This is a genomic window from Desulfosediminicola ganghwensis (assembly GCF_005116675.2).
Taxonomy (GTDB): domain Bacteria; phylum Desulfobacterota; class Desulfobulbia; order Desulfobulbales; family Desulfocapsaceae; genus Desulfopila; species Desulfopila ganghwensis.
Map to the genome: position 1 here is coordinate 115,344 of NZ_CP050699.1, position 889,657 is coordinate 1,005,000.

Sequence of the window (889,657 nt, forward strand, 5' to 3'; positions counted from 1 at the left end):
GGATTACAAGATCACCCTCCGGGGCAAATACCTGCTGCCCGGATCGGACCGGCTGATTGATAACTTTGGTGGGTGCTACAGATCTGGATTCATTATCGGTTTTTCTATCCCGCGATTCAGATTGAGTTTCTGATTCTTCAGTATCATCCTGAACGATTTTGCTACTTCTGCTCTTGACCGGTGGAAGTAAACCCAAGCCTGCCTCCACCACCCGTTCACATAAAAAGGCATCACTGCTCCGGACACCAACCAGAACCAGGCCGAACTCTCGCAGGGTATTGACCAACAGACCAAAATCCAGTTCGGCCTTCCCCTTTTTATCTATCTCTTCGAGGTCCAATATCACCGGGGCATTCTTGAAAAACGCTTGTGCCTTGCCGAATTTCTTCTCCAGCTGCGGATACAGGCGGTCAGGCTGCGTTTCCATAATATGCAGCGTGATTATGGTCAGGACGCTGCCTTTCACTTCCAGGGCCGGGCTTACAACTTCTCCGTTATTCTGTCTCATCGAGTGATCACGGTTTTCTTGAATTTAAATAGAACACACCAATTCCAGATAGTACTTATCAAGGAAAATTCAATCGGTCAATTAGCTTGTGATTATAACGCGTTCAGACAGGGGTTCTCGACAGGAATGAAGAGCGGATATTAAGCAGAAAAAGTATGGCAGCATTTTCCAACAACGAGAAAAAAACGGTGCGGCGGTGTCTTATTAAGAACACCAGAACCAGGTATCCGAGACTCAGGCAGTCATCCCGGCGCAGAAAATCCCCCTGCGCCAGGAGAGGACATCACCATGTGCCAACCGGCCTCAGACGAGTCTGGGATCGATTTTTCCCGGCCCACCGCAGTCGGGAGTATAACAGCTGACATCTTTGAATTCGCATTTTTTGGAACAACTTGGGCATTGCTCAGGCGCGGCAGGAGCCTGCAGCGTATTTCCGCAATTTCCACAGTTCCAGAAGGGATCCATATTCTTTGTAGAAGCGGTCTGTGTTTTCTCGATCATAAGGTCACCTGTAGGTAATCTGGTTTTATCACCGGCTCTCCTTCCCCTACCCGTGCGTGTGTAACTGGCGGGCCGGCCTGATGTTCAGGCAGCGCCACCCAGGCAACTGCCTGAATAGCTAAAGGATAAGACAGCCTGCCAAAAGAGAAAGCCCTTTGCGCAAAAGAGCATGAACTGTCTCTACCAGAACACCATACTGCAGGACAGATCACCGTTTAAAGGAATTGGGATTTGACTTCAACTCCACCCCTTAGAGCGAAGATTTTTCCTGATAATTCTGGATATACTGCTCCCGTGTATATACACCCCCATCCAGCACCCAACCTGTCACCAATTCAGCGGGAGTTACATCAAAGGCGGGGTTAAACGCAGGACTGGACTTCGGCGCCCACAGGCATGTCCCCTCCACTCCAGGCACCCCGCGTACTTCGTTCATGCCCCGTTCTTCAATCTCAATTTCAGCACCTGTCGGGCAGTTGCCATCAATAGTGGTGGACGGCGCAACAACGTAGAAAGGAATTTCATGAAAGGAAGCCAATACTGCCAGGCTATAGGTGCCTATTTTATTCGCGAAATCGCCGTTGGCAGCTATCCGGTCAGCACCCACCAGCACGGTATCAACTTCGCCGCCCTGCATAAGCATTGCTGCGGCGGAATCACAGATAATTGAATGGCGAATACCAAGCTTGCCGCATTCCCAGGCAGTGAGCCTTCCCCCCTGTAAAAGCGGTCGGGTCTCATCAACCCAGACCATGGGGTTCTTGCCCTGCTCATGGGCTCGGCGGATTACGCCCAGGGCTGTTCCGATTCCGGCAGTTGCAAGCCCGCCGGTATTGCAGTGGGTAAGTATGCGTTCATTTTTGCCTATCAAGGCTGCACCGTTATCTGCAATACGATCACAAAGCTCTCGGTCCTCGTTAAAGATTGCCTGTGCTTGCTCAATTACCGATTCCGGGTAATTCGGGCTGTCAATTTTCTCTACCAGGCGATCAATATTGTTTATCAGGTTAACTGCTGTGGGGCGGGCCTTGCGTAATCGGGCAGCATCCCTGGCGAGTTCAAAAGGTGATGCACCACGTATGGCTAAAGTTGCCAGGAGCAGAGCCGAAGATATGCCGATGGTCGGTGCACCACGAATCGCCAGGCGTTGAATAGCCTCAATCAAGTCATCTATAGTATCGCAAATCAGCCAGTGCTCTTCATGGGGCAGAATAGTCTGGTCAAGGATGGCGAAGGTGTCATGCTCCCAACGCATTCCCATGGCGATGAGAGGCGTGATTGCATCGACCACCTATTTCCCTCCTCCAAGTGCCACCGCTTGAGCGAGTACCGCTATCATTGTCTCACATGCTTCCTGGATTGATACACCGAAACTGACCACACCATCCTCGTGTCCGCCCATAACGAAACACTTTGCACTCTGACCTGAAGATTCTCTGAAGATTCTGGCCACCTCCAGGGCCATTTCCACAGTGCCATAGGCTGCCCCTTCCCTGGTGACCGGCAGACCAAGTTGCTCCCGATAGTTCCAGATCCGTGGCGAATGGACGTGCAGCACAGACTGAATCGCGCTATCTATCTGATAGAGCTGACCATGGGTCAGAGCTTCGGAAGATGGCTTGGTCATGCCTGTGGCGGTGATACTGTTATCAAACGGATCACAGGCAGTTACTTTGCTATATTCGGTATGAGGCAGAAACAATGAACTGCCTGTCTGGGTTCCGGTAATGATAAAGCTTTGCGGTTCATCATCACAACGTTTGCTGAGGTTGCCAAAACCGTACCCCATATAGCGAGCCTGATCCTGCCCGATCAGCTGCAGTTTATGCATGATATACCGCCAGCCACTCAGCTCCGCAGTCATCTCCGGTGTGACGCAGGGTTGCTGGGTATAGTGGAGATTGAATTTTATAACACCTTCCATATGGCATCCATTCTCTGAATTAGAGCGGTTTCTTTAAAGCTCGCGGCCCGCCAATTACCAGGAGCTCTACTCAACAGATATTGTACTCTCTCACATATCAGCACACTACGATAAAAAAAAGGGAGAGTTCCGAAAAACTCTCCCTTTTCCTGCATCACTAACGTGCCTATTTCGCGTGTTGAAACAGCCTGCTCAAATTTGAGGGTTGTATCGACCTGCATCCCAGGGGCGCTTCTCACGGACGCCCGGAGGGTGAAAATCACAACCTCTATGTAACCGGATGAGGTAGTTTGCGATTTTCGTGAAATTTGCCGGTCAGGTTGCAGCCAACCACGCCCGTATGTACTCTCCTCTCCTGCTTCTTAGTTCTCAGTAGTTTCAGGCGCGGTCATATCATGTACTTTCTTTTTGGCTTTATTGTACCATGAACTGGTACCTTTTTTGGTCTTATCCCAGATGCTTGCGGCCTTATCCCCTGCTGACTCCAGAGCGTCTCCGCTTTTATCTACAGCCTTGGAACTCCCGTCCTTTGTTTTATCCCATGCCTCGTGACTTGTTCCTTTGGTTTTATCCCAAGTCTCGCCGCTTACGTCTTTGGTCTTATCCCAGGCATCTGAACTGGTCTCTTTAGTCTTCTGCCAGGTCTCGGCAGAAGCATCACCCACAGCCCTGGCCGTCTCGCCAACCTGTTGCCCGACCTTGTCCCAGGCGCTCTGTTCAGCTAAAACAAACCCCGGCGCAATACAATAGATCGCCAAGGTCACCACAAGAGCCTGTAACAAATTAATTTTCTTGATATTTTCCATAATTATCTCCTTCAAACATCTGCGATCAGCGCCTATTTAAACTTCAAAAACACTGTCAGATCAGCCATTTTTAACAACTGCAAACTGTAGAAATATATCTCGCTCTACAGTTTTTGCAATATGGCCGTATTTTTAGATGTTCATCAGGAGATTGTCACAGCTTACTCCTTACCCCTCTCATCTCTCTCACTTCTACCTTGAAGCTTCCCGCCTCACACCTTAGAGAATCTGGCTCAGGAACAGCTGGGTACGTTCCGACTGGGGATTACTAAAAAACTCCTCCGGCTCATTCTCTTCTACAATCTCGCCAGCATCCATAAATATGACGCGATCCGCCACTGTCTTGGCAAAGCCCATTTCATGGGTAACACAGATCATGGTCATGCCCTCTTCGGCCAGATCGACCATTACATCGAGCACCTCCTTTATCATCTCAGGATCCAGCGCAGAGGTCGGTTCATCAAAGAGCATAATGGAGGGGTTCATGCAGAGACTCCTGGCAATGGCCACACGCTGCTGCTGCCCCCCGGAGAGCTGGCCGGGGAATTTGTCTGCCTGGTCACCTATCTGCACGCGATCGAGAAATCTGCGGGCTGTTGCTTCCGCCTCCTTTCTCGGTTTCTTCTGCACCCAGACCGGTGCAAGGCAGCAATTTTCCAACACTGTCAGATGGGGAAAGAGATTGAATTGCTGGAACACCATGCCGATATCCCGTCGCACCCTGTCAATCCCCTTGAGATCATTGGTCAACTCCACACCGTTGACGATAATATCGCCTTCCTGGTGCTCCTCTAGCCGATTCATGCAGCGGATCATGGTCGATTTTCCGCAGCCGGAAGGACCGCAGATGATGATGCGCTCCCCTTTGTACACTTTCATGTTGATATTTTTCAGCACATGAAAATCGCCATACCATTTGTTCATGTTCCTGAGCTCGATCATTATTTCGCTGTTCATGGCCGGATCTTCCTTTAATTGCGTATTATTCATTATCTTCCTTGGTCGTTGCCGGCTGCTGTTAATGTCCGGTATGCAGTTTTTTCTCAAGATACATGGAATAGCGTGACATGGAGAAACAGGACACCCAGTATATTGCCGCCACAAACACATAGCCTTCCACGGAAAAACCCAGCCAGTTCGGGTCGGAGAAAGCTGATTGCACCACCGCCAACAAGTCGAACAGGCCGATAATCAATACCAGCGTGGTGTCTTTGAAGAGCGCGATGAAAGTGTTGACGATTCCGGGAATTACCAGCTTCATCGCCTGGGGCATGATGATGAGAAACATCGATTTCCAATAGGAGAGGCCTAACGCCTCCGCTGCCTCATACTGCCCACGTGGAATAGCCTGCAGGCCACCCCGGATAACTTCCGCCATATACGCAGATTGGAAGAAGATGATGCCGATCATGGCTCGCAACAATTTATCAAAGCTTATTTCCTCGGGCATAAAGATCGGCAACATCACCGAAGACATGAACAGCACCGTAATAAGGGGTACGCCCCGCCAGAACTCGATAAAAAAGATACAAACCGACTTAGCCACCGGCATTGAGGACCTTCGTCCCAGGGCCAGCACCACCCCAAGCGGGAGTGAGCAGAACATACCCACCGCTGCCAGGATCAGGGTCAGCATCAGGCCGCCCCACTTATGGGTCTCGACCACCGGCAGACCAAACAGGCCACCATAAAAGAGACCGTAAGCAATCACCGGGTAGATGAAGATGGCAAAAAACACGACCTTCCCCTTATGCCGGGTACGTTCAACCAGTAACCAGCCGACCAGTGCCACAAACATCACAAAGGCCAGGATGACACGCCAGTACTGCTCAGAAGGATAAAAACCGAATATAAACTGTTCGAATCGCACCGAAATGAATACCCAGCAAGCGCCATCGGCGCTGCAGGCATCCCTGGTGGTTCCGACCCAGCTGGCCTTGAAAAAGAGCCACTCCATTGCCGGCGGTACGGTCTTGAACAGGAACCAGAGCGCCACGACAGTGAACAGGGAACTGATCCAGGAAGAAAACAGGTTTTGCCGCAACCAGCCAACCACGCCGGCCTTGGCTACTGGCGGCATACGATCAATTGCAGGGGTATAGGAAATTACTGCCATTCTATCTCTCCACCAACATAATTTTCTTGTTGTACCAGTTCATTAAGAAGGAGATCGTCAAACTGATGAACAGGTAGACCGCCATGGTCATGGCCACAACCTCAATAGCCTGGCCAGTCTGATTCAGGGTCGTTCCGGCGAACACCGAAACGAGATCCGGATAGCCGATTGCTGTTGCCAGTGAGGAGTTTTTCACAAGGTTCAGATACTGACTGGTGAGCTGAGGAATGATCACCCTGAGCGCCTGGGGAACGACCACCAGCTTCAACACCATGGACTGATGCAGACCGAGTGCCGAGGCAGCTTCAGTTTGCCCTTTGTTTACCGCCAGAATACCTGAGCGTACCGCCTCCGCGATAAAAGCACCGGTGTAGATTGAAAGTGCCACCAGAAGCGCTGTGAACTCAGGGATGATGGAAATGCCACCTTTGAAGTTAAAGCCTTTTAATGCCGGCAACTCCCAGGAAACTGGACTACCCGCAAGAAAATATGTAGCGAGTGGCAGGAGAATCACGAGCAGGCCGGCGGCCAGTGGAGTGTTGAATTGCTGACCAGTCTCCCGCTGGCGTTTACCAGCCCATATTGCCAGAGCGATCGTCACTGCAACAGCGATTGCCAGAACTACCAGCACCAGACCGAAGCCACTCTCAAAGATCGGTTTCGGTAAATACAGACCACGGATATTCAGAAAGATCGTCTCCCCCAGCGACATACTCTGCTTTGGCGAAGGAAGAGCCCTCAATACCGCGAAATAACAGAAAAAGATCTGCAGCAACAGAGGAATATTTCGAAAAATCTCGATGTAGATCCCGGCCATGGTCGACACCAGCCAGTTTTTCGATAATCTCGCCACACCTACAGTAAACCCGAGAATAGTGGCAAGAATGATGCCGCAAAACGATACCAGGAGCGTATTCAAAAGGCCGACGACAAAGGTCCGGCCAAAACTGTATGACTCGTCATATGGAACGAGGCTCTGGATAATACCAAACCCCGATTCCTGTGTTAAAAACTTAAATCCGGTAGATATGCCGCGTTTTTCCAGATTGGTCATGGTATTGCCGGCAATGGTCCAGACGACCAGTGCCAGGCCACCAATCAACAGCACCTGAAAAAGCAGTGCCCTGTGCTGGGCATTATTCCACCAATGCTTTGTACTCTTGGTCTGGTAAGACATAGTAATCCACAACTCATGGGAAGACGAAAGACAGAGCTGTCCCACATACCCCTCAATGGGTGAAAAGCATGATCACAGGGAGTGGCACTAAACCGCCCCCAGGATCTATTTTGACTTTGTGAAAAAGTAAGACGCCACCCTCATCTGTTCAGACGGCGCCATATTCGAAGTTTTCGTTAGTGCGCTATAGATTATGCTATGCGCACTAACGAAACACTGAAGAAGATGGCGCTGTATGGACTGATGAGAGATCTAGCGGATAGGCGGGGCATACTGCAGCCCACCCTGAGTCCAGAGGGCGTTCAGGCCACGGCCGATTTTCAGCGCAGAGGAGGTACCAACGGTGCGGTCGAACATTTCACCGTAATTGCCGACCTGCTTGATAACCTGGTAACACCAGTCATCTGCCAGGCCGAGACCTTCACCCTTGATGCCTTCGAGACCAAGCAGACGCTTCACGGCGGGGTTTGGGGTATCTTTCATGGTATCGATATTGGCTGAGGTAACACCAAGCTCTTCACCATTCACCATTGCATAGAGGCTCCACTTGACGATATTAAACCAGGCATCGTCACCCTGGCGTACAACCGGCCCCAGAGGCTCTTTGGAAATTACTTCAGGAAGCACAATGGCCTCTTCAGGCTTGGCAAGCTTGATGCGCAGACCGTAAAGCTGGGACTGATCGGAGGTGAGTACATCACAGCGACCAGCTTCGAAACCTTTAACGGTCTGATCGGAGGTATCGAAAACTATAGGCTTGTACTCCATCTTGTTCTGCTTGAAGTAATCGGCAAGGTTCAGCTCGGTTGTGGTACCGGACTGGATACAAACCGCCGCACCATCAAGCTCGAGTGCGCTTGCGACCCCGAGATTTTTGGAGACCATGAATCCCTGTCCATCGTAATAACTGGTACCGGTGAAGTTCAGACCGAGGGAAGAATCTCTGGTGAGGGTCCAGGTTGTGTTTCTAGAGAGAATATCAACTTCGCCTGACTGCAGGGCGGTGAATCGCTCTTTGGCTGTGAGCGGTACGAACTTAACCTTGGTGGCGTCACCCAGTGTTGCGGCAGCCACGGCTCGACACATTTCAACATCGAGACCGGTCCAGTTTCCTTTCTCATCCGGATTGGAAAATCCCGGCAGACCTGTTGAGACCCCGCACTGCAGGTAGCCGCGTTTCAGAACCTCATCCTTGGTAGCTGCCTGGGCGAGGCCGGCTGAAAGACAAAGCGTCAGTGCTGCAGTTGTAAGTGTCCGGGTAATTCTCTTCATTACGTTCTCCTGAATTTTGTAGTTGCTCTGTTCATTATCTCAAACTGTACATCTTCAAACCACCTGTCAGCACCTTGCTTACGTCCCGTCATCTCTTTCCCCCCGAAGCGTAAATCCAACTGCCGTGGTATCCGACAGAACCCGAATATCATTTATTACATTCTCTTTATTGCAAGACGCACATCTTGACTAGCAAGGGTTGTGCCAGCAACCACACTTCTATGTTCTGAAAAAGCGCACCAAAGTCAACATTATCGTGTTTACAACATTTTAGTAATGAACTCTTTTACCAAAATACTGTTTTTTCTGTATCGAGCTGCCATTTAGCAACCAATGGCGGTCAGACCACATTACAATTTTGCAGGAACCACACACGGCCAAAAGGGGTGCCAACAGACCTTACCACAATTTTGTGACGCAGCATTTTTCACTGAAGCTCCTGCCAATATTGCATTAACAGCTCTACCCCTGCCAACCGGATTACGTGACCCTTCTCCCGACTTTACAACATTTACATTTTTGTTATTCATCGCCAGGCAAAAAAAATCATAATGCAAGACCGGAAAACAGTGATTAAAAGGACACATCCTGAACGAATGAATAATCTCCGATCCAGGAAATAAAAAAAGCCGTCCCCGGAATGGACGGCTTTTATATTTCCTGGAGAAGGCTGTGATAAACCTGAATAGCGTTTACATTGCGTTCTTCCTGCCTTCTTCAAGGTACAGTTGTCCCAATCTTCTTGAGACCGCACCAGGTTTGCCGTCATGCAGCTTAACACCATCAATTTCCACAACCGGATAAACAAAGGCCGTGGCGGAAGTCATGAACGCCTCTTTGGCCTGTTGCGCTTCCTCGATGGTAAATGGTCGCTCAACCACTTGCATATTCTGCTCTTTGGCAAGTCTCAGGACTGCAGAACGGGTGATGCCATGGAGAATCGAGTTTGAGAGATTTCTGGTAACAATGGTATCATCGGCAGTGACGATGTACACATTGTTGGAAGTACCTTCGGTGACATAACCATCCTCCACCATCCAGGCATCGTCCTTGCCCTCCTTTTTCGCCAACATCTTCAGCATACATGGGGCAAGCAGTTGCACTGTTTTGATATCCCGGCGTCCCCAGCGGATATCCGGCGCGGAGATCACTTTGATGCCGGCTTTTACAGAACTCACCTTCTTGGCCTGGGTGAAGAGCACCAGGGTTGGGGTAAGGTCATCAGAGTATGCAAAATCCCTGTCGGCAGCCCCCCTGGTCACCTGCAGGTAGACCAACCCTTCCGCCACATCGTTTCTGCGCACCAGCTCACGATGAATTTCCAGCATCTGGTCCGGAGTGACCGGCATCTTCATGCCGAGTTCTTTCAAAGAGCGCTGTAACCGGTTGGCATGCCCTTCATAATCGATAAGCTTTCCGTCCAGAACTGCGGTAACCTCATATACACCGTCACCAAAAGTGAAACCACGGTCAAAAACGGAGACAGTGGCCTCCTCTTCCGGCACATAGTCGCCATTCACATATACTGTTCTGCTCATCTCGTAACCTTTTCCTTGTATAAGTTCAGAAAACTCACCTTAAAACAATGTGCTGCTTCGGATAATTTCATAAGATATTATAATTACAATCGCTGTCTCCAGCTATCAGTTACTCTCTATCAACCCCACAAGCTTTTCGTTGCAGGATGCACTCCTACCTGATCGTATTTCAAACCATCCGGCCGATCATGGGCCAGCAAGAGCGGGCCGTCCAGGTCTGTAACCGCACATCCCTGTGCCACCAGCACAGCAGGAGCCATGGCCAGTGAAGAACCAACCATGCAACCCACCATTATATGGTAGCCTGCCCGTTCAGCTTCTTCTTTCAGGGCCAGCGCCTCGGTAAGCCCACCGGTCTTGTCGAGCTTGATATTTATCATGTCATATTTGCCGACAAGCTTGGCTAAAGAGCTGCGATCATGGCAGGATTCATCAGCGCAGACCGGCAACACCCTTTCTATATCTGTCAGGGCCTCATCTTCACCGGCAGGCAACGGCTGTTCGACCATTTCCACGCCCAGCCTGACCAGCACCGGCGCAAGTTCACCATAGGTCTCAATTGACCAGCCCTCATTGGCGTCGACTATAATCCTGGCCCCGGGAGCGCCGCGCCGTACCGCCTCTATTCTTGCCACATCACCGGTGCCACCCAGCTTGGTCTTGAGTAACGGCCTGTGACTGTTTTTCCGGGCAGCGGCTTCCATATTCTCGGGAGTATCCAGAGAAAGGGTATAGGCCGTAACTTCTGAGCTAGGTTCGGAAAGCCCGGCCAATTGCCAGACCGGACGACCTTTCAGCTTGGCCTCAAGATCCCACATGGCACAGTCCACAGCGTTCCTGGCAGCACCGGGGGCAAGCAGATCCTGCAGTTCCTGCCGGGTAAAAGATGTCGGCAAACCGGTGATTTGATCCATAACCCCAGCCACGGTCTCGCCATAACGGGGATATGGAACGCACTCGCCCTGACCGATCACGCCGTCACTCTCGATCTCAACCCGCACCACCACCGCCTCGGTGCGGGAGCCCCTTGAGATGGTGAACGGTTGTGCAAGGGGAAAGACTTCCCGAAATACCCGTAGTATCATAACAGCGCCTCAACCAGTCTTTGTGCCCCTTGTCGGAACGGATCCACAACCGGAAGTCCCAATTGTTCTTCCAGGCCAGAGAGATAAACCTGAGCCTGTTCCTCATCCATATGCTGGGTATTCACGGAAACCGCAGCCACTACACATTCCGGATTCACCACCCGTGCCAGCTGCAGCGCCACATCGCGCAATTCTTCGAGCGAAGGCTGACTATAGCCCGGCAGACCACGCATATGCTCACGGGTAGGCTCATGGCAAAGTATGAGCGCATCCGGCTGGCCACCATGAACGAGAGCCATTGTAACACCTGAATAGGATGGATGAAAGAGGCTTCCCTGCCCCTCTATCAGATCCCAGTGATCCGGATCGTTATCAGGAGTCAGCCACTCGATGGCACCGGCCATAAAATCCGCCACAACCGCATCCAGCGGCACTCCGTCACCGGTGATAAGTATTCCGGTCTGCCCGGTTGCCCTGAAAGTCGATTTAACCCCACGCCTGCGCATCTCTTTATCCATCGCAAGGGCTGTGTACATCTTGCCCACAGAACAGTCCGTACCGACGGCGAGGCATCTCTTGCCGCTACGCTTTTTACCATTGGCAATCGGGTAATCTACCGTCGGTACCCGTACATCATAAAGGCTACGACCATATTTTTCGGCCGCTGCCACCAGTTCAGGTTCATCTTTCAACAGGTTATGCAGGCCCGAGGCGATATCCATCCCCTTCTCTAGGGCTTCCAGCAACACGGATTTCCAGGAAGATGAAATCACACCGCCCCTGTTTACCACCCCTATGACCAGAGTCTTTGCTCCCGCAAGCACCGCATCGTCGATTGAGATATCCCCAATCCCAAGATCCGCCTTACAACCCTCCATACGATACTGGCCCGCTACTGCCTCCGGGCGCCAGTCATATATCCCCTGGGCAACCTTTGCCGCCAGTCCATCAGGTGCATCTCCCAAAAACAATATATAGGGTGACTCAAACATAATATCGACTCCGTAATGTGAAATGATTTGCGCATCAACCAGCTTTCTTTTGGTAACCATATTTCAGGCAATGCCTGGCAGTGTTCTTATCAATTCACGTGCCAGTTCAGGCCCCCTCTCATGCCAGGGAAAAGATGATGTCCACCTCCAACCCGGAATCATTGGATTAACAAATGGTTACCAAAATCCGTCTGGGCTGAACAGTATCACACCTGCCATTTCGGCTCCAGCATTTTTGTTACATTTACGCAATATACAGGCTCGAGATTTACATTTTTGAAAACTTTGCTTGCGTATTTTTATTTTTAACGAACTTTAACCAGCGCCGCCCAGCCGTCATCTTCCAATTTTGCAGTATCTCTGTTGCTTCGAATTTAATGATTGCAATTCACCTCTATCTCTCTACTATTACCCGAAACCCGCAGACCGTTCATAAAGTACAAAAGAGCAAGCCCGCAAAGTGGTCAACCATTTCAACGAACAGCCAAGTGACAACAAAATCCCGAGCTACAGGTAACATAGCCAAAGGCACTCCCTTCAGTAGCCGCTATGCAGCCGCCGAAACCCTCGTCCGTCTGCAGCAGAGCAAGCTGCCCCTCAAGCCACTTTTCGACTCGGTTACCCTGGAATACCAGATTACGGGTGCTGAGAGAGGGCTGGCCATGAATCTGGTCTACGGCGTGTTACGCCGACGGGAATACCTTAATCACCTGCTCTCCCTGTTAGCCAGAAAGCCCTTCCAGCAACTCGAACCATTTATTCATGCGACCCTGCTGGTTGGTTTGTATCAGTTGTTCTGCCTCGATCGCATTCCTGAATCCGCCGCAGTCAATGAAGCGGTCAACGCTGTAAAGAAGGCCAGGCCAGGTAGCCATCTGCACGGTTTTGTAAATGGTGTGCTGCGAAGCGCAACGCGGCAAAAGGAACAGCTTCCCGGACCGCAGGACCGTTATCCCGATAGACGGCCATTTCTCAATCACCCGGGTTGGCTCACCAAGCGCTGGATCAAACAGTATGGCCGGCAGGAGATGGAGCGAATCTGTGCCGTCAACAGCCTTGAACCGCAGTTGGTTCTGCGGGTCAATACCGGAACGGTCTCAAAAGAGCACTACCTGAAACAACTCAATCAGCTCGGCATCAACGCCACGAGCGGGAGCTATGCTCCGGACAGCGTGGTCCTCTGGGATTTCCAAGGTGCTGTCACTGCGCTTCCCGGTTATCAGGAGGGGTACTTCCAGGTTCAGGATGAGGCTGCTCAACTGGCGACGCTGCTGCTCGCCCCATTTAAAGAATCAGGCAGTTACCTCGACTGTTGCGCCGGACTTGGCGGCAAGACGGGACACATCTGCCAGCTAACCCAAAATACAACGGAAGTTGTGGCGGTGGAGCCTGAAAAACACCGTCAGAACCTCTTCCATGAAAATATGGTGCGGCTCTTTCCCGATAGAAACGTTGCACTGTATCCCATGCCACTTGAGCAATTCGCCCGGGATTCTGAGTCAAAGTTTTCCGGAGTGTTGATTGATGCCCCCTGTTCAGGGACCGGTGTCATCGGCAGACACCCTGATATTCGCTGGAACAGGAAAAAAAGTGATTTCAAGCGCTATCAGCAAACCCAGAGTAAACTTATTGAGTTGGCCTCACAGTTGGTGGCCGAAGATGGTATACTGGTGTATGCGACCTGCTCTCTTGAACCGGAAGAAAACCGCCAGGTAGTCGACCACTTCCTGTTGGAGCATCCTGAATTTGTTCTTTGCGACTGCAGAGACACCTTGCCGGAACCGGCTGCAAAGTTCATAGAAGACAAATGTTTTTGCCCGCGACCTTCATCATCTATCGATGGTTTTTTCGCAGCGCGCATGCAACGCAAAAACTGATACAAAAACGAAAAATCATTCACTTAACCACACGACTGAAGCGTCGATGAAGGCCCTCCTTTTTCTTTGCGCTCCATGGGTGTGTATTGTAAACTCCGTGTTTATTTTATTTTAAATTTCATTACTCAACACAACAGGTGTTTTATGGCTGAGATAAAAAGTACCATGGATCTGGTTATGGAGCGTATGGCGAAAATGACCGCCAACTCCGAAACGGTAAACAATGACGAAGAATTTGAAAAAGCAGGAATGCGCCTTGCCGCAGACTTTTTAAGCGGAAAAGTCACCGATCTTGCCGGGGAATTGGCTCAACAACCGGCCGAATCTCAGAAGGCTGTCTACAAAGGCGCTGCTGATATCCTGATGCGCAACATCACCTTACCGCGCGACGAAGAAGTCAAAGATCGTGCAGAAGCCTCATTAAACGGTGTTATGGAGCTTGCCGGTGCTCTCGGTGTTTCTGCTGTATCTCAAACCTGTTCAGAGTTGCAGCAGATTCTGCAGCAGTACAATCAGCACAAGGAGCAGGTCGTGCAACAGCTTGAAGAGGCGTTGCGCGGTCAGCTTGAACAGCAGTATGCAGCCCAGGGTGTCGATCCTGGTCAGCTCAGGGCTTCCATGCACCCCAAATATGGTGAAGAGATGGGTAAGATGCAGCAGGATCTTAATGGCCAGTATCTCCAGGCAATGGATCAGCGTAAGGAATTGATCCTCGAGCAGCTCGGCTTAGTCTAACCTCAGACCATTTCAGTACAAAATCTGGAGTAGTATCCCATGGACTATAGCGGTAGAGTCAAGGCACTGCAGAAAAAACTGCGCCGCAAAAAAATAGACGCGATACTGGTAAGCCAGCCCAGCAACAGGCGTTACCTGAGCGGTTTTACCGCGTCAGATCACGACATAACAGAAAGCTCCGGTGTGCTGCTTATCCCCGCCAGAGGGAAAGGACTGTTGCTCACTGACTTTCGCTATATGCAGCAGGCTGAGAACGACGTAGATGGCTTCAAGGTTAAAATCTACACCCGGGGGCTGCTGGCGCTCCTGAAAAAACTGCTGCCGAAGATGGAGATCCAACGTCTCGCTTTCGAGACCGACTATCTGCTGCACTCGAGCTATGTGAGTTACGGGAAAGCGTTCAAAAAAATCGGTGTCTCATTAATCCCGCTTTCTGGAGTTATCGAGAAAATACGGGAGGTCAAGGATGGCGATGAAATTGACGCCATCCGCAAGTCGGTGCGCCTGAACGAGCAGGTTTTTCAGGAGGTTTTTCCAAAAATCTCCAGCTCGATGTCTGAGATTGAGGTGGCCCTTGCCATCGAGCAGACCATGCGCAAGCTGGGAGCGGAATCGGCCAGTTTTGATTCAATAGTCGCTTCCGGCGATAACAGCGCCCTGCCCCATGCGGTTCCTTCCCGCCAGATGGTGATGCGAGACCGGCCGTTGACGATCGACATGGGACTGGTGTTGAAGGGCTACTGCTCTGACATGACACGCACCTTTGTCCCCGGCAAGGCATCAAAGAAATACAAAAAGATCCACCGGATCGTTCGTGAAGCACAACGTGCCGGCATCGCGGCAATACGACCGGGCATTACCGGAAAAGAAGCGGACAAGGCTGCCCGGGATGTGATCGATGATGCCGGATATGGCAAGTATTTCGGCCACAGTCTTGGCCACGGTGTCGGCCTGCAGGTACATGAGGCACCCCGGCTTTCTAAAATTGGCAACCAGAAGCTGAAACCGGGCATGATCGTCACCGCCGAACCAGGCATTTATATACCCGGTTGGGGTGGAATCCGGTTGGAGAACATGTTACTGGTTACCGATGACGGCTGCGAAGATCTTAATAGCGATGCAACGTGGCTTGATATCTGATCTATATCTCAGATAAATATTAAACTCTCATCCCCTTTTCCCTGTTGAAGGAAGAGGGGATTTTTGTATGTTGAGAATTCTTTTAGGCTTTCGCATGCCGGTGCGAGAATTTTTCCTGTACGGTCTGAACCGGCCAAAACATGAGGCAGGGAGTTAATCACCTGCCAGGGCAGACCAGACATTTACTCAATACGATCTTATGCGCCAGTTTGTTATTGATGAACTTTCCCCTATGGAGCGAGATAATATCGACTCCTACCTTAAACGAACCCTTACCGCCGGACCGATGATCGGCCTCTACTGGATCGTTTTAACTCCCGACCTTCTCTCCGAGGCCCAGCAGGGCCACGAAGACCATGGACCATTTTACCTCGCTGTAGAGGTTGAGCAGTACCGGGTTCGCTTTGAGCTATTGGTTCGCAGCCATTCCAACCTGCATTGCAGCTGTATTGCCCATGCAACGCCCATCCAACGCCAGTTTGTACTGGATTATATTGACAGGATGGTGCAGGAGGAGATGATCAACTCGTAATTCTGGAGAATGCTCCTTTTATCCAGATCTTCGTTATCTTGAGGAAATCAATGTTCGCAGATGAGCGAACGAAGTGAGACTTCGATATTCAGTATATCGCTCCGACTGATTTCCTCAAGATACTTCGCCTTGGAACAAATCAGCTGTTCTCCAGGTACCCCGCACGTAGATTCAATCTCCAATTCTCCGACCTCTAAAACACGATCTCCCTTGGACAATGAATTGAAAAAATTCGTCGCAATACTATCAAGTAAAAGCAAGGACCGGTTCTCTGAGGGGTTGCTGCAGGAGCACATTGACCATCTGCAGAAACTCTATGATGAGAAGGTCCTTGAGCTATGTGGACCCTTTACCGACGATGATTCTGCGATCCAGATCATACGGGCGGCTGATTTAACTGCGGCTGAGCGGATTATTTATCAGGATCCTTTTGTCAAACACAACTATTACAGCACGGTCCGGATCAAGGAGCTCATCGAAGCGAATCCAGCCAATAACTGGTTGGTTTCACATCCACAAACTGAACAGAAACGATAGCCCTTCGATCCCACGAAACTGCGCCGGCAAATCCTTTTTAACCTTCTTCCCTCAACCCGCCTGAGTATTTCGCCTGAAAAAATGAGGCTTTTACCTCTTGCATTTACCCCTCTGGAAACGTTACACATATTTACATTGATTTAAAATTCCCAGATTCAGCCTAAATCACAGGATAATGCAATGAAACGCTGGTTTATTCCGATAATTCTGTTCTTCACCCTCACTGCTTGCGCCACCAGCCCCACCGGCCGCTCCCAGCTTATGCTGGTTTCCCCTGAACAGGCCATAAGCGCCTCCCAGGAAGCATATGTTCAGACATTGCAACCGCTGCAGAAAGAAGGGAAGCTTGACCCGGACCCGGCCACCACTGCCCGCGTGCGTGAAGTCACCGGCAGGGTTATCGCCCAGGCTATTCAACTTTTTCCCGCATCACGCAACTGGGACTGGAGTGTTCGAGTGATCGATGAGCCTGAAACAGTCAACGCCTGGTGCATGGCCGGCGGCAAAATGGCCGTTTACACTGGTTTACTCAACAAAGTCAACCCCACCGATGACGAGCTTGCCCAGGTCATGGCCCACGAGGTTTCACACGCCCTTGCCAACCATACCGCAGAGAAGATGTCCATGGCAATGGCCACCCAGATGGGACTTATGGGCGTCGCTGTTGCAACCCAGGACAGCGCCTATTCAGGGCTCGCCATGAGCGGCGGCGCCATGGCTGCTGCAATGGCCATCACTCTGCCTAATTCGCGAACTGCAGAGACCGAAGCTGACGTGATAGGCATCGAACTTGCCGCCCGGGCAGGTTACGACCCCAAAGCGGCCGTAACTCTCTGGGAGAAAATGGCCCGGGTTGGTGGCTCAAGCCAACCGGAGTTTCTCTCTACTCACCCTTCACCCGGCAACAGACAAGCCAACCTCAGTGCGTTAGCGGACAAAATGATGCCATATTATCTGCAGCCCGGACTGAGGCCGGTCTACCAACTCAGATAACCGGCAAGGCAGTTACACCGCTTCGACAGGAACCATTTCTCATCTGTCTGGATCGATGGAAATTACCACCAAGTGGATGCCAACCCTGTGCTGCACCACCCAAGCTTTCTACCACTTGTGCGCCCCATTGCCCCGGCACGTCTGCCTGCGTCTGCAATAACCAATAAAGGCAGGCAATTAGCTCTCAACCAGAACACCATCATTTCTTCTTCAGGCCCCAGACAATCTTTGCGCTATTTCCAAAGTATGGTAGTGTCATTCGTAAGGTCTGGCGTACAGAACTGCACGCCAGTAACGATTGAAAAAGCCCTGCTGACAGCGATGCCAGCATAAACATATAGCACGACTTCAACTGTATTCATGCAGATTATAGCCACTCACAAGCAGACCGATTTTGACGCGCTCGCGTCCATCATAGCAGCGACACTCATCTACCCCGGCAGCGTCGGCGTTGTGCCCAAGGAGGTCAGCCGTAACGTCCGCAGATTTCTTTCGACACATAAAACCGCATTCAATCTCATCCTGCCCAAAGAGATCCAACACGACCAGGTTCAACGGCTCATAGTAGTTGATACCCCGAACTGGTCACGACTGGAGCGCATGGAAAAACTCCGGGACAGGGATGATCTCGAAATTCACCTCTGGGACCACCATATGCACGGAGGAGACATCGAAGCGGACATGGTTTGCCAGGAGGACGTTGGTGCCACCGTCACGCTTTTTATCCGGGAACTGAAAAAGCGCCAAATGGAGCTGAACCCGCTGATGTCCACGGTGCTGCTGCTCGGGCTCTATGAAGACACCGGTCATCTCACCTACCCTTCGACCACTCCGGAGGATGCCTATGCCGCCGGTTGGCTGCTTGAAAATGGTGCCGACCTCAACGTCGCATCATATTTTCTCAATCCCCCATACGAAGAGAAGCAAAAAGATGTTCTCTTTGAGATGATGAAGGCCACTGAAAAGCTGACCATCAACAGTTTCAAAATCGGATTCAATATCATCACCCTCGAAGATAAGGTCACGACACTTTCCGGTATCGTCAATATGTACCGCTCCATCATCAACGTTGACGCAATCTTCGTGATTTTCGTCACCAATGGAAGGTCTACCGTGATCGGCAGAAGCGGTGTCGAGATGATCGACATTGGCTGGATAATGAGCAAACTCGGCGGTGGTGGCCATGCGGGTGCTGGCTCGGCCACCATCAAGACCAGTGAACAGAGTCCTGAGTCTGTACGTGAAAAAATAATCAGCCTTCTGGAGTCTGAGCAGAAAGAGAGTATCCGTATCGCAGACCTGATGTCCTTTCCTGTTCAATCGGTCTCACCCGACACTCCCATGCATGAGGTTCATTCACTCATGACCAACGAACATATTCGCAGTGTAATGGTGATTGAAAATGACAAATTACAAGGGATTGTGGTTCTCTGGGATTTCAAAAAACTCAAACATGAAAAACACTGGAATAAACCGGTAAAAGCGTACATGGCCAGGGACCTCACCTGCATTCCGCCCGACGCTATCCCTTCCCAGATCGGCCGCCTGATGCTGGAAAAAAATATCGGCCACTTCCCGGTTGTCCAGGATGAGAAGGTAATTGGAGTGGTTAGCCGCACTGACATTTTAAATTATTTCTACGACCTGCTTCCAGAGTAGAAAAAACCAGTCCAGGCAATGTGGCAACTGCCTCTCTGCTCTTGTAAATCTGGCTACCGGCCATATAATTCTCTCAAGCCTAACACATATTACCGCTTGTCAAATGAGGATTATACGATGCTTGAATTGAAAAAACTTGAGCGTGGAGCGATTTCCGCAGCATTGGAAAAAGCACACAAGTACCGTTTACTCAACGAACCTGAGGACGCAGAATCAATCTGCCTCGACATATTGGCCACAGAGCCGGAACATCAGGAGGCGCTTATAACCCTGCTGCTGGCATTGACCGACAAGTTCGCTCACTCCGGACTCAATCCTTCATTTCAACAGGCCAGGGAACTACTGAGCCGGATTGAAAGCACAACCTGCAAAGCTTACTACCTGGGCATTATCTATGAACGGAGGGCCAAATATCATCTCCGTCAGGGCGGCCCCGGTGGCGGAACTGCTGCTCACGGTTGCTTTGAACGAGCCATGCAGGCCTATGAGGAAGCCCTTACCGATTGCGACCCGAAGAATCAGGACGCGGTACTGCGCTGGAATTCCTGTGCACGTATTCTCAATTCCAACCCCGATGTTAAAGCGGATGACACTATAGGAGCAGATCTGCTGCTCGACCCGTTCGAGGTACCGCATTAAGCCGATCTAAGCATCAGGAGATGGCTGTGAGTGGGATAGGAGTATAAACAGATAAATATCGATTTATCTGTATACGCAAGTTCATCCCCTCCCACCTTTACTTCTCACCCGTTATCTTTCTTGATCATCTGCTTGGTCTGATTGATCCGCTTGGTAATCATGATAGATCGTGGACACGCCTTGGTGCATTTGAAATGGTTCTCGCATGGCCATACCCCGTTGGGAGTATCGAGTACATCAAACCGCTCCCTGGTGCCACTATCTCTTGAATCGGCCAGAAAGCGATAGGCCTGCACAATCGCCGCAGGACCGATGAACGCCGGTTCATCATCCAATACCGGACAGGCAGAATAGCATGAGGCGCAAAGAATGCAATTGGTGGTATCATCGAATACCATACGCTCATCCTGGGATTGTACACGCTCCTTTCCCTCACTCTCTGTATCACTGATCAGAAACGGCTTCACAGCCCGGTACTTTTCAAAAAAATCGGCCTGATCAACAATCAGGTCCCTCTGGACCGGTAAGTGAGCGAGCGGCTCCACCGTCACCACCTCGCCATCTTTTCCGGCCACATCTTTCACCAGTGTTTTACAGGCCAGGCCGTCACTCCCGTTTATCCGCATACCGTCTGAACCGCATACCCCGTGGGCGCAGCTTTTGCGAAAGCACAGGCTGCCGTCCTGGAACTGTTTCACCTTCATCAAACCGTCAAGCAGCCGGTCATTCGGATCAACCTCTACAGAAAATTCCTGGAAATAAGGCTCCTTATCCGCATCAGGGTTGAAGCGCTGTATTTTCAATATGATATTCATAGGCTGCACCTTTAGGGGACATCAATATGTTCGTGGTTTCGGTTCCCAGATCGAAGTATCCACCTTCTTGTAGTCCATACGCACTGACTCATTTTCCAGGTAGGCCAGGGAATGCTTCAACCAGTTTTCATCATCCCGCTCGGGGTAATCCTCCCGGCTATGGGCTCCGCGGCTCTCCTGTCTGTCCAGCGCGGCAGCCGCAGTAATGAGTGACAAATCAAGCAGGTTACCCAATTCGATCACCTCGAGCAGATCGGTGTTAAAACTCTTGCTGGAATCCTGGACCCGTACCTGTTGATAACGTTCACGTAATTTCTGGATATCCCTCACCGCTGCCCGCATATCCTTTGCATTGCGATAAATGCCGATATGCTCCATCATGATGGTCTGCATCTGTTCCATGATATGGCCGCCATGGGGTGCGTCCTCAGCTGTCGTTTCTGTCAGGTGACCGATTATCGCCCTGGCAGTATCGGCCGCACTCCCATCCACTTCAACAGGCTCACAATCCTGGACATAATCAGCGATATGCAATCCGGCTCTGCGGCCAAACACCACAAGGTCGAGCAGGCTGTTCGTGCCAAGCCTGTTCGCCCCATGCACGGAAACACAGGCGCATTCACCAGCTGCATAGAGTCCTTTCACCACTGTTCCTTTATTGTCACAGATCACCCTGCCATGGTCATCGGTTGGTATGCCGCCCATGGCGTAATGGGCGGTCGGCAATACCGGGATAGGCTCATCTGCCGGGTCAATACCCAGATATGTTTTGCAGAACTCAGTTATATCCGGCAATTTCTTCATCAAGGTCTCTTTGCCCAGATGGGTTGCGTCAAGGTGTACATAGTCATCTATTTTACCGTCACCCCGAATCCCTTTACCAGCCCGCACCTCAGTGAGGATGGAACGGGCTACGATATCCCTTGGTGCCAGGTCCAGGAGGGTTGGTGAATACCGTTCCATGAACCGTTCCCCATCACAATTACGCAAGATTCCTCCCTCGCCGCGAACAGCCTCCGAGATAAGAATACCCAGCCCTTTTATTCCCGTCGGGTGAAACTGGAAGAACTCCATATCTTCCAGCGGAATGCCTCGCCTCGCGCAGACCGCAGGCCCGTCTCCGGTATTGGCATAGGCATTGGAAGTTATCTTGAACATCCTGCCAAAGCCACCAGTCGCAAAGAGCACTGCTTTGGCGGCAAAGACATGCAGCTCGCCCGTGGCAAGTTCCACAACCACTACCCCCTGACAGTGGTCGTCTGCCAATATCAAATCAACCACCTGATATTCGTCAAAGAAGGCCACTTCATTTTTTATGCACTGCTGATAGAGGGTCTGCAAAATCATATGACCGGTCCGGTCCGCTGCGTAGCATGCCCTGCGCACCGGTCCCTGGCCAAAATTCCTGGTATGCCCGCCGAAGCGGCGCTGGTCTATCCTGCCCTCCGGGGTTCGATTGAATGGCAGGCCACGGTTCTCAAGATCGTAGACAGCCTGCACAGCCTCTTCAGCCAGTGTCTTCGCCGCCTGCTGGTCAACAAGATAATCCCCGCCTTTCACTGTATCGAAGGCGTGCCACTCCGGTTTATCCTCCTCCACATTTCCAAGCGCCGCGCTAATACCACCCTGCGCTGCCCCGGTATGACTGCGAACCGGATAGAGTTTTGAAAGCACTGCTGTTTTTGATCTTTTGCTCGCTTCAAGAGCTCCATACAGGCCAGCACCTCCTGAGCCAACGATAAGGGTATCGAATTGATGGATCACTGGCACCTCCGGGTTCGTGGTGTTGGTTCGTTGATTTATAGATGCTAAAGGCAAGAGTCCACAAGCAGAATTAAGCTACTATTGAAAGTCAGGCATATGCCCTATATTAAATCAACTCAATAACCCATAAACAAGTTGTTTCTCAGCAGCAGCGACTGCCAGGCCTGCGATGTGACTGGTTCACGTGCAAACCTGTCTGCTTGCCATCTTGCCATGGTTATGGCTATGGCAGATGGCTAGTGCCGCAACGCAGCATTTGCCTCCATTAACATATTGCACTATTTATTATAGAAAATTCAGACAGTTCCGTATCTACACTACTCCTGCACCTTTCTCCATACCACTAACTTGCAGGATATCGTCAACATTATGAGGTGTATGATGTCCGGGTTGTTTTATTTGTGCATGTAAACGAGTGGGCTCCCTCTGCGAGCACTGACCCCATCCCGATTTCAATGGGGTAGATCCTGGCTGAACTCAAAGCCAGAGGTTTTGATGGTACAATCCTGGGTGACTACAAAGATCGCCCCCTCGACGGTTATGAATTTCGGCCCACTATTCAAAAGCTGCAGCCGGCCTGCTCGGCTTCAGCACCTACGAGGAAAATATTGACCTGGTACGATTCTGGGCCCGATTCGCCTGGTCATTGGGACACCTCTATGTCGTTGTTTTCTTGACATTGGTGTCCATTTTATTCAACTTACCCCATACAACATTAGGTAAAAGGGCAGTCCTGTTCCGCATGGGGCTATCGGGAAACGAAAAATCGAAGAATCCGCTCGAGGAGGGTTGAGGGTATTTCAAATATTGCAGTCAAAGTCCCACGAGACTCGATCTTGTTTGTACTTCCAATCTTGAAGTCAGAAGCGAATTTTGTTTTGCACGATGGACATGCCATAAGCACTCCCCCTATGCGTTTAGGGAAGCGCAGCTGCTGGTCACATTTAGGGCAAGTTTTTACGATATATTCAGACATGAACAAAATATAACTGTTTTGTAAAAATATTGCCAATCTGAGAGACCATTGGCATCCTCCCTTCATAGAAGCGATATACTATCTGCATCCATCCTGGAATGGAGCAACTATTCGAAGTGATCTTTGTCGAAGAGCCTAACTTGTTGAGTTAGAAACTAACAGGAAGAACCTTAACATGAAAGGTATTACTGGCTGTTAAAATTGCCTATGCCGCCTTAATCATACCCCTGTTCTGTTCTATATACCTGGGCCAACTCTCTATTGCGATTGGAACGTCTCAAAATCGTCTACGGTCGCAGGGTGAAAAGGAACCTCACAAAACTGCTAGTGCAAACATAGCACATAGTGGTACAGTAACTATAGTTTTTAACTAATTGCTTACACGTCTAAGCATTTACTGCCATCTTATCGTACAAGGAGTCATCATGTGGGGAGCTAACGCAACTGAATGGGGAAACTATTTTTGCAGTTGGGGACCATCTTGGGGCCACGGCCCATGGTTTATGGGTTGGTTATTTCCTCTCCTCTTCTGGGGCTTAATTGCCTATCTGGCAGTTAGCATTATCAGGGGTTTATTTTCCAGCACTCGTTCAAAACAAAATGATAACGCACTTGAAATTTTGAGAAATCGTTTTGCTGCTGGCGAGATAGACGAAAAGGAATATAACGCTCAAAAGGCTGTTTTGAGCAGAAGTTAATTATTTTTGGCATGAACGGAGCATTTTACCCTCCTACTGTGAGGTTACAGGCCCGAGAGGTGAGTGGCAGATTAAGGCTGATCCTGTTGTTTCAGAGGGCAAGGAGGTACAATAGTATCGGCTCCCTGTGATATGCTCCTTTTGCCATCAGCCGTTTTTGGCATGCAGCAGCCGTAGCAGTTCCTTTTCCAAAGACAACCACTGGGCCTCTTCTGTTATTTTCCCACTCTCGACTGCCGCCAGGCACTTGGTCAGCAGGAGTTTGATTTCTTTGAAGTAGGCCAGTTTGGCCTTGTTGATATTCATGTTGTGACAACGTTCTGCAAGGGCGGCTATCAATTCTTTCTTAGGTTCAGATATGCCTGAGCCCGTGAGTCTTGAGTTCAAGTTGTCTATTTTTTCAATGGTGTTTTCCTTAGGTTTACCCATAGCTTTTTTCCTGCATCTGAATCGTCAGTTCCTTCGAAAGAAATAAATCCGGTGGAAATTACGGCGACATAAAACCAAACTGGCCAGAGTAAAATCAAATTCAAACAACTCGATTCGCACTCCTACCCTATTTATCTCTGACCCTTATTCAGCTGTCAGACAGAATAACTGCAGCAAAGCCATTTCATGGCATGGCTTTAGCAACGACTGACATGATCAAAAACCATGGAACTTGTCAATGCGGACTAAGGGTTATCATAGTTGGCTCTGCAGTGAAGACATATGGTTGTCATGCCTATGGCAGCATGAGGCAGGTGTTCTCAGGTAGGATTGTTGATTCTTGGACAGTACCAAGCGCCCAAATTCACACCAATATCCACACCGAACTCATCCCCCCATTGCACAATCAAACTCAGTACCAGGTCCAACTTTACCCAATTGACACATCATCAGTTCATCCCTAGCCTCTAACAAGAGCCAACTGCAGCCGAATATCTGCACTTACGTTTTACGCACCACTGTCGACTGCATCCTGTTTCACAAAGCCAATAAAGAGGAGGTACATATGAAAAAGCTAGCTCTTGGACTACTTGCAATTGCACTTTTTGTTGGATTTTCAACTGCTACCATCAAAGCAGCAGACATTGGCGATACGGCTGCCGATTTTACCGCACAGTCCACCATGGGGGAGATAACCCTTTCCGGGTTTGCCGGAAAAAATGTGGTACTCGCCTTTTACTACGTAGCGTTTACCCCCGTCTGAAGCAATGAACTTCTTGCTTTCCAGCGTGATCTGGAACAATTCACCTCACTGAACAGCGTTATAGTGGGAGTCAGTCCCGACAGCCTTGAAGATCTGGAACGTTTCAAAGATGAGAACAACATAGGTTTTGCCATGATCAGCGACCCTGACAAAACGGTTCAACGGATGTATGAATCAGGCCGCGTCACCTATGTAATCGATGCTCAAGGTATCATTCGCCATCGCCAGGAAGGAGTGCCTGACAACCAAAAAATATTGGAGGCGTTGCGATCCCTTCAATAATCCATAACAATTTATAGCCCATTTGATCTATACTGAAAATTAATACCGCACGTTATCGTAATCAGAACAAGATGGTGCCAACAGATGAGGTTCAGGTTACAGACCAGACGACACCACGAACACCCCGGAGTTATCAGCACAGGAGACCGTAATGGCAGAATTTATCCATAAGACCCTTATCGTGGGGTCAGGCCCCGCTGGGTACACAGCGGCCATCTACGCCTCCAGGGCAAACCTGAAACCGGTACTCTTTACCGGTCGTGAGCCGGGCGGGCAGCTGATCACCACCACCGAGGTTGAAAATTTCCCCGGTTACCCGCAGGGAACTGATGGGGCAACGATGATGGAAGATTTTCGCATGCAGGCAGAGCGTTTTGGCACCGAAGTCATCTACTCCTCCATCACCAGAGTTGATCTTGCCACCGGTCAAGGCTACCACTCAATCTGGACGGAAAGTGATGAAGAGTATCACACTCATACCGTGATCATTGCCACCGGGGCCGGGGCTAACTATCTGGGACTGGAGTCTGAACAGCGATTAATAAGCAAAGGAGTCAGTGCCTGTGCTGTATGTGACGGTTTTTTCTTCAAGAACCTGGTGGTGGGTGTGGTCGGTGGTGGAGATACTGCCTGTGAAGATGCCACCTATCTCGCTAAACTCTGCCCGACAGTGCACCTCTTTGTTCGCCGGGATGAACTGAGGGCTTCAAAAATCATGCAGCAACGGCTGTTTGCCACCGAAAACGTGCACATTCACTGGAACACGGAGGTCGAGGAAGTGCTCGGCCATAACGCCGTCACCGGGGTACGGCTAATCAACAACAGGACCAATCATACTTCGGTGATGGAACTCGCCGGCCTGTTCGTAGCCATTGGCCACACACCAAGAACCGAGCTGTTCAAGGCATACCTGCAAACAGATGACACCGGATATATCATCACCCAGCCAGGGACATCCCGAACCGATGTGGCAGGTGTCTTTGCCTGCGGTGATGCCATGGACAGAGTCTACCGTCAGGCGGTTACCGCCGCAGGAACCGGCTGCTGCGCCGCCCTTGATGCCGAACGCTATCTGGTAAGGAATAATCTCTGAAAGACAGAACGTGAGGTGAGAGGTGTGAGGAGCGCGTTAATCGCGACTCCTCACGCCTTGATCCTGACTGGTAGCTCAAGGAAAGCACACCTTCAGCACTTCATCAAAAGTCGCCACGAAATGCGGGGTAATGCCTTCCTTGATATGATCAGGAAGCAATTCAAAATCCCCCTCATTTTCCTTGGGCAGCAACACCTGTTTGACGTTGGAGCGCTTGGCTGCGATAATTTTTTCTTTTACTCCGCCAATTGGCATAACCAGACCGCTCAGGGTCAGCTCACCGGTCATTGCAGTGTCCTTTAAAATCGGTTTGTTCACCGCCAGAGAGTAGAGCGAGCAGGCCATGGTAATACCCGCCGATGGACCATCTTTCGGAGTGGCACCCGCAGGTACGTGGAGGTGGATGAAGCTCTTTTTAAAAAACTCCGTTGCTTTTTCATCCTTTTCCAGCATTGAACGCACATAGCTGTACGCGATCTCAGATGATTCCACCATCACCTTGCCAAGCTGGCCCGTCTGCTTGAAGCCAGGATTACCGGTAGGAATCGGGATTGATTCGATGTAAAGCGTTGCACCCCCCATCGAAGTATACGCCAGGCCGCGAATCACGCCGACCCGTGGCTTCTTGAATGCCTGGCCCTCGGTAAACATGCGCTTGCCCAGCAGATCTACCAGTTCACTTTTTTGAATTTTTACCACCTCGTCCGGATTCTTGACGATTCTGGTGACAGCCTTGCGAATAATTTTCTTGATACAATTCTCAAGACCGCGGACGCCAGCTTCCCTCGCCCAGCCGTCGGCAATACCCGTAAGTACAGCCCGGGAAATCTTTACCTGCTTGGAGGTAATCCCATGCTGCTTGAGCTGCTTGGGCAGCAGATGCCGGGCACCGATTTCCACTTTCTCCTTCAGGATGTATCCCGGCAGCTGAATCAACTCCATACGATCGAGAAGCGGCCCGGGAATAGTCTCCAACTGATTCGCAGTACAGATAAAGAGCACTTTCGAGAGGTCAAAACGCACATCAAGATAATGATCGAGGAAATCCTTGTTCTGTTCAGGGTCGAGCACTTCAAGAAGCGCAGAAGCAGGATCGCCTCGGAAACTTGCCCCGATTTTATCGATCTCATCGAGCATGATGAGCGGATTCGAGGTCTTGCAGGTCTTGATGGCCTGAATAAATTTACCCGGCATGGCACCTATATAGGTCCGCCTGTGGCCTTTGATCTCAGCCTCATCACGCATACCGCCTAAAGAGAAGCGATAGAACTCACGCCCCAGACTTTTAGCGATTGACTGACCGATGGAAGTTTTACCGACTCCCGGAGGGCCGGAGAGCAGAATAATCGAACCGCTGAGATCGCCTTTGACGATACCGACGTTGATCAGTTCCAGGATACGCTCCTTGACATCTTCGAGTCCGTAGTGATCCCGGTCGAGGATCTTCGCCGCCTTTATTGGGTCGTAATTATCCTCTGTGTAGACTCCCCACGGCAAAACGGTGAGCCAGTCGAGGTAGGCACGACTGACGTTGAACTCGGCGGATGAAGGGCCGAGCAACCTGAGCTTGTCGATCTCTTCCTTTATCTTGTCGAGCGCTTCCGTGCTTGGACGCAGTTTTTTCAGCCGCTGCTCATACTTCTCAATTTCAGCCTGGGTATCATCCTTGGCTATACCCAGTTCCTTTTTGATCTCCTGCAGTTGCTGTTTGAGGAAAAACTCGCGCTGCTGCTTGGAGAGTTGCTCTTCTATACGCTTGGAGATCTGCGCTTTCAGCTTGGAGATCTCCAGCTCTTTTTTCAACAGTACCAGGGAAGCTTCGATACGCTTGCGTACATCTTCAAGCTCGAGAATCTTCTGGATATCAGCACCGGAAGAAGTAGTCATGGAGGCGGAAAAGTCTGCCAATGCGCTGGGGTCGCTCAGGTTAATTCGCTCAATGAGCAACGACAAACCTTCCTTGAACAAGGGGTTGAGCGCGACCAGCTCTTTTATACAATCGATAATAGCGACAGAGTACGCCTTCAGTTCCTCTGTGTTGTCAATCTGCTCCTCAGGGAGATAATTGACATCGGCATAAAAAACGGTTTCTTTGCGGTAGAGGTTCAGCACCTCAAAACGCTCAAGCGCCTGCGCCATCAGCGTCAGAGGCTCACCAGGCTCCCTGGGCGGGGTTGCCTGAACCACGCGCACCACCACGCCAACATTGAAGAACTCCTCCGGATTTTCCGGGCGCCTCGGCATGGCATCTTCGGTCGGCCTGGTAAGCAGCAGACCGAGATACATCGGGGTGGACTTTTCGCCGACATCGAGCAACGCCCGCTGGACTTTTGGATCATCGACAATAATTGGCCCCATCATCTTCGGAAACATGGGCCGATCGTGAAGGGGAATAATCAGCAGTTTTTCCGGAAGCAGATCCTTCGAGACAACGAGGGACTTGTCATTATTTTCTTCAACATTCTCTTCTTCAAGTGAATCAAATTCTTCGGGTGTTAATACAGTTGGTTTTTCAGCCATGTAGTCACTCCTTTAGAGCAAATATATCCCATCACGAAATCAAGCTTGAATACTTGATTTTATATAGGTTTTGTGCGTTCTTCAGGGCGGGACTTCTATTAAAACCTACAGGTTTGAATTGCCGAAAGTCAAGGCAATTGTCCCGCCCGTTCTTCTCGTAATCTACCTGAACTGATAATCATTATCCTTTCACAAGTGAAGTAGTTCAATATTAAATTATCTTCATTTTCCTGTTCCATTGCAAATAGTTGCGGAAAAATCGTTAAATAAAATACACCATTCTTCAACAAGTCCCTGTCTGGCAGTAGCTTTCAGTTATTCCTCAACCACCAGCTTTCGCAGCTGCTCGTGAATCAAGCCGTTTGTCGCCACCAACCCTCCCGCCGGATAATCAATTCCTCCACGATAATCCGTCAACATCCCGCCAGCTTCCTGGACCAGCAGCACTCCTGCGGCAACATCATAGATATTCAGGCATTGCTCCCAATAGCCATCCAGCTTCCCCGCTGCTACCCAGGCCAGATCGAGGGCTGCAGAACCGTGTCTCCTGAAATCACGGACTTTTGGAATCACTCTGGAAAATGCCCCCAGATTATCAGGCTGGAACCCCTCTCTGATACAGGCAAAGCCTGATGACAATACAGAATCGATCAGCTTGGACGTGCCCGAGACGGTAATCCTATTATTGTTCAGGCAGGCGCCTTTGCCACGCTCCGCTGAAAACATCTGGCCGAGCACGGGCGCATAGACCACTCCCGCCACAATCTCCCCCTTTCGCTGCAAGGCAATGGAGACAGTGTAACCCGGCAGTCCCTGAATATAGGAGTTCGTACCGTCGATCGGGTCAATTATCCAGCAGCTGTCACTCTGTTTATCGAGCAGCCCTTGCTCCTCCCCCAGGATTGAGTGGTTGGGAAATTTGGCAGCTATCCGTGAACGCAGGTAGGCTTCTACTTTTTTATCTACTGAGGTCACCAGATCCCTGGCGCTTTTATACTCAATCGACACTTCTTTGAAGCTGGCGGACTCCGCGACACAGATGGCCCCCGCCGCTTCGGCCAGTTCATTTAAAAACGCATGATTCATCTATTATTCACCATAATTAACCAACTATGATATCGTATAAAAATCAGCTCATAGCTGCTACAGCCTCCATTAGAACAGCACTAAACGATTACCATCTTTGCTGACTTCCGGAGACACGTCGTGGCCTTATATCGTGCATTGGATTTCCCAATCAGGCACGTGAATTCTTCAGGTTACGTTTGCCCCTCGCTAAATCGAAACGTAATACGTATGATTAAATAATATACTACAAGCTGTTAGAGGATGACATGATGACCGTATGATATTGCAAACATTATTTTCTTAACTGACTGCGATCCAGCAAGACGAGGGAAACTATGACTGAAAACAGCAGGAGTGATTTCAGCGACTACCAGCGAACATTCAAGGCCGGCAAAAAAACATACCGCTATTTTTCCATAAAAGAACTCGAGGCCCGGGGGCTCGCCGATATAGGCCGCCTGCCCTACTCGATCCGCATCCTGGTTGAAAACCTGTTGCGCAACTACGACGGAGCCATTGTCAGGGCAGAAGAACTTGCCGCCATAGCAAACTGGCAGACCAACTATGATGCCCCTGTCGAGATCCCCTACCATCCTGCCAGGGTGCTTATGCAGGATTTTACCGGCGTACCGGCCGTGGTGGATCTTGCTGCCATGCGTGACGCTGTTAAAGAACTTGGCGGCGATCCCGATATCGTCAACCCCACAGTTCCAGTCGAGCTGGTGGTCGACCACTCGGTACAGGTGGACTACTCCGGCACCCGTTACAGTCTGACCCAGAACGTGGAGCGGGAATACGAACGGAATAGCGAAAGATACAAGTTACTGAAATGGGCTCAGAAAAGTTTCAGTAACTTCAAGGTAGTCCCGCCAAACTCAGGCATCTGCCACCAGGTGAACCTCGAGCATCTCGGCCAGGTTGTCATAGCCGCAGACCAGGCAGGCGACAAACAGCCCCTCGCCTATCCCGATACAGTGGTCGGGCTCGACTCACACACACCTATGATCAACGCCATAGGAGTCATGGGCTGGGGAGTTGGCGGTATCGAGGCCGAGGCGGTAATGCTTGGTCAACCTTACTACATGTCGATCCCCGAAGTTATCGGCGTGCGCCTCACAGGCTGTCTCAAGCCCGGCATCACCGCCACCGACATGGTGCTGACCATTACGGAGATGCTACGCAACTATAAAGTGGTAGAAAAGTTCGTAGAGTTTTTCGGCCCCGGTCTCAAGAACCTCTCCATCCCCGACAGGGCCACCGTTTCAAATATGACCCCTGAATATGGGGCAACCCTCGGATTTTTCCCGGTGGACGAGGCCACTCTCGACTATCTCGAGATTACCGGCAGATCCGAACAAGCTGTCAGAACCAAAGCATACGGCATCGCGAATGCACTTTTTTATGAAGAGGATGAATCCATCGAGTACACAGCCACTCTCGAACTCGATCTCTCCAGCATCGAACCATCTCTGGCCGGCCCTGCCCGGCCCCAGGACAGGGTGCCACTTTCCGAGATGAAAGACACCTTTGGCGACATTCTGGGCTGCACCTATAACCGTGATGCATCGCTTGAGAACATCTCTACCTTTCTCGATGAATCCGGTTCCTGCACTACCAGGAAACCGGACTGTAGCGCTGTGGCAAAACGCGATATCGAAATCACCCTGCACAACATCCCTGAGAAAATCGGAGACGGTTCCGTGGTGATCGCCGCCATAACCTCCTGCACCAACACCTCCAACCCCAATGTTCTGATTGGTGCCGGTCTCATGGCCCGCCAGGCAGTCCAGCGCGGCCTGAAAGTTCCGGCCTATGTTAAGACCTCCTTCGCTCCGGGTTCAAGGGTGGTGAGCAACTATCTTGAGACTGCCGGTCTGATGCCGTATTTCGAAGCGCTTGGGTTTCATATCACAGCCTTTGGCTGCACTACCTGTATAGGCAACAGCGGCCCCCTCAACCCGGAAGTGGAAAGCGCCATTGACGAGCATAACCTCAACGTTGCCGCCATGCTCTCCGGCAACCGAAATTTCGAGGCGCGTATCCACCAGAAGATCAAATCCAACTTTCTCGCCTCCCCGATGCTGGTTCTGGCATTCGCCCTTGCCGGACGCGTCGATATCGATCTCACCACAGAACCGGTGAGCCTCGACCCGAATGGAGACCCGGTTTATCTCCATGAGCTCTGGCCTGACAATGAAGAGATCGAAACACTGGTCAGGGAGAACGTCACTAAAGAGAATTTTACCCACCAGTATTCAAAGATTTTCTCCGGCGACCAGTTCTGGGACAACCTCCATGTCAAGGAGTCTACGACCTATCCCTGGGATGATACATCAACCTATATCAAGCGGCCGCCCTACTTTGACGATTTTTCAATTGAGCCCGGCATCACCCCGGATCTTGAAAATGCGCGGGTCTTTTTGCTGCTTGGCGACAGCGTCACCACCGACCATATTTCTCCGGCAGGGGCCATACCTGTTGAATATCCTGCCGGCACCTATCTCCTCCAACAGGGAGTCACACCAGAACATTTCAACTCCTACGGTTCACGACGTGGTAATCACGAGGTCATGATGCGCGGTACTTTCGGAAACATCAGGATAAAGAACCAGATGATCAAGCCCAAAGAAGGGAGTTTCACACTAAAATTTCCAGAAAAAACCGAGTTGTTCAATTATGAAGCGGCAATGCGTTACCAGAAGGAGCAGGTACCGCTGGTGGTACTGGCAGGTAAAGAGTACGGCACAGGTTCCTCAAGGGACTGGGCTGCAAAAGGCTCCAGGTTGCTTGGAGTCCGAGCTGTAATTGCAGGCAGCTATGAGCGGATACACCGCAACAATCTGGTGGGAATGGGTGTGCTTCCCCTGATGTTTGCCGAAAATGACTCAATCGAGAGTCTCGGCTTAAAAGGTGATGAGCTCTTCTTTATTGCCGGACTCGAAGGCATGACGCCGCGTAAAGAACTGCAGGTGCGTGCCCAGTCACCTGATGGCGCTGAGACCAAATTCACTGTAACCTCCCGCCTCGATACCCTGGTCGATATCAACTATTTCGAAAACGGCGGCATCCTCCCATTTGTGTTGCGGAAGATGATGAAATAACATGTCATGACAACAAATAAAAAATGCCCGCTCCAAAATTGGAGCGGGCATTTTTTAATGCGTCGTACTTTCCGTTCTCTACCAGACTCTAGCAAAGAGGATGACTTCGAGATTGAAATCTATTTCAGCAGTGCTGCCAGATCCGGCTTCCGATTGATGATTATCTCCTTCAGCCTTGGGGCGAGTTCATTTTCCGGGTTGTTTTTTACGAAATCATACGCTTTGACGTAGTTTTTCGCCACCAGGGTATCAAGCATTACACCTGCTTGCTCATGGTCGGAGGCAACTTCCAGGATAAAGATAATCGCATCCGGTGTCATCTGTGCTACCGCTTCTTCACTGATGGAGTAAATGCCTTTAAAAATCGCATCCACCTGTGGATGATCCATTACTTCATGTAGCAGCAGGGTAGCGATGTTGGCATCACTATCAAACATTTTCCGAATAACGAGAGGTACACATGGATGGTTGGGAAGACCAACAACGAACCCAAAAGCTTTGGTCAGGTTCTTATCGGCAAGGGCGGCTGCCAACTGATCTTTCAGCGGATGATCGGGGATTCGCTCCAGCATGTAGGTGATGACATCTGAGGAAAGCTCGCGAATATAATCTTCCTCAAGCTTGGTCATGCCATTGAGGATCGAGGGCACTCCAGGGTGATCCGGCAGCTGCTTCAGCACCCTCACCGCGCTGGCATAGCTCAGGCCTTTCAGGGTATCACTATTGGTGGAATACATCTCCTGCCTGACTTTACTGACATAGTCAGAGGTCGGGTACTTCTCCATAAAGTCGAACGCCCGATCAAAATCCCAGCCGGTTATCTTCTCAGGATTCTGTTTGATGAGATTATACTCCTCGATCATCTCGAGATTATCAGAAGCATCCGCGTCAACATTCTCAGCGTCATCCTTCTGCTCCTGCTCACCATTTGCGGAAAGCTTTGATGTAAGCTTGGCAAAAAGCCCGCCACCTTTCTTCACGTCATCGTTCGTATTGGTCATTCGGAATCACTTTGAACTTTCAGGTTTAGCAACATGGTCCTGACACGAGAAGGTGCCGGGAAACGCTTTTCCTGCCAGAGCATTTCACAGTTCAACAACTGCCGCCATAAAGGGAGAAAAAGTCATGCAGTACGCTGACCGATGAGCGTAAAGTGCGCATAGGCCGGTCAATTTTCTATATCAGCTGGAAAGTATAATGCGAATACAGCCGCTCCTGCAAGCCAAAAGGATAAACGAAGGGGCAATTCCTTGTGCATCGCTCCTATGATAAGGCGATACCACTGATATCGTCGTTCATCTTGAAGCGTGGATAGGCAAGACATCTAGGGTCATCCTGCTGGAGAGACCGAACCCGGTCGCGAACTGCTGAAAGTCCGCCTTGTTGAAAGATCGTCGCCAGAAGATCCTGATCATGAGGGAGGTTGAGATCGTAGTTAGGAAGGACAAGACCGTCCGTGTAGAGAATGATCGCGGCTACACCGTCTAAAGTTTCTGAACCGCTTGAGACAAAATGTAAGGCATCGTTTTCACCGTTGAGTACACCATAATCGACATTCATCCTACGTCGAACGTGCAGTATCTGCTCTGCCAGCGCCACGCCAATAGGTTCACTGCTTGCCGGGCCGATTTTCTGCCACAAGGAGAGTGTCTCAGCATCATGGTCTTCCGGCTCGACGAGTTGACGGCTGGTACCGTCATGGCCAATAAGCTGGATTCGGCAGTCTCCGGTCTGGCACCAGTGAAACTGGTCACCATCCATTTCGATCACAGCAAGACTGGTGGTCCAATGTTCTTCCTTTCTGGTAAGGTCAACGCCTGAGGATAGCATTTTGCTGTGTATGGCTTCATTAGCCGCCACCATACGCTCAGTCAGGGAAAGGTTGCGGTCTGCAAATACATCCGCAGCAATATTGGAAGCGAGAAAGCCACCGGTCACACCATCGTAGAGGGTGCCGCTCAAACTGGTTGCCCCGTCAAACACACCATAGAGCCCATCGGTAATCAGTTGTGCATCCTCATTAAAGTTACCGCTCCCCTGTTCAAATACAGCCTCAACCTGAGAAAGTTCGGCAGATGGAACAGGGATTACTCGCTTATCGGCACTGTTTTCTGAATATGGGCAAAGCATCAGGGCAATAATCTCCAGGTACGTTTTATACGGTTATGAAAACGTACTATAGAACACTGGGCTGACACATCAAATCGTTAGTTCCGATAGCAGGATTACCACTCATGCCAATTGATTATATCAATTCATCAACAGACCGAAGTTCTATTCAATTCCCTGTGGGTTATGATGATTTCATGCCTCTTCCGACAGCTCTGTTCATTCTGGAATCTGCTATTTCGCGGGACTTTTCGTTTACACTCGCTATAATCCCGATAGAATTGCAGTGACTCGACTCCTCATCTTACGGCAGTAACAATAGCTGGCCCCTCCCCTCTTTGCGCTACCTCTATTGAGACGTCTGAACCTGAAACACATCCGCACCGCTGCAATCATCTGCGGCAACATCCAAAAGACAATCTATAGAATTTCATGAAATATCATTTCATTAACATAACATCCTGTAAAATATGAAAACCAACATCATCAAAGAAGCCCATCGCTGTCTGCAATGTAAAAAGCCCCTGTGCAGGAAAGGCTGCCCTAACGGAACCAGAATTAACGAAATGATCTCCCTTTTTCTTAAAGGAGATCTCGAAAAGGCCGGCAGGATGCTTTTTGAAAACAATCCGCTGTCGGTTGTCTGCTCAAAAATTTGCCCCCATGAAAATTTCTGCGAGGGGCACTGCATACTTGGCAAAAAATCGACCCCTATCAACATCAGCGGCATTGAACACTTCATCTCTACCTACTATCTCGATCATCTCGAAGCGGAGAGCTGTAATGTGCTCACCAAAGAAAAAGTCGCTATCATCGGCTCTGGTCCTGCCGGCATAACCGTCGCCTTCATCCTGGCGACAAACTGCTACGATGTAACGATTTTTGAGTCTGAAGACAAAATCGGCGGCATTCTCCAGCATGGCATACCTGAATTCCGTCTTTCCAGGGATCTGCTGGCAAAATTAAAAGATGCCCTGATCAAGATGGGAGTCAAGATTCGCCCCAACACTCTTATCGGACCGGTTATCACCATCGACGATCTCCTCCGGGACGCCTACAGTGCCGTCTTCATAGGCACCGGAGTCTGGAACCCGAGGCCACTCAGGATAGCTGGTGAAACCCTGGGGCATGTTCATTATGGAATCAACTATCTGAAAAACCCCGAAGCATATTCACTTGGCCGAAAACTGGCCATCATTGGCGCAGGTAATGTGGCCATGGACGTGGCGCGAACCGCACTTCGCAACGGGGTGGACGAAGTTGTGGTGCTCTATCGTAAAGGTGAAAACAACATTTCCGCCACCCGCCATGAATATGAAAGTGCAGTAGAAGATGGGGTAAAATTCGCCTTCTTTCATTCACCGAATAAAATAACTGACGCCGGTGTTCTCTGCACCCTGACCAGCGCAGAAGGCAATACAGAGGGACAGGAAGTACTGGTAGAGGCAGATGCTGTTGCTATCGCCATCAGCCAGGACCCGAGAAGTAACCTCTCCGGCATCGGTAAAGAAAAGAATGGACTGGTTATAACAGATGGGGATGGTCGCACTACCCGCGAAGGGGTCTTTGCCTCAGGCGATGTGGTCACAGGAGCCAAAACAGTGGCAGAAGCTGTGAGTTGCTCAAAGAGAAGTGCGGCAGCTATTATGGAGTTTGTTGAATCAAAGCGCACCACTCTGAAAACAGTTGTTTCCAAACAATAAACTCCAGTACCCATGAACCCGGAAGCATTATCCAGAGCAAAAAAAAAACCGGTGAGATTTTCATCTCACCGGTTTTTACTCTTGGCAGAAGTATGAATTTTTCAGCAATTCACAAGCGAACTTAACCGTTCAGGGCATTACGGCCATCATCGGTGATGGAATATTTGCAACGAACCGGACTTTCAACCAGTCCCTTCTTTTTTAAAGCCGTAATACGACAGCTGATAGCCTTACTCTCAAGACCGGTTGCCGCGGCTATATCTTTGGAGCCACACGGCTCTGCACTGTTGGCCATTGCCTCGAGAATCTGTTTTTGCTCATCGGTAAGTGGTTTGCATCCGCAACTCATTGGACTTTCTCCTTAAATTTTAGTTCTTTCTGACACTTCGGGCAAATCCCTGCAACTTCAAGGCGATAGCCTTTTACGGAGTATCCATCCGTGTTTTCCCAGTCTATCGATCCCAGTTTGTCCCTGTCCAGCTCCAGGTTATCAACCCGGTGGCATTTAACACAACAGATGTGATCGTGTTCGCTTACATCATAATCAAATCGTTTTTGCCTACCACTGATCTCCAGCTTGGCAATGATGCCAGCACCTGATAACACCTCTAGATTTCGGTAAACAGTTGCAAGGCTTATGCGAGGCATGACCTTTTTCACCCTCTCGTACAGCTCATCCGCCGTGAGATGCTGTTTGCTCTCCCGCAGTTCGCGAAGGATGATCTCCCTCTGGTTGGTCATTCGTAGCTGCATAATCCCCTCTTAATGATAATTAATATCATTTGTAAACGATAACTGTTCTCCGGTCAATATTTTTTTTCACCAAACTGTTATCGTCTGGCCAAAGCTCGAACCAGGACATATATTCCTGTGTGGTGTAGTGTTCTGTTAATCTTGAATATTTTTTATCGGCACATTTGATCTTTCGCCAAGAATGCTGATATCATTATACATAAACCTCCATCCAGACTCAAAACCCGTCTATTGGCCATGACAACTCTGCTTCACGTTCGTAATCTGAGAAAAGTGTTCAAAGAAACTGTCGCGGTAAAAGATGTCTCTTTTACTGTCAGCCAGGGAAGGTGCTTTGGCCTCCTTGGGCCAAATGGTGCTGGAAAAACTACTTCCATAGAAATAATTGAGGATATAATCCCACCAACATCAGGTGAAATTCTCTACAGAGGTTCTCCGCGCACAGCTTCGTTCCGTGAAGAGATAGGCATTCAGTTTCAACACACCTCCCTTCTCAACTTTCTCTCTGTCAAAGAGACACTACGCACTTTTCAAAAACTTTTTGCTCAACCGGAAGATCTCGATACGCTCATCAGGCTTTGCGAACTCAAACCGATAATCAACCGTGCCAACAACAAACTCTCAGGTGGCCAGCAACAACGCCTGATGCTGGCACTGGCATTAATCAACAAACCAAACCTGATCTTTCTCGACGAGCCGTCAACCGGCCTTGACCCGCAATCAAGACGAAACCTCTGGGCAATCGTGGAGAAGATTAAAGCAGAAGGCAAAACTGTGATCATGACCACCCACTCCATGGAAGAAGCCCAGTATCTCTGCGATGATATCGCTATCATGGATCAGGGTGTGATTATTGCCCGGGGCACTCCGAGAGAGTTGATCAATACCCACTGCAGGACAACAACTCTTTCTCTGCCTACTGAAAATCTGAGTGGCCTTGAATCGCCCGACCTGAGCTGGCACGAACGAAACAACCGGGCAGTTATCCATACCGATAATATTGACTCGCTACTGCAGAAACTGAACACGAATGCCGTCAGCTTGAATGGTATGAACATCCACACCCCAACCCTGGAGGATGTCTTTCTCCATCTCACCGGCAGAACCTTAAGGGACTGAAACACGAGATACGGGAAAAATTGCCATGCACCTACCCAGCTTTCAGCGCATATGGGCCTTGTTCGTTGCCCGCAATCATGAATTTTTCAGGGACAAAGCCGCCTTCGGCTGGAACTTCGCTTTCCCGTTCCTGCTCATAGTTGGCATCGGCCTGGTCTTCAACCACAAAGATTTGCAACACTTCAAAGTTGGGGTCTTCCCGGTCAGTTCGGACGCTGTTGAATTAGCTGAAACCACAATCCCCAAACCCTTTTATGAGAGTGAACACCTCACCTTCATTCCCATGGCCAGTTATAAAGAGGGAGAGCGTAAGCTAAGCCACCACAAGATTGACCTGCTGCTTGATGCAACCTCACGCAACCACACCTACTGGATAAACGACTCATCCCCCAGTGGTGCCCTTGCCGAAAAGATCTTCATCGCCTCATTCCTTGCAGCTGACGAGGTGGCTGATAAACAGTTGATCGAGGGAGAACAGATACGATATATTGACTGGCTCTTCCCGGGGATTCTGGCCATGAACATGATGTTTTCCGCGCTTTGGGGGGTCGGCTATGTGGTCGTCCGGTATCGTAAAAACGGTACCTTAAAACGACTCAAGGCCACTCCTCTCACCGCCTTTGAATATCTCACGGCGCAGATGCTCTCCCGAATTTTCCTGCTGATGTTCACCCTGCTGATCGTCTGGCTCGGGGCTGACCTGATCTTTAACTTTCAGGTGCAGGGTTCCTATCTGCTGTTGGCATTCATCTTTTTACTTGGAGGTCTGAATCTCTCTTCTATCGGCTTGATTCTGGCCGCGCGTGGAACCAGCGAGGAATTCACCAGTGGCGTGCTCAACTTTATTTCCCTGCCAATGATGTTTCTCTCTGAAGTGTGGTTCTCCCTTGAGGGTTCACCACGCTGGGTACTGATGCTCTCTGACCTCTTCCCTCTCACCCACCTGCTGAGGGCAGCGAGAATGGTGATGAGTGAAGCTGCAACATTGAGACAGGTACAATGGGAATGTGCGATTTTACTTTTTTCTACACTGATCTTCCTGTCTATTGCTGCCAAAATTTTTTCATGGAATGAATAGATGCAGCAATTCGTCAGCAGCCAATTCTCAACGACAACAATTCACCTGGAACAGATATAGATATATGGAACGATTTTCAAGAACTCAGCGCTTATTGGGCAATGACAGTTTTGGTCGCCTGCAAAACAGGAGCGTGACCGTGGTCGGCCTCGGGGCCGTCGGAGGTTATGTGGTGGAAGGGTTGGCCCGCGCCGGCGTCAGCAATCTCAGAATTGTCGACTTCGACACCATCCAGCCCACCAATATCAACAGGCAGATCCTGGCCCTGGAAACCACGCTTGGCCGCCCTAAAGCAGAAGCCGCCCTGGAACGGATAAAGGCGATCAATCCTTCCTGCAACGTTGAAAGCCTGCAGATGTTTACCGCCGAAGAGACTCTGGAGGCAATTCTCTCCCCCCGGCCGGATCTGCTGATCGACGCCATAGACTCACTCAACCCCAAAGTCCAACTGCTCGTCGGGGCCTACCAGCGTGCCATTCCCACCCTCTCTTCCATGGGTGCGGCGTTACGGACAGATACCACTAAAATACGTATCGGTGATATATTCGAGACCACTGTCTGCCCCCTTGCCAAACATGTACGCAAACGCCTCCGCCGCCGTGGAGTAGGTAAAGGAATACGCTGTATCTATTCGAACCAGAAGGTTGATTTCGATTATACTCAGGAAAATGAGGAATCCAGGGTTGGCGAAACACCGCATTCAGATCGGGGGCGGGAGCGCAATGTGCTGGGCAGCCTGCCTACTATTACCGGTATTTTCGGATTGACCATCGCCAATGAGGCAATCACCATACTCGCCTCCGAAGAAGGCCCCTATTTTACTGGAGATCGCTTATGATACGACTTTTCGTCGCCTACGATATGCCTGACGATGTCCGTATGCTGATATGCGGCATGGGAGCGACTATTCCCGGTGCCAGGGCGGTGCCCGCTGAGCAGCTGCACCTCACCTTGAAATTCATCGGTGATGTGGAAGGGAGCATGCTGGCCGACATTCGTCGGGCACTCGCACAAATTTCCACACCACCGCTGATTATCAGTCTGCGGGGTGTAGGCCATTTCCCTCCCCGGGGCAATCCCAGGGTTCTGTGGTGCGGTATCTCTCCCGAGATGGAGACCATTCAGCTCCGCAACTCCATCGAGAAGTCACTGGCCGACATCGGCATACCCCGGGAGCGACGAAAATTCTCCCCCCATGTAACCCTAGCCCGCTTGAGAAACAGCCCGCTGAAACGGGTAACGCAGTTCCTGGCAGGTAACAGCATGTTCGAAACCCCGTCTTTTCGTGTCGATACCTTCCGCCTCTACTCAAGCTCCCTCTCACATGGAGGGGCCGTTCACACAGTGCAGGCAGAATTCCCCATGACAACCGCCCACCCAGACGAACTGTAGCAACTTCACCAAGCCGGGAATCGGAGCAGAGATACGCTTTTTCTATTTCGACAAAATGGCCCCGAACGATACTGGCTAGCGACGTTCCCGCCGCAAGGAAGAGTATTGCAACACCACCATCGCCAACAGTACCATGCCGACTCCAGGCAAAGTACCCACTGGTGGTAAACCCTTGCCCAGAAAAAGATCGATCAGCAGCACCAGCCCCGGATAGAGATAGGAATAGGCCATTGCCCGGGTCGCGCCGATATGGGGCGTACAGTATTGAGTGAGAAAGAACGTGATGATCGTGGTAAACACTGCCAGATAGAGAAGAGCCCACCAGACCATTGACCGGACTGATCCCAAATCAACAGCCAGCAACTTGTTTGCACCGAAAATCAACAGCCAGACAGTCCCGGTGACCAATACCCAGAAGGTCATCAGCAGCATTGACTCGCCACGATACAGAAATTTGACCAGGGGGGTGTAGAGAGCCATGGAAAAACAACCGAGCAAAAATATCACGTCACCCTTATTCCAGGCCATAGCAAAAAGCAGCTGGAGATCGCCTCTGAAGATTACCCACAAAGCCCCGGCAAGCCCCAGTACCAGTGCAATACGTTGAGGCCGCCCCAGCCGCTCCCGCACCAGGAGTATGGCAAAAACTCCAGAAATAGCTGGTACCAGGGTGAAGATAACGCTGGTGTTCAGGGCGCTGGTATATCTCAGCGCGAGAAACATGCACCAGAAGAACAGCACCAGACAGCTGCTGATAATTGCCGAGCGACCGATGAGCGACCAGTTTGGCCGCAAGCTATGTCGCAGGTAAATGACAGGGGTCAGCAGGATGGAAGCAATGAGGAAGCGCAGCAGGGTCAACACCACAGGGTCAAGATCACCCGCGATAGCCTCCCCCACTGTAAATGATGTGGAAACAAGCGTAGCGCTGATCACCATCAGCAGATGGAGAACCGGCCCGGGAGGTGCAGTATCAGACACAATCAACTACCTGGAGTACACTTCGCTCGTTTCACTATCTTGATAATACGCGTTCAATCAGGATTGCGGAGGGGTAAATTTTACATCCTGGCCCTTGGTATGCTCCAAGGTCTTCATGGCTGTAGCCACCATTCCTGAAACGTCTGTAAGGTTACCCGGAATGATCATGGTGTTATTCTCTTTGGCAAGTTTACCGAATTCATCGATATACTTTTTGGCTACTTCCAGATTTGCCGCCTCGGTTCCGCCCGGACAGTTGAGAGACTCAGCGACCCTGCGGATACCCTCTGCGGTTGCCTCGGCCACTCGCAGGATTTCCTGGGCACGGCCTTCAGCCTCATTAATCCGTTTCATCTTCTCACCTTCTGAGAGAGAAATAGCCTCGGCCTTATCACCTTCCGCCTGATTGATAGTGGCCTGTTTCTCACCTTCGGATCTGGCAATTTCAGCACGTTTTTCACGCTCGGCTTTCATCTGCTTTTCCATGGCTTCAAGCACGGTGCGCGGCGGCTGGATATCCTTGATTTCGTACCGCAGTACCTTGACACCCCAGTTTGATGCCGCCTCATCCAGTGCATCCACAACCTGGGCGTTCAGGGCTTCACGCGCCTCGAAAGTCGAATCGAGAGTGATCTTACCAATTGCGGAGCGCAGGCTTGTCTGGGCCAGCTGGGATGCGGCAAAGTGGTAATCTTCGATTCCATAGGCTGACATCTGAGCATTAACCACCTGCAGATAGAGGATACCATCCACCTCCAGGGTCACGTTGTCTGCGGTGATACAGGTCTGCGCCGCAATATCAATCGGCTCTTCTTTCAGGTTTCTCCTATAGGCAACCTTATCCAGAAAAGGGATAAGGATATGGAAGCCGGCTCCGAGGGTGGCCCGGTACTTACCAAGACGCTCAATCACGAATTCCGAACGCTGGGGAACAACCACCGCGGTCTTCACCAGTATAACCACAACCACTGCCAGTAAAGCGACTAAGAAGACAAGATTTTCCATTATATCGTTTCCTTGCTGACACCTTACGGATCAGCCATTAGTTTTTTCAGTTTGTTCTTTATTTTCAACAACGGGTTTGACAACCATCACCAAACCATCCTGTTCAACAATTTCCACGATCCTTCCGGCCTCGATCGGTTCATGTGCCCGGGCTCGCCAGGTTGTACCGGAATATCTGATCTTCCCCTCAGCGGGCGGCACTATCCCGGTTTCTACCGTCACCAGCTCTCCCTTTGCCGCATGGGGCTCATCGACGAAAGAGTTTTCACTGTCACCGGTAAAGGCTCGTTTGACAAAACGCCTCAACAGCACCAGTGAGAGCAGAGAAAAAATTATAAAAATGAGCAATTGCCCATTCAGGCTCACCTCAAAAACCAGGCAGGCCAAGCCAGTGGCGAGGGCCCCGAGGCCAAAAAAGAAGATAACAAAACCGGGGACAGCCAATTCAAAAAGCAACAGGCCGAGACCAACCAGGCACCAGACCAACCACGGAGAAAGAACCTGCATGTTCAACATTCCTCTAAAGCGAGCCGCCGATTCCGGCGGCATCTATGAACTTTCTTGTATTATGCACCTATTCAGCGGTTAGTCAGCAATTATCTCTTTGGGGATAATCGTTTGATAGACCACACCGAAAAGCACCACACTCATCGGAGCCACCCAGATCAGGCCAATGCCAAGAGGAATAGCTGCAAGAAAAGAGATCAGGCCAAGCAGCAACATCAGCGCGAAAAACTTCCACCAGACTTTATGGATTGCCTTGCGCGAAGTTTCAAGAGCCTGCCAGGGAGACAGCTTCTTATCCACGACCAGGGGCAAGGCCAGAGCATATCCCACGGTAAGGTAAATGCCTGGCAAAACCAGCAGCAGATAACCAATAAACAGCAAAATCAGTGACAGCAGCCAGGTAACAATAACTTTACCAGCCACCTCAAATCCACTGAACAGATCCTGCCAGCGGATATCGCCTTCTTTCAAGCGCTTAACGCCCATATATATGAGTCCGGCGGTAAGGATGGTTGAGACAACACCTGAGCCCAATTGGCCAATCACGGTAACGGCGATGTTGACATTACCCTCGGGAATCAGCCAGGCAAGACCGGTAACCATACCATCTATAGCTGCAAGCACCAGAATATTAATGAGAATCGCCAGCCAGATCTGACCTTTCACTCCGTTGGTCTGCTCCCAGGCCTCTTTGAGGCTACCGAGGATGGGAAGCTCTACTTTTCCCTGATCCCCGGCAGAAGTTGCGGAAACTCCTCTGGTCGCCTGCGCTACATCCTCAATCGGCTCATCAAGGTCGTTCTTTGCGGCGGCCCCTTGATGAATTACAGCAGGTGACGGCATGATTTCGTCCTGCCCGGGCTCTTCCAGGACTTCGGGGCCGGCCTCCAATAGTATATCGCCAGCCTCACCGGTTTGTTCCAAGGCCTCGTCTGCTGCCATTTCAGATGCTGCTTCCGCGGCGATATCGTTCTGCCCGCCGCCCACCTCCGCTTCCTTTGCAGGGGCAACAGGCTGATCGGACACCATTTCAGGGACAGCCTCGAACTTCGATTTACATTTAGGGCATGATAATGTCCTACCCATATATGCATCATCAACAGAACCGCTTACCCCGCAGTGGGGACATCGCATCTTCATTTGTTGCACTCCCAAAGTATTGCCAGATAATTTTGACAATTCCTGCCGTTACGACTTCATCACCAGGCTCAGCACCTTTGACTGCAAGGCTTGAAACCCATTTCTATCTAAGATGGCCGCACATTGACAAACGAACCGTGAACCATGTATAGTTTTGGTTAGAGACTACAAAAATATTCTGTAATTACAAGATATTTCAGAAGAGCGACTGAATTGCATCACCATGAAAATTATACTGATCGCCGTCATGGCAACCAACAGGGTTATCGGCAGAGACAACAAGCTTCCCTGGCATATCCCGGAAGAGCTGCACTTCTTTAAGAAAACCACCATGGGACACCCGGTGGTCATGGGACGGCTTACCTATGAATCCATTGGTGCCCCACTGCCCGGCAGACAGAATATCATCGTCAGCAGTAACCCTGATTATACCATTGAGGGAGCCGATACCGCCACCTCACTTGATAAGGCGATAACGTTGGCGGATAATAGTGAGAAGCTTTTTATTCTTGGGGGATACAGAGTTTTTAAAGATTCACTCAAGTTTGCAGACAACATTATCCTTTCGATACTCGACCGCGAAGTTGAGGGAGATATCTACTTTCCTGATTTTTCAGACGACGAGTGGCAGGAGATCGCCCAGGAACGACATGATGCCGGGAAAGAGCCCTTCACGGTTCACTATTACCAGAGGATTCCACCTGCCGCCTGAGCAACCGGGAGCGAATCTTTTACGCGTCAGAATTCGCCTTTTCCCCAACAACCAATAGCCTCCATATCTCTATTGGCCGCTCGCTTTTGCTGCTCCCGACCCGCTAGAATGCCCCAGCTGCCACGCATCCTCCTGATAGTGTCTCCTTCACTGCTGGCCGCCCCTCACCCAGCTGTTGTTTTTCTCGACATATTTCAACTAATTTCCTCCACCTGCCGTCCGACATCATAATCCTCTCAGCTTAGTCGACTTGTTATACCGAGCTCACCAATCTAGTACTTTTTTTACCCTTTTGGATAATTGTTTCTGAATGTGGCATTGCTACAATTAGTTCTATAGGCGGGATATTCTCTACATTCCAATTCACCCATATCCACCCGGAAATTTTTAAATAAATCTCTCAAAAGGTGTATCATGGAAAATTCTTCCCATCAGGCTGGTTCACGAAAACTCTTCATCTCTCTTACCGCCCTGTTCATTCTCACGGTGCCCATTGCCTCCCCGGCATCCGACAACTCGGTCACTACATATGTGGTTGGTGGCTCCAACTCTTTCGACCTGGCCCAGACAGGTGATCTCAACCAGGCCTCCTCCTGGCAAATCGGATTTGGTCAGGATATCAACATCAACCAGCTTGGCCGCGACAATACAGTCGGCTCCCAAGCTGCTCCGGTCGTGCAACTAGGCTTTGATAACAGCCTAGACATCGCCCAATACGGATTCAACAACTCGGTCAATGGCTCCCAGGTTGGTTACAGCAATACGGCGATCTTCGTCCAATACGGACTGGCCAACAGTCTCGACTTCTCTCAGCACGGTGTCGGCAACTACATGGATGCCACGACCCACGGTTACGGTATCAATCTGGATCTCAGCCAGGCCGGAAACGGCAATACCCTGAATGTACATTTAGGCGGCAGCAATATAGAACTGGGAATTTCCCAGCAAGGAGGAGCGACGGCCACGGTAACCGGCAACTGAGGTAGCATCGGGGGCTATTGCAAGGCTCGTAATGAGCAATTTATCTACATCAACAAGGGGGATTAATTCCATGATGAAAAGAAAAATATTTGCGACTGCGGCAGCACTCGCCTTAAGCACAGCGGGGTTTGTCGCAGCATCAGACAACAACACAGCTGATGTCTACAGTGAAGGTGGGTATAACACGGCAACCGTCAACCAGGTTGAGTACAGCTATAATAACTCTGCCACGATCGACCAGCTGGGTTTTTTAAATAACGCTCAGATAGATCAGGAGTACACCTATAGCGCCACTGCTGAAATTTCGCAGGAAGGAGTCGGCAACCTCGCAACAATCGGCCAGTACGGTGCAAGTCTTAGCGATGCATCAATTGGTCAGCTGGGAATATTCAACCAGGCTGAGATACTTCAGCAGGCTGCCTTCGACTCCAGCGCCTCCATCGAGCAAGCGGGCCTTGGCAACACCGCATTCATCCTGCAGACCTTCTCGCTGTTTGATGAGGCCGAAATATCCCAGGCTGGTGTTGCCAATGATGCGACTGTGGTGCAATACGGCTCGTACACCTCAAGCGGGGCAATTGACCAGGCTGGCAACTTCAACGTTGCCAACATCTATCAGCTCGCCTCTGCTGGTTCCATGGCCGAAGTCGTCCAGATGGGGAATGGCAACCAGGGCAATATCGTCCAGTTTGCCTCCCTAAATGATGAGGCAAGAATTCTCCAGTCTGGTGACTTCAACTACGCGGCCATTGCCCAGGCATTTTCCTACGACAATGAGGCGCTGATCGAGCAGTACGGTACCATGGATGTCTCGACCATAAACCAGTCTGGCGCCAATAACAGCTACGCCTATATCTACAATGACAGCACATCATTCGAGAACCGGGTAGAAATCACTCAGCAGGGCGACTCACACTATGCCACCGCCTCTACCTACTTTGGTCCGGGCAGCACCATCACCATCAACCAGTACGATTCCGGCAATACCGCCACCGCCACCTCGGTAGGCGCGTACAACACCATCACCATCAACCAGGGCTCGCCATAACAGCCTGATATACCGCCCCCCTCCTACCGCTTGTCTTCCAGCAGCATCGGGAGGGGGGACTTTGCGTAACGATCACACCTTCACAGCAATCACTTGCCTTCTGCCCCCCCCCAATCTCATCGCGGCATAACGTTTGCTTCTCGATGAGCAGTATTCTCCATTCAAAAACTGATATGCGGGGAAATGGTTTTCCCCAACAGAATTCTGCAGATACTGCTTGTCCTGGTTCACCGAGGCAAACAACGCGATCGTCACAGTCGATTGAAATATCATCATTTTTCAAGAATGCTATCACGATTAGAGAACATCTTGGACAATACAGCCACGGGCAGCCATTACCACGACTACAGCTCATCTCAATTCCTGGTTCCGAGATACTTTTGTGAACTGAAGAAAAATCTGGGCTAGCAGCTACTACTGGCTACTACCAGGCCACCTTCCAACTGCGGGCGGCAAGAGAGAGTTCGACCACTTCAAACCGCCTCATCGAAAAATAACAGTTCAGGATCAAGTTGCAGCGTAGTGCACAGCTGAACGCATGTATCAGATGATTACTCTAATTCATTTGATTAGGACCTACAGTCGAGGCAACGTCATGTCGGCTCCTCAAGTGCCAGCCGATGGACTTAATACTCGACAACATTTTATATTCCACCTAGTTGTCAACTCCATCTAGCGCCGACCCACCAGGATAGGCTGTAGGCACTAATAATATTGACAGTACCTTTTGCCTAACATAAACTAATACTACCTTTTGAGACGATATCACGCGCCGCTCAAACTGCGTGGGATACATTGTTGTAGTTGATGAAAAATACGTGCGATTGAAAATCATCCGAATTCATTACTTAACTTTTTGCTGAGCAATGTCCGGATTGAGGGGAGAGGGGCTAAATGGTGCAGGAGGAGCAGGGGACCCGTTAATAGTGAGCGAGAGTTGACAGCTATTTTCAGCACGACTCGGCCAGGAACTCGTCTTACGCGGGATATAACCTTATCAGTGACAGGCTATAGGACAAGACACCAATCGTTCTAACACCATATTCGACCATGAGATATGCCACAACAAGCCATCATATACTTTCCGCTCCCTTCTAACCTGATGGACGATCTGTTGAAATTCTATCTTAAGGATCATTTCAACGAGCAGTGTACCGTTACAGACAGTTTCGACACCGACTCACCCAAGGTGCACACATATTTAATGTACGACTTCTTGGAAATTCACCGGAACCCAAATGACAGCAGTACCAGTTTGCACGAATACCCATACCATGCTGAACCTCGGGTTCATTACATTGTCGTCAACATGCAACCCGGCACTGAAGACAGCCTCTCCCGCTTTCTGCACCTCAACAAAGTAAGGGGAATCTTTTATAAAAATGATCCGTTGGATGTCCTCCACAAAGGGTTGCATACCATTTTGCAAGGTGAGGTATGGGTCCCCAGGAAGGTCCTGTTGCAATGGATGAATTCGTCCGAAAAGATATCTCCGGCCAGCCAGCCCCAACAGGTTCTCAGCTCACGGGAAATGGTTGTGCTGAAACTTCTGGCAGCCGGTAAGTCGAACCAGGACATTTCTGAAGAACTGTGCATCAGTACCAATACGGTAAAAGTACATCTCTACAATATGTATAAAAAGCTCAAGGTCTCTAATCGTATCCAGGCAGTTCGGTGGTTTTCTGATTATTCCGGAGGGTAACTTGTGGGAAATTACTGCACACGCGATCGGGCTTTGCGGATTTGGTCTTTCCACAAAAGAAAACAGTGCTTACGGCCAGAAAGACGGGCAGGACCGATGATGGTCGTATTCTTGTTTATCGCATTGTCTCTTCTTGTTCGGCCGCCCTGCACTGTAGCTCAAGATGTCGAAATCGGTGCACTGGTGATCAACAAAACCATCACCCGCCTTGGCGATGATTTTTATGATGAATTTACTAATAGATGGGATCCTCCGAAACAACTCGGGCCAATGCATATTTCTATTCAGGAGGCACCAAGCGCTCGCTGGGGGACCATCATAGCTGTTTTCGTAGGAAGTGAACGGTATTTCGTCACCAGGGTTTCCTCACGCCAGGTGGATATCGAGGAAATTGCGGAGGCTGCAGTAAAGCAGGTCACCATCACCCTCATCAGGCAGCATCTGCTCAGGATACAAAACGGAGAAAATGGCGACCTGGTGGGAGATGGCCTGTAACCACTTTACAATCAACAAATAACCAATAGGGGAGTATTATGAAGAAGACACGAATGGCAGGTATTCTGATCGGTATCTTCCTGGGGTTCAGCTGTGCGGTGGTGCAGGCTGAGCAACTGAATTTTCGGTTTATTAACCCAAGATTCGGTGGGAGCCCGCTCAACTACGCCTGGCTCCTTGAGTCAGCCTCTATTCAAAACGATAATGAAGTTGATCTGCTTGATGAATTTGAAGATAACCTGAACAGATCTATTCTCAACACCCTCGCCAGCCAGATCGTCCGCTCCGCCTTTGGCGACTTTGGTGATGAGCTACAGCCCGGCAATTATTCGATCGGCAAGTACAACATTAACGTCTCTACTGGAAGCAACATTCAAGTGGACATTGTCGACCAGACGAACGGATCATCTACCTCCGTGAGTGTTCCATACTATTAAAAGGAGAATCATTAAAAGGAGAGAGCCGTGAAAAAGATACTGACAACTGTAACCTTCCTTGCCTTGACAGCACTTCTGTCATCCTGTGCCGGGCCGATGACTGAAACCATGACCCCAGCTCAGCTGGGTTTCAAGACCCGTGCCAGTGAGGACCTGCTCAATCTCCCCAAGCCGAAGGGTAAGGTTATCATTGCCGTATACAAATTCAGCGATCAGACCGGACAATACAAGCCTCATCCAACCAGTACATCTTTCAGCACCTCGGTCACCCAGGGAGCCACTTCCATGCTGCTTGAAGCACTCAAAAAGAGTGATTGGTTCATACCTGTTGAGCGCGAAGGCCTGAACAACCTCCTAACAGAAAGAAAGATCATCATGGCCAAGCTCAAAGCTGAAGGCATGGAAAACGCCTTACCGAAATTGCTTCATGCTCCTGTGCTGCTGGAGGGTGGCATCATCTCTTATGAACACAATGTCTCCACAGGAGGCTTAGGCGCAGCCCATCTCGGAATTAGTGGATCGACCCAATACCAGAAAGACCAGGTGGGGATTTACCTGCGGGCTGTCGATGTGCAACGGGGCGATGTACTGCTGGCCGTGTCAACCACCAAATCGATACTGAGCTTTGAGGTGAGGTTTGGCTATTTCAAGTTCATAGAAATTGATGAAATCGCCGAAGGGGAAGCGGGCTACACCAGAAATGAACCACCTCAGCTCTGTGTATTAGAGGCAATGGAGAAAGCGGTGATGAGCATGATCATCGAGGGCATTCTGGAGCGTAAGTGGGAACTGGAAAATCCGGAGGACATCAGGCACCCGGTCATCCAAAAGTACCTGGAAGAAAAAGGCATTGAAGCACCCGAGACAATTTACAACCAATACCTGGCAGGTGCTTGAGTTAGCCAGGGCCCAGAGGGGAAAGGGAGTAGTTATAACTCTTTTTCCTCGGGACCAGCCTTCTCTCTCGGTAAAAACCCTCCACCACTCTCGAGTGGTGAGGAGGTTGAACCAAACTATGCCGGCTACAAATCTCGCACAGTCAATGGCTGGCCCCCCACAACACAGAACCTTAACTATCCGGCCCACCACAGCCAGCTACCATGAGCCACCTCATCGCCATACTTCTCGTAGCAGCGCAACTCAGTTTCGCAGCAACAGCGACCTGCGGGGACACTCCCCACCGGGGCAGCCTGAAAATAGAATTAGTTGACAACAATATCCTGCTGGTGCGGGGAGTTTGTCTTTCCACCCTTGCCGGACAACAGCTGCAATACAGTTTCACGGCCAAAAAGTCCGGTTCAGCCGGCACCGCCACCAGCAGCCAGAGCGGATACTTCATATCACGGCAGGGTGAAGCGCTTGAGCTCTGCAAAACCCGGCTGAACAGCCAACAGGGAGACCTCTTCCGATTTTCCCTGAAAATCTATGATCAGAACGGGGAAATATTCGTCGTTGAGGAAAAGTTTGAGGTTCTCTGAGCACGACTGTCACCTGGCTGCTGTCTTTATGCCGGCTCATGAAGCCTCGACTCGGCTTTCAGCTGACGTTGCAACTGTCCTGGCCGTCGATTCGCCTTGCTCAGGTAGGTGTCCTGTAGCTGGCCGTCTCTTCTGGCTAACCGCCAGCCCGGATATGTCACCAGCCCAGCAAGCCCTTGTAGCTGCAAGGTGCCCCAGCCAACCGCTGGCCGGGGAAAAGCGGTTTTCTTGCGCGGGTGCTTAGATGGTGGGGAATGTTTCCTTATGTGGTGCAATAGCCGCGCCAAGCCACTGAATTGTCTCTCCAAGATTTTTCATATTAGTCAGTCCTTCCGCATCGTCACGAACTTCTCCTTTGTCACGGCCAATTCCCAGGTTCCAATAGGTAGAACCTGGAATAATCATCTGATTCATCAGGAACATATGATTAATGGTGTCGTATACGTGGGTCGCTCCGGCCCTACGCACAGCAACCACAGCAGCACCGATTTTGCTTCTGAAAATCCTGCCGTTGGCCAGGGCAACATAGCCGGAACGGTCAAGTAGAGCCTTCATCTCGGCACTTACATCTGTAAAGTAGGTGGGAGAACCCAGAATAAGCGCATCCGCCCTTACCATCTTCTCCATAATCTCGTTAAAAATGTCCTTGCTCTGGATACATTGCATATTCTGCGTCTCATGACACTTGCCACAGGCAAGACAACCGCGTATTGCCTTACCGCCCACCTGAACCAATTCTGTTTCCCAGCCAGCTTCCTGGAGCGGCTCAAGTGCTGTACTCAAAAGAATCTCGGTGTTACCGCCCTTTCTTGGACTTCCGTTAACAGCTAATGCATACATAATATTTTCCATAGGTTGTGTGTTATTACCGTTGATAAGCGTCGACATAGTTGAACTTCTGCACTGGTCGACTATAGTTCACGCCCACACCACAAACAAGTACTGTCTTTTTGCGCCGGTACTTACACCATGTATAGTGCAGAGAAAACAAATGACCGAATCAACGTGCAAAATCAAGCAGTTAGGGGACAAGACATATAGATGTTATTTTGAACTCACCCTGCAGGTGATTGGTGGCAAGTGGAAACCGATCATCCTCTACCAACTGGCAATACATGGTGTTTTACGTTTTGGGGAGTTACGCAGAGCGATCCCCGACATTACCGAACGAATGTTAACCAGGCAGCTGCGAGAGTTGGAAAAGGATGGCGTCATTCACCGAGAGGTATACAAGCAGATACCCCCCAAGGTTGAGTATTCATTACTTTTTGCAGGCGTTCAGCTTATCCCCGTTCTACTCAGCCTCCGCAAGTGGGGTGCGGACTACGAACACCATCATCCCGAAGCCCCAACCCTGCCAATATCAGCAGAGCATGAACCGGTATCTCCACCCCGGATAGCACTCATGTATCAGGATCAATTGAATAACTGAGTTCACTTTTTGGCAGATGCCGGCATTGAAGTTCACCCCAGCCATGCCGGCATCTATCAGTTACAACAGTAATCCGTACTGATTTGCTGCTGATTTTCACCATCGCTGCGCCAGGCCTGTCCGAATATAGTGGCAGCCTCGTCCTTCGTCCCTTCAACACATCGATATATCGTCCTTCCTGCCACAATCTATTTGATCTTCATTGAGTTCGCATTTCATCATTCCCTTAATTAATACAGATACCTAACACATATACCTATAGATATCACCCTGTAGTATACCACTCTGTATCACATATTATTACGATATTTCAATTATTTACACAGCGTAGGACTTCTCTATTTTAGACTTGCATTTACTCCTATAGCGTGGTATCTCGGAATTGTGCATAAGAAAAGAACAGGCCATATACAGTTTTTTATCTTGTGCAATTTGAGCCAGGTTGCACCCTTCTCGGCACAAGCAGGTGCAAGGGGTGAACCAATTAGTATCAGTGGTGTTTTTCTGAAAGTAGTTATGCTACAAGGAGTATCCAGTGAACGAGGAGGCCTCAATGAAAGATCTGATGTACAATGTGGAAGTAAATGGCAAGCAATACACTCTTACGGGTGAAGGTCAGCTGACAGACATGAACAGCTGGGACAATGACATCCTTAAGTGGCTCGCTGACAAAGCTGACATAGAGCTGAAAGAGGAGCATCGCGCCGCACTCCTCTATATACGCGATAACTATATGTCACGCGAGAGGTATCCTGTCGTTCGGCTTGTGGCTGACCACCTCGGACAGAAATATGGGGCAGATCAGGGGACGCCTAAATTCTTTTACGATCTCTTTCCCAAAGGCGTTGGCCAGGCAAGCACCCTCGCAGGCATTCCTGTGAAAGAACTCTGTTTCTGATTTTTGCCAGGCATAGATCGGCACCAGAACCGATACATTAAGCAATCGGAAGCCGGTCCATCAGCCGTATCTCCTCCTAAGTTTCCCCGCGCCTGATTTTCACTGGGGAAACTTTTTTCGTTTATCCATCCTGATTTCAGTTAAATACCTTCCGACACCCTGCCTCACCACTGAAATATCAACGACCCGGCTTCTCTTTTTTCTCCTCAGGCGCTAAAATTGTTTTGGGTGTTGCATTAATCACTTTTTATGCTCACTTACAACCTGTGCGCTCCCTCACCTGTTTGCAAATGACGTTTCTGCCAATGACTGTATCGAGGGTCGCCCGGACCGTTGAGGCATGCTGTCAGAGTCGATTGTGACCCAGTCGTCGCCGGCTGCACAGTTCGCCCAAGAAAATGCATTGTTTCAGCTTGTCTAACCTTCACCAACAAGGAGACGTGATGCCAGAAAGCGTATACAAAATTATAGAATTGGTTGGCTCCAGTCCTTCCTCATGGGAAAAAGCCGCAGAAAATGCAGTAGAATCTGCCGGACTCAGTATTCGTGACCTGCGTATCGCAGAAGTAACCAAGCTAGACATGAAACTTGATGAAAACGATGGCCTCTGCTACAGGGCCCGTCTCAAGCTTTCATTTAAAATCCTGTCGGAATAGTCCGGGCTTAGCGACCAGACTACGTTCAAGCCAAGGGCCGGCCATCAGCTGTAAGTGAACAATCTTCCATGTACGCACTCCACTTTGCGTCGATAGAAAGTTACGCCTCCTTCACCCCATTCTTCCCACATCTAATTTCCCTGGTATAATTGAGATGATAGCTCCAAAGCACCATGAGGCAGCCAGGATTTCTGCAGCGAAATCCTGGCTGCCTCATGGGTCGATACTCAATTACACCCTTCTCAGAAAATGCACCCAATGAATCCAGACATACGCCATACAAAACCGGACCAGGAGTTTTATACCAGTGAACGATGTCACATAATTGAAATATCAAACTGCAGCAACGATAACGAAGCGTCTATAGCCAGGGCACGCGTAGAGCCGGGGATAACGACTGAGTGGCACCAACTTACAGATATTACAGAAAGATATCTTATCATATCAGGTACAGGCATGGTTGAAATCAAGGGGTTGAAACCCACCCAGGTTACTGTGGGAGATGTTGTCGTCATACCTGCCTCCACGCCTCAGCGCATAACCAATACCGGTGATGACGAACTTCTTTTTTATGCGATCTGCACGCCCAGATTCATCCCGGATGCATACATCAGTCTTGACGGAAAACAGTGAATTCTCAGCATCGATCACTGGCAACAACCAGCCAAAAGTGGTAAAGCGAGTCTCGCGACTGCATCCTTACCACGATCTATCTAATTACCCGCCTTGTACTCCACGGGCAATTACGCTTTGAAATCAATAGTTTTATCTTGGAGATATCGTTTGAAACTTTCTCAACAGGCTCAAGGTCTGCTCATCACCACCGCCGGCGTTCTGGCAATTTCCCCGGATACCCTCCTGGTGCGACTTCTTGAGCTCGAAAAGTGGTCTCTGCTCTTTTACCGGGGAATTATCATTGCTACCTGCCTGACCCTGTTCACTGTCTGTGTTCACCGCCGAAAAGCTGTTCAGCAATTTCGCAGCATTGGCATACCCGGACTCTTCGTCGCCCTGCTCTTTACCGGCAGCACAACCTGCTTCGTTATCTCTCTCTATTACACCAGTGTCGCAAACACCCTTATCATTGTAAGTGCTTCCTCGATGTTTGCAGCGCTCTACAGCAGGGTATTCATGAAAGAAACCGTCGCCCTGCGTACCATAATCACCATGCTGGTCGTGATAGGGGCAATTGGTTATATAGTCCAGGATGGTATCGGCAGCGGCTCTCTGCATGGCGATCTGCTCGCTACCTGCAGTTCCATGTTCATGGCTGGCGCATTTACGCTTACCAGGGTCTCCCGGTCCCGCAACATGATCCCGGCATCTGCTCTTTCGGGGCTGATCACCGCAACCATCGCGTTCTTTCCGGCAACATTTGTTCTGCTCGACTTACAGACATGTGTTTTACTTGTTACCCTCGGCATCTGCCTTGCCACCGCCTTTGGCCTGTTAACCGTTGGACCTCGCTATATCTCTGCCCCGGAGGTCAGCCTCCTGATGCCACTTGAGACAGTGCTGGGACCATTGCTTATCTGGTGGGTTATCGGAGAACAGCCTGGGAATACAGCCATTACAGGTGGCATTGTGGTGGTTGGCGCGCTGACCATCCATTCCCTGCTCAGCCTTAAACGCACGGCGCGACCAATCCATTAAAGCGCAGAGAGCAACTCACTCAATCTGCCATAACCGTAAGAGTCATGGCAGTTTGAGAGATTCAGATTTTAAATGAGGAAGGCATTTCCGGCATAGCACCTTTCTGGGAACAGACCCATGCCGCCACTCGGTTGGCCTTTTCGTTGATGTCATCCAGAGAGTAATTATTCAACAGACTGATAACTGTTGCTGCGGTAAAAGCATCACCTGCACCGATGGTATCACCTATATTTTCCGTTCTGATTCCAGGGTGATCCGACACTTCCCCCCGACGTACCAGCAAACTGCCGCGATCTCCACGGGTCAATACTGCCAGGGTGAGGTCATGTTTTGCAACCAGCTGGTCGAGAATCTCTTGTTCACTGCCGGAGATTGCAGCCATCTCTGCCAGGATCTGCAACTCGTCATCATTGAGTTTAATAATATCAGCTAACGCAATCGACCCCAACACCACTTCAGCTGAATAGAAATTCTGCCGCAGGTTGATATCAAAAATCTTCAGCGCCTTTTCCGGCAACATCGACAGGTAATCAGTAAGCACCCGTCGCGAATGCTCCCCACGCTGCACAAGGCTGCCAAAACACACACCATCCAGCCGCGAGGCCAGTTCGGCAGCCGCGTCATTGATTGCCAGATGATCCCAGGCAATATCGTCCGGGAATTCATAACTGGCAACACCGGCCCCATCAACCCGGGCAAGCACATACCCCGTGGCATACCCCTTTATTGTGGTGATACAGGAGGTTGGCACCTTCCGTCGACTCAACTCAGCAAGGGCCCTGCGGCCTCGCGTATCATCACCAATTGTCGATACTGCGTACCCCTCCGCTCCCAGCATGCTCGCATGGTAGGCAAAGTTAATTGGCGCTCCTCCCAATTCTTCACTATCTCCTACAATATCAAATAGAATTTCGCCTACTCCTGCAATAACCGGTCGCTCCATGATCACTGACTCTCCCAATTGCTTGTGCCATGTCGGGTTACCTTTTAATCTTCTCTGGCAACAGACATTTTTCAAATCGTTTTTTAGCCTTATATCCGCCTGTTTCAGTTGTACCTGGCAACAATCACCAAGACAAGTTCTCAAGTAAGAAAATAACGGCCAAGGGCAACCAACACCATTCCTACAGCGACGGTACCAAAAAAAGATTTGAACTTCCAGGCCACCAGGAATGTGGGCAAGGCCACCAGTAAAAAGAGATTCTCATCTGATATATTCAGCGTGCCCTCCGGGCAGAGCAAGCCCGGAGCCAACAGCGCAGCCAGCACCGTTGCCGGCACAAAACTCAGCCACCTGCCGATCCAGGGAGCAAGGTTTCTTCCTGAAAGGAGCAACATCGGCAACACCCTGGGCAGGTACGTTACCAATCCCATACCGACAATTGTCATGAAGATGATCGACTGGTCCATTGCTCCACCCCTAGGCCGACGGTCGAGGCAATGACCGTTGCGGCAATAACATGAAATTGTTCAAAACCAAGCAGAAACAGAGATACCGACAGTAGCGCCGCGAGGGCTGCCATCATCAGGTAAACCGGCTTCACCAACTGTGGCACCAGCAGCGCGATAAACATCGCGGGCAAAGCGTAATCAAGCCCTATTGGTCTGACGTCCGCTATCTGGCCACCGGCAAAATACCCAAGCACCGAGCCGATTACCCACGATGACTGGGCGGTGATATTCACCGCAAAGGTCTCGGTCAACCGCGGCATCTCCCCCTTCATACGCATGGTGTGCAAGGCAAAGGTTTCGTCAGTCAGCTCATAGCCGAAAAAAGCGATCTGTCTCTTTTTCCACCCTTTCAGTTTGGGGGCCAAAGCCGCTGACATCAAAAGATGGCGCAGGTTAACCACAAAGGTGGTCATAATAATCGCCAAAGGAGCCACTCCCGCGCCGAACAGGCCTGCTCCGATCAACTGAGCACTGCCTGCAAAGACGATTAATGACATCCCCACGGCATTCACTACGCCAAGGCCGCTCTTCTGTGCCAGAACACCATATGCAAAACCGACCGGTATATAACCAAGCACTATGGGTAACGCCTGGCGGAATCCACTTAACAACGCTGACTTCACAACTCCTCCACCTGTTATTTATTGTTAACGACACACTTCTTTTCCTTATTAAAACAGCTCAGTCTCAAAGGAACAGATACAGCTTTCCTGAAAATTAGCCAGTACAGTCGTTTGCAGGCAAGCGAAACATCAAGAGTAAAAGCTCAAGTTGTGGTATGTTTGCCACCGATTTAACCGGAATTTGCAATGAACCTGCCCCGTATTGTGCTTTTAGCTGAGGACAATGCTTAACTATCTTTTTTCCATACATACCGCTATGAGAGCCCTCTCTTCACGACATACTTTTTCCTATAAATACGTATACTTGTCTCTTTGGATGTGCGGGTTTGCGCTGGGTGCCAAAGACGTTCTGCTAACCGGCTCATCCGACCCAAGGTTCATGCAATACATTGTTATCTGGGCACTATTTTCCATTTTTATCTATTTCTGTACCGGTTCAATCAAGAAAGTCATTATCAAAGATCAAACACTCCTGGTTTCCAACTACATTACCGACAGGCAGATACCATTGGCCGATATCCAGTCCATAGGCGGATCATCGTTTATGAGTCCTAAGCAGGTGTGGTTCACCCTCAAAGGTTCAGGCACGTCCAGTGTGAAAATCAGCTTTATTCCGGTGGGAAAACGAGTGCGCGGACCAGGGAAACATCCCATGGTCAAAGAGTTGGCTGAAGAATTGAATATTGAAGTAGCAGGTTGAGTTTCAGGAACTACCGGCGGGGGGGGAGAGAAAAGCCTGAACCTGAATTTTTCATGAGGGGCTCCACGTACCTATTCGCCCTTCCGGGCAGGGGAAGCAGTGCGCATTATCTGTCACGCTGAGTTTTTTTTACAGCAATCCTTTTGATAAGGGCACACCCGCTGTGGAATGCGCCCTTATCACTAGTCTTGCTTCTTTGACAATCCATTAAAAAACTGCAACAGCCGCTGATTGGTACCAAAAAGGTGATCCCGCATAAAAAGCCGTGCTTTTTCAGGATCTTGATCTTTTATCGCCTGATAGATCCCCTCGTGTTGCTCCCATACTGTTACAATACGCTCTTCACTGGAGATAAAGCCATTCAGTACCGGCTCAAGGAATTCACGGGCAAAATCAAAAATGGCTTTGAGGGCATGCGCGCGCAAAAAGTTATGAGAAGCTCTGGCAATGGCTAAATGAAAAGCGATTTCATTTTCCCAGGTAAAGGATTTGCCTGAGGTCTCCTTAAAAGCCTTCAAGGCGAGGTGGATCTCCTCTAGGTCCTCTTCCGTACGTTTTTCCGCTGCCTCCCTGGCCGACGACTGCTCAATACTGCGGCGAACCTCATACAAATCGACAATACGCTTCTGGTCCACCTCCATGATTTTTTTAAGAGGACTAAGGGGAACCGCTGCGTCCATGTTCTTTACATAATTTCCCTTACGCTTTTTAATCTCTATAAAACCGAGCGTTTCCAAGGTGTTCAATGCTTCGCGCAGTGAAGACCGGCCTACTCCGAACAACTCGGTAAGTCTTCTTTCACTTGGTAGCTTTTCCCCCGGAAGCAACCTGCCTTCAGTTATCAAATCAATCAACTGAGAAACAATCTTATCTGAAACTTTTTCGACCTTTACTTCCCTAAACACATCGTCCATGCATATTCCAATATTTTGAACTTTGGTCTGACCAGAAACCTGGTTTTATTCCTCCAATGCAAGATAAACTAATCATGTTCAAGTTACCAACAAAAATAGCAGACATACCGCAACTGCGAAATGTAAAATAAACTTGACAACAGGCCCATAGTAAAATAAGTTGTGGTCAGACCAGCCAACAATGTGACCACAAGCTTTCAATTAAAACAACAAATTGCTTGGGCCAGACGCTGGACATTACTTCATTCTGGCTTCCGTTCCGGAACCTCCCGTCATGGAGGAGAGTCTGCCCTCCCCCCATGACACCCCAATTCGCAGCAAGAGGTGTCTGAATGTTGATGACCGCGACATTTCAGACGTACAAGCCTCTGCTCCTGTTCCTTGGTCAAAGCAGCGTTTTAAAGCCTGAACTCCTCCTTAGACTGCTTTGACCTTGGAACAGTCTTCTTATTCTATCCGCCTCAACCTGAATTGCGGCCCAGTTTTCCAGCCTTTCCGCTATCGTGAACCTGCCCTTATATTTCTAAAAATTTGAGGATATGCATACATCAGCGGCAGGCTCTCCCTGAAATATCAGAAGAGCCTTCAAAGGTGAACGTGTAACGGGTTACATCTCAACCAATAACTGGTAGATCACTAAAAAGCTGGCAACGCCGAACCTGAGTAGTGCCAGATGTTAAATTATCAGTCACTTCACAATTGGAACCTCTCCCTGAAAATTTTCTTTTCGAGAAACCCCAGGGCCCTGCAATCTTCAGAAGCCCTCTGCATCATCGGCATCGGCCCACAGATATAAACCGCTGCTGAGCTGCGCACATTTTCAAGCCCGGTGATGCTCCCTGTTCTGCGGATTGACCATAACCTTGCCAGTTTCCTTGAGCCCACCATTGCAAGAACACAGCCTGCGATCACATAGACCGTCAAGCGCGGCAACCCATCGAGATAGGATTCAGAGACATTGAGAAGGTGGACGATAATTCCCGTGAAAGCCAAGTAGCCGAGTGGCTTATGGAACCTGAGCCAGAGCTTATCGCGAATGTCGTATCTTTGCCTGAATATTGAGGTGCCAACAAGAACGAGAAGTACAATCAGCATTATGCCCCCAACAAGTGCAGGCCAATGTTGCCACCTGAACGGCAGATTTCCCCAGCCGGTTGAGAAGATAATCAATGCGGCATGAGTCAGCCCGAAATTCAGGATCAGCATGCCATTCAACCGGTGCAATATCAAAAGATTCTGCAACCCAAAAACCCGATCAAGGCTAGATATTCTCGCCACCAGCACATCCAGCAGTCTCCTGAAAAGAGTAAGGCCCCGGAAATCAACTCATGGTGAATTGTTTAATTTCCAGGGCCTTTAGTCTAAGGTTGAACAGTTTTTTTTGCGCTGAGAGCGGATTATCGTCTGATTCTCTGAAGATAATCGGCAACCGTCAGCATACCTAGCCGGAGCTGGGTCAGGCTGAATTTTTCATTGGCCGCATGGGCACCGTCATCAGGCAAACCAAACCCCATCAGAATGATAGGTGCCTGCAACACAGAATCAAATAGAGCGGCAATTGGGATTGAGCCACCTTCACGCATCAGTACCGGCCTGTTCTGGTAGGTTTCTGCCAGGGAATCGGTGGCAGCCTTAAAAAATGGATTTTCCGCTTTTACAGAAACACCTCTGCCAGAATGCATGTTGACCGCAGTCGCCTCATGACCTGCCGGCAGATTTTTCTGCACAGCTTTTTCGAACCAGCCGAAAACTTCATAGGGATCAAGTTCTGCCGGCAGACGCATGCTCACCTTTGCCAAAGCCCGCGCCGGTATCACCGTTTTAGCTCCTTCGCCGGTAAAGCCGCCGCGAATACCATGCACCTCAAGAGTCGGCCGTACCCCAAGACGCTCCAGCGGTGGATAATCCTCTTCACCGACCAGTGCATCAACTCCCATCTCATCTTTGAGGGACTCTGCAATGTTTAAAGGATCAGCATCCCAAAAGGCTTTCTCCTCCGCTGCCGGTCGGCCCAGGGCCTCATGCAGTTCCGGGATATTGATCACACCATCCTCACCTTTCAACCTGCTTATCAGCACACAGAGTGCATGAATCGGGTTTGGCGCCACGCCGCCGTAACTGCCCGAGTGCAGATCAGTTCTGGCGCCTGACACCGCAATCTCGGTATAGAGGATACCACGCAACCCCTGAACGAGAGACGGCTGGGTCTCACTCACCATATGCGTATCGCAGATAAGTACTGCGTCCGCTTTTAACAGTTCCGGGTTTCTTTCGACAAAACGTTCAATTCCGGCACCACCAGACTCCTCCTCCCCTTCCAGCAGGATTTTAACATTGACGGGCAACTTTCCCTCTGTTTTCAACCAGGCCTCCAGGGCACCGATCACCACCATGATCTGCCCTTTATCATCGCTCGTCCCCCTGCCGTAAATATTACCGTCACGCACCTGGGGTTCGAAGGGAGGTGTGTCCCAATCCGAGACCGGGTCCACCGGCTGGACATCGTAGTGACCATAGATCAGTACGGTCGGTTGCTGCTCGTCCACCATCCATTCGGTATAAATCAAGGGATGACCGTTGGTGGGAATAGTCCGCACTTCGGAAAAACCCAAAAATACAAGTTTATTGCGTACCCATTCAGACGCTGCGTACACATCTTCGTCATGTTCACCCAGAGCGCTGATACTCGGAATAGCAAGCCATTCACTCAACTCCCTGATAAATTTTTCCTGATTCTTCTCAATATATGCAACTCTGGTTTCAGCCATGATTCATAGCTCCTTTCCTGAGAACGTGGATTAAAATGTTTGCTGTATGCCCAACATACCAGCACCTGTCCCCCAATAATATATGAGGTTTTTAGCAGCAGCAATATTTATCGGCCAAGCCGGATTCCCCCTCGAGCCAAAACCCACACCATGCCGAGCCGTGGGATGCATAACACGTATCTTTTTTGGGCCACTTCAATATAATTCGAGCAACTTTATAACTTTTGTGTAAAATTATTTATTGATCACCAGTGCACTACGCTCTGCTGTAGCCTTTCGCATGTGCCGCCCCTGGCACATCACCAATACCCTTCCCGGTACCTGCCCTCATGGCGAGCCACCCTATCGGTGCAGCTTTCAGGTACAACGTGATCGTGCATCACTATTTTCCCCCTTATTATACCCAGGCAACGAGCAGACCAGGCAACCGGTAATCATTTCAAACTAATACTTTCTTTTCAAAAGAGAATTCAACAACGGAGTCGAAGATGCTCAAGGTAGGTTTTATTGGATGGCGCGGAATGGTTGGATCCGTTCTTATGGATCGGATGCGTGCAGAGAACGATTTTCAGGGATATGAGCCGGTATTTTTTACCACCTCACAAGCCGGTCAAGCTGGTCCTGATGTCGGTTTTGGCGCAAAACCCCTCGAAGATGCCATGAATATTGACCGCCTGGCGGAAATGGACATCATCCTTTCCTGCCAGGGTGGTGGCTACACGACGGCTGTTTACGAAAAACTGCGCCAGCAATGGGATGGGTACTGGATCGATGCCGCCTCCACCCTGCGTATGGCTGATGATGCAATCATCGTGCTGGATCCGGTCAACCGTTCGGTTATTGACCAGGGGCTGAAGAGCGGTGTTAAAAATTATATTGGCGGTAACTGCACCGTATCCTTAATGATGATGGCTCTCGGAGGACTCTTTGAAGAAGATCTGGTGGAATGGATTTCTTCCATGACCTACCAGGCCGCAAGCGGTGCCGGGGCCAAGAACATGCGGGAGCTTATCACCCAGATGGGTCAGCTGGAAGACGAGGTTAGCGACCTGCTCGCCGACCCGGCTTCCGCCATTCTCGATATCGATTCAAAGCTTACCGCCAAACTGAACGACCCGAGCCTTTCCACTGACAACTGGGGTGTTCCCCTGGCGGCCAGCCTCATTCCCTGGATCGACAGAGCAATGGAAAACGGTCAAACCCGTGAAGAGTGGAAAGGTATTGCCGAGACTAACAAGATTCTCGGGTATACCGGTGATTCCGTAATTCCCGTTGACGGTCAGTGCGTACGTATCGGCGCCATGCGTTGTCACTCCCAGGCGTTCACCATTAAGCTCAGGAAAAACCTGCCCATTGAAGAGATTGAGAAAATCATCGGCAACCATAATGAATGGGTCAAGGTGATTCCGAACGAGCGTGAGATCACAACTCAGGAGCTGACTCCGCAAAAAACCTCCGGCACCCTGACAGTGCCTGTGGGCCGTATCCGCAAGATGAACCTCGGTGAAGAGTACCTTACCGCCTTCTCCGTGGGCGATCAGTTGCTCTGGGGAGCAGCGGAACCGCTCAGACGAGTGCTGAACATCATTCTGCCGAGTCTCACGAAATAGACATCTCTCAGACAGGCGTTGCATCGGTTTGGCAGCTATGGCCTTTCACCGTTGCAACGCCTCATTCAGCACTGCTTACTCTGCACATCCGTGAACTATTGGTTACACTAGACACATGACAGAAACAATTGAACAACCCTCAGGGGATATGCTGCTCAGGACACTCGCCATGCCTGCCGATACCAACCCCAGCGGAGATATCTTCGGCGGCTGGATCATGTCGCAGATGGATATGGCTGGAGGAATCCTTGCCAAACAGGTGGCCCAGGGAAGAGTGGTAACCGTGGCCGTGGAGTCTATCCATTTCATCAAGCCGGTTTACGTTGGTGATGTGGTCTGCTGCTACGGCAAGATCATCCAGGTCGGCAACACCTCTATCACCATTGACCTGGAAGTATGGGTTCGCAGGGTTTCCGGGGCTGAAGGCGGCAGAGATAACCACTACAAGGTGACCAGGGCAGCCTTTACGTATGTGTCTGTCGACGAAAAAGGCAACAAACGGCCGATCAAGGATTCAATATGCCCCATCTCCTGAGTTAACTCCTGAGACCGGCGCTCGCTCTTCAGCAACAGATCTTTCTGCCGACTCTCATTGCTGTTTTCCCATAAATTGGTCTGGCCTTTAGTTTTCAGTCGCAAGCAGTCGTGATTGGTACGGATGCTCTTTTCAGGCAGTACGGCATTTTGCAAAAATGCTCCATTGTACCGCCTTTGCCGGGACAGCCCGGATCATACCGATGAGCCACACCGATTACATTGTGCGCAGGATTACCCACCGGCATTTCAACTGATTCATTTCCCATGATTTCTATTGAACAGATGTGGTATCATGGGCCTCTAACGTGTACGGCAGTGGAATATCAGGCGCGGGACAATACGTCTCATACCGTGTACCCAGCATTTTCCTGCCCCAACTTTCTCCCCTTCCCTACAGCTTTTTACTCACATTTACAACCCAATGCGAATTTCACAACTTCACCACCCGCGACTAAAGGTAGAAAACTTCACCACCTCCCCCGGTGAGATCTGGTGCGGCTACGGCACCGGACGCTCAGGCATCAACGAATTTCTCGCACTTTTAGAAGGAGAACTCGTTGGAGATTTTTCTGACTCTATTACGTTTGACCAACCACCAGCCATCATCTCATTCGGTATCCAACAGGAGATTTTCGAAGAAGAGATACGAAATGATAACAGTGATTTCATGGACAAGCCCGATATCGGCACTCCGGCCAGCGACTTTCTGCCTGAAGATTCACTGTCCGACCCACTGATTGACCTTTTCGATCTTCGAGCATCACTTGCCAAGGGCTATCGCCAGCTCAGTTCCGGCCAAAGTAGAAAACTGCTTATCCTGCAGGCAATTCTGGAGGGTGCACAAAATATCATCCTCGACTCTCCCTATGACGGTCTTGATCCTGTCGCCTGTGAAGATCTTGATCGTGTCTTCAGGGAATTACCGAAAGAGCAACTGAGGCTACTGGTGCTGGTTCGAAATTTTGAAGACATTCCAGACTGGTGTGACCACCTTGCCCTCTTCGCCGACAGCATGCTGGTACGTCAGGGCAGTCGAGACTCGCTCCTTGGCGAAGCCCAAACCCTGCACAGCCAAAGCAAGGCTCTCTTTGAGAATGTCTTTTACAATGGTGCCGAAAGTACCGAACAGGGCCTGGATCTGGAACAACACCAACTGGTTACGCTCAAAGATGGTTTTGCCAAGTATGGCGACTACCCTGTCTTCTCCAGCCTCCAGCTGACTATCAACAGGGGAGACCACACCCTGATCACCGGGCCAAACGGCTGCGGCAAGTCCACACTTTTGCAGATCATCACCGGTGATAATTCCAAGTGCTATGCCAATGAACTGTATATGTTCGGCAAAAGAAGAGGTCGTGGTGAATCAATCTGGGAAGTAAAAAAGCACATGGGCATCGTCTCCCCAGATATCCACCGCAATTACCGGGTACCCGGCAGCGCTCTCCACGTTGTGCTTTCCGGTCTCTTTGACTCCATCGGCCTCTACTCCAAGGTAAGCGCGGCACAGGAAAAAGAGGCGCTATCATGGCTGGCCGCCATCAACATGGCCGACGAGGCCAATAGACCATTCCGCAAACTCTCCTATGGGGAACAGCGACTGGTGCTCATAGCCCGTGGGCTGATAAAACGACCGCCCCTGTTGATCCTCGATGAGCCGACCCAGGGACTGGACAGCCCTTCACGCAGGTCGTTACTCGATTTTCTCGAATCAATCAGTTCGGGTAAACTGACTACCATTCTCTATGTCAGCCATCGACAGGACGAGTACCGGGGATTCTTCAAACACCACCTGCGGCTTGGTTCATCGTGATTCATCCCCGCAGCAGCTCTGCCGGCCCGGCACCTCGTCAACCAGTGACGTACCTTGTCGGGCCATATTCCCGGCCACATTATTGCCTCACACTTTCAAAAAGTTATCTTACAAACGCTATAATAGCCACCGGTCATCAGGAATCTGGCAAACACTTCCCTTTCAGCACCACAGCCATCTGTACCGGTTGAAATTCATTGTGGCTGCATCTGTTACTTTCCCTCGCTGCCGGATATAGTTTTCGCATCATTTGGACTGATTCAACTGTTTCCAACTTTCTACACGACATGTACCATTCCCATGTCGTGCGTTATATATTTTCACGCTGTTCATTTTAGAGGAAGCCTATGAAGAATTTTTTGTTTTACACCGCGACGGTTCTTATCTGGGGCTCAACCTGGATCGGCATAAAGTTTCAGCTCGGTGTTGTTGAGCCGATGGTCTCAGTTGGCTACCGTTTTGCCCTGGCAGCGCTGCTGCTCATGCTCTGGTGCCACTTCAGGAGACTGCCCATGCGTTTCACGTCAACCCAGCATCTCTTTATCGCCATGCAGGGGACCTTCCTTTTCGCAGTGAACTACCTGCTGTTTTATATTGCTGAGCTCTACGTTGCCAGCGGCCTGGCGGCTGTCATTTTTTCCACCATTCTCTTAATGAACATGGTGAACGGAGCCATCTTCCTCCGCTCGCCCATAGACATGAAGGTTGTTTGCGGCGGTATTCTCGGCCTGGCCGGCATCGTTTTGGTATTCCGCCCTGAAATCGCTACATTCACTATAGACAATCACGGATTGCGGGGAGTCCTCTTTTGTATCGCAGCCACCTATCTCGCCTCTCTCGGCAATATTCTCTCTGCCCGCAACCAGAAGAACGCCTTACCCGTTGTCCAGACCAATGCTTACGGTATGGGATATGGCGCATTGCTCATGCTCGGATTTGCACTTATTGCAGGTAAAAATATGCAAATCGACACCAGTTTTGCTTATTTGGGATCACTTGCCTATCTTGCTGTATTCGGCTCAATCATTGCTTTTGGTTGTTATCTCACGTTAATTGGTAATATTGGTGCCGACCGGGCCGCCTATTCCACTCTGCTCTTCCCGATCGTGGCACTGGTAATCTCGACCATCTGGGAAAATTATCAGTGGAGCTCTTCCTCCATCTGTGGAGTAACCCTCATTCTCTCGGGAAACCTGTTGATGCTCCAACGTAAAAAAATGGCTAAAACGACTGATACCACGAACCTTACAACCAGAAATGAAACGGTTCACAAAGAGGGCATCAGCTGCAAAAGAGAGCCATTACGCAATCCTGCAAAATAAAACAATATCGTGAGTACCATGAAAACTGTTGGCTTACTGGGTGGCATGAGTTGGCAATCGACCTCTCTGTACTATAAGATGATCAATGAATTGGTACGCAACCAACTTGGCGGGCTGCATTCTGCCAAAATCTGTATGGTCAGCGTTGATTTCCATGAGATAGAACAGCTCCAGTTCGCTGGAGAATGGCAAAAAGCAGGTGAGTTGCTTGCCGAACAGGCCAGGAAGGTTGAATCAGGTGGAGCGGATTTCCTGCTGCTCTGCACCAACACCATGCACAAGGTTGCCGGTGCAATTGAAGGGGCTATAACCATCCCCATGCTGCACCTTGCAGACGCCACCGCTTCAGCAATCAAACAAGATGGTAAAAGAAAAGTCGGCCTGCTCGGTACCCGATTCACCATGGAACAGGAATTTTACAAAGGTCGGCTCAAGCAACAGGGACTCGAAGTCATTATCCCTGATGACCGGGGGATGCAGCGTGTCCATGACATCATATTTGATGAGCTGTGCAAAGGGGTGGTGCGCAACAGTTCGCGCCAGAGCTATCTGGAGATTATGGATTCAATGATTAAGCAGGGGGCCGAGGGTATTATTCTTGGTTGTACTGAAATCTGCATGCTCGTGAACCAGACGCATGCCCAGGTGCCACTGTTCAATACTACGGAAATTCATGCAGCCGAAGCCGTGAAACTTGCCTTGACGTAATCCCGGTCAGCCACAAACCAAACATGACTGAATATATTCATATATTACAAGATATTATGCTGACACTCCCCGTGTGACGATTTATTGTCTCTCATCTATGTTTGTGCTCCATGCACTGACAAACTCATCATAAGGAGAACGACGATGCATACTTTTCGTTTCAGAAATAACGACACCATCCCGGCTCTTGGCCTGGGAACCTGGAAATCAGCTACCGGAAAAGTATACGAGGCGGTTAAAACAGCTCTTGATATTGGCTACAAACATATTGATTGTGCGCCAATTTATGGCAATGAAACAGAAATAGGCCAAGCCTTCGGTGAGAGTTTTTCTTCTGGGATTCTCAAACGAGAGGAAATATTTATAACCTCAAAACTCTGGTGCAATGCCCATGCGCCGGAGATGGTGCAACCTGCCCTTGAAAAAACCCTCGCCGATCTCCAACTTGAATATCTTGACCTTTTCCTAATCCACTGGCCGGTACATTTTGTGCCGGAAGTTGTTTTCCCAAGCTCAACCGACCAGTTTATCCCCTATAAGGAATTACCTATCGCTCAGACCTGGGAGGCAATGGAGGATCTTGTCGCCCAGGGGCTGGTTCGCCATATCGGGGTGAGTAATTTCAGCATCAAAAAGCTCCAGGAACTTAGTGAAAATTCACAAATAGCTCCTGAAATGAATCAAATTGAGATGCACCCGTATTTACAGCAACCGAAGATGATCGAGTTCTGTAACACAAACGATATCCTGCTCACCGCCTACTCTCCCCTCGGGTCTCCCGATCGACCTGCCGACTTAAAAGCTGCCGATGAACCGCTGTTGCTTGAAGAGCCGGTTGTCCAAAAGATTGCTGAAGCTCATAATGTGAGCACTGCACAAGTACTGATCAACTGGGCCGTCAATCGCGGTACTGTGGTGATCCCCAAATCTGTGACACCCTCCCGTATCCAGCAGAATCTCGAAGCTGCAGATCTGAATCTGAGCGAAGAGGAGTACAGGGAAATCGACACAATCGATCGCCACCGACGCTATGTGACTGGAGAATTCTGGGCACCGGAAGGAAGCCCCTATACCATTGCCAATATCTGGGATGAGTAACTGCACGTGGGACGTGGGACGTGGGACGTGGGACGTGGGACGTGGGACGTGGGACGTGGGAAAGCGTAACCTTCCCGGAACTCAAAGCAATAAAAAAATCCCGATACCATTCCGGTACCGGGATTTTTCCATATCATTTCTTCAGCCCTTAGTCCCTCCGCCTACCTCAGTCAATTCAGGTGGCGTCAGGTTCGAAGTTTTCATCAATACGCTATAGTTGTTCTATGCGTATTGATGAAACACTGAAGAAGATAGCGTCAGATGGATTGACACCACCCTCGAAGATCCACAATACTTACACCTGCCAACCAGCGGAGTGCGTGGCCTTCCCACTTCTGTCGATCACAAAGCACTCGGTATCAGGCTGTGAGTTGATGAACTTCACGCCATCCACCGGCTCCATAACAAAGACAGAGGTACTGAGGGCATCGGCGTCCATAACGGTGGAAGCCATTACGGTAACGCTAGTGGACAATTGTGGCGAATGGCCGGTCTTGGAATCGACGATGTGGTGGAAAACCTTCTCCCTGTCGTAGAACACCTCATAATTACCGGAAGTGGCAATGGCTCCGTCTTTCATGGTGATTACATCAGGATATTGCTTCGACTTTTTCGGGTCCTGAATTGCCACAGTCCAGGCCCGGCCCTTGGCAGCAGTACCGCTGGTGCGGATATCACCACCTGCATTGATCAGGTGATTGGTGATGCCATGCTTGGCGAGAACCTCTGAAGCCCGGTCAACAATGAATCCTTTGGCAATACCATCGAGGGTAATACCCATATCGCTGTGGGAAAAGAGGATATCGCCGCCCTGTACCTTGATCTTGTCGGTACCTATGGTCGCCAGCAGCTCATTCACCTCACGCTCTACCGGCTCCTTGCCGGCAGCGAACGACTCGTTATACAGGTCGATCAGCGGCTTGACGGTGATATCAAAAGCACCGGCAGTCTCACGGTTGTAATACATTGAGCGCGCCACCAGTTCCTGCATCTCTTTCGGTGGAGCAACGATTCTGCCAACCCCGTTCAGTTCGCTGACCGGGGAGCTGGACTCGAAACGGGTCAGCATGGAGTTGAGACGGTCTATCTCTTCAAAAGCACGACCGATTGCATTCTCCGCCTCATCGCGGGATGGGTGGATGGCAGTCATTGCCACATAGGTCCCCATGGACAACCTGGTAGCGGTTACCTTGTACTCTTTTTTGTTGAAAAGAAATGCCTCAGCCTTTTCCGCCGGCAACAAGGCCACAGAGGCCGCGCCAAGCCCAAGCAAACCGGACAGCTTCAAGAACGATCTTCTCTTCTGATCAACAACATTTTCGGCAGTTTTCATATCAGTATCCAATCCTTTCATATTATCCGGCCATTTTCAGGCCATCTGCGACGTCTCTGGTTATAACCTGACGACCGTCATACATTCTGAAAATATCACGAGGGCACTTGGCAACACAAGCCTCTTCACAACTGGGCCCATAGTCGATACATGCTTTATGGTCGATCTTGATCTTATTGTCTTCATAGCTGACGGCATCCGCCGGGCACGCTTTGACACAGAGCTTACACCCGATGCAGCCCACTTCGCAAACGGATTTTACCAATTTGCCAAGATCTTTGGTTGAACAAGGTACCCAGACACGGGCCTTCAGGGTTTGCAGCTCGATGATACTTTTCGGGCATATCTTGACGCAAGCCCCACAGCTTACGCACTTATCCGGGTTGATAACCGGAAAGTTCTCTACCATTTCAATGGCATCGAACGGGCAAACCGCTTTGCACTCACCAAGACCGATACAGGCATACTGGCACTTGGAAGGCCCGCCGAAGCCGAGGTTGGCAGCCGTGCAGGAGGCAAAGCCGATATACTCATGTTTGTGGCTGACGCGACCTTCGACGCGGGAGCAACGCACCACCGCCATCTGGTCTTCCACGGCAGCCATTTTTTTACCGGTGAGTTCGGCAACCCTGTTGGCAACAGCCTCTTTACCAGGGAAACAAAGATTGGGAGGTACGTCGGGGTCGTTAACCACTGCGATGGCATATCCCTCGCAACCCGGATAACCGCAACCACCGCATTGAGCCATGGGCAGGGACTCCGTCACCTCTTCGATGAGCGGGTTGACCTCAACCGCAAATTTATGGGCCGCAATGGCCAGGCCTATCCCGAAAAACAGACCGATACAGCCAAGCAGAACCACTCCACCTAACGCTATTTTTATTAATGCCGGATCCATATCACTACTCTCATATTCATCCGTTAATAGTTAACATCCTCTGTCCTAGAACAGCTGCAGACCTGAGAATCCCAGAAAAGCCATGGCAAACTGACCGGCAACGATAAAGGCCATGGGCAGCCCCTTGAAAGTTGGCGGAATGTTTGCGAGCTCCAACCGTTCACTGACAGAACTCATGAGATACAGAGCCAGCAGGAAGCCGCCACCGGCACCCAGCGACAGCATCAGGGTCTCAAAGTAGTTGTAATTGTTGTCAGCCAGGATGAGTGGCACCGCAATTACAATACAGTTGGCAATAACCAGGACCAGATAGACACCGAATGAGTTAAACAGTACCGGGTTCACCTTTCTGAGAATGGTATCCACGGCCTGTACCGTCAGTGAAGTGAGGCCGATGAAGATAACGATCTGCAGAAAGCCGAGATTATACGGCACCAGCACAAACTGATAAAGGAACCATGCCATGGAAGCCGAGATCACCATAACGATGGTGAACACCACACCCATGCCTTTAGCGGTAGCCTTACGTTTTGCCGTTCCGAAAAACACACAGAGACCAAGGTACTTGGTAAAAACAAAGTTCTGGATCAACAACGCCGAAATCATGATCGAGAACAGATAGCCAAGATAAGACTTGGATACCGTGAAGTCGATTATGGCGTCACCCTTCAGGTTTCGTGCCTCGACCACGTGGGTTTCGGTGGTGTTCAGTGGATCTGCAAATTTCAGGGATACTGACTTGCCGTTTGCTGCCACATCCGCCGCAACAAGCTGCAACCTGATATCGGGGTCCGGCTCTTCGTATACCACATAGTTATTTATGTCACCAGCACCGGCATCTGCTGCACCGGCAAAGGTGACGATGATTTCGTTGTCATCACCAAACTTCTTGCCGCTCACAAAATCTGCAGCCTGCAACCAGGCAGGCAGAAGGAGCGCCACCAGGGTAAAGCAGAGTATTTTACTCAGGTGTTTCTTTATCATGAGGTTACTCCTTTCTTACGCTTGTAGACCACTTCCACCCAATTGAAGAAAGCCATCATGAGCCCGACCACAAAGAAACCGGCACTTGGCAGGATGAAAAACAAGAGCGGTTTGAAGCCGAGAACGTCATAGCCGAGAATCATGCCGGAACCAAACAGTTCACGGAAAGCACCGATGACGACCATACCAACCATAAAACCAAGCCCCATACCGACCGCATCCCAGAACGAGTCGCTCACCTTTTCTTTACAGGCAAACATCTCAAGACGCATGGTGATGATGGCAAAGGCCACGATCAGTTTTACAAAAATTCCCATCTTGGCGTAGGCGTCTGGCATATACGCCGCCAGCACCAGGTCAATTACGGTAACCCAGGTGGCGATGGTCAGTGTGTAGGTAGGAATACGAATACGGGGATGAATTACATCCTTAAAAAGCGATATCGTCACACTGGAGAACACCTGTACGAAAAATACGGCAATACCCAGCATGATACCGTTCATGACGTTGGTGGAGATACCCACAGCAGGACACATGGACAAGGCCAGCTTGAATATCGGGTTCTCACTCAGGATACCGCGACCGAGCAATTGTGAAATAGACTTATCGTTTGCCACGTTACTACCTCTGCTAAAGTTTAGAAGGAAACAGCAATCTGCTGTTCTTTCAGTACGGAGTCGAGGGTATCGATGCGGTATGCAAACTTCTTGGTTATACCTTTCAGACCATCGGTTACCGCTTTGGTAGAGATGGTCGCACCCGTGAGCGCATAAATATCCTGTTCCCTGTACTTCTCCATCATTGCCATCTGCGCAGACTCGTCTACCTTGCCTTCCAGGGCTTTCTGATACTCGCCCGGCAGTGGCTCTTTAACAACTTCCAACCCCTTCAATATCTCAAAGGTCTTACCATCGAACTGGTTCTTGAAGTAATCCTGTTCGATCTCTGCACCAAGACCGGGATCTTCCTCATGCTCCAGGACCTCGAAACCCAGCATGCTGTACTTTGGATCAAGGGCCATCATCACGTGGATAAAGGTCTTGAAGCCCGGGAATTTGCCACCAAGCAGATAGGCAGCCCGCTGACCGTCGTCGGTCACCACAATCGCCTGCTCGGCAAAGACAATCTCCTTGCCGCCGCCAATTGCCGCCAATATTGCTGTCTCCCGGTCTTTTGCAGAGATCGCTTTCTCTTCCGCAAGCTCTACCGGTTGCTGAAAGGCCAGTTTGCCATCAAGATCCAGCACCACGAAAACAAAGGGTGCGGCAGCGTCATGAGACGCCGGCAACAGGTAACCGATGTATTGCTGACCAGCCTCTTTCACCACATAACGATACAGTTCATGCATGACGAGCGATTCAGGCGGTGGAGTCTCGTGACTATAACCGAGTAAGGAGAATCGAACCGTTTCTTCACGAACGTGCTCATTATGGGTCTTGGCCTTGTTGGTAATGATAAAAGTCGAACCCATCACCACCGCTGCCAACAGACAGGAGACCGTCAGTCGGAATGTAATGTTCATTATCTGGTTCATTTGTCACCTCCCGCAGGGCCGGCAAAACGCTTGGGTTTGCAGAAGTTGTCGATAACACTGGCAAGCGGGTTCATCAGCAGGATGGCGTAACAGATACCTTCCGGATACCCGCCTTTCAGCCTGATCAACACAGTCAAGGCGCCGATACCGACGCCGTAGACAAGCTGGCCGGTCTTGGTGGTTGGTGAGGTGACGTAGTCGGTGGCCATATAGATTGAGCCGAGAATCGCGCCACCGGAGAGTATAGCCAGCAGTGGATCGCCACCGAAATAGCTCTCACCGCCAAAGATCCAGGTAAGGGTCGCGATTGTTCCCAGCACAGCCACCGGGGTATGCCAGGTGATGTAGTTTTTATAGATCAGGTAGGCCCCGCCCAACACCAGCAGAAAACCTGAAGTCTCGCCAATACAGCCAGGGCGCCAGCCCAAAAAGAACGAGGTGTACAGGGATGCGCCGGAACCAAACATCTCGGTAAAGGCGACCATACCCTGCTCTTTCATGACGGCAAGCGGGGTGGCGGTGGAGACCGCATCCACACCTGCACCGAAATAACTGAATATCGCCAATCCCTCGACCGGTGGCAGCCAGGCGGAGGTCATCGCCACCGGGAAGGTCGCCAGCAGAAAGGCACGCCCCATGAGCGCCGGGTTGAAAATGTTAAAACCGATCCCACCGAAAAGATGCTTGGCAATATAGATCGCCATTACCGCGCCGAGCACCGGCAGCAGGTAGGACACACCAGGCGGGATAAGGAAGGCGAGCAGCACACCGGTGAGCACCGCGCTTCCGTCTGTTATGGTTACTGGACGTCCCAGGGATTTCTGACTTACATATTCCACCGCTACACAGCTGACAACAGATACGGCGGTGATGATCAGGACCTGGAATCCGAAAATAAAGACCGACAGGAACAGGGGCGGCATAAGGCAGGCCACCACGGTCCACATAATTTTGGCAACCGTCTCATTACTTTTCACGTGGGGGGATACCGAAACTATCCACTCCCTGTGCGCTGGTAATGACTGGTTTTCTGGCACTTGCATGTCTTTAAAGATTCTCCTTGAACTGGTTATTATCTCTCGATGCAGACCACTCAATAACTTTTTTTGACTGCACTTTTATTATTTTTTGGTGTCAGTAAAGCTCGCTACGACACGTTCGGCCGGTTGCTTTTGCACCGGCTATCTTTTGGCCTTCATTTTCGCCAGTCGAACAAACTGCACGAGTGGTCTCTTGGCCGGGCAGACATAGGCACAGCTGCCACATTCAAAACAGTCGAACACTCCGAACCTGGCGGTATCCTCAGCGCGGTTGGCTTCTACATGGATCCCAACTTCTTTCGGCTCCAATCCCATGGGGCAGGCATCAATACACCAGCCGCAACGAATACACGCAGAATGGGGATTGGTATCCACTTCATCTTCTGTGAGAAACAGGACTGAAGAGGTAGTCTTGGTGATTGGGATACTGAGGTCTGACACCGCAAAACCCATCATTGGACCGCCCATGATAATCTTGGTCAGCTCAGGTTTTACGCCGCCGAGGTAGTCAACGATATCGCTCACCTTGGTGCCCACCTTGACCAAAAGGTTGGCCGGCTTATTGATACCCTTGCCGGCAATGGTGACCACCTTCTCATAGAGCGGTTTGCTGCAGGCTACCGCGTCGTAAATCGCCGCTGCGGTAGACACATTGTGTACCACCACACCCACAGCCGAAGGCAGTGACTGGGAAGGGACTTTTCTACCGGTTAAGGCCTGGATCAATTGTTTTTCCGAACCTTGCGGATATTTCACCTCAAGCCCCTGCACCTGAATCGTACAATCGGCGCTGGAGACAGCCTCCGCAGCCCTGGTCATGGTCTCGATTGCATCGGGTTTATTCGACTCGATACCGATCTGACACTTGGTAACACCAAGGATCTTCATGATTATGCGGGCACCTTCCACCACCTCCGAAGCGTGCTCCAGCATCTGGCGATGATCCGCGGTGATATACGGCTCACACTCGGCACCGTTTAACAGCAACTGGTCAATCTGGGCATCCCGGGGCGGACTTAACTTGACATGGGTCGGGAAACCCGCGCCGCCAATACCGATAATGCCTGCCTCATGCACCTTCTTTTTAAGCTCATCTGCAGCCAGCTGCTGCCAGTCACCTGCCTGATAGTCGGCACGCGCTGCCTCGTGATCAACTTTGATAGTCACGGAAGGCGCTGAGACACGCATGGGATGCGCCGAAGTGCCAATGGCCTTGATCGTTCCCGCCACCGGTGAGTGGAGTGGTACTCCCAAGCCCTTTTTCACCTCACCAATAAGGCCTCCCTCGACCACTTCCTCACGCCGCGTAACCGTCGGCTCGCACGGGGCACCAATGTGCTGACCGAGAATAATCTCCAGCTCATCGGGGACCGGCATTCGCTCAATAGGAAGAGCGGCAGTCTGCCCTTTTGCTTCCGGCGGATGGACTCCGCCTTGTAAAAACGTCAGTAATGATTTCATATTATCCACTTACTGAAAGCTAAAATCTGCAGTGCGGGCTTTCGTGTTCCGCACCAGGTTCATCACCCGTATCTGAAGTTCGATCAGACTACGCCACCAAACTGTTTCATAAACTGCACACGTTCAAAGGGTGCCGGGTTCTCCGCCTTGCCATAACTCAATCTGCCACGGAATTCTGCAATGGAGTTGAAATTTTTCTCCTCCATCCACTGTTCCAGACCAGCCAGAATCTCGCCGATTTGTCCAGTCCCGTTCTTGTACAGGGTCGATACTACCTGAACTGCCGCAGCACCAGCCAACAACTGTTTAATCACACCTTCTGCGTCGTGAACTCCAGTAGATGCTGCGAAATCCTTCTCTATATTTGCTGAAAGTAAGCCAATCCACCTGAGCGACTCACAAATATCGGCTGGTGTACTGAAGACGTCTGCCTTGCTTACTTTCAAAGATTGAATATCGATGTCCGGGCGATAGTATCGGTTGAACAGAACGAATCCAGCCACCCTGTTCTCCGTCGACCAGGCCAGACGACTGACAAGGTTGGCAAGCCCGGCAGAATAATTGCTCATCTTCAGGGCAATGGGAATATCGACAGTCTCACTCACCTTCTTTAAAATAGAGAAGTAGAGCTTCTCGTTCTGCTCACCACTTTTTTTCGGATCACTCGGCAGTTGGGCGATATTCAACTCAAGACCATCCGCGCCTGCCTTTTCCACACGCTTGGCAAAGTCTGTCCACTCGCTGTCGGAAACACAGTTAATACTTGCGATAACGGGGATGTCTACCGCTTCCTTGGCATCCGCGACAAGAGCCAGATACTCATCGACGCTGCCCGCCCTGGTATATTCACGGATATATTCAAACGCATCAGGATAATCTGTGTGATAATCGCCCAAATTAGCTGCCAGTTCAGCCTCAATCTGTTCTTCAAACAAGGACTTCAGAACAACGCCCCCGGCACCTGCTTCAGCCAGTTCCTTTACCTTATCGACCGACCCGGTGAGTCCGCAACTCCCGGCCAGAACCGGATTCTTCAGGTCCAATCCAAGGTATTTTGTGGAAAGATCTTTCATTTTCTTCTCTCATCTCAGAAGTTCAATGTATGATTACGGTCGAGGAGTAAACGGAAAACCCCGCCCTTCTCCACCGCATTACCTGCCCAGCCTGTCTTTTAATCTCGACCAGCCTGGAAACTACATGCTTTCTGTATCTTTACCGATAAAAACATCAATCTATCACTGGCCCGGAAACCCTTGCTCAAGCCCGACTTCATTCATGCCTGAAACAAAACAAGGGATTATCCTCAAAAAAGGACAATCCCTTGTCAAACCTAACAACACCTATTGTATGATCCGGATCCCAGCTCTGCCACGCCCGTGCTAACGCTCCCCGGGCATTGCCGGTCGTCCCCACTCCCTGGCAATTGCCAGCAAGCCGAACTACCTGTTTTTTTTGAGTTGATCAAGACTATCATTTTCTTTTTTCACTCACAATAAAGCTGTATAGTCCACTTAATATGTATTATTCTTGTCGTCTCATCTTTTTCAAGACCAGCTTTTTCACCCATTTCTCACTCGTATATCGCTGACTAACGGTTTTTTCTGCCAAGGTCAAGGCATGAAGATGACCGGTTGACCTGCCGAAACTGCACAAATCAAGACAACTACATGGCAATCATCTGGTAACACAGAAAAAAAATTAAATCGCAATTGCCGCAAAAATATTTGCTAATTCTTAAAATATTGCTTACGGGTTGCATAGTCCGCACACATTCAAGCCGAAAAGCAGTCTATCGCTTGCTGATGACTATACCCGCAATTCATATTTTTACCAATAATAACAAGGGATTTTTCACGAAATGCCGGGCCACTACTCGGTAGAGGCCCGATTGTGCCGCCTGTGCATCAAGTGCTTATTATGTCGAATTTTAAAAGAATAATGGACGCCAACCCCATCTTAATGGTGTTGGGCGGTGCCTTTCTCATCAGCTTTTCCGCTGTCTGGGTTCAGCTTGCCAATGTGCCTGCTGCCACTTCTGCATTTTACCGCGTTTTTTTTGGTTTTTTATTTCTGGTGCCAATTGCCTTTTTCGCCGGAGAACTGAAACGAATACCACCCCGTCTGCTGTCGCTGGCCGTCCCCTGCGCCATCGCTTTTGCCCTCGACCTCTACTTCTGGCATGCCAGCATCGGGTATATTGGCCCGGGACTTGCCACGGTCATCGGTAATTTTCAGGTCTTTTTTATGGCGGCCTGCGGTTTCCTGTTTTTCGGTGAGTTGCTTCGAATCAGGTATATGGTTGCGCTGCCCCTGGCATTTTTCGGCCTTTTCCTGGTAATCGGTTTCGACTGGTCTAACCTGCCCCAGAGTTACAAAACAGGGGTAATCTATGGTTTTCTTACAGCGTTCTGCTATACCATCTATTTGCTGATACTCAGAAAGATTCAAGCCGACAAGGAGGTACAAAGCCGCTACAGCCCGCTGATGCTGGTATCGTTTTTCACTTCCTGCTGCCTCGCCCTCTGGCTCCTTGGTTCAGGTACCAGCTTTGCCATCCCCACCGTAGCCGACGGCATATACCTGCTCACTCTCGGACTGTTCAGTCAGACCATTGGCTGGGTTATGATCGCTAACAGCCTGCCGAAAATACGGCCTTCATATACCGGTCTTATCCTACTGCTGCAGCCTGCGCTCTCCTTTGTCTGGGATGTACTGTTTTTTTCACGACCTACCGCTCCAATTCACTGGATAGGTATTATCATTACTCTGACAGCCATTTATATGGGATTAACCGGCCGCAAGACCGGGCAGTAACAGGATCATTGCAAATATCGGTGAAAAATGTAATCTTCTCTTATACGCCGTGAAATGTAACGCTGTCTTATAACAGCCTAATCACTACCAAGAAGCTGATATGAATATGAAGATTCTGAAGTATACGGATGCACCATCCCATGAGATTGACAACGAAGTTGCCAAGGGGGTAACCGGCCGGGTACTTATCGGTAAGGACGACGAGGCCCACAACTTCTGCATGCGGATATTTACCTTGAAACCAGGTGGTTTTACTCCGCGTCATAGCCACGAGTGGGAGCATGAAATTTTTGTTCACTCCGGAACCGGCAGGGTTTTCAAGGATGGAGAGTGGCAGACTGTCACCGGCGGTACTGCTGTATTCATTCCGGGCAACGAGGAACACCAGTTTATGAACGGCGGAGCTGAGAATTTCACTTTTATCTGCCTGATTCCCTCAGGAGTTGACGAGATCTGATTGAGATGAGCTGTATTGCTATGGTGGTATTGCATACTGCAGGTATATCGTAATACAGCTTTGAGACCTCAACCTCTCAGGGCAACTGCCGAAAAACCGGTTGATGCTGCACGAATCACCATGGCTAAAACGCCCTTACCAGATAGCTCAATAATCGAGCGGTACTCCGAGCTACCCGTATCCGCAGTCATCTCCAAACTCTCAGCTGCCCTGCAGGAGGCGCACTGTGTGCTCAGTGCGCCCACCGGTTCAGGCAAGACCACACTTGTGCCGATCGCACTTCTCACCCTTGCGCTCATTCCCGATCATAAAAAAATCATAATGCTCGAACCCCGGCGCATAGCCGCCCGTGCCGCTGCTGTGCGGATGTGTACTATGGTAGGGGCCCCGGTTGGTACCATTATCGGCTACCGCACCAGATTTGACTCAAACATTTCCGCCGAAACCAGAATCGAGGTTGTCACAGAAGGAATCCTGATCCGGAAAATCCAGGACGACCCTGAACTGGCCGACACCCAACTGGTCATTTTCGATGAGTTCCATGAACGGAACCTTCAGAGCGATCTTGGCCTGGCCCTTTGCCTTGATCTCTGTGAGCTACGGGAAGATCTGCGGCTGCTGGTGATGTCCGCCACACTTGAGGCACCACCAATCTGCACCTTGCTTGGCGGTGGTGTACATATCGAGGCATCCGGCAGGAGCTATCCTGTAGATATACACCACCCTCCCGTAACTCATCGGGCAACCAATCAATTCACTCATCAAAATCCCCGACCTGGCTCAAAATCAGCAATAGTCGATCTGGCACTCACCGGTATCGCGAGAGCCATTCAGGAACAAGCCGGGGACATCCTTGTTTTTCTGCCCGGTGCAGGCGAAATACACCTTTGCCGTGAACTCCTTGCCGAAAAGTACAGTTCACTGCTCGCAGATACTGAATTGCTGCCACTCTACGGAAACCTATCCCACCAGGAGCAAGACCGGATTTTTCAGCCCAAAGCTGCCAGACGACGTGTCATACTCTCAACCCCCATAGCCGAAACCAGTCTTACCATCGACGGTATTCGCTGTGTAGTCGATACCGGCTACTATCGTCGGCCCGTTCACGACCAGAGCAGCGGCCTGTCACGCCTCACCACCGCCCGAATATCAAAAGCATCTGCGGATCAACGTGCCGGCCGCGCAGGCAGAACCGCACCGGGTATCTGCTACCGACTCTGGGATAAGCACATCGACCACGGGTTGCTTACCAGCACCCCGCCCGAGATAATCAACAGCGAACTCAGCGCCCTGGTGCTGCAACTCGCACTTTGGGGTGTCCGCGATTATTCAGATCTGAAGTGGATTGACCCACCTCGCCGCTCATCCTGGGATAAGGCGTTAGTGTTGCTCAGACAACTCAATTGCCTGACCGATACCGGAGATATCACCGCCCTGGGCCGAAAGGTCACCCCGCTGCCAGTGCATCCCCGGCTAGGGGTATTGCTTATTAAGGGAAATAGAGAGGGGGCCTGCTGGACAAGCTGTCTACTTGCGGCGCTGCTCTCAGACAAGGACATTTTCCGAAGCCGGACTGTCACTGCAGATATTCTGCCACGCCTGGAAGCTCTCTGGTCATTGGCCGATGCAGGTTCGGGCAGAAAGGTTCATCCCGCAACAGATGTGCGATTCTGCAAGGCTGTCATCAAACAGGCACGCCAATTATTGAAAATAGTAGGCGGTACTATTGAGTCAAAACCTCAGTTGAACGATGCTGGGTCGTTACTCGCCTATGCCTATCCCGACAGAGTCGCCTCCCTGAGATCCGGCTCACGCTCATCATACCTTCTTGCCAATGGCAGAGGCGCAATGCTGGCGGCTGATGACAGTCTCGCTGGAACACCTCTTCTCGTTGCAGCCCAGGTCGGTGATACCGACCATAGTCCACACAGCGGACAGAGCAGGATCTACATGGCCGCGCCGATCACCCGATCGGGCCTTGAATATTTCCATGCTCATCTGCTCCAGGAGAATGAGGACGTCAGCTGGGATCAGCAAAATAGACGAGTAAAGAGCGCTATCGAACTCAGGCTTGGCCAGCTTGTACTTGCGAGCAAAAAATACACCAGCCACGACAGCGACAAAACAGCACAGGCTTTTATGGACGGGGTTGGCCAAAATGGCCTGGCAACTCTTCCCTGGACACGGGAATCCCGCGATCTTCAGGCACGACTCTGTTCACTTCATCACTGGTTGCCCGATACGTGGCCTGATCTTTCTGACGAGCATCTCGCCAACGATCTTGACTGGCTTGTACCCTACTGCTCAGGGATGCGAAATCTCGGCCAGCTGAAATCGCTGGATATGAAAGCAATCCTGCTCTCCATGTTCGACTGGAACCAGGCTCAGCAGATCGATGGCTTGGCCCCGAGCCATATCCAGGTTCCAAGCGGCTCGAAAATCCGGCTCAACTATACCCCCGGCGAAGCACCAGTTCTTGCCGTACGATTGCAGGAACTGTTCGGACTTTATGAAACACCCCAGGTGTGCCGCAACAGCGTATCGGTTCTCATCCACCTGCTCTCACCCGCCCAGCGCCCGATCCAGGTCACACAGGATTTGAAGTCTTTCTGGCTCAACACCTACCCCGAAGTGAGAAAGGAGATGGCAGGCAGGTATCCCAAGCATTACTGGCCGCAGGATCCGTTTGAGGCCCAGGCGACCAGAAAAACGAAGAAACAGATGGATAGGAAATGATTCAGACCACCACAGGGAAATACGGAATTCCTCGGTGCGCTTTCTAGTTTGATGACCTTACCTGTCCGATTAGCGGGTTAATGACGGGCGCACCGATTCCATAGATAACCACCATCCCTGTGCCGCCGCCCATGGTAGCGGTCCTCCTGTCAGGATTGTCGTCTACCAATGCGGGTATGACATCCCAATTGTTCGCCATCCAAACGTTACCTGCATCATCGAGCATCGTATCGGTTGATTCTTGCAGTACTCCGGAGCGGTAATAGTGGATTATTTCACCTGTTTTCTTACCATCAGGGCAGAGTTTTTCATTGGTACCACACATGTGGATAAAGCCAGTGCCCAAAAAATTACCGATGAAAACCGTATCATCGCCTGCAATACTAACCCCCCAGGGTGCATAAATTTCACCTTCCAACACTTGCTTTTGGAGGACTGCACCATCGGGGGATATCAGCGTCACGTTGCCTGTCTTGGTTATACCCTGCTGTTCATTTTTAAGAACTTTCTCGATATTGATTTTGAACTCTTCTATGATACTTGCTTTTTCAGGTACTTTTGCGAGCGGGTATCCCATCGAAAAATTATTTCCAACCCAAACATGACCGGACGAATCAATGGCAACTCCACGCGGCGCCATGCCACCTAGCTGGATTTGCTGCGCCTGATCTGGCTGACCAGCGAGGAAACGCGTTACCGTGATAGACCCATTGTTTGTTACCCAAACGACATTTCGATTGTCGACGGCAACAGCAAAAGGTCTTTTCAAACCTGGCACGTTGACAACCTCACCCTTGGTGTGATCACCCTTTGGAAACCGGATCAGTTGGTTCAGTTGGTTGTCGCAGACCCACACATCCCCATTAGGTGCCGTTGCCAGGCCCTGAAGCGCCCCATTCTCGCCATCGACATGCGCAGGGCCAAGTACCTTACCATCAAGGTCAAAAACACCGACCGTGCCATTAAAGCTACTAACCCACACTTTATCGGCCGAAACCGTTGTGCCCCAGCCAATACCATCGAGGCCCTGCCCATTATAGCCTACAAGAGGAGGCGATAGGGCCTCGCCACCTGGTGCCAGCCTGACAACGCCCCCACCAATCGCCTTTGAGAGCCCGGACTGGGAGCCCGGCATCCAGTTCTGCCCGCTCCATAGCTGCCCACGATTATCAAACATCAGCCGCCCTGGAGAATAGGTCCCACCTCCAGACAAACGCACCATGAGTGCGAAGTCATCCGGAACATAACTGAGATAGGGTAAGAAGTTGGTAGAGCGGCGCTCCTCACCATCGGGGTACGGGAATGCCGTAGTGAATAGGGCGAATAATTCTTTGGTGTTGAGGTAAGGCCTCACGGCAATGTTACGCAATGCCGTGAGCGTACTCTTGCCAGCAGTTATATCTATAAATTTTTCGCAGTTCGAGGGATCATTTCTGGCGCCGCACAATGACATAAGTGCTGCAAGGGTATTCATTCGAGCGACGGTTTCGGAAAACGTCAGGTTACTTCCATTCAGGACAGTAGCGCCGAAGGTGCCAGTAGATACGTCAACCAGGTTTTGCACATGCTGCGACCCGATTAAAAGGCCATTGGCAGAACCTGTTATGTTCTGATCCTCGGCAAACAGGCCAGCAAGAGGCCATACAGAGCCAATAGTTGAAAGTTCATTTATGGTAACGGCACCCTGCTGATCCGCACGAAGCACGGCTAATCCTGCATAATTGGGCACATCAACGCCATCAATTTCTCCGCCCTTTGAAATAAGATAGTAAAATCCTGAGACAGGAGCAGGCACAGTATCAAACTGTATTTGCCCCGCCTTCGTCGTGCTGCCCTGCCCAAGCATTTTAGGCTTCGTTTCAGGCTGTGCTTGCCAAAGCGTTACTTCAGCATTGGATACGGGTATGCCTGCTGAAAGTACCGTTATTGAAAACTTTTGGTCCGATGACCACGCCGCCGATGTTGTGAGTGATAATGCCAGCAAACAAATGAACCAGTAAATAAATGTATTTTTCATTTTTGCACCTACTACGAATGATTGAGATTGCTGTTCGTTGCACCTTAGACTCAAATTTGAAACCAAAACGCTAGTGCTCGACGAAAATGATAAACACGCAAAGCGTGACTGGCTCTCTTTCGAAAAAAAACTTCAACTATCCGTTAATGCGGGGTCTCCCCCTAGTGGTGATTTTTGTGTCCAGGCCACCCGAAAGAGAGACGGTCCCAACATTTCGGACCACCCCTTAAGTTTACCTGCCAACAGTTCCTCAATCATGCTAAATTGAGGAATTATGAAAAGGACAAGACGAAAACATACAGCGGAGTTTAAGGCCAGAGTAGCCTTCGAAGCCATTCAGGGACTCAAAACTCAGAGTGAGATTGCGAAGGAATTTGAGATCCACCCGGTAATGGTTGGCAAATGGAAGACTGAACTGCTTGAACGCATGCCTGAGCTTTTCGCCAGCAAATCCGATAAGGGAGTTAATGCCAGCGATAAAGACAAGGATGAACTTGAGCGGAAAGTTGGCCAATTGACAATGGAGGTGGATTTCCTTGAAAAAAAGTGCAAGCAGTTGGGGATACCGCTGAAAGGGCGAAGCAAATAGATTGGATTTCCCAACTGAGCATCCGTCGTCAATGTGAACTACTCAAAATCCACCGTTCAATACTCTATTACCAGCGAAAAGACGAGTCTGCCATAAACCAGAGACTCATAGGGTTAATTGACAAATATCACCTGGAAGACCCCTCAGCAGGCACTCGGCGGATGAGTAAATATCTGCGCAGAGCAACAGGGATGAGAATAGGCCGAAAGCGGGTTCGTCGCCTTATGCGTCGTATGGGCATAGAGGCAATTTACCCACGTAAACGTACTACCATTCCAGGGAGTTCGACCCAAATATATCCATACCTGTTACGGAAATTGCCAATCACCAGACCGAACCAGGTGTGGGCCGCGGATATCACCTATGTCCCGATGAGGAAAGGGTTTGTTTATCTTTTTGCCATAATAGACTGGTATTCAAGGAAAATAATCGATTGGGAAATCTCCACAACCTTGGACACTGAATTTTGCTTGCGCTGTCTCAACCGTGCCATACTCAAGCATGGTCCACCGGAGATATTCAACACGGATCAGGGGTGTCAGTTTACTTCCGGAAAATGGACCTCAGCACTCAAGGAGCACGGAATAGCCATCAGCATGGATGGCAAAGGAAGATGGATAGATAATGTAATGATCGAGCGTTTTTGGAGGACTATCAAATATGAAGATATTTATTTGAAATCGTATGAAAATCCAAGAGAGTTAGCTAAAGGCATTACTAGCTACATTCAAAGATATAACGGCGTGAGGCCACACGAAAGCTTATCAGATGCAACACCTGATGAGATTTACTACAAGCAACAAAGAAAAGCGGCTTGAAAAAATTTCCAACGCCCTCTCCCCGCGGGGAGAGGGCGTTGGAGCAACCGGAACTGTAGGAAGTAAACTTAAAAGCAGCAAATGGTGGTCCTAAAAACGGGACCACTTCACTACGCTTTACCAAGTATACTCAGGAAACTGGCATATCCTTCACGATCAAAGTTATTGGATCTTTCGTTCATGAAACCATGCAGGTATTTCGTTTTGTGGCATTGAACGTTCGCCTTGAACGACAATCTTTCACATACTTGCTGAACATCGTAGGTGGGCTCTGTTGCTGCAAAATACCATGTGATTGGAATCTTCGGGTTTATTTCTAAATACATTCTAAGCTGGGAACTATAGAAGCAAATTGCTTTTGTATCTTTGTACAGTTCCAACTTCTCGGATAATGCCCATATTGCAGATGCGCCTACACTGAATCCTAGTAATGTAATTTCTTCTGACTGGTTTCCCTGTAACTTTGCATGCAATGTCTCAGCATATGTATCCAGGCCAATTTGACTTTTGAAATATGCGTAGGCTTCTGTTTCATCCCTGAAGCTCAGATCTTCACCTCCATAAGGGTCGATCACCTCAACATGGGAGTATTTATTTGAAATATTAGATAATAATTCAAGTAACGCCTTGGTGTTACCAAAAATGTCAGATACAACCTTGAGTTTCATATCTCTCTCATGCAAGGTGCGTTAATCGTCGTTATGCTTTTCGGTGTCCGCTGACTCTAAATCACTGCGCAGATAGCTGATCACCTCTCTGTCCAGCAGAAACTGACCTGGCCAACTCTGCTCAGCCACTCGTTCTTTAGTCAGTTCCTCCCTGGGCACTATCACATCTACTCCGAAAGGGGTTGGTTTTCTGATAGCATTCTCATCAGCCACGACATGGGACCCATCCAAGGCCAAAGCCGCTGTACCGGAATCGATAATCAGTTTGCGGTTGGCCAAGCGTTCCTTGCGGGAGGGCGCACAGACACTTCGACAAAATCCACATACCGTGTAGTAAAACCAGTCAGGATCAAAGACCGCCTGCCGATAGTCGTTGAAGCTGTTATCAGCACTCTGCATCTGTGGGTCCGCCTTCTGCAGGCGTATGCACAATGAATCAAGTTCGTCTTTTTCCTGAGGCAGGGCACGGCTGAGACGATACGGGCTCCAGTTAGACCAGCTGCCGGAAGCGGCCAACCCCTCATAACCTGTGCATCCGATCCAGCAACATGTGTTTGGACGTTTGCCGGAAATAGTTTCCGTAATGCCGGCGACTGTAACCTTGGTCGAGTTTTGGGGGTGAATCATTGCAACGGGACAAACCAAACTACACATTTTGCATCTGTCACAGGGATGTTTTTCATCCGGGATTGGCTTGTCTGCGATCAGGGGAGCAGATGTAATAACACTCCCCAACTCAACCAGTGCGCCATATTCTCTGGTGAGCAGGTTACCACTCCAGCCCAGACGGCCGACCCCGGCGGCAAGAGCTGCGTAGCGGTGTGAAAAATCTGGGTGAAACTCTGTCAGCTCTGTTATGTCGGCGGCATCTTTCTCAGGTCTGTAATTGTTGTTCAGGTCAACGTTAACAGCCTCATATCCTTCCGATCTGAGAAATTCGACAAGCTCATCCCCTATGGTATAAAGCGATTGCACTATGGATTTTCGATTTTCACAATGAGGCTGCCAACTTTTTTTGCTGATAAAGTCCCGTACGATCTCCTTGTCCAGCGAGAGTGCAAAGGAAACAACTGAATTTGCAGAATGTAAGAGGTAACGTGGATCAGCCGATGGAGGCCCGTCTGCAAGAGCCTTTCTGGTGGTTATGCCGACCAGATGAGCACCGAGACTCAAGGCAATGGACTTCAATCGTGTTTCAATGGGTTCCATAACGATCTCTCATTCAATTTGATCTGATATTCAGTTCATGAACTCTTGAATCTGAAAAAATTCTGCCATTGCTGCGTCCGGAGAAGTGGTGGACTCAATATTCCGTTACTTCGATTTTTCTTCTTTACAATACCCCAAAAGGGAAGAGCTATGGCTGGTATGTCGAAAAATTTAATTTTACTCTGACCGTTTTAGATCCTCCAGTCTTGAATATTTCTTTTCAGCATTCCTTTGACCTGCATCACATACGAGCACTGAAAGTGGTTAGACATTCATTCTGGTAGGACATTCTACAAACAAAAAGCAGCCTTGCAGAATCGCAACCAGAAGATACCACACAGTAGCAGCAGGTCTATTTTCCTTTCCAGAATATTGCCAATTCGGCTTGATGAACTAGAAACAATCACTATACTCTAACTTGTAGTTTGATCTGTTCTGCTATCACAGAACAATAAAGACACACCAAAGGAGGAAATGTCATGAGCATGAGAGGCGATATTATCTCAAAAGAGTATCAGAAAATGGTCTGGATCAGGGACAAAGACGGTAAAGAATACGCATGTTATGCCGAAGACCTCAAAAGTCTTAAGAAAAAAGAGGATATGACTGAAGAAGAGAAAGAGAAATGTCTCGATATCAGTCAGGTTGTTGGGGCCAACTGGTAAGCCTCAACCTTCCCAGAATGTGGTCGAATCAAGTAGCGACCATTTTAAATTGCCTTTTTGAATATATGAAATCCCTGCAACTATGTTGCAGGGATTTTTTTGTTTTAACCACGAAAGAGCCTGCTGGGCCTCTCTGGCAAAATCGAGGTTAAACCTCTCAACTCTACACGCTCTCCTGATGCCTCCCTCTTCCCAACCTCCAAACAATCAAGTACAATCGACCCCATGCAGTTAAGCACTTAATATCCGGTCACCGTTTTTATCCAACCCACCGATGGAGAGAAGTATGGCCAGACCTCTGCGAGTGCAATACCCCGGTGCCATTTACCGGATCAGTCACCAGGGCACCGGCAGGCAACAGGTCTTCCGAGGCAAAGGGGATAGAATCAGTTTTCTCGATTCTCTTGAAAAGTCTGCCGCCACCCATGGGGTTAAACTTTTTGGTTTCGTGCTGATGGACAGAACGTTTCAACTGCTTGTGCAAACACCGAGAGGCAACCTCAGCAATTTTATGCGCCAGCTCAACATCCTCTATACCAGCTACTTCAACAAGACCCACAGGCGAAGTGGCAATCTTTTTCGTGGACGCTTTAAATCGCTCCTGATCCAGGACAGCTACCTCGATCTTGCCGGCTGCGCCATGCATTTGAGCCCCGCACAAACCCGGCTGAAACGAAGAATGGAGAATAATGACCGCTGGGATGATCTCCGCCGGTTTGGCTGGTCCAGCCTGCCTGGGCATCTTGGTCGATACCCACGCTATCCATATGTAGACCATAGCCGGCTGCTGGCCAACTTCGGCGGAGATACCCCTCAGGGACGAGAACGTTATGGCCGTCATCTTATGGGCAATCTTGATCAGGCCTGCGATCTCACACCACACACCAGGGGTCAGGCCATACTTGGGGATAAGGATTTTTTAAATAATGTAACTGAGCGCGCCATGACTTTTCAATCTTCGAACCAACACAAACCTTTACCCATAGATCCGGAACACGTACTCCTGGTACTCGAACAGTTCTGGCAAAGCCCCCGTAGCGCTTTTCTCACCACTCCTTCTTCAAGGCGAATGGTTGCCATTGACTTTCTTTACCGGCATTGCCGTATGACCAATCCTGCAATTGGCGACCTGTTCGAGCTTCACTACAGCACCGTCAGCTCATTGCGTAATCGCCTTATCTCGCTTCGCCAGTCAGACAAACTGCTTGATGGTGAAGTGCTCACCATCGAACGGAGTCTTAGCCGCTCTCTCTGCAATTGATCTTCCATGGACGTACTTACCACCGAAACCTATCTACTGATTTTCTTCGCTTTTCTGCTTGGCGGTATTGTTAAAGGCATTATCGGCACCGGACTGCCCACCATTGCCCTGGCCATAATTACCGCAACCATCGGCCTGAAAGAAGCCATGGCCATAATTTTATTGCCATCAATTCTGACCAACATCGGCCAGGGGTTGTTGGGTGGTCATCTCGTTTATGTGGTCAAGCGCAGCTGGAGTTTCCTGGCAATGACCTTCTGCACTGTATGGATTGGTGCATCTCTTATCACCAGAGTGAACATCAGCTGGCTCTCCGCCCTTCTCGGCACAATTCTACTTATCTATGCTGTTGTAGGTCTAACTGCCCGTATTCTACCAAAGCCTGGTTCAGCCGAGAGCTGGATGAATCCTCTTTTCGGCTCTGTCAATGGCTTGCTGACAGGCCTCACCGGCTCCTCCGTGATCCCCGGTGTACTTTACTTACAAAGCCTTGGACTTAAACGGGATCAGCTCATTCAGACCATGGGGCTGCTGTTTCTCATTTCCACCTCCACCCTGGCAATGGCACTGCAGAAGAACCAACTGCTCAACCAGGAATTACTCATCCTCTCCGGGCTTGCCTTCATTCCCGCATTTCTTGGAATGCTGGGTGGTATACATATCCGCAAGCGAATTTCCGAAGCGCTCTTTCGCCGACTCTTCTTTATTTTTATGCTCATTCTTGGGTGCTACATCTTTGGCCGAGCGATCCATCAAGGTATATACTGACAGTGGAAGTGGTGCAAATGTTCAGCTAAAGAGCACCTTCCACCCATATGCTTTCTGTCTATTGCCAAAGGTGAGCCATGCATAATCCCAATTACGCAGAGTACAGCCTCGCTCAACTGGGAGATTGTCTCAACCATATCAACAGGGATAAATACCCGGACCGGTATCAGCTGCTGCTCCATGAGATCTCACTTCGAACGGAACGCGGCGAGGCTGTCTGTGATCCCCTGATCAATGAACTCACAGGGGCGGATATACCATTTTCTCTGGCACTCAGACTCTGGTTATGTTTCTGCTGGCGATACACCATTTGCAGCACAGGGGTCGCGGCACTGTTTATGGCTTCATACACTGCCATGAACAGACTGTACATTCTCTCGCCCCTGATCGTTGGTCTGATGGTGGCGGCAACCATTGCCCTCCTGATTCTCAGCGGCGCTGTGATCATGAAGCAGGCCCTGGCCAGGCCCTACCGTCCGTTTCGTATACGTGTTACACCTGCTGCCGTCTCGACAACCGACTCATTACTCACTCAACCAGCAAGGAGCACAACATGAACATTCTGATTATAGGGTGCAGTCGAGGTATTGGCCTTGAACTTGTCAAGCAGACCCTTGCTGCAGGCCATCTGGTTACTGCGCTGGTACGAAATCCTGACAAGTTCCACCTGTTACATGAAAATCTCTGCACAGTTCTGGGAGACATCCGTGATCCCATTCAGGTAAATGAAGCGGTCAAAGGTCAGGATGCGGTCTGCCTGACCATCGGGGTTCCAATCACCTTCAAACCCGTCACACTGTTTTCCGATGGAACAAGAATAGTTTTAGAGGCCATGAAAAACCACGGTGTCCCCCGGCTTATCTGTGTCACCGGAATAGGCGCAGGTGACAGTAAGGGGCATGGCGGTTTTTTATATGACGTCATCTTCAAACCACTGCTATTGAGAACTATTTATGAGGACAAGGACAAACAGGAAGAACAGGTAAAAAAGAGCAATCTTGAATGGGTCATTGTCCGTCCGGCCGGATTAACCAATGGGCCAAAAACCGGTAGTTATATGACGTTCACCCATCTTGAGGGGATCACCTCAAAACGTATTTCCCGTCGTGATGTGGCGCACTTTATCGTGGCTGAACTGGCTGAAAAACGATTCTCCAGACAGGCGGTGCTGCTCACGTACTGACATGATAAAAAATTTCCTGTAAAACTTCAAAAGCCCGGTCAGAGATTAATCCGGCCGGGCTTTACGAATTTCTACAAATGATTGCTCAATTCTTTCAAGAACCGAGCAACTTTTTCTTCAGGTCCTTGGTAACAGGCTTATCTCCAAGCCAGATTGCGAACATTGCGTCCGCAAAGTCCTTGCCTTCAACCACCCCTTTTTCGACTCCTGCCACCGTCACAGCAACGCCTTGTCCCGGGATATAGTTCAGCACAATCTGATCACCTTTTTTGACTGTGACGAACATCGAGTTGAATTTTTCGATCCGATCAGCCATTGCTGCTCTCACATCTTCGCTCAGATTCCCTTCGAACCCTTCATTCCAGGCACCGACAAGTTTTTCAGCGCTCACCTCATCGTAGAGGAAGTGCATCACCATCATCTTCTGCCCCTCATCGGCTATGACTGCCGCCGCATCTTTTGCCGGATTTTCGAGGTAAAGCTCTGCGATATAGATCTTGAAAAACATCTTTGACCGTATACCGGCACCGTTCAGGTTCAGGGTTACCCCATCTTTTCCCGCCAGGCTCTCGGCCACAGATACCCCTGCAATGTCCTTTGCAAAACCGGATGCTGCCAACAGCAGCGTCATGCCAATAGCCAGAATTAAACGCATACAATCTCCTCCCTCTCAAAGGTTTCGATTTTCTCCTTACCGGAATTTCTCATGAACATTTTGTCGAAACTAAGAAATCTGTAACCCGCAGGCACTGAAATACCTTATCAAGCCGTTTTTCTAACAAAATACTCTTGAGAATCCCCCTACCCTCTCTTCCATCTTACGTTAACTGCAACCAGTTATATATACTCCAAATTATCTATCAGGAAAAGAATTTCTGTGGTTTGCCACATGATAGGTGCATGATTATAGGGTATACTGATTGACGTTCAACATAACCCCCATATCTATAACTACGTATAGTAATAAATTTATGAAAGATATTCTTCACCGCGTCATCGCCGATGACGGTAAGTTCTTCGGCCTTGCCTGCGACACCACCAGACTTGTTAATGAGGCCTGCAGAAAACACGATGTCGGCCCTACCGCTGCAGCTGCTCTCGGCAGGGCACTTACCGGTTCGGCACTGTTGGCAGCACTCATGAAAGATGGCCAGTATGTTCAGTTAAAATTTGAAGGGAGCGGTCCCCTGGGTAAGATCATAACCGAAGCCGGCTATGATGGCTGGGCCCGGGGCTATGTTGCCAATCCCCAGGCAGATGTTCCTTTAAAGAATGGCGCCGTGGATGTGGCTTCCGGTCTCGGCCGGGCTGGTTTTCTGACCGTCACCAAGGATATCGGCGGCAAGCGGAAATATCAGGGGATGACACAACTCTACACCAGTGAAATTGGTGAGGACATTGCTTTCTACCTGCTGGAATCAGAACAAACCCCATCGGTTGTTGGGCTCTCCATCCATCTTCAGCCTGACGGAACTGTCAGCGCTGCGGGCGGTTATCTTATTCAGGCCCTGCCCCCTGTGGATGAAGAGATCATAGGTTATCTTGAAAAACGGGTGAACAGCCTTGACTCTGTTGGTCAAATGTTGCTCTCTGGTAATACCCCGGCAGAGATACTAAGCCAGCTTTTTGCGGAAATACCTCACCATTCCACCGCTAGTACCGACCTGATCTATCAATGCAGTTGCAGTGTGGAAAAAATGGAGAGGGCCGTGTTTTCTCTTGGCAAACAGGAGTTACAACATCTGCTGGAGAACGAGGGTGGAGCGGATGTGCAATGTGAATTCTGCCGTGACAACTATCATTTCGACCGGTCGGACCTCGAAAGAATGATCTCTTCAGGCAGCTCCAAACAGTAACTTCAGCGTAAAATTGCTACATGCAACTATTTTCATGACGAAAGAATCCGCTGGCAAAGACATAAATCATGCCTCTGCCAGCGGATTTTTCTTTTTTTATCTGTTTTTGTCAGGACTTACCGTAAAGCTTGAGGTTGCGCTTTAATTGTCCGACCTGCACTCCCAGGGGAATACATCTGTCTTTCTCCAGGCAAGCCTTTGCCTCAAAATCCTCAACAAACGTTTTCAGATGCTTGTTGCCTCGCTTAAGATCAACCACCCAGGCGCCGCGTTTCCAGTCATACTCTACCGTATAATCCGAACCACACGTACCCGCTTCAGGCATGATGCTTTCTATTTTCCTGCAAATGGCCTCTCTGCCCATAAGCTTCTGAGCCATGATTTCACCTCCGATAGATATCTATCACTCTGATATTGACTGCATCAGCACGAACGTTTGCTTCTGCATACCTACAATGTAGGCACGCTCCACCGTCATTCAAGACATACCAAACCACTGAAAGGCCGCCTTTATATAAAAAAATCGAGGGAGGTCACTCTATGATACCCCTCCCCCTTTATACTCCTTGTCAGAACACTACTAAGGGAGAAGAAAAAATGGGGAACAAATCACAGTCTACCGTCAGCACAGCACCTGCATTCTCAATATGTTCAATAACTGCTGCCTTCCAGTTACGAGCTGAAATATCGACCTTGTTCAAAAGGTTGTTCGTTGGGGAGAGCAAAACATTCGTTCGCAGGGGGTGGGAGATGTTGCAATACGGCCTTACCACACTCTTGATTACTGCCATATTTCTGGCATGCGGCTGGCTGTTTCTGATCCAGCTCGCAGAACACGGCTGGGGTGGCTGAGAGAATGGGCCCCATCAGCGGAGCCATTCGACAATGTTCAGCCAATAAAAAACCCCGGAACAGCGTTGGCTGCCCGGGGCTATAAACAGGTACTTACTCTTTCCAATCAGGACGGAGATACAACTCAGTGAGCTGTTTTCTGTCCACCGAAGAAGGTGCCTCGGTGAGCGGACAGGTCGCCTTCTGTGTTTTCGGGAAAGCGATTACGTCACGGATGGAGCTACAACCGCAAATCAGCATAAGCAGACGGTCGAGACCAAAAGCAAGACCACCATGGGGCGGAGCACCAAGCTCAAGAGCCTTAAGCAGGAAGCCGAACTTATCGTTTGCCTCTTCTTCACCAATACCAAGCGCATCAAGCACTTTGGCCTGGACATCCCGCTGGTGGATACGGATGGACCCACCGCCGATCTCGGTACCGTTCAGCACCAGATCGTAGGCCCGGCTGTATACCGCGCCGGGATCACTCTCGAGCTTATCCAGATCTTCTTCTTTCGGGGCTGTGAAGGGGTGATGCAGCGCCTGGAAACGTTTGTCCTTCTCATCATATTCAACCAGCGGAAAGTCGGTGACCCAGATGAAGTTAAACTCATCTTTTTTCAGCAGGTCGAGGCGACGGGCCAGTTCAAGGCGAAGCTCGCCGAGATACTGGAAGACAACCTTCTTACTATCTGCACCGAAGAAGAGAACATCGCCTTCTTCTGCACCAAGAGCCTCTGCGATAGCAGTACGCTCTTCCTCGCTGAAGAATTTGGCAATCGGTGACTGCCACTCGCCATCCGCCTTCATCTTCACCCAGGCCAGACCTTTGGCGCCGTACTGGATAACATAATCAGTCAGATCATCGAGATCCTTTCTGGAGAAGCTCGCACAGCCCTTGGCGTTGATCGCGCGGACGGTACCGCCACCATCGGCAATTGAACGGAATACCTTGAAGCTGCACTCCTTGGCTATATCGGTCAGATCGATCAACTCCAGGCCGAAGCGGGTATCCGGACGGTCGGTACCGAAGCGGGACATTGACTCGTCGTAGCTCATACGGGCGTATGGCGGCTTGAAATCAATACCGAGAGTATCCTTGAACAGCTTGGCGATCATGCCTTCGGTCATGGCAATGACCTGCTCCTCGTCGACAAAGGAAAGCTCCATATCGATCTGGGTAAACTCAGGCTGGCGATCGGCACGGAGATCTTCATCACGGAAACATTTGACGATCTGGTAATAACGATCCATACCGGCAATCATCAGCAGCTGCTTAAAGAGCTGCGGAGACTGGGGAAGGGCATAAAATTTACCGGCGTTTACCCGGCTCGGCACCAGGTAGTCCCTCGCACCTTCCGGAGTTGAACGGGTCAACATCGGAGTTTCAATATCCAGGAAGCCATTATCGTTGAGATAATTGCGGATGGACTGCACTGCCTTGTGGCGCATGATCAGGTTTGAAGCCATCTCCGGCCGCCGCAGATCGAGATAGCGATATTGCAGGCGCAGGTTGTCGGAGACCTCGGTTTCCTCATCCAGCGGGAATGGCGGGGTCTGGCTGGAGTTGAGTATACGCAGATCATCGATCAACACCTCAATCTCGCCGGTTGCCAGCTTGGGATTAGCCATATCACCCGGACGGGCTTCAACTCGGCCCTTTACGGCAAGAACCCACTCACTTCTCAGCTGGTGCGCCTTAGCGTGGGTCTCCGGATTCACCTCCGGATTAAATACCACCTGGGTAATACCTTCACGGTCGCGAAGGTCGATAAAAATTACACCACCGTGGTCACGTCTGCGCAGGACCCAGCCCATCAGTGTGACTTCTTCTCCGATATTGTCCTTGCCGAGTGCATTGCAGGAATGCGACCGGACTAAGCTTCCCATTGATTCCATGATTCGTCAGTCAGGTTAAATTGTTCTCTGCCGTGAACAGGCAGAGAGGTAGATTATCTGGTGGCCGGACAGGTTGTCCGGCCATACAGTTCACAGTGTTATTATATTTTAAAAAATATCGTATAAAATCTTGCCAGGGCCCTGGTCGGTTATGCGCCGGCCAGCTGCTGCTGAATGGCTGCAGCATCAAGAGCGATATTGATCTGCTCCTGATTTCCCATGTTTCTAAGTACACCTGTGCCTTTTGCCAGTTCATCATCACCGACAATAAGCACGTAATTCGAACCGGCCTTGTCCGCCTGTTTCATCTGACTCTTCAGGCTTCGCCCCTCGTGATCCAGACCGACACGCAGTCCCGTCACGCGCAACTCATTGACCAGACCGTAGCAGAGACGAACTGCCTCCTCTCCGAGGCCGGCAATAAACAGATCGAGTTCATTTGGTCGTCCCTGATCCTGTTCTTTCTGCTGCAGCAGGAGAACCAGTCGCTCCAGGCCGAGGCCGAAACCGATACCGCCTATTTTTTTCGGCCCGCCCAGCTGTTCAACCAGGCCATCATAACGGCCACCGGCACACACTGCAGACTGGGCACCCAGATCGCCAGTGATAAACTCGAAAGTAGTTCTGCAATAGTAATCAAGTCCGCGAACCATGAACTTGTTTACCTGATAGTCGACACCAAGTTGTTCAAGGCTGCTGCGAACGGCACCGAAGTGCTCGTCGCAGCCGGCACAAAGATTCTCTACGATGGAAGGAGCATCTGCCACTTGCTCACGACATCCCGGCTTTTTGCAATCCAGCACTCTCAAGGGATTTGTTGAGCTGCGTCTCTTGCAGTCATCACAGAGGTGATCAATTCTTTCACTGAGAAACGCCAGTAATTTTTCCTTATACGCAGGACGGCACTCGCGGCAACCCAGGGAATTCATCTCCAGGCTGACCGAGATTCCCAATTCGCTGAAAATCATGGCGGACATTGCCATCACTTCCGCATCGACCCGGGGATGGTCGGCACCGATTACCTCTGCACTCACCTGGTGAAATTGCCTGAGGCGACCTTTCTGCGGACGCTCATGACGGAACATCGGTCCTATGGTGAAAATTCGCTGAATCGGCCGCTGCACATAAAGTCCGTGCTCGATATAGGCACGAATAATCTGAGCTGTCGCTTCAGGGCGCATGGTAACCCCTTTATCGACAAAGCTGTACATCTCTTTTTCTACGATATCCGTTGCTTCACCTATAGAGCGTGCAAAAAGCTCAGTTTTCTCGAGTATTGGCAAACGTATCTCTGAAAACTGAAACCGTGATACTATATCGCGAACCGTCGCTTCGACGCGCATCCAGAGCGCGACATCTGCGGGAAGTATATCTTTAAAGCCATTCAGGGCCTTGAGCTTCATCAAAGTCCCTCCAATTCTGGGAAAGAGTGGAATTGTTCTGCTGATAATCAAAAAAGCATAAAATAAAACGCAAATTTCCGACTTTGTCAAGGAAAGCCCAAAAACGTTGCAAAACCCTCACCATAAGTCGCGCGCTTACATACAAACATCCCCAAGGTATTCATATGCCTGTAGTGTCGCAATATCTGCCCGCTTGACAAAAACAGGCAAGAGGGGCATTATCCGTCCTGCTACTACACTAATATTTAACAGGAGTATTGACGTACATGAAGTTACCATCACTAACTATAGGCAAATTCACTGTACCGTTCCCTCTTTTGCAGGGTGGTATGTCAATCCGGGTTTCAACCTCATCTTTGGCAGCGCCGGTCGCTAACTGCGGCGGCATCGGAATTATTGGCGGCTCCGCCATCCCGGCCGAGGAATTGCAGGAAGACATCCGAAAAGCAAAGGCCATGACAGACGGCGTTGTAGGCGTAAATATCATGTACGCCATGAAGAATTTCTACAACAACGTCATGGGCTCCATCGAATCCGGAATCGACATGATCGTAACCGGTGCAGGTTTTTCCAGGGATATCTTCAAGATCGGCAAAGAGCACAATGTTCCGATCGTTATGATTGTATCCTCACCATCACTGGCAAAGCTGGCTGAAAAGCTTGGTGCGTCTGCCATTATCGCCGAAGCTGCAGAGGCCGGCGGTCACCTTGGCACCGACAAACCTCTGAGAGAGATTTTCCCATCCATCCGTGATGCAGTGAAAAACATTCCGCTCATCGCTGCCGGCGGCATCAGCAACGGCTATGAAATGGCCGAAATGATGGACAAATACGGCGCCGACGGCGTTCAAATCGCTTCCCGCTTCGTGCTCAGTGAGGAGTGCGACGTAAGTGACAAATTCAAACAGGCCTACCTGGACGCAGGCAAGGAGGACATTGTCCTTACTTCTTCGCCCGTAGGTCTTCCTGGCAGAGCCATCAACACGCCTTTTGTCTCCGGTAAAAACAGCGGTGAGGATCACAGCACCAAAAGATGCGTTCACAAGTGTCTCAAGAAGTGTGATCACCACTACTGTATTAGCGAGCGCCTTATCGCATCGCGCGATGGAAACATTGATGAAGGCCTGGTGTTTGCTGGTTCAAATACTTATAAGATGAAAAATATTCTGCCCGTTTCTGAGATTTTCAACCAATTCAAAGAACAGGCAGAAGCGGTATACAAGGAAGGAATCGGATTCGCTCCAGCGGCATCCTGACCTGATTGTTGCCACGGTACATACTAAGGAAGTTTCAGCTATGCCTGGCACGACCACAAATTCCATCCGTATAATTACATCTAAAGAGCATCCGATCACCCCCGAGCAAATCTCGGCGGATGCTCTTTTCGTGCTGAAAAAGCTCAACAAGGCCGGATTTTCAGCCTACCTGGTCGGTGGTGGAGTGCGCGATCTCTACCTTGGCAAAAAGCCCAAGGATTTCGACATCAGCACCAACGCCCGCCCCGGCCAGATCAGGAAGCTTTTCCCCAATTCAAAAACCATCGGAAGAAGATTCCGACTGGTACAGGTTATCTGCCGAAGTGGTTCCATAATCGAGGTTTCGACCCTGCGCTCCTTAAGCGAGCACGACCTTGACGGACCTGAAGCGGTACTGGCTCCCAATAACACCTTCGGCAGTCTCGATGAAGATGCCCAGCGGCGTGATCTGACGATCAACTCCCTTTTTTACGAGATCGAGAATCAGACTATTATCGATTATGTCAGAGGCGTTGATGATCTCGATGCCTGCATCATACGCATTGTCGGTGACCCCCAGAAGCGCATCAACCGGGATCCGGTCCGGGCCATGCGAGCCATTCGACATGCGGCCCGCAACAATTTCAGCATTGAGGAAACCTCTCTCAAGGCGATTTGCGACAACCATAAAAAACTCCTGCTCTGCCCTCCGTCCCGACTAAGGGATGAGACCCTTAAGGACATCTACAGCGGCGCTGCGGAACCATGGTTCAAGCTCTGCATAGAGACAGATATATTTTGCGACCTCTTCCCTATTTACCGCAAAACTATAGACGCAAAGGTACATGGCAGTACCGGTTGCCAGGAGCAGCTGCACAAGGTTTTCGCCACCATTGACAGGGTAAACAATATAGCCGTATCGAACAATGTCTCCAGGCAACCTGACTTTTTTATGATGGCGCTGATCCTGATCCCGTGGGCAGAAATCAAATACGGCATCTTTTCAAAACAATTCAAAGGTCCGGAACTCTTTCACACCAGCAAGAGAATACGTGCCGATATAGATAACCTGCTCGGAGTCCAACTGAACCTCCGGCGCTCCCTCCGGCAGGAGATGACCACTCTGCTGACCAACCTCAACTCTCTCATCCATCACCGCCAGAACAACTCCTGGCCCAAGTGGCTTCGCAAGAAAAGTTACTTCAAACGCTGCCTGCTTTTCTACCGCTGTTACATGGAAATCACTGCCGACAAAGAAGTGAGCGAAGAACATCTCGAGATAGTGCACAGCTTGCACAAGACGCCAACCGAGCACAATGCCAAGCACGTCTCCAGCCAGCGCAACCGACCCGCTTTTGCGCCCAGGTCAAAAAAAGGCATTTTTGGCTTTAAAAAGTAACCGTCCTCTTTGAACAACTTGCACAACGGAGATGCCCGGAGCCCTGCCCTCCTCTTTTTCTCCTATATCGCGCAAGTGCTTATTATTATGGTTATTTATCTTTTTGTTCATTAATTGTAGTGCTTTGCATAACCATTTTTGATATATTGCCCACTCATTTTATTTGCAATTATCAACAATTATATCTAAGTACAACTATGATTGCTTAATCTGCGTAATCTCCCTTTTTTCGGATCTTTAGTGAATTCAGGCGCACTTTCCGGGAAGAGGGCTAAATGCGTTTTGAGGTTGTTGTTCTTATTTTTAGCCCGGCATAGCGGTGCCGGCACATTCGCGCGCTTGCGCACAATTGTTGTCACAGCAATAGGAGGTTGATATGGCAGACACGGTAAACACAACTCTGGATCCGCAACTTAATCGGCGCGGTTTCCTCAAGGGTATCACCATGGCAGCCGCAGCTTTGGGGATGTCCGACGCAGTGATTCCCAAAATGGTTGAGGCTGCTGCTTCCGGCGAACGCCCAAGAGTTATTTGGCTGCACTTCCAGGAATGTACAGGATGCACCGAGAGCCTTCTGCGCTCTTCCCATCCGGATCTGGCCCGTCTCATCTTAGACATTATTTCTCTCGACTATCATGAAACCGTCATGGCCGCTGCAGGTCATCAGGCTGAGCACAATCTTCATGACACCGTGCAGAACCATCCGTTCATTCTCGTCGTCGAGGGTGCTATTCCTACCAAAGAGAACGGAATTCACTGTATGATCGCCGGCAAGACCGCTATGGAGATCCTCGCCGAAGTAGCACCGAAGGCCAGCGCGATCATAGCAATCGGCACCTGTGCCACCTATGGTGGTGTTCAGGCCGCTGCTCCAAACCCAACCGGCGCCGTCGGTGTACAGGAACTCGTTGACAAGCCAGTGGTTAACATCTCCGGCTGCCCACCGAACCCTGTCTCTTTCCTCGGCACCATTCTCCACTACCTCACCTTTAATCGTCTGCCTGAGCTGGACAAACTTGGACGTCCCAAGTTCGCATACGGTCGAAGAATTCACGACCACTGCGAGCGTCGCGCTCACTTCGACGAAGGCCGCTTCGTTGAGCAATTCGGTGACGAATTCCACAAGCTCGGCTACTGCCTCTACAAGGTCGGTTGTAAAGGTCCGGAGACTTTTTCCAACTGTCCTGCAGTACGCTTCAACGACGTCGACGTATGGCCGGTAAGTGTTGGACACGGTTGTATTGGCTGTACTGAGCCAAACTTCTGGGATACCATGACTCCGTTCTACGAGAGACTGCCTCAGGTCAAGATCCCCGGTACCGGTATCGTCGCAGATGCTGACAGCATCGGCAAGAAAGTCATCGGTGTTACCGCAGCAGCTGTCGGTGTTCATGCAGCCGTTGGTATCGGCAAAGGCCTGATCAAAGGAAAAGGCGGTAGCGACGAAGCATAATTCGTCTGCAGCGTAGTTCAGTGAATTTCATACCTGCACGACGATACTGCATGCAGTTCGTCAGCGGTATACCAATATTTTATGGAGGTTTAGCTCATGGCTCAGAGAATTACCATTGATCCGGTAACCAGGATCGAGGGTCACTTAAGAGTAGACGTAGAAGTAGATGGGGGCGAGGTCACAAAAGCCTGGTCTTCCGGCCAGATGTACCGTGGTCTTGAAAACATCTTGAAAGGTCGCGATCCGCGTGATGCATGGCTGTTCGTACAGCGTATCTGTGGTGTGTGTACCACCGTTCACGCCATGGCGTCAGTTCGTTCCGTAGAGAACGCCCTTGGCCTTGAGATCCCGCTGAACGCTCAGCTCGTCAGAAACATGGTTCAGTCCATCCATTGTCTGCACGATCACATCGTTCACTTTTATGCCCTCTCAGCACTTGACTGGGTAGACGTGGTTTCCGCCCTCGACGCAGACCCTGTCGCCACTGCAAAACTGGCCGACAGCCTTTCCGACTGGCACGGTAACAGCCCTAAACGTTTCGCCGCAGTAAAAGACAAAGTAAAAACCCTCGTAGCCAGCGGCCAGCTCGGACCGTTTGCCAATGCTTACTGGGGCCACGAGGCAATGAAGTTGCCACCCGAGGCAAACCTGATGGCGGTTTCCCATTACCTGGAAGCTCTCGACTATCAGCGCAAAGCCACCCAGGCTCTGGCCATCATCGGCGGCAAGAACCCACACGTACAGAACCTCTCCGTAGGTGGTGTTACCACCAACCTGTTCTCTGAGAACCAGACTGCGGTAACCATGGAGCGTCTCTACTACATCAAGCAGCTGGTAGAAGAGGTACGTGACTTCATCAAGATGGTTTACATGACCGACGTTGTAGCTGTTGGTGCACTGTACAAAGACTGGCTGCCATACGGCGCCGGTGTTACCAATTACATGGCGGCTCCTGACATGTTCCTCGATGCAGCAGGAACCAAGGCCGATCTGCCGGGTGGTACCATCTTCGATGGCGACCTCAGCACCATCAAGCCAATCAACACCATCGCTGACCAGTATTTCATCGACAACGTACAGGAATCAATTGCCAAGGCATGGTACGACGGCGACTGGTCCAAGCATCCGTGGGAATCTTCCACCGATCCGAAGTTCACCGAGTTCGAAGACGATGGCAAGTACACCTGGCTCAAAGCCCCTCGTTTCCAGGGCAAGCCAATGCAGGTCGGTCCTCTGGCGCAGATGGTTGTTGGTTACGCACAGGGTCACGAGAGAACTGTCAAAGCAGTTGACGCGTGTCTCAGCCGTATCAGCGCAGTTGCCGGCGTTCAGGTTGGTCCTGAAATCCTGCACGGCACCATCGGCCGTCACGCAGCCCGTGCAGTACGCGCCGGCATGATGGCGGATCTGGCTCTCGAGCACTGGGATCACCTCGTAAACAATCTCGCCAGCGGCGATTACGAGATCTTCAACCCACCTGTCTTCCCGAAAGGCGAGCAACGGGGTGTTGGTGTGCACGAGGCTCCTCGTGGTCTGCTTTCTCACTGGATCGTTATCCAGGACGGCAAGATCAAGAACTACCAGGCTGTTGTACCTTCAACCTGGAACGCCGGTCCTCGCGATGCAGAAGGTCAGCTCGGACCATACGAGGCATCTCTCATGGGTAACCCTATTGCTGATCCTGAGAGACCTCTCGAGGTTCTTCGTACCATCCACTCATTTGATCCATGTATCGCCTGTGCGGTTCATATGCTTGATCCGGAAGGCAAAGAAATGGTGAAGGTAAAGGCTCTGTAACAACAGGTCCCTGAACACGAAACCTTTCTTTCCCGGTACTTACCGTAGGAGGTATATACAATGGCAACATATGAAAAGAAGCAAGCATGGAGCATCCTGCTTCGGATGTTCCACTGGATGTATGCCCTTTCCATTGTGGCTCTGTGTATCACGGGTTTTTACATCAACACCCCGTGGACCAACACAATGATCGAAGGCAGCGCAAGCTGGCCAATGGCCTGGATGCGCTTTACCCACTTCGTTGCGGGCTACGTCTTCTCATCTGCGTTGATTATTCGCGCATTTTTGTACATTTTTGGTAACTCTCAGGAGAGAGTCTGGGATATTCTGCCGATCACACCACGCAACATCAAGAATCTCTTCGGCACTATCCTGCGCTACGCGTACATCACCGATAAACATGACGTTCGGTTAGGTCATAATGTAATTGCAGGACTGACCTACCTTTTCACCTTCGTCGTCGCTATCTTAATGGTAGTCAGTGGTTTCTACATGCTGTTCCCTGAAGCTCCTTTCTGGCAGGGGATGGGACTCGCTATATTTGGTAGCCAGCAGTGGGGCCGTTATATCCATCATATCGCTATGTGGTGGTTCATGATTTTCGCTCTTATCCATGTCTACCTCTGTATCTGGAATGACGTGAAAGAGCCTGAGGGTATCATTTCCTCTATCTTTACCGGTGACAAGTTCGTACACAAATAAGCAGGAACATAAAGGGCTCGAAATCCTCATCCGCGGCACAGTCCAGGGTGTCGGATTTCGACCCTTTGTCTACAACTTAGCCTCTCGTCTTGGCATCCACGGTACTGTAAGTAATACCAGTGATGGCGTCCATATACGGGCGTACGCCAACGACGACGGGCTATTTTCTTTTCTTGAAGGGTTGAAAACAGAGGCTCCGCCTCTTGCCCGCATCACTTCAATTGACGAGAAACCTCTGGTCGAACCTATCGATCCGGCCCATGAGGATTCTTTTACCATCCTCGCCTCGGTTGCAGGCGACTCTGCCAAGACAGCAATACCACCAGATATAGCTATCTGTGATGACTGTATCCGGGAACTGCTCACCCCCGGTGACCATCGCTTCCACTACCCTTTTATCAATTGCACCAACTGTGGGCCACGCTTAACCATCGTGGAATCGATTCCCTATGACCGGCCTAAAACCTCGATGAAGGTTTTTCCCATGTGCCCGGTGTGCCTGGAACAGTACCAGGACCCCACCGATCGTCGCTTTCATGCCCAGCCCAACGCCTGTGCCCATTGCGGACCAGAACTTTTCTGGCATGCCAAGGACGGTACCAGACGTATCTGCGACTCCCCCCTGGCCGAGGCCGCAACCGCACTTTCCCATGATATGGTGGTGGCTATGCGCGGTCTCGGTGGTTTTCACCTGGTTGTAAACGGTCACTCCCAACTGGCCGTGGCAAAGCTCAGGGAGAGGAAAAATCGCCCGCATAAGCCGCTGGCAGTCATGATGCCTGATCTTGAAACGGTCAGGAAATATTGTGTTGTTGATGATAAAGAGCAGGATCTGCTCACTTCCGGCGCACGACCTATTGTACTGCTTAAAAAGAGAGACAGCTTCTCTCTGCCGTCAGATCTTGCTCCGGAGATGAATGAATTAGGCGTGATGCTGCCCTATACACCCTTTCAATATCTTCTCTTTCAGCAAAAGGAATGTCCTGATGTCCTGGTTATGACTTCAGGCAATGCCAGCGGCGCTCCGATCTGTACCGCCAACGACGATGCGCTCAAGCGACTGGCCCCGATCTCAGACAGGTTCCTGCTGCACAACCGTGACATCGTTACCCGTGTTGACGACTCAGTTGCCCGTGTTACCAATCATCGACCGCAGATTTACCGCCGGGCGAGGGGCTACGTTCCTACCCCACTCGACATCCCCTGGAAATTACCGGCAGGTATCGGCTGCGGTGGCGGCCTGAAATCCACATTCGCGCTGAGCGAGGAGAAAACCGTCTATCTCAGCCAGCACATCGGTGACCTTTTTAATCTCGAATCATTTGATTTCTATAGCGAATCTGTTGAACATCTGAAAAAGGTCTTCCAGATCGAGCCCGAGATTGTGGTCTGTGATCTGCACCCCGACTATATGAGCAGCCACTATGGCGCTGAACTGAGTAAGAAGAAAGACCTTCCGCTTTATCAGGTTCAGCATCATCATGCCCACGCAGTTGCCGTTATGGCGGAGCATGGCCTTGAAGGGCAAACACTTGCCGTTGTTCTCGATGGCACAGGCTATGGTCCTGATAATACCATCTGGGGTGGCGAAATTCTGCTGGCTGACCTCACCGGCTACCAGCGCCTGGCCCACCTTCAGTATCTGCATCAGCCTGGTGGCGACGCTGCGGCCCACGAACCCTGGCGAATGGGGTTGTCCGCGCTGTTTCAAATGCGAGGGGGAGAACCCTGCGCGCCCAATGAGTTGCCAAAAGGGCTGCACCCGATCCCTAGCGGGCAGGTCAAAATCATCAACACCATGCTCGAGAAAGATTTCAACACCCCAACTACCTCAAGTTGTGGTCGCCTGTTTGACGCAATGGCCGCCATCCTCGGCGTTCGACACACCATAAGCTATGAAGGACAGGCAGCAATTGAGCTGGAAGCACTGGCCAGGACCGCTGCCACCAACACCTGGTATCACCAGATCCCCGATTTTCAGCGTCTTGCAGGCAATCCACCATTGTGCAAAAAGGGCGAAAAGTGGGAGATATGTTCATCGGAATTTGTTACACTGGCGCTCCAGGCACAGGCCCAGGGATTGAGCCGGGCCGGGATCGCCTTACAGTTTCACTTACAGCTTATCAGCTGCATCTGTGAACTGGTTGAGCGGTTGTCCGTTACCACCGCTGTCAGAAACGTTGTCCTTGCCGGAGGTTGCATGCAGAACAGCTTGCTCCTTGAGGGATTACAACGAAAGCTGACCGCTAAGAAATTTGCAGTTTTTACAGGGGAAAATGTACCGATCAATGATGGTGGCATCTCCCTTGGCCAGATAATTACAGGAGGTCTGCAGCATGTGTCTCGCAATACCCATGAAGGTTGTCAAGGTTGAAGGCAACCCCGATGACTTCACAACCAGCCAGCTTGCCACCGTCGACGCCGATGGCATCCAGAAAGAAGTTCGTCTCGATATCGTTGACCACTGGCCCAATGTAGGCGACTACGTAATAATACATGCCGGTTTTGCTATTCACTCCCTGGTTGAGGAAGAGGCGAAAAAAAACCTCGCCTTGCTCAAGCAACTGGCAGATACCATGCCGGAAGAACTTCTCACCTCCCCGGATGATTTGAAATAATGAAACACTATGATGAATATCGTGACGCAGAGCTGATCAAGCCACTCGTTGAGGAACTTCATCGCTCTGTTACCAAACCGTTGCGGGTAATGGAGGTCTGCGGCTCCCATACCATGGCTATTTTCAGAAACGGACTCCGTTCCATCCTGCCGGATGGTTTGGAACTCGTCTCTGGTCCCGGCTGTCCCGTCTGCGTTACCTCAGCTCCACATATGGACGCTTTTATCGCCATGGCTGACAGGCCAGGTGTGCGGGTCGCAATTTTTGGTGACTTGTTCCGAGTACCGGGATCCAACGGCTCCCTTGCCAATGCCAGTTCCAGAGGGGCCAGGGTTGATATCGTTTATTCACCGATGGACGCCCTTGAAATTGCCAAAAACAATCCTGATGAGCTGGTCGTTTTTCTTGGTGTTGGTTTCGAGACCACCACTCCGACTATCGCCGCCACCATCATGGCTGCCAAGGTTCAGAATGTGCAGAATTTCAACGTGTTTTCTACCCAGAAAACCATGCCCGTTCCCCTGAACGCCCTGCTCGGTGATCCTGAGTTGAAAATTGACGGCCTGCTTTGTCCCGGCCACGTCTCGTCAATCATCGGGGCCAAAGCATACCAGCCGCTTGCTGAGAAATTCGGCCTGGCCTGTGTGGTTGCCGGATTTGAAACCGCTGACCTCGTCAAGAGCCTTTCCATGCTGGCCCGGCAGGTCGCCACCGGCGATATCAAGGTTGAGAATGTCTACTCTCGTGTCGTTAACTGGGAAGGCAACCCACGCGCCCAGAAGATGGTGTATGAAATCTTCGAGCCCTGCGATACCGACTGGCGTGGCCTCGGCGTCATACCCGGCTCCGGCCTGAAGATTCGTGATCAATACCAGGAGTTTGACGCTCAGGTCCGCCTTGAAATCGAACTGCCGGAAGTCGAAGAAGCCAAAGGCTGTATGTGTGGTCAGATTCTCAAGGGTATCAACACCCCTCAAGATTGCCCGCTCTACGCGAAACGCTGCACCCCGGCCAACCCGATTGGCCCCTGTATGGTTTCCAGTGAAGGCACCTGTGCCGCCTATTTCAAATACGGCCAGGATTAAGTTCAACTGCTGGAAAGCAGTCGGTGCTCTTTACCAGACTTCTGGACGGTAATGTTTTTTATAGAGCGTTTTTTATAGCGTATTGGATATAAAAGGATCTCATGTCAGATAAAACTATTCTTCTCGACCATGGCAGCGGCGGTCTCGCCAGCCAGGAACTGATCGGCACTCTTTTTCTCAAGCATCTCGACAACCCGATCCTGCACAGTCTTGAAGACAGTGCAATCATAGAAAAACAATCCGGGCGACTCGCCTTTACCACTGATTCATATGTGGTCGACCCGCTGTTCTTTCCTGGTGGGGATATCGGCAAACTCGCTGTACACGGCACCATCAACGATCTCGCCATGCGGGGAGCCAAACCTATCTGCCTCAGCCTGGGTCTGATTCTGGAAGAAGGGCTGCTCCTGGATGATCTGGAAAAAATCATCATCTCCATCGCCGAAGCATGCAACGAAGCGGATGTTCCAGTGGTTTGCGGAGACACCAAGGTGGTACCGAAAGGTAAAGGTGACAAAATCTTTATCAATACCTCCGGCATAGGGGTCGTTGCCGATGAGATCAATATCTCATCCAAAAACGCCAAAGCCGGTGACGCGGTGATCCTTTCAGGCACCCTGGGCGATCATGGCATCACCATCATGACCCGCCGCGCCGGAATCAGTCTCGATGGCGATCTGAAAAGCGATACCATGGCGCTTCATGGCCTGGTGGCAAAGCTGCTCGCCGAGCTACCTGACGATGTCCGCACCATGCGTGACCCGACCAGGGGAGGTGTAGCCACCTCACTCAATGAAATTGCAGATGCAAGCCGGCTCTCCATCGAACTGAAGGAAGAGGATCTTCCCATACGACCGACAGTCCGTGCCGCCTGTGAAATGCTCGGCCTTGAACCTCTGTACCTTGCCAATGAAGGCAAGATGCTGCTTGTCGTAAGCGGTGACAAGGCTGAGCAGGCCCTGGCCGTGATGCAATCTACCAGAGAAGGCGCTGAAGCAAAAATTATAGGCAGGATCGTCGAAGGAAAAGCGGGTCGGGTTGTAATCAACACCCCGGTAGGTGGTTCGAGGGTAGTGACCCAACTTCATGGCGAACCACTGCCGAGAATCTGCTGATATCATAAATTACTTAGCCAAGAAAACTTACTATGACAGAGACAAAGAAAATAGGAATCGCCGGTATCGGCAACCTGTTGCTCAGGGATGAAGGCTTTGGCGTTCATGTTGTTCATTACCTCCAGAATAATTATGATTTCCCTGAGAATATTGATATTCAGGACGTGGGCACCGCCGGCATTTATATGGCGCCATTTCTTGAGACCTGCGATCCCGTATTGGTGATCGATGTGGTCGATATTGCAGGGGAACCCGGCTCATTCCACTTTTACTCACTCCAGGATGTGAAAGCCGGAACGTTCCAGACCCGCATGTCTCCCCACCAGCTTGGCCTGCTCGAGATTGTCGAGGTGTGTAAACTTCGAGGCGAGGCACCTGAGCAAGTTGAGTTCTACACCATAATCCCCAAAGAACTCACTGAAAGTATTGAACTCTCAGACGTTGCCGAAGCACGGATGGTTGAAGTTTCCGAGATGATACTGAAGAGGCTCGACGAACTTGGAGTGCAATATACCAAGAAAGACGTGCCATCTGGCACAGGACCAGTCTGAGGAGCCACCATGCATGAAATGTCACTGGTCCAGGGGTTGTTCGAGCAGCTCAAAGGACTCGCAGCAGAAAACAATTCAACCAAGGTGCTCAGTGTCACCATGGAGATTGGACCCATCTGCGGGGTGGTCGTCGACTCGTTTCAGTTTGGTTTTGAAATCCTTTCTTCCCAGGAAGAGATGTTCAAAAACACCGAGTTGATCATAGAGATACCTGAAGTAACCTACACCTGCACCAGCTGTGGCCATCAGGAAGTGTCGGCCGGTGAAAGACCCGATGCATGTGCCAAGTGTGACGAGTTTTTCCTCACCCCGTCGGGTGGCGACGACCTTATCCTGAAGAGGGTTGAGATGGAATAGCAGGCTGCAACTGTATTACTGCCTGATTATCAGGGATTTTATATAATTTTACTACGAGGGAACGACTATGTGCGATAGCTGCGGTTGTCCAAGCCCATCACATACCCATGATCACGATCATTCCCATGACCATGATCATAGCTCCAAGACTGTCGATGTTCACGCCAGTCTCTTTGCTGCCAACGATGCAATGGCCAAAGCCAACAGGGATCACTTCGATGAACTCGGTGCAGTGGCGCTGAATCTTATCAGCAGCCCCGGTTCAGGCAAAACCACCCTGCTTGAGCACACCATCGAAGCTCTCAAGGGCGAGATCAAGATCGGTGTTATTGAAGGTGATCCCGAAACGGACCGCGATGCAGAGCGCATCCGCGCCAAAGGTGTGCCAGTCGTGCAGCTCACCACCGGCGGAGCCTGCCATCTTGACGCGGCCATGACCCACAAAGGCTTCCATCTGCTGGAAAAAGAGCCTGGTTATGAACCGGTCGATCTGCTTTTTATCGAAAATGTGGGGAACCTGGTTTGCCCGGCAAGTTTCGATCTGGGCGAGCATGAGCGGGTAGTACTTGTCTCTGTACCGGAGGGACCGGACAAGCCGGCAAAATATCCACGCACCTTCGGCACCGCACACACCTTTCTTATCACCAAGACCGACCTGCTGCCCTACTTCGACTTCCCGGTTGAAGAGGCGCGCGGCGAGGCCCTGAAGACCAACCCGAACCTGAAGGTGATGGAGCTTTCCAGCACTACAGGCGATGGTTTTGACGCCTGGCTCGACTATTTAAGAGCCATGGTGAAGGCCAAGAAAGCAGCATAGGGCTGAAAGGCTGACCACAAGCATTGAAAACAAACACCAAAGCCTCCGGAAGCATGCTTCCGGAGGCTTTGGTGTTATGCTAACTGCTCCCCGAAAAATCTCAGCGCATTACCGCTGCAGATCTTCTCAACCACCTTTTGCGACAGTCCGGACTTTACCATCTCCGCAGCAATTCCAGGCAACACCCCGATCCCTGAAGCATCTGCGATCAACCCGGTAACCCCATCGAAATCACTGCCAAAACCAAGGCAGTCTTCGCCGCCCACATTGATGAAATGACGGATATGCTCAATGAGTTGTCCAATTTGAGCGGGCGGCAGGCTCCCCAGGGCCTCTTCGCTCAACCTTTCAGCCTTCTCATTGGTCATGGTTCCGTTTTTAAAACCCTCGATTATGCGAATTCTGTTCTGCTTATCATGCACATAGTACTCCGGGCAGATAAAACCGGAACCGAGGGCAAGCCCGATCATGCCACCCCGATCGGCAATCTCACGAATCATCTCATCGTTCAGGTTACGTTCATTCGCGCACACCGATCTTGCGTTCGAGTGGCTGGCAACAAAGGGTTTATCAGTGATTTCTGCAATATTCCAGAACGCCTCATCGGAGGCATGGGAGACATCCACAACCACGCCAAGCTCGTTGCAGCGCTGAATTAACTGCTCTCCTAATGCGGTGAGCCCGCCACCACTGCCAAAGACAGTACCGCAAAATTCATTATCGTCCCAGGCAATGGTCAGCAGCCGGACCCCATCCTGATAGAACTCATCTAGCAGATCAACACGCCCCTGCAGCGGCACAGCGCCTTCAATGGCTTTGACAATACCGGTCAGTCGCCTGCCTTTCGACCTTGCCTCAACCAATGTTTGCAAATCTGCCTTGGATCGTACCAGGGAAAGTTGCTCGCTGTGGGAGGCAACAAGATCGTCTATGGCTGCCAGGTACTCCTTACATGATTTGTAATCCTGTTCCGGTTTGCCGGTTGCCATCACAAAACAGGCAAAGACCTGCAAGGCCACATTTGCATCAGCCAACTGCGGTAAACCAATGTGTAATCCCTGCCCGCTCGGGAAGTCCCCATCACCATCGGCAACGGCTTTAATCGTATCACAATGCAAATCGACGAACTCCATTACACCTCCAGGTTATTACCAGTATGTACTGAATCAGACAACTGAGGCCGATCCCAGAGAAAACTGAGACCGGCCCTGATCTGTCAGGTGAAAGGGGTGAGGATAAAGGGGAACCTATATCTTTCTCCTGACACCTCACCCTTCACATTTCTAGCTCTTCGCTTGTTGACTGCGAATCTCAGCCAGCATCTCCCGGCCACCGTTTTCGAGAATGTACTCCCCTGCCTCCTCTCCGAGACTGGTTGCACTTTCCACCGCACCACTTACGGTTTTACGTAAAATACGTGTACCATCAAGGCTGACCAGACCGACAGTCAGGGTAATGCCTTGCTCACTGAGTTTGGCGAGGCCAAAAGCCGGAATAGAGCAGCCACCTTCCAGGGCTTTCAGATACGCCCGCTCCGCCAACAGGCATGCTTCACTTTTGCTGTTATTGAGACAAGCCCGAATTTTTTCCAACTTGTCACCGTCAAGACTGGTAGCAGCCTCTATCGCGATACAACCCTGCCCCACCGGCGGCACAAATTGTTCTTCATCAAATATTTTCACAATAAGGTCATCGTATTCCATGCGCTTTACCCCGGCATAAGCCAGCATCAGGGCATCACAATCCCCATCGCGCATCTTACGGATTCTGGTCTGCAGGTTTCCACGCATCTCAACCGCTTCCACGTGCGGGTAGAAATGCTTCAACAGGGCTACCCGTCTCACCGACGAGGTGCCAATACGAACTTTCCTACTGGTATCTTCGAGATCAATGCTCTTATCATCACTCACCAGAACATCGTTTACCTTCTCGCGATCGGTAAAGGCGATCAGCTCGAATCCTTCCGGCAGGCTCGATTGCATGTCCTTGGCGCTGTGCACTGCGATATCGGTAATGCCGCCTGCCAACTGCTCTTCAAGCTCCTCTGTGAAAACGCCTTTGCTGCCGATTTTAGCGATAGAGGTATCGAGAACTTTATCGCCAATGGTCTCCATGCTACTTATTTTGGTATGTATGCCGACAGCCTGCAACATTGCAGCAACCGTTTCAGTCTGCCACATCGCGAGTTTGCTCTTTCTGGTACCGATTGTAATAGTGGTCATTTGTTTTTCCTTACTTCAAGCAGAGCGGTAATTATAGTATTGTATAAAATCTGGTGTGAAGTGCTTCTCAAGTATCTTGACTGGCCCCTGAATCTACCATATACACTGGAGCAATGGAATCCATCTTTGGGTCCACCAAGTCAATCTGTCATGCGAATTCTTCTGTATAATATCCGATATGCCACCGGCCATCTGAAAGGATATCACAAGCCGTTTCCGTTTATTGGTTTCTTCAAGCGTACCGAGGTCAATCTCCAGCGCATAATCAATTTCATCCGCTCTGTTGACCCGGATATCATCGGCCTGATTGAAGTCGACTCCGGTTCTTATCGCTCCCGTAAAACCTGCCAGGCAGAAGAAATCTCCAACATCCTTGGCTATAACTGTATTGCGGAAACCAAATACAGTGAAAAATCACTGGCCCAGAAGGTGCCCATTCTCAACAGGCAATCCAATGCTCTGCTAACCCGGGAACGGATCCACGACAACACCTTCCACTATTTCCGAGAGGGCGTAAAGCGGCTCATCATCAAAACTGAACTGGAGGAGGCAGTAATCTTTCTGGTGCACCTCTCACTCAAATACCGACATCGCCAGCACCAGCTTGAGTATCTGCACACCCTGGTAAGGCGCACCAAAAAGGAAGTTATTGTGGCAGGTGACTTCAACACATTTTTCGGCAGTCGTGAATTAAAACTCTTTCTTGCCGCTTCAAATCTTGAGAGCGCCAATATTGAGAATATCCCCTCACATCCAAGTCATTCACCCCATAGACAGATAGACTTCATCCTCCACAGCCCTGGGATATCCATAGATAACTTTTATATTCCCGATGTCCGGCTGTCTGATCATTCGCCGCTGATTTGTGATTTCTCGTTCAAGTCATCGGTTGCAGCAGAACGGTTTTCGGCAGTGACACCGTAAAGCAACTTCCCTTATGCAGTTCACTGGTAACTGAAACTGTTCCGCCATGGGCTTCGACAATCGCCTTCACCAGGTTCAGCCCCAACCCCAATCCCTGCTGCGACCTGGATCGGTCTCCCCGGTAAAGCCTGTCCCAGATTCGTCCCTGTTCATTTGGTGAAATGCCCATGCCGTCATCCTGAAAGTGGATGTGGATGAAGTCATCAGCAACCTCTGTTGTTACCTCAACAGACCCGCCGCCTTTGCCATACTTAATTGCGTTGTCTAAAAGATTTGCCCACACCCGCGCAATCCGCGATGGGTCAGCCTGGATATACAGGTTGCCTGCCATATGGGCACGGAGGGCAATGCGCCGTTCTTCTGCCACATATTCGTACAGCGCCATCATTTCGGTAATCGACTCGGCCAGATCTACCTGGGTACGTTGCAGCTTTAAAGCACCCGCCTCTGCTTCGGCAACGTTCATCATAATGCCAAGCATAGACAACACCCGTTCCGACTCTTCAAGACAGTCTGCCAGAGAATCACGAAGTCTCTCTGTATCACTTGCCTCCTGCAACCCGAACTCTGCCACCGAGCGCAACCGGGTAAGAGGCGTCCTGAGATCGTGGGCAACATTATCCAGGTTTGCCTGCATCTCTTCCACCAACTTTCGATTTCGCCCAAGAAGCACATTCACCTCCTCATAAAGAACGTACTCTTCCGGAAAATTACCGACAGGCGAAATCCATAGTTTGCTTTTATCCCCCACCTTTTCCAAATTACTTCGTAGTCTGACGAGCGGTATCACCGTATGCTTTACAACCATCAAGGCAACGAAACCGCAGAGAATCCCGCCCGCTACCACAACAGCAAGAAAGAGATACGCAATGGCAAATACTGTCTGGCGTGAATCCTGACTGGGTTTACCAGCCTGCAGCATCAACCCTTTGTCAAGTTCAACAGTCACCATAGACCAATAAGTGATTGTGGAATTGTTTTTGGAATCTGTGATCGCCAGGGGATACCATGGGGTATTAATCACAGGCTGCAAATGCAGGATTTTCTTATATAGGGAGTGGTGCGTATCCCCACCTGCCACCAGCATCTGGTCTTCCCCGCGACGCAACCGGACAAAACCAAGCCCTTTCAGTTCAACCCTGTCCTGGGCTATTACCTGGCCAAACTGGACCCGGGCCGGATTGTTGCCTTCGACGTGACTCTCAATCAACTCATCCAGCAATGCCCTGGTTGTCTCAACCTCAGAGGTCCCAAGCTTATGACGCACAACTCCCAGCGAGATCAGAGCCAGGATGCATACGATACCAAATGTGACTATAAAGACCGGAAGCGCACTCCTGCACCGTGCAAGGGTCAGGTCATCTTTAGTCAGCCCGAAGGACATAGCCCATTCCCCGCACGGTCTGGATCATTTTTTTGTCAAAATCTTTATCGACCTTATTGCGCAGTCGGCAAACCAGGACATCAACCACATTGGTCTGAGGGTCAAAGTTGTAATCGTATACCCGCTCAAGGATTGTCGTTTTTGAAATAACGGCGCCACTGTTCCGCATCATCAGTTCAAGCAGGGCATATTCCTTGGCCGGCAGTTCAATTTTTTCGCCTGCTCTGGTCACTTCGTGCCTGAGCAGGTCCATTTCAAGCTCACCCGCAGTCAGCATGGTCGGCTGGGCATTCTTTTTGTCTCGTCTGATCAACACCTGGATGCGAACCAGCAACTCGGAAAATGAAAACGGTTTGATCATATAATCATCGCCACCCCGTTGCAGGCCCTGGATACGGTCATCTACCGATTGCCTCGCGCTTAAAATAAGAACTGGGGTATTTACACCGTGCTTTCGCAGCCCTTCGATTACCTGCAGCCCATCCATCTCCGGCAGCATGATATCGACCACCGCGGCGTCATGGATACCCTCCAGCCCCATGCTGAGGCCATCGGTACCGTTATAACAGGCATCAACAGCAAAACCGGCTTCCCGCAAGCCTTTTTCGATGAATCCGGAGATCGTTTTATCGTCTTCTATGAGTAGTATGCGCATGAACCAATTCCTTTCTGGCAGCCATTGAACATCACAGTGCGATCACTGAACAATTTCTGCCCGTGATACCATTACTTTCCCTGCAGGCACGCCGATAGGAAAAATAGTCTTCAGAACAACTGGTGCATCGGCCCGGCAGGATGATTGCCGAATCTGCCAACCCCTGCTCCAAGAGCTGGTCTCTCGATATCTGCCAGAAATCAAACCGGAGCCGGTCGTCCATATGCTGCTGAAAGTGAGCCGGAAGTTCTTTCTGGTAATGAACGAACTCTGCACAGCAGGGCCCCAGTGAAGGGCTGACCACCGCGCGCATGCCACCAGGATTACAACCAAACTCTTTTTGCATGGCCTGCACTGTGGTGCCGATAATGTTCATCACACTTCCGCGCCAGCCGCTGTGTACCGCGCCAATCACCTTGTTTTCCGGATCATAGAGCAATAGTGCCTGACAATCCGCATGCTGGACCATGAGCCCCACATCCGGTTGATTGGTGATAAATGCATCATATCCATCCACTTCCAGATCTTCGGTGAGTGGCTCAGCAAGAGAATAGACTTCCTCTCCATGTACCTGCTTTCCTGAAAGCAGGTGACTCACGCCCATCCTCGCTTTCACCAGCCTGCGGTTTTCTGCGACAAGCTCTGGCGCATCTCCCACGGCAAGACCGATATTTAAAGAATCAAATGCTCCCTTGCTTACTCCGCCATGCCTGTTGAACAACCCATACCTGCAGCTATTGCCCTGTAATCCTGCAAATTGTTCTATATCAGGCAATCCGCACTTATCCTGTTCCATTGTTTTCCTTTTGTTATTGTGCCATTGTGGCATCGTAGGTGACGCACCATATAGCCTCAAAAGGGTATAACAAAGGAGAAAAGCGAGCAACAAAAAAGGGGAGCATCCATTGCTGGACACTCCCCAAGATTAAACAGATACGCTATGAAAGTGTATTAGAATTTTGCCTCGAAGGTCAGGTAGATCTGATCGGCACTTTCGACAGGGTCCATTTTCATTGCCTGAAGCATTGCCTGGTCTCCGGCATCGCCCAAATCGTATGCATACATATTCCAATCACCAGAGCCGGTATAATCGTACTCGTAATGCTGGTATCCCAATCTAACAAAGGTCTTGGCGTATTTAGAAATCGCCTCTCCGGTCGGCAGGTCGTAAATCATATATAATTCATAAACTTGCCCACGCGTAGCCAGCTTAGACTGGTAGATCTCATCATGCCCTGGAGACATAGCGACCCAATACTGGGAGCCCCAGTTAACTTCAGCTCCGACTTTCAGTCCAATCTCGTCAATGTCATAGCGCAAACCAGCATAAATAGAATAACCGTGCTCATTATCTGTATTTGGCGCTCCAGCCATTGGATCATTAAACATGCCATTGGAATTTGGCATGGTCTGGGAGTAGCCACCGGAAAGGAAGTAGTTGAGGTCGCCAACTTTATTCTGATATACCGCTGAGGTATGCCAGATATCACCAATATTCGCCCTCGGCCCCATCATACTTGCAAACATAGCATTATCTGCATCATCGGAAAACTGCGGATAATTGACCACATCAAACGCCATAAAGGACTGAAGATAAAGGAACCGATCATCCTTTTTCATGATATCCCAGCTCAATCCAGCAAAATCCATATCATCAATGCTGTCAGTGGAATCTACTTGTAACCCATCCTCAAAGCCACGACCATAGCAGAAGCGAATCTTGCTGGTACCCAGGGCTTCCGGCCCCCAGCTCCAGCCATAACCAAGCGCCAGACCATCAAACGGCCAGTTCATAAATGCCATCGGGGTGGCCAGTCGCTCATCCTCACCCAGGCGAACCTCTGAAGGAGGTCCATCCGTTGTTGGCCTGCGGCCAATGGAGAACCACATCGGCAAGCCACCAATATTATTCCAGTTTACAAAGGCTCGATCCACATAGAGACTACTGTCTCCGGTTGGCGTGCGGGTTACATTGCCATCGAATATCGGCCAGATAGCTCTAGAGTCGTCCTGAAAAGCTGACTGCATGCCCCAGGTCTTGTACATGGCAAGGCGACCTTTAAACTCAACGTTCTCAGTAGCTTTCACCCGCATATTCAAGCGGAACCGGTTGGTCCAGAGAGAATCATTGCTGAGACTTTTACCACTAACCGTATCCGCATTGTAGTAATCAACCCGAGACCTGAAATCCCCGTAAAATTTTATGCGCGAGGCAAGGTCCCAGCCTTCTGTTTTTTCGTCAATCTCGTCTAAAATATCTTCCTGTTCCGCGTTTACCGCCTGCTGGTCCGCAACGGCTGATTTCAACTCGATAAGCTGCCTGCTCAGCTCTTCAATCTTGCGCTCAAGATCAGATACGTCTGGTGCGCTGTTTGCGGATGCTGCCATCGGCAATGCGAGCATACTCGCAAGGGCTAGTGTGGAAAACCTTTTGATCATAACTCCTCCTCCTGAATAAAAACCGGCTCAATCTCCCCATGAAAAAGAACCAAGCACTTCTATCTCCCCTGCTGCTTCAACCCTGGAGCTCTCCTACTCCGTGGTCACTGCAACAGTATTACGTTATTTTATAATTTAGGATTTTAATTTAATATTTGATTTCTTTAACGCTGTCAACAGGATATATGACTCATCACAATCCTGAGCAGATAGCTCGAGCCACTATTACGCTGTAACACGTGCAATCATTGCTCACAGCGCCATCAGCCACCACAAATTTAAATTGAGAGTTTTTCTGGAAATAGCATTTTGAAACGTTTAGACTGAAGGCCTCAATGACCATCACAAGGACATAAAATGAAGATACCGGTAATTCTCACCGCCTCCAGCGCGGCTAAACAAGCACGCGCAACCTATCTGGCTCTCGAAAACCATATTCGAGGCGCTCTACCAGTCATTCACACCAACCAGTATGAGTTTCACTGGAGCTACAGCAGTCGGGTTGCTAACAGGGAAAGGGCAAAAGGCAGCACATCATCATTACCTGAAATCGGCGATGTGGTCAGACAGTTGATTGATATGGGGCATAAGCATGCCATTATGCAATCTCTACAACTCATCGTTGGGCATGAGTTTCATCAACTGCACCGAGAGTCGAGTCATACTGAACAACTCGCATGTCACCTCGGGAAACCTCTTCTGACTGCTCCTGATGATTTTTATGAGTTCATGAAAATTCTTGCAACCATTGCAAGTCCATACCCTGATCACGCTCTTTTACTCGTCGGCCATGGCACACGTCATGCTTCATGGCCCCTATATCTTGGCCTGGAGCAGGTCATGCAGCGCCATTTCGGCAAGCGGGCGTATGTTGGAGTTGTGGAACACTATCCGGATAGTACCGACATTGAACAGCGCATTACACTCAGTGGCCACAGCAAGGTCCTGGTCATTCCTTTCTTTATGGTCGCTGGTGTTCACTTTCATCGTGACGTCGCCGGAGAGGGTATGTCTTCCTGGAGGAGCAGGATACTGAGGGCAGGGCTTGAAGTTGAAATCGCCTGCGGGGATGGCCTTGGCGCACTACCTGATATCGGCCGGATCTTCGCCCGCCATATCACGGACGCATCAGCCGAGATAGCATAAATGCCAAAGGGAGTAGCCAGTAATGACTACTCCCCTGATATAATAACTGTAGCTGAAAGGATATTTAGAAATACGCCTCAAAAGTCAGATAAATCTGATCAGCACTTTCCACAGGATCTTGCCCAAAGGCCTGCAGCATTGCCAGATCTCCCGCATCATCCAGGTCAAATGGGTAGAGATTCCAGTCCCCCGAGCCCGAATAATCGTATTCATAGTGCTGGTAGCCCAGCCGCATGAACGTCTTGGCATATTTTGAAAGTGCTTCTCCCGTGGGCAGATCATAAATCAGATATACTTCGTACACCTGGCCACGGGTCGCCAGTTTGGACTGATAGATCTCGTCATGACCAGGAGACATGGCAAGCCAGTACTGGGAGCCCCAGTTAAATTCCCCGCCCAGTTTCAAGCCGATGTCATCCCAATCATAGCGCACACCCGCATAGATGGAATAGCCATCCTCGTTATCGGTGCTTGGTGTCCCGTCGAAAAAGAACATACCCTCGGAATCTGGTATGGTCTGGGAATAGCCACCTGCGATGAAATAATTGAGGTCACTGACTTTATTCTGGTAAACAGCCGCAGAATGCCAGATATTTCCCAGATTTTTGCGAGCTCCAAACCCGCCCGGAAAATTTGGATCAGTTTGGTCCATAATGGGATCCTGCTGGGCTCCGAACTCTATGAATTCAGACTGGAAATTTGGATAATTAATGACGTCAAAACCCATATATGACTGAATATAGGCAAAGCGATCACCCTTTTTCATGATATCCCAGGCAAGACCTGCAAAATCCATGTCATGAACGCTGTCGGCGGAATCGGCCTGCAGGCCATCCTCAAAGCCACGGCCATAACAGAAACGCACCTTGCTGGTGCCCATCTGTTCAGCCCCCCAACTCCAGCCATAACCGAGCACCAGACCATCAAAAGGCCAGTCCATGAAGGCCATCGGCGTTCCCTGTCGCTCATCGAGACCGAGACGAATCTCTGCCGGCGGCCCATCTGTGGTTGGTCTGCGACCTATGGAAAACCACATGGGCAGTCCCGCAATGTTGTTCCAATTAAGGAAGGCACGATCCACATAGAGCGAGCTGTCTTCCGCCGGGGTGCGAGTCACATTCCCATCAAATACCGGCCACATTGCACCTGAATCATCAGTGAATGCAGACTGCATGCCCCAGGCCTTGTACATTGCCAGACGTCCTTTGAATTCGACATTTTCCGTGGCCTTTACCCGCATATTCAGACGAAATCGATTTGTCCAGAGAGTATCGTTCTCAAGATTTCTGCCAAATACCGTATCCGCGTTGTAATAATCAAGACGTGACCTGAAATCACCATAGAATTTGAATCGTGCGGCCAGATCCCAACCCTCTGTTTTTTCGTCGATTTCGTCCAGGAATTCTTCCTGATCCTCGTTTAATGCCCTCTGCTCGTCCACCGCTGCTCTAAGCTCAGCCAATTGCCTGCTCAATTCCTCAATTTTCAGCTCAAGCTCAGACACCCCTGGTCCACCGCTGTCACCATTTGCTGCTGCCGTAATCGGCAATGCCAGCATACTTGCAAGGACAAATGTAGAAAACCTTTTGATCATAGTCTTCCCCTCCTTCACAACAACTGGTTCCGGCCCCTAACATATACGACGCGTTGCCTTTTTCTCCTCTTTACCTCCCCCTAAAGCGCGAATTCATTTGATTGCCAGGCATTAATTGTAGCAATTATAGCATCGATCTGGATAAATTATAGAGATTAAATGCAAAAACCTCCCGAACTGTGCTTTTTAAAATCGAATCCCCCAAAAAAAATGGGGCCACTCCTTTCGGAGTGGCCCCAAACAGCAAGAAGGTTGGGTTTTGCTGGTGGAACTAGATTGCTTCTTTACCGCTTTCGCCGGTACGAATCCGCACAACATTCTCGACCGGTAGAACAAAGATTTTACCATCGCCAATTTTTCCGGAGTTGGCAGCCCCTCGAATAGCTTCAACAACTTTGCCTGCTATTTCGCTATCCACAACAAGTTCGATCTTAGTCTTCGGATTGAACTCCACGTTATACTCTGCACCGCGATAGACTTCCTTATGGCCTTTCTGACGTCCGTATCCTTTCACATCTGATACCGTCATTCCTGCAATGCCGAGGTCGGTGAGAGCCTCCTTTACGCTTTCGAGCTTGAACGGCTTGATGATTGCCTCGATTTTCTTCATTATCTCAATCTCCTAATATCAATCCTTGGTGAACTCCGGATATGCATCAAGACCACACTCGCTGATGTCACAACCTTCAAGTTCCTCTTCTTCAGTTACACGGATACCCATGAGAGCTTTCAGTGCCAGCCATACTACGAAACTTGTACCGAATACCCAGGCGAAGATCACTACGATACCGGTGAGCTGTGCTACGAGAGACCCTTCCGGATTGGTAAAAGCTACGGCGATCAGACCCCAGATACCGACAACACCATGCACTGAGATTGCACCAACCGGATCATCAACCTTTGCTTTATCTATGAAGACGATGGCTGCCACGACGATGAGACCACCAATTGCACCTACGATTGTTGCCAACAAAGGACTTGGGGTGAGAGGTTCAGCGGTAATCGCCACCAGGCCGGCAAGAGCACCGTTTAAGGCCATGGTCAGATCAGCTTTACCGAACCACGCTCTGGAGAAGAGCAGCGCTGCCACAAGACCACCAGCCGCGGCGGTGTTGGTGTTGACAAAAATCATGGATACGGCGTTCGCTTCTTCAATGTTACTGATCTTCAGCTCGGAACCGCCGTTAAAACCGAACCAGCCGAGCCAGAGGATAAAGGTACCGAGAGTAGCCAATGGCAGGTTAGCACCTGGGATAGCGTTGATTCTACCACTTACATATTTGCCTTTACGTGCGCCGAGCAGAAGTACACCGGCGAGAGCTGCAGAGGCACCACAGAGATGAACAACACCGGAACCTGCGAAATCGAGGAAACCGAGAGCGTCGAGGAAACCACCGCCCCACTTCCAATACCCCTGTACCGGGTAAATGAAACCGGTCATAACTACAGCAAAAGCCAGGAATGCCCACAGTTTCATGCGCTCAGCAACAGCTCCGGAAACGATAGACATAGCGGTCGCAACGAACACCACCTGGAAGAAGAAATCAGACATAGCGGAATAGTAGGTATCTCCACCACTTGCCAGCACATCAGCTACGGAGTTATCAGCACCGAGGAAAAAACCGAACCCTGGGATAATGCCGCTGCCGTCGCCGTACATGATGTTGTAACCGACGATCATATACATAATACAGGCGATAGAGTACAGTGCGACGTTCTTGGTAAGAATCTCAACGGTATTTTTGCTGCGTACCAGACCAGCCTCAAGCATGGCAAAACCGGCCGCCATCCACATTACCAGAGCACCCGACATCAGAAAGTAGAAAGTATCCAATGCATATGCAAGGTTGATCAGGGTGTCACCTACGCTGGCAACCTCTTCAGCACAAGCCGGCCCGGCTATGGCCAGGGAAGCGAGCAAAGCTGCTCCACCCCAGTACGTTCTGTTCTTCATCTTCAATCTCATTTTCACGACAATCCCTCCTTGTGGTTATAGCCTGCCCTTTCCCTCTTCTGAAACAGCAGATAAATTGGACAACAACAAATTTGTCTTTCTTATTACAAACACTGTGCCAGACCTGTTTTTTTCTTCACATCCCGCTAATCCAGGCACATACAGCCAATATTGCCCGAAATGCACGGCACCTCGGCACAAACAAGGATTACATTTAAGTAAGAATCAAACATCAATCATGCCACTTTTGTAATACTTTTCTTTTCCGTTTCTACAGGTAACTACCAGCCGACCTGTCGGACAACAGCCCAATCCCACGAAAAAAAAGCACCATTCACGATAGGCGTGAATGGTGCTTTTCAAGATACTGACCAGATCAGATGATACAGATTACATAGTTGTAAATAGCTCCAACAAGGGTACGGCGTATATCACCATCAGCGATACGCGTCCAAACGTGACAGTCCATATTTCTTGATCCGGTATCCTATCTGCCGCTGGGTGAGCCCAAGCTCCCTGGCTGCACGAACCTGTACCCAGCCATGTCGCCTCAATGCTGCCTCCACCTCTTCTTTCTCCAGCTGCTGTAATGATTTTCGCCCTCGGATAATAAGGGGGGCTTCCGCCACCGGTGGTGCTATAGCTGCCTCATCATGAACCAGCATTGCCCCACCCGCAGCACTGCTCCTCCTGACAAGCACATTTGGCGGAAGATCACCCAGGGTTAACCGGTCTCCTTCAGCCAGGATGATCATACGCTCAACCATATTCTGCATTTCACGGACGTTGCCAGGCCATGGATAATCAATGAGAAAGTCGAGCAATTCCGAGGTCAGCATCAGCTTCTTGCCATTACGCTGGTTGCTCATACTGAGGAAATGGTTGAGCAGTAAGGGAATATCCTCCATCCGCTCCCTGACAGGCGGTAACTGAATCGGCACCACATTCAATCTGTAGTAAAGATCAGCCCTGAAATTCCCTTCCTCTACAGCCTGCTCTAAGCCGACATTGGTGGCGGCAATAATTCGAACATCCACGTCATATGTTTTACTGCCACCAATCCGCTCGAACTGCTTTTCCTGCAGGACTCTCAACATCTTCGCCTGCAATGCCAACGGCATCTCGCCGATTTCATCAAGAAATATCGTGCCTTTATTCGCCAACTCGAAACGCCCGGGCCGAGTCGCGTGAGCACCTGTAAATGCACCTTTCTCATGGCCGAACAACTCACTTTCCAACAAAGTTTCCGGCAACGCAGCGCAATTCACTTTAATAAAGGCCTTGTCTTTTCGACCTCCCGATTCGTGCACTGCTTTCGCCACCAGCTCCTTGCCTGTTCCAGACTCACCGAGCAACAGCACAGTAGCTGAGCTTGGGGCTATTTTTTCTATAATGGAATACACTTCCTGCATGGGCTTGGAGTGCCCTATTATATAATGACCATCATGACGACTATGCAACTTTGCCTTCAGCGAGCGATTTTCCTCCTGCAGCTTGGCCTCTTTACGCTCTATTTCTTCATGCAGGGTTATGAACTGGGCCATCAGTGTAGCCAGCACAGTTAGAAACCTGACATCCTCGTCAAAGGAGACATCGCTGCCAAAAAGACGGTCAACACTCAACACTCCAACGGTCTTTTCCTGCATCAATACAGGAACCCCCAAAAAAGACAACCGCTCCTTACTAAATGCGGGACGCGAACCCGTTCTGTTGAGAAAGAGCGGCTCACTATGAATATCCGGAACGACAAAAGGCGCCTTGGTCTGGAAAATTTTCCCATAGACACCTTCATCAGGCCTGTACACGCCCCTCTGCTTTTCCTGTGTGGTCAAACCACAGCTCACCTTGATCATCAACCTGCCGGTCATCTTGTCGAGCAGCAGCAGGGTCGCCCGTTCCATTTGCATGGTATCGTTCAACACCTTCAATACACTGGCAAGAGTTGTCTCCAGGTCAACAGCCTTGCCGATAAGTTTTGTTATTCTATGTAATGCGAGCAGTTCTATGCCCTGAGTTGACTCCCCTCTTTTCGCGAAGCCGGATTTTGCGTAGTCCATCATCGCTCTCCTTAGCTGCATGAGGATTGCATTGATACCCATTACAATCCTTTCCATTTTTCATCTGTTAATCCTCAAAATTCCTGACTTTCAGATTACACAGCAAGTATTGCACCAAATTGGCACATTTTTGCTTTTTTGTCATTTTGTCACATACTTTCGGACACATAAGCGGAAACAGTTCTAACTATCATCTGCTAACATCAACCATTACTCTCACTTTCCTGTGACGAACCTGTACATTTTCGTAAAACTATTCTAAATTTTTTTCGCCAATTTCCTTACATGCCACATCGTCGTATGTACCGATCTGACATTCCTGTAGCATTCGGCACAAAACAGAAATCACCGCCATCCCACCCACCACACCACCCAAGGCCACACCAACAGCGCTCAACAGCACGATTTAATTACATTTAAACTTTTGAGCACGTGTCTGGCACACCATTTGCGATAACAGGTTGCAACAGATACACACTGCAACAGGCCGACAGCTTTCAATTGTGTCGGAACACGCAAACCCAAAAACCCAGGTACTTAAACAGGTACCTCAGCTCGAAAGGAGATCACCATGCGCAAAGTGGCAATCTACGGAAAAGGCGGAATCGGAAAATCAACCACAACCCAGAACACAGTTGCCGGCCTCGGAGAAATGGGCCGCAAAGTCATGGTCGTCGGCTGTGACCCTAAGGCAGACTCTACCCGTTTACTTCTCGGCGGCCTGGCCCAGAAATCCGTTCTCGACACCTTGCGCGAAGAAGGCGAGGACGTTGAACTGGATGATATCAGAAAAGCCAGTTTTGGTGGCTCATGGTCAGTCGAATCCGGCGGACCGGAGCCAGGCGTTGGTTGTGCAGGGCGAGGTATCATTACCTCCATCAACATGCTTGAGTCCCTGGGTGCCTACGATGAGAAGGAAGGACTTGACTACGCGTTCTACGATGTACTTGGCGACGTTGTCTGTGGTGGTTTTGCAATGCCTATCCGAGACGGTAAGGCTGAAGAGATCTACATCGTCTGCTCCGGTGAGATGATGGCCATGTATGCCGCCAACAATATCTGCAAAGGTATCGTCAAGTATGCTCAGTCTGGCGGTGTTCGCCTGGGTGGCCTGATCTGCAACTCAAGAAACGTCGACAATGAAAAAGAGATGATCGAAGAGCTCGCAAAAAAGCTCGGCACCCAGATGATTTATTTCGTGCCACGTGACAACGATGTACAGCGCGCTGAGATCAACAGAAAGACCGTCATCGAGTGGAACCCAGAAGCCAAACAGGCCGACGAATACCGCGGACTGGCCGAGGCTATCGATACAAACGATATGTTCGTTATCCCTACACCGCTTGAAATCGAAGAGCTTGAGCAGCTGCTCCTGGACTTTGGCTTACTGGAAGCGTAACCGAATTTTATTTTATGCAATTAGTGCTGAACGAATCTCCACATTCCCTGATTCATTCAGCGCACAGCACAGACTTGAAGGAGAAATATACCATGATGATCATGATTCGGGCCATCGTTCGACCGGAAAAAGCTGACGACGTACTTGCCGCATTAATGGATGCCGGTTTCCCCGCAGTTACCAAGTATTCCGTTGCCGGGCGCGGTAAGCAGCGAGGCATCAAGATCGGTGAAGTCACCTATGACGAGATCCCCAAAACCATGCTGGTGAGTGTTGTTAAAGCGCAGGACAAGGACTTCATCATCAGCACCATTATGAGCGCTGCCCGTTCCGGCACCAAGGGTGCTTTTGGAGACGGCAAGATCTTCGTGACCGATGTTGAAGATGTATACACCATCAGCTCCGGCATAAAAGAGCCTACAGAGGAGGTGACCGCATGAAAGAGGTAATCGCGGTTGTTCGTATGAATATGATGAACCGCACCAAGGCAGCTCTCTCTGATGCTGGTATAGCAGCATATTTTGCCCACGAAGCCCAGGGACGCGGCATGGGTTTCATCAACCCGAAACTGCTTGAAGGCGTAGAGCAAGGATATGAAGAGGCCGCAGCACTGCTTGGTGAGAAAGGCAAGCTTTACCCGAAACGCATGGTAACAGCGGTAATTGAGGATGATCAGGTGGACGAGGTGGTTGAAGCCATCATCAAAGTCAATCAGACCGGTAAACCCGGCGATGGCAAGATCTTCGTCCTGCCGGTTGCAGATGCAGTACGTGTTCGAACCGGAGAATCCGGCTTGAAATCTATCACGTAGCGTAAGCCCATCACCAGACTGCAGCAAATTTCAACCAACAACAACAGGGAACGATGGTTATCCGCCGTTCTCTGCCAGGAGATACAAATGGGTAAAGCACAGAAAGCCGTTCAGTGGGATCCCACTGACATAAAACAAAAACTCCTTGAAAAGTATCCGCCCAAGGTTGCCAGAAAACGTGCCAAGCAGATACTTATCAACGAAGCACAGGAAAACACCACGCCGGAGATTACCGCCAACGTGCGAACCATTCCGGGTATCATCACTATGCGTGGCTGCACCTACGCCGGCTGTAAGGGCGTTATCATGGGCCCCACCAGCGACATCGTCAATCTGGTCCATGGACCGATCGGCTGCAGCTTCTACGCCTGGCTGACCAGACGAAACCAGAGCGATGCCTCAGGCCATGAGAACGCCAACTTCATCAACTACTGCATGTCCACGGACATGCAGGACTCAGACATCATCTTTGGTGGTGAAAAGAAGCTTGAACTTGCCATTCAGGAGGCATATGACACTTTTCACCCCAAGGCTATCGCAATTTTCGCAACCTGCCCTGTGGGTCTGATCGGTGACGATATTCATGCGGTTGCAAGGAAGATGAAAGAAAAGTTTGGAGACTGTAACGTTTTTGCCTTCAGTTGCGAGGGGTACAAAGGTGTTTCACAGTCCGCCGGCCACCATATCGCCAACAACCAGGTATTTACTCATCTGGTCGGCAAGAGCGAACAGGAAAAGACCGATAAATACAAGATCAACCTCCTGGGCGAGTACAACATCGGCGGTGACGGCTTCGAAATCGACAGAATTTTGAAAAAATGCGGCATCACCAATATCGCCACGTTCTCTGGTAACTCCACCTACGACCAGTTCGCTTCAGCCAACCAGGCTGACCTGAGTTGCGTCATGTGTCACCGCTCCATCAACTATGTGGCGGACATGCTGGAGACCAAATACGGCATCCCCTGGATTAAGGTGAATTTTATCGGCGCCGAGGCGACCGCTAAATCTCTCAGGAAAATTGGCGCCTATTTCGCCGACCAGGAGCTGGTTGACAAAATCGAAGAGGTTATCGCTGAAGAGATGCCAAGCGTAAAAGCCATCTGTGAGGATGTTCTGCCACGCACCACCGGCAAGACCGCCATGCTGTTCGTCGGCGGATCGCGCGCCCATCATTACCAGGAACTGTTCAGTGAGATGGGCATGAAGACGCTCTCTGCCGGTTACGAGTTCGCCCATCGCGATGACTATGAAGGCCGGGAAGTCATTCCCAACCTGAAAGTTGATGCAGACAGCCGTAACATTGAAGAGATCGAAGTCTCGGCAGATCCCGAACTCTTTAAACCACGTAAGAGTGAAGAAGAGTTGAAAGCGCTTGAAAAATCCGGTTTTGAGTTCAAGGAATATGAAGGCCTTATCCCCGATATGGACAAGGACACCTTGATCATTGATGATCTCAACCAGTATGAGGCCGAAAAACTCGTAGAGCTGTTAAAGCCGGATATTTTCTGTGCAGGCATCAAGGAGAAGTTCTCCATCCAGAAGCTTGGAATTCCGATGAAGCAGCTGCACAGCTATGACTCCGGCGGGCCATACGCAGGTTTCAAAGGGGCGATAAATTTCTATCAGGAAATCGACCGCCTGGTTACCAGCAAGGTCTGGAGCTACATGAAGGCTCCCTGGGAAGAGAATCCCGAGCTGTCAGCTACTTACGTCTGGGAATAATAGAAAAATTGTCTTTTCGTCCAATCTCTTCGTTGTGCTGATGAATTTTATCCTCGACATATAAAGCATATGTCTGCGGGAAAATTCCTCAGCACGCCTCGACCTTGAACGAAAATCCTAATTTTTCGTGGAACTAAGAGAATCACGAATAGGTACTCACATGTTACTACGACATACACCAAAAGAAGTTACAGAGCGTAAGGCTCTGACAATCAATCCGGCAAAGACCTGCCAGCCGATTGGTGCCATGTATGCAGCACTCGGCATTAAGGGCTGCTTGCCGCATAGTCACGGTTCCCAGGGCTGTTGTGCCTACCATAGATCTACCCTGACCAGGCATTATAAAGAGCCGATCTCAGCCGCGACAAGTTCCTTTACCGAGGGTGCATCAGTTTTTGGCGGCCAGGCGAACCTGCTGCAGGCTATCAATAATATCTTTACCGTTTACGAGCCTGAAGTAATCGCTGTTCACACCACCTGCCTCTCCGAAACCATTGGTGACGACCTGCCGCAGATCTTCGACAAGGCGATCAAGGAGAAAAAGGTTCCGGAAGGCAAGACGGTTCTGGGTGCTCCCACCCCAAGTTATGTCGGCTCACATGTAACCGGCTTTTCCAACATGGTCAAAGCCATGGCGGCTCTTGCCCGGAAAAGCGAAAACAGAAACGGCAAGGTCAATATCATCCCGGGCTGGGTAGAGCCATGCGACATGGAAGAAATCAAGCGTCTCGCGGCCATGATGGATGTAAAGATCAACATGTTCCCGGACACTTCCGGAGTCCTGAACGGTCCACTCAATGGCGAGTACCACATGTTCCCTGATGGTGGTACCCCGATTGAGGACATCAAGAGCAGCGGTGATGCAAGCGGTACTCTCGCCCTCGGCGAATGGTGCTCTGCCGATGCGGCACGGACCCTCGACTCCAAATGCAAGGTTCCCTGTTCCGTACTTGATATGCCGTTCGGCCTGCAGGCAACAGATCGTTTCATCGATGCTTTGAGAAAAATCGCCGGCACCTCTGTGGCCGAAGAGGTCTCTGCTGAACGTGGTCAGCTGGTCGATATGATTTCTGATATGCACCAGTATTTCTATCACAAGAAAGTAGCGATTTTCGGTGACCCTGATCAGTTGATCTCCATGGTTGAGTTCCTGGTCGCCATCGATATGTGCCCTATTCACATCGTCACAGGTACCCCCGGCAAGAAATTCGAGCGCCGTATTAAAGAGATTACCAAGGACGTCCCGTATGAAGTGAATGTCAAGGCTGCCGGAGATATGTTCCTGCTCCACCAGTGGATTAAGAACGAGCCTGTCGATCTGCTGATCGGTAACACCTATGGCAAATATATGGCCCGGGACGAAGACATCCCGTTTATCCGCTGGGGCTTTCCTATCCTCGACCGCCAGGGGCATCAGTACTTCCCGACTGTCGGATACAAGGGCGGTATCAGGATGCTTGAAAAAATTCTTGGAGTACTTCTCGACCGGATGGATCGTGATAATCCGGAGGAGAAGTTCGAACTCGTCTACTAGGGGACGGGAACACCGTTGATCCAGACTTCGCTGCATACGAACACAGGCCTCTCGCTCAAAATCGCATGCAGCGATTCAACAACAGGCGAATTGATCACCATATCCAGCAGAAAAGGAAAAAGAACATGGGCAGAAACGAACAAGCTGGCGCCGGGAAACTTCCCGATTGCAAACATACGGCACCTAACCCCGGCATAGTTCAGCTCACCGTCGCACCACGGGTCAATCACCGAATCCGTTTTTCACCGCTCAACGGCAAAAATCAATCACTGATTATGCCACAGGCCGCAGTGGAAAAAATCCGGGAGCTGGAACAGGTAGGCTCCAGGATTGATGGAGTACTGATCTACGGTCCGGGTGATCCTCTGGCCGAAATCGAACTTCCCCTTGAGACGGTACGATTAATCAGGCAACAGTACCCTGATCTGCCGATTAGTATTCGTACGCTGGGTATCGGAGGCCTGCAACACGCTGACAAGCTTGGCAAGGCAGGAGTAACCGAGGTTGAAGTTCTGGTGGATGCCGTCGAGCCAGCGGTTATGGAAAAAATCTACGCCTGGGTCCGACCTGGCTTCAAAACCTTGAAGCTCTCTGAGGCAACAGCAACATTGGCCAGAGAACAATCCCATGCCATACAGGCCTTCCAGGACGCTGGCTTAAAAATTCGCATCGTCTCGACCCTCTATCCCATGGTCAATGACGATCAATTTGAATTGCTGGCCAAAAAAATGGCAGAGCTTGGTGCTGACGAGATGGTACTCCATCCGTATGCACCCGAAATCGAGGCCGATATAAGCCTTCCGGAACCCAGCCCGGAGCTCATGGCCACCGTTGTCGGCAAAATCGCCAACATCCTCCCGGCCATAGAGGGCAGACCCGCAGTGATAGAGACAGCAGGTTGTAATGAAGCAGCCAACAATCTGCCAAAACCCAAAGAGGACCGGCCCAACATAGCAGTGGTCAGCTCAAACGGCATGGAGGTAGATCTGCATCTTGGCCAGGCACCACAACTGCTTATCTACGGGCCCAGGGAAGATGGCTTGAAATGCTTACTTGAGTGCCGACCGGCACCACAGCCCGGAGAAGGAAAAGAGCGCTGGGACATCCTCGCCGGCACCATCCCTGACTGTTTTGCCCTGCTTGCGGCAAGCGCAGGAGATCGACCACGGAGGATTCTGGACCGGCACGGCATCAACGTGCTTATTACCCATGACAATATCGAAGGCAGTGTCGATTTGCTCTATGGCGGCGAACGCAAAAAAGGCTGCGGCAAGAAAGCGTAAAAGGTTGGACGTTGGACGTTGGACGTTGGACGTTGGACGTTGGACGTTGGACGTTGGAAGAGTAAATAATCATATTACTTTTAAAAAGGATTACATAATGGCAACACCGGAAAAACAAATACTTGTTTGTCAGAGTTTCAGATTAAAAGGTGACCCGAAAGGAATCTGCCACAAGCAGACTGATGGCTTTCTGCAATACATTGAGGAGGAAATCCTCGACCGTGGCCTCGATATGCAGGTCGTTGCGACCGGTTGCCTGAAACAATGCGAGTCTGGGCCTGTGATGGTGGTCCAGCCGGAGAACTGGTGGTTCAAAGGTGTGGACAGCGAGGAAGCTATCGATACCATACTCGACTCCATCGAAGATGGTGAGCCGGCAGCAGAATATCTGATTTCCTGAGCGCATGACCAGAAGCCAGGCAACAATACGGCCCGCCAAAACCAAAGATATCGAGACAATGGCAGCTCTTCTGGCTGAACTGTTTGATGTCGAAGAGGACTTTCAGGGTGATGCAAAACGACAACTCAAAGGTCTCAGGATGCTGCTTGAATCTGATCAGGCTATTGTTCTGGTCGCCGAGGTACAAGGGGAAGTCGTTGGAATGTGCACCGGCCAGACCCTGATTTCCACAGCCGAAGGCGGGCCGGCCCTGCTGGTGGAAGATGTAGTTATAGACCAAAAGTTCAGGCAAAGAGGTATTGGCAGACAACTGCTTGAATCCATAGCAGACAAGGCGGGCCGCCACTCCATATCACGCCTGCAGTTACTTGCCGATCGCAACAACAGTGCAGCGCTGGACTTTTATCGCAAGACAGGCTGGAACTCTACCGATCTCATCTGTCTGAGAAGTCGCGTTCCATAGCTTGATTCCTAAAAAACAGTCTCTCAGCTTGCCGTTTTTATTGGTTTTACCAGGAGGACTCCATGCAAACAACTCTCATCCAGCCCAAAGAGCTCATTGTCTCCATTGACGACTGGCAGGATTACCTCAGGGATGGACAACAGTTTCTGAGCACAGCCGTCGGCGCTTTCAGCAAAAAGCGAAAGGCATTTACCTCAGAGGCACTGTATAACATCACAGCCATGGCCATTGAAAAGCTGATAATGGGCTTTCTCATGAAAAATGGTGACCTGGCAGAAAACCACACCATGACAGATCTTGCCGCCGCACTTGAACGACATACCGGACCACTGCCGGATCTCCATAAAAAACTGCTCTTTCTCGACAGCTTCCAGGATATCTGCGACCCGGATGAATACCAGTACGTAGTCCCCGACGAACACCAGGTTTCGGTCATCCTGGATATTGGCCTTGAAGTTCAGCAGCTTATTTTGCCGCTGGTGCAACAAAACCGGACCAAACCGTCATAAAACAGTTTTGCCGACACCAGAGAACTCTTTTAAAATTATCACGCACCTCATTTGCGACCACATAAACACCATGATGAGCATGAATCCCGAAACCCATCCCGAAACCGCAACCGCAGTCCCATATCGTCCACTTGGCTTGATAAAACAACTGCTCGAACACATGAATCTTGAAGCCACCCACATGTACGAAGACCTCATCTTCGTTGAGCACAACGCTTTTCTGCTGCAGATGGGCGAAAAAGGGGAAGAACTCTACGTCTGGTTCAATAGCGATTCAGTCCCTGAAGATCGACCGGAGATTCTCACCAGACTCGCAGAACCAGCTGGGTGGCTCTCGCTCAAACCCATAGTCAAAGGCATGTTCAGCATGCAGCAAAACGATCAGGATGAATCCTTTCAGCTGGAATTCATCAGCCAGTCGTCGTAACCCGAATACCGTTGCTGTCAAATCAGCTTCATTTCGGATAAAATAGCAGAGTAGCGAAAAAACACTTGTTGCCTGATAATTTCTCGTTATAGTGTCTGTTTCTATCGACGGCATTCATTCGATAGCAAAATAATTGTGAAATTCATCCGGCGACAGAGAGGTTACGCCGGATCTGTTATAAAATCGGGTTCCCTCACCCCGACCAAAAAAAAAGGACTCTTCAATGCTTGTTCTTTCTGATGCGCAGACTAAGCGCGCCCTGGTTATTCTTGTAAGTTTTCATATTTTCATTATCGCCGCGAGCAACTATCTGGTACAGCTGCCATTCCAGCTATTCGGCTTCCATACCACCTGGGGCGCATTCAGCTTTCCGTTTGTCTACCTGGCAACCGACCTTACTGTGCGTATCTTCGGGGCCAGTGAAGCACGGAAGATTATTTTCGGGGCAATGATTCCGGCCCTGATTCTGTCGTATCTGGTATCCGTGCTCTTTTTTGAAGGGGCTTATCAAGGAGCGGCCGGGCTTGCCGAGTTCAATCTTTTTGTTTTTCGCATCGCTTTCGCCAGCTTCACCGCCTATGCCCTTGGCCAACTGGTGGACATTAGAGTTTTCTCCAGGTTGCGCCAGAATAAGCGCTGGTGGGTTGCGCCGGCTGCCTCGACAGTTCTTGGCAACCTTCTTGATACAGTGATTTTTTTCTCAGTCGCCTTTTATGCCAGCACCGATGCTTTCATGGCCACCCACTGGCCGGAGATCGCCGCGGTGGATTACGCCTTTAAGCTGTTCATCAGCCTTCTGCTTTTTCTGCCAGCCTATGGAATTCTGCTGAGAATCATCACTGACAGAATCCTTATTCAACCGTTTAAAAGTGGTGCTCTTGCAGGACAATAAGTCCCGCCCTGCCAAGTCATCCTGTTTTACCTGAAGAGCTAGGTCAGTGATTGTCCAACAAGCACTGACCTGGCCTGGATTTTTCCTTTTTCTCTTGCGGCAATATGTTCTTTTTTGCCTGTACCTGCCACCAGCATTTTTCGCGAACTCCAGACCTGCGCCCCCTTCCGCTTTCCATGCATTTTCATATTGTTAATATGTATTCTCGACAGTTTTAAAGCATCAAGTGTATACTGCATGAATAATCCTGGATTTCTCAGCGATCTTTTCCGAATGGAAACTACGCTGTAAAAGATTTTTCAGCCCTGAAACAGTATTATGCAATTGTGATATGATACGGTTAAAGCCAGTTATACCTAGCTTACTCTCTGCACTTCGCCTGGTTATTGCCCTGATTTTTCCGGCAGTTCCTGAAAAATATTGGCTGTGGCTGGTCGTCTTTGCAGCTATCAGCGACGTGCTCGATGGCTGGCTTGCGCGTAAGTGGCAGGTTATCAGCTGGCAAGGTGCTCTGGTCGACGCAATTGCCGACAAGTTTTTCGTGCTGACAGTTCTGTTTGTCTTTACACTTTCAGACAGATTTGCAGTGTATTGGATTCCCCTCGTCCTGGCTCGCGACTTGCTGGTCGCGGCTACTGCCGGTTTTCTGGCTACCAGGGGGTTATGGGCAGAATTCAAAAATACCAAGTCACGCCCGACAGGTAAAATCGCCACAGGTGGTCAATTCATCCTGTTCGTTATCATTCTGGCAGCGCCGACACAAATACTTTCCGGTTTGATACTAGCCTCCACTTGCAGCATTGTTGCAGCTTTTGATTATGGCCTGCTCTTTTGTAAATTTCTCTCAACCAGACATTCGGCAACACCGAAGAACAATACAGCATAAAGTTACTTTACCTGCTTAAGCATTCAACCTTGATTGCAACCCTCTGTCCTGTTGCTACTCCCCGACAACGGAACACATTCAGGAGCGGGCGATGTTTGAAACACTCAGGCTTGTTCTCTTTCTTCTCATCGTAAACGCCTTACCACCGCTGATCGCCCTCCTCTCAAAAGGTCGTTTTTCGCAACCTCTGGACTACGGCAAAACATGGTTGGACGGTAAAAGAATTTTCGGCAGAAATAAAACCATCCGCGGAATTCTGGCCGGCATTATTGGCGGCACCCTCCTCTTTCCTCTTCTTGACCAGCCAATTTCAATCGCCTTTACAGCCGCGCTTCTGGCCATGCTCGGCGATCTCTCCTCCTCGTTCATCAAGCGAAGGATGGCCTTGCCAAGCGGCAGTGAGGTGGCTTTTCTCGATCAGCTGTTTGAATCACTGTTTCCAACAATCTACCTGGCCTCAGTGATACCATTCGGGTTCTTCAAAGCTGCCGCCATCCTGCTCCTGTTTGTTACAGTCGCCTATCTCAGTTCCCGTATCTGGTCCATTTTGACCGTTGCCGACATACCGGAAGATTATCCCCGTACAGTATCCTCCGCCGTTCGCTATAAGGAATGGAAATCATGCCACACGCCCTATGCCCGCTACCATGTCTGGTTCAACCTTACCAATATTCTCTCTGACCAGATCCTGTTGACATTCTTTTTTAAAGCGACAGGCCTGTATGGGCTTGGCGAAAAAAATGCCAGATCCCTCAGGATTGAGGAGAAAATCTATTTTTTCGAATCACTCCCTGAAGAGTTCAACGGTTTCAGAATCGCTTTTCTGACAGATCTTCATCTGGACGGAATGGAGGGAATAGCAGATCTCATAAAACAACAGCTCGATACCGTTGATTTCGATCTCCTCCTGATCGGTGGCGACATACGAATGAAAACGTATGGTTCAATACAACCAGCAATTACAGAACTTCAATCACTGATGGAGGCTGTTGACGCGCCATACGGGACCTTTGGCGTACTCGGCAATCACGATTGCCTGGAGATGCTCCCGGAGATGGAGGATGCCCGGGTAATCATGCTGGTCAACGACTCAGCGCCAATCACCAAAGGCAACTCCACCATCTGGATTGCCGGAGTCGATGACCCGCACTACTACAATCTGGCCGCCCCAGACAAGGCGGTGGAAAATATCCCCGATAATGGCTTTATCATCTTTCTCTCCCATTCCCCGGAACCCTATATACAAGCCTCGTTTACCGGCGCCAGACTCTTCCTGTGCGGTCACACCCATGGCGGCCAGATCTGCCTGAAAGAAGGAAAACCGATAATCACCAACAGCCGCGCTCCGCGATTCACTGCCAGTGGGCCCTGGCACTACCAGGGTATGCATGGATATACCAGCAGAGGTGTCGGTACATCAAGTATCCCTGTTCGCTTTAACTGCCCTGCCGAAATTGTGGTGATAACTCTGGACAAATCGACTTAGTCGTTGGATAACATAAGTTTTTTTGCCTTTGTGCTTCACTGCACATTTTCCTTAGCGTGTAGGCAAAGAAAGCTATGCAAAAGTCTATAAACGGGCTATTAACTCGTCATGCCCTTGCTGCAAATCAATACCAGCTGTCCGAAGAGTTCTCAACGGCCTTCCAGGTCGCCAGTTCTTCTCTTGGGTCACATAACCATCAACCGGCATTTCTCATTATCATGAAAATTCCGGGCTCATCTCTTTTCTAATACCGCCCATGGAACTCTTAGGATACCCAGCAGAAATCGTAATTTTTCTTTTCTTCATAGCTGCAATTGCAGGCATGATTGACACTCTGGCCGGGGGCGGCGGGCTTATTGCCTTACCTGCACTCATCATGAGTGGTGTGCCGCCTCTTTACGCCCTTGGAACCAACAAACTTCAAGGTTCTGTCGGTACGGCGACAGCGAGCCTCATAATGTTTCGTAAGCGCAGAGTCAACTGGCATGATGTCAAATGGCTGATGCTCTCCGCCCTTATCGGCTCAACCATGGGCACCATCGCCCTCCAGTTTATTAACACTGAAGTGCTTACCTTCGTGGTACCGATAGTACTATTCTGCATTGCCGTTTACTTCCTGATTTCGCCAACTCCAAGACAAGACAAGGGCGAGGCCAAGATATCGAACCGTCTTTACCGAAACTGTATTGTGCCGGCAATCGGTTGGTACGACGGCATGTTCGGCCCCGGAACCGGCTCCTTTTTTGCTATGGCAGGTGTATCTTTACGGGGTCACGGCCTGATAGACGCCACCGCCATAGCCAAAACACTCAATTTTTCGACAAACATAGCCTCTCTGATCGTATTTCTTTTCGCGGGAAAAGTCGTCTGGCTGCTGGGGGCCATCATGATGACAGGGCAGATGCTCGGAGCCTGGGCCGGCTCGCATATCCTTTTTAAAATCAATCCTGCCTACCTGCGCGTGCTGGTAGTCATCATGTGTACCGGTATGTTGTTGAAATACTTTTTCTCAGTATAGGCAAACCAGTATTTCGATCCCGTTCCCTTCACATATACACGGCTGGCACAACAGATCCCCTGAGCTGCCGGGATATGCCGGTTTGGAATAGTGTCTGGGCGGAACCCGAAAAGGTACGCCCTGCCTGGACTCCGATCAATCCACAAAACGCTGTCATCTCTTTCGCCTTTATGCTAATAAACTAGAACAGCTGCCTATTCTGGTTTATTTCAGCTATCCCCCGGCTATTATTGCGGTATTTTCCAACCACTCCTTTTCTTTCTCTAATTTTTTCCCCTTGACACCCAAGAGCTAAGGTGGTTATGTAACACGTATTGAGAAATCGTGTTACCTGTTTTTGTTTACGGAGTTGCGTTAGCAAAGGACCACTCGATATGACAACACAGTATGGTAGCAGTAACAATCTGGTTATCGATTCTTTCAGGGCTTCCGGCTACTCATGCCATGACCTGAATATCGCCTGTACAACAGACCTTTGGTCATCATTGCCGGCGATAACCTCCTTCTTTTTATTTCTCCCTTCCAACACCCCATAGTTTGCTATGCATATTTCAGAAGGTGTATTATCCGCTCCCGTTCTCATCACCGGTGGTGCCTTAACAGCAGTCGGCACTGCAATCGGTCTGAAGTCTATAGACTACGACCGTGTCATGCCGGTGGCCATTCTTACGGCAACGTTCTTTGTCGCTTCATTGATTCATGTGCCTATCGGCCCCAGTAGCGTTCATCTGGTACTCAACGGCCTGCTTGGAATCCTGCTGGGCTGGGCCTGTTTTCCGGCAATCCTGATTGCTCTGTTATTACAGGCTGTCTTTTTTCAATTTGGGGGAATAACCGTAATTGGCGTCAACACCCTGAATATGGCAGCGTCTGCCCTGGCCTGCTACTACCTGGTCCGCCCCTGGCTTGCCCAACCTAAAACCCGAGCTGCGGCAGCCTTCATTGCCGGTTTTGGAGCCATTCTGCTTGCTGCCATTTTTATGGCGGCTTCCCTGGCCCTTGCGGATATAGGCTTTCTCCGTGCAGCTCAGCTCTCAATTGTCGCCAACCTGCCGGTAATGGTCATAGAAGGCTTCATCACCATGTTCACGGTAACCTTTATTGCCCGGGTCCACCCAGACATTCTCAAAGGATATAAATAATGAAAATGTTCAACTCTATAGCTACGCTGTCTCTGCTGCTCATTCTCACAGCCGGCACAGCGTTCGCCCATAAGGTACGGGTCTTTGCCTACGTTGAAGGAAATGACATTGTCGGAGAGACAGCCTTCAGCGGTGGTAAATCTGCCAAAAACGTAGCCGTCGAAGTGTATAACGATGCCGACAACGCCCTGATCAGCTCAACCACTACCGATGAAAAGGGAGAGTTCTCCCTGCCCATCCCTGATCTCGCCAGGGAACAAAGTCTTAACCTGAAGATTGTCGTCAATGGTGGAGATGGCCACAGAAACAGCTGGCTATTGAATGCAGATGAGTACCTGCCTGCACCTGAACCCAACGACACTAATCAGGTAGCCCCACCTGCAGCGCAGACACCGGCAGAGGTCAGCCCTGCCGCAAAAGGTGTTCCTGGCCTGCCAGGTGCAGAAATCCGGCAGGCAATAGATGAAGAGACACTACGTCGTATTGTCGACGAGTCTGTAGAAAAACAGTTGAGACCTGTGAAGCATATGCTCGCTCAAACCAAGGAGAAGCAGATATCACTGCAGGATATCATAGGCGGCCTCGGCTATATTTTTGGTCTTGCCGGCGTCGCGGCATACTTCTCATCACGAAAAAAATCCGAGAAAGGAGAACATTAATGATCCGCAACATGATTGTCGCCGGTTGTGCTACCGGTATACTTTTATGCGGTGCCGGGCAAACCATGGCGCATTTCGGCATGGTTATTCCCTCTGAAAATATCGTCACCCAGCAAAAGAAAAATATCGACATCAACCTGTCTTTTTCCCACCCATTTGAACTGATCGGCATGGACATGGTGAAACCGACCCGTTTCTACGTGGTTGCTGAAGGTGAACAGACCGACCTGCTCAATTCCCTGCATGAGGCAGAGGTTATGGGCCACCAGGGCTGGGCAACCAACTTTAAAGTGAAGCGTCCCGGCGTGTATCACTTTGTCATGGAACCGCAACCATACTGGGAACCAGCCGAAGACCTCTCGATCATTCACTACACGAAAACCATTGTCGCCGCCTACGGAGATGATGAAGGCTGGGACGAACCAGTCGGTTTACCGACCGAGATTGTGCCGATGCTGAGACCGTTCGGCAATTATGCCGGTAACAGCTTCACGGGGCAGGTACTTATCGACGGCAAGCCCGCCGCCAATGCTGAGGTGGAGGTTGAGTTATATAACCGCGACGGCAAATACCAGGCACCAGGCGACTACCATGTAACCCAGGTAATCACCGCGGATGAAAACGGTGTCTTTTCCTTCACCTGCCCCAAACCTGGCTGGTGGGGCTTTTCAGCGTTATCAGAGGCCGACTACACAATCAAAAATCCAGAGGGTGAGGATAAAGGTGTCGAACTGGGCGCCGTTCTCTGGACCTACCTCAACGAATACCAATTACAGTGATATTCGAACAATTCAGTCAGGGTAATTCCCTGCTTCATAGAACAGACACCAGGGTCAAGCTGGTCAGCGCCACGGCGCTGACCCTGGTACTGGCACTGACAAAGAGCTACCAGGTCGCATCGTACGGCCTGGTGCTCGCCACGCTGCTGGTTTTCATGGCCAGGCTGAACCTCAAAAGTGTTTTACTGCGTCTGGCGGTGGTCAACAGTTTTACCATCTTTCTCTGGCTGACCCTGCCCCTGACCTATCCCGGCCAGGCTATTGCCACACTTGGGCCACTTGGTATCAGCGATGCTGGAGTGCATATGGCTTTGCTCATCACCTTGAAGACCAATGGTATCGTCCTGCTCTGCATCGCCCTGCTTGCGACTTCAAACATCGCCGATATCGGCCACAGCCTGAACAGACTGCACTTTCCCGAAAAGCTCTGCCTGCTGCTGCTCTTTTCTTATCGTTATGTATTCCTCATTCATCAGGAATTTCAACGTCTGGTACGAGCCGCCCGCCTCCGTTGTTTCAGGCCCGCCACCAATATGCACACCTACCGTACCTATGGGTATCTTTTCGGCATGACCCTGGTGAACAGTTGGCATCGCGCCGAGCGGGTCAATCAGGCGATGACGCTGCGTGGATTCCATGGTAGATTTTACAGCTTGAATGAAAAGTCCTGTTCCAGATCAGATCTGGTCTTTGTAGTTGCTATGATCTTCGTCGCCGCCGGACTCGGCTCGTTTGAGCTGCTTGTGTTGTAGTTGCCAATCTTCCTCAAGGACACCCCTGATATGAAACAACCGGCAATCCTCACCCTTCGGGATATAACTTTTTGCCATTCCATACAATCGACCCCGGTTCTTGACGACTTCAACATGGAGTTTCGCCAAGGGCAGCGGCTGGGCCTGATCGGGCCTAACGGTTGCGGCAAAACAACCCTATTTCATATCATCATGGGTTTACACGAACCCACCTCGGGGTCAATTCTTTTTCGCGGTAAAGAACTCTCCGACAAAAAGGATTTCGATATTCTACGCAAAGAGATTGGCCTGCTCTTTCAGGATGCCGATGATCAGCTTTTTTCCCCGACTGTCCTCGAAGATATCGCCTTTGGCCCGCTCAACCTGGGTGCAACCCCGCAAGAGGCGAAGGATATCGCCGTCCGCACATTAAATAACCTCGGCCTCGATGATTTCGCCAATCGCATTACCCATCAGCTCTCCGGCGGTGAGAAAAAACTTGTCTCGCTGGCAACCATCCTCGCCATGGAGCCCAAGGCTGTTCTGCTTGATGAACCGACCAACAATCTCGACCCCGCGACCCGCCACAAGCTTATCCACATTCTGCGGGATCTCGATGTCGCCTATATCATCATTTCACATGATTGGGATTTTCTCTCGGACACCTGCGACGACATCTACTCCATGCAGAACGGCAAGGTTACCGACTGCGGCAAAGCCCATCTGCATAACCACAGCCACGCCCACGCTCATGGTGAGCAGCCGCACCGCCATGGACATGGTCGTGCGTAAGCTGCATTTCTTCTGTTTACCCGGATATGTTCTGAAAAAATTTATTCAACCAGTTCGATCTCAACTCTCCTGTTTAGGCTACGCCCATTTGTGGTATTATTTGAGGCCACAGGCACATTGCTGCCATAGCCTTTGACCATTATCTGTCCGGGATCAACTCCCCTGCCAAGGAAATAACTCCTCAGCATATTGGCTCTGGAAAGTGAAAGACGATAGTTGTAATTCAGAGAACCATGGGAATCTGTGTGGCCTGAGATCTTGATTGTCGCGCTGGGCCGCTGTTTTAAGTGGGCAACCAGAGCCTCTAGACCTGCCAAGTCACCAAAGTCAAAGTCGCTCGAATCATGATTGAACCGCAGTATCAGCACTCCCTGTGGTACTTCTGATGCAATATTTTTCATCCGGAACCGCACCATTGGTCGTTTTTTTGCTGTTGTCGAATCACCACTTCTTGAGTTGTTAACCACTGCGGACAGGACCGCAACAGAGGTTAATGTATCCTGAGGCGAGTCGGCCCGACTCATCTGGCCTTGCTCTATCTCATTCAGCTCGGTCTCAGTAGTACTTGGCACACCATTCTCATCAACAGCCCCCCCTTCTTCGCTCTCCCCGATCAGGATTTCATCCGCTCCAATTGTGCTCTTTTCGCCCACAGGCTGATCTTCAACTTCTGCCACGACCCCTGTAACTGGTTGTCTGGAATCTTCAGTCAGGTCTTCCGCCGCAACCTCGGTTGAGCCATCACCTTGGTCAGTTATAGTGCTCCCTATAACGTCTTGTGCTGATTGGTCACCTGCCGGTTCTGTCTCAAATCTTTTTAAATTATTGCCTGATTGGAGTTCGATCTCTATCGGTTCCTTGACCGGTTTGTCATGGAAATGCATTTCATTGTCTTGAGCTTCCACTACATTTGAACGTACTCTCGTTTCGGTTCCTTGCCTTTTGTCGCCCGGCTCACCTTCTGCCTTGTCGGCTCGCCTCTCGTCCGGTTTCAGCGTTGTCGTCTGTTCATCAACCATTTCTGTAATGTTTGGCCGCTCCAGCACCAGTTTCTCGGTCAACCACTTGTATCCTGTCAGGAAGGTTCCCGGTGCCAAAATATAGAAAATCATTAAACCAGCAAACAGTATGGCCGCAGTGGTCATTATTCCTGATAGTAGACGATTGGCCTTCTCCTGCTTGAGATCAGTCCGAAGATCATCATTACCACTGGCATATTCAGCTGCTGGAGCAGAGGGTCCGGGGTTTGCCTTCCCCCCCTCGTCTCTGGCAACAGCTACCGCGGCGACTGCCGGCTTAGTCCGTCTGGGCTGGATGGCAGGAGGAATCGGTCGAGGCGGCGGCACTGCTTTTCTGGTATATTGCGGGATTTTCAAATCATGGGCACAGATCCGCACCATGTCCGCGTCAATAACACGCCTCTCCTTCACATAACCGTTGAGCAGGCAGTGATCGCAGATGATATTTATCCGCCTCGGAAAGCCACCTGAGTAGGCGTGGATTTCGCGCACAGCCCTATCGTTAAACAATCGCTCAGTCGTGCCGGCAATTTTCAACCTGTGAACTATATACCTGCCGACCTCCACCTCCGAAAGCGGATTGAGGTGATAATTGAGGGTAAGACGCTGGGCCACGGCCCTGTTCTCAGTCTGCTCAAGCACCTGATTAAACTCATCCTGGCCAATAAAAAAAATATTGAGAAGATTGTTTCCGTCCTTCTGAATGTTTGACAGGAGTCGAATCTCTTCCAGCAGATCCTGGGTAAGGAGCTGCGCCTCATCAATAAGCAGCAGCACTTTTTTATTTTCTGCGTAAGCAATCTCCAGTAGATCACTGAAATACATCAAAAAGCGACCCTTACTCTTAAATTCCTTCTTTATGTTGAATGCCCGGGCTACATAATTAAAGAAATCGTTCAACTCCAACCTCGGATCAGGAACAAAGGCATGCAACACATCTGCACTCAGATTCCTGATCAAGGTGTTGATAAGAGTGGTTTTTCCTGTCCCGACATCTCCTGTCAGCAACATAAACCCCTTATTATCGAGCACTCCATAGGTCAGGGTTGCCAACGCCTCTCTATGCTTTTCGCCCAGCCAGATAAATTTAGGGTCCGATGATATCTGAAACGGCTTCGACTCCAACCCATAGTAGGAAAGATACATTTGTCGTTCACCTGAGTGTTATTTAAGTACAACATATTGAGAAATTTCTTTGCAACGTATGCTGAACAGACACGATCCATGCTTTATAACAAAGCAAATCTACATCGATTCCATTGAATATTTGACAAACTGATCCGAAAGCCTCTCTAACACATTATCTACCCTGGAATATCATTGCAACAGTTTGATAGAAAGAGAGATTTATCTTAACTTTTCATATCAGACCTGCACTCCGCTGCAACGCACCTCCATGCTTCAGACATTTTTGTTCCTCGCCTACATAAATGTCTATCATCATACATCATCCTACTCATCACAGAAATTCTTCACACCTCCCAGATCCCCTCGATATCCCTCTGTATTTACGATCTTTGAACATTCTCTCCGACAACTGGCACAGTGGTTGCTCTTCTCACTGCAAAGTCAGTGAACGTAACCATGCGAAGAGACCGAAAGGAAACACTATGGAACCATTACATATACTTAAAGAGCGAAAAGCCCAGATCCACCGCAAAGGCGATGCACCTTTTGCCCTTGAATGCAACAAGGATAGCCTCGCAGGTGCAGTAAGCCAGCGGGCCTGCGTCTTTTGTGGTTCGCGGGTCGTGCTCTACCCCATTGCCGATGCAGTTCACCTGGTACACGGGCCAATCGGATGTGCTGTCTATACCTGGGATATACGAGGCGCACTTTCTTCAGGCCCCGAGCTGCACCGGCTCTCTTTTTCCACTGATCTTCAGGAGATGGATGTGATTTTTGGTGGTGAGCCGAAATTGTACAAGGCACTCATTGAGCTTATCGACCGGCATCAGCCGAAAGCCGCTTTCGTCTACTCCACATGCATTGTCGGCCTCATCGGCGACGACCTCCAGGCGGTCTGCAAACGTGTTGAAAAAGAAAAAGGAATCCCCGTACTGCCTGTCATGTCCGAAGGATTTAAGGGCAACAAAAGAGCGGGCTACAAAGCCGCCTGCAACGCCATGGAAAAACTGGTCGGCACCGGTGACACAAGTGGTATTTCCAAACACAGTATCAATATTCTCGGCGACTTCAACCTGGCTGGCGAAATCTGGCTTATCCGCGACTATTACCAGCGTATCGGTATCGAAGTGGTGGCCAATATTACCGGCGACGGCCGAATCGACGATATCAAACGGAGCCACGGTGCCTCACTCAACGTCGTCCAGTGTTCCGGTGCCACCATGGATCTGGCCAACATGATGGAAGAACGGTTCAACATCCCCAATATCCGCGTTTCCTACTTCGGTGTCGAAGATATGGCCGAATCCCTTTACGAGGTCGCCCGCTACTTTAATGATGCGGAGATGATGGAAAAGGCCCGCATACTGGTTCGTGATGAACTGGAAACTTTGCTTCCCGAACTCCAGCAATATAAAGCCGCTCTCACCGGCAAGCGTGCTGCCATCTATGTGGGAGGTGCCTTCAAGGCCTTCTCCCTGGTCAAAGCTTTCCGCCTGCTGGGTATGGATGTGGTCATGGTCGGCTCCCAGACTGGTACTGCCGAAGACTATGAAGAGCTTCAGGAAATTACCGATGAGGGAACCATCATCATCGATGACGCCAACCCTCTGGAACTCTCAGCCTTCATCCGCGAAAAGGATGTGGACATCTTTGTTGGCGGCGTCAAGGAACGCCCCATCGCCTACAAGCTCGGTGTGGCCTTTTGCGATCACAACCACGAGCGCAAGGAGTTGCTGGCCGGTTTCAGCGGCATGCTCAACTTCGCCAAAGAAGTATACAGCTCGGTTATGAGCCCCGTGTGGCAGTTCGTTCCCAGAAGAGCAGAGGAGGAAATCTCATGAGCAAGATGCCTAATTACATATCGACCACCAACGCCTGCAAACTCTGCAAACCACTTGGTGCTTCACTCGCCTTCAGGGGTATTGAGGGGGCGGTCCCCTTCCTGCATGGTTCGCAGGGCTGCGCCACCTACATGCGACGATACATTATCAGCCATTTCAATGAACCGATAGATATCGCCTCTTCTTCTCTTGGTGAGAAACATGCGATTTACGGTGGCTCAGCCAACCTGAAGCTGGGCTTGAAAAATGTCACAGCGAAATACTCCCCGGAGCTGATTGGCGTGGCAACCACCTGTCTGACCGAAACTATCGGTGATGATGTACAGATGATTATTCAGGAGTACAGGGACGAATTTCAAAGCGGTGCCGGTGAACCACTCATCGTCTCGGTCTCTACCCCGAGTTACTCAGGTTCGCACATGGAAGGATTCCATGCCGCCACCAAAGCAGTGGTTGAGCAGTTAAGCAGTGGAGGTGAACGGAACACCACCATCAACATCCTGCCGGGATTCATTTCAGCCGCCGATCTCAGATATCTCAAAGAGCTGGTCAGCGACTTTGATCTCAGTGCCACCATTCTCCCTGATTACTCTGAGACTCTCGATGGTGAAGCGCTTAACGAATATCCCCTTATTCCCAAGGGCGGTACCCCCTTATCCGCTATTACCAGGATGGGGTGTTCGAAAAAAACTCTTGAGTGCGGGCGAACCCTGCCCGACTCAACCGCCGGGACAAGTTTAAAAGTGAACCATCAGGTGCCCTTGACCCGACTGGGCCTCCCTATCGGTATCCGCGAGACTGATACCTTTATGTCTGCTCTTGCCGAGGTAAGTGGCAATCCTGTTCCTGAAAAATATGCCACAGCCAGAGGACGTCTGGTCGACGCTCTGGTCGACGGCCATAAATACATCTTCGGTAAACGGGCCATCGTTTACGGAGAGGAAGATATGGTGGTCGGCATTACCGCTTTACTGGCCGAAATCGGTGTCCACCCGGTGCTATGTGCTTCCGGCGGCAAAAGCGGCAAGTTTAAAAACAGCATCGAAGCAGTGCTGGAAGGGCTCAACTGCGAGCTGCCTGAGGTTCATGAAAATGTCGACTTCTTCGACATAGAGGAGCGCGCGACAGAACTCAAGGCAGACATGCTGGTTGGTCACTCCAAAGGCTACACCTTTTCCAGAAAAGCCAATATCCCTCTTATCCGCGTTGGTTTTCCAATTCACGACCGCGTGGGAGGACAACGGCTACTGCACATTGGTTACCACGGAGCCCAGCAACTGTTTGACACCATCACCAACACCATGATCGCCAAAAAACAGGACGACTCCGACGTTGGCTACAGCTACATGTAGAGCACAGGAAATTATCGACTCAAGCAATATTCAATATCGCTTCAATACCGTTACATATTGCGACAACAGAGGCTCACAACTCCGGTCAGCCTCACTGATAAAAGGCCAATACCATGAAAGAACTCAACACCAGGGAGTATCATCGTCATCCATGTTTCAACCCTGAGGCAAAGGGCAAATACGGCCGTGTGCATCTGCCGGTGGCCCCAAAATGCAACATTAAATGCAACTTTTGTGATCGTAAATATGATTGCGTCAATGAGTCCCGGCCAGGCGTCACCTCTTCCATACTCAGCCCCGCTCAGGCCAAAAGATACATGCACAAAGTGCTGGAAAAAGAACCTCGAATCAGTGTAGCGGGTATTGCCGGGCCTGGAGATCCATTCGCGAACCCGGAAGCCACCATGACCACTTTACGTATGATTCGTGATGACTTCCCTGACACCCTGCTCTGTCTCTCCTCAAACGGAATGGGTATTGGCCCGTATATCGACGAAATTGCCAGGCTTAATGTCAGCCACGTAACGATAACAGTCTGTGCGGTTGACCCTGTGATTGGCAGTCAAATCTACAACTGGGTGAGCGACAACAATATCATTTACCGTGGCTTGCAGGCTGCGGAATTGCTCCTTAAACGACAGCTTTCCGCAATTCGCAGACTCAAGGAACATGGTTTGACCGTGAAAATCAACTGCATTGTCATACCCGGCGTAAACGACCATCACATAGAAGAGATCGCCGTGAAAATGAAAGAACTCGGGGCTGATCTTTTCAACTGCATGGCACTGTTTCCCAACGTCAATACGCCATTTGGTCATCTGGAACAACCCAGCAAAAAAGTGATGGAGGAGTTGCGCGCCACCGCCGAACAATACCTGCCACAGATGCGACACTGCACCCGTTGCCGGGCTGATGCCGTTGGCCTGCTTGGTGAGGATCGCACCGAAGAGTTCAGAAGTTGCCTAAGTGATTGCTCGAGCCATAAAACCACCAAGGCTGAAGAACGACCGTATATCGCAGTGGCAAGTCAGGAAGGAATACTGGTCAACCAGCATCTGGGAGAAGCCACCACTTTTCAGATTTGGGCCAGATCAGGCGGCACGCTCAAACAGATCGACGATCGGAAAGCCCCGACAACCGGCGGAGGCATCCGGCGGTGGCACCAGTTGGCAAAAGTACTGGGTGATTGCCAGGCTGTGTTGATCAGCGGCATAGGGGTGACCCCTGCTGATATTCTGACAAAAGCCGGCATTACGCCTGTTGAGGCTGCAGGCTTTATCGAAGAAGCGCTTCACACCGTCTTCGATGGCGGCAAGACTGAAGGTCTGAAAGGCCGCCGTAAATCATGTGCCTCAGGCGAATGCCTCGGCTCGGGTACAGGTTGCGGTTAAGCCGGGAGTTACCAGACACACCATGATCTCAAGCTGTGTTTATTTTTTGAAGTAGCAGATCTATTACCTTCTCCTGCGGCACAACTCCCAGGTCTCTCTTTCTGCCATGAGAACCTGGTTCGAATTTCTCATGAGCATTTTGTCGAAATCAGAAGATAGTATGAGTTTTTCAGGCATTGCTGAAATCCGCCCCTCTTTTCTTCAAAATGCTCACCGAAGGTCAGTCCATCCAGTGTCATCTTCTACAGTATTTCGGCAGTAAACATAGTCCACTATGGTTTACTGCCAAAAACTTCGAACCCGACACTGCCTGAACTGATGAGAAGTTCGAACTGGAGCTGCCGCATTTCCATAAAAAATCCCCCGGAGCCTGAAAACTCCGGGGGATTTTTTTTTCAATACCTTCTGCTACGATAGTGCTCTAAGCAGCTTACTGCATGTTGCTGGTGAACTGAGCTCGTCTGTTTCTGGCACGTCCTTCCGCGGTGTCATTCGGATAGGCAGGCTGTGTCTCACCATAACCAACAGAATCAAGGCTGGCCGGGTCAATTCCAACATTCTGTATCAGGTAGTTCATAACTGAATTAGCACGTCTTTCAGAAAGACCCTGATTGTAGGTCTCGGCACCGATGCTATCGGTATGACCTTCGACCGTGAGTTTCAGGCCCGGATTGAGATCGAAAATACGCTTGGTATCATCCAATACTGAGAAGTACTCAGGCTTGATGTCATACTTATCAAAATCAAACAGCAAGCCGGTATCATACTCCCAGCATCCTCTCTCGTTGACCTGCACACCTTTTGGCGTATTCGGGCAGTCGTCCCGAATATCAGGTACCCCATCACCATCGCTGTCGATCAGGGTGTATGCTGAAAGGATATTCTGCCAGGCCCAACCATCGTAAGCTATGCTCACGCTATCTCCAAAAATCACCTCGTCACCAACAACCCTCGCATAGGACGGCACTTCAAGTATTTCACGAGCATTCTCAGGAAGCAACTCAAGACCATAGGCTGTGAAAATATTGTGATAGTATGTTGGCGGATAGGCGATATTATCATCATTGAAGACAGCCTCTCCGTCACCTACTTTCGCATAGGTTTTGGGAACCATACCTGCGTACTCAGGCATCAACTCAATGCCATACGCTTCCATGATCTGATTGAACTTATACGATGGATAAGCGGTGGACTCGTTCTCGAAGGTTACTGTTGCATCCTCCGGCATCTCAATAGCCATGGCAGGTGTACTGAGAGCCAGAGCTGCCAGTGAAACAAATAGTGTTTTTTTCAGCATACTGTTCTCCTCAATTCGTTTATTACGTTTTCAACCAGCAGATATTCAGGCATCCCAGATGGTTATCGAACCCTGAACTTAGAGCCCATTGCATCGCAGGGACCCGGTTTCAGCGCCAAGCGCAGACTCGCAGGCTGATTTCAAAACAGACCAGCAAACGCCAGGTCAACTGCAACACGCTGCCCTCATAACAATCCAGCACAGAGATATAGAGGACAGAAGTTCAATCGAAATCAGACCAACATAACTTTTCACCCCAACAAACTTGCTTTTCGGAGTCGCAACACTCGACTCGCCGTAACCTGTTGATATTTACAGGAATGAACAAGATGAGCATTGCGTGTGTTAGGTAACGATAATCAATTACACTCCACAATCAAGGAGCTTTTTACAAACATTTCAGTTGCTTCTGAGCCTTTCCTAACACTATAAAATACTGATAATCTGATATTTATTTGTATTATTGAGAGCCCCGGAGCTATTGGGGTCAAAAAAATAAATTATGGGGTTCTTCATTAGCACATATTGAATCAGCAGATTGCCAGACATGGACAAAGAAGTACCGTTTATCTGCTTAGTCACACTTGAAACTCAATCAAAATCTTATAATCTTCTCACTTCAATCCTAACACACGAAGAGCCTATGAATCCAAATGTTTTTGCAGGAGGCTGATGGCAGCCAACTCTCTCTCCGGATGGTATTTCCCCACTATTTGCGGCAGAGGTAACCGGAAAATTTCAATTTTCCCTCCTGACTTGTGAATAGCGCCCCCCTCAAAATCTCCCTGCCACCACTGCGTGTCATAAGTATTTTTTTCCAGAACCATCCGACAACCGCATTCCCCCGCCAACTCAGGCACAGCACCTGCCGGCCCAGACCACTCCATGCCTATCTATTCTTTTTTCCGATGCTTTTTTCAATATTATTTGTTTTAATGGCTAGTAACATATTCATCCCCAAAAGGTCATTCTTTTTGCTTTCAGGCTTTGCCAGACTATTTCGTATCGCCACACAGCTTTACACGCACCAATCTTGTCCATGTCGAAATACAGATATACCCCTGCTTCAAATTAGCGCTTAAGGAATCCATACCACTGAATCTGCCCAGTCAGATTTAACCGGAGTTCGGCAGCTATCCGCGCATGCCCGGAACACTCCTTTTCTTCAACAGGCAACAGAAATTGTAATTCGCTCGGATAAAGCATTCCCATACTCCTCAAAACTTACACAAGAGGCTCTTCAGAATGATTTTTTCCAACAGGATTTCAAGGATATGGAGCCAGACCATCGTTCTGGCTGCGGTAATGCTGATTGCTCCCAATCTATGGGCTGGTCGTCTTGGTCCGCATCTTGAGAGAGTGATCGAAACCGAAGGTGCCCGCTTTGCCGGTGGTAAATTTGCCTCCACATTCACCCGTACAATAGACGGCAAAAAAGAAGGCTTTGCCCATGTCTTCATTGATGCCGATATTGCCTCGTTAAAAAACCTAGAAGCTCTGGGGGCCGAGATCAACACGGTGACTTCAAGCGGTGTTATGACCGCTGTAGTCCCTGTCAACAAGCTTCGGGCCATAGCCGCAGTGGCCGGTGTTCACAAAATCACTGCAGGACAACCCGTAAAGAAGATGATGGATGTGAGCGCCACCGCAACAGGCGTCAATCTACCTGACACGAGTTACCCCCGTTCCGGGGATTCAGGAACCGGCGCGATCGTTGGTGTCATTGACACCGGGATTGATATTGAGCACCCTGATTTCATAGATGCATATGGCGATACCAGAATAATCGCCATATGGGATCATACCCTGGACTCTACCGATGTAACCCAGACAGTTTCTCCTCCGGCAGGCTTCAGCTATGGAACAGAATGGACTTCACCATTGATCAACGGGGGTTACACCACCTGCGCGCACCGCGACAATGACGGACACGGTACCCATGTGGCGGGTACGGCCGCTGGTAACGGCAGTGCTCCCAGTTATGCCGGGCCTTATACAGGCCTTGCCCCTGACGCCGAACTGCTGATTGTAAAATTCGACTTTGATAACGAGAAAAACCGCAACTCAGACACCGCCGTGGTCGACGCCATCAACTGGATTTTTGAGAAAGCTGCCGCAGCCGGCAAGCCGTGCGTCATTAACATGAGTATGGGCAGCGACTATGGCCCTCACGATGGTACCACCGCTGAAGAGCGTGGTCTTGATGATCTCACCGGTCCCGGCAAGATTGTCTGTATAAGTGCTGGAAACGCAGGAAGTAGCTGGGAAGGCCCCTCTTTCGATACCCATGGCGGCCCAATTCATGGCTCGGGCAATGTCCAGACCAGCCATGACATCGTCATTTCCACCAACAGTAATTATACACCCACTTCGGCTGACGACTACGCCTTCTTTGACATCTGGTATCCAGGCGATGTCACAACCTACGTCCAGATTACCAGTCCGAGCGGTGTTACCTACCCGCAAAGCTACACCGGCAGTAACAAAACCCTGTGGTACACCGATGGCAAATCCGGTGGTTTCGCCACTCCGGAAGGAACGGTTTATGTGGAGAATATCTCCGGTGCAAACTCCTTCTGGGAAGCAGAAAACGGTGACAACAACATCTATATCGAAATTTCTGATTTCAGTGGCGTCAATCCCGCCTCCGGTACCTGGGTCGTCAACATCTACTCCACCGCAAGCGGCGATGTAACCTACCATGGCTGGCAGGGTTTCAGCGACAGCCTGAAACATTCCTTCGTCTGGTATGACAGCGGCAGCGCTTCCCATGTGATCGGAGACCTCACCGATCCCGACCTGGCCGACAATTCCATGACTATCGGTAAGCCCGCCACGGCAATTTCGGCTATCTCCATCGGCGCATACCAGACAAAAGCCACCTGGCCGGGACGATTCTATGATGACTGTGAAGATCCATCGTCTGCATATTCATATATAGATATGGATTACGCTACCCCGCCAATCACCTATTACAACGACTTCCACCTCCAGGACATCGCCTATTTTTCCAGTCGAGGTCCAAGTCGTGATGGCCGCAGTCAGCCATTTATCTCTGCCCCTGGTGTGGGCATTGTGGCCTCCCTGTCCCAGGTAAATCATGCCATACCGGGTTACAACTATTTTCGATGCATGAACCGTGTTGAGTACGGTGGCTACTATACCACCCTGCAAGGGACGAGTATGTCCTGCCCCCATGCGACAGGTTCAGTTGCTGTCCTGTTAGGTGCAGCCTCAGATCTGGGAATTACCCCGGCACCGGCAGACATGAAAGAAACTCTGCGCCAGGGCGCCCGCACCGACAGCTATACACACCCCGCTGCCACTGATCCAACTGAAGCCAACGACGATTGGGGTTACGGAAAAATAGATGTGACTACCTCTCTCGACTATCTGGGTACAACTCCTTCAGATCCGCCCCCCGCTCTTGACACAGTTGTGCCGGACAGTGCCGGCTGGCGTGACACCGTTACCGTGACCCTGTCCGGTTCCGGTTTTCAAACTGGAACCACTGTCGACTTTGGGGCGCTTATTACTGTTAATTCCGTAACAGTGGTCTCTGAAAGCGAAATAATCTGTTCAATCAGTGTAGTACACAAGGCCGTTATCGGCCCCCGTGATGTTACCGTCATCAATCCTGACGGCCAGAGCGCTACGCTGGTCGGAGGATTCACGGTAGTCAAGTAAGATAGTCCTCTCCGAGGCCCCTCCTGGCGTACCATCTCCTCCCAGATGGTGCGCCGCTTTTTCCCCACTTCAGCTCCTCCTCACCCGCAGACTCCATAAATCAAAGAAAAAACGTGATTTTTCTACGACCACTCACCAGATTCTGACATATTAACGTCGTTATATGGTAAAATATAACGACAGCGTAAGATACATATTCCGCCCCCTATTCTCTATCTCCCTGAATAGTTCCTGCATTTCATGGGGAGTTAAGCTTTCAAAACGATGACGTAACAATGCAGCTGTTCATTTCACGGGTGGTTTTATACCCCGAATAATTATGGAGAGTGAGTTATGGCAGAAAATATCTACTGGGCCGACACCTATGTTCAAAAGATCTGCAGTTCAGCCCAGGCAATTCGGAAAATACGGCATGGCCAGCGTATATTCATAGGCTCTGCCTGTGGCGAACCCCAGGAACTTGTCCGGGCCCTCGCCCATTGTTCAAAAGAGTTCAGCGGACTTGAGATTGTCAGAATGATGAGCATGGAAACCTCATCACTTATCGATATCGCCGACCAGACCCATGATGCCAGCCTGAACATCCGCTCCATATACCTGGGGTCTACCAGCAGCGAATCACTCTCCCGGAATAAACGCTTTATCACACCGATGAATATGTCCGAAGTGCCCTCACTCTTTACCAGCCGCAGGATGCCGGTGAACGTAGCCATGATCCAGGTTTCCCCCCCGGATGATTTCGGCTGGATGAGTCTCGGCATCTCTGTCGATGTCACCTACGCCGCGACACTGGCTGCCGATTTCGTCATAGCACAGGTCAACGACAGAATGCCCAGGGTTATGGGCCACAGTTTTATCCATGTCAACCAGGTCGATGTTGTTGTCGAACATAACGAAGAGTTGCTGACCATAGCACCAATTGAACAATCTGAAACAGCCGCCCGTATAGGCAAACAACTTTCCAGATTAATAGAAGACGGCTCCACCCTGCAGGTTGGACTCGACGCTGCCTCCCAGGCCACGGTGCAGGCACTGGAGGGGAAAAATGACCTCGGCTTTCACTCCCAGTACCTCACCGAAGACGTAATGCATCTCTATTCGCAGGGGGTGATCACTAACCGCTGCAAAGGATACAACGACGGCAAGCTGGTTGCTTCAGCCGCCCTTGGAAGCTCCAACCTCTACGAATTTCTCCACGACAACCCCGGTATAGAGTTCTACCCCTCCGATTACGTGAACGACCCATTCACCATCGCGCGCCACAACCGGATGGTCACCATGAACCGGGCCAGTGCTATTGATCTTACCGGGCAGGTTCTGGCCGAAGCCATGGCCCACACACTCTATGCCGGAGTGAGCGGTATACCTGATTTCGTGCGGGGAGCCCGCGGCTCCAAGGGTGGAAAATCGATTATCTTTTTACCTTCAACCATCAACAACGGTGCGATGTCGGCGATCACACCTTCCGTAGCGGGTGAAGCCGTGGTGGTACCGCGCGGAGATGTACATTTTGTGGCAACCGAATTCGGCGTCATCAACCTCTTCGGTAAAAGTCTGCAGGAGCGGGCCATGGCACTGATCAGCATTTCTCACCCTGATTTTCGTGATGAACTGCTCGACTCAGCCAAAGAAGTCGGTCTGGTTGCGCGTGACCGCAAACTGGGAACAGCCGGAAAAGCTGTTTATCCCGTCCAGTTAGAGGATTTTGTTTATCGGGATAATCTCAAGATAACCATCCGTCCTGCCAAGCCGGTGGACGAACGAAGGATTCAGGAGCACTACTATGGCCTTGACAAAGATGATGTCGTACGCAGATTTTTTCACGAAAAAACAAGTTTTATCCGTTCCGATGTGGAAACTAAATCGCAAATTGATTATATCAGAGAACTCACGCTTATTGCCCTTGTCGGTGAAGCGGGTTTTGAGAATGTCATTGCCATTGGTGAGTACCTCCTCGAAGCTGAAACCAACATGGCGGAAGTAGCTTTCTCCGTCAACACCCAATATCAGGGACTCGGCCTGGGTAAAGCACTGCTGAAGAAGATCTCAGTGGCAGCACGTGATAACGGAATTGCAGGACTTGTCGCCTATACGGTGCCGACCAACAAGGCAATGGTGAACCTGTTTAAATCACTTCCTTATAAGGTTGTGACATATTTTGAAGATGATGGTCTCAAATTGACCTGCAAGTTCGATGAGCTCAAGGAAGGACTCGAGTAGGACCCACCATAACATATTAATGATGCAGGATATGTCGCAACTATCCTCATCCTGGTAGATTAGCTGTAGAGGGTATCATGGCAAACAATCTGTATGTGGCTGCAACTGAGCCACGAAGTGGCAAATCAGCCATTACGTTGGGGCTGATGGAGCTGCTTACCCGCAACATCAAAAAAGTAGCATTTTTCAAACCGCTTGTCCTGGTTGAAGACAGAAACAGAGAACGGGACAACACCATTAACCTTATCAAGAGTCAGTTCAATCTCTGTTTTGATTACGAGGAGATGTGCGGCTACACTTTGAATGAAGCCAGTCAACTCATTTCCCTCGGTAAGCAGGCGGAACTGATGGATGGCATCATGGCCAAGTATAACGCCCTGGCCGCCAAAGCTGACTTCATTCTCTGCGAAGGTGCCGAGTTTGAGGGCGCCTCAGCTTCTTTTGACTTCGACATCAACGTCGATATCGCCAATAATCTGGGTTGTCCGGTCATTCTCGTCGCAAACGGTAAGATGAAGAGTCCGGAGGACGTTGTTCGCTCCATCAAGGTCTATCATGAGTCCCTTGAAGAGCGCAGCTGCGATATTCTTGCTACCATTGCCAACCGCGTCGATCCGAGTTATGTCGAGCAGGTGCAGGAGTTGATGAAGGTCAAGGTTGCACGTGGTCTCACTTACGCTATTCCCAACGACGAGAACCTCGGTAATCCCTCAGTCGGCGAAGTTGCCCGCCTGCTCAATGCCGAAATCCTCTATGGTGGTGAAAACCTTACCCGCCACGTCCGCAGCTTTACCATCGCCGCCATGCAGCTCAGGAATCTGCTGGAGCGTATCGACTACGGCACCCTGATTATCACCCCGGGTGACCGCTCTGACGTGGTTCTTGCCTGTCTGGCCGCAGTACACTCCATGTCCATGCCCAACATCTCGGGCATCATGTTGACTGGCGGACTGGTCCCGGAAGAGGCTGTTCAGAATGTGATCGAAGGGTTCCAGGACACAGTGCCAATCATCTCCGTCAATGAGAACACCTACGAAGCAGCCATCAGGGTTGAGCACATCCACGCTGCGATCACTCCGGACAACACCCGCAAGATCACCCAGGCCCTCGCCGTGTTTGAGCGCCATATCGGCATGGATGAGTTGAGCGACAAGATCATCAAGACCAAGACCACCATCGTCACTCCGAAGATGTTCGAGTCCCAGTTGCTGCAGCGTGCAAAATCTGATAAACAGCACATCGTTTTGCCTGAAGGTGAGTCCGACCGTATCCTCCAGGCCGCTGAGATTCTGCTGCGCCGCGAAGTGGTTGACCTGACCCTCCTCGGTAACGAAGACAAGATCAAGGAACGCATCAGCAGCCTTGGTCTTCACCTCGACAATGCCCAAATCATTGAGCCTGCCAAGTCACCGCACTTCGAGGACTATGTCCAGACCTACTATGAGTTACGCAAGAGCAAAGGTGTAACCCTCGACAATGCCCGTGATATCATGGATGACCTCAACTACTACGGTTCCATGATGATTTATAAAGGGCACTGCGACGGCATGGTTTCCGGCGCTGAACACACCACCGCCGACACCATTCGCCCCGCTTTCCAGTTTATTAAGACCAAGCCGGACTGTCCCATTGTCTCCAGTGTTTTCCTGATGTGCCTCAACGACAGGGTACTGGCGTATGGTGACTGTGCGGTCAACCCCAACCCAACCGCTGAAGAGCTTGCCGAGATCGCCATCTCTTCAGCCCAGACCGCTGCCATCTTTGGTATCGATCCGTTGGTGGCGATGCTCTCCTACTCTTCCGGAAAATCCGGGAAAGGTGAGCAGGTTGAAAAAGTGCGGCGTGCCACCGAGATTGCCCAGGAACGCGCCAAGACTGCTTTCCCCGGACTTGAGATCGAAGGGCCGATCCAGTATGACGCTGCTGTCGATCCGCAAGTCGGTAAAGCGAAAATGCCTGACAGCAAAGTTGCCGGTAAAGCGACTGTTTTCGTATTTCCGGATCTCAACACCGGTAACAACACCTACAAGGCTGTTCAGCGTTCCGCCAATGCGGTAGCCGTTGGTCCAATCCTGCAGGGGCTGAAAAAACCAGTCAACGACCTGAGTCGTGGCTGTCTGGTACCGGATATCGTCAATACTGTGGCGATTACCGCAGTGCAGGCCCAGGCCGAAAAAAAACAAATAAGCGGCAAGTAATAAAATCCGATTACCAATAAAACTCCGCTTCACGAAGTGAGGCGTGAGGAGTAAGGGGATAGGGCTAACAGCTTAAAACCAAAACCATCCTATCATCCCGATATGCCGAACCCAAAAAAAGGGGCTTTCCTGTTTCAGGAAAGCCCCTTTTTTTTGCCAAGTCAGCCCTCAACATCCAACATCCAACTCGCCGTCACACCCCTGTTTCTATATCAGAAATTGTCGACCGGGCAACCTCCTTAACCGCTTTCTCAGCAAATGCCTGGGCCAGATTATTATCAATCACATAAATACAGATCTCTTTCGCACCCTGGCGTGAGTATTTGTATTTTCTGGTAAGGTTCTCAATCATGTAGGTAACGTCTTCCTGGATCTTGGTGTCGTAGGTTCTGAAAGAATCTGAATCAAAATCCCGAATTGCCATCCGGAAGTTCTCGTTTTGCAGGAAGGGCACCAACACCTTCTCCTTGAGATTATGGACGTATCGTCCGTAGAGATGGATGAAGAGTGAAGTCTGGGTTATATCCAACTCATCGCGAAGAATCTCCTGGGTCAGGGCTGAAGTCGTGTACGCCTTCTGGACATTATTCCTGAAAGCGTTGGCCTCACTCTCGGTTACCAGCAATCGTGCCTCGACCCTCCTGAAAAAATCGGCCGTAATCTCTATAAAGTCTCCAGTATAGGTGCATCTTTCGCTGGCACCCTGCTCAAAATTAACAGCGAACATATAATTCTGAATATCGCGGGAGATCTGCTCTTCGTTGTAGTAGTAGAGCGCCTCTTTTACCTCCTGCAACACAGTGTAATTGTACATCCTGAGCAGGGAATCAAGAAAACCTTCGGGCAGTAGTTCTTTGTCCTGCTTACAATACTCACGGAAGAATGTGCCCAACATGGACATATCTATCATCTTGTCGTCACGGGCAAACCTGGTGTAAAACTCATTGAACATCCGTATCGAATCACGCCCGGAAAGCCCTATCCAGCCATCATTTTCAGATTCAGCGATAACCTTCTTTCTTCTCTTGGCCGTGAACTTTTCAACGTCATTGGCTTCAAGCCATTTCGGAATATTGCCGGTGAAGATTTCCATCTTCAGCAGCAGCAAATCCTTGTCACAGAACAGTTCATACTTCTCGGGATCACCGATCCACTCGAGCAGCGCTTCCGATTTGCAGCGCAACCTCGTTGCTATAATTACCCGGGCAAAATTATGCAGCACCCTGGGCAGAAAACTCTTTTCGATTGCTTTGCCAAAGATCTCCAGGTAAATCTGCACCTCGGTTTTGAGGTCGAGAATATACGGGATTTTTATGTATTCGATACGATCAGAAAACGCCTGCAGGTCGTCCAGAATCCTCCGGTCTTCCGGATTCATCAGGGCAAAAAGCAGTGAGTTTACCCGCTCTTCCAGATCCTCAACCTTATGGATACCGTCACTGATGATATTGTGCAGTTCCATCAACCGATCCGTGTTATGGGACTTCACATCCATCAGGGCGTATATGCCGTTGTTGGTCTTGGCATACCGTGAATAGAGATACGCTACCTGCTGGGAGCCTGCAAAAAGAGCGTTGAGGTTTTTCTGGATCACATCATTGTGGATCACATTATGCCTGAGCGGTTTATCACCAGGATTAAAAACCGAAATACCCTCTCCCAACCTCCTTCGAATGGCATAGGGGCGGGCATAGACATACCGCATGATATGTTCGGGATCCTGATATTTTTTCAACAGCCCCTGGTATATTGAGGTGCAGATAGTGCAGGGCTCATCCCGGAATATCCACTCATACTTCTTCTCGGTGAACAGCTTCCACTTGAACTCTCCATTTTCAAAGAGATCTTCCAGGAATTGGCGTCGAACATCTTTCGGTATAATCAGCAACGGGTTGTCATGGCTCGGACAGGGTACGTTGAAATAGTTTGTTGTCTGATCTTTTACATTTATGAAATTCTTTATCTCTGTCGCCGCCCGTTTCTTGCCATCATTTTCAAGGATTGATGCGATCCGGTCTGTGAACGAGCTGAGAGTCTGTCCTCCTTCCTCATAGTCATCCCTGTTTAAACGCCAGACGACTTCGTAGCGAGCCCCTTCAGGGGTGTTGGCATATTCCTCGAATTTTCTGAGCAGATTATTTAAAAATGTCGATTTGCCACTGCCGTGGGGCCCTTCAAAAATGTAAATTTTATTCTGCTGGGCGCCAACAGAGACTGAATCCACATGACGCATCAACCTGTTGGCAAAGAGACGATCTGCAAAAAACGGACGATCGGAACCTTCAACGAAAAGACGGTTACAGTTGTAATCGAGGTAGTCTATCGACTCTGCATCATCCTTATATTCATCTATTCCCTCACAAATAAAGGTACTGATCATATCGACATAGACCTGGTATACGTCACGAATATTGCGCTCAGGCTGAGATATAACCTCCTGAAGATAATCAGAAAATGTAATTAGCGCCCGCTTGGCCCAACTCCCCCTGTGCTTTCTGAGACTCTCCAGGGCTTTGTTCAGTTCTTGCATCGAAACACCTGTATATTGGCTTTGCCTTTATCCCGTCATGTTTATGTTGGCACCTTATACCCCGACTTTCATGAACATCAGCTCAAAACCCTTCTATCCCCTGCAACAATATGAGCTTGAAACTGTACTCTTCATTGTTCTCGCGAGACCACCTTGCCCGCTTGAGTTGCGAGAAGCGGACAAGTAAGATCCGGGCTCAATCGAAACGTGCAGTTCTCTATTCCGCCAACTCCCGTGAAAGTTTACGCCCCTTCATTGTGTATTTGAACCGCTTCCAGACATACTGTTTCCGCATTTTTTCTTCAGGTCCGGCAAGAGACGGTGTCTCATCAACTTTTATGGGAATTGGCTCTGACGAGTAGAGGGCCACCGGCCCGCCCCAGAGGAACTCCACCCCCATTAAAGACCCGTCCACGAACTCACGTAACAGTGGCTTATTTTCAAATTTATGGTCTAGCACCAAAGTACCAGCTTCGGTCACATCAACCGTAACCGACGGGGGGTGATAGAGCTGTTCAGCCACCATTTTTCGGTACTCATCCGCTTCCCTGCTTTTCACATAGTACTGCCAGGTCATCCGCTCCTTGTTCAGCTTTTTCCCCACCACAAAAAGCTTGTGCTTATCAACAAAATCCTGGTCGATGAAAGAATTTACAAACATTGAGTCTGCGAAATTTTCACGTACATAAAAAATATAATCACGACCTTTATTCTTTTGCAGGTCATACTTGCTGCGAGCATAACTGTCATAAAGCCTGCTGAACTCAAGGTCAAACTTCCCCTTGTTGGCCTTTTCCTCAAGATAGTAAAAGAGCCGCATGCCAAGGGCATAGGGGTTTAAGCCAACCCGCGGCATCGAGGTCACCTTGGCATTGATTATGGCGAACTCCACTTCATGACCTTTGATCCTGTCGTCACGGAGAAACAATTCTTCATGCCAGTAGCTGGCCCACCCTTCATTCAATATCTTGGTTCTGATCTGGGGCTGAAAATAGAGCGAGGTAGTACGGATAACCTCTATAACGGTGGCCATCCAGCGATTCTCTTCCTTTTTTAAAAACGGTGAGTGTTCTATCAGGAACTGCAGGATATCCATACGGGAGCGACCGGCATCTTGGGCGACATGCTTTTTATAGTAGGATTCCAGCTCAGTGTATTTTGACTTCACCGTCTCCAGAAACAGTTGTTCCCCTTTCTCCGGATTCTCCTTGATCTTCTTGTTGTAATCCTCTATCTCCTTCACGTAGCCAGAGATACTCTTCTTCTGATGTTTCTGTAAAAAGACATCAAAATAATAATCCAGCATAGTTATCCTGCGCCCATCCGGCCGGGCATAACCTGCCAATGTTTCGTAATAACCAACAAGGTTATCCACCGCCTTGGCAAATTCGATCACATAATCGACCCAGTGTCCTTTTTCTGAACGCAGCATGGCAATAAGCCGCTTGTCCGAAATGGCCTTGCTGGAGAAATCATAGTCCCAGGTATGGCGGAAGTAGATATTGTTCTGGAAAAAATCGATATGGCCAATAACGTGATAAAAAATCATCACGTTCAGCCAGTCCGGGTTATTATCGTTGTAAAACGAGATCGGCGGTCTGGTGTTGATTACCGTTTCATACGGATTTGATGGATAGAGCTCATACCTGCCGGTTTCTTTCAAAATTTCAACATCCTGCACCCAATAATCATAAAGGGTCGGAATCATGTTTTTCGGGCCGAGCTCGAGCATATCACGGTTGGTGACGATATACTCAAGGCTCTCATCCTGAAAGGTTAGCCCCGCATCACGGGCGCGTTCCTTACACCCTTCCATGATTTTCTTGGCATGTTGACTGATCAGTTCCATATTATTTAGATCCTGATGGGTCTTCGATATTCCGGAAATTACGCGATGAGTTTCTTTATACCGTCAATAAGTCTGGTTTCTGTGGCATCCTTACTCAGCACATCAAGACGCAAATTGTTTCGCCACTCTTCAAGCAATCCCGATTTACGCAGATAGGTCTCAACTTCTGTCTTACCCGAGATGCCATACCCGTTCTCGGCGATGGTCACCCCGATTCGAGCAGCATAGCCCAGCATCTTTTTCAGCTCAGGAATCGCCTCATCCCCCCTGGTATCCCAGTCATCCCCATCTGTACCGTGGAAAATATAGATATTGTAATCCTTCTCCAGGCTCTCATCTTCCACAATCTTGTTTACCAGCTTATAGGCTGCGGAAACCTGTGTCCCCCCCGCCACCTTGGAGTTGTAATAGGTGTTGAAGTCGTCCACTTCCTTAGCCTCGGTATCGTGGAGCACGAAACGGGTTTCAACCTGCTTTTCATATTGGAAAATCAGCCATGAATAAATGAGCACATGCTGATTCACCACCAGTTCCGTGGGCTTGCCGCTCATGGAGCCGGAATAGTCGCGGACAAAGAACACAACCGCTTGTGATTCATAATCTTTCTCTCTGGAGAGAATCCGATAGACCCTGTCACGGGGCGACATGAGCAGGTCCGTAGTGTCTATCCGACCTTGACCGGAAATCCGTTTCAGCCCAATGTTGGTCTGAATTATGCGCCTGAGAGTCGCTTTTTTATCGAGAACCTGACCAAAGCCACGGTTCTTGTCTGTGAGATCCCAGGTATACCTGGTGAGAGAACGTTTTTTGCCTTTATCGCGAAGATTGGGCAGCGCGAACTGCTCGGTCAATACCCTGCCGAGGTCATAGGCATTGGACTCTATCTCGTGGGATGCAGCATCGCCCTGGCCTGCACCTGTTCCAGCGCCATCTTCCTGGCGAACCGGCTGCTCACCGATTACCTCTCCCTCTTCCCCTTCACCAGAACCGCCGTCGCTGCCACCTTCTCCTTCACCCTCCTCTTCTTCGTCAAGTCGCACCTTGTCATGAATCAATTTCTCTTCGACGGTAGTTGGTACAACCACCACTTTTTCATCACCGTCACGGCCGGGCTTGACCAGCTTGCCAATCCGGATCTTTCTGGGAAACCCATCCTTTTCCCGCTGGGAATCCTTTTCCAGCAGATAGTCGAGGGAATGCACCGAACTGATTGGCGTAGGTTCCGGAGCTGCCCCACCATGCAACATCTGGTAATCGTTATAACCATACATGGACAGAGGCCGGATTGGTGGCTGCAGGTTATGGTACAGATCAACATCTCCTGCTTTCTCAGCCGCCACCAGTTCACGCCTGATCATCTCATCCTGCTCTTTCGTCAAGCCACGCGCTTTACAGCTGACATAGAGTTCACGTAATTTTTTCATGATCTCCGAGGTGTTACGCCAGTTCGTCTGTCTCGTGCTCAATGACACAGCGACGCTGGCAATCCACTAGTTTTCGTCCACCTGGGTACAGAAATACTCGATGGTCTTCTGGGCACAGGTTGGGCAATAACCGAGCTTATTGAGCATGGTATCGATCATCCTGTCATACAGCTTCTGGTTCTCCTCGTTTGTCCGGTTGGCCAATGCTCCGATGAGACTGCCGGCCCCGGCAATATCAGACTTCAACCGCACATCGGTTACAGCCTTGACCAGCTCCAGATTGTCCATAAAGTCATAATTCGGATCAACGGAGATCTTCTGGCCATATACCTTCCTGATCGAGGTTCTGAACGAATCTTTCTGCTCTCTTGTCTTCAGGCCGAGCCGGTCTTCCACCGAGTCGATATACCGCTCGTCAATCTTGATCGCCAGCAGTTCACCGGTCTGGGGATTTTTATACTTCCACATTTTATCCGCCCCCAGATTCTCTGCATCGATGCCTATGATCATGTTCACATAGTTCAAAACATCTTTTCGTATCGCCAGCGGTTCATCCATATACGCATTGAACATCTCTGTCAGAATACGTTCCCGGTACAGGCCCCGTGCTATTTTCAAATCGTCCAGGAATTTTGCCCGATCATTTGCCTCGCTCACGTAGTCGAGAACGATTCGCTCCAGAGACCTGAAGACATCATAGGCAAACATACATTTGCCCTCGTTGGTCTCACTTGATTCAAGCATCAGCTGCATTGTGCGGCCGAGATTTCGCTGCCCCAGCCCCTTCTGGCCAAAACGTTTGGTAATGTCATGATCCTGGTTCAGGATATCAATTACCTCAGAAAGAGTTTTAAGACTCTTCTCTCCAGCAACCTCCCCCGACGCCAGCTTCATGGTTTCGATAGGTGTCAGTTTCTCAGATCTTGGCAGCCTGGTGAGAACCACCGCTACTGAAGCTGCGTAATTCAGGTTCGGGTCCTGATGCATCACATCGCCGGTCAGGGTAGTCTTCGACTCATCACCTATAGCGTAAGCAGTCAGATCACTCTGCAATTTATAGTTGGTATTATGCGAGACATAGCAGATACGGCAGCGATCGATAATGGGCGCCTCTTCCTTTTCTGCCAGAAAGCGATTGAACTCAGAGTTGTTTGAAGTAGCGATGATAAGCGTATCAATCGGCCATCTATAACCGTCAATCTCAATGGTCCTGTTCTGGATTACGCCCAGATAGACCTGCACCAGATCTTTCTTGTTTTTGTAAATCTCATCACTGAAATGAATACCTCCGCCAGCCACCCTTGCCAGGGCGCCACGCCGCAAATCAAAGCGAAATGGATTATTGGTGTCAGTGATATGCAACAACCGCTGAATAGACTCCTCCCCCAGCAGATCTACCGCCGAAGAGGTGATTTTATCCTTGGCAGGATATTTACCGGTCACCGTGCCCAGGCTCTCAACCAGAGGCACTCTCACGATATCGATAAACTCGAGCATCTTGTCGACCTGGCCGTCCGTATAGTCCCGTATATCGTTCCAGATATAGGCGGAGCAGGCACCAAGCGGTCTGTAGTTTTCATACCACTCGTCAATCATGGCGCTGGTCGAGCGATATTTTTTCTGCAGGTACTCTTTTGACTCCCCTTTATTTTCCAAGAGGTTCATCGCCAAAATCATGGGATCTTCGTAAGTCTGGGACTCAATAATTTTGATATTGCCGTAGTCCCCGATCTTATCGAGATATTTGAACCGAAAGGTATACTTGTGGTTTCCCGGCTCTGCCAGGAAATCGCGATACATGGCACACAGGTATTCGACCAGAAAGGTCTTACCATTTCCAGGTTCACCCACCAGCACATATGCCATCTCTTTGGATGAACCGCCCTGGGCCGCATCTTTCACGAAGGAGACAAAGGAATTAATCTCATCGTACATGCCGATGATATGTTTCCTTCCTTCTCTGAAGATGTTGAAGTCAAAAGTGGTTTTACCGTTTACCACCACCTTGTCTATTTCCCGGTCGAGGATCATTCGACTGACACTTTGAAAGGCGTTTTCAAATACTCGCTCTCCCTTTTTGACCGCACCAATATGGTTATGGAGTGTATTCGTCCCTTGGGCTGGCATTATTCCCCTCCTTTGTACGATAGTTCGTAGAAGTTTGAGCGTTAGGTCATATAATTAATTATCTGCACAGATTCACTTGGAATACAAGTTGACACATATAAAAAGAGGCACAGTAAATTACTGTCTCCAACGCAAACCTGCCATCTGGCAGCAAAGCTGTTTGCCGTTTTAGTGTAGCACATTTTTGCCAGGCAGAGGTACTGCCTCAAGCAATTTTAGAATGACGTTCCTGAAGTACAATCGACAATCTTATTTGAGCATATGAACGTTTTATATTGACAGAGTTGATCAAAATTGAGAAATTAATGGATGAATTAATTACTACAATGTCAGAGTCTTGCTGAATTCTGTTCTTACAAAATTCGCAACGCATCATTTTTGATAGAGAAACAAAGGATAATGTAATGAAAAAAGTGTATACAACCGACAAAGCACCAGCAGCCCTTGGTCCATACTCGCAGGCAGCCTCTGCCGGAAATCTGGTGTTTATCTCTGGTCAACTGCCGATTGATCCTGCCACCGGGAAGTTTGTCGAAGGCGACATCGCGACCCGCACTCACATGGTTCTGAAAAACCTCCAGGCTGTCGCCGAAGAGGCCGGAGGATCCCTGGATAATATTGTGAAAACTACAATTTTTCTTACCGATCTCGATGATTTTCAAACTATGAACGCCGCCTACGCCGAGTACTTTACCGACTCACCACCGGCACGTTCCACCGTTCAGGTAGCAGCCTTGCCGCTGGGATCGAACATCGAGATTGAAGCCATTCTGGCGCTGTAATTACCAGTTAGTTATAACAACGCCCCGAGGTACTATTTTTATGAATTTTACGGTCAAAGACATTCTGCAGATGGAGGTAACTCTCGCCCTCGGCTGCACAGAACCGGTCGCCGTCGCCCTTGGCACAGCAGCTGCCGCGAGCATACTCCCTGAAAAGCAGTTCGACTCCATTGAGGTTCTGGTAGACCCCAACATCTACAAAAATGGCATGGCCGTAACTATCCCTAACAGCGGTGGCCTGGCTGGCATAAACACCGCAGCCGCCCTCGGAGCCTGCGGATGTGACCCGTTGCTGGGCCTCGAGTTATTTGAATCGCTCAACGAAGAATCCGTCCAGCAAGCCAGGGATTTACTCAAGGCTAAAGCTGTAACTGTGAAGGTACGGGAGGAGCGCGGGCTCTACATAGCAGCCAGGATTGTCTCCGGCAACTCAATGGCAGAATGTACCATAGTCGATCTGCACAACAACATTGTCAGCCTCAAGCTCGATGGCAACGAGGTGACCGATTCGCCTCTAATCGCCACCTTGCCTGAAAACGCCGGCAAAAATAAACTTGCCGAGCTTGAAGAATGGCTGAGGCAGCTCAGCCTTAACGATCTTTACGACCTGGTTGATGAGCTTGATGAAGAAGATCTCGCTTTCCTGCAGGAAGGTGTCGAACACAACCTGCGCCTGGCCGAATACGGCTTAAAACACGGCAGCGGTCTTGGTATCGGCAAAGGTATCGACCGATTGCTCAAGCAGAAGCTTCTGGTCAACGACATGGCGACCTCGGCCAGAAGGCTGACCTCGGCTGCAGCAGACGCCCGCATGAGCGGCGCCAAGCTGCCGGCTATGAGCTCTGCCGGCAGCGGCAATCACGGTCTCACCGCCATTCTGCCCATCTGGGCCATCAAGGATTTTATCGACACCGATGAAGAAACGGTGCTCAAGGCGATTGGCCTCAGCCATATCATCACCGGCTACGTCAAGGCACATACCGGCAGGCTCTCAGCGGTATGCGGTTGCTCAGTGGCGGCAGGTGCAGGCGCCACCGCCGGCATCGCCTACCTGGTTGGAGGTGACGCCAACCACATCGCCGGCGCGATCAAGAATATCCTGGAAGATCTGGCCGGGGTTATCTGCGACGGCGCCAAAGCCGGCTGCGCCATCAAACTCAATACCGCAGCCGGTGCTGCGGTGCAGGCTGCGCTCTTTTCCCTGCAGGGTATCAACGTCAAAGACACCGACGGCATTATCGGCACCTCCCCCGAAAGCACCATCAGAAACATGGGAACTCTCAGCCACGAAGGCATGAGCGCCGCTGACAAGACCATCCTGCAGATCATGATCGACAAGGAAAAGAACAGAGCTTGATGCAGCTGCCCATCCCCGGTCTGACTCACTCGACCGGGGGAGTTCTCCTGCTGGAAGAAAAGTAGAGGTTCTGTAACAGCAACAAACTATCCAGTCACCTCTTTGTTCTGCTCAACAGGCAAAAAGAAAGGCGCATACCCGAAGCCGGGATGCGCCTTTCTTTTTATTCCTCAGGGTGCCTTCTCTTATTTCATGCACCACTCATAGGCGTTCTGGAACATCTTCATCCATGGAGTAACTTCAAGATGCTTCAGTCCCTCGGGCAAATAATGTGCCTGCCATGAAAGGAAAACACGCTCAGGATGCGGCATCAGCGCCAGGTGGCGGCCGTCGGCAGAGCAGAGTCCTGCCAGACCTTCCGGTGAGCCGTTGGGGTTGAACGGATAGCTCTCGGTAGCGTTACCTTCGTCATCCACATAGACCATCGGGGTCATATTGTTTGCCTTGACCTTATCCATGATCTCAGCATCCGGGAAGTGGAGCTTTCCTTCGCCATGGTCGACATGGATTCCGAAAACGGTTCCTTCCATGCCTTGCAGCATCATGGCATTGGACTCCTGCACTTTCACGGTGGCCCAGCGGGACTCGAAACGACCTGACTCATTATGAATGAAGCGCGGCTGCTTCTCCGCCGGGATATCAAGCTCAGGCACCCAGCCAAGCAGGCCGAAGAGCTGACAGCCGTTACAGATACCGAGGGTAAAGGTATCTTCGCGGTTATAGAAATCCCTGAACATCTTCTGCAGACGCTCGTTAAAACGGATGGTGGCTGCCCAGCCCTTGGCGGAATCGGGCACATCGGCGTAGGAGAAACCGCCTACTGCAGCGAGGCCTCTGAACTCTGCGAGGTCGATGGTGCCGGCCAGCAGGTCATTCATGCAGATATCCCAGGGCTCGAACCCTGCGGCGTAAAAGGCACTGGTCATCTCGCGATCTGAATTGGAACCCTCATCACGCAAGATAGCTACCTTCGGCTTATCACCAGCCTCAAGTCGCTCAACCGGAGTCGCAGTGGGCTCAAATGTCAGTACATAGCCTGGACCTTTACGATCGTAGATATTGCACTTTTCCTGCTCTACACAGTCCACATTGGCCTGCAGACGCTCGAGCTGGTAGCTGGTCTCTTCCCAGAGGCCACGCAGCACAACCATCTCTTCAGCAAGAACTGAACTACCATTAACCGCAACCTTGATCTGCTTTTCAGTTGTGGTGTTACCGAGCACCGCATTGGCGACACCGGCAGTTTCAAGCAACTGCTGTACAGCCGCCAGATTTGCGTCGTTGCACTCAACCACCATACCGACCTCTTCTGAGAAGAGCGCTTCGATGGCACCAGACTCCGTTGCCAGATCGATATCAATACCGCAGTTACCGGCGAAAGCCATCTCGAGCATGGTGGTGATAAGACCGCCATCACTCCTATCGTGACCGGCACTGATGAGTTTTGCCGCAATCATCTGCTGCACCGCATTAAAAGCCGCCTTCAGCCCTGCAGGGTTTTCCACATCGGGGCTGTCCGCACCAAGCTGGCGATGGACATGGGCCAGAGCTGAACCGCCCAGGCGATTTTTGCCACCGGTCGGATCGATGAACAGCAGTACGGAATTGCCTGGGTTCTTGATATCCGGTGTCACCTTGGCGGTGATATCCGGCATGGTGGCGTAAACGGAAATGGTGAGTTCACGCGGAGATTTTACAGTCTCTTCACCGACCATGGTGGCCATTGAAAGACTGTCTTTGCCTCCATCGACCGCGATACCCACCTCGATCATGGCGTCGCACATGGCTTTGGCAGCATCATAGATGGCCGCACCCTCGCCCGGCAGTTTCGGTGCCCACATCCAGTTGGCTGAACATTTAACCTGGTCGATTGCATCAATTTTGGCCCAGACCAGGTTGGTCATAACCTCACCAACCGCCATTCTGGCACCTGCCGCAGGGTCGACAAGCATCTTGATCGATTGCTCACCGATCGCAGTGGCTATACCGGTTTTACCGAGATGACTCTGGGCCACAACTGCCACATCGGCCACGGTCAGCTGCAGCGGACCACAGCACTGCTGCTGGGCAATAAGGCCGGTTACCGCACGATCCACCTTGTTGGTGAGAAAACGCTTGGAACCAACCGATACCAGACGCAGCACCTTGTCCAGTGCATCACGGACGGTGAGGTCTGCCGGCAGCTCAACAGGATTGGAAGCGATCCTGGTACGGTTATCGGTAAAGGTCTTCTGGGGTATTTCACCCAGCAGGGCATCCAGATGGATATCCACCGGGGTAGAACCATCGTTGGAATCATGTACCACGAATCTCAGATCGCCGGTCACTTCGCCCAGCACTTCGCAACCAACCTTCTCACGAGCGCAAATCCTCTTAAATTCCTCAATATTCTCAGGACGAATCAAGAGCCCGCAGCGCTCCTGGTATTCGGCAACATAGATTTCCAGCACAGACATGGTGGGATCACCCACCCGAACGTTTCTAATCTCAACCCGACCGCCGGAATTCTCAACCAGCTCTTTCATTACGTTGGCGGGACCACCTGCGCCCTGGTCGTGCATGACGTCGATCAGGGTCTTGTCACCCATCTCGTTACAGGCACGAATGACACGGCTCATCTTCTGCTCCATCTCAGCGTCACCACGCTGGACGGCATCGAAATCGAGCTCGGACTCGTTTTCACCCTGCATCATCGAAGAAGCCGCGCCACCACCGAAACCGACCCGATAGGCCGGGCCACCCACCTGCACGATGAGCATGCCTTTTTCTTCTTTTTCCTTCTCGGAGTGGCGATCATCAATCTGGCCGATACCGGCGGTGAACATGATCGGCTTCAAAAAGCCCCAGCGCTCCCCGTTATCAAGACGCATATCAAACGAACGGGCGAAACCCTGGATCACCGGCTCACCGAACTTATTACCATAATCGGAGGCACCGTTACTCGCCTCGATCATAATCTCCAGCGGACCGGCGAGGTTATTAGGGACCGGTGCATCGTCTTCCCAGCTGAGAGTGTATCCTGGAATATTGAGATTACCGACGCAGTAGGCCGCAGTTCCTGCCACGACATAGGCCCCTTTACCCGTACCCAGTACGTCGCGAATACGGCCACCCGTTCCTGTCTCGGCACCCGGGAACGGTGCCACGCCGGTGGGGAAGTTATGGGTCTCGGCGGTGAGCAACGGATTATAGGTCGCATTTACTTTTTTAAATGGAGAGGGCTTACCAGGCTCAACCGGATGCAATGTGGTGATTTCGTAGCCCTTGATGGCGCTGGAGTTATCTTTAAAAGCAATGGAGGAACCTTTCGGGTTGGCCTTTAAGGTATCGACCACCAGATCAAAGAGAGTATCCGGATACTCTTCGCCATCAATTACCTGCTTACCCTTGAAGTAACCGTGGCGTGAGTGTTCAGAGTTGGCGTTATTGAGATCCATGATCTCAACGATGGTCGGGTTACGCTTCAGTCTGCCCACGAAATAATCGTAGTAGAGGTTGCGATCCCACTCATCCATGGAAATGCCCGGAATATTCAACAGGCCGTCAGGCCCCTCGCTGATCAGGTCCACATCGTATACCTGTTCCGGCTCCACGCCTGTCTCAAAGCTTGCCAGCGGCTCCGGGTAATGACACTCGGTCATCCGGTCATGATTGGCGTCGATAAACTGCTGGATATCCTGGCCCTCCGGCACAATGTAACGGCGGGATCTCTCAACCCTGGTAATCATGTCAAGGCCGGTCGCCCTGCAAATGGAGACCATATTCGACGACCAGGCGGTGGCGAAATTCATGCGCGGTCCAAGCTCGACAACACGGTCACCCGCCAGAACCGGAGAGGTGGAGACAGTCTCCGCCAGAAAGCCATCGGCCAGGATCAAGCGTACCCGTAGCACTTCTTCATCCGTTAACTCGCGGCTGGATTCTATGTTAAAACAGTAGGCCCGGCTATCGTCAATCTTCCGATACAAACGTGTGATTTTCACACTCATTTTCGCATCCTTTTATTTGGAGGTATTCCTGCAGTTACAACAATTTTCCCAGACTGGTTTGGACTGCGGGAGATGGTTTTTAAAGTGAAGATACTTCAGCTTTGCTGGTGAGTAACATCTTAGCTGCAGAAAAACATCCCAACATAGCATTTTTTACCAGAAATATCTTGCTCAAAGTGTATTTAGCGGTGGTTTTCAATCAGAGTATCAGCCCTCTGAGATTATTGCAGAGCGTCAGTGAAACAACTATCAGCCTTGAATATCTCATGAAATAATTGTACGTTCCCGAACGTATTTAGCTGACTCGACGAGCAGACAGTTTCATTTCTACCCGCTTTTTTTAATACATCAGGATAACAATAGTCATGACATTACAATCTTCATCCTCAAACTCCGCAGGTCTGCTTCTTTCCCCGGACCACCAGATCGTTTGTGCCAAACTCAGCAGATTGAACGCCCCTGACGTCAGTCAGCGCGCCGCCGCCCTTATCCTGCTCGATCAGGGCACGACCCAGGCTGAAACCGCCGAGCAGTCAGGACTGAGCATCGGTCAGATCCGCTACCTCGTTAAGCGTTTTAAAGAAAAAGGTATGGAGATGTTTCCCGCAGACGTTCTAAAAAAGGCTGCCGACAGCGAGCCGGTGTCATTGAATGCAGCGCCTGAAAAAGCAGCTGAAGCTCAGAAAGCGATTGCCCCGGATGGCGCCGAAGCGACACCAGAGTCTACCGATACCTCTGCACGCAAAAGCCAGGATCCCTCTGCCCCAAAGCCTTGCAAAATCAGCAAAAAGGGCTCTAAAAAACGCCCTAAACGACCAAAGCCGATTAAAAAGAAAAAGAGCAAGCGCAAGCGCAGAAAGAAAAAACAGGGCTGATTCCCCAATCTCTCTTTTTTCAGTCTGACGCACTTTTCATCCGCACATTCGACATTGAACTGCTGCGCTCGACAATTTTGTCGAGCGCAGCACCCATCCTGCCCATCCGCCGGCACTTCCCCACCGATACCTGCACACACTTCCTGCACCTTATTCTCCTGATTTATCGGTCTATTCTTCAAAAGCACTTCATTAATATCACGTTGTGGCAATCCGGTACGGGATTTGTATCGGCAACACAGATAATAACCTGAATTTCATACCGGCATTGAGCCAGAACCATCAGCTGCGACTTTGCCCGAACCAATGACAATTTTGCTCGATACCACCGATCTGTTTTGTCTGCAACTCAACCTATCAGGAGATAACACATGAAGAGAATCACCCTGCTTTTTCTGGCTGCCACCCTGCTTTTCACCGGTCAGGCCTTTGCCAAAACCTACGGAAATGGTATCAGCGAAGGCGAATCCACCGCCATCTCTAGAATTCTCGATGCACCTGACGAATATCTCGGCAAAACAGTAAGAGTTGAGGGCCTTATAATCGAAGTGTGCGCCAAACGAGGCTGCTGGATTTATGTGGCAGGAGATCGCCCCAATGAAAAGATCCAGGTAAAGGTCACCGATGGTGAAATCGTCTTTCCCATGAGTGCTACCGGCCGGGTTGGCATTATAGAAGGTATTGTAGACGAGGTGAAACTTTCCCGGGAAGAGCTCATCAAGTACCAGCAACATCTTGCAGAGGAAAAAGGTAAACCATTCGACCCCGCCTCGATTGATGAAGGAACACGCTTTATCCGCCTGATCGGCCTTGGCGCTGAAATTAACGAATAACCGGTGCCCCATATGAAATGGCGTCGCTGGAACAACATAATCCACCGGGATCTCGGCTACCTCTGCTTTGGACTCACCATTATCTATGCGATTTCGGGAATTGCGGTAAATCATATTGCAGACTGGAATCCCAATTACCGGATTGAACGAATTCAATCTACCATCAACCCTGCCCCCTTAGTCGGACTGACCGGCGATGGTTTAATCAGGAACATACTGACCCAACTCAAAGAGAGTGGCGAAATCAAGGGAAGCTATCAGACAGACGATACGACTCTGCAGATTTTCGTGGTAAACAACAACATTACTGTCAACCTTCGCAGCGGAGAAGTTTTCGAGGAGAAGAACCAACCGAGAAAAGGGCTGTACCAGATGAATTTTCTGCATATCAATCATGCCAAAAAGCTCTGGACCTGGGTAGCTGATCTCTATGCGCTGGCGCTGATGATCGTTGCCGTCACCGGGCTTTTTATACTGCGTGGTAAAAAAGGCCTACGCGGCAGAGGCGCCTGGCTGACCGGGGCCGGAATCGCCCTGCCTATATTTTTCCTCTGGCTCTATCTGTAAAAATCCCCTGTAAAACAGTAGTTCATTCTTCCCTCCCCGAGCCCTGTGCTAGTTCTCTTGCACAGGGCTTTTTCAGGTCCTGTAACACCCTTCCCTCTCTATTATTTTTTGGTTAGCGCCCACCCCTTTGCCTACATTTTAATTGACAGATGTGGCACCGCACCACTATCATTTAGCCGGTCAGCTAAATGAGGTTCTAATACAATGATTGAAAACATAATCACACTAACCAAGGCATTTGCAGATGGTAACAGGATGAGAATCCTGATGGCGCTGCAGCATGCAGGCGAACTCTGTCCCTGCCAGATCACCGAATTGCTTGAGGTGAGCGGTGCAACGATTTCCCGACATCTTGGGGTTTTGCAGCGATCTGCAATAGTCGAGAGCAGGAATGTCGGCAAATGGGCCTATTTTCGCCTCAAAGAAGATCAGGAGCACCAGACGATGATCACCTGGCTATCGTCCCAGCTCGAGTCAACGGAGCAGATACAAAGGGACAGAGAGGCACTGACTGCGATTCTCGCCCTTGACCCTGAAGATATATGCAGAAAGCAACGAGGGACGGAATGTTGCCCCGTACCGTCTGAAGAAGGAAAGGAGGATAAATAGCGTGTCCGTTAACAAACCGAATGTCCTGTTTCTCTGTACGGGAAATTCCTGCCGAAGCCAGATGGCTGAGGGCTTTGCCCGTCACCTGAAAAGTGACAGGATGAACGCCTTTTCGGCAGGAATAGAATGTCACGGCTTAAATGAGAATGCCGTGGCTGTTATGGCGGAAAAGGGGGTGGACATCTCAAGCCACACCTCAAAAGTAGTCGAGGAACTGGGCCAGATTGAATTCGATTACGTGGTGACGGTATGTGGTCATGCCAACGAGACCTGCCCCATGTTCAGAGGTGACTGCAAGGTTATCCACGTGGGTTTTAACGATCCACCCCAAATGGCCCTGGCCTTTGAAGATAAAGAGCAGAAGCTCGAATGTTATCGAAAGGTTCGAGACGAAATAGAAGTATTTATCAAGACTCTGCCTGACAACCTGCCGGGCTATACGGAGAAAGGAAATGACTGATCAGCACAACTCAAACGAGCGTCGGATGACTTCGATTTTCGAACGTTATCTTACGCTCTGGGTAGGAGCCTGTATTGTCGGCGGCATCCTGCTTGGCAAGATTGCACCCGACTTTGCCCACACTCTGGACGGGATGGCAATCCATGTCAACGGGGCCCCTGTGGTTTCTATCCCCATCGCCATCTGCCTGTTTTTCATGATGTACCCGATCATGGTCAAAATCGACTTTGCCTCAGTGGTCAAAGCCGGCAAGAGTGCCAAGCCGGTTCTGCTGACCCTCTTTATCAACTGGGCGGTAAAACCTTTCACCATGTACGCCATCTGCATTTTCTTCCTTGGCTTTTTGCTTAAGGGCTTTATCGGGGAGGCCGCGACGGATCTGGTAAAGATTCCCTTCGGGCTTGATCTTGATGTCGGCGCAATCCATGGCGCCGGTACAGTGGTAATGCACGAGGGCCTAAAGATGCTCGAAATTCCGCTGTGGCGCAGCTATCTTGCAGGCTGCATTCTACTTGGCATCGCACCATGTACCGCGATGGTTCTGGTCTGGGGATATCTCTCACGCGGAAACGACGGCCTCACCCTGGTGATGGTTGCGGTAAACTCACTGCTCATGCTGCTGCTCTACGGTGTCCTGGGTGGATTTCTTCTTGGCGTGGGCAGACTGCCGGTACCGTGGCAGGCATTGCTGCTCTCCATCTCCATCTATGTGGCACTGCCATTGGTTGCCGGATATTTCTCAAGAAAGTGGCTGATTCAGACCAAAGGCAAGGTGTGGTTTCATGAAAAGTTCCTGCACGTCCTGACTCCGATCACCATTATCGCCCTGCTCACCACTCTGGTGCTGCTCTTTTCTTTCAAAGGCGAAGTGATCCTGCAGAACCCGCTCACCATTCTCTGGATCGCCATTCCGCTTTTCATCCAGACTGTGCTGATTTTTGCTCTTGGTTACGGCCTGGCGAAGGTCTTGAAGCTTTCCTATGAAGATGCGGCACCCGCTGCGATGATTGGTGCTTCAAACCATTTTGAAGTAGCCATCGCTACTGCGGTTATGCTTTTCGGCCTCTCCTCGGGTGCAGCCCTTGCCACGGTTGTCGGTGTATTGATCGAGGTGCCGCTGATGTTGATGCTGGTACGTATCTGCCTTAAAACCCAGCACTGGTTTAACCATCAGTAACTCGTATTCAGAATGTCATTCTCCCCACTTGAGGGGGGAAAGACAACAACCATACCCCTGTTTTTTTTAATCAATTCAGGCAGGGCCGGATTCATTTTTATTGGCCGTAAACTATAGCAAGCTATGTTTACGGCCAAAACACCGAATAAGCTGGTGGTGTACCGTGGCTGATGAGAAAGCCGGATTCAACCTCTGCTCAAGATCATATGTTCAACCTGGGGGCCGACTTTTTTCCAGTCAACGCAGGGGCGGGCAAATTTTCTCGGAAAGATCAAGGGACAGCCAAAAGCCGCATCATCTATATAAAGTTCGCCATACGCCTTGGGACTGGCGGTCCAGCTATCCTGATCGGGATTCCGGTTAATGCCATACAGCTCAACCCCTTCACGCCGCAGATAATTCACAGCATCCGTAAGCAACATTCTCCCCGCCTGATCCGAGCGCATGGTGAAGAGGATTATTCGGCCGCCACATTTATGAAGCCTCTTCAGCCACTGGATAGCTCCCGGCACCGGCTCACCAATATCGGGATATCGATGGTCGACAATGGTTCCATCAAAATCTATGCACAAATACATTTCCCCTCCCGCACATATATCTCATGAAAATAACCAGCAAGCTATTTTCATGTTTTGTAATTGCAAAGTATTAAGCCTACTGCCTGAACATTTCATACGGGTACAATACCCAAAGAGCAGCTCTATAGTGTGTTGAAGATTCGCCCCTGTGGACCATGTCGACAAGGGCTGCTCTGCGGCAGACCACTTCAACTCGTTCTATAAATCGGCTGAACATCGCTTGATACCAAATTCTTTTGCTACAGTACGTAAATGTGCTGCATTTTGCAATCAATAGCACACACCATCACCCTGTTTATCGTTGTCATTTTGACGCTTTGAGTATGCATAGCCTGGCAAACATGCTGAACTGATCACCACTTTGTTGTATAGTGATGCTTTAAATCGCAATCTTCTTAATTTAACTTATGGCATCAGCTTCATTACGCTTTAGCATTCTACTACCATGACGCCCATACCAAGCAGAACAGAGCATTACCGGACCATGCGCTTCAACCGTATGGAAATTGCAGGCTCGCTCGGCGACCTCGGAACCCTGTTGCCGTTGACCATGGGAATGATCCTGGTCAATGATCTCTCCGCGGTTGGCACTTTTTTCGCAATAGGACTCTTTTATCTGCTGGCCGGATATTATTTTAAAATCCCGGTTGCCGTACAACCTATGAAAGTGATCGCCGCCTATGCCATAGCCACGGGCATGACCGCGCAACAGGTAAGCAGCTCAACCCTGCTGATCTGTATATTCATGGCCATAATAGGTCTCACAGGGGCTATCACCCACATCGGCAGACTGATTCCCAAATCTGTGGTACGCGGCGTGCAGCTTGCGACCGGCGTGCTACTGATGAACCAAGGGATTCACTTTATACTGGGAACTTCCGCCTCGCAACAGGCAACCGGCCTTGCCGAACCGTTTTTCCGACTGCAGCACATTGGCCCTGTACCTGTTGGCTTTCTACTCGGTATCGGGGGCTTTTTCATAACCCTGGCCCTGCTGAACTCCAAACGTTTCCCGGCCGCTATCATCCTGATCTCGCTCGGCCTGCTGGCAGGATTCTGCTTCGGTGACTACGAAAATCTCATAAAAATCCTGCCCGGCATTTATCTTCCCCAGATTCTGCCCTATGGCTTTCCCTCTTCTATCGACCTGAGCTTTGCGCTCTTTGCCCTGGTGCTGCCGCAGATCCCCATGACTCTCGGCAATGCCGTTGTCGCCACCACAGAACTCTCTAAAGAGTACTTTCCGGGGGCTGCAGAACGGGTGAGTTACAGATCAATGACTCTCAGCATGGCCTTTGCCTCCGGTCTCTGTTTTTTACTGGGAGGAATCCCACTTTGCCACGGTGCCGGAGGGCTTGCCGCCCACTACCGCTTTGGTGCCCGAACCCATGGCTCTAATATTGTCATCGGCACCCTGTTTATTATGATGGCAATTTTTCTCGGCCCCCATGCCATCGCCTTGCTGCATCTCTTGCCTATGGCGATTCTCGGCGTGTTACTCCTCTTTGCCGGTGTTCAGCTCGGCATGAGCATTATTGACATTGAGGAACGTGCAGATCTATTCGTTCTCTTGATAATGCTGGGCCTCACCCTTGTTCTGAACCTGGCCTGGGCATTTGTCGCAGGTGTTCTGCTCGCCCACGCCCTGCGCTCGGGCAAGCTGCATATTTAAAGTGTTAATGCCATGAAACCCTATTCCATCCCGGCGGCCCCGGTAGTCGTTGAACAGATTGTCAAACGCAGCCAGTTCATCTGTTATATAGAGCATTGCCCCACCAAGGCCGACGCCGATGCGTTTATACGCCGTATCAACGAGAAGCATCCAGACGCAAACCATAATTGCTGGGCCTGCGTGGCCGGTAACCCCGGCGACCCTGCCGGGTATGGTATGAGCGATGATGGTGAGCCCCGCGGCTGTGCCGGAAAGCCCATGTTCAACGTACTGCATCATTCCGGGATTGGTGAGATCTGTGCCGTGGTCAGCCGGTACTTCGGTGGCATCAAGCTGGGAACAGGAGGTATGGCCAGGGCCTACAGTTCAAGTGTTCAACTCGCCATGGATCAGTTGGACACAAGAGTAAAGATAAACTATGCCAAGATATCCCTGACTCTGCCCTATTCATTACTTAAAACAACTGAACACCTGATCTCGGAGGTGGAAGGTACAGTTGCAGACGCGGAGTACGCCGCTGACATACAGCTTATTGCTGAAATTCCGGAGAGTATGGAAGAGTTGTTTCAGGAAAGAATACGTGAAGCAAGCCAGGGAACAATACTTTACCAAAAAGACTGACGGCTGGGCGAAAGCAAGCGAGAATCTGCAAAATGGAGCACACTCAACCGGCTCATTTCTCCGATACTGCTTTCTCCTGCCGGCACTGGATCAGCTCAAATAGCTGAGCCGGCCCACCCCGGAATATACAATACAGCCCAAGGCCGATCACAAAGAGCGCGGTGAGCACGGAATCGTACCCTGTGTTGGAAAGTAAGCCAGTTCCGCGCAACAATTCCCAGCCTGAATACATCATCACCATGCCGATGCCTATGCGGCAAAGGTTCATAACCACGAAAGTGACTTTTTCTGCAAAACCCATGTTTCCTCCTGCAGAGGTCTGTTTTCCGGTCCGATACAATTCGACCGCAACAGCACTCTATAAGAGAAATTTAATCATGGACGTATAACTCGTCGACTTCATCCCAGGCGTCCGGGTTTCCTTTTCTCAGCTGAACCAGCTGCCTGAAGTAATATACCAGGGCCACGATATAGCGCAGCTTGCACTCGATCGAGCAACGCGGATCACCGGGCGACATCTCATAAACCTCTTCATCACTGAGCACGATGATCTTTTCGATCTCACTCAGCAGTTCGAGTTTTCTGATCCGCAGGAAGCGCTCAAGAGGCAGCACCACCGTCGGTGCATAGTTAAGCGCCTCCAGTCTTGCTGCGACCTCTGCAACTGTCCTGGCGTCGGCGATATCATTCAAGGCCCGCACCTCGTCCTGGAGTGCGCTCACCTCAAGCAAAAAATCAGATGCCGTTATCATCATCTCCTCCCTATAACACTCGCTAACATCTCAATCCATTACCACAGATGATTTTTGCACCTACAATGAACAACTCTCAATCAACATCCATAATACGCTGCTACAGTCTCTTCTCAGTATACAAATTCCATTGGGAATTACCCGGGTCATACTGATAATAAAGTCTGTATTCAGTAGCCTTTCTCTTCACCAACTCTATACACGACATTATAAAGACATAATTCCCGCCGGATCGCCCCATGTAGCGTACCTTAGGAGACCTAATCCCATCACGGTCAAGGCCAGGGTAGTGTTTCGTAAAGATATCTTTGTAATTTTCAACCAGGTAGTCACTGCCACTGTTTACCTGAGCCTGTTCCCGGAGACGGGCGTTTTCTCTTCTGGCCTCTGCCTGCATCGAAGAAAGTGCTTTATCGGAACTGAAGCCGCTGCGGCTGATAAGCACCACTATTGACCTGTTACGATCAGCCGCCTGCTGATATTTTTTCTGCTGCTCCGCTGCGGCAGCCTCTGACCTGAGACTATTCACCCGAGCCAAGAGCCTCAATTTCTTAATCTTACTCAAGGTGGAAATGGTATTTTCCGGCAGCACCCGACGGTCTGTCTCGAGGATGGTTACCACCTCGTCATAATATTTAGCTGCGCTCTGCCATTTGCCCTCATTATAGCGTTCATTCGCTGCACCAAGTGCCCTCTTAAGACGCGTTTCTGCAGCAAGACCCTTCAACTCCGAAAGCTCTGTCTCTAATTCATTTTCTTCGGCAAGCAATATTGCAGAATCAAGCTCTGCAAGTGCCCCTCTGAGGTCTCCTGTGGCGATCATGGAGGTTGCCGTCGTTCGCAGGCTGTCAATTTCGGTCAAAGCGTCGGCTTTGGCGAAAGAATAATAGATCCCGTTATGGGCAATGTTCCCCGCAAGCCCCTCCCGTATCTCTGTTGACTCGATGAATGACGCCAATCTGCTGGCCTGCTCCTCCCTGTCGAGCTGAAGCATGAAAATCCTGTCGAGTTTAATCAGAGCCCGCTCAGCACCTTCCAGCGCCTCACTGAATTGCCGCTGGTCCATGAGCTTTCGACCATCTTTAACCGAGTTTTCCGCACCCCGGATATACATCATATCGTGATAGTAAACACCGGCCCCAGCCAGAGTGGCCAGCAAGCCCATCGTGAGAACGAGACGCTTGAACACGATCCCAAAGGAGGATTCGCTCCGTTTCTTCTCGGCCTTGTCCGGGTCCATATGATATTTAAGCTCGGCGAGAGGAAGTTTACCTTCCTTTTCCCCATAGAACCTGGCGGCCTCCTGATTGAAGGTGCCATCACTGCTGTATATTTCACCGCGAATCATATCGGCGATGTATATTACCAGATCGGCCAGCGATTGATTTCTCTGCCACTGGTCAGCGATACGGACTGCCTGTTCATCAACGTCCGGATGGTACGTGGCGGTAAGGGGTTTTACCGTTGGCGGGAAATGTGGATAGCCAAATGGAAGTTCTATCTGGATGCGATGCCGCCTTCGCACCTCGATCTTGCCTTTATCATTATATCCGTAACCGAACAGCTTATATTCAATAATGTACTTCTCGGGCGGCTCCTTTTCTGTCGAGACTATGGTGATTTGCGGGTAATGCCGCAATCTCTTTTTAAGAGCGTCATAGTCGTCGGCATAGGCGCCATGAGTCTGTGAATTGTTCATCCCTTTCAGATACCTCTCCTCGTTTCAGCGTGCATATCCACCATCTCTTTCCCCTCGATGCACACTCACCCAAAATTCGATTTATTGTACCAGAGGCTACGAGACAAGGAAACCTCAGAAAATTTTAAACTTTTTCAGTTGCTCCCTCAGCAGCCCGATGATTTTCCAATCTCTGATTTCATAGCTAACACAAAGTAACGACTCAAATTACCCGCGCTCCTGATCAACAATTGAATATTGGCAGGATTTACCTGTATAATAGACCATATACCCACACCTATCTACGGATAGGCAATGCCGCGGCAGATGATTTTTTTTCTGCGATACGGTATTGCCCAATACCACGTAGCACTTCAGGAGGGATGACCATGACAATTCTACAGGAATTAAACGATTTTCAGAAAATGTGGACCTGGCTCAGCTCACACCCCGCACATGACCAGAACTATTACATACAGCACGTAATCAGGCTGGACACCCCCTGGAAAAACTCCTGCCCACTGTGTCATACAGATTCCGGCAAATGCCGTGAATGTGACCCGTTATGGCAATCAGATTCAGGAGGGCTGTGTGATGATCAGGACTCTCCGCTGAGCCGGTGGCAACAGACTTCGATACACGACCCGGACAACAGGACCTGGTTTGCCAACAGGGTCTCTCTGCTGGCCATGCGCGCCATCAGATCCCGCCGCCAGCTGGAGCAGGGGCAAACAGAACATGCTTAAAAAAGCACCTCACCTTTTCCCATGCGCTGAACGAACTGTAAGAATACGCTCTGGTTGCCGTAGCAGGGTTTCCAGAGCGGTCTGTCTTTTGCTGGTATCCTGTTGCCGGATTGCCATTGCCAGAGCTCGTCTGGTTCCGACGAAAACCGCCAACTCACGCGCCCGGGTGAGCCCTGTATAAATCAGGTTGCGGTAAAGCATCTTGAAGTGCTGGGTCAGAACCGGCAGAATTACCACCTTAAATTCACTCCCCTGCGATTTGTGAATGGTGATGGCGTAGGCCAGATCCAGCTCGACAACATCTTCCCTTTGATACCGTACCTCCCTGCCGTCCGGATAGAAAGCAACTACACAACTGAGGGTATAGGTATCTATCTCGATAATTTTGCCGATATCTCCGTTGAAAACCGCAAGATCATAGTTATTGCGGCGATGAATGACCCTGTCCCCCACCCTGAAAACACGCTCACCAACCTGCAACTCCGGTTTATCTTCGGCTGGAGGGTTGGCCGCCTGCTGGATAACCTTGTTGAGATTATTGGTCCCGAGGCTGCCGCGGGTCATGGGGGAGAGAATCTGAATTTCACTTTCCCGGCCATAATATTTTGGAATCCATTCCAGATAGAGCTTCACCACGGTGTCTACAGCCATCAGGCCGTAATGCAGGGTGGACCAGGGATGAACCTTTTTCAAGACCCTTTTGAGCTCTTCTATGCCACCTTCGGCTTTGGCAAGTTGTTGCAGATCAACATGGGCAAATTTCTTTGGCACCTGAAATTCTTTCTCATAGGCAGAATGAATCGCCTCCCCGGTGCGGAAGTCATATGGAGTTTCATTGGTTGAAAGCCCCTCAAGCTGGTTTATCCGCAACTTGAATTGATTCTTTACCCTGGTAACGAAACTCATCTGCTCCTGGGTCGGCTCATCTGAGTCGAGAAAAATGCAGTCGGTACCATCTTTCCAGACTTCAGGATGCTTAAACGGCGACTCAATCCTCGGAGTCTCGCCACTATTCATCTGGTGGGCAAAGCCGATAATCTTCGATTCCCTCGCTTGCCTGAACACCTGGGTCAGGCGAAAACAGGGCACAACACCGGAGGCAATGATATCATGTAACACATTACCCGCCCCAACGGAGGGAAGCTGGTCGGCATCACCGATAAAAAGAGTCTGACAACCTTCCGGCACCGCTTTTAACAGTGACGCGGTGAGCGATATATCGAGCATCGAGCATTCATCGACGATCAGGAAATCCGCCTGCAACGGTTGCTCCTCGTTACGTTTAAAGGCTCCACCCTGCCATTCCAGAAGCCTGTGCAGGGTTTTCGCTTCACGGCCGATCACCTCCCCCATACGCTGGGCGGCCCTGCCCGTTGGCGCAGCCAGCAACACCCTGTTGCCCATGGACTCAAGCAGATGAACGATAACCTGGGTGGTGGTGGTTTTTCCACAACCCGGACCACCTGTTAAAATAGCAAAGCGGTACTGCACCACCTGCCGCACCGCTGCCATCTGCTCATCACTGAGCTGAATCTTCTGCTTTCCACAGTAATCAGTAACCCAGCGTTCAACCCGCTTTTCATCAACACGTACCCGGGCCTTCATGGCGGAGATTCTCGCTGCCACGGTTTCTTCATCGTAAAAGAGCGATTTCGAATAGTAGCAGGAGATTTCTTTCCCCTCAGATTCAGCAAGTTTTCTCAGCCTCAGATGGTTTTCTTCCTCCATCTTGAGCAGAATCGAATCGATTCGACCCTCAAGATCAAGGCCAAGCAGTTCCTCAATTTCGGCCAGGATCTGCTGCCGGGTAAGATAGCAATGGCCCTGCTCCCTGCTGGCAGCAAGCACGTGTCTGATGGCCGCTATAATACGCTCTTCGCTATCTTCTGAAAAACCGATACTCAGCGCCACTTTATCCGCCGAGAAAAAACCGATCCCATAAAAATCGTTCGCAAGACGGTATGGGTCGCTGCTCACCGTCTCAATGGCTTTGTCTCCATATTTTTTGAAAATCCGCACGGCAAAGAGTGTTGAAATACCATGGCCCTGCAGAAATATCATTACATCCCTGATCATCCGGTGTTCTGACCAGGCGTGCTTGATCATGTCCAATTTTTTGGCGGCGATACCGCCAACCTCGGTGAGCCGATCAATCTCACCCTCAAATACCTGCAGCGTCTCATCGCCGAAATGGGCAACGATCTTCTTTGCTGTTTTCGGCCCCACCCCTTTAATCAGACCTGAGCCAAGGTACTTTTCCAGGGCTGCTGCCGAAGCAGGTTTTTTTTCAATGGCTTCAGTCGCCTTAAACTGCCTGCCATATTGGGGATGATGGGTCCAGCAACCATGGAACTCCATGGTTGCCCCGGCAAAGACCTTGGTCTGGTGCACTGTGACTGTCAGCTGCTCTCCCATATTCTGATAGGACTGCACCCGAAGCACAGACCACCCGTTGACCGGATTATGGTAAGTAACGCGCTGGACTATTCCCTGGATTTTTTCAGAAATGACTGTCATGGGTTGAGAAAAACATATCAATCCCCATTCGAAAAGTGGAAAGTATGAAAAATGAATCCGATGCCCCCTGAAGCTCAGCTTTAGGAAGTAAGGGGTGAGAGGTTAAGGGTAACAGTTTCGAGCTAAAAAAGAATTCACTGCAACTCGATAAGATGAATCGATAGCGAATTTACTATGAAGCGTCCGGTATCACCCTTCAACACCTTGCCGCCTGTCCTTTGAAAGAGCCGCCATCAGCCCGGATAATATCAACCTGACTCACAGCGTCATCTATGTCTGCGGCACTCATCTCATCCTCACCGACACAGTACAAATCACTATCATTAGCCAGGTGGCATAATTCAGCAACCGCCGTAATGGTCCTCGCCCTCTTGATGTAGTTTTTGTAAGCAAACATTGCAAATTCTGCCAACAGGCCAATCATGACCACTACCACCAGCAGTTCAATCGAAGTAAAACCTTCCCGGTAAAAGATATTACCCCTGGAATTCTTATATCGATTTTCCGAACTTTTCCCACATTAAAACGTTCCCGTTGGCTCGACTGGTGATAAGGCGCTTTGCCTTCCATGCCCTCAGAAAGGCCTCATATAAGAGAGGAATCGCTACTAGTACAGCCTCGACAAAAAGCAGGGAAAATCAACGCGAAATTGATATTTTAACCAATTGACTATACAATTCAGCAGGAATTGCCTCGTCAGGATACGAAACAGGCCACCATCCCCCCGGGAGAACAAGCCAATTATTTCATTACCCAGCAATCTCAAATCATTTTGACTTGATTTAGAGGTAAACCAATATGGCCCTCAGAGTGTTCAGAAAAACCTGGATTATCGACTCGAATCAATACAAAGTACTGGCAATCATAATTCTTTACATACTTCTGGCCTTGCTCCTCTCCGGCGCTATGATCTTCCTGCCTTCAATCACCAGCCTCGTGTCAGACCAGCCTCCCGAACAGCAACAGCAAGCAGCCTTTGAGATGCTCCTGTTACATGAACGCTTCTGGCCCACCATCCTCATCGTCACCATCATCCTCGGTCTGCACTCGGTCTTTATCTTTCACAAAATTTTCGGCCCCCTCTATAGATTCAGGACCATTTTCAACAACGTTGCCGAAGGAGATCTTTCCACTCTTATAAAAATTCGTAAAAAAGATTTCCTGAAAAGTGAAGAAATAGCTATTCGCCAGATGGTTACCTCGCTCAATACCCAAGTCGGCCTGTTGCAGAAAACCCACCATGAATTGCAACACAACTTATTGGCCTTAAAAGAAAAGATTGAAACAACTGAAGACCTGACCCAAGCAGAGCTGCTCACCCAACTGGCTACCCTTGAGTCAATGTGTTCGGAAATGGATACAAACCTGAGACATTTTCGAACCTGACAGCACGGCTTGCCTGACACGCAAAACCCGTCGTTACTTTTTTTTCTGCTCCTGCAACGGTATGACAATTCGCTGCAGCGACACCACCGTGCTTTCAGGCACCGTGACTTTAATTCCGCCTTGACTCAGGTAGCTTAACATGCCTTCACCAAACGATATCTTATCGGCAATGGTGCCGGTACCGTTCGTGAACTCAAGCTGATAGAGATACTTTTTCCCTGCAGGAGCAACTTCGGTGCTGAAAACCTTGCGCATGTCCGCCTTCCCGCGCCCGACCTGCTGCTGTTTCTGCTTCAACACTTCCTGAGTCGCTTTTTCAACATCTTCAGCCGAATATACATGGTGCTTTCCCTGCATTTCCATTTCATCAACATTTTCAAGACCAGGTAGATACTCCTTGATTGATAAAGACTTCACCTGGTCAACAACCCGCTTCGCAGTCTCGATTGATACAAGTTCAGGCCTGAGCCGATACACTGTTCCCCCTGCAGCAATTCCCCCCAGCAGCAAAAGCAATAATAACAGTTGTCTCATTGTCATGAGGTTTCAATCCCTTTATAAACTTCATCAGTAAACGGCAATGCTGGTGCAATCACTGGAATTCCAGTTGAATTCCCAGTTTATTCTTACCTCTTCAGGAACATTCACTATACCATTAAAGCCAGCCGATGAAGACGGTCATCTTAAACAGTTCACGCAGTAACCCCATAAAATCAATTGAGATTGCCAATACACAAATCATTCCCAGGCGAATTGTAGTTGTCTATTCACCCCTCCAAGAAATTTCTATTTCCCCATGATGCCTTGGCCGACCATCTTGACTCCCCCGCTCTATGGCGATATCATTTTTAATGAAACCTCCTTTAATTTAGCCTTCTTCGTCATGTTTTAGTTATCAGATCATTGCTTTGGGCAAGAGTTGGCATGTATTTCATGTTGTTCTGCTGCTACCAGGAATCACACTGAGGGATTGCTATGAAAAAAAAGCTTCTCGAGCTGCTTATCTGCCCGCAATGCCTGCCCGAAGAACATGGCCTGCAGGTTGAGATACGAGAAGAACTCAGCGAAGATATCATCGACGGCAATCTCAGCTGCCTCAAATGCCGGGGGAGATACCCCATCTCAGACGGTATCGCCAATCTCGACCCAGACAGTAAAGGCTCCGGCCAGAACAATACGTATGAAACCGACGAGCTTGTTGCCTCGTATCTCTGGAGTCATTATGGTGAGCTACTCAACGACAGGCATGCATCTAACGCCTATAGTGTCTGGGCAGAACAGCTCCAACCCCATGAAGGAATAGCTCTTGACGCCGGTGGTGCTGTGGGTAGATTCGCTTTTGAAATGACCGGCCGTGCCGAATTTTCAATAGGGCTTGATAACTCCGTTGCCTTCATCAGGACTGCCCGACAGTTAATGAACGAACGCCAGATGACCATCTCCTTAAAAGACGAGGGGTTTCTCCGTAAAGAAGTTACCTTTATCCTGCCCGGCCGATGGAAAAGTGACAAGGTTGAGTTCATCGTCGCCAACGCCATGGCGCTGCCTTTTCGCGCAAAATCTATCTCTTCCATATCTTCACTGAACTTGATCGACAAGGTGCCGTCTCCCACTCAGCATCTTGTTGAAATGAACCGGGTAGCCAGGAACAGGTGGGCACAGTTCATTCTCTCCGATCCATTTTCATGGTCAACTGAATGCACCCCAGTACAGGAATGGCTCGGCGGCCATGTCGAAGGAAGATATTCGGGCAAAGGGATAGAGAACATTGCCTCCATGCTCACAGAAGACGAAGGCCCCCTGTCTCCCCCCTGGCGTGTCACATCCCCGGCGAGTGTCTGGTGGAAGATCCGCACTCACTCCAACCATTATGAACTCATCCAGAGCTGTTACATCCTCGCACATCGCTGATAATAGATAATCCCTGGTAATTAATGATATACGATACAGTGTGTCGCCAGTGCTCTTCGTGCTGTGCCATCGAGGCAAAGGTGATCATAAAAAGAGTTGTGTCTGGCTGGCGCAAATCCTTTCTCGCACAAGACAAACGACTCACCTGCCCTAAACTGCAGGCGGCACCCGCAATAGTCTATTCAACTTAACGAATAACAGACCCGCTCATCAAAAAGCCCAATAGGCTGAAATTTGAGAAGGTGAGCTGAGATAGCGCACTGAATTGTGTCGCCGAAAAACTTCACCGCCCAAAGAAGAAGTCAGGCGCTCGCTCTATCGCCTGGCTTTGCGCTCTAACCGGCAACATCTATCTTGCCGGCGGCGACCTTCTGCCACAACCGGTACCGGTTCGATATATCCAGATAAAAGACCGCCTGCCGGCCGGAACACAGCCGTTTACCGAACAGTATGCACTGTTCAATACGTTCTTCGAGACCCGGGGAATCAGGTCCAGGGCTGTCCGGTGGATGCTGTTCTCGATCATCAACCACATCCTGTCGAGGCAATTATCGCGCAGTCCGCCAACCCGGTTATCCTGCAGAATGCGGTCATCGATCATGTGAGTGACTCGTGACCGGATTGGAAGATCGTTTTTGAGCTTGCCCCTAAACTCGGATACAGCGAAGAATTTCCATGGCAGACGGCGGAAGATGAAGTGCGTGGTCGAGTAACCGGTACTCCCAGCTACAGAAGTGTCATGTGCAGGGTTGAGAAAAAGTAGGAACCGCCCTATCCCGCATCTTTCACAAGTTCAGACAGCCTACCTGCCAAGTAACTTTTATGATCACGATGCTCTATAGAGTTTGACTGGCAATTTGCATGAGATATGCGACCGAAAAACTTCACGAGAAAACTTCCAACCGGTTCAAAATCGCCCGAAAATTGGTAGGGCCAATTTGAGCAATTCAGCAAGATACAATTTTGTTTTGATCTCTGCAATGAAAATTACTCACTTAGTTTCAGTAAGCTAGAAATCTAAACTTTCCCCCAAAGAGCTGTACGATTGGACTTGCCTCTCTGGTCTTACCAGCGTATTGTGGGACCAGAAATCAACCACGGCTTTATCCTTCGATACAGGCAAAACCAGATGCGCCTGAGAGAGGAACAAGCCCTGGTCGCAGAAACCTTGCTTCGAGCAAAGTGCAGCACCATGGCGGTCGCTAAGAAATTTGCTGATCGCCGTTCGAGCGGGTTACCCACCAACCAATTGCAGCAAATGAAAAGGAGTATATTATGAGTAGCGAATCTAAAAAAGAAATGAATGAGTATCTTGAGATGGCCCTTATCACAGCAGGAGTCATAGCAGTGATGAGCATTTATGCGGTAATGATCTGATATATATCTGCCTTACTCTTCATCCCGAAAACAAAACTTCACGGCTGGAGAAAAGCGGAAAAACTTCCTTCCACTACGTATTACGAAATATTAAAGGAGCCTGTCCCTCCCAAGATGGCTCCTCCCCCCCCACATTTGCAGGTCTCAATGCTTAGCCTGGGTCGCCCCAGGCTCCCACCGCATTCACATGGGGCAGAGTCAATAAACTCTGCCCCAGCCTGAACTGATAAGAAAGAGTGGCAGCGCACAGAACATGAAGGCTATGCTTCCGATATCACTTAGGAACAGACCTTCCTCTCAGCTGCGATGGCCAGGATGAGACCCAGAGTCACTCCCAGTATGGCTGCAAAAAACACCTGAAACTCTGCAGGCAGCAGAAAGGTAATAGTATGGGCGGGCACCCAGAAAAATGGGATGGTCTTTTTGAAGACAAAGTTCCACATTACCGACCAGTCTATTTCTCTCAAAATAGAGGCAATATCAATCGCCGACATGGAACCGCGCAAGCTCCCGCCCACCTGCCGAATGTGAGTGTCTGTGATTTTATGCAAGGTCATCAACACCGGCGCAAAAATCAGATTCATGGTCAGGCTTATGGAAAATGCCAACAACAACCTCTGGAAAGACAATCCTGAACGTATAGCATCAGGGTTCAACTGCACACCAAGCGAAGCCAGTACATTCGGTGCGCCTGTGGCAAAAATCACAAACGCGGCCTTTATTAACAGACCAAGCATCCCCCAGACCAGCATTTTCGGCAACAGACCAAACCCCGGCTGCAGGTAATTCCCCGTGGTTATCCGAAGAGCCATACATTCACCGAAAGTGGCAAGCAAGGCAAATTTCACAAAACTCAACAGATAGGGATACTCGATATTCAGTTGCCGATATGTCTCGAAAACTCCAGGTACAATTGCAAAAATTCCAGCTGTGGCGCAAAAAACAGTTATTACCCGTAAATCAATACTCTTTATTTTTAACATATATACGTACAAGTCATTAGCTGAAGTCCCCACCTTACAACCCAGCTCCATTGCGTATCCGCTCTGCATAAAGGCGGCTCTCAATATACAAAGAGACAGAAGCAACAGCTCGATCACAGACTGGAAAAACAGGTACACCACGTTCAAGCAGAGCATCCCGCATGGGATCATAAAGACGGCCACCGTCAACCACGCCGATAATCGGCACCTCGCTCTTCTTCACCACTTCAGCAACCAGCTGCACTATGCCATTGTCTGCACCCAACTCAAAAGCAGGGACATCACTATTCATGATGGAGTGAACTGCCGGTGAAAGCGGGTCAAGCCCCACCACAATCGCATCCACCGCACCATCCTGGCTCAGCACCTCAACAATAGAGGCATGCACCCCGTCATTAGCGGATGGGTTGATATCCATAGGATTCTTAACAGTGACCAAGCCATCGAGCCTGTTCTCTTTCAAAAGCGCTCCGAGTCGTGCCTGGGTCTGCAGCGAGAAAGAAGCAAGTTCCATTTGAAAATCATCAGACTGAATGGAGTCGGCCATGCCCACCGCCTCAAAGCCAGCACCGCTCACCGCAGCCAACCGGTTTCCCATGATCTTCTTTGGCCCGAGAGTCTCAGCCAATAGAAACAGGTCCTGAAACTCAGTAAACGAACGGGCAACAATCGCGCCCGCCTGACGCACACAGCTCTCGCAGACCATATAATCACCAGCAAGTGAGGCGGTATGGCCGCTGGTGGCTGTCTTGCCCTCCGGGGTACGACCGGCTTTATAAAACAGCACTTCCTTGCCTGCGAGTACAGCTCCGCGTACAGCCTTGCAGAACTCAAGCCCGTCGAGATCCGAGAAGCCTTCCGCGTAGACGGCGATCACGTCCACCTCATCCGAGTCCTTGAAGTACTTGAGCATATCGCCAAGGGTAAGATCCGTCTGGTTGCCCATGGAGACCATATAGGCCGGAGCCAACTCCGGGCACTGGCTGTAGCGGTGCAGCATAAATGCGCCGGACTGACTGACCAACGCCGCCCGTCTGTAGGGCTGATTGCGGCTTACAGGCAACTTCTCCTCAGGGATGAACCAGGTGTCGTAATTACCGGGATGTGAGACCACCCCCATACAGTTGGCCCCCAGAAAAACCGGGCCGCCATCCTCTGTACCATGTACCGCGTCGATCTTGGCGATAACTTTTGCGGCCCGCTCCTGACTTTCCTCATTCTCGCCCATACCGCCGGGGATGAGCATCACCGAATTGGCTGCATCGAGTGCAATCACTTCATCAACCAGCTCAGGCACCTGGTCCGCACCGATGGCTACCACAAAGAGGTCGAGCTTCTCCGGCAGCGATTTGAGATCAGGGAAACATTTCACACCCTCAATCTCATCCACACCATCTCGAATTATAACGACATTTTCTGCAGGATAGCCTTCAGCCAAAATGTTGTCGAGAATGATACGGCCAAAGTTTTTGCGGGTGGCAGAAACACCGACAAGACCGATCTGGCCGGGATGCAATAAGGTGTCGATCTTGACCACTGGCCTGGTATTGCCGAGTTTCTTCGGTAAGGAGAATCGGCACATGCCATCCAGCGGCACCATCAGGAAATCGGTAAAGGCGTATGGATTTATCTCCATCTCCTCAATGACGAACTCCGCCTGCGGGTTCACCGGTGAGTATCTGCGTCCCATCTCGATAAATGAGCTGAAGCATTCGATCAACTGTTCATCGGAGACGATACGCCTTTGACCGCGGGTGAGACCTGCCAGCTTTTTGTAGGAGATGGTTTTGCGAAACAGTTCAAAGAAATGCTCGCCATCTATCAACTCGCAGGAAGCAGCAATAATTGCCTGGCCTTTACGGAACCGCTCAGCGTACAACTCGGTATCTGTGCCACCAAGCCCGGCACTGATAACCATCCCGAATTCCCGGGTGTTCCTGAGGCCCACGATCAGCTCGTTGCCAAAGGCCGCCGAGTCAGGTGGCATGAACTGCACCATCAACACACCCACCACATCGCGACTGATAGCGGCCAGCAGCGCCTCGCCACTCAAACCTCGATATGAGTCCGGCACCGCGGCCGGGTTCGCCTGGCACCAGGCAGCATAATTCTCCGGCACTTCATACAGCATACGTCTCAGCGCCGAGCGGATCTTGTTCGGGTCCTTGGCAACGATACGAACACCACCCACCTCGGTTTTATGGATGATGGTGGGTGAGGCTATCTTCAGCACCACCTTCTCGCCGGGCAGAGCCAGCAACTCGTCTTCCGAGGGCCTTGCTCCGCGTGGAATCAGTATCGATTTCGGCGGCGTTTCGGCACCTGAATCCGCAAGGAGGTTATACACCTCGTACTCATATAAAAAATTACGCCCTTCGTTCCCTGCATTCTGAAACAGTTCGGTAATAGCATCGAAATGAATTTCCGGCCCATATTGAACAGTCATTACTTCTCCTTATCCGGCTTAACAAAAACTCTGGATGACATATCATCCAGAGTCACCGTGTTGTCAGTTGCTAATTTTTCGCGACAATCACCTGAGCCATCAACTCACGACCCGCTTCGAAGGCAGCGTAGTTTGCTGCCCAGATAGCCGGTTTCGGGCTGACGTTCTGCAACGCCTGATACCAGAGTTCCGCCGGGAAATCGGCAAAGGCCGAAGTCGCGGAAAGCGCACCCATCATCACTACATTGGCACTGCGACCGCTCTCATCACCCAGGGCCAGAGCCTCTCCCAGCACATCCACCTCAAGCACAGTATAACCTGAAAGTGACTCAAGAATAGATTCGTAAGCTGGATAGCTCGATTCATCCACGCCATATGGGAAGACCCTGGTTCCGGCAAGCAGAACGGTACCTCCAGGCTCAAGCATGGAGAGAAAGCCCGGTCGCAACACCTCGCTCATCTCCATGGAGACCAGACAGTCCGCAGTACCTGGCAGGAGGTTTGGCGAGCAAGCCTTACCGCAGCTGAAAGTCGAGATTACCGGCCCACCCATCTGGGCCATACCATGGGTCTCACCTTTCACGATATTGGTGTCTCCATAACCGGCCAGGAAAGCGAGTTGGGTCAATACACGGCCAAAGAAAAGGTTTCCCTGACCGCCCACACCGCGAATGGCAACTGCCAGCTTCTCCGGCAGGGTCAGATCTTTAGCATTCGGAAGCACTATGTTTTGGGGTGGTTCAGCAAGATCAACCTTACCCTGCCCAGCGCTTTGTACCGCTTCGGCCGGGGCAAGCGCCCCTACCGGGCACATCTGGGCACAGGCCGAGCCCTGGCTTACGCATCCGGAGCAGATGTTATTGTACGATGGCAGGCCATCTTCATCCGCCTGAATACCGGGACAGACCTGGCAGAGGCCGCACCGTTTACACTTTTCCTCATCCACCATCATTTTGGTGTTAAAAGAAGCTTTCGGCATCCGGCGAATACAGGTTCCGGTAACCACCAGGGTGGTAAAGCTGCCCTTTTCAGCCTGCTGCAGCACTTCGGTCAACGCCTTCTTGATCGCCTTGCGGTCATAGCCGTTCACCACAACTATCTCCGCGCCATGGGCAGCAAGTGATGATTGCAGGTTAAATATATTTTCCTCACCGGCAAAGTTGGTCGGCGATGTCGGACCAGGTTGGCCACCGGTCATGGCCGTCCAGTTATTATCTAGAATAACTTTTACCCCCGGGATCTTCCGAAAGAGGGTATTTCTGGTGGCATCCATACCGGAGTGCGTCTCGGTACCGTCACCGAGAAGAGAGATACATTTGCCGACTTTTTCCGGATTGGAGAGCACATAACCGGCACGATTCGCCTCCGATGCTCCCATACAGAGGTTGGTATCCACCGCATCCATAAAATAGAGCAGGGTATTGCAGCCGATATCACCAAAAACCGTCTCGAGCTTCTTGCGCTTTTTCATCAGCCGCACCTCTTCCCCGAAGAGACGGTACGGACAACCACCACAGATCATCGGCGGACGCATCAACGGCTGGGCCGCAGGAGGTGTAGCCGTGGCAATCCCGAAGCCAAGTTTTCTCGCGATCATTTCCGGGTTCCACTCGGTGAGAGTATCATATTCAGCCTTACCTGTTACCTCCAGGCCTTTGCGCTCCAGCTCATCCTGCAGATAGCGATAGCCATCCTCAATCACATATACCGGTCCGTCGATGGACTGGCAGAACTCATTGATCAGCTTCATCGGCAAAGGAAAGGTGAAACCGAGGGAAAGGATATCAAACTGCTCGCCCAGGGAGTTCTGTACCTCACGCACCATCATATCGCTGACGCCATAGGTGATGATGCCGATCTTGCCGTTGCCCTTGTCCCAGGTATTAAGGGGGCTGTTCTCCACCATCTCCACCAGCGCAGGCATGCGCTCGCCGAGCACCTTGTCGTAATCCTTTCTGGCTGTTACCGGTAAGGTGTTGAAAGTCTTGAGGGGCACCTCGATTTCAACTCTGTCGCGTTTTTTCAGCTCAGAGAGACGCACCAACCCCTCACTATGACAGAGAGTGCCGCTGGTCATGATCACCACCGGGGTATGAAAAGCACGTCCGACATCCGCCGCCAGTTCCGCCGCGCCATGCAGCTCCTGGTGATTTCTCGGCTCGTACACCGGCACAAAGCAGCTTTTGATAAATGGCCGCGGGTCAACCAGATGCTGGGTGGAACTCGGGGTGAAATCAGAGGCCAGATAATAAACCAGGGCCCCGCGCTTTTCGTTGAAAAATGCGGAGCTTGCAAATGGATCACCGCCCTGGAAAAGCCCTGGGATCTTCATGGTGACTACACAGTCATTACCCGCCAGCGAATGGCCATGGCCCATAGCCACTGCGGCCGCCTCGTTGACCGACCAGCCGACGGTGATCATATCCTGTACATGATTCAAGCCCTTGTCGATAACCTCGGTGCTCGGTGTTCCAGGATAACCGTCAACAGCATGAATACCGCTACGCACACAACCCACTGCAAAAGCAATATTACCCTGCAACACGGTTGCCTCACCCTCTCCCCTGGTACACAACTGCTTAATCTGATTCATTATTGACAACACCCCAAATTATGTGATTTATACGTATTTACACCTACCCTGAACTTCTCATCGGTTCAGGCAGGATTCGCTTCGAAGTTTTCTGCGACAAATCATAGCAGACTGTTTTCGCAACACAAGACCAAGGCAGATGAGGCGCATAAGCTGACCTTTCATGAGCAATTCCGGCCAATCACGACATTCTTCCCAAACCCTGGCTGCAGTCAACTACACCCTTTACCAACAGGCCGGACCACCAGCTAGTGCAGACCGTTCTTTAACGACAGGTCCCGAAAGGTACTGGAAAACCAACCATGGTTGCTATATTTTTATCGATTTTTCTTACCCCAAGGATGGTAATTTGAAAACAGGCTCAGCGTTTTGCGGAAAGTGGATAACAGATGGGGAGCGCTGAACAGGCAGCTGCCTGTCAAAGCGCGGTGACTGGACAACACGACTGCCCCCTTGTTTTTTCGTGGTCTCCCTTCTTAATCAGGCGAATCAACATCCCGGGATCTGAATGAGGTTAGCCCGGATCTCTCACGAGCATTTTGTCGTTATGAATTGAATAAAGCAGCAAGCCATAGAACTGTCTCCCCCCGGACAAACATTTGCCAATCTGCCACGCCTCAGACCTCACTCCTCACCTTTTCAAGTCTGGCGCTATCAATTCTTATCCATCTTGTACCACTCTTCTCTACCATACAGTTCTTCAATGCAGACCGGGCAGATTCCATGGCTGAACGACACATCTGAATGTCTTTGCAGATACGCCTCAAGCATTTCCCAGTAACCGCTGTCGTCCCTGATCTTTTTGCAGTTGGTGCAGATGGGCAGAATGCCTTTCAGAGTCTTGATCTCTTCCAGGGCAGTCTGCATTTTGGTGATATCGGAGTGGATACCCACAATATTGCCTGCCGCAGTTCGCCGCTCACGAATTTGCAACCACCTTCCGTCATAGAGTTTTAATTTAGCATCAATATCGATCGGATAACTGGAAGCAGCCCTGGCATATAACATCTCTATATCTCTTTGCGGTGTATCCGTAGAAACAGCATTCCTGGTGCGCCCTATTTGCAGTAACGCCGAGCGGGGTGTTCCCCGTTCCGCCTCCAAATCTGTAAAACGATAGTTTTTCTTAAAATTCTCATTGCATAAAAGAAGCCTCTGATCTTTATCGAACAGCACAAAACCTTCAGAGATATTGTCTACCGCATCCCGCAATTGCTGACTGGAGCGTTCCACTTCTTTGTGAACCATTTGTAATTGCTCAGATATTTTTTTATTCTGAGCAATCTCCCTGTTGAGCAACACCACTTTCCAGAAGTTCATGCGTGATAATCGCTGGGTCTTTCGTGTTGTAAAAAAGCCGACGCCATTGGCGAGTGAAATAAAAATTGCCACTCCGGTGATATCAAAAGGTTTCGATTGAATAGCGACCGCCATCACTCCCAGAAGGAAGAATGTCAGGAATAGACCGAGGAAAAGTTGATAGCTCAGGCGGAGCGGGAAAAAACAGTAGAAAATGACCACCATTATCACGGTGATCAGTTGATGAATTTGTGCCTCCTCTATTCTGTAATACGGCACCAGGCAAATTACTGCCGATACAGCAAGAGCAGCGATGAGCATTGTTATGTCAATCAACCTGTCTGATTGCAGGAAAGGGGTGAACAATGCGGCAGCCAAACTCACCCCACCCGCAATTAGGCGAAGGACCGCAAGCTGATAGAATTCAGCACAAACACCCAGATAAAGATAATCAGCAACAATAGTGGCCCAAAAGAGCAAACCGCCCAGAATTGCGAAAAAACGAAGAGCTCTCAAACGTTCGGTTCGGATGCTGGCCGCATAGTCCTTTTCGATTTGCGGGTCGGCAAAAGTCGCCCCGAACCAGACAAACAACGGTTCTGTATACGCTGGATCAGTTCTGGTTTCTGTATTCATTTCAAGCACCCCTGAAAAGGGTTTCCGGCCGGCACACAGCACAAGCAAAATTGATAACACGACATCTTCACAACAAACCAAAACCAAAAAACAATGGAATGATAGTTTTTAGAATCTACCACAAAATAGGAATGCAAACAGAAAAATCAGATATTATGCTTTGTTATGCGACAAACATATAATCATGAGACAGAATCATTCGGCATAGCCCGCCCAAAAATAACACTGCTGTGCCGATAGCTAAAAGAGCTTGAGCTGTTTTGATGCAACTGTACAGGCTTTATCTGTTTTCACCTTTTTCACAGATGGCTTGGCATCATACCTGCCAAGAAGCGAGGGGGACGTGGGATCATGTTCGGAGTAATTTCGTTGGGCAACGTTGAAGCTGCTGGTCGCATAGCAATAGCTGCAACCGAATAGGCAGGAGTCGTACATACCGATGTCACGACTTACCGCGCAACCGCATTCTGTGCGCTGAGATGGATCTTTTCTGGCAGAGACACTAACCTTGAAGACCTTTCGTATCAGGTCATCATCAATACATTTACCGGGAGATACCCCCAAAGATTCCAGGTTCATCTTTTCAGCACAACTCAGCAGCCTTATGTCGTGTGATCCGGCCATTCGCATCAACTCAGCAACGAGGGGTTCAACCTCCCTAAACCTGATATTGCCTGAGTGATTCACTGTTATGTTTTTTTGTTTGAGTTCATCAATACGCCGCGATGCCTTCCGGTAGAAATCGACGAAGCTGATAAAACAACGTTTGGTATACCCGGCAAGTTTCCCGGCAATTCTGCCGAAATTGTCGAGGTGGTAAGAAGCCGGGGTAATATTGCCCAGGACGATCGGATCATAACGCCAGATCACCCGCTCAGGGCCTATCTTGTCGGCAAGCTCTTGAAAAACAGCCAGCGCCTTGTCAACTTTTGGAGAATAGGGGTCTATCTCCCCTGGATTGTTCACCAGAGTAAACAGGAAATAGTAGTTCAAGCCCCTCCCATCCAGCTCTTGCAAATGGGCCAGAAGTGGTTTGGGGTTACGGGTCCAGAATACTATCGCGTCTACATCTTCGGGCGATAGCGAGATATACGAAATTTGCTTTCGGTTGAACGGGTTGGGCACCGCGCAATAGCCTGCTGCGATTCTGTTGATAAACCATTGGGAATAAAAGGCGGGGATATCCGTTCTACGGCTTGCGCTGATAATCATCTGGTACCAGATTTGAGATTGTGAAACGGGGCCAGGTCTTGGATTGAGACTTTTCGCTATTCGCAGATATTATTTTGCTTACTGTCGAATAACGCAAGCCTATGTGTTTTTCAATATAACAGTAACCTGTCAGGGCATTTCCTGCCTCTTCGAAACAGTTCGAGATTTCTTTTACGATTTTTTTGGCTTATTGCAAAACCACCTTTACAACTTACCGTAATTGTATATGTAGCCCGGCTCTTTAAGGCTCAGCCTAACTGGAATTCGACGAATACTGCGATAAATGATGCAATGAATACTCTGATAGATACTTTGACACTACGTGGAGGAAAAAATGGAAGATTTCCAGCTTTTAGCTGACCTGCATTTACGGCAAAAACGTCAGGGACCGGGGGGAAGCGCTGCAACGAAAATGGCAATTGATCTGGCCATGCTCGATCCCTCCGCACCACTCAAAATTGCTGATATCGGCTGCGGTACTGGTGCTTCTACTCTCGATCTTGCACGCCGGCTCAATGCGGAAATCACCGCGGTGGATTTTCTGCCTGAGTTTATCAAGAAGCTTATCGCAGATTCAGAAAAAGAAGGTCTAGGTGACAAAATAACCGCCGTGGTCGGTCCAATGGAAAATCTGCAATTTGAGGATGATGAGCTTGATGTAATCTGGTCGGAAGGGGCAATATACAACATTGGTTTCGAGAAAGGAGTTAATGAGTGGCGTCGTTTCCTCAAGCCGGAGGGGATACTGGTGGCATCTGAGCTTACCTGGATAACCGGTGATCGACCAAATGAAATCCAGGAACATTGGAACACTGAGTATGCTGAGGTGGATACAGCCTCGGCCAAGATTAAGGTTCTGGAGGATGCCGGCTATTCTCCGGTTGCCTATTTCTTCTTACCCGAGCATTGTTGGTTTCAAAATTATTACGGTCCCTTGCAGGACAGTTTTGCCGAATTCCTGAGGCGTAACGCAAACAGCGAAAGTGCCCAGGCAATAGTTGAGGCAGAGAGAAAGGAAATCGCTCTTTATGAGAAATATAAGGGGTATTACAGCTATGGGGTCTATATAGCCAAAAAGTTGGGGTGAGACCTGACAAATCAGGAATAACACGCTCAACGCACCTCAAATTTTATGTGAAATTTCAGGCACTTTGACACGATTGAAGTCCCAGGCGCCCTCGCCGAGCCAGTCCTTGAGCATTTTGAGATGATTCTGGCGCTCTTCATCATCGTCACCAAGATATTTATACATGTTCCCCGGCTTCTGATTGTCTAAACGGTGCAACATCCCGCCTGTTGCCGGCCATACCACGTAGCTTATGAAATGAAGGTGTCCATCCAGGAACCGACCTCCCTCCTCCTATCCCCTGCCAGTCTCCCATCTTTGTACTCCGGAGTGTCACTACCATGACAATCGAGGCAGCGTTGCTCCAGCATTTGCTGAACATCCTTACGCCAGGTGAGTTCCTCTGCGGCTACTGGAGAGACGAAAAATGCAGCAATCACCGCAAACAACGGGACAAATTTCAACATTTCGAAATCCTCTCTAACTATTTGATTTTTCCGGTTCAGCAAAACAGGCTCGGCTTTCAGGTCAATTATTGTTTGATCCTTTCATCGTAATACCTGCTGCTCCGCCAAGGTTGTCAGCTCTGTAAAGGCATCAACAACATGCAAATCGTAGTGGGTTCTTCCTGCCTCCCTGTATGGTCAGAGAGACTGTATAATCAGGACTTTATACTGTTAAACTTTTAACTAAGCGCCCGAAGACACAAGGGATAATTGAGACTGGAATGCTTTTAAAGAGTATTAGTGCAGAACACGTTCCATTTGTGAAATGCGCCGATGATTTATCCCGGAAAAAGAGATGGGCAACCCTTGAGTTGCGTATCTGCCGGGTATACAAATACAATTTAGCCTTCTTCGCTTATACTAGCCTGGGTGTACGTACCATTACTCAATGTCCTGGCAGGACCGACACCTCAATTGAAGGCCATACTCCATTGCTGCCATGTTGCCCAGCCCTCTATCTTTCTGTATAATTTTACATAAAGAGCGTCAGGGACCAGGAGCTATTCGGCAAACCCTAACATCATAAAAGAGTCCGTAGTCCTTAACCTTTGGGGGCCTTGGAGGGAGGAGTGTTGCACTTATTATCTGAATTCAGCCTTCACCTTTTTGAGTTATACTTTCTCAAGACCTGCGAGAAGTCGTTTTCGTTCTCAGCCCAAAAGTGGATGATTTTCCTGCAGGTGGTCAAATGTTTCATCCTTTCATCCGGAGTTCGTCCACTTTGAGGTAATCCTCCTATGAATCGCCCTCTCTCACTTTTCTTTTTTTGTACGATCACGTTTGCACTGTTTATAATAAATTCTGCGCTCGCAAAACCACCCGTACAGGTGATTATCAGTGAAGTTGTAGCAAAAGAGTTCGGGGATAAAATAGAGGCACTGGGCACATTACGAGCCAATGAATCTGTGCAAATCACCGCAGCGGTGACGGACACCATCACGGTCCTGCATTTTGAGGATGGGCAGAGGGTGAACAAGGGGGATGTGCTTGTTGAAATGACCAGTCAGGAAGAGCACGCCCTTCTTGCAGAGGAACAATCGAGGGTGGCAGAGGCTCAAAAGCAGTATGATCGGCTGAGTACACTAGTCGGCAAGGGGGTTACATCTACATCTGAACTCGATGAACAGCAACGGGAGCTTGGCACGGCCCAGGCGAGATTGCGGGCAATTGAGTCGAGACTTCAAGACAGGCTGGTTCTTGCGCCGTTTTCAGGCGTGGTAGGGTTGAGAAATATTAGCGTCGGCGCTTTAATTGAGCCGGGCGACATGATAACTACCCTGGATGACGACAGCGCAATGAAGCTGGACTTTACAGTACCATCCATTTACCTGGCGTCGTTATATCAGGGGCTTCCGATAGAGGCGAAAGCGGCAGCATTTTCCGACAAGATCTTCACCGGTAAGGTCAGCAGCATTGATAGCCGAATTGACAGCTCGACCAGATCAATAATCGTTCGCGCCCTTATCCCTAATCCGGAAGAGCTTTTGAAACCCGGGCTGCTGATGAATGTTATCCTGCTGAAAAATCCCCGATCTGCTCTGGTTGTGCCCGAAGAAGCCCTGGTTCCTGTGGGAGGGAAAAACTTCGTCTACGTGGTGGACCCTTCACAGGAGTCCCCGCGAGCGGAACACCGCCAGATTCAGACTGGCCTTCGCAGGCAGGGAGAGGTCGAGGTTGTGGAAGGTGTGCGGGAGGGTGAATTTGTCATCACTCATGGCACAATCAAGGTGCGACCCGATCAACCCGTCTCCGTTATGACCACAGAAAAAGGGAGTGAATCGCTGAAACAGTTACTCTCAAGCGGAGAGGATTGAGGCCAGCCATGATACTCTCAGACATTTCCGTCAAACGCCCGGTATTCGCAACCGTGCTCTCATTACTTCTCATGGTTTTCGGCCTTGTTGCATTCACCAGCCTCCCTCTTCGTGAATATCCTGATATCGACCCGGCTGTAGTAACTGTTGAAACACTTTACCCGGGAGCCTCAGCCAACGTTGTAGAAACACAGATAACTGAACTGATAGAGGAACGGATTGCCGGGGTAGAGGGAATTTTTTCGATTTCGTCGAGCAGTGAGGACGGCGCGTCGAGCGTAACCGTGGAGTTTACCACTGCAAGAGATGTTGATGATGCCGCTAACGACATAAGGGACAGGGTATCAGGTATAATCGACGACCTGCCCGATGAAGCCGACCCGCCGGAAATAGAAAAAGTTGATTCGAATGATGATGTCGTCATGTGGCTGAACCTCACCAGCGACCGGTTATCCGTCCCTGAGCTCACTGACTATGCGGACCGCTATCTGGTGGACAGGTTTTCGGTACTCGATGGCGTCTCAAGGGTGCGACTTGGTGGTGGCCAGAGTTTTGCCATGCGTATCTGGTTAAATCGAAACGCTATGGCGGCACGGGAAATTACCGTAAGTGACGTTGAGCAGGCTTTGCGCCAGGAAAACCTTGAACTGCCCGCAGGGGCAATCGAATCAGTCGAACGCAGCCTGACTGTCCGAGTCAATCGCACCTTTCAGAGCGCCGCGGATTTCGAGCGATTAGCGGTTACGCGGGGGGAAGATGGATATATTGTGCGTCTTACCGATATTGCCCGTGTAGAACGGGGTACCGTCGAGGATCGTACTTTTTTCAGGGGCAATGGCGAGGCGATGATTGGTCTTGGTATCATCAAGCAGTCAACGGCGAATACCATAGATCTGGCCCGTGCGGCTAAGGCTGAAACCGAACGGATCAATTCCGCCCTGCCGGAAGGGATGGTAATACTGCAGAGTTATGATACTTCGGTTTTTGTTGAAGATGCCATCGCTGAGGTTTACAAAACCCTACTGATTGCAATCGGCCTTGTTTTCCTTGTCATTTTTCTTTTTCTGGGCAGCTTGAGGGCAACCATTGTCCCTGCCGTGACAGTTCCTGTATCAATCATTTCCTCTTTTATCGCTCTCAGCGTTTTCGGCTTTTCGATAAACCTGCTGACATTGCTGGCACTGGTGCTGGCCATCGGCCTGCTGGTGGATGATGGGATTGTAGTATTGGAGAATATTCACAGGCGGATAGATGAATATGATGAGACACCGCTTGTTGCAGCATATAAGGGGACACGCCAGGTTGGTTTTGCGGTCGTAGCAACCACTCTGGTGCTGATCGCAGTCTTTGTGCCCATTGCATTTCTGGAGGGTGATGTGGGCAGGCTCTTTTCTGAATTTGCCCTGACCATGGCTGCGGCTGTTGCTTTTTCGAGCGTTGTTGCCTTGAGTTTTTCGCCCATGCTTGCCTCGATTTTGCTCAAAAAGAAGAGAACAGATGACGTCAGAAAACCGTATATCGATCGATTTTACAGATGGATACGAAGAACCTACCGCAGGGTACTGAAGCTGTCGTTGAAGCGACCCGGCATCATCCTCACGCTCTTTGCAGCCTTGATAGCTGGTACATATTGGCTGTTCATCAACATTCCGACTGAATATGCCCCGAAAGAAGATCGCGGAGCGTTCTTTATAATCGTCAACGGCCCGGAAGGTGCGACCTACGCCTACATGAAGGAATACATGGATGAGATCGAGCGACGACTTATGCCGCTCGTGGACAAGAACGAGGCAACCCGGCTACTTGTGCGTACTCCACGATCGTTTTCCAGTTTTGCAAATTTCAATACCGGCATTGTTATCATAGTGCTGAATCTTTGGAGCGAACGGCGGTCAGCGTGGGAGATAATGGATGAAGTGCGTGGTTTGCTGGCCGGTTTGCCGGGGGTGCGGGCCTTTCCTGTGATGCGCCAGGGGTTCGGCGCGTCAATTCAAAAACCGCTGCAGTTCGTAATAGGCGGAGGAACCTACCAGGAACTGGCAGAATGGCGCGACATCCTGCTCTCTGAAATATCGGCCAATAATCCTGGGCTGATAGGCCTTGACTATGATTACAAGGAAACAAAACCCCAGCTCCAGATCGACATTGACTACGACAGAGCGGCAGAGTTAGGTGTCACAGTGGCCTCTATCGGCAGAACCCTTGAAACCCTGTTCGGTTCGCGTAGGGTAACGACCTATATCGAGGAAGGGGAGGAGTACGATGTGATTGTCGAGGGGGAACGTGACAGGCAGCGAACACCCGCAGATCTTGAATCGGTATACGTTCGCTCACAGCGAACCGGACAGCTTATCCCTCTCTCAAACATGGTGTCACTCAAGGAGTTTGCCGATTCCAACACCCTCAACCGTTATAACAGGGTGCGGGCCATTACCCTGGAGGCCAATCTGGCTGACGGCCTGGTTCTGGGGGATGCCCTGGATTTTCTGGAAAACCTTGTGCGTGAAAAGCTGCCGGAAAAAGTGCTGATCGATTATAAAGGAATCTCAAAAGATTATAAAAGCTCATCCCAGTCGATTGTCTTTGTCTTTCTGCTTGGTCTGGTGGTTGTCTTTCTTGTGCTGGCCGCTCAGTTTGAAAGCTTCATTCATCCATTGGTCATTATGCTTACCGTGCCGTTGGCCATGGCGGGGGGCTTACTTGGACTGTACCTGAGTGGCTCGACTCTTAATCTCTACAGCCAGATCGGGCTGGTCATGCTTATCGGGCTGGCTGCCAAAAACGGTATCCTGATTCTGGAGTTCATTAATCAGCTCCGCGCCAGCGGCTATTCCTTTTATCGTGCCATTCTGCAAGCTGCCGAGGTGCGATTGCGCCCCATCGTCATGACGGGGATTACCACTGCCGCAGGCGCAGTACCCCTGATCCTCTCCAGCGGTGCCGGTGCGGAAACCCGCATGGTAATAGGTATTGTTGTTCTGGCAGGGGTGTTGACCGCAACCATTTTCACCCTTTTTGTAGTCCCTGTGGCTTACAGTCTTTTAGCCGGTAAGACCTCGCCTGCCGACGAGCGTGCCAAGCGTCTTGCTGAGGAAATGGCTGCAACCAGATAAAATAGACCACACCTCTTTCTTGTACCATTTTTTTTGTGCTACAGTCATATCAACAACCCTAACCTGGAGGATGTTCAAATGAGTGCGCCGCCGACCGTTTCCCAAGAACTCAAGGATATGTTGAATGATGCTATCGCCCGCGAAATTTCCGTCTCAATTTCGTACATATGGCAGCATGTGCTGATGACAGGCTTACAGGGCTTTGCGGTGAAAGGTGAGATCAAGAAAATCTCGATAGTCGAGATGAAACATGCCGAAGAAATCGCAGAGCGACTCGTTTATCTGGGGGGCATGCCAACAACAAAACCCACCCCGATTACAATTGGGGAAAACCTGGAGGAGATGCTCACCATCAATCGGGACCTTGAAGCGGATGCCATTGAATTTTACCGGGACATAGCCGACAAGGCTGAAGAAGAGGGAGATATGGTCACGGCCGATATGTTTCGGAGGATACTGGCCGATGAAGAAGAGCATCACGATACTTTTGCGGGGCTTCTGGAAGCGTCCTGAGTTAAGAGTGATCAGCTCTCGAATCTAAGTATCCATTCTTTTTTAGATACACTGTTTTCTTACTGCCGAATAAGTCAGGCTTTTGTACATCGATATCTGGCTATGCATGCATCCTGATTGGAAACGATTTCAGACAACACGAAAATTCAAGGCCCGACCCCGACCGCCGGCACAGTGAAGGCTTGAAGCGTCCTCCGCGTTTGGGCAGCAGTGACGGGACGCCTCTTTAAAAAAGGAAAAACGGGCAGGCAAACATTCTCCCTGTTCACCTGCCCGTTTTTCAATGGCTATGTCAACTGTAACCGCTATTACTGTTTGTAATTGGGGTATTCAAATGAATGGCAGCCGGCACACAGAGGCTTACTTTCCTGATGCTCACCATGACATTCCATACAGGGGACATCCTTGCCATAATGCAGGTTGTTATGCGGGTTCTGCCATTTCTCGTCTGCCGGTCTGGCGGTAGCCTCCACCAGCTCATCACCATCATGGCACTCAAAACAGGCAAAGTCTGCCGGAAAGGTCTCCGGCTTCGCGTTGTTATGACAGGAATCACAGGATTCTCCATCATAGAGATCAGCATGATAGCTTCTTCCCTTGGTATCGCCAAACTGCTTCAGGGTCTCCCCGGCAAAAACAGATCCGGCTACGAAAAGAGCGCATGCCGCTATAAGTACAATCTTCAGTCGTGTTTTCATAATACCTCCCAGTCTTCGTCTATCACGCTTTCATCATGCTTCTGGCCGCCGTCATGCCCATGACCATACAGTCAGGTATCGAGCATCTGCCAAGACGGCTGACACCGTGCATTCCACCGGTTACCTCGCCCGCCGCATACAAGCCCGGAATAGGCTTCCAGTTATCAGAACCGATTACCCGGGCAAGCACATCGACCTTGGCACCGCCCTGACAATAGTGCACTTTCGGCCAGTTCCGGATCACGACAAAAGGAGCTTCGATATATTTTCCTTTCGCTTTTTCCATCGGTTTGCCGAACTGCTCATCCACGCCGGACTTCACGTATCCGTTGTACTCCTCGATCTGGGCTTTAAGGGGCTCGATCGGCACCTTGAAGTGCGCTGCCAGCTCCTCAACAGTGTCAAATTTCCAGCCGACACCATATTTCAGCACCTTTTTCATGGTCGGGTGCTCTTTGGCATGCTTATAGCTCGTAATAGTAATTGGCGGCAGCGGGTTACCAGCATCATCACGACAGGCCAGTTGCGCATCTGAACGGGTCTTGCGGTCTGCAATTTCGTTCATGAAACGCTTGCCCGTCCTGGTGAAGACAGAGATGGAGTGGGCAAAATTATAAATGGAATAGTTGGAAACATAGCCGAAGCCGTCTTCATCGGGGGATGCCCAGGGGCCGGTCTGGATATAGGCCATGTGGACTGGTATCGCGCCCGCTTTGAAGAGTTCCAGCAAGGCCTCACCGGTTGCACTCGGCGGGTTGGTTGAAGGAACCTCAGCGGTCAGAGTCGGATCCTGAGCCTGCCTGAGACCAACGTTGCGCGCAAACCCGCCGGTTGCGATCAGTACGCCGCGCTTTGCCTTGATGTTTACCGGAGAGCCTTCCGTGTCCCGACCGAAATAATGGCCCTTCAGGATTTGTACACCAATCACCCTGCCTTCTTCGTCATGGATGAGGTGATCGAATTTTGCCCGGGTCACCATCTGCACCCCGAGTTTCTTACACTGCTGAACCAATGGCTGCACGATACCGGCACCGCTGGCACTGGTTGTCTGGTAGGTACGTGGGACCGAGTGACCGCCAAGCTGCTGCAGATAGGGGAAATATTCGCTCCCCGCATCCAGGGTCATCCGCAGAGCCTCTTCCGCATGTTTGGCCACATGCAGCAGGAGGTCTTTGTCAGCAACACCTCGCCCGGCCTTCAGCTGGTCTGCCGTCATGGTCTCGGGTGAATCCTGCACTCCTTCTTTTTTCTGCAGTGGTGAAGCCGGTACGGCAAAAAGGCCGCCATTGTAGGTTGAGTTGCCTCCGAAATATGGCATTTTGTCATACACCACAACATCTTTTGCACCGAGGTTTCTGGCCTCTATGGCAGCTGCCAATCCGGCAAAGCCACTACCAATGATTACAATTTCATGCTCTTCAGCCCACACAGTGGAACTCTCTGCGGCCACGGCTTTCAGTGCCGGGGCTGCAATAGTTGCCGCCCCGACCATCCCCATCCCGGCCAGAAACTTTCTGCGATCTGGTTGATATTCGTTTGTCTTGCCCATACTTATCCTCCCATGAAGTAATTATTTTCCCGGCCCGGCTTATAATGACCTTCATAACCCGGACCGAAAATCACCTGTAGAGAGTGAATGTATCGCGCCTGACGTAATGAATGTAGGGGAGGTATCGGGGTATTATCGGGTAAAAAAACATACCCGATAATAGTTTGTATTTGTTGTTTTTACCCAGCAGCAAAGGCTCTCAGTGCATTTCCCGGCAAACATTTTTGCCGGCTATTCGCCCGAAGACAAGACATTCAACCACAGAGTTGCTCCCAAGCCGGCTGGCACCGTGGATTCCACCGGTTACCTCGCCTGCAGCATAGAGCCCCTCTATAGGCCGACCGCTTTTGATATGCACAACTCTGGATTGGGTATCTATCTTGATCCCGCCCATGCAGTAATGCACTTTGGGGAGCAGGCGAATAGAATAATATGGCGGCTTTCCGATAGGCTTGAGCCCTGCCTGAAGAGGCTTACCGAACTCGGCATCCCTGCCATGCTGCAAATAAAGGTTATACCTCTCCAGGGTTTCCCGCAGGGCTTCCAAAGGGATCATGTTGTAGGTCGCGAGTTCCTCAATCGAGTTGAACGCCTTAACAACACCGCGCTTCAGGCACTTCTCCAGAGTCGTTGCATGGCTTACCCCTTCGGAGTCGACAATGGCAACAGGCGTGCGGTCATTCATCAGCATCGCATCCGTGCGGAGTCGTCTATCCGACGTCTCGTTGACAAACCGTTTTCCGGTATTGGCATCCACCATGATGCCGTAGGGAAAACCGGCCAGCAGGGTGAACATGGAGCCGACTCCCCATCCCTTCTCATCAAAAGAAGCCCACGGCCCGAGCTGTATCCAGCAGAGTTGCAGCGGAGAGCCGCCGATCCCCATGGCGGCGATCAATCCCTCGGCTGTGGCACCGCTGTGATTGGTTGTATCGACCAGGTGTGTCAGCCTGGGATCTTGAATGGACCTGAAGGAAACATCGCCACCAAAACCACCGGTAGCAAGCACCACCCCTTGACGGGCACGTATATACTGCAATGTACCGGATTCTTCATTGGGATGATAATACCCCGCCTGAATGGCTACTCCGGTGACTCGGCCGTCGGGAGCCTGCACAAATTCGGAAAACCGGGCCCTCATTCGCACTTCTATACCAAGGTGCCGACATTTTTCCAGCATCGGTTGAATGATGCCGGAGCCCGTACCCGTTTTGGTGATATACGTTCTCGGTACCGAATGCCCGCCGAGCTGGTTGAGGTTATCTTTATAGGCAACGCCAAGGTAGTCTATGGTCCACTTCAGTGTTTCCGAAGAGTTTGAAGCAACAACATGGGCCAGTTCCGGATGGTTGAGTTCCATTCCTGCTTTCAGCATATCCTCAAGCATCAGCTCCGGCCTGTCTTCTATGCCATCTCTGTGCTGAAGCGGTGATCCGGCCGCCGCAAACAGTCCACCGCTGATCGCAGAGTTCCCGCCGGGTATACGCATCTTTTCAAGAACGATCACCTCACTGCCGCCGAGCCTCGCTTCCAGCGCCGCCGCAAGACCGGCAAAACCGGAGCCAATGACGACCACATCATACTCTTCAGCCCAGGAAATACCTGCCTCGCCTTCTTGCACTTCATCCATTCCCATATACATACTACAAACCCCTGTCTGCCAAAAAAGTGTGTAGATTAATTTCTTTTCCCCGCAATCCCAGTTTTTTGCGAATGTTCTTCCGGTGCGTCTGAATCGTCTCGAATGACAGATTCAGGGTGTCGCAGATCTCCTTGCCGGTCAATCCCGCCTTGACGAAGCGACAGATGCGAAGCTCGGTTTTACTCAACCTGAGGAGATCTCCATCGAGAGCCTGGGAAAAATCCTCGGTGAGAGAAATCATCTGCTCCTCCAGCATCGACAAATAACCGGAACGCCATTCGTCATCACGCTCGTTCCTGATACGCGAGAGAGTTGGCAACAATGAGTTGCGAATTCGCAATGAAAGGTTCTCCTCAAATTCCTTTTTCTCTTTCTCTATGGACTTGAGCACATTACGAAGAGTCAGATTCATCTCTTCAGCATGCTGCTTTTGCTCGACAATCCGTGTTTCCAGTTTTTTCTGCTGGGTTATATCTGAGACCACTGCTGTCTCATAGTTAATTCCACAATGCAAGTTGTGGCGAAAATTGTGTTTTTCCTGGTTTGTCAGGCGGCTTTAACAAGTCAGCCAACGGTCTTCTTTCAAAAATGTTCAATTGCAATAGCCTGAGCAGTTGCGTGAGCGATCCTTTGAATTTGGCCATGAATTTAAAATACGACAGCATTAGATAGACACAGAGGGCAATCCATAGCTGTGTAAGTACTGCGTTTTCAGATGTTCCAAGAAACGTCTTCACTTTTAGTTGTTGCTTGATCCACTTAAAGAACAGTTCGATTTGCCAGCGTTCTTTATAAATTGCAGCAACCTCTGATGCTTTGAGTTTCCTCGAATTTGTCACAAACTGATACTCAATGCCCGTTTCTGGATCAACATAGATAATCCGTCGAAAAGTGAACTGATATCCTGGAATTTTTATCTTTTGGTCTTCAAGAACATCAGGAGAATCGGGTTTACGTCGGTTGCCGTAGCGATAGACTTTTGCATTACTTTTAAGCCGTGTTACGAACGTTATTTTGCGTTTGTCGAGGGTCTCGTACCAAGTGTAATCGGTGAACCCTCGGTCAAAAACTACACAAGAACCGGCAGGCAGGTTAAGAGATCGTGCCCATTCGATTTCATGTTTTTTGCCCTCCGTCATATCCATGAAGACTGGAAGATAGCCACTTGCATCAAGGCCAAAATGCAATTTCATGGCACCCTTGGTTTTGCGGTAGTTAGCCCACGGAAACACTGAGAGACAGAGATTGACCATCGTTGCATCGAGTAAATAAATTTTACCCTTGAACTTGAACCTATGCTTCGGAGCATTCGCCTGGCACTTATGCAAAAGCTGAAAGAACATGGCTTTGAAAGTCTCATAAGGCTGTTGCTCATTGACACGAGCCAAGGTGGCCCGACTAGTTGGCCTCATACCCAAATGATACAAACGAGACTTTTGAACGGCCAGGTTGCTGACTAAGTCACGAAGGCTCTTTCTGGAAGTGAGTTGGGCTATAGTCATGGCGAGAAACTGGCTCCATCTGTTGAAGGAGCGAAACTTTTGTCCATGATGATGCTTTCTTGCCAGTTTCTCAAAATCATGTCTTGGGAAAAATGAAGCAATCTGATTTAGGATTGTGCTAGAATGAGCCATGGCTCGGATCTCCTTGTTATTATATTGTTTTTCGCAAATTCACTATAACACAAGAAGCTCTCCGAGCCTTTATTTATCCGTAATCACGTTATTATTTGTGAGACAGCAGTGATCTGAGACGATAAGCGGCCAGAAAGTCCTGTTGTCGAGCGTCATCGAGGTAACCGTGATAAGTGCCGGGAACTTCCTGCCGTCAACATACAGGCTCTGGGATTCAACTCTGAGTACTTCCCCCTCTTCAAGCTCACGACATGTCTTTGACATAACCAGAAAGCCCTGCTCATCGGTAAAGGATTGGTAATAGCTGCCAATGAGCACTTCCAGCGGAACCCCATACATCTCACTCGCCATCCGGTTGGCCTGAACGACCTCCAGTTCGCTATCGAGCAAAAGAATACCTTTGCCCACAGACTGGAAAATTGAATCCAGCAGCTTTTCAGACTTTGCGAGGGCACGGGTCCGCTCTTTGACCCTTTGCTCCAGAAGCTGCCTGTGATCGACGGCACAGGTAATATCATTGAGGATAAAGAGGAACCCCCGTGCCAGCGGATACAATCTGGATAGCAGCCGTATCTGCAGATTATACGTTTTCCTGATTCCGGCCACTTCGATAGTCAGTTCATTATTCGTATCGGGTGGATACATACTGAGAATCGACTCAAGTTCGCCCTCTATCTGCAGCAGCTCGCCGCAAAAACGGCCTGCCAATCGTTCGCCGGAAAACGCGATGTGTACAATTGGGTTCACTTCCAGAATGAGCCCGGCCTCATCAGTTATGAGAACCAAATTGGAAGTAGACTCGAAAATGCACTTGTATGTCGACGGCCCAATAACGATTTGCGGTTCGATCGCTCCTTCGTCCCTGTTCTTTACTGCCTGCCACCTGGTAATCATGCTGATCTCGAGGCAATCGGTCACACAGTGCAGGAGGTTGAGCATGAGTGACTTATGGTTTTCTGATGCAGCAACGCCCCGGGTGTATTGCTCCAGAGCAACCCTCATCATCTTGATACAGTGAACCACCTGAACTACATCCGCGCCCTTTGCAGTAATATCGGTCAGGCTCTTCACGAGGGCACTTGTCTCAGCCTCACTGAAACGGGTAGCCCCCCCTCTTTCATCGAGAGTGCAAAGCTTGGTACCAACAACTTTGATCAGCTGTAGAAAGAGAGCGTTCGCCTCGTGCCGGGAGATGTCTTGAAGGGCAAGGTGGGAGGTATGCAGATATTGCCTCACCCAGATCTCAAGAACTTCCGGGAGGCCATCTTCAAGCTGTTTTACAAGATCTGCAAGCATAAAAGAAAGAGACGTACAAGAATCTGGTTTATGTTGATCGCAAGCGCCCACAAAATCGCAATTAAATCCTGGAACCATATCTCAACCTTCACCAATAGTAAAACGATTCCTTGTTTGCGATGAACAGTTCCAGGAAATTGCAGTGGCCAGATCAAGTGTGGTGTGCTGACATTACATATATTCCAATGCCACGAGGTCATCTTTATCTCGTGGCTATTATAGATTGGCATAGTCGGGCTGTCCTAGCCTGGTGGCTTTCAAACATCATGGATTGTGACTTTTGTGTTGCTGCCCTGGAGGATACCATCAACCTTTATGGAGTAGCCGAAATCTTCAACACTGACCAGGGCGTCCAATTTACCTGTTTTGATTTTACCAATGCTCTAAAAACAGCTGGCATCAGCATCTCTATGGATGGCAAAGGGCGTTGGATGGATAACGTTTTCATAGAACGACTCTGGCGCTCGGTGAACTGGGAGTGCGTATATTTGCAAAGATTTGAAACGGGTTCAGAGTTGAGAAAGGGGCTAAAAAACTAATTTCGTTTTTAGAATTACCAGATACCACATTCGTTTTTTGATGGGAAACTGCCAATGGCGGCATTGCCAACAACAGAGATTCCACCTTAATCATGCCCCGAGCCTGTCCAACGAACCGGGACCAATTCTATATATCAATGTTGAAAGCTATTCAGAATTACATGATAAACTTGTGAAATGTATTAACCACCTGTTCCTGAGCTCCTGCTCTGGTGAATATCCTGTTCTGCGGATCGCAGAATTATGATATATTAGGTTCTTATTCAGGTGCTACTAGTGATTACTACTGTTTTCCTTGCACAACTTAGCCACTAAGAGGAGCAACCCACCCACATTTCCGCTATCACTCCACCACACCTGTCATGCTGCTTTAACAGGAGGCCTTGCCGACGAAGTATCGAGAATCCAGTGACACCGATTCCCTTGAGTTCTATCTGCACTCTCTCTGTGAAGGAGGAAGCATATGTTTAATAGTAACTGCTCGAAAAGAAATGAAAACCTGCTTGAAGTGGTAGGGGAAGCTAAAATCAGACATTTACAGCAGCGATTCTACGAGGCGACAGGCTTTGCCAATGCATATCTTAGCACCGATGGCCAGCTCATCTCCTATGCGGGTAAACCCGAGTCCGTCTGCATGAACATGATACGGACAACCCCCCTGGGATTGCACAGATGCCTGAAATTGCTCCTTAAAGGTCGGCAAGATGCCAATGGCAAAAACACAAATGTCTTTCGATGCCATGCCGGCATGCTAGACGGCAAAATTCCTATTATCGTCGGAAACGATACCCTAGGCTTTCTGGTCATGGGGCAGGTTTTTGATGCACCCCCATCGAAGAACGAGGCTCTTTCTTATGCCAGGGAACTCGATCTTGAGCCTGAAGCCTACTGGTCCGCACTACAGAAAGTCAAAGTTGTCCCCAGGGAGAAGATTGAAGCTGCAGCACTGCTTCTTGAGTTCATGGCCAGTGAAATAGCAACAATGGCATACAACAACATTCAACTCCGAAAAGAGATTGTTGCCAGAAAGAAGACCGAAAAAAAGCTCCGCCAACTCAACAGGGAGCTGGTTAATGTCAATGAGGTATTAGAACAAGAGCGAAACCTCTTTGTCACCGGAAATGTCGTTGTAATGAAATGGCAGAATAAGAACGGTTGGCCGACAGAATATGTCTCGCCCAATATCAAGGAGTTGCTTGGATATGAGGTTGATGATTTTCTGTCCGATAAAACCACCTATGCGGACCTGATTTACCCGCCCCATCTCGACAGGGTAAAAGATGAGGTGCAGTCCTACACCCGCAAGGGGATCAACCGATTCAGCCATCTCCCATACTGTCTTGTGGCCAAAAATGGACAGTTAATTTGGGTTGAACATTTTACCACCATCCAACGCAACGAGCAGCAGGAGGTAACGCATTACCAGGGATACCTGGTTGATATTACATCCCTCAAAGATAGTGAGGAAAAATTTCGCCTGCTTGTGGAACATGCACAGGATTCGATTTTTCTCACAGATACTTCCGGTCGTATTCTGATGGTCAACCAGCAAGCATGTAGCTCCACCGGCTACAGCAGAAAAGAGCTGCTGACCATGACCACAGATCAGATTGAAGTAGGTTCCTCAAAAGCCGAGATAAAGGATATTATCCATGAACTCAACCAGGGGAGGCTGGACAGGACTCTCGGCCTGCACAGAAAGAAAGATGGAACAACATTTCCCGTAGAGGTTGCCCTGTGCAGTTACACAACCAGGGAAAAGACATTTGTGCTGGGGCTTGCCCGTGACATCACTACGCATAAGAAAGCAGAGCAGGCACTGGTTGACAGTGAAAAAAGATATAGGAGCATATTTGAATTCACCCCTATCTCCGTATGGGAACAGGACTTAACAGAGGTAAAAAAGTATATCGATAATCTGGCGGAAGCAGGGATTACCGACATTCAGTCGTATTTTAGGTCAAACATCGAGGTCGCCCGGGTATTGGCCCGAACAGTAAAAATAGTCGACATTAATTCCACAAGCCTGAAGCTTTTTGAAGCAGATACCAGGGAACAGCTGCTCAACGAGTATTCATATGTGTTTACCGAGAAACAATCGCTTCCTCTTTTTATCGAGGCTGTATCAGCACTTGCCAGTATCGGTTATTCAGAGTCGCAGTTATACAACATTCGCACACTTAAGGGGAACAGGCGCGTAGCCCGGATCAGGGGAGCGATTGTGCCCGGAAGCGAAGCCAGCTGGTCGAGGGTGCTGTTCTCCATGGGTGACGTGACAGGATTACTTGACGCACAACGACAGGCGGAGATAGCGAATCAGACCAAATCCATTTTCCTTGCCAATATGAGCCATGATCTGCGAACACCCATAAATGGAATCTGGGGGACTCTGCAACTGCTTCAGGCAGAGGCGCTGGAAGAGAGCGCGCGGGGATATGTTGAAATGGGCATCAACTCCTGCAGGCGTCTGACGGGTCTGGTTTCTGATATACTTGATATCTCAAAAATAGAGGCCGGCAAAATGGCCCTTCAACCGAAACCGTTCAGGCTCCGGGATGTTCTGGGCGGTATCGATACCATGTTTTCCTTGATGGCTTCGGAAAAGAACCTCACCCTGTCATTTACCCAGCATACAAACGTTCCGGACTCCCTGTATGGAGATGACAACAGGTTGTCTCAGATCTTGATGAATCTTGTCGGCAATGCAATCAAGTTCAGCCAGACAGATGATATTCACACCGAAATCGATACGATACATCGAACCACAAAAAAAGTCTGCTTACTGATCACAGTCTCTGACAACGGCATTGGGATCGCTGAAGATGATATCCCCAATCTTTTCAACCTCTTCACCCAAATGAAGAGCAAAACGGGCGAACAGGGAGCGGGGCTTGGCCTTGCTATTGTCAAGCAGCTTGTTCTCCTGATGGGGGGCGGTATCTGCGTTGCCAGCCAGGAAGGGGTGGGAACAAGCTTTTACCTGAACTTACCATTTTATCTTCAGGAGCAGAGTGCTGATAACGTTTCTTTGCTTAATTCCCTGGAACAGACAAAAAACATCGGTTCTTTTAATGCCCTGATCATCGAAGATGATTATGTCAGCAGAATCGTCATATCGTCTATGTTGGAGAAAATCGGAGGCAAAACTGACCAGGCTGGAACCGGAGAGGAAGGTTTAAAGCTGATAGGGGAAAAGGATTACGATATCGCGTTTGTCGACATCCAGTTGCCGGGTATGAATGGTTTAGATGTAACCAGGACACTTCGCGCCAACCCTATCGCGAGCAAGGCGAATATTCCAATTATTGCGATGACAGCAACTGCAATGGCCGGCGATAAAGAGAAGTGTATCCAAGCCGGCATGAACGACTATATCACCAAACCAGTCGAGACCAACTTCTTACATGCGTCTGTTCAAAAATATGTCGGTTTACAAACGAAGCTCTAGGCTCATGCCCGGAGCTGCTGAAAGGATCGTACCCGATATGTGAGGAAGGTTTCTAAATATCCTTACGGAATTGCCTTAAATTGCAGTCATGGTTTGCCCATCTCGTGCACAACAGTCAAAGAGCAGAAGATAACCGGGGCTGCTGGTCTTATTTATACCCCCTGCGGTTCACCTCCGGATTCACGCTCTTTCACATCATGCAAGCCATAAAAGTCGTAAACCGATTAAAAACATTAGCGCTAGAACAATTAGGCGAAAAAGTTCCTGCGATACTCTTTTATTTTGAGCATTACCCAACACACCTCCAACAATAATTATTGGAGAAAGTACCAGAACAAGGACTAAAACCTGGTCGATGATAATTTTAATCCCTTAGAATCGGCGTATTGCAAGTGCCGAACCCGAAGTTTATGCAAGCTATCATCAGTGATTTCTAGTTCTCCAGGCTTATGATTTCCATGATTAACTGCGTATAGACCGCACTGGGACGCAAACGAATTTAGATGAGAGCTACGCACAAACTCACTGTGGATCCCAGCTTCCCCCTGCAATGTGGTGCTTGCGACTCTCAGCTGACACGTAATAAACTCCTACTTATGAGCATAACAAATGCGAACAACTCAAAAAAGCCGGTGACAATCACAATTGTGATGGCACCGGTTTAACCTGATGGAGGCAAATCTAAAAGGGACTGACTAAAATTACACGAGTTGATACAAGTAATTCCACTCTGCCCCTTTTTGTTACAAACCATGAACTACATATATTGATTGCCGCAAAAGCCGAGCCCCTGGCCAACACTGGTAAACGCATCTGTATTGATAATCTTCTCTCTTCCGAAGGTGGCGGTGAGATAGCTGTTAATGAGAGGGACATTTGATGTTCCACCTGTCAACATCACTTTGTCTATCTGGTTGTTACCGAGACCGGCGCTGCTGACCGTGGTCTTTATCGAGTGTATGATACGCTCGATGTCGTTTGCTATGGTCTCATTGAATCGAGCGATGGCAACCGGCTGGTGGACTGAAATATTGTAGTCTTTATACTCAATCACCGTCTGCTCTCTGCCGGAAAGTTCAATTTTCGCTTTTTCAATCGCCTTAAACAGTGAATAACCATGATTGTGCTCAATCAATGAAATGAGGTTCCGAATGCATTGTGGCTCGTCGGCAAACCGTTCTATTTCATGCAGATATCTCATCGTTTTGGGGGTATTGAGCTGCGGAATTAAATGCCATTTTCGCAGTCTGTTCATTATCGAACCGGGCATACTGACCACGTTCTTGGTCATGGGGTAGGAAAGCTTGACATTTTTACCGAATGTTTTGGCGACCTCCGACCACATCAGGCTTGAATCAAGGGTGTTACCGCCAACAGTACAGCCGCCGAGAGAGAGGATATCTTTCCTTCTCTCAAGGTAACTTTTTTTATTTCTGCCGCAGGCTTTAAGAACGGAAAAATCTGAAGTACCACCACCAAAATCACAAATGAGAACGAGCTGCTCCTGATGAGCGTCTAATGTCTGTTCATAAAAGCTTGCAGCGGCAACCGGCTCATATTCCAGATATATATTTTTGAATCCTGCCAGTCGTGCAGCATCCAGGAGGCGCTTCTCGGCCAGTTCTTCCTTCTCTTTGTCTTCTGAAAAGACTACAGGGCGACCAATCACCGCATCGGTTATCTCACTTTTAAGATGGTTTTCGCCCTTCGATTTTATGTGTTTCAGTACAAGGCTGACGAGCTGCTCCAGTGAATGTGTGGTGCCTGCTATGTCGGTGCTTTTGAAGTTAAGATCTGGCAGATATGTTTTCACAGACTGAATGTATCTGCCTTCCGCATCAGTTTCTATATATCGCTCAATTGCCTGCTGGCCGAAAAGGAATTCTTTTTCGAAATAATCATAGAAGATAATTGATGGTAAAAGTTTTGTGTTGGTGTTGTGTTCATCAAGCTCAATTGCTTCTGTCTGCCCATCAATATTTACTGACAGTGCTGAATTCGATGTGCCGAAATCGATGCCGAATATTGCACCCATTACCATAACTCCTTTACGTACTGGCATTTCCGCTGATAAGCGGTTTCACAAATGCTCGAATCAATAATGATATGTTAAACACACCCATAAAATGGGCATAGTCCTCAATTTTTCTTGCAGACACAGTGAACCCGGAACACTGCCTTACATGGGCGATGTCGTGTGCAAATGTTAGTAGCTGCAAAACAGAAGGGGCTGTTTACACTATGACGCGGTAAACAAGTCAAGAAAAATAAGGATTATTTGAATAGTGCAGACCTATGCACGTCGCCTTCTGTTCAAGCCATCTACCGGAGACAAAACAGGTTTTTGGTAGCTTTATAAATTTATATCGTGGTCTGACCTTATTTGATTGTGTTTGATTGGTGTTTGATTGTGACTCCGTTTGATTATCACCCTCCATCCTCATCCCGTCCACAATGATTAATCTGTTTACAGTATTGGCAGCAATGCTGTAGAAACACCCTTTGAAATAAGGTCAGGGCGATGTGTCCTGCGTAATGTACATGGCCTGATGTTTGCGTCTTAAATCGAACACTTCTTCCCGGCGCTATTCAACGGTTCCAACTGAGTGAGGTTATTTTGTCGACATATATTGTGGGAGATGTGCAAGGCTGCCTTGCTGAACTCAAGCTGTTGCTTGAAAAAGCAGCCTTCAATCCACAGCAGGATAGTATCTGGTTCGCCGGCGACCTAGTCGCCAAGGGCCCTGAATCATTGAAAACATTACGATTCGTGCACAGTCTTGGGGACAGTGCAACCGTCGTTTTAGGCAATCATGATCTGCACCTGCTCGCGGTCTCCCTCGACCTTGTTCCACCTAGGCCCAAAGACAAAACCGCCCCGATCCTGACCGCGCCTGATAAAAATCAACTGCTTGACTGGCTGCGTCAACAACCGTTGCTGGCAGAGCATGATGAATTTGTCATGTGTCACGCCGGGATCTCCCCCCAATGGGATCTGCCGACAGCCCGAGACAATGCGCGGGAAATCGAGAACCTGTTACGCAGTGAAAACTGGCCATGGCTTATTGAACAGATGTACGGCAATCAACCCGATTCCTGGGATGAAGAGTTATCGGGTATAGAGAGATACCGGTATATCATTAATGCCTACACCCGGATGCGTCTTTGCTTCAGCGACCAACGTCTGGATATGAGATGCAAGCTGTCGCCAGGCAAGATCAACGGCAATGGCCTGCATCCGTGGTTCGCCTCACCTCAACGTATCGCCCTGGAAAAAACAGTGATTTTCGGCCACTGGGCCTCCCTGGAAGGATGCCACGACAATGATAACAACGTCATCGGGCTGGATACTGGCTGTGTCTGGGGCAGGTTCCTGACCATGCTGCGCTGGGAAGATCAACACTATTTCCGGCAACCGGCACTTTCTGCCAATCCGCAATAAACCAGCCACCGCTCATCTGCTAAGACTGCACCATTCAGACAGCGCCACCACCCAGCGCATCAGCTGTTTTGCATCCGGGCAAGAAACAAGGCCAGCTCAGAATCATCGGTCAGCTAGCCCGCTGGTTGCCGCCCATGATTCAAAATGATTTGCTTTTTAGTTGATAAATCATTAGTAATTCCACGTTCCGATTGGGGTGTTTTGCAATGTCTGCAGAGCTGAGATCATACCCATCGAACTTGATACAGTTCACACTGTCGCAAGAAATTCGAAGATCGCTTTTCCCGCTGGAATGTTCTTTCCGGCATCGTAGAAAGCTTCCCCTTCCTTAGACAGTCTCGCTATCATGAACCATTTTACCTGAAAGAAAAGAGCGTTCATGAAAACCGGAGCAGCCGTTGCTGACTCTCCAGAACTTAAGGAACAGAAGATCCCATGCCAGTCAAGTACGTTCGATATGCAAGAGAGATGGGTCCCGCGTGGATCATCAGCGCAGTTGCCTGTGGGCCAGCGACATTAGCCAGCGTGGCCATTGCCGGTGTCAGCTATGGGTACCAGCTGCTGTGGGTAGTGATCCTCAGTGCGGTATTCGGCACCACCGCACAGTATCTGGCAGCCAGGGTAGGCATCCTTGAAGGTCAGGGGATTATTGCCGCAACGGAAAAACATCTGGGGAAACGCTGGGCATGGGTGCTCACCGTAGACGCGCTGCTGGCAACCTGGCTGGCGGCCATGGTGCTCATGAGCGCGCTGTCGGGCATCACCTCTCTGGTTACCGGCGTGGACACCCCATTTTGGGGCATGTTGTACGGCATACTGATCTCGGTATTTCTGGTGCGCAAGGGATACCGGAAATTTGAAACGCTCTGTAAAATTCTGGTGATCTTTGTCGTTGCCTGTTTTGTGGCCACGCTCTTTATGGCGGAACTCTCTCTGCCTGGCATTGTTCAGGGGCTTCGTCCCAATCTCCCCGGGGGGCTCAACGCGGCCATGATGATGGCGGCTATCATGGGCGGAGCCGTTCATGTCACCATTATCGGCATGCATACGTACAATACCAATGCCAGGGGCTGGAAACAAAGCGAGCTTTCGCTGGCCCGGTTCGACACCTTTACCTCCATGGGCCTGGCCCTCGGTCTCTACAGTGTGGCCATTTTTCTGGTGGCGGCAGCGGTTCTCCATCCCAACGGCATAGCGGTAACCAGTGCCACGGACGCGGCCCTGGCCCTCAAGCCATTTCTGGGGGACAATGCGATGAAGATTTTCATGATCGGGTTGTGGTGCGCCACCTTGACCACCCTCTCTCCCACCTTTATGGCCGGGGCCTATTTTATCTCGGACAAGATGGGATGGGAGCTGGATGTCAGGGACAAGCGCTTTGCGGCCGCCATAATAGCAGGCTGCCTGGTCAGCATGCTCGGCCCTTTCGTAAAGGGCGGCTTTTTCCTGCTCCTGCCCCTGATGCTGGCTTTAGGCCTTACCGGCACCCCTCTGATCATTGCGATCATTCTCTACCTCTTGAACAGGTCTGACGTCAGCCTGCGAAATTCAGCACTGCTGAACCTGATGGGCGGCCTCACCCTGCTGGTCACCTCATTTCTGGCGGTACGGTTTCTGCTTACCAAAATCGGGATCGCATGATGACAACTGACCATATTGAACAGTATCTCAACCGGCAGACGCTGATTGCAGGAGATGTCAATTCAGGCAAGACCACCAAAACCGGCCTGATTCTGCAGCGGTTTTTAGAGGCAGGCTATGGCCGGCAGATGGCTGTTCTAGATTTGGCCCCGGCAACGGTTGCCGGAATCGGCGGCAAGCTTGCTCTTGATTCCGGCAACCCGGTTCTCTATCTGACCGCCGACATTGCCGCCCCGCGTTCCATGGGCCGGGACGCTGCCCACACCCTGCAGCTGGCCACGGAAAATGCGCGAAAAATAGAAGAGTTGTTAGAAGAGTTCAGGGGAGACAGACGTGACATCCTTTTTATCAATGATGCCACCCTCTATCTGCAGTCCGGTAGCCTTGAGCTGTTTCTCAAGACGCTGGAGATGAGTGCCACCAGGATCATCAACGCCTACTATGGCACAACTTTCGCCGAGTCAGACCTGACCCGGCGGGAAAGACGGCTATCCGATAAATTGATGGACGCCAGCGACCAGGTGATCCTGCTTTAGCCCAAATTTCTCATGAGCCCATACAGCACAGCCTGAACTGAAGAGGAAACTAGTACACAGGTGGTACAGTTGGCACCTCATTTCAAGGCCTGCCCCTCCCCTTCCGGACCCAGAACTAAAAGTTTGATAAAAAGAACGGAATCATCACCGCGTTCACAAGATCTATAAAGAATGCGCATACCAGCGGCACAATGACAAAAGCCAAATGAGACGGGCCATAACGCTTTGAAACCGAGGACATATTTGCCATTGCGGTTGGAGTCGAGCCGAGAGAAATACCGCCAAAACCCGCACAGACGACAGCGGCATCATATGTTTTGCCCATTGCCGGGAAAACGATGAAAAGAGTAACCAGCACTGCAACCAGTAATTGCGCAGCCAGAATGGCTAATATCGGTCCGGCTAAATCGACCAAAGTCCATAATTGCATACTCATCAGTGACATGGCTAAAAATGTGCCAAGAGAAATATCTGCAAGCAGGGCGATGGAGGGTTTTCTGCTTGGCCATCTGGTCCCCGACCACCTCGGGAATGATTCCGGTATACAATTCGTGATGATGATACCCGCGAAAAGACAGGTGACAAAGAGAGGCAATTGCAGGCCCGCTTTACCTATGGCTTCATTGAGGATCAAGCCGAAGATAATACACACATGAATTGCCAGCACCGAATCGAGAAATGCCAGATAGTCTATCTTCTCATCAGCTTTGTTTTCATCTGACACCCCGACATCCATTGCCTCCTGCACTGCCGGCTTGAGGTTATAGCGGGTAATAAGCAACTTACCGATCGGGCCTCCCATGAGACTTGCCAGTATTAAGCCGAAAGTGGCACAGGCAATGCCGATTTCCATGGCATTGGATATTGCATAACCCTCCGCCACCCGCGGCGCCCAGGCAATAGCGGTGCCATGCCCGCCAATAAGGGAGATAGATCCACCCAGCAAGCCAACCTGGGACTGCAAGCTAAAGAATTTCGCCACGCTGAGACCGGTGATATTTTGTACAAACATGTACCCGATGGTTATGACCAGGAGGATGATGAGCGGCTTACCACCGTTAAGCAGATCTTTCAGACTCGAATTTATACCTATGGTCGTAAAAAAATAGACCAGCAGGACGTCCCGTGCCGCCAGGTCAAACTCAATTTCCACCCCTGTCGCCAGATAGACGACTGCTATCAACACAGAACAGATCAGGCCTCCTGTGACCGGCTCGGGAATACTGTATTCCCGCAGGACTTCCACAGCATCGTTTAACCGTTTACCCAGAAACAATATGACAATACCGATTGTAACCGTCAGAAATGATTTTATTAACAAAACCCCGTCGACGAATTCCATAATCTGCCTGGCCCCCAGCCTTATTTTGTCATCTCCCGTTGCCTGTCGCTCGGAGTGTTCATGTATATTCCTCAGCGCTCCACATTACACCTCAAAGGATTTCTGACCTCTTTCAGCGATACACCAACCAGCTCGCACCCAAAGTATATGGTCGCACAGTGGAGTGTCTGTAATCAAGAAGAAAGCCCTCATTCACCGCACGCAGCCTAACGCACTTCTGGTCGAAGAGCCTGCCCCTCCCTTGGATAGTCAGGATCGTCACGTGAGTTTGTGGCCCTCCCTAGTAATATGGAGAATATGTTCAACCACCTTCCACACATTGAGTGGGATCACCTTTTATTATGGGGCATCCCATCATCGAGGCACCTGAAAAAGCCGACGGACCAAAAACAACGCGCCCCAGACAACCGCGGCATCAGCAGGAAGGTTCTTCAAAATAGAATTGAGAATTTAAGTATCTTATTAAAATTCTGTCGTATGGCAGGGGCGCTGTGTTTTGGGCTATCTGGTAATAGTTGCAATTCCAGACCTGCCCCTCGGTTGTTTGCAGATATCTGCAAAAGAAAGTGTTGACAAAACCCTTCTGAACTACGATATTCAGGGCCGCTATTGTTGCCGAAGTGGCGGAATTGGTAGACGCGCTAGGTTCAGGGTCTAGTGGGGGTTTCCCCGTGGAAGTTCGAGTCTTCTCTTCGGCACCAAATTGATAAAGGGCTGCAGTCATTATGATTGCAGCCCTTTTTTTATTGTAACCGTTCAGCTGCCCAACCCTACCCGATTCCGGCAAATTCGTTCAACATTCGTTTCCCCGAAGCACTCCCAAGCTGATCAGCCCACTCAGGAAAACATATACCAGACACAGGCGGATCCTTTAGGATTCCTTGAGATTCCAGGCAAACCTGTGGATCGATAGAGCTGGATATGTCATGCCTACTGTTTGATAGACAATCATTATCACCTTCCCATAGAAACTCCCGACGCAAACCTGTCCCTCGGCATGCGCCAGCTCAATAGCATATTCACTCATTACCACAGAACAAATAAAGGGATCGTCAAGGCTTAGCTTTAATTCGGCTATACCTTGAAAGAGATTACCGAACATCCGGGGCCACATTATTCAACGGTGAGCAAATTACTATCCTCTAATAGTGCGTAATTACAATTCAAGACCGTACTCATTATTTCTTAGTATTTCTTAGCCCCACCTTAGCCGTTTCGGGCAACAAACCGTTTGCGGATATAGTCCGCACCGAAGATTATGAGGATGCCCAGCCAGGCAAGGGCATAGACCCGCCCGCTGACTGGGCCGGTACTCAAAATTTTCTGCAGCGGCGGCCAATACAGGGTCGCCCATGAGAAGACCACCTGAATGAGGATACCTGACACGATCAGAATATTTGTAAAAATCCCCTTGTCGAGCCCGGAGCGCAGGGTATAACGGCGGCCGAGGAGGTTGCCGATCTGCATCAGCAGGATGGTCGAAAGGGCAATGCCGGTGGCCGAGCGATAGAGCGCTGAATCGGTGGGCAGCTCGACCCCATAGCGCCAGCCGCCTTCAACGAGCACATAGAAAAATAAAAAAAGCGACCACGCTCCCTCCAGCAGGCCGAGAAACAGATAACTGTGAATCAGCAGTCCCGGTGTCAGCAACCCCTGAGCGAGATCTTGCGGCGGCCGCTCCATCACTTCGGTCGATGGCGGCTCCTGGCCCAGTGCCATGGAAGGGATGATATCGGTGCCGAGATCGATGGAGAGAATCTGTATGACGTTTAGGGCCAACGGTACCGGCAGGACGATATAGAGCAGGTAAGGCAGGATTTCCGGGCCATTGCTCACCAGCACATAATTGGTGAATTTCCCGATGTTCTGGAAGATTGTTCGCCCCTCCTCGATACCGGCCACTATGGAGGAAAAGTTGTCGTCAAGCAGGATGATCTGCGCCGATTCCCTTGCCACCTCGGTCCCCTTCAACCCCATGGCGATACCTACATCGGCAGCCTTCAGAGCCGGAGCGTCATTGACCCCGTCACCGGTCATGGCCACCACCTTTTCCATCTTCTGCAAGGCGGTGACGATCTTCATTTTCTGCGCCGGTGTGGTCCTGGCGAAAATACGCACGCCCTGCCGTAGCTTCTCGGTAAGCCGGCTCGTGGAAAGCTTTTTGAGAATATCACCGGTAAGGCAGGTTTCCCCCGTGCCACCATCGCCCACCAGTCCGATCTTTCGCGCCAGGGCGGTGGCGGTTTCCGGATGATCGCCGGTGATCAGGATGACGTCGATTCCTGCCTTTCGGCAGGTGGCGACAGCCTCCTCCACCCCCGGCCGCACCGGGTCCTCAAGGCCGATAAAGCCGGCCAGGGCAAGGCCATGCTCCAACTGCTCCTGGTCAAAGTCCTCCCCACCCCGTATTCCGGCGAGAGCTTCCGGGCTTAGCCGCCGCCAGGCGACTGTAATAACCCGCAACCCCCGGGAAGCCATATCCTGCATGACGCCCTCTGCCCTGCTCACCATCTCCCGGCTACATTCCCGGTCCAGCATCGGCGCGATGGCCTCGAACGCTCCCTTAACCACGAATATCCAGCCGACTTTATGCTGCAGGATACCGCCGGATCGCCGTTTTTCCACATCAAAGGCAAATCTGTGCCGGACGGCCGACTCGACCTCGGCAACAGCAAGTCCCGCGTCCTCGCACAGCATGGCCACCGCCACATCCAAAGGGTCACCGAGAAGTTCCGACTCGCTCCGTCGCACCTCGGAAGCCGCCAGGGCCATTCGTAGCAATCCCTTGCGCTCTACTCCCTCGAGAACCTCTCCGGTAAAGGGATCAAGCAGGCTGGTAATAGTCAGCCTGTTCATGGTCAGAGTGCCGGTCTTGTCCGAACAGATGACATGGACCGCCCCAAGCGCCTCGACGGCGTTGAGGCTTTTCACCAACACGTTTTTTCTGGCCATGCGCAGGCTGCCGATGGCGAGCGACAGGGTAAAGGTCGGCAGCAACCCCTCCGGCACATTGGCCACGATAATACCCATCATGAACACCAGGTTGGTCCACAAGGGTTTACCGGTCAACAGCCCGTAAAAAAAGAAGGAGCCCCCCATGGTGCAGGCGATAATAGTCAACACCCTGACCATGTGCGCGGTCTTGCGCTCCAGCGGAGACCTCACCCGCCGAATGGTCTGGGAAAGATGTGCCACTTTGCCGAATTCCGTGCGGATGCCGGTGGCGAACACTACCCCCGTGCCGGAACCTCGCACCACCGAACAGCCGGCATAGGCGACGTTGGCATGGTCTCCATACTCCGTAGATGATATTTCCGCGCTGACATCGCATGGCAGCGACTCACCGGTAAGGGGAGAATTATCCACTTTCAGGCGGTTGGTGTCCACGAGTCGCATATCGGCCGGGATCTTGTCACCCTCGGCAAGCAGCACCACATCTCCGGGAACAATCTGCCAGGCATTTTCCCGCACCAAACGGTTTTCCCGACGCACCTCGACCAGCTGCGGCAGGAAGTGTTTGAGCGCCTCCATGGCCTTTTCCGCCCGGTACTCCTGGATAAAGCTGAACATGGCGTTTATAAGCGCCACTCCTAAGAGCGCCCAGCCCAGCACATCCATGCTCTCACCGGGATTGACATGATGAGCGACCAGACAGATCAATGCGGAAAGCAACAACAGCAGCGTGAAAAAATTGGTGAACTGGTGGACAAGACTCCTGACGTTTTTCCACCTGTCGGGACGATCAAAACGGTTCTGGCCGACATGGGCGAGCCGTTCTTCCACTTCTTCTTGACGAAGTCCTGTCGGCCTGCTGTTCAGATGCTGAAATACCTCGTCAGGCGACAGGTGGGAAATATGGTGAAGACGATTCATCATATTTTCCTGTAAATCCCAACATCACAGGGCGATTCACGCAGGATCTGCTCAAGCCGGTTACCATAGTAAAACCGGGATTGCAAAAACCTGTCACTGGCTCCGAGCAGGACGAGTCTGGCATGCAGCCTGGCGGCCTGGATGAGAATTTCCTTGGGCCAGTCGTCGGACAACACCACATGATCATCGAAGCGAAAGCTCGGTGAATCTGTGGCCGCCACGATCTCTTCCATGACCTGCCGGAGATACAGATTGCCCTTATGCAAAAAATCTCGCGCCCTGGCGATGGTCAGATACCTGAACAGCAGCGTGTTTACCGTCATGATCCGCAACAGGGTCAGCGTGTGGATAGAGGGAGCCAGCAGCTGGAGAAACGGCATCGCCGCCTGAAATCCCCTGGGGTGTCCGCCGAGGGGAAACATGACATTTCCCGGGCGACCCAGCAGCCCCGGATCAACGACCCGCAGTGCCAGGGTGTTGAACTTCCTCGCTCTCAACAGCCTCTGCGAGACCGTTCCCGCCAGAAACCCTTTCCCCCTGGAAGTGGCCCGGGCGCCGCAAATGCAATAGACGTCATCCCCGGCTGGGATCACTTCGAGCAGGCTCGTCAGCACATTCTGCGTTAAGCGCCGGATCTGGACAGACAGCTCCACATCCAGTGCCCGCCCTTCACTGGCAATATGCTGCAGCTTCGCCTCCAACCGCTCGGCGCGCATGGAACCATCCTGGATGTGGACAAGCAGCAACCGCCTGTCCGGCACCTCACCGGCCATCCTGAGTGCGTACCTGGCCACCCAGTCACCACTGATTGAACCATCGTATGCCAGATATAACGAACGGGCCATCGCACCCTCCATCAAACGTATCCCTCGAAAAGAACCGCATCCCGTCCCTTGTCATTATTGTCCTGTAAATGGCCCCGGATGGCAAACTGACAACGTGCAGCGCTAATGCCCCCCTGGGACAAAGCCCATCGGACATAGAGCAACCACACCACGCCGGCAGTTTGACTCTGCAGGGCAAAGGTATATAAGCTTGAATAGAACAAAACTTTTTTGCCTATAAAATCACGGTGACGAATGGCCACTAATACTGTGCGAAAGACAGGTATGTCTGGAACCACCGGCAAAAAAGACACCGGAAACAATGTGACAAAACCATTCCGCTCTCCCCCATTCCCCATTGATTACCAGACGCTACGGGCATCTTTTTCCTGGGAGAGCATGCGCGGGGAACTACCGGATCGCCCACAGCAAAGGGCCGGCCGCCGATCGCCTGGCGATTCGTCCCTATCCGCAGGAACTTGAGGAAATCGTTGTTCTTCTGGATGCAACCCAGCTGCTCCTGCGACCAATCCGGCCGGAGGATGAGCGTGGCCTCCAGGATATCGTTTCCTCACTGCCCCCTGAAGATGTGCGGATGCGTTTCCTGCATCCCATGCGAACCCTGCCCCATGAGCTGGCGGCCCGGTTCACCCAGATCGATTACGACCGGGAGGTGGCTCTGGTTATCGAAGGAGTCGACAATCAGGGGTGCAGACTCCTCTATAGCGGCGTGAGAATAAGTGCAGACCCGGACAACGAGAGGGCGGAATTTGCGATACTCCTGAGAAGGGAAATGACGGGCAGCGGTCTCGGTCCCTTACTGCTGGGGCGGATTATCGACTATGCCCGCAACCGTGGCACAGCCACCCTCTACGGTGAAGTGCTCAGCGACAATATCCTGATGTTGCGCCTTGCTGCGGCATTTGGTTTTACCACAAAGCCGGTCAGCGATGATCCAGGTCTCAGGCTACTGGAACTACGGCTGTGACGCCCTTCTCCACCTGCAGCAACTCTACCTAATAACGGCGGATGTAGTTGATACAACCGTTGAGGCTTCCCAATAAGGGATTACACGGTTAACCCGTATCTCTCGAAACAGGGGCAGGAGAAGCGGCAATGATACCAATTCACAATCGATTGTCATGACCTTACCCCGTATGTGCGTATGTCCCGAATGTGATGAAGTTTTCGCAATATCCTTCCGGAATTGCCTTGAACTGCAGTCATGGTTTACCCATCTCGTGCACAACAGTCAAAGGGCAGAAGGTAACCGGGGTTGTTGGTCTTATTTATACCCCCTGCGGTTCACCTTCAGATTCACGTTCTTTCACATCATGCAAGCCATAAAAGTCGTAAACCGATTAAAAATATTAGTGTAAGAACAATTAGGCGAAAAAGTTCCTGCGACACTCTTTTATTTAGAGCGTTTCCCAATACACCTCCGATAATAATTATTGGAGAAAATGCCAGAACAAGGATTAAAACCTGGTCAGTGATAATTCCAATCCCTGAGTAAGCAAAGATTTTGAACAGATTGATCAGGGCGAAAAAAAGGACCAGCGTGCCTACAAAAGTTCTCGGGTTTGACCTTTTCTGCAGCATATATACTGACATCATAAGGCCACCTGCGTGAGCCACGGTGCTGGCAATTCCGCCTAGAAAGCCAAACAAAACCGTATAGGTCCGACTCTGCATTCTCTCTATGGACGTTCCTGTTTTCGTTTCAGCAGGATTGAAATACCGGATTCTGATTGTTTTTACGATTTGATGGGATGCAAATAGCAGGGCAAAGACTCCAACCCCATGCTTGAAAACAGTGTCCGGAGTAATTACCACAAGGTAACTACCCAGCAGAACACCGAGAGCAGCAAACGGCATCAATATCAGCAGCTCCTTTTTATCCCACTCCCCCCAATAATTCCGGACACCTATAATATCAGAAATCAACATGGCCGGTGCACCAAGTCCTAGAGCAACTTTTGCCGGCAGCACAAGGGCAAGGAAAGGAAGAAGAAAGATTCCGGCACCTACACCGACACCATTCTTTATGACTGCAGAACCGAAAACTGCAAACGCAATAATAATAATGTCAGTGTAGCTCATGGTCTCACCTATTGTGCCAGCATTGCAGCGAATTACTTTTGCCGTTCCAGCGGATGTCGATTACGATACTGTTATATTGTGCTGGGCAACCAGGTGGCGATGGCGGGGAATACTACTACCGGCGCAAACAGCATGAGAATTGCTGGAATAAAAATAGACTATCAATCTGCAAATATTATTAATCGTGGTATCTATTGCAACTTCGCAAAGAACATGAAGGTTGCCAGCAAACTTCCAGTCCGGTTCGATCGCCAATTATATTTATTCCATCTTATTGTAATATTCCTGTGGCTCAAGCCTTCCGCCACACTCACATTGAGATTCAGATGAGTAATAGATACTTTTACATTCTTTGCAAACACAACAATATGATCCATCAAATAGATCTCTTTTTCTTGCTATTTGCAAAATGTGGAAAAAAAATGTTGAAAAAACGCCACAACATGATGCAAAAATTAACACTTTAATTGTTGGTCCATTAATTACACTGCTATGTTTATTAGGCAATATAAAGCCAGCGATAAATGCAAAAACAGTAACAAACAAACCGATCAGTAATGGCGTTTTTGAACGAATAGCACGACTCAACATCATCCTTTCAATGTCTTTTATCTCTTTATCAGTTTTACGTGCGTAGTTCATGTAAATATAACATGGACATTGAGTCCGACAGGTGGAGTGACCAGACATGCTTTGCCCAGTGTTCCTTAGTGGGTTGTCGGTAATGTTTGTGTTGTTTTATACAGTGCAGACCCTGGTTAGGTGAGTGAGCTGACGCCATATCGTCAACTCACTCAATTTTCCATATTCAGTCTGTTACATGTATTCTATTACCCCATTAATTATTCTAGGTGATTTGCAGTCTTTTATAGATTTCAGGAAGCTTTCTGCGGGTCTTCTCCTTGACTTCTTCAAAAAGATTTCGTCCATGACTATCCATTGCCACCGTCAGGGGGCCGAAATCTTTTACCCGAAATTTATAGAGTGCCTCCGGGTGGAGATGCTCCCAATAGACCTCTTCAACTTCCTCGACCTGCTGGGTCTCGAGTGCTGCAGAACCACCAACGATTGCCAGGTATACAGCTGCATGTTCCTGCATTGCCTTCAAGCTGCCTTCATAGAGGCCACCTTTACCAATTATCGCCTTCACACCATATTGACCGATCAGGTCCGGGGAAAAACGGTCCATTCGAGTGCTCGTTGTCGTTCCGACACATATCTTTTCCCATTTGTCCCCAACTTTTTTCAAACTTGGAGCTGTGTGAATACAGGGCATTCCCGCAAGACTGACCGGCGGTTCATGATTCTGGTCAAACATGTAGATCTGCGTCAAATCCCTAATGCCAAAAAGCGTCCCGTCAAAATAGACGATATCTCCTGCTTGAAGCTTTCTGATCGCTTCATCTGTGAATGGGGTTGTTAGGTGGTGAGTTGCCATTCTGATTCCCTCCTTGGTAGTTAATATCCGTACTCAACATTGCCGTTTGGATAAATCTTTGCACGAGCCCGCCGGGCTGGCCAACACTGGGTATTGATGGCAATCGGGTTTTGGGTAATATGGGTATAAGCAGTCTCGATATGAACGCCGAGTGTGGTGATCTTGCCTCCGAGTCCCATTGGGCCCCGATCCATTGAATTGATGGCCTCTTCAAGCTCTTCTTCCATCTCTGCAATTTGCGGATCCGGATGCCTCTGGCCGACGGGGCGAGCAATTGCCTCTTTGGCAAGTTTCATCACCAGGTCCGCCGTACCACCGATACCAATTCCAATGATCCCTGGGGGGCACGGGTTTGCTCCGGTCTCAAAAACGGTATCAATTACGAACTTCTTGAGCGCGGATATCCCATGCGCTGGGTAAAACATCTTCATCGTGCTCATGTTTTCCGACCCAGAACCTTTTGGGATCATGAGGATATCGAGATAATCGTTTTCCCCATCAAAGTCATAGTGCACAACGGGTAGCCCCTCGCCAACGGAGGTTTGTGGATTGATCCTTGTCAGTGGGTGGGTGGAGCTTCCCCTGAATGGAAACTCCCGGGTTGCACGCTCGGCTCCCTTCGCCAACCGTTCTTTTATCTGGTAGCCGTTCCAGGGAAATTGGGAACCTACCTTAACCATATAGATAGGGAGACCGGTATCCTGACAAATCAGTGTCTTGTTTTTGTCCGCGACCTCAATCGTCTTGAAGATGGCTTTGAAGATCTCTTTAGCCGTCGGGTTTGTTTCCCGGTCATGGGCCTTTTTCAGGGCCTCCCGCACATCGGGCGGCAAATCGCATAACGCCCGTATATAAAGCTCCTTAGCGACATCTTCGACAATTTGATAATCAAGATCAGCCATGGGTGTACCTCCAATAATGTTAATCCAGCTCAACTCTAGAATGTGATGTAACGCTTTCTCGTGGAACCATCGTTATGCCGAGCTTCGGTAATCAATGTCCCGTAACCAGTGAAACACTCTCTTTTGCTTTTCCCTGCTCGAGTACTTCGCGTTTTTCAATCAGGCGGCCAGCATTGTCCCGGAAGTCAAGAGCCAGCATGAATTCGGCCAAAGCATCTAATTCATCTTGTTTCATTGGGTATTTCGGCATGATGGAAAAGGAGCTCTGAGCCTGTGGATCCTTGACATACGCTGCGAGATACTCCTTGGTTCTTCCCTTGGGATTTAACCTTGCCATATCAGGACCAACCCTCCGACCGCCTTCACCGCTGGTCTGATGGCAATAGGCACAATCCTGTTTCACATATATCTGCAACCCTGCGTTTTCGGTTTCGGTAAGATTTCGCTCAGGTAAGAGGATCTCCCCGCCGTAATCCCGAGCAGCGGCGAATGCGGTTATCGTGAGATAGACAATGACAACAGCGCTGCTCACCCCGACCGCAGTCGCGAGGGGACGTTTTGCCATCCCAACATGTTTGGATTTTTCAATAAATGGCAGCCCCAGAAGGACAACTGCACAGAGTGTTGGAATACCCAGGCTTCCGATAACCTCCGTTGATCCGGAAAAAAACGTCAGAAGTTGGAATATCCACATGAAATACCATTCCGGACGGGGAAGGTAGCTCTCGTCGACGGTGCCGACTATGCCTTCTTTGGGAATATCAGCAAAGATCGATAAATAAATAATGGCTCCAAATACTGCGATAAATACCAGGGTGCTTCGTCCGCAATGTTCTGGGTAAAAACGATAGAGCTTGGTTGTGGTGGCATGGTTGGCTGCAGCGTCAAGCTCACCCTTGGCTTTTGGCTTGTGATCACTTACGCCGTGTAACCTCACCAGATATATATGCGCGGCAATCAGAACAATCATAACCGTCGGCAGCACGAGCATGTGAATTGCGTAAAACCTGGTGATGGTAAATCCGGAGACCTGGCCACCGAGAATCAGGCTGGTAATCCCCTCCCCGACAACCGGGATATCTCCGGGTATTGCCGTTGCGACAACAGTCGCCCAGTATGCCTTCTGATCCCACGGCAGCAGATAACCGGTAAAGCCGAGACCGAGTGTCGCAAACAGCAAAAACACACCGACAATCCAGGTCAACTCACGCGGCGCCTTGAATGAACCATTAAAAAACACGGCATAAAGATGAAGGCAAACTGCCAGAACCATTGCTCCGGCACCCCAGTGATGAATCCCCCGAAGAATATCCCCCATGGGCACATCATTCATGATATACTCTATCGACTGATAGGCCTTGTCAGGAGAAGGGCTGTAATACATAGCCAAAAACATCCCGGTGACCGCCAGCAAAACGAACAGCATCACGCAAAGACTGCCAAGAGTCACAGACCACCCAAGATTGGTGGGGAGTTTTTTGTAAAGAAAAGGTTTTAGGTGAACATCCCAACCAATGCGCTGCAAGAGTACTTTCTGAAAATCTGTCATGATTACACCATTGCTATTAGTATATTTCCGTTCTCAACCCGATGTTCGAGTGTAGCGAGCGGCCGAGGGGGCGGACCTGCTTTTACCGATCCATCGAGTTCAAAAGCTCCTCCATGACAGGCACACAGAAAGAGTTTCTGTCGAGCGTCCCAATGAACTGAGCAACCTAAATGAGTGCAGCGGCTGTCATACACTACGACCTTGTCTTCTTCCTGGTTGCGGTAGATCATTACCGGCTTTACCCGTTCCTGGTTGTAGAAACCGACATTCTCAACATATCGAAGGTTTACCGTTGTCACGTCGCCTTCCTTGAGATCACCAAGCTTCCCCGCCGGCACCCATACCGGCTCCTTCTTGTCCAAGGACTGGCCCACAAATGTTGAAGCAAGAACGCCACCTACCGTGAGGGCGGAAACTGCACCGAGACCAACCGTGACCTTGGCGAGAAAATTCCTCCGACCGGTATCAAGGTTTTCATCACAACCACATTGACCAGCCTCCCCTGAAGCATGCGCCGCACATGGTTCAGCAGCGACATTCTCCCCGTGCGCCGGCGCTGAGGCAGCTGCTTCAGCTTTACTTTTTGCTTTTGCTCGGAAGGGCTCCTTGATTGCCAGGCGTTGGATAAACTTGATTGATCTGGTACAGCTGATCTCCTTCGGGCACACTTCAGTACAGTTGAACTCAGTTCGGCAGTTGTAGCATGACTGTAGGACACGATCCAGCCGCTCTTCGTACAGCGCATCCCGACTGTCCAGCAACAGCGTGAACGCACGGTTCAGCGGGGCGGGGCCGGCATAGCCATCGTGATAATTGACCATTGTGCAGCTCGAAACACAGCAGCCGCAAGCGATACATTCAGTTGAAAAACCGATTGCCCTCCGCTCTATGGAGTCCGGTCTGATAATAGCCGGCTCCTCACTCATATCCCTGGGTTCGAAAAACGGTAAACACTCCTCGTATTTTTCAAAAAACGGCCCCATATCAACAACTAGGTCCTTAACCACCGGGAAATGATTCAACGGCCTGATGGTCAGATCTTTAGATTCAGCAAAATCCGACACATTGGTTTTACAGGCCAGCCCTTCCCGGCCATTTATGACTACAGCGCACGATCCGCACATATTGACCCTGCATGCATAGCGAAAGGCCAGGGTCGAATCCTGCTCCCTCTGGATTCGCAGCAATACATCAAGGATCGTGGTATTGGTCTCGTCCTCTATGTGGAGATCGTAGTGGTCATAATGACCGTCCCCTCCCACCGTTGGATCATACCTGTATATTGCAACTTTTCTTGTGTTCCCTTGTTCTTGAGCCATAAGATGCCTCCTCGTTTTAGAAGTTGACGATTACATAGCCCGCCAGATCAGTCCGGCAATAACAAGCCCAAGAGCGGTAAGCCCCCAGATCAAAGCACGTTGATACTTGACATTGACCAGGTTGAAGTCGAGGAGGATTACCCGCAACCCAAGTGTTGCATGGAAGGTTACCGCCAGCAGCAGCAGAAACTGCAGCCACGGTTTATAGGTAAGTGTGACATGCAGGCCGAGTAGAAAGATGATCGCAACAGCCGTGATACGCTGCCACATCCAGGCCCACATCCCGACAAACATGTTACGATGCCTGTTCGGATCAAGTTCACCCCATTGAAGCGGTTTACGATAATTGTTTACATTTTGCTGTTCCATCTTGGTTTCCTTTTCTTTTAGGTGGCTCTTAGGTATTTCGATTTCGATTTATTTTTTGTGATTTCTGCATTCCTCGGCGGATTTATATTTAAAATCAACCGGTTCAGAATGAAGCGTAGGTAAACCATTGTCACCAAGGGTCAGGTATGTGTTGAAGAGGCCGATCTCATCATTTTGATCCGGGAAGTCACTTCTGTAATGAGCAGCTCTTGATTCTTTGCGTGCAAGTGCACTGGCAACAACCATGTCTGAGACATCGATCATGTTCGTCAAATCGATGTAGGTGTTCCAAACCATGTTGTAGTTGTCCCCGCCAGTCACTTTGACTTTTTTAGACTCTTCTTTCAGGAAGTTGATTTCGCCTATTGCTGATTCCATGTCCTGACCGTTACGAACAACACCGACCTTTTTCCAGTTACATTCCTGCAGCTGCCTGCGGAGCTGGAATACATCTTCCGTGGAGCCGGATCGCCCGAATGGTTCGGTGAATTTTTTCTTGAGTTCATCCACCAGGCCAGGTGCGGTCTCAGGAGGGGTAGAGGAGTTGGTCCTAAAGAACCTGGCCAGGGATTTACCAGCCTGCCGGCCATAGACGGCAGATTCACAAATACCGTTTCCGCCGAGACGGTTGCCGCCATGAACGCCGCCGGAATCCTCGCCGGCAACGAATAAGCGTCGGAGTGAGGTATGACAATTTTTATCAATGTCGGCACCACCCATAACAAAGTGGGCGGTCGGGGAAATGGGTACTCTCTCCCGTGCGAGATCGTAACCAAACTGCCGGCAGCGAGCTGCCATGCCAGGAAAATTCTTAAGGACAAATTCCGCACCCATATGTGCGGCATCGATCTGGATGCCACCCTCCACGCAGGCCCTTCCCGCCAACATTTCAAGGAATGCTGAACGACTCACCACATCTCGTGTTGCACGTTCTTCTGCAGGGTCGTACTTATGCATGTAGCGCTTTCCCTCCCCGTTATAGAGGTGCGCCCCGGCTCCACGCAATCCTTCCTCGAGAAGTGAACCAGCCACTACGCTTCCGGGGATTATCAGTCCCGTAGGATGAAATTGAATCATTTCCATATCCCGCAATCGGACACCGGCACGGTAAAGCATCGCCAGGCCATCTACAGATTTTTCCGGGCCGGGAGCATGGAAACTATACTGGGTAGGACCGCCACCGGTTGCCACCAGTGTTGCGGCAGCCTCAATAACGACGAATCGTCCCTGTTTCATATCCAGCATCAAAGCCCCTGTGACCTCATCCCCTGAATCGTCAGTAAGAAGGTCCACAGCTCTGCATTCCTCGAGAACTTGGATATCCCGCTTCATGATCTGCTCAGTCGTGCGACTGATCATTTCAATACCTGTCAAGTCTCCCTTGTGCACCGTCCTATCGAACGACTGCCCCGCAAACGGTTTCTGATGGATGGTTCCGTCAGGGTTGCGATCGAAAAAGCACCCAAATCGTGTTTCCATCTCTTTTATGGTTGGAGTTGCTTCTTCAACGAGAGTCCTGGCAAGATCCTGATCATTGACATACTGACCACCCTTGAGGGTATCCATCAGGTGCTTTTCGTGGGAATCTGAATCGTTTAAAACGACATTGAGGCCGCCCTGAACCATTCGGCTGCAGCCCCCTTTCCCCTTGAGCGCCTTCGTTACGATTGTGATTTTAAGATCAGGATTAGCGTCATACGCATAGAGAGCTGCTAATTGCCCCGCAGCACCCATCCCGAGAATTAGAATATCTGTTTTTAAAGTTTCGTGAGACATAGCGTCACTCCTGAGGTTAAATTGGAAATTACAACAGATAAAGCAACCTCTATGCCAACGAACACTAAAACATCCAACACCTTGTTATTACGGATTATTGAAAGGCTAGACGAAACCAGAACCCAATCCGGGCCGAAACTTTCAGCCTCAAAACTGGGCCCGGGCCCACTTTTGGGCTTGCGTAATTATTCTAAAGTAGTAGAAGAAGATGGCGATCATAGCCTAAAGGTAATGGAGATTACCTTTTACGTAGACTCTTCGATCAGGCGAATGGGTCAACCTATTGAAATATAGGCAAAACATAAAAAATCAGAAAAAATGCGCTGGGACTTAGCAACACGTCATAAGATTCTCTTGGAAGTCAACAATGCGGTAATCACCAACTATTCCATTGATGATTTTTTCGGATCACTCTCAACCGAGCTGAGAAAACATTTTCACTACGATCGATTATCCATTTTCATTTATGATAACGAAGCTGATTCACTCACTTATTTAACGTTGGCTGATGGCGTTCAGCCTAAAGGTTTCGAAAGAAATGTTCGTCCGCTCGCCAGCGGTGCAGTTGCAAGAATGGTGATTCAGTCCAAACAGAGGATAACCATCAAAGAACTATCTCGTTACACCGACCAACAGTCAATTCTTGCGATGGTCAATGCCGGCCTCGTATCAACGATGGCATTTCCCCTGATTGTGCGTAATCGAATTCTTGGAACACTACATATGTCGTTTAAGAAAGTTCCGAGAGACTTTTCTGAGCTTGCTGATATCCTCACCGAGGTTGCTAATCAAGTGGCAATTGCCGTAGGCAATATGGTTACAATCTCTGAATTGGTTGAGGAGAAACAGAACCTTGAAAGAGAAAAGCATTTTCTGATAAACAATGCAGACGATTATCAACCTGCAAACTTCCTGTATACATCACCGGCCATGAGTGATCTCATGCAGCTGGCTCGAAGCGTTGCTGAAATCGATGCACCCTTGTTGATAACCGGCGAGACTGGAACAGGAAAAGACTACGTTGCCCGCTATATCCATTCAATAAGTCACCGAAGGGATCGTCTCTTTGTCAAGGTAAATTGTCCGGCCCTTACCTCGTCACTTTTTGAGAGTGAACTTTTCGGCCATGTGAAAGGTGCGTTCACTGGTGCGGACACTCCTCGAGTAGGGCGATTTGAGATGGCCGATAAGGGGATAATTTTCCTGGATGAAATTGCTGAGCTCCCGATAGACCTTCAAGCAAAACTCCTACAAGTACTGCAAGAACACCAGATTGAACGTGTGGGCGACAACAGGGTGATCAAGACTGATTTTAGACTGATTGCCGCTACCAATCGAGATCTGTCAGAAGCCATCGAACAGAGAAAATTTCGACAAGATCTTTATTATCGCCTGAATATTCTTCAAATCCATATTCCGCCCCTTCGCGAACGGCGGGAGGATATACCCTATTTGATAGAAAAATTGAATGAGGCTGAGTCATTGTCCCTTAACAGGCCAGCGCCAAAATACACACCTAGAGTTATCGATTTCCTGTCAGAATACCAATGGCCTGGAAACGTCAGGGAACTTAAAAACCTCGTAAAACGTTTTGTCATACTAAAACCGGGAGAGGTGTTACCCCTACACGATATCCAAAACCTCGTGGGCACTGTTGGTCAGCGTACCCCTCTATATAAAGGAAATAATGGATCGATGGTTAAGTCAGAGCAATTTGCTATTGAACAGGCTCTTATAGAAAGCAAAGGCATGGTTGGTGGTCCCAATGGAGCTGCAAAGATTCTGGGTGTTCCAAAATCTACCCTGCAATACCGTATTAAAAAATACGGACTCCGCCCGGGAAATTATGCTTAGCGTTCTCATTAGCCATACGTTCCAGAAAATAAATCCCGTCCTGCCTGAGCACGCCCCCATGTGACAGATAGAACATTTCTCTCATGGTTCGGTATCACATGCCAGGCTGTTCAGTACCCGGAAAATTATCGCCAGACGCTCTCACCACAGGCTGTCTTGCCGAAGTCGCATTGCCGATCCCAAGGAGGACGTCCAACGGCGAAGACTGGCTGTTCCCCGGCTGGCCACAGAGTCACTTCTTGAGTCAGGCACTCTCATGCAGCCTGGTCATTATCAACTCACGATGCCCAGGCAGTTCTGCCGCAGTCAGGCGACCGTTAGCGGCATGGAAACAACAAGAAAAAAGCAGGCTAGTATCCGAAAGCGAAAAATTCCGATAAAAATGACTTCACCGAGGTCATCATTGAACTTCCCCCCTTGTTGCACTGAAACAGGCTGATAATATTGCCGATTTCATCAAATTTAATATTTTCCCTGCTGTCTACCGGGGAAGGCACCGGGTAATTTTTCATATCTTTCAATAACGATGGAGAGACTACAATTTCATTATAATATTTCGCATCTTTTACATATACCAACTTGATATCGCGGACTGGTACCTCATCGATTGTTTTGAAACAAGCCTTCAGGACTTCAACGTCAGTTTCATAATAGATGGGCGTTGCCCCTATCCTCGGATCGGATACTGCAATGCTCGCGTTATAGGTCTTTAAACGATCTGTTTTTTGCACAACTCTAGCCGAAACAAAATCGGCATACCCGACACCTGAACTATTCCCCCCTGCACCTTTACTTAAATCCCTGATATAAATTCGCCTGATATTGGTATTTTCTGCATGAGCCTTCATAGATTCAACAACATCCCTGGTGTCAGTGGTGAGTGACCCTAACGTGTCGATTATCAGCAAATCTATCCTGCCCATGGGAAGACGTGAACTCATGATTTTTGTTGTTTTGAAGAGTCGTGCCTGACTACTGGTACACTCATTAAGGGAAATAATTTTTGTCTGATCCATTTATGATATCTCCGTATCTTCAAGCAATAACCTAACCAGGTTCAAAGCTCCAGTAACCTCAGAGCATAGGGTCCATCACCTGCCTGTGTACAAGCAATAATGGTGCCATTTCTTTCTGGATCAGAGTTAGACTGATTTCACTGTGCTATATCTAAGAAATTTCTATACTGCGATACTATCTGGTTTGGCAAAATATTAACGATACAGCCGATTATTGGTCTTGGCGGGCCCAAAATTGGGTCCCAAGAAGGGACACCTATTTCTGGAATTGTCATTATTTACCTTAAAGGTTGCCCAGTCTCTTCGTTCATGCCGACATGTATATATCAGTGAGATATTCAATGCCGGCAGGGATGAAAGCCTGGTATAGTCATCATTTCATTACAACATGATTTCAAATATGGTAAAAGTTGGTTGCCGGCACCAATAAATCTTTATGATTTCAGGTCAATTTTCGACATTTGTTTTTGTCGGATGGACTCAAAAATCATTTGACTTCACCTCAATACATTGTGGTTGCTATGCTTTCTTCTAATGATATTAAATCCATATCTCTAAGTTTAGATTCATCGCATAATGGAATCATAGTCATAAACCGTGATGGAATAATTCTGATTTACAACAAGTCAGCAAAAAGAATATTTAATGACGGTGAAGCTGATTTTGAAGGCCGAAAGATTAAGGATATTCGACCTGAAGCTTGGGATGATCTTGAAGCTATTTTTAAGACAGGACAACCCCAGATAGGTAAAAAAATAACCCTTGATAGAGCAACTATTATAACAAATCGTACTCCCATCGTTGTTGAAGACAACGTTGTCGGTGTCATAACTGTGTTCCAGGATGTATCAGAACACGAAGCTATTATTTCTCAACTTTCTAATTACCAGAAATTACACAAAGAATTAGAGGTTATTTTTGAGTCATCTTACGATGGCCTGTTTGTCTCTGATGGGAGTGCCAATTGCCTTAGTGTCAACAGATCTTATGAAGAGATTACCGGCACTAGACGTGAGAATTTGATAGGTAAGAATACGAAGTCGCTCGTTAAAGATAAGATCGTTGACATTTCCGTTAGCTTAGAAGTCCTAAAACAGAAAAAACAAATTACATTGTTGCAGGTAATCAATCAGAAGAGGGAGGTGATCGTTACCGGGACACCAGTATGGGATGACGACGAAAATATCTCTAAGGTGGTGGTCAACGTTCGTGATATTACCGAACTCAGTGAGCTCAAGAGACAGCTTGCGGAAACTCGTAAAAAGACGGACTATTACTACCATACACTTCAGGAATATCAGGATACCGAGCATGCGTTGCAGGTTATGGTTGCCAACAGCATGTCAATGCTCAAGATTTTAAGAAAGTCTATTAAAGCAGCGAAGTTTGAAGTGCTGGTTCTCTTGACTGGAGAGTCTGGAGTTGGAAAAAGCATGCTGGCCAAGTTGATACACAAAATGAGCCCGCGAAAGGACCAACCCTTTGTTAAAATTAACTGTGGAGCAATCCCTCCCAATCTTATGGAAAGTGAACTCTTTGGCTACGAAAAGGGTGCATTTACTGGTGCTTCGTCGACAGGAAAGATGGGGCTTATTGGAGCAGCCCACAAAGGAACCGTTTTCTTAGACGAAATTGCTGAGCTTCCCCTTGAGATGCAAGTTAAGCTGCTTGAAGTTATTGAAGATAAACAGTTTAAACCAGTCGGGGCAACCCGAACGACTACAGTCGACGTCAGGATTATAGCCGCCACTAATCGAAATCTTTTTGAGCAAGTTCAAAAAGGTCTTTTCCGGGAAGACCTTTATTACAGGCTCAATGTTGTACCAATAGTTATCCCGCCTTTACGGCAGCGACGAGATGATGTTCCGGCTTTGTGTGAAAATTTTCTTGAGAAAATCAATCGTAAAATGGAGGGAAAAAAGCGCTTTCACCCGATTTTAATTGAATTGTTAAGACAATATGACTTTCCAGGCAATGTCAGGGAATTGTTTAATATTATTGAACGGATGACCGTCTTCAGTGAGGGAGAACTCCTGACCCCCGATGACCTGCCCTCTGAAATTAGAAAAAATTCTACAATTGATTCCAATGAGATTGTAGAGATATCTCCCCTAAAGCAAGCTCTGACGAGTTATGAAAAAAAGCTCCTGAAGAAGGTCCTCAAAGAGAGCGCATCTCTTCAACAAGCTGCAGATATGTTACAAATTCACCCCACAACCCTATCAAGGAAACTGACAAAGCTTAACCTTGAGAAACCTTAAAGAATTCAAGCACCTGCAACATTGCAGTTATCTGCAACATTGCAGAATAATGATTATGACAGCAATATTCTGAGCTTTTTGTCAGAAATCTCTCCTTACCCCCTCTAACATTCTGCATCACTGCAGCTTATCTCGAAGCTACCACCTTCCATCAATCTCTATTTTGCCACCACTACAGGCACTTAGCATTGCCCATTCCAATGGCATAGATAGTGCACCTATGCAGCGGAGAGCAGGATTAGTCAAATGGTCATGACCATCTTCGATGGAACTTTTGACCGACCAGTATTTTCAATGCTGTTATTGATCCTCAAAAATACTGGTTGGCAACTTGAAGCCACTACGTCTTAGATGGGATTGATCTTTCCCCCCCATTGATCCTATTGGGAACATGTAAAGGAGAGCATCATGAAAAAACGAGATCAAAAGATGGTAAACAACCTGGCTCGACGCGATTTTTTACGCTTATGTGCGATATATGGCACAACTGCCGCACTGGGGGGGGTATTAGCAACAGCTGCTACTGCAGGAGAAAAAGAACTCAAGCAGCAAATCTCCATTCAGGCTGAGCAAGAAGCAAAGAAGGCTGCAGTTGCCAAACACACTATGATCTTAGCGGTCGATGGGGTTGGTAATCGCTGGCCTGATGGAGTGGTGTGTACTTCGACCATGTGGAACATCGGGGCATGGAAACTTAAGACTAATATAGAAAACCATTCCAAGGGCGCCATCTATGTCAAGATAGTCGAAGGCGGCGCACTGGGCGGGCAGGTCAAGGCAGCCAGGAAAGTCCAACAGGGCATCCTCCAGGCTTGTACTGCAAGCACCCAGAATATGGCCGCTTTTGCCCCGGTTTGGAATGTTACAGACATTCCATATGCTATCGGTCCCGTAGAAAATTATTGGAAGCTTCTCTATTCCAAAGAAGTTAACGATTCACTCCGTAAAAAGAGCATGGAGCAAGGAGTAATGAACCTTGCCACCTTCCCACAAACACGATGGCTTGAGTTGAAAATGGGGCTTTCCAATGAAATTCGTTTTCCCGAACAGCTCAAGGGTATGAAGATTCGTGTGACTGGCTCAAAGCTTGAGCAAGCAATTTTTGACATCTTACCATCCAGCCCAACCCCAATTGCCTGGGGAGAAGTATATACAGCCATGAAAGAAGGGGCTATTGATGGCATCCACGTCGGTCCCGCTTCCGTAGCCGATGCAGGCATTCACGAGGTTGTCGGCCAGCTAGTAAATACTGAATTTATGTATAATGCCGACACAGTTTGGGTGAATACCAGATGGTTTAAAAAGTTGTCAGCCGTCTTACAAGAAGCTGTGTTAGAAGCTTCATATCAGACCCAGCTCTTCATCGAAGGAATTTACGAGCCGCTCCATGCCATGCAAGCGGGGCTTCGACCGAATTCGCCCTCCGACGCCATCTGGAAAAAAGCCGGAACTAAGCAGGTCATTTTAACCGCTACGGAAAGAACTGCCTGGTATGATTATCTTTCTTACGAGAATAATAAAGATCGTTTTGATCCGATGGTGAAGAGATTCGGGAAAACAGAATTTGAAATCGTGCAACAGGTTGCACAAGCAGGTGACGTAGAAAGACAACGATGGTGGAAATCGTAACAAGAAGTCGCATGGATTGTGAGTGGGGTAGCTACTTATAATTATACGCCTCACTCATTTATAACTAGCTGCAACAGGTGCTTAATCGTGTGTTACACATGGGCTTGGAGGTCTAGTTTTGGGAATACTTTGGAAATCAATTAAATGGCTCGACGAGAATGTCGAGTACTGGCTTTGTTTTGTCTTCTATTCATACATGGCTGGAATAATTGTTGTGGAGGTCTGTCGCCGATACTTCTTCAATGCCAGTAGTTCCTGGGGAGAGGAAACAGCAATTTATGCCTTCATATGGATGACATACTTAGCTGCTGCCCGCGGTGTTCGAGGCCGCAAGCACCTTTCAGTAGAAGCTTTACGTCACCGGATGACCAGGACACAAAAATACTGGGCATTTGTACTTAGCGATGTCTCTTTTCTTATTTTAGCCGTTACGGTTGCCTATTATTCGCTCATCCCAGTCACCAATAGTATTCAGTATGGCCACACAATGTTTGGGATAGATCTCCCTCTGGCACTCGCCACCTCTTCAATTACTGCAGGTTGGATTCTAATCGCGATCCGGGTTGTCCAGCGCTTTTTGGATACCCTGCGACGGTTTCGCATGGGCCTGCCGCTTGCGGAAGAACAGGTGTTCTAATCGTTACGATTATCGGTGTCTTTACCCTTAAGTGTTAACTGTGAGAGGAGAATTACGTGGAAACCTTAGCATTAGTTAGTCTACTGATTACAGCCGTGCTGTTGTTGCTAGGTGTTGAAATACTGGTTTGCCTTGGTGGGGGAGCAATTTTAATGACGCTCATGACTGGGGCTTTTCCTATTGAAAATGTTGGTTTTACTGCATTCAGTTCGATCAATATCTTTCCCTTACTTGCCATGCCCCTTTATATCCTGACGGGTGATTTAGTGTCGGCTGGCGGCATTTCGCACATGTTTGTCGTGCTTGCCAAGTCTCTGGTCGGTTGGGTGAGAGGGGGCTTAGCTGTCACCACTATGGTAGCCGCCGAAGGTTTCGCAGCGATTAGTGGCTCCAATTCTGCCACCGTTGCTGCCATGGGCAGAATAATGGTCCCGGAACTGAAAGAGGATGGTTACCCTGAGGACTTCGCTGCCGGCACAATAGCTTGTTGCGGTACGATCGGGATAATAACTCCCCCCAGCATCGTTTTTATCCTCTATGGTGTTACTGCTGGTACCTCGATTGGTGACTTATTCCTTGGTGGCGTCCTCCCAGGTCTAATATTGGTAACTGCCATGTCAACTGCCGCCCTGACAGTTTGCTGGCGTCGTGGATATGGTAGTACCTTCCCATTCGATCTCGGGACAGCGCTCCGGGCGGCCTGGAAAGCCAAACTGGCTTTCGGTGCTATTGCAATCATCTTGGGCGGTATATATGGGGGGTTATTTACTCCAACGGAGGCGGCTGGTATCTCAGTTTCTTATTGCCTTTTGGCCGGACTTTTTATCACCAGAGAGATTAAAGTAAAACAGCTCCCCGCAATCATGGCTCAAAGTTCCGGTGTAAATGGAATGATCGCACCGATTATTGCAATGGCCATGATCTTTTCTGAACTCCTGGCTGTAACCGGGCTCCCCCAAGCCGGAGTGAGTTTTCTTCTGGGATTTTCAGAAAACCCGACCGCTGTGATGGGGTTGGTCCTGCTGATACTCCTCATCGCAGGGTGCGTTATGGAGGCCACTCCAAACATTCTTCTCCTGACCCCGCTTCTGGTTCCAGTTGCAAATAGCCTCGGGTATCATCCAGTCCACTTTGGTGTGATTATGGTAGTTACCCTCGCCATAGGATTTGTGACTCCCCCACTTGGATTAAATCTCTTCGTTGCAAGTAGCGTTACCGGAGTTTCCTTTACTCGTATTGCCGTAAGAGCCATTCCATATATCATCGCCTTGGTAACAGGTCTTTTGATTATATGGCAAGTCCCTTATCTCTCCCTGATCTTTTTAGAACATTGATCAAGATGTAGAGCAAAATGTGACTTATAATAGACAATTAGACACGGAGAATTGCTTTAATGGTGAATCAAAACTTTGAACTGTATTTTCCCACCAAGATGATGTTTGGTGCAGGTAAATCCAAGGCTGCTGGTGAAATCATTCATTCCCTGAGAGGTCGAAACGTTCTGGTGGTTACAGATCCAGGCGTGGCTGGGGCGAACCTGCTTGACGGAATCCTCTCATCTCTCAAAAAACAAGGCCTGTCATATAATGTCTTCTCTGATGTTGGACACGAAGCCACGTTAAACAAGGTCCAGGAAGGATTGGATGTGGTGAAGGCTAAAGGGAGCGATATTCTTCTTAGTGTCGGTGGTGGTAGTGTAATGGACACGGCCAAGGGTATCGGTTGCCTGGCGAATAATCCTGGTAACCTGGCAGATTACGAAGGGCCGGAAAAATTCAAGAATCCACCTCTGCCCACCGTAGCTGTGCCCACCACAGCTGGAAGCGGGAGCGAATTAAGTTTTGGTGCCGTAATCTCGGATACGGAGAGAAAATACAAGTTTTCTTTCAGGAGTTCGATGCAGATACCTAAGGTGGCGATTCTTGATCCTGAACTGTTGCGGACTACACCGCCGAAACTTGCCGCTGCCTCCGGAATGGATGCCCTTTCCCATGCTCTGGAGGCCTATGTATCAAAATGGTCGAACTTCATGACTGACGCTTACTGCAGGCAAAACTTTCAACTGGTTGGGAAATATTTGAGGCGTTTTGTTGCTGACCCATCGGACATCGAAGCAGCATCCGGCATGCTTCTAGCGAGTTCGATGGGTTCCATGGCCTTCAATGTAGCAAGACTGGGGCTTGTACACGGTATTGGTCATCCCGTCGGGGCCAATTTTCACTTGCCCCATGGAGTAGCATGCGCGCTGCTAATGCCGCATGTAATGCAGTTCAATCTTAGTTCATGCCCTGACAAATTTGCGGATATTGCTGCTGGGCTGGAAGGAGCCGTGAGCGATAGTACACCCGAGCAGATGGCCCAATCTGCGGTTGATGCGGTTTTAAGGTTGACGGATGATCTTGGTATCAAGGCAGATTTCAGTTCATACGATATTACTGAAGAGTTATTGTCACGTCTTGCTGATGAAACACTGAGTTCTGGCATGCAATTGACAAACCCTCGCGATCCCGACAAAAATGATATTTTGGATATCCTGCGTAAATTTTTCGAGACAAACTAGTCGATACTGAAAAAGGCTATATTGATTTCTACTAAGTGGTCCTAAAAGCGGGACCACTTCTATTTGAGTATCTTCTGAGAATTCTGTAGTAAGGCAGGGGCGCCGTGTTTTGGGCTATCTGATAATAGTGACAATTCCAGACCTGCCCCTCGGTTGTTGATTAATACGGTACAAGGAGAGCAGAAACAGGATACCAGACAGTAAAATCAAGTTTTTGGGACTATGTTTTAAGGGAGATCCCGTTATATGCAAGAAAACGCTATAGAGAGTTCCTTGGGGATGGTTGCCTCAAGCCACCGTCTCCATGGGAACAACTCAGGGCACAGATTGTGTGTGGCAGCGTTTCTTTTGGAAAATGTTTACAAGTGTATCTTGAAGGGAATATTACCCAAAAAGAAGTCCCCAGAGTCGAGGGATATACTGGAAGAGCTCTGCTGAGTCGGTTGCTACCGATTTCGCTCAGAACAGACAAGGCCCCAAAGAAATAGCGGGCTCGTCAAGGCTCATCCTAAATTCGGCTATACGTTGAAAGAGATTACCGAACATGTGGGGCTACATCATTCAACAGTGAACAAAAAAATATCCCTCTAACAATGTGTAGTTGCAATTCAAGGCCCGCCCCCATTATTGTGAAACAGAAGCAGGAGAAGGGCAATGATACCAATTCACAAACTGTTGGATCGTATCCGCTGGGATACCGAATATGCCAAAGCTGACTTTAAGATTGGTTATTACGACAGGATAGAAGGAAAGATCATAATTGTTCCCCTAAAACAGGTCTGCTTCGAATCAAGCAACCACTTCTCTCTTGACGTGTTAGATGACTCAACCGAATTGCACATGATACCTCTCCATCGAATCAGGCAAGTTTACAAGGATGACGAACTTATCTGGGAGCGGCCCATTGATTAAAGATTGAGCAAAGTTGCTCCTTGATAAGTGCCTGATACCCATTAGAAGAGACCGTTAAAACGCGGGAGCCTCATTCCCCGATTTTGCGCTGTGCAAGTCCCAACCAACAAAAATGACCGATTGCCTTGCCTGCAGCATTGCTTCATGCAAAGCTTTGAAAATAGACTTCGCCATCAATCAGGCAGGAGGCACGATGAGCTTTTTAAAGCTGCCAGCAGTTCTCTTGCGGTTTGAAGAGGTTTTCCACCTCATCCTCCTGGGCCATTTGGAGATTGGAATCCAGGCAGTTCCTATATATCTTTGTTTGCAGACATGACTGGCCAAAGGGCAAAATCGTTGTTTTTCTTATAGCCCACCCCGACGGCTCCTTTAACCATATAGAGAACATAAGCCCAATCAGTTTCAAACGAACTGGTGGTTGATGACCAATAGGCTTGCTGAATATCAGAAAACGGGTGTCCCCCGGGAAGAGCTGGGGAATGGGTGGATGCATCGACAAGACTCTCCAGCTCATTGATGGTCGGCATTCGCCAGGGCAGATTCGATTTTCTGGCATAGATGCTGATTGTTGAAAGTGCCTCACTCCAGGAGGCTGCCTGTTTGCCCAGATTGGCTTTTGTGTGCCAGATAAGACCTGTCAATACATCCAGGATGCCAAATTCCGATTGCACAAAGCGGGGGTTAGGCCAGGGAGCGCCGAGAACCAGCGAACCATCCTGTCCACCCCCATCGCAGGGTATGATAGAGCCCAGTTCATCGTAGCAATTTTTCGCTCCGGTAGAGGGGAGTCTATCTGTGTTGCCGCTGACCGACCATAGCCAGGAGTACCCATCCTTGTTGCCATAAAACATCCTGCCCCCTTCAAGATGAACGTACCAGGCATACCGCGGGGCAATAGCGGCTGTCGTCGATGTCCAGAACCAACCTAGAAATACATTCTGAAAAGGATGGCCTTTGGTGAGTGCTGGATTTTTCGAGCTGTGATCAATTAGGCTTCTCATTTCTCGTCGATTCGGCATCCGCCAGTCTTTTCTGCTGTATTGCTCTTTTTCATTCATCCGCCTCACGAGTTCCAGTCCTTCCCGCCAGGTTACGGGAAACTCAGAGATGCAGCAGTTTCTTGTCCAGATAAGATCCGTTGCCCTGTCCAAAACAAGGTGCTCATCAATCATTTCAAAACGCTCAGCAGGCCAGTTGATTCCAGGTAAAAATTCAGCATCCTGACCGGAACCATGGCATTCAATCACCTCACCGTTTTCATCGTAGCAATGTCTCAAACCGGTTGACAGAATATGACTGGAAATCATGTCTCTTCACTGCTCCTTGGTGTGCCTTTTATTGTTTCATATTGCTTGATTTCGAAAGAGCTTGGTAACAACCCATAAAACAGGAACAACTGATAATAGATGGCCAATATTGATCCGCACGTTGACTATCCAACATTGGCCGATACCTCGTCCCTGGGCTGCCTAAAGAAGGATTCAATCTCTCCAGGCCGCTTGTGGAAAGAACACATAATTATCTTATAGGGTAAGGACAACTCTAAGCCGTGCCATGGAGGAAGGAGGTTCTCTCCCTTGTGCTGGGGAACGAACATACGATCATTTCTTGGCAGGGTGCCTTTTGGTGGGTGCCCCCTCCTGTTTTGCCCCAGCATGTTTTCAACGACAAGCATTCACGACTATTTACACAAGCATATAAATGCATATTAAAATAATTATAGGATGATTTGGTTGAACCTTGGGCCTTACTGCTCATCAAACTGAAATAAGGTTTCATTATGAATGAAAAAATAAGTCAAATGGCTTCAGAGTATGCAGATCGGCCAACCACCACAGTAACGCTGAAAATGCCTATTGAATTCTTTGAGCATGTGAAAGAAGTGGCGGCCCTGGAGGAGACTGAATATCAGACAATTATTAATTATTACGTCCAACAAGGTCTGATTAACAGCAAGGCTGAGGTCAAACGTCTGCAGTTCGCGGAAAATGCAAAAAAAATTCTAGAAAAACATGGCACTCACCAAGATGTCATTGATGAGATTTCCAACATGTTTTTGCATTGATATTGCCCTGTGGTGAAGAGGCCAGGTCTATTATTAAGGAGTACGCTGCTCACCTCAATGACTGGTCAGGTCGTGAGTTTTGAATCTTCGCTGTTCGCAGATACAATCTTGCTTACCGTTTAATAATGCAAGCCAAAGTGCGTGGCTGTCTGCTTCTGCGTGTACCGAATTCCAGTTGGGCCTTGATGATGTCGGCACCTCTTTGAGCCTTACCTTCCCTGCCCGCACCAAAATTCATGACCTACCCCTGCACGCGAATGGCGCCAACGTTATGCCCCGGACGCTGGCGGCCACATAAAATCAGAGCAGCCTGAAAGGACTGGCCTTGTTGGTCCAACTGCTGTCGGGAAATTGGTGGAGCAATTTTTCGTAGGCTTTTTTTAATTCAGCTGGATCATTCTTATGCTTATAACGGCTTACCCCGCTGAAAAATATTGCTTCCGGCACTACATTTTCCTTTGGAAAGTGATTGAATATTTTTTCGAAATGTACCTTGGCAGTGTCGTATTCCCCGACAGAAAAGTGAGTCTTTGCTATGCCCAAATGCATGGCTGCTATAAATTGATCAGGATTGAGGAAGCCGATGGAGCGGTGAGCCTCATGGCCCTTATAATCTAGAATAATCAGTGTCGGAGTCCAGATAGCAGAGTAGCGTTCATATGATGATTTTTTTTCGATATCCACTCGTAGAGGTATCAGGTGCTTTTCAACAAACCTGATAACCGTATCCGACGAATACGTGGCTGCATCCATTTGTTGGCAGCCTATACATTGAGGATCAAAATAATAAAACAAAATCGGCTTTCTTGCCGAATATGCTGAGTCTTCAGCATACCCCAGGGCCGTTTGCCATTCAATCGAAGCCATATGACACCTCACCTTTTTTGTTTTGAACTCATGGAGCTTCCGTCCGAAACGGTGCTTTTCCCCATCCCGTAGTTCTCCACCACTTCAGTGTACAGCACCCACCTGTTATTGAACATTCCTTTACGAACTTGGAGCAACCCAGGTGCCAACTCCAGCACTCTCCGGAGACTGGAAATCCTCCCTCGAATGATATTTCATTCCACGACAGCAACTTCTCGCAATCAGCAACCGTCGAGGCGAACGGATCGCCTCTCGAAGATGTCTCGCAGGGCAGCATAATCCTCCAGCTTGTTGGTCCTTGCTACTATAATCATAGCATACAGCAGGGCGCTTGTTTCAGGGCAAGAAAGGGTCTGGCCTTGAATTGTGACTCTTCGCTGTTTGCATATACAATCTTGCTTACCGTCGAATAATGCAAGCCAACGAGAGTGGCTGTCTGCTTCTGCGTGTACCGAATTCCAGTTGGGCCTTGTTGATGATGTCGGCTTCTTTTTGAGCTTTACCTTCCCTGGCCGCACCATTGAACAACTCAGTGAGTTGCAGCCGACCTGCATGCCTTTGCACTGTGGGGATTTCCTCAGCCAGGGCTTGCCCCTGGAGATGCGAACGCAACCCATGCAGAAATGGTTCGCTGCCATAGACAACCTGGGCCCGGAGATGTTCCCATGGTGATGAGGGATTGAGGCAGCCATCGTGGACGAACTCTATATAACGTTGTCTGGCGATGGCCTTTTGTGGAGCAAATTGCTTTAAAACCCAGTCCACCATCAAAAACTTCTCTTTCTCTGTAAACTTCCCCGTAGCCTGATAGCTGCTCCAGCTCCACTTCAAAATGGTGATCGCAGATCCTGACACGCACAAGAGGTAACATACCGGACTGACTCTTTTTCTGCAGATGCCTTCCAGCAACCAATGAAAAAAGCGTTGGTTTTTTCGATTCTGTGTTAGGATATACCCCAATCTGAAAGATGGGTAGTAGGTGAAATCACCAAGAAGTTCTGCACCGGCAAGCGTATTCCGCCGCGCCCCCACGCTGAAGGTTACTCCTTAAACCCGAGTGTACTATGTCGCGTCTCTTTAAGATATTACAAGAAAGCCAAAAATCCACCGATGCCGGCCCGACGATAAATAAGGGGGCGGACAGCCATGGCCAATACCCCCGCCCCAACCTGCTGGAGCTGATAGAGCCCGACAAACTCCAAAAAATGCTGGACCGGTTTCAAGATGTTACAGGACTTGCCATCGGCTGCCTTGATCCTGGAGGAAACCTGCTGGCCAATGCCGGTGAAACAGAACCTCTCTGTATGAAAATGATCCGTCAATCCCCCATCGGCATGCAGAGGTGCCGGGATCTGGTGACAGAGATCATCCACAAGGAGAACTACGACACTCCCCAGGTCCTTACCTGCCATGCCGGTATGCTCGACGGCCTCATTCCTCTTCAGGTGGAAGAGGAATATATCGGTTTTCTCGTTATCGGCCAGCTATTCGATGAGAGGCCCACCAGAGAGGACGCCTGTTCCTATGCCCGCGAGCTTGGCCTTGATGAAGAGCTGTACTGGCAACAGGTACAGCGGGTACGAGTTGTCTCCCGGAAGAAAATAGAGGCAGCTGCCCGACTGCTCGAGTTCATAGGCAGTGAGATTGTCAATCTTGCTTCATCAAACCTCCGCTACCAGGAGGAGATCCAGCACCGAAAACTCGTGGAGGCTGAACTCAAGGAACGTGAAGAACAACTGCGGTTGCTCTTTGAAAATACACGGGATGCCATCTTCCAGTTCGATGTGGCTGGAAACATCCTGTTGGTGAACCGCCAGGCCTGCCTCTCCACCGGCTACAGCCGCGAGGAGCTGTTGTCCATGACCACAGAGGAGCTGCAGGTGGGCTATTCCCTGGAGGGGCTACAGGACATCAGGCATGAACTCTGTGAAGGAAAATCATTTCGAAAAGCTGGCCAACACAAAAGAAAAGACGGGACCACATTCCCGGTCGAAGTCGAATTATCCGGTTACTTGACCCAGGGACAGTATCGTCTGCTGGCCGTAGCCCGTGATATCAGCGAGCAGAAAAAGGCAGAGACGGCTCGCGAAGCGTTGATCGAAGACTTGCAGAAGAGTGAGAAGAGAGAGAAAAACATCAGCAGAATGCTCCGGATGATCTGCGACAACGTACCGGATATGATCTGGGCAAAGGATCTCGAGAGGAAGTACACCTTTGTCAATAAGGCGACGTGCAAAAACCTGCTCAAGGCAGTCGATACGACAGAGCCGCTGGGCAAGACGGACCTCCACTTTGCCGAACGGGAGAGAGCACGGTATCCGGAAAATCCCAGCTGGCATACTTTCGGCGAAATATGTCGGGATTCTGACACCATAATCATGGACACCGGAGCACCCGGAAGATTTGACGAGTTCGGCAACGTCTCCGGCAAACACCTCCACCTGAGCGTCCACATAGCCCCGTTTTTCGATGACAACGGCAAGATAATCGGCACAGTTGGTTGCGGCCGCGACGTCACCGAACAGAGAAAGGCAGCACAGATCCTGAAAAACGAACAACAGTATCTCAGTGATCTGATCGATTCCTTTTATCTTCCGGTCAGCGTAAAAGACGAAGCCGGCCGGTATGTAACCTGCAACCTTGCATATTGTAAGGAAATCTGCCTGGAAAAGGAACAGATTATCGGCCGAACGAATCGCGAGCTTTTTCCCTACGATATCGCACTGGTCGTTGACGCCATGGACCTGGAGGCCCTCCAGGCAGGGGAAACGGTGACTTCAGAGCTGGAGGGGATGAGCCCATTCGGTGATTGGCGGGCCTACGAGTTTTTCAAAACCCCTTTTGCAGGGTTGGAAGGCGGCCCCTGGCTTCTCACTGTTTCCCACAACACCACCAAGCGTAGACTGGCGGAACGGTCCCTTGAGGAAAGCGAACAGCGCTATAAAAGTATTTTTGATATGACGCCGTCTCCCATTTGGGAGGATGACCTTTCACAAATCAAAATCCGTCTTGACGCACTCCGGCAGCAAGGAGTTACCGACCTCCCCGCCTACCTCAAGGAGAATCTTGACATAACTTCCGAATTATTGCTGAACAATCTCAAGATTATCGATATCAATCCGGCCGGTGTTGAACTTTTCGAGGCGGACAGTAAAGAGGAGTTATTGGAAGATCTTTCCCAGATCTTGACAGAAGAATCACTGCTTTCATTTACCGACTTATTGCACCACCTGGATAAAGACGGTCACTCCTTGTCCCAGCCGTTCAAGCTCAAGACGCTCAAAGGCAGCCCGCTTATCGTTCTGGTCAATATGGTGTTCGTGCCGGGATATGAGAACGACTGGTCGAGAGCGCTTGTTGCCCTGGTGAATATTACGGAACTGCTTGAGGCGAAAAGCCAGGCAGAGGTTGCCAATCAGGCCAAATCACTCTTTTTGGCCAACATGAGCCACGACCTCAGAACCCCGATAAACGGCATAATGGGGATGTTGCAGCTCCTGCAGTCGAACACTCTTGAGACACAGCAGCAAACCTATGTCGAGATGGGAATCAGTTCCTGCAAAAAGCTGTCGGACCTGCTCAATGACATCCTCGATCTCTCCAAGATCGAGGCGGGGAGGATGACACTGACACTCCATCCGTTCTCGCCAAAGCATATTCTTGAGAGCATCAACAGCATGTTTCTGCTCGCCGCCAAGCGAAAGGGCATACAGCTCTCCTACTCACTGGAACCGGAGGTCCCGGCCCTGGTGATCGGGGACGAACAACGTTTCTCGCAGATTCTGATGAACCTGGTGGGAAATTCGATCAAGTTCAGTGAACAGGGCACGATCCAGGTGAGCGTCAGTGCACCGCAGCACAGCGGCACAGATGGTGTCCTGCTGGTGGAGGTTTCCGATTCCGGCATCGGTATTAACCTGGAAAAGCTCCCCAACATTTTCGAGTCGTTTACCCAGGTAGACACCGGTACGGCAAGGCTGGGCTCAGGCCTTGGGCTGGCCATCGTCAAGCAACTCGTGCTGTTGATGGGTGGTGGGTTATGCGTTGACACCGAAGAAGGGCGCGGCACGGCCTTTTATATCCACCTGCCCTTCAGTTTCGCCGCCAGTGAGACTGAGTTGCCCATTCAGCAGCGTGAGGAGCAAGCAGAAAATCCGACCTTCTCACCGTTCCGGGCCCTGGTGGTCGAGGACGATCCCGTCAGCGGTCTGGTCATAACAACCCTGCTCCAGAACATGGGTGGCAAAGTTGATCATGTGGTCTCGGCCCTGGGGGGCCTGGAAAGACTCAACAACAGCTCCTACGACATTGTGATCCTTGACGTCCAGCTCCCCGATCTCAGCGGGCTGGAACTCGTGAAGAAAATCCGCCTGGACCCTGAGCTGCAGGAATACAGTACAACCCCGGTCATCGCCATGACCGCCAACGCCATGCCCGGTGACAGGGCAAAATGCCTCGCCGCCGGGATGACTGACTATATCTCCAAACCGGTGGAAAGGGATCTGCTGGTTACCACGCTTTCCCGGTATCTGGATTGACAGGAGACCGCAATAAGGCTGTTTGGTAATCCGGTTTTCCTGAAAGCGATGGGCTGTGCTTCAACATAGTCGTATTCCATCAGCAGAGCGTGCGAGTTGGGATCACGAGTTGGGGTCAGGTCGTGACTTTTGACTAATCGCTGTTCGCAGATACTATCTTGCTTACTGTCGAATAATGCAAGCCTATGTGCGCCGCTATCTGCTTCTGCGTGTACCCGAATTCCAGATGGGCCTTGACGATGTCGGCATCTCTTTGAGCCTTACCTTCCCTGCCCGCACCATTGAACAACTCCGTGAGTTGAGGCCTACCTGCATGCCTCTGCACTTTGGGAATTTCTTCGGCCAGGGATTGCCCCTTGAGATGCGAACCCAACCCATCCATAAATGGTTCGCTGCCATATACAACCTGGGCCCGGAGTTGTTCCCATGGTGATGATGGATTGAGGCAGCCTTCATAAACGAACTCTATATAACGTTATCTGGCGATGGCCTTTCGTGAAGCAAATTGCTTTAGACCCCAGCCCATCGCCAAAAACTTCTCTTTCTCTGCAAACTTCCCCGTAGCCGTAGCATGATAGCTGCTCCAGCGCCATTTTACAAGGTGATCGCAGAGCCTGGCACGTACAGGATTGAGAACGATATATCTGCACAGCTCGAGAAGATGTGAATCCTTTTCCACCAGGATCGACGTATACCTGCCCTGGAAAACATGCCCGACAGTATTATGTGCTCTATTGGTATACTGGGTGTACACACCGTTGAGCTGCCGCATGCCGGCAGAAAGATTCCCATCAGGAGTCTCAACAAGAAGATGGCAATGGTTGTCCATCAGGCAGGAGGTTTATCTTGTCCCAAATTCAATGAGTAGTTAGCAGTAGTGTCTTTCACGATTTCAGGTGAGTTGCTGTGACATGAAAAATAGTTAAAAGATGCTGAATTTGGTTAAAAATGGAGTGGATTAGTATAATTAGTATACTGTCTATAAATGTGCACAAGGGTAGTTTGAAATACTCCTTCACCAAGGACTGTTAGGCGATGCTGTTTAGGCATCGTCTTTTTTCGTTGGTTGTGCTATCTGCTGTGGACAAGGTGTAATACCTTCTTATGTTGCTGTCAGAAAATCCTCAAGCCATATTTTTTACATTAAAAGAGCGAAATAATTCCGATGAACGCAAATCTTGAAAAAATAGATCTTTTCACCAGGCTTCCCGAGACAAGCAAGGAATTTTTGATTTCCATAAGTAACGATCATAAATTTTCGTTTCAGCAACTGCGTTTTCTTGTGGAGTTCGAGACAGATCTTTTTTGCTGGCAAGTCGGATCATTAGAGCAATTTTATAACGATGGTTGCAAACAGAACACTGCGGATAAGAAAGGGGTGAAAAAAGTATTTTCTCAGCTTGAATCTGGGTATTTGAGTTTGAAAAATAATCAGAAAAGTTATGAGAAATGTGAAAATGCTTTTGCAGAAACCACATTTCCTAAAGAACAAATTGTCACCAAGCCCCTCCATGGCAGTATCATGGGGCAATGTCCCGTGGCATCAGAAAAAACCAGATGTTGTAATCTGAGGACTCTCGATGCGGTACAACAATGTGGTTTTGAATGCAGTTACTGTTCAATTCAGTCCTTTTATCACAACAATCAGGTGAGCTTTACCGAAGATTTTCCTAAGCATTTACAAGACCTTTCATTAGATCCTGATAAAACTTATCATATTGGGACAGGGCAATCGTCAGACTCACTTATGTGGGGCAATAGAGATGGGCTTCTGGATTGTCTTTGTGAGTTTGCTGAGAAGAACCCCAATGTCATACTAGAGCTTAAAACAAAGAGTTCTAATATCGGCTATTTTCTCAAAAATAAGCCGCCTTCCAATACGGTTTTCACCTGGTCTCTTAATAGTGATGTGGTTATCGCAGCAGAGGAAAAAGGGACGGCAAGTCTTAAAAAACGGTTAGAAAGTGCTGAGAAACTAGCCTCATGCTCCATTCCAGTGGGTTTTCATTTTCACCCTATGGTTTGGTATAAGGGCTGGAAGGACGACTATCAATATATTGCCAAAAAGATTGTTGAGATGTTTCGCCCCGAGCAGGTTGTGATGATTTCCATTGGAACCCTCACTTTTATAAAGCCGGTGCTTAAAAGAATTCGCGCAAGGATGCTCCAAAGTTCGATTTTGCAAATGCCCACCGTAGACTCGGCAGGTAAACTGAGCTACCCTCTGGATATCAAAAGAGATCTCTTTACAGGAGTCTATGATGCTTTTCCTGCCAGTTGGCAAGAACAGGTTTTCTTTTATATGTGTATGGAAGATGAATCTCTTTGGGAGCCAGTTTTTGGCAGAAGTTACGCCAACAATGAGGATTTCGAACACGATATGTTGCAAAACTATAGGGAAAAAATAAAGAGTATTGCCAAAGGGTAATTGTTCTTTTGAGAAGAGATAATTTTACAAATGTGCTGAATTAGGTCAGGTCTTGAATTTTGACTATTTACTGTTCGCAGATACTATCTTGCTTACCGTCGAGTAGTGCAAACCTATGTGCCTGGCTATCTGCTTCTGCGTGTACCCGAATTCCAGATGGGCCTTGACGATGTCGACATCCCTTTGAGCCTTACCTTCCCTGCCCGCACCATTGAACAACTCCGTGAGTTGAGGCCTACCTGCATGCCTTTGCACTTTGGGAATTTCCTCAGCCAGGGATTGCCCCTTGAGGTGCGAACGCAACCTATCTATCGGGGTCTGACCCGAATGGCGCTAGTTTAAGCCTTTTTTTCATATCTGCTCCGATGCTGTATTTCGACCATTTCACTTCTAGGTTTGTTGAGTAACTGATAAGGTTTTGGTCTTCGCTTAAGACACCGCGGATCGCTTCGTCCAGGCCTGTCGAAAACTTTGCAACGAGCCACGACAAAGGATAAATCTGAGAGCATGTTTTGTCTTTCATTTGTGCTCAACCTAGAGGACCCCAACCGTGGTTCCCAACTTCTAATAGCCTGTAGACTTCCTTTGAAACTGATAGACCGGATATCAATGTCTACCAGCTGTGTCGCTTGTAACATTATGCGCCGGATGCAGTTGTACGCTATGAAGTACATTAAAATTTCTTTCTTTATCATTTCAGGCGATTGGCACCGGAGGATATCAAATCCCATCGTTGTCTTGATATCACGAAAGAAAAGTTCGACATCCCAACGCTTAAGGTATAACGCTGCAATTTCGTCTTTCAGGTACTGATCTTGATCGATTAGCGTGGTAACAATATGAAATTCTTTTGTTCTAAACCCTGATTGAGTCACCTTTACTTTGATTTGTCTCATAACGAGTTTGTCGGGAAGGTCCTCCCAGGTTTTCCGCGAATACGACACCATTTCCCTGTATACTGGTTTTTTCCATTCAATCAGTAGATCATCAGGAGCGAATTCTTTAATGCAGTTTTTCCTACCGACTGGTTTTCTACGAGCAAGTGTTATCACACTATCAACACAGCGTTTTTTCAGCTCGGCTAAATCGAAGTAACTACAAAAACCTTTATCACCAAGAAAGATATCACCAGCCTCAAAGGTGGACCACTGCTTACGGAACAATGGAAGTTCGTTACTCTTTTTATTACCGATGGCATAGCTGAGCATTGTTCCGGTTTGCAATGAAAAGTATGCGCATATTCGTGCTGAGGGGAAGCCGCATCCTGGTTTCTGGTTCGATGACTGTGGCCAAAGCTCTTGATTTTCTGCTGTATCCGCCATTGTAACACCTGTCCCATCAACAACAATTACCTGGCGATCATTTAATGAATGAGATGCACGTCGTGCTCCGGACCATTTAGCAGTATGTTGAAACACCTCAACAAGCAGATTTTCATCTAATTTCTTACGTGCACAGCAATATGAAGCGGTAGATGATGATGGAAGCCGAAGGCCGTGGTTAGATGCATATGATTGCAACTTTTTTACAGCTTCTCTACATCCACCGTCTGCATCAAGGACTTGGCCTAAGAAGGACCAAAAAGTGTTTTCCTTGGTAAACAAACGTCGTCTGCTCATCTTTCCCGAAGGATCCTGTTTGAGCAATTTCGTGGGAATGAATTGCCCAAAAATCTCTCCTATCTGTTTAAAAGAGTTCTGTCTGAGGGAAGTGATTTTTCGAGCAAATTTTTGTTGTTGGCTATGAGGTTTTCTACCTCGTTTGGGAAGGTGAAAACCGGGCAACATTGGCATGATTTGGTGTTGGTTTCGCATAGCAAATTATACCAATTTTTGCCAATATATTCAGTTGCTTTTCACCTATAAAACACGCTTAAACTAGCGCCATTCGGGTCTGACCCGAATGGCGCTAGTTTAAGCCTTTTTTTCATATCTGCTCCGATGCTGTATTTCGACCATTTCACTCCTAGGTTTGTTGAGTAACTGATAAGGTTTTGGTCTTCGCTTAAGACACCGCGGATCGCTTCGTCCAGGCCTGTCGAAAACTTTGCAACGAGCCACGACAAAGGATAAATCTGAGAGCATGTTTTGTCTTTCATTTGTGCTCAACCTAGAGGACCCCAACCGTGGTTCCCAACTTCTAATAGCCTGTAGACTTCCTTTGAAACTGATAGACCGGATATCAATGTCTACCAGCTGTGTCGCTTGTAACATTATGCGCCGGATGCAGTTGTACGCTATGAAGTACATTAAAATTTCTTTCTTTATCATTTCAGGCGATTGGCACCGGAGGATATCAAATCCCATCGTTGTCTTGATATCACGAAAGAAAAGTTCGACATCCCAACGCTTAAGGTATAACGCTGCAATTTCGTCTTTCAGGTACTGATCTTGATCGATTAGCGTGGTAACAATATGAAATTCTTTTGTTCTAAACCCTGATTGAGTCACCTTTACTTTGATTTGTCTCATAACGAGTTTGTCGGGAAGGTCCTCCCAGGTTTTCCGCGAATACGACACCATTTCCCTGTATACTGGTTTTTTCCATTCAATCAGTAGATCATCAGGAGCGAATTCTTTAATGCAGTTTTTCCTACCGACTGGTTTTCTACGAGCAAGTGTTATCACACTATCAACACAGCGTTTTTTCAGCTCGGCTAAATCGAAGTAACTACAAAAACCTTTATCACCAAGAAAGATATCACCAGCCTCAAAGGTGGACCACTGCTTACGGAACAATGGAAGTTCGTTACTCTTTTTATTACCGATGGCATAGCTGAGCATTGTTCCGGTTTGCAATGAAAAGTATGCGCATATTCGTGCTGAGGGGAAGCCGCATCCTGGTTTCTGGTTCGATGACTGTGGCCAAAGCTCTTGATTTTCTGCTGTATCCGCCATTGTAACACCTGTCCCATCAACAACAATTACCTGGCGATCATTTAATGAATGAGATGCACGTCGTGCTCCGGACCATTTAGCAGTATGTTGAAACACCTCAACAAGCAGATTTTCATCTAATTTCTTACGTGCACAGCAATATGAAGCGGTAGATGATGATGGAAGCCGAAGGCCGTGGTTAGATGCATATGATTGCAACTTTTTTACAGCTTCTCTACATCCACCGTCTGCATCAAGGACTTGGCCTAAGAAGGACCAAAAAGTGTTTTCCTTGGTAAACAAACGTCGTCTGCTCATCTTTCCCGAAGGATCCTGTTTGAGCAATTTCGTGGGAATGAATTGCCCAAAAATCTCTCCTATCTGTTTAAAAGAGTTCTGTCTGAGGGAAGTGATTTTTCGAGCAAATTTTTGTTGTTGGCTATGAGGTTTTCTACCTCGTTTGGGAAGGTGAAAACCGGGCAACATTGGCATGATTTGGTGTTGGTTTCGCATAGCAAATTATACCAATTTTTGCCAATATATTCAGTTGCTTTTCACCTATAAAACACGCTTAAACTAGCGCCATTCAGGATAATCCACCATGACCATTGAAAGTTGGCTGTTGTTTCTGTCTATTACCCTTGTTGCTACACTTAGCCCGGGTTCTGCCACTCTGGTAGTAACAGCCAATGCCTTACAGTATGGCCCAAACCGTGCTATCCTGACAATCCTTGGCAATATCAGTGGCTTGTTTATGATGTCTCTCTGTTCAGTGATTGGGCTGAGCACCATAATTCTTTATTCCAACCTTGGCTTCACCCTGGTCAAAACCTTTGGCGCTCTCTATCTGATCTATCTCGGAATAAAATACTGGCAGAAGGGAATCACCCTTGCCCCCAGTACCCCAACGTCTGCTGCGCGTCTGGAAAAAAATAACTTTCGTCTGTACACCCAAGGCGTGCTTGTGGCTCTGACCAATCCGAAAGCGATCGCCTTCACCTCCGCACTTTTCCCACAATTCATTAACCCGGCAGAGCCTCTGGCATCACAATTCCTGGTTCTGGTGTCATCGCTCATGTCATGTTCCTTTAGCTGCCTTCTCTGTTATGCACATCTTTCCAATTCTATCGGCCGTAAAGCTCTGGCTTTACTGAACGGCCGAACCTGGGGAAAAGCATTCGGCTCACTCTTCATCGCCTCAGGGTTAGCCCTTGCCACCCTGAAAAACGATTAGCGGAACATGGTATAATTATGCCGAAAATTATTGATTGTTGCCATCTTGATAAATACCAGCAGGCCCGAATCGCAAACAGTCTGCGCTCTCAACTCATCGGCTTCAACAGCACGTTCTGTGATGACTCAGAAATCATGCCAGTCCTGTTCACGATCAAGCAGCAGGGGGAAATATGCGGGGGACTTGTCGGCCGTATAGCCTGGGAATGGATGCATATAGAGATCATCTGGCTCTCCTCCGGGCTTCGAAACAAAGGGTTCGGTAGACAACTCATTGAAAAAGCAGAGAAGATTGCCCGGCAAAAAGGCTGCACCGGCGTTCATCTGGATACCTTCAGCTTCCAGGCACCAGATTTCTATACCGGTATCGGCTATAAGATCTTCGGTAAAATAGAAGATTATCCAAAGGGCCAGTGCAGATATTTTCTCAAAAAGAAATTCGCAGACCAATAACAACAGCCGGACACACCTTTATCAGCCTCAACCAGTGAGCTGAATATTTTAATTTTTACCAACATTCTGGTTAAGTAAGCTCTGAACCAGCCTTCTGTTGATAATGAACAAGCCAACGTTCAACGAGATCCTCGAATTGAGCCAACTCGGCTGCATTTACTCCACCCGGATCGAAGCGCATCTTCAGATGCAACCGGAATATCTCACGTAAGCCAGAGAGTTCGTCATTACCGATTGCATCTATCCGGTGTGCCCAACTTAAAAAAGGTTCGCCACTTTTTCTGGGCAGGCCTGACTTGGCCAGTGTCTGCTCAATTTTTGCCAACGGTGTCGGCTGAGACGGGAACTCCTTGCGCACGATGACTGCACCCTGACTGACTTTACGCACATTGATCCGTCTGTAAATCCGGTAAATCAAGATCAGTGAGAGAAAGACGATTATAGCCGAGAGTGTATATCGATAATCGAACTCGCTGTGTATCCTGAACTGGTCATATTTGAGTTTTAAGAGAGCCCAGAGATCTCCCAGCCACTCGAAACTGGAGCGGTTTTCAAGCTCTAAGCCGAGCCAGTCGGCAGGTGTAGTGTCGACCACGACCCACCTGTTGCCGACGAGGGCCTCACTCCATGCGTGGGCGTGGCGCTCTCGAACCACATAACGTTCTCCGAACCGTTCTTTCTCGCTGATGGCAAAACCTGTCACATAACGGCTTGGAACACCAAGCTGTCGCAGCAGAAGTGTCGCGGCAGTAGCGTACAATTCACAATGCCCCGATTTTGTCTTCAGCAAAAAGGTCTCAAGCGGATCTTTAGCAAATGTTTGCCAGCTCTGCCGCTCCACATCGAGCGAATACGTAAAACCTGTTGCCAGAAAAGTGCGCACCTGCTCCAGACGATCACTCACCGAGGCCCCCTCCAGGGCAAACTCAGAAGCGATTGATTCCAGCAGCTCTTTTTGCTCCCCTGACACAAGAAGATGCTTTTGCAACATCTCATCCGACTTTCTGCTAATCTTCTGATCGTAGAAAATTTCATAGGTTACCAGAGGAGGCGCATCAAGAATACGGGTCGTGCCATCCCGCTTCTGCTCCGCCTCATAGATGTCAGGCGCCCGCATTTTGTAGCTACCATAAGGATAGGGCAATAACCCTTTCTCTTTCGGTAGATAAAACTCAATGGTGGCAAGTTTGCCTGAGTCATAAGGGGCTGCCATCAGGTGCCAGAAAATGCCGCGTGGCATCAGGTGCTCAAACTGGTTGCTGCTGTGCCATGCCTGCTTGCCATACGTTTCATATGTGGCCTGTTTCAGCAGTTTAAGTTTAATATCCGGAGAATCCACCCACATCACAATTTTGCTGGAGCCTTTGAGCCTCCCGATATTTCCATAACTCAGGTGAGATTGGTACGGGTCGGTAAACTTGGCGGCGAAATAGTCCTGCATATACATTCGTGCTTTTTGCCGCAGGTAATGATGCAGATCTTCCGCGCCTTTCATGCCCAGATAACCGAGCGAGAGCGCACAGACAAAAATCGCGCTAAAACTCACCACAGAAAATGCCCGGCTACGATTCACCAGCAATAACCAGAAACTGAGTGCACCGGCAAAAGGATAGAAATAGATCCCCCGACTATTGGCCATTGCCGCTGCAAACAGGCAACCACCGAGGTAAAAATGCCTGAAATCCAGCGGCTCATGCTTGTAACCCTTCTTTTTACCGCCCCCGAGTCCTGTGCCTATGACTATCTGCTGCCTGCCGGTATACAGCTGGGCAAGAAGAACAGGAGCAAGAATCAGGGGCTGCCATATAACAAGTGTTTTCAAAAACAGAACCTTATCCACATTGAGCAGGATAAGTGCCGCTGTAAGCAGAAAAATTACAGAAGTAAGATCTGAAATACGTATAAAATCGTTATCAGAAAAATGCAGACGCCGCGGCATGACAGACGACCCGGCAATCAGTGCGGCAAGCAAGAAACCAATCAGCAGGTTATTGCTCTCCACCGCCCAGAAAAGAGCAGTGGCCGCTATGAGAGGTGAGGGTACCTTCATGTTAGGTCAACCACTTTCGATTTTTCGCGTATATCAAACAAGCGAACAGGATGCAGCGCATGCTCCTCTATGACATCCCTGCTCTTGTCAGGATCAGCCGTAACGAGAACCACCTCACAAGGTCTTCCCAATGCTCTTAAACGATTGAGCAAATCCCGACGCTTTTCATCAAGGCTTACCAGGATGACAATCAGGCTGCCGAGATAATCTGCATTATAGGTTATATTGTCGACAATCTCTGAAAACTGCACTGACTCTGCCGGCTGAACACAGGCAAGAAACTCCAGCATTTTCTGTTTTTCACCCAGACTACTTCCACCACTCCGGCCTGATGAATCAGCAGATATACACGTTGTGCCGGCACATAACAGGCCCACGCCGCAAGCCCCCCTGCTTTCGGCGGTAATGATCGAAGCGGCCACGGATACGGCCTCTTCAAACAGAGCCCGTTCTTCCGGCAGCGGATAGATATCGAGCATCAACCCGCTCAATGAGAAATGTTCGTCCTGAAACTGGCGGACAACCGGTTCACCTGTCCGTGCTGTTGCCTTCCAATCAATATGTTTCAATGGATCGCCGGAATTGTATTCCCTCAGCGTGACAAATTCTCCCGAGGAGCCATGCCTTCCCCCTGAACCGGTTCCGGCCAGGAGCTGTGACTGCATTCCACTCTGCTCTGTCTGAAGCACGGAATACCTCTTCGGTAACACCAGGAGCTTCGCCTCATCTTTGAAAAACAATTCTTTTTTCATCAGGCCCAGGGGCTCCAGCCGATAAATAGAGTAGCCGCCAAGTTGCACATATCCTCTGCGGAGAGGAGTGAATGAGACCTCTGCCTGGGTATGCTCATCCGGCTGCAGTGGTGGGAGAGATGAAGTGACGAATCTGGCACCAGCCTTTTGTTTCAGCAACCAGAGCCAGCGATAGTAGCCAAACTTTCGGTCAAAATAATTTCTCCGGGTCTCGCCATCTTCCCGCAACGTTGAAAATTCCTGATACGTCGGGAAATCTGTGCTGGAAAATTCTGTGAAAAAGAGACCATTGGAGGTTGCTGAGTCCTGGTTTTGCAGATCGAGCAGGTAGGTAAGCTTTTCTCCTGCGGTACAAGTTTCGGGAAGTATCCTGCGAACCCGCAGCCTGATATCAAAACGCAATGCAAGCGGAAATGCCAGTAACAGCAACATGACAGACAGTGAAGCTAACTGGTACATCATGGTCTGCCGTGTGTTCAGGCCAAAGAGGACGCAGAGGGCGGCAAAAACAATCAACACTCTACCGGTATGACTTACTTTCCGTGAAACTTTCCGCTTGATTTTGGTCAAGCGGCAATACAGCCTGTACAATCGCGGGCTCATTTTGGCATAGCAACATTATGGAGGATTGTATTGACCACTGCCGTTCTGGTCACGCCGGAAAATCGGGCCTGGGAGGTGAGTTGAAGCCGATGGCCAAGGACATATGGTGCCGCCTCGATAATATCTCCCGGTACCACAAACTCACGCCCGGCGAAGAGAGCCAGGGCCTGCGATATTCTCAACAGAGCGATGGATGCCCTTACACTGGCACCAACAACCACATTTTCAGAGCTTCGGGTGGCACTCACCAGATCGACAACATAATAACGAAGCTCTTCAGTGATGCGTATTGATTTCAAGGCGGCGGCCATCTCCACCACATCCTGTTCGGTGGCAACCGGCCGCACACTCTCGAGAGGGTGCGAAGAAAACTGATCGTTCAACACCATCGCCTCTGAGTCGCGATCCAGATACCCTGGTGAGAGCTCGATCATAAACCTGTCCATCTGGGACTCGGGCAACGGATAGGTACCATGTGACTCAATCGGGTTTTGGGTTGCTATAACAAAAAAGAGTCTGGTAAGCGGGTACTTTCGACCCTCAACGGTGACCTGGCGCTCCTCCATCGCTTCAAGGAGCGCGGATTGCGTTCGGGGACTGGCCCTGTTGATCTCGTCCGCCAGCAGGATGTTAGTAAAGACCGGGCCGCGTACAAACTCAAACTCCCCGCTATGCTGCCGATACAAAGAGACACCAACGATATCCGAGGGTAGCAGGTCGGGGGTGAACTGCAAGCGACTGAACATCGTCGCCACGGATTTGGCCAGGGTTTTCGCCAGGGTAGTTTTTCCGGTACCAGGAACATCTTCGAGCAGAACATGACCACTGGAGAAAAAGGCGGCCAGCAATAATTTTACCGTCTGTTCCTTGCCCCTGACTATACTCTGTATGTTTTGAGAAATAGCCTGGTAGATTTCAGCCGCCCGGGCATAGTCCATTGTTGACTCCGGTTGAATCTCTTCACTATCAAGCATCTACCTTTAACCTCATCGGGTGTTTCTTTATATTCAAATCCCTGAATCCTCTTTATTTACAGGTACATTAAAGCAGATCCTACTATTCAACAACACCAATTGGCTCATTTACGATTACCATTTTTTACTACATCACGTTTCCCTTCACATCGAAGGCCGTTGCCGGATGTACACAGGCCACACCGTCACAGCTGACGTAAACGTAAATTCAATTGCTCCTTCAAGTCTAATCTGGTACTTTTAGCCTGTTAGCAATCACACAACCCATGCATTTCAGCCAAGAGGTATTTTCGACGTTCAGGAGGCAGTACACTTATCATGCAACAATAGATCCCCGAGGAGATCGAGTATGGTTCAGGACTATCAGCCAGGTGAAAGTTACGCGTACCCTTTACTCATTAAGCAGTTGCTCAAAACCGCCCTTGTCCAGGCCCCGGATCAGGAAATTGTTTACCGGGACAAACTCAGATACACCTACCGCGATCTTGAAAATCGCATTAAACGGCTTGCTTCAACACTCACCCAAGCCGGCATGACCCATGGAGACACTGTTGCTGTTTTCGATTACGACAGTAATCGTTTCCTGGAATGCTTTTTCGCTATCCCCATGATGGGCTGCGTTATGCAGATGGTAAATTGGCGGCTCTCAACCAGGCAACTGGTCTATACCATTAATCATGCCGAGGCCAAGCTGGTTATCATCAATTCTGATTTCCTACCCCTTATCAACGAAATCAGAGAACATCTCGTTGACGTGGAAAAAATTATCGTCATCGCCGAAAACCCCTCATACCCTGAGAGTTCTCTTGAGATTTACGGAGATTACGACGAGTTGCTCAGTGAGGCTTCCCCTGAATACAACTTTCCGGATTTTGACGAAAACACCAAGGCAACGACCTTTTATACAACCGGCACTACCGGTGATCCCAAGGGCGTTCATTTCACGCACCGTCAGCTTGTTCTGCACACCCTGTCCCTCACCATCGCCCTTTCAAGCTACGAGACCATAGGCCGATTTCGCTCAAACGACGTCTACATGCCGCTCACCCCCATGTTTCATGTGCATGCCTGGGGTATCCCATATGTTGCAACACTGCTGGGAGCCAAACAGGTCTATCCTGGCAAGTACGAGCCGGAGGTTCTGTTGAAACTTCTGGCCACCGAGGGTGTCAGCGCATCACATTGCGTACCGACGGTGCTGCAGATGATCGTAACCAGCCCCGCCGCCAAAACGGTTGATCTCTCAAACTGGAAAGTCATTATCGGTGGTTCAAAACTGTCTGCCGGCCAGGCAAAGGCTGCCAATGAGCTTGGTATCACTGTCTACACTGGCTACGGTATGTCTGAAACGTGTCCGGTTATCAGCCTTTCCACACCGAAGACAATGATGCTCGACCAAATGGATGATGACGATATGCTTGATATCGTAGTCAAAACCGGGCTACCCATTCCCTTAGTTGAATTTGAGGTCGTCGATGTAGAGGGAACTCCGCAAGCCCACGATGGCATGTCCGTGGGAGAAGTTGTCTTTCGTGCCCCCTGGCTTACCAACGATTACTTCAAGGCTCCCGAGAAATCCTCGGAACTCTGGGTTAATGGCTGGATGCATAGCGGTGACGTCGGTCATATCGACAAGCACGGCTACCTTCAGGTTACCGACAGGATCAAAGATGTCATCAAGACAGGCGGTGAGTGGATATCATCCCTGGATCTTGAGAATTGCATCAGCAAACACCCTGCAGTACTTGAATCCGCTGCTATCGGTATCCCTGATACCAAATGGGGAGAGCGACCATTACTCATCGTTAAACTCAAGCCCGAGATGGCGGGTGCGGCGGACCAGGAAAGCCTGAAAGGGTTTATGAAAGAAGCCGCCGCCGAAGGAGTAATCCCCAAATATGCGGTCCCCGATACAATCCATGTGGTGGAAGAGTTGCCAAAGACCAGTGTTGGCAAACTCAACAAGCGTATGATGCGGACAGAATTTGGTCGTAACGAGTAAGCGATAGCATTCAGTCTTCATGGCATCCCTGTTGTGCCGGATGTCATGAAGATTGGGCTGTTCAGCTTTTTTTATCCACCGCCCTTGCAATCGCCAGTAAGCGATGTCAAGATGAATTTATTATTCAATAAACGCTCAGCTTGGTCTGTATGCCTTGAAATCCAAGGCTTCGTTAGATCTTTGGAACGCTCTCCACGTCACAGCAGGCAATCACTGCAACTGGTTGCGGGTAGACCTCCACTCAAAGAGTTCAAGCTGTACCCCTGCAAGCAGCACCTATCCGCCGCATTTTCAAAGAGCACAAGTACTCCTCTCTAAATTCATCTCTTTTTTCTTGCAATCATAAATGAGTGCATGGTATAGCCTGGATTGTCGACAATCGACCAGATCATTTTTAGTCTCCCAAAAAACTATGCCCATTCTCAAGCGAACATACAAAGATCAAGTAACTGAATATATTTATGACCTTGTTCTCGACGGGGATCTCTCACCTGGTGATCAAATAAAAGAGAGTTGGCTCGCCGCTGAAATGGGCATAAGCAGGGCACCGATCCGGGAAGCGCTTAAAGAACTCATAACCAACGGCATTATTGAATATCGTCCCCAGGTCGGCAACTTCATAACCCACCTTTCGCCCAAGGAAATTATCGACGCCTATACTACCCGCGGAATCCTTGAAGGCTACGCCATCATGATCACCAGGAAGCAGTTCTCTGAGGATGAGATAGAAGAGCTTGAAGGCATGACCAAACTCATGGAAAAATATGCTCTCAAGGATAATCGAAAAATGGTGGTTAACGTCGGCGACACCTTCCACAGCCTCCTTATCAGCAAAAATAAGAATATCCAGCTCATTGACTACACAGAGCGCTTGAGCCAGAAGCTCCATATCCTCTTCTATAAATTCTGGAGTAAGCTCTACACGCCTACAGAAATTGGCGAGCGCCACCTTCGCATCGTCACAAGCCTGAAATCTGGTGATCCCCACCGTATTGAAGAAACCATCCGGGATCATTATACCGAAACAGGTACCAAAATCGCGGAACTGCGCAAGCCTGAGATCCGCAAAAAATAACTGATATGCTAATAGATTGTCTACAGGAACACCATTAATTGTAACTGAACTACAAATTTGTCGACAATAGACAATCTTCAATCGACGCATGCTGCTGATGTTTTAAAACTGACAAATAACGATAGGAAAAACAGCCATGTTTCTACAAACGCTCCACTCATCCGGTTCAACAGTTAAAGCCCCTGGCTCGGACATTCTGTTCTCCAACTTCAACTACAATCCGGATACATATTACTTTCTCTATGTCGGTGACCTGAAGAATTATAGCCTCAACTATTTCGTTCGCGAGTGTCTTGAACGGCGGTTGAACAAAAAGAATATTCAGTTTATCGCTATCGTCCCGGACGTCTGCATTCAATATAACTACCTGAACATCATGGTGATAAACCCGGTGGCCAACGAAGATATGATCCAGAATCATAACTTCAGCGGCAATGGTAACCCGCCACGTAAAAGCTGCCGGTTAAAATCCTCAACGTTCATGGGTGCAGTCTCAAGTTCTCCTTCTGTCAAAGCGCTGATCGAAACCATTCTTCAGAACCAGAATCAGCTCTATGTCAACCTCTATGAAAGTCTGGTTGAAATGGATCTCGACTCTATTGAGGGTGTTTCAATTCTCGGGCCCGACAAACACATTGCCAAAATGTACAACAACAAAGTTGTCCAACGGCAAATGCTGCAGGATGTTGTCCCGCTGATCGAAGGTTTCAACTGTACAAGCCGGCAGGAATTACTTGAGACTACAGCCGCCCTTTGGCAGGAGTGGCCGGCAGGAATCTTTGTAAGCGCTGCCTACTCAGCCGGTGGTGCCAACTCTGCCATCACTTTTTGCCAGCAGGAGGTGATGGAAAAATTTACTGAAGAAGAGTGCGAATATGTGGTCACCCGCTATCTGCCCCACGATCTTGACCCCACCGTTCTCGCTGTTGTAGCCAATGAAGAAGATGTCTATATAGCAGGAATTGCAGATCAATCCATCATTGACGGTAACAGGTTTGTGGGTTCAAGCTTTCCCTCGGCAGCAACTGACGAGCAAAAACAGGAGCTACGGGAGCTTACTATCGCAGTGGGTAAAGTCCTGGGAAAGGCAGGATATCGTGGGATTTTCGGCTGCGATTACCTGATCGACAGAGAAGGCCAGATCCACTTTCTGGAAATTAACGCCAGAAAACAGGGCACGACTCTCGAATTCTGCTTCACCCTGGAGCAGTCGCTGCCGGAAGGCTCGCCAATGTTGCCGGAGCTTGAGTACTTTGCCGTCACCGAAAACCGCTTCCCGCCCACCACCCGCGAAATGAATGGCAACCACCGTGGAATCCACTGGGGCACCTATAACTACAAAATCACTTCAACCCAACACACCAAGGGCTACATCCCGCAAAACCCTTACGAACGGGAAACCTTCAAAAAAATTGCCCGCAAAGAACTGCTCAAGGATTTCGTAATACTCGAACATATCGGCACCAACTTTCTTGTGTCACCCGGAACCTTTTTAGCCAGGGTGGTCTCAGTCGCCCGTTGCCAGGAAGATGTCGCTGAAGGACTCTGCCAGGGAGTCGGCTTTATCCAGCAAACAATTCAGGACGCACAATAAGGAGCATAAACCACAATGAACGCACCAAGTACAACTGAAGCAGAGATCATGACAGAGTCCGTATCCGCATCATTTGACAGCTACACCAAAGAATTACTTGAGACCCTGAGCGGCAAGGCAGAAGGCACGGTTGAAGCGGCTGACAAAATTGAAATTGCAAATCTACTTGAAAACGCGCAAAGCCAGCAACTCACTGCGCCGATTGTCGATCTGTTCAACAGGCTGCTTGAATTGCAGGAGAAAACCGGAGCTTCCCCCGCAGACTTCGGCATACCCATTGACCAGTTGGAGCAACTCGCCAGAAAGCATGAGGAAATTGACGAGCACATGGTCTCCGTCGGCGGTCGCCTCACCCAGGCTCTGCCTATCGCCAGCACTGCCAACAGCAGGGTTGAAGAGTACCTTGCCAAAAAAGATACGGAAGCGCCAAGTGGTATCGAACTCTGGGAAACAATAGAGGAGAACAGGAAAAAGATTCAGTCCGAGCTCGGGATGAGCGATGACGACTGGAACTCGTTCAACGGCCAGATCCGTTACGCCATCGACTCTGTCGAAACCCTGGCCAAACTGATCGACTTGCCAGCAGATGTGCTTGAGTCCATTGCCAATGTCACTAAGACCTACCGCATGCGCCTCACCCCGTATTACACCAGCCTCATTATGCCGGGCGCCATCAACGACCCGATTATGCTGCAATCAGTACCCACAGGAGAGATGGTTCAAAATGCGGGAATTGAAATACCGCCCGTCGCGGCCGACCACTCCCCGGCCCGCCTGGTCGACCAGTTTTACCCGAGGGTAGTGACCATCAAGGCAACCAACATGTGCGCGATGTACTGCACCCACTGCCTGCGTCTTGCCCACATTGGTAAAAAAGACAAGGTCTACTCCAAAGAGGCATATGGCGAAGCTCTTGACTACATCCGAAAAAATGATCGTATCCGCGACGTGTTGATCACCGGTGGCGACGCCTTTTTACTGCCAAATTCGCTGCTTGAATGGCTGCTTGGCGAGCTCGACAGTATCGACCACATCAAGGCCAAGCGACTTGGCACTCGTATTCCGGTTACCGCACCAATGCGCGTCGATGATGGGCTGCTCGACATCCTGGAGGCCAGCAACGACAAGAAACCGATCAGGGTCGTTACCCAGATTAATACCCCACAGGAAATCACTCCGGTATCCCGAAATGTCTTCCGGCAGATTTCCAAGCGCACCTTCACCGTTCTCAACCAGGCGGTACTGCTGAAAGGAATCAACGATACCCGGGTCAAGATGTGGAAATTGTGCGAAACAGTGCAGGAAGCATATGTTCGCCCGTACTACCTTTTCAACTGCAGCTACCGAAACCCGCAATTCAAGCATTTCAGGGTACCTCTGGAAGTCGGCCGTGATCTTGTGGAATCGATGTACGGCAATATCTCGGGTGATGCCATACCACGTTATATCGCCACCGCCGGCGGCAAAATCCCATTGCATCGTTCCAACGTTGTCAGCGGTAGTGATGGCCAGTATGTGCTGAAGAAACCCTGGAGCGGAGAAGAGGTCAGCTACCCTGACGCTGATCCGGATGTCTATCAGCAGGATAATTTTGCCTTCAAGATGAAATAGCGATGCGTAGCCAGATTGCCGAGTTTTTAAAAAACAGTGAGCAGGACCTGTTCCGGTTGTTGCGGGAACTGGTCCTGCAGTCAAGTTACAGCCGGGATAAGGCTGGCGTTGATGTAGTTGGAGAAATCATCAGCCGGGAACTCTCAACTCTGCCGATGGATTTAAAACGCTACGAATCGAGCGAATACGGCAACAATCTGTTGTTTCGGAGCCCTGCCTGCTGCCCGGGTACCAAGCCTATTCTGCTGGTGGGTCACATGGATACCGTGTTTCCACCAGACAGCCATTTCAATTGGTTTAAGGAAGAAAACGGTAAAGTCTTCGGGCCCGGTGTGATCGACATGAAAGGCGGTCTGGTGGTCGCCATATTTGCCTTGAAGGCGCTTTACAAGATGGGGCTCTTGCCTTCTCTTCCCATTACGCTGCTCTGCAATTCCGATGAGGAAATCGGTTCCCCTTCCTCCCGCCAACTCATTGCCGATGAAGGGGCCAGGAGTTTGTTGGCCATGGTCTTTGAATGTGGCGGCCTTGGCGGTGAAATAGTGACCGGCCGCAAAGGCAAAACAGGTTATTCACTGAGCGTTCAAGGCAAAGCCGGCCATGCTGCTTTTGCTGGCAAGGACAAAGCCAGTGCCATCCTCGAACTCGCCCGTAAAACTATCGCCATGGAGCAATTAAACGACCCCGGGCGACAACTTGTGGTAAATGTAGGTGTGGTGGCTGGTGGCTTGGGGCCCAACACCATTGCAGAAAATGCCTCTGCCCAGATAGACACCCGATTTCTCACAGCAGCAGATGCCAGGCACTGCCATGCTGCACTCAACAGTATAACCAATGAGTGCACTACACCAGAAACACACGCAGAACTGACAGTCACTTCGAGGCGTGATCCGATGGAACAGAGTGCTGCCAACAAAATGCTCTACACTGCGATTTATAAAGAAGCTCAGCAGCTTGGTCTTCCCCTGAGAGAGGAATTGAGAAGTGGTGTCTCCGACGCCAATATCATAGCTGGAGTGAAAACCCCGGTGATCGACGGCCTTGGGCCAATCGGCGACCTCGATCACAGTGATCGTGAGTATATGTTGCGGGATAGCCTCCTTGAGCGGACTCTCCTCACGGCCTGTTCAATCATAACCCTTTGGGAGAACCATTCGGCCCAGCCCTCCTGATCTGTCTTTTACATATGCAGCCGCCGCCTGTAGCTATGAGGCCGGCTGCATATGTTTCCCCATCATGCTTGCCCCTCGGCCTGGTCAAGCAGTTACCTGATAATACACACTATTTATCCTTTCATTGACACAGCAGTTACCAAACTATAGATTGTATTCAGATACTTGATAACTTTTGGCTTCCCAGCCAACCAAGCCTCGTCAATCTTGTCCAACATCATTAGGTGGGCAGTATTTCAAATACATTCAGACGATGAACTCATTAAATCCAGAGCAGGATGCGCTCCTCATTGTTGATATCCAGAATGACTTTCTCCCCGGCGGCAGTCTGGCCATTACCGATGGAGATAGTATTATCCCGACAATAAACAGTTATATTAAGAAATTCGCCGATGCTGGTGCTGCTATATTTGCCAGCAGAGATTATCATCCGGCTGAACATATCTCCTTCAAGGACCAGGGTGGTCCCTGGCCACCTCATTGTGTGGTCGGAACATGGGGAGTGCAATTCCACCCGGATCTGCAGCTTAGTGATAACACCATCTATATAGAAAAAGGCACTAATATCGGCAAAGAAGCATACTCGGCAATGGATGAAACTCCCCTCGCCGGCAAATTGCAGCAAGCAGCTATCAAGCGGGTCTTTATCTGCGGCGTTGCCACCGATTACTGCGTGCTTGCCTCTGGCAAAGACCTGCTCGCAGCCGCATTTGAGGTGGTACTGCTCATGGACGCCATTAAAGCTGTCGACGTGAACCCGGGTGATGGTGACCGGGCTGTTGCCGAGCTGATCTCCTCTGGTGCGACCCAGCTAACTATCAATAACCTTTAACATACAACTGTCAGGCTGTAACAATATGCAAACTATCTCCCCGCTGCTCACCGACTTTTATCAGCTGACCATGATGCAGGCGTATTACGATCATGGTATGGAAGACGAGGCTGTGTTTGAGTTTTTCGTTCGCAAGCTCCCTTCCGAGCGTAAATTTTTCGTTGCCAGTGGCCTGGAACAGGTTGTTGAGTATCTGGAGACTGTTCATTTCAGCGAAGCTGATATCGATTTTTTGCGTCGTGATGGCCGCTTTAACGAGAATTTTCTCAATCGTATAAGGGATTTTGAGTTCAGCGGCTCCGTGGATGCAATGGCGGAGGGAACTCTGTTTTTTACCGATGAACCAATTCTTCGCATCACCGCCCCATTGCCGGTGGCACAACTTGTCGAAACCCGTATCATCAATATTCTGCAATTTCAGACCCTGATCGCCTCAAAAGCGATTCGCATGAAACAGATCATGCCGGAAAGTACGCTCATCGATTACGGGCTTCGCAGAGCCCACGGAGCTGAGGCCGGTCTTCTTGCGGCTCGAGCCAGTTATATCGCCGGCTTCACCGGCACAGCAACCGTCGCCGCCGGCATGACATTTTCCATCCCGGTATACGGCACAATGGCCCACTCGTTCATTCAGGCTCACCTTTCCGAGCGTAAAGCATTTTCTGATTTCGCGGTCAGCCATCCCGACAATACCGTGCTGCTTCTCGATACCTACGACACCATTCGGGGCGCACACAAAGCTGTAGATCTGGCCAGGGATCTCGCTAATAGAAATATCAAGATCAAGGGGGTGCGACTCGACAGTGGTGATATGATCAAACTCTCCAGGCAGGTACGAAAAATTCTCGATGATGGTGGCCTGCATGATGTCGCAATATTTGCCAGCGGTAACCTGGATGAATATGCGCTTCAACGCTTTAGGGACGAAGCCGCTGCAGTAGACGGCTTCGGCATTGGTACCAAAATGACCACCTCAGCGGATGTTCCATACCTGGATTGTGCCTATAAACTTGTCGAGTACGCGGGCCAGGGACGCAGAAAACTTGCCCAGAATAAATCTACCTGGGCTGGCAGAAAACAGGTCTTCCGCAACTATGGTGATGACGGTACCATGACTGGCGACACCATGTGCCTCGCCCATGAACTGCATTCTGGTGAAAAATTGATCAAACCTGTCATGCAGCAGGGAAAACGAGTATCTCAACTACCGACATTGGATGAAACCAGAACCTACGTGCTCAAACAACTCGGTACTGTTCCAGAAGGCCTGCAGCCAGACTCCGAAGAGGATTACTACTACCCTGTTCAACAGTCTGAGGAGCTTGTCTCATATTGTGACGAGGTTTCAAAAGTAATGACCAGGAATCACGATTAACCGCAGGGCGCAACAACCACCGGGCCTGTATCCCGATGATCATTATGCCTCTCTCACTGCTGGTCAGGCTCTATACTGCTTCGGGCCTGACCATGCCTGAACGTCTGAGATACTCATGCTTACCGTGATTGCCTGGTCTTCAATACCCGCAAAGAACCTTCAGGAGCGTTCGGCCTGTCTCGCCCGTAACACGGCAGGCATACTTTGCAGTCCCTCCTCAGTCATCGGCTCGTCTCCAAACAACATCATGCCTATGGAAAAGCCCAGCTCACGATAAGCTTCGAACTGTTGCTCATCAAAAAACTGATCATTTGTGGTCTGGTCCGGAAATGAGCTGTCTTTTCGTTTATATCCATAGATATCTTCACTGAGCTCTTTGACCAGAGTTGACTTCACATAGATAAAGCTTCCCTCTTCACCATTAATATATTTTATGGTGCCAATCGCATACGGCAGCTTCGAAATACCTGTCGCCTCAGCCGGTTGTAAAAGGTCTGTGCACAATGAAAGTTCGGCACCAAAATCAACCCGCACCAGTTCAATCAACTTCGCTAAATCACTAAAACTGAATGCAGGGTCACAACCAGCATCAGAAGCAACAATCAACCTGCAACGCCTGCGGATAAGTTCATATACCGCAAGGTTTTCGAAGTGGCCTCCGTCTGAGAGGTGTACCTGATGGCAATTCTCGTTAAGGCCGACTCCCAGCATCTCCCGAAAGATATAATAGTACCAGGCCGGCGCCCTCAAGGGTTTATAACATTTGTCCTTCACTTTTGGATTCCTGGCCCAGTAACCAAGCCTGACGTTGAACAGCGTCATCAAAAATGACAGGGGACGGGAACGGGTCGCATAGGTATTGGGGTCAACTGCAGCACCTGAAATGGCCATTGCCGTTGCCAGGTCCGTCTCACCTCCGGCATAACGCTCTGTTTCGAGCCAGTCAGTATTGTCCGAGCCGCAATAATATGGACTCAGAACAAAATTTTCCCCTCCTCTTCGCTTGAGCTTGGGGTTGCCTGAGCCAACTGTCTGAAGATTGGTATTGATGATATGATATGGCGTATCTGTTTCAGCCTGCTGAATAGTGCTGAGGTAGCAATAGTCCGCATCTCTCGCTGTTGCATTTATCCGCTGCGTACTCGCCTTACCAGTATCTCCACCATTGGGGCTGAAATCATACGGCATATATGCCTCTCTCAGCCGGTTTCTATAAAACCTGTGCATGGAAACATGGTTAATATCGGCAAAAATCGCCAGGAACAGTGATATCCCCATTCCTGCATAAATCAGGTAACTAGCTGCAGTCGAGCACGACAACTCTATAACTAACTGATACATATAGAGGAATATGCCGTAAACAATCAGACTCAAACCAATCCCCATCAGCAGGGACCGTACACCACGAGTTTCATTTTGCTCTGTCCTGCCAATTAGGCCCGCACCAAATGAAATCAGACCACTTAATGAAATTGAGGAAAGAGTCGCCTTCAACCAGTCAGACCCGACAAACTCCCTGATAGAGTTATGAGCAATGGGGATAGTGCCGACAATAAGAGCAATAACAGCGATCATCAACCCAATGCCCATCCAGACCCGAAACCAGCGTTGCACAACTTCGTGGCAGAATTTTCGGCATCTGGTTGACACCACATAGGCAAGGGTAATCACCAGATAAGCGATGAACGATACGAGGGACAGGCAAAATATCAGAAAAAACCCATCAGGTAATGCCAGCCCCTTGTTGAGGGAGATCACCACCCCTGTAAAAATTGGTGTGCAGCTGATCGAGTTTATGGTCAACCAATAGAACAGGGCCAGAAATACCGGAATCACAATTAGAAGATTGACGGCAACTCCTGTTATGCAGGCTGCTATCAACGCCCAGACGGTTAAGCCGTCCCCAGGCGTCAGATATTGCCCATGGCAGCGCAACCAGGCAAGCACCTTCCCCCCTGTGCCGCTATAATCTTTTCTGCTGTTACCAAATGGAAAGATGTCCCGCCCCACTATCTTCAGCCAGGTCAGACAGGAACCAATATAACCGCCCCCGGAAACCGTAGAAAGGTAATCGACATATTTCAAGAAACCCGACCTATTCATCGCCTGGAGCAGACCGAGATTAAAGGTCGCCGATCGTATGCCTCCACCTGAAAGCGCCACTCCGATGTACTCACCCTCCTTTTGTTCCCGATAAATTCCGGCCTTCTTCCGGCGCCGACTGAGCCAGGTTTTTTCTTTCACCGGTACATTTTCACTCCCCACCAACTCCTGCCACTTCGACATACTCCCCTCCCTCAAGCCATCATTATATTCAACATGCTGATATAACTTAATATTACTTAACAGCCTAACAGATTAAACATAATTTCGCAGGTCAATACTGGATATTCATTCGCAAAAATGCTGATTTACAGGAAAACTGTACCGACAACGGTGAAAGATCAGCTCTGGAATAGCTTTGTGAAAATAGCTCTTGTGCCTCAACATCTTTTTATGGCAATACAGATAGATAATTACTTCCAAATTGAGGCCAGATTCACACACAACCAGAGGTGGGAAATGAAAGTTTCTGAAACACTTTTAAAGAGATCTTCAACTCGCTGTTATCTGCCGAAACCAGTTGAACGTGAAAAGATAGAACGGCTGCTTGAACTGGCCAGGCACGCTCCATCAGGGGCCAACACCCAGCCATGGCAGGTAGCTGTTGTTACAGGTGAAAAAAAGCAGGAATTGCAGACACAACTGGAGAAGGCCTTCTGGCAGGGAAAACCTTCCCAAAAGGATTACAACTATTACCCTGAAGAATGGGTCCCTCCCTACAGCAGGCGACGCACCAATTGCGGCATGCAACTCTACTCAGCCCTGGAGATAGAGCGTCATGATATGCAAAGACGTAAAGAGCAATGGGCAGCTAACTACCGGGCTTTTGATGCCCCGGTGATGCTCTTGTTTTTTATGGATGCTGTCCTGGCCGCCGGATCATATCTTGATTACGGCATGTTTCTGCAATCACTCATGCTCGTGGCAGTTGAGGAAGGTCTTGCCACCTGCCCCCAGGCCGCACTCGCAGAACACCCGGACATCGTACGACAGTACCTTAACTATCCCGACAACATGATTCTGCTTTGCGGCATGGCTCTAGGCTATAAGGATGAAACGGCCCCGGTGAATTTATACCGCACGCCCAGGGAGGAGGTGGCAGATTTTGCGCGATTCTTTTAATACACTCACCATTACTGGTTTCACTGCTTTCCATACCGGACACATTTATCGAGTGACCAATGGCTCATTTTTTTTACTCTGACAAAATTTCTTGAACTCTTACATACTGCACACTAGAATGCAGCGCCGTAGGGCAAAATACTCATATTCTTCATAGCAACGACGGAAGACAAGGTGGTGACACAGTGACTCTATTTTGTAATTGCCTCCATGTCTGCCAATAGAAATCCAGTAATTCTATGAAGTATAATTTTTCAATTACTTTGTCTTGCCTAAGAGATGGACTCTAAGCGTCCCTGGACTTCAGGATGTCCCAAAATGAATTAACTGCCACCTGGCGAAAATCCGGCAATCAAATGATATCATTTATACTTCCAGTTTATAACGAAGAAGAATCCCTGCCAGAGCTCTATAGCCGCATCACAGAGGTAATGGCTGAAGTAGATAGAGAATATGAGATCCTTTTTATCAACGATGGCAGCACTGATTGCAGCCCCGATGTAATCAACGGGTTTCGCGACAATGACCCTAAAGTAAAAGTCATTAATCTGAGAAAGAATTTTGGCAAATCTTCCGCCCTGCAAGTGGGTTTCGAGAATGCCAAGGGGGAAATAATATTCACCCTTGATTCTGATCTCCAGGATGACCCGGCAGAAATCCCGAACTTTCTGAAAGAAATTGAAGCAGGCAACGATCTGGTCACCGGCTGGAAGGTCAACAGAAAAGACCCCAAAGAAAAGACCATCCCCTCAAAAGTCTTCAATTATTTTGTCTCGAAAATGAGCGGATTAAAGCTCAACGACTATAACTGTGGATTTAAATGTTACACCCGGCAGTTAACTCGTGAGTTACATCTTTATGGTGAACTTCACCGCTTTGTGCCCTTTCTTGCCCACAAAAAAGGGTTCAAGGTAAAGGAAATCCCGGTGCTGCATCATGAACGCAAATATGGCTCTTCCAAATTTGGCTTCGAGCGATACGCCCGGGGATTTTTTGACCTTCTCACCGTAGTGTTTCTCACCAATTATCTGCACCGGCCAATGCACCTTTTCGGCTGGGCCGGTTCTGCCTTCTTTTTCAGTGGCCTTGCTATTTTTTCTTACCTGTTTTTCGGTCGTTGGATTTTCGGTGAATCAATCGGAACCAGCCCACTTTTTACAATATCCATTTTTCTCACCGGAATCGGCACCCAGATATACATTGCCGGTCTCGTCGCGGAGCTGATTGTCCACAACAAGGAACGAAGAGACATAAACAGCTACTCAATTCGCGACGACAATCCATGAGAATTCTAAAGTTTTTTGGCACATCCGTCATTGCCACCGGTGTAGATTTTCTAATCTACGCCGGCCTGGTTCAGATTACGTCACCTGTTGTAGCGAACGTTTTCAGCGCCTCAGCTGGATTGATTACAAATTTTTTCCTGCAGAAAAGCTATGTCTTCAATCGCAGTAACAGCCTTAAGAGATCATTTATTCTATCCCTCGTCTTCTCTCTCTTAGGTCTTGGTCTCGGCACAGTATTTATTTTCCTCTTTACGACCTTTACACCGCTTGCACACCAGCCAGTTATCGCCAAGGTGATTACCACCGCGATCATATTTTTTTATAACTATTTCACCAAAAAGATCGCCTTCGGGCATAAAGATACAGAAACTTCCGGAGCCACATCATGCTAACCAGGGCCAGCAATCTCTTTGTTCATCGGTTTCCGTACGTTATCGCGACATACTTTATCCTGCAGATACTTGTCCGGCTTATTACCACCAACGGTGTGACGGTTGACGAGAGTGAGCAGGTCATGCTCACTCAATATTTTGCTCTCGGCTATAACGCGCAGCCTCCGCTCTATACCTGGCTGCAGATGATCTTCTTTGGAATATTTGGGGAAAACGTTTTTGCAATTGCCTTATTGAAAAACCTTACCCTGTTCTCCATTTACATTTTCACTTACGCCACCGCTCTTTTACTGACGGAAAATAGGGCAAAAGCTTCACTTTCCGCCGTAGGTCTACTCTTTCTGCCCCAATTGGTATGGGAAGCACAGATAGACCAGATTCATACTGTATTATTGACTGCTTCCACAGCGGCATTCTTCTATTTCTACTTTTATGCAGCAAAGAAACAAACCCTTGCAGGTTACCTGCTATTCGGGGTGAGTGGTGCTTGCGGCTTATTAGCTAAATACAATTTTGTAATTGTCGTATTGGCCCTGCTGGTGGCCACCCTTATGGTACCCGATTACCGGAGGAGGATTTTCAATAAAAAGTTGTGCCTCTCAATTGCGGTGGCAATAATCCTCAGCCTCCCCCACATAGTGTGGTTTCTCACCCATATGGATCTGGCAACCAGTGAGACCATTACCCGTATGAACGTAGACCAGGGAGGAAGCTACCTGGCAGACATTCTCCATGGTTCCGTTGAACTGGTTTTATCCTATCTCGCCTTTATCGCCGTTTTTCTTGTTTTCTACCTTGCTCTCTTTCGCAATCAATTCAAACTACACCCTTTAAACCCTGCAGCACGACTGCTTGCAATTTATATAGCGACCACCTTTCTCGCTATCTTTGCTATTGTCCTGATAAGTCAATCAACCAATATTAAAGAACGATGGCTGCAACCATTCCTGTTTATCCTGCCACTCCTGGCATTTATGCTTACCGATCTCCCCCAGGTTCGACCGCGCTCAATTCGTATCTACACCGGAACCGGTTCTGTGCTGTGCCTGATAGTCATGCTGATCATCCCCTTGCGTGTTGTACTCGTAGATTTTGACTCGAAACCACACAGGGAAAATTATCCGTTCAAGGCAATCAGTGAGAAACTTAACCACCAATCACCTGAGGGACAGCGATCACTTGTACTCACTGAAGACAAATTCATAGGCGGGAACTTACGACTTTTCATGGAAGATGCCACTGTTATCACCCCATCGATTCCACTACAAAAATATACCCCAGAGGAGACTGTGCTGGTGGTGTGGCAACGACGTAACCCCATCGAATTTTTCTCTGGTTCAGCCACTCCTGTAGATCTGGAACCTGATGAGATTATTGTGCCGTACAGGTTTTCCAAAAGGTTTGATGCCAAATTCTATGCCCAGGTCTATTCGTTGGATACAAGCCTTATTCAATGATCAGCCTTAAACCTGCTCGACTAAATAATGATAGAGATCGTCATACTGTTTGATGATCTTTGTCATGAGAAAAAGGGGTTTCTTCTCCGCCGCGATCCTGGCAAATTCGGCCTCATACTGCTGATAATTGTTATAGACATCCTCCAGTTTAGCCCCGAGTCGTTCCTGGGTAACAATAAACCGCTCCGGCAAAACTTCAGGAACTGCGCCGACCGGGGTGGAGATAAAAACTCTTCCGTAAAAAAGTGACTCAATCAGTACTTTGGGCCCTCCTTCACTGAAAGACGATACAACCACCACATGGGCATCATGTATCTGCTGATGGACATCATTACGAAAGCCCAGCAATTCAATCCGCCCCTCAGCACCGAGCTCGACAATCAAAGCCCTGAGCGAATCATATTCCTGACCTTCACCAATAATTTTCAGCACCAAGGGAAAAGATAGTGAGGAAACCTGCCTGATAAGTTCGGCAAAGCCCTTGATCTTGTCCAGCCTGCCTACAGCAACGACGGTAAATTTTTCAGGAAGACTACCGGATAGAATTTTTTCCTCTTCGATACCATTATAAATGGTCCACACTCTGCCTTTTTTCCCAAGATGTATCGAGCTTGCCGCCTTTTCCGAGACGGTGGTTACCCACTGCATTTTATTGAACACCCTGCCTTTTCGATCATTATGCTTTGTGGCAAGATGCTTTTTGCCAAGCAGCATGTTCACCCTGTAGACAAGTTCTGTCGCCTTGGCGGCATGGGTGTGGATAATGTCAGGATCAAGCCAACCGAGGAGTATATACAATTCAAATATGAGGAGTGGATTGTATCTGGTGGGATTCGATTTCAGGGTATAAACTTTGACCGACTCAGAAACCATCTGCCCGATCTTATTACCCCGTATGATAATAGCCGCGACATCGTGGTGCTGAGCCATTGCGTTTACCAACTCGACAAACGCTTTTTCTGCACCACCATAATGCTCTGAGGCAATGAACAGTGCTACTTTCAAATACTGTCACCCCTTCATCGGAATGAAGCTGGAACAGGTCGCTATGTTCAAGCAGGAGATATTCAGTTGATTCGAAAAAAAGGCCTATTAGTTGTCAGGCCTCGTTTATCTAAACAAACTACCTTTTCTTTTGCAAGATATTCGGCGTAACCGCCTGGCTGAAATCAGCTGACAGGCCCAAATCAAAAAAGCCGCACCCAAAAATCAGGTGCGGCTTTTCTTGTATCATATCGGCCTTAGCCCGGATTTCTCATGAGATGATGGGACAATTCTTCTCAAGAAATCAAGGGCAACCTTAAAGCTGATTAGTCTTATCAAGGGCGTAGACAATCCCCCTGTACGACAGGGTAATAACGACGACCCAACCTATAAGCAATCCTGCTATCATGAGGATACCTCCTGAAATGTTCGTGTCTCAATACGCTTTTTTATCTGTAACATCAGACACTGTGAGCTGACGTGCATTCATCAGACGCCATACATACGCGATATAACCGAGAACAAAGGGAATTCCCATTGCCACATAGGTCATTGCTGTGAGCGTAAAATGGCTGGAAGACGCGTTATAAATGGACAGGCTTGACTGCAGATCGACCTTGGACGGATAAAACGGAGTACCGTTGAAAGCTGCAGTAAAGAATATCGCCAAACCGACCAGGACCGTACCGAGACCGCCAAACCAGATACCTTTTGTCGACTGGCTGAAAGCGGTTTTATAGACTCCGAAAACGACCAGTACCAAACCGACAAGCAGAAGACCGAGAACCACAGGCATTGCCAGCAGGTTACCGAGATATTTATTGGCCTCCATACTCACCTGGCCGATTTCATTCACCTGAAAGCCATCCATCAGCAGCAATCCACCCAGTACGTAGAGCAGAAAAGGCAGCGCACAGAGCAGACTGGTCAAACATGACTTGCGAACCCGTGCCTCAAACTCAGGCATTCCTCCAAAGTCGATGTTATTTACCAGATACATGGAACCGAGCACCCTGGCATTGAAGACCAGGAAAAGACCCATGGAGAGGTTGAAAAGAGAAAATGCCGCCTCAAGTCCTCTGTATGGAGTCGCCCAGCTCACCCGGTTAAAATCATCCAGGTAAAAATTGGAGCCGGTAAAAAACGTTCCGACTGCCGCACCAATCAACAGGATGCCCACAGAACCGTTTATAAACAGAAACAGTTCGTACGTTTTGGCACCAAAGATATTGCCGGGTTTTTTACGAAACTCGTAGCTTACCGCCTGAAAAATAAAGGTGAAGAGAATCAGTACCCACACCCAGTATGCGCCGCCGAAACTGGTGGCATAAAATTTCGGGAAAGCGGCAAAAAGTGCGCCACCAAAGAGCACCAGGGTGGTAAACGTCAGTTCCCATTTCATGCCCAGGGAGTTTATCACCAGGGACTTCTCTGTTTCGTCCTTTGCAATCTGCCACAGCAGTGACTGACCACCCTGGACAAAGGTGAGAAAGAGAAAAAGTGCGCCTACAACAGAGACCAGTATCCACCAGAGCTGCTGCAGGATTTCTAAATCAAGGCTACCAATCATGTTAAATGCCCTCCGGTCCTTTTTTGATCTGTTTCAGCATAATTGTAACCTCAGCAATCAACAGGGCAGTAAAGACAGTGAGAAACATAAAGAACGTTGTCTGTACATTACCTGCAGAGATATTGGTTGTAGCGACATGCACCGGCAACAGGTCCTGAATTGCCCAGGGCTGTCGGCCAACTTCCGCCACAATCCAACCAGACTGTGACGCGATCATAGCCAGGAAGAACATCGGCACACCAGCCAGTTGCAGCCAACGCTTGTCCTCTAAGGTTCCCTTCATGGAGAAATAGAGATTCAGTACAAAAATCAGACCAAAGAGAGTGCCTAGGAAGACCATAGTATGAAACGAGTAGAAGGTCAGTGGGACCGGCGGGACCACGTCTTCAGGCTTTTCCAGGTATCCGTAACCAAGGAAGTCCTGATTAGCGTTGAACTTTCCCAATGCCGCTTCGGCAGCCACATCATCCATCGCTTTTCTGGCATCCTTGTATGCCTTCAAATCAGTAATAGCAAGCTTGCCGCGCTCCATTTTCTCGGCGGTACTCATTATGCCATGTTCTTCATTGCCATAAACCAGATCGTTGATGCCAGGCACAAAAGAGTCAAACTCACGATTGGCAAGCAGGCTGAGAACGCCGGGGATCTTCATCTCAAAACTGAACGCCTCAAGATCATCACCTGGTTGTTTGTCCCTGTTTAAAAGACCTAAAGCGACAATGCCTGCATTCTGCTCACCATCCCAGAGGCCTTCGTAGGCCGCAAGCTTCATTGGCTGGGTAGAGGCATTGGTGTACGCGGACTCATCACCATTAAAGGCAACATAAACGGTCGAGATCAGACCAAATACTGAAGCTACAAGAATAGATTTTTTCGCCATTTCCACATGACGTTTTTTCAGCAGGTAAAATGACGAGATGGTTATCACAAACATCGACCCAACAATAAAACTTGAACTTGTTGTATGGGTAAACTTTGAAATAGCTACAGGGGAAAACAACACTTCCCAGAAGTTCTGCATCTCAAAACGGGCAGTATCCGGATTAAAAGCCATGCCGGTAGGAAACTGCATCCAACCGTTGGCAACCAGAATCCATAGCGCCGAGAGATTCGAACCAACTGCCACCATCCAGGTTGAAAAGAGGTGAAAGCGCTTTGAGACCCTGTCCCAACCAAAAAACATCACCGCAAAAAAGGTCGCTTCCAAAAAGAATGCAAAGATACCTTCAATGGCAAGCGGAGCGCCGAAGATATCACCGACCATCCAGGAATAATTGGACCAGTTGGTGCCAAACTCAAATTCGAGAATAATACCGGTCGCGACACCAATCGCAAAGTTAATGCCGAACAGGGTCATCCAGAATTTGGTTATGCTCTTCCACTCTTCCTTACCTGTGCGGACATAAAGAGTTTCAAAAAACGCGCAGAGAAACGATAACCCCAGCGTCAGCGGTACGAAGATCCAGTGATACATTGCAGTCAGCGCAAACTGGGCCCGAGCCCAATTCACCATGACGAGATCAATCTCCCCCATAAAAATTTCCTCCGTAATTATTGAACTTTTGCCGGGATAGTAATTCTATCAATTACGTAATCTGCCCGATCTTGATCTGTTGTAAAATTTGTTTTGAGATAGTTTGGGAAAAAGAACAGCTTGAGTACAGCAAACATCACCACCAGCTTGATGATTATAATTTTCCATAACGTCTTTCCAAGGGTCATGCCCATGAAACCATCTCTATAAAACCTGTAAACCCGCCCAGGATATTCCAGCACTTTTTCGACCTCCAGCTTCTCTAAATCAACTGCTTCCAGCCTATCTGTTTCTCTTTTGCTCAACAGGACAACACCTTCCGCATACTATTGGCGACTACTATATCGGGAATCAAAATCTTGTGCAATAATAATTATCATTAGCAGTTGCATTCTATTTTCTCTTGTCGGCAACTCCTCTACAAAACTCGTACTGGCACTGAACTTGCTTTAGTTTCTCTCACATGGGAAAAACTGTTTTTGAGGACGATATGCTACAAAAGTGTAATATCATAGACACAACATTACGAGAAGGTGAACAGACGCCTGGCGTCATGTTCTCTATCAACGAGAAAAAACGAATTTTATCCGAGCTCGCACAACTCGGTGTGGACGAAGCGGAGCTGGGGATAGCCTCTGAACTTACTCTATGCTTACCGGAGCTCATCAGTCACTGCCAAGATGAGTTACCCGGCTTGAGCTATTCTGTATGGAGTCGATGCAAGATAGAAGATATCAGGCTGGCCGCAGAAATAGGTGCTGATATAATCTCACTTTCCATACCCGCCTCCGATCTCCACCTGCAAGACAAACTGGGCAAAGACAGGACATGGGCGCTCGATACCATAACCAGCAGCATTGCACTGGCCAGGTCACTGGGGATGAGAGTTGCTGTGGGTTTTGAAGACGCCACCAGAGCAAACAGGATTTTTCTCACCCAGCTTGCTCAACAGGCTGAGAGCGCCGGCGCTTTCAGGATCAGGCTGGCCGACACCATCGGCAGTGCATCACCAACCACTGTACGAAGTCTTGTAGAAGAATTACGGGCAGCACTCTGCGCCATTGAGATCGGGGTACATACCCACAATGATTTCGGCATGGCAACAGCCAATGCCATCGCCGCGGCGGAAGCTGGTGCCGACTGGCTTGATGTTACAGTGTTAGGGCTGGGGGAACGATGCGGCTGTGCCCGGCTGGAAGAGGTGGCCGGATATCTGGAATTAACTGGTTGGCAAAACAGGTTTGACCTGGCCAGGCTACGACCGCTGGCAGAGTTTGTGGCTGAGCTGATGGCCCTCCAGATCGATCCCCACCGCCCGTTACTCGGCAAGGACATCTTTACCTGTGAAACGGGATTGCATCTCATGGGACTGCAAAAAAACCCAAAGACCTATGAACCATTCGCGCCGGAAAGGGTCGGTGGCAGCAGAAAACTCCTGTACGGTGCAAAAAGCGGGAGCCACGCCCTGGCACACGAGCTGGAGAATCGTGGCTACTCACACCTCGGTCCGGATGCGATTGCCGAACAACTCCAACAGGTGCGCGGCCTTGCCCAGAAGCTGGGCAGACCCCTCACCATGCAGGAGTTTGAATCCATGATCTCCTGAGAAAGAAGTACTCCTGGCTAATACTCTTCTAAACGGGCAAACTCTGCATTCTCAAGCCATGCTTCCGGCCGTGAAACAAACTCGATTATATTCTCGATAAGCTTATAGTGCCTGCGTTCTTCCCGTGCAAAGGTGAGCAGGTTTTTCTTCTCGACCGGGTCTGTACTTTCTTCAGCCTTTCGCTCGTAAAAGGTAAAAGACTCCTCTTCAGCTTTCAGCGCCTTCTGGTAGGCTGAAGGCTGAGTCAGCTCCTTGCCGATGCTGATTGTGCCCCGATCTTTCATCTCCTGAAAAATGTTTCTCGCCGACTCCAGAATATTGCTCTCTTCTTTTGAGACCTTTGCTTTTTCATGCATTTTTTTCAAGATCTCATAATGTTTCACTTCGTCGTCGGCCAAACCGGTAAAAATTTTTTTCAGACCTGGATCATCTGCTTTTGCAGCCAGTTCACGGTAATATGCCTCTCCATCCTTTTCCATCTGCATTGCAAATTCGAAGACATTCATGTGGCTCCCTCCGTCGCTTGTGCCGGTTTATCCGTAAATATTACCTGTGCTCGACATCCATTCAAAGTATAGCGCAATCAAAATACGTTCGTCTAACCCGAATATTTCGTCAACATGCACGGGCCTTGCTGACTATATTAAAAAGCAACACGTTGTTCACTCTTCGAACAGTTATGCCGAGCCCATAGCATTCGTTGCCAGACACACGCCGTCAATACGGCATAGAACTGTTACAGAGAAAGATTGCAGATCATTTTTGTCTTAAGTACATTATCTTATTCTCAAAGAAAGCGATTACATACAGCAGAGACGGCAGGGCTTCACGCCTTCACGCCTCGCCTTTCGGCTCAAGCTGCAGAAAACCTGTAATTGCTCTACATTCCCATGAAATACCTGGCGATTCGAAATTATGGAACAGCAAACATTCGACCTGACCCGACACATCCGCTCTATTCCCGACTGGCCTATAGAAGGCGTAATTTTCCGGGACATCAGCTCTCTTCTTGAGGACAAACTGGTTTTCCGCAAAACCATAGATCTCTTTGTTCACCGTTATTTCACAACCCAAATAGACGCTGTGGTTGGAATCGATGCCCGTGGCTTTATCATCGGTGCACCGCTCGCCTATGAACTTAATGCCGGCTTCATCCCGGTACGCAAGAAAGGCAAACTCCCTGGTAAAACCATTTCGGAAGCATATGAACTTGAATATGGTGAAGCGGAAATTGAAATTCAGCCTGACTGGCTGAACAAAGGCGACAAGGTACTGCTTATCGATGACCTGATCGCCACCGGCGGCACCATGCTCGCTGCCGCCAAACTGCTAAAAAAACTCGGTGTGGAAATCATTGAGGCTGGTGCCATTATCGACCTGCCTGATCTTGGCGGCAGTGCCAAACTCAGGGACGCAGGAGTAAAAGTACATACGTTCTGTGAATTTGAGGGGGAATAGGGCCTGAGAGGTTGGAAGTAACATTACACCTGAAGGCATCTGTTAAAAAAAAGCGGGCTGTGTGAACCTTCTGTTCGCACAGCCCGCTTTCAGGTTGAGCTGAAAACTGAGACTTACGCCTGCCTGATCTCCCAGGTGATATCCATGATCTTTTTATACATCATGGAGACCCCGCAATATTTCTCCTGGGAAAGCTCCACGGCCCGCTTGAGTTTATCCTCCGGCAGATTCTGGCCTTTGAACTCATAAATAATATGCATGGCAGAGTAGACTGACGGCACCTCATCTGTCAGTTCTGCCTCGACGGTTATCACCAGGTCTTCGAAATCCACTCGCATCTTCTTGAGTATTTCAACCACATCGACCCCGGTACATCCGGCAAGGGACACCATCATCAGTTTTTTAGGGCTGGCTGCAGTGTCACCACCACCAGCCTCTACGGGAGCGTCTGTTATAACACTATGGGGCCCGACTTTTGAGTCGAAGGCCATATTCTCTTTCCAATGGGTCTGAATAGTCGTTTTCATACAATCACATTAAACGGAATTCACCACTCAATTGCCAAATAGCACCTTCAGCCGGGCATGATCTCCCGATTGTGGGCGCTTTTTATGCAATCACCTCGGCACTACCTGATTTTTTTAACGGCGGGGGAAGCCATTCATGATCTCGCGAACGGCTTTGTTGATAATCATGCCTGCTTCCCGCTCATCCACTTTCCGGACTATGGTGTCGGTTGCCGAGCCGCGCCATATGAGGTTGCCGGATTCCCTGTCAACAATATCAATTACCAGGGTACCTTCCTTGTAACTTTTTTGGATCGAACCTTCTTCTACCGTTTCAGGCAAGGCCGCCGCAAGTGCACTGCCATAACCATAGGAGCGATAGAAATGACTGATATCCTGATGCTGAATCTTCTCATCCAACTTGCCGAACCAGGAAATCAGAAAATCCGCAGAATCCGGCTCAGCCCTGCTATAGCCCTTTACCACAAGTTCCCGTTCAACAGCCTGCCGGACGAACCGGTCGACCTCCGGCTTCGGTGTACGTACCCGGCCACCATCTTCCACGGAATCAATCCAGGCAAAGCTGGTCAAAGATGACAACTTTTCAGAAGAATTTGTCGAATGCTGTACCTCCATGGTCGAGCAGCCACCAAGCAGAAATACAATGGAGCATAGAACAAGTAATGTACGCATATATCCCCTCATAAAATAGTTACGGGACTTCACCCTGAAGCAAAACGAGGTCCCCCAAAACGATTATTCCAGGGCAACCCATACTGATAAGGTTTTATGCCCACCGCAATCGGGTTGCGGCTTCAACAGGCTTCATGTTGCATGACTGCCTGGAGCCTCTACTGAAAAAGCAGCAATAACATCCCAAAACAATTGCGACTGTTTTCATGATACCATCCGGAAAATTTCAATACAGGAAAATATGCAGATCATCCAATTATAACGGTCACCTGTGACAGGATTCCGCCCTGTTCAACCAGAGAATTCACCTGATTAAACAGGGTTTTCAGACATCCGAATCATTTTGCGGAATCGTTATCTTTTTCGCGGTCTATGCCGAGCGTACCGGAATAGACTGTGAAAACTCCATCCTCCCCTGAGATCAGGCCCGAGCCCGGTTTCATCTCATTGCTATCCTGATAGACGAATTCATTACCACCACAGGAGGAGATGAAAGCTAAACAGACAAACAGGGTGAATAGAGAAGCGATTCTGCATTTTGCTGTTTTCATCATTAGAATTTCAACCTCGCACCAGTAAATACAGTGTTAACGTTTTCATAATCTTCGGCATCTGTGTCGAGATCATACTGCCTGAACATCAGGTAAAATTCTGTTGACCATGCCGGCACATTCTGAACTGCCATGAGTGCCCAGGTAGATGCCTCGTCACCAGCTATAGTGCCATTAACATCCTCGTTATACCCATAATCGACCGCGAAGGCGGTCTTGCCAAAATCGAAGATATCGGTCTTGTAACCGAGCTTGCCATAATAGAAATCGGCATCGTCACCACCCCCATCAAAATCACGGGTCCCGTACGCCAGGGTCACGTTAAAACCAAAGTCAAACAGTATGGAGGCTGAACCAGCATATTGCTCATCATAGCTGGTGAGAAGATTACCTGTATCACCGGTATCACCGGATTTCAACCAACCGAATCCTGCTGCCACCTTGGTGCCGTCATAATCTCTTGAGTACCAGATACCGGCATCATAACCGTCGCCCGAAAAAGCGGAACCGCTCAGGTAAAGACCATGCCAATGGGGAGTATCGTAGCGAATCCTGTCCTGGCGGCCGCCATCAAAGTTGGCATAAACCGACTTCACACGGGGATCATTATCCTCATCTACAGAAGTACCGTCCGAGAAGTAGACACCGCCTGCGATGGCCTGGACATCCGAATAACCGACAACAGAAGTGCCGGAAAGATCAATCTCTGCAATACCATCAGTTGAAGTGGAGCTGCGGCCCAGATAGAGCTTTCCGTATTGTTTATTTTCCCAGTACAGATCTGCGTGGCGCAAGGTAAGATCTGTACTGGCATCGTAGGTGTCAAACTGGCTTACGTTGTTTGAGGCATTGGATTGGAATTCATACTCAATCTTGGCGCCAACCTTGTTTTCTTCCGGTAGAAAAACTTCGGCCTTTAAGCCCATGCGGGATGAAGAGTTATCGTTATCGACAAAATAGGTCTCACTGACATCATCATTGTCTGCCCACAGTATGGCCCGGTTTACCTGGCCATACAGCTCTACGTTGACATCGGCTTTGGTCGATTTGACCCAAACCGGGTTGTCGAGATCTTCACCGTACCTTTCTTTCAGTTTATTGATCTCCATGGCCTGATTGTCCAGCTGGGCCTGCTGGCGCTCAATAATCCTGCGCAGTTCATCAAGCTCACTCATCGGCGAATCACCATTGGCGTACCCGGTGGTCGCCATCCCCAGTACCAGTAATGCAGAGCTTACGTATCCAGTCCAGATTGCTTTTCGCATCCCTTTCTCCTCCTTGGCAAACGTTTATACCTCTATGACATTACTCTCCTGAAAGCTGCACACCCTGAATAGCCACCTCCGGCAACACATCCGGACAGGGTGACACCCGGATATACTTGATATCAGTATAAGGGAACATGTACATCACCCCTTCTACCTCCATAATCACCTGATTGCTTTGAAGCATTTTCTCCATGATGCTTTGCATATTTCTGCTATCGACAGATTGCCTTGGAAAACGAAACTTCATCTCACGACCATCTGTGAAATGTATGGTCAGCCAGCGTTTATCATCCATACAACCTTCCGGTTATTCGATACATTTCAAAACAACGGTCCAAGATAGAAAAATTGCACACAACTACTCATCTGCGTAGACGTGTTTGCGCAAAACGCGCTGTCTCTGCTTTCCGCATGACAGGCAATATCGATTTTACAGTTGAAGATGAGTGACCACAGCGCCGTTTCTCCTGAATTCACATGGTGCGAATCGTGCCGAATTTATGCACATTACACGTGGTCATCATTAAATGTATATAATGCCTGACAAAATGTTGCAAGCAAACAGGTTATTTTTCCTTGAGAATCAAATGGGCTGGTGAGGAGTGAGGCGGGAGATGGCTGGCGTACGGACGGTCTGTGTCGAGGCAATACACAAAAAGCTTAACATATTGATATTACATCTTAATGCAAATATACTCCAAGCTGACTCTGATTAAGTCTCACTCCTGATTCCTTTCTCCCGTACCCTCACATATCTTAAGCTGATGCGAGTTGTAATCAGAAAGCCAGGGCAGAATCAGACCTCAGGTAGTACATCGATATATTTCTCATAGATATGATCTAACCTTACCTTGTGGGAGGCATTTATGCAGAAGTACACCTGGAGAAATACGCTATAAACATCACAACCCGGAGGCAGGCGATTACACCACTCCGCGGTTTATTTACCGGAGTGCCTGCTCTTTTACCAGTTGCTTCAGGTTCATAGCCGCATTTTCAGCACCATTCAGGTTAATGGCAGTACGAAATTGAGTCAGTCCATTAGTAGCAACTCCGTCGGGAATAATCCCAGGGCGGCAGGCTTTTTTTGGGTTGGATAACTGGAAGATGCGCTTGAGAGTGTTTTGCAGGAGCGCTGTTGTCGCCCGGGATTCATCAAGGGCCTGCAACTTTTCCCCGACGCTGCCACTTAGTCGCTCCAGATGAATCTGCTGCTCCCTGTCCGCCATCTCCCGCATGATTACCAGCGCCGGAATGCCAAGAGAAAGTGCGTCCACAACAGAATTGTAGCCTCCGAAAATCACAGCTGCACGCGAGGCTTTTAACGAGTTCACATAAGCTGCTCCCGAAAAAGAAAAGACCTGGCAACGCGGGATGGAACTGAAAACAGAACGAGTCTGGGGATCGCAAAAAATATTCCAGGCACCGTACTCATCACCCAGTGTGTTTATGGCCTGAGCAAGTTGCCTGGCGAAATGTCCGGTATTTTCACCCAGCCACGGAATAGATACCGTCGCAGCCAGCCCTGAAGCCCTGGCGTCCGCCGCCGTGTTTGCCGACACTTCCCGAAGCCGTGCCACATACCCGCATTCATTGGGAACGACTTTGTAAAAATTTTCAAGCAACCGCAGATGATCCTGACCGAGCACTCCACTATCCCCATACCACAAAAGGTTTTGATAATAGACCTCAAATGTGGCTCGGGCCGTTTCTGAACCTGCCTGGGCCACGCCGCCCACAACTCCACGCACACCGAGTACCCAGCGGGTTTTGCCACCGATCTTAACGGAACTATGCTGCATCGCCGGCAGCAGCTCTCTGTGCTTGCCTTGAGGAGTATGGTCTGCCAGGACCACCCTTGGACGATACAACTCCACAACCTGCAATAGCTGTCTCGACCTCAGCGTACCCAGCTCGCTATCCTCAAATCCGCTTGATCCGGCAATCCCCCGCGATACTCCATCCACGACTTCCGTGGCGTATGAGGGGAGCTTCAACCAATCGAGATGACGGTCACCTATCAGATCCTGGGTCAGTGATGCTCCTGTCACCAGCAGCACCTTCAGTTCAGGATACAAGCGCCGGATGGCCATACCAATTGCCGCACTTCTGCTGACATGGCCAAGTCCGCGGCCATCATGGGCGTAAATAAGAATATCGAGTCGGGGAGCTTCTGTTTGCATCTATCTCACAGGCAGAATTGAACTTCTGCCAACAAATCAGGTTTAAATAGGAATCCTGGCGATTTTCGCTCCATCATACACTACAGGCACGATCTGTAAACATGATCATGCCAGGAATTATCATGCAATTTCCAGTAATATCTGGTTTTCTGTCTCCTGCTGGTACATTTTCCATCTTACCGCTTCCCCTCTGCAGACTGACTATGAATATTGCGTACTATATGCCGTTCAAGCCCCTGGGACATCCCAATCCATCCGGTGACCTTGTTGCGGGAACGGAGCTTTACAACTATCTCACAAAGGCAGGCCACAACTGTCAACTTGCCAGTCGGCTGAGGTGCCGCTGGATTTATCTGCGCCCGTTTGCTTTTATGAGACTGCTTGCCGAGCAGAAGAGGGTCTCGCAATCCTTAAGCACAGCCCCTGTTGATCTCTGGCTGAGCTATCACAGTTATTATAAGGCTCCGGATTTACTTGGCCCGTACTGCGCGAAAAAGCTGGGCATACCATATGTGATATTTCAGGGAATTTACTCTACCAAACGGCGTCGCAAGCTTAAAACATTGCCCGGCTTCTATCTCAACCGGCGAACCCTATCTGCTGCCGACCTGATCTTTACCAACAAGAAACGCGATCACCGTAACCTACTGCGCCTGCTTCCCCCTGACCGGGTCTCGTATATCGCCCCAGGCCTGCACACCAGGGACTTCACCTTCAGCAATGAGGCCAGAAGCCGACTTCGCAGCCAATATGAACTCGCAGATAAAGTTGTTGTCATGAGCGCTGCCATGTTCCGCCCCGGAGTAAAAACTGATGGACTCACCACAGTCATCAGATCCTGTGCCAAGCTGGTCAAAGAGGGCGCTGACATCCAGCTTCTCATTGCCGGAGACGGCAACAGCAGGGCTCAACTCAAAAAAACCGGCAAACAGCTACTCGGCAAGAACATAACTTTTTTAGGGAAAATTCCACGAAATGAGCTTTATCAGTACTATAGCGCAGCAGATATCTTTGCCTTTCCCGGTGTCGAAGAATCTCTGGGTATGGTGTATCTCGAAGCCCAGTCATGCGGGTTGCCGGTAGTGGCTTATGAAGACTGGGGCGGTGGCGAGGTTATACGAAACAGTGAGACAGGGCTACTTTCAAGCGTATCGGAACCAGATCTTTTCACCCAAAACCTTAAACATCTTGTTGCCGATCAGGAATTGCGTCGGGCCCTTGGCAGCAATGCCGCTTCCCACGCACGAACCCATCACGAACTTGATCAGAATTACGATTTTCTCTGCAAACGTCTTGAAGATATCCGGACCCGGTGATTTTTTCCCAAAAGTCTTAACTCCTCCTTCAGAACCAACTGGAGACAATGCTTCAGCTGCCCTAAAAAAAGTATCGTTGCTTCTTATATTATCAATTTCAGGACATTTCTAGTATGCTCTCAAACCAGTGCCACGGCAGGGATGTCTATGAGACTTTTTACAGAAAGACCATAAGGGGCTGTTTTCTTATACTAATCACCTAATATACATTAGATACACATGCTGCAATTCAGGCTTCGTTTCTTTGCCATTTCATTACTCTTTGTCATATGTTCGCTACTGAATCCTTTAGCAACCATGGCGCAAAAAGAGAAAAAAACCGTTCTCTACCTGAACTCCTACCACGATGGTTACCAGTGGTCTGATAACGTCCTTGAGGGTATTCGCAATGTTCTGACTGAAAGTGAATACATGATCGATTTGCAGATCGAATATATGGACGTCAAAAAGTACAATTACGATATTATCAAGACCACGCTGTACACCCTGTATAAGGAGAAATTCAAGTACGAAATCTTTGATGTTGTTCTCGTTTCCGACAACGATGCTCTCAGCTTTGTCCACGAATATCGCGATGAACTTTTTCCCGATGTTCCCATCGTTTTCTGTGGAGTCAACGGTATAGAAACAGTTGACTTGGCCATGGGAAATATTACCGGGGTCATCGAAAATTTCGACCTGGCCGGTACCCTGGATATCGCCCGCGAACTCCACCCTCACAAAAAAAGAATGATCGTTTTTGGCGATGACTCTATCACTGGTCACGCGATCGCCAAGCAGGTCGAGAATAAAATGCTGCTTTCCGATCCCGATCTGCACGTCGAATTCTGGTTTTCACTTTCTGTCGAAGAAACAGTAAAAAGAGTCGAAAATCTCCCTGATGACACATTCCTCTTTTTCACCCCCTGGTATCAGACCGTCAATGGCAGATTTTTCACCACCGAAGAAGTAATGGAGGAAATCTATGCTCATTCCAAGGTGCCGCTTTATACCAGTTGGGATTTCCTGCTAGGTCACGGTGTAGTGGGTGGCAGCATGCTTTCCGGGGCCAAACATGGTAGCACGGCAGCGCAGATAGCTCTGCAGGTACTGCACGGCCAGGAAGCTGAAACCATACCCATTATGATCGAGGAGGCGGGCTCTTATATGTTCGACTACAACGTCATGACCCGCCTCGATATAGATCAATCGCTGCTACCTGAGGGCGCTACCATCATCAACAGTCCCAAAATTTTCTACGAGCTGTCGAAAGAGCTGTTCTGGACTATCATGATCTCCTTTTTTCTGCTCTTTACTGCACTCCTGTTCCTGCTCATAGCCATGTCTGAGCGACGCAAAATGGAGCGTCAGGCGCTGGAACAACTTTCATTTCTTGAGACGCTTATGGATTCAATCCCCCAGCTGGTTTCATGGAAGGATCTGCAGGGAAAATACCTCGGTGCAAACAGGACTTTCATTGAATTTTTCGGTATTGACAGTATTGAATCCATGCGCGACAAGACCGCCAAGGATGTGGTGTCGGACAAGGACTACGGGAACTGGTCCACCCAGGCTGATGCGGCCGTTATCAAAGAGCGCAGACCATTCCGCAAGATGCGCAGGCACCTTATTGATCATTCCGGCACTTCAGGCTGGCTTGAGGTAAACAAGGTACCGCTGCTTGATCAGGCCGGAAAAATTGTCGGCATTCTATCCACTGCTGAAAATATTACCAAAGAACAGAACCTGGAAAAACAGCTCATCCAGTCCCAGAAAATGGAGGCGATCGGCACCCTGGCTGGTGGCATTGCCCACGATTTCAACAACATTCTGACCTCAATAATCAATTCCACCGAGCTCGCCATGGGCGACGTTGAGCCAGGCTCCCAGACCGAAAAGGATCTACAGAGAGTGTTGCGGGCTGCCCGTCGGGGAAGCCGGGTGGTCAAGCAGATTCTCTCGTTCAGCAGACCGTCCAGTGAAGGTTTTCAGCCAACGGACATCGCCCAGATCATCCATGAGGTGCTCGGCCTCCTTGACGCCTCCCTGCCTGCAAACATCGCGGTCAACCTGGAGATTGATTCTGAGAAAATGATGGTCAACAGTGACCCGACCCAGATTCACCAGGTCATCCTCAATCTCTGTACCAACGCCTTCCATGCGTTACGGGAAGTCGGCGGTACGCTCGGGATTGGTCTGTCAACCGTCTGCCTCGACATTGAACAGGCTGTAACCATGAACATTACGGATGGCGAATATGTGAAAATGACAATCTCCGATTCGGGTCACGGCATAGACTCCGAAATTATTGACAATATCTTCGACCCTTTTTTCTCAACCAAAGACATTACCGAAGGGACCGGTCTGGGCCTCGCTGTTGTCCATGGTATCATCAAGGGCCATAAGGGAGCCATAAAGGTGCACAGCGCCCCTGGTGAGGGCACTTGTTTTGAGATATACCTGCCCAAGAGCCAAGACAACGATTTCCCGGCAGATGCTGACACCATCACGATCGATCAGGGCAATCTCACCATCCTCTTTGTGGAAGATGATGAAGACCAGCTCAACAGTGTCCCGCGGATTCTCCGTGAGATGGGGCACACTGTCATTGCTATTCAGGACCCAATTATCGCCATTGAACAGGCACAGCTTCAAAAAGATGCAATAGATGTTATTATCTCCGATTACGACATGCCGGCCATGAACGGAACGCAGTTGGCTAAAACTCTGGAAGACTTCCCGATAATTCTGGTCTCCGGCAGGGAAGATGCGATAATTGCGGCAAAAAAACAGCCTAATATTATTAAAACAATTATCAAGCCTTACGATAAACAGGACCTGAAAGTTGCACTGGGCGCCAAGTATGACAAGGAGTAAGCGATGAACCAAATGCTGATACTCGATGATGACATAGAAGCTTGCGAGACCATAGAGAGCCTGATCACCAGGCAATCCCACAGCTGTGACATGGCCCACAGCCTGAAAGTCGGCTTGAATCTCCTGAAAACCAAGAGCTATGATGTCGTCTTTTTAGATGTCCATCTTCCAGACGGCAACGGCCTCGACATCCTGCCGGAGATAATGGCCCTGCCCAACCCTCCCGAGGTGATAATCCTCACGGGCAAAGGTGACCCTGACGGTGCAGAACTCGCCATCAAGGGTGGAGTCTGGGACTATATCCTGAAGCCTTCCAGTGTGCGCGAGATTACCCTGACCCTCAACCGGGCCTTGAAATACAGGCAGGAAAAGAATGCCCGCAGCGAGCAACAACAGCTCGATCTCAGCCTGGTGGTTGGCGTCAGCCCAGGCATCAAGACCTGCGTGCAGCTCACTTCCAAGGCCGCGCGCTCAGACTCCAATGTCCTCATCACCGGTGAAACAGGTACGGGTAAAGAACTTTTTGCCCGTACTATTCACCAGAACAGCAGGCGCTCAAACCAGAATTTTGTGGTTATCGACTGCGCTTCCCTTACCGAATCGCTGGTTGAATCAACGCTTTTCGGCCACCGCAAAGGCGCCTTCACCGGTGCCCAGAGTGATCAGCCCGGGCTGGTTAAACTTGCTGATGGCGGTACCCTGTTCCTTGATGAAGTTGGAGAAATGCCCCTGTCCCTGCAGAAAGTTTTTCTGCGGGTATTGCAAGAACGGCACTTCAGGCCCGTTGGTGCGCCGCAGGAGGACACCTCCAACTTCCGGCTTATTGCAGCAACAAACAGGGATCTCGACATGATGGTGGAACAGGGGAAGTTCAGGAGCGATCTGCTCTTTAGAATCAACACCATGCACATCCGCCTGCCGCCTCTGAGAAAACGTACCGAGGATATCAAGCCGCTCATTCTCTCCCGGATGAACACGCTCGAAAAGGAATATGGTCTGACTCCCAAGAGGCTTGGTGATGATTTCCTCAACACCCTGCTGAACTACAACTGGCCAGGCAATGTACGTGAGCTTTTCAACATCCTGGAACGAGCCATGGTCAACGCTGATGAGGAGAACACTCTCTATGGCGTCCACCTCTCCAGGGAACTGCGTATACAGGTTGCCAAAGCCCAGATCAAGCAGATGACCGGCTCTGAAGTCACCAGCGATGAAGCCTACTCTGCCAACGACGGTGTCCGAAAAATTGGACAAGAGATATTCAAAGATATTTTTGACCGGCCACTACCCCCTCTAAAAGAGTTCAAAGGCATGACTGAAAAGATCTACCTGAGCGAAATGATTCGCCAGTGTAACGGTGAAATTACTCCAATTTTAAAGAAATCTGAGCTTTCCCGCTCTCACTTCTACTCCCTTCTGAAAAAGTACGGCCTCTCACTGTAGAATCACTCTCCGATCTGCTGAGCTGAACACTACTGATCGTTTTTGGTCTGCTGAACGACATCCTGTCCGATAAATCAGACAGAATGTTATTGATCAGACCACCCGCCAGCCAGCCTGTTCTTCTGGTTATTATTTAATTTTCTCACTTTGTTTCGGCATGTTACCCCAACAATAATTTGAGACATACCCAAACCTCACTGTTTTTTGCTATCATGATCGTAACAGTTACCGGGTGGAACAGGCCATGATTCACCTGCCGAGCTTCAGCCCAATCCGGCTAAGCCCTTGCATTACCGTGCCGTGGCCACAATAACGTTTTCATGGTACACTTCCTGCAAAGAATACAGGCTAGTGAAAAACCTGGTTTATAGGTTGTGTTCAGAGGTGCTTTCGCTTCGGCTTTTCCCCCTGGCCACCCAGGGAAATAACCCCCCGGACCATGACTGCCAGGCAATACCGATACGACAAGAATTTTCGTTCACTCATGGTGAAGTGATTCCTGGTCTAACTACCACCACTGGACATACCAGAGTTGGTAAAAGTTAAACACGAACAATGGAGTAGGTTCATGCCCACAAACGTTCAACTCTCCCGCTTCATGGAAGCCGCCCGCAGGGTAGGTGCTGAAGTAACACAACTGGAAGGCCTTCAGAATGTTGCCGACTATGTTGCAGCAAACTCCACCGGCAAAGCCCTCGTTCCTGATACTGCCCTCGCGGCAAAGTACAGCCTTGGCAGTCTGTTAAAAGAGACTGGCGTCGATGTCCATGAAGGTAGTTTCCGCAATGCAGGCAATTTCCCGGGTGCAGGTGTTACCTTCAGTAATTTTGCCATGGCGGATACCGGTACCGTGGTTCTGGAAAGCACGATGGAGGATATTCGTCTTGCAACCACGCTGCCTGAAAAACACTTTGTCATAGTCGATCCGGAGACCGTGCTGGAGGACAACCTCGCAGCTGTCGCACCCATGACCCAGATGCACAAGGGCAACGAGCCCAGATTTATGGCCTATGTCACTGGTCCCAGCCGTACTGCCGATATTGAGCGCGTGCTGACCATTGGTTGCCACGGTCCAAGAGAACTTCACATTCTGGTGGTTGAAGGAATTTCCAGCGACCTCATGGAAATCTAAGAGATATAACTTTCGATTGTAACAGGGAGAGCTGACATGGCCACCAATCCATCATATAAAAAGAGCGTCGACGACGCGATCAACAACCCGAAACTGAGCAAAGCCCTTCATCTCTTTGGAGACGCCTACCTTATCGCTCGCGAGAATGCCTACCGGGGCCTCGATTTCGATAGTATGCGCAAGGAGCTGGCTGAGATTAAAGATGACGTACGTGTACGTCGTAAAGAGCTGCTCGAAGAATTTATCAAGAATGCAGAAGCTGCTGGCTCCAAAGTATTTATCGCCAAGGATGTAAAAGAGGCCAACGATTACGTGGTCAACCTGGCGAAGAAGAAAGGTGCCAAGCTTGTCGCCAAATCCAAGTCGATGGTCAGTGAGGAATCTCATCTGAACAAAGCCCTCGAAGCCGCAGGTATCCGTGCCTCCGAGACCGATCTCGGTGAGTGGATCGTGCAACTTGCCGGGCAGCGCCCCAGCCATATGGTTATGCCCGCTATCCATCTGTTCAAGGAAGATGTGGCACAGCTTTTTGGTAAGGAGGTCGGCCAGAAGCTGGACCCTGAAATCAAAACCCTGGTAGATGTCGCCCGTAAGCGTCTGCGCCAGGAGTACTTCGATGCCGACATCGGCCTCACCGGAGCCAATTTCCTGGTGGCCAACACCGGTGGAATCGGCCTGGTAACCAACGAGGGCAACGCCCGTCTTTGCGCTACCATGCCGGACACCCACGTCGTTTTTGCCGGTATCCACAAGCTGGTCCGCAATATGGAAGACGCCATCAAGGCCACCCGCCTGCTGCCCCGTAATGCCACCGGCCAGCTGCTGACTTCCTACGTTACCTGGATCCGCGGCACCGTACCAAGCGACGACAAGACCAAAGAGCAGCATATCGTTCTGATCGACGGTGGTCGTGAGAAGCTCTACGAGTCAAAAGCATGTCAGGACGCCCTGCGCTGTATTCAGTGTGGTGCCTGCGCCAACGTCTGCCCTGTCTACCAGACCGTGGGCGGCCATGTGTTCGGCTCCATTTACATCTCAGCCATCGGCATCATCCTCACCGCATTCTACGAAGGTCTGGATAAAGCCAAGGAAATCACCCGAGCCTGTATCGGTTGTCGCTCCTGTACCGCCGTTTGTCCGTCAAATATCGACCTTGAAGAGATCATCCTCCACCTGCGTAACGAGGTGACCAGTGAGTACGGCATGGGATTGATCAAGAACGTGGCTTTCAAGGCAGTAATGAAAAACCGTGGTCTGTTCCACTCCATGGTTCGTGCCGCCTCCAAACTGCAACGCCCGGTCACCCAAAAGGGTCGTGACAACTCCGAGAAGCGGGTAATCCGCCATCTTCCGATGCATTTCATGGATCGTGATTTCACCGAATGGCGTGACCTACCTTCCGTGGCCGAAACCTCTTTCCGTGATATGTTCAAGGATATCAAGCAGGATGTCACCAACCCTAAATACAAGGTTGGGTTCTTCGTCGGTTGCGGCGCGGACTTTGTCTATCCTGAAGTGGGGACCAGCCTGATCAAGGTGTTAAACGCCCTGGATGTGGAAGTTGTCTTCCCCCAACAACAGAACTGTTGCGGTATCCCGGCGCTCTACTCCGGTGACACCGGTACCGGTGTCGAGCTGGCAAAACAAAACGTTGAGGCTTTTTCCGAACATAACCTGGATTACGTTCTCTCCATCTGCCCGACCTGTACCATGGGTGTCAAGCGCGACTTCTGCGAGCGTCTGGCCGATGATCCTGCATGGTCAGCCAAGGCGGAAGCACTTGCGGCCAAAACCTTGGATGCATCAGCTTTTCTTGAAAACGTGCTTGGTGCCTCTGAAAAGCTCGGCGAAATGAGCCAGCTTGGCGAGATCACCTACCATGACTCCTGCCACTTGAAGCGCGGTAACAACGTGTACAAAGAACCACGTGCCCTGCTCTCCGCTTCCGGTTTTGAGATCAAGGAGATGAAGAACAGCGATCGTTGTTGCGGTTTCGGCGGCACCTACTCGTTCCTGAGTCACCCGCAGATCTCCAAACAGATCACCAAGGACAAGATCGAGGCAATCAAGGATGCCAACGTCAAGACCGTTGCCATGGATTGCCCGGGCTGTATGATCATGCTCAAAGGTGCCATGGGTAAGGCCAACCCCAATATCCGCTGTGTGCACACCGTGGAGTTGATGGCCGAGGCTCTCGCCAAAAAGTAACACTCGTAAAAAAGTACCCGGCGGGATCCATTCCTGCCGGGTACATTCATATTGTGACAATCATTCGAAAAAAATGTCAGGAGGCAACCAGATGAGCGACAGACTGCCCAAAGTAGATAATCTCTGCACCAACCCGGAGAATCATAAAGCACACATGTGCGAGCTGAAGTATGCAGAAAGGCACGACGAAATCGACCGACTCAGTAAAGACCCTAAATTTGTCTGCGGCAACTGCGGCACCATGGCCAACGAGCTGGGAGCCCTCTGCGCACCCGGCCCCATCGAAGGTTCTGAAGAAAAATAGCAAAACCGCGTATGAGATGCATATCGGCACTGTCGCCGATATGCTAACACGTCCCTACCCTTTCTCCTTTCCTGTTGAACTGCCTGGTAATCCGGCTGAAAAAGCTCCCGCCAGAGCTACGCAAAAAGCTGCGGCCAGAAAAGCAGGCTGAAAGCTTCCCCACTTCTCCGCAAGACCTCCCGCCAGGGCTGGTCCGGCAATCTGCCCGATTCCAAAAATAAAGGTAACAAAACCAAACGCAGCTGCCGCCCCCTCTGCACCCACATAATCCCCCACCAGCGCCGCCATTATAGACGGCACGCTCCAGGCCACAATGGCATAACACACCAGTGATGCATAAATCGCTACGGGGGGCAATGAAAATCCAACTAACAGATAGGCACAAGCCTGCAGGCCGAACACCACCATTAAGGCTGATTTCCTACCATATCTATCTGAAAAATATCCAAATAACGGTCCTGAACCCAGGCTGAACAAACCGGCTAAGGCCCAGAGCTGGCCAGCTCCGTACTCACTATAGCCGCGCTCTTCAACCAGAAAAGTCACCATGAAAGTGACGTAAATAACGTAGGTGAAGCCAAAGAGGAAATAGAGCAGTCCGCAATGGAGAATAGCCTTTTTTCTATGCAGTGGCTGCCCGGAGGCCGCCCTCTCAACTCGGTAGTTCTGGTGCTTTCTCGAATTTTTGGCAGAATCCAGCCAGGTGCTTCGTTTTTCAGCCGGACTGTTACGTATCAGCAAAAGGGCAACTACAGCGATAACCACCACGACCCATCCCAGCACCAGCCAACTCGATCGCCAACCGAAGGCCATCTCGTTGAGCAGTGGAACCAGCTGACCTGAAAAGACCAGCCCCAGACCGTTGCCCATTACACAAATTCCCGCTGCCCGGCCTCGCATCCCGGGTTCAAACCAGGTTGATATCAAGGCCATTATCGGCACATTAGCCAGTGCTGTACCCACCCCGGTACAGCAATAGAGCAGCACAATGCCAATGTAGGAGTCAAGGCAGCTTATTAACGCCATGGACAAGCCTACCAGCAACAGCGCCAGGAATATAAGTACCCGCGCGCCCAACAGACGGTTCAACCTGCCACAAACCAGTACAGCCGCCAGATAACCGCAGAAGTTCAGGGTAGACACCACCCCCATCTGGGAATAGCTCATCCCCACCCCTTCGGCCATAGCGGGCAACATCATTCCCAAAGAAAACCGTCCAAGCCCGAGTGCCGCAAATAACCCAAGCACTCCGGCCAACACAATCACCCAGCGATAAAAGCCACTGTTGTCATAATTGTCCAGCAAAGTATGCATCCCCACCCTCTCTTTTTCAGCCCCGGATCTCCGCCTCAGATAAACCATTAAAACGTAGTTGTTTCAATATATTATAATCACAAGCATAGACTTCCTTTGGTGTTTTACGCTCATAGAGGGTAAAGTGACCGCCAGCAAAAGCCCTGCTGATGGCAGACTTCATCGATTCGGCAAACAACGTAAAGATTGCCACTGGCAAAAAAATAATCTGGTCTGACGGCTCATCCCTTTATGCCGGTTCACTCAGCACGACCTGCGACTTTAACGAAGAAACGGTTACGAATATCATATGATCAGCAACCTTACACTTTTTGCAGGGGAGATCTCCGCTCTCACAGCCGCCCTGCTCTGGGCCGTTGCCAGTATCTACTATGCTGATATCGGCCAGCGGATTGGTGCCCTGAATCTCAACCTACTGAAAGGAATTGCCGCAATTTTACTGATGTCACTGACACTGTTGGCGGGAAGCTTGTTCGAGATTTCCAGCATCAGCTTCGAAACCGTCCGGGCCATCTCCACAAAAGGCTGGCTGCTACTGTTTGTCAGCGGGCTGATAGGTATTGCCATCGGCGATACAGCCTACTTCGCCTGCCTGAAGCGTGTCGGCCCGCAAAAGGGCCTGATGCTCGAATCGACCTCTCCCCTCATTGCCGCAGTGCTGGCTCTGCTGCTCTATGCCGAATATCTCTCACTGCTTTCCTGGAGTGGTATCACTGTTACCACCCTTGGAGTAGTCCTGGTAGTCAGGTACTCCATCGGGTCCAGTCAATACCACACCAGCCTGACTGGCGTTCTCTTCGGTCTATTGGCCGCGACCGGCCAGGCTGGGGGAATTGTTCTGTCTCGAATGGCTCTGGATGGGCAGAATATCGAGCCATTGGCAGGAGGACTCATCCGGCTAAGCGCGGGTGTGCTATTCCTGACATGCTGGTTCTGGTTACTAAAATCGATAGGAGCAGGGAGAAATACAAGCGGCAACACCATGTCTTTATGTCAGGCGATCCATGCACTACGCGATAGAGGGGTGTTCATTAATCTTGTTATAGCTGTATTTATTGGAACGTACCTGGCGATCTGGCTCCAGCAGCTGGCGGTAAAATTCACCAACGCCGGCAGCGCCCAGGCCCTGCTTGGAACCTGTCCGCTTTTTGGCATCCTGATCGCGGTGAAGCAGGGATACTGCCAGCCCAAAGCTGTATGGTTCGGGCTGGCGCTTGGGATCTTCGGTATTTTATTGCTGTTTCAGTAATTTTCAGCGCACTGCAAGCGATAGCGACACCATTGCTGCTGAACTACTTCGTATGAACCGTTGCCTCGCCGAGAGCCTGCAGAAATCTTTGCCACGACTTTCTGTCGGCATCCTCGTTATACCTTTCTGAGCCAAAAACGGTAAAGGCGTGGGGAGCTCCGGAATAGCTGGTCATCTCATGTGAAACCCCTGCCTTCTCGAGTTCTTCAGCGAGATCGGCAAAGTCCTGCATGGTTATGGCACTATCGGCGGTACCATGAAAGATCAGAATTTCACCTTTTGCCTGGCTGTAATCCTGACCATCAGGGGTACTTAATCCACCGTGGAAGCTGACAAAGAGCTTCATGTCAGCGCCTGAACGGACAAGTTCAAGCACCGCCGCACCACCGAAACAGTAGCCCATGGCCACTCCGTTATGAACCATTGCCCCAAGAGACCCTGCAGTCTCTATCGCCCCGTTCATTAAAGAACGCATTTTTTGCCGGTCCTTGTACAGCTCACCTGTATGCTGGCGTTTATCGCTTACCTCAGTGGGCCGTACCCCGCCCCGAAGAGATCCGCAGCAAACACCGTGTACCCCTCATCAGCCAGCATTTCAGCCCGTTTGATCTCATACTCTGTAAGTCCATCCCAATCATGAACAAGCAGGATAAAGGGGCTGTTTTCGCCAGCGCTGACGAAATATCCCTCATAGGGCTTACCATCCACCGTGTATTCAATTGTCCGGCCCTGCCCGAATACTGACGCCGGAAATACCAACAGCAACAGGAAAATCAATGTTTTCATCTTATTCTCCTTTAAGACGATTTACTTGTATACATCCAGAGCATTACATTTCTTGAGAAATCGTGCTGAACACGTTACCGCTAGTGCAAATATGAATTACCCTTTCGATAACCAATCGCAGGGAGAGAAAGGAGTACCCTAAAAGGCTCCTTCCGCTATCCTTCCGGCAAGGGCTGCCTCCCCCCTGCACCATGCAGTATATGAAAAACCTGATTCTTAAAAAAAAATAATATTGAACCTCTACAAATCAACGTTCACCGATGCCTGAAACTGGGAAATAATATCGCAAAGACAATGCACATTGCTTAATTATGCTTTAGATTGTCTCACCGCGTTGAGGAGATCATGTTTTTTGCAGGAAAAGAGTCCTGAGTTAGAGTATGCTCATCCTTTTGTATGAATCTACAATTGTTATTTTTATTATGTTGATCATCCCCACCCGGAGCAGTGATAAAAATGCTGCCATCTCAAAAATTACCCACTAATTTATCGATAATTCAAGAGAACCACTATGCTTCAGATAGATAATTATGTGTATGCCGAAAGCCTGCAAGAGGCCTATGATATTCTGCAAACACAATCCGGCGCCACCATCCTGGGCGGCTGTGGCTACCTGCGACTTGGCGGCCGGAAGATTGCCACGGCAATCGACTTGAGCCGACTGGATCTTGACTACGTCCGCGAAACCGGCCAGGACATTGAAATAGGCGCCATGACCAGCCTGAGGACTCTGGAGACTGCTGCTCTCATCCAACAGCTCTCGAGCGGGGTACTTTCAAAAAGTGTCGCCAACATAGTCGGTATCCAGTTGAGAAATGGTGTCACCATAGGCGGCACTGTGGCCGGTCGGTACCCTTTCTCAGATCCAATCACGGCCCTGATGGCACTCGAAGCGGTGCTGGTCTTTCATAACCATGGCCGGATCAGTCTGAAAGATTTTCTGGCGGGTAAAGGAGTAAAAGATATTCTGGTCAAAGTGGTCATCCCGAAAAGCGACAGTCTGGGAGCATATCAGTCTGTTCGCCGCTCGCATACCGATTACGCCATCTTAAACACCGCCGTTACCCGGAAAAACGACCATTTCAAGATTATTGTCGGTTGCCGTCCCGGACGTTCAGCCTCTGCCGTCAAGGCAGAGAATTACCTGAATGAGCACGGCCTTACCGGTGAAAGTGCTCTGGAGGCCGGCCGACTCGCCGCCGATGAGCTGAAGTTTGGAGACAATCCGCGCGGCAGCGGTGACTACAGAAAAGCGATTTGCTCGGTACTGGTACAACGTGCCCTGATGGAGGTTATGAATGCAGCTTGAAACAACAATCAATGGCAGACCGGTACCCCTGACTTTTGCTGCAGGTGAATTTTTATCCGAAACCTTGAGGCGTTACGGATATCTGAGCGTGAAAGAAGGGTGCGACACAGGTTCATGCGGCCTCTGTACCGTCTGGCTTGATGGCTCACCTGTTCTCTCCTGTTCCATTCTCACAGCCCGATGCGGTGGCAAAGAAATTACCACCATAGAGGCCCTTCAGACTGAGGCCGAAGAGTTTGGTCGCTTTATGGTTGCCGAAGGTGCAGAGCAGTGCGGCTTCTGTGCCCCGGGATTTACCCTGACCGTGCTGGCCATGAAACGGGAACTGGTTGACCCCGACGAAAAAGAAATCAGCCATTATCTTGCCGGAAACCTCTGTCGTTGTTCCGGTTACCAGGGCCAGATGCGGGCAATCAAAAAATATATGGGGGTGAAGTAATGAAGTATGTAGGAAAAGGAATCCCCAAAATTGACGGCCTGGCACTGGTAAAGGGCAAGCCTGCGTATACCAGTGACCTTGATATCAACGACAATGCGCTGATCGTCAAGATCCTGCGCAGTCCCCATGCCAAGGCGAGAATTATCGGCATCGACGCCAGCACGGCATTGGCCATGACCGGTGTCGAGTGTGTCCTGACCCACGAAGATGTTCCGAAAACCCGTTTCACCCTTGCCGGTCAGTCATTTCCCGAGCCCTCCCCCTACGACCGCAGGATTCTTGATGACCGGGTACGTTATGTCGGCGACGAAGTTGCCATCGTTGCAGCTGTGGACGAAGCCACTGCCATGGAGGCACTTGCCACGATCAAGGTTGATTATCAGGTTGAAACTCCGGCGCTCGACCTGAACGAAGCCATCGACAGCGAACACCTGGTGCACGACTATGAGGTGCACACCAACTTCCCCATCGGCCATGACGCCACACGCAACATTGCCGCCAGCCATTACAGCGAGCAGGGCGATGTAGAAGCTGAACTTGCCGCGAGTGATGTGGTGGTTGAAGAGATATACAATACCCAGGCCCAGGCCCATGCCATGATGGAGACCTACCGTGCCACCACCTCGCTTGATGTCAACGGTCGTCTGCAGGTCATGAGCTCCACCCAGATTCCCTACCACGTGCGTCGGCATCTCTCCCGGATACTCGATATCCCAAAGAGCAGGATCAAGATCCTCAAGCCCCGCCTGGGTGGTGGCTTTGGCGGCAAGCAGACCGCCTCTGTCGAGCTCTTTCCGGCTATCGTCACCATGAAGACGGGCAAGCCGGCCAAAATCGTCTACACCCGCCCGGAAACGTTTGCCTGCGCCACCAGCCGACACGCCATGCAGCTCAAGGTTCGTCTCGGTGCTGACCGCGACGGTACCATCCGTGCAGTGGACATCTATTGCCTCTCCGACACCGGTGCCTACGGCGAACACGCCCCCACTGTATTCTGGGTTGTTGGTCAGAAAACCCTGCCCCTTTACGGCAAGGCAAAATCGTGCCGTTACCACGGCCATGCTGTTTACACCAACAAATCACCTGCTGGCGCACTGCGCGGGTATGGCGCAACCCAGGGCACTTTTGCGCTGGAGTCTGCCATAAACCAACTGGCCGCCGAGCTGGATATAGACCCGGCCGAGTTACGACTGAAAAACCTGTTGAATGAAGGCGAGTCCCACCCGGAGCTTTGCGGTTCCTCCCCGGAAAAGAACGCTACCCTGGCCAGTAGCAGCCTGCACCGCTGTATAAAGAGAGGTCGTGAACTGATAGGCTGGCCAAAAAACTACTCGGCTGTAAAAATCAGCGAGAATAAAGTCCGCGGCTATGGCATGTCGGTCACCATGCAGGGCTCCGGAATTTCCGGAATCGACACCGCCTCGGCACTTATCAAGCTGAATGAAGACGGTTTCTTCACCCTCTCCCACTCCGCCTCGGACATGGGCCAGGGTTCCGATACTGTCCTCAACCAGATCGCCGCCGAAATTCTGGAAGTAGAAATGGAGCAGGTGGTCGTCACCAGCTTTGACCTGGACACCAGCCCGTATGACCCTGGTGCCTATGCCTCAAGCGGCGCCTACGTCACCGGCCATGCCACCCTGCTTGCCGCACATGACCTGGTCCGCCAGATGTGCGAGTCAGCTGCTAAAGCACTGAATGTTACTATAGATAGCGTTGAATATGCCGGAGGGGTGCTCACCAGCGATAACAAGAGCATGACCATTTCCGAGCTGGCCGCCCACCTCTGCTCCCAGGGTGGCATGGACATCCTGGTCGGTAAAGGCACCTTCGGCAGCGAGACCTCTCCACCACCTTTTATAGCAGGTTTTGCCGAAGTTGAGGTTGACCTTGAGACCGGCAAGTCGATGGTCACCGATTACGTGGCTGTGGTTGACTGCGGCAAGGTGCTCAATGAGAATCTCGCGCGCATCCAGGTGGAAGGCGGCGTCGTGATGGGTATCGGCATGGGTCTATATGAAGATGTTCGCTTCAGCTCCAAAGGTAGACTGGCGACGGCGTCCTTTATGGAGTACCGAATTCCATCACGTGAAGATTTTGGCCGCATCCGTGTCGAATTCGAAGAGAGCCATGAGCCAACCGGCCCTTACGGCGCCAAGTCCATCGGTGAAGTGGTCTGCAATACTCCGCCACCGGCCATTGCCCATGCAATTGCCAACGCCACCGGCCAGTGGCATAGAAAACTGCCCATCCTGGCAGAAGATGTACTGCTGGCATACATCAGGAAAAGAGAAACAGAGCATGAGTGAACACCAGTCATTTCTGAGCAGCCTGAAGATCCGCCGGGGCGAAGTGATCAGCCTGGTCGGTGCCGGAGGTAAAACCTCGCTGATGTACAGGCTCGCCGAAGAGGGGAGAGCTATCGACTGGCGGGTGCTGGTAACAACCAGCACCCGCATTCTCACCCCAAGACCAGAGCAGTATGATCTGCTCGACCTCAGCGGCGGAATCCTGGCTGATAAAGATTCGCTCCCGCCCGGCATTTATGTTACCGGAGTTCCTGATAGCGATCCCGCAAAAATGCGGGGTGTTGCCATGGAGTTGCTCTACTATCACCTGAATCGTTTTGACCTGGTACTGATAGAGGCTGACGGCTCTGCCGGTAAACCCCTCAAGGGATGGCAAGCTACCGAACCGGTTGTTCCGCACTTTACCAGCAGCACAGTCGGAGTGCTCGACATCCAGACCATCGGCAGAACCATAGACGACTCACTGGTGCACAGGCCTGGCCTGTTTTCCCTGCTGACCGGCGGCTCCGAGGGTGACATGGTCAGCCTTGGTCATCTCCTGCGAGTCATCACCCAGAGTGAGGGATTGTTTAAAGATTCTGTTGGAGCGGAAAAGCTGTTTATCAACAAAGTCGAAAGCAGGGCAGATCAACAGCAGACCGATCTCCTTACAACTCAGATCGAAAACGTGCAGGTCACGGCAGGCAGTGTTCAGCAGGGAACGATCTATGGCTCGTAGCATTGACGCGGTTATACTTGCTGCCGGTCTCTCCAAAAGGATGGGGTGTGATAAACTGTTGCTGCCGGTTGCCGGTTCAACACTCTTTGGTATTTTTCTATCCCGGTTCCCCTTCTCGCTCTTTGCCAAAACAGTAGTTATTGTGGCAAACGATGAGGTCGCAGGAATCTGCCGGAACTTTCCCGTTGGCATCTGCCATAACGACACACCCGAAAAGGGGCAGGCCCATTCCATCCACCTTGGCCTTGCCAACACGACACCGGGAAACCCTATCCTGTTCAGTGTGGCTGACCAGCCGCTGATACGTCATGAAACGATATCGCGGCTCGTTGAAATATCTTTAGAAAATCCTGGCTCAATTATTCAGCCCAGAGTTGATTCCCTCCCCGGTAATCCCGTTATTTTCCCGGCCGATTTGCGAGATGAGCTGGCCGGGCTGGCAGGAGACTCAGGCGGCAGGGAAATCATCCGGCACCATAACCGGCGGGTCACCTGGCTCGATCTCGACTCTGCAGACCAGTTTTTTGATATCGATACTCCCGAAGAGTATCAAGAGTTCCTGAGACAATGGCCCAATCACCACTGATCATTGTCCGGGGCGGTGGCGATATTGCCACAGGGACCATCTGCCGTCTGCATAACTGCGGTTTCAGGTTATTGGTGCTGGAGGTTGCCAACCCGACAGCAATCCGCCGTACTGTCTCCATAAGCGAAACCCTGCAGCTTGGCAGCCATAACGTCGAAGGGGTGAAGGCAGAGCGGATTGAGCGAGTGGCAGATTGCGAGCGTATTTGGCAAAATAGCCGGGTACCGGTCATAGTTGACCCGAACGCTGACTGCCTCGGTACACTTGCCACCCAGCCTTCCTGTATCGTTGATGCCATCCTGGCAAAAAAAAACCTCGGTACCACCATCGACATGGCGCCGATAACCATCGGGATCGGCCCGGGTTTCACCGCTGGCCTAGATGTCCACGCAGTGATAGAGACCAACCGCGGGCATGACCTGGGCAGAATTATATACACGGGTAGCGCCACGGCCAACACCAGCATTCCGGCTGAAGTTGGCGGCTTTTCCAAAGAGCGGGTGCTGTATGCCACCCAAGCCGGTACGTTCAGGCTGATGAGAGATATCGGCAGCGTCGTTTACCAGGATGAACTGCTGGCAAAAATAGGCAACTCCCCAGTTATCGCCCCATTCACAGGGCTGGTCCGGGGCATTCTTCGCGATGGAACCACCGTACACAAGGGGTTGAAAATTGCCGACATCGACCCACGCCTGGACGAGTTGAAGAACTGCTGGACTATCTCCGACAAAGCCCGTAGCATAGGCGGTAGTGTGCTCGAAGCCTTTCTTGCGCTACAAGTTCGCAACACCAGTCTCTAAGTTACAGGAACAATAACCCACTCCGGCAACCTTAACGCCACAGCACTTCCACAACATCATGGAACACCAAGTCATTCAGACACTTACCACCTGTATTGAAAACAATATTCCCGTGGCGCTGGTCACAGTAATCGCCAACACCGGTTCCTCACCCGGCAAGCCCGGTGCTATCATGACAGTGCAGCCCAATGGTGAGACCTGCGGCACCATAGGTGGCGGCAACCTGGAACATCAGGTTATAGCCAAAGCACTCGGCTGTCTTGAAAATGGTGAAAGCACTGAGATGCACTATTCCCTAAGCCCCGGCGGCGACCTTGGTATGCGTTGTGGTGGAGAACTCAGACTTTTCATACGGGTTTTCGGCAACCTGCCGCAGCTGGTCATCGTCGGCGCCGGCCATATAGGTCTGGAATTGTATCAACTCGCCCTTCAGCAGCATTTTGAGGTAGTGGTTATAGACGACAGACCCGATCTTCTCAATAGCGAGAGATTCAGCAGGGCCGAAAAAATAGTTACCGACGATATCCCCCAGGCAATCAGCGCACTCACCATCACCCCCAACACTTTCATCACCATCGCCACCCGCTCCCACGAACTGGATAAGCAGGCTCTGGCCGCGGCTGCGAAAACCGACGCCCCTTACATAGGCATGATCGGCAGTCGCCAGAAAGTACGACACACTTTCAACTATCTGCTTGAGCAGGGAATTGCCAAACAAAAAATAGCGAAACTCTACGCCCCGATGGGCCTTGATATCGCCTCCATCCTGCCCAGGGAGATCGCCCTCAGTATCATGAGTGAAATTCTGCTGGTGAAAAATAAAGGGTCACTTCAGCATATGCGACAGGTAAAAGATGCTGCCGCCACACTTGCCGAACTTGAATAGTTCGTTCTCTTCTCCACCAAAAAAAATGGCCGATGCGGTAAAAACCGCATCGGCCATTTTCTATTCATACACCTCTTTCCAGTTAGTCAGTGTATTAGATTATCTCAGGCGAATAGCCACAATGCCCCAGAAACACTGATTAATCACGAAGCCTCTCAGGCAACACCATATTCAGAAAAATTGCCAATACAGCAGCCGGCAAAATACCTGAGGTCAACAGGATTTTTGCTGTAGCCGGTACATGCTGCAGCGCATCCGGAACAGCCTGCAAGCCAATACCGATTGAAAGGGAAATCGCCAGAATCAGCATATTGCGCCTATCCCAGGTCACCTCACTCAGCATCGTCACACCGGCGGAGACAACCATGCCAAACATAACAATAACACCGCCGCCAAGAACAGCGATAGGCATGGCCGAAATGAGTGCACCAACTTTTGGCACCAGACCCGCCAGGACGAGAAACAGGGCACCAAAGGTCACTACGTGTCGACTCATAACACCGGTCATGGTGATGAGACCGACATTCTGGCTAAAAGAAGTATTGGGCAAACCGCCAAAAATTCCGCCAAGCACTGTTCCGATACCATCTGCCATTGTTCCGCCTGAGATCTCTTTATCGGTTGCCTCACGCCCGGCACCACCCTTGGTAATTCCTGAGATATCACCAACAGTTTCAATGGCCGAAACAAAAGACATCAGACACATACCGATAATCGCTGCGGCATGAAACTCTACCCCGAACTTAAACGGAGAAGGCATCTCGAACCAGGGTGCATGACCAACTTTGCCAAAATCGACCATACCCATCGGGATTGCAACCAGGTAACCAATTACCAGGGCAATGAGAACGGCGGCACTTGAAACAACGCCCCGGGTAAAAAACTTCAAACCCATGGTGACCACGATAACGATCAGGGCGAGAGACCAGTGGGCCAAGCTGCCGAACTCAGGCGTACCCATCAAAGGTACACCGCCTGCGGCATATTTAATACCGACAGGGAGCAGGGTAAGGCCAATGGTAAGTACCACCACTCCGGTAACAAGAGGTGGCAGGAAGTTACGGATTTTGCCAATCACGGTACCCAATAGAAAGTGAAAAAGACCACCAACAATAACGCCACCGAAAAGTGCCGGCATACCTGCAGACTGAACCAGAGGAATCATGATCGGAATAAAGGCAAAACTGGTTCCCTGAACAATCGGCAGTCTTGCACCAATGGGACCAATACCTATGGTCTGCAACAGGGTGGCAATACCGGCAAAGACCATGACAATCTGAATCATATAGACCATCTCGCTTGAGCCAAAAGCGAACCCGGCTGCAAGAGCAATGATAATCGCAGGGGTAACATTGCTGGCAAACATGGCCAGCACGTGTTGAATACCCAAAGGGATAGACTGGTGTAACGGTGGCAGATAATTAGGATCTCGTAACTGTTTCGAACGCTCGCTTCCCATCAGGAATCCTCTTCGTGTTGATTGCTTGATATGGTCTGAAAATTGGCCGAGTTACTACAAAGTGAGAATTGGGCCAAAAAACCCGCATTTTTAACAGATTCGGGAACCTGCTGTCAACCCCTCTTTACATTTTTGTATAAGTTTTCGATTTTACAGAGCCAAATAAAAGCCCGCAAATTGACGAGATAGGGAGAGCTGCCCGATGCAGACGTCCATATCCCGGGCAGTCAGCCGGAATTTCACGGAAAATTGCAATATAAGCAAAGGGAGGGAGCGATTAATTCCGAAGACGACTTAGAGGGATGGCGTGAATACGCCGTAAATCTTTGTTGAGTTGGAAATACCTATTGTTGATGGTTCCATCGAGGACAAGCCATCTGTTATCGGTAAACATCCCGGTGGTGGCCTGAATGGAGCCATAGACCTCGACACCTATTGCCCGAATATCGATTGTTTTTTCGTCTCAATACTCCTCTGCACTGAACAGGGAGACAATATCCACATCACCGTGGGTTCATACTGTCTACTTATCGCCGCTTTTTTTCCGGCCACATCTCCACCCGACATCAAACGAAGTGCTTTATATTTAAAATGTTACGAAAACAATATATTAAGCCAAACACACTCCTTCTTATCCATAAAAAACAGGTTGCTTTATGCCTCTGTGTTCTTCCCGCCACGTCCTCATTGTCGATTATTCACCAGAGAACAGCAATAGCCCTTGAGCGCTGACATTATTGCGGTTTTAATAGAACATTCAACCACTCATCATTACGCCGTCTCATTCACTGAAGTCTTCGAAAAATCTAACTATCGAGGAACATATGAAAGCAGGAATAGTTGGCCTCCCCCAAACCGGCAAGAAAACACTCTTCCAGGTTCTCACCGGCAGCGAAATCCGGGACCAGACCGGTGCCGCCAAACCCATCCCCGGCACAGCAGACATCACAGACAGCCGTTTTGACACCCTTGTCTCCATGTATAACCCCAAAAAAGAAACAAAAGCCCGGCTGGATCTGGTGCTGCTGCCCAAAATCGAGCAGGAGACCATAGCCAGAGGCGATATCTTTCGAGAGATAAATGATGTGGATGCGATCTGCCATATCGTGCGCGCCTTTGAAGATGAGTCAATTTACCATGAGGCCGGCTCGGTTGATCCCATCCGGGATGTGGAAATGGTCAACTCGGAGCTGCTGATGCACGATCAGATTTTTATCGAAAAGCGCATCGAGCGCCTTGAGACGACTATCAAAAAGATAAAAGACGATAAAAGCGTTAAAGAGCTGGAACTGCTGCAGCGGATGCAGGCCCACCTGGAGGGAGAACAACCGTTACGCCTGATGGAATTTACCGAAGACGAAGACCTGATGATTCGCAGCTACCCGCTTATCACCAGAAAAGAATTGATCCTCGCCTTTAATGTCGCTGAAGACCAGCTCGACGATACGACCCTGCTCGAGCAGGTTCAATCAATCTGTGAAACACAGAAAATTGAGGCGATGCTGGTCTCGGCCCAGGTTGAGGCTGAGATCAGCCAACTCGACAGTGAAGAGGAGAAGCAGGAATTCAGGCAGGATCTCGGTATCGAACGTCCGGCGTTGGAGATCCTGACCTCCCTCTGCCTCAAAGCTTTGGGCAGGATTTCCTTTTTTACCGTGGGCCCTGATGAAGTTCACCAGTGGCTGGTGCGGGTCAACTCACCCGCCCCGGTTGCTGCGGGGGCTATCCATTCCGATCTGCAACGTGGCTTTATACGGGCGGAGGTCATAAAATATGACGAGCTGATCGAGCACGGCAGCGAAGCCGAGCTGAAGAAGGTCGGAAAGTTTTACCTGCAGGGCAAGGATTATATTGTGGTCGACGGTGACATCCTCAATATTCGTTTCAAGGTCTAGTACGAATTTCTCTCGGAAATTATCTCGGTTTTACAATTGGATCAACGACCCTGAAGTACTGCAAAATACTCCCCGGCTACCCCGAAGGGTAGGATCATAAAAGATAAAAAGGGGGTATCGATAAGCCGATACCCCCTTTCACTTCCCACACGTCCCGATCACTGCCAATTACAGATTACGCAGTGCCTCGATTCGTTTATCGATTGGCGGGTGGCTTCGGAAGAATTCAGCCATACCACCTTTTCTCGGCCGAATACCGAACGCAGCGACCTGCTCTGGCAACTGTGATGGTTCATGATGCGCCTGCAACCGCTGCAGCGCGCCGATCATCTTGTCCTTGCTGGTCAGATATGCTGCACCGCGGTCGGCGGTAAATTCCCGTTTTCGTGAAAACCACATGACGATCATCGAGGCAAAAAGTCCAAACACGATCTCCAACACGATGACGACTGCTATATAACCGAAAAAGCCGAGGCCGCCCCCTTCCTCGTCACCCAGGAAATTACTGATAACATTCGCTGCGATGCGGGACAGGAAGATAACAAATGTATTCAATACCCCCTGAATTAGAGTGAGGGTTACCATATCACCGCACGCGACGTGGGTCATCTCGTGGGCCAGTACCGCCTCGACCTCATCGCGTGACATATTCGCCAGCAGACCAGTGGATACGGCAACCAGTGCATCGTTTTTCTTCATGCCTGTGGCAAAGGCGTTCATGGCTGGCGAATTGTAAATCGCCACCTCCGGCATACCGATCTCTGCTTCCTTTGCCATGCGGGCTACGGTATCGTACAACCATTTCTCAGTCGGATTAGCCGGTTGTTCGATGACATGGGCTCCGGTTGATTTCTTGGCGATCCATTTCGACATGGCAAGGGAGATAAATGACCCACCCATACCAAACAACGCCGCCATAACCAGCAGACCGGATGTAGATCTGGAGTCAATCCCCAGAACACTCATTACTACCCCCAGCAATACCAGTATTGCCAGGTTGGTTGCGAGAAACAGACCTATTCGTAGCACGCTTCGCCTCCTTTGGAAAATTTGGACGTTCTGAAACATTTCATTTTAATATTCAATTTCAGAACATTACCTGTCATAATTATATTCGGAATTTGCACAGAATAATAACCATCCTGTTATACGGTACAAGGAGTTAATTATAATTTAATGCCAAAGAATGTTTGTTTGTTTTTTCGTTCATTCATTGTAGCCGCCCCTTAACTTTTTTCAATTATGCCAACAGACAGTGAAAGGACAAATTGCACTTTCCCATGGAAGATGGATAGCCTCCCGTAAACTTGACTGTTCCGCTGACAAGGCCTGGCTCCTGATTACAGATACCACTCTCTGGTCGACGTGGGGGCCTTCGGTGACCTCTGTTGCCTGTCGGGATACCTTCATCACTGCTGACAGCCATGGCCAGGTCGTTACAGCTCTGGGACTTCGCCTGCCTTTTGCTATCACTCGTTACGATAAAGGAAAGTTCTGGAGCTGGCGGGTCGGCAAATTCAAAGCAACCGGCCACAGGGTTATTCCCCTGACTGATTACACCTGCAGGCTGGAGTTTGATATGCCCTGGTGGGCCGCTGCCTATATCCCAGTCTGTCTTGTCGCCCTGGACAGAATCGTCAGCCTCTCCGAGTGATTTTCTTCAGGCCGTTTGACCAAGAGTTTTCAACATCAGCTCAGGATCAGGATGATCACCCGCCTCCTTGCTTATATAGTGATAGATAACCTCGCCACCAGTGTTAACAATAGCGGCACCACCCAGCTGCAAGGCACTCCCCTGCAGTGAACCTGGAGAAAAACCAGCTTTAAGAGCAGAAAACGCACGGGAAAGAGGCTTCAACCCAAATACCTTGCTCACGCCACTCTGAAACTGGAAGAGCCGAAACGATTCCCTGTCCGGATCTGTGTAGAGCTCTCCTGTGTATCCTGTGGCTCTGCGTAACGCCGGGAAATGTGCGCTATCACCTGAACCGATTACTGCCAACCGCACCTTAAGTGTATCAAATTCCGCTTTTCTTTTTTCAAGTTCAGCGACCTGCTGACGACAAAAGACTCAGCCAAAATGGCGCACGAAAACCAAAACCGCCGTCCTCTCCTCCCAGAGGCTGTTCAGCTTTATTGGCTCCCCCTGCCCGGTATACAGCCGAATTGAATCTGTCTTTTCAGTGGAGAGGTTCTGGACATTCATGATTTCGCCTCCGGGAAGAGTATTGTTGGAGATTTCAGACCGTAATGGCGCAAGTCATTATCAGATCATACCACGTATATAATAATCATATAATTTTCAGGAGAAAGTGCATGTTCTGCTGCAACCCGAATGCTTGACGCCAACTGTATACTCTACTGCAATAGTGTCATATTATAACATTTTTGAGCTCTTCCCCCCGTGAACGTCTTCCGTAGCATCCGCTCCCTGCTTTTCAACCACCGGCCCTTCCTTGCAGAATTACCAAGGAATTGCTGACAAAATTGCCCTGGTTCTCTACCTGGCACGGCTGTTGCTTAATGTGAATCATAATCAGGTAAACAATTATTCCAGTCAGAACCAGTGAGGACGATATGGCAAAAGCACAAGTAGAAGAGTTGTTAATCGCAGGAGGAACGGATTCGAATTTGCGCATGAAGTATGATGCACTGAAAACGATGGATGATTTCCTGGCCGCCGCCGAGAGCGATGGTTACGAGTTCAGCGCCGATGAGCTGGAAGAAGTGCTGAGGGAGTCGGGTGACTCATTCGAATCCTTTGGAAATCCACCAAAGAGAATGATCTGGTGGTTTTAGCCCCCATTATTTCAACATGTACTCTGTTAGAACAGGCCACGAGAATTTACTGCGGAGAATTTCGTCCCAGTCCTGCCCGGGCTAATGGGAAATCGAAACCAGAAGTAAAAAAGCAGACAAAAACGGGGTTACCGGCAGTTCCGGCAACCCCGTTTTTGCTAAGACGATTTCAGCGCAAATATGACACCGCAGTCAAAGTTATGCTGCCGCCAGTTGTCTGAGCTGATTATACTCCGCCGGGTTAAGCTTAAGCCCTTGCTGCCGCGCCTCATCACGTAATCCAAGCCTTCTCTCACCGGGAAGCCTGGTATTGTCCTGGCCCAGGATCTCTGCAAACAGCGCTTCAATACGTGAATAAAACGCCTCGCCGGATAGTGGGCCGGGAAAAATTGCCATCAGCAATTGCCCCACGTTGGGCGGTTTGCCATCCGCCTCAAAGAATGAACTGGCCTCGTAGCCAAAATTGGATCCAGTCACCGCTGCCGCCAGAATCTCAACCATCAAAACCAGGGCTGCGCCCTTGGCATCTCCCATCGGCAACATGGTGCCGCCCAGTGCCCTGGCCGAATCGGTGGTCGGGTTGCCCTCCGAATCCAGCGCCCAGCCCTCCGGGATATCCCTGTTCTCTTTGCTCGCTACCATGATCTTGCCACGCGCCACCTTGCTTAACGCCAGATCAATCACCATCGGCTCACGATCTTTTCCCGGCACACCAAAAGCAATCGGGTTGGTTCCGAACAGGGCCTGACTGCCGCCCCAGGGGGCTATCGCCTTAGGCGTGTTCGCAAAGAGCAGACCCACGAGCCCTTCCCTGGCCAACTTCTCAACATGATATCCCGCAGCACCGCAGTGATGGGAGTTGGTTATTGCGGCCACAGCAACACCCATTTCAGGTGCAAGCGCTGTCAGCTCCGAAACAGCCAATTCCATGGCCGGGTAAGCAAAACCATTACCCGCATCCACCCGAACCGCTGCGCCGCGGACCCTGGTTGCCACCGGCTCCGCATTTCCATCTACTTTGCCGCTGGCAGCCTGACCGCAATAGGATACAAGGCGCGACAAGCCGTGGCCGCGCAGGCCATCCATCTCTGCTGCGATAAGTGCATCAGCTACTGCTTCTGCATTTATCCGGCTACTGTTATGGTGAACCAGTGCCTGAATTACAAGCTGCCTGATATCAGCTACCGGATACATCTTCTCGTCCATATTTCTTCCTGCCCTCTGTAGCGATCAATCCTCAATGTCGTAATCGCCTTTGCCGCAAATTGAACAACGCAGCACCTGGTCATGCTTTTCGAAGATATGCTCCCACTTCTTCTCTTCAATCATCTCACGCTCTTCTTCGTCACAATGGATGCAAATCCAGCGATCGCCTTTTTCTGTTTCATATAGATGCATTTCTTTCCTCTAATTTTTTATTATCAATATCTAGCACGATGATACGTGTACATCGCACCGAATTTTCAACCTTCGCCCCGGGCATCCTATTGTATTTTTTCGCCGATAGCTATAATTCACTCCCCGATTCGACTCAAACTGAGCAGGTACAATGTCACCGCCCCTCCCAGACTCACCAGCATTGCTCTCAGCCACCAGTGCGGAACCAGCAGGCAACTGATGGTGAGTCCCGCCCATAAAGTAATCAGCGCCCGTCGCAAAATCCTGCCTGAGATGCTCTTATCACGCAGGAAATTTCTGATGGTCTCACCAAATTGCGGATGCCTCAACAGCCAGCGCCGCAATTTCGGGGAGGAGCGAAAACTGAGGATTGTGGCCAGAATAAAAAAAGGCACAGTTGGCAGGACAGGCAGAAACACGCCAAGTACACCGAGCCCGATACAGGTATACGCTGCAGCAGCCGTGAGGTATCTGATAATGGGTCGGGAGATCTTTGTCATAACTGAAGACAGGGACACATGCCAACGCCGGGGCAATTGCAACCGGCCGGGTGAAATTTCAACAGCAGGCTGCCAGGAACAGGTTTATTCAAGGCGGATATTGCCTGAAACAGAATACAGATACATGAAAGCGTCGGCTTTTGCCAGCAAATAGGCCGGTAGCAATTGTTTATGCGCCAGTTGCCCGTCTCATAAACATCTCATGGGCAGAGCGTTTCTCCTCCCCTTTTGCCGGGACCCTCCTGCGATAACTGCCATCAGGATGCATATCCCAGGCGCTGCAGTTATCTTTCTTGAGTATATTCAGGATCTCATCGAGTTGTACCTTGAGGATACTATCTACAACGGGCACTATGGTTTCCATCCGTCTATTGAGGTTGCGACGCATCCAATCGGCTGAGCCGATGAAAAACTCAGGGTCTCCTCCATTTTCAAAACGATAAATGCGGGAGTGCTCCAGAAACCTGCCAATTGTTGAATAGACCCTGATATTATCCGATAACCCGGGAACTCCCGCACGCAAACAGCAAAGTCCCCGAATATTCAATTCAATCGGCACGCCGGCCGAACTCGCCATATACAACTCGCGAATCATATCGCAATCCTGCAATTGATTCATTTTCGCGAAAATACCGCAAGAGCGCCCACCCCTGGCATGGGCGACCTCCCTGTGGATCAGTTCCACGAAGCGCTCTCTCAGATTGTGTGGAGCCACCATCAACATATCATAACCATGAGATGATACCCCACCGGTAAGTTCATTGAATAGAGCGGCCACGTTTTCCCCGAGCAACCGATTACAGCTGAGAATACCAAGGTCTTCGTAAACTTTTGCGGTTTGCACATTGTAATTGCCAGTGGAGACATGGACATAACGACGAATACCGCTCTGCTCCTCACGAATTACCATGGCCAGCTTCACATGGGTCTTCAAACGTTCCATTCCATACACAACGTGAACTCCAGCCCTCTCCAGCTTCTTGCCCCAGGCGATATTCGGCGCTTCGTCAAAACGCGCGGTGATTTCCACCAACACTACAACCTGTTTCCCCCTGCCGGCGGCCTCCATCAGCGCCTGCATGATCGGCGAATCCTTGCTGGTCCGATAAATTGTCAGTTTAATGGCCAGAACCTTCGGGTCTGAGGCAGCGTAACGGATAAAGCGGAGGACTGAGGTGTCAAAACATTGGTATGGAAGGTGGACAAGGATATCGCCAGCCCGGATCTCCTGAAAAAAGGTCTCCGGATCATCCATGGCGGGATCAGCCAGGCGGGGGTGGGGAGTCGGGGTAAAAGGCGGGTCACGCAGGTCAGACCGCCCCTCCACATTGAACTTCATCAGGTCTGCTGTCGCCAGCAGTCCCTTGATTGCTATAATATCGTCAGGGTCCATCTGCAACTGACTCGCCAGCCATAATTGTAGATTTTCAGGCATATCTTCGCTTACCTGCAGAAGAGTAACACCGGCGAACTTTCTGTAGGTCAGTTCGGCGGTGACCATACCGATGATACAGCCTGGCTGCAATTCCTGCTCATGCTCATCCACATCAAGCCGCTCCCAGGGATTATCCTTTGCCGCCCGTATCACCCTGAAAAAATAGGTCTTCAGCTTTTTCCAGTCCGGGAAAAAACGGCAGACGTTGGCAGCGACAACCTGCTCAAGCGGTACAGCCACCTGGCTGCTGGCTCCAGCTGCCGGCAGTTTCACCCAGCGCGGCCGGTTGGCAGGTATCTTCAGGCGGACGAATTTGCCCCGTCCGCTTTTTTTGCCCTCACCGGTGACGGCTACATTCAAGCCCAGGTTGCTGATGAATGGGAATGGGTGACTGGCATCAACCGCCAGCGGGGTCAGGATGGGTTCGACCGCATCACGATAAAACCTGTCCGCATATCTCCTCTGTTCGACATCCAGATTCTCATAGTCGAGTAGCGCAATTCCCGCCTGGTTCATGGCTGGTCGCAGATGCGACTCCACCAGCCTGCCGACCTTATCGCTCTGCTGGCGCAACTCCTCCCGGCAGGCAATGATCTCTTCGCCGGGAGTACGCCCGCCATCGAGCACTTTGTTTGGTTTTCGTCTTTTTATGTTTCTCAGGCCACCCAGTCGTTTCATGGCAAATTCATCATGCAGCATCCCCATGATTCCTGCAAACTTCACTTTTTCAAGCAAGGGTAGGTCCGGGCTGGCCGTCAGCTCCAGCACTCGCAGGGCGAAGTTGAGCCAGCTCAGCTCCCTGCTGATGAAATATTTTGAATCCTTGACTGGAAGGGCTGCTCTGTTTTCTGTCATAACAGTTGCTCAAAGTTGTGGATTCTTGACCTGTTACCGTAGATGCCACCGTTGACACACATAATTTATTCAATCAAGACCTATACTTAAAACAATTTACGCTCTCTTTATCAGAAGAAGTGAAAAGCTGTAACAGTGACAATTACACATTTTCCCTACCCAGCCATCGAAAGTGCAGAGAACCATGGTTGCAGCTCTGGACACACTCTCCACAGTTCCAGCAATACGCTCCCGATGCTTCACCGAGACTGGGCCGAATGCCCATGGGGCAACTATAATCACAGATTTTACAGGCGGTGCAGCTCTCTTGCTCCCGAACAACCCTCAGGCGGCGACGAGTACCTATCAGCGCCAGTAGAGCTCCGAGCGGGCAAAAGCTGCGGCAATAACAGCGACGGGTAAAAAGCTCCAATGCCAGAACAATCAACAGGATCCCCCCTTCCAGTGCCAGCTTATGAAAAAAGACCAGCATCATCAGTTCGCGGCCGATAAGGCCGGGCGGAGAGAGAAATACAAAGAGCGGTGCCCCAAGAATGAGGCTGACCAGAATCTCCACAATCAGGGTGAACCAGAGCACTTTTTTGGCAACAACCAGTCGATTGTACAAAAAGCGTTGTTTAATGATTTTTCTGCGACCCAGCTCAATCAGCTCCAGAAAGAAGCTCACCGGGCAAAGCCATGAACAGAAGACCCGGCCAAGGCAGAGAGCGATCAATACCGGGATCAGCATACCTATCAGTGATGGCAGATAGATGCCCCTGGTAATAAGCAGCGATTCAAGCCCCTCCAGCGGTGATACAAACCAGAGATCACCGACTCCCAGGGACTGGTACCAACCCTGAATGAAATTGATATGGAAATGAAAATTCAGCAGCGGGTTCATTGCTATAAGTAAAAAGGCCAGCGTCAGAACCAGCAGCCTGAGCCTTCCCCACCTGAAACCTGCCCGTCTTTCCCCATGGTGGTGTTGCTTGATTTCAGTAGAAGACTCAACATCGCTCACCGGCTGCATCATCTACTCCCCCTCGGCCCCGGCATAGATGGGTTCGACATTGATCGCCTTGAACCCGTTGCCATCCGTCACCGGGCAGGCATGGGTGCAGAGGCCACATCCCGTACAATGGTTTTCGTCGACCACCGGGCGCAGTTGATCCAGCCGGATCGCTTTTTCCACATAAGGGCACTTGTCGTAACAGGTTCTGCAGAGACTCACCCCCGCATAGGTATAGCAGGTGAAGGTGTTAATCACCGCAAGCCCCATCCGGGTCTCCTGCTGGCGTATCGGCAGCAGGCTACCGGTGGGGCAGACCACAACGCATTTCATACAGAGATAACAGGGAATTTTTTCCGCCTCGACAAGTGGTGTGCCCGCATGGATCCCATGCCGGATATCAAGCATGATGATTGATCGATATGGACACACCTCAACGCACCGGCCACAGCGAATGCACCTGGCAGGAAATTGTTTCTCCGAGACAGCACCCGGCGGCCGCAACCGATTTGTCTGTACCGGGCTTGCAACCAGCCCGGCAGTGGCTGGCGATGTTGCGACAGCCTCTGTTGCGGCAGCGATAAGCCCCGAAACTATCAGACGAAAAAAATCACGCCGGGTCACGAGCCTTCATCAGAAGCCAGTTTAAAACCGAAGGGCCTGGCCAGACTCTCACCCTGTGCCAACTGCGCCGCCTCGTCTTCGGCGTTTAAATAGGTCATTCCCACGTTAAGAACATCCTCATTCCCGGTTATCAGCGCAATCACCTTTTCCATCTCTTCAGAAGTTGTGGTGTCGAGAACCGCCACTACATTGCCTGCCCTGTCGTGTCCGAAAATATCTACACTTTCAAGCTGCTGCAGTCTCTTCATTACTCTCCAGGTTCTCTCAGGAATACTGGAAATAACAACTCCGCTGATCGGCATAGCTTACCTCCGGCAAAAATTTTATGTATTCACCATGGCCTTGCCGCCTGAACTCCCGGTGGTCAATGCCTTTTGCTTCTCTATAGCTGCCACAGTCTCGGCCAGGTAACTCACGCGATATACGGCTTGAGCGGTTTCGGTCCCGAGACCCGTTTTACCTGTACTGCACAGATCTTGAACTCGGGTTCAAATGAACCTGGGTCATAGGCATCTTTAGTGACTTTGTTGATCATTCGATCCTGGTGCTGATCATGCCAATAGACGAAGACCATACCTTCAAGCGGGCCTTCATACACCTTGGCGGGCAACACATTTACCCCACGGCGTGATTTCACTTCCACCATATCACCGGGCTTGATACCAAGGCGGGCGGCGTCTTTCGGATTCACCTCGACGAAGGCATACGGGTTGGCCCTCAGCAGCTCAGGTACCCGGCCTGTCATTGACATGGTGTGCCAATGGTCAACGATACGCCCTGTGGAAAGATAGAAGGGATAGTCAGCATCCGGTGTTTCGGCCGGGTCTTCCTGCTCCCGCAGCCAGATCCAGAGCTTTCTATCTTTGTGCGCTTCCCCGTAGAACTGATACGGCTTGTCATCCTTTGCTTCCGTATCCGCCATCGGGTCACGCCCGCGCACAAATTTTTTCACCGTGCCGCCGGTACTGGCCCACGCTTCATCGGGTGCAGGCCACTGCACACCATCTGCCATTTTCGCAAGTACATCATACGTTGCTCCCCGCAGATCATTATCCCTGTGCGCCGTGAGCTTCTGGCTGTATTCATCCCAGATTGCCTTGGGCAGTTCGTAACCTTCTTCAAGGCCGTCAAAGCCTTCATAGCATTTCGCAATAACAGGATCGTCGAGCAGCTTGGCCAGCCTCTTGGCCCATTCCAGGACAATCCACACTTCCGGCTTAGCCCCGGCTGGTGAGTCTATGGCTTTTCTGGTCAACTGCGAACGCCGTTCGGTGCACCCGTAGACACCTGTTTTTTCGAAATGAAACGAAGTCGGCAGCAACAGGTTAGCCTTCTGGGTTGTCAGGGTTGGGAAGATATCAGTACAGACGATAAAAACATCCTCCCTGTCCATTCCCTTGTTATAGAGATTGCAGTTCGGCAAACTCTGTACCGGGCTGGTGCAGTTAATCCAGAGGGCTTTGATTTTTCCTTCGTTTACTGCCGAAAACATCGCCATGGTGTGCAGACCAGGTTTGGGTGGAATGCGCCCTTCCGGTACGCCCCAGAGTTTTTCCACCTCGTTACGGAGTTTGTCATTGCCGACACCGCGGTGCCCCGGCAGGATATGACACAATCCCCCACCCTCGCGCACACCGCCACAGGCGTTCGGTTGGCCGGTCAGGGAGAGACTGTCCGCCCCGTCCGTGCAGAGTTGTCCGGTCAGAATGTGGAGGTTATGAACCAGATTATTCGCCCACACTCCACGCTTACGCTGGTTGAGCCCCATGGTCCAGAGGCTGAGGGTGCCTTTGGAAGTGGCAAACCATCGCGCTGCCTGACGAAGCTCATCCTGGGTAAAGGCCTTGCCACACATCTCTACCACCTTGTCCGGGGTATATTGGGCTACCTGGCTGGCATATTCCTCAAAAGAGGCGTCCTCACCCTTACCTTTCTTGAAGCTGGTGTAATTGTCGAGAAACTCCTGGTCATACAACTTCTCTGCAATGATTACATTGGCCATGCCGTTTAACAGCGCCAGATCCGTGCCCGGATCAAACTGCAGATGCATATCTGCGATTCGTGAGGTCTGGGACAGCCTCGGATCGACGTTGATAATCTTGACCAGATCAGGATTATCCATCTTGCGCCGCATGATGCGCCTGAACAGCACCGGGTGCGCCTCCGCCGTGTTGGAACCGATAATAAAAAAGCAGTGCGCCTTCTCTATGTCGGAATAGCCACCAATCGGCTCATCCGCCCCGAATGAGGTCATATAGCCGCCAACGGCACTGGCCATGCAGAGCCGTGGATTCCCTTCCACATTGTTTGATTGCAGCCCGGCACGCATCACTTTCTGGAAGAAATAGGTCTCCTCTGTCAGGGCCTGGCCGGAGCCATAGTAGGCGACAGCCTCACCGCCTCCGGCCTTGTGGGCTTCGGCAAATTTCCCCGCAGCGATATCGAGGGCTTCATCCCAGCTGATCTCTTTGAATTTGTCGGTCTTCTTTTTTCGATACATTGGCTTTGTCAACCGATCAGGATGACGCATGCAGCGCCAGAAGTACATGCCCTTCATGCAGACATAGCCGAAGTTGGTACGTGAGTCCGTGATCCCCCGAACGCCAATCGGGTTACCATCTCTGACTCCCAGATCAACCCGGCAACCAACTCCGCAGAGCCTGCAACTGCCCGGGTGCCAGGTAACACCCTCGTCCGCCCTCACGCTATTCATGCTGTCGATTGGCAAACTCATTCCCACATAGGATGCAGCCGATAACGCTGCAGCCTTCTTGATGAAATCTCGTCTTGTCTGTGCCATCTGTTCGATCTCCAGGCTATCGGCCTCCAGCAAAGGCAGGTGTTGCCAGCCGGACCGTTTTCAACAGTTATCAGCTACTCCTGAACCTTGAAGGTATGGGGAATATGACACTCATAACATGGTGTGTCCGGCTCCTTTTCCAGCATATCCGCATGGCAGGTCGCACAGTTGTCTCGTTGCGGGCTCACCACAAAACTCTCGAAAGTGCCGTGGCAGAGATAACACTTGATCATCGCCACACCATGGACCGATTCATACCACTCTGCATACACACTGGGCGTTGCCTCACTATGGCAGTCAGCACAGTCGACATACTGTTCCTGCTCGCTCAATTCCGGATGTTGTTCCTGCTCGTGGCCAGCACCGAAAACAGCGAATGGCTGCGCCAAAAGAAACAGGCTCAAAAACAACAAGGCCGCCGAAAAGATAGCGATTCTCACCATGTCTTTTTTCACCATGACCTCCTCATTAAATTCAGCAAATTGACACCATCATGTTTGCACGACAACTGGCATCCGTTACGGCACATGATTCATTATATGCGCGGCGTTTTCTTTAATCCAGAAATGAGTTAGGGTCGGGGCGGAGCAGATAGAAGATAGGCTTTGAAAGGCAGTAAATACTTTGAATCAGATGGAATTGTCGCTAAAGCATAGAAGACAACAGACACTGTCGGCAAAAAAAGCTGCCGACAGTGCCTGAAGAGGTTGCAATTGTGACCTGTAGTGAACGATCAGCGATAGAGTTTAAACAGGGCCTGGGTTCCGTTATCCGCGCCACCCTCTTCAGCCAACTTCTGGTACAGCTGGCGGGCCAGTTTCAAGCCAGGCAGGTCGAGACCCATGGCATCTGCAGATTCAATGGCAATGGTCATGTCCTTGATGAAGTGCTTGACAAAAAAGCCCGGGGCATAGTCGCCATCGATAATTCGCGGGGCAAGGTTGGAAAGAGACCAGCTGCCGGCAGCACCCGTCTCGATACTCTTGAGCACATTTTTCGGATCAAGTCCTGATTTTTCCGCATAGGCAAGGGACTCGCAGATACCCATCATTCCGGCAGCGATGGCGATCTGGTTGCACATTTTAGTGTGCTGACCGCTGCCCGCTTTGCCTTGATAAACGATATTTTTGCCCATCAGCTCAAACAATGCCAGGACCGCTGCAAAAGCTGCCTCTTCACCTCCCACCATAATGGAGAGCCGTGCTTCGCGGGCACCGATATCTCCGCCGGAAACAGGAGCATCCAGGGAGTGAAGATTCTTTTTCTCAGCCTCAGCAAAAATGCGTGCCGCCAGATCTGGTCTGGAAGTGGTCATATCGACCACATAGCCGCCTTCTTTCATGTTGGCAAGAATTCCGCTCTCACCCAGATACACCTCTTCTACATCGGGCGGAAAACCGACAATGGTAAAAATCACCTGGCATTTTGCCGCAAGTGATGCCACTGAATCTTCCCAGACTGCACCTTCAGCCACCAAGTCTTCAGCTTTCGCCTTGGTGCGGGTATATATATGGGTGGTACAACCACCGTTCATTAAATGACGAGCCATGCTTTTGCCCATCACTCCGATGCCGATAAAACCTACGGTTGTCTGCTGTGGTTCCAATACCATGATGTCTCCTGATGGTTCCTGTCGATTGAGCTATTCAACCTGTTTCATAACGCTGTGACGCCGATATTTCTGCTGACTGCTCCTTGAGTCGTGCCACTTCCTTTCGGGCGGAATTTCGTCTCCAAGGACCTGGTAATACCAGCGAATTCAAAAAATAACAAACATTGCGGTACCCGGCAATAGCTGTCGTGCCGACTTCCAGGCATAATCAGATAGGCGGGTACTGGGACAAAATAGAGCTAACCATTTTGTTGACGAATTCTGTCGTCTTTTCGGGAGTGGGGTTGCTGCTGACGATCTCCGAGCCGGTACCACGCCAGATCAGGGCTCCGGTCCGGGCGTCATAAAAGTCGATTACCAGGATACCAACATCGTACTGGCGTATCATTCCACCCGTACCAAAAGCAACACCGCTGTAGCGGTAACTCCTGCCATAACCATAACCGACACTGGTAGAATACGGCTCGGACTGAATGCGTGTTTCAATCCGGTAATTATAGGTGACAAGAAAATCAGGAGCACCAGGGAAAAGCCCACGACCAGCAAGCCCGGCATTTATTGCCTGCTGAAAGCGCTCATGCAGCAAGGGGTTCTGAACCCGCATGTCTTCACTGGTAGAAGCTGCAGGCTGCTGCCAATGATAGCTGCGATATTGAGAAAAATTTGTACCAGGTTTGTAATCCTGATTGACCCGCACAGTGGAGCAACCTCCCAAGAGCAGAGCAAAGGCCGCTAAGCAGCAGACAAGCATGTTCTTCATATTCCCCTCCACACTATCTGGAAAATCTTTTGGGCAAAGCCTTTTAGCACTTTCAACACCGACACCGAACTTCTGCACATTTCCGCCTGCCACGTATCAACATTTTGCTTAAAAGAACCGGTCTTTCACTAGATGATAATTCTTTCTACAACTGGCCGCAATTGTCCGTGAAATCACGATACCATCTGACTCCGGGCAGATTCGCCGTTCCGCTACTATTCAGGGGAGACAACCACCCGCATCAGCCGCGAATTGGTATCACATAGAGCAATATTGCAAAATAGTGAAAGATGGTACCTGCCAGCACAAAAAGATGCCAGATAGCATGATTGAATGGGATTGACTGCTTGATATAGAACGGTACGCCAAGGGTATAGCAGAGCCCTCCGATCAACAACAGCCACAAGCCCCCGGCATCTACCGCAGAAAGCATCGGTTTAACGGCAATAACCACTGCCCAGCCCATGGCTATATAGAGAGCTATGGTGATCCAGCGCAGTCTTTTGGTTAAAAAAATCTCCAGAATGATGCCACAAACCGCAAGCCCCCAGATTGTGCCGAAGAGCGACCATCCCCAGGGCCCACGTAAACTGACCAGGGTAAAAGGGGTATATGTTCCCGCAATCAGGAGGAAGATTGCAGAATGATCAAGAATTCTGAAAATTTCCTTGGCGCTCCTCGATTGAACCGAGTGATAAAGCGTTGAGGCAGTATAGAGCAGGATCATGGTCCCACCGAATACGCTGCAGGCAACAATATGCCATACGGTGCCATGGAGGCTGGCAAAAGCTGTCATTACCGCGAGACCGGCAATGGCCAGAAGGGCACCAATACCATGGATGACAGAGTTAGCGATCTCTTCCGGCATACTGTAACGCGGTAAAATCGCCGTTTTGGTTTTCATAATATATCCAGAAATATATAGGTTATCAGCAGCATACGAATTATTGCCGCCAGAATACTTCGTTTCGATCAGTCCATAGTACGCTTTAATTCTGAACGCGCCAATAATTTCCGTACAACAATCTGCGTTTCAGGCCAATGCCGGACCCCTCTGCCTATTTCCGGAACAGACCCTCTAGCCAACGAAACGACCTACCAACCTGATATATATCATATATCTATAGAAATGAGAGAACAATGCAGTTCAGACACTGCAACATTCATTTTCCATCATTACCGATATTTCCACACTGTTCAACAACACCTTTTTTATGTTATTGTATTGACATTATCTGCAGTTGTTTGCGCAATGATAACCCGCTCTTTTTTACCTGGGATAGTACATGACACAATCCAAACCTCTCTGGGTTCCGGATCGCGAAAGAACTGAAAACAGTCTGCTCAAAGCCTTCATGCGATTTGTCGGCCAACAGCTCGGTGCACCAATTGAAGACTACTCAAGGCTCTATGACTGGTCAATTTCCGACTCGCCGGCATTCTGGTCGGCCTTGTGGGACTTTTGCGGTGTGATTGGTGACAAGGGTGTAAAAATTCTCGACCGTGGTAACGAGATTGAGCGGGCATGCTGGTTCAGTGATGCAAAACTTAACTTTGCTGAAAACCTGTTGAAAAGACGAGACGATGAGCCTGCCCTTATCTTTTACGCAGAAGACAAGGTGCACTACAACCTCAGTTTCAATGAGCTGTATAACCAGACTGCCGCTATGGCCGCCTGGCTGAAATCAATCGGTATTGAACCTGGCGACAGGGTCGCCGCATATCTGCCGAACATGCCGGAGACGGTGGTCGCCATGCTGGCGGCAACCAGTATCGGAGCAATCTGGAGCTCAACTTCGCCCGATTTCGGCTTCGAGAGCGTAGTGGACCGCTTTGGCCAGATAGAACCCAAGGTGCTTTTTCGGGTTGATGGATATTTTTACAACGGCAAAACCATTGATCTGGGTGAGCGCGGGGAACGTATCATCCAGGCCTTACCTTCGATAGCGCATGATGTGCTGGTGCCGCTGCTGAAGAGGTCTTCTGAATCATCGCGCCCATGTCCTGCATCCACCGAGAAGTGGGGAGAGCTCCTTGAACGATTTGCGGGCAGTGAGTTGCAGTTCGAACGTCGGCCCTTCAACATCCCGTTGTGCATTCTCTACTCTTCCGGAACCACCGGAAAACCGAAATGCATAACCCATAAGGCCGGCGGTGTATTGCTGCAGCATTTGAAGGAGCATCAGCTTCATTGCGATATACAGCCAGGTGACCGTGTTTTTTACTTTACGACCTGTGGCTGGATGATGTGGAACTGGCTGGTAAGCGCACTTGGTTCCGAGGCTTCGCTCGTTCTCTATGATGGTTCTCCATTCTCACCGGATAACGAGATACTTTGGCGATTGGCCGAAAAAGAGAGCATTACTCTTTTTGGAACGTCTGCCAAGTATATAGATACCATGAAAAAGTTGGAGATGGTGCCGGTGGAGCGCGTTCACCTCCCCTCCCTGCGAACGCTTTGCTCCACCGGCTCCGTCCTCACTCCGGAAAGTTTTGACTATGTATATGAGTCAATAAAAAGAGATATTTGCCTTTCTTCAATATCAGGGGGCACCGACATCATTTCCTGCTTTGTGCTCGGCAATCCGATCTTGCCTGTATATCGTGGAGAATGTCAATGCCGCGGCCTTGGTATGGCCGTTCAGGTATACAATGCAGAAGGAGAAGCTGTGGTGAACGAAAAGGGCGAGCTGGTTTGTACCCGAACATTTCCCTCTCAGCCCGTATACTTCTGGAATGACCGTAACGGCAACAAATATCACAATGCATATTTCGCCAGGTTTCAAAATGTATGGTATCACGGAGACTATGTCAAACTGACTCCCAACGGCGGTGTGATCATATACGGCCGCTCCGATGCCACACTGAACCCTGGCGGCGTGCGTATCGGCACCGCAGAAATTTACAGATATGTAGAAGACTTGGATGAAGTTGCCGAGTCAATAGTTGTGGCCCAGGACTGGCAGAACGACCAGCGCATAATCCTCTTCGTGGTACTGCGGAACGGTACTGAACTCACTGACAAATTGACCGAAAAAATAAAAACAACCCTGCGGGAAAAATGCAGCCCCCGTCACGTGCCTGCCAAAGTGGTGCAAATTGATGAGATCCCAAGAACAAAATCTGGTAAAATAGTTGAACTCGCTGTTCGGGAGATTATTCATAACCGGGATGTGAAGAACATCGGCTCACTGGCCAACCCTGAAGCCCTGGAAGCATTCAGGGATATTCCTGAACTCAGGTAATTCATCCAGGAGTTTTTATGCTGAGAATTGCCGTAGAACTAATCGATATAACCCAGCTTGGTGTGGACGCGATTGTCAATGCTGCCAATAACAGCCTGATGGGCGGTGGCGGAGTTGACGGAGCCATCCATAAGGCAGCAGGTCCCGATTTGCTTGCTGAATGCATTGAAATCGGAGGCTGCGAAACAGGTTCGGCGGTCATCACCGGCGGTTATAATCTGCCGGCAAAATTCATTATTCATACAGTCGGCCCGATCTGGCGGGGTGGTCATCAAAAAGAAGAGAAACTACTCGCCTCCTGTTATCGCTCCTGTATGGAACTGGCAATCGCCAACTCCATTCACTCCATCGCCTTTCCAGCTATAAGTTGCGGAGTCTATGGTTTTCCCATCCGGCGTGCCTGTGAGATCGCCTTCAGGGAAGTCAGCACAATGCTCGACTCCCACGGTTCCATCCGCAGGGTAATTTTTGCCTGTTTCGATAACACTGTCTATCATGAGTTGAGTAAACAACTCGCTAAACTGGAAGCACGGGGACATTAATACAGCTGTATCGAATAACCAGCGTGCACTAAAACCCTGGCTCCCCGGAGATCTCCTTACTCACAACTCATCCCCGGCACTCAGCTCCCGGGAATTGCCTGCAGACCTGCAGTCGCATAACATTATAGGGTTATATTCTTCAGGTTCCGTATCTATTTCTGGGCCATTGCCCCTTTTCTATGGCAAATTACTACAACCCTCTTAAAATAACAGTCCATACTCCAAGCCGGAATGCCTGAAATACTAAGCGCTCATGGCATCCCGCCCGCAGTTTTCTCCATTATGGCCGACTCGATCCTGGCCATATCCGGAGCCGACCATCCATGAGGTTGTTTTTGTTATGATTTCAAGTCCGACACCTAATGTTTCAGCCTGCCCGCAATGCGATATCCTGCTCCAGCACCATGAAACGCCGGACCACCACGCCTCAGTCTGCCCGCGCTGTGGGTTTGTGATGAGAAATAACCGGCCGGGAACGGTGGATAAGGTTCTGGCGCTCAGCATTACCGGCCTGCTGGTCTACCTGCCCGCTATTCTGCTGCCGCTGATCACCCTTGAAAAGCTTGGTATGAGTGACAAGGCCAATGTGGTTGACACTGTACTCCAGTTCTTTGCCAACAAATATTATTTCGTCTCCTTCATGACGCTCGTCTCCACAATAGTTTTCCCACTGATGCTACTGCTGCTCACCTTTATCATCAGCCTGCAGTTAAAACGCAATCATCCCTCGAAGATGCTGGCCAGGCTGTTTCGTGCGTATTGTCATCTCGAGGAATGGGCCATGGTTGAGGTTTTCCTGCTGGCCATCCTTATTTCGATCTTTAAAATGATTCACACGGCAAATATTGTGTTTAATGCCGGACTGTTCTGCTTCATTGCCCTGGTATTCGTCACCTTTGGAATTTGCGTCGTACTGGATAAGGTTCGCTACTGGGAATTGCTGGACCCGACAGAAACAGCCCCAGCCACATTACTCGTTAAAGAAAATCAGCGGCTTGATAAGCAGCCGGAACTTACAGCAGCTCAGGCCGGTTTCGCCCTCTGCCTTACCTGCCATAAGCTCCTGCCAACAACGAATAGGTCTACAGAATTCTCCGGCCAGTGCAGTCGTTGCGGCGAGAAAGTTCATCTTCGCAAACCCGGTGCCATGTCACGTACCCTTGCCCTGGTGATTACCTCGACTCTGCTCTTGCTCCCGGCCAATCTGTTGCCGATTATGCAGGTTGATTTTCTCGGCGTGCCCGATCGATCCACCATTCTGGATGGCATCCTCTATTTTCTTAAGACCGGCTCCTACCTGATCGGTATCATTATCATGGTTGCCTCCATATTCGTGCCGCTTTTCAAGGTGGTTGGCCTCTCCATACTGCTCTGTTCCGCCCATTTCGGCATGCCCTATTTTCTTCGACAGAAATCGAAAATGTTTCGCATAATCTCCTTTATAGGTAGGTGGTCCATGCTTGATATTTTCGTGATAGCGCTGTTGATTTCCTTGGTGGACTTTGGTTTTTTCACCTCTATTCACGTTGCCCCGGCCTCAACATTCTTCTGTATGGCTGTAGCCACAACCATGCTCGCCGCCATCACTTTCGACCCACGGATTCTCTGGGACAAATGCAGCCCGGGCTCCGCGACGAACAACTCCAATACACTGAACCAATGACCGATACCAGTCAAAATCCGGATAATGAACTATCCCCGCATCCCCAGATTGCCCAGCCAGAAATCAGGGGCAACAAGGGCATTTCCGTTCTCTGGACCTTGCCGTTGCTGGCACTCGTAATCTGCGGCTGGCTGCTCTATCAGGCTATTACCAACGCAGGGATTGAGGTTACTGTCTATTTTGACGACGCGACGGGAATCACTTCAGGAAAAACCCAGGTCATGAACAAAGGCATCCCTGTCGGCCTGGTTAAAAACCTGCAACCCGACATCAGGAAGAACAAGGTGAAGGCCACCATTGTCATGGACAAGTCCATGGCCGAAAGTTTAGTGGAGGACACCCTGTTCTGGATAGTCAGCCCAGAACTTTCGGCAGCAAGCATCAGGGGGCTGGATACTATCGTATCGGGGGCTTATATAGCCATAAGGCAAGGTGTCTCGGACCGGGAGCAACGTGTCTATAACGGCCTGGATTCCGCTCCGCCGGTAGGCCCGGAAGCCCCGGGGCTCCATCTCACACTGAAAGCAGACGAACTCGGTTCTATCCAGAAATCCACTGGAATTTATTATAAGAACATTGAAATAGGCAAGGTTCAGGGCTATGAGCTCGCCTACGATAAGACCATCCTGATTCATGTTTACATCACTCCCGAATACAGTGATCTGATACATACCGAGAGCCGCTTCTGCAATGCCAGCGGATTCTCTGTTTCCGGCGAACTGCCAAATATAAAAGTTCAGATGGAATCCCTTTCCGCTCTGCTGCGCGGCGGCATTCTGGTGCACACCCCCAAGGAGCTGAGCACAAGCCCCGCCGCAACAAATGGCTCCGAGTTCAAGTTATACAAAAACTTTGAGGATGCGGACTATGGTATACCAATGACGATGCAGCTTGCTTCCGGCAGCGGTATTGTCGAAGGCTCCACCAAAATTGTCTACCGTGGCATTGATGCGGGGTTTGTTAAAGATATTCTTATCAATAACGATGAAAACAAATCCGTGACCGCAAATATTCTACTGGACCCCAGAGCGGAATTTATTCTCCGCGAGAACACAACCTTCTGGATCGTTAACCCATCCATCAGTGCCAGCGGCGTCAAAAATTTCAGAAACTTTCTTACCGGGTCACACATCACCTTTAAACCCGGTGATGGTGATTTCAAGAATCACTTCACCATTCTCCCCGAACCACCGCCCCAGACACCACTCAGACCCGGCAGCCATGTACAGCTCAAATCATCCAACGGTGTAAATCTCAGCAATGGTACCGCAGTCTACTACAAGGAAATCAAGGTTGGCGAGGTTGTTTCCGTGTCTCTCGAACCCGACTCCGATGAAGTTCTGCTCACCCTTTTCCTCTATGAACCTTACGGAAAACTCGTCTTCGACTCCAGTATCTTCTGGTTGCAAAGTGGTGTCGACATAGAGGCCGGAATCAATGGTCTCAAGGTTGATACAGGCCCGCTGACCCGGATATTGAGCGGCGGGGTTGTCTTCACCACGCCCGACAGAGATGGAACAGAATTAAACGAAACCGAATTGCAGGATAAAGTTTTCAGGCTTTATGGGAATTACGATAGTGCCGTCGCAGCCACTCCAGCCTTACAGCCGGCGGGCGTGCAGTTTCAGCTTATTACCGACGACGCGTCCAGCCTCAGTCCCGGCACCCCGGTACTGAACAAGAGTCTGAAAATAGGGCATATCACCGGCTTCAGCTTTACCCGGGATCAAGAATCCGTACTCATCGACTGTTTTGTGCAGGACCAGTACCGCCATCTCATTCACGACAGCACCAGATTTTATAAGACAGGCTCTGTTGAGATGAGTGGTGGCCTCGGCGGGCTTGATCTGAAATTCGGCTCTCTTGAGTCAATATTCAAGGGTGGTATTAACACCATCACCACCCCTGGCAATGAAGCCGACAGTACCGCCGGCAAATTGCAGCAGCCCCTGCCCCTTTATGCTGATTTCGACTCCGCCCTGCACGCCGGAGACAGGACCATAACCGTCAGATTTGAAGAAGGTATCAGTATAGAAGAAGGGTCCCAGGTACGCTATAAGGGTGTTCCTGTCGGCCAGGTCACCAGGATACGTTTTGGTGAAGATCTGCAATCGGTGGATGTCGAGTTCAGGATTGAGCCCGGGGTCGCCCCACTTTTCAAGACTACCACCCGGATCTGGCAGGTTACCCCGGAGATTTCACTCGCCGGTATCAAGAACATCGAGACAGCCATCACTGGCGCGTACCTGACATTTCTTCCCGGTGCCGGTAAGCCTACACGGAGGTTCACCGGCCTCTCCCAGCCACCGCAGCCCGGTTATCTGGAAGACGATAGCCTGCAACTCATCCTCGAGGCATCACATCTCGGTTCACTCTCCATGGGGTCCCCGCTCTACTATCGCGATCTGAAGGTTGGCGAAGTAACCGGCTTTGAGCTCTCACCCTCTTTTCGTATTGTCTATGTTTTCATTCGCATCGAGCCAAGATACGCTGCCATCGTCCGGGAAAACAGCAAGTTCTGGAATGTGAGTGGCGCCAGGGTGACAGGCGGTATTTTCTCCGGCATTACCGTCTCAACCGGCTCAGTTGAAGCTATCGTCCGCGGTGGCATTAATATCGCGACACCGATAAATGAGCCCGCGCAAAAAGCCGTGGAGAAAGGACACAAATTTTTGCTCCATGATGAAGCGGATCCTGAATGGCTGGACTGGACGTCAAAAATGAATAGCCGACAATAGCTTTAAAGCCTTAGCCAACAACACCCCGGTGGTCGAGACAAAGTCCATTGTTTTCGGCCGCGGGTTTTCAGGAATTGTGGGCTGTCATCCCCCTAATCTTTCGAAAAAGCGGTTCATCATCAATCCCCTTGGAAACACCCCGCTATTCTGATACGATTTTAACATAAACCGTTGTGCTCTCGTGCCCGATATTCCTGAAAACTCTTCCACACATGCCGGAGGGGCTTATGCGTATCACCAAAATATTCGTTCCGCTCGACCTTGATCAGAATTCTCAAAACATAGTAGATTACGCGCTGTTTGTCGCCCGAACCTTCGATGCCGAGGTAGTTTTTTTCCATGCCGTTGAATTTACCACCAGCGGAGAAATGGCTCTCGGCAACCTGGCCTATGATGACATCAACACCACACGGCTTGAAGCCGTTAGAGAGCAACTCGCTAAAATAACCAGAAATGCTCATGATAAATGCAAAAAATGTTCGTATCATGCCCTCATAGGGGATGTAGTCGATGAAATCCTCGATTATGCCCAAAAAGAGCAGGCCGATATTATCATCATGGGAACCCGCAGTAAACGCGGTATTAAAAAGGTCCTGCTCGGCAGCGTAGCTGAACGTGTACTGAAAAAAGCCCACTGCCCGGTCATGGTGGTAAAACCCTAGAAGTGATCCCCGGGGTTAACCTGAATACCTTCTGATCCCTTGCCTTTCTTGCTAAAGACTGGGGATCAGTCCTTGCAATGGCAGATAACTGCTGCTCATCTTATCTTTCAACTCCACACCGGTCTTACCCAGAGCCAAACCCGATTCAACCAGATAGGTTATTTTTCGCACTCCCTCTGCTATACTCATCCCCCCTGTACGAATATTGGAGATGCAATTCCGGGCTTCATCGGTTATTCCAGGCTTTGGTTCATAGGTTATATAGGCCCCCAGGGAGTTCGATGAACTCAGCCCGGGCCGCTCACCCACCAATAGAATCATCATTTTACAGCCAAGCAGGTGGCCGATCTCATCACCAATTGCCACCCTACCATTGGTCACCAGGCAGACGGGTGCAACCCTCAGCTCTGTTTTGGCAACACACTCTAAAAAACCACTCACGCCCTCATACGCATTTTCATGGATTGCCGGACCCGATAAGCCGTCGCAAACCGTGATGCCTATATCAAAATTTCTCTGGCCATGATGCTGCAGCGCTATTGACGATGTCTCGCTCAGCAGTCTGCCCTTATCCGGACGAACCAGATATTCCATTCTGTCGACAACAGAACTTTCCAGCTGAATTGTAGAGTATCCCTGCAGCTCGAGTTGGTTGGCAAGTGAAACCATGTCGGCCGGGACCAAAACGGCATCCCTGGCTCTGGCATGGGCCAGCTTGAACTCAAGGCTCTCCTTTACCGGCAGACTGGTGCCGCAGCGCCCAAGAGCAATGCGGGCGTCGGTAAAAGTGCGCAGCTTCGACCATGGATCGGAGGTTATGATCGGCTTTCCCGTGCTGTCATTGTTCATTTGCCCTCCTCCCGTGACATGGCCAGCAGCCTGTTGCTTACGTCAACGGGCTGCAGCACTCCTGCGCTGTTATGTATCTCCATACTCTCCAGCCATGCCTGAAACTCCGGAGCAGGTTTCAAGCCAAGAAGCTTACGTATATATGCCGCATCATGAAAAGAGGTGGACTGGTAATTGAGCATAATGTCGTCAGCCCCCGGGACTCCCATAATGAAGTTGCAGCCGGCATTGCCAAGCAAGGTCAACAGCACATCCATATCATCCTGATCTGCTTCGGCATGATTCGTGTAGCAGATATCGACTCCCATCGGCACGCCCAGCAGTTTACCGCAGAAATGGTCTTCTAAACCAGCTCGTTGAATCTGCTTGCCGTTATAGAGATATTCCGGCCCGATAAAACCAACCACCGAATTCACCAACAGTGGATTGTAGACTCTTGCCACCGCATAGGCACGGGCCTCAAGGGTCTGCTGGTCCACCCCATGGTGGGCGTTTGCCGATAGCGCGCTGCCCTGACCCGTTTCAAAGTACATCACGTTATTGCCGACAGTTCCCCTGCCGAGGGCGAGGGTTGCTTCATTGGCCTCCTGCAGCATCGCCAGATTCACCCCGAAGCTCCTGTTCGCCTGCTCGGTACCGGCAATTGACTGAAAACATAAATCAACCGGTGCTCCCGCCTTTATCGCCTCCATGGTGGTGGTGACATGGGTCAGCACACAACTCTGGGTGGGAATGGAGTATGTGTCGATCAGCGAATCGAGCATCTGCATCAGCCGAACGATGTTCTCCACATTATCTGTGGCCGGGTTGATGCCGATCACGGCATCGCCGCAACCATAACAGAGGCCATCAAGGGTGGACGCGGCAATGCCCTGCAAATCGTCTGTGGGATGATTTGGCTGGAGACGAACAGAAAACGTGCCCGCCTTGCCGATGGTATTTCTAAAGCTGGTAACCACCCTGCATTTTGCTGCCACTAAAACCAGATCCTGCATACGCATCAGTTTAGAGACCGCCGCAGCCATCTCGGGCGTGATACCCGGTGCCAGTTCCGCCAACGACTCGATGTCCGCTTCATCGCCAAGCAGCCAATCCCTGAATTCCCCGACCGTAAAACCACTGATTGGCGCAAATGCCTCGCTGTCATGGCTGTCAATGATCAGCCTTGTTACCTCATCCTTCTCATAGGGGATAACAGCTTCAGACAAAAAACGTCGAAGAGGAACCTCAGCCAGAGCCATCTGCGCCCTGACCCGCTCCTCCTCACTTTTGGCGGCAACACCAGCCAACTCATCACCCGATCTCCGGGGTGTCGCTTTGGCAAGCAATTCCTTCAGGCTCATTTCCCTGAAATTTCTACCTGTTGACATATCGTGTTCTCTCGTTTCTACCGGGAACTAGTACAAGATAGCGGGCTCCGACTGCGGTGGAGCCCGCCTGCTGATTCTTTAGCGTGCATAATACGTTTGCGGGAGCCAAAGTGCAATATCCGGAAATATCATGATAATACCGAGACCGATACACATCAGTATAACAAAAGGCACGATTGAGGAGTAGATGTCCACCAGCGTTACCTCTTTCGGTGCCATCGCTTTCATCAAAAAGAGGTTGTAACCGAAAGGCGGCGTCATATATGCGATCTGACAAGTAATGGTGTAGAGCACACCGTACCAGATCGGGTTGAAGCCGAGCGCCTTTATCAGTGGAATATAGAGCGGTGCCACGATCACCAGCATCGCCGTATCATCTAAGAACATGCCCATGATAATATACGAGACCTGCATCATGATCAGAATCTGCCAGGGACTGAGCCCCCAGGTATCGAGGAAAAGGCTCTCGATAGCGTGCACCGCCCCAAGCCCGTCGAAAACGGCACCAAAGCAGAGTGCTGCCAGAATGATCCACATGAACATGCAGCTCACGGCAAGGGTCTTGTGGAGAGTATCATCCATCACTTTCCGGGTGAGACGTTTCTTGAGGATGGCAGCCACAGTAGCCGCTGCCGCGCCCACTGCCGAACTCTCGACCAGGCTGGTGACACCCATGATGAAGAGGCCGGTGACCGAAAAGATGATCGCCAGCGGCAGGATTCCTGCGCCCAGCAACCTGATCTTTTCTCCTCGGGGCATCTCACGCTCTTCCGCCGGCAGGCTCGGTCCCAACTCCGGCTGCATCTTACAGCGAACCACAATATAGATGATAAACATGGACGCCAGAAGCAGGCCGGGAAAGACACCCGCCATCCAGAGCTGACTCACCGGTTGCCTGGCAATCATCCCGTAAAGGACCAGAACAATGCTTGGCGGTACCATTATGCCCAGCGAGCTTCCCGCCTGGATAACACCGGTGACCATGCGCTTGTCGTAACCGCGCTTCAGCATCTCCGGCAGGGCGATACTGGTGCCGATAGCCATACCTGCCACTGACAGACCGTTCATAGCGGAGATAGCCACCATCAGGAATATGGTGCCAATAGCCAGACCACCGTTGAGTGAGCCCATCCAGACATGGAACATTTTATAGAGATCACCTGCAATTCCCGACTCCGAGAGCATATAGCCCATGAAGATAAAGAGCGGCAAAGTGATTAACGGATACCAGTTCAATAACACAATGCTGGCGTTAAAGGGCATCTCGTAACCGCCCTGGCCCCACAGAACCATGGAGGCCGCAGCTGCGACAAAACCAACGGCGCCAAAAACCCGCTGACCCGTGAGCAGCATCAGCATCAGAGTCGAAAACATAAGGAGTGCGATCATTTCATAACTCATGACAATTTCACCCCTCGCACTTTGGCCAAATCCTTAAAAAAGGTGGCGATTGACTGCAACAGCATCAGAACAATACCGATAACCATGATGATTTTGATAGGTGCCACAGGCGGAGCCCAGGCAGAATAATTGCGCTGCCCATACTCAAGTGAATAGGCGGTACTGGAGATTCCTCCGGCCAGCAAAACAACGAGGTAGAAAATCAGGCAGAACACTGTCACAAGATCCATCGTTGCCCGTTTTTTCGGGGCCCAGCTGCCATAAAGGACATCCATTCTCACATGGGCGCCCATGTAGAGCGAAAACCCGCCGCCCAGCATATAGTACGCGGCCATTGTGAACTGGGTCATCTCAACCGCCCAGGTATAGGGAACATTGAAGACCGTCCGTGAGATCGAGGCAAAGAGCAGAATGCCCATCATCATGAACACCAGGTACATGGCGAATGTACCGACTCGTTTATTCAGTGCGTCCACATAGCGCACATAACTATGGATAATCTTAGGCACAACAGATCCTTATTTCGCAAATTCAAGAGATTGGCAGAAAACAACAACCGAATGCAGCAACACTGCCACCCATATCAACTCGAGCAAATATGAGCGGCAGTGTTACCAGCGGGGAATTTTACAGATCAGGAGTAACGGTACGGACGACCAGCTTTCTCCATCGTTGCCGCATACTTCTTGAGAATCTCGACAACTTTTGCACTACGTGGAGATTTGGCAGCAATCTCGTCCCAATATTTGAGGGCTTCCTGCTCAACAGTCGCCCATTCGGAATCCGGGATGGAGGTCAACTGCAGCTTGCCACCTGTCGCACGGTAATGTGCCTCGCCCCACCAGTACCAGTGCAGGCGATAGTAGTGTGAACTGTCGATGGACATCTTGAACAGAGCCTTCAGGTGTTCAGGCAGGGCATCCCACTTCTCGGAGTTGGCGAAGTATGATCCCGCCCAGGCTCCGGAGATATTGTTGGTGAGGTAATAATTCGTAACATCGGCCCAGCCTACGGTGTAATCTTCGGTAATACCGGACCAGGCAATACCATCAAGCTCGCCCGTCTGAATCGCCACCTCAATATCCTCCCATGGCAGAGTTACAGGTACTACTCCGAAACGTTTGAGGAATTTACCACCGGTAGGGAACGTAAAGATGCGCTTGCCTTTCAGGTCGGCCAGCTTGTTGATAGGATCCACTGTGGCAAAGTTACATGGGTCCCAGGCGCCAGCACTCAGCCACTGCACACCCTTTACCTCTTTATACGCCTCCTCCCAGATCTCATTCAAACCATAGTGGTTGAACAGTACCGGTACATCGAGGGAGTAACGGGACGCAAAAGGGAAATAGGCACCAAACATTGAAACATCTACCGGCGCCGCAATGGAGTCATCGTCACTCTGAACCGCATCAATGGTACCGCGCTGCATGGCACGGAACAATTCGCCTGTGGGCACCAGCTGATCGGCGTAATAGAGCTCGATATACATCTCGTTTTTGGCGATCTTGTTGAAGGCATCAATCTGAGGCTTGATCACATACTCGGCCAAAGCAGGGCCGGCATAAGTTTGCAGGCGCCATTTGATAGGGGTTTTCTTTGCTGCATGGACAAAAGGTGCCTTGCTGATGGTTGTTGCTGCAACCGCCGCTGCGGCTCCTAATCCTGCCTTTTTCAGAAATTCTCGACGTTCCATTTTCTCCTCTCCTTGTACTGCATGTGCTTGGTATTGTGGCTCAAACAGGTGACACGAGTCACCCATGGCCACTGTTCTACTGTTCACAACCGTAACTATTGTTAGGATTCATTAAATAATCCCAATACGTTGTCAGCATCATCTGAGATACATAAGGCAAGCACTGTGCCACAAATAGCACTATCTCGGATTTTCACTGTATATCGGCGACATACCCTCAAACATCGCTGAACAATAGTGTAAAAGGAGAATGACCAATCATTTCGCTATTGTTGCTATTCAACAATAGCGTCGGTACTTTTTACAAATTTGTGAAGTGTTGAATAGGGCCGAATATCCAAAGGATTGGAGCATAAACAGGTTCAACCCGAATCACCGTTGGCTGATGAGTTCGGGCTGATATCCTTTATATTCAGAAGGGAAGGGGACTCGTTTAGACAGCTTGCGCTTGCTTGAATCGCACAAGTGAGGCGAGCAGGTCGCAGGTCGGGGTCGGTACATTATGTTTTGCACCCATGGCACTTACATAGCCTGCCAACCCATCAACCTCAGTTGGTTTACCATTCTCCAGATCCTGGAGCATTGATGGGCGATGGTGATATGTTGCAGGGATAAGTTTGGCGTAAAAGATCTCGCGGTATTCATCTGCGCTTTGCCACGGAGTCGTTCCCCCTGTGGCGGTGATTATGGCAAAGGTTTCTGTAATTACCTCATCAATTATTGCCCTGGTTTCCTCCCGTTCAACCAGGGCACCATAGTGCACGCCGAGAATCGCTCCCAATGGATTGAGGCTGCAGTTGTATAACAATTTGGCATATAGCGACTGGTGGATATCCGGCACAGCCAGACATTCATGGCCTGCAGAACTGATCGCCTCGGCAAGTAAACTGGCACTTGCCGGAATTTCTCCTCCACTGCTGCTGCCCACATGAATAGCATCCGCCGAGACTGTGATTTTCACCAAACCAGGCTCAACGATCTCAAAACCGGTGATCACCCTGCTGCCCAGGACCCGCTCTGAGCCAAAACGCTCAACCAGCTGTTCGATATTGCCACAGCCGTTCTGCATGGAGACGAGAGTTTTGATTTGGCCGTCGATTAAGCCGAGATCATGCACCGCCTGCCGGGTATCGTAGGTCTTGGTGGTGATGAGCGCATAATCATAACTCTTCCGGGCCTGGCTGACATCTGGCAATAGGCCGAGGCTCGTAACCGGCCCGTAATCACCAAAAATGCCGGTAACTTTAAGACCGTTCTCCTTAAGGATCGGAATAAAACGCTCTCGTAAAATCAGGTCCACCTCGTGGCCTTCTGCAGCCAGCATACAACCCAGCGCCTGGCCTAAGGCACCGGCCCCGTATATAAGAATCTTCACATATCCTCCCAGATGAAAGCACAACAAATGATAGTGACTCTAACCGGAATTTCTCATCAGTTCAGGCAGAGTCAAATTGATTAAACGATATCGTTGCAAGACGAATACCACGCTCACAACACATGCGGAGGTAACTATAGAGAACAAATAGAGATCACGCAAGCCAAGCAGATGAATGACAAGGTGGCGAACGGGTCAGGCTACCGTGCGCGGTTGCCAACAAAAGCATCATAGAGAGTGGTCACGGTTGCCTCATACTCCGACTCCGCAACTCCGATGATGATATTCATCTCTGACGCACCCTGGTTAATAACCCTGATGTTGATGCCGGCACTACCCAGTGCCGAAAAGACCTTGCCGGCAATTCCGACAGTGCGCACCATGCCCTCACCAACGACTGCCACCAGCGCCAGGTTCTTTTCGATGTAGAGTGAATCAGGCTCAAGTTGTCTGTGAATCTGCTCCAGCAGCACATCATCAAGGCCACGAAGCTGTTGTTCCTCAACAATGACACTGACCGAGTCAATCGATGCCGGGAATTGCTCGAAACTTACCCCATGCTCATTGAGAATACCGAGCAGGCGGTAGACAAAGCCTGTCTCCCGATTCATCAACGACTTCTCCAGGCATATCATCGAAAATCCTTTTTTGCCGGCTATACCGGCAACTTCAGTGGACTTCAACTCCGACTCACTGAGTTTGGGTACTATCATTGTTCCTGGATCTTCCGGCCTGTTGGTGTTTCTGATACGGATAGGAATCCCCGCTTCGCGTACCGGCAGAATAGCCTCATCATGAAAAACCGAGGCCCCCATATAGGCCATTTCCCTGATCTCGCGAAAGGTAATCTCGGTGATGGGCTGCGGATTGTCAATTATGCGAGGATCAGCCATCAGGATTCCCGAGGTATCGGTCCAGTTTTCGTAGAGCACTGCACCGGCGGCTCTGGCTGCTATTGCCCCAGTAATATCAGAGCCGCCACGGGAAAAGGTTTTCACCTCACCATCACGGTCACGGCCATAGAAACCTGGAATAACGTAAATCTGCTCCTGGTCATTCAGCCGCTCGCCCAATAACCTGTAACTCTCCCTGGCAATAGTGGTATTGGCCCGAACAATGATTGCATTGGCGGGATCAACAAATTCCGCCCCGAGGTAATCAGCGATGAGACGGGCGGAAAAATATTCGCCCCGGGAAACAGTGTAGTCGCGACTACAACCTCGAAGCAGATCTTCCTGGAACTCCTCCAACTCAGTCAGGACACCATTTTCAATACCAAGTTCTCTGCTGATTTCTGTAAAACGATTGCGAATGAGCTGAAATGGCTCCGTGGGGTCTGTGTCCATTGCTACCATCTCATGACAAAGGTAGAGCAAGTCTGTAAGTTTACTCTCACCAGCATGGCGCTTGCCGGGGGCGGAGACAACGACAATCCTACGCCTGTGATCAGCTTCAACAATTGCCTTTACCTTTCTGATCTGCTCTGCATCGGCAACGCTAGACCCACCGAACTTAACTACAATTCTTTCCATTCGATCACTCCGGATATTATCAACAGACACAATCGGCCAGGGGAATTCGCACACTGCAATCGATATCGTTTTCAGTGCAGTATTGCACATTCAACTGGGCCAGGCGACCGTTGTAAGAATCCATAAACATCAACTCGTCATGGGATAACGGATAATCGTCGGGGAAATTCACCGGGCATGCCGATACTTCAATTGCGCCAGCCTCTTCATCAATATAGGCCAGGGGCAGCCCTTGCGTTCTACAAATAACAGGGCGCACTTCGTATACACTGCAAAGTCCATCCTTCAGCAGACTGCAACTTTCTCCATTATTTTCAGCAGTGACGTTCTTCGCTACTGCTGCCTCTGCAACAATGGCAGCTTCAAGCGGCAGTACACTAAACTGGATACAACAGCCATCACATCCCGGCCCACACTTAAGCTGCTTCTGCAATTGTGTGGCTGAAATTTCTGATATTCTCTCATCCAATTCCATTATCAGTTGGATATAGGCATGGCTAATTGCCGGTGATAATCGTTTGAGTCTTTTTCCAATCATACAACACACCTTATTTATCTATCATGTTCATATTCCAACAATCCAGCAACCTGCACCGCCAATTACCAGCACCCACCTAACAACAAAAAGCCCTTGAAAATAATAGCTATTTCCGTATTATCCAAACAGAGGTACACGATCATTTAACCAGCTACCATGCCGCTTAGTTGTATCCGGGCTGATTAGCTTATAGCAAATATGCTCTACTTTGCATCTTAATTCATTCCAGAGGGACCACGAGCATGAAAACTTATCTCCGCCATCCGGCAACAATTACAGCCTTGGTCTTTTTCGGCCTCATCGTTCTCTTTTTGTTGTTTCTCCCACTCGGCAGCAAAATCTACCTCACGCATTGGCTGACAAAAAATGGCGCAGACAAGGCCACCATTGAAAAATTGAATTTCAATCCTTTCAACGGAACACTGACCCTCAATGGAGTCCTCGTCCAGACCGGAGATACGGAACCAATACGCCACGACACCCTCATTGTGGATCTTGGCCTTGGCTCACTGTTTAAGAAAAATGTACTCATTGAGCGCATAACCTACCGTGATCTCTATTTTGAAATGGAACAATATGATGATGGTTCATGGCGTTACGGCTCATACACACTCAAAAGCGACCCTGCAATCAGGAACCAGAGTGCCCAGGAAACTATCGAACAAGCCTCAGCCAATGCTACGCCCTGGGCTCTTGCTGCCGATATGGCTGTATTGGAAAATTGTACCATCCATTTCAAAACCCCTGCACTGGATTTCACAATCAGCGTTGACCAGGCCCTGCTCGATAATTTTTCCACCCGTGGCGGTCAGCCGGACGGTACGCTATCCCTCACCGGCTCGGTGAATGGCAGCCCTGTAACTCTTGATCTCAGCAGCCTGCGAATTTCCCCGGAGTTGTTTTTTGAGGGGAAGATACAAATAGATGAATTTGGTCTTGATAACCTGCAAACGTTACTTCAGGACGTATTCCCCACGTTTGCAGGCAAAGCGGGTATCAACGGGCAAGCGACATTTAGCCTCAATCGCGAAGGCGAAATGGTTGTTGATTACGACGGAGTTATCGCAGGTACGGGTATCGAGATGCGCTCTGAACCGTATTCAAATGCTGTCCCAGAGGTTAACTGGCAAGGTAAGGTCAAATATACTCAAGGGGCAGCCAACCCCATTCTCATAAAAACCGATGGAACACTTACAGCCAATGACATCAGCCTGGAAGTTCCCGCTGCAAGCCTGACCCTCAGCGATGGAAGCCTGAAGAAAACCGGGACAGCAACCATTTCCATAAGCGATGGGGTTGCGGTTGATACTGATGGCGAGCTCAACGTCTCCACTATTCAAATGGCCATTGGCGACATGTCTTTCAATGAGGAGAGTATCGACTGGCAGGGTGTTGTACACTATTCTTCCGGTTCTGAAATACCAATGACTGTTCAAACGGATGGTGTTCTTGAAGGTTCGCAAATAGGTATTCAAATACCGGCTGCACAGCTTGCTATTCCAGCAGTAGACCTCAAACTCACCGGTAAGGCAAAAGTAACGATAGACGATCTTGTAGCTGTCGACCACGAAGGTACGCTCGGGACCAATATCGCCTCCATGGAGTTTGCTCAACTTGCAGCCAAGGAACATCAACTGAATTGGACTGGAAAACTCCATTGGGATTCAGAAAGCGTTGGAAATCTCGCAATCGCAGGAGACGCTGACAGCAATCTCGCCTCCCTTAATACCGGTGGCAGCACTCCAATTTCTATTGGATTTGAAAATATTAATTTCGTTGGATTGCAAGGTGAAGGAATATCGAATTTCAAGGCAAACCAGGTTGTCGCGGACAGCCTGAACGCATCAATTTCCGGCAAAATGCCACTCAACCTTGTGGTAGAAAACACTAAAATTGACGGCCTGCAGCTGAGTGATCTAAAGGATATCACGGCTAAAACAATTTCTTTAACACAGTTCAGTGCCGCTTCAGAAAAAGCCGGCAATAACCTTGCGACGTTTGAATCCCTTAAGCTTGATACTGTTTCAGCATCCACTGCACCTTCTTTTGATACAGAAACAGTTGCTCTGCAAAACATTTCATACCTGCCGGCGACCGGCAAAAGCGGGCATGACTTTTTAAAACTGGCGTCCCTGATGGCCAACAGTATCCACTACGATGCCGAAAACCTCAACGGAACCACTATAAAGCTATCCGACCTTCTGGTAGATATGAGACGCGAGAAGGATGGTGCCATGTACTTCAGTAAACGCATGGCAGATATGCAGTCAGGTACCCCTCCCAGCACAGAAGAGACAAAATCGGAAGATAAACAGCAACCCACTCCTGAATCACCTGCCATTCATATAAAATTTGACAGTATAGAGGTGGGTGGCAACTCATCACTCGCTTTTAAGGATCAATCCCTCACCAAACCATATAGTACAGAGCTCAAACTCAGCGAACTCAAGATTTCAGAGGTCGATTCTGCCAGAAAAGACAAACAACTCGATCTCAACTTAAAAGGCACTTTTGAAAAAGTTGCGCCCTTTAGCATATCAGGCACTGCAACACCTTTCACCCGTGAGAAAAACTCCGATCTCGAAATATCATTAAAGAATTACCCTCTGAAGAGCTTATCTCCATACACCATCGAATCCGTGGGAACTGCTTTGGCCAGCGGCAGTTTGAAAGTAAAGAGCGATTTAAAACTGAAAGGGAATACCCTTGAGTTACAAAACGACCTCCACTTAGAGCAGATCAAAACATCAACAGTCGACCCGGCATTAGCCGCCCAGCTCGACAAAAAACTGCCAGTACCGCTAGACGCAGCCCTTGGCATGTTGAGTGACAGTAAAGGCAACATTGACCTGCAGATACCTGTAGAAGGCAAGCTCGACGACCTCGATATTGGGATAGGCGACGTTGTTGTAACCGCCTTAAGTAAGTCTATTGTCTCTGCAGCCTCCAGCTATTTTCTCTATGCGCTGGGTCCATACGGGGCACTTGCTTATGTGGGCATGAAGGTTGGAGAGGGATTGCTGGATATACAACTGCCGACAGTTCCCTTCACCGCTGGCAGCGCAGATATTATTCCTGAGCAGATTGATTATCTCGATCGTATAGCTACGATACTCAAAGAAAAACCAAATATGGATTTATATATCAAGCCGCATGTGAGTCCTTGGGAGGTATATACAAAAAGGGAAATGAAGAAGTATGAAGGAGGTCAGGCAATTATCGACGATGAAATCCAACAACGCCTTGATGCTTTGGCTGCCGCGAGGGTGAATGCCATCAAAGACTATCTCGTGAAAACTCATGCCGTCTCTACTGACAGGCTACTATCTGACACTACTTCGGTTGAGCTCAAGAAAGACGGGAAAATAGAGGTAGGGTTGGAAATCAGGTGATTATTGGGAAGAAACAACAGACTTCTATCTGGCTTCAAGTAATTAGTACATCAGACTTGCAGCCTTTCCAGTGTTTTTTACAAAAGTGGTGCCGCTTTTAGAACGTAAGCGGTAATTAAACCCAACTCCCAGTACCAGTTATTCCTAAATCATCAGCTTTCAAGTTCATCGGCAGTAGCTTCAATAGATCTGAACGAGATTTTGCAAACGACAATTTCTCAAACAGGTATCTCAGATAATTATACGGTTCCAAATTGTCGTTTGGCAGTTTCAACCAGACTATCGAGCGCAGCGCTTGCTTTCGCACCTCCCTGTGTGCCAGCAAACAGCCAGTTTTTTCTACCGATCACAAATGAGCGTATTGCATTTTCAGCCGCGTTATTGTCAGGGGTCATTTCAGGTAAATCGAGATAGACAAGTAAACGTTTCCATTGATTGGGGGTGTAATTCACACCAGCTCCAAGCAGGTTCTTCGGTGCCACTTTGATCTTGCAACAATAAAGTGGAACCCTAGTTAAGCCGTTTTGTCCCTATCCCACCACTCCTGCTCAAAAAGAGCTGGTGCTTTGTAACCGTTCGTCGAGTGCTTCCTCTGACGATTAAAATAGACCTCTATATAGTTGAACAGTGAATGCTCGGCTTCCAATTTGTCGCGAAATTTCACGTGATGAGTCAGCTGTGTCTTCAAAGAGGCAAAGAAGGATTCAGCGACTGCATTATCCCAACAATTTCCCTTGCGACTCATGCTTTGAATATATCCATTCTGTGTTAGTACAGCCCTGAAACTGGAACTTGCATACTGAATGCCACATCACTATGGATCATCAAACCTGGTGCAGGCCTGCGCCTCATTATTGCTTTTTTAAGTGCATATATTGCAGATTTACTCTCCAGGGAATCGCTCAGATCCCAGCCAACAATCGCGCGAGAGAATAGATCAATAAACACTGTGAGATAATGCCATTTTGCACCGACCTTGATGTAGGTGATATCGCTCACCCAGGCGGTGTTTGGAGCTGAAACTGAGAATTTACGATCGAGCAGATTCGACGCTACAGGTTGCTTATGTTTTGAATCGGTTGTTACTACGAATTTCTTTGTTGTTTTGCACCTCAACCCCATTTCTTTCATTAATCGCGCAACGCGAGGCCGACTAACGCTGGAAAATTCACGCTCATCTCGCAAGTCAGCGGTAACAAGCGGGCTGCCGACCATGCCTTTATGAGCGCTAAAGATTTCCTTCACGCGCTCTTTAATCCGTATATTTTCTCGTTTTCGCGTGGAGATAGGGGCTTTCTCCCAACGATAGAAACCACTCGGGGTAACTTCTAAAGCCTGGCACATCTTCTTCACCGGAAATGCTGAGCGGTTCTTTTCAATGAATCTATATTTCATTTCGGTGCTCTGCTGAAGATGGCCACAGCTTTTTTTAGGATATCTCGTTCCATCTCGGCATCCTTGAGCTTTTTCTCAAGGTCCCTGATTTTCTTTTCCTGCTCAGTCAGAGCCTCACGACCGTTCCCAGGGAAAGCTAGTTCTTCTTTGGCTCGAAACTCACGCCTCCACTTGTAGAGAAGGTCTTTAGAGATACCGAGACTGTCGGCTACATCTTGCACTGACCTGCCGGGATCATCGGTCAGCTGAACTGCATTGCGCTTGAAATCTGGATCGTATCTTCTTCTTTGAACACTCATATCTTCCTCCTGCCAATCTCTTTAATATTGGCTTATCTGAGTGTCCACTCTTTTATAGCAGGATCACTTGGTCTGTCTTTTTGCTAAGCCAAAAGAAGAACTCGTCCAGAGCAGGCTTGGCCTTTTTGCGACGCAAGGACAGCGACTCCTCACTAGAAAGCTTATATTTTTCCGACTCTTTCTCCACAGCATAAAGCCGTCGAATATAGTTCAAAGCTACGTCTGTACTGCCGGCCTTTTTGTGCATCGACAAATTTACGGCGAACATGTGCCCAACAACCAGCATGGGCAATATCCGGTTGTGCATCAAGAAAATTATATGCTGCGTAACCATCTGATTGCACAGCTCCCTGGCACCCTTCAAGCAGTTCTTTAGCAATCCTTGCTGAACGGCTTGGAGCGTAGTGATAGAGGAGTCCTAGGTGGTGTGGATCACCACCACGACATATCCACATATACGATTTACTTGTTGGCGCCCGTCCCGGTTTAGCCAAGACCTGGAGCGAAGTTTCATCGATATTGATTAACGGACCGGAATGAACCTCCAGCACAGTAGTTCGAGAAGCAGCGTGCAGGCATTTGCAGCTTTAATAGCCCGGTTGGCCATGGTTGCCCTGGATATTTCAGCTCCCAAGCAGGCAAATTGCCGTTCCTGCCGATAACAAGGCAGTGCATCGCAGAATTTTGCATTAAGTATATGGGCGAGTAAGTCTGCAGTGGCGATACCTTTGCTGATAATCTGCCTTGGTGGTGGGGCGATTTTCACAACCGTTCCTTCAGCCTCCAGCCCTTCAAAGGTCGGGTACTATTTCGACCCGTGGCAGGTTGGCCGACAATGGCTTGCTTCCTCTTTTGGCTCGAGTATGTTCAGGAACTTCTACAACCGATTTTACCTCAGGTTCAGGAATGTCAAATAGTGATAACTGCATCACGCCTGCTACTACTGCACCTTTTTCACTTTTCTTGCAAAACAGTCTGGCATAGAGCAGGCGGATCTACTCTCTCAATAACTCTGCTTCCCTCTCGTAACGACGTTGGGTTACAACGAGAAGGCGTTTGAGATCTGATGGATCATCAGGAAGGGTTGCTGTTTTAAACTCATCCCTGCAATACACCACACAAAAATTGTGACAACAGCTATTTCAAGGAATATTTCTATAAATATTAAACTACTGAATTGTACCTAAGCTGCTTGTGTAGTTTTTGCAAATCACGGCCATCCAAGAGCCACTGCAATGCCGTCTCATGAATTTCGATCACCTCTTCTTCGGATTCAAGCCAGCGAAACATATCTGCCTCCAACCGCTTCTGCCAGATGCATAAACCGTTTTGATACCAGTAAAGAATCTTGACCATATCCATTCTACGGTCGCATAAATCGAAAAGACTCGCTGAGAAAAGATCGCGCTCAAACTAATCTTCCACCAAAAGATAGAGGCCGTTTATCGACTTGGGCATATCTGTAACTCCAAGAGCGATGTAGATTCGAACATTTTCCGGAGTCGGAATCATCTAAGCTGCTCCAGAGCTGTCACAACTTTTTTCAACTGCTCAGGACAAATGTCACCGCGAATTTCAAGCTTGAAGCGATCAATATGCAGAGGAAGGTTCGCAGGCGATGTCATAACATTTTGGCAGGATTTGGAGATGGCACGGTAAGTGACTAAAACGTAGTCTCTTTTAGGTTCCTGCCACTCAGTTTGCATTTCCAGTAGCAAAATGTTGCTAAAGCAATGCGGTTTGACTGACAAGAAGCTTTCTGGCTTTGGCTACTTGATTGCCAGGCTCTGATATGTTTTGCTAGTAGTCCTGTTTCTGTTGATGTTTCGGAATGTTGATGTTCACGATGCATACCTCCTTGGCTATGGTGAGGTATACAGGAACATGATTTTATTGGCTTGAAAAGATGTGGTTAACTAGGCGCTTACGGCATATCAGATCTAGTTATAAAGCTTCAGCGTGTTGCCGAGGTTTTCATGGAATGTCACACGATCTACATCCGCCCGGTAGATACTCTCCTGCCGGTTCCCCCTTGAAGTTAGATGATATACCGCGCCTGAATATTGTAGCCTGAGTAGTCTGGTCATTATTGGATATGCAAGCAGAGAGTGGACCAAGATTCACGACCTGCCCCATGTATTCCGGATATTGCTGCTGTTCACAATGCGCACTTCCGTGGACAGGATAGACTATACTGGAACACGAATTTATTGGATTCAAAAGATGGGGATTATTAGCGCTTACATACCGAATAAGGATAGATTGTGTGAGCAAAGCGAACCACAATCTTATCCGTGGTTGGACAAGCACGAACTATAAGAAGGAATTATATTTTTTGAGAAACTTCCCAGAAGTGCAATTGAAAAAATACCGCAATTCTCAGGGCGCACGTATCCCTTCACCTTTGCAGGTGTGTCAAAAAACAAACTCTATTGCATAGAGAGTACAAGTTCCCCCTGCAGTAGTTGGTGGTATCGCCTCGCCAGGATGACCTGTTAACCCGTCCTACGGATGTCCCTGCGGAAACCGATAACCAGCATTGAATTTTTACAGCAAGGGCACTTAAAGGTTGGCCTAGTCCGCGGGGAAAGTAGCGCAGTGATCACGTGTAGTATCATCTGCACTAGAGTGAGTAGCTTTTTTGCATTGCTATGTAGGAAGCCGTAATCTCTTACTCTCCTAAAGCCTTTCGGTAGCACGTGTGTTACTACGAGGTTTAAGAATGCCTCGCCTCGAAGAGTCCGCTGTTTTGTTTCTCCGGTTGTGCTGTCGACATATTTGAATGTGACTTTACCATCCCGATTTTCGATGATGTTTTTTTCGCTTATCACACCACGGTAGAGATACCGTGACAAATATTTAAGAGCTGCCATGCCTTTTCCCGCATAGTCGCAGTGTACCACCCATTCTTTCGGAAGATTTTGCGGTATTTTTAACCCTGCTCCTTTTAACGCATCCAGGAATCGAGCCCGAAACACTTTAGCCAAAGCGTTTCCATTGAACAGGTAATTGTGTTGAGTCTTTTTCCAATACCTACGCCGCCTGTCTATACCACCTCCTGGGATAACAGCATGAATGTGTGGATGGAAATCAAGTGGTCTACTGTTGGTATGGAGCACCATGGTCATGCCGATCTCTGCGCCCAAGTTTTTTGGATTCAAGCCAAAATCTTTCAAAGTCACGGAAACAACCTTGAACATCAGATCGTAAACCGCTTTCTGATTAAACCAGGCTAAAGGCCTTAGCTCTCTAGGCAAGGTGAATGTTGCCATGAAATATGGCACAGGCAGGAGCTTTTGTTGTTGCCTGTCAAGCCACTGACTTGTGTTGTGATTCTGGCATTTGGGGCAATGTCTGTTCCCACAAGACAGGGGGCGCCATTCTGCGTGGTTGCAGTCTGGGCATTGCACATGCAACTCACCTGAAGCAGGTGTTCGGCAGCTGATAATGGCAGTGAAGGTTTTCAGGTGCCCTGGAAGAGCGGTGGAGCCGTAGCTGGAAAGGTATGCATCCAGATATTCTTCTACGATTGTCGCCATTTCCATTTCACACCCCCTCGATATTGAGCTGCAGAGTGTCGTTTAACCTGTTGATAGCTTGCCAGTTATCTTTTTCCGTAACGTTGGTGAGATGGGTGTAGCGTGCGGTTGTATTAGGGCTGGCATGACCAAGCAGGGCCTGGATGTGACGAAGGCTCAAACCATGTTCAAGTAGGTGGGTTGAAAAGCTATGTCGTAGAGAGTGGATAGATATTTTTTTTTAATGTTGCATGCTGCCATAACGATCTTCAGGGCATTTTGTGTCCCTCCTTTATCCATGTGAGTGGTAGAATTTCGAATAGTTTCAGCTGAGCATTTTCGGTTCGGAAAGATAAGTGACGGATGCCGATGCCAGCACCAGTAGAGCCGTAAGGCCTGAAGGGCTCAGTCCGGCAACGGAACCATTCGATCCTTATGGCCTTTTCCTCGTCTTATATGCACCAGCTTTCGCTCGGCATCGATATCCCCAACATGCAAAGACAGTGCTTCCTCGAGACGCAGTCCCATTGAATATGTGGTCAAAAAAAATACGCGGTAGGGCAGTTTTTGGGTAGCACCGAGGATCCGTTCAATTTCTTTATGGGTAAGAATGTCAGGGATGGATTTGATCTTAGGTGGTTTTACAATGTTCAGCCATTTCCATTCCGTATCAAGTACATGCTTCCAGAAAAACTGGAGGCCTAGCCTGTCAAGCTTGACGGTACTCCATGAATGGCTCTCCACCAGTTGTAGAAAATAGTTTTCCAATTCCTCCTGAGTCAATACATCAGGGCAACAGTCAAAATGACCACTCACTCATCGGACAGCACGGGAATAAGCATCGATCGTCGAACTACTTTTACCCTGGAGTTTGAGCAAGTTCTGGTGACGCTGATACAGGGATTCAAATCGTTTTACTTCTTTGGGGTTCATGGTATACTTCGTTTTATTGTAAGTGTATGGAATTATACGCTTACAGGAGTTATACACTGTATTGGTTGTTCTCCGCCGCGGGAGCGGCTTCGTCCAACAACTTGGATAATTAGATTGCATTCATCAATGCCTCCCCAATTTACATGTGCCTTGTCTTACAGTTAGAAGACACCTAACCCTCACATGCCCCACTCGAGGATTATCAACTATCTAAACTCTTTGTAAAGAGCATCTTTTAGTACTCACTATCGAGGACTTAAAAGGATTGCAGGACTTATATCTTCTATTCACAATAAATGGACTTGATATTTTTTGGACTTTGTAGAAGATTACCCAGTTAACGAGATAAAGGACCACACTATCTAACAGTTCCTTTGCGCATAATAATTTCAACAAATTATCTATAGATGACGAATTGCATTAAACCTGATCAGTATGTAATTATTTTGGGTGCAATGAAGTGCGGGACAACTTCTCTATACACTTACTTGGAGCAACACCCTGAGATATGCCCATCGATGAACAAAGAACCTTTTTATTTCCCTAATTATTTTGCTCCCAAATCTAACATCAAGGAATATCATAAACTTTGGAAATTTGATAGCAAAAGGCACAAATACGCATTAGAGGCATCTACTTGCTATACCGCATACCCTAGTGTTAAAAATGTTCCTGAAAGTATGTACAATTATGGTATTCGACCCAAATTTATTTACATTGTTAGGGATCCATTTGAAAGAATTCTATCTCATTTCAACCATATAAAAACCGACCCCTCCTTGATGTTTCAAGAAGAACACCAACAACCTATCCATACATGCATGTACTGGACACAGATCAATTCTTACTTTGATTATTTTCATCAAGATAGTTTTTTGTTCGTAGACTTTGATGATCTAAAATTTAAACCTGCACTAGTCATGACTAAAGTATATGAGCACCTTGAGATCTCAAAAGATCATTATCCTAAGCGATATATGATTAAAAATGCTGCAAAAAATGGATCACATTTCCAAAACACTCTAAGGAAACTTTTCCCGCAATTAAGTTATTATGAAAAAAGTAACATTGTTTCAAAAGTTCGGGACTCAATTTCTTCACGCTTGTTTCCACCTGTAGAAAAGCGTAGTCTTACTAAGTCGGAAAAAGATTTTATATATTTACAACTTCGAGAGGATATGATCCTCCTAAAATCCAACACAAATATACCCGTCAACAAATGGGGTTTTAACTAATTTTTATTATCGAATTTCATTAATGCAATTTTTAAAAGCAATTTTAACTAAAAACTCGGGCTTTCTTGATCCAATCACGCATAAATCAATTTGTCATCTGTATAGAATTAGAAATGGGAAGGTCGATAATTTAAAAAGCGATTTTCCCTTGAGAGATGTTTATTCTCAACCAACTAAAACCATACAAGAACCTGTATTTTATGCTGGTACAAAATTCGACCATTATGGCCATTTCATCCTAGAAAGTCTCGCAAGGTTAAGCAATTACAATGGAAGCCCTCCTTTAGTATGGCATTGCAACGAACCTGGATTTAAAAATTGGCAAAAGGAAATACTATCTTTTTGGAACTTAAACAAGCGAAAACACATATTTATCACCAAACCTACATTGTTCGAAAAAATAAAATTGACCGAACCGCAATATTTGATCTGGGATAAATTCACAGATCAGCACAATAACTTCATGTCGGTTATCGACAAAAATGATAACATTTTTGAGAATAGAAAAATTTGGCTTTCACGCAATTCAAATAGAACAAATTTTCATCCCAAAACGTTTAACAATGAAGAAGAAATTGAAGCGCTTCTCACTATGCGTGGCTGGGTGGTTGTAAATCCTTTGGATTTATCCATCAAGAAACAAGTTTCACTATTTTATAATGCAAAACACATAGCAGGAATCGAAGGGTCTGCTTTTCACAGTCTAATTTTCTGTAAAAAAATACCAGCTAAAGTTACAATTTTCACTAGAAAGAAACAACCCAATGGCAACTTTACTTTAATTGACAAAATTAAGAATTCTAATCAAAATTTTCATTATTGCCGGCTGGGTAAATCTTTGAATCCAAAATCAGTACTAAACGTTCTGTTCCGTGACCAAGAACCTAAACTAAGGCTACTAAACTACCTTTCAAGTGTTTTCCAGAAAATCCGTCTATAACTATCATCTTTTTCTTTATAGCTTTGCCCTATAACCATGCCCCTCAAATCACCATTAGTATCAATAATAATACCTGTATACAACACTGAAAAATATATAAGACACTGCATAGTCTCCGCCTTACGGCAAACCTACAATAAAATAGAATTGATCATTATTAATGACGGCTCAACAGACAATTCCGAGGAAATAATACTCAACTACCAAAAAAAACATAATAATGTTTTTTATTTTCTCCAACGGAACAATGGGCAATCAGCCGCTAGAAACAAAGGATTAACATTAGCTAATGGAGAGTATATATTCTTTTTAGACTCTGATGACTGGATAGCTGAAAACACAATAAGAGCAATGGTACAGTCTGCAGTTGAACATAATTACGATGTAATTACATGCGGTATTATACATTGTTTTGAATCAAACAACACATTTCGATATGTAAATACTAGAAGACAAACCGGCTTTATAAAACAAAGGGCAGGAAATCTCTTCAAGGTTGAAACTGCGTTGTGCAACAAGCTATATAAAAAAGATATATTTGAGCACATAAAGTTTTCGCCAGGTTTACTCTATGAGGACGAAGAAATTTTCTGGAAGATATTCTCAAAAGAAATAAATATCTACGCACACGACGAGTATTTTTATAATTACCGGCAGCGTAATGGGTCAACCACGAACTCCTCAAATTATCCTAGAAACCATCAGTCTAATTTCATTAAGATAATGGATTCAACATGGAATGTTGCTCATAACAACTACATATTGGAGCTTGAACACAAATTGCTTGCTTTTAAATTTCTAAAAATAGCTAATAAAAAAAATATAGAAATCTCAGACTTCAAGAAACATATTTTCGAAACTTATAGTATCAGACCATCCCATCTATTTAAACTATACATTAAAACTCTAATATTGCGACACAATATATTTCACATGATCTTTAATCGTTCGTAGTAACTACCTGATCAGGTTTGTTATGATTCACTCGGCAAACGACTGCCTGGACCAGTGAATGTAGAATTTAACCGCAGGTTGATTACCCTACAATAAGATATTTTCATTACATGGGTGTCGAGAGAGTCAAAAATTTAGAGCACCTGTTAAGGTGCCATAATTTGTCACGAAAGTTTTACAACTTAATTGATATTCAACAAGACTGCTTTATATCTCTAACTTAATAGAGGCAGAGGGGAAGTAAGGATGTTAAACTTTATAAAAAGACATTTCCCTAAGAAAAGTAAGTTAAAGTTAGTGATGACTTTACTCGTTAAGAATGAATCGCATTTAATCGAGAATAATCTAATATTCCACAAACAAATGGGTGTTGATGGCTTTATTGTTACCGATAATAAATCAACAGATGGGACTCGACAAATCTTAGAAAAATACGTAAATAAAGGTTGGATTTATGAGATTATCGACGAACCGTCTCAGGATTATAGGCAGTCTGAATGGGTTGACAGAATGATCAATGTTGCAACAAGAGTCTATTTAGCAGATTGGGTAATTAATTCGGATGCTGATGAGTTTTGGCATTCTAAATCGCATGATTTAAAAAAAGCATTAACTAAAACAAAAGCAAATGTCATAAAGTGTTACTGGAAAAATATGGTTCCAGTTACAGAAGAACAAACATTCTGGAAAAATCGATATGTAGTTAAAAAGATTTTAAAGGAAACAGGTGAATACGACTTGTCAAAGTGGAACATATATGATTTTAAATACCACAAGGTGATACATAGAACGAGGGGCTATATAAAAATAGCTGCAGGGAATCATAATGTTGAAATTGACAATAAAATTAATCAGAAAAGCAATGATGTATCAATATATCATTATTCCACTCAAAATTATGAACAATTCAAGCGGAAAGTGATTACAGGTGGAGAGGCGTTAAGCCGTAATGCCATCTCGAAACAAGAAACAGGTAGTCATTGGCGTTATTTTTACGAATGTTATAAAGCAGGAAAATTGTATGAAGAATATGAAAGAATGATAGGACGAAAATATCATGTTGAGTTTATAAAAAAAGGAATCTTAAAAGAAGATAAAACAATATATGATTATTTTATAAATCAAGAACAGATAAATTGACAGGGAAGAACGAAAGAAAAAGTAACATTTAAACATAAATAATTCTGATTGCGTGTAAATTTCGGCCATGTTTATGATTTGGTTTTAGTACAATCAATTCAAGAACTCTTTCAGGTATTTAACTATTGGGTGTTTTTCAGTATGGGTTAAGAGAGATTTCATCATTGGAACCATCTTTATTGGAATGATGAGTGTGTAGCGTTAAGTCACAGATACCACAGATGTGGTGAGGCAGCTTTTTCTGTGGTCGAAAATTTGGCTGGGTTTCATATGTGATCTGAAAAATATTTGTTAGCTTGTAACTTCTATTCAAGAACCTGCATTGGCTTAGCAACCGCGCAGTATCAAGTAAGTGAGCTAACCATGGTTCCCATATATAAACGGTTGTTGAAACGAAAACAGAATTCAGCCTGACACCTCAGCAAATGCTTGAAACTCATAGCATGATGTGCGCATTGTATGGCCCGTTTGACATTGCCGATCATCGTGTTGAACCAATGGAAAATCGTGTTGTCGGGGTTGCGATAAATCTCACTTGTATTGGACAGGGCCGCGGCAAGCAACGCTATCAGTAACCCCTCGCGACGGGCCATATTCATATGAAGCAACGACACTTTCGTGGCAAGAATGTTTCAACGACTACTTGCGAACTCCCAGGGAAGAAAAGGAGTTCAACTTGCTCATTTTCATATAAATCGAATGGCCTTTTTCGTTACGGAGTATGGCAGCGAAAAGTGGGATTTCGGCTTGGTTCCACGACCATGCTTACCACCGGTTCTTTTAACGCACCAATATGCGTCATCAAGTTCAACTAGGCCATTGAGGGCAAAGACTGTCATCGGCGACTTTCATAACCTGCTGGAGCTTGTTCTTCATTTTCTTAGCAACATTGATTGAAATATCATGCAATCGTCGCAGATTAAGCGCTGACAGACCATCTTTAGATTGGGCAATAAAGAAAAAATCTGAGGAACCAAGTAGCAAGAGGCAGCTTTGATATGGCAAATATTGTGTCGTTTGTAGTGAACACTGGTAACGGCATTGATATAAATTTCGGGTTTTATACCATGCAGTACCTGGTATATCCGCATCTCTGAAATTTATATCCAGAAGGCCAACGAGCATTGAAAATGCTTTCTCGCCACTGCTCTACAGCGCTTGATATATTGATAAATCTATTCAAACTCACTGCTGTCTCATAGTTAATTCCACAATGCAAGTTGTGGCGAAAATTGTGTTTTTCCTGGTTTGTCAGGCGGCTTTAACAAGTCAGCCAACGGTCTTCTTTCAAAAATGTTCAATTGCAATAGCCTGAGCAGTTGCGTGAGCGATCCTTTGAATTTGGCCATGAATTTAAAATACGACAGCATTAGATAGACACAGAGGGCAATCCATAGCTGTGTAAGTACTGCGTTTTCAGATGTTCCAAGAAACGTCTTCACTTTTAGTTGTTGCTTGATCCACTTAAAGAACAGTTCGATTTGCCAGCGTTCTTTATAAATTGCAGCAACCTCTGATGCTTTGAGTTTCCTCGAATTTGTCACAAACTGATACTCAATGCCCGTTTCTGGATCAACATAGATAATCCGTCGAAAAGTGAACTGATATCCTGGAATTTTTATCTTTTGGTCTTCAAGAACATCAGGAGAATCGGGTTTACGTCGGTTGCCGTAGCGATAGACTTTTGCATTACTTTTAAGCCGTGTTACGAACGTTATTTTGCGTTTGTCGAGGGTCTCGTACCAAGTGTAATCGGTGAACCCTCGGTCAAAAACTACACAAGAACCGGCAGGCAGGTTAAGAGATCGTGCCCATTCGATTTCATGTTTTTTGCCCTCCGTCATATCCATGAAGACTGGAAGATAGCCACTTGCATCAAGGCCAAAATGCAATTTCATGGCACCCTTGGTTTTGCGGTAGTTAGCCCACGGAAACACTGAGAGACAGAGATTGACCATCGTTGCATCGAGTAAATAAATTTTACCCTTGAACTTGAACCTATGCTTCGGAGCATTCGCCTGGCACTTATGCAAAAGCTGAAAGAACATGGCTTTGAAAGTCTCATAAGGCTGTTGCTCATTGACACGAGCCAAGGTGGCCCGACTAGTTGGCCTCATACCCAAATGATACAAACGAGACTTTTGAACGGCCAGGTTGCTGACTAAGTCACGAAGGCTCTTTCTGGAAGTGAGTTGGGCTATAGTCATGGCGAGAAACTGGCTCCATCTGTTGAAGGAGCGAAACTTTTGTCCATGATGATGCTTTCTTGCCAGTTTCTCAAAATCATGTCTTGGGAAAAATGAAGCAATCTGATTTAGGATTGTGCTAGAATGAGCCATGGCTCGGATCTCCTTGTTATTATATTGTTTTTCGCAAATTCACTATAACACAAGAAGCTCTCCGAGCCTTTATTTATCCGTAATCACGTTATTATTTGTGAGACAGCAGTGATTCAAACTGAAATCTTTTTGAAATTGAACTGTATTCTTTGGCCTGTCATTTCTTCCTACGAATATTATCTAGGTGATTATGACATGCCATTGGTATCATATAGTGATCACCTTCAAAGATTTTTCCCGTGCTGGGCTTTAGGGATAATCATCAATTTAAAAAAACTTGATAAGTTCATTGTATCGTCAAAATCATAAACAACTTTCAACAATTCGCTGATAATACTTTTTTTTATCTGTTATTTTTTTTACTACCCCCAAAGTAACCATCTTTAAGAGCTTATATTTTCGAAGTTTTAACTTGGCGATTTTAAAATAATCAACCTGTTTATAATTATTAAATTCCCAATCCACATTTTCAAAAGGAAGCATTTTATAATATTTATACCACTCCTGAAAGAAGAAGTGGTTCTTGTAATTCCACGGCTTGTATCTATCGACAAAATGATAAATATACGCGTCTTTCAACACTTCTTCAATTCTAGCACCAAAACATCTCTCCAAATACCTGACGGGGTGATTACTTTGTAGCAAAATATTATATTTAAAATCTACATATTCGGTTCGCCCATTAGTTAAAATATTCAATGGATCCTGAGTAGGCCTTTCAAATTCATTATTTCCTATTAAATCAATCAATTCTCTTTGGGCAGACACTTCATCCCATTTGTTAATATTAAACAACAAGACTCCTGCATTATAATACTCGTTCACGGACACAAAATCTTGTTTCATAGGCGGATTCATGCGAGCAGCAGCAACTATATTCTCACCCAAATCTAGCTTAAACAAATCCGAAATGTCTCGATTTACTACTACATCTACATCAATCCATAAAACTTTATCTAAGGTCGACAATAACGTTGGTATCGCAAATCTATTATAATTTGATATTGTCAGATGCTTTTTTTCTACAGCGCCTTCCATCACGGGTAACGGTCGTAAAAATTCGTAAGAATGCCTCGGATATTTTTCGAATATTTTCTCAATATAGGGCAATGAATACTCTGCACAAGGGCCATCAGTTATAATATACAACTTGTAGAACGTTTGAGGAAAAGCGTTTTCCAACAAAGAACAAATTGTCACACAAGCGGGAAATAAATAGTTCTCATCAAATGATATACAAACAGGGTAGTCAACATTCATATTCAAATCTTTTTTAAAGTTAAAATCAATAAATTCCTTATTTAAACGCACATCCAGTTTGGCCCAAGAAAATTTCCCTATTCCACAAAAACCGTCAACATCTATCGATCATATTTTTGTTCACATTACGTTCGACGATATTCACTGTCACAGGCATATTCCTTTTTGCAGTTCCTCTTATTTATAAATTGTCTAAATAAAGAAACAGAAATCATTTTTTCATATTCACTCAATAAGCCTTCATTCTTCAGATATTCTAGAACATATTCTGAATTATATTCAAAACAGTTCCTATTAACCACAGTCATCCATTGAGACAACTCATTGCAATCCAAAACCGTTCTTTCATTCTGCTTAAAAATCGCTTTTTTCATAAACGGAAAGCCATCAACTATCAAATCTAATGCGTTAAAATTTCTTGCACTATACTTTTCCCCATAAAATAACCCCTTTGAACAATACCCTTGATTGTGTAAAACTTTCGACAAACCATACTCATACTTTGTCACAATTTCATCACGAGTATCAAGTTTGGTTATATTTAACACAAAATCCCTGAAACAATCTGACTCAAAAACATTCTTTTTAAACACTGTGTAAAAAGACTGAATATGCTCTATATCTTTTTTAACAATTTTGAACATTCCCCAAAAATCGCACGAATGATGAGCATCAAAATTATTATATATTTTCTCTATGTTATACAGAGGGCCAAAAACAGAATCGTTACAAAACGTCAAACTATCGTATTTTTTCAGAATATCATTTTCAAGAGCCCATACGAAACCGCGTTTATATGACCCGAAATCATATTCTCCATGATGCTTCGAGATGGATTTTACTGCATATTTATTAATCTCATCAATAGTGTCATTATTGAAATAATTATCAAAGACGACAATGACATCCGAAATCTCGTTAAGTTTATTTAGGTAATGAATTACATATGAATGCAAGATTTGTTTTTCGCTATAACCTGCAAATATTACTAACCGCTTCATCAATGATCACACTTAACGTCAGGGGCTAGTAAAAATCTTATTTGTGATGCATGAAATATCTTGCAAAATCTTCTTTCGAACAACAACTGAGTAAACAAATTCAAATTGACCAACTTTTCTATTGTAGACGCAAATATTTTGTCTACAATACCCATTCTATAGAAATCTACTTTCAATCCCTTCACAACAAATTTCGCATTACTATAATAGTCTGGGACCTTCCTTTCGAACGGTTGCTTAGACTTATTCACAAAGTAAAACATTGTAAGAATGCCAAAAAAACGAATATGGGTTGGATCAGAAAATGCCAATACATTTGAAAAATGTGGGACAATAATTTCAATTTCCCCACCAGGAATTACTATCCTATGCAACTCTTCCATTAATTGTATTAAATTATCTACATGCTCAAAAGCATGCCTGCTATAAATATATTCAACACTATGATCGGGAATCCCAGATAATGGCTTATTCAAGTCACATATCACATCAACACCATCAAGATCTACTTGGTCAAGAGAATAGCAACCTTTTTTGGGATTACTCCCACATCCAAGATCTATCTTCAATAGTTTCCCGTTTTCTAAATCTGACAAAAAATTACTATTTCTCACAATCATAACGGTTCAATCCCTCCATTACATGACGGCTTAAGTTAATTAGATTTCAATATCAAGTTCTCTCTTGACACAAGAGTTCAACCACCGAAACAAATTACAATAGTACCTACACAATGTACACCCAAAAAGAATGGCTCTTCGACGAAATGAGTGGAATTGTTTATAATCGCCGTTTTCAAAAATCCTTATATTGAGACGGTATGAACACAAATGACATCATGGTTTTGGGACTTGGCCTGCAAGCCCCATGGCGACTAGTTGATCAGCATCTAGACCTTGAAAAGAAGCCTCACGAATTGCAACTTGAGATTGCTGCTGATCGTGGAAGCCAATACCCTTGTCCGCAATGTCAAAAAATGTGTTCGGCTCATGATTTCACAGAGAAAAAATGGCGACATCTCAATTTTTTCCAACATCATTGTTACATAACTGCACGCGTGCCTAGAGTGATATGCCCAGAGCATGGTGTTCGGCTCGTGAAGGTGCCGTGGGCACGAGAAGGTAGCGGTTTCACCCTGTTGTTTGAACAAGCAGCACTTACCCTGGTTAGAGAAATGCCAGTAAATGCTGCAGCAAGGATCATTGGCATTACTGACAAAAGGCTTTGGCGCATTGTTTTTCATTATGTTAACAAAGCATTGTCTCAATTCGATTTCTCTGAAGTCCGCTCTATTGGACTCGACGAAACGGCAAGTAAGCGTGGCCACAATTATGTAACTACCTTTATTGATATGGAGAAGTCTTCTGAGCCCGTTCTTTTTGTAACCTCAGGAAAAGGGAAGAAAACTGTTCAAGAGTTCACAACATTCCTTGAAGCCAAAGGTGGCAAAGTTGACAACATAGCAGAGGTTGTGTGTGACATGTCACCTGCCTTTTTAAGTGCTGTAAAAGAACATCTTCCTAAAAGCAATGTTACTATCGACTGGTTTCATATCGTTCAGAAATTTGTCAAATCTGTCGATGATACACGTAAACTTGAGCATCGTTTTATCAATCTTCCTCCAGGTTCAAGATATGCAGTTCTCAAAGGGAAAAACAAACGTCTGACCTCAAAGCAGGTTACCGCATTGAGTACTTTGCTGGAAACCAAATGCGAAACAGCCACAGCATGGCAAATCAAGGAGTCTTTGGCCTGGATTAGAAACGCAGAAAGTATCGAGCAAGCTGAAGAGCGAATCAATGTTTTCATAGAGAAAGCGACACTCCTTGTTAAAGGGAACAAATACACTGCAAGCGTTCTAGATGCTCTTGCTACACTGAAAAAGCATGCAAACCAAGTGATTCAAAGATGGGCTTCAACTTATACTAATGCTCGACTTGAGGGACTCAATAGCCTCTTCCAAGCAGCAAGGAATCGTGCACGAGGTTACCGGAACAATGAAACGTTCATTGCCATGATTTACATGATCGCGAGTCCTGCTGGTTCAATATTGAAATCCATATGAAACGTCGAAGAACCAAAAGAATTTACTTAATTTGCGCGTGCTTAATTCACGTAATAAGCAATATACTCTATTTGTTTTTCACCAGCTGCGCCACACCAACTATCACACAATTACAATCAATTAGAGAACAGAAAATCTTCTTACAATATAAGAAATTTACTAAAAAAAATGGTTCCCCAACGTATCAAGTGGATTGCTGGATTAGTACAATAAGTGCAACAGACTGAAAGTGGAAAAGTGAGTGAGTTTTCAATGGTTTCAGCTCCTACACTTAACCAAGGTCTGGATTGCATGAAACAACACCAACACTACCGACAACTCACTCATGAACAAAGATACCAGACCTCAGGACTTCGTAAAGCAGGGATGAGTAGCAGATCCATAACTGATGGGCTTGAGTCAGTTACAGCACTGTAAGCAGGGAACTTAGGAGGAACTCTACCACTGATGGTTATGACGCTGATGCTGCGCAATTATCAACCGATAAAAGACGCCCAGAAAGCCATAAACATAACAAACGCTCTCCTGAAAGTGATCGTATTATTTCCGAATCTGTAGCGCTTGGCTGGTCTTCTGAAGCAATCAGTCAGAGGATGAAAGTTGAATTGTCACCTGAATCGGCCCTATGCCATAGCACTATCTAAACATGTATCTGATTACCACTAAAGTTCAGCCAAGCTCAAAAAACTACACAGGGGTATCACTATATGACCACCCATCCATGTCATAATTCTCTAAAAACACAAAGGGGGTATATGGCATGGGTAAAAGAAATAAGGTCCAATTTCAGCCTGGCGTGAGCGTTCAACGATTTCTCAAGCAGTTTGGAACAGAGGCCCAATGCCGTGAACAGGTTTTTCGCTCCAAGTGGCCTACTGGATACAAGTGCCCACGCTGCACCAACGAAAAGAGTTATTATATCGAAACAAGAGCTCTTTTTCAGTGTGCTGCTTGTCGGCATCAAACCTCTCTACTGAGTGGGACTATTTTCGCTTCATCAAAACTGCCATTAACAACGTGGTTTCTAGCCATCTATTTTGTAAGCCAATCCAAAGAAGGAATACCTGCTTTAAAGCTTATGCGTTTGCTCGGGATTTCTGATCTTGCAACAATAAAGTGGAACCCTAGTTAAGCCGTTTTTTCCCTATCCCACCACTCCTGCTCAAAAAGAGCTGGTGCTTTGTAACCGTTCGTCGAGTGCTTCCTCTGACGATTAAAATAGACCTCTATATAGTTGAACAGTGAATGCTCGGCTTCCAATTTGTCGCGAAATTTCACATGATGAGTCAGCTGTGTCTTCAAAGAGGCAAAGAAGGATTCAGCGACTGCATTGACGCTCCTATGTCAAGAGGTCAAGGCGGCATCTTCCAAATCAGCCAAAATTAATGGGTACAATTCTCTGACAATATAACGTTTCAAACAACGATGTATCTCTTTCACGGATTTTCTTCTGCAGTTCTACGAGCGACATAAACCTGGGTGCGTGGATCACTCCTCATGCGTACCATGGCGATCGTCCAGAGAGCATTGTTTGCAGCTCGGTTACCACCTCTATTCAGGCGGTGACGGACTGTTTTCCCAGAAGATGCTTCCAAAGGGTTAACACCGCACAACGATGCAAGTGCTGATTCACTTCGTAAACGTTCAGGATTATCGCCGGCTACAGATAGCAATATGGCAGCTGTTTGAGGCCCGACACCAAACTGCTTACGCACCCGCGTAGCTGCTTTTGCAGTCAATTGTTCCAGATCTTTGTCTAATAACTTCAGTTCTTCTGTCAAGTATAACCAGCGCTTAGCAAGGAGGCGAAGTGTTGTTGCCAAGGTTTTCGACCAGTTTGTTTCACCCAAAGAACGAAGGCGTGCACAGCATTTCGCACACTCGGCAGCATTTGATTTCCATAATCTTGATCTTATTTCATCTGGCGCAGAAATTAACAAGCCTCTTAGCTGGTTGATTGTCTGTGTCCTGGATTTAACCGTGCTACGTCGAGCAACTGAAATAATACGCATTGCTTCTGCTGCACCTGACTGTGATTTTGGAACTGCACAGTCGGTACCTGATAAAACGGTGCGGGCTGCACTCTCAGCATCTGTTGGATCAGATTTTCCACGAAATCGGCGCATTGAACGATCTGGTCGATTAATTTCCAGAACTAAAACATCCTCCGCAGCAAGATACCTGGCCAGGCCCGCACCATAAGTTCCAGTACCTTCAATCCCCGCTCTTTGCAGGTCTCCAAAAGATCGAGCCCATTTAGCTAATTGTTTATATCCTTTTGAATTAGCTGTAACTGATAAATGACCTAAAAGTTTGCCTACGCTATCAATGACGACTCCAATGTGCTGGTCCAAGTGGGTATCAACACCAAGGATTACCTCACGTGTCAGTTGGCTGCTCATCGACTACCTCCTAAAAGTTTAGTAGGTATCACCAGCCCGGATTACAGGACAGGACACTCAAGATGCAGGACAAAGCTCCTATTAGGTCACAAGCAATCGGCCCAGTGATGCATGGGGAACGCCAGGGCCAGCCGACAGGTCAACGCAAAGGCAATAGAGCCAATCCCAGCACGGGTCAGGCTAGCCTGACATTCAATACCACTATAACTGAGTATCCCAACAATTTCCCTTGCGACTCATGCTTTGAATATATCCATTCTGTGTTAGTACAGCCCTGAAACTGGAACTTGCATACTGAATGCCACGATCACTATGGATCATCAAACCTGGTGCAGGCCTGCGCCTCATTATTGCTTTTTTAAGTGCATATATTGCAGATTTACTCTCCAGGGAATCGCTCAGATCCCAGCCAACAATCGCGCGAGAGAATAGATCAATAAACACTGTGAGATAATGCCATTTTGCACCGACCTTGATGTAGGTGATATCGCTCACCCAGGCGGTGTTTGGAGCTGAAACTGAGAATTTACGATCGAGCAGATTCGACGCTACAGGTTGCTTATGTTTTGAATCGGTTGTTACTACGAATTTCTTTGTTGTTTTGCACCTCAACCCCATTTCTTTCATTAATCGCGCAACGCGAGGCCGACTAACGCTGGAAAATTCACGCTCATCTCGCAAGTCAGCGGTAACAAGCGGGCTGCCGACCATGCCTTTATGAACGCTAAAGATCTCCTTCACGCGCTCTTTAATCCGTATATTTTCTCGTTTTCGCTTGGAGATAGGAGCTTTCTCCCAACGATAGAAACCACTCGGGGTAACTTCTAAAGCCTGGCACATCTTCTTCACCGGAAATGCTGAGCGGTTCTTTTCAATAAATCTATATTTCATTTCGGTGCTCTGCTGAAGATGGCCACAGCTTTTTTTAGGATATCTCGTTCCATCTCGGCATCCTTGAGCTTTTTCTCCAGGTCCCTGATTTTCTTTTCCTGCTCAGTCAGAGCCTCACGACCGTTCCCAGGGAAAGCTAGTTCTTCTTTGGCTCGAAACTCACGCCTCCACTTGTAGAGAAGGTCTTTAGAGATACCGAGACTGTCGGCTACATCTTGCACTGACCTGCCGGGATCATCGGTCAGCTGAACTGCATTGCGCTTGAAATCTGGATCGTATCTTCTTCTTTGAACACTCATATCTTCCTCCTGCCAATCTCTTTAATATTGGCTTATCTGGGTGTCCACTCTTTTATAGCAGGATCATTCCTTGAATGCAGCAACGAGGGTAAAACATAAACTCCAAATGGTTATGAAGAAAGCTGATGACTCGATGCCTCTGGGTGGTCTGGTTCAAGTCGACGACGTCTACTGGGGCGGTAAAAAATCTGGTGGAAAACGTGGCCGGGGCGCACCGGGTAAAACACCATTCATAGCGGCCTTGCAGCGTAACGAAGCAGGCCACCCAGTATTCATGCGTTTGAGTCGTGTTGGTAGCTACGAATCAGCGGAGATGCTTCGCTGGGCCAAACATCACCTGAGCCCTGAATCAGTCGTAGTATCCGATGGGCTTGCCTGCTTCAAAAGCGTTGAAAAAACCGGGCATATACACTATCCGATCAAAACCACAGGCCGATATAACACTCCAAATTTCAGAGTGTTCGATTGGCTCAACACCGTAATTGGTAATGTGAAGAATGCAGTCATTGGCACCTATCATGGCATGAGTCATCGCCATTTACCTAGATATCTTGGTGAATTTTGTTACCGTTTCAATCGTAGATTCAGGCTTCCCTTATTGCTTACATCGTTGATTGTTGACGCGGTAAACTCGGACCCTATTCCTCAACATGTTTTGAGTTGTGCTGAGGATTGGTGGTAATCAGAAACATGTATTTATAACGATAAAGCGCGTGGTGGGAGGTTATTCAGTCGACTGCCAAGGCATGGTAAAAAGCGCTGGAAAGACGGCAAGAGAAGGCATATGGCTGGAGCTTCGTTGATACCTCAACGCCAGGATATCTCTAAAAGACCTGCAATTGTAGACAAGCGCAGTCGCATTGGCGACTGGGAAGGTGACACAGTCCACGGCAAGAAGGGTTACCTGGTTACACTCGTTGATCGAATGAGCAGGTTCACATTGGTCCAACGAGTTTCTAGGAAAACAAAAGGCAAAGTGGCCTCAGCAATGACAGCGTTATTGAGGAAAGTGCCGGAGGTCCGAACGATTACCCTTGATAACGGTTCGGAATTTGCCGATCATTCAACCGTTTCTGAAGCGACAGGGACGGAAATCTATTTTGCCAAACCACTTGCGAGTTGGCAGCGTGGAACCAATGAAAACACAAATGGCAGGATCAGGCGCTTCTGGCCCAAAGGATTTGATATCTCAACTCTGTCTGAGCAGGAAATAGAGGATAGGATTTTATTGTTAAACCTAACACCGAGAAAGGTACTTGGAGGGCTAACTCCTCTGGAAGTCTTTATAGGTAAGAGTGTTGCACTTATTACTTGAATCTAGCTTGCCGAGTTCTAATAACCATCTCACATCTATCGCAATCGAACTCCAGATCATAAACCCCGGTATTATCATTTAAGGTATAGTGTCGATTTGGATTGATACTCTCATCAACCTCAAGACTCTCCACATACTTCTTATTGCTTTTGGGACACCTGCCAAGTTGCGCTTTCAAACAATACCGTGTTCGCATGAGTTCGACATTGCTCCCATCAGCCAACCGAGCCTTGGAAATTTCAAGTTGGAAGTTTTTTACACCATGTCTCGCATAAAAAGCCTTTGCCTTACTGTTTAGAATGTTGTCGAGATAGGTAACAGTATCCGCAAGCCATTTATGTGATGATGGTTTCAGATCAAATGTTTGTGACTCATACTTTTCTTTACGCACAAGAAGATGTTGCTCACAAGCTGCTCTACGCAACTCGTTTATGTCTGAAGCCGCATAAAATGAGTCCTCGCGCACAAAGACTTTCACGACAGCGACCCTGAAAGGCGTCCCCCCGACTTTTTTCATCTGCCGTTCGATAACGCTCTCCATCATCCCCGCCTTCCTGGCCTGCTGCGGTTTCACCTCATGGAGCATTTCGGAGCATATTCCATCTTCATCGACTATTTGGCACTTCAAACCGCTTTCCGTTTCACCCACAGCGAAACTCACCTCAAGGAAACGACAGTTTTCACTTTGCCTGAGCTCTTTTATAAAGGCGGTGTCAAGATTCCTATAAACAACTGCTCCTTTGTGTGGATTCTTACGATCTCGATGAAATATTTTCTGTTCATCTCCCGCACTCTCTGCCCGGTTTGCCTTTACCCCTACCAAATTTCCACTTTCATCGAAATAGCAGAGGCCATCACCATTATGTACTGTGATGTGAGTTGCAATAACAAAGCTGCCCTTACCAGTCAGCACAACTTTTCCCAGAAGCTCTCCAAGCGATTTTGGGGTATCGATGGAACCTGCCCTGTTTCTCTTTTTTGTCAGGAAGTAGTCGGTTTTCCCTCTATTAAAGGACTTGCTTGTATCTGGAGTGAAGGTAAATCGACAGCGGCCCGATGAAAGCTGCTGGAGATTATCATCCGCATCGATAAGCTCATCCAACGCTTTGCGATAAAAAGCCGTAACGTTCTTTACATAATCTATGCCCTTGAGTCGCCCTTCAATCTTGAAAGAGCTTACCCCGGCATCGAGTAACGATTTCAGATGATTCGACAGATCAAGGTCTTTCAACGACAACAGATACTTGTCCTTGGCCAGGATCTTACCAGAGCCATCCTTAAGCGTAAACTTATGCCGGCAAAACTGCGCACACTCCCCGCGATTGGCACTCCTGCCTGTCACCACCTCGCTGATATAACACTGGCCGCTATACGAAACACAAAGTGCGCCGTGAATGAAGCATTCCAGAGGTACTGTGCTGTTCTGCCGGATCTCACGAATCTGGGCCAGACTCAGCTCACGGGCCAGCACGATCTGCTGAAAACCACATTTCTCCAGGAACTCAACTTTTTCAGGAGTGCGGTTATTACACTGGGTCGAGGCATGCAGGGAAATTGGCGGCAGCTCGCATTCGAGCAGCCCCATATCCTGAATGATCAGGGCATCCGCACCGATATTATAAAGGGAATGGGCAAGACGGGTCGCCTCCTCAATCTCGTCATCGGTAAGAATGGTATTTAAAGCGATATAGACCCGGGCATTAAAGGTGTGGGCGTGGCGTATCAGCTGTTCAATATCATGAAGAGAATTGCCCACAGCGGCACGGGCACCGAATTTGGGCGCACCGACATAGACCGCGTCTGCGCCATGGTTGACTGCAGCGACACCGCAGGCAAGATCCCTGGCGGGAGAAAGTAACTCAATTGGATGTCGCTGCATAACTTCTACTACTCTGTATGATATTGCCAGGCTTTACGCCTGGCAGGTTCTAGAATCCGAGTTCTTCATTTATGAGAACAACTTTGACCCGGGCCTTCGGAAACGATTTTTCGGTAATAGTCCAGGTATTGCAGATCCTTCCCGGGCTTTTGCAATCTTCACAGTGACTTGTTTTCACACAAGGCGTCTTGCAATCGAGGCGCATGGCGTTTACCGGCGAGGCATATTCTTTAATCCTGTACATGGCTGAGTCAAGATCCGGCACAATCTTATTTCTGCCGATGAGGACCACCACGTTTTTCGGACCAAAGGTCAAGGCGCCAACCCGATTGCCGATCATATCCAGGTTCACCAGATGCCCGGCCTCGGTAACCGCATTTGTTCCGGTAATATAGAAATCCACGAGCAAGCCCTGCCTTCTGCGCTCGATCTTCTCCTCAAAAGAGAGCCCTGGCTCATCCGGTCTCAGCAACTCGATGCCTTCACAGGCCAGCAAGGCATCGTGCAATCCGGCTGACTTCATGGTCATGGAACCACCATACGAGACCGATTTCGCACCGGTCTCCGGCAGGATTTTGTTCATCACCAGAGCACCGGCCTCTGCGCTGTTCTCTGCTGTAAATACTTCAAAATTATTCTTCTCCAGCTGAACACGAAGCTCATCCAGCCGTATCTGCCAATACTGTTCAATCGGGTTTTCCACGTGTTTCTCCTAGGATTGTAATCACTTTCTGCTCAGACTCAGGGTCAAAACGTCATTACTTCATAGCCTTCTTTGGTAAAACGTTCAAGGGACGGATGCCCCTGCAGTTCGCTGCCAAAGGTCAACCCCTGCCGAAGGGCCTCATCATAGCTCCCCATTTTTTTGGAGCAGGCAAGACAGATACAACCAATCAGCCCCGCTTTGCACACTTTGTCATAAAGCTCGGCAAATGGTTTGCCCGGTTGCCCAAGATCGGTAATCAATCGGGTAGCAGCACCTTCTATGACCAGTTCGAGCCTATAGCCTTTCTGATGATAATCAAGGCAATAGAGCAGTACATGGGAAAAACAGACCAACTCGCCGGTGTAGGCAATTAATGCGATTTTTTTCATGCCGTCCCTCCTGTGAATGATTGTTCATGGTCTCGGCAGATCGACAATAAAGCCCGCCTCATTATGAAAATCCGGTTTCGTACCCGGATGGTGAGCCGCCCAGTAACTTTTCTGATTATCCACACAAGATATTACCGCGCTCAGGCCAACTCGAAATGCTCTGCCCGAAAGCTCCAGTTCCGCCAGGGGAATTGTAACATCAAGGCCAACTCTCTCCTGCGACCACTTTGACTTCGAGTAAAGCGACGATACCCGCTGCTCAGGCCTCATGCCGGCACGATAACCGGTAAACCGATACAGGTTCCAGTCCCCTGCCGGGGACACGTTAACCTCATGGTACGAATCGCAATTCAAACCCTGCAGGAAACATTCAAAGCAGGTGGACTCCCAGAGACCGTCCAGCCTTTTGGTACACCTGCCATCATCCCTGGAGGGCATATGAACCTGCTCAATATTCCCGCTTAGGCGATACCGTAGGGTGAGGGCATCACTCTCTCGGACTATTTCACATTCAAGCGCTATCTGCCAATGGGGCAAAGGATGAAACGGGTAGAGAGAAACTGTCTGTCGATACACTTCCACTATTTTTCTGAATTTACCTGAAAAGTCCTGAAGACAAATAGAAAAGAGGAAAGGGCCGCTCGCCCTCTCCTCTTTCGCTTAACCGTGCTGCTGTATGGTACCCTAAAATAGTTGCTGATGCTCTATCAACAGTTCTCCAATACCATGGCCATGCCCATACCACCACCGATACAGAGCGACGCCAGCCCGAGAGACTGATTTTTTCTCTTCATCTGGCCCATCAGAGTCACCAATATGCGGCTACCGGTACAACCAATGGGATGACCAAGAGAAATACCGCTGCCATAGACATTGGTCTTTTCAATATCACAGCCCAGCTCACGCATACAGGCCATGGCCTGCACGGCAAAGGCCTCGTTCAGCTCCAGGGAATCGAAATCTGAAATCGTCAGACCCTCCTTTGCCATCAGCTTACGAACGGCCGGAATAGGGCCGAGCCCCATATAGGCCGGATCAAGACCCGCTGTTGAATGTGCTTTGATCTTCACCAGTGGAGTCAACCCAAGCTCTTTGGCCTTATCGGCAGACATCAGCAGCAGCGCTGCCGCCGCATCATTGATGCCGGACGCATTACCAGCGGTTACTGTGCCATCCTTTATAAAAGCGGGACGAATCCTGCCCATTTTTTCTGCGCTGGTCTCCATGGGCCGCTCATCGACTTTGTAAATAACCGGGTCGCCTTTTCGCTGGGGAATGACAATCGGCACAATTTCATCTTCAAAGATGCCGGTCTTAATCGCCGCCATGGCCCGCTGATGACTCAGGGCACCGATCTCATCCTGTTCCTGGCGGCTGATGCCGTACTTGGCAGCGATATTTTCTGCCGTCATCCCCATGTGGTAACCGTAAAACGTTTCGTAAAGACCATCGAAAACCATCAGGTCAATCATCTTGCCGTCACCCATCCGCTGTCCCCAGCGAGCGGTGCCAAGACCATACGGCACCCTGCTCATGGATTCCATGCCGCCTGCCAGAATGACATCAGCGTCACCGCAACGAATGGCGTTGGTTGCCAGCGCCACCGACTCTATGCCGGAAGCACACAGCTTGTTCACGGTAGTTGCGCTGGTCTCTTTGGGGATACCGGCCCGGATCATGGCCTGCCGGCCGACATTCTGTCCCTGACCTGCACCAAGCACATTGCCCATGATGACCTGATCGATCTCAATGGACTGCAGCCCGGCATCATAATCGTCATACTGCTGCTCAAGTTCAATCTTCCCTGCACCAGCCAGAGGCTCTGGAGCAAATCTGCTACACTCTTCACTCGTGACTGGTCGAAGCCCAGCGGATTTCAGGGTTTCTTTCAGTACTGCCGCGCCAAGATCGACTACAGGTGTGTCTTTAAGGGTGCCGCTATAGGCACCAATTGCAGTTCGTTTACCACTCACAATTACAACGTCTTTCATTTCCAGCTCCTTTCAATTAAAGATCTGTTTGTACGTCGCCTACCCCTTCGATCCGAGCCGCAAACCACCGTGAATAAATACCGTTTCCCCAGCCATCGCCTCATTGACATATAACTCTCTTATCAATGACACGACCTCCTCCGGCTCTATCAACCTGCCAATCGGCACCTGCTCGATGATTTTACCGATAATTCGCTCGTCTATGCTTTTTACCATGGCTGTGCCCACATAACCAGGCGCTACTGCCATGCAACGAATTTTATCGGCCAGATTTCTCCTGAAAAATTCAGCAGTAAGCACTTTTGGCATCACCGCCATCGCCGCTTTGGACGATGAATAGTTGATCTGGCCTGCCGTGCCCAGAGAACCGGTGGAAGATACCAGACATACCAGACCTTTCGAGTTATGGTTCACCATCTGCTCAACACATTCACGAACCGTCAGAAACACCCCTGTAAGGTTTATATCTATGACCCTCTGAAACTTCTCGAGAGACATTTTGCCCACCACCTTACCCGTTTCCCGATCAGTTTTTATCATCAGGCCGTCTCCGGTGATTCCGGCAAAAGGAGCCACCAGATTAATCGCCCCAAAGCGCTCAATGGCAAACTCGGCAAGCCTGGTGTTATCTTCCTCTTGAGTGACATTGCAGATAATGGAGGCAACGCCGTCGCCGATCTCTTTTAACTCGCGTTCTGCCGCCTGAAGTGCCTCCTCCTGCACATCTGCTATAACAACCTTGCCGCCTTCTTTCAGCCAACCTTCAGCCAATGCCCTGCCAATCCCGCCACTCCCGCCGGTTATGACTGCAACGGAGTCTTTTACCTGAAGCATACGTCCCTCCTGTTCGATAGCTGTTGAACCTGCTTACATGTTTGTTTGTGGTCTGCTTTTTCTTTGTTATGCAACCTGCAAAGTCCACGCCACCCACTCCGTCTATCACCTCTACACTTTATGGGCATAGTTATTGCTCAGATTTATTTTGAACAACCTTGGCGCCCAATGGCCTCCAACGCAATGAAATGTAGATAAAATGAATTTATTACCGATAACATTCAGGTGAGATTATGAAGATGTCCCCGGATTATGATCCTCCAGTACTCAACAAAAACAAAGTTGTTTCCGCCGCTGAAGCCGTAACGGCAATTCAAGATGGAGATATGATAGCTACAGGCGGTTTTGTTGGTATCGGCTTTGCCGAACATCTCTGTATCGCACTCGAAGAACGGTTTCTTGCCACAGGCGCTCCCCGTAATCTCGGTATCATCTATGCCGCAGGCCAGGGGGACGGCAAATCCCGTGGCCTCAACCATCTTGGACACGAAGGGATGGTCGGCAAAGTCGTTGGCGGCCACTGGGGCCTGGTTCCAACCCTGCAAAAGCTCGCGGTCGAAAACAAGATCGTGGCCTACAATCTGCCCCAGGGCGTCATTTCCACGATGTTTCGTGATATTGCCGCAGGAAAACCCCGCACTATCAGCCACGTCGGTCTCGGTACTTTCGTTGACCCACGAAATGGCGGCGGCAAAATCAACACTACCACCACCGAGGATATCGTGGAACTCATGGAGTTCGATGGCGAAGAGTTTCTGGCATACAAAACCCAGCCGGTCAATATCGCCCTCATTCGTGGAACCACCGCCGACCAATCCGGCAACGTCACCATGGAAAAAGAGGCACTCACCTTAGAGGTTCTTGCCATCGCCATGGCGGCCCGTAATTCAGGCGGCAAGGTTATCGTACAGGTGGAGAGGGTTGCCGAAAACGGCTCGCTCAACCCGAGAGATGTCAAGATTCCTGGCATTCTTGTAGATTACGTAGTGGTTTCAGAACCGGAAAATCACTGGCAAACATTTGGTGAACAATACAATCCCGCCTATGCCAGCAAAGTAAAGGTTCCTGTGGAGTCATTGCCGCCAATGGAGATGGGACCAAGGAAAGTCATTGCCAGAAGAGCAGCGTTTGAGCTTCAGGCCGGCGACATTGTCAATCTCGGCATCGGCATGCCAGAAGGTGTCTCCGACGTGGTCAACGAAGAGGGATTACTCGACCAGATAGTCCTCACCGCAGAACCCGGCGTAATCGGTGGAATCCCTGCAGGGGGCCTCAGCTTCGGGGCGGCGGTCAACACCGAAGCATTGATAGACCAACCCTATCAGTTCGATTTCTACGACGGCGGTGGACTCGACATCACCTTTCTCGGCATGGCCCAGGCTGACGGGCTGGGGAATGTCAATGTCTCGAAATTTGGTACGAAACTGGCTGGTGCTGGCGGCTTTATCAACATCAGCCAAAATGCCAGCACGGTGGTATTTCTTGGCACCTTCACCGCCGGCGGTTTAAAGGTCGCAATCGAAAATGGCGAAATGCGAATCACCAATGAAGGAAAAGCCAGAAAATTCGTTCGGGGACAGGTTGAGCATGTCACCTTCAGCGGTGAATATGCCAGGAAGCGCGGCCAGAAAGTCCTCTACATCACAGAGCGCTGCGTTTTCGAACTTACCGATGCCGGTTTTGAACTCACCGAAATAGCACCTGGAATCGATCTGCAAAAAGATATTCTTGATCAGATGGATTTTGAGCCTGCCATGCGCAAGACTCCACGGCTGATGGACAACAGAATCTTCAACGATGCGCCAATGGGGTCCCAGCCAATGAGAGTTTAATCTGCTGACCTCCCATCCAATTCGCCGCTGAGCCCCCTTGCGCAATAGCTAACCAGGCGTGAGGGGGATACTATACTTGCGCGCCTTCTTGTAGAGTAAAGTCCGGTGAATTCCCAACATATCTGCAGCTTTCGCTTTATTATACGCAGTCATCTTCAAGGCGTCTACAATTGCACTCTTCTCAGCCCGGGCCACCACCTCTTTCAACAGTGAATGCTGAATTGTCGCGGACCCAATGGTATTTTTATGCAGATAAAGTGGAAGATCTGCCGGAGTAATCAACGACTCCTCACAGGTGGCCATCGTCCGTTCAACCACATTATGCAATTCCCTCGCATTACCCGGCCAATTATGCTTGAGGAGCAGTTCCTCTGCCTCGTTACTGAACCTGAGCCCGGCACCAGTCACTTCATCAAGGTTCTGCTCCAGCATGTGATGAGCAAGCAACAGGACATCCCTGCCGCGCTCACGCAGGGGTGGGATATGCAGCGGCACAACACTCAGGCGATAATAGAGATCAGCCCTGAATTCGCCTCGGTCCACCATCTCCTCAAGGTTTTGATTGCTCGCCGCGATCAGCCTGAAATCCGAGTGTATCATGCGGTTACTGCCAACCCGCTCAAACTCCTTCTCTTCCAGTACCCTCAACAGCTTGGGCTGCATTTCAAGCGGCAAATCGCCAATTTCATCCAGAAACAGAGTCCCGGTATCAGCCAACTCAAACTTACCGGCCTTGCCGGTCGGCCTGGCACCGGTAAAAGCACCCTTGCCATAACCAAACAGCTCAGATTCCATTAAATCTTTGGGGATTGCCGCACAATTCAGCCTGATAAAGGGTCTGCATTTCCTGAAGCTTTCACTGTGAACTGCCTGGGCGAAAAGCTCCTTACCGGTTCCTGATTCACCCGAAATCATAACAGAAAGATTTGTAGCCGCTGCCTTTAAGGCCTCTTTCTTCAATTGGATGATACCATCACTTTCACCAATTATAGAGTCAAACGTATACTTGGTGGAACGTAGAGAGTTCAGCTCCTTCTGATAAATACGAACCTTTGACTCCAGCTCCGAGAGTTTTTGCGCCAACTTGCCGACATCTCGGATATCCTTAAAGACAACCTGCCCGAAAACCGCAATTACCTTGCCGTTCTCCTTGATTGGAATACGCTGGACCAGCATATTCTGCCCCTTGATAGACTGGCTCTCGTTCATTTCAGCCTTACCGGTTCGCGCCACAATATGCATCCGCGTGTTTTCTACGACATCGGTAATATGCCTACCAATCTGGCCTTTAGGGTCTACCCCGAGAAAACGGCCATATGGCTCGTTGAAATGGGTTATGAGGCCGCCTGGATCAATAACTGCCGCACCACCGTGGATATGTTCGAAAATTCTCTCGAAAGCCTTCAATCTCTTCGTACAGTTCATAGACTCGCCCCAATTGCAAAATTCAACATCACCTGCCTGCTCAATACGTATCTGTATTGCTACATGTAGCCAATATGCTACTCCGAAGTTGGCTTTTTTTCACCATGAATTCGGCGATTTTACCAAAGAGCTGATAGCGATTTTAGTCGTTGTTGCGCTGCCCACCAGGCGATAATGAAAATTCCTGCCTTCACGGCGGTTGAACTCGTCATACCAAACACAAAAAAGGCCGCATCCCTGCACAGGATGCGGCCCTTCTCACATTCTCGCGTAATAGAATTACGCAGAGCAGGTTATCAATATTTCATCAACCCCCGAAAAATACCGATGGCAGCCAGGTAATAATACCCGGGAACACCGCCAGAATAAGCAAACCGATTATCTGCAGGAAAACAAACGGCATAATACCTCTGTAGATGTGGCCCATGGTATACCCCTCTGGTGCTACACCTTTAAAGTAGAAGAGGGCATAACCAAACGGCGGGGTAAGGAATGAGGTCTGCAGATTTACACAGAGCAATAGCGAGAACCAAAGGGGATCAAACTCCAGCTCCATGGCGATCGGCATAAAGATCGGCACGGTAACCAGCAGAATCGCCGCCCAGTCGATAAACATGCCCATCAAAAAGACTATGCCCATCATAATCAGCAACACTGCGTACCGGTTCATACCCGAACCGACCAGAACGTCTGCAACCACATCACCGCCACCCATGGAAAGGAAAACGGTGCTGAAAAATTTACCACCGATAAACAGCATCATAACCATTGCCGTGGTCGACATGGTGGCATGGGCAGAGTCCTTCATCACCTGCCAGCTGAACTTTTTATTGGCGATCGCCAGTATCAACGCACCAAAGGCACCAAGTGCAGCTGCCTCTGTAGGAGTCGCCACACCAGCCAGGATAGTACCCATAACAGCAAGAATCAGGGCCATCGGCGGAATGAGGGACTTCAGGGTCAGCAACATCTTCTGACCAGCCGTCCATTTAGAAGCCTCTTCTTTGGCAATAGGCGGACCAAGCTGAGGATTAATGGTACAACGCACCAGAATGTATGTGAAATAGAGCCCAGCCAACAGCAGGCCGGGAAAAATGGCTCCGGCAAACAAGTTACCGACCGATGTCTCTTTCAGTCCGGTCAGGCCACCGTAGACAACCATCATGATCGAGGGCGGGATCAAAATACCCAAGGTTCCAGCGGCGCAGATGATACCAGCCGACATCTCCTTCTGATACCCCTTTTTCATAAGGGCCGGTGTGGCAAGCAGGCCCATGGCTACAACTGAAGCGCCGATAATACCGGTAGTTGCTGCAAAAACAGTACACACCACGACCACCGCAAGCCCCAGACCGCCTTTTAAGCCGCCGAGTACGACGTACAACGTCTCAAACAGTTCATCGGCAACCTTGGAGCGATCGAGCAACTGAGCCATGAGTATGAACAGAGGGATGGCCACCAGAACATAATTGTTCATCAGCCCCCAGCAGTTGTTGGCAAACATGTCAAACAAGCCTGCAACATCAAACCCATTATCGATCAAACCAAATAAAGTGGCCACCGCCGCCAGGGTATAGGCAAGCGGATGCCCTAAAGTAATCGCAAGTATAAGTGTGGCAAACATGGCCACTGTAAGAATTTCCGGGCTCATGATTACCGCTCCTCACTTTTATCAAAGAAAACCTGCAAGTCTTTTATGAGGTTAGAGATACCCTGCAACAGTAAAAACAGAAAGCAGAGCGCCATAACAATTTTGTAAGGGTAGATCACCGGAGCCCAGCTGGTGGAATTTCTCTCAAGTCCCTCGATAGAGTACCAGGCGAACTTGCCAGACCAGATGGTCATACACGTCATCACCGGCAGGAAAAGTACTAAGGTTGTCAGGGCGCTGATCGCAGCCTGCACCTTCTTCGAAGCCAGTGAGGTGAAAATATCAACACGAACATGCCCGTTTTTCACATCGGTATAGGAAATACCGAACATATAGTGCATACCATACAAAAACGCTGTCACTTCAAAGCCCCAAGAGGTCGGTGTATTGAAGCCATAACGCATCAGCACTTCATAGAGAACAACGACCAGCAGGGGTATAATCAGCATCGATGTCAGTTCACCCTGTTTGGTGCTGAAGGTGTCGATGCCCCTGGAGATTTTTGAAAACATCACACTATCCTTTCTTGAAGTAGATCAACAGATTCTTCCGCTTCAACCAGATGCCCCTCCCCTTATCCAGAGGATAGAAGAGGGGCCATTCCCCTGACTGCTCGCAGTTTCCACCCTGTAGTTCTCATGAAAACTTCTGAGAATTACAGGGTACGATTCGATTGCGCCAGGATCGTCTGCGATACAATCTTACTCGTTGATCTGACCACTGATGTAGGTCTCATACGGCCAAGGAGTTGCACCACCGCGGGCCTCACGCCATATGGAGAATTCCTCAATGAATGCTTCCTGGCTATCCATGACCTTCTTCACGTCAGGATGCTTCTCTTTAACAGAGTCGATGTAGGTTTTTGCAACCTTACGGAATTCAATGAGAGTCTCTTTGTCCATCTTCACAATCTCAACTTTCTCAGAGAACCGCTTGATAGCTTCTGCGTTCAGGGAGTTTACCCAGTTGTATGACCACGCCTGGGTCTCCGCAGCTGCGATCTTCACAATCCACTTCAGATCGTCCGGCAGGCTTTCCCAGGCTTCCTGGTTAAAGAACAGGGCGCACTGGATTGCCGGCTGATGGACACCCGGCTGAATTGCGTATTTGGTGATCTCATCAAAACCCATTGGGTAGTTGATTGCCGGTGAAGAGAACTCTGCTGCATCAATAACACCACGCTCAAGCGCAAGGTAAACTTCACCACCCGGCAGCGGGGTAACGGAAGCGCCCAGGTTGTTCATGATATCCATGTACCAACCAGGAGTACGAAGACGCATGCCTTTAAAATCTTCCATCTTGGTCGCGCGCTTGTTGGAGAACAGCCCCATCTCCTGGCCGAGCTGACCGCCTGGAAGTGCGTAGAGCCCGAACTGACCGTAGATTTCCTGCATCATCTCGGTGCCGCCTTTCTCCTGCAGCCAGATGTTGTAACCCTCTGCATCAAGACCGAAAGGTACGGAAGCAAAAGCAACGAAAGCCTCGTTCTTGCCTTTCCAGTATCCTGGCCAATCGTGACCAACCTGGGCAGAACCTTTTGAAACGGCGTCAAAAGACTGCATTGCAGGAACAAGCTCTCCAGCGGAAAAAGGTTTGATATCCAGGCGACCGGCAGAGGCCAGGCGAACACTGTCGGCAAAGTGAACAGCGACATCATAAAAAAGAAGTCCTTTGGACCAAGGCATTACCATCTTCCAGCGAATCTTCTCGTCAGACGGCTTAAAATTCACCCGCTTTGCCACCTTATGGCGCTCATCAACCCCAAACTTTTCACGCTTTGCGGCATCTGCTGAACCCATAGTCAGGCCAACCGCCAAACATGCTGTCAATGCACCTGCAAATAACTTTTTCATGAAACAACTCCTCCTTACTGTTTGCTGTGTTGCCACCCTCCGGCCTTGCACCAGAACGCAGCCTCTCCAGACAGCCGCAGCCAACACGCCCATCATGATTATCTGAAGCAAGAAGTAGATGACCGCTACCCCTCCCTCATCAACTTGTCATTACACGCAGGAATTGTGCCAGAAATTCAACCGTTACAACTTACCCAGGGTTTCTCAGTCGTCCAAGGCATTCTGGGCGGAAACCAGGTTTCAACAAATACCCGTCTGTCTTAAATTCAAGAATGCTCTAGTCGAAATAACTCATCGAGAGCGCAGATATTATGCGAGTTTATCAACTCACGCAATCGGCCAATCAAGCGACAAGACTTACCCATGCTGTTGTTTTTGCATAATATATTTCAACTACCCGGTGTCGCTCGCAGGCCACTCCGGCAATAAACCAAGACTGTCCGAAATGTCAGACTTTAGACCAATCCGCATGTATCAAGTTTGCTATAGCTTTTCAGGTAATTATATTGGAATAGTCGCCACTTTCAGTTTCACTTCCATGCTCTCCGCTTGACACACAGCAGCCCCACACTGACACTTCCCCCCGATCACGTTTCCTGCACTCCCAAGACAGTCCACCCAATCCCCAGACCAACCTTCCTGGCTAACAATCCGCCAACAACGAACTACATCCCCATTTTCATGTCTCTTTTTCCGGACTCCAGGCCGCCTGAGACTTTCCTGGAGCGTTTTGCACAAACCACGCCCCCCCTTCATGTCGCCATGGATCATGGCCCCATTCACCCAAAAGACCACCCATGTCGATTGGTCTATCAAAGCGCCACCACAATGTATGAGTTACTCCCACCGCAGAAAGTTATCAGAAACCTTCAGGCATGCGCACCTCAACATTTTTATATCCACTGGGAGCGTATCGGAATATTGCATTTTTTTGCCAAATCGAGACATTTGGGAAAAAATAAGCGGAGCCATATAATTAATATTGCATGCATTATTTTTTTACAAATAACGAGGAGTTGGTCAAAAAGGGCTTAATCCGACAAGCTCCTGGGTCCAATTCGCTTTTTACGATGTAATAGCTTTATTTTTTTTTGAGATATTCGGGACAGGGTCGGTGCCCCCTGTGAGGGAGCTCCTGTTACAGACTATTGCCCGTAACAGGAGAAGCCTTCTGGCCAAGGCAGAGCAAGCCGGCCTGGCGCCGGTTTACTCTATATAATCAGGAGATATGAATTGTCTGACCCTGGTACGGTACCAGAACATCAAAGCCTTTATCGCTGAGAAAATCTCTGAAGCTGAAGGCCTGATCCTCCTCACCATGCACCAGGGCGATTTTTTTAATTTTCAAATTGGATTCAGTCAACACACGGTAAAGTTCCTCCCGATCCCCATGGGCACTGAACCCGCCGAGAGTAACCACATTTGCCTTCAACGGGTATTCCTTGTTATAGAAACGCACCATCGGTGGCAATCCTTTTCGCCCTCCTGACTCAAATTCCTCTGCCTTTTCCTGAATCTGCCGACCAAATGTATTGGTACCCATATACCCAACAATCAGGACTGTGTTGCGGTCGTTATGGATCTTATGCCGCAAGTGGTGCAGAATTCGGCCCCCTTCACACATACCGGAACCGGCTATGACAATATGTGAGCGGGTGTCTCTGTTCAAAGCCATCGACTCCTCCACCGTCTGCACAAACTTCAGGTGCTGGAAGTTGAATGGGTTCAAACCGTTTTCCAAAAATGTCTCATGGGTATCGTCATCATATGTTTCCGGATGTTCACCGAAAACATGCGTGATATTGGTAGCCAAAGGGCTATCGACATAAACCGGAACCCGCTGCACCTCTCCAGCCATATACAGCTCATGGAGGTAATAGATAATCTCCTGGGTTCTACCGAAGGCAAAGGCCGGGATCAGTACTGACCCGCCCCTGGCAAAAGTCTCCTGCAGCACCTTTTTGAGCATTGGTTTCATATCCTGAACAGGCTCATGCTGCCGATTCCCATAGGTGGACTCCATGATCAACAAGTCGATATCCTGATGTTCCCCGGCAAAATTCAACTCAGGATCGTTGATAATTGGTTTATTAAACCTGCCGATATCGCCAGAGAACATGATATTTTTTGTGGTGCTGCCGTTGCTCTTACTCAATACAACCATGGCAGAGCCCAATATATGGCCTGCGTCGTAAAAGGTACAACTCAGGTTGTCACCAATCACGGTGCTACTTTCATAGGGAACGCCATGAAAATGGCTGAGCGAATCCTCAGCATCTTCCATAGAATAAAGCGGTGTCACTACCTCCAACTGATGTTCATGGAGAAGATCTACAATTGCCTCACTATTCAGCCTGTGCTCCCCTTTCTTCAGCATAGCCTTGATCTCAGCCATCTCTTCCCTGGAGACTTTCGTTTTGCCACCAGTCTTGAGTTTGGCCATGAAGTTTCTTGCAGTCTTGTAATTCAGGTAGGAAGCATCACCTTCCTGAATTTTGGCCGAATCGCGCAGCAAATATTCACAGGCACTGGCAGTTGCCCTGGTACAGAAAACCCCACCGGCAAAACCTTCTTTCACCACCATCGGAATTCTTCCGGAATGATCAAGATGAGCATGGGAGAGCACTAAATTTGTGATACCCTTCGGGTCTACCGCAAGAACCCGGTTTTTAGCTTCCGCCTCTTTACGTTTACCCTGGAAGAGCCCGCAATCCAGAACAATTCTGTCATTGCCGGTGTCGACAGTATGAAATGAGCCGGTTACTTCTCGAGTTGCACCATGGAATGTAACGTACATAAAACACTTCTCCTCATCTGGATTATGGCCTTATTCTCAGGAAAACTATAATTACATTTAATTACCGGATAACTGCATCGACACAGATACGAAAGGTCCGGGGAGCGCAATGCCCGCACCTGGTCACTCCTCTCTCAAGCACCTGCCTGCCTGCACGGATACAGCAATCATTTACTTTATATTGAGATTCCTTAAAATTATCTGACTTCTGCATGTCATAGTAATGCAGAGTACCATTTTCTTTTAAAACACTGACCGCCATATCCAGAAAGTCGTGCCCTCTTGTCGGTAACGGCATGACGATACGATCAAAACGTTTATCTAGCGAGGGCACTATCTCAGCCACATCACCGCAGTAGAGTTTTACATTTTTTATTTTCCGGTTTAATTTTAAATTTTTTACCGCGTAATTATGTGCTTCAGGATTTTTTTCAATCCCCACAATCTCTTGAGCACAGCTATTGCCCCCTATTACCAGCGGGTAAGGTGCTATTCCAGAAAACAGCACCAGCACGTTTTCACCCTCACGGACAAGATTTGCAATACGCTTGCGTTCTGTCCCGCTGCGCACAGAAAAATACACGCGCTCAGGGTTTACCTGAAGGCGTATTCCGAACTCTTTATGCTCAGTCTCCTTACGATTCTCACCTGCGAGTATCTCCAATCCTATCGTGCGATATTCACCGCCATATATACCAACTCGCTTGGCCACAACTTTAATACGTTTATTATTTCGTAGTATTGTCTCACCAATAAGATGCTCTTTACCAATCAACCGATCCGGTATGATGATCATGGCAATATCACCAATAACATCATACGAGCGAACCAAACAATCCAACTCGTCAGGTGATAAGGAATCTTGAAGTAAAGTCTTCAGGTTAACAGCCATGGTTCTCCATCTTTCAACTCGAATTTCTTACCAGTTCAGCAAGCATTAGGTGCAAAGCTTTATAATAAATCATAGTTGCCTGTATTAACGAACGAAATATTGAAGAAGATGACGCTGGATGGACTGTGCTCCAAGGCTATTTCTCCCCGGACATTATCCCAAAGTATTTATTGCAAGTAACCCTGAGGGGAGCACTTTTCGGAAACCCGGAGGAATCAGGCAACAGCTTATGCTACTGATATAAAATTGCAATACAGTATAACTTAACCCGGCTATGATGTCGTGTCACTCCCGACTCCTTCCACTTGAGCCCTCACCTGTTTCAAGCTGGGGATGGTGGTTAGCAAATTCCTTTATGCCAGCAAGTGCACACCAGATATTCTGCCGGGACAGTGTATAAATCAGCAACCCGGTAAACCATATATACTTGTATATCCTGTTTCCATATCAGTCGGTTGCTTCCAGTCCTCTTTATGGAGAAAAAACAAAAAAGCGCCTTGAGATGATAAAAACATCCCAAGGCGCCTTCAGTACCACCTGCAACATTATGAGCAATAATTACTCGAAAATTCGAATAACAAACTGAAAGACTATTCTAAACTTTCAACACATTCTCAGCAGTTAACCCTTTCGGGCCTTCAACGATCTCAAATGATACAGGCTCACCTTCTTTCAGGGACTTGAAGCCTTCTTCCTGAATTGCCGAATAGTGAACAAATATGTCTTTTTGGCCTTCCTGCTCGATAAACCCATACCCCTTCGCATCATTAAACCATTTAACTTTTCCTTCAGCCATAACCTTAACTCCTCTTTAAATAGATCAAATTCATATCGCATAGCTCCATTTTTGTGTTATACCCGTATGGTTATCAAAAGACAATGACTATCTTAACTATTTATACATACGACATATTATTTTTTTTCTATCATAGTTTTTGAGCAAGTGTTTCCTAACGCTTCAGGTCATTTTCCTTTTCACTATTTTTTCATGAATATTTAGCGGCCAATCATTGCAGGTAAACCTGGGCATCAACCGCAACTGGGAAGGAACGGAAAACAACCTGTTTCACCGCGGTATCGCCAGTGACGACAGGGAAATGGTTGATGAGTACCAGAAAGATATTCGACATGGTGTAAGAACGTTCCTCTCCCTTGTTCGGCAACTCGGCTTTACCCTGGTCAATTTCTGCTACCGAACGGAAGCTGCAACCGTTTCCCTGCGGCGGCTGCCTGGATTATGTTTTTATCAACGCCGGTGACGGTCATACCTACCCATACGGTTACAGAGGGGATAATGACTTAGGCGATCATCGCCAGGCCGAGCCTCAACTCAACGATAAAAGAGGGTGTGATCTTTGTGACTGGGAGTGCTTACGAGATCCTGCAAAATTTTTGCACGCAATGACCAATCCACTCCCCTGGCAACACGCTATCGTAGAGAGAGAATTCTATAAACTCTGGCTAAAAGACCTACGATATTACCAGGCCTGTGACCTCTTTAACGGAAGAGTCGGTTTTAAAGAGTATAAACTCAATAAATATGCGAGGAAGCATATCAAAACAATCCCGCTCTGATTTGCCTGAACATAAAGCAACCCCCTGGACCAGAACCTGCTCAGGCCAGGCGCCTGATATTCAGGCACCAGCCATCGCTCCAAAGAGATACTTTTCAAACGAAACCATACAGCCCTTCGAAGACAGGATGATCACCGTCCGCAGTGCTCACCTCCTGGACATCCGGCAATTTCTGGATCTGCTTTACCACCTGCTCCAGTCTATCCATCTCATCCACCTTCAGCCAGATCCTGCTATGGTCCCCCAGGCCAATGGGCACGCACGCGATTGCCTCGAGATTATACGCCCGCCTGGCAAAGAGGCTGCAGATATGGGACATCACTCCGGGATGGTTGTTGACTTCCAGCTGCAAAATTACTGTATTGGTATTTTCTTTAAGCGATCTGCTTGGCATAGGATCCTCCAATCATGGAAATATTTGCAGCTCCCGGAGGAACAATTGGGTACACCTCTTCCTCTTTGCCTATAGGTGCATTGACCAGACACGGGCCCGGCTCATTGAGGGCTGCCTCGAGAACATCCTCCAATTTGCCGTCAATGCCCACATCATAGGCCCGCATACCAAATCCCCTGGCAATGGTGGCAAAATTAATATCTATCTGGAAGTCTGAGGCGAAATGATGTTGTGAATAAAACAATCCCTGCTGCTGACGCACCAGCCCCAGGGAGTTATTGTTCATTACAATAACCGTAACATTCAGCTGCTGTTCAACCGCCGTGGCCAGTTCCTGAATATTCATCTGCAAGCTGCCGTCACCAGAAAAACAGACCACTCGCTTTTCCGGATTGGCCAGGGCCGCTCCGATCGCCGTCGGCAAACCAAAACCCATGGTGCCCAAGCCTCCGGAAGTGAGCAATTGCCGCGGTCGCGCAAACGGATAGACCTGTGCAGTCCACATCTGGTGTTTGCCTACATCGGTGGCGATAATTGCGTCATCTCCCAACCTCCTGGCAACCTCCAGGATAATCCCGTACGGCTTTTCAGGAATAATCTTTTCAGCATTGGTCATGGGGTAGGCGTTTTGCAGAACCCGTACCCTGTTCAACCAGCGGGAGCGCCTGTTTGACCCGATAAGGGGGAGAAGGGCCTCAAGAGTGGCCTTCACATCTCCGACCAAGCCGATATTGGCTGTTTTCAGCTTATTCACTTCGCTGGGGTCGATATCCATGTGAATGATGCGGGCATTCGGACAGAACTCAACAAGCTTTCCGGTTGCACGGTCATCGAAGCGGGCACCGGCGGCAATGAACAGATCACATTCCTGCAGAATCATGTTGGTTGATCGAGCCGCATGCATGCCAAGCATCCCCAGGGAAAGCTGGGCATCAGCCGGCATTGCCCCAAGCCCCATCAGGGTCATAGCTGTTGGAATTTTAGCATGTTCTGCCAGTTGCATCGCCGCTTCGGCAGCGTCCGCGTGAATGACACCGCCGCCCAGACAGAGAACCGGCCTTTTCGCTGCATTGATAAGTTTAGCAGCCAGCCTGAGAGCTCCTTCAGGAACAGCGGTGGCGTCTTCGGACTGTCCCGGCTTGACCCACCTGGCAAAGGAAACCTGCTCCTGCTGTACATCTTTCGGGACATCAATCAATACCGGTCCCGGTCGTCCCGAAGTTGCCAGCCTGAAAGCCTCCGGAATCACATGCAGCAACTCCTGGGCCGAACGGACCATGAAATTATGTTTGGTTATGGGGATCGACATGCCGTAGGTATCGACCTCCTGGAATGCGTCTGTTCCGATCAGGGATGTCGGAACCTGACCAGTGATACAGACCACAGGGATTGAATCCAGGTAAGCATCTGCGATTGCGGTCATAATATTGGTCGCTCCAGGGCCGGAGGTGGCAAAACAGACAGCGGCCTCTCCAGTGGACCGGGCCATGCCCTGGGCCATAAATCCCGCCCCCTGTTCATGGCGTGCCAGGACATGGCGAATTTTTCTTCTGGAATAGAGGGCATCGTATAACGGCAGATTGGCGCCCCCCGGAATACCGGAAACTGTTGTTATCCCCTGTCTCTCCAACAGACGAATGATTAACTCCGCTCCATTCATGGTTTGCATTGGTGGGTTCTCCTTGTTCTGTGTCGGCGCTTGCGGCGAGGCCAAAAAAAAACCCCCGCCGGCTTGCGCCGACAGGGGTTTAAGTTACTATTTCTACTTATTTATTCCCGTTACGGCGCTGCGCCCTCCACTTTACGCACCACGACCACCACACTCACAAGAATAAGTGCTAGAGCGAGAACAGAAACTGCGTTTACGCTGTTGGTGAAGTGGTTCATCCGTAAAAAGTCCGTAACAAGATTTAAACTCAAATGCTATTGATAGTATTCCCGTTTATCAAAATTCAATAAAGCCGTCAAGAAATAAAAATTACCCTGCACCTTGAATTTAAATAATTTTTCTTTGCCTGTACTCCACCTTTTCATTACTTTGTTTGGTGTTTTGCACACTGTTGTTTTTTATCTTCAACCACCCCTCAAAGGAGTCACCCATGATTCAATCATTCAATTTCAAATCAACTCCATCCCTGATATTCGGGGCCGGCAAGATCATGGAACTCCCCAACCTCCTGGGACAATTCGGCAAAAGATTACTGATCGTGGCAGGCGGCTCTTCTTTCACCTCAGGACCCGTCTGGCCGACACTGGAGATGACACTTATGCAAAACGGATTCTCCCTTGCCCTCTGCAGGATAGACAATGAACCAACCCCGGCAGATATCGACCAGATATCCGACCAATACAGAGAGGAAAACATCGATGCCGTTATTGCCATTGGTGGCGGCAGCGTTCTGGACACAGGCAAGGCGGTCTCTGCCATGCTTGCCGAAAACGGATCAGTCGCAGATTTCCTTGAGGGAGTCGGTACCAGAAAACCAAGCGGCCTAAAAGTGCCGTTTATCGCGGTACCGACCACCTCCGGTACCGGCAGTGAGGCAACCAGCAATGCTGTTATCTGCAGTGTCGGTCCTGAGGGGTTCAAAAAATCTTTGCGGCACGATAAATTCATCCCTGACCTTGCGCTGCTTGACCCGCAGCTTACGATTTCATGCCCAAGAGAACTCACCATCTCCTGTGGCATGGACACCTTTTCCCAGCTTGTCGAAGCGTATCTTTCCACCAATGCGTCTCCCATTACCGATGCCCTGGCACTTACCGGAATTCGCACCGTTATACAATCACTTCCCCAGGCAATAGCAGACGGCAATAACCTGGAGGCACGCAGTGACCTTTGCTATGGCTCCTATCTTTCAGGAATTGTGCTTGCCAATGCCGGGCTTGGTACCGTACATGGGTTTGCTTCAGCGCTTGGCGGATATTTTCCGATTCCCCATGGAATTGTCTGCGGCACGTTGATGGCAGCTGCCAACATGTCTGCCCTTGAGCAATTGCTTACAGAGCCTGAGTCGCAACCCACAGCCATCGCGCTCTCCAAATACGCAGCTTTAGGCAGAATGATCAAAGAGGAGACAACTTCGCAAGTAGAGGACGCCAGGGCGTTCATCAGCTATCTGGTAAATCTCACGGAATCGTTACATCTGCCAAAGCTGTCTTCGTTTTCCATATCATATGAAGATCTGGAAAAGGTTGTCGCCACATCCTCAAATAAATATAACCCGGTGCAATTCACCGATGAACAACTGCTTCAGATACTCAGGGCCCGGCTATAATCTTCGCTCGATATATGGTATTTCAGGTTGCTATTACTACTAAGGGTAGCAATTTCAGTCGTTCATAAGTATGTTAGAGCATTTGTCAGACCATATAGAAATACAGCCTGTTAGCTTTGTTCATTGTTTGAGATGATAAGGAGAAAACATGCTTGACACATCCCAACAGACGCCTCAGCCCACACAAGCTGTGGAGCACATCAACGGCCACTACAAAAAACTATTGGACATGACCATCCTCCCCATGATGGTCAGTGACCTTGCCCAGGGAGTTATTCTTTACATAAACAACGCCGCGGCAAAGATGTTGCAAATTTGCCCGAAAGATGCAGTGGGACTGCCTGTCACCAGGTTCTGGGCCGCGCCCGAGAAACGAAAACATTTTGTTGCAGAACTTCAACATTCAAACAAGGTTCATGATTTTGAAACTGAACTCAAATCCACCAATGCGATCAATAAAAATGTTAGCATTTCCGCAACACTTGTTGAGCTAGGCGAATCAGTTGCCATTGCTTCAACTCTTCGGGATATTACTGCTCAGAAGATGGCTGACGACGCCCTGAAAAAGAGTGAAGAGAAATATTTCGAACTTTACAACCTGATACGGTTAATGGCGGATACCGCCCCAGACATGATCTGGGCTAAAGATACGGACAATAAATATCTGTTCGCCAACAAAGCTATCTGCGACGACCTGCTGAAATGCACACACACCCACGCGCCTCATGGAAAGACAGACATTTATTTCGCCAAAAGAGAAAGAGAACGTGGCCACATCCACACCTTCGGTGAAAAATGTATTAATTCCGATGACGTCGTCAAATCCACCAGGGAATCAGCCCGTTTCCTCGAAGATGGCTATATACGTGGAAAATATATCATGCTGGATGTCAATAAAGCCCCCATGTTCGACCTGGAAGGTAACGTCATCGGCACTGTTGGAACAGGGAGAAATGTCACCCAGGAAAAAAAGGAGCAGGAAAAGAGACAACTGGCGGAAAAACGCTATCGTCTGCTTGCTGAAAACGTTCGTGACGTTATCTGGACGATGAATGAGAGTCTTGAATTTGATTACGTAACCCCTTCGATCAAGGAGGCGACCGGCTTCACCCCGGAAGAGTTTGTTAACGCCCCCATTGGCTCCCTGTTTCCCCGAAAATCTCATTACTTTTTCCCCGCCTTCACCCGCCACTACAAAAGCATAATCCGTCAGCATTTAGCTCGAAACAAGCAGCAATACTGGGAATTTGAAATGAACCATAAAGACGGTTCCTCGTTTTGGATCGAAACAGTAACTTCGGCCATTTTCGATGAAAAAAACCGTTTTCGTGGTGTTATTGGTGTAAGCCGCGATGTCACCTCCAGGGTTGAAACTCAAAAAGAGCTTGAACGAGCCAAGGAGCAGGCACTTGCAGCAAGCACGGCAAAATCTGAATTTCTTGCTAACATGAGCCACGAAATTCGCACACCGATGAATGGTATTCTCGGCATGTTGCAGCTACTGAGCAATACTAATCTCGATCAGGCCCAGGTAGACTACGTCACCACCGCCAGCCATTCCGGGTCCAACCTTTTGCAGCTGATCACTGACATATTGGATTTTTCGAAAATCGAAGCTGGGAAAGTTGAACTGGCGCCGGGCTGTTTCAACATCAAGGACCTGTTGCAATCTATTACCTACTCATTTGAAAACCAGATTGACCACACAAACGTCGATCTTCGCCTTCTCCTCTCACCGGATGTACCCGATTTCATAATTGCCGACAAATCAAGGCTGCAGCAGATTCTCTTCAACCTGATTGGCAACTCGGTCAAGTTTACCCATAATGGAAAAATCCACCTGCACGTAAGCGCAAGTCCGGCTCCTCAAAAAGATGATGAGAATCTCACTGAAGTTACCTTTGTCATCGAAGATAGCGGTATTGGCATTCCGTTCCATCTGCAAGACCAGCTTTTTGAACCTTTTGTTCAAGCCGATGGTTCGTTTCGCCGCAAATACAGCGGTACCGGGTTGGGCTTGAGTATCGTCAAGAGACTGGTAGAATTGATGGGTGGTACAGTTGAACTCAGATCAAAAGAAAAATCCGGTACAACAATAGTTTTTTCAATTATTGCTCAACGGTCAATTACTGATCGAAGCCCCTCTCCCCCCCAACATCAATCCCTTGAAGAGTGCTTTAGCAACACCAGTATAATGGTGGTGGAAGACGAGCGGATAAACGCCATGGTCATAACCGGCATGTTACGTAACCTCGGTTGCTCAGTCAGCCTGGCCCAAAATGGTTGTGAAGCGATACGACTGCTTGAACACGAGTCTTTCGACTGTATCCTGATGGATATTCAAATGCCGGAGATGGATGGTGTGGAAACCGCCGCCAAGATTCGGGGCCTGAAAACTGAAAACGCTGAAGTCATACCAATCATTGCGGTAACTGCCCATGCAATGAAGGGGGATCGAGAAAAATTTTTAGAGGCCGGGATGGACGAATATCTCACCAAGCCGGTTGATACTAAAGCCTTGAGCCAAACCCTGCAAAAGGTGCTGTGCGAGGCTCACAGCAGTCAGTAGCCTTCCTGAGAAGGTTCCGCTGATAAGCCTCTTCGAAATCGGACAACTATCAGATAGTGCCGGAGCAGATATTTTCACCAAAATTTCTGGCACGGGTAAGTTCGTCCTCCTCACCTTTGACCGCGCCGCGGTCGTCTACACCGCGAACCAGCAGGGATTCACCGCACTCCATGTCCATGGCGTCGAGCGAATACCGTACCATCAGTTCGCTGCTTTCAAAAAGCTTCTGGCCCCTGGTCGCAGCCGTAGCCAGCAAATATCCGCGTCGCCCTTCATTCTCCCTGAACCGCTGCTTGAGGTTGTAGCGGCGTGACCAGCGCGCCTGCATACGATCGATAAATATTTTGGTCTGGGCAGAGAGCGAATAGAAATAAATCGGACTTACGATCAACAGCCTGTCAGCCCGATCCACCTGTTCATAGACATCCACCATTTCATCCTTGATCACGCAGACACCGGTCTTGTCGCACCCCCCGCATCCCTGGCAGGGACGAATGGCCAGATCATTCAAGCGAATATACTCCACCGAGCCTCCAGTACTCTCAAACCCTTCTGCCACAGCCTTGGCCAGAATCTCACTGTTTCCATTTCTTCGGGGGCTCCCTAATACTATGACCATATGCATAGACACCTCACGTTATCTTCAAGAAGATTCTTAGGTTGAGTTCCACTGGACATTACTCTCAAACTGCTCTTCCGGTTACTTCCAAACCTGGTGGAAATGGTGGACAGGACCATGACCTTGCCCTAGAGAGTACTCTGCGCCTTTGGTTATTGCACCGTGCAAATAGCCCTCCGCCCTGTTGACCGCTTCGGCAAGCTCAAAGCCCCTGCCCCAGAAAGAGGCAATGGCAGATGAGAGAGTACAACCGGTGCCATGGGTGTTTTTGGTTTCAAGCCTCTTCTGCCGATACCTGCTTTCCACGTCACCGTCCACCAGCACATCTTCCAGATACTCGTCAGTCAGATGACCGGCTTTAAGCAGGACAGCAAGGTCGTGCCTTTCAGCGAGTTCACGGGCGACACTTTCCAGAGATTCAGCACCATTGATACTCTTGCCGGAGATAAGCTGGGCTTCAGGTATGTTCGGGGTAATCAACTGTACTGCAGGAAAGAGTACTTCCTTGAGAGCGGCAATTGCATCATCCTCTATGAGTTTATGGCCGCTGGTGGCCACCATGACCGGGTCCAGCACCACTTTCATACACTTATATTCTTTGAGAATGGCTGCCACGCACTCGATAACCTCCGTAGAATGGAGCATGCCTATTTTTATGGCGTCAACGCCTATATCATCCAGCACCGCCCGCAATTGCGCCTCCAGAAACGGTGTGGCGACCGGATATATATCAGTCACGCCCAGTGTATTTTGTGCGGTCAGGGCAGTGATTGCGCTCATACCATAGCAACCACAGGCAGAGAAAGTTTTCAGGTCCGCCTGAATTCCAGCGCCACCACCACTGTCTGAACCGGCAATCGTCAGTAATCTCGTATATTTTTCCATAGTCCCACAATAGAAGTTATTTTTCAGGATGTTTTTCCCGAAAACTGTACATGAGGCACCAGGCCAATACAAGATTTATGGTGAATATCGCAATATGATAGAAAGCCTAAGCGAAGCACATTATGAGGAACCTTAATCCTTGAGCAGCATGCCTTTTTCCAGGCCACCTGCACCCACCCGTAAAACCGCCTGCCACCCATTCTCCTTGGCGATTGCTTCACTGTCAGTACCAACAATCACCTGGCAGCTTTTCCCAAGCGTCTGTAACCATTTGGTCAGATTGCCGGTTTCATAGCGCTCCCCCCGCCATTTAGTCAAATCGAGCAGCAGCAGTGGTTTTCGCCCGTGCGTGACCAGTGATAACAGACAGGAAATATAGAGATACTTCTGCAAAGAACGTAGCGTAGAATCACTCTCACCCCAGTACACCTCAAACCGGTCCCGCTCCAGGACGAGTTGCGGTCTCGCCGTTAGCTCGCGAAACTGTTCCTCAGATTCCAGCAACGCCGTAGTTCCCGCCAGGGATTCTCTCGCCTCAAAAAGCAGCCCTGCTCCTCCCTGCTGGAGATCAATATTAGCTCTTTTCAGTAAACATGCTGCCGCGCCAATCTGCTCTTCTGATTGCAACGACCATGATTTACCCTCAAAATGGTTGCAGCCGATCGCCAGGGTCGGGGGAAGCCATTTTTCAACATGCTGCCGCGCCCTATCAAACCGTCCGGCGAGATTGACCCTTTGAAGACAGTTCTCATAGACACTGCTTTCTTCATCACTCAAATCAGAGATCGTATTATTAAGCCAGTTGAGCCAATTGCGGCAATTAGCGGCCAAGTCACCCTTCAACCTGTCAGTGCCCTGCAGGTCGTCCATGAACGAACATCTCTCCTGGTCCTCACGGGATTTCACCAGCGTTCTCAATTGTTGAAAGCCTTCCTTGACATCACTCCAGCGACCGGAAGCCGAAATCTCTACAAATGTAATCCACCGACTATAATCAAGTCTTCGGCCCACCTCGATCCTGTCTGTCTCGAAAAGCGATTCATCAAGCTCCGCGAGTTCACGCACCAAATCGGGAACAGCTGAATATACCATCATTACAGCTGTTTTCTTCTCAGGGATCACTTTTCTTCCATATGAGCCCTGCTGCCAGACTTTCGGATGGGAGAGAAACGGCTTTTTCTCTCTTATATCGTAAGGTGGGTTCAGGGCCTGAAGCGCTGAAAAAAGCGGGGAGATGCTCTTTCCTTCAGGATCATAAATGACGGTGGTTTCTCTTCCCGGTACAAACCAGCCACTGTCATGCACTCCTTCAACACACCGAGCCTTGGCCTGAATGAGACGCATCACAACCCTCCGGATTTTATTTCTGTGACTTTGCCTGGCTTATTCTTCCGCTAACGACCTAAAGAGAAAGGGGACAGAATTTGCCCCCTTTATAACGGATAAAGTCAGTGTGACACCACTTTGGGCAGGTCCTGAGCCCTGCCAACCCACTTGCGCACCTGCTTCAAGTATGGCATCGAACGAACCAGATGCTTGGCATCGTTAATTTCCTGCAGTTTTAAAAACAGATGCTCAGGGTTACGCTGGGCGAGTTCCGGTACGCTGTCTATCCCGGCATTCTCCAGAAGATCGGCATATTGGGAACCTACACCTTTTACACGAAACAGATCGGCACGATTGACCCAGTCGAGAATCATCTTTTCACTGACCTTTGCTCTTGCCGCAATTTCCTTTCTTCCCTTCCTGGTCGCGCCGACTTCAAGGAGAGCCTCAACTGTTTTCACACCGGCTTTCTCCAGTTTATCACTATATTTTTCGCCAATACCCTCAATGGATGAAATTCTTGCCATAATAATCCACCTCTACAAATGTATTATATTTGAGCGTATGAGTACTGCAGTGTACTTCCCTGAAACGTCCTGTGATAAAAGGACTTTTACTAGTCCAAAGCTATGTATCTGTGTGATAATGTCAAGTTGTCAATGATATTTATTACCAACGAATAGCGGATGCATACAAAACATTTGCCCACTTTGACCATTTGCTGTTATGTAGCGGTATGAACTCGCTTAAACCACTTATATTTTCTATAAAACGTTACGCGCTCCACGACGGACCGAATATCAGGACCACAGTCTTTTTCAAGGGTTGTCCACTCAGCTGTTTCTGGTGCCATAATCCTGAAGGAATCTCTGCCCGGAGCGAAGTTGTCTTTATCCCAGACAAGTGTATCGGTTGCCGGGAGTGTATTGCAGCTTGCCCGCAAAACGCACTCTCTGTTACCCAATCCGGACTCGTGCGGGATCAGAAACTGTGCAGCAACTGTTTTGAATGTGTGGAAATCTGTCCCTCCCTCGCCCAGGAAGCCGTTGGCTACACCAGTTCGGTTCAGCAGATAATGGCCGAAATCGAAAAAGATCTGCCTTTCTTCGACCAGTCTGGTGGCGGTGTCACCTTTTCCGGTGGCGAACCGCTGATGCAAAAAGACGCTCTGATGACACTCCTGGAGCGGTGCGGTGAAAAAGGGATTCACAGGGCAATTGATACCACCGGCTTTGCCCCTACCCCACACCTGCTCGATGTTGCCGAACACACCGAGATGTTCCTTTTTGACCTGAAGCATATGGACCCCTACCTGCACCGGGAATTCACCGGTGTGCCCAATGAACTGATTCTCTCCAACCTTGAGCGGATTTCCAGGCTGCCGGTGGATATCCGTATCAGGATCCCTTTGCTGAAGGGAATTAACGACAGTGACGAAAACATACGAGCCACCGCAGAATTTATTGCAAGCCTTGGTCGCATTCGTCGGGTTGACCTGCTTGCCTATCACCATTTCGCCAGCAGCAAATATCTAAAACTCGGCAACAGCTATCACGCCGCAGAAAGTAACGTCCCCGACACGCTCACCCTCGCCCGAGTAAAAAACACCCTGCAGAATTATGGACTTGATGTCCATTTAGGAGGATAGAAAGATGAATGAAAGAATTACCCGCCTGCGCAAGTTAAGCTTTGAAACCAAACCGTCAATTTCCATTGAGCGCGCCCTGCTCGAAACAGAATTCTACCAGGAAAACAGTGGTAAATATTCGTTACCTGTACTTCGCGCCCTCAACTTCAAATATCTCTGTGAGAACAAAACTATTTTCATCGGAGACGATGAATTACTGGTCGGCGAGCGCGGCCCCGAACCCAAGGCTGTTCCCACCTTCCCCGAACTGACCTGCCACACGGCGGAAGACCTGCGCACCCTGAACGACCGCACCATGACCAACTACCGGGTTGATGCTGCTGATATTGCGCTTTACGAGGAAAAAGTCATCCCCTACTGGCAGGGCAGATCCATGCGTGACCGGATTTTCAGTGAAATCCCCGAAGAATGGCGAAATGCCTATGAGGCCGGTCTCTTTACAGAATTCATGGAGCAACGCGCACCGGGCCACACCGTTCTCGACGGAATAATCTATGAAAACGGCCTGAACGATTTCAAGACACGCATTCAGGATCGGATCGACAGACTTGATTTCGAAAACGACCCGGAAGCCGCAGATAAACGGGAACAACTCCAGGCCATGGCCATCAGTTGTGATGCCGCAATCATCTTTGCCGAACGCCACGCTGCCTATGCCGAGCAACTCGCAGCGGAGACAACAGTTACCGCCCGCCAGGAAGAACTCCTGGAAATTGCCAGGATCTGCCGCAAAGTTCCTGCCAACAAACCGGATACCTTTCACGAAGCCCTGCAGATGTACTGGTTCGTCCATTTAGGCACAATCACCGAACTCAATGGCTGGGATGCCATGAGCCCCGGCCACATCGACCAGCATCTTCAGCCCTATTACCAGCGTGAAATTCAGGCGGGCACCATCGACCGCGAGAGGGCCAAAGAGCTCATCAGCTGTCTCTGGATCAAAGTCAACAACCACACCGCGCCACCTAAAGTAGGTGTAACCGCTAAAGAGAGTGGAACGTACAACGACTTTACCCAGGTTAATCTTGGCGGTCTGAAAAAAGACGGTACCGACGGCAGCTCGGAGGTGTCTTTCATTGCTCTTGAGGTCGCAGACGAACTGCATCTGCTCCAGCCTCAGCCAAGCGTGCATGTGAGCGTCAAAACCCCCGAGCGGTTTCTGCAGGCGGCAGCCGGGGTCATCAGAAAAGGTTACGGCTACCCTTCGGTATTCAACACTGACATGGTGGTCATGGAGCAGGTGCGGGTGGGAAAAACTTTTGAAGATGCCCGGGAAGGCGGGACCAGCGGCTGCGTTGAAACCGGCGCCTTCGGTAAAGAAGCCTATATTCTCACCGGCTACCTCAACGTGCCCAAGATTCTTGAAATCACCCTGAACAACGGTGTCGACCCACTGACCGGCAAGAAAGTCGGCCTGGAAACCGGAGGAGCCTCTGGCTTTACCTCATTTGACGAATTGTACGAGGCGTTCAGCAAACAGCTCGAGCATGTGGTCAACCTGAAAATCAAGGTCAACAATTACATCGAACGCATGTATGCCCGCTACTCTCCGGCGCCGTTTCTATCTGTGGTTATCCGGGACTGCATTGAAAAGGGCAGGGATTACTACAACGGTGGGCCCCGCTATAACACCAACTACATCCAGTGCTGCGGAATAGGCACCGTCACCGACAGCTTGTCAGCCATCAAAACCCACGTCTTTGAGTCCAAGGTGATCGGAATGGCTGAATTACAGACCGCACTGGAAAACAATTTTGCAGGCAGTGAGCCACTGCGCCTTAAACTCTGGAATAAAACCCCGTTCTTCGGCAATGATGATGAACGGGCTGACAGCATCATGCAGCGCGTTTATGACAGCCTCTTTGAGGCAATTGATGGCAAACCAAACACCAAGGGAACCGTCTACCACCTGAACATGCTGTCCACCACCTGCCATGTCTATTTCGGCAAGATGCTCGGCGCCAGCGCCAATGGTCGCCTCGCCCAGCTACCGCTCTCTGATGGAACATCCCCTTCCCAGGGAGCCGACAGAAACGGCCCTACGGCAGTTATCAAATCGCTCAGCAAGATGGACCAGGTGAAATCAGGTGGAACCCTGCTGAACCAGCGCTTCCTGCCCTCGGTGCTGAAGACCGAACAGGATCTCAAACAGCTCTGTGGGCTGGTGCGTACCTACTTTGCCCTGGGTGGTCATCACATCCAGTTCAACGTGGTCGACACCGCTACCCTGAAAAAAGCCCAGCAGCATCCTGACGAGTACCGCAACCTGCTGGTGCGCGTCGCCGGTTACAGCGATTACTTTACCGACCTCGATAGCGAGCACCAGGCAGAGATTATTTCCCGGACCGAGCAGGAACTCGCCTAGGAATCTGCCGGGCTGAGTCCGACAGGCTTCTGGCCAATATCACTCAAACGGCTTGTGATGTCTTAAAACACCAAAAGGCCGGTTGGAGTCAACTCCAACCGGCCTTTTGCATTTCCAAGCACAGCCCTTTGTAAAATGGCTCTACGAAGGACTGGAGAAATATTACTTCTTCAATGCTTCTGCAATGGAATCACAGACGTAATCGATGTTGCCAGTGGTGAGACCGGCAAGGTTGATTCTGCCGCCGCCCACTACGTAAATCGCTTTATTATCGCGAAGCCAGCTGACGATATCGTCACTCAGGCCACTGAAGGAGAACATACCGCGTTGCTCCTTGATAAAGGAAAAATCACGCTCAACTCCACGGGCGGCAAGACCTTCCACCAATGCGCTGCGCATGGCAACGATGCGGTCACGCATCTCATCGAGTTCACCAATCCACTGGTCATAAAGAGCTGCATCAGCAAGGATAGTTGCCGCAACCAGACCACCGTGGGCAGGCGGGTTGGAGTAGATGACCCGAACAGTGCTCTTCAGATGGCTCATGGCAACCTGAGACTCTTCCTTGGTCGGGCTGATCAGGGTCAAGGCACCAGTACGCTCGTTGTACAAGCCAAAATTCTTGGAAAAGGAACTTGCCACGAAAAAGTCTACGCCAGCCGCTGCAAACTGCTCCACTGCATAGCGGTCAGCCTCAACGCCCGCGCCGAAACCCTGGTATGCGAAGTCCAGAAAAGGAACCCAGCCCTTCTCCTTGCCCAGAGCGACAACCTTGCTCCACTGCTCCTCATTCAGATCCACACCGCTCGGGTTATGGCAGCAGGCGTGCAGCAACACCACATCTCCCGCTGGAACGGTTTCAAGACTTGCCAGCATGGCATCAAAATCGAGGCTCATAGTGGCCGCATCATAATAGGCGTATTCAGCGAGCTCAAAACCTGCCGCACTGAAGATACCCTTGTGATTTGCCCAGGTCGGTTTGCTGATCCAGACTTTGGCCTGTTTTTTGAACTTCTTCAGCAACTCAGCTCCGACCCGAAGTGCACCGGTACCACCAGGTGCATGGACCGTCGCTGCCCGGCCGGAGGTTATAACTTCGCTGTTTTCGCCGAAAAGCAATTTCTGCACAGCGGCACCATACCCCGGATCGCCGGAGATCGGCAGATAACTCTTGGTGGTCTCTTTCTCCACCAGAATTCTCTCAGCAGCCTTAACACTGCCCAATATCGGGGTGTTTCCTGCGTCATCCTTATACACACCAACCCCAAGATTTACCTTAGCCGGATTGGAGTCGTTCTTGAACGCCTCTGTCAGGCCAAGAATGGAGTCCGCCGGTGCGGCCTCAATATTCTTCCACATTTGTGCCTCCGCATCTGATAAAAATGTTCTTTTATATAAAAGAGTCTGTTCCCCGCCCTTTACCGAACACATCGACATGATTGGTGCAATATACGCATTGGAAATTCATGTGCCCCGGAACAGGGAATTCAGGAAAACTGGCGAGGAATACAGCTACATAGCCGCATTAGATTATCACACAATATCAGATTGTTTAAAAAAATGATATCGTATTATCGAAGGTAAACGCTCTTTTTCAAGCGAGACTACCCTGCAGTTGTCACCGGCAATTATAAATAATCCCGGCTTCACTCGGCAACTCCGTATCTCTGACATCGGGGTTTACCTCCAAAGCCAATCACCTGGTGTGCCGGCCAAGGCGTGGAATACAGGCTACTTCAACTCTTTGAGAACATACTCCAGCGATTTCTTCTTCGGCCCCCCAACTTCCTTCTTCGGGTAACCAACCGGTATCACCGCCATGAATTCACCTTGCTCTTCACCGAGGAAGTCCAGGACTTCGGCTTTGATCAGATACAGTATTCCCAGCCAGACACTGCCAAGGCCCAGAGAAGTGGCCGCCAGCATCAGGTTTTCCACCGCAGCGGCAGAGCTCTGGATTTCCATGGTACGAAAGAAGTCCCAGGAACGTTCTTTTTCAATCTGGAATAGATCACTACCGTGGCTGATGAGACTGCCGGTATTTTTTACGGCGATTACCACCGGAGCATTGGCAAGACTGCGTGCGGCCATGCGGAGTATCGCAGCCGAAGGTTTGGGGAAATTCGCACCACTTCTACTTACCAACTGGGAAAGTTCCTGCTTCTTTTCCCCCTGTAGCACAATAAATTGCCAGGACTGTTGATTATGTGCTGACGGAGCCTGGTTGGCTGCATCGAGTATGGTTTTGATCGTCTCCTCATCAACCGGCGTGTCCTCAAACTGGCGCACCGAATGGCGGGAGTAAATTGTCTGTAAAGTCGGGTTCATCGGAGAATTATCCATGGGTCGATCCTTGACTATGCAATGAGTTCGTTATGATGTCTAGACGTGTTTGTCGATTGTTTCCGTTATTTGAAGTCTGAAGTGCAAGCTATGAGCTTTCGCCGGATATCGGATAGCTGGAAAGATGATACCTCGGGAATGTGCAAAGAGTACATCAGGGCAGCCTGAAAACTTGAGGCTGTAAAACCGATCATTCTTTTTGCCCAGGTTGATAGCCGCCTGGAAACAGAAACACTATTATCATTATTGCCATGTCAAAGCAAGCAAGAGGGTGGCTGGAAGCACAAACATTAACGAACAACCCATGCCTGTCCCTCTAACAAAAAAGCCCGCACCCCGGAAGGAGGTACGGGCTAGTAATCACTTTGCAAGCGACAGGTTTACTTACCGACAATGCCGACTGCCTGGCGTGCGATTGCCAGCTCTTCATTGGTAGGGATACCCCAGATCTGCACCTTGCTCTCGGGGGTGCTGAGCAGGGTCGGCTTCTTCACGCGCTGGGCGTTTTGCTTCTGATCAAGAATGATACCGAACGGCTCAAGTCCTTCCACGGACTTGGCCCGAACTAAATCATCGTTCTCGCCGATACCGGCAGTAAAGACAATGGCGTCAACCTTGCCGAGCGCTGCCATGTAGGCTCCGATATATTTACGGTTTCTGTAGGTCTGCACCTCAAAAGCCAGCTTCGCTTTTTCGTCACCTTTATCGATGGCATCGTGGATATCACGCATATCGCTCATTCCGCAAAGCCCCATCAGGCCAGACTCCTTGTTCAGCATGTCATCGATCTGATCGATATTCATACCACAATTCCTGGCAAGAAAAGGGAAGATCGCAGGATCGATATCACCACTGCGGGTACCCATTACCAAACCTTCAAGCGGAGTCAGACCAAGGGTGGTGTCGATGGACTTGCCCTTCTCAACTGCGGTCATGGAACTGCCATTACCGAGGTGGATAGTGATGATGTTCAACTCTTCCGGCTTCTTACCCATCAACCGGGCGCATTCTCCTGCCACGAAGGCATGGGAGGTACCGTGAAAACCGTAACGACGTACGCGATGCTTCTCGTACATTTCGTACGGCAGGGCATAATGGAAAGCATGCGCCGGAATGGTCTGATGAAAAGCGGTATCAAAAACTGCGACCTGGGCAGCATCGGGGAACAGTTCGCGAGCAACCATGATACCATCGAGGTTTGCGGGGTTATGCAGGGGAGCCAGGGGCACACACTTTTCAATAGCAGCAAGAACTTCATCGGTTACCAGGGTCGGCTGATGGAACTCCTCACCACCGTGAACAACCCTGTGCCCAACAGCATCAATGTCGCTTGAATCGGCAATAACACCTTTATCCGCATCGGCGAGCAGTTCAACAGCTTTACGCATGCCCTGCTCATGGTTCACGACTTCTGCTTCTATTTTGATGACTTCCTCAGCATCTGTGTCAGGCCTGAGTTCACACTTAACGAGTCCCATCGGCTGACCGATTCGCTCGACTATTCCTGCAGCCAGTACAGACTCATCCTGCATATCCAGCAGCTGAAATTTAATAGTTGAGCTCCCTGAGTTGATAACTAATACTTTCACTTTAAACCCTCTTTTTCTGCTTGTGCCTGAATGGCGGTTATAGCTACTGTGTTAACAATATCCTCCACGGTGCATCCTCTGGACAGATCGTTAACAGGCTTATTCAATCCCTGCAGTATCGGCCCGATGGCCACGGCGTTTGCCGAGCGCTGAACCGCTTTGTATGTATTGTTGCCGGTGTTGAGATCCGGAAAGGTAAAAACTGTCGCCCGGCCTGCAACCAGAGAGCCGGGGAGTTTGGTGGCTGCCACATCCGGGTCTATTGCCGCGTCATATTGAATCGGCCCTTCAAGAGGCAGATCCAGCCCCCGCTCAGCGATCAGCTCGCGTGCAATGGCCGTAGCTTCAATGATGCGCTCAACATCTTCACCCTTGCCTGAGCTGCCGGTGGAATAACTGAGCATGGCAACCCGTGGCTCAACCCCGAAAATTCGGGCGGTCTCCGCTGAGCTGATAGCTATTTCGGCGAGCTGCCTCGAAGTCGGGTTCGGATTTACGGCACAATCGCCATAGACCAGAACACGATCGCGCAAGCACATGATGAAGACCGATGAAACAACTGTAAATCCCGGCTTGGTCCTGATAAATTCAAAAGCTGGCCGAATGGTGTGTGCCGTGGTGTTTTCGGCACCGGATACCATGCCATCAGCCAGCCCCTTATGCACCATCATGGTACCAAAGTAGGTAGGGTCAGACATTCTGTCACGGGCCACTTCTTCTATCACACCTTTATGCTTACGAAGTTCAACGTACTCCGTGACAAATGAGTCAAGCAGGCTTGAGCGCGCCGGATCTATAATTTCAACCCATTTGAGATCCAGCCCACAGCCCGTGGCCCGCATACGAACCTCTTCCTCGCTGCCCAGAAGCACCAGGTTGGCGACTCCGCGACGCTGGAGGATATCCGCCGCCTGCAGGATTCGGTCACAGGTGCCTTCCGGTAAAACTATACGCTGCAGATTCCGGCTCGCCTTCTCGAGCAGCGCAAACTCAAACATTTTTGGTGTTACCCGGCTCGGTCTGGTGGTGACGATGCTCCTGCCAAGCTCTTTGGTGTCAACATGTTTGGTAAACTCACCCATGGCAGTGGCTATCCTGCGGGTGTCGTGGGGCTCGATATAACCATACAGTTCCCCCACACGCTCTATGGTCTGGTAGGTATGCCCGGCAACGGAAAGAATCGGCACCGGTACCGTTGAGCTTAGCCCCTGCAGGAGCCGCAGGACATTCTCCGACGGCAACAGGTCACCTGTCAGTATGATTCCCGAAATGTCCGGATACGTGGTTGAAAGCCGGGATGCGATGGTGGAGAGAATGATATCACTTCGATCACCCGGGGTGATGATCATTGAACCCGGCTTGATATACTGGAGATAATTGCCGATCTGCATGGCAGCTACCACATAGTTTTCCACCAGGGTGGTCATCCCCTCTTCACCGTACATGGTACGGGCACCGAGCCAACGCTTAACGTCTCCGACAGTTGGATTGCTCAGCTCATGATGCTCTGGAATGACATAGAGCGGCAGACTCGCTTGTCCTTTTCTTGCCTTCACTCTGCTGAAATTTTCAGCCCGCACATCTTCCGCTGCCCTGTTGACGATGCAGGCCATCACATCGACACCCTCATCGGCCAGAGTATCCAGGCTCAATTGAGTGAGGCGTACCAGTTCTTCAGTCTCTTTCTTTCTGCCTGAACAGATGAGTAAAACCGGAGCACCGAGGTTAGCCGCAATACTTGTGTTCAGTGCTGATTCAAAGGCGATATCCTTGCCACGGAAATCGGTGCCGTCACAGAGAACAAAATCAAACTCTGCCTTGAGTGCGTTGTATTTGTTTAAGATGATGTCGTGAAGCAATGCCTCCTGGCCGGAGTTGCTCAACTCCTGCGCTTCCTGAAGAGTGAGGCCGTAGGCATCGTCGTAATTGATATCCAGATCAAAGTGCTCAATGACCAGATTGATTACCGGATCTTCCCAACCCGGCTCTGGTTCCTGAATCACCGGACGGAAGAAAGCAACCCGATCAATTGATTTCAGCAACATCTGCATCACTCCAAGCAGAACAGCCGACTTCCCACTCCGCTCTTCTGTGGCCGTGATATACAAATTGGTCGACATAGTCTCTCCGTTTTATTCTAAGCAAAAACAACCTGAAAGCATGATCTCGTTTACCGTCGTATGTTGACAACAGATGATATGGATGGCGGCAGCATGCAAAACGACGTTGAATTACTGGAAGTATAATCACCAAAACCTGCTGCACCACCAGAACAGGAAGAAGAGCATATGACAACGCAAACACACTCACAATATATCATCTGAAATCGGCTGACATATTATCCGAGAAGCATGGGAGAAACAATACTTTTCACGCCATTTCAGATAGAAACCAGGTTTTCCATAATACCAAGTTACCACATCTCGCCCAGTGCATTGCCTTTCGTCTAGATATTCTACTGTTTTACCATTTCGCCTCTAATCATTTGAAGATCAGCAGATCACAGTCCACGGCCAACCCCTTGATATTGAGTTCCGATCACATTGCACGCATTGGTACGACCTTTATTTTCGCAATGGTCTGACCTTTTTTGTTCTGCATTTTCGATTCAACCGTTCCACCTCGCTTCAAGCCTCTTCCCTGACATACAACGACCTCTTTTTTTCTTTTTTACCTGACCAATAAAGGGTATATACCTATATTCAGTTATCGACCGATTGCCGGAACCAATCGGCTTGGGGGTTCTGCCAGGTAACTACAGCAGTATCGTTGTCATTTTCATTTCAGGTATGTTAGCAGCTACTTCTTCAACTGAAGTTAAGCCTTTCATCCAAAGGAGGAGAACTCATGAAAGTGTTTCTGCGTCTGTTTAGTTTCTGCCTTGCCCTGACAATCTGCACCCTCCCTGCCACATCTGCACTGGCAGAAAAGAAAATCCGCTGGAAACTTGCAATGACCTGGTCCTCAACCCTCACCCCATTTGCCACAGCGCCATTAAATCTCGCCAAGATGGTGGAAGAAATGAGTGACGGCAATTTTGTCATTCGTGTTGAAGGGGCCGAAAAGCATAAAGCGGCTCTGGGTATCCTCGATATGACCAAAGGCGGCCAGTATGAAATGGGACACACTGCCTCCTATTATTGGAAAGGTAAGGATATCACCACTGTCTTCTTCTGCACCGTACCTTTTGGCATGAACGTCAATGAGCAGAATGCCTGGTTTTACCACGGCGGTGGTATGGAATTAATGAAAAAGACTTATGACAAGTTTGGTGTTCTAAGCTTTCCCGGTGGCAATACCGGTGTCCAGATGGGTGGCTGGTTTCAGAAAGAAATTAACTCCCTTGAAGACCTGAATGGCCTCAAAATGCGTATTCCAGGGCTGGCCGGTGAAGTCTTTGCCAAGCTTGGTGTCAATGTAACCAATATCCCCCCGGGTGAACTGTATACTTCTCTTGATCGCGGCACAATCGATGCCCTTGAGTGGGTCGGCCCCGCCATGGATATCAAAATGGGCTTTCACAAGATCGCCCCATATTACTATACCGGCTGGCATGAACCTGCCACAGAGCTGCAATTTCTGATCAACAAGGACGCCTTTGAAAAACTGCCCAAATCATATCAGACCATGTTGATAGCCGCCATGAAAGCGGTCACCGCCGATATGTATACCGATAATTTTGCAGGCAGCGTAGACGCCTGGGCCCAGATGAAAACGGAATACCCGAATATCGAAGTGAAGACCTTTCCAACACCTGTTCTCAAGGCCATGAAACAGGCTGCAGATGAGTTGTATGATTCATATGCAGCTGAAAATCCGGATTTTAAAGAAGTACTTGAGTCCCAGCGTGCATATATGGCCAAGGCAAGAGCCTGGATCAACATTTCAGAGTACAACTACCTGCAGACAGCCAAAGCCTTGACTGAGGAGTAAAGGTACAGGTATCTTCCCGTACCCCCGCCTCACACATTACAGGCTGCCGGAGTTTACTTCCCATCCGGCAGCCCCATTTCCTGCCACCCATCTCACCGTCTGCATACCACAAATGCTCCTAATCATTGTCAAATAAATATTGACTTTTGAGCTTTCTCCATTCAAAATGTTGCTGTTTTCAGGTGCCTTTGTGCCGAAGAGGGAACCCTGTGTAAATCAGGGACGGGCCCGCCGCTGTAACCGGGGACAATTACTGCAATTATGTCACTGGCCGTTTATGGAGTTTGTAATATTTCATCACTCCTGGTTGGGAAGACGCAGTAAACGATTGATCCGGAAGTCAGAAGACCTGCCTGGAAAACAGAGACGATTCTTCCGTGGACAAGGAGAATTGACCTAGATACGTGGTGATACAGGGCATCCCCGGATCATTTGATCATTCTGATCAACGTAAAGGTTCGGAACACCCGGCCACAATCCAGGAGAATTTTATGAAATTCAGCCGCTCATTGTATCTTGCAGTTACCCTCATGCTGCTTCTCTTCAGCTCCACCAGTGCTTTTTCTTCAGGCAAAACCGGCAACCATGCCAACCCCAAGACGGCCATAGTCGTTGCCCATTTCGGTAGCACCGTACCCGCCGCTTTACAATCGATCACCAATATCACCGATGCAGTGCGGGGTGCCTATCCGGAAACCGAGGTCCGCATCACCTTCACCTCAAACATTATTCGCCGGGTCTGGAAACAACGACAGGCAGAGCCTCAGCAGTGGCTCGACAAAGGGATCCCCGAAGAAGTGCTGTATGTAAAGAACTTTATCGCCACCGTTGGAGATCTGTTAGAAGATGGCTACACCAACATCATCGTCCAACCCACCCACATTTTCTATATGGAGCAGTCATACGACCTGCAGCAATACGTCAATGCGCTGGGCTCCATCAACACCATGAAAGAACGCTGGAAGCCTATTAATTCTATTGTTATGGGCCGTCCGGCACTCGGTAAGCCCGGCGACATCTACCCATACCATGAGGATGTGGACAAGGTTATTCAGACCCTGGCCGGCAACGTTGAACAGGCCCGGAAAAATAACTCCATGCTGGTATATATGGGCCATGGCAATAAATACTGGTCGACTGGCATCTATGCCGAAACTCAGAAGAAAATGCGCGAACTCTATCCTGACATCGAAACGTATATTGGGGTTGTTGAAGGATCTCCGTCCGTTGAAGACGTGCTCGCCCAGATGAAAGAATCAGATAAAAAACAGGTAACCCTGGTTCCCTTTATGATCGTTGCCGGAGACCATGCTGTCAACGATATGGCAGGTGATGAGGAGGATTCCTGGAAATCTATCCTGGTCCAGGCAGGTTATGAAGTAACTCCGATACTGCAGGGGCTCGGGTCAAATGATGACTTCGCCAAAATATTTGTCTCCCATATCGCCGATGCCGCCAACGAGGCAGGAATAGAGATACGATAAGAACCCGGATATCTAGCTCAGACAACCCTGAACACCCGCCACGGGGCATCATGATTTTACCTGATGTCCCGTTTTTTTTATTCTGCCCTCCTCCTACCGTCCCCAAGTCATTTCTTGAGCCTGCCAAAAATGAAGTATAGTTAAGGTACGTGCTCTTTTACCTTTCCATCTTACAGGGAGAAATAATGAAACTTTCTCATTATCTTTTCAGTCGCCTTGAACAGTACGGCGTTCGTTGTACTTTTGGCATTCCTGGTGATTTTGCCCTTCCTCTCTACGCGGAACAGGCTGCTTATGGCATGCAAACAGTTGTCTGCACTCATGAACCCAGCTGTGTTTTTGCTGCAGATGCGTACTCCCGACTCAAAGGTTTTGGTGCCGTGCTTACCACCTACAGCGTCGGCGGCCTCAATATGATCAACCCGATGGCCATGGCCTATGCCGAAAATTCACCGGTCGTGGTCATCAGTGGCGCACCTAATGTCTGCGGGAGAAAAACTGAGCCTTCTTTTCATCACCTTGTAAAAGATTATGGCAGTCAGCATAGAATATTCAAAGAGGTTACCTGCGCCACAGCAGCACTTAACGAAGCAGCAACCGCAGCAGACGAAATTGATCGCGTACTCACCGCCTGCCTGGCTGAGAAGAGACCCGGTTACCTTGAAATCCCCATCGACATGACTTCAGTCGAAATACCGACTCCTCCTAAACCATCCGCGCCGGATCAAGATAGACCTGTCAATACCGCCGCGATCATTGAGGCAGCCGGTGAAATTTCTGCCGCCCTTGAAAAGGCCCGGCGTCCTGTGCTCTACGCCGGGGTTGGTATTCGCAGGCACGCCTTGATGGATGCAGTTCGCACCATTTCCGAATCGTGGCTGCTTCCTGTGGTCTCCTCTGTAATGGGCAAAGGGGCATTCCCAGAATCCCACCCCCATTTTGCCGGCATCTATATGGGAGAAATGGGGAGCAAACTCGCCCGTGAGACTCTCGAAGGTGCTGATCTTATTCTCTCTGTAGGGGTAATCTACTCAGACGTTAATACCGGCTTCTGGACCGCTCACCTCGAATCCTCGAACATACTCGAGATTCGCGACTCAGAGGTTCGGATATCACACCACATCTATCCCCAGCTCCCCATAGCCCCGCTTATGCAACTCCTGGCGAGCACCAGACCGGATAGTGCCAGAAAACCGGGAGTCCATCTGGTGAAAGATAAAACTTTGGTAACAGTAGATATAGATGAATCTGCACCGCTCAATACCGCGGCCCTGATTCAATGTCTGAAAACCATTGATCAATCGAAATTCAGCTATCTTGCTGATGTCGGCGATGCCTGGTTTGCAGGGCTTGAGCTCAACGCGGATATTTTTATGGCACCCGGCTACTACGCCTCAATGGGTTTCGCTGTTCCCGGCGCCCTGGGGGCAGCAATGGCAGCTCCTGATCTTCGGCCACTGGTGCTGGTTGGCGACGGAGCGTTTCAGATGACCGGCAGTGAACTCTCTACCCTGGTGGCCCAGGGCCACAAACCGATAGTGCTTGTTTTAAACAATGGATATTACAAGATGCTCGCCGCCCTCGATCAACACAGAGACTACTACAACCTGGCCCATTGGGATTATGTCGCGTATGCGGAAGCTCTGGGTTGTCCCGGTGTCCGTGTTCAGACTGCGGCTCAACTCAATCGTGCTCTTCACCACGCCTGCACGATAGATGGTCCTTATCTCATAGAAGCAATTCTCAGTAGGGAAGATCACGCACCAATGATGCGCCGCATAAAGGAGTACTTCACATCACTTAAATAATGATAATTATTTCATTCACCAACATCATAACCTGTCAAAAAAAATCACCGGACAACATCGCCGGCTAAAAGGTACACCTGCATCCTCAGAGGACCTGGTATGGAAACCTGGATTATCACCGCGCTACTCATTGTAACGCTCTACCTGCTTATCTCTGAGAAAATCTCGGTGGACCTGACCGCTATCGGTATCATGGTGACCCTGGTGGTCAGCGGTATCCTCACTCCTCGAGAGGCAGTCGCCGGCTTCGCCAATCCCGCCGTTATCACCGTTGGTGCCATGTTTGTGGTGAGTAAGGGAATGATGCGTACGGGGGGCGTTGAGTTCCTTGGCAGACAGGTAATTCATTTCGCAAATGGGAGTTCTCTGCTGGCCCTCACCCTGATCCTGATAACCGTTGCCATCGCCTCTGCTTTTATCAATAATACTCCGGTGGTTATCCTCTTCATCCCGGTGGTGATGGCAATGTGTTGTGAATTTGGCCTGAGCCCTTCAAAGTTCCTGATCCCGGTTTCCTACGCCTCTATTCTTGCCGGCACCTGTACCCTTATCGGTACCTCCACCAATATCATCATCAGTGATCTCAGCAATGAATATGGCTACGGTGCGCTCACCATGTTTGAACTCTCTATTATCGGCGCGCCCATAGCCATTATTGGTATTCTCTTTTTGATTATTGCCGCGCCACGCGTATTGCCTGAACTGGCAAACCCGATCTGCAATATCGAAGACGGCTCCCATCGCCAGTACCTTGCTGAACTCAAGATCCGCCCGGACAGTAAGCTGGTGGGCAAGCCCGCCAACACACTGTTTCGCGACAAGCACCCCAACCTTGAGGTACTCGAGGTTATTAATAAAAGTCACATTTATTATCCGGGACGAGATACCATAACCATTACAGGCGATGATATCCTGCTGGTGAAGAGCTCACTCAATGACCTGGTTGCTATCCTGCATAATGAGGAGGTCGAGCTACCCTCTTCTGAAACCGGGCTGCTGCTGGGAGCACAAAAGGATGCGCCTATAGTGGTGGAGCTGATAATTTCCGCGCATTCTCCCCTGCGCGGCAGGCGACTGGCAAACACTGACCTGGCCAAAGACCCTGATGTGCATATCATCGCCGTTAAGCGGAGCAACCTTCATCTTACCGAGAGGCAAATCCATGATATTCGCCTGCAGACCGGCGATATCATTTTAATCTGGTGTTCTGAAAGTAAACTCGACACTATTCGCTCCGATCAGGAATGTATCGTTATTGAAGACGTCTACGAAGAGATTGTTCACAAGAGAAAAGCCATCTGGTCGATAGTGAACTTCATAGGCATGGTGGTGACCGCGACGCTTGGTTTTGCCGACATAATGACCTGTGCCCTGACCGCTGCCTTCCTGATGATCATCACCGGCTGCCTGCAGATGCGTGACGCGTACCGCGCACTGCAGGCGGATGTGCTGATGCTTATTGCCGGCACCATCGCCCTTGGTGCAGCCATGGCCAAAACCGGCACCAGCCAGCTTTACGCCGAAGCCTTTCTCAGCCTTTTTTCGGATATGTCCCCCACCCTCGTCCTGGGGGGCATGATCCTGCTCACCTCTATCTCAACCCAGATACTCAGCAACAACGCCACCGCCGTATTACTGCTGCCCATTGCAATCTCTACCGCACTTGGAATCGGGGTTGACCCAAAGCCCTTTATCATCGGAATCTGCATAGGTGCCAGCGCCTGTTTCGCAACCCCTGTCGGCTACCAGACCAACCTGATGGTCTACGGTCCCGGCGGGTACAGGTTCAAGGACTACCTCAAGCTGGGCATCCCGCTGAACATATTTGTGGTGCTGGCCGGCATGCTGCTGATCCCTGTAATCTGGCCATTCCATCTTTCCTGAACAAAACCGGGCAACCGCTTGCTGTATCGGGTTTGAATGTATTTTCAGCACATTGTGCTACATCGCAGTAGTTTTACCCAGGGAGAAGACGGGGGGTAGCATAATTTCTATTTTACTGATATTTTTGAGTATTAAATTTGATCAACTTGCCATTCCTATGCTATCATGCTGTCATAACAATTAATTGCTGCAGTTATCGATTCTTGCCCTCTCACCCTTCACAGGATAGACCTTTTAAAATCATCTGGAGGTTGCATGAAAGTACGAGACATAATGGAGCCGTTAGATAACTGGCTGACTCCTGAGATGACCGTTCTCGACGCAATCGAGACCATGAAACACTCAAGGCGTTCCCACGGCTTATCACTCAACGCCATCATAGTGCTGGACAGTGAACAGAAACTGGTCGGTATCGTCTCCACCACAGACATCCTGAGACTGCTTATCCCTTCGTATATGTATCTTGATGGACTGATGGACGACAATTCAAGTTGGGAGACAATGCGCGCTGACAGAACTGAACGCGCCAGGTCATTGCATGTTCGGGATATCATGACCGAGAATGTTCAGGTGATCAACCTCAACGATTCCATCATGCGCTGTGCCGACATTATGCTGGTGGAACAAATGCGCAGAATGCCGGTGATTGGTACAGAAGGCAAGGTGCTGGGAGTCGTCTACCTGCGTGATGTATACAAAACCATCACCGATATCCTCTGTAGTCCCACGGAAGGGGTTGCAAATTACTGATTCAGTATTTTAGCCTGGCAGGAAACCCGCGACCCGTTTATTGCGCTGGGCCTGCCAGGGCAGCAACCTGTTCCCTGCGATAACAGCCTGGGTCGTGGTCGTTGACCATCCCGATCGCCTGCATATATGCATAGATGATTGTCGGCCCAACAAATGACATCCCCCGCTTTTTGAGATCTTTTGAAATCTTTTCAGAAAGCTCTGTTTTGGCAGGTATTTCTTGTCTATCACTATATTCGTGCTGTAGCGGATTATTGCCTACCCAAGCCCAGAGATACTTTGAAAAACTTTCGAATTCTTCTGCAATTTCCAGGAATACCTTTGCGTTTGTAATTACCGAATTGATCTTCAGTTTGTTGCGGATAATTCCCACATCCACAAGCAACTCTGCGACTTTCTTCTCACCATATAGCGCAACCACCGCAATCTCAAAATTGTCAAAAGCCTGGATAAAATTTTCTCGCTTTTTAAGAATCGAAAGCCAGGACAATCCTGCCTGCATTCCTTCCAAAACAAGCATTTCAAACAGTAACCGATCATCATAGACCGGCACGCCCCAGTGATTGTCGTGGTAGTCGATATATTCAGGGGAGTTCATATCACACCATGAGCACCGTTGCTTTGTCATTATCACTCCAAAATTCTCTATATTCGTATTCAATGCTTTTCAGCCGATTCAGCCAGGACCAGCCATTATAACATATCCTTTCCTGCTGATCAGTTTATCGACTGGATTGAAAAAAAAAAGCGGCACAACCGATTATCCGGTTGTGCCGCTTTCAAATGTTGATGCGATTTCCATGCTGCTTTCAAAACCTATAGCTTGCAGCAATCACAGAACGCTTTTCGAATACTTAATGGGTCGCGCAAGCAATACATGGATCGAAAGCCCGCACGACCCACCCCATTGCACTGTCGAGGCCCATATCTATTCTATCTTCATGGACAAAACGTTTGGCCATGGTGGTCAAGGCCCGCTCGATAGAGAAGTTGTTATGCACTGTCGGAATGACAAACTCCACGTTAACGATCAGACCATTCTCGATCTGATAATGATGAATAAGCGGTCCCCGAGGTGCCTCAACCAGGCCATAGCCAAAACCATCGCGCGGCTCTACAGGTACACTCATCTCACCATCCATCAGGTTCTCTGCCAGCAGCCTGTCCGCACGCTCAAGACCATTAATCAGTTCAATTCCACGACAGAGGTCAAAAAGCAGAATCTGGTGGGCAGGTGAGCCGAACTGTACACGGAAACGCTCAAGATAACCGTTGGCAATGGGCGTGCCCATTGACTCGATCAGGTTCATACGTGCCAGACTGTTAGCGCGAATGGGCAAATCATTGAATGAAGTCTTGGCGGAAAAGCTGTCCTGCACCTGATGAAATTGCAGATTCTCACGAAAATCTTCCGGCCTGAAAGTAACGGTCTCTGAGCCATCCGATTTCTGCATGGTCACATGATCAACCGGGCGGGTCGGATCATTCTTATCCACAGCAATCATATAGTAAAAAGGGTCGTCTCCTTCCCAGTCGCCAACTGCTTTGGTCATTTTCTGACTCAATTGCCAGTATTCGTCAAAAAGACTGCAGGCGATGGGAATTGCCGCCTTGATCTTCTTGCGCATTTCTTTGGCCGCAGCTTTGTCGATACCAGAGACAACTCCGCCGACAACAGCTTTTACAGGATGAATGAACTGGCCACCTGCTATGGCAATCAACTCGGTACCAATTTTGCGGACAGCCATGGCTTTTTTGCTGATACTGCCGAGGACATCCTTACTTGCACTTTCATCGGCTCCGAAAATTGAGGTGGCCTGTAGTTTATCCGGCAGGGTAAAAAAGAACAGTGAAGTTGCCTGGTTTTGTACCAGCTGGCCAACCATCATCAAATGACGAATTTTCTCAGCAACAGGGGGAGGTTTGACGTCATAGGCATCTTCCAGCGCTTCCACCGCCGCAAGATGATGAGAAGTGGAACAGACGCCACATACCCGTGGGACAATCACCGGCATCTGCTCGGCTGGCATCCCTTTTAGAAATTGTTCAAAACCTCTGTATTCCTGCGCAAGAAAGCGAGCGTTCAGGACTTTGCCATGATCGAGGTTCACCACAACTTTAGCGTGGCCCTCTATTCGGGAAATCGGAAATTGAATTGTAGTAGACATTTTTTACAGCACCTTCTCCTTTGGACGACTTTCAAGTTCTGTTTCGGTATAGTCGGAAAACTGGAACAGGAACAGCGCGAGGTGCGGGGACCTCAGTGCCTCGTTAATCTCTTCTGGATCAATATCAGTCATCCGCCGGAATACATTTGCAAGACTCTCAAACCAGGCGTTTGCATCTTTCTCAATGAGATTATTGGAAGGTCCCCGGCAACCAACACAAGGGAAACCAGCTTTAGGACATGGCGCACCGCAACCGTTTCTGGTCGAGGTGCCCACACAGAGTTGCCCCTGCTTTACCAGACAGACGTTCGGATCCTCATCCTTGTGGATAGATTCAGTGAGTTTGGTAGGTCTCAGGTCTTTCGGTTTTCTTCTGCCGCATTCCTTGCATACAATCGAGGTTGTCTTCAGGGATCCTGGGTCATTAAGAAGCTTCACGTAGAGATCCGGTACCGGCGGGCAACCCGGAAGGTAGATATCCACCTCAGCTTCAGTATCAATCGGTTTGCACTTGGGCAACATTCTGGGGACCCGGCCCTGATGGGTTGTCGCCAAAAAGTGTTTCCTGATATCATGGCGGTCTCCAAGGCCAGCAACACCGCCTGAGATAGCACAGGTACCTACGGCAACAATTTTTTTCACCTTGCTCGCCGCTTCTCTGAGCTTAAAAAGATCTTCATCCGTTCTGATACCACCGGTTACGAGCAATATATCAACTTCCGGAACATCATGGGTGGAAACCACCAACGGCATATAAGCGAGTTTAGCGAGATCGAGTTCGTCTCCTGCGTTCAAGAGAGAGACTTCACACCCGGCGCAGCCTGTTAGCTGCAGGACAGCAAATTGCATAGTTCCTCCATCTTCATAATCTATAGAAATGACTCTTGATATCCTGCTAACGACTACATCTTGCCAAGAATTGAGCGATCACACACATAAGCTTCACTTAAGTTTAAGATCGTTAGGCTTTTCTGAATTCGCAAACCCTTCTACACGGACATAAGTAGCAGGGGACTACAGCAGAGGACAAGAGGTTGGTTATTAAAAAAGGTACCAATACAGTGAATTGCTTCCCTCACTGGTTGCACATTAACGAGAGGCAAAGATACAAGAGCACTCTCGAAAAGGCAAGAAAATCACGAAAACACAGGGCCCTGCCCTGGTCCACCAGATAGCCCACCCGTGTAGAAAAATTTAACATGATGCTACTTGAGTCTATCAACGGAGTGAAGCCATTTGCAAGGGCTTTCAAGCCCGATGAGCGGCAGGAGTCCTTCTCGGTGAACTATATTTTCACGGGCCGACATCTCTTTTCGGAACCAAAACCAGGTCAGGCAGTATATGCGAGAAAAACCAGTCTGACCAAACAACTCCAGTGAACTATTCGCCGCAACCGGTTGAGCCTAAAAGCCATTTGTCTCATATACCTAAAAAGGAGATATAGCCCTTCATACAAATGGGCAGTTGCGGCTCAATACAAAATTCTACGCACCTTTAAAAATAACTCTGATGAATTCGAGGATTCCAGGCGGGGACTATCACCCCGTTCCCTCATCGAAACCTGCTTTCCTGCCAAGCCTTTCAGGGCCTTTCCTGATCTGCTTTTAGGGCTTCACATATTTTTGAAGTACCCCTCCAGACTACTTCCCGACCAGCCGACCTGAATTATCAATATTTTTAAAAATGATAATTCAGCACATTAGCAGAAATAAACCTGATATTCTTAGCCTCCGCACCAGCAGGTCCACCCAATAGACCAATACAGGCATATTGCCAATAAATCCTTTATTAAATTGGAAACCATGGTGTGGTTTTCAGAAACCAACCTCCAGGATACTGTATTTACACATTTTTTAAGAAGATAGTGATTCCCAATAAAACACTGAGCCCTGATGAGACTTCTCATCAGGGCTCACAAATTTCAACTTCGAAGGTGATCTAATAGTATTGTGTAATTTATTGCTTATCCCAGAAATGGCAGGCAACCATTCGACCATCACGAACATTCTGCAAGGTCGGCTTTTTACTGGCGCAGACTGGCTGGGCAATCGGGCAACGTGTTCTGAAAACACAGCCTGAAGGTGGTGAAACCGGAGAAGGGAGGTCACCTTCAAGCACAACACGCTGCTTCTTCTTCTCTTTTTCCGGATCAGGCAGAGGCACTGCTGAAATGAGCGCCTTGGTATATGGATGCAGGGGATCATCATAGAGACCCTTCTTATCTGCGATCTCCATCACGTTACCAAGATACAGCACCATGATCCTGTGGCTGATATGACGAACAACCGACAAGTCATGACTGATAAATATCAACGAGAGCCCGAAAGATTTCTGAAGCTCCTGAATGAGATTTACGATCTGGGCCTGGATTGAAACGTCCAGGGCAGAGACAGGCTCATCACAGACTATCAGTTTCGGACGCAGAATCATCGCCCTCGCCACGCCGATACGCTGGCATTGGCCACCAGAGAACTCATGGGGGTAGCGATTGATCATCAGAGGCAGCAAACCGACCTGATCCATTATCTCTTCGACCCTCTGTTTCCGCTCTTCTGCCGTAAGTTCCGGATAGTGCACAGTCAACGGTTCAGCGATAATATCACCGATGGTCATTCTCGGATTCAGGCTGGCCAGTGGGTCCTGAAATATGATCTGCAAATCCTTTCTATACAGAATCATCTGCCGCGATCGAAGCCCGGAAATCTTCTTCCCGTGCCAGACCACTTCACCGGCGGTCGGTTTCAACAGTTGCAGCACGCCCCGGCCAAGGGTCGATTTGCCACACCCGGACTCACCGACGATACCCAGGGTCTCTCCAGCATAGACATCAAAGCTGACATCATCGACTGCTTTCAGGGGAACTGGTTTTGAAAACAGTCTGCCACTACTGATAGGAAAATAGACCTTCAGCCCCCGGACGGTGAGGATAGGCGCCTGCTCTTCAAATATATTTTCTTTTTTTTCCGTCATTACAACTTCTCCAGATGACAAGCCTTCTTACGTCCGCCAGCGGATTCCTTTAACTCCGGCCGTTCAGCCTGACAGATAGCCATCACATGCTCGCAGCGTGGTGCAAAGCTACAGCCACCAGGAAGATCCTGCAGGTTTGGCGGCTGGCCGGCAATGGTATGCAGGGCTTCTGCCCCCTCATCATCAAGCCGAGGCATGGAATCGAGCAATCCCCTGGTGTACGGGTGCTGTGGATCGTTGAAGATCTCATGGACACTGGCCTGCTCAACAATTCTGCCGCCATACATAACCAGAACCCGGTCACTGAGTCCCGCTATCACGCCAAGGTCATGGGTAATCATAACCGTAGCCATATTCAGCTCTTTACCAAGCTTAGCCAGGAGTTCGAGAATCTGGGCCTGAACCGTTACATCGAGCGCTGTTGTCGGCTCGTCTGCGATCAACAGTTTCGGCTCGCATAATAGAGCCATGGCAATCATCACCCTCTGTCGCATACCGCCAGAAAACTCATGGGGATACATGGTAATCCGCTTTCTCGACTCCGGGATACCAACAAGATCAAGCATGCGGACCGAAGCGGCGGTGGCATCCTCCTCACTCATCCCCCTGTGCTCCATCAGCACCTCGGTCATCTGTCTTGAGACCTTGAGATACGGATTGAGTGAGGTCATCGGGTCCTGGAAGATCATGGAAAATTCCACTCCACGAAGAGTATTCAGTTCTGCCGCTTTCAGGTCGAGGATCTGCGTGCCGTCAAAATACACCTTTCCCTCGGCCTTGCCGTTTTTGGCCAGCAACCCCATGATCGACATGAAAACCTGGGTCTTGCCCGAGCCGGACTCCCCGACAATCCCGAGACATTCTCCAGCCTCAACAGAAAAGCTCACATCATTGACAGCACAGACCTCACCGTCGTGGGTATAAAAACGTGTCGTCAGGTTTTGTACATCAAGAAGCATAATTACCTATCCTTGGGGTCAAGCGCATCACGCAGACCATCCCCGATGAAGTTGAAGCAGAACAGGGTTATCGCGAGAAACAGTGCCGGGAAGAACAGCATCCACGGCGCAGACTCGATCTGTTTGGCACCTTCAGAGATCAACACACCCCAACTGGTCAGCGGCTCCTGGACACCAAGGCCGAGAAAGGAGAGAAAAGACTCGGTGAGAATGACCTGGGGGATGGTAAGGGTCATATACACAATGACAGGCCCCAGAACATTCGGGATGATATGCCGCGTTATAATCTTCCAGTTCGAGACACCCACTGCGTGGGCTGCCTCAATAAATTCCTTTTTCTTCACCGACAGGGTCTGCCCCCTGACAATCCTGGCCATGGTAAGCCACTCCACCGCACCCAGAGCGATGAAGATCATGAAAATGTTTCTGCCGAAAAAGACCATGAGCAAGATAACGAAAAACATAAACGGCAGGGAATACATGATGTCTACAATACGCATCATGACGTTATCGACCCTGCCTCCCAGGAAACCTGCCGTAGCTCCATAGGTAACACCAATGAGCAGACTGACTGTGGTGGCAATGATGCCGACCATCAGGGAGATTCTGGCACCGTACAAAGTTCGCACAAAAAGATCACGACCGTTGCCATCCGTACCGAACCAGTGGTGAAGCTCTGCGTTCGGTGCGCCAGGGAAATCATAACCCCAGTCAGGTTCGTCAAAGGCCCAGGACGAAAGAAACGGTGCAAAAATGGCCAATAGCACGATAATGCCCAAAAGAATCATCGAGGCGACGGCAGCCTTGTTGTGGAGCAGACGACGTAAGGCGTCCTGCCACAGGCTACGCCCTTTGACCGCTTCCGGTATATCCAGCCCGTTAAGCTGGTCCCTCATATATGGTTTGGATGGTGTTGTATTAGCCACTTATTCAACCTTTACTCTCGGATCCAGGAATCCGTAAATGAGATCCACAATCAAATTCAACGCCATGATCAAGACCGCATAGAAAATCACCACGCCCATGACCACAGGGTAATCGCGGTTGAGCGCCCCGTTGACGAAATACCTGCCAATGCCAGGAACATCGAAGATCGACTCAATAACAACAGAGCCTGTGATAACCGCTGCCGTCGCTGGTCCCAGATATGAGATCACAGGCAGCAGGCCGCCTTTCAAAGCATGTCTCACCACAACAATCTTCTCTGCCAGTCCCTTCGCCCGTGCGGTCCTGATAAAGTTGGAATTCATGGTCTCAACCATGCTACCCCGGGTCAGGCGGGCAATGTAGGCAATCTGCGGCAAAGCGAGAGTGATGACCGGCAATATCTGATACTGCAAGGCTCCACCACCCCACCCGGCAACAGGTAGCCAGGAAAGATAGACCCCGAAGACCAGTGCCAGAATCGGCGCCATGACAAAGTTGGGAATAGCGATACCTGTCATTGCCACACCCATCACCATATAGTCAAAAGCTGAATTCTGCTTCAGGGCCGCAATGGTCCCGGCCGTTATGCCTATCAGCATCGCCAGGGTGATCGCCATAAGACCGAGGCGAAGACTCACTGGAAAACCGGCGACAATCAGATCGGTAACGGTGAAATCGAGATACTTGTAGGACGGACCGAAATCACCCTTGAGTATGTTTCCAAGATAAATCAGGTACTGCTCATGAACCGGCTTGTCCAGATTGTAGGCTTTCAGAATGTTTGCCTCAATCTCCGGCGGTAATTGCCGCTCACGGTCGAAGGGACCGCCAGGGGCAAGCCGCATCATGAAAAAGGCGATGGTGATGATAATTAACAGCGTCGGTATGGCACTACCCAAACGACGCACGGCATAGGCAAACATACGTTACTCCCCGAGTATGTTTTGTATCTGTGATAGCGGAAATCAGTACCACCTTTTGCCGGAACCCTTGAGGTTCCGGCAAAAGGAGGACTACACACTATTCTTTGATGGTAATGTATCTCCAGCGATGGATGTCTTTCGCGTTATCAACAAACCCGTCCACCTTCTGGGAAACAAGGTTTTTGGAGACATAGTGATAGATTGGAATAACCGGCTGATCAGCCATGGCCTGAGCCTCGGCCTGGTAAAGCATTTCCGCACGTTTTTTGAGATCCGCGGTTACTTCAGCCTGCTGCATGAGAGAATCAAACTTCTCGTTTGAGTAGCGTCCGTAATTATTGGCACCGGTGCGGGTCTCAAGCAGATAGAGGAAGTTCTGGGCGTCGTTGTAGTCGGCAATCCAGGCTGCACGAGCTACCTGGAAATCACCCTGCTTCAAGTCTGCATAATGAACTTTTACCTCGGAATTGTGGAGCTGGGCCTCAACACCGATCTGCTTCCACATTGACTGAACCGCCACAGCTACCCGCTTGTGGTTCTCAGAAGTGTTGTAGCGGAGAGTGAGCTTGAGAGGGTTATCCTTGTTAAAACCAGCCTCGGCCAAAAGCGCTTTTGCTTTTTTCACACGCTCTGGATACGGCATATCCTTCCACTCAACCTCGGCTGGTTTCTCGTAATAAGAAACTCCGGGAGGAACAAAGGAGTAGGCAGCAATTTCACCGGTCTTCAATACACGGTCAACAATCGCCTCACGGTTTACCGACAATGAGAGAGCCTGGCGAACACGGATATCATCAAAAGGAGGTACACTGGTGTTCATAGGGTAGTAGTACACGCCGAGATACGGAGCAATGCGTGTCTCATTCGGCAGATTTTCCCGCAGCCAGTCAATCTGGTCAGAGGCGAAATCCATGGCAACATCAATTTCGCCTGCGCGAAAACGCTTTTGTACCGCAGCACGATCTTCCTGGGTATAAAAGGTAAGATTGTCGAGCGATACGTTACCGGCATCGTAATACTGCTCATTTTTGGTGAGCTTTACATGGGTATTCGGCAACCACTCAACCAGCTTATACGGTCCATTGACGACCATATTCTCAGGCTTGGTCCAGTCATTACCCACTTTCTCTATAACATGCCTTGGTACAGGATAGGCTGTGTAGTGAGTCAGAAGGTCGAGGAAGTATGGTGCAGGACCAACCAGCTGGACCTGAAGAGTGTAGTCATCAAGTGCAGTTACCCCAAGGGTCTCTGGAGCAGCCTTACCACTGTTAATCTCTTCAGCACCCTCGATGACATACAGCAGGGATGCGTATTCAGCAGCAGTTTCGGGAAGAAGGATTCGCTGCATTGAGTAAACGAAGTCATTGGCAGTAAATGGGGTGCCGTCAGACCAATTTGTCTTACGCAGCTTGAATGTATACGTTTTCAGATCATCAGAGATGGTCCAAGACTCAGCTACACCGGGAACAGCTTCTGCTTTCGGGTTTTCTGTAGTCAGCCCGAGGAACATGTCGCCCACGACATAATTTTCCCAGGTACCACTCACCTTGTGTGGATCGAGTGAAGCGGGTTCACCCATAGTTGCGACTCTGAGTGTACCGCCTGCGAATGCGCTGCCTGCTGTGATAAGTGCAAACATACAGGTAGCGTAAAAGGCGTTTCGTACACCTGACAGCTTTATCCACTGTTTCCCTTTCATAAAGGTCCTCCAAAGTTAATTTTGAAACCACTATTCAAACTCAGCGATAAGAACTCTGCCACAGACACCTCATATGCTGAAATGCCTATTGTCGCTGTTCATAAAAGGATTTTCGCACGCTGGCAAGCGGGAATCGCGACAACAACAACCTGTCAGGCATAAATGCTTATTTATTTAAGTAACTTGCAACAACATGGCAACGCCAGGTTTTTTTCAACTCCCCCACTTCCACCTGACTATGATCGCAGTAGGAAATTCTCTACATTACGATTTCTGCAACTTTTGCGGCATCGAAATAAAGATACCGCATTTGAACAGTCCATACTAGACAATTTCATCATAATATGAATGGTTATTTGTCATAAAGAAACACAGAGTATCAACCCCATTACCCACAATCATACCCTGAAAGACAAGAGAAAAGGACTCCTGATGGGGGAGCTTTCAATTTGACCAGGCTCAGGTGAAGGGTTACTATTTGCTGACCGCCTGAAATTGTTTCCCATTTCAATTTATAAAAATATCTGGAGATATCACACATGAACTTACAGGAAACCATCAAGAGTCAGCTTAAAGATGCCATGAAAGCAAAGGACAGCGCCCGGCTCGGTGTTATCCGCATCCTCATTGGAGAATTTCAGCGTCAGCCGGAAAAAGAGCTCAGTGATGAAAAGGTTGTCGGGATCATAAAAAAACTGATCAAGTCTGAAAGAGAGTTGATTGATGCGGGAGGAACCGGCGATCTTGATTACATTGCAAATCTTGAAAGCTACCTGCCACAGCAGGCAAGTGAAGAGGATATAAAAACCTGGATCTCCGACAATATAGATTTTTCACAATTTGGCAATAAGATGCAGGCCATGAAACCGATTATGGCTCATTTTGGCAGCAGCGCAGATGGAAACATCGTCAAAAAAATATTACAGGAGCTGTAAATCTATGCTTTTTTTTGAACGGAGGGGAGAGAGGGCCAAAAACTACCAGCCTTGACAGGAAGAAGAGCAAAAAAAGCGAAAGCAAAGAACTTGATGGAATCGGATTGCCAGATACCTATCCAATTCCACTAAGTTCTTTGCTTTCGCCAATGGCAATCATCATTTCGCTTTTTACCAGCCAGCGGTCAAAAGCTCACCCATGAACCAGACACAGGTGCAGATGAAATCTAAAAACCTGGTCAGCCAAGCCTTCTACCTGTTCTCGCACCCCACCAATGCAATTCTGGTTTCAGCTCGGCAAACCTGGCTTTTATGTTTTGCTAACAGTGAATACTTCAACCACTGTGCATCCTTAATAGCAAATGACGTGCCAAAACAAAAAACAACCTTACAGATGCCTTAAGATAGAACCTGCCCCACTTCACGGCACACATTATTAATTCGCATCTTCAGGAGCTTAACAAGCCACTGCCGGTTTTCTTGCCAGTACTTTGCTGTCTTTTGGGTCTTCTCATATGGAATAATCCGTATCTCTGTCACTATGAATAGAGCTATCCTATTCTGCAAAAACAGATAGGCGCATGGCCGTATTCGTAAGGACCCGCCCCGACCAACCGTCGTCGGCGGAAAACATATGATTGATACTCCGTTATTTTATGCAATATTCATTTACTTTTGTCATCGGCCTGCCGTTATTTTAGTCCACACAGGCCTGTCCGGAATAACGGACTTTTCGCCAATCTGTCGAGATATAAAAATCCCACCACACCATTCAAGCCAATTATCATTGTTTTATTGTGCAGTTAACAGAGCACAGGTTGCTCTGGTCTGTCCTGCACCATCGCGTACCATGCGTATCGACTGATAATATTATCCATTAAATTTGATCCACAACTCACTGCAAATACCCTCTCTTAATACTCTGCCATAATGAACGCTTTTGTTTCGACAACCTAGCATAACTCGAGCCGTATTCTGAATTTTCAGACAACAAAATGGCAGCAAATTGGGTGACGCACTCCTTTCCATGAAATAACACCTGCAATTTCCTAAAAGAGTTTGATGTAAAGCTTGAGAACATGATACGTTAGCATATATCGTAATCTATTCGAGAATTGTGAATCACTACAGATCCATCGAACCACTATCAATTTCGGAGGTGACCGTATGGCCTTGCCTAAAGATATGTATCAATGTCAGATTCCCAACTGCGGATATATCTACGACCCGGACAAAGGTGAGCCGAAAACTGATACTCCACCTGGCACTCCATTCGCCGACCTGCCTGAAGACTGGACCTGTCCATTCTGTCAGGCTTCCAAGAAAAGTTTCCGGCCCCTCGCCGGTCCCGGTTCGGTACTTTACGAGGGCATATAAGTCATCCTCAACCTTGAGGGTTGATCCGGTACAGCCGGCACACTGCACCACTCAATAAAAAAGGCCACTGCATATGCTATGCAGTGGCCTCAAGATACCTGGGTCATGAGCTGCAATGACCCTTTTTTATCTACTATACACCTGGGGTTCCTTCTGTCAGAGCCTTGCTCCAACGATTCTCGGCAACCTCGTCGGTGGAGTAATCCGGCAGGATAATAGGTGCCACTGCTGGATTTTCCACACCAGCCTCTTCCAGCTCTTTTTCGAATTTCACCACGTGGTCGAGGGACAGATCTTTCACCTCCACGCCACCCTGGATATACTTTGCGGCGTTGATACCGGCACGACGTCCGAAGGTGATGATATCCTGAAGACTGTTACCCATCAGGCGGTTCTCGCCATGAACACCACCGATAACCTCACCTGCTCCGTACAAACCTGGCAGCTGAGTCTCGGAGTCACCGTTCACGTTGATGCCACCGTTCTGATAATGCAGGGTCGGGTAAACCAGCATGGGCTCTTTGGAGATGTCAATGCCATGACGCTCAAACTGGATAAACTTGGCAGGCAACTCCTTGCGAACAGAACCTGGTCCATGCAGCTCTTCAATCATAGGTGAATCAAGCCAGAGACCAACACGACCGGTCGGGGTCATAATTCCCTTGCCCTTCTCCATCGCTTCCTGGATAAGTTCCGCAGACTCCACGTCACGAGGCTCAAGCGGGAAGCAGAACTGCTCACCATCGACATTCAATACATGCGCACCAAGACCACGGACTTTCTCAGTGATCAGCAACCCGACGTTCTGCTCCGGATAGGCAACACCGGTCGGATGATACTGGGTGGAATGCAGAGATTTGTTGCCGATTCCTGCCCGATACGCCATAACCACACCGTCCATGGTTGCGCCGTAGTGGTTGGTGGTGGCGAATCCTTTCACATGCAGACGTCCGAAACCACCGGTAGCCATGACAACCGCCTTGGCCTTAACCACAGAGAATTCCTTAGTCTCCATGTTGAAAAGGATAGCCCCCGCACATTTGCCATCGCTATCAAGCAGCAACTCGATTGCAGGGGCAAATTCCAGCACAGTGATCATATCGGCGCGGTTTCTCGCCTCATCACGAACAACACGCATGATCTCGGCACCGGTCATATCGCCGGAAGACTGCAGACGCTTTCTCGAAGAACCGCCACAGTGACGAACAACAGTACGGCCATCGTCATACTTGTTGAACATCATACCCAGACTTTCGAGCCAGGCGATGGAAAGCGGTGCATCCTTGGCCAGTGCTGCCACCAGGTCACGCTGGTTGGTGAAGTGGCCGCCACCAATTGTGTCGAGATAGTGGTAATATGGTGAGTCGCACTCCTGGCTCGCCGCCTGAATTCCACCCTCAGCCATGATGGTATTGGAATCGCCATGACGCAGCTTGTTGGCGACGATTACCTTGCAGCCACCGTCAGCCGCCATAATCGCAGCCGAAGTACCGGCGCCACCACCACCGATGACCAGTACATCTGTCTCAAGGTCAACCTTGGTCAGGTCCACAAGGCCAGGGCGTACGATTGACTTAGACTGCAGCAGGCGGGTAACTCCTTCCTGAAACACATCGCCTTTATTGGGACCGACCTCTACCTTCAGCTTTGCGTCTGTCTGGTAATCCGGATGGTGCTTGGAAAGTACAGTGTCACGCTCTGCCATGGTAAGAGCCGGATAATGCTCGTTACGCCTTGCCATTGCCACACGCTCAGGGCGAGTGGCTTCAACTCGTTTAATCAGTTCTTGTAATTCGGGTGTGTATCCCATGATATTCTCCTTCGTCCCGGATGGTCGATGCGAATTCTGTTAAAGATGACTGGTATCCTGCGGCTGCCAGCTTCCTGGCTCGGCCATATCCGGCTCACGCTCGCGATCGACATACCGTTTCTCAAGATCCTCTTTGGACATTGCGCTTAATTCATCAAGCATCGGGTCATACTTACCGCTCTCGATATCCGCAACTCTGTTCTTCAGATGCTCAGCCTGGGGCTGAATAAAGCGGGCAAAGACGCGGCGGGCAAGCTGGGCCACATGATACTGCGGAATCTCACCCATACAACGGCTGGCACACAGGCCACACTGAATACAATCAAAAGAAATTCTGGCCGCCTTCTCAATATTGCCCTGCTTGAGTGCAGAAACGTAACCGAGAACATCAACATCCATCGGGCAGGCCTTGGTACAGAGATTACAGGCCACACAGCGAAAAAGCTCCGGATAGAGCGCGTGAATGGCATCAGCCAGTCCGCTCATCTCTTCCAGTTTGAAATCTGCACGGTTGGCTGGAAAGAATGGGATCTGCGCCAGGTACATATTTGGCTCAACCACGGTCTGGCAGGCAAGGCCGAAATGCAGTTTATAATCACCGGCCATACGGTATACGGTTGGGCAGGCACCGCAGATACCACCACGGCAGCCCGCACCACGCAGGAAGCGGAAGCCGGCAAATTCCATCGCCTTCATGATGGTAAGGGTCTCAGGTACTTCATATTGCTTGCCCATTACGAAGATCGGAATCGTCCTTGCTCCCTCGGGCAGGATGGCGCGATCTCCGGTCGCTACTTTAGGTATCGTTGTTGTTTCACACATGGTTTATCTCCATATTCTCGCGAAAGATATACAATCCACGGCCTGATCAAGCAGCGGCCAGGCATTTTTTACTCTGTAACAGCTCCAGACTCTTGGCGTCATTAAGCTCGAAATGGCACACCTCGGTTTCAAGCCCGAGCGCCACAGCCAGCAGCTGAGTGAAATAGACGGTGGGAACACCGCTTTCTATATGACCTTTGGCCTGCAATTGTGCCTGCTGCTTGCCAAGGTTGTATTCACATAGCGGACAGCTGGAGGCAATCGTCTCAACACCTGCACCGGCAGCGGAATTGAGAATTGTGGCCGCGGCACTGTTTTCGCCCGGTTCGACGGTCAGTACCTGGTAGGAGCCACAACACTTATCTGCGGACGCAAAAGGCACCACTGTGGCACCAAGAGATTCGAGCATATTGGTCATCAGCTCATAGCTGCCGAACGGTTCAATACCCACATCAGCAGGGCGCTGTAATGTACAACCGTAATACGCACCAACCTTCAGCTCACCAAGCGGCTGTTTGACAGCCTCTTTCAACTTCTCCCAGCCGATCTGCTCTTCGAGGAAAGTCAGGTAATGCACGACCTCAACTTCACCCGCGTAATCTATCTCATCATCCATAAAGCGGTTGATGGTATCACGCTTGACCTCATCGGTCTTCATCAGCTGATTGGCACGCGCCAGGGTGTTGTAACACATGGAACACAAGGTAACGAGTTTCTCTGCACCCTGCTCTTTGGCCCGGATAAGGTTACGCACCGGCCCGACCATATGGATCAGGTCATCGGCGGTGAGGGAATATACCGCACCGCAACAGTTCCAGCGATCGATCTCCTCCACCTCGATACCGAGCGCTTCCAGAGAAGCAACCGCAGCCGAATCCAGATTCTTGGCTTTGGTTTTCAGGGTACAACCTGGATAGTAACTTATCTTCATTGCTCTCCTTAGCTGGTCAATTTTCTGAAACCGGCGACCAGAGCGATCTGCGGCATCTCCGCAATCGTCTCAGCCGACATTTGTGAAGGTTCAATTTTGTTGGTGCCCTTTCGCAGTGTCTGCTGGCGCAGCGCCTCCATGACCTTGGCAATATCTATTCCCCTGGGGCATTTGACCGTACAGGCATGACATGAAGCACACTTCCAATAAGTATTTATTTCAGCCAGCTTGTTATGCAGGCCGAACTGTGCCATGTGCATCACTTTACGGGGGCCATAGTCCATCTCTGCAGTCATGGGACACATACCGCTGCATGTGGCGCACTGCATACAGAGCTTGACATTCTCTCCGCTCAGCTCATTCAGTTTTTTGATCGACTCCAGTGACAGAGTCCCTGCATTCATCTTCAATGTTATTTTCCTTTTCTTTCTGGAAACAGTGAAACAGCCTCCGATTGCGTTAGCAGACAGCGCCTGCACCCGGCAGCCATAGAAATTACACCAACCGGCAAGGTGAGCGCACCGTGGTTGCAAGCCGTCAGCTCAAGGGAAAGACATGTGGCAGGTTGAGTTTTAACACCTTCTATAACCCCGCAACATGCGGACAACCCCTGAAGGGTTGACGGCAAAAAACCCAGAAAACACAAATGCCTGTACATCGGCATTTCAATCCACCTAGTAATAACAAATCTTTATTGACAATTCAACAACGTTTATATCACGCGTTATCAAATACTTACATACAATCCAATGAATGTGTGTTCATTTTTCTCTGAATTTTATCTACACAGGTTACCATGATATTTAGTTTATGATTTCAAGTTACCAACAGATATTTGAAGGAATATACCACCTGCTACAAGAATTATATTACTGCAATGCCCCCCTGACGGGTCTCTTTCAAACTCAAGTTCCCAGTTGTGCAGCTATAAAGACTCCAACAGCATCATTGCCCTAGCAGGCCGGATTTATCAAATTCAGCAGGATTGATTCACAGCCATCCGGCGCAGTCAAAACACCTTCCCCCCGAATGAACGTACTTTTTTCCGCTTTCGGATAACTGCACATCCCCCCCTCCCCGCCAATGTCTAACAATGTGTCTATTCAAGAAGAATCATGTTCTGTTGTCCCACGATTCCTGACAGCTGATCCAGCTGGAAACATGACTAGCCAAACACTACCTGTCATGAAGGCACGAATTGATCCTGAAAGGTGGAATGGTGTTGAAAGAAGAAGTGGAACCGACCGGTGCATTAATGCTGATCGCAGACATTCAACTGACGCCCGCCCCCTGCTCGTAAGGAAGAGCTGGAACCACTTCTGAATTAATCGAATGCACCTGAAGGATTGAGATAAACGTGAGAGCAACTGTGTTCAAAGTCAAACCTAATCGTACAGATGAAATCTGCAACTGACTCAGAGGTAAGGGTTTTAAATTTCATCATCTTTGTTCAGCATAAGTAGGCGACCAAGTGGTTTGATTTCTCACCATGACATTTAGGATGGTTAAGAGTTTCCGCATGCATGCCGTCAGAGCAACCTTAGGCTTTTTTCCACGAGCAATTAATTGCTCGTGGAAAGTCCTGATGACAGGGTTGCAGCGTGCGGCTGTCAAAGCCCCCATGTACAAGACAGATCTTATCTGGGCTCTCCCTCCCCATATTCTTCGGGAACCGCGAAAAAAGCCGCTATCTCGATTGAGTGGAGCTACTCCGGCCAGTGCTGCCACCTCTTTTCTGTTGAGTTGGCCCAACTCAGGCAAGCCTGCTAGGAGTGCAAGCGACAATACTGGTCCTACACCTGGCACGCTTTGTAATATTTTATCGTTTACTCGCCAGACATCTGATTGCTGGATGAGCTTTTGGAGATCCCCATCAACGTTTTGCAAACGTTTTTCCAGCCATTTGATATGTGCTTCAAGATCTTTGCGAACATGTTTTGTAGAGCATCTAAGGCGATTTTTTTCCATAGTTAACATGTCCACAATTTGCCTGCGGCGCACTAGAACAGCATCCAATTCTCGAGCTTGCTCGTCTTTGATCGGTCGAGGTTCTGGTCGAATAGCTTCACCAAATCGAGCGATTATTTCAGAATCGATAGAATCTGTTTTTGCCAACTTGCCAGTAGCTTTAGCAAAGTCCCTCACCTGTCTGGGGTTTACTACGACAATGGGTAGGAATTTCTTGGCAAGTTCACTTACGAGGGGAATCTCAAGGCCGCCCGTTGATTCAAGAACAATCAATGTAGGCTGTAATTCCTCAAAGCGTTTTACCAGAGCGGAAATTTCCGTTGGAGCATTGGCTGTACTCCATTTTTCCTTGGTTGGCCGAACGGCGATGTCCAGCTTAGTTTTTGATACATCAATTCCAATAAATATCTGTTGATCCATGTTAGATTTCCGTTTCCCAGCCTTGTGAAATGCGGGCTCTTAGTAAGGCCCCGGCAACTGTTCGGGTTAAGCAGAAAGGACCATAACGACCAGCGCTCACACACGGGCTCGTAGTTTAATTGTCCCAAGGAGTGGTCGATCTGTTACGGTCATGTAGCGAAATATGTTACTTAGTAAACTATGTAGGAGTATGGGCGCAACATACAAGGAGTGAGCGATTGACAAGTGACCAGTCGCTGGAATGATTATGCAATCGGTTTGTGGAGAAGAACTTCTCAGCTTTAAGTTGTTACTTCTATCACCTTTCTCCCCGCGCCTCACTCCTTGAAGCTGAGCTTTAGTGATAATTTTAATTTAAAAAGGCGCCCCGCTATTAGCGGGGCGCCTTTTTTACTGTCGCTTAAATGGTTCCTAGTTGTTTTGCCCCTGCACTCCTTCAGCTGGCTCAGGCTCACACAACTCATCAACCGAGCAACTCTCATCACCTTCACCTGCCCCGGGAATCCGCATTTCGGGTAGCAACTGGCCCGGAAGTGTAACAGAAGGCAACTGAGGACTGTCATCACTGCCTCCTGTCAGAGGTGCAGACATACTCATACCTGGCCCCTCAACCGCTTCAACCCGACGGCAATTCTCTTCAAGGTAATTCAGGATGGTATATTTACCACGCAGCAACCGCACTTCTGATTTGTCCTGGATCATCAGTACCGGAATCTCATTAATACCATTCACCTGCAGGTAGTTCCTGTTTATTCTTGGCGTATAATTCTCTGCTTGCACAATTTCTTCATAAGGTGCCGACTTCAACTCATCTATCGGGTTGAAATTGAGTGAGCAGCTAAAATTCTCGTCTATGGTCTCGATTACCTCTTCACAGTGAGGACAACTTGAAGAAAAGAAAAAATAGAGCGACTTACTGTCACTCTGCCGTTCAAGGCGGCCATAAACACCATTTTCGAGACCATTTATCTCAAGTTGCGACCTTGAGGTAAATTGCAGGCTGGAAAATGCCAGCAAAACAGCAATAAAAGCAGCCAGAGCTGACATTAACTGCCGCCACCCCATAAAGATATTGAGCAGAGCGATAATGCTGAAAATGATAAGGCAATATGAGCAGAATATTTCTGCTATGTAGTGCTGAAAACTTATCAGTACACCCTCTGCCGCAATTCCGGCAAGCAACAGGAGCCGGGAAAAACCGAGCCAGCCCCTCGCTCCCCTGGCGCCAAGGCGCAGGGTAAGGAAAAGTACAAGAAAGTATAAAGTGCCTACGGAGTTAAAGACCACCGGGGACACTGTGGTAAGCTGTTCAACTACTTCGCAGCCTTCGCTCAAACACAGAAGATCTCCCTGAAGAAGAACCAGCAAGGTCTGAATAGCCGCAAGAATGGCACCACCTAAGGCAAGAAGCAGCTGCAGATTGATCAGTTTAGGCACTTTCTCCGAATATTTGTTTGGCTGACGCAACATACGCTCATTTGAAATCTTGTTGAGGTTCACACATTCTTATTGTGCGCATAATTACCAATAGTAATCCGTCCTGAACACAAACCACAAGCCTATACGGTGATAAATGCATACGTGTTGTCCAAATCCATAATGCCGCCCCCCTGCAGGCATGGATACAACGCCAATACGCCGCACCGAAAGGCAGGTTCTGATTGTGGAACACTTATGGCCCAACGGAAAACGGGTTGACCGAATCATACAACTTGATTCGATCAACCCGTAACTCATCGTACTACAGCTCGATTGGCACGAAAATTCTATGCCGGGGAAAAATCCCGGAATATACGGTGAGGCAATTACTTGTTTTTGCCGTTGCCGTTACCATTCCCGTTACCATTGCCACCGCCGTTTCCGCCTTTGTTGCCGTTGCTGCCTTTATCACTCTTAGCACCGCCGCCATTATCGGAGCCGGACTTGGAAGATCCGCCCTTGGAACCACTGTGGCCCTTGGCTTTACCGGAGTTCATATCCATGCTCGTAGCAGCTGCGATCTCATCATCCGGAGCCATTCCCTTGTTTTTGGCCTTGCCCTTGGTGTGACCAAGCCCGAGAGTGCCAGGATGAACGCCGAGTTCATGGGCGATTTCGCCCCAGCCCATACCATCCGCACGCATCCCTGCGATATCGCCTTCAGTTACACCAGTAACACCGCTCATGGCCTCCTGCAGATTTTTTTCGGCAGCTTCAAGGCCTGCATTGGCAGCATCCAAAGCAGCCTGGGCCGCTTCTTGCGCCACCGGATCTTGCGCTTCTATGGCCGCGTCAAGATCATTTTGGGCAGCATCCACAGCCTGCTGCGCGTCATCAGCTTCAGCATTGGCTGCATCCACTCCGCTGGTATCAATGTTGGCATTTGCTGCACTCGCCAGATTGGCGGCATGGGCAGCCTGGGCCGGGTTGCTGAAAGCGGGAGCTTCCTCCACACTACCCTCTTCGCCGGTGTCGTCTCCCGCAGGATCGGTCCCGTCAGTGGCACCATCATCACCCTCTGCCGGGGCAGCTGGATCGGTCTGATCAACAGCCTGGCCGGGATCCCCGGTGGTAGCTTCTTCAGCAAGTACCCCGTTCGCCATCATGAGCATCAGGGTTAAAACAGCGGCATAGACAAATTTTCTTGAAATCATTGGTCCTCCCTCCGTAATATACGGATCGTGTTTGCTCTCTCGCCCCCCAGCATGTCAACAGTCGCCTGTGAGTCGCTCGTAAATCAACAACCATTGACGGAGCATACAAAACTCATCGTAATTTCATAAAATGAAAAAATCAACAGATTCTTCAATATTCCAACGCTTTTGAGCCACTTTCTGCGGCTTATTGAACCAACTGATTCCCAGCTTGCTGCTCTTTAAGCCAGGATACTCCTGATAGAGAAACGCCCTGATGCTTTTGGCTCTCTGTTCAGCCAGCTTTTTATTATTTTTCTGATAGACGACGACTTGCAGGGAGCCTTTTTTCATCAAAACAGCGGTTTTTCCAATCTCCCCCAAAGACTCTTTACCTGATTTGGTCAACTGCGCGCTGAATGGCTCGAAGGTGACTTCAGGGACCATCACTGTGCGAGGGCCAAAATAATAATTTCGATAGGAGAAATCATTGAGCCTGTTGAGATGATCCACCGCTTTAATCGCAAGCGCTCCGGAAGGAACCACGGCAAGATATTCCTTCCAGGCCAGCCGCTCTTCAGGCGTCCGGCCCAGCCGGGAAAGAACCAGTGCCCTGTTATAGAGTACAGAGGGGCTCTCAGGCCAAATCTGCAGTGCCTGTACATAGAGGTCGAGTGCCTCATTATACCGCTTGGCCTTTAGATGATGATGCCCTAGATACGTAAGTGAATTTAAGTGCTTGGAATTTAGTACAAGTGCTTTTTCATACTGGTCGCGCTCGGCCTTAAGCCTGTTCTTGGCACCATAGGCAACTCCCATCCAAAAATGATAATCAGCTTTATACGGGTCGAGTCGTATCGACTTTTCAAGATACGGGATAGCCTGATCAATCTTTTCCGATCTGAGCAGCAGCCGACCATAATAATAATTTGTCAGCGGGCTCTCCGGGTTCAATTCTACCTCTTGGCGGAATTTATCTTCACCTTTCCCGGGATCATCAACATCCAGATAGTAATCACCCTTGATCGAGTAACCGACAGTTCGCCCAACTTCCTTGACATTACAACTAGTTATTATCAGTATCGTAACGCATACAAAAAAACACCGGGAGACGTTTACAACCCCCCTCTGCCAATCTCTTCTTTTACGCTGCATATCTCTTCCTCTTGCTTTAGGGGGCTTCGACCCAAAAAGAATATATCCTCCTGCACCAAACAACAGTCTCGGCAATCATCCGTCGTAAAATATCAGAAATATAAAATAAAACCAGCGGTGATCAACTGTCGGCAAATCCGATCATCAATTTTCAACGAAGGGAACAAAATCTTTATACCTTTCCGCTATACGCAATAATGCCGTCGCCCCTTTCAATGCTGCAAAAGCAGGGTTATACTTAAATTATAACGTTGGTTGGTTAAGTACTTTGAAAGCCCTCAAGATTAAGGGTGTTCTCTGTTGGTGCACCCGAACCTCAGCAAGGAGGAGAACCATGCAGGAAATCACTCAAGTCGTGGTGCCGGTTGACCTCGAAAGGCACTCTCAGAAGCTCATTGATTTTGCGATGTATATTGCGCAAAAAATGGATGCCCATCTCAGCCTGATACATGTTGTTGAGTTTTACACCTCCGGCGACATGATGCTCGGCAGTCCTTCGCTCGAACTGCTGAACGAGGAACGGATTGATCGCTCCAAAGAAGCACTGGAGAATCTGGTAAATGACAATAAGCAAAAATACAGCAAGATTGATGGGGTGGTCTTCAAAGGCGATATTGTCGATACCATCGTCAAATATGCCGATGACAAAAACGCCGGCTTGCTGATCATCGGGACTCATGGAGCCAAAGGGCTTGAGAAAATCCTTTTAGGCAGTGTTGCAGAACGCGTACTCAAGCGGGTGCACTGCCCGACACTCACCATGAATCCCTACAAATAAAAAGCGCTGCCGTCGGCTACCGAGAACCGTAGCCGATGGCAGCTGGATTTTTGCTGTTCTTCTCAGGCAAACCGTAGTACCATCCTCTCCGTTTCATGCAGAATTCCGGCTAAGTCGATCTCCCTATACTACATGTAATTGCTCTATATTTTTCAGCCAATGAACGAACATCACAGTGAGCCAGGCTACATCTGGCGTTCTTTTGACGAACTGACAACCACCCAGCTCTACAGCCTGCTCAAGCTACGGCAGGAAGTTTTTGTAGTAGAACAGGATTGCGCCTATCTTGACGCAGACGGCCTTGATCAGCATTCCATGCATTTGCTTGTCTACGATGAGAACGAAAAAGAGTTGATCGGTTACCTCAGGCTGATCGAGCCTGAAATAAAATATGCCGAACCTGCCATCGGCCGGCTTGTAACTGCCGAGAAAATACGGGGTACAGGCATTGCCAGGCAGATGATGCGAGAAGCTATCGATCAGGCCCGGGACACATTCCCCGGACGCGTAATTCGCATCTCTGCTCAATTATATCTTGAGAAATTCTACACTAGCCTTGGTTTTACTCTTGCCTCAGATCCATACGACGAAGATGGTATTCCCCATGTGGAGATGCACCATGGTGGCAAACTATAAAACGATTATTTTTTATTGAGCCGTTCATGGGAGATCCAGACTAAAAATTCAACCGCACTTCACCCAGGTGGGCATTCAGGCTGGGGTTTTTGTCGTAGATAGAGCCATTTGACTCATGATAGTATCGATAACCAATACTTATCGAACTGCTGAACCAATAACTCAAGCCGACCTGACCCCGAAAAAATATCGGCCCCGCAAAATCTATATCTCCGTAAACTTCCTGCCCCATCCCCCCGACACCCAGCCCCCCGGTCAGTGAGAATTTTCGCCCAGGTGACCAGAGAAACGCGTCTACTCCCGCCGCGATCCGCCCGCCGCTTTCACCTTTGCCGTCAAGAAGACCAAGACTCAGATCTAGGGCGGAGCTCAACTGCCAGTCGTCAGCGAAATCAGCCACCCATGGCAGAGGGAGCGCCGCGAAAACCTCATAGAGCGTCAAACCACTTTTTCCCTCTCGAAATGAGCCTGCTATCCTCGCCCCATAATCGGCCGCCCTAAAACTGAAATCCGGCTTTTCTGCCCCATACGATTTTGCCTCAACATTCTGTAATGATATAAAGAACACCAGCGCACACAGGATCGCACTCCTTGCTCTATTCATCATTTTCCCCCGCCTTTATTCTGTTTTTAATGGTTTATGCTTCCTGTGATTTCAGCAATCCCTTACAATTAATTGCACTCACGAACCAGATCCTGCTTGTTTGCCACCCCGGCCGTTGTTAATTTTTGGAATACTTTATTATTTGATACTCTCACAACTGATAACCATGATGGCCCGCAATGTTGCCAGAACCAGGTACAACATCAGAACCTGATTAAGGAGAATGTATGTTCCGGTCATTTCTACTTGCAGTGAGTTTAAGCATGGGCTGGATGCTTTCACCGGATGTCCAGGTACGACTCGGCAACGGCATGGGCCTCAATCGCTCACTTTTTCTTGCCGCACTCGCCGCTTCGACACTTCTTTCCGCGCTTGTAGTTTCGATTATCAGACACCCTAAGCTCGCTGTCGAAGGAAGGCATACCCAGACAGGCCTGCTCGTGCAGGGGCTCGGCAAAGTACCTGCTGCCTCACTCATTCTCTGCGCAAGAATAAGTTGTGTTCTTGTTCTCCCCACCGGGCTGCTCGTTGCCGCCGGCTTTGCCTTCAATGAAATCTTTGTCTACTGGTTCCCGAATTTTGGTTTTGCCTTTTTGCTGCTGGCCCTGATCGTCGCCCTGCAGGTGAGCGGCGAAAGATTCGCCGGCTATGCTCAGGTGTTTTTTGCTATCGTCATGTTGGGTTCAATGATTCTGCTCTGCCTGGCAGGAATCAGCGGACCTGTCAGCACCAACCCTGTTTCTGTCGATATTGGTTTCTCACTTTCCCTGCCGACAATGGTAGGGAGCCTGCTGCTGTTCCTCGGTTATGACTTTGTGCTCCCCCGCAATACAATGGCTGACCAAAACAAGGAACTGCTCCCGGCCATGATTCCGGCTACAGGAGCCCTGTTTGGCGCTCTACTGCTCTTTCTCTTCTGGTCCATGTTGATGTTTCAATATGTAGCCTCAGACCATCTTGCAAACACGACAATTCCCCACCTGATTACCGCCCGGGCAATATGGGGAGATACCGGGCGCTATCTTATTGGTATCGCCATCATCAGCGGTGTATGCGCTGCAGTAAATGCACTTTTCAGCATGGCATTGAAAAGTTTTTCAGGTCTTGCCAGACGCCACCTGCTTCCCGGCCACCCACCCGGCAGGCTGAAGAGAAAACGTTTCGTATTCCTCTTTGCACTCATCATCGGTACGATGATGTTGGGTGGCCTTGCCGGATACCAGATCCTTGAAGCATATATTCAGACAGCTCTGCTGCTTTGGCTGGCCATGGTTGGAGCAGAGTGCATAGCGGCAGGAATAATGCTGAAAAGGCTCAACAACTACAGATACCGGCAAGGGTATATTCTCGGTGCGATTTTAATCCTGGCCGCAATGTACCTTATGCTTTCCTACCAATACGCTTTCACTTCCATTCGGGTAACCCTCGTGGCCTTTATTGTCACTGCAGGTGCTTCCGCTCTCTGGAACATTATAAAACCTGTGGCTGAGGTCACCCCCCCACAAAAAGACAAATCTAACACGACAGGAGGTTCTCAATGAAACGTCTGACAACACTTCTCTTTGCCGCACTGGCGGCCATACTGCTGGCCCTCACCCCGGCTGTAGGTGGAGAGGTCAAGTTTATGGAAATTGACGAACTCAAGCAAATGATCGGCTCCGATGACGTAGTCGTTCTCGATGTTCGGGCCGGCAGGGACTGGAGCACCAGTGAATTTAAGATTCAGGGCGCCATGCGAGCCGACGGTGCCGATTTTGACAGCTGGGCCAACACCTACCCTAAAGAGAAAAAGCTTGTTCTCTACTGTGCTTGACCCAATGAGGCCACAAGTGCCAGTTTGGCACAAAAACTGATAGATAACGGTTATACAGAAGTCTATGCCTTAAAGGGCGGATGGAAAAGCTGGTACCGCAGCCAATACCCGGTTGAACCGAGATAACTTGAATCCCACCACCCCAGGCAGCCGATGCCCGAACTGATGAAAACTTCAAGTGAGTATCGGCTGCCTGAACCGATGAGAGCCTGCTGCTCGTCAGGTAAAAGCATAATAGCGCAGATAAACATATATCATCGCGATAAAGACGGTCACAATGGTTACAGGAACACCATAGGCCATAAAACGTAGAAAGCTGATCTTCTGACCAGCTCTTCCCGCCATCTCCACAATTATCACATTAGCGGATGCACCTATCGGTGAGCCGTTACCGCCCAGACAGGAACCAAGTGCAAGAGACCACCAGATCGGCATAAGTTCCGGATGCTGCAGCAGCGCTATTCCGCTTTCCTCAGGCCAGAGTTCTCCTGCCATATCAATCACCAAAGGATTCATGGTCGCCACATAGGGAATATTATCTATCACTGCCGACGCTATCGCCGAAAACCACATGATCAGCATGGAGGTCGAGAGCAGATCTCCCCTGGTAAGGTCAAGCATCTCCGTAGACATCATCTTGATCGCGCCGACTTTCACCAGCCCACCCACCATAATAAACAGGCCGATAAAAAAGAATATCACTTGCCACTCAACTTCTGCAAGCACCCTTTGTGGTTCTGAAGTACCAGAAAGCAAGAGGAGAACTCCCGCACCAAACAGGGCCACAGTGGCAGGTTCGTAATGAAATACGCCATGCAGCATAAATCCCAACAGCACAAACCCCAACACACAGAGTGACTTCTTCAGCATCAGCGGATCCTTGATGGCATCTGCCTCATTCAGATTCATTATGCGTTGCTTCAATTCCTCCCTGGTTTTCAAACTGTTGGCAAACACAAGCCTGATGATGAACAGGAAACAGACCATGATCACGATGATAATCGGGGCAAGGTGAATGATAAAATCCATAAAGTTCAACTTAGCCCTCGAAGCAATCATTATGTTAGGCGGATCGCCGATAAGAGTGGCAGTGCCACCAATGTTTGAAGAAAGGGCTTCCACAATCAGGAAAGGGATCGCATCCACCTCCAGGGCATCTGCAATCAACAAGGTAACCGGGGCCAGCAACAGGACTGTAGTGACATTGTCGAGCAGGGCGGAAAAAGCCGCAGTAATAACTGCAAAAATAATCATGATCCTGAGCGGATCTCCCCTGCCCAGTTTTGCACTTCGGATGGCAATGTACTCAAACATTCCTGTGGGACGCATCAGACTGATGATAATCATCATCCCCACCAGCAGGAAAATCACATTCCAGTCAACACCAAACTCCTCCAGATGAAATGCCTCATGTTGATCGAGGATTTTTAGAACCAGAATCAGCGCAGCGCCAAATATGGCTACGACAGTTTTATGGATTTTTTCAGAAATTATGACCACCAGAGCAACCGTGAAGACAATTATGGCAACCCAAAACGACGCGTCCATCGCAAAGGCTTCCTGTACCGCTCCACTTTCCATGGCTACTCCTTGGCCGAGGACATTAAATCTGAAATTTTCTCATACAGATCATGAATATAGAGTATGCCGACAACTCTCCCTAAATCATCTACCACCGGGATACGCTGCAGAGAATTGTCGATCATGAGATCCGCACAGCGGATAAGTGAATCATCCACTTTGACGGTTATCACATTCCGCGACATGATATCCTTCACCTTCACATTTTTCACGCGCTTGACATGGTCCTCGAACATCCCTTCCCAGGTGAATTCCCGAAGGATGTCCTCCATATATGAAGGGATTATTGCTCGTATGATATCCTTTATGGACAGCACACCAACAAGCTTTGTGCCATTCTCAAGTACGACCATTCCCTGCACGGTTCTCCCTTTGTGGCTTGCCCTGGAAAGGCGAACCACCGCTTCCTGAAGGGTCATCTCCGGTTCCAGCCAATTATCCTTGATAGGCTCGACCAGTTTTCGTACATACATTTTTTCACCTCCGGAAGTACATCTCAGCATCTTTCATTCTATCGAAAAAATGCATTTTCCTGATAAAATCCACTCTTCAAGGGTAGGTGAATTACCCTGAAAACTCAAACGCATTTCTACGCTATTTCACCAATAAGAAGCGTGTACCACCTGACGAGAGATGCAGGCTGCGCCACAATAACACCACCCGCCAGTTGCCTTTGAACTCAAGCATAATATTAAAAAAAAAAGGCCGGTCACCTCATGCGAGGGACCGGCCTTCTGAAGAAGAAGAAATTGATGGAATTAAATTTCTTCCAGAAAGGGCTCTATTTTTTGAAGCTTCTTGTCACCAATACCTTTCACCAAGGTAAGATCCTGGATGGATTTGAACTTGCCATGCTCGCTTCTGAAGCTCACTATGGCCGCTGCTGTCTTCGTGCCGATGCCTGGCAGAGAGATAAGTATTGCCTCATCAGCGGTGTTAATATTGACCTTCTCAGACAGTTTGGCAACAGTCTCCGGCTGACCTGAGGTATCATCGGTAGTTGTATTCGCGAAAACGTTTCCAGTGGCCAGGGCGAAAATCAGAACGAACAGTAGAAAAATATTTTTCATTACTCTCTCCTTAGATTGTCTTGATTATTTCTGATAGTAAACAAACAGACTTCTTTTCAGTTACTTACGTTTACAACTGTTTGAAACTTTCCTCTGGCCAGAGGGAATAAACAAGGGAGCCCAACCCTGATCGAATCTGAAGAACATTGCACAACCCAAGCAATTTCCCCCAATCTGCAGTTACGACCTTTCATTCCCCCCGGGGAAGGTCGAAGTTGCAATGTCGCCAGAAGCAACCTGAGAGATAACTGGCTGTTCTCCCTTGCTTATTGCTGATCACCCTAACAGACAAGGCTTACCTTTTTATGACAAACTCTTTTTTATTTATTTGAAAAAACGGGCAAAAAAAGAAGGCCCCGGCAGAAAGTTCCCGCCGGGGCCTTAAAAAGACACACTAAATTTCAGACAATGCAGCTCTGAATTTATTTATAAAAATTAATAAATTGACTTCATTGCGCCCATATAGGATCTCAGTTCCTCACCAATAACCTCGACACCGGTGTAGCGGATCGCCTCGTTGACTCGAATCAGCTCGATATTATCAACACCACAGTCTTTCAACTCGAGTCCCTTGCCGACAACATCAAGATCGATTTTCTTCATGAACTCGTCAAGAAGCGGCTTGGCTGCGTTGGCGAACAGGTAGTTTCCGTACTCTGCAGTATCGGAGATTACCACGTTCATCTCGTAAAGCTTCTTACGGGCCACGGTGTTGGCAATCAGCGGGGTCTCATGCAGTGACTCGTAGTAGGCGGACTCTTCCTTGATACCCGCGGATACCATGGTGTCAAAAGCGAGTTCAACACCAGCCTTAACCATGGCGATCATCAGGATGCCCTTATCAAAATACTCCTGCTCGGTGATTTCCACATCAGTATTCTCGGCCTTTTCGAAGGCAGATTCACGGGACTCCTGACGCCAGCGCAGCAGATCGGTATCGTCATTAGCCCAGTCTTCCATCATGGTCTTTGAGAAGTGGCCGGACATGATGTCATCCATGTGCTTTTCAAACAGCGGGGTGAGGATTTCCTTCAATTCCTCGGCCAGCTCATTGGCACGTATTTTGGCCGGATTGGAAAGGCGATCCATCATGTTGGTAATACCGCCATGCTTGAGTGCCTCGGTGGTCACCTCCCAGCCATACTGCACCAGTTTAGACGCATAACCCGGCTCCATGCCCTTTTCAACCATCTTGTCGAACAGCACCAGAGAACCAACCTGGAGCATACCGCAGAGAATGGTCTGCTCACCCATCAGGTCAGACTTTACCTCGGCAATGAAAGAAGACTGCAGAACACCTGCGCGATCGCCGCCGGTTCCGCAACAGTATGCTTTGGCAATCTCCCAGCCCTCACCTTTCGGGTCATTTTCGCCATGAACAGCGATCAGGGTAGGAACACCAAAGCCACGCTTGTACTCTTCACGAACCTCGGTTCCAGGTGATTTAGGAGCAACCATAACTACGGTAAGGTCATCCCGTACCGTCATGCCTTCTTCAACGATATTGAAACCATGGGAATAGGAGAGGCAGGCACCTTCTTTCATCAGCGGCATTACAGCTGAAACAACGCTGGTGTGCTGCTTGTCAGGGGTCAGGTTGATAACCAGATCTGCAGTTGGGATTTTCTCTTCGTAGGTGCCAACTTCAAAATCGTTCTCAGCAGCATTCTTCCAGGACTGGCGCTTCTCACTGATTGCAGACTCACGCAGAGCATAGGCAATATCAAGACCGCTGTCGCGCAGGTTCAGACCCTGGTTCAAGCCCTGGGCACCACAGCCGACAATAACGATCTTCTTGCCTTTCAGGGCATCAACTCCGTCAAATTCTGTTGAATCCATAAAACGGCACTGGGAAAGCTCCTCGAGCTGCCTGCGAAGCGGCAAGGTATTAAAATAATTGTCAGCCATATCTATCTCCCTAGAGTTGTATTTTTTTTGCTTCGATTAAAATAATCAAATTTGTCATTGTGATATATTGATAATCGCCTGTTGCGTCAAGTGATTTGTTCGTGATACAGTATTGCATATTTTGCAACAAACGATTCTGCCTGGTCACGCAGAACACAATATAAAGCCATAGCAAAGTTCTACACGCAAAAAGATGATTGTCCATAATGAATATCCGTGAACTGAAACTTTTCCGCCACCTTGTCGGCAGCCTGCATTTTGCAAGAACCAGTCAGGCATGCAATATCACCCCCTCCGGCCTCACCCGGGCAATGCAGCGTCTGGAGAGCGAACTTGGCCATCAACTCTTTTACCGGGATAAGCGCTCGGTCAGCCTGACACCCGCCGGCCTCATCTTCAAAGAATATGCTGAAGAAGCCATCCAGCGCTGGAACGAACTGCAAAGTGCCCTCTCTGGCGACCAGGCTCTGCGGGGCGAACTTTCACTCTACTGTTCCGTAACCGCTATCCTTTCCATTCTGCCGGATATTTTCAGCCGATTCCGCAGAGCTTTCCCCGAGGTATCGCTCCATCTGCAGACCGGTGATGCCGCCAAGGCTCTTTTCAAACTGCAGAACAGAGAGGCGGATATCAGTGTGGCTGCCCTGCCGGATAACCCACCTGAGGCCATAGACTTTATGAAAATTGTTGAGACACCCCTGATTTTCATCGCACCAGCCGATCACACCGCCACTGTGGCCTACCACGGTACTGAAATAGACTGGCGACGAACGCCTGTTATAGTCGCAGAGCGTGGCCTGAGCCGTGACCGGATCTTTCGCTGGTTTGCAAATATAGGCGTAGTACCAAATATTTATTCTCAGGTTGCAGGTAATGAGGCTATAATTGCAATGGTTGGTATGGGTTGCGGAGTCGGCGTTATTCCTGAACTGGTACTTGAACAAAGTGTTTTAAAAGACCAGGTGCAGACTCTGGAAGTAACACCGCACCTCAAGCCATTTACTGTCGGCTTCTGTACCACCGCCAGGAACAGACGTAACCCTGTTGTTTCAGCATTTCTCGAAACAGCCAAATCAGAATATTCCTGGCGCACGCCTGTTGAGCATAGATAAAAAAGTAAATAATTTAGATAATTACAGACAATATTATGACGACTATACTCATCACCAATGACGATGGCATTCACAGCAATGGGCTCTACGCCCTGCGCGAATCCCTCAATCCGCTTGGGAGGACCATAGTGGTCGCACCGGATCGGGACAATTCCGCAGTATCACATTCCCTGACCATGAGCAGGCCGCTCAACCTCCGTGAAATTGCACCCGACACCTATACCGTCGATGGGACACCTACAGACTGTGTAATTCTTGCACTTGGCAGGATACTGAATGAAAAACCGGACTTACTCGTATCAGGCATCAACCGGGGGGCAAATCTTGGCGATGATATTTCCTACTCTGGCACCGTGTCAGCCGCCATGGAGGGAACTATTTACGGTGTAGCCTCCATGGCTCTATCATTGGCAGCAGAGGAACCGAGAGACTATACCTTAGCAGGCAGGATGGCCCATGACATTGCGATCAAAATCCTGCAAAACCCACTACCCGCCGGAACACTGGTAAACATTAACGTCCCCGGTGGTGACAGCCATAATGGTATTCGCATCACCCGGCAAGGGAAGCGGCTTTGGGAAAATGCCATCCAGAAAACCAAGGACCCCTGGGGGCGAACCCGGTACTGGATCGGTGGCGGGACTCCGGTAAAGGAATCCGGTGAGGACACTGATGTAAAGGCCATTCATGACGGCTATGTATCCATTACGCCCATCCACCTTGACTTAACCCACCACGAGGGAATTCGTCATCTGGAATCTCTCTGGTTGAACAGCTGATCACCTCCAGAACAAACACTCATTCCCAACGAGCTTCCAAGCAATTCGAAACAACAACGAAGGTCAGCAGTTACCACACAAACTTGCAGTACGTTGACAAGGATGGTCGAATCAGGTAAACAGAGCAAAAATTCAACATAGAATATTTTGCAATTTGCTTCAGTTATCCCGCCCTCCTTCAAGGACGCTTGAAGTGGCACAACCTCCCCCGACATGCTCCAGGTGCCAGGGACTAAAAAGCACATATGTTTGGTAAGAAAAAAACCCCTCCGTTGAATATCCTTATTCTCGGTCTTGGTGGTGTTGGTTATTATCTCGCCCAGAGACTCGCGCACGAAGAATGTGCCATCACCGTCATCGAGCCCGATTCAAAAATTCTTTCCCAGGCCAATGGCCAGATAGATGCCAGGCTCATCAAGGGCAGCGCACTTGATATGAGTTGCTGGCAGGAAGCTGATGCCGGTAAGATGCAATGCCTGATCGCAGCGACCAATAACGATGCGGTCAACATGCTCTCATCCGTTATTGCCGACAAATTCGGTATCGATCGTAAAATTGCCAGGGTGCGAAGAAGAGATTTCGGTAAAGAAGACTCGATAATTACCTCTGAGGATTTGAAAATAGATCTCCTGATCAACCCGGAAGAACTTGCTGCCCAGGAAGTGGTCAGACTTATCAAGTTGAATTCCGGCAACGAGATCATCGATATCGCTGCCGGAGAAATTCAGCTGCTGGCGGCCGAAATCAGCGCGAAGTCACCTTTTGCGCATAAAAAACTCAAAGATATCGCCAGAGAATTCAATGAATTCCCGTTCCGTGTCGTAGCCATAGCCAGGGATATCCGCACCATAATCCCCAGTGGCGACCAGGAGCTTTTACCGAATGATCAAGTTTTTATCATGGCTGTAAAACGCGATCTGCCAAAACTGATGAAACTGACAGATGTCCATCTGCATCGTCAGCAGAAAGTGATGATTCTCGGCGGCGGCCTGGTTGGTGAGCGAGTTGCCGAACTATTGGAAAAAAATGTAAAAGTCACCTTGATTGAGGCCGATGAGGATCGTGCGGACCAACTCTCATACAGTCTGGCCCATACCGAAGTTCTCCATGGTGACGGCTCAAACAGCAATGTACTGGTGGCCGCCGGCCTGCTCAATGTCGACACCTTCATCGCCACAACCGGTGAGAATGAAACCAACATCATGAGCTGTCTGCTGGCCAAAAACCTGCTCCGACAGAAAAAGGAAGAGAATCCTGACCAGTTTGAAGCCAGGACAATCTCGCTGGTAACTAAAGAAGACTACCTGGTTCTCGCCCAGACCACAGGCTCTAATATCGCCCTGAACAAGAAGGTGATGGCGGGTAACGAAATCCTGAAGTTCATCCGTCGCAGCGAACTGCTCTCCGTGGCCCATCTGCACGGTTTCGACGCCGAGGTGGTCGAATTGATAGCATCCCCCAAGTCACCTATTACCAAGAAGCCCCTCTCAAAGCTGGACCCATACTATATGGATAAACTCATTATTGGTGCTGTGTTGGGCGAAGAGGGCTGGAGAGTCGCGGTTGGCCAGACCCACATCCAGGAAAATGAACGGGTTATTGTCATTTGCCCTTCGATGTACCTGAAAGACGTGCGTAAGCTGTTTATGGACTGACAGAACAGGCTGCTCCGCACACCTCGCCAATGAGATCAGGCGAAAACTATCCGGGCAGGAAGGGCACCAATAAAAAAGGCGGTTAAGTCGAAATGACTTAACCGCCTTTAATAACTGGTACACCAGGAGCGATTCGAACGCCCGACCTACGGATTCGTAGTCCGTGTTTTGGCCACTCGACTCACTTCTCTTGACAATTGACTCACTTGTCTTGAAATAGACTTTTATTGATTTTACATTGACATAGCAGGCATTAATAAGATAAAGTCATTCCTGACAATAGAGCTTTAGCGACCTGTCTTGAGTATTTTCATGTAACCGGCATGTAACCAGTCAAGAGGCTGTCATGGCTACCAACAAATTGCTCTTCACCTACGAACGTCTGCGGAAGTTACAACCCGCCCCGCCCGGCAAACGGCTTATCTTATGGGACAAACGTCAACCAGGACTTGCCCTGCAGGTAACTTCAGCTAACACAAAGACTTTCCAATTCCGCCGCTGGGACAAGCAGAGGAGGGAGCCCAAAATCCTCACCTTGGGCCAATATCCCGCTCTCTCCGTGGAAGAAGCCCGTAAAATTGCCGCCCAGAAACTTTCAGAGATGAATAGCGGCATCGATATCGTCGAGGCGGCAAACGCTGTCAGAGGTGAATCTAGCCTTGATACCCTCTTCTCTTTATGGCTCGAGCAGCACGCAAAACCTCATAAAAAAAGTTGGGAAGAAGACGTCAGGCGCTACAACCTTTATATTAAGGGTCCTCTTGGCAGAAAAACGCTGTCATGGTTTTCCACCGATAAAATCAGGTCATGGCACCTGTCCCTCACGAAGCTGCAAAAACAAAGAGCTCCCAAAGGGGACACTATTTCCCCCTCCACCGCGAACCGCGCTCTCGCACTGCTCAGCACCATTTTCAATAAGATGGCTCCCGAAATCCCCAACCCTTGCAAGGGTGTAATCAAATTTAAGGAAACCAGCCGGGAAAGGTTCCTGAAACCAGAGGAGCTGGATAAATTTTTCAACGCGCTGGACGATCCAGCCACCCCGGCAGATTTACGTGACTATCTGCTGCTCTCACTCTTCACAGGGGCTCGCCGTAATAACGTGCTGTCAATGAAGTGGGATGACATCGACCTGGATCTGGAGATCTGGACCATTCCCGCGGCGGAATCAAAAAACAATACCTCCATGCCTGTCCCCTTGGTCCCACAAGCCTTGAATATCCTGACAAGGCGTAAAACGGGGGCAACTTGCATCTTTGTTTTTCCAAGCGAGGAGAGCAAAACTGGCCACTATACAACCCCCACCCAAGCCTGGAGGAGCCTTTTGAAAAGAGCAGGCCTCAAGGGAGTACGAATCCACGATCTTCGACGAACCCTTGGCAGTTATATGGCAACGATCGGCTGCAACACTGTTGCCATAGGCAAGGCCCTTGGCCACAAAGATCAAAAAACGACCGAGATTTATGCTCGAATGTCTTTAGATCCTATCCGCAACGGTATGGTCGATGCTGTCAATACGATGATGGCGGCAAAGAAAGCACCGGGGCAAATCAGCAACCAATCAGGAGAAGACGTTAGTAATGACCAATAACAAGCATGAGGAGTGGTTAGGGAACTTTCTTTATGACAAGTGGCAGCGGCTCCGGCGACATCCGGATTATCGGGGCTTCTGTAGGCGTAACGAAAAGCTCTTTGACGATCTCGGGGTGGCAGGCAATTACTTTGATGAGGCCAACCCGGATGACGCTAAGGACAACCCTGATGACGCTGCGTTACAACAACTCAGAGAACGTTTCCACATCGCCAAAATTTACCACCATGATTTGGATCTAAGACCATCTGATTTACTCCAATTACCCCAGATTTTCACAGGGCAACCCGCGATTTCCCCTGTGTTCGTCGAGGAAGAGGATGATTGCGATAAATTCACCGACTTTACTGTGGTCCACAACGACATGCATATTGACTGCAGGATTAACATCTCCACAGATATCACGGACGATGAACTTACCCAGTCCCTGCTGGAGCTTGTGCGGTGTGCCCGTGAGGAAGCCGGGCTGAAGGACAACCCCAGGCACCATTTCGCCAAAAATCGTGATGCCTACCACATTTACGACCTGCGCCTGCAGAGGGTACCGTTTAGCCGGATCGCGAGAGAAACAGGCTTCAGCAAAGATAGTGCTTTTAAGAAATTCTGCAGAGCCTGGGAGCTCATCCATGGTGAACCCTACGACCTGACGTTGCTTACCCAATATTTTGACCTGAACAGTGCTGAAAGAGGGAAATGGGATCGAGTTGGGGAGGCTAAATCATCTCGCAAGGAATATCTCGCCCACACCGATGAACATGGTCGCCAAAAAATACTCGATAATTACCAGGGAGAAGGTGTTGACGCAGCCACAGAAAAACGAGACCTTCGGGAATCACTATCCCATTTGCGTGCCTATTGCCAGAAATGTAAAGATACAACCTGCTCCCATGGCATGACAAAGGCGCTCGACAAAGGCCTCACCCATGATGAACTCGATTTTTCAGGATTAACCCCGTGCCCAGAGCTTTATCACATGTTGCGAACCGGCGATTACCCGATTCTTTGAGCCAGTGCGTTTTGCGGAGGTAGGGGGACTGAAAGCTGGCTTTGACGAACGCACATGCCGCCCCAGGCGACTTCTGGTCCTCATGGCCATTTACTCACCGTATATAGTAATTGTTGACACCTCGCCAGTTACCTTGGAAACAGCTATGTAAGTTTCATCCCCGCCAATTTTCATGGCCCGAGGATATTCACAGCCAATTTTAGGGTAAGGTAGGTACCAGTATTCAGCCTCATCATATCTGATATTGCTGTAGAAACCGCCTTCAGGACGAGTGTCAAAGGGTTCACAGTTCTCGATCTGCCTTTCCACTTCCTTGATGATGTTTGCCAAGATACGGTCCAAGGCTAAACTTTTAGCTTTTTCCATTGTGACTTTCATCACTTCCCTCCCCCCTAGGGATCACATTGGCCGCAGGAGCGGTACCCAGCCGCAACGGCCCCGTCACGGGTCTGAAAAGTCTCTGTGCAGTTCTTACAATTGTAGTGCCGACAACTCGGGTCATGAAATACATGGCTCTTCACATTGCCGTGATAAGTACCGGGTGCTGAAGCCGTGTAGACGCTGTTTGTCTTCTCACCTGATGATTTGCCACTCCGCTTGCCTTTCCGCCACTCCCACGGCGGGACAGGATCACCAGAGAAATCCCACAGGCCTCGCATCGACACCCTGGCTTCCCGCTCGAGCTGCAACCAGTCTTTGCAGAATGACTCCTTGCAGTATTTCCGGTACTGCCATGCATAACCAGCCTTGATGATCGCTCTGTTGACGTTGATCCCGTCCACCATGACCACCCCTACAGTCCTGCCATACCTGTCGGTGTCATAGGCGATGACTTTTACTGCCTTCCCTGCTGTCAGGCTTGCCGTGTACTTCTTTGCCGATTGTCCGAATGCCTGCCTCTTTTCAGGAGTATCGATGCCGTATAGCCGTATTTTGTGCTGCCTGTTGGACTTGTCAAGGACGGTGATTGTGTCCCCATCGGCAACACTGACGACTTTTCCCTGGATGCTGGTCTGGGAGGAGGCTGGCAAGGCGAAAAGCAGGAGGCAAAAAATAAGGAGGCTGACGCGCATGACGATGTCCTTTGATCTGATATTATTGGCAATGGGCATCAGTATACTGTGAGGACCTGGCACTATAAACAAAAAATGCGCACAGGCTATTCAGGGGGAGCCTGTACGCATCTCTTTCGTGCACTACAAGGAGATTTGTAATGTGGTCTGAAGGTTAACCGGAGGTTATGACATAAAACTTACAGAACCATCGATGGGATTTATGTCATTCGGTCTCCTGAAAAACGAAAATCCATTTATTTCTTATATATATGTTTTCGATGGTACCGTATCTGCTCTATAGAGATCTCATGTTCTGGATTCACAGTGAGGTGCCCATCCATGCCCAAAAGGCTAAGATCGTCCTCTAGAGAAATTGCTCCAAGGTCAAACAGTACGTGCATGTTTGGAGAAAGGCAGAGAACATTATTGGTGATATCAGGACCGTTGTGAGGTTTTCCAACCGGTTGAATGTGACAAGCTTCAGCATATGGACCTGTTGGTGTATCTAGTTCAATATCCGAAATCTGACATTTGTAACCATAAAGTTTCTTGATATGATTACCGACCTCCGAATTCCTGATTACCCTAGTCGTATACACCTGTGACCGTTGTGGGGTTATTGCTCCTTGCGGGGAAATTGACAGATTTTCAACATATACCTGGTCTGATGATGGTATTTTCACAAAACGGTAGCGCCATATTAGAAACCCATCCGCCCCTGTTTCCTGCCAACAATTATCCACACGATACAGCCCATCATAACGATAACCAGTCCTTGGGGCATGAGGACCTGGGGCTTGGTGGCCTCGTGTCACCCTAACAGGGTTCCCCTCTCTATGGTGATGCAGCAGCGCCAAATTGCCTCGGCTAAGAGTTTGATCACTGACCTGGCGTCCCGTTGAGGCGTCTCTACCACCTTCCCCGGTGTAAATAATTACATCTCCATCGTCATAGTCATCCTTGTACCCACCCGAAAGGACGATACTGTGTCCTCCCCTGTCTGCAATGCCTCGCTGAATACCGCAATGAACGCCAGCATCATGGAGTTCTTTACGACTTTTATACATGGTTCCGGGTTTGATGTTTTCAATTTCTCCAATCATAATTAATGAGTTCCTTGGCAATGGGGATATCGGCTGGTGCAAGTTTATAATCTAAAAGGCCCTGGGTTCTAACCCATTCAACTTTATCATGGACATTGAGCCGTATATTACCTGAAATAACTTCTGCAGTAAGGGCGATAAGTTTAATTGCGCCATGCTTGTAGGTATAAATACTCGAGGTTACAACTTCACCGGCCATAATTTCAACTTCAAGTTCCTCCCGGATCTCACGCTCCAAAGCTTGTTGTAAAGACTCGCCATCCTCAACCTTACCTCCAGGAAATTCCCAATACCCGGCGAGCTTTTCCCCAGGCTTGCGCCTGGCAAGAAGGATGCTACCGTTTACCTGTATTATCGCTGCTGTAACTTTTTTCACCGTTATTGCTCTCTTACCCTATAACCGTCTCCCGGGCGCTTAAGAGATCGCTCAGCCCTGTGGCTAAATTAAGGGTGATGTTTTGCCAATATTTCATTAAGCATGATCCCGATTTCCACTACTGCATGTGAGGCCAATGAGTAACTTGGCTCCAAAACTTCTGAAAATGATAATTCTGGGAATTCCTTATTGTTGTAACGGAACGCAGGGAAGTGAAATTCATGCAGGGCTGTTCGTTTACCAGTCCAGTCCTCACTCAATTGCGGCCTGACAATACTATGATGCTTACTTCTATTCGCCAAAGCCGCAACGTACTTATACTGCGCGTCATCGCAAAAATCGGCAAGCTTTTCCGCAATTTTCTGATACATACGATTTTGTTTTAGCAATCTTGTGACGGAATAAGCATTAATTTTTCGTTCATGGAGGGCCTGACGCTCGTTTTCTGCATGGCTGTAGCCGAGCACGTTATAAATCGCTTGGGCAAGTATATCGGCAATTGCATGGATAGAGAGAATGCATGCTGTTGCGTGCGCGCCAACTTCAATCATCATTACTTCGAAACCCCAACGACGTGTTTCGTCACCGCCATATATCACTACCAAAAGTGGGTCCGTACCAAGATGAGTCTCAGTGAAGGCAGCTTGAATCCTTTCTATCTCTTGATAATGGTATTGGGCATATCTGAGACGCTGATCTAAAGAATGAAGGCTCGGAGCCGTTAAATCAAGATGCTCTTGGCCGAACTGAAATTCAACATATTTTTTTGTATCAATTACAGACCACTGTGTCATGCGATTACTCCAATTTTATCGTTTTCCTGATTGGCAACTCAAACGGATAACACGCCACAACCAGGTTAGGCAAGTTGAAAAATACTATTAACCTGTTCGCATCACCAACCATAATGACCTGTCAGATTAAGCCGGAGACAAGACCTGAGGGTTATTGACTTAACTTAAATCCCTTACAAGCAAAAGGGTCTGAGCAAAACCCCAGGATGACGTACTGCGAGACCCAAATCCGTGATCGCTGTTAAACAGTTTATTCAACCTCTCCGCCTCCCAAACAACCATATGCATGCACATTTGCGGTGGATCTCTTCAGGCTAATACCATGGGATGCAAGGGATCTCGAATTCCTCAGGAGTACTCCTATATGACCTTTTGGAGGCCCCCGTTTTTTCTGAAAGCCCCTGATACACGGTCTCATAACGAGAAATTTTCGGAAGAACAGTCCAGTGATGGTAAGAGGATTACCCGATGCCAATAACGACTCTGCTATGGGCTAACAATGCCGTGTTAATGCCATTACAGGTGATGTTGGTGAGTTTAGCGCTATTTTAGGCAACGGCAGGTAATTATGACAATTACAGGTAATTTACAGGCAATGTCACCATGGCCACTGCTATCACAGGCAACAATGATAGTACCATCGACGGATGGAATTTTACCTATGACGAGCCTGGTTGTTTGATGTCATGCCTGCGGTGGGAATACCGGAATCATTTTTATGCCAAGGATCGTGATCCGCTAGGTAGGTTCGCTTCTGTGACTTGACCACTATTGAAAACTTGAGACTGCGCGGGTGATGTCTCGTTTCGATGTGAAAGTAATATCAACCATTTTAAGTGCTATTTCCTACTGTAACGCCGCTAATCAGCTGTGCTGTATCTTTTTGCGTCGGTGAAATTGAGATTGTTAGCCGTTACCAACTTCTCCGACTTCTGAGAAACCTGCATCCAATAGAAAATTAATTGCAAATCGAATAACGTCGTCGCTCTCCTTCTTGGGTTTTACAATGTCTATGTGTCCTGCCCCCAAGATAGGCACGGGATTAGGATCGAGCCCAATAGCATTGTTCGGCGCGACGAGATTGTCCTCAGTGCCCACAATTGACCTGATTTTGCACTTTGTAGAATTCATACCATTGACCCACTTGTTCCAGTCAGCGTTTAGCGAAAAAAGAAAAAGTGAGTCAGCGGCAAGATCTCTTAGCTGAGTTTTTCTCAACAAAGGGACATAATTAGCAACATTAGCCAGCACAGATCCATTATGAGGGGAAGCGATGAATGTCAGTTGTCGCAACGCGGTGTCGATACGATCAGGCCGTTCAAACTGTAGCGTGATGAATTTTCTTACCACGAGACCACCCATGCTGTGGGAAAATATTGCGATATGAGGCTCCCTGACTTCACTTCTTATCCAGTTATCGAGATTCCTCGAGACATAATCTAACGCTGGCGACCCTTTCCACAAGTTTGTCAGATAAGGGTAGGTATAGGTTGAACAGTTAACTCGCTTTTCAATATATCGAGGCATCTCACCGAACGAGTCAGGGCTGCCCAACCAGCCGTGAACAAACACCACTGCCCCCTTTCTATCTTCTCGTTTATTTGGTAGCTCCTGCTTTTGCTCGGATGTGGATATTCTTAAGAGGGAATGGAGGTCTGTTACGGACCACTTTTCGCAGAACTCTTTAATCTGTTTGCCTTCTGTTGTGAGATCTTTATTTTTAATTTTACTGAAAAATTCGATCAACCGAATGACGGCCTCTATGTCTAAGTCACAATCAAATATTACACATCCAGGAGAAAATCGAACTGACTCCATTTCTTCAACAGGGCAACCGGTTATATGGGATAAGTCACTAATAAATTCTGCCTGCAACGTGTCATCGAATGTTTCGAAGTCATTGTCCATTCTAATTCGCAATGTTTTTTTCAACACGAACCGCCTCCTATATCAACTTTTTTCTGCTAATCTCGGTGGTTGACTAAGACAGCACATCTGTTTCTAGCCGACTACGTCGGCTAGAGTAAGTGATTATGTAGAAATTGCTTAATACAGGTTTAAAGAAATTATATGTGAAAAATGTGCACCAGGCAACGTAACGGATAGCACGACACTATCGGTCCCCTCTCAAAGGAGGTGAGGGAATGTCAGATCAAACACAGCCTTAAAGTTTCTGATTTGCCACAGGACTTTTTAAGGTCAATTGAACCATCTCTGGCACTGGCTAAGGATGATCTCTAAAATTCCTAATACGGTGTTCGAAAAAAACCATATACAGGTACTTTTCAGGATCACTTACTCAGTCCTACACTTTGGGACGCAAGGGGGCCTGAAATCCTCAAAAGTGATCCTATATGCCGTTTTCTGGGGTTCCTCGGATTTTTTTTAGGACCTTCATCCATAACCACAACCATAAACCACACCTATTCCTCGTTCCCCCCTCCCCCCTCACGGAACATCGATATCTCTGCGTGGGTCCCCTTTTTGACACACTCCTCCCTCCCCGGCAAAGAACAACCAACAACCTGCCTGTATGTCGGGGCCTAGGCTGAACACTATAAAGTCTTCCATCCTTTGCCCGGAAATGACCATATACGAGCACTTTTAAGGGGTATCCCCTCAAGCCCTGCCCCTTGGGGTGCAAGTTGTCCGGGATTCCTCTGAAGCACTCCTATATGACCTTTGGGAGGACCCCGTTTTTTTCAGAGCCCTATAACCAGAAGCTTCCGGGAGAACAGTCCAGCCATGCAGGGGATTGTGCTGATCAAATGCCGATTCTGGCAACTCTTGGCAATTATGCCAATCACTGCCGATTTACAGGCATCATTATCATGATCACCGCGATCACCGGCAACAGCGACATCAACACTAGTAAAAATACCTATTTTGCTGGTGACTAACTTGGTCTTGGGGTGTCATGGGTGGGGAAGCAGAGGGAGGCTACTGGGTTTTACGGGCTCAGTTTTGGTGTAACCTTTTTTGCAGGGAATATCCGCCTGCACTGGTGATGACTCGTATTGGTATGAAAGTACTATCTTGCACAGATAGGTCGCTAACCCTTGGTTCACTGGTGAGCCGGGGAGAGTCCGAGCGGAGCGCTGCGTAACGATGTGGGACAGCTGGTTAACCGTTTTTATTTACTGGCTAAAATTCTTTTTTTCCCAATAGCCACCTTCACTTGGATCAAAAGGGTTCATTGCTCCTGATATTTCAACAAACTTTACTATAGCTTCCTTAATTGTATCGTGAGCCCAATCGCCAACGTTAATACAAGAAAATATAACGACCCAATGAGTATTTTCTTCGCTTTTTGGTTTCGATTTAGAGAATGCTTGTTTTATTCTATCTGGCCACTGTGTATCCTCAATCATTTCAGGACAGAAATGGATTAGTGAGTTTCTCAGATCATTCAAAGCTATAATGGATTGGTATAGTTCGCTGTCAGTATTTATACCATTTTGATCTTTGTCATAGACTTTGTAAAAACCTTTAACTTTGTCCTTAAATTTTCTATATGGGGCATGCATTTCCCTAAGTGCATCAATAGTAGGTATTGCACTAGGATTATGGTACTTACCATCACTTTCAGCCAACCAGCGACTGAATGCTAGATTTTCGTTCATGTATGCTTCGAAAGAAGAAAAGTACATGATTACTGCTGGAAAAACATAATCTGATTTGTCAGGAAAGAGATTGTTTGGGTTGTTTTCAATTTCATTTTTGGCAAGATCCATTAACTCGTTGCCTTTCTTAAAAAACACAGGCGACAAAGAACAGAGACCAGTTAGACCTCCTATTGGGGATCGATTTTTTAAGAACTTTGGCGTGAAATATTTATTCATTGATATATGACAGTTAACAAATAATTATCCATGATCCCGTGAAGAAGTGCGCCCGATAATATTGCATAAAAACAAATTTTTAACAAAAACCAACATAGAATGTCAACTGCATGTTTGGTTATTTTCCTGAAATTCCATTATAAAAGCCAGTGAACCCATTGTCTCTAATTGAATGAAGAATTTTGTCGTAAGGGCCGTTGCAAGATTCCACCGACAATATCTGTCTCTGTCAGCTCCCTAGAAGGATGACAGGGCCCCGCCTCCAGCCAAACGGGGACGCCTGCGCTTGAGTACCCCAACTTGCCATTCTTAATTCCGAAACAGCCACATAAGAGCACTTTGAGGAGGCTTCCCTTCAAGCCCATACCTTGGGATGCAAGAGGTATCGAAATCCTTATAAGCACTCCTATATGCCGTTTTCGAGTACCTGTGGATTTTTTCTCATGGCCCTGATCAACAGCCCAACCCACATGGTACATCTCTCAACACTTACCCCCGGCTCCCTCATGGAACATCGATACCTCAGAATGGGTCCCCTTGGGGGCAGGTACCTCTCACCGGTCTCGGTAGACATTCAGCATTGACTGCCGACCTGGGGAGAGACTTTCTCTTGCAGCGTATTCATGACATTGTGGTGAGGTTGACGGTGCGGTGCTGGACAGCCACCTACCTCATTTATCATCTTTGCAGCAGGATGAATTTGCCAACCCTGGTAATGCGTGAGTGCTGACGCTTGCGGAGATAAAACATCAGACAAGAAAGGGTTTGATATTCTTGATATTTTTTACAATAATGCGAAAGACTAATAAAACGCTCTTCGTTATTTTTCAATCAGTTTTGAACCTAGTTGAATTTTCTATTAAAGGAATTCTTTATGCTTAATGGCGATCTGAAAAAGTCTGCTCTGCGATGGTTAGAATATGCTCACTATACTTACCAAGAGAAAATTGTAACTGTACGTGAAGAGAGTGAAAAACTTCACATGCTACGTCAGACATCAAGCGAGGTGGTAATTGGTTCTGTTGAAGAGTACATAAATACTCTGGCGAATACTCCGAAGAAATTTAACCGCACCTTCGAAGAGTTCCGGGCTGAATATAGAACGTTCAGCCAATTAATCAACGAGATCAAAGCAGAGGCTGAAAGCGTTAATATCAAAGCAGGAGGGTCTGCTGCTGCTGGTGTTGCAACTGGTGCTGGGGTGGCGGCCTTGGCACCTACTGCGGCCCTTGCAATTGCGACAACTTTTGGAACTGCATCTACCGGAACTGCGATCTCTGCTTTGGCAGGAGGTGCTGCAACTAATGCTGCGCTTGCCTGGTTAGGTGGTGGAGCACTGGCTGCTGGTGGTGGCGGAATGGTTGCAGGAAAGGCATTGCTTGCACTGGCCGGACCAGTTGGGTGGGCAATTGGCGGAACTTCCCTGGTTGGAGGAGCGTTTTTCGCACGCTCTAAAAATAAGGCGGTTGCAGAAGAAGCAAATAAAAAGAGGCAGGAGATTGAAGTATATACCAAAGAGCTCGAAACAGCCCACAATGAAATAACCCGCCTGTATTCTCTGACCACCGAACATGTGGGAGGAATGCAAAAATTGCTATGGCTTCTCAAATCAGGTATCCCTTCTGACTACCTGCAATTTACAGCAACAGACAAAGACCGATTGGGTTCGCTCGTCAACCACGTGCATTCACTCTCTATCCTTCTGAATAAAAAGGTTGAAGCATGAGTCAATCCCGTGTTCCGCGTGATCATTTGATCAGAGATCAGGTTAGTGCGATGGTGGTTGACTCGATCAATGACCACCGAGTACAGAGTAAACTGGCCAGCCAACAGGCTCAAGATGATGCTTTCCAGGCGGCGCAAGAACAGATTAATATTGTAAGGGATTTTGTCGGTAATCCTGACAAAATCTTGGGAAGTGAGCTAACCAAGCATGGCGAGATTGCCGAGCAGGTCGAGGTAGGTATTCGCAATGCGCGCTCGGCCCTCCACCAGGAGGAAATGACGGCTACTCATGCGCCTAACCGCACAGCACCCGAAGACTATCTGATTGATGGCACGGCGGTGCAGTCGAAGTTTATTAACGGCGCCAGTAAGAATCTTGATCATGTGATGGAGCACATGGACAAATATGCCAATTTTGGCCGTGATGGCTCTTACTACCACATTCCCAAAGATCATCATGAAACCATTATGAAGGTCATGAATGGTGAATCAGTGGAAGGGTTATCTCCAAAAAGTATCAACGCGATACGTGAAAAAGTTCAGGAGATTGAAAGCAGAAGCGGAATTCCTTTTAATGAAGTCGTGAAGCCTGGTGTGTCAGACTACGCAGAGGTGCAACAGGGTAAGGTGCATGAAACCCTTGATAACCATGAGAAGCAGTTGGATGCAGAAAACAAGGAGATAAAAGATCAGATAGCCCAGGATCATCAGGCAAGTCTAGCAGAAGCAGCGAAAGCTGCTGCTATTGCCGGGGCTGTTGGAGGGGCTGTTTCTTTTTCCGCCGGCTTGTATTCAAAATACAAGCAAGGAAAAAATCCTTTCAAGGGTGATCTCACTGCTGAAGATTGGAAAGATCTTGGCGTAAGCACATTGAAAGGTACAGCTGGTGGTGCTGTTGCGGGTGGCTCCATTTATTTACTGACAAATTATGCGGCGCTACCGGCCCCATTTGCTGGTGCTGTAGTCAGTGCAGCCAAAGGTGTAGGTTCACTCTGGCAGGATTACCATGCCGGGACAATTGATGCTGAAGAGTTCATGAACCTTGGACTGGTGGTATGCGCTGAGTCGGCTATAGTGGGCCTGGCCACAGCAGCTGGTCAGACATTGATACCCATACCGGTGTTGGGTGCTGTGATTGGATCGTTGGCAGGCAAGATGCTTGTGGAATTCACTGCTGATAAAGACGGGCAGTTGGTCGAACAAATGAAAGCAGAAATGGATGCCTTCCTTGCCAAGCTAAATGAGGCACAGCAAAAAGTAGTGGCTGCGATCAATGCGGAGTATGACCGCCTGGGTAAACTGACCGAGGCTGCTTTTGATTTTGGCCGCAACGAAGCGTTGTTGTTGCAAGCAAGCGCTGATTTGGCCAAAGCTTATGGGGTGGAGGAGAGGCTTGTCATTGCCACCCATTCACAACTTGACGATTTCATGCTGTCTTAGACATGGTCAGGTATTCGTGCTTGCTGCCAGCCTCTGGATTTGGAAGTGGGCGTTGCCTGTATCCATACGTTTACGGCGGGACAGGGCGATTCTGGTGAGGCATTAGGTTGCCATCGTTAATCTCAAGGCTTCCAGGTAATTCTCCACTTTTTGTCTCCAATAGTGGTAGCCAGGGTGACTCCACCACCAACCTCCAACTCGAGAGTGTTGGGGTACCCCCTGGGTTTTCTCTGCCAACTTACTCGCCTGTGACATTAGCTCCTGGTCAGCCCTCCATCTTGCCAGTCTTTCAGCAAAAAACGACCATATTCGTGCACCTTTAGGGGCATCCCTCACAAGCCCATCCTTTGGGTACAAGTCGTCCCGGATTCTTCAGAGATACTCCTATATGCCCATTTCGAAGAACCACTCCATTTTCTCTCAGGTCCCTTGATCCACATCCCCCTCATCTCCAACGACGAGAATCTTACTGGAGAACAAGCCAGGCATATATGGGGGATTGTGTTACTTCGATGTCATTTCTGGCAATAATACCATTTTTCCACAATTGTCGGTAACGATGGCATGATCACAGGCAACATCGACATCAAAATTAGTAAAAATACCTATTTTGCTGGTGACGGAATTGGTTGTTTTTTGCCCTGACTGTGGCTAGGAGAGAAAGATATGCTATTGGGCCGGAAAACCCATCAGCCTGCAAAGCTCAGACTTTGAACTGCAACCGCATCTGACGCCCGGTGTCTAAGCCGATTCTAACCAAAAAGTATCTAGTTTGCTTTGCTCATATCGGCTCCAGTTTTTGAATAAAAAAATTGCAAAACACACCCTAACAAAGTAGTCTAGACTGGTCAATAAAGGTACATTTTTATTGGCTAAAGTCTCTCCAGGAAATTCGAAAAAGCTACTTTTTCTCTTCACGGTCAAGAAGCACATTACTAAGGCTATTCATTACAACAACGACTCCAGTTCCGGTGCCATCAAGGATACCGAGAAACTTGGCAAGATCCCTCTCCGCCGGATCAACGAAGAGCATTCTAAGATGCCATGTGGATTTCAACCTTGGAGTCTATTCTCTTTAACCTGACTTTTTTATGGATTTAATGAAGAGTTCAACGCAGGAGACAATTCGGAAAATGGATCATTTATTCCACGCTCACGAATCAGTGGCGAAGCATCTTACCGACGTAGCCGGGCATCTGGCTGTTTTTCTTGAGAGAGTGCTGCCCCCCCTGTTTAGTGACTGGTGGAACAAAGCGGTGATCGATGTTTTGTCGTTTCAGCAGAAGAGGCGATTGGAACAACGTAATATTAAGTCACTGGGTGGCCTTGACCTCGCTGCACTTCTTCGAGTTCTCGACCGAAGCTGGTACCAGATCTCCAACAGTTTGGATTTCCCCGCTGAAACCCGTCACTTCGTCAAGGAGATGCAAACAGTCCGAAATCGCTGGGCGCACGCTGACACGGAGGGATTCCCAGTTGATAATATATTCAGGGATCTGGACACACTCCAGCGTTTCGCCGCTGTCATTGGGGCGAATGATAGATTAATTAAAAATTTACGTGAGACAAAGGCCTCCCTTCTTGCAACGGAGTACTCATCAGAATCTGACGGAGGGACTGAGACCCCACCAGCCTCCCCGGAAAAGAAAAAAAATCAGGCTGAATTTGAACCTGGACAACTCGTATTCGTCAAATCAAACCCATCGAGCCGTGGCGCTGTGGTTGCGGTGATGCCCAGTAAGCATGAAAACCGATTTTTGGTTTTTATAGGTGGGTCGACCCATACATTTTACGCGTCACAATTGCAGGCCGAAGAACAGCGAGAGGAGCTGGGAATTACCTTACCCTGCAATCATTTCCATGCCTACCTTACCGCACTTCAGATTAAGTACCCTGGGTTGACCACCCTCTACTCGCTCAACGCCGCCCGTGTTGACTTCATCCCTTATCAGTTCAGGCCGGTATTGCGATTTATCCGGTCGGACCGACCGCGCCTACTCATCGCCGACGGTGTTGGCGTAGGTAAAACCATTGAAGCCGGGCTTATCTTACGGGAGCTTCAGGCCCGTCGCGAGATACGCTCAGTACTTGTAGTCTGTCCACGCCCCCTGGTTACCGAGAAAAAGTGGCAAAACGAGATGAAACGCTTCGAAGAGCGTTTCACCCATCTGGATGGTGCGACACTGAGATATTGCATCAATGAGATGGATCTTGACGGCGTTTGGCCAGCACAACACCAGAAGGTCATCCTCCCGTACTCCCTATTCGATGAATCACTTCTTTATGGTTCGGGACCCAAAGGTAAGCGTAAGCGAAAAAAAGGTCTGCTTGATCTCGATCCGCCTCCGCGTTTCGACCTGGTTATCGTCGACGAAGCCCACCATGTGCGGAATCAGGACACATTCAGCCACAAGGCCGTCAGATATTTCTGTGATCATGCCGAAGCGGTTGTTTTCCTGACAGCCACTCCGATCCAACTCGGAAACAACGACCTCTTTGTTCTCTTAAATGCTCTTCGCCCCGATCTCATCATCGATCAAGAGAGTTTCGCCCACATGGCGGGGCCCAACCCGTTTATCAATCAGGCGGTGTCGGCCATGCGATCTCAAGAGCCAGAATGGCAAAAGCTGGCTTTGGAAGCACTCGACAAGGCAGTTTCCACACCTTGGGGCCAGGCTATACTTAGGCGCAGTCCAGATTTTGGTCGGGTTCGCACCGAACTTCTCAAGGATGAGGTTGCACCCGAGGAGCGTGTAAAGATGATCTCTGACACCGAAGGGATGCACACCTTCGCTGGGATCATTAACAGAACCCACCGCCGAGACATTGGAAATTTCACGGTTCGAAAGCCGGAGACGGTCCTTGTGCCGTTTACTCCGATGCAACAACATTTGCATGACGAACTGCTGAAGATCCAGGCTGAAATATTCAGCCAGATTCACGATGGTGCCAATGTGAAGTTCATGATGACAACCATCAGGCGCCAGGCGGCCAGTTGTCTCTTTGGCCTAGCGCCCTTCCTCGAAGACATTCTCAACCGCCATTTGGATGAATTGTCCTGGGAAGAAGCAGATGACACCGGCTTCCCTATGGACGAGGCCATCATTCCCATCCAGACCCAAATTCAGAATCTTCTGAAAGCAACTCATTTTCTTGATCAGGAAGACCCCAAGCTCGAAGCTTTGCGTAACATCATCCACGACAAACAAAGCCTCCTGAACAACAAGGTTATGCTATTCAGTAGCTTCCGACACACCTTGCGATACCTCTTCGACCATCTCATCAAGGACGGTTTCCGTGTCGGTTTGGTCCATGGGGAGACAGCTGATGAGGATCGAGTGGCGCTTCGCGCTCGCTTTGAAATGCAAAGGGAAGAAGAGGACTGCCTGGACCTGCTGCTATTTTCCGAAATCGGCTGCGAAGGTCTCGATTACCAGTTCTGCGACTGCATAGTAAATTACGATCTCCCTTGGAATCCCATGCGGGTTGAACAACGCATAGGCCGTATCGACAGGAATGGACAAAAGAGCGAGAGCGTTGCCATCGTCAACTTGATTACTCCCGGAACGGTGGATGCGGATATCTATGAGCGTTGCCTAATGCGCATCGGTGTTTTCAATAACGCCCTAGGCGGAAGCGAGGAAATACTAGGCGAAATAACTCGTGAAATCAGAAACATCACTGAAAATTACGAATTGAGCGAAGACGAGCGTAAAAGAAAGCTCCAACAGTTGGCCGACAATAAAATCCGGCACATCCAGGAGCAAGAAGATCTGGAACAAAAACAAGCGGAGCTGTTTGGCATTCGCCTCCCTCAAGAACAGATGAATCGCGAAATTACCGACGCGGCGAGCTTCTGGCTGTCACCGTTTTCACTCCGCAGACTGGTGGCCCTCTACTTGCAGCGCGTTTGCGGAAAAGATCAGGAGGTTATTCTGGGAGAAAAGCCGCTCAAGACACTTCGGCTGGCCCAGGAATCCCGTGGCAGTCTTTTGAAGGATTTTCAGCAGATCCCCAGGCAAAACACTACTATTTATCGCGAATGGGAAAACTGGCTCAAGGGCGGGAGACAGCATCTGGCCATCACTTTCGAGTCAGATTGTGCCATGCAGCATCCCGAAGCCGCCTTCATCATGCCCCTCCATCCACTAGTGAAGCAGGCGGCTCAGTCTTTTGATACCAAGCAACGTGTCATCACCAACCTGTCCGTCGTGTCAAATGAGATACCTTCCGGGCACTTTGAATTCGCCATTTACCAGTGGCATTTCCACGGCATCAAAGAGGACTTGGTCCTCAAGCCTGTCGCTTCCAACGCCGTGGTAACCGAACACCTGGATCGTCTTCTGGAGAGTGCAGCGGATTGTCCCGACGTGATGCCGAGTGATCTTGGCGCTTCAGTTTGGGACAAATTGGATGCTCAGCATTACAGCTTGTGGAACGATGCTAGAACCAGACACAGGCAAAAGACACAGGAACTGGCCGAGTACCGGCGTGAGAGTCTATCCACCAGTCACCGGGCTCGGATGGCCCTTTTGGAAGAACAGCTCAGTCAAGCGACCAACGAGAAAATACAAAAAATGCGCAGGTCTCAAATCACCGCCGCAGAGACGGACTATGCAAGGCGAAGCCAGGAATTGGATATCGCCCTTGAGAGAGCGGATATTGTCGCCAGTCCGGTCGCGCATGGCGTCATCCATGTTTCTGGGAGGGATGCCTGATGTTGCACACGCTTGAGACTCTCGTACAAAAACGACAGCGGTGGATTGATGTCAACAGAGAGAATAACTTTGAAGAAGGGATAAAAAGACTTTTAACTGAACTGTATCCAGATAACGCACATTTTATTTATGAGCTATTACAAAATGCTGAAGATCAGTGTGCCAAGGTAGTACGTTTTACTTTGTCTGAGGAGGATCTTGAGTTCGAACATAACGGTGAGCGCCTATTTGAATTGGATGATGTAGAGTCGATCACAAGTATTGGTGCAACTACCAAACGGGGGGATCCGACAAGCATTGGTAAATTCGGTGTTGGGTTTAAGGCAGTCTTCGCCTATACAAGCACCCCAGAAATTCACTCAGGAGCGTTCCATTTCCGTATTCAAGATCTTGTGGTACCCATAACAAATGGTGTCAAACATTTAGACATGGAAGGCCAAGAAACCCGCTTCATCTTTCCATTTGACCATCCAACTAAATCCCCCCGCCAAGCCATTGATGAAATTATACGTGGCCTGAAAGCCTTAAGTGACAACTCACTGTTGTTCCTTAACCACATTCGCCGCATCGAATACATGCTTCCTGATGGATCTTTAGGGTTTCTGGAGCGTATTGATCACAAGAATGGGCAGTTAGAAATTCATGCTTTTCACCCAGGAAGCGAAAAATCCGTTTCCCGCTGGTTACGATATCAAAAAAAGGTCGAGGTAATCGATGAAGATGGTGAGGCTAAGCAATGCCGGATCGCCATAGCCTATAACCTCCATCAAGAGGACAAAAAGACGAAAAGTCTCCCTAGATGGAAAGTTATGCCTCTAGATCACGGCCAAGTATCAATCTATTTCCCTGCAGAGAAAGAAACTTCCAATATGCGTTTCCACATTCATGCACCGTTCGCTTCGACAGTTGCTCGTGACAGCATCCGAGACTGTGACGCTAACCGCCAATTGCGTGATTGCATAGTCGATCTCGTGGTGGAGTCGCTCACCGACATTCGCGACCGGGGCATGCTGACCATGGGTTTTCTTACTGTATTGCCTAACGAACTAGACAACCTCTCACCATTTTATGAGCCGATTCGAGATGCAATCGTGTGTGCATTTAAGGATGAGCCACTCACTCCGACGCGAAGCGGGAGCCACGCTCCGGCCACAGCTCTCTATAGAGGACCGGTAAAAATCTCCGAAGTCCTGAGCGATAACGACTTATCGCTATTGACAAATTATGAACCACCGCTTTGGGCGGCTAATCCGCCACTGCAAAATCAGCGGGATGATCGCTTCCTCGATAGCCTCAAAATATATAAGTGGGGATGGTCGAACCTATTTGGCGCCCTAAGTTCTCTTGATGAGGACAAACGCGAATCTATCGAATCATGGATAGCTCAGAAAGACGATGCTTGGGTCATGCGTTTTTATGCTCTACTGGGTGAAGCATGTCACATTATCTTTAGATATTTAGACTTGAAGGACTTCCATTTTGTCAGAATCGAAACAGGTCAAGGGGTTGAACATGTATTACCTCGGGAAGCATTTTTCCCACTGGAGCAGGAAACACCTCCCACTAAAGAGATTCGCTTTGTGAAGCATACTGTCTACAGAGCGGGAGGTTCTGAAGCGCAAAAAAAGTACGCCAGAGCATTTCTTGAACACATAGGTGTTCGGACCTTTGACGCAAAAACTGTTGTCGAGTTGAAGTTGAGTAGCTACAGGAAGCCGCCCAGCCAAGTGGGCGATGACCATTATAGAGATCTGAAGCAGTTCATAGCCTACTGGAAAAAAAACCCTTCTGATGCAAAACTTTTCATAAGGTATAAATTTCTGCTCGGCAAATCACCGGATGGCGCTCTGTATTGGTTCATGCCTTCTCAGCTTTGTATCGATTCCCCCTATCAAGACACCGGTCTTTCCGAATTGACACACATTCACAAGAAACATGTCTTGTGGACTGGTTATAAGGGAAACTTGAATAAATCGCAATTCACAGACTTCATTGACTTCGTTCGGGCAGTCGGAGCAATGCACAGACTACAGGTCTCTGAAGCACATCCATCTCTAAATCCGAGAGCCCAAGACCTGTATGAAGGCCTATATGGTGCTAAAATCACTCATACCAGAATCGATAGTGACTATTCGATCGACTCACTAAGTAGTTACACGAAATTTCTATCAATCTCAGCAAGTAGATTGGTCTGGCAAGCGTTAATTGGGGCAGATAAGATTACAGCCAAGGCTAAGTACCGACCCAATCAGAAGTATGACACACGGGAGGTCGACTCACAACTTGTCCAGCATTTGAAGACTTGTGCGTGGGTCCCAGATAAGTCTGGCGCATTCAATAAGCCGAAAAATATGACAAAAGAGAACCTACGCAAAGACTTCCCTTTCGACGATCGTAATGGATTATTGACCGCAATTGGCTTCGGTGAACGTTCAAAAAAACTCAATGAAAAATATGTCTCTCGAAACCACGAAGCACAAAAAATGGGTTTCGAAACTGTGAGTGAAGCTGAAAAAATGGCTCAACTAGCTAAACTAGTCAGAAAGAGTGGGCAATCCGTTGATATGCTTATCGAACAGTTCATACCAACCCCTCGCAAAAGCCAGCCATTATTTCCTTCAAGATCGGTCCCCAATCAGGAACGACGTCGAGAGCGTCTTGACAATGAACTATCCGACGCGCCCAATAAGGAGTACAAAAAACGCGAAAGAAGTGTCCGCACCACCAAGGGTACCATTGACCCAACCACATGGCTCCGAAACCAGTACACGAATGAGGCCGACCAGATGGTCTGCCAGATCTGCAAAAAGGAGATGCCCTTTCGGAAACGCGACAGAACACACTACTTCGAGAAAAAAGAAGTGCTCACCCGCAAGTATCTACCGACTGAACATGAAGCCCAGTATCTGGCTCTTTGTCCTCTGTGCGCCGCCAAATACGATGAATTTGTAAGAACTGCCGATGATGTGATGGCCGATTTGCAGGAGGCGATTGTCAGTGCGGAAAATTCTGAGGTCCCAATATCACTCGGCGACGAGAAAACCAGCATCCGTTTCGTAGAGTCCCACTACCATGATCTCAGGGTAATCATTGAGGGCGTTGAGAGACAACAGGATGATGATGACCAACCCACAGAACCACATATCTATACAGATTCCGTGGCATGACTGTGGCTGGGATGGGATGGGTTACGCCCCCCATCTGAATGCCGTTTTTCCGGGGCCCCGGTGATTTTCTGAAGGGTACCTAATACCGCTCCAACCATGTGATGCACCTTTGCGGTAGCTTACATTGCCTACCTCATGGTCCATCGCTATACCGGAACGAGTGCCCTTATGGTCATTTGTCCCTTGCCCTCTTCGGAAGAGGGCAAGGGACAAAACACCTGTATTGGTTTGGCACCACCTGCACCGCCTGCAGAGACGAAGAAGACCTTAACGCACATGTAAATATCGGTCTTAACAAGGCAGCAGTTGTTAAGGAGACTAAGCATGACAACCCCCGCGACGCCTAAACATTTTATCGAAATATGTGCTAACTGTAATTGTACTTATGGTAGTCATTACGGCGGAAAAGGCTCTTGGCCTAAAAACTATTGTCCTGGCACTGAAGGCCGAATGGACTGGGAGGATGGCCCAGGTACAACATTCAAACCCAGTGGACGCTATGCCACAAGACGGAAGCGGCACGGCTGAGGTCTTTTTCAGTTAATTAATGGGACTACATCATTGTCACGCCTACTACCGCCTGCTGAGTCGGTTTAGGCTGGGCACGAACAAATCCTCCATCCCTTGTTCGGAAACGATCGTATACGAGCACTTTAAGGGAACATCTCCTCGTTCCCATGCCTTGGGCTGCCAGAGGTTTCGAATTCCCCAGAAGTACTCCTGTATGACCTTTGGGAGGCCCGTTTTTTTCAGAGCCCCATAACGAGAAGCTTCGAGGAAAACAGTCCAGGCATGGAGGTGGATTATGCTGATCAAATGCCGATTCTGGCAACTCTTGGCAATTATGCCAATCACTGCCGATTTACAGGTATCGTTATCATGGTCACCGCGACCACAGGTGACAATGACATTAAAACTTGTAAAAATAACTATTTTGCTGGTGACGAAACTGATTTTGGGGTGTCATGGGTGTGGTGGAGGATGCAGGGGTAAGTTATTGGGCATGACGGGCTCAGTTTTGGTGTAGCTTCAAAATGGAGAACCTTCCCCGCACGAATGATGACTCAAATTGATATGAACGTAGTATCAACCACTAGGAGGTGGTAAAATGAAGCATCTCTTTCTAACGATCACTCCAACTCCAAGAACCTGCAGAAGAAATTTAAACAACCCATCCAAATTGACAAAAGGAGGTAACAAGTGCCCATATTCAATGCAACTGCTGTTTCTTATGCGAAAGGTGCTGAACGATTACTCGGTGAGGATGCCGACTTTCTCAATGAAAATCCGGACATGGTCCCTCAATTTGTAAACGCATTATTCCAAGCACTAGAAATTTCGTTAAAAGAAGTTGGAAATAGGTCATGCTTGACCAACCGCAATGAGACAAGAGGTGGTAGAAGCTGTTTAATTGGAAATGGTCATGATATTGAAAAATTGGGCAACCTTTTAAGATATAGACTCGGTAATGTTTCCACTCGCCGGCTGGCGAGAGTACTGACTGATGGTATAGAAAATGGTGCATCAGCCATAATCGAGATAATGATTTTTGGGGAGGTTTTCGCACCCACTAGAACCTCATACAAAAAGCGTAAATTAGTCTATCATGCAGAATTAGAAGAAGGAGATATCCAGATAGTTCAAGGTGTAAAGCCATGGGTGGACGCGGTCAAAGCTGTAGCAGAAAACATAGATAATGCTGTTGCACTTATTGAACGATGGAAAAATTCTGGTTCAACCATTTCATTCGACGATTGGTACATCCGGGAAAACAGTTTCTTATATGACTGAAACTAAATAATCCAAAGCCCAGAAGCTTGTGCTGTCAGGCACGATGCCCAAGCTCACAACACCATCTTAATGATGACGACGGAAAAGCCCCATCGCCAAGCTCCAACACAAGAGCGTCAGGGTTCTCTCAGGATTTTTCCCGCAATATTGTGACATTGTCTCCTGATGAACCCTCCATCTCGCCATTCATTTAGCAAAAATCGCGATATACAAGCACGTTTAGGGGGTATCCCTTCTAGCCCTGCCCCTTAGGGTGCATGTAGACCAGGATTCCTCAGAAGTGTTCCTATATGCTGTTTTTCAGGCCGCTACTGTTTTCTCTCAGGGACCTTGATGCACAACCCACTTATTTCCAACGACGAGAATTTTTTTGGGGGAGAACAAGCCAGGCATGGCTGGGGGATTGTGTTACTGGTTGGCTGTACTGCTTCGATGCCATTTCTGGCAACAGGGCGATTTTGTCATAATTGCAGGCATCGTTATCATGATCATCACGATCACCGGCGACTACGACATCAAAACCAGTAAAAATACCTATTTTGCTTGTGACGAACCTGGTTTTGGGGTGTCATGGGTGTGATGGGGGGGGCAGAGGGAGGCTGCTGGGTTTTGCGGGTTCAGTTTTGGTGTAACCTTTATTGTCAGGAATCTCGGCCTGCACTGATGATGACTCGTTTTGGTATGAAAGTACTATCTTCCACAGATGGATCACTAAAAGGAGTAACGCTACAAGTCAGCCGTGCGTTTTTTGCGTCGGCTGCATTTTCCTTGTTAGGTTGTAATATAAATCTTTACTGTGCAGCATGAAATTTATCCAAGTTATTTTCATGCATCTCTTGAAGAACTTGTCTGAACCAGATTTCCATGCCAACGGAATTACATCCACCTGTTTGTTTTATTACCGTATTCACAAGGTTGTGTGCTTCTTGTCGATAATTTCGCCCGGTTCTTTCTTCCTGCTCAGCCATTATTTTTGAATTAGAAATGCCCCATTTTTCTTTCAACAACTTATTTATTCCATCAAAATTGTTATCAGTGCGCACACCGCTGGAATAACAAATTTCATAATATGCATCTATAGCCATAGCTCCAAATCCAAGGCTTCCGGCTAATTGACCCTTTTCATAAGAGGTCAATTGCCCTGAAGATGAAACAAGTGGGAAAAACAATGTCATAAGAATAATCATAAATATTTTTTTCACCTTTTCCTCTCCCTTGTACTGTTCACATCAATGCAAATTCCCCGCAGGGGATAAGTTGCGAAATGGGTTTGCAAAAAAAACTACCAAGCTTTACCAAACAGACTGTCGTTGGGTAGTCAGCATGCCCCCACTACATTACTTAGAACCGTCAGCCCACCCCTGTCTGTAACCTATTGTATATCCATGCTCATAGTCGGAGGGAGGATCGCCGAACCCTTTTAGTGGTTGAAGCGGACAGAGGGGAGTTAGTGGGGTAAGGCCCGAACCTGAAGCCTGTTTGTACCCTGTGGTATAACCAACTTCAAAACCAGCGCAGAATTGGCTGGCATAAGAAGAGACACTAAAAATTAATAGGAAAATTGAAGTAAGTATCAAAATTCTGAATTTCATGAGAACGTCTCCTCGTGTTTAAAATAGGTTATGAAAATGGGGGGGATACGCAAGGCGCTTTTCGCATAAGACCTCTCAATCTCCTTCCCCTGAAAGATGGAGTAAAAATTGTCCTCAAGCCAATCTCAGATTGTCCTCTGAACGTCGTCTACTATTTTAAACAATTCATCGATATTTTTGTCTGTCACTTTTAAGCACATCCCTTCTTTTCCATTGGTTTTTCTTGTAAAATTTTGCGCATCTGGAAACAACTTTTTGAATTGCTTTTTGGCATTTCGGCATATATCAAAATTTTTCACTTCTGCATTTTCTGTGTACTCTAAAGTCAGGCACAAATCGTCACTATGCTCATGAATAAACCAGATCGAGCATCCTCGGCATAACTCCGAAACGACTGCATGTCCCATGCTGTGTTGCTTGCGGGCCTTCACTTTGCCTGAATCATTTAATTGGCCAAGTTTTTCAGCTACTAATTTCATCTTGTCTTTTGGCAGCATCCTTTCCTCCTGAAGTTTGTGCTTTTAATCCCTATCTCCCCCCCTCAACCAAGGGTTGCATTAACTAGTCAGGCTCAATCATACACGAACACCCAAACCTGACAAACTTTAATATCCGACAGGCGCTATCAGTCAGTTCCTAATGACGGCGATGAGGTTTTGACCAGACTACTCCCCCCAGGCAGAAAATCTCAGTGCAACCCAGTGATCCGCTCTGACAATTGCTGTAATCTGTCATTCTCCCTCCTCAAAACAGCCACATACAAGCACTTTGAAAGGATTCCTGAAGAAACCCATACCCAGGGGGTACAGCTGGGTTCCAGCCCCCCACAAGTACCTCTATATGCCTCGTTTCGAGAAGACCTCCGTTTTTTCAGGGGCCTCAACACCACAGCCCAAGCCACGAGGTACATCTGTGTACTTTGCCCCTCCCCCCTCGTGCACTCTCGCAATCTCAGAATGGATACCCTTGTGGGCATGTGTCCCTCACCGGCCATAAGTAGGTAATCAACATTGGTTACCCATCACGAGGACAGACGTTCTCGCCCCAGCGTATTCATGATTTTCTGAAAGCGGTTGAGGATGCCTTTCAGGTAAGCAATGAAGCTCACCAGGAACAGATGGTGCAAGTGTTGTCGGCCCCGCTGCGAGCATTTGAATTCGCACTGGTGGTGTTTGACTTGTTACAACGCATGGATTAGCGGGAATTTCTGTTACAATAATTGAAAGATATGTTTCCTTAGCATCAACATCACATGATGTTCAGGAAGTATTGTTAAGTGCGTTGCCTGTTACCAGCAAATGCAACTGCCAAAACTGCAGTTGTAAGTGTGTTTCCGCTTTTTATCTTGAGTTTTCCTCTTCTATCGTAACCGGGGCGTCTCCTTCTCTGTACACCCGCGTGTGGCAATCTGCGCACTCCCACTGCGGATCATTGTTGGTAATACAGCAGCCGCCGAGGACCACCTTCCCAAGATCAATGTCGCGTTTGAGTTCAAAGGAAAATGCAGGAAGTCCGTATTGGATACTCGCCATCCGTGCTGAACCACACATAGGGCACTTGGAGGGTTTCTGATTAGCTGTGTAAGGTAGGCGTTCTCGTGGTTTTAGCTTTTTCTTTGAGAGTGAGCTAATAAGACTACCAATACTTCCGTATCGCTTAATAACGTTCTGAACACGTTCTGAACTGACACGTATTATTCCTGGTACTACGTATCCTTGATCATACCCGAGAGAACTAACCAGTTCATCTTTTGGTACTTTAATGGGAGTAATATTATCCAAAAAACAGATGAGCTCCCATGGTAAGTTGGGGACTACCGACCAGAGAGCAGAACCAAGCTCTATACTCCTGATCTTATGAATAACTTGACCATAGTATGAGAAAACGCCCGTTCCTTTTAAAGAGAACAACACATAGTCTCCTGGTTGCATTGCTTTGAATTTACTGAGACTATTTTTTGTCATTGCCCAGCATCTAAATTTCTCTTCACCTTTTAGAGATTTTTTTAAAGCATTGTAATCTTGAGTAGAAAGGTTTTCTCTGGCATTTGATAAAGGTACTGGATTGCAAATAGTTGCATCCAGGTTTTCTTCATTTGCCGGAGCTAAGTACAGACCACTTCCTGGGCTTATTCCACCCAAAAGACTTTCGCCAACTTGTTGACAATTTTTCTCATAATAATCAAGGATTCTCTCAATAACAGTAGCAGGGGTATCAACAAGAGGGATGCTATGTGCTTGAAGGCGAGAAAAGATTGAATCTGATATTCGAATAACTCTGCTCATTATATTATCCTCCAGATTATGCCATTAGATGATTTTTTGTAACATTGTAACACCTACTGGGGGGTGTAGGTCAAACAGAATATGTTACGTTTTAATGCTGCAAGTCTTTGCCCCAAAACGGGCTAGGCTAGGCTCTGCAATTTTTTATTACTTGCTCAGAATTAACCGCATATCAGCACTTTAAATAATTTCTCCTTCAAGTTCACACTTTGGAGTGCATAGGGTTAGAAATCTGCAAAAGTGCCCCTTTATGCTGTTGTCTGGTTCCCTCTAACTTTTTTCGAGGACCTTGATCAACAGCCCACCCAAGATGGTACACCTCTCCACACCTCCCCCCTACCCCCTCATGGAACATCTCCACCTCGGAATGGGTCCCCCTTTTGGCTTGCCACCCTCACCCCGGCCCTGGCAGAGGAGTAACAGACCTCACTCATCATCACCATCATGGGAAAAACTGCCATCAGGCTCGGCAATCAACTCCAGTACCCCGTCATCCTCAAGCCTCTTGATCCTCTCCCGGATCTCCTCCATGGACAGCTGTGCCAGCTCCTCCTGGAGTCCAATGTCTAACTCAAGCTTTGTCATAAAATCACCCTCAGATTTGGCCAGGCACTCAAGGGCCTTTAACCTGTGGCGCATGGCCACCGGCATCTCCTTCAGCTTTCCTTCCACCATCTTCAGGTCAGGCTCCAGGCCCAGTGCGATACGGGTCCATAACTCTTGCCGCTCCTGGCGGTTGAGGATGCGCTCCCGGTGTTCACGACTTTCTCTTTCGGTGATCGCGGCCCGGATATTAACATTGGTCAACAGCCGGTTACCCTGCTGGGTCGGATGGGCATACCCTGCCCGGCGTGCCGCCTCAGTGGCATTTCCGCAATAAAAGTCCAAAAACATCTGTTGCTTGGGAGTGAATTTCGGCCTTGTCATCTCGACACCTTTCCACAATTTTTTTTCTCACGGCCTGCATCCCCCTCTCCCCCCACCAAGGGGATGACATGTGCCCCCAATCCTCTGTTGGCAAGATCAGGGGGCACATACTTTATGTCGCAGCTTCAGCAAACCGGCTTACATCATAACTATCTTTCAGGGGGATGAAGCGGATCACGCCAGGGGTTAAAATCATTGCGGGTAGGATGAAGCCGCGACAAGTCAGTAATTTTATGAAGCTCCTGGACTGCCCCCCTAGCACTTCCAGGATACTTTTTATACCACAGCGCAACATAACTCGGTATCATCAATGGGCAAGAGGCCAAGAATGTAACTATGACATCTTGGGTTTCATGAGCATCTTGGGATGCGCCAAAAGATTCTGCCTTCATCTCGTTGAGCAAAGCAACCAACTTATCATGTCGCTCTTTTTGATCCATCAGTATCTCCTCAATCTCGTCAGTACGAAAACAATCCATATTCCATTCTCCTAAAAATTGATTTTTTATTAAGCTGATTCCAATAGATTGTTATGCTTATCCTGTCTACGTCTTCATGTTTTTCTCCTCTTTGTTACTGATCACGGGATACCCGCATCGATTATTGGTTTACCTCGGCCTATACTTCCAAATTGATATCGGCTGATCTGTCGCGGTGGATCCACCTGAGAGGCACAATCTCCACAGAGTTCAACACACTGGCTGCGGTTACACCATTCTGCTGACATCAACATCCCCCTCTGCATTGGACACTTATGGTCTTGAGCATTTTTCAGTATGCAGGACTCCAGATCTTCAGGTAACCGCTGTCCGCCATCAGTCTCTTTTCCCGATAGAGGAAACCGACAAACCGGGCCTTTCTCATTGGTCACCAAACAGTCACAGGCCTCGCATGGAAACGGGATTTTCAGATTATCAGTTGCTTGAGGCAAGACTGTCTCCGCCTGTTGACCTGTTGGCTTACACTCGACTAACCTCCTTGCTGCCCGGAGCCAGATATTCAGATCGTGACCCTTAAGGTATGCCTCGGTATGATCCTTCGCCCCCCAAGACCCTGGTAACGGCGCCCTGGCCGCGTTCGGTAGATATGCAATCCACCGTTGCCATGACGACTTGGCACCGGCTTCATCGTTATCGAGAGAAACCAGAACAAAGGGGCGCTGAGATAATCTCCGTTTCAATTCGACACTCGGACCGTTGCTGGTACTGCCAGCGGCAATTATCATCACAGGGGTGGTAAGTTCTTGTGCCAGAAGCATGCCATCAAGTTCACTCTCCACCACTAAAGCCGGAGCCTCCAGAGCGGCATCAATGATCAGGGGTTCATTACCCGAGCCGGGCAGGACATAATACTTGCCATACTCTTCTGGGTTATCTCGTCGGATCCTGATCCGGTCGGGGCCAGGAATTATCAGCCCGGCAGGGAGGAAGTATTTTTTCGTCTTTCCATCCTGCCTCAGTTCTTCAGGTAATCCCCAGGCCACCCTGTCATCAAAGAGGTTCTGCGGTAACCATCCAAGATCAAAGCGCACTATAGTCTCTCGAGTTAAGCCACGTTCTACTCGCAACCTCTCAACCATCTCCGCATCCTCGAGGAGTATTTGGTGGGTCACGGCTTGAAACTCTTGGGCCCTCTCAATCCAACCGTCTGGCGGTGTACACCCACCCTTGTCGACAATCAGTTTTTTAAAATCGACTCCACCTTTATGCTTGGCCGACGGCTGTTTCCCGGTGAGGGCTGCCGCTTGCTCAAAAGTCATTCCTCGGAAACGCCTGAGATAGTCGATCTCATCGCCTGAGATGTCGCATCCCCTGCAAAAGAATCGCTCTCTGTTGTCAGTCCGGACAATAAACCGGTCCTCACCACCACAGGCCGGGCAGGGGCAACAATACTCATCCCGGCATTTTCGCCGTGGTTCAAAACCGTCTTCTGTAAGAAGGTCGAGCAGCATGTCCCTCTGTCTCCCTGATAGGCCTCCAAAAAAACAGCACCGATTAAATTCAGTTTGGCAGCAAGGGGTGGGGGGGGTATTTTTTACAAAACTACAAAACTGAATTTGCACCCAGCGGCCTGTATCCCTTATGCCTGTTGTGTTTGGTAGTTTTGTAGTTTTTTAATATATATAGAATATCAGTATGCCCCCCCGCACCTTGTTGCCAAACAGGATTGCCTTATGACTCCTCTGGTAACTCGATTAGATGGGCGTTTCTCTTGCCGAGAGTATAGACAAACATTTTTCCCGATCTGTGCGTTGCGTCCCGTGGCTCAGCGTTCTGCACGATCAGCTTTCGAACTCGCCCTTTCCCTGCGCCAGTCAGGTCTGCAACATATTCAACCATTTTTCCCTGCAATACTGGCTTACGTATCAATGAGAGGTATTTTTTTGCAGCTTTCAGGATCTCGTCATCAGTTGCTTTCGGGGCGGCGGTGGCTTCTCTGTCGATTGTTTCGAGAGGTTTATCGTAAAACGTGACCTCCCTTGCTTCTGAGACATGAAATGACATGGGTTTGAACACTCCACGCACTTTGGCACCTTTGTCCGGGTTCACGACGGTAGTCACGTCGATACCACCGTTGGGGTTGGAGGTGCGTTCGAGGTAAATCAACTCGTCGGAGTCAGCGCGAACATCACCAACACCTTCGAAAACGAGATTGCCATCATTGTCCCGGTGCTTATTGGCGTGCCCAAGCAGGACCACCGTCCCTCCCAGGTTCGCAATCTTCCTAACCAACACGTAAAATTCCTTCACGCTTGCTTTCGCCATTAGGTTAGTCGCCTTTTTCAGGGTGTCTATAATCAACACCCACCCTGCGAGGTTGGCGTGGGAATCAGCTATCACCTTGAGAGTTTCAAGCAACCCCTCCATGGTGGTGCCAGGATTGACATCGGGGTTGAGGAGCATAAACCCATACTTGTCAGCAACCTCCTTCATTTGTTTGTGGTCACTGGCTGGGGAATCCGCGTCGATATACCAGACCTTGAGTCCCAATTTCGCAAGGTGAGGTGCGACATGGTAATACAGCAGAGTGGTCTTTCCACCGCCCGGCATTGCTATGATGGTGATAACGTGGCTTTTGATGATGAGGTTCTCAAATAAAAACTCCTCATTGCCGAGTTTTTGGACATAATCATCGGTCACGAGATACGCCTCCAACAGTGTTTCAGGATTTGTTGTCGTCTGATTCGGGTCAGGCCCTGCCGATTTACTCTTTGATGATTGTGCATATTTTTGCTGCTCGGCCTCTCCCTGTTGACGCATCTCTTTGCTGAGGCGGTCAACCCTATCATCATCGAACTTCGACGGCACATTCGGCCGTTCCATGCCGATGAATTCTGTCAGATCGATCTTCGCCATTTTCAGGCTCCCTGTAATGTCATGACGTGTTTCCTTATCCTGCACGGATATTCGGCTGGTCGCACTTGCCACTGTCACCACCAAGTTTAGGTGATCGAACTTTTGTCAATTCTGGCTAACCTGAAAGGGTAAAGGGGGCAGCCTAAATCTCCACAATTCACGACCTCTGATCGACTTTCACCCATACACTCAAAGCAGTAATCCCTGATCGCCTGCTTTCTCTGTTCTGGATCCTGCTTTCCTTTGCCTGAGTGAAAGGGGTTCAGTGGACAATTGCCATAATCACAGTTGACCCAGTACCTTCTCCTGCCGGCGCAACAGTCCTCCAGGCATTTTTGCTTTATCGCTTGACGACGGCTTATGCCGACTCCACGCTGCTTTCCTGACTTTTTGGGATCCTGTTTTTTTTCCTTCATTTGCATCCCCCCTCTCTCTTGAACGTAGGCGTCCAGTTCAAGACGCTCATAAAAGATAACTGAGGTCCTGTGGTTGCTACCGCCAGGTAAACCACAGGCACCCGCCAAGCCGGATCAAGTTTTTGCTTTTGGCATTGGCTCCACGACGCCAGCATTGACGCCCTCGGTTTGCCAGGGTGGTCATAGCCATTAATAACAGGTAAGACAGAGGGATTCAGATCCAACTGGACTGTCACAGGTGCCCTGAACGGAGAATCATTTTGAGTTATTGTCATGTCGAACTCCTTCTTGACCAACAAGGTGCCCACTCAGGGTGAGCCCTTGTTGATTCCTCTCACTTTTAGTAGCTCGTCTTGACCCTCTGCTTTTCCTTATAAGCGTCCAATTCCTGACGCTCATACCTGACATTTGACCCCACCTTCAAATAATTAGGTCCAACCCCCTGATGCCGCCATGATGCCATGGTTTGTGGCTGAACCCCCAACTGTATGGCAGCCTCTTTCTCCGTGTACGGTTCGTCATTGCGAGCATGGGCCAATACACGATCATTATTCAATGCATCCAGGACCGCTTCGTAGACAATTTTTTTCAGTACCTCACCCTGCTCTCTCTCGATCTCCACGTGCCAATTGCTGTTACTCGTGTTCATAAAATGCCTCCATAAATTGGAATTGGGGAAAAATGCCCTCTCCCTATAGAGATGTGGAAAATAAGCCGGATCTTATTTTCGTGGATGGCAGCAAGAGGAGGATCTGTCAGACAAACATCCGATCAGGAAAGCAGAAAAAACCAGGAAACTTGAATATTACGAACTGAGTCGACCAGTGGAGTATAGGGCTCGTGCTGTCTTTTATTGTCAGAGAGGTGTTGCAGACTAATCGGGCAACAGAGGAGTAGGGGTGAAACCCAAGTCGGGGTTCAGGAGGTTATGATAGCGGAGGGGAGTAGGCAGTCTCAAGAACGCTACCACAATAGCCCTACATGGATAGCTTTTGTGCCGTCCCATGTAACCGGCATGTAACCAATAAAAAAGGCGGTTAGATCATAATGACCTAACCGCCTTAAATAACTGGTACACCAGGAGCGATTCGAACGCCCGACCTACGGATTCGTAGTCCGTTGCTCTATCCAGCTGAGCTACTGGTGCATTGCGAGGGATTCATATACTGCAGTTTAGCACATACGGCAAGACTTAGTTGACCTCTTTGAGCGTTTTTTTTCATTTTTTTGAGCCTGAAACAGGCAATTTCACAGTACAAGCTACACAATCGAATCGAAACAACTTCACATTAACCGGAAGTTATCCCATCCGAACTACTCTTTTTCGATACATGCAGCGGGACAGGCAGCAATAGCCGCATCCACGCATTGTGCGTTCGGGTCCGAACCGTCAATCACATATGCCTTTGCCTCATCATCATTGAACTCAAATACCTCGGGGCATTCTTCCACACACGCTTCACATCCAATACATTCATCTTCGTCAATTTTCACAACTGATGCCATGGCGTAACCTCCATCTTTTTATAACAACCGGATTCCCGGCCTTTTAACACTTTTCATACCGACAGCGTCCATGTTCTGTCTAAATTGGTGGTGCAATGGTTACTACAATGCGCATTCTGGTTTCAGCACGCACGCCGTGCGGTTCACGTATCTCGGACACCAGAATGTCCCCTGGTGCCGCCGGGATCTCGGTGTCGCCTTCGCCCAGGAAAAAGCCATTACCTTCGACAACCTGTATTGACAGTTCTCCATCAAGATCGTGGCTATGAACCGGAAATGTAACACCGGCGTCCAGATTGAAGTTAATAATCTTGAAATACTCTGAAGTTTCTACCAGAAAGAACCGCTTCATTGCTCCCTGTGTAAACTCATTTGTCTCGTCCAGCTTAAAAACTTTCATGGATATTCTCCCAGAAGCGCCTGCATTACCTGCCGGCACCCAGTCAGTAAAAGAGGTGAATTGCAGGTTCCCAAATGTTGCCATCAAACCACCAATCAGTCCCTTTCAAACACCTCTCAAATTCGATTGTAGGTTATAGAGGGCCCATGTTTCCAACTATTCTTCAAGGTAAGCGGATCTTTTTCCGCCAATGTACCCTGGGGCTCAACACCAGGACTGCACCCACGACAGTGATTGCCGTATTTTTGGCTTGTATCCTGAAAATATTCTGTCATCATGTTCTGTAATAACATAGTAATGAGGCCACAAAATGAAAGACACCGTTGAACGATTTTATCAGGAGCCGGGCTTACCCTTTGCCAGGGTACGCTATACCAGGGGCAGCAATTCAGTTTTTAAGCCGCATATGCATACCAGCTTCAGTGTTGGTGCGGTTGATACAGGCAAAGTACACTACACCGTTGGAACAGAGACAGCGACTCTGGAGCCCGGTTCACTGGCGCTCATCAACCCCGAAATACTTCATTCATGTAATCCGCTCACCAAGGAGGGAAGAAGTTATTACATGCTCTACCTTGATGTGGACTGGTGTTTACGACTGCAGCAGTCGTTATGGCAGACCGCAGAATTCTGCACAGTCAGTCTGATATTGATTAGGGATCAGGACCTTTATGTCAGATACTGCCGCAGTATGCAGCAGCTGTTGTCCACCTCCATTCACCGGGAACAAAAGGAGCAGGTGCTTGTCGATCTTGCCTCGGAGATATTCATCAGCGCCTGCCACCCGCGGGCTGACCGCCCCATGTCGACAGAAAATATTGAACTATTGAAAACTCTGCTCAAATCGGATCTTGGCAAGGACTACACCCTCGACTCACTCGCCGATCAGCTTGCAACCAACCCTTATACCCTGCTCAGAAAATTTAAAACCGAAACAGGTCTTACTCCACATGCTTATCGCATGAATTGCCGGATAGAACACGCAAAACGCCTTCTCCAGCAAGGTTGGAATATCGTGGATACCGCTATTGAGTGTGGTTTTTTTGATCAAAGCCATCTTCACCGGCAGTTCAAAGCCATGACCACCGTCACTCCCCAGGAGTACAAAGTCAATTTCGTACAATAAGGTTTTGTAAGAACATTCTATCCTTACTCCATACCCAAGACGGAAATATCCGATATCTTAATAATGGAGTAACAAATGGAATTTCTCATTATCGCAACTGCCCACTTTCTCGCCCTGTTAAGCCCTGGTCCGGACTTCTTTCTGGTCATGCAGGTTTCAATTCGTATGCCTATTCGCTACGGTTTCGCCCTCTCATTCGGCATTGGAGCGGCAAACGGGGTCTACCTCATTGTCGCCATCCTTGGTCTTCAAATTATTCGGGATTTCAGCTGGCTGATGACAGTGCTCCAGTACCTGGGTGCTGCCTATCTCATTTTCATTGGTGTTATGCTGCTTAAATCCCCAGGAACCGATCTTGATACGTCTGAAAAAAACAATAGTTTTCTTCTTGAGCAACATCTCGGTCGCCAGTTTCTGGTTGGCTTTATGTCCGGTATCCTCAACCCTAAGAACTGCATCTTCTATCTCTCTCTTTTTACGGTTATGGTCTCTGAATCAACTGGCTTTTCTACCAGGTTGCTCTACGGGCTATGGATGACCACGGTCGTCACAATATGGGATTGTGCCCTGGTTTCAGTTCTTGGCAAAAACTCCACCAAAGAACGACTTGGCCGGGGAATATTCTACCTGGAAAAAGTTTCCGGAATCATGTTGCTCTTCTTCGGCCTGCTGTTGCCTCTGACCTGATTTCCGGCAGATCAATACTGCATGACATTAATGGCTTTTAACAATTTTCGTGCCAAGTACAAACCAGGCCCTCCCCTTGCGCACACTCAGTCACGCCAATACGCCTAACAAATCCAAAGACCATTTGCAATAGTTAAACATTTCAGATAGTCACAGCACCAATAATAGTTGCACAACACATCATCTATATGGTAGGTTGACATCATTGCCTAACATGTTTTTTACAAAAATGAATTATAGGATGTTTGATACGTACAACAAAAAACACAAACAGTGTCAATTCACAATCGGTTGCAAATACAGCATTACTCAACGACTAGCAGTTTTTAGTATTTTAATGGCAGCTCAACCCCTTACCAGTTGACTTGCTCCAATTGGAATTAATTATTTTGCCGCCGTAAACTCCTAAATAGCGCTGTCAGAGATAGTGCTCAGAGTATACGAAACCAGCCAATTATGTTGTAATGAAATTTCCCTGGAGGTTCTATGGACGACGTTTGCCACCACTTAAGCGCTTCAACCATTCCCGCCTTCCGTTACTCTCACGGAAAATCTTCTACCAAATCCGTATCCGCAGATCCCAATGAAAGCAGACCAGTATCGTTGAAAATTCTGATTGCAGAAGATGACAACATCAGCAGACTATTCATCTCCAGAGTTCTCGAAAAAGCCGGTCATATCGTTTTCCTGGCAAAAGATGGTAAAGAGGGATTGAACATACTTAAGGACGAACGCTCCTTTGACGTTATTCTCACGGACATCCAGATGCCTGAACTCGACGGAGTGGAACTGACCAAGATCCTCCGTTCAGATCAGTTGTATCGGAACCACGCCCATCTACCGGTGATAGCCATGACAGCCTATGGCATGAAGGATGACAGGGAACGGTATCTTGCAGCGGGCATAGATGAATATCTCCCGAAACCGATCAACCCGAAACTCCTGACAATTATGCTCAATGAGCTGACCGACAAGATTCAGTAGGTCTACAGCTTTCCCGATAGCTGTGCCACAACAACAGCTATCGGGGAGTGAAGGATTTCTATTCCAATGTGACAAATTTCACTCTGTCCTTATTAAACCATAAGCTTTTCCCAACACTACTTTTTCCATCAGGTTTTCAACACGAGTCGTGTTCATCACCACTCGACTCGCTTGCACTATTGGCTATTTAAGAGTAAAATCCCGATTTCAACCACTTGGTAATGGTTATCATGTGGGAGTGTTAACCAGATACTGGCCAGGCTAATAACTCTTTAATAGCAGTAGCGGTGCATACAATGTCCGTCTCACATTTCACACGCCCTGAAGGGAGTTCTCTCAACCCTATTCGCTGCCTTATTGTTGATGATGAGCAGCCAGCCCGCGATGAACTCCGATACCTTCTGTCCCAGCATAAAGATATAGAAATAGTTGCAGAAGCTGATTCGGCCGGTAAAGCAGTAGAGGCCGTCTGCAATTACAAGCCGGATCTGGTTTTTCTGGACATTCAATTGCCAGGGCGTGATGGTTTTGAAGTGATACGTGAGCTTGCCGGCTTTACCGATATGCCGCTTTTTGTTTTTGCCACAGCCTATGACAGCTATGCTGTGAAAGCATTTGAAGAGAGCGCGGTGGATTATATCATGAAACCACTCTCTGAAAAACGACTCGCCCTCACCCTGGTGCGGATACGAAAAATGCTGGCGGATTCTGCCGGTGGCAAAGGGGCTATAGAGAATACCCTGCAGGCCTTACTCAACCAGATCGAATCCCCCCCCAGAGAGCGAGTTAAGGTTTCCGTAGAAAAAAACGGCCGGATAAAACTGCTCACTCCAGAAGAAATTGTCTACTGTTCATATGAATCGAATGCCATCATTGTGCATACCGGCAGTGACTCCTTACCAATTTACGGCGTGACTACCATGGACAAGTTAGAGGAACACCTCTCTTGCTCCTCATTTTTCCGCGCGCACCGCTCTGTCCTGATCAACCTCGATCATATCAAAGAGTTCAGCCCATGGTTCAATGGCAAATACAACCTGACCATGGACAACGTGCACCTCTCCGAGGTCACCGTCAGCCGGGCCCGGGCCAAAGCTTTCAGGCAGCGATTAGGTATTTAACTCCATGTCAATATCAATACTGATTACTTTTCTGCTTAAGCACGTAGGGCTGCTCATTGCCGGAGCCTTTGTACTACTGAATATCTCACCGGTGCAAGAGCTGAACTACAAGCGTGACTCTGTCTACCACAAGTTGTTCCTGATCTTTTTTTTCGGGTTGTTCGGTATTCTCGGCACATACAGCGGTAACAACATTTTCAGTTCCTATGCCAACCTGAGGGCCATGGCGGTGATCCCTGCCGGCCTGTTCGGTGGGCCAGTGGTTGGCCTCGGAGCCGGTCTCATCGCCGGAGGTCACCGTTTTCTTATCGACCCCTGGGGATTCAGTGCTTTTCCCTGTGCCACCGCCACCGTACTTGAAGGTTTGATCGCAGGCTTTATTCACCTGCGCTATATCGACAGGAATATGAATTGGAACCTGGCCATGCTGATTGCCTTCGTCGGTGAATCGGTACACATGTTAATGGTTCTGCTGTTGTCTAAGCCCTATGAGCAGGCACTTGAACTTGTACAGCTGATAGCCCTGCCAATGATCATCGGTAACGCCCTCGGTGCCGGGCTCTTTATCCATGTGATTAAAACTCTTTATGAGCACAGGGAAAAGAAAGACTCAACCCAGGCCCAGAGAATCTTCGATATCGCCAACAACACCGTTCGCCACCTGCGTGACGGGTTAAACAGCGCAAGCGCAGAGGCCACTGCAAGAATTATCCATCGCAGGCTGCGCGTTCCTGCTGTGGCTATTACAGATCATTCACATGTACTGGTGCATGTCGGGCTCGGCAACGACCACCACCTCGCCGGAGAACCCATTCTCACCAGCTCCACCAAAAAGGTGATAATGACTGGAAATCCGATCTTTTTACGAAAGAAAGATGCCATCGGCTGTGATCATCAGGGCTGCCCCTTTCACTCCGCAATCATCGTCCCCTTAAAGAAGGGTGGCAGGATTGTCGGCACCCTCAAATTTTACGGCTCGCGGACAGCAGAGTTGAATCGTATCCATTTCGAGGTCGCCCGCGGCCTGACCGACCTGCTCTCCATCCAGCTTGAGCTTGAGGATATCCAGGTTAAGGACAGGCTCCTGGCCCATGCCGAGATCAGGCACCTCCAGGCCCAGATCAACCCGCACTTTCTTTTCAACTCGCTGAACACCATCGCCTCCTTCTGCAGAACATCCCCTGCAAAAGCCCGCGACCTGATTCTTGATCTCTCGTTGTATATGCGCAAGAATCTCGACTCAAGCCGGGGCTTCATCAAGCTTGCAGATGAGCTTGAACAAATCAACTCTTACGTCGCAATTGAAACAGCTCGCTTTGGTGAGAAGGTGAAGGTCAACCTCAAGGTTGAGCCGGGCTGCGAGGAATGGCCAATTCCTCCCCTGATCATTCAACCATTGGTGGAAAACGCTATCAAGCACGGTATTGTCACCCAGGAAACCGGAGGCACCGTTTCGCTTACTATCTTTCAAAATCTCGATATGCTCGAGGTGACAGTGGAAGACGATGGTTCCGGCATTCCAGACGAGATCCTGGCTACCCTGCTCGATCACAAAGACCTCGAATCCCACGCTGAAGGTATAGGCCTCAGAAACAGCAACAAACGACTTATGCAAATCTATGGTCCGGAATACGCAATGGAAATCAGCAGCTCCACCGGAGAGGGAACGTCCATCTCCTTTCACATCCCCAACGCTGCCAACTACCGCCTCACCCGGGAAAATCATATTGTCGCCGAACTGAACTGATCTGCCGGCCACCCGTTCATCATGACACCTCGTTGGCAGAGAATGGCTATATCGACCTATTTCTCCATTGTTTTAGACTACTCTATACTTTTCTTTATCCCTGCCATTTCAACACGCCTCTATGCACTTCAGCCTGCCTTCCCGACACTCCAACCCCTCTAAACAACGTTTCAACGTCAAATTATCGGCAAAATCCTCATACCCATTTACTATTCCGCTCATGATTTACTGATCTGTTTTGAGGGGCGTGACCGATTGTGACCTGCAATGGCCCAGTTGTTCACGTGGGAAGTATTTTCTTCTGGAGGAATTTTATAATGGTTTTTTTTCTTACCTGTGTGGGGTTGCTCATTCTTGGCTACTTCACCTACGGCGTTTTTGTTGAAAAAGTGTTTGGGATTGACGCCAAGCGTCTAACCCCCTGTATGACCAAAGAAGACGGTGTGGATTACATGTCTATGCCGACCTGGAAGGTCTTTTTTATTCAACTTCTGGACATCGCCGGCCTCGGCCCGATCTTCGGTCCGATTCTTGGAGCACTGTACGGACCTTCAGCACTAATCTGGATTGTGGTAGGTTGTATCTTTGCAGGAGCGGTACACGACTACTTTAGTGGCATGCTTTCTGTTCGCAGCGGCGGCAAGTCCATCCCTGAGGTTGTCGGAGATATCATGGGAATGCCGGCTCGCCAGACTCTGCGTGTCTTCTCTGTTGTTCTGCTTCTACTGGTTGGCGTTGTCTTCATCCTCGGACCTGCAAAACTGCTCAGCAGCCTGACCGGATTCAATGTTCAGCTGCTTATCGGCTGCATCTTCCTCTACTATTTCATTGCCACCGTACTGCCGATCGACAAAATCATCGGTCGCCTCTACCCGCTCTTTGGAGCGCTGCTGCTCTTCATGACCATCGGTATCATGTTCGGTTTGGTCTATCATGGATATGAAATTCTGCCGAACCTGGATTTCAGCACCAATTCCCACCCAGGTGAAAAGGCGATCTGGCCACTGCTCTTCATTACCCTCAGCTGCGGTGCTATCAGCGGTTTCCATTCCACCCAGTCACCACTTATGGCCCGCTGTATCAGAAATGAAAATCTCGGCCGCAAGGTCTTCTATGGCTCAATGATCATCGAAGGTATCATCGCTTTGATCTGGGCTACCGTCGGTATGTCTTTTTACAGCGGCCCGGAAGCGATGAATGCCGTAATCGCATCCGGTTCACCTGCCGCAGTGGTCAACGAGGCCTGCACCACCCTGCTCGGTCCAATTGGTGGCTTTCTGGCAATCATTGGTGTTGTCATTCTGCCGATTTCCAGTGGTGATACCGCTTTCAGATCTACCCGCCTGATCATTGCCGAGACTTTCAAGGTCAACCAATCAGCGACTGCAAAACGTCTGATGATTGCAATTCCGCTCTTCATGATAGCCTTTTTGATTACCCAGCTTGATTTCAATATTATCTGGCGCTACTTTGGCTGGTCGAACCAGATGCTTTCCATGCTGGTTCTCTGGAGCGCGGCGATCTATCTTGCCAGGAAAGGTAAATTCCACTGGATCTGCACAATCCCTGCGACATTTATGACCGCAGTCGACGCAGCTTTTATCCTGCAGGCGCAAATAGGCTTCAACCTGCCGGCAACACCATCAAACATTGCCAGCGTAGTCATCGCCATAGTCGTTTTCGCCATATTTATGATCTACGTAAAACCTGCGGACGAACCCAGTTGCCAGGGTGAGCCTGAAATCCTGTCGTAACGGTAACTACCAAACATCCAGACTATAAGTAGTTGCTCCTTCAGGGACACTGCAATACATGCAGTGTCCCTGATCACGTCTGCTCAGGTCTGATTTCATATCTGTTTCAGTGCTGATCTTGTACCATTTCATTCCTTGACCTGGTTGCTAACTTGAAAGGTTTTAATCTGCGTTTGCCACGTCATTAATCATCCGCCCGAACGATCACCGACTGTGCATTCTGCAACAGCAATTGACAAGTACTCAGGTATCGATCGTTTTTCACATTTGCTTGACTTCGTGGTGCTCAATACAGGTTCCGAACCTCGAATTGTCCACAAGTTCCCATCTCCTCGGATACAGAGAAACAATTTCCAGGCTCAATGCTTTTCAGCATGGCTCATGCTGGCCGCATCTCCAGCAACATTCATGCTTCGGCCGGCCAACTACTCGGCCTCGCTTCGATAGATATGGAATTTTTCTTCTTAAAAAGATACTGTAACTCCCAATGTTACTTTAACTTCACCTTTATTGAGCCATGGAACAACCTATAGTCAACGGTACAATACTGACCAGGGAGCAGTTACGCGGAGTCATTGAAGAGTCCCACAAACGCTCAGAGTCTTACGGTGTAAACAGAGACGAAAGAGATCTCAATCAGCACAGGTTATCGGAAGATGAACTGGAAGCCAAAAAATTGGCAAACGCAGATATCCTCAGCCAGGTGAAGGCAACCATCAAGGAATTCTACGAGCTCATGTCGCCTGAGGATTTCAGTGTCGGCTTCGCGGATAAGGATGGATATATTCTCTTATATGATGGCGGTGAAGCAGCACGCCAAAATTCGAGAAATAGAAAATTTTCTCCGGGTTACAGATGGACAGAACGTGATGTCGGCACATCTGCAACGAGCCTTTGCCTGAAATTACAAGTCCCTATCCAGCTCAATGACACGGACCATTATTGCCGCAGGGCCCATGGGTTTATAAGCTCTGCAGCACCCATCTTCGGCCATAAAAAAACGTTGCTGGGTGTGCTTTGCGTGTTCGGTGATTCGAGCCTGGTACATCCACACACCCTGATCATGATAACTTCCGCCGCCCGTTCAATTGAACGCAACATGAGGCTACTGAGGCGCAATAAAGACATGTCGATGTACATCGGGTTTCTGGACAGTGTCATTGAGGCGTCAGGTACCGGAATGATAACCTTGGACAAGAATTTACGGATCAGAAAAATCAACCGCCAGGGCAAAAAAATATTCCGGTCGGTCAACCTTGAAGGGAAACCCATATCAGCTCTGGCCGATTTTGACCTGGACCTGCAATCAATTTACAAGCACCCCGCCCATTGGAAACACAAAGAGTGTATCATCAAGTCAGGGAGAAAAGATCTCCACATCATCTATTCAGCTCAACCAGTTGTATCAGCAGAGAAAAAGCTTCTCGGCGCGGTTATAGATTTTGCCGAGTTCAGCAATATCCAGAAACTGGTAGATAAGATATCCGGAACAAAACCGTTCTTTACCTTCGACTCCATTATAGGTTCTTCACCTCCGTTCCTCGCGGCCATAGAACTTGCCCGACGAGCCTCAAATTCCCGATCAACCATCTTGCTCCTCGGTGAAACCGGGACCGGAAAAGAGCTTTTCGCCCAGGCGATTCACAACGGATCCGAGCCCAATGGCAGGCCCTTTGTCCCCATAAATTGCGGAGCCATCCCAGGCGAGCTTCTGGAGAGCGAACTGTTTGGCTATATGGAAGGATCGTTTACCGGTGCCATGAAGGGAGGCCGCCCGGGGAAGTTCGCCCTCGCGAAAGGCGGGACAATTCTCCTGGATGAGATCGGCGACATGCCCCACGATATGCAGGTCAAGTTGCTCCGTGTCCTGCAGACCGGCGAGATTCAACCTATTGGCGCCAATCATGTCATTAAGGTTGACGCCAGGATTATCGCCTCCACCCACGTAAACCTTTCCGAGGCCGTACAGACCAACAGGTTCAGGCAGGATCTCTACTATCGCCTGAATATTCTCCAGATAAAAATCCCTCCCTTAAGGGAAAGGGGAGCAAGAGATATCCACACACTTGCCAACCATTTCCTGCAAAAAGCTGGACATAAACAACAACTTACTGGAGATGCATTAAAAGCTCTTGCCACCTATCACTGGCCGGGCAATATCCGGGAGTTGGAAAATACAATCCAGAGAGCACTCCATGTCTGCGACGCCAGGCGCATAACAGCCGAGGACCTTGCCCTGGGGATCAATCATGGTAACAGGAACGTACCGGGCGGCACCTTGGCTGAGATGGAGAGAAATATGATTTCCGCCTCACTGAAGAGTACCGATGCGAACATGGCCGAATCGGCCCGGCGGCTCGGAATCTCCCGGGCAACTCTCTACAGAAAGGTCAAACTGTATCAGATAGAAACAGTCTAAAATTGGTCGTTGATACCCGCCACGCCAACACTCCTCGTCCTTTCATACCACCCGGTTCCATCGAACTGGCGAGATTGCCCCTATTTCCCGATTCCTGCTGATCATGGATATCCGATCACGATTGCAACAATATTGCCTTGAGCCCCTTTCTAAGCTCAATAATTCTGCTACATAAGCCCTTCAAAACTCCAACTCATCACCAACAACAAATGGTAACGGGCCGGAATCAAAGGCCCGGGAAAACCAAGATCAGATCCGCCGCGAATTCTCTTACAGTTACGTAAAAATGCCTGCCCCACCCAACGCCGGCCCGACCTCCCGTTTTGCTTATTCATTACATCGCACGAGATATTCTCACTTTGCGACATGTCTCAAAGTGAGAATATCTCGTCAATCCCAATAGTAATTGGCATGAAAGATCGTCCGGCAGAAAATGTGTCTCATTTTGACACATGCCTCATGACGAGTATCTAGGTATATGCGCGTGAGTTTCCACTGTTGCACACCCGTAATCAAACAATCAATTTAATATAATGTTTTCAAACTATTGGATCTTTCTTCCTCTGTAATCGTCACTGTAAGTACCACATTTAACCATACAAGATGCCGGGTGGCATGAATATGGCTAGTGAGAACGTAAATCACAATTTATTGACTGAACATCTCTCATACAGGGACCTGTTCGAGACTGATGGGGACAATCAAGTGGAAAAAATTGATATTATCGTTATCGGTGGAGGAATCGCCGGCGCTGCAACAGCCCTGGGCATGGTTCGCCGGGGTGGTGGCAAAGTGGTCATGTTTGATGAACAACTTCCAAGCCAGAGACTTTCGAGAGGTAACTTCGGTCTGACATGGTTCATGCCCAAAGGAGCAAACAACCCGACATACGCCCTGTGGAGCAGGATGGCAACCATGCATTGGCCCGAGTTTGCTGCCAAGCTTGAGGAAGAAAGTGGCTATGACGTTGAGCTGGAGTGGAACGGCGGGGCCATGCACGCCATAGGCGAGGAACAGTTTAATGCCTATGGGGAATCTGTGAAGAAAATGACAGACGTCTGTAGGGAAGTAGGACTTGACTACCCCGTCAGGATGCTCGACAGAGACGAGTTCGCAGCCATGGTTCCGGGCATGCGACTCGGCGACGAAGTTTCGGGAGCAATGTATTCAGCCGAGCAGGGGCATGTAAATCCCCTATGCCTCCTTGGCGCAATGCGTTACGCCTTCCAGAAAAGGGGCGGCGTCTACCATGGGGGGACCTCCGTTTCAGCGATAACCCCGAAAGGAAACGGTACCATTGAGCTCACTACCTCCAAAGGAAAGTTCGTAGCTGAAAAACTGGTCGTTGCGGCAGGCCATGGTTCAACCCGCCTGCTGGCCGAACTCGGAGAACAACTACATATCTACCCCCAGCGTGGCCAATTGATAGTCACCGAGCGAGTAAAGAAGGTACTCAATTTCCCTATTCTTGCCGTACGTCAGACCATGGATGGAACGTTCATGATCGGGCTTTCCACGGAAGACACCGCCCATGATGTCCAGGTAACAGTTGAAGCCATGAACAGCCAGGCCAAAGGAGCAATACGGTTGTTTCCGGAACTCGCTGACCTGAACTGGGTACGGGGCTGGGGTGCCATCCGAGTCATGACCCCTGACGGCTCCCCCATCTATGAGCAACTATCGGAGCATCCGAACATCTATGTTCTGGCCGGACATTCAGCGGTTTCCCTGGCACCGGTTATGGAAAAGCAGATCAGTGACTGGATACTCGACAGGGACATAGCGCCCCAAATTTCTCAATTTAGCAACGGAAGGTTCAATGTTTAATCAAGAATCGACAGTAACTGCCAAATTCGAAATAGTTCTTGACGGTGAGACCATCGCAGTGCCGGGTGACATGAGTGTCGCAGCCGCTCTCCTGGCAATAGGGAAAATCACCACGAGAACCTCACCTACTGCGAAAGAACCCCGTTCGCCGCACTGTCTGATGGGAATCTGCTTTGAGTGCTTGATGGAAATAGACGGGGTTCAGCGACAAGCGTGCATGACTGAAGTCCATGAAGGTATGGTCATTAATCGTGGGATCAAAGAAGGTGAGGGAGGGAAGTGATGAGTGATCATTATGATGCTATCGTGATTGGGGCAGGTCCTGCAGGTCTCACAGCAAGCTCCCGCCTGGCTGAAATGGGACTGAAGGTGCTGACCCTCGATGAACAGATCAGGCCAGGAGGGCAGATCTACCGCAACGTGGATAATGCCTCCCCCACAAATCTGGAAAAAATGGGCGAGGAGTACCGAAAAGGTCTCACCCTCACGGAGAGATTCCGAAAAAGCGGTGCTATCTACCTCAATAACAGTTCAGTATGGAACGTGGAACCTCAGGGCAGAGTCTGCTATTCCAGGGATGGTGTATCTGAACGAATCACAGCTAATTACATCATCATCGCAACCGGCGCCATGGAACGGCCGGTGCCGATCCCGGGATGGACACTTCCCGGTGTAATGGGGGCTGGAGCCGTCAACGGTCTTGCCAAGGAAGCTGAGCTATCCCCAGCAGGCAAGGTGGTTCTGGCAGGCAGCGGCCCATTGCTGTTGCTGGAAGCGTCTCTGCTCTTGGAAAAAGGTATTGAGGTCGAAGCAATCCTTGAAACAACGCCCCAAATTCCGACACCGGCAATTTTGAGCGATGTTCCCAAGGCCCTGCTCGGAACAGGTTTTCTGTTCAAGGGATTGAAAATGCTGAGGGATATCAAGAAAACAGGTGTCCCTCATTATAAAGGTATAAAAAAACTGAGAGCCATCGGCAACGAGACTCTTGAAACGGTTGAGGCGGAATGCGGCTCTGAAAAAATATCTTTCCAGGCTGACATGCTCCTGCTTCACTTTGGTGTAATTCCCGAGACACATATTTACAGAATGCTCAAATGCCATATGCAATGGCATGAAAAATACCGGTACTGGCAGCCTGTAACCGACAGCTGGGGACGGACCAACTACGAAAAAATCTTTGCCTCCGGCGATGGTACCGGCGTCGGGGGTGCCCTTGCGGCCGAAATCAAAGGTGAGTTATCTGCCCTTGAAGTAGCTCATTGCCTGGGAATAATTCCGACTTACGAGCGGGACAGCCTGGCTGCATCACACCGGGAATCGCTGTTAAAAGACAGCTATCCCAGACCGCTTATTGACGCATTCTTTGCGTTTAATCCGGCGAACTTCACTTTCGATGATGATACCGTTCTCTGCCGATGCGAAAACGTAACCGTCGGAGATATCAGGACCATCATATCCCAGGGGGTGACCGAACTCAATGAAGTGAAAGCGATCACCAGATGCGGCATGGGGCCCTGCCAGGGACGCATGTGCGGGCCGGTGCTCGGTGAGATCGTGGCCGCCGAACTTGACGCCCGGGTTCCCGAAGCGGGGCTTCTTACCATACGGCCACCGCTCAAGCAGATTCCCCTGGGGGAACTGGCAGCAATGGACATAGTCGCCGATGGAGTTGACCCTGCAAACCTGTTTAAGAACCAGAGTAAATAATTATCAAAGTCAGGAGAATGGAATGAGTGCTATAAAGCGGATCGAGACTTCCGAACGAATGAGCAAAATTGTTATTCATAACCGAACTGTATACCTTTGCGGCCAGGTTGGTCACAGTTCTGACGACCCTGTTTCAATAGGTTGCCAGACCGAAAACATGCTCGCCAGAGTGGACGCCCTGCTAGCGGAAGCCGGCAGCAGCAGGAACTCTATTTTATCAGCTACGATCTACCTCCGCGACATGAAGGATTTTGCCGAGATGAACAAGGTATGGGACCGCTGGACCCCCGAGGGCCATGCCCCGGCAAGGGCCTGTGTCGAGGCCAGAATGGCACGACCCGATCTGTTGGTTGAGATATCCGTTATTGCCGCTCTTGAGGAGTAATCATTCACATTCATACAGGTACTGACAGGTACAGGCATACGTTTCATACAACTAAAAATCAGAACAAAGGGATCAGCAGTATTGTAATATCTGACAATTAACCTTTAAAGCGGAATCGTCGAAGTCGGAGGAGAAGTGTATGGAGAGGTTTTTTAAGTACATTCTGCCACTGCTTATCAGTATCGTCGCGGCAGTGGAATTTTACCAGGTTCTGATGAGATACGTGTTCGAGCTCCCGGTCATGGGGCTTGATGAACTACTCATCTATCCGACCCTGTGGCTGTATCTGCTTGGTAGCGTCAATGCCGCTCGGGAGGACACACAGATTAAGGCCAACGTCCTCGACGTATTTCTGAAAACCGATAAGTCGAAACTTGCGGTCCGGGTCGTGGCCGACATCATGTCGGTTGTCGTCTCCATCTGGCTCACATACTGGGCATGGGATTATTTCGTCTACGCTAAAACAGTGTGGAAAGAGAGCCCGACCCTTTATATCCCCACCTTCTGGGCGGAGTGCTCCCTGTTTATCGGGCTGGTCCTGATGACGTTCTACAGCGGCTGGTACATGCTGACAAACATGCGCAGGCTCGCAACCTTTCCTGCACCGGTAAAGGAGTCTTAAGATGGAAATTGTAACTGCTTCTCTCATCGCCTTGGGCGTTCTGGTCCTGATGCTGACATTTGGCGTAGCGCTGCCGTTTTGTTTCGGTGGTGCGCTGATGACCATGTACTACCTTGCAGATGCCACCATGGAAGGGACCATGGTCTGGGGATACTCTCAGCTTGCAAATCCGGTTCTTCTTTGCATCCCGCTCTTTGTCTTTGCCGGCACGATCATGAGTGAAAGCGGCATTGCCGCCAGCCTACTTAATTTTGTCAATGTGTTTGTCGGCCGCATACGGGGCGGGCTTGGTGTGGTTGCCTCCGTGAGCTGTGCCATCATCGGCGCCATCTCAGGAAGCGGTCTCACCGGTGTTGCCGCCACCGGCCCATTGCTGATTCCAGAAATGGCCGAAAAGGGCTATCCCCGTGGGTACGCAACCGCCCTGGTGGCCAACTCCTCAGTACTCGGTCTCCTCATCCCTCCAAGCGTCACCATGATTATCTACGGCTGGGTGACAGATACTTCCATTCTCGCCTGCTTCCTTGCGACACTTGGCCCCGGTTTGCTGATAACTTTTCTCTTCTCTGTGGTCAACCTTGTCATGGCCCGCAAGTTTCCTCTCCAACTCGATCCCCCCTTATCTAAAAAAGAGATGGTGAAGGAAGCTGTCAGCTGCTCCTCACGGGCAGTTCCGGCCCTTGTTATGCCGCTTATCATCCTGGGTGGAATATATGGCGGCATCATGACCCCCACCGAGGCCGCCGCCGTGGCGGTAATCTATGCAGTCCCGGTTGGGTTTCTGATCTATAAGGGCTTGACATGGCCTACGTTCCTCAAAGCCGCCAAAAGCTCCGCAACTGCGGTGGGTGCCATCATGGTCATGATTATTTTCAGCCTGATGCTCAGTCAGATATTTGTGATGGAGGATGTTCCCCAGGCTCTGGTTGAAGGAATATTCACGGTCACAGAGAACAAAGTGCTGCTACTTATCCTGATAAATTTTCTACTGTTTTTTGTTGGCATGATTGTCAACGACATCACCGCGATAATCCTGATTGCGCCACTTCTCCTTCCTCTCATGGAGGCAATTGGGGTCTCTCCGATCCAGTTTGCGGCGATAATGGGTGTGAATACCGCCATGGGGGGAGTGACTCCACCTTATGCCTCCATCCTATACCTGGGTATCCGTATCGGTAAAGTAGAATTCTCAGAAGTTATTAAGCCAGCGATGCTACTGATTCTCTGCGGTTATGTCCCTGTCGTTTTTCTTACCTCGCTTTGGCCAAACCTGTCTCTCTTTTTCCCGAGAATTTTTGGCTATTAATCATCAACCCCAATTAGGAGTTCGAAATGAAGAAGCGTTCAATTGTTGGTTCATTAATTGTTGCAGCGAGTATGTTACTGGTGACTGGTACCCTTCAGGCCAAAACCTATAAGATCTCACACGTCAGACCCCAGGGGGCAGCAATAGATACTGATTTACGTTGGTTTGCCGACTCCATAGCAGAAGCCTCTGACGGGAAGATAAAAGCCAAGGTTTATCCTGCAAGTGCCCTTGGGGATTATACCATCGTCCAAGAGCGAGTAGGTCTTGGTGCTGTAGACATGGCCTGCCAACCACCCTCCTCAGCAGCTGACAAAAGATTCCAGCTGGTCTATTTCCCATATATGATGAAAAACTGGGAGCAGGCGCGTAAGAACTACTCAGCCGATGCGCCTCTGAGAAAGGTTGTCGCTGAACTCTATGAAAAACAAAACATCCAGCTTCTCGCCGCATGGCCGGTGTACTTTGGCGGCATTGCATTTAATACAGACGTGAAAGACTATGGGAACCCCGAAGCAGCCAAGGGCATCAAACTGCGCGTTCCCCCTATGAAGACATTCCAGCTTCTTGCCGATACAACAGGATACCTCGGCACCCCGATTCCATTTTCCGATGCTTTTACTGCTGTCCAGACCGGTGTGGTTGACGGTGTGATCGGCTCCGGTGCAGAAGGTTATTATTCCTCCTTCAGAGATGTTACCAAAAATTACCTGCCGGCAAACACCCATTTTGAGGTGTGGTACCTGATCATGAGTAAAAAGAAGTACGACAAGCTTTCCCCGGAAGGACAAGAGCAGATCCAGGATATCGCCAATCAGTTTGAGGATCGTCGTTGGGAAGTAGCGGCAAAAGATCAAGAGGCAAATGAGCAGCGTCTTGCTGATTATGGCGCGACAATTCTCCCTATTAGTGAAGAGGAAATTGACGCAATAGCACAAAAAGTCAGAACTGTTGTTTGGCCGCAGATCCAGGAAGATGTCGGCGCAGAGTGGGCTCAGACCGTTCTGAACAGCATAGTTGAATAACTGACCGCCAGGACATCGGTCCGCAATAATTCAAGTTGCGGGCCGATCCGTTTCACGCTTGAGGTTGGCTGAAATCGATTGTTTTCCTGATCCCTGTTCTGACTATTCGGTTGAAAGACTGCCGCTCAATAAAGAACTCAATCTCATCATTACTGGTGATTGACTTTTGAACAGATCAAATCCAACGGTTATTTAATACCCTGATATATTTTTTGATCGAGGCAGGTTGATCAAGAAATATTTTCTGGCAGTGGATGCCATTCCCCCACTATTCACATCTGCTTTACCAGCTAACTCACCCCACCTTGAGAAGACCCCTAAACTGAAACCACTCTGGTCTTTCTGGCTCTTTTTCTCGCTTATCTGAATTAGTAAGGGCTTTTTCGGCAGCCTCAATGAGAAAATCTGCAAAGAAAAATTCGATCGGTACTCTCTGCACTTGACTTATTCGGTCAAGTGACCTAATATCTCAGTCAAGTGACCTTCGACATTCATTTTCGTCAATGTTCACCCTGTCTCCTGGTGTGGTAGCAGCGCTTAGGTACTGACAGACTGTATTTTCCGGATCGCTTATCTCCCTACTCTCTCTCTCTTCAAGCGGTTCGCAGTCGAGGGGGGAAGGCTTCTGGTCTTCCTCCCTCGACTTTTTTCAGGTAACGACAGACACACTGTTCTTCTAAAGAAGATATAAACATTCCAGTATTTTTTCACCTATTCCGGTCGAACTATGAAAAAAACTGAGAGTACCAAGGAACAACTCATCACCAGTGCCGGCGAGCTCTTTGCAGACAATGGGTTTGGCGCCGTAAGCACCAGAATGATCGCTGACAGGGCCGGAGTCAAACTAAGCGGAATTCATTATCATTTTGGCAGCAAGGAAAAGCTCTATATAGAGGCCTGTCTTACTGCCCACCGCCGTTGTCAACTCACGACTTTTGCCGATATTCTTGAAGAAAACCCAGCTCTCGCCTCAACACCGGAAGGCCAGGCAGAAATAGTCAGAAACGCTGTTTTTCGCTGTTTTCACGATCACTTCTATTCCAAGCGCCCCGAATGGGAAGTTAATCTTCTCCTGCGGGAAATGATCACCCCCACCAACGCCATGACCACTCTGGTCGATTTGATTTTCAGACCGGAAGCGGAGAGCGCCGCACTTTTTTACCAGCAGGTAAAGCCAACAGCCAGTTATGAGGAAGCGGCCGCCTGGTTTGATCTCATGTATGGTGAAATATTCTTCTATACCGTTGCCCGAAAAACCATCCAGATGGTTCGCGGTGTCGAAACTCTCAGTACCGAGTTTTACCAGATGGCTGCAGCAAAACTTGCACGAGCCATGATTCTGGAAGCAGATCTCCCGCTTCCGGCAGATTTGACATAGCTATTGCATCGGGTCACTTACTGAAAACACGCTTTCTCTCTTTTTCAATCCTTCAAAGACAGCCAGGATAGCTCCGGGATTGAAGTCTCATCCCTATTTCCCACACAAAAAACCGGCAAGGGTATAGTCCCCCGTGCCGGTTTGCGGTATCAGTTCAACTCTGTGGTCTCGATCCGGTCACTACCGGAAATGGCTGCGGACTCCATCGCCTCGATATCCTCTTCAGACATTATCTTCATCCGCAAAAACTGCTTTTTGGAAAAAAGCGCAAACTCACCATCCGCTGCGGCACAAAGCTCGCCATGCTCGTCATGAATTTCGGCTCGTACCAGGGCCCGCCTCTCGGTTGGCTGCTCCCTGATATAGCCGGTAACTGTCAATTTAGCACCTATTCGCACAGGGCGATGGAAAGATACCGTCATAGTCTTGGTGAGCATAAACCGACGTGTCAGGATAATTACCGTCCACCCCATGGTCTCATCGAGCATGGTGGAGAGTATCCCGCCATGAATGAGATTAGACCAGCCGCGAAAGCGTTTATCCATCGTAAGCCGTGAGCGCAACATGCTCCCGTTCGACTCAAAGCGCATCTGTAAGCCGTGGTTATTACCCGGACCACAGCCAAAACATTCCTCATCTGCAGACTTCAGAAACCTCCATAATGGTTCCGTCTCTTCCGTATGGCTCTCGTACATGCCATCTCCTTTTCTGTGAAAAATTGCGCATATTTGAATGGAAAATATCGTGACTTTCGATATGCAATTAAGGTTGCAGCCGGATGTTGCCGTTTTCTGCAACCCGCATTCTGATCACTCCCTCTTCGGCGGTGGCGAAAGTCCGGATCTTATGACTGAGTAATTGATCAACCAACTCACGGCCAGGTCTGGCACCACTGATTATGACAACCTTCGGCTGAACACGCTCAAGTAGGGTTTGTGAGATTCTATTCTCTTCACCGGCTCCGAACTGCAGAACCATGGAATTCAGATCCTGCCTGGAGCGAAGCATTCTCTCCTCGCCATTTGCTGAAACATCACCAAATAGTAGAAAGCGGAAATCGTTAAACTCCACCAGAAGCGCCAACGCACGGCTGGTGTAGTCTCCCCCCCCCGCAAAGGCCACCGAAGGATGAACCACCTTGATCCGCATATCACCACACTTCCAGGAGTCCCCCCTGGCCAGTACGGAGTACGGCAGATGAAACTGCAGTTCGCTATACTTCCTGTAGCCGTCCTCGGATTCATTCATATCACCATTATCCGAGAGCTCTAAAATTTTCATGGAATCAAACAGAACCTCCAAACCACCATAAAGCTGCTTATGTGGATGGGTGATTACCACAAAATCAAGCGTCTCGATCCCTCTCTCCTTGAGTAGGTGGGCAATCTCATCGCCATATTTTCTGGGGCCGGCATCCACCAGCATTGCGCACTTGCCGGGTTGATGCAGCAGGGTGGCATTACCATCTCCCACATCCGCGAAATAAATATCTACCGGTTTCGCCAAAACAGAAACAGCAGAAAAACCCCAGATCAGGGCTAAAAGCAGACAGCACGCAATTCGAGTCCCCATTAAACTCCCCTCGTGGCCTGAAATTGTATCTCCTTTTTACGGACCTAAAAAATTCTGCGCATGTTCAAATGATATCTGTTGTGCGCACATTGTTCAAATCCAGGCAGCTCTCTTACCCTTGTTTTTCCTGCTTCTCACTTTCTTGGGGCGATACGGCAATCTCTTCCACCCCGGCCGATTCTTGTCGGACGGCGCGGATTATCGGGCCGACGTCGGGGAGGTATTCGTGAAAAACCTTGCCGTAAATACCCCAGATAGTGATGAAAAGCGCAGCTATTATGGGGCCGATTATAATTCCGAGCAAGCCAAACATGGTGATTCCGCCGAGGGTTCCGAAGAGTACGAACAGATCATGCATTTCCGTATCTTTGCCCACCAAGCGTGGTCGCACCAAATTATCAAGGTTACCTGCGACCGCTCCACACAGGATAACCAGAATAATGACACCGGTGAAATTCCCCAACAGCGCCAGAATAATTACCGCAGGTCCCCAGACAATAGCAGTACCGAAAGCAGGGATAATGGAAGTAACAGCCATTACACTTCCCCAGAACACCGCACCCTCAATACCGGCAATGGCAAAGGCCAGGCCGCAGATCGTGCCCTGCATGATCCCGATAATGATCGTGCCCTTGATGGTCGCCCTGGTTACGGAGGTGAAACGCTGCAGCAGGAGCTGCTCGTCTTCATCCTCTAAAGGCAGAAAGTAGAGGATGCGCTCCAGCAACACATCACCCATAGTGAGAAAATAGAACATCACGTAGAGCATTATGATCGCACCGAATAGCGCATTCACGGTGATACCGGCAACTGACTGCAACGATTCAATCAGAAAGCTCGACACCGTACCGACCAACTCCCCGGCTTTCTGGACAAGCACATCCCGATACGGCAGTAACAGCTCATAATATGGAATTTTCTCCAAGAAACGACCGACTGCAGACGGTTCATTAATAAATTCCTGCACCCAGGGCGTGACAGACTGGCCCACATTGATCGCCTGGCCGACAACAACGCCGATAAGGATTGTGAGAGGTATAAGCACCACCAGTACGATGCCGATAACAACCAGGATAGACGCGATATTCTGCCTGCCACCGATCTTGCCGCTCAACCACCTGTGGGTCGGGCTGGCCATGGATGAAAAGAGTGCCGCCATGAATATCGCCATCAAAAAGCCTTGAATCATACTCAGGAATATGGCCGAGATGAGTACCACCAACCCCAGCAACACCGCCTTGTGTACAGCTTCCTTCTTCATTTCTATTCACTCTCCGAAAATCGTTACTGTGGTTATGTCCATAACATTCTATTGCAAATCCGGGAGAGTATTCAGGCTCGTTACATCTCCCGGTTTGACCGGCTGAAAATTACGGCCGGCCAAAACTGCGGCATTCAGTTCCTGATACCTCACATAATCGCTGTATTACAACATAGTACTGCAATTTCGCATAGAACAACATACGCCTTGGCGCCTCAGGTGATTCTCCATTCCGCACGCCTTCCGACTCATCCCCTGCCCAAAAGGCCCGCTTGATGCCGGACCTTTCACGGTCTGCCGCTCTCGGAAATGAGCTATTTTTTCCAGAAGTCAGGCAAAAAGATCACCAGGGCTGAAAACATCTCCAAACGGCCGACCAACATATTCCAGGAGAGAAACCACTTGCTGGCGTTTGACAAAAAGGCATAATTCTCGGTCGGTCCCACCGCACCGAAACCGGGGCCGATATTCATCAGTGATGCAATTACGGCACTCATGGCGCTGAGGTAATCCACCGGGTCAAAGAGAACCACCAGGCAACCTCCACTCAGGACGAGCAGGATATTTACAATAAAATAGCATACCGCCAGGTCGATTACCCCGGCCTCAACCGGCCTGCCATTCAAACGCACCGAGTTGACCGTCATCGGCTGCACATAGATACGCCGCATGGTCGCATACATATATTTGAAGATGAGCGCATAATGAACGATTTTGATACCGCTGGTGGTGGAACCGGCGCAGGCGCCAATGAAGCAAACCACAAAAAGCAGCATAATTGCCGCCTGGGGCCACAACTCATAGTTGGCGGTGGTAAAGCCGGTTGTGGTCAACAGTGAAACTACCTGGAAAGCCCCGAATCTTAAGCAATCTGTAAAGGTAGCGTATGAACCGCTGCCATAGAGCACCAGACTGGTAGCCATAACGAAGAACAGTACAATCACCAAGTACCAGCGAAATTCCGTATTTTTAGCTACCCCGCGAAAATCACCCTTTATGAATTGGTAGAAGAGACCAAAAGTGATACCACCGAGAAACATAAAGACTATGATGACCCAGTCGATATAGGCGCTGTCAAACGCCTGCACGCTGGCATTGCGGGTAGAGTAGCCTGATGTTGAGACTGTTCCGAAGGCGTGGCAGAGGGCATCAAAGAGCGACATGCCGCCAAACTGCAAAAGGACGGTCTGAATAAGATTCAGGGCCAGATAAATAGACCAGAGCCAGAGCATGGTGTCCTTATTTCTGGCTTTGAATTTCTCACCGGTTATCACCTGCCCCGGACTTGACTCCGCCCTGAAGATACGCACCCCACCCATGCCGTGGGGCAAAAAAAGCAAGGTAAGGGTCAAAAAGCCCATCCCCCCGAGCAGATGCGTCTGGCTACGCCAGAACAGTAGCCCGTGCGGCACAGATTCGATATCAGTCAGTATCGTCGCACCGGTCGTAGTATACCCGGACATCATTTCAAAAAATGCATCGGTAAACGATGGAATCGTGCCATGCAAAATAAAAGGCAGTGCAGAAAAGGCTGAAATCATGACCCAGCCGAAAGTGGCCAGGAAAAGTCCATCCTTCATACTGAAATCATAATTTTTGCGATAAACGTGTTTGATCACCAGGCCTAAACTAATTGTGATCAGAGCAGAAATAATCAGAGCATTCAGGTCGTCGCCCCCAAACCAGAGAGAGCAGAGTATCGGCATTATCATGGAAGAGCCGGTGACAACCAGTAAGACTCCGAAAACATTGAGAATTGATCTGTAATTCATAGCTGATACATTCCCCCAGACTACCTCACAGGACTTTTCCTGAAGACGAAGCCGGAATCATAGGGCAGCTGCAACCCTGAAATTCTGCCAAACCCGACAGGACCTAACATACCGGAAAATAGGAACTTACCAGTCTGCCCCTGGCGAATCGACTAAAAAAGTGAGAGCAACCGGCCTCAATGGCGGCCGGTCCTCTCGTATCTTTTAACATAACGTTCTGAAGATCAATAGGATTTCATCCATATTGAATCAGTTTTCCAAGGAAGGCTAGGAGGAAGAGTCAACTATATCTTGCTGCATCATTTCGATAACGCGGACAGGATCGTCAGCTTTGGTGATAGGGCGGCCGACCACGACGTAATTGGCGCCATTCTTGATTGCCATTCCAGCGGTAACCACACGTTTCTGGTCATCACCGGAATCGGTTACATTGGCACCGGGACGAATGCCCGGGGTGACAATGAGAAGTTTCTCACCCAGCTCTTTACGCATTCTCTCTGCTTCCATGCCAGATGAAACCACACCGTCACAGCCCAGTTCGAGGGCACGTTTGGCACGGTAATAGACCAAATCCTCAACAGACTGGGTCATGCCCATGGCACGCATATCCTCTTCGCCAAAGCTGGTCAGCACAGTAACTGCCAAAAGCTGCATATCACCTCTGGCTTCCATGGCAGCCCTGATGATGGGGTCATTACCATGGATGGTTGCAAAGGTTACACCCCTGCTGTTCACCTGCTCCACTGCCAGCTTGACAGTTTCGGGAATATCAAAAAATTTCAGGTCAAGCATGACTTTATGACCTCTGTCCACGATCCAGTCCACGGTGTTGAACCAATCCGACATAAAGAGCTGTAGCCCAACTTTGAAAAAGCCTGCATGCGACTCGCACCGTTTGACCATTTCCTTGGCCTTCTCCGGATTATCAACATCCAGAGCGACAATTATCCGATCCTTTAACGGGATTTGCTGTTCACTCATCTTGTACTCGAAGGGTAATATTTTAACAGGTGGCAGACCCGCAGTAACATGCAGGGTTTATTATGCACCACCAGTTGGTGAAAATCCACGCTGTATTTACTCCCATTGGGACTGTTCTGCAAGTAGTGAGAAAATCCGGGAACACTGCTGCGGACTCGGGGTCTCACCACTTTCAGGCAACAGTTTCACAATTTTCTCAAGCTCGACGCCCCGCTCAGCATCGGCGACCGAAGCGACAACAGACGTTCCCTGTGCTCTTAACCTGAGCCATTTTCCCCTGTCCGTGCTTTTGCTTATGCAGGCAGAGGCAATATCAGACATCCACTGCTCCAGATCCCTGGTTTCCAACGCCTCCTCAGCTGAGGCTCTTTCCCGCTCCTCATCCAGGGACATCGCTTCAGGCATTGCCCGCTTCTGCAATGATTTTGTCTGGGGCTGGACAGCGTCTGACGATACCTTTGGAACAGGTGCTCTCTCCACCGCAGACTGCTCCATAACTGGGGCGGAAGGAGCAAAATCCTGCTGATTGATCTCCCTCGGCACTTCGCGGATATTGAGGAAGACAACAACACTTGCCGCAATGGCAAACGCCGAACCAAGCCAGGTCAGATTGCGAACAGTTGAGGCAGAGCGTGACGTACCGCCGCTTCGTTCCACAGAGGCAATACTGAAACTGATTGCCACCAGGGCATTATAACATTTTTTACACTCGGCAAAATGCGCCATCGCCTGCTTTTTTTCTTCGGGAGAGCTGGTTCCCATGGCTATCGAAGCCAGTTGCTCATTGGTAAGGCATGCTCCGCTGTCAGGCGCTTCCTGCTGGTCTTTTTCTTCAGCAGCGAGCGCCAGTTGTGCCGTCAGCGCATCCTTTTTTTGATGTGTATCTATACGCTCGTTTTTCTTATTCTGCTCGTTCGCTGTCATGACTGAAATCACTTATTGTGTCGAACAATTGCCCGCTTCGACCTTTTTATGTTTGCCCCACCATTGAGGCATAAAAAAACACCTACGTGGCTCCTGCCAATAACCCCGGTTCCTGTTACCGTAACTGGCCGAGGATCTCTTCGGCAAGGCCGGCCCGATCAAAATCATCCCGCAATCGGCTGAGCAGCCGCCGCAATCGACCGTGCGCCTGGTGGCGGTTAAGACCGAGTAATTGACCTGCCTGGGTAACGTTCATTCCATCCTGATAACAAAGTTTCAGCAGCAGTTTTTCTTCAGGGTTGAGCTCTATCTGCAGAGAACAGAGCCGGTTCAAATCCCCCTCAACAACCTCTTCGGCAACATCGGTCATGATGGTGAAGAGCATCCGAAACATCTCTTCACGCTGTTGTCGCTCCAGTGTCTCTCTTGGTGGCGGGATTCTGCCATTATCATTTTGCTTGTTATCACCATCAGCATCAGCCTGCTCAAGCTCAACCTCGAGCCCCTGGTGAGCACCGCAATCAACAACCTGCTGCCTGATTATCCAGGCAGCCTCTTCGATATCAACTCCGGGGTTTATTTCTCTGCTGTACCGGCTCTGCTGATCCATTGCGGCCACCGATTCGGCTATATCAAGACGCTCAAGACAGAGCAGTCGATACAGTTTCAACCAGAAACCACCAAGGTTTCGTATCCAGAGCGGAGCTCGTTTTCTGCCAAAGCGGCTCCGGGCAAAATCTTCGAGCAGTCGATAGCACACCGTTGCTATAAACGCTGAGAGATCAGCTTTCCCAGCATATTTCTTTAATCTGCTGCAATCGTCGGCGAGTAGCTTATCGACTACAAAGAGAGCCGCCTCCTCAGCGGTGGTCCCTTTACCAAAACGCCGCACGGCCAATACATCTATCAATTTCCAATGCGCCGTAATCTGTTTATTCCAGTCAATCACCAAGCTCCGCCATCCACATGCAGGTTTTCTTCAAACATTCTCACCGTCCCGGCCTTACGCCCGCAATTTTACACCGAATGACCGGATAATACAGAGATTTGTAGAGCTATCCATTTATTTTCTCAAAATATTTCTATTCAGACTGTTTTTTCCGACACATCTGTTCCTGTTTTCCGTCACCTCTGGAAATGCCTTTGTTAAAAGAAATCTTATTGGCCATACAACCGTCAAAATCAACCGTATTAAGGGAGGAGGTTATGCAAAACGTTGAACAATCAGCACCCGGCAAAAACTATCAACCAGGGAGAGTAAACAGGTTGGCCGTTATCGCATCATGCCTTGTTTTGTCGATCACAATCGGCTGTCACCGCTCAGCCATCGAAAACGACGAAGAGAAGAGACAAAGCTTGACCCAAACAGATGAAACCAGCCAAATTGAACCGGCCCTGCCACCACCAATTTCACCGCCTCAAACACTCAATGATGTAGTAATTGAGACAAAAGGCACATTTGAGGCCAAAAGGCTTCATGAGTCTGAGCAGAGAGCTTTCGTCAATGCCGGGGCCGCCCCATACGGACATGACAGTTATCACCTTCCAGCTCCGGTGATAAATAATGAATCGTATAACGCACAAAAAGAGAATGGATTCATTGCCACCTCGAACGATCAACTCTCGACATTTGCAATTGATGTCGACACAGCCAGCTACGCCAATATCCGTCGTTTTCTAAATAGTGGTCAACTTCCACCCGTTGGCGCCGTACGGATAGAGGAGATGATTAACTATTTCGATTATTCACTCTCCCCTCCCCAGGCAGAACCCTTTGCGATCCATGCCGAGCTTGGCAAAGCTCCATGGAACGAAAGCCATAATCTGCTGAAAATATCCTTAAAAGCCAAAGAGCTCGATGACAAAGAGCTGGCCCCATCGAATCTTGTTTTTCTGATAGACGTCTCCGGTTCCATGTCTCAGCCAAACAAGCTGCCACTGCTGCAGAAATCGTTATATATGCTGGTCGATCAACTTTCCGCCAAAGACCGGGTAACGATTGTAACCTATGCAGGATCTGACAGTATCGTACTGCAGCCGACTGCCGGTGATAAAAAAGAACACATCCGGGAGGCAATCAACAGCCTGGCATCGGGCGGATCAACCCACGCCTCTTCAGGAATCCATACAGCGTACCGACTTGCCGAACAGGCATACATGCCCGGCGGCAACAACCGGGTTATCCTCGCCTCGGATGGTGATTTTAACGTCGGCGTTACCAGCAGGGATGAACTTCAGGAGCTGATCCGAAACAAAAAAGAGAGCAACATCTATCTCACCGTGCTTGGTTTCGGCATGGGAAATTACGCTGACGACACCATGGAACTTCTGGCCGACAGCGGCAACGGCAACTATGCATATATCGATTCTATTCTGGAGGCAAAAAAAGTTCTGGTCAAAGAACGTGCTTCCACCCTTTTCACCTTAGCCAGAGACGTAAAACTGCAGATAGAATTTAACCCTGAGATTGTTGGGGCCTACAGATTGCTCGGCTATGAAAACAGGTTGCTGGCCGATGAAGATTTCAATGACGACAGCAAGGACGCCGGGGAGATCGGGTTAGGGCATACGGTAACCGCCCTGTATGAGCTTATCCCGGCCGGGAACGCGGATCTGCCAGATGTCGACCCACTGAAATATAGCCTGACCTCCACCAGCACCGCGCCCAACCAGGTCGATAAAGGTGGCGGTTACAATAGCGAAGCCGCTACCATCAAACTCCGCTACATCCTGCCTGGCAGCCCAGGTTCGGTAAAAAAAGAACTGGTCGTTAAAAATCATCCCAAAGAGCTTGCTGCAACCTCGGATGACTTTCGCTTCTCAGCCTCAGTTGCCGGGTTTGGCATGCTGTTGAAAAACTCAGAATATATCGGCAGCACAAACTATCAGCAACTACTGCTGCTCGCAAAAGGCTCCCGTGGCCCAGATGAAGAAGGATACCGGGCGGAATTTATCCGCCTGCTCGAAATGGCCAGCCTTATCAACCCGCCACCTGACATCCTGGTTGAGTAAGTAAAAAAACTTCCAGCCGCAATGTACCGGCGGCTGGAAGACTTTTCGCCTCTTTTATTTAGCTGCAAATTGTCACAGCGTTATACGCCCCAAAAAGCCCTTTACTAATTCCTTTTACGCCTATATCCTTCTAGAAAAGCGACATTTTTCATTCAGAGAAACAATCTCTTTACTGCTTTTTTCCCTGTAATTCACAGCTAAGATTACACCGGCCAAAGCCGGGAGGAGCGCTTATGACAGTAAAAATTTTCATAAGACGTAAAGTGGCTGCCAACAACATTCTTGAACTCACTGTACTACTAAAAAAATTACGGGCTCTCACGCTGAGCCAGCCCGGTTATATTTACGGCGAGACCTTGCGACGCCTGGATCAGGATAATGAGTGTCTGGTCATCAGCACCTGGCGCTCCCTGGAAGACTGGGATAACTGGTTTCAGAACGATGAGCGGGTGGCTATTCAGCAGCAAATCGACGAACTCCTCGGTGAAACTACCGAATACGCCATCTATGAGGTGTGAGCTACCGTTAGAGGGGCGGGCGAATATACCCCACACGAAACCCTGCCCCAGCACCTTTATTTTATTGATTTCATTTCTTTCAAGCAGAAATGTTTCAAACCCATGTAAGCTGTCAGGCTCCTGACAGAAATCAGCTCCCACCTCTGTGTTACATCAGTAAATCTGATTAATCCAATTATTCTAATGCATTTGTCCGGCCCCTATGCATGGTGTACATTGACCTCCTGCGGTTTATTTTTTATACCAGTCAACCCTTCAACAGGAGGAGGTGTACGCTGATGATAATTGAAGGTGTCAAGCTGATGTTTGTGGGCATGACTACGGTCGTGTTGTTTCTGCTCTTCATGATCCTGCTGATCCAACTGGTGTCCCGTCTGACCCGTGAGGCCACCGCCAGAGAGCTTGCAGCAATCAAACTGGAGAGGGAGCTTCTGGCACGAAGCAAAAAAGAAAAGGCGGCCTCAAGTGATGCTGATGAAGACATCGCCGTAATCGCTGCCGCTGTGGCGGCGTTCGAGGCAGAGAAGTTTGCATGCAGTTGAGCTCGACTCCTGAAACTCACTGACCGGCAAGGTCAAAATTTTCAGGAAATGTTGTAAGAGATAAAACCTAAAGCGAGGAGAGTAACGTGGGCAAGAAAGTAATCAAATTCATGGATACATCCTTCAGGGATGGATTCCAATCTGTTTTCGGCGCAAGAGTTCTCACAGACGATTTTCTTCCGGCAGTAAAAGCTTCCGTTGAAGCTGGTATCGACAACATCGAAGCTGGCGGCGGTGCCAGATTTCAAAGCCTGTTCTTCTACTGTGGTGAGTCCGCATTCGACATGATGGACCGTTTCCGTGCGGAAGTCGGCCCGGACGTAGCTCTCCAGACTCTCGCCCGCGGCATCAACGTCGTCGCGCTCAGCCAGTGTCCACGTGATATCATCGATCTGCATGCCAAGATGTTCAAGAAGCACGGTATCACCACCATCCGTAACTTCGACGCCTTGAATGATATGCGCAACCTGGAGTATTCCGGCGAGCGTATTGACCACCACGGGCTCAATCACCAGATCGTTATCTCCATGATGGAACTGCCTCCAGGCTGTTCCGGTGCGCATGATCCCGAGTTTTACATCGATCGCCTCAAGCAGATTCTCGCTGCCGGTATCCCATTCCACTCCATCTGCTTCAAGGATGCCTCCGGAACATGCAACCCGAATAAAGTTTATGAAACTGTAAAAGCTGCCCGTAAGATTGTTTCCGAAGACACCACCCTCTGGTTCCACACCCATGATACAGCAGGTATTGGCCTGAGCCAGAACATGGCGGCCATCCAAGGTGGTATCGACGGTATCGATCTTGCCAAGACCCCGGTTTCCGGTGGTACCTGTCAGCCCGACATCCTCTCCATGATGCATATCCTGAAGGGCACCGACTACACCCTCGATATGGATTACAAGAAGATACTGGTTGCTGTGGAAGCCTTCGAGGAAGCAATGAAGGATTACTTCTTCCCGCCGGAAGCAAAGATGATCCACCCCAACGTTACCCTGTCACCAATGCCTGGTGGGGCACTTACCGCCAACACCATGATGATGCGTGACACCGGCACCCTGCATCTCTATGCCGATGTTATCAAAGAGATGAGTGAAGTTGTGGCCCGTGGTGGTTTCGGTACCTCCGTTACTCCTGTTTCCCAGTTCTACTTCCAGCAGGCGTATCTCAACGTTACCCAGGGCAAGTGGAAGAAGATCAACCCAAGCTACGGCAACATGGTACTCGGCTACTTTGGCCGCACCCCTGTCCCTGCAGATCCGGAGATCGTCAAACTTGCCTCCGAGCAGCTTGGAAAGCCGGTCTTCACAGAAGATCCTCTCGATATCCTCGAAGATGGCATCCCCAAAGCAACCAAGATCCTGGAAGAGAACAACCTGCCGGTCAATGATGAAAACATCTTCATCATCGCCAGCTGTGAGTCCAAGGGTCTCGACTTCCTGCTTGGCAATGCCAAGGTCAATGTGCGTAAGATCAGCGACGAGAAGCCTGAGGAGAAAAAACCTGCCAAAGCAGCCGCAGCTCCTGCCGCTGCACCGATGGGACCGCGCAACTACACCATTACTGTCAACAACCGTCCATACAACGTGAGCGTCAGCGAGGCCGGTGGCGTTCAGGCCGTTCCTGCCGCAGCAGCCGCTGCCCCGGCACCTGCAGCAGAGGGTGAGGATGTCGATGCTCCGACCCCGGGCAATGTCCTGAAGGTCCTGGTAGCAGTGGGTGATAGCGTCAAGAAAGACCAGCCTATCGTGGTTATGGAAGCGATGAAGATGGAGTCTGACGTTAAAGCTCCTGCAGATGGCAAAATTACCGCCCTGCACGTAGCTGTTGGCGACACCGTTCAGACCGGCGAACCGCTGGTGACCATCGCTTAAGAGACACTTCCGGTAATAACAGAATCCCGGCTCTGGTCGGGATTCGATACTCTGTCGTCTATGATTTGGATAGCAATATGAAAATACGATTGCTCATACTCTCTGTACTATTGGCCGCCCTCGCATTTGCCGGCAGTGCCTTAGCCACAGACAGGACGGTGGATATAGTGTCTCCAGCTGATGCCAAAGTTGTCCGGATTTTTTTTGAACCCGGAGACTATATCTACAGCGGTGACAAGATAGCCACCCTCAAAAGGGAAGATGGAAATGTTATCAAGTTGCGGGCCGGCCTTGCCGGGCAACTTGAGACACTGACCATCAAGGAATACGATAAAATTCATACAGGGGATGTAATCGGCACCTTTCAGCCTTCCGCAGTCGTTGCCGACATGCCAGGCAGTACATTGACCACTGAGCTTCCATCAATCTCCGAGCTCGCCGTAAATCTCTATAAAACCACCGGTCTCTATGGGATCATCGATGGCCAGCAGAACAAAGACTGGACGGTAGGCATCGGCCGGGTATTGATGATTTGTGTCGGCCTGCTGCTGCTCTACCTTGGTATCTTCCGACAGTTTGAACCGCTGCTGTTGATACCTATCGGATTTGGTGCTATTCTTTCCAACATTCCAATGGCCGGCATTGCCGAACCTGGCGGAATCCTGTTCTATATCTATGAAGTCGGTATCATGACAGGTATCTTCCCCCTGATCATCTTCATGGGTGTGGGCGCACTTACCGATTTCGGCCCAATGATCGCCAATCCCAAGACAATTCTGCTCGGTGGTGCCGCCCAGTTCGGTATTTTCACTACTCTGCTTGGCGCATTGATGCTCACTGACATGGTATCGGGAATCAATTTCTCACTGCGTGATGCTGCCGCTATCGGTATTATCGGCGGTGCAGACGGCCCGACGGCAATCTTCCTCTCCAGTCAGCTCTCTCCACGATTGCTTGGTTCCATCGCAATCGCAGCCTACTCCTATATGGCGCTGGTACCGATTATTCAGCCGCCGATCATGAAGTTGCTGACCAGCAAGGAAGAGCGCGAAATTAAGATGGTTCAGCTCAGGCACGTCTCGAAGATCGAAAAGATCATTCTGCCGTTGCTGGTGCTTGGTATCTGTGCGGTTCTCTTGCCATCAGCCGCACCGCTGATCGGTATGTTCATGCTGGGCAACCTGGCTAAGGAGTGTGGCGTTATCGACCGCCTCTCCGATACCATCAAGAACTCGCTGATGTATACCGTCACCATCTTTCTTGGTCTTGGTGTGGGCTCCAAACTTTCTGCGGACAAGTTCCTCAACATCGAGACCCTCGGTATTCTCGCTCTCGGTATGATTGCTTTCGCGATCGGCACCGCCACTGGCGTGCTTATCGCCAAGATGATGAACAAGATGTCCAAGACCCCGATCAATCCACTGATCGGTGCCGCAGGTGTTTCCGCTGTGCCAATGGCTGCCCGTGTTGTCAACAAGGTCGGCCTGGAGGCAAATCCACAGAATCACCTGATCATGCATGCCATGGGTGCCAACGTCTCCGGCGTTATCGGCTCCGCAGTGGCAGCAGGCGTTTTGCTGGCTCTCCTCTAACTGTTTAAACAACAACATCCAGCAAACAAAGGGGGCTGCCTTTTATCAAGGTCAGCCCCCTTTTGATATTTTAGTACCAGCCCAATCGTTAGGTGCATTCAAGAGAATTCATCAAATTCCCCTCAATTAAAAGGCTGAATATTGCTCAAAACATAGCACTATGCAAAGCCTTTGCTTCACCGGCAAGTCAAACTATTGTTACCTTGTAGCGCTTGTATAGCTGCTGTCTCTCCTTAATATTTCAAGCAGGATGCTCTCAACATCACAGGACAAAGCCCAACCTGTTCCAGGACAGACACGGACTGAAGCTGAAGTTTAATTGAGATAACCGGACTGCCTGAAGAGAGGTCATCCGGTTTTTTTCTATTACTTCAAACCGACATGCACCAGGGCACTAAAAGTGCTTAATCGCTAATAATCTGCGATACCTCGTCAGTACAATATGTGAGATCCGAATGTTTACCTGCAATTATGCGTGCAACAGCAATAGCAACCCGATCCTCGGATAGAAATCCAGGGTGAGCGCGAAAATGGGTGGGAACTGAGTGTCATAGCCTAACAAAACGAGGAACTCCTGATGGATGAACAACAAATCCGACAAGCCTTACAGGCAGTTATACATCCAAAGTTGAAAAAGAGTCTCATCGATATCGGCATGATTCGAAATATCTCAATACACGATGATGTTGTCACTCTCAACCTGGCACTCAAAAGCAAACGATCCCCTTTAAAAAATGTATTCATACGCCAAATTGAAAAGGCGCTGGTAGGTTTACCGGGAATTTCCGCTGTGCAGGTAGACGTCATAGCCTTATGTCATGAAGAGTTTCATCAATTGTTCCCCAGGGCTCCGTTAAAGGGTGTTGAAAAAGTAAAACAATTTCTGGCTGTAGCAAGCGGCAAGGGAGGTGTCGGCAAAACTACGATCGCCGTTAATGTGGCTTTGGCTCTTGCGCAGCAGGGATATCTTGTAGGGCTTCTTGATGCTGATGTGTATGGCCCAAGTCTTCCTGTGATGATGGGGATTTCTGAAGCATTAGAGATGAAAGACAACATGATCATCCCCAAAGAAAAGCATGGCTTGAGGGTAATGTCGCTGGGAATGACCACTGGCCGGAACGAAGCGTTTATCTGGCGGGGACCACTTGTCTCCAAAATGATTCATCAGTTGCTGGACCAGGTAGCCTGGGGTGAACTCGATTACCTGGTTATTGACCTTCCACCTGGAACCGGTGACCCATCAATTGCCATTGCCAATGCTCTTCCCCACTGTTCAATCTTAATGGTAACGACTCCCCAGGAAGTGGCCTTGGCAGATGTCCGGCGGGCTATTGAGCTCTTTCGTAAAACAGGGCAACCTTTTGTTGGGCTGGTTGAAAATATGTCCTATTTTCTTTGTGAACACTCAGCAAAACCGATTGAGATATTTGGCCATGGGGGCGGAGAACAACTCAGCAAAGAGACAGGATTCCCCTTGCTGGGCACCCTGCCCATTGACCTTGAACTTCAACAGAGCGGTGACTCTGGCATTCCATTGCTGGTATCATCCGAAGGCTCTGCATCTGTTGATGTTTTTCAGAAAATAGCAAAGAGAATAGCCGATCAGACACAATGACTACCTACTCCCCTCAACCAAGCAAGATGACGGGCAGATTGGATGTATATCCGGGTGGTAAAGGCAAGGTGCATACCCCGTGATCCATCCTCCCCCACATCTACGACAACTGAATGGAGGAAAGTACAATGACTCAACTGGAATGTGCAGGAAAGAACGTCACCATTGATAACGATGGATTTCTAACGAACATTGATGACTGGAATGAGGACGTGGCCAGAGTACTCGCCAAACGTGAGGGGGTAGATGAACTGGATGATCATCAGATAGAAATTATCAAATTTATGCGGGAGTATTACAAGAAGTTTCAGGCATTTCCTATATTAAATTATGTTTGCAAGAATGTGCATCAGCCCAAAAACTGCGTCAGCGAAGCGTTTGTCAACCCGATCAAAGCCTGGAAAATTGCCGGACTTCCACAAGCCTCACATATCAATTTTGAAACCGTTGATGGGGAACATTATGTATTGGATATCTGATAATCAGACGGAAGATTGATAGCCATGAACTTGTGGAGAAGCGGCTGAAGGATCAGGTGCAGCCAACAGCGCCCTTCATTTTTCAGGAAAATATCAGAGACCCGGTTCGTGGCCGACAGGGGTTTTATGATTTACGGCAAATGACGAGTTTGCTCTTGCCAGACGGGCTGTGAGACAAGGTGACGTCATTGAAGATGTTTCGGAATGGGGTTAAACCTTGTTCTAAAAACTCCCGTGCATCGGTTGGACCCATCATCAGCATACGTATATAAAACATAATTTTTACGAGATAATTTTGTGGAACCTCATGTTCCATAACCAGTACCTGCCCCCTGGGCGTTACTACTCGCTTCATCTCTTGAAGTGCAGCTGTTCTCGCCTGACCTTTCAATTCGTATAGCGCATGGGAGCAACAAACAATATCAAAACAGTCTTCACCGAAGGGCAGACATGCAGCATCGCCATGAACTAGAAGTATTTTATGAGCAGTATCCTTTAGTGCGGCTTTATGCAACATACCGGTAGAAAAATCACAACCAACCGTCAGGGCGTCTACATATTTATCAGCAAAAGCGAGAGCGACTGAACCAGTGCCGCAACAGACATCAAGCACTCGGACCTGTTTTGTCCTCACTGGCTGGGCTGAATCAACAAGAAAATTACGAGTCTCGTTTCTGTAGTGACCAGAATGCAGTGTTATGAAAAAATCATAACAATACGAAAAAACGTTATAAAATTTCTGTCGACTTCTGCGTAGTGTTGACATGACTGGAATACCAGTTCGAAAAGGAGGTTATTGGTCCCCCCTGGAATCAAGCCATTATCTTGAGAGTTGGGAAGACCTCTTAATTTTAAGCTATTCCCCTAACCCCTTGCTGCGATTCATGGTTTTGACATCATGCCAGTAAACCGCTCCCTGAGCCCCACGAGATCCAGCACTTCCCCCTGGCCGACATTTACCATGTCGACAAAGTCCCATAAATTGAACGAGCTGCACTCAGCACCCTGGATTACTGGCCACACAGGAGGTGAGGCATGAAACGATCCATCTGCTTTTCGCATATGACGCCGGTCACTTGAAAAGCTGCGGGTATATTCTGCAGCCTTGATGACCCTGAAGAGGGGCGCTTGCGCTATTCTGTCGCCAAACGGGAAGCTGGCGGTAAGATATTCCTGCAATCCACAGCCAAAATCAAGCGTTGAATCAGGATCGAATACAAACCATTCACCACTATCCTCCGCGATGAGGATTACATGGTAATCCCAACACATAAAATGCGTACCGTCACAGATTCGCTGGGCCTCGAAATGCACAATCCTCTGGAAATTTGAGATGAAAACAGCATGCGGGTCATAACCGGCAAACTCTTGTCGCTGGGCCAGGTGCCAGATGTTCTCTTCACAATAGCAGGGAGCATGCCGGATTGACTCTTTATTTATCTTAATACTCATGCACCCTCAATAAGGAGGTTCCAGGCAGGCTCTTTGGTGGCCACCCTACTCTTCCGGCAAGACATTGAACTGCCAGCTACCCACACCACAATATCACTTGCCCCCGCATCCTCACAGATGTACCTTTTTAACTAATTATCAGTAACAAAAACAGCGGCAGCCCCACAGTGATGCATATTTGACTCACGAGATACCGCCTACAGCAAGAGCCTTCACCAACCTGGAGAGTATCAATAGTACAAAGATATAATAACTTTTATTCTTATTTTTGGTTAAGATTCTCTCTTCCGTGACAACAACATGTTTCATATTTACAACATCGTCGTGTTTACTTCCTCAAAACTGAATCACAAACTACTCCAGCGACCATCGTTGCGAGTCAAATATGATTCACAACCAAATCTTTCCTCATTTGTTCGCAATATTTAGCCAACGCATTCAAGCACATACACACAGCACTACCATGTGGCATTCTTCTTGCCTATAACTGGACATCAGGCAATTTGTCAGTCCAACGTCTGATTATCTGAGTCTCACAAGCAGCACCTTACAGTGAAAAATGGTAGCAGAATAGTCTGCCCTAAGATAAAAGATTTTTTGCAGGAGAATGTTTTGAGAAAAGAAATACAACAGGAACAGGGACTGAAGAAAACTATCAAGCCTATCCATGCCTGGGCCCTGGCGCTCGGATCAGTACTGGGTTGGGGTGCTTTCGTTCTTCCGGCGCTCAGGTTCCTTCCACAAGCTGGCCCGCTGGCAGCCTGTATTGGTTTTGCGCTGGGTGGAATCATGCTGTTTTCGGTTGCCATTTCACTGGGGAATATGGTGAGCAAATACAAGGTAACCGGCGGAGCTTTTGCCTTCTCTTTTGTAGGCTTTGGCCCAACAATTGCCTTTATTTGCGGTTGGGCGCTGGTGCTTGGCTATATCTGTATCATTACCCTGAATGCGACGGCTATATCGCTTCTCACCCGCTTTGTTCTGCCAGGCGTTTTTGAAATCGGCCACCTATACAGTATTGCTGGCTATAGCGTATATGCAGGCGAAATCGCAATGCTCTCAGGAGTGTTGCTGCTGGCAGGTGTGCTCAATTATCGCGGTGCAGACCTGGTGGGTCAGATCCAGGTATTTCTTGCCTTTGCGCTCTGCGGTTCCATACTGGTACTTTTCACAGGTTCAAGTCTTGCCGAGACCGCATCCATCTCCAACCTGTACCCGCTTTTTGCAGAAAACAAGAGCGCCCTTGCCAGTGTGTTAAGTATTGTGGCGATCGCCCCCTGGCTCTATATAGGTTTCGATACCATTCCCCAGGCGGCCGAAGAATTTGACTTCCCCCACGAGCGTGCAATCAAACTCATGCTCAGCGCCATTGGCTGCGGTATTGTTCTTTACTCAATGGTAACCCTGGCCGTTGCCTGCATTATGCCATACCCTGAACTGTTGGCAATGGATGTACCCTGGGCGACCGGAACTGTAGCCAAAATGGCTCTTGGCACATCTGGCAGCGTAATCCTTACCGTTGCGGTCCTCGCCGCTATCTGCACAGGTATCAACGGCTTCTTCATCGCTTCATCCCGTCTGATCTTCTCCATGGGGCGTGCCGGCATCCTGCCTGCCTGGTTTGCACAAATTCACCCTCAATATCAGACTCCACATAAAGCAATCGCCTTCGTTCTCAGCATTTCACTGATTGCACCATTCTTTGGCCGTGAAGTATTGAACTGGGTTGTTGATATGTCTGCTATCGGTACAGTGATCGCGTATATGCTTGCCTCAATGACTGCTTACAAGGTCATGCGCCACGCAGGAGACAAGAAAGGGGCAATCCATGGCATTCTCGGCAGTATCAGTTCACTGGTTTGCCTTCTGTTACTCACCGTTCCATTCTCACCTGCCGCCATTGGGATGCCTTCCTGGTATGCCCTGCTCGTATGGATAGCCCTTGGCGCCTGGTTTTACTATACCAAGATGGGTGCATTCAAAATGCTCAGTGTGCGCGAACAAAGTGTGCGGATTCTTGGTAGCGAACGCCACGTTTATTTCGAAAAAGATCTTAGAAATTAGAAGATAGATTACCTGCCTGGTTGGACAAAGTGTACTCTTGACAGAAACACCAGCAGTACCGGCAGGAACAAAAATAGGCAGTGATCAGATTTCTGATCGCTGCCTTTTTTATTTGAAAACCAACAATTTTTAAATTCGCCAATGTCTCTTCTAAATAGGTGCTTTCCCCCTATCCACTTCCTGACAATCCTGCCTGCATTGCTACAATAAAGCGGAAGCATGCTTTTTTTCAGCCACACATAAAAAAGTTCGTGGCACAATGCAGAGAATGAGATATCCCGATGAACAACTCATTTTTGCATCACCTCCTGCTATCTTTAAACCGCAGTCGAAGAACACAACCCGCGACCAAGAAGAGAATTTACTTCACGATATCTAATAATTAAAACCATCCATCGCATTACATCCACCAGCCATACCAGCCACAGGCTTCACGGATATGTCCAGCAACCGACGGTCCAATGCACTTTTGACTCGACTCTCCAGCTGCCCCCTCTTGAAACAATTCACTTTTGCATCAAGCCGGTGAGAACAAAACCGATTCTAACCGTTTTAACCTTTCATATCGAGCACTTAAGGTTTTTTTCTCATTGTGGCATCAGCATTGCAATCATAGAGCACAAAGATTCTCGGCGATGCTCCTTATGGACAGCACGCCGCTCAATAAATACTCAGTAGTCGAATTCTTAATAGTAGTACGAGGTGACAAACATGATCCACGAATTTAATTCCGTACCCAAGATACTCAAAGGAGCCGGCGCAATCGACAGGGCTGGCAAAGAAGTTCAACGCCTCGGTGGTGAGCGTGCAATCATTGTCACAGACCCGGGCCTCTCGGCCCTCGGCCTGCAGGCTTCTCTGGAGAAAGCACTTCTCGCTGCAGGAGTACCATTTGTGCTCTATGATCAGGCAGAGCTCGAGCCTAATGCCACCTCAATTCAAAACTGCGTCAATGTCATCAACGAGTTCAAAGCTGATGTACTCATCGGTTTTGGTGGCGGCAGCGCCCTTGATACAGCCAAAGCTGCCTCGGTGCTGGTAAGTCATGGTGGTCCAATTGATAACTACTTCGGGGTTGATATGGTGCCCGGCCCATGTATGCCAATTATCGCCGTACCAACCACCGCTGGTACCGGCAGTGAGATGACATCCATCTCTGTGCTGACCAACAACGAAACCGGCGCAAAACTTGGAATCGTCAGCGACCACATCTATGCAGCCTCAGTAATCCTTGATCCTGCACTTACCACTGGCCTCCCTCCCCATGTCACCGCCATGACAGGAGTCGACGCCTTTGTTCACGCCATGGAGTCTTTTGTCGGTCTGAGAGCAACACCGTTCACCGATGCCCTTAACCTCCAGGCCATGAAGATGATCGCCTTGAACATCCGTAAGGCGTACACCAATGGCAATAACCTTCAGGCTCGTGAGGCTATGCTGTACAGCTCTGCCCTGGCTGGCATGGGCTTTGGCAATACTCAGAATGGAATTATCCATGCCATTGGTACTTCAGTACCTGCCAGATACAAGCTGCCACACGGATTACTTATGGCTGCGGTGGCACCGATGGGGATTGATTACAACTTCATGGCCAATCCTGAAAAATACGCCATTGTTTTTGATATCCTCACCGGAGCAAACAACGATCACCTCACCACCGAAGAACGTGCCGCCTCCTGCGCCGACGCCTTCAGTGCAATGCTGGAAGATCTCGACATTAAAGAAGGTCTCTCACCTTACGGGGTTACCGTGGAAGATCTCCCCGGTATCGCAACCAGAGCTGCCGCAGCAAAGCGGCTCATGGATAACAATCCCCGCCAGGGTAATGAGAAACAGCTGCTTGCCATGCTGGAAAAGCAGTTTTAGCAGGTCGGAATAGTTTGGAATAGCAAACGTTCCGACGGATTACCTGCCTGAAAAGCTCAGGCAAACTTGTCCATTAAAATCAAAGAAGAACCCTGAGTGACCCGGCGGACCCAAACCTCAACCGCCGGGTCACTCAACCACTACTCAGCATGGAGAAGTATTATGACTAAAAGTGTGACCCCAAATATGACCAATACCCTGCAACAGGCTAAAGATAATTGCTGGTTCCATCTTACTCAGCACAAACCCTATGAAGAGAATGATCCTCTGGTAATTGTCAGAGGTGAAGGAATGCGCGTCTGGGATGCCAAAGGCAACCAGTACCTCGACGCTGTAGCGGGTGGTGTGTGGACAGTCAATGTTGGTTATGGCCGCGAGAGTATCGCCAACGCAGTGCGTGACCAGCTTATTGAGTTAAACTATTTTGCCGGCACAGCCGGTAGCGTGCCGGGGGCCGCTTTCGCCGAAAAGCTGCTTGAGAAAATGCCCGGAATGGGCCGAGTCTACTACTCCAACTCCGGGTCCGAGGCCAATGAGAAAGCGTACAAGATCATTCGCCAGCTCGCCCATCTGAAAGGCGACGGCTCCAAGCATAAAATCATCTTCCGTGATCGCGATTATCATGGCACCACAATCGGCGCTCTCTCTTCAACCGGCCAATTCGAGCGTAAAAATCAGTTCGGCCCGTTCGCTCCAGGCTTTGTCGAAATGCCCCATTGCTGCTGTTACCGCTGCCCGTTCGATAAAGAGTACGGAAGCTGCGACATCGACTGCGCGAGAGCACTGGAGACAGTAATAATCAATGAAGGCCCGGACACTGTCGGCGGCCTGGTACTCGAACCGGTAACCGCAGGCGGTGGAGTAATAGTTCCTGTTCCCGAGTACTTCCCTATCATCAGAGAAATCTGTGATCGTTATGGAGTGCTCTTACATATAGATGAAGTTGTCTGCGGCCTTGGTCGTACCGGTAAGTGGTTCGGCTACCAGAACTTCGACTTCAAACCGGACATGGTGACCATGGCCAAAGGTGTGGCCAGTGGCTATGCTGCGATCTCCTGCACCGTAACAACCGAAGAAGTTTTCGACGCCTTCAAGGCAGACCCCAGTGATCGCATGCACTACTTCCGCGACATTTCCACCTTCGGCGGTTGCACAGCCGGACCGGTTGCAGCACTTGAGAACGTCAGTATTATCGAGCGCGAGAACCTGCTGGATAATGTCATTGAGATGGGTGACTACTTCCAGGATCGTCTCTTCGAGCTCAAAGACAAATATGAGATAATCGGTGACGTGCGTGGCCTCGGTCTCTTCCAGGGGCTTGAACTGGTAGAAAACCGCGAAACCAGGAAACCGGTTGCCGAAAACGTGGCCGCAGGTATTGCCGGCCACTGCATGAGCCAGAGCAAGGTGATCATCGGCCGCACCAACCGATCTTTCAAAGAATACAACAACACCCTTGCCTTCAGCCCGGCGCTTATTTCCACCAGAAACGATATCGATGAGATCGTCAACGCGCTTGATGCAGCTTTTGCAGCCCAGGCCAAATAGGATCATCAAGGTTCACAATTATATAATTAACTTGGAGAAGTACAATGATTGTAGGTGTATTGAAAGAAATTAAGGATAAAGAAAATCGCGTTTGCATGACCCCTGCCGGTGTGGCAACCATGAAGGCGAATGGTCATGATGTTCTGGTAGAAGAGAATGCAGGTGTTGGCTCTGGCTTTGCTGACGAAACATACGTCGCAGCAGGTGCAACCATTGCCAGCGCCGACGAGATCTTTGTCAAAGCTGAGATGATCATGCATGTCAAAGAGCCTCAGGCCGGTGAGATTCCAAAGCTGAGAAAGGGGCAGGTCCTCTTCACCTACCTCCACCTTGCCGCAGACGAGCCACAAACCAGAGGTCTTATCGACTGTGGTGCCACCTGCATCGCCTACGAGACCATTCAGAAAAAAGATCGTTCCCTGCCGCTGCTCACCCCGATGTCTGAGGTTGCCGGCCGTATGGCGATTCAGCAGGGCGCCAAGGCACTCGAGAAGACCAATGGCGGTATCGGCAAACTGCTCGGCGGTGTGCCAGGTGTTGCCCCGGCCAAAGTCATGGTTATCGGCGGAGGTGTGGTTGGCGTGCAGGCAGCCAAGATGGCATGCGGTCTCGGCGCCCAGGTGTATCTGCTCGATATCAACCTCGACCGTCTCCGCTATCTTGATGACGTTATGCCTGCAAACTGCACCATGATGATGTCTTCTCCCGGAGCTATTCGTGAACTCCTGCCTGAGATGGACCTGGTAATCGGTGCGGTGCTTATTCCCGGTGCCAAGGCACCTGCGGTTATCAGCCGCGAAGACCTCAAATTGATGCGCCCAAATACTGCACTGGTGGACGTGGCAATCGATCAGGGTGGCTGCTTTGAGACCTCCAAAGCGACTACCCACTCCGAACCGACCTACGTGGTTGACGGTATTGTCCATTACTGTGTTGCCAATATTCCTGGTGCGGTACCGATGACCTCAACCATGGCCCTGACCAACGCCACCCTGCCGTATGCTGTGCAGATTGCCAACAAGGGCTGGAAAAAGGCCTGTCTGGAGAATGAAGAGATCAAGCTGGGCCTCAACGTCCATGAGGGCAAGTTGACCTATAAAGCTGTATGCGACGCCTTTGATCTGCCCTACACCCCGGTGGAGGAAGTGCTCGCCTAACCCGAGTATTTGCTGTTCTCCCAACCGGTCCCTGCCGCTGTTCACAGGGGCCGGTCAGCAAAACGAGCAAAAGGGCCGGAAGAAACAATCTTCCGGCCCTTTTGCTCGTTTTACACTTGTAAACATCTGGCTTGTCACACCTGGAGGCAAAACACTGGTCAACGCTACAGCGAGATCACCTCACTGTTGATATTATACCGCTGGGCTTTCCTGACGATGGTCGACTGGCTTGTTTGCAAAAGCTTCGCTGCCTTGTACGTGCTTTTGCCTTCAAGCAGAGCCTCCCGTATCATTCTCTCTTCCAGCTCTTCCACAGCCACTTTGAGGCTTTTCGGTTTAAATGCTTTCACCACTGATGCTGCCTCTTCGGGCATCAACCTCATGTGGTGGTCGGGCAATTCATCAACATCTATCAGGTTATTTTCGCTCATTGCCACCAGCAACTCTATACTTGCCCGCAGCTCCCGCACATTGCCAGGCCAACGATTATTCATCAGCAAATTGATCAGGCCTATGGACATAGTCTTGTACAAACCGTACTTTTCGTTTGCCTGTGCCAGAAAATGGTTAATAAGGCTGGGTATATCTTCTTTTCTCTCACGCAGGGGAGGGATGTTTACCACCAGCACTCGCAGCCGGAAAAATAGATCTTCCCGAAAAGTACCCTCCTCGACAAGCGAGGTCAGCTCTTTGTTGGTAGCCGCAATTATCCGTACATCAGGTATGAATTGTTTGACCCCGCCAAGACGTCGATAGCCGACTCCATCAAGCACGTGGAGCAGCTTCACCTGCATCTGCAGAGGTAGTTCCGCAATCTCATCGAGAAAAAGAGTGCCATTTTCGGCCAGCTCAAACATACCAGGCTTACCCTTCTCCGAGGCACCGGAGAAAGCCCCAGGCTCATAGCCAAACAGTTCCGCCTCCAGGAGATCAGCTGGGATGGCACCGCAGTTAATGGTGATGAACGGGTCATTCCTGCGATTGCTCAGATCGTGAATATTCGTGGCAGACATGGTTTTGCCTGTGCCCGTCTCGCCCAGCAGCAACACAGGTGCATCCACCTTGGCTGCCCGTTCTATGGTGCGCTCAAGATGAATAGCCGCAGAGCTCGTGCCACGATGATCATAATTCCTGCTTTCGATATTTTTCAGCTTTTCACGGTACAGCACCGCCTCCTGCTCTGCCCGAACCAGGCGGGACTTCAGAGACTCCATCTCACTGATATCGCGAATACAGGCAATCACCCGCCACACTTTCCCCTCAGCGTCAAAAACTGGCGTCGAAGTATTCAGGCAGCGTACCCCATCGGAATAATCGTCGAACATCGTCACAGGCTGGCGATTTTTCAATGCCTCCAGGGTAACACAGGTAGAAGTCAGCCCAAGGCTCACCGCTTCGGTGACATGCTTGCCAACAACCTCCTCCGCTTTTACCTGGGCAATGCGTTCCATCGCCTTATTCACTTTGATAGTCACGCCGTTGCCGTCAATTACCCAGACACCGTCATGCATATTATCGAAGATTATCTCCAATTCCTTGCCGGCAGCGACCGACTCCTCAAAGCTGCAGGCAACAGTGAGTTTATGTCCAAAAATGGCACGAATGTTGTTTTCCCTATCCAGCCAGTGCCATGAAAGAATAAAATCCCTGCCGTCCAGCGAGTACATTACTGCAAGCCCCTCTGTGGACTCCTGCAGAGGCTTTGATACACTTTGGGCATTGATCTCCTGTAGCTGCAGCAGAAGAGATGTGTTTACAGCAGAATGGTGTTCGCCGATGAAATAGCTGGCAAAACTCTCATTGCTGTTGATAATCCGCCAATCCTCACCACCGCAAACACAAACGGCCAACTCTTTCTGTATGGTCAGGGCATTCTCGGCCCAAATGGTTCGATCCATGATTCGTGCCTTCATTTCTACAGCATCATTCAATGCAGTTTTCCAAACAATCTTTTCGCCAGCTAGAATAGGTTAGGCATATTCACTTCCACCCGAGCAAACAGTATATACCGATCTCAAACAGCTAAACACTTCCTGGGCATTGGGTTGTGGCTGACTGCGGTGGTGTAAACCGGTCAGACACCCACAACCCTACGGTTCACTCAATTACAGAGTGATTACACTTCAGCAAATGGGAACTCCGGATCATCGAGCAGTTTAAAAATCCGCTGTTTCTTCCCGGTTTTCGCATCGTGAAAATCAACAAGCTTCTCAACAATATCAAGCATCTCGTTCTCATCGACTTTTCTGGCAACCCGCCTACCGGCCTCCGGTGCAACGCCGCCCTTGCCACCTGCATAGATATCAAAACCATTACGGGTGGTGATAATGCCGATATCAGTGTTTCTCGGATTAGAGCAGCAGGTGGGGCAACCAGATATAGCAACCTTGAACTTGGCCTTGACGTTTTCCCTTTCGCCAAAACGATCCATAATCAGCTTACTGATCTCCGAAGTATCACCTATCCCAAGGTTACAGTGTCCATTACCCACACAGACCCTTGGCAATGGGAATTTTCCTTTTTCCTTAAAAACCGCACCGAGTGCAGCCAACTCTGCCTTGATCTCATCGACCAACTCAATTGACACATTGTTAAGACGAAGATTTTGCGCAGTGGTGAGATACAATTCTAATGAATGCTTCTCAGCAAGTTCATTGGCAGCTTTCATAACAGCAAGCGGCAGACGGCCGGCAGGCACCATCACAATGATGCTTGAGGTCTTTCTTTCTTCCATCTCTTATTCCTTGTTTGCTTCAGAATGAACATAGGTGAATACAGCGATTGAGCACAACATTTTGATCACTGCAAAATGGCAGTGGCGGCAATATTACCACCCATGAGGAAAAGTGCCAGAAATAGTACTTTACGGTACTGAGCTTCTGCGAGAAACCCCGAAATCCATATGCCGATTTTAGAACCAATAAGCACCGCCGGAGTCGCCACAAAAAAGTTGGTGATAACGGTTGAATCGATCAAGCCGGTCATGAATTGCGCCCCGACTATAATCACCCCTGAAACGATAAATGCTGCACCTATAGTGCCTCTCACAGCTTTGGCCGGACAACCGCTATAGGCGATATACGCCACCATTGGCGGACCATTGACTCCAAAGGCCAACCCCATGGCTGCAGACAAAACCCCTGCCAGATATCCCCATGTATTTTTTACAACCCGTTCCCCGGCTTCGCCTGCTAAAAAGAGATTCCACAGGGCATAGCCTGCGACAAAACTCCCCAGGGCCACTTTCAACCAGGTTTCCGGCAGGTATTTCAGCACCACGACACTGAGCAAAGCTCCCGGTATCAGGCCAACACCTATCTCTTTCACATAGTCCCAGCGGATGTGTCTCCGGAAAATCCAGGCGACCTGGACATTTAAGGTCAGCACTGTCAACGTGCAGGCAGGAACAGCTATGGCCAGGTCGACCGAGCCGGCAACGAGCGGCATGGCAATCATCGCCGCTCCAAACCCGGCAAGACCATTACCAACCCCGGCGGCAAACCAGGCAAGGGCAAATATCAGGACTTCAGGCATCAGTTTTTCAGGGTCTCTTCGCGCATTTTTCTAAAAAGAGTGGTCCTGTTAATCCCAAGCGCGGCTGACGCCTTGGTGACAGAACCCAGCTGGTCGATGGTCTTCTGAATTACCTGACGTTCATATTCAAGAACAGCCTGCTTCAGGGTTTTCCCACTCATATCGAACAGCCCGGCCTGCATGGCTTCAGCTTCAGGAAAAGGGACGGAACCAGTACCAGATGCCTCCTCCGGTTGTATACGTTGCTGATAGTATGCGGCTTGCATACATGGCGCCAGATCATCCGGGTCTATCTCGTTACCCTGGCAGGTGACCACCAGACTCTGAGTAGCATTTTCCAACTCACGAATATTTCCAGGCCAGCGGTAGGCCATAAAAATTCGCATTGACTCCGGATGACAGGTTACTTCCTTTTTATATTTTCTATTGAACCGTTCCAGAAAATGGTAAATAAGGCCGGGGATCATCTCCGGATTTTCTCTCAAGGGGGGGATATCGACCACAGCTACCCGAAGACGATAGTAGAGGTCGATACGGAAATTGCCTTTTTCCACTTCTGCCTCAAGGTTCCTGTTGGTAGCTGCGATGATACGTACATCAACTTTTTTCGGGGTCGAGGAGCCGACCCGCACCACCTCCTGGTCCTGCAGGACGCGCAGCAGCTTGGCCTGCATGGGCATGGGCAACTCGCCGATCTCGTCAAGAAAAATGGTGCCCTTATGGGCCATCTCGAAATGACCCATCTTGCCCTGGCGGTTTGCACCGGTAAATGCGCCCGGTGCGTAACCAAACAGCTCAGATTCTATCAGGGTCTCAGAAATGGAGCCACAGTCAACCTTGAGAAACACCTGATCCTTTCGCAAGCTACTCTCATGAGCCATACGGGCAAACCAGTCTTTACCTACACCGGTCTCCCCCAGCAGCAAAATGATGGCATCAGTAGTTGCAACGCGCTTAACCAGATCAGCGATTTCATCCCGCTGATTTGAAGAGTACGGGCTCTCACCGTCCTTATTGGATGTGGTTATACTCTCGATATGCTCATGGTAGATCGAAAGCAACTTCTTCTGCTCTTTGATCTGCTCACGCATCTGCCCCATCAGCGTGACATCGCGAACCGTGGTGACAACCAAAGCTATTTCTTTGTACTCGTTGAAAACTGGTGTGCCGCGCAGAACCACACGTTTGCCGTTTCCAAGCACCTGGAGCTCGGTCACCGGTTCACGTTTCTCAATTACCTGTGGGTTGACAATGGCGTTGAAGGTACCTTCATCAAGCAGATCGCGGACGTTTTTGCCCACAAGTTCCACTGCTTTCAAGCCAGTAAGCCGTTCATAGCTTGAATTGACATGTAAGGTCATGCCCTCTTTATCGGTCACATAGAGGCCATCATCGAGCGTCCCCAGGACACCCTCCATATGGTCAGACAGTTTCTGATGATATTCGTACATAATTCCGGCAAATTACTTATAAGCACATCTCGTTTATTAAGCCACAAACTGAAGACCGGGAAGCCTCACCGGTTCAACCACAATGTAGCAGTTAGCAACCGGTATAACCTAGCATCTTTTTACAGTTCAAGAAACAGTCAATTCCTTCAAAGCACGTAACAACAGACGTATAACTTCATATCCCCTGAGAGAAAGGGACAATTTTGCAACTAAAAAAAATGTGGCAATGCCAAAAGATCAGCACAGCCACATGGTTGAATCATATATTTTCTCGTTATCGGTCCAAACCGGGAGAGTTCCTGTTCTACGCTCTGAATCAAAGCCTATCAGCTTGCTGAATGCACTTACTTCACCTCAGCACCGGCATCAATTGCCGCTTGTCTCAATCGCAGATATTTTTCGTTTTCCAGTGCGACCTCGCCCATCGGATACTCGAGCCCTATATTGGTGTATTTCTGGGTACCGAGGCGATGATACGGGAGCAGCTCAAATTCCACATTCAGCTCTTTGATAAACGCCGCAATTGCCTCAATCTCCCGGGTAGTGTCATTGAAACCCGGAATTACAGGAGTACGAACACGTATTGGCAGTTTAGGATACATCTCTCGCACTGCCTTGATATTTTTCAGTATTATTGCATTATCGACATCGGTAAATTCTTTATGGAGTTCACTATCCACACATTTAATGTCATACATCAAAAAGTTTATAAATTTGCATGCTTCAAGAAGAACCTCTTCACCAACATAACCACAGGTCTCCACCGCAGTTTTGATGTAACGGCGTTTTGCCTCCTGCAGCAGGGCAAGAGCAAAAGCTTTCTGGGCCAGTGGTTCACCGCCGCCCAGGGTCAGACCACCGCCGGAACGTGCATAAAAAGAGGCGTCTTTTTCAACCTGATCAATGACATTTTTGGCTGTCATCTGCTCACCATAAACAATCAGCGCACCAGCCGGGCATACATCTGCACAGGCCAGGCAGTTCGTACAGGAACCCCACTCCACGGTGACTTTATCATCATCTCCGCGACTCAATGCACCTACTGTACAGACCTCGGCACAACGAACACATTCACTGATTGAGATACACTTATTCCGGTTATAGGCAAGCTGTGGCTTATGTGCCTGTGATTCGGGGTTACTGCACCAGCGGCATGAGAGCGGACAACCTTTTAAAAAGACGACTGTACGGATACCCGGCCCGTCATGTACCGAGTACTTCTGAATATTAAAAATGCAGCCGCTTGTATTCTGAATTTCTTTATAGTTCATGATCGCTCTCGACTCTTCTCCCCACCAGGCAGAGGTGGTCACCGCATAAATTCACGGCTATTACTTTGAAAAGAAATAAGTAAATTTCTGTAACGTATACCTGCAACCGGTAAGCAATCCTCCTTATAACGAGGGATTGCTTACCGGTTCTCCGACTCAGGCTGAACATTCTCCTGCCGGCCCTGACATCCTGGACAGGGATTGAGTTAAACGGGCCGGCAATAAAGTCCGTTCAAACTGAGGTCGGTTAAACAGTCTCGTGCTCGGTACGAGCAATGAGATCGTTCTGCAGATCCGGGGAGAGATCTACGAAGTAGGCAGAGTAGCCTGCGATACGAACGATCAGACTCTTATATTTCTCAGGGTCCTTCTGGGCTGCGATAAGAGTAGACTTGTTGATAACGTTGAACTGAACGTGCCACAACTTGAGATCGCAGAAGGTTCTGATGAAGGAAATCATCTTGTCGGTTCCCTCCTCACCCTCCAGACACTTCGGAGTGAACTTGATGTTCAGCATGCGTGCTGCACGATCACGGTGTCCATAGTTCTTGGAATTGTAGTTCGAAAGAAGAACGGAAGTCGGACCGGTTTTATCTGCTCCATGGGAGGCGGAAGATCCGTCAGAAAGCGGAGTCCAGGCGTAACGACCGTTTGGAGTCGCACCAACCACCTTACCGAAAGGTACATGGGAGGTAAACGGTACGTAACGGATATCGTTATGCATGCCAAGCTCTTTGGAGTACTTCTGGCCGTAGAGCACGTTCATCTCATCAATCTTGCAACCGATTTCGTCCGCATACGGATCATCATTACCGTAGCATGGAGCGGTCATCAGGAGCTGGCGGACATCTTCCTTGCCCTCAAAGTTGCACTCACACGCCTCGATAACCTCAGCCATGGTGATTTTCTTCTCTTCGAAGACCAGCTTTTTAATTGCAGCCAGGGAGTCAACCAGGGTTCCGAGACCCATATGCTCGAAGTAACCGAGGTTAATGCCCTCAGGGATCTGCGGGGTGTGCAGGTCGAGGCAATGCTTCATACAGAGATCATGCATGGAGCTGCCAAGAGGATGCGCAAAGTGCTTGGCGCGCAGATTATTGATCACATACTGCTGATAAAAAGCGGTTTTCAGGAACAGCTCGTGGTGCTTGACGTATGCCTGCCAGAACTCTTCCCAGGTTTCAAACTGGGTAGGATCGCCGGTCTCAAGACCAAGCATTTCCTCGCCATGCTTCTGCATACGGCCGTTCTTCAGGGTCATCTCAAGGGCTGCTACAAAGTTGATGTAGGCACCACCGGAGGTGTAGGTGTCACGATTCGGCATACGCGCTTCGGTACAACCGGAAACCGCGTAATCATACGCTTCCTGGAAGGTTGCTCCCTTGGACACGTAGAGTGGTACCACTTCCTCGTCGTTGATCAGCTTCGGAAAGCCGGAACCGTCCTTGATGGTCTCGGCAACGTCAGCCAGATAACGCTCTGGTGAGCGGGAGTGGATACGTGCAGCGAGATCCGGGTAGTGCAGCGGGAACTCACGCTTGGACTTCAGGAACAGATAGGTGAGTTCGTTGGTTGCGTCACGGCCATCCGGGGTCTGGCCACCGATGGTAACCGCCTCCCAGTGGGCATATCCTTCATTAAACGCACCACCAGTCGGCGATACGTAGAGGTCGATGAACTGCGCCATGCCAACCCAGAGACACTCAAGGAGTTCAAGAGCCTGATCGTCATCGAGGATTCCAGCCTCAATATCTGCCTGGTAGAATGGGTAGAAGTACTGATCCATACGACCGTTGGAAACGATGGTGCCGGTCTTCTGCTCGATACGGGAAAACATCTGGGTGAACCACTGGGACTGCACAGCCTCGTGGAAGGTGCGTGCTGGATGCTCAGGCACACGCTCACAGATGTCGGCCATCTTGAACAGCTCCATCTTACGGGTCATGTCGGTCTCTTTCTCTGCCAGCTCACGGGCGAGAACAGCGTGGCGACGTGCCCAGGTAATGATGGCATCACAGACAATAACGATTGACTCAAGGAACGGCTTTTTCTCTACATTATCAATCGGTGAGAGTGGATCAAGCGCCTCCATCTTGTCCAGTGCTTCCTGCTTGATACCACCAAAACCTCTCTTGAGTATCTTCTCGTAGTCATGTACCCACTGGATGGATGAGCGGAAAGAAGAAGTCTCGTTGACGATAAAGCGGGAAGCGAGCCCTTCAGGGTCGTCGTAGCTCAGCTTGTGGACTTCCGGCGGAAGTGCGGCATTCAGCGCCTCGTGGTAGGTCTTACCCTTCCAGTATGGTGCGATCTCCTCAACAACAATTTTTGCGTCTTCTTCAGAGATTGAAAACGGAGACTCGGTACGGCTCGGCAGATCCTGTACAGCAACATCGAGGAAGTCGCCATCAAGCTCAGGGTAGAGCAGGCCGTAACGACCCTTTACGCCACCACGCCCGCAGATCAGGTTATCTTCATCAATATATACGGTGATGTTTTCTGCAACATGCTTCATCGCCTTGGCCCAGCGCAGGCAGAGCATCTGACCTTCGGTTTCCTGCATGGACTGGGTGAAGTAGCGGGCACGTTCTATATCGATTACCGGGCGCACACCGTCGAAGGTGTCGAGAATTTTGAAAACCCTGGCGTGGGATGCGCGGTAGATATCTTCTTTTCCTTCTATCTTATCCAAGAGTCTCTGCTCATGAGGGGAACAGCATTGCATAGCAATCTCCTTGCGATTTTTTTTTGGGTAGATCTTTACATGATCATGGAAGGGATCGGAAAAAGGGGTAACGAACCTTCCATGACCTGATTGGTATCACATCTTATTTGACAAACAGTAACGGTACAGACGGGAAGTATGTGATTAACAACAGTACTGCAATCATTATGCCAACCATCGGCAAAATGGCCTTGGCCAAATGTTGAATTTTTGCCTGGGCAACCCCGGAGGCCACGAAAAGGTTCACACCAACAGGCGGAGTAATGAAACCTACAGCGAGGTTAACCACCATCATGATGCCGAAGTGGACTGGATCAACTCCGACTTTGATAACAATCGGCAGCAGAATCGGAGTGAGAATAACAATCGCTGCCAGGGCCTCCATGAAGGTACCGACAATAAGCAGCAACACGTTAATCATGAGTAGAATCATGATCTTGTTCTCAGTCAGCGAAAGCATGGCAGCGGCAATAGTGGCAGGAACCTGCTCGATGGTCATGATGTTGCCGAAAATGGTTGCCATGGCCATGAGGATAATAACGAGAGCTGAGGTGGAGCAGGCCTCAACGAAGGCCGGAGCCAGGTTTTTCAGGTTCAGCTCACGATAAACAAAGATTCCTACGACAAGACCATAAAAAGCGGCCAGGGCGGCTGCTTCTGTGGGGGTCATAATGCCGCCATAGATACCACCCAGAATAATGACCGGTACCATGAGGGCCCACTTGGCATCCCAGAAGGCCTTGACGAAGGTGCCAATGCTGCGCTCCTTCTCAACTCCTTTCCAACCGCGCTTCTTGGAGTACCAGTAGGTATAAAACATCAGGGCAAAACCGGTCAGCACGCCTGGCACAATACCGCCCATAAAGAGCTTGCCGATGGAAACCTGGGCTGAAACACCGTAGACAACAAATGGGTTACTCGGTGGAATCATAACGCCGATGGCGCCGGCCGCGGCAACGATACATGCTGCGAAGTATTTATCATACCCTCGCTGCACCATCGCAGGGATGGTCAGAGAGCCAATCGCGGCAACAGTTGCGGGGCCGGAACCTGAAATGGCCGCAAAAAACATACTGGTGGCAATTGCGGCAAGCGCAATACCGCCTGGTAGAGAGCCGAGTACTTCGTCAGCAAGATTGAGCAACCTTTTAGAAAGACCGCCGGCACCCATGAACACACCCGCTGCGATAAAGAACGGGATCGCCATAATAGGGAAAGAATCAATGGAGGTAAAAGCGATCTGGGCAACATATTCAATAGGCAGGGTGCCTGCATTGATGATTGTCGCGGTGGCAGCGAGACCAAGGCTTACTGCGATGGGAACCCCGATTACCAGAAAGAGCAAAAAATATCCAAAAAGGATAGTCAGCACAGACGCACTTTCACTAAAATAGGCAGGAAGAGCAATAACAACAGCAAGGGCCACACCGATCAGTGAATCAACAATACCGCACTCACGTACCTGCTTATAGAGGTCCTGAAACAAGCGAAGACCCATCAGGCCGAAACCAAAAGGCAGAATCAGATACGGAATGAGATACGACATTCCTGTGCCGGGCGCGACCTGGGGGAATTCCCTCAACATATATATATTCTGAAGCCCCATGTAGAAAACAACAGCCACCAGGGCGAAAAAGCACAAATCAACAACGATCCAGCTAATACCCTGGAATCGCTTAGGCAATCTATCAAAAACTATATCAACACGGATATTCTGTCGGGTCTTAATGGCCAGCGGAATTGCCAGATAGGAAATCCAGATAAAAATAAATCGCGCCAGTTCTTCGGTCCAGATAGCGCCCGCCGCATTGGTAGAAAAATGGGCACCGATATAGCGATAAAAAGTCTGAAAGGTGATTATGAGAATGATTGCAAGCATACCGCTAATCAGAAACGGTTTCTCGAAATTCTCATCAAGCCAGTTCAGAGCGGCGGTCAGCTTGTTTGGATGTTCTTTAACAGCCTCTCCGGCAGTTATATGAGCGTTCATGGCTTCTCCTCAATTCTACATTTTCGACGCAAAATCCCGGCAGATGCCTAAAACAATGCACCTGCCGGGATTAGGGAAATACTCTTTTCTTTACTTCTGAGTAGCCTGAACAAGCTCCATCAGCTCAGCAGGAATCTGTGGGGTAAACTCGTCCCATACTGCTCTGGTTGCCTCTACAAACTCTGCACGCTCTTCGTCGCTCAGATTATGAACGGAAATGCCCTGATCGGCAAAGGCCTGGGTGGCCTTTTTTTCGAGGTCGGCAGTGATGGAACGCTGATAATCGAGTGCATCCTTACCAGACTGCACCAGAACTTCCTGAATATCTGCCGGCAGAGAATCAAACTTCCTCTTATTCATCAGCAAGATATGCATAGAGTAATTATGCTCAGAATTAATCGCATATTTCAGAACTTCAGTATGCTTCGCGTCATTAAGAAGAGAGAAGGTGTTGCCCTCGCCCTCGACAGTGCCCTGCTGAAGTGCAGTGTACACCTCACCCCAGGCAATAGGGGTTGGGTTCATACCGAGCTTTGCTGCAACAGCCACCTCAACAGGGGAAGCTGTGGTACGAACCTTCATATTACTGAAATCACTAAGACTTTTTATTTCTCTGTTGGCTGAAACAAAATTACGGTAACCGTACTCGCTGTACATGATTGGCTTCAGATTGATGCCTTCAAGCTCCTTGTCGAGGAAGTCGCCGAGAGGACCATTATCCAACGCATCGTAAAGGTTTTGTTGATATTTCGGGCTAGTGACATATGGCAAATCAAATACCATGAAAGCCTTTGAAAAATTCGCCATATTGGGAGAGGAACTGGATGCAAGGTCGAGAGTACCCCGCTGAGCAGATTCCATGGTTACGCGGTCGCTACCAAGCATCGCGTTGCCAAAAAGCTGCACACGAACTTTCCCTTCAGTACGCTCCTCAACGAGTTCCTTAAACTTCTCATATCCCATGGTTACGTTGTTGCCAGGTGCCATTGGGTGACCAAGTCGCAGGGTGATTTTTTTGGCATAGGCGCTTGCACTCATGCCAAATACCATTCCTGCTGCCAAAAGGGTTGCCACAACCTGTTTTTTGCTGAAAAAGCTCATAATTTCTCCATATAAAATCAATTGTTTTGTAAACGGACTAAAACCGCACCAAATCACACTGATACTTCCAAACCTCACAGGCCATTTCGCAAAAGCCATGCCAGTTGACAAAACTTATCTCAGCGCGAATGTGCTGAAAACGTATCGCATTGAATATACATGGTGAAGAAAACCTCTATTATGCGCGTCATTACGTTTGATTAGGCCGTCGACACCCCAGGACCGTTCTTGAATCGTTCAAGCATGGAAAAGAAACTGATTGAGAATCACTATCACAAACCATGCCAGGTAATGGGAATTACTCCCAACTACTCAACGCTCTAGCTGTCTATCTGCACAAGCACTGTTGCATTCACGCAACATCCAGCATCATTCCCAATGAGTTGAGCCAGATAGACGCCTTCTACCATGTTGCAATTCGGCATCATGATGCTTTTCCGCAACATCCAAACCCTGTTGCTACATCTTCAAGCAGCCACTATTTCTTATACTAATACAGTCCCCTGCCTTCCTGCACAGCTGCGAAACCTGTAACCACTACAAACTACAGCCCTGCAACTTTCAGGCGATCCTGGCTCAGCATCTCTAGTCGCGCCTGCCAAGCCAAACCTCTCTCACACCACCTCGGGCAGAGCAACAAGATCCATAACATCTGCCACAAAACTCCCAAAACAATAAAACAACCTGGAATACCCCCATAACTATTTGGCGCTGCGTTACAAACCCAGACATGTTGCATTTTCAGGACAGTCGTTGCACTGTCGCAACACCAGTTGCCTACAAGCCACAAAATCCCCTGCAGCACAGTACGTTCAAGCGAATCACCCGAACAACAACACCCGCAGCATCGCTGCACATACGCAACCATGTTTCACCCATGCAACCCGCAGTGTTTTTCCCTGTTGTTCTTGTTGCCGGAAGTTTTCACTCCAGCCAGCAAAACCTTTCCTCTCGTCAGCAAAAATCAAACTCGATAATCTCACATTAACAGGCTGTTAGTATCATCACGAAAGCAACACCTGTGGAACAGCAACAAATTAAGGCACACATCTTGCTCAAGTACCGGTGACAAACAGTACAACGTCCACGGGACATAACGAATAAGGAGTAGACCGATGAAGATTATAGATTTTCGCTTCCGGCCCAATACCCCGGAGGTTATTGAAGGTATAAAGAACAGCACAATGTTCGCAGGACTCTGCAAGGCAATCAATTTTGATGATCGTCCAATCCAGAGCCTTGAAGAGATTGTTACCGAGCTTGATGATAGAAATGTAGAAGTAGCTGTAATAACTGGTCGTGACTGCGAGAAGACCTACGGCATCCCCGCTAACAACGGCAGCGTTCTTGAGTTTTGCGCAGCGTATCCTGAAAAATTTATCGGTTTTTACGGTCTTGACCCCCACAAGGGAATGGATGCAGTGCGCGAATTGACCAAGGCTGTGACGGAACTTGGCATGAAAGGTGCGGCTGTAGACCCCTACCTCGCGAAACTCTACCCTAACGATGCCAAGTATTACCCCATTTACGCCAAGTGCTGTGAGCTGGAAATCCCTGTCATCTTCACCACCGGCCCTGCCACACTGGTAGAAGGCGCGGTTATGGATCACGTAGCCCCGCGCTATATTGATTTTGTAGCCCGCGACTTCCCGGAGTTGAAGATCGTCATCAGTCACGGTGGCTACCCATGGGTGAATGAAGCGATATTTGTTACCCAGAGAAATGCCAATGTCTTTCTTGAAGTATCGGAGTTTGAGCTCTCCCCGCAGGCTGACGCATATATTCAAGCAGCAAATACTGTCATTCAGGACCAGTTTATCTTTGCAAGTGCCCACCCTTTTGTGGAGCAGAAGCATGCCCTGGAAATATATGAGTCATTACCTTTCGATGAAAAGGTTCGGGAAAAGGTTATGTATTCCAATGCCAAGAGGCTGCTCGGCCTCTAGGCCGACGCATCTGTGAAAATTGCGGGACGTCGTTGCAGAAAAAACAATCCAACACTTAGGCACTGCTGGTCCAATTGTTTTACTGATCGACGTTCCAGGATTTGGTTCCAAAGATTTGCCCGCAATTTTCACCTCTGATAGCTTCATAACGACCTGTGCAGCAGAGCAGCCAAGTGTGCGCTCTCCTATTTTCGCTGGAAGATGCGTCAATCGAGTACTCTGCAGCTCTATGGAACACATTCAACCAGTGTCTATGTGACCCCATTGATTTACCCAATAAACATGGTACTATAGGAGGATAAACACCATACATGTAACCAGGGGAGATTTGCATATGGCACATCATGTCGACCTTTCCGCGTACAACAAGCTCACCGAACGGTTAAACCGTTTTCCACAAGGCGCCCCTCCGTCGAAGTATCTGGAGCGGATACTGAAGATCCTGCTCAGTGATGAGGAGGCGAGAAAAGTTTCTCTGCTTCCAATCAAGCCCTTCACACCACGCCAGGCTGCAACTATTTGGGGACTCAGCGAAACCGAAGCGTTCAAACTCCTGAATGAACTCGCCTCCAGAGCCATTCTGGTTGACATTCACAGCGACAACGAAGTCCGGTATGTGCTCCCGCCACCCATGGCAGGTTTTTTCGAGTTTTCCCTGATGCGCATTCGCGACGACCTGGATCAGAAACTGCTTGCTGAACTTTTCTACCAATACCTCAATGTTGAGGAAGAATTTATCAAAGCACTCTTCACTGAAGGAGAGACTCAGCTCGGCAGGGTTTTCGTGCAGGAGGCCGCTCTGAAAAACAGCGCTGCCCTGCATGTACTTGACTACGAGCGAGCCACGGAAGTCATCGACACCAGCGAGCAGATCGGCATCAGCCTCTGTTACTGCCGACATAAGATGAAACACGTCGGCAAAAATTGTGATGCCCCCATGGACATCTGCATGACCTTTAACAGTTCAGCCGGCTCGCTTATCCGCCATGGCCACGCCCGGCCAGTGGACAAGGTTGAGGGACGTGAGTTGCTGGCAAAAGCCTGGGAACACAACCTGATCCAATTTGGCGAGAATGTCCGCCAGAGAGTCAACTTTATCTGTAATTGCTGCGGTTGCTGCTGCGAGGCGATGCTGGCAGCCAAGCGGTTTGCATCTCTTCATCCCGTCCATACCACCAACTTCCTACCGGTTGTTGCCCATCACAATTGTACCGGTTGCGGCAAGTGTGTAGACGCCTGTCCTGTTGAAGCGATGTCACTGGTCTCCGCCAATGATCCCCATAAACCGAAACGTAAACAAGCCAAACTGGACAGGGAACTCTGCCTGGGTTGCGGTGTGTGCGTACGCAGCTGCCCTGAACAGGTGATTGAGCTTACGTCACGCCCCGAACGGGTTATCACTCCTCTGAATTCTGCCCACCGAACGGTGGTGATGGCTATCGAGCGAGGCATGTTGCAGGAACTGATCTTCGACAACAGGTTGCTGTTCAGTCACCGCGCCCTGGCAATTCTTTTGGGAGCGATCTTTAAACTGCCTCCCGTCAAACAACTCCTTGCCAGCAAGCAGGTCAAATCGCGCTATCTGGAGGCACTAATAGCAAAAAGATAATCAGCCCACTTCAACCAGATACTTCCAGTATCTCTTCGGCATAAGCTGTCGTTGAAGTTTATGATTCTCCCGGGCGGGGTTGCTAATAGCCGCGTGAAAAGAATTCCACAGCTGTTGATAGTGAAGCTCCTGCTCAGCCATCTCTTCGGGTGGCACCTCCCCGTTTTCCGCCACAAAGCTGGTGAAGTCGTCAGCGACAGAGACCGGTTGCAGGGTATTGCAGTCCCAGAACAGTGCCAGATCCCGTGCTATGTCGTGGAGTATCCAGCGCCGGTTCGCAAGGCGTTTGATAAAATGATTCGCGCAGTAACTGATAACATTGTGATCCGGCTCTATCGGTGCGTATTGCAGCCCGTCTTTGAGTATGCGAAAGCGAATCAAACCATTGAGGCGATGCGCCTCAAAACTCACCTTTTTGTCCAGCCCTTTTAAATTACGTATCGGCTCTGAGGCAAAGTAGTCCGCAGCACTTTTCCCCAGCCGCAAACACTCACGTACCAGACCGTGGATATAATTGGCCGATTCCTTGTCTTCACTGAGGTATCCGTTGAAGGCCAGCCGTGCCGGCATACGTCCCAACGAGTTCAGGTAGCTGAACAGGCGCTGTGCCTGTTCCCTTTCAGTCTTGATTTGCCGGATTCCTGCAACCAGTGTGGGCATATAGTGATGCTCAGCGTAAACGCCGGCGACAGGTGCTTGTGACTTTACGGCATAGGCAACGGCTGTAAGCAAGCCATCGAACGAGCCATCATAGAGAAACGTGTCGGGAGCAGTATTCATCAATTTTTAAAGAGTCTCAATTGCCTGCTGTTCTGCAGCACCTTCTTGCTGGCAGGGGTTTCCGCTTTGTACATAGCCGCAGCCAACTGGCCGTGTGACATGGTCCTGTCTCCCAGGAACCTGCCATTGATTGAGATAAAATGTTTCGCACGTTTCATCACCAGACCAATCTTTTTTAAATCCTCCTCCCGGATGGGCGCAACCCTTCTTGTGGCGACAATCCTTTGGGCCGAGATCATTCCAAGACCCGGAACCCGCAACAACTCCTCGTAACTTGCACGGTTTATATCGAGGGGGAACAGGTCATAATTTCGTAGCGCCCAACCAGCTTTTGGGTCGAGGCGCATATCGAGATTGGGTGAAGTCTCCGAGAGTATCTCACTGGCGTGAAAACGATAGAACCTGAGCAACCAATCCGCCTGATACAGCCGGTGCTCGCGTATCAGTGGCGGCAAAGAGGCAACCGCCGGCAGAATCGGTGCTTCGTTCACCGCGATATATGCTGAAAAATAGACTCTCTTTAAGCTCATCCGCCGATAGAGATGCTCGGTCAAGTTGAGGATCTGATAATCGCTCTCCTTCGAGGCACCGACAATCATCTGGGTAGCCTGCCCGCCCGGGCAATAGGTGGGAGCCTTACCGCTCTTCTTTTTCTCCTGGCGATAGCCTGCATATTCCTCACCGATCTGGCTCATGGGGGCAAGAATCGCTTTGCGCGTTTTCTGGGGAGCAAGGAGTTTGAGTGAACTTTCCGAGGGCAGTTCGATATTGACCGAAAGCCTGTCCACCAGAAATCCCGCCTGCCGCACCAGCTCCTGGTCTGCACCCGGGATAACCTTAAGATGAATATAGCCGTTGAATTTGTGTCTGGTTCTGAGCAAGCGACAAACAGCAACCAGATCCGCCATGGTCCTATTCACCGAACCGTACACCGCGGAGCTCAAAAAAAGCCCCTCTATATAGTTGCGCAGGTAAAAGTTAATGGTGAGATCAGCGAGTTCTTCCGGAGTAAACGTTGCCCTGGGCAAAGTATTCGATCTGCGGCTGAGACAATAACTGCAATCGAACAGACAATCATTGCTCATTAATACTTTTAATAAAGAAATACACCGTCCGTCAGCCGACCAGCTATGACATATCCCGCTTTGCGCAGCATTGCCAATGCCATCCAGCGTGTTACTGCGACTGCTGCCACTCGAAGCGCAGGAGGCATCGTATTTTGCAGCATCAGCCAGAATTGTCAGTTTTTCAGATAGCTTCACTAATTACCATCCGTTCGCAGATCGGCGATTTTGTGGTTGAGGGGTTATTTTTAAGGTTATCCTCCGATGGATATACCACTATATCAAAAGAGGGGTATCATCAAGTGATACCCCTCAATATAAATCGCCATAAAAGTTGAACGACCGATACACCCTACTCCTTACAGAGTGAGCAGTGGCCCGTTAACAGCCATACACTTTCTTGGCTTCAAGCCTGCGTCTGTGCAAAATCGGTTCGGTATAGCCATTCGGCTGCCTCTGACCGTCAAAAACCAGATCGCAGGCCGCCTGAAAGGCGACGCTTTTGTCAAAATCTGCAGCCATGGGCCGATAGGCTGGGTCTCCTTCATTCTGACGATCCACCACAGCCGCCATTTTCTTGAGCGACTCCATCACCTGCTTTGCACTGCAGACACCATGGAGAATCCAGTTGGCGAGATACTGGCTAGAAATACGAAGGGTTGCGCGATCTTCCATAAGGCCGACATCCGTGATGTCCAGCACCTTGGAACAACCAATGCCCTGCTCAACCCAGCGGACAACATAGCCGAGGATAGACTGTGCATTATTATCCAGCTCGTTTTGTATTTCTTCTTCACTCAACTCATCTTTCAAGAGCGGGATGGTCAAAAGATTTTCAAGACTTGCACGTGGACCAGTTTGTGCCAGTTCACGCTGCACCGCAAACACATCCACATAATGATAATGCATGGCGTGCAGGGTAGCTGCTGTGGGAGAAGGTACCCAGGCACAGTTGGCGCCTGAGTTCGGGTGACCGATTTTCGTCTCCACCATCTCCGCCATCATATCCGGCTTGGCCCACATTCCCTTACCGATCTGGGCCTTGCCGGAAAACCCGACCTCTAGACCGACATCAACATTCTGGTCCTCATAGTCTTTAATCCAGGCCTCATTCTTCATGGCCTCTTTTTTCACCATGGGGCCGGCCTGCATTGAGGTGTGGATCTCATCACCGGTCCGGTCGAGAAAGCCGGTATTGATGAAGATGATGCGTTCACGAACCTGACGGATGCACTCCTTGAGATTGACCGTGGTGCGGCGCTCCTCGTCCATGATGCCGATCTTCAGAGTGTTTTCCGGCAGACCAAGTGCCTGCTCAGTTCGGGTGAAAATCTCAGCCGCAAAGGCAACCTCCTCAGGCCCGTGCATCTTCGGCTTCACGATATAGACACTGCCAGCCGGACTGTTGGCGTATTTCACGTTCCCGCGCAACTGATGCAGACCGACATAGGCGGTAACCATGGTGTCAAGCATCCCTTCCGGAATCTCTTCACCCTTCAAGAGTACCGCCGGCGTAGTCATCAGGTGGCCAACATTTCTCACCAACATCACGCTTCTGCCGGAAATGGAAAATGACGAGCCATCGATTGCGGTATACCATCTATCAGGATTCAGGGTGCGTTCAACAACCTTGTCACCCTTATTAAAGGAGGTGGTGAGGTCTCCCCTGTTCAGGCCGAGCCAGTTGCTGTAGGTAAGGGCCTTGTCTTCTCCGTCAACCGCCGCAACCGAATCTTCGCAATCGCAAATCGTGGTGAGTGCGGACTCCAAAACGATATCCTTCACTCCGGCCGGATGATCTTTGCCGACCAGATGCTGACGGTCAATCTGAATTTCGAGATGCAAACCATTGTTCACCAGCAACATGGACAGCCCACCATCTTTGCTGTAACCCTTAAACTTCGCAGGATCTGCAAGTCCCTTCATTGAGCCATCTGCCATTTTGGCGACAAATTGCGCCACATCCTCTTTAGCTTCAGTATCAACGGTATACTCAACGACTTCACGGTGACTCGCTCCGGCCAACGGCACAGCCCTATCCAGAAAGTCGGAACCATATGCCATTACCTTTTTACCGCGAACCGGGTTGTAGCCTTTACCCTTTTCAGCACCATCACTCTCAGCCAATACATCGGTGCCATACAGTGCATCATAGAGGCTGCCCCAACGACCATTGACTGCATTCAGACCATAGCGGGCGTTGGTAACCGGTACCACCAGCTGCGGTGCGGCGATGGTGGCAATCTCCGGGTCCACATTTTCAGTGGATATGGTGAAATCATCTCCCGTATCGACGATGTAACCGATCTCCCGCAGAAACCCCTCATACGCCGCACTGTCGAATATCTCTCCCCTGGAATCCCGGTGATAATTGTCAATCATCAGCTGGAGCTCATCTCGCCTGCCAAGAAGCATTCGATTTTTCGGCATGAGTTCTGCGACCAGCTTTTCAAGCTCAGCCCAGAACTTTTCCGGCTCTACACCAGTTCCTGGCGCAATTCTCTCACCAACCACATCGTAAAGTTGCCGATCAACTTCAAGATTCCCAACCTGTACGCGAACACCACTGGATACAGCCATTACACAAACCTCCAATCGGGGAACTCCCCAGATACTTTATTGCATTATGCCATTGCCTCGGTTCAACAACCCACCAGCCCCTGAAAGATGACAGTTCCGGGTATTGGTTGGGCCAGTTTTGACACACTCTGCCCAAAAGTGCAAGTCAACCAATCAGCAACCCGACAAAACCTGCCGGAAGCAAATCTTTTCTTGAAATTCTGCCTTTTCATTCCCATATAATTGTTGGAAACGATTCAATCCGTCTGCCTATAATACGTATAGCAGGGTGCCGTTGTGACAAGGTGAATAAGGCCTGACAACCTGTTTTTTTTACTTCCTGCCTGGCTCGTTGCCTACTAACCCACCATTCTTGTGGTGTTTTCATCGACAAGACAGGATACGTTTTATATTGACTTATTATTTCATTTCATATAAATGCCAGTTTTTCTATTAACGGCTGCTGGTGGCCTTGTCCACCGCGTAATAAGACAAATTTGCCAGGCTTGAGGTCTTGAAATGAGTCAGGATAGCACCACGTCACCTTGGACAATTGCCAAGGCCACGGAACAATATGGAATAGACAAGTGGGGAGCGGGCTACTTCTCAATCAATGAGAACGGTCACGTTGTCGTCACTCCCGCAGGTGCCGATAACGGCCCCAAACTGAGTCTTCATGAAATAGCCCGGGAAGTTGAAGACCGTGGTTTGTCCATGCCGGTGATGCTCCGCATCGAAAATATCCTGGGCTCCCAGATCAAGCTCCTGCACGAAACCTTTCGCAAGGTCATCAGGGAAAACAACTACCGGGGCATATTCAAAGGCGTCTTCCCCATAAAGGTGAACCAGCAGGAACAGGTGGTAGAGGCTATCAGTCAGTTTGGCAAAGAGTTCAACCACGGCCTGGAGGCGGGCAGCAAGTCAGAACTCATAGCAGCCATCGCCATGCTACAGAACCGCAACGCCTGCCTGATCTGCAATGGATATAAAGATGAGGAATTCATCGACCTTGGTCTTTTTGCAATCAAGATGGGGTATCAGGTTTTTTTCGTCATCGAGGTGCCCGGCGAGCTGGAACTGATCATTGAGCGGGCGAAATTCCACGATATTAAACCGGCCATAGGTTTTCGAATCAAGCTCTCCACCCAGGCCGAGGGCCAGTGGACCGAGTCTGGTGGTGATGCCTCCGTTTTCGGGCTTTCGATGAGTCATATCATCAATGCCATCGATCGTCTCAAAGATGAGGATATGCTCGACTGCCTGCAGCTTCTCCACTACCACATAGGCTCCCAGATTCCGAACATCTCCGATATCCGCGCCGGTGCCATGGAGGCCTGCCGCCTCTACGAGGAGCTGGTCAAGGAAGGAGCACCCATGGGATATCTTGACCTGGGGGGTGGCCTCGCTGTGGATTACGATGGCTCGAATACCAACACCCACTCCAGCCGAAACTACTCGATAGAAGAGTACTGCTCAGACATCATCGAATCCATCATAACGGTACTTGATAAAAACGATATTCCCCACCCCACCATCATCACCGAGTCTGGCCGGGCCATTGTTGCCTATTGCTCTCTGCTTTTATTCAACATTCTGGATATCAGCTCATTCGAGCCAATGCCCATTCCGGAGAAGCTGCCGGTGGTTGACAACGACCTGCTCGAAAACCTGATGGCCACCTATAATATGGTCGAAGTCAAAAACATCCAGGAGTGCTGCAATGATGCCCTGTTTTATCGCAGCCAGGCACGTCAGCTCTTCAAACACGGTCACATCACCATTCGGGAGCGGGCACTGGCCGAAAACCTCGTTCAGCATACCCTCTTGAAAATATCCGAGATTTCAAAAGGACTGAGCCACATACCGAAAGATGTACAGAAAATAAACAAGCTGATCTATGATATTTATTACGGTAACTTCAGCCTCTTCCAATCGTTACCGGATGTGTGGGCCATCGACCAGATTTTCCCCACCATGCCGATTCACCGACTGAATGAGTTGCCTACACGACCTGCGATCATTTCCGACATCACCTGCGATTCTGATGGCAAAATAGTGAATTTCCCAGACGTCTCACAGGATAAACGTTCTATCATGCTCCACCCGCTTAAAAATGGTGAAGAGTATTATCTTGGCATTTTTCTGGTCGGCGCCTACCAGGAGACCCTCGGCGACCTGCACAACCTCTTTGGCGACACCAATGTTGTCTCAATCCATGTCAACGATGACGGCAGCTACAAGTTTATCAGGGAACTCGAAGGCGACTCGGTCGCCGATGTGCTCTCCTATGTTGAATATGACTTGCGGGCCATAAAGAACCGGCTCAAGCTTATCGCTGAAAACGCTATCCACAAGGGTTTCATCACCCCGCGGGAGCGTAAATCCATCCTCTCAAAATTCGACGAAGGCCTGAGAGGTTATACCTATTTTGAAAAAGAATAAGCCGCAGTACATCAGAAAACTACGGTATCTTCATAAAGGAGAATAGTATGTCACGGGTACTCATTATCGGAGCCGGCGGAGTCGGCAATGTGGTGGCCAAGAAATGTGCGCAGCACAATGAAGTTTTCACCGACATATGGCTGGCCAGCCGCACGGTTTCAAAGTGCGACGCCATCGCCCGGGAAGTGGACAAACTGTACGGCGTAAAGATATCCACCGCCCCGGTTGATGCTGACCAGGTTCCGAAACTGGTTGAACTCCTGAACAGGGTCAAACCGGAGCTGGTTATCAACGTCGCGCTGCCCTACCAGGATCTTACCATCATGGACGCCTGCCTGGAGTGTGGGGTGCACTATCTCGATACCGCCAACTACGAGCCTGAAGACACCGCTCATTTTGAATATAGCTGGCAGTGGGCTTACCAGGACAAGTTCAGGGAAAAAGGGCTGATGGCCGTCCTCGGTTGTGGCTTTGATCCGGGTGTTACCAATATTTTCTGTGCCTGGGCCCAGAAACATCTCTACGACTCCATCGAAACCATCGATATTCTGGACTGTAACGCAGGCGACCACGGCCACCCATTCGCCACTAACTTCAACCCGGAGATCAACATCCGCGAAGTGACCCAGACTGTGCGCCATTGGCATGATGGTGAGTGGATAGAAACCCCTGCTATCTTAAACGACGACTGCGTGCACTTTACCTTCGACTACCCCGTGGCCGGTCCCCGCGAGAGCTATATGCTCTACCATGAAGAGATGGAGTCACTGGTCAAACACATTAAGGGGCTGAAACGCATTCGCTTCTGGATGACCTTTGGCCAGCCGTATCTCACTCATCTGAAGGTGCTTGAAAATGTCGGTATTACCCGTATCGATGAGGTGGAGTATGAAGGCCAGAAGATCGTGCCGATCCGCTTCTTAAAAGCGCTTCTGCCCGATCCGGGTTCCCTGGGCAGCAACTACAGCGGCAAAACCGTTATCGGCTGTGTATTCAAGGGTGAAAAGGATGGCGTTCAGCAGAAGAAGTACATCTATAATATCTGCGACCACGCTGAAGCGTACCAGGAAGTGCAGTCCCAGGCCGTGTCCTACACCACCGGTGTGCCGGCGATGATTGGTGCCATGATGATGCTGAAGGGCATCTGGAAAGGTCAAGGTGTCTTCAACGTCGAGCAGCTTGACCCCGACACCTTCATGGACGAGCTCAACAAAAACGGGCTGCCCTGGCAGGTGATTGATTTTGAAGGCGAACTTCCCGAATAGCAACTATGAACCGCATCGACAAAAAAACTCTGGCCGACTTTCCTGAAAGCATCACAGACCAGGTCGCCACTCCCTGTTATCTCATCAGTGAGGATGCGGTTCGCCGCAATTGCCGGATCCTGGCCTCGGTGCAGGAGCGCACCGGAGCCAAGGTCCTGCTTGCCTTGAAAGCATTTGCCCTGCCTGCTGTCTTTCCCCTTATCAGGGAATATCTGCACGGCGTGTGTGCCAGTGGCCCGATTGAGGCCCAGCTCGGCCGGGAAGAATTCGGCAGGGAAGTACACACTTATGCACCGGCATATACCACTGCCCAGATGGAGCGGGTCATCCGCTTTTCTGACCACATCCTGTTCAACTCCATCCATCAGTGGCACACCCACAGAGACAGCATTGCCACTTCCGGGCGCAATATTGAAATCGGCCTGCGGGTCAACCCCGGCCACGCCGAGGTTGAAATTGATCTGTATAATCCCTGCCTGCCAGGCTCCCGTTTTGGGGTAAGCCCCGAAGATCTTGCAGACGTGGATCTCTCCGGCATCAGCGGACTGCATTTTCACGCACTCTGTGAACAAGGAGCCGACGTACTGGTTCGGGTTCTGAACAGTTTTGAGAATCGGTTCCCGGAAGCAATCAGCAAGATGCGGTGGATAAATTTCGGTGGTGGCCACCACATCACCAGGGAAGATTATGATCTCGATTTGTTGTGCAAAACCATTAATGAGTTTCGCGCCCGCCACAACAATATTCCGGTCTACCTCGAACCGGGTGAGGCGGTAGTGCTCAACGCCGGTGTCTTTGTCACCAGCGTGGTCGATACCATGCATAACGGTGTTGATATCGCCATCCTCGATTCCTCTGCCGAAACCCACATGCCCGACGTATTGGCTATGCCCTATCGTCCCCATGTGATAGGCGGAGGCGCCCCCGATGACCACCCGCACACCTACCGGTTGGGTGGTATCTCCTGCCTGGCCGGGGATATTGTCGGTGACTACTCCTTCAACGAACCACTCAAAGCCGGAACGCGTCTGGTGTTGACCGATATGGCACTCTACTCATTTGTGAAAAACAACACCTTCAATGGCGTTGAGTTGCCTTCGCTCTACACCTGCTCGCTCGCAAGCGGCAGCCCGAAACTTATACGCAGCTTTGACTACTCTGACTACAGGAGCCGGATAGCATGAACCAGGAAATGCCGAGTTTTCATGGTGAGGATGTGGAACCCTCAAAGCCTGAGGATGCTCTCTTCCATGTACTGCCCGTTCCGTTTGAAGAATCGGTGTCCTATGGAGCCGGTACTTCGGCAGGACCGGCGGCAACCCTTGAGGCCTCCTGCCAGCTTGAATTGCTTACCCTCGACGTGGTCCCGGCCGAATATGGCCTCTATACAGCGCCTCCGGTAGACTGTTCCGGCAGATGCGAAAAGGTGCTGGCAAACATCGAAAGGGGTGTTGACGCGACTCTTGGGCTGAACAAAATCCCTGTGATTATCGGTGGTGAGCACACGGTGACCTGCGGCGTCATCCCAGCCCTCAAAAAACATTTTGAAGATTTCGGGGTCATCCAGTTTGACGCCCACGCAGATCTTCGCAACAGCTATCAAGGCTCAGAGTTAAGCCATGCCTGTGTTATGCGGCGAATCCACGAACAGGGAATCCCCATCTACCAGCTGGGCACTCGCAGCTACTCTGTAGAAGAGCGTGATTATCGACAAGAACATGATATAGCGTATCGGGATGCCGAAGATATCTGGAGAAATGGTCACGACCTGAATCTTCCCGATAATTTCCCGGAAAAGGTTTTTATCACCTTTGATATCGACGGACTGGATAGCGCCCTGCTGCCCGCTACAGGCACGCCGGTGCCTGGTGGCCTCAGCTGGTATCAGGCCATGTGGCTGCTTGAACAGATCATGGAGAGCCGTGTCTGCATAGGCTTTGACATGGTCGAGTTCGCACCGATCCCGCAGTTGCATGGCAACGGATTTACCGCCGCGCAACTGGTCTATAATATGATGGGCTATCTGGTGAAAAGTGACAGGAACAGGCGGTACCACAACCTGAGTTAGCAGCCCCGCAAATGCGGAAGTTATTGCAGGATCCCGGAGTCATGCTGGCTCCGGGATCCTTTCATGTACCCAAACGTATCAGCCCACAGCACCTTTGATAATCTCTTTATCAAAATAGTTAATTTCCATTCCGCCATCTACCACGATAGTCTGGGCGTTGATGCCCGAAGATCTCGGCGAGAGCAGAAAGGCTGCGGTATTCGCCGACTCCTGGGTGGTCAGTGCCTGCTTTCGGGGGATGACTTTTTCTGCAAAGAGGTAACTGTCCACATAGCCGGGGATACCGGCTGAAGCTGAAGTCTTCAGTAACCCGGGTGCCACCGCATTGAAGCGAACCTTGGAAAAGGCCGAAAAACTCTTGGCCAGGAAACAGAGTGAAGAGTCCAGTGCCGCCTTGATTGGCGCCATATAGCCATAATTCTCGGCCGCCATACGGGTGGTGGAGATCGAAATGGTCACCACTGAGCCATCTTCTGCAAGCAGCTCCTTGAAATGATTTGAAATGCTGATAAATGAAAAACAGGAAACATTTACCGCCTGGAGAAAGTCCTTCTTCAAGGTCTCGTGAAAAGGCTTAAGCCCTTCGGAATAATTGGCAAATGCGATTGAATGCACCAAACCGCTCAGCTTTATTCCACCACGGCGTTCCAACTCCCGGGCAACTTCATCCCGCACTCTGATAATATTTTCCTCATCCTCCACATCGCACAGAAAAACGGGGGAGTCGGGGAAAAGCTTCTTCGCTGTCTTTCTTCGCTCCTCGGAGCGGACAACATGTATAACTTCTGCACCTTCCGCAACAAGGGTTCGGGCGATGGCGCAGGCGACAGATTTTTTATTAGCCAGGCCGAAAACAACAAACGACTTGCCGGCTACATCCAGAAAACTCATAAGGTTCAATAAATTAAGGGTTAAAGTTCAGGTCAGTATCAAATTACAATACACCAGGGAGATGCTGATAACAATATACAACTACAGACCTGACGGGGAGAGCGGTGGAGGCATTTGGGTTTCACTCAATCATCTCATGAGACACCTCACTTCACTCCGTTCGTCTGCATCAAAGCATTAATTTCCCCCAAATAACAAATTGCTGGGGCAATGTGCCTACCCCAGCAAACTCTTAGCTCCTTTTTATACTGTTCTTTCCGGTATGATTACGTTATATGAACCGCATGACACCCTGATGATTGAACCAAAACCCTGAAAGAACTGTTCCGTGTCAGAGTATTGGACATGGTTTCGATATAACTAGAAGAGTACGGTTTCCATGAGCACATACATAATCGGTATCGATACCGGCGGCACCTTCACCGATGGTGTCCTCCTTGAAAAAGAGACAGGAAAAATTATTGCTTCGGCCAAACAACCAACCACCCACCAGCAACTGGCTCTTGGCACAGGTGAAACATTGGGCGCCCTCCTTCGGCAGAGTAACATTTTACCGGATCAGGTAGAATCACTCGTCGTCTCCTCCACCCTCGCCACGAACTCAGTCGTTGAAAACAAGGGGGCCCGGGTTGCCTTATTGGTGATTGGCTATGTCAAGCATTTCAAACTGCCGGTAAAAGCGGTCATCTACATCAAAGGGGGCCACACCATCACCGGAGCCGAAGAAGAGCCGCTTGATCTCGAATACCTGCTCGAGATCGTCCAGGGCCTTCGCAACGAGGTCGACGCCTATGGTGTCTGCTCGGCGATGTCGATAAAAAACCCAACCCATGAACTGGTTGCTGAAAAAGCTATCAGCATGATCGACCCCAAACCGGTATTCTGTTCACATCGAACCAGTGATATCGCCGGGATGCGCGAGCGCGCCGCAACCGCAGGACTCCACGCTAAACTGATGCCCGTGATGCAGAACTATCTGGACGGTGTCAGTGAGGCCATGGAACAGCTTGAACTCAACTGTCCCGTTTTCGTTGTCAGCGGCAACGGGTCAACGATCGACTCGACAAAAGCCACACATTTTGCCGGTAGCACAGTGGCAAGCGGCCCCGCCTGTACCGCCCATTTCGGTGCAATGCACACAGAAGGCGACGCCCTGGTTATCGATGTAGGTGGCACCACCACCGATATCGCCATGATCAAAAACGGTGCTCCCACCCTCTCCAGTGAAGGGTGTCAGATCGGTGGCTGGAAAACCCATGTCGAGGCGGTGGATATGATGACCCATGGCATCGGTGGTGACAGCCACGCCATTGTTGATGCCAAGGGCAATGTTCAGCTCGGTCCCAAGCGGGTTGTGCCAATATCGATGGCCGGAGATCTTCCCGGAGTAGAGTGTTGGCTTGGCCAGGAAGACCGCTCAAAGCTGATTATCAGCCGGCTTGAAAAAATACCTGCCGATCTCCGACAGGCAGACAACATCACCGCCTTCCTTACCCAAAACGGACCGGCAACGCCTTGGCAGCTTCGAGAACATACCGGGATCGCCGGCATTACCCTGGAAAAGAAGCTGGAGCGCATGGCTAACCTGCAACAGATATATGAGTGCGGCTTCACTCCGACAGATGCTCTGCATGTGCTCGGGAAGATCCATCTCGGCGACAGCAGCGCTGCGGAACGTGCGGCCCGGATACTTGGACAGTATCTCTCCCTGGACGCAGAAGGGTTCAGCGAGCTCATCATTGCCAGGGCTGTGGATACAATTGAAACCCTGATACTCGACTATGTTATTGAACATTATTGGGGAAAATCGCTCACCAGCTTTCTCTCTCAACGCTATGAGCACCCGGTTGTTGGCGTCAATTTCTCAATCAAGATTCCCATGATAGGTATTGGTGCAGCGGCAAGATATCTGTTGCCCGCCGTTGCTGAAAGACTTGGAACAGAAGTGACTTTTCCTGACAACTGTGAAGTAGGCAACGCCATCGGTGCCGCCACCATTGGTATGCGTAGCTCTGTGAAGAAATGAATCGCTGCACATCCAATGAAAAATTTTTTCAAATATTTTTCACCGGGCTCTTTCAGAGCCCGGTGGTCATTTTAACGAAATAGCCTGACAAGCTCAATTTCACCTCCCGCGCGTATTTCTGTAATTCCTTACATACTTCTGCTCTGTTTTCAGCTTCTCTGACAACCTGGCCTGTCTGCCTTTCACCACGCTTTACTCCAAGACCTCCCGCCAATTACGGCAAAAAGGTCCCCTCTTTGCCAGATAATAGTAAGAACGTAAAAGTAGAGTTTGTTGAATATTGATCCGGTTTCTTTACCCCATCACGCCCTTCTCGACCGGAGGGAAAAGGAGATACCACTAAAAATGAAGGCTTTCGACCATTTACGCGTCACAGCCGAAGCCGTGCGGCAATTTGTCAGGATGTCTCAAAGTCCTGTAGCCCCAATGCTTCTTCAGCATACCAGCCTGATTCAGGACGGCTCCAAAGATGCAGACATCAGCCCAATTTATACCAGGGCCACCAATTGGCACTTTGCCCCGCACAACCTTGAACGCTCGACATTGCAGGAACCGATCTGGTCTTTTATGGAGCCGCTCACCTTCCATATTTCTTCAGATTACATACTCAGAAAACGTAGCGAAGAGATGCTGCATGAGGTACGCAAACAATCAAAAAGGGATGTCTTCAAACTCTTGGGCAGAGTCCTCCATCATATCCAGGATATGTCCACACCATCACATGTTGTGCCTGTATATCATGGGCCTCTTATCGCTGACAGCTTTGAGACATACCTGAACAAAATTTATCTGGCTGACGACATGAACATCAACACCATCTCGGCCAATCTGCAGTTCAGCCCAGCCAACTTGACACCACCGGCCGACACCACAGTTGTTGACATTTACATGGAGGCAGGGCAAAAAACACTGCAGTTTCTCAAATCAGAAAACTCCAGCTTTCAAACAGAAAGAAACGGCGTGCGTTGCAACCTGCCCTGGAGTTACTTTTGGGCTGACAAGTCAACACAGCATAAAAACGGTTACCCAACTGAATGCACAATCGGCGGCTTCGGCAGTTTTGGCCCTTTGGGTAAGCACTTTGGCACAGTTGGTGAAATACAGTCTGGTGATGATACTTTTATCATCGAAAATGAAGTCTATGAAAAGTTCTGCACAAACCTGGTTCGCGACATGCTGGTCAACAGCCTGCGGACCCTGTTCCTGCTCGAGCCTGATTTACGACCACTCTGCTAGCCCGAAATTGTCATGCACATTCTGCCTGAATAAAGAAAACACGTTGCCGATTACATCTTAAAGGCCCGAAACAGGGCAAACCCTCCCGGGTCGGGCCTTTAAAACTGAGTGCCTACCGCTCTAGCTGTTACTTGATATGCTCAATGAACCTGTTCGATTCCTCGATGGACTGGTTCATCTTGCTGACCAGCCTGTCGATCTCACCTTTGAGTGAAGCAAACTCACCCTGCAGTGAACCAATGGCCTGAGCATTCAGATTGTGTTTCAGGTACAATACGTTATCCTGAAAGATTCTCAGAACCGGGTCCATACTCTTTTCAGCCTGCCTCATGCTGGAAAGCATCTCACGATAGCGGGCCCTGGTCTTCTGCAGCTTTTCCCTGCTCGAATTGCGAAGCTCACGATTCTGGTACATCTCCAGTTCTTCCTCCCACTCCGCAAAGAGATCTTCAGCAACGTCCTCAACCTTATCAATTCTACTGCGAACCTCGTCAGCAACCTCCACGCTCGCCTCAAATTCGCTGTTGAGCTTATCGTATGCCCGCTTGATGTCAGTCTCTTCCAGCTGGACCACTGAGTTAAACTGCTCAAGCGCAGACTTGAATTGCTCCTGGGCATCCTCCTGGGCGTCCCGGGCACCTTCAACCCTGTCCACCATAATATCGCGTTTATGAATCCCCACCTTTTCCATGGCACTGTAGTATGTCCCGGAACAGCCTGAGAGAGCCAACACCAGCCCGACACCCAAAACCCATAACAATTGGTTATTATTTCTTTTGTACATAGTAATTCACTCATCCCCCCATGGCTGAGAGCAACAATCAGCCTGATATTTATTTTCACCGAACATTCAACGACTCCAAAGATCCGTCATGATACCAGCCAATTGTCCTTTGTGCAAAGCTGAGGTTTACCCAACGGATCTTGCCTCTTCTTTTTTTTGAGGGGTACGCATTTTCATGCAATATCTTCATCTCTTTCCTATAATGGTGAAACGGTGGTACCCTGATCGCAGCTCATTGCCCCCGAACTGATTGCTCCAAGGAAAAGCTATGGATAAAAACAACCGTAAGAAAAAAACATGTGATGGTTGCGGCGGTTCTGGCCAGATTTCTTTTTTTCGTGGCGTGAGCCGGTTTGTGATGGACTGGGATGACTGTCCTGACTGCCTGGGAACCGGTTATGTTGAAGTGGATACAGAGAAAGAAGGTGACAAGACCAACAAGGGTGAGCCTGGGGAATGAGAAATAACTCTACGCTCGACAAAACGAAAAAGGCTGTACAGAGATGAAAAAACGGATACTCGAAATTATTTATACGGCTTTTGCCGAATGGACGGCTGTCGAGCGGTGGGCCTGCACCCAGGGATGCGCTACCTGCTGCACCCAAAATGTGACCATTACCGCACTCGAAGGTGCACAAATCCTCAACCATGTTATCAGTCACGGCAATGAGCAATGGTTCGCCGAAAAACTGAGCGCCCGGGTGATGCCTTTCCATCCATCGCAGACAATGAACGAATACGCACAGATCTGCCTTAACGGCGATGAACCGCCTGAAGAAAGCTGCACTGAACCTGTTCAGGCCTGCCCTTTCCTGGAAAGTGGCAGTTGTACCATCTACGAAGTTCGCCCATTCAGTTGCCGCTGTTTTCTCTCACAAGAGCGGTGCACTCCCAGCCGGCCGGCTCTGGTGGAAAACAAACACCTCGCAGCCTCAACAGCGGTCAGCCAGCTTATCGAACATCTTGGCCAGTTTGAATATTGGGGGAATATGCTTGATGTTCTGCCAGCCATGCTGGACATATCAAAATTTCAGAACATTCGGCGCCATCTCAAAGATCCTTCCCTTGCTGACAACTGCCGCCTGCAAACTTTGAAAGCCAAACCGCTTCCAGGTTTTTTGCTTGGACCTGATGATTACCAGGAGGTAGCTCCACTGCTGGAAGAAGTATTCAACGCAAAAATCGAGGGTAAAACTGTTGAAGCTATTCTCAATGGCGCAGCATGATAATTCACGAGAACTCCATTCATGAAGCGACAGTGGGCCGGATTAACTTGAGGCGTTCCTGAAGAGATAAAGGAAATCACCATACCCCTGCGATTCAAGCTCTTCGGCTGAAACAAAACGGAGAGCGGCCGAGTTGATGCAATACCTGTTGCCCGTCGGTTCCGGGCCATCGACAAAGAGATGGCCCAGGTGTGAATCAGCTTTGGCACTTCGCACCTCCACCCGCACGCTGAAAAGCGACCTGTCTTCCCTGAAAGTCACACACTCAGGAACGATCGGTCTGACAAAACTCGGCCAGCCGGTACCCGAATCATACTTGTCGGTTGAACTGAAAAGTGGGTCCCCGGAGACCACATCGACATAGATTCCCGGTTCCTTGTTGTCCCAGTATTCATTGGCAAATGACGGTTCGGTCCCCCCCTGCCTTGTCACCTCGAACTGAAGAGCGGTAAGTCGCTGCCGCAGCTCATTATCTTTCGGAATCACATAAATATCCGGCTCACTGCCCCAGACCTGCTCTAAAAAACCTGCTCTGCCGGAACCTGTCTTATATGACGAATAGTGATTGGCATTTTTCAGATAGTAGCCCTGGTGATATTCTTCCGCCGGATAAAAAGTTTTCGCTGCACGGACTTCGGTCACTATCGGTCGCTGAAACCTGCCTGAATTCTCCAGCCTCAGCAGTGATCGCTCAGCAATCCACTTCTGCACATCATTGAGGTAAAAGATGACTGTTTTATAGTGGTTGCCGCGATCGGCAAATTGGCCACCCCCATCTGTCGGATCTATCTGACGCCAGAAAACCTCAACCAGTCGCCAGTAGGAAACCTTTTCCGGATCATAGACAATCTGCACCGCCTCCAGGTGCGAAGTCAAACCTGACGCCACCATTTCATAATGCGGTTCCGGTTCATCACCACCGGCATAACCGACTTTTACCTCGACCACCCCGTCAAGAATCTCGAAGGGTTGCTGCATGCACCAGAAGCAGCCGCCACCAAAAAGTGCTTTCTGAAATCTTTGATTATCGTGTGACATGAGATCTGCTCCGATTTGCATTATCGCTAAAGAATGCACACATTGATAATGTCGTGGTTACGATGGACGATATTTTCCATCCCTGGTGTTAGAGATTATGCATTATATCGGATCTCTTCAAGCCATCGTTTCTTAACACAAAATGCCACTCTGTTAATATGTTACATATTCGGTGTTTTTTTTGATTACGTCTTTCGTAAGATCACACCATTTTTCTATTTAAAAATGAAGCCTCGATTGATATAGTGCCGGACATGAAAACGACACAAAATACTAAACGGACCAAGTTCATTTTCGTCACCGGCGGTGTACTCTCCTCCCTGGGCAAAGGCTTAGCCTCTGCTGCCCTCGGAGCATTACTCGAAAGCCGTGGCCTTACAGTAACCTTTCAAAAACTCGACCCTTACATAAATGTCGATCCGGGTACCATGAACCCGTTCCAGCATGGTGAGGTTTATGTAACCAACGATGGTGCAGAGACCGACCTCGACATGGGGCATTACGAGCGCTACACCAATGCTGTCATGGCGCAGATGAATAATTACACTTCCGGGCGTATTTATCACTCTGTCATCTCTAAAGAGCGTCGCGGTGAATATCTTGGCGGCACCGTCCAGGTTATTCCGCACATCACAGACGAAATCAAGGCAGCGGTACTGCAGCTTGATGGCAGCGTCGACGTTGCAATTATCGAAATCGGCGGCACCGTAGGCGATATCGAGGGATTGCCGTTTATCGAGGCAATCCGTCAGCTGCGTGGTGATCTCGGCAGAGAATACTCTCTGTACGTGCACCTCACCCTCGTTCCCTACATCAAAACCGCCGGTGAGGTAAAAACCAAACCTACCCAGCACTCGGTTCGTGAGCTGCGGGCAGACGGCATCCAGCCGGATGTACTCATCTGCCGCACCGAAGTTCCTCTTGATGAGAGTTTAAAGGCAAAAATCGCACTGTTCTGCAACATTGATAAAGATGCTGTTATCACGGCAATAGACTGCGATACCATCTACGAGTTGCCGATCAACCTGCATCGCGAGGGGCTGGATAACAAGATTCTTGAACTCCTCAATGTCTGGACTGGCCAGCCCAACATCAAGCCCTGGGAAGCCCTGGTTCACACCATCAAAAACCCGAAAGACAGCGTAACCATCGCCATTACCGGCAAGTATGTCGATCTGACAGAGTCGTATAAGAGTCTGCATGAGGCGCTTGTTCACGGTGGTCTTGCCAATGGTATCAAGGTTGACCTGCGCTACATCAGCGCTGAAGATCTCGAAGTGAATGATCCGGCAGAAATGTTTGAGGGATGCGATGGTATTCTCGTTCCGGGTGGCTTCGGCAAACGTGGCGCAGAAGGAAAAATCAACGCCATCACCTATGCCCGTGAGAACAAGATCCCATTTTTTGGAATCTGCCTCGGTATGCAGCTCGCCACCATCGAGTATGCCAGAAATGTAGCTGGTATTACCGCTGCAAACTCCACCGAACTCTCCCCGGAGACTCCGGATCCCGTCATTTACCTGATTAAAGAGTGGTTCGACTACAGGACCCAGAAAACCCAGGTGAGGGACGAAACTTCAGACATGGGCGGTACCCTTCGCCTTGGAGCGTATCCATGTGTGCTCAAGGAAGAGAGCTTTGCCCATGCCGCATACGGGGCTAAGGAAATCTTCGAACGCCACAGACACCGCTTTGAGTTTAACAACGAGTATCGGGATGTGCTCGAGGAAAAAGGACTGAGCATTTCAGGTGCGTCGCCAGACAATAACCTGGTTGAGATCGTTGAGATAAGCGATCACCCCTGGTTCCTTGGTTGCCAATTCCATCCGGAGTTCCAATCTAAACCAATGAAGCCGCACCCGCTGTTCAAGGATTTCATCAGCGCAGCACTGGCCAAGAAAAAGAGTTGCTAACAGTATGATAAATGTCAATTCTGTGACCGTTTCCGGTCCCACCGGCGAAGATTTCCTCGTCGGTGATGACCAACCCCTGATGCTGATCGGCGGCCCCTGTGCCCTGGAATCCGAAGAGCTCGCCAGGGAAGTTGCCTCCACCATGAAGGAGATGTGTTCACGCCTCGGCCTTAACTTCGTGTTCAAGGCTTCATTCGATAAGGCGAACCGAACCTCCATCACCTCCTACCGTGGGCCTGGTCTGGAGAACGGTCTGGAGATTCTCGGCAGAATCCGTGAAGACCTGCAGGTGCCCGTAATCTCTGATATCCATGAGGTACACCAAGTCGAACCCGCCGCAGAGGTTCTCGATATCATCCAGATTCCGGCTTTCCTTTGTCGCCAGACAGATCTCCTGGCTGCAGCCGCCAAAAGCGGTAAGCCGGTCAACGTCAAGAAGGGGCAGTTCGTTTCGCCCTGGGATATGAAAAACGTAGTCAATAAGTTACGTGAATCTGGAAGTGAGAAGGTGATGCTGGTCGAGCGCGGGGCAAGCTTTGGTTACAATAACCTGGTTGTCGATATGCGCTCCCTGCCGGTAATGCGCTCACTTGGCTGCCCGGTGGTCTTTGACGCGACGCACTCCGTGCAACTTCCAGGTGGTGCCGGTGGTTCTTCCGGCGGACAACGTGAGTTCATTGCCCCCCTGACCAGGGCTGCAATTGCCGCCGGTATTGACGGGCTCTTTATGGAGATCCACCCAGAGCCTGAAAAGGCGCTCTGCGATGGTCCGAACTCAATCCCTCTGGCAGAGATGGAAGACCTGTTACGCCAACTGGTAAAAATTCGCCAGGCGGTGACCACCAGTTAGCCGGTCACCCAGGATCACAGCACGAATCATATGGCTGAACTGCACTATAAGAAAGCGGTTCAGCCTTTTTCGCATACAAGGAAAAAATTTACATTCCCCATGACAGAGTCCTGTACCCCACAACCGCCGGGAGCATATCCATCAGACTGTGAAGTCATGGATGGGTACCGCAAGATGGCCCGCGAACGAGAATTGAACTCCCTCTCAGGTATTGATCCCCTCGTTCTTGAAAAAGCGAAAAACATCAAATTGCTGTTGCTTGATGTCGATGGTGTTCTTACCGACGCCGCTCTACTCTACACCAGCAACGGTGAAGAATGTAAAGCATACAATACCCAGGACGGCTTTGGAATTTCCCTGCTGCACCAGGCGGGACTCGAAACAGGTATTATCACTGCGAGAAAATCAGCCATGGTCGAACGTCGGGCAAATGAGCTTAACATCACCCATATCTACCAGGGCGCCAGAAAGAAAAACGAGGCGTTCAAGGAGATTCTGAAAAGCACAGGCATCAAACCCTTTGAAGTCGCTTACATGGGAGATGACTGGCTCGATCTCATATTGCTGCAGCAGGTGGGGCTGGCCGTAACCCCGGCCAATGGTGCCGATGAACTCAAGAGTGTGGTACACTACATCACATCACGCCCCGGCGGCCACGGTGCTGTTCGTGACTGCTGTGATCTCATCCTTAAAGCGCGCGGCGATCACCAGAAACTGCTCAGACAATACACTTTGGGATGATCAAACGACGAAACCTCATCTGGCTTGTACCCCTGGCACTGATATTCTCTTTTCCGGCCTGGAAAATACCGGTGGGCAACTTTCTCACGCCTCGCGGCGGTGCAGACTCCGAGTCGATACCCGGTAAAGAGCAGTCCCAGAATTTCAACATGGAGCAGGTCAAAATCGTCCAGAGCAAAAACGGCAGGATTACCGCTGAGATCCGTGCAGTATCTGCATTTACAACGGAAAAGACCGGCGAATATATGCTGGACAAGGTCGATGCGGATATCTTCAATGAGTCTGGAGATATTACCAATGTCGTCGCCAAAAGAGGTATCTTTGACGGCCAGAGTGAAGTGCTCACCCTGATGGACGATGTGGTCATAACCAAGCAGAAGGATGACCAGAACCTCTACACAGACCTGTTTTATTACAACGACAAGGATCAGACAGTTCATTGCCCCGGCCCCACCCGGATAGAGGGTGAGGGTATCCAGGTAGATGGTACATCCTTCGATTATGATATGGCCGAAGGGTACTACGAAATGGAAGGTCGGGTACTCTGCCTGATTGAAGGCTCTATTTCTTCGTGATGAACGGAAAAGGCCGCATCAACCACAAGCCCCGGCCTGCTCACAGCTGAAAACCTCAAAACCATTCCCTGTTGCGCGCCAGCGAACATTCACGTCCCAGAGCAGCACCCCAAACTCCCGCACCGCTGCACGCTGGCTTGCGGGCCTCGGATCATATTGCAGAGTCTGAACAATAAGTTCCCGCAATTCCCGGCCGGTCTCATGCTGATATTGTCGACAAAAATCCTCCACCTGCTGAGCTATTCGCAGTTCAACCTTCGGGATGGGATCAAATGTGTAACCACAACCAGCCTCATCGACCACATCTGAGTATGGTACGTATGGCTTGATATCCAGTACCGGCGTACCATCGAGCAGATCAACCCCGGAAAGCTCAAGCCTGACCGGCCCGTCATCCTTCACTATCTTTTCAAGACGAACCGCAGACATGCCGATGTGATTGGGCCTGTGGGGGCTTCGGCTTGCATAAACGCCAACCCGCTTCTGTCCCCCCAGGCGAGGAGGCCTTGCTGTGGGCTTCCAACCCTCTGCCACCGTTTCGTGAAAGAGAAAAATGATCCAGATATGAGTGAACTTATCCAACTGATTGAACATCTCGGGTCGCCCAAAATCAGGATAAAAATGCAAAATACCTTTGGCGGCCGTCACCAGCCGGGGCTGCCTGGGTACCCCGAATTTTTCGGAGTAGCAAGAGTGTATTACACCAATTGGTTCGACATTGTATGAAGACATTTTCTACGTCGTGCTCCCTGACCACATTCAAAAATATAAAAGAGAACACCAGATACCATGGTGCCCCATACTTGCTCAGCAATTCCCAAAAGGGTATCTTTCATCACATTTCCATACTATTACAACCATTACTGGAAGTAATTCAGGATATGGAAATCCTCTTCCGTCCACACCGGCCGGATAATACCACAGCAGCCTGAGGAGCAAAAGTGAACTCACCCCACGACAGTTTCGCACCCTCAAGTCAGAAGCCGGTTCGTCTTGCAGCATGTATTACCGCCCATGGGTTTGGCCACTCCACCCGGTCAATAGCAATTCTGCAGGCGGCACAAAGAAAGTGCCCGCATCTGGAATTACTGCTCTTCACCACCGCCCCCGCCCACCTCTTTGAGGAGTCGTTAAAAAATTTCACCATTATCCCTATCGAAAACGATGTAGGTCTCATCCAGCGTGACGCACTGACAGCAGACCTTCCCGCCACCATAAAGGCTCTGGACAGACTGTTTCCACTTTCTCCTCAACATATTCACTCTGTGGCAGAAAAGCTGGCCGGGTGTTCAGCCGTTCTCTCGGACATCTCCCCGCTCGGAATAGTCTCAGCCTCAGCCGCCAATATCCCGTCAGTGCTTGTTGAAAATTTCACCTGGGACTGGATATATAAGCCATTCGCCGCCTCCTTTCCTGAAATTGTGCCGCATATCGAAACGCTGAGATCAATCTACACTAAAGCCACCCACCACATCCAGACTGAACCGGTATGTGTCCCAACTTCAACCGCGCAACGTTGCGGCCCGATCTTTCGATTCAGCAGCGCCAGCCCCGCTCAAATCAAAGCAAACATAAAAGAAGAATTTTGTGTGGGCGACCGTCACTTGATCCTGGTCTCCATGGGAGGCTTCAATTTTTCACTCTCCCTCTGGACCGAGATCTTTGAACGCAAAGATTATTTCTTTCTTCTTGCAGGTCAGCCCGAACAAAAACGTATTGCCGGCAACGTCATGAGCCTGTGCCACGACTCAGGTTATTATCATCCGGACCTGATTGCGGCCGCTGACCTTGTAATCTGTAAAAGCGGATACTCAACTATTGCCGAATGTTTCCAGGCAGGCACCCGGGTCATTGGCATAGACCGGCCCTTTTTCGCCGAATCAGCAATACTTGCCAACTTCGTTACAACAACACTCAAGGGCAAGGTAATAAACGATACAGACTTTATCGAGGGCAGGTGGCTGAACTTGATCGATAACTCTGTGAAGGAGCCAAGACCTCGGCCTGCAGAGAACAACTGTGCGGACCAGGTTGCCGACATTCTGCTCAACTATTGCAGGTGATTTTACAGATCGACAAAATAGTTACCGAAAAATCGCCGAAGAGAGACGACACACTTGACTTTTACGAAGAGTCTTTTACGCTGCATCACTAATACCAATATCCCATGAACATTTTGTCGAAATACAGAATCATGATGTGCGTATCAGACATCATCAACAATCGAATTCTGTATTCTATCGGTTCAGACATTTGTGATAATCCCCTCATTATCACAGTGCTGTCAGCTCACCCTATGGAGCTTTTGCAACAGTTGGAGATCGATCATTGTCCAGCATAGTCGGCTACCCCGCCTCCCAGGCTGCTAAAAGTGCCTTTACTTTTTCCCCCGCACTTTATGGCCGTTGGCATGAATTACAACTACTGCGCAAAGGCCTGCAGAATGCGCATCATGGTTCCGCTGTATTTACCATGATCTCCGGCGAGGCCGGTATTGGCAAGAGCGCTCTCGCACGGGTATTTTTAACCACCGCGGCAGGTAAAACCACCTTCGTTCTCTCCAGTAGCATTCAGCGCAGATCCGAATCCACCCCATATGCCGCAGTCTCCCACTGCCTGCAACAATTGGCCAGACAGATTCTGAGCCGTGATCCAGATGTAATTGCCTCCTGGAAAAAGGCCCTGCATCGCACAATCAAGGGTGATGCCCGGGTGCTGGCAGAGATTTGTCCGGAAATAGAAGACCTTCTTCCCGCCAGTGACGAGCACGACGAGGTTACCCCCCAGGAACAACTCTCATTTCCCATAGCGGCAAAAAAATTTATCAGAGCCGCCAGCCAGGCACACTCAACCCTGATAATTTTTATCGACGATTTGCACCTGGCTGACAGGGCTAACCTGGAGCTCCTCATAAATATCCTCGACCCGACAGATCTTTCACGGGTCATGTTTATCGCGGCACATCGTGACCCAGCACACATTTACCCAAGTCACTTCAGTGAATTCACTGAACAGCTCAAAACTCTTCACCCGAAAGTTGATCAGATCCTGGTTGCCCCGCTGGGTGCGGCCGAGGTGGAAAAACTCCTGCACAACGCCTTTATTCGCTTTAACGGCAATCTTTCCTCGCTTGTCAGCCATTGCAATCGGATAACCGGAGGCAACCCTCTGCGCCTGATACAATTTCTCCATAAACTCCATGACGACGCAATTCTTTATCGTGATCAGCAAAGCAACTCATGGGCTTGGATTGATGAGAATATAGCCGTAATTTCTCCACTTGAAAGCACCATTACGCTCTTAAAAAATCGACTCGCCACTTTACCTGAGCAGTGTCAAAAGCTGCTCGTTACAGCCTGTTGCAGCGGGAAATATTTCACGATAAGACTCCTCAGCGAACTGAACGGAGTCTCCCTGGACACAACGCGGGAACAACTCCAGTATGCCGTGCAGCTAGGCTTTTTGGTGCAGGATTCTCCCGATAATCTGATAGCAGCCAATAGCGGGGTGACCTGTTCACCAGCCAGCGAAGACCAACCCGAAGAGTGTACATACTGTTTCAGTCATGAGATGATTCGGGATACGCTTTTTTCTCAACTGGCAGCCGAAGAAGTCTCGAGAATTCGCTTCAGGGTCGGACAATACCTGGTCCAGTTTTTGCCAACCAGGGAGTATGAGAGGCGCCTCTATGAAGTATCAAACCATCTCAACCACAGCCTGAAATTCATCGGTTCAAGAGATGAGAGAGTTCAACTGGCCCATGTGAACCTGTCGGCGGGAATCAAAGCTAAATTGCTCTCTGACCACTCCTCGGCTTACCATTATCTGCAAACAGGCCTGAAGTGTCTGGATCACGACAGCTGGCAAGGTGAATACTCCCTTTGTATAGGACTGCACATAGAGGCGTGTGATTGCGCCTTTCTCTGCGCAAAATACAGTGAAGTGGAGCGGCTCTTTAGGGAGGTCTGCGACAAATCAAAAAACATCTACGACAAATGCCACGTCTATAAAGCCTACATCATGGCGTTAAAGGCTCAGAATCAATATGACAAGGCATTCTCGGCAAGTCTTGAGGCACTTGCCATGCTTGATATCCATATCCCCAGATATCCCGGCAGACTCAAAGCCTGGAGATCGCTCTTATCAACAGAGTTTCGCTACATGTTCCGATCGCCCAGGCAACTGGACAGCCTCCCTGAAATGCAGGACAGGACTGCCAGAGCGATTATCAGCTTTCTCTATGATGTAACCACAGCCGCCCTGCTGACCAATTCACAACTTCTGCCCCTGCTCTCTGCCCACAGCATCCGTCTGTCGCTGAAATGGGGCAACGACCGAAGGTTTTCCATCCTCGGTTATATGGTCCACGGCTTTCTGCTCTGCACATTCTTCTCTGACAAACTGGTCAGGCGCGGTTGTGCCCGGGGCAATCAGGCCCTCGATTTACAAAAGAAAATTTCCGGAGCAAACAGCAACTGCCAGCCCACGCTGATGTACAACGTTTATATGGCGCATTGGCAAAGCCACCTCAAAAATACCCTTCCTAAATTGAGGGAAATGTTGCTCAACTGCCAGCGCCAGTACGATGGAACATCCGCTGGAAATGCGACCTTTACCATTATTATGCACAGCTATTTGCTCGGTCACAGTCTCAGCTTGTTGCGCTCAGAGCTTGATCACTTCATCTCTCGTGCCACAGAAACCCGGCAGCAGCTTATTTTGACGCGACTTCAGATGTTTCGCCAGGCTACCGCCAATCTTATGGGGGAAAGCGAAAACCACATTCGCCTAAAAGGCAACTTCTTCGACGAGAGTGCTCTCCTGGCAGGTTTTCCCCATTCCCATGACCCTATTTCATACTGCATGGCCAACGTGGTCAAACTTATCCATGCTGTGCTTTTTGGCCGCTACAAACATGCTCTTTATTATTCTGAACTGGCCAGACCCCATGTTCACAAACTGACCTCGACCTTTCTCTATCCCGTTTACGTCTTCTATGATTGCCTGGCCAGGATAACCAGGCTCAAAACCCAGAGCGTTACCCGACGTCTGATAAACCTGCAGTTAATACGCAGCAATACGAGAAAACTGCGGCGCTGGGCGACCCTCAGCCCACAGAATCACGGCCACAGATATCGGCTCATCGAAGCTGAACTTGCACGGATAAAAGGGAAAACCGAGCGAGCAATGGAGCTTTATGATGAGGCTATACAGTTTGCCAAAGAACACGAATTCCTGCACGAAGAAGCATTAGCCTATGAGCTTGCATCACGTTTTTATAAAAATCGTAAAAAAGAGCATATAGCCAGGATGTATATGCGAGAAGCTCGCTATTGCTACCATCGCTGGGGTGCCAAGGCCAAAGTGAGCCAGCTCAACAGCATGGAGATAGTCAATGGTTCACCCTATGAGGGCAGCGATAGCGGGACAGTTTACGACAGCAACGACCACGCCACCTCGCTTATTCCGGTGGAGGGTGGTTCCCGCCTGGATATGATGACGGTTATCAAGGCATCCCGAATTCTCAGTGATGAAGTGGTGTTTGGAGAATTGTTGAAAAAGATGATGTGGATAGTACTGGAAAGCAGCCGTGCTCAACGTGGCTTTCTTATCTTAAAAGATGATGATGAATGGTATATCAGGGTCCACGGATCGATCTACCGCAACTCGAGGGTTAAACTGACACGAACCTCAATAACCGAGCAGGATGTAGCTTCTCCGGCGATTATAAATTATGTGATAAACAGTGCCACCGATGTAGTGCTTAACGACGCCTGCAAGGAGGGACTGTTCACCAGCGATCCATATATTTTAAAGAAAATGCCCCGCTCCCTGCTCTGTATGCCGATTATTCACCAGGGCGAGATCTTCTGTATACTCTACCTCGAAAACAATATCGTCACCGGAGCTTTTCCGCCAGATCGTCAGGAACTCCTGCATCTCCTCGGAACCCAGGCGGCAATATCGCTGAAAAACTCTTCGCTCTTTGAAGAGCTTGAATCGACTGTAAATCGACTGAACCTGGAAGTTGAAAAACGACGTGAAACCCAACTGCAGCTGCTGCATGCCGAAAAACTGAGCGCTCTGGGCCGACTTTCCGCCTCCGTTGCCCATGAATTCGGCAATCCGCTGATGGGAGTCCGCTACCTGATCGAGGATTTTTATAAACGCCACGATCTGAGCAACGCAGACAAACAGTTACTTGAGCTTGGTCTTGAAGAGTGTGGTCGTATGAAAAAGCTTATCCAGGATCTGCAGCGGTTCAACAAACCCTCTACCGGTCGTTTCGACACAGTTGATATTCACCAGTTGATAGACAAGGTGCTCCTGTTCCAAAGGAAACATTTTGCTACCAACAGGATCAGGGTGGCCAAGACCTTTGATAACTCAATGGAGGAGATCCTGCTTATCGAGGACCAGCTCACCCAGGTATTGTTCAACCTGACCATGAATGCGGTAGATGCAATGCGACAGTATGGTGGAGAGCTGAGAATATCCACCAAAAAGGGAGATGAAACCATTGAAATAGAAGTAGCGGATACCGGCGCAGGTATCGCCTATGAAGATCAGGGCCGTATTTTCGAGCCGTTTTACTCGACTAAAAAGCAGGAAGACGGTACAGGCCTTGGCCTGGCGATCTCCTACGGAATCATCAAGCACCACAATGGTAGCCTCAACTTTGTTTCCAAACCTTTTGAAGGCACGGCGTTTACCATTTCATTGCCGGCAGTGACCTCCGGAGACGCGGCCGCCACAAGCCCGGATCAACCTTCGCAAGCTCCTCCAGACACGAAACCGGAGCCGAAAGTCAGCGCCGGTTCAGGTTACACTCCTGAACAACTCCCAGAGCCTGTTCAAGATTTTTAAAAAATTTCAGCTGCTCGGGGTTTTCAGGATCGTTCTCCAGTAACCCTTCATAAATAGAAAATAATCTCGTCAGCACCTGCATCGCCTCAAACTCATCCAGGCTGCCAAGAGATTCCCAGAGATCTCCAGGTTCTTTATCACTCATAGCACTTCTCGTTTATATATGAACCAATCTTCATCAACCAAACCGCTTCACCTCTCACAATGGGGCGTGGGAATGGTCGGGAATTCTTTGACTATCATCTCTGCAATACAGAGCTTGACTCTGGGGTAGAGGTGGCGTTTGAACTCCAAAAGCTCGCTTTCAATATTGACCAGCTCCGTTAGATGCTTTGTTCGGTCAACCCTTGGGGTTTTCAATCCACTCTTTTCACGCTCGGCAACAATCTCCTGGCAACGAAAACAACCAGGAAACTCCAGGGTCTGCCCATCAGGGCGACGCATTCTCGCAGGTACACCATGAGTTCTGCATACCAACAGCCTGTGCTTGTAGAGAATACAGAGACCATTTTCGTTTAAGGGGCACATTATCTGAGGCCGCTCACCCTTGGCCAATATCTTTTGCGATTGCTCCAGATATTCTTTAGAGCGTGCCAGAACCGTCTCTTGCTGCTCTTGGTCGAGCAGCAGAAATCCCTGCCTGAGATATGCCCACTCCGCATGGGTGTGGTGAAGAAAATACGAATCGCAGCAGTTGTCGGAACACCCCTCACAACCAAACCCGAGCGCTCTCGCCACGTTGTTGTACTGCTTTTCCATCTCTACATACAGACTCTCGAGACGCTCTGTGAGATCTGCGGGTAATACCAGTTCCTTCATCAATCTTCCTCACCAAAACTCTGTACCTGATAAACAAATATATCGGGATGGTCTTTCTCCCAACATCTCTCATAAAGCCCTGCTTTTCTGCAGAGGTGGCCTAAAAACTGCTCCGGGTCCGGCAACTGCTCCCAGACCTGAGGTAAAAACGTCGCTCCTGCTTTACCATGGCACAAGACAACACCGTCCACTCCCGGTCGCAGGCGGTGCAGCAACTCTTCACCTTCATCATAGGCCAGGGGTTCCAGCTTGGTCAGCACGGAAATATGAATATCAATTTCATCCAGTTCTTCAAGGCTGAGCGGCATAAAGCGCATATCACCAAACGCGGCTTTTACCGCATTTTCGCTCACACTCGTCCAAAGTGACAATGATGGCTCCAGGTTGCCCATGCATCCTCTTAAGGCACCTTTGATCTTCAGAGTTACAAAGGTCGCCGCCTCTTCATTGAAAACCGCTTCATCCGGAATATCGACACTGCACGCCACCCCACGCAGACGGGCTGCAATCGCTTCCCGGGCCAGGTTCAACAGTACTGCTGCCTGCTTCTTGTCGACTGTTCCAGTCACTATTTCCCCCACTCAACCCCAAGCATGAGACAATTAATGCCACTGCCGATTCCAAGCAGTGCGCCCTTGTGACCAGGCCGGTACACATTTTCCTCTATCGCCCGGGCCAGGGTGATGGGCGCGGATACAGATCCGACATTGCCAAACGACGCCAGGGTCTCAAAGTTTTTATCCAGCTCAAGCCCCAGGGTATCGAACAGTAATCGCGCATGGGCTGTTCCAACCTGATGGCAGAAAAAACCATCTATATCCCCTGCTCCCCAGCCCGGTTTACTGGAAAACAGTTTCCAGGTCTGGTGTGCGGTCTCCACCCCACGGTGCAACAGCTCTTCTGAATCAGTCTCCATCAGGGTCGATTTTCCGCCCGCCTGATTGCCATGACAGAGGTCGGAGTGGGCCGTGTTAGCCTGCCAGGCGCCGTGAACCAATTTCGGTTTGGTCTCAGCATCTCCGCACTTTCTCATAAACAGACCAACTGATCCGGAGCCGATGGTAAGAGAGGCAAAGGCCGGCTTAATGGTTTTCCTGCTCAGATTCCTGTTGTCGACCAAAGCCATAATAGTAGACTCAAGCAACTCTTCCGCGGTCTCACCCGAGACCACCAGGCCGTTTTGCACCTGGCCCAGCTCGATCATGTTAGCCAGCATCACCATCCCATCCAGAAACCCGAGACAGGCATTCGATATATCAAATATAAGGCAGGTACAGGGAAGCCCAAGGGCGTTATGAACAAAAGAGGCAGTTGCCGGTTCCATCATATCTCTGGATACAGAGGTGAAAATCAAACATTCAACAGCAGTCCGGTCTATATCACCATTGGCAAAAACTGCCTCACCTGCCATGGTGGCCGCTTCACTGGGGCGGGTTCCATCGGGCCAGAGCCTGCGCTCGCGGATACCGCTCATCAGCTCCAGCCTGCCCTGGGGAAGCTTTAAGCGTTCATAAACTTCAGCAAGTCTGTTTTCAATGTCTTCTGAAGTGAGAGTGCGGGGAGGAAGTTCATAGCCGAACGTATCGAGACAAACCTTGGAGTAACTGATCATAACTGCCGTATATAAATGCTGTCTGGTTTCCCAAAAGCGCGATTAGGGGTTAAAGGTGAGGGTTCATTCCGCCAGCCGTGCATTATACGGTGCCTTGGACGATGAAACAAGAGATTTAGCTTCCGCTCTTTTTCAGCAGTGGGCCGTTCTTGCACCTTTTCAAGCCGAGACCTGTTTCAGCACCTCATGTAGATCGTCCCTGGTGAGTGGTTGCCTGAGACTGCCATCCAACCCTTCCGGCAGAGAACTCTCCTGTTTATCCACTACCCCAAAAATATACGCCCTTCTCCCTGAGTATTCCTCGAGCTTTCTGATGACCTTGGCAGCCTCCAGTCCACCTGAGACAGCATCTCCGGTCTCGAGAATGACCAGATCAAACCGATTCAAGGAAGCCTCATAAAGTGCTGAACGTGGAGATTCTGCAATAGTGACTTCCCAACCCTCCTCGACCAGAGCTCGAACGGTTGTCTGCTGATCAACTACATCGCTGATCATAACCAATGCTGTTCTGGTCAAATAGCGGGTCAGCATTTCCAACAAGGATCCCTTATCTATTGGCTTCGCCAGATAGTCATCCATTCCGGCTTGCAGACACTTTTCCCTGTCTCCCTGCATGGCCAGGGCAGTGAGTGCTATCACCCTCACCCGGCCCGAACCATGTTGCCTCTCGCGTTTCCTTATGCGCTTCGTTGCTTCCAGACCGTCCAGTTCCGGCATCTGTACATCCATCAGGACCAGTTCAAAACTCTCCTCTGCTGTTCGTTGCACAGCCTCCCTGCCATTTTCAACAGATACAACTTCTGCTCCCGCCTGGGTAAGTATGGTTTCCGTCAGAAGTCGATTGATCGGCTCATCTTCAGCGAGCAGAATTTTTGCCCCCTGCAAGGCGTAGTGTGCCGCTTCCTGCTGCCGATCCGGCGATTGTTCTGTCTGGAATCCTGCCACCTCCTTAAAAGGTACGGTAAACCAGAAGCTTGACCCCAGGTCGCCGGAGGCCATGCCGATCTCGCCCCCCATAAGCCTGACCAGTCTTAAGCATATAGCAAGACCAAGCCCCACGCCCCCCCCAGGATGCACTTGCCCAAAATCTTCCACATCAAACGCTTGAACAATATCCTGTTGTTTTGAGAGCTCGATACCCTCCCCCTGATCCCTTACGGTAAAGAGAAGTACCAGGTTATCTTCTTCATCATACCCCTCATTACTGATCTGGATGGAGATGTCGCCACGCTCTGAACATTTTATGGAATTACTGATAAGGTTGGTGAGGACCTGGACGACTCTCTTGGGATCTCCACAGATGTTTTCGGGCACATCTTTATTGATTTCGCAACCGAGCGTCAGCCCCTTTTGTTCAGCTGCAATGCGTAAGAGATACAGACTGTTATCAAGGCTGGCCTTCAGATTAAAATCCACAGGCTCCAATTCAAGCTGGCCCGCTTCAATCTTGGCGTAATCCAGTACTTCACCAACTCCTTCAAGCAACCTGTCCACCGAAGTGCTTATCATCTCGAGATATCGCTCCTGCTCCGGGTTGAGTACCGTGTCATAGAGCAACGTCGTCATGCCCACTACCCCATTTACCGCGTCACGGATGGTGTGACTCATGTTCTCCAGGTACTCGCTCTTGATCAGACTTGCCCGCTCAGCCCGGTGCACGCGCTCTTCCAGAGTAGCAATCCGCTCTCGTAATGCTCTCAGTTCGCTTGTTTTACTTTGCATTTTTTGCCCTTTTGCTCTCTCTTTTTCCCCCATCAAGGGTCCCCTCGACCTGTTCAACTCCGCTCTTGGTCCGCCTTTCGAGTTGCGGCTTTACTCCTCACCATAGTGGAGAATCTCCAACACTCCCTGGCGAATCCCCTCTACCATCTCTAAATAGTTATCAATATCTTTTTGCTTAGCACCTTCTTCCATCTCTCTTGCAACTCCCGCCCATTTTGCTTCGCCAAGATTGAGAAACAGCCCCTTCAGACTGTGGCCTATTCGCGCCATTTCTTCAAAATCAAGCTGTTGGCCATCGGTAGCATGGTGAGCCCTGACCAGAATGGCCTGCAGCGATTCCCTTGAGCTTTGCAACATCAGTTCGACCTGCTCCTCATTAAACTGATATTTATCGGCAAAATGTGCCTTAAGTGCTTGAGTGTTAATTGGTAAAGGGTATTTTCGGGGTAGCTGCTGTTCCATGTCCACAGGGCCCCTCTATTTTCGTGATCAGGACAATTCAGATCATGCTGCAGTTGCCTGTTCACCAGCGGCCCCCTCCGACTGAGCACCACCATCGTGTCAGGCTAACATATTTTTTACCCGGCCACCAGTCCCAGTTCCTTGAGGTGATACAAAAGTTTATCACGATCGAGTGGCTTGGTCAGATACGCTTCACACTTTCCCTGGTGAAAGGCACGCATGATGTTCTCGGAATCATCCTGGGCGGTTATCATGATAACCTTGCAGGCATCAAGCCCCGAGATACCATGTTTTTCTTCTATTTGACGGATATCATGAAGTGCTTTCTGACCATCCATGACCGGCATAACAATGTCCAGGCAGATGAGGTCATATGGCGAATTTTCGGCATAAGCCCTGGTAACCGCAGCAAGCGCCTCTTCACCGTTCGCAGCAACATGACAGACGCCGTACTCGGAGAGCAGGGCCGAGAGAAGTGATCGTGTCAGGAAGTCATCTTCAACGATAAGGATTTTCATAATATTCCAGTATCAAAACGGTCTGTGCGAGACGTTATAGTAAGTTTGATACCAGCCCATCGCGGAAATAAAAACCGCGATGGGCAACTGCTTAATTGTAGCACGATACTGGTCAACCAGGAAATTTAGATAGCCGTTGTTGCCGGGCCTTTCGGCGAATTATCCTCGTTTTCTAAACTCCCAGCATTTATGAATTTTCCTGTTTCGTGAAAAATCAAAGGGAATGGTGCTGTCACCTATATCATCAACCTGATACAGCTCTGTCATTTCCGGGTCGAGAGTAAATCTTCGATAATTCGTTGAAAAAATCAGCAGTCCGTCTTCCGACAATCGCTCCATACAGTTTGTCAGTAACTCCACATGATCCCTCTGCACGTCAAACACACGTTTATCTTTTTTGGTATTTGAAAAAGTTGGCGGATCGACGAAGATCAGGTCGTAGGTTCCCTGATCCTCTCGCAACCACTGCATGCAGTCTGCAGCAACAATCTTGTTTTTGCGGGTATCGAAACCGTTTAACGCCAGGTTCATTCGCGCCCAGTGCAGATAGTTGTTTGACAGATCAACGGTAACGGTCGACGCGGCACCCCCCGAGGCCGCCTGAACGGTCGCTGTGCCGGTATAACCAAACAGGTTCAGAAACCTTTTTGATTTGGCTATGGAATGAATTTTTGCCCGAACCGGTCTATGATCCAGGAAAATACCGGTGTCGAGATAATCGGTAAAATTGGCCAGGAGAAGACTCTCTCCCTCGCGCACCACGTGCATTTTCTTTCTGGCCGATTTTTTCTGGTACTGCTGCTTGCCCCGCTGTCGCTCACGGGTCTTGATAAAGACCCTGTCGGCACGAAGCCCAAGGGTTTCCCTGATAGCCCTCAAGGCGGTCTGGAATCGTGCGGATGAAAGCTTTTTGTCGACGCTCGACGGAGGTGCGTATTCCTGCACATGCACCCATTTTTCGTAAAGATCAACGCTTATATTAAACTCGGGCAGGTCACGGTCATACACCCGGAAACAGGTGATGTTTTCCTTTTCCGCCCACTTCAGCACCTTTTTCAGGTTCTTCTTCAGGCGATTTGCAAAATCGGCACCTTCACCCTCAGCCGGTTCAGGGTTGAACTGCCACCGAAAATCGACCGGTTCCCTCCCAGCTACAACAGTCGTAAGCAATCGGCATTGAAGCGAGCCGTTATAAAGGCGGTGCTTGTCATCCCACTTCAGTCCGAAACTATCAGTCAACTCCGGGTTGGCGATAAAGACGCCAAGCCTCCAGCCCTGGAACAAATCCTGCGCCTTATTGCCAATAGCCCGATAGAGCCAGGAAACCTCTTCGGCATCTGAGAGACGCTCACCAAAGGGCAGATTTGACAACAACATGCCTTTCTCCGAATCCACCGGAGGCTGCAGCAACGCCAACTCCTGCTGTTCGATATGAATTTTATCCTCAAGGCCGGCCTGAACCAGGTTTTTCCGAGCGGTTCGTACAGTCTGGATATCTGAATCGTAGCCGATAATCTGTGGCCACTCCTTCTGCAAGCCATCATCTTCACGGCCCATGGCTTCATCAACGAGCCTGTTCCAAAGCTTTCTATCGTGCTGCCGCCACCCCATAAAGCCAAAATAGTTACGCGACAAGCCCGGGGCGGAATCACCATACATAAGGGCAGCCTCAATCAACAGCGTCGCAGAACCACACATGGGGTCAATCAGCGGACCGCCCCCCCCATCAAGCCAGCCACTGAGCTTCACAATAGCGGCGCCGAGGTTTTCTTTAAGAGGTGCAATGCCTGTATCAACACGGTAACCCCGGCGATGGAGACTCTCGCCGGACAGGTCAATGGACAGCTCTGCAACATCTTCCCGTATGAGTAAGTGAACCCGGATTCCAGGTCTGCCGGTATCGACCGATGGACGCTCCCCGCACCGATCCCTGAACTGGTCCACAATGGCATCCTTAACCTTGAGCGAAGCATACTTGCTGTGGATCTGCAGGGCTTTTGCTGCAACTGTGCAATCAACAGCGAAGGTGGTGGAGCTTCCCATGTGCTCCTGCCAGTCAACGGAGAGCGCTCCCTCATAGACCGATTCTTCATTTTTCACATGAAATTCGGCGATCTTCAGGTAAACCCTGGAAGAATATCGTGACCAGAGACAGGCTCGATAACCGCTTTCGATCTCACCCCTCCAGGTAACGACACCTCTCCCCTCTACTATCTCGGAAGCACCAAAGTTTTCTATTTCTCCGGCCACCAGGGCTTCAGTTCCTGCTCCGCAGGTTGCTGCAAAAATCAACATAATTATCTACACGATAGTAAAATTAACATTCTGGATTTTCCTGAATTTCATTTATCCCTGGCCAGGTCCGTCACCCGATTTTCTATATCCAGTAACTCCAGGTTCAGGGCGTCAACAGACAGAAGTATCTCCTTCAGGGAAATAGACAGAGAGACCATAAACATGGCAAGTGCCAACACGAAAAGTATTTTACCGAAAAGTGTCCACCCGGCAAACAGAACAAACATACAGAAGATACACAGAAAAAGCCCGCCCACTGCACAGGCCTGCATATTTCTAATAAGGACAACCCTGCGCTTGAGGCTGACAATCTGTTTTAAAACAATTGCGTCCGATGTTGATCTATACCGCTCATGCAGGCTACGTATTCGCGCTCCGGTGGCGAGGAATCTGCTGGTGTAGGCAACCAGCAGAAAGGCAACGGCAGGAAACAACAGAGCGGGTGTGGTTAGGGTAATATCCATTATTTTCATTCTCCATGACTTCAATTCGTTTTCACAACATTATCACAGGCAGAGGGTGCTGTCTTGCACGCTGAAACAGTGAAACGCCGGATTCTCCCGGCCCTGCCTGCGGAGGTGGGCTCCCTGCAGTAAAAGCCATAGATATCCTATCAAATTTTCTTGACCTCGCCTCCATTACGGCTAGAATAACTCACCATACGTTACAACAGTAATCGCCCCCAGGTGTGAATCGTACGAAATACACACATTACAGTTTAACAGGAGACATCATGAAAACGAGGATCAGCTCGACACTTCTTGTTACAGCACTTGCCGGATCGCTTATCTTATTTGCTGGCGGTTGCAGCAAGAAGAGTGTTATTCCACCTGACACTAACAGCCAGCCCAGCTTAGGGGCCGGTACCAACATCAACTATCCGGCAGCTGACCGTGAGGGATATTCCGAAGAAAACCTGCCCGTCGAAGGAACCCTTGATGACACCTATGTGAACAATATTCCAAGTGCCACCGACGGTGGGGTTGACTCAAGGTCCGGCGACCAGAAATTTATCCAGGGCCGCACCTCAGAGGGAATGCTCCCAGTCTACTTCAGCTTTGACCAGGCCACCATCAAGCCGGACATGGTTGAAAACATGGTAAATAATGCCAGTTACCTCAAAGAGGTGCCTGCTGCTCACGTAATCGTAGAAGGTAATACCGACGACAGGGGCACCAAGGAATACAACCTTGCCCTTGCTGAAAGGCGGGCCCAAAATACCAGGCAATACCTGATTGACCTCGGGGTGGATCCAATCCGGGTCAGAACCGTATCATACGGCGAGGAAAAGCCATTATTTCTTGGCCAGGATGAGGAGTCCTACGCCAAAAACAGGCGTGCGGATTTCGTTCTGGAATAAATCCCCATCACTGCACAAACAACTCACCGGAAGAGATCTCTACTTTCCGGTGAGTTGTTTGTTAGCAAAAAGCTAACGACCTGATCTACTGTTGCGAACAGCCTTCAGCACTTCTTCACATACTTCATCAATGGTTAGCCTGGTGGTATCAATAGCCATGGCATCTTCGGCCTGTATCAGTGGGGCAATGGCGCGTTCCCTGTCATTTTTATCACGCTCGATGGTCATGGCCAGGATCTCTTTTTCATCCGCCTCTTCGCCCTTTGCCCGAAGTTGCAGCACCCTCCTGTGAGCTCGCTCTTTGGGATCTGCCACCAGAAAAAACTTATGGGCCGCTCCTGGAAAAACCACAGTCCCGGTATCACGCCCCTCGGCAACAATGGAACCGTCACTGCCGATTTGTTGCTGCATTCTGGTTAATTTCTCGCGAACAATTGCCAGTTTTGACACAGCTGAAGCTGCCATGGACATTTCCGGGGTGCGGATCGCATCGCTCACATCCTCCCCCATCAGCAAAACTGTCACATCGCTGTTTTCATCCTGGGCAGGCAGCAACTCAAGAACCAACTCATCCATTGCCGCAGATATTGCATCACTATCATCCAGCGCAATTCCCCGCCTTTGCACAAAAAGTGCAACCGCCCGATACATGGCACCCGTATCGAGGTAGGTGAATTGCAGCGCTGCCGATACTCTTCTGGATATAGTCGATTTGCCAACCCCGGCCGGCCCATCTATAGTTACAATGTCTTGTGTGTTAGACATATTTCAACTCTTTGAGGCACTCGGAAAAAGTGTTCAGAAAACGGTCATTCTCTTCTACAGTACCCACTGTTATCCGTATATAAGTGGGAAAACCATAGGCCCGCATCGAGCGAATTATAACCCCTTTGTGCAGCATCGCCTCGTAAAGCGGATCAGCCTCACCTTTTATATCGATAAAGATAAAATTGGTCTGGGAAGGAACACAGCTGCAACCAAGTTTTTCAACCTCATCAACCAGAAACTGACGACCTTGGCGGGTCCGGCTGATGGTCGCCGCAAAAAAATCATCATCCTCAATCGCCGCCTGGGCGGCCACCTGGCCGAGGCTGTTCAGGTTGAATGGCTGGCGGACCTTGTGCAGGCACTGAGCTATCTCCTGGTTCATCAAGCCAAAACCAACCCTCAACCCGGACAACCCATACGCCTTTGAAAAGGTTCGCAGAAAAACCACCGGGCACTTTGCTTCGTCTCGTTCCAAAAGTGCGTGGAAATCGGGACGAAGCTCATCATCCATAAAATCCACGTATGCCTCATCGAGCACCACAATTACCTGCTCAGGCACCCTTTCAAGAAAACTGGTCAGAACTTCGGGGGCAAGGTAGGTACCGGTCGGGTTATTCGGATTATCAAGAAATACCAGTCTGGTTTTGGGGGTAATTGCAGCCAGGATGCCTTCCAGGTCGTGATGCAAGCCCTTAAGGTCAATGACGATATTTTCACCACCACGAACCTGAACGAATTTTTGATACATTAAAAATGAGGGATGCGAAGTGATCACCTCATCCCCGGGCATAACAAAAGCTTTTACCAGAAACTCAATCAACTCGTTGGAACCGTTACCAACAACGACCTCGGCAGGCCTTACTTTCTGGTTTTTCGCGATGGCCTCAACCAGGTAATAGCTCGAACCATCCGGATATCTGTTCAAATTGGAGCAGGCGGCCAGTAATGCCTCGATTGCCTTTGGTGAAGGCCCCCACGGGTTTTCATTGGAAGCGAGCTTGATCGGATTTTTCACCCCATATTCACGCTCCAGTTCATCCATTGGCTTTCCTGGAGGATATGGGACAATTGCTTGTATATTTTCAGGAATGTTCAGCTTCAATGATACTCTCCCATCATTTCCGGGGCATAGTGCCGGAAACAGTTTGTAGATAAGAAGAACAACAGAAACCGGGCTGCCGCACCTGTTCAACCACTCACGGCAACCTGGATATCGACGGATTAACGGTGGGCTACACGTACACCCAGTTGAAGGCTTTTTTCGATATTAAAGGCTGTTTTCAGGAGAACATCCTCTCTGAAATGTGCACTCTGCAACTGGATCCCAACAGGCAGACCTTCTTTATTGAAGCCTCCAGGTACCGACATGCCGGGAATACCAGCCAGGTTGGTAGAGAGGGTGAGGATATCGGTCAGGTACATGGCCAGCGGATCGTCGGAATTCTCGCCTTTTGGCCAGGCAGGTGTCGGAGTTACCGGGGAAACGAGTACGTCACATTTCTCAAAGGCCGCCTTGAAATCGTTTAAAATGATGGTTCGTACCTGGGAGGCCTTTTTGTAATAGGCGTCGTAATATCCTGAAGAAAGCGCGTAGGTGCCAATGAGAATACGTCTTTTTACCTCAGCTCCGAAACCCTTCGAGCGTGTCTCCTTATACATATCAACCAGAGAGGCCGCATCCTGCGCACGATAACCGTAAGCCACACCGTCAAAGCGGGCGAGGTTTGAGCTTGCTTCCGCCGGTGCTATCAGATAGTAAACAGCGACACAGTAGTCAGTGTGTGGCAGGGACACATCCACAATTTCAGCCCCACCCTCTTTTAACACCTTTATGCTGTTTTCAACTATACTGCGCACCTCCGGATCAAGGCCCTCACCAAAATATTCCCTTGGCACACCAACGCGAAGCCCTTTCACCCCTTCTACCAGAGATGAGGTGTAATCGGGTGTGTCAATATTCACAGAGGTGGAATCTCGCTGGTCGTAGCCACTGATAACATTCATCATCAGGGCACAGTCAGACACATCACGGGACAGCGGTCCGATCTGATCCAGCGAAGAGGCAAATGCTACCAGCCCGTAACGGGAAACCCTACCGTATGTTGGCTTCATTCCCACTACACCGCACAAAGAGGCAGGCTGCCTAATCGAACCACCGGTATCAGATCCGAGAGTGACCAGACACTCACCAGCAGCGACAGCGGCGGCCGAACCACCAGAGGAACCACCGGCTACGTACCCCTCCCTCCAGGGGTTTTCAGGTACTCCGAACTTACATGTTTCAGAGGTCGAGCCCATGGCAAATTCATCCATGGTCAGTTTACCTAATACAACACCGCCCTCTTTTTTAATCTTTTCAACAACGGTGGCGTCGTAGGGGGGGATAAAGTTGCCAAGAATATCAGACCCGCAGGTTGTTCGCACTCCCTCGGTACATAACAGGTCTTTCAGCGCCAGAGGAATACCGAGCAGTTTACCGTTTTCCCCATTCGCTCTTTTGGAATCGGCCTGTTCCGCCTGGGCAACTGCGGACTCTTCATCATGGGAAATAAAAGCCTGAACCTGGGGTTCGACTTCGGCTATTCTGTCCAGGCAGCTTCTGGTCAGCTCAACCGATGACAACTCGCCAGACTCCATTTTTTCCATGGCCTCTGCCATGGTCAGCTCATAAGGTTTCATTATTTACCTCTGAAAACAGGCCTATGCCTAATTGAATTGATTCAGTGATTACTTTTAAGGCGCGAGATAGATTGTCTCACAGTTTAGATAACCCTGGGAACCTTGAACATTTCACCATTATCTTCCGGAGCATTTGCAATGGCATCTTCTCTGGGTAATGATTTATGCACCTTATCCTCGCGGAAGGCGTTCACTGATTGATGAGCATGGGTGGTGGGAGCTATGTTTTCCGTATCGAGTTCAGAAAGCTTATCCACATAACTGAGGATTGTATCAAGCTGAGCTGTCATCTTCACAAGCTCATCCTCATCAAGATTGAGGCGTGCCAAATGAGCCACGTGCAATACTTCTTCTCGTGTAATTTTCATATTATCTTCAGTATATTCTGGGTGTTACTTTTATAAGATGCACAACGTGCTATTTGATTCGCCCATAGACTTCCCCTGTTTCCCGCTGAGAAAAAACACCGTTGTAGGGGATAAAATCAACAACACTTCTGGAAAAATACTCCACGGTGTCATAATCAAAATGTGTACCACTGCATTTATACAACTCTTCCAGTGCCTCGTCCATATTGAGATTTTGTCTATAGTTTCTTTTCGAGGTCATGGCATCATAACTATCGACAACTATAAGTATCCTGGTCAGAAGGTCGAGATCCTCACCACTTAAGCCGTCGGGATATCCTTTACCATCCATTCGTTCATGATGATGTCGGATTATAAACTGCTCCCGATCCAGAAAAGGAAGCGGTTGCAGAATGTTCGCACCAATTGTGGGGTGTTTTTTTATAGTATGCCACTCATCATCAGTGAGGGTACCTGCTTTCTGAATACAGCTGAGGTCTACTACAAGTTTACCTATATCGTGCAGTTGTGCGGCGCGGCGGAGAATCATCAGCTCATCAGTGCTGAGATCCATGCTTTTTCCCAATAGAAGCGCATACTCAGTAACACGCATGGTGTGACCGGCGGTATACTGGTCTTTTTCCTCCATTAATGTCTGGAGGCTTGACATAAACTGAACAGTCGACTTCTCCAGATTGCTACTGTACTGCTGCAGTAATCTGTTGGTTTCTTCAAGTTCGGAAGCTTTTTTGCGATTATCGCTTTCAAGCGCTGACTTATAGCGACGCTCTTTCAATATAAATGTTCTTTTTTCTATGGCCCTTCGTATTTTAATGTCGAAGATGTCTAAATCTTCTATGGGCTTGGTCAGAAAATCGTATGCTCCGAGATTGATTGCTTTCATCGCATAATCCATGGAACCTGCGCCGGTCAGAAAGAGCACCGGAATATCGAGCTTGAGCATATTCAGGGTGGACATGGTTTGAAAGCCGTCCATGTCCGGCATGTTAATATCGAGAATGATGACATCAAAGCTGTCATCTACAATATCAATGATTGTCTGGCCGTCCTGGGCGGTGTGCACTTTGTGTCCAAACATCTCCAGTACTCTGGATATGGTGGAAAGCACCAACGGGTCATCATCCGCTATAAGAATTTTCGACTGCTTGCTCTTCAAAAGTCACTATCTCCATAAAAATATCTGAACAGTTCGCAAGATTACATTCTCCAGTTGTTTTTTGCAACTTTGCTGAACTATCTATTATTTATATGGTCCAGCGTATGTTTTTTTACATTTCCGTAAACATTACAACAGGATCACTTTCATTGAATGGCAACCCGCTCAAACCTGATACCAACCCAACCAGTTCATTCTTCCCGGTAGATATGGCAAATAAAAATTTAATTACCTCTAAAGCTCAACTTCAAGAAGTGAGAAGAAAAGTGACACGAGTAACAGTTTAAAGCCGAAAAACTCTAAGCTACAAGCCGGTCCGTCACCTCTATCACCTCACCATTTCAAGCTGTAGATCAAGGGTCATCATAAATAAAAAAGGCCATACCCCTCAAAGGAGAGGTACGGCCTTTCAAACTGGTTACAGATGATCTTTGTATCACATAGGTACGATTAATTTATTCGTATCCTCGTTCCAGGTAACCACCACATACCAGATCATCATTGCGCCAACGATGAGGGTCAGCGTTCCACCATAACCAAAGACGTCCGGGAGATAGACATAAGAGCCTAAAACACCATCACTCTCAAAATCATTATCCTTGATCCAGGCTGTCATCATGGAAGTCGACAGAGCAAAGAACGGCACCACCATCATCAGTTTTACCTGCCCCTCGCCAACCCTCCATAAAGTGCCTGAACCGCAACCACCGGCAAACATGGCACCAAGACCGAAAACAAAACCGCCTACAACACTTCCCCAACCGAAAGTACCGCGTACATAGTGAGCCGGGTTTAAAACAGCTTCACCTTCTGCTCGCATTGGTACTCCGTACTTAAGAACAGCAGCACCAATTGCCACAATAACGATGGAGAGCATTACGGACTTGGCCATGGTGCAGTCACCGGTCATATGTGGTTCACGGAACCCCTGTACCATACACCAGCGACCACGCTGCATCGCATACCCCAAAGCTGCAGATATCACAAGAATACCACTCAGTGATGCCACATAATCACTGTCTTCATTCCCTGCGTACGCATACGCTCCCGCAATAATCGCGACAATAGCTACCACTGCCAGAACAGGGCTTGCTGGACCAGGGATGGAGAATGTTTTTGAACCTGTTGAACCCCAGGTGATATGTTCCATTTCAAGATAAAGCAGCTTAAGGCCCAGAATTACCCCAAACACCAGTCCGAGCATCATGGAGAATCCATTGGCAGAAAGATTGCCTATGGCATTATAGAAACCACCAACATTACAACCACCTGCCAGCGATGCCCCAACACCCATCAAAATACCGGCGATTACGGCTTTAACCATCTCCCGGTAAGGGGGAATTCTCAGTGCAAAATCTTTTCCCAGACAGGCGGAAATAAATGCACCAGCAATAAATCCCAACCCTATTACCGAACCTGAGTTAATAAAAATAGATCTCGGTACCTCCTCGTACAGGGCCAGCAACCCAGAATCAGAGCCAAAGACTGAAGCGACTCCATACATCATCCAGTCCCCCCAACTCCTTAGCGCACCCACAGCTCCCCACGGTCTCCACCACGCCATAATCATAACAGAAAGAAAGCCAACCACCACGCCTGTTACGGTTGGGTTCCACTCTGTCTGGCAAAGCGTTTTATACAATTCCTTCACCTTAGATGCTAATACGGATTCTGCACTCATTAATTCCCTCCAGCTTTTACGTCATATAGGTGTACAAATTCGCCAAAATAAATACTGCTTTACAACTACCTATTTTTTTTGTCAAGCACCACAAAAATGAATAGTCATTCACTCGATATTTAACCTCCACAGCGTCGTACAAAATTGGTCTTTTTCTTAGTTATTACAAGGTTCTTGACCCGTTTTTTTCGTTCTTGACAGATTCTGTGCTCTACAGTATAGGTCATCTATGTGATCCGCATACTGTGTAGTAGCGGTTTGTTGATTCCTAACATACTACTATGTAGTACAAACAACGCTTAACATTGTCAGGAGGAAGACATGAGTGATTTCAAAAAAGTTGATGATGGTGTTACCCCTAATGCCAAACTGGATGCCAAGGGATTAAGCTGCCCTATGCCCCTTCTTCGTACTAAAAAAGAGATAGGTAAACTCGCCAGCGGCGAAATTCTTCAGATAGATGGTACCGATCCAGGCTCCAGAAATGATCTGCCCGGTTGGTGTGAACGCGCAGGACATGAGTACCTGGGTGAGAAGGAAGAAACCGGCTATATCTCCTTCTTTATCAAGAAAGGTTGATCCTGATCAAAACCGGATTCTCTGATTTTTTTACAGGGAGTCAACCAGCTTTATAAATCCGCGTCAGGTACTGTTTGTACTACAGTTCAACTGTTCGCAGATTTTTTTTTAACAGGAGTACATCATGGCAAAAAGCTTAGGTATATTTGTCACTACAGAAGACTCAATGGATCATGTCATGGGTATAACCAGGGCAGCAAAAAGCAAAGGATCCTCTGTAAAGATCTTCTTTACCTGGAAAGCGACACACCTCTCCAAACACCCTGATTTCAAAGAGCTGTGTGAAATAGCAGACGATGTATCCATCTGCGTCGACAGTTACGCGAAGCAAGGATATGATATTAATGACATTCCAGCCGGACTTGATGCCAAGAAAATGGCTACTCAGGCTCAACACGGAATTATCATCGAAGATTACGACTGTTATCTCAGTCTGTAGGAGGTGTAGGGATGGAGTATAACAAAGTATGTTTGATGTTCAGGCATGAGGATTATGCCCTCGACGGCATTCGCTCTGCGCTGGGTCTGGCAGTAGAAAATATGTACGCATATGGTGTAGTAATGGATAAAGAGCTGCCTGCTTTTGACGATTACACCAAAGAGACCATCGAGATGCTGCGTGACATGGAAGGTGATATTCTCACAACAGTTCCAGCCAACATCGAAAAGAGTGATCTTACCGGAATCACACTTGAAGAACTTGGTGAAAAGCTTCGCGAGATGACCCATATCATTCCTTACGGAATTAAATAGAATCCCAAAAGGTACGTACATGAAGATTCTCAATGTATACAGGTCAGAACCTGATGAGACCGTCAAAAAGCTGGTGGAGATTGTAACCAGAGACAGAGAGGATGAATCCTTCGACCTCTATGCGGACTCTCCTGATTACGACGCACTTGTAGATAAAATCTTTTCAGCAGATCAGACAATCTGCTGGTGGTAACATAACAGCACTCAGAACGTAATTCCTCACCACACATCTATATATTTTCGATAGTTGCTGTTTTAACTCCGGATCATTTTTTTTTATAAGATGATCCGGAAATTTTTTTGGCAATCAATGATATCCCTCTTTGTGTCATTCTCATCCAGAAAAAATAAGCGTCTAATTCATGCCGTTTACGAGTGACACTGCAGAGTCATGGTTAAGCTACTCATTTTTTTTTCAAAATAATGAATAGTAACCATCCGTACTCCACCTCTCCTCCTGCCACAGGCGTCCCTGAATGTTCACCGGTTCATGCTGAGCTCATGTCGCAATCATTCTATCGTATACTATCCAGAACCTTGTTCATCACCAGATTGTGAATAGCAGGTCTGAATGCCCGTATTTTGTCGTTCATCCTGCTTGGATGAACCCTGTTGGTCAAAAGCACCACGGATATCCCTCTTTCGAGATCCATCCAGAACGATGTTCCTGTGAAGCCGAGATGGCCGACGCTCCTTGGTGAAAAATATTTGCCTGCGCTTGAAGCTTCAGCCGAAGGTGAATCAAATCCATAACACCATGTTGAGCCCTCAACTCTCGTCATAAGCTTTTTCAGCATGCGTCCTGAAATCATTTTTGAACAGTCCCTGCCACCCCAGACAGCACCGAGTGTTGAACAGAGTCTCGTTACTCCTTCCACAGTCCCGAAGAGCCCTGCGTGACCGGCAACTCCCCCCAGGGCTCGACAATTGTCATCATCTACTTTTCCACAAAGCCAGGAATGGGACCAGGGACAAATTTCTGTGTATGCATACGACCGATCAGCTTTATCCTGATCGTCAGGTATAAAAAACAACTGTTCAGACAGCCCCAGGGGCTCAGCTATTTTCTCCTTGAAGTACGCATCGAGTGATTTTCCTGAACAGCGCTCCACTATCTGACCAAGCAGCAGGTAGCCAAGATCACTATAAATGTGTTTGGTGCCGCTTCTATACTGGAGAGGCTCTTTAAGCAAAGTTTTCAGCAGCCAATCGGCTCTCAGCTGTTTCGGTACCCCCAACAGCTTAACGTAATACGGGCGGTGCGCCGGTAAACCTGAGCAATGGGAAAGTAGTTGCCATAGCTCTATATCTGCCGTTTCCCGGCTCATGTCAATATCCTGAAAAAGCGTTGATACAGCTGTATTCATTGTTAAAATTTTATTTTCAACAAGGTTTGCAACCAGCAGAGTTGTAACGAGAGGCTTGGTCAATGATGCTAAATCAAAAACTGTCTTCTCATCAACAGCTTTATCACGTTGATATTTATGACAATATCCAGAAAAATATTTCTTTTCAAATTGTACTCTTTCGCTTTCTACAACCACTGACAGCGACAAGCCGCAGCTCACCCCGTTTTCAACACCGCTATCCAACAGTGACTGGATTTCATCTCGTCTATTCATAATTTCCATATGGGATGTTGATAGTTATCAACAACATTAAGTCTTCGTTTTTTCAGCTTAACCACTTATAGCAAGTAGAGTTATCAACATTTTTCAACATAGTTATCAACATTTTGACAAATTCAGATTGTGGAAAAGTTATTCACAGTCTGTTGATAACTATGTTGAAAACGAGTAATCCACAAAATCAGTGATGTTTCCCCAAACACCATTGTGAAAAAAAAAATCTAATATCTCAGTTAGATGATCAAGATATCAACATATCAACCGGCTTAATAAATATAATCTTTTAAAAGACTAATAAGAAGGGGACTACCTACCAGGTAGACTGGAAGTTTTTCTCAACGTGTAACAATGAACAGGTGTTTTTCTTTTTTTCTTTAAGGGATCTTAAAATCAGCGATTGCTCTCACCTGCACCGAGGTTTCACCTGCCCTTAGATTTCATACTGGTAAACAGGCTTTTTTTTCAATTTATCTGAAAAAGGTATCAGGGTATCTCTTTGCTTCCGACTGTCTCAAAAAGAGGCTATAGAGACTCTCATTGAGAATGTTTTAGTGAACAATCGAGCCAAGAAAGAGACAGATGACAAAAAAAGTGCATTTGAGAATATAGTCTGCTTTTCCTCTAAATCTTAAAGCTGGAATTAAAATTACACAATATTTCAATGTGATAGATGTTTATTTTTCTGATTGCTCGTACTATTTTCTGCAAAATTGATAGCAAATCTGCAGAAAATGTTCAGATTTGTCCCTTCAATACAGCTCAGATACCATTATTTTATTGAATTTTTCGCATATTTTTACTAGATTGAGTAGTTGTTTCTAAATCTACTATCTACCTGATTTATCGAGCTTAATTGAATTTCATTTCCGGTCACTAGAACCGATTTTAATAGGGGTGGCAAATTGCAGAGATAAGCCAGCAAAAAGAGTAGCTTATCTGGATCATCCTCCCCAATAATGCCGAATTCAAGGTCACGAAGAAAAAAACATCATTTAAAGCAAGTGATTACAACTGTTTTATTGTTCGGAACCTACTGCGATACAGGAAAATTTCTTATAAATCCTTGAGGATGAAATAAAGGAGTTTCGGATGCCGCTTCATTGCACTATCACCAAGAACAATTTCCTTGAAGGCTTGAACAGCCTGCAAAACATCACCAACAAAAAAGGTACCCTGGCCATACTTTCAAATGTGCTCATAAAGGCTAAGAGCAATGGTCTTGAATTGACAGGTACTGACCTTGAAGTTGGTCTCAGGCTTTTTGTACCTGCCGATGTCCAGAATGAGGGTTCTATTACTTTACCCTGTAAAAAAATATTCGAGATTGTACGGGAATCAGGTTCAGACACCATCACTATCGAGGAAACTGAAAATAGCTGGGTAGTTATTACAGCCGGACACAGCACCTATAACCTCGCTGGCATGGCCAGTGACGAGTATCCCGATTTTCCTGAATATCAGGATGACAGTTTTGTATCGTTTGAATCCTACGTCTTTCTTGAACTGATTGATAAAGTCATATACTCCATTGCCAGCGAGCAGGAGAATATCTACTCTCTTACTTCAGTTCTCTTTGAAAAAGAGCAACGTGACGGTGTTTCCTACCTCAAGATGATTTCTTCAGACGGACATCGCCTTTCCATTATGGAAAAAGATGTTGCCTCTGATATTGAACAGTTACAGCTCAATGAAGTCACTCTTATTCCCAAAAAAGGAATCCAGGAGTGGAAAAAATTCTGTGAAGATCGTGATACGATCGAGATCTCTTTTGAAGAGAAGCAGCTGGTGGTGAGAGAAGGCCAGGCTGTTATGGTAATCCGGTTAAAGCAGGGTGATTTTCCACAGTACCAGGCAATTGTTGACGCTGTTCAGCTCGAAAATTGCGCTCGAATCAATCGAATTCCGTTCCTTGAGTCTCTGAAGAGAATCAATCTGTTTACCGAAGATATGTTTCACACCATTCAGTTGCAGATTGACAACGAGAAGATGGTCTTGACTTCGCAAAATGCAGATATTGGTAATGCCAAGGATATCCAGGAGATAGAGTACCCTGGTGAAGCCTTGACCCTTGGTTTTAATTGCAGGTATTTTATCGAGGCTTTGCAGGCTATGGAGTGTGAGACGCTTGAGGCCTACATCAACTCAAACAATAGCCCTTGTCTGATCAGGTCAGAGGAAGATACTGGTTTTACAAGTATAATCATGCCAATGCAGTTGTAGAAGCGTACTAGGTAACTCGAAACTGCTTTAATCATGAAAACTCTTGAGAAGGACATAGCGTGACAGAAGAAACAACCAATTATGGCGCCGAACAGATTAAAGTTCTGGACGGACTGGAAGCTGTTCGTAAGCGACCTGCGATGTACATAGGCTCAACTGCTGAAGCTGGATTGCATCATTTGATCTGGGAGGTCGTTGACAACAGTATAGATGAAGCCCTTGCCGGACACTGCAGCAGAATTCGTATAAATATCCACGAAGATAATTCTGTAACTGTCGAGGACGATGGACGCGGTATTCCTGTCGATATTCATCCTACAGAAAATATAACAGCTCTTGAGCTGGTTATGACCACCCTCCACGCCGGTGGTAAATTTGATCATTCCACCTACAAGGTCTCTGGTGGTTTGCACGGTGTTGGTGTTTCTGTTGTTAATGCTCTGTCAGTTGAGGCAACAGCTACTATCAAGAGAAACGGCAAGGTTTATCGTCAGACCTACGCGTATGGAGAGAAAACTTCTGAACTTGAAGAGATAGGTACCAGCGAAAAAACCGGTTCTATCATCAATTTCAAGCCTGATCCTGACATCTTCAAGGAGACAACGGTCTTCAACTATGAGACTGTTAAGAATCGCGTCAGGGAGTTGTCCTTTCTAAACAAGAATGTCAGGATTCACCTCAAGGATGAGCGAAGCGGTGAGGAAGACAAGTTTCATGCCTCAGGGGGACTGATCTCTTATGTTGAATACTTAAACAGAAAGAGAACACCTGTTTTTCCCGACCCTATATTCATAGTTGGTAGCAAAGATCAGGTAGAGGTGGAAATAGCCTTTCAATATTATGATGGTTATTCTGAAAGACTCTTTAGTTTCGTCAACAATATTAACACCAGGGAAGGCGGAACCCATGTTGCTGGATTTCGTTCTGCCCTGACGAAATGTATTAACAGGTATGCGAGCGATGATATCATCCCCAAAAACCTCCGGGAAAAGATGGGCGGCGAAGATGTCCGTGAGGGTCTTACCTGTGTAATATCTGTGCATGTACCTGATCCGCAGTTTGAAGGGCAGACCAAGACCAAGCTCGGTAACTCTGAAGTAAAATCCATTGTAGAGTCTGTCTGCAATGAGAAGCTCACCCAGTTTCTTGAGCAGAATCCCAATATTGCTAAGAAGATTCTGTCGAAGGTTGTCGATGCCGCCAGAGCCAGAGAAGCCGCAAAACGTGCCCGTGATCTTTCCAGAAAGAAAGGTTCAACAAGCTTACTCATGGCAGGTAAGCTTGCAGAATGTCAAGAAAAAGATCCAGCAAAACGCGAAATATTCATAGTCGAGGGTGACTCGGCAGGCGGTTCCGCCAAGCAGGGAAGAGATCGTTCAATACAGGCGATCCTGCCACTGCGTGGTAAGATCATGAATGTTGAGAAGGCCCGTTTTGACAAGATTCTCAATTCCGAAGAGATAAAGCAGCTGATCGGCGCCCTGGGTTGCGGCATTGGTAAGGATGAATTCGATCTCGAAAAGCTTCGCTATCACAAGATCATCATCATGACCGATGCCGACGTGGATGGTGCCCATATCCGTACCCTGCTGCTGACCTTCTTTTACAGACAGATGCTTCCTCTGGTACAGGGAGGGTTCATTTATATTGGAAAACCACCTCTGTACAGGCTCGGAAGAGGGAAGAAAGAGCAGTATTTCCTTGAGGAAAGTGAGCTCAACAGCCATCTTTTCAGCCAGGCCAGTCAAAAGATGACCATTGTCATTCCCGGTGAAAACGAGGTGGAGATCGACGGCGAAAATATGGTTAAGCTGATGGAAAAACTCTCAGTTTACCAGAGAATTGTCGCTTATATGAACCGCATGAATATCTGGGAGGACATGCTCTACTTTCTCCTCGACAATAATATTCGTACTGCCGATCAGTTTGCCGATGAGGAGTTTGTCAGCGGCCTCATCGCTCGTTTACCCTCAGAAGAACTGGTGATCGGGAATGTTCGTTCCTGCCGGTGGCGACCGGACTGTTACGAGGCCGATGTGGCCATGCGTGACAAAGTGCAGATAATGATGACCCTTGGTCCCCAGATCCCGTTGATAAGCGAGTACAGAACGGCTCTTTCAATTTTCAATGATATAAAGGCGTATCTGAAAGGTGGATTTATTATTCGAACGGGCGCTAAAACCGACCAGGCATCAGAACGTCTGGTGGAAGGTTGGGGTGAATTGGTCCAGGCGGTCCGTGACGAATCCTTCAAGGGAAGCCATCTGCAGAGATATAAGGGTCTTGGTGAGATGAACCCGGATCAGCTCTGGGAAACCACTATGAACCCTGAGAATAGAACCTTACTTCAGGTGACGATCAAGGATGCCGAGCAGGCTGATGATATCTTCACCACCTTAATGGGCGACAAAGTAGAACCTCGAAGAGAGTTTATTCAGAATCACGCCCTCGAGGTAACTGATCTCGATATTTAACAGAAGATATTTTGGCCGATTAAGGTCCCTAAATAACAGTCTTTATTGAGTTATGACAAACGAAATTGAAATTCAACAAGAAGAATTTCCGACGATATCCGTAGAGCAAGAGCTGCAGAAATCGTATCTCGAATACGCCATGAGCGTAATTGTCGGACGTGCTCTTCCAGATGTTCGTGACGGTTTGAAACCGGTTCACAGGCGTGCCTTGTTTGCCATGAGAGAACTTGGTGTTTTCTATAATCGGCCCTACGTGAAATCAGCACGTATTGTCGGTGATGTAATCGGTAAATATCACCCCCATGGCGACTCCGCTGCATACGACACCATCGTTCGAATGGCTCAAAATTTTGCCATGAGATACCCGCTGGTAGATGGCCAGGGTAACTTCGGTTCCCTGGATGGTGATTCTCCTGCTGCTATGCGTTACACCGAAGCAAGGATGACGCGTATAGACAGGGAAATAGTTGCAGATCTTGAGAAAGAAACCGTAGACTGGGTTCCCAACTACGACAACTCTCTGCAGGAACCAGCAGTAATGCCAAGTAAGATCCCGAACCTTCTGGTAAACGGTTCTTCCGGTATTGCTGTGGGCATGGCGACCAATATTCCACCGCATAATATAACTGAAGTACTCAATGGCCTTATTGCCATGGTGGATGATCCGAATATAACTGTGCACGAGTTGATGTCTATCATCACCGGGCCTGATTTCCCTACAGGTGCTCTCATCTGCGGTCGCGCTGGTATTCGTGAGGCCTATGAAACCGGGCGTGGTGTCATTACCATGCGGGCGTTGACCCATGTTGAAAAATCAAAAAATGGCAAGCGCGAAGCGATCATTATCACAGAAATTCCTTATCAGCAGAACAAAGCGCATCTGGTAGAAAAGATCGCAATTCTCGTCAAGGATAAGAAGATAGATTCTATCTCAGAAGTTCGTGATGAATCCGACAGGCACGGTTTACGGGTTGTACTGGAACTGAAGAAAGATGAAATAGCAGAAGTGGTCATCAACCAGCTCTACAAGATGACCCCCATGCAGAAGTCGTTTGGTATCATTTTTCTGGCGATTGTTAACAATAAGCCAGAAGTACTCAATATTAAACAGATACTGGAACACTTCATTCTTCACCGAAAGGTGGTTGTTTATAGACGAACCGCTTTTGAGCTAAACAAAGCCGAAGAGAAAGCACATATTCTCGAAGGTTTGAATATTGCGATTAACAATCTTGATGATGTCGTTGCACTTATCAAGGGTTCTAAAAATGCGGCGGAAGCAAAAATTGGTCTTATAGAACGATTTGATTTGTCCGAAAAACAGGCTCAGACAATTCTTGATATGCGGCTGCACAGGCTCACCGGCCTCGAACGCGAGAAAATCGCAAGTGACTATGCTGATGTTCTGAAAGAGATAGACCGGCTGAGAGAAATTCTTGCCAGTGAAGGACTGGTTATGAAAATCGTCAGGGATGAGTTAATCGAGATTAAGGAAACATATGGTGATGAACGCCGTACCGAGATTGTCGATGCTGTAGACGAAATTCTACCTGAAGACCTCATAGCGCCTGAGGATATGGTAGTTACGGTAACCCATTCAGGTTATATCAAACGAAATCCTGTCAATCTCTACAGATCCCAGAACAGAGGCGGTAAAGGTGTAACAGGGGTTAAAAACATAGAAGAAGATTTTGTGTCTAATCTCTATGTTGCCTCAACTCTCGATACATTTCTCTTTTTCACTAATCACGGAAAAGTATTCTGGAGAAAAGTTTATCAATTGCCAATGGCTGGTAGAACAGCCAGGGGTAAAGCAATTGTGAATCTTCTTGAACTGGCGGAGGATGAGAAAGTTGCAGCAATCCTTCCTGTTGCCTCATTCGAGGATGAAGAGCTCGAAAAAACCATCATGATGGTTACCAGACTGGGCCGCATCAAAAAGACTTCTTTACAGGAGTTCAACAGGCCACTCAGAAAAGGTAAAAGGGCGCTCACCATAAGAGAGGGCGATGAAATTATCGCAGCTCACATCCTCAATGGAAACGACACCATACTCATGGTAACCAAAAAGGGTATGAGTATTCATTTCCACGAAGATGACATTCGTACCATGGGTAGAACCGCTGCCGGTGTAACAGGTATGAGGTTAGCCGAAGATGATGAAGTGGTCAGTGCAATCGTCGTTTCAAGCGATAATTCCATTTTGATCGTCACTGAAAATGGGTACGGAAAGAGAAGTCCAATCGCTGAGTACAGGATACAGAAACGTGGTGGTAAGGGTATCTTTGGTATCAAACAGAGTGAGCGAAACGGTAATGTAATTGCAGCAAAGCTTGTTGATGATGAAGATGAAATCATTCTTATCTCAGATAGAGGAAAGATGATAAGAATGGATCTTTCCACGGTGAGGGTAATAGGTCGTTCTACTCAGGGAGTCCGTCTCATCAATCTCGAACAGGATGAGAAGGTTGTCGGCATGGATTCTGTTGCCAAGGAAGACTCAACCGAAGAAGATGAGTTGGAAGGTGATGAAGAGTAAGCCAGTTGCAGTTATTGGGGCAGGGTCGTGGGGAACGGCCCTTGCCATGGTACTCTCCTCAAAAGGACATACAGTGAGGCTCTGGGGGCACAATCCTGAGCATATACTTGATATTCAGAAGGAGAGAGAGAATAAAAAGTATTTACCGGGTTTTCCTCTACCGGAAACACTACAAGCCGTTGATGACTTAGAGAGTTGTCTTGAAGACTGCAAAGTAGTCGTGATGGTTGTTCCATCACATGGTTTCCGTGCCGTATATGAGCATGTTGTACCGTTATTACAACAAGGGACATGTGTTGTTTCAGCGGTTAAAGGGATAGAAAACAGCACTCTTATGACCATGACTCAGGTCATGGATGATGTTCATAAATCCTTTGCTGATAAGAATATAGAAACAGCTGTGTTGTCAGGGCCGTCATTTGCCAAAGAAGTCGCTGCAAATATGCCGACAGCCATAACAATTGGTTGCAAGAGTATAGGTACCGCGAAGATGCTCCAGCAACTTTTTGTAACTGAAAGTTTTCGTGTTTATGCCAGCACTGATGTTATTGGTCTGGAGATAAGTGCTGCGCTCAAGAACATCGTAGCCGTAGCAGCCGGAATTTGCGACGGCTTAGGGTATGGCTTGAATACCAGGGCAGCCCTCATAACCCGGGGTCTTGCCGAGATAACCAGGCTTGGCGTGGCAATGAAAGCTGAAGCGGCTACTTTTTCAGGTTTGAGCGGCCTCGGTGATCTGGTACTGACCTGCACCGGGGACCTCAGTAGAAACAGGTCTGTTGGCCTGAAGCTTGGCCAGGGCAGAAAGCTCGATGATATTGTCAATGAAATGAATATGGTGGCTGAAGGGGTCAAGACTACCAAATCATGTTACCATCTCGCCAGGCGCCTTGGTATTGAGATGCCTATTCTTGAACAGGTCTACGCGATACTCTATGAACAGAAAAATTGTTCTGATGCAGTGCGTGATCTTTTGAGCAGAGAACTGAAAGTTGAATAAAAAAGGGAGTTGATGGAATGACATCAACCCCCTTTTTTTATGTAGATATGACTAAAGTAACTGTTGCTTACGTGTTGGACCAGTCGTTATCTTTAAATTCATCATGATCAGGTTTCGGTGGCTTTTCTTCTAAGAGGCGTTGTTCTAACCACTTGAGAACCTTAGGGATCTCAGCTTTAAATTCGTTTAGAGCTTTTCCTCTATGGCTTACGCTGTTCTTTCTTGGCATATCAAGCTCGGCGAAGGTCTTGCCGAACTCTTCGAAATAGAAAAGTGGATCATATCCGAATCCATTTTCACCTCGTTTCTCTTCAAGCAGCGTTCCGGTGCATGAACCTTCGTATGTTAAGGCTGGACCGGATGGAACTGCTATTGAGAGAACACATTTAAAATGAGCAGTTCTATTCTCTTTGCCCTTCATTTCCTGCAATAATTTCGAACAATTGTCATCATCAGTGGCGTTCTCACCAGCGTATCGTGCCGAATATACTCCAGGTGCACCGTCAAGCGCGTCAACTACCAGGCCTGAATCGTCTGCAATAGCCGGAATTCCTAATATTTTCGCTGTGTGAAGAGCTTTTTTATAGGCGTTATCATCAAAAGTTTCGCCATCCTCGATCGCTTCCGGAATAGGACCAAAATCATCGAGTGATTTCAATTCTACCTGGAAATCTTTGAGAATTTCACGAAACTCCCTAACTTTGTTGGCATTACGGGTAGCCAGAACGATCATGGAAACCATTTCTATTGATCCTTTGAAATAATAAGAGGGGAGTAGGGTTATTTTTTCTTACGCAGACGCTTGTCGTATCTTTCCTGCTCGCTGTAAATACATCCACAATAAGGTTGTCGATACATTCCCAGTTCAATCGATTTATCTATGCCATGCTGCCAGCCGTTGCGGAAATCACGATAAATGAAATCTATATTATATTGTTTTGCCAAAGAAAAACCACATTCCTTGAGTTTTTCATGATTTTGATAGCGACTGTACAGGAGAGTTGTGGAAAAAGCATCGAAACCCTCTTTGGCAGCACGTGCCGCGGTTTCTTCCATCCTCCAGAGGTAACATACTGCACACCGTTGTGATTCTTTGAAAACTACCTTGCGCAGAAACTCCTGGAGCCCGTAATCGCCCAGGTCAAGAATGGGAATTCTGTTGTGCTCACAAAACTCACGAAGTGCATTTCTTCTTTTCTTAAACTCTTTGTAGGGATGGATATTAGGGTTGAAGAAAAATGCGGAGATATCAAATTCATCCTTGAGTTCACTGATAGGATGGATTGAGCACGGCCCGCAACATGTATGCAATAAGAGCTTCACAGATTAGATTTTGTACTTTTTAGGGTCTATATTATATTGATGAATCTTATAATTTATGATCCGAAGACTTGTATCAAGATACTTTGAAGTCTTGGTTTGATTACCATTGTTCTTCTTTAACCCGTCTATGATAAGCTCTTTTTCGAAGTTTTCAACAGAAGCTGTAAGAGAAAGAGGGTTATCGTCTCCTCGTGGTTCGGATGTCTGCAGAGTAGGGGGGAGATGTATCCCCTTGATGGTATCCTCGTCACAAATCAGAACTGCGCGCTCAATACAATTCTGGAGTTCACGCACATTTCCCGGCCAGTGATACTGAATGAGCATATCAATCGCAGAGGTTGATATTCTTCTAATTCTTTTATTGTTTTCCTTGGAAAATTTATCGAGGAAAAATTCGGCCAGAAGAAGGACATCAGTTCTTCTCTCACGAAGTGGCGGCATGTATACAGGGAAAACATTCAATCGATAGTAGAGGTCTTCCCTGAACGTTCCTTCCTGCACTGCCTTTTCAAGATCGCGATTGGTAGCAGCAACAAGGCGAACATCGCAATCTATGGATTGGGCTGAACCAAGTCTCTGGAAATTCCGCTCCTGAACTACATGTAGCAGTTTAACCTGGACAGAATTGCTTATTTCGCCAATCTCATCCAGAAACAGCGTACCACCTTCCGCCTGTTCAAACCTGCCTATCTTTCTCTCGTTAGCACCAGTAAAGGCGCCTTTCTCATGACCGAAGAGTTCACTTTCAAGTAAAGTTTCGGGAAGAGCGGAGCAATTCACAACCACAAATGGTTTTTCAGATCGCTTGCCGTTGTAATGAAGGGCCTTTGCTACCAGGGTTTTTCCTGTCCCGGATTCACCTCTAAGTAGAACTGTGGCGTTGGAATCAACAACCCTGTGAACCATTTCATAGACATCCTGCATTTTGCTGGAGTTGCCTATGATGTCATTAATCTTGTTCTTCTGTGACAGTTCCCGCTTGAGTTTGAGGTTCTCTGTATGGAGTTCTTCCTTTTCCCTGTTGACGGTCTGGATACGAATGGAGGTTTGGGCAATCAGGCCGCTTAATACAGTTAAAAACTGAAGATCAGTATTGGCCTGTTCAGAGAGTCCTTTCTGGTAAATCCGATCGATACTCAGGGCACCGATAACCTGGTTGCCATCCTTGACAGGAACGCAGAGAAATGACCGGTTCTGGTCTTTGATATCGCCTCTGGAGCGGGTTCTGTTAAGGAACAGAGGCTCTTCAGCAATATGGGGGACTATTATTGGTTCTCCGGTGGCAACAACCCTGCCAGTAATACCTTCACCAATTTTATATTTACCTCGCTTTCTCCCCTCTGCGGTGATGCCATGGGCAACTTCAATCTCAAGTTTGCCAGTGAGGGGGTTAATGATGGTGACTGTACCATTCTCCATCTCTTTCATGTCAGAAAGCAGGGTCATCGTTTTTTCGAGACAATCGCTCAAATCCATTGATGAAGCCAGCTGCTTTGTGATTTCATAAAGACAGGTGAGGTCCTGAAGCTGCTTTTCTATTATCAAACTTTCGTCAGGCATTGTTTTGTATAGTATTGATTTTAGCAGTGGGATATACTGTGGCCCACAAGGAATTCCCTAAATTGGAAGGTTTGTAGAAAGGATATTACAAAAATGTGACTATTTTTTAAATACTTTTCTTTACAGTGCATACAGATTGTTGACATTAGCCACCGCTAATGGTACAAGATAACCCGCATGGAGGGATGGCCGAGTGGTTTAAGGCGGCGGTCTTGAAAACCGTTGTACGAAAGTACCGTGGGTTCGAATCCTACTCCCTCCGCCATTTAAATATTCTTGGAGAGATGACCGAGTTGGCCGATGGTGCTCGCCTGCTAAGCGAGTGTGGGGGTAACACTCCACCGAGGGTTCGAATCCCTCTCTCTCCGCCAGATAATAAAAGCCTGATATCTCTTTTGCAGATATCAGGCTTTTTTATTTTATAGCTACTCATAATCTAGTTTAAAGAACTAAAGGGTAAGACCAAAACCGCTGTGGGTAATGGCTGGTTGTCCTTGGTGGTTTGTACCATGCCAGTTATGAGTCTCATTTTAGACATACATGCAATTTGTGAAAAAAAAAAGCCGATAGTTCCATCATATTAGATGAAGCTATCGGCTTTTTTTTGGAAAAAAGGTTCCCGGCTACCTTTGCCACATTAACGTTTCTTTAATCCATCCCTCCAGTCCGCTCTCATGGCGTACTTTGATCCATCCTGACTTGCTGTCGAGCTTACGGAAAACCACTCCGTAAAATGCTTTACCAACAATATCGTATCTCGTGGATGGGCCGCTACGGATATTGATTTTTTTGTCTGTCCCTTTGTGTGATTTAACGATCACAAAAGAATCACCGGAAAGAAGTGAGGTGTGTATCCACCCGGTATCCTTCTCAAAATCTCTGACCTTTATCCACTCACCTTTTCTCTCAACAACGCGCAGTGGAAATCCATTGCCATATGCCCATTTTATATCAAAACCTACCCCCGGGCCCGAACGAAGGTTAACATTGTCACCCTTAACGCTGAGGGTTTCTGAAAATGAGGGTTGTGCAATAAGGAAAAAGAAAAGTGTGAAGAAAAAAGCTCTTATAATCATATTTCGTTTAGGAGATGTATGATTAGCCCGACTCTAAATGTAATAAAGAGCCGGGCTATGAATTGAAACGTTGTCAGATTATCAATATTACAGAGCTTTCAGAAATACTAGGAAATATGCACTGACGTCAAGCTAAAGCTTTGCAGAGACGTAGTAAAATCAGAACTATTCCTGGATTTCGTTCATGATAACAGAAATTAGTCGCTCCAGGTCGTCTGGAGAGTAATACTCTATTTCGATTTTCCCTCTGCTGCCGGCCTGATTGATAGCAACTTTAGATGAGAGCCTGTTCGTGAGTTGATTAACCAGGGATTTGCAGTATGTCACTGGAAGCTCATTCGCATCCTTATTCTGCGGTGATGATTGGGACGGTTTACTGATGGCGGTGAGTTTCCTGACAGCTTTTTCTGTCTGACGAACAGAAAGGGCCTTTTTAATGATCTGATCACGAACGTCCTTCATGGCACCAAGATCATCTGAAAGACGGAGAAGTGCACGTGCGTGACCCTCTGAGAGGGTACCCTGAACCAGGTCCTGCTTTATAAAATCAGGAAGGTTTAGTAATCTCAGCATGTTGGATATAGTTGATCTTTTTTTACCAACCCGTTTTGCTGTTTCTTCCTGTGTATAACCAAACTTTTGAATAAGTTTGTTATATGCCTCTGCTTCCTCAATCGGGTTAAGGTCGGTTCTCTGAATATTTTCTATGAGAGCGAGTTCAAGCAGGGTATCTTCGGCCTCAACATCCATAACAACAACTGGTACTTTATCCAGACCAGCGAGTTTAGATGCACGAAGCCTGCGCTCCCCAGCTACTAACTCATAACCATCTTCATTTGAAGAGACGGTAACGATGAGAGGCTGGATGACTCCATTCTCACGGATAGAATCAGATAATTCTTTGAGATTGTCTTCGTCAAAGTGGACACGTGGCTGGAATTTGTTTGGAGCAATTCTGTCAATGTCACACTCGAAGTACTTCTCTTCTTCATCGTTGCCAAATAGAAGTCCCACCCCTTGTCCTAATCCAGTTGTTTTCGCCACTATATGCTACCTCTGATTTTGTAAAAATTCTTTTCCAAGTTGAATATACGCTTTTGCGCCTTTCGACCGAATATCGTACTGGATAACCGATTGACCATGACTTGGACACTCACTTAGCCGAACATTTCTTGGTATAACAGTTTTGAAGAGCTGCTCTGCGAAATGACGCTGAATCTCATCTGCAACCTGGTGTGTGAGTTTATTGCGGGTATCATACATGGTGAGCAATAATCCTTCGATGTACAAAGAACTGTTGAAAGTCTTTTTAACAGAACGTATTGTATTTACGAGTTGAGCTAGCCCTTCCATAGCGAAATACTCGCACTGCATGGGTATAAGCACCGAGTCCGAAGCAGTGAGTGCGTTAACGGTCAAGAGACCTAACGATGGCGGACAATCTATAAGGATATAATCGTAATTGTCCTTCACCGATTTGAGAATTGACTTTAATGCCTGTTCTCTCGACTCTCTTCCAACTAATTCGATCTCTGCTGCTACCAAATCGATATTAGCCGGAACGAGATCTAAATTCTTAATACTGGTTTTTGTTACGGCATCAGCAATACTGCAACTTCCAACAAATGCACCGTAAAGATTTGCCTTGAGAGAGCGGGAATCAACTCCAACACCACTTGACGCATTGCCCTGTGGATCTGAATCAATAAGTAAAACTTTTTTTCGTTTTTTTGCCAGGGCAGCGGCAAGATTGATTGAAGAAGTTGTCTTTCCTACTCCACCTTTTTGATTGGCAACAGCAATTGTTTTACACGATGTTGGCATCGACATTCAACCCCCCAGATAGAATAAATAGGAATATAATTAGAATATCTAAACGAAATTCCATTGTTGAACAATGTTTTTCCACATATTGAGCTAATCTTCTGCCATTTTTTATGATTTTTGGTAAAAACCGCTGTAAATTTACAATCAAAAGCTGTTCTTAAAAAAACTAATTAACGAATTATTTCACGTGAAACATTGCATGAGGCTGATATGGATAGTGACTATTTGATTATAGGGACAGGTATAGCCGGACTTTCCTTCGCTCTTAGAGCTGCAAAAAAAGGGTCCGTTAAATTAATCACCAAGAAAGAAGAGATTGCTTGTGCCACCAACCTTGCCCAGGGTGGTATTGCAGCGGTGCTGTCAGAAGACGATAGTTTTGAGCTTCATATCCAAGATACTCTCGTTTCTGGCGATGGCTTGTGTGATAGAGAGGTGGTTCGAATAGTTGTCGAAGAGGGCCCCGAACGAATTCAAGAACTTATTGAGATTGGTGTTGGTTTCGTCAAAAAGGAAGGCGAGAAGCGAGACCTAGATCTCGGGAAAGAAGGTGGCCATTCTAGAAGAAGGGTAGCGCACGCTTATGACCTGACAGGAAGAGAGATTGAAAGGGCTTTACTGGCGGAAGCAAAACGCCATTCCAATATAGAGATATTAGAAAACTGTCAATGTATCGATCTTATTACCCATGGGAGAGAAACAAAGAAAAAATGTATTGGAGCCTTTGTCTTAACAGAAGGAGAGGTTAAGGAATTCAGAGCAAAAATTACTGTTCTTTGCACCGGTGGTGTGGGAAAAGTTTATCTCTATACCACCAACCCTGATATAGCAACAGGAGACGGAGTTGCTATGGCTTTTAGGGCAGGGGCGAAAATTGCTAACATGGAGTTTATCCAGTTTCATCCAACTTGTCTTTACCACCATCAGACAAAAAACTTTCTTATTTCGGAAGCGGTTCGAGGGGAGGGGGCTTTTCTCGTCAACAGCAAAGGCGAAAGATTCATGGCCAAATATGACCCAAAGCGTATGGAATTGGCCACAAGGGATACTGTCGCCAGAGCTATAGACTCTGAAATGAAAAAGAGTGGTGATGATTGTGTATATTTAGACATAACTCATAAAGATCCAGAGTTTATTAAAAATAGGTTCCCTACGATATATGGGAAATGTAAAGAGTTAGGTATAGATGTTACTAGAATGCCAATACCAGTGGTTCCGGCAGCACATTATCTTTGTGGTGGGGTATTGACAGACACGAGTGGCTGTACATCGATTAGCAACCTCCTCGCCTTAGGAGAAACGGCATGTACAGGTCTTCATGGTGCTAACAGATTGGCAAGTAACTCACTGCTGGAAGCTGTTGTTTTTGCCAAAAGAGCTGCCGATTACTGCGACAGTCTTGAACTCAACCATTCAGACAGTACGCCTCTAGATCGCCCTCAGTGGATGGATAATAGGGGTAAGTTGTTGGATGAAGCTATACTCATTAATAATAACTGGGATATTCTTCGAAGAGTGATGTGGAACTATGTTGGGATAGTGCGTAACTCACGACGTCTTGATCTGGCAAGCAAAAGAGTCGTTGAGATAGCTCGTGAAATTGAAACGCTGTACAAAGAGTATAAGGTCAGCGCTGAAATGATCGAGCTAAGGAATATAGCTATTGTGTCTCAACTCATAATAGAAGCGGCTAAGGCAAGAACCACTTCCCAGGGACTTCACTTTTTGCAGGATGAAAATCCAAGAAATGATGATGATACCTCCAATCACTGGAATGTTTTTTCACGAAAAATCAACTATGCAGATTACCCGTGGCAAAGCGAAAAAATTGAAACAATAGAAGTGTGACTTTTTAGATAGAAGAAATGTTTCACGTGAAACATTTCTTCTATCTATTTATTGCCTCGATGAAATACGTGTCAAGTGAAAGAAAGTGTGACACCTTCATTTTAATCCAATGAAATTCCTTGGAAATCTATTTCTATTGTTTAGACGATGACGAGCTAATCTTTTGTGGGCAAAATAATAAGCAACAAAGTACCTGTAATTGCATTAAAATACATTGTTTTTGAGATTGTTTTGAACTGTTTACGTAATCACCATTTTATGGTTTCAGCCCTGAAGGTGTGTCCCGTTAAGGCTTATCATTGACATTAGAGTTGGATAGTGCCTACCATTAATTAAGTGAATGATAGAATAAATAAGATAAAAAGAACCAGCTGGAGGTGGAGTATGAAAACATCTTTGAGGGCGGTACTGGCTGTTGTCTTGGTGACAATGGTGGTTTCGTGTGCTCCCCAAAATAAAGCGCAGACAGGAGCAGCAGTTGGAGCAGCAGGTGGAGCACTTGCTGGTCAGGCCATAGGAAGAAGTACTGAAGCAACTCTCATTGGTGCCTTGGTTGGTACTTTGGCGGGATACATGATTGGCAATGAAATGGATAAATATGACCGCCAACGTTTAAATAATGTATATGAGACGGGAGTGTCAGGACAGACCATTACATGGCAAAATCCAGACAGCCGTAATGTGTATAGCGTTACTCCCCAGCCCGCAACTACCAGCACTTCAGGGCCTTGTAGAAGGGCGGAAGTAGAGGCCGTGATCGAGGGCAGGCGTGAAACAACATATACCACAGCATGTAGAGACTATAACGGACAATGGGTACTTCAATAGTGTAGAAGTTATCTTGTATACCAGTCGAAAATATTTATGCTAGATGTTTAGGGGGGTGGGCTTATTGCCACATCCCTTTTTTTTTGATCATTGTCAATTTTGGTAAATTCCTATTCGTTTCAATTTTTTCTTGAACGAACATCATTTCTCACTCTATGCCGTTTAATTCTATCGCCACCTCACACCTGGGCAATTCCTGCTGAGCATCGGGGGGCTGTTTTGCTCCAGTTAGCAAGTACAGTAGCTGATGAGGTGGGTGTGTTAGGGATATCCAAAGAAGACAGACACATACAGCATTTTTTCAGGAAACAGTCTGTAGTAATTTTAGAAAGATTGTTATCCGGGTCGAATACTCTCTGATTCTAATAGTTCGTAGTGAGATCAATTGGAGTGTGGCTGAGGTGTGTTGGCAGAATTGTGCAGGAGTATAATTAATAATCTACTGTGTGATCCATATTATTTACTCATTACCACCAATATTCCGTAGGGAAATGTGAAGTGATGGACGTGGGGTGTCAGACGTGATTTGTTGGCATGTGGACAATCCCCGGAATAATTCTGCAAATCGGTTTGTAGAGAAATGCTTTTTAGCTTTAAGCTGTCACTCTTAACACCTTTTCCTCACGCCACACTCCTTGAAACTCAGCTTTAGTGGTGATCAGCTATTATTCTACAAAATTCTTGAAGCAGGGGGTGAGGGGAGTGAGCAGGTGATATAGAACTTACAGGAAGTTGTGTTAAATAAATATCTATTGAGAACTACAGTCGTACAAGGCTCCTTTTATTGCAATTCAGATAGGCATCAAATTTAACCTGATGAGCCAGGGCGGAGTGTAGTAACCATTCATATTCATTCTGATCAGGTGACGAAAAGAAGGGAGCAGGTTGGGCAATGACTCTTGCTGCAATCAAACCTCACATAGGGGATGGGAACGCCTGATGAGCTTTAAGTTGGTACTCCTATAACCTTTCTCCTCACGCTTCAGTAATCAGCTATATATACGAGATCTTTAATTGCTGATTCTAATATGGTCAAAAGTTCAGGAGACGAGTAGCCAGGGGGAATATTATGCGGATGATGAGCAATGGATCAAGAAGGACCAATTGTGAGACGTACAATGCAGTGCCAGGAGGTTTCTTTATAAATATACTTCCTGCAAAACATCTTTGGCTGCAGTAGTGGAAAATGAATGACAATTGAATAATAGATGAAAGGTGGCGTTTCCCTAATATGTTTTTCTCTATGAGAAAAAATTAGAGGGGAGAAAAACAGCTCTATAATAGGGTGGTATGAAAAAGGTTGTTTTAGTTGAGAGTAGGATGATTAGAAGTATAAATAATAAAATGCAAAAATTATACTTTTAGAAAGTATTACAGAAAGCTAATTATCATTAGCTTTAGCGCAAGATTATGGAAAGTCGACGCTTTGTCGTGGAGAAGTGGAAAAGAAACATATTTTGCAGATTGATATTAGGCATATAGATAGTGTGTTACATTCAGTTTCCCCCTGACATTCTGCTTAACAAAAAAGGCATTAGGCCTGGGGCAGGGGAGACAGTAAAGCTAAAAAAGTCCCTGATTACCCTTGAAACTCCACACTGCAATTGTACATTTCATTGGTAGCTTGATGGATCTTTATTCGGCTGGCAGACCGGTCTGTATTCACAGGGCAGCGGGAAACTACGATCAGTACCCTCATCAGTACCTTCTGGAAAAATCAATTTGCGTCCTGGTTTGATTTCTCTTTACGTGCCCGGCGGAGTATAAGCGGAAACAGCTATCAAAAGAAGTAAGCGGTTGTATCGATCAGAAAAGAAAAGGGCGATTGGTTGTAATAACCAATCGCCCTTTTTTGTATGGCGTCCCCAAGGGGATTCGAACCCCTGTTGCCGGCGTGAAAGGCCGGTGTCCTAGACCTGACTAGACGATGAGGACAAAATAAAGATGGTGGGTCGTGTAGGACTTGAACCTACGACTCTCTGATTAAAAGTCAGATACTCTACCAACTGAGTTAACGACCCACATCAATATGTTTACGTAATACATGTACTATATGATCATACTAACTTTACACAATACAACTTGTCAAAGTTGGAATCTGTAAAGGGTGTCTACACAATCGCTGAGCAGACTTTCTGTGCATATGTCAACCAAGGTGCCGGCTTTCCAAGTGCATAGAAAAAGGCGATTGATTCTCAGGAATCAATCGCCCTTTATATATGTGGCGTCCCCAAGGGGATTCGAACCCCTGTTGCCGGCGTGAAAGGCCGGTGTCCTGGACCTGACTAGACGATGGGGACAGGACTTACTTGGTGGGTCGTGTAGGACTTGAACCTACGACTCTCTGATTAAAAGTCAGATACTCTACCAACTGAGTTAACGACCCGCTGAGGCCCCGTTATTTACAAAACACCGGGGTATCTGTCAACAGAAAAAGTAATCTATCTTTGATTTTTATCATCGGCAAAAATGCAGGTCAAGGCAAAAGCATCGGATCTACCAAGGTTTAAGGTGAAGCAGAAAAAATATAAGAATGGTACATTTCAAGGGAAAATAGACAAGAGCCTGAATGATACGCTATAGGTTAAAGCTAAAAAAAACTTTTTAGAGTATTATTTCCGTTTTTCATGCCTCATGTTCCCCAGGTCATACGGTCCGGCATCGGGGGACAGAAGTTCAGGGACCGTTCAAGGTAAAATAATGGGATTTTTAAGCGGTTCAGCCAGCTTTGTTCGCTTCAGTGTTGAAGGTGAGCTACCAGAAAATGCATTGGATTTTATTGCAGATCGGGTGATTGCCTTCTCCTTCAGAGATATAGATGATACTTTCGATGAGTACTCGATAGGCTGGGTTTCAGTTCTCAATATGTTTGATTCTCAGTTCAAGTATGCCTCCTATGCGGCAGGTGATTACATAACCCTCACCTTGAGAGTCGATGAGCGTAAAGTATCTCCTGCTATTCTCAAGAAATTTGTGGCAAAGGAAGAGGAGCGGGTCAAGCAGGAGAAACAGGTGCCAAAACTCGGTCGTTCCCTCAAGGTAGAGATCAAGGAAAGGGTACGTACTGAGTTGATGAGGAAAGCTATTCCGGTGCCAACAACGTATGAATTATGCTGGAGCCTTTCAGATTCAACCCTCACCTTTTTTACTACCAACAAGAAGGCCCACACGGTATTGGAAGATTTTTTCCAGGAGAGTTTCAACCTGATGCTTCGTCAACAGATTCCTTATGTTGTTGGTGAAACCCTTCTGAATGAAGAACAGGCAGCTCGCCTTGCGATGATCAATCCAGAAGTATTAGTGTAGGAAATTCCCCAATAATAGACAATCCTTTCAAAGGCATATCATGGATTTAGTAGATTTAATTGCTGAAAAGCGTTTTGTTGGGCAGGAGTTCCTCACCTGGCTCTGGTTTAAAAGCGAGCAGCGCGGCGGCAGCGTCGAGTTACCCGGTGTTGGTGACATCATTGTGGTGTTCGAAAAACACATGCTGCTTGAATATGGTGAAGGAGAGACCAACGAGAAGTGTATTTGCTCAGGACTGCAGAGTGAACTGCAGGAAGCAAGAACAGGTCTTTTAATGGGAAAAAAGCTGGAGCAGGCTCGTATTCAGCTTGTCCAGGGAGATTATGAGTATAATTTCACTCTCTCCGGCGCACTCATGGAGTTCAGGAATGTCAAGCTTCCCAAGACCGCCGGTACAGAGCAGGATGATTCGAATAACCCGGAAGAAGCTGAAGGCATGATTCTGGAGAGAATCTTTCTTTTTGAAGAGCTTGTTCGTATAGTTAACGAATTATTACGTATTTTTCTCGAAACACGCACCTCTGAAGGATGGCGTGACGAGTTGGACAAAATTCGACAATGGATTCATGGCCCGTCTGAAAGCACCGGGGCGTGAGCAAACCTTTTTGATTTAGAGATTGACACCAATGGAATTTGAAACAGTTATAGGTCTGGAAATACACGCGCAGCTCAAAACTGAATCGAAGATATTCTGTGGTTGTTCCACACAGTTCGGCTCTCCACCAAACACCAATACCTGCCCGGTCTGCCTCGGCATGCCGGGCTCTCTGCCCGTGTTGAATAAAAAAGTGGTGGAATATTCAATAAAGATGGGTCTGGCAACAGACTCTACCATCAGGCGCTATAACCAGTTTGCCAGAAAGAACTATTTTTACCCCGATCTGCCGAAAGGGTATCAGACCTCGCAGTTTGACCTGCCCATAGTTGAGCACGGCGCTGTTGAGATCGAGGTTGACGGCAAGACAAAGACCATTGGTATCACCAGGATGCACATGGAGGAGGACGCGGGCAAACTCATTCATGATGAGGTTGAGCCATACTCGTACGTGGATCTGAACAGAACAGGTACACCTCTTTTAGAGATTGTTTCAGAGCCGGATCTGCGTTCGCCCGAGGAAGCGTACGCATATCTGAAGAAGATTCATGCCATCCTGCGCTATCTCGATATCTGCGACGGCAACATGCAGGAGGGCAGTTTCAGGTGTGACGCCAATATCTCACTTCGTCCGGTTGGCCAGGAGGAACTCGGAACCAGGACTGAGCTGAAGAATATGAACTCTTTCAGAAACGTGCAGACGGCCCTGGAGTATGAGGTTCGTCGTCAGCGCGACCTGTTGCTTGACGGTGAGAAGGTCATTCAGGAGACGTTACTCTGGAATCCGGACAAGAATCGCACCGAGTCCATGCGCGGCAAGGAAGATGCCCACGACTACAGGTATTTTCCCTGCCCCGACCTCATCCCCGTGGAGATAGACGAAGAGTGGATTGAAGAGATCAGAAAGACTTTGCCGGAGCTTCCCCAAGAGCGTAGAGAGCGTTTCCTGGGAGACTATGGTTTGCCGGCGGATGATGCTACTATTCTCACCTCGGAGCGTGAATTAGCCGATTATTTTGAAGCATCGCTGAAGTCCGGGGCTACCCCTAAAAAGGTTGCAAACTGGATCATGACGGAGCTCCTGCGGGAATTAAAAGGGGAATCCATTGAAGGTTGTAAGGTCACTCCTGCCCAGCTCGGTGATCTGATCGCCATGATCGACAAGGGAACCATCAGCGGCAAAATCGCCAAAACCGTCTTCCTGGATATGATGGACAGTGGCAAGGACGCCGAGGTGATCGTCAAGGAGAAAAACCTGGTTCAGGTCTCTGACGAAGGAGAGCTCATGGCCATAGTCGAGGAGATCGTTGCCGCCAATCCAGCTCAGGCTGAAGACTACAGAAACGGAAAAACCAAGCTTATGGGCTATTTTGTCGGGCAGTTGATGCAGAAAACCAAGGGCAAGGCGAATCCGAAGATGGCCAATGAGCTGTTTAACAAGGCCTTGAACGGCTAATCGTCTGAGACAACCGTGGATAAGGGTGAATGGCAGCAGAAAGGAGCAGGGCACAGGGGCCGCCTGCGCGACAGATATCTGTCGCGTGGTCTCGATGGGTTTACTGATACGGAAATCCTTGAGCTGCTGCTCTCTTTCGGCACACCAAGAAAAGACTGCAAAGAATCGGCCAGGGAGCTGCTTGCGAGATTCGGCACCCTGGCGAAAGTCCTGGAGGCACCAGCCATTCAGTTGCAGGAGGTACCTGGTGTCGGCCCGAAAAACAGCTTCGCGATCAGTTTTATTCAGGCAGTAGCATCCCGTTACCTGCAGCAACGTATCGAGGGGAAACGCTATCTGCATTCTTCAGCTGAGGTCCAGCAATACCTGGAGCACTCGATGAGAGGGCTGAAGCGGGAAATTCTCTCAGTTATCTACCTGGACTCATCCCACGCCATTCTATCTTCTGAAGTTGTCGCTGAAGGCACTATAAACGTGAACACCGTCTATCCCCGGGAGTTGGTGCAGGGCGCATTGACCAGACATGCGGCAGCTATTATTATCGCCCACAACCATCCTTCGGGTGCTCTTCGACCATCACCACAGGACATCAGCCTGACCAAAAATCTCTACCTGATCTGTTCATATCTGCAAATTCAACTCCTCGATCATTTCATAGTTGGTGATGGTGTCTATAGTTTTGCTGACAATGGCATGATAGACACGATCTCCCGTGAGTGTCTCAAACTCAGGGAAACCCTGAGTAGACGTTAGTCTGAATTTGTTACTGGCACAGGTGGAGTTTGATCAGAGCACCGCGGTCGTCGATACCTGAAAAATATTCAATTTCCGGTTCTTTTGCATGAGTTCTCTCTATATCCATATTCCCTTTTGTCAGTCCAAGTGTGGTTATTGCTCCTTCTCTTCATGGCCCGGCCTGGAATCTGTGCACGCCAGCTACGTGGAGGCGGTGCACAGGGAGCTGACAGAAACAGCAAAGCAATATAGCGGGGGACCACTTACAACACTCTTTTTTGGTGGTGGCACTCCCACGATGTTGTCGAGCAGGCAGCTGATTCGGCTGTTGAACTGCTGTGTAGACAGCTTCGGTGTGGAAAGAGATGCAGAGGTTTCCATTGAGGCAAACCCTGGAACAATAGAGAGAATTCAACTCGACGATTTGAAGAAAGCCGGCTTTTCAAGGGTTTCTGTCGGTGTGCAGTCTTTTCTGGCTGAAGATCTCAAGGCGCTTGGCAGATGTCATACTTCGAGTGAGGCGGTTTCCGCCATTACAGATCTCAGGGCAGCGGGTTTTGAAAATATCAGCCTGGACCTGATGTACGGCTTGCCGAATCAGACGGTGGAGAGTTGGTGCCGGAATCTTGAAAAGGCGATAGCCCTGGACCCGGAACATATTTCCATGTATCAGCTGACCATTGAAGATGGTACGGCCTTTGCCGGTCTTGCCGAGAGGGGAATGCTGGATCTGCCTTCAGAGGAGACCATCATTGCCATGGATGAGGTGAACCTGAGTCGTACCGGGTCGGCCGGGTATGACTGGTATGAAATATCCAATTATGCCAAACCTGGTTTTCGCTGCAGACACAACCTGGCCTATTGGCACAACGAAGAGTACCTGGCAGCCGGTGCAGGGGCGGTGAGTTATCTGGGTGGTGTAAGGGAGCGCAGAGTTGATGATCCGGTTGAGTACATGGCACGGATCATGGCCGGGAATAAAACGGTCATAGAACGGGAGCATCTGGCCCAGGATGATGCTTTCAAGGAGACTGTGATAATGGGCCTTCGTTTGACCGAAGGCGTGAAATTAGAGCAACTACAGGCTCGTTTTGGCATGGATCCGTTTTCTTACTACGGGACCACCCTGAAAAAGCTCCTGGATGCGGGTTTTATGGAGAGCTCTGATACACATCTGAGAGTGAGCGAAAAAGGCAGGCTTTTATCAAATGCTATTCTTTCAGAACTTGTGTAGCCGCAACTTTATGCCGCAGATATGGCAAAATAACTAGCCAGCATTTCTAGTGATCTTTGTTGACTTGAAACGAAAAACAGCCTGTTTTTTAACCGCTTCAAGCAATTCGTGTTGGCGCTCTTTTGAGAATCGATTTATAGGGTCATGGGAAATGAGGGCTAGCCCTCACTCCAGTTTGTGTAGGGGTTGCGGGCAAGGCTGGCATTGTAGTAGCGTCCGTCGCCGGTAACCTCTTCGCCTATCCAGGCTGGTAGGGGAAAGTCCTGATCCTCTGCCTCCAGTTCAATTTCAGCCATTATCAGGCCAAGATTCTCGCCTAGAAATTCATCGACCTCCCAGGTGAAGCCATCATAGTCGATTTTGTGACGAAACTTCTCAATTATTGAGGACGTAGCAAGAGTTTCCAGCAGGGCGTTTGCTTCTTCAGGTGGGATTTCATATTCGAACTCGTGGCTGGAAAAATCAGAACTTCTCCCCTTTATCGTAAGATACCCAGTCTCTCCAACAAGCCTGACCCGTACTGTCGGCCCCTGGCCGGAACTCAGGTATCCTTGTCTGTACAATATCCCCTCAGCAAGACCACGCCAGCTGTCATCTTTAACGAGGTATTTTTTTTCTATTTCAATTGCGTAGCTCAAAGTCAGGCCTCAGTAAGAAGGGAGAAGGGAGGTTACCGTTTCCTGTTCATTTCAATGGAGCTGAAGTTCAGGGTGGAATATATGGTCATCACCGGAAAAATACACGCCATCAGAAAGATGTTTAACAGTGGAATCATACTGACAAGGGCCGGTAACACGCCAATCTTGAAGGAGGTGCTGCCGTGCTCGCGTATCCAGAATATCTTTTGCCCGAGGGACCACCTTCTTCTTGATGACGGGTAATCAACGAACATCAGCGCTGAGTAATAGGTATAAAGCAGGAAAACGACAGCCTGACCGATACCGGGAATGAAATTCACCATCAGGGCGACCATGGTGACCAGTATGCCGAAGAAGGCAATTTTACATGCCTCAAAAATATCTATCAGGATATTACGCAAGCTGAGACCGTCATCGGGTTCGAACTTATCACCGGTGTGAAGTTTTTCTGCGGAGACACTCAAAAAGGCATACCCGGGTGAGGTAAGAGCGTAGGCCACGAGAAAGGCGAGATAAAAAGAAACTATCCGGGTGATCAGCACAAAGAGGAATTGAGCAAACAACCAGCCCTTGTGTTTAATCCACCCAAGCACGCCTGCAGCTTCGGGTGGGCTGGAAAAAAAGCCTGAGGCGAGCGAATCGATAATTTCAACACTCAGGGTGTAGCCGGCGGCGGTGAGGGAGACTGTTGCCAGAAAGAGGAGAATAGACCAGCCAAGAAGCCGTTTTTTTCTAAACATAAAAGACAGCGAGTATGAGATAGTGTACCACCTGGGGAGCGGCAACGGTTGCCGGGTGCCTGCCATCATGACGGAAAACGCCTCCTGTAATCACCGGTAAAGGCGATGGTTGTGATTGGGTAGTATAAAATTGATAGAGTGCTAAGTCGTACTCAAAATAGAACTTTTTTATACCATGTAAAGGGCAGGATGACATTTTTTCTATGCTGGTTTAGACTTGGCCCATGACTATTATAGCAAATACCAAACAGAAGGCAGTGTATGTATGCCGGGAGTGCGGATACCTGAGCCGTAAATGGCTTGGCAGATGCCTGGATTGCGGTGAGTGGGACAGCATGGATGAGCAGATTCAGGCTGAGCCCAAGAGCAAGGTAGTGCTGTCACCAACAGATAAACCGGTTCCTCTGCATCTGGCGCCGGATGGGGATGAGGAGCGGGCCACAACCGGCATTGCCGAGCTCGACCGGGTCCTGGGGGGTGGCATAGTTCCGGGTTCTGTGACCCTGATTGGCGGTGAGCCGGGTATCGGTAAGTCCACGTTGCTGCTGCACATGTTGGCAGAGGTTGCCGCACAGGAGAAAAAGGTCCTTTACGCTTCCGGTGAGGAATCCGCCAGGCAGATCAAGCTGCGGGCAAAACGATTGGAGGCGATCCACCCCAACGAATATCTGGCCACAGAGAATTCTGTGGAAAAGATCATCAGCATGAGCTGTGAGATGATGCCGGATCTCCTGGCGGTTGATTCGATTCAGACCTTGAGCTGTGCAGAGGTAACCTCTGCCCCAGGTTCGGTAAGCCAGGTCCGGGAATCGGCGCACAAGCTGCTGGAGATGGCGAAAAAAGAGAACATTCCTGTAGTTATGGTTGGTCATGTAACCAAGGAAGGCGCCATAGCAGGGCCGAAAGTGCTTGAACATATGGTCGATACCGTACTCTATTTCGAGGGAGACAGAAGTCACGCCTTCAGGATTCTCAGGACTGTAAAAAACAGATTTGGCTCAACCAACGAGATCGGGGTGTTTGAGATGAAGGAGGAGGGGCTGGTGCAGGTTTCCAACCCTTCTGAGATCTTTCTTGCTGAGCGGCCCCTGGATGAGCCGGGGTCTGTGGTGCTTCCGAGCGTAGAGGGTTCACGACCTATACTGGTTGAGGTTCAGGCGCTGGTGTCACCAACAAACCTGGGTACCGCCAGGCGAACAGCCATAGGAACGGATCAGCAACGGTTGTCTCTGCTCTGCGCCGTGCTGGAAAAGAAGGGTGGTATGGATCTGTATGGCCATGACATCTTTTTGAACATTGCCGGCGGCATCCGTATCGATGAACCGGCGCTGGATCTTGGTGTGGTCTGTGCCCTTGCCTCAAGTCTGCTGGAGCGTTCTATTCCGTCATCCACGGTAGTGTTCGGAGAAGTTGGACTTGCCGGCGAAGTGCGGGCCGTAGGGCAGGTGGATATCAGGGTCAAGGAGGCTGAGCGGCTTGGATTTACGCGCTGCATTATCCCCAAAAGCAACGCTGAGCGGTGCGTTCGGCCCGAAGGATTGGAAATTATCGGGGTCGCGACAATGTCTGAATTGCTCGAGGTCATATTTAACCAGCCATGAATTTATGCTGCTGCAGGCAGTAAGCTGCGCTGCTCACCTTGTCCTGAACCTGAAGTAATTGCAAAAATAGCAACAGCTGCGTATATTCACTGTTACTGACCGATTCGATTACAAAACCAGGATGACAAAATACCTACTTGAGGAGAGAGACATGTCTGACAATCACCATGATCACCACCCGGAAGATCCCAGTGTCTGCTACCGTGTCGCCTTAGTATTCGTTGCAGTGATCGCCGCAATCACTGTTCTTGCAATATTCAACTAATTGCTGAACTGTTCAGAGAACCACAGTGGCTTTTAGCAGGGGCTTCATCCTGCCAGAAGCCACGCCCTTCACCCCGTACCCGTCTGCCGTATCCTTTATTTCATCATCCCCCGCATAAAACAATTCTTCAGATAATATACGTCGCGTAATTCCCTGAATTAAAATATATATATGATCATGTCACTATCGGATGGAGCTGTTGTTCTGCCCGAAGAGGTAGTCAGACGTTTTCCGGAAATACCCATATCGGGGGGAGGGGTGATTTGAGTTCTTTTGAAAGCGACCATAGTGAAGAAAGCTCTGGAATAGAAAAGGAAGTTGTCATTCTTATGACTGATATGGTGGGCTATTCACACCTTACTGCCCATATGCGGCCAAACGGCATTCGCGATTTTATTGTGGATTACCATCGCACGATCCAGGAGATTGTGGCTGCGGAAGATGAAATGGTCAGGGTGGAGCCACTGGCGGGGGATGGGGCACTGATCATTTATGAAAAACGTGCGGATGAACTTGAGTCGGCCCTCTGCACACGGGCAACCGTTACCGCGCTGCGTCTGGCCGATGCTGTAGACAGTGGTTTGTTACCGCCAACCAGAGTTGGTCTTCACTTTGGGGAGATAATAGAGGCGAAACTCAATGGCAGGTCGGTGAAATTCGGGGCAAGCTTTGCTATTGCTGCACGACTTGAGGAGTTGTGTGACTATTTTGGCTCTCCGTTGTTGATGGATCAGAATGTTGCTCTCAGGTATCAAGGTTATAACGGCTGCGAGGAAGAATTTGTGAGTGTTGGCAGGGTGATGCTGGATAGCTTCGCGGAACCGTTGCAGATATATACCGTCTATAAACCTGGCCTGCACAATATCCCGAAAGAAGTGGATAGAGGACTCTTCAGAAATTTCATAGCCCTTAAAGAGGAGGCCATGAGATATTTCTGTGGCGAGGCGACAGCCGGGCTGGCGCCGGATTTTCCCAGAGCAGTGGAATTATTGACTGAGGCTCAGAACCTCTACATGCAGATGAGTGGATCAACCGACAGGTCGACAGAACGAATTCTTGAATACATTCGGGAAACACCAGCACCGGATAGCGATTTTTTAACAAGCGGCATGAGGCTGAGTAAAAAGGGCAGGGAATCACTTGGCGCCAGGTTGTTTCACCTCTCAGAAGAGTTGTTGAAGGCGATGAATCAGGAATTATATCATGCGCTGGTGGTGGACACGGCATGGGAAAAATATTTTAAGCTGGAGTGGCGAAAGATGGGGGAAAACATCATCACCATTAATGACAGCCCCGATGGCGTCTATTTTATAGACAGCGGTGAAGTGGTGACTCTCAATGAACACGATGAAGAGATAACCACTCTCTCGGCTGGAACAATTTTTGGTGAGATGGCCTATTTCAATAAGGAAAAGAGAAGAACAGCAACAGTTCGTGCCACTACGGATGTGGTTATCAGAAGGATCTCCAGCGAAGACTTTGAGAAGATACCAGTGATTGTGAAGATCTTTGAGAGAATAGCCATGGCGCGGCGCTGAACGTTAGCGCCGCGCGGGTGGAAGTGATCATCCCGGATACCGTTTGAGGAGTTTCAAGGAGAGGGTACGGTATCCGGGATATGGGGGCTTTTCTTTTATTCTGCGATGAGAACGACGTATTGGCTGATTTCACCACTGCGAACCCTCAACAGTACCCGCTCGGGGTCTTCGGAGTCGGCTATTTCCTTGTTCAGCTCTGTAACGTTACTCACCAGGTTTCTGTTGACCTCTTCAATCAGCATACCAGGGCGCAGACCGGCCATGGCGGCAGGGCTGCCGGGTTCAACCTGGGAGACAACTACACCTTGTACGTTCTGGTAGCCGAGCCGTTCGGCAAGTTCGGGAGTAAGGTCCTGAAAGGCCAGTCCAAACTTTTCAAGGTTGGATTTATTGATCTGGTTGGATGAGGCAACCCTGGGGTCAGTCGGACGCTCCCCGATGAGGACGTTAATTTGCTGATTCTTTCCGTTGCGAACCACATTGAGCTTTGCTGTGGTATTCGGGCTGAGCAGGGCAACTTTATTTCTCAGATCGGCTGTATCTGAAAGCCTGTTACCGTTCAGTTTGAGAATTACATCGCCGCGCCTGATTCCCGCTTTCTCAGCCGGAGAGTCTTTCTGGACTTCGCTGACCAGGATGCCACCGGCTTTTTCCAGGCCGAATGATTTGGCAAGATTCTCATTCACATCCTGAATAACGACACCGAGCCAGCCCCTGGTGACCTTACCGCTGGTTTTCAGCTGTGCCTGAATATTCTTTACCATATCAATAGGGATGGCAAAGCCGATACCCATGTAGCCGCCGGTTCTGGAAAAGAGTGCGGAGTTAATGCCAACCACCTCGCCATTGATATTCAAGAGCGGGCCACCGGAGTTGCCGGGGTTGATAGCTGCATCGGTTTGGATAAAGTTTTCGTATTCGTTAATGCCTACACTGGAGCGGCCGGTGGCACTGACTACGCCGACGGTGACGGTCTGGTCAAGACCGAAAGGGTTACCGATGGCGATGACCCACTCACCGACCTCGAGTTTGCTGGAGTCACCAAGGGGCAGGGTGGGGAGACTGCCGCTATCCTTGATCTGTATCAGGGCGACATCCGACTGGGGATCTGCACCGACCAACTCTGCCTTAAACTCGCGACCATCAGACATGGTAACTGTGATTTTGTCTGCATCGGCAACAACATGGTTATTGGTGAGGATATACCCGTCCTTACTGATAATGAATCCGGAACCAAGTCCCTGTTGTTTCTGTTTGCGAGGCTGATTTGGCCCCTGGCGGAACTGAGGGCCGAAAAATCGTTCAAAAAACGGGTTGTTGAACATTTCTTCGAGCCGGGGATCCGTCATGGCCTGCACACTCTTTTCAACTTTTATGTGAACAACGGATAGTTTGGCACTTTTTACTACTTCCACAAAGCCATTATCTTTTATTGGTGCGCTGGTTGCGGTGGTAACATGCCCCATAAGCAGGCCTATCGTAAACAGCATACTGAGCAGCAAAATAGGATATGAGAGACTTCGTACCCGTATTGACATTGCGTATCTCCTGTGAATTTAAAATATTTTCAGAAGGATAAACCCAATAGTTACAAGTGGTCGTTATACGAGACTCCTGAAACAGAATGCGATGACCGCCAGGTTTACCTAACCTCATTATAGAGGACACATTAAGCCATGTGAAAAATGGGTCAAGGAAGATTACTGAAATGTAATCTTTTGAAATATAAAGGGGATGGGGTGTGGTGGGGAAGGGGGGCTGTAGCTATCGAACAGCTACAGCCCTTGGTAAAACGGCTGAAACCGGGAACGGAATCCCGAAAAGCATTTAGGAGCGAATCATATCCGCGATCTGGAAGGCAACTTCAAGACTTTGCTCGGCATTCAGGCGAGGGTCGCAGGTGGTGAGGTAATTCTGGTGCAGTTCCTCGTCGACAATGTTTCTGGCACCACCGGTACATTCGGTGACGTTCTCGCCGGTCATCTCAAGGTGTACACCGCCAGGAACAGTTCCCTCTGCCCAGTGGGTCTCGAAGAAGCAGGTGATCTCAGACAGTATGTCGTTGAAATTTCTAGTCTTGTGACCGCTCTCTGCGGTGTAGGTGTTGGCGTGCATCGGGTCACAACTCCAGACGATATTGTAGCCTTCACGCTTCATCTCTCTCAGGAGTGGTGGCAGAGATTTTTCCACGTTCTTGACACCAAAACGAGTGATGAAGGTGATACGGCCAGCCTCATTATCAGGGTTGAGGGCCTCAAACATCCTCTTGACGTTGTCTATGTCATGGGTGGGTCCGAGTTTGATGCCAATCGGGTTCAGAACTCCCCGCAGGAACTCCACATGAGCACCGTCAAGCTGGCGGGTTCGTTCACCAATCCAGAGCATGTGAGCAGAACAGTTGTACCAGTCACCTGTGGTTGAATCCACCCTGGTCAACGCTTCTTCATAACCGAGCAACAACGCCTCGTGGGAGGTGAAGAGCTGAGTCTGGTTGATTTGTGGGTTGTCGGTGGCGATACCGATCGTTTCCATGAACTTTATGGCCTGGTCGATCTGTTTTGCGATGCGGCTGTAGGAACGTCCCATCGGGGATTGGGCTACAAACTCCTGGTTCCAGGCATGTACGCGCTGCAGGGAACCGAAACCGCCGCGGGTGAAGGCACGAAGCAGGTTGAGGGTGCTGGCAGCCATATTGTATCCCATCATCATATTGTTGGGATCAGGTATCCTGGCTTCAGAGGTGAAATCGGGACGGTTGACCATATCACCGCGGTAAGATGGCAGCTCAACGCCATCAATGGCTTCGAGGTCTGCAGAACGGGGCTTGGCAAACTGGCCGGCAATACGGCCGATCTTGACAACAGGCTTGCCGCCGGCATAGGTGAGAACTACAGCCATCTGCAACAAGACCTTCAGGGTTTCCCTGATGGTGGGCGCGGTGACTTTGGAAAAATTCTCAGAGCAGTCGCCGCCCTGGAGTACAAATGCGTCTCCCGTAACAGCTTTGGCGAGTTGTTGCTTCAGGGTGCGAATTTCGCCGGCAAAAACCAGTGGCGGTAAAATTGAAAGATGCTGAAGCACACGATCAACTTCCTGCTGATCTGGCCAGTTTGGTTGCTGGAGAGCGGTGTAGTTCTTCCAGCTGGATTTCGTCCAGGTGTCTGAATTAGTCGTCATTCTGTTCCCTTTTATAGTGATTTGTTCCAGGTCGGTGCGGAGGGGCCGATGACGGAGGCTTTTACATGCAGCATCGCTCAACGTCAAAAGCATTGAGAATTCGCAACTCCCTCTCCCTGCGTTTATCTTTACGGGGAGGGGGGAAGACAAGATTGTCCAGCATGAGTTCCGCGGATTTTCGGTCAGGAATAGAGTGTAACCCATATCCGAGAATCTTGCCAGTTGAAGTATCAATAAGTTCGGCATCTCTGCCATTTGTGACAACGGCAAGAGGGATTTCGTAATCCGGGTTGAGTACTCTGGCCGCCGCAACAGCAGCACGCTCTCTGCTCACAAGCGATCCGGGACCATAGCGTAATATCAGGAAATCCCTGCCGGCAAGGTGGAGTGTCAGTTCAATTGTGGAGCGGACGTAACATCGGGAAAAAAGAGTTTCTATAAAGCGTCTGGGCTGCAGTTCATTCTTGCCATATCCTTTCTCTTCCACCATCATACGACTGAGCCGTTGTCTGATGCGTTCGTCATCAGTGTCGGTCAACTCCTCGCCATTGAGATAGTCTTCGAGGGTGCCGTAAACCAGGTGGTGTGAGATTTTTTCTGACATGAATGTTGAACCTCTTTTTCTTTTCAGGATGTTTGCGGGCTGTTAAAAACAAGTAATACCCGGAGGAGAAAAACACAAGAGTGAGAGGTAGTTGGGGAGGTCTCTTTAGGGTGGGTCCATGGTTTTTACTCAAGTGTTCAAGTGAAGTTGATACCGGCAGGTGCAATTGGGCACTATTACGGACCGGGATCGATATGTCTGGTAAAACAGGTCTGTTCAGTGAATGAAAACACTGGTAAGAAGTGCAAAGCGTGCAGAGTACGTTATGAGATAAACAGAAGGTAACATTACCCGGAGCTTTGAAATGAAAGACTCAAAAAATATTGTGAAAATCACTCTTACCTGTGCACCGCAACTGGTTGAGGTGATGGAGGATTACCTGGTGGGTGTGCTGGAGGCTGCTGTGGAGACAGGAGTTGAAGATAAATTGCTGGAGCAGACACTCCATGCCTTTCTTGAAAAAGAGAGCGCAACAGAGGGAGAATTGGCTGAGACTGTGATGCAGCTGCTCTCGTATGGGTCTGAGATGGCAACTATATTTGGTGTGGACAAGCCAAAAGTCGAGGCAGCGCTGCTGGAAGATGAGGACTGGGCGAGCAATTGGAAAAAACACTTTGCAGCGTTCGAAATCACACCGGGTTTGATTATAAAACCGACCTGGCAGGACTATCAGCCAGGGCCTGGAGAGGTTGTAATCGAAATGGATCCGGGTATGGCTTTTGGTACTGGTCACCATGAAACAACCAGCCTCTGTATGCAGTTGATGCAGGCAGCGCTGGCGGATTCGTCTTCTGATACAGTTCTGGATGTTGGTACCGGAACAGGCATTCTTGCCATGGCGGCGGCACTCTTTGGTTCGAATAAAGTTGTCGGTATCGACAACGACCCGGATGCGGTAGCGGCGGCTGCGGACAATGTCGCCCATAACAATCTGAGCGATAAGGTGGCAATAGACATCACCCCTCTGGAGGAGATCGAAAGTGAATATGAGGTAGTTGTGGCGAATATTATCCACGACGTCCTAATATCGATGCGGGAGGACCTTGCAAGGTGCACTGCAGCTGGCGGGTCGCTGATTTTATCAGGGATACTTGCGGGGGAGCAGGCAGATAACATCAGCAAGTGTTTTCAACAAGTGGGATTCAGGTGTTCAGATCGCAAAGAGCAGGGGGAGTGGGCTGCTCTCCGATTGATAAAGGCCGGGACGCCGTAAGACTGGTGCTGCGATCAGGCCCCCTGTAGTTCGTCAGGGGGCTTTTATTGGAGTGAACTGGTAGTTGGAGTCAAATATAATACCGACACCATGTTCCTCATGCCGGATTACCACTCCGGTTGCTTCGACGAGCACATGCTGCTCTTTGAGGTTGCGAAGCGCATCGACGGAAAGAAGGATCTTCAGTTTCCTGACATCGGCCAGGGAGAGTGAAAATGCAAGCCCTACCTTGGTGGCAAGCGGTAACTGCTGTTCCGTTTGCAGAAACGCACCACCCCCGCTCAGGTTGGCAATAACCGTTTCTGTGCCTCCAACGGTATGACGGGAGACCGATTCGCTGACAGAGAGCCTGGCCTTGATATCGGGAGAAATTCTTTCCTGGATGCGACGTTCGTAGCTCATACGCTTGGACCTGTGTTTGTACCGGAGCTGTTGAAAAATAGCTGAAAGGGTTGTTGCAACTCAGTATTACGGAAATGCTCAGAGGAAGTCAAACTCAAATTGAGTCATAATTGCGCTTGGTTGATGAAAAAAATTAATTTAAGGCTGATTGAGGCGGTATGAGAAGATTCTTTTTTGATAAAGCAGATAGAGAAGGCGATTCGATAATTCTTGATGAGGGTGAGTCAAGACACATCACGAGAGTGCTCCGTCTTGAACCTGGAGCTGAAGTTGAGTTGCTGGATGGTGAAGGGGGGCTGTACCGCGCCTGTATTGAGACTGTGACGAAACGGGTAAAGGTAAATATTGTTGAGGTATTACCTGACGACAGCACTGATCGGGTACCGGTTACGGTCGTCCAGGGGCACCTCAAAGGCAAAAAGCTGGAGCTGGTAATCCAGAAATGTACAGAGCTTGGCGTGTCATCAATGGACCTGTTCTGGTCGAGCCGATGTCAGGGAAAACTGGACGATATTCGTGGTGGCAAAAAACTGGAGAGATACCAGCGGATTGTCGAGTCGGCGTGTAAACAATGTTATAGACCGGACCTTATGGGGTTGAGGGAAGCCGTCGATTTTTATCAGCTGCTCGACCTGTATGAAAATAAGCCGGGAAGATTGAAACTCCTCTTCTGGGAGGAGGAGCGTACAACCTCTCTGCGGGATATTTCCTTCAATGAAGATGAAGTCAGTGAACTCATGGTTTTGCTCGGTCCGGAAGGCGGTCTGACTGAGCAGGAAGTGCAGGCTGCAAGGGATGCGGGCTGGCACTCAGTAAGCTTGGGTAAAAGGATACTTCGAGCTGAGACAGCAACCATCACGGCTGTTTCTATCGGTCAATATCTGGTTGGCAACATCTGATCTCCCTTTCCGGAAAAAGGTGCTGAATCAAGCGTTGAGAGCCGCCTGCTCTCAACGCCTGGAGCCTTCCGGCGCAAGCACTTGAATCTAAACAATGATCCGGGGACAGATTCCGACGGGTCCCAGGGCTTTCCGAGGCGAGTACGTTGAGTTTGTGGTGTCCCTTGGTTGGTGGCTATGACTACCTTTGCTGGAATTTTTCGGCAGGGTGTTATCGCAAAAGGGCCAACCCTCCGGTGGGAAATCAAACCCCATCAAACGAATTTCTCCCCAATACGGTTCAGCCATGGAGTTGTCCTTCGGATAGTCACCCTAGCCACTGTGTTGAAGGTCAAATTGACTCCTTGGAAAACTGTCAGCCTCAACATTGTAATGCCCATCACATGACCCATGGAGGAAGGGATGAGAGGACCTGCCTGTATGACAAATGTGAAAAGTCTGCCTTAACCTTGGTGTTGTTTCCTGATGATGTTAAGGGGCGGGACAGGAGAATGTCGATACTTCAATGACAAGGAGTTTGCTCAAGAGGTCAAAAAAATACCTCCAGCCGATTATTGGCTGGAGGCATAGAAAGGAGAGGGTAAAATTTAAAATCAGGGGTCTATCAGATTTGATCGGCTGAATTCTGCTGCATCACAGGCATGTTTTGCTGAAGGTTCGGGTTACCTTTGCCGTGGCCACCGTGTCCTTTGCCATGGCCTTTACCGTGACCTTTCATCCCTGAACCATGGCGTTTGCCATGCCCGACATATTGCTCAACGCCGGCCTCTTTGGCTTTATTGGTCATGCTGGTATGCAGATCGAAAATCTCACCGCTAAGCTGGCCCACAGCGGCAGGATCGGGGTTGGTCCCTTTCATCATGGCTCTTTTCTCTGCCTGCTTTACCACCATTTGTTTCCGCAGATCCTGAGTATCCTTACGAAACTGATCGATCTTTGCCAAAGTTTCCTGGTCGAGTTGTTGATATTGAGAATATCTGCAACCGGCCTGTTGATTTGCTCCCCCCATACCCTGGTAGGCGAATGCTGCGGTTGAGATAGTAAGTCCTGAGATGAGTGTTGCGGCGATGATTGCTTTCTTCATTATAACTGCTCCTATGTAAAAGTAGGCTTCCTGCCCTTGATAAAGAGCGATTGTGGAAGCGGTCTATTTGCCAATTCGGCTTCTTGCAGTTTTTAAAGCAAGGGGCGTGCCATGAACTGGTAAATAAACGTATGTCTATGAACTAAGCACTTTTTAGCCTTGTGACAAAACCAAACAGTCACAAGGCCGGGTGGTCATCTGAGGAAATTTTACCCAGTGTTCTGCAAAAGGTGGGTAATTATGATGGTTGCAGCAGTTGTATGGTGGCGGGGTCTGCAGATCGGTACAAAAAATGAAATGATCGCGATTGACTCAAAGTTTCGGAACAACAGGCTGAACATCTGATGTCAGAAGCCAGCCGGTGCGTCCTGTCTCACTCACGACATATACATAGCTTCCATGAAAATTTTGTGGAAATACGCGACGGCCTTCCCTGGCTGTACCGACTTTTGCGGCTCCTTCGAAGGGGGAGATCAGTAATGGAGAGGATGTTATCATGATCGAGCAGAACCAGTTCTTGCGCACGCTGATCGTAGATATACCGGAGAGCAATATCAACAGCGCAGAACCGATGCAGACTGAGGTCATAACCCTTCTGGAAATACGTAGGTAGAGCGAGCCGACAACAGTTGCGGAGACAGCGGTGAGAGCGACCAGAATCAGCATGCCCCACTGGTTGATGCCGAGACTGTTGGCAATCCTGCTGCCTAAGGATTTGTCCCTGGTGAACAATCCGTTTTCGCTCTGAACTTTTTCGAGATTGCCAAGTATATCGGAATTGCCGGGGCTCAACCTGAGTGCCCGCTCATAGCTGAGTATAGCCCGGCCAGGGTAGCCAACCTGGGCGTAGCTGTTTCCAAGGTTGTACAGTACCCCTGGAGAGTAGCCATGTTCAGCAATAAGTGATTCGTAGAGGGTGATTGCAGTGGTAAAATCACCTTTGCTGTAAAAGCTGTTCGCTTCCTGAAACTTCTGGTTCTGAGAACTTGCGGTGGCAAATTGGGGAAGCAGGATCAGGGTGAGGAGGAGAAAGAGAGTGCGTGTGATCATAGGAGATTCTCCAGTTCCCTTTTAACGGTTTGAGTAGTCTCCGCCATCTCTTCACAACTCAAAACAGCACCGCTGTAGACTGCATGCTCGGCACGTTTAAGAACTTCGGCAAGAGGTGAGCCCTGAGGCAATCTGGAGGTTGCGCTGGCGCTGGTAATCGCCGCGGGTTCGCATTGCCAGAGATAACCAAGGTGTTGTTGAATGACGGCTCTGCATTGGTTGAGATATGCGCTGCAGTCACCTGATTCCGCTTGCTTCAGGTTGGCGATGCTGCTGTTGAGCAGGCTTTTTCGTTTTCTGCGGCGCTGTTCTTCAGGGGTTCCCCGGGCCTGAAGTTGCCGAACTTTCAATATCGCCGCGATGACGGTGAGCAGAACGCAAGCCAAAGCATAGAGTTGAAAGGGGAGTTTGTCATAAACTGGTCGTATTGTCCGGGAAATAGCGCCGGTTTCAAGATGCAGCGGTGCAAGACCGCTGACAGCGGGTACGGTGGTATCGGCCTCTGTATCTTTTGCCGGAGTTGTTTGCCGGGCGGGGACATTTCCCTGTTGCGATACACTCGGCTGCACTGTGGGAGCAGACGCCTGGGGGATGTCCGTGGGGCTCTTGATTATCTGGATTGGCACTGGTCTTGTCTCGGTGCTCACGTAAACACCCCGGTCCGGATCGAAATATGTGAAAGACAAGGCCGGAATCTCTGTGATATCAGAATTTCTGGCCACCACGGCCTGTTCAAATATTTTTTCACCCGTAAGACCGCTGTCATCTGCCGGATGAAACGTTGATCCTGGAGAATAAATCCGCCAGATTCCGCGTGAATTATCTGGAAAAGAAGGCGGCCCAACCCTGTCGAAGTTACCCTGGCCACGAACCGAGATTGTGAGCGTCATCGGCTCCCCCAGTTCTACGGTGTCAGGCTCGGCGTAGGCATGAACATGGAATTTCCCGATGGCGCCGCTGAAATCTTCAGGGAGGCCTTCTTCAGGCAGGGGCAGCACTGTAAGCGAGCGTTTTTTAGAGGCCAGCTTCATTGGACGCTGAGTGTAGCCACCGAGCATGGAGTCGAAAAAGTCGTCGTCGAAAGGGGATTGACGGCCAAAGAACGAGGTGGACATCCTTTTCTGTGGAACGTGTTCGACAGCTTGCAATTCAAGGCGAAAAGGGTGATCGCCAACTTTTATGGTGGAGAGATTGGTCCTCCAGGTGAGCACATTATATACTATTCCGTCAACAGTCTCCTGGGTCTGGGCGGGTTTGTCGGTGAGCTGGGTCATCACCAGGCCGTCACCGGCAAGCTCTGGCAGGGATGTAAGGTTGGCTCGAATACCTCGCTTAAAGAACGCTTTTATTTCAATCGGAAACAGTTCGCCGATGTATGCTGTATCCTTTGGTAGTGTTACAGCCATAAAAGCCGGCCTGCTGGTGTCGTCGGCTACAGATCTGGTGGCGGGAGATGCGCCTGAACCACCAGTTGATGCTTCACCCGTCACTGTGAAAGGAATGGACGTTGTGGCTATGGTCCGTCCCTCAGCTTCGATGGTGATGGGTGATATGTTGTAGTTGCCGGGCCTGAGGGCTCGTACCAGACAGGTGAAAGTGATCGAGGACGAGTATTGTCCGTTTATCAGGTTAAACTGTTTTGAGCTGCCACGTTGAATCAGCTCAAAACCATCCGTTTCCGGAAGTGTTATTTCGGCGGAGCGGGTGCCGTTTACGGTAATAGTGAGAAGGGCTGCGTTATCAACGCTGAAGGAGCTGGTGTTTAAGGTGGCACTGGCCGTGATTGAATCCTGGGCCATGCCATTCGCAGCGCTCAGAACGAACAGGCATAGAGTCAGAGCAAAGGCGTTTTTGCACACCACTATGGATTGCAGTGTTCGCCTGATTGCCACCATGTCTATGACAGCTGCCATTACCAGTCCCTCCCTGAGCTGTTATCGGTCGTGCCCTGATAGCCGGGAACGAAGTTCAAATCACCTTCCTCGCTTTTTAACTCGTTTAACAGGTTTTCGGCCTCTTCCCGAGTCATTTTCCCAAGCTCTCTGCGTTCAAGATCGCGTTGTGCGTCAGCCTGCTGGTCATTTTTACCGGTCTCTTTAGTTGCCTGCTCATCAGTTGGTTCAGGTGTGGATGCGTTGGCTGAATCGTCACCGGGGGTGTCATCTTTGTGTTCCCCTTCAGGTTGTTGCTGTTCACCTGAGTCAGACTGCTGAGGGTTCTGCTCCTGCGGGGTTTGCTTGTTCCCGTCAGTCTGTTCCTGTGGGCCTTGTTGACTTTCCGGCTGCTGTTCGTTGCTGGAGTCACCGTCCTGCTGTTCCGGTTGATCCTGGTTTTGCTGCTGTTGATCCTGCTGTTGCTTCAGCTGGTCTTGGAGTTCTTCTATCTTCTTTTCAACATAGGCATGGTTTTCAGACGCAGCCCGGTCTTCACTGTTGAGCTGCAGGGCTGCGTCATAGGCGTCCAGGGCTTGCTGCCATTTTTTCATCGCAGCCCGGGGGTTCGCCTGCTGCTGCTCTTCACCTTGCCTGTACAGGGAGTTGCCGAGATTGAAATACGCTTTTTGTTGCAGCTGGAGGTCGGCTGAGTTGAGGGCTTCTGTAAAAGAGGCTGTAGCCTGATCGAAGAGGTTGTTTTTATACGCAGTTGTGCCGAAATTATAATTCAGTACCGGGTCGCGGGGGTTGTCTTTGAGAGCCTCCCGGTAATGCTCGGAAGCTTTCAGGTAGTCCTCACGGGCGTACGCCTCTTCACCTTCGCCGGCGGTAACCTGCGGTGGGGCAAAGCCAAGAGTGGCGAAACAGACAGCGAGAAATATGGTCACCAGGGTATCTTTCCTGAACCTTCTGCCGGCCGTTGTAATGACGGCCGGTTTCAGGGAGCCATTTCCTTTTCTCTCAGGAATAAGATAATCGATTATGAGCAGCATGATCGCGGCAACAAGCGGCCAGCTGAACCGCTCGACAGGAACTTTGTGTCTGCGTTCGGCCAGCTCTTCTTTGGGAATAAGCTGGAGTTTCTGCTGATAAATAGTTTCAAGTCCTTCACCACCTCTGCCAAGGGGGGCATAGATGCCGCCGGTTGCACCCGCGATTTCCCTAAGCGTACTTTCATCAAGGCGGGAGGTTACAAATTTGCTGTCAGCATCTTTGACAAAACCTCCCTGGGGGCCGGGCAGTGGGATCAGCTCACCATCGGCGGTTCCCACACCGACGGTATAGATTGTCATGCCTTTTTCTCCGGCCTTTTGGGCAGCCTCTATAACCTTGCCCTCCAGGTCTTCGCCGTCGGTAATGAGCACCAGCACTTTATGATTGGAGTCGTTACTCAAGACCCGTTCGGCAGAACGGATGACCTCGCTGAGATTGGTGCCGCCTAGAGGGATAATATCGGTGGAGAGAGTACCGAGTGAGGCAGAAAAAGAATCGTAATCCAGAGTGAGTGGGCACATCAGGTAGCTCGAGCCTGCAAAGGGCATGAGGCCGATCCGGTCACCCTCCAGCTTGTCGATGAAATCGAGGATACCGAACTTGGCGCGTTGCAGGCGGTTGGGTCTGGTATCTTCTGCCAGCATGGATTTTGAAGTGTCGAGCGCGAACAGGATATCGATGCCCTTTCTCTTGACCTCGACCCACTTAAAACCGTATTGAGGACGGGCAAGGGCTACAAAGAGCAGGAAAACGGCGAGCACAAGCAGACTGTTTTTGAGCTTTCGTCTCCCGGGCGAGATGTGACGGGTGAGTCTGCCAAGCAGCTGCGCACTGGCGAATTGCTCTAAGCTTTCAAGCCTGCGCTTCTGCATCTTGTGTAGAGCAATCGCAAGAAATGCGCAGATAACAAGTCCGGCGAATATCCAGGGTGTTTGGGCAAACTGCATAGGCGTATACAGGTTCAGGGGAGCTTTTTACGTGAAATTCCCAGCTCTATCACAAGCAGCATGAGCGCGCAGAAAACCAGATATGGAAAGAGCTCCCTGTAGTTTTCAAATTTTTTGATGGTCCGGGTTGTTGTCTCCATAGCATCGATCTCACCATAGATCCTGGCAAGTGATGAACTATTCGTGGCACGAAAATATCGTGCGCCGGTCAATTCTGCAACTTCGGAGAGCATTTTATCGTCTATATCGACCCTTGCCATGCGAATGCGCTGCCGGCCGAAGCTGTCAACAACAGGAATAGGTGCTTCACCGCGGCTTCCTGCGCCGATGGTATAAACCTTGATATCAAGGGTCTCGGCTGCTTCAGCGGCCACCAGAGGCGGTATCCTGCCGGCGTTGTTGATGCCGTCAGTCAGGAGGATCATGATCCGCGATTTAGAATCCTGTTCTCTCAGCCGATTGGTGCCGCTGCCGATGGCGCTGCCGATGGCGGTGCCATCCTCAACCATGCCGATCTCCAATGAGTCAAGGCGCTTGCGGAGCCACTGGTGATCAAGGGTAAGCGGGCAGACCAGATAGGGGCGACCGGCGAAAGCAATCAGGCCGATACGGTCGTTGGGGCGTTGGTCGATAAACTGATCAACCACCCGCTTTACCACAGCCAGTCTGTTGGCAGGCTGGTCATCCAGAGTGAAGTCCATGGCTTCCATGGATCCTGAAACGTCTACTGCCAGCATTATGTCAATGCCGCTTGCCTGAATTTCGGTGGTGGTATTGCCAAGCTGAGGTCTCGCTGCAGCCAGAATCAGTAGAGCCAGTGCCCCAAGTTTGAGGGCTGGTATCAGGGCGGCTGGTCGGGTTCGTTTAGCCTTGGCAAGAGAGGCGGCCACGCTGGTCGAGGAAAAAATAAGCGCAGGCGCAGCACCGGCCCGCCCTTTCAGGACCGCGAGAAGGGGCAAAAGCAACAACAGCCAGAGCAGGTGAGGATAAAGAAAACGCATTATCTTCGATCCCCCCGAACTTCAGTCTGCCATGCTTCATCGGCCGGTCTTTCGGTTCGGTTGATGAAACGTAAGACACTGTCCTCCATCTCCTGCAACCCCTCAATTGTTCGAGAGCAGTGGGCGAACTTCGCCATATCGCATTGTTCAAGGCAACTTTTCAGATCGTCACCATAGCGCTTCAGGTCTGAATGTTTGCTGCTGCCCCGGGCAATGGTTGAAAAAAATTCACGGGTTGTCTGGCGGGTGGTGGGCAGCTGAAAACGTTGTTCAAGGTAATTTCTCAATATGCTGGAAATCACCTCCATATAACGGAGCTGCAGTTCAGGGGTCATCATCTCCCTGGCGCGCATGAGCTCGTCCCGTGCCTTGACACTGGGGGGGATTGCGGCAGGGGTGGGCTTCGCTCTCCTGGTGAACCACCACCAGATCCCGGCCAGAATGCCGATCGCCAGTAAAGCGATAAGCCCGTAAAACAACCAGGGTACAGGCTCTGCAGTCTGGAGCGGTCCATGAATGTCATGTAAGCTGGCTGGAACGTTGGCAGAAGTGGTTGAGGCGGGAGCGCCAGAGGAGGGGGCGCTCCCGCCAGATCCACCAGGCTCAAGAAGCCTTAGGGGTTGCTCTGCTTGTGCCGGCAGAAGGGTTGGGGCACAGAGCGGGGAGAGGAGGGCTGCCAAAAGAAAGGAAAAATGTGTTTTCTTTCCTCGTGGTCTCATCGTACAGCTCTCCTCATTCTGGTTTGAAAAAAACCAAGTAGCGGGGGCATATATGGACTGTCGGTGTTGAGTTCGAGCAGATCGACGCCACATGATCGAATGGCCCGGTTGGTCAAATCTTTTCGCTCTTGAGCAAGCTGGGCATATTCGTTACGAACCTGGGCATCAGAGGTGTTAAGGTCAACCTGCTGACCGCTTTCTGCATCTTCCAGAGTGATCCAGCCGACGTCGGGAAGTTCTGACTCTCTTGGGTCAGAAATGATGAGTGAGATAAGGTCGTGGCGCCGGTTAGTTACCCTCAGCGCCGGAAGTACATCCTGCAGGGAATCATTAAATGAGCCAGGCAGGCAGAAATCAGATATAAGGAAGGCCACGCATTTGCGTTTAGCCACACGGTTTACGAAATCCAGAGGGACCTTGAGGTCAGTCAAGGTCCCTCTGGGTGTAAAAAAGAGTATCTCGCGAATAACTCTCAGTATATGTGAACGCCCTTTCTTGGGCGGTATGTAAAGTTCAACGAAGTCGGTGTAGAGTATCAAGCCAACCTTGTCGTTGTTGCGAACAGCTGAAAAGGCGAGCACAGAGCCAATCTCGGCCATGATCTCACGCTTCGATGAGTCGGAAGAACCAAACTCTCCGGAGCTGCTGATGTCGATCATCAGCATAATCGTCAGCTCACGCTCTTCGGTGAACTTTTTTATATGTGGTATACCGGTTCTGGCGGTGACATTCCAGTCAATGGCACGCACATCGTCGCCTGGTACGTATTCCCGCACCTCGTCGAAGTTCATGCCGCGCCCCTTAAAGACAGAATTATAGCTGCCCGCCAGGCTGTCATTAACCAGCCTGTTGGTGCGGACTTCAATCTGCCTCACCTTTTTTAATATGTCCCTGGTAAGTTGTGTTTCCATAATGGCACCTAGGCAAGTCGCACAACTGTGGATTAGGGGACCGGTACAGTATCAAGAATCTTGCGGATTATGTCTTCACTGGCGACACCCTCTGCTTCAGCTTCGTAGCTGATGCGGATGCGATGGCGCATGACGTCCATGGCGGCGTCTTTCACATCATCCGGTGTTACATAGCCTCGGCCTGCAAGAAAGGCGAGGCTGCGGGCAACCAGTTTAAGGTTGATAGTTGCCCGCGGGGAAGCGCCTGTATCTATGTATTCCTGAAGATCCAGGCTGAAACTTTGGGGGTCACGGGTCGAGTAAACCAGGGAAACAATGTAATCCCTGATCTTTTCGTCCATGTAGATTGTATTTATAACCTCGCGGGAGGCGATGATGTCCTCGACTGTTGCGACTGGCATAACATTAACGTCTGCCTCGGTATTATCCATGGCGTCGAGGATCTGTCGTTCCTGCTCGATGGTGGGGTAGTCAACGACGACTTTGAGCATGAAGCGGTCAACCTGGGCTTCAGGCAGAGGGTACGTACCCTCCTGCTCGATCGGGTTCTGGGTGGCCAGTACTAGAAAAAGTTCGGGCAGCGGAAAGCTCTGATCGCCTATTGTTACCTGCTTTTCCTGCATAGCTTCAAGGAGGGCAGACTGCACCTTGGCCGGAGCACGGTTAATCTCGTCTGCGAGAACCAGAGACGAAAATATGGGGCCTTGCTTGACCTCGAAAGAGGTTTGTTGCGGGTTGTATATTTCAGTGCCGATAATATCGGCAGGCAGCATATCCGGAGTAAACTGGATACGTTTGAAATCAGTCTGGATTGCTTTTGCCAGGGTTTTCACTGCCAGGGTTTTGGCGAGGCCGGGCAATCCTTCGAGAAGGATATGCCCACCAGTAAGGACACCAACCAGCAGCCTTTCCACAAGATGCTCTTGTCCTACGATCATCTTGCCAATCTCCCGGCGGAGGGGAGGGAGCCAGGCTGATTGGGCGGCTACTGTTTCATTTACCTTCTGAATAGATCGATAAATGTCATCCCCGGACAGTTGGGAGGGTGGAGATGCTGAATGTGATGGAGAGAAGTTCATGCTGTCCGGATTTGTTGATGTAGTAGCTGGCTGCTGGTTCTGTCCAAACATGGTTGCCTCTGTCAAATTGGACCCGGGCAGCTGGGGACTGACCCGGGTCGGGGTATTCTGAAAAGCTGTTCTATCTTATGGAGAAGAAGAGATGTTCAGCAATAGTGTAAACAATGTACATTACCATGGCCTTTCGGTTCCATTACATTGCTGTAATGTAAGCAGTTGAAAGGTTAGAGGAAAGGGGGGTGGCAGGTGAGATTTTGCGAAAGGTTTAACACTTAGAAGGGATTGCAAAAATTACCTGTGGGGCGCGAGCATGTCTATTTCATGGAGCCTTTCCTGCGCCCCTGATAAGGGATGGTGGTCGGAATTTTACCTTTCGGTGAGAGGTGCCGTGAGTTGGCTCATAGTGTCAATGGTCCAGGTTGGTGCTTCCGGCAACTCCCCGGCTGTGGTGTGGCTCCAGTTGACAAAAACCGTGTCGACACCGGCACTGTTGCCGCTGCAGACATCCCACTTGGCATCGCCTATAAAAACTGTGGCAGGTTTGGAGGCACCGAGCAGTTCAATCGCTTTCAGCGCGGGTTCCGGATTTGGTTTATGCAATTCGGTGTCTTCAGGGGTGACAAGTGCGTCAAAGTAGTCATGTATACCTGTTGTCTTGAGAAAAACGTCCAGGCTGTAACGCTTTCGTGAAGTGACTATCGCCAGTTTCTTGTTACTTTCTTTCAGGGTCTTGAGGGTTTCCTGCACCTTTGGGAAGAGCGTAAGGCTGTGCTCCATGGCCTTCAGTTGATATTGCAGATAATCATCGAGGATAGTCTCGATGTCGAGATCTGCTCCCAGATGCTCGATGATCTGGGGGCGGAGCGGTGAGCCTATGGCCTGGATAATTACCTGGCGGTCAATCTGTTTATTGGCATGTTTTTCAGCTACATACTGAAAGCACTCACAAATAAGCTCTGTGGTGTCAAAGAGGGTGCCGTCGGCATCGAAGAGATAGTAGTCGTAAACTTTCATTGTGGTGACTCCTGAGACTGGCAGCATGTGGCGCCAGCGGAATGAGAAAAATGAGCAAACCGAAAGCATACAATAAACACCATCTCCAGGCAAACAGAGGTCACGGCTTAAAGAGTGAAAAATTTGGTGGCTACAGGGAATCTACTTATTTTCCCAACTCATCAAGAAGCCTGAGAACCCGCAGCGATTCAGCGATCCCGGTAGTGCCACTCATAGACATATTTACTGAGATTGCCTCAAGTATCTCTTGCCGGGTGGCACCAGCCTCAAGAGATCGCATGGTTTGACCAACGACACAGTGAGTGCAGCCAGCTCTGAGGGCCACGGCCAAAGCCATCAACCTCTTTACTTTGCTGCTGAGTGCTCCATCCTTATAGACAGTATCCCACTTGGCCTTCTCATGTTCCATAACCTCCGGAAGGGCCTGGTTGAGTTGAGCAAGATATTTCAACCTGTCTTCGTTTATATCAATCTGACTTTGCATTGTGCCCTCCATAGCTGAGCCAATATGGTTTCTAGTCAAAAACAGGTTTCATAAAGCTGCGCTCAAAGCTGATAATACATCGTGTTTTCTCTGCATGTTCGAATGCTTTCAAACAGTCTTTATCTGTTGTGATCTGTAGTCTGTACTCTTCATAAGCCGCCAGACTTGGGAAGCTGAAAAGAGCGTAGGCTATATTATTGGCACCCTCATGGGGCAGGAAGTAACCGTGGTGATTTCCACCGAATTTATTGACCAGCGGAATCCACATCCTGGCATATTGCTCAAATGCTTCAACCTGGTACGGATCGATAAGGTATTTCAAATAGCAGGTGATCATTTCTTTTACCCTGAAGTTTTTGATCTATTATTCTTTCTCCGTTCACCCGTTTTTCATTCTGGCCACAAACTCGACACTGGTAGTGATTGCATCAACTGTCAGTTGTTCGCAGAGGTGAGGCGGGTCATCCGCCTGAAAGCCGCCGGGGCGAAGGATCTCGCATCGCAAACTAGTGAACTTTTCTTCAAACTCCCTGGCAAAGTCGTAGCACTGTTCGGCAATCAGTGGATCGGGCAGGTTATGGCGGCGGCCATAAATGCCGATGAACAGTAAGGCTCCTTCCACCAGCCCGCACTGGGCACCATAGTTACCGGCGCCATGCATGCCCACGGCAGAGTCAATGACCTGTGCTGAAAGCTCGACACGGTAAATCTCAGACAAGATTTTCAGGTTCGTGGCGGCACAGTTGAGGGCCTCGGTATGGTAATACTGTCTAACGCGTTTTTTGATCAGTTCATCCTGTTGCATTGGCACATTCCCTTAATATTGTTCGTATTAAATGTGATAATTTCTCTAAAAAAAAATTTTCCCCTTTGGACATGCAAATGATACTTGAGATGAGTTGAAGTAGCTCATTGGAGTTTTGAATGGGGAGCTTCGGATAACTTGATCAGATCAAAAAGAGAAAAATCGATTATATTTGTGTGAAATTGAAAGGCAGAAGTGGCAGATGCGGTCGCTTGAGCTGTGCTACCTTATGTTCAAAATCAACCCTCATATTTTATGGAACTCTATCAGCTGAAAACATTCGTAATGGTGGCCGGGGAGGAGCATTTGACCAGGGCTGCGCGGCGTCTTCATGCAAGTCAGCCAACAGTGAGCGGGCATATAAAAGCGCTTGAGGATGAACTCGGGGTGAATCTGTTTCTCAGAACTCCGAAAGGGATGATCCTCACCCAGGATGGCCGGGCGTTGCAGGCTCATGCCGAGCAGGTGCTCGAGGCGGCTACCGGTATGGCCAGAGCAGCCGAACTGATGCGCGGCAGTGTCCGGGGAGATCTCAGAATCGGTATAAACACTGAGCCCGAATCTCTTTATATTCCGGAATTATTTGATGAAATGGCCAGGAACCACTCACAGGTTACTATGCATATCCTGCAGGCGATGTCCGCCGAGGTTCCTGAGCGGCTGGAAAAAGGTGTTCTGGATTGCGCCTTTGTCTATGGGCCGGTTGTTTCAGACAGGTTGTTTGCGGTTGAGCTGGCGAGGTTTCGGGTGGTGGTGGCGGGCCCGGGTCGGTGGCGGGAGAAGATGTTGAAGAGTGGGGCGGCCGGGCTTGGTGAACTGCCCTGGATAATGACTCCGGATGATTGTCCGTTTCACCAGCTGGCTGAAAACTTCTTCAAAACAAATAATATACAACCACAGCAAGTCGCCCTGGTGGATAAGGAGACCGTTATCCGCACCATGATACAGGCGGGGGCTGGACTGTCCATGATGCTGGAGCGTGATCTTCTTCAAAGGGCGTCGGCCGAAGACGAGGCGTCGGGCTTGACCGTCTGGGCAGAGCAGGAGATGTATCTGCCACTTTCAATCGTTTGTCTTCAAAGCAGAAAAGCTGAAGTGCTCCAGCAGACACTTTTCGCCACCATGACAAGAATATTTCATGAAAGATCCTGAATGTTCCTGAAGGAAAAAGATGATGGAGTTCGATAGCCTCCCGGCCGGCAGAAGTTGATATGCGTTACCTGTGGGCACGAAGCTCTGCAGCTGCAGGGCTTCGCGCACCGTTATTGTACCAATGGCAGTTGGATGGTGAACACTACGCCCGTACGACCATCCGTCAGGTTATTCACACTGATCGTTCCTCCGTGATGCACCGTAATTGTGCGGGCTACATAGAGGCCAAGTCCCAGATGTGGCTTGGTATCGCTCTTGGCCCGGCGTGATACCATGGTGTTAAAGATCTGACCCCGCATCTCTTCGGCTATGGTGGGTCCTTGATTGGCAACGGTGAGAATGACCTCTTTTTCGCTGATACTCAGGCCCAACCCGATCTCAATTGCCGTTCCCTCGGCGTGAAAGCTCACCCCGTTTTCGATGAGTTTGTCGAGGAGCTGCCTGATATGCCCCGGGTCACCGAGCACCATAATATCCTGGCCATGATGCTGGTAGATAAATTCAGTCTCAGGAAAAGCCGGTCGCCAGCTGTGCTCAAGCCAGACCTGCATCCCCTGATGGAGGTTGAATACCTCGTGGGTATCGCGATTGAGCGCTTCCTGCAGGCTGGTGGCATCACGAATGGCACCGAGCAGCTGCTCCAGCCGCATTACGTCACTTAGGGCCCATTCCAGGTAATTACGTATCCTCTCCGGCGGGTTTTCGATTTCACCACTGATGTTTTTCAAAGAAGCCGAGATACCGGCAAGTGGCGTGCGCATCTCGTGCTCAAGGTTATCGGCCATGGTTTCCCGGTAGTCGCTCTGCTCTTTGAGCTGGTGGAGCATTGAGTTGAGGGTACGGGAGAGATCACCTATTTCATCACGGGCACGGCTTGGCTGGAGAGTGTTGTTGATCTGCCCGGTATCGGTAATGGCACCGGCCGCCTGGTTTCTAAGAAGCCTGATTCTGGAAGAGAGCCGCGAGGCGAAAAAGAGCAGGCCGAATCCGCCGATACAAAATGCCAGAATGGAAAAGCTGAGCGACTCCTCGATGACTTTGTTCTGGAGCGCCAGGATGGAGTTTGTGGTTTGTTCCACCACGACCGCACCGACTATTTTCCGGTCTTCGGTGAGTGGTGCAATGGCAGCCATTATTTCAACCTGACCTTCGGCGATCCGGTATCTGCTGATGCTCTCTTTTCCCTGCAGTGCCTCTTTTACCCCGCTGATATCGAGAGTGGTAGGCATTGCCACCGGTGTCTTGAATTCGTCGGTGAATGGGGTGGTAAAGAGTTTATAGAGTGGCTCGAGTACGGCGAAGATACCATCACTCACCCTGCCTATCAGGTTGCTGTTTTTAATGTCGGGTTGTTCAGCTTCAGGGTTGAGGTTGCCGTGACTGGCACGTACCCGCTGGTTGCTATCCACGATAAGGATGCGCGATTGAGGGCGGTCGAGGGAGCTCAGGATTGATTCAATGGTTTTCGAGGGAGAGAGAAGCCAACCGAGCTTTTCTGGGCTCTCCGGGTTTGCGGTACCGATCAGGGTGGTTACTTCGCGGCTTACCGGATCATCCACGTCGGCGATTGCGAAGGCGAACCGGTCACCGATAAGGTCGCGGGGGATACGCAACTCTATCACGTAGCCATCAAGCGTTTCGGCCCACACACCCTGGATTCGGCGTTCGAGTTTTATCGGCAGGGAGTCGGCGGGGTTTTCCGGCATCAGGTAGCCGTTCACCCAGCCTGGTTTGGTGGTGGAAACCACATAGCGGTGAAGTTTTCCGTTTTGATCTTCAATGCCTATCTGCAAATGGTCGGCCCTGGCGATACCCAGAGAGTGCGGAGGCCTGTAGATGACCTTGTCATCGGTGACAATAAAGATGGCATAGACGTATTCGCCGCGAACGCCGAGCATATGTTTGAAGTGCAGTGAATCATAGCGATAGGGGACCGTAGAGCGAAGCAGATGCTCTTCGGCAAATGCTTCAGCCTCAAGCAGTTGAGGCATCCAGTCATCGCTCTTGCCATTGAGGCGGATGGGGTTGGTGAGCTGGAAGAGATAGAGATCGCGGCTCTGGTTCAGCGAGTGAAACAGCTCTTGATCCAGCAGGCCGGTACGACCGGCGAGAGCGGAGGCCACCGAACGCGCGGAAAAGAGCAATGTCTCCTCCCGACTTTCTACCAGATCACGGGTAATGATCTCGGAAAAGCGAAAACCGATCAGGGGAATGATGAGCAGCAATAAAGCCACTAAAGTCAGTTTGATCCGCAACGAAAAGCGCATGATGATCTCGATAATGGTGTGAAAAAGGTTCTGCAGGGACCAGCCAGAGCGTCAGATGAGCACTCTCCCGGTTTGGAAAAACGCTCAGGAAAAATAGGCTATACCTGCCAGCGATACCCCATGCCATACTCCGTGCGAATGGCATCGAAATCGCCATCGACCTCCTGGAATTTATCGCGGATGCGGCGAATATGGGCGGTAATCGCGTTGTTGGTGACAACCACATTGGCGGCTTCCATCAGCTGGTCATGGGACTTCACGTGCCCGGGGCGTCTGGCGAGCGACAGCAGCAACCAGTATTCGGTGAGGGTGAGGTTCAGTTGCTGATCTCTCCAGAATACCTGTTTGCGTTCTTCAACGATGCGCAGTTCGCCGGTCTGCACCACAGACTCCTGCACGTTCATGGTTGATTGCAGTGAGTCAACCATTTTGAAAAGAGATGAGATCCGTACCGGCAGAAAGTCGAGAGTGGTGGTGTTTTTGGTCAGATAATCCCAGGCCCCGAGCCTGAGTCCGGAAACCCTGTCCAGATCTGAATCACGGGCGGTGAGGAAGATTATGGGGATAGTGGGGGAGAGCTGGCGGAGCTGCCTGCAGAGTTCGAAGCCACCTTCCTTCTCGTCATGCAGCATTACATCGAGGATGGCCATGTCCGGGAGCTGACTGTTGAAGGCGGTTTCCGCCTCAGGTCTGCTTGCGTAGCTTACTACTTGGTAGCCTTCACGTTCCAGTGCCTGGGTATAGTTGGCCCTGAGCATATTGTCGTCTTCTACGAGTGCGATGGTTAACGCCATGAACGTCCCTCTTGTCGAAATAAAAATATGTAAAAAAAATCAATTGATCAGTTGCCCGGTGAGAACGGATTCTTGCTTTTCTAAAACGTACCATTTGACCAAGATCGAGGCGCGTATCGGATTTTTACCGGAGGCATATGAATGATATCCCGAGGATAAAAATTTGATATGCAACGCTGAGATTGGTCAAATGGTACGTTTCAGGATGGAAACTAACGAGTTTTCTACTTTTTAGCCAGATTAAGATCCATTTGTCATAATCTGTCATTTTTCCTTCTCCATATGTCACGATTGCTTCAGCTCTCTATCACTTTTTCTGTGTTCAGTGTCAGCATGAAAAATTGAAGCGGCCGACATTGGCAGCCACCCAGACCGGGAAAAAGCGCGAGCAAGGAGCAATGAAATGAAAAGAAAAGGACCGACACTGACACAAAAAGAAATTGAAAACGCGGTAACAGACCCGGGCAATCTGATGTTGCTGGTGTATACCGTATTGATTGGGCTGATCCTGCTTGGCAGTGGCTTTCTCTACGCCGGGGAGGCGCGGTCTGCCGAATCACAGGAGGGGCAGGGGAGCGAGTTCAATCTGGAGGAAATCAGCGAGGGAAAGCTCCTGGTGCCGGGGCAGGATGGCAATGTAGTCTCGGCACTGAAACTGAGCCAGAAGGTGATAATCAGTATCAGCGGTGTTGCCTCAAGGGTGACGGTGATTCAGGAGTTCGTCAACAACAGCCCTGACTGGGTGGAGGGTGTTTATGTCTTTCCATTGCCGGCGGAGAGTGCTGTTGACCATTTGAAAATGGTAATCGGAGAACGAGAGGTCGTTGGCGAAATAAAGGAGAAGGAGCAGGCCCGAAAAATCTATGAAAAAGCGAAAGGTGAGGGACGAAAGACCTCGCTTTTGTCTCAGAACAGACCAAATATCTTCACCACCCGGCTGGCCAATATCGGCCCGGGTGAGAAGATTGTGATTGAAATAGAATACCAGCAGACAGTGCAGTATCGTGACCAGACTTTCTCCATCAGGTTTCCAATGGCCATGACTCCCCGTTACATCCCCGGCAAACCTGTGAACCGGGAAGAGGCTTCAGAAATCGGTTTTTCAGAAGAAGGCTGGGCGGTCAATACAGATCAGGTGCCGGACGCTCTTGAGATCACCCCGCCAATGGTTGTGGCAGGTGTGGAAGGGCAACAGGAGTTTATCCCGACTGTTGAGCTGGAGGTAGATCTTGCAAGCGGCTTCCCTCTCTCCCGGGTGGAGAGTCTTTACCATGAGATGTACGATGTCGAGTTGGCCGAAAATCATCATATGCTCTCATTTACCGGAATCGTTTTTGCTGATCATGACTTTGTGCTCGAGTGGCAACCGGCAAAAGCCGCGGATGCGACTGCAGCGCTGTTGACAGAAAGGCCGGAGGGTGATGAGAACAGCTTTATGCTGTTGATGCTGATGCCGCCCGAAAACCTGAAATCAGCCGGTGAGACCAGACATGTTCCACGTGAAGCGGTCTATATCCTTGATGTTTCGGGGTCGATGTCCGGGCCTCCAATCCGCCAGGCTAAAGTGGCACTCGCCAGGGCCCTGGATAAGCTGCAACCCAAAGACCGCTTTAACATCATCAGCTTTAACAATACGGCCAGAAAGCTTTTCACTGATTCAGTGGCAGCAAACTCCGGTAATATCACCATTGCCAAAGAGTACCTGAACACTCTGCGGGCCGATGGCGGCACCGAGATGAAACTTGCCCTGGAAATGGCATTGAACGTTGGCGATTCGGCTGGCAGGGGAGATCGGGTTCGCCAGGTGATCTTTATGACAGATGGAGCCATCGGCAATGAGTCTGAACTGTTTGCGCTGATCAATTCAGAGCTGGGTAGGTCGCGTCTTTTCACGGTGGGCATCGGTTCAGCACCGAACAGCCACTTCATGACCCGGGCGGCTAAAATCGGGCGCGGGAGCTACACCTATATCGGCAATCTCGGTGAGGTCGGCCAGCGCATCGACGAGTTGTTCATAAGGCTTGAAAACCCGGTATTAACCAATATCACCATAGAACCACTGGATGAAAAAGGTAATTCCGTTGAAGCAGTTGAGTTTCTGAGTTACCCGCATCCAGTGCCGGATCTCTACCTTGGTGAACCGCTGCAGGTGGCGATGCGTATGGATAGTGACTGGAAAAAGATACGGGTTTCCGGAACCCGGCTTGGAGAACGGTGGCAGTATGTGATCGATGTGAGCAGGGGGGCAGGCAGGGCAGGAATTGCTACCCTCTGGGCCAGAAAGAAGATCGCCGACGAGATGGAATCGCTTGCGCTGGGAAAAGATGAAAATGAGGTCAGGCAGGCAATTCTCGAAACAGCTCTCGAGCACCATCTGGTCTCAAAGTACACCAGCCTGGTGGCAGTGGATAAAGAGATCTCACGCCCCCGGCATGAGGTGCTGAAAAAAGAAGCTGTACCAACTCCGGCACCGAAAACCTTTCAATTCGCCGGTAACCAGTATGGTGACGCTGTTTTTGCGGGAAGTGCAAAAACAGGGACTGCTTCAAACCTGCACCTGCTGGTTGGTTTCCTGTTGATGCTGATTGCCGCGGGAGTGCACATCATTCGGAGGAGGATATGGGTAAAATGATTCTGCAGGTTACAACCTATCTGCTCCTGGTGGGCGGAGGTTTATTGATATGCGATGGGATGTGGCTGAGAGCCAAGGCACTGCTTGCCCAGAAGATGTTACAGCATGCCTGGGAAGAAACAGTACGTACCGGGGTTGCCGTGAAACCGTGGCCCTGGGCGGACAGCTGGCCAGTGGCGCGGCTCAAGGTCGAGCGGCTGGGAGTCGATCACATCGTTCTGGAGGGAGACAGTGGCGAAGTGCTGGCTTTTGGCCCCGGCCGGCTCACTGCCAGCAGTTTGCCGGGGAGCGGGGGCAATTGTATTTTATCAGGTCACCGGGATACCAGCTTCGCGTTCCTGCAGGAGCTGAAAGAAGGCGATGTGGTGGTAATGGACTCAATGAGGGGTGAGCAGTACCGCTTCGAGGTTCTGTCGGCAAGGGTTGAAGAGGCGGTTGGTTTGTATCTGGAGAGACCGGAGGAGCCGTGGCTGACCATGATTACCTGCTACCCGTTCGATGCCATTGAGCCGGGAACCAACCAGCGTTATGTGGTTTTCGCCCGGCTGATAAAGAGTGAACCTGCTGAATTACCTGCAAAAACAGCAATGCAGCCCGATGCGTACCCGGCAATGAAGGCGGCGGCGTTTCATTTGGCATAGTGCGGGGAAAAATGAAACAAACCTTGATCCGGGCCAGAAGGTATATGAGAAAAAGAGAGTAGCTGATATGTTTGAGTCAATAACTCGAACAATCACTCTTCGCTTTCAAGGTAGGAGTGATAGGGCGACAGGTAAATTTTGAGACAGGTGATAGATAAAGACCTTTAATTGTAATCGTCGCTTTATGGCTCTGCGCAACCCTCCTGTCACCTAACTCCTTACTCTAACCGGGAGACTCAGCATGTCCCTGCTATTAATACTCGCCTGTGCCATATTTCTGGTGCAGCTGTTCACCTTCGTCCACATCACACTGGGGCTGAGGACAATGGAACAGCTGCACCGGATGGTTCTGTTAAAAAATTACAACTCTTTATCGGCTCCAAAGGTTTCGGTTATTGTGCCGGCATGTAATGAGGCTGAAACGATCAGGCCGGCCTTGAAACGCTTGCTGGCCCAGCAATATCAAAACCTCGAGATTATCGTGGTTAATGATCGCTCAACCGACAGGACCTCTGAAATTGTAAGGGAAATTCAAAAGGAGTGCAGGCGTGACTTCGAGCTGTTGGAGATAACGGAACTTCCGGATGGCTGGCTGGGTAAGGCCAATGCGTTGCAGGTCGGTGCAGAAAAGGCCAGTGGGGAGATACTGCTGTTCACAGATGCCGATGTTGAAATGGAGCCGACAACCATCGCCAGGGCCGTGCAGGTGCTGGAGTCCCGTAAGATTGATCATCTGAGTTTAATTTTCCAGCATATTGGCGGCAATTGGCTGCTCAACGCCTTGATTCTCGATTCGGCCTGCGGCCTGCTGGCGATGTTCAAGCCGTGGAAAGCAGGTGATAGGTCGAGCAGCTTTGGCTTTGGAGTGGGGGCGTTCAATATGGTACGTTCCACCGCCTACCGCGCTGTGGGCGGGCATAGCCGGATACGCATGCAGCCGATTGATGATCTCATGCTCGGCAAGGAGTTGAAAGCGAATGGTTTCAGGCAACTTTGTATGCTTGGCCGGCAACAGGTCATGGTTTGCTGGTACCCTTCGGTAAAGGCTATGGTCGATGGTTTAATGAAGAATGTCTTTTCTGTACTCCACTATCGGGCCTGGCTGGCTGTAGTTGTTGCGGTCCTGATCTTCGTTGGCACTCTATTGCCTGTTGCGGCCATTTTCTTTACTTCCGGAGTGGTGCAACTGGTTTTCACGGCTGCCGTCCTCACCCGTATTATCGGGCTGCTTGTTACAGCGGGAATGTATAACATGGGGCCGGGAGTCGCCCTTGGTGGTCTGATTTCACCGTTTCTGAGTATCTATATTGTCCTCAGAGCCATGGTGCTGGTAACCAGGGACTCCGGGATTTATTGGCGAAACAGTTATTATCCCCTGGATGAATTGAAAAAAAGCAAACCCGTTATTTTCTAATTGGGTCACCGGTTTCTGCGGCCATCTAATTGTCCGAATATATGACAGTTGTCTATTCTGTCCTTGAAAAAACAGCTGATCGTGGTAGACAGGGCGCTTGTGAATTCACAGTATATATTTTGAAATAGCCTGTAATAACCTCGATAAAATCGTGGCATGATATCCATGGAGGACGTATGCCGGAAACTGGAATTAAAGATGTACTTGTCTCAGAAGAGCAGATTCAGGAAATCGTGCAGCGTCTTGGCGCTGAAGTTACTGAGCGTTATAAAGATTCAGAGCGTGAGCTGGTTGTAGTGGGCCTGCTTCGTGGCTCGTTTATTTTCATGGCGGACCTGGTTCGTCATGTCAAGTTGCCGCTGGTGGTGGACTTCCTGACGGTGTCCAGTTATGGCGATGGAACGGTGTCCAGTGGTGATGTGAAGATCATAATGGACCTTGATACGTCCATTGAGAATCGTGATGTGCTGCTGGTGGAAGATATTGTCGATACTGGCAACACCTTCAGCAAAGTCATTCGCATGCTGGAGAACCGCAAGCCGCGCTCTCTCTCAATCTGCACCTTCCTGAGCAAGCCAGAGTGCAGAAAGGTGGAGGTGGATATCGACTTTTGCGGCATGGATATCCCCAATGAGTTCGTTGTTGGTTATGGGCTCGATTATGCCCAGAAATACCGAAACCTTCCCTATGTCGGCATCATGGGTGAATAACAACCCGGACGGACGGTCTCGAAAAAAAGCAAAAAGCCCGGTGCATTTTATAATGCACCGGGCTTTTTTGTTTTCTATTTTGACCCAATGTTCATGAAAAATCCGGGTCAGCCGAATATCTCGATCAGCACACTACTGAGCCACGGGAAATAGGTGATGATCACCAGGGTTATCAGCAACAGCCCCAGGAAAGGCATGGTCGAGCGGTACAGTTCGACGATGGGTTTATCGAAGCGGTACGAGGCGAGGAAAAGATTCAGGCCGACAGGTGGAGTGCAGTAGCCGATCTGCAGGTTGGTGAGAAAGATAATGCCCAGATGGATCGGGTCTATACCATATGCTTCGGCGATGGGCAGAATCAGCGGCACCACCAGTACCAGTGCCGAGAAGATATCGAGCATTGCCCCCACAATCAGCAGGAACACATTGAGCAGCAGCAGGAAGGTATATTTACTGTCTATGTAACCGCTTATGAATTCGAAAATTCTATTCGGGACCTCCTGGTCTATCAGGTAGTTGGTGGAGGCCATGGAGGCGGCGAGAATAACCAGGATGCCGCCAAACAGCACCATCGACTTTGCCATGATGCGCGGCAACTCTTTGACGACGATATCACGGTAAATGAGCACCTCCACAATCAGCACGTAAAGGCAGGTGACCGCTGCAGCTTCACTGGCGACAAAGAATCCGCCGTAAATTCCACCGAGAATTATAAAGGGCAGGGGCAGTTCCCAGGCGGCGGTGCGCAGCACATGCAGCGCCTCTTTACGGGAGAAACTCTGGCTCTTGTTGTGCTTTGGTCCCTTGTAGACCGAGTAGGTCATGAGCAGAACCAGCATGAGCAGGCCGGGGAGAATGCCGGCCAGAAAGAGATGATCGATCCGGGTCTCTGACACCACGCCATAGATGATAATAGGCAGGCTCGGTGGAAAGAGCAGGCCAAGACTGCCTGACGACGTGATGAGGCCCATGGAGAAGCGCTCGTTATAGCCATCCTTTACCAGGGCAGGCAGCAGTAAGCCGCCAAGTGCGAAGATTGTTACGCCGGAAGCACCTGTAAAAGCGGTAAAAATCGCACAGACAGCGAGCGAGACAACCGCAAGACCGCCGGGCAGCCAGCCCAGAAATACGCGGGACAGCATCAGGATGCGTTCCGGGGCACGGCTCTCGGAGAGCAGGGTGCCGGCGAAAATAAACAGGGGCAGGGAGAGCAGCAGTGGTGTCTCCGCCAGCCGTGACATTTCGATCACCACCACTGAAAGGTCGATATCGACGCTGTGAAAGGAGATGAGGGCCAGAGCCGAGATAACGAGGAACAGTGGTGCACCGAGAATGGCGAGCGAAAACGAGATGATCTTGAGTGCGTTCATTGAGTAAGCTGCTCCCTATAGTCGTGGTTGATCTGCTTTACTCAGGTTCGATACCTTCCCAGGTCGAAACAAGGCAGCCACGGATGAGCAGAAGAGCAGGGTATATCGAAGGCAGATTAAGCCGAATGCCAGAGGGAAGATTACGTTCAAGTACCAGCTTGGCAGTCCGAAAAGTGAAGGACTGCCGTATTCGATCTCGCTTTGGATGAAAAGAAAGGCTGCCCAGGTAAGAAAACCGGATGTGACAGCACAAAAGAGATTGCAGAGCACCTTGACCAACGGTTGCAGCTTGAGTGGCACGATATGCTCTGCCAGGTCTATAGCGATATGTTCTCCCCGGGAGGTCGCCAGGACAGCACCCAGCAGGCCGCTCCAGAGGACCAGGTAACGCAATAGCGGGTCGGCCCAGACAAGACCGCTGGAAAACACAGAGCGCAGGAGTATCTGCAGGCAGGCCAGCAGAATCATTGAAGAGAGTAAAAGGCAGAGTACGAGTTCCTCGAAATGATGCGTATATTTGAGAAATCGACTCTGCCTTTCGGGCTGGGATGCCTGTGGATCGGGTTCAGTGGGGGTCACGATTGATTTCTTATTGGTTCGCCCTGTAGTCAGACAGCACTTTCAGGGTCTTCTGGTAAATTCTGTCTGAAAAGGAGTTATCTTTCAGCTGGTCGATGATCAGGTTGTGCTGGTTCTTGAGGCTTTGCAAGGTTTCAGGCTCGACCTCGACAAATTTCACACCCCTGGAGCTCATCACTGAGCGTGAATCTGAGTTGGATTTCCTGGTCGCGTCAATCAGGTCGGAAAAATGCCTGTCGGCGGATTCCTGGATTATGTTCTGATACTCTTTGGGTAATGTATCGAATTTTTTCTTATCAAGCAGAAAACAGCCATAGGCGTAGGCGAACGGTGCATCAGTCACATATCTGGCCTTGGTAAACCACTGCAACACGATTGAGCCGTACAGGGAGTTATAGACGGTGTCGATAAGGCCTGTCTGCAGCGAGGAAAGCACGTCTGGAATAGTCAGTTGGACCGGGGTAATATCAAGGCTGTTCAGAAAAGCAGAAGCAAGCGGGTCACCTGAAGGAATCCAGCTGGTCGACTGCTGGAGTTCGCTGACCGTGGTAATAGGTTTGGTGGACATGGTATAGATAAAGCCCACTTCGGTCATGGCGATGAGCTCAAGCCCTTTCTTTTCAAACTCCTCCCTGAAGTCCGGCATCAGGCTGGTGCGGACGGCGTCCGTCTCTGCATAGGAGTTGAACAGGAACGGTACCGACATAACGGTAAAGTCAGGCACCACCGATGCCATGCCGGTCATGGTGAAGCCGCCGCCTTGCAGCTGGCCGACGCGCATTTTGCGGTACATGGCCATATCGTCGCCCATGACACCACCGGGATAGACCCGAAATCCCACCTCACCGCCGGTCTTCTCGCTCACTTCTTTGGTAAAATCCTCAAACTTGGTTACCCAGATTGATCCATCCGGGGCGAGGCTGGCAATTTTAAAGAGGTGTTTGGCTTTTGCCTGGGCATGGTCAACTGTAAGGCCAAACCCTATCAATATAGTGAAACATACAACTGTGAGCAGTCTCATGTAATTCTCCGGTCAAATAACTATTTAAAACTACGATGTTTTGGTTCTATTCAGCAAAGAAATCCTCGTCAAGGAGTCTTCTTGCCTTTTTCTTGGCAATCTGGTTGCTGAGCGCATATTCCGGCGCTTCGTCCAGGGGGAAATCCAGTACCTCCTGGAGCAGCCGGTCATGCAGGATCTGGTTGAAACTCTGGCGGGCGTATGTCTCAGCGTAGGTGGTCTGGGTCAGCAGGAACCTGCGGTCACCAATTTGCAGAGCCCGCTCGAAGTGTCTTCTGCTCTTTTTGGGGTCTCCTCCAAACATTTCGGGTTTGGTCGCATCATATGCACCAAAAAAAACATGAACCGCGCCTGACTGGTACTCGTCGTCCAGTTCCAGCAAACGTTCCATCAGCTTCTCAACAGTGACCAGATCGGCCATCGAGGCTGGAGATCCCTGCTGGGTCTGAATCCAGCTCAACCAGGCCATCGTTCCCCAGAACAGGTCAGGTACTCTTGACTCTCCGAGCCGGTCGAGCTTTTGGTCGAAGGTGTCAGGATCAGTACCCGGTTCCATTGGGAGCAGCTCTGCGAGCAGGCGAGTGCCGTACTGTCGAGCCTTTTCGGCAACAGTGTCAAGCCGTTCCCCGGAGATTGCGCATTCGGGAATAGCGGAGAGATAACCGATGTATGCCTGGGAGCCGACCCGCAGCAGGTCTTTGTTTGCGGGCTTGGAGGTGATCATTGAATCGATCATCAACAGGTATGCCGCCGAACCTTCACAGACCAGGTCGAGATCGGTTTGATACTGCATGTTGTCCACTGTTGGTTCAATCAAGGTGTTGGTTACAAGCTTGGCGCAGGAACTGAGCATGGGAAAGGTGATGAGTAATCCCAGCATTATAGTCCTGGTGAACGCGCGGCTTGGATTGAGCGGAGTTTTCATTATTGTTTTGGGATGGTGGTTTGTGAGTGTGGACCATTGAACTGCAGAAGGCCAGAAAGATGGTTTGATAAATAAATGTGGATTTCCATATGGAAGTGGGGTTTTTGTCTCATTTGCAGACTTGTTTATCTATCTGAAAAGATCCAATCTGTATATCATCTTTTCCAAAATATTCGTAGATATATACGCCGCCATAGAGCAGAGTTGCTTTAATTTGCTCGTTATTGCAGGCATTTTCTTTCACAGCGGGTATCAGTTCTGACGCGATTATGTCGGGGTCTACCTCTTTTGATGCAAACTCAGTAAGCGTATAGCGGTACGTAATTCGGGCCCCTGGGCCTACTGTGGCGCCGTCCAGTCGGGTGTATTCATCTACAGTGAGAGGCGCGATCTCATTAATACTGGTAGCGGTGACTGTAAACCCTTCGATAAGCTGAGCCTCTATCATTTCCGGAGAAAGCGTATGCTTACTCAGCCCCGGTTCGTGTCGCAGACTTCTCCAGAGACTTCCGGAAATTATGGCAGCGAATAGCAGTGTGGTCAGTATGAGAGCTTTTTTCATAAAAGTCTCCGGGGCATCCAATGGCTGCGGTAGCCCTGGAGCAGGGCAGGCCGGCACATTGATACAGTAAGTCTAACAACCAGCAATAACGGCTGTCAAACTTTCTGTGAGAACAAACAGAATATTAATGGTATCGAGCTATTGCGTGCGTTTTTGCTGAAGAAAGCGTCTTGGATGGAGAGTGAGTGCAGGGCTATATTGGGAGGGATTGAGTGTCGGGGTCGAGGTAGAGCTTGCTCATGGCAGCGATTTCACCAGCAACCTTTTCTTTGAGCATGGTTGGCGAGATGACCCGGGCCATTGGTCCGTATTGCAGTATTTTCATTGTAATTTCACGATAATCGCTTATGGGAAGCTGGAGTAAAATTCCACCTTCGATATTTTCTATCTGCTGACTGTCATGCCAGTGCTGGTGTCTGATAAGGTCTGCGGCCGTGCCGGTAAAGTGGATAACGGCGTTTTCTGTTGCTTCGCCTTTGAATATGCCAAATGACGGCAACAGATAGTTTTTATCAAGATCTTCAATTACGGAGATCGCCTCGCTGGTCAGTGCAGCAGTGGTGATACGTGCAACATGAAACATGCGAAGTTCCTGGCGCATGCGACAGAAGGCCAGCAGGTACCATCGCCCCTGGTAATTGCAGAGACGCTGTGGTTCGACACATCGCTTCGAGACTGCTCCGGATGCTCCGGCACCGGCATAGCTGACGTGTATGGCTTTACGGTTCACAACTGCCTCGATAATGGCAGAGAACACCTTGGTATCAATTGATTCCACCTCTATCCACTCGCAGTAAAGAGACTGCAGCAGAGTCGCGTGATCGGTGGAAAGCATGGATGACAGTTTACTCTGCAACTGCTGCACTTCTTCAAGTTCGCTCAGGCCCGCTTCTTCAGCAAACTTGTTGAGTATGCCAAGCATCAGGGTGATCTTGGGGCTCTGGCCGAAGGGCAGGGCGAAACCTTCTTCTGTGTAGTAAAAGCCGTTTCTGGCCTGGTCGAAGGCGAGCGGTGCGAGCAGTCTGTCTCTCAGGTAATTGATGTCTCTTTTTGCGGTTGCCCGGGAGATTTCAAACTGTTCGACGAGGGTGGTGGTGTTGGGATACGCCCCTCGAAGAATATCCTGATGAAAAGAGTAGACACGTTCGAGAAGGCTCATAAGACTTTACCTGGACTGCCGACGGTGCTTCACCGGCAAAATTTTCATCTGCTCGCGGTATTTGGCGACAGTACGGCGGGCGAGCTGGATATTATTGTCGGCCAGCTTTTCTGCGATAGCATTATCGCTGAGGGGCTTGGCCTTATCTTCCTCCTGGATCATCTTGCGAATCCGGGTCTTGATCGATTCGGCAGCCAGTGCTTCCCGGCCTTCACGGGGAATGGCGGTGGAGAAGAAGTATTTCAGCTCGTAAATTCCCTGGGGGGTGTGGGTGTATTTGTTGGAGGTAACACGGCTGATGGTTGATTCGTGCATCTCAATATCTTCGGCAACATCACGGAGGATAAGCGGCTTCAGATATTGGGGGCCACGCTCAAAGAAATCATGCTGAAACTTCAGGATCGACTCCATAACCCGGTAAATGGTGCGTTGTCGCTGGTAGAGCGACTTGATAAACCATTCGGCATTCTTTACCTTGTCGACGATGTAGCTGCGTTGCCCCTTTCCAAGCTTTTTGGCACCGTTTTCCAGCATCGCCAGGTATTCTTCAGAAAGCTTGAGGTTGGGCATGTCATCGTCATTCAGGCGGATCTCATATTCACCATCCACCTTCACCACATAGACGTCCGGCACGATATAGTTGGTGTCTTCCTTGGTATATGGAAGACCGGGGTACGGCGTAAGCTCGGAGGTGATAAAATCGATGGCACGTATGATGTCGTTACGCTTTTTGCAGGTGGCCTTCATCAACTCTTTGTAATTGCGAACCTCAAGCAGGTGCAGATAGTCTCGGACTATGATTGCGGCCAGGCTGTCACCTTTGCCCATTCGTTCAAGCTGAAGGTACAGTGACTCGCTCACGTCGCGGGCTGCGATACCTGGCGGGTCAAGATCCTGAATAAGCTCAAGAACATATTCTACCTCGTCGGTGTAGCTGCCCACTGCTTCGATAATGTCCTCGATTTCAACTTCGAGAAAACCGTAGCGGTTGAGATTGCCGATAATGAAGATGGCAACGTCCATTTCCGCCTCATCAAGCTCGCTGTGAGCGAGTTGCCACTGGAGATAGGCAGAAAGACCTGGCTTTTCGCTGATAAAGTCAAACTGTGAAGGCGCGTCGGCAGGTGGAGTCTCTTTGGCAAAAGAAAAGTTGCTGTCGAAATTGTTGGAGTAGTCCTCCCAGTTTACCTCGCCGAGGCTCTCGGTTGTTGCGCCAAGCTTTTCGGTGAAGTCACTTTCCTTGCCTGGCTCGGTGACTTCTATGGATGCCTTCAGTTCGGGGGGAAGCTCGATGGTATCGTTTTGGGAAAAATCTTCTTCAAGGGCTGGGTTTTGTTCGAGTTCAGCCTGCAGGGCACCGGCCAGCTCTAACCTATTGAGCTGCAGAAGTTTGATGGCTTGACGCAGTTGTGGCGTCATGACCAGTTTCTGGGCGAGCTTGAGCTGTTGCCTGAGTTCCAATGCCATAATAACCGCCTGTGCTACATGCTGAAATTTTCGCCAAGGTACATTTTCCTTGCAACTTCGCTTTCAATGATGTCGTTGGCGACACCGCTGGTGAGGATCTGGCCGGCATTCATGATGTAGGCAAAATCGCATACCTGCAGCGTTTCCCTGACGTTGTGATCTGAGATCAGTACCCCGAGGCCCAGATCTTTGAGGCTGTAGATGAGCTTTTGCAGATCATTTACGGCCAATGGGTCAATCCCGGCGAATGGTTCATCGAGCAGGATGAACTGGGGGCGTGTAGCAAGGGCCCGCATGATTTCAACCCTGCGACGCTCACCACCCGAGAGTGCATGACCAAGATTATTACGAAGATACCCTATCTTCAGGGTTTCCAGCAACTCTTCAATACGATTTTTAATTTCGTTTTTACTTAAACCCAACGGTTCGAGGACAATACGGACATTTTCCTCGACAGTGAGTTTTTTAAACACCGAAGGCTCCTGGGCCAGATAGGAGATACCTTTGAGGGCCCGTTTATGAATGGGCAGATGGGTGATCACTTCACCGTTTAAGACGATATTGCCGCTGTTGGGGCGGATGAAGCCGGCCATCGAGTAAAACGAGGTGGTCTTGCCGGCACCGTTCGGCCCGAGCAGGCCGACCACAACTCCGGTGTTCACCTGCAGACTGACCCCGTTGACTACGGTGCGGCTGCCATATTTTTTGACGATGTTTCGCGTTTCAAGGAGTGCCATGTTTATCCGGTTGTATCCTTTTGCTGGGAAGAAATTGAGTTTCTACCCGCATTGCTGCGTATACTGCTTCGCGGCCCTTGGGTTGTAGTCGCTGTTACTGTTCGAGAATGGTCATATTGACCCTGCCGGGCTTCTTGTCTTTGCCTTCACCGTTTTCACCCACAACGGCTTTAGTACGCTTGGCGACAACTTCAGAACGGCCTTCATCGATGTAATAGATGATTTCATCGCCGCTTACCATGTTTTCGCCTTGCCAGGCCTTGGCGCTGCCGATGAGGCGAAACTTGCGCTCTGCAGCCAGGTAGATCATCTTCTGGGAGGTGCCCAGCCAATCGCCACGGGTAATTTCCACATTGCCGTCAGACTGGATTTTTTCCACCTTCTGACCAAGCCGTGCGCCACTGTTGTTCTTGGCCTGCTGGGTGTAATAGACGGTCATCTTGTCGGAACGGATGCGTACATCTTCCTGTCTCGCATCAACATTTCCGATAAAAATCACGGAGCTTTCCTTTTCAAGCGAGGACATGCGGTCAGCCTCGATCCGGATAGGGGGATCTTTCTTTTCAGCATAACTTGTCACGCTGAGGCTCAAGGTTATGAGCAGTGATACCGCTAGAATGCGTATAATGCTGGAACGCTTAATCATAGAATTTCTCCAAAAATCTCCTTTACGGAACGTGTCCTATGCAATTACCAGGCCCATGTTAGCGCATAGCATAAAAAAAGTAAAGCACAGCTATGCGTGTTGCACGGCGGATATTGAAATATTATAATTTTTTTAGCTGGTGTAGCCGGGCATGTGGTGGTTCGTGAATAGTGTTTTTGCTGCAATATCCCGGGTCGCGATCAATAGATTTCTCACATAATGGTTGGGAAAAACTAGAATGTATACCCTCTGTTGCGACAAGTTACAAGCTGTCTGGTGGCAGTCGAAGTGATTCACTCACACATTTTAATACAATTGTCTCAATCTGGTATTAAAGCAAATTCGCTCCGGCTCCAATCCTTAATTTTCAATTAGCCCGGATAATCCATCCATCAGTTCCAGGCAGATACCATGGGTGAAAGATATGGTTTTCAAGGGTGGCCGTTACGTAGCGTTTTTTCTGGTTACTGCTGATCTTCAGCTTGTCGGGGGGATGAGATAGAGATGCTGGGTGAGGTGTGACAGACTGGCCAGCGACCTAGCCTCGCAATTATAATGCATATGTGCTTGTAGGGAGGAGTTTTTCAGCTTCAAGCTGCTCCCTCCTGTCACCTTGCTCCTCACGCCTCACTGTCTCCGGTTGAGCCTCGTTATTTTAAAGATTGTCTTTTGAAGGGCTTCCCCTCAATGATCCTGTGAAATTGGGGCTTCGCTCTCTACAGGGAGCGTGGCACATAACACGCTGTAAGGTCATGGGGACGGTCCCATGAGAAGATTCTTTACTTGGTCTGAGCGAATTTGTACAATGCTTGCCTGTTTTAAAGAATCTTCTCTCGTCAACCCGTTTATTTCACTGAATTTCAACAACAGGCTGATGTGCTTTGCCAGCAGCAGCCGCGGATAAGCCAATGAAGGAAAGTATTGAAAGGGCCAAGGTCCTTATAGAGTCGTTGCCGTATATGCAGGAGTTCAGGCACAAAACGGTGGTAATCAAATATGGCGGACACGCCATGGTGGACGAGCATCTCAAAAAACAGTTCGCCCTCGATGTCATTCTGCTTAAGCAGATAGGGATCAACCCTGTCATCGTCCACGGCGGTGGGCCACAGATCAACCGTTTTCTCGACAAGCTCGATATCAAGCCAAGTTATGTGCAGGGCATGCGTGTGACTGACGGCGAGACCATGGATGTGGTCGAGATGGTTCTAGTGGGCAAGGTCAACAAGGAAATAGTAGGCCTGATTAACCACTGTGGCGGGAAGGCGGTGGGACTCTCCGGTCGCGACGGTGACCTGGTCTGTGCCCAGAAACTGAAAATGTGCGCGAAAAGTGATAAGGAAGAGCTTGAGAACAAGCCGCCGGAGTTGATTGATCTCGGGCGGGTTGGCCAGGTGACGAAAATAAATGCCGGCGTTCTCGAAAGTCTCTACCAGGGGGATTTTATCCCGGTCATTGCTCCGGTTGGAGTTGGTGAAGATGGGCAGGCATACAATATCAACGCCGATCTGGTGGCTGGCGCTATTGCCGGTGAACTCTCTGCCGAGAAACTGATTTTGCTCACCGATGTTCCAGGCGTAAAAGATAAGGAAGGCAACCTCATCCAGACCCTCGAACGGGGCAGGCTGGAAGGGTTGATTGATGACGGCACCATAGCCGGCGGCATGATTCCTAAAGTCCGCTGTTGTGAAGACGCGTTAAAACGCGGGGTGTCGAAAACGTATATTGTAGACGGCAGGCTGGAACACTCCATCCTGCTCGAAATGTTTACCCGGGAGGGTGTAGGATCGGAGATTTACTGATGGAAACGCAAAATGAATTGTTGAAAGCAAAAGGCGATCAGGTATTTGTAGGTACCTATGCGCGCTACCCTGTGGCGATGGTCAAGGGTGAGGGGACACGGCTTTACGATGCCGACGGTCGCGAGTATCTTGATTTTCTCGGCGGTATCGCCGTGGCAGCGCTTGGACACTGCCACCCCCGTGTTACCGAGGCAATCTGCCGCCAGGCCGGGGAGCTGGTCCACGTTTCCAATCTCTATTATACCCGCCCGCAGACTGAGCTTGCCGAGTTGCTGGTAGCCAACACTTTCGCCGACAGGGTCTTTATGGCCAACAGCGGTGCAGAGGCGAACGAGGCTGCCATGAAACTGGCACGAATCGCCAGTCCGGAGGGCAAGTACGGGATCATAACCCTGGAAGGTTCATTCCATGGGCGTACCCTTGCTGCGGTTGCGGCAACCGGCCAGTCGAAGTTCCACCAGGGATTCGAGCCGATGCCGGAAGGTTTTCGCCATGCGCCTTTTGGTGATCTCGCAGCGCTTGAGGCGATGATCGACGACACCACCTGTGCCATCATGTGTGAACCGATCCAGGGCGAGAGCGGCGTTCGCCCCCTTGAGGTTGAGTACCTGAAAGCGATCCGTGCCCTCTGTGATGCACGTGGCTTGCTGCTGATCTTCGATGAAGTGCAGACAGGCGTGGGGCGTACCGGTTCTCTCTATGCGTACCAACAGCTCGGTGTGGTGCCGGATATCATGACTTCCGCCAAGGGGCTTGGCAACGGCATGCCCATTGGCGCTATGTTGACCACTGAGAAACTTGCGGCCAAAATGGTGCCGGGAACCCACGCTTCAACCTTCGGCGGTAATCCTGTCGCCTGCGCGGCGGCGGTTGCAACCCTGACGGTGATGTTGGAGGAGTCATTCTTTTCGGCGGTGAATGCCAACAGCACGCATTTCCAGGCTGGGCTGGCCAAAATGGTCGGGAAATATCCTGCGCTGGTCACCCAGGTGCGTGGCAGCGGTATGATGCTTGGCCTGGTGCTGACCGAAACGGGGAAAGAGCATGGTACGCCAATTGTTAACGCCCTGCTTGAAAAGGGTTTTATTATAAACTTCGCTGGTGGTACGGCGCTGCGTTTTGTGCCGCCGCTGACCGTGACCAGGGAGGAGATCGACCAGCTCCTTACAGCTCTCGATGTGACTCTCGCCGAGCTTTAATAGCCTGTAGAATGGAGTTCCTATGGCTTTTATGACAGCAGGCAACTGAGGGCGAATCGCTTCATTCCCGAACGGGCCGCTCGCTGCAGCTGATGTTGTCAGGCTATGAGGAGTTTGATTTAACGGGGAAAATGCTTTGCAAAGAGTATCATTTTTATGTAATGATACTCTTTTTCTTCCCGCTAAGGAGACTGTGTAGAGTGGGGAGAGGATTTCCCGCACAGCAGGAGCCGGACTACACAATCGGAGCTGTTCCCAGATCTCCTGTCCATGTATTCCAGATGATCCACAGGTGATATCATGCCAAAACATTTACGAGCATTACAGTATTTTACCAAGGAAGAGTTACTCGCTTTCATTAACCGGGCAATTGTTCTGAAAAAAGAGAAGGCGGAAGGTGTCATCCATCAGCACATGGTGGGAAAGACCGTTGCGCTTATATTTGAGAAACCCTCCACAAGAACCCGTGTCTCCTTTGAATCGGCCATGTACGGCCTCGGCGGCCAGGTTCTGTTTCTTTCAGGTCGCGACACCCAGCTCTCCCGCTCAGAGCCGCTCAAGGATACTGCCCGTGTTATGGCACGCTATGTAGACGGCATGGTGGTACGAACCTTCGGCCAGGAAGTGGTCGAAGAGCTTGCCGAATATTCCGATGTACCGGTGATCAATGCCCTGACAGATTTACACCACCCCTGCCAGATTCTCAGTGACTGCATGACAGTGATTGAAAAGAAGGGTGATATCGATAAATTGCACATCGCCTGGGTGGGTGACGGCAACAACATGGCCAACTCCTGGATTCAGGCAGCCGGTAAACTTGGATTTTCCCTGACTCTCGCTTGCCCGGAAGGTTTTGAGCCGGACCAGGAAATTCTTGCAGAAGCGAGAAAGGAAGCTGCGAAGGAGATCAAGGTGGTCCGCGACCCGGCAGAGGCTGTAAAAGGTGCCGACGTGATTAACGTTGATGTCTGGGCGTCCATGGGCCAGGAAGAAGAGCAGGATGAGCGTCTGAAGCTTTTTGAGGCGTACCAGCTCAACAGTGAACTCCTGCAGAAAGCACCGGCCGATGCGATCGTTCTGCACTGCCTGCCCGCACACCGCGAGGAAGAGATTACCGAAGAGGTACTTGAGGGTGAGCAGAGTGTGGTCTGGGATCAGGCTGAGAATAAGATGCATATTCACAAGGCTATATTAGAGATAATGCTCTCGAAATAGGGGACTTTCCTGATGCTGCTCAACTGCCTGCGATCGCACTGTTCCGCATAGCTTTACTATGGCGGAACAGCACGCTTGCAGCTATTTGAACCACCTCAGAAAAGCCGGCTGAGGGGAAGGCTACGGTAGAAAAAACCGTGATTTGGAGACCTTCCCTTATTTGTGAATTGAAAGAGATTTAGTAATTTTATTATATACCTATTGATTGAGGTTATGTGATGGATGTGAAAAAGATTGTGCTTGCCTACTCCGGTGGGCTTGATACTTCAGTAATTCTGAAGTGGCTGGCTGAGGAATATGATGCTCCCGTTATTGCCTACTCCGCCGATATCGGCCAGGAAGAGGACTGGGATGCGGTTCGCGAAAAAGGTATGGCAACCGGTGCGGAGAAGGTTATCATCTCCGATCTGAAGAAAGAGTTCGTGGAGGACTACATCTTCCCGGCTTTCCGTGCCAACGCCATCTACGAGGGTTCCTACCTGCTTGGTACCTCCATTGCCCGTCCGTTGATTGCCAAGGAGCAGATCCGCATTGCCCGGGAAGAGGGTGCTGATGCGGTGAGTCACGGTGCCACCGGTAAAGGCAACGATCAGGTTCGTTTCGAGCTGGGTTACATCGGTCTCGATCCGAGTATCAAGATCATCGCCCCGTGGCGTACCTGGGATCTCACCTCTCGTACCAAGCTGGTTGAGTTCGCCAAGAAGCATAACATCCCGATTCCGACCACCAAGAAGAACCCGTACAGCTGCGACGAGAACCTGCTGCACATCTCTTACGAAGGCGGTATCCTTGAAGATCCGTGGAACGAGCCTGATGAGGACATGTTCAAGATGACTGTCTCTCCGGAGAATGCACCGGACAAAGCAACCTACATCGAGATCGAGTTCAAAAAAGGTGATCCGGTGGCCATTGACGGTCAGGCTATGGAGCCCCTGGCGCTCTTTACCATGCTGAACAAGGTTGCCGGTGCCAACGGTATCGGTCGTCTCGATCTGGTCGAGAACCGTTTCGTCGGCATGAAGTCTCACGGTGTGTATGAGACCCCGGGCGGCACCCTGATGCGTGAGGCGCATCGTGCGCTGGAGGCAATAACTCTCGACCGTGAGGTTATGAAAGTTCGCGACTCCCTCATGCCGCGTTACGCTGAGCTGATCTACAATGGTTTCTGGTTCTCACCCGAGCGTGAGTTGTTGCAGCTAACCATGGATGAGGCCCAGAAAACCGTAAACGGCACCGTACGCATGAAGCTGTATAAGGGAAATTGTATGCCGGTTGGCCGTAAGTCCGAGCAGTCTCTCTACCAGGAGAGCTTTGCCACTTTCGAGGAAGATACTGTCTACGACCAGGGTGACGCCACCGGTTTCATCCGTCTGAACGGTCTGCGACTCAGAATTCAGGCCTTGCAGAATAAGTAACGTTATGACACAACAAAAAAAAGAAGGTTCGGATAAGCTCTGGGGCGGCAGGTTCGCCGAGGGCACAGCCGCTTCGGTGGAGGCGTTTACCGCCTCCATCCACTATGACTCAAGGCTGTATAAATACGATATCGCCGGCTCCAAAGCCCACGCCGCTATGTTGGCTGATAGCGGTATCATTGCTGTCGACGAGCTGAAGCTGATTGTCGAGGGGCTCTCCTCCATCGAAAAGGATATCGAAGAGGGCAATTTCGAGTTCCGCCGTGAACTGGAAGATATTCACATGAATATCGAAAAGGCGCTGGTGGATCGCATCGGCCCTGCCGGTGCCAAGCTGCATAGTGCCCGTTCCCGTAACGATCAGATTGCGCTGGACTTCAAGATGTACCTGCGGGATCAGTGCGATATCCTCGCCGATCTGCTGCAGAGCATCCGCCGTGCGTTTGTGCTGTTGGCCAGGAAGTATCTCGGTCAGGTGATGCCGGGGTATACCCATCTGCAACGAGCGCAACCGGTGCAGATCGCCCATCACATGCTGGCCTACTACGAGATGTTCGGTCGAGATCGTGAGCGTATTCTCGACTGCCGAAAGCGTATCAACCTCTCGCCGCTGGGTTGTGCGGCCATGGCCGGCACCGGCTTGCCTATCAATCGGGAGCAGGTGGCAGAGGCACTCGGTTTTGACGGGGTGACCGCGAACTCCATGGATACCTCAGGTGATCGTGACTACGCCATCGAGTTCGTGAGCACCTGTACCATGATCCAGCTGCATCTCTCGAGACTTTCCGAGGAGCTGGTGCTCTGGTCTTCTTCCGAGTTCAACTTTGTGGAAATTTCCGATAAGTTCTGTACCGGCTCGTCGATTATGCCACAGAAGAAAAACCCGGATATCCCTGAGCTGATCCGTGGTAAATCCGGCAGGGTAACCGGTAGCCTGATGAGCCTGATAACCCTGGTGAAAGGGTTGCCGCTCACCTATAACCGTGACCTGCAGGAAGACAAGGAGCCGGTGTTCGATACCGTAGATACTGTCACAGCCTCTGTGGCGATTATGGCGGAATTGCTTGAAAATCTTAAATTCCGCACCGATAATATGGTGGAGGCCACCAGAACAGGTTTTATCACCGCCACCGATCTTGCGGATTACCTGGTCATGAAAAATGTACCTTTCCGCGAGGCTCATGGTATTGTTGGTGGTGCGGTGGCCTACTGTCTTGACAAGGGTTGTGAGCTGTATGACCTCTCCATCGAAGAGATGAAGCAGTTTTCCGAGGCGATTGAAGAGGATGTTTTTGCGGTATTGAGTGTTGAGGGCTCGGTGAATAGCCGTGTTTCAACAGGAGGAACGGGGCTCTCCCGCGTGGAAGAGGCCGTTGTTAATGCTGAAAAACAAATGGGGATATAAGGATGAGATCAGGGCGCGGAGCAAAAGTTGCAGGGACTTTGGTCCTGGGGACTGCTTTACTGGTTGCCGGGGGATGCGGTTTTAAAAACCAGCCGGTGCCACCGGATACAGTAGTGCCTGAAGCAATTCGGGATCTGCGCTATACCATTGAAGACAATGGTGCTCAACTGTCCTGGACATATCCTGTAGAAACCATCGCAAGAGAAAATATAGAGGCGATCTCCACCTTCGAACTGTTCACGGCGGAGATCCCCCTCGACGATTATTGTGCAGGCTGCCCCGTTCCTTACGGGCGAATCATAGAGATTGACGGCGGCCAGTCGATGCTGAACAACGTTCCAAGGGTTGCCAGCTACCAGTATGGGCCCCTGAAAAATGCGTATAAGTATTTCTTCAAAGTTCAATCCCGTACCAGTTGGCTTGCTGCCAGTGATGATTCCAATACCATTACCTTCGTATACCACATACCTGCGGCTCCCCCCGAGGGGCTTCAGGCCGCGGCGGTTGACTCCAGCGTCAAGCTGAGTTGGCAGCCTGTGAGTACCACCGTGGAAGGCAAGGTTATTGTAAATCCGATTAAATATCAGGTTTTTCGTCGAACCGGTGAGGTTGAGTTTGCCAGGGTTGGCGGCATAACGAGTGAGACCAGCTATACCGACAAAGCTGTGGTCAATGGCCAGACCTATGACTATGCCGTACAGGCCCTGATGGTCTTTGACGAAGACCTCACTCCGGGTAAGCGCAGTGCCCATATTTCCGCCACCCCGATTGATATCACCCCGCCGCCCGTTCCTACCGGGGTGATGGTTGTGGCAACCGGAGAAGGCAACAGGATAATCTGGGATCCACCTGATGAGGACGATACCGCGAGCTATAAAATTTATCGCCGGGATGATAGCCGTGACAGCCTGACTGCGGTGGGAGAGGCCACTGTGCCGAGCACGACGTTTATCGATTCTTCAGCGGAAGAAGAACGAGTGTATTATTATAGCGTCACGGCCTTGGACAGCCAGCAGCCACCGAACGAAAGTGAAAGGTCGGAGGAGGCAACCCTGAGGCATTAAAGGCGTGTTGTACCAACAGGTCTGTGCCCGATGTAATTTAATGGCCCTTCAGTCCACCCGTAATGGCTGAAGGGCTTGTTTTATGTAAAGTATAATCAGTTAAGGAGTATGGCGATGGCGGTGCAGTTTCCGGTAGCCTTTGAAAAATTAAGTGGGACGGGCAATGATTTTGTGGTCATCGACAACAGGGATGGTCGCGTAGCACATGAAGAGCAGCCGGAATTTGCCAGAAAGGTCTGCCGCCGCATGTTCTCGGTGGGTGCTGATGGAATGTTTTTGATAGAACATTCGTCAAAGGCAGATTTTCGCTGGCAGTTTTACAATGCAGATGGCTCAGTCGCCGAGATGTGCGGCAACGGCGCGCGTTGTGTTGCCCGTTTTGCCTACAGTCACGGTATCGCAGAGCGGAAGATGCGCTTTGAGACCCTGGCCGGCATCATCGAAGCTGAAATTATTGGCGAAGCTGAAGATGTTCGGGTATTGCTTACTGAGCCTTACGATTACCGCTTTGACCTCAAAATCGCCATTGATGGCACCGATCATTCTGCCAGTTTTGTGAATACCGGTGTGCCCCATGCGGTTCTTTTTGTCGAAGATGAGCAGGCACCTGTGAAAAAATGGGGCAGGGACGTTCGTTTTCACGATCTTTTCGCACCGGCAGGAACAAACGCAAACTTCGTTCGGGTGCTCGGCCAAAACAGAATAGAGTGCCGCACATATGAGCGTGGTGTGGAGGATGAAACCCGGGCCTGTGGCACGGGTGCCACCGCCGCTGCCATTATGGCCGCAATCGAAAAGAATATGTCTTCGCCAGTGGAGGTCCTTACTTCCGGAGGTGATACTCTGTTGATCTCCTTTGACAAAGAGGGCACAGAAGTGAAAAATGTGTATCTGCAGGGCCCGGCGCGAAGAATATACACCGGTAACCTTACTGCAGAGTCTTTGCTGTAGAAAAGTAGTTTAAAAACATACGACTGAATTGAACAGTAGTTCAGGCAAGCAGGAGCGTGCAACCCGGTTAACCAGGCTGTACAACTCTGCAGTCTTATCGAAATACCAGGAGGAGTCATGGAAAGATTTCACGGAGCAATTACCGCAATAATAACCCCGTTCACTGACGGTAAAGTTGATGAGCAGGCATTTGTGGACCTGATTGAATATCAGATTGCCAACGGTATTCACGGTATCGTGCCTTGCGGCACCACCGGTGAATCGGCAACTCTCGGGTTCGACGAGCATAAACGGGTTATTGAAATTGCGGTGAAAACTGTAGCCGGTCGCGTTCCGGTTATCGCCGGTACCGGTGCCAACAATACCCTTGAGGCGATCGAGTTCACCGAGAGTGCCAAGGAAAGTGGTGCAGATGCGGTCCTTTCCGTGGCTCCTTATTATAACAAGCCAAGTCAGGAAGGTATCTACCAGCATTTCAAGACGGTCTGTGAGGCTGTTGATATCCCGACGTTTCTTTACAATGTCCCAGGCCGCACCGTGGTCAATATTGAGCCGGACACTGTAGCGCGCCTGGCGGAGATCGATAACATTATCGGTATCAAGGAAGCCTGTGGTTCCCTGGAGCAGATCAGCGACGTTATCAGAAAATGTCCTGAAGACTTTATCCTGCTCTCCGGTGATGACTTCACCTCCATGCCGACAGTTTATGTCGGCGGCAAGGGCGTTATTTCGGTGGCATCCAATATTTACCCGAAGGGCATGGCAGAGTTGATGGAAGCTGCTTTGGCAGGCGATGTCAAGCGTTCCCGGGAGCTGCATTACAAACTGTATGATCTGATGAAGTGTATGTTTTCCTGCCCGAGTCCGGCTCCCGCCAAGAAAGGGCTGGAGATGATCGGCAAGATTCCGAGCGCTGAAGTGCGGTTACCGATCACACCGGTGGATGAGCCGACCCAGACCAGGTTAACAGCAGTTTTGCAGCAACTTGAAATGATTTAAACCACGAGCGCGGGCTCTTTCCCTGAGCCCGCACCATGGAGAGAGAAAATGATAAATGTGATTATAGCCGGCGCGGCGGGCAGAATGGGCCAGCGTATCGCCCATATGGTGCAGGCGCATCCACAACTCAATTACGCCGGAGCTTTCGAGGCAGAAGGCAGCCCGAATATTGGAAAAGATGCCGGCCAGCTCGTTTTTGGAGAAGCCAACGGGGTGATTATCGGTGAAGGGCTTGAGTCCGTAATCGAACAGGGAGATGTCATCATCGACTTCACCTTTCATGCCGCCACCATGAGTTTTGCCCGCATCGCTGCCAAACATAACCGCGCCATGGTCATCGGGACCACCGGTCTCACCGATGAAAACCTTGCAGAACTGGCTGAACTTGCCGGGAACTTTCCATGTGTGCAGGCGCCGAACATGTCGGTCTGTGTCAACGTGCTATTCAAGCTGGTAAAAAAGACCGCAGCCCTGTTGGGCGATGATTACGATATTGAAATAATCGAGGCCCATCACAACAAGAAAAAGGATGCCCCCAGCGGCACAGCCTTAAAGCTTGGTGAGATGGCTGCCGAGGGCGTTGAGCGGAAGCTCTCCGAGGTAGGAGTGTTTGAGCGAAATGGCATTATTGGCGAGCGCAAGCCCGAAGAGATTGGTATCTCCACCATCAGGGCTGCGGATATCGTCGGTGAGCATACCGTCTATTTTGCTGGTCCTGGCGAGCGTATTGAGCTCACCCACAGGGCGCACAGCCGTGACCATTTTGCCAAAGGCGCTGCAAGAGCGGCGGCCTGGGTTGTCGGTAAAGAGAACGGTATGTACAACATGTTCGATGTGCTGGGCCTGCAGGACCTCTAAGCAAGAAGGAGTCGGCCTTAATTCCGGGATACCCCTGATATTCTGATAATTGACTGAAAAGGTACATTTTCAAGATATCTCAGAGGGTAAATGAATTGTTGCAGAACGATGAGCAAACCAGAGTAGTGGAGTAGCACCATGGGTGCTAAAAAGAGTGCGGTGGAAGAAATTCGCGTTTTTATCGGTATGGGTTCAAACCTGGGCAACAGCAAGGAGACCCTGCTGGCAGCCTGGCAGGAGCTAAGTAGTTATCCGGATATCGAATGCGTACGGCTCTCCAGGCCCTATGTATCGGCACCTGTGGATATGAAGAGTCAGCACTGGTTCACCAACGCGGTTGGCGAACTGCGCACCACCCTCGGACCCAGACAGTTGTTGCGACGGTTGCTGGAGGTGGAGAATAGCCTGGGCCGCGTGCGACGGGAAGGTGTTTTTGGTTATCAGGACAGGGAGATAGATCTCGATCTGCTCTACTACGGTGATACCCTGATGGATGAACCGGAGCTGGTGCTTCCCCACCCCCATCTGCAGAACAGGCGTTTTGTGCTTGAGCCGATGGCGGAGATAGCCGGGGAGTTTCTGGACTGCAAGCAGAACAGGACGGTTGCGGAGCTTACAGCACGACTGATGGAACGGATCGCAGAGGGCAATGAGGATAAGCAGGAGATCAGCCCCTCGACCTGGCCGGAGCAGTAAATGTGAATGTTCAGATTATATGTGTTCTAACAGCTTGAGCTTTATGGGTAATTGGGACATATATAACGGAAGCGCTTCTGTTTTGGGGGATTGTTGATTCCATACTCAGGGTATCAGTTATCACCATGTGCAAAATGACAATATAGGTTTAAGATTTGGTAATATATTGAAAAAAAGAAGTGTTTTCGGTTTTTATGGAATACCTGGTTGAGTTGTAAAGTGGATAGGCAGTAATTAAGGTAATGAACGAATTTAACTTAAGACTGTTGCGTATTTTTTTGAATCTGGTACATAGCAGATCAAGTTTTCATCGGGGCTAAGCCCGGTTGCGCAGCGAAGGAGAGGTAGATTGAGTCCTCTACGAATTTTGGTGCTGGCCGTGCTGCTGTACATCGGGTATCGATTGGTGCGGAGCACCCTGACTGGAGACCGTGACAAAAAGACTACAACAAAGGATTCGGAGACTGAATCAGGCACGCCGGTTGAGGATGTGCTGATGGAGGATCCGGTATGCCACAGCCTTGTTCCGAAACAGCAGGCAATACGTCTACAACATCGTGGATCGACTGTCTATTTCTGTAGTGAAAAGTGCTGTAACACATTTATTGCTCAACAAGGAGAAGACTGATGAAATTTTTCATCGATACAGCCAACATAGATGAAATCAAGAAAGGCGTTGAGATGGGTATGGTTGATGGTGTTACCACCAACCCTTCCCTGATCGCCAAAGAGTCCAAGCCTTTCGAGGAGATCATCAAAGAGATCTGCTCAGTGGTAGACGGTCCGGTAAGTGCCGAGGTTGTAAGCCTCGATGCTCCCGGTATGGTCGCTGAGGCAAAAGAGCTCGCCAAGATCGGTGACAACATCGTCATCAAGGTGCCGATGATCATCGAAGGCATCAAGGCTGTCAAGCAGCTTACCGCAGAAGGCATTAAAACCAACGTCACCCTCGTTTTCTCCTGTGCGCAGGCCCTGCTTGCCGCTAAGGCCGGAGCGAGCTTTGTGAGCCCGTTTGTGGGCCGTCTCGACGACATTGGTGCACCGGGCATGGAGTTGATTGGCGACATCGCCACCATGTACGACAACTACGGTTACACCAGTGAGATCATCGTAGCATCCGTACGCAGCCCTCAGCACGTTGTAGATTCAGCGCTGATCGGTGCTGACATCGCCACCATTCCCCTGAAGGTTATCGAGCAGCTGGCAAAGCATCCGCTGACCGATAAGGGTATGGAGCAGTTCCTGGCCGATTGGGAGAAGCGTGCCAAGTAAGCTTTACTGATACCCGGGCGGCATGGTACTCCATGCCGCCTGTTTTTTTCTACCCGAACCGTTAGTCCGCCATTCTTGAGGTGCAGAAAAAGTACCAGTTCAAGCTGATGGCAGCGGGACTATCCCTGGTTTTCTCAAGAGAAGAGATGAGCAATCCGGGCAGAACAGGACTCAGGCAATAGGAGCCCCATGATCGCAGTAGCGGTTGTTTTTCTGTTACTGTTGCATTCTGCCGACTGTCAGGCCGAAGTATACGCCTGCCGGGATAGCAACGGGTCCGTCTACTTCACCAACATCATTCCCGAAGAGGGGTGCAACCCCTTCTACCAGGAAGTAAAATCCAAAAAACGTAATCAAAAGAAATCTTACGATACTGTAGTCTATGACGACGATATCTGGGCCACTGGCGTCCGGTATAATGTCGATCCCTATCTCATAAAGGCAGTCATTCGGACCGAGTCAGCTTTTAATCACCGGGCCGTCTCGAAGAAAGGGGCGCAGGGGTTGATGCAGCTTATGCCGGAGACCGCGCGCCAACTCGGCGTACCAGACCCGTTCAATCCCCGGCAGAATATCGATGGCGGCACCCGCTACCTCAAACAGCTTCTCGATACCTTTCATGGTGATCTCAGGCTTTCAATTGCGGCATACAATGCCGGGCCCGGTGCAGTGAAAAGGGCTGGGGGCATACCGAAATTCCCTGAGACCATCAATTATGTGTCGAGGGTCATGAAACACTACAAGGGATACAAGACCCGCGGCAGGGGCTAGTAAAAATTGCCGAGAGGCGAATCTGGTAGCTCTACGGATTTCGTCAACAACAAGCTGTCAGGCATGGCAGCTATTCAGAACATCAAGACATCGTGTGTTCTGAATAGAATGAAAAATAATACAAACTTCACGTAGCCGGTCTGACCCAAATATTTTTCCCTATTGAAATACTTTCTAAAAGACACATACTTTTATCTTATTAAACCAAAAGTCTGATCTTCTGATATTTTTGGGGCCGTAATGATAGGGGTGAAGACGGATATTTCCCTTGCTATTTACCGCCACACTCTTTACGATGCCGCTCCCTTAAAAGTTATATAAGAAAAATCGAAGTAAAAAAATCGCAAGCGGGCATGCACCTGGTTTAGGTGCATGCCCGCTTTTGGTTGTAATGCACAGGAAGAAAGTATGATGTTTGGATTGAAAGCTGGTTCGGTAGATGTAAAGAATGAAATAACCTCTGGAATCACAGTGGCACTGGCACTGGTTCCAGAAGCGGTGGCCTTTGCCTTTGTGGCGGGTGTCGACCCCTTGGTTGGCCTGTATGCGGCATTTATGGTCGGTCTCGTAACCTCGATCATGGGTGGTCGTCCCGGCATGATTTCGGGCGCTACCGGAGCACTGGCGGTGGTAATGGTATCGCTGGTGAAAGAGGGTAATGAGAGGGGGCTTGCCATGGCGGAGCCTATCGCGAATATGGGGCTGCAATACCTTTTCGCCACTGTAATTGCCATGGGCCTGATTCAGGCGCTGGCCGGCTACTTTCAGCTTGGTAAGTTTATCAGGCTGGTACCGCATCCGGTGATGCTGGGCTTTGTAAATGGCCTGGCAATTGTTATTTTTCTTTCCCAGCTCAGCATGTTCAAATCGACAGGGGTCGATGGCCTCAGCTGGTTGCAGGGAACGAATTTAGCTGTCATGGCCGCGTTGGTGCTGCTGACAATGGCTATCATGTTCTTTCTGCCGAAAATAACGAAAAAGGTGCCGGCCGGGCTTACTGCAATCCTCGTGGTTACGGCCATCACCCTGGTCTTAAAGCTCGATGTTGCCACTGTTGGTTCCTTCATCCGTGATGGTGGCGGCGAGGGGCTGAAGGGCGGTTTACCTACCTTTCAAACCGAGATATTCACCCAGCTACCCTGGAACTGGGAGACGCTCTCCTTCATCCTGCCCTATGCCTTTATCCTGGCAATGATCGGTCTGATAGAGTCGCTTTTGACCTTAAACCTGATCGATGAGATTACAGAGACCCGGGGCAACAGCAACAAGGAATGTCTGGCTCAGGGTGCAGCAAACATCGTTACCGGTCTGTTCGGCGGAATGGGCGGCTGCGCAATGATCGGCCAGTCGATGATCAATGTGAACTCTGGCGCACGGGCAAGGTTATCCGGCATCGTGGCGGCGCTCGGTTTGCTCTTTTTCGTGCTCTTTGGCTCAGCATATATCGAAATCGTACCCATTGCGGCATTGACGGGTATCATGTTCATGGTGGTGATTGGTACCTTTGCCTGGAGTAGCCTTAGAATTATGCACAAGATCCCTAAATCGGATGCCCTGGTGCTGGTCACCGTATCTGCGCTAACGGTGATTTTTGATCTGGCTGTGGCGGTTCTGGTCGGTGTAATAATGTCTGCACTGGTGTTTTCATGGGAGAGTGCAATTCGCATTCGCGCCAGAAAGGGAGCCAAGGCCGATGGCACCAAGGTCTACGAGATCTGGGGGCCGCTCTTTTTTGGTTCGACTGCAATGTTTGCCTCCAAGTTTGATTTCAAAGGGGACCCTGAGAAAATCGAGATTGATTTCATAGAATCAAGAGTTTCAGATCATTCAGGTGTTGAGGCGATCTCCAACATCGTCAGCAGATACCAGAAAGAGGGCAAGAGTGTGGCCTTGAAGCACCTTAGCGACGATAGTAAAAAACTGCTTAGGAAAATCGACCCGAAATATGAGAGAATAATTGTGGAAGAGGTTGATGACCCACGCTACCATGTAGTGGCAGACCCAACCCTCTTCGACAGACCCTAAGATATGTGAGATAGAGAGTCAGCAGTTCTGAAGGTATCGGGCATTCAATGGTAGCGAGGTTTATGCTTGACTCGTATCGGGGTAATGCGGTATAAAATGCTGCTACGCCGGAGTGGTGAAACTGGTAGACGCACTGGACTCAAAATCCAGCGGGGGCAACCCCGTGTCGGTTCGATTCCGACCTCCGGCACCAAGGTGAACAAGGCGATATCATTAGGTTATCTAGTGGTATCGCCTTTGTTGTTCCTAGTGCTATCTACGTTCTTTTAGGCCCCAGATATCCTCATCATTGTCATTCCGAATCTACTAGAAATCTACCAGTAGAGAGGAATGAAATGCCCAACATTACAAACAGATCACTACAATCCGTACGTCCAAAGTCTAAACCGCTCTTCATCAGAGATACAAAGGTGAAGGGCTTTGCAGCTAAGGTAAACCCATCAGGGTCTATCAAGCTGATTGCTGAAGTCCGCCACGAGAAACGGACAGTTAGAAAGACGATAGGGGAGTATCCCGGCATCAGCCTACAAGATGCTAGAGCCCAAACCATCACATTTATCCAACAAGTTAGAACTGGGAAGCATAGGGAAGTAACGAAGAAAGAGGTGCCTTTGTACGACCTCTTCCAGAGGTACCTTCTGACTGTGGATCTCAAGCAGAACACAAGAAAGAATTACAGGCAGGTAATCGGGTTCTATCTTCAGGACTGGTTAGAGATACCTGTTTCATCCATAAGCCGTGAGATGGTTGAGAAGCGTTTCTACAAGATCAGAGACAAGGGTATCGCAGGGGGGAAGCCTACCTATTCTCAAGCAACCAAAGTCATGAGGATACTCTCAGCCCTCATGAACTATGCTATAGGGGATGAACAGATAGAGAGCAACCCTGTTGATGTGCTTAGGCTTAAAAAGGTAGATAGGAGCACAAGGAAACGAACAAGTTACCTAAAGGCCTCAGAGGCCCATCATCTCTTGAAACGAACAGAGGGAGATAACCACCCAGTTACGCAAGCTATCCGCCTTATGCTCTATACGGGCATGAGGAAGAATGAGGCTTTAAGGCTTAGGTGGTCCGATCTTGTAGATGCTGAGGGTATCTCCTGCCTTCTCATAAGAGATCCAAAGAATGGGCGAGACCATTATGTTCCTGTGTCTTCCCATGTCAATGAGGTCCTCCAGAAAGCGAAGAACAGTACAGAACACATCTTCCCCTCTACACAGAAGAAAGGTGCTTGTATAAGCGACGTGAGGCCCACACTGAGCCGTTTGCATGATCTGACAGGCTTAACCTTTAGGTGCCATGATCTACGCAGGACATTCGCTACAAGAGCCACAGAAGTGGGCATAGATTATCTCATGGTCAAGAGACTCCTGAACCACAAGAGCAATGACATTACCGCTCAGTACATCCAGTGGCACTCAAGAGAAAACCTGCTGATGATGAGGGAATCTCTAGAAAGAATAACCTATTAAGGTAAGAGAGGGGGATGCAGGTGGAAGGTCACCTCTCTGCATCCCTTTATCCATGGAGGATAGCATGGGACACTATTGAGAGGGTCGATAAGGATCTGTTCTGCTCTCAAGACCCATTCTAACTCTTCAAGTAACTATCTCTTCCTGTCCTTATCCATCTGTCCTCCCCTCCCTAGCGGGACAAATCGCTCTATCTTGTTATTATAATAATAGAAGCTATTAGATTGTTTAGTAAAAAGGAGAGAGGTGATGGCATATGAGGGACAGGAGGAGTTAGAGAGTTTATTCCAGTGTTGTGAGAATACAGATGATAAGAAAGAGGAACCTCTAGTAGAAGAGGATTGGGTAACTGAGGAAGAGAGGTACTGTAAGTTCAATGTATGGATAACATCCTCTGATACTGACTGGATAGAGGATCTTTACAATACATTGTATCCACTCCCTGGCTCTATGAGACACAGAGAGACCTTCCAGATAATCCTACTTAATATGGCCATGAGGAGGGACTGCATATACTTAGATCTCCATAAGAGTAGATACACTGGCACGAATCTACCAGTTTCTTTCCTCCCATCTAAGGTCTCTGAGATCTGTGGGATGCTAGAGAGGAATCGATACCTAGAGATTGATAAGGGATACAATGTATCTGGTGGAATGAAGAAGGCCACTCTGGTAGCTCCATCCTCCTCACTACTAGATCTTATCCCGTCAGAAATAACCTTCTCATATCAAAGAGATGGTCTCATTGTGACTAAGGATTTTACTCCCTCCTCTTATCCTCCTGATGTGGTAGAGAGGCAAGAGGCACTTGAGGCATACAATAAGACCGTTGAACCACAGAACATGTTGTATGCCACATATAAGGGTTCCTTCGCTGTAGATGGGCGATTCACAGGCTCCTCGGTCATTTCAATGAGTAAGGAGAGGAGGCGCCATATAGCAATACAGGGGGAAAAGACTGTTGAGATAGATGTCAGTAACTGTATCCCCTTCCTTCTCTACGCTAAACATCTGTCCCAACCTGTACCCTGTGATGTGTACAGAATAGATGAATTACCTAGAGGCCTAGTCAAGAAGGCGGTGTTGATGGCTGTTAACTGTGAGAGTAGGGAAGAGGCACGGAAGGCCATTCAGTCAGAGTTAAACCTCGGAAAGCATGGGGAGGTTAAGCAATCGGCATCATATATCCTTCAGCAGATAGAGACGATGAATCCAGATATCCTGGAGTATCTCTATGTGGGAGAGGGGAGGAGGCTTATGAATCTGGAGTCTTGCTGCATGACAATGTTCATGAAGATCATGCTATCAATGACTATCCCATTCTATCCAATCTATGATTCCGTCAGGGTGCCAGAGTCCTATAGAAAGGTGGCGGAAAAGGTGCTTAAAGAGGCCTTCACCGTTAATGGTGTTATGCCTGGCACCCATGTAGTTTCTTAATGTATCAAGGCGGTTGAATGGTGTTGTGAGTGCATGTAAAAGAAAAGGCTTATGAACAGAGTGAAGAGGAGAGTGCGATGAGCGAGCAGAGAATGGAATGCGTCATATTGATGGAATCTGGTGAGATTTATGAGTGTGGTGTTAATGATCGTGACATTATGCAAGGGTATGCATTAGAGCATGAGGAGGTCCTGAAAGTCTATTACAGCGATAGTTCAGGAGAAGTTGTTGAGGTGACAGGTGATGAAGTAGCTGTTATCTTGAACGATTTAATAGAAGAGAAGTGGTTAAACTGAGGAGCTCGTAAGGTTAGACTCACTGCTAAAACCATTGATTATGGACCTAAGGAAACGGCATGAACTTCGGTGACATTTATTCATTCATTACTGAGAAAATGAGGATGTCCCATATATATCAACCTGTCATGCTGATGGAGCTTCTGGAGCGTCGTGGAACTTGTCATCAAGCCGATATAGCTAAGGCAATCCTTAACCATGATGAGAGTCAGATAGAGTACTATACAAAGATAACCAATCAGATGGTTGGCAAGGTACTCAGGAAACATCAGATCGTGAAGAAGGATGGCCCCATATATTCCATAAATGGCTATTCTTCTCTTTCCCCTTTAGAGGTAGAAAAGATCATTCTTGCTTGCCAGGAGCGTATCATTCAGTTCATAGAGAAGAGGCAGGATTCAGTCTGGGAGCACAGGAGAAGGGGACGTGAAGCCATAAGTGGAACCATCAGATATGAGGTCTACAAGAGAGCGAAGTTTCGTTGTGAATTGTGTGGTACCTCGGCAGATGAGAAAGCGCTGGAGATAGACCATATTATTCCTAGCATTAAGGGAGGGCCTGATGATATATCCAACTATCAGGCCCTTTGCTATAGTTGTAATGCGATGAAGAGGGATCGTGATGATACGGACTTCAGAGGTATCAGGGAATCCTATAAGAGGAGAGAGGAAGGATGTCTCTTCTGCTCACCAAAGGATATCATTGATGAGAATCGACTCTGCTATGCAATGAGGGATGGCTATCCAGTTACCCCCTTACACACTCTTATAATCCCAAAGAGACACATATCCTCATACTTCGATTTGGGTCAAGCTGAGATGAATGCTATTACAGATCTCATTAAGAAGCAGAAAGTGTCTCTAGAGACACTAGATGAGACGATCACGGGCTTTAATGTAGGAATTAATGATGGTACCTCTGCTGGCCAGACTATTTTCCACTGCCATATCCATCTGATACCTAGAAGAGATGGGGATGTGGAGAGTCCAAGGGGAGGAGTAAGACACACCATACCGGGCAAAGGGGATTACCCCGGTGTCTCTAGAGACACAAGAGGAGATTTATAGATGCAGCCACCACCACGCTTCCCATTAGATTATCAGTTTATGAAGTGGTTTGATGGTCTCTCAATGCCACGTTCCTTAAAGGGTAGAGGGAAGATATTCTACATGACCTTAGAGGACAATGTGATCAACTATCCGTTCTTTCAAGAGGAAGAACCAGATATCGTAGATATTCTTGAAGAGAAGATGATGTGGGATAGAGATGCTATTAAGGCCGTACTGCTCTTCTTCTACATTATTGGTACCTTCAAGACTGTTAAGATGCATCCTGGGTATTTTGGATACGAGACTCGCTGGGCTTTTACTTACGAAATGGATGACTTCTCCTCATACTCCAAGGACTATGAGGAGAGGCCAGAGTTTTATGAGGATATCCTTGCTGGTCGATTGACTCTGGAGGATCTGCAGGAGGCGAACAGGGTTGTGAGGAGGCATTAATATTTAGTGGTAATGATAACAAATGACCTCTCTCACCAGGGTGATTGTATCGACTACGAGTCACTCTCAGACATACGTTTGGTTCTGTAGTACATGTAGATGGCAACAAGCACAGGCAAACCATCGATCATCATTGTTGTCAATGCAGATATAACAGGATCCGTTGGTCCTCTTGCCCCAGCCTCTATCAATACGTACTTAATTGTTTCGATGATTGTCAGTATTATAAGGACTGATCCTATGATGAGGGTCCATCTTTGGACTGGGCCGCCTTCCTCCTCCACAATTGTAGAATCTGCTGTAACGGATGAATCAAGATGCTCATTGGAGGAGGCATTCCGCTGTCTATCTCCATCTTTAACTGGTGTCTCCAGAGACACTTGAATCTCACCAAAGGGATCAGGGTCACCACACTCTGGACAGACTTCAGCATCCTTTGGGATCATGTTCTGACAGATACTACAAGTCGCCTCTTGAGATGCACCACACTTGGGGCACTTCTCAGCTCTCTTGGAGTATGGGTGATTGCATTTGGTACATTCGATTAGTAGGGACTCTGTGCTCATTGCTTGTCCTTTATGGATACTGGTAGCCTGCCTTCAGGCAGTCGCTCTTATCTATAATAAGGTGACCTATTAGCTGTCCTGTAGAGTGCTGGTAAACGATCCGTACAGGCACATTCGCGATGAATAGGAACTGCTTGTATGTATCGTTGGCACAGGTGGTGTGAGTGTTCCGGTTCTTAAACTTCCTCATAACTGAGGGGGTGAGGTCCTTGTCTATATCCTCATAGGGAATGTTTGTGGAGTAGACAAAGTATATGCCACCAAGAACAGGGTGATCTTTAACAAAATACATGCTTTGCCATGTGATTGTATCATTCAGCTTTACAGGGAGAACCTTGGTGATCTCATCAACAGTATCTTGGATCGCTCGATACTGTTTCTCCAATGACATCTCTTCTACCTTGTTGTCTGCGTTGGCTATAAAGGGAAGGCAGAGTAGAAGGAGCACTAATATCTTGCATATCATATACCAGATATCCTCTGTGATTGTGTCTCTACAGTTAGTTCATGTATACCATTCACGATCAACTCTCATCCTCGACATCCTGAAGCATCATTGGGATTTTCTAAACATTCTATAACTTGTTAATGCTTAAGTATTTAGCTGAGAAGGTATCCAATTTATCGTAAAGGCCCCCCATGATATACTCCTTACTATTGGCATGGGCACCTACTGTATTATCCGTCCATACAGTAGCGTACTTTACATATTCCTTCCCCTTGACCCGGTAGGTTATTTTTCGCCTGAACTCAAGACCTGTACTAAACGCTGTCTTAGTTGCTACCACTTTAACAAATAGATAATATGGATCATCTTCAGTTGTAACGGGTGTAAGCCCGTTTCTTCTTAAGCGGAGTTCTACCTTTGATTGCAGAAGTTCTCGAGTCAAACCGATTGATTTGCAATCATCATCCAATGTTCCGTAAAACATCTCGACTGTTATATCCCCATTGGTTTCTAGCCCACTACCCTCTTTGCTCAACACATTCACAGGAGTGGAGATCATTATAAGTGCGATAACAACCTTTAAAACGTAAGTCATATCTAACATTCTCCAATTCTTAGTCCAGCACTCTTGATTAGTATTTATATCCCTGGTGAGGCAATCCCTTTAGTCAACACTCCAAGCAAACATTCTCTGTCCAGATATATGGGGTTTCCTCGAGGGGAGAGAGATGTCCATAGAGACACAAGGCTCAATTAGCCTTCATGACCTTCCTTACCTTCTTCCAATCTATGGGAGCCGCCTCTGCCACATTCAGTTCTCGCAACTCACCATAGAAAAGCACATAGAATGCCTCACCCTCTCCTGATGGGCAGCAAGAGGGGTCCCAAGTCCCATCCTCTCTTATAGTGCTGAAGCGAGTATCGAAGGTTATCACTCCATTCTCTATTGACTTGAAGGAGAGAGAACGAGATGACTTGCCACCCACGAGGATATCTGAGGAGAACTTGAGTCCTTCTTCTGTTCGGAGAAAGACTGCAAGGAAGGAGGAGTAGTTGTTGCCACCACCTCCTATACCTTCAAGGGTATAGAGTATGGCTAGGTCGTCTATACCGTCTTGGTCAAGATCACCTGTCATGAAGCTACGTGCGTTCAAATACTCTGAAGCTTTAAGTTGAACCTCCTGCCTATCAATGTATGATTGAATAGTGAGGCTATCAGTATCTCTAGAGAAAGTTAAAGAACTGGTGAACACGATTGCAGTAACGACGATGGCAGAGATTAAGTGATTCATTGATTGTTTGACGGTTGCACGTCTAGTAACCTAGGGTTGGTGGTAAGTTTTTTCTCTGAGAGAACTTTCTTGTGTTTAGTTAACCGCCTTGGTGTACTGCTTGATTAAGTTCTGGCAGACGACCTCCTTGTCCATAAGACCTTGACTGAAGAGCATTATCGTCAGGTTGTCAGATGTACTTTGTACCTTGCTGCCTATCGCCATACCCCCCAGTGCTGTCGTTATCGTATCGTCACCCCACTCGTAGTCGGCAAGTGAGACAGCCAACTCCCCTGCAACCTTTTCTGAGTAGTGATTCTTTATATCCGTGTACCCACAGCTGAGGGCGGAGCCAGCCAACATGACATCTCGCCCTATCGCCTCACTCTCAGCCATCTCTTGCAGTATCTTAGTGGATCTGTACTTGTAAGGATTCTCTGCAATTGCGTTGGTGCACCCGATGGTCAATCCGAGCATAAGTGCTGCTACAATTCTTTTACTCAGTTCACTCTGGTTCTGTCGGTATGTGATCATTCTTATAGCCTTAGAAGCTGTGCTGCTTGTACCGTGAGTATGTTAAGCGTTATCGTTTAAGACAAACCCCTTCAATACTTCCAGAACTCTTTACACACTCAGAACCAGGGCCACAATCGGTGTCGAAGCTACAGGTATCACCATAGGTTCCATTAATATCTCTTGGAGAATATACTGGCTTATCATCATTCTTGTTGCCTGGCGAGATACCACCAGTGCATACACCATACAGTGACCCGCTTGCTTTGAGGCACTTGCTTCCTGGGCTACAGTCTGTATCAAATTGGCAAGCTGAGGCAAGTGAGCAACTGAGGGCGATAGTGGTGATGGCAACGGTGATGATTAATGCTCTGGACATGGTATGTCTCCTTTTGTGAATCATAACGAGCGAATGGCGCATAATGCTTACGTAAAGTTATTTGGTATAGCACTTGTCCCACAGAGTTGCAATGCCACTGAGTGGTAGCTTGTTTCTAGGTACACCTCTACACCTTTAAGTTCTCTAACTCCTCTCTAAATCTCTTCGCCCACCACTCGAGATAATGCTGGTTACAGCAGAACGACTTCTCTACCTTAACAGAGATGGAACGCCTAGAGCGTTGTCCACATATCGAACACTCAGCATTCTTCTGTTGGATCTTAGGTTTCACAGTGCCGTAAAGGGGAATCCTCATATACGTGTTGTTCTCATAGAGGCCTGTCGTGAACTTGACGCCCTTATACTCTGAGATGCCATGTGTCTCAGTGGCTAGGATGTGCCTAAAGTTGTTAGGACTTGAAGGATTACGTTCTCTGTTAAAGCTAGGGCACTTGGCCATCGGTAAAGCAGCCTTCATGTCACCTTTGTGTTCCCTCAGGTAGAAGCGCTTGAGCATACCAGTCGAGCAGTATTTGTATCCTATCTTGATGGTTTCAATAGACTCGCCTTTGATCTCCCCCTCCTTTATATACCTCCGGAGATATCCAGGCGTTATAGGGGTACTGATTGATGCATTCCATGCATCCAAGAGTTCATGGTAAGTAAGTTCTTCGCACTTCCAGTTACAGCATTCATCACAAGACAATAGCGATTCCTCCTGTTAGCCTGAGATTGGATCTACACGACCTCTACGATCTGACTGAGTTTAGGCGCTGGTTCACTACATCAGCGGCTTGTGTCTTTCTGCAGGACGCACTTCACCCTTAGGCCTAGTCATAGTGGCTTGTCCTTTATGTAGTGGTATCAGATGATTGGTAGCTTAGAGAGGCCTCTCGTAGCAGGGGGTAACTGTATACCAGAGGTCGTGAGGAATGTCAACTCGAGGCATATGCACGAATCGTGCCAGATGCCATTTGAAGCGCAAGGAGAGTCTGCCAGATAGGGAGGGGGGTTCATATGTGACAAGAGGGGTGGCCCCTGAAGAAGACCCCCTACCCCTTTCATTCTACCAAGAACTCAAAATACCTTAAGGAGAGGACTATTGTGGTATGTACAGAAGTGCAGGTCAGAGGTGAGTTTAGCTCTGAACTCAGCATTGGCTGAGAATCTACCAGGAATCTATTCTAAGATTGGAACTGATAGACTCAACCTTGTTAACTAACTGGAATGACAATGATCCGGAGTGGTGGTTGTTCGTAGACGCACTGGACTCAAAATCCAGCGGGGGCGACCCCGTGTCGGTTCGATTCCGACCTCCGGCACCAAATTAGAAAAGCCGCAATCTCAATTAATTGAGATTGCGGCTTTTTTTGTTTTTACAAGGAGTGGGTAGAGAGAACAGAGCATTCATCGCCCCTTCAAGGCCGCCGGGTTTTGGTTGTTGACGGCACTGGAATTTCAATGCCCGACACAGAGGCTAACCAGGAGGCATGGCCTCAATCAGCAAGTCAAAAACCAGGATGCGGTTTCCCGTCGGGGCGTATCTGTGCCTGCTTTTCATTGGAGACAGGCGCTTTATTGAGTTACGCAGTTGGGAATAAGAAGAGCAGTGAACTCCCTTTATTCCGTACACAATGGGCTACGTTTGCCAAAGGCGATATCTTCATGGGGGATAAAGGGTTTTGCAGCTATTATGATATTGCAAAACTGAAGGAACGCGGAGTTGATTCTGTCGTCACACTTGCTCGCAGAAAACCTGCCAATTCGCACACCTCAATCAAAGTGTTTGCACCAGATGATCTGCTTATTGCCTGGCCACGCCCTAAATATAACCCAGGATTGTCCTATGATCGTGAAACCCTACAAAAGCTCCCGGAGCAGTTGTTTCTCCGACAGATCAAGGTACAAGTTAAGCAACCTGGCTTCAGGGCAAAAGAATTCTACATTGTCACGACTCTGACAGATCCTGCCAGGTACACAAAATCGGAAATAGCTGAACTTTACCTAAGACGATGGTTAGTGGGACTTTTCTTCAGAGATATTAAAACAACAATGGGTTTTGACATTCTCAGGTGTCAGACACCAGAGATGGTTCGTAAAGAAATTCTCATGTATTTCATAGCTTACAACTGTATTCGGCGGCTGATGTTTCAGGCTTCTGAATCCGCAAAAGTGAAGCTTCGATCTATCAGTTTTAAAGGAAGTTTGCAGGCAATTCGCAATTGGGCACCAAGACTGACTACCGCCAACTTGAGCAAGAGCGAGAAACGTTCGATGTTGGCAGATTTAATGATTGCCGTTGCAAGCAGCAAAGTTTTCCATCGCCCAGGTAGAAGTGAGCCCAGGTGTCTCAAGCGACGATTAAAACCTTACCAGTTGCTCACTAAACCAAGGGGCGAAATGATAGAAATTCAACATCGGAGCAGGTATGAAAAAAGGGCTTAAGTTAGCGCCATTCTGGTCTGTCTCGGATTGTTCCATTCCAATTGCTTGTCTCTCATATTGGTATTCGTAGGTAAATTCAGGTGAGAGAAACGCTTTAATATTAGTAAAGATTAAATAATAAATTTTGAAATAAATTTTGCAGTAAAATCATATACGGCCTTCCACGCTTTCTTCACGTAGCTTGGCAGATTGGCACAATCATGCTGAGTACTCTTTTTAGGCGGCAAGTCGTAGTCAACTTTTCTACGATTTACCTCGTCAAAAAATAGCTCCCTTCGATATCGATCACGAGCACGGTTTCGCTCAACTTTTCTTTGACTCATGCTACCTGCCCATATGACTTGGTTCCGCTCAATCCAATAATGTGACCGACACTTATAACTCCAGTTTCCAATCGAAGGATACAGTGTGACCTTGCCCCCGGCCAACTGTAGAGACCAATCAGCCGGATTCAGAGGTGTAACGACTTCTTCTCCACAACCACAACAGCATTTATGAACAGCAGTTTTATATCGTTGTGAAATGTAAAGAGTACCATCATCGATTTGCTCAGGTACGGTTTCAACAAATCGATGTGCTATCCTGTTTCGCCGAATTCCCATTACACGCCTAACATTTCATCACGAGTAAGCTGATGCGTGTTAATCACATAAGCTGATTGGTGTTCTTGGTAATTATCCTGGTAATAGCCACAGTATTTTTTCCACTTCACAACGGCCATACTTGCAATTAACGAATTCATATCTGCCACCTGAATATTACTCCCATATAGGTCGTCAGCATCATCTCCATGAAGAGACACGTGGTCTGCAAAATGCGCTGATTTTTCAGGTGTACTCATTGTGACCCTCCCGGTACCGACTATGCACAGCTGTTCCTCGACCAGCTCAAGCTCCATACCAACATCAATAAAAGGTATACTGCAACCATTAAGAAAATCAGACACAAGTTTACGAACCACAGGCTTATCGACGCATAGGAATACAAAGTCAAAATCAGATAGATCGTCCACGTTACCGTCATCGATGTAGTATGGATGCGGAACAATACCTCTACGCATTTCTTTATACATTTCAGAAAAGTACTCCACTTTCAGTAGTTTTCGTTTCAAACAACTTATTGAAGCAGCTCCAGGGGCACGAAAAGCATTATGCTGTAAAAAATCGTCTCCATCAAATAAGTGGATTTCTCGGACGTGAGTTTTAGCTACGAGGTCAAGTACATAAGACCCACTTCCGCCCAATCCAACGAGAGCAACCCTTTCCACAGCTAACTTTTTAGCCAAACCCCCTATTCCAACACGGCTCGACGCGGAGTCACGATAACAGAATACGGAATCCTCTTCGCTTGCGAGAACTGGTTTAAATGTTCGTGCCGTAACTGTGGCGTCAATCGCTCTGGCTTGAGCAGAGATTATCTCTTCATACCTCGTCATCTTCTCAAAATAGTCTTCATAATAACCAACCGGAGGTTTACATGAAAATCTGTGATGAACGACGAGACCATCGCATAATGTTTGCGTTGCGGTAGTGTGCCGAATGGCCGAAATAATTGAACCGTCCTTCTTACATGGATGCTCTCCCACAAACCAGACCTGATGATTTCCCGGTCGTGTAGTGCGATCATTGTTCAGAGTCAAATCCGTCACAAGAGCTCCATAGGTTATCTCGCTTTTCGAATTAACATATGGAACTGAGTGTAGGATCAAGAAGCACTCTTTCACCTCCACCTCGTATCCTTCATCCACCAGTTTCCGCAAATCAGAATTAAGATCGATCAGTTTTGTTGACATTGAATATAGTCCCATTTTTGATAGTAACTTTTTGACCTTCGACCAGGGAGCCGTCGCGACCATGCTGGTTAGAATAAGTAACTGTAAATACGACCCTTTCTGCTGGAGTTTCGCTAGGATACGCCAACTGAACAACTTGCAAGTAAGTCAGATGATGTTCTGTGACCTCTCTCGGTCTACCGTTTACGATGATTGAGTAAGTTTTGTTGTGATCATGACACGAACCAGAATTCTTCCCGTTCATCAATGCACCTCTTTCTGCTTAAGTTAACCTGTTTAATCAGGCAGTTTAAAAAAAGACCGCTTATGCGATCTGTCCTTAAGCTACACCAACACTCTGCTTAACGCAAGCAGTTTAATCAGATTTCCCCAAATTTATTTGATGGCGCGATAAACGTATTCAATTCCACCCGATTCAGCTGCCTCTTTAGCTCCAAGCACAATTCCTTGAAGCAACATTTTTTTGAGCTTACTACTCGCATTTTGTGCAGATATATTAAACTTCTCAGCTACTTGTGACGTCGTCGTAGTGCCAACTTCCATAATATACGACAAAAGGTCTTTCGCACTGGCATTCAAAGCAGGACCAATCACTTCATAACTACCTTGACTCAATACGATAATCGGCTGCCCCTTAGCAATAGCAGCATAATTCCAGTTATCTAAGAGGTCGGTAGACACAAAGTCCTGTAAGAAAAAACCTATTTCTCCTTTTTTAGCTTTGATTAGAGAGACAACACTTTCTCTTGGAAACGACGCATCGGTTGCTCGAACTCCAGCGAGAGAGATACCGAAAATATTCTCTCCAGGATACTTGTCCAGCTCAGCCATGAGTTTAACATAAACTTCTCGACCTTCCTGGTTACCAATAGCGATATCAGAACCAATAAGGTCAAAGAGCTTTATAAGTACTTGTTTTTTAGAGTCCATCTGCTTAAGTTAACCTGCTTAATCACTCTGGGTCAACAAAAAAATCAAAACAAAAATGAGATCCTAGTATTCTTGGCAGATCTAGTACAGGCGTCACTCTCACTAGTTCACCTTCTTTATATTCGAAGTTTAGACAAAATCGTTCTTGTCGTACAGTCAACTCAGCATCAAACTTCATAGCTTGTTTACGGCTACTTTCAAACCCTAAACCACGCCCAGAGCCAAATCTACTAATACCACCTTCAGTTAATGCTGTTTGAACAAGTCCGACGTCTGATTCAAGACTCTCTTCTTTATAACGTTTATAGAGTTTTGGGTGATGCTTTTGCAGCGATGGTCTCAAAGTTCTCGCTATTCCGAGGCCACTATCAGAAACAACAGTCTGAATATGCTTCCTTCGCCCCACATACCTCTGCAACGAGGCAAAACCAAAAATCGGTGATTCGCTATGTTCGAAAACATTCCCAATCAATTCTCCAAAAACAGTAAGTGCTGCTATTTCATACCGAGCATCAGACTGTTGAACAAAGCGCTGTTGCAGTTGAACCACTAGATCCTTGTTCTCTTCATTCGGATCAATCGCACCGAACTCTACAAGAGCATCACTATTCCCCTTATACCTCGCGGCACCTGAAAACCGAGGTCTATCAGGAACAACCTGTACTTGATCATCGAGATGATCGAAAAATCCCGCACGACTTAGGAACAATTTCGTGCTGGCACACTCGGTCAAATCAACTGTAACTTTTTTACCGATATAAATTAGTTGATTTAGCAACGCTAATAACCTAGCCGCCACAATCAATAATATTTTGCAGCCATTAGGAATTACAACCAAAACAGAAGAGCAGTTACTGTCAATCAAGCAACCAGACTGAGATAAACTCTTCTCAAAAGATTCTCGCGTGACCCAGCAATCAGCCTCCAAGATTAACTTCTGCTCATTGGGTTCCACGTAAGCGGTAATTAAACCCCACTCACATTTCCAGCTATTCGTAGATCGTCAGCTTTTAAATTCATCGGCAAAAGTTTCAACAGCTCTGAACGAGATTCTGCAAACGGTAATTTTTCAAATAGATATCGAAGGTAGTTATACGGTTCCAAATTATTGGCCTTGGCTGTTTCAACCAGGCTATAGATCACGGCGCTCGCCTTAGCACCTTCCTGTGTTCCTGCAAACAGCCAGTTTTTTCTGCCAACGACAAATGGGCGTATTGCGTTCTCAGCGGCATTATTGTCCGGCGTCATTTCAGGAATATCGAGGTAGACCAATAAGCGTTTCCACTGGTTGAGGGTATAATTCACCGCAGATCCAAGCAAACTCTTCGGTGTCACTTGGCTAGACTTTTTGCTCAGCCAAAGGAAGAAATCTTCCAGAATCGGCCGAGCCTTTTTTCGACGCAAGGCAAGCAGGTCTTCATCTGCAAGACCTTGTTTAGCTGCCTCTTTTTCAATTGCATAAATTTGTCGAATATAGTTCAGCGCTACATCGGTGCTGCCCGCCTTTTTGGTTTTGCCACGACCTTTTTGTGCATCAACAAATTTACGGCGAACATGAGCCCAACAGCCAGCGTGGGCAATATTCGGTTGCGTATCAAGAAAGTCGTACCCAGCGTAACCATCTGATTGCACGGCTCCACGATATCCCGCAAGCAGCTCCCTTGCAATTTTGGCTGAACGACTTGGAGCATAATGATAGATCAGGCCGGGATGATGTGGATCACCACCGCGACATATCCACATATACGATTTAGTTGTTGGTGACCGCCCCGGTTCAGCCAGAACCTGAACCGAGGTTTCATCGATATTGATTAACGGACCGGAATGAATCTCTCGCCACAGCAGTTCAAGAAGTGGTGTGCAGGCACCGGCAGCTTTCATTGCCCAATTAGCCATGGTTGCCCTGGGTATTTCAGCTCCCAGCCGGGAAAATTGTCTTTCCTGCCGGTAAAATGGCAGTGCATCACAGAATTTTGCAGTAAGTATATGGGCGAGTAAGCCCGCGGTAGCAATTCCCTTGCTGATAATCTGCTTTGGCGGTGGTGCAATTTTCACCACTGGCCCTTCAGACTCCAATCCTTCACAGGCTTTACAAGCATATTTAGGGCGAATATGACGCACAACCCGTATAATAGCTGGGACGATATCCAACTTTTCGGAAATATCCTCACCTATACGATCCAGCTCCGCCCCACAATTGCAGACTTTATCATCTTCGGGAATGTCATGTACGATTTCGACCCTGGGCAGGTTAGCCGGTAACGGCTTGCGGCCTCGTTTCGCTCGAGTATGTTCAGGGACTTCAACAACCTCGGCAACTGGCTCAACCTCAGGTTCAGGCATGTCAAAGAGAGGCAGTTGCATCACGCCTGCTTCGGCTCCTCCTTTTTCACTTTTTTTGCCAAACAGTTTGGCATAGAGTAGACGAACCTGCTCTCGTAAAAGCTCGGTTTCCCGCTCGTAACGACGTTGGGTTTCAACGAGAAGTCGTTTGAGTTCTGCCGGGTCATCAGGAAGGTTTGCTGTATCGAAATTCATGTGTGCAATATACCACATAAACATTGCCATAACAGCTAGTTCAAGCAATATTTCCATAAATATTATGATACTGAATTGTAGCTAAGTTGCATGTGAGCCTGTTGCACATCAAGCCCATGTAAAAGCCACTGCAAAGCAGTTTCATGGACTTCAATTACCTCTTCTTCTGATTCCGGCCAACGAAAGACATCTGCCTCAAGTCGTTTTTGCCAGATGCAAAAACCATTTTGATACCAGTAAAGGATCTTGACCATATCCCTTTTCCTATTACAGAAAGCGAACAGACTGCCCGAGAAAAGATCGAGGTCAAACTGATCTTCAACAAGAAGAGACAAACCGTTTATTGACTTGCGCATATCGGTAACCCCGAGAGCAATGTAGACTCGGACATTTGCTGGAGTGGGAATCATGTTAGCTGCTCCAGGGTCTTCACAGCTTTTTTCAATTGTTCGGCGCAGAAGTCACTCTGAATTTCGAGCTTAAATCGATTGACATGTACTGCGATGCTAGCAGGAGAAGCCGTAACAGGATTATCTGGAAGTGTTGCTGGTACAGTAAGTGGGTAAAACGCAACCTGCCTATCATTCAGGTTTTTTAGTTTGCGCTTCCAGTAGCCAAATGTCGCCAGAGCAATGCCGTGCGATTGACAATAGGTTTTCTGACTCAGATTACTTGATTGCCAAGCAGTGATATGTTTTTGCCAGTATTCCTGCTTCTGCTGTAGTTTCGAGATTGTGCCGTTCACGATGTATACCTCCTTGGTTATGGTGAGGCATACTGGAACATGAATTTATAGGACTGAAAAGATGGGGTTTATTGGTCGCTTACGGTTCCACAAGATACCAACAGTATTGGTCGTCTTGCTTAAAGACATCCTTGTTTTGGTGCAGGATCGAATTTACCCTTTTCCGTTCCACATCAAGTATTTTTGCTATTTTTTTAGCTTTTATACCCGGTGTATCGTTAAGAATATTTTTTATCTTTTTCTTCATTTATCCCTGCACTAAAAAGATACTTGATGCAAACACCTTTGTCCTAGAGCAAACTTGTAAGTATATATAAACATATACATTTTTTCTACAGCAATATAAATTTAAATTCAGAGAAAGCGAAATAGGGGACATCCATGATAGTTGTATAGTTAATATCTCGGAGTCTCGTCCCTCGCTTACCGGAGGATAATTTTTCGAATTTAACGAAGATATGGGGGGAAAGGGCATTCTCGGACAGCCTCCTAGCGGAAAGCTGCCTCTTTCTGCATTTATGGACATACTACTACGCTACCCCTCTACAATCTCCTGTCAGACTGCCTGACCGGCCGTAGAACGGCCCACGAAAGACATCTGAGCGTCACCTGTTGATGAGATATAAAAGATAATAATTCTGAATAATTTTGAATCGTGCTTATATTTTAAACTTTACAACTGACAAAGGAGTAAATTATGCAAAAAGGAGACAATGTTATCACTGACCACCCCGATAGCAGGTCAAGGGAGTTTGTTCGATCTTACGGTATCGTTCACGAGATCACAAAAGTGGGTGGTGTAATCATCCAAATGGCAGATGGTTCAAGGATCAAGCGGGAGTTCAACTCAGTTGCGGTATACACCCATTCGCCATCAAACTGGGATGAATTATTCAAGCAACAAAAAATCGTATTTCCCCAGCCAAAGCAGCAGATGATGACTCGCAGATCATCTCAGAATAAACGGCATATTTGATAGCAGACAAAACAAACCTCTAACGATTCACACTCGTTCCAAGGTCCTTACTGATAAGTGTATTTGAAGTATTATTTGTGACAATGTGAGATTGAACATATTCATTCTGCCACAGTAGAATTTGTGAAGAACTAGAAAACGTGGCCTGTCCCGAATTGATTTCTACGCAACAGATCCTCTCGCTCAAGCCGCTCCACAATCCTGGGCTGATGCAACTCGGCCTGCCTGGCCTGAAGCTCTGGTTCGTCCAGAAGCGCTTGAAAGGTTTTGGTGAGCCGACTGTCCCGGACCGGAATCTGAATACCAACCTCCTGAAGACTCGCCGGTATACTCTGGTCATAAAGAATCATTGGATACATCTCTTTTGAACTTGGAATACATAAACAGTAGATCAACCGCTTCTTTCTATAGAAGCGGTTGATCTACTGTCATCGTTATTGTCGATTGGTACCGATCCTTTGCTCTCAGTCAGGGACCATTCCTTTTCTAGTTAATCGTGAAAGACACTGCATTTGCCATGCCGTCCCAGGTGTAATCGGTTGCCGTTACCCCGGATACGGAAACGTTATAACTGCCTGTCGGAGTACCTCCTACACCTTTCTTGTTGGGAGCCTCAGTGGCCCATGACACAGAGCTGATACCATCCACATCGGTGGGGCCACTGGTCAGGGAAACGGTTACCGGCCCCACCACCGAAATATCCACCGTTGCCCCCTCTATGGGAACGCCATCGGCGTCGCTGACCGTTACATAAATCATGATCTCATCGCCCTGGAGAAAAGTCGTGGTTTCAACAAAAGTGATCTGGGTATTTTTGCCTTTGCCCGTCACCTCCAAGCGACCGATCGGTCCAAGGACAGCACTGCTGTCAAAACTCTGTCCCGGCGAAAGCGGGGCTGCACAGAGGACGTTGCTGAATTGGGACTCGCAACCCACGGTATACGAAGTGACCTTGTAACAATAGGTCTGTCCGTTGATCAGGTTCATATCCGTGAACGTGGTCGCCTTGCCGGTATCAGCGATAAACAGCTCCTTGCCCACCTGGTCGTAATACAGATTGTACCCACTATCGGGATCATTGGGGTCGAGTGCGGATGACCAGCCCAACTCCACCTGGTTGCTGGCCGCAACCGCCTGGACAAGCACCGGTATCGGAGCATCACAGGGCAGGGGCGGCACACCTACGGAAGCTGCAGTCATCTGATAGGGTGCCGCGGACTTAAGATTCATATTCTGTTTCCAGAGCTGCCAAATGGTATTACCCCAACCGGCAAGGTTTGCAAACCATGGATCTATCTGCACGACATAGTCACCTGGCGGCAGGGTCAGATTGCCCGTACCGGTGATCTCGTCTCTTAAAAACTCGATATATTCACGGCTCGTCGTCTGGTAATACAGTGTAATATCCGCCTTGACCGCTCCGGTCGGCACAGCGACAGATACATCATCATAGCCGCCAGCATACTCGGCACTACTGTAATAATTCGGAGCATCCGCTCCCTGGTCCACCGGGGTCGACAACCTGGCGGCTGCCTCATGTATCCTGAACCCTTTGGGCGGGATACGATTATCTTTGTATCTGCCCGTGGCCAGTGCAAAGTGGAAGGATTTCTCCTCCTCGGTCAAGCTCGAGGTCGGCTTCATCTCATACACCAGGCTGTCGTCGTGAATTTCCGTGGCCTCATCCAGCGGAGCAGGCCACGGCACCCCACTTTCTACCTCGGGAGCGTAAGGGTAGACAAAACCCTTGAAGGTACCGGCGACCGTATCATAGGGATTAATCTCCTGGACCAGCCCACCGGCCTCGTCGTAGAAGCGGATGTTGAGGTACATGCGCCGGCCTTCCGGAAAACCCGAAATAAGCTTGTGGCCGGTCTGGTTTTGCACCTTGAAACTCAGAGTATTGCCGCTTATGGCCGCATCATTGATGGATGCCGCCAACTGCAGCTGCTGCAAGGCTCTGTTTGAACCATCAATCAGGCGAACGGGGTCGATCCCCTGGCCCTGGGTGAGATCAAGGGTCAGGATATCCGCCCCCTGGTTCAGCAGGTTTTCGTTGACCGGATCATAGCACGTTACCCCTCCATCCTGGCAGTTGGGGTCAGTGGAGGCAAGTACCGCCGTCACCCAGGCATTACCGCCAGTCAGATCGTGGATCGGCTGGCCGCTTAGAGGATGCTCCACGCTGCCGTCCGGCCTGTTCACCGCACTTCTCTGGGAGGCAGCTTTGCCAACCCCATCGCGCATATGACAGTCTTGGCATTTGGTGATGTTGTTATCCGGGTGGGAAGTGTCATAGTTTTCCGGGGCGTATGGACCGATGCCCGGGGCCCCACCCTGCAGTCCGTAGTCCGAGAGCATGAACTCGGAGAAGGTGCGCTCGACATGGTAGAAGGAAAAGGCGGAATCTGTCTCGGAAACCAGCGGACCACCCAGGTCGGCGATGGTATCCCCGGGCAGGACACCGCCATCCAGATTTGCCAGTATCGGATTGGAGACGTCATGGCAGGTACTGCACATGTATTTCGATTTATGATACCTACTATACAGCATTGGATGGCGACCGTTGGCATCGGCAAATGGGGCGCGCTTCGCCCTGTTGTCACTGAGAAAATACTGCCCTGAACCATTCTCCTGCCAATTTACCGGAGGACTGTTTAGCGGGTCAAAAAACGGCAAACCGTCAGCTTGCAGGATGGTGCCGGACAAACGCCTGTCTTCCTCCAGGGTGACCTGTGCCGCAGTTTCCGAGGGAGTAGTGCTGAGATTGGTTTCATCCCAGTAGCCGAGCCAGTCGGCATCTTCACGGGAACCATTGAAGGTATCCTCAAAAAACGGATCATACATTGAGTGGCAAACATCACAGTGAACGCCATCAAAATCGCTGCTGGCCATGGCAGAGCCGTTGGTCGGACCGGACCTGCCCCCCAGCCAGCCCTGGGGAAAATGACAGCGCAGACAGATATCCGTGGCGTTGGGCCTTTCGATTGCGAATATGGAGTCCTGAGCGCTGACGGTAAGACAGGCCCAGAATAAGAAGTCTCTTGACGCCTGGGCCATCATCGAGCCCTGCCAGTTATGCCCCGGCTCCACCGCCTGATTGAAACCGCTATGACAATTGAGGCAACGAGTCGGGGCCTCGATGTCAGTAGTATTTTCCGGCGCCGGCTGGGTTCCCGGCATTCGCACCAGAGGATCTTCTTTTACCCCGATCTCAGACGGAATCGCAGCTTGCGCCCCCAAGGCCCAAGTCAAGACAGTAAATACCATCAATACCACAATCGACACTCTCACCACCTTTCCCATAGCCCCTCCTCCTTATGTGGTTGATCAGACGCAGACATCAGCCAGAGCGTTCCCAGGCACACCACACGCTTGAGAAATGTCAACACCTCCCCCTCGTTGCAAAAAGCTGATGATCTGTCTACACGTTCATCCGGACAGTATGCCTTAATCCTAACACAAAATATACTCCGCACAAAGCACGGCGTACTACGCCTTGGAAGCTGGCCGAGCGATTGGCCGCATTCCTCAAGCAGATTGCGAGAAATAGGGGACATCCTCATCCATGATAAGTATTGTCCCGAATTGAATTTGAGCGCAAACTCATAAAGCTGGAAGAAGAACTGGAAAAAGAGCGCAAGAAGTTGAGAAGAGAGGCCGAACGAGAACACAAACCGGAAAAGATCGCTGAAAAACGGCGCAAGCTTCAGAGGAAGGTCGATAAAGCCTACCGGAAATTTGACGAAAAGATGGATAAGGAAATCCGTCGCTACCAAGAAAAGAGAAGGGAAATTACCTGCTGAAGTCGTTGTTTTCCCGTCTTCTGGCACCAGGGTCGCAGACATTGCTTCCCTGGTGCCCCCTCCTGATACAAAGGGTCAGACCATACGATATAAACGGGCAAGACCTGTCGACTATCCAGCTCAAGCCAATCCTCTGCTTATTTCGGCATAGCCTTTGAGGTGGGAATAATTATCCAGGAAGATCTTGACCATCCGTGGGTCGAAATGTTGACCGCTTCCCTGTCTGATCTGGTCCAGCACCCGTTCTTCCGGCCAGGCCTTTTTGTACACCCTCGGATGAATCAGCGCATCCCACACATCGATCACCGCAAAAATCCGTGCCTCAAGGGGAATCTCGTCACCTTTCAAACCCTGCGGGTAACCGCTGCCATCCCATTTTTCATGGTGGCAATAGGGAATGTTCAGGCTGGGAGCAAGAAAGTCAATTTCTGAGAGAATATCGTGTGCTATCTGGGGATGGGTAATCATTTCCGCCCATTCCTGCTCAGTGAGCTTGCCCGACTTGATCAGGATTTCATCGGGGATACCGATCTTGCCGATATCGTGTAAAAAGGCACCCCGCTCGATGTGCTTGAGCTCTGCATCGTGGAAATTTCCGGCAAGTTTGGCCATCTCCAGGGTCATGCTGGTTACCCGTTCGGTATGATCCTTGGCCTCCTTATGACGTAAGTCCATCACCCGCACCCAGCCGGCGATGGTCTGCTCGTAACTCTCCACCAATTTAGAGTTCAACTTGGTGATGTGGTTGATATCCCTTCGGATCAGTAAAAACAACAGGATGCCGGTTACCGCGATGAACAGCGAGCCCTTGATCGACTGGGCGGAGGTGATGAGTTCCTTTTTAAAAAAGATGAGATCGACCACAGCGTCCGACAGGAATATCCAGAGCAAACCAATGACCAGGTATATGGCAACAATTCGGTGTTGAGGTCCCACAATCACTCCTTGGTTCCGTCTAACAAGATTAGGGCATGGATAATCACTCAATTACAACATAATGGAGACAGCCTGAAGACGGATTCATATCCATTAAAGTATAATAAATTCCATTGGTGTTCAAATCCAGCCGGATATTGTCTCAACAGCAGACCTCAAACCTTTCCGGGTTGGTGCGTGCCGTAACCTGGGCGGCAAAATGAAGTGGAAAAAACGCTGGGCAAAGTCTGTACCATGCTTCTGCTTCTGGCGCCGGCGGGTGGCCTTTTCGGGGATAGTCGTAAATTGCAGTCCGGTGAAAAATGTTTAACTTCCAGCAATGGTATTTTGAGATGCACCTGCAGAGTATTCTCCATCAATAATTCAGTAACAATTGAAGCTTAATAGGAATGTATGGATATTGATTGTCGAATCCCGGCGTTTGGAGACAATACCATGTCGCAACACAGCAACAATGGTTTGAAAGCTGCTTATTTTTCTCATCACATTGTCAGAATCATCTGGTGATATAAAGTTCGTGCAGTGCCGAATCCGCTTGCTGGCTCAATTGACAGAGTTGATATTGCCAAGAGCAGTCCAGGGTGAAATCGGATGAACGATTCAAATTCAACCAAGTGTAAACATTGAGTACTACAATCACTTCTCATTCCGCTCGTGATGAATATTTCTACCTCCTGGAAAATTTGGATAAAGTAGAGAGAGCACTGCGGAAGTCCGAGGATTTTGAGGACACAATCGGCGAAGTACTGGATACCTTACTCTCCATTTTTGAAAGTGATCGAGCCTGGCTGCTTTACCCCTGTGATCCGGCAACTCCCACCTGGAGTGTGCCGATGGAAAGGACGCGGGAAGGCTATCCCGGAGCATTGCAGAGAGGGAAAGAGATCCCCACCCAGCCAGATGTGAGAAATGTATTCGAAGCTGCATTAAATTCTGAGGATCCGGTGTCGTATGACAGCGCGTCGAAACGCCAAGTGCCGAATTATGTGGCGAAACAGTATGATGTCAAGTCACAGATAACCACTGCCATTATCCCCAAAATTGGCAAACCCTGGCTGTTGGGAATGCATCAGTGTTCCCACGAACGGATCTGGACCCCAAAAGATAAACAGCTTTTTCAAGAGGTAGGCCGGAGGCTGGCCGATGCCTTGAATACTCTTCTTGCCCTTCGTCACTTAAAGGAGAGCGAGGAGAAATATCGGTTGCTGGTGGAAAACCAGACGGATCTCGTGGTCAAGGTTGACTTGGAGGGCAGGTTTCATTTCGTCAGCCATTCGTATTGTGAGATGTTCGGCAAGGAAGAGGGCGAGCTACTGGGGCAGCAGTTCATGCCTATGGTGCATGAAGGCGACCGAGAGCAGACTGCGAAAGCGATGGAGGCACTTTGGGTTCCGCCCCATACAGCCTATATGGAACAACGGGCTATGACCAAGGATGGCTGGCGGTGGCTGGCGTGGGTTGACACTGCGGTTTTGGATGAAGGTGGTGAGGTGCAGTCAATAATCGGGGTCGGCCGGGATATTACGGCCCAGAAAGAAGCCGAAGAGGAGCAAAGGAAACTGCAGGATAAGCTTTTGCAGGCTGAAAAGCTGGAATCTATCGGTCGACTGGCCGGGGGAGTCGCGCACGACTTTAACAATATGCTAGGAGCCATTCTCGGCTATTCAGAACTGGCGCTCAGCGAGGTCAAGCCTGGTACCAAACTGCACCAACACTTGTTGCAGATTCATAAGGCGTCGGAACGTTCGATCGATTTAACACGGCAGCTGCTCGGTTTTGCCCGTAAACAGACCTTTTCTCCCAAACCGCTCAAGGTAAACGATACCATCCAGGGGGGGCTTAAGATCCTCACCCGCCTCATCGGTGAGGAGATCGAGCTGATCTGGGCACCCGGGTCCGATAATTGGCAGGTCAGGGCTGATCCGGGCCAGATCGACCAGATTATGGCCAATCTTTTAATCAATGGCCGAGATGCAATCAACGGCATCGGCAAGATCATCATCTCCACCGAGGGCGTTGACCTGCAAAAGGGTGATTGCCGGAACCGGCCAGCCGTCAAGCCCGGCCAATATGTCTGTATCTCCGTAAAAGATAATGGCGCCGGCATTGACGTGGAAACGTTGCCCCACGTTTTTGATCCGTTCTATACCACCAAGCCGGTGGGCGAGGGGACAGGCCTTGGGTTGGCCACGGTCTACGGGATTGTAATGCAGAATGATGGCTTTATCGAGGTGGAAAGCGAACCCGGGGCCGGCACCACCTTTCTCGTTTACCTCCCGCGATACCTGGGATGCGACTCGGCTGAGATAATGGTTCCCGAAAAGGATGAATCATATAAGGGGCAGGAGGTGATCATGGTGGTGGAGGATGATCCGCTCATCCTTGAGTTAGCGTGCAACGTGCTTACCGGACTGGGCTATGAGTGTTTGCCGGCCAATAAGCCCTCGGAGGCCCTGTATATAGCGGAAACGCATGCCGGCCCGATTGATCTGCTGCTTACCGATGTGGTTATGCCGGAGATGAACGGCCGTGAGCTCTCCAAGCGATTTCTCTCCCTACACCCCGGCAGCAAGTGTCTGTTTATGTCCGGCTACGACTCCGATGTCGTCGCCCATCGGGGGATTCTGGACCAGGAGATCAATTTTATCCAAAAACCCTTTTCCATAAATGAATTGGCCAATAAATTGCGGGAGATCTTCTCCAAATAGCCGACAATCAGGTTCCCTCTGTCAGCTTGCACTTTTGTCTCTGCTCCGATTCAGGTGGCAACTGTCCCGAGTGCCGGCTGGGATCGGAGCAAAGTGGCTTGAGCTGGGCGCCAGTTTTGTTGTCGCAGAGTCACACTGCAGGGAGCATGAAAAGCGCAACGCCGGTCAGGCCTTTTTTTTCAACTTCCCATGGAGGGCCTCGATGTGTTCCGGGCCGATGCCGCAGCAGCCCCCTATGATCGTCGCGCCCAACCGGCACCACTCCTCAGCGAATGCGAGATAGCCGGCCGGGTCAAGCTCCTGGCGGATCTCCAGGATAGCGGTATTTGCCTGAGCATCTTGTAGTTGCGGCGGGAAGGCGTTAGCGTAAGCGCCGATCGGCCTGGTCAGGCCGAGGCGCTGCAATTCACGGGAGGTGGCCGTAATTGCCGGGGGCATGACTTCAGGTTGGCTGCAGTTAAAGAGGATGGCCCCGGCGCCACGCTCTGCCGCTACTCGTACCGCCTCCACCACAGTCTCCCCCGAGCGCAATCGGGGCGTGGCATCTTCTGCTTGATCGCTCTCGAGAAGGGTATAGGCCGCCCAGAGTGGCCGATTATCGTGGCGAAGTACGCTGGCAACCACCTCGAACTCTGCGATTGAACTCAGGGTCTCGGCCAGCCAGAGATCGACATAGGGGCTGAGCGCCTCAACAAGCACAGCCGATAGCGATTGCGCCCGTTCCGCGACAAAGAGGTCGGGCAGGTACGAGCCGAACAGTGGCGGCAAGGAGCCGGCCACGCGGCAGCCGAACTTGGTGGCGGCTTCAAAGGCCAGCTGTCCCGAGAGTGCGGCCAGCCTGGCGCCATCTTGGGCAAACCGTTCCTCACCGATATGGAACGGCACCACGGCGTAACTGTTGGTGGTCAGGATCTCACTACCGGCGGCGGCAAACTGCTCATGGGCTTCGCGTACCATCTCCGGTGCCTCCATCAGTGCCAGTGCCGACCATTCGGGTTGCTGAAACGGTGCGCCCATTGCCTTGAGCTGCCGGCCCATGCCGCCGTCGAGCAGGGTGATTCCAGAGGTGGAGGTGGTCTCGATCATGTCTGATTATCCTTGTTGGTGGGAGAAGGGGCGTCGCCCATGTAGGCACTCCCATTGTGTTAAAGCGTCCCATCGCCTCCAGGGCGATTTTGATGCCTGCGGTTTCTACCTGGTTACCTCACTTGACTGTTGCCCCGGAGGGTGCCTGGCTTACAATATTATCACACATTGTTCTCTGTCGAGGACAGTTGAAATTCTTCCCTGATGAGTGAACCAAATCCCCCCAGAGGTGTCTAATGAAACGAAAAATTGTGTTGCTGGCAACAGCGAAACAAGAAGAGTTACCCGACGTTCAATATATTGGTTACAAAGTCGTCCATCACATGGGGGCGGTTCCGCTCAAGCGTTATTCAGCAGGATACGTATCTTCTCCCTTGTCAGCGTTATATCGAGATGAATCCAGTCCGTGCCGGAATGGTGAAACATCCTGGGGACTACAGGTGGTCGAGCTATAGGGTTAACGGGCAAGGTGATCCGTCGAAACTGCTCACGCAGCATCCGATCTATAATGACCTTGAGCTAAATTTTAAAGAACGTCTATCGGCGTACAGAGAACTGTTCAGGCATGAGTTGGAGCCCGGTGAGATCGATAAAATTCGGAAAGCGACCAACGGGAATTTTGTTTCAGGCACAAGCCGTTTTCAGGAGGAAGTGGGAGCCATACTTGATCGTCGGGTTACTCCCGGGCGAGCCGGCCGGCCGAGAAAAAGAATGTGAAGAAACAGGAAACGTGGTCTGCCCCGTGTCCCGCGAATTGTTTCCTATCATCCAATGTATTTTCTGCAGCATGAACCGAAGGCCCTCTCAGAAAGAAGGCCTTCGGTTAAGATGTTTTTACTGCAAATAAACGTGATAGAAATGAACCCGCATTAATTACCTGCCATCATGGCTGCAACATCCTCACGGGGGGTCGTTATAGCTTTGAGGTCAAATTTTTCAATCAGAACTTTAGCAATGCCTGGAGACAAGAAGCCAGGCAGTGTTGGACCAACTCGAATCCCTTTTACTCCTAATGACAGCAGTGCCAGTAGCACCAGAACCGCTTTTTGTTCATACCAGGCGATATCAAAAGATAGAGGTAGGTCATTAATGTCATCGAGTTCAAATGCTTTTTGCAGTTCCATGGCAATGACAGCGAGAGAGTAGGAGTCGTTGCATTGACCAGCATCGAGAACCCTCGGGATGTCTCCTATATCTCCCAAATCCAGTTTATTGTATTTGAATTTGGCACAACCTGCGGTCAAAATGACTGTATCTGCCGGTAAAGCCTTGGCCACATCAGTATAATAGCTGCGACTTTTATGACGACCATCACATCCTCCCATGACGATAAAGCGTTTTATTGCACGGGATTTTACCGCTTCAATCACTTTATCTGCCAGGGCAAGTACTTGACTGTGAGCAAATCCTCCGGTTATCTGGCCTGTTTCAGTTTCCTTTGGCGGAGGGCATGCTTTTGCCATTTCAATAATGGCTGAGAAATCTTTCTGGCCTCCCTCTGGCCGATCTGGAATATGGGAAACTCCCTCATAACCGACAGCCCCGGTGGTAAACATCTTGTCTTTGTAATCTACCCCCTTGGGTGGTACCAGGCAGTTTGAGGTGAATAAAGTGGGACCATTAAAGTTGGCAATATCTTCTTTCTGCAGCCACCAGGCATTGCCGTAATTACCATGCAGATGCGGGTATTTCTTTAACTTCGGATAATAGTTGGCAGGCAGCATCTCACTATGGGTATAGATATCGACCCCCTGTTCTTGCGTCTGTTCCAGCAACTCCTCTAAATCCACCAAATCGTGTCCAGTGACCAGAATTCCCGGGTTACTGCCGACCCCAATATTAACTTGAGTTATTTCAGGGGCCCCGTAAGCTTGTGTATTCGCCTCATCGAGTAAGGCCATTGTCTTCACACCGACTTGGCCAGTTTTTACAACAAGATCAAACAAATCCTCCTGTGACATGTTTTTGTCCACTAATGCGGCAAGAGCCTCCATAAGGAATTCAAAGATTTCTCTACATGACTTGTTAATTTGGTAAGCATGCTCTGCATAGGCAGACATCCCTTTCAATCCGTATAAGATTGTTGCCTTCAGAGAACGCTCATCCTCATTCTCAATCTCCAGCCAGCCACCGGTCCCACTTTCTGCTTTGGATGTAATTTCGTTCTCATCGGCGGGAACCCAAGTGGCACATTCCGGTACGGGCTTGGCAAAATCCTGACCATGTTTCTGGCTGAATGCCTTGAGGTAGGAAGCTTTCAGCTCTTCTCTGATTTTGAGACTTTCTTTTATGGAACGTATGAAGAAATCACGGTCAAAATTGGCGTTGGTAATTGTTGCAAAAAGACCCTTGTCGATAAAAAAACCTGCTTTTTCGTTGTATATATCAAACTCTTTTGCCTTGTGTCCCCAGAACGAAATCCCTTTCAAGCACCAGATGAATAGATCCTGCAGGTTGGCGACTTCTGCTGTTTTCCCACACATCCCCTGCTTCGCCGAGCATCCAACATTCTTCATTGTCTCTTGGCATTGGTGACAAAACATGGCCATAATCCATCCCCCTGTTATAGTTGTTGATTGGCGTAGGTCTATTAATCGTTCCCAGATCAGTTAAAATACAGACAAAACCCCGAATAAGTTCTAACGAGTTATCCTGAAAGAATAGCACTTTTGGCCAATATATTTCAAATTTCAAGCGGCTGTTAAAGGGTATCTAATCTTTACAGGTTACCATTCAGCAGGATACGTACCTTCTCACTTGTCAGCGCCATATCGAGATGAATCCAGTCGGTGCCGGAATGGTGAAACATCCTGGGGAGTGCAGGTGGTCGAGCTATAGGGTTAATGGGCAAGGTGATCCGTCATAACTGCTCACACAGCATCCGAACCATAATGACCTGGGCCAAAAGTCCAAAGAACGTTTATCGGCGTACAGAGAACTGTTCAAGCATGAGATGGAGCTTGGTGAGATCTATAAAATACGGAAAGCGACCAACTGCAATTGTGACATAAACCAGGGTGAAACCTTCTCGAGGTGTAGCAAAACAGCCAACACAGATGCTCCATTATCACCTCTTTCCAAATATAGGTATTCATTACTACGGGGCAAAATTTGCACGACCGGACCAGCGCCCATTACGCACTTTCAAAGTTCTGCGGACTAAAGACAGACTGTTACAACCATGTCACCAATAGTTTGCTTCTGTTCAGCTATATTGGCGCTAGTGTCTGCCAGGATAAAAACGGCGTATACCAGCGCAGCCCTAAACTGTAATTTCCTACAAGTCAGGACAGTAACCGATATAAGATATTTGGTTATTTGCCGGTATAGGTGTGCTTACATGAAGCGTAAAACAATATCGGTATGGCCAACATCATGGCACGTCCAAAGAGCCCTTTAGGGAAGCATTATTTACATATTTATCGAGTAGCACCTGATTGCGTATATTAGCTTTCCGCTCCAGATCTCTTACGATCCCAATATACTTTTCCGCAACCGGTGACAGTGCCCGGTCCCGAAGGTACATAAATCCATATTCTGTTACCAGCCACGGTGCCAGATACGGCAATACAGAGAGTTGACCGTTTTCGAGTTCACTTTCGATCTGCAACGGTACTGCCACCCCGAATGCATCGCTTTCAAGCACAATCTGCTTGGCACTGGAGAAATTTTCCACTTCCAGTGACGGAAGCACATAATCCTGATTCTCAACCTGGTACAGTTTGCCGGGCATAAGAGAAGCAATTTGCTTCGGTACTTTCGTAAACACGAGCGGATAAGGCGTAAAATCTGCCCCGATCAAATCCTCTTTTTTCAGTAATGGGTGATTTGAACGACAGAAGAACACCCCCTGATGTTTTCCCAGGGATTGAACTTCCAGGTATTCATTCTCTTTTGCTCTGCTTATTTCTGTAAGCCCGAGATCAATACCCTTCGTCAGAATCAACCTTTCAATCTCAATATAGTCATGAACCAGGGCTTTACCTTTCAGCTCCGGGTACTCAGATATCAGTATACCTAAAGCCTGATATGCAGAAATTTGTGAAAAATAGCACCCCAATGCCACCGTCAGCGCCCCGGTGCCAAGTCCTTTGATGAGCTGAATTTCCCGCTCAAGCTCTGAAAGTTCTATGGAAATGCTATTTATATATTTTTTCAAAACCTCACCATAAACAGTTATCGAGACCCCGCTTGGATGCCTGTGGAAAAGCTGCACTCCAAGAGAATGTTCCAGGTTGGCAATGCTTCTGGAAAATGCCGGCCTAGATATGTTTTGAGTCAGGGCGGCCTTCCTGAAAGAACCATGCTCAATAAGGGCGTTTGCGTGAATAAGTTGATGAATTTTTATCATGGATTGCCTGCGGGAAATAATAAGCAGATTCACATCGGGCGGAGAAACACAAGGGTGCAACGAATATACACCTGTTGCTCTCGTTTCGTTGACCTTCACTTATCTGAAATGTATCGGAATATGAAATTACATGATGCTGCTGGGAGCTAATCCAAACGGTCTGACCTATTTTATAGGTCAGATTTCTAATATATTAATCGCACTTATATTATTAAATCTCTCTGCATGTTAGGTGCGGCGAATATCTACTATGATCACGGGAAATACGCAACGAATAAATTTAAATATTTTCCACTACAAAACAGATAATTAGCGGCCTCACCTTTCGCTTTCTGAGGCTTACTTTTTAGTAAAGAAATTAATAGTCATTTACTTTACCGGAAAGACTTCAGGCAAAATACACACAGATGTGATCACTGTCGCTGCAGTTCATTCATTTCCAAGAGTCAGCCCTTGATCAACAACGGTGAATCAAAATAGAATGGGTATGCTCTAACCAGCCATTACAGGCGTAGATGATAGACAAATAATCGGAGCAACCCGGTGCAAAAAAGGTTCACGACGTATTCAATCATTGCACTTGATTTTCATTCCTTGGCAAATTAATTACATACCACACCGCAGGATATCTAACAGATAACATTAGAACTTCTGTCAAAAAGATACGTATTGCCCTATTTAATCATTTGGCGACACAGATCGTTTTCATCAGTTTTGTGCACGTGCCTTAGGTGAAACGAGGTCGATGGGTATAGATGAGAAAGATATCATCACAGCCCTATCACGCTATCAGACGCTGTAAAAATAGCTTACCCCGCTAAAATCCCATGGTCATTAATAAGTCAGCAAGCGCTCTGCAAACGTTTGCATACGAACGAATTCGTCCTTTACAGAATACGGAGTCCAAGCCCCTCGGATTACAATTCATCGTTATCAGTACCATTACTTTTTTATACTTGAATACGACATGCTCATTCATCCTCCAACCCTTTTTCTGATGATCCGATTATGACAGCAAACAAGGACAACCACTGCTTCTCAATTGATATGCATGTCCACACCTCACGCTATTCAGAGTGTGCCGAGTCACTTGACCCTCGTCAGATTGACAGCTATGCGATGAGAGCCGGTCTCCACGCTGTGGTCATCACCGAACACAACACCATGTGGGGAAATAATGAAATCAAGGAACTCCAAGCGCAGATGAGTTCGATTCTTCTCTTTAACGGTATTGAAGTTACCACGAATGGTGGGCACCATCTAGTGATCCTGGGGGTGGATGAAAACACCCCTTTACCAAAGGGTATAAGCTGCAGTGATGCCATCTCCACGGCCCATGAGCAGGGTGGGGTTGCCATACTTGCGCATCCCTACCGAAATGGCCTGCCCCCGCTGCATACCATTGAGATGGTTGATGCCGTAGAGATTGCCTCTACTTCGCTATCAAGAAAAGAGACCGACCTCTCTTGTCACCTGGCGCAGTTTCTGGGCAAACAAGCAATCGGATGCAGTGATGCCCATGCCCTGACCAGAATTGGCTGGTCCTATACCCAGTTCCCCTGTTCCCCACGCGACACCAGCCACCTGTGCCAGATGATCAGACAAGGTTTAGGCAATCCGGTGATGCCGAAGCGATGTTTCAACTGAGGTTCCCATATGTTTCAGGATAACCTGACCAGAGACGCCATAACGCGACAACTCCATCCAGTCATTTCAACTTTTGAAGAAGAGGTGATCCCGCAACAGGTCAAACTGCTGCCCAATAATCGGTACACCACTGATTACGCCTGGATGTATTCTTTTGAAAAAAAACTTAAATACCGGATTCAGAGGTTACTCGGACGAAAGTTAGTACCCAGGCGGGAAAGAATTCTCTTCGGACCTGGGGGAGTTGTCTCTGAGGCGATATCGAACGCTTTCGTCCACGGTCATCAAAAAGACCGATACATGCCAATCCGGGTATGGGCCACAGTGTCAAAGAAAGGTTTGGGCTTCTCTATCGTGGACATGGGAAGCGGCTTTGACATTGCGGAAGTTCAGCAGACGTACAGCAATGGCCGGCAGTTCTTTAACATTGCCGGCAATGGTTTTTCTCTGTTTCACCAATCCAGCGATTTTACCGCCTGCTACCAAATGTACGGTAAGGAACTCTGCATTATTTACCCGCTTAGGTAAAGCAGGTTCCCCCCACTCCGGGTCGGATTACAATAACTCTTCCTGCGTGAGATAAGCCATGGGCAAGAAAAAGGAAATTTTCATCATTAGTAGCGACCCCAAGATAACAGTGCTCCTGGAAAACTATCTTGTCCAGGAGGGCCATCAGGTCCGTAATGCGCAGGACGCCTTTGCGGCGCTCGGCCTGTTGAAGGATTACCAGCCGCAAATTATCTATATTGACCAAACAATTCCCGAATTAGGCGGTGAGAGGCTGGCGCTGATGATACGGGAAATCCCGCGGTTAAAGTCATGCTATATCGTCATTCTGTCAGTTCCATCTGCTGAAAAGAGGCTGAACCTGGAAGCCATTGGTGCCGATTGCGCTATTGTCAAAGGACCATTCAGCGCTATGTCAGAAGACATTGCTAAAACCCTGTGCGAGGCGGAATCCCCCACTTCCACCGTCCCTACCCTCGAGGGATATGGTGGTTTGGACCCAACACAGATCACCCAAGAATTGTTGAGTCAGAACAAGCACCTTGAATCCCTTCTTGAGTGCATATCAGAAGGTATAATTGAGATTGAACGAGGACGTATTCTTTATGCGAATAAATCGGCCATAGCGTTCCTGCGCACCACAAGAGAATCCCTGGTAGGCTCATCTATCGATGAACTTCCGGATACTCAAGCGCGCGATATTCTCAACCCCCCTAAAGTATCATGCGCCCAATCAGGGCGCGAGAAAGCAAACAGTTTCATCGCCAATATCTTCGATAAGCAGCTCCTGGTGAACGGGCTCGATCTTTTCTCAGAGAAAAGAATAGTTTTACTCACCGACATTACAGAAAGAAAGCGGATGGAGGCCATTGTCGAGGCAACAAACCTCACCCAAAACCTGGGGTATATCTTCTCCGGGATCAGGCATGAAATCGGTAATCCGGTGAACTCAATTAAAATGGCCCTCACCGTTTTGCAAAAAAATCTCGCCATCTATGATCGGCACAAGACTGCTGAATTCATCAATCGTTCCCTTGAGGAGGTTACCCGGCTCGAATACCTGCTTCGGGCTTTGAAGAACTACAGTCTTTTTGAAAAACCGGTGATCCAGCAAACCTCAATTGAACAGTTTTTCCGGAGCATTCTCCCTCTGGTTAAAGAAGACCTGGAAAATAAAGGTATCAGGGTCTGGACCGATATACAGAAAGACGACCTGACAGCCATGACCGACAGCCGTGCCCTTCACCACGTTCTTTTAAATCTCATAACCAACGCTGCCGATGCAGTCACAGGCAAAGAGGCACCTTACATAACTCTCTCGGCTAAAGAGAAATCGGGCAAAATTGTTATCAAGGTTGATGACAACGGTTGCGGCATTGCCAAAGAGGATTTCGCCAATATTTTTACTCCGTTTTTCACCTCCAAACCGCAGGGAACAGGTCTTGGCCTGGCCATTGTCGAGAAGATGCTGAAGAGCATGAAGGGGCAGATAGAGATCGATTCAATTCGCGATTTCGGCACCACCGTTACCGTAACCTTACCCGAGGGAACCTGATGGGTGCTTTTAAAAAAAAATCGTTACTTATCATTGATGACAACCAGCTCTTCGTTGATAGTCTCAAGCAATATCTCGCCAGCGGCAATTACGAAATTTTCACAGCCCACGGCGTAAAAGATGGTGAACGAATCTGTCTCAGCAGGAAAGTCGATGTCGTGTTGCTGGACCAGAAACTGCCAGATGGAAACGGTAGTGATCTTTGCAGAACACTTTTAAGTAAAAACGATTGTATAAAAATCATTTTTATCACCGCCTTTCCTAATCTTGATGGTGCCGTAAACGCCTTGCGAAATGGTGCTTGTGATTATCTCACCAAGCCCATGGAACTTGATGAAGTGGTTTCGAGCATTAACAGGGCCTTCAGATCCCTTGAATTGGAGACGGTCGGGCAGATCCAGAACGACAAGGAGAACCTTGATAGTGAGAACGAACTCATAGGGGAAGACAGCAGCTTAAGTGAAATTCGTTACATCATCCAACTCGCAGCACTCAATAAAGTGCCGGTATTGATCAGCGGAGAAACAGGAACAGGCAAAGGCATCGTTGCCAGAGCCATCCATTACAGCAAAAAAAACAGAAAAAGCAGCTTTGTAGGGGTCAACTGCGCCGCTTTGCCGGAAAACCTGATAGAAGCCGAGTTGTTCGGCTATGAAAAAGGCGCTTTTACCAGTGCAGAATCCGCCAAAAAAGGTGTTTTCGAACTTGCCGACGGCGGTACCCTTTTCCTTGATGAAATTGGCGAACTGCCATTGCACTTGCAGTCTAAAATGCTGGGGGTGCTGGATGATCACAGAGTCAAAAGGCTGGGCGGGGAATTATCCAAGACTGTCTCAGTGCAAGTAATCGCCGCCACCAACAGAAATCTGGAAGAAGCTGCCCGGCAGAACAGTTTCAGGCAGGATCTTTATTATCGCCTTTCCGTTCTCCCTATCCATATGCCCCCACTGCGAAAAAGAAGAGATGATATTGAAGCGCTCTGTCATCATTTCATTAAACATTCTGCCGTCAATCCAAATGTAACTCTGGGTGAGAACGAGATAGAGCAACTCAAGGGCTACCCATGGCCAGGCAACATAAGGGAGTTAAAAAATGTAATAGAACGCGCTTTGATTTTTCAAAGAGCCGGTCAAATCTTTCCATCTGAGCTACTCAGCAATCACGTTCGCAACCTTCCATCAGAAGAACCGGCCAAGTTCCCCCTCGTCACTTTGGAGGAAATGGAAAAAGAGCATATCACAAGTTCGTTGATGACACTGGATCATAATCACACCCAAACTGCAAAAGCTCTGGGCATCTCTCGCTCTACCCTCCTGAGAAAAATGAAAAAATATAACATAGAGTTTGCTGCATCATAATGAGACACTGCCCCAAAACAGGTCACTCTATTTGCTACACCTGTCCGCGCCCCTGCCACCCAGGGCATTATATCCACCTGTAGTTCTGCCCTTATAGCTATTGCGAGTTGTCTGGAACAGTTTATGCATAATGATTCCAGCAACATGCAACTTATTTTCATCCAGATTAATCCATTTTTCTCTTTTTGCGGCTATGGGCTCTACAAAAACCATTTTGATTGTTGATGATGAAGCAAGACTGCTTGAGTCGGTACATGCAGGGCTGAAAGAACATGAAGATCGCCTTGAAGTCATTACCGCGCAAAACGGCAGAGAGGCGGTCGAGATCCTGAAATCAATCCAGGTTCACCTCGTTGTAACCGACATTAAAATGCCCGAGCTGGATGGTTTTGAACTTTTAGCCCATATTTCAGGCAAATACCCCAGTATCCCCGTAATAGTGATGACTGCTTTCAACACTCCGGAAATTGAGCAAAAACTTCTGGAATCAAGCAGACTGAAGCTCCTCGAAAAACCTCTTGATATTGATGAGCTTGCCAATTCCATCTTCGAAGGACTCAAACAGTCAAAAGAGGAAGGAGCGCTTACCGGCATATCATTACCGAGTTTCCTCCAGCTCATTGAAACAGAAAAAAAGACCTGCATCATCGAAGTCACTTCAAATGGTACGAGTGGATATATCTATTTCAACCAGGGTGTACTTTTCTCCGCAGTTTACAACGAACTGAAAGGAGACGAGGCGATATATGCGATGCTCCTGTTTGATGAGGTTGAAATCCGGATAAAGAGAAACGTGAAACGGAAATTCAAAAAAACTGTTGAAGGTCCGTTGATGGCTTTTTTAATGGAAGGACTACGGAGAAAGGATGAGGCTTCAGGCGACTATGAAAAAAGCGACTCTCCCCCGGTAGCCGGTTTTAGCGACAACGAAGAGGATCGACTGGAAAATACACCGACATCAATAAATGTTACACTAACCAAAGAAGGAGACAACCAAATGACTGATATTAAAAACGCCTTGTCAAGACTTGCAGATGTTGAAGGCTTCATGGCCGTGGGAATCTTTACCCCTAATGGCGAAATGGCTGCCGAGTTAAACAACTCAGGACTGAAAATAGCTGAACTTGGCTCCATGGCCAATGACGTACTGCTGAAGGCGCAGAAATCAACGGAGATGATGGGAGTAGGCCGTGGCCAGCTTGTTCATATCAACGCCCCGAAAGCCCAGATTTTGGCGAGATGTTACAACGAGAACACAGACTTCAGTATGACCGAAGCAGGTAAAGCTCATCTGCATTTGGTCCTGGTGCTGTCTGAAAGCGGCAACCTGGCTATGGCCAAAATGAAGCTGGAGTCCGTCATTCACGAATGCGCGGAATCTTTGCGTTAATACCGGCAAGAAGTGACTGCTTCAAGGGGCTGCCTCCAAATCGGGGGCGGCCCTTTTTGGTTTAGGCTGTGAAGAGTAAACAGGGGACATCCATGATTGTTTAAAAGGATAATTCCTTTACCAGGTATATAGTTTCATCATCTTCATGCAACATGATTATAGTTTTTTGCAATCAAAGATGACATGAGTGGATGAGATTATATGCAACCCCTTATTATTATTCTCGCACTACAATGGGCCATGCTTCTTTGCATGGTGCAGCCTGTCCTCGCGGCACAAAAGAGTTCTCTACCCAGTGACACAGAAATGGTTCTATTCGACTTTGAAAATCCGGTTGACCTGCAGGATTGGCTGGTGGTGAATGATGGCGTGATGGGCGGATTATCGCGGGGGGAAATTATCAGAACCGACTCGGGCACCGCAGTGTTCCAGGGAATCCTCTCGCTCGAGAACAACGGTGGGTTCTCCTCGACCCGCACGCTGCATCTTCCCTACAGACTGGATGGCTTCGACGGCATCGTCCTGCGTGTCCGGGGCGACGGCAACACCTATCAGTTTAGGCTGCGGCTCGACGGCAGTTTCGACGGCGTCGCCTATCGCTACAAGTTCCAGACTGAAGCCGACAAGTGGACGACGGTCGAGGTTCCTTTCAGCGAGTGTGTTCCTGTCTTCCGAGGACGCAAGCTGAGCGGCGTGGACCCGGTCTCACCAGAGAAGATCCAGCAGATCGGCTTTCTCATTTCTGAAAAACAGGTTGGACCATTCAGGCTCGAGGTTGACCTGATCAGCGCCTATCGGCGCTGATCACCACATCGGCCCGCCTCCATCTGCGTTTCTCTTTAAATTGGGATATAAATTGGTTAAATTGGGGACAGACCACGATATTGGTTGTGACTTTCCTATTAAATATGTTTAGATAGCCTATGCCTAGACGACCACGAATTATACTCCCTGACGTCCCTTTACACATCATCCAGCGTGGCAATAATCGTCAAGCCTGCTTTTTTGCTGATGAAGACTATTGTTTTTATCTCGATTGGTTACAGGAATATTCTCGTAAATCAGGCTGTGCCATACACGCTTATGTTTTGATGACGAATCATGTTCACCTTCTGCTGACACCAAAGCGAAAAGAGAGTGCGGGTAATCTCATGAAGCTGCTTGGTCAGCGTTACGTGCAGTACATCAATCGTACCTATAAACGTAGTGGAACGCTCTGGGAAGGGCGGTTCCGCTCAAGCGTTATTCAGCAGGATACGTATCTTCTCACTTGTCAGCGTTATATCGAGATGAACCCAGTCCGTGCCGGAATGGTAAAATATCCTGGGGACTACAGGTGGTCGAGCTATGGAGTTAACGGGCAAGGTGACCCGTCGAAACTGCTCACACAGCATCCGATCTATAATGACCTGGGACATAATCTTAAAGAACGTCTATCGGCGTACAGAGAACTGTTCAGGCATGAGTTGGAGCCCGGTGAGATCGATAGAATACGGAAAGCGACTAACGGGAATTTTGTTTTGGGCACAAGCCGTTTTCAGGAGGAAGTGGGAACCATACTTGATCGTCGGGTTGCTCCCGGGAAAGCCGGCCGGCCGAGAAAAAGAATGTGAACAATTAAAAACGTGGTCTGTCCCCTATTCAGGTTCAACAGCGCAATCGCTGTATCTAATCTAAGAATAATCTAAAAACATTGTTAAACAGTTCAGATCTGTTACAGGTCTACATTGCTGGGCTCCTGGTTTGATCTGAACTGTTCCTGTCTTTAATGCTCAGTTTTTGAGCGTGTCCCCTGATACTTCTTATATAAGTCATGCAGACGACTCCTCACATCGCGCAAGGTTTTGGAATAATCATTCGAAACCCAACGCGGCTCGCTAATCGAATAGATATCTTTTGCCATCTCATCAAGGGAAAATTCAATGGCTCTGCACCACTCTCCGGTGCAGACGTTGTCTATCTCGCGGGATTGTTCAAAATCCTTTTCGAGCTCATCAAGGCAGTCTGAGAGATTTTTCATATAATCACGGTGAACCATCATGAATGACTCTACCATCTCTTTTTGTTTTTTCATCTCAATCACCTCCACTTTATTGCCAAATTTCCTATGCGGAATAGCTGTACCACTCCCTGCAGCCATCAAGCCTTTCGGGCTCAAAGGCTCAAATAAATGTTAATCACTCATAGGGACCGGGCTAGTCTTTCTGCACTGCTTGTACATGTGGAGGTTTGGTCCTGATCTTTAAATTATCGCCTCGAGAACTCAAGCTAGACAAGCTAATTCCTGATGCTTATTTGCTGTTGGCTGATGGATGTCCCGAAAATGGTGCTCCCAAGCTCTGGTGCGCTCAGGTTCTACGCCGCTTTCGCATTTGATAATTAGAAAGGTCCTTTTCGTTGGCTATACACGGTCCTGTTATTTTGAGTATCTGGCCGTTTCTTTTGGTGAAATAGCGCTTCTCTTCACAACCGTTTACCTTTTCGCCATCTGCAGTATCCAGGGTAAATACCTTACGGGCCGCAACAACAGTATTGCTTTTGTCGGTTGCTATCTCCTGGCTGACAACCACCACCCGTTCAGCACCGTCGGGCTGATTGACTATGAAATATCCAATGACTTGTCTCATGTTGTTGAAACCTCAATCTCTAATGTATAGATATGATTATGGACAGAAAAAGGAGGAAGGATCTCAGGCAAACCCCTCCTCCAGGAAGAACATGAGGTTGATATGGCGTATCACTCTGAGGTTCTTCAGGCTCGGGACCAGCGGCGACTGCTTATGTCAATCAATTAGGCGTCAGCACCCTGGTCAGGCTTATTGCGGAATGAACAGCGAACACGACAAGTGGTATTACAATTTGCACGGTAACTGGTAGTAGCCAAAAACTGACAATAAATGGGCTTATCTCTGACATCTGTCTCCTCCTCTTGTATGAATTCACTCAAGCCAATTGGCGTTGAGGTGTAAGCGTTTACATCGAGTTTGACCGCAGTCCAGGGAACCGACTCTATATTTTGGGCAGATGGATCTCTGCCAAACAGCCCTGATGCATTCCTGACAAAATCGTTAGATTGGTTAATTTTATGAAATGTATCTAAATAACTGTCTATGTGTTATTTGTGGTATGTGTAATATATACTGCAAAATATTTGGCACTGGTCCGTTAGGTAGGACAAAAAAATGCCGGTGCGAAAAAAAGGCTCAAGAAACTGGTTATGCAATAGTTTCATTTTTTGTTTTGTACCAAATGTTCAATTTTGCATAGAGGGAAGCGATGTTCAAAGCCATTACCGCACACAGCATCAAAAGCAATGGGCCCGAAATTGTTGACGATCTGGTCAGGGACTCAAATGAAAAGCTGGGAGTGTACAGACCGTCTGCCGGAGTGCTCTATGCCTCGGCACCCCATGATACGGAAGCACTCAAAGGTATTCTTACAGGCCTAACGGAGGCTTTCCCTGGAATGGAAATTGTTGGGGGAACCGTCGTGGGCGGATTTACGGATGACAGTGGCTTTACCCAGGAGGGCTATTGGCTGTGTCTAATGGTAAGCGACTCGGTAACCTTGACTGCAGGCTGTCTGCCAAACATCTCATCCGTAATTCAGTCAAACGACTTTACCGAAGCCTTTCGCGCCAGTCTTGCAAAGGATCCTGGCTACCAAGATGCTCAAGCCTGTCTTTTTTTTTCGCCATACAATCACTTTGATGGGGAGAAATTCATTGATCACGTCCAGGAAGTGCTGCCGGAGAATTGCCTGGTCTTCGGCGGCATGGCCGCCGACTACTGGGACGAGCAGAACCTTGCCAACTTCTCAAAAATCACCCCGCCCGCAGAGAAATCGCTACTCTTTTTTGCCAAAGATGGCGTCATCCATCTTGAGGATGATACCGTCGTGTACCTCCTGTTCCAGGGAGAGATCGAAGTACAGTCCGGTGTCTCCTATGGTTGGTCAGATGTAGGTATGCTCTTCCCGGCCTGCGGTAACGAGTTTACCCTCACGGAAATTGACGGCAAAAATCCGCACACCTTTCTCCAAGAGTTTCAGCACCCCCTCGTTTTGGAGGAATAATCCCACATGGAATATTCATTGTGGATTCATGCCCCGGGAGAAGACCCGCATATTCGAGACATATTCTTTGATAAGGCCACTGGCAACTACTACACGAGAGGTGCCTGCCTCCCGCCGCGATTCCATATCAGCTTCTCTTATCCCGACAAATCAAAAGTATTACGAGAATACACAAATACCCTGGGTCGTCTTGCCGATGAGTATGAGCTGGTCATTGGCACCGTTTGCGCTACCCATCTTGCGGTCTTGGAGCAGGATATACGCCGGGAGTATGCGGAAATGACGAAGGCCTTTCAGCGAACCCCTCTGATTTGCAGCTATGCTTTCGGCGAGTATGGACCTTCGTTTACCAGCCCAAAAAGTAAGCTGCACAGCTTCTCGGGCGTTGTGTTCTGCCTAAAGGAAAAGGGCAGGGTCGATAACGGAGGAGGGGGAGCCAGGCATGGGTTTCTTGATGAAATCGTCAGGAGCCAGCGTGAAGAGATCAATTCGCTGCAGAAGCAGCTGCAATTTTTTGAAGGCAGCAAAAATATCAAGATGCAAAAATTGACTGAAGTTTGTCTCGGGGTACTGCTGTGCCGCTCCCGTAAATCACTGTCCGGCATGGCGGAACAAATAAGTGATTCCTTAAGAACATACTATAAGAAAAGAGGGCTAAAACCGCCGTACCCAATAAGCAGGAATAGACTGATCGAGCATCTTGGGAAGTTAAAAGAGCGTGCACAAAAACTGCTTTGAAAGAACCTCAATGGGAACATCTTGTTAGAGGCAAGGCGTGTTGATGAGGGTTCCCCGGGGAGCTGATTCGTACCTTTAGCTGTGCCGTCATATTTGACTATGAACGCATCCAACCCTGAGAACGTGCTGGATATGCAGCTTCGCAACAAGGAAGGGTCACCTATTGACAAGGGGCTTTTTACTGGGTGACCCCGTCCAATTGATTTCAGGCCGGTCCGCATTGCTACACTATTTAAGGGATAAATTAATTGACACGAAGGCCCATTTCATATTTATTAGAACGAACGTTCGTTTTAAAGGAGAGGGAGCAGCTATGTCAGGCAAAACACAGGAGCGGCGGGGATTGATACTGTCAACCGCTTTGAGGCTATTTTTTGAGCGGGGATATTTCAATACTTCCGTTCATGATATCCAAAAAGAGGCCGGAGTCAGTATCGGTTCTATCTACCATCATTTTGGAAATAAAGAGTCAATCGCCAAAGAGTTGTTTCAGGAAATTGAAACAAGCATGACGAGGGTTCTTACTGAGATTATGGAGATTCATGAAACCGCTCACGACCGTTGCAGGAGTGTGGTGCAGTATCTCTTTGACGAGACAGAAACGAACAGGGCTGAAATGCATTACATGTTGTACGCAAAACACCAGGAGTTTATGCCTGGGGAAAAACCAGTCTGTTCGTCCCGTCCCTTTACCCTGATGAAACAGATGGTGATTGAAGGAATTGACGCGGGACATATCAGACCGGTCGACCCGAACGTGGCTGCAGTGACCCTTTTTGGTGGGGCCATTCGTCTGATCTTCTTGCGTTTGGATGGTGTCCTCGAAAGACCGCTTCCCGACTATCTGGAAGAATGTTGGGAGTGTGCCTGGAGGGGTGTGGCAAAGTAGCAATTTTTTTTTCATAAGTATTAGAACGAACATTCGTTCTAAAGGAGCTGGCAATGAAATGTATTAGAGCTTTCAACGTATTTATAGCATCTTGCGTGTTGATGTTTTTAGTGAACGGAGTTGCGGTGGCAGGTGACGTGAACGATCAGGATGCCTTGAGCGGCCTGACGGAAACTAAAACTCTCTTTGATATCAATGTCAGCGAAGCTTCCAAGCTCGCCTTATACCTTGATGTCATCAATATGACCTACGATGATCTGCTCAGGCAGGGCAGGACCGCTGATTTTGTTATAGCATTTCGGGGGGCCTCTGTCCGTTTGGTTACCACTGAAAACTGGTCGTTTTCGGATCAGGATCAGGAACTGTTGAAAAAATCGGCTCAGCTCCTGGCTGAATTGCAAAAGAGGGGAGTGAAGATTGAAGCGTGTGCCATCGCTATCAACCTGTTCAAGGTTGAAGCGGATACTCTGCTGGATGGGGTAAAGGTTGTAGGGAACACGTTCGTTTCCCTGACCGGTTACCAGAATAAAGGTTATGCGCTGGTACCGATTCAGTGAGGGAATGACTTATGAAATATTACGGTATATTCAACGGAACCAGCAGCAGGAATAGAGTGTTGGTCGTATGGTTGCTACTGATCGTCCTGCTTGTCTCCGGTTGCTCAATGCATGCCGCAGGGGGTGATACTCTTGTGCTTCAGCAGGGTGATGATACCTTCCTTGACCAGAAGCATGGCTTGGAGTGGCGTCTGGAGCGGTCCGGCTACTTCAAAACAGCAGAGGATGTGGAGCATTATCTGCAAGGCTTAAACAAGGAGGAGGGCGAGCAGTGGCGCCTGCCGACAAAACAAGAGCTGTTTGATCTGTTCTCCAGCTTCGATTTGAAGTTAAACGGAGAAGTCAAAATACAGCTTGAGGGAAGATACTGGCTGCAAGATGATGGCAAAGATTATGTGGGATCCTGGCAAATCGGCGACCAGTGCGGCCCTTCACGCAGTTTTTATCGAGAGAAATCCGGCTATGTCCGGGCCGTTCGAAACATGCAGTAATAATTCTCAGATACCAGGAGCCTGTCGGACTATGGCGGTTTTCACTCAAATCGAGGCATCGAAGGAAAATAAGCGGAGCCATGAGGTTGATATTGCGAGCAGTGTTTTTTCCGTCGATAACGATGAGTTGGTTGAAAAGGGTTTAGTCTGACAGGCTCCTGGCAGTCATTTGAGTCGGTTCAGTGAGTAATGGAAGAGAAACATATACCTCTTTAAAGAAAATCCGGATGCGGCAAAACGTATGTTGCCACTCAAGAACTGACAAGGGAATTACCGTACAGAAAGCCGCAATCCCAATCAGTTCTGGGTCGCGGCTTTTTGTGGTTCAAAATATGTGGTTGTAGCTGAGCTAGCCTACCTATAGGTCAAAGCTGACGTCTTCGCTCCTATAGAAGCGAGTCGTTGATTGCCTCGCAGCAGCTTAAAATTTCAATCCGCTCACATTTGTTTGCTAGAGTTCTGTTGAGGATGGCAGTTTTTTGTTTGTGTCAGGTTGGAAAACGTGGTCTGGCAGGAATTTACTATCACAAACTCCCTGATTCCTCTTTGCTGAAAAGGCTAAAAAAAGAGTATTTCAAAACTTTTTAGTTCCCAGATACGCTTCAATATCAACTTCATCAATCTGTTCCGGGTCCAAAAATGTTCGTGCATATGTGAGGTAGATGCCGCTTTCAAGAAATAGCCTGAACAAGTTGCCATCCAGATGGTTGTTTTTCGCCATTGTGGTCATGATTTCTATCGCCTCTCTCAGGGATTTTGCTTTTTTATAGGGACGATCGGAGGCGGTTAAAGCCTCGAAGACATCTGCTATGGCAACGATTCTACCAGGGATTGAGATCTGGTCTGCACTGAGTTTGCGGGGGTAGCCGGTGCCATTGAGGGTCTCGTGGTGCGTTCCGGCATATTCCGGGATTCTTGTCATATTTTCGGGGAAGGGAAGGGTCTCAAGCATGTTGATGGTGGTGATGATATGTTCGTTGATCTTATACCGGTCTTCTGCGGTGAGGGTACCTTTTGAGACGCAGAGGTTGTAAATTTCGCCGAGATTATACAGATGCTTGAGCGGTTGCATGGCAAAATCCGATGATGAGCCGCCTATTCCTTTTTGCTTAGGATGCTCGACAATATGCTCAGGCCGGTCGGCCAGAAGAGGTTCCTCGCATGGCAGTGTTGGCTCCTTGGTTGGGAAACGGTCAAGTTCGAGCCGACCAAGGCCGAGCCGGTCGCTGAAATGCCGTACCCAGGTCTGTTTGGCAATTTGATGGACCCTTTCAACCTTTTCCTGAGCCATGAACTCTCCGCCAAGGTTGCACTCGGCTATAAAGCGAAAATCGTTTTTAAGTTCTTGCTGCCTTGCGGCGAGCTTTTCTCGAAGTGCTGCTTCGTCAATGTCTTCTCCTTGTGCCAACTCCCTCCAATACCCGATTTCGGCATCCCGCAGAAGGACCTCAAAGCGCATTCGAACTTCATGGATTCGGTTATAAATAGATTCCAGCTTAGTGGCTTTGTCGACAATGTGTTCAGGAGTGATGACTTTGCCGCAGTCGTGTAGCCAGGCTGCGGTCCGGAACTCTCGCCACTCGTCGTCTGTTTCCAGGGAAAATCCGGCAAAGCCCCCTGTTGTTGACTCACTGGCTGCTTTTGCCAGCATGAGAGACAGTTCCGGCACACGGGCACAGTGTCCGCCGGTATAGGGTGATTTCTGATCGATGGCGACAGCGATCAGCCTGATGAAGGAATCCATAAGTTCCCGCAGCGATACTTCATAAGCCTGTATGGCGGAGGCCATGGTGACCATGGAGCGCGACAACCCACGAATCTCTTTAATATTGCTTTCCACCATGGCCACTTCCATGTAGCGGCGCTGTTTTACCTTGTCACTCTCAACTACCAGGGCATTTATCGGCCGTACGATGATGGTGGAACAGTACCAGACTAAGGGGGTCAACAGCAGGAGCAGAATCAGGGTCATAATGAGTGAAAACCGGATCTTCTCCAGATACGGTGCCATGGCTTTCTGTACCGGTACCAGCAATCCCAGAAACTCACTTGATCCGTAGACCGATTCGATCTGTGCAACGTAACAAAAATATTCATGGCCCTTGATTTCGATAACCCGCAGTCCCCCTGCAGTCCCAAACTCTGAGGCGAGTTCGAGCAGCACAGGATGTGGTACGGTCTTGCGGACCTCATCCTTTTCATCCTGGTCCTTGCCGGTTCCGAACCATTTAGCATCCAGCTTTTCGAGATCGCTGTTGGCCAGTGAAGCCATGGCCTTTTCAAGAATCCCCGCCAGAAGTTCTTTCTCGGGTCGAACAAGAAAATGGAGTCCCTGCCCGGCAGATTCTCCGAGAGCTTCGAGTTCTTCGGGGCGACCTCCTATTTCCAGGTTTTTCAGGAAATAGGAATTGGCCAGGTATCGAACCACCGGTTCGCTGTCCAGGGTTGCATAGGCCTCTTTCGAGGAGACTGCCCGCATGGCCTCAATACTGTTTGCAACATGGAGACGCTTCACCTCCGGATGATTTTCTGCCAGATAGGTGTCAGTGGCCCACCCTTTGGGAATGGCGACGGTTTTGCCGGCCAGCTCTGCCAGGGAAGAGGGAATCGGGGTATCTTTCCTTACCACAAAGGCCTGGGGCATGGGCATGTATTGGCTGGTGAATACACCCATCTTTTCACGTTCTGGATTTTTTAACAGGGAGTGCAGAAGGTCGAGCTTACCATCCTTAAACAGGGCGACCAGTTCTTCCCAGGAATAGCCGTTCACATATTCGACCCGGAAACCGGCTTTGTCGGCCAGCAGGTTCAGCAAATCGACGGAGTAGCCCTTGGGCTTGCCGCTGAGGGCAAAGTCAAAGGGGGGCCAGTTCATCTCGTTGGAAGCTTTTATTACAGGATACGAAGAGAGAAACGCCTGCTCTTCGTCATCGAGGGCAATGGGAGACCAGTGGACGCTTTTGGCACGATCTGTCGAGTATGATGTCTGGGCGATAATCTCCCCATGTTTGTCAAACATGAAGGCCTGGCTGTCAGGTAGCAGTTGCTGCTTCTGAAGAAAGTCGGACAGGCCTGCGAGGGAAATATCCACAGCGGCGACCCGCTGACCTCCGTCAATGCTGGTTGCATAGGTGAGCCCTGGAGATTTGAGGCTTGAGAAGAGATAGGGCGCTGTCTTGATAATGCCAGGCGTTGCGAGGGCATCTTTAAACCATGGTCGTACCCTGGGATCATAATCGGTGTTTTCAGTTTTCTCGAAGCGGACTGAAAATGCTGAATCAAGATAGACCGTTGTTTTTTTACGAACTCCATTAACTGACGAGAACCTGAGAGCAAGCCATCTGTCGTGCTGGGCGGCGCCGAACACACCCCGGACATTGTCGCTGCTCTCAAGGTTGATAATCTCGAATAATTCCCCGGTATCGTATCCTATATACACCGCATAGATACTCGGTGCGTTTTCCATTGCGCCGGCAAAAAGCTTGATTGCACGGAGCTCCTGTTCCGGCCCGGGAAAATTCTCGAGCTCGTAAAAATGACTGAGGACTCCAACCAGATTGACACTTTGGCTGTCGAGGGCTTTTACCCTTTCGTTAATCATCTCGGCCAAGATGTGAAAGGATGACTCAGCAGCTGTCTGGGCGAGGTCTTTACTGAAATAGTGCTGTAACCCAAGAGTCAGCCCCGCTATCAGGCATGACATAAAGAGGAAGACACCAAACACGGTGGTACGGATGGATAGGGTTTTCCGAACTTTATGCTCAGCCATATGGTCACAATTTCAGCTTGCTGAAGCAGCTCTCTCTGCTTCGGGCCTGTTTCGGCTCAGTCAACCTGAGTCCCGTGAAGTAGAAGATGACAACCGGAATGAGAGACGTGTTTGAGAATATCCTTCGTCTTCATACATATTATCATTTGTAGGATATAAATCGCACCCAATCAAAGAATTAATGATTGGGGAGGGTCTTTCATTCGAGGTACTTAATGCCAGGAGCGAAGGAAATATCCGGGCTGTGAAGTGTGTTGAAATTGAGGGGGAAAGTATGTGGTCAGTGAATCCTGGGGTGATCTTTGCTGCATGCTCAAAGTGTTTGCACACGGCAAAAATTACAAAACCCGTTTGATATCTTTTTATTAACTATTGAAGAATTTATTCAAAAGGTAATTCCGCCTTTTCTGCAGTTGAACTCTTGAATAAGTGAGTGGTGCTTGAGAGGTGGAGGATCATATTGTACATTGGGAGCAACCTCTGGTGCACTGAAAACATTGTCATTCAAGACCTGATCTTACCTTTCACTTTATACTTCTCATTCCACAGAAGAAGAATCGATGCTCTTTGCAAAACAACACACTTTCGGCCCCATAAAAGGTTTTGAAGTGGGCATTGCCCCGGCGGGAAAGTTGATAAAGTCCGTATATGTTTATCAAATTGACTCATTCCTCATTGATACCGGTCCCCATCATCTGCGAAAGAAAATCGGATTGATGATTAACAGCAGTGCTGTCGCCTCCATCCTGTTGACCCATCACCACGAGGATCACAGCGGCAACGCCGCCTTCCTGAAAAGCCGGACCGGGGCTCCTGTCTACCTGCACCCGTACGGGGCGGCAAAGGTGTTGAAGGGCTTCAATATTCTGCCGTACCAGCATATCCTTTTTGGCAAGGCTCAGCGCTTTCAGGCAGAGTTTTGCCCGGAGGTCGTAGAAGGTGAAAAAATAACCCTTAAAGCACTGCACACACCGGGTCATAGTAAGGATCATACTGTTTTTCATGTGGAAGAGGAGGGATGGCTCTTTTCTGGCGATCTCTTTGTCGGTGAAAAAATCCAGTTTTTCAGGGTTGATGAAAAAATTGACCAGCAGATTGCATCGTTACGAAAAATAGCAGACCTGGATTTCGACACACTCTTTTGTGGCCATCGCCCGAAAATGAAAAACGGCCCTAAGCTCATAAGGCGAAAAATCGATTATCTCGAAAGCTTTCAGGAGCAAGTCACTGGATTCTATCAAAAGGGGCTTGAAGAAAAAGAGATTATACAGCAGCTACGCGATAAAAATGATCTGCCGGTCAGGCTTTTCACTATGGGCAATGCCAGTTTCGGGCATATGGTCAGGTCATCTCTGAATACAATACCTGACTACCGGCAGACTCGCTAACCCCTCCACGATCCGGCGCTGCCACGCTGGTTATCATAGTTTTGCTGAGCCAGGAGACTGTCGGACTATTGCGATTTTCACTCAAATCGAGGCATCGAAAGAAAATTAAGCGGAGCCATATAGATAATATCGAAGTCTCACTTCGTTCGCTTATCTGCGAGCATTAATTTTTTTTCGATAACGATGAGTTGGCTAAAAAGGGCTTAGTCCGACAGACTCCTGGAGCTACACCTGGAACGCTACCTCAGCGATTACGGCTGTCTTGCGGTTTATGTGTCTGCTATTCAGGGAAAATTCCTCTTGTTTACAATGTGAATCAAAAATTGATATTGGCTGTAGCAGAGCTGTTGCAGTGCACACGTTTGACAGGCCAGTGTTTCTTCTGCTATCGGTATGTTATTAGGTGGCGCATTCTTGGGGGAGAAACCTCACCACGGGTAAACGAAGGAGCGAACCATGAAAAAGGACTTGAAAAAGTTGCTAGCAGGTCTTGGGGTGGCGGGTCTGATCGGCGCAGGCGGGGTAACCCTGCCGGGACATGTTGCCGGCAGTGGTTGAGGCGGTTCCAGCGGCACAGGTGGTGCCGATGCAGAAAAGCCTGCAGGGACCAGTGGCTGAAGCGGTCAGACTGAAGGCGCCGTGAGCGCTGAAGAAAAGACCGAAGAAACGGTTGAAGAGGGTAAGCAGGCAGCAGAAGACATGGAGAAAGAGGGTGAGGAAAAAGTAGAAGAGGGTAGTGAAGAGGTTCTGCCCAAGAAAACCGGATCGAGTGGTTGAAGCGGCTGATACAACGTACGGTCGTACGGTTATCGTAAGGGATTGTATACGGGGAATGCCGATATTTCAGAGAGTGGTATCGGCATTTCTCTTTGTCATCTGAGACGTCATTATAAAAGCCTGAATTCAATGTGAAGGACCTCCGGAAACTGTGAAAACCAACATTGCCGAGCTACCCGTAACAGCGTCGTACCTTCCAAAGGTATTTGCCCGGACGGGAAATTATGACAGGGTTGAGTCCCTGCTTAAGGCGATCAGGGATATCGAACAGGCTGAGCATATCACCCTGCATCCGTTCATCTTTGATCTGGCCAGGTTGGAGTGGACACTGCACAAGGTGGACCGCGAGCATAACCCTGGTCCGGAACACCAGCATTGCCCTGAAGTGAATCCGACCCTTGAAATCTTGTCCTCAGCCTGGAGTGGGTTGCCTGAAATGCTTGCTGGCAATCGAACTTCTGTTCAGCCTGGTGAGGGGTATGTTGCAGTGTGCAAACCCTATGGTAAGCAAAGGGCTTCTGCCCTGAAGATAACGGGTCACGATCTGCTGGCAATCAAGCTTGTTGCTGAAGACCTCGACAAAAGAGCCGTTGCTCAAGAGGGTGGCACATCGATTGCCGTGGTTGAGAGCTTTCTGGCAGAGGCTCGGGATAAGGGCTTGATTCATCTGCCGCGGCCTCTGATTAAAAGGGATGGGGAGATCTTTAAGGCTGAGGATGAGGCTCAATCACAAAACGGGCTATACGCTGAAATATTTACCCTGCAATGGCATGTAACGCAAAAATGCGATTTAAGCTGCCGCCACTGTTATGATCGTAGCGGCAGGGATGAGATGACCATTGGGCAGGCAGAGAGCGTCCTGGAGCAATTTGAATCGTTTTGTGAGCACAAGAGGGTGGCCGGTCAGATAAGCTTCAGCGGCGGTAACCCGCTGCTCTATTCTCATTTCGATCATGTGTATCAAAAAGCGGCTGAAATGGGTTTTATGATAGCAATCCTTGGAAACCCTTCCCCACGCGAGCAGCTCGAAAAGTTGGTGGCGATAAAGCGGCCGGAATTTATCCAGGTGAGTCTCGAAGGGCTTAAAGAGCATAACGATTACATCAGGGGCAAAGGCCATTTCGAGAAAACGATAGATTTTCTGACCATGCTTCGTGAGGTCGGCGTGTATTCAATGGTGATGCTGACCCTGACCAGACACAATTTGAAAGAGGTGCTGCCGTTGGCAGAACTTCTTCGAGATAAGACCAATCTCTTCAACTTTAACCGTCTCTCCCCTGTGGGGGAGGGGGCGGCACTGGAGACTGTGCCCACCCATGATTACCGCGATTTCCTTGAGGAGTATATGCGTGCCGCCGGCGAAAACCCGATTATGGGCTTGAAAGATAACCTGTTCAACATCATCCGGGACGAAGACGATCTCGCCCTCACAGGTGGCTGCACAGGTTTTGGCTGCGGTGCCGCCTTCAATTTCGTCTCCCTGCTACCTGACGGTGAGGTACACGCCTGCAGGAAATTCCCGTCCCTTATCGGCAATATCCATGATTCAAGCCTTGAAGAAATCTATCATTCAGAGATGGCCGGGAAGTATCGCAATGGCTCATCCGGTTGTAACGGTTGCAGAGTCAGGAGATTTTGCGGAGGCTGTCTGGCGGTGGTTCAGGGAAGCGGGGGAGATCCCTTCATCGACATAGATCCCTATTGTTTTATCTCTGCCTGAAAAGGACTTTCAAGGCCAGGTGTGAAACGTCGAGTCAGAAAGAGGCCCTGGTTTTGCTCCAGCAAGGTTTTCAGGTGCGCCGATTCTTCCTCTACTCTTGATAACATTTTAATCTATCAAGCTATAGACATCATTGGTCAGTACCTCATAGGCACTCAAGCATCTCATCGGTACATCCCCCCGTATACCCTTCATCACATGGTATAATGGCTGGGAGGAAATGACAGTTAAAGGGGTGAGAGTAAGATCAGACAACATGGTGAGCATAGCCAAGCCCACCCCGAAAAGGACCGCGCTCATGGGTTCAGGGAGCTCGCGGGTTTCAACAGAGTAGACTCTTATGTTGACATCTGTTGGTGGTTGAGAGTCTGAAATCTGAACACGGAGAACATCATTCCATTCAGTGCCATTATATTCTGGTTGAATCACGTAATTAGATATTGAGGCACCGTTAACTGAAGGCCCCAGCGGACTAATCTCTGCTACAAAACCTCGATCAGCAGATGACGGCCCTAAAGTGTAACCAGCCCAGTCTCCTGGCTGCAAGGTTACGTTGAAATCTGTTACAACTGGTAAGCTGGAAACATCATAAACTCTTATGTTCACGTCTGTTGGTGCAATTTGTTTGCTTATCTCGACGTGAGGGTGCTGGACTTTAATGAAGTGACCAGACGGTGAACGTGCGTCATGACACACTTTTGTTACCGAACAGTATATGTCAAATACAACAGAATTGACAATGTTTGGCCTTAACAGGCTGTTAGTATTTGGAATGTTTGGCGAAGAGAACACTGTACGAAGGTTTCTCTCTAATCCCCTATTTCTCAGTCGATTTTTATTGTTCCGACAACTTCAAATTCAGCTGGAGCAGGTAATTTCCGACGGACTATGATGATCTCCCCGGAAGCTGGGTAAACTCCTGTGAGTGCCGTGATGTTGACTTGATGAGTGACGAGCACAGTGACCCCTTGCAAATCCTGATTGCCCAGCCATTGTTTCAGCTGCGCCGTCTGCGCGTACCCTTTTTGATATTCACGGAAAAAGGAATTAATAGCGGGGAGTTCTACAACCTTTCCAAGTTCAAGCAACCTGGCTGTTTCCATGCACCTGCACCACTGGCTCGAAAACACACTGGCCTGCGAAATACCGTTTTGATGGAATTGTTCAGAGATTCTTTTCGCCTGTCTCCGTCCTTCGTCAGAAAGGTTGCGCTGGGTTTGACATTCACCAAGAGCAAATTCAGGGGGATCTCCCGTGCCTGGTGCAATGGCATGCCGTATAAAGGCAAAATGGTCGGGCTGCTTCAAGCTGTTCCACAACTGTCGAGTGGCCTCAGACGAAAGGCAAACCTCGGGCAATAAAATTGCCAGGATCAATAGGCAGAATGAGACTGCTCCCCTTGTTTTCTTGTTTCTCATGGTACTGTACCTCCTCTGCTTCCTCTGGCTTTCCCCTCGGTGTGAATTGATCCCGGGAGTTCAATGGAGTCGGCAACTCCAGAACACGAACTTCAGCAGGTCCTGGTCAGGCACATCAACTCAGGGCGCTTGCTATATATTATGCCACACAAATCTTTCTTCAAGGCAAGGTCGGACATCGCTTTTAAAAACAGGTTTTACTGGCTCATCAGTATGAGTTGTTCGCCAAGTCAGTGGCGGTGGCTGCTCCTCCCACATATTGAAAAATGTGGGGCTACAGCTCTCACATTTCAATTTGAGACATTGCTTACGAATCGTTATAATTGTTAGGCAACCTTTTGCGGTTGCCACTGTCCCCAAGCATGATCTGCTGACAGCTGTTGGGGCAGATTTATAAGGTTCCACAACTCTTCCACATTATCAGGGGAAAACAATGCTCAATTTCCACCTCACATCGGAACAACTTTCTCTCCAGAAAAAAGCACAGGAGTTTGCTCTAAAAGAAGTATTGCCAGTGGCATGGTATTACGACAAAAAGGACGAAACTCCTTTGCCCGTCATCAGGAAGGCATTTGAAGAAGGTTTTGCAGGTGCCGATATTCCAAAGGAGTATGGTGGTAAAGGATTGAGCCTGATTGATTCAGCCATTATCACTGAGGAAATCGCTGCCGCCTGTCCGGGGTTGGCAACATCGATATTCGATTCATCGCTGGGAATGGAGCCTCTGCTCCTGTCAAACAATGAGAAGGCAAAAAGGAAATATCTCCCCAAAATAGCCTGCGACTTCAAACTTGCGGCCTTCGCAACGTCCGAGCCCACCATGGGGTCTGATGTTGCGGGGATAAGCTGCCAGGCACGGCAGGATGGTAATGACTTTATCCTTAACGGGACGAAATACTGGATAACCAATGGTGGAATTGCAGATTACATCTCTGTTTTTGCCACCGTAGACTCGAAAACGCGTCACAAGGGAATCTGCGCCTTCTTTGTAGAAACTTTATGGGAAGGGGTAACGCGGGGAAGGCCTATTCCCAAGATGGGTCAACGTTGTTCAAATACGGTTGGTGTTCATTTTGAAAATGTCAGGGTCCCTGCCGAAAACGTTATCGCCCTGCCGGGAGAGGGATTTGTACTGGCTATGAAGACCTTTGCCAGGACCCGGCCAATTATCGGTTCCTTCGGGGTGGGTGCTGCCAGGGCGGCACTGGAGTATTCTCTCGATTATGTGAAAAAACGCCATGCTTTCGGCATGCCCATTGCCAACTTCCAGGCGATTCAGTTCAAACTCTCAGAGATGTTTCAGAAAGTCGAGACCTCAAGGCTTCTCACCTGGAAGGCGGCCTGGGAATCAGATCAGGGGCTGGATGGCACTGTAAGCGCTTCGACAAGTAAGCTCTATGCCTCTGAAACAGCCCTGGAGGTTGTTAATGAAGCCCTGCAGATTTTCGCAGGCTATGGATATACTGAGATGTTCCCTATTGAGAAGTTGCTGCGGGACGTCAGGTTGTTGCGGATATACGAGGGGACCAGCGAGATACAGAGAATGATTCTGGCCGATTATCTCATGAAGAAATATGAATCGAGGCAGCCCCGCCTCGAGGATCTAGCTCTTCACAGAGATCATGATCCTCTCGATCCTGACTCTGCTGTTCACAGTAAAGGGGTCTGGCGATGCAGGATTTGCGGTTACGTACATTATAATGACTCAGCCCCTGAAAAGTGCCCCTACTGCTTTTTTCCTGAAAAGGCTTTCAAGGAAATCACTACCTGACAGGAAAGGTGCGATCCTACGTACCGCATTGATAAAAGATCAGGGAAATTATTGAAGTCAGTATGTTCGACCACAGGGGTTGGGAAACACTTGAAGCATGCTTGTAAGCTAAATCGTGGTCCATTCATTTGAGTGCTGAGACTCTTCCCAGGTTCCCCCAGGCAATAGCTCTTTCCTCTAGAAGGTTCTCCAGCCAGTCCGGATCCATTTCAGGTACCGATGCGGGCAGAAGCTGGGGCAACCGTAGTAGGATTGATAGTAGTTCGACTCTGATATCTACCATGAATTTTAAAAACCTCATTCAGGATGTGCTGAGGATACCGCTTTCTTTGTTTTTGCCAGGTCAGAAATCGTGGTCTGTTCCGGGATTCCATGTCACAAGTTGTGAATAAACTGAAAGTTGCCTTTTAAGTACTGTGCGGCAGCATTCTCCGGAGGGAAATAGCGGGCCAGTGATGGCTTTATTACACTCAGGCAATTCAACTTTCTGGAGTTATTACGAGTATTATCATTACCACCCTGCTTTTTCTTTCCCTCTCTTCAACGGGCCCCGATTGCAAAGAGCCTGATCGCTTGGATGAAAATACGGCGGTCAGTTTCTCTTTTCCTCAGCCTTTCGAAGGGTGAGGAGGGTGGCGAAGAGTTTAAGGGGCTTGAGCTGTTAGATGATAACTGTTTGTGGTAATATGAATTTTTCGTCGTTGAATGAACGCTCAGGATAGTGCTGGTGGCGCTTCAAAGCGTACTCCTCTCTCTTCATCCAGCAGAGTTTCAGGCGGATTGAGATGAATTATGGAAGTGGTGCGGTGCAGCCTGACCCACCTTGTCCGCGTTCCTGTTACAGGACATGCTTTTATCAAACGAACCAACTACAACTTCATTGAGGATCATGCCAATATGTTCCGTTCCTGTATCATTCTTATAGTTTTCATGCTGTTCACCGATATATACCCATTGCCGTCCGTCCATGCCGATGAACAGCAACCGCACGCAGTGGTTTTTATGTATCACCGTTTTGGCGAAGCACAATACCCAAGCACCAATGTCACCATTGAACAGTTTGAGCAGCAGCTCAATTATCTGAAGGAAAACAATTTTACCGTACTGCCACTGGAAGAGATTGTTGAGGCGATTCAGCAGCGGCAGCCACTGCCGGAGAACAGTGTCGCTATCACCATTGATGATGCGTATCGCTCCGTTTATGAAGTTGCCTATCCCCGTCTTCAGGCGATGAACTTTCCATTCACCGTTTTTGTAGCAACCGGCAGTGTCGACGAAAAAAATCCGGCCATCATGAGCTGGCAGCAAATTCGCGAAATGCATAACAATGGGGTAACTTTCGCCAATCATACGGAAAAACATGAATATCTTGTCCGGAGACAGCAGGATGAGTCGGTAATGGAATGGACCCAACGAATTACCGCAAGCATAGAGACGGCTCAGCGTCGCCTCCAGGAGGAGCTCGGCCACGCACCTATGCTCTTTGCATACCCGTATGGTGAGTATTCTCATGAAGTAATGGATATAGTGGAAAAGCTCGGTTACACAGCCTTTGGTCAGCATTCCGGAGGAATGGGTATATTCAGTAACCAGTTGGCTCTCCCGCGTTTTCCCATAGCAGAGGCTTTTGCAGATCTTGGCTCATTTCGAACAAAAGCCAGATCACTTCCCCTTCCTGTCATTCAGCAGGAGCCTGTGAACCCATTGACCAGTGAAAGCAGGCCCGAACTCACCATAACTCTCACCCCTGCGGATGCGAACCTTGAGCAGCTTGCCTGTTATTTCGGTGCAGACCGGATGCAAATAGAGTGGCTCATACCGAACGAGAAATTCAGCATCCAGGCAACAAAAGACCTGCCCTCCGGTCGGTCACGGTATAATTGTACCGCACCGAATATGGCCGGTAATCGATATTATTGGTTGAGCCACCAATGGATTTCAATTCATTAACCAGCGGCCTTTGTCAGTTGGAGGCTTTAGGGATTTTCGACAACATTTTACCCTGGCGCATCGCTTGATTCACAACCCTGGTACTTGTCGGCAGTTCACTGCTCATGGCTAAAACAGATAATGAATACCGAGGTGGAGATAATCACGATCATCACCGCCAGCATCCACTATCATATCACCAGCAAAGAATCGGGCGATGTAACCGGTCAGCAGGAGGTTGGGATTAATAAGGTAACGGGCGGACAACTGCACCTGATGGCCGAGCCAGGAGGATTCACTTGAGCCTGCCGAGGCTGTGATGCCGTTTGGTTTGGAGTAAAATGCATCGCTTGTGTCAGCTCGCCACTGGAATCCACATCCAAGAGTGATAATCGCCCCATCCCCGAAATTATAGCCAATATTAGGTTGTACATAGATCAAGTTGAATGGTTGAATATCACGGGCGTAGCCAAAGAAGGGTGTTGCAAAAACATGATTGTAGAAGGTGTTCAATTCGCTGTCATCCGGGTCATCATCTCCTGAAAAATACGCAGTCTTCAGACCGATGATCGGCGTGTCAGGCTGTGGGTAGAGACCATATCGAATTTCGCCAAACCCAGCGAAGGAGTGTATGGAGCTGCCACCAGGGCGATCCTCATATTCGCCAAACTGATACGCCAGATAATAGTCTAGGCCTAGTTGGTCTGTGGTCGATAATGGACGTTGAAGCTGTCGCTCAAGATTGATAGGCTGATTGAGCCTCAACAACAGGGTATGGCGTTGCTCGTCGTGTCGACCCGCTCCACCCTGCTGAAACTGCCTGTCCTTCAGGTCCCAGCCAAAGTAGGAACAATTCAGGCTGAGCAGGGATTTTGCAAAGCGGAACCCACCCGTTGCTCCCCAGAAATACTCACCGGTACCTGACATAGAGAAACTCTCGTCAGAAAAGTCTACATATTCGGCTACAAATAGATCGAGTTTGACGAATTCCTTATCTATCCAGCCGACTCGCAGCCCATCGTAATGCTGTCGTATATTGTTACCCTCTCCAACATTGATAAAGAGATTTGCAGCTTCAATAAGCTGTCGCCCTAATCTGACAACGACTCGTTCCTTTTCATCGATAAGAAAACGTCGGCCTATGAAGAGTTCCCACGCATTGATATCTGCTTCATCAGCCGTTTTTTCCCCTCCTTCCCGGTTATCAACTACTCCGTATCCAAACTGGCCAAACAGACGCCACTTCCTGGTGAGGTGCAAATCTCCGTGGATGGCTGCCCGGAGTTGTAGAGCGTCCTGGTAGCCAATGTCGGAAAGGCTCATATCCTTTTCGTCGTAGATTTCGTAGGCTAAACGCAGTTCCCCGCCAAGGTTGAGATAACTCTCATTGTTGTGGCCAATCGGGATGTTTTTGAGCGGGCTCCAGAAATAACTGGTTGGTGAGATCTCCGGGTAGGTGAGTGGAGTTGAATTTCCAAATGTAGACCAATCCTCACTCCACCTGGCGCGTGGGATTGGTGGTGGTATAGCTTGTTGCCGATTGTGGTAGCTTTCCGTTTGTATATCAGGAGCTTCTTCGGCTTGGGACGGAACAGCAATAACAATGTGTGAACTACAACCAAGGACCAGAATCAGGACGAGTTTTCGAACACTGGTGCCAGCGTAGTGCATATTATTCTACAACCCACTCTTGAGCCTGTTTCGCATGACAGATGCGGCAGGCTTCAGGAGCTGTCACCACGTGCTGTTCGGCATTGTATTTTTTATGACAACCAATGCATCTCGTGTGGAGCACATTTGCGCGGTGTTCAAGTAAGTCATCAGCGGTAGAACTATTCATGGCGATTGTGCCACGAATCAATCCCTCACCATCGTGGCAATCAGCGCAGCTATATGATTCATCCGGATCATAGTTGTCAACAGGTTCGTGGTCGCTGTCATGGTGACAATCGCCACAGCCATCTGCATACTCTTCGATGTGCTTGGCGTGTTGAAACGATACGGACCCGGTGTAGGTTGAGGGGTGGATATCGTCTGTTCTGCCACCATCAACGGAGCCGTCGAATTCAATGGCCTCCGGGTAATCATCCTGGGCGATTACTGCCCCACACAGTGTAAAGAAGATAAGAGAAAAGCATATCAATATGGCCTGGGCACGCATCCTTTTCCCCTCCTAATAGTCTATATGGCGTCTGCCATAGGCGTGTGTTTTCAGGTTCCAGAATGTCACCGGGTCCGGCTTTTTCCCTTCGAAACCATCTCCTAATGTGGCGAGGGTGTATGGGCAAACATTCATGCAGTTTGAACAGGGAGCACCCGACTCGGACCACCAGCGAGAGCACTTTTTGCCATCAGCATACCATTTGAGAGCTCCGGGATTGCCACAGGGCATTGCAGCTTGCGGTGGTTTGAAGGAGCGCTTTTTATCAGGGCAGATTGCACCTGAGGGACATTCGACCGCACAAATACCACAATCTTCACAATATTCTGTGACCCCAAAGCTTATAGGTTTATCAGGCTGAAGTGGCAGGTTGGTCAGAACTTTATCAATCCGAACATGGGGTCCCCACTCCGGGGTGATCAGATAGCCCAGGCGACCCAATTCGCCCAAACCTGCATCAATGGCGAGCGGGACGCTCATTGCAGTGCTGTTCATGCAGGGAATAGCGACGTAGCCGAGAGAGCGAATTGCCTGGGCGAGAGCCACTGCTGTCAAACCTCCCTGAGCATATCCCTGGTTAGTACTTGCAACGGATGGAATGGAGGAGGGGGCCAACTGGGTTAGTGCCCGGGGTTGGACGTTAATGATGACGATCGCATATTGAACGCTCTCCGGTAGTATAAATTCACTCTTCGTCTCGCTCGGCTGTGGAGTATCTTTGAATACGATATGTTTAATTTCTGGTGGGCCTGGATCAAGCCCGTTCAGACAGACAGTATCAAATACCCAGCGACGGTCGATTTTGGTTATGCCAACCTTGTCTGCGCCGGCATAGGAAGCGATGATTTTAATCTTCTTGGTGAGGTCGTCAATCTCGCTGACCGGCAATGGGGTTGTGGTCAGCTTTTCAGGTAATTTTTTCGGTAGCCATCCTAAATACCCCTTGTTTTCACGATTTTCCCCGTATGGGCCGATAATCTCGTTCCAGGTTGTCATGGCGACATTCAGGGCATAGTACATTCGTGCTTCGTGCGGGTTTTGGACCGGCCAACCATGACCAACTGTTCCCTCTTTGATATTGCCGATCATATTGGCAGCCATAGCCCAGGCGGAGGAGCCTTTCAGCTCCTCTGAAACAATTTTAAAGGCCATGTTTTCACTGCCATATCGTTTCAGGTCAGCTGTGCACTGGTATATTTCGGCGGCTGTTTGATCCCGCTGCTTTACCGTAAATTGTGGAAAGGGAACATTCCGCTGTGAGATAGAGGCAGCCTGCGCATGGTTCACCTTCCACATTTCTCCAAGAGAGGCTGCAGCAGAGACTGTGGCTATGAATTGGAGAAATCGTCGCCTTGATAAGTTTCTAATGCTACTTTGGAAAATGCTCATGGCAGTCTCCCTGTTGAACATGTTTGGAAGCGGAATCGTTATCTGAGATGGTAGGGACTACAGTACAAGTTTATCCTAAAAAAAATTCTATTACAGGCATTCCTGGATAAACAGGATAGTCGTGTTACGCGGCAGGGTATTGGTGTTGCCTAACAGGCGTCAGGTAGCAATCAAATTTTTACGACCTGACTTGACGTCAGACTTTTTTTATATCTGCCACCACAGATAAGACGATCAGTTACTGAAGCTTGTTTGTTATGTGTATCTGCTTCAGATCGCCTTTTGCTGCTTTTTCTTCCTATCAAATTGAAGTGGTAAGCCGGTGCTCGTGAGAGTCAGGTAAAAATCCGAATCCCTTTGGTACGAGGTAAGTGCAAGATTAGCGCCGTTATGACAGCAGTGCTGTGTGGTTGAGTGAGTAAGAAGTCAGCAGAATAGTACAATAATCCCTGTGCGGCATTTGGATCACTAAGTGACTTTAAATCGCGGGCAAGCCCCCCTCCTCAGGCAATAGCTCTTTTCTCAAGGAGGTTGTCCAGCCAATCCGGGTCAATTACAGGTGCCGATGGGAGCAGGCGTCGGGTGTAATCGTGGTGAGATTGATGGGAGTTCGACTCTGATCTGCTCCCTGGTACTTAGTTGCCGCTCTCCAAATACGGCCATTAATAACTTAGTACCCTGACATCATCAGCAAAGAGCGCAGGCCAGGTAACGTCTGAGCCTCCCACCACCACACCGTCGAGAATATCCTCCGGGGTCAGACGACCGACATTTTTCATACACATCGGGCAGATTATGACCTTGCCTCCAGCATCGATAAATGCCTGAAGCATTTCCTGCGTGGATTGACCATTGATGTGCTTATGGTGGGGAAGGTTTTTGTCGGCAATTCGAACTCCTTCCACGTTGAGAAAAATTGTGACCGGAATCTTTTTCTGTTTCAGTACCCTGGTGCTGAAGGTTATTGCCATGGCGGCCCTGTTAATTTCATCGCTGCTCAGGTTCACAAAAAGTTTCTTTTCAGACTCCGCTGCAAATGCTCCCTGGGATAAACAGCTGAGAAGAACTGAGACAATAATCACAAGCCCTGTAAATTTTTTCATCAAACCCTCCACTTGACCATGTTTATATGAGTTTCGTTCCATCTGATCAGGAACCCCGAGCACAGATTTTCGATATAAAGCGAGGCAATTTGACCGCTCATCATGACTAGAGATAATGGCTGTATGTTGAAAACAAGAGGCCCGTCTCCTTGCCGACGGGGGTTCTGTTGAGATTTCAGGAAATCGCGACAGAGAGCCATAACCAAGAGGAGAGGTCATGAAATAGGATAGCATATCTGTCGGTCTGGATGTGCATAAAGAGTCAATCGATATCGCGTCAGCTGATGGTGGTCGTACTGGTGAAGTTCGACCTTATGGTGTATTGGTGGCGACCTTGAATCGCTCCACAAGGTAATCGGTGAGCTGCAGAGCAAAGCTGTGATGCTTCATTGAGCTTATGAAGCAGGTCCTTGCGGGGACGAAATCTGCCGTTTTTTGAAAAAGAAAGGACGTGATTGATCGTGGTCGCTCCTTCAATGAGACCCTGTGAAAACGGTGAACGAATCAAGAAACAAATACGGGTCAGGTTGAACCACCCTCATTTTACCGCACACTTTTATTTAGCATCAATTAGTTACTCGGGCGTGTGCCTGTGACCAGCAGGAGAAAGCCCTGCCACGCCTCCTCAGGCAATAGCTCTTTCCTCAAGGAGGTTGTCCAGCCAATCCGGGTCCATCTCCGGTACCGATGAGAGCAGGAGCCGGGTGTAATCGTGGTGAGGAGGCTTAAGTATGTCGCTCTTTATGCCCTGTTCGACGATTCGTCCCCGGTACATGACTATGATTTCATCGGCAATTGCCTTGACCGTGGCCAGATCATGGGTGATAAAAAGATACGACATGCCAAGTTCGTTTTGCAATCGTCTGAGAAGGTTAAGAATTCCCTCTGCAACCAATTGATCCAGTGCTGAGGTAACCTCGTCGCAGATAATAAGATCGGGATTGGCGGCAAGTGCTCTCGCGATACAGACCCGCTGTTTCTCTCCACCTGAAAGCTCAGCAGGATAACGGTTCATATACTTTTCAGGAAGCTCTACCATGCTGAGCAATTCCTTGATCCTCGCCGTGGCTTCTTTACCTTTCATGCCAAAATAAAAAGACAAGGGGCGGCCGATGATTCTTTGTATTTTCTGGCGGGGATTAAGTGCAACATCCGGCATCTGGTAGATCATCTGGAGACGCCTGAGGCAGTCCCGGTCCCGTGAAGCAAGGTCCGGTGACAGGGTGTCACCACTAAATGTGATACGACCGCTGTTTGCCGGGAGCAGGCCGGTGATAATTCTCGCCACGGTGGTTTTTCCGCTACCAGATTCTCCAACCACAGCCACGGTTTTCCGTCGTCTTACCTTCAGGTTAATGTCTTCTACGATGTTGTTGTTTTTCTGATATCCGGCAGAGACATTGCTGATTTTGAGAACGACATCGGGATCGTTTTGGTTCCTGATTTTTTCTTCACCCGAAGATCGTACTGCCAGAAGTTGCCTGGTATATTCCTTTTCCGGATGTTCGAGCATCCGGCGGGCCGGACCCTCCTCAACAAGGTTGCCATGCCGCAGAACCATTATGCGATCGGCAAGCTGGGCAACTACCGCCAGATCATGGGTGATATATATGGCTCCGGTGTTCATTTCGCTGATAACATCTTTGATTGCAACCAGCACCTCAATCTGGGTGGTGACGTCGAGAGCCGTGGTGGGTTCATCAAAAATGATAATATCCGGATCTGTGGCCATTGCCATTGCCACCATTGCCCGCTGTAACTGCCCGCCTGAGACCTGGTGTGGATAACGAAAGCCAATATTTTCAGGATCAGGAAGATCCAGCCGTTTATAAAGATCTATGGCTTTTTCCACCGCATCTTTATAGGACATGATTCCGTGTTGAACAGGGCCTTCAGCAAATTGATCAATGAGCTTGTGAGCGGGGTTAAAAGAGGCGGCAGCACTTTGAGCCACGTATGAGATCCGTGAGCCACGAAGGTTGATTTTTTCTTTGTCAGAAAGAGAGAGCAGGTTTTGGCCGTCAAAATTGATAGTACCCGAAGCTAAACGACAGCCGGTCTGGGCATATCCCATGCATGACAGCCCCAGGGTGGATTTGCCGGCACCAGACTCACCGATAAGACCCAGAACCTCACCCCGCATCAGTTTCAGGTCCATGTTATGAACAATAGGTTTCCAGTGTTCCCCGTCATATCCCTCTATATTCAGTTGCTTAATACTTAAAAGTGGTTGGTGTTGTTTTAGATCAAGCAAATGTGCCATGGACTATCCTTTGTATGTTGTGGTTCCGGTTGCTTCTCAGCTTGCGGTTGCTTTAAAAAGTCATTCCCGCCTGAACGTGAAATCATTGCGTTCGGAGTAAACTGCTTCTGTTGAGCATCCAATCCACGACTAAATTGACACCAATGGTGAGAAGAGCGATGGCTGCTGCGGGGTACATCGGCGAATAGATACCAAAAGAGATTGCTCCTGCGTTTTCACGAACCATTGATCCCCAGTCGGCTGTTGGTGGCTGGATACCGAGTCCCAGAAAGCTCAGGGAGCTGATAAACAGGAAAACAAAACAAAATCGAAGACCGAATTCAGCGATCAGCGGTGGCATGGCATTCGGCAGAATCTCATAGCGTATCACCCACCACAATCCTTCTCCGCGTAGCCTTGCCACTTCAACAAAGTCCATCACCTCAATATCCATGGCCACGGCTCTTGAAACCCGGAAGACTCTGGTGGAATCGAGTATGGCTATGACTGCAATCAGCGTGGGAATCGAGGTTCCCATGACAGATAGCACCATGAGGGCGAAAATCAGTGTGGGGAAGGCCATGATAACGTCGACCAGACGGCCGAGCATCTGATCAACCCAGCCACCGAGCGTGGCAGCCACAAAACCCAGGGTGCAGCCAACTGTGAAGGAGAGCATAACGATGGCAAGGGCAATGGAAATGGTATTTCTGGCACCGTAGAGCACCCGGGTAAACATATCGCGTCCGAGCTGATCTGTTCCCAGGAGATGTTCCTGGCCCATGGATTCCCACACGTCGCCTGCAAACTCTGTTTCTCCGTATGGGGCGATGTAAGGTGCCAATAGAATTGCGCTCAAATTGATCGCAATAATCAACAGGCCGATCCGGGCGCTTAAGGGTGATTGTTTTAATAACGTTAACATATTAGGGCGTAACTCCTCACCTTGGGTTCCTCAGTTTGGGGTTGCTGAGCATCGACAAGACGTCGGCGGTAAGATTCAAACAGACATAGGTACCGGCAAATATCAGCCCGCTGGCCTGCACCACCGGCAGGTCTCTTTTGGCGACTGCATCCACCAGCAATTGACCAAGGCCGGGATAAACAAAGACAACCTCCACCACTACTACCCCCACCACCAGATAGGCGAGATTGAGTACAACAACGTTGATAATTGGGGACAGGGCATTGGGTAAGGCGTGTTTTAAAATAATCCGCCCCCGGTTTATGCCTTTCAATTTTGCCATCTCAATAAACGGGCTCGAAAGAACGTTGATGATGGCCGCCCTGGTCATACGCATCATGTGGCCTATAACCACCAGACTGAGGGTCAGGCAGGGGAGGAAGATTGCATGAAGTTTCTGGAAGAGCGACATATCTTCATTGATGGCGCTGATGCTGGGAAAGAGAAATATCTGCACAGACAGCAGGGCGATCAGGATGTAGGCCACGAAAAACTCAGGCAGTGAAATGGCACTCAGGGTGGTGATTGAGATAAACCTGTCAAACCAGGAGTCGCGATAAATTGCGGCAAGCAGGCCGAGAATAATTGCCACAGGAATGGCGAATAGGGCCGTTACTCCGGCCAGAAACAGGCTATTGCCGAATCGCCAGCCGATTACCTCTGCAATGGGGCGTCCATTGGCCAGCGAAGTTCCAAGATCACCCTGGAGGAAGGAGCCGATCCAGCTGAAGTAGCGAACATGGGGCGGCAGATCCAGTTTCAGGTCTGTGCGGAAGGCCTGTATGGTCTCCGGGGTGGCATTCTGGCCGAGTATGGCTTCGGCCAGGTCGCCGGGCAAAGCTTCTACCCCAACGAATATCAGCAGGGAAATCACCAATAAGGTAAAGACACCGAAGATCAAACGCTTGGTGATCATTGATGTGAGTTTATTCATAAATACGGATACTCTATTGTCTTTCAGGGGCATGAAGTTGCAGGGGAATGACGTACCGCCGATTCCCCTGCAATGTTCATATGAGACTGTGGTTGGGGCGGGTTAGGACTTGAACCACCAGCGCTCCGGTGCCCGGAGGCCGTCAAGCTCCCAGTTCGCAGCCAGAGGCCCGTGTGCAACCTTGTCCGATGTCGCTGCGAGGTCTGCTGCAAACATGGGCACGACCACACCACCTTCGTCCCTGACAATGCTTTGCATCTCAACATACATTGCCCGGCGTTTGGTCTGGTCGAGTTCTGCCCTGGCGCCAATCAACAGTTCGTTAAAGCGGTCATGCTTCCAGGAGGTGTCATTCCAGGCTGCATCTGCGGCGTATGCCGTGCTGAACATCATGTCCTCAGTTGGTCTTCCGCCCCAGAACACAGCACACCAGGGCTTTTTCATCCAGACATTGGACCAATACCCGTCATTGGGCTCGCGGACGACATCAATGTTCAGACCTATGCGGCCGGCGGATTCTTTGTACATGACAGCGGCATCGATTGCGCCGGAGAAGGCTGCTTCAGAGGTGTGGAATTTGAACATTTCACCCTCCAAGCCAGCTTTTTTGAGGTGGAATTTGGCTTTATCCGGATCAAACTGACGTTGAGGGAGTTCTGATGCATGGTACCGGTTGGCGGAGCTGATTGGATGATCATTACCCACAGAGCCATACCCACGCAGGACGGTTTTCAGCATCTGCTCACGGTCAACGCCATATTTCAGGGCCAGGCGTACATCATTGTTGCTGTATGGTGCCTGGTTGCACTGCATGGCAAAGGTGTAATGTTTAAATCCATTCTGTCTGAGCACCTGAATGCCCTTGGTTCTCTTCAGCAGATGCACGGTTTTGAGTTCACACCGGTTCATCATGTCGATCTGGCCGGTTTTCAGGGCATTGGTCCTGGCATTTACATCGTTGATTCCAAGTGTTTCAACTTCATCGAAAAATGCCCGGTCGCTTTTGAAATAGTTCGGATTCCGGACCGTTAAGCAGCGGACGCCCGGCTCATATTTTTTGAGGATATAGCCGCCGCTGAAGACGCCGTCGGTAAAGTCGCTGGTTTTAGGAGATATGATCAGGTGGTAATCACTCAGCAAATATGGAAAATCGGCGTTGGCGCTTTTTAAGATAAAGGAGATGCTGTACTTGTCTTCTTTTATAATTTCTGCGATGGAGTCGACAATTACCTTGGCTGCAGATTTTGTGTCTTCACCTCTATGGTGGTTGAGGGAGTAGATGACATCGTCGGCGTCCATGGTTTTGCCATTGTGAAACTCGACTCCTTTGCGCAGTTTGAAATTCCATGTTTTGGCATCGGGGGAACTGTCCCAGCTCTCGGCCAGTTCCGGCACGGTATTGTTTTCATGGTCCACCTCAACGAGACAGTTGCCGAGCTGACCATTGATGATAATCTGGTTCATCATGTCAGTGCTGGCAGCAGGATCGATTGTATCGGTGGTGGAGCCGCCGGATATACCAATTCTCAGACGACCGCCGCGCTGGGGTTGTGAGCTTGCTGCAAAAACGTGGCTTGCAAGAAACGATTGAGAAAGAGCAGCTGTTGCGCCAAGTGCCGCAGCCTGAGAGATAAATTCTCTTCGTGATACTTTTCCTTCGGAAAACAGTTTTTGTAATAGCTCCAGCCCGATCATAGAATTTCTCCAATTTGAATTAATAGATTTTCATTCTTGCGTGTAATTCTTCCAACCGTGGAACAGGACCCCGAGAAGTATGTATTCCTGGATGCCAGGCCATCTTTAGTCTTAAGTCTTCACTGCTCGGTAAAGACGTTTCCCTGCACCTCAGCTATTTGTCTGGCAGGCGCAGGGTTCGCCGCCAATTTTCGCTACTTTCAGATTTTAAAGGAATGTGGCGTGCAGGGTGGATTGAGCAGTGTTCTGAATCATTGTCGATCGTTTAGCCAGGACACTTTGAGAGCAGTTGTAAAAAAAAATATTGTGGCCGTTAAATGTGAGCCTTGTATTATTTATGCAAAATCGGATATATGAAAATTCAGAACTCCACAATCAGTGCTTAAACTACATTGGACACGATGTAATGTCAAATGTGTTTGCAAAATAGGATGTGTACATTTTTCTGGTAAATTCCGTTGGTGTTTTATGAATGAATCATATTCATCAGTGGCGGTACTCATCCGGGGCAAGGGGAAAACTGCACCTTAGCCCATTTGCAATTACAGTAATTGCATGTTGTAGTAACCGGTTATAACTCGTTGGGCATGTTGGCTCACCGTACAACGCCTACAGGCCTGCCCCTTTGCGCTTAAATTCAGACCGGTTCTGTTTGAGCGTGAGGGAGAATCAGAAAAAAGAGGGAAGTCATGGGCAATAAGCAAGAAGAATATTCACCAAAGGATCGCTTTGATCTCAAAGATTGTAAGGGCAGCATGAAGGCCGTGGTCACAACTGGTAATGGCGGATACGAGGTACTCGAGTACCGGGATGTGCCAATTCCGACCCTTGCTTCGGGAGAAGTGTTGTTACAGGTCCTCGCAGCCGGCGTAAACAACACCGAAATCAATACCCGGCTGGGTTGGTATTCCAGTAAGGTTACCGCAAGTACAGAAGGTCTCACAGATACGGAGAGAGAAAAGGCGAAAGAACAGGCGGATGGTGGCTGGAACGAAGCTACGCCATTTCCGTTTATACAGGGAACCGATTGTTGCGGGCGTATTGTCGCCGTTGCTCCTGACGGTGACAAAAGCACTGTTGGGTTACGTGTTCTGGTGCGGTCTTGCATGCGTGCGTTCGGGTGGGAGTCTCTTGAAAATATCTGGATGGCCTCAGACTTCGATGGGGCGTTCGCGCAATTTGTGAAAGTGCCGGCCGGGGAGGTTTTCCCTGTGAATTGCGATTGGAGCGATGGGCAACTGGGGACGATCCCGTGTGCGTACGGCACGGCAGAAAACATGCTTCACAGGGCGAAGGTCTCGAGTGGGGAACATGTCCTGGTCGCCGGAGCGTCCGGTGGTGTCGGCTCGGCTGCGGTGCAGTTGGCAAAGCGTCGTGGCGCCGTGGTAACGGCAATCGCCGGGAAGGCTAAAATTGAGCAGGTACAATCAATAGGGGCCGATCATGTCATTGAACGCGGTGTTGATATCGTTGCCGCTCTCGGTGCAAAGACGGTGGATGTTGTGGTAGACAATGTGGGTGGCGCCTCCTTTGGAGAAATGCTGGAGGTGTTGGTGAGAGGAGGGCGGTATGTTTCCTCCGGTGCCATTGGCGGGCCGATCGTAGCGCTCGATATGCGGACCTTTTATCTGAAAGACCTGACCATGATAGGTTGTACAGCATGGGATGAACCCGTATTTCCAAATCTTATTTCATATATAGAAGGTGGAGAGATACAACCGCTCCTGGCGAAAGAGTTTCCTCTCGAACGTATTGTGGACGCGCAACGTGAGTTCACCGAAAAGAAGCATGTGGGTAAATTCGTCTTGATCCCACCGCCCTTAAGTGATGCACAGATGAAACTATTTGCATCCGGGTTGTAAGGCTCTGTATGATTGAAGTATAGTCAGTCTTGTTGTTTTACCCTTAGCCCGAGAAAAAGAGACTGCTCCACGCCATGGGCCTGAAAAAATCATTGATCTCCTGTTTCAGTCGCCTGGAATCGATCCGGCACAGCGACCCAGAGCTGACTCCAGAGAACTGGTGCAGGCAACAACCATGTATCAAGGTTACAATTGCATCACGTGAAATCCTTCTGAGCCAGCCTGCCTCAACCTTGTACGTCTACCTGCTGGCTGTGGTGTGCATTGGGGTAGCCATCTACTTCTGGTGGTTTCGGGGCAATGAATTGTCTCGTTTATGGTGGGGTATATCGCTCTCGGCCTGGGGGATTGGTGCGTTTCTCGCCGGTACCAGCTACCAGGCATTTGGTTACGAGATAAAGTGCGCAGGGCGCGAGTCGTGTATATGGACCAGCTGGTGGGAACTGGTCTATCTCATGTTTCAGCAGATAAGTATGAGCGCGATGCTGGTTGCAGTGGCCTATTGCTGCACCGCAGGAACTATGCGGACGCTTCTGTCATGTTATGCAATGGCAAGCTCATTACTCTACGTTATTGTGGTCTTTATCGGAGGATTCGTGCCTGTAAAACCACTGATAACTTTCGGTTTCATGGTCCGTTTTTCGCTGCCGGCCTTTGTGCTCATGTTGATTGTAAGTGGCTGGAGGTACTGCATGCTGGGAAATTCTGCGGATCTGGTGTTGGTCGGTGCCTGGTTGCTGCTGCTTTTCATCAGTGCTGCCTACTATCTCTATGATGAACTGGAGATCACAGAGAAGCTGTGGGAGCAAGGCGCAGGCATCTGGTTTTCACAAAATGACCTGTTGCACATCGGCCTGATTCTCTGGATGCTCTATATCGCTCTGTTTGTGGCCGATCGGGTCAAAGACACCACCGTTTCAATTATCCCTGGTTAACTCAGAATTTTTCTTCTGGAACTATGTCGGCGTCCCGGTTCCTTTCCCCCTCAAAATTGCAAAATTGCTGTTTCTCTGCCAATACTGGCATGAGCTGAAGCCATCGGTAGATGAAAACGTAACATCTGCCTGACGAGTGAGTGGTGTATGTCTGTGGGGTTGCGGCCGGAATATGGCAGCCGACATGAATGAGGTGTATTCACCGGGTGTTGACGAACAATGTGAAACAGCCGGTGAATACTGTAAGTAAGCTGCTTGTATCTGGTTATTCAACAGATATTTGTAAGATAGGGATGCGTATTATGACGCGATAATGTTGAATGTTCAAAGAGCATCAAGGGTTGCAGTCCCGTCTCTGTGAAAAAAAAACTCTTACCAGGCCGTGCAGGCACACCCCGTGTAGCGAGAGAGTGGTGCTGTGGTCTCTGTATTGGAAGAAAGACGACATTGATAATTCAAGATAAGGAGCGATACGATGTTTAAAAAGTTGTTTGCCCGGATAGGGGTTGGCAGTGCCAGTGTGGATGCCGTGTTGACCACAGAACATTTTGAGCCAGGCGGTCTTGTGGAAGGACGTGTTGAAATTAAGGCTGGAGAGGTTGAGCAGGAGGTTGCTGCGATAACTATTAAGCTGATGACAATTGCGGAAAGAGAGAGCGATGACGAAAGCGAGGAGTTGAATCATACCATCGCAAGCCACAAAGTGGCCGATGCTCTTTTGCTGAAGCCCGGTGAAAATCGCGAAGTACCTTTTTCGTTTCCCCTGCATATGGAAACGCCAGTCACAGTGCTGGATGTGGGAAAAAATCACTGTAAAGTTTGGCTGGAAACAGCGTTGGACATAGAATTGGCCCTGGACCCCACGGATAGGGATTATCTCAACGTCCACCCAACGCCTGTCATGCAGCATCTCATTACAGCAATGATCGATAAAGGTTTTAAGATGGTCAAAGCTGATGTGGAGGAGGGTTTCCTCAATGGCGGCAGCTATACATCAGAATCAGGCTGCTACCAGGAGATTGAGTTCAAACCGAAGGCATTTTTCTCAGGTGTTCGGGAGGTGGAAATTTCTTTTGTTCCCCAGGCTGATTGCACCCATGTGCTTATTGAGCTTGATCGCACCTTTGCAGGGGATGGATACCGTAGCCTGACCCTGGCCAATTCAGCAGATCTGGCAGAGGTGAAAGAGAGTCTGGCCAGTTTGATGTAGGCCAGCTTCCCACCTTGAAAAATTACAGAGGCAGGGCGGTTTCGCCCTGTCTTTCTTCCTCGTCTCCCAAATTGAGCTATGAACTCGATGAATTGAGTCATTGTCAGGAAGACTCAAGAGTTATCGGCCACAACCTGTCGTCGACCAGTTGCCGCTACTGGAAGATTTTCACAGACCTTCGTATTTATACCCCACTCCATAGACTGACCTGATAATTTCCAGTCCGGGTGCGGCGATGGCAATTTTCTTCCGTAGCTTTTTAATGTGACTGTCAATGGTTCTGTCACAGACTATGCGCCTGTCGGTATAGAGTTTATCCATAAGCTGGTCACGGGTAAAGATTCTGCCTGATTGTTCGAAAAGTATTCGAAGTAGCTGAAATTCTACAGCTGTCAGATCCAGCTTCTCACCGTGGAATTTTGCGATATATTTCTTATTATCCAGGGTGAGACTCCGTCCGCTATGAACTGCACCTCTACTTCGCCTGAGGACAGCCTTGACTCTGGCTACCACTTCCCGTGGGCTGAAAGGTTTACAGATATAATCGTCTGCTCCGAGCTCCAGCCCGAGCAGCCTGTCTATTTCTTCAACTCTGGCGGTCATCATAACGATAGGCACTTCGGAGAAGCTCCGTATTTCTTTACAGATATCGAGCCCGTCTTTCCCAGGAAGCATCAGGTCCAGCAAAATCAGCGCCGGCTGGTTTGCCCTGACCCTGGCCACAGCTTCCTGTCCTTCATAGAGACAGTCTGTTGTATAACCAGCCTGGCAGAGATAGTCGCAGAGCAGGTCGCTTAACCGTTTTTCGTCTTCGATGATCAATATAGTTTTGTTTTTCATGTTTTTCTGTCTGCTGTTCAGCTGGTAATGGGTAACTCGACCCTGATCCCCAGGCCGCCATATGGTGAAGCATAGGAAGAGATCTTTCCCTGGTGAGCCTCAACTATGTTGGTGCAGATGGCAAGACCTAACCCAGCGCCATTATCTGCACGGTGTCGCGACAGGTCGGTTCGGTAGAGTCTGTCAAAGAGCAGGGGAAGCTGGTCGGCAGCTACTCCGGGCTCAGTATCTTGAAATAATAGAACAATACGTTCTTCAGAGCGTTCTGTCAGTATCTCAAGCATACCGGGAGAATCTGTATATCTCAGGCTGTTTTCCAGAAGGTTGGTGAAGAGTTGCTGCAGTCGGTCGGGATCTCCGAGCAAAGGCGGTGACATCCCCGCCGGCACCTGAAGATGAAGCTCCATACCTTTATCCGCATATCGTTTTTCCAGAAGTTCAATGGTTCCATCAAGAATTCCCACAGGATCAACCAGTACCTTTTTATATGTCAGGGCACCGATATCGGACATGGAAAGCTCATAAAGATCATTCACCAGCCGTTGCATATGCAGAACCTCGCCAAGCAGTGGTGTCAATGTCTGGATACCGGTTTTGCGAACTCCGTCCAGAAGTGCCTCCAGCTCTCCCCGCAGGATGGAAATTGGCGTGCGCAACTCATGGGAGATATCAGCAATCCAGCGCTGTCGAGCCTTTTCATTTTTTTCCAGAGTCATTGCAAGCATATTGAAGTGTTCGCTCAACCGCCCGAGTTCGTCTCCGCTGGTAATTGGAATTCTGGTTACAAATTTGCCACCTATGAGCTTTCTTGTTCCTTCTGTCAGGTGGTTGACAGGTCGTAGCAGGTGAATGGTTATTGGGAACGTCAGGATAATTGAAACCCCCAGCATCATCAACGCAATGAGCGCAAACGATTGTTTTTGCTGTTTTACAAAGAGCAGGTCGCCGGAATCTGAAATTTCGGAGATTGGAAAGAGCCCAAGAAATCCGATTGTGCTACCGGCCGAGGTAATCGGTATCGTGGTTATGTGCGTCAACTGCTCGGGGGGGCCGCCAATAACCCGATTTTTTTCCAGGTCCAGGAGCACGATACGCTTGCCGAGCCGAATTGGGTCCATCGGTGGATGGGGTGGTTGCTGAGGGCGATCGGCAAATAATTTCTTGTCGACAGACTCGCGCATTACATCAAAGAAGATATTCCTTTGAATCCGGGTCCAGAGCCGGTGATTGCCCTGCAACCCTTCCCAGCCTGCTTCCTTGCTGTAATAACTCGGAAGTTTTTCAGCCATGGTGTTGAGGTGCTTGAATTCCTGGCTGTTCACATAGCCGAGAAAGTCACGGTCAAAACTCCACTGCAGAAAGAGAAAAATACCTCCGGCCATGATCGAGCTGGTGAGGAGGGTGGAAAGGAAAAGCTTGTGGCGGATTCTAAGTTTCAAGGTCTTACCTGTAAATGCATGATTATCACGAAGAGTTGTATCAATGTATAGTTCGAAATTAAGGAAGAAATATGAACAAACATGGAAAAAACATTTTTTTCCAAAATAACTACCTGATTCGGGCATTTTGCAGCTTTGGGTGAGGTGGATGCTGGAGTCAGATCCTGGGGCGGGTATTGAACAACGCGGGAGTTTAAGGGTGGGGTCCTTCGAAGACCGTTCATTGATACGATTTGTCAGAACATACGTTTAATTCACATTTCTTCCATTTTTCTTCCTTTATTGCTCTGTACGTTGCATGGAGCATCTTACCCGGATGTGATCGGAAGCCTTTGGGCTTTTGGCAGCAAGACTCCGAATGGTCGGAAGTACGCTGTTCGGGGGCGGCAACAAAGACATAATGCTCGCAGTTCCAGGAGGATTCAGATGGATGGAAGTAGTTTGTTTTTAATGATTTGCTCAATTTCTGTATTGGCCCTGTGGCTTGTCTTATCTGGTTGTGCAGTGGACCAGTCCTCTCAAAGAGGCGAAAGGCAGCAGGTGCGTGCAATGGGTAAACAGGAGATGGGACGGGGCCGCAGGGGAGAACCTCCCGGAATAAACAATACGACCACCACAGCAAATATGACCCTGCCTGCCGAGGCGTTCACCGCATGTAAGGGAAAGCGGTCTGGAGACGAGGTGAGTTTTTCCCCTGAGAATGGGAAGCTGGTGGTTGCAACCTGCCAGGTGATTGATGACCATCTGGTGGCAGTACCAGAACGCAGGCGGACAAAATCATAAATGAATAGTGCAGCTTGAACGGTGTCTTGAAGGGTATCTTTTCCCTGCCTGAGCCGGAGATAAAATAGACTCTTATACATTTTCCTTGTTTCTTACATATTTCATGCAAAATCGGCCAGTAAATTGAGGTAATTATTTCACAGGAAGTAAACGGATAACAGGTCCCCGGCACATCTCCTTCTCTCCCCTTTATCTCTCGCAAAAGTGCCGGGGAACCTGCTGTCTCAGAGGATTATACAACTCTCCGTATCCCCCAAAAGAAGCAAACTATGATGTTCAGGCTTTATAGAGCAAGGCGTTGCCCTTTACGTACACTAACGATGGTCACACTGGTACTGGCATTATCTTCATCGGCATCGGTGGCATCGCCAGCAAATTTTTTTCCCGGTAACCCTATGCCTCCCTGATTTGCTGTCGTCCATTATTACTGCCTGGACGGACTGTTTTACCGGCATGACCCCAAAGGATTTATTGTTGCTCCGGCACCCATAGGTGCGGTGGTCAGAACCCTTCCTCCGGCAACAATACTGGTACATATCAGTGGGATTCAGTATTACGCCTGTTCTGGGATTTACTACAGGAAGGTTGATGCTGGCTCTGTGGTGGTGGCGTAACCTGTCAGACACATGAGGTCTACTTTCGATATCGGTGAACGACTCAAGGTCAGGGTTGACCTTCTCAACGTTCGTTCAGGTCCGGGCCTGAACCATGACGTTGTACAGCAACTCACCCAAGGTACTGGTGTCCAGGTTGAAGGGGGGAGTTCGGCCTTGTGCCTGGTTCGTCTGCCAGATAAGTCAACAGGCTGGATTAAGAGCAACTACACAACCAAATTCCAGGATGGCTTTGAAGGTTGAGGGAAAAAGGCAGGGTTTTCCAACTTTCACATTTCCTCCACATTGGCTGCATATTCACACGTTACTTTCATGAATAACAGTCTTCGCCATGGAGAACGAAGATGGCGAAGACTGTTCAATAACGCTCAATGTCCGACATGTATTCAAGAACATGAAACGAACCCCCATGAAAAGAATTGAGCAATTTTCTTTTAACCCAGAAGGAGCAGTGTAATGAAACAACACAAGGTGATCAAGGGGCTTACCGCCCTGATGATGGTTGCAACATTTTCCGCACTACCTGTTTATGCAAAAGGCAGCAAAATGGGTGGTGGCCCAGGCAATAACATGCAGGGGCCACCGCCGGAAGCCTACGAGGCGTGCGTCGGCAAGGAAGCAGGTGACATGGTCAGTCTGAAGGGGCGGAGAGGCAAGTCGATGGAGGGAGTATGCGCGAGTATCGAGTCTCAGCTTGTGGCTGTACCCAAGGAGCATCTCGAGGCCTGTGCAGGAAAGCAGGCAGGTGACAGCGTCAGTCTGGATGGACCCAGAGGTGAGTCGATAAAAGCAACATGTGAAATCGCGGGTGATCTTGTTCTGGCAATGCCAGGGAGATCAGGCGCCAGAGGGAACTAATCGAGATGGTCTGGGGGGAGAAAGTGAATGCCTTCTCCCGACGGATCTGTACGAAAAGCATTTATGACTGGAATATGTTGATGGTGAATATATGGCCATTTCCGTAATCAAGGGGTGTATCGGCTGCGGTACCTGCGTGCTGACATGCCCTACTGATGTAATCCGTTTGGACCAGCGCTCAGGCAAAGCGACTATTCAGTATCCGGCAGATTGTCAGATATGCCATCTTTGCCGAATGTACTGTCCGGTGGATGCAATCACGATAACACCAGAGAAGTCTATACCGGTGGTTGTGTCATGGGGCTGAAGATGGAAAAGCATACAACCCGACCCGCACTACAATGGTGCACGCTCTTTATCGGCATACCTCTCCTGTTCTATCTCACAGGAGATTTTCCCCGCCGATCAATTCTCAAGGAAACGATATCTCTCCTGACCCTGATGGCATTTTTCCAGCTATTGGGGCAGTTGTATACCACGCGATGTAATACACGCCTTGTGCGCGATGCAGGAGCACCAAAGCTTGTAAGAGTCCATAAAATTGCTGGCTACATCGGTATTGCGCTGATCCTTGTACATCCTTTGCTGATCGTGGTACCGCGATATTTCGAAGCGGGAATAGGCCCTGGAGAGGCGTTTTTAACCATGGTCACCACGACTACTCCGGGAGTATTGACCGGGCTTGCAAGCTGGGGGCTGATGCTTGCGCTGGCGGTAACGTCGCTCTTTCAAAAGAGGATACCCCTGACGTACCTTTCGTGGCGAAGGCTGCATGCAAGCCTGTCGATAGCTTTTATCCCGGCTGCCTCCTGGCACGTCGCGAATCTGGGCAGGCATGCAAGCCCGGCCATGACCATAATGATAGTGCTGATGGCGGCAGGTGGGATGCTGCTCACGATAAAAGCAACCGTGGCCAGAAGACTATTGAGAGTAAAGGGCTGAAAATGAACAGTACGAATGAAATGAGCGGCCTTACCCGTAGAACTTTTATGACACTTGCCGGGGGGGCCGCTGGTGTTGCAGCGCTCTCCTCGTTTGGTATTCCTACAGGTTGGGCAGCCAACAAACCAAAAGTTGCACCAGCTGATGTTTCTCTGGCACTAGACACTACAGACGTACTTGTCATCGGTGGCGGTATGGCAGGTCTGTTTGCTGCAGTGAAGGCCCACGATGCAGGTGCCGACGTTATGATCCTGTCCAAAGGCAGACTTGGTTCATCAGGTCAGACGCCGTTTGCCAAGGGCATATTTGTCTATGACCCCGGCGTCGCTGGAATGACCCTCGACGAATTTGTTGACAGTGTCTCCCGCTCGGCACTGGGCAGCAATAACCCTTTATATACCAGGCAAATGGCGGGAAACTCCCTCGCCAGGGTAAAGGAACTGCGGGAGTGGGGATTTTTTGAATCCCCACTTTATAATAACTGTTTTAAACGGCCAATCGCTGAGCGAAGCATACCCCTTCTGGAGCGTGTCATGGTGACCCATTTACTCAAAGAAAATGGCATGATAGCAGGGGCCGCAGGGTTTAGTGCAGATGACGGAAAAGTGCACCTAGTTGCAGCAAAAAGCGTTATTCTCTGTACAGGTGCTGGAGGTTTCAAGCCGAACGGCTTCCCCATTTGCGACCTCACGCACGACGGGACTGTCATGGCCTACAATATCGGGGCTAAAGTCACGGGCAAGGAATGGAACGACGGGCATCCAGCTTCTGCAGAAAATCCGGCAGCGTGTTTCGATGGCTGGGGAAACATGTTTGAACAAAAGCCGACCACAACCGGGGTCGACATACGACATGACCTTGGGGTCGACATGAACTACAGGGCGTATGTCGCAGGTGGCCCGGTACGCATGGGACCCCCGCACCAGCAAGAGACAGGCCAAGTCGCAGGCGGCCCGTATATGCCGTTGGAATTTATGCGAAACGCTCCTCCGGGCGGCGCCGGAGGGCGCCATGATGATACGCCGCAGAGACAAGGCAAAGGTGGCCCCCCTCCAGGAATGAGAGGGCCGCGCGTTGGCGGTTCATCATCTGGCATGGCGATCCATAAGTCTGAAGGCCTGGTACCGATTAATGACAGGTGCGAGTCGACTATCCCGGGACTTTACGCCGCCGGAGATGCCCTTGGTTCATATATGGCGGGTGCTATTTACACTCAGATCGGTTCCTCCCTGGCCGGTTCAGCTGTTCAGGGAGCTGTTGCCGGCGAGGCAGCGGCGGCCTTTTGTTCCAGTACGGTGGCCCCTGTCATCGGGAAAGAGACGATTGCCAGGGTGCAGGAGGAAATGTTGGCACCGTTGGGAAAAGAAGCCGGTTACAGCCCGGCCTGGGTGACCCAGACCTTGCAGGGGATCATGATTCCGAACTTTGTTCTCTACATCAAGAAAGAAAAGCTGCTGCAGGCAGCCCTGGCGTACGTCGAGGAACTCAGGGACCATCATGTGGGGATGCTGCGTGCTGCTGACTTCCATGAACTTCGTCTGGCCCATGAGACCGCAAACATGATAATCAGCGCAGAGATGAAGCTCAGGGCCTCGATCATGCGAACAGAGAGCCGATGCAGTCACTTTCGACTCGATTATCCTGAGGTGGATGAGAAGAACTGGCGAGCCTGGATAAACATTTACAGGGGGGAAGACGGGTCTATGAAGTTGGAAAAGCAGCCCTTTGACAGTTGGCCTGTAGCATAAAAGCAAAAAGTTTACATATTAAGTATATCGCTTCCTTCGCGCCAGACACCAATAACCGCAATCTAAAATTTCCCGGGATTGCGGCTATTGTATTTCTGGCCAGGAGTGGTCTGGACGGAATGCGTACTATTGAGTTGCCGGCAGGTGAGCATACGCCTCGGCAGGCACAATGACTTTCTCATCACTTCCCGGTGTCTTCCAGTACAATTTCAATGCTGCTGTGCCTTTTCTCTGGAAGTAGTCTATTCGTATGGGATACCAGCCTGCGATGGTTACATTCAGCTCGGATTCGATTGATAACTGGTCCGAATGTTGGGTAGGATCGGAGAGAACAAGTTTGTCGCTCAGGTAAATTATAACACCGTCATTGGAGAGGGTCTGTAGAATGTATTTGCCTGTTGTCGGGAAATGCAGGGCCCCGTTCATGCGAATACCGATACCGCGATTGGTCCCACTGTCGAATACCTTACCCCTTCCGAACTGGTTATTGAGCTCGAATATTGGCTTGCCCTCTTTCCCGCCTCTTTTAGGTAGCATCCGCACGTTGCGTGCAAAAAAATTATGGAAATAGACAGTGAGCAGTCCCGGCTGCAATCTCGCTGCTTCTTCAGCCGAAAGTGGTGTGCCCTGCATGTCGTAGTGCACAGGTGGTTGCGGTGATTCTGATTCGCCGGCCATGCTTATCGGGAGATGCGTGGTGAGGAAAAGAATCGTACACAGTGCGATAATCTTTACAGTGTGGTTTCGGTTGATGAGCATGGTATCTCCTTGCAATTGAGAAAAGGATACTTCGTATCATAGTGTATGGCTGACACGGCTAGTAACACCATGCGAATTAATGGGATAAATGGCAAGAGCATGCGTATAACCAGCTTGAGGTAGAGCTTGGAACACGTTGGGATCAGGTCAGAATTTTGGTTTTGGCTATGTCGCAGGCCCGACCTGTATCTATACGGCTGAAACAGCAACATCCAGTTCAAATATCTCCAGTTGAAACATCGAGAGAGGAGGTGAGTGGCTTTGGACACAGAACAGTGCCCAGGGAACATTTACCGGAAACAGGGCATCGTTGATGGAGCCTTCTCTCGCAGCGCTTTTCAGGAAGAAAACCATGTACTTGGTTGCAATGGAAGGAGGTGATGGCAAAGCGCAGGTAGTAATTCAATCCCCGACCCAACAGCCATGTTAGGTGATGTGGTCCAACTATCCGAATCGCATCTGAAAAAGCACGCATTAACGACGCACTTAGCAAATTAACATGTTGACAAAAGGACTCACGTAAAAGTATCTTTCCCGACTTTACAAGAAGCACTTGTTTTGTTTTTTCAAGGAGAAAGTTATTAATGAGACTGTCAATAATCGCTCGATTGGCAATCACTGTCATGATGATAGTGGCCATATCACTTCAATCTGCCAGGTTACAAGCCAGTGTGGCAGAAGAACTGCCAAGCAGCCTAACTAAATACATACCCCAAAAGCCAGATCACACCCTGACAGGTTCGGAGTTTGTAGCTCTGACCTCTAAAATGAGCGAGCAGCAGCGTGAGAAGGTAATTGGCGAACAAGTGCTCAGCGGTAACATCCCGGATTTTTTGAGAGAACTTAAACCTGTCAAACTCCAGACAAGAGATACCAACGGACGCCTGATATCTGCGACAATATTTGTTACTCCGGACTACCTTGCCATTGGCTCTGAGAATGACTTTATCCGCACCCCGATGGATTTTCATACGGCAAGCCTGGTGGCCAGCCGGTTGGGCTTTATTTTACCGACGCGCAAGATGGTGGATGCCATTTACAATCAGTCTGAAAATCACTTTACTCCTCAACCCATGCAGCCTGGCGCCCAGATGCGATCAACTGACTATTATCAGAGGCACAATCAGAAGATCGACCAGCAACAGGAGTCGCTTGGCATTACTTCGGGGGAGCTTGTCTCAGGTCATAAAAAGGATGTTGTTATCACCAATAAGCTAATGAATAAGCCTGGAAGAATAGCTATTTATGGATGGCACCAGCCCAATGGTAAACCGATCCAGCCACTCAGTACTGTGCATGGCGCCGGATATGCAGATTACAGCCATGGTGTTCGCCTGGTGAGTGAGACAGTTATTGTCGATGGTGAGTTATGTTCAGTGTACGACATCTTAAAAGATCCGGACCTGGCGCCATTGTTGAGTGATGAAGGTCCGATCGTTGCCGGTTACAGCCCTGATAAAGTTGCGCTGCCGGCGGGTAAAAAGAAGAGCTCTGCGACCGTTATCCACTAGCCCTCTTCGATAAAACTGAGGTCGTATACTGTCACTCTGCGTCTTTCTCGCCTGTAAGCCCTTTGCAGCAACGGAACCCAAGATGGTAATTATGGTGGCTGTGTTCTGACATAACCCTGCTGCCATGCCAGTATGGTGCCCGCCATCGGCACCAATCTTCATGTGCCCTGTATGTATCAAAGATAAACCAGCTGCCTTTCATCTCGGTATAACCCAGGGTGGAACTCCCTTTGCTGGCCATCTGTTCCTCTGCCAACGGCAGGTTCATATGCTCAGCCGCGTTTCCGTTAAGGTCGTAGACATCCAATGAACTTCGACATTCGGGAAAGAAACCGACAGGATAGGTGTTTGACCCGCACTGCTTCCAGCCTCCACCATTACAGCCGGAAGATTTCGAACTATTTGCCGCGCAGATGCCTTTTTGGTATCGAGGGCCATAGCTCCATGTCTTATCTGCTTTATTGGCATTATTGTGGGCAATGCGCATGCGACGGACAGCTTCATTGGCAGTGACTCCTTTCGCCAGATTAAACCGATAATCAGGAGGTGTTAATTCGCCTGCGCAACCACCCTCCCACTCATGGGCATCACATAACCGTTTTCCCATGGCAGAACAGATCTCGGCCGCTTCCCGGGTGCGTACCCAGACTACCGGATATTCGCAGGGTATATTGGGAAATTCGAACTGATCAATGCAGGCTTCAGCATCCTCTGCACGTTCATGTTCCGGGTCGTAAAGTGGGGCCATATACTTGGCACCGCAGATCTTCTCGTAACGCATATTTTCATAATTGAGTGACAGGCTATCGAGCTTTGCCCTGCATTCCTCCACTGAAGCGGGGTGCCTGCTGACAGCGGGGTTGCCCTGCCCTATATATGGAGAACCGGCAAAGATCGCACGTACCATTGCCGCCTGTGCAGCAGACAGGTTGTGGACCTCGATTAAACGGGTAAACATTCTCTCATTCTGCTCTTGCAATGACTGGGCTGCGCCAGATGTCTGCATTCCCGAAGCAACGAGAGCGATGACCAGCAGGATTGACCGAATATATTCCATCGTATTTTCCCCGGAGAGTATTTTGGCAGATAAAAATGAAATACCTAATCACGCCGCATCAGATAAAAAAAATCCCGATTATCCGGATACCCAATAAAGCGCGGAATATAAGCGCCTTTTCGGGTCTTGTCTAAAACGCTCATGCCCTGAATGAGGTGCTGTACCGCCAGGTGTGACTCTTTTTGCCGATAGAGCGCGAGGTAGGTATGTTCAAGAGCATTCATGTCGAGATGAAGAGCATAGGAACAACCGTAGGCCTGAAACACCCTGGCCATTGCAGAAGGTGTCGCAGTTGAAAAATACCCGTAAATGAGGAACCGTTTACCGCCACTATCCTGCAATGCCGCACCGGACCGCAAGGTACGCAGTTTCATGTCATGGGAGCCGGACCAGTTACCTGCCCCCCACTTGGCGACAAGACTGCCGGGTACCGGCTGTTGGGATTCTGAATCCCATTCGAGAATCGGTACACCGTTTTGTCGCGCATGGACAATCCGGTCAAGATTGACGTTGTCCTCTTCCGACCAGGTCTTCAGGGCAACAGTTCCATCATCATAGACCAGCACTGTTGCAAGTTCGGGTTGTAAGGTGCTGAGGACAACTCCTCTTTCAATAAAGCCATAATGGGAGCCCCTGTTGCGCTCAGCAAAGGCACCGTACTTAAAGGCGCCGTGGGCTCTTTTGAACCCTCCGGTAAATGTTGCCACAGTGCTCACGGAGTCAACAGGGCTGATCATGCCGTTGGCCACAATGGGTGCAATTGTTTCGATGCCGTCAGGCCCGGGTATACCTTTTATTTTCACAGAATCCCGTGTTCGGTTCGACCATCCCACCCGTGGGTGTTCTGTCCCGATTGTGAAGCCAAGGTCAAACCGGTCCAGGTCAAAAGCGATCAGGTAGGCAAGCGCTCCCGATTCGATGTTGTCGAGACGATTAACACGATTACGATGACTGTTGAGGATCGCCGGAGCAATGGCCTTGGGTTGAATGAGGCTGACAAAAATGCCTGGGTTATCTTGAACACTATACCATTGACCGGTGAGCACGCCCTTGGCCCGTCTCTTGAGCTGCAGGCCGAGCCCTGCGGGGAAGATCAGCTGATTGGCAAAGTCGGGATTGATGTCTGCCGGTGCGGGGAGACCTGGTTCGGACTCTGGTAGTGCAGAGTGAGAGGCTTCTTTTGTCTGAGCTTTTTCAAGAAAGGCGTCTTTGAAAAAATTGTCTTTTACAAACCCGACAACGCTCTCTCCACCGGGAAGCCTGTCGCGAAGAAAACCGGTAACAGTTTCTATGGTTGTCTGGTGCCCTCTGGTCGGATTACGAAGAAAAATGTTCCCGTTGCACAGGGGGGCATAGATTTGTCTGGATTTTCTGGCTGTTTCGAGTTCACCCTTGACAATCAGTTGCAACGACGAACAGTCTTTCACCGCGACCCCCTTCCGGGTCAGGGCCAATCGAGGCTGTGAATTCTCGTTAAGCGTCAGCCGTTGATCATGCGGATACGGGTTTTCGAGATGATACTCTTCAACCACCTTTTTGTGGTTGTCGCTCAGCTGGAGGATATACCACTGATTGATATTCGAATTCAGATTGATCAGTGTTACCTCCGCCAGTTTGCCGTCTGGCATGTGAATCTCAGCTGATTGTACAGTTTTAAATGGCTGCAGGTCGACGACGGACGTGATCTGGTTGCCTGCACTTTGTGATCCACTGTCGGCTACAGCATTCACTTCTGTGAGAAGGACTGAAGTGAAGAGCAACAACAGCAGAGCGGGCAGTTCTGTTATCAGCCTGTGATGAGGTCTCAATAACATTGTCCCTCCAGCTCGTTCTCCTCAGAAAACCACTCGTAAAAATCCAGGTTGCGCCTCGACCTTGAAAAGAATGCTGATTTTCAGGGTGAAAACGAATGCCAAAACGTTAAAGACGTAATCGCTTGAATATTGGTTCAGGAATAAGTCGGATAATCCACATAATCAATGCCCAGAACCAGGGGAGATATACAATGTCTTTCTTTTTCTGAAGAGCATTATATATCCCTGATGCGATCTTCTCCGGTGTTGTCCATAACATGTTTTTATCAAAGTCTCTGGTCATCGGGGTATCCACAAAGCCGGGTTTAACCGTCATGACATGAACCCCACAGGAACTCAGACGATTGCGAAGTCCCTGCAGAAAAACCGAAACCGCACCTTTGGCCGCCCCATACACGTAGTTGGACTGCCGGCCTCGGTCTCCGGCCACCGAGCTGATAACACATAAGGTTCCGCTTCCCTGTTGTACCAGCTGATTCGCTGCATGTGTGAGCAATGACATGACTGCCAGTCCATTTGTTTCAAATTCCTTCCGGAGTTCTTCAAAAGACGCTTCACATGATTTCTGGTCGGGCAACGTTCCATGGGCAATCAGGATGGTATCAATGGATTCCAGGGCGGTAAACGCATCTTCGAATAATTGCCGGTGGGTATCAAATGCCCGTGCATCAACAACTGCTGTAAAGACCTTACCGGCACCTCGTACCCGTAAATCGTCCGCGATAATATGCAATTTGACCTGGTCTCTTGCGACCAGAAAAAGATTATCGCCATCAACTGCAAACAGGCGCGCAGTAGCTTCGGCAATAGAAGAGGTAACTCCAAATATAAATCTATTGGCCATTCTCTCCCCCTGAGATTCGTCTCCAGAAACTGGAGTTGATTTTCGGATCACGCATGCGTTCCAACTCCGCAAACTGTGGATAATAGTTTCTGAAAGCAGTTCCGGACATGCGGGCATCCTTGCAGGGATAAACTGCACCGCCAACAGTTTGAACAATGCTGTCAAAATCGTCCAGGAGTCGAAAAGTGTTATCTCCATCGATACAGATATCCAGTGCCAGGGTAATTCCAGGTCGAGGAAAAGAGAGGAGCCCGGGTGACAGCTTATTGCCGAAGACTTTCAAGACCCCGAGAAACGAGACAAGGCCTTGTTGTGCTCCTTTTGTCAGTAGTTCTTCAAGAGCATCTTTTCCTCTCGAGTCAGGAGGAAGCAGGCACTGGTATTGTAAAAAACCCTGGGAGCCATAAATGCGATTCCAATGAAGAATTGAATCCAGAGGAAAAAAAAATGATTCATAATGTACAAGAGCTGTGCTGCGAACCCGGCCCTGTTTTTTGTAATACAATGAGTTGAATATCCGCGCCGTTGTTCGGTTCACCAGGGAAAAGGGCAGTTCGACCGGTATACTCAACCTGCGTTTAGGAGCTGCTATAGGTTTGGTGCAGCACGCTGAATGGTTTCCACGGACAAAGTGGCCTCTGCCAAATTTTTTACCCCTGGCCATACTGTCAAGCCAGGCTACCGTATACTCATATTCCAGATCAGAATATTCTGAGATCTCAAAGAAATCGCCAAGATTTGCAAAACGAATGACCTCAACATCCATGACCTGGTTGTTGATACGCTTCAAACTGATTTCAGCCCAGACAATGAGGCCTGTGAGGCCAAGCCCGCCAATTGTGGCATTGAACAGTTCCTGGTTCTCAGATCGGGAACAGCGCAATCTCCGTCCGTCGGAGCGAGCCAGTTCAAAGCGTCGCAAGTGGCAACCAAATGTGCCGGCGCTGTGATGGTTTTTGCCATGGATGTCATTGGCAATAGCACCACCCATCGTGACAAACCTGGTGCCGGGCACAACCGGGGGAAACCAGCCATGAGGGACGGTTACCGCAAGAATATCATCCAGCAACACCCCGCTTTCGCAACGGAGGATTCCCCTCTTTGGGTCAAATGAAATAAACCGGTCCAACGGTTTGGTATCAAGCAGCAAACCTTCCCTGTTCAGGCAAACATCACCATAGGAGCGTCCATTGCCAAATGGCAGCCATGAAACCTCGGAGCCAGCAGGAATCGGCAGTGGTTGACAGCGCCAGTTCAACTGAGTTGCTGATTGTTGAAAACAGGGGTAACGCCCCCATGAATGGTAGTGTTTGTGCATTGAAGTCAAGTTGCAAAAAGCATAATTATTGCCATCAAAAGAAGTATGATTCTGCTTGTTCGATCTCTTAAAGCAAAGATCATCGGGTCATCATGCATTTTGCCGCGATGTGCGACCAGCCAGATATAACAGAGCCAATAGAGCAATAAAGGGCAGACCAACCAGATTACATTATGTCGCCCATACGAGAGCTGAGCAGATCCACTCATGATGTACAGCACCAGGACGAATGCGGAAACAAATGCACTGGCTACCCCCATAATAGCAAGCACTGTAGAGTCATTTACCACATAGCTACGTGCTGTAGCGGATGAACCATATTCAAGTCGCATGGTCGTAAGTTCTGAATAACGCTTAACCAGTGCAAGACTGATAAAGAGGAACATCGAATGGGCCAGGAGCCAGGAAGACGGCCAGATATTGACTGCTGCCGATCCTGCCAGCATGCGTATTGTAAAAAGACCTGCAAGAACGATTACATCAAGGATGACGACCTTCTTTAACCACAACGAATAGGCGAGAGTCGTCAGGTAATAAATGCTCAATATGTAGTAAAATTGAACAGGAAGAGCCAAGCCTACTAAAACGCTCAACACAAGCAGTATTATGCAGGTTGCGATACCGTTGGCCAGCGGCAAAGTACCCGAGGCAAATGGGCGAAATCGTTTTCGGGGGTGCCTTCGATCTTCAGTCAAGTCAATGAGATCATTTAATATATAGACACTGGAGGCACACAGCCCGAACGAGAAAAAGGCAACGAAGACAGAAAATAACAGCTGGACTTCAAGGAAGCGATGTGCCGCCAGCAAAGGGATAAAGACCAAAACGTTTTTTAGCCATTGATAGAGTCGGAGTGCCTGGGCCCATTCGAATATGCCTGCTCTTTCGATTACAAAATTTCGTTCTACGTTTGTCAGGCTGGCGCCGATTTGCTGAATAAAGCTCTTTGAGCCAACCACCAGACTCTGTCGTGCTATCCGCCAGACATGAAGATCTTCTTTTTCGTTCCCCAGATAATCAAATCCCTGCGGCCCGAATTCTGCCAGAAGGCGTTCCTTTTTCTGTATGCCGGTCATGTTGGTTTTTCCGTCACTGGCAATGACGCTATCAAAAAAATGCAGATAGTTGAAAATTTGTTGAGCGATATGCTGGTCTGAACCCGTTACAAGAATAATTTTTCTATTTGATTGTTTTTGATCTCGAAGATATGACAATATATTGAAATTGTAGGGCAAACTGCTGACGTCTAGCGTTACACGCCTGCATACCTGTTGTTTTAGATACGCCTTTCCCTGAAACAACCAGAAGAACAATACCGGGAAAAACAAAGGATTAACCTTCAACAACTGGAGTAACGATTCAATCAGCGAATCTGTTTTGAGTAAACTTCCATCTAAATCAACAGCAAGTGGTACTGTATCTTCAGATGTCTTTGTCTCCTGCAGTGCACTGGTATTTGTAGTTAGGGTATGCGCATCAGCCATAGGTAGTAATTAAGGAAATGGTTCCAACGATCAACTCGACTCTATTGCTTGAAATCTATTATACCACTTCACGGTTATAGCCTGTCAAAGTAAGCCATTCAGCGGAAAAGTGCAGTCACGGTAAAAGGGGGGCAGGCTTTGAGTTCGGGAGTAGTCTTTGCTACAGGTGCAACCTGTATCTGTGCGGCAGAAACAGCAATGTCAAAGTCGCATATCTATTGATATACACCTGAGAAAAGGAGTGTGGAAATATAGGGGTATATACAGATCCCGAAGCCTTAAAGAAGGGCGGAGAAGAGAATTTCAGGCTTTGCAGAAATATCTCGTTCACTGTCGGGGAAAAAGCAATTTGGAAATAGGACTGGCTCATGAGTCAGCCCTATTTCTTGTGTTTGACCCAAAAATCTCTGGACGTTGATTTGCAAACCCTATCGCGCAATTATCTCAATAGCGCCTTGATCCGGTCACTGGTTTCATCTGCCTGCAAGAGTTCCCCGAATATCTTGAGTTCTTCGTCAACAACGGTCTGAACGTCCGGCCGGGATGCGCGCATGAGTTCTTTGGTGGCCAGAAGGGAACTAAGCGGCTGCTTGAGCAGCGTATCAAGGTATTTTTCTGCAGCTTCTTCGGTACCACCCGGCTCCGTAACCTGGTTGATCAGCCCCCAGGAGAGTGCCTCCTCAGCGCTGAAGAACCTGCCGGTAAGCAGCACCTCGCGAGCTCGTTTTTGTCCTATTACCAGGGGGAGCAGCGAACTCGAGGCGCCTTCGGGGCAGACTCCGAGGTTGGCGAAAGGCACCCTGAATCTGGAGCTTGAAGAAGCGACGACTATATCGCAATGAAGAAGAATCGTTGTGCCGATTCCGACGGCGACACCTTCCACAGCAGCGATGAGCACTTTCTTCAGTTGTGCGACTGTGTTGAAAATATCGCGGACGCAATTCATCACCTCATGCAGGTTCGGGCCGACCAGATCAGACAGGTCGTTGCCTGCAGTGAAATGCTCACCTTCGCCCTGCAAAACGATAATGCGGCAATCCTCTGATGCATCTGCCGCCCGGAGCGCTGCAATGATTTCCCTGTAGGTGTTAATCCGGATGGCATTTAGCTTATCCGGCCTGCTGATGGTAATTCTGGCAACTCCGTTTTCATGCTTGACGCTGATATCCGTATATTCTTCTGCTGTCATTGTCTTCCTCCATTGTGTTGTGATATCAAATTAATACACTACTGATCATGGAAGAAAAAGTGTGAAAAGATAGCTGGTTGCTTGATCCTCTGATTTGACCTGTTGTTCCCGGGGCTTCAGGTAAAAGGAAAATATCTGTCGGAAATTAGGTGATTGTACCTATTGACTCAGCTTTGGTGTCAAGGTCTACTTCCTCCTGGTATATCTTGTGAATTCAATACGATGAGAAGTACGTCGCGACATAGGTGTGTGTACTGGCGAGAGTGTACGCACCGGGGAAGTATTGCTACTGGGGTAATGCTATGAAACGGTTTCAAATAGTGGCATTTGTAATGATGATGAGCCTGCTTGCTCAGGTGGCCTGGGGGGCGTCCGTTGGGGATACGATCGTACAGCTCTCCAAAACTATCGAGAGTGCGACATCGCCTACTGAAAAATCAAGATACCTTGTGTATCGTGGCCGTCACTACACAAAGCTCAGCCAGCATACTCCGGCCGAACGAGACTACCTTGCTGCACTCAAGGCCAAAGAGCAGGGTTGGGTATGGGCGGAACTGGCAGCGCTCTATACCGGGCAGAAGCAATACGTAAAAGCCGCTAAGGTGATTGGGCACATCCAGAAAAACTTTCCACAACTTCATGACGATATAGCGAACATCGCCGCAACCGTCACAGCTGAGCAGGAAAAGCAATACCTCGCAGAAAATCCGCCGGAAATCGTTTTTGATACAAAGGCCAACCGCAAGTATGTTTCAAGAGTGCAGCTGAAAAACCGGACAATGGTAAAAGCCGCTGCCGCAGCACCACCACAACCGAAAGCAGTCTACAGGAGCTGACCCCTCAAAAGGTAACCCTATGGTCATAGGGGCTGACTGACACGATCCCGGCGAGTTGATGAGGGCGAAGAGGTGGGGGGAATGGCGCTGAGTTTCGAATGTCTCATGATCTCCCATGAACTCTATTGGAATGGGTCGCGACAAGGCTGGGCCAATGGGTGCAGATGCAGGTGCCGGGGATTGAGAAAGGTCAATCCCCGGCACCCGGGCCGTATATCTTACAGCAGATTGCTGCGTGTACAGCTATCTACGTATTATTTTCGGAGCCTTCGGCAGGATGAACCTGGTTGAAGGGTTGATCTGCTCTTCTTTTGGGTGGCCCGCAGGGTACTGAACCACTTTTTTTCCCGCCAGTTGCGACAGTTCAACCAGGCGCAGGGCATTGGTTGGGCATGACTGGGTGCAGGCCGGTTTATGGCCGGCGTCAATCCGCTCATGACAGAGGCTGCATTTTTCGGCCCGATCCTCAATTTCATTGAACTGTGGCACGCCATAAGGGCAGGCGTCGAGACAGTTCCGACAACCGATGCATTTCTCCTGGTGATGGACCACAATACCATCCTTTTCACGCTTGGTGTAGGCGTCGGCAGGGCATTCGGCCAGACAGGCAGGGTTTTCGCAGTGGTTACAGGCCAGTGAGAAAAATGCGCGCTCGCGGTGCGGATAGCTCTCCTCCTGCAGCGGGTAAAGCTTTCTCCAGACCACACCTTGTTCATGGTGGTAGTAGTTGCGGCAGGCCATGGCACAGGAATAGCAACCTACGCAGTCTTCAGAATCTACCAGAAATGCGTACTGTTTTTTTGATTTATTTGGTGTCTTCATTATATAGCTCCTTAGGCCTTCTCAATATCGGCAAATTGACCATGAATAGCAGCACCTGGGGCACCGGCTTTGTACGCTCCCATATCGGCAGACTCATCATCAACAAGATTCTGGACGTTAAAATCGGTATTTTTGCCATACCATGCCTCGTACATAATGAGACAATCCTTCGAAACGTTATCGGTCAGTTTAACTTTGACCTTTTGCTCACCGACCTTGTTGAAGACCCGGACCATATCGAGATCTTTTATGCCCTTTGCCGCGGCTGCTGCCGGGTGCATGTAGACGAATGGTTCTTTGTTGAATTCCTTCATCCAGTCGAGATTGGCGAACTGTGAGTGAAGGGCGAACTGAGTATGCGGGGTAAGCAGTTGGAACTTGTCGTATGCTTTGCGTCCCTCTTTAAACTCAGGCAGGGCTTTGTGACCGTGTTCGGCACAGATTTCAGACTTGAATTCATACTTGCCCGAAGGGGTGCCGAATTTCTTATCACTCCAGGAGGCAGAAGATTTCAGCTTTGCCTTGACCGGACCATTTTTAAGATCTTTCCAGTCCTTTATGCCGAAATAGTCATATATGCCCTGGTTGAACTCTTTTGCTGTCCAGTCTTCGGTGGTCAGTTCTTCCTGGAAGGTACATGAGCCGGGGGAGAGACTATTGAGTTTTTTGGAGAGAGCTGCAGCAATCTCGAGATTTGATTTCGCCTCATGCAGCGGCTTGATAGCCTGCTCATTGATGCCCATCCAGTAATGCCAGTATGAGACGTTTACCGTCCATTCTTCAAAGAGAGTGGTTACAGGCAGCACGATATCGGAGTTGGCAACGGTTTCTGTAAAGAACTGCTCGGCAGAGACAACCAGGTCGATGGTATCGAAGGCTCTCTCCATCTTCGGTCGGTCAAAATCCTGTGCAAACGGGTTCTTACAGGCTACCCAGAACAGTTTGAGCGACGGGTCCTTGATATCGAGGATCTCCTGGGCCGTTTTGTTTATATTGACGGTGCGGTCAGAATAGCTCGATTTGTCACCCTCAGTGAAATCAAACTCGCCCCGTGCGGCAGCACCAGAGAAGCCTACAGAGCCCTCGGGTGGAGACTGAATCATGGCGTGGTAGTTGAATCCCCAGGTCTGGAGATGGCCGTAGCGTGCACCGCCACCTTCCTTGCCGACATTGCCGGTCATGGCCACCAGAGCGTCGATGGAGCGTACGGAGGCACCACCATTGGTATGACGTTGCATACCGTAGCCGATCCAGATGGTTGCGGGATCAGCGGTAGCGAATTCCTCAGCGATCTGTCTGATTTCCTGGGCAGGAATACCGCTCTCTTCGGCTGCCCATTCAACTGTAATGTTGTTATTGAGGTAGTCAGCAAATTCATTGAAGCCGACTGCATGGCTGTTTACGAAATCATTATCCACCAATCCTTTATCGAGGATATGCTTTGCCATACCGAGAGCAAGAGCACCGTCGCCTGCAGGCTTTGGTTGCCAGAATACATCGCCTTTTGCGGCTGTCTGGGTGAAAATCGGGTCAATAACGAGAACCTTGGCGCCCTGTCTCTTGGCCTCCTGAATATATTTCATGGAGTGCACTGCGCACCAGGCCGGGTTGACGCCCCAGAGGATGATGTATTTGGATTTCACCATATCCTCGGGATCGTTACACCACATATCGCCAAGATCATAGTTCTGGGCGTCAATACCTGCAGGCCAGCAGGGAGTGCCGACAAAGCGGGTGGTGTAACCGAGCGAAGACATCATGCCCTCGACACCGTAACTGGTGATACTGAAATTGCCGGAATATTTGGTTAACCCCATTCCAAGCAGGTTGCCATCGGTTTCCTTGAGTTCGAGGATCTTTTTGGCAATACGGTCCAGGGCATCATCCCAGGATATCCGACGCCATTTGCCGGAACGACGGCCATCCTGGATCATCGGATATTTAATTCGATCCGGGCTGTAGACCCTGCGGGGATAGGAATAGCCTTTTACACAGAGTCCGCCCTTGGTGTAGGTGGACTCGGGGGCTCCTTCGATATACTTGATGACCCCGTCCTGAACGTAAGTCTTGATGCTGCAGGTGTCATAACAGTTTCTCGGGCAGGCGTTGCGGAAGGTCTGATACTCATTTGGGTCAAAGCCCGCGGCAATAGCCTCTTTGGGGGTCAGCAGCCTGCAGGGTAAGATGGATGCGGCTCCGGCAGCTGCCATTCCTTTCAAAAGAGAGCGTCTGCTAAGTGTTAGGTTTGTCCTGTCTTTCATTGAATGTACCTCTTGTGGTCTGATAAACGCGGTTATTTGTTCGGTGCTCTAAAAGCAGGGCAGTCGTTTTTGAGCCAGCTTGACAAGGCCATAATTGCTGTGGATACAGGAGAAGAGACGTTCTCCTGGCTCTCTACAGCATCAATGAACCTGGGTATCCAGCCACACATGTGGGTGGTGATGAATTCGTCGATATGCTGCTCCAGCTCCAGGTCACCGTGGAATTTGGCTGCATCGAGAACCGAGACTGCATCGAGTTCAAACGCGAGAAAGTCATCAGGGGTGCTTCCCTGGTCGGGGACAGCAACTCCAAGCCGCACGTAAAATTGCCTGACTTCCAGTGAGGGGGCTCCCATGAGTGTGGGCTCGTCGAGATAGGCGGAAGCATACGGTGGCGCAGGCACTGTGCCCGGGCCTACGAAGAGGCGGTTGAAATCGTATTCAACTTCTACCCAGTCGGTAGGCTCCTCGAAATCAATCTCGAAAAGTTCGGAAATCTGATCTGTTGCAGATCTGAGATGCTCCGAATGAATGGCGGAGAAGAAATTTCTCAAAGCTGCGGCCTTTTTGCAGGCAATGGTTCTGTTCATTGAGCCTAACCTCCAGGGTGGTTGGTCGAGTGTTGCTATCTCATGATGTCTCCGAGACAACATGGCCGGAGTTCAACATCAATCTTGATCCACTATACCGGGTTCGTGAAAGAGTCATAGACGAGAAGATGGGTAAAGAGTGGGTATGCCTATATACCCAGTGATGGAAAAGATGCTATGTTATCAATAGTGCTATCAAAAAGGATCTGATGATGGCAGAACAGAACCGGCACCGAATATACGTGACCTGTATGAAATGCTTGTGGAAAGCGGTCAGTTATGTCGGGTGAGATTATGGCTTAAAAGGTCAGGCCAATGGTCTTGAGGTGGGCGTAAAGGCTGACATTTTTTCCATGGAGCCCTAGTTTTCGCCGGATATTTTTTCTATGGGTCTGAATTGTTTCCAGTGAAAGGTTGAGGTTGTCTGCAATATCCTTGGAACTATGCCCGGCCTGGATAAACTGACATATCCGGGTTTCCATAAAGGTCAGCTTCAAAAGAACAGGGTTCGCCAGTTTACTTCCATGTACGAGTCGATCAAGCTGATCACGGATTATGGTGACATATCCTTTACGTATCGAACTGTCGGGCTCGGCATCGATCCGATCAAGTACAGGTAGTACGAAGGTGCTGATCTTGGATGAAATGTCGTCGATTATACCTTCCTGCTCCTTGTCTATACTTTTGAGTATGTTGCGCAGTGTGATGTTCATTTCCTCAAGCTGGGAGGTCTTGGTCAATAGGTCCTCTGTTCGCTCGGAGACAATTCGTTCCAGGGTTTCCCGTTGAAGGGCTTGTGGAGTGATATTGGATAGAAGCAGGAGATATTCGTCGCTTGCGAGGCTTACATTACTGATTGGGCTGAGCTGCATTCTGTATATGTTGCCATCATTAAAGGGAGCTACCTCAAATGCAGTGGTGACAGGATAATATTTGAGAATTTCATCCATAGTCTGCCCCTCGATGGGCAGTGATTCCCAGATTGGAGCATTGAGAACTTCATTATTCGGTAATACCTGTTGCACAGCAATATTGATATTGGAGACGATCCCGTGACTGTCGATAACAAAGATCAGGTCCGAAGTGGTGTTGAGGATATTTTCGAAACGGCATTTTTCCAGGGTTAGAAGTCTATTTACTTGGTCAAGCTGGTGTGATGCCGCCTCAGGTTGGCATTGAACCCAGTCTTTTACAAAGAGAACTTCCAGTGCATCACCATAGAGTCGAATATGGTTGCGAGCACCATGTTTTTCATCCTCCCCGGCTTTCAGAAGGTCGATCACATCGAACAGGCTATGGAGGAATGTTTTAAAACACCCAAGATACATATCCCAGGTTACACCCCTTCCCTGATGATTGCGGGCTGTCTCAATTTGCGGCTGAGCCCATTGGTCATGGTTTTGGATGAGCCAGGCAAAATCCGGAGAGGTCACCCCCAGGTGGTAATGTGATTGCATGGGTTTGATAAAACAATCCAGAGCGTTCATACAGTCATCGCGTTTAGCGGTGGTCAGGCTCAGGTAACCTGCCTGCTGCATACGCAGTGACCACCTTTCAAGATAATACTCTTCTTCTGATGGTAATTGTCGTAGAAGATCCCAAAACGGCTGACGGGTGGTGATATTCTGTTGCAAATTTCCTCCATTCCATTTTTTTCGATGTCTTCTGCGGTTATTGAAGTTTGCTCAACAATTAAACACAACCACACCTCTTCACTTATAATAACGTGTAGTCAGGCAATCAAACTGTATATGCATGATTTTTCCCAGAAGAATGAATCAGAGACAGTTAATAGGTCTGGGGTGCACTCCTGCTGCAGTCTTGACCTTCCTTCAATTAACTGAAATTGAAAGATCTGAAGGTCGGTATCTGCACCTGAATAATCCAATGAGGGGAGGGGATTGAACCTTAAGTGCGGTCGTGCGTTCGGCAAAGGGTGGAATTCCAAATGCATAGCAGAGGAAATGGATAAACTGTGGGAGGCAGATGCTCAGGCAACGAGCTGATAGACCATGCTGCAAAAATCTGTTTGGATAAGGTTGGATGACAGCTCCGGCAGTTTTTCATGGGAGCCTGTTATCAGAAACCCTTCCGGTTTTAATGTGCGCAGGATCCGGTCCAGGGCTTCTGCCTGTATGTGCGGAGAATGATAGGTGAGCAGGTTGTTGCGAAGCAGGATGAGATCAAACCTTTTGTCGGGCGGTGCTGTGAAGAAATCGTGCTGTTTCCAGATGATGCGATTTTTGAACAACGGTTTAATTACATATTCATTTCGCTTGTTCGAAGGTGAAAAGTATGTCGAGAATATACCTGCATCCACTTCCCGGAGGCTGCTTTTTTGATATATCCCTTTCCGGCCCCGTTCTAAACAGGTGTTGTTGGCATCGGTCGCCAGGATTTTAATTGAACCTGAATCGGCAAAATGGAGATGGTGCAGGATGCACAGGCTATAGACCTCTTCACCGCAACTGCAGCCTGCGGACCAGATGTCAAGCGTATCCGTTCGTTGAAGCAGGGATGGAAAAACCATATCTTTGAGACTGGCCCAAAGTTGTCTATCTCTGAAAAACCTGGATATGGTTATACGCAGAAATGAAAGCAGTTCCTCTTCTTCAGCCGCATTTCCTGCAAGCTTATCCAGGTACTCATCAACAGATCTGCAGTCGAGTGACTCCATGTGTAAACTGATTCGTTTCTTAGGCCCTTTGCGGACTTTTCTATAACCTTTCCAGGGCCTGTTGTAGCGATCCAGTATCAGGTTGAACTCGGTGTCGTTGAGCATCACGTTGAGCAAACGTCCCGCGAGACGTTATTTCACCACCAGCACCGGGCAGTGGGCGATATGCAGAACTTTGTGGGTGACGCTACCTATCAATAATCCCTCGATATTGGATAGTCCGCGTGAGCCCATGATTATAAGTTCGCACTGCTCACATTCGGCAATCTGGGGAATCATCGATCCTGCCGGTTCTTCCATGAATCGTTCCTCGAAAGGTACTTTGCTTTCGGTGAGTTTCTTCACGAATGGCGCTACCGTCTCATTGGTCTCGTCCATTATCGCGGAGATAATATGATCTCTGTAAGGGTGACCCAGAATTTTCGGAAATTTCCTGTGGCAGTAAATAAGAAGGATCCTGGCATCGAGCAGGCGAGCATATTCAATTGCTTTATCAACTACTTTATCCGAATAATCAGAGCCGTCTATTGCAGCTGCTATTTTTCTCTGGTCCATGCGATTCCCTCCTTTTGGCCTTACTGCACTTTGCGGGGATAATGACGATCCGGTTATACCCAAGAGGTAACTTTATTATAATCCCATGGGGAGCTGAACGGGCCAATAAAAAGTTGATCACGAGTCGGGATCCGGTAATTAAATTGTAATTTTATCATGAATAGCGAGCGCTACAATATGCTTCAGGCGCTGCCATTATCTTTATGGTTAAAGTATTACAATACAGACCGGGTGATTCAGGCGTTGAAGCAGCAGGCTCTCCGACGAAAAAGGATGGGAGACTCGGTTGTGTTGCACCAGTGAGGCTGAGGAGATAGGGGATTTTTGGCGTAGTAACATCAGGCGCATGTGCCGTTAAGTATATGAGTTTAACGTATACCGCCCATGCACCTGCCACGTAGGCCTGACTCCTTGCTGGTTCCTGTTGATTTCGTGACAGGAACCAGCTATTTCAAACGAACCCTACTGGGCAATGGTTGGTGTCGGGTCATTTTGACTGTCCGGCAGGTTTGCCTCATCTGCCTGGTGTACAGTCAATTGCGGGAAAGGGATCTCCCAGTCGTTTTCTGTACAGCAGTCGACACAATATTTCTGGATGGCTCGTTCGAGCCGTTTGCAGATATCTGCAACTTTGCCATCGAAGTCCGCCAGCACGATCAGATCAAGCGAGGAAGCGTTGGCCTGGAGAAACTCCACCTGAAGATTCAGACAATTCCCGGCGTAGCCGTCCTTTTCAAGCCTTTCCTGCAGATATTGATTGAATACAGCAGGAATTGTAGAGGTCACCTTATCCTGCAGTCCGTAACTGACGCCAAAAGGCACGCGCAGTCTGAAATTGCGGGAGAGATTGGCGGGACAGGCCTCGAGGAAAATTTCTGTCGGGTAGGTCAACCTGCGTCCGCCTCGTTCAACCACTTCGACCTGTTCATGGGAAAGACTCACGACTCTTGCGCGTGAACCTCCGTTAACCACAACCCAGTCTCCTTTACGGCAGGGAAACCAGGGTTCTTCCGGATGATAGGGACGGGAAACGAGACCGATGATTGTTTCAATAGGAACCCGGAGTTCCATATCCAGGGCTGGATTTTCCAGTTTGCAGAAAACATTGATGGAGGCAACCCGCCAGGGAACGCCGTGCAGAATGAGGCGTTCCTTTTCGCGAACAGAACCGATATTCAGCATCAGGCGGGCCTGCTGCCACATGCGGGGCAGGCCCTGGCGAATCGTCCAGGCAAGGCCAAGGAAAAAGATGATCGCCATGGAGAGCAGAAACCAGTCCTCGGCCAGGTAGAGAACAAAAAAGAGCCCCATTACTGCCAGGATGACGGACATTACCTGAAAGATGATATAGAGCATCCTGAACTGGTACGGCTGGCCATCACGTTTTTTGACCTTGAAATTCAGTCTGACAATGAGGCGGTATAACAAACGACAACCAAGCAGAATAGCGAAAAAGGTGGTGATGGCAACAATAAGGTACAGCCCTCTGGCCCGGAAAAAATCTCGTACAGATTTACTCGACGCTTCAACCAGGGAGACCTCCTGGGCACGGAGATTGGCGAGTTCGGCAATAGAGAGATCGAGTTTGTTTTGTAACCTGCTATGCACATTCTGCCACTCAGGCAGCAATGCACTCACCTCCCGTTGAACCCTCTTGTCGGTTGAAGTTTTCAAGGTCTCATCAAGGTGTAATACAGCGTCTTCCGCCTTTTGAGTCAGCAGTTCCAATTCCGAAATCTTTTCCTTGAGGTTGGACTTCTGCCTGGCCTTGACGGTAAATCGCTTCATTTCCTTGATGGCCGGCTCCACAAGACTCGCCAGTTCATCTTTCCAGCTGAAGCTCTGGGGCTTCTTTTGAATGAACAGTTCAAGCTCAACGCCGGTGGCAATTCGTTCGAAATCGTTGGCTGTTTCAGATAGCTGCTTGTCGAGCTGGGCGATTTCAGCTTCCAGGGATTTTTTTTCTGCCTCGGAAGTGCTCTCCTGCAGTTTCTTTTTAGAAAGTTGAATCTGCTCGTTAAGATTTTTTTGCAGATCAAGCAGGGAGGCAAGCATGTTAGATGGTCCGTTCTCAACTTTCGGGACATTTTCCGCTTCGGCTGTTGGCTGAACTGCTTCGGCGAAAAGAGTATGCGGAACAAGGAAAAGAGTGAACAACAGTATGGAAGTAAAGAGAAACTTTTGCATAGCAACCTAAATATTTATCGTTATGATGGATAAAAGACAGCAGTACCAGGTTTCAAACCATTGCATTCTACTCAACCTGACGGTTAAATCGATCTCAAAATTTAAGATATTGAGGTGATATTCTCCCATGATAGCCTGCAGAAATTGCATGAACCGGGGTTGGTGTGATATGCAGGATTGGCTAAAGAGTCTTGTTGGCAATACATTCTTTCTGATCAACTCAACTTCCAATTTTTTGTGGGAATTTAAAAATGATGAGCCCGTGCCTGAATCAATAAAAAAATGCGGGCTGAAAGTACACCTGAGGCATCCATGAACATGAAGAACGAAGTATTCGACAAAACGTACACCGAGTATCTGACTCAGCTTGAGAATGTTGATTTTGCTGCTGTGGCTGCCACACTGAATCTGAGGAGTTCAGGTGAAGAGTTGCAGGTTAACCTGCTGGGCGATGAGTATCGGGCGTCGAAAGCCGGGATTGTCGATACTGAAGGTCGGCGGGCCAGGTTTGAGGTGTGTATTGCGATCTTTAAATACCTGCTGATGTGTCCCGCTGAAATACCGGAAGAGGGTGGCTGGACGGCCTACCATTCGTTTAGGGATGCACAGCCTCTCCTGCACTATTTCGCCAGGGAAACAACCGGCCCGATAGAGCGTTGCTTTGCTGGAAGGCTACAGGAACTGCGGCAGGCGTGCCTGGCGATAGACGGGGGTGTCAGCACAGAAGCTGGAGCTTTCGATCTCTCCATCCAGTTTCAGTTGCTGTCGCGAATACCACTGTTTTTACGTTTCAACGATGCCGATGACGAGTTTCCTGCCCAATGTTCAATCCTGTTCCGGGAGTCAGTTGAACACTATATAGATATGGAATCTCTTGGGATTCTGGGAGCCCTGTTTGCCAGGGAGTTGGTCAAATCAGGAAGCGTATAACATGCCTCCAGGATTCGTATAATACATCCCACCTTAAAAGTATTTGCCGAGGGCCTGTTTAACAGTGCATATCCAGGCATCTTTTATGGCTTATCCACCACAACGTATACCACCTCGTTCCCTTGGTAATACGGCCGATAATAGACGCCATTGCAATTGTGATAGGTCACAGTGTTGGCCACGACTCTGGTGCAGCTTCCTGGCAGGGTCGCTACCCTGGTCCCGACCAAGGCGGCCCCTACGGCAACAGCACCGACTGCGGGACGGCGGTCAACGTCGATATCCACATTACGATGGCGGCCGTAACGATCCACATCCACATCGACATTGCGGGCGCGACCGCGGCCATCAACATCCACATCGACTCTGGTTCGCCCTCTGACCGGACGCGCGGTCCTGTGTGCGCGCCGATGCACTGCCGGACGAGCGGCGTAGGCGACATCGAGGAAAGAGAGTTCCTGGATCGGTTTGAAGGGAAGTTCAACCAGCATTGGTCCACACAGGCAAAAGGACGCTGCGATGGCAATGGTTGTCATATGCTTGATCATTGGGCACCTCCAGTATTGGCTCCGGGGCGGCGGCGTAGCTGGATAAAGCCGATCTCTTCAGCCTCTGGGGGCGGCGAAAAGGAGAAGTGGGAGTCATCCACCTCGGCCGAGGTATTCCAGTCAGAAAGCACCGCAGTATACTGGGGCGCGCCGGCTACCCACTTCGAGGTGATCAGATACTTTCTCGGCAGCGGTTTTTCTCCTTTTTCCACCCAGAGCTGCCAGTCCACCTCACTGCCCCGAAAAGCCAGATGGTGCACCTCCACCCCATCAACAACGCTAGAGCCGACCACCATTCCGGACTGTACATCTTCCAGGAGTTCCAGGTGGGCGTCATGATAGACAAGGTCAGAGCCGGGTATTGAGAGCCCGACTTCCTCCTGGGCCAGCTCGAGTGCGGTGTTTATATCGACGGTTTTCGACAGCTTCATGGAAGCGTAGTAGTTTATTGTCTTGCCATATAAGGTCATCGCTTGGCCGTCGAAATAAAACTCCTGGTCGAAATCGTCTCCTTGCCGGTAGACCCGGAACTGGTTTGGCCGCTTGATCGTTACCTCCGCCCGGGCGCTCATTTGGATCTGCTGCCCCGACTGCAGCACGGTATCGATGGTATTGTCGGAATGGAAAGTGAATTGCTGAAGCGAATTAAGGTAATCGCTCATCTGGTGCAGTATTTCCAACGCTTCGGGCTGGATGGCCGGCGACTGAGCGCTGTTTTGAGAGCTATTCGCTACACCCAGGGCAAGAAGTGGCGCCAATATTCCCAAGAGAATCTGTCTGATCATGGTGTAATTCCCTCCAGGCAAGGTTGGTGTGACCGCAGTCATCGAACTCGCTCAAAACTTCTTTGTTTGTAGACGAATGATTAGAGATATCATCGGAAATTTGAAATTGGAGTAAGGCCTCTATTGGTGGGCAATATTTCGCCTTGCGCAATTTACGCTGATCCATCATCTTGTCGAACCTCCATCCCCCTTGCATGGAGATCGGGCACTACCGGATAAAGTCATCTGCACATGGCTGCTGGATGTTCACAGATATGATTGAGTGCTCCACCTGGGATCCGGGGTTACGGAACAACCATGATCGGGCAGTAAATGGTATTGAGCACCTTGTGGGTGACGCTTCCCAAAAACAGCCCGGCAATGTCGGAGTGGCCATGGGAACCCATGATGATCAGATCATACTGCTTCGATTTTGAGCGGTTCGCAAGCACGTGACCTGGTTCACCGTCGACGCATTCCAGGGAATATTCAATGCCCTGATTCTTGAATAATTCTTCCGTTCTTTGCAACAGGGCTTCAGCTTCTCTTCTGGCGTTGGCTCTGATTTCCATAATCAGTTTTTCCGGAATCTCTGCGACGCTGGCGTTCCATTCTTCATAACAGTGGATGATGCTGACGTGGGCGGAATAGCGTTTGGCCAGGTCAAGGCCAAACTTCGCAGCATTTTGGGAATGGACGGAATCGTCGAAGGGAAGGAGAATTTTTTCGATTTTCATGCCGAGTCCTCCTCTAGCGAGAATGAGAGTGCGCATCTTGCGAAACCGAAGCAAGCGCCCGGCCCGGTGTCGCAGGGATGGCGGCTGCAAATTCCACAACGGTTTCCACCGTTGGGCAATTCATAAAGAGCCTGCTATCGGGGATAGTGCCGAATTTCCGACAAACCCCTTACAAATAGTATATCATTTTCCGGGTCGACACTAAAATGGGGTTAGGGGATTAGGAGCTAGGAGGCTGGGATATTGAGAAGTAATTTATCTAGATCTCAGCGGGATGAATTTGTCATAAGGTTGGAGGGCAGGGCCGGCTGGTCTCTGGTGGCTCAGGTGCCAGCCGTAGAAAAACCTCCCGCCCGGCTCGAAAAAGAGCGGACAGGAGGCTGCGGGGGCCAGCTACCTATGAATCAGACGCTGGCAAGCTAACTGCCAAGTATTCGATCTAAAATTTCCAGCTCACATTCATGGAGAGAAAATATAGATCGTTATCTTTGAATTCGCCTATGAGCAGATTGTTTTCAATCTCTGCCTCCCCGTAATAGGCATAGGTAAAGGCGCCCCCGACGTTGATATTCTCGCTCCAGGCATAGTTGAACCCGCAAGCCAGGCGAATTTGTTCATCAAACGGCATGTCGACGGTTCTGTCCTTGGGATCATCAATGGGGTTGGTGTCGTAGGCGGCGCCAAATCGTAAGATCCAATCTTCGCCCATGGTGTACTGGAAGCCTGCGCCGAAATACCAGGTATCATCAAAATTCCGTGGCAGGCGCTGATCCCCTCTGGCGGTTGAGATGATAACATTTTCAAAAGCACTCCAGTTCTCCCAGCCGATGGTGCCAAGAAAAGCCCAGTCTTCATTTATCTCATGAAAGAGGCCGAGTTTAATAAATTGTGGGAAGGTGATGGTGGCATCTATTCCGGCGGAGAGCGAAATCGGATCCAAGGTGACGTCGCCCCCAAAAGAGGGCTCTATCTCATAGGCATAGGATAAACCAATACGGGTTCTATCGGTAAACTCATACAGGGCATTGAGGTTGAAGGTGAACTCGGTATCATCGCCATCAATGTTCACCGAGCCGTCTTCCTGACCTTGTATTGGCACCGCAACTGTTTCGTCCAGGCTGCCGTACATCATGGCAACACCGCCACCGATGGAGAGTTTTTTGTTGACCCTGTAGGCGATTGACGGGTTTAAGCTGATTGTGAAAATTGTCACCTCCTCAAGCAGGTAGCGACCGGTCCAGTCGTCTTGAAAATCCAAAATGGCTGCGGAGATGGATATTACATTCAGACCAAGCTTCAGGTCATCGCTCAGGCTGTGCACATAAAAGCCGCCGAGAATAGGCCCCGGGCCACCCGCCTGGCCGCCGTCATTGCCAGGCACCGGGGTGTTGGGATCCGGATCAAATCGAATATCGGTGTAGACAAGACCGCCGGAAAGCATGAGTTGGTTGCCTTCAAGACGAGTCATGCCTGCGGCGTTATGAAATGAGGTGGAGGCGTCGTCGGCAAGGGCTTGCGCCCCTGCGCCGGCAGTGGCCATGGTCGGTGTACCAAATTCGTTGAGGTACAAGCCTGCCGCTCCGGCCAAAGATGCCAAAACTAACTGTATGGCTAACTGTATGGCAATAGCCCCACAAAAATAACAGCTGATCACGAACGTTGTTGATTTCTGCATACTCTTCTCCTGTTTTTCTCTAGCACGGGTAGAATTGTAGAGCCGAAATACAGATTGTAATCGGTGTTCTTACCACGAAACCTTGCTCGACGGTATTGCCGGATATGTATGGCGCAATACCGCACTGAGTTTACATTCTGAATGTAGATCGAATGGCCGCGGTTATGGCGTGCTTGGCGGCCAGTGTGTTTCTGCGTGTAACTAAAAAACTTCTGGGTAATGAACGATGGACGAAGCGATAAAAAATCAAGAATACGCCTAATTCTTTCACAAAATCAGATTGGAAGAAAGTGATTTTTTCCAATCTCAAAAGCGGGTATGAAACCGCTGACAGCTCTTGTCAGGCCAGCGTGTTTGAGTCCATCCCTGGCAATGGGCCTAGCCGAAACATGAACCATGAATCATGATGAATTTCTTAATTATCTCTAATGGCTCTTCAACATTTGCAGTCGTTCAGCTTCTATGAATTATCTTAGGAGACTGAGATGTTGCATAGCGTTTTGGCTCAGTATTTTGGCTAGGCATGCGATGGCATTATTGAATCTGATTCCCCCTCCCTCCTTGCTCCTCACGGCTTACTTCGTGAAGTTTAGCTTTGGTATTTAGAAGAAGATTATTGAAACTGTTGAGCCTCCAGTCTGCCCTCACCTACTTTAAGTAAGATTGGCTCTAAGTGACTAACGTCGAATGGTTTTGACTGGAGATAACTGAAACGGGGGCTACCTGTTTTCTGAGTATGCATTGGATACCAGGAACGGCAGCAATAACGCGCGGTGGTGGTAAAGAACCACCTTTTACAATAGTTTTTGACCAGAGGAGCGATGGGGGAGGTGTTGGTTGGCATGATTCTGTGAGTGGCTCCGGCGAGGAGAGCTATGCCTGTGATGCACTCCAGCAGGGCCCCCTGGCCGGTTTACAGATTTACTGGTAGCCATACGGCAGTTTACGGAATCACTCATCGTTTCATGGATATTCTCTATGAAACGATGAGTGATCGCAACAGCTTAGTTGCCAGCTGATTCCACACCAAGTACCACATCTTTGGCATCTCCATATATTTGGAGCCAGGTTTCAACCATTTTTTTAGATTCTGGTCGAATATTTTCAACATCTTCGTATGGCATGCCCCGGGCAGGTTTCCAGTCAGGGAACTTGTCCTTCATTCGCAGGTGCTGGACGCGCATGCGCACGAATGACGTACCTGCCCAGACGCCACCAGTCCTGAGCGGGTTTTCCTCGCGCGGATCCCAATACAGATTATAAATTCCGGCCAGGGCAGGATTGGTCCCCGGGCCCGGCCAGTGAATTTTCAACTGCTGCTTCACCGTCGCCCGTAATTGATCCATCTCGTAGAGATGGATGTAGTCTCTGCGGCCATGGGTGTCTCCCTTCAGCAGCAGAGGGGTCTGGTCGATACCATCCACGATCCTGTCTCGTGGGATGCCGTCGGTGTTACCTGCGATGCGGGCAAAAGTGGTGTACAGATCCCCAACGAAGATCATGTCACCGATCATCGAACCAGGCTCAATGACACCCGGCCACCTGGCAAAAGCGCCGACACGGTGGCCCCCCTCCAGCGAACTGCCCTTATGACCGCGAAAAATCCATTCAGAATAGCCGGACGTGCCGAGCTCCTGATACATCACACCATTGTCGCCCATCACGATGACCAGGGTATTGTTATCGACACCGAGATTCTCCAATTCAGCGATGAGCTCGCCAACGTAACCATCGACAACCGCCATGGCGTTTACCCAGCGGCCGCCATTGGGGGTCTGGTTCTCATCATCGGTGGAACGAAGAACGGCGACGGGAATTTGTGGCCAGTAATTCAGGAAGAACGGTTTGTCTCCCTGGGCCAGTGTTCGCAGTGAATCGAGCGCCTGCTCCTGGAGCCGATCGTTGACACGCTTGTAGAATTCCATGTCAGGCCGTTGACCGGGCTCGATCCCCCATTCACGCAGTTTTCCACCTTTTTGGCCCTCGACCTGGGTCACCCAGTCGTATAAACGAAAGGTCTTGTCGAGTCCATATTCAGGGTCGATAGCCTCGGGCGTGAAGGCCGTGGTTTTTCCATCAAGTTCAGCGTCACGTGTGGTGAAACTGTATGAGACCTGATTGTGCATCGGGAACGAGGCGTAATCGAAACCCTGATTGATTGGATAGGCTTCCTTGATATCCCCCAGATGCCATTTGCCGATATGATGTGTGGCGTAGCCTGCCGCAGACAGCAGCTCAGCTATTGTGATCTCCTTACCGTTGAGGCCAACTCCCTCCGGTGGTGTGACCTTGGTGACTTCCATACCGGTTCGGACAGCGAGTCGGCCGGTCATGAATGCTGCTCTGGTCGGAGTGCAAATGTTTTCCGCGTACATCCGCGTAAAGGTAACACCCTCGCTGGCAAGTTTGTCGATGCTGGGTGTTCTGCCTCCGCGGACCTTGGTCAATGCCGGAATTCCGTACTCACCAAAGCCCATGTCATCAAGCAGAATGTATATGATATTAGGCCGTTTGCCACCGTTTGCGCTGCGGATTTCAGCGAGCATGTCGTCGATTTCCTTATCCTCCGCCGCCCATTGATCCTGGTACTGGTGGAGAAGAACATAATGCTCAGAATCATGCTGGATGGGTGCTGCCTGTTCTGCCGGGGAGGGAGCCGGCAGGAGCAGCCAAACCAGTAAAGCGGGTAACAGCAACGTTCTGGATCTCATTATAAATCTCCTTGTGTTGTCGTCCACCTGCCCAGCCTGACCAGGGGTGCCAGTATTCGTAATGAACCGATGGCAGGCACCATAAGTTCCACAGATACCCATGCATTTGGGACAGGTTTTATTGCATCCAGCTGAATAATGCCGACGGGGCTGCGGGGATAATCATAAAACGGACATCCCATTCAGCCCCGACCACATCGTCGGGTGTAATGACCGAATAGTGTGCTTCAAGCGCGAATCGAACCGGTATCTTGCCGAATTGGATTGTTTTGTTGACGCCAAAGCCGACAGGGACTGTCCACTCGTTCCCGCTGCTCTGCTCCCAGTTGGCGATGATATTCGGCCCGGCACCGAGTGATGTTGTATCGTCCAGCGCGTAGTAGACGAAATACTGCAGGTTGGTCAGATTGACATCATTACGGTCATCATCATCAAAACTCCAGTATTGCTGCAACAGCCCTCCGATTTTCCATTTGGGGCCAAGATAGGCGTAAAGAGCAGAGGGCCCCGCAGACCAACGGCCTGTGCCGAGCACATCCTCCGTTGCTGTTGGCAGCCCAAGATCGAAGCCGAGTCCCCAGACAGAGGTGCCGCCGGTTTCATGCTTTATCCCTGCTTTCGGGGAAAGGAGCCCCACGTAATACATGTCTCCAAAACCTGTGGTGCGACCATCAAAGGCCTGAACCGGAAGCAAGGGGCCGTTGCTGTCGGGGGGGAGGATCGGGCCCTGGCCCTCACCATAGTCGCTACCTGCCCCGGCGGCGTCGATTTTATCCTGATCCAATGGCATGCTCGGGACTGTAAAAACAACCCTGTTGATGATGTTCCATTCTCTTCCGATTCCTTTGGGAAATTGCAGGATACCGGTATAGCCACTTTTTACTTCGTCTATACCGGTGGCTGGGTCTTCCATGAAATAGACGTCGAACTGGTTGATGAACATGGCCACATTGCCAAGCGGGTTGTCCATGAGCTTGGACATCTGGCCGGTCGTAGGTTCACAGCCGGCCCCGAGAATCTCTCCCAGATCAGCGTTAATGTCGGAACGGAGGCGCCGACATTCTTCGGTCAGGTTGGGATCATCCATACTTGTGGCAGTACTTTCCGCGTAGCTGGTGTGAGTGATTAAGATTGACAATATCAGAAGCGATGATGTTCCTAACCAATTCAAGACTTCCCATTTTGTCATGCCCCCCCTCCTTTGATGCAGGCGTAATTACCTGGTAATGATTACTTTTATCTGAGTGCTTCCTTTGGTGATGACTTTGGCCCGGAGTGGCTTCAAGTAGGAAAAGCTGCCAAATAACCGGTTAATGCGACTCCATGCTCTTTATTATCAAGTTGCAGCGTTTCATTTGCTATCCGATTTCTGCCAGAAAGTGGCGGGGAATGGACTCGGGGGACCCCGGTGTTCGTCGAACTGGAGCGGTAGCTCAAGCTGTTTATCTCCATGAATGTGCGCTATAGGAAAACACCATGCCGATCCTTTAGCTTGTCATCTTGCTGGCAGGTTTAAAAGATGAGGGTGATTGACAGTTAGGCTGGGTTGTGGGTAAATGATACGAACAGCATTCTACCTTTCCCTTACAACCACTGATGATAGCTATGGAAACCTTAGGTTTTGCCGGAACACCGCTTTCACAATTTCCAGTATTGCAAAAAGCTGGTGTAGAAGGTACCAGGCGTTTTTTAACTGATGTGTTTGAGCAGAAAGTAGTCATCGAACCGGGGAAAGGGGAGCGGCCATTCATAGCGCACAGCTACGCACGAAATCTGTCGAAAATGACGATCATTTCAAATTGCTTTACCAAAGAGATTGCAACTGGCGGTCCGGAGGGGGCATTAGGGAAGCTGGCTTTTCAATTCTGCATAAGGGGGAGCCTGTTCTGTACCATTAATGGCACCAGAGTCTCAAGAGCTGACCATAGCAGGGTAAGCGTATTGTCCCCCAATCAAAAAGTGGAGTATTATTCCGGAGACGATACTCTGTCCGTGGTCTGTTTTCTGGATGAAAGTAAGCTGAGGGATTTTCTTTTCGATTGGAGTGGAGAAAAATTTACAGAAAAGATTCTTTTCAAGCCTGAGCTCAACCTGCAGTCACCGAAAGTCAGCTCATTTGTTGCTATTTTCTCTAATTTTATCAACGAATTGAACAGAAAAAACGGCATGCTTGATTCACCGGTTGCCCAGGAGAGTTTCCAGCAGGCACTCTATTCTTTTATTTTACTGGAATTGCCTTCCAGCATTTCGAAAATAATGGAGAAGCAGACAAGGTTTGCAAGCTTGCAAGAGGTGCGGAAAGTTGAAGAGTTTCTGGAGGCAAACGCCGGGAACCCATTGGATATGAAAACTGTCGCCTTGGCAACCGGGCACAGTCTTCGTTCAATATACAGGTCTTTCCAGAGGGAAAGGGGATATACCCCTTCGGAGTTTCTAAGGAAGGTACGCTTGGAAAATGCCCGACAGCGTCTGTTGTGCCCAGCTCCGGATGATTCGGTTACACGGATTGCTTATGAATTTGGATTTGCCCATCTTGGTCGCTTTGCCGGGCTTTATAAAAAAGCGTACGGTGAGTCGCCCGGTGACACCATCAAGGCATCAATGAGGCACAGAAGATAAGATTTGCACGTTAGCTGAATATCCAATCTATTACATACACTTGATCGTCGTCGATCAACTGGAAAAAATGCCTGCTTTAGAATCGTCGCCGGCCCCGTCATGTCGAGCATTTCTCATTCGAATTATTCCTCACTCATCAAGCCATAACATTGATACAGCAGGTGCAATAAAGCCGTGGCTGTGATGTGTCAATTCGGTTTGAACACTATCTCAAGATGGAGTCTCTTGGGATTATTACTGCTCTGTTTGTAAAAACAGGATTAACAGATTGTAATTTATAGACTTTACATGGTTTCAGAACCGCCGGCCAAATTTGACAACCTGCCGCCAGCTATTACTTTTTAATTATGATCGGAGGCTAATCTTCCGATTGAAGGGAAAAGTTTTTTCCACGGAGGTTTGTTATGGGACAGTTACATGTTGGAAATGTTGATATAGAGATAGATGTGGAAGGATTTCTCTGCCACGCCGAGGATTGGAACGAGGATGTTGCCGAGGCCCTGGCGGCACAGGAAGGAATAGACCATTTGGGGAGAGAGCAACGAGACATCATCATGTTTATGAGGGCGTATCACCGGAAATTCGATAACTTTCCGATTATGAGATATGTGTGCAAAAATGTTCATGCTTCCACGGCGGACTGTGTAACGGAGCAGTTCTGCAATCCGATGGTTGCCTGGAAAATAGCCGGATTGCCGAAACCGCCAAACGTTTTTTTCAACAGTTTCGACGGCAAGAAATATTTCCCAAACCCATTTTACTGATGGGGTTGGGCGAATTGCAATTTCTGCTCAACTCAATCCGGAAAAGCGGGTAAAGCTGGACTGCGCACAGAGGAGTTTTTCCGACAGGCCCTTTGGGCAGATCTCAGGTCGATTACGGTTGACTGCGAAAGGTAGAAGGCCTGTATTTCTGTTCATTCTACATCGAGGCCGAACTCATCTTGAGAGTACGGTCTCGATGTTTGCCTTGAGGAGATCTGATATCCGGCTCTGCAGCTTATGGCACAACCAATACCGGGCAGTAAATGGTGTTGAGCACCTTATGGGTGACACTTCCCAGGAATAACCCGGCGATGTCGGAATGGCCATGAGAGCCCATAATAATCAGATCATACTTCTTGGATTTTGATCGGTTTGACAGCACGTGGCCGGGTTCACCGCTGATTGTTTCCAGAGAGTAGCCAACACCTTGGTCTTTAAAAAGCTCCTCGGCTTTTTGCAACATTTTGTCCGCCTCTCTTTTCCTGTTTGCCTTGATTTCCAGGATCAGGTTTTCAGGAATTTCCGTTAAATTTGCATCCCACTCGTCATAGCAGTGAAGAATGTTGATGTGCGCTTTGTAAAACTTAGCCAAATCAAGTGCATACCTTGCAGCATTTACTGAATGGGTGGAGCCGTCAAACGGCAGGAGAATGTTTTCAATTTTCATGGCAATCCCTCCATGGTCGAGAATGGCTGCCTGGCCGATGCATTGATTACATGTCGATGGCGATGCAACGGAGATGGCGGCAGCAGTATTATTAACGGCAGATCTCACCGCTGAACTGTTTTGAATTGCATTCTCTCAAAGCCCCTGCGTATCTCTGACGGTCTTCGTACTAATAGTATATCACTTAGGCCAGATACATTGAAACAGTTGAAGGGGCTGACACCCTAAATGAAGTTTCGCCGTAAAATCATCGGTTGCTAGCTGAAAACAGAACACACCATAATCCTTTTGAACGAGTGCTGGTTGGTGAATGGCAGGGCTGGTTATTGGCCCAGGCCTTGAAAGGAAGCTAAAGTGTTTTGAAAGCGGGTGTAAATTTGAGGGATAACTTTGTCGTGGAAAACCTCATTCAAGGCAATAAATTTCACCAGCTGGGTTGAGTGGTCCCGGCTGGTGAATTCATCGACAAGGTAACCTTTCTTTGACCAGTGGCACATTTCGCGCAAATTAGCAGTTTTGTCTGCACAGCTCAGGTTCAGCGCGTCGATCGGTGCCCGTTTGATTCGTTCCAGATAATTGCTGTTGCGTATTTCCAAGGCGGGTTTAAGGCGGTCTGGGGCTGTTGCGTTCGGCCGTGAAACCCACTCAACCAGCTCTGCTACGTAGGTGTTGCCGATTTCATCGGCAAGTTGTTCGGTTGTATAACCACAGTCCTCGATGACGTCATGGAGGTAACCAGCAGCGACAACTTCATGGCTGCAGCCGGCATCGGCGAGCAGCCAGGCAACTTCGGCTGGATGGACGAAATAACAGGCGCGATCCTGCCTTGGCGGGGCCTTGCGAAAATGAGGGCCTTGTGGCCGGTTTCTGTGGGCGTATTCCGCCAGCCGGATAACGTTCAATACAAGGTCAATTTTTGTGTCTGCGGGCATCATGTAGTCCAATGGCTTTGTCCGTTCAGGTTATATGTTGCAGGTCAAAGTGAATTTTTCTCCAAGGGGAAATACTATCTAAATCAGCTGGATTTGTTTCAAGGCCAGAGAGTTATGGAGACGGTAAGCTCATTCAGTGATGAGTTTGGCGGGTCACCTCTTCAGCCACAAACCACCTCGCTGCAGACAGCGATGGTTATCTTCCCAGAGGAAGTGCCGGCGGGACCTCCTCTGAGAAGATAGTACACTTGTAATAATATATCTGTTTGGCGGTGCTGAATAGGCCTGTCAGTGAGTTCTACAGCATTTCGCCGCTCATGCTGCGAATGCGTATAAATGAAGGAAACCTCGGTTTGCCGGATTTATAGAAGCCCGTATGCTTAAAGGTGACCAGCGCGCCAACTGGTGGGGGGATGCTTCTTTGTTGATCGGAGAAACCGGTGCCGATTTTAAACCGTATATTTCTATTCTGGTACAGCTCGACCACAAGTGAGCCCATTCGTCCTTCATGTTTCCCTTTCCCGGGAACGTAGCCGATTACCACTCCCTCTGTATCAGTGAAATTCTTGACTTTGAGTATATCGACTGATCGCCCTCGCTGGTATTTTGAGCCCTTGCGGATCAGTACAATACCTTCGCCGCCTCCTGCCTCGATCTCTTTGAGCAGTGATTGTAGATGCTCTTCTCCATGCACAGGGGATTGTTGTATAACGAAGGCATATCGGGAAGGGTGTTTGGCAAACCATTCACGGGCCCTGTTGATACGCTTTTCGATGGGCTGTGTGGAGTCTTTTGCATCGAAGATTCCAAATTTCAAGCTGTTCCAGCCTTTATCCTCGCCGGAGGTGGCGACTATACCTGCGGTACTCTCGAAAGTCTGTCTTCCGCCCCATATCTCACCGGATAGCGGAAAAGGTGGAAAGTTCTCAGTAAAATATGCAGGCACGTCTATTGGGTTACCCTTCTTGGTCAACATCCTGCTGCCGTTCCATTCCCCCCGGATTCCATCCAGCTTTTCACTCCAGAGCCACTGTTCATCCAATACCTGTCCCTGGTAGGTTTTGGCTAACATCAGTGTATTGTCTGGCTGGGCCGCATAAAGGTGCTGACTGAAGGCAAGCACCAGGAGAAGGGAAATGAGTGCAGAATGGAGTCGCGTGCTCATTGGTCTGAAGTCGGTGTAGGTCATGAGGTGCTCCCCCTTTCTAAAAAAGGATCGGAATTATGAAAGAAAAATAACACGTTTTGCGGGTAAATCAGTTCGGGTTGGCCACGGGACAAGCGTTTCTACCTTTCAATGAACGCCATGGATAATCAGTTGTCCTGAAAGTAGATGAAGTATACCTGTAGAGACGGACGATTCTCTTAAATATCTATATTCAATAGTATTAATTCGTGTATTTCGTGCAGGGGCCGGCGTTTTGTGATCCGCCTATAGAAGACTTTGGGTATTCAACCAGAATGATTCTGTTGTTCGGCGCTTATGAAAAACTGCCGGGATTGAGAACCTGAGTCGAACTTTCATAGCCGACCCCACATCGAAAAATACGGGGTTTGCTCGCTCACCTTGAGTACGATTTTCTCAACGGTCTTTGCCGCAAGTCAGTTTACTGTGATTTACAGTAAACCCTTTGATATGGATGCTTTATTTTATCTTTCAAAGTGTTACATGTTGCCGGTCAGGCAATTTGCTGTTTTGTGCTTTTTCAGATTCGAAATAGATTGCCAGTGAAGTGCAAAACAGCTAGAGTCACGCCCTCAGATGTCGTGCAGGATCTTTCATTTATCGGCTAAAAGAGCCGTGTCAATGCAGTTTCGGTTTGTTTCCGTACGTTTATCCTCTTAAGACTTTGTTATTATAAATTATTTGCAGCCGCTGCCGTTGTGTCGTTATGACTGTGCAGTTCGGTTCAGCCTGATTGCGCCAGCAATTTCATCTGGTGTGTGAGTTGAAAAAATGAAGAAATTACTGCTGGTTCTTTGCTTTTTGTTTTTCGGCAATGTTGCTCTAGCCAGTGAGGAGCTTTCGGAAATAGACGATGTGCAGGAGCGATTCGTTTATGATCGCATGTTCCCGATCTGGGGACAGGAAGCATACGATCGTGGGCATGAATTACCGAAACCTTATGTTTTATCAGGGATGTAGGCATAAACCTCGATGGCAGTTTCGAGGTGGAGCAACGCCTCACCAATAAGTGGAATACTATCACCGGTGGCCAGGTAGGAGTGACGGATAACATAGATCTCCTCATTGAAGCCGGCTTCGGTGATCGCCGCAGCCTGATGCTTGGACTTGGCTATCGGTTATACCCGAGGCTGTGCGCCCTTGCTGCGCTGTGGGCAATTCACAGAAGGTTCAGGTCGCAGGTCTTCAGGTACCGCTGTTTCGATACGCAAACACCCTGGAGTTAGACAGCCTTGGCGCTCATGCATATGAGGCAGGTGTTTTAAGTTACCAGCGAAAAGAGCCCGGGGGGCGCCGCGCCACTGAGGGCAACGGGCAGATCTATACCTTGCGCGGCGGCTTTATTGACCTTGCCCATGTGCGGGATACAGCGGATAACACTATCGCCCTTTTTCAAAGAATATTTCGGGATCTGGGTGAATCACAGACTATCTCCCTACCTGAAGAAATTGGCCCCAGAGAGATCCGGCTCACCGCATTTGACAGCAGTGAGTTGAGTTCGCAGCAACGATTGGAGATCAGTGCGCAACTGGCAGCACGGCAGGCGTATTTCATGGCTGAAGCTCATGAACTGGCCCAGTGGCATGGTTATCGCAGCTGGAAACCCTGGTCGGAAGCTGTATCAGCGTACTCATTCGAGGATCTGTATTCAAATATGCTGGGCGCCAAAATCGCCTATGCCCTGATCGTCAATAACCTCACCACAACCCGTGACCAGTATAACCAGCACATGACCAGTTGGCTGTATGCTGTCCTTGAGCAGCTCGGAGCGGTTGAACAGGACAGGACAGACTTGCTCTGGGATGTTGTCGATGGTCATTGGTGGGACTCCCGTAAGCCGCTGCCGGAAAAGTTTATGCTGCTGAAGCGTCATTACCAGATGGGAGACAGTCAAAGTCCCTATCTGGTACCGAGATCTCTCGCCGAAATTCACAATGGCTGGTCTGAGTTGACGGATTTTTATCTCGAACCAGCGGCTCCACTGCATTTGCGCTTGCCCCGGCAGGTGCATGGTTACCAACTGGATACTTTGGCGGTCCAATGGCTTTGGGTCGAGGCCGGGTATCAACTCTCCTTTTCCCATATTCCGAAAGATATCTGGCGTAATGGTTTTACCCAGGAGGCGTTTGGCCGAATAGCGAAAGAAAACAGGAGAGTTGACCAGATGGAACTACAAAAACAACAGAATGATTGAAATGAAAGTATTTAAAAACGCAATGTTATCGGCAGCGTTCGGGGTAAGTGTTCTGGTGTTTTTACCGGGTAACACCTTTGCATTCGGTGAAGAGGAGATGAGTGAAGGGTTTGTTTCCGACTTGCTTGAGCGGCTGGGTGCGGATGGGGAGTATGACCCTGACAAAACAATCGACTTCAGTTTTCTGCCGGGTCCATTTTACAGCCCGGATAAAGAGTTCGGCCTGGCCCTGGTCGCGGTAGGCGCCTATCAGCCGGGTGCCTATGACCCCAATACACAGCTCTCATCGCTTGTTATCACCAGTTTGGCATCAACCAACGGCTCCTATGGTCTGGAAGTATCCAACAAGAGCTTTCTCAACTCTGACAGACAGCGGCTCTATTTTGATGTGGAAATAGCCAATGAAGCCCGGGATTATTATGGAATCGGCTACGACCAGAATCGTAGCGGTGGTAATCAGACATCGATCGATAACCAGCTGTTTCATGTGCCCCCTATGTTCATGCAACGGGTTGCCCGGGACACCTATCTGGTTTTGGCTATGACTTCAATTACCAGAAGGCCAAGGGGGTTGAGGAGAGCGGAACGGATCTGGATTTGAGTGAGCTTATGAGTTCTGGTACCAGTTCGGGACTGACCGTGCTCTTATCCCATGACAGTCGAGACATGGTCACTAACGCGCATAGCGGTAGATTGATTCAACTGGAAGGCTCCCTTTACCGCAAAGATCTCGGAAGTGACAGTAACTTTGAAGTCGTCAGGGCTGAATACAGCGATTATCAGCGGGTCGGCCGGGGCGATGATGTCGTTGCCTGGCAGGCCTTTGGCCGTTTTACCATGGGTGATGTCCCTTGGTACCAGTTTTCTACCGCATGTGGCTCAGACCATCTTCGAGCATATCAGCAGTCACGTTACAGGGATAAACACTTCGTCATGGCCCAGGCTGAATACAGATATAATCCTGCCGGTCGACATGGACTGGTTGCCTGGGCGGGAGCGGGAGCCATTGCGCCGAGCCTTGATGAATTCCATGCAGACGAGATATTACCGACAGCAGGAGTCGGTTATCGCTTTGAAGTGAAGCCAAGAATGAATCTGCGCCTCGATCTGGGTTTCGGTGATGGGGAGAGTGGGTTCTACTTCAATATCAACGAAGCGTTTTAACCCGAGCTGGTAGACTCTATTGGAACGGTTCCGTTTCAACCCCGCACTGCACTGCCGCTGGTTGTGCTGGTAAATGGTTGATTCGGGATTTTTTCGACTTCAAGGCGGAGAGCCGGATTCTGAGACAAAAGGTGTTATTCTGGCCGGGGAGCTTTCTCCAGATGAGTAAATTCGTTACGGCCTATATACTTGCCGGGAGTGATTCCCATGTGCTTTCTGAACATGGCGACAAAGGCGCTGACGCTGTTATAGCCAAGATTCAAGGCAATGAGATTGACTGATTCTCCCGAGGTCAGGCGGACGATTGCTTCCATGAGTCGCGCCTGTTGACGCCACTGTTTGAAACTCATACCGGTCTCCTGGCGAAAGAGGCGGCTCAGCGTCCTGCTGGTCGCACCCGCTTTCTGGCCCCATTCTTCAAGTGTTCGAGTGTCACCTGGGTTATCGAGTAAAGCTGAGGTGATAACCTGCAACCGCCTGTCCTGGGGAGAGGGGAGCAGGAAAGGAACGGTTTCCAGTTGCTGGAGCAGGTCCAGGATAATCCCGATAACCCTTTCTTCATGACTGTCGGTGCTGTATTCAGTTGCAAAGTCAGCTGCATAAACAGTGAGTTCGCGGAGCAGGGGCGGCATTGTGACGACGGCGCATTTGTTGAGCAGGTTTGGTGCAGCCCCGGGCCGGATATAGATATTTCGGAGAGTCAGGTGGTGGGGAGATAATACCTGATGGCTGGTATTGGAAGGTATCCAGACTGCGTGCGATTGCGGCACGATCCAGGTGCCCTTTTCGGTTTTGACGGTGAGCACCCCCCTGGAGGCGTAGAAAAACTGGCAGGGGAGGTGATGGTGCATGGAGTAGTACAATCCGTCGGGATAATCTGCATACATCGACATGACCTGCCTGGAACTGCGCATCAGGATATCCGGAAAGTCGGCCCCATAAACATCTGTCTGAAAATCGATATTTTTTGTCGTCATAGCGTTAAGGGGATCTGTGGTTTTTTGCTACAGTCAACATACTTTGTGGAAATCCTCAATCCAATTTTTTGGAAAAATGCTATGAATACAAGAATATTAAGCTTTCTTTTCGCCGGCCACATGGTGAACGACCTGCATCAGGGCGCGATCCCCGCCTTGTTACCGTTCTTGATCCTGCGGCACGATATGTCCTATTCCGCTGCGGCCGTTATTGTCTTTGCCTTCACCGGCACCGCCACCATCATGCAGCCGTTGTTCGGATATCTGTCGGACAGGTTTGGCGGGACGTGGACCATCTCCGCAGGGGTGATGCTGACCAGCCTGGGGTTTGCCCTGATAGGAGTAGCCCCGGATTATGGTTTGCTCATTGCCGCCGTGATTGTGAGCGGTCTGGGGAGTGCCCTGTTTCACCCGGATGCCGCCGGCATGGTCAATTATGCCAGCGGTGAGGCAAAGGCCACTGCCATGAGTATTTTCGGTGTGGGAGGTGTCCTGGGCTTTCTGATCGGACCGTTCGCGATAACCGCAGCGGTACTGGCATTTGGGTTGAAGGGAGTGGCGATCACCATGCTGCCCGCTTCCCTGGTGGCGGTACTCATTATCCTGCAGCATGATCGGCTGCGGCAGCTGCGGGGAGCAGTCGGCACCACCGATCAGGAGGGTGAGAGCTGCAGAAACGATAACTGGCTTGCGTTTACGGCGTTGTCGCTCACCATCATCGGCAAGTCTGTTATCTATTATGGTCTGTTTACCTTTATTCCGCTTTATTGGACCGATGTGCTCCAGCAATCGCAGATTGCAGGTGCTGCGGCGCTCACCGTTTTTTCTGCGGGTGGTGTTTTCGGCAACCTGTTGGGGGGCCGTCTTGCAGATCTGTTCGGCCACAAGAAAATCGTTGTTGGGGGGTGCTGTCTGCTGATACCTTTGCTTCCCGCACTGCTTTTGGTAGAAAATGTTTTTGTGGCAAATGTGCTGATCGCAACGGTTGGTGCGCTGCTCCTGTTCACCTATGGGCCAACTGTTGTGCTGGGACAGGAGTACCTCCCCAACCATATTGGCTTCTCGTCAGGCATGACCCTGGGGGTGGCATTTTCCATAGGTGGGATGGTGGCCCCTCTGCTGGGGAACCTGGCGGATCAGGAGGGGTTGTCCACGGCATTGAAGTCGATCATTTTCCTTCCGATCCTGGTCACGGCCATTGCCAGCACCTTGCCGACACGTAGGTCGTCACGGAAAATCTCACTTGATGGCAGGACAGGGCAAGGAGCTGTGAAGTCATGATGCCTGACGGGGAAAAGGTTCATGTCTGTCGGCTATTTTGGCTTTTCCTGACAAGCTGATATACTCATCGTAATTCATCCAATTAACCTCTAAGAGTACAGATAGCATCGAAAATTGAGAACCACCATTCGAACTTTTTTGCTGCTTGTAACTTTGTTGCATTCCGCACCCTATGCCAATGCGGACTGGGTGAATTTTACCGGTGCGGAAAATGCGAGGAATATTGCGGAAATTTACGTGAACCGGGATCACGTAAAAATCAAGCTGGAGATATTTGTTGAAGATTTACTGCTTTTTAAAGAGCTTATCCCAGACGAGCTGTTCCGAAAAGCTTCCCATGACAGGCCCGACCTTGGCGAACGGCTGCAGCGATTTTCCGAAAAACGGTTGCAGATTTCAACCGGCAGCGGTGGCAGGCTGATACCCCGGCTCGATCTGGTTGAACCGAGATTGCGGGTGAAACGCACCTCGCTCTTTGCCGGTAAGCTCAACCCTTATACCCGGCGGCCGATCCCCGGCCCGCCTGACGATAAACGGGTGCTCTATGTGGAATTGACCTATCCCTTCACCCGGCGTCCGGATTCACTGACCATCATCCCTGAGCTGGATTCAAGAGGGCTTCCAACTGCCTCGATCGGTTTCATCTGTTATCACCAGGGGGTACCGGTGGTCGATTTTCGCAACCTGACGTCCAGCAACACTGTCAATCTCGACTGGGATGATCCCTGGTATTCGGCTTTTGAAAAGCGTCAGCTCAAGCGTGCGCTGCAGGCCGGTGTTCGCACCTATCTCTATATCGAGCCGTACGAAGTGCGCCACGAGATACTGGTGCGCGTCAAGGACATGATGAGCTGGCTCGACTTCAGCCTCAAGGGGAATGAGTTTATCGAAGAAGAGGAGTTCGACCGGGTTCGGCAGCAGGTCGCAAAGTTTTTCCTGGAGCGGGAAAATGTGCTGATCGACGGCAAGAGGCTCAAGCCGATACTCGACCGGACCGCCTTTGTGGAATCTTCGCCGACCTGGAGCCGTTTTATCGAGATCCCCGAGCGGTTAACGCTCAACACCGCCATGGTTGGTGTGGTCATCACCTACCTTACCGAAGGGATTCCCCAGGAAGTGGTTACCAGCTGGGATCTGTTTTCCGAGCGTGTCAATATGGTGGCTGCAGGCATGACCGATCCGGCGGGCCCCTTTCCATACTCTCTCACGCCGGATGACAATATTCTGAGGTGGAGAAACCACCTGAAGCAATACCGGATACCCACAGTGAATAGCGTTGCTGTGGCCGACAAACACAGAGGTTTCAGGCTGTCTGTAGTAAGCCTGGTCTGCGGTTTGCTGGTCATTGTGCTCTTGATTGTCGCTGTTATCAGATACCGGCAGGAGAAGAGGATCAAATATCACCTTGCTGTGATAGCTCTACTTTTACTCATCGGCGGCATCATGCTGCCCCATTTTCGAATTTCCATCGGCTCCCAGGCGCGGGCGGGCTGGATCGGTTCGGAAGATGCCAGGCTGATAACCCAAAGCCTCTTGAAGAACATCTATCGGGCCTTTGATTTCAGAGACGAGGAGGATGTTTACGACAAGCTGGCAATCAGTGTCAGCGGTGAGATGCTCTCGAAGATCTATCTCGAGAGCAGAAAATCGATGGTGATAGAGCAGGCCGGAGGTGCCCAGGCGAAGATAAAGCAGGTGAAGGTGCTTGCTGCTGAGGTGGTTGAGGCAGTCAGGCAGGAAGGTGAACTTGATGTCAGGACAAGGTGGGCCGCCCTGGGGAAGGTGGGGCACTGGGGACATGTGCACATGAGGCAGAACGTTTATGAGGCGATCCTCACCATCGGTGCGGTGAATGGGTCCTGGAAAATCATTGGCATCGAAGTGCTGGGGGAGGAGCGGGTTGCTCCCGGGTCAACAGGCTATGAAAGACCAACGGATTGAAACGATGATCAGGCTGAACGATGTTGAATTTTTCTATCCCGGCGGAGATTTTCAGCTCTCTGTAGCTGAATTGCGTATTGATCGGGGAGAGAAACTTGCCATCATTGGGCCAAGCGGTTCGGGCAAAACTACGCTGCTGAACCTGGTTGCCGGCATCCTGCTTCCCGGGGCGGGAATGGTCACGGTAAACGGTTTTGAAACGGTTGGTGCTTCGATTTCGACGAGAAGGAATTTCCGTATAACCAATATCGGTTTTATCTTCCAGGATTTTGGACTTATCGACTATCTGAGGGTGATGGACAATATCCTTCACCCCTTTCGGGTGAGCAGTGCGCTCAAGCTGAATGCCGAGGTGCGGCAAAGAGCCCACTGGTATGCGGAGCAGTTGGGAATTGCGACAAGGCTTCATCATCACCCGGCCGATCTCTCCCATGGTGAGCGGCAGCGGGTTGCCATCTGCAGGGCACTGTTGCCGGGCCCTGAGGTAATTCTGGCCGATGAGGCGACGGGAAATCTCGATCCAGAAAATAAAAGACAGATCCTGCAGCTGTTGTTTCAGGCCGTGGACGAGCAGGGTGCCACGGTCCTGGCTGTAACCCATGATCATGAGCTGCTCCAATACTTTGACCGGGTAGTCGATTTTCGGGACTTTTTTGCCGCTAAGGAGGAGGTATGAACAGCTTCTATCTTGCCTGGCAATATCTGAAGTTCAACGCCTCCAAGTCGCTGGTTATCCTGGCTTGCATCACCATCATTGCCGTATTGCCTCTGGCGCTCGAAATTCTTCTCCAGGAGAGCGAGCGGCAGCTGGCTCTGCGCGCTGAAGCGAGCCCCCTGCTGCTCGGCATGAAGGGCAGCGCCCTGGATCTGGTGATGAATTCCCTCTATTTCAGCGATGAAGCCCCTGAGGCGATGAGCATGTCCGCAGTGGAGGAGGTGGCAGACAGCGGCCTGGCCGGCCCCATCCCGATGCATGTGATGTTTGAGGCCCGTGACTTTCCCATTGTCGGTACCTCTGTCGATTACTTTTCCTTCAGGAAGCTTGAGCTCGCCGCAGGGGATATGTTTACCATGCTGGGGCAATGCGTTATCGGCGCCGAGGTGGCCAAAAGCCTGAATCTGGCTGTGGGAGACAGCCTGGTCAGCTCCCCGGAGACCATGTTCGATATCGCCGGTGTCTATCCCCTGAAGATGCAGATCACCGGTGTGCTGGAGCCGGCCCACAGCCCAGATGACCGGGCTGTCTTCGTCGATGTCAAGACCGCCTGGGTGATCCAGGGACTTTCCCACGGCCATAAGGACGTCACCCGTACCGACGACAGCACGGTAATCCTGAAGCGTGAGGAGCAAAACGTCACCGCCAACGCCAAGCTCATCGAGTTTACCGAGATCACGGAGGCAAACATCGGTTCATTTCATCTGCACGGCAAGCCGGACTCCCTGCCTCTCACCGCCGTGCTGGTGGTGCCCAATGACGAAAAATCGGGCACCATCCTCCGCGGCAGGTATCTGGAGCAGGAGACAACACTGCAACTGATACGCCCCAAGGATGTGGTCGATACCCTGCTGGCCACGATCTTCAAGATCCGCAATGTGCTCGATGCGGTTATTCTGCTGGTCGGATTCGCGACCATGCTGGCGCTGCTCCTCGTTTTTTCACTGTCGTTGAGGCTGCGCGAAAAAGAGATCGAGGTCATATCCAAACTTGGCTGCAGCAGGATGACCACCGTGAAGTTGCTGGGCGCCGAGATAGTTTTACTGATTCTGGGCAGTTCTCTGGTCAGTGCAGTTATCCTGGCGGCGATCAGACAGTATGACCGGTTACTGGTAACCAGTATGTTCATTTAATAATAGCTCAAAGAGGAACAACGCCATGGCCAAAGCATGTACTCTGCTCTTGTTTCTGTTTTCCGTGTTGTTGCCTGTTGCAGGTTACGCCGAATCACGACTGCAGGTTTATGTCGTCAACTATCCGCTCGCCTATTTTGCCGAGCGGATCGGCGGCGCCAATGTCGAGGTCGTGTTTCCGGCACCTGCCGGAATCGATCCGGCTTTCTGGCTGCCGGATAAGGCGACAATCAGTGGCTACCAGAATGCCGATCTCATTATTATAAACGGCGCGGGGTATGCGAAGTGGCTTGATAATGTCAGCCTGCCGATGCTGCGCACCATCGACAGTTCCAGGCAATTCCGGGACAAGCTCATCGAGACCGAGTCCACGGTCACTCACAGCCATGGCCCGGGAGGCGAGCATTCCCACACCGGCATAGCGTTTACCACCTGGCTCGATTTCTTCCAGGCGGTGATGCAGGCAGAGTCGGTTTACCAGGCTTTCGTCCGCAAAGATCCGGCGAATACGGCAGAATATGCGGCGAATTTTGGCAGCTTGAAAGAGGATTTGCAGGAGCTGGACCGGCGCATGACCGCCGCCTGTGCGAAAAGCGATGGGGTTCCGTTACTCGGCTCCCATCCGGTCTACCAGTACCTTGCCCGACGCTATGAGCTGAACCTGGAGATGGTGATGTGGGAGCCGGGCGAGGAGCCTGGGGCTGGAGAATGGCAAAAGCTCGAACAGCTGCTTGCGCATCATCCGGCGAAAGCGATGCTCTGGGAAGATACGCCCCTGGCGGAGTCGGGGCAGCGGCTGGCGGAGCTGGGGGTTGAAAGTCTGGTATTTTGCCCCTGTTTTGCCCGACCGGTAGAGGGGGATTTTCTTTCGGTTATGAGCAGCAATGTGGCAAATATCGAATGGTCGTTTGGTGTGGCAGCTGAGTGACTCGTGTTTCTGTCGGTTCACCTTACGAAACTGGCATCAAGCCTTGAGGAAGGAAGCTTGATGCCAGTTACTTGTCGTTGATTATACGCTATTTCTTCACATCAGCGGGATAGGTGAACTCCCGTCCCAGTTTCTTGCTTGCCTCCTGGTAAATCGGCCGCAGTACATCGTCCACGTCCCACACCCCTTCGGCGATAAAAGGGCTGAAGTCCAGACTGTCCACACCCAGCTTTTGGGCCTGCGCTTGCCTGTCTTCAGGTTTTGGTGGTTCGGCCGGGCTGGCCAGGGGCGGTGCCCAGGTATGGTGGTCGACTTCGGCCATACGCACCCGGATCTCATCCTTGGTCACATTCCACACCATGTAGTCTTCGGCCAGGCTTAACGGTCCATCGTAGGTTTTGCGGATGCGCTCGTATACGGCGGCGGTGGTGTCGTAATCCTTGAAGAAGTGGTAGGCGATCGCCATGCGCGGCTTCACCTCGCTCATGATTTTGCCGAAAGCCTCCGGCGCGGTATGTACCTGGGTGCCGACCATCAGCGCCGATTCAGGCGTGAAGAACATCTTGGTTACCAGGTCGGGCACCGCGACGAAGCACTCGTGCACCACCAGGTCGGCATCTTGGGCGTACTCGATAAACCACTTGTTGGGGTAGGTATCGCTGGAAAAGACAAACTTCAATCCGTTCCATTCCAGACTGTAACTGACCGAGCCGTCTATTGCGTGGATGGCAGGGAAAGAACGTATCGTCACCCCGTTATCTTCATAGACCACAGTGTATTCGCCTTTATAATCGAACTCATTCACCTCAAGCTTGTAACCACGAAAATCGATTAATCCGACTCTGCCGGCCAGATCCCAGGTGAGCATTTTCAGCATACTGTCCATGGCATACTGGGTACCCAGTTCGGGTGAGGCACCGTTTGGGCCCCATATTTGCAATGGCACGTTGCGACCCATCAAGGCACCGCCGATGAACAGGTCATGCAGCGCACCGAAATGGTCGGTGTGCAGATGACCTATGAAGACCTTGTCGAGATAGTTGTAGGGGATCTGCAGGGAGCTGATCCGCTCGGCGGAGCCGGAGCCGATATCAAACAGGAACTTGTCGCCGTTGCCCAACTCCACCAGGAAGCAGGCGGCCGCCTGGGCGGCGCGGGTGGTGGGCATACCTGTACCGCAGGCTACGACCCGCATTTCATCAGGGGCCAGATCTTCGCTATTCGGGTAGTACGTGTCCCGCTCCCGGGCCTTGGTCGGTGATACTTCCACCTCATTTCCCTGTGTTTCTTCCGCAAGCGCATGTTGTGGTCCCATGCGGGGGGAAGTTCTGTTGATGCCGTCTGAATGGCCGAACCAATAGCCGATCGAGATGAGAAATAGGGCTATGGTTGGTAGCAGGAACTTTTTCATGGCCTGTTATCTCCCTATTTTTAGTGTAAAAACATTTTCCTGGTCCAGGTCATGTCACCAAGGTGAGAAAGTTGCCAGGCAGCGGTGCCTGACCTCAGGGACTATGAAATACAGATAAAACTGTATGCTTCAGTTTAGCAATGGGAGTGAGAAATGGCAAATGTGGGGAGGGGTGCGGGGAGGTGTATTCATACGACGCATCGACTATGGAGCAATAGCTGATGCCTTGCTTTAAGGAGAGGAATATTTTGAATAATGACAAAACCTGATGGTATATTTGGTTGTCAGGTTGTCAGGTTGTCAGGTTGTCAGGTTGTCAGGTTGTCAGGTTGTTGTGGAGAAAGTGGGTTCGGCAAAACGTGGTGATTGGCGGATGAACTGGTTTGTTCCAACAGATGCCTGTAGAAATAGTGTCACCATTTCAGGATATTCTATCAAATGAGGCTGGAGGAGAGAAATGAAGCGGATTATTTTGGGACTTTTGGCGCCGCTATTGATCTGGTGCGGCAGCACAGCCTCGGTACAGGCAGGCTCCGACCGACGCTCGAACGAATGGCACTACATGTTGGCGCCGATGTTTCTTTGGGGCATAAGTGTCGACGGTACCGCCCAGATCGGGCCGGTGGAGGCACCTCTTGACCAGGCTTTATTTTGCACACCTCATTTTGCTTGTTAATAGCCGGAATCCATTGGCCATCTCCGATAAAGTTCATGGCGGGAGCAATGGCCGGGTGAAAACAAGGGAGTACATCATTCGGTAAGGAGGGGTGTCGTAAAACAGCCCCCTCCAGTCGGTATGTCTGAATCAGCCGCAGCTCAATATTTTCGTTTCGCAAACTCCGGTGAGTTTGTCGGCGAATTGTTCTGCGTCGTCCCTGGTACCCACAAGTGAATCATAATGCATGGGGATAGCCACCTGAGGCTTTATCAACATTGCTGCGGCTACAGCCTCTTCAGCTGTCATCACATATGTGCCGGAGACGGGAAGCAGGGCGATGTCGATATTTTTGAGGTCGGCCATCTCATCAATCAGGTCGGTATCGCCCGCATGATATATTCTGCAGCCCCCGACCGTGATCACAAAACCGAGCCAGTTGTTCTTTTTGGGGTGAAACTTCTTGTTGATGTTGTAGGCGGGGACAGCTTCTATAGTTACTCCGTTCAATTCCAGTGAATCTCCAGGTTGCATTACCCTGATGTCGCCGGAGAGCTTTTTGGCGGATGCCGGCTCCGTGACAATTATCGTGCTATCATCCTGGATTTTGGCGATGTCTTCGGGTGAGCAGTGATCGTAATGGTCATGGGTGATCAGGATGATATCGGCCGGTTCCCCGCCTGATATCTGATAGGGATCTATAACGATGGTTCTGGTGTCATCCCTGATCATGAAGCCATCATGTCCAAGCCAGGTAATGCTCTCCAATATCTTCGAAATCATGGTTCACCTCCAGCGCATTTTTAAATTCTTTCAACCCTACGCTCACTTTATTTGATGGGAGAGGTACAGGTCAAGGACGCTGTGCTGAGAAGCTGGAGTATCTGAAAATGTTTGCCCAAAAGACAGGCCGCGTGAGTTTTAGGGTATAATCCAATCAAGGGTGGAACTGAAAGATGTGGCCTGCTGGTATGAGTAACAATTTGACAAACCGTGTATTAATTATTTTAATTAAATAATTAAATAGAGGTCGCAAAAGGAGAGTACCAGTATTCAGAGGTATTGTTATGGGTACCAGGAAGTTAGCAGGGAAGGAATCTCGGCAGGGGGTTGTGATCGGTGGTTCGGGCCTGGTCGGGGGTACCATTGTCAACTATTTCAAGTCGAAGTGTCCGGAGCCCATCGATGTGCTGGCACCGTCGAGCAAAAAGCTCTCAATACGCGAACCTGCAGATATTCATAACTATCTGCAGGAGAAAAAACCCGATTTTATAATTAATGCGGCAATTGCCAATATCAACTCGGATGAACAGCTCTCGTATGAGGTGAATTATCTTGGTCCGCTCACTCTTGCCAGAGCATCGATTAAGCTGCAGATCCCATATATTCATATCAGTTCTGCGGCGACGCTGGAACTGGGTATGGACATTGGGGAGGACCGCAAGAAGCAGTTCACAACGGGGATGAGCAATTACACCCGCTCCAAGCTGATGGCGGAGAAGACCCTTGAGTATCTTTTCCGACAGGAGGGCTTGGACTATACACTCATCAGGCTGGCAGCGGTTTATGGTAATCACGATCACAAGATCCAGGGCATTCATCGTATGTTGTTTTCTGTGGCCGATGAATCGATGCCCGTTCTTTTTACCAAAAGAGGGGTGCTCCACTCGTATTCAAATTGCCGGAAACTTCCCTATTTCATCCATCATACACTGAATCACCGCCGGGAGTTTGCCGGGGGGGATTATAATTTTGTGGATAAGGACCCGGTGGAGCTGGTTGATCTGATAATGACCATCAAGTCCTACCTGCAACTCAATATACCTAAAGAAATCTGTGTACCATACGTGTTGGCCAGAAGTGGCCAGAAGAGTGTGGGGGTGCTGCTGAAGCTGCTGAGAAAGTTTGGGCTTAAAGCGCAGCTGCCGTCTGAGCTGGTTTTTCTGAAACAGTTTTATGTCAGCCAGACCCTGAACTCTGACCGCCTGCGGAATTCGAGTTTCGCTGATCCGGCCCCCGATGAGACAATCTATAGCCGTTTGCCGGAAATGATTCTGTACTATATCGATCGTTGGAGCCACCAGAATCTGATCTCCACCTATAACGAGGAAATGAAGTTGGATAAGGATTTTATTGAAACTTTTCAACACAATCCCGAAGCGCTTATGGGGGCAGCACATCAGGGTGCTGTTCGAACTGTCGGTGGCGAAGTGGGGTGGCGCAGTGAACAACAGGCTGACAGTGATGCCAGACCAGAGGAAGCCCATGGCTGAACCCTGTAATTTTTATCCCGGCCGAAAAAAAATTACAGGCGGGTGTATGGAACTACGGGTAAGGCTGTAGTTATCATGATCAATATTTTGGAATTATGATTATTCCAGGTCGGTTATCACGTTTGGCCAATTTCGAAGTCTGTTCGCATGATTTCCGCAAAATACTATTCGTATTAATCCATTACGGCAGTTCAAGTGTGTGGCAGGTGCATTGGTGCGGCAGGCAGGTCGGGTTGAAAATGAGTTGTAGCAATTTTTCCTGTCAAACCAATGCCTAATGGAGTTGCTTAGCAGGAAGTTGCCGGACGTCTCCGCAATTCCGTCGATGTTGAGAAAAGACCTGACACGGCAGCTCCCCCGAAATCCCTATTGATTCAAAGTGCAATCTCTTGTAGAAACCCCCACGTTGTACTGTGTTATTTCATTTCTGACGTGAACCCTTCAAGTGCTCGCATCCGGCGGGCCTGTCAAATAGTTCGAGGCAGAATAACAACAGAAACTTTCTGTAATCACCAGATGTTTCTGAAAAACATGAACAGGATATAACTATGGTTGAAAGAGGATCTGATCAAAAACGGATCACAAAAATATTGAATAAAGTAGAGGTGCTTGGTAATCGCCTGCCGGACCCCGCCGTCATATTCCTGCTGGCGCTGATTTCGGTATGGGTTATGTCTGCGCTCCTTTCCAGCGTGGAGTTTGGTGCTCTTGATCCGCGCAGCAATACAGCTATCAGTGTGGAAAATCTGCTGACCGGTGCGGCTCTTGCTGACTTCCTTTCCCGGATGGTCACCATTTTTACTGGATTTGCGCCCCTTGGCGTTGTTCTGGTGGCGATGCTCGGTGTTGGTGTTGCGGAGCATTCCGGCTTTATCAATGCGGGTATCAAGCGCATGCTGGATATTACTCCGGCTAAATTGCTCACCCCTGGTGTGATCCTGGTGGCCATCGTGAGCCATACCGCCACAGATGCCGGTTATGTACTGGTGATTCCGCTGGCCGGTATTGTCTTCTACGGTGTAGGGCGTCATCCGCTGGCCGGTATTGCCGCCGCTTTTGCAGGTGTGAGTGGTGGTTTCAGCGCAAACTTCGTCCCGTCTGCAATTGACCCTCTGCTGCAGGGATTTACCCAGACTTCCGCCCGCTTGCTTGATCCGGCCATTCAGGTTAATCCCCTGAACAACTGGCTGTTTACTTCAGTTTCCAGTGTGTTGATCGTGGCAATCGGCTGGTATCTCACAGACAAGGTGATTGAGCCGAAATTGAAAGATACCTCAGTCGATGGAGATCCGGAGGAGATCCCGCAGATTCATCCACTCAATGACCGCGAGAACAGGGCGCTGAAAATCGCAAGCCTGGTGATGCTGGCAGGTATTGCATTGCTGGTGGCGGTGCTTGTGCCTGGAAGTTCGCCGCTGCGTGCACCTGATGGTGAGTTGGCAAGTTTTGCAGCGCCAATCATGGGTTCAATCGTGCCGCTTATCTTTCTGTTGTTCATCATTCCGGGTACTGTGTACGGGTACATGGCGGGAACCTTCAGCTGCAGCAGGGATGTGATCAATGCCATGAGCAAGGCCATGCAGGGTATGAGCTACTATATCGTCATGGCTTTCTTCTGTGCACTGTTCATTGATGCCTTCTCAAAGTCTAATCTTGGAACCTTGCTGGCTGTTCAGGGTGCGACCTTGCTGAAGGCCATGAACCTGCCAAGCATGGTGACCATCGTTGGCATCATCTTCCTCACCGCCTTCGTCAACCTGTTTGTGGGATCGGCCTCAGCCAAGTGGGCACTGCTCGGGCCAATCTTTGTGCCCATGCTGATGCAGCTCGGCATTTCGCCGGATCTCACCCAGGCTGCTTACAGGGTAGGTGATTCGGGCTCCAACATCATCACGCCGCTGATGCCGTACTTCCCCCTGGTGGTGGTATATTGCCAGCGTTACGTGAAAAACGCGGGAATTGGGACCCTGCTGTCTCTGATGCTTCCGTATTCGATAACTATTCTGATTGCCTGGACGCTGTTTATGCTGGCGTACTGGGGGCTGGGCATTCCGCTTGGTCTGCAGTCCAGTTACGTTTATCCGGCAATGTAGTTGAGACTACGTAACAGGCGAATTTTTACCAGTTCATTCAGGAGGATGCAGCTATCTGTATTCTCCTGAATGATAACTCCTTGAAAAACGAGCTTTACCCGAAAAACTTCCTGGTCATTCTGGCTATCCAGCCATGATTTTCTTCTTTTTCCTCTGCCGGTGCTTCGTCTTCAAGTTTGAAATGGGCGCTGACCGAGGCCACATAGGCTTTATCGTCACGCTGAATATGGTTTATCAACCATCTCCGCAAAAAAGAGTGGAGTTCTTCGGAAATTGCTTCGCCCGCAGCTAACTTCTCTTTGAATGCTGTGACCCGCTGAATCAGCGTCTTGTGAACGTGTTTATGGGGGCCGCTGTAGGGGTAACCGGCCTCTTCCATTAACGCTTCCTCAAAAGCAAAGTGAGATACGGTGTATTCGCTTAATCCCTCAAGGATTTCAGCTGTCTTCCGGTTATCACGGGATGCTGTTTCTTTGCCGAGTTCGTTTAGGAATTCGAGCAATTGTCTGTGTTGGTTGTCTATCTCCTCAATACCGGTATCGTAGGATTTTTTCCACTCGAGTAGTTCCATAATGCTATGCTGTTTTTCCAAAGTTTACATGGTGAATAATAATTAATTTCATATATTTAAGGTGATATTAATAATCAGCAGCTGGAGGAAAAGTCAACATCTATCGGTGCTGCAGTACAGGAAAGTTGGTAAGGGGAGATCGGCTGAAAGGAGCTTTACCGAACACGCGGGCATATGCCGGGGAAAGCGCTGAGGCCCGGCATGGCAGAACATGAAAACGTGCTGATTTTCTGGGCTGGAAGCAGGGTTGCCGCCAGCCCCGGGTGTTATGATTCCTGGTGGGCAGGCAAGGGACCAAAGAACGTATCTGTGAATCGTACATACCAGGCAGCGGACTGGACCTGGATGATATAGGCCAGTGCAATGACCAGTGCCGCATTGGCGCCCGCTTCACCGAAGGCGTTGATTGCTATGGCCAGGGCTATTGAGAGGTTACGCATTACTGTGCCATATACCAGGGCGATGCCGTCCCCTCTTGAAAAGAACGCTTTGCCGATCAGGGTCGAAAGTAGAAAATTAACCAGATAAAGCATTAAAAGAGGCAAAAAGATAAATAATAACGCGCCGGGTGCAGCCACTATGGTTTTGGCTTTGAGAGCCATCGCTACGAACACTATTCCGAGCACGCCAATTGTGGAAAGAGCTGGAAAGCGTGGGGCGATCCGTTTTTTGAATTCCGGCATCGGGAATTTTTTGAGCAGCATCTTCCGGGTGAGATAGCCGAGTCCCATAGGCAGGAAGACGATGAACATTATCTGTCTGATTACTTTGCCGAATTCAACTTCAACTGTGGCACCGAGCAACCAGTTGACATAAAAGGGTGTCGCCAGGGAGCCAATGGTAAGGCCGATCACTGTCATATTGATGGCTGCTCCCATATTGCCTTTAGCGAATCCGGTCCAGGAGATAGTCATGCCGCTGGTGGGGAGCAATGAAGCAAGCAGGAGACCAAGTGCCATGTAAGGTTCGGTTGGGAAAAACGCTTTGCCGAGAGCATAGGCAATGAAAGGGATAATTGCGAAGTTGATCAGAATAGCGCTCCCTTGCAGACGGGGCTCAAGGCCTTTTTTAAGGTTGTCGATGTTCAGGGTGACCATCATCGGGTAGACCATCAGGATAGTGAGCGGGAGGATCAATGCCTTCAGCTGGCTGATGAGGTTTTGATTCATGAGAACACCGACGGCAAGGCCGGCAAGCATCATTGCCGGGATCGCGTACACCAGATTTTTATTCATTCTGACCAGCAGCTTCCACATATTTCCCTCCACAGAAAGATAGACGGTATTGAATGTTTAGTTGTGCATATGCCCAGTTTGCTCATTCGCGGGGCTGATGTCAACATTTTAGTTAAAGAATTTTACTAAAAGCTTTAGTTGTTGAAAATATATGAGGATAGTTTCCTTGTGCCCAGAGCGGCAGGAGTGAAAAAGAGGGGTTTCAGAAAGGTTGTGTTGTGATGGGGTGCTTCTTGACGGGGTAAAGCTATTTCTGAAAGACTATGGTGACCTCTCCAACCTTAAAGCCAAATTTAGTAAGTATCGCCTTGTTGATCAGCAGTTGCTCGCTTACCAGGAACATCCAGTCATCAAAGTGAATTTTCCAGGTGGAGTCATCGACAGTCAGGTTTACAACATATTGCCAGTTCAGCACATTGCCGTATGCTATTCCATCAGCACGGCCGATGACGTCTTCGGCTGTTCCTGAATAGCTGTGCTGATCTGCCCGGGTGAGAATCCAGATCCGCTGGGATTTTTCACCGTCACTCCAGTCAAAGTCTTCTGTCAGGACCAGCTCACCCCGATCGTTAACTTCTCCCGCGATGTCAACTGTGAATTGGCGGGTAAGCTCTCCACTTCTGTTCTGGACGATCCCGTAACCTGTTGTTGGCCCGGTGAAATACTCAAAAAGATCGAGTTGCGGTGTGTTGCTTTCATACTGTTGCAGATCTATTCCGGAACAGCTGGAGAGTACAATGAGTATCAAGAGAGAGTAGAGTGATTTCATAATTCATATCCATCTTTTTTTTAAGTTTGGCTGTCAGGGCAGGTCAGCGTCTGCGACAGGATCAGAATCCTGCAACATGTCGTCGGCCACATTCACCCAGCCGCCTCCCAGTGCTCTGTAAACATCGATCAGGCTGACCAGGGTCGATGTCTGGTTTTGAACGTAATCGAGCTGGCTTGAGAAAAGACTGCGGTTGGCGTCAAGAACCTGGAGATAGCTGGTGGTTCCGGCATCGTACTGATATTTGGCCAGCCGTGAGTAGGTTTCCAGGGTACGGGTGCGACGACCTTGGGCCTCCTGACGCTCACGCCCCTTGGTGGTGGCTATCAGGGCATCCTCCACTTCCCGAAAAGCTGATAGTATCGATTGCCGATAGTTGTAGAGCGCTTCCTGCTGTGCAGCTTCGCTGGTCATGACCTGCCCTTCGATATCGCCAAAGGTGAAAATTGGGCCGAGTATATCGCCACCAATTTGCCAGATGGCAGAATCGCTGTCGAAGAGCCGATCCGAGTCGATACTTGATTGCCCAAAGGCTCCGGTGAGAGAGATGGTCGGGAAATAGAGCGATTTGGCGACACCGATCCGGGCATTGGCTGCAATCAGCTGCTGTTCTGCCTGAATGATATCCGGTCGCTGTTCAAGAAGTTCTGCCGGAAGCCCTGCGGGAATAGCAGGAACGGTGAGCTGGCTGATGGTGTTACCCCTGGAGATCGGGCCTGGATTCTGACCGAGCAGAACAGAGAGCAGATGCTGCTGTTGAATTATCTGTGATTCGATTTCGGGTATGGTTTGCAGGGCGTCTTCGTACTCAGATTCAACCTGACTCACTTCAACCTGTGAAACGGTGCCATAGGTATGGCGATAATTAAAGATACGGAGTGAATCCCGGTAAGTATCAGCAGTCTCAATAGAGATTTCAAGTTGCCGGTCGAGCCCGCGCAAGATGATATAGTTGCTGGCGACATTGGTGACCAGACTGAGCAGTACGCTGCGACGGCCTGCTTCACTCGCCAGCAACTCTGCCCTGGCTGCTTCGTTTGAGCGGCGTATGCGACCCCAGAGATCAAGTTCCCAGCTGGCGCTGATAAGGCCTTGATAGTCACTGTACTCACCACGTGGCGGCGACAGGCCGGTATCTGTGTCATCCTGGCGGAAGGCGCTGCCAGAGTAACCTATCTGCGGAAAGAATTCTGAGCGGGTCGTGCGCAGTTGCCCGAGAAACTGATCGACCCTGGCCATCGCTGCCCTGAGGTCGAGGTTGTTGGTAATTGCGGTCGCTATCAAATCATCCAGTACCGGATCATTGAATTGTCGCCACCAGGCTGTATCTATCAGTGCAGTTGCTGCCTTATAGGAAACTGTCCAGTCGGCAGGAGTATATACCTCGGGGCGTTCATAATCAGGGCCGACCGTGCAGGCAGCGGAAATGGTCAGCAGAAAAGCTGCAATGAGAAGGTTACGCATTGGGGGCACCTCCTTCCGGGCTTGCTGCCGTTGTCGTTGCTGGCTCAGGGTGCTTTTTTTTGCGACTGAACATCCCGGAAACATTTTCGATAATCACGAAAAACATGGGCACAAAGAATGAGGCCACCAACGTTGAGGCGAGCATTCCTCCAATCACGCCGGTGCCTATTGCATGCAGGCTGTTGGCACCGGCCCCGCTGGCAATGGCCATCGGTACGCAACCGAGAATGAAGGCCATGGAAGTCATGACGATTGGGCGAAGCCTCAGCCTGGCAGCTTCCACAGCTGAATCGACCACACTCATACCGGAGTGCAGGTTATCGACCGCAAATTCGATAATGAGAATTGCATTTTTGGCGGAGAGCCCGATCAGAGTTACCAGGCCAACCTGGAAATAGACGTCATTTTCCAGTCCACGTATCATGGTAATCAGCAGTGCGCCGCAGATGGCAAAGGGGACGGCCATCATCACACCGATGGGCAGAGACCATTTTTCATACTGGGCTGCCAGGATGAGAAAAACCATGATCAGGCCGAACCCGAAGGCGGAGGCGGAGGTACCACCGGCCTTTTTCTCTTCAAACGCCTGCCCGGACCATGAGTAGCTGTAACCGTTGGGCAGGACTTCATCTGCAAGCGCCTCCATGGCTGAAATAGCTTGGCCGGTACTGTAACCGGGGGCCTGGCTACCGGTGAGTTTAGCCGCAGGAAAGCCATTGAAGCGCGGCATCAATCCGGGGCCAGGTACGTAGCGAAGTGTTGCCAGAGCAGACAGGGGGATCATATCCCCGGTCTTGTTTGAGCGAACGTAGATCTGGTCGAAATCAGTCGGGTCATCGCGATATTGAGGTTCGGCCTGGATGATGACCTGCCAGATCCTGCCGAATTGCACATACTGGGCGACGTATGAGGAACCGAAGTAGGACTGCAGGGTATCATAGACATCGGAAACGGGCACGCCGAGCAGTTCTGCATGATCGCGATCGAGATCAAAGAAGAGCTGCTGCTGGGAGGCGGAGAACGTTGTGGCCACGCCAGTCAACTCCTTTCGCTCATAGGCCTTGGCAATAAAACCTTTGGTTACCCTTTCGAGATCCTGGGAGCTGCCGCTGCCCATATTCTGGATGTAGAACTCAAAGCCACCAGTGGTACCAAGGCCCGGTATGGACGGTGGGTTCAACGGTACCACAATGCTATCCTTTATCTGAGTGAATTGCATCATCAGCTGGTGAATGACGGTAAATGCACTGAGTTCCTCCGTCTGTCGCTCTTCATAGGGCTTCAGCGACGGAAATATGGCCGAGGCGTTGGTCTTGTTCTGGCTGTCTATCAGGCTGTAGCCGTCGACCTGGAACACCGAATCCACCGCAGGATTGGCGCGGAGAATTTCAGTCGCCCGGTTGGAGACCAGGGTGGTTCGCTCCTGGCTGGCCGCATCGGGCATGATATTGATGGTAAAGAAATAGCCCTGATCCTCTTCCGGCACAAAACTACTGGGCAGAGTTTTGAATAAAAAGACCGTCGCCGCGACAACGCAGCAGAAAAGAGCAATACCTATGAATGTATGGTTAATGAGGAATTTCACCCCATTAATGTACAGATTGGTGATCTTGGTGAAGGTGTCGTTAAACCATTTGGCGAAGCCTTTTTTCTCCTTGTGTTTGTCTTTGAGGATCAGGGTGCAGAGTGTGGGGGACAGGGTAATGGCGACAACCCCTGAGATCACCATGGAGATGGCGATGGTAATGGCGAACTGTTTATAGAGCGTTCCTGTAAGCCCACCCAGAAAGGCGACCGGCAAAAAAACCGAGACCAACACCAGCACGATGGCAACCAGCGCGCCTGTGAGTTCTTTCATAGTCTTGCGGGCTGATTCCTTGGGCGAGAGTTGGTACTCTTCCATGTTATGCTCAACACCTTCCACAACGATGATCGCATCGTCGACCACCAGGCCGATAGCCAGGATCATGCCGAACAGGGTGAGCATATTGGTGGAAAAGCCGAGGGCGTAGATACCTGTGTAGGTGCCGATTATGCAGATCGGTACCGCCAGGATCGGAATGACGGTGGCACGCACGCTCTGCAGAAATAGCAATACCACCAGTACCACCAGGACAACAGCCTCGAAAAAGGTGTGGACTACTTTTTCAATGGAGGCCTCGGTAAAGGTGCTGGTGTCGATAACCAGTTTGTACTCCATGCCATCCGGAAACCCTGGTGCGAGTTCTTTCAGCAGTGTTCGTACTTTTTCGGAAGTGGCGATGGCGTTGGCACCCGGCTGCTGATAAACGATAATGCCTGCGGCCTTCTTCCCTTCGAACTGGGTGACGAGAGAGTAATCCCTCGAACCGAGTTCGGCGTAGCCGACATCTCGCAGGTGGACGATGGCCGATTCCTCTGATTCGGTACGGATGATTATGTTATCAAACTCTTCCGGGGCGGTGAGCATTCCCTGGGTGGTGACAACGAAACTCTGTTGAACACCTTTGGTCGTAGGCGCCTGGGCAATCTGGCCAATGCCGAAGGCCTGGTTCTGGCTCTGGATGGCGTTGCGCACATCCGTGGCCGTGAGCCCCAGCTGGGCCAGACGATCAGGACGCAGCCAGATCCGCATGGCAATATCGGGCAGCGGAAACATACTGGAGAGGTTTGCACCCTGTATGCGTTTGACCTGTTCCAGCACGTAGAGATTTGTGTAGTTGGAGAGATAGGTCTGATCGTAGCGATCATCCTCTGCATAGAAAGCGACCACCATCATGAAGGCAGAGGAGCGTGTCTCGACAATAACGCCTTGTTTGGTTACCACTTCGGGCAGGGTTGGATTTGCCTGGCTCACCCTGTTCTGCACGTCCACCTGGGCCTGGTCCGGGTCGGTTCCCGGCTCGAAGGTGACGGTAAGGGTCATGTTGCCCGAGGATGAGCTGGTGGAAAGCATATAGCTCATGTTGTCGACGCCGTTTATCTGTGACTCCAGCGGTGCCGCGACAGTGTTGGCAATGACCTCGGCGGTGGCGCCGGGATAGGTCGCGGTAACCTGCACCGTGGGTGGCGCTATCTCAGGGTACTGGGCAATAGGTGTGGCACTCATTGAGACCAAACCGCCCAGCACGATGATGATGGAGATGACCATGGCGAAAACCGGCCGGTCAATGAAAAAATTCGCCATAAAGGACCTCTTCTAGTCCGATTTGGTTTTAGGAGCAGGAGCTGCTTCCGGTTTAGAGGCAGGAGGCTCACTGGCTATGACTTTCACCTGCATCCCGGGGGCGAGTCGCATGAAGCCATCGGTTATTACTACTTCACCTTCTGCCAGGCCACTTTCGATGATCCAGTCATCACCGGCCCATGGGCCAACAATTACTGGTCGCACCTCAGCGACTCCCTCCTCATCTACCAGAAAGACCACATGGCCGTTGGAGGTCTGCTGAACTGCGCGCTGGGGAACGACCAGGGCATTGGCACGCTTTGACCCATGCAGTTCCGCTGTAACGAACATGCCCGGGCGCAACAATCTGTCCGGATTTGGCAGTTCCGCCCTGATCAGGAATGTCCCCGTATCCGGATTAAATGTGGGATCAATGAAGTTAAGTGTGCCGGTGTGGGGATATTTGCTGTCGTCACCGAGAAAGAGCTGAATGGTGAACTCATCGTTGGGCGGAGGAATGATTTTACCCGAACCAACATCGGTGTTAAATTTGGCAACCTGATTCTGGGAAATGCTGAAATTAACCCAGATCGGATCAAGCAGGGCGACATAGGTTAAATACCCTCCAGCACCAACACTCAGATAGGCACCTTCTCTCACTTTAGCTTCACCGCTCACCCCGGTCACCGGGGACTTGATCTCGGTATAACTGAGATTGAGATTTGCCTGTAGCAGCTGTGCCTCTGCCTGATGAACATCGGCGCTGGCCGATTTAACAGCGCCCAACGCCTGGTCCAGATCAGATTTGCTTGCTGCATCCAGCTCGACAAGGGGCTGGATGCGTTTCAGGTTGACCTCAGCTGTCCATAACTGAGCCTGATTGTTTTCCAGAGCGCCCTTGGCCGATTCCACCTGGGCGAGGAATGGTTTCTGGTCGATCAGGAACAGGTCCTGACCCTCCTTGACCACTTCACCTTCCTCGTAGAGTATTTTTTCTAAGAATCCGTTGACCCTGGCGACAATATCGACCTGGTGGGCACTCTCGATCTGGGCCACAAAGGAGGCGCTTACCGGCACTGTTTTGGGCTTGAGGGTGATGGCATGCACTTCTGCCGGCGGCGTGGGGGCTGGGGGTTCTTCCTTTTCACAACCCAGCAACCCCAATGAGATTATGGCAGTGAAAAACACGCTGGAGGTTGTCCGGAAAAGCTTGGAGAATTCTCTCTCCGCAATCATGGCATGGCTCCTGGGATGAATCGATTCTTGTGAGATGTTGTGTCAGGCAGGTTGAGGGTGAGATTGCGGGCAATCCTTGTCATCCATTGTTTCACTCCACATCTGCCATATTGTACGCGCCTGATTTGTAATGCCCTGTCATTTTGCTGCATGGTATACGCTCTGATAGATTTCCTGTTCAGGGCCGGGGTAGCGGATTGGCAGTTCTGCATTGATATGGCTGGGTCGTTGCAGCAGGCACTTCAACGACGCATCCACGTTATGCAAAGGCTGCTTAATGTTGATGTTTCAACACAGTCTGAACGGAAAATCATCAATACTTTTGTCTGTTGTACTCAGTGGGGACAGGTCGCTTCCCTGTTAGGTGAAACAGGTGGGAGAGTTTAAAATACAGGAGGTTCTCCCTCTTGAAGTATGCGTTAAAAAGGGGGGTAAATGCAAACGATGGATTGGGGGAGATTTGAGCCGGGCTTTGATTTTCTCCATGAGGCTGGTAAAAGAAGGTGGAACGATTGCAGTGAAGCCGGGGATGTAGATGATACGGGCGGAACTGCAGTGAGTGGCAGCGGAGCGCAGGGTTTGTGCTACGTGTATTCACTGTTCGGTGACCGACCGGCTGGGCAGAGCAATAATTGCATAAACCATGGAACAGGAGGGGTTATGGCACTGCTTTTTGCAACCGAAGAGTATGGCATCCCGATTACACTTGAGGCAGTCAGACTTGGAACAGATATCAATATATCAATACATGGTGGTGATAAGGGGCATATCGGTGCAGTTGCCCTGGCACAACCCCGGCCAAGCCTGGCGGACCCGGAGGTAACGCGTGCTTCAACTTCAGTTATCACCATTTGCGGCCACAAGGAAGACCGCCTTGCCTATGGTGTGGCCGAACAGATTGCTTCAGCGACCAACTGTGTGGTTGCAGTGGCCTGCGGTATTCATGTCGATAATGCAGATGCTGAGCAGATTCGGGCCATAGGCGAGTCGGTACGGAACCTGGTAGGGAAATTGCTGAATAGTCTGGGCGGTGCTGCCAGCTAAAGCGCGGCTGCTGAAGCGTTTTTCAGCAGGATAAGTGTGGTTATTCGCACAGAAACTCCATGTCCTGCCGGGCAATTTTCCCGCCCTGGTCCTCCCCATGGTTCTGTTTTTGTATCCAGTTTTCTATGTCGTCATATACCTGCCGGGCCTGCAGATCTCTGGTAAGCATGTGGTAGCCGTTTTCGTATAGAATAAAATGGTGTTCCGAGCTGCTGTCTGCCGGGAGAGCCCTGAGCATCTCACAGGTTGGGCTTTTCGGCACAATTTCGTCGTTTTTCCCATAGAGTATCAGGGCGGGCACGTCCAGCTGCGCAGAGGCTTCAAGGGCATCGGACATCAACAGGGTCAGGCCGTATATTGCATCCGCCCGCGCCCCTTTGATGACCAGCGGGTCTCTTCCCAGTGCGATCAGCATCTCGATATTGTCGGAAGGCATGATGTCCATCCCTTTATTGGAAAGGTGGAACCAGGGGAGGGTATGGGCGAAAAACCACAGAGGGCAACGCTGATACCAGGGCATGGTGTTATAAGCCCAGATAGCGGGTGCCACCAGGATTATCCCGCGAACCGTACCTTCCTGCCGCAGTGCTTTAGCTGCCACCAGAGTGACAGCTCCACCCATGCTCTCCCCCAGGATGTAGAGAGGAATATCAGGGTATCTGGTGTTGATCAGATGAACCATGTTCAACAGATCCTGTACCATGGAGTCCGTACCATGCCAGTAGCCACGCCCTTCAGTTTCGCCGAATCCTCGTTGGTCATAGGCAATAAGACTGATATTTCTGCTTACGAGGTAATTGCCAATGTCATGAAAGGCGTTTCTGTAGTCATTGAAGCCATGTAGGGCAAGAACGATGGCTGCCGGGGGGGAGCTGCCGCTTTGAACAGCAACAGGCAGCAGGTACCCGTCCGGCATGATAGCTTGACCCATAAGGAATCTGGGCGGGGCCATAGATTCGCTGATATGTTCCTGGTATACGTATGGGCCAAGGCACCCAGAGAGGATCAGGCAACTCAAGGTGGGGAGCAACAGGTTTCTCAACACGCAGGAAATGATTGTGGCCATCATGTCTCCAGACGCTTGCGGGCATACACTTAGAATAGAATCCTGGGGAGGGTTTACAGCTAGAATTATGTCCTAAAAGATACAGGCATTGCAAGGTAATGGCGAATTATGTGAAACGTTAATCCCAGGGAGGGCAGGACTGGCTGGTGAAATCTAATCGGCAATAAAGTGTGGAATGAAGGGGGAAGTATCTTGAGTGATACGGCTCCGCTCAATTTTCCTTCGATGCCTCGATTTGAGTGAAAATCGCAAGAGTCCGACAGGCTCCCAGAATGGGGATACTCGCTACAGCTATTCTTCCACTCCTTTAATGCAGTTGGTAAGTGTTTGCCAGTAAATGGGTTCCCTCTCTTTTTTATTTGCTTTTTCAGCGGCGATGTCTGCCTGTATTACGCAGGATTGAAGCTGTTTTGCCTGTTGGTCGTCAGGGCTGGCTCCAAGTCCTGTAATGGTGGCGATATGGTGGATGGCATCCTGCATCGATTTGTTGGAACGTTGGATGCAGAGTTGATAGTCGTCACTGTTTTTGGTATTTCGCAGGCATCTGACGCTGAGTTGAGTTTGAAAGAGTGTTATGGCCGGTATGGTCAGATCGGGCTTGCTGACTTCATCAACCTCTGCTGCCAGGGTAACAGGGGCTGACAATAGAAGAAAAGCGGTCAGCAGTAAGCGGAAGGAAGACATAGTAATCCCCAATAACTATGGTCATTTTAGACAGCCTGTGTCGTAACTGGAAAAGATGCTGAACTTAGTTCAGCATACTTGAAAATAAAGTTGAACTGAAGCGGGAGAACAGCCGGGCGTGAAGCCGCGGTAGATTGATGATGTTTAAATAGTATGGTCTCCAGGCTTGAAATGGATTGTTATACATGTGCCGTCAAATACCAATAGCTGCCCGCTGTGACAGCGACTGGCAAAAGAAGTATCAACAGAGTGGCAAGACAACCTGATTTCCCGCCAGGGTCATGGTCGGGCGGCCTTTTGTCGCCAAAAAGAAATTCATCCTCTCCGGCAGCATCAGGGATATTGTCCAGAATATCGTCATGTTCAGACTTGGGCAGTTTTTGCTCTGACATGGGAACACTCCTTGAAGTGATGAATTTGGCAGAGGCAATTTAAAAAGCACATCCTGTCACGTTATTATAGCTGTTCGTGGGGACGAATCAACATCCCCATATGGAAAATGTTTGCACCAAGAGATGTCATGGAATCATCTTCGCTGAGATTTGGCTCGCCTCTCTACTGCTATTTGCATAGGCGTTACTAAGAACCGCTGATTCATAGGCATCTAAAGAATCGGGTTGGCGCCGAAGCAGCTTCATTGCCAGCCTTGTCACATCAGGGAAGAAGCGGGTGTCACCGAGTGGCTTGATGGTATCCAGTGCCACCTGATATTGGTTGTTTCTCATAACTAACAGGGAGAGATCGATTCGCAGAACGATGTTTTCCGGATACTCGGTTTTGAATTCCTGTAGCTGTTGAATGGCTTCATCAGTTCTGCCGGTGCGTGGGAGTTGAATCGCACTGTCTATCCTGCTATTGAGGGTATCTGATGCTTCGAGCCGGCAAGACTGGATAATTTGCGACAGACAGCAGATGAAGAACAGAAGGTGGGCTGAACGTTGAAGATATAATCTTCCTGCCTCTGTATTTGTCATGTAATTCTCTTTATCCCGGTTGTGGAAGGATGACCCGAAGCGACAGGTAATAGAGATTGAATAGCGAGCCAAAAACGTATATAACTCAAAAAATATCCTGTATTACCAGTCTGTTCGCTTTTTTGAGAGTTCCATGGCGATGGTGGGGCTGAGAAACCCAGGTTGGAAATGAATGTTATGAGTTGTGCCCTGCAGTACCCGACGTTGTCCGTATAGGAAGAAAAACAGGCGTTTTTTCGAAGCTGGCGGCCAAGTATTGTACAGGTGCGTTATTTGTTAGGTCAGATCGAAATATAGCCATTGTTATGAAACGAATTTCCTCTATCGTCGTTCCTGTTCTCATTCTTTGTCTTTTTGTCATTCCCTTCTCATATGCGAGTGTAATTATCGGCAAGGTCACACATGTGGCTGATGGTGATACCATAACCGTCCGGGATTCGCTGAACCAGAAACACAGAATTCGCCTTTACGGGATTGATTGCCCGGAGAGTGGCCAGGAGTTTGGCCGGGAGGCAACCCGTTATGCCGCCCGACTGACTGCCGGTAAAAAGGCCGAAGTGATCAAGTATGATAAGGATCGGTATGGGCGTGTTGTCGGTGTGGTGATGGTTGACGGGGTGAATGTCAATCAGCGTCTCATAGAACAGGGTTATGCCTGGAAATACGGAAGGTATTGCAAAGAGCCTTTTTGCCGGGATTGGCGCAGGCTGGAAGAAAAAGCCAGAAATGAAAAAATCGGTCTCTGGAACGATGATACCGCGGTCGCGCCCTGGGACTGGCGCAGAAATAAACGGGATGGAAAATCTGGTGTTTCCAAATTTTTCAACCGTGTTGTAAGCAAAGGTGAGGCAAACCGAAGTTATAGCGGCAATGTGAACAGCCGGGTATTTCATGGTTCGGATTGTAAACATTATGACTGCAAGAATTGCCTGGAGAGTTTTACTGATCGTAATCAGGCGAAGAATAAGGGCTACAAACCCTGTAAGATATGCTCGCCCTGACCGGGATGGCACAGGGTTATGGTGTTTAAATAGAGAAAGACTCTGTATTTTTCGGATGTATGCTGAATACGCCGCTCCAGCATGAACCGATGAGAATTTCACCTCACGTGTTTGTAACTGAATCGGCTAGAAATGTTTTTTTGACTTTATATGAGAGGGATTATGTTATCAGCTGTGACCCATGTTCCATCACCCGCCCTGCAGGATTGTGAGCTGACTTTTGTCGAAAGTGAACGTATCGATTATGAACAGGCAGTGCTTCAACACCGCAACTATTGCAAGATGCTTGAGCGCTGTGGGGTTCGCGTAATAATATTAGAGGAAAACAGCGTGCTTCCGGACAGTGTCTTTGTGGAGGATCCGGTTATCGTTTTTGATGAGGTTGCAGTTCTCACTTCCATGGGGGTTGAGTCACGCCGCAAGGAACGGGCCACCCTGAAAGAATTTTTCAGCCGCCATCGACGGGTTGAGGAAATTAATCTGCCCGCCAGGATAGAGGGTGGAGATGTGCTGAAGATCGGTAAACGGGTATTTGTCGGCGAATCGCCCCGAACGAATATCGCAGGTATCCGGGCCCTGGAGCACATTATTGCTGGTTATGGTTATAGCGTGACCCCGGTAAAAGTGTCTGGCTGTCTGCATCTTAAAACTGGTTGCACCGCCCTGGACGAGTCGACAATTATCATCAACCCTGCCTGGGTTGACAGCAGCGCTTTTGCTGAGTTTAAACATATCAATACCTTGCCCGGGGAACCGTTTGGGGCTAACGTGTTGCGTCTGAGTGGTAATGGCTCTGACACACTGTGTATGAATGAGGCCTTTCCGCAAACTATCGATCTGGTTGGCTCTGGCGGGTATAGTCTGGTTACTACGGATATATCTGAGTTTGTAAAGGCCGAGGCGGGGCTTACCTGTATGAGTGTACCGTTTCTTGCAATGTGAGCTGATTTGGCCCCCTGCAGGATGCCCTTAATTCCCGTTTAGCAGCAATGTCAGTAGCAGCGCTCTGTCTATCACGCTTCGCCGTAAAATAAATTCAGATTTCAGACCATTGAACCCACCCATGGGGCCGAGTCCGTCTATTCGGGGGATATCTATGGGGATATTACAGATATCCGCGGAGTTCCAGCGGTGCTCTTCGATGATCGTGCTGTCGATACTTTTAGAAATCCTCGATAAGCGGGAGAGTAGTTCTTTGCTCTGGTCACTGGCGGATAGTGGTTGACGGTTCATTCCACCTTCAAGTTGACTCTGTAAAATCTTTGTGAGCTTCCTTGGTAATGTTGTAATTTTTCGTATACGCTGATCGATTTTTTCGAAGTTCTCGACAGTATTGAACCTGACGCTGATTTTGGCTGAGCCGTATGCGGTTATCTTGAAGATATTGGAATGAAAATTGGCACGGTAAGGGGCAATCACATTCTCTTGTTCACTGTCTCTGAGATCAAGTATTGAACTGATGGTCCCAAAGAACTGTTTAGAAGCTAAAGCAACATTTTCAGAGCAACTTGAATCAATCAGCCTCGAACTGTAGTGGTATGATGCCGATCCAGATCGGCTGGTTATGACGCTGCCATCGGTGCTTCCCCCATGCAGGCCGATGACATGACGTGCTTTCAAGGCTTTCTGGGCAATGAGGTTTTTGGAAAACCTGCCGGACGCGGAAGAGTCTGTAATTACTAAAATACCTATTTTAATTTTCTTTAACGACTTGATAAAGCGGAGAGCCTGCAGCGCCGAGAGACAGGTAACAATACCTCCTTTATTCTCCCAGATGCCGGTGCCATAGAGTCGGTGTTCAGTGGCCCGATAACTTTCATGACGTTCCATTGGCACCGAGTCATCGACAGGCATGAGGAGCAGATAGTCAAGGTCATCCCCCATGGAGTTCGTCAGATACATAAGATTGCCGACTTCAAATTGAGGGTAAATCTCACTGGTGAAATTCAGTTGCGCAAGATGACTTTTCAGAAATTCCGTGCACTTGTTGACGCCTTCGGTGTTCCGTGAATATGTGTTTGTATCTATGAGCTTTTCAAGCATTTCCTCGGTGTTTTGCTGGCGACCCCGCAAGAAGGTGCGCAGGCGGCTTGCCAGGGGTGATTTTCTGGTTTTCTCATTGGGCAGGGAAGAAAGAAGCGGGGCGGAGAAGTAGCGCACAGTTGCGACGTCGAGCATTTTATTCACCAGTGAACAATAGTCGTAACCAGCAACTTTCGCGGCTGCCACATATGAGCCGCCTTGGCCGAGACTCGCCATTGAGTTGATCTCAAGCAGATAGATGTTGCCGCTGGCATCTACACGGATATCCACCCGTGCAAAGTCTCTCAATTCAAGGGCGTGAAAGGCGCGACAGCTGAAGTCGGTAAGCTTGTCGGCGAATTCCTGCGGGATCTCTGCCGGGCAGATTTTGCGCCGCGGCTTTCTCTTTTTGTCATCTTCAGTCTGGATCGCGTCCGGGTCTCCCTCAAGGTCAAACTCCAGAACAGGGAATGCCTCGGCGGGTGAATTTCCCAGCAAGCCAACAGCAAACTCCCTGCCAGGTATAAACTGCTCCACGAGGGCCTGTTGCTGGTATTCGGTGACAATAAAATGTATGGATTCCCGTAATGCGTTTTCATCATAGACGACTTTCAGGCCGAATGAGACGCTCTCCATTTTGGGTTTTACAATTACTGGATATCTGACGTCGGATAGAACTTCGCTGGATGAACTAAAAACCCAGAAATCGGGTGTGGGGAGTCCTTTGTTTTGCCAAACCACCTTGGTTATTACTTTGTCAAGCGCGAGCGCATGGCCTGATGGAGTCGATCCGACATATGGTATTCCAAGCATTTCAAGCATTGAAGGGAGATGGGTGTATCGGCTTTCGCCCTGAATGCCGTAGGCCATATTGAAGACCATCCCTATCTGTTCGCCATTAATGGTGCGTGGCATAAAGTTCTGCAGTCGCTCTATAACGTACATATTGCCGTCTATGATCGCCGTATCATGACCGGCAAGTTCAAGACAGTGAGCTACGTTTTTAACATTTTTCTGGGAATAGAATTCCTTGTTCTGCATGCCAAATTTATTCAGCACGCCGGTAAGGTCCATATTGTATATAATTGCTACTTTCATTTGCTCTTCTCCAACGCCAGGGTTATGCAGGCACCCCGCACATCTTAAGAAAATTCCTCACCATGCGGAGGCCAGGTACTCCTGAAACTTCCGGGTGAGATTGGAAACCGTAAATGGGTTTTTCCTTATGCCGAATTATTTCGTTGGGAGTCGTGTCTGACTCAGCCAGGGCGATAAAATCCGGGGAGATCTCAGAGACGTGATAGGAGTGTCTTTTGATCAGACTGATCTCTGTTGTGCCCAATCCTTCGAATATCGGGTCGTCGTGGATGATTCGGATGGTCTCCTTTTTCTGGAGGTATTTTTCCAGCTTTTTTATTCGCCCCCGGTATGCCGCCGCGATTATCTCATGGCCCAGGCAAAAGCCGATTGTTGGTACGTCAAAGTTCATAAGGGCCACAAAATTGGTGGTGAGGTTCAGGGGTTCGTATGGATTGCCTTTGCCACCTGAGAGAATGATCCCATCGATCTCGGTTTTCGCAGAAAGCGTTATGGGTTGATTATGATCAAAAAACACATAGTCAAAGTCTTGTTCAGAGAGATATTGTCGTTTGAATTTCTTAATGAAGCTTGATTGGTTGTCGATTATGAGGATCATTTCATTTCCCTTCATTGCTGATGTCTGACTGTCGGATGCAAATGCTTAAGAGCAGTTCTCCGGCCTGATGCAAGGAGGTTTGCAGCGACTAATCAAGGAGCAGAAATACCAACGGGAACGGGTTGTATCGATAACAGGGGATAGAGTGAGTGCTCAATCTTTGATTGACGTATCAGCCACTTTATCAACCCTGAGAACACCTATGCGACCTTTCCCGGGGCACAACTGACTGTTGCTGTTTCATGATACTATTTTATCGCAAGGAGTCGGGTTAGGTGGAGCAGTTTTACGGTAAAGGCAAAATTAGCAAATGGTAGACTTGAAGGGGTATTATCAGAATTATTTTTGGAGTTTCACACTATCGTCTGTTACCGGGAATGGTTTTGTATTCAGATCAATTGATTACCCTTGACTCTGAACCTCAAACCTGAACAGCAGGTTGTATCGGTGTAGACGATGGTGATTTCAATACACATGATATTGATGCCGGCTCATTACGTTCAGGGACAATGTTGATCCTGGGGCCGGATTAGTTTGCCATGGGAGGTGGGGCTATGAAGTTTCCAGAAGATTTCCTCTGGGGAGGGGCTATCGCTGCCAATCAGGTGGAAGGTGCGGTCAATGCCGGCGGCAAGGGGCTATCCACATCGGACCTCCTGCCCCGTGGGATATTGCAGCCACATGAGAAGCCTGATCAGAAAGGGCCGAACATTAAAGATGTGGCCATTGATTTCTATCATCGCTTTCCTGAAGATATTGCTCTGTTGGCCGGAATGGGATTTACCTGTCTGAGAATGTCCATAGCCTGGAGCAGGATATTCCCACAGGGAGATGAGAGCGAGCCCTGCGAGGCGGGGTTGGCATTCTATGATCGGGTCTTTGCCGAGCTGGAGAAATACGGTATACAGCCGTTTGTTACACTGTCGCATTACGAGATGCCATATGGTCTGGTGGAGAAATATGGTGGCTGGGCTAATCGCAGGTTGATAGGCTTTTTTGAACGCTATGCAGAAGTGGTTTTTCAGCGCTATTCCCGGCAGGTAAAGCTTTGGCTCACATTTAACGAAATCAACATGTCGCTGCACGCACCTTTCACCGGGGTTGGTTTGGCTGAAGAGGCAACTGAACAACAGATTTATCAGGCAATTCACCATCAATTGCTGGCAAGTGCCAGGGTGGTGCGGCTTTGCCATGCAACCATCACCGGGGCGAAAATAGGCAACATGCTGCTCGGTGCCATTGCCTACCCGCTGAGTTGTCATCCTGATGATGTTATTGCCACCATGCTCGAAAACAATAAATGGCTTTTCTTCGGGGACGTGCAGGTACGTGGCCGTTATCCTGGGTATATGTGCAGGTATTTCAGGGAAAACAACATCGACCTGGAAATGGAGGTGGGTGATCTGGCTGAATTGGCAGACGCGAGCGTGGATTTCATTTCTTTCAGTTATTACGCAAGCCTCTGTGCAAGCGCTGATAGCAGCAGGAAAGAAGTCGGCAATATCGTTGCCGGGGTGCCAAATCCGCATCTGGCAAAGAGTGAGTGGGGGTGGCAGATCGACCCCAAAGGAATACGGTACTTGTTGAATGTATTGTATGATCGCTATCAGAAACCCTTGTTTGTGGTTGAAAATGGGTTGGGTGCCAGTGATGTTATTGATGATAACGGCCAAATCAAAGATGATTATCGCATTGCTTATCTAAACGATCACCTTCTGCAGGTTGCGGAGGCTCTTGCCGACGGTGTTGAAATTATTGGTTACACAAGCTGGGGGCCGATAGACCTGGTAAGTAACTCAACTGCTGAGATGAGCAAGCGTTATGGGTTCATTTATGTCGATCGTAATGATGACGGCAGCGGCACCATGCGTCGAATTAAAAAGAAAAGCTACTATTGGTACAAAGAGGTGATTGGTAGTCGGGGTGGGGCGTTACGTAACCTGAGTTGATAAGAACTCTGTGCCGGGCCGGACGAGAGCGGGCTACGTAGAGGGATGTACAAAAGAGACCTTGCCCATTTTCGCTTGTGCTGGGATGACCTGCACGGGAGAGAAGGGTCATCATCACCAGTTTTTTGGGAGCCTTTTCATCAATGTTGTCTGTCTCAGCCATTGTCACTATTGGCGAGTATTTCCAGGATCCTGCGATTGAGCTCTTCAAGTGAGTTTTCTTGCACAACTTCGGCAAGAGCAGTTCCGATACTAATGATTCCTAGTGAAAGGCTGCCCTAACAACAATGGGCCTCTAACCTTATGGTTGAAGATTTATGCAAGGGTAATCAGCAAAATTGCATGGGAAATTCTGGAATTGCTATTGTGGTAAAGCGCAGAGTGATGGCGTTTAGGCCGGGGCCAATCAGTCACAGGGAACTGTTTTCGAAGACAGAAATAGTGATGATCAATAGTAGTGTGGTGAGCGCGGAATAGCCGGGGTAATAGTTTCCAATGGCAGCGCCGCGGCTCCAGCAAGTCTGAAAGAAGGTGTACACACCGCAATGATCGCCACAACTGATCTCCATGGCAGGAGTTGAGTGGAGAACATCACCTTTAAAGTACGCGATCAACGTCCACCTGCGATTTTTCAGACAGAGCCCTTTAACTCATTGATGCAGGAAATGTGAAGAAGCTCACAATCTCCCCCGGTGCCACTGTCCGCGCTGTCTTCAAGTGCTTATGTACCACGGGTGCCATTTTCTCCTGAAACGGTGATATATACGGTTTAAAATGGGTTGTAACTATATCTTTTTCGGTGAAAATCGACCTGTCCTGACAAAAAATAACATCGTAATATTTTTCAGGACGGGTATTATGGTACTCGGAATCGGGCATGGGTGAGTCGAATTTGCGGTTCTTGTGGAAAAAGGTGTAGATTAACAAGATTGTACTTTTTTCCCGCAATCAACTGTACGTGGAGTTTAGCAGGGCAGTGTAGGGGACGGTAATCCTGCAAAATGCTATGCGGGAAAGCGGAAGACCAGGTGAGGTTCGCCTGGTCTTCCGTCTTTTAAAGGCTGCCTCACATCTTATTGCTGTTCATTCCAGATCACTTTCTCATTTTTTCAAATAGAATCAATTTCAAATCCCTAAAACCTGACAGGCGTACGGCATCTGCCCGATCTCGTTTCGCCTATTGTAGCACCAACCACGCCCACCACCAGATAGGCATTTTGATATAACTTTACGGCTCGCCGACAGTTGACGAAAAGGGTGCTAAGGTAAGTTGAACGGCAATTGGTTCACCTTTTTCAAAAGATGCGCGGTCGGCAGGAATGATCAGGTAGCAACACGGTGGCATAAGTTTGCTGGCTTCTTTCACTTCGCATCTGCCGTTATTGAAAGAGAGTATGCCACCTTTCAATTGCATTACTCCGGGCCGTTTAACAGCAAAGTCATGGGTGAGGTGGGCCTGGATCGTAATGGGATAATGCTTTACAATACCCTGCATTTGCAAGAGCGCCGGACCGACGATACAATTCATCAGGGCCCGAACGGCGGTCGGTGGTCCAGGCAGGCCGAAGAAGAGAGTGCGTGCCAGGGTGCCGCAGAGGGTGGCTTTGCCGGGGCGGAGGTCCAGCCCGTTATAGAGTACATCGCCACCGGTATTTATAAACGCCTGTTCTATAAGGTCATACTTTCCGGGACCCATGCCGCCGGTGCTGATCACCAGATCATAGCGATCGTAGGAGAGTTTGTCGATGATGGCCGCAAGTTTATCCGCCGAATCATGCACTGTGCCAAGATAGGCAGGAACAGCGCCAAACTGACGGATAAGGCCATCAAGCAGGTAACGATTTGAAGAGACCTTAAGCCCGGGATGCAGCTCCTGAGGGGTGTCGACCAGTTCACTGCCGGTGCAGAGATAGCCGACCCTGGGCCGGTTGTATACTTCAATATCCTCACAACCCACAGCTGCCAATGTACTGATATGATCAGGCAAGAGTACGGTCCCCGCCTGGACGACTTCAGCCCCGGCTGCAATCTCCGAACCCTGCTCCTGAATGAAGGTGTTGCGGCGTTTGAGCGCGGCAAGAGGGACTTCGATCCCTCTTGAAGTCTCGACACAGTCTTCCTGAGGCAGTACCCGTGTTCCACCTTTGGGCACCATGCCGCCGGTCATGATTCGTGAGGCTTTCTCAGGTTCCAGCGAGGGCGGTGCAATTCTTCCTGCGGGGATCATACCTGAAACCGGGAAAAAAACAGTCTCGCCAACGTGTTGTCCATAATCACCGATAACGTAGCCATCCCGAAGTGATTGCCTGAACTCCGGTTGTGGAACAATGGCCTTGTGCAAAGAGGCGGTAACCCGTGCCAGAGCGGCCTCAAGAGAGACACGTTCACTGCCGAGCGTGTTAATTTTACAGGCTATTAGCTGCTGACACGACTGGAAATCCATAGTAGGCTGCTCCACTGACTTCGGCTACTTTTTTATCGAGGTTGTATATCGATAGCCTGAAATGGCTAACAGATTTTTGTGCATCATACCCAGATTGGCAGTGGTACGAAACAGCCATTATCTGCCGGCCACTCGAAAAGAGAGCGAAGTTCTTCTTCCAGTAAAGGATATGACCGAGGCCGTTCGTTCGTTTATCGGCGAAAGCTACAACGATATCAATTGCTATGAGCTGCTGGTCAAGGGACTGCGGCAAATGGATATTCAGTATGGCTGGAATCGTCGGTAGTGACCCTGGGTAGACTCGAGCCCTCGCGTATCGTTGCTCAATGTGACCCTGCTGCGCGAAGCTTTTCGAACAACCCGTTCAAAGGCGGGGGCTGATTGAGCCAGGCGCGAAACTATCCTGTCCAATACATTGATTATTCAGGAAAAAAACTACTAAAGAATCTAAGTGGGTTGAGAGGCCTGGGGCGGTGTTGTAACAATTTGTAAAGATTGTAATAATCGTAATTCAAGTGTGTTGGTCAGACCCTTACCGGTGCTTCCTGTTCCTCGAATTATATTGCAAAAACCATACGTTATCGTATAAAAGGAATCTTGGCATTTAAGGATTTTATATACCAGGTACGCGAGCTGTCACTGGTTCTCGTCAGGTGAAGATTTCCAGTTGTGATGAAGGAAAAACGGAGAGAAATCATGTCCCTCAGAAAGTTTGGAAAGATCAAGAGTATTTTCAGCGCACTTGCTCTGTCATTATTGGTGACCGGAGCTCAGGCAGCTGAGACCATCAAGATAGGTATCAACCTGCCGCTCAGCGGGGGGATGAAGAATCTTGGAAGCAACAGCCTTGAAGGTGCGAAAATTGCGAAAGATGAAGTTAATGCGCAGGGGGGACTGCTCATAGGTGACAAGCGTTATCTGGTTGAATTTGTGGAGGGGGACAACCAGTCGAATGTGGAGGTGGCAGTACGTGAAGCGCTTTCCCAGATAAGCGGTGAGAATGTATTGGGTATCGTCGGTCCCATTATCAGTTCCATAGCTATCCCTGTCGGCGGTATCAGCGAATCGTTCAAAATTTCCATGATTTCTCCTACTTCCACAAATCCGAGAACCACCCAGAAGAGACCGTTTGTTTTTCGCGCCTGCTTCCTTGACGATTTTCAGGGTGAAGTGATGGCACGGTTTGCGACCAGGGACCTGAAGGCTGAGAAAGCCGCGGTACTTTTTGACTTTGATAACGCATACCCCAAAGGGTTAGCAGAGTTTTTCAAGCTTTCTTTTGAGAAGGAAAAAGGTGAAGGTTCGGTTGTTTTTGAAAGTTGGGAAAGCGATGCGAGCGACCTCTCCAAGCAGATAGCCCGGATAGTTGAATCTGATGCGGATGTGCTTTTTGTTCCGCAATACTCCAGTGAGTTGCCCAACATCTTTAAACAGCTCGAGGCAGGTGGTTGGAGTAAGCCTGTGCTGGGCGGTGACGCCTGGGAAGCATCTGATCTTCTAGAGATATGTGGAGAATCCTGTAAAGGGCAATACTTCAGCTCTCACTTTGCAGCACTTGGTGCCAAAGGAATTGCCGGGGACTTCGTCAAGAAATTTAATGAGGTGAATGGCTCAACGCCTACCGCGTTCGGCGGCCTGGGCTACGATTCCGCCAAACTGTTAATGGAGGCGATCTCAAGAATAGATGGTTTCAGCGGTAATCTTTTTATCGATCGCGCCAAGATCAAGGAGCAGATGGCGGCTATAAAAGATTTCCAAGGGGTCTCGGGTGTGATCAATATGAACCCAAGTGGTGACCCGCTGAAAGGTGCCGTTATTATCCGCATCACCGATACCGGTGAGTTTGAGTCCTACACCACTGTGAATCCGTAACGCACAAAAACAACAGGGGTCAGATCTTTCAGATGGACTCGATAAAACTAAGTGTTGACAAGTTGCCGGCTTTCTATAATTCTTAGGTCACTGATTTTTAAACCAGCAAATAAAACAGGTAACAGACTTTGATTATGCATACTATTTCTTCTTCCAATAACTGGTGTATCTGGCGCAATTGGCGTAACTGGCGCGGATACGTCGACGGAAGTTGGTAGTGGCATAGTCTCTTTAGTATGCATTGATATAAGGGCCCTTGTGAACCGACTTCAGGTTTGCAAGGGCCTTTTTTTTCTCCCTTACCATGCTTTTAAGGGAGAAAACGAGGTCGGGCAGATCCTGAAGAAAAGACGGAATCAGGTCGCTTTTCGGGCGCATGAAAATCATCTATCAGGAGAGCAAAATGAAAACCATTCTCGAACGCCTTACCTCCGGTTCGACCCCGTTCTGTATAATCCAGAAGCAGGATAGTGAAGAGATTCTTATCGTCACCGGTGAGACCGCCAGCTACCGTAACATCAAGGATATTCCCCGACAACATGGTGCAACAGGGAACGGCAGGGTGTACGACACCATCAGTGTGGTGCCGTTTTGCCAGATCCGGGAGCGTGGCTATGTGGTCCGTGATGGTGGTGAGGAGATCCTGACCATCAAGATTCACGAGCAGTATGAGGTTGATGCCGAGGAGTTCATTGGCCAGCTGCCCGTGGAGGAGATCCATCTCGACGGGGAGATAACGTACGAAACCAGTGAGGAAGAGTACGGCAGGATAATCAGAAAAATTGTCGAGGATGAGATTGGTAACGGCGAGGGGGCCAATTTTGTTGTGCCAAGAAATGCCAAGGGGCAAATTAATGACTTTTCGGTGGCTTGCGGTCTGACAATTTTCAAATCACTGCTCGAAAACGATTACGGAACCTACTGGAAATATATCTTCTATAACGGTGAGCGATTCTTCATCGGCTCCACCCCTGAGCGACATCTGCTGGTGGAAGGGGGAAGGGTGAAAATGAACCCGATCAGTGGCACCTTCAGAAAGGGTGGCGATTGGGCGAACAGAAAAGAGTTCAAAAAGGATCTGCTCACTTTTCTGACCGATCAGAAAGAGATCAACGAGTTGTTCATGGTAGTGGATGAAGAGCTGAAGATGATGGCCAAGATGTGTGATCGTGGTGGTGCCATTGTCGGCCCTCTGCTCAAAGAGATGTCACAGCTGATCCACTCTGAATATCTGCTGGCGGGGGAGAGTGACAAAGATATCTTTGAGCTGTTTACCGATTCGATGTTTGCCGCCACTGTAGTTGGCAGCCCGGTGGAGAGTGCCTGTAAAATCATCGCCAAATACTCTGATTCATCCAGAAGGTACTACGGTAGCGCAATGATGCTGGTTGGCCGGGACCAGGATGGTGAGGACTTTCTCGATTCTCCAATCACCATACGTACAGCGGAGATAAGCGTTGATGGCAGTATGCATTTAAGTGCCGGGGCGACCCTGGTCAAAGATTCCGTGGCCGAATCTGAGGTACTGGAAACCAAGGCCAAGGGTGCAGCTATTCTCTCCTCAATTGTCAATCCCGGCAAAAAAGAGCAAACCCAGCCGCTGTTGATGCGCCTTTACAATGATGACGAGATCGTGGAAACCATGGTCCAGCGCAACCAGAATCTTTCAAATTTCTGGTTCTTCAAACAGGAGACCGGTGACATCGCCGGCAGTAATGGTGAGCGGGTGAAGATAACTATCATCCACAACGAGGATGATTTTGTCTATATGCTACGTCATATGTTCAGCTGCATGGGGATCACGACCCATGTAGTGCGCTATGATGAATATGATTTTACCAAAGATGAGAGCGATATAACCTTACTCGGGCCTGGTCCGGGTAACCCCAACGATACGGGTTCCCCAAAAATCGCCAGGAATCTCGAGATTGCCGGCCAATTAATCAGCTCCGGGAAAAAATCGCTATTTATCTGCCTTGGCCATCAGATTCTCAGCCGCAGTCTGGGGCTTGAGGTGGCGCGCAAGGAAAACCCCCTGCAGGGCTCCCAGGTCAGAATTAATTTGTTCGGCCGTGAGGAGCTGGTTGGTTTTTACAATACTTTTGCTCCTAAAGTGCCCTTGCAGTTACCCGAGCAACTGCAGGGGCAGGAGATAGCCACCATGCCTGAACTTGGAGAAATTGTCGGTATTAAGGCAGAGAATTTTATAGGTTACCAATTTCATCCTGAATCTCTGCTAAGCAAGAACGGCTTCTCAATTCTCCACACCAGCGTGAACCACCTGCTTTCGAAAAAGTAAATCAGCAAAAGCTGTTGTTCAGCTGCTTCGATAAACTCACCTTACGACATCAGCACCGGTGACGATAGAGTCATCGGTACTGATGTTCAGCCAAGTAATTCAAAATATTCGCTGGCTGATCATTTTTGACGCCTAACTTCTTGATTCGGTAGCGTCAGATTGCTTCTAAGCCAATAATCTTACCGCAAACCGGCTGTAATCTGTCAATTCCCGTCGTGCGTTTGGTCTTTGTCTCTGTTCGTGGAGGTGAGCGGGAATGTGGTGCATCGATGCCAATACGGATACGATGACCCTGAAGTAAATGAATATTGTGGAAAGGGCGGAAAACTACTGCATGACGTAGATGTAGAATCGGATCTTGAAGTGAAAATCCGAACCATCATAGGCAGGCAAAGAGGTAAAGGTTTCAGGGATAAAAGAGTGGCGAGTACAAAGCTTCCGGATTTGGGATCAACTTCACTCAATCAGAAAGGGCTCCAGGTGAAGGTGGATGAATGTACTGGTTCGTTCCCTGGCTGAATATTATACTTGCAGCTGTAAAAGCAGCCCGATTCTTCAATAGGGTAGAAACATGTCTTTTGAAATCGATGATGCCGAAGCGGCCGGGCTATTTGCGGCGCAGAGGCAACTTGTGCGGTTATGCTGGTAGATGCGTTTGATCCTGCTATAAAAGAGTGGACACTCAGATAAGCCAATATTAAAGAGATTGGCAGGAGGAAGATATGAGTGTTCAAAGAAGAAGATACGATCCAGATTTCAAGCGCAATGCAGTTCAGCTGACCGATGATCCCGGCAGGTCAGTGCAAGATGTAGCCGACAGTCTCGGTATCTCTAAAGACCTTCTCTACAAGTGGAGGCGTGAGTTTCGAGCCAAAGAAGAACTAGCTTTCCCTGGGAACGGTCGTGAGGCTCTGACTGAGCAGGAAAAGAAAATCAGGGACCTTGAGAAAAAGCTCAAGGATGCCGAGATGGAACGAGATATCCTAAAAAAAGCTGTGGCCATCTTCAGCAGAGCACCGAAATGAAATATAGATTCATTGAAAAGAACCGCTCAGCATTTCCGGTGAAGAAGATGTGCCAGGCTTTAGAAGTTACCCCGAGTGGTTTCTATCGTTGGGAGAAAGCCCCTATCTCCACGCGAAAACGAGAAAATATACGGATTAAAGAGCGCGTGAAGGAAATCTTTAGCGCTCATAAAGGCATGGTCGGCAGCCCGCTTGTTACCGCTGACTTGCGAGATGAGCGTGAATTTTCCAGCGTTAGTCGGCCTCGCGTTGCGCGATTAATGAAAGAAATGGGGTTGAGGTGCAAAACAACAAAGAAATTCGTAGTAACAACCGATTCAAAACATAAGCAACCTGTAGCGTCGAATCTGCTCGATCGTAAATTCTCAGTTTCAGCTCCAAACACCGCCTGGGTGAGCGATATCACCTACATCAAGGTCGGTGCAAAATGGCATTATCTCACAGTGTTTATTGATCTATTCTCTCGCGCGATTGTTGGCTGGGATCTGAGCGATTCCCTGGAGAGTAAATCTGCAATATATGCACTTAAAAAAGCAATAATGAGGCGCAGGCCTGCACCAGGTTTGATGATCCATAGTGATCGTGGCATTCAGTATGCAAGTTCCAGTTTCAGGGCTGTACTAACACAGAATGGATATATTCAAAGCATGAGTCGCAAGGGAAATTGTTGGGATACTCAGTTATAGTGGTATTGAATGTCAGGCTAGCCTGACCCGTGCTGGGATTGGCTCTATTGCCTTTGCGTTGACCTGTCGGCTGGCCCTGGCGTTCCCCATGCATCACTGGGCCGATTGCTTGTGACCTAATAGGAGCTTTGTCCTGCATCTTGAGTGTCCTGTCCTGTAATCCGGGCTGGTGATACCTACTAAACTTTTAGGAGGTAGTCGATGAGCAGCCAACTGACACGTGAGGTAATCCTTGGTGTTGATACCCACTTGGACCAGCACATTGGAGTCGTCATTGATAGCGTAGGCAAACTTTTAGGTCATTTATCAGTTACAGCTAATTCAAAAGGATATAAACAATTAGCTAAATGGGCTCGATCTTTTGGAGACCTGCAAAGAGCGGGGATTGAAGGTACTGGAACTTATGGTGCGGGCCTGGCCAGGTATCTTGCTGCGGAGGATGTTTTAGTTCTGGAAATTAATCGACCAGATCGTTCAATGCGCCGATTTCGTGGAAAATCTGATCCAACAGATGCTGAGAGTGCAGCCCGCACCGTTTTATCAGGTACCGACTGTGCAGTTCCAAAATCACAGTCAGGTGCAGCAGAAGCAATGCGTATTATTTCAGTTGCTCGACGTAGCACGGTTAAATCCAGGACACAGACAATCAACCAGCTAAGAGGCTTGTTAATTTCTGCGCCAGATGAAATAAGATCAAGATTATGGAAATCAAATGCTGCCGAGTGTGCGAAATGCTGTGCACGCCTTCGTTCTTTGGGTGAAACAAACTGGTCGAAAACCTTGGCAACAACACTTCGCCTCCTTGCTAAGCGCTGGTTATACTTGACAGAAGAACTGAAGTTATTAGACAAAGATCTGGAACAATTGACTGCAAAAGCAGCTACGCGGGTGCGTAAGCAGTTTGGTGTCGGGCCTCAAACAGCTGCCATATTGCTATCTGTAGCCGGCGATAATCCTGAACGTTTACGAAGTGAATCAGCACTTGCATCGTTGTGCGGTGTTAACCCTTTGGAAGCATCTTCTGGGAAAACAGTCCGTCACCGCCTGAATAGAGGTGGTAACCGAGCTGCAAACAATGCTCTCTGGACGATCGCCATGGTACGCATGAGGAGTGATCCACGCACCCAGGTTTATGTCGCTCGTAGAACTGCAGAAGGAAAATCCGTGAAAGAGATACATCGTTGTTTGAAACGTTATATTGTCAGAGAATTGTACCCATTAATTTTGGCTGATTTGGAAGATGCCGCCTTGACCTCTTGACATAGGAGCGTCAATGCAGTCGCTGAATCCTTCTTTGCCTCTTTGAAGACACAGCTGACTCATCACGTGAAATTTCGCGACAAATTGGAAGCCGAGCATTCACTGTTCAACTATATAGAGGTCTATTTTAATCGTCAGAGGAAGCACTCGACGAACGGTTACAAAGCACCAGCTCTTTTTGAGCAGGAGTGGTGGGATAGGGACAAAACGGCTTAACTAGGGTTCCACTTTATTGTTGCAAGATCAGTTCATCGATAGGTCAGCGTGATTCAGATAAGTTAATCGCCGCTACCATAGCATTGCTGAGTTATGGGGAGGATACGCGTCTGTAACCCGGCCTATGGCGCTGTCCCGGGTTACGTGCAGTAATTTGTCGCAAAAGATTGCCCGGCCGTCCGGTTAAGGACGTTCCCCCGAAGTCTCGTCAAGCCACTCCAGAAATCTCTCCTTTACCCGCTTGGAGAGAATCCGATCAAACTTTTCCCGGTCATGGAGAAAGAGACTGTGGCGAATTGAGGTATATGGGCTAAAGGTCTTGTCGGGATTTTCCTGGAGAAACTTTTCCCGGTATTCTCTCACTGTTTTCAGGTTTTCGATGAGACATTTATGCAATTCAGATTTCTGAAACTCTTCATCCAGGCGCAGAATATCGTGTACGAAGCCATCCACCTTATAGTCAACGAATTCGAAATCACGGAAGAAATGCCCGGCAATCCTAAGGAAATTAAAGGCATTCAAGCTTTTTGCATGGGATGATATTCCGGCTTCGTCAAGAGCCTGCCTGGCGTCATCGATCAGGTCTGTAACCGGTTGCACAGTCTCCTGTTGGATCAGGGCTGTGGTGGCATTCCGGATCTCTTTGAATTCACGATCGGCAAGTTCAAAAAGTGCGGCAAGAATATTGATCCTTCTCTTAAGGTCGCTGGGGATTGATTTTTTGTACTTTATCTTGTGGTCAAGCACGCTCCAGGCATCCTGGATAAGGGATCGGATCTGTACTTCAAATGAGAAACCTGCATATTGGTGATACTTAGGCAGCCCGGCCATTTCGTCATTGAGGGCAAGATCAAGATGAAGCCCTTTGTAGCCAAAGGAATGTTCAGTGCTCTCCATTGAAGAAATCTTATCAGTCACATCAAGTACTTTGAAGTGCTCCTCCAGCAGCCGATACACCTGGTCGATCTGATCTTCATAGAGGCAGACAATGCGAATGCCGATGAGGTCTGAGATGAAGTCTTGTATTTCATACGGATGCTCGGCCGCTTCTACCTGCCGCAGGTATTTACGATGGAATTTTTTAATACATTCTTCCCTGCTCTTGATTCGTCCTTCAACCTTTGGAATTTCACCAACATTGACGTTGTCGAATCGTTTGATCTGGGCATTGATAATGTTGATATAGCTGTTCATCGCTTCCACGAGCAGACGGCGATTGCTGTCGTAGAACTGCCTGAAGTTAACTTTTTCCGTTTCGAAGTCTAGTGATGCCATGGTGTTCTATTATATGAAAATCTTCTTTAGCGGCCAATCTGTTGAGTAGCTGTATAGAGAATAATATATGAATTGTTTTAGACCCAACGCAAAATAGTTCGTCTTTGAGGAAATTACTACCTGCAACTCCAGTCGCTCAAGTTTGGTTTGCGGGACAGTTGACAAATATTAAAAGCGGGTCAGTGTTAGGATATCAGTTTTGGGGTCGAAAAAGAGCACACAGTTCGTTGCTTAATGTACTCATTACCTGCAGAAAAGAAGTATCAGCCCAGATCGTCTTATCCAACCGCCGGGGCTGTGACTTCCGGCTGATGCTGGGGAATGATCCCTTTGGTACTCAGCTCGGCTTCCAGCTCTGCCTGTTTCTGGCGACGTTGCTGGGAGGCGAGCATCCACTGTTCGTTCGTGGCGAGAACTTTGTAAACCCTAATTGTCGCGTTGTAATGTTTCGACTTCAGGATCTTGGGGTGGGCAAAAACAAATTTTTGTCTGGTATATTTGTAGGTCGATGCAGAAACACATATCTGATCGCCGGGGCAGGCTGATTCGAGTCGTGATGCCAGGTTTACGCCGGTGCCGAGGACTGTGTAATCAAAAAAATCTTCTGAGCCAATTGTACCGGCAACCACTTCGTCAGTGTTTATGCCTATACCAAGCTTAATATCGACATTGAGCTTGGTCTTATAGGCTTTCTTGAGTTCCTGCATGGCTTTCTGCATCTCAAGCGCGGCATTAAGAGCTTTCTCTGGGTGATTATCAACGGGCTCGGGATTGCCCCAGACAACCATCATTGAGTCACCGATCAATTTATCGACAGTGCCTCCATGGGTCTTGACGATAGTGATCAGCTTACTGAAGCAAACTCTCAGCATGCCGATCACTTCCTCTGCGGGGATAACTTCACACAGTTTGGTGAAGCCGCGAAGGTCGGCGAACATGATGGTCACTTCTTTTCTCTCACCGCCTTGCTGACAAATATTGGGATTTTTGATCAGCATGTCAGCTACGGACGGTTCGACATAGCTGTCCAGAGTTCTTCGTATGCCCTCTTTTTCTTCAATGAGAAATGCTTCTTCCCAGCCAAGCACACGAATTATAGAAATGATGCAGCCCATCAGCGGGGCGATGATCGGTACATAAACGGTACTGTCCGATGCGTAGGAATAGGCGAGCAGGATATAAAAGAACCAGATGATAGTTGTATAGAGGATGCCTTTGTTTGCTCCTTCTTCAGTAATAATAAAACCCGGCATGAAGGTGTGAAACATAATGATGAATATCATTATAGGAGCAGGCAGAGCAACGAGATCGCCGGGATTCACCCTGGTGATCAGCAACGCGTCGAAAGTGGCAAACTTATCGATGTACTGCAGGGCGCAGAGGGTTGCTCCTATTAGCAGGGAGACCCAAAGAAACATTTTCAGTCTGGAATATTCGTTTTTCAGGTGTAAGTCCATACGCACCGATATGGTTTAGTTTCATGCAAACATTGATATTAGCGAGATTCGGGCAGGACACCTGTCCATATCCGAAAATAGCTCTATGTCATACAACTTACTGAATTTCTCAAATATTCCCCTGCATCAAGTTAACGGAAGGTGAAGCTTACTTCAACTGGAAAAACAATATGAAGTAATTATTTTAGCTATTTAAGCGATGTGCGAGGTCAGGGTGTAGCCCTTTCAAGATGTGAGACATATCTTTTAACATTATGATATAACGACGTATGTTAGAAGAGGGGATCGGTGAGCCCTGGCAGGAGGATAACCAGCAGCCAATGGGATAAAGATTTGATTAGGAGAAACGGGAACTAACGTTTCTGGTGTAATTTGTTGTAAAATTTGATTTCAGGCAACAACTACAGGCGGGAGGATTGAGCGGCCCGGTAGCAAATTCGGCACGTGCAGGTTCTGGATTGAGGCGTGTGAGAAAATCAGGCCGGGAATTCGTGATTACCGAATAATGAGGTGCGTTGTGGTTAAGGAGAAGGGCTTGAGTGAAAATGTGTCATTGGGAAATGAGGAACTGGAGTCTCTGGCCACCGAGTTCAGGTCGATATTTGATATTCAGCACAGAAAATATGGCTTTCCTGCCAGGACCTACCGGAATTGTTTTGTCGGTGAAGAAGCGGTTGCCCGCCTTCTCGAAACCGGCATGGCCATAGATGAAGGGGATGCCTTGCGTCTTGGCAATCTTCTAATGGCGCATGGGGTGTTCCACCACGTGCAGCGAGCGCATTCGTTTAAAAATGAATATCTCTTTTATCGGTTTGCTGTCGATGAGGATCATGGCGGGGTGGCTGCTGAAGCGAGTCAGGAATCCTGGGTCAAATGGGCCGATTTTTTGAGTAGCGGAGGGGCCGGCAGGAGAGGTGAGAAGGTATTGCAACCGACTCTCCCTGAGCCGGATGTCAATCTCGCCAGTATGGATCAGGTTTGCCTCGAAGAAGTGGGGATCTCGCCACTCGATGAATATAATGCACAACTTCTTGATAATGTCCATCCCAGAGCCTGGCGTGATCCTGAACCGAAGCCGAAATATAACCTGGTGGTGATAGGTGCCGGAGCCGGTGGATTGATTACAGCGGCGGGCGCAGCGGGCGTTGGTGGCAGGGTGGCGTTGGTGGAGTCACATCTTCTCGGAGGAGACTGCCTGAATGTGGGCTGTGTACCTTCCAAGGCGCTTCTTGCCTGTGCAAAGGCGGCGGCCCATACCCGTGAGGCCCATCACTATGGAGTGCGGATCGAAGGGGAGGTCCGTGTCGATTTTGGTTTTGTCATGGAGCGGATGAGGCGGCTGCGAGCACAGATCTCGCCGGTGGATTCAGCTGCACGGTATGCGAACCAGCTCGGTGTCGATGTCTTCCAGGGCAGGGCAAGATTTATTGGTAAAGACCGGGTGGAGGTTAACGGCAAAGAACTGAACTTTGCAAAAGCTGTGATTGCGACCGGAGGGACTGCGGCTTTGCCGAATATCCCGGGGTTAAAAGAGTCACGGTATCTGACCAACAGCTCAATATTCAATCTTACAGAGCTGCCGGAACGTCTCGGAGTTATAGGTGTTGGCCCGATCGGAATGGAGCTGGCCCAGGCATTTCAGCGTTTTGGCTCCAGGGTTACGGCCTTTTCCAGATCTGGCAGGATATTGCCCAAAGAGGACAGGGAAGCAGCAGAGCTCGTCAGGGAATCTATTGAAAGAGATGGTGTGAAGATAGTCTTTCATGCACAGTACCAGAGGATTGAGGGCAAAGATAGTGAAGCTCCAATCCGGTTGGTTCTTGCAAAGGACGGTGGAGAAGAGGTGCACGAATTTGATGCGCTTCTGGTCGCGGCGGGTCGAAAACCAGCGGTTGCTGATCTTGGTCTTGAAAAGGCGGGGGTGGATTTTGACAGTCGCAAGGGCGTGCTGGTCAACGATCAACTGCAGACCTCAAATCCGGATATCTTTGCTGTGGGGGATGTTGCCGGGCGCTATCAGTTTACTCATATGGCCGATTTCATGGCACGGCAGGTGATAAAGAATGCACTGTTTTTCGGCAAGGATAAAGTATCTGAGCTGATAGTCCCATGGGCCACCTATACCGATCCGGAGGTCGCGCATGTGGGGCTGTACCAAAGGGATCTCAAAGAACGAAATATCGCCTATACTACCTATAGCCGCGAGTTCAGACATCTGGACCGGGCCATAGTTGATGGTCGGGAACAGGGGTTTGTAAAGATTCATGTTGCCAGAGGGAAAGGGAATATTCTCGGTGCCACCATTGTGGGTAGTGGGGCTGGAGATATGATCAGCGAGATAACGCTGGCGATGCAATCGGGGACAACTTTAGGGAGCCTTGCCGCTGTCATACACCCATATCCCACAATGGCGGAGGCGATTCGCCAGTGCGGGGACGCGTACAATCGCGATCGGCTGACTCCGACCATAAAGAGTATTTTTCACAAACTGATGGCCTTGAGACGGTGAGCAATTGCCGGATTTTTATATTCTCAGGTAATAGTTAAGCATAACAATGGAAAGACGAATATGAAAAACACATTTGGTCTGGCCGGCCTGGCGGTAATGGGCGAAAACCTGGTGCTGAATATCGAATCACGAGGGTTTTCCGTTTCTGTTTATAACCGCACGTATGCGAAGACGGAAAAGTTTATGGCGGGCAGGGCCCGGGGGAAAAATATAACGGGCTTCGAGAGTGTGAAATCATTTGTTGAGAGTCTTGAATCACCTAGAAGAATCATGATGATGCTGAAGGCTGGTGATCCGGTGGATCAGTTTATTGACCAGCTCATTCCTTATCTTGAAGAAGGTGATATCATCATCGACGGGGGTAATTCCAATTTTCACGATACCATACGCCGACTGGAGTATGTCGAGCAGAAAGGATTTCGCTTTATCGGTAGCGGCGTTTCCGGCGGGGAGGAGGGAGCGCTGAAAGGCCCCTCGATTATGCCCGGTGGTTCGGTAGCTGCCTGGCCCTATCTTGAACCTGTATTTATGGCAGCGGCTGCTAAAGTTGATGACGGTACTCCCTGCTGCGCCTGGATGGGGCCGGGAGGCTCAGGCCACTTCGTGAAAATGGTGCATAACGGCATAGAGTATGGCGATATGCAATTGATCTGCGAGGCCTACCATTTCATGAAAGAAATCATGGGCATGGATAATAATGAGATCCACTCAACATTTGCCCGTTGGAATAAAGGGGAGCTGAGCTCCTACCTGATAGAAATTACCGCAGAGATAATGGCGTTTCGCGATCAGGACGGCTTTGCCGTTGTCGACAGAGTTCTCGATGCCGCAGGCCAAAAGGGCACAGGCAAGTGGACTGTTGATGCCTCACTTGATTACGGGATCCCGCTCTCGCTGATTTCAGAGTCGGTATTCGCTCGCTGCTTGTCGAGTTTTAAGGAGTTGAGAACGGAGGCGTCGAAAGTTCTTTCAGGGGATGTGGCGAAATTCGCAGGCGACAGACCCGCTCTCCTGGAAGATCTGGGCAAAGCACTCTATTGTGCCAAGATTATCTCATATACCCAGGGATTCGGGTTGTTGCAGGCAGCGTCAGAGGAGTATGGCTGGCAGCTGAATTATGCCGATATTGCCAGGATATGGCGTGGCGGGTGTATAATTCGTTCGGCATTTCTCGACCGCATAGCCGAGGCGTATACTGAAAATCCGAAGTTGGCAAACGTGCTGCTGGCGCCATACTTCAAAGAACAACTTGTCGGTTCGCAGATGAGCCTGCGGCGGGTGGTTGCCACAGCGTTGATGGCAGGCATTCCCATGCCCTGTCACAGTGCAGCCATCAACTATTTTGACGGATTACGGACCCAAAGGCTACCTGCCAATCTGCTCCAGGCCCAGCGCGATTATTTTGGCGCGCATACCTACGAGCGTGTTGATAAACCGCGTGGTGAGTGGTTTCACACAAACTGGACCGGCAGGGGCGGGACGACTACTTCAACAAGCTATTCGAAATAGTGTCCGCCGAACAGGCGGAAACGCTCAGCGACGGTGTTGATTGCGCTTATCCATCACAATGGGAACGGCGGGTCAGATAAGGCCAGCCGTTTTCCAGAAAGGCTTGATGTTCAGAGCTTCTGTTAAATACTCTTCCCAGTGTTCCTCCGAATTGTCATTGCCGAATTGTCGCCGGTACTCTAGCCTGATCATATGCCGCACCTTGTGGCTGGTTCGGCGCCACTCTATTGCCAGATCGTAACGTTGCTCCGGTGTCATCACTCTTCTCCCCCCGATGTTTTAAAGATATGGAACAAATTACCGGGGCAGTCTTACTATTACCTTAAAGTCCCTGCTTATACAGGATAAAATATCTTGGTTATCACCAATCCTCAGCTTTAAAAGGTGAGGAGAGAACGTCAGGCGTTGGGCGTGAGGCGTTGGGCGTTGTGGATTGTAAAGTGGTTATCTCCTATAATAATCAATTATGTCGGATTGTTGAGGAGTCCTGTTTGGTTTTTAGTTGTACTCCCAGGCCACTTGTTCCTGCTCCTCCTCACAAATCTTATGTCGGGAAGGTAGGAGCCAGCACCCCACCCGGCACGTCAGGCAAATTTGCTGATTATCAGATGTGCAATGAAAAGAGTCGAATACGATTATGATAGTTGGGTGATTTCATTTAATAGATGATCCTCTTGTTGGTTTTTCGTCGGCCAGATGTGATTGGCAACCCCATTGTATTTTGAGGTAGAATTAAACACGAAGCGTTGCAAATTCAGGTAGACCCGCCTGATTGAAGCGGGGCGCGTTAACGGAACAGGTTGCAGGGATTGAAATAATATGGAAAAATCAATTGCTTGTGGGCTGTTCCCTGTGGTGGAGTTTTGACCGGTAGATATTCGTTGTTCAAATACTCAAACCTGGGTGGGCTATGGATACTGATCATCCCGTCGGGAAAGCGACAGACTTTGAGTTGGAGAAGTTATTCAACTCTATTACGGATATAATATCAGTTCATGACAGGAACTTCAGGATCGTCCGGGCGAACAAGTCGTTTTACAGTTTCATTGGTAAATCGCAGGAGGATTTGCTGGGCAAGCACTGTTATGAGGTGTTTCACGGGAAAAGTGAGCCATGGCCAAACTGCCCGTACAAAAAGAGCCTGGAATTTAACAGTACAGTCAGCGAGGTAATTGAAGACGACAATTTGCCTGTGCCTTTGCTGGTAAGCTGTTGCCCCATCTATGATGAAACAGACCAGATTGTTGCTGTTGTCCACATCGCCCGCAATATCTCCCGGGAGAGGCATCGCGAACGAAAGCGGGAAGAGCTCATAAGAGAATTGAGTGAAGCCCTTACCGAACTGAAGGTGCTTAACGGAATTTTGACAATCTGCGTGTCATGTAAAAACATTAAGGAAGGTGATGGCGCCTGGGTACGTATTGAGAAATTCATAGCTGAAAATACCAAGGCGACGTTCAGTCATGGAATCTGCCCGGATTGCGCTCAAAAGCTCTATCCTGATCTCGATGATGAGTAACGCTGGTCTTTGAGCGTTAAAGATGTCTCTGACCTAATCGACTGTTCACAAAAACACTTTCAAACAATTCTCATGACCTTCAACCTGCGCGAATTTCTGCTGCCGAGAACACTTCAGCAGCGCAATATGTATTATATAATCTTGCCCACGATGATCATTTTGCTGGTTGTCGGGGTGGTCTGCTTGCGCCTTGCCCGCGATGTTTTGCTGGAGCAGTGGGAACAGACGGCAGTCGCCCGTATGCAGCAGGCCGCTCACCATGTTGATATGCTGCTGATGCAGCCAAAAGAACTGCTGTTTATGTATCAGGAGAATCTGGAGCAGAACCAAAACAGACGGGTGGCAAGCTATCTGCTTGATGAGATTCGACAGCAGGAGGGAGTGATTACAGCTCAGGTCATCTGGTATAATAATGAGAGCAGATCCGGTGAGAGGGGGCATGTAATGGAGGGAATGCGTGTCAGGCGCAAGCAGCCTCTTGAGCTTACGATCCCGGAATATGATGCCGAGTTGAAAGGTCCCACGACATCGCTGGTAAGTGAGTTTTATAACAATGATGGCCAGCGCGTGGGAAGAGTGGAGGTGAAAATCCTTTTTTACAGCCTTATCAAGGACATTGTCGATTCTGAGGTCTGGCAGGAAAATTTGGCCTTCATCGTCGATAACCAGGGTAACGTCCTGACCCGAAAAAACATTCTCGAGTTTGATGATCAGTACCGGGTAAACGAGAAATTCGGGGAAAGTGGAAGGCTGGAAAAAATTACCATGGAAGAGATCAATAAAAAGCATCACGGCATTGTCTATGGTGCCGGAATGCCGCCGGAACGGGTGAGTGCTTTTTATCGATTGCAGGAGGCACCCTGGGCATTGGTTGTGGTCGCACCGGGAGAGAGGATTCTTAAGGATATTATCACTTTTCGCCGCTATTTTTTCTGGGTGGCGGGTATCGGTATGCTTACTGTGCTGATTTTTATCAAGCTTGCGACCAGCGCTCCAGCAAAATTGATCAGAAACGTCTCGGAGTCGGCCCATAACCTGGCAAATGGTCAATTTGGGCCGGAGTTGGAAGAGAGAGGGCGGGACGAAGTAAGCCAGCTGGTGAGAAATTTTAACGTCATGACCCGGCAGCTCAAGGAGCGGATGGAGTTGCAGGAAGCAATGACCGTTGCCAGGGAAGTGCAACAGAACCTGCTGCCAAAATCAAGCTATAAAGAAGATGGCATAGATATCTTCGGGCTGAGTCAATACCACGATGAAACGGGTGGTGATTATTATGATATACTGCCTGATCCGAAGAATTGTCAGCGGGTTGGGGTTGTCGTGGGCGATGTGGTTGGGCACGGCATCGGCGCAGCGTTGCTGATGGCATCTGTGCGGGCGCTGGTCCGTTGTCGAAGTGAACAACCGGGAACCTTGGTGGAGGTCGTCCGGGATGTCAATGAGCTGCTATACAAGGATACTGAAAAGACAGGCAATTTTGTGACTCTGTTTTTTCTGGTTGTTGAGCGGGACAAAAATATTCTTCGCTGGGTTCGTTGTGGTCACGAGCCTGCCATACTGTATGACCCGGCTGCCAGAGAATTTGTCGAGGTGAGGGGGGACGGCCTGGTTCTCGGCTTTGATAAGGATTGGCAATTTCAGGAAAACAGTATTGAGATAAAAGATCGCGAACTTCTGCTGATGATCGGCAGTGATGGTATATGGGAGGCACAAAACACCTCGGGAGAGTGTTTTGGCAGGGCGCGGGTCGAAGCGCTTATGCTTGCCAACTCAGCCTGCACAAGTGAAGAATTGTGCAGAATTATCACAGACGCGGTAATTCATTTTTGCGGTGAAAAATCGCTGGGAGATGACGTTACCCTGGTTATGGTCAAAATTAATAGCAATGGGCAGGCTGTGACCTGAAAAAGGCAAGACACATGTCACCCGTAAATTTCGTGTTAAGGCCGAAGATGATTATTCTGGAAATTTTTAAAGGTAGCTCTGCAATAGCACCCCTGCGAGTTGACAGCGAGGTCAAGGAGCCTGTGAATGGCTGAAAAGAAGGCGACAGAGCTGACCCGCAGATCGATTTTTTACTGGGTGCTGCATGGAAATCTCAAGCTCCAGCTGCTCCTGTTATTCATAATTCTCCTCGTGGTTGTGGCCAGGGTTTTGCCGCTTGAGATGCAGAAGAGGATCATCAATGACTCGATCGCTCTCCGAAAATTCGACAATCTCATTCTTTATTCCTGCATTTACCTGGCAGCCGTCGCGGCGGCAAGCGGGCTGAAGCTGGCTATCAACTATATACAGACCATCATCGGCGAAAAGGCCATGGTGGAGATGCGCAGGGAACTCTACAGGCATATCGTAACCCTGCCTCTTTCCTTTTTCAGAAAAACCCAGCCGGGAATGGTTGTCTCTTCCCTGGTAACTGAACTGAGCACGGCAGGAGCATTTGCAGGTATGGCGCTCTCGGTGCCGGTCACTAATATTTTAACCCTGCTGGCCCTTGGCGTTTATTTGCTATGGTTGAACCCTAAGCTCGCAATGGCGACACTGGGAATATATCCTTTCATAGTATTTGTACTTCCGCGCATGCAGAAAAAAGCCAACATTGCCAATGCCGAGCGGGTGGATCTTTCCAGAAAATTCTCAAGCCAGATAGCCGAGTCGATCACGGGAATTCAGGAAGTCCAGGTTCATGGTGCCTATACCAGGGAGAATGTAAAATTCGGGTTGTTGGCGGAGGCGCTCAGAAAGGTCCGAATTCGCTGGACGTTACTGCGGCAGGGTATAAAGACGACCAACAACTTCTTTGTCAGTCTGGGCCCGTTCATCGTCTTTATTTTCGGTGGTATTCTTATCCTGCGTGGTGAACTTGAGTTGGGTGCCATGGTGGCTTTTCTGTCTGCCCAGGAGAAGCTCTATGACCCCTGGAAGGAGCTTGTTGATTATTACCAGGTGTATCAGGATGCGCAGGTAAGGTATTCGCGCACTATGCATCAATACTCGGCCATGCCCGATTTTGACCCGACCATCACCAGGGACGAGCAATTGACCCTGCAGGGGGAGATCGAGATTAAAAATCTCGTCTATCAAACGCCGGAAGGCGCCCGGTTGCTCGATGGCGTGAGCATGAAACTTGCACCCGGGCAGCATCTGGCTGTGGTTGGTTTTTCAGGAAGTGGCAAGTCAACACTTGTTCAGTGTATTGCCAGAATGCACAAGTACCGATCGGGCACCATCACCCTGGATGGTCATGACCTGCTTGATTTCACCAAACAGGATATAATTAAAAATATAGGCTACATCTCCCAGAGCCCATTCGTCTTTACAGGAACCATCAGGGAGAATCTGCTTTATGCAGAACGGGCTGTAAGCGAGATTGCGGCTACACCGGAGAACCTGCCGCAACTTGAAGCACCTCCGCTCGACAGAATGATTCTTTGCCTGCAGCAGGCTGGTTTGTTTGTTGATGTATTGAGATTTGGGCTCAAATCACTGCTCGACAATTCCGATACGGCAATGATGGAGAAAATAGTGCGCATGCGCGCAAATTTCCGGAAGAATTTCGGCGAGCAACTGGCAGATTATGTGGAGTTTTATCAGGTCGATGTGTTTCTCTATCAGGCGACGCTGGCAGAGAATATCCTGTTTGGTATGTACCATGACAGAAGCTGGAATATCGACCGGCTCATCGGCCATGATGACTTTAAAGCGTTCATCAGGCATGCAGGTCTTGAAGAATTGCTGATAGACCTCGGTATTGAGATCGCCCATCAGACCGAAGATATACTCTCTGGTTTTGGCTCGGTGGAGATGTTCTTCAGGTTTAGCCCTGTTGAACCTGAACGTATGCAGGACTACCGGTTATTGCTGGATAGAATCCGGCCTGCGGAAAATTACCGTATGGCTGATGCTGACAAGCAATCCCTGATTCACCTGGCCCTTAATTACAGCCCTGGACGCCACAAGGTCGCAACCTTTACCGACGAGATTGAAAGGGAGATTCTTAATGCGAGAAAAGCCTGGGTAAGCTGGAGTACTGAGAAATATCCTAAAAGATTCAGTCATTACGATGAGAAAGAGTATATTGTTGATGAGCCCATTCTCAACAATATTTTCTTTGGCAGAGTTGTGACAGATCTGCCCCACGCCCAGGAAAAAATAAATATAGCCATGATCCAGTTACTCATTGAAGAAGATCTTCTTGAGCAGGTCGCGAGCATTGGCATGGATTTCGGGGTCGGTAGTATGGGAGACAAGCTTTCCGGCGGGCAGCGGCAGAAACTGGCAATTGCCCGTGTTCTGCTGAAAGAGCCGAGAGTGATTATTATGGATGAGGCGACATCTGCCCTGGATAATAAGTCTCAGGCCCGTATTCAGCAGTTGATGGATACCCGCTGGAAAGGGAAATCGACGGTTATCTCTGTGGTTCACCGACTCGATTCAATTGCCAATTTTGATTTTGTGGCGGTGATGAAGGCGGGAAAAATTATCGAGTTCGGCAATTATAAGGAATTGATGAAAAAGAAGGGGGTGCTCCATGAGCTCGTCTCTGGAAGACGGTAAAAAGCATGTTTCAGAACTGCAGCGTAATCTGGAAATAGTCAGAGAAATCGAGTTTTTTGAAGGTTTTCCCCCAGAGGTGGTGAAGCTGATCGCATATCTCTTTGAGCAGGGGAGATATCGGGCCGGTGACGTTTTGATAGAGAGAGGCGATGATCCGGGAATGGCATTTTATATAATTTCAGGGGCTTTGGGGGTCTATCTGGAGGTGGACAAAAAAGAGAGACTCCTGAGAAGTTATGGCGAAAAAGAATTCATCGGGGCCTTTTCTCTGGTGGGCAGCATGCCGTCCCTGTTCACCCTGAAAGTGGAGGAACCTTCGACACTGCTCATTCTCAACCGGGATCAATTTTTGACTATTCGTGAAAAACACCCGCAGCTTGCGCCTCTGTTGAGGAAAACGATGTTGAAGCAGTTGCGGCTCTGGGAGCAGAGGAACCTGGAAAACCTGGATCTTTGTTGTCTACAAAAAGTGGGCGTGACCCTATTATAAAGAATGAACGTTACTTTTCAACTGACAGACGCCACCCTGGATCAACTGGATACGCTCAGTAATGCGATAGAGAATCTTCAGGAGTCAATCCAGTGCTCAGACAAGCAGATGTTTGAAATTCTGCTGGTCATAGAGGAGTTGTGCGCTAATGTTGTAAGGCATGGGAAAGGTAAAAACATAGAAATATCCCTTGTTAAGGACTGGGATCAGCTGATCATTACCATGGTCGATGACGGCGCGCCTTTCGATATAACCAAGCAGCCATTGCCTGACACCTGTGAAGCTTTGGCGCAGCGTGTACCGGGAGGGCTGGGGGTGCATCTGGTACATTGTTATACTGACAGTATTGAGTACCAGCGCCGGGACAAAAAGAATGTAACTGTGGTTCGTAAAACTATAGATTAGCAGAAGACAGGGAACTATCGTAGAACTGGAGCCATCTGCAAATCGTCACAGACAGCGGGCGGTTGCCCGGTGTGAATATTTTCATGAGGCTTTAAATATGGAATTTACCATTGCAAAGGAAGCAAACACAATCATTGTAAAACCGGTCGGTCGGCTGGATTCGCTCACATCACCCGATTTTGAAAGAGAGATGGAAGAGTATGTGCGCACACCGAAAAACAATTTGCTGCTGGATTTTAACGATCTGGATTATATATCGAGCGCCGGACTCCGGGTGGTGCTGAATGTGGCGAAGGTGTATCGGGGGATTGACTGGCAGTTTGCAGCATGTAATATGCAGGATCATATCCGCGAGGTTTTTGAAATTTCGGGATTTGACAGTTTTATCAAGATCCATAATTCCATTGGTGATTTTATTCTTGCCCAAGGAGATTGATAAACGCATTTGTTGCCATGGAGGTACGCATGATCACCACGTATCCATTTTATTTTCAATATCAGGTTCGACCGACGGGTGAAAACGATGGATATTCAGACCTGAGCGGTGCGATAGCGACAGTGATGGTTTTTGCCGAGGATATTGAACTTGCCAAGGCGAGGGCTGGACGGCATGTGGCAAGGAACCACTGGGAAATTATAGAGGTCAAACGGACCATGATGGTGCGCAGACATCATGTGGAAAACATGGAAGGCATGCTGAAGTCGGTTTATAAAAAGGCGGAGCAGGCTGGCGTGGCAGCTGTTTTCGATGGGTGGTACAGCTCTGGTACAAGGGTGCAGGCCTGAAAGAGATTCTACAGCAAAAGAAGAATCTTATCGGGTCGCGATTCCTGCAAAGATTTGGCCTGGCAGAAATTACAGGCAATTAACAGGTAAGGACGAAAGGCGTGAAGGATACTATTGGAGAGAAGCTGGTAGAAGCAGTGAAAGAACCGCAGAAATCACAGAGCCATGAAAGTTTCGTGAAGGCAATGGAGCTGAGTAAGGCGTATGCCAGTTCAGGCTCAGTTACCCACTACAGTGCCGTGGCCAGAACTTTTTATGAACTGTTTGAAATGTTTGAAACAGGTAAGGATCCCAGACAGAAATAGCATGTTCGGAGCATAGAGACAAGGTCGCCGGGGCTGGCATGGGGTCACCTGTTTTGTGGATGACGCCGCTTGAGGTAGTGACCCAGCAAGGCGGGATTTTTCTCGCTTTTGGGGACTATCATTTTCAGGTACTGGATATTCTTTTCGATATAATCGAGATAGAGATTTTTATCTATGCCCCACCACTCCCTGAAATGGGTCTGCATTGCAAGGCATCTGTTTTTGAACTGAACGGCTAGTCTGTTTTCAATAACTTCATAGTAGAAGGTTGCCGTTCCCCGCATCAGGTCCATCGAGGAGTCGAACTCTTCAATGCCGGCATCTTTTTGTTCCATATACAACAGTGGAAGGCTCTCCAGGTAATACCTGTCCCCCATTTGGGCGAGAATATCAGCAGTGCCGAGCACGTGGCCGGTCAGTTCGATCTCTTCCGATTCAAAAGGCAGGGTTTCCGGCTTTATATCCAGATTTGTACAGTTGATAATTGGTTCACAGTTGTCAACGTAGGCGTCGGGCAAGCCAAGCTCAGAGATATATTCCCTGGCGAAGTTTATTGAGCGTTTCTCGTGGCATTTGAGATACGCGGAGCCGTTTGATTCTGAATCATGAATTGTGAGAAGCATGCCGGTATCGTGGAAATACGCGCATAATATGCCAAGTTTTATCACATCGTCCGGCAAATGATGGCCGTCGCATTTCAGGCCATGAAAGAGCCGCATCGTGGCCAGAACAACACTTCTGGTATGGCGGAGGTCATGATATTTGATGTTACTTTTTCGAAAACCTTGCTTTTTGCCATCAAATATTGCGTCAATATCATTATGCAACCGGATGATAAAACCATCTTCCGTGGCTGGAAGCAGATCATTGGAAATTCGGATCAGTTCCGGGAGCGGATCTGTATCGGTACCACTCTCGAAGACATTTCTCAATTCGATATCAGAGAAATTGCGTGGAGTGGACTCAGGAAGCTCGTCGTGCTGTTTCAGGGCTTCCTCGGTTTTATCAGCCTGCCAATTCGTCATACGGTAATCCTATCTATTCAATTGATCCAAAGCAATTGAAAGATAAATTTATTAATGATTTCGGTGTTAACGGCTGATATTGCCCTATTCGGAGAGAAATTGCAAAAGACTTTTTCCATACTGGATTTTAATCATTTCAATATGCTACTATTGGTGATTGTAAATCCGTAATTGTCAATATTTGGAACCAAATCCAAAAGGTTGCGAAATATACAGCATGGAAAAACCTAAGGATAGTGCCAAAATACTCGTCGTGGATGACGATAGCCCTGTGCGTTTGGCGCTGAAGGCTATGGTCACTTCGCTTGGTTACGATTGCCTGGTTGCCGAGGGGGGCGAGCAGGCGCTGGCGATTATGGCGGAAAACGATATCGACATGGTGTTGTCAGATATTGTCATGCCCGGCATGGATGGTATGGAGCTCCTTGGAAAAATCAAGAAAACACATAAAGATACCGATGTGATAATTGCTACGGGCTTTAGCGGCAGGGTCAATTATGCCGATGTAATCAGCGCGGGCGCCATGGATTTTATCAAGAAGCCGATAGAGCTTGCAGAGTTGGAAGCAAAGCTTGCCAGAGGCTTCAGGGAGAGGGCTCTGGTACGGCGTCTGGAGCAATTGTCGCTCAGCGATGGTTTGACCGGGCTTTTGAACAGGCGTGCCTTCGACCAACGATTCACCCGAGAGGTTGAGCGTGCGAATCGTCAGGGCTATCAGCTTTTCCTGGCAATCATTGACGTGGACAGATTCAAGGAATTCAACGATACCTACGGTCACCAGGAGGGTGATCAGGTGTTGGTGGCTCTGGCCAGGGTAGTCGTCGATTGTACCCGGACTAATGTGGATATGTGCTTCCGCCTCGGTGGAGATGAATTTGCAATCCTGCTGCCGCAGACGAATTCAAGGCAGGCTCAGGGGATAATGAAAAGGGTGCTGAATGGCTTTAATGCGTATCAATTTGGTACAACTACTCTTTCCATAGGCCTGGCAACATGCAGGAGAAATATTGATGTGCCGGTAGCTGAAGATGAAGAGATGATGAAGGCCAGAGCAGATCAGGCAATGTATGACGCGAAAAACAGCGGCAGAAATCGTATCGTCTGTCGCGGCTGAGTCGGACTTTCTATAAGCCGCTACTCTCTGGAATCATTGTGCAATCTACTGGTAGGGAAGAGTGTTGTAGCTTTACCTTGTTACTCCTGTCACCGTTCTCCTCACGCCGAACTCCTTGCAGCGAAGCTCCAGCAGTAATCAGATAAAAAAAGCCGTAACTCCTATAGAGAGTTACGGCTTTTTCTTTTCAGATTATCCTGTAGTTGCCTTCGAGCTGAGCAGAATCCTAGTCCAGGGCTTCTTTCTTGAACATTTTATCAGGCTCGACCGGATAAACTCCGTTGAAACAGGCAAGGCAGAAGGCATTTTTATCCATGCCGGTCGCTTCCACGAGGCCTTCGAGGCTCAGGTAGTGCAGGGAATCGAGGCCGAGGTATTTGGCGATTTCGTCAATGGTCTTCTGATTGGCAATCAACTGCGATTCGGAAGGGAAATCGATACCATAATAGCAGGCGTTGCGAGTCGGAGGACAGCTGACCACCATATGCACCTCTTTGGCGCCTGCCTCACGCAGGGCACGGACACGGCTCTTGCCGGTCGTTCCGCGAATGATGGAATCCTCAACGATAATTACTCTTTTATCTTTCAGGAAACCCCGAACCGGATTGAGCTTCACGCGGACATTAAAGTCGCGCATGGACTGTGTTGGTTCAATAAAGGTGCGTCCGACATAATGGTTTCGGATAACGCCCATCTCCAGCGGAATGCCGGATGCCTGGGAGTAACCGAGAGCGGCGTAGTTGCCAGAGTCGGGAAACGGCATTACAAAGTCGGCATCGATCTTGGCTTCTTTGGCCAGGATTTCTCCCATCCTTTTGCGGGCCATGTACACACTGGTGCCGAAAATATCAGAGTCGGGGCGGGCAAAGTAGACCTGTTCGAAGATACAGAAGTTCGTCTCCTGTCTTGGCCAGGGGTAGAGTGAGCGCATGCCCTCCTTATCGAGAATCAGCATCTCACCCGGAGCGATATCGCGAACGTACTCGGCGTCAACGAGGTCGAGAGCGCAGGTTTCAGAGGCGACAATATAACCACCATTGGTCAATTTACCGAGACACAAGGGGCGGAAACCGTCTGGGTCGCGCACTGCCACCAGGGTATCGGGGGTCATAACCAGCATGGAGTAGGCACCCTTCATGGCCCTGAAGGTTTCTTTTAACGCATCTTCGAGCCCCTTCTTGGCGGCGCGTACCATCAGGTGAAGAACAACCTCGCTGTCCATTGTGGTCTGGAAAATTGAACCGCGATCTTCCAAAACACGACGTAATTGCATGGAGTTGGTCAGGTTGCCATTGTGGGCGACAGCAAGTGTCGTCCCCTGGTGGCTGACCATCAGTGGTTGAGTATTTACAATGTTGGAGGCACCGGTGGTGGAGTAGCGCACATGGCCGATGGAGATGTTGCCCTTGAGCCGCTGAAGGACATCTTCAGAGAATACCTCGGGAACCAGCCCCATATCCTTGTGCATGCAGACCTTCTTGCCGTCGGAGGTGACGATACCGGCACTCTCCTGACCACGGTGCTGCAGGGCGTAAAGGCCGAAGTAGGCGAGTTTTGAGGAATCATCGTGCCCGTAAATACCGCAAACTCCGCATTCATGGGTTGGTTTCAGTGAGTTGTGGTGAATGGTGTTGTCTGACATAAACCCGTCCGTTGAAGTACATTCTGCAAGAGGAATACGTGTCGTTTCCATAAGCTGGAATTCCGATCGGCTCTACGCAGAGGCTTGAAATTAAAGGAAAACTAAATAAACTAGGCTATTGGGCTTAGCTTGGTGCAAAGCCCATCTTGTACCATGTGATGCTATAATTCAACAAGAAAGAACGTCCTGGAGATACTTTATAAACGAAAATACCATGCTTTAGCTTTCGTTATAGAGTGCATAACCGTCGTTAGATGTTCTTATCTATACTGATAATGCCGATTTCCTCATCAGGCTGCTGATTCAAACAATGAACAGCTTAATTGCCGGAGGCAATTCCATAAACAAGTTCTGTAACCCGCACCAGATGGTTCAGATCCAGTTGCTCGTCGGTGGTGTGTACTTTTTCCATACCGGTGGCGACAATGGCAGTGGGGATGCCGAAGCCATTGAGTATATTGGCATCGCTTCCTCCACCGGCAATCACGAACTGCAACTCTCTTCCCATTTGTTCTCCAACCTTTTGGATGCGTTGAATAACGGGTGATTCGATTTCGAGCAGCATCGCCGGATAATCTGTGGTGGTCTGGATGGAAAGTGCAGGCTTGAGAGTGTTTTCAGGGGATGGATTCTGCCAATCCTCTATCACCTGCTGAAAGGTGTCCGCGATCAGCCTGGTTTGTTGCTCAAGCTTCTCGATTTTATGGCTACGGACCTCTCCTTCGATGATCACTGTTTCCGGAACGATATTGGTTGCCGAGCCACCGCTGATAACGCCGAAATTGGCAGTAGTTTCGTTATCAATTCGTCCTAACTGGATACTGTTGATTGCTTTAGCCGCAACCTGGATGGCGCTGATGCCTGCTTCCGGGTTGAGCCCGGCATGGGCGGCAGCACCGGTCACTTCAATGCGAAACTTGTTGGCGGCCGGAGCGCCTATCACCACACTGTCGATGCCGCTGGAGTCCAGGGCGTAGCCATATTTTGCAGTGATGTTGGAATGCTCGAGGTGCTTGGCCCCGAGCAGGCCGACCTCCTCGCAGGTTGTCAGCACCACTTCGATGAGTCCATGCTCAATTTTCTGTTCTTTGAGAATAGTGAGGGTCTCGATAATAGCGGCAATGCCGGATTTGTCATCCCCGCCAAGTATGGTCTCGCCCTTGCTGGTGAAGATGTCGCCGGTGCGTACAACTTCGACACCAGTGCCGGGTTGTACGGTATCCATGTGAGCAGAGAAGAAAACGCCTTCAGTATCGTCTTTGGTCGCATTGAAGCGGATGATCAGGTTGCCGCACTCACTGCCGGTTCCTGTGGCTGAATTATCTTCGATGATTTGATCTGCACCGAGGGAAGCGAACACCTCTTTCAGATGATCCGCAACCGACTTTTCACTTCGCGACGGGCTGTCAATCTCGCACAGTGTGGTGAAGGTTTTGGCTATACGTTCTCTATCGATATATTGAGTCATGCTGTCTCCTGCTGACTAGTTGGCTGAAGTGAGTAAAACAACGGCGTGGCAGCTAATGCCTTCGCCCCGGCCGGTATATCCCATCTTCTCTGTGGTGGTGGCCTTGAGGTTGATGGCATCTTCGGGTGCCTGGCAGCTTTTCGCCAGCACCTCTTTCATCCTGGGGATATGGGGGGCAAGTTTTGGTTTCTGGCACACCACAGTGATATCGGCGTTACCGATCCTGTAGCCTTTTTTCCTGGCAAGCTCAATGGTTCGATCAAGTAGCTTGATAGAATATATATCCTTGAAAGCACCGTCACTGTCGGGGAAATGGCTGCCGATATCGCCGGCACCCAACGCGCCGAGAATCGCATCACACAGGGCGTGGGTAAGCACGTCGGCATCGGAGTGGCCGGCGAGGCCCAACTCGTAGTCGATCTCAATGCCGCCCAGCACAAGTTTTCTCCCCTCGACAAGCCGGTGGGCATCAAAGCCGTGGCCTATCCTGCAGGCGGCCGCCCCCTCGGGTGCGTCGGGCGACGGGTTGTCGTTTTGTAGTGATCTCTGCATAATGATCTCAGCCAGTGCCAGATCTTCGGGTCTGGTGATTTTGAGATTAGTCTCCTCGCCCATGACCAGAGTCACAGGGATTCCGGCGTGCTCAAGCAGCATCGACTCGTCGGTGACATCTTGACCGGCAGCGGCCTGATACCCTTTTCTCAACAGGGCGAGGGTGGCGGCCTGGGGGGTCTGGGCCTGCCAGAGACCTTCACGGTCTACGGTATCTGTAACCAGGTTGCCGTCTCCACCACGCTTCAGGGTATCCTTAACGGGAACTGCGGCAATTGCAGCGCCATGCTGCTCCACCGCCTGACAACAACGGTCGATCAGCTCAGAGGAGAGCAGGGGTCTTGCCCCATCGTGGACCAGCACGATTTCAATGTCATCGTCCAGCGCCTCAAGTCCGTTGAAAACCGAGTCCTGTCTTCTACGGCCACCGGCGGTGACAATAAGCGACGGGCAGTTAAGGCCGTGTTCGGCCAAAAGGTGCTCGGTCTTTTCCAGCCACTCGGCAGGGACCGCAACGACGGTCTGATCAATGGCCGGATGGCGGACAAAAGCCCGGACGGTATGGACCAGAATCGGAGCATCTCCGAGGGAGTGATACTGTTTGGGATGATTGGATTTCATCCGGGTGCCGGAACCGGCCGCAGGGATGATGGCGGCAACTTTCGATGTCATTACGTCAATAGTTGAAAATAGAAGAAGGCTGCCCCGATCTGTCAACAAAAGTGTCAGCAGCAGAACAGCCTCAAAAAAATTGGAGTGGGCTATAAGCCGAATTCTGTCTCCCCTTGCGGGGCCATGATCATTTAACTGGGATGCTGATTGCTCAGCACCTCTTGCAACCTACCCGGAGATTTCGAGCGGGCAACTCTCAAGCATCTCTCTATTTGGTCTTGCTCTGGATGGGGTTTACCGTGCCTCTCTTGTCGCCAAGAGAGCGGTGAGCTCTTACCTCGCCGTTTCACCCTTACCTGAAAAATCAGGCGGTTTAATTTCTGTGGCACTTTCCCCCGGTCACCCGGAGTTCGTGTTACGAACCATCCTGCCCTGTAGAGTTCGGACTTTCCTCTCCGGCACCAGGGCCGGAGCGATCATGCGCCCACTCCAAAACTTACAATAATGAGAAAGCTGAAAAGATGAAAGTGTAAAGATCAGCCTCCGCACATACCCTGCATGCCTGGGCAGGCAGCAGGTCAACTTCTATGTTGTTCTGCTCTAAAGCAAAACCCGTATCGCGATCATGCGCACCTTACGATACGGGATATGCAGCTTCAGTCCGCAGAACAGGCACAGCCGGAGTTTATTCGGCGGTGACAGGCTCCTGGTGATAGACGATACGCTGGCACGACGGGCAGTCGAGCATGGTGTCGCCTTTCAGCAGCATGTTGTATTTCTGGGGCGGGATTGACATAAAGCAACCCTGGCAGACGCCCTGGAGTACATTGGCAACCGCCAGACCGTTACGGTGTGAACGGAGGGTGTCGTACTTTTTCAGAAGGCGGGCCTCGATAACCTGGGCCTGATTGGCGCGCTGGTTATCTTTGGATTTCTTGCCCTTGTTGATGGCCTCGATGGCGTCACGAACTTTGGCTTTTTCTTCTTCGACCAGCTTCTTCTCGCCTTTGAGCAGGTTTTTCTCCTCATCGATCTGAGTGGACAACGCTTCAGACTGTTCCATGAGAGCGACGATTTTGTCTTCGTTCTCCTTGACGCTTTTCTTGCCGTCTTCGATCTCTTTTAAGAGAGCGGTCTGCTCACGTCCGGTCTGGACCTGCATCATCTTGGACTGACGATCCTTGACGTGATCGAGCTTGTCACTTGCTTCAGTCTCAAGGACACGCTTTTCTTTTTCAATTTCAGCGATTTGCTCGGTGAGGTCGGCGATATTCTGCTCGCGCTGGGCAAGGGCGGTAATACGCTCATCAAGGGCATTCTGTTCAGACTTGATCTGGTTGTCGATTTGGTCAATTTCCAGGTCAATGCCCTGGAGGAGGATGAGCTGAGCTATGTGATCGTTCAAGGTACTTCTCCTGTCTGGGGTTATGCTTTGGTAAAGCTGTCTTGTTGCAGGCAGACAAAAGGGTGCTTCTCTTGTCTTGACTGCATTATTTTTATTTTCCAGCCATTGGCTGAGGCAAGCCGTTCGAGCTTGGTTGCCAGCAGTTGTACCGCAGGCTGTTCTGTTCCGTAATGGGTGCCTTCAATAAGGCAGAAGTCACGTTCTTCCGCCCAGCGGGCGATATTGTGTTTGATCTCACCGGTGAGGTAGATATCCGCACCTGCTGCATATGCCGCTGGGGCAAAATCTGAGCCACTGCCACCGCAAACCGCTACCCTGCTGACAAATTCAGGCATAGGGCCTGCAACCTGCAGTGTAGGTAAGTCAAGAACGTCGATGGCTTTGGCGATAAAGTCGGTTATGGGCAGTGGTTGCTGAAAACTGCCTATGCGTCCTGTTCCAACACCTGGTTCGGCAGAGCCGGCTGCGGGAAGCAGTGGTGTAAGTTCTGTAAGGCCAAGAGAGGAAGCGAGAATGTCGCTGACGCCTTCTTTGGCGCTATCGAGATTGGTGTGGCAGGCGATGATCGAGATTTTTTGAGAGAGGGCTTTTTCGAGAATCTTTCCCTCGGGGGAGGCGGTGTTGATGTTGGGCAGGGGGCGGAAGATAACTGGATGATGGGTGAGGACTGTGTCGGCGCCCAGGGATGTTGCCTCGTCCATCAAGGCGTTTGTTGCATCCAGGCCAATTAATACTGAGCGTATCTCCTGGTCTGGATTGCCGACAAGCAGGCCGACGTTATCCCAATCTTCCGCAAGATCGAAGGGAGCCTCCCGATCTAGCGCGGCGAGAATGTCAGAAATTGTTACTTTCATAAGAAATATTCTGTAATTTCAATGCCACAATAAAAAAAGGTACAATCCTCTGGATTGTACCTTCAACTTCGTACCGTCTTGGACGGGACTGTAGACCCGAAACGACGCTGGTAGAAAAGGGTTGGTTTAATACCTCCCCTGTATATATATGTCGTTTTTGTTGTACTCAAGGAACCCCAGGCCTATGGTAAATCACTTTGTTATGGTGGGCGCAGTAGGACTCGAACCTACGACCGACCGGTTATGAGCCGGTGGCTCTAGCCAACTGAGCTATGCGCCCTTCGATAATGCAACACAGTATATAAAGTGTAACAGCTAAAAAAGTCAATGCAAAAATGAGGGCGCATTTAAAAAACAGCTTTACACCCGAACAAAATAGTACCGAAATTTGCTTTGACCAGTCTCCCTGGCAAAAAAACGCAGGAGAACTACAATGTCATGGAAACAGTATGCGATGTGAATTATCTTTAACACTCCTGTATTTTTGTAAAAATATGACATTGGTGGGCCTGGTTAGAACATCTTGCAACCCGGTTTAAAGTATTACTCAAATGTTTACAGTGCTCCCGTTGTGCTCAATGAGGCTTGATTTTGATCTATAATAACCTGCTGCTCTTTCTGGTTGCCATATTCCTCTTCGCCATGGATACCGTGCCTGAGGCCCCGATGCTCTCGCCCTGGTATGGGTTGGGTATCTTTGTTGTTTCACTCTATGGCTACGAGAGGATCTGTATTTATATCTATTCCCGCCCATGGGCCCGGCGCTCTGCGGGCTACTTCGCCGCAGAAAAGCGTTTGTCCCTGATGGCATTGATCATCTTCGGGGCAGGGGCGCTCTATCTCAGCGATGCCAAATATTACCTGTCGGCATTTTCGCTGGGTGACAGGGTCCCGGCGCTGGTGAATATTGCCGGCCTTTTCCTGTTTATGCTGTATCTTGCCGTTATGTGGCGGGTTGCCAGGCCGCGCTATGAAAAAATATTTGGTCGTGAGTACACCCCGGCCGAATTTGTCGCCCTGAATATAAGAGCCAACCTGCCAATCGTACTGCCCTGGATCATTCTTTCAGTCTGTTATGACCTGCTGGTACTGCTGCCCTATCATGGCATGCAGAAGTTGCTCGCGTCAAGCTGGGGGGACCTGGCCTTCTTCGTCCTGTTCCTGCTCTTTGTGGTGTTGTTTTTCCCGCCGCTGGTGCGAAGATTATGGGGCTGTAAGCCGTTGCCCGATTCAGAGCTGAAAAGTGAGCTGACCCGCTTTTGCCAGAGCCAGAATTTTCGGGCAAGGCTCTACGAGTGGCCGCTCTATGAAGGCAAGGTGCTTACAGCCGGGGTAATGGGTATAGTGCCGGGCCTTCGCTATGTGCTGCTTACGCCCGCGATAATGCAATCAATGAGCAGGGAAGAGCTCGAGTCGGTGATGGCCCACGAGATCGGCCATGTTAAACGCCATCATCTGCTGCTGTACATTTTTCTGATCGCAGGTTTCAGCCTGTTGGCCACTCTCTTGATAGAGCCGTTCGCTTCATTTCTGATATCGCATCACCTGTTTGTAGATGCAGTGATCACCACCGGCATGGATGTGGAAACGCTGGTCTCTGTAATCAGCGCGGTGCCGCTGCTTATTTTTCTTGTTATCTACTTTCGGTTCATCTTCGGGTACTTCATCCGCAATTTTGAACGACAGGCAGACTTGCATGTCATTGGCGCAGTAGGGCATGGCCGGGCTCTTGTTTCTGCTTTTGAGAGAATCTCCTGGCTCAGCGGCGGTATTCGGGAAGAAAAGAACTGGCATCACTTCGGTATCGGTGAACGGATCGATTGTCTGCAGGATGCGGAACGTGACCCGTCCACAATTTCCCGTCACGACAGAAAAGTACGCAACAGCCTGCTGGTTTATGGCCTGGTACTGGTCATAGCCGCAGTTGCTGCATGGCAAATTCCCGACAGACAATCATCCGTCACCGGCCAGGAGAGGGTGATACTGCACATGGCGCAGAAGGAGCCGGACAAGGCCCTGTGGCAGTTGCTGGTTGGCAACCTGATGATGAGCAGGAAGATGGAGGCCCAGGCTCTGGCGGCGTATGAAAAGGCCTTCAGCCTCGAGCCGATCAACCCGGAGGTGATGAACAACCTGGCCTGGCTGTTGCTGACCGCAGAGGACAAGAGCCTGCGCGAGCCCTTTGAGGCACTCACCCTGGCTAAAGCTGCTGCGACTCTCGCCCCGAGAGGTCATATTCTCGATACCCTCGCCCATGCGTACTGGGCAAACGGCATGAAGGAAGAAGCAGTTCAGGCCGCCAACCAGGCCGCGCTTGCCGACCCGGAACGCAGACGCTTCTACCAGGGCCGCGCTCAGCAGTTTGAGCAGGAAGTGTATGAATGATCGAAGTGAGGAAATTGAAGTGAGGAGTGAGGTGTAAGGGGATAGGAGGAAAACTTTATTGGCCACCTCACTCCTCACCCCTTTCTCCTCACAGTGAAGTTGTGAAACACTGAACCAGCAATAACCATAAATTAAGATAGATAGAACGAGGTATAAATGCCGTTATTCGGAGCACATGAGTCAGTAGCAGGTGGTTTGCATCTGGCCTTTAAACGTATAGAGAGTGTCGGCGGTGATTCACTGCAGATTTTTACCCGCAACCAGCGCCAGTGGAAGCCGAAACCGCTGAGCGAGAAAGAAGTGAAAGACTTTTTAACGACTCGTGAGCAATATGCGGGAATGCCGGTGGCATCTCATGCTTCGTATCTGATCAACCTGGCGACGGCCAAGGAGGAGCTGCTGGCAAAATCGGTGGATGCGCTGGCGATGGAATTTACGCGCTGCCATCAACTGGCTGTCCCTTACGTGGTCATTCATCCGGGTTCCCACGGTGGAGACGGTGTGGAAGCAGGGCTTGAGCGTTTTGTTGCCGGCATGGATAACGCCCTGGAGTCGGGATATGATGATGTAATGCTCCTGATCGAAACCACGGCCGGGCAAGGTACAGGGCTGGGGAGCCGTTTTGAGGAGATTGGCTATATTCGGGCCAATTCGAAATTTCCTGAGCGTATCGGGGTGTGTGTGGATACCTGCCATATTTTCGCGGCGGGCTACGATCTGCGCACCGCGGAGGCGTATGAGGCGACCATGCAGGCGCTTGATGAGCATGTCGGCGTGGAGCATGTGAAGTTCATTCACCTGAATGACTCGAAAAAAGATCTCGGTTGCCGTGTCGACAGGCATGAGCATATCGGTGATGGCATGATTGGCCTGGAGGGTTTCCGCCTGCTGGTGAACGACCCTCGCTTTGCAGAAATGCCCATGACGCTTGAGACACCAAAAGGCGAAGACCTTGCGGAAGACCGGGAGAATATCGCCAAGCTGAAGAATCTGCTCAACTAGCCCGGATATTTCACGATTCTGGCGGATTCATGTGCAAGGCATCAAGGGTGAAGCTGTAGCAATTTACCGCAAGCACTTGATAACGCTGCACATGAGTCTGTCAGAAACGCCCGAAGGGTGAAACGTCAGACTCTGATCACGGGTGCAAACTGTACCGTGAAAAATAGAGGTATTGTTAGACCCAAGTGACCGATACAATTTGGTAAAATATCATTCACTCAAGCATTTCATGAAATATTCGGGCTAGAGCCCGGTCTTCAGGCGGTTGTCCCGTGGTAATTCCCTGAAGACACTTGCATTCGTGCCGGGAGTAGTGAACTATACATTTTCTTTACATGGCAGGTGTGTGAATGAAGATAAAGCGGGAATTCTTTTTAAAAAATCGAGGCGTGCGGGAATTTTCACCGCAGACATATGGAGATATGTGTCGAAGATGAAATTCGGAGTGCACCGAAAAGTTGAAAGAAAAGAGCCGTTTTAGAGGGGTGGGGAGAAGAGAGCAACAAGAGATATTAGGTGGAAGATGAAATTTTTGAACAGTGATGCGCTTCTCGACATGCTGGTCCGGCATGGTGTGATGAACATCAAGCAGCGTCAGTTTATTACCCTTGAGAAGGGCAAGCAGCGTCAGAAGCTGATAAAGCAGGCCCAGAAGGCCAGGGTTGCCGAGAAAGCCAACCCCGACCTGGTTGACATAATTGTCTCATTCCAGATGCAGGTTCCCGGAACCAAAGGGGAGATTCTGGATGAAGAGACCATTATGCGGGTGGTGAGCAAGGAGTATGACCTGCCGTTTAAAAAGCTCGATCCGCTTGATCTTGACATGGATATTGTCACCAAGACAATCCCCAGGAACTTTGCCATTAAACAGCTTATCCTGCCGGTGGGCATGCAGGACGGAGTGCTTGAAGTGGCAATGTACCACCCGGACCGTCAAGCAGTATTGACGGATATCGAGCAGGCCAACCAGGTGAAAGTCCGGCCCTGTATCTCCACCAAAAGTGATATCAAACGAATTGTCAGTGAGTTCTTCGGGTTTCAGAAGTCGATCAGCGCGGCTGAAGATCATATCGGTGTAATCAGTCAGGGCAGTGCCTCCGTCGATATCGGCAATCTTGAGCGCTATGTGAAAATCTCTTCGGCCAAAGAGATTACTTCATCAGACCAGCATATCAAGACCGCGGTCAACCATATCTTCAACTATGCCCTGGAGCAGCGGGCCAGTGATATCCACATAGAGCCCAAGCGCGAAGTGACCATGATTCGCTTTCGCATAGATGGCGCGCTGCACACAATTTATAAGCTGCCCAAAGCGGTACACTCTGCCATTACCTCCCGCGTCAAGTTCCTGGCCCGGCTCGATATCGCCGAGAAGAGAAGGCCGCAGGACGGTCGCATCAAGATCGGTGTAAAGGGCGAAAAAGATGTGGAAATTCGTGTCTCAACCGTGCCGGTCTCCTTTGGCGAGAAGACCGTTATGCGTATCCTGGACCCGGATGTGATCTTTCAGGATGTGAACCAGCTCGGTTTTTCCAGGCGCGATCTGTCGGTGTATAACTCCTTTATCAACTCACCCCACGGCATCGTGCTGGTTACCGGTCCCACGGGTAGCGGTAAATCGACCACCCTCTATTCAACCCTGAAGAAGATCGCCACGCCCGAGAAGAATATTGTCACCGTCGAAGATCCGGTGGAGATGGTCTATGAAGAATTCAACCAGATCTCGGTGCAGCCGCTGATCGACGTAACCTTTTCAACGATTCTCAGAAATATCTTACGGCAAGACCCGGATATCATCATGATTGGTGAGATCCGCGATAAAGACACGGCGGCACAGGCGGTACAGGCGGCCATGACCGGCCATCTGGTCTTTTCGACCTTGCACACCAATGACGCGGTCTCCTCCATCATCCGCCTGCAGGATCTCGGGCTGCAACCCTTCATGATCGCCTCGACCCTGCTCGGCTGCATGGCCCAGCGGCTGGTGAAGACCATCTGCCCGGAATGCAAAACCACCGTCGAAGCAGACAGCCAGGAGCTGGCGAGAATAGGCTTCCCCAGCGCGGGCAGTGGTACTGTGATCTTGAGTAAAGGCGAAGGCTGCAGGCATTGTCGCGGCACCGGTTATCGGGGGCGCTGCGGTATCTTTGAGATTTTCCCCACGTCTTCCGCGATCAAGCGCATGACTGTGGAGGGCGAGTCCGGCGAGGTTATGCGACAGGTTGCAATCCGTGAAGGAATGACTACACTACGCGAGGACGCCTGGGCCAAGGTGAAGGCGGGTATCACCACCATTGAAGAGGCAATCCGGGTCACCGGCGAATAAAACCGGCTGATAGTGGCGCAGGGTTGCATTGATTTCGTGCAATCGCCGGGATTATGGTGTAAGTTGTGCTGCTGCGCTTCAGGCCGATTGGCTTAAAGCCGAGTTAATGATCAATAGTAGCAGGAGATGTGAGCCGATATGGGCATCAAGATAGTCTGTCAGAACAAAAAAGCGTTTCACGATTACCATATCGACGCGAAATTCGAAGCCGGCATGGTGCTGAGCGGGCCCGAGGTGAAATCCCTGCGTGCCGGCAAGGCCAATCTGCGTGACGGCTATGTGCAGATCGACAGTCGCGGTGAGCTGCAGATGTTCAACGTGCACATCTCGCAATACAGCTATGCCACGCATAACCCAAATGAGCCTATGCGGGCCAGAAAGTTGTTGATGCACAAGCGCGAGATCAAGAAATTGATCGGAAAGCTGCAGGAGAAAGGCCTTGCCCTGATCCCATTAAAGATTTACTTTAATGAGAAAGGTAAGGCCAAGGTAGAACTCGGGCTTGCCCGGGGTAAGAAGCAATACGACAAGCGGGACACCATCAAACAACGTGATAGTGACCGCGAACTCCAGCGCGCCATGCGCAGGAACAGTTACTCATAGAATATATGGGGGCGAAACGGATTCGACGGGGATGTGTAAGCTCGTCGTGGCATGCCGAGCTTTCTGTTTGCTCGTTAAACCGACAGTAAAAAACTTATAATCGCCGACGATTATAACTACGCAGTAGCAGCTTAATAACCTGTAGTACTGCCGTCCATCCAGTCTTCGCCCGTAAGGCTGGAATTGGGCGCCGACCTAACGGGCTGGCCTTCGCTGATGGTGTCTGTACTTCAGCTGGCGAGAACTTCATAGACTAGTATCAGGCCGCTACGTTTCCGCGGCAAGCCTGATGCGAAACTTAAGCCGGAGACTAAGCATGTAGATACGAGAGGGGAGCATTTGCGGACGCGGGTTCGACTCCCGCCGCCTCCACCAGTTAATCTCATCGGGGAATTCTGCCTCGGAGACTGAAAGGCCGGGTTGTTAGTTGTTTAACTAGCAACCCGGCCTTTTTTGTTTTCACATGACGTTATGCAGATTATGAGGGCTATTCAACGGTTCAGAGTCACCTCACAGTTTCGATATGTTTCTCAAATTCATTGAGGATGTTCTTCAGCGTTGAAATGCTACGCTGGTGTCCCGTCAGTGCTTGTGTATGAATAACTCCGCACATATCCGAAAAATCTTCTGTTTATGAAGAAAGATTGTTGCCCCTGACACCTTCTCGTAGATCCGGGAAAGGATGTTGTCTCGATCGCGCATGATTCCGATGAGCCTTCTGCAATCCGTGTGAGTGTTAAACGTGTGAACTCTTAATCTCGATTTGCCTTCGTTTTCGATTCCGGGTGAACTGATTTCGAACAGTTGAAATCTGCAGCAAGGCAAACTTCAGAAATACCGTCCCGAAAAAATACTGCATGGAATCTGCGTGAGGTTGGGCCGTTGTGTTATGTGAAACCATTACCACTCTCATTGCTGCACTCTCCTCTTGCTGACAGTTCCGTATGTACGAGCAGTACTAATCAAGAGTTACCTTAAGGCATTTGCGCACCATCGTAAGTTGTATCCTGTCCGGTAGTCCGATTATGCAACAACTCCCCTGGCGTTGAGGAAGGGGGTGAAGCACATATTGTTCTGAAAGTTTTCGATTACGAACGTTAATTGTTCCCTGTGAGTGTTGTTTGGGGTTGTTTTGTTATGTCGTTGTTATCGCATTGTATGTAGGTGGTGGATTATGGGTTTTTGTATTCGTTTTGTTCATAATTGAATGTGGTATTCAATAAATCTTGGCGATAAATGTTCATTTCGTGTACTATAATGAAAAATACGAAACATGAAAAAGAAAATTATTCTTCGGTATATTTTGGCGATAATGGCTATGTGCACAAGGTACTGACGAAGTTATGGTTGTGAAAGTGAAGTGCAAAATGTTCACTTTCATATTTGGCCAAGGATGGAAACTGGTAAATCCTGGGATATTGTTTCAGCGGCTACACACAACTAATCATCGATTACTTACAACCCATCATGAATAAAACCAATGAATACGATGTTATAATTATCGGAGGAGGGGCCACCGGTGCAGGTACAGCACGGGATTGCGCGATGCGCGGCCTGAAGGTGTTGCTTGTGGAGCGCCATGATTTGGCGACCGGGGCGACCGGAAGAAATCACGGGTTGATGCATAGTGGTGCGCGGTATGCAGTCACTGATCATGAGTCGGCTTCCGAATGTATAAAAGAGAATATGATCTTGCGTCGGATAGCAAGTCATTGTGTGGAAGAAAACGATGGACTCTTTATTACACTGCCTGATGATGAACTTTCCTTTCAGTCCCTTTTTGTACAATCGTGCCAGAAGGCCGGAATCAAAGCTGAGATTATCGACCCCGATTTTGCTCGAAGAATAGAACCTTCTGTCAATCCTGATCTTATTGGTGCTGTCAGAGTTCCTGATGGATCTATCGATCCTTTTCGGCTTACTCTTTCTAACGTTCTTGATGCCAAGATACATAACGCCGATCTCCTGACCCATCATGAAGTCACAGGAATAATCCGTCAAGGCGACAGGGTTACAGGCGTTGAGTTGATGAATCATCAGGCTAATGAAAAAGTCAGCTATTACGGGAAGGTCATCGTGAACGCCTCTGGTATTTGGGGGCAGCACGTCGCAGGGCTCGCCGGTGTTACGGTAAATATGTTCCCGGCAAAAGGTTCTCTGCTCATTTTCGGGCACCGGGTCAATAAAATGATTCTTAACAGATGTCGAAAGCCTGCCAATGCTGACATCCTTGTACCGGGTGATACCATCTGTCTGATTGGTACAACTTCAGAACGCATCCCCTATGATGAGATCGATAATATGTACATATCTACTGCAGATGTCGACGAGCTCATCCGTGAGGGGGAAAAGCTGGCACCATCATTGGCGACAACCCGTATCCTGCGTGCGTATGCCGGTGTTCGTCCTCTGGTCGCAGCTGATAATGACCCGAGTGGTCGTTCTATAAGCCGCGGAATTGTATTGCTCGATCATAAAGAGCGTGATGGTCTATCGGGCTTCATCACTATCACCGGCGGGAAACTGATGACCTATCGTCTGATGGCAGAGTGGGCAACCGACCTGGTGTGCAGGAAGTTAGCTGTAGATACGCCGTGTGAAACTGCTGAAAAACCATTGCCTGGGTCTGATAAGGATGATTTCTCGGTCAAGTCAGCCACTCGGAAAATCTATTCCGGCTTACGTGTTGTACATAGGTCAGCGCAAGACCGTCACGGTTCTCTGGCGCCGAATATTGCATCCAGGGACGAAGTTGATGACGCCATGGTCTGTGAATGTGAAGGGGTTTCTATTGGTGAGGTAAAGTATGCGATTAAAGACCTGCATGTTCATAACCTCAAAGACCTGCGTCGACGTACTCGTGTTGGCATGGGAACCTGTCAGGGAGAGCTTTGTGCATGTCGGGCAGCTGGCTTGCTCGGTGAAGCCTTGGAAGACGCGGGCAGGGCAAAAGATGATTTGGCCAACTTCCTCCAGGAGCGCTGGAAAGGGATGCATCCTATTGCCTGGGGAGAAGCGATCAATGAGGCTCAGTTCACCTCGTGGATCTATGAAGGCATTTATGGGTTAAAAGCAGAGAATAACTAATCTGGGACTATTATGAAATTTGATACAGTTATAATTGGAGGTGGGCTCAGTGGCCTCACATGCGGAATCCAATTAGCGGAGCAGGGCATCACGTGTGCTATCGTTTCATCGGGTCAGAGTGCAATCCATTTCTTTTCAGGGTCGTTTGATCTTCTTGGCAAAGTGGAAGGGCGCGAAGTGACGAATCCGCTGGAGAGCATTAAAATGTTACCTCCTTCGCATCCCTATCAGCGTGTAGGTCATCACAATGTCGAGAGACTTGCCGGTGAGGTGCCTCGATTATTAGCCAGGGCCGGGTTGCACTTCTCCGGTATGGCTGAAAAGAATCATTTTGTGCTCACGCCAATGGGTACCATGAAACCGACATGGTTGACGCTGGAGGATTTTACCTGTTTTGAACAGAATGGGGAGCTCCCCTGGAAGCGTGCAACTGTTCTTAATTTTAAAGGATTCCTGGATTTTCACACCCTCTTCATTAAGGATGGCCTGACCCGATACGGGGTTGAGGTGCAAACCAGGGATATTGCGATGAAGCAGTTTGAGGCAATTCGTCGTAATCCTAGTGAGATGCGTTCATCCAACATTGCCAAAGTCTTTGATGCAGGTGATGCCCTCAATCAATTTGCAGAGAAAGTCAACGAGTTGACGGAAGATGCTGATGTTGTGATATTGCCGGCCGTATTTGGGCTGTTTAATACAACTGTTACAGCAGATCTTAAAGCCAGGGTGAAAAAGCCTGTAGTCCTTCTGCCAGCCTTGCCTCCATCTACCCCGGGAATAAGAAGCCAGATTCTGCTTCGTCAACGTTTTCAGGAATTAGGCGGTACCTATTTACTTGGGGACATAGTGCAGGAAGGGGAATTTAAAGAGGGCAGGCTACAGAATATTACCACCGCAAACCATGGCGATATCAAGCTGGAAGCAGATCACTTTGTTCTCGCCAGTGGCAGCTTTTACAGCAAAGGGATTGTGGCAGGGCCGGACAAGCTGTACGACCCCATCTTTGGCCTGGATATCGATGGCGAAAGTGATCGCTCACAATGGTTTGATAAGCAGCTGTTCAATGACCAGCCATTTATGCACTACGGGGTCAAGGCCGATGAGCATTTCCGGGCGTTGTTGAACGGTCAGCCAATAGAAAATCTCTATGTGGCAGGGTCGGTACTGGGTGGGGCGAACCCTCTCAAAGAGGGGAGTGGTGCAGGAATCTGTATGGTCACTGCGCTGCATGTAGCTGAGCAAATTTTGCAATAACAGAACAATGAAAAAACAACAAAATAAACCATTTAATATAAGTGACAACAACTTCGAACAGTGTGTCAAGTGTACGGTTTGCACTGTGTATTGTCCTGTGGTGCAGGTGAATCCAGACTACCCCGGACCCAAGCAGGCAGGGCCTGATGGAGAACGGTTGCGCCTTAAAGATCCGAACTTTTTTGATGAAGAGGCTTTAAAACTCTGTCTTAACTGCAAACGATGCGAGGTAGCCTGCCCATCGGGTGTGAAAATAGGCGATGTAATACAGGCAGCCAGGATCAAGTACAGCAGGAAGCGACCGAAATTGCGCGATTCTATCATGGCAAATACCGATCTGGTTGGTACCGTGGCGAGCGCTTTTGCACCTATCGTAAACACAACTGTCGCTTTAAAGCCTGTCCGTCAGATCATGGACAAGGTCCTCAAAATTGATCATCACCGTATATTTCCGAAATACTCCGGTGAGAAGTTCGAAACCTGGTACCGGAAGCATGCAGCAGCTCAACAGCAGGGTTTCAGTAAGTATGTAAGCTACTTTCATGGTTGCTATGTAAATTACAATTTTCCTCAGCTTGGTAAGGATCTGGTGAAGATCATGAACGCAGCGGGATATGGCGTCGATCTTCTGGAAAAAGAAAAGTGCTGCGGTGTTGCGTTGATCTCTAATGGTCTCATTAAGCAGGCAACGAAACAGGCGCGCCAGAATGTGCGGGCTTTGCGGAAGTCTATTCTGCAAAATGGTGCACCGGTGGTCTCTACATCCTCAACATGTACCTTCACCATTCGGGATGAATATCCTCATTTGCTGGGGGTGAAGAATGACGATGTTCGTGATCAGACTGAGTTGGCCACCAGGTTCCTTTTTCGTTTAATAGATTCGGGTGAGTTGAAGCTTGTTTTCAAGAAGGACTACACAACCCGGGTTGCCTACCATACGCCATGCCACATGGAGAAGCTGGGATGGTCTATCTACTCAACCTCTTTGTTACGCATGATACCCGGGCTTAAATTGGTGCAGCTTGAGTCGCAGTGTTGCGGTATTGCCGGCACCTATGGGTTCAAGAAAGAGAACTATGAGACGGCCCAGGGAGTAGGACAGCCCCTTTTTACACAGATTGAGAATACAGACGTCGATTATATCGTTACGGATTGTGAAACGTGTAAATGGCAGATTGAGATGTCTACCTCCGGAAAAGTCAAAAATCCAATATCTATCCTTGCCGAGGCGTTAGACGTCGAAGCAACACAAAAACTCTGGCAGAAGTAGTGGCGTTGAGTCATTCACCCGGCTTTTGAGAACACTCAGGCTGTCATTCGGCAGCCTGAGTGTTAAAGTGTGCATCCTGTCATCCCGGTTGATAGCGCTGCTTTCCACCATCCCGCATTCGCATCTTCACAGTCCTCCGAAAAGACTCCTTTCCAGATTTTTCGCCTATCAACTCAACTCCCCTGAATTGTATTTCAAAATATCGGTTGAATGGGTTTGGCAGGGCGCATCGAATATCCCACTGTCGTACGAATATAATCAAGCCCGAAGGGGTGATCTCCTTATAAGCGGGAGACTGGGAGATCTATGCGGCCAGCAAAAAAAACCGAAGCAGCTTTGCGGGCACGCTTCGGTTTTCTGTCTGGGGTGACTATTTGGTAGCTGAGACGAATTCTTTCAGGGAATAGCCGAGATTACGCTTCTGGCCAGATGCATGGATGTTAGCATTATTTGTGTATGTCGCAGGAAGACTGCTGCAGTTTGATGATCGAGGGTTCGAACTCTGCAGGTGCCTCAAGGCCTAACAGAGTCAATGCCGTTGAGGCCACATTGACAAGGCCTGGCGAGTTGACATCAGAGAGGCCAAATTGCTTATTCCCACTAAAATCAGCAACAAAGAATGGAACGGGGTTAAGGGTGTGGGCGACCATTGGTGCCCGTTTTCCATCTTTTTCTTTCCACATGCAGTCAGCGTTGCCGTGGTCTGCGGTGATCAGGGCGACACCTTTTGCTTTTTGTGTTGCTTTCAGCAACCGCCCAAGGCAGAGATCAACGACCTCTACTGCAATTCTGGTTGCTTCCGGGTTTCCGGTATGGCCAACCATATCGCTGTTAGGGTAATTGAGTCTGATGAACTTGGCATGGCCTTGTTCTATTTTCTCAAGAACCTTGTCTGTAATCTCGGCCGCTTTCATCCATGGTCTTTCCTCAAAGGGAACCGTATCAGAGGGGATCTCTTCGTATGTTTCAAGAGATTCATCTATGTATTCCGATTTGTTTCCGTTCCAGAAGTAGGTGACATGGCCGAATTTCTGTGTTTCTGAAATGGCGTACGATGGAATATTTGCCTTGCAAAGGTATTCACTCAGAGTCCGTTGGATTTTTGGAGGTGAAACGAGATAGTTCCTGGGGATATCTGCATCGCCGTCGTATTGCATGATGCCGGCATAAAAGACATCAGGAGCTCTTTGTCGATCAAACTCTGAAAAATCAGGCTCCTCAAAAGCCCGGGAAATTTCGATAGCTCTATCACCGCGAAAATTAAACAGGATAACACCGTCCCCATCTTCTATCGTGCCTATCGGCGCATCATTTTCCGTTATGACGAAGCTTTCCATGTACTGATCGGTGCAGCCGGGGTTTTCCTGGTAGTAGGTGTTCACCGCTTCCGAAGCTGATGGGAAAGGTCTGCCTTGACCAAGCACATGAGCATTCCAGCCGTTTTCAACAACCGACCAATTCGCCTTGTACCGATCCATAGTAGTGACCATTCTGCCGCCGCCAGAGGCTATGCGGTAATCTCTGCCTTCTGATGACAAACTGGCCAGCCTGGCTTCGAGAGGTACCACGTACTTCAACGCACTTGTGGCGCCAACATCACGACCGTCCAGCAGGGCGTGAACCCTCACTCGCTCAATGTTTTCCTGTGCACATCGATCCAGCATGGCATAAAGATGCTCGATATGACTATGCACATTGCCGTCAGAAACAAGGCCGATGAAGTGAAGGGTCCCTCCGTTTTCGGCGCGTTGTCTGAGTGTGGACCAGGCAGTGCCCTGAAATATCTCGCCGCTCGCAAGTGACTCGTTCACGAGTCGGGCTCCTTGTGCAAAAACTCGGCCTGCGCCTAACGCGTTATGACCAACTTCTGAGTTGCCCATGTCAGAATCTGAAGGCAACCCTACTGACGTTCCATGGGCACGGAGCTCTGCGTACACTGCATTTTTGCGAAGAGTGTCGAGTACAGGGGTATGGGCCACCTGTACTGCATCGCTTTCATCGCTGGCACCTATGCCCACGCCATCCATGATGATCATGACGACAGGGCCGGAAAAAGGGGTGTAGTCTGCTATTGTGTTCAATGTTAATGACACTGTTCATTCTCCATTCAACTTCTATTGTGACAATGGTAATTGGAATTGCGTTAAAAAATAATCTGTTGGTGGGTTTGCCTCTGTCCCCGGCGTTGGGTTAAAGGTCGTAATCATCTGAATATCTCATGAAAAGCGGCAATGATTTGCAAGTATATATAATCAGTAGCTCAGGAAGATGACCGCTCTGTATTGGCGAGGTTGCACTCTGGCCCTTGCTTTTTGGTCATGGTTGCCGCGCTTCGGTGGCGTTTGCCGGTATCGTGCTCTTTGTTGTCACGTAAGACAGTGGGGTGCTGTTGCGGCACCCTTAGTGGTTCGATTGTGAAATCAGCAGAGATGCAGAGTGCTCAGATGAGAGGTGATCGACTCCTTTATGTCAGGTGATGGGGCGAGTGGTACACGGAGCGGCAATATAGGCCGCCGCTCCGTGTATTCAGTATGACGTTTCACTACAAGCTTGCAGAAAAAAGAGAACTGAAGTGTGAGGCTGGCAAAGCGGGTTGCTATTGAAAGTTCACAATTCTGCCGAAAGATTCTGCCTTCAGTGCTGCTCCTCCAACCAGGGCCCCGTCGATATCGTTTTGTGCCATGAGGGCGTCGACATTATCGGGTTTGACTGAGCCGCCGTATAGGATTCGAATAGATTCAGCAGCTGAGGTGTCAAACATTTCAGAGAGGCTGCTTCGTATGAATGCATGTGTTTCCTGGGCTTGCTCTGTTGATGCGGTTTTCCCCGTACCAATTGCCCAAACCGGTTCATAAGCGATGACAATACCTGCCGCTTGCTCCTTGTTGATCCCGGCAAGGCCGTTTTTGAGTTGGCTCTCGAGTACGCTGAAGGTGTTACCTGCTTCACGCTCCTCAATTGTTTCGCCAATACAAAAAACGGGAATCAGGTCGTTTTTGAGAGCTGCTGTTACTCGCTTGTTGATAAGCGCATCGCTTTCATTAAACAGCTGGCGTCGCTCTGAGTGCCCGATGATAGGCATGGTTACGCCTATGTCTTTGAGCATGAGAGGTGATATCTCGCCAGTGAATGCCCCTTCGGTTTCATAGGCCACATTCTGTGAACCGACGTGTACATTTGACTCTTTGAGGGTCTTGGCTACTGCATCGAGCGCAGTATAGGCTGGGGCGATCATAACTTCCCGATCGTCTAACTGCTCACTTGCTGTAGCAACCAAGCGGGCCAGTTCTACAGATTCCGCAATTGTCAGGTGCATTTTCCAATTGCCGGCAATGAGTGGTTTTCTGCTCATGGTTCTCTCCTGATCATCTCTAAATTATTGCTCCATGTTCGTTTCTGATAGCTCAAATCCGAAATGTGATTTACTTCGTGGTAAGTGCTGTTACCCCAGGTAGTGACTTGCCTTCCATTAGCTTCAAAAAGGCTCCGCCTCCTGTTGACATATAAGAAATATTGCCAGCTTCGCCGGATTTTTTAACAGCAGCATTAGAATCACCACCACCGGTTATCGACAGGGCGGAAGAACTTCCTACAGCTTTCGCGATCGACAAGGTTCCATGGGCAAACTGGTCTATCTCGAAGGCGCCCAGCGGGCCGTTCCAGACAATAGTCCTGGCTTCTGCAAGTACACTTTGGAAAAGGCTGACGGTAGCTGGTCCTATGTCGAGGGCAAGGTGACCTGCAGGGATGTCCTGTACTTCAACAACCCTGGCGCTGCTGTCTGCAGAGAGTTCTTTTGCAACAACCACATCGACTGGCAGATGGATTTTTACATTTTTTTCACTCGCATACGTGAGTAACCGTTGAGCAGTTTCCAGCAGATCGTTTTCAACGAGGGAGTTACCGACGCTATATCCCTGACTTTTCAGAAAGGTATTTGCCATAGCGCCACCGATGACCATAGCGTCCACCCGATCGAGCATATTCTCAAGCACCTGCAATTTGCCTGAAACTTTGGCGCCACCAATGATCGCCACAAGTGGCGGTGCTGGTTGCTCAACGGATCTACGAAAATAATCGAGTTCCTTTTCCAGGAGCAGGCCAGCGGCTTTTTCCTTAATGTACCCGGTTACGCCGACAACAGAAGCATGGGCGCGATGGGATACGGCGAACGCGTTATTGATATAGACGTCTGCCAGCGAGGCGAGTTGGCGTGAGAATTCCGGGTCATTCTTCTGTTCTTCCTCATGAAATCGGAGGTTTTCCAGCATGACCAGATAGTCATCGTCATCCATTCCCTCTACCAGTTTGCTGGTTTCTTCACCAACGCAGTCAGGCGCAAGTTGTACTTCCCGATTTATGAGGCTGGACAGGTATGCGGCAACAGGGCCCAGAGAGAATTCCTGTTTTCGCTCTCCGTTTGGGCGTCCAAGGTGGGAACAAAGTATTACTTTTGCGTTGTGCTCTAACAGGTATTCAATTGTGGGTAATGCGGTTTGAATCCTGAAATCATCATTAATGAAACCGGCCGGGCTCATTGGTACATTGAAATCAACCCGTACCAGGACTCGTTTTCCTGCAAGATCAGTATCTTTAAGCGACTTCACACTCAGCCTCCATATTGCGCGGCGAGACCGAGGTGTTCCTCAATCCACATGAGTCTGTTGTACTTGCAGATACGATCGGTTCTGCTCAGCGAGCCGGTCTTTATCTGTCCGGTATTCATGGCAACGGCGATATCGGCGATGGTGGTATCTTCGGTCTCGCCTGAGCGATGACTTACCACAGCTGTCCAGCCGGCATTTTTGGCCATTTCAATGGCATTGAGTGTTTCGGTGAGGGTGCCGATCTGATTGACCTTGATGAGGATTGAATTGCCGCTCTTTTCCTTGATGGCGCGTGAAAGATATTCGACATTGGTAACCAGCAGGTCGTCACCAACGATTTGAATCTTATCCCCGATCATTTTGGTCAGTAAGGACCATCCGTTCCAGTCATTTTCATCCATTCCGTCCTCAATGGAATCGATGGGGTAGCGCTCGACAAGTTCGGAGAGGTAGTGAGCCATTTCTTCAGAGGTTTTGACAACACCTTTCCCCTCTTTCTTGAAGTCGTATTTTCCGTCCACGTAGAATTCACTGGATGCAACATCAAGGGCAATCGATACTTCACCACCGTCCTCGAGTTTTCCGGGCTTGTAGCCAGCGGCAGTGATTGCTTCTATAATAACGTCCAACGCATCTTCAACGCCGTCGAGGTTGGGGGCAAATCCGCCTTCATCGCCAACAGCTGTACTCAGTCCACGCTTCTTCAGTATTGATTTGAGGGAGTGGAATATTTCTGCTCCCATGCGGATAGCCTCACGCACTGAAGATGCGCCAACTGGTCTGATCATGAACTCCTGGAAGTCGATCGGGGCATCCGAGTGGGCACCGCCATTGATGATATTCATCATCGGGATCGGCAGAACCTTGGCGTTGGTGCCGCCAATGTAACGGTAGAGTGGCACCAGCAGGTGATTTGCAGCGGCGTGGGCAACGGCCATGGAAACACCCAGCATAGCATTTGCGCCCAGCTTGCTTTTGTTTGTCGTTCCGTCAAGATTGATCATGGTGGTATCTATACCTACCTGATCCAGAGCATCCATTCCGATAACCTTTTCACGGATTGCCTCATTGACATTGGCAACCGCTTTGAGCACACCTTTACCAAGGTAACGATCCGCGTCACCGTCGCGTAACTCCAGTGCTTCTTTCTGGCCGGTGGATGCACCTGATGGAACCATCGCGGATCCTATCGTGCCATCTTCCAATACAACTTCAACTGCAAGGGTGGGATTGCCACGGGAGTCGAGGATCTCGCGGGCATGGATATCAGCTATAGCAGACACGTTTTTGCTCCAATTATAGTTGTGTTAAGGGGAGGGGATTGCTCAAAAAATATGTGGACGGTACTGTTGGAAGCTACCGTCCTGGATCTTTCATCTCGTCGGAAATAATCTTCGTATGTCCTGATATCCGGCGAAATGTGATGTTCTGGGATGAAAACTAGATAAGTTTTTGACCATCCATATGCAGGATCAGGTCAAGCATACGGTTGGAGTATCCCCACTCATTGTCATACCAGCTCATGACTTTTACTGTCTTGCCGATGACCTTTGTTGATTGAGCATCGACAATTGAAGAGCGACTGTCTCCCTTGAAGTCTATGGAAACCAGAGGGAGTTCGGTGTATCCAAGGTAGCGGCTTGAGGCATCATTGAGTGCCTGGTTAACCTGCTCTACTGTTGCTTCCTGCTCCATTTCAATTACAGCGTCGACCAGGGAAACGTTAGGAGTAGGAACACGTACTGCCAGGCCGTCAAATTTACCTTTGAGTTCGGGGATGACCAGGGCAACGGCAGAGGCTGCTCCTGTCTTGGTCGGGATCATGGAGAGTCCCGCTGCTCTGGCTCTGCGTGGATCCGAGTGTGGTGCGTCAAGTAAACGCTGGTCACCGGTATAGGCATGAACAGTTGTCATCAGGCCGGATTTGATACCGAAATTGTCGAGAATGACTTTGGCAATTGGCGCCAGGCAGTTGGTGGTGCAGGAAGCATTGGAGACAACGTGGTGCTCGGTGTGGTCATATTCCTGCTCGTTTACGCCCATGACGAATGTCTTGACACCTGCCTTGGCAGGGGCGGAAATGACGACTTTCTGTGCGCCACCGTCGATATGTGCCAGGGTTGATTCTAAATCTCTGAACAAGCCTGTGCATTCAGCCACATACTCGACCTCAAGAGAAGCCCATGGGATTTCTGCCGGATTTCTGTGACTGGTTACCGCGATTTTGCGTCCATTTACGACAATGTAATCTGCCTCTGCGGTCACTTCTGCATCAAGGGTTCCCATTACTGAGTCATACTTGAGCAGGTGCGCCAGAGTCTGGGTGTCAGTCAGGTCGTTAATTGCTACGATTTCTATATCTTTGAATGTTGCGTCCTGAAGGCAGGCTCTGAAAACGCTTCTCCCTATACGGCCAAAGCCGTTGATACCTACTTTAATAGCCATGATATTCTCCTTAATAGTATTACTGTTTCTGAAGGTCAATAAGTTCAATTCGGGTATTTCTGTCCGGATATTTTTCAGAAGGTCCTTCTGTAAGAACGGCCCAGTTGCCTTTCAGGCCGTGTTGTTTCAACTGCTCATGAATCCAGCTTCGCCAATGCGTCGGATGGTCTGACTCGTGTACAGGAATAACTCCGTAGGAAAATACGAGGTCCTGACACGTCTTTTTCTGTGAGCTGACTCCCAGAACCCAGACAGGTAAGCGATAACGGGTGATATTTCGTGTTGTCGCTCCGCTGCGGGTGGGAACAATGACCGCTGCGGGCTTGAGCTGTTTTACGGATGTTTCAACACTTGAGGCGATGATTTCGGTAGTCTTGGCGGTCGCTTCGATACCAGCCGTCAAATCAGGGCGGCATGCACGGATATTTTCAGCTTCTATGGCGATAGAGCTGAGTGTTGCAACGGCCGCAGCGGGGTGCATGCCAACTGCTGATTCGCCGGAAAGCATAACGCAGTCAGTGCCATCAAGGATTGCGTTTGCAACATCAGTCGCTTCTGCGCGGGTGGGAATGATATTGGTGATCATTGATTCAAGCATGTGTGTTGCCGTGATCACGGGTTTTCCCGCTGCATTCGCTTTTTGGACAATTTGTTTCTGGACACCGGGGATTTTGCAAATGGGAATTTCAACACCGAGATCCCCTCTGGCAACCATAATGCCGTCTGCAGCCGCAAGAATGCTGTCGAGATTGTGGATAGCCTGGGAACGCTCAATTTTGGCAATAAGGAAAGGGGAATAGCCACGAGCGGCTGCAAAGTCCCGTAATTCGATGATGTCCTCACCATTCTCAACAAACGAAAGGCTGATGGCATCGACACCGTTTTCCAGGGCAAAGCTTGTGATATCCTTATCTTTGGAGGTGAACACATCAATTCCCAGAGCTGCTTCCGGCACATTCAGGCCTTTCCGTGATCTGAGGCTGCCGCCGACTTCTACCCGGCAAAGTATGTCTTTGCCAACGACGTCTTCAATTTCCAGTTTGATAAATCCGTCGTTAAGGAAGATCTTCTTTCCTGGTTGAACGGTTTCATGGAGGTTCGGCAGGTTAACTGAGATTCTTTCCAGGGTACCCAGAGTTGGTTCGGTTGTTAAAGTTATCTTTTGATCCTTAACAAGTACAATTTCCTCTTCAGCAAGATCGCCGATCCGAATCTTGGGGCCTGGCAGATCTGCCATGATCGCGACAGGTCTGTTGAGTTTTTTCGCGACCTCTCGAATGGTATTTATGTCGTGTTTGTGTTGGTCGAACTCGCCATGGGAAAAGTTGAGTCTGGCAATGTTCATACCGGCATTCATGAGCTCTTCGAGTGTTTCGGCAGATCGTGAGGCCGGGCCGATAGTGCAGACAATTTTGGTTTTATTTCTTGCCAACATAGTATGTATTATTGTGGTGTCTCTGGGTGGATAGGATGCATTTTTTTCAACGGGAATGTGCTTATTCAGCGTTGATGAAGTGAACTCCGCAGGTGCATTGTGTGGGTCAATGCAGCCCCGGCCAGCCTTGCACTGGCCAGGGCTACAGGGTAAAGCAAATGCAATATCAGGAGGCGGTATTATTTGAATGCCATTGCAGCTTTAACGGCTTTCTGCCAACCGGCATAAAGCTTCTCCGATTTTTCTGCATCCATTTTTGGTTTGAATTCCCGATCTACACCAAAGTTTTTGGTGATATCAGTTTTGTCATTCCAGAAGCCGACCGCAAGACCCGCAAGATAGGCTGCTCCAAGTGCTGTAGTCTCGATGCAGAGAGGACGCTCGACAGGAACGCCAAGCAGATCAGACTGTACCTGCAGTATGAGGTCGTTGGCGACAGCGCCACCGTCTACCCGCAGTTTTTCGAGCTTAATGCCAGAGTCTGATTCCATCGCTGAGAGTACATCTTTGGTCTGGTAACAAAGGGAGTCGAGGGTGGCGCGGATGAATTGCTCCTTGCTGGTACCGCGGGTGAGGCCGAAAACAGCCCCCCGGACCTCAGAATCCCAGTAAGGTGCTCCAAGGCCGACAAATGCGGGTACTACGTAAACTCCATCAGAATCCTGAACTCGGGTTGCATACAGTTCAGAGTCCTTGGCGTCGCGGAACATTCTCATGCCGTCACGCAGCCATTGGATGGCAGAGCCAGCAACAAATATGGATCCTTCGAGGGCGTACTCGACCTTTCCGTCAACACCCCAGGCTATTGTGGTTAACAGCCCATTTTGAGAAGTAACGGCTTTTTCTCCGGTATTCATGAGCATGAAGCAGCCGGTTCCGTAGGTGTTTTTGGCCATCCCGCTCTCAAAACAGGACTGACCGAAGAGTGCCGCCTGCTGATCACCGGCCATGCCGGCAATAGGGAGTTCAATACCCTGGAATGAGTCGTGATCAGTGTAACCGTAAATTTCAGAGGAAGGTCTGACTTCCGGAAGCATTGATTTTGGTACAGTCAGGTGTTCCAGCAGTTCGTCATCCCATTTAAGGTCATGAATGTTGTACATGAGGGTACGGGATGCGTTTGTGTAATCGGTTACATGTACTTTCCTGCCTGTAAGCTTCCATACCAGCCAGGTGTCAATGGTTCCGAAAAGCAGATCACCTTTCTCTGCTTTTTCACGAGCACCTTCTACGTTGTCGAGGATCCACTTAACCTTGGTGCCTGAGAAATATGCATCGATTAGCAGACCGGTTTTTTCACGGACTACAGGGTCAAGTCCTTTGCTTTTGAGATCGTCACAGACGCCAGTGGTTTGACGTGACTGCCAGACTATTGCATTGTAAATTGGCCTGCCAGTGTTCTTGTCCCAGACAACTGCTGTTTCACGCTGATTGGTGATGCCGATTGCTGCAATTTCGGCCACATTGATATCAGGGCTTGCAAGAGCCTCGGCTACAACGGATTGAACTGATGACCAGATCTCCATTGCGTTGTGCTCAACCCAGCCTGGTTTTGGGAAAATCTGCTCGAATTCTTTCTGGGTGACATTGACGATATCACCTTTCTTGTTAAAGATTATTGCCCGAGAGCTTGTCGTACCTTGGTCGATTGACAAAACATATTTTTTTTCCATCTTACTCCTCCAGCTAGATAGTATAGGTAAGTCTGCCTTTTTTTAAAAAAACAAGTCACAGCAAAGCGATTATCAGGTGTTAGCCAAGTAAAGTCTTATACAGTAATGCTCCGGTAACGCCTCCGCAAATAGGTGCAACAACGGGGATCCAGGCGTAGCCCCAGTTGCTTGATCCTTTTCCTGGTATTGGCAGGATTAAATGAGCAATACGAGGTCCAAGGTCACGGGCAGGGTTGATGGCGTAACCGGTAGGTCCGCCGAGAGAGAGACCAATAGCCACGATGAAAAAGCCAACGATGAGCGGATTGAGTCCCTTGCTGAATTCATTTGCGCCAATACCCAGCAGGACAAAGAGCAGGATCGCGGTACCGATGAATTCACAAATAAAGTTAGCAAGTGTATGAGGTACTGCCGGTCCGGTGGAAAATACTGCAAGCTTGAGGTCTGAGTCTTTTGTGGGTTCCCAGTGCGCGGCATAAACGAGATAAACGAGTGTTGCACCAATCAATGCTCCTGACATCTGGCCGGCAATATAGATTGGTACATCGGCCCATGGAAATGCGCCAATAGTCGCCAGGGCGATGGTAACTGCAGGGTTGATATGGGCACCAGAATACTGTCCGGCTACGTAGACAGCGAATGCAACCGCAAATCCCCAACCCATTGTGATAACAATCCACCCACCGTTCTGACCTTTGGATTTTTCTAAAAGAACATTGGCAACAACACCGCAACCAAACAGTGTTAAAATCATTGTTCCAATGAGTTCACTTAAAAACAGGTCCATACGTACTACCTCCAAAAAAAAAGAATTAGGAACACAATCGATTCAACATGAATCGCAAAACCGGTTGCAACTGCCACATCCGTTGAGGAGGTGACTGTTGCCTCTCCTATTGCGTCTGCTGCAGCTAAACAGCGACCTTTTGTAAAGGTGTCTTGTTTAGGCGCAGAGACCTCCTGATTTTCATCCATGCCGCCTGCTCAATGATCGCAGTTTGCAGTTTGATGAAATTTGCTACCTGCTCGCTGATCAATTCCTTCCCTTTGCCAAGATCTATTGCGGTTATCTCAGCGGCCATGAGCGGTGCCTTGAGGATGGCGTTCGCATAGCGACCAGGGGAGTGTTGTTTTACAGAGTACGTTTTTGACGGTTATGGCCCTTCATTTTGAAGATCCAGGTACCTATGCTTCTGCTTTTTCGATACAATATCCTATGGTGACCGAAACTATTTTTGCCTCATCTTCGAAAATTATGAGATTACATTCTTTCGATTTGTCTTTCGTTTTAGAGATATAATGAGGATGTCGCATACTTCCTTCATCCGCAGCACTGTGATAAAAACGTAAATTAAATATATCTCCAACGAGGTGCTGTAACTGATAACTGTTTGTTATTGTATGGTAAGTGTTGTCAGTATCAATCTGCGGTGTGTCTTTTTGCTGTAAAATCGCACAAGCCTGATTGTAGTTTCCTCGTTCACAATGGTCTTTCAAGTGAACCAATATTTGCATACATTTGAAAAAAGGACAACAGTATATTTTCGAAAATGAAAATAAATTTAATAAGTGCCGAAATATTAATGAGTTAATTTCGCTTGTAAAACTTGGGAAATGAAAGTGTAGTGTTTTTGGTAAGTTGGCAATTTTATGAGATATGTGGCGCTTGTGGATGCCTGATTGAGTGGTGGGTGTGTCGCAAGGTGAGCAGGGGAGGTTGCGAATGTGATTTGCGATAGGTGAACATTTTATGTTGTTTTAGATTGGATGATTGTGTTAATTGAACATTCTGGGAAAGAGAGAAAAGCATGAAAGTGAAGGTTGTGAATTTGGTATATTGTTTTGCCGGATGTCTTTTTCGTTCCTTTCCCAAAGGTTGAAGGAGTAACTATTGTTGCGGGGAAGTTTGTCTGACGGCCAGAAGTGTTGGCTGGTGCCTCGCTTCTAAAGCATGGATATGGTGTGGAAAAACGTTGGTGCAGTGTCTTGGGGCAAGGCGGGGATAAGTGGTAAGTAACGTGGTGAAGATTGTCTGAGATCGTCCGCATGGCAACCACTTACTCAAAGGATGCAGCTTGAGTATTCCTAAATGTAATGGAACGGGCGTTTCATTTTATGGTTCATAACTCGTAAAATGAAAGCTGATGTGAATATGGGCTTTCCTGTAATCGACATGAGCTGCAACTGATGCCGGGACTTGCCTGGTAGTGCTTGTCGTTCTGATGCCTGGAGAAGGGTGAATACTTTTCTGTTCATCACGTGAGACGTATCCGTTCAGAATTAATGAGGGTGCGAGCAGAAATGAGAAGTGGCGGGCCGGAAGGGTTGTGGTTACGTTGCGGCGAAGATCATGCAGGAACATCCTGTTTGTATCCAGATAAAAACTATGATCTGGGTACAGTGTTTCTCCCTACGATCGTGTTAAAACACTATTGGTCAATTCAGTAGGTATGCATTCGGGCAGTAAATGCAACAATGCACAGGTGATGATGCAAAAGGCAGCTGCAGATATCTGGGGAGGTTATTTATGGTCTTCAGCAACATAGAGAGAAACCTCTTTTCGTTGCAGGAGGTCCCTGTAAACCTTTGGAGGCTTTGTGTCTGTAAAGACGGCATCAATGGTGGAGATGTCGGCAAGCCTTATCATGGCGCTTCTGGTAAACTTCGTGTGGTCGGTAACGAGGAAGACTTTCCGAGAGTTTTTAATTATCTCTTGAGCAACCTGGACTTCCTGGTAATCGTAGTCCAGAAGTGTACCGTCCTCATCAATCCCGGAGACTCCGATAATCCCGAAATCGACTCTGAACTGGCGAACAAACTCAACCGTTAACATTCCTGTGATTCCTGAATCTTTATTACGAACTATACCTCCGGCAATGATCACTTCACAATCATTGTTACCGCTCATTGTGGCTGCAACATTGAGGTTGTTGGTGATAACCCGTAGTTTCCGGTGATTGGCTAATGCTTTGGATACTTCTTCTGTTGTCGTACCTATGTTGATAAAGAGAGAGGCATGATCTGGAATATGTTCCGCAACCATTTCGGCAATACGTTTTTTTTCCAGGTTCAGGATCTGTTTTCGTTTGTCATAATCGACATTTTCAGTTCTGGAGTATTTGCTTGCTCCGCCATGATAGCGCTGGACAAGTTTATCATTACAAAGCTTGTTGATATCACGGCGTATGGTCTGTGGCGTCATCTGAAAACGACTTGCAAGGGCGTCGATTGTAGCAAATCCTTGCTCATTTATCATGTTCAGAATCGACAGTTGTCTTTTTGATAAAGAGGCAATGGCCTCTTTAGGAGGTAGGAGAAGCTGCTCTTCTGTTAAATGATCCACAGGTATACCTTTTCATGCATTTCGTATTGGAAAACAGAGTGGTAAAGCAACAGGAAATCGTGATCATATCCTGCCTGGCAATGTTTTCTTAATTTGATAGGTTGAGTTGGAGTTCCGGCATGCGCACGCCTGGAAATAAGGCTCTAACTATGTTTGATCTTCTGGAAGAGGGCTGTAAGGTTTTGTTCATTGATGAGCGCAACGAAACCATACGTTACTACATTTGATAAAGCCTTTTCCTTTTAAATAGTTTTTCGCGATTATGGAAAAAAAACTCAGCAAAATTGTGCCAACCTGTAACCTGTATCAGATATTTTCTAAATATTCAAGCACGACTGCATTTCGGTCAATTCGGTAGAATGGTTGCCTTTACCGTTTGCGAAGTTCCTTTAGCTTCAGCAACTTCTCATGTCTGCCTGCGAGTAATGGCCCAGCAGAGGCAGAATGTTACTCATTGCTTTAGCGAAGCGGCTAATTCTCTGTGCAAGAAAGACCTTGAGACGGGTTGGCGGTACTGATGTCAGCGGTTTACAGCAAGCGGCACCCGGCTCACATGTACTTCTAAAGAAGAAGGATTATCTTTTAAAGGAGAAATGCTGAGGCAGATATGTGTTGTTGAAGGGCTAAAGCCATGTCTTCTCAGGATAAATAGATAGTGTGGTTTGAATGTACAGGGGAAGTCCCTGTGGTGTAGTGATAATTGATGTTTTCCTCTTTGTGTGTTTTTGCTCTTACTCGCAGAGATACCCAAAGAGGACCGTATTAGGAAGAGGAAACGCTTCTAATATTTATATGCTTTTCTTTGCGTATCTGTTGATACCGAATTGTGTTGGTGTTCCCAACCTTTATACTCGACCGCGATCACAACTGATCTGGTTGCCAGTCTGAAGCATTTCATATCAGAGAAGTTTATGTACGTTGTGCTGCTGTGTACAGTCACCGGATACATGCCTGTTCTACAACCCTGAAGAAATTAATAGTGGAGAATAGAGAATGATTGAGCAGAACCCAACCCAACGTCTGCCTATCCTGAGGGACCTTGAGCCAGAACTGGTTGAACACCTGGATCCTTTGGTGCGAATAGTTGATCTTGAGCCTGAGCAGGTCCTGTTTGTTGAAGAAGATGATGCAGACTTTATGTTTGCTGTCGTATCAGGCAGGCTGAATGTTTTTCGGCGATCAGAAGGGAAAGATGTGTATGTGCGTGACCTTACTTTCGGCGAGGCAGGTGGTATCACAAGCTTATTCCTTACCCAACCCCGTTCTGCGACTGTAGTCGCAGCAGAGCCGTCACAGGTAGCGGTACTGAACAAGGAAGATCTTGATAAGGCCATGGAGCGTGAGCCAGCCCTTACCCGTGCTCTCTTACGGATTTTGAGTAAACAGGTAAGGTCTGGTGGGAAAAGCATGGCGCATCTCCTGAAGGGGCGTCAGGACGATCGGGTACAGGTCGCGGTGTTTGATGCGAAATCGTATGATCAGGTCGCACTGAGTGAGGTTGCACCTGAAGAATGGAATATGCATTATATCGACCCGCGGTTGAACAGAGAGACTGCAACGCTTGCGGCGGGGTGTAAGATTGTCTGTATTTTCGTCAATGATGTTGCCGATCGCGAGACTTTGGAGATTCTGGCTGATGTAGGCGTTGAACTTATCGCGCTGCGTTGTTCAGGTTTTAATAACGTTGATCTCGATGCTGCTGAAAGACTGGGTATTTCTGTTGTTCGCGTTCCGGGTTATTCCCCGTATGCGGTTGCTGAGCATGCCATCGCTTTACTGCTTGCACTCAACAGAAAAGTTCACCGTGCGTATCAGCGTGTTCGTGAGGGGAATTTCACCCTTGCAGGTCTGGAAGGCTTCGATCTGCATGGACGAACCGCAGCTGTAATCGGAGTGGGAGGTATCGGCAAGGTGCTTGTCAGAAACCTGCAGGGTTTTGGCATGAAGGTTGTTGGTTGGGATGCGTATCCAAGTAAGGAATTTTCTGAAGAAACCGGTATGGAATATGTGTCCTTTGAAGAGGCCATTAAACAGGCGGATGTCATCAGCCTGCATGCGCCGCTGGTGAAGGAGACCTATCATCTGATTAACGAGGTGTCAATTAACTCCATGAAAGATGGTGCGATTCTCATTAATACCAGCCGGGGAGGATTGATTGATCACGATGCTTTGATCAAGGCACTGAAGTCAGGTAAGATCAGTGCTGCCGGTCTGGACGTTTATGAAGAGGAAGCAGGAATTTTCTTTGAAGATCTTTCCGCCAAAGTGATTACTGATGATGTCCTTGCACGCCTTCTGTCGTTGACGAATGTCATTATTACCAGCCACCAGGCCTATCTTACAACTGACGCTCTGAATAATATAGCTACCGCAACTGTCTCGAATATTAAGGAATTTCTGGATGGGAAGCGAAAGGACCAGTTGACTAATCGTGTGGTTTAGCCACGCGATTTCGTGAGCATTGTGTATTGCCTGTTATCCTGTCATTCTCTCTGAATTACGGGTGGCTGAATGAGAAATTCAATTTTGAATCAGGCAAATAATGGTTACTTCAAGCCAACAGTGCAACAGGGGAGATATTGCAGATATCAAGCCGAGTCTCCCCTATCCCCTCCATCCTGTTAAACAGAGCGGTTGCCCACTCACTGGGGCGGCAAATACAAATGGCCGCCTCAGTGATTTTCTGTATGGATAACCTTGCATAAGAAGAGTGATTTCCCTCTTGAGAAAGTGTTGATTAAAATCCTGTCACACCGGTAAAAACTGTGTGCGTTATTGTGAGCAGGTCTGTATGTTGAGCAACATGCTGTATCTACAAGGGAACAGGGTAAGAATGCGCAATTACATGACTACGGCTATATCGTAGGATAGAAAGGCATTGGGCTTGACTCTCGTCACGCAGTCTCATTAAGTTGTCGAAAATAATAGGGTTATACGTGTTTTTTTGCTGATTCCGTTCCCTGTCAGTTCCTGCTTGCCATTGTCCATTCTTGCTTGAGATGAAACTTCTTTCAATATTTAGAGAAGATGAGCTTCGACATAAAGACGGTTTTTTTCTGTAACATACTTATCGCTCTATCTTTCGGTTTTTCCTATCTTGTGTATCACCGTTACCAGAAGACCTATAAAGGTTTTATGGTATGGACAGCAGCTACATTCTGCAATGCTATCGGGTTTAGCTTTTTTCTCTTCCGAGGCCCTATCCCGCCGTCAGTGAGTATTGTGGCTACAAATTTCCTCCTCGCTCTGGTCGTAATTCTGCGTTTGGATGCAACGTTACGGTATCTGCGGGGTATCGAGCTTAAAAGAATTTTCTACATTACTCCATTTCTTGTTTCTGCAGCCTGCAGTTATTTTTATTTCATTGAAAACAGAGCAGATATCAGAAATGTGATCAGGTGAATTCAAATTGAAAGTGTTTCTGCAGCCTGGAATCGGGGTCAGACCCGAATGGCGCTAGTTTAAGCGTGTTTTATAGGTGAAAAGCAACTGAATATATTGGCAAAAATTGGTATAATTTGCTATGCGAAACCAACACCAAATCATGCCAATGTTGCCCGGTTTTCACCTTCCCAAACGAGGTAGAAAACCTCATAGCCAACAACAAAAATTTGCTCGAAAAATCACTTCCCTCAGACAGAACTCTTTTAAACAGATAGGAGAGATTTTTGGGCAATTCATTCCCACGAAATTGCTCAAACAGGATCCTTCGGGAAAGATGAGCAGACGACGTTTGTTTACCAAGGAAAACACTTTTTGGTCCTTCTTAGGCCAAGTCCTTGATGCAGACGGTGGATGTAGAGAAGCTGTAAAAAAGTTGCAATCATATGCATCTAACCACGGCCTTCGGCTTCCATCATCATCTACCGCTTCATATTGCTGTGCACGTAAGAAATTAGATGAAAATCTGCTTGTTGAGGTGTTTCAACATACTGCTAAATGGTCCGGAGCACGACGTGCATCTCATTCATTAAATGATCGCCAGGTAATTGTTGTTGATGGGACAGGTGTTACAATGGCGGATACAGCAGAAAATCAAGAGCTTTGGCCACAGTCATCGAACCAGAAACCAGGATGCGGCTTCCCCTCAGCACGAATATGCGCATACTTTTCATTGCAAACCGGAACAATGCTCAGCTATGCCATCGGTAATAAAAAGAGTAACGAACTTCCATTGTTCCGTAAGCAGTGGTCCACCTTTGAGGCTGGTGATATCTTTCTTGGTGATAAAGGTTTTTGTAGTTACTTCGATTTAGCCGAGCTGAAAAAACGCTGTGTTGATAGTGTGATAACACTTGCTCGTAGAAAACCAGTCGGTAGGAAAAACTGCATTAAAGAATTCGCTCCTGATGATCTACTGATTGAATGGAAAAAACCAGTATACAGGGAAATGGTGTCGTATTCGCGGAAAACCTGGGAGGACCTTCCCGACAAACTCGTTATGAGACAAATCAAAGTAAAGGTGACTCAATCAGGGTTTAGAACAAAAGAATTTCATATTGTTACCACGCTAATCGATCAAGATCAGTACCTGAAAGACGAAATTGCAGCGTTATACCTTAAGCGTTGGGATGTCGAACTTTTCTTTCGTGATATCAAGACAACGATGGGATTTGATATCCTCCGGTGCCAATCGCCTGAAATGATAAAGAAAGAAATTTTAATGTACTTCATAGCGTACAACTGCATCCGGCGCATAATGTTACAAGCGACACAGCTGGTAGACATTGATATCCGGTCTATCAGTTTCAAAGGAAGTCTACAGGCTATTAGAAGTTGGGAACCACGGTTGGGGTCCTCTAGGTTGAGCACAAATGAAAGACAAAACATGCTCTCAGATTTATCCTTTGTCGTGGCTCGTTGCAAAGTTTTCGACAGGCCTGGACGAAGCGATCCGCGGTGTCTTAAGCGAAGACCAAAACCTTATCAGTTACTCAACAAACCTAGAAGTGAAATGGTCGAAATACAGCATCGGAGCAGATATGAAAAAAAGGCTTAAACTAGCGCCATTCGGGATTATCCTCTATAATTATCATGGTAAGCCAAATCAGCTTATAGAAATTGGCTGCTTTTGCAAAGCTCTTTTGAGCTGGTGTTGAATGGTTGAAGCCCATGGTTGGCTCGAGGTGATGACGCAATCATTTCTGGCAACGGCATGGGTCTGTAAAAGTATCTGCAGAACTTGGCTCTTCATCGGCCAGGTCTGGTCTGACCTTTTGAAATCGCGGCGATACGATTTATGATATCCTTCAACGTTCAGTTCGAATTTCCCGGTGATGCAATCCGAACTGAAAATTTCAAGATCCCAGTAACCTATCATGCAGGTAATAGCGGGAGGGTGGTTATGGCTACGTTTCGTGTACTCTTGTCACCGCTTCGTGCACGGAATTCATATAGCCTGCAGCCTGCGCCCCTCTTCTTAACCCCAAGATGAAAAATGAGTTTTGCCAGTCACGTTTTGTCTCACCACCAGGATACGGGTACAACAGTGCAAGATTAGGGCGTACCGCATCCGCGGAGGTAAAACCATTATCCTCTGCTCATTGAGGATGGAGTGCGCCACACGAATAAAGAGCACTCCTTCGTGGAGGCTGTGGTGAATGAACAATTCATCGCAGCTCCAAACCAGAACTTGAAGAGTATGGCGATGAGTATTGCCAGAAAATATGAGGACCTTTAGTGAGAGCAGAAATAAGAGCGTATTGCGCACTTGTTATTGTCATATGAAATCTAAAGACCAGATCAAGACTGTTAATAGGTCAAATCGTCCTTTGGAAGTATCAAATGACAAACGTACTAAAAATCTACGCCTAACTCAAACAAGTATTAGCGGCATGTTGGTAGTGCAAAGAATATGTTGGAGAGGAAGGGAGTGGATACTGTTTGAGAACAATTCCTGAAAAGAGCGCGAGGCAGCTTGACATTAGGTCCATCATTACAAAGGGTATCTCCTGAAAACGATTGTAATAGTTATGCAGGGGAATGAACCCGAATATCCAGATTGAGTGAGGTTCGCTAAATAGAATGAAAAAATACAATGTATATTTAAATGGTGAATGGCTGGAGGGCGAGCAACAAATCCAGGTATTGAACCCGGCAACCGGTGAAGTTTTTGCTGAAGTGGCAAGTGTGGGACGTGATGCTGCTAAAAAGGCAATAGATGACGCACATGAAGCCTTTGATCAGTGGAAAATTCTGACAGCTAAGGAGCGGGGCAACTATCTGAAGGCAATCGCTTCTGCACTCGAAAGTCGTGCCGATGAGATGGCGGAAATCATCACAATGGAGAATGGTAAGCCGCTCACCCAGGCCAAGGGTGAGGTTGCAATGACTGTGGATCATCTGCTGTGGTTTGCAGAAGAAGGCCGCAGGGCTTACGGCAGGGTCGTTCCACAGCAGATGGATGGCAAACGGCATATGGTGATCAAGCAGCCGGTCGGCGTGGTTGGGGCAATTGCTCCCTGGAACTTCCCACTGGTCCTGGCGATAAGGAAAGTGGCACCGGCGCTTGTGGCTGGTTGCCCCGTGCTGTTAAAGCCAGCAAGTGCCACGCCTCTCTCGGCATGTTTATTCGCAGAATGTGTTGAGGAGGCTGGTGTGCCAAAAGGCGTTTTTCAGGTAGTCGTGGGGAATGCTTCGGAAATCGGCAATGAAATGCTTGAAAATCCACTCTGTAGAAAAATAAGTTTTACCGGTTCAACAGAGGTTGGCCGCAAGCTTATTGCCGGTGCAGCGCGTACATGCACTGAGTTATCTCTGGAACTTGGAGGTAATGCACCCCTGATCGTTTTTGAGGATGCGGACTTCGAGCAGGCCCTGGAAGGTATCATGATAGCCAAATTCAGAAATAACGGGCAGTCATGTATCGCCGCCAACCGTATCTATATCCAGCGGCCGGTTTTTGAAAAATACAAGGATGCGCTGGTGGAGCGTATTAGCAGTCTCAAAGTCGGAGAGGGGCTTGAAGACGCAGTTGAAATCGGCCCTTTGGTTGATGAACAAGCTCTGTCGCAGGTGTTGGAAATGATCGATGAAGCGGTGCGCGGCGGAGCGATTGTCCTTGCGGGTGGCAAGAGACTAGGCGACCAAGGTGCCTTTCTCGCCCCGACATTGTTGATCGATGTACCGGATGGGGCCTTATGTCGTCAGGAGGAGATCTTTGCCCCTGCAGCTGTTCTTTATCCCTTTGATAACGAGGAAGAGGTGATTCGTGCAGCAAATGACACGGAGTTTGGTCTTGCGGCGTATGTCTTTACCACTGATCTCAATCGTGCATTCAGAGTAAGTGAAGCTTTAGAGGCTGGCACTGTGGGCGTGAATGATCCGGCACCTTCTACCAGCAATTGCCCTTTTGGTGGTTTCAAGCAGAGTGGCTGGGGCAGGGAGCTTGGCCGTGAAGGTATTGAGGCATACCAGGAGACCAAGCATATATCCCTGGGTGGAGTGTTCTAGCGGCAGACATGAATTTAGCATGTGCAGGGAATTGAAAACCATGACTACCAATATACGGTGTTGATTTCCTGGATTCTAATTACAAGTATGGCATAAACAAAAAGCCCCGACCAGAAATAATCTGATCGGGGCTTTTTGTATAAAGAATCGGCGGCGACCTACTCTCCCACACAGTCTCCCATGCAGTACCATCGGCGATAGATAAGCGACCGCAGGGAGACTTCGAGAGCTGATCCTGAGAAGGTCACGGGTTGGGATGGTGCTGCTGGTAAGGAGACGTGAGCCCGGTAATATGGCTATATACCGGGCTCGCAAGCGACGCAGCGAGCGGCGCCATCTCGACTCGACCGAAGGGGTGAACTTTTCAGGAAACTTCCGTGTTCGTGATGGGAACGGGTGGAGCCTCTTCGCTATGACTGTAGAAAAACATTTTGGCCGTGAACAGATAGGGGGAGGGGAGAAGTGAGAAGTGTTTAAGAACGCTTTACGTTTTACCTCTGGCTTCTGACTTCTACCCTCAGACCAGTGCTCAATCGCAATTTACACAACAAAAAGCCCCGACCAGAAATAATCTGATCGGGGCTTTTGTATAAAGAATCGGCGGCGACCTACTCTCCCACACAGTCTCCCATGCAGTACCATCGGCGCTGAAGAGCTTAACTTCCGTGTTCGGAATGGGAACGGGTGGAGCCTCTTCGCTATGACCGCCGAAAAACTGTAGTATTTCGGCTGCGGGTTTTACCATGAATCATGATAACTCCCACTAAAAATCGATAATCGAATAGTAGGGTAGTAGTAGTTATATTTAATCAAAAGAAGTGGATAAGCCGCACGGCTTATTAGTATCAGTTAGCTCCACGTGTTGCCACGCTTCCACACCTGACCTATCAACGTTGTAGTCTACAACGAGCCTTCAGATGGCTAATGCCATGGGAAATCTCATCTTAGAGTGGGCTTCCCGCTTAGATGCTTTCAGCGGTTATCCCTTCCGAACTTAGCTACCCAGCAATGCCCTTGGCAGAACAACTGGAACACCATAGGTTCGTCCACCCCGGTCCTCTCGTACTAGGGGAAGATCTCTTCAAATTTCCTGCGCCCGCAACAGATAAGGACCAAACTGTCTCACGACGTTTTAAACCCAGCTCGCGTACCACTTTAATTGGCGAACAGCCAAACCCTTGGGACCTGCTCCAGCCCCAGGATGTGATGAGCCGACATCGAGGTGCCAAACCTCCCCGTCGATATGGACTCTTGGGGGAGATAAGCCTGTTATCCCCGGAGTACCTTTTATCCGTTGAGCGACGACCCTTCCATGCGGAATCGCCGGATCACTAAGACCTACTTTCGTACCTGCTCGACATGTCTGTCTCGCAGTCAAGCTCCCTTATGCCTTTACACTCTACGGCTGGTTTCCAATCAGCCTGAGGGAACCATCGCGCGCCTCCGTTACTCTTTGGGAGGCGACCGCCCCAGTCAAACTACCCACCAGACAATGTCCCGGATCCGGATAACGGATCGCGGTTAGATTCCTAAGATAACAAGGGTGGTATTTCAAGGTTGACTCCATGACCACTGGCGTGGCCACTTCAAAGTCTCCCACCTATCCTACACATGTTACCTCAAAAACCAATGCCAAGCTGTAGTAAAGGTTCACGGGGTCTTTCTGTCTTGTTGCGGGTAACCGGCATCTTCACCGGTACTACAGTTTCGCTGAGTCCCTGGTTGAGACAGTGGGGAAATCGTTACGCCATTCGTGCAGGTCGGAACTTACCCGACAAGGAATTTCGCTACCTTAGGACCGTTATAGTTACGGCCGCCGTTTACCGGGGCTTCGGTTCAAAGCTTCGCTTGCGCTAACTCGTCCCCTTAACCTTCCGGCACCGGGCAGGCGTCAGACCCTATACTTCGTCTTTCGACTTCGCAGAGTCCTGTGTTTTTAGTAAACAGTCGCTCCCCCCATTTCACTGCAACCAGACTAGGCTCCATAAGTAAATTATATCACCATGCTGGCACACCTTCTCCCGAAGTTACGGTGCTATTTTGCCGAGTTCCTTAACCAGAGTTCTCTCAAGCGCCTTGGTATTCTCTACCTGCCTACCTGTGTCGGTTTACGGTACGGTCACAATCATAACTAGATACGAGGATTTTCCTGGAAGCATGGAACCAACCACTTTGTTGTCCAAAGGACATCGTCATCACACCTCAGAGTTAAAGAGACCCGGATTTGCCAAAGTCTCACCCCTACATGCTTGAACCGGGACAACCAACGCCCGGATGGTCTTACCTTCTCCGTCCCCCCTTACCATAACATTATGATAGTGGTACAGGAATATTAACCTGTTTCCCATCGACTACGCCTCTCGGCCTCGCCTTAGGAGCCGACTAACCCTTAGCAGATTAACTTGACTAAAGGAAACCTTAGGCTTTCGGCGACAAGGTTTCTCACCTTGTTTTTCGCTACTCGTGTC

Annotated in this window: 750 protein-coding genes, 10 tRNA genes, 2 rRNA genes, 2 other RNA genes, 20 pseudogenes and 2 riboswitches (2 of these 786 only partly in view); of the genes and pseudogenes, 376 read left to right on the forward strand and 408 right to left on the reverse strand. The window is 49.2% G+C overall.

Annotated elements, in window-relative coordinates; genetic code table 11:
• Positions 1-508, reverse strand: the 5' portion of a protein-coding gene (gene minC / locus FCL45_RS00480) for a septum site-determining protein MinC (protein ID WP_136795348.1). Its footprint begins 269 nt before the window's first position; only the first 508 of its 777 coding nucleotides appear in the window; it begins with the start codon at positions 506-508; its stop codon lies beyond the left edge, outside the window.
• A gap of 155 nt (positions 509-663) precedes the next feature.
• Between minC and FCL45_RS00485 the strand changes: the two genes are divergently transcribed.
• Complete coding sequence (locus tag FCL45_RS00485; protein WP_153305529.1) at positions 664-870, forward strand: hypothetical protein; 207 nt, start codon at positions 664-666, stop codon at positions 868-870.
• Positions 871-1,259: 389 nt separating this feature from the next.
• Here FCL45_RS00485 and mtnA read toward each other — a convergent pair whose 3' ends face one another.
• The 10 genes from mtnA to dgcN form a co-directional block, all read right to left on the reverse strand.
• Complete coding sequence (mtnA, locus tag FCL45_RS00490) at positions 1,260-2,270, reverse strand: S-methyl-5-thioribose-1-phosphate isomerase (RefSeq protein WP_136795537.1); 1,011 nt, start codon at positions 2,268-2,270, stop codon at positions 1,260-1,262.
• Between the two features lie 30 nt (positions 2,271-2,300).
• Positions 2,301-2,933: a class II aldolase/adducin family protein gene (locus FCL45_RS00495; protein ID WP_136795350.1), complete on the reverse strand. Its 633-nt coding sequence runs from the start codon at positions 2,931-2,933 to the stop codon at positions 2,301-2,303.
• A gap of 362 nt (positions 2,934-3,295) precedes the next feature.
• Positions 3,296-3,739: a hypothetical protein gene (locus FCL45_RS00500; protein ID WP_136795351.1), complete on the reverse strand. Its 444-nt coding sequence runs from the start codon at positions 3,737-3,739 to the stop codon at positions 3,296-3,298.
• Between the two features lie 219 nt (positions 3,740-3,958).
• Positions 3,959-4,729, reverse strand: coding sequence for an amino acid ABC transporter ATP-binding protein (locus FCL45_RS00505; protein WP_338031716.1), 771 nt, complete (start codon positions 4,727-4,729; stop codon positions 3,959-3,961).
• Positions 4,730-4,757: 28 nt separating this feature from the next.
• Positions 4,758-5,855, reverse strand: coding sequence for an amino acid ABC transporter permease (locus FCL45_RS00510; RefSeq protein ID WP_136795352.1), 1,098 nt, complete (start codon positions 5,853-5,855; stop codon positions 4,758-4,760).
• Between the two features lies 1 nt (position 5,856).
• Positions 5,857-7,032: an amino acid ABC transporter permease gene (locus tag FCL45_RS00515; RefSeq protein ID WP_136795539.1), complete on the reverse strand. Its 1,176-nt coding sequence runs from the start codon at positions 7,030-7,032 to the stop codon at positions 5,857-5,859.
• A gap of 252 nt (positions 7,033-7,284) precedes the next feature.
• Entirely contained in the window at positions 7,285-8,304 is a 1,020-nt protein-coding gene (locus FCL45_RS00520) for an amino acid ABC transporter substrate-binding protein (RefSeq protein WP_136795353.1), read from the reverse strand.
• 692 nt (positions 8,305-8,996) lie between these two features.
• Positions 8,997-9,842: a D-amino-acid transaminase gene (locus tag FCL45_RS00525; protein WP_136795354.1), complete on the reverse strand. Its 846-nt coding sequence runs from the start codon at positions 9,840-9,842 to the stop codon at positions 8,997-8,999.
• A 119-nt stretch (positions 9,843-9,961) separates the two neighbouring features.
• Positions 9,962-10,927 (reverse strand): N-acetyl-D-Glu racemase DgcA, encoded by a 966-nt coding sequence (dgcA, locus tag FCL45_RS00530; protein ID WP_136795355.1) that lies wholly within the window; start codon positions 10,925-10,927, stop codon positions 9,962-9,964.
• Entirely contained in the window at positions 10,924-11,919 is a 996-nt protein-coding gene (gene dgcN, locus FCL45_RS00535) for an N-acetyltransferase DgcN (protein WP_136795356.1), read from the reverse strand. The genes dgcA and dgcN overlap by 4 nt, the downstream gene beginning before the upstream one ends.
• A 488-nt stretch (positions 11,920-12,407) precedes the next feature.
• On the opposite strand from dgcN, the gene rsmB reads away from it, so the two are divergent.
• The 8 genes from rsmB to FCL45_RS00575 all read left to right on the forward strand — a co-directional run bounded on the left by rsmB (position 12,408) and on the right by FCL45_RS00575 (position 20,031).
• On the forward strand, positions 12,408-13,796 hold the full coding sequence (rsmB, locus tag FCL45_RS00540) for a 16S rRNA (cytosine(967)-C(5))-methyltransferase RsmB (RefSeq protein ID WP_167495621.1): 1,389 nt from the start codon (positions 12,408-12,410) through the stop codon (positions 13,794-13,796).
• A 144-nt stretch (positions 13,797-13,940) separates the two neighbouring features.
• Positions 13,941-14,531 (forward strand): hypothetical protein, encoded by a 591-nt coding sequence (locus FCL45_RS00545; protein WP_136795358.1) that lies wholly within the window; start codon positions 13,941-13,943, stop codon positions 14,529-14,531.
• 39 nt (positions 14,532-14,570) lie between these two features.
• Positions 14,571-15,671 carry a M24 family metallopeptidase gene (locus FCL45_RS00550; protein WP_136795359.1) on the forward strand — a complete coding sequence of 367 codons (1,101 nt, stop codon included), beginning with the start codon at positions 14,571-14,573 and terminating at the stop codon, positions 15,669-15,671.
• Between the two features lie 199 nt (positions 15,672-15,870).
• Positions 15,871-16,203, forward strand: a complete 333-nt coding sequence (locus FCL45_RS00555) for a hypothetical protein (RefSeq protein ID WP_136795360.1) — start codon at positions 15,871-15,873, stop codon at positions 16,201-16,203.
• A 60-nt stretch (positions 16,204-16,263) separates the two neighbouring features.
• On the forward strand, positions 16,264-16,740 hold the full coding sequence (locus FCL45_RS00560) for a YciI family protein (RefSeq protein ID WP_136795361.1): 477 nt from the start codon (positions 16,264-16,266) through the stop codon (positions 16,738-16,740).
• Positions 16,741-16,920: 180 nt separating this feature from the next.
• The gene (locus tag FCL45_RS00565; RefSeq protein WP_136795362.1) at positions 16,921-17,733 is read left to right on the forward strand and encodes a M48 family metallopeptidase; all 813 of its coding nucleotides are present in this window, start codon (positions 16,921-16,923) and stop codon (positions 17,731-17,733) included.
• Between the two features lie 360 nt (positions 17,734-18,093).
• The gene (locus FCL45_RS00570) at positions 18,094-19,392 is read left to right on the forward strand and encodes a CBS domain-containing protein (protein WP_136795363.1); all 1,299 of its coding nucleotides are present in this window, start codon (positions 18,094-18,096) and stop codon (positions 19,390-19,392) included.
• Positions 19,393-19,509: 117 nt separating this feature from the next.
• On the forward strand, positions 19,510-20,031 hold the full coding sequence (locus FCL45_RS00575; protein WP_136795364.1) for a hypothetical protein: 522 nt from the start codon (positions 19,510-19,512) through the stop codon (positions 20,029-20,031).
• A 104-nt stretch (positions 20,032-20,135) separates the two neighbouring features.
• Here the strand turns inward: FCL45_RS00575 and FCL45_RS00580 are convergent, their stop codons facing one another.
• Both FCL45_RS00580 and sdhA read right to left on the reverse strand, forming a co-directional pair.
• Complete coding sequence (locus FCL45_RS00580; protein ID WP_136795365.1) at positions 20,136-20,846, reverse strand: succinate dehydrogenase iron-sulfur subunit; 711 nt, start codon at positions 20,844-20,846, stop codon at positions 20,136-20,138.
• 21 nt (positions 20,847-20,867) lie between these two features.
• On the reverse strand, positions 20,868-22,610 hold the full coding sequence (gene sdhA, locus FCL45_RS00585; protein ID WP_136795366.1) for a succinate dehydrogenase flavoprotein subunit: 1,743 nt from the start codon (positions 22,608-22,610) through the stop codon (positions 20,868-20,870).
• A 1,401-nt stretch (positions 22,611-24,011) separates the two neighbouring features.
• Between sdhA and FCL45_RS00590 the strand changes: the two genes are divergently transcribed.
• Positions 24,012-24,284, forward strand: a complete 273-nt coding sequence (locus tag FCL45_RS00590; RefSeq protein WP_136795367.1) for an SHOCT domain-containing protein — start codon at positions 24,012-24,014, stop codon at positions 24,282-24,284.
• A 147-nt stretch (positions 24,285-24,431) separates the two neighbouring features.
• Here FCL45_RS00590 and FCL45_RS00595 read toward each other — a convergent pair whose 3' ends face one another.
• On the reverse strand, positions 24,432-24,713 hold the full coding sequence (locus FCL45_RS00595) for a hypothetical protein (protein ID WP_136795368.1): 282 nt from the start codon (positions 24,711-24,713) through the stop codon (positions 24,432-24,434).
• Positions 24,714-25,278: 565 nt separating this feature from the next.
• Between FCL45_RS00595 and FCL45_RS25055 the strand changes: the two genes are divergently transcribed.
• The 3 genes and pseudogenes from FCL45_RS25055 (at position 25,279) to trxB (ending at position 26,851) form a co-directional block, all read left to right on the forward strand.
• Positions 25,279-25,476: a redoxin domain-containing protein gene (locus FCL45_RS25055; protein WP_136795369.1), complete on the forward strand. Its 198-nt coding sequence runs from the start codon at positions 25,279-25,281 to the stop codon at positions 25,474-25,476.
• Between the two features lie 15 nt (positions 25,477-25,491).
• A pseudogene (locus FCL45_RS25060) lies at positions 25,492-25,758 on the forward strand (redoxin domain-containing protein); the annotation flags it as partial.
• Between the two features lie 151 nt (positions 25,759-25,909).
• Positions 25,910-26,851 (forward strand): thioredoxin-disulfide reductase, encoded by a 942-nt coding sequence (gene trxB / locus FCL45_RS00610; protein WP_136795371.1) that lies wholly within the window; start codon positions 25,910-25,912, stop codon positions 26,849-26,851.
• Positions 26,852-26,926: 75 nt separating this feature from the next.
• On the opposite strand, the gene lon is transcribed toward trxB, so the two are convergent.
• Together lon and FCL45_RS00620 are read right to left on the reverse strand one after the other, a co-directional pair.
• Complete coding sequence (gene lon, locus FCL45_RS00615) at positions 26,927-29,371, reverse strand: endopeptidase La (protein WP_136795372.1); 2,445 nt, start codon at positions 29,369-29,371, stop codon at positions 26,927-26,929.
• 315 nt (positions 29,372-29,686) lie between these two features.
• Positions 29,687-30,457 (reverse strand): inositol monophosphatase family protein, encoded by a 771-nt coding sequence (locus tag FCL45_RS00620; protein WP_136795373.1) that lies wholly within the window; start codon positions 30,455-30,457, stop codon positions 29,687-29,689.
• A gap of 317 nt (positions 30,458-30,774) precedes the next feature.
• Between FCL45_RS00620 and acnA the strand changes: the two genes are divergently transcribed.
• Positions 30,775-33,540, forward strand: coding sequence for an aconitate hydratase AcnA (gene acnA / locus FCL45_RS00625; protein ID WP_136795374.1), 2,766 nt, complete (start codon positions 30,775-30,777; stop codon positions 33,538-33,540).
• A gap of 119 nt (positions 33,541-33,659) precedes the next feature.
• On the opposite strand, the gene FCL45_RS00630 is transcribed toward acnA, so the two are convergent.
• Positions 33,660-34,541: a hypothetical protein gene (locus FCL45_RS00630; protein WP_136795375.1), complete on the reverse strand. Its 882-nt coding sequence runs from the start codon at positions 34,539-34,541 to the stop codon at positions 33,660-33,662.
• Positions 34,542-34,803: 262 nt separating this feature from the next.
• Positions 34,804-35,670 (reverse strand): protein phosphatase 2C domain-containing protein, encoded by an 867-nt coding sequence (locus FCL45_RS00635; RefSeq protein WP_136795376.1) that lies wholly within the window; start codon positions 35,668-35,670, stop codon positions 34,804-34,806.
• 449 nt (positions 35,671-36,119) lie between these two features.
• On the opposite strand from FCL45_RS00635, the gene FCL45_RS00640 reads away from it, so the two are divergent.
• Positions 36,120-37,352: an NAD(P)-dependent oxidoreductase gene (locus FCL45_RS00640; protein ID WP_136795377.1), complete on the forward strand. Its 1,233-nt coding sequence runs from the start codon at positions 36,120-36,122 to the stop codon at positions 37,350-37,352.
• A gap of 121 nt (positions 37,353-37,473) precedes the next feature.
• On the opposite strand, the gene FCL45_RS24440 is transcribed toward FCL45_RS00640, so the two are convergent.
• Positions 37,474-37,701 (reverse strand): LexA family protein, encoded by a 228-nt coding sequence (locus FCL45_RS24440; protein ID WP_228721418.1) that lies wholly within the window; start codon positions 37,699-37,701, stop codon positions 37,474-37,476.
• Positions 37,698-38,105 (reverse strand): Fur family transcriptional regulator, encoded by a 408-nt coding sequence (locus FCL45_RS24445; protein WP_228721419.1) that lies wholly within the window; start codon positions 38,103-38,105, stop codon positions 37,698-37,700. The genes FCL45_RS24440 and FCL45_RS24445 overlap by 4 nt, the downstream gene beginning before the upstream one ends.
• Positions 38,106-38,342: 237 nt before the next feature.
• On the opposite strand from FCL45_RS24445, the gene FCL45_RS00650 reads away from it, so the two are divergent.
• From FCL45_RS00650 to thpR, 4 genes are all read left to right on the forward strand, one after another.
• On the forward strand, positions 38,343-39,224 hold the full coding sequence (locus FCL45_RS00650) for an ABC transporter ATP-binding protein (RefSeq protein ID WP_136795378.1): 882 nt from the start codon (positions 38,343-38,345) through the stop codon (positions 39,222-39,224).
• Positions 39,225-39,249: 25 nt separating this feature from the next.
• The gene (locus FCL45_RS00655) at positions 39,250-40,302 is read left to right on the forward strand and encodes an ABC transporter permease (RefSeq protein ID WP_136795379.1); all 1,053 of its coding nucleotides are present in this window, start codon (positions 39,250-39,252) and stop codon (positions 40,300-40,302) included.
• A gap of 64 nt (positions 40,303-40,366) precedes the next feature.
• Positions 40,367-41,140: a tRNA threonylcarbamoyladenosine dehydratase gene (locus FCL45_RS00660; protein ID WP_136795380.1), complete on the forward strand. Its 774-nt coding sequence runs from the start codon at positions 40,367-40,369 to the stop codon at positions 41,138-41,140.
• Entirely contained in the window at positions 41,137-41,694 is a 558-nt protein-coding gene (thpR, locus tag FCL45_RS00665; protein WP_136795381.1) for an RNA 2',3'-cyclic phosphodiesterase, read from the forward strand. The genes FCL45_RS00660 and thpR overlap by 4 nt, the downstream gene beginning before the upstream one ends.
• A 75-nt stretch (positions 41,695-41,769) precedes the next feature.
• Here thpR and FCL45_RS00670 read toward each other — a convergent pair whose 3' ends face one another.
• The 4 genes from FCL45_RS00670 to FCL45_RS00685 all read right to left on the reverse strand — a co-directional run bounded on the left by FCL45_RS00670 (position 41,770) and on the right by FCL45_RS00685 (position 45,327).
• Positions 41,770-42,675: a DMT family transporter gene (locus tag FCL45_RS00670; protein ID WP_136795382.1), complete on the reverse strand. Its 906-nt coding sequence runs from the start codon at positions 42,673-42,675 to the stop codon at positions 41,770-41,772.
• A 57-nt stretch (positions 42,676-42,732) separates the two neighbouring features.
• The gene (locus FCL45_RS00675) at positions 42,733-43,680 is read right to left on the reverse strand and encodes an SPFH domain-containing protein (protein WP_136795383.1); all 948 of its coding nucleotides are present in this window, start codon (positions 43,678-43,680) and stop codon (positions 42,733-42,735) included.
• Positions 43,681-43,710: 30 nt separating this feature from the next.
• The gene (locus FCL45_RS00680; protein ID WP_167495622.1) at positions 43,711-44,187 is read right to left on the reverse strand and encodes an NfeD family protein; all 477 of its coding nucleotides are present in this window, start codon (positions 44,185-44,187) and stop codon (positions 43,711-43,713) included.
• 78 nt (positions 44,188-44,265) lie between these two features.
• Positions 44,266-45,327: a zinc ribbon domain-containing protein gene (locus FCL45_RS00685; protein WP_136795385.1), complete on the reverse strand. Its 1,062-nt coding sequence runs from the start codon at positions 45,325-45,327 to the stop codon at positions 44,266-44,268.
• 223 nt (positions 45,328-45,550) lie between these two features.
• Here FCL45_RS00685 and FCL45_RS00690 point away from each other — a divergent pair, with 223 nt between their 5' ends.
• From FCL45_RS00690 to csgH, 8 genes are all read left to right on the forward strand, one after another.
• Positions 45,551-46,039, forward strand: a complete 489-nt coding sequence (locus FCL45_RS00690) for a dihydrofolate reductase (protein WP_136795386.1) — start codon at positions 45,551-45,553, stop codon at positions 46,037-46,039.
• A gap of 414 nt (positions 46,040-46,453) precedes the next feature.
• Positions 46,454-47,020 (forward strand): hypothetical protein, encoded by a 567-nt coding sequence (locus FCL45_RS00695; protein ID WP_136795387.1) that lies wholly within the window; start codon positions 46,454-46,456, stop codon positions 47,018-47,020.
• Between the two features lie 70 nt (positions 47,021-47,090).
• On the forward strand, positions 47,091-48,068 hold the full coding sequence (locus FCL45_RS00700; protein ID WP_167495623.1) for a hypothetical protein: 978 nt from the start codon (positions 47,091-47,093) through the stop codon (positions 48,066-48,068).
• Between the two features lie 1,057 nt (positions 48,069-49,125).
• On the forward strand, positions 49,126-49,770 hold the full coding sequence (locus tag FCL45_RS00705; RefSeq protein ID WP_136795389.1) for a helix-turn-helix transcriptional regulator: 645 nt from the start codon (positions 49,126-49,128) through the stop codon (positions 49,768-49,770).
• 96 nt (positions 49,771-49,866) lie between these two features.
• Positions 49,867-50,265, forward strand: coding sequence for a CsgE family curli-type amyloid fiber assembly protein (locus tag FCL45_RS00710; protein ID WP_136795390.1), 399 nt, complete (start codon positions 49,867-49,869; stop codon positions 50,263-50,265).
• 38 nt (positions 50,266-50,303) lie between these two features.
• Positions 50,304-50,702, forward strand: coding sequence for a curli assembly protein CsgF (locus FCL45_RS00715; RefSeq protein WP_136795391.1), 399 nt, complete (start codon positions 50,304-50,306; stop codon positions 50,700-50,702).
• 27 nt (positions 50,703-50,729) lie between these two features.
• The gene (locus FCL45_RS00720) at positions 50,730-51,599 is read left to right on the forward strand and encodes a CsgG/HfaB family protein (protein WP_136795392.1); all 870 of its coding nucleotides are present in this window, start codon (positions 50,730-50,732) and stop codon (positions 51,597-51,599) included.
• Between the two features lie 203 nt (positions 51,600-51,802).
• Positions 51,803-52,180, forward strand: coding sequence for a curli-like amyloid fiber formation chaperone CsgH (csgH, locus tag FCL45_RS00725; RefSeq protein ID WP_136795393.1), 378 nt, complete (start codon positions 51,803-51,805; stop codon positions 52,178-52,180).
• Positions 52,181-52,420: 240 nt separating this feature from the next.
• Here the strand turns inward: csgH and FCL45_RS00730 are convergent, their stop codons facing one another.
• Positions 52,421-53,020 carry a flavodoxin family protein gene (locus FCL45_RS00730; RefSeq protein WP_136795394.1) on the reverse strand — a complete coding sequence of 200 codons (600 nt, stop codon included), beginning with the start codon at positions 53,018-53,020 and terminating at the stop codon, positions 52,421-52,423.
• Positions 53,021-53,171: 151 nt separating this feature from the next.
• On the opposite strand from FCL45_RS00730, the gene FCL45_RS00735 reads away from it, so the two are divergent.
• From FCL45_RS00735 to FCL45_RS00755, 5 genes are all read left to right on the forward strand, one after another.
• A complete protein-coding gene (locus FCL45_RS00735) occupies positions 53,172-53,612 on the forward strand; it encodes a winged helix-turn-helix transcriptional regulator (protein WP_136795395.1) in 441 nt (146 codons plus the stop codon).
• A 553-nt stretch (positions 53,613-54,165) separates the two neighbouring features.
• A complete protein-coding gene (locus FCL45_RS00740; protein WP_136795396.1) occupies positions 54,166-54,510 on the forward strand; it encodes a TusE/DsrC/DsvC family sulfur relay protein in 345 nt (114 codons plus the stop codon).
• A 443-nt stretch (positions 54,511-54,953) separates the two neighbouring features.
• Positions 54,954-55,166: a dodecin family protein gene (locus tag FCL45_RS00745; protein ID WP_136795397.1), complete on the forward strand. Its 213-nt coding sequence runs from the start codon at positions 54,954-54,956 to the stop codon at positions 55,164-55,166.
• 258 nt (positions 55,167-55,424) lie between these two features.
• Positions 55,425-55,799, forward strand: coding sequence for a cupin domain-containing protein (locus FCL45_RS00750; RefSeq protein WP_136795398.1), 375 nt, complete (start codon positions 55,425-55,427; stop codon positions 55,797-55,799).
• Positions 55,800-55,949: 150 nt separating this feature from the next.
• Complete coding sequence (locus FCL45_RS00755) at positions 55,950-56,819, forward strand: DMT family transporter (protein ID WP_167495624.1); 870 nt, start codon at positions 55,950-55,952, stop codon at positions 56,817-56,819.
• Between the two features lie 61 nt (positions 56,820-56,880).
• Here the strand turns inward: FCL45_RS00755 and FCL45_RS00760 are convergent, their stop codons facing one another.
• From FCL45_RS00760 to FCL45_RS00770, 3 genes are all read right to left on the reverse strand, one after another.
• A complete protein-coding gene (locus FCL45_RS00760; RefSeq protein WP_136795540.1) occupies positions 56,881-57,762 on the reverse strand; it encodes a PfkB family carbohydrate kinase in 882 nt (293 codons plus the stop codon).
• 140 nt (positions 57,763-57,902) lie between these two features.
• On the reverse strand, positions 57,903-58,229 hold the full coding sequence (locus FCL45_RS00765) for an AzlD domain-containing protein (RefSeq protein WP_136795400.1): 327 nt from the start codon (positions 58,227-58,229) through the stop codon (positions 57,903-57,905).
• Positions 58,205-58,894 carry an AzlC family ABC transporter permease gene (locus FCL45_RS00770; RefSeq protein WP_217907637.1) on the reverse strand — a complete coding sequence of 230 codons (690 nt, stop codon included), beginning with the start codon at positions 58,892-58,894 and terminating at the stop codon, positions 58,205-58,207. The genes FCL45_RS00765 and FCL45_RS00770 overlap by 25 nt, the downstream gene beginning before the upstream one ends.
• A gap of 223 nt (positions 58,895-59,117) precedes the next feature.
• On the opposite strand from FCL45_RS00770, the gene FCL45_RS00775 reads away from it, so the two are divergent.
• Complete coding sequence (locus tag FCL45_RS00775; RefSeq protein ID WP_136795402.1) at positions 59,118-59,594, forward strand: hypothetical protein; 477 nt, start codon at positions 59,118-59,120, stop codon at positions 59,592-59,594.
• A gap of 182 nt (positions 59,595-59,776) precedes the next feature.
• Here FCL45_RS00775 and FCL45_RS00780 read toward each other — a convergent pair whose 3' ends face one another.
• From FCL45_RS00780 to FCL45_RS00790, 3 genes are all read right to left on the reverse strand, one after another.
• Positions 59,777-60,508: a FadR/GntR family transcriptional regulator gene (locus FCL45_RS00780; protein WP_136795403.1), complete on the reverse strand. Its 732-nt coding sequence runs from the start codon at positions 60,506-60,508 to the stop codon at positions 59,777-59,779.
• Positions 60,509-61,201: 693 nt separating this feature from the next.
• Positions 61,202-61,786: a ferric reductase-like transmembrane domain-containing protein gene (locus tag FCL45_RS00785; protein WP_136795404.1), complete on the reverse strand. Its 585-nt coding sequence runs from the start codon at positions 61,784-61,786 to the stop codon at positions 61,202-61,204.
• 119 nt (positions 61,787-61,905) lie between these two features.
• A complete protein-coding gene (locus tag FCL45_RS00790) occupies positions 61,906-63,276 on the reverse strand; it encodes a dipeptidase (RefSeq protein ID WP_136795405.1) in 1,371 nt (456 codons plus the stop codon).
• A 488-nt stretch (positions 63,277-63,764) separates the two neighbouring features.
• Here FCL45_RS00790 and asd point away from each other — a divergent pair, with 488 nt between their 5' ends.
• The 6 genes from asd to FCL45_RS00820 all read left to right on the forward strand — a co-directional run bounded on the left by asd (position 63,765) and on the right by FCL45_RS00820 (position 70,361).
• The gene (gene asd, locus FCL45_RS00795) at positions 63,765-64,886 is read left to right on the forward strand and encodes an aspartate-semialdehyde dehydrogenase (RefSeq protein WP_136795406.1); all 1,122 of its coding nucleotides are present in this window, start codon (positions 63,765-63,767) and stop codon (positions 64,884-64,886) included.
• 115 nt (positions 64,887-65,001) lie between these two features.
• Positions 65,002-65,421 carry an acyl-CoA thioester hydrolase YciA gene (gene yciA, locus FCL45_RS00800; RefSeq protein WP_136795407.1) on the forward strand — a complete coding sequence of 140 codons (420 nt, stop codon included), beginning with the start codon at positions 65,002-65,004 and terminating at the stop codon, positions 65,419-65,421.
• Between the two features lie 423 nt (positions 65,422-65,844).
• Positions 65,845-67,233, forward strand: a complete 1,389-nt coding sequence (locus FCL45_RS00805; protein ID WP_136795408.1) for an ATP-binding cassette domain-containing protein — start codon at positions 65,845-65,847, stop codon at positions 67,231-67,233.
• A 347-nt stretch (positions 67,234-67,580) separates the two neighbouring features.
• Positions 67,581-68,555, forward strand: a complete 975-nt coding sequence (locus tag FCL45_RS00810) for a DMT family transporter (RefSeq protein ID WP_136795409.1) — start codon at positions 67,581-67,583, stop codon at positions 68,553-68,555.
• A gap of 18 nt (positions 68,556-68,573) precedes the next feature.
• Positions 68,574-69,263, forward strand: a complete 690-nt coding sequence (locus FCL45_RS00815; RefSeq protein WP_136795410.1) for an aspartate/glutamate racemase family protein — start codon at positions 68,574-68,576, stop codon at positions 69,261-69,263.
• Positions 69,264-69,407: 144 nt separating this feature from the next.
• Positions 69,408-70,361: an aldo/keto reductase gene (locus tag FCL45_RS00820; protein ID WP_136795411.1), complete on the forward strand. Its 954-nt coding sequence runs from the start codon at positions 69,408-69,410 to the stop codon at positions 70,359-70,361.
• A gap of 295 nt (positions 70,362-70,656) precedes the next feature.
• Here the strand turns inward: FCL45_RS00820 and FCL45_RS00825 are convergent, their stop codons facing one another.
• The 8 genes from FCL45_RS00825 to FCL45_RS00860 all read right to left on the reverse strand — a co-directional run bounded on the left by FCL45_RS00825 (position 70,657) and on the right by FCL45_RS00860 (position 78,684).
• Entirely contained in the window at positions 70,657-71,694 is a 1,038-nt protein-coding gene (locus FCL45_RS00825; protein WP_136795412.1) for an FAD:protein FMN transferase, read from the reverse strand.
• 22 nt (positions 71,695-71,716) lie between these two features.
• Positions 71,717-72,592: an RnfABCDGE type electron transport complex subunit B gene (gene rnfB / locus FCL45_RS00830; protein ID WP_136795413.1), complete on the reverse strand. Its 876-nt coding sequence runs from the start codon at positions 72,590-72,592 to the stop codon at positions 71,717-71,719.
• A 45-nt stretch (positions 72,593-72,637) separates the two neighbouring features.
• A complete protein-coding gene (locus FCL45_RS00835; RefSeq protein WP_136795414.1) occupies positions 72,638-73,576 on the reverse strand; it encodes an electron transport complex protein RnfA in 939 nt (312 codons plus the stop codon).
• Positions 73,573-74,193 carry an electron transport complex subunit RsxE gene (gene rsxE, locus FCL45_RS00840; RefSeq protein ID WP_136795415.1) on the reverse strand — a complete coding sequence of 207 codons (621 nt, stop codon included), beginning with the start codon at positions 74,191-74,193 and terminating at the stop codon, positions 73,573-73,575. Before rsxE ends, FCL45_RS00835 begins: the two co-directional genes overlap by 4 nt.
• Before the next feature lie 20 nt (positions 74,194-74,213).
• Complete coding sequence (locus FCL45_RS00845) at positions 74,214-75,110, reverse strand: FMN-binding protein (RefSeq protein ID WP_136795416.1); 897 nt, start codon at positions 75,108-75,110, stop codon at positions 74,214-74,216.
• Positions 75,107-76,153, reverse strand: coding sequence for an RnfABCDGE type electron transport complex subunit D (locus tag FCL45_RS00850; protein WP_136795417.1), 1,047 nt, complete (start codon positions 76,151-76,153; stop codon positions 75,107-75,109). The genes FCL45_RS00845 and FCL45_RS00850 overlap by 4 nt, the downstream gene beginning before the upstream one ends.
• 138 nt (positions 76,154-76,291) lie before the next feature.
• Positions 76,292-77,611, reverse strand: a complete 1,320-nt coding sequence (gene rsxC / locus FCL45_RS00855) for an electron transport complex subunit RsxC (protein ID WP_136795418.1) — start codon at positions 77,609-77,611, stop codon at positions 76,292-76,294.
• Between the two features lie 83 nt (positions 77,612-77,694).
• Entirely contained in the window at positions 77,695-78,684 is a 990-nt protein-coding gene (locus tag FCL45_RS00860) for a dihydroorotate dehydrogenase-like protein (protein WP_136795419.1), read from the reverse strand.
• A gap of 844 nt (positions 78,685-79,528) precedes the next feature.
• Between FCL45_RS00860 and FCL45_RS00865 the strand changes: the two genes are divergently transcribed.
• The 3 genes from FCL45_RS00865 to hrpB all read left to right on the forward strand — a co-directional run bounded on the left by FCL45_RS00865 (position 79,529) and on the right by hrpB (position 83,618).
• Positions 79,529-80,425 carry a DMT family transporter gene (locus FCL45_RS00865; RefSeq protein ID WP_228721420.1) on the forward strand — a complete coding sequence of 299 codons (897 nt, stop codon included), beginning with the start codon at positions 79,529-79,531 and terminating at the stop codon, positions 80,423-80,425.
• A 100-nt stretch (positions 80,426-80,525) separates the two neighbouring features.
• Entirely contained in the window at positions 80,526-80,882 is a 357-nt protein-coding gene (locus tag FCL45_RS00870) for a cupin domain-containing protein (protein WP_228721421.1), read from the forward strand.
• Positions 80,883-81,002: 120 nt separating this feature from the next.
• Positions 81,003-83,618, forward strand: a complete 2,616-nt coding sequence (hrpB, locus tag FCL45_RS00875; protein ID WP_136795420.1) for an ATP-dependent helicase HrpB — start codon at positions 81,003-81,005, stop codon at positions 83,616-83,618.
• Positions 83,619-83,661: 43 nt separating this feature from the next.
• On the opposite strand, the gene FCL45_RS00880 is transcribed toward hrpB, so the two are convergent.
• A complete protein-coding gene (locus FCL45_RS00880; RefSeq protein WP_136795421.1) occupies positions 83,662-85,635 on the reverse strand; it encodes a hypothetical protein in 1,974 nt (657 codons plus the stop codon).
• Between the two features lie 274 nt (positions 85,636-85,909).
• On the opposite strand from FCL45_RS00880, the gene FCL45_RS00885 reads away from it, so the two are divergent.
• Positions 85,910-87,042, forward strand: a protein-coding gene (locus tag FCL45_RS00885) for an IS3 family transposase (protein ID WP_136795422.1) whose coding sequence is annotated in 2 segments (ribosomal slippage) — positions 85,910-86,194 and positions 86,197-87,042 — 1,131 coding nt in all. Because the reading frame shifts where the segments join, the coding sequence is not laid out codon by codon here.
• A 110-nt stretch (positions 87,043-87,152) separates the two neighbouring features.
• Here FCL45_RS00885 and FCL45_RS00890 read toward each other — a convergent pair.
• Both FCL45_RS00890 and FCL45_RS00895 read right to left on the reverse strand, forming a co-directional pair.
• Positions 87,153-87,710 carry a dienelactone hydrolase family protein gene (locus FCL45_RS00890; RefSeq protein WP_136795423.1) on the reverse strand — a complete coding sequence of 186 codons (558 nt, stop codon included), beginning with the start codon at positions 87,708-87,710 and terminating at the stop codon, positions 87,153-87,155.
• Positions 87,711-87,731: 21 nt separating this feature from the next.
• Positions 87,732-88,919, reverse strand: coding sequence for an epoxyqueuosine reductase (locus tag FCL45_RS00895; RefSeq protein WP_136795424.1), 1,188 nt, complete (start codon positions 88,917-88,919; stop codon positions 87,732-87,734).
• A gap of 479 nt (positions 88,920-89,398) precedes the next feature.
• On the opposite strand from FCL45_RS00895, the gene FCL45_RS00900 reads away from it, so the two are divergent.
• The 5 genes from FCL45_RS00900 to FCL45_RS00920 all read left to right on the forward strand — a co-directional run bounded on the left by FCL45_RS00900 (position 89,399) and on the right by FCL45_RS00920 (position 92,796).
• Positions 89,399-89,584: a hypothetical protein gene (locus FCL45_RS00900; protein WP_136795425.1), complete on the forward strand. Its 186-nt coding sequence runs from the start codon at positions 89,399-89,401 to the stop codon at positions 89,582-89,584.
• A 286-nt stretch (positions 89,585-89,870) separates the two neighbouring features.
• Positions 89,871-90,845: a transposase gene (locus FCL45_RS00905; RefSeq protein WP_167495625.1), complete on the forward strand. Its 975-nt coding sequence runs from the start codon at positions 89,871-89,873 to the stop codon at positions 90,843-90,845.
• Positions 90,846-90,851: 6 nt separating this feature from the next.
• Positions 90,852-91,613: a sulfite exporter TauE/SafE family protein gene (locus FCL45_RS00910; RefSeq protein WP_136795427.1), complete on the forward strand. Its 762-nt coding sequence runs from the start codon at positions 90,852-90,854 to the stop codon at positions 91,611-91,613.
• 77 nt (positions 91,614-91,690) lie between these two features.
• Entirely contained in the window at positions 91,691-92,170 is a 480-nt protein-coding gene (locus tag FCL45_RS00915; protein WP_136795428.1) for a hypothetical protein, read from the forward strand.
• Positions 92,167-92,796, forward strand: coding sequence for an NAD(P)-dependent oxidoreductase (locus FCL45_RS00920; protein WP_136795429.1), 630 nt, complete (start codon positions 92,167-92,169; stop codon positions 92,794-92,796). Before FCL45_RS00915 ends, FCL45_RS00920 begins: the two co-directional genes overlap by 4 nt.
• Positions 92,797-92,890: 94 nt before the next feature.
• On the opposite strand, the gene FCL45_RS00925 is transcribed toward FCL45_RS00920, so the two are convergent.
• Entirely contained in the window at positions 92,891-93,451 is a 561-nt protein-coding gene (locus FCL45_RS00925) for a chalcone isomerase family protein (RefSeq protein ID WP_136795430.1), read from the reverse strand.
• Positions 93,452-93,767: 316 nt separating this feature from the next.
• Here FCL45_RS00925 and hslO point away from each other — a divergent pair, with 316 nt between their 5' ends.
• Positions 93,768-94,652 (forward strand): Hsp33 family molecular chaperone HslO, encoded by an 885-nt coding sequence (gene hslO, locus FCL45_RS00930; RefSeq protein ID WP_136795431.1) that lies wholly within the window; start codon positions 93,768-93,770, stop codon positions 94,650-94,652.
• A gap of 109 nt (positions 94,653-94,761) precedes the next feature.
• Here hslO and FCL45_RS00935 read toward each other — a convergent pair whose 3' ends face one another.
• The gene (locus FCL45_RS00935; RefSeq protein ID WP_136795432.1) at positions 94,762-95,031 is read right to left on the reverse strand and encodes a hypothetical protein; all 270 of its coding nucleotides are present in this window, start codon (positions 95,029-95,031) and stop codon (positions 94,762-94,764) included.
• 218 nt (positions 95,032-95,249) lie between these two features.
• Here FCL45_RS00935 and FCL45_RS00940 point away from each other — a divergent pair, with 218 nt between their 5' ends.
• Positions 95,250-95,504 carry a hypothetical protein gene (locus tag FCL45_RS00940; protein WP_136795433.1) on the forward strand — a complete coding sequence of 85 codons (255 nt, stop codon included), beginning with the start codon at positions 95,250-95,252 and terminating at the stop codon, positions 95,502-95,504.
• Positions 95,505-95,597: 93 nt separating this feature from the next.
• Here the strand turns inward: FCL45_RS00940 and aspS are convergent, their stop codons facing one another.
• Together aspS and hisS are read right to left on the reverse strand one after the other, a co-directional pair.
• Complete coding sequence (gene aspS, locus FCL45_RS00945; protein WP_136795434.1) at positions 95,598-97,382, reverse strand: aspartate--tRNA ligase; 1,785 nt, start codon at positions 97,380-97,382, stop codon at positions 95,598-95,600.
• A 149-nt stretch (positions 97,383-97,531) separates the two neighbouring features.
• Entirely contained in the window at positions 97,532-98,785 is a 1,254-nt protein-coding gene (gene hisS, locus FCL45_RS00950; protein ID WP_136795435.1) for a histidine--tRNA ligase, read from the reverse strand.
• 266 nt (positions 98,786-99,051) lie between these two features.
• Here hisS and FCL45_RS00955 point away from each other — a divergent pair, with 266 nt between their 5' ends.
• The 12 genes from FCL45_RS00955 to hypB all read left to right on the forward strand — a co-directional run bounded on the left by FCL45_RS00955 (position 99,052) and on the right by hypB (position 111,914).
• Complete coding sequence (locus tag FCL45_RS00955) at positions 99,052-100,041, forward strand: NAD(P)H-dependent flavin oxidoreductase (protein WP_136795436.1); 990 nt, start codon at positions 99,052-99,054, stop codon at positions 100,039-100,041.
• A gap of 40 nt (positions 100,042-100,081) precedes the next feature.
• Positions 100,082-101,419, forward strand: a complete 1,338-nt coding sequence (locus FCL45_RS00960) for a tRNA nucleotidyltransferase/poly(A) polymerase-related protein (protein WP_136795437.1) — start codon at positions 100,082-100,084, stop codon at positions 101,417-101,419.
• A gap of 376 nt (positions 101,420-101,795) precedes the next feature.
• Complete coding sequence (locus tag FCL45_RS00965) at positions 101,796-102,872, forward strand: hydrogenase small subunit (RefSeq protein WP_136795438.1); 1,077 nt, start codon at positions 101,796-101,798, stop codon at positions 102,870-102,872.
• A gap of 96 nt (positions 102,873-102,968) precedes the next feature.
• Complete coding sequence (locus FCL45_RS00970) at positions 102,969-104,669, forward strand: nickel-dependent hydrogenase large subunit (RefSeq protein WP_136795439.1); 1,701 nt, start codon at positions 102,969-102,971, stop codon at positions 104,667-104,669.
• Between the two features lie 60 nt (positions 104,670-104,729).
• Positions 104,730-105,371, forward strand: a complete 642-nt coding sequence (gene cybH, locus FCL45_RS00975) for a Ni/Fe-hydrogenase, b-type cytochrome subunit (protein WP_136795440.1) — start codon at positions 104,730-104,732, stop codon at positions 105,369-105,371.
• On the forward strand, positions 105,349-107,745 hold the full coding sequence (hypF, locus tag FCL45_RS00980) for a carbamoyltransferase HypF (RefSeq protein ID WP_167495626.1): 2,397 nt from the start codon (positions 105,349-105,351) through the stop codon (positions 107,743-107,745). The genes cybH and hypF overlap by 23 nt, the downstream gene beginning before the upstream one ends.
• Entirely contained in the window at positions 107,708-107,989 is a 282-nt protein-coding gene (locus tag FCL45_RS00985; RefSeq protein ID WP_136795442.1) for a HypC/HybG/HupF family hydrogenase formation chaperone, read from the forward strand. Before hypF ends, FCL45_RS00985 begins: the two co-directional genes overlap by 38 nt.
• Positions 107,989-109,074 carry a hydrogenase formation protein HypD gene (gene hypD / locus FCL45_RS00990; protein ID WP_136795443.1) on the forward strand — a complete coding sequence of 362 codons (1,086 nt, stop codon included), beginning with the start codon at positions 107,989-107,991 and terminating at the stop codon, positions 109,072-109,074. The genes FCL45_RS00985 and hypD (FCL45_RS00990) overlap by 1 nt, the downstream gene beginning before the upstream one ends.
• A 101-nt stretch (positions 109,075-109,175) precedes the next feature.
• Positions 109,176-110,189 carry a hydrogenase expression/formation protein HypE gene (hypE, locus tag FCL45_RS00995; protein ID WP_136795444.1) on the forward strand — a complete coding sequence of 338 codons (1,014 nt, stop codon included), beginning with the start codon at positions 109,176-109,178 and terminating at the stop codon, positions 110,187-110,189.
• A 32-nt stretch (positions 110,190-110,221) separates the two neighbouring features.
• Positions 110,222-110,740 carry a HyaD/HybD family hydrogenase maturation endopeptidase gene (locus FCL45_RS01000; RefSeq protein WP_136795445.1) on the forward strand — a complete coding sequence of 173 codons (519 nt, stop codon included), beginning with the start codon at positions 110,222-110,224 and terminating at the stop codon, positions 110,738-110,740.
• 9 nt (positions 110,741-110,749) lie between these two features.
• A complete protein-coding gene (locus tag FCL45_RS01005) occupies positions 110,750-111,097 on the forward strand; it encodes a hydrogenase maturation nickel metallochaperone HypA/HybF (protein WP_136795446.1) in 348 nt (115 codons plus the stop codon).
• A 67-nt stretch (positions 111,098-111,164) separates the two neighbouring features.
• A complete protein-coding gene (gene hypB, locus FCL45_RS01010; RefSeq protein WP_136795447.1) occupies positions 111,165-111,914 on the forward strand; it encodes a hydrogenase nickel incorporation protein HypB in 750 nt (249 codons plus the stop codon).
• A 74-nt stretch (positions 111,915-111,988) separates the two neighbouring features.
• On the opposite strand, the gene FCL45_RS01015 is transcribed toward hypB, so the two are convergent.
• Entirely contained in the window at positions 111,989-113,047 is a 1,059-nt protein-coding gene (locus FCL45_RS01015; RefSeq protein WP_136795448.1) for a dipeptidase, read from the reverse strand.
• A gap of 150 nt (positions 113,048-113,197) precedes the next feature.
• Positions 113,198-114,136: a hydroxymethylbilane synthase gene (gene hemC, locus FCL45_RS01020; protein ID WP_136795449.1), complete on the reverse strand. Its 939-nt coding sequence runs from the start codon at positions 114,134-114,136 to the stop codon at positions 113,198-113,200.
• 150 nt (positions 114,137-114,286) lie between these two features.
• Here hemC and FCL45_RS01025 point away from each other — a divergent pair, with 150 nt between their 5' ends.
• Complete coding sequence (locus tag FCL45_RS01025; RefSeq protein WP_136795450.1) at positions 114,287-115,060, forward strand: endonuclease/exonuclease/phosphatase family protein; 774 nt, start codon at positions 114,287-114,289, stop codon at positions 115,058-115,060.
• On the opposite strand, the gene FCL45_RS01030 is transcribed toward FCL45_RS01025, so the two are convergent.
• The 4 genes from FCL45_RS01030 to FCL45_RS01045 form a co-directional block, all read right to left on the reverse strand.
• Positions 115,014-116,444 (reverse strand): sensor histidine kinase, encoded by a 1,431-nt coding sequence (locus FCL45_RS01030; protein ID WP_136795451.1) that lies wholly within the window; start codon positions 116,442-116,444, stop codon positions 115,014-115,016. The genes FCL45_RS01025 and FCL45_RS01030 overlap by 47 nt on opposite strands.
• Complete coding sequence (locus FCL45_RS01035) at positions 116,425-117,099, reverse strand: winged helix-turn-helix domain-containing protein (RefSeq protein WP_136795452.1); 675 nt, start codon at positions 117,097-117,099, stop codon at positions 116,425-116,427. Before FCL45_RS01035 ends, FCL45_RS01030 begins: the two co-directional genes overlap by 20 nt.
• A 31-nt stretch (positions 117,100-117,130) precedes the next feature.
• Positions 117,131-117,895, reverse strand: coding sequence for a peptidoglycan editing factor PgeF (pgeF, locus tag FCL45_RS01040; RefSeq protein WP_136795453.1), 765 nt, complete (start codon positions 117,893-117,895; stop codon positions 117,131-117,133).
• A 155-nt stretch (positions 117,896-118,050) separates the two neighbouring features.
• The gene (locus FCL45_RS01045) at positions 118,051-119,538 is read right to left on the reverse strand and encodes a DUF3373 family protein (protein WP_136795454.1); all 1,488 of its coding nucleotides are present in this window, start codon (positions 119,536-119,538) and stop codon (positions 118,051-118,053) included.
• A 357-nt stretch (positions 119,539-119,895) separates the two neighbouring features.
• Between FCL45_RS01045 and FCL45_RS01050 the strand changes: the two genes are divergently transcribed.
• Complete coding sequence (locus tag FCL45_RS01050) at positions 119,896-120,684, forward strand: sirohydrochlorin cobaltochelatase (RefSeq protein WP_136795455.1); 789 nt, start codon at positions 119,896-119,898, stop codon at positions 120,682-120,684.
• A 64-nt stretch (positions 120,685-120,748) separates the two neighbouring features.
• Here FCL45_RS01050 and FCL45_RS01055 read toward each other — a convergent pair whose 3' ends face one another.
• The 4 genes from FCL45_RS01055 to nifA form a co-directional block, all read right to left on the reverse strand.
• Positions 120,749-122,278 (reverse strand): DUF3373 family protein, encoded by a 1,530-nt coding sequence (locus FCL45_RS01055; RefSeq protein WP_136795456.1) that lies wholly within the window; start codon positions 122,276-122,278, stop codon positions 120,749-120,751.
• A gap of 271 nt (positions 122,279-122,549) precedes the next feature.
• The gene (locus FCL45_RS01060) at positions 122,550-122,888 is read right to left on the reverse strand and encodes a P-II family nitrogen regulator (RefSeq protein WP_136795457.1); all 339 of its coding nucleotides are present in this window, start codon (positions 122,886-122,888) and stop codon (positions 122,550-122,552) included.
• Between the two features lie 18 nt (positions 122,889-122,906).
• Positions 122,907-124,232, reverse strand: a complete 1,326-nt coding sequence (locus tag FCL45_RS01065; RefSeq protein WP_136795458.1) for an ammonium transporter — start codon at positions 124,230-124,232, stop codon at positions 122,907-122,909.
• A 437-nt stretch (positions 124,233-124,669) separates the two neighbouring features.
• Positions 124,670-126,289, reverse strand: a complete 1,620-nt coding sequence (nifA, locus tag FCL45_RS01070; protein WP_136795543.1) for a nif-specific transcriptional activator NifA — start codon at positions 126,287-126,289, stop codon at positions 124,670-124,672.
• Positions 126,290-126,860: 571 nt separating this feature from the next.
• On the opposite strand from nifA, the gene nifH reads away from it, so the two are divergent.
• The 11 genes from nifH (at position 126,861) to FCL45_RS01125 (ending at position 135,732) form a co-directional block, all read left to right on the forward strand.
• A complete protein-coding gene (gene nifH / locus FCL45_RS01075) occupies positions 126,861-127,688 on the forward strand; it encodes a nitrogenase iron protein (protein WP_136795459.1) in 828 nt (275 codons plus the stop codon).
• Positions 127,689-127,780: 92 nt separating this feature from the next.
• Entirely contained in the window at positions 127,781-128,128 is a 348-nt protein-coding gene (locus FCL45_RS01080; protein ID WP_136795460.1) for a P-II family nitrogen regulator, read from the forward strand.
• Entirely contained in the window at positions 128,125-128,499 is a 375-nt protein-coding gene (locus tag FCL45_RS01085) for a P-II family nitrogen regulator (RefSeq protein WP_136795461.1), read from the forward strand. The genes FCL45_RS01080 and FCL45_RS01085 overlap by 4 nt, the downstream gene beginning before the upstream one ends.
• Positions 128,500-128,586: 87 nt before the next feature.
• Positions 128,587-130,224 (forward strand): nitrogenase molybdenum-iron protein alpha chain, encoded by a 1,638-nt coding sequence (gene nifD / locus FCL45_RS01090; RefSeq protein ID WP_136795462.1) that lies wholly within the window; start codon positions 128,587-128,589, stop codon positions 130,222-130,224.
• Between the two features lie 160 nt (positions 130,225-130,384).
• Positions 130,385-131,758, forward strand: coding sequence for a nitrogenase molybdenum-iron protein subunit beta (gene nifK / locus FCL45_RS01095; protein WP_136795463.1), 1,374 nt, complete (start codon positions 130,385-130,387; stop codon positions 131,756-131,758).
• Between the two features lie 125 nt (positions 131,759-131,883).
• On the forward strand, positions 131,884-133,041 hold the full coding sequence (locus FCL45_RS01100; protein ID WP_167495627.1) for a NifB/NifX family molybdenum-iron cluster-binding protein: 1,158 nt from the start codon (positions 131,884-131,886) through the stop codon (positions 133,039-133,041).
• Between the two features lie 97 nt (positions 133,042-133,138).
• Positions 133,139-133,441, forward strand: a complete 303-nt coding sequence (locus FCL45_RS01105) for a (2Fe-2S) ferredoxin domain-containing protein (RefSeq protein ID WP_136795544.1) — start codon at positions 133,139-133,141, stop codon at positions 133,439-133,441.
• A gap of 4 nt (positions 133,442-133,445) precedes the next feature.
• Positions 133,446-133,904, forward strand: a complete 459-nt coding sequence (locus FCL45_RS01110; RefSeq protein ID WP_136795465.1) for a GNAT family N-acetyltransferase — start codon at positions 133,446-133,448, stop codon at positions 133,902-133,904.
• 62 nt (positions 133,905-133,966) lie between these two features.
• Positions 133,967-134,413 (forward strand): hypothetical protein, encoded by a 447-nt coding sequence (locus FCL45_RS01115; RefSeq protein WP_136795466.1) that lies wholly within the window; start codon positions 133,967-133,969, stop codon positions 134,411-134,413.
• A gap of 79 nt (positions 134,414-134,492) precedes the next feature.
• Positions 134,493-134,840: a hypothetical protein gene (locus FCL45_RS01120; RefSeq protein WP_136795467.1), complete on the forward strand. Its 348-nt coding sequence runs from the start codon at positions 134,493-134,495 to the stop codon at positions 134,838-134,840.
• A 223-nt stretch (positions 134,841-135,063) separates the two neighbouring features.
• Positions 135,064-135,732 carry a 7-cyano-7-deazaguanine/7-aminomethyl-7-deazaguanine transporter gene (locus tag FCL45_RS01125; protein ID WP_136795468.1) on the forward strand — a complete coding sequence of 223 codons (669 nt, stop codon included), beginning with the start codon at positions 135,064-135,066 and terminating at the stop codon, positions 135,730-135,732.
• Positions 135,733-135,770: 38 nt separating this feature from the next.
• On the opposite strand, the gene FCL45_RS01130 is transcribed toward FCL45_RS01125, so the two are convergent.
• Entirely contained in the window at positions 135,771-135,971 is a 201-nt protein-coding gene (locus FCL45_RS01130; protein WP_136795469.1) for a hypothetical protein, read from the reverse strand.
• 92 nt (positions 135,972-136,063) lie between these two features.
• On the opposite strand from FCL45_RS01130, the gene FCL45_RS01135 reads away from it, so the two are divergent.
• The 9 genes from FCL45_RS01135 (at position 136,064) to FCL45_RS01175 (ending at position 143,225) form a co-directional block, all read left to right on the forward strand.
• Complete coding sequence (locus FCL45_RS01135; RefSeq protein WP_136795470.1) at positions 136,064-136,618, forward strand: CDP-alcohol phosphatidyltransferase family protein; 555 nt, start codon at positions 136,064-136,066, stop codon at positions 136,616-136,618.
• 91 nt (positions 136,619-136,709) lie between these two features.
• Positions 136,710-138,104: a CDP-archaeol synthase gene (locus FCL45_RS01140; protein ID WP_136795471.1), complete on the forward strand. Its 1,395-nt coding sequence runs from the start codon at positions 136,710-136,712 to the stop codon at positions 138,102-138,104.
• A 256-nt stretch (positions 138,105-138,360) separates the two neighbouring features.
• The gene (locus FCL45_RS01145; protein WP_136795472.1) at positions 138,361-139,122 is read left to right on the forward strand and encodes a TSUP family transporter; all 762 of its coding nucleotides are present in this window, start codon (positions 138,361-138,363) and stop codon (positions 139,120-139,122) included.
• Positions 139,123-139,496: 374 nt separating this feature from the next.
• Complete coding sequence (locus FCL45_RS01150; protein ID WP_153305530.1) at positions 139,497-139,658, forward strand: hypothetical protein; 162 nt, start codon at positions 139,497-139,499, stop codon at positions 139,656-139,658.
• 6 nt (positions 139,659-139,664) lie between these two features.
• The gene (gene cbiM / locus FCL45_RS01155) at positions 139,665-140,264 is read left to right on the forward strand and encodes a cobalt transporter CbiM (RefSeq protein WP_136795473.1); all 600 of its coding nucleotides are present in this window, start codon (positions 139,665-139,667) and stop codon (positions 140,262-140,264) included.
• Positions 140,264-140,923, forward strand: a complete 660-nt coding sequence (locus FCL45_RS01160) for a transthyretin-like family protein (RefSeq protein ID WP_136795474.1) — start codon at positions 140,264-140,266, stop codon at positions 140,921-140,923. Before cbiM ends, FCL45_RS01160 begins: the two co-directional genes overlap by 1 nt.
• Positions 140,923-141,702 (forward strand): DUF4198 domain-containing protein, encoded by a 780-nt coding sequence (locus FCL45_RS01165; protein ID WP_136795475.1) that lies wholly within the window; start codon positions 140,923-140,925, stop codon positions 141,700-141,702. The genes FCL45_RS01160 and FCL45_RS01165 overlap by 1 nt, the downstream gene beginning before the upstream one ends.
• Entirely contained in the window at positions 141,699-142,454 is a 756-nt protein-coding gene (gene cbiQ / locus FCL45_RS01170) for a cobalt ECF transporter T component CbiQ (protein ID WP_167495628.1), read from the forward strand. The genes FCL45_RS01165 and cbiQ overlap by 4 nt, the downstream gene beginning before the upstream one ends.
• A gap of 30 nt (positions 142,455-142,484) precedes the next feature.
• Positions 142,485-143,225, forward strand: coding sequence for an energy-coupling factor ABC transporter ATP-binding protein (locus FCL45_RS01175; protein ID WP_136795477.1), 741 nt, complete (start codon positions 142,485-142,487; stop codon positions 143,223-143,225).
• Between the two features lie 41 nt (positions 143,226-143,266).
• On the opposite strand, the gene FCL45_RS01180 is transcribed toward FCL45_RS01175, so the two are convergent.
• Positions 143,267-145,390: an AAA family ATPase gene (locus tag FCL45_RS01180; RefSeq protein ID WP_136795478.1), complete on the reverse strand. Its 2,124-nt coding sequence runs from the start codon at positions 145,388-145,390 to the stop codon at positions 143,267-143,269.
• Positions 145,391-145,854: 464 nt separating this feature from the next.
• Between FCL45_RS01180 and nifE the strand changes: the two genes are divergently transcribed.
• The 3 genes from nifE (at position 145,855) to nifB (ending at position 149,956) form a co-directional block, all read left to right on the forward strand.
• Positions 145,855-147,213 (forward strand): nitrogenase iron-molybdenum cofactor biosynthesis protein NifE, encoded by a 1,359-nt coding sequence (nifE, locus tag FCL45_RS01185; RefSeq protein ID WP_136795479.1) that lies wholly within the window; start codon positions 145,855-145,857, stop codon positions 147,211-147,213.
• Positions 147,210-148,565, forward strand: coding sequence for a nitrogenase component 1 (locus FCL45_RS01190; protein WP_136795480.1), 1,356 nt, complete (start codon positions 147,210-147,212; stop codon positions 148,563-148,565). The genes nifE and FCL45_RS01190 overlap by 4 nt, the downstream gene beginning before the upstream one ends.
• Positions 148,566-148,678: 113 nt before the next feature.
• A complete protein-coding gene (nifB, locus tag FCL45_RS01195; protein ID WP_136795481.1) occupies positions 148,679-149,956 on the forward strand; it encodes a nitrogenase cofactor biosynthesis protein NifB in 1,278 nt (425 codons plus the stop codon).
• Positions 149,957-150,386: 430 nt separating this feature from the next.
• Here the strand turns inward: nifB and FCL45_RS01200 are convergent, their stop codons facing one another.
• Positions 150,387-151,253, reverse strand: coding sequence for an OmpA family protein (locus FCL45_RS01200; RefSeq protein ID WP_136795482.1), 867 nt, complete (start codon positions 151,251-151,253; stop codon positions 150,387-150,389).
• A 1,245-nt stretch (positions 151,254-152,498) separates the two neighbouring features.
• Between FCL45_RS01200 and FCL45_RS01205 the strand changes: the two genes are divergently transcribed.
• The 3 genes from FCL45_RS01205 (at position 152,499) to pta (FCL45_RS01215) (ending at position 159,358) form a co-directional block, all read left to right on the forward strand.
• Positions 152,499-154,940: a S8 family serine peptidase gene (locus FCL45_RS01205; RefSeq protein ID WP_136795484.1), complete on the forward strand. Its 2,442-nt coding sequence runs from the start codon at positions 152,499-152,501 to the stop codon at positions 154,938-154,940.
• 333 nt (positions 154,941-155,273) lie between these two features.
• Entirely contained in the window at positions 155,274-157,160 is a 1,887-nt protein-coding gene (locus FCL45_RS01210; protein WP_136795485.1) for a bifunctional acetyl-CoA hydrolase/transferase family protein/GNAT family N-acetyltransferase, read from the forward strand.
• Between the two features lie 77 nt (positions 157,161-157,237).
• Complete coding sequence (gene pta / locus FCL45_RS01215) at positions 157,238-159,358, forward strand: phosphate acetyltransferase (protein WP_136795486.1); 2,121 nt, start codon at positions 157,238-157,240, stop codon at positions 159,356-159,358.
• A gap of 193 nt (positions 159,359-159,551) precedes the next feature.
• Here pta (FCL45_RS01215) and FCL45_RS01220 read toward each other — a convergent pair whose 3' ends face one another.
• The 4 genes from FCL45_RS01220 to FCL45_RS01235 form a co-directional block, all read right to left on the reverse strand.
• On the reverse strand, positions 159,552-161,888 hold the full coding sequence (locus tag FCL45_RS01220) for a serine protein kinase PrkA (RefSeq protein WP_136795487.1): 2,337 nt from the start codon (positions 161,886-161,888) through the stop codon (positions 159,552-159,554).
• 217 nt (positions 161,889-162,105) lie between these two features.
• Positions 162,106-163,737, reverse strand: coding sequence for a SpoVR family protein (locus FCL45_RS01225; RefSeq protein WP_136795488.1), 1,632 nt, complete (start codon positions 163,735-163,737; stop codon positions 162,106-162,108).
• A gap of 38 nt (positions 163,738-163,775) precedes the next feature.
• Positions 163,776-165,161: a DUF444 family protein gene (locus FCL45_RS01230; protein ID WP_136795489.1), complete on the reverse strand. Its 1,386-nt coding sequence runs from the start codon at positions 165,159-165,161 to the stop codon at positions 163,776-163,778.
• Positions 165,162-165,227: 66 nt separating this feature from the next.
• Positions 165,228-167,288 carry a serine protein kinase PrkA gene (locus FCL45_RS01235; protein ID WP_136795490.1) on the reverse strand — a complete coding sequence of 687 codons (2,061 nt, stop codon included), beginning with the start codon at positions 167,286-167,288 and terminating at the stop codon, positions 165,228-165,230.
• A gap of 404 nt (positions 167,289-167,692) precedes the next feature.
• Here FCL45_RS01235 and FCL45_RS01240 point away from each other — a divergent pair, with 404 nt between their 5' ends.
• A complete protein-coding gene (locus tag FCL45_RS01240) occupies positions 167,693-168,070 on the forward strand; it encodes a RidA family protein (protein WP_136795491.1) in 378 nt (125 codons plus the stop codon).
• Between the two features lie 40 nt (positions 168,071-168,110).
• Positions 168,111-169,427 carry an L-cysteine desulfidase family protein gene (locus FCL45_RS01245; protein WP_136795492.1) on the forward strand — a complete coding sequence of 439 codons (1,317 nt, stop codon included), beginning with the start codon at positions 168,111-168,113 and terminating at the stop codon, positions 169,425-169,427.
• A gap of 185 nt (positions 169,428-169,612) precedes the next feature.
• Here the strand turns inward: FCL45_RS01245 and purL are convergent, their stop codons facing one another.
• Positions 169,613-173,416, reverse strand: a complete 3,804-nt coding sequence (gene purL / locus FCL45_RS01250) for a phosphoribosylformylglycinamidine synthase (RefSeq protein ID WP_136795493.1) — start codon at positions 173,414-173,416, stop codon at positions 169,613-169,615.
• Positions 173,417-173,781: 365 nt separating this feature from the next.
• On the opposite strand from purL, the gene FCL45_RS01255 reads away from it, so the two are divergent.
• The 6 genes from FCL45_RS01255 (at position 173,782) to arsB (ending at position 177,937) form a co-directional block, all read left to right on the forward strand.
• Entirely contained in the window at positions 173,782-174,291 is a 510-nt protein-coding gene (locus FCL45_RS01255; protein ID WP_136795494.1) for a helix-turn-helix domain-containing protein, read from the forward strand.
• A 371-nt stretch (positions 174,292-174,662) separates the two neighbouring features.
• Positions 174,663-175,124, forward strand: coding sequence for a DUF4920 domain-containing protein (locus FCL45_RS01260; RefSeq protein ID WP_136795495.1), 462 nt, complete (start codon positions 174,663-174,665; stop codon positions 175,122-175,124).
• A gap of 12 nt (positions 175,125-175,136) precedes the next feature.
• The gene (locus FCL45_RS01265; RefSeq protein WP_136795496.1) at positions 175,137-175,691 is read left to right on the forward strand and encodes a PepSY-associated TM helix domain-containing protein; all 555 of its coding nucleotides are present in this window, start codon (positions 175,137-175,139) and stop codon (positions 175,689-175,691) included.
• A 204-nt stretch (positions 175,692-175,895) separates the two neighbouring features.
• Positions 175,896-176,300 carry an ArsR/SmtB family transcription factor gene (locus FCL45_RS01270; RefSeq protein WP_136795497.1) on the forward strand — a complete coding sequence of 135 codons (405 nt, stop codon included), beginning with the start codon at positions 175,896-175,898 and terminating at the stop codon, positions 176,298-176,300.
• 1 nt (position 176,301) lies between these two features.
• Positions 176,302-176,760 (forward strand): arsenate reductase ArsC, encoded by a 459-nt coding sequence (locus tag FCL45_RS01275; protein ID WP_228721423.1) that lies wholly within the window; start codon positions 176,302-176,304, stop codon positions 176,758-176,760.
• Positions 176,753-177,937, forward strand: a complete 1,185-nt coding sequence (arsB, locus tag FCL45_RS01280) for an ACR3 family arsenite efflux transporter (RefSeq protein WP_136795498.1) — start codon at positions 176,753-176,755, stop codon at positions 177,935-177,937. Before FCL45_RS01275 ends, arsB begins: the two co-directional genes overlap by 8 nt.
• Before the next feature lie 185 nt (positions 177,938-178,122).
• Here the strand turns inward: arsB and FCL45_RS01285 are convergent, their stop codons facing one another.
• Entirely contained in the window at positions 178,123-178,515 is a 393-nt protein-coding gene (locus FCL45_RS01285; protein WP_136795499.1) for a hypothetical protein, read from the reverse strand.
• A gap of 445 nt (positions 178,516-178,960) precedes the next feature.
• On the opposite strand from FCL45_RS01285, the gene FCL45_RS01290 reads away from it, so the two are divergent.
• Entirely contained in the window at positions 178,961-180,187 is a 1,227-nt protein-coding gene (locus FCL45_RS01290) for a putative sulfate/molybdate transporter (protein WP_228721424.1), read from the forward strand.
• Positions 180,188-180,199: 12 nt separating this feature from the next.
• Positions 180,200-180,808 carry a YigZ family protein gene (locus FCL45_RS01295; RefSeq protein ID WP_136795500.1) on the forward strand — a complete coding sequence of 203 codons (609 nt, stop codon included), beginning with the start codon at positions 180,200-180,202 and terminating at the stop codon, positions 180,806-180,808.
• Positions 180,809-180,860: 52 nt separating this feature from the next.
• Here the strand turns inward: FCL45_RS01295 and FCL45_RS01300 are convergent, their stop codons facing one another.
• From FCL45_RS01300 to FCL45_RS01310, 3 genes are all read right to left on the reverse strand, one after another.
• Positions 180,861-181,109, reverse strand: coding sequence for a hypothetical protein (locus tag FCL45_RS01300; protein ID WP_136795501.1), 249 nt, complete (start codon positions 181,107-181,109; stop codon positions 180,861-180,863).
• Between the two features lie 70 nt (positions 181,110-181,179).
• On the reverse strand, positions 181,180-181,563 hold the full coding sequence (locus FCL45_RS01305) for a hypothetical protein (RefSeq protein WP_136795502.1): 384 nt from the start codon (positions 181,561-181,563) through the stop codon (positions 181,180-181,182).
• A gap of 97 nt (positions 181,564-181,660) precedes the next feature.
• Positions 181,661-183,259 (reverse strand): ubiquitin-conjugating enzyme E2, encoded by a 1,599-nt coding sequence (locus tag FCL45_RS01310; RefSeq protein WP_136795503.1) that lies wholly within the window; start codon positions 183,257-183,259, stop codon positions 181,661-181,663.
• 368 nt (positions 183,260-183,627) lie between these two features.
• Between FCL45_RS01310 and FCL45_RS01315 the strand changes: the two genes are divergently transcribed.
• A complete protein-coding gene (locus FCL45_RS01315) occupies positions 183,628-183,984 on the forward strand; it encodes a hypothetical protein (RefSeq protein WP_136795504.1) in 357 nt (118 codons plus the stop codon).
• A gap of 9 nt (positions 183,985-183,993) precedes the next feature.
• On the opposite strand, the gene recD2 is transcribed toward FCL45_RS01315, so the two are convergent.
• Positions 183,994-186,501, reverse strand: a complete 2,508-nt coding sequence (gene recD2 / locus FCL45_RS01320; protein ID WP_136795505.1) for an SF1B family DNA helicase RecD2 — start codon at positions 186,499-186,501, stop codon at positions 183,994-183,996.
• 196 nt (positions 186,502-186,697) lie between these two features.
• On the reverse strand, positions 186,698-186,898 hold the full coding sequence (locus tag FCL45_RS01325; RefSeq protein ID WP_136795506.1) for a hypothetical protein: 201 nt from the start codon (positions 186,896-186,898) through the stop codon (positions 186,698-186,700).
• Positions 186,899-187,299: 401 nt separating this feature from the next.
• Here FCL45_RS01325 and FCL45_RS01330 point away from each other — a divergent pair, with 401 nt between their 5' ends.
• Positions 187,300-187,887: a methyl-accepting chemotaxis protein gene (locus tag FCL45_RS01330; protein WP_136795507.1), complete on the forward strand. Its 588-nt coding sequence runs from the start codon at positions 187,300-187,302 to the stop codon at positions 187,885-187,887.
• A gap of 33 nt (positions 187,888-187,920) precedes the next feature.
• Here FCL45_RS01330 and FCL45_RS01335 read toward each other — a convergent pair whose 3' ends face one another.
• Positions 187,921-188,427, reverse strand: coding sequence for a hypothetical protein (locus tag FCL45_RS01335; RefSeq protein ID WP_136795508.1), 507 nt, complete (start codon positions 188,425-188,427; stop codon positions 187,921-187,923).
• 435 nt (positions 188,428-188,862) lie between these two features.
• Between FCL45_RS01335 and FCL45_RS01340 the strand changes: the two genes are divergently transcribed.
• Complete coding sequence (locus tag FCL45_RS01340; protein WP_136795509.1) at positions 188,863-189,798, forward strand: methyltransferase domain-containing protein; 936 nt, start codon at positions 188,863-188,865, stop codon at positions 189,796-189,798.
• A 349-nt stretch (positions 189,799-190,147) separates the two neighbouring features.
• Here FCL45_RS01340 and FCL45_RS01345 read toward each other — a convergent pair whose 3' ends face one another.
• From FCL45_RS01345 to FCL45_RS01370, 6 genes are all read right to left on the reverse strand, one after another.
• Complete coding sequence (locus FCL45_RS01345) at positions 190,148-190,399, reverse strand: hypothetical protein (protein ID WP_136795510.1); 252 nt, start codon at positions 190,397-190,399, stop codon at positions 190,148-190,150.
• Between the two features lie 1,054 nt (positions 190,400-191,453).
• A complete protein-coding gene (locus FCL45_RS01350; protein ID WP_217907769.1) occupies positions 191,454-192,227 on the reverse strand; it encodes a hypothetical protein in 774 nt (257 codons plus the stop codon).
• A complete protein-coding gene (locus FCL45_RS01355; protein ID WP_136795511.1) occupies positions 192,193-194,604 on the reverse strand; it encodes an acetate--CoA ligase family protein in 2,412 nt (803 codons plus the stop codon). Before FCL45_RS01355 ends, FCL45_RS01350 begins: the two co-directional genes overlap by 35 nt.
• A gap of 70 nt (positions 194,605-194,674) precedes the next feature.
• Positions 194,675-197,197: a 2-oxoacid:acceptor oxidoreductase family protein gene (locus FCL45_RS01360; RefSeq protein WP_136795512.1), complete on the reverse strand. Its 2,523-nt coding sequence runs from the start codon at positions 197,195-197,197 to the stop codon at positions 194,675-194,677.
• 654 nt (positions 197,198-197,851) lie between these two features.
• The gene (locus FCL45_RS01365) at positions 197,852-199,132 is read right to left on the reverse strand and encodes a PAS-domain containing protein (RefSeq protein WP_136795513.1); all 1,281 of its coding nucleotides are present in this window, start codon (positions 199,130-199,132) and stop codon (positions 197,852-197,854) included.
• Between the two features lie 240 nt (positions 199,133-199,372).
• Entirely contained in the window at positions 199,373-200,344 is a 972-nt protein-coding gene (locus FCL45_RS01370; RefSeq protein WP_136795514.1) for a DUF1848 domain-containing protein, read from the reverse strand.
• A gap of 334 nt (positions 200,345-200,678) precedes the next feature.
• On the opposite strand from FCL45_RS01370, the gene FCL45_RS01375 reads away from it, so the two are divergent.
• Positions 200,679-201,431, forward strand: coding sequence for a class I SAM-dependent methyltransferase (locus FCL45_RS01375; RefSeq protein WP_136795515.1), 753 nt, complete (start codon positions 200,679-200,681; stop codon positions 201,429-201,431).
• Positions 201,432-201,467: 36 nt separating this feature from the next.
• Here FCL45_RS01375 and FCL45_RS25145 read toward each other — a convergent pair.
• Positions 201,468-201,877: pseudogene (locus FCL45_RS25145) on the reverse strand (hypothetical protein).
• Positions 201,878-202,653: 776 nt separating this feature from the next.
• Here FCL45_RS25145 and FCL45_RS01385 point away from each other — a divergent pair.
• From FCL45_RS01385 to FCL45_RS01395, 3 genes are all read left to right on the forward strand, one after another.
• Positions 202,654-203,730: an efflux RND transporter periplasmic adaptor subunit gene (locus FCL45_RS01385; protein ID WP_136795517.1), complete on the forward strand. Its 1,077-nt coding sequence runs from the start codon at positions 202,654-202,656 to the stop codon at positions 203,728-203,730.
• Between the two features lie 8 nt (positions 203,731-203,738).
• Entirely contained in the window at positions 203,739-206,843 is a 3,105-nt protein-coding gene (locus FCL45_RS01390; RefSeq protein WP_136795518.1) for an efflux RND transporter permease subunit, read from the forward strand.
• A 78-nt stretch (positions 206,844-206,921) separates the two neighbouring features.
• Positions 206,922-207,356 carry a ferritin-like domain-containing protein gene (locus FCL45_RS01395; protein ID WP_136795519.1) on the forward strand — a complete coding sequence of 145 codons (435 nt, stop codon included), beginning with the start codon at positions 206,922-206,924 and terminating at the stop codon, positions 207,354-207,356.
• 308 nt (positions 207,357-207,664) lie between these two features.
• On the opposite strand, the gene FCL45_RS01400 is transcribed toward FCL45_RS01395, so the two are convergent.
• From FCL45_RS01400 to FCL45_RS01425, 6 genes are all read right to left on the reverse strand, one after another.
• Complete coding sequence (locus FCL45_RS01400; RefSeq protein ID WP_136795520.1) at positions 207,665-208,054, reverse strand: cytochrome c3 family protein; 390 nt, start codon at positions 208,052-208,054, stop codon at positions 207,665-207,667.
• A gap of 22 nt (positions 208,055-208,076) precedes the next feature.
• Positions 208,077-209,603: a flavocytochrome c gene (locus tag FCL45_RS01405; RefSeq protein WP_217907639.1), complete on the reverse strand. Its 1,527-nt coding sequence runs from the start codon at positions 209,601-209,603 to the stop codon at positions 208,077-208,079.
• A gap of 199 nt (positions 209,604-209,802) precedes the next feature.
• A complete protein-coding gene (locus tag FCL45_RS01410; RefSeq protein ID WP_136795521.1) occupies positions 209,803-211,245 on the reverse strand; it encodes a flavocytochrome c in 1,443 nt (480 codons plus the stop codon).
• Between the two features lies 1 nt (position 211,246).
• Positions 211,247-211,729, reverse strand: a complete 483-nt coding sequence (locus FCL45_RS01415; protein WP_136795522.1) for a helix-turn-helix transcriptional regulator — start codon at positions 211,727-211,729, stop codon at positions 211,247-211,249.
• 13 nt (positions 211,730-211,742) lie between these two features.
• Positions 211,743-212,879, reverse strand: a complete 1,137-nt coding sequence (locus FCL45_RS01420; protein ID WP_176359988.1) for an IS4 family transposase — start codon at positions 212,877-212,879, stop codon at positions 211,743-211,745.
• Positions 212,880-212,948: 69 nt separating this feature from the next.
• A complete protein-coding gene (locus tag FCL45_RS01425; protein WP_167495892.1) occupies positions 212,949-214,175 on the reverse strand; it encodes a PAS domain S-box protein in 1,227 nt (408 codons plus the stop codon).
• Positions 214,176-214,321: 146 nt separating this feature from the next.
• Between FCL45_RS01425 and FCL45_RS01430 the strand changes: the two are divergent.
• Positions 214,322-214,705: pseudogene (locus FCL45_RS01430) on the forward strand (transposase); the annotation flags it as partial.
• 472 nt (positions 214,706-215,177) lie between these two features.
• A complete protein-coding gene (locus FCL45_RS01435; RefSeq protein ID WP_136799513.1) occupies positions 215,178-218,162 on the forward strand; it encodes a PAS domain S-box protein in 2,985 nt (994 codons plus the stop codon).
• Positions 218,163-218,919: 757 nt separating this feature from the next.
• On the opposite strand, the gene FCL45_RS01440 is transcribed toward FCL45_RS01435, so the two are convergent.
• Positions 218,920-220,197: an Hsp70 family protein gene (locus tag FCL45_RS01440; protein WP_167495894.1), complete on the reverse strand. Its 1,278-nt coding sequence runs from the start codon at positions 220,195-220,197 to the stop codon at positions 218,920-218,922.
• Positions 220,198-220,779: 582 nt separating this feature from the next.
• Here FCL45_RS01440 and apaH point away from each other — a divergent pair.
• From apaH to FCL45_RS01455, 3 genes are all read left to right on the forward strand, one after another.
• Positions 220,780-221,604 (forward strand): bis(5'-nucleosyl)-tetraphosphatase (symmetrical) ApaH, encoded by an 825-nt coding sequence (gene apaH / locus FCL45_RS01445; RefSeq protein ID WP_136799515.1) that lies wholly within the window; start codon positions 220,780-220,782, stop codon positions 221,602-221,604.
• Between the two features lie 182 nt (positions 221,605-221,786).
• Positions 221,787-221,887, forward strand: a riboswitch (TPP riboswitch).
• A gap of 152 nt (positions 221,888-222,039) precedes the next feature.
• The gene (locus FCL45_RS01450) at positions 222,040-223,245 is read left to right on the forward strand and encodes an NRAMP family divalent metal transporter (RefSeq protein ID WP_136799516.1); all 1,206 of its coding nucleotides are present in this window, start codon (positions 222,040-222,042) and stop codon (positions 223,243-223,245) included.
• Positions 223,242-223,781 (forward strand): hypothetical protein, encoded by a 540-nt coding sequence (locus FCL45_RS01455; protein WP_136799517.1) that lies wholly within the window; start codon positions 223,242-223,244, stop codon positions 223,779-223,781. Before FCL45_RS01450 ends, FCL45_RS01455 begins: the two co-directional genes overlap by 4 nt.
• A 115-nt stretch (positions 223,782-223,896) precedes the next feature.
• Here the strand turns inward: FCL45_RS01455 and gltS are convergent, their stop codons facing one another.
• Positions 223,897-225,123, reverse strand: coding sequence for a sodium/glutamate symporter (gltS, locus tag FCL45_RS01460; protein WP_136799518.1), 1,227 nt, complete (start codon positions 225,121-225,123; stop codon positions 223,897-223,899).
• Between the two features lie 614 nt (positions 225,124-225,737).
• Between gltS and FCL45_RS01465 the strand changes: the two genes are divergently transcribed.
• Both FCL45_RS01465 and FCL45_RS25150 read left to right on the forward strand, forming a co-directional pair.
• Positions 225,738-225,824 (forward strand) — tRNA-Leu (locus FCL45_RS01465).
• A gap of 215 nt (positions 225,825-226,039) precedes the next feature.
• Positions 226,040-226,168: pseudogene (locus tag FCL45_RS25150) on the forward strand (addiction module toxin RelE); the annotation flags it as partial.
• 161 nt (positions 226,169-226,329) lie between these two features.
• Here FCL45_RS25150 and FCL45_RS01470 read toward each other — a convergent pair.
• Complete coding sequence (locus FCL45_RS01470) at positions 226,330-228,999, reverse strand: cation-translocating P-type ATPase (protein ID WP_136799519.1); 2,670 nt, start codon at positions 228,997-228,999, stop codon at positions 226,330-226,332.
• On the reverse strand, positions 228,996-229,841 hold the full coding sequence (locus FCL45_RS01475; protein ID WP_167495895.1) for a universal stress protein: 846 nt from the start codon (positions 229,839-229,841) through the stop codon (positions 228,996-228,998). The genes FCL45_RS01470 and FCL45_RS01475 overlap by 4 nt, the downstream gene beginning before the upstream one ends.
• 337 nt (positions 229,842-230,178) lie before the next feature.
• On the opposite strand from FCL45_RS01475, the gene FCL45_RS01480 reads away from it, so the two are divergent.
• Positions 230,179-230,808: a GNAT family N-acetyltransferase gene (locus tag FCL45_RS01480; RefSeq protein WP_136799521.1), complete on the forward strand. Its 630-nt coding sequence runs from the start codon at positions 230,179-230,181 to the stop codon at positions 230,806-230,808.
• 344 nt (positions 230,809-231,152) lie between these two features.
• On the opposite strand, the gene FCL45_RS01485 is transcribed toward FCL45_RS01480, so the two are convergent.
• From FCL45_RS01485 to FCL45_RS01520, 8 genes are all read right to left on the reverse strand, one after another.
• Positions 231,153-231,923 carry a sulfite exporter TauE/SafE family protein gene (locus FCL45_RS01485; protein WP_136799522.1) on the reverse strand — a complete coding sequence of 257 codons (771 nt, stop codon included), beginning with the start codon at positions 231,921-231,923 and terminating at the stop codon, positions 231,153-231,155.
• Positions 231,924-232,184: 261 nt separating this feature from the next.
• Positions 232,185-232,565: a hypothetical protein gene (locus FCL45_RS01490; RefSeq protein ID WP_136799523.1), complete on the reverse strand. Its 381-nt coding sequence runs from the start codon at positions 232,563-232,565 to the stop codon at positions 232,185-232,187.
• Between the two features lie 205 nt (positions 232,566-232,770).
• A complete protein-coding gene (locus tag FCL45_RS01495) occupies positions 232,771-233,361 on the reverse strand; it encodes a FumA C-terminus/TtdB family hydratase beta subunit (RefSeq protein WP_136799524.1) in 591 nt (196 codons plus the stop codon).
• Positions 233,362-233,381: 20 nt separating this feature from the next.
• Positions 233,382-234,263 carry a fumarate hydratase gene (locus FCL45_RS01500; protein WP_136799525.1) on the reverse strand — a complete coding sequence of 294 codons (882 nt, stop codon included), beginning with the start codon at positions 234,261-234,263 and terminating at the stop codon, positions 233,382-233,384.
• 91 nt (positions 234,264-234,354) lie between these two features.
• The gene (locus FCL45_RS01505) at positions 234,355-235,812 is read right to left on the reverse strand and encodes a cytochrome b N-terminal domain-containing protein (RefSeq protein ID WP_136799526.1); all 1,458 of its coding nucleotides are present in this window, start codon (positions 235,810-235,812) and stop codon (positions 234,355-234,357) included.
• Positions 235,813-235,814: 2 nt separating this feature from the next.
• The gene (locus tag FCL45_RS01510) at positions 235,815-237,131 is read right to left on the reverse strand and encodes a 2Fe-2S iron-sulfur cluster-binding protein (protein ID WP_136799527.1); all 1,317 of its coding nucleotides are present in this window, start codon (positions 237,129-237,131) and stop codon (positions 235,815-235,817) included.
• A 30-nt stretch (positions 237,132-237,161) separates the two neighbouring features.
• The gene (locus FCL45_RS01515; RefSeq protein WP_136799528.1) at positions 237,162-237,500 is read right to left on the reverse strand and encodes a succinate dehydrogenase/fumarate reductase transmembrane subunit; all 339 of its coding nucleotides are present in this window, start codon (positions 237,498-237,500) and stop codon (positions 237,162-237,164) included.
• Between the two features lie 48 nt (positions 237,501-237,548).
• Positions 237,549-239,276, reverse strand: a complete 1,728-nt coding sequence (locus tag FCL45_RS01520) for an L-aspartate oxidase (protein WP_136799529.1) — start codon at positions 239,274-239,276, stop codon at positions 237,549-237,551.
• Positions 239,277-239,594: 318 nt separating this feature from the next.
• On the opposite strand from FCL45_RS01520, the gene FCL45_RS01525 reads away from it, so the two are divergent.
• Positions 239,595-241,130, forward strand: a complete 1,536-nt coding sequence (locus tag FCL45_RS01525; protein ID WP_136799530.1) for a sigma-54 interaction domain-containing protein — start codon at positions 239,595-239,597, stop codon at positions 241,128-241,130.
• A 350-nt stretch (positions 241,131-241,480) separates the two neighbouring features.
• On the opposite strand, the gene FCL45_RS01530 is transcribed toward FCL45_RS01525, so the two are convergent.
• A complete protein-coding gene (locus FCL45_RS01530; protein ID WP_136799531.1) occupies positions 241,481-242,146 on the reverse strand; it encodes a hypothetical protein in 666 nt (221 codons plus the stop codon).
• Between the two features lie 521 nt (positions 242,147-242,667).
• On the opposite strand from FCL45_RS01530, the gene FCL45_RS01535 reads away from it, so the two are divergent.
• The 6 genes from FCL45_RS01535 (at position 242,668) to FCL45_RS01560 (ending at position 250,145) form a co-directional block, all read left to right on the forward strand.
• On the forward strand, positions 242,668-244,407 hold the full coding sequence (locus tag FCL45_RS01535) for a sigma-54 interaction domain-containing protein (RefSeq protein ID WP_136799532.1): 1,740 nt from the start codon (positions 242,668-242,670) through the stop codon (positions 244,405-244,407).
• Positions 244,408-244,815: 408 nt separating this feature from the next.
• A complete protein-coding gene (locus FCL45_RS01540; protein ID WP_136799533.1) occupies positions 244,816-246,036 on the forward strand; it encodes a TRAP transporter substrate-binding protein in 1,221 nt (406 codons plus the stop codon).
• 118 nt (positions 246,037-246,154) lie between these two features.
• Positions 246,155-246,673, forward strand: a complete 519-nt coding sequence (locus FCL45_RS01545; RefSeq protein WP_136799534.1) for a TRAP transporter small permease — start codon at positions 246,155-246,157, stop codon at positions 246,671-246,673.
• Between the two features lie 56 nt (positions 246,674-246,729).
• Entirely contained in the window at positions 246,730-248,007 is a 1,278-nt protein-coding gene (locus FCL45_RS01550) for a TRAP transporter large permease (protein WP_136799535.1), read from the forward strand.
• Between the two features lie 59 nt (positions 248,008-248,066).
• The gene (locus FCL45_RS01555) at positions 248,067-249,233 is read left to right on the forward strand and encodes an iron-containing alcohol dehydrogenase (protein ID WP_136799536.1); all 1,167 of its coding nucleotides are present in this window, start codon (positions 248,067-248,069) and stop codon (positions 249,231-249,233) included.
• A 654-nt stretch (positions 249,234-249,887) separates the two neighbouring features.
• Positions 249,888-250,145, forward strand: coding sequence for a DUF504 domain-containing protein (locus tag FCL45_RS01560; RefSeq protein ID WP_136799537.1), 258 nt, complete (start codon positions 249,888-249,890; stop codon positions 250,143-250,145).
• Positions 250,146-250,435: 290 nt separating this feature from the next.
• Here FCL45_RS01560 and FCL45_RS01565 read toward each other — a convergent pair whose 3' ends face one another.
• Complete coding sequence (locus tag FCL45_RS01565; RefSeq protein WP_176359989.1) at positions 250,436-251,452, reverse strand: Lcl C-terminal domain-containing protein; 1,017 nt, start codon at positions 251,450-251,452, stop codon at positions 250,436-250,438.
• A gap of 473 nt (positions 251,453-251,925) precedes the next feature.
• Here FCL45_RS01565 and FCL45_RS01570 point away from each other — a divergent pair, with 473 nt between their 5' ends.
• Positions 251,926-252,210 carry a hypothetical protein gene (locus tag FCL45_RS01570; RefSeq protein ID WP_136799538.1) on the forward strand — a complete coding sequence of 95 codons (285 nt, stop codon included), beginning with the start codon at positions 251,926-251,928 and terminating at the stop codon, positions 252,208-252,210.
• A gap of 300 nt (positions 252,211-252,510) precedes the next feature.
• Here the strand turns inward: FCL45_RS01570 and FCL45_RS01575 are convergent, their stop codons facing one another.
• Together FCL45_RS01575 and FCL45_RS01580 are read right to left on the reverse strand one after the other, a co-directional pair.
• The gene (locus FCL45_RS01575; protein WP_136799539.1) at positions 252,511-253,077 is read right to left on the reverse strand and encodes a thioredoxin fold domain-containing protein; all 567 of its coding nucleotides are present in this window, start codon (positions 253,075-253,077) and stop codon (positions 252,511-252,513) included.
• Between the two features lie 399 nt (positions 253,078-253,476).
• On the reverse strand, positions 253,477-254,109 hold the full coding sequence (locus FCL45_RS01580) for a hypothetical protein (protein ID WP_136799540.1): 633 nt from the start codon (positions 254,107-254,109) through the stop codon (positions 253,477-253,479).
• A 32-nt stretch (positions 254,110-254,141) separates the two neighbouring features.
• Here FCL45_RS01580 and FCL45_RS01585 point away from each other — a divergent pair, with 32 nt between their 5' ends.
• A complete protein-coding gene (locus tag FCL45_RS01585; protein ID WP_136799541.1) occupies positions 254,142-257,615 on the forward strand; it encodes a PAS domain S-box protein in 3,474 nt (1,157 codons plus the stop codon).
• 133 nt (positions 257,616-257,748) lie between these two features.
• Here FCL45_RS01585 and FCL45_RS25155 read toward each other — a convergent pair whose 3' ends face one another.
• Together FCL45_RS25155 and FCL45_RS01595 are read right to left on the reverse strand one after the other, a co-directional pair.
• Entirely contained in the window at positions 257,749-257,997 is a 249-nt protein-coding gene (locus FCL45_RS25155; RefSeq protein WP_136799542.1) for a helix-turn-helix domain-containing protein, read from the reverse strand.
• 93 nt (positions 257,998-258,090) lie between these two features.
• A complete protein-coding gene (locus FCL45_RS01595; protein WP_136799543.1) occupies positions 258,091-258,444 on the reverse strand; it encodes a transposase in 354 nt (117 codons plus the stop codon).
• A gap of 336 nt (positions 258,445-258,780) precedes the next feature.
• Between FCL45_RS01595 and FCL45_RS01600 the strand changes: the two genes are divergently transcribed.
• Entirely contained in the window at positions 258,781-260,043 is a 1,263-nt protein-coding gene (locus FCL45_RS01600) for an SPL family radical SAM protein (protein WP_136799544.1), read from the forward strand.
• 63 nt (positions 260,044-260,106) lie between these two features.
• Here the strand turns inward: FCL45_RS01600 and FCL45_RS25160 are convergent, their stop codons facing one another.
• Positions 260,107-260,199, reverse strand: coding sequence for a helix-turn-helix domain-containing protein (locus FCL45_RS25160; protein ID WP_420811224.1), 93 nt, complete (start codon positions 260,197-260,199; stop codon positions 260,107-260,109).
• On the opposite strand from FCL45_RS25160, the gene FCL45_RS24455 reads away from it, so the two are divergent.
• Positions 260,161-260,385 carry a hypothetical protein gene (locus FCL45_RS24455; RefSeq protein WP_228721426.1) on the forward strand — a complete coding sequence of 75 codons (225 nt, stop codon included), beginning with the start codon at positions 260,161-260,163 and terminating at the stop codon, positions 260,383-260,385. The genes FCL45_RS25160 and FCL45_RS24455 overlap by 39 nt on opposite strands.
• Here the strand turns inward: FCL45_RS24455 and FCL45_RS01610 are convergent.
• Together FCL45_RS01610 and FCL45_RS01615 are read right to left on the reverse strand one after the other, a co-directional pair.
• The gene (locus FCL45_RS01610; RefSeq protein WP_217907577.1) at positions 260,382-261,836 is read right to left on the reverse strand and encodes an IS4 family transposase; all 1,455 of its coding nucleotides are present in this window, start codon (positions 261,834-261,836) and stop codon (positions 260,382-260,384) included. The genes FCL45_RS24455 and FCL45_RS01610 overlap by 4 nt on opposite strands.
• Before the next feature lie 120 nt (positions 261,837-261,956).
• Positions 261,957-263,411, reverse strand: a complete 1,455-nt coding sequence (locus tag FCL45_RS01615; RefSeq protein WP_217907577.1) for an IS4 family transposase — start codon at positions 263,409-263,411, stop codon at positions 261,957-261,959.
• 109 nt (positions 263,412-263,520) lie between these two features.
• Here FCL45_RS01615 and FCL45_RS01620 point away from each other — a divergent pair, with 109 nt between their 5' ends.
• Together FCL45_RS01620 and FCL45_RS01625 are read left to right on the forward strand one after the other, a co-directional pair.
• Positions 263,521-264,153 (forward strand): LysE family translocator, encoded by a 633-nt coding sequence (locus FCL45_RS01620; RefSeq protein ID WP_136798622.1) that lies wholly within the window; start codon positions 263,521-263,523, stop codon positions 264,151-264,153.
• Between the two features lie 17 nt (positions 264,154-264,170).
• Entirely contained in the window at positions 264,171-264,605 is a 435-nt protein-coding gene (locus tag FCL45_RS01625; protein WP_136798623.1) for a GNAT family N-acetyltransferase, read from the forward strand.
• Positions 264,606-264,675: 70 nt separating this feature from the next.
• On the opposite strand, the gene FCL45_RS01630 is transcribed toward FCL45_RS01625, so the two are convergent.
• The 3 genes from FCL45_RS01630 to FCL45_RS01640 are packed head-to-tail and all read right to left on the reverse strand — an operon-like array spanning position 264,676 to position 268,984.
• Positions 264,676-266,655 (reverse strand): DUF4129 domain-containing transglutaminase family protein, encoded by a 1,980-nt coding sequence (locus FCL45_RS01630; RefSeq protein WP_136798624.1) that lies wholly within the window; start codon positions 266,653-266,655, stop codon positions 264,676-264,678.
• On the reverse strand, positions 266,652-268,010 hold the full coding sequence (locus FCL45_RS01635) for a DUF58 domain-containing protein (protein WP_136798625.1): 1,359 nt from the start codon (positions 268,008-268,010) through the stop codon (positions 266,652-266,654). Before FCL45_RS01635 ends, FCL45_RS01630 begins: the two co-directional genes overlap by 4 nt.
• Positions 268,007-268,984 (reverse strand): AAA family ATPase, encoded by a 978-nt coding sequence (locus FCL45_RS01640; protein ID WP_228721427.1) that lies wholly within the window; start codon positions 268,982-268,984, stop codon positions 268,007-268,009. The genes FCL45_RS01635 and FCL45_RS01640 overlap by 4 nt, the downstream gene beginning before the upstream one ends.
• A gap of 349 nt (positions 268,985-269,333) precedes the next feature.
• On the opposite strand from FCL45_RS01640, the gene FCL45_RS01645 reads away from it, so the two are divergent.
• From FCL45_RS01645 to FCL45_RS01675, 7 genes are all read left to right on the forward strand, one after another.
• Positions 269,334-270,986 carry a fatty acid--CoA ligase gene (locus FCL45_RS01645; protein ID WP_136798626.1) on the forward strand — a complete coding sequence of 551 codons (1,653 nt, stop codon included), beginning with the start codon at positions 269,334-269,336 and terminating at the stop codon, positions 270,984-270,986.
• A gap of 346 nt (positions 270,987-271,332) precedes the next feature.
• Complete coding sequence (locus FCL45_RS01650) at positions 271,333-272,061, forward strand: GntR family transcriptional regulator (protein ID WP_136798627.1); 729 nt, start codon at positions 271,333-271,335, stop codon at positions 272,059-272,061.
• 136 nt (positions 272,062-272,197) lie between these two features.
• Positions 272,198-273,655 carry an ATP-grasp domain-containing protein gene (locus FCL45_RS01655; protein WP_136798628.1) on the forward strand — a complete coding sequence of 486 codons (1,458 nt, stop codon included), beginning with the start codon at positions 272,198-272,200 and terminating at the stop codon, positions 273,653-273,655.
• Positions 273,656-273,670: 15 nt separating this feature from the next.
• Positions 273,671-275,266 (forward strand): KamA family radical SAM protein, encoded by a 1,596-nt coding sequence (locus FCL45_RS01660; protein ID WP_228721428.1) that lies wholly within the window; start codon positions 273,671-273,673, stop codon positions 275,264-275,266.
• Between the two features lie 2 nt (positions 275,267-275,268).
• A complete protein-coding gene (locus FCL45_RS01665) occupies positions 275,269-276,438 on the forward strand; it encodes a M20 family metallopeptidase (RefSeq protein WP_136798629.1) in 1,170 nt (389 codons plus the stop codon).
• 253 nt (positions 276,439-276,691) lie between these two features.
• Positions 276,692-277,270 carry an isochorismatase family protein gene (locus tag FCL45_RS01670; RefSeq protein WP_136798630.1) on the forward strand — a complete coding sequence of 193 codons (579 nt, stop codon included), beginning with the start codon at positions 276,692-276,694 and terminating at the stop codon, positions 277,268-277,270.
• A 25-nt stretch (positions 277,271-277,295) separates the two neighbouring features.
• Entirely contained in the window at positions 277,296-278,645 is a 1,350-nt protein-coding gene (locus FCL45_RS01675; protein ID WP_136798631.1) for a nicotinate phosphoribosyltransferase, read from the forward strand.
• A 159-nt stretch (positions 278,646-278,804) separates the two neighbouring features.
• Here the strand turns inward: FCL45_RS01675 and FCL45_RS01680 are convergent, their stop codons facing one another.
• Positions 278,805-280,931, reverse strand: coding sequence for a hypothetical protein (locus FCL45_RS01680; protein ID WP_136798632.1), 2,127 nt, complete (start codon positions 280,929-280,931; stop codon positions 278,805-278,807).
• A gap of 276 nt (positions 280,932-281,207) precedes the next feature.
• On the opposite strand from FCL45_RS01680, the gene FCL45_RS01685 reads away from it, so the two are divergent.
• From FCL45_RS01685 to FCL45_RS01700, 4 genes are all read left to right on the forward strand, one after another.
• Positions 281,208-281,870, forward strand: a complete 663-nt coding sequence (locus tag FCL45_RS01685) for a nitroreductase (RefSeq protein WP_136798633.1) — start codon at positions 281,208-281,210, stop codon at positions 281,868-281,870.
• 356 nt (positions 281,871-282,226) lie between these two features.
• Complete coding sequence (locus FCL45_RS01690; RefSeq protein ID WP_136798634.1) at positions 282,227-283,156, forward strand: glycosyltransferase family 2 protein; 930 nt, start codon at positions 282,227-282,229, stop codon at positions 283,154-283,156.
• Positions 283,153-283,548 carry a GtrA family protein gene (locus FCL45_RS01695; RefSeq protein WP_136798635.1) on the forward strand — a complete coding sequence of 132 codons (396 nt, stop codon included), beginning with the start codon at positions 283,153-283,155 and terminating at the stop codon, positions 283,546-283,548. The genes FCL45_RS01690 and FCL45_RS01695 overlap by 4 nt, the downstream gene beginning before the upstream one ends.
• Complete coding sequence (locus FCL45_RS01700) at positions 283,542-285,005, forward strand: ArnT family glycosyltransferase (RefSeq protein ID WP_136798636.1); 1,464 nt, start codon at positions 283,542-283,544, stop codon at positions 285,003-285,005. The genes FCL45_RS01695 and FCL45_RS01700 overlap by 7 nt, the downstream gene beginning before the upstream one ends.
• A 6-nt stretch (positions 285,006-285,011) precedes the next feature.
• Here FCL45_RS01700 and FCL45_RS01705 read toward each other — a convergent pair whose 3' ends face one another.
• The 4 genes from FCL45_RS01705 to FCL45_RS01720 all read right to left on the reverse strand — a co-directional run bounded on the left by FCL45_RS01705 (position 285,012) and on the right by FCL45_RS01720 (position 289,398).
• Positions 285,012-286,010, reverse strand: a complete 999-nt coding sequence (locus tag FCL45_RS01705; protein WP_136798637.1) for a glycosyltransferase — start codon at positions 286,008-286,010, stop codon at positions 285,012-285,014.
• Positions 286,011-286,425: 415 nt separating this feature from the next.
• The gene (gene cydB / locus FCL45_RS01710; protein WP_136798638.1) at positions 286,426-287,559 is read right to left on the reverse strand and encodes a cytochrome d ubiquinol oxidase subunit II; all 1,134 of its coding nucleotides are present in this window, start codon (positions 287,557-287,559) and stop codon (positions 286,426-286,428) included.
• A gap of 1 nt (position 287,560) precedes the next feature.
• Positions 287,561-289,093, reverse strand: a complete 1,533-nt coding sequence (locus tag FCL45_RS01715; protein WP_136798639.1) for a cytochrome ubiquinol oxidase subunit I — start codon at positions 289,091-289,093, stop codon at positions 287,561-287,563.
• A gap of 17 nt (positions 289,094-289,110) precedes the next feature.
• Positions 289,111-289,398 (reverse strand): DUF4492 domain-containing protein, encoded by a 288-nt coding sequence (locus FCL45_RS01720; RefSeq protein ID WP_228721429.1) that lies wholly within the window; start codon positions 289,396-289,398, stop codon positions 289,111-289,113.
• Positions 289,399-289,583: 185 nt separating this feature from the next.
• Here FCL45_RS01720 and FCL45_RS01725 point away from each other — a divergent pair, with 185 nt between their 5' ends.
• Positions 289,584-290,699, forward strand: a complete 1,116-nt coding sequence (locus tag FCL45_RS01725; protein WP_167495829.1) for a LeuA family protein — start codon at positions 289,584-289,586, stop codon at positions 290,697-290,699.
• Positions 290,700-290,716: 17 nt separating this feature from the next.
• Here the strand turns inward: FCL45_RS01725 and FCL45_RS01730 are convergent, their stop codons facing one another.
• The gene (locus FCL45_RS01730) at positions 290,717-291,205 is read right to left on the reverse strand and encodes a ferritin-like domain-containing protein (protein WP_136798641.1); all 489 of its coding nucleotides are present in this window, start codon (positions 291,203-291,205) and stop codon (positions 290,717-290,719) included.
• Between the two features lie 409 nt (positions 291,206-291,614).
• Here FCL45_RS01730 and FCL45_RS01735 point away from each other — a divergent pair, with 409 nt between their 5' ends.
• Positions 291,615-292,157, forward strand: a complete 543-nt coding sequence (locus tag FCL45_RS01735) for an adenine phosphoribosyltransferase (protein ID WP_136798642.1) — start codon at positions 291,615-291,617, stop codon at positions 292,155-292,157.
• A gap of 113 nt (positions 292,158-292,270) precedes the next feature.
• Here the strand turns inward: FCL45_RS01735 and FCL45_RS01740 are convergent, their stop codons facing one another.
• From FCL45_RS01740 to FCL45_RS01765, 6 genes are all read right to left on the reverse strand, one after another.
• Entirely contained in the window at positions 292,271-292,684 is a 414-nt protein-coding gene (locus FCL45_RS01740; RefSeq protein ID WP_136798643.1) for an OsmC family protein, read from the reverse strand.
• Between the two features lie 114 nt (positions 292,685-292,798).
• Positions 292,799-293,356, reverse strand: a complete 558-nt coding sequence (locus FCL45_RS01745; RefSeq protein ID WP_167495830.1) for a DUF4136 domain-containing protein — start codon at positions 293,354-293,356, stop codon at positions 292,799-292,801.
• A 338-nt stretch (positions 293,357-293,694) separates the two neighbouring features.
• Positions 293,695-293,910, reverse strand: coding sequence for a hypothetical protein (locus FCL45_RS01750; protein WP_136798645.1), 216 nt, complete (start codon positions 293,908-293,910; stop codon positions 293,695-293,697).
• Complete coding sequence (locus tag FCL45_RS01755; protein WP_136798646.1) at positions 293,910-295,172, reverse strand: porin; 1,263 nt, start codon at positions 295,170-295,172, stop codon at positions 293,910-293,912. The genes FCL45_RS01750 and FCL45_RS01755 overlap by 1 nt, the downstream gene beginning before the upstream one ends.
• A gap of 40 nt (positions 295,173-295,212) precedes the next feature.
• Positions 295,213-295,470, reverse strand: a complete 258-nt coding sequence (locus FCL45_RS01760) for a hypothetical protein (RefSeq protein ID WP_136798647.1) — start codon at positions 295,468-295,470, stop codon at positions 295,213-295,215.
• Between the two features lie 649 nt (positions 295,471-296,119).
• On the reverse strand, positions 296,120-297,358 hold the full coding sequence (locus tag FCL45_RS01765; protein WP_136798648.1) for a hypothetical protein: 1,239 nt from the start codon (positions 297,356-297,358) through the stop codon (positions 296,120-296,122).
• A gap of 203 nt (positions 297,359-297,561) precedes the next feature.
• Here FCL45_RS01765 and FCL45_RS01770 point away from each other — a divergent pair, with 203 nt between their 5' ends.
• The 6 genes from FCL45_RS01770 (at position 297,562) to FCL45_RS01795 (ending at position 306,617) form a co-directional block, all read left to right on the forward strand.
• Positions 297,562-298,674, forward strand: coding sequence for a glycosyltransferase family 4 protein (locus FCL45_RS01770; RefSeq protein WP_136798649.1), 1,113 nt, complete (start codon positions 297,562-297,564; stop codon positions 298,672-298,674).
• Between the two features lie 219 nt (positions 298,675-298,893).
• On the forward strand, positions 298,894-301,530 hold the full coding sequence (locus tag FCL45_RS01775; RefSeq protein WP_136798650.1) for a hybrid sensor histidine kinase/response regulator: 2,637 nt from the start codon (positions 298,894-298,896) through the stop codon (positions 301,528-301,530).
• Positions 301,531-301,533: 3 nt separating this feature from the next.
• The gene (locus FCL45_RS01780; protein ID WP_136798651.1) at positions 301,534-302,973 is read left to right on the forward strand and encodes a sigma-54-dependent transcriptional regulator; all 1,440 of its coding nucleotides are present in this window, start codon (positions 301,534-301,536) and stop codon (positions 302,971-302,973) included.
• Between the two features lie 568 nt (positions 302,974-303,541).
• A complete protein-coding gene (locus tag FCL45_RS01785; RefSeq protein WP_136798652.1) occupies positions 303,542-304,105 on the forward strand; it encodes a LutC/YkgG family protein in 564 nt (187 codons plus the stop codon).
• A 36-nt stretch (positions 304,106-304,141) separates the two neighbouring features.
• On the forward strand, positions 304,142-306,313 hold the full coding sequence (ldhH, locus tag FCL45_RS01790) for an L-lactate dehydrogenase (quinone) large subunit LdhH (protein ID WP_136798653.1): 2,172 nt from the start codon (positions 304,142-304,144) through the stop codon (positions 306,311-306,313).
• A 91-nt stretch (positions 306,314-306,404) separates the two neighbouring features.
• A complete protein-coding gene (locus tag FCL45_RS01795) occupies positions 306,405-306,617 on the forward strand; it encodes a hypothetical protein (protein WP_136798654.1) in 213 nt (70 codons plus the stop codon).
• Between the two features lie 54 nt (positions 306,618-306,671).
• Here the strand turns inward: FCL45_RS01795 and FCL45_RS01800 are convergent, their stop codons facing one another.
• Positions 306,672-307,931, reverse strand: coding sequence for an MFS transporter (locus FCL45_RS01800; protein WP_136798655.1), 1,260 nt, complete (start codon positions 307,929-307,931; stop codon positions 306,672-306,674).
• A gap of 289 nt (positions 307,932-308,220) precedes the next feature.
• On the opposite strand from FCL45_RS01800, the gene FCL45_RS01805 reads away from it, so the two are divergent.
• Entirely contained in the window at positions 308,221-309,180 is a 960-nt protein-coding gene (locus FCL45_RS01805; RefSeq protein WP_136798656.1) for an EamA family transporter, read from the forward strand.
• Between the two features lie 43 nt (positions 309,181-309,223).
• On the opposite strand, the pseudogene FCL45_RS01810 reads toward FCL45_RS01805, so the two are convergent.
• Positions 309,224-309,966: pseudogene (locus tag FCL45_RS01810) on the reverse strand (dienelactone hydrolase family protein).
• A 511-nt stretch (positions 309,967-310,477) separates the two neighbouring features.
• Here FCL45_RS01810 and FCL45_RS01815 point away from each other — a divergent pair.
• The 7 genes from FCL45_RS01815 to FCL45_RS01845 are packed head-to-tail and all read left to right on the forward strand — an operon-like array spanning position 310,478 to position 317,013.
• On the forward strand, positions 310,478-311,275 hold the full coding sequence (locus FCL45_RS01815; RefSeq protein WP_136798657.1) for an FAD binding domain-containing protein: 798 nt from the start codon (positions 310,478-310,480) through the stop codon (positions 311,273-311,275).
• Positions 311,265-311,714 (forward strand): (2Fe-2S)-binding protein, encoded by a 450-nt coding sequence (locus tag FCL45_RS01820; RefSeq protein WP_136798658.1) that lies wholly within the window; start codon positions 311,265-311,267, stop codon positions 311,712-311,714. Before FCL45_RS01815 ends, FCL45_RS01820 begins: the two co-directional genes overlap by 11 nt.
• Positions 311,714-314,023, forward strand: a complete 2,310-nt coding sequence (locus FCL45_RS01825; RefSeq protein ID WP_136798659.1) for a xanthine dehydrogenase family protein molybdopterin-binding subunit — start codon at positions 311,714-311,716, stop codon at positions 314,021-314,023. Before FCL45_RS01820 ends, FCL45_RS01825 begins: the two co-directional genes overlap by 1 nt.
• On the forward strand, positions 314,016-314,741 hold the full coding sequence (gene yqeC / locus FCL45_RS01830) for a selenium cofactor biosynthesis protein YqeC (RefSeq protein ID WP_167495831.1): 726 nt from the start codon (positions 314,016-314,018) through the stop codon (positions 314,739-314,741). Before FCL45_RS01825 ends, yqeC begins: the two co-directional genes overlap by 8 nt.
• Positions 314,731-315,327 carry a nucleotidyltransferase family protein gene (locus FCL45_RS01835; RefSeq protein ID WP_136798661.1) on the forward strand — a complete coding sequence of 199 codons (597 nt, stop codon included), beginning with the start codon at positions 314,731-314,733 and terminating at the stop codon, positions 315,325-315,327. Before yqeC ends, FCL45_RS01835 begins: the two co-directional genes overlap by 11 nt.
• Positions 315,309-316,127, forward strand: a complete 819-nt coding sequence (gene yqeB, locus FCL45_RS01840) for a selenium-dependent molybdenum cofactor biosynthesis protein YqeB (RefSeq protein WP_136798662.1) — start codon at positions 315,309-315,311, stop codon at positions 316,125-316,127. The genes FCL45_RS01835 and yqeB overlap by 19 nt, the downstream gene beginning before the upstream one ends.
• Before the next feature lie 58 nt (positions 316,128-316,185).
• A complete protein-coding gene (locus tag FCL45_RS01845; RefSeq protein ID WP_136798663.1) occupies positions 316,186-317,013 on the forward strand; it encodes an XdhC family protein in 828 nt (275 codons plus the stop codon).
• Positions 317,014-317,152: 139 nt separating this feature from the next.
• Here the strand turns inward: FCL45_RS01845 and FCL45_RS01850 are convergent, their stop codons facing one another.
• Positions 317,153-318,472, reverse strand: coding sequence for a uracil-xanthine permease family protein (locus FCL45_RS01850; RefSeq protein WP_136798664.1), 1,320 nt, complete (start codon positions 318,470-318,472; stop codon positions 317,153-317,155).
• An 824-nt stretch (positions 318,473-319,296) separates the two neighbouring features.
• Here FCL45_RS01850 and FCL45_RS01855 point away from each other — a divergent pair.
• Complete coding sequence (locus tag FCL45_RS01855; protein WP_136798665.1) at positions 319,297-320,367, forward strand: DUF933 domain-containing protein; 1,071 nt, start codon at positions 319,297-319,299, stop codon at positions 320,365-320,367.
• 168 nt (positions 320,368-320,535) lie between these two features.
• Here FCL45_RS01855 and htpX read toward each other — a convergent pair whose 3' ends face one another.
• On the reverse strand, positions 320,536-321,396 hold the full coding sequence (gene htpX / locus FCL45_RS01860) for a protease HtpX (RefSeq protein ID WP_167495832.1): 861 nt from the start codon (positions 321,394-321,396) through the stop codon (positions 320,536-320,538).
• Positions 321,397-321,622: 226 nt separating this feature from the next.
• On the opposite strand from htpX, the gene FCL45_RS01865 reads away from it, so the two are divergent.
• Positions 321,623-322,021 carry an SRPBCC family protein gene (locus FCL45_RS01865; RefSeq protein WP_217907640.1) on the forward strand — a complete coding sequence of 133 codons (399 nt, stop codon included), beginning with the start codon at positions 321,623-321,625 and terminating at the stop codon, positions 322,019-322,021.
• Between the two features lie 6 nt (positions 322,022-322,027).
• Here the strand turns inward: FCL45_RS01865 and FCL45_RS01870 are convergent.
• Positions 322,028-322,402: pseudogene (locus FCL45_RS01870) on the reverse strand (peroxiredoxin-like family protein); the annotation flags it as partial.
• A 542-nt stretch (positions 322,403-322,944) separates the two neighbouring features.
• Here FCL45_RS01870 and FCL45_RS01875 point away from each other — a divergent pair.
• The gene (locus FCL45_RS01875; protein ID WP_136798668.1) at positions 322,945-323,166 is read left to right on the forward strand and encodes a Nif11-like leader peptide family natural product precursor; all 222 of its coding nucleotides are present in this window, start codon (positions 322,945-322,947) and stop codon (positions 323,164-323,166) included.
• Positions 323,167-323,364: 198 nt separating this feature from the next.
• On the opposite strand, the gene FCL45_RS01880 is transcribed toward FCL45_RS01875, so the two are convergent.
• The 12 genes from FCL45_RS01880 to trhA all read right to left on the reverse strand — a co-directional run bounded on the left by FCL45_RS01880 (position 323,365) and on the right by trhA (position 335,045).
• The gene (locus FCL45_RS01880; protein ID WP_136798669.1) at positions 323,365-324,372 is read right to left on the reverse strand and encodes an Ldh family oxidoreductase; all 1,008 of its coding nucleotides are present in this window, start codon (positions 324,370-324,372) and stop codon (positions 323,365-323,367) included.
• Between the two features lie 24 nt (positions 324,373-324,396).
• Entirely contained in the window at positions 324,397-324,564 is a 168-nt protein-coding gene (locus tag FCL45_RS01885) for a hypothetical protein (RefSeq protein ID WP_153305561.1), read from the reverse strand.
• Positions 324,565-324,680: 116 nt separating this feature from the next.
• Positions 324,681-325,064 (reverse strand): YbaN family protein, encoded by a 384-nt coding sequence (locus FCL45_RS01890; protein WP_136798670.1) that lies wholly within the window; start codon positions 325,062-325,064, stop codon positions 324,681-324,683.
• 169 nt (positions 325,065-325,233) lie between these two features.
• Positions 325,234-327,354, reverse strand: a complete 2,121-nt coding sequence (gene ppk1, locus FCL45_RS01895) for a polyphosphate kinase 1 (protein WP_136798671.1) — start codon at positions 327,352-327,354, stop codon at positions 325,234-325,236.
• Positions 327,355-327,496: 142 nt separating this feature from the next.
• Entirely contained in the window at positions 327,497-328,369 is an 873-nt protein-coding gene (locus tag FCL45_RS01900; RefSeq protein WP_228721430.1) for a 4Fe-4S binding protein, read from the reverse strand.
• Positions 328,370-328,969, reverse strand: coding sequence for a 4Fe-4S dicluster domain-containing protein (locus tag FCL45_RS01905; RefSeq protein WP_136798672.1), 600 nt, complete (start codon positions 328,967-328,969; stop codon positions 328,370-328,372).
• On the reverse strand, positions 328,966-329,271 hold the full coding sequence (locus FCL45_RS01910; RefSeq protein ID WP_136798673.1) for a chaperone NapD: 306 nt from the start codon (positions 329,269-329,271) through the stop codon (positions 328,966-328,968). Before FCL45_RS01910 ends, FCL45_RS01905 begins: the two co-directional genes overlap by 4 nt.
• A gap of 110 nt (positions 329,272-329,381) precedes the next feature.
• The gene (locus tag FCL45_RS01915; protein WP_136798674.1) at positions 329,382-331,769 is read right to left on the reverse strand and encodes a molybdopterin oxidoreductase family protein; all 2,388 of its coding nucleotides are present in this window, start codon (positions 331,767-331,769) and stop codon (positions 329,382-329,384) included.
• A gap of 74 nt (positions 331,770-331,843) precedes the next feature.
• Positions 331,844-332,227 (reverse strand): cytochrome c3 family protein, encoded by a 384-nt coding sequence (locus FCL45_RS01920; RefSeq protein ID WP_228721431.1) that lies wholly within the window; start codon positions 332,225-332,227, stop codon positions 331,844-331,846.
• A 275-nt stretch (positions 332,228-332,502) separates the two neighbouring features.
• Complete coding sequence (locus tag FCL45_RS01925) at positions 332,503-333,381, reverse strand: NAD(P)-dependent oxidoreductase (RefSeq protein WP_136798675.1); 879 nt, start codon at positions 333,379-333,381, stop codon at positions 332,503-332,505.
• Positions 333,382-333,589: 208 nt separating this feature from the next.
• Complete coding sequence (locus tag FCL45_RS01930; RefSeq protein WP_136798676.1) at positions 333,590-334,141, reverse strand: DUF4136 domain-containing protein; 552 nt, start codon at positions 334,139-334,141, stop codon at positions 333,590-333,592.
• Between the two features lie 241 nt (positions 334,142-334,382).
• Positions 334,383-335,045 (reverse strand): PAQR family membrane homeostasis protein TrhA, encoded by a 663-nt coding sequence (gene trhA / locus FCL45_RS01935; protein ID WP_136798677.1) that lies wholly within the window; start codon positions 335,043-335,045, stop codon positions 334,383-334,385.
• Positions 335,046-335,427: 382 nt separating this feature from the next.
• Here trhA and FCL45_RS01940 point away from each other — a divergent pair, with 382 nt between their 5' ends.
• The 5 genes from FCL45_RS01940 (at position 335,428) to FCL45_RS01960 (ending at position 342,991) form a co-directional block, all read left to right on the forward strand.
• Entirely contained in the window at positions 335,428-337,386 is a 1,959-nt protein-coding gene (locus tag FCL45_RS01940; RefSeq protein ID WP_136798678.1) for an acetoacetate--CoA ligase, read from the forward strand.
• Positions 337,387-337,403: 17 nt separating this feature from the next.
• A complete protein-coding gene (locus FCL45_RS01945) occupies positions 337,404-337,928 on the forward strand; it encodes an O-acetyl-ADP-ribose deacetylase (protein WP_136798679.1) in 525 nt (174 codons plus the stop codon).
• 340 nt (positions 337,929-338,268) lie between these two features.
• Positions 338,269-339,591 carry a PqiA/YebS family transporter subunit gene (locus FCL45_RS01950; RefSeq protein WP_167495833.1) on the forward strand — a complete coding sequence of 441 codons (1,323 nt, stop codon included), beginning with the start codon at positions 338,269-338,271 and terminating at the stop codon, positions 339,589-339,591.
• Positions 339,543-342,329 carry an MlaD family protein gene (locus FCL45_RS01955; protein WP_136798681.1) on the forward strand — a complete coding sequence of 929 codons (2,787 nt, stop codon included), beginning with the start codon at positions 339,543-339,545 and terminating at the stop codon, positions 342,327-342,329. Before FCL45_RS01950 ends, FCL45_RS01955 begins: the two co-directional genes overlap by 49 nt.
• Before the next feature lie 227 nt (positions 342,330-342,556).
• Positions 342,557-342,991, forward strand: a complete 435-nt coding sequence (locus FCL45_RS01960) for a universal stress protein (protein ID WP_136798682.1) — start codon at positions 342,557-342,559, stop codon at positions 342,989-342,991.
• A gap of 51 nt (positions 342,992-343,042) precedes the next feature.
• Here FCL45_RS01960 and eutC read toward each other — a convergent pair whose 3' ends face one another.
• The 8 genes from eutC to FCL45_RS02000 form a co-directional block, all read right to left on the reverse strand.
• Positions 343,043-343,840, reverse strand: a complete 798-nt coding sequence (gene eutC, locus FCL45_RS01965) for an ethanolamine ammonia-lyase subunit EutC (protein WP_136798683.1) — start codon at positions 343,838-343,840, stop codon at positions 343,043-343,045.
• A complete protein-coding gene (locus tag FCL45_RS01970) occupies positions 343,837-345,210 on the reverse strand; it encodes an ethanolamine ammonia-lyase subunit EutB (RefSeq protein ID WP_136798684.1) in 1,374 nt (457 codons plus the stop codon). Before FCL45_RS01970 ends, eutC begins: the two co-directional genes overlap by 4 nt.
• 78 nt (positions 345,211-345,288) lie before the next feature.
• Complete coding sequence (locus FCL45_RS01975) at positions 345,289-346,611, reverse strand: TRAP transporter large permease (protein WP_136798685.1); 1,323 nt, start codon at positions 346,609-346,611, stop codon at positions 345,289-345,291.
• Complete coding sequence (locus FCL45_RS01980) at positions 346,608-347,120, reverse strand: TRAP transporter small permease subunit (RefSeq protein WP_136798686.1); 513 nt, start codon at positions 347,118-347,120, stop codon at positions 346,608-346,610. The genes FCL45_RS01975 and FCL45_RS01980 overlap by 4 nt, the downstream gene beginning before the upstream one ends.
• A 125-nt stretch (positions 347,121-347,245) precedes the next feature.
• Entirely contained in the window at positions 347,246-348,304 is a 1,059-nt protein-coding gene (locus FCL45_RS01985; protein WP_136798687.1) for a TRAP transporter substrate-binding protein, read from the reverse strand.
• Positions 348,305-348,737: 433 nt separating this feature from the next.
• A complete protein-coding gene (locus FCL45_RS01990; RefSeq protein ID WP_167495834.1) occupies positions 348,738-349,679 on the reverse strand; it encodes a ketopantoate reductase family protein in 942 nt (313 codons plus the stop codon).
• A 200-nt stretch (positions 349,680-349,879) separates the two neighbouring features.
• Entirely contained in the window at positions 349,880-351,211 is a 1,332-nt protein-coding gene (locus FCL45_RS01995; RefSeq protein ID WP_136798689.1) for an aspartate kinase, read from the reverse strand.
• Between the two features lie 19 nt (positions 351,212-351,230).
• Positions 351,231-351,749: a YkgJ family cysteine cluster protein gene (locus FCL45_RS02000; RefSeq protein WP_136798690.1), complete on the reverse strand. Its 519-nt coding sequence runs from the start codon at positions 351,747-351,749 to the stop codon at positions 351,231-351,233.
• Between the two features lie 242 nt (positions 351,750-351,991).
• Here FCL45_RS02000 and FCL45_RS02005 point away from each other — a divergent pair, with 242 nt between their 5' ends.
• A complete protein-coding gene (locus FCL45_RS02005; RefSeq protein WP_136798691.1) occupies positions 351,992-355,141 on the forward strand; it encodes a DUF748 domain-containing protein in 3,150 nt (1,049 codons plus the stop codon).
• 239 nt (positions 355,142-355,380) lie between these two features.
• On the opposite strand, the gene FCL45_RS25165 is transcribed toward FCL45_RS02005, so the two are convergent.
• The 10 genes and pseudogenes from FCL45_RS25165 to FCL45_RS25180 form a co-directional block, all read right to left on the reverse strand.
• Positions 355,381-355,623, reverse strand: a complete 243-nt coding sequence (locus FCL45_RS25165; RefSeq protein WP_167495835.1) for an IS66 family transposase — start codon at positions 355,621-355,623, stop codon at positions 355,381-355,383.
• 32 nt (positions 355,624-355,655) lie between these two features.
• Positions 355,656-356,835 (reverse strand): annotated as a pseudogene (locus tag FCL45_RS02015) (IS3 family transposase).
• A gap of 52 nt (positions 356,836-356,887) precedes the next feature.
• Positions 356,888-357,121, reverse strand: a complete 234-nt coding sequence (locus FCL45_RS24775) for an IS66 family transposase (RefSeq protein WP_267314002.1) — start codon at positions 357,119-357,121, stop codon at positions 356,888-356,890.
• A 1-nt stretch (position 357,122) separates the two neighbouring features.
• Positions 357,123-357,386 (reverse strand): annotated as a pseudogene (locus FCL45_RS25170) (IS66 family transposase); the annotation flags it as partial.
• Positions 357,359-357,601, reverse strand: coding sequence for an IS66 family transposase (locus FCL45_RS24780; RefSeq protein ID WP_167495933.1), 243 nt, complete (start codon positions 357,599-357,601; stop codon positions 357,359-357,361). The gene FCL45_RS24780 and the pseudogene FCL45_RS25170, both read right to left, overlap by 28 nt.
• Positions 357,602-357,626: 25 nt before the next feature.
• A complete protein-coding gene (locus tag FCL45_RS02035) occupies positions 357,627-357,830 on the reverse strand; it encodes an IS66 family transposase (protein WP_136799950.1) in 204 nt (67 codons plus the stop codon).
• A gap of 169 nt (positions 357,831-357,999) precedes the next feature.
• Positions 358,000-358,233 (reverse strand): annotated as a pseudogene (gene tnpB, locus FCL45_RS02040) (IS66 family insertion sequence element accessory protein TnpB); the annotation flags it as partial.
• A gap of 265 nt (positions 358,234-358,498) precedes the next feature.
• A complete protein-coding gene (gene tnpA / locus FCL45_RS25175) occupies positions 358,499-358,687 on the reverse strand; it encodes an IS66 family insertion sequence element accessory protein TnpA (RefSeq protein WP_420811221.1) in 189 nt (62 codons plus the stop codon).
• Between the two features lie 643 nt (positions 358,688-359,330).
• Positions 359,331-360,380 carry an IS91 family transposase gene (locus FCL45_RS02045; RefSeq protein WP_136799946.1) on the reverse strand — a complete coding sequence of 350 codons (1,050 nt, stop codon included), beginning with the start codon at positions 360,378-360,380 and terminating at the stop codon, positions 359,331-359,333.
• 1 nt (position 360,381) lies between these two features.
• Positions 360,382-361,286: pseudogene (locus tag FCL45_RS25180) on the reverse strand (tyrosine-type recombinase/integrase).
• Between the two features lie 407 nt (positions 361,287-361,693).
• Here FCL45_RS25180 and FCL45_RS02055 point away from each other — a divergent pair.
• From FCL45_RS02055 to FCL45_RS02070, 4 genes are all read left to right on the forward strand, one after another.
• Positions 361,694-362,521, forward strand: a complete 828-nt coding sequence (locus tag FCL45_RS02055; protein ID WP_136799947.1) for a sulfotransferase family protein — start codon at positions 361,694-361,696, stop codon at positions 362,519-362,521.
• Between the two features lie 22 nt (positions 362,522-362,543).
• Positions 362,544-363,461, forward strand: coding sequence for a glycosyltransferase family 61 protein (locus tag FCL45_RS02060; protein WP_136799948.1), 918 nt, complete (start codon positions 362,544-362,546; stop codon positions 363,459-363,461).
• 36 nt (positions 363,462-363,497) lie between these two features.
• Positions 363,498-364,415, forward strand: coding sequence for a glycosyltransferase family 2 protein (locus FCL45_RS25185; protein WP_136799949.1), 918 nt, complete (start codon positions 363,498-363,500; stop codon positions 364,413-364,415).
• 246 nt (positions 364,416-364,661) lie between these two features.
• Positions 364,662-365,555 (forward strand): glycosyltransferase family 2 protein, encoded by an 894-nt coding sequence (locus FCL45_RS02070; protein WP_217907643.1) that lies wholly within the window; start codon positions 364,662-364,664, stop codon positions 365,553-365,555.
• Between the two features lie 344 nt (positions 365,556-365,899).
• On the opposite strand, the gene FCL45_RS25190 is transcribed toward FCL45_RS02070, so the two are convergent.
• The 5 genes from FCL45_RS25190 to FCL45_RS02090 all read right to left on the reverse strand — a co-directional run bounded on the left by FCL45_RS25190 (position 365,900) and on the right by FCL45_RS02090 (position 370,775).
• Complete coding sequence (locus tag FCL45_RS25190) at positions 365,900-366,154, reverse strand: transposase (RefSeq protein WP_420811225.1); 255 nt, start codon at positions 366,152-366,154, stop codon at positions 365,900-365,902.
• 603 nt (positions 366,155-366,757) lie between these two features.
• Positions 366,758-367,894: an IS4 family transposase gene (locus FCL45_RS02075; protein ID WP_176359988.1), complete on the reverse strand. Its 1,137-nt coding sequence runs from the start codon at positions 367,892-367,894 to the stop codon at positions 366,758-366,760.
• Between the two features lie 303 nt (positions 367,895-368,197).
• A complete protein-coding gene (locus tag FCL45_RS02080) occupies positions 368,198-369,205 on the reverse strand; it encodes a glycosyltransferase family 8 protein (protein WP_176359991.1) in 1,008 nt (335 codons plus the stop codon).
• A gap of 74 nt (positions 369,206-369,279) precedes the next feature.
• Positions 369,280-370,155: a rhamnan synthesis F family protein gene (locus tag FCL45_RS02085; protein ID WP_136800025.1), complete on the reverse strand. Its 876-nt coding sequence runs from the start codon at positions 370,153-370,155 to the stop codon at positions 369,280-369,282.
• Complete coding sequence (locus FCL45_RS02090; protein WP_136800024.1) at positions 370,155-370,775, reverse strand: class I SAM-dependent methyltransferase; 621 nt, start codon at positions 370,773-370,775, stop codon at positions 370,155-370,157. The genes FCL45_RS02085 and FCL45_RS02090 overlap by 1 nt, the downstream gene beginning before the upstream one ends.
• A gap of 200 nt (positions 370,776-370,975) precedes the next feature.
• Here FCL45_RS02090 and FCL45_RS02095 point away from each other — a divergent pair, with 200 nt between their 5' ends.
• The gene (locus tag FCL45_RS02095) at positions 370,976-372,220 is read left to right on the forward strand and encodes an ISL3 family transposase (RefSeq protein ID WP_136800050.1); all 1,245 of its coding nucleotides are present in this window, start codon (positions 370,976-370,978) and stop codon (positions 372,218-372,220) included.
• 760 nt (positions 372,221-372,980) lie between these two features.
• Positions 372,981-373,331: pseudogene (locus FCL45_RS02100) on the forward strand (transposase); the annotation flags it as partial.
• Between the two features lie 17 nt (positions 373,332-373,348).
• Here FCL45_RS02100 and FCL45_RS02105 read toward each other — a convergent pair.
• The 3 pseudogenes from FCL45_RS02105 to FCL45_RS02115 form a co-directional block, all read right to left on the reverse strand.
• A pseudogene (locus tag FCL45_RS02105) lies at positions 373,349-373,543 on the reverse strand (IS3 family transposase); the annotation flags it as partial.
• Positions 373,544-373,564: 21 nt separating this feature from the next.
• A pseudogene (locus FCL45_RS02110) lies at positions 373,565-374,622 on the reverse strand (IS110 family RNA-guided transposase).
• Positions 374,623-374,835: 213 nt separating this feature from the next.
• A pseudogene (locus tag FCL45_RS02115) lies at positions 374,836-375,812 on the reverse strand (IS3 family transposase); the annotation flags it as partial.
• A 70-nt stretch (positions 375,813-375,882) separates the two neighbouring features.
• Between FCL45_RS02115 and FCL45_RS02125 the strand changes: the two are divergent.
• On the forward strand, positions 375,883-376,494 hold the full coding sequence (locus FCL45_RS02125; RefSeq protein ID WP_176359994.1) for an IS1595 family transposase: 612 nt from the start codon (positions 375,883-375,885) through the stop codon (positions 376,492-376,494).
• Positions 376,495-377,127: pseudogene (locus FCL45_RS02130) on the forward strand (IS30 family transposase); the annotation flags it as partial. It lies immediately after the preceding gene.
• On the opposite strand, the gene FCL45_RS02135 reads toward FCL45_RS02130, so the two are convergent.
• The 6 genes from FCL45_RS02135 to FCL45_RS02160 form a co-directional block, all read right to left on the reverse strand.
• Positions 377,120-379,006 (reverse strand): peptidase U32 family protein, encoded by a 1,887-nt coding sequence (locus tag FCL45_RS02135; RefSeq protein WP_136799303.1) that lies wholly within the window; start codon positions 379,004-379,006, stop codon positions 377,120-377,122. The pseudogene FCL45_RS02130 and the gene FCL45_RS02135 sit on opposite strands and share 8 nt — an antisense overlap.
• Before the next feature lie 49 nt (positions 379,007-379,055).
• Entirely contained in the window at positions 379,056-379,709 is a 654-nt protein-coding gene (locus FCL45_RS02140; protein ID WP_136799304.1) for a lactate utilization protein, read from the reverse strand.
• Positions 379,710-379,753: 44 nt separating this feature from the next.
• Positions 379,754-380,101 carry a cytoplasmic protein gene (locus FCL45_RS02145; RefSeq protein ID WP_136799305.1) on the reverse strand — a complete coding sequence of 116 codons (348 nt, stop codon included), beginning with the start codon at positions 380,099-380,101 and terminating at the stop codon, positions 379,754-379,756.
• A gap of 24 nt (positions 380,102-380,125) precedes the next feature.
• Positions 380,126-380,683, reverse strand: coding sequence for a DOMON-like domain-containing protein (locus tag FCL45_RS02150; protein WP_167495879.1), 558 nt, complete (start codon positions 380,681-380,683; stop codon positions 380,126-380,128).
• A 125-nt stretch (positions 380,684-380,808) separates the two neighbouring features.
• A complete protein-coding gene (locus FCL45_RS02155) occupies positions 380,809-382,092 on the reverse strand; it encodes an acetyl-CoA C-acetyltransferase (RefSeq protein WP_136799307.1) in 1,284 nt (427 codons plus the stop codon).
• A gap of 39 nt (positions 382,093-382,131) precedes the next feature.
• A complete protein-coding gene (locus tag FCL45_RS02160) occupies positions 382,132-382,926 on the reverse strand; it encodes an SDR family NAD(P)-dependent oxidoreductase (protein ID WP_136799308.1) in 795 nt (264 codons plus the stop codon).
• 233 nt (positions 382,927-383,159) lie between these two features.
• Between FCL45_RS02160 and FCL45_RS02165 the strand changes: the two are divergent.
• Positions 383,160-384,737, forward strand: a pseudogene (locus FCL45_RS02165) (acyl CoA:acetate/3-ketoacid CoA transferase); the annotation flags it as partial.
• A 69-nt stretch (positions 384,738-384,806) separates the two neighbouring features.
• Here FCL45_RS02165 and FCL45_RS02170 read toward each other — a convergent pair.
• From FCL45_RS02170 to FCL45_RS02200, 7 genes are all read right to left on the reverse strand, one after another.
• On the reverse strand, positions 384,807-386,183 hold the full coding sequence (locus FCL45_RS02170; RefSeq protein WP_136799310.1) for a sigma-54 interaction domain-containing protein: 1,377 nt from the start codon (positions 386,181-386,183) through the stop codon (positions 384,807-384,809).
• A 307-nt stretch (positions 386,184-386,490) separates the two neighbouring features.
• The gene (locus FCL45_RS02175; RefSeq protein ID WP_136799311.1) at positions 386,491-387,834 is read right to left on the reverse strand and encodes a TRAP transporter large permease; all 1,344 of its coding nucleotides are present in this window, start codon (positions 387,832-387,834) and stop codon (positions 386,491-386,493) included.
• Positions 387,835-387,836: 2 nt separating this feature from the next.
• Entirely contained in the window at positions 387,837-388,346 is a 510-nt protein-coding gene (locus tag FCL45_RS02180; RefSeq protein ID WP_136799312.1) for a TRAP transporter small permease subunit, read from the reverse strand.
• Between the two features lie 189 nt (positions 388,347-388,535).
• Complete coding sequence (locus FCL45_RS02185) at positions 388,536-389,687, reverse strand: TRAP transporter substrate-binding protein (RefSeq protein ID WP_136799313.1); 1,152 nt, start codon at positions 389,685-389,687, stop codon at positions 388,536-388,538.
• 1,219 nt (positions 389,688-390,906) lie between these two features.
• A complete protein-coding gene (locus FCL45_RS02190) occupies positions 390,907-392,484 on the reverse strand; it encodes an MBL fold metallo-hydrolase RNA specificity domain-containing protein (RefSeq protein ID WP_136799314.1) in 1,578 nt (525 codons plus the stop codon).
• A gap of 61 nt (positions 392,485-392,545) precedes the next feature.
• On the reverse strand, positions 392,546-393,376 hold the full coding sequence (locus FCL45_RS02195; protein WP_136799315.1) for a class I SAM-dependent methyltransferase: 831 nt from the start codon (positions 393,374-393,376) through the stop codon (positions 392,546-392,548).
• Positions 393,377-393,971: 595 nt separating this feature from the next.
• The gene (locus tag FCL45_RS02200) at positions 393,972-394,172 is read right to left on the reverse strand and encodes a cold-shock protein (protein ID WP_136799316.1); all 201 of its coding nucleotides are present in this window, start codon (positions 394,170-394,172) and stop codon (positions 393,972-393,974) included.
• 214 nt (positions 394,173-394,386) lie between these two features.
• On the opposite strand from FCL45_RS02200, the gene FCL45_RS02205 reads away from it, so the two are divergent.
• Positions 394,387-394,635, forward strand: coding sequence for a hypothetical protein (locus FCL45_RS02205; RefSeq protein ID WP_136799317.1), 249 nt, complete (start codon positions 394,387-394,389; stop codon positions 394,633-394,635).
• A 410-nt stretch (positions 394,636-395,045) separates the two neighbouring features.
• Here FCL45_RS02205 and FCL45_RS02210 read toward each other — a convergent pair whose 3' ends face one another.
• Together FCL45_RS02210 and ilvB are read right to left on the reverse strand one after the other, a co-directional pair.
• Positions 395,046-395,345, reverse strand: coding sequence for an ACT domain-containing protein (locus FCL45_RS02210; RefSeq protein WP_136799318.1), 300 nt, complete (start codon positions 395,343-395,345; stop codon positions 395,046-395,048).
• Complete coding sequence (gene ilvB / locus FCL45_RS02215; protein WP_136799319.1) at positions 395,326-397,014, reverse strand: acetolactate synthase large subunit; 1,689 nt, start codon at positions 397,012-397,014, stop codon at positions 395,326-395,328. The genes FCL45_RS02210 and ilvB overlap by 20 nt, the downstream gene beginning before the upstream one ends.
• Before the next feature lie 430 nt (positions 397,015-397,444).
• Between ilvB and FCL45_RS02220 the strand changes: the two genes are divergently transcribed.
• The gene (locus FCL45_RS02220; protein WP_136799320.1) at positions 397,445-398,623 is read left to right on the forward strand and encodes an iron-containing alcohol dehydrogenase; all 1,179 of its coding nucleotides are present in this window, start codon (positions 397,445-397,447) and stop codon (positions 398,621-398,623) included.
• A 148-nt stretch (positions 398,624-398,771) separates the two neighbouring features.
• On the forward strand, positions 398,772-401,192 hold the full coding sequence (locus tag FCL45_RS02225) for a PAS domain S-box protein (protein WP_136799321.1): 2,421 nt from the start codon (positions 398,772-398,774) through the stop codon (positions 401,190-401,192).
• Between the two features lie 49 nt (positions 401,193-401,241).
• Here FCL45_RS02225 and FCL45_RS02230 read toward each other — a convergent pair whose 3' ends face one another.
• From FCL45_RS02230 to FCL45_RS02245, 4 genes are all read right to left on the reverse strand, one after another.
• Positions 401,242-401,811, reverse strand: a complete 570-nt coding sequence (locus tag FCL45_RS02230; protein WP_167495880.1) for a flavodoxin family protein — start codon at positions 401,809-401,811, stop codon at positions 401,242-401,244.
• An 81-nt stretch (positions 401,812-401,892) separates the two neighbouring features.
• Complete coding sequence (gene thiD, locus FCL45_RS02235; protein WP_136799323.1) at positions 401,893-402,696, reverse strand: bifunctional hydroxymethylpyrimidine kinase/phosphomethylpyrimidine kinase; 804 nt, start codon at positions 402,694-402,696, stop codon at positions 401,893-401,895.
• A gap of 132 nt (positions 402,697-402,828) precedes the next feature.
• A complete protein-coding gene (locus FCL45_RS02240) occupies positions 402,829-404,040 on the reverse strand; it encodes a hypothetical protein (RefSeq protein ID WP_136799324.1) in 1,212 nt (403 codons plus the stop codon).
• Between the two features lie 104 nt (positions 404,041-404,144).
• Positions 404,145-404,549 carry a DUF4332 domain-containing protein gene (locus FCL45_RS02245; protein WP_136799325.1) on the reverse strand — a complete coding sequence of 135 codons (405 nt, stop codon included), beginning with the start codon at positions 404,547-404,549 and terminating at the stop codon, positions 404,145-404,147.
• Positions 404,550-404,758: 209 nt separating this feature from the next.
• Between FCL45_RS02245 and FCL45_RS02250 the strand changes: the two genes are divergently transcribed.
• The gene (locus tag FCL45_RS02250; RefSeq protein ID WP_136799326.1) at positions 404,759-405,670 is read left to right on the forward strand and encodes a glycyl-radical enzyme activating protein; all 912 of its coding nucleotides are present in this window, start codon (positions 404,759-404,761) and stop codon (positions 405,668-405,670) included.
• A 4-nt stretch (positions 405,671-405,674) separates the two neighbouring features.
• Entirely contained in the window at positions 405,675-408,035 is a 2,361-nt protein-coding gene (gene hypD / locus FCL45_RS02255) for a trans-4-hydroxy-L-proline dehydratase (RefSeq protein WP_136799327.1), read from the forward strand.
• Positions 408,036-408,197: 162 nt separating this feature from the next.
• Here the strand turns inward: hypD (FCL45_RS02255) and FCL45_RS02260 are convergent, their stop codons facing one another.
• The 4 genes from FCL45_RS02260 to pta (FCL45_RS02275) all read right to left on the reverse strand — a co-directional run bounded on the left by FCL45_RS02260 (position 408,198) and on the right by pta (FCL45_RS02275) (position 414,087).
• Positions 408,198-409,394, reverse strand: coding sequence for an amino acid aminotransferase (locus FCL45_RS02260; RefSeq protein ID WP_136799328.1), 1,197 nt, complete (start codon positions 409,392-409,394; stop codon positions 408,198-408,200).
• A gap of 372 nt (positions 409,395-409,766) precedes the next feature.
• Positions 409,767-410,378, reverse strand: coding sequence for a nitroreductase family protein (locus tag FCL45_RS02265; protein ID WP_136799329.1), 612 nt, complete (start codon positions 410,376-410,378; stop codon positions 409,767-409,769).
• A 380-nt stretch (positions 410,379-410,758) separates the two neighbouring features.
• Complete coding sequence (locus FCL45_RS02270) at positions 410,759-411,967, reverse strand: acetate kinase (RefSeq protein WP_136799330.1); 1,209 nt, start codon at positions 411,965-411,967, stop codon at positions 410,759-410,761.
• Positions 411,964-414,087, reverse strand: coding sequence for a phosphate acetyltransferase (pta, locus tag FCL45_RS02275; RefSeq protein ID WP_136799331.1), 2,124 nt, complete (start codon positions 414,085-414,087; stop codon positions 411,964-411,966). Before pta (FCL45_RS02275) ends, FCL45_RS02270 begins: the two co-directional genes overlap by 4 nt.
• A gap of 727 nt (positions 414,088-414,814) precedes the next feature.
• Between pta (FCL45_RS02275) and FCL45_RS02280 the strand changes: the two genes are divergently transcribed.
• The 5 genes from FCL45_RS02280 to FCL45_RS02300 all read left to right on the forward strand — a co-directional run bounded on the left by FCL45_RS02280 (position 414,815) and on the right by FCL45_RS02300 (position 421,826).
• Complete coding sequence (locus tag FCL45_RS02280; RefSeq protein WP_136799332.1) at positions 414,815-415,900, forward strand: TRAP transporter substrate-binding protein; 1,086 nt, start codon at positions 414,815-414,817, stop codon at positions 415,898-415,900.
• 164 nt (positions 415,901-416,064) lie between these two features.
• Positions 416,065-416,271, forward strand: a riboswitch (cobalamin riboswitch).
• 120 nt (positions 416,272-416,391) lie between these two features.
• A complete protein-coding gene (locus FCL45_RS02285) occupies positions 416,392-417,384 on the forward strand; it encodes a sirohydrochlorin cobaltochelatase (RefSeq protein WP_136799333.1) in 993 nt (330 codons plus the stop codon).
• Positions 417,385-417,569: 185 nt separating this feature from the next.
• Complete coding sequence (locus FCL45_RS02290) at positions 417,570-419,192, forward strand: alpha-keto acid decarboxylase family protein (RefSeq protein WP_136799334.1); 1,623 nt, start codon at positions 417,570-417,572, stop codon at positions 419,190-419,192.
• 99 nt (positions 419,193-419,291) lie between these two features.
• Positions 419,292-421,076: an SLC13 family permease gene (locus FCL45_RS02295; protein ID WP_136799335.1), complete on the forward strand. Its 1,785-nt coding sequence runs from the start codon at positions 419,292-419,294 to the stop codon at positions 421,074-421,076.
• 255 nt (positions 421,077-421,331) lie between these two features.
• A complete protein-coding gene (locus tag FCL45_RS02300) occupies positions 421,332-421,826 on the forward strand; it encodes a CBS domain-containing protein (protein ID WP_136799336.1) in 495 nt (164 codons plus the stop codon).
• A gap of 37 nt (positions 421,827-421,863) precedes the next feature.
• Here the strand turns inward: FCL45_RS02300 and FCL45_RS02305 are convergent, their stop codons facing one another.
• The 8 genes from FCL45_RS02305 to FCL45_RS02340 form a co-directional block, all read right to left on the reverse strand.
• A complete protein-coding gene (locus tag FCL45_RS02305) occupies positions 421,864-422,454 on the reverse strand; it encodes a DNA-3-methyladenine glycosylase I (protein ID WP_136799337.1) in 591 nt (196 codons plus the stop codon).
• 226 nt (positions 422,455-422,680) lie between these two features.
• Positions 422,681-423,994: a Ni/Fe hydrogenase subunit alpha gene (locus tag FCL45_RS02310; protein ID WP_136799338.1), complete on the reverse strand. Its 1,314-nt coding sequence runs from the start codon at positions 423,992-423,994 to the stop codon at positions 422,681-422,683.
• A gap of 3 nt (positions 423,995-423,997) precedes the next feature.
• Positions 423,998-424,843: an NADH-quinone oxidoreductase subunit B family protein gene (locus FCL45_RS02315; RefSeq protein ID WP_136799339.1), complete on the reverse strand. Its 846-nt coding sequence runs from the start codon at positions 424,841-424,843 to the stop codon at positions 423,998-424,000.
• A gap of 1,107 nt (positions 424,844-425,950) precedes the next feature.
• The gene (locus tag FCL45_RS02320) at positions 425,951-426,964 is read right to left on the reverse strand and encodes an ABC transporter ATP-binding protein (RefSeq protein ID WP_136799340.1); all 1,014 of its coding nucleotides are present in this window, start codon (positions 426,962-426,964) and stop codon (positions 425,951-425,953) included.
• A complete protein-coding gene (locus FCL45_RS02325; RefSeq protein ID WP_420811226.1) occupies positions 426,964-427,926 on the reverse strand; it encodes an ABC transporter ATP-binding protein in 963 nt (320 codons plus the stop codon). Before FCL45_RS02325 ends, FCL45_RS02320 begins: the two co-directional genes overlap by 1 nt.
• Positions 427,926-428,819 carry an ABC transporter permease subunit gene (locus tag FCL45_RS02330; protein WP_136799348.1) on the reverse strand — a complete coding sequence of 298 codons (894 nt, stop codon included), beginning with the start codon at positions 428,817-428,819 and terminating at the stop codon, positions 427,926-427,928. Before FCL45_RS02330 ends, FCL45_RS02325 begins: the two co-directional genes overlap by 1 nt.
• Before the next feature lie 30 nt (positions 428,820-428,849).
• Entirely contained in the window at positions 428,850-429,773 is a 924-nt protein-coding gene (gene oppB, locus FCL45_RS02335; RefSeq protein ID WP_136799342.1) for an oligopeptide ABC transporter permease OppB, read from the reverse strand.
• A gap of 97 nt (positions 429,774-429,870) precedes the next feature.
• The gene (locus FCL45_RS02340) at positions 429,871-431,475 is read right to left on the reverse strand and encodes a peptide ABC transporter substrate-binding protein (RefSeq protein ID WP_217907646.1); all 1,605 of its coding nucleotides are present in this window, start codon (positions 431,473-431,475) and stop codon (positions 429,871-429,873) included.
• A gap of 539 nt (positions 431,476-432,014) precedes the next feature.
• On the opposite strand from FCL45_RS02340, the gene FCL45_RS02345 reads away from it, so the two are divergent.
• Together FCL45_RS02345 and FCL45_RS02350 are read left to right on the forward strand one after the other, a co-directional pair.
• Positions 432,015-432,410, forward strand: a complete 396-nt coding sequence (locus tag FCL45_RS02345; RefSeq protein ID WP_136799343.1) for a GatB/YqeY domain-containing protein — start codon at positions 432,015-432,017, stop codon at positions 432,408-432,410.
• Between the two features lie 1,167 nt (positions 432,411-433,577).
• Entirely contained in the window at positions 433,578-433,787 is a 210-nt protein-coding gene (locus tag FCL45_RS02350; RefSeq protein WP_136799344.1) for a rubredoxin, read from the forward strand.
• Between the two features lie 133 nt (positions 433,788-433,920).
• Here FCL45_RS02350 and FCL45_RS02355 read toward each other — a convergent pair whose 3' ends face one another.
• The 8 genes from FCL45_RS02355 to FCL45_RS02390 all read right to left on the reverse strand — a co-directional run bounded on the left by FCL45_RS02355 (position 433,921) and on the right by FCL45_RS02390 (position 443,505).
• Complete coding sequence (locus FCL45_RS02355; protein ID WP_136799345.1) at positions 433,921-435,597, reverse strand: FAD-binding protein; 1,677 nt, start codon at positions 435,595-435,597, stop codon at positions 433,921-433,923.
• 39 nt (positions 435,598-435,636) lie between these two features.
• Complete coding sequence (locus FCL45_RS02360) at positions 435,637-436,419, reverse strand: 2Fe-2S iron-sulfur cluster binding domain-containing protein (RefSeq protein WP_136799346.1); 783 nt, start codon at positions 436,417-436,419, stop codon at positions 435,637-435,639.
• A 46-nt stretch (positions 436,420-436,465) separates the two neighbouring features.
• Positions 436,466-437,350 (reverse strand): CoB--CoM heterodisulfide reductase iron-sulfur subunit B family protein, encoded by an 885-nt coding sequence (locus FCL45_RS02365; protein WP_136799347.1) that lies wholly within the window; start codon positions 437,348-437,350, stop codon positions 436,466-436,468.
• 8 nt (positions 437,351-437,358) lie between these two features.
• Entirely contained in the window at positions 437,359-437,754 is a 396-nt protein-coding gene (locus tag FCL45_RS02370) for a 4Fe-4S dicluster domain-containing protein (RefSeq protein WP_136799350.1), read from the reverse strand.
• A gap of 1,036 nt (positions 437,755-438,790) precedes the next feature.
• Entirely contained in the window at positions 438,791-439,738 is a 948-nt protein-coding gene (locus FCL45_RS02375) for an IS110 family RNA-guided transposase (RefSeq protein ID WP_136800054.1), read from the reverse strand.
• A 411-nt stretch (positions 439,739-440,149) separates the two neighbouring features.
• Positions 440,150-441,175 (reverse strand): vitamin K epoxide reductase family protein, encoded by a 1,026-nt coding sequence (locus tag FCL45_RS02380; protein WP_136796232.1) that lies wholly within the window; start codon positions 441,173-441,175, stop codon positions 440,150-440,152.
• Between the two features lie 368 nt (positions 441,176-441,543).
• Positions 441,544-442,371 carry a hypothetical protein gene (locus tag FCL45_RS02385; protein WP_153305539.1) on the reverse strand — a complete coding sequence of 276 codons (828 nt, stop codon included), beginning with the start codon at positions 442,369-442,371 and terminating at the stop codon, positions 441,544-441,546.
• Positions 442,372-442,494: 123 nt separating this feature from the next.
• Positions 442,495-443,505, reverse strand: a complete 1,011-nt coding sequence (locus tag FCL45_RS02390) for a tetratricopeptide repeat protein (protein WP_136796229.1) — start codon at positions 443,503-443,505, stop codon at positions 442,495-442,497.
• Positions 443,506-443,839: 334 nt separating this feature from the next.
• Between FCL45_RS02390 and FCL45_RS02395 the strand changes: the two genes are divergently transcribed.
• Together FCL45_RS02395 and FCL45_RS02400 are read left to right on the forward strand one after the other, a co-directional pair.
• Positions 443,840-444,283 carry a universal stress protein gene (locus FCL45_RS02395; protein WP_136796228.1) on the forward strand — a complete coding sequence of 148 codons (444 nt, stop codon included), beginning with the start codon at positions 443,840-443,842 and terminating at the stop codon, positions 444,281-444,283.
• Positions 444,284-444,442: 159 nt separating this feature from the next.
• Positions 444,443-444,919, forward strand: coding sequence for a GNAT family N-acetyltransferase (locus FCL45_RS02400; RefSeq protein WP_136796227.1), 477 nt, complete (start codon positions 444,443-444,445; stop codon positions 444,917-444,919).
• Positions 444,920-444,959: 40 nt separating this feature from the next.
• On the opposite strand, the gene FCL45_RS02405 is transcribed toward FCL45_RS02400, so the two are convergent.
• Positions 444,960-445,526: an acyloxyacyl hydrolase gene (locus tag FCL45_RS02405; RefSeq protein WP_136796226.1), complete on the reverse strand. Its 567-nt coding sequence runs from the start codon at positions 445,524-445,526 to the stop codon at positions 444,960-444,962.
• A gap of 224 nt (positions 445,527-445,750) precedes the next feature.
• On the opposite strand from FCL45_RS02405, the gene FCL45_RS02410 reads away from it, so the two are divergent.
• Together FCL45_RS02410 and FCL45_RS02415 are read left to right on the forward strand one after the other, a co-directional pair.
• Positions 445,751-447,064: an APC family permease gene (locus tag FCL45_RS02410; RefSeq protein ID WP_136796225.1), complete on the forward strand. Its 1,314-nt coding sequence runs from the start codon at positions 445,751-445,753 to the stop codon at positions 447,062-447,064.
• Positions 447,061-447,462 (forward strand): rhodanese-related (seleno)protein, encoded by a 402-nt coding sequence (locus FCL45_RS02415; RefSeq protein WP_263577274.1) that lies wholly within the window; start codon positions 447,061-447,063, stop codon positions 447,460-447,462. Before FCL45_RS02410 ends, FCL45_RS02415 begins: the two co-directional genes overlap by 4 nt.
• Positions 447,463-447,555: 93 nt before the next feature.
• Here FCL45_RS02415 and FCL45_RS02420 read toward each other — a convergent pair whose 3' ends face one another.
• From FCL45_RS02420 to ilvC, 4 genes are all read right to left on the reverse strand, one after another.
• Positions 447,556-448,917 (reverse strand): ArsB/NhaD family transporter, encoded by a 1,362-nt coding sequence (locus FCL45_RS02420; RefSeq protein ID WP_217907648.1) that lies wholly within the window; start codon positions 448,915-448,917, stop codon positions 447,556-447,558.
• 2 nt (positions 448,918-448,919) lie between these two features.
• Positions 448,920-449,390 (reverse strand): CBS domain-containing protein, encoded by a 471-nt coding sequence (locus FCL45_RS02425; protein ID WP_167495685.1) that lies wholly within the window; start codon positions 449,388-449,390, stop codon positions 448,920-448,922.
• A gap of 285 nt (positions 449,391-449,675) precedes the next feature.
• On the reverse strand, positions 449,676-449,987 hold the full coding sequence (locus tag FCL45_RS02430) for a ComEA family DNA-binding protein (RefSeq protein WP_136796222.1): 312 nt from the start codon (positions 449,985-449,987) through the stop codon (positions 449,676-449,678).
• A gap of 435 nt (positions 449,988-450,422) precedes the next feature.
• Positions 450,423-451,895: a ketol-acid reductoisomerase gene (gene ilvC / locus FCL45_RS02435; RefSeq protein ID WP_136796221.1), complete on the reverse strand. Its 1,473-nt coding sequence runs from the start codon at positions 451,893-451,895 to the stop codon at positions 450,423-450,425.
• 206 nt (positions 451,896-452,101) lie between these two features.
• On the opposite strand from ilvC, the gene ilvY reads away from it, so the two are divergent.
• From ilvY to FCL45_RS02460, 5 genes are all read left to right on the forward strand, one after another.
• On the forward strand, positions 452,102-453,007 hold the full coding sequence (gene ilvY, locus FCL45_RS02440) for an HTH-type transcriptional activator IlvY (RefSeq protein ID WP_136796220.1): 906 nt from the start codon (positions 452,102-452,104) through the stop codon (positions 453,005-453,007).
• Positions 453,008-453,042: 35 nt separating this feature from the next.
• A complete protein-coding gene (surE, locus tag FCL45_RS02445; protein WP_136796219.1) occupies positions 453,043-453,786 on the forward strand; it encodes a 5'/3'-nucleotidase SurE in 744 nt (247 codons plus the stop codon).
• A gap of 245 nt (positions 453,787-454,031) precedes the next feature.
• Positions 454,032-455,441, forward strand: a complete 1,410-nt coding sequence (gene trkA, locus FCL45_RS02450) for a Trk system potassium transporter TrkA (RefSeq protein ID WP_136796218.1) — start codon at positions 454,032-454,034, stop codon at positions 455,439-455,441.
• Between the two features lie 346 nt (positions 455,442-455,787).
• The gene (locus FCL45_RS02455; RefSeq protein ID WP_136796217.1) at positions 455,788-457,032 is read left to right on the forward strand and encodes a tyrosine-type recombinase/integrase; all 1,245 of its coding nucleotides are present in this window, start codon (positions 455,788-455,790) and stop codon (positions 457,030-457,032) included.
• Positions 457,022-458,038, forward strand: coding sequence for a hypothetical protein (locus FCL45_RS02460; protein WP_136796216.1), 1,017 nt, complete (start codon positions 457,022-457,024; stop codon positions 458,036-458,038). Before FCL45_RS02455 ends, FCL45_RS02460 begins: the two co-directional genes overlap by 11 nt.
• A 90-nt stretch (positions 458,039-458,128) precedes the next feature.
• On the opposite strand, the gene FCL45_RS02465 is transcribed toward FCL45_RS02460, so the two are convergent.
• The 6 genes from FCL45_RS02465 to FCL45_RS02490 all read right to left on the reverse strand — a co-directional run bounded on the left by FCL45_RS02465 (position 458,129) and on the right by FCL45_RS02490 (position 463,301).
• Positions 458,129-458,416 (reverse strand): hypothetical protein, encoded by a 288-nt coding sequence (locus tag FCL45_RS02465; RefSeq protein WP_136796215.1) that lies wholly within the window; start codon positions 458,414-458,416, stop codon positions 458,129-458,131.
• A gap of 14 nt (positions 458,417-458,430) precedes the next feature.
• Complete coding sequence (locus FCL45_RS02470) at positions 458,431-459,111, reverse strand: thermonuclease family protein (RefSeq protein ID WP_136796214.1); 681 nt, start codon at positions 459,109-459,111, stop codon at positions 458,431-458,433.
• 236 nt (positions 459,112-459,347) lie between these two features.
• Positions 459,348-460,196, reverse strand: coding sequence for a YDG/SRA domain-containing protein (locus FCL45_RS02475; protein WP_136796213.1), 849 nt, complete (start codon positions 460,194-460,196; stop codon positions 459,348-459,350).
• Positions 460,180-460,572: a (deoxy)nucleoside triphosphate pyrophosphohydrolase gene (locus FCL45_RS02480; protein ID WP_136796212.1), complete on the reverse strand. Its 393-nt coding sequence runs from the start codon at positions 460,570-460,572 to the stop codon at positions 460,180-460,182. The genes FCL45_RS02475 and FCL45_RS02480 overlap by 17 nt, the downstream gene beginning before the upstream one ends.
• Before the next feature lie 68 nt (positions 460,573-460,640).
• Complete coding sequence (locus tag FCL45_RS02485) at positions 460,641-461,366, reverse strand: hypothetical protein (protein WP_136796211.1); 726 nt, start codon at positions 461,364-461,366, stop codon at positions 460,641-460,643.
• 906 nt (positions 461,367-462,272) lie between these two features.
• Positions 462,273-463,301, reverse strand: coding sequence for an esterase/lipase family protein (locus FCL45_RS02490; protein ID WP_136796210.1), 1,029 nt, complete (start codon positions 463,299-463,301; stop codon positions 462,273-462,275).
• A gap of 740 nt (positions 463,302-464,041) precedes the next feature.
• Between FCL45_RS02490 and FCL45_RS02495 the strand changes: the two genes are divergently transcribed.
• Positions 464,042-464,266 carry a hypothetical protein gene (locus FCL45_RS02495; protein WP_136796209.1) on the forward strand — a complete coding sequence of 75 codons (225 nt, stop codon included), beginning with the start codon at positions 464,042-464,044 and terminating at the stop codon, positions 464,264-464,266.
• A 237-nt stretch (positions 464,267-464,503) separates the two neighbouring features.
• Here FCL45_RS02495 and FCL45_RS02500 read toward each other — a convergent pair whose 3' ends face one another.
• Positions 464,504-465,100 carry a hypothetical protein gene (locus FCL45_RS02500; RefSeq protein WP_136796208.1) on the reverse strand — a complete coding sequence of 199 codons (597 nt, stop codon included), beginning with the start codon at positions 465,098-465,100 and terminating at the stop codon, positions 464,504-464,506.
• Positions 465,101-466,082: 982 nt separating this feature from the next.
• On the opposite strand from FCL45_RS02500, the gene FCL45_RS02505 reads away from it, so the two are divergent.
• Both FCL45_RS02505 and FCL45_RS02510 read left to right on the forward strand, forming a co-directional pair.
• Positions 466,083-466,934: a hypothetical protein gene (locus FCL45_RS02505; protein WP_136796207.1), complete on the forward strand. Its 852-nt coding sequence runs from the start codon at positions 466,083-466,085 to the stop codon at positions 466,932-466,934.
• On the forward strand, positions 466,931-468,373 hold the full coding sequence (locus tag FCL45_RS02510) for a hypothetical protein (RefSeq protein ID WP_136796206.1): 1,443 nt from the start codon (positions 466,931-466,933) through the stop codon (positions 468,371-468,373). The genes FCL45_RS02505 and FCL45_RS02510 overlap by 4 nt, the downstream gene beginning before the upstream one ends.
• 901 nt (positions 468,374-469,274) lie before the next feature.
• On the opposite strand, the gene FCL45_RS24785 is transcribed toward FCL45_RS02510, so the two are convergent.
• Positions 469,275-469,406, reverse strand: coding sequence for a hypothetical protein (locus FCL45_RS24785; protein ID WP_267314004.1), 132 nt, complete (start codon positions 469,404-469,406; stop codon positions 469,275-469,277).
• A gap of 100 nt (positions 469,407-469,506) precedes the next feature.
• On the opposite strand from FCL45_RS24785, the gene FCL45_RS02515 reads away from it, so the two are divergent.
• Both FCL45_RS02515 and FCL45_RS02520 read left to right on the forward strand, forming a co-directional pair.
• Positions 469,507-473,091 (forward strand): DEAD/DEAH box helicase, encoded by a 3,585-nt coding sequence (locus tag FCL45_RS02515; protein WP_136796205.1) that lies wholly within the window; start codon positions 469,507-469,509, stop codon positions 473,089-473,091.
• Complete coding sequence (locus FCL45_RS02520; RefSeq protein ID WP_136796204.1) at positions 473,091-476,258, forward strand: sacsin N-terminal ATP-binding-like domain-containing protein; 3,168 nt, start codon at positions 473,091-473,093, stop codon at positions 476,256-476,258. Before FCL45_RS02515 ends, FCL45_RS02520 begins: the two co-directional genes overlap by 1 nt.
• A gap of 146 nt (positions 476,259-476,404) precedes the next feature.
• On the opposite strand, the gene FCL45_RS02525 is transcribed toward FCL45_RS02520, so the two are convergent.
• Positions 476,405-476,584: a hypothetical protein gene (locus tag FCL45_RS02525; protein ID WP_136796203.1), complete on the reverse strand. Its 180-nt coding sequence runs from the start codon at positions 476,582-476,584 to the stop codon at positions 476,405-476,407.
• A 466-nt stretch (positions 476,585-477,050) separates the two neighbouring features.
• On the opposite strand from FCL45_RS02525, the gene FCL45_RS02530 reads away from it, so the two are divergent.
• The 3 genes from FCL45_RS02530 to FCL45_RS02540 all read left to right on the forward strand — a co-directional run bounded on the left by FCL45_RS02530 (position 477,051) and on the right by FCL45_RS02540 (position 478,629).
• Positions 477,051-477,251 carry a hypothetical protein gene (locus FCL45_RS02530; RefSeq protein WP_136796202.1) on the forward strand — a complete coding sequence of 67 codons (201 nt, stop codon included), beginning with the start codon at positions 477,051-477,053 and terminating at the stop codon, positions 477,249-477,251.
• A 207-nt stretch (positions 477,252-477,458) separates the two neighbouring features.
• A complete protein-coding gene (locus FCL45_RS02535; protein ID WP_136796201.1) occupies positions 477,459-478,049 on the forward strand; it encodes a hypothetical protein in 591 nt (196 codons plus the stop codon).
• A gap of 370 nt (positions 478,050-478,419) precedes the next feature.
• On the forward strand, positions 478,420-478,629 hold the full coding sequence (locus tag FCL45_RS02540; RefSeq protein ID WP_136796200.1) for a hypothetical protein: 210 nt from the start codon (positions 478,420-478,422) through the stop codon (positions 478,627-478,629).
• 211 nt (positions 478,630-478,840) lie between these two features.
• On the opposite strand, the gene FCL45_RS02545 is transcribed toward FCL45_RS02540, so the two are convergent.
• From FCL45_RS02545 to FCL45_RS02600, 12 genes are all read right to left on the reverse strand, one after another.
• A complete protein-coding gene (locus tag FCL45_RS02545; RefSeq protein ID WP_136796199.1) occupies positions 478,841-479,251 on the reverse strand; it encodes a hypothetical protein in 411 nt (136 codons plus the stop codon).
• A gap of 135 nt (positions 479,252-479,386) precedes the next feature.
• Entirely contained in the window at positions 479,387-479,641 is a 255-nt protein-coding gene (locus tag FCL45_RS02550; protein ID WP_136796198.1) for a hypothetical protein, read from the reverse strand.
• Positions 479,642-479,766: 125 nt separating this feature from the next.
• A complete protein-coding gene (locus FCL45_RS02555; RefSeq protein WP_136796197.1) occupies positions 479,767-480,138 on the reverse strand; it encodes a hypothetical protein in 372 nt (123 codons plus the stop codon).
• A gap of 843 nt (positions 480,139-480,981) precedes the next feature.
• The gene (locus tag FCL45_RS24315) at positions 480,982-481,926 is read right to left on the reverse strand and encodes a hypothetical protein (protein ID WP_217907649.1); all 945 of its coding nucleotides are present in this window, start codon (positions 481,924-481,926) and stop codon (positions 480,982-480,984) included.
• Positions 481,927-482,352: 426 nt separating this feature from the next.
• On the reverse strand, positions 482,353-482,853 hold the full coding sequence (locus tag FCL45_RS02565; protein ID WP_136796196.1) for a terminase small subunit: 501 nt from the start codon (positions 482,851-482,853) through the stop codon (positions 482,353-482,355).
• A gap of 149 nt (positions 482,854-483,002) precedes the next feature.
• A complete protein-coding gene (locus FCL45_RS02570) occupies positions 483,003-483,293 on the reverse strand; it encodes a hypothetical protein (RefSeq protein WP_136796195.1) in 291 nt (96 codons plus the stop codon).
• A 140-nt stretch (positions 483,294-483,433) separates the two neighbouring features.
• A complete protein-coding gene (locus FCL45_RS02575; RefSeq protein ID WP_136796194.1) occupies positions 483,434-484,804 on the reverse strand; it encodes a primase-helicase zinc-binding domain-containing protein in 1,371 nt (456 codons plus the stop codon).
• A 220-nt stretch (positions 484,805-485,024) separates the two neighbouring features.
• Positions 485,025-486,281 (reverse strand): AAA family ATPase, encoded by a 1,257-nt coding sequence (locus tag FCL45_RS02580; RefSeq protein ID WP_136796193.1) that lies wholly within the window; start codon positions 486,279-486,281, stop codon positions 485,025-485,027.
• A 684-nt stretch (positions 486,282-486,965) separates the two neighbouring features.
• A complete protein-coding gene (locus tag FCL45_RS02585) occupies positions 486,966-487,274 on the reverse strand; it encodes a helix-turn-helix domain-containing protein (RefSeq protein WP_136796192.1) in 309 nt (102 codons plus the stop codon).
• Between the two features lie 421 nt (positions 487,275-487,695).
• Positions 487,696-487,772: transfer RNA gene (locus FCL45_RS02590), tRNA-Arg, on the reverse strand.
• A 167-nt stretch (positions 487,773-487,939) separates the two neighbouring features.
• Positions 487,940-488,131 carry a ferredoxin gene (locus FCL45_RS02595; RefSeq protein WP_136796191.1) on the reverse strand — a complete coding sequence of 64 codons (192 nt, stop codon included), beginning with the start codon at positions 488,129-488,131 and terminating at the stop codon, positions 487,940-487,942.
• A gap of 79 nt (positions 488,132-488,210) precedes the next feature.
• Positions 488,211-488,531, reverse strand: coding sequence for a cupin domain-containing protein (locus FCL45_RS02600; RefSeq protein WP_136796190.1), 321 nt, complete (start codon positions 488,529-488,531; stop codon positions 488,211-488,213).
• 310 nt (positions 488,532-488,841) lie between these two features.
• On the opposite strand from FCL45_RS02600, the gene FCL45_RS02605 reads away from it, so the two are divergent.
• From FCL45_RS02605 to FCL45_RS02675, 15 genes are all read left to right on the forward strand, one after another.
• A complete protein-coding gene (locus FCL45_RS02605) occupies positions 488,842-489,657 on the forward strand; it encodes an AraC family transcriptional regulator (protein WP_136796189.1) in 816 nt (271 codons plus the stop codon).
• A gap of 75 nt (positions 489,658-489,732) precedes the next feature.
• Positions 489,733-490,344: a LysE family translocator gene (locus FCL45_RS02610; protein ID WP_136796188.1), complete on the forward strand. Its 612-nt coding sequence runs from the start codon at positions 489,733-489,735 to the stop codon at positions 490,342-490,344.
• A gap of 486 nt (positions 490,345-490,830) precedes the next feature.
• Entirely contained in the window at positions 490,831-491,328 is a 498-nt protein-coding gene (locus tag FCL45_RS02615) for a response regulator (protein WP_136796187.1), read from the forward strand.
• 296 nt (positions 491,329-491,624) lie between these two features.
• On the forward strand, positions 491,625-492,449 hold the full coding sequence (locus tag FCL45_RS02620) for a LytR/AlgR family response regulator transcription factor (RefSeq protein ID WP_136796186.1): 825 nt from the start codon (positions 491,625-491,627) through the stop codon (positions 492,447-492,449).
• A 4-nt stretch (positions 492,450-492,453) separates the two neighbouring features.
• Complete coding sequence (locus FCL45_RS02625; protein WP_136796185.1) at positions 492,454-494,196, forward strand: LytS/YhcK type 5TM receptor domain-containing protein; 1,743 nt, start codon at positions 492,454-492,456, stop codon at positions 494,194-494,196.
• Positions 494,197-494,513: 317 nt separating this feature from the next.
• Positions 494,514-495,950, forward strand: a complete 1,437-nt coding sequence (locus FCL45_RS02630) for a carbon starvation CstA family protein (protein WP_136796184.1) — start codon at positions 494,514-494,516, stop codon at positions 495,948-495,950.
• Between the two features lie 517 nt (positions 495,951-496,467).
• Positions 496,468-498,369: a sigma-54-dependent Fis family transcriptional regulator gene (locus FCL45_RS02635; RefSeq protein ID WP_136796183.1), complete on the forward strand. Its 1,902-nt coding sequence runs from the start codon at positions 496,468-496,470 to the stop codon at positions 498,367-498,369.
• A 621-nt stretch (positions 498,370-498,990) separates the two neighbouring features.
• Positions 498,991-500,196 (forward strand): NAD(P)/FAD-dependent oxidoreductase, encoded by a 1,206-nt coding sequence (locus tag FCL45_RS02640; RefSeq protein WP_167495683.1) that lies wholly within the window; start codon positions 498,991-498,993, stop codon positions 500,194-500,196.
• Complete coding sequence (locus FCL45_RS02645) at positions 500,189-500,479, forward strand: (2Fe-2S)-binding protein (RefSeq protein WP_136796181.1); 291 nt, start codon at positions 500,189-500,191, stop codon at positions 500,477-500,479. The genes FCL45_RS02640 and FCL45_RS02645 overlap by 8 nt, the downstream gene beginning before the upstream one ends.
• Positions 500,479-501,906 carry an NAD(P)/FAD-dependent oxidoreductase gene (locus FCL45_RS02650; protein ID WP_136796180.1) on the forward strand — a complete coding sequence of 476 codons (1,428 nt, stop codon included), beginning with the start codon at positions 500,479-500,481 and terminating at the stop codon, positions 501,904-501,906. The genes FCL45_RS02645 and FCL45_RS02650 overlap by 1 nt, the downstream gene beginning before the upstream one ends.
• 22 nt (positions 501,907-501,928) lie before the next feature.
• Positions 501,929-502,291 (forward strand): RidA family protein, encoded by a 363-nt coding sequence (locus tag FCL45_RS02655; protein WP_136796179.1) that lies wholly within the window; start codon positions 501,929-501,931, stop codon positions 502,289-502,291.
• Positions 502,292-502,430: 139 nt separating this feature from the next.
• On the forward strand, positions 502,431-502,913 hold the full coding sequence (locus FCL45_RS02660) for a TRAP transporter small permease (protein ID WP_136796178.1): 483 nt from the start codon (positions 502,431-502,433) through the stop codon (positions 502,911-502,913).
• Position 502,914: 1 nt separating this feature from the next.
• On the forward strand, positions 502,915-504,219 hold the full coding sequence (locus tag FCL45_RS02665) for a TRAP transporter large permease (RefSeq protein WP_217907650.1): 1,305 nt from the start codon (positions 502,915-502,917) through the stop codon (positions 504,217-504,219).
• 26 nt (positions 504,220-504,245) lie between these two features.
• Positions 504,246-505,244: a TRAP transporter substrate-binding protein DctP gene (dctP, locus tag FCL45_RS02670; protein WP_136796177.1), complete on the forward strand. Its 999-nt coding sequence runs from the start codon at positions 504,246-504,248 to the stop codon at positions 505,242-505,244.
• Between the two features lie 727 nt (positions 505,245-505,971).
• Complete coding sequence (locus FCL45_RS02675) at positions 505,972-506,622, forward strand: TetR/AcrR family transcriptional regulator (protein ID WP_136796176.1); 651 nt, start codon at positions 505,972-505,974, stop codon at positions 506,620-506,622.
• 149 nt (positions 506,623-506,771) lie between these two features.
• On the opposite strand, the gene FCL45_RS02680 is transcribed toward FCL45_RS02675, so the two are convergent.
• The 7 genes from FCL45_RS02680 to FCL45_RS02710 all read right to left on the reverse strand — a co-directional run bounded on the left by FCL45_RS02680 (position 506,772) and on the right by FCL45_RS02710 (position 514,081).
• Positions 506,772-507,317: a PaaI family thioesterase gene (locus FCL45_RS02680; protein WP_136796175.1), complete on the reverse strand. Its 546-nt coding sequence runs from the start codon at positions 507,315-507,317 to the stop codon at positions 506,772-506,774.
• A gap of 67 nt (positions 507,318-507,384) precedes the next feature.
• Positions 507,385-508,194: a ComEC/Rec2 family competence protein gene (locus FCL45_RS02685; RefSeq protein WP_136796174.1), complete on the reverse strand. Its 810-nt coding sequence runs from the start codon at positions 508,192-508,194 to the stop codon at positions 507,385-507,387.
• Between the two features lie 112 nt (positions 508,195-508,306).
• Positions 508,307-509,455: an AI-2E family transporter gene (locus FCL45_RS02690; protein WP_136796173.1), complete on the reverse strand. Its 1,149-nt coding sequence runs from the start codon at positions 509,453-509,455 to the stop codon at positions 508,307-508,309.
• A 314-nt stretch (positions 509,456-509,769) separates the two neighbouring features.
• Positions 509,770-511,227 carry a TrkH family potassium uptake protein gene (locus FCL45_RS02695; RefSeq protein ID WP_136796172.1) on the reverse strand — a complete coding sequence of 486 codons (1,458 nt, stop codon included), beginning with the start codon at positions 511,225-511,227 and terminating at the stop codon, positions 509,770-509,772.
• 267 nt (positions 511,228-511,494) lie between these two features.
• Positions 511,495-512,208, reverse strand: a complete 714-nt coding sequence (gene pyrF, locus FCL45_RS02700; RefSeq protein WP_136796171.1) for an orotidine-5'-phosphate decarboxylase — start codon at positions 512,206-512,208, stop codon at positions 511,495-511,497.
• A 96-nt stretch (positions 512,209-512,304) separates the two neighbouring features.
• The gene (locus tag FCL45_RS02705) at positions 512,305-513,132 is read right to left on the reverse strand and encodes a hypothetical protein (RefSeq protein ID WP_136796170.1); all 828 of its coding nucleotides are present in this window, start codon (positions 513,130-513,132) and stop codon (positions 512,305-512,307) included.
• A gap of 115 nt (positions 513,133-513,247) precedes the next feature.
• The gene (locus tag FCL45_RS02710; protein WP_136796169.1) at positions 513,248-514,081 is read right to left on the reverse strand and encodes a hypothetical protein; all 834 of its coding nucleotides are present in this window, start codon (positions 514,079-514,081) and stop codon (positions 513,248-513,250) included.
• Positions 514,082-514,338: 257 nt separating this feature from the next.
• On the opposite strand from FCL45_RS02710, the gene FCL45_RS02715 reads away from it, so the two are divergent.
• The 7 genes from FCL45_RS02715 (at position 514,339) to FCL45_RS02745 (ending at position 522,764) form a co-directional block, all read left to right on the forward strand.
• Entirely contained in the window at positions 514,339-516,144 is a 1,806-nt protein-coding gene (locus FCL45_RS02715; protein WP_136796168.1) for a vWA domain-containing protein, read from the forward strand.
• 233 nt (positions 516,145-516,377) lie between these two features.
• A complete protein-coding gene (locus FCL45_RS02720; RefSeq protein WP_136796167.1) occupies positions 516,378-516,662 on the forward strand; it encodes an antibiotic biosynthesis monooxygenase family protein in 285 nt (94 codons plus the stop codon).
• Positions 516,663-516,940: 278 nt separating this feature from the next.
• Positions 516,941-517,204: an OadG family transporter subunit gene (locus FCL45_RS02725; protein ID WP_167495682.1), complete on the forward strand. Its 264-nt coding sequence runs from the start codon at positions 516,941-516,943 to the stop codon at positions 517,202-517,204.
• A gap of 86 nt (positions 517,205-517,290) precedes the next feature.
• Positions 517,291-519,078 (forward strand): biotin/lipoyl-containing protein, encoded by a 1,788-nt coding sequence (locus FCL45_RS02730; RefSeq protein WP_136796165.1) that lies wholly within the window; start codon positions 517,291-517,293, stop codon positions 519,076-519,078.
• Between the two features lie 389 nt (positions 519,079-519,467).
• Entirely contained in the window at positions 519,468-520,670 is a 1,203-nt protein-coding gene (locus tag FCL45_RS02735; protein WP_419174451.1) for a sodium ion-translocating decarboxylase subunit beta, read from the forward strand.
• 577 nt (positions 520,671-521,247) lie between these two features.
• On the forward strand, positions 521,248-522,285 hold the full coding sequence (locus tag FCL45_RS02740; protein ID WP_217907651.1) for an Mrp/NBP35 family ATP-binding protein: 1,038 nt from the start codon (positions 521,248-521,250) through the stop codon (positions 522,283-522,285).
• Positions 522,286-522,413: 128 nt separating this feature from the next.
• The gene (locus FCL45_RS02745; protein ID WP_136796162.1) at positions 522,414-522,764 is read left to right on the forward strand and encodes a TusE/DsrC/DsvC family sulfur relay protein; all 351 of its coding nucleotides are present in this window, start codon (positions 522,414-522,416) and stop codon (positions 522,762-522,764) included.
• Between the two features lie 124 nt (positions 522,765-522,888).
• Here FCL45_RS02745 and FCL45_RS02750 read toward each other — a convergent pair whose 3' ends face one another.
• Positions 522,889-523,530 carry a class I SAM-dependent methyltransferase gene (locus tag FCL45_RS02750; protein WP_136796161.1) on the reverse strand — a complete coding sequence of 214 codons (642 nt, stop codon included), beginning with the start codon at positions 523,528-523,530 and terminating at the stop codon, positions 522,889-522,891.
• Between the two features lie 116 nt (positions 523,531-523,646).
• Positions 523,647-524,216, reverse strand: a complete 570-nt coding sequence (locus FCL45_RS02755) for a protein N-terminal glutamine amidohydrolase (RefSeq protein WP_136796160.1) — start codon at positions 524,214-524,216, stop codon at positions 523,647-523,649.
• A 612-nt stretch (positions 524,217-524,828) separates the two neighbouring features.
• On the opposite strand from FCL45_RS02755, the gene FCL45_RS02760 reads away from it, so the two are divergent.
• From FCL45_RS02760 to ald, 4 genes are all read left to right on the forward strand, one after another.
• Entirely contained in the window at positions 524,829-526,280 is a 1,452-nt protein-coding gene (locus FCL45_RS02760; RefSeq protein WP_136796159.1) for an APC family permease, read from the forward strand.
• Between the two features lie 711 nt (positions 526,281-526,991).
• Positions 526,992-528,146: an iron-containing alcohol dehydrogenase gene (locus tag FCL45_RS02765; RefSeq protein ID WP_136796158.1), complete on the forward strand. Its 1,155-nt coding sequence runs from the start codon at positions 526,992-526,994 to the stop codon at positions 528,144-528,146.
• Between the two features lie 162 nt (positions 528,147-528,308).
• Positions 528,309-529,694, forward strand: coding sequence for an aminotransferase family protein (locus tag FCL45_RS02770; RefSeq protein ID WP_136796157.1), 1,386 nt, complete (start codon positions 528,309-528,311; stop codon positions 529,692-529,694).
• Positions 529,695-529,738: 44 nt separating this feature from the next.
• Positions 529,739-530,851 (forward strand): alanine dehydrogenase, encoded by a 1,113-nt coding sequence (gene ald / locus FCL45_RS02775; protein WP_136796156.1) that lies wholly within the window; start codon positions 529,739-529,741, stop codon positions 530,849-530,851.
• A gap of 164 nt (positions 530,852-531,015) precedes the next feature.
• Here the strand turns inward: ald and FCL45_RS02780 are convergent, their stop codons facing one another.
• From FCL45_RS02780 to FCL45_RS02815, 8 genes are all read right to left on the reverse strand, one after another.
• The gene (locus FCL45_RS02780; protein ID WP_136796155.1) at positions 531,016-532,749 is read right to left on the reverse strand and encodes a sigma-54 interaction domain-containing protein; all 1,734 of its coding nucleotides are present in this window, start codon (positions 532,747-532,749) and stop codon (positions 531,016-531,018) included.
• 218 nt (positions 532,750-532,967) lie between these two features.
• Positions 532,968-533,585 carry an NAD(P)/FAD-dependent oxidoreductase gene (locus FCL45_RS02785; RefSeq protein WP_136796154.1) on the reverse strand — a complete coding sequence of 206 codons (618 nt, stop codon included), beginning with the start codon at positions 533,583-533,585 and terminating at the stop codon, positions 532,968-532,970.
• A 65-nt stretch (positions 533,586-533,650) separates the two neighbouring features.
• Positions 533,651-534,385: a sulfite exporter TauE/SafE family protein gene (locus FCL45_RS02790; RefSeq protein ID WP_136796153.1), complete on the reverse strand. Its 735-nt coding sequence runs from the start codon at positions 534,383-534,385 to the stop codon at positions 533,651-533,653.
• Complete coding sequence (locus tag FCL45_RS02795) at positions 534,385-535,836, reverse strand: sigma-54 interaction domain-containing protein (RefSeq protein WP_136796152.1); 1,452 nt, start codon at positions 535,834-535,836, stop codon at positions 534,385-534,387. The genes FCL45_RS02790 and FCL45_RS02795 overlap by 1 nt, the downstream gene beginning before the upstream one ends.
• A 344-nt stretch (positions 535,837-536,180) precedes the next feature.
• Complete coding sequence (gene hpsH, locus FCL45_RS02800; protein WP_136796151.1) at positions 536,181-537,107, reverse strand: (2S)-3-sulfopropanediol dehydratase activating enzyme; 927 nt, start codon at positions 537,105-537,107, stop codon at positions 536,181-536,183.
• Positions 537,108-537,354: 247 nt separating this feature from the next.
• Positions 537,355-539,832 (reverse strand): (2S)-3-sulfopropanediol dehydratase, encoded by a 2,478-nt coding sequence (gene hpsG, locus FCL45_RS02805; protein ID WP_136796150.1) that lies wholly within the window; start codon positions 539,830-539,832, stop codon positions 537,355-537,357.
• Between the two features lie 103 nt (positions 539,833-539,935).
• Entirely contained in the window at positions 539,936-541,822 is a 1,887-nt protein-coding gene (locus FCL45_RS02810; protein ID WP_167495681.1) for a TRAP transporter large permease, read from the reverse strand.
• 90 nt (positions 541,823-541,912) lie between these two features.
• Positions 541,913-542,923 (reverse strand): TRAP transporter substrate-binding protein, encoded by a 1,011-nt coding sequence (locus FCL45_RS02815; protein ID WP_136796149.1) that lies wholly within the window; start codon positions 542,921-542,923, stop codon positions 541,913-541,915.
• A gap of 1,115 nt (positions 542,924-544,038) precedes the next feature.
• Here FCL45_RS02815 and FCL45_RS02820 point away from each other — a divergent pair.
• A complete protein-coding gene (locus FCL45_RS02820; protein WP_136796148.1) occupies positions 544,039-544,869 on the forward strand; it encodes an amidohydrolase family protein in 831 nt (276 codons plus the stop codon).
• A gap of 334 nt (positions 544,870-545,203) precedes the next feature.
• Positions 545,204-546,478, forward strand: coding sequence for a 4Fe-4S dicluster domain-containing protein (locus FCL45_RS02825; protein WP_136796147.1), 1,275 nt, complete (start codon positions 545,204-545,206; stop codon positions 546,476-546,478).
• Here FCL45_RS02825 and FCL45_RS02830 read toward each other — a convergent pair whose 3' ends face one another.
• The 3 genes from FCL45_RS02830 to FCL45_RS02840 all read right to left on the reverse strand — a co-directional run bounded on the left by FCL45_RS02830 (position 546,479) and on the right by FCL45_RS02840 (position 550,902).
• Complete coding sequence (locus FCL45_RS02830; RefSeq protein WP_136796146.1) at positions 546,479-547,258, reverse strand: TIGR03915 family putative DNA repair protein; 780 nt, start codon at positions 547,256-547,258, stop codon at positions 546,479-546,481.
• The gene (locus FCL45_RS02835) at positions 547,258-548,520 is read right to left on the reverse strand and encodes a putative DNA modification/repair radical SAM protein (RefSeq protein WP_136796145.1); all 1,263 of its coding nucleotides are present in this window, start codon (positions 548,518-548,520) and stop codon (positions 547,258-547,260) included. Before FCL45_RS02835 ends, FCL45_RS02830 begins: the two co-directional genes overlap by 1 nt.
• 183 nt (positions 548,521-548,703) lie before the next feature.
• Positions 548,704-550,902 carry a malate synthase G gene (locus tag FCL45_RS02840; RefSeq protein WP_136796144.1) on the reverse strand — a complete coding sequence of 733 codons (2,199 nt, stop codon included), beginning with the start codon at positions 550,900-550,902 and terminating at the stop codon, positions 548,704-548,706.
• Between the two features lie 498 nt (positions 550,903-551,400).
• Here FCL45_RS02840 and speA point away from each other — a divergent pair, with 498 nt between their 5' ends.
• From speA to speB, 4 genes are read left to right on the forward strand one after another with little or no spacing between them, the layout of a single operon-like run.
• The gene (gene speA / locus FCL45_RS02845) at positions 551,401-553,323 is read left to right on the forward strand and encodes a biosynthetic arginine decarboxylase (protein ID WP_136796143.1); all 1,923 of its coding nucleotides are present in this window, start codon (positions 551,401-551,403) and stop codon (positions 553,321-553,323) included.
• Positions 553,324-553,370: 47 nt separating this feature from the next.
• Positions 553,371-554,588, forward strand: a complete 1,218-nt coding sequence (locus FCL45_RS02850) for a saccharopine dehydrogenase family protein (protein ID WP_136796142.1) — start codon at positions 553,371-553,373, stop codon at positions 554,586-554,588.
• 5 nt (positions 554,589-554,593) lie between these two features.
• Positions 554,594-555,772, forward strand: coding sequence for a carboxynorspermidine decarboxylase (nspC, locus tag FCL45_RS02855; protein WP_136796141.1), 1,179 nt, complete (start codon positions 554,594-554,596; stop codon positions 555,770-555,772).
• Positions 555,769-556,656, forward strand: a complete 888-nt coding sequence (speB, locus tag FCL45_RS02860; RefSeq protein WP_136796140.1) for an agmatinase — start codon at positions 555,769-555,771, stop codon at positions 556,654-556,656. The genes nspC and speB overlap by 4 nt, the downstream gene beginning before the upstream one ends.
• A gap of 78 nt (positions 556,657-556,734) precedes the next feature.
• Here the strand turns inward: speB and FCL45_RS02865 are convergent, their stop codons facing one another.
• Positions 556,735-557,547: an enoyl-ACP reductase FabI gene (locus FCL45_RS02865; protein WP_136796139.1), complete on the reverse strand. Its 813-nt coding sequence runs from the start codon at positions 557,545-557,547 to the stop codon at positions 556,735-556,737.
• A 379-nt stretch (positions 557,548-557,926) separates the two neighbouring features.
• On the opposite strand from FCL45_RS02865, the gene FCL45_RS02870 reads away from it, so the two are divergent.
• A complete protein-coding gene (locus tag FCL45_RS02870; RefSeq protein ID WP_136796138.1) occupies positions 557,927-559,573 on the forward strand; it encodes a hydantoinase/oxoprolinase family protein in 1,647 nt (548 codons plus the stop codon).
• 345 nt (positions 559,574-559,918) lie between these two features.
• Positions 559,919-560,809: a phospholipase C/P1 nuclease family protein gene (locus FCL45_RS02875; RefSeq protein WP_136796137.1), complete on the forward strand. Its 891-nt coding sequence runs from the start codon at positions 559,919-559,921 to the stop codon at positions 560,807-560,809.
• Positions 560,810-560,936: 127 nt separating this feature from the next.
• Here the strand turns inward: FCL45_RS02875 and FCL45_RS02880 are convergent, their stop codons facing one another.
• Positions 560,937-561,593 carry a DUF2959 domain-containing protein gene (locus FCL45_RS02880; protein ID WP_136796136.1) on the reverse strand — a complete coding sequence of 219 codons (657 nt, stop codon included), beginning with the start codon at positions 561,591-561,593 and terminating at the stop codon, positions 560,937-560,939.
• 268 nt (positions 561,594-561,861) lie between these two features.
• On the opposite strand from FCL45_RS02880, the gene FCL45_RS02885 reads away from it, so the two are divergent.
• Complete coding sequence (locus FCL45_RS02885; protein WP_136796135.1) at positions 561,862-562,053, forward strand: hypothetical protein; 192 nt, start codon at positions 561,862-561,864, stop codon at positions 562,051-562,053.
• 43 nt (positions 562,054-562,096) lie between these two features.
• On the forward strand, positions 562,097-562,819 hold the full coding sequence (locus FCL45_RS02890) for a YkgJ family cysteine cluster protein (RefSeq protein WP_136796134.1): 723 nt from the start codon (positions 562,097-562,099) through the stop codon (positions 562,817-562,819).
• 42 nt (positions 562,820-562,861) lie between these two features.
• Here FCL45_RS02890 and msrB read toward each other — a convergent pair whose 3' ends face one another.
• The gene (gene msrB, locus FCL45_RS02895; protein ID WP_136796133.1) at positions 562,862-563,857 is read right to left on the reverse strand and encodes a peptide-methionine (R)-S-oxide reductase MsrB; all 996 of its coding nucleotides are present in this window, start codon (positions 563,855-563,857) and stop codon (positions 562,862-562,864) included.
• Between the two features lie 254 nt (positions 563,858-564,111).
• Here msrB and FCL45_RS02900 point away from each other — a divergent pair, with 254 nt between their 5' ends.
• From FCL45_RS02900 to lptC, 4 genes are read left to right on the forward strand one after another with little or no spacing between them, the layout of a single operon-like run.
• On the forward strand, positions 564,112-565,770 hold the full coding sequence (locus FCL45_RS02900) for a CTP synthase (protein ID WP_136796132.1): 1,659 nt from the start codon (positions 564,112-564,114) through the stop codon (positions 565,768-565,770).
• Between the two features lie 4 nt (positions 565,771-565,774).
• Positions 565,775-566,620: a 3-deoxy-8-phosphooctulonate synthase gene (gene kdsA, locus FCL45_RS02905; RefSeq protein ID WP_136796131.1), complete on the forward strand. Its 846-nt coding sequence runs from the start codon at positions 565,775-565,777 to the stop codon at positions 566,618-566,620.
• 30 nt (positions 566,621-566,650) lie between these two features.
• Entirely contained in the window at positions 566,651-567,361 is a 711-nt protein-coding gene (locus FCL45_RS02910) for a KdsC family phosphatase (protein WP_228721434.1), read from the forward strand.
• On the forward strand, positions 567,358-567,936 hold the full coding sequence (gene lptC, locus FCL45_RS02915) for an LPS export ABC transporter periplasmic protein LptC (RefSeq protein ID WP_136796130.1): 579 nt from the start codon (positions 567,358-567,360) through the stop codon (positions 567,934-567,936). The genes FCL45_RS02910 and lptC overlap by 4 nt, the downstream gene beginning before the upstream one ends.
• Positions 567,937-567,954: 18 nt before the next feature.
• Here lptC and tsaA read toward each other — a convergent pair whose 3' ends face one another.
• Positions 567,955-568,668: a tRNA (N6-threonylcarbamoyladenosine(37)-N6)-methyltransferase TrmO gene (gene tsaA, locus FCL45_RS02920; protein WP_136796129.1), complete on the reverse strand. Its 714-nt coding sequence runs from the start codon at positions 568,666-568,668 to the stop codon at positions 567,955-567,957.
• Between the two features lie 209 nt (positions 568,669-568,877).
• Between tsaA and FCL45_RS02925 the strand changes: the two genes are divergently transcribed.
• Positions 568,878-569,999 carry a glycosyltransferase gene (locus FCL45_RS02925; RefSeq protein WP_136796128.1) on the forward strand — a complete coding sequence of 374 codons (1,122 nt, stop codon included), beginning with the start codon at positions 568,878-568,880 and terminating at the stop codon, positions 569,997-569,999.
• A 265-nt stretch (positions 570,000-570,264) separates the two neighbouring features.
• Positions 570,265-574,803, forward strand: coding sequence for an ATP-binding sensor histidine kinase (locus tag FCL45_RS02930; RefSeq protein ID WP_136796127.1), 4,539 nt, complete (start codon positions 570,265-570,267; stop codon positions 574,801-574,803).
• On the opposite strand, the gene FCL45_RS02935 is transcribed toward FCL45_RS02930, so the two are convergent.
• The 9 genes from FCL45_RS02935 to FCL45_RS02975 form a co-directional block, all read right to left on the reverse strand.
• Positions 574,745-574,948 carry a hypothetical protein gene (locus FCL45_RS02935; RefSeq protein WP_136796126.1) on the reverse strand — a complete coding sequence of 68 codons (204 nt, stop codon included), beginning with the start codon at positions 574,946-574,948 and terminating at the stop codon, positions 574,745-574,747. The genes FCL45_RS02930 and FCL45_RS02935 overlap by 59 nt on opposite strands.
• A 47-nt stretch (positions 574,949-574,995) precedes the next feature.
• Entirely contained in the window at positions 574,996-575,622 is a 627-nt protein-coding gene (locus FCL45_RS02940; RefSeq protein WP_136796125.1) for a hypothetical protein, read from the reverse strand.
• Positions 575,622-576,191, reverse strand: coding sequence for an AmmeMemoRadiSam system protein A (gene amrA / locus FCL45_RS02945; RefSeq protein WP_167495680.1), 570 nt, complete (start codon positions 576,189-576,191; stop codon positions 575,622-575,624). Before amrA ends, FCL45_RS02940 begins: the two co-directional genes overlap by 1 nt.
• Complete coding sequence (locus FCL45_RS02950) at positions 576,191-577,234, reverse strand: 3-oxoacyl-ACP synthase III (protein WP_136796123.1); 1,044 nt, start codon at positions 577,232-577,234, stop codon at positions 576,191-576,193. Before FCL45_RS02950 ends, amrA begins: the two co-directional genes overlap by 1 nt.
• A 159-nt stretch (positions 577,235-577,393) precedes the next feature.
• A complete protein-coding gene (locus tag FCL45_RS02955) occupies positions 577,394-578,956 on the reverse strand; it encodes a response regulator (RefSeq protein ID WP_167495679.1) in 1,563 nt (520 codons plus the stop codon).
• A gap of 90 nt (positions 578,957-579,046) precedes the next feature.
• Positions 579,047-579,418 (reverse strand): Hpt domain-containing protein, encoded by a 372-nt coding sequence (locus tag FCL45_RS02960; protein WP_136796121.1) that lies wholly within the window; start codon positions 579,416-579,418, stop codon positions 579,047-579,049.
• A 116-nt stretch (positions 579,419-579,534) separates the two neighbouring features.
• Positions 579,535-579,936 (reverse strand): response regulator, encoded by a 402-nt coding sequence (locus FCL45_RS02965; RefSeq protein WP_136796120.1) that lies wholly within the window; start codon positions 579,934-579,936, stop codon positions 579,535-579,537.
• Between the two features lie 159 nt (positions 579,937-580,095).
• A complete protein-coding gene (rlmKL, locus tag FCL45_RS02970; protein WP_136796119.1) occupies positions 580,096-582,231 on the reverse strand; it encodes a bifunctional 23S rRNA (guanine(2069)-N(7))-methyltransferase RlmK/23S rRNA (guanine(2445)-N(2))-methyltransferase RlmL in 2,136 nt (711 codons plus the stop codon).
• Positions 582,232-582,278: 47 nt separating this feature from the next.
• Positions 582,279-582,695 carry a DUF2721 domain-containing protein gene (locus FCL45_RS02975; protein ID WP_136796118.1) on the reverse strand — a complete coding sequence of 139 codons (417 nt, stop codon included), beginning with the start codon at positions 582,693-582,695 and terminating at the stop codon, positions 582,279-582,281.
• A gap of 269 nt (positions 582,696-582,964) precedes the next feature.
• On the opposite strand from FCL45_RS02975, the gene pal reads away from it, so the two are divergent.
• Positions 582,965-583,591, forward strand: coding sequence for a peptidoglycan-associated lipoprotein Pal (pal, locus tag FCL45_RS24470; protein WP_136796117.1), 627 nt, complete (start codon positions 582,965-582,967; stop codon positions 583,589-583,591).
• 72 nt (positions 583,592-583,663) lie between these two features.
• Here the strand turns inward: pal and cmk are convergent, their stop codons facing one another.
• The 6 genes from cmk to FCL45_RS03010 form a co-directional block, all read right to left on the reverse strand.
• Positions 583,664-584,356: a (d)CMP kinase gene (gene cmk, locus FCL45_RS02985; protein WP_136796116.1), complete on the reverse strand. Its 693-nt coding sequence runs from the start codon at positions 584,354-584,356 to the stop codon at positions 583,664-583,666.
• Positions 584,349-585,461 carry a histidinol-phosphate transaminase gene (gene hisC / locus FCL45_RS02990; RefSeq protein WP_136796115.1) on the reverse strand — a complete coding sequence of 371 codons (1,113 nt, stop codon included), beginning with the start codon at positions 585,459-585,461 and terminating at the stop codon, positions 584,349-584,351. The genes cmk and hisC overlap by 8 nt, the downstream gene beginning before the upstream one ends.
• 119 nt (positions 585,462-585,580) lie before the next feature.
• Complete coding sequence (gene gatA / locus FCL45_RS02995) at positions 585,581-587,038, reverse strand: Asp-tRNA(Asn)/Glu-tRNA(Gln) amidotransferase subunit GatA (protein WP_136796114.1); 1,458 nt, start codon at positions 587,036-587,038, stop codon at positions 585,581-585,583.
• A gap of 83 nt (positions 587,039-587,121) precedes the next feature.
• On the reverse strand, positions 587,122-587,406 hold the full coding sequence (gene gatC, locus FCL45_RS03000) for an Asp-tRNA(Asn)/Glu-tRNA(Gln) amidotransferase subunit GatC (RefSeq protein ID WP_136796113.1): 285 nt from the start codon (positions 587,404-587,406) through the stop codon (positions 587,122-587,124).
• Between the two features lie 49 nt (positions 587,407-587,455).
• Entirely contained in the window at positions 587,456-588,562 is a 1,107-nt protein-coding gene (locus FCL45_RS03005; RefSeq protein ID WP_136796112.1) for an HD domain-containing phosphohydrolase, read from the reverse strand.
• A gap of 436 nt (positions 588,563-588,998) precedes the next feature.
• Positions 588,999-590,243: a YeeE/YedE thiosulfate transporter family protein gene (locus tag FCL45_RS03010; RefSeq protein WP_136796111.1), complete on the reverse strand. Its 1,245-nt coding sequence runs from the start codon at positions 590,241-590,243 to the stop codon at positions 588,999-589,001.
• A 321-nt stretch (positions 590,244-590,564) separates the two neighbouring features.
• Between FCL45_RS03010 and FCL45_RS03015 the strand changes: the two genes are divergently transcribed.
• The 4 genes from FCL45_RS03015 (at position 590,565) to FCL45_RS03030 (ending at position 591,768) form a co-directional block, all read left to right on the forward strand.
• Positions 590,565-590,822: a sulfurtransferase TusA family protein gene (locus FCL45_RS03015; RefSeq protein ID WP_136796110.1), complete on the forward strand. Its 258-nt coding sequence runs from the start codon at positions 590,565-590,567 to the stop codon at positions 590,820-590,822.
• A gap of 124 nt (positions 590,823-590,946) precedes the next feature.
• On the forward strand, positions 590,947-591,261 hold the full coding sequence (locus FCL45_RS03020; protein WP_136796109.1) for a peroxiredoxin: 315 nt from the start codon (positions 590,947-590,949) through the stop codon (positions 591,259-591,261).
• Between the two features lie 11 nt (positions 591,262-591,272).
• A complete protein-coding gene (locus FCL45_RS03025; RefSeq protein WP_136796108.1) occupies positions 591,273-591,575 on the forward strand; it encodes a hypothetical protein in 303 nt (100 codons plus the stop codon).
• A 19-nt stretch (positions 591,576-591,594) separates the two neighbouring features.
• Complete coding sequence (locus FCL45_RS03030) at positions 591,595-591,768, forward strand: hypothetical protein (RefSeq protein WP_167495678.1); 174 nt, start codon at positions 591,595-591,597, stop codon at positions 591,766-591,768.
• Between the two features lie 322 nt (positions 591,769-592,090).
• Here FCL45_RS03030 and FCL45_RS03035 read toward each other — a convergent pair whose 3' ends face one another.
• A complete protein-coding gene (locus FCL45_RS03035) occupies positions 592,091-593,197 on the reverse strand; it encodes a serine hydrolase domain-containing protein (RefSeq protein WP_167495677.1) in 1,107 nt (368 codons plus the stop codon).
• A gap of 1,095 nt (positions 593,198-594,292) precedes the next feature.
• Here FCL45_RS03035 and dnaN point away from each other — a divergent pair.
• Genes dnaN through FCL45_RS03055 form a run of 4 tightly spaced genes read left to right on the forward strand, consistent with a single transcriptional unit; the run spans position 594,293 to position 601,436 of the window.
• Positions 594,293-595,423, forward strand: a complete 1,131-nt coding sequence (gene dnaN, locus FCL45_RS03040) for a DNA polymerase III subunit beta (RefSeq protein ID WP_136796106.1) — start codon at positions 594,293-594,295, stop codon at positions 595,421-595,423.
• 59 nt (positions 595,424-595,482) lie between these two features.
• A complete protein-coding gene (gene gyrB, locus FCL45_RS03045) occupies positions 595,483-597,897 on the forward strand; it encodes a DNA topoisomerase (ATP-hydrolyzing) subunit B (protein ID WP_136796105.1) in 2,415 nt (804 codons plus the stop codon).
• Between the two features lie 52 nt (positions 597,898-597,949).
• On the forward strand, positions 597,950-600,436 hold the full coding sequence (gene gyrA, locus FCL45_RS03050) for a DNA gyrase subunit A (RefSeq protein WP_136796104.1): 2,487 nt from the start codon (positions 597,950-597,952) through the stop codon (positions 600,434-600,436).
• Entirely contained in the window at positions 600,426-601,436 is a 1,011-nt protein-coding gene (locus FCL45_RS03055) for an NAD(P)H-dependent glycerol-3-phosphate dehydrogenase (protein ID WP_136796103.1), read from the forward strand. Before gyrA ends, FCL45_RS03055 begins: the two co-directional genes overlap by 11 nt.
• A 67-nt stretch (positions 601,437-601,503) precedes the next feature.
• Here the strand turns inward: FCL45_RS03055 and FCL45_RS03060 are convergent, their stop codons facing one another.
• From FCL45_RS03060 to FCL45_RS03070, 3 genes are read right to left on the reverse strand one after another with little or no spacing between them, the layout of a single operon-like run.
• Positions 601,504-602,178, reverse strand: coding sequence for an XTP/dITP diphosphatase (locus tag FCL45_RS03060; protein ID WP_136796102.1), 675 nt, complete (start codon positions 602,176-602,178; stop codon positions 601,504-601,506).
• Positions 602,179-602,216: 38 nt separating this feature from the next.
• Positions 602,217-602,759, reverse strand: coding sequence for an epoxyqueuosine reductase QueH (locus tag FCL45_RS03065; RefSeq protein WP_136796101.1), 543 nt, complete (start codon positions 602,757-602,759; stop codon positions 602,217-602,219).
• Between the two features lie 3 nt (positions 602,760-602,762).
• Entirely contained in the window at positions 602,763-604,319 is a 1,557-nt protein-coding gene (locus FCL45_RS03070) for a sigma-54 interaction domain-containing protein (protein WP_136796100.1), read from the reverse strand.
• A gap of 179 nt (positions 604,320-604,498) precedes the next feature.
• On the opposite strand from FCL45_RS03070, the gene FCL45_RS03075 reads away from it, so the two are divergent.
• Both FCL45_RS03075 and FCL45_RS03080 read left to right on the forward strand, forming a co-directional pair.
• Positions 604,499-604,584, forward strand: a tRNA-Ser gene (locus FCL45_RS03075).
• 13 nt (positions 604,585-604,597) lie between these two features.
• A tRNA-Ser gene (locus FCL45_RS03080) sits at positions 604,598-604,690 on the forward strand.
• A 252-nt stretch (positions 604,691-604,942) separates the two neighbouring features.
• On the opposite strand, the gene FCL45_RS03085 is transcribed toward FCL45_RS03080, so the two are convergent.
• The 3 genes from FCL45_RS03085 to FCL45_RS03095 form a co-directional block, all read right to left on the reverse strand.
• Entirely contained in the window at positions 604,943-605,395 is a 453-nt protein-coding gene (locus FCL45_RS03085) for an SH3 domain-containing protein (RefSeq protein WP_136796099.1), read from the reverse strand.
• Between the two features lie 165 nt (positions 605,396-605,560).
• Positions 605,561-606,409 carry a ParB/RepB/Spo0J family partition protein gene (locus FCL45_RS03090; RefSeq protein ID WP_228721435.1) on the reverse strand — a complete coding sequence of 283 codons (849 nt, stop codon included), beginning with the start codon at positions 606,407-606,409 and terminating at the stop codon, positions 605,561-605,563.
• A 36-nt stretch (positions 606,410-606,445) separates the two neighbouring features.
• Positions 606,446-607,225 (reverse strand): ParA family protein, encoded by a 780-nt coding sequence (locus tag FCL45_RS03095; RefSeq protein WP_338031719.1) that lies wholly within the window; start codon positions 607,223-607,225, stop codon positions 606,446-606,448.
• A gap of 207 nt (positions 607,226-607,432) precedes the next feature.
• Between FCL45_RS03095 and nadB the strand changes: the two genes are divergently transcribed.
• On the forward strand, positions 607,433-609,070 hold the full coding sequence (nadB, locus tag FCL45_RS03100) for an L-aspartate oxidase (protein WP_136796097.1): 1,638 nt from the start codon (positions 607,433-607,435) through the stop codon (positions 609,068-609,070).
• 384 nt (positions 609,071-609,454) lie between these two features.
• Positions 609,455-609,898: a glycine zipper domain-containing protein gene (locus tag FCL45_RS03105; RefSeq protein WP_136796096.1), complete on the forward strand. Its 444-nt coding sequence runs from the start codon at positions 609,455-609,457 to the stop codon at positions 609,896-609,898.
• Between the two features lie 1,857 nt (positions 609,899-611,755).
• Here the strand turns inward: FCL45_RS03105 and FCL45_RS03110 are convergent.
• From FCL45_RS03110 to FCL45_RS03125, 4 genes are all read right to left on the reverse strand, one after another.
• Positions 611,756-611,833 (reverse strand) — tRNA-Glu (locus FCL45_RS03110).
• Positions 611,834-611,843: 10 nt separating this feature from the next.
• Positions 611,844-611,919 (reverse strand) — tRNA-Lys (locus tag FCL45_RS03115).
• A 201-nt stretch (positions 611,920-612,120) separates the two neighbouring features.
• A tRNA-Glu gene (locus FCL45_RS03120) sits at positions 612,121-612,198 on the reverse strand.
• A gap of 10 nt (positions 612,199-612,208) precedes the next feature.
• Positions 612,209-612,284, reverse strand: a tRNA-Lys gene (locus FCL45_RS03125).
• 314 nt (positions 612,285-612,598) lie between these two features.
• Here FCL45_RS03125 and rdgC point away from each other — a divergent pair.
• The 5 genes from rdgC (at position 612,599) to hemW (ending at position 617,224) form a co-directional block, all read left to right on the forward strand.
• Positions 612,599-613,204, forward strand: a complete 606-nt coding sequence (gene rdgC, locus FCL45_RS03130) for a recombination-associated protein RdgC (protein ID WP_136796095.1) — start codon at positions 612,599-612,601, stop codon at positions 613,202-613,204.
• Between the two features lie 40 nt (positions 613,205-613,244).
• Positions 613,245-613,799: a hypothetical protein gene (locus FCL45_RS03135; RefSeq protein ID WP_136796094.1), complete on the forward strand. Its 555-nt coding sequence runs from the start codon at positions 613,245-613,247 to the stop codon at positions 613,797-613,799.
• A 31-nt stretch (positions 613,800-613,830) separates the two neighbouring features.
• Positions 613,831-615,255 carry an Asp-tRNA(Asn)/Glu-tRNA(Gln) amidotransferase subunit GatB gene (gene gatB, locus FCL45_RS03140; protein WP_136796093.1) on the forward strand — a complete coding sequence of 475 codons (1,425 nt, stop codon included), beginning with the start codon at positions 613,831-613,833 and terminating at the stop codon, positions 615,253-615,255.
• Positions 615,256-615,270: 15 nt separating this feature from the next.
• Positions 615,271-616,008 carry a RadC family protein gene (gene radC, locus FCL45_RS03145; RefSeq protein WP_136796092.1) on the forward strand — a complete coding sequence of 246 codons (738 nt, stop codon included), beginning with the start codon at positions 615,271-615,273 and terminating at the stop codon, positions 616,006-616,008.
• An 88-nt stretch (positions 616,009-616,096) separates the two neighbouring features.
• Entirely contained in the window at positions 616,097-617,224 is a 1,128-nt protein-coding gene (gene hemW, locus FCL45_RS03150) for a radical SAM family heme chaperone HemW (protein ID WP_136796091.1), read from the forward strand.
• A 158-nt stretch (positions 617,225-617,382) separates the two neighbouring features.
• Here hemW and FCL45_RS03155 read toward each other — a convergent pair whose 3' ends face one another.
• Positions 617,383-617,862 (reverse strand): CYTH domain-containing protein, encoded by a 480-nt coding sequence (locus FCL45_RS03155; RefSeq protein ID WP_136796090.1) that lies wholly within the window; start codon positions 617,860-617,862, stop codon positions 617,383-617,385.
• Between the two features lie 32 nt (positions 617,863-617,894).
• Positions 617,895-618,602 (reverse strand): EI24 domain-containing protein, encoded by a 708-nt coding sequence (locus FCL45_RS03160; protein ID WP_267314005.1) that lies wholly within the window; start codon positions 618,600-618,602, stop codon positions 617,895-617,897.
• Between the two features lie 224 nt (positions 618,603-618,826).
• On the opposite strand from FCL45_RS03160, the gene radA reads away from it, so the two are divergent.
• Both radA and FCL45_RS03170 read left to right on the forward strand, forming a co-directional pair.
• Positions 618,827-620,203, forward strand: coding sequence for a DNA repair protein RadA (radA, locus tag FCL45_RS03165; RefSeq protein ID WP_136796089.1), 1,377 nt, complete (start codon positions 618,827-618,829; stop codon positions 620,201-620,203).
• Positions 620,204-620,731: 528 nt separating this feature from the next.
• Entirely contained in the window at positions 620,732-622,006 is a 1,275-nt protein-coding gene (locus FCL45_RS03170) for a cyclic nucleotide-binding domain-containing protein (protein WP_136796088.1), read from the forward strand.
• Positions 622,007-622,101: 95 nt separating this feature from the next.
• On the opposite strand, the gene FCL45_RS03175 is transcribed toward FCL45_RS03170, so the two are convergent.
• The 3 genes from FCL45_RS03175 to FCL45_RS03185 form a co-directional block, all read right to left on the reverse strand.
• On the reverse strand, positions 622,102-623,544 hold the full coding sequence (locus FCL45_RS03175) for a DegQ family serine endoprotease (RefSeq protein ID WP_136796087.1): 1,443 nt from the start codon (positions 623,542-623,544) through the stop codon (positions 622,102-622,104).
• Between the two features lie 289 nt (positions 623,545-623,833).
• The gene (locus tag FCL45_RS03180; protein WP_136796086.1) at positions 623,834-625,183 is read right to left on the reverse strand and encodes a class II 3-deoxy-7-phosphoheptulonate synthase; all 1,350 of its coding nucleotides are present in this window, start codon (positions 625,181-625,183) and stop codon (positions 623,834-623,836) included.
• A 61-nt stretch (positions 625,184-625,244) separates the two neighbouring features.
• Positions 625,245-625,787 (reverse strand): type I restriction enzyme HsdR N-terminal domain-containing protein, encoded by a 543-nt coding sequence (locus FCL45_RS03185; RefSeq protein ID WP_136796085.1) that lies wholly within the window; start codon positions 625,785-625,787, stop codon positions 625,245-625,247.
• 304 nt (positions 625,788-626,091) lie between these two features.
• Between FCL45_RS03185 and prmA the strand changes: the two genes are divergently transcribed.
• Positions 626,092-627,000, forward strand: coding sequence for a 50S ribosomal protein L11 methyltransferase (gene prmA / locus FCL45_RS03190; RefSeq protein ID WP_136796084.1), 909 nt, complete (start codon positions 626,092-626,094; stop codon positions 626,998-627,000).
• A 33-nt stretch (positions 627,001-627,033) separates the two neighbouring features.
• Here prmA and FCL45_RS03195 read toward each other — a convergent pair whose 3' ends face one another.
• The gene (locus tag FCL45_RS03195) at positions 627,034-627,402 is read right to left on the reverse strand and encodes a PilZ domain-containing protein (protein WP_136796083.1); all 369 of its coding nucleotides are present in this window, start codon (positions 627,400-627,402) and stop codon (positions 627,034-627,036) included.
• A gap of 158 nt (positions 627,403-627,560) precedes the next feature.
• Between FCL45_RS03195 and FCL45_RS03200 the strand changes: the two genes are divergently transcribed.
• Positions 627,561-628,301: a 16S rRNA (uracil(1498)-N(3))-methyltransferase gene (locus tag FCL45_RS03200; protein WP_136796082.1), complete on the forward strand. Its 741-nt coding sequence runs from the start codon at positions 627,561-627,563 to the stop codon at positions 628,299-628,301.
• A 604-nt stretch (positions 628,302-628,905) separates the two neighbouring features.
• Here FCL45_RS03200 and FCL45_RS03205 read toward each other — a convergent pair.
• From FCL45_RS03205 to FCL45_RS03260, 12 genes are all read right to left on the reverse strand, one after another.
• A complete protein-coding gene (locus FCL45_RS03205; RefSeq protein ID WP_136796081.1) occupies positions 628,906-629,385 on the reverse strand; it encodes a periplasmic heavy metal sensor in 480 nt (159 codons plus the stop codon).
• A gap of 312 nt (positions 629,386-629,697) precedes the next feature.
• Positions 629,698-630,435 (reverse strand): tetratricopeptide repeat protein, encoded by a 738-nt coding sequence (locus tag FCL45_RS03210; RefSeq protein ID WP_136796080.1) that lies wholly within the window; start codon positions 630,433-630,435, stop codon positions 629,698-629,700.
• A complete protein-coding gene (locus FCL45_RS03215) occupies positions 630,432-632,348 on the reverse strand; it encodes a BatD family protein (RefSeq protein ID WP_136796079.1) in 1,917 nt (638 codons plus the stop codon). The genes FCL45_RS03210 and FCL45_RS03215 overlap by 4 nt, the downstream gene beginning before the upstream one ends.
• Positions 632,348-634,309: a VWA domain-containing protein gene (locus tag FCL45_RS03220; RefSeq protein ID WP_136796078.1), complete on the reverse strand. Its 1,962-nt coding sequence runs from the start codon at positions 634,307-634,309 to the stop codon at positions 632,348-632,350. Before FCL45_RS03220 ends, FCL45_RS03215 begins: the two co-directional genes overlap by 1 nt.
• A gap of 14 nt (positions 634,310-634,323) precedes the next feature.
• Positions 634,324-635,310 carry a vWA domain-containing protein gene (locus tag FCL45_RS03225; RefSeq protein ID WP_136796077.1) on the reverse strand — a complete coding sequence of 329 codons (987 nt, stop codon included), beginning with the start codon at positions 635,308-635,310 and terminating at the stop codon, positions 634,324-634,326.
• Positions 635,310-636,029, reverse strand: a complete 720-nt coding sequence (locus FCL45_RS03230) for a DUF4381 domain-containing protein (protein ID WP_136796076.1) — start codon at positions 636,027-636,029, stop codon at positions 635,310-635,312. Before FCL45_RS03230 ends, FCL45_RS03225 begins: the two co-directional genes overlap by 1 nt.
• Positions 636,026-636,940 (reverse strand): DUF58 domain-containing protein, encoded by a 915-nt coding sequence (locus FCL45_RS03235; RefSeq protein WP_136796075.1) that lies wholly within the window; start codon positions 636,938-636,940, stop codon positions 636,026-636,028. The genes FCL45_RS03230 and FCL45_RS03235 overlap by 4 nt, the downstream gene beginning before the upstream one ends.
• Positions 636,941-636,972: 32 nt before the next feature.
• The gene (locus tag FCL45_RS03240) at positions 636,973-638,019 is read right to left on the reverse strand and encodes an AAA family ATPase (RefSeq protein ID WP_136796234.1); all 1,047 of its coding nucleotides are present in this window, start codon (positions 638,017-638,019) and stop codon (positions 636,973-636,975) included.
• A gap of 366 nt (positions 638,020-638,385) precedes the next feature.
• Entirely contained in the window at positions 638,386-639,033 is a 648-nt protein-coding gene (locus tag FCL45_RS03245) for an HAD family hydrolase (protein WP_167495676.1), read from the reverse strand.
• Between the two features lie 145 nt (positions 639,034-639,178).
• The gene (locus FCL45_RS03250) at positions 639,179-639,517 is read right to left on the reverse strand and encodes a carboxymuconolactone decarboxylase family protein (RefSeq protein WP_167495675.1); all 339 of its coding nucleotides are present in this window, start codon (positions 639,515-639,517) and stop codon (positions 639,179-639,181) included.
• 31 nt (positions 639,518-639,548) lie between these two features.
• Positions 639,549-639,854, reverse strand: a complete 306-nt coding sequence (locus FCL45_RS03255; protein WP_136796072.1) for an NIPSNAP family protein — start codon at positions 639,852-639,854, stop codon at positions 639,549-639,551.
• 42 nt (positions 639,855-639,896) lie between these two features.
• Positions 639,897-640,322, reverse strand: coding sequence for a C-GCAxxG-C-C family protein (locus FCL45_RS03260; RefSeq protein ID WP_136796071.1), 426 nt, complete (start codon positions 640,320-640,322; stop codon positions 639,897-639,899).
• Between the two features lie 255 nt (positions 640,323-640,577).
• Between FCL45_RS03260 and FCL45_RS03265 the strand changes: the two genes are divergently transcribed.
• Entirely contained in the window at positions 640,578-641,474 is an 897-nt protein-coding gene (locus FCL45_RS03265) for a LysR family transcriptional regulator (RefSeq protein ID WP_136796070.1), read from the forward strand.
• Positions 641,475-641,584: 110 nt separating this feature from the next.
• On the opposite strand, the gene FCL45_RS03270 is transcribed toward FCL45_RS03265, so the two are convergent.
• Both FCL45_RS03270 and FCL45_RS03275 read right to left on the reverse strand, forming a co-directional pair.
• Positions 641,585-643,741, reverse strand: coding sequence for an ATP-binding protein (locus FCL45_RS03270; protein WP_136796069.1), 2,157 nt, complete (start codon positions 643,739-643,741; stop codon positions 641,585-641,587).
• 98 nt (positions 643,742-643,839) lie between these two features.
• Positions 643,840-644,535: a response regulator gene (locus FCL45_RS03275; RefSeq protein ID WP_136796068.1), complete on the reverse strand. Its 696-nt coding sequence runs from the start codon at positions 644,533-644,535 to the stop codon at positions 643,840-643,842.
• Between the two features lie 403 nt (positions 644,536-644,938).
• On the opposite strand from FCL45_RS03275, the gene FCL45_RS03280 reads away from it, so the two are divergent.
• The 4 genes from FCL45_RS03280 (at position 644,939) to hpt (ending at position 649,932) form a co-directional block, all read left to right on the forward strand.
• Positions 644,939-647,167, forward strand: a complete 2,229-nt coding sequence (locus FCL45_RS03280) for a marine proteobacterial sortase target protein (protein ID WP_136796067.1) — start codon at positions 644,939-644,941, stop codon at positions 647,165-647,167.
• On the forward strand, positions 647,155-647,808 hold the full coding sequence (locus tag FCL45_RS03285) for a class GN sortase (protein WP_136796066.1): 654 nt from the start codon (positions 647,155-647,157) through the stop codon (positions 647,806-647,808). Before FCL45_RS03280 ends, FCL45_RS03285 begins: the two co-directional genes overlap by 13 nt.
• Positions 647,809-648,049: 241 nt before the next feature.
• On the forward strand, positions 648,050-649,222 hold the full coding sequence (locus FCL45_RS03290) for a glycosyltransferase family 2 protein (protein ID WP_136796065.1): 1,173 nt from the start codon (positions 648,050-648,052) through the stop codon (positions 649,220-649,222).
• Positions 649,223-649,398: 176 nt separating this feature from the next.
• Positions 649,399-649,932, forward strand: a complete 534-nt coding sequence (gene hpt / locus FCL45_RS03295) for a hypoxanthine phosphoribosyltransferase (protein WP_136796064.1) — start codon at positions 649,399-649,401, stop codon at positions 649,930-649,932.
• A gap of 107 nt (positions 649,933-650,039) precedes the next feature.
• On the opposite strand, the gene FCL45_RS03300 is transcribed toward hpt, so the two are convergent.
• The 9 genes from FCL45_RS03300 to lptA form a co-directional block, all read right to left on the reverse strand.
• Positions 650,040-651,302, reverse strand: a complete 1,263-nt coding sequence (locus tag FCL45_RS03300) for a TRAP transporter large permease (RefSeq protein WP_136796063.1) — start codon at positions 651,300-651,302, stop codon at positions 650,040-650,042.
• A gap of 15 nt (positions 651,303-651,317) precedes the next feature.
• Entirely contained in the window at positions 651,318-651,881 is a 564-nt protein-coding gene (locus FCL45_RS03305; RefSeq protein ID WP_136796062.1) for a TRAP transporter small permease, read from the reverse strand.
• A 10-nt stretch (positions 651,882-651,891) separates the two neighbouring features.
• Positions 651,892-652,902, reverse strand: coding sequence for a TRAP transporter substrate-binding protein (locus FCL45_RS03310; protein ID WP_136796061.1), 1,011 nt, complete (start codon positions 652,900-652,902; stop codon positions 651,892-651,894).
• Between the two features lie 46 nt (positions 652,903-652,948).
• Positions 652,949-653,827 (reverse strand): TRAP transporter TatT component family protein, encoded by an 879-nt coding sequence (locus FCL45_RS03315; protein ID WP_136796060.1) that lies wholly within the window; start codon positions 653,825-653,827, stop codon positions 652,949-652,951.
• 109 nt (positions 653,828-653,936) lie between these two features.
• Positions 653,937-654,389 (reverse strand): hypothetical protein, encoded by a 453-nt coding sequence (locus FCL45_RS03320; RefSeq protein ID WP_136796059.1) that lies wholly within the window; start codon positions 654,387-654,389, stop codon positions 653,937-653,939.
• A 193-nt stretch (positions 654,390-654,582) separates the two neighbouring features.
• Positions 654,583-655,548: a helix-turn-helix transcriptional regulator gene (locus FCL45_RS03325; RefSeq protein WP_136796058.1), complete on the reverse strand. Its 966-nt coding sequence runs from the start codon at positions 655,546-655,548 to the stop codon at positions 654,583-654,585.
• 6 nt (positions 655,549-655,554) lie between these two features.
• Complete coding sequence (rpoN, locus tag FCL45_RS03330; protein ID WP_136796057.1) at positions 655,555-657,015, reverse strand: RNA polymerase factor sigma-54; 1,461 nt, start codon at positions 657,013-657,015, stop codon at positions 655,555-655,557.
• Positions 657,016-657,029: 14 nt separating this feature from the next.
• Complete coding sequence (gene lptB / locus FCL45_RS03335; protein WP_136796056.1) at positions 657,030-657,752, reverse strand: LPS export ABC transporter ATP-binding protein; 723 nt, start codon at positions 657,750-657,752, stop codon at positions 657,030-657,032.
• Positions 657,753-657,846: 94 nt separating this feature from the next.
• Positions 657,847-658,398, reverse strand: coding sequence for a lipopolysaccharide transport periplasmic protein LptA (gene lptA, locus FCL45_RS03340; RefSeq protein ID WP_136796055.1), 552 nt, complete (start codon positions 658,396-658,398; stop codon positions 657,847-657,849).
• A gap of 908 nt (positions 658,399-659,306) precedes the next feature.
• Here lptA and argB point away from each other — a divergent pair.
• From argB to FCL45_RS03440, 20 genes are all read left to right on the forward strand, one after another.
• Positions 659,307-660,197, forward strand: a complete 891-nt coding sequence (gene argB / locus FCL45_RS03345) for an acetylglutamate kinase (protein WP_136796054.1) — start codon at positions 659,307-659,309, stop codon at positions 660,195-660,197.
• Positions 660,197-661,396, forward strand: coding sequence for an acetylornithine transaminase (locus FCL45_RS03350; RefSeq protein ID WP_136796053.1), 1,200 nt, complete (start codon positions 660,197-660,199; stop codon positions 661,394-661,396). Before argB ends, FCL45_RS03350 begins: the two co-directional genes overlap by 1 nt.
• 300 nt (positions 661,397-661,696) lie before the next feature.
• Positions 661,697-662,611: an ornithine carbamoyltransferase gene (gene argF, locus FCL45_RS03355; RefSeq protein WP_136796052.1), complete on the forward strand. Its 915-nt coding sequence runs from the start codon at positions 661,697-661,699 to the stop codon at positions 662,609-662,611.
• 218 nt (positions 662,612-662,829) lie between these two features.
• On the forward strand, positions 662,830-664,026 hold the full coding sequence (locus FCL45_RS03360; RefSeq protein WP_136796051.1) for an argininosuccinate synthase: 1,197 nt from the start codon (positions 662,830-662,832) through the stop codon (positions 664,024-664,026).
• A gap of 4 nt (positions 664,027-664,030) precedes the next feature.
• Positions 664,031-665,431: an argininosuccinate lyase gene (gene argH / locus FCL45_RS03365; protein ID WP_136796050.1), complete on the forward strand. Its 1,401-nt coding sequence runs from the start codon at positions 664,031-664,033 to the stop codon at positions 665,429-665,431.
• Positions 665,432-665,433: 2 nt separating this feature from the next.
• The gene (locus tag FCL45_RS03370; RefSeq protein WP_136796049.1) at positions 665,434-666,495 is read left to right on the forward strand and encodes a fibronectin type III domain-containing protein; all 1,062 of its coding nucleotides are present in this window, start codon (positions 665,434-665,436) and stop codon (positions 666,493-666,495) included.
• A 114-nt stretch (positions 666,496-666,609) separates the two neighbouring features.
• Positions 666,610-667,446, forward strand: a complete 837-nt coding sequence (gene dapF, locus FCL45_RS03375) for a diaminopimelate epimerase (RefSeq protein ID WP_136796048.1) — start codon at positions 666,610-666,612, stop codon at positions 667,444-667,446.
• 117 nt (positions 667,447-667,563) lie between these two features.
• A complete protein-coding gene (dapA, locus tag FCL45_RS03380; RefSeq protein ID WP_136796047.1) occupies positions 667,564-668,445 on the forward strand; it encodes a 4-hydroxy-tetrahydrodipicolinate synthase in 882 nt (293 codons plus the stop codon).
• A 48-nt stretch (positions 668,446-668,493) separates the two neighbouring features.
• The gene (gene dapB / locus FCL45_RS03385) at positions 668,494-669,303 is read left to right on the forward strand and encodes a 4-hydroxy-tetrahydrodipicolinate reductase (protein WP_136796046.1); all 810 of its coding nucleotides are present in this window, start codon (positions 668,494-668,496) and stop codon (positions 669,301-669,303) included.
• 138 nt (positions 669,304-669,441) lie between these two features.
• A complete protein-coding gene (gene folK, locus FCL45_RS03390) occupies positions 669,442-669,999 on the forward strand; it encodes a 2-amino-4-hydroxy-6-hydroxymethyldihydropteridine diphosphokinase (RefSeq protein WP_136796045.1) in 558 nt (185 codons plus the stop codon).
• A gap of 349 nt (positions 670,000-670,348) precedes the next feature.
• Positions 670,349-670,627, forward strand: coding sequence for a YHS domain-containing protein (locus FCL45_RS03395; protein WP_136796044.1), 279 nt, complete (start codon positions 670,349-670,351; stop codon positions 670,625-670,627).
• Positions 670,627-671,271 carry a fructose-6-phosphate aldolase gene (fsa, locus tag FCL45_RS03400; RefSeq protein WP_136796043.1) on the forward strand — a complete coding sequence of 215 codons (645 nt, stop codon included), beginning with the start codon at positions 670,627-670,629 and terminating at the stop codon, positions 671,269-671,271. Before FCL45_RS03395 ends, fsa begins: the two co-directional genes overlap by 1 nt.
• A gap of 189 nt (positions 671,272-671,460) precedes the next feature.
• Positions 671,461-672,042 (forward strand): transglycosylase SLT domain-containing protein, encoded by a 582-nt coding sequence (locus FCL45_RS03405; protein WP_136796042.1) that lies wholly within the window; start codon positions 671,461-671,463, stop codon positions 672,040-672,042.
• A 408-nt stretch (positions 672,043-672,450) separates the two neighbouring features.
• Entirely contained in the window at positions 672,451-674,067 is a 1,617-nt protein-coding gene (locus FCL45_RS03410) for a SulP family inorganic anion transporter (RefSeq protein WP_136796041.1), read from the forward strand.
• A 106-nt stretch (positions 674,068-674,173) separates the two neighbouring features.
• A tRNA-Leu gene (locus FCL45_RS03415) sits at positions 674,174-674,260 on the forward strand.
• Positions 674,261-674,402: 142 nt separating this feature from the next.
• A complete protein-coding gene (locus FCL45_RS03420; RefSeq protein WP_136796040.1) occupies positions 674,403-675,539 on the forward strand; it encodes a tyrosine-type recombinase/integrase in 1,137 nt (378 codons plus the stop codon).
• A gap of 249 nt (positions 675,540-675,788) precedes the next feature.
• Complete coding sequence (locus tag FCL45_RS03425; RefSeq protein WP_136796039.1) at positions 675,789-676,979, forward strand: hypothetical protein; 1,191 nt, start codon at positions 675,789-675,791, stop codon at positions 676,977-676,979.
• 77 nt (positions 676,980-677,056) lie between these two features.
• Positions 677,057-677,275, forward strand: coding sequence for a hypothetical protein (locus FCL45_RS03430; RefSeq protein ID WP_136796038.1), 219 nt, complete (start codon positions 677,057-677,059; stop codon positions 677,273-677,275).
• A gap of 59 nt (positions 677,276-677,334) precedes the next feature.
• Positions 677,335-678,342: an HIT domain-containing protein gene (locus FCL45_RS03435; RefSeq protein ID WP_217907655.1), complete on the forward strand. Its 1,008-nt coding sequence runs from the start codon at positions 677,335-677,337 to the stop codon at positions 678,340-678,342.
• Entirely contained in the window at positions 678,343-678,777 is a 435-nt protein-coding gene (locus tag FCL45_RS03440) for a hypothetical protein (RefSeq protein WP_136796037.1), read from the forward strand.
• Positions 678,778-678,830: 53 nt separating this feature from the next.
• Here FCL45_RS03440 and FCL45_RS03445 read toward each other — a convergent pair whose 3' ends face one another.
• From FCL45_RS03445 to FCL45_RS03475, 7 genes are all read right to left on the reverse strand, one after another.
• Positions 678,831-679,343, reverse strand: a complete 513-nt coding sequence (locus FCL45_RS03445; protein WP_136796036.1) for a zinc ribbon domain-containing protein — start codon at positions 679,341-679,343, stop codon at positions 678,831-678,833.
• 10 nt (positions 679,344-679,353) lie between these two features.
• Positions 679,354-679,809, reverse strand: a complete 456-nt coding sequence (locus FCL45_RS03450) for a hypothetical protein (RefSeq protein ID WP_136796035.1) — start codon at positions 679,807-679,809, stop codon at positions 679,354-679,356.
• Between the two features lie 109 nt (positions 679,810-679,918).
• Positions 679,919-680,386, reverse strand: a complete 468-nt coding sequence (locus FCL45_RS03455) for a hypothetical protein (protein ID WP_136796034.1) — start codon at positions 680,384-680,386, stop codon at positions 679,919-679,921.
• 154 nt (positions 680,387-680,540) lie between these two features.
• Positions 680,541-680,927: a hypothetical protein gene (locus tag FCL45_RS03460; protein ID WP_136796033.1), complete on the reverse strand. Its 387-nt coding sequence runs from the start codon at positions 680,925-680,927 to the stop codon at positions 680,541-680,543.
• A 231-nt stretch (positions 680,928-681,158) separates the two neighbouring features.
• On the reverse strand, positions 681,159-681,596 hold the full coding sequence (locus FCL45_RS03465; protein ID WP_136796032.1) for a hypothetical protein: 438 nt from the start codon (positions 681,594-681,596) through the stop codon (positions 681,159-681,161).
• A gap of 49 nt (positions 681,597-681,645) precedes the next feature.
• Positions 681,646-681,954 (reverse strand): hypothetical protein, encoded by a 309-nt coding sequence (locus tag FCL45_RS03470; RefSeq protein WP_136796031.1) that lies wholly within the window; start codon positions 681,952-681,954, stop codon positions 681,646-681,648.
• Positions 681,955-682,081: 127 nt separating this feature from the next.
• Positions 682,082-682,660, reverse strand: coding sequence for a hypothetical protein (locus tag FCL45_RS03475; RefSeq protein WP_136796030.1), 579 nt, complete (start codon positions 682,658-682,660; stop codon positions 682,082-682,084).
• Between the two features lie 713 nt (positions 682,661-683,373).
• Between FCL45_RS03475 and FCL45_RS03480 the strand changes: the two are divergent.
• A pseudogene (locus FCL45_RS03480) lies at positions 683,374-684,399 on the forward strand (IS4 family transposase); the annotation flags it as partial.
• A 110-nt stretch (positions 684,400-684,509) separates the two neighbouring features.
• On the opposite strand, the gene FCL45_RS25195 reads toward FCL45_RS03480, so the two are convergent.
• From FCL45_RS25195 to FCL45_RS03520, 9 genes are all read right to left on the reverse strand, one after another.
• Positions 684,510-685,001: a ubiquitination-like system serine protease family protein gene (locus FCL45_RS25195; RefSeq protein ID WP_420811222.1), complete on the reverse strand. Its 492-nt coding sequence runs from the start codon at positions 684,999-685,001 to the stop codon at positions 684,510-684,512.
• The gene (locus FCL45_RS03485) at positions 685,001-686,191 is read right to left on the reverse strand and encodes a ThiF family adenylyltransferase (protein WP_136796028.1); all 1,191 of its coding nucleotides are present in this window, start codon (positions 686,189-686,191) and stop codon (positions 685,001-685,003) included. The genes FCL45_RS25195 and FCL45_RS03485 overlap by 1 nt, the downstream gene beginning before the upstream one ends.
• The gene (locus tag FCL45_RS25200; protein ID WP_136796027.1) at positions 686,166-686,435 is read right to left on the reverse strand and encodes a multiubiquitin domain-containing protein; all 270 of its coding nucleotides are present in this window, start codon (positions 686,433-686,435) and stop codon (positions 686,166-686,168) included. Before FCL45_RS25200 ends, FCL45_RS03485 begins: the two co-directional genes overlap by 26 nt.
• A 131-nt stretch (positions 686,436-686,566) precedes the next feature.
• Complete coding sequence (locus tag FCL45_RS03495; protein WP_136796026.1) at positions 686,567-687,121, reverse strand: helix-turn-helix domain-containing protein; 555 nt, start codon at positions 687,119-687,121, stop codon at positions 686,567-686,569.
• Between the two features lie 22 nt (positions 687,122-687,143).
• On the reverse strand, positions 687,144-687,986 hold the full coding sequence (locus FCL45_RS03500; protein ID WP_136796025.1) for an ATP-binding protein: 843 nt from the start codon (positions 687,984-687,986) through the stop codon (positions 687,144-687,146).
• A 101-nt stretch (positions 687,987-688,087) separates the two neighbouring features.
• Positions 688,088-689,659 carry an IS66 family transposase gene (tnpC, locus tag FCL45_RS03505; protein ID WP_420811227.1) on the reverse strand — a complete coding sequence of 524 codons (1,572 nt, stop codon included), beginning with the start codon at positions 689,657-689,659 and terminating at the stop codon, positions 688,088-688,090.
• A 62-nt stretch (positions 689,660-689,721) separates the two neighbouring features.
• Positions 689,722-690,069, reverse strand: coding sequence for an IS66 family insertion sequence element accessory protein TnpB (tnpB, locus tag FCL45_RS03510; RefSeq protein ID WP_136800062.1), 348 nt, complete (start codon positions 690,067-690,069; stop codon positions 689,722-689,724).
• Positions 690,066-690,404 (reverse strand): IS66 family insertion sequence element accessory protein TnpA, encoded by a 339-nt coding sequence (gene tnpA / locus FCL45_RS03515; RefSeq protein WP_136800063.1) that lies wholly within the window; start codon positions 690,402-690,404, stop codon positions 690,066-690,068. Before tnpA (FCL45_RS03515) ends, tnpB (FCL45_RS03510) begins: the two co-directional genes overlap by 4 nt.
• Before the next feature lie 79 nt (positions 690,405-690,483).
• Positions 690,484-690,651 (reverse strand): hypothetical protein, encoded by a 168-nt coding sequence (locus FCL45_RS03520; RefSeq protein ID WP_153305552.1) that lies wholly within the window; start codon positions 690,649-690,651, stop codon positions 690,484-690,486.
• Positions 690,652-691,101: 450 nt separating this feature from the next.
• Between FCL45_RS03520 and FCL45_RS03525 the strand changes: the two genes are divergently transcribed.
• Positions 691,102-691,380 carry a hypothetical protein gene (locus FCL45_RS03525; RefSeq protein WP_136797622.1) on the forward strand — a complete coding sequence of 93 codons (279 nt, stop codon included), beginning with the start codon at positions 691,102-691,104 and terminating at the stop codon, positions 691,378-691,380.
• Positions 691,381-691,511: 131 nt separating this feature from the next.
• Here the strand turns inward: FCL45_RS03525 and FCL45_RS03530 are convergent, their stop codons facing one another.
• Together FCL45_RS03530 and FCL45_RS03535 are read right to left on the reverse strand one after the other, a co-directional pair.
• On the reverse strand, positions 691,512-691,730 hold the full coding sequence (locus FCL45_RS03530) for a hypothetical protein (RefSeq protein ID WP_136797620.1): 219 nt from the start codon (positions 691,728-691,730) through the stop codon (positions 691,512-691,514).
• 136 nt (positions 691,731-691,866) lie between these two features.
• Positions 691,867-694,686, reverse strand: a complete 2,820-nt coding sequence (locus FCL45_RS03535; protein WP_136797618.1) for a multiheme c-type cytochrome — start codon at positions 694,684-694,686, stop codon at positions 691,867-691,869.
• Positions 694,687-694,958: 272 nt separating this feature from the next.
• Here FCL45_RS03535 and FCL45_RS03540 point away from each other — a divergent pair, with 272 nt between their 5' ends.
• Positions 694,959-695,186, forward strand: coding sequence for a hypothetical protein (locus FCL45_RS03540; RefSeq protein WP_136797616.1), 228 nt, complete (start codon positions 694,959-694,961; stop codon positions 695,184-695,186).
• A gap of 120 nt (positions 695,187-695,306) precedes the next feature.
• Here the strand turns inward: FCL45_RS03540 and FCL45_RS03545 are convergent, their stop codons facing one another.
• The gene (locus tag FCL45_RS03545; RefSeq protein ID WP_228721437.1) at positions 695,307-696,122 is read right to left on the reverse strand and encodes an HD-GYP domain-containing protein; all 816 of its coding nucleotides are present in this window, start codon (positions 696,120-696,122) and stop codon (positions 695,307-695,309) included.
• A gap of 623 nt (positions 696,123-696,745) precedes the next feature.
• Here FCL45_RS03545 and FCL45_RS03550 point away from each other — a divergent pair.
• Entirely contained in the window at positions 696,746-698,830 is a 2,085-nt protein-coding gene (locus tag FCL45_RS03550; protein ID WP_136797612.1) for a PAS domain S-box protein, read from the forward strand.
• Positions 698,831-698,995: 165 nt separating this feature from the next.
• Here the strand turns inward: FCL45_RS03550 and FCL45_RS03555 are convergent, their stop codons facing one another.
• Positions 698,996-699,916, reverse strand: coding sequence for a homocysteine S-methyltransferase family protein (locus FCL45_RS03555; RefSeq protein WP_136797610.1), 921 nt, complete (start codon positions 699,914-699,916; stop codon positions 698,996-698,998).
• 393 nt (positions 699,917-700,309) lie between these two features.
• Between FCL45_RS03555 and FCL45_RS03560 the strand changes: the two genes are divergently transcribed.
• Positions 700,310-700,633 carry a hypothetical protein gene (locus FCL45_RS03560; RefSeq protein WP_176359995.1) on the forward strand — a complete coding sequence of 108 codons (324 nt, stop codon included), beginning with the start codon at positions 700,310-700,312 and terminating at the stop codon, positions 700,631-700,633.
• 152 nt (positions 700,634-700,785) lie between these two features.
• On the opposite strand, the gene hcp is transcribed toward FCL45_RS03560, so the two are convergent.
• A complete protein-coding gene (hcp, locus tag FCL45_RS03565) occupies positions 700,786-702,459 on the reverse strand; it encodes a hydroxylamine reductase (RefSeq protein ID WP_136797634.1) in 1,674 nt (557 codons plus the stop codon).
• Positions 702,460-703,289: 830 nt separating this feature from the next.
• Entirely contained in the window at positions 703,290-704,267 is a 978-nt protein-coding gene (locus FCL45_RS03570) for a LysR family transcriptional regulator (RefSeq protein ID WP_136797607.1), read from the reverse strand.
• A 1,008-nt stretch (positions 704,268-705,275) separates the two neighbouring features.
• On the opposite strand from FCL45_RS03570, the gene FCL45_RS03575 reads away from it, so the two are divergent.
• The 7 genes from FCL45_RS03575 (at position 705,276) to FCL45_RS03605 (ending at position 712,337) form a co-directional block, all read left to right on the forward strand.
• Positions 705,276-705,914, forward strand: a complete 639-nt coding sequence (locus FCL45_RS03575; RefSeq protein ID WP_136797605.1) for a PHP-associated domain-containing protein — start codon at positions 705,276-705,278, stop codon at positions 705,912-705,914.
• 9 nt (positions 705,915-705,923) lie between these two features.
• Positions 705,924-706,442: an ATP-binding protein gene (locus FCL45_RS03580; protein WP_136797603.1), complete on the forward strand. Its 519-nt coding sequence runs from the start codon at positions 705,924-705,926 to the stop codon at positions 706,440-706,442.
• Positions 706,443-706,500: 58 nt separating this feature from the next.
• Positions 706,501-707,976 (forward strand): ATP-binding protein, encoded by a 1,476-nt coding sequence (locus tag FCL45_RS03585; protein WP_136797602.1) that lies wholly within the window; start codon positions 706,501-706,503, stop codon positions 707,974-707,976.
• Positions 707,976-709,334 carry a sigma-54-dependent transcriptional regulator gene (locus tag FCL45_RS03590; protein ID WP_136797600.1) on the forward strand — a complete coding sequence of 453 codons (1,359 nt, stop codon included), beginning with the start codon at positions 707,976-707,978 and terminating at the stop codon, positions 709,332-709,334. The genes FCL45_RS03585 and FCL45_RS03590 overlap by 1 nt, the downstream gene beginning before the upstream one ends.
• A gap of 193 nt (positions 709,335-709,527) precedes the next feature.
• Entirely contained in the window at positions 709,528-710,724 is a 1,197-nt protein-coding gene (locus FCL45_RS03595) for a response regulator (RefSeq protein ID WP_167495775.1), read from the forward strand.
• 201 nt (positions 710,725-710,925) lie between these two features.
• On the forward strand, positions 710,926-711,528 hold the full coding sequence (locus FCL45_RS03600) for a CIA30 family protein (protein ID WP_217907656.1): 603 nt from the start codon (positions 710,926-710,928) through the stop codon (positions 711,526-711,528).
• A 119-nt stretch (positions 711,529-711,647) separates the two neighbouring features.
• Positions 711,648-712,337 carry a transposase gene (locus FCL45_RS03605; protein WP_136797596.1) on the forward strand — a complete coding sequence of 230 codons (690 nt, stop codon included), beginning with the start codon at positions 711,648-711,650 and terminating at the stop codon, positions 712,335-712,337.
• A gap of 152 nt (positions 712,338-712,489) precedes the next feature.
• Here FCL45_RS03605 and FCL45_RS03610 read toward each other — a convergent pair whose 3' ends face one another.
• Both FCL45_RS03610 and FCL45_RS03615 read right to left on the reverse strand, forming a co-directional pair.
• A complete protein-coding gene (locus FCL45_RS03610; protein WP_136797595.1) occupies positions 712,490-712,798 on the reverse strand; it encodes a hypothetical protein in 309 nt (102 codons plus the stop codon).
• A 274-nt stretch (positions 712,799-713,072) separates the two neighbouring features.
• Positions 713,073-713,351, reverse strand: a complete 279-nt coding sequence (locus tag FCL45_RS03615) for a hypothetical protein (RefSeq protein WP_136797593.1) — start codon at positions 713,349-713,351, stop codon at positions 713,073-713,075.
• A 649-nt stretch (positions 713,352-714,000) separates the two neighbouring features.
• Between FCL45_RS03615 and FCL45_RS03620 the strand changes: the two genes are divergently transcribed.
• The 5 genes from FCL45_RS03620 (at position 714,001) to FCL45_RS03640 (ending at position 717,473) form a co-directional block, all read left to right on the forward strand.
• Positions 714,001-714,798 carry an FIST N-terminal domain-containing protein gene (locus FCL45_RS03620; protein WP_136797591.1) on the forward strand — a complete coding sequence of 266 codons (798 nt, stop codon included), beginning with the start codon at positions 714,001-714,003 and terminating at the stop codon, positions 714,796-714,798.
• A gap of 6 nt (positions 714,799-714,804) precedes the next feature.
• Positions 714,805-715,536 carry a hypothetical protein gene (locus FCL45_RS03625; RefSeq protein ID WP_136797589.1) on the forward strand — a complete coding sequence of 244 codons (732 nt, stop codon included), beginning with the start codon at positions 714,805-714,807 and terminating at the stop codon, positions 715,534-715,536.
• 313 nt (positions 715,537-715,849) lie between these two features.
• Entirely contained in the window at positions 715,850-716,425 is a 576-nt protein-coding gene (locus FCL45_RS03630) for a TetR/AcrR family transcriptional regulator (RefSeq protein ID WP_136797587.1), read from the forward strand.
• A 53-nt stretch (positions 716,426-716,478) separates the two neighbouring features.
• Positions 716,479-716,982, forward strand: a complete 504-nt coding sequence (locus tag FCL45_RS03635; RefSeq protein WP_136797585.1) for a DsrE family protein — start codon at positions 716,479-716,481, stop codon at positions 716,980-716,982.
• Positions 716,983-716,993: 11 nt separating this feature from the next.
• Entirely contained in the window at positions 716,994-717,473 is a 480-nt protein-coding gene (locus FCL45_RS03640; RefSeq protein ID WP_136797583.1) for an Lcl C-terminal domain-containing protein, read from the forward strand.
• Positions 717,474-718,047: 574 nt separating this feature from the next.
• Here the strand turns inward: FCL45_RS03640 and FCL45_RS03645 are convergent.
• A complete protein-coding gene (locus FCL45_RS03645; RefSeq protein ID WP_136797582.1) occupies positions 718,048-721,242 on the reverse strand; it encodes an HD domain-containing phosphohydrolase in 3,195 nt (1,064 codons plus the stop codon).
• Positions 721,243-721,802: 560 nt separating this feature from the next.
• Between FCL45_RS03645 and FCL45_RS03650 the strand changes: the two genes are divergently transcribed.
• The 3 genes from FCL45_RS03650 to sbtM all read left to right on the forward strand — a co-directional run bounded on the left by FCL45_RS03650 (position 721,803) and on the right by sbtM (position 725,127).
• Complete coding sequence (locus FCL45_RS03650) at positions 721,803-722,630, forward strand: MBL fold metallo-hydrolase (RefSeq protein WP_136797580.1); 828 nt, start codon at positions 721,803-721,805, stop codon at positions 722,628-722,630.
• Positions 722,631-723,086: 456 nt separating this feature from the next.
• Complete coding sequence (sbtA, locus tag FCL45_RS24475) at positions 723,087-723,542, forward strand: SbtA family thio(seleno)oxazole RiPP natural product precursor (protein WP_181212308.1); 456 nt, start codon at positions 723,087-723,089, stop codon at positions 723,540-723,542.
• Between the two features lie 16 nt (positions 723,543-723,558).
• A complete protein-coding gene (gene sbtM / locus FCL45_RS03665; RefSeq protein ID WP_167495774.1) occupies positions 723,559-725,127 on the forward strand; it encodes a thio(seleno)oxazole modification radical SAM maturase SbtM in 1,569 nt (522 codons plus the stop codon).
• 108 nt (positions 725,128-725,235) lie between these two features.
• Here sbtM and FCL45_RS03670 read toward each other — a convergent pair whose 3' ends face one another.
• Both FCL45_RS03670 and FCL45_RS03675 read right to left on the reverse strand, forming a co-directional pair.
• Complete coding sequence (locus FCL45_RS03670) at positions 725,236-725,427, reverse strand: hypothetical protein (RefSeq protein ID WP_136797576.1); 192 nt, start codon at positions 725,425-725,427, stop codon at positions 725,236-725,238.
• Positions 725,428-725,951: 524 nt separating this feature from the next.
• Entirely contained in the window at positions 725,952-726,434 is a 483-nt protein-coding gene (locus FCL45_RS03675) for a histidine phosphatase family protein (protein WP_217907657.1), read from the reverse strand.
• Positions 726,435-726,978: 544 nt separating this feature from the next.
• Here FCL45_RS03675 and FCL45_RS03680 point away from each other — a divergent pair.
• Positions 726,979-728,316: an acyl-CoA dehydrogenase family protein gene (locus tag FCL45_RS03680; protein ID WP_136797572.1), complete on the forward strand. Its 1,338-nt coding sequence runs from the start codon at positions 726,979-726,981 to the stop codon at positions 728,314-728,316.
• 792 nt (positions 728,317-729,108) lie between these two features.
• The gene (locus tag FCL45_RS03685) at positions 729,109-730,266 is read left to right on the forward strand and encodes a polysaccharide deacetylase family protein (RefSeq protein ID WP_136797570.1); all 1,158 of its coding nucleotides are present in this window, start codon (positions 729,109-729,111) and stop codon (positions 730,264-730,266) included.
• Between the two features lie 108 nt (positions 730,267-730,374).
• On the opposite strand, the gene FCL45_RS03690 is transcribed toward FCL45_RS03685, so the two are convergent.
• The 8 genes from FCL45_RS03690 to FCL45_RS03725 all read right to left on the reverse strand — a co-directional run bounded on the left by FCL45_RS03690 (position 730,375) and on the right by FCL45_RS03725 (position 740,733).
• Entirely contained in the window at positions 730,375-731,916 is a 1,542-nt protein-coding gene (locus FCL45_RS03690; protein WP_136797568.1) for an alginate export family protein, read from the reverse strand.
• A 1-nt stretch (position 731,917) separates the two neighbouring features.
• Positions 731,918-732,406 (reverse strand): cytochrome c3 family protein, encoded by a 489-nt coding sequence (locus tag FCL45_RS03695; RefSeq protein ID WP_136797567.1) that lies wholly within the window; start codon positions 732,404-732,406, stop codon positions 731,918-731,920.
• A 12-nt stretch (positions 732,407-732,418) separates the two neighbouring features.
• Positions 732,419-733,795, reverse strand: coding sequence for a reductive dehalogenase (locus FCL45_RS03700; RefSeq protein WP_167495773.1), 1,377 nt, complete (start codon positions 733,793-733,795; stop codon positions 732,419-732,421).
• Positions 733,796-734,457: 662 nt separating this feature from the next.
• Complete coding sequence (locus tag FCL45_RS03705) at positions 734,458-734,898, reverse strand: DsrE family protein (protein WP_167495772.1); 441 nt, start codon at positions 734,896-734,898, stop codon at positions 734,458-734,460.
• Positions 734,899-735,523: 625 nt separating this feature from the next.
• On the reverse strand, positions 735,524-737,161 hold the full coding sequence (locus tag FCL45_RS03710) for an ABC transporter ATP-binding protein (RefSeq protein ID WP_136797562.1): 1,638 nt from the start codon (positions 737,159-737,161) through the stop codon (positions 735,524-735,526).
• Positions 737,162-737,243: 82 nt separating this feature from the next.
• Entirely contained in the window at positions 737,244-738,065 is an 822-nt protein-coding gene (locus tag FCL45_RS03715; protein ID WP_136797560.1) for an ABC transporter permease, read from the reverse strand.
• 16 nt (positions 738,066-738,081) lie between these two features.
• Positions 738,082-739,038 carry an ABC transporter permease gene (locus tag FCL45_RS03720; protein ID WP_136797558.1) on the reverse strand — a complete coding sequence of 319 codons (957 nt, stop codon included), beginning with the start codon at positions 739,036-739,038 and terminating at the stop codon, positions 738,082-738,084.
• A 102-nt stretch (positions 739,039-739,140) separates the two neighbouring features.
• Positions 739,141-740,733, reverse strand: a complete 1,593-nt coding sequence (locus tag FCL45_RS03725; protein ID WP_136797556.1) for an ABC transporter substrate-binding protein — start codon at positions 740,731-740,733, stop codon at positions 739,141-739,143.
• Between the two features lie 755 nt (positions 740,734-741,488).
• On the opposite strand from FCL45_RS03725, the gene FCL45_RS03730 reads away from it, so the two are divergent.
• The 3 genes from FCL45_RS03730 (at position 741,489) to FCL45_RS03740 (ending at position 744,740) form a co-directional block, all read left to right on the forward strand.
• Positions 741,489-742,595, forward strand: coding sequence for a zinc-binding dehydrogenase (locus FCL45_RS03730; protein ID WP_136797631.1), 1,107 nt, complete (start codon positions 741,489-741,491; stop codon positions 742,593-742,595).
• Between the two features lie 74 nt (positions 742,596-742,669).
• Complete coding sequence (locus tag FCL45_RS03735) at positions 742,670-743,530, forward strand: hypothetical protein (protein WP_136797555.1); 861 nt, start codon at positions 742,670-742,672, stop codon at positions 743,528-743,530.
• A gap of 475 nt (positions 743,531-744,005) precedes the next feature.
• Entirely contained in the window at positions 744,006-744,740 is a 735-nt protein-coding gene (locus FCL45_RS03740; protein ID WP_136797553.1) for a sporulation protein, read from the forward strand.
• Between the two features lie 168 nt (positions 744,741-744,908).
• On the opposite strand, the gene FCL45_RS03745 is transcribed toward FCL45_RS03740, so the two are convergent.
• Together FCL45_RS03745 and FCL45_RS03750 are read right to left on the reverse strand one after the other, a co-directional pair.
• On the reverse strand, positions 744,909-745,580 hold the full coding sequence (locus tag FCL45_RS03745) for a response regulator (protein WP_136797551.1): 672 nt from the start codon (positions 745,578-745,580) through the stop codon (positions 744,909-744,911).
• A 17-nt stretch (positions 745,581-745,597) separates the two neighbouring features.
• Positions 745,598-747,019, reverse strand: a complete 1,422-nt coding sequence (locus tag FCL45_RS03750) for an ATP-binding protein (RefSeq protein WP_167495771.1) — start codon at positions 747,017-747,019, stop codon at positions 745,598-745,600.
• A gap of 426 nt (positions 747,020-747,445) precedes the next feature.
• Here FCL45_RS03750 and FCL45_RS03755 point away from each other — a divergent pair, with 426 nt between their 5' ends.
• From FCL45_RS03755 to FCL45_RS03780, 7 genes are all read left to right on the forward strand, one after another.
• A complete protein-coding gene (locus FCL45_RS03755) occupies positions 747,446-747,802 on the forward strand; it encodes a hypothetical protein (RefSeq protein ID WP_136797547.1) in 357 nt (118 codons plus the stop codon).
• Positions 747,803-748,233: 431 nt separating this feature from the next.
• Positions 748,234-748,416, forward strand: a complete 183-nt coding sequence (locus FCL45_RS25205) for a DUF6515 family protein (protein WP_420811228.1) — start codon at positions 748,234-748,236, stop codon at positions 748,414-748,416.
• Between the two features lie 12 nt (positions 748,417-748,428).
• Positions 748,429-748,659: an SH3 domain-containing protein gene (locus FCL45_RS03760; protein WP_136797546.1), complete on the forward strand. Its 231-nt coding sequence runs from the start codon at positions 748,429-748,431 to the stop codon at positions 748,657-748,659.
• 213 nt (positions 748,660-748,872) lie between these two features.
• The gene (locus FCL45_RS03765) at positions 748,873-749,274 is read left to right on the forward strand and encodes a hypothetical protein (RefSeq protein ID WP_176359996.1); all 402 of its coding nucleotides are present in this window, start codon (positions 748,873-748,875) and stop codon (positions 749,272-749,274) included.
• Positions 749,275-749,365: 91 nt separating this feature from the next.
• Positions 749,366-749,581, forward strand: coding sequence for a 4Fe-4S dicluster domain-containing protein (locus tag FCL45_RS25210; RefSeq protein WP_136797544.1), 216 nt, complete (start codon positions 749,366-749,368; stop codon positions 749,579-749,581).
• A complete protein-coding gene (locus tag FCL45_RS03775) occupies positions 749,494-750,216 on the forward strand; it encodes a ferric reductase-like transmembrane domain-containing protein (protein ID WP_136797542.1) in 723 nt (240 codons plus the stop codon). The genes FCL45_RS25210 and FCL45_RS03775 overlap by 88 nt, the downstream gene beginning before the upstream one ends.
• Positions 750,217-750,218: 2 nt before the next feature.
• Entirely contained in the window at positions 750,219-751,964 is a 1,746-nt protein-coding gene (locus tag FCL45_RS03780; protein ID WP_136797540.1) for an FAD-dependent oxidoreductase, read from the forward strand.
• Positions 751,965-752,090: 126 nt separating this feature from the next.
• Here the strand turns inward: FCL45_RS03780 and FCL45_RS03785 are convergent, their stop codons facing one another.
• On the reverse strand, positions 752,091-752,723 hold the full coding sequence (locus FCL45_RS03785) for a PA14 domain-containing protein (RefSeq protein WP_136797539.1): 633 nt from the start codon (positions 752,721-752,723) through the stop codon (positions 752,091-752,093).
• Positions 752,724-753,307: 584 nt separating this feature from the next.
• Between FCL45_RS03785 and FCL45_RS03790 the strand changes: the two genes are divergently transcribed.
• The gene (locus FCL45_RS03790; RefSeq protein ID WP_136797537.1) at positions 753,308-754,234 is read left to right on the forward strand and encodes a hypothetical protein; all 927 of its coding nucleotides are present in this window, start codon (positions 753,308-753,310) and stop codon (positions 754,232-754,234) included.
• Between the two features lie 31 nt (positions 754,235-754,265).
• Here the strand turns inward: FCL45_RS03790 and FCL45_RS03795 are convergent, their stop codons facing one another.
• From FCL45_RS03795 to FCL45_RS03820, 6 genes are all read right to left on the reverse strand, one after another.
• Positions 754,266-755,291 carry an SUMF1/EgtB/PvdO family nonheme iron enzyme gene (locus FCL45_RS03795; protein ID WP_217907659.1) on the reverse strand — a complete coding sequence of 342 codons (1,026 nt, stop codon included), beginning with the start codon at positions 755,289-755,291 and terminating at the stop codon, positions 754,266-754,268.
• Between the two features lie 44 nt (positions 755,292-755,335).
• Complete coding sequence (locus FCL45_RS03800; protein WP_136797535.1) at positions 755,336-757,105, reverse strand: hypothetical protein; 1,770 nt, start codon at positions 757,103-757,105, stop codon at positions 755,336-755,338.
• Positions 757,106-757,211: 106 nt separating this feature from the next.
• Entirely contained in the window at positions 757,212-757,949 is a 738-nt protein-coding gene (locus FCL45_RS03805; RefSeq protein WP_136797534.1) for an SDR family oxidoreductase, read from the reverse strand.
• Positions 757,939-759,207 carry an FAD-binding oxidoreductase gene (locus tag FCL45_RS03810; RefSeq protein WP_217907660.1) on the reverse strand — a complete coding sequence of 423 codons (1,269 nt, stop codon included), beginning with the start codon at positions 759,205-759,207 and terminating at the stop codon, positions 757,939-757,941. The genes FCL45_RS03805 and FCL45_RS03810 overlap by 11 nt, the downstream gene beginning before the upstream one ends.
• A 65-nt stretch (positions 759,208-759,272) precedes the next feature.
• The gene (locus FCL45_RS03815) at positions 759,273-760,751 is read right to left on the reverse strand and encodes a UbiA family prenyltransferase (protein ID WP_136797530.1); all 1,479 of its coding nucleotides are present in this window, start codon (positions 760,749-760,751) and stop codon (positions 759,273-759,275) included.
• Between the two features lie 439 nt (positions 760,752-761,190).
• Entirely contained in the window at positions 761,191-761,940 is a 750-nt protein-coding gene (locus tag FCL45_RS03820) for an enoyl-CoA hydratase/isomerase family protein (protein WP_136797528.1), read from the reverse strand.
• 302 nt (positions 761,941-762,242) lie between these two features.
• On the opposite strand from FCL45_RS03820, the gene FCL45_RS03825 reads away from it, so the two are divergent.
• Entirely contained in the window at positions 762,243-762,776 is a 534-nt protein-coding gene (locus FCL45_RS03825; protein ID WP_136797526.1) for a hypothetical protein, read from the forward strand.
• 243 nt (positions 762,777-763,019) lie between these two features.
• On the opposite strand, the gene FCL45_RS03830 is transcribed toward FCL45_RS03825, so the two are convergent.
• From FCL45_RS03830 to FCL45_RS03860, 7 genes are all read right to left on the reverse strand, one after another.
• A complete protein-coding gene (locus FCL45_RS03830) occupies positions 763,020-763,598 on the reverse strand; it encodes a 4Fe-4S dicluster domain-containing protein (protein WP_136797524.1) in 579 nt (192 codons plus the stop codon).
• A gap of 11 nt (positions 763,599-763,609) precedes the next feature.
• Positions 763,610-765,859 carry a molybdopterin-dependent oxidoreductase gene (locus tag FCL45_RS03835; RefSeq protein ID WP_136797522.1) on the reverse strand — a complete coding sequence of 750 codons (2,250 nt, stop codon included), beginning with the start codon at positions 765,857-765,859 and terminating at the stop codon, positions 763,610-763,612.
• Positions 765,860-765,891: 32 nt separating this feature from the next.
• Positions 765,892-766,449: a TorD/DmsD family molecular chaperone gene (locus tag FCL45_RS03840; RefSeq protein ID WP_136797521.1), complete on the reverse strand. Its 558-nt coding sequence runs from the start codon at positions 766,447-766,449 to the stop codon at positions 765,892-765,894.
• A gap of 299 nt (positions 766,450-766,748) precedes the next feature.
• A complete protein-coding gene (locus FCL45_RS03845) occupies positions 766,749-768,083 on the reverse strand; it encodes a LuxR C-terminal-related transcriptional regulator (protein WP_217907661.1) in 1,335 nt (444 codons plus the stop codon).
• A gap of 356 nt (positions 768,084-768,439) precedes the next feature.
• Positions 768,440-769,231, reverse strand: coding sequence for a CheR family methyltransferase (locus tag FCL45_RS03850; RefSeq protein ID WP_176359997.1), 792 nt, complete (start codon positions 769,229-769,231; stop codon positions 768,440-768,442).
• 27 nt (positions 769,232-769,258) lie between these two features.
• Positions 769,259-769,681 (reverse strand): universal stress protein, encoded by a 423-nt coding sequence (locus FCL45_RS03855; RefSeq protein ID WP_136797518.1) that lies wholly within the window; start codon positions 769,679-769,681, stop codon positions 769,259-769,261.
• A 462-nt stretch (positions 769,682-770,143) separates the two neighbouring features.
• The gene (locus FCL45_RS03860) at positions 770,144-771,868 is read right to left on the reverse strand and encodes a hypothetical protein (protein ID WP_136797516.1); all 1,725 of its coding nucleotides are present in this window, start codon (positions 771,866-771,868) and stop codon (positions 770,144-770,146) included.
• A 312-nt stretch (positions 771,869-772,180) separates the two neighbouring features.
• Here FCL45_RS03860 and FCL45_RS03865 point away from each other — a divergent pair, with 312 nt between their 5' ends.
• Complete coding sequence (locus FCL45_RS03865; RefSeq protein WP_167495769.1) at positions 772,181-772,798, forward strand: DUF3786 domain-containing protein; 618 nt, start codon at positions 772,181-772,183, stop codon at positions 772,796-772,798.
• Between the two features lie 83 nt (positions 772,799-772,881).
• On the opposite strand, the gene FCL45_RS24320 is transcribed toward FCL45_RS03865, so the two are convergent.
• The 4 genes from FCL45_RS24320 to FCL45_RS03885 all read right to left on the reverse strand — a co-directional run bounded on the left by FCL45_RS24320 (position 772,882) and on the right by FCL45_RS03885 (position 776,522).
• On the reverse strand, positions 772,882-773,346 hold the full coding sequence (locus tag FCL45_RS24320; RefSeq protein ID WP_217907662.1) for a hypothetical protein: 465 nt from the start codon (positions 773,344-773,346) through the stop codon (positions 772,882-772,884).
• The gene (locus tag FCL45_RS03875) at positions 773,343-774,131 is read right to left on the reverse strand and encodes a DUF2092 domain-containing protein (RefSeq protein ID WP_167495768.1); all 789 of its coding nucleotides are present in this window, start codon (positions 774,129-774,131) and stop codon (positions 773,343-773,345) included. The genes FCL45_RS24320 and FCL45_RS03875 overlap by 4 nt, the downstream gene beginning before the upstream one ends.
• Before the next feature lie 284 nt (positions 774,132-774,415).
• Positions 774,416-774,847 carry a universal stress protein gene (locus tag FCL45_RS03880; RefSeq protein WP_167495767.1) on the reverse strand — a complete coding sequence of 144 codons (432 nt, stop codon included), beginning with the start codon at positions 774,845-774,847 and terminating at the stop codon, positions 774,416-774,418.
• A 439-nt stretch (positions 774,848-775,286) separates the two neighbouring features.
• Complete coding sequence (locus FCL45_RS03885; protein ID WP_136797508.1) at positions 775,287-776,522, reverse strand: OmpP1/FadL family transporter; 1,236 nt, start codon at positions 776,520-776,522, stop codon at positions 775,287-775,289.
• A 736-nt stretch (positions 776,523-777,258) separates the two neighbouring features.
• Between FCL45_RS03885 and FCL45_RS03890 the strand changes: the two genes are divergently transcribed.
• Positions 777,259-777,453 carry a hypothetical protein gene (locus FCL45_RS03890; protein WP_136797506.1) on the forward strand — a complete coding sequence of 65 codons (195 nt, stop codon included), beginning with the start codon at positions 777,259-777,261 and terminating at the stop codon, positions 777,451-777,453.
• Positions 777,454-777,526: 73 nt separating this feature from the next.
• Here the strand turns inward: FCL45_RS03890 and FCL45_RS03895 are convergent, their stop codons facing one another.
• On the reverse strand, positions 777,527-779,233 hold the full coding sequence (locus tag FCL45_RS03895; RefSeq protein WP_167495766.1) for a sulfatase-like hydrolase/transferase: 1,707 nt from the start codon (positions 779,231-779,233) through the stop codon (positions 777,527-777,529).
• 118 nt (positions 779,234-779,351) lie between these two features.
• On the reverse strand, positions 779,352-780,422 hold the full coding sequence (locus FCL45_RS03900; protein ID WP_136797503.1) for a transporter family protein: 1,071 nt from the start codon (positions 780,420-780,422) through the stop codon (positions 779,352-779,354).
• 416 nt (positions 780,423-780,838) lie between these two features.
• On the opposite strand from FCL45_RS03900, the gene FCL45_RS03905 reads away from it, so the two are divergent.
• The gene (locus FCL45_RS03905; protein ID WP_167495765.1) at positions 780,839-781,852 is read left to right on the forward strand and encodes an AraC family transcriptional regulator; all 1,014 of its coding nucleotides are present in this window, start codon (positions 780,839-780,841) and stop codon (positions 781,850-781,852) included.
• 404 nt (positions 781,853-782,256) lie between these two features.
• Positions 782,257-782,616, forward strand: coding sequence for a TusE/DsrC/DsvC family sulfur relay protein (locus tag FCL45_RS03910; RefSeq protein ID WP_136797499.1), 360 nt, complete (start codon positions 782,257-782,259; stop codon positions 782,614-782,616).
• 235 nt (positions 782,617-782,851) lie between these two features.
• Here FCL45_RS03910 and FCL45_RS03915 read toward each other — a convergent pair whose 3' ends face one another.
• The 3 genes from FCL45_RS03915 to FCL45_RS03925 all read right to left on the reverse strand — a co-directional run bounded on the left by FCL45_RS03915 (position 782,852) and on the right by FCL45_RS03925 (position 785,404).
• Positions 782,852-783,283 (reverse strand): universal stress protein, encoded by a 432-nt coding sequence (locus FCL45_RS03915; RefSeq protein WP_136797497.1) that lies wholly within the window; start codon positions 783,281-783,283, stop codon positions 782,852-782,854.
• A 323-nt stretch (positions 783,284-783,606) separates the two neighbouring features.
• Positions 783,607-784,218: an HD domain-containing protein gene (locus tag FCL45_RS03920; protein WP_136797495.1), complete on the reverse strand. Its 612-nt coding sequence runs from the start codon at positions 784,216-784,218 to the stop codon at positions 783,607-783,609.
• Between the two features lie 295 nt (positions 784,219-784,513).
• A complete protein-coding gene (locus FCL45_RS03925) occupies positions 784,514-785,404 on the reverse strand; it encodes a DNA ligase (RefSeq protein ID WP_136797493.1) in 891 nt (296 codons plus the stop codon).
• Positions 785,405-786,172: 768 nt separating this feature from the next.
• Here FCL45_RS03925 and FCL45_RS03930 point away from each other — a divergent pair.
• The 4 genes from FCL45_RS03930 (at position 786,173) to FCL45_RS03945 (ending at position 788,759) form a co-directional block, all read left to right on the forward strand.
• Positions 786,173-786,361 (forward strand): hypothetical protein, encoded by a 189-nt coding sequence (locus tag FCL45_RS03930; RefSeq protein ID WP_136797492.1) that lies wholly within the window; start codon positions 786,173-786,175, stop codon positions 786,359-786,361.
• A 172-nt stretch (positions 786,362-786,533) separates the two neighbouring features.
• Positions 786,534-787,595, forward strand: coding sequence for a DUF4056 domain-containing protein (locus tag FCL45_RS03935; RefSeq protein ID WP_228721438.1), 1,062 nt, complete (start codon positions 786,534-786,536; stop codon positions 787,593-787,595).
• Position 787,596: 1 nt separating this feature from the next.
• Positions 787,597-788,196: a hypothetical protein gene (locus FCL45_RS03940; protein ID WP_136797490.1), complete on the forward strand. Its 600-nt coding sequence runs from the start codon at positions 787,597-787,599 to the stop codon at positions 788,194-788,196.
• Positions 788,193-788,759, forward strand: coding sequence for a BamA/TamA family outer membrane protein (locus FCL45_RS03945; protein WP_338031720.1), 567 nt, complete (start codon positions 788,193-788,195; stop codon positions 788,757-788,759). Before FCL45_RS03940 ends, FCL45_RS03945 begins: the two co-directional genes overlap by 4 nt.
• Before the next feature lie 134 nt (positions 788,760-788,893).
• Here the strand turns inward: FCL45_RS03945 and FCL45_RS03950 are convergent, their stop codons facing one another.
• Positions 788,894-789,736: an AraC family transcriptional regulator gene (locus FCL45_RS03950; RefSeq protein ID WP_136797488.1), complete on the reverse strand. Its 843-nt coding sequence runs from the start codon at positions 789,734-789,736 to the stop codon at positions 788,894-788,896.
• A gap of 81 nt (positions 789,737-789,817) precedes the next feature.
• Between FCL45_RS03950 and FCL45_RS03955 the strand changes: the two genes are divergently transcribed.
• The 5 genes and pseudogenes from FCL45_RS03955 to FCL45_RS03975 all read left to right on the forward strand — a co-directional run bounded on the left by FCL45_RS03955 (position 789,818) and on the right by FCL45_RS03975 (position 795,734).
• Positions 789,818-791,017 (forward strand): MFS transporter, encoded by a 1,200-nt coding sequence (locus tag FCL45_RS03955; RefSeq protein WP_167495764.1) that lies wholly within the window; start codon positions 789,818-789,820, stop codon positions 791,015-791,017.
• 114 nt (positions 791,018-791,131) lie between these two features.
• A complete protein-coding gene (locus FCL45_RS03960) occupies positions 791,132-792,958 on the forward strand; it encodes a hypothetical protein (RefSeq protein WP_136797486.1) in 1,827 nt (608 codons plus the stop codon).
• 46 nt (positions 792,959-793,004) lie between these two features.
• A pseudogene (locus tag FCL45_RS03965) lies at positions 793,005-793,634 on the forward strand (ABC transporter ATP-binding protein); the annotation flags it as partial.
• Complete coding sequence (locus tag FCL45_RS03970; protein WP_136797485.1) at positions 793,631-794,806, forward strand: ABC transporter permease; 1,176 nt, start codon at positions 793,631-793,633, stop codon at positions 794,804-794,806. The pseudogene FCL45_RS03965 and the gene FCL45_RS03970, both read left to right, overlap by 4 nt.
• A 25-nt stretch (positions 794,807-794,831) precedes the next feature.
• Positions 794,832-795,734 (forward strand): metal ABC transporter substrate-binding protein, encoded by a 903-nt coding sequence (locus tag FCL45_RS03975; RefSeq protein WP_136797484.1) that lies wholly within the window; start codon positions 794,832-794,834, stop codon positions 795,732-795,734.
• Between the two features lie 88 nt (positions 795,735-795,822).
• On the opposite strand, the gene gntH is transcribed toward FCL45_RS03975, so the two are convergent.
• Positions 795,823-797,145 carry a guanitoxin biosynthesis MBL fold metallo-hydrolase GntH gene (gene gntH, locus FCL45_RS03980; protein ID WP_136797483.1) on the reverse strand — a complete coding sequence of 441 codons (1,323 nt, stop codon included), beginning with the start codon at positions 797,143-797,145 and terminating at the stop codon, positions 795,823-795,825.
• 457 nt (positions 797,146-797,602) lie between these two features.
• Between gntH and FCL45_RS03985 the strand changes: the two genes are divergently transcribed.
• Positions 797,603-797,821, forward strand: coding sequence for a hypothetical protein (locus tag FCL45_RS03985; protein WP_136797482.1), 219 nt, complete (start codon positions 797,603-797,605; stop codon positions 797,819-797,821).
• Positions 797,822-797,950: 129 nt separating this feature from the next.
• Here FCL45_RS03985 and FCL45_RS03990 read toward each other — a convergent pair whose 3' ends face one another.
• Entirely contained in the window at positions 797,951-798,583 is a 633-nt protein-coding gene (locus FCL45_RS03990) for an MBL fold metallo-hydrolase (protein WP_136797481.1), read from the reverse strand.
• A 284-nt stretch (positions 798,584-798,867) separates the two neighbouring features.
• Here FCL45_RS03990 and FCL45_RS03995 point away from each other — a divergent pair, with 284 nt between their 5' ends.
• Together FCL45_RS03995 and FCL45_RS04000 are read left to right on the forward strand one after the other, a co-directional pair.
• Entirely contained in the window at positions 798,868-800,073 is a 1,206-nt protein-coding gene (locus FCL45_RS03995) for an NAD-dependent epimerase/dehydratase family protein (RefSeq protein WP_136797480.1), read from the forward strand.
• Between the two features lie 548 nt (positions 800,074-800,621).
• Positions 800,622-802,166, forward strand: a complete 1,545-nt coding sequence (locus FCL45_RS04000; RefSeq protein ID WP_136797479.1) for an AbgT family transporter — start codon at positions 800,622-800,624, stop codon at positions 802,164-802,166.
• A 94-nt stretch (positions 802,167-802,260) separates the two neighbouring features.
• Here FCL45_RS04000 and FCL45_RS04005 read toward each other — a convergent pair whose 3' ends face one another.
• The 6 genes from FCL45_RS04005 to FCL45_RS04030 form a co-directional block, all read right to left on the reverse strand.
• Positions 802,261-802,737 (reverse strand): bacteriohemerythrin, encoded by a 477-nt coding sequence (locus FCL45_RS04005; protein WP_136797478.1) that lies wholly within the window; start codon positions 802,735-802,737, stop codon positions 802,261-802,263.
• A 266-nt stretch (positions 802,738-803,003) separates the two neighbouring features.
• Positions 803,004-803,993 carry an arsenic resistance protein gene (locus tag FCL45_RS04010; protein WP_136797477.1) on the reverse strand — a complete coding sequence of 330 codons (990 nt, stop codon included), beginning with the start codon at positions 803,991-803,993 and terminating at the stop codon, positions 803,004-803,006.
• 226 nt (positions 803,994-804,219) lie between these two features.
• Positions 804,220-804,741 (reverse strand): DUF3833 domain-containing protein, encoded by a 522-nt coding sequence (locus FCL45_RS04015; RefSeq protein WP_136797476.1) that lies wholly within the window; start codon positions 804,739-804,741, stop codon positions 804,220-804,222.
• Between the two features lie 33 nt (positions 804,742-804,774).
• A complete protein-coding gene (locus FCL45_RS04020; protein WP_136797475.1) occupies positions 804,775-806,205 on the reverse strand; it encodes an efflux transporter outer membrane subunit in 1,431 nt (476 codons plus the stop codon).
• Positions 806,198-809,371: an efflux RND transporter permease subunit gene (locus tag FCL45_RS04025; RefSeq protein WP_136797474.1), complete on the reverse strand. Its 3,174-nt coding sequence runs from the start codon at positions 809,369-809,371 to the stop codon at positions 806,198-806,200. The genes FCL45_RS04020 and FCL45_RS04025 overlap by 8 nt, the downstream gene beginning before the upstream one ends.
• 12 nt (positions 809,372-809,383) lie before the next feature.
• Positions 809,384-810,586, reverse strand: a complete 1,203-nt coding sequence (locus FCL45_RS04030) for an efflux RND transporter periplasmic adaptor subunit (RefSeq protein ID WP_136797473.1) — start codon at positions 810,584-810,586, stop codon at positions 809,384-809,386.
• 435 nt (positions 810,587-811,021) lie between these two features.
• Here FCL45_RS04030 and lpdD point away from each other — a divergent pair, with 435 nt between their 5' ends.
• Positions 811,022-811,630, forward strand: coding sequence for a prenylated flavin chaperone LpdD (lpdD, locus tag FCL45_RS04035; RefSeq protein WP_136797472.1), 609 nt, complete (start codon positions 811,022-811,024; stop codon positions 811,628-811,630).
• A gap of 40 nt (positions 811,631-811,670) precedes the next feature.
• On the opposite strand, the gene FCL45_RS04040 is transcribed toward lpdD, so the two are convergent.
• The 4 genes from FCL45_RS04040 to FCL45_RS04055 all read right to left on the reverse strand — a co-directional run bounded on the left by FCL45_RS04040 (position 811,671) and on the right by FCL45_RS04055 (position 814,354).
• Positions 811,671-812,699, reverse strand: a complete 1,029-nt coding sequence (locus FCL45_RS04040) for an alpha/beta hydrolase (RefSeq protein ID WP_136797471.1) — start codon at positions 812,697-812,699, stop codon at positions 811,671-811,673.
• Positions 812,700-812,987: 288 nt separating this feature from the next.
• A complete protein-coding gene (locus tag FCL45_RS04045; RefSeq protein WP_136797470.1) occupies positions 812,988-813,380 on the reverse strand; it encodes a hypothetical protein in 393 nt (130 codons plus the stop codon).
• 179 nt (positions 813,381-813,559) lie between these two features.
• Positions 813,560-813,772, reverse strand: coding sequence for a hypothetical protein (locus FCL45_RS04050; protein ID WP_136797469.1), 213 nt, complete (start codon positions 813,770-813,772; stop codon positions 813,560-813,562).
• Positions 813,773-813,898: 126 nt separating this feature from the next.
• On the reverse strand, positions 813,899-814,354 hold the full coding sequence (locus FCL45_RS04055; protein WP_136797468.1) for a hypothetical protein: 456 nt from the start codon (positions 814,352-814,354) through the stop codon (positions 813,899-813,901).
• 305 nt (positions 814,355-814,659) lie between these two features.
• On the opposite strand from FCL45_RS04055, the gene FCL45_RS04060 reads away from it, so the two are divergent.
• Together FCL45_RS04060 and FCL45_RS04065 are read left to right on the forward strand one after the other, a co-directional pair.
• On the forward strand, positions 814,660-815,355 hold the full coding sequence (locus FCL45_RS04060) for a thermonuclease family protein (protein WP_136797467.1): 696 nt from the start codon (positions 814,660-814,662) through the stop codon (positions 815,353-815,355).
• Between the two features lie 162 nt (positions 815,356-815,517).
• Complete coding sequence (locus tag FCL45_RS04065; protein ID WP_167495762.1) at positions 815,518-816,297, forward strand: dimethylarginine dimethylaminohydrolase family protein; 780 nt, start codon at positions 815,518-815,520, stop codon at positions 816,295-816,297.
• Positions 816,298-816,324: 27 nt separating this feature from the next.
• Here the strand turns inward: FCL45_RS04065 and FCL45_RS04070 are convergent, their stop codons facing one another.
• Positions 816,325-818,475 carry an ATP-grasp domain-containing protein gene (locus tag FCL45_RS04070; protein WP_136797465.1) on the reverse strand — a complete coding sequence of 717 codons (2,151 nt, stop codon included), beginning with the start codon at positions 818,473-818,475 and terminating at the stop codon, positions 816,325-816,327.
• A gap of 22 nt (positions 818,476-818,497) precedes the next feature.
• The gene (locus FCL45_RS04075) at positions 818,498-819,073 is read right to left on the reverse strand and encodes a glutamine amidotransferase-related protein (protein WP_167495761.1); all 576 of its coding nucleotides are present in this window, start codon (positions 819,071-819,073) and stop codon (positions 818,498-818,500) included.
• A gap of 554 nt (positions 819,074-819,627) precedes the next feature.
• Between FCL45_RS04075 and FCL45_RS04080 the strand changes: the two genes are divergently transcribed.
• Positions 819,628-821,022, forward strand: a complete 1,395-nt coding sequence (locus FCL45_RS04080) for a glycoside hydrolase family 1 protein (RefSeq protein ID WP_136797463.1) — start codon at positions 819,628-819,630, stop codon at positions 821,020-821,022.
• Between the two features lie 410 nt (positions 821,023-821,432).
• Here the strand turns inward: FCL45_RS04080 and FCL45_RS04085 are convergent, their stop codons facing one another.
• Both FCL45_RS04085 and FCL45_RS04090 read right to left on the reverse strand, forming a co-directional pair.
• Entirely contained in the window at positions 821,433-821,636 is a 204-nt protein-coding gene (locus FCL45_RS04085; RefSeq protein ID WP_136797462.1) for a hypothetical protein, read from the reverse strand.
• A 614-nt stretch (positions 821,637-822,250) separates the two neighbouring features.
• On the reverse strand, positions 822,251-823,465 hold the full coding sequence (locus tag FCL45_RS04090) for a molybdopterin molybdotransferase MoeA (protein ID WP_136797460.1): 1,215 nt from the start codon (positions 823,463-823,465) through the stop codon (positions 822,251-822,253).
• Between the two features lie 61 nt (positions 823,466-823,526).
• On the opposite strand from FCL45_RS04090, the gene FCL45_RS04095 reads away from it, so the two are divergent.
• The 6 genes and pseudogenes from FCL45_RS04095 to FCL45_RS04125 form a co-directional block, all read left to right on the forward strand.
• On the forward strand, positions 823,527-823,751 hold the full coding sequence (locus FCL45_RS04095) for a hypothetical protein (RefSeq protein WP_136797458.1): 225 nt from the start codon (positions 823,527-823,529) through the stop codon (positions 823,749-823,751).
• A 410-nt stretch (positions 823,752-824,161) separates the two neighbouring features.
• Positions 824,162-825,337: an ABC transporter substrate-binding protein gene (locus FCL45_RS04100; RefSeq protein ID WP_167495760.1), complete on the forward strand. Its 1,176-nt coding sequence runs from the start codon at positions 824,162-824,164 to the stop codon at positions 825,335-825,337.
• A 403-nt stretch (positions 825,338-825,740) separates the two neighbouring features.
• On the forward strand, positions 825,741-827,636 hold the full coding sequence (locus FCL45_RS04105; RefSeq protein WP_167495759.1) for a chorismate-binding protein: 1,896 nt from the start codon (positions 825,741-825,743) through the stop codon (positions 827,634-827,636).
• Positions 827,637-828,358: 722 nt separating this feature from the next.
• A pseudogene (locus FCL45_RS04115) lies at positions 828,359-829,335 on the forward strand (IS3 family transposase); the annotation flags it as partial.
• Between the two features lie 213 nt (positions 829,336-829,548).
• The gene (locus tag FCL45_RS04120) at positions 829,549-830,607 is read left to right on the forward strand and encodes an IS110 family RNA-guided transposase (RefSeq protein WP_136800040.1); all 1,059 of its coding nucleotides are present in this window, start codon (positions 829,549-829,551) and stop codon (positions 830,605-830,607) included.
• A 12-nt stretch (positions 830,608-830,619) separates the two neighbouring features.
• Positions 830,620-830,823 (forward strand): annotated as a pseudogene (locus FCL45_RS04125) (IS3 family transposase); the annotation flags it as partial.
• 183 nt (positions 830,824-831,006) lie between these two features.
• Here FCL45_RS04125 and FCL45_RS04130 read toward each other — a convergent pair.
• Together FCL45_RS04130 and FCL45_RS04135 are read right to left on the reverse strand one after the other, a co-directional pair.
• Positions 831,007-832,098, reverse strand: a complete 1,092-nt coding sequence (locus tag FCL45_RS04130) for a GTP pyrophosphokinase (protein WP_136799424.1) — start codon at positions 832,096-832,098, stop codon at positions 831,007-831,009.
• 278 nt (positions 832,099-832,376) lie between these two features.
• Entirely contained in the window at positions 832,377-833,555 is a 1,179-nt protein-coding gene (locus FCL45_RS04135; RefSeq protein ID WP_136799423.1) for an adenylate/guanylate cyclase domain-containing protein, read from the reverse strand.
• Positions 833,556-834,090: 535 nt separating this feature from the next.
• Between FCL45_RS04135 and FCL45_RS04140 the strand changes: the two genes are divergently transcribed.
• Together FCL45_RS04140 and gnd are read left to right on the forward strand one after the other, a co-directional pair.
• Entirely contained in the window at positions 834,091-836,064 is a 1,974-nt protein-coding gene (locus tag FCL45_RS04140; RefSeq protein ID WP_228721439.1) for an FAD-containing oxidoreductase, read from the forward strand.
• A 60-nt stretch (positions 836,065-836,124) separates the two neighbouring features.
• Positions 836,125-837,573, forward strand: coding sequence for a decarboxylating NADP(+)-dependent phosphogluconate dehydrogenase (gnd, locus tag FCL45_RS04145; protein WP_136799421.1), 1,449 nt, complete (start codon positions 836,125-836,127; stop codon positions 837,571-837,573).
• Positions 837,574-837,645: 72 nt separating this feature from the next.
• Here gnd and FCL45_RS04150 read toward each other — a convergent pair whose 3' ends face one another.
• Positions 837,646-837,831, reverse strand: a complete 186-nt coding sequence (locus FCL45_RS04150) for a hypothetical protein (RefSeq protein WP_136799420.1) — start codon at positions 837,829-837,831, stop codon at positions 837,646-837,648.
• 652 nt (positions 837,832-838,483) lie between these two features.
• On the opposite strand from FCL45_RS04150, the gene FCL45_RS04155 reads away from it, so the two are divergent.
• The 8 genes from FCL45_RS04155 to FCL45_RS04190 all read left to right on the forward strand — a co-directional run bounded on the left by FCL45_RS04155 (position 838,484) and on the right by FCL45_RS04190 (position 845,635).
• Entirely contained in the window at positions 838,484-839,092 is a 609-nt protein-coding gene (locus tag FCL45_RS04155) for a PAS domain-containing protein (protein WP_136799419.1), read from the forward strand.
• A 126-nt stretch (positions 839,093-839,218) separates the two neighbouring features.
• Positions 839,219-840,997 (forward strand): SpoIIE family protein phosphatase, encoded by a 1,779-nt coding sequence (locus FCL45_RS04160; protein WP_167495886.1) that lies wholly within the window; start codon positions 839,219-839,221, stop codon positions 840,995-840,997.
• A 126-nt stretch (positions 840,998-841,123) separates the two neighbouring features.
• Positions 841,124-843,649, forward strand: coding sequence for an ABC transporter ATP-binding protein/permease (locus FCL45_RS04165; RefSeq protein WP_136799417.1), 2,526 nt, complete (start codon positions 841,124-841,126; stop codon positions 843,647-843,649).
• A complete protein-coding gene (locus FCL45_RS04170; protein WP_136799416.1) occupies positions 843,624-844,139 on the forward strand; it encodes a Crp/Fnr family transcriptional regulator in 516 nt (171 codons plus the stop codon). Before FCL45_RS04165 ends, FCL45_RS04170 begins: the two co-directional genes overlap by 26 nt.
• A gap of 3 nt (positions 844,140-844,142) precedes the next feature.
• The gene (locus FCL45_RS04175; protein ID WP_136799415.1) at positions 844,143-844,544 is read left to right on the forward strand and encodes an ATP-binding protein; all 402 of its coding nucleotides are present in this window, start codon (positions 844,143-844,145) and stop codon (positions 844,542-844,544) included.
• A gap of 97 nt (positions 844,545-844,641) precedes the next feature.
• Positions 844,642-844,980, forward strand: coding sequence for an STAS domain-containing protein (locus FCL45_RS04180; protein WP_136799414.1), 339 nt, complete (start codon positions 844,642-844,644; stop codon positions 844,978-844,980).
• Between the two features lie 29 nt (positions 844,981-845,009).
• A complete protein-coding gene (locus tag FCL45_RS04185; RefSeq protein ID WP_136799413.1) occupies positions 845,010-845,330 on the forward strand; it encodes a hypothetical protein in 321 nt (106 codons plus the stop codon).
• Positions 845,331-845,431: 101 nt separating this feature from the next.
• Positions 845,432-845,635 carry a hypothetical protein gene (locus FCL45_RS04190; RefSeq protein WP_136799412.1) on the forward strand — a complete coding sequence of 68 codons (204 nt, stop codon included), beginning with the start codon at positions 845,432-845,434 and terminating at the stop codon, positions 845,633-845,635.
• A gap of 44 nt (positions 845,636-845,679) precedes the next feature.
• Here the strand turns inward: FCL45_RS04190 and FCL45_RS04195 are convergent, their stop codons facing one another.
• Entirely contained in the window at positions 845,680-846,660 is a 981-nt protein-coding gene (locus tag FCL45_RS04195; RefSeq protein WP_136799411.1) for a hypothetical protein, read from the reverse strand.
• A gap of 217 nt (positions 846,661-846,877) precedes the next feature.
• Here FCL45_RS04195 and FCL45_RS04200 point away from each other — a divergent pair, with 217 nt between their 5' ends.
• Complete coding sequence (locus FCL45_RS04200; protein ID WP_136799410.1) at positions 846,878-847,774, forward strand: GGDEF domain-containing response regulator; 897 nt, start codon at positions 846,878-846,880, stop codon at positions 847,772-847,774.
• A 226-nt stretch (positions 847,775-848,000) separates the two neighbouring features.
• Here the strand turns inward: FCL45_RS04200 and purF are convergent, their stop codons facing one another.
• From purF to FCL45_RS04235, 7 genes are all read right to left on the reverse strand, one after another.
• Positions 848,001-849,416, reverse strand: a complete 1,416-nt coding sequence (gene purF, locus FCL45_RS04205; protein ID WP_136799428.1) for an amidophosphoribosyltransferase — start codon at positions 849,414-849,416, stop codon at positions 848,001-848,003.
• A 319-nt stretch (positions 849,417-849,735) separates the two neighbouring features.
• Positions 849,736-850,884, reverse strand: coding sequence for a M20/M25/M40 family metallo-hydrolase (locus FCL45_RS04210; RefSeq protein WP_136799409.1), 1,149 nt, complete (start codon positions 850,882-850,884; stop codon positions 849,736-849,738).
• A 15-nt stretch (positions 850,885-850,899) separates the two neighbouring features.
• The gene (gene ispD / locus FCL45_RS24990; protein ID WP_136799408.1) at positions 850,900-852,108 is read right to left on the reverse strand and encodes a 2-C-methyl-D-erythritol 4-phosphate cytidylyltransferase; all 1,209 of its coding nucleotides are present in this window, start codon (positions 852,106-852,108) and stop codon (positions 850,900-850,902) included.
• A gap of 76 nt (positions 852,109-852,184) precedes the next feature.
• Positions 852,185-852,540: RNase P RNA component class A (gene rnpB / locus FCL45_RS04220), an RNA gene on the reverse strand.
• Between the two features lie 193 nt (positions 852,541-852,733).
• Positions 852,734-853,453 carry a zinc ribbon domain-containing protein gene (locus tag FCL45_RS04225; protein ID WP_136799407.1) on the reverse strand — a complete coding sequence of 240 codons (720 nt, stop codon included), beginning with the start codon at positions 853,451-853,453 and terminating at the stop codon, positions 852,734-852,736.
• Positions 853,454-853,473: 20 nt separating this feature from the next.
• Positions 853,474-854,307: a Nif3-like dinuclear metal center hexameric protein gene (locus FCL45_RS04230; protein WP_136799406.1), complete on the reverse strand. Its 834-nt coding sequence runs from the start codon at positions 854,305-854,307 to the stop codon at positions 853,474-853,476.
• Positions 854,308-854,510: 203 nt separating this feature from the next.
• Positions 854,511-854,587 (reverse strand) — tRNA-Ile (locus FCL45_RS04235).
• Positions 854,588-854,898: 311 nt separating this feature from the next.
• On the opposite strand from FCL45_RS04235, the gene FCL45_RS04240 reads away from it, so the two are divergent.
• The 8 genes from FCL45_RS04240 (at position 854,899) to glpC (ending at position 866,234) form a co-directional block, all read left to right on the forward strand.
• Positions 854,899-856,692: a M48 family metallopeptidase gene (locus FCL45_RS04240; protein ID WP_136799405.1), complete on the forward strand. Its 1,794-nt coding sequence runs from the start codon at positions 854,899-854,901 to the stop codon at positions 856,690-856,692.
• A gap of 156 nt (positions 856,693-856,848) precedes the next feature.
• Complete coding sequence (locus FCL45_RS04245) at positions 856,849-857,694, forward strand: deoxyribonuclease IV (RefSeq protein WP_136799404.1); 846 nt, start codon at positions 856,849-856,851, stop codon at positions 857,692-857,694.
• 523 nt (positions 857,695-858,217) lie between these two features.
• Positions 858,218-860,020 carry a GspE/PulE family protein gene (locus FCL45_RS04250; protein WP_136799403.1) on the forward strand — a complete coding sequence of 601 codons (1,803 nt, stop codon included), beginning with the start codon at positions 858,218-858,220 and terminating at the stop codon, positions 860,018-860,020.
• A 138-nt stretch (positions 860,021-860,158) separates the two neighbouring features.
• Entirely contained in the window at positions 860,159-860,623 is a 465-nt protein-coding gene (gene smpB, locus FCL45_RS04255) for an SsrA-binding protein SmpB (protein ID WP_136799402.1), read from the forward strand.
• 7 nt (positions 860,624-860,630) lie between these two features.
• Positions 860,631-860,998, forward strand: a transfer-messenger RNA (tmRNA) gene (ssrA, locus tag FCL45_RS04260).
• Between the two features lie 1,092 nt (positions 860,999-862,090).
• A complete protein-coding gene (gene glpA / locus FCL45_RS04265) occupies positions 862,091-863,710 on the forward strand; it encodes an anaerobic glycerol-3-phosphate dehydrogenase subunit A (RefSeq protein WP_136799401.1) in 1,620 nt (539 codons plus the stop codon).
• A 12-nt stretch (positions 863,711-863,722) separates the two neighbouring features.
• A complete protein-coding gene (gene glpB / locus FCL45_RS04270) occupies positions 863,723-864,964 on the forward strand; it encodes a glycerol-3-phosphate dehydrogenase subunit GlpB (RefSeq protein ID WP_136799400.1) in 1,242 nt (413 codons plus the stop codon).
• Between the two features lie 7 nt (positions 864,965-864,971).
• Positions 864,972-866,234 (forward strand): anaerobic glycerol-3-phosphate dehydrogenase subunit GlpC, encoded by a 1,263-nt coding sequence (gene glpC, locus FCL45_RS04275; protein ID WP_136799399.1) that lies wholly within the window; start codon positions 864,972-864,974, stop codon positions 866,232-866,234.
• A 446-nt stretch (positions 866,235-866,680) separates the two neighbouring features.
• On the opposite strand, the gene gpmI is transcribed toward glpC, so the two are convergent.
• The 9 genes from gpmI to FCL45_RS04320 form a co-directional block, all read right to left on the reverse strand.
• Complete coding sequence (gene gpmI, locus FCL45_RS04280) at positions 866,681-868,270, reverse strand: 2,3-bisphosphoglycerate-independent phosphoglycerate mutase (protein WP_136799427.1); 1,590 nt, start codon at positions 868,268-868,270, stop codon at positions 866,681-866,683.
• Positions 868,271-868,830: 560 nt separating this feature from the next.
• Positions 868,831-869,586, reverse strand: coding sequence for a triose-phosphate isomerase (gene tpiA, locus FCL45_RS04285; RefSeq protein ID WP_136799398.1), 756 nt, complete (start codon positions 869,584-869,586; stop codon positions 868,831-868,833).
• A gap of 70 nt (positions 869,587-869,656) precedes the next feature.
• Complete coding sequence (locus FCL45_RS04290) at positions 869,657-870,841, reverse strand: phosphoglycerate kinase (protein ID WP_176360000.1); 1,185 nt, start codon at positions 870,839-870,841, stop codon at positions 869,657-869,659.
• Positions 870,842-870,843: 2 nt separating this feature from the next.
• Entirely contained in the window at positions 870,844-872,124 is a 1,281-nt protein-coding gene (gene eno, locus FCL45_RS04295) for a phosphopyruvate hydratase (protein WP_136799397.1), read from the reverse strand.
• Positions 872,125-872,281: 157 nt separating this feature from the next.
• The gene (gap, locus tag FCL45_RS04300) at positions 872,282-873,286 is read right to left on the reverse strand and encodes a type I glyceraldehyde-3-phosphate dehydrogenase (RefSeq protein WP_136799396.1); all 1,005 of its coding nucleotides are present in this window, start codon (positions 873,284-873,286) and stop codon (positions 872,282-872,284) included.
• Between the two features lie 19 nt (positions 873,287-873,305).
• On the reverse strand, positions 873,306-874,721 hold the full coding sequence (pyk, locus tag FCL45_RS04305) for a pyruvate kinase (protein WP_136799395.1): 1,416 nt from the start codon (positions 874,719-874,721) through the stop codon (positions 873,306-873,308).
• 179 nt (positions 874,722-874,900) lie between these two features.
• Complete coding sequence (gene glpK / locus FCL45_RS04310; protein ID WP_136799394.1) at positions 874,901-876,394, reverse strand: glycerol kinase GlpK; 1,494 nt, start codon at positions 876,392-876,394, stop codon at positions 874,901-874,903.
• Positions 876,395-876,473: 79 nt separating this feature from the next.
• Positions 876,474-877,181, reverse strand: a complete 708-nt coding sequence (locus FCL45_RS04315) for an MIP/aquaporin family protein (protein ID WP_136799393.1) — start codon at positions 877,179-877,181, stop codon at positions 876,474-876,476.
• Positions 877,182-877,186: 5 nt separating this feature from the next.
• Positions 877,187-877,369, reverse strand: coding sequence for a hypothetical protein (locus tag FCL45_RS04320; protein WP_136799392.1), 183 nt, complete (start codon positions 877,367-877,369; stop codon positions 877,187-877,189).
• Between the two features lie 23 nt (positions 877,370-877,392).
• On the opposite strand from FCL45_RS04320, the gene FCL45_RS04325 reads away from it, so the two are divergent.
• A complete protein-coding gene (locus FCL45_RS04325; protein ID WP_153305567.1) occupies positions 877,393-877,545 on the forward strand; it encodes a hypothetical protein in 153 nt (50 codons plus the stop codon).
• Between the two features lie 34 nt (positions 877,546-877,579).
• Here FCL45_RS04325 and FCL45_RS04330 read toward each other — a convergent pair whose 3' ends face one another.
• Together FCL45_RS04330 and FCL45_RS04335 are read right to left on the reverse strand one after the other, a co-directional pair.
• Positions 877,580-877,909, reverse strand: coding sequence for a hypothetical protein (locus FCL45_RS04330; protein ID WP_167495885.1), 330 nt, complete (start codon positions 877,907-877,909; stop codon positions 877,580-877,582).
• 1,006 nt (positions 877,910-878,915) lie between these two features.
• Complete coding sequence (locus FCL45_RS04335) at positions 878,916-879,737, reverse strand: DeoR/GlpR family DNA-binding transcription regulator (RefSeq protein ID WP_217907666.1); 822 nt, start codon at positions 879,735-879,737, stop codon at positions 878,916-878,918.
• Between the two features lie 993 nt (positions 879,738-880,730).
• On the opposite strand from FCL45_RS04335, the gene FCL45_RS04340 reads away from it, so the two are divergent.
• From FCL45_RS04340 to FCL45_RS04355, 5 genes are all read left to right on the forward strand, one after another.
• The gene (locus tag FCL45_RS04340) at positions 880,731-882,179 is read left to right on the forward strand and encodes a D-lactate dehydrogenase family protein (RefSeq protein WP_136799391.1); all 1,449 of its coding nucleotides are present in this window, start codon (positions 880,731-880,733) and stop codon (positions 882,177-882,179) included.
• A gap of 1,102 nt (positions 882,180-883,281) precedes the next feature.
• Positions 883,282-884,736, forward strand: a complete 1,455-nt coding sequence (locus FCL45_RS04345) for an IS4 family transposase (RefSeq protein WP_217907577.1) — start codon at positions 883,282-883,284, stop codon at positions 884,734-884,736.
• A 555-nt stretch (positions 884,737-885,291) separates the two neighbouring features.
• Positions 885,292-885,417, forward strand: coding sequence for a hypothetical protein (locus FCL45_RS24790; protein WP_267314007.1), 126 nt, complete (start codon positions 885,292-885,294; stop codon positions 885,415-885,417).
• Between the two features lie 344 nt (positions 885,418-885,761).
• Positions 885,762-887,189, forward strand: coding sequence for an NAD-dependent succinate-semialdehyde dehydrogenase (locus FCL45_RS04350; protein WP_136800027.1), 1,428 nt, complete (start codon positions 885,762-885,764; stop codon positions 887,187-887,189).
• Positions 887,190-887,481: 292 nt separating this feature from the next.
• Positions 887,482-887,655 carry a hypothetical protein gene (locus FCL45_RS04355; protein WP_153305578.1) on the forward strand — a complete coding sequence of 58 codons (174 nt, stop codon included), beginning with the start codon at positions 887,482-887,484 and terminating at the stop codon, positions 887,653-887,655.
• A 129-nt stretch (positions 887,656-887,784) separates the two neighbouring features.
• Here FCL45_RS04355 and rrf read toward each other — a convergent pair.
• Both rrf and FCL45_RS04365 read right to left on the reverse strand, forming a co-directional pair.
• Positions 887,785-887,901: ribosomal RNA gene (rrf, locus tag FCL45_RS04360) — 5S ribosomal RNA — on the reverse strand.
• 106 nt (positions 887,902-888,007) lie between these two features.
• Positions 888,008-889,657 (reverse strand): 23S ribosomal RNA (locus tag FCL45_RS04365); it runs 1,263 nt beyond the window's last position.

Excerpts from the sequence above, each read along its gene's own strand:
- FCL45_RS02575 (WP_136796194.1), bottom strand. The coding sequence starts at position 484,804 with ATGCTGCTCGACCTTCTTACAGAAGACGGTTTTGAACCACGGCGAAAA.
- rpoN (WP_136796057.1), bottom strand. The coding sequence starts at position 657,015 with ATGGCATTGGAACTCAGGCAACAGCTCAAGCTCGCCCAGAAACTGGTC.
- FCL45_RS03815 (WP_136797530.1), bottom strand. The coding sequence starts at position 760,751 with ATGGCTGATGCGCATACCCTAACTACAAATACCAGTGCACTGCAGGAG.
- FCL45_RS01310 (WP_136795503.1), bottom strand. The coding sequence starts at position 183,259 with ATGAACAATTCACAGACTCATGGCGCCTATGCCGACGACTATGACGCT.
- FCL45_RS01585 (WP_136799541.1), top strand. The coding sequence starts at position 254,142 with ATGTCGCGTCTCTTTAAGATATTACAAGAAAGCCAAAAATCCACCGAT.
- FCL45_RS01085 (WP_136795461.1), top strand. The coding sequence starts at position 128,125 with ATGAAAGAGGTAATCGCGGTTGTTCGTATGAATATGATGAACCGCACC.
- FCL45_RS01420 (WP_176359988.1), bottom strand. The coding sequence starts at position 212,879 with ATGGCTCATTCTAGCACAATCCTAAATCAGATTGCTTCATTTTTCCCA.
- FCL45_RS03875 (WP_167495768.1), bottom strand. The coding sequence starts at position 774,131 with ATGATCAGACAGATTCTCTTGGGAATATTGGCGCCACTTCTTGCCCTG.
- FCL45_RS25185 (WP_136799949.1), top strand. The coding sequence starts at position 363,498 with ATGCCCCTCAAATCACCATTAGTATCAATAATAATACCTGTATACAAC.
- FCL45_RS03240 (WP_136796234.1), bottom strand. The coding sequence starts at position 638,019 with ATGAACTTCTCTCCATCACATTCAGCATCTCCACCCTCCCAACTGTCC.
- FCL45_RS03285 (WP_136796066.1), top strand. The coding sequence starts at position 647,155 with ATGGGTAAAATGATTCTGCAGGTTACAACCTATCTGCTCCTGGTGGGC.
- FCL45_RS00860 (WP_136795419.1), bottom strand. The coding sequence starts at position 78,684 with ATGAAAGATCTTTCCACAAAATACCTTGGATTGGACCTGAAGAATCCG.
- FCL45_RS02185 (WP_136799313.1), bottom strand. The coding sequence starts at position 389,687 with ATGAAAAAGTTATTTGCAGGTGCATTGACAGCATGTTTGGCGGTTGGC.
- FCL45_RS04040 (WP_136797471.1), bottom strand. The coding sequence starts at position 812,699 with ATGATGGCCACAATCATTTCCTGCGTGTTGAGAAACCTGTTGCTCCCC.
- eutC (WP_136798683.1), bottom strand. The coding sequence starts at position 343,840 with ATGAACAATGACAGCACGGGAAAGCCGATCATAACCTCCGATCCATGG.
- FCL45_RS02740 (WP_217907651.1), top strand. The coding sequence starts at position 521,248 with ATGGATGAACAACAAATCCGACAAGCCTTACAGGCAGTTATACATCCA.
- FCL45_RS03930 (WP_136797492.1), top strand. The coding sequence starts at position 786,173 with ATGAAGAAATTACTGCTGGTTCTTTGCTTTTTGTTTTTCGGCAATGTT.
- FCL45_RS00640 (WP_136795377.1), top strand. The coding sequence starts at position 36,120 with ATGAAAACCAACATCATCAAAGAAGCCCATCGCTGTCTGCAATGTAAA.
- FCL45_RS01900 (WP_228721430.1), bottom strand. The coding sequence starts at position 328,369 with ATGATGCAGCCGGTGAGCGATGTTGAGTCTTCTACTGAAATCAAGCAA.
- FCL45_RS01450 (WP_136799516.1), top strand. The coding sequence starts at position 222,040 with ATGCCAGTCAAGTACGTTCGATATGCAAGAGAGATGGGTCCCGCGTGG.
- FCL45_RS01635 (WP_136798625.1), bottom strand. The coding sequence starts at position 268,010 with ATGAGCCCGCGATTGTACAGGCTGTATTGCCGCTTGACCAAAATCAAG.
- FCL45_RS03320 (WP_136796059.1), bottom strand. The coding sequence starts at position 654,389 with ATGAAAAAAGCTCTCATACTGACCACACTGCTATTCGCTGCCATAATT.
- FCL45_RS03530 (WP_136797620.1), bottom strand. The coding sequence starts at position 691,730 with ATGATTCTTTATGACCAGAGTATACCGGCGAGTCTTCAGGAGGTTGGT.
- FCL45_RS03680 (WP_136797572.1), top strand. The coding sequence starts at position 726,979 with ATGCTCAATTTCCACCTCACATCGGAACAACTTTCTCTCCAGAAAAAA.
- trxB (WP_136795371.1), top strand. The coding sequence starts at position 25,910 with ATGGCAGAATTTATCCATAAGACCCTTATCGTGGGGTCAGGCCCCGCT.
- FCL45_RS00730 (WP_136795394.1), bottom strand. The coding sequence starts at position 53,020 with ATGTATGCATTAGCTGTTAACGGAAGTCCAAGAAAGGGCGGTAACACC.
- FCL45_RS01200 (WP_136795482.1), bottom strand. The coding sequence starts at position 151,253 with ATGCTGAAAAAAACACTATTTGTTTCACTGGCAGCTCTGGCTCTCAGT.
- FCL45_RS02755 (WP_136796160.1), bottom strand. The coding sequence starts at position 524,216 with ATGAGTATTAAGATAAATAAAGAGTCAATCCGGCATGCTCCCTGCTAT.
- FCL45_RS03245 (WP_167495676.1), bottom strand. The coding sequence starts at position 639,033 with ATGAAAGTTTACGACTACTATCTCTTCGATGCCGACGGCACCCTCTTT.
- purL (WP_136795493.1), bottom strand. The coding sequence starts at position 173,416 with ATGAGTGTGAAAATCACACGTTTGTATCGGAAGATTGACGATAGCCGG.
- FCL45_RS01630 (WP_136798624.1), bottom strand. The coding sequence starts at position 266,655 with ATGAAGGTACCCTCACCTCTCATAGCGGCCACTGCTCTTTTCTGGGCG.
- FCL45_RS00565 (WP_136795362.1), top strand. The coding sequence starts at position 16,921 with ATGAAACGCTGGTTTATTCCGATAATTCTGTTCTTCACCCTCACTGCT.
- FCL45_RS01190 (WP_136795480.1), top strand. The coding sequence starts at position 147,210 with ATGAGCAAGATGCCTAATTACATATCGACCACCAACGCCTGCAAACTC.
- tnpB (WP_136800062.1), bottom strand. The coding sequence starts at position 690,069 with ATGATTCCCACTCCAGCAAATGTCCGAGTCTACATTGCTCTCGGGGTT.
- FCL45_RS02750 (WP_136796161.1), bottom strand. The coding sequence starts at position 523,530 with ATGTCAACACTACGCAGAAGTCGACAGAAATTTTATAACGTTTTTTCG.
- prmA (WP_136796084.1), top strand. The coding sequence starts at position 626,092 with ATGAAAGACTCAAAAAATATTGTGAAAATCACTCTTACCTGTGCACCG.
- FCL45_RS03705 (WP_167495772.1), bottom strand. The coding sequence starts at position 734,898 with ATGAAAAAATTTACAGGGCTTGTGATTATTGTCTCAGTTCTTCTCAGC.
- FCL45_RS01700 (WP_136798636.1), top strand. The coding sequence starts at position 283,542 with ATGCTAACCAGGGCCAGCAATCTCTTTGTTCATCGGTTTCCGTACGTT.
- FCL45_RS03495 (WP_136796026.1), bottom strand. The coding sequence starts at position 687,121 with ATGGACTCTAAAAAACAAGTACTTATAAAGCTCTTTGACCTTATTGGT.
- FCL45_RS02500 (WP_136796208.1), bottom strand. The coding sequence starts at position 465,100 with ATGGATCTTGCCAAAAATGAAATTGAAAACAACCCAAACAATCTCTTT.
- FCL45_RS02680 (WP_136796175.1), bottom strand. The coding sequence starts at position 507,317 with ATGTACGAGAGCCATACGGAAGAGACGGAACCATTATGGAGGTTTCTG.
- gatA (WP_136796114.1), bottom strand. The coding sequence starts at position 587,038 with ATGAAACCTTATGAGCTGACCATGGCAGAGGCCATGGAAAAAATGGAG.
- FCL45_RS02475 (WP_136796213.1), bottom strand. The coding sequence starts at position 460,196 with ATGATTGGAGAAATTGAAAACATCAAACCCGGAACCATGTATAAAAGT.
- FCL45_RS02865 (WP_136796139.1), bottom strand. The coding sequence starts at position 557,547 with ATGAGTTTTCTGGATGTAGCCGGCAAGTCGTTTGTTGTTTTCGGCCTG.
- lptC (WP_136796130.1), top strand. The coding sequence starts at position 567,358 with ATGATCAAACGACGAAACCTCATCTGGCTTGTACCCCTGGCACTGATA.
- FCL45_RS02550 (WP_136796198.1), bottom strand. The coding sequence starts at position 479,641 with ATGAAATTCAGAATTTTGATACTTACTTCAATTTTCCTATTAATTTTT.
- FCL45_RS04005 (WP_136797478.1), bottom strand. The coding sequence starts at position 802,737 with ATGGAACTACTCGAGTGGAAAAAATCCTACGATACCGGTATTGAGGAG.
- FCL45_RS03940 (WP_136797490.1), top strand. The coding sequence starts at position 787,597 with ATGAAAGTATTTAAAAACGCAATGTTATCGGCAGCGTTCGGGGTAAGT.
- FCL45_RS02610 (WP_136796188.1), top strand. The coding sequence starts at position 489,733 with ATGGAATTTCTCATTATCGCAACTGCCCACTTTCTCGCCCTGTTAAGC.
- FCL45_RS00515 (WP_136795539.1), bottom strand. The coding sequence starts at position 7,032 with ATGTCTTACCAGACCAAGAGTACAAAGCATTGGTGGAATAATGCCCAG.
- FCL45_RS03755 (WP_136797547.1), top strand. The coding sequence starts at position 747,446 with ATGGATGGAAGTAGTTTGTTTTTAATGATTTGCTCAATTTCTGTATTG.
- FCL45_RS01210 (WP_136795485.1), top strand. The coding sequence starts at position 155,274 with ATGGCAGAAAATATCTACTGGGCCGACACCTATGTTCAAAAGATCTGC.
- FCL45_RS01505 (WP_136799526.1), bottom strand. The coding sequence starts at position 235,812 with ATGACAGATTTTCAGAAAGTACTCTTGCAGCGCATTGGTTGGGATGTT.
- FCL45_RS03225 (WP_136796077.1), bottom strand. The coding sequence starts at position 635,310 with ATGCGTTTTCTTTATCCTCACCTGCTCTGGCTGTTGTTGCTTTTGCCC.
- FCL45_RS01780 (WP_136798651.1), top strand. The coding sequence starts at position 301,534 with ATGAACCAAATGCTGATACTCGATGATGACATAGAAGCTTGCGAGACC.
- hpsH (WP_136796151.1), bottom strand. The coding sequence starts at position 537,107 with ATGAACTATAAAGAAATTCAGAATACAAGCGGCTGCATTTTTAATATT.
- FCL45_RS03955 (WP_167495764.1), top strand. The coding sequence starts at position 789,818 with ATGAATACAAGAATATTAAGCTTTCTTTTCGCCGGCCACATGGTGAAC.
- gpmI (WP_136799427.1), bottom strand. The coding sequence starts at position 868,270 with ATGATCATCATGGATGGCGTGGGCATAGGTGCCAGCGATGAAAGCGAT.
- FCL45_RS01735 (WP_136798642.1), top strand. The coding sequence starts at position 291,615 with ATGGAACAGCAAACATTCGACCTGACCCGACACATCCGCTCTATTCCC.
- nifK (WP_136795463.1), top strand. The coding sequence starts at position 130,385 with ATGTTACTACGACATACACCAAAAGAAGTTACAGAGCGTAAGGCTCTG.
- FCL45_RS01205 (WP_136795484.1), top strand. The coding sequence starts at position 152,499 with ATGATTTTTTCCAACAGGATTTCAAGGATATGGAGCCAGACCATCGTT.
- FCL45_RS01730 (WP_136798641.1), bottom strand. The coding sequence starts at position 291,205 with ATGAATGTCTTCGAATTTGCAATGCAGATGGAAAAGGATGGAGAGGCA.
- FCL45_RS00655 (WP_136795379.1), top strand. The coding sequence starts at position 39,250 with ATGCACCTACCCAGCTTTCAGCGCATATGGGCCTTGTTCGTTGCCCGC.
- FCL45_RS00845 (WP_136795416.1), bottom strand. The coding sequence starts at position 75,110 with ATGAACCAGATAATGAACATTACATTCCGACTGACGGTCTCCTGTCTG.
- FCL45_RS03855 (WP_136797518.1), bottom strand. The coding sequence starts at position 769,681 with ATGGACCAGAGAAAAATAGCAGCTGCAATAGACGGCTCTGATTATTCG.
- FCL45_RS01815 (WP_136798657.1), top strand. The coding sequence starts at position 310,478 with ATGCTTCAGATAGATAATTATGTGTATGCCGAAAGCCTGCAAGAGGCC.
- FCL45_RS03715 (WP_136797560.1), bottom strand. The coding sequence starts at position 738,065 with ATGTTAACGTTATTAAAACAATCACCCTTAAGCGCCCGGATCGGCCTG.
- FCL45_RS02060 (WP_136799948.1), top strand. The coding sequence starts at position 362,544 with ATGCAATTTTTAAAAGCAATTTTAACTAAAAACTCGGGCTTTCTTGAT.
- FCL45_RS02160 (WP_136799308.1), bottom strand. The coding sequence starts at position 382,926 with ATGCTTCAGGTAAAAGACTCCGTTGCAGTCATAACCGGCGGGAGTGGC.
- folK (WP_136796045.1), top strand. The coding sequence starts at position 669,442 with ATGGGTGCTAAAAAGAGTGCGGTGGAAGAAATTCGCGTTTTTATCGGT.
- FCL45_RS01650 (WP_136798627.1), top strand. The coding sequence starts at position 271,333 with ATGAGTGCATGGTATAGCCTGGATTGTCGACAATCGACCAGATCATTT.
- FCL45_RS03230 (WP_136796076.1), bottom strand. The coding sequence starts at position 636,029 with ATGAGACCACGAGGAAAGAAAACACATTTTTCCTTTCTTTTGGCAGCC.
- FCL45_RS04095 (WP_136797458.1), top strand. The coding sequence starts at position 823,527 with ATGGCTAACAGATTTTTGTGCATCATACCCAGATTGGCAGTGGTACGA.
- FCL45_RS01050 (WP_136795455.1), top strand. The coding sequence starts at position 119,896 with ATGAAGATACCGGTAATTCTCACCGCCTCCAGCGCGGCTAAACAAGCA.
- FCL45_RS02405 (WP_136796226.1), bottom strand. The coding sequence starts at position 445,526 with ATGATGAATAGAGCAAGGAGTGCGATCCTGTGTGCGCTGGTGTTCTTT.
- FCL45_RS01620 (WP_136798622.1), top strand. The coding sequence starts at position 263,521 with ATGACCATTGAAAGTTGGCTGTTGTTTCTGTCTATTACCCTTGTTGCT.
- FCL45_RS24445 (WP_228721419.1), bottom strand. The coding sequence starts at position 38,105 with ATGCAGCTACGAATGACCAACCAGAGGGAGATCATCCTTCGCGAACTG.
- FCL45_RS02285 (WP_136799333.1), top strand. The coding sequence starts at position 416,392 with ATGAAATTCAGCCGCTCATTGTATCTTGCAGTTACCCTCATGCTGCTT.
- FCL45_RS02570 (WP_136796195.1), bottom strand. The coding sequence starts at position 483,293 with ATGGATCAAAAAGAGCGACATGATAAGTTGGTTGCTTTGCTCAACGAG.
- FCL45_RS01755 (WP_136798646.1), bottom strand. The coding sequence starts at position 295,172 with ATGCGAAAAGCAATCTGGACTGGATACGTAAGCTCTGCATTACTGGTA.
- FCL45_RS04175 (WP_136799415.1), top strand. The coding sequence starts at position 844,143 with ATGAACGTTACTTTTCAACTGACAGACGCCACCCTGGATCAACTGGAT.
- FCL45_RS02365 (WP_136799347.1), bottom strand. The coding sequence starts at position 437,350 with ATGAAGATAAGTTACTATCCAGGTTGTACCCTGAAAACCAAAGCCAAG.
- thpR (WP_136795381.1), top strand. The coding sequence starts at position 41,137 with ATGATACGACTTTTCGTCGCCTACGATATGCCTGACGATGTCCGTATG.
- FCL45_RS02885 (WP_136796135.1), top strand. The coding sequence starts at position 561,862 with ATGGATAAAAACAACCGTAAGAAAAAAACATGTGATGGTTGCGGCGGT.
- FCL45_RS01060 (WP_136795457.1), bottom strand. The coding sequence starts at position 122,888 with ATGAAGAAAATCGAGGCAATCATCAAGCCGTTCAAGCTCGAAAGCGTA.
- FCL45_RS01305 (WP_136795502.1), bottom strand. The coding sequence starts at position 181,563 with ATGATGATAACGGCATCTGATTTTTTGCTTGAGGTGAGCGCACTCCAG.
- FCL45_RS03405 (WP_136796042.1), top strand. The coding sequence starts at position 671,461 with ATGATCGCAGTAGCGGTTGTTTTTCTGTTACTGTTGCATTCTGCCGAC.
- FCL45_RS01015 (WP_136795448.1), bottom strand. The coding sequence starts at position 113,047 with ATGGAGTTCGTCGATTTGCATTGTGATACGATTAAAGCCGTTGCCGAT.
- FCL45_RS03640 (WP_136797583.1), top strand. The coding sequence starts at position 716,994 with ATGAAATATTACGGTATATTCAACGGAACCAGCAGCAGGAATAGAGTG.
- FCL45_RS02400 (WP_136796227.1), top strand. The coding sequence starts at position 444,443 with ATGAACGAACATCACAGTGAGCCAGGCTACATCTGGCGTTCTTTTGAC.
- FCL45_RS00835 (WP_136795414.1), bottom strand. The coding sequence starts at position 73,576 with ATGATAAAGAAACACCTGAGTAAAATACTCTGCTTTACCCTGGTGGCG.
- FCL45_RS01475 (WP_167495895.1), bottom strand. The coding sequence starts at position 229,841 with ATGGCCCGTTCGTTATATCTGGCATACGATGGTTCAATCAGTGGTGAC.
- FCL45_RS00580 (WP_136795365.1), bottom strand. The coding sequence starts at position 20,846 with ATGAATATCATATTGAAAATACAGCGCTTCAACCCTGATGCGGATAAG.
- FCL45_RS01775 (WP_136798650.1), top strand. The coding sequence starts at position 298,894 with ATGCTGCAATTCAGGCTTCGTTTCTTTGCCATTTCATTACTCTTTGTC.
- FCL45_RS02280 (WP_136799332.1), top strand. The coding sequence starts at position 414,815 with ATGAAAGTGTTTCTGCGTCTGTTTAGTTTCTGCCTTGCCCTGACAATC.
- rnfB (WP_136795413.1), bottom strand. The coding sequence starts at position 72,592 with ATGGATCCGGCATTAATAAAAATAGCGTTAGGTGGAGTGGTTCTGCTT.
- FCL45_RS04135 (WP_136799423.1), bottom strand. The coding sequence starts at position 833,555 with ATGGACTTACACCTGAAAAACGAATATTCCAGACTGAAAATGTTTCTT.
- FCL45_RS02830 (WP_136796146.1), bottom strand. The coding sequence starts at position 547,258 with ATGAATACTGCTCCCGACACGTTTCTCTATGATGGCTCGTTCGATGGC.
- FCL45_RS03950 (WP_136797488.1), bottom strand. The coding sequence starts at position 789,736 with ATGACGACAAAAAATATCGATTTTCAGACAGATGTTTATGGGGCCGAC.
- FCL45_RS03485 (WP_136796028.1), bottom strand. The coding sequence starts at position 686,191 with ATGTCAACAAAACTGATCGATCTTAATTCTGATTTGCGGAAACTGGTG.
- kdsA (WP_136796131.1), top strand. The coding sequence starts at position 565,775 with ATGATAAATGTCAATTCTGTGACCGTTTCCGGTCCCACCGGCGAAGAT.
- FCL45_RS01515 (WP_136799528.1), bottom strand. The coding sequence starts at position 237,500 with ATGGAACAGCAAAATGTAAACAATTATCGTAAACCGCTTCAATGGGGT.
- FCL45_RS02615 (WP_136796187.1), top strand. The coding sequence starts at position 490,831 with ATGGACGACGTTTGCCACCACTTAAGCGCTTCAACCATTCCCGCCTTC.
- FCL45_RS03790 (WP_136797537.1), top strand. The coding sequence starts at position 753,308 with ATGAGACTGTCAATAATCGCTCGATTGGCAATCACTGTCATGATGATA.
- FCL45_RS02675 (WP_136796176.1), top strand. The coding sequence starts at position 505,972 with ATGAAAAAAACTGAGAGTACCAAGGAACAACTCATCACCAGTGCCGGC.
- FCL45_RS04150 (WP_136799420.1), bottom strand. The coding sequence starts at position 837,831 with ATGACACCGGAGCAACGTTACGATCTGGCAATAGAGTGGCGCCGAACC.
- FCL45_RS02690 (WP_136796173.1), bottom strand. The coding sequence starts at position 509,455 with ATGAAGAAGGAAGCTGTACACAAGGCGGTGTTGCTGGGGTTGGTGGTA.
- rlmKL (WP_136796119.1), bottom strand. The coding sequence starts at position 582,231 with ATGTTGATTTTTGCAGCAACCTGCGGAGCAGGAACTGAAGCCCTGGTG.
- tpiA (WP_136799398.1), bottom strand. The coding sequence starts at position 869,586 with ATGAGCAGAAAACCACTCATTGCCGGCAATTGGAAAATGCACCTGACA.
- FCL45_RS04065 (WP_167495762.1), top strand. The coding sequence starts at position 815,518 with ATGTTATCAGCTGTGACCCATGTTCCATCACCCGCCCTGCAGGATTGT.
- FCL45_RS04185 (WP_136799413.1), top strand. The coding sequence starts at position 845,010 with ATGATCACCACGTATCCATTTTATTTTCAATATCAGGTTCGACCGACG.
- FCL45_RS01355 (WP_136795511.1), bottom strand. The coding sequence starts at position 194,604 with ATGACTGTTCAATATGGGCCGGAAATTCATTTCGATGCTATTACCGAA.
- FCL45_RS03975 (WP_136797484.1), top strand. The coding sequence starts at position 794,832 with ATGGCCAAAGCATGTACTCTGCTCTTGTTTCTGTTTTCCGTGTTGTTG.
- pta (WP_136799331.1), bottom strand. The coding sequence starts at position 414,087 with ATGTCGACCAATTTGTATATCACGGCCACAGAAGAGCGGAGTGGGAAG.
- ilvC (WP_136796221.1), bottom strand. The coding sequence starts at position 451,895 with ATGGCTGACAATTATTTTAATACCTTGCCGCTTCGCAGGCAGCTCGAG.
- FCL45_RS02660 (WP_136796178.1), top strand. The coding sequence starts at position 502,431 with ATGGAGAGGTTTTTTAAGTACATTCTGCCACTGCTTATCAGTATCGTC.
- FCL45_RS04180 (WP_136799414.1), top strand. The coding sequence starts at position 844,642 with ATGGAATTTACCATTGCAAAGGAAGCAAACACAATCATTGTAAAACCG.
- FCL45_RS02825 (WP_136796147.1), top strand. The coding sequence starts at position 545,204 with ATGGCACATCATGTCGACCTTTCCGCGTACAACAAGCTCACCGAACGG.
- FCL45_RS00710 (WP_136795390.1), top strand. The coding sequence starts at position 49,867 with ATGATGGTCGTATTCTTGTTTATCGCATTGTCTCTTCTTGTTCGGCCG.
- FCL45_RS02240 (WP_136799324.1), bottom strand. The coding sequence starts at position 404,040 with ATGCGTCTCATTCAGGCCAAGGCTCGGTGTGTTGAAGGAGTGCATGAC.
- FCL45_RS03060 (WP_136796102.1), bottom strand. The coding sequence starts at position 602,178 with ATGGTTTCCATGATCGTTCTGGCTACCCGTAATGCCAACAAAGTTAGG.
- FCL45_RS03265 (WP_136796070.1), top strand. The coding sequence starts at position 640,578 with ATGGAACTCTATCAGCTGAAAACATTCGTAATGGTGGCCGGGGAGGAG.
- FCL45_RS02935 (WP_136796126.1), bottom strand. The coding sequence starts at position 574,948 with ATGAGTGATAAAGAACCTGGAGATCTCTGGGAATCTCTTGGCAGCCTG.
- FCL45_RS02000 (WP_136798690.1), bottom strand. The coding sequence starts at position 351,749 with ATGATTGGAAAAAGACTCAAACGATTATCACCGGCAATTAGCCATGCC.
- FCL45_RS03220 (WP_136796078.1), bottom strand. The coding sequence starts at position 634,309 with ATGCAGTTTGCCCAAACACCCTGGATATTCGCCGGACTTGTTATCTGC.
- FCL45_RS24775 (WP_267314002.1), bottom strand. The coding sequence starts at position 357,121 with ATGCTGGTTGTTGGGCACATGTTCGCCGTAAATTTGTCGATGCACAAA.
- FCL45_RS00820 (WP_136795411.1), top strand. The coding sequence starts at position 69,408 with ATGCATACTTTTCGTTTCAGAAATAACGACACCATCCCGGCTCTTGGC.
- FCL45_RS01330 (WP_136795507.1), top strand. The coding sequence starts at position 187,300 with ATGGCCCTCAGAGTGTTCAGAAAAACCTGGATTATCGACTCGAATCAA.
- FCL45_RS03835 (WP_136797522.1), bottom strand. The coding sequence starts at position 765,859 with ATGAAAGACAGGACAAACCTAACACTTAGCAGACGCTCTCTTTTGAAA.
- FCL45_RS01845 (WP_136798663.1), top strand. The coding sequence starts at position 316,186 with ATGGAACACCAAGTCATTCAGACACTTACCACCTGTATTGAAAACAAT.
- FCL45_RS03650 (WP_136797580.1), top strand. The coding sequence starts at position 721,803 with ATGCTCTTTGCAAAACAACACACTTTCGGCCCCATAAAAGGTTTTGAA.
- FCL45_RS02505 (WP_136796207.1), top strand. The coding sequence starts at position 466,083 with ATGCTTAATGGCGATCTGAAAAAGTCTGCTCTGCGATGGTTAGAATAT.
- FCL45_RS02960 (WP_136796121.1), bottom strand. The coding sequence starts at position 579,418 with ATGGAACAGCAGCTACCCCGAAAATACCCTTTACCAATTAACACTCAA.
- FCL45_RS00935 (WP_136795432.1), bottom strand. The coding sequence starts at position 95,031 with ATGGCTCAGAAGCTTATGGGCAGAGAGGCCATTTGCAGGAAAATAGAA.
- FCL45_RS02250 (WP_136799326.1), top strand. The coding sequence starts at position 404,759 with ATGAACTCGCTTAAACCACTTATATTTTCTATAAAACGTTACGCGCTC.
- FCL45_RS04245 (WP_136799404.1), top strand. The coding sequence starts at position 856,849 with ATGCCGTTATTCGGAGCACATGAGTCAGTAGCAGGTGGTTTGCATCTG.
- FCL45_RS02350 (WP_136799344.1), top strand. The coding sequence starts at position 433,578 with ATGGCCTTGCCTAAAGATATGTATCAATGTCAGATTCCCAACTGCGGA.
- FCL45_RS02300 (WP_136799336.1), top strand. The coding sequence starts at position 421,332 with ATGAAAGTACGAGACATAATGGAGCCGTTAGATAACTGGCTGACTCCT.
- FCL45_RS02055 (WP_136799947.1), top strand. The coding sequence starts at position 361,694 with ATGACGAATTGCATTAAACCTGATCAGTATGTAATTATTTTGGGTGCA.
- FCL45_RS02725 (WP_167495682.1), top strand. The coding sequence starts at position 516,941 with ATGATAATTGAAGGTGTCAAGCTGATGTTTGTGGGCATGACTACGGTC.
- FCL45_RS03185 (WP_136796085.1), bottom strand. The coding sequence starts at position 625,787 with ATGTCAGAAAAAATCTCACACCACCTGGTTTACGGCACCCTCGAAGAC.
- FCL45_RS00880 (WP_136795421.1), bottom strand. The coding sequence starts at position 85,635 with ATGAAAAATACATTTATTTACTGGTTCATTTGTTTGCTGGCATTATCA.
- FCL45_RS02470 (WP_136796214.1), bottom strand. The coding sequence starts at position 459,111 with ATGCGCGTCAGCCTCCTTATTTTTTGCCTCCTGCTTTTCGCCTTGCCA.
- FCL45_RS04045 (WP_136797470.1), bottom strand. The coding sequence starts at position 813,380 with ATGTCTTCCTTCCGCTTACTGCTGACCGCTTTTCTTCTATTGTCAGCC.
- FCL45_RS00810 (WP_136795409.1), top strand. The coding sequence starts at position 67,581 with ATGAAGAATTTTTTGTTTTACACCGCGACGGTTCTTATCTGGGGCTCA.
- FCL45_RS02765 (WP_136796158.1), top strand. The coding sequence starts at position 526,992 with ATGATCCACGAATTTAATTCCGTACCCAAGATACTCAAAGGAGCCGGC.
- FCL45_RS25155 (WP_136799542.1), bottom strand. The coding sequence starts at position 257,997 with ATGGATGGGTTGGGTTCGCATCTCAAGGGGCAATCCCTGGCCGAAGAA.
- FCL45_RS03180 (WP_136796086.1), bottom strand. The coding sequence starts at position 625,183 with ATGACGACTAATTCAGACACCTGGACGAAATCCAGCTGGAAGAACTAC.
- FCL45_RS00550 (WP_136795359.1), top strand. The coding sequence starts at position 14,571 with ATGGACTATAGCGGTAGAGTCAAGGCACTGCAGAAAAAACTGCGCCGC.
- FCL45_RS00965 (WP_136795438.1), top strand. The coding sequence starts at position 101,796 with ATGGCAGACACGGTAAACACAACTCTGGATCCGCAACTTAATCGGCGC.
- FCL45_RS01375 (WP_136795515.1), top strand. The coding sequence starts at position 200,679 with ATGGAAGATTTCCAGCTTTTAGCTGACCTGCATTTACGGCAAAAACGT.
- FCL45_RS04330 (WP_167495885.1), bottom strand. The coding sequence starts at position 877,909 with ATGCAAATATTGGTTCACTTGAAAGACCATTGTGAACGAGGAAACTAC.
- FCL45_RS00485 (WP_153305529.1), top strand. The coding sequence starts at position 664 with ATGGCAGCATTTTCCAACAACGAGAAAAAAACGGTGCGGCGGTGTCTT.
- FCL45_RS02790 (WP_136796153.1), bottom strand. The coding sequence starts at position 534,385 with ATGCCTGAAGTCCTGATATTTGCCCTTGCCTGGTTTGCCGCCGGGGTT.
- gap (WP_136799396.1), bottom strand. The coding sequence starts at position 873,286 with ATGGCTATTAAAGTAGGTATCAACGGCTTTGGCCGTATAGGGAGAAGC.
- FCL45_RS01340 (WP_136795509.1), top strand. The coding sequence starts at position 188,863 with ATGAAAAAAAAGCTTCTCGAGCTGCTTATCTGCCCGCAATGCCTGCCC.
- FCL45_RS02455 (WP_136796217.1), top strand. The coding sequence starts at position 455,788 with ATGGCTACCAACAAATTGCTCTTCACCTACGAACGTCTGCGGAAGTTA.
- FCL45_RS01325 (WP_136795506.1), bottom strand. The coding sequence starts at position 186,898 with ATGTTTGCTTACAAAAACTACATCAAGAGGGCGAGGACCATTACGGCG.
- FCL45_RS03020 (WP_136796109.1), top strand. The coding sequence starts at position 590,947 with ATGGCAAAAAGCTTAGGTATATTTGTCACTACAGAAGACTCAATGGAT.
- FCL45_RS02650 (WP_136796180.1), top strand. The coding sequence starts at position 500,479 with ATGAGTGATCATTATGATGCTATCGTGATTGGGGCAGGTCCTGCAGGT.
- FCL45_RS03085 (WP_136796099.1), bottom strand. The coding sequence starts at position 605,395 with ATGATTATAAGAGCTTTTTTCTTCACACTTTTCTTTTTCCTTATTGCA.
- radA (WP_136796089.1), top strand. The coding sequence starts at position 618,827 with ATGACTATTATAGCAAATACCAAACAGAAGGCAGTGTATGTATGCCGG.
- speB (WP_136796140.1), top strand. The coding sequence starts at position 555,769 with ATGAACCAGGAAATGCCGAGTTTTCATGGTGAGGATGTGGAACCCTCA.
- FCL45_RS03765 (WP_176359996.1), top strand. The coding sequence starts at position 748,873 with ATGAAACAACACAAGGTGATCAAGGGGCTTACCGCCCTGATGATGGTT.
- FCL45_RS01670 (WP_136798630.1), top strand. The coding sequence starts at position 276,692 with ATGAACTCATTAAATCCAGAGCAGGATGCGCTCCTCATTGTTGATATC.
- FCL45_RS03350 (WP_136796053.1), top strand. The coding sequence starts at position 660,197 with ATGGAAACGCAAAATGAATTGTTGAAAGCAAAAGGCGATCAGGTATTT.
- FCL45_RS03570 (WP_136797607.1), bottom strand. The coding sequence starts at position 704,267 with ATGATAAAAATTCATCAACTTATTCACGCAAACGCCCTTATTGAGCAT.
- FCL45_RS01930 (WP_136798676.1), bottom strand. The coding sequence starts at position 334,141 with ATGAAGAACATGCTTGTCTGCTGCTTAGCGGCCTTTGCTCTGCTCTTG.
- FCL45_RS03410 (WP_136796041.1), top strand. The coding sequence starts at position 672,451 with ATGATGTTTGGATTGAAAGCTGGTTCGGTAGATGTAAAGAATGAAATA.
- FCL45_RS01885 (WP_153305561.1), bottom strand. The coding sequence starts at position 324,564 with ATGCATCTATATGAAACAGAAAAAGGCGATCGCTGGATTTGCATCCAT.
- FCL45_RS02225 (WP_136799321.1), top strand. The coding sequence starts at position 398,772 with ATGCTTGACACATCCCAACAGACGCCTCAGCCCACACAAGCTGTGGAG.
- FCL45_RS01800 (WP_136798655.1), bottom strand. The coding sequence starts at position 307,931 with ATGCATACTTTGCTGGACAATTATGACAACAGTGGCTTTTATCGCTGG.
- lptB (WP_136796056.1), bottom strand. The coding sequence starts at position 657,752 with ATGGCACTCCTTGAAACGCGAAACATCGTCAAAAAATATGGCAGCCGC.
- FCL45_RS01130 (WP_136795469.1), bottom strand. The coding sequence starts at position 135,971 with ATGCAGTATACACTTGATGCTTTAAAACTGTCGAGAATACATATTAAC.
- FCL45_RS04000 (WP_136797479.1), top strand. The coding sequence starts at position 800,622 with ATGGTTGAAAGAGGATCTGATCAAAAACGGATCACAAAAATATTGAAT.
- FCL45_RS01500 (WP_136799525.1), bottom strand. The coding sequence starts at position 234,263 with ATGGCTGATCTTGATTATCAAATTGTCGAAGATGTCGCTAAGGAGCTT.
- FCL45_RS03055 (WP_136796103.1), top strand. The coding sequence starts at position 600,426 with ATGAAGAGTAAGCCAGTTGCAGTTATTGGGGCAGGGTCGTGGGGAACG.
- FCL45_RS01540 (WP_136799533.1), top strand. The coding sequence starts at position 244,816 with ATGAAAAAACGAGATCAAAAGATGGTAAACAACCTGGCTCGACGCGAT.
- FCL45_RS02770 (WP_136796157.1), top strand. The coding sequence starts at position 528,309 with ATGACTAAAAGTGTGACCCCAAATATGACCAATACCCTGCAACAGGCT.
- FCL45_RS01030 (WP_136795451.1), bottom strand. The coding sequence starts at position 116,444 with ATGTCCTTCGGGCTGACTAAAGATGACCTGACCCTTGCACGGTGCAGG.
- FCL45_RS01765 (WP_136798648.1), bottom strand. The coding sequence starts at position 297,358 with ATGCAAACAGAAGCTCCCCGACTCGATATTCTTATTTACGCCCATGAT.
- FCL45_RS02965 (WP_136796120.1), bottom strand. The coding sequence starts at position 579,936 with ATGAAAATCCTTATCGTTGAAGATGACTTCCTGACACGATCACTTCTC.
- FCL45_RS02840 (WP_136796144.1), bottom strand. The coding sequence starts at position 550,902 with ATGGCTGTATCCAGTGGTGTTCGCGTACAGGTTGGGAATCTTGAAGTT.
- FCL45_RS03670 (WP_136797576.1), bottom strand. The coding sequence starts at position 725,427 with ATGAGCGCGGTCCTTTTCGGGGTGGGCTTGGCTATGCTCACCATGTTG.
- FCL45_RS00635 (WP_136795376.1), bottom strand. The coding sequence starts at position 35,670 with ATGCTTTGCCCATATTCAGAAAACAGTGCCGATAAGCGAGTAATCCCT.
- FCL45_RS04020 (WP_136797475.1), bottom strand. The coding sequence starts at position 806,205 with ATGCGTAACCTTCTCATTGCAGCTTTTCTGCTGACCATTTCCGCTGCC.
- FCL45_RS02245 (WP_136799325.1), bottom strand. The coding sequence starts at position 404,549 with ATGGCAAGAATTTCATCCATTGAGGGTATTGGCGAAAAATATAGTGAT.
- FCL45_RS01655 (WP_136798628.1), top strand. The coding sequence starts at position 272,198 with ATGTTTCTACAAACGCTCCACTCATCCGGTTCAACAGTTAAAGCCCCT.
- FCL45_RS01675 (WP_136798631.1), top strand. The coding sequence starts at position 277,296 with ATGCAAACTATCTCCCCGCTGCTCACCGACTTTTATCAGCTGACCATG.
- FCL45_RS01995 (WP_136798689.1), bottom strand. The coding sequence starts at position 351,211 with ATGGAAAGAATTGTAGTTAAGTTCGGTGGGTCTAGCGTTGCCGATGCA.
- FCL45_RS02565 (WP_136796196.1), bottom strand. The coding sequence starts at position 482,853 with ATGACAAGGCCGAAATTCACTCCCAAGCAACAGATGTTTTTGGACTTT.
- yqeC (WP_167495831.1), top strand. The coding sequence starts at position 314,016 with ATGAGTGAACACCAGTCATTTCTGAGCAGCCTGAAGATCCGCCGGGGC.
- FCL45_RS01100 (WP_167495627.1), top strand. The coding sequence starts at position 131,884 with ATGGGCAGAAACGAACAAGCTGGCGCCGGGAAACTTCCCGATTGCAAA.
- FCL45_RS01565 (WP_176359989.1), bottom strand. The coding sequence starts at position 251,452 with ATGATTTCCAGTCATATTCTGTCAACCGGTTTGAGACATTGCTACGAT.
- yciA (WP_136795407.1), top strand. The coding sequence starts at position 65,002 with ATGACAGAAACAATTGAACAACCCTCAGGGGATATGCTGCTCAGGACA.
- FCL45_RS03805 (WP_136797534.1), bottom strand. The coding sequence starts at position 757,949 with ATGGCCAATAGATTTATATTTGGAGTTACCTCTTCTATTGCCGAAGCT.
- FCL45_RS04070 (WP_136797465.1), bottom strand. The coding sequence starts at position 818,475 with ATGAAAGTAGCAATTATATACAATATGGACCTTACCGGCGTGCTGAAT.
- FCL45_RS01055 (WP_136795456.1), bottom strand. The coding sequence starts at position 122,278 with ATGATCAAAAGGTTTTCTACATTTGTCCTTGCAAGTATGCTGGCATTG.
- gnd (WP_136799421.1), top strand. The coding sequence starts at position 836,125 with ATGAAAAACACATTTGGTCTGGCCGGCCTGGCGGTAATGGGCGAAAAC.
- FCL45_RS02265 (WP_136799329.1), bottom strand. The coding sequence starts at position 410,378 with ATGGATAATTCTCCGATGAACCCGACTTTACAGACAATTTACTCCCGC.
- FCL45_RS01255 (WP_136795494.1), top strand. The coding sequence starts at position 173,782 with ATGACATTACAATCTTCATCCTCAAACTCCGCAGGTCTGCTTCTTTCC.
- FCL45_RS01300 (WP_136795501.1), bottom strand. The coding sequence starts at position 181,109 with ATGGGTTTTGCAGAAAAAGTCACTTTCGTGGTTATGAACCTTTGCCGC.
- FCL45_RS03595 (WP_167495775.1), top strand. The coding sequence starts at position 709,528 with ATGGGCTCTACAAAAACCATTTTGATTGTTGATGATGAAGCAAGACTG.
- FCL45_RS03690 (WP_136797568.1), bottom strand. The coding sequence starts at position 731,916 with ATGCACTACGCTGGCACCAGTGTTCGAAAACTCGTCCTGATTCTGGTC.
- FCL45_RS03200 (WP_136796082.1), top strand. The coding sequence starts at position 627,561 with ATGAGAAGATTCTTTTTTGATAAAGCAGATAGAGAAGGCGATTCGATA.
- tnpC (WP_420811227.1), bottom strand. The coding sequence starts at position 689,659 with ATGAATTTCGATACAGCAAACCTTCCTGATGACCCGGCAGAACTCAAA.
- FCL45_RS01785 (WP_136798652.1), top strand. The coding sequence starts at position 303,542 with ATGCCCACAAACGTTCAACTCTCCCGCTTCATGGAAGCCGCCCGCAGG.
- FCL45_RS01350 (WP_217907769.1), bottom strand. The coding sequence starts at position 192,227 with ATGCAGAGCGGATACGCAATGGAGCTGGGTTGTAAGGTGGGGACTTCA.
- FCL45_RS02295 (WP_136799335.1), top strand. The coding sequence starts at position 419,292 with ATGGAAACCTGGATTATCACCGCGCTACTCATTGTAACGCTCTACCTG.
- hemW (WP_136796091.1), top strand. The coding sequence starts at position 616,097 with ATGAGTTCTCTCTATATCCATATTCCCTTTTGTCAGTCCAAGTGTGGT.
- FCL45_RS00675 (WP_136795383.1), bottom strand. The coding sequence starts at position 43,680 with ATGGAAAATCTTGTCTTCTTAGTCGCTTTACTGGCAGTGGTTGTGGTT.
- FCL45_RS03990 (WP_136797481.1), bottom strand. The coding sequence starts at position 798,583 with ATGATTTCGAAGATATTGGAGAGCATTACCTGGCTTGGACATGATGGC.
- FCL45_RS02340 (WP_217907646.1), bottom strand. The coding sequence starts at position 431,475 with ATGAAAGGGAAACAGTGGATAAAGCTGTCAGGTGTACGAAACGCCTTT.
- FCL45_RS03710 (WP_136797562.1), bottom strand. The coding sequence starts at position 737,161 with ATGGCACATTTGCTTGATCTAAAACAACACCAACCACTTTTAAGTATT.
- FCL45_RS02955 (WP_167495679.1), bottom strand. The coding sequence starts at position 578,956 with ATGCAAAGTAAAACAAGCGAACTGAGAGCATTACGAGAGCGGATTGCT.
- FCL45_RS01915 (WP_136798674.1), bottom strand. The coding sequence starts at position 331,769 with ATGGCACAGACAAGACGAGATTTCATCAAGAAGGCTGCAGCGTTATCG.
- FCL45_RS01405 (WP_217907639.1), bottom strand. The coding sequence starts at position 209,603 with ATGGGCAAGACAAACGAATATCAACCAGATCGCAGAAAGTTTCTGGCC.
- FCL45_RS01295 (WP_136795500.1), top strand. The coding sequence starts at position 180,200 with ATGAAACCCTATTCCATCCCGGCGGCCCCGGTAGTCGTTGAACAGATT.
- FCL45_RS01160 (WP_136795474.1), top strand. The coding sequence starts at position 140,264 with ATGAAAATGTTCAACTCTATAGCTACGCTGTCTCTGCTGCTCATTCTC.
- FCL45_RS03465 (WP_136796032.1), bottom strand. The coding sequence starts at position 681,596 with ATGATCACATACCGACAGAACCAGAGTGAACTGAGTAAAAGAATTGTA.
- FCL45_RS02910 (WP_228721434.1), top strand. The coding sequence starts at position 566,651 with ATGGCTGAACTGCACTATAAGAAAGCGGTTCAGCCTTTTTCGCATACA.
- hisS (WP_136795435.1), bottom strand. The coding sequence starts at position 98,785 with ATGAAGCTCAAGGCCCTGAATGGCTTTAAAGATATACTTCCCGCAGAT.
- FCL45_RS01910 (WP_136798673.1), bottom strand. The coding sequence starts at position 329,271 with ATGCCGATCAGCGGAGTTGTTATTTCCAGTATTCCTGAGAGAACCTGG.
- FCL45_RS00745 (WP_136795397.1), top strand. The coding sequence starts at position 54,954 with ATGCCAGAAAGCGTATACAAAATTATAGAATTGGTTGGCTCCAGTCCT.
- FCL45_RS03800 (WP_136797535.1), bottom strand. The coding sequence starts at position 757,105 with ATGTTATTGAGACCTCATCACAGGCTGATAACAGAACTGCCCGCTCTG.
- FCL45_RS01940 (WP_136798678.1), top strand. The coding sequence starts at position 335,428 with ATGACACAATCCAAACCTCTCTGGGTTCCGGATCGCGAAAGAACTGAA.
- FCL45_RS03035 (WP_167495677.1), bottom strand. The coding sequence starts at position 593,197 with ATGAATAGACGAGATGAAATCCAGTCACTGTTGGATAGCGGTGTTGAA.
- gatC (WP_136796113.1), bottom strand. The coding sequence starts at position 587,406 with ATGAAAATTACACGAGAAGAAGTATTGCACGTGGCTCATTTGGCACGC.
- FCL45_RS02305 (WP_136799337.1), bottom strand. The coding sequence starts at position 422,454 with ATGACAAAGCAACGGTGCTCATGGTGTGATATGAACTCCCCTGAATAT.
- FCL45_RS01855 (WP_136798665.1), top strand. The coding sequence starts at position 319,297 with ATGAAAGCAGGAATAGTTGGCCTCCCCCAAACCGGCAAGAAAACACTC.
- FCL45_RS04105 (WP_167495759.1), top strand. The coding sequence starts at position 825,741 with ATGAAAACCATTCTCGAACGCCTTACCTCCGGTTCGACCCCGTTCTGT.
- FCL45_RS03985 (WP_136797482.1), top strand. The coding sequence starts at position 797,603 with ATGAAGCGGATTATTTTGGGACTTTTGGCGCCGCTATTGATCTGGTGC.
- hslO (WP_136795431.1), top strand. The coding sequence starts at position 93,768 with ATGAAAGATATTCTTCACCGCGTCATCGCCGATGACGGTAAGTTCTTC.
- FCL45_RS01925 (WP_136798675.1), bottom strand. The coding sequence starts at position 333,381 with ATGGTATTGGAACCACAGCAGACAACCGTAGGTTTTATCGGCATCGGA.
- FCL45_RS03910 (WP_136797499.1), top strand. The coding sequence starts at position 782,257 with ATGGGACAGTTACATGTTGGAAATGTTGATATAGAGATAGATGTGGAA.
- FCL45_RS04055 (WP_136797468.1), bottom strand. The coding sequence starts at position 814,354 with ATGACAAATACAGAGGCAGGAAGATTATATCTTCAACGTTCAGCCCAC.
- glpK (WP_136799394.1), bottom strand. The coding sequence starts at position 876,394 with ATGGAAAAAAAATATGTTTTGTCAATCGACCAAGGTACGACAAGCTCT.
- FCL45_RS04340 (WP_136799391.1), top strand. The coding sequence starts at position 880,731 with ATGATTGAGCAGAACCCAACCCAACGTCTGCCTATCCTGAGGGACCTT.
- FCL45_RS01025 (WP_136795450.1), top strand. The coding sequence starts at position 114,287 with ATGCGAATTCTTCTGTATAATATCCGATATGCCACCGGCCATCTGAAA.
- tnpA (WP_420811221.1), bottom strand. The coding sequence starts at position 358,687 with ATGCATCGTGAACATCAACATTCCGAAACATCAACAGAAACAGGACTA.
- glpB (WP_136799400.1), top strand. The coding sequence starts at position 863,723 with ATGAAATTTGATACAGTTATAATTGGAGGTGGGCTCAGTGGCCTCACA.
- FCL45_RS02815 (WP_136796149.1), bottom strand. The coding sequence starts at position 542,923 with ATGAGCTTTTTCAGCAAAAAACAGGTTGTGGCAACCCTTTTGGCAGCA.
- FCL45_RS02595 (WP_136796191.1), bottom strand. The coding sequence starts at position 488,131 with ATGGCATCAGTTGTGAAAATTGACGAAGATGAATGTATTGGATGTGAA.
- FCL45_RS02360 (WP_136799346.1), bottom strand. The coding sequence starts at position 436,419 with ATGTGTGAAACAACAACGATACCTAAAGTAGCGACCGGAGATCGCGCC.
- FCL45_RS02210 (WP_136799318.1), bottom strand. The coding sequence starts at position 395,345 with ATGCCAAGCAGATCGCTTAAAGAAAATACCAATACAGTAATTTTGCAG.
- FCL45_RS01690 (WP_136798634.1), top strand. The coding sequence starts at position 282,227 with ATGATATCATTTATACTTCCAGTTTATAACGAAGAAGAATCCCTGCCA.
- FCL45_RS02345 (WP_136799343.1), top strand. The coding sequence starts at position 432,015 with ATGAACTTACAGGAAACCATCAAGAGTCAGCTTAAAGATGCCATGAAA.
- FCL45_RS02645 (WP_136796181.1), top strand. The coding sequence starts at position 500,189 with ATGTTTAATCAAGAATCGACAGTAACTGCCAAATTCGAAATAGTTCTT.
- FCL45_RS00505 (WP_338031716.1), bottom strand. The coding sequence starts at position 4,729 with ATGAATAATACGCAATTAAAGGAAGATCCGGCCATGAACAGCGAAATA.
- dapA (WP_136796047.1), top strand. The coding sequence starts at position 667,564 with ATGGAAAGATTTCACGGAGCAATTACCGCAATAATAACCCCGTTCACT.
- FCL45_RS03825 (WP_136797526.1), top strand. The coding sequence starts at position 762,243 with ATGAAACGGTTTCAAATAGTGGCATTTGTAATGATGATGAGCCTGCTT.
- FCL45_RS00700 (WP_167495623.1), top strand. The coding sequence starts at position 47,091 with ATGATGAAAAGAAAAATATTTGCGACTGCGGCAGCACTCGCCTTAAGC.
- FCL45_RS03290 (WP_136796065.1), top strand. The coding sequence starts at position 648,050 with ATGTCCCTGCTATTAATACTCGCCTGTGCCATATTTCTGGTGCAGCTG.
- FCL45_RS01260 (WP_136795495.1), top strand. The coding sequence starts at position 174,663 with ATGAAGAGAATCACCCTGCTTTTTCTGGCTGCCACCCTGCTTTTCACC.
- FCL45_RS03030 (WP_167495678.1), top strand. The coding sequence starts at position 591,595 with ATGAAGATTCTCAATGTATACAGGTCAGAACCTGATGAGACCGTCAAA.
- FCL45_RS03610 (WP_136797595.1), bottom strand. The coding sequence starts at position 712,798 with ATGAAAAAACAAAAAGAGATGGTAGAGTCATTCATGATGGTTCACCGT.
- FCL45_RS03440 (WP_136796037.1), top strand. The coding sequence starts at position 678,343 with ATGCAGCCACCACCACGCTTCCCATTAGATTATCAGTTTATGAAGTGG.
- FCL45_RS00905 (WP_167495625.1), top strand. The coding sequence starts at position 89,871 with ATGGCCAGACCTCTGCGAGTGCAATACCCCGGTGCCATTTACCGGATC.
- cydB (WP_136798638.1), bottom strand. The coding sequence starts at position 287,559 with ATGATTGGTAGCCTTGATTTAGAAATCCTGCAGCAGCTCTGGTGGATA.
- gntH (WP_136797483.1), bottom strand. The coding sequence starts at position 797,145 with ATGAAAAAGTTCCTGCTACCAACCATAGCCCTATTTCTCATCTCGATC.
- FCL45_RS02465 (WP_136796215.1), bottom strand. The coding sequence starts at position 458,416 with ATGAAAGTCACAATGGAAAAAGCTAAAAGTTTAGCCTTGGACCGTATC.
- FCL45_RS01805 (WP_136798656.1), top strand. The coding sequence starts at position 308,221 with ATGATCAGCAACCTTACACTTTTTGCAGGGGAGATCTCCGCTCTCACA.
- FCL45_RS03175 (WP_136796087.1), bottom strand. The coding sequence starts at position 623,544 with ATGTCAATACGGGTACGAAGTCTCTCATATCCTATTTTGCTGCTCAGT.
- FCL45_RS03840 (WP_136797521.1), bottom strand. The coding sequence starts at position 766,449 with ATGAACAGAACCATTGCCTGCAAAAAGGCCGCAGCTTTGAGAAATTTC.
- FCL45_RS01245 (WP_136795492.1), top strand. The coding sequence starts at position 168,111 with ATGAATTTTACGGTCAAAGACATTCTGCAGATGGAGGTAACTCTCGCC.
- FCL45_RS03760 (WP_136797546.1), top strand. The coding sequence starts at position 748,429 with ATGAGGTCTACTTTCGATATCGGTGAACGACTCAAGGTCAGGGTTGAC.
- hrpB (WP_136795420.1), top strand. The coding sequence starts at position 81,003 with ATGGCTAAAACGCCCTTACCAGATAGCTCAATAATCGAGCGGTACTCC.
- FCL45_RS03970 (WP_136797485.1), top strand. The coding sequence starts at position 793,631 with ATGAACAGCTTCTATCTTGCCTGGCAATATCTGAAGTTCAACGCCTCC.
- FCL45_RS02600 (WP_136796190.1), bottom strand. The coding sequence starts at position 488,531 with ATGAAAGTTTTTAAGCTGGACGAGACAAATGAGTTTACACAGGGAGCA.
- FCL45_RS02735 (WP_419174451.1), top strand. The coding sequence starts at position 519,468 with ATGCCAGGCAGTACATTGACCACTGAGCTTCCATCAATCTCCGAGCTC.
- FCL45_RS04250 (WP_136799403.1), top strand. The coding sequence starts at position 858,218 with ATGAAATTTTTGAACAGTGATGCGCTTCTCGACATGCTGGTCCGGCAT.
- hypD (WP_136795443.1), top strand. The coding sequence starts at position 107,989 with ATGAAACACTATGATGAATATCGTGACGCAGAGCTGATCAAGCCACTC.
- argH (WP_136796050.1), top strand. The coding sequence starts at position 664,031 with ATGACACAACAAAAAAAAGAAGGTTCGGATAAGCTCTGGGGCGGCAGG.
- FCL45_RS03915 (WP_136797497.1), bottom strand. The coding sequence starts at position 783,283 with ATGAAAATTGAAAACATTCTCCTGCCGTTTGACGGCTCCACCCATTCA.
- FCL45_RS01555 (WP_136799536.1), top strand. The coding sequence starts at position 248,067 with ATGGTGAATCAAAACTTTGAACTGTATTTTCCCACCAAGATGATGTTT.
- FCL45_RS03865 (WP_167495769.1), top strand. The coding sequence starts at position 772,181 with ATGAACATGAAGAACGAAGTATTCGACAAAACGTACACCGAGTATCTG.
- FCL45_RS02420 (WP_217907648.1), bottom strand. The coding sequence starts at position 448,917 with ATGGAAAGTGGAGCGGTACAGGAAGCCTTTGCGATGGACGCGTCGTTT.
- FCL45_RS00870 (WP_228721421.1), top strand. The coding sequence starts at position 80,526 with ATGAATATGAAGATTCTGAAGTATACGGATGCACCATCCCATGAGATT.
- FCL45_RS02620 (WP_136796186.1), top strand. The coding sequence starts at position 491,625 with ATGTCCGTCTCACATTTCACACGCCCTGAAGGGAGTTCTCTCAACCCT.
- FCL45_RS00695 (WP_136795387.1), top strand. The coding sequence starts at position 46,454 with ATGGAAAATTCTTCCCATCAGGCTGGTTCACGAAAACTCTTCATCTCT.
- FCL45_RS00895 (WP_136795424.1), bottom strand. The coding sequence starts at position 88,919 with ATGGAACCCATTGAAACACGATTGAAGTCCATTGCCTTGAGTCTCGGT.
- FCL45_RS02200 (WP_136799316.1), bottom strand. The coding sequence starts at position 394,172 with ATGGCTGAAGGAAAAGTTAAATGGTTTAATGATGCGAAGGGGTATGGG.
- hypE (WP_136795444.1), top strand. The coding sequence starts at position 109,176 with ATGTCAGATAAAACTATTCTTCTCGACCATGGCAGCGGCGGTCTCGCC.
- FCL45_RS00850 (WP_136795417.1), bottom strand. The coding sequence starts at position 76,153 with ATGCAAGTGCCAGAAAACCAGTCATTACCAGCGCACAGGGAGTGGATA.
- FCL45_RS01385 (WP_136795517.1), top strand. The coding sequence starts at position 202,654 with ATGAATCGCCCTCTCTCACTTTTCTTTTTTTGTACGATCACGTTTGCA.
- FCL45_RS01110 (WP_136795465.1), top strand. The coding sequence starts at position 133,446 with ATGACCAGAAGCCAGGCAACAATACGGCCCGCCAAAACCAAAGATATC.
- FCL45_RS03720 (WP_136797558.1), bottom strand. The coding sequence starts at position 739,038 with ATGAATAAACTCACATCAATGATCACCAAGCGTTTGATCTTCGGTGTC.
- FCL45_RS01570 (WP_136799538.1), top strand. The coding sequence starts at position 251,926 with ATGAATGAAAAAATAAGTCAAATGGCTTCAGAGTATGCAGATCGGCCA.
- nifB (WP_136795481.1), top strand. The coding sequence starts at position 148,679 with ATGAAAGAACTCAACACCAGGGAGTATCATCGTCATCCATGTTTCAAC.
- glpA (WP_136799401.1), top strand. The coding sequence starts at position 862,091 with ATGAATAAAACCAATGAATACGATGTTATAATTATCGGAGGAGGGGCC.
- acnA (WP_136795374.1), top strand. The coding sequence starts at position 30,775 with ATGACTGAAAACAGCAGGAGTGATTTCAGCGACTACCAGCGAACATTC.
- FCL45_RS03880 (WP_167495767.1), bottom strand. The coding sequence starts at position 774,847 with ATGAAAATCGAAAAAATTCTCCTTCCCTTCGACGATTCCGTCCATTCC.
- FCL45_RS03195 (WP_136796083.1), bottom strand. The coding sequence starts at position 627,402 with ATGAGCTACGAACGTCGCATCCAGGAAAGAATTTCTCCCGATATCAAG.
- FCL45_RS01470 (WP_136799519.1), bottom strand. The coding sequence starts at position 228,999 with ATGATGAATCGTCTTCACCATATTTCCCACCTGTCGCCTGACGAGGTA.
- FCL45_RS03105 (WP_136796096.1), top strand. The coding sequence starts at position 609,455 with ATGAAAACATCTTTGAGGGCGGTACTGGCTGTTGTCTTGGTGACAATG.
- FCL45_RS01400 (WP_136795520.1), bottom strand. The coding sequence starts at position 208,054 with ATGAAAACACGACTGAAGATTGTACTTATAGCGGCATGCGCTCTTTTC.
- FCL45_RS00690 (WP_136795386.1), top strand. The coding sequence starts at position 45,551 with ATGAAAATTATACTGATCGCCGTCATGGCAACCAACAGGGTTATCGGC.
- FCL45_RS02195 (WP_136799315.1), bottom strand. The coding sequence starts at position 393,376 with ATGGCTGTTAACCTGAAGACTTTACTTCAAGATTCCTTATCACCTGAC.
- cybH (WP_136795440.1), top strand. The coding sequence starts at position 104,730 with ATGGCAACATATGAAAAGAAGCAAGCATGGAGCATCCTGCTTCGGATG.
- dctP (WP_136796177.1), top strand. The coding sequence starts at position 504,246 with ATGAAGAAGCGTTCAATTGTTGGTTCATTAATTGTTGCAGCGAGTATG.
- FCL45_RS04010 (WP_136797477.1), bottom strand. The coding sequence starts at position 803,993 with ATGTGGAAGCTGCTGGTCAGAATGAATAAAAATCTGGTGTACGCGATC.
- FCL45_RS01615 (WP_217907577.1), bottom strand. The coding sequence starts at position 263,411 with ATGCCAATGTTGCCCGGTTTTCACCTTCCCAAACGAGGTAGAAAACCT.
- FCL45_RS00650 (WP_136795378.1), top strand. The coding sequence starts at position 38,343 with ATGACAACTCTGCTTCACGTTCGTAATCTGAGAAAAGTGTTCAAAGAA.
- hpsG (WP_136796150.1), bottom strand. The coding sequence starts at position 539,832 with ATGCAATGCTGTTCCCCTCATGAGCAGAGACTCTTGGATAAGATAGAA.
- FCL45_RS00595 (WP_136795368.1), bottom strand. The coding sequence starts at position 24,713 with ATGGGTAAACCTAAGGAAAACACCATTGAAAAAATAGACAACTTGAAC.
- FCL45_RS03250 (WP_167495675.1), bottom strand. The coding sequence starts at position 639,517 with ATGCAAAGTCAGATTGATATAAACGAAGACAGGTTGAAATATCTTGCT.
- FCL45_RS03360 (WP_136796051.1), top strand. The coding sequence starts at position 662,830 with ATGGATGTGAAAAAGATTGTGCTTGCCTACTCCGGTGGGCTTGATACT.
- argF (WP_136796052.1), top strand. The coding sequence starts at position 661,697 with ATGCCAAAACATTTACGAGCATTACAGTATTTTACCAAGGAAGAGTTA.
- smpB (WP_136799402.1), top strand. The coding sequence starts at position 860,159 with ATGGGCATCAAGATAGTCTGTCAGAACAAAAAAGCGTTTCACGATTAC.
- FCL45_RS01440 (WP_167495894.1), bottom strand. The coding sequence starts at position 220,197 with ATGGGTGCAATATTCGGCATCGATTTCGGCACATCGAATTCAGCACTG.
- FCL45_RS04090 (WP_136797460.1), bottom strand. The coding sequence starts at position 823,465 with ATGGATTTCCAGTCGTGTCAGCAGCTAATAGCCTGTAAAATTAACACG.
- hcp (WP_136797634.1), bottom strand. The coding sequence starts at position 702,459 with ATGTTTTGTCACCAATGCCAAGAGACAATGAAGAATGTTGGATGCTCG.
- FCL45_RS02810 (WP_167495681.1), bottom strand. The coding sequence starts at position 541,822 with ATGAACGCTCATATAACTGCCGGAGAGGCTGTTAAAGAACATCCAAAC.
- FCL45_RS03775 (WP_136797542.1), top strand. The coding sequence starts at position 749,494 with ATGCCATCTTTGCCGAATGTACTGTCCGGTGGATGCAATCACGATAAC.
- FCL45_RS02170 (WP_136799310.1), bottom strand. The coding sequence starts at position 386,183 with ATGAACTGTACGAAGAGATTGAAGGCTTTCGAGAGAATTTTCGAACAT.
- FCL45_RS01595 (WP_136799543.1), bottom strand. The coding sequence starts at position 258,444 with ATGGACAACCATTGCCATCTTCTTGTTGAGACTCCTGATGGGAATCTT.
- nadB (WP_136796097.1), top strand. The coding sequence starts at position 607,433 with ATGGATAGTGACTATTTGATTATAGGGACAGGTATAGCCGGACTTTCC.
- FCL45_RS01835 (WP_136798661.1), top strand. The coding sequence starts at position 314,731 with ATGGCTCGTAGCATTGACGCGGTTATACTTGCTGCCGGTCTCTCCAAA.
- FCL45_RS02390 (WP_136796229.1), bottom strand. The coding sequence starts at position 443,505 with ATGCAGCGTAAAAGAAGAGATTGGCAGAGGGGGGTTGTAAACGTCTCC.
- FCL45_RS04015 (WP_136797476.1), bottom strand. The coding sequence starts at position 804,741 with ATGAAATCACTCTACTCTCTCTTGATACTCATTGTACTCTCCAGCTGT.
- FCL45_RS01435 (WP_136799513.1), top strand. The coding sequence starts at position 215,178 with ATGTTTAATAGTAACTGCTCGAAAAGAAATGAAAACCTGCTTGAAGTG.
- FCL45_RS02635 (WP_136796183.1), top strand. The coding sequence starts at position 496,468 with ATGGAACAACCTATAGTCAACGGTACAATACTGACCAGGGAGCAGTTA.
- FCL45_RS02685 (WP_136796174.1), bottom strand. The coding sequence starts at position 508,194 with ATGGGGACTCGAATTGCGTGCTGTCTGCTTTTAGCCCTGATCTGGGGT.
- FCL45_RS04350 (WP_136800027.1), top strand. The coding sequence starts at position 885,762 with ATGAAAAAATACAATGTATATTTAAATGGTGAATGGCTGGAGGGCGAG.
- FCL45_RS02515 (WP_136796205.1), top strand. The coding sequence starts at position 469,507 with ATGGATCATTTATTCCACGCTCACGAATCAGTGGCGAAGCATCTTACC.
- FCL45_RS02495 (WP_136796209.1), top strand. The coding sequence starts at position 464,042 with ATGACCTTTGGGAGGACCCCGTTTTTTTCAGAGCCCTATAACCAGAAG.
- FCL45_RS01045 (WP_136795454.1), bottom strand. The coding sequence starts at position 119,538 with ATGATCAAAAGGTTTTCCACACTAGCCCTTGCGAGTATGCTCGCATTG.
- FCL45_RS03745 (WP_136797551.1), bottom strand. The coding sequence starts at position 745,580 with ATGAAAAACAAAACTATATTGATCATCGAAGACGAAAAACGGTTAAGC.
- FCL45_RS01695 (WP_136798635.1), top strand. The coding sequence starts at position 283,153 with ATGAGAATTCTAAAGTTTTTTGGCACATCCGTCATTGCCACCGGTGTA.
- FCL45_RS02310 (WP_136799338.1), bottom strand. The coding sequence starts at position 423,994 with ATGTCTACTACAATTCAATTTCCGATTTCCCGAATAGAGGGCCACGCT.
- FCL45_RS00660 (WP_136795380.1), top strand. The coding sequence starts at position 40,367 with ATGGAACGATTTTCAAGAACTCAGCGCTTATTGGGCAATGACAGTTTT.
- FCL45_RS00750 (WP_136795398.1), top strand. The coding sequence starts at position 55,425 with ATGAATCCAGACATACGCCATACAAAACCGGACCAGGAGTTTTATACC.
- FCL45_RS01715 (WP_136798639.1), bottom strand. The coding sequence starts at position 289,093 with ATGGGGGAGATTGATCTCGTCATGGTGAATTGGGCTCGGGCCCAGTTT.
- FCL45_RS02640 (WP_167495683.1), top strand. The coding sequence starts at position 498,991 with ATGGCTAGTGAGAACGTAAATCACAATTTATTGACTGAACATCTCTCA.
- surE (WP_136796219.1), top strand. The coding sequence starts at position 453,043 with ATGACGACTATACTCATCACCAATGACGATGGCATTCACAGCAATGGG.
- mtnA (WP_136795537.1), bottom strand. The coding sequence starts at position 2,270 with ATGGGAATGCGTTGGGAGCATGACACCTTCGCCATCCTTGACCAGACT.
- asd (WP_136795406.1), top strand. The coding sequence starts at position 63,765 with ATGCTCAAGGTAGGTTTTATTGGATGGCGCGGAATGGTTGGATCCGTT.
- FCL45_RS02135 (WP_136799303.1), bottom strand. The coding sequence starts at position 379,006 with ATGCAGCGACATCCAATTGAGTTACTTTCTCCCGCCAGGGATCTTGCC.
- FCL45_RS02695 (WP_136796172.1), bottom strand. The coding sequence starts at position 511,227 with ATGAATTACAGATCAATTCTCAATGTTTTCGGAGTCTTACTGGTTGTC.
- hypD (WP_136799327.1), top strand. The coding sequence starts at position 405,675 with ATGAATGAAAGAATTACCCGCCTGCGCAAGTTAAGCTTTGAAACCAAA.
- FCL45_RS00575 (WP_136795364.1), top strand. The coding sequence starts at position 19,510 with ATGCTTGAATTGAAAAAACTTGAGCGTGGAGCGATTTCCGCAGCATTG.
- FCL45_RS04165 (WP_136799417.1), top strand. The coding sequence starts at position 841,124 with ATGGCTGAAAAGAAGGCGACAGAGCTGACCCGCAGATCGATTTTTTAC.
- FCL45_RS01625 (WP_136798623.1), top strand. The coding sequence starts at position 264,171 with ATGCCGAAAATTATTGATTGTTGCCATCTTGATAAATACCAGCAGGCC.
- FCL45_RS03925 (WP_136797493.1), bottom strand. The coding sequence starts at position 785,404 with ATGACCTACACCGACTTCAGACCAATGAGCACGCGACTCCATTCTGCA.
- FCL45_RS03455 (WP_136796034.1), bottom strand. The coding sequence starts at position 680,386 with ATGACTTACGTTTTAAAGGTTGTTATCGCACTTATAATGATCTCCACT.
- FCL45_RS01660 (WP_228721428.1), top strand. The coding sequence starts at position 273,671 with ATGAACGCACCAAGTACAACTGAAGCAGAGATCATGACAGAGTCCGTA.
- FCL45_RS03635 (WP_136797585.1), top strand. The coding sequence starts at position 716,479 with ATGAAATGTATTAGAGCTTTCAACGTATTTATAGCATCTTGCGTGTTG.
- FCL45_RS01345 (WP_136795510.1), bottom strand. The coding sequence starts at position 190,399 with ATGATCGATGACCGCATTCTGCAGGATAACCGGGTTGGCGGACTGCGC.
- FCL45_RS00780 (WP_136795403.1), bottom strand. The coding sequence starts at position 60,508 with ATGGACGATGTGTTTAGGGAAGTAAAGGTCGAAAAAGTTTCAGATAAG.
- rsxC (WP_136795418.1), bottom strand. The coding sequence starts at position 77,611 with ATGAAATCATTACTGACGTTTTTACAAGGCGGAGTCCATCCGCCGGAA.
- FCL45_RS01745 (WP_167495830.1), bottom strand. The coding sequence starts at position 293,356 with ATGCGTACATTACTTGTTCTATGCTCCATTGTATTTCTGCTTGGTGGC.
- FCL45_RS01525 (WP_136799530.1), top strand. The coding sequence starts at position 239,595 with ATGCGCTGGGACTTAGCAACACGTCATAAGATTCTCTTGGAAGTCAAC.
- FCL45_RS03900 (WP_136797503.1), bottom strand. The coding sequence starts at position 780,422 with ATGACAAAATGGGAAGTCTTGAATTGGTTAGGAACATCATCGCTTCTG.
- FCL45_RS01005 (WP_136795446.1), top strand. The coding sequence starts at position 110,750 with ATGCATGAAATGTCACTGGTCCAGGGGTTGTTCGAGCAGCTCAAAGGA.
- FCL45_RS04130 (WP_136799424.1), bottom strand. The coding sequence starts at position 832,098 with ATGGCATCACTAGACTTCGAAACGGAAAAAGTTAACTTCAGGCAGTTC.
- FCL45_RS02870 (WP_136796138.1), top strand. The coding sequence starts at position 557,927 with ATGAGCACATACATAATCGGTATCGATACCGGCGGCACCTTCACCGAT.
- dapF (WP_136796048.1), top strand. The coding sequence starts at position 666,610 with ATGGCGGTGCAGTTTCCGGTAGCCTTTGAAAAATTAAGTGGGACGGGC.
- ilvY (WP_136796220.1), top strand. The coding sequence starts at position 452,102 with ATGAATATCCGTGAACTGAAACTTTTCCGCCACCTTGTCGGCAGCCTG.
- pyrF (WP_136796171.1), bottom strand. The coding sequence starts at position 512,208 with ATGAGTGAACAGCAAATCCCGTTAAAGGATCGGATAATTGTCGCTCTG.
- FCL45_RS00955 (WP_136795436.1), top strand. The coding sequence starts at position 99,052 with ATGAAGTTACCATCACTAACTATAGGCAAATTCACTGTACCGTTCCCT.
- FCL45_RS02220 (WP_136799320.1), top strand. The coding sequence starts at position 397,445 with ATGATTCAATCATTCAATTTCAAATCAACTCCATCCCTGATATTCGGG.
- FCL45_RS02320 (WP_136799340.1), bottom strand. The coding sequence starts at position 426,964 with ATGACGGAAAAAAAAGAAAATATATTTGAAGAGCAGGCGCCTATCCTC.
- FCL45_RS02875 (WP_136796137.1), top strand. The coding sequence starts at position 559,919 with ATGAAGGCTTTCGACCATTTACGCGTCACAGCCGAAGCCGTGCGGCAA.
- FCL45_RS01140 (WP_136795471.1), top strand. The coding sequence starts at position 136,710 with ATGTTTGAAACACTCAGGCTTGTTCTCTTTCTTCTCATCGTAAACGCC.
- FCL45_RS01950 (WP_167495833.1), top strand. The coding sequence starts at position 338,269 with ATGATTTCAAGTCCGACACCTAATGTTTCAGCCTGCCCGCAATGCGAT.
- nifE (WP_136795479.1), top strand. The coding sequence starts at position 145,855 with ATGGAACCATTACATATACTTAAAGAGCGAAAAGCCCAGATCCACCGC.
- FCL45_RS01495 (WP_136799524.1), bottom strand. The coding sequence starts at position 233,361 with ATGGCAACTCACCACCTAACAACCCCATTCACAGATGAAGCGATCAGA.
- FCL45_RS03830 (WP_136797524.1), bottom strand. The coding sequence starts at position 763,598 with ATGAAGACACCAAATAAATCAAAAAAACAGTACGCATTTCTGGTAGAT.
- FCL45_RS03270 (WP_136796069.1), bottom strand. The coding sequence starts at position 643,741 with ATGCGCTTTTCGTTGCGGATCAAACTGACTTTAGTGGCTTTATTGCTG.
- FCL45_RS02075 (WP_176359988.1), bottom strand. The coding sequence starts at position 367,894 with ATGGCTCATTCTAGCACAATCCTAAATCAGATTGCTTCATTTTTCCCA.
- FCL45_RS02630 (WP_136796184.1), top strand. The coding sequence starts at position 494,514 with ATGGTTTTTTTTCTTACCTGTGTGGGGTTGCTCATTCTTGGCTACTTC.
- FCL45_RS02085 (WP_136800025.1), bottom strand. The coding sequence starts at position 370,155 with ATGAAGCGGTTAGTAATATTTGCAGGTTATAGCGAAAAACAAATCTTG.
- FCL45_RS02510 (WP_136796206.1), top strand. The coding sequence starts at position 466,931 with ATGAGTCAATCCCGTGTTCCGCGTGATCATTTGATCAGAGATCAGGTT.
- FCL45_RS04170 (WP_136799416.1), top strand. The coding sequence starts at position 843,624 with ATGAGCTCGTCTCTGGAAGACGGTAAAAAGCATGTTTCAGAACTGCAG.
- speA (WP_136796143.1), top strand. The coding sequence starts at position 551,401 with ATGAGTCAGGATAGCACCACGTCACCTTGGACAATTGCCAAGGCCACG.
- FCL45_RS02460 (WP_136796216.1), top strand. The coding sequence starts at position 457,022 with ATGACCAATAACAAGCATGAGGAGTGGTTAGGGAACTTTCTTTATGAC.
- FCL45_RS01265 (WP_136795496.1), top strand. The coding sequence starts at position 175,137 with ATGAAATGGCGTCGCTGGAACAACATAATCCACCGGGATCTCGGCTAC.
- dgcA (WP_136795355.1), bottom strand. The coding sequence starts at position 10,927 with ATGATACTACGGGTATTTCGGGAAGTCTTTCCCCTTGCACAACCGTTC.
- glpC (WP_136799399.1), top strand. The coding sequence starts at position 864,972 with ATGAAAAAACAACAAAATAAACCATTTAATATAAGTGACAACAACTTC.
- FCL45_RS01485 (WP_136799522.1), bottom strand. The coding sequence starts at position 231,923 with ATGAGCTACACTGACATTATTATTATTGCGTTTGCAGTTTTCGGTTCT.
- FCL45_RS00555 (WP_136795360.1), top strand. The coding sequence starts at position 15,871 with ATGCGCCAGTTTGTTATTGATGAACTTTCCCCTATGGAGCGAGATAAT.
- FCL45_RS02785 (WP_136796154.1), bottom strand. The coding sequence starts at position 533,585 with ATGGAAGAAAGAAAGACCTCAAGCATCATTGTGATGGTGCCTGCCGGC.
- FCL45_RS02230 (WP_167495880.1), bottom strand. The coding sequence starts at position 401,811 with ATGGTCATAGTATTAGGGAGCCCCCGAAGAAATGGAAACAGTGAGATT.
- FCL45_RS03605 (WP_136797596.1), top strand. The coding sequence starts at position 711,648 with ATGCCTAGACGACCACGAATTATACTCCCTGACGTCCCTTTACACATC.
- FCL45_RS02290 (WP_136799334.1), top strand. The coding sequence starts at position 417,570 with ATGAAACTTTCTCATTATCTTTTCAGTCGCCTTGAACAGTACGGCGTT.
- FCL45_RS03525 (WP_136797622.1), top strand. The coding sequence starts at position 691,102 with ATGCAAAAAGGAGACAATGTTATCACTGACCACCCCGATAGCAGGTCA.
- FCL45_RS01240 (WP_136795491.1), top strand. The coding sequence starts at position 167,693 with ATGAAAAAAGTGTATACAACCGACAAAGCACCAGCAGCCCTTGGTCCA.
- FCL45_RS01125 (WP_136795468.1), top strand. The coding sequence starts at position 135,064 with ATGCTTGTTCTTTCTGATGCGCAGACTAAGCGCGCCCTGGTTATTCTT.
- FCL45_RS04030 (WP_136797473.1), bottom strand. The coding sequence starts at position 810,586 with ATGATTGCGGAGAGAGAATTCTCCAAGCTTTTCCGGACAACCTCCAGC.
- FCL45_RS03445 (WP_136796036.1), bottom strand. The coding sequence starts at position 679,343 with ATGAGCACAGAGTCCCTACTAATCGAATGTACCAAATGCAATCACCCA.
- FCL45_RS03645 (WP_136797582.1), bottom strand. The coding sequence starts at position 721,242 with ATGGCTGAGCATAAAGTTCGGAAAACCCTATCCATCCGTACCACCGTG.
- FCL45_RS02525 (WP_136796203.1), bottom strand. The coding sequence starts at position 476,584 with ATGCTTAGTCTCCTTAACAACTGCTGCCTTGTTAAGACCGATATTTAC.
- FCL45_RS04075 (WP_167495761.1), bottom strand. The coding sequence starts at position 819,073 with ATGATCCTCATAATCGACAACCAATCAAGCTTCATTAAGAAATTCAAA.
- FCL45_RS00680 (WP_167495622.1), bottom strand. The coding sequence starts at position 44,187 with ATGCAGGTTCTTTCTCCGTGGTTGGTCTGGTGCCTGGTTGGTCTCGGC.
- FCL45_RS01455 (WP_136799517.1), top strand. The coding sequence starts at position 223,242 with ATGATGACAACTGACCATATTGAACAGTATCTCAACCGGCAGACGCTG.
- FCL45_RS02940 (WP_136796125.1), bottom strand. The coding sequence starts at position 575,622 with ATGAAGGAACTGGTATTACCCGCAGATCTCACAGAGCGTCTCGAGAGT.
- FCL45_RS00925 (WP_136795430.1), bottom strand. The coding sequence starts at position 93,451 with ATGCGTTTAATTCTGGCTATTGGCATGACGCTGCTGTTGGCAGCATCC.
- FCL45_RS24315 (WP_217907649.1), bottom strand. The coding sequence starts at position 481,926 with ATGAGCAGAGTTATTCGAATATCAGATTCAATCTTTTCTCGCCTTCAA.
- FCL45_RS00985 (WP_136795442.1), top strand. The coding sequence starts at position 107,708 with ATGTGTCTCGCAATACCCATGAAGGTTGTCAAGGTTGAAGGCAACCCC.
- FCL45_RS02155 (WP_136799307.1), bottom strand. The coding sequence starts at position 382,092 with ATGAAAGACGTTGTAATTGTGAGTGGTAAACGAACTGCAATTGGTGCC.
- FCL45_RS04200 (WP_136799410.1), top strand. The coding sequence starts at position 846,878 with ATGGAAAAACCTAAGGATAGTGCCAAAATACTCGTCGTGGATGACGAT.
- FCL45_RS01520 (WP_136799529.1), bottom strand. The coding sequence starts at position 239,276 with ATGTCTCACGAAACTTTAAAAACAGATATTCTAATTCTCGGGATGGGT.
- FCL45_RS00765 (WP_136795400.1), bottom strand. The coding sequence starts at position 58,229 with ATGGACCAGTCGATCATCTTCATGACAATTGTCGGTATGGGATTGGTA.
- FCL45_RS00900 (WP_136795425.1), top strand. The coding sequence starts at position 89,399 with ATGAGCATGAGAGGCGATATTATCTCAAAAGAGTATCAGAAAATGGTC.
- dnaN (WP_136796106.1), top strand. The coding sequence starts at position 594,293 with ATGCCGCTTCATTGCACTATCACCAAGAACAATTTCCTTGAAGGCTTG.
- FCL45_RS02555 (WP_136796197.1), bottom strand. The coding sequence starts at position 480,138 with ATGCTGCCAAAAGACAAGATGAAATTAGTAGCTGAAAAACTTGGCCAA.
- FCL45_RS03235 (WP_136796075.1), bottom strand. The coding sequence starts at position 636,940 with ATGGAAACACAACTTACCAGGGACATATTAAAAAAGGTGAGGCAGATT.
- csgH (WP_136795393.1), top strand. The coding sequence starts at position 51,803 with ATGAGCCACCTCATCGCCATACTTCTCGTAGCAGCGCAACTCAGTTTC.
- FCL45_RS03015 (WP_136796110.1), top strand. The coding sequence starts at position 590,565 with ATGAGTGATTTCAAAAAAGTTGATGATGGTGTTACCCCTAATGCCAAA.
- FCL45_RS02625 (WP_136796185.1), top strand. The coding sequence starts at position 492,454 with ATGTCAATATCAATACTGATTACTTTTCTGCTTAAGCACGTAGGGCTG.
- FCL45_RS03730 (WP_136797631.1), top strand. The coding sequence starts at position 741,489 with ATGAAGGCCGTGGTCACAACTGGTAATGGCGGATACGAGGTACTCGAG.
- FCL45_RS00705 (WP_136795389.1), top strand. The coding sequence starts at position 49,126 with ATGCCACAACAAGCCATCATATACTTTCCGCTCCCTTCTAACCTGATG.
- FCL45_RS00920 (WP_136795429.1), top strand. The coding sequence starts at position 92,167 with ATGAACATTCTGATTATAGGGTGCAGTCGAGGTATTGGCCTTGAACTT.
- hemC (WP_136795449.1), bottom strand. The coding sequence starts at position 114,136 with ATGACCACTATTACAATCGGTACCAGAAAGAGCAAACTCGCGATGTGG.
- FCL45_RS03135 (WP_136796094.1), top strand. The coding sequence starts at position 613,245 with ATGGATTTAGTAGATTTAATTGCTGAAAAGCGTTTTGTTGGGCAGGAG.
- FCL45_RS02430 (WP_136796222.1), bottom strand. The coding sequence starts at position 449,987 with ATGAAAAATATTTTTCTACTGTTCGTTCTGATTTTCGCCCTGGCCACT.
- FCL45_RS03590 (WP_136797600.1), top strand. The coding sequence starts at position 707,976 with ATGGGTGCTTTTAAAAAAAAATCGTTACTTATCATTGATGACAACCAG.
- FCL45_RS00520 (WP_136795353.1), bottom strand. The coding sequence starts at position 8,304 with ATGAAGAGAATTACCCGGACACTTACAACTGCAGCACTGACGCTTTGT.
- FCL45_RS03370 (WP_136796049.1), top strand. The coding sequence starts at position 665,434 with ATGAGATCAGGGCGCGGAGCAAAAGTTGCAGGGACTTTGGTCCTGGGG.
- FCL45_RS02665 (WP_217907650.1), top strand. The coding sequence starts at position 502,915 with ATGGAAATTGTAACTGCTTCTCTCATCGCCTTGGGCGTTCTGGTCCTG.
- FCL45_RS25195 (WP_420811222.1), bottom strand. The coding sequence starts at position 685,001 with ATGGGAATTCGGCGAAACAGGATAGCACATCGATTTGTTGAAACCGTA.
- nifA (WP_136795543.1), bottom strand. The coding sequence starts at position 126,289 with ATGGACTACGCAAAATCCGGCTTCGCGAAAAGAGGGGAGTCAACTCAG.
- FCL45_RS01960 (WP_136798682.1), top strand. The coding sequence starts at position 342,557 with ATGCGTATCACCAAAATATTCGTTCCGCTCGACCTTGATCAGAATTCT.
- FCL45_RS03095 (WP_338031719.1), bottom strand. The coding sequence starts at position 607,225 with ATGTCGATGCCAACATCGTGTAAAACAATTGCTGTTGCCAATCAAAAA.
- FCL45_RS03535 (WP_136797618.1), bottom strand. The coding sequence starts at position 694,686 with ATGGGAAAGGTGGTGAGAGTGTCGATTGTGGTATTGATGGTATTTACT.
- FCL45_RS01640 (WP_228721427.1), bottom strand. The coding sequence starts at position 268,984 with ATGCTTGATAGTGAAGAGATTCAACCGGAGTCAACAATGGACTATGCC.
- FCL45_RS03215 (WP_136796079.1), bottom strand. The coding sequence starts at position 632,348 with ATGGCAGCTGTCATAGACATGGTGGCAATCAGGCGAACACTGCAATCC.
- FCL45_RS02720 (WP_136796167.1), top strand. The coding sequence starts at position 516,378 with ATGACAGTAAAAATTTTCATAAGACGTAAAGTGGCTGCCAACAACATT.
- FCL45_RS03460 (WP_136796033.1), bottom strand. The coding sequence starts at position 680,927 with ATGACAGGTGATCTTGACCAAGACGGTATAGACGACCTAGCCATACTC.
- FCL45_RS02410 (WP_136796225.1), top strand. The coding sequence starts at position 445,751 with ATGTTCCGGTCATTTCTACTTGCAGTGAGTTTAAGCATGGGCTGGATG.
- FCL45_RS03025 (WP_136796108.1), top strand. The coding sequence starts at position 591,273 with ATGGAGTATAACAAAGTATGTTTGATGTTCAGGCATGAGGATTATGCC.
- FCL45_RS01680 (WP_136798632.1), bottom strand. The coding sequence starts at position 280,931 with ATGTCGAAGTGGCAGGAGTTGGTGGGGAGTGAAAATGTACCGGTGAAA.
- FCL45_RS01560 (WP_136799537.1), top strand. The coding sequence starts at position 249,888 with ATGATACCAATTCACAAACTGTTGGATCGTATCCGCTGGGATACCGAA.
- trkA (WP_136796218.1), top strand. The coding sequence starts at position 454,032 with ATGTTTGGTAAGAAAAAAACCCCTCCGTTGAATATCCTTATTCTCGGT.
- FCL45_RS02975 (WP_136796118.1), bottom strand. The coding sequence starts at position 582,695 with ATGGATATTACCCTAACCACACCCGCTCTGTTGTTTCCTGCCGTTGCC.
- FCL45_RS03820 (WP_136797528.1), bottom strand. The coding sequence starts at position 761,940 with ATGACAGCAGAAGAATATACGGATATCAGCGTCAAGCATGAAAACGGA.
- FCL45_RS01315 (WP_136795504.1), top strand. The coding sequence starts at position 183,628 with ATGACAATTCTACAGGAATTAAACGATTTTCAGAAAATGTGGACCTGG.
- FCL45_RS00500 (WP_136795351.1), bottom strand. The coding sequence starts at position 3,739 with ATGGAAAATATCAAGAAAATTAATTTGTTACAGGCTCTTGTGGTGACC.
- FCL45_RS03255 (WP_136796072.1), bottom strand. The coding sequence starts at position 639,854 with ATGATCACCTGCTATTTGAAATACCTTATCGATCCGTACCAGGTTGAA.
- FCL45_RS01645 (WP_136798626.1), top strand. The coding sequence starts at position 269,334 with ATGGTTCAGGACTATCAGCCAGGTGAAAGTTACGCGTACCCTTTACTC.
- tsaA (WP_136796129.1), bottom strand. The coding sequence starts at position 568,668 with ATGTCTTCATACAATGTCGAACCAATTGGTGTAATACACTCTTGCTAC.
- FCL45_RS01230 (WP_136795489.1), bottom strand. The coding sequence starts at position 165,161 with ATGAAAAAATTACGTGAACTCTATGTCAGCTGTAAAGCGCGTGGCTTG.
- FCL45_RS03560 (WP_176359995.1), top strand. The coding sequence starts at position 700,310 with ATGAATCCAGTCCGTGCCGGAATGGTGAAACATCCTGGGGACTACAGG.
- FCL45_RS04320 (WP_136799392.1), bottom strand. The coding sequence starts at position 877,369 with ATGGATGAAAATCAGGAGGTCTCTGCGCCTAAACAAGACACCTTTACA.
- FCL45_RS03920 (WP_136797495.1), bottom strand. The coding sequence starts at position 784,218 with ATGATGCCCGCAGACACAAAAATTGACCTTGTATTGAACGTTATCCGG.
- lptA (WP_136796055.1), bottom strand. The coding sequence starts at position 658,398 with ATGATTAAGCGTTCCAGCATTATACGCATTCTAGCGGTATCACTGCTC.
- FCL45_RS01610 (WP_217907577.1), bottom strand. The coding sequence starts at position 261,836 with ATGCCAATGTTGCCCGGTTTTCACCTTCCCAAACGAGGTAGAAAACCT.
- FCL45_RS03435 (WP_217907655.1), top strand. The coding sequence starts at position 677,335 with ATGAACTTCGGTGACATTTATTCATTCATTACTGAGAAAATGAGGATG.
- FCL45_RS04060 (WP_136797467.1), top strand. The coding sequence starts at position 814,660 with ATGAAACGAATTTCCTCTATCGTCGTTCCTGTTCTCATTCTTTGTCTT.
- ispD (WP_136799408.1), bottom strand. The coding sequence starts at position 852,108 with ATGACATCGAAAGTTGCCGCCATCATCCCTGCGGCCGGTTCCGGCACC.
- FCL45_RS01180 (WP_136795478.1), bottom strand. The coding sequence starts at position 145,390 with ATGTATCTTTCCTACTATGGGTTGGAGTCGAAGCCGTTTCAGATATCA.
- gatB (WP_136796093.1), top strand. The coding sequence starts at position 613,831 with ATGGAATTTGAAACAGTTATAGGTCTGGAAATACACGCGCAGCTCAAA.
- recD2 (WP_136795505.1), bottom strand. The coding sequence starts at position 186,501 with ATGACAGTCATTTCTGAAAAAATCCAGGGAATAGTCCAGCGCGTTACT.
- FCL45_RS02375 (WP_136800054.1), bottom strand. The coding sequence starts at position 439,738 with ATGGATCAACAGATATTTATTGGAATTGATGTATCAAAAACTAAGCTG.
- FCL45_RS03850 (WP_176359997.1), bottom strand. The coding sequence starts at position 769,231 with ATGCTCAACGACACCGAGTTCAACCTGATACTGGATCGCTACAACAGG.
- FCL45_RS02090 (WP_136800024.1), bottom strand. The coding sequence starts at position 370,775 with ATGATTGTGAGAAATAGTAATTTTTTGTCAGATTTAGAAAACGGGAAA.
- FCL45_RS01535 (WP_136799532.1), top strand. The coding sequence starts at position 242,668 with ATGCTTTCTTCTAATGATATTAAATCCATATCTCTAAGTTTAGATTCA.
- FCL45_RS01290 (WP_228721424.1), top strand. The coding sequence starts at position 178,961 with ATGACGCCCATACCAAGCAGAACAGAGCATTACCGGACCATGCGCTTC.
- FCL45_RS03885 (WP_136797508.1), bottom strand. The coding sequence starts at position 776,522 with ATGCAGAAATCAACAACGTTCGTGATCAGCTGTTATTTTTGTGGGGCT.
- FCL45_RS02070 (WP_217907643.1), top strand. The coding sequence starts at position 364,662 with ATGTTAAACTTTATAAAAAGACATTTCCCTAAGAAAAGTAAGTTAAAG.
- nspC (WP_136796141.1), top strand. The coding sequence starts at position 554,594 with ATGAACCGCATCGACAAAAAAACTCTGGCCGACTTTCCTGAAAGCATC.
- FCL45_RS01725 (WP_167495829.1), top strand. The coding sequence starts at position 289,584 with ATGCTACAAAAGTGTAATATCATAGACACAACATTACGAGAAGGTGAA.
- ald (WP_136796156.1), top strand. The coding sequence starts at position 529,739 with ATGATTGTAGGTGTATTGAAAGAAATTAAGGATAAAGAAAATCGCGTT.
- fsa (WP_136796043.1), top strand. The coding sequence starts at position 670,627 with ATGAAATTTTTCATCGATACAGCCAACATAGATGAAATCAAGAAAGGC.
- FCL45_RS02370 (WP_136799350.1), bottom strand. The coding sequence starts at position 437,754 with ATGAATGCAGGGACTCTGTCACTGGAGTCGATCAAAAAACTGAATGAG.
- FCL45_RS01760 (WP_136798647.1), bottom strand. The coding sequence starts at position 295,470 with ATGGATGATAAACGCTGGCTGACCATACATTTCACAGATGGTCGTGAG.
- FCL45_RS02260 (WP_136799328.1), bottom strand. The coding sequence starts at position 409,394 with ATGTGGAAGAATATTGAGGCCGCACCGGCGGACTCCATTCTTGGCCTG.
- dgcN (WP_136795356.1), bottom strand. The coding sequence starts at position 11,919 with ATGTTTGAGTCACCCTATATATTGTTTTTGGGAGATGCACCTGATGGA.
- FCL45_RS03995 (WP_136797480.1), top strand. The coding sequence starts at position 798,868 with ATGGGTACCAGGAAGTTAGCAGGGAAGGAATCTCGGCAGGGGGTTGTG.
- FCL45_RS03575 (WP_136797605.1), top strand. The coding sequence starts at position 705,276 with ATGACAGCAAACAAGGACAACCACTGCTTCTCAATTGATATGCATGTC.
- FCL45_RS03205 (WP_136796081.1), bottom strand. The coding sequence starts at position 629,385 with ATGAAGAAAGCAATCATCGCCGCAACACTCATCTCAGGACTTACTATC.
- FCL45_RS01575 (WP_136799539.1), bottom strand. The coding sequence starts at position 253,077 with ATGGCTTCGATTGAATGGCAAACGGCCCTGGGGTATGCTGAAGACTCA.
- hypB (WP_136795447.1), top strand. The coding sequence starts at position 111,165 with ATGTGCGATAGCTGCGGTTGTCCAAGCCCATCACATACCCATGATCAC.
- FCL45_RS00775 (WP_136795402.1), top strand. The coding sequence starts at position 59,118 with ATGCTTAACTATCTTTTTTCCATACATACCGCTATGAGAGCCCTCTCT.
- FCL45_RS02950 (WP_136796123.1), bottom strand. The coding sequence starts at position 577,234 with ATGATCAGTTACTCCAAGGTTTGTCTCGATACGTTCGGCTATGAACTT.
- FCL45_RS03260 (WP_136796071.1), bottom strand. The coding sequence starts at position 640,322 with ATGCAACAGGATGAACTGATCAAAAAACGCGTTAGACAGTATTACCAT.
- FCL45_RS03160 (WP_267314005.1), bottom strand. The coding sequence starts at position 618,602 with ATGTTTAGAAAAAAACGGCTTCTTGGCTGGTCTATTCTCCTCTTTCTG.
- FCL45_RS01850 (WP_136798664.1), bottom strand. The coding sequence starts at position 318,472 with ATGGGAAGCGAGCGTTCGAAACAGTTACGAGATCCTAATTATCTGCCA.
- FCL45_RS02715 (WP_136796168.1), top strand. The coding sequence starts at position 514,339 with ATGCAAAACGTTGAACAATCAGCACCCGGCAAAAACTATCAACCAGGG.
- FCL45_RS01080 (WP_136795460.1), top strand. The coding sequence starts at position 127,781 with ATGATGATCATGATTCGGGCCATCGTTCGACCGGAAAAAGCTGACGAC.
- FCL45_RS01145 (WP_136795472.1), top strand. The coding sequence starts at position 138,361 with ATGGAACTCTTAGGATACCCAGCAGAAATCGTAATTTTTCTTTTCTTC.
- FCL45_RS03895 (WP_167495766.1), bottom strand. The coding sequence starts at position 779,233 with ATGAGATCCAGAACGTTGCTGTTACCCGCTTTACTGGTTTGGCTGCTC.
- FCL45_RS03325 (WP_136796058.1), bottom strand. The coding sequence starts at position 655,548 with ATGAGCCTTCTCGAACGTGTCTACTCTTTTCATCAGGATATTCTTCGA.
- FCL45_RS01225 (WP_136795488.1), bottom strand. The coding sequence starts at position 163,737 with ATGGAACTGATCAGTCAACATGCCAAGAAAATCATGGAAGGGTGTAAG.
- FCL45_RS01285 (WP_136795499.1), bottom strand. The coding sequence starts at position 178,515 with ATGTATTTGTGCATAGATTTTGATGGAACCATTGTCGACCATCGATAT.
- FCL45_RS00790 (WP_136795405.1), bottom strand. The coding sequence starts at position 63,276 with ATGGCTGAAACCAGAGTTGCATATATTGAGAAGAATCAGGAAAAATTT.
- FCL45_RS04355 (WP_153305578.1), top strand. The coding sequence starts at position 887,482 with ATGGCTATATACCGGGCTCGCAAGCGACGCAGCGAGCGGCGCCATCTC.
- pyk (WP_136799395.1), bottom strand. The coding sequence starts at position 874,721 with ATGTTGGCAAGAAATAAAACCAAAATTGTCTGCACTATCGGCCCGGCC.
- cmk (WP_136796116.1), bottom strand. The coding sequence starts at position 584,356 with ATGTCTAACACACAAGACATTGTAACTATAGATGGGCCGGCCGGGGTT.
- FCL45_RS03695 (WP_136797567.1), bottom strand. The coding sequence starts at position 732,406 with ATGCGTGCCCAGGCCATATTGATATGCTTTTCTCTTATCTTCTTTACA.
- FCL45_RS03735 (WP_136797555.1), top strand. The coding sequence starts at position 742,670 with ATGGGCCTGAAAAAATCATTGATCTCCTGTTTCAGTCGCCTGGAATCG.
- FCL45_RS02005 (WP_136798691.1), top strand. The coding sequence starts at position 351,992 with ATGAAAACTTATCTCCGCCATCCGGCAACAATTACAGCCTTGGTCTTT.
- FCL45_RS25210 (WP_136797544.1), top strand. The coding sequence starts at position 749,366 with ATGGCCATTTCCGTAATCAAGGGGTGTATCGGCTGCGGTACCTGCGTG.
- FCL45_RS02705 (WP_136796170.1), bottom strand. The coding sequence starts at position 513,132 with ATGACAGCGAACGAGCAGAATAAGAAAAACGAGCGTATAGATACACAT.
- FCL45_RS02890 (WP_136796134.1), top strand. The coding sequence starts at position 562,097 with ATGAAAAAACGGATACTCGAAATTATTTATACGGCTTTTGCCGAATGG.
- FCL45_RS00865 (WP_228721420.1), top strand. The coding sequence starts at position 79,529 with ATGTCGAATTTTAAAAGAATAATGGACGCCAACCCCATCTTAATGGTG.
- FCL45_RS02745 (WP_136796162.1), top strand. The coding sequence starts at position 522,414 with ATGACTCAACTGGAATGTGCAGGAAAGAACGTCACCATTGATAACGAT.
- FCL45_RS01410 (WP_136795521.1), bottom strand. The coding sequence starts at position 211,245 with ATGTATATGGGAATGGATGAAGTGCAAGAAGGCGAGGCAGGTATTTCC.
- FCL45_RS01360 (WP_136795512.1), bottom strand. The coding sequence starts at position 197,197 with ATGAATCAGATTAAGCAGTTGTGTACCAGGGGAGAGGGTGAGGCAACC.
- FCL45_RS02175 (WP_136799311.1), bottom strand. The coding sequence starts at position 387,834 with ATGAGCCCGGAAATTCTTACAGTGGCCATGTTTGCCACACTTATACTT.
- FCL45_RS03630 (WP_136797587.1), top strand. The coding sequence starts at position 715,850 with ATGTCAGGCAAAACACAGGAGCGGCGGGGATTGATACTGTCAACCGCT.
- FCL45_RS01065 (WP_136795458.1), bottom strand. The coding sequence starts at position 124,232 with ATGAAGAACAGAACGTACTGGGGTGGAGCAGCTTTGCTCGCTTCCCTG.
- FCL45_RS01820 (WP_136798658.1), top strand. The coding sequence starts at position 311,265 with ATGCAGCTTGAAACAACAATCAATGGCAGACCGGTACCCCTGACTTTT.
- FCL45_RS02780 (WP_136796155.1), bottom strand. The coding sequence starts at position 532,749 with ATGGATCGAACCATTTGGGCCGAGAATGCCCTGACCATACAGAAAGAG.
- cbiM (WP_136795473.1), top strand. The coding sequence starts at position 139,665 with ATGCATATTTCAGAAGGTGTATTATCCGCTCCCGTTCTCATCACCGGT.
- FCL45_RS00815 (WP_136795410.1), top strand. The coding sequence starts at position 68,574 with ATGAAAACTGTTGGCTTACTGGGTGGCATGAGTTGGCAATCGACCTCT.
- FCL45_RS02425 (WP_167495685.1), bottom strand. The coding sequence starts at position 449,390 with ATGTATGTACGAAAACTGGTCGAGCCTATCAAGGATAATTGGCTGGAA.
- FCL45_RS00910 (WP_136795427.1), top strand. The coding sequence starts at position 90,852 with ATGGACGTACTTACCACCGAAACCTATCTACTGATTTTCTTCGCTTTT.
- FCL45_RS03470 (WP_136796031.1), bottom strand. The coding sequence starts at position 681,954 with ATGTCCAGAGCATTAATCATCACCGTTGCCATCACCACTATCGCCCTC.
- FCL45_RS02180 (WP_136799312.1), bottom strand. The coding sequence starts at position 388,346 with ATGTTTTCAAAAATCTCCAGGGGCATCGACACCTTCAGCACCAAACAG.
- FCL45_RS01220 (WP_136795487.1), bottom strand. The coding sequence starts at position 161,888 with ATGCAAGAACTGAACAAAGCCCTGGAGAGTCTCAGAAAGCACAGGGGG.
- FCL45_RS01135 (WP_136795470.1), top strand. The coding sequence starts at position 136,064 with ATGATACGGTTAAAGCCAGTTATACCTAGCTTACTCTCTGCACTTCGC.
- FCL45_RS03420 (WP_136796040.1), top strand. The coding sequence starts at position 674,403 with ATGCCCAACATTACAAACAGATCACTACAATCCGTACGTCCAAAGTCT.
- FCL45_RS02880 (WP_136796136.1), bottom strand. The coding sequence starts at position 561,593 with ATGTACAAAAGAAATAATAACCAATTGTTATGGGTTTTGGGTGTCGGG.
- FCL45_RS01175 (WP_136795477.1), top strand. The coding sequence starts at position 142,485 with ATGAAACAACCGGCAATCCTCACCCTTCGGGATATAACTTTTTGCCAT.
- FCL45_RS01770 (WP_136798649.1), top strand. The coding sequence starts at position 297,562 with ATGAATATTGCGTACTATATGCCGTTCAAGCCCCTGGGACATCCCAAT.
- FCL45_RS03860 (WP_136797516.1), bottom strand. The coding sequence starts at position 771,868 with ATGCAAAAGTTTCTCTTTACTTCCATACTGTTGTTCACTCTTTTCCTT.
- FCL45_RS03700 (WP_167495773.1), bottom strand. The coding sequence starts at position 733,795 with ATGAGCATTTTCCAAAGTAGCATTAGAAACTTATCAAGGCGACGATTT.
- FCL45_RS01970 (WP_136798684.1), bottom strand. The coding sequence starts at position 345,210 with ATGTCAACAGGTAGAAATTTCAGGGAAATGAGCCTGAAGGAATTGCTT.
- FCL45_RS01165 (WP_136795475.1), top strand. The coding sequence starts at position 140,923 with ATGATCCGCAACATGATTGTCGCCGGTTGTGCTACCGGTATACTTTTA.
- FCL45_RS03275 (WP_136796068.1), bottom strand. The coding sequence starts at position 644,535 with ATGGCGTTAACCATCGCACTCGTAGAAGACGACAATATGCTCAGGGCC.
- FCL45_RS03905 (WP_167495765.1), top strand. The coding sequence starts at position 780,839 with ATGGAAACCTTAGGTTTTGCCGGAACACCGCTTTCACAATTTCCAGTA.
- arsB (WP_136795498.1), top strand. The coding sequence starts at position 176,753 with ATGACTGATCAGCACAACTCAAACGAGCGTCGGATGACTTCGATTTTC.
- FCL45_RS01120 (WP_136795467.1), top strand. The coding sequence starts at position 134,493 with ATGAATCCCGAAACCCATCCCGAAACCGCAACCGCAGTCCCATATCGT.
- FCL45_RS02385 (WP_153305539.1), bottom strand. The coding sequence starts at position 442,371 with ATGATTTCAAGAAAATTTGTCTATGCCGCTGTTTTAACCCTGATGCTC.
- FCL45_RS02145 (WP_136799305.1), bottom strand. The coding sequence starts at position 380,101 with ATGAAAAAAATCGCATTAATTGCCTACACCGGCGAGTTGGTCTGTTTT.
- FCL45_RS04025 (WP_136797474.1), bottom strand. The coding sequence starts at position 809,371 with ATGGCGAATTTTTTCATTGACCGGCCGGTTTTCGCCATGGTCATCTCC.
- FCL45_RS01000 (WP_136795445.1), top strand. The coding sequence starts at position 110,222 with ATGACAGAGACAAAGAAAATAGGAATCGCCGGTATCGGCAACCTGTTG.
- rdgC (WP_136796095.1), top strand. The coding sequence starts at position 612,599 with ATGGGATTTTTAAGCGGTTCAGCCAGCTTTGTTCGCTTCAGTGTTGAA.
- pgeF (WP_136795453.1), bottom strand. The coding sequence starts at position 117,895 with ATGGAACAGGATAAGTGCGGATTGCCTGATATAGAACAATTTGCAGGA.
- FCL45_RS01335 (WP_136795508.1), bottom strand. The coding sequence starts at position 188,427 with ATGACAATGAGACAACTGTTATTATTGCTTTTGCTGCTGGGGGGAATT.
- FCL45_RS00940 (WP_136795433.1), top strand. The coding sequence starts at position 95,250 with ATGGGGAACAAATCACAGTCTACCGTCAGCACAGCACCTGCATTCTCA.
- FCL45_RS01035 (WP_136795452.1), bottom strand. The coding sequence starts at position 117,099 with ATGCGCATACTACTCATAGAAGACGATAAAACGATCTCCGGATTCATC.
- FCL45_RS01530 (WP_136799531.1), bottom strand. The coding sequence starts at position 242,146 with ATGGATCAGACAAAAATTATTTCCCTTAATGAGTGTACCAGTAGTCAG.
- FCL45_RS02655 (WP_136796179.1), top strand. The coding sequence starts at position 501,929 with ATGAGTGCTATAAAGCGGATCGAGACTTCCGAACGAATGAGCAAAATT.
- FCL45_RS03780 (WP_136797540.1), top strand. The coding sequence starts at position 750,219 with ATGAACAGTACGAATGAAATGAGCGGCCTTACCCGTAGAACTTTTATG.
- FCL45_RS25190 (WP_420811225.1), bottom strand. The coding sequence starts at position 366,154 with ATGAATATGGCCCGTCGCGAGGGGTTACTGATAGCGTTGCTTGCCGCG.
- FCL45_RS00890 (WP_136795423.1), bottom strand. The coding sequence starts at position 87,710 with ATGAAACTCAAGGTTGTATCTGACATTTTTGGTAACACCAAGGCGTTA.
- FCL45_RS03210 (WP_136796080.1), bottom strand. The coding sequence starts at position 630,435 with ATGATCACACGCACTCTCTTTCTCCTCCTCACCCTGATCCTGCTTCCC.
- FCL45_RS02330 (WP_136799348.1), bottom strand. The coding sequence starts at position 428,819 with ATGAGGGACCAGCTTAACGGGCTGGATATACCGGAAGCGGTCAAAGGG.
- FCL45_RS03315 (WP_136796060.1), bottom strand. The coding sequence starts at position 653,827 with ATGAAAACTCCGCTCAATCCAAGCCGCGCGTTCACCAGGACTATAATG.
- FCL45_RS01105 (WP_136795544.1), top strand. The coding sequence starts at position 133,139 with ATGGCAACACCGGAAAAACAAATACTTGTTTGTCAGAGTTTCAGATTA.
- FCL45_RS02485 (WP_136796211.1), bottom strand. The coding sequence starts at position 461,366 with ATGACACAGTGGTCTGTAATTGATACAAAAAAATATGTTGAATTTCAG.
- FCL45_RS01880 (WP_136798669.1), bottom strand. The coding sequence starts at position 324,372 with ATGGACGAGAAGATGTATCCGGTAGCTGATATCAGGCAGCTTGTAATT.
- FCL45_RS03625 (WP_136797589.1), top strand. The coding sequence starts at position 714,805 with ATGGAATATTCATTGTGGATTCATGCCCCGGGAGAAGACCCGCATATT.
- FCL45_RS02585 (WP_136796192.1), bottom strand. The coding sequence starts at position 487,274 with ATGAACACGAGTAACAGCAATTGGCACGTGGAGATCGAGAGAGAGCAG.
- FCL45_RS01150 (WP_153305530.1), top strand. The coding sequence starts at position 139,497 with ATGACAACACAGTATGGTAGCAGTAACAATCTGGTTATCGATTCTTTC.
- FCL45_RS24440 (WP_228721418.1), bottom strand. The coding sequence starts at position 37,701 with ATGAGTTGCGGATGCAAACCACTTACCGATGAGCAAAAACAGATTCTC.
- FCL45_RS00545 (WP_136795358.1), top strand. The coding sequence starts at position 13,941 with ATGGCTGAGATAAAAAGTACCATGGATCTGGTTATGGAGCGTATGGCG.
- gyrA (WP_136796104.1), top strand. The coding sequence starts at position 597,950 with ATGACAAACGAAATTGAAATTCAACAAGAAGAATTTCCGACGATATCC.
- FCL45_RS00630 (WP_136795375.1), bottom strand. The coding sequence starts at position 34,541 with ATGACCAATACGAACGATGACGTGAAGAAAGGTGGCGGGCTTTTTGCC.
- FCL45_RS02190 (WP_136799314.1), bottom strand. The coding sequence starts at position 392,484 with ATGTACGTTACATTCCATGGTGCAACTCGAGAAGTAACCGGCTCATTT.
- FCL45_RS00805 (WP_136795408.1), top strand. The coding sequence starts at position 65,845 with ATGCGAATTTCACAACTTCACCACCCGCGACTAAAGGTAGAAAACTTC.
- FCL45_RS01740 (WP_136798643.1), bottom strand. The coding sequence starts at position 292,684 with ATGAAAACGACTATTCAGACCCATTGGAAAGAGAATATGGCCTTCGAC.
- FCL45_RS03785 (WP_136797539.1), bottom strand. The coding sequence starts at position 752,723 with ATGCTCATCAACCGAAACCACACTGTAAAGATTATCGCACTGTGTACG.
- FCL45_RS01825 (WP_136798659.1), top strand. The coding sequence starts at position 311,714 with ATGAAGTATGTAGGAAAAGGAATCCCCAAAATTGACGGCCTGGCACTG.
- FCL45_RS01795 (WP_136798654.1), top strand. The coding sequence starts at position 306,405 with ATGAGCGACAGACTGCCCAAAGTAGATAATCTCTGCACCAACCCGGAG.
- FCL45_RS24320 (WP_217907662.1), bottom strand. The coding sequence starts at position 773,346 with ATGATCAAGCATATGACAACCATTGCCATCGCAGCGTCCTTTTGCCTG.
- pta (WP_136795486.1), top strand. The coding sequence starts at position 157,238 with ATGGCAAACAATCTGTATGTGGCTGCAACTGAGCCACGAAGTGGCAAA.
- FCL45_RS02095 (WP_136800050.1), top strand. The coding sequence starts at position 370,976 with ATGAACACAAATGACATCATGGTTTTGGGACTTGGCCTGCAAGCCCCA.
- dapB (WP_136796046.1), top strand. The coding sequence starts at position 668,494 with ATGATAAATGTGATTATAGCCGGCGCGGCGGGCAGAATGGGCCAGCGT.
- FCL45_RS00525 (WP_136795354.1), bottom strand. The coding sequence starts at position 9,842 with ATGAGCAGAACAGTATATGTGAATGGCGACTATGTGCCGGAAGAGGAG.
- FCL45_RS24785 (WP_267314004.1), bottom strand. The coding sequence starts at position 469,406 with ATGCTCTTCGTTGATCCGGCGGAGAGGGATCTTGCCAAGTTTCTCGGT.
- FCL45_RS00570 (WP_136795363.1), top strand. The coding sequence starts at position 18,094 with ATGCAGATTATAGCCACTCACAAGCAGACCGATTTTGACGCGCTCGCG.
- FCL45_RS03010 (WP_136796111.1), bottom strand. The coding sequence starts at position 590,243 with ATGAGTGCAGAATCCGTATTAGCATCTAAGGTGAAGGAATTGTATAAA.
- FCL45_RS03740 (WP_136797553.1), top strand. The coding sequence starts at position 744,006 with ATGTTTAAAAAGTTGTTTGCCCGGATAGGGGTTGGCAGTGCCAGTGTG.
- pal (WP_136796117.1), top strand. The coding sequence starts at position 582,965 with ATGAAAACGAGGATCAGCTCGACACTTCTTGTTACAGCACTTGCCGGA.
- hpt (WP_136796064.1), top strand. The coding sequence starts at position 649,399 with ATGCCGGAAACTGGAATTAAAGATGTACTTGTCTCAGAAGAGCAGATT.
- FCL45_RS01395 (WP_136795519.1), top strand. The coding sequence starts at position 206,922 with ATGAGTGCGCCGCCGACCGTTTCCCAAGAACTCAAGGATATGTTGAAT.
- yqeB (WP_136798662.1), top strand. The coding sequence starts at position 315,309 with ATGGCCCAATCACCACTGATCATTGTCCGGGGCGGTGGCGATATTGCC.
- FCL45_RS01685 (WP_136798633.1), top strand. The coding sequence starts at position 281,208 with ATGAAAGTTTCTGAAACACTTTTAAAGAGATCTTCAACTCGCTGTTAT.
- FCL45_RS02530 (WP_136796202.1), top strand. The coding sequence starts at position 477,051 with ATGGAGGTGGATTATGCTGATCAAATGCCGATTCTGGCAACTCTTGGC.
- FCL45_RS02395 (WP_136796228.1), top strand. The coding sequence starts at position 443,840 with ATGCAGGAAATCACTCAAGTCGTGGTGCCGGTTGACCTCGAAAGGCAC.
- FCL45_RS01890 (WP_136798670.1), bottom strand. The coding sequence starts at position 325,064 with ATGACAAAGATCTCCCGACCCATTATCAGATACCTCACGGCTGCTGCA.
- FCL45_RS02355 (WP_136799345.1), bottom strand. The coding sequence starts at position 435,597 with ATGGGATACACACCCGAATTACAAGAACTGATTAAACGAGTTGAAGCC.
- FCL45_RS04080 (WP_136797463.1), top strand. The coding sequence starts at position 819,628 with ATGAAGTTTCCAGAAGATTTCCTCTGGGGAGGGGCTATCGCTGCCAAT.
- ldhH (WP_136798653.1), top strand. The coding sequence starts at position 304,142 with ATGGCCACCAATCCATCATATAAAAAGAGCGTCGACGACGCGATCAAC.
- nifD (WP_136795462.1), top strand. The coding sequence starts at position 128,587 with ATGGGTAAAGCACAGAAAGCCGTTCAGTGGGATCCCACTGACATAAAA.
- FCL45_RS01945 (WP_136798679.1), top strand. The coding sequence starts at position 337,404 with ATGCTGAGAATTGCCGTAGAACTAATCGATATAACCCAGCTTGGTGTG.
- FCL45_RS04050 (WP_136797469.1), bottom strand. The coding sequence starts at position 813,772 with ATGTCAGAGCAAAAACTGCCCAAGTCTGAACATGACGATATTCTGGAC.
- FCL45_RS01235 (WP_136795490.1), bottom strand. The coding sequence starts at position 167,288 with ATGCCAGCCCAAGGGACGAATACACTCCATAACCATATTGGTGCGGTC.
- FCL45_RS02900 (WP_136796132.1), top strand. The coding sequence starts at position 564,112 with ATGAAAACGACACAAAATACTAAACGGACCAAGTTCATTTTCGTCACC.
- FCL45_RS03580 (WP_136797603.1), top strand. The coding sequence starts at position 705,924 with ATGTTTCAGGATAACCTGACCAGAGACGCCATAACGCGACAACTCCAT.
- FCL45_RS04120 (WP_136800040.1), top strand. The coding sequence starts at position 829,549 with ATGAGCAGCCAACTGACACGTGAGGTAATCCTTGGTGTTGATACCCAC.
- FCL45_RS03070 (WP_136796100.1), bottom strand. The coding sequence starts at position 604,319 with ATGCCTGACGAAAGTTTGATAATAGAAAAGCAGCTTCAGGACCTCACC.
- thiD (WP_136799323.1), bottom strand. The coding sequence starts at position 402,696 with ATGGAAAAATATACGAGATTACTGACGATTGCCGGTTCAGACAGTGGT.
- aspS (WP_136795434.1), bottom strand. The coding sequence starts at position 97,382 with ATGGAATCAATGGGAAGCTTAGTCCGGTCGCATTCCTGCAATGCACTC.
- FCL45_RS01510 (WP_136799527.1), bottom strand. The coding sequence starts at position 237,131 with ATGGCTCAAGAACAAGGGAACACAAGAAAAGTTGCAATATACAGGTAT.
- FCL45_RS01370 (WP_136795514.1), bottom strand. The coding sequence starts at position 200,344 with ATGATTATCAGCGCAAGCCGTAGAACGGATATCCCCGCCTTTTATTCC.
- FCL45_RS01665 (WP_136798629.1), top strand. The coding sequence starts at position 275,269 with ATGCGTAGCCAGATTGCCGAGTTTTTAAAAAACAGTGAGCAGGACCTG.
- FCL45_RS00590 (WP_136795367.1), top strand. The coding sequence starts at position 24,012 with ATGTGGGGAGCTAACGCAACTGAATGGGGAAACTATTTTTGCAGTTGG.
- FCL45_RS00825 (WP_136795412.1), bottom strand. The coding sequence starts at position 71,694 with ATGAAAACTGCCGAAAATGTTGTTGATCAGAAGAGAAGATCGTTCTTG.
- FCL45_RS01425 (WP_167495892.1), bottom strand. The coding sequence starts at position 214,175 with ATGCTTGCAGATCTTGTAAAACAGCTTGAAGATGGCCTCCCGGAAGTT.
- FCL45_RS01875 (WP_136798668.1), top strand. The coding sequence starts at position 322,945 with ATGGCAAAAGCACAAGTAGAAGAGTTGTTAATCGCAGGAGGAACGGAT.
- lpdD (WP_136797472.1), top strand. The coding sequence starts at position 811,022 with ATGCAAACGATGGATTGGGGGAGATTTGAGCCGGGCTTTGATTTTCTC.
- FCL45_RS00685 (WP_136795385.1), bottom strand. The coding sequence starts at position 45,327 with ATGAAGATGCGATGTCCCCACTGCGGGGTAAGCGGTTCTGTTGATGAT.
- argB (WP_136796054.1), top strand. The coding sequence starts at position 659,307 with ATGAAGGAAAGTATTGAAAGGGCCAAGGTCCTTATAGAGTCGTTGCCG.
- FCL45_RS04195 (WP_136799411.1), bottom strand. The coding sequence starts at position 846,660 with ATGACGAATTGGCAGGCTGATAAAACCGAGGAAGCCCTGAAACAGCAC.
- FCL45_RS03450 (WP_136796035.1), bottom strand. The coding sequence starts at position 679,809 with ATGATATGCAAGATATTAGTGCTCCTTCTACTCTGCCTTCCCTTTATA.
- FCL45_RS03425 (WP_136796039.1), top strand. The coding sequence starts at position 675,789 with ATGGCATATGAGGGACAGGAGGAGTTAGAGAGTTTATTCCAGTGTTGT.
- FCL45_RS01600 (WP_136799544.1), top strand. The coding sequence starts at position 258,781 with ATGAACGCAAATCTTGAAAAAATAGATCTTTTCACCAGGCTTCCCGAG.
- FCL45_RS00510 (WP_136795352.1), bottom strand. The coding sequence starts at position 5,855 with ATGGCAGTAATTTCCTATACCCCTGCAATTGATCGTATGCCGCCAGTA.
- FCL45_RS25200 (WP_136796027.1), bottom strand. The coding sequence starts at position 686,435 with ATGAACGGGAAGAATTCTGGTTCGTGTCATGATCACAACAAAACTTAC.
- FCL45_RS01955 (WP_136798681.1), top strand. The coding sequence starts at position 339,543 with ATGCAGCCCGGGCTCCGCGACGAACAACTCCAATACACTGAACCAATG.
- FCL45_RS04230 (WP_136799406.1), bottom strand. The coding sequence starts at position 854,307 with ATGAAAGTAACAATTTCTGACATTCTCGCCGCGCTAGATCGGGAGGCT.
- FCL45_RS03725 (WP_136797556.1), bottom strand. The coding sequence starts at position 740,733 with ATGATCGGGCTGGAGCTATTACAAAAACTGTTTTCCGAAGGAAAAGTA.
- FCL45_RS02850 (WP_136796142.1), top strand. The coding sequence starts at position 553,371 with ATGTCACGGGTACTCATTATCGGAGCCGGCGGAGTCGGCAATGTGGTG.
- FCL45_RS03685 (WP_136797570.1), top strand. The coding sequence starts at position 729,109 with ATGGAAGTGGTGCGGTGCAGCCTGACCCACCTTGTCCGCGTTCCTGTT.
- FCL45_RS00760 (WP_136795540.1), bottom strand. The coding sequence starts at position 57,762 with ATGGAGCGACCGGTTATTGCAGGAGTAGGCGAAATTCTATTTGATATT.
- FCL45_RS03555 (WP_136797610.1), bottom strand. The coding sequence starts at position 699,916 with ATGATCGAGACCACCTCCACCTCTGGAATCACCCTGCTCGACGGCGGC.
- msrB (WP_136796133.1), bottom strand. The coding sequence starts at position 563,857 with ATGTCACACGATAATCAAAGATTTCAGAAAGCACTTTTTGGTGGCGGC.
- FCL45_RS02045 (WP_136799946.1), bottom strand. The coding sequence starts at position 360,380 with ATGGAAATGGCGACAATCGTAGAAGAATATCTGGATGCATACCTTTCC.
- FCL45_RS01750 (WP_136798645.1), bottom strand. The coding sequence starts at position 293,910 with ATGATGAAAACAGCAAAATGCAGAATCGCTTCTCTATTCACCCTGTTT.
- FCL45_RS02795 (WP_136796152.1), bottom strand. The coding sequence starts at position 535,836 with ATGTACGAATATCATCAGAAACTGTCTGACCATATGGAGGGTGTCCTG.
- FCL45_RS03615 (WP_136797593.1), bottom strand. The coding sequence starts at position 713,351 with ATGAGACAAGTCATTGGATATTTCATAGTCAATCAGCCCGACGGTGCT.
- nifH (WP_136795459.1), top strand. The coding sequence starts at position 126,861 with ATGCGCAAAGTGGCAATCTACGGAAAAGGCGGAATCGGAAAATCAACC.
- lon (WP_136795372.1), bottom strand. The coding sequence starts at position 29,371 with ATGGCTGAAAAACCAACTGTATTAACACCCGAAGAATTTGATTCACTT.
- ppk1 (WP_136798671.1), bottom strand. The coding sequence starts at position 327,354 with ATGACAGAAAACAGAGCAGCCCTTCCAGTCAAGGATTCAAAATATTTC.
- oppB (WP_136799342.1), bottom strand. The coding sequence starts at position 429,773 with ATGTTTGCCTATGCCGTGCGTCGTTTGGGTAGTGCCATACCGACGCTG.
- FCL45_RS01975 (WP_136798685.1), bottom strand. The coding sequence starts at position 346,611 with ATGAGTTATGAAATGATCGCACTCCTTATGTTTTCGACTCTGATGCTG.
- trhA (WP_136798677.1), bottom strand. The coding sequence starts at position 335,045 with ATGAAAACCAAAACGGCGATTTTACCGCGTTACAGTATGCCGGAAGAG.
- FCL45_RS03430 (WP_136796038.1), top strand. The coding sequence starts at position 677,057 with ATGAGCGAGCAGAGAATGGAATGCGTCATATTGATGGAATCTGGTGAG.
- FCL45_RS03890 (WP_136797506.1), top strand. The coding sequence starts at position 777,259 with ATGCATTGGATACCAGGAACGGCAGCAATAACGCGCGGTGGTGGTAAA.
- FCL45_RS00560 (WP_136795361.1), top strand. The coding sequence starts at position 16,264 with ATGAGCGAACGAAGTGAGACTTCGATATTCAGTATATCGCTCCGACTG.
- FCL45_RS00970 (WP_136795439.1), top strand. The coding sequence starts at position 102,969 with ATGGCTCAGAGAATTACCATTGATCCGGTAACCAGGATCGAGGGTCAC.
- FCL45_RS00620 (WP_136795373.1), bottom strand. The coding sequence starts at position 30,457 with ATGAATCATGCGTTTTTAAATGAACTGGCCGAAGCGGCGGGGGCCATC.
- FCL45_RS01270 (WP_136795497.1), top strand. The coding sequence starts at position 175,896 with ATGATTGAAAACATAATCACACTAACCAAGGCATTTGCAGATGGTAAC.
- FCL45_RS01985 (WP_136798687.1), bottom strand. The coding sequence starts at position 348,304 with ATGGAACGTCGAGAATTTCTGAAAAAGGCAGGATTAGGAGCCGCAGCG.
- FCL45_RS00960 (WP_136795437.1), top strand. The coding sequence starts at position 100,082 with ATGCCTGGCACGACCACAAATTCCATCCGTATAATTACATCTAAAGAG.
- FCL45_RS01365 (WP_136795513.1), bottom strand. The coding sequence starts at position 199,132 with ATGAATACAGAAACCAGAACTGATCCAGCGTATACAGAACCGTTGTTT.
- FCL45_RS00495 (WP_136795350.1), bottom strand. The coding sequence starts at position 2,933 with ATGGAAGGTGTTATAAAATTCAATCTCCACTATACCCAGCAACCCTGC.
- FCL45_RS02520 (WP_136796204.1), top strand. The coding sequence starts at position 473,091 with ATGTTGCACACGCTTGAGACTCTCGTACAAAAACGACAGCGGTGGATT.
- FCL45_RS02315 (WP_136799339.1), bottom strand. The coding sequence starts at position 424,843 with ATGCAATTTGCTGTCCTGCAGCTAACAGGCTGCGCCGGGTGTGAAGTC.
- FCL45_RS25055 (WP_136795369.1), top strand. The coding sequence starts at position 25,279 with ATGAAAAAGCTAGCTCTTGGACTACTTGCAATTGCACTTTTTGTTGGA.
- FCL45_RS01390 (WP_136795518.1), top strand. The coding sequence starts at position 203,739 with ATGATACTCTCAGACATTTCCGTCAAACGCCCGGTATTCGCAACCGTG.
- purF (WP_136799428.1), bottom strand. The coding sequence starts at position 849,416 with ATGTCAGACAACACCATTCACCACAACTCACTGAAACCAACCCATGAA.
- FCL45_RS01920 (WP_228721431.1), bottom strand. The coding sequence starts at position 332,227 with ATGGTGAAAAAAGACATGGTGAGAATCGCTATCTTTTCGGCGGCCTTG.
- FCL45_RS04100 (WP_167495760.1), top strand. The coding sequence starts at position 824,162 with ATGTCCCTCAGAAAGTTTGGAAAGATCAAGAGTATTTTCAGCGCACTT.
- FCL45_RS04155 (WP_136799419.1), top strand. The coding sequence starts at position 838,484 with ATGGATACTGATCATCCCGTCGGGAAAGCGACAGACTTTGAGTTGGAG.
- FCL45_RS00715 (WP_136795391.1), top strand. The coding sequence starts at position 50,304 with ATGAAGAAGACACGAATGGCAGGTATTCTGATCGGTATCTTCCTGGGG.
- FCL45_RS01115 (WP_136795466.1), top strand. The coding sequence starts at position 133,967 with ATGCAAACAACTCTCATCCAGCCCAAAGAGCTCATTGTCTCCATTGAC.
- ilvB (WP_136799319.1), bottom strand. The coding sequence starts at position 397,014 with ATGCAAACCATGAATGGAGCGGAGTTAATCATTCGTCTGTTGGAGAGA.
- FCL45_RS03520 (WP_153305552.1), bottom strand. The coding sequence starts at position 690,651 with ATGAAGAAAAAGATAAAAAATATTCTTAACGATACACCGGGTATAAAA.
- gltS (WP_136799518.1), bottom strand. The coding sequence starts at position 225,123 with ATGGAATTCGTCGACGGGGTTTTGTTAATAAAATCATTTCTGACGGTT.
- FCL45_RS03280 (WP_136796067.1), top strand. The coding sequence starts at position 644,939 with ATGAAAAGAAAAGGACCGACACTGACACAAAAAGAAATTGAAAACGCG.
- FCL45_RS03620 (WP_136797591.1), top strand. The coding sequence starts at position 714,001 with ATGTTCAAAGCCATTACCGCACACAGCATCAAAAGCAATGGGCCCGAA.
- FCL45_RS04210 (WP_136799409.1), bottom strand. The coding sequence starts at position 850,884 with ATGACTCAATATATCGATAGAGAACGTATAGCCAAAACCTTCACCACA.
- FCL45_RS00735 (WP_136795395.1), top strand. The coding sequence starts at position 53,172 with ATGACCGAATCAACGTGCAAAATCAAGCAGTTAGGGGACAAGACATAT.
- FCL45_RS00740 (WP_136795396.1), top strand. The coding sequence starts at position 54,166 with ATGAAAGATCTGATGTACAATGTGGAAGTAAATGGCAAGCAATACACT.
- FCL45_RS00915 (WP_136795428.1), top strand. The coding sequence starts at position 91,691 with ATGCATAATCCCAATTACGCAGAGTACAGCCTCGCTCAACTGGGAGAT.
- FCL45_RS04315 (WP_136799393.1), bottom strand. The coding sequence starts at position 877,181 with ATGGACCTGTTTTTAAGTGAACTCATTGGAACAATGATTTTAACACTG.
- FCL45_RS02605 (WP_136796189.1), top strand. The coding sequence starts at position 488,842 with ATGAAAGACACCGTTGAACGATTTTATCAGGAGCCGGGCTTACCCTTT.
- FCL45_RS03310 (WP_136796061.1), bottom strand. The coding sequence starts at position 652,902 with ATGAGACTGCTCACAGTTGTATGTTTCACTATATTGATAGGGTTTGGC.
- FCL45_RS03585 (WP_136797602.1), top strand. The coding sequence starts at position 706,501 with ATGGGCAAGAAAAAGGAAATTTTCATCATTAGTAGCGACCCCAAGATA.
- FCL45_RS04345 (WP_217907577.1), top strand. The coding sequence starts at position 883,282 with ATGCCAATGTTGCCCGGTTTTCACCTTCCCAAACGAGGTAGAAAACCT.
- FCL45_RS03600 (WP_217907656.1), top strand. The coding sequence starts at position 710,926 with ATGCAACCCCTTATTATTATTCTCGCACTACAATGGGCCATGCTTCTT.
- FCL45_RS03300 (WP_136796063.1), bottom strand. The coding sequence starts at position 651,302 with ATGAACGCACTCAAGATCATCTCGTTTTCGCTCGCCATTCTCGGTGCA.
- FCL45_RS04160 (WP_167495886.1), top strand. The coding sequence starts at position 839,219 with ATGTATTATATAATCTTGCCCACGATGATCATTTTGCTGGTTGTCGGG.
- FCL45_RS03795 (WP_217907659.1), bottom strand. The coding sequence starts at position 755,291 with ATGGAATATATTCGGTCAATCCTGCTGGTCATCGCTCTCGTTGCTTCG.
- FCL45_RS01490 (WP_136799523.1), bottom strand. The coding sequence starts at position 232,565 with ATGAACTACGCACGTAAAACTGATAAAGAGATAAAAGACATTGAAAGG.
- FCL45_RS02820 (WP_136796148.1), top strand. The coding sequence starts at position 544,039 with ATGAAGATTATAGATTTTCGCTTCCGGCCCAATACCCCGGAGGTTATT.